The sequence below is a fragment of the Aeromonas sp. CA23 genome (genome assembly GCF_002587065.1).
Taxonomy (GTDB): Bacteria; Pseudomonadota; Gammaproteobacteria; order Enterobacterales; family Aeromonadaceae; genus Aeromonas; species Aeromonas bestiarum.
Genome location: NZ_CP023818.1, coordinates 2,956,343 through 3,879,088, shown reverse-complemented (window position 1 = coordinate 3,879,088; position 922,746 = coordinate 2,956,343). Strand labels below are relative to the sequence as shown.

778 protein-coding genes, 24 tRNA genes, 2 other RNA genes, 29 pseudogenes, 1 riboswitch and 1 other annotated feature (2 of these 835 only partly in view) are annotated in these 922,746 nt (G+C 60.0%); of the genes and pseudogenes, 394 read left to right on the top strand and 439 right to left on the bottom strand.

Going from position 1 to position 922,746, the window contains the following annotated elements; genetic code table 11:
- Positions 1 to 2,177, bottom strand: the 5' portion of a protein-coding gene (mfd, locus tag CK910_RS17965; RefSeq protein ID WP_098984207.1) for a transcription-repair coupling factor. The gene continues 1,288 nt to the left of window position 1, outside the view; 2,177 of the gene's 3,465 nt are visible here — the first part of the coding sequence; it begins with the start codon at positions 2,175 to 2,177; its stop codon lies off the left edge, out of view.
- A gap of 9 nt (positions 2,178 to 2,186) precedes the next feature.
- Positions 2,187 to 2,762 (bottom strand): PilZ domain-containing protein, encoded by a 576-nt coding sequence (locus tag CK910_RS17960; protein WP_042871557.1) that lies wholly within the window; start codon positions 2,760 to 2,762, stop codon positions 2,187 to 2,189.
- Positions 2,763 to 2,838: 76 nt separating this feature from the next.
- On the opposite strand from CK910_RS17960, the gene CK910_RS17955 reads away from it, so the two are divergent.
- The 3 genes from CK910_RS17955 to lolE are packed head-to-tail and all read left to right on the top strand — an operon-like array spanning position 2,839 to position 6,057.
- Positions 2,839 to 4,074 carry a lipoprotein-releasing ABC transporter permease subunit gene (locus CK910_RS17955; protein ID WP_098984206.1) on the top strand — a complete coding sequence of 412 codons (1,236 nt, stop codon included), beginning with the start codon at positions 2,839 to 2,841 and terminating at the stop codon, positions 4,072 to 4,074.
- Between the two features lie 43 nt (positions 4,075 to 4,117).
- Complete coding sequence (lolD, locus tag CK910_RS17950) at positions 4,118 to 4,816, top strand: lipoprotein-releasing ABC transporter ATP-binding protein LolD (protein ID WP_043555492.1); 699 nt, start codon at positions 4,118 to 4,120, stop codon at positions 4,814 to 4,816.
- Positions 4,816 to 6,057 (top strand): lipoprotein-releasing ABC transporter permease subunit LolE, encoded by a 1,242-nt coding sequence (gene lolE, locus CK910_RS17945; protein ID WP_098984204.1) that lies wholly within the window; start codon positions 4,816 to 4,818, stop codon positions 6,055 to 6,057. Before lolD ends, lolE begins: the two co-directional genes overlap by 1 nt.
- An 88-nt stretch (positions 6,058 to 6,145) precedes the next feature.
- Here lolE and yfbR read toward each other — a convergent pair whose 3' ends face one another.
- Together yfbR and CK910_RS17935 are read right to left on the bottom strand one after the other, a co-directional pair.
- The gene (gene yfbR / locus CK910_RS17940) at positions 6,146 to 6,736 is read right to left on the bottom strand and encodes a 5'-deoxynucleotidase (protein ID WP_098984203.1); all 591 of its coding nucleotides are present in this window, start codon (positions 6,734 to 6,736) and stop codon (positions 6,146 to 6,148) included.
- A gap of 94 nt (positions 6,737 to 6,830) precedes the next feature.
- A complete protein-coding gene (locus CK910_RS17935) occupies positions 6,831 to 7,265 on the bottom strand; it encodes a YccF domain-containing protein (RefSeq protein ID WP_011898663.1) in 435 nt (144 codons plus the stop codon).
- Between the two features lie 428 nt (positions 7,266 to 7,693).
- Between CK910_RS17935 and tig the strand changes: the two genes are divergently transcribed.
- The 6 genes from tig (at position 7,694) to ppiD (ending at position 16,134) form a co-directional block, all read left to right on the top strand.
- Positions 7,694 to 9,004: a trigger factor gene (gene tig / locus CK910_RS17925; RefSeq protein ID WP_043555496.1), complete on the top strand. Its 1,311-nt coding sequence runs from the start codon at positions 7,694 to 7,696 to the stop codon at positions 9,002 to 9,004.
- Between the two features lie 86 nt (positions 9,005 to 9,090).
- Positions 9,091 to 9,714 carry an ATP-dependent Clp endopeptidase proteolytic subunit ClpP gene (gene clpP, locus CK910_RS17920; RefSeq protein WP_172955358.1) on the top strand — a complete coding sequence of 208 codons (624 nt, stop codon included), beginning with the start codon at positions 9,091 to 9,093 and terminating at the stop codon, positions 9,712 to 9,714.
- A gap of 70 nt (positions 9,715 to 9,784) precedes the next feature.
- Complete coding sequence (gene clpX / locus CK910_RS17915; protein WP_098984202.1) at positions 9,785 to 11,059, top strand: ATP-dependent protease ATP-binding subunit ClpX; 1,275 nt, start codon at positions 9,785 to 9,787, stop codon at positions 11,057 to 11,059.
- 141 nt (positions 11,060 to 11,200) lie between these two features.
- Positions 11,201 to 13,555: an endopeptidase La gene (gene lon, locus CK910_RS17910; protein ID WP_043136319.1), complete on the top strand. Its 2,355-nt coding sequence runs from the start codon at positions 11,201 to 11,203 to the stop codon at positions 13,553 to 13,555.
- A gap of 240 nt (positions 13,556 to 13,795) precedes the next feature.
- Complete coding sequence (gene hupB / locus CK910_RS17905) at positions 13,796 to 14,068, top strand: nucleoid-associated protein HU-beta (protein WP_005315375.1); 273 nt, start codon at positions 13,796 to 13,798, stop codon at positions 14,066 to 14,068.
- A gap of 152 nt (positions 14,069 to 14,220) precedes the next feature.
- Positions 14,221 to 16,134, top strand: coding sequence for a peptidylprolyl isomerase (ppiD, locus tag CK910_RS17900; protein WP_043555497.1), 1,914 nt, complete (start codon positions 14,221 to 14,223; stop codon positions 16,132 to 16,134).
- Between the two features lie 199 nt (positions 16,135 to 16,333).
- Here the strand turns inward: ppiD and CK910_RS17895 are convergent, their stop codons facing one another.
- The 5 genes from CK910_RS17895 to CK910_RS17875 form a co-directional block, all read right to left on the bottom strand.
- The gene (locus CK910_RS17895) at positions 16,334 to 17,926 is read right to left on the bottom strand and encodes an ABC-F family ATPase (protein WP_043555498.1); all 1,593 of its coding nucleotides are present in this window, start codon (positions 17,924 to 17,926) and stop codon (positions 16,334 to 16,336) included.
- A 166-nt stretch (positions 17,927 to 18,092) separates the two neighbouring features.
- Positions 18,093 to 19,748, bottom strand: coding sequence for a cation acetate symporter (locus CK910_RS17890; RefSeq protein ID WP_098984201.1), 1,656 nt, complete (start codon positions 19,746 to 19,748; stop codon positions 18,093 to 18,095).
- Positions 19,745 to 20,056, bottom strand: a complete 312-nt coding sequence (locus tag CK910_RS17885) for a DUF485 domain-containing protein (protein ID WP_043136310.1) — start codon at positions 20,054 to 20,056, stop codon at positions 19,745 to 19,747. Before CK910_RS17885 ends, CK910_RS17890 begins: the two co-directional genes overlap by 4 nt.
- Positions 20,057 to 20,165: 109 nt before the next feature.
- Complete coding sequence (locus tag CK910_RS17880) at positions 20,166 to 20,792, bottom strand: 3'-5' exonuclease (RefSeq protein ID WP_098984200.1); 627 nt, start codon at positions 20,790 to 20,792, stop codon at positions 20,166 to 20,168.
- Positions 20,793 to 20,794: 2 nt separating this feature from the next.
- A complete protein-coding gene (locus tag CK910_RS17875; protein ID WP_098984199.1) occupies positions 20,795 to 22,582 on the bottom strand; it encodes a putative nucleotidyltransferase substrate binding domain-containing protein in 1,788 nt (595 codons plus the stop codon).
- A gap of 187 nt (positions 22,583 to 22,769) precedes the next feature.
- Here CK910_RS17875 and CK910_RS17870 point away from each other — a divergent pair, with 187 nt between their 5' ends.
- Positions 22,770 to 23,576, top strand: a complete 807-nt coding sequence (locus tag CK910_RS17870) for a crotonase/enoyl-CoA hydratase family protein (RefSeq protein ID WP_098984198.1) — start codon at positions 22,770 to 22,772, stop codon at positions 23,574 to 23,576.
- Between the two features lie 75 nt (positions 23,577 to 23,651).
- Here CK910_RS17870 and CK910_RS17865 read toward each other — a convergent pair whose 3' ends face one another.
- Entirely contained in the window at positions 23,652 to 25,145 is a 1,494-nt protein-coding gene (locus CK910_RS17865) for an alanine/glycine:cation symporter family protein (RefSeq protein ID WP_098984197.1), read from the bottom strand.
- 302 nt (positions 25,146 to 25,447) lie between these two features.
- Here CK910_RS17865 and CK910_RS17860 point away from each other — a divergent pair, with 302 nt between their 5' ends.
- Positions 25,448 to 25,885, top strand: coding sequence for a GNAT family N-acetyltransferase (locus tag CK910_RS17860; RefSeq protein WP_098984196.1), 438 nt, complete (start codon positions 25,448 to 25,450; stop codon positions 25,883 to 25,885).
- Between the two features lie 18 nt (positions 25,886 to 25,903).
- Positions 25,904 to 26,712 (top strand): annotated as a pseudogene (locus CK910_RS17855) (zinc-dependent peptidase).
- A gap of 85 nt (positions 26,713 to 26,797) precedes the next feature.
- Here the strand turns inward: CK910_RS17855 and CK910_RS17850 are convergent.
- The 9 genes from CK910_RS17850 to CK910_RS17810 form a co-directional block, all read right to left on the bottom strand.
- Positions 26,798 to 27,394: an acetate uptake transporter gene (locus CK910_RS17850; RefSeq protein ID WP_043136288.1), complete on the bottom strand. Its 597-nt coding sequence runs from the start codon at positions 27,392 to 27,394 to the stop codon at positions 26,798 to 26,800.
- A gap of 735 nt (positions 27,395 to 28,129) precedes the next feature.
- Positions 28,130 to 31,021 (bottom strand): DUF748 domain-containing protein, encoded by a 2,892-nt coding sequence (locus CK910_RS17845; protein ID WP_098985153.1) that lies wholly within the window; start codon positions 31,019 to 31,021, stop codon positions 28,130 to 28,132.
- Between the two features lie 48 nt (positions 31,022 to 31,069).
- Positions 31,070 to 31,831 carry a substrate-binding periplasmic protein gene (locus tag CK910_RS17840; protein ID WP_098984195.1) on the bottom strand — a complete coding sequence of 254 codons (762 nt, stop codon included), beginning with the start codon at positions 31,829 to 31,831 and terminating at the stop codon, positions 31,070 to 31,072.
- Between the two features lie 37 nt (positions 31,832 to 31,868).
- Complete coding sequence (locus CK910_RS17835; protein WP_043555852.1) at positions 31,869 to 32,279, bottom strand: MerR family transcriptional regulator; 411 nt, start codon at positions 32,277 to 32,279, stop codon at positions 31,869 to 31,871.
- 74 nt (positions 32,280 to 32,353) lie between these two features.
- Entirely contained in the window at positions 32,354 to 33,298 is a 945-nt protein-coding gene (locus tag CK910_RS17830; protein ID WP_098984194.1) for a hydroxymethylglutaryl-CoA lyase, read from the bottom strand.
- Positions 33,299 to 33,312: 14 nt separating this feature from the next.
- On the bottom strand, positions 33,313 to 35,277 hold the full coding sequence (locus CK910_RS17825; RefSeq protein WP_098984193.1) for an acetyl/propionyl/methylcrotonyl-CoA carboxylase subunit alpha: 1,965 nt from the start codon (positions 35,275 to 35,277) through the stop codon (positions 33,313 to 33,315).
- Positions 35,274 to 36,113, bottom strand: a complete 840-nt coding sequence (locus CK910_RS17820; RefSeq protein ID WP_098984192.1) for an enoyl-CoA hydratase-related protein — start codon at positions 36,111 to 36,113, stop codon at positions 35,274 to 35,276. Before CK910_RS17820 ends, CK910_RS17825 begins: the two co-directional genes overlap by 4 nt.
- 10 nt (positions 36,114 to 36,123) lie before the next feature.
- Positions 36,124 to 37,725 carry a carboxyl transferase domain-containing protein gene (locus CK910_RS17815; protein ID WP_098984191.1) on the bottom strand — a complete coding sequence of 534 codons (1,602 nt, stop codon included), beginning with the start codon at positions 37,723 to 37,725 and terminating at the stop codon, positions 36,124 to 36,126.
- Positions 37,726 to 37,780: 55 nt separating this feature from the next.
- Complete coding sequence (locus CK910_RS17810) at positions 37,781 to 38,938, bottom strand: isovaleryl-CoA dehydrogenase (RefSeq protein ID WP_098984190.1); 1,158 nt, start codon at positions 38,936 to 38,938, stop codon at positions 37,781 to 37,783.
- A gap of 252 nt (positions 38,939 to 39,190) precedes the next feature.
- Here CK910_RS17810 and CK910_RS17805 point away from each other — a divergent pair, with 252 nt between their 5' ends.
- From CK910_RS17805 to ffs, 9 genes are all read left to right on the top strand, one after another.
- The gene (locus tag CK910_RS17805) at positions 39,191 to 40,702 is read left to right on the top strand and encodes a CoA-acylating methylmalonate-semialdehyde dehydrogenase (protein WP_098984189.1); all 1,512 of its coding nucleotides are present in this window, start codon (positions 39,191 to 39,193) and stop codon (positions 40,700 to 40,702) included.
- A 98-nt stretch (positions 40,703 to 40,800) separates the two neighbouring features.
- Entirely contained in the window at positions 40,801 to 41,958 is a 1,158-nt protein-coding gene (locus tag CK910_RS17800; RefSeq protein WP_098984188.1) for an acyl-CoA dehydrogenase family protein, read from the top strand.
- 200 nt (positions 41,959 to 42,158) lie between these two features.
- Positions 42,159 to 42,959, top strand: a complete 801-nt coding sequence (locus CK910_RS17795; protein ID WP_098984187.1) for an enoyl-CoA hydratase — start codon at positions 42,159 to 42,161, stop codon at positions 42,957 to 42,959.
- Positions 42,956 to 44,068 (top strand): enoyl-CoA hydratase/isomerase family protein, encoded by a 1,113-nt coding sequence (locus CK910_RS17790; protein ID WP_098984186.1) that lies wholly within the window; start codon positions 42,956 to 42,958, stop codon positions 44,066 to 44,068. The genes CK910_RS17795 and CK910_RS17790 overlap by 4 nt, the downstream gene beginning before the upstream one ends.
- A 74-nt stretch (positions 44,069 to 44,142) precedes the next feature.
- Positions 44,143 to 45,075 carry a 3-hydroxyisobutyrate dehydrogenase gene (gene mmsB / locus CK910_RS17785; RefSeq protein WP_098984185.1) on the top strand — a complete coding sequence of 311 codons (933 nt, stop codon included), beginning with the start codon at positions 44,143 to 44,145 and terminating at the stop codon, positions 45,073 to 45,075.
- A gap of 65 nt (positions 45,076 to 45,140) precedes the next feature.
- Positions 45,141 to 45,902 (top strand): SDR family oxidoreductase, encoded by a 762-nt coding sequence (locus CK910_RS17780; protein ID WP_098984184.1) that lies wholly within the window; start codon positions 45,141 to 45,143, stop codon positions 45,900 to 45,902.
- A 388-nt stretch (positions 45,903 to 46,290) separates the two neighbouring features.
- Positions 46,291 to 47,727, top strand: a complete 1,437-nt coding sequence (gene arcD, locus CK910_RS17775) for an arginine-ornithine antiporter (RefSeq protein ID WP_042871706.1) — start codon at positions 46,291 to 46,293, stop codon at positions 47,725 to 47,727.
- A gap of 91 nt (positions 47,728 to 47,818) precedes the next feature.
- Positions 47,819 to 48,607, top strand: a complete 789-nt coding sequence (locus CK910_RS17770) for a sulfite exporter TauE/SafE family protein (RefSeq protein WP_043136249.1) — start codon at positions 47,819 to 47,821, stop codon at positions 48,605 to 48,607.
- Between the two features lie 101 nt (positions 48,608 to 48,708).
- An RNA gene (gene ffs / locus CK910_RS17765) (signal recognition particle sRNA small type) lies at positions 48,709 to 48,805 on the top strand.
- Between the two features lie 473 nt (positions 48,806 to 49,278).
- Here the strand turns inward: ffs and CK910_RS17760 are convergent.
- Positions 49,279 to 50,175, bottom strand: coding sequence for a LysR family transcriptional regulator (locus CK910_RS17760; RefSeq protein WP_033131994.1), 897 nt, complete (start codon positions 50,173 to 50,175; stop codon positions 49,279 to 49,281).
- 247 nt (positions 50,176 to 50,422) lie between these two features.
- Between CK910_RS17760 and CK910_RS17755 the strand changes: the two genes are divergently transcribed.
- Positions 50,423 to 51,076 (top strand): NAD(P)H-dependent oxidoreductase, encoded by a 654-nt coding sequence (locus tag CK910_RS17755; RefSeq protein WP_098984183.1) that lies wholly within the window; start codon positions 50,423 to 50,425, stop codon positions 51,074 to 51,076.
- Positions 51,077 to 51,478: 402 nt separating this feature from the next.
- Here the strand turns inward: CK910_RS17755 and CK910_RS17750 are convergent, their stop codons facing one another.
- Entirely contained in the window at positions 51,479 to 52,447 is a 969-nt protein-coding gene (locus CK910_RS17750; RefSeq protein WP_172955357.1) for a LysR family transcriptional regulator, read from the bottom strand.
- A 137-nt stretch (positions 52,448 to 52,584) separates the two neighbouring features.
- On the opposite strand from CK910_RS17750, the gene CK910_RS17745 reads away from it, so the two are divergent.
- The 5 genes from CK910_RS17745 (at position 52,585) to CK910_RS17725 (ending at position 57,734) form a co-directional block, all read left to right on the top strand.
- Complete coding sequence (locus CK910_RS17745; protein WP_098984182.1) at positions 52,585 to 53,733, top strand: iron-containing alcohol dehydrogenase; 1,149 nt, start codon at positions 52,585 to 52,587, stop codon at positions 53,731 to 53,733.
- A gap of 104 nt (positions 53,734 to 53,837) precedes the next feature.
- Complete coding sequence (locus CK910_RS17740; RefSeq protein ID WP_098985151.1) at positions 53,838 to 54,821, top strand: aldo/keto reductase; 984 nt, start codon at positions 53,838 to 53,840, stop codon at positions 54,819 to 54,821.
- A 103-nt stretch (positions 54,822 to 54,924) separates the two neighbouring features.
- Entirely contained in the window at positions 54,925 to 55,953 is a 1,029-nt protein-coding gene (locus CK910_RS17735; RefSeq protein ID WP_172955356.1) for an MBL fold metallo-hydrolase, read from the top strand.
- Between the two features lie 27 nt (positions 55,954 to 55,980).
- Positions 55,981 to 56,451: a (R)-mandelonitrile lyase gene (locus tag CK910_RS17730; RefSeq protein ID WP_098984181.1), complete on the top strand. Its 471-nt coding sequence runs from the start codon at positions 55,981 to 55,983 to the stop codon at positions 56,449 to 56,451.
- A 2-nt stretch (positions 56,452 to 56,453) separates the two neighbouring features.
- On the top strand, positions 56,454 to 57,734 hold the full coding sequence (locus CK910_RS17725) for a Bcr/CflA family multidrug efflux MFS transporter (RefSeq protein ID WP_098984180.1): 1,281 nt from the start codon (positions 56,454 to 56,456) through the stop codon (positions 57,732 to 57,734).
- A gap of 90 nt (positions 57,735 to 57,824) precedes the next feature.
- On the opposite strand, the gene CK910_RS17720 is transcribed toward CK910_RS17725, so the two are convergent.
- A complete protein-coding gene (locus CK910_RS17720; protein WP_172955355.1) occupies positions 57,825 to 58,877 on the bottom strand; it encodes an alpha/beta hydrolase in 1,053 nt (350 codons plus the stop codon).
- Positions 58,878 to 59,126: 249 nt separating this feature from the next.
- On the opposite strand from CK910_RS17720, the gene CK910_RS17715 reads away from it, so the two are divergent.
- The 8 genes from CK910_RS17715 to CK910_RS17680 all read left to right on the top strand — a co-directional run bounded on the left by CK910_RS17715 (position 59,127) and on the right by CK910_RS17680 (position 66,656).
- A complete protein-coding gene (locus tag CK910_RS17715) occupies positions 59,127 to 60,317 on the top strand; it encodes an aldo/keto reductase (protein WP_253852717.1) in 1,191 nt (396 codons plus the stop codon).
- A 100-nt stretch (positions 60,318 to 60,417) separates the two neighbouring features.
- On the top strand, positions 60,418 to 61,107 hold the full coding sequence (locus CK910_RS17710; protein WP_049637335.1) for a heavy metal response regulator transcription factor: 690 nt from the start codon (positions 60,418 to 60,420) through the stop codon (positions 61,105 to 61,107).
- Positions 61,108 to 61,121: 14 nt separating this feature from the next.
- Complete coding sequence (locus CK910_RS17705; protein WP_098984179.1) at positions 61,122 to 62,570, top strand: heavy metal sensor histidine kinase; 1,449 nt, start codon at positions 61,122 to 61,124, stop codon at positions 62,568 to 62,570.
- Positions 62,571 to 62,667: 97 nt separating this feature from the next.
- Positions 62,668 to 63,150, top strand: a complete 483-nt coding sequence (locus CK910_RS17700; RefSeq protein WP_098984178.1) for a (R)-mandelonitrile lyase — start codon at positions 62,668 to 62,670, stop codon at positions 63,148 to 63,150.
- Positions 63,128 to 63,892, top strand: a complete 765-nt coding sequence (locus CK910_RS17695) for a carboxymuconolactone decarboxylase family protein (RefSeq protein ID WP_098984177.1) — start codon at positions 63,128 to 63,130, stop codon at positions 63,890 to 63,892. Before CK910_RS17700 ends, CK910_RS17695 begins: the two co-directional genes overlap by 23 nt.
- A 30-nt stretch (positions 63,893 to 63,922) precedes the next feature.
- The gene (locus CK910_RS17690; protein WP_098984176.1) at positions 63,923 to 64,510 is read left to right on the top strand and encodes a flavodoxin; all 588 of its coding nucleotides are present in this window, start codon (positions 63,923 to 63,925) and stop codon (positions 64,508 to 64,510) included.
- 104 nt (positions 64,511 to 64,614) lie between these two features.
- A complete protein-coding gene (locus CK910_RS17685) occupies positions 64,615 to 65,676 on the top strand; it encodes an alpha/beta hydrolase (RefSeq protein ID WP_098984175.1) in 1,062 nt (353 codons plus the stop codon).
- A gap of 128 nt (positions 65,677 to 65,804) precedes the next feature.
- Positions 65,805 to 66,656 carry an aldo/keto reductase gene (locus tag CK910_RS17680; RefSeq protein WP_098984174.1) on the top strand — a complete coding sequence of 284 codons (852 nt, stop codon included), beginning with the start codon at positions 65,805 to 65,807 and terminating at the stop codon, positions 66,654 to 66,656.
- A gap of 113 nt (positions 66,657 to 66,769) precedes the next feature.
- On the opposite strand, the gene CK910_RS17675 is transcribed toward CK910_RS17680, so the two are convergent.
- The gene (locus tag CK910_RS17675) at positions 66,770 to 67,663 is read right to left on the bottom strand and encodes a LysR family transcriptional regulator (protein WP_098984173.1); all 894 of its coding nucleotides are present in this window, start codon (positions 67,661 to 67,663) and stop codon (positions 66,770 to 66,772) included.
- Positions 67,664 to 67,973: 310 nt separating this feature from the next.
- On the opposite strand from CK910_RS17675, the gene CK910_RS17670 reads away from it, so the two are divergent.
- The 3 genes from CK910_RS17670 to CK910_RS17660 all read left to right on the top strand — a co-directional run bounded on the left by CK910_RS17670 (position 67,974) and on the right by CK910_RS17660 (position 72,846).
- The gene (locus tag CK910_RS17670) at positions 67,974 to 68,294 is read left to right on the top strand and encodes a hypothetical protein (protein ID WP_238155555.1); all 321 of its coding nucleotides are present in this window, start codon (positions 67,974 to 67,976) and stop codon (positions 68,292 to 68,294) included.
- A gap of 167 nt (positions 68,295 to 68,461) precedes the next feature.
- Positions 68,462 to 69,652, top strand: a complete 1,191-nt coding sequence (locus CK910_RS17665) for an efflux RND transporter periplasmic adaptor subunit (protein WP_098985147.1) — start codon at positions 68,462 to 68,464, stop codon at positions 69,650 to 69,652.
- Between the two features lie 29 nt (positions 69,653 to 69,681).
- The gene (locus CK910_RS17660) at positions 69,682 to 72,846 is read left to right on the top strand and encodes an efflux RND transporter permease subunit (protein ID WP_098984171.1); all 3,165 of its coding nucleotides are present in this window, start codon (positions 69,682 to 69,684) and stop codon (positions 72,844 to 72,846) included.
- Between the two features lie 104 nt (positions 72,847 to 72,950).
- Here CK910_RS17660 and CK910_RS17655 read toward each other — a convergent pair whose 3' ends face one another.
- The 7 genes from CK910_RS17655 to CK910_RS17625 form a co-directional block, all read right to left on the bottom strand.
- Positions 72,951 to 73,394, bottom strand: a complete 444-nt coding sequence (locus CK910_RS17655; RefSeq protein ID WP_098984170.1) for a TIR domain-containing protein — start codon at positions 73,392 to 73,394, stop codon at positions 72,951 to 72,953.
- 11 nt (positions 73,395 to 73,405) lie between these two features.
- Complete coding sequence (locus CK910_RS17650) at positions 73,406 to 74,839, bottom strand: SIR2 family protein (RefSeq protein WP_098984169.1); 1,434 nt, start codon at positions 74,837 to 74,839, stop codon at positions 73,406 to 73,408.
- Positions 74,840 to 74,866: 27 nt separating this feature from the next.
- Entirely contained in the window at positions 74,867 to 75,364 is a 498-nt protein-coding gene (locus CK910_RS17645) for a toll/interleukin-1 receptor domain-containing protein (RefSeq protein ID WP_098984168.1), read from the bottom strand.
- Positions 75,365 to 75,566: 202 nt separating this feature from the next.
- Positions 75,567 to 75,890, bottom strand: a complete 324-nt coding sequence (locus tag CK910_RS24440) for a uracil-DNA glycosylase (protein WP_238155565.1) — start codon at positions 75,888 to 75,890, stop codon at positions 75,567 to 75,569.
- A gap of 335 nt (positions 75,891 to 76,225) precedes the next feature.
- Complete coding sequence (locus tag CK910_RS17635; protein ID WP_098984166.1) at positions 76,226 to 77,362, bottom strand: nucleoside triphosphate pyrophosphohydrolase family protein; 1,137 nt, start codon at positions 77,360 to 77,362, stop codon at positions 76,226 to 76,228.
- A 3-nt stretch (positions 77,363 to 77,365) separates the two neighbouring features.
- On the bottom strand, positions 77,366 to 77,992 hold the full coding sequence (locus tag CK910_RS17630; RefSeq protein ID WP_098984165.1) for a hypothetical protein: 627 nt from the start codon (positions 77,990 to 77,992) through the stop codon (positions 77,366 to 77,368).
- Positions 77,992 to 78,441, bottom strand: a complete 450-nt coding sequence (locus tag CK910_RS17625; protein ID WP_233265302.1) for a TIR domain-containing protein — start codon at positions 78,439 to 78,441, stop codon at positions 77,992 to 77,994. Before CK910_RS17625 ends, CK910_RS17630 begins: the two co-directional genes overlap by 1 nt.
- Positions 78,442 to 78,868: 427 nt before the next feature.
- Here CK910_RS17625 and CK910_RS17620 point away from each other — a divergent pair.
- A pseudogene (locus CK910_RS17620) lies at positions 78,869 to 79,194 on the top strand (transposase); the annotation flags it as partial.
- Between the two features lie 734 nt (positions 79,195 to 79,928).
- Here the strand turns inward: CK910_RS17620 and CK910_RS17610 are convergent.
- From CK910_RS17610 to CK910_RS17580, 7 genes are all read right to left on the bottom strand, one after another.
- Entirely contained in the window at positions 79,929 to 84,632 is a 4,704-nt protein-coding gene (locus tag CK910_RS17610) for a putative Ig domain-containing protein (RefSeq protein ID WP_216640161.1), read from the bottom strand.
- A gap of 115 nt (positions 84,633 to 84,747) precedes the next feature.
- A complete protein-coding gene (locus tag CK910_RS17605) occupies positions 84,748 to 85,245 on the bottom strand; it encodes a GNAT family N-acetyltransferase (RefSeq protein WP_216640160.1) in 498 nt (165 codons plus the stop codon).
- A 35-nt stretch (positions 85,246 to 85,280) separates the two neighbouring features.
- Positions 85,281 to 85,832 carry a phage tail protein gene (locus tag CK910_RS17600; RefSeq protein WP_098984163.1) on the bottom strand — a complete coding sequence of 184 codons (552 nt, stop codon included), beginning with the start codon at positions 85,830 to 85,832 and terminating at the stop codon, positions 85,281 to 85,283.
- Positions 85,833 to 85,862: 30 nt separating this feature from the next.
- Positions 85,863 to 86,438, bottom strand: coding sequence for a phage tail protein (locus CK910_RS17595; RefSeq protein ID WP_098984162.1), 576 nt, complete (start codon positions 86,436 to 86,438; stop codon positions 85,863 to 85,865).
- A 35-nt stretch (positions 86,439 to 86,473) separates the two neighbouring features.
- Complete coding sequence (locus CK910_RS17590; RefSeq protein WP_216640159.1) at positions 86,474 to 87,112, bottom strand: phage tail protein; 639 nt, start codon at positions 87,110 to 87,112, stop codon at positions 86,474 to 86,476.
- 950 nt (positions 87,113 to 88,062) lie between these two features.
- Positions 88,063 to 89,709 (bottom strand): sensor domain-containing diguanylate cyclase, encoded by a 1,647-nt coding sequence (locus CK910_RS17585; protein WP_241324860.1) that lies wholly within the window; start codon positions 89,707 to 89,709, stop codon positions 88,063 to 88,065.
- Between the two features lie 251 nt (positions 89,710 to 89,960).
- Positions 89,961 to 90,839 (bottom strand): LysR family transcriptional regulator, encoded by an 879-nt coding sequence (locus CK910_RS17580; RefSeq protein WP_098984160.1) that lies wholly within the window; start codon positions 90,837 to 90,839, stop codon positions 89,961 to 89,963.
- A gap of 165 nt (positions 90,840 to 91,004) precedes the next feature.
- On the opposite strand from CK910_RS17580, the gene CK910_RS17575 reads away from it, so the two are divergent.
- The gene (locus CK910_RS17575; RefSeq protein WP_098984159.1) at positions 91,005 to 92,438 is read left to right on the top strand and encodes a glycoside hydrolase family 1 protein; all 1,434 of its coding nucleotides are present in this window, start codon (positions 91,005 to 91,007) and stop codon (positions 92,436 to 92,438) included.
- Between the two features lie 116 nt (positions 92,439 to 92,554).
- Here CK910_RS17575 and CK910_RS17570 read toward each other — a convergent pair whose 3' ends face one another.
- Both CK910_RS17570 and CK910_RS17565 read right to left on the bottom strand, forming a co-directional pair.
- A complete protein-coding gene (locus tag CK910_RS17570; RefSeq protein WP_172955354.1) occupies positions 92,555 to 94,480 on the bottom strand; it encodes a putative bifunctional diguanylate cyclase/phosphodiesterase in 1,926 nt (641 codons plus the stop codon).
- Positions 94,480 to 94,974, bottom strand: a complete 495-nt coding sequence (locus tag CK910_RS17565) for a molybdopterin-dependent oxidoreductase (protein WP_098984158.1) — start codon at positions 94,972 to 94,974, stop codon at positions 94,480 to 94,482. The genes CK910_RS17570 and CK910_RS17565 overlap by 1 nt, the downstream gene beginning before the upstream one ends.
- 385 nt (positions 94,975 to 95,359) lie before the next feature.
- Between CK910_RS17565 and CK910_RS17560 the strand changes: the two genes are divergently transcribed.
- Positions 95,360 to 96,559, top strand: coding sequence for an HD-GYP domain-containing protein (locus tag CK910_RS17560; protein ID WP_172955353.1), 1,200 nt, complete (start codon positions 95,360 to 95,362; stop codon positions 96,557 to 96,559).
- Between the two features lie 43 nt (positions 96,560 to 96,602).
- Here CK910_RS17560 and CK910_RS17555 read toward each other — a convergent pair whose 3' ends face one another.
- Positions 96,603 to 97,361, bottom strand: coding sequence for an SDR family NAD(P)-dependent oxidoreductase (locus CK910_RS17555; RefSeq protein ID WP_098984156.1), 759 nt, complete (start codon positions 97,359 to 97,361; stop codon positions 96,603 to 96,605).
- Positions 97,362 to 97,491: 130 nt separating this feature from the next.
- On the opposite strand from CK910_RS17555, the gene CK910_RS17550 reads away from it, so the two are divergent.
- From CK910_RS17550 to CK910_RS17540, 3 genes are all read left to right on the top strand, one after another.
- The gene (locus tag CK910_RS17550; protein ID WP_098984155.1) at positions 97,492 to 98,412 is read left to right on the top strand and encodes a LysR family transcriptional regulator; all 921 of its coding nucleotides are present in this window, start codon (positions 97,492 to 97,494) and stop codon (positions 98,410 to 98,412) included.
- A gap of 142 nt (positions 98,413 to 98,554) precedes the next feature.
- Complete coding sequence (gene nfo, locus CK910_RS17545) at positions 98,555 to 99,400, top strand: deoxyribonuclease IV (protein ID WP_098984154.1); 846 nt, start codon at positions 98,555 to 98,557, stop codon at positions 99,398 to 99,400.
- Between the two features lie 21 nt (positions 99,401 to 99,421).
- Complete coding sequence (locus CK910_RS17540) at positions 99,422 to 100,411, top strand: Gfo/Idh/MocA family protein (protein WP_098984153.1); 990 nt, start codon at positions 99,422 to 99,424, stop codon at positions 100,409 to 100,411.
- A gap of 101 nt (positions 100,412 to 100,512) precedes the next feature.
- On the opposite strand, the gene CK910_RS17535 is transcribed toward CK910_RS17540, so the two are convergent.
- Entirely contained in the window at positions 100,513 to 101,442 is a 930-nt protein-coding gene (locus CK910_RS17535; RefSeq protein ID WP_043555550.1) for a LysR substrate-binding domain-containing protein, read from the bottom strand.
- Between the two features lie 99 nt (positions 101,443 to 101,541).
- Between CK910_RS17535 and CK910_RS17530 the strand changes: the two genes are divergently transcribed.
- From CK910_RS17530 to CK910_RS17515, 4 genes are all read left to right on the top strand, one after another.
- Positions 101,542 to 102,534 carry a TDT family transporter gene (locus CK910_RS17530; protein WP_098984152.1) on the top strand — a complete coding sequence of 331 codons (993 nt, stop codon included), beginning with the start codon at positions 101,542 to 101,544 and terminating at the stop codon, positions 102,532 to 102,534.
- Between the two features lie 276 nt (positions 102,535 to 102,810).
- The gene (gene lpxM / locus CK910_RS17525; RefSeq protein ID WP_098984151.1) at positions 102,811 to 103,800 is read left to right on the top strand and encodes a lauroyl-Kdo(2)-lipid IV(A) myristoyltransferase; all 990 of its coding nucleotides are present in this window, start codon (positions 102,811 to 102,813) and stop codon (positions 103,798 to 103,800) included.
- Positions 103,801 to 103,939: 139 nt separating this feature from the next.
- Positions 103,940 to 104,935, top strand: coding sequence for an LpxL/LpxP family acyltransferase (locus tag CK910_RS17520; protein WP_172955352.1), 996 nt, complete (start codon positions 103,940 to 103,942; stop codon positions 104,933 to 104,935).
- Positions 104,936 to 105,113: 178 nt separating this feature from the next.
- Positions 105,114 to 105,974, top strand: coding sequence for a PA4780 family RIO1-like protein kinase (locus CK910_RS17515; protein WP_042871742.1), 861 nt, complete (start codon positions 105,114 to 105,116; stop codon positions 105,972 to 105,974).
- A gap of 84 nt (positions 105,975 to 106,058) precedes the next feature.
- Here the strand turns inward: CK910_RS17515 and CK910_RS17510 are convergent, their stop codons facing one another.
- The 3 genes from CK910_RS17510 to CK910_RS17500 all read right to left on the bottom strand — a co-directional run bounded on the left by CK910_RS17510 (position 106,059) and on the right by CK910_RS17500 (position 108,523).
- A complete protein-coding gene (locus tag CK910_RS17510) occupies positions 106,059 to 106,580 on the bottom strand; it encodes a GNAT family N-acetyltransferase (protein ID WP_098984149.1) in 522 nt (173 codons plus the stop codon).
- A complete protein-coding gene (locus tag CK910_RS17505; RefSeq protein ID WP_098984148.1) occupies positions 106,577 to 107,815 on the bottom strand; it encodes a GGDEF domain-containing protein in 1,239 nt (412 codons plus the stop codon). The genes CK910_RS17510 and CK910_RS17505 overlap by 4 nt, the downstream gene beginning before the upstream one ends.
- A 216-nt stretch (positions 107,816 to 108,031) precedes the next feature.
- Entirely contained in the window at positions 108,032 to 108,523 is a 492-nt protein-coding gene (locus tag CK910_RS17500; RefSeq protein ID WP_098984147.1) for a prolyl-tRNA synthetase associated domain-containing protein, read from the bottom strand.
- 150 nt (positions 108,524 to 108,673) lie between these two features.
- Between CK910_RS17500 and CK910_RS17495 the strand changes: the two genes are divergently transcribed.
- The gene (locus tag CK910_RS17495) at positions 108,674 to 111,136 is read left to right on the top strand and encodes a DNA polymerase II (protein WP_098984146.1); all 2,463 of its coding nucleotides are present in this window, start codon (positions 108,674 to 108,676) and stop codon (positions 111,134 to 111,136) included.
- A gap of 132 nt (positions 111,137 to 111,268) precedes the next feature.
- Here the strand turns inward: CK910_RS17495 and CK910_RS17490 are convergent.
- From CK910_RS17490 to CK910_RS17460, 7 genes are all read right to left on the bottom strand, one after another.
- Positions 111,269 to 111,345 (bottom strand) — tRNA-Val (locus CK910_RS17490).
- 34 nt (positions 111,346 to 111,379) lie between these two features.
- Positions 111,380 to 111,456: transfer RNA gene (locus CK910_RS17485), tRNA-Val, on the bottom strand.
- A 35-nt stretch (positions 111,457 to 111,491) separates the two neighbouring features.
- Positions 111,492 to 111,568, bottom strand: a tRNA-Val gene (locus CK910_RS17480).
- Positions 111,569 to 111,583: 15 nt separating this feature from the next.
- Positions 111,584 to 111,660 (bottom strand) — tRNA-Val (locus tag CK910_RS17475).
- 11 nt (positions 111,661 to 111,671) lie between these two features.
- Positions 111,672 to 111,748, bottom strand: a tRNA-Val gene (locus CK910_RS17470).
- Positions 111,749 to 111,920: 172 nt separating this feature from the next.
- Positions 111,921 to 113,300 (bottom strand): MATE family efflux transporter, encoded by a 1,380-nt coding sequence (locus tag CK910_RS17465; protein ID WP_043555856.1) that lies wholly within the window; start codon positions 113,298 to 113,300, stop codon positions 111,921 to 111,923.
- Positions 113,301 to 113,450: 150 nt separating this feature from the next.
- Positions 113,451 to 113,657 (bottom strand): YaeP family protein, encoded by a 207-nt coding sequence (locus CK910_RS17460; protein ID WP_043138843.1) that lies wholly within the window; start codon positions 113,655 to 113,657, stop codon positions 113,451 to 113,453.
- 130 nt (positions 113,658 to 113,787) lie between these two features.
- On the opposite strand from CK910_RS17460, the gene ribE2 reads away from it, so the two are divergent.
- A complete protein-coding gene (ribE2, locus tag CK910_RS17455) occupies positions 113,788 to 114,405 on the top strand; it encodes a riboflavin synthase E2 (RefSeq protein WP_098984145.1) in 618 nt (205 codons plus the stop codon).
- A gap of 229 nt (positions 114,406 to 114,634) precedes the next feature.
- Here ribE2 and CK910_RS17450 read toward each other — a convergent pair whose 3' ends face one another.
- From CK910_RS17450 to CK910_RS17435, 4 genes are all read right to left on the bottom strand, one after another.
- On the bottom strand, positions 114,635 to 114,838 hold the full coding sequence (locus tag CK910_RS17450; protein ID WP_005301298.1) for a CPXCG motif-containing cysteine-rich protein: 204 nt from the start codon (positions 114,836 to 114,838) through the stop codon (positions 114,635 to 114,637).
- A 154-nt stretch (positions 114,839 to 114,992) separates the two neighbouring features.
- Positions 114,993 to 115,652: a hexitol phosphatase HxpB gene (gene hxpB / locus CK910_RS17445; RefSeq protein WP_098984144.1), complete on the bottom strand. Its 660-nt coding sequence runs from the start codon at positions 115,650 to 115,652 to the stop codon at positions 114,993 to 114,995.
- A gap of 127 nt (positions 115,653 to 115,779) precedes the next feature.
- A complete protein-coding gene (gene purT, locus CK910_RS17440) occupies positions 115,780 to 116,958 on the bottom strand; it encodes a formate-dependent phosphoribosylglycinamide formyltransferase (RefSeq protein WP_098984143.1) in 1,179 nt (392 codons plus the stop codon).
- An 85-nt stretch (positions 116,959 to 117,043) separates the two neighbouring features.
- A complete protein-coding gene (locus CK910_RS17435; RefSeq protein WP_172955442.1) occupies positions 117,044 to 117,934 on the bottom strand; it encodes a DMT family transporter in 891 nt (296 codons plus the stop codon).
- Positions 117,935 to 118,158: 224 nt separating this feature from the next.
- Here CK910_RS17435 and CK910_RS17430 point away from each other — a divergent pair, with 224 nt between their 5' ends.
- A complete protein-coding gene (locus CK910_RS17430; protein ID WP_098984141.1) occupies positions 118,159 to 118,746 on the top strand; it encodes an FMN-dependent NADH-azoreductase in 588 nt (195 codons plus the stop codon).
- A 132-nt stretch (positions 118,747 to 118,878) separates the two neighbouring features.
- On the opposite strand, the gene CK910_RS17425 is transcribed toward CK910_RS17430, so the two are convergent.
- The 4 genes from CK910_RS17425 to CK910_RS17410 all read right to left on the bottom strand — a co-directional run bounded on the left by CK910_RS17425 (position 118,879) and on the right by CK910_RS17410 (position 121,262).
- Positions 118,879 to 119,058: a hypothetical protein gene (locus tag CK910_RS17425; RefSeq protein WP_043138817.1), complete on the bottom strand. Its 180-nt coding sequence runs from the start codon at positions 119,056 to 119,058 to the stop codon at positions 118,879 to 118,881.
- Positions 119,059 to 119,221: 163 nt separating this feature from the next.
- Positions 119,222 to 119,410, bottom strand: a complete 189-nt coding sequence (locus CK910_RS17420) for a DUF4250 domain-containing protein (protein WP_043138815.1) — start codon at positions 119,408 to 119,410, stop codon at positions 119,222 to 119,224.
- Positions 119,407 to 119,877 carry a MarR family winged helix-turn-helix transcriptional regulator gene (locus tag CK910_RS17415; RefSeq protein WP_043138813.1) on the bottom strand — a complete coding sequence of 157 codons (471 nt, stop codon included), beginning with the start codon at positions 119,875 to 119,877 and terminating at the stop codon, positions 119,407 to 119,409. The genes CK910_RS17420 and CK910_RS17415 overlap by 4 nt, the downstream gene beginning before the upstream one ends.
- A gap of 170 nt (positions 119,878 to 120,047) precedes the next feature.
- Entirely contained in the window at positions 120,048 to 121,262 is a 1,215-nt protein-coding gene (locus tag CK910_RS17410; protein ID WP_098984139.1) for a UPF0149 family protein, read from the bottom strand.
- Positions 121,263 to 121,474: 212 nt separating this feature from the next.
- Here CK910_RS17410 and CK910_RS17405 point away from each other — a divergent pair, with 212 nt between their 5' ends.
- Positions 121,475 to 122,347, top strand: a complete 873-nt coding sequence (locus CK910_RS17405; protein WP_098984138.1) for a CvfB family protein — start codon at positions 121,475 to 121,477, stop codon at positions 122,345 to 122,347.
- The gene (locus CK910_RS17400) at positions 122,348 to 122,659 is read left to right on the top strand and encodes a DUF1289 domain-containing protein (RefSeq protein WP_098984137.1); all 312 of its coding nucleotides are present in this window, start codon (positions 122,348 to 122,350) and stop codon (positions 122,657 to 122,659) included.
- A gap of 39 nt (positions 122,660 to 122,698) precedes the next feature.
- Here the strand turns inward: CK910_RS17400 and CK910_RS17395 are convergent, their stop codons facing one another.
- On the bottom strand, positions 122,699 to 123,022 hold the full coding sequence (locus tag CK910_RS17395; protein ID WP_098984136.1) for an HI1450 family dsDNA-mimic protein: 324 nt from the start codon (positions 123,020 to 123,022) through the stop codon (positions 122,699 to 122,701).
- A gap of 110 nt (positions 123,023 to 123,132) precedes the next feature.
- Between CK910_RS17395 and CK910_RS23845 the strand changes: the two genes are divergently transcribed.
- Positions 123,133 to 123,333 carry a hypothetical protein gene (locus CK910_RS23845; protein ID WP_157774640.1) on the top strand — a complete coding sequence of 67 codons (201 nt, stop codon included), beginning with the start codon at positions 123,133 to 123,135 and terminating at the stop codon, positions 123,331 to 123,333.
- Positions 123,334 to 123,404: 71 nt separating this feature from the next.
- Here the strand turns inward: CK910_RS23845 and mtgA are convergent, their stop codons facing one another.
- The 5 genes from mtgA to minC form a co-directional block, all read right to left on the bottom strand.
- Complete coding sequence (gene mtgA / locus CK910_RS17390) at positions 123,405 to 124,112, bottom strand: monofunctional biosynthetic peptidoglycan transglycosylase (protein ID WP_098985143.1); 708 nt, start codon at positions 124,110 to 124,112, stop codon at positions 123,405 to 123,407.
- Between the two features lie 53 nt (positions 124,113 to 124,165).
- The gene (locus CK910_RS17385; RefSeq protein ID WP_041205707.1) at positions 124,166 to 124,492 is read right to left on the bottom strand and encodes an HI1450 family dsDNA-mimic protein; all 327 of its coding nucleotides are present in this window, start codon (positions 124,490 to 124,492) and stop codon (positions 124,166 to 124,168) included.
- A gap of 195 nt (positions 124,493 to 124,687) precedes the next feature.
- Complete coding sequence (gene minE, locus CK910_RS17380; protein ID WP_005311265.1) at positions 124,688 to 124,954, bottom strand: cell division topological specificity factor MinE; 267 nt, start codon at positions 124,952 to 124,954, stop codon at positions 124,688 to 124,690.
- A gap of 2 nt (positions 124,955 to 124,956) precedes the next feature.
- Positions 124,957 to 125,769 carry a septum site-determining protein MinD gene (minD, locus tag CK910_RS17375; RefSeq protein ID WP_098984135.1) on the bottom strand — a complete coding sequence of 271 codons (813 nt, stop codon included), beginning with the start codon at positions 125,767 to 125,769 and terminating at the stop codon, positions 124,957 to 124,959.
- An 18-nt stretch (positions 125,770 to 125,787) separates the two neighbouring features.
- Positions 125,788 to 126,504: a septum site-determining protein MinC gene (gene minC, locus CK910_RS17370; RefSeq protein ID WP_043138799.1), complete on the bottom strand. Its 717-nt coding sequence runs from the start codon at positions 126,502 to 126,504 to the stop codon at positions 125,788 to 125,790.
- Positions 126,505 to 126,611: 107 nt separating this feature from the next.
- Here minC and CK910_RS17365 point away from each other — a divergent pair, with 107 nt between their 5' ends.
- Together CK910_RS17365 and CK910_RS17360 are read left to right on the top strand one after the other, a co-directional pair.
- The gene (locus tag CK910_RS17365) at positions 126,612 to 126,890 is read left to right on the top strand and encodes a YcgL domain-containing protein (RefSeq protein WP_043138797.1); all 279 of its coding nucleotides are present in this window, start codon (positions 126,612 to 126,614) and stop codon (positions 126,888 to 126,890) included.
- The gene (locus tag CK910_RS17360; protein ID WP_098984134.1) at positions 126,890 to 127,849 is read left to right on the top strand and encodes a lytic murein transglycosylase; all 960 of its coding nucleotides are present in this window, start codon (positions 126,890 to 126,892) and stop codon (positions 127,847 to 127,849) included. The genes CK910_RS17365 and CK910_RS17360 overlap by 1 nt, the downstream gene beginning before the upstream one ends.
- Positions 127,850 to 128,024: 175 nt before the next feature.
- On the opposite strand, the gene CK910_RS17355 is transcribed toward CK910_RS17360, so the two are convergent.
- The 3 genes from CK910_RS17355 to ppnP form a co-directional block, all read right to left on the bottom strand.
- Positions 128,025 to 129,395: an L-serine ammonia-lyase gene (locus CK910_RS17355; RefSeq protein WP_043138795.1), complete on the bottom strand. Its 1,371-nt coding sequence runs from the start codon at positions 129,393 to 129,395 to the stop codon at positions 128,025 to 128,027.
- Between the two features lie 276 nt (positions 129,396 to 129,671).
- Positions 129,672 to 131,054, bottom strand: a complete 1,383-nt coding sequence (locus tag CK910_RS17345) for an L-serine ammonia-lyase (RefSeq protein ID WP_065402345.1) — start codon at positions 131,052 to 131,054, stop codon at positions 129,672 to 129,674.
- 210 nt (positions 131,055 to 131,264) lie between these two features.
- Positions 131,265 to 131,549, bottom strand: coding sequence for a pyrimidine/purine nucleoside phosphorylase (gene ppnP, locus CK910_RS17340; protein WP_172955351.1), 285 nt, complete (start codon positions 131,547 to 131,549; stop codon positions 131,265 to 131,267).
- 269 nt (positions 131,550 to 131,818) lie between these two features.
- Here ppnP and CK910_RS17335 point away from each other — a divergent pair, with 269 nt between their 5' ends.
- Positions 131,819 to 133,063, top strand: a complete 1,245-nt coding sequence (locus tag CK910_RS17335; protein ID WP_098984132.1) for a dicarboxylate/amino acid:cation symporter — start codon at positions 131,819 to 131,821, stop codon at positions 133,061 to 133,063.
- 196 nt (positions 133,064 to 133,259) lie between these two features.
- Here the strand turns inward: CK910_RS17335 and CK910_RS17330 are convergent, their stop codons facing one another.
- Positions 133,260 to 133,655: a MerR family transcriptional regulator gene (locus tag CK910_RS17330; RefSeq protein ID WP_043137723.1), complete on the bottom strand. Its 396-nt coding sequence runs from the start codon at positions 133,653 to 133,655 to the stop codon at positions 133,260 to 133,262.
- A gap of 133 nt (positions 133,656 to 133,788) precedes the next feature.
- On the opposite strand from CK910_RS17330, the gene CK910_RS17325 reads away from it, so the two are divergent.
- A complete protein-coding gene (locus CK910_RS17325) occupies positions 133,789 to 134,952 on the top strand; it encodes a thiolase family protein (RefSeq protein WP_098984131.1) in 1,164 nt (387 codons plus the stop codon).
- Here the strand turns inward: CK910_RS17325 and CK910_RS17320 are convergent.
- The 11 genes and pseudogenes from CK910_RS17320 to CK910_RS17270 form a co-directional block, all read right to left on the bottom strand.
- The gene (locus CK910_RS17320) at positions 134,949 to 136,172 is read right to left on the bottom strand and encodes an EAL and HDOD domain-containing protein (protein WP_098984130.1); all 1,224 of its coding nucleotides are present in this window, start codon (positions 136,170 to 136,172) and stop codon (positions 134,949 to 134,951) included. The genes CK910_RS17325 and CK910_RS17320 overlap by 4 nt on opposite strands.
- A gap of 129 nt (positions 136,173 to 136,301) precedes the next feature.
- On the bottom strand, positions 136,302 to 137,558 hold the full coding sequence (locus tag CK910_RS17315) for an outer membrane protein transport protein (protein ID WP_098984129.1): 1,257 nt from the start codon (positions 137,556 to 137,558) through the stop codon (positions 136,302 to 136,304).
- A gap of 253 nt (positions 137,559 to 137,811) precedes the next feature.
- Positions 137,812 to 139,110 carry an outer membrane protein transport protein gene (locus CK910_RS17310; RefSeq protein ID WP_098984128.1) on the bottom strand — a complete coding sequence of 433 codons (1,299 nt, stop codon included), beginning with the start codon at positions 139,108 to 139,110 and terminating at the stop codon, positions 137,812 to 137,814.
- 409 nt (positions 139,111 to 139,519) lie between these two features.
- A complete protein-coding gene (locus tag CK910_RS17305) occupies positions 139,520 to 140,263 on the bottom strand; it encodes a DUF3379 domain-containing protein (protein ID WP_043555599.1) in 744 nt (247 codons plus the stop codon).
- Positions 140,256 to 140,846: a sigma-70 family RNA polymerase sigma factor gene (locus CK910_RS17300; RefSeq protein ID WP_084214051.1), complete on the bottom strand. Its 591-nt coding sequence runs from the start codon at positions 140,844 to 140,846 to the stop codon at positions 140,256 to 140,258. The genes CK910_RS17305 and CK910_RS17300 overlap by 8 nt, the downstream gene beginning before the upstream one ends.
- A 36-nt stretch (positions 140,847 to 140,882) precedes the next feature.
- Positions 140,883 to 142,455: pseudogene (locus tag CK910_RS17295) on the bottom strand (BatD family protein).
- Positions 142,449 to 143,966: a VWA domain-containing protein gene (locus CK910_RS17290; protein ID WP_098985140.1), complete on the bottom strand. Its 1,518-nt coding sequence runs from the start codon at positions 143,964 to 143,966 to the stop codon at positions 142,449 to 142,451. The pseudogene CK910_RS17295 and the gene CK910_RS17290 overlap by 7 nt, the downstream one beginning before the upstream one ends.
- A 24-nt stretch (positions 143,967 to 143,990) precedes the next feature.
- The gene (locus CK910_RS17285; protein ID WP_098984127.1) at positions 143,991 to 144,998 is read right to left on the bottom strand and encodes a VWA domain-containing protein; all 1,008 of its coding nucleotides are present in this window, start codon (positions 144,996 to 144,998) and stop codon (positions 143,991 to 143,993) included.
- Positions 144,995 to 145,546, bottom strand: coding sequence for a DUF4381 domain-containing protein (locus CK910_RS17280; protein ID WP_098984126.1), 552 nt, complete (start codon positions 145,544 to 145,546; stop codon positions 144,995 to 144,997). The genes CK910_RS17285 and CK910_RS17280 overlap by 4 nt, the downstream gene beginning before the upstream one ends.
- Positions 145,531 to 146,421, bottom strand: a complete 891-nt coding sequence (locus CK910_RS17275; RefSeq protein WP_172955441.1) for a DUF58 domain-containing protein — start codon at positions 146,419 to 146,421, stop codon at positions 145,531 to 145,533. Before CK910_RS17275 ends, CK910_RS17280 begins: the two co-directional genes overlap by 16 nt.
- A complete protein-coding gene (locus CK910_RS17270; RefSeq protein WP_043555607.1) occupies positions 146,418 to 147,368 on the bottom strand; it encodes an AAA family ATPase in 951 nt (316 codons plus the stop codon). The genes CK910_RS17275 and CK910_RS17270 overlap by 4 nt, the downstream gene beginning before the upstream one ends.
- A gap of 182 nt (positions 147,369 to 147,550) precedes the next feature.
- Between CK910_RS17270 and fadI the strand changes: the two genes are divergently transcribed.
- The 12 genes from fadI (at position 147,551) to CK910_RS17210 (ending at position 163,177) form a co-directional block, all read left to right on the top strand.
- Positions 147,551 to 148,861, top strand: coding sequence for an acetyl-CoA C-acyltransferase FadI (gene fadI / locus CK910_RS17265; protein ID WP_098984124.1), 1,311 nt, complete (start codon positions 147,551 to 147,553; stop codon positions 148,859 to 148,861).
- Complete coding sequence (fadJ, locus tag CK910_RS17260) at positions 148,861 to 150,984, top strand: fatty acid oxidation complex subunit alpha FadJ (protein WP_098984123.1); 2,124 nt, start codon at positions 148,861 to 148,863, stop codon at positions 150,982 to 150,984. The genes fadI and fadJ overlap by 1 nt, the downstream gene beginning before the upstream one ends.
- A gap of 301 nt (positions 150,985 to 151,285) precedes the next feature.
- Positions 151,286 to 151,426 carry a TIGR02808 family protein gene (locus CK910_RS17255; protein WP_005301193.1) on the top strand — a complete coding sequence of 47 codons (141 nt, stop codon included), beginning with the start codon at positions 151,286 to 151,288 and terminating at the stop codon, positions 151,424 to 151,426.
- Positions 151,427 to 151,619: 193 nt separating this feature from the next.
- Positions 151,620 to 152,177, top strand: a complete 558-nt coding sequence (locus CK910_RS17250) for a YaeQ family protein (protein WP_043137693.1) — start codon at positions 151,620 to 151,622, stop codon at positions 152,175 to 152,177.
- A gap of 12 nt (positions 152,178 to 152,189) precedes the next feature.
- Positions 152,190 to 153,074 carry an AEC family transporter gene (locus CK910_RS17245; protein ID WP_098984122.1) on the top strand — a complete coding sequence of 295 codons (885 nt, stop codon included), beginning with the start codon at positions 152,190 to 152,192 and terminating at the stop codon, positions 153,072 to 153,074.
- A gap of 215 nt (positions 153,075 to 153,289) precedes the next feature.
- The gene (locus tag CK910_RS17240; protein WP_098984121.1) at positions 153,290 to 155,254 is read left to right on the top strand and encodes a sigma 54-interacting transcriptional regulator; all 1,965 of its coding nucleotides are present in this window, start codon (positions 153,290 to 153,292) and stop codon (positions 155,252 to 155,254) included.
- A gap of 416 nt (positions 155,255 to 155,670) precedes the next feature.
- A complete protein-coding gene (gene ygeW, locus CK910_RS17235) occupies positions 155,671 to 156,858 on the top strand; it encodes a knotted carbamoyltransferase YgeW (protein ID WP_098984120.1) in 1,188 nt (395 codons plus the stop codon).
- Positions 156,859 to 156,982: 124 nt separating this feature from the next.
- Positions 156,983 to 158,182: a diaminopropionate ammonia-lyase gene (gene dpaL, locus CK910_RS17230; protein WP_098984119.1), complete on the top strand. Its 1,200-nt coding sequence runs from the start codon at positions 156,983 to 156,985 to the stop codon at positions 158,180 to 158,182.
- A 124-nt stretch (positions 158,183 to 158,306) separates the two neighbouring features.
- The gene (locus CK910_RS17225; RefSeq protein ID WP_098984118.1) at positions 158,307 to 159,524 is read left to right on the top strand and encodes a YgeY family selenium metabolism-linked hydrolase; all 1,218 of its coding nucleotides are present in this window, start codon (positions 158,307 to 158,309) and stop codon (positions 159,522 to 159,524) included.
- A gap of 110 nt (positions 159,525 to 159,634) precedes the next feature.
- A complete protein-coding gene (gene hydA, locus CK910_RS17220) occupies positions 159,635 to 161,071 on the top strand; it encodes a dihydropyrimidinase (RefSeq protein ID WP_098985139.1) in 1,437 nt (478 codons plus the stop codon).
- A gap of 95 nt (positions 161,072 to 161,166) precedes the next feature.
- The gene (gene arcC / locus CK910_RS17215) at positions 161,167 to 162,099 is read left to right on the top strand and encodes a carbamate kinase (protein ID WP_098985138.1); all 933 of its coding nucleotides are present in this window, start codon (positions 161,167 to 161,169) and stop codon (positions 162,097 to 162,099) included.
- 154 nt (positions 162,100 to 162,253) lie between these two features.
- Positions 162,254 to 163,177 (top strand): DMT family transporter, encoded by a 924-nt coding sequence (locus CK910_RS17210; protein WP_098984117.1) that lies wholly within the window; start codon positions 162,254 to 162,256, stop codon positions 163,175 to 163,177.
- A gap of 162 nt (positions 163,178 to 163,339) precedes the next feature.
- On the opposite strand, the gene yqeB is transcribed toward CK910_RS17210, so the two are convergent.
- Both yqeB and yqeC read right to left on the bottom strand, forming a co-directional pair.
- On the bottom strand, positions 163,340 to 164,932 hold the full coding sequence (gene yqeB, locus CK910_RS17205) for a selenium-dependent molybdenum cofactor biosynthesis protein YqeB (RefSeq protein WP_098984116.1): 1,593 nt from the start codon (positions 164,930 to 164,932) through the stop codon (positions 163,340 to 163,342).
- Positions 164,933 to 164,959: 27 nt separating this feature from the next.
- Positions 164,960 to 165,814, bottom strand: coding sequence for a selenium cofactor biosynthesis protein YqeC (gene yqeC / locus CK910_RS17200; RefSeq protein ID WP_098984115.1), 855 nt, complete (start codon positions 165,812 to 165,814; stop codon positions 164,960 to 164,962).
- Between yqeC and mocA the strand changes: the two genes are divergently transcribed.
- From mocA to CK910_RS17135, 12 genes are all read left to right on the top strand, one after another.
- Positions 165,807 to 166,445 carry a molybdenum cofactor cytidylyltransferase gene (gene mocA, locus CK910_RS17195; RefSeq protein WP_098984114.1) on the top strand — a complete coding sequence of 213 codons (639 nt, stop codon included), beginning with the start codon at positions 165,807 to 165,809 and terminating at the stop codon, positions 166,443 to 166,445. The two genes, yqeC and mocA, sit on opposite strands and share 8 nt — an antisense overlap.
- Before the next feature lie 403 nt (positions 166,446 to 166,848).
- Positions 166,849 to 169,956, top strand: a complete 3,108-nt coding sequence (gene ygfK, locus CK910_RS17190; RefSeq protein ID WP_098984113.1) for a putative selenate reductase subunit YgfK — start codon at positions 166,849 to 166,851, stop codon at positions 169,954 to 169,956.
- A 27-nt stretch (positions 169,957 to 169,983) separates the two neighbouring features.
- On the top strand, positions 169,984 to 171,312 hold the full coding sequence (ssnA, locus tag CK910_RS17185; protein ID WP_098984112.1) for a putative aminohydrolase SsnA: 1,329 nt from the start codon (positions 169,984 to 169,986) through the stop codon (positions 171,310 to 171,312).
- Between the two features lie 80 nt (positions 171,313 to 171,392).
- A complete protein-coding gene (gene ygfM / locus CK910_RS17180; protein WP_098984111.1) occupies positions 171,393 to 172,169 on the top strand; it encodes a molybdopterin-dependent oxidoreductase FAD-binding subunit in 777 nt (258 codons plus the stop codon).
- A complete protein-coding gene (locus tag CK910_RS17175; RefSeq protein WP_216640158.1) occupies positions 172,166 to 175,063 on the top strand; it encodes a molybdopterin-dependent oxidoreductase Mo/Fe-S-binding subunit in 2,898 nt (965 codons plus the stop codon). Before ygfM ends, CK910_RS17175 begins: the two co-directional genes overlap by 4 nt.
- A gap of 95 nt (positions 175,064 to 175,158) precedes the next feature.
- Positions 175,159 to 176,676 (top strand): nucleobase:cation symporter-2 family protein, encoded by a 1,518-nt coding sequence (locus CK910_RS17170; RefSeq protein WP_098985136.1) that lies wholly within the window; start codon positions 175,159 to 175,161, stop codon positions 176,674 to 176,676.
- Between the two features lie 52 nt (positions 176,677 to 176,728).
- Positions 176,729 to 178,045 (top strand): guanine deaminase, encoded by a 1,317-nt coding sequence (gene guaD, locus CK910_RS17165; protein ID WP_098984110.1) that lies wholly within the window; start codon positions 176,729 to 176,731, stop codon positions 178,043 to 178,045.
- A 371-nt stretch (positions 178,046 to 178,416) separates the two neighbouring features.
- A complete protein-coding gene (locus CK910_RS17160) occupies positions 178,417 to 179,718 on the top strand; it encodes an NCS2 family permease (protein WP_172955440.1) in 1,302 nt (433 codons plus the stop codon).
- A gap of 306 nt (positions 179,719 to 180,024) precedes the next feature.
- Positions 180,025 to 182,343, top strand: a complete 2,319-nt coding sequence (gene xdhA, locus CK910_RS17150) for a xanthine dehydrogenase molybdenum-binding subunit XdhA (protein ID WP_098984108.1) — start codon at positions 180,025 to 180,027, stop codon at positions 182,341 to 182,343.
- On the top strand, positions 182,336 to 183,214 hold the full coding sequence (xdhB, locus tag CK910_RS17145; protein ID WP_098984107.1) for a xanthine dehydrogenase FAD-binding subunit XdhB: 879 nt from the start codon (positions 182,336 to 182,338) through the stop codon (positions 183,212 to 183,214). Before xdhA ends, xdhB begins: the two co-directional genes overlap by 8 nt.
- The gene (gene xdhC / locus CK910_RS17140) at positions 183,211 to 183,696 is read left to right on the top strand and encodes a xanthine dehydrogenase iron sulfur-binding subunit XdhC (RefSeq protein ID WP_043134901.1); all 486 of its coding nucleotides are present in this window, start codon (positions 183,211 to 183,213) and stop codon (positions 183,694 to 183,696) included. Before xdhB ends, xdhC begins: the two co-directional genes overlap by 4 nt.
- Positions 183,697 to 184,336: 640 nt before the next feature.
- On the top strand, positions 184,337 to 187,555 hold the full coding sequence (locus CK910_RS17135) for an ExeM/NucH family extracellular endonuclease (RefSeq protein ID WP_098984106.1): 3,219 nt from the start codon (positions 184,337 to 184,339) through the stop codon (positions 187,553 to 187,555).
- 163 nt (positions 187,556 to 187,718) lie between these two features.
- On the opposite strand, the gene CK910_RS17130 is transcribed toward CK910_RS17135, so the two are convergent.
- Positions 187,719 to 188,264 carry a glycine zipper 2TM domain-containing protein gene (locus CK910_RS17130; RefSeq protein ID WP_043134898.1) on the bottom strand — a complete coding sequence of 182 codons (546 nt, stop codon included), beginning with the start codon at positions 188,262 to 188,264 and terminating at the stop codon, positions 187,719 to 187,721.
- Positions 188,265 to 188,886: 622 nt separating this feature from the next.
- Here CK910_RS17130 and CK910_RS17125 point away from each other — a divergent pair.
- A complete protein-coding gene (locus tag CK910_RS17125; RefSeq protein WP_043134896.1) occupies positions 188,887 to 189,075 on the top strand; it encodes a hypothetical protein in 189 nt (62 codons plus the stop codon).
- Between the two features lie 93 nt (positions 189,076 to 189,168).
- Here the strand turns inward: CK910_RS17125 and CK910_RS17120 are convergent, their stop codons facing one another.
- Positions 189,169 to 190,695 (bottom strand): YfcC family protein, encoded by a 1,527-nt coding sequence (locus tag CK910_RS17120; protein ID WP_098984105.1) that lies wholly within the window; start codon positions 190,693 to 190,695, stop codon positions 189,169 to 189,171.
- A gap of 627 nt (positions 190,696 to 191,322) precedes the next feature.
- Between CK910_RS17120 and CK910_RS17115 the strand changes: the two genes are divergently transcribed.
- The gene (locus CK910_RS17115; RefSeq protein WP_098984104.1) at positions 191,323 to 192,945 is read left to right on the top strand and encodes an acyl-CoA synthetase; all 1,623 of its coding nucleotides are present in this window, start codon (positions 191,323 to 191,325) and stop codon (positions 192,943 to 192,945) included.
- 139 nt (positions 192,946 to 193,084) lie between these two features.
- Positions 193,085 to 194,578, top strand: coding sequence for a KAP family P-loop NTPase fold protein (locus CK910_RS17110; RefSeq protein ID WP_098984103.1), 1,494 nt, complete (start codon positions 193,085 to 193,087; stop codon positions 194,576 to 194,578).
- 34 nt (positions 194,579 to 194,612) lie between these two features.
- Here the strand turns inward: CK910_RS17110 and hisIE are convergent, their stop codons facing one another.
- The 11 genes from hisIE to hisG form a co-directional block, all read right to left on the bottom strand.
- On the bottom strand, positions 194,613 to 195,248 hold the full coding sequence (hisIE, locus tag CK910_RS17105; RefSeq protein ID WP_098984102.1) for a bifunctional phosphoribosyl-AMP cyclohydrolase/phosphoribosyl-ATP diphosphatase HisIE: 636 nt from the start codon (positions 195,246 to 195,248) through the stop codon (positions 194,613 to 194,615).
- Complete coding sequence (gene hisF, locus CK910_RS17100) at positions 195,241 to 196,014, bottom strand: imidazole glycerol phosphate synthase subunit HisF (protein WP_098984101.1); 774 nt, start codon at positions 196,012 to 196,014, stop codon at positions 195,241 to 195,243. Before hisF ends, hisIE begins: the two co-directional genes overlap by 8 nt.
- A gap of 180 nt (positions 196,015 to 196,194) precedes the next feature.
- Positions 196,195 to 200,166, bottom strand: a complete 3,972-nt coding sequence (locus CK910_RS17095) for a PAS domain S-box protein (RefSeq protein WP_098984100.1) — start codon at positions 200,164 to 200,166, stop codon at positions 196,195 to 196,197.
- On the bottom strand, positions 200,163 to 202,322 hold the full coding sequence (locus CK910_RS17090) for a PAS domain-containing protein (protein ID WP_098984099.1): 2,160 nt from the start codon (positions 202,320 to 202,322) through the stop codon (positions 200,163 to 200,165). Before CK910_RS17090 ends, CK910_RS17095 begins: the two co-directional genes overlap by 4 nt.
- Positions 202,315 to 203,424 carry a response regulator gene (locus CK910_RS17085; protein WP_098984098.1) on the bottom strand — a complete coding sequence of 370 codons (1,110 nt, stop codon included), beginning with the start codon at positions 203,422 to 203,424 and terminating at the stop codon, positions 202,315 to 202,317. The genes CK910_RS17090 and CK910_RS17085 overlap by 8 nt, the downstream gene beginning before the upstream one ends.
- A 153-nt stretch (positions 203,425 to 203,577) precedes the next feature.
- The gene (gene hisA, locus CK910_RS17080; protein ID WP_098984097.1) at positions 203,578 to 204,324 is read right to left on the bottom strand and encodes a 1-(5-phosphoribosyl)-5-[(5-phosphoribosylamino)methylideneamino]imidazole-4-carboxamide isomerase; all 747 of its coding nucleotides are present in this window, start codon (positions 204,322 to 204,324) and stop codon (positions 203,578 to 203,580) included.
- Positions 204,325 to 204,329: 5 nt separating this feature from the next.
- Complete coding sequence (gene hisH, locus CK910_RS17075; RefSeq protein WP_098984096.1) at positions 204,330 to 204,953, bottom strand: imidazole glycerol phosphate synthase subunit HisH; 624 nt, start codon at positions 204,951 to 204,953, stop codon at positions 204,330 to 204,332.
- Positions 204,954 to 205,038: 85 nt separating this feature from the next.
- Complete coding sequence (gene hisB / locus CK910_RS17070) at positions 205,039 to 206,148, bottom strand: bifunctional histidinol-phosphatase/imidazoleglycerol-phosphate dehydratase HisB (RefSeq protein WP_098984095.1); 1,110 nt, start codon at positions 206,146 to 206,148, stop codon at positions 205,039 to 205,041.
- Between the two features lie 11 nt (positions 206,149 to 206,159).
- Positions 206,160 to 207,260: a histidinol-phosphate transaminase gene (gene hisC / locus CK910_RS17065; RefSeq protein ID WP_098984094.1), complete on the bottom strand. Its 1,101-nt coding sequence runs from the start codon at positions 207,258 to 207,260 to the stop codon at positions 206,160 to 206,162.
- The gene (hisD, locus tag CK910_RS17060; protein WP_098984093.1) at positions 207,257 to 208,567 is read right to left on the bottom strand and encodes a histidinol dehydrogenase; all 1,311 of its coding nucleotides are present in this window, start codon (positions 208,565 to 208,567) and stop codon (positions 207,257 to 207,259) included. Before hisD ends, hisC begins: the two co-directional genes overlap by 4 nt.
- 12 nt (positions 208,568 to 208,579) lie before the next feature.
- Positions 208,580 to 209,476, bottom strand: coding sequence for an ATP phosphoribosyltransferase (hisG, locus tag CK910_RS17055; protein ID WP_043134870.1), 897 nt, complete (start codon positions 209,474 to 209,476; stop codon positions 208,580 to 208,582).
- 25 nt (positions 209,477 to 209,501) lie between these two features.
- Positions 209,502 to 209,630 (bottom strand) — a sequence feature (His leader region).
- 186 nt (positions 209,631 to 209,816) lie between these two features.
- Between hisG and CK910_RS17050 the strand changes: the two genes are divergently transcribed.
- Together CK910_RS17050 and CK910_RS17045 are read left to right on the top strand one after the other, a co-directional pair.
- Positions 209,817 to 210,059 carry a hypothetical protein gene (locus tag CK910_RS17050; protein ID WP_043134867.1) on the top strand — a complete coding sequence of 81 codons (243 nt, stop codon included), beginning with the start codon at positions 209,817 to 209,819 and terminating at the stop codon, positions 210,057 to 210,059.
- 67 nt (positions 210,060 to 210,126) lie between these two features.
- Positions 210,127 to 212,037 carry an ATP-dependent DNA helicase gene (locus CK910_RS17045; protein ID WP_098984092.1) on the top strand — a complete coding sequence of 637 codons (1,911 nt, stop codon included), beginning with the start codon at positions 210,127 to 210,129 and terminating at the stop codon, positions 212,035 to 212,037.
- Between the two features lie 9 nt (positions 212,038 to 212,046).
- On the opposite strand, the gene CK910_RS23835 is transcribed toward CK910_RS17045, so the two are convergent.
- Positions 212,047 to 212,205 (bottom strand): hypothetical protein, encoded by a 159-nt coding sequence (locus CK910_RS23835; protein WP_157774638.1) that lies wholly within the window; start codon positions 212,203 to 212,205, stop codon positions 212,047 to 212,049.
- A gap of 96 nt (positions 212,206 to 212,301) precedes the next feature.
- Between CK910_RS23835 and tsaB the strand changes: the two genes are divergently transcribed.
- The 5 genes and pseudogenes from tsaB (at position 212,302) to rnd (ending at position 217,550) form a co-directional block, all read left to right on the top strand.
- Positions 212,302 to 213,000 (top strand): tRNA (adenosine(37)-N6)-threonylcarbamoyltransferase complex dimerization subunit type 1 TsaB, encoded by a 699-nt coding sequence (gene tsaB / locus CK910_RS17040; protein ID WP_043134863.1) that lies wholly within the window; start codon positions 212,302 to 212,304, stop codon positions 212,998 to 213,000.
- A gap of 106 nt (positions 213,001 to 213,106) precedes the next feature.
- Entirely contained in the window at positions 213,107 to 213,622 is a 516-nt protein-coding gene (locus CK910_RS17035; RefSeq protein WP_098984091.1) for a Slp family lipoprotein, read from the top strand.
- 8 nt (positions 213,623 to 213,630) lie between these two features.
- Positions 213,631 to 214,482 (top strand): alpha/beta fold hydrolase, encoded by an 852-nt coding sequence (locus tag CK910_RS17030; protein WP_172955349.1) that lies wholly within the window; start codon positions 213,631 to 213,633, stop codon positions 214,480 to 214,482.
- A 198-nt stretch (positions 214,483 to 214,680) separates the two neighbouring features.
- Positions 214,681 to 216,356, top strand: a pseudogene (fadD, locus tag CK910_RS24605) (long-chain-fatty-acid--CoA ligase FadD).
- Between the two features lie 81 nt (positions 216,357 to 216,437).
- Positions 216,438 to 217,550, top strand: coding sequence for a ribonuclease D (gene rnd / locus CK910_RS17020; RefSeq protein WP_172955348.1), 1,113 nt, complete (start codon positions 216,438 to 216,440; stop codon positions 217,548 to 217,550).
- A 56-nt stretch (positions 217,551 to 217,606) separates the two neighbouring features.
- Here rnd and CK910_RS17015 read toward each other — a convergent pair whose 3' ends face one another.
- The 3 genes from CK910_RS17015 to dusC form a co-directional block, all read right to left on the bottom strand.
- Entirely contained in the window at positions 217,607 to 218,365 is a 759-nt protein-coding gene (locus CK910_RS17015) for a substrate-binding periplasmic protein (RefSeq protein WP_098984089.1), read from the bottom strand.
- 94 nt (positions 218,366 to 218,459) lie between these two features.
- Entirely contained in the window at positions 218,460 to 218,828 is a 369-nt protein-coding gene (locus CK910_RS17010; RefSeq protein WP_043134855.1) for a TraR/DksA family transcriptional regulator, read from the bottom strand.
- 97 nt (positions 218,829 to 218,925) lie between these two features.
- Complete coding sequence (gene dusC, locus CK910_RS17005; RefSeq protein ID WP_098984088.1) at positions 218,926 to 219,870, bottom strand: tRNA dihydrouridine(16) synthase DusC; 945 nt, start codon at positions 219,868 to 219,870, stop codon at positions 218,926 to 218,928.
- Positions 219,871 to 220,046: 176 nt separating this feature from the next.
- On the opposite strand from dusC, the gene CK910_RS17000 reads away from it, so the two are divergent.
- The 4 genes from CK910_RS17000 (at position 220,047) to CK910_RS16985 (ending at position 224,301) form a co-directional block, all read left to right on the top strand.
- Entirely contained in the window at positions 220,047 to 220,424 is a 378-nt protein-coding gene (locus CK910_RS17000) for a YbaN family protein (protein ID WP_098984087.1), read from the top strand.
- Between the two features lie 132 nt (positions 220,425 to 220,556).
- Positions 220,557 to 221,102 carry an adenine phosphoribosyltransferase gene (gene apt, locus CK910_RS16995; protein ID WP_043134853.1) on the top strand — a complete coding sequence of 182 codons (546 nt, stop codon included), beginning with the start codon at positions 220,557 to 220,559 and terminating at the stop codon, positions 221,100 to 221,102.
- A 179-nt stretch (positions 221,103 to 221,281) separates the two neighbouring features.
- A complete protein-coding gene (dnaX, locus tag CK910_RS16990; RefSeq protein WP_098984086.1) occupies positions 221,282 to 223,846 on the top strand; it encodes a DNA polymerase III subunit gamma/tau in 2,565 nt (854 codons plus the stop codon).
- A 125-nt stretch (positions 223,847 to 223,971) separates the two neighbouring features.
- The gene (locus CK910_RS16985; protein WP_042037688.1) at positions 223,972 to 224,301 is read left to right on the top strand and encodes a YbaB/EbfC family nucleoid-associated protein; all 330 of its coding nucleotides are present in this window, start codon (positions 223,972 to 223,974) and stop codon (positions 224,299 to 224,301) included.
- Positions 224,302 to 224,607: 306 nt separating this feature from the next.
- Here the strand turns inward: CK910_RS16985 and CK910_RS16980 are convergent, their stop codons facing one another.
- Positions 224,608 to 225,930: a YjiH family protein gene (locus CK910_RS16980; RefSeq protein ID WP_098984085.1), complete on the bottom strand. Its 1,323-nt coding sequence runs from the start codon at positions 225,928 to 225,930 to the stop codon at positions 224,608 to 224,610.
- Positions 225,931 to 226,551: 621 nt separating this feature from the next.
- Between CK910_RS16980 and CK910_RS16975 the strand changes: the two genes are divergently transcribed.
- The 7 genes from CK910_RS16975 (at position 226,552) to CK910_RS16945 (ending at position 238,000) form a co-directional block, all read left to right on the top strand.
- Positions 226,552 to 227,622, top strand: coding sequence for a helix-turn-helix transcriptional regulator (locus CK910_RS16975; protein WP_098984084.1), 1,071 nt, complete (start codon positions 226,552 to 226,554; stop codon positions 227,620 to 227,622).
- 85 nt (positions 227,623 to 227,707) lie between these two features.
- Positions 227,708 to 228,130 (top strand): CBS domain-containing protein, encoded by a 423-nt coding sequence (locus CK910_RS16970; RefSeq protein WP_098984083.1) that lies wholly within the window; start codon positions 227,708 to 227,710, stop codon positions 228,128 to 228,130.
- 218 nt (positions 228,131 to 228,348) lie between these two features.
- Complete coding sequence (gene hrpA, locus CK910_RS16965; protein ID WP_098984082.1) at positions 228,349 to 232,278, top strand: ATP-dependent RNA helicase HrpA; 3,930 nt, start codon at positions 228,349 to 228,351, stop codon at positions 232,276 to 232,278.
- A gap of 96 nt (positions 232,279 to 232,374) precedes the next feature.
- Positions 232,375 to 233,232, top strand: a complete 858-nt coding sequence (locus CK910_RS16960) for a hypothetical protein (protein ID WP_098984081.1) — start codon at positions 232,375 to 232,377, stop codon at positions 233,230 to 233,232.
- 106 nt (positions 233,233 to 233,338) lie between these two features.
- A complete protein-coding gene (gene rplY, locus CK910_RS16955; protein ID WP_042037696.1) occupies positions 233,339 to 233,626 on the top strand; it encodes a 50S ribosomal protein L25 in 288 nt (95 codons plus the stop codon).
- A 205-nt stretch (positions 233,627 to 233,831) separates the two neighbouring features.
- Entirely contained in the window at positions 233,832 to 237,002 is a 3,171-nt protein-coding gene (locus tag CK910_RS16950; protein ID WP_172955347.1) for a hybrid sensor histidine kinase/response regulator, read from the top strand.
- Positions 236,999 to 238,000 (top strand): response regulator, encoded by a 1,002-nt coding sequence (locus CK910_RS16945; protein WP_043555675.1) that lies wholly within the window; start codon positions 236,999 to 237,001, stop codon positions 237,998 to 238,000. Before CK910_RS16950 ends, CK910_RS16945 begins: the two co-directional genes overlap by 4 nt.
- On the opposite strand, the gene CK910_RS16940 is transcribed toward CK910_RS16945, so the two are convergent.
- The 4 genes from CK910_RS16940 to CK910_RS16925 form a co-directional block, all read right to left on the bottom strand.
- The gene (locus CK910_RS16940) at positions 237,990 to 238,634 is read right to left on the bottom strand and encodes an MBL fold metallo-hydrolase (RefSeq protein ID WP_098984079.1); all 645 of its coding nucleotides are present in this window, start codon (positions 238,632 to 238,634) and stop codon (positions 237,990 to 237,992) included. The genes CK910_RS16945 and CK910_RS16940 overlap by 11 nt on opposite strands.
- Before the next feature lie 31 nt (positions 238,635 to 238,665).
- Positions 238,666 to 239,781, bottom strand: a complete 1,116-nt coding sequence (gene mnmH / locus CK910_RS16935; protein ID WP_098984078.1) for a tRNA 2-selenouridine(34) synthase MnmH — start codon at positions 239,779 to 239,781, stop codon at positions 238,666 to 238,668.
- Between the two features lie 28 nt (positions 239,782 to 239,809).
- Positions 239,810 to 240,847 carry a selenide, water dikinase SelD gene (gene selD, locus CK910_RS16930; protein ID WP_098984077.1) on the bottom strand — a complete coding sequence of 346 codons (1,038 nt, stop codon included), beginning with the start codon at positions 240,845 to 240,847 and terminating at the stop codon, positions 239,810 to 239,812.
- A gap of 400 nt (positions 240,848 to 241,247) precedes the next feature.
- Positions 241,248 to 242,432, bottom strand: coding sequence for an acyltransferase family protein (locus CK910_RS16925; RefSeq protein ID WP_098984076.1), 1,185 nt, complete (start codon positions 242,430 to 242,432; stop codon positions 241,248 to 241,250).
- Between the two features lie 265 nt (positions 242,433 to 242,697).
- Here CK910_RS16925 and CK910_RS16920 point away from each other — a divergent pair, with 265 nt between their 5' ends.
- Complete coding sequence (locus CK910_RS16920; protein ID WP_098984075.1) at positions 242,698 to 243,342, top strand: glutathione S-transferase family protein; 645 nt, start codon at positions 242,698 to 242,700, stop codon at positions 243,340 to 243,342.
- 482 nt (positions 243,343 to 243,824) lie between these two features.
- On the opposite strand, the gene CK910_RS16915 is transcribed toward CK910_RS16920, so the two are convergent.
- On the bottom strand, positions 243,825 to 245,015 hold the full coding sequence (locus tag CK910_RS16915; protein WP_043134834.1) for a class I SAM-dependent methyltransferase: 1,191 nt from the start codon (positions 245,013 to 245,015) through the stop codon (positions 243,825 to 243,827).
- Positions 245,016 to 245,363: 348 nt separating this feature from the next.
- Here CK910_RS16915 and CK910_RS16910 point away from each other — a divergent pair, with 348 nt between their 5' ends.
- On the top strand, positions 245,364 to 246,878 hold the full coding sequence (locus tag CK910_RS16910; RefSeq protein ID WP_098984073.1) for a flagellin N-terminal helical domain-containing protein: 1,515 nt from the start codon (positions 245,364 to 245,366) through the stop codon (positions 246,876 to 246,878).
- A gap of 150 nt (positions 246,879 to 247,028) precedes the next feature.
- Here the strand turns inward: CK910_RS16910 and CK910_RS16905 are convergent, their stop codons facing one another.
- Positions 247,029 to 248,459 carry a methyl-accepting chemotaxis protein gene (locus tag CK910_RS16905; RefSeq protein WP_098984072.1) on the bottom strand — a complete coding sequence of 477 codons (1,431 nt, stop codon included), beginning with the start codon at positions 248,457 to 248,459 and terminating at the stop codon, positions 247,029 to 247,031.
- A gap of 85 nt (positions 248,460 to 248,544) precedes the next feature.
- Between CK910_RS16905 and CK910_RS16900 the strand changes: the two genes are divergently transcribed.
- The gene (locus tag CK910_RS16900; RefSeq protein WP_043134832.1) at positions 248,545 to 248,817 is read left to right on the top strand and encodes an acylphosphatase; all 273 of its coding nucleotides are present in this window, start codon (positions 248,545 to 248,547) and stop codon (positions 248,815 to 248,817) included.
- Between the two features lie 69 nt (positions 248,818 to 248,886).
- On the opposite strand, the gene CK910_RS16895 is transcribed toward CK910_RS16900, so the two are convergent.
- Positions 248,887 to 249,522, bottom strand: coding sequence for a glutathione S-transferase family protein (locus CK910_RS16895; protein ID WP_098984071.1), 636 nt, complete (start codon positions 249,520 to 249,522; stop codon positions 248,887 to 248,889).
- A gap of 199 nt (positions 249,523 to 249,721) precedes the next feature.
- On the bottom strand, positions 249,722 to 251,755 hold the full coding sequence (gene metG, locus CK910_RS16890; protein ID WP_098984070.1) for a methionine--tRNA ligase: 2,034 nt from the start codon (positions 251,753 to 251,755) through the stop codon (positions 249,722 to 249,724).
- A gap of 219 nt (positions 251,756 to 251,974) precedes the next feature.
- Between metG and apbC the strand changes: the two genes are divergently transcribed.
- The 4 genes from apbC to CK910_RS16870 all read left to right on the top strand — a co-directional run bounded on the left by apbC (position 251,975) and on the right by CK910_RS16870 (position 256,362).
- The gene (gene apbC, locus CK910_RS16885) at positions 251,975 to 253,057 is read left to right on the top strand and encodes an iron-sulfur cluster carrier protein ApbC (RefSeq protein WP_098984069.1); all 1,083 of its coding nucleotides are present in this window, start codon (positions 251,975 to 251,977) and stop codon (positions 253,055 to 253,057) included.
- Positions 253,058 to 253,166: 109 nt separating this feature from the next.
- Positions 253,167 to 253,811, top strand: a complete 645-nt coding sequence (gene udk / locus CK910_RS16880; protein ID WP_042866357.1) for a uridine kinase — start codon at positions 253,167 to 253,169, stop codon at positions 253,809 to 253,811.
- Positions 253,812 to 253,874: 63 nt separating this feature from the next.
- The gene (gene dcd / locus CK910_RS16875; RefSeq protein ID WP_043134827.1) at positions 253,875 to 254,456 is read left to right on the top strand and encodes a dCTP deaminase; all 582 of its coding nucleotides are present in this window, start codon (positions 253,875 to 253,877) and stop codon (positions 254,454 to 254,456) included.
- Between the two features lie 433 nt (positions 254,457 to 254,889).
- A complete protein-coding gene (locus tag CK910_RS16870) occupies positions 254,890 to 256,362 on the top strand; it encodes an inorganic phosphate transporter (RefSeq protein ID WP_042866360.1) in 1,473 nt (490 codons plus the stop codon).
- A gap of 739 nt (positions 256,363 to 257,101) precedes the next feature.
- On the opposite strand, the gene rne is transcribed toward CK910_RS16870, so the two are convergent.
- The gene (gene rne, locus CK910_RS16865; RefSeq protein WP_098984068.1) at positions 257,102 to 260,272 is read right to left on the bottom strand and encodes a ribonuclease E; all 3,171 of its coding nucleotides are present in this window, start codon (positions 260,270 to 260,272) and stop codon (positions 257,102 to 257,104) included.
- A gap of 413 nt (positions 260,273 to 260,685) precedes the next feature.
- Between rne and rluC the strand changes: the two genes are divergently transcribed.
- Together rluC and CK910_RS16855 are read left to right on the top strand one after the other, a co-directional pair.
- Positions 260,686 to 261,630: a 23S rRNA pseudouridine(955/2504/2580) synthase RluC gene (gene rluC / locus CK910_RS16860; protein ID WP_216640157.1), complete on the top strand. Its 945-nt coding sequence runs from the start codon at positions 260,686 to 260,688 to the stop codon at positions 261,628 to 261,630.
- A complete protein-coding gene (locus tag CK910_RS16855; RefSeq protein ID WP_098984066.1) occupies positions 261,630 to 262,277 on the top strand; it encodes an HAD family hydrolase in 648 nt (215 codons plus the stop codon). Before rluC ends, CK910_RS16855 begins: the two co-directional genes overlap by 1 nt.
- 77 nt (positions 262,278 to 262,354) lie before the next feature.
- On the opposite strand, the gene CK910_RS16850 is transcribed toward CK910_RS16855, so the two are convergent.
- Complete coding sequence (locus CK910_RS16850; RefSeq protein ID WP_098984065.1) at positions 262,355 to 262,936, bottom strand: Maf family protein; 582 nt, start codon at positions 262,934 to 262,936, stop codon at positions 262,355 to 262,357.
- Positions 262,937 to 263,209: 273 nt separating this feature from the next.
- On the opposite strand from CK910_RS16850, the gene CK910_RS16845 reads away from it, so the two are divergent.
- The 3 genes from CK910_RS16845 to CK910_RS16835 all read left to right on the top strand — a co-directional run bounded on the left by CK910_RS16845 (position 263,210) and on the right by CK910_RS16835 (position 266,175).
- Positions 263,210 to 264,439 carry an MdtL family multidrug efflux MFS transporter gene (locus CK910_RS16845; RefSeq protein WP_098984064.1) on the top strand — a complete coding sequence of 410 codons (1,230 nt, stop codon included), beginning with the start codon at positions 263,210 to 263,212 and terminating at the stop codon, positions 264,437 to 264,439.
- A gap of 2 nt (positions 264,440 to 264,441) precedes the next feature.
- Positions 264,442 to 265,410, top strand: coding sequence for an HTH-type transcriptional regulator YidZ (gene yidZ / locus CK910_RS16840; protein ID WP_043134819.1), 969 nt, complete (start codon positions 264,442 to 264,444; stop codon positions 265,408 to 265,410).
- A 99-nt stretch (positions 265,411 to 265,509) separates the two neighbouring features.
- Positions 265,510 to 266,175, top strand: coding sequence for an START domain-containing protein (locus CK910_RS16835; RefSeq protein ID WP_098984063.1), 666 nt, complete (start codon positions 265,510 to 265,512; stop codon positions 266,173 to 266,175).
- An 83-nt stretch (positions 266,176 to 266,258) separates the two neighbouring features.
- On the opposite strand, the gene CK910_RS16830 is transcribed toward CK910_RS16835, so the two are convergent.
- Positions 266,259 to 266,564: a hypothetical protein gene (locus CK910_RS16830; RefSeq protein ID WP_157774637.1), complete on the bottom strand. Its 306-nt coding sequence runs from the start codon at positions 266,562 to 266,564 to the stop codon at positions 266,259 to 266,261.
- A gap of 61 nt (positions 266,565 to 266,625) precedes the next feature.
- Here CK910_RS16830 and CK910_RS16825 point away from each other — a divergent pair, with 61 nt between their 5' ends.
- The 16 genes from CK910_RS16825 (at position 266,626) to CK910_RS16750 (ending at position 279,947) form a co-directional block, all read left to right on the top strand.
- Positions 266,626 to 267,024 carry a hypothetical protein gene (locus tag CK910_RS16825; RefSeq protein ID WP_098984061.1) on the top strand — a complete coding sequence of 133 codons (399 nt, stop codon included), beginning with the start codon at positions 266,626 to 266,628 and terminating at the stop codon, positions 267,022 to 267,024.
- A gap of 742 nt (positions 267,025 to 267,766) precedes the next feature.
- Positions 267,767 to 268,288, top strand: a complete 522-nt coding sequence (yceD, locus tag CK910_RS16820; protein WP_042866373.1) for a 23S rRNA accumulation protein YceD — start codon at positions 267,767 to 267,769, stop codon at positions 268,286 to 268,288.
- A 19-nt stretch (positions 268,289 to 268,307) separates the two neighbouring features.
- Complete coding sequence (rpmF, locus tag CK910_RS16815; RefSeq protein ID WP_005311492.1) at positions 268,308 to 268,475, top strand: 50S ribosomal protein L32; 168 nt, start codon at positions 268,308 to 268,310, stop codon at positions 268,473 to 268,475.
- Positions 268,476 to 268,484: 9 nt separating this feature from the next.
- Positions 268,485 to 269,504 (top strand): phosphate acyltransferase PlsX, encoded by a 1,020-nt coding sequence (plsX, locus tag CK910_RS16810; RefSeq protein WP_098984060.1) that lies wholly within the window; start codon positions 268,485 to 268,487, stop codon positions 269,502 to 269,504.
- A gap of 7 nt (positions 269,505 to 269,511) precedes the next feature.
- Positions 269,512 to 270,471, top strand: coding sequence for a beta-ketoacyl-ACP synthase III (locus tag CK910_RS16805; RefSeq protein ID WP_042866376.1), 960 nt, complete (start codon positions 269,512 to 269,514; stop codon positions 270,469 to 270,471).
- Between the two features lie 72 nt (positions 270,472 to 270,543).
- The gene (fabD, locus tag CK910_RS16800) at positions 270,544 to 271,479 is read left to right on the top strand and encodes an ACP S-malonyltransferase (protein WP_042866378.1); all 936 of its coding nucleotides are present in this window, start codon (positions 270,544 to 270,546) and stop codon (positions 271,477 to 271,479) included.
- Between the two features lie 13 nt (positions 271,480 to 271,492).
- A complete protein-coding gene (gene fabG, locus CK910_RS16795; RefSeq protein WP_043555697.1) occupies positions 271,493 to 272,227 on the top strand; it encodes a 3-oxoacyl-ACP reductase FabG in 735 nt (244 codons plus the stop codon).
- Between the two features lie 157 nt (positions 272,228 to 272,384).
- Complete coding sequence (acpP, locus tag CK910_RS16790) at positions 272,385 to 272,621, top strand: acyl carrier protein (RefSeq protein WP_005300909.1); 237 nt, start codon at positions 272,385 to 272,387, stop codon at positions 272,619 to 272,621.
- 81 nt (positions 272,622 to 272,702) lie between these two features.
- A complete protein-coding gene (gene fabF, locus CK910_RS16785) occupies positions 272,703 to 273,944 on the top strand; it encodes a beta-ketoacyl-ACP synthase II (protein WP_098984059.1) in 1,242 nt (413 codons plus the stop codon).
- Between the two features lie 20 nt (positions 273,945 to 273,964).
- On the top strand, positions 273,965 to 274,819 hold the full coding sequence (pabC, locus tag CK910_RS16780; RefSeq protein ID WP_098984058.1) for an aminodeoxychorismate lyase: 855 nt from the start codon (positions 273,965 to 273,967) through the stop codon (positions 274,817 to 274,819).
- A complete protein-coding gene (gene mltG, locus CK910_RS16775; protein ID WP_043555702.1) occupies positions 274,809 to 275,810 on the top strand; it encodes an endolytic transglycosylase MltG in 1,002 nt (333 codons plus the stop codon). Before pabC ends, mltG begins: the two co-directional genes overlap by 11 nt.
- On the top strand, positions 275,810 to 276,451 hold the full coding sequence (tmk, locus tag CK910_RS16770) for a dTMP kinase (RefSeq protein WP_098984057.1): 642 nt from the start codon (positions 275,810 to 275,812) through the stop codon (positions 276,449 to 276,451). The genes mltG and tmk overlap by 1 nt, the downstream gene beginning before the upstream one ends.
- Positions 276,436 to 277,383 carry a DNA polymerase III subunit delta' gene (gene holB / locus CK910_RS16765; RefSeq protein WP_098984056.1) on the top strand — a complete coding sequence of 316 codons (948 nt, stop codon included), beginning with the start codon at positions 276,436 to 276,438 and terminating at the stop codon, positions 277,381 to 277,383. The genes tmk and holB overlap by 16 nt, the downstream gene beginning before the upstream one ends.
- A gap of 25 nt (positions 277,384 to 277,408) precedes the next feature.
- The gene (locus CK910_RS16760; protein ID WP_098984055.1) at positions 277,409 to 278,188 is read left to right on the top strand and encodes a TatD family hydrolase; all 780 of its coding nucleotides are present in this window, start codon (positions 277,409 to 277,411) and stop codon (positions 278,186 to 278,188) included.
- 375 nt (positions 278,189 to 278,563) lie between these two features.
- Positions 278,564 to 279,505 carry a site-specific integrase gene (locus CK910_RS16755; protein WP_253852903.1) on the top strand — a complete coding sequence of 314 codons (942 nt, stop codon included), beginning with the start codon at positions 278,564 to 278,566 and terminating at the stop codon, positions 279,503 to 279,505.
- A 169-nt stretch (positions 279,506 to 279,674) separates the two neighbouring features.
- Positions 279,675 to 279,947 (top strand): RepB family protein, encoded by a 273-nt coding sequence (locus CK910_RS16750; protein ID WP_098984053.1) that lies wholly within the window; start codon positions 279,675 to 279,677, stop codon positions 279,945 to 279,947.
- 212 nt (positions 279,948 to 280,159) lie between these two features.
- Here the strand turns inward: CK910_RS16750 and rsmF are convergent, their stop codons facing one another.
- The 4 genes from rsmF to CK910_RS16730 all read right to left on the bottom strand — a co-directional run bounded on the left by rsmF (position 280,160) and on the right by CK910_RS16730 (position 285,626).
- Entirely contained in the window at positions 280,160 to 281,590 is a 1,431-nt protein-coding gene (gene rsmF, locus CK910_RS16745; protein ID WP_098985132.1) for a 16S rRNA (cytosine(1407)-C(5))-methyltransferase RsmF, read from the bottom strand.
- 131 nt (positions 281,591 to 281,721) lie between these two features.
- Positions 281,722 to 284,274, bottom strand: a complete 2,553-nt coding sequence (locus tag CK910_RS16740; RefSeq protein WP_098984052.1) for an MlaD family protein — start codon at positions 284,272 to 284,274, stop codon at positions 281,722 to 281,724.
- A gap of 133 nt (positions 284,275 to 284,407) precedes the next feature.
- On the bottom strand, positions 284,408 to 285,016 hold the full coding sequence (locus tag CK910_RS16735) for a paraquat-inducible protein A (RefSeq protein ID WP_043134796.1): 609 nt from the start codon (positions 285,014 to 285,016) through the stop codon (positions 284,408 to 284,410).
- Positions 284,994 to 285,626 carry a paraquat-inducible protein A gene (locus CK910_RS16730; RefSeq protein ID WP_098984051.1) on the bottom strand — a complete coding sequence of 211 codons (633 nt, stop codon included), beginning with the start codon at positions 285,624 to 285,626 and terminating at the stop codon, positions 284,994 to 284,996. The genes CK910_RS16735 and CK910_RS16730 overlap by 23 nt, the downstream gene beginning before the upstream one ends.
- A gap of 148 nt (positions 285,627 to 285,774) precedes the next feature.
- Between CK910_RS16730 and prpB the strand changes: the two genes are divergently transcribed.
- From prpB to CK910_RS16715, 3 genes are all read left to right on the top strand, one after another.
- Positions 285,775 to 286,662, top strand: a complete 888-nt coding sequence (gene prpB / locus CK910_RS16725) for a methylisocitrate lyase (RefSeq protein ID WP_043134793.1) — start codon at positions 285,775 to 285,777, stop codon at positions 286,660 to 286,662.
- Positions 286,663 to 286,673: 11 nt separating this feature from the next.
- A complete protein-coding gene (gene prpC / locus CK910_RS16720) occupies positions 286,674 to 287,801 on the top strand; it encodes a bifunctional 2-methylcitrate synthase/citrate synthase (RefSeq protein WP_098984050.1) in 1,128 nt (375 codons plus the stop codon).
- Positions 287,802 to 287,938: 137 nt separating this feature from the next.
- Positions 287,939 to 289,384: a bifunctional 2-methylcitrate dehydratase/aconitate hydratase gene (locus tag CK910_RS16715; RefSeq protein ID WP_098984049.1), complete on the top strand. Its 1,446-nt coding sequence runs from the start codon at positions 287,939 to 287,941 to the stop codon at positions 289,382 to 289,384.
- 84 nt (positions 289,385 to 289,468) lie between these two features.
- Here the strand turns inward: CK910_RS16715 and CK910_RS16710 are convergent, their stop codons facing one another.
- Entirely contained in the window at positions 289,469 to 290,212 is a 744-nt protein-coding gene (locus CK910_RS16710; protein ID WP_098984048.1) for an FFLEELY motif protein, read from the bottom strand.
- A 259-nt stretch (positions 290,213 to 290,471) separates the two neighbouring features.
- Between CK910_RS16710 and CK910_RS16705 the strand changes: the two genes are divergently transcribed.
- The gene (locus CK910_RS16705; protein ID WP_043555719.1) at positions 290,472 to 290,804 is read left to right on the top strand and encodes a polyhydroxyalkanoic acid system family protein; all 333 of its coding nucleotides are present in this window, start codon (positions 290,472 to 290,474) and stop codon (positions 290,802 to 290,804) included.
- Between the two features lie 301 nt (positions 290,805 to 291,105).
- The gene (locus CK910_RS16700; protein WP_098984046.1) at positions 291,106 to 292,533 is read left to right on the top strand and encodes a wax ester/triacylglycerol synthase family O-acyltransferase; all 1,428 of its coding nucleotides are present in this window, start codon (positions 291,106 to 291,108) and stop codon (positions 292,531 to 292,533) included.
- Positions 292,534 to 292,613: 80 nt separating this feature from the next.
- Here CK910_RS16700 and CK910_RS16695 read toward each other — a convergent pair whose 3' ends face one another.
- The 4 genes from CK910_RS16695 to CK910_RS16680 all read right to left on the bottom strand — a co-directional run bounded on the left by CK910_RS16695 (position 292,614) and on the right by CK910_RS16680 (position 295,968).
- Entirely contained in the window at positions 292,614 to 293,414 is an 801-nt protein-coding gene (locus CK910_RS16695) for a hypothetical protein (protein WP_098984045.1), read from the bottom strand.
- 42 nt (positions 293,415 to 293,456) lie between these two features.
- On the bottom strand, positions 293,457 to 294,107 hold the full coding sequence (locus CK910_RS16690) for a TetR/AcrR family transcriptional regulator (RefSeq protein ID WP_098984044.1): 651 nt from the start codon (positions 294,105 to 294,107) through the stop codon (positions 293,457 to 293,459).
- 1 nt (position 294,108) lies between these two features.
- Positions 294,109 to 295,293 carry a patatin-like phospholipase family protein gene (locus tag CK910_RS16685; protein ID WP_098984043.1) on the bottom strand — a complete coding sequence of 395 codons (1,185 nt, stop codon included), beginning with the start codon at positions 295,291 to 295,293 and terminating at the stop codon, positions 294,109 to 294,111.
- 93 nt (positions 295,294 to 295,386) lie between these two features.
- Complete coding sequence (locus CK910_RS16680; RefSeq protein WP_098984042.1) at positions 295,387 to 295,968, bottom strand: phasin family protein; 582 nt, start codon at positions 295,966 to 295,968, stop codon at positions 295,387 to 295,389.
- Positions 295,969 to 296,215: 247 nt separating this feature from the next.
- Between CK910_RS16680 and CK910_RS16675 the strand changes: the two genes are divergently transcribed.
- A complete protein-coding gene (locus tag CK910_RS16675; RefSeq protein WP_098984041.1) occupies positions 296,216 to 298,186 on the top strand; it encodes an SDR family oxidoreductase in 1,971 nt (656 codons plus the stop codon).
- A 36-nt stretch (positions 298,187 to 298,222) separates the two neighbouring features.
- On the opposite strand, the gene CK910_RS16670 is transcribed toward CK910_RS16675, so the two are convergent.
- Positions 298,223 to 299,119 carry an esterase/lipase family protein gene (locus CK910_RS16670; protein WP_098984040.1) on the bottom strand — a complete coding sequence of 299 codons (897 nt, stop codon included), beginning with the start codon at positions 299,117 to 299,119 and terminating at the stop codon, positions 298,223 to 298,225.
- A gap of 172 nt (positions 299,120 to 299,291) precedes the next feature.
- On the opposite strand from CK910_RS16670, the gene CK910_RS16665 reads away from it, so the two are divergent.
- From CK910_RS16665 to fabA, 4 genes are all read left to right on the top strand, one after another.
- Entirely contained in the window at positions 299,292 to 299,612 is a 321-nt protein-coding gene (locus tag CK910_RS16665) for a YebG family protein (RefSeq protein WP_043135339.1), read from the top strand.
- 299 nt (positions 299,613 to 299,911) lie between these two features.
- Entirely contained in the window at positions 299,912 to 301,189 is a 1,278-nt protein-coding gene (locus tag CK910_RS16660; protein ID WP_098984039.1) for a tyrosine-type recombinase/integrase, read from the top strand.
- A gap of 226 nt (positions 301,190 to 301,415) precedes the next feature.
- Complete coding sequence (locus CK910_RS16655; RefSeq protein ID WP_098984038.1) at positions 301,416 to 303,392, top strand: Lon protease family protein; 1,977 nt, start codon at positions 301,416 to 301,418, stop codon at positions 303,390 to 303,392.
- An 81-nt stretch (positions 303,393 to 303,473) separates the two neighbouring features.
- The gene (fabA, locus tag CK910_RS16650) at positions 303,474 to 304,034 is read left to right on the top strand and encodes a 3-hydroxyacyl-[acyl-carrier-protein] dehydratase FabA (RefSeq protein ID WP_042037785.1); all 561 of its coding nucleotides are present in this window, start codon (positions 303,474 to 303,476) and stop codon (positions 304,032 to 304,034) included.
- A gap of 84 nt (positions 304,035 to 304,118) precedes the next feature.
- Here fabA and rmf read toward each other — a convergent pair whose 3' ends face one another.
- The 15 genes and pseudogenes from rmf to CK910_RS16575 all read right to left on the bottom strand — a co-directional run bounded on the left by rmf (position 304,119) and on the right by CK910_RS16575 (position 325,726).
- A complete protein-coding gene (rmf, locus tag CK910_RS16645; protein WP_005315693.1) occupies positions 304,119 to 304,298 on the bottom strand; it encodes a ribosome modulation factor in 180 nt (59 codons plus the stop codon).
- A gap of 159 nt (positions 304,299 to 304,457) precedes the next feature.
- A complete protein-coding gene (locus tag CK910_RS16640) occupies positions 304,458 to 306,095 on the bottom strand; it encodes a DUF3466 family protein (protein ID WP_098984037.1) in 1,638 nt (545 codons plus the stop codon).
- Between the two features lie 8 nt (positions 306,096 to 306,103).
- Positions 306,104 to 308,015 (bottom strand): annotated as a pseudogene (uup, locus tag CK910_RS16635) (ATP-binding cassette ATPase Uup).
- Positions 308,016 to 308,081: 66 nt separating this feature from the next.
- On the bottom strand, positions 308,082 to 308,318 hold the full coding sequence (locus tag CK910_RS16630; protein ID WP_098984036.1) for a glutaredoxin family protein: 237 nt from the start codon (positions 308,316 to 308,318) through the stop codon (positions 308,082 to 308,084).
- A complete protein-coding gene (gene rlmKL / locus CK910_RS16625; RefSeq protein ID WP_172955346.1) occupies positions 308,318 to 310,513 on the bottom strand; it encodes a bifunctional 23S rRNA (guanine(2069)-N(7))-methyltransferase RlmK/23S rRNA (guanine(2445)-N(2))-methyltransferase RlmL in 2,196 nt (731 codons plus the stop codon). The genes CK910_RS16630 and rlmKL overlap by 1 nt, the downstream gene beginning before the upstream one ends.
- Positions 310,514 to 311,269: 756 nt before the next feature.
- A complete protein-coding gene (locus CK910_RS16620; RefSeq protein WP_043555772.1) occupies positions 311,270 to 311,773 on the bottom strand; it encodes a hypothetical protein in 504 nt (167 codons plus the stop codon).
- Between the two features lie 262 nt (positions 311,774 to 312,035).
- A complete protein-coding gene (locus CK910_RS16615; RefSeq protein ID WP_098984035.1) occupies positions 312,036 to 312,572 on the bottom strand; it encodes a cell division protein ZapC in 537 nt (178 codons plus the stop codon).
- 87 nt (positions 312,573 to 312,659) lie between these two features.
- A complete protein-coding gene (pyrD, locus tag CK910_RS16610; RefSeq protein ID WP_098984034.1) occupies positions 312,660 to 313,670 on the bottom strand; it encodes a quinone-dependent dihydroorotate dehydrogenase in 1,011 nt (336 codons plus the stop codon).
- Between the two features lie 46 nt (positions 313,671 to 313,716).
- Positions 313,717 to 318,558, bottom strand: a complete 4,842-nt coding sequence (locus CK910_RS16605; protein ID WP_098984033.1) for an NAD-glutamate dehydrogenase — start codon at positions 318,556 to 318,558, stop codon at positions 313,717 to 313,719.
- A 278-nt stretch (positions 318,559 to 318,836) separates the two neighbouring features.
- Positions 318,837 to 319,058, bottom strand: a complete 222-nt coding sequence (locus CK910_RS16600; RefSeq protein WP_043555777.1) for a DUF2835 family protein — start codon at positions 319,056 to 319,058, stop codon at positions 318,837 to 318,839.
- Between the two features lie 121 nt (positions 319,059 to 319,179).
- A complete protein-coding gene (gene pepN, locus CK910_RS16595; protein ID WP_098984032.1) occupies positions 319,180 to 321,804 on the bottom strand; it encodes an aminopeptidase N in 2,625 nt (874 codons plus the stop codon).
- 136 nt (positions 321,805 to 321,940) lie between these two features.
- Complete coding sequence (gene prc / locus CK910_RS16590) at positions 321,941 to 323,956, bottom strand: carboxy terminal-processing peptidase (protein WP_098984031.1); 2,016 nt, start codon at positions 323,954 to 323,956, stop codon at positions 321,941 to 321,943.
- An 8-nt stretch (positions 323,957 to 323,964) separates the two neighbouring features.
- Positions 323,965 to 324,597: an RNA chaperone ProQ gene (proQ, locus tag CK910_RS16585; RefSeq protein WP_043135353.1), complete on the bottom strand. Its 633-nt coding sequence runs from the start codon at positions 324,595 to 324,597 to the stop codon at positions 323,965 to 323,967.
- 101 nt (positions 324,598 to 324,698) lie between these two features.
- Positions 324,699 to 325,157: a GAF domain-containing protein gene (locus CK910_RS16580; RefSeq protein WP_098984030.1), complete on the bottom strand. Its 459-nt coding sequence runs from the start codon at positions 325,155 to 325,157 to the stop codon at positions 324,699 to 324,701.
- A gap of 110 nt (positions 325,158 to 325,267) precedes the next feature.
- A complete protein-coding gene (locus tag CK910_RS16575; RefSeq protein ID WP_098984029.1) occupies positions 325,268 to 325,726 on the bottom strand; it encodes a hypothetical protein in 459 nt (152 codons plus the stop codon).
- A gap of 283 nt (positions 325,727 to 326,009) precedes the next feature.
- Between CK910_RS16575 and ccoN the strand changes: the two genes are divergently transcribed.
- From ccoN to ttcA, 11 genes are all read left to right on the top strand, one after another.
- Complete coding sequence (gene ccoN / locus CK910_RS16570) at positions 326,010 to 327,434, top strand: cytochrome-c oxidase, cbb3-type subunit I (protein ID WP_043135357.1); 1,425 nt, start codon at positions 326,010 to 326,012, stop codon at positions 327,432 to 327,434.
- A 16-nt stretch (positions 327,435 to 327,450) separates the two neighbouring features.
- Positions 327,451 to 328,065: a cytochrome-c oxidase, cbb3-type subunit II gene (gene ccoO / locus CK910_RS16565; protein ID WP_042866433.1), complete on the top strand. Its 615-nt coding sequence runs from the start codon at positions 327,451 to 327,453 to the stop codon at positions 328,063 to 328,065.
- Between the two features lie 12 nt (positions 328,066 to 328,077).
- On the top strand, positions 328,078 to 328,257 hold the full coding sequence (locus CK910_RS16560) for a CcoQ/FixQ family Cbb3-type cytochrome c oxidase assembly chaperone (protein ID WP_005315611.1): 180 nt from the start codon (positions 328,078 to 328,080) through the stop codon (positions 328,255 to 328,257).
- Complete coding sequence (ccoP, locus tag CK910_RS16555) at positions 328,257 to 329,234, top strand: cytochrome-c oxidase, cbb3-type subunit III (protein ID WP_043135358.1); 978 nt, start codon at positions 328,257 to 328,259, stop codon at positions 329,232 to 329,234. Before CK910_RS16560 ends, ccoP begins: the two co-directional genes overlap by 1 nt.
- Positions 329,235 to 329,363: 129 nt before the next feature.
- A complete protein-coding gene (locus CK910_RS16550) occupies positions 329,364 to 329,852 on the top strand; it encodes a FixH family protein (RefSeq protein ID WP_098984028.1) in 489 nt (162 codons plus the stop codon).
- 92 nt (positions 329,853 to 329,944) lie between these two features.
- Positions 329,945 to 332,341: a heavy metal translocating P-type ATPase gene (locus CK910_RS16545; protein ID WP_098984027.1), complete on the top strand. Its 2,397-nt coding sequence runs from the start codon at positions 329,945 to 329,947 to the stop codon at positions 332,339 to 332,341.
- Between the two features lie 127 nt (positions 332,342 to 332,468).
- A complete protein-coding gene (gene ccoS, locus CK910_RS16540) occupies positions 332,469 to 332,657 on the top strand; it encodes a cbb3-type cytochrome oxidase assembly protein CcoS (protein ID WP_043135361.1) in 189 nt (62 codons plus the stop codon).
- Positions 332,641 to 333,327 (top strand): sulfite exporter TauE/SafE family protein, encoded by a 687-nt coding sequence (locus CK910_RS16535; protein ID WP_043555785.1) that lies wholly within the window; start codon positions 332,641 to 332,643, stop codon positions 333,325 to 333,327. Before ccoS ends, CK910_RS16535 begins: the two co-directional genes overlap by 17 nt.
- A 68-nt stretch (positions 333,328 to 333,395) precedes the next feature.
- Positions 333,396 to 334,151 (top strand): FNR family transcription factor, encoded by a 756-nt coding sequence (locus tag CK910_RS16530; RefSeq protein ID WP_042866440.1) that lies wholly within the window; start codon positions 333,396 to 333,398, stop codon positions 334,149 to 334,151.
- A 130-nt stretch (positions 334,152 to 334,281) separates the two neighbouring features.
- Entirely contained in the window at positions 334,282 to 335,229 is a 948-nt protein-coding gene (gene uspE, locus CK910_RS16525; protein ID WP_043135363.1) for a universal stress protein UspE, read from the top strand.
- Between the two features lie 82 nt (positions 335,230 to 335,311).
- Positions 335,312 to 336,220: a tRNA 2-thiocytidine(32) synthetase TtcA gene (ttcA, locus tag CK910_RS16520; protein ID WP_098984026.1), complete on the top strand. Its 909-nt coding sequence runs from the start codon at positions 335,312 to 335,314 to the stop codon at positions 336,218 to 336,220.
- A 78-nt stretch (positions 336,221 to 336,298) separates the two neighbouring features.
- Here the strand turns inward: ttcA and CK910_RS16515 are convergent, their stop codons facing one another.
- Positions 336,299 to 336,979: a DUF2987 domain-containing protein gene (locus CK910_RS16515; RefSeq protein ID WP_098984025.1), complete on the bottom strand. Its 681-nt coding sequence runs from the start codon at positions 336,977 to 336,979 to the stop codon at positions 336,299 to 336,301.
- Between the two features lie 163 nt (positions 336,980 to 337,142).
- Complete coding sequence (locus tag CK910_RS16510; RefSeq protein ID WP_052159041.1) at positions 337,143 to 337,880, bottom strand: hypothetical protein; 738 nt, start codon at positions 337,878 to 337,880, stop codon at positions 337,143 to 337,145.
- 343 nt (positions 337,881 to 338,223) lie between these two features.
- Between CK910_RS16510 and CK910_RS16505 the strand changes: the two genes are divergently transcribed.
- From CK910_RS16505 to CK910_RS16475, 7 genes are all read left to right on the top strand, one after another.
- Positions 338,224 to 338,841: a glutathione S-transferase family protein gene (locus CK910_RS16505; protein WP_098984024.1), complete on the top strand. Its 618-nt coding sequence runs from the start codon at positions 338,224 to 338,226 to the stop codon at positions 338,839 to 338,841.
- A gap of 207 nt (positions 338,842 to 339,048) precedes the next feature.
- Entirely contained in the window at positions 339,049 to 339,468 is a 420-nt protein-coding gene (gene rbsD / locus CK910_RS16500; protein ID WP_098984023.1) for a D-ribose pyranase, read from the top strand.
- 21 nt (positions 339,469 to 339,489) lie between these two features.
- The gene (rbsA, locus tag CK910_RS16495) at positions 339,490 to 341,025 is read left to right on the top strand and encodes a ribose ABC transporter ATP-binding protein RbsA (protein ID WP_098984022.1); all 1,536 of its coding nucleotides are present in this window, start codon (positions 339,490 to 339,492) and stop codon (positions 341,023 to 341,025) included.
- A complete protein-coding gene (gene rbsC / locus CK910_RS16490) occupies positions 341,022 to 341,987 on the top strand; it encodes a ribose ABC transporter permease (protein WP_043555793.1) in 966 nt (321 codons plus the stop codon). The genes rbsA and rbsC overlap by 4 nt, the downstream gene beginning before the upstream one ends.
- 21 nt (positions 341,988 to 342,008) lie before the next feature.
- On the top strand, positions 342,009 to 342,884 hold the full coding sequence (gene rbsB / locus CK910_RS16485; RefSeq protein WP_043555794.1) for a ribose ABC transporter substrate-binding protein RbsB: 876 nt from the start codon (positions 342,009 to 342,011) through the stop codon (positions 342,882 to 342,884).
- A gap of 110 nt (positions 342,885 to 342,994) precedes the next feature.
- Positions 342,995 to 343,927 (top strand): ribokinase, encoded by a 933-nt coding sequence (gene rbsK, locus CK910_RS16480; RefSeq protein WP_098984021.1) that lies wholly within the window; start codon positions 342,995 to 342,997, stop codon positions 343,925 to 343,927.
- The gene (locus tag CK910_RS16475) at positions 343,927 to 344,937 is read left to right on the top strand and encodes a substrate-binding domain-containing protein (protein ID WP_098984020.1); all 1,011 of its coding nucleotides are present in this window, start codon (positions 343,927 to 343,929) and stop codon (positions 344,935 to 344,937) included. Before rbsK ends, CK910_RS16475 begins: the two co-directional genes overlap by 1 nt.
- Positions 344,938 to 344,997: 60 nt before the next feature.
- On the opposite strand, the gene CK910_RS16470 is transcribed toward CK910_RS16475, so the two are convergent.
- From CK910_RS16470 to CK910_RS16405, 14 genes are all read right to left on the bottom strand, one after another.
- Positions 344,998 to 346,650: a GGDEF domain-containing protein gene (locus CK910_RS16470; RefSeq protein ID WP_098984019.1), complete on the bottom strand. Its 1,653-nt coding sequence runs from the start codon at positions 346,648 to 346,650 to the stop codon at positions 344,998 to 345,000.
- Positions 346,650 to 347,126 carry a hypothetical protein gene (locus CK910_RS16465; RefSeq protein WP_098985130.1) on the bottom strand — a complete coding sequence of 159 codons (477 nt, stop codon included), beginning with the start codon at positions 347,124 to 347,126 and terminating at the stop codon, positions 346,650 to 346,652. The genes CK910_RS16470 and CK910_RS16465 overlap by 1 nt, the downstream gene beginning before the upstream one ends.
- A gap of 87 nt (positions 347,127 to 347,213) precedes the next feature.
- Entirely contained in the window at positions 347,214 to 347,987 is a 774-nt protein-coding gene (gene cobB, locus CK910_RS16460; protein WP_043135373.1) for a Sir2 family NAD+-dependent deacetylase, read from the bottom strand.
- Between the two features lie 90 nt (positions 347,988 to 348,077).
- Positions 348,078 to 348,677 (bottom strand): GNAT family N-acetyltransferase, encoded by a 600-nt coding sequence (locus CK910_RS16455; protein ID WP_098984018.1) that lies wholly within the window; start codon positions 348,675 to 348,677, stop codon positions 348,078 to 348,080.
- 3 nt (positions 348,678 to 348,680) lie between these two features.
- The gene (locus tag CK910_RS16450) at positions 348,681 to 349,928 is read right to left on the bottom strand and encodes a response regulator (RefSeq protein WP_098984017.1); all 1,248 of its coding nucleotides are present in this window, start codon (positions 349,926 to 349,928) and stop codon (positions 348,681 to 348,683) included.
- Position 349,929: 1 nt separating this feature from the next.
- Positions 349,930 to 353,898, bottom strand: coding sequence for an ATP-binding protein (locus CK910_RS16445; RefSeq protein WP_172955345.1), 3,969 nt, complete (start codon positions 353,896 to 353,898; stop codon positions 349,930 to 349,932).
- 36 nt (positions 353,899 to 353,934) lie between these two features.
- Positions 353,935 to 354,231 (bottom strand): integration host factor subunit alpha, encoded by a 297-nt coding sequence (ihfA, locus tag CK910_RS16440; protein ID WP_005300715.1) that lies wholly within the window; start codon positions 354,229 to 354,231, stop codon positions 353,935 to 353,937.
- 3 nt (positions 354,232 to 354,234) lie between these two features.
- Positions 354,235 to 356,622 carry a phenylalanine--tRNA ligase subunit beta gene (gene pheT / locus CK910_RS16435; protein ID WP_098984016.1) on the bottom strand — a complete coding sequence of 796 codons (2,388 nt, stop codon included), beginning with the start codon at positions 356,620 to 356,622 and terminating at the stop codon, positions 354,235 to 354,237.
- Positions 356,623 to 356,634: 12 nt separating this feature from the next.
- Positions 356,635 to 357,618 carry a phenylalanine--tRNA ligase subunit alpha gene (gene pheS, locus CK910_RS16430; protein ID WP_042866463.1) on the bottom strand — a complete coding sequence of 328 codons (984 nt, stop codon included), beginning with the start codon at positions 357,616 to 357,618 and terminating at the stop codon, positions 356,635 to 356,637.
- A 320-nt stretch (positions 357,619 to 357,938) separates the two neighbouring features.
- Positions 357,939 to 358,295, bottom strand: a complete 357-nt coding sequence (rplT, locus tag CK910_RS16425; RefSeq protein ID WP_005300683.1) for a 50S ribosomal protein L20 — start codon at positions 358,293 to 358,295, stop codon at positions 357,939 to 357,941.
- A gap of 14 nt (positions 358,296 to 358,309) precedes the next feature.
- Positions 358,310 to 358,507: a 50S ribosomal protein L35 gene (rpmI, locus tag CK910_RS16420; protein ID WP_005315535.1), complete on the bottom strand. Its 198-nt coding sequence runs from the start codon at positions 358,505 to 358,507 to the stop codon at positions 358,310 to 358,312.
- A gap of 85 nt (positions 358,508 to 358,592) precedes the next feature.
- Entirely contained in the window at positions 358,593 to 359,123 is a 531-nt protein-coding gene (infC, locus tag CK910_RS16415) for a translation initiation factor IF-3 (RefSeq protein ID WP_274454371.1), read from the bottom strand.
- A gap of 21 nt (positions 359,124 to 359,144) precedes the next feature.
- The gene (thrS, locus tag CK910_RS16410) at positions 359,145 to 361,073 is read right to left on the bottom strand and encodes a threonine--tRNA ligase (RefSeq protein ID WP_043135382.1); all 1,929 of its coding nucleotides are present in this window, start codon (positions 361,071 to 361,073) and stop codon (positions 359,145 to 359,147) included.
- A gap of 237 nt (positions 361,074 to 361,310) precedes the next feature.
- Positions 361,311 to 361,898 carry a tetratricopeptide repeat protein gene (locus CK910_RS16405; RefSeq protein ID WP_098984014.1) on the bottom strand — a complete coding sequence of 196 codons (588 nt, stop codon included), beginning with the start codon at positions 361,896 to 361,898 and terminating at the stop codon, positions 361,311 to 361,313.
- Positions 361,899 to 362,072: 174 nt separating this feature from the next.
- On the opposite strand from CK910_RS16405, the gene CK910_RS16400 reads away from it, so the two are divergent.
- Positions 362,073 to 363,128, top strand: a complete 1,056-nt coding sequence (locus tag CK910_RS16400; protein WP_098984013.1) for a PA0069 family radical SAM protein — start codon at positions 362,073 to 362,075, stop codon at positions 363,126 to 363,128.
- Between the two features lie 78 nt (positions 363,129 to 363,206).
- On the opposite strand, the gene CK910_RS24125 is transcribed toward CK910_RS16400, so the two are convergent.
- Together CK910_RS24125 and gyrA are read right to left on the bottom strand one after the other, a co-directional pair.
- A complete protein-coding gene (locus CK910_RS24125) occupies positions 363,207 to 363,377 on the bottom strand; it encodes a hypothetical protein (RefSeq protein WP_172955344.1) in 171 nt (56 codons plus the stop codon).
- A gap of 269 nt (positions 363,378 to 363,646) precedes the next feature.
- A complete protein-coding gene (gene gyrA, locus CK910_RS16395; RefSeq protein WP_098984012.1) occupies positions 363,647 to 366,442 on the bottom strand; it encodes a DNA topoisomerase (ATP-hydrolyzing) subunit A in 2,796 nt (931 codons plus the stop codon).
- A gap of 201 nt (positions 366,443 to 366,643) precedes the next feature.
- Between gyrA and ubiG the strand changes: the two genes are divergently transcribed.
- The 5 genes from ubiG (at position 366,644) to yfaE (ending at position 372,423) form a co-directional block, all read left to right on the top strand.
- Positions 366,644 to 367,360: a bifunctional 2-polyprenyl-6-hydroxyphenol methylase/3-demethylubiquinol 3-O-methyltransferase UbiG gene (gene ubiG / locus CK910_RS16390; RefSeq protein ID WP_098984011.1), complete on the top strand. Its 717-nt coding sequence runs from the start codon at positions 366,644 to 366,646 to the stop codon at positions 367,358 to 367,360.
- Entirely contained in the window at positions 367,360 to 368,046 is a 687-nt protein-coding gene (locus CK910_RS16385; RefSeq protein ID WP_098984010.1) for an HAD family hydrolase, read from the top strand. Before ubiG ends, CK910_RS16385 begins: the two co-directional genes overlap by 1 nt.
- A 556-nt stretch (positions 368,047 to 368,602) precedes the next feature.
- A complete protein-coding gene (gene nrdA, locus CK910_RS16380) occupies positions 368,603 to 370,870 on the top strand; it encodes a class 1a ribonucleoside-diphosphate reductase subunit alpha (protein ID WP_172955343.1) in 2,268 nt (755 codons plus the stop codon).
- A 65-nt stretch (positions 370,871 to 370,935) separates the two neighbouring features.
- The gene (nrdB, locus tag CK910_RS16375) at positions 370,936 to 372,069 is read left to right on the top strand and encodes a class Ia ribonucleoside-diphosphate reductase subunit beta (protein WP_043135401.1); all 1,134 of its coding nucleotides are present in this window, start codon (positions 370,936 to 370,938) and stop codon (positions 372,067 to 372,069) included.
- Positions 372,070 to 372,102: 33 nt separating this feature from the next.
- Positions 372,103 to 372,423, top strand: a complete 321-nt coding sequence (yfaE, locus tag CK910_RS16370; protein ID WP_172955342.1) for a class I ribonucleotide reductase maintenance protein YfaE — start codon at positions 372,103 to 372,105, stop codon at positions 372,421 to 372,423.
- A 129-nt stretch (positions 372,424 to 372,552) separates the two neighbouring features.
- On the opposite strand, the gene mltA is transcribed toward yfaE, so the two are convergent.
- The gene (gene mltA, locus CK910_RS16365) at positions 372,553 to 373,704 is read right to left on the bottom strand and encodes a murein transglycosylase A (RefSeq protein WP_098984008.1); all 1,152 of its coding nucleotides are present in this window, start codon (positions 373,702 to 373,704) and stop codon (positions 372,553 to 372,555) included.
- 150 nt (positions 373,705 to 373,854) lie between these two features.
- Between mltA and CK910_RS16360 the strand changes: the two genes are divergently transcribed.
- Positions 373,855 to 374,106 carry a DUF1289 domain-containing protein gene (locus CK910_RS16360; protein ID WP_098984007.1) on the top strand — a complete coding sequence of 84 codons (252 nt, stop codon included), beginning with the start codon at positions 373,855 to 373,857 and terminating at the stop codon, positions 374,104 to 374,106.
- Positions 374,107 to 374,198: 92 nt separating this feature from the next.
- Here the strand turns inward: CK910_RS16360 and fruA are convergent, their stop codons facing one another.
- Genes fruA through fruB form a run of 3 tightly spaced genes read right to left on the bottom strand, consistent with a single transcriptional unit; the run spans position 374,199 to position 378,009 of the window.
- On the bottom strand, positions 374,199 to 375,923 hold the full coding sequence (gene fruA, locus CK910_RS16355; protein ID WP_098984006.1) for a PTS fructose transporter subunit IIBC: 1,725 nt from the start codon (positions 375,921 to 375,923) through the stop codon (positions 374,199 to 374,201).
- Positions 375,920 to 376,909 (bottom strand): 1-phosphofructokinase, encoded by a 990-nt coding sequence (pfkB, locus tag CK910_RS16350; protein WP_098984005.1) that lies wholly within the window; start codon positions 376,907 to 376,909, stop codon positions 375,920 to 375,922. Before pfkB ends, fruA begins: the two co-directional genes overlap by 4 nt.
- A complete protein-coding gene (gene fruB, locus CK910_RS16345) occupies positions 376,909 to 378,009 on the bottom strand; it encodes a fused PTS fructose transporter subunit IIA/HPr protein (RefSeq protein WP_098984004.1) in 1,101 nt (366 codons plus the stop codon). The genes pfkB and fruB overlap by 1 nt, the downstream gene beginning before the upstream one ends.
- Positions 378,010 to 378,317: 308 nt before the next feature.
- Between fruB and cra the strand changes: the two genes are divergently transcribed.
- The gene (cra, locus tag CK910_RS16340) at positions 378,318 to 379,304 is read left to right on the top strand and encodes a catabolite repressor/activator (RefSeq protein ID WP_172955341.1); all 987 of its coding nucleotides are present in this window, start codon (positions 378,318 to 378,320) and stop codon (positions 379,302 to 379,304) included.
- A 302-nt stretch (positions 379,305 to 379,606) separates the two neighbouring features.
- Positions 379,607 to 380,800, top strand: coding sequence for an aromatic amino acid transport family protein (locus tag CK910_RS16335; protein WP_098984003.1), 1,194 nt, complete (start codon positions 379,607 to 379,609; stop codon positions 380,798 to 380,800).
- Positions 380,801 to 380,918: 118 nt separating this feature from the next.
- Here the strand turns inward: CK910_RS16335 and CK910_RS16330 are convergent, their stop codons facing one another.
- Complete coding sequence (locus CK910_RS16330; RefSeq protein ID WP_098985126.1) at positions 380,919 to 384,020, bottom strand: MGH1-like glycoside hydrolase domain-containing protein; 3,102 nt, start codon at positions 384,018 to 384,020, stop codon at positions 380,919 to 380,921.
- Between the two features lie 523 nt (positions 384,021 to 384,543).
- Here CK910_RS16330 and CK910_RS16325 point away from each other — a divergent pair.
- A complete protein-coding gene (locus tag CK910_RS16325) occupies positions 384,544 to 385,476 on the top strand; it encodes a LysR family transcriptional regulator (RefSeq protein ID WP_098984002.1) in 933 nt (310 codons plus the stop codon).
- Between the two features lie 141 nt (positions 385,477 to 385,617).
- On the opposite strand, the gene CK910_RS16320 is transcribed toward CK910_RS16325, so the two are convergent.
- Complete coding sequence (locus CK910_RS16320; protein ID WP_098984001.1) at positions 385,618 to 387,003, bottom strand: DEAD/DEAH box helicase; 1,386 nt, start codon at positions 387,001 to 387,003, stop codon at positions 385,618 to 385,620.
- A gap of 322 nt (positions 387,004 to 387,325) precedes the next feature.
- On the opposite strand from CK910_RS16320, the gene CK910_RS16315 reads away from it, so the two are divergent.
- Positions 387,326 to 388,171, top strand: coding sequence for a substrate-binding periplasmic protein (locus CK910_RS16315; protein ID WP_098984000.1), 846 nt, complete (start codon positions 387,326 to 387,328; stop codon positions 388,169 to 388,171).
- Positions 388,172 to 388,289: 118 nt separating this feature from the next.
- Here CK910_RS16315 and aroC read toward each other — a convergent pair whose 3' ends face one another.
- Both aroC and prmB read right to left on the bottom strand, forming a co-directional pair.
- Positions 388,290 to 389,378, bottom strand: coding sequence for a chorismate synthase (aroC, locus tag CK910_RS16310; protein WP_043555824.1), 1,089 nt, complete (start codon positions 389,376 to 389,378; stop codon positions 388,290 to 388,292).
- 16 nt (positions 389,379 to 389,394) lie between these two features.
- A complete protein-coding gene (gene prmB / locus CK910_RS16305; protein WP_043142017.1) occupies positions 389,395 to 390,330 on the bottom strand; it encodes a 50S ribosomal protein L3 N(5)-glutamine methyltransferase in 936 nt (311 codons plus the stop codon).
- A gap of 65 nt (positions 390,331 to 390,395) precedes the next feature.
- Between prmB and smrB the strand changes: the two genes are divergently transcribed.
- The gene (gene smrB / locus CK910_RS16300) at positions 390,396 to 390,920 is read left to right on the top strand and encodes an endonuclease SmrB (RefSeq protein ID WP_005315464.1); all 525 of its coding nucleotides are present in this window, start codon (positions 390,396 to 390,398) and stop codon (positions 390,918 to 390,920) included.
- Positions 390,921 to 391,080: 160 nt separating this feature from the next.
- Here the strand turns inward: smrB and CK910_RS16295 are convergent, their stop codons facing one another.
- The 6 genes from CK910_RS16295 to CK910_RS16270 form a co-directional block, all read right to left on the bottom strand.
- A complete protein-coding gene (locus CK910_RS16295) occupies positions 391,081 to 391,491 on the bottom strand; it encodes an SRPBCC domain-containing protein (RefSeq protein ID WP_098983999.1) in 411 nt (136 codons plus the stop codon).
- A 328-nt stretch (positions 391,492 to 391,819) separates the two neighbouring features.
- Positions 391,820 to 392,422 carry a histidine phosphatase family protein gene (locus CK910_RS16290; RefSeq protein ID WP_098983998.1) on the bottom strand — a complete coding sequence of 201 codons (603 nt, stop codon included), beginning with the start codon at positions 392,420 to 392,422 and terminating at the stop codon, positions 391,820 to 391,822.
- 40 nt (positions 392,423 to 392,462) lie between these two features.
- Positions 392,463 to 392,849: a GFA family protein gene (locus CK910_RS16285; RefSeq protein WP_098985125.1), complete on the bottom strand. Its 387-nt coding sequence runs from the start codon at positions 392,847 to 392,849 to the stop codon at positions 392,463 to 392,465.
- Positions 392,850 to 392,902: 53 nt separating this feature from the next.
- Positions 392,903 to 393,301: a GFA family protein gene (locus tag CK910_RS16280; RefSeq protein ID WP_098983997.1), complete on the bottom strand. Its 399-nt coding sequence runs from the start codon at positions 393,299 to 393,301 to the stop codon at positions 392,903 to 392,905.
- A 193-nt stretch (positions 393,302 to 393,494) separates the two neighbouring features.
- Positions 393,495 to 393,944 carry a GNAT family N-acetyltransferase gene (locus tag CK910_RS16275; RefSeq protein ID WP_098983996.1) on the bottom strand — a complete coding sequence of 150 codons (450 nt, stop codon included), beginning with the start codon at positions 393,942 to 393,944 and terminating at the stop codon, positions 393,495 to 393,497.
- Between the two features lie 65 nt (positions 393,945 to 394,009).
- The gene (locus CK910_RS16270) at positions 394,010 to 394,381 is read right to left on the bottom strand and encodes a VOC family protein (RefSeq protein ID WP_098983995.1); all 372 of its coding nucleotides are present in this window, start codon (positions 394,379 to 394,381) and stop codon (positions 394,010 to 394,012) included.
- A 261-nt stretch (positions 394,382 to 394,642) separates the two neighbouring features.
- Here CK910_RS16270 and CK910_RS23830 point away from each other — a divergent pair, with 261 nt between their 5' ends.
- Positions 394,643 to 394,798: a hypothetical protein gene (locus CK910_RS23830; RefSeq protein WP_157774636.1), complete on the top strand. Its 156-nt coding sequence runs from the start codon at positions 394,643 to 394,645 to the stop codon at positions 394,796 to 394,798.
- Positions 394,799 to 395,005: 207 nt separating this feature from the next.
- On the opposite strand, the pseudogene CK910_RS24540 reads toward CK910_RS23830, so the two are convergent.
- Positions 395,006 to 396,458 (bottom strand): annotated as a pseudogene (locus CK910_RS24540) (chitinase).
- A 325-nt stretch (positions 396,459 to 396,783) separates the two neighbouring features.
- Positions 396,784 to 398,013 (bottom strand): methyltransferase, encoded by a 1,230-nt coding sequence (locus CK910_RS16260; RefSeq protein ID WP_098985124.1) that lies wholly within the window; start codon positions 398,011 to 398,013, stop codon positions 396,784 to 396,786.
- Between the two features lie 254 nt (positions 398,014 to 398,267).
- Here CK910_RS16260 and CK910_RS16255 point away from each other — a divergent pair, with 254 nt between their 5' ends.
- The gene (locus CK910_RS16255) at positions 398,268 to 398,846 is read left to right on the top strand and encodes a PhnA domain-containing protein (RefSeq protein ID WP_017412092.1); all 579 of its coding nucleotides are present in this window, start codon (positions 398,268 to 398,270) and stop codon (positions 398,844 to 398,846) included.
- A 709-nt stretch (positions 398,847 to 399,555) separates the two neighbouring features.
- Positions 399,556 to 400,842 (top strand): lipase family alpha/beta hydrolase, encoded by a 1,287-nt coding sequence (locus CK910_RS16245; RefSeq protein ID WP_098983994.1) that lies wholly within the window; start codon positions 399,556 to 399,558, stop codon positions 400,840 to 400,842.
- 88 nt (positions 400,843 to 400,930) lie between these two features.
- Here CK910_RS16245 and CK910_RS16240 read toward each other — a convergent pair whose 3' ends face one another.
- Positions 400,931 to 401,848: a PhzF family phenazine biosynthesis protein gene (locus tag CK910_RS16240; protein WP_098983993.1), complete on the bottom strand. Its 918-nt coding sequence runs from the start codon at positions 401,846 to 401,848 to the stop codon at positions 400,931 to 400,933.
- Between the two features lie 224 nt (positions 401,849 to 402,072).
- Here CK910_RS16240 and CK910_RS16235 point away from each other — a divergent pair, with 224 nt between their 5' ends.
- Entirely contained in the window at positions 402,073 to 402,276 is a 204-nt protein-coding gene (locus CK910_RS16235; protein WP_042867481.1) for a hypothetical protein, read from the top strand.
- Positions 402,277 to 402,356: 80 nt separating this feature from the next.
- On the opposite strand, the gene CK910_RS16230 is transcribed toward CK910_RS16235, so the two are convergent.
- From CK910_RS16230 to cmoM, 12 genes are all read right to left on the bottom strand, one after another.
- The gene (locus CK910_RS16230; protein ID WP_098983992.1) at positions 402,357 to 403,184 is read right to left on the bottom strand and encodes a hypothetical protein; all 828 of its coding nucleotides are present in this window, start codon (positions 403,182 to 403,184) and stop codon (positions 402,357 to 402,359) included.
- Positions 403,181 to 403,690 carry a GNAT family N-acetyltransferase gene (locus CK910_RS16225; RefSeq protein WP_098983991.1) on the bottom strand — a complete coding sequence of 170 codons (510 nt, stop codon included), beginning with the start codon at positions 403,688 to 403,690 and terminating at the stop codon, positions 403,181 to 403,183. The genes CK910_RS16230 and CK910_RS16225 overlap by 4 nt, the downstream gene beginning before the upstream one ends.
- Before the next feature lie 52 nt (positions 403,691 to 403,742).
- Complete coding sequence (locus tag CK910_RS16220) at positions 403,743 to 404,228, bottom strand: GNAT family N-acetyltransferase (protein WP_098983990.1); 486 nt, start codon at positions 404,226 to 404,228, stop codon at positions 403,743 to 403,745.
- Between the two features lie 67 nt (positions 404,229 to 404,295).
- Complete coding sequence (locus CK910_RS16215) at positions 404,296 to 404,907, bottom strand: DJ-1/PfpI family protein (protein ID WP_098983989.1); 612 nt, start codon at positions 404,905 to 404,907, stop codon at positions 404,296 to 404,298.
- Between the two features lie 64 nt (positions 404,908 to 404,971).
- Positions 404,972 to 405,472, bottom strand: coding sequence for a peptide deformylase (gene def, locus CK910_RS16210; RefSeq protein ID WP_098983988.1), 501 nt, complete (start codon positions 405,470 to 405,472; stop codon positions 404,972 to 404,974).
- 26 nt (positions 405,473 to 405,498) lie between these two features.
- Positions 405,499 to 405,954 carry a GNAT family N-acetyltransferase gene (locus CK910_RS16205; protein ID WP_098983987.1) on the bottom strand — a complete coding sequence of 152 codons (456 nt, stop codon included), beginning with the start codon at positions 405,952 to 405,954 and terminating at the stop codon, positions 405,499 to 405,501.
- A 318-nt stretch (positions 405,955 to 406,272) separates the two neighbouring features.
- The gene (locus CK910_RS16200; protein ID WP_416015284.1) at positions 406,273 to 406,578 is read right to left on the bottom strand and encodes a putative quinol monooxygenase; all 306 of its coding nucleotides are present in this window, start codon (positions 406,576 to 406,578) and stop codon (positions 406,273 to 406,275) included.
- A 147-nt stretch (positions 406,579 to 406,725) separates the two neighbouring features.
- The gene (locus CK910_RS16195) at positions 406,726 to 407,112 is read right to left on the bottom strand and encodes a septal ring lytic transglycosylase RlpA family protein (protein WP_098985123.1); all 387 of its coding nucleotides are present in this window, start codon (positions 407,110 to 407,112) and stop codon (positions 406,726 to 406,728) included.
- 220 nt (positions 407,113 to 407,332) lie between these two features.
- Entirely contained in the window at positions 407,333 to 411,760 is a 4,428-nt protein-coding gene (gene mukB, locus CK910_RS16190; protein WP_098983985.1) for a chromosome partition protein MukB, read from the bottom strand.
- A 45-nt stretch (positions 411,761 to 411,805) separates the two neighbouring features.
- Complete coding sequence (mukE, locus tag CK910_RS16185; protein ID WP_021140832.1) at positions 411,806 to 412,543, bottom strand: chromosome partition protein MukE; 738 nt, start codon at positions 412,541 to 412,543, stop codon at positions 411,806 to 411,808.
- A complete protein-coding gene (gene mukF / locus CK910_RS16180; protein WP_098983984.1) occupies positions 412,524 to 413,843 on the bottom strand; it encodes a chromosome partition protein MukF in 1,320 nt (439 codons plus the stop codon). Before mukF ends, mukE begins: the two co-directional genes overlap by 20 nt.
- Positions 413,844 to 413,937: 94 nt before the next feature.
- On the bottom strand, positions 413,938 to 414,714 hold the full coding sequence (gene cmoM, locus CK910_RS16175; protein ID WP_098983983.1) for a tRNA uridine 5-oxyacetic acid(34) methyltransferase CmoM: 777 nt from the start codon (positions 414,712 to 414,714) through the stop codon (positions 413,938 to 413,940).
- 128 nt (positions 414,715 to 414,842) lie between these two features.
- Between cmoM and elyC the strand changes: the two genes are divergently transcribed.
- The 4 genes from elyC to CK910_RS16155 all read left to right on the top strand — a co-directional run bounded on the left by elyC (position 414,843) and on the right by CK910_RS16155 (position 420,260).
- Positions 414,843 to 415,613, top strand: a complete 771-nt coding sequence (gene elyC / locus CK910_RS16170) for an envelope biogenesis factor ElyC (RefSeq protein WP_098985122.1) — start codon at positions 414,843 to 414,845, stop codon at positions 415,611 to 415,613.
- A 148-nt stretch (positions 415,614 to 415,761) separates the two neighbouring features.
- Positions 415,762 to 416,517, top strand: a complete 756-nt coding sequence (tpiA, locus tag CK910_RS16165) for a triose-phosphate isomerase (RefSeq protein ID WP_098983982.1) — start codon at positions 415,762 to 415,764, stop codon at positions 416,515 to 416,517.
- 148 nt (positions 416,518 to 416,665) lie between these two features.
- Positions 416,666 to 417,637 carry a 6-phosphofructokinase gene (pfkA, locus tag CK910_RS16160; protein ID WP_042652255.1) on the top strand — a complete coding sequence of 324 codons (972 nt, stop codon included), beginning with the start codon at positions 416,666 to 416,668 and terminating at the stop codon, positions 417,635 to 417,637.
- A 1,366-nt stretch (positions 417,638 to 419,003) separates the two neighbouring features.
- Complete coding sequence (locus tag CK910_RS16155) at positions 419,004 to 420,260, top strand: amidohydrolase (RefSeq protein ID WP_098983981.1); 1,257 nt, start codon at positions 419,004 to 419,006, stop codon at positions 420,258 to 420,260.
- A gap of 72 nt (positions 420,261 to 420,332) precedes the next feature.
- On the opposite strand, the gene yjjG is transcribed toward CK910_RS16155, so the two are convergent.
- The 11 genes from yjjG to CK910_RS16100 all read right to left on the bottom strand — a co-directional run bounded on the left by yjjG (position 420,333) and on the right by CK910_RS16100 (position 424,208).
- Positions 420,333 to 421,013, bottom strand: coding sequence for a pyrimidine 5'-nucleotidase (gene yjjG / locus CK910_RS16150; RefSeq protein ID WP_098983980.1), 681 nt, complete (start codon positions 421,011 to 421,013; stop codon positions 420,333 to 420,335).
- Between the two features lie 8 nt (positions 421,014 to 421,021).
- A complete protein-coding gene (locus CK910_RS16145) occupies positions 421,022 to 422,518 on the bottom strand; it encodes a M17 family metallopeptidase (protein ID WP_043141984.1) in 1,497 nt (498 codons plus the stop codon).
- A 189-nt stretch (positions 422,519 to 422,707) separates the two neighbouring features.
- A tRNA-Met gene (locus tag CK910_RS16140) sits at positions 422,708 to 422,784 on the bottom strand.
- A gap of 102 nt (positions 422,785 to 422,886) precedes the next feature.
- Positions 422,887 to 422,963: transfer RNA gene (locus CK910_RS16135), tRNA-Met, on the bottom strand.
- Between the two features lie 102 nt (positions 422,964 to 423,065).
- A tRNA-Met gene (locus CK910_RS16130) sits at positions 423,066 to 423,142 on the bottom strand.
- 103 nt (positions 423,143 to 423,245) lie between these two features.
- Positions 423,246 to 423,322 (bottom strand) — tRNA-Met (locus tag CK910_RS16125).
- Positions 423,323 to 423,424: 102 nt separating this feature from the next.
- A tRNA-Met gene (locus CK910_RS16120) sits at positions 423,425 to 423,501 on the bottom strand.
- 102 nt (positions 423,502 to 423,603) lie between these two features.
- Positions 423,604 to 423,680: transfer RNA gene (locus tag CK910_RS16115), tRNA-Met, on the bottom strand.
- Positions 423,681 to 423,782: 102 nt separating this feature from the next.
- Positions 423,783 to 423,859, bottom strand: a tRNA-Met gene (locus CK910_RS16110).
- Between the two features lie 102 nt (positions 423,860 to 423,961).
- Positions 423,962 to 424,038 (bottom strand) — tRNA-Met (locus CK910_RS16105).
- A gap of 93 nt (positions 424,039 to 424,131) precedes the next feature.
- Positions 424,132 to 424,208, bottom strand: a tRNA-Met gene (locus tag CK910_RS16100).
- Between the two features lie 196 nt (positions 424,209 to 424,404).
- On the opposite strand from CK910_RS16100, the gene glgX reads away from it, so the two are divergent.
- Positions 424,405 to 426,468 (top strand): glycogen debranching protein GlgX, encoded by a 2,064-nt coding sequence (gene glgX, locus CK910_RS16095; RefSeq protein WP_098983979.1) that lies wholly within the window; start codon positions 424,405 to 424,407, stop codon positions 426,466 to 426,468.
- A 69-nt stretch (positions 426,469 to 426,537) separates the two neighbouring features.
- On the opposite strand, the gene CK910_RS16090 is transcribed toward glgX, so the two are convergent.
- From CK910_RS16090 to CK910_RS16080, 3 genes are all read right to left on the bottom strand, one after another.
- Positions 426,538 to 427,257 carry a hypothetical protein gene (locus tag CK910_RS16090; RefSeq protein ID WP_098983978.1) on the bottom strand — a complete coding sequence of 240 codons (720 nt, stop codon included), beginning with the start codon at positions 427,255 to 427,257 and terminating at the stop codon, positions 426,538 to 426,540.
- A 195-nt stretch (positions 427,258 to 427,452) separates the two neighbouring features.
- The gene (locus tag CK910_RS16085) at positions 427,453 to 429,090 is read right to left on the bottom strand and encodes an ATP-dependent endonuclease (RefSeq protein WP_043141992.1); all 1,638 of its coding nucleotides are present in this window, start codon (positions 429,088 to 429,090) and stop codon (positions 427,453 to 427,455) included.
- 262 nt (positions 429,091 to 429,352) lie between these two features.
- Entirely contained in the window at positions 429,353 to 430,231 is an 879-nt protein-coding gene (locus CK910_RS16080) for a helix-turn-helix domain-containing protein (RefSeq protein WP_378040519.1), read from the bottom strand.
- A gap of 165 nt (positions 430,232 to 430,396) precedes the next feature.
- Between CK910_RS16080 and CK910_RS16075 the strand changes: the two genes are divergently transcribed.
- The gene (locus CK910_RS16075; RefSeq protein ID WP_098983977.1) at positions 430,397 to 431,314 is read left to right on the top strand and encodes a DMT family transporter; all 918 of its coding nucleotides are present in this window, start codon (positions 430,397 to 430,399) and stop codon (positions 431,312 to 431,314) included.
- A gap of 59 nt (positions 431,315 to 431,373) precedes the next feature.
- Positions 431,374 to 432,246 carry a LysR family transcriptional regulator gene (locus CK910_RS16070; RefSeq protein WP_098983976.1) on the top strand — a complete coding sequence of 291 codons (873 nt, stop codon included), beginning with the start codon at positions 431,374 to 431,376 and terminating at the stop codon, positions 432,244 to 432,246.
- A 227-nt stretch (positions 432,247 to 432,473) separates the two neighbouring features.
- Here CK910_RS16070 and CK910_RS16065 read toward each other — a convergent pair whose 3' ends face one another.
- Together CK910_RS16065 and CK910_RS16060 are read right to left on the bottom strand one after the other, a co-directional pair.
- A complete protein-coding gene (locus CK910_RS16065; RefSeq protein WP_098983975.1) occupies positions 432,474 to 433,253 on the bottom strand; it encodes a TSUP family transporter in 780 nt (259 codons plus the stop codon).
- A gap of 176 nt (positions 433,254 to 433,429) precedes the next feature.
- Positions 433,430 to 434,197: a tRNA-uridine aminocarboxypropyltransferase gene (locus tag CK910_RS16060; RefSeq protein WP_098983974.1), complete on the bottom strand. Its 768-nt coding sequence runs from the start codon at positions 434,195 to 434,197 to the stop codon at positions 433,430 to 433,432.
- A 165-nt stretch (positions 434,198 to 434,362) separates the two neighbouring features.
- Between CK910_RS16060 and CK910_RS16055 the strand changes: the two genes are divergently transcribed.
- Entirely contained in the window at positions 434,363 to 434,776 is a 414-nt protein-coding gene (locus tag CK910_RS16055; RefSeq protein ID WP_098983973.1) for a VOC family protein, read from the top strand.
- Between the two features lie 62 nt (positions 434,777 to 434,838).
- On the opposite strand, the gene CK910_RS16050 is transcribed toward CK910_RS16055, so the two are convergent.
- Together CK910_RS16050 and CK910_RS16045 are read right to left on the bottom strand one after the other, a co-directional pair.
- Positions 434,839 to 435,828, bottom strand: coding sequence for a D-alanine--D-alanine ligase (locus CK910_RS16050; protein ID WP_098983972.1), 990 nt, complete (start codon positions 435,826 to 435,828; stop codon positions 434,839 to 434,841).
- 191 nt (positions 435,829 to 436,019) lie between these two features.
- Positions 436,020 to 436,628, bottom strand: coding sequence for a 2OG-Fe(II) oxygenase (locus tag CK910_RS16045; RefSeq protein WP_172955340.1), 609 nt, complete (start codon positions 436,626 to 436,628; stop codon positions 436,020 to 436,022).
- A gap of 290 nt (positions 436,629 to 436,918) precedes the next feature.
- Between CK910_RS16045 and CK910_RS16040 the strand changes: the two genes are divergently transcribed.
- Both CK910_RS16040 and CK910_RS16035 read left to right on the top strand, forming a co-directional pair.
- Positions 436,919 to 437,395 (top strand): glutathione peroxidase, encoded by a 477-nt coding sequence (locus CK910_RS16040; protein WP_098983970.1) that lies wholly within the window; start codon positions 436,919 to 436,921, stop codon positions 437,393 to 437,395.
- Between the two features lie 228 nt (positions 437,396 to 437,623).
- The gene (locus CK910_RS16035; protein ID WP_043557769.1) at positions 437,624 to 439,027 is read left to right on the top strand and encodes a DEAD/DEAH box helicase; all 1,404 of its coding nucleotides are present in this window, start codon (positions 437,624 to 437,626) and stop codon (positions 439,025 to 439,027) included.
- Between the two features lie 72 nt (positions 439,028 to 439,099).
- Here the strand turns inward: CK910_RS16035 and CK910_RS16030 are convergent, their stop codons facing one another.
- The 4 genes from CK910_RS16030 to CK910_RS16015 form a co-directional block, all read right to left on the bottom strand.
- Complete coding sequence (locus tag CK910_RS16030; protein WP_098983969.1) at positions 439,100 to 439,549, bottom strand: acetyltransferase; 450 nt, start codon at positions 439,547 to 439,549, stop codon at positions 439,100 to 439,102.
- Between the two features lie 35 nt (positions 439,550 to 439,584).
- The gene (locus CK910_RS16025) at positions 439,585 to 440,049 is read right to left on the bottom strand and encodes a GNAT family N-acetyltransferase (protein WP_172955339.1); all 465 of its coding nucleotides are present in this window, start codon (positions 440,047 to 440,049) and stop codon (positions 439,585 to 439,587) included.
- Between the two features lie 46 nt (positions 440,050 to 440,095).
- On the bottom strand, positions 440,096 to 440,428 hold the full coding sequence (locus tag CK910_RS16020) for a YnfA family protein (protein WP_098983968.1): 333 nt from the start codon (positions 440,426 to 440,428) through the stop codon (positions 440,096 to 440,098).
- A 136-nt stretch (positions 440,429 to 440,564) separates the two neighbouring features.
- Entirely contained in the window at positions 440,565 to 441,410 is an 846-nt protein-coding gene (locus CK910_RS16015) for a DUF5718 family protein (RefSeq protein ID WP_098983967.1), read from the bottom strand.
- 396 nt (positions 441,411 to 441,806) lie between these two features.
- Between CK910_RS16015 and cyaB the strand changes: the two genes are divergently transcribed.
- The 6 genes from cyaB to CK910_RS15985 all read left to right on the top strand — a co-directional run bounded on the left by cyaB (position 441,807) and on the right by CK910_RS15985 (position 445,851).
- Positions 441,807 to 442,349 (top strand): class IV adenylate cyclase, encoded by a 543-nt coding sequence (gene cyaB / locus CK910_RS16010; RefSeq protein ID WP_098983966.1) that lies wholly within the window; start codon positions 441,807 to 441,809, stop codon positions 442,347 to 442,349.
- Positions 442,350 to 442,429: 80 nt separating this feature from the next.
- A complete protein-coding gene (locus tag CK910_RS16005) occupies positions 442,430 to 442,942 on the top strand; it encodes a DUF4823 domain-containing protein (RefSeq protein WP_098983965.1) in 513 nt (170 codons plus the stop codon).
- Between the two features lie 25 nt (positions 442,943 to 442,967).
- Positions 442,968 to 443,360, top strand: a complete 393-nt coding sequence (locus CK910_RS16000; RefSeq protein ID WP_098983964.1) for an NUDIX hydrolase — start codon at positions 442,968 to 442,970, stop codon at positions 443,358 to 443,360.
- 176 nt (positions 443,361 to 443,536) lie between these two features.
- Positions 443,537 to 444,043 (top strand): GNAT family N-acetyltransferase, encoded by a 507-nt coding sequence (locus CK910_RS15995; protein ID WP_098983963.1) that lies wholly within the window; start codon positions 443,537 to 443,539, stop codon positions 444,041 to 444,043.
- 239 nt (positions 444,044 to 444,282) lie between these two features.
- On the top strand, positions 444,283 to 445,401 hold the full coding sequence (locus CK910_RS15990) for a glycerol dehydrogenase (protein ID WP_098983962.1): 1,119 nt from the start codon (positions 444,283 to 444,285) through the stop codon (positions 445,399 to 445,401).
- Positions 445,402 to 445,518: 117 nt separating this feature from the next.
- Entirely contained in the window at positions 445,519 to 445,851 is a 333-nt protein-coding gene (locus CK910_RS15985; protein ID WP_098983961.1) for an antibiotic biosynthesis monooxygenase family protein, read from the top strand.
- A gap of 135 nt (positions 445,852 to 445,986) precedes the next feature.
- Here the strand turns inward: CK910_RS15985 and pdxY are convergent, their stop codons facing one another.
- The 3 genes from pdxY to CK910_RS15970 all read right to left on the bottom strand — a co-directional run bounded on the left by pdxY (position 445,987) and on the right by CK910_RS15970 (position 448,652).
- A complete protein-coding gene (gene pdxY / locus CK910_RS15980) occupies positions 445,987 to 446,850 on the bottom strand; it encodes a pyridoxal kinase PdxY (RefSeq protein WP_098983960.1) in 864 nt (287 codons plus the stop codon).
- 404 nt (positions 446,851 to 447,254) lie between these two features.
- The gene (locus CK910_RS15975) at positions 447,255 to 448,010 is read right to left on the bottom strand and encodes a DUF429 domain-containing protein (protein ID WP_098983959.1); all 756 of its coding nucleotides are present in this window, start codon (positions 448,008 to 448,010) and stop codon (positions 447,255 to 447,257) included.
- Positions 448,011 to 448,088: 78 nt separating this feature from the next.
- A complete protein-coding gene (locus CK910_RS15970; RefSeq protein WP_043557757.1) occupies positions 448,089 to 448,652 on the bottom strand; it encodes a VC2662 family protein in 564 nt (187 codons plus the stop codon).
- 317 nt (positions 448,653 to 448,969) lie between these two features.
- Here CK910_RS15970 and CK910_RS15965 point away from each other — a divergent pair, with 317 nt between their 5' ends.
- From CK910_RS15965 to ybcJ, 4 genes are all read left to right on the top strand, one after another.
- A complete protein-coding gene (locus CK910_RS15965; protein WP_043139134.1) occupies positions 448,970 to 449,320 on the top strand; it encodes a phasin family protein in 351 nt (116 codons plus the stop codon).
- 93 nt (positions 449,321 to 449,413) lie between these two features.
- Complete coding sequence (locus CK910_RS15960) at positions 449,414 to 451,198, top strand: class I poly(R)-hydroxyalkanoic acid synthase (protein ID WP_098983958.1); 1,785 nt, start codon at positions 449,414 to 449,416, stop codon at positions 451,196 to 451,198.
- Positions 451,195 to 451,599 (top strand): MaoC family dehydratase, encoded by a 405-nt coding sequence (locus CK910_RS15955; RefSeq protein ID WP_098983957.1) that lies wholly within the window; start codon positions 451,195 to 451,197, stop codon positions 451,597 to 451,599. The genes CK910_RS15960 and CK910_RS15955 overlap by 4 nt, the downstream gene beginning before the upstream one ends.
- A 241-nt stretch (positions 451,600 to 451,840) precedes the next feature.
- The gene (gene ybcJ, locus CK910_RS15950; RefSeq protein ID WP_042873443.1) at positions 451,841 to 452,074 is read left to right on the top strand and encodes a ribosome-associated protein YbcJ; all 234 of its coding nucleotides are present in this window, start codon (positions 451,841 to 451,843) and stop codon (positions 452,072 to 452,074) included.
- A gap of 39 nt (positions 452,075 to 452,113) precedes the next feature.
- Here ybcJ and CK910_RS15945 read toward each other — a convergent pair whose 3' ends face one another.
- The 4 genes from CK910_RS15945 to CK910_RS15930 form a co-directional block, all read right to left on the bottom strand.
- Positions 452,114 to 452,587 (bottom strand): DUF4442 domain-containing protein, encoded by a 474-nt coding sequence (locus CK910_RS15945; RefSeq protein WP_172955338.1) that lies wholly within the window; start codon positions 452,585 to 452,587, stop codon positions 452,114 to 452,116.
- Between the two features lie 157 nt (positions 452,588 to 452,744).
- Positions 452,745 to 454,496 carry an ABC transporter transmembrane domain-containing protein gene (locus tag CK910_RS15940; RefSeq protein ID WP_098983956.1) on the bottom strand — a complete coding sequence of 584 codons (1,752 nt, stop codon included), beginning with the start codon at positions 454,494 to 454,496 and terminating at the stop codon, positions 452,745 to 452,747.
- A 93-nt stretch (positions 454,497 to 454,589) separates the two neighbouring features.
- Positions 454,590 to 456,326: an ABC transporter transmembrane domain-containing protein gene (locus CK910_RS15935; protein WP_098985119.1), complete on the bottom strand. Its 1,737-nt coding sequence runs from the start codon at positions 456,324 to 456,326 to the stop codon at positions 454,590 to 454,592.
- Between the two features lie 141 nt (positions 456,327 to 456,467).
- Entirely contained in the window at positions 456,468 to 459,269 is a 2,802-nt protein-coding gene (locus CK910_RS15930; RefSeq protein ID WP_098983955.1) for a response regulator, read from the bottom strand.
- Positions 459,270 to 459,424: 155 nt separating this feature from the next.
- Here CK910_RS15930 and trxC point away from each other — a divergent pair, with 155 nt between their 5' ends.
- Both trxC and CK910_RS15920 read left to right on the top strand, forming a co-directional pair.
- Positions 459,425 to 459,865, top strand: a complete 441-nt coding sequence (trxC, locus tag CK910_RS15925; protein ID WP_098983954.1) for a thioredoxin TrxC — start codon at positions 459,425 to 459,427, stop codon at positions 459,863 to 459,865.
- Between the two features lie 154 nt (positions 459,866 to 460,019).
- Complete coding sequence (locus tag CK910_RS15920; RefSeq protein ID WP_098983953.1) at positions 460,020 to 461,405, top strand: SLC13 family permease; 1,386 nt, start codon at positions 460,020 to 460,022, stop codon at positions 461,403 to 461,405.
- Positions 461,406 to 461,470: 65 nt separating this feature from the next.
- Here CK910_RS15920 and CK910_RS15915 read toward each other — a convergent pair whose 3' ends face one another.
- Positions 461,471 to 463,948: a glycogen/starch/alpha-glucan phosphorylase gene (locus tag CK910_RS15915; protein WP_043139112.1), complete on the bottom strand. Its 2,478-nt coding sequence runs from the start codon at positions 463,946 to 463,948 to the stop codon at positions 461,471 to 461,473.
- 386 nt (positions 463,949 to 464,334) lie between these two features.
- Positions 464,335 to 464,532 carry a DUF4250 domain-containing protein gene (locus CK910_RS15905; protein WP_005300391.1) on the bottom strand — a complete coding sequence of 66 codons (198 nt, stop codon included), beginning with the start codon at positions 464,530 to 464,532 and terminating at the stop codon, positions 464,335 to 464,337.
- A 233-nt stretch (positions 464,533 to 464,765) separates the two neighbouring features.
- Here CK910_RS15905 and CK910_RS15895 point away from each other — a divergent pair, with 233 nt between their 5' ends.
- The gene (locus CK910_RS15895; protein ID WP_098983951.1) at positions 464,766 to 465,257 is read left to right on the top strand and encodes a cell division inhibitor SulA; all 492 of its coding nucleotides are present in this window, start codon (positions 464,766 to 464,768) and stop codon (positions 465,255 to 465,257) included.
- Between the two features lie 278 nt (positions 465,258 to 465,535).
- Here CK910_RS15895 and CK910_RS15890 read toward each other — a convergent pair whose 3' ends face one another.
- Positions 465,536 to 467,059, bottom strand: a complete 1,524-nt coding sequence (locus tag CK910_RS15890; RefSeq protein WP_098983950.1) for a fumarate hydratase — start codon at positions 467,057 to 467,059, stop codon at positions 465,536 to 465,538.
- Positions 467,060 to 467,354: 295 nt separating this feature from the next.
- On the opposite strand from CK910_RS15890, the gene pabB reads away from it, so the two are divergent.
- The 3 genes from pabB to CK910_RS15875 all read left to right on the top strand — a co-directional run bounded on the left by pabB (position 467,355) and on the right by CK910_RS15875 (position 470,804).
- Positions 467,355 to 468,641, top strand: coding sequence for an aminodeoxychorismate synthase component I (gene pabB, locus CK910_RS15885; RefSeq protein ID WP_253852899.1), 1,287 nt, complete (start codon positions 467,355 to 467,357; stop codon positions 468,639 to 468,641).
- Positions 468,642 to 468,723: 82 nt separating this feature from the next.
- A complete protein-coding gene (locus CK910_RS15880) occupies positions 468,724 to 469,290 on the top strand; it encodes a CoA pyrophosphatase (protein ID WP_098985118.1) in 567 nt (188 codons plus the stop codon).
- Positions 469,291 to 469,505: 215 nt separating this feature from the next.
- Positions 469,506 to 470,804 carry a serine/threonine transporter gene (locus tag CK910_RS15875; RefSeq protein WP_043557747.1) on the top strand — a complete coding sequence of 433 codons (1,299 nt, stop codon included), beginning with the start codon at positions 469,506 to 469,508 and terminating at the stop codon, positions 470,802 to 470,804.
- Between the two features lie 458 nt (positions 470,805 to 471,262).
- Here CK910_RS15875 and sstT read toward each other — a convergent pair whose 3' ends face one another.
- Positions 471,263 to 472,513 (bottom strand): serine/threonine transporter SstT, encoded by a 1,251-nt coding sequence (sstT, locus tag CK910_RS15870; protein ID WP_098983948.1) that lies wholly within the window; start codon positions 472,511 to 472,513, stop codon positions 471,263 to 471,265.
- Positions 472,514 to 472,850: 337 nt separating this feature from the next.
- Between sstT and CK910_RS15865 the strand changes: the two genes are divergently transcribed.
- The 4 genes from CK910_RS15865 to CK910_RS15850 all read left to right on the top strand — a co-directional run bounded on the left by CK910_RS15865 (position 472,851) and on the right by CK910_RS15850 (position 480,095).
- Positions 472,851 to 474,776, top strand: a complete 1,926-nt coding sequence (locus tag CK910_RS15865) for a RecQ family ATP-dependent DNA helicase (protein ID WP_098983947.1) — start codon at positions 472,851 to 472,853, stop codon at positions 474,774 to 474,776.
- Between the two features lie 571 nt (positions 474,777 to 475,347).
- Positions 475,348 to 477,270 (top strand): PrkA family serine protein kinase, encoded by a 1,923-nt coding sequence (locus tag CK910_RS15860; RefSeq protein ID WP_042868375.1) that lies wholly within the window; start codon positions 475,348 to 475,350, stop codon positions 477,268 to 477,270.
- Positions 477,271 to 477,295: 25 nt separating this feature from the next.
- On the top strand, positions 477,296 to 478,567 hold the full coding sequence (locus CK910_RS15855; RefSeq protein ID WP_098983946.1) for a YeaH/YhbH family protein: 1,272 nt from the start codon (positions 477,296 to 477,298) through the stop codon (positions 478,565 to 478,567).
- 10 nt (positions 478,568 to 478,577) lie between these two features.
- Positions 478,578 to 480,095, top strand: coding sequence for a SpoVR family protein (locus CK910_RS15850; protein WP_098983945.1), 1,518 nt, complete (start codon positions 478,578 to 478,580; stop codon positions 480,093 to 480,095).
- 224 nt (positions 480,096 to 480,319) lie between these two features.
- Here CK910_RS15850 and CK910_RS24420 read toward each other — a convergent pair.
- A pseudogene (locus CK910_RS24420) lies at positions 480,320 to 480,741 on the bottom strand (tyrosine-type recombinase/integrase); the annotation flags it as partial.
- 21 nt (positions 480,742 to 480,762) lie between these two features.
- Here CK910_RS24420 and CK910_RS24415 point away from each other — a divergent pair.
- The 6 genes and pseudogenes from CK910_RS24415 to CK910_RS15815 all read left to right on the top strand — a co-directional run.
- A pseudogene (locus CK910_RS24415) lies at positions 480,763 to 481,470 on the top strand (hypothetical protein); the annotation flags it as partial.
- A gap of 132 nt (positions 481,471 to 481,602) precedes the next feature.
- Complete coding sequence (locus CK910_RS15835; RefSeq protein ID WP_253852708.1) at positions 481,603 to 482,178, top strand: hypothetical protein; 576 nt, start codon at positions 481,603 to 481,605, stop codon at positions 482,176 to 482,178.
- A gap of 1,182 nt (positions 482,179 to 483,360) precedes the next feature.
- The gene (locus tag CK910_RS15830; protein ID WP_098983942.1) at positions 483,361 to 484,578 is read left to right on the top strand and encodes a hypothetical protein; all 1,218 of its coding nucleotides are present in this window, start codon (positions 483,361 to 483,363) and stop codon (positions 484,576 to 484,578) included.
- Positions 484,575 to 485,768: an MFS transporter gene (locus CK910_RS15825; protein ID WP_098983941.1), complete on the top strand. Its 1,194-nt coding sequence runs from the start codon at positions 484,575 to 484,577 to the stop codon at positions 485,766 to 485,768. Before CK910_RS15830 ends, CK910_RS15825 begins: the two co-directional genes overlap by 4 nt.
- Positions 485,769 to 486,662 (top strand): AAA family ATPase, encoded by an 894-nt coding sequence (locus CK910_RS15820; protein WP_098983940.1) that lies wholly within the window; start codon positions 485,769 to 485,771, stop codon positions 486,660 to 486,662.
- Positions 486,655 to 487,728, top strand: coding sequence for a DUF455 family protein (locus CK910_RS15815; protein WP_098983939.1), 1,074 nt, complete (start codon positions 486,655 to 486,657; stop codon positions 487,726 to 487,728). The genes CK910_RS15820 and CK910_RS15815 overlap by 8 nt, the downstream gene beginning before the upstream one ends.
- 1,228 nt (positions 487,729 to 488,956) lie before the next feature.
- Here the strand turns inward: CK910_RS15815 and fadR are convergent.
- Positions 488,957 to 489,670 carry a fatty acid metabolism transcriptional regulator FadR gene (gene fadR / locus CK910_RS15810; RefSeq protein WP_042869993.1) on the bottom strand — a complete coding sequence of 238 codons (714 nt, stop codon included), beginning with the start codon at positions 489,668 to 489,670 and terminating at the stop codon, positions 488,957 to 488,959.
- Between the two features lie 333 nt (positions 489,671 to 490,003).
- Between fadR and nhaB the strand changes: the two genes are divergently transcribed.
- Together nhaB and dsbB are read left to right on the top strand one after the other, a co-directional pair.
- Positions 490,004 to 491,584: a sodium/proton antiporter NhaB gene (gene nhaB, locus CK910_RS15805; protein ID WP_043139002.1), complete on the top strand. Its 1,581-nt coding sequence runs from the start codon at positions 490,004 to 490,006 to the stop codon at positions 491,582 to 491,584.
- A gap of 85 nt (positions 491,585 to 491,669) precedes the next feature.
- Positions 491,670 to 492,191, top strand: a complete 522-nt coding sequence (gene dsbB / locus CK910_RS15800) for a disulfide bond formation protein DsbB (protein WP_042869989.1) — start codon at positions 491,670 to 491,672, stop codon at positions 492,189 to 492,191.
- A gap of 79 nt (positions 492,192 to 492,270) precedes the next feature.
- On the opposite strand, the gene CK910_RS15795 is transcribed toward dsbB, so the two are convergent.
- The 3 genes from CK910_RS15795 to uvrB all read right to left on the bottom strand — a co-directional run bounded on the left by CK910_RS15795 (position 492,271) and on the right by uvrB (position 495,366).
- Positions 492,271 to 492,924, bottom strand: coding sequence for a DedA family protein (locus CK910_RS15795; protein ID WP_098983938.1), 654 nt, complete (start codon positions 492,922 to 492,924; stop codon positions 492,271 to 492,273).
- Positions 492,925 to 493,099: 175 nt separating this feature from the next.
- A complete protein-coding gene (locus CK910_RS15790; RefSeq protein WP_172955337.1) occupies positions 493,100 to 493,357 on the bottom strand; it encodes a YkvA family protein in 258 nt (85 codons plus the stop codon).
- Complete coding sequence (uvrB, locus tag CK910_RS15785; RefSeq protein WP_098983936.1) at positions 493,354 to 495,366, bottom strand: excinuclease ABC subunit UvrB; 2,013 nt, start codon at positions 495,364 to 495,366, stop codon at positions 493,354 to 493,356. The genes CK910_RS15790 and uvrB overlap by 4 nt, the downstream gene beginning before the upstream one ends.
- 133 nt (positions 495,367 to 495,499) lie before the next feature.
- On the opposite strand from uvrB, the gene CK910_RS15780 reads away from it, so the two are divergent.
- From CK910_RS15780 to CK910_RS15750, 6 genes are all read left to right on the top strand, one after another.
- Positions 495,500 to 495,575 (top strand) — tRNA-Asn (locus tag CK910_RS15780).
- 774 nt (positions 495,576 to 496,349) lie between these two features.
- The gene (locus CK910_RS15770; RefSeq protein ID WP_098983934.1) at positions 496,350 to 498,035 is read left to right on the top strand and encodes an aspartate:alanine antiporter; all 1,686 of its coding nucleotides are present in this window, start codon (positions 496,350 to 496,352) and stop codon (positions 498,033 to 498,035) included.
- 216 nt (positions 498,036 to 498,251) lie between these two features.
- The gene (locus tag CK910_RS15765; protein ID WP_098983933.1) at positions 498,252 to 499,772 is read left to right on the top strand and encodes a lytic transglycosylase F; all 1,521 of its coding nucleotides are present in this window, start codon (positions 498,252 to 498,254) and stop codon (positions 499,770 to 499,772) included.
- 223 nt (positions 499,773 to 499,995) lie between these two features.
- A complete protein-coding gene (locus tag CK910_RS15760; protein WP_043557741.1) occupies positions 499,996 to 500,961 on the top strand; it encodes a tripartite tricarboxylate transporter substrate binding protein in 966 nt (321 codons plus the stop codon).
- 46 nt (positions 500,962 to 501,007) lie between these two features.
- Positions 501,008 to 501,469, top strand: a complete 462-nt coding sequence (locus tag CK910_RS15755; protein ID WP_098983932.1) for a tripartite tricarboxylate transporter TctB family protein — start codon at positions 501,008 to 501,010, stop codon at positions 501,467 to 501,469.
- 9 nt (positions 501,470 to 501,478) lie between these two features.
- Positions 501,479 to 503,011: a tripartite tricarboxylate transporter permease gene (locus tag CK910_RS15750; RefSeq protein ID WP_098983931.1), complete on the top strand. Its 1,533-nt coding sequence runs from the start codon at positions 501,479 to 501,481 to the stop codon at positions 503,009 to 503,011.
- A 77-nt stretch (positions 503,012 to 503,088) separates the two neighbouring features.
- Here the strand turns inward: CK910_RS15750 and CK910_RS15745 are convergent, their stop codons facing one another.
- The 4 genes from CK910_RS15745 to CK910_RS15730 form a co-directional block, all read right to left on the bottom strand.
- Positions 503,089 to 503,754, bottom strand: coding sequence for a response regulator (locus CK910_RS15745; RefSeq protein WP_098983930.1), 666 nt, complete (start codon positions 503,752 to 503,754; stop codon positions 503,089 to 503,091).
- Complete coding sequence (locus CK910_RS15740) at positions 503,755 to 505,338, bottom strand: ATP-binding protein (RefSeq protein ID WP_098983929.1); 1,584 nt, start codon at positions 505,336 to 505,338, stop codon at positions 503,755 to 503,757.
- Positions 505,335 to 506,546 (bottom strand): ROK family transcriptional regulator, encoded by a 1,212-nt coding sequence (locus tag CK910_RS15735; protein WP_043138976.1) that lies wholly within the window; start codon positions 506,544 to 506,546, stop codon positions 505,335 to 505,337. The genes CK910_RS15740 and CK910_RS15735 overlap by 4 nt, the downstream gene beginning before the upstream one ends.
- 105 nt (positions 506,547 to 506,651) lie before the next feature.
- Entirely contained in the window at positions 506,652 to 508,319 is a 1,668-nt protein-coding gene (locus tag CK910_RS15730; RefSeq protein ID WP_098983928.1) for a methyl-accepting chemotaxis protein, read from the bottom strand.
- 130 nt (positions 508,320 to 508,449) lie between these two features.
- Between CK910_RS15730 and CK910_RS15725 the strand changes: the two genes are divergently transcribed.
- The 13 genes from CK910_RS15725 to pbpG all read left to right on the top strand — a co-directional run bounded on the left by CK910_RS15725 (position 508,450) and on the right by pbpG (position 523,721).
- Positions 508,450 to 508,905 (top strand): YchJ family protein, encoded by a 456-nt coding sequence (locus CK910_RS15725; RefSeq protein ID WP_098983927.1) that lies wholly within the window; start codon positions 508,450 to 508,452, stop codon positions 508,903 to 508,905.
- Positions 508,906 to 509,095: 190 nt separating this feature from the next.
- Positions 509,096 to 510,790, top strand: a complete 1,695-nt coding sequence (gene glpA, locus CK910_RS15720; RefSeq protein ID WP_098983926.1) for an anaerobic glycerol-3-phosphate dehydrogenase subunit A — start codon at positions 509,096 to 509,098, stop codon at positions 510,788 to 510,790.
- On the top strand, positions 510,787 to 512,064 hold the full coding sequence (gene glpB / locus CK910_RS15715) for a glycerol-3-phosphate dehydrogenase subunit GlpB (protein ID WP_098983925.1): 1,278 nt from the start codon (positions 510,787 to 510,789) through the stop codon (positions 512,062 to 512,064). Before glpA ends, glpB begins: the two co-directional genes overlap by 4 nt.
- A 103-nt stretch (positions 512,065 to 512,167) precedes the next feature.
- Positions 512,168 to 513,370 (top strand): anaerobic glycerol-3-phosphate dehydrogenase subunit GlpC, encoded by a 1,203-nt coding sequence (glpC, locus tag CK910_RS15710; RefSeq protein ID WP_098983924.1) that lies wholly within the window; start codon positions 512,168 to 512,170, stop codon positions 513,368 to 513,370.
- Positions 513,371 to 514,148: 778 nt separating this feature from the next.
- The gene (nrfA, locus tag CK910_RS15705; RefSeq protein ID WP_098983923.1) at positions 514,149 to 515,594 is read left to right on the top strand and encodes an ammonia-forming nitrite reductase cytochrome c552 subunit; all 1,446 of its coding nucleotides are present in this window, start codon (positions 514,149 to 514,151) and stop codon (positions 515,592 to 515,594) included.
- 51 nt (positions 515,595 to 515,645) lie between these two features.
- Positions 515,646 to 516,245 carry a cytochrome c nitrite reductase pentaheme subunit gene (nrfB, locus tag CK910_RS15700; protein WP_098983922.1) on the top strand — a complete coding sequence of 200 codons (600 nt, stop codon included), beginning with the start codon at positions 515,646 to 515,648 and terminating at the stop codon, positions 516,243 to 516,245.
- Positions 516,242 to 516,922: a 4Fe-4S dicluster domain-containing protein gene (locus tag CK910_RS15695; RefSeq protein ID WP_098983921.1), complete on the top strand. Its 681-nt coding sequence runs from the start codon at positions 516,242 to 516,244 to the stop codon at positions 516,920 to 516,922. The genes nrfB and CK910_RS15695 overlap by 4 nt, the downstream gene beginning before the upstream one ends.
- Before the next feature lie 90 nt (positions 516,923 to 517,012).
- Entirely contained in the window at positions 517,013 to 517,966 is a 954-nt protein-coding gene (nrfD, locus tag CK910_RS15690; RefSeq protein WP_172955336.1) for a cytochrome c nitrite reductase subunit NrfD, read from the top strand.
- A gap of 138 nt (positions 517,967 to 518,104) precedes the next feature.
- Positions 518,105 to 520,081 carry a heme lyase NrfEFG subunit NrfE gene (gene nrfE, locus CK910_RS15685; RefSeq protein WP_098983919.1) on the top strand — a complete coding sequence of 659 codons (1,977 nt, stop codon included), beginning with the start codon at positions 518,105 to 518,107 and terminating at the stop codon, positions 520,079 to 520,081.
- Positions 520,078 to 520,641: a DsbE family thiol:disulfide interchange protein gene (locus CK910_RS15680; protein ID WP_098983918.1), complete on the top strand. Its 564-nt coding sequence runs from the start codon at positions 520,078 to 520,080 to the stop codon at positions 520,639 to 520,641. The genes nrfE and CK910_RS15680 overlap by 4 nt, the downstream gene beginning before the upstream one ends.
- Before the next feature lie 56 nt (positions 520,642 to 520,697).
- A complete protein-coding gene (nrfF, locus tag CK910_RS15675; protein WP_441296870.1) occupies positions 520,698 to 521,825 on the top strand; it encodes a heme lyase NrfEFG subunit NrfF in 1,128 nt (375 codons plus the stop codon).
- Positions 521,826 to 522,001: 176 nt separating this feature from the next.
- Positions 522,002 to 522,457 (top strand): NUDIX hydrolase, encoded by a 456-nt coding sequence (locus CK910_RS15670; protein WP_098983916.1) that lies wholly within the window; start codon positions 522,002 to 522,004, stop codon positions 522,455 to 522,457.
- Between the two features lie 343 nt (positions 522,458 to 522,800).
- Positions 522,801 to 523,721, top strand: a complete 921-nt coding sequence (gene pbpG / locus CK910_RS15665; protein WP_043138942.1) for a D-alanyl-D-alanine endopeptidase — start codon at positions 522,801 to 522,803, stop codon at positions 523,719 to 523,721.
- 110 nt (positions 523,722 to 523,831) lie between these two features.
- On the opposite strand, the gene CK910_RS15660 is transcribed toward pbpG, so the two are convergent.
- The gene (locus CK910_RS15660; protein WP_098983915.1) at positions 523,832 to 525,217 is read right to left on the bottom strand and encodes a tryptophanase; all 1,386 of its coding nucleotides are present in this window, start codon (positions 525,215 to 525,217) and stop codon (positions 523,832 to 523,834) included.
- A gap of 664 nt (positions 525,218 to 525,881) precedes the next feature.
- Between CK910_RS15660 and CK910_RS15655 the strand changes: the two genes are divergently transcribed.
- The gene (locus CK910_RS15655) at positions 525,882 to 527,135 is read left to right on the top strand and encodes a D-amino acid dehydrogenase (RefSeq protein ID WP_098983914.1); all 1,254 of its coding nucleotides are present in this window, start codon (positions 525,882 to 525,884) and stop codon (positions 527,133 to 527,135) included.
- A gap of 79 nt (positions 527,136 to 527,214) precedes the next feature.
- Here CK910_RS15655 and CK910_RS15650 read toward each other — a convergent pair whose 3' ends face one another.
- The gene (locus CK910_RS15650; RefSeq protein ID WP_172955335.1) at positions 527,215 to 527,895 is read right to left on the bottom strand and encodes a TetR/AcrR family transcriptional regulator; all 681 of its coding nucleotides are present in this window, start codon (positions 527,893 to 527,895) and stop codon (positions 527,215 to 527,217) included.
- A 177-nt stretch (positions 527,896 to 528,072) separates the two neighbouring features.
- Here CK910_RS15650 and CK910_RS15645 point away from each other — a divergent pair, with 177 nt between their 5' ends.
- Positions 528,073 to 530,013, top strand: coding sequence for an amidohydrolase (locus CK910_RS15645; RefSeq protein ID WP_098983913.1), 1,941 nt, complete (start codon positions 528,073 to 528,075; stop codon positions 530,011 to 530,013).
- Between the two features lie 48 nt (positions 530,014 to 530,061).
- Here CK910_RS15645 and CK910_RS15640 read toward each other — a convergent pair whose 3' ends face one another.
- A complete protein-coding gene (locus CK910_RS15640) occupies positions 530,062 to 531,189 on the bottom strand; it encodes an HPP family protein (protein WP_098983912.1) in 1,128 nt (375 codons plus the stop codon).
- 300 nt (positions 531,190 to 531,489) lie between these two features.
- On the opposite strand from CK910_RS15640, the gene CK910_RS15635 reads away from it, so the two are divergent.
- Complete coding sequence (locus CK910_RS15635; RefSeq protein WP_098983911.1) at positions 531,490 to 532,611, top strand: glycosyltransferase family 9 protein; 1,122 nt, start codon at positions 531,490 to 531,492, stop codon at positions 532,609 to 532,611.
- A gap of 77 nt (positions 532,612 to 532,688) precedes the next feature.
- Here the strand turns inward: CK910_RS15635 and CK910_RS15630 are convergent, their stop codons facing one another.
- Positions 532,689 to 533,438, bottom strand: a complete 750-nt coding sequence (locus CK910_RS15630) for a substrate-binding periplasmic protein (RefSeq protein WP_098983910.1) — start codon at positions 533,436 to 533,438, stop codon at positions 532,689 to 532,691.
- A gap of 165 nt (positions 533,439 to 533,603) precedes the next feature.
- A complete protein-coding gene (gene metE, locus CK910_RS15625; protein WP_172955334.1) occupies positions 533,604 to 535,868 on the bottom strand; it encodes a 5-methyltetrahydropteroyltriglutamate--homocysteine S-methyltransferase in 2,265 nt (754 codons plus the stop codon).
- 161 nt (positions 535,869 to 536,029) lie between these two features.
- Here metE and CK910_RS15620 point away from each other — a divergent pair, with 161 nt between their 5' ends.
- Positions 536,030 to 536,950, top strand: a complete 921-nt coding sequence (locus tag CK910_RS15620) for a LysR substrate-binding domain-containing protein (protein WP_098983908.1) — start codon at positions 536,030 to 536,032, stop codon at positions 536,948 to 536,950.
- A 57-nt stretch (positions 536,951 to 537,007) separates the two neighbouring features.
- Here the strand turns inward: CK910_RS15620 and CK910_RS15615 are convergent, their stop codons facing one another.
- The 3 genes from CK910_RS15615 to CK910_RS15605 form a co-directional block, all read right to left on the bottom strand.
- On the bottom strand, positions 537,008 to 537,772 hold the full coding sequence (locus CK910_RS15615; protein ID WP_098985116.1) for a siderophore ferric iron reductase: 765 nt from the start codon (positions 537,770 to 537,772) through the stop codon (positions 537,008 to 537,010).
- Between the two features lie 95 nt (positions 537,773 to 537,867).
- Positions 537,868 to 540,012, bottom strand: coding sequence for a TonB-dependent siderophore receptor (locus CK910_RS15610; RefSeq protein ID WP_098983907.1), 2,145 nt, complete (start codon positions 540,010 to 540,012; stop codon positions 537,868 to 537,870).
- A gap of 289 nt (positions 540,013 to 540,301) precedes the next feature.
- Positions 540,302 to 541,213, bottom strand: a complete 912-nt coding sequence (locus CK910_RS15605; protein ID WP_098983906.1) for an AraC family transcriptional regulator — start codon at positions 541,211 to 541,213, stop codon at positions 540,302 to 540,304.
- 287 nt (positions 541,214 to 541,500) lie between these two features.
- Here CK910_RS15605 and CK910_RS15600 point away from each other — a divergent pair, with 287 nt between their 5' ends.
- Complete coding sequence (locus tag CK910_RS15600) at positions 541,501 to 542,241, top strand: SDR family oxidoreductase (RefSeq protein WP_043557713.1); 741 nt, start codon at positions 541,501 to 541,503, stop codon at positions 542,239 to 542,241.
- A 98-nt stretch (positions 542,242 to 542,339) separates the two neighbouring features.
- Here CK910_RS15600 and CK910_RS15595 read toward each other — a convergent pair whose 3' ends face one another.
- The gene (locus CK910_RS15595) at positions 542,340 to 543,245 is read right to left on the bottom strand and encodes a LysR family transcriptional regulator (RefSeq protein ID WP_098983905.1); all 906 of its coding nucleotides are present in this window, start codon (positions 543,243 to 543,245) and stop codon (positions 542,340 to 542,342) included.
- A 101-nt stretch (positions 543,246 to 543,346) separates the two neighbouring features.
- On the opposite strand from CK910_RS15595, the gene CK910_RS15590 reads away from it, so the two are divergent.
- The 3 genes from CK910_RS15590 (at position 543,347) to CK910_RS15580 (ending at position 546,761) form a co-directional block, all read left to right on the top strand.
- Positions 543,347 to 543,985, top strand: coding sequence for an NAD(P)-dependent oxidoreductase (locus CK910_RS15590; protein ID WP_043138908.1), 639 nt, complete (start codon positions 543,347 to 543,349; stop codon positions 543,983 to 543,985).
- 445 nt (positions 543,986 to 544,430) lie between these two features.
- Positions 544,431 to 545,501, top strand: coding sequence for an isopenicillin N synthase family dioxygenase (locus CK910_RS15585; RefSeq protein ID WP_098983904.1), 1,071 nt, complete (start codon positions 544,431 to 544,433; stop codon positions 545,499 to 545,501).
- A gap of 96 nt (positions 545,502 to 545,597) precedes the next feature.
- The gene (locus CK910_RS15580; protein ID WP_098983903.1) at positions 545,598 to 546,761 is read left to right on the top strand and encodes a trans-sulfuration enzyme family protein; all 1,164 of its coding nucleotides are present in this window, start codon (positions 545,598 to 545,600) and stop codon (positions 546,759 to 546,761) included.
- Between the two features lie 86 nt (positions 546,762 to 546,847).
- Here CK910_RS15580 and CK910_RS15575 read toward each other — a convergent pair whose 3' ends face one another.
- Both CK910_RS15575 and asd read right to left on the bottom strand, forming a co-directional pair.
- The gene (locus CK910_RS15575; protein ID WP_098983902.1) at positions 546,848 to 549,628 is read right to left on the bottom strand and encodes a M16 family metallopeptidase; all 2,781 of its coding nucleotides are present in this window, start codon (positions 549,626 to 549,628) and stop codon (positions 546,848 to 546,850) included.
- 611 nt (positions 549,629 to 550,239) lie between these two features.
- Positions 550,240 to 551,355 (bottom strand): aspartate-semialdehyde dehydrogenase, encoded by a 1,116-nt coding sequence (asd, locus tag CK910_RS15570; RefSeq protein ID WP_098983901.1) that lies wholly within the window; start codon positions 551,353 to 551,355, stop codon positions 550,240 to 550,242.
- 337 nt (positions 551,356 to 551,692) lie between these two features.
- Between asd and sugE the strand changes: the two genes are divergently transcribed.
- The 4 genes from sugE to pflB all read left to right on the top strand — a co-directional run bounded on the left by sugE (position 551,693) and on the right by pflB (position 557,453).
- A complete protein-coding gene (gene sugE, locus CK910_RS15565; RefSeq protein WP_017765470.1) occupies positions 551,693 to 552,007 on the top strand; it encodes a quaternary ammonium compound efflux SMR transporter SugE in 315 nt (104 codons plus the stop codon).
- 128 nt (positions 552,008 to 552,135) lie between these two features.
- The gene (gene ycaO, locus CK910_RS15560) at positions 552,136 to 553,896 is read left to right on the top strand and encodes a 30S ribosomal protein S12 methylthiotransferase accessory factor YcaO (protein WP_098983900.1); all 1,761 of its coding nucleotides are present in this window, start codon (positions 552,136 to 552,138) and stop codon (positions 553,894 to 553,896) included.
- Positions 553,897 to 554,276: 380 nt separating this feature from the next.
- Positions 554,277 to 555,125, top strand: coding sequence for a formate transporter FocA (gene focA, locus CK910_RS15555; protein WP_098983899.1), 849 nt, complete (start codon positions 554,277 to 554,279; stop codon positions 555,123 to 555,125).
- A gap of 45 nt (positions 555,126 to 555,170) precedes the next feature.
- The gene (gene pflB / locus CK910_RS15550; protein ID WP_043136205.1) at positions 555,171 to 557,453 is read left to right on the top strand and encodes a formate C-acetyltransferase; all 2,283 of its coding nucleotides are present in this window, start codon (positions 555,171 to 555,173) and stop codon (positions 557,451 to 557,453) included.
- Between the two features lie 399 nt (positions 557,454 to 557,852).
- Here pflB and CK910_RS15545 read toward each other — a convergent pair whose 3' ends face one another.
- The 11 genes from CK910_RS15545 to sdhC all read right to left on the bottom strand — a co-directional run bounded on the left by CK910_RS15545 (position 557,853) and on the right by sdhC (position 569,729).
- Positions 557,853 to 558,290 carry a YcgN family cysteine cluster protein gene (locus CK910_RS15545; protein ID WP_043556903.1) on the bottom strand — a complete coding sequence of 146 codons (438 nt, stop codon included), beginning with the start codon at positions 558,288 to 558,290 and terminating at the stop codon, positions 557,853 to 557,855.
- A gap of 185 nt (positions 558,291 to 558,475) precedes the next feature.
- Positions 558,476 to 558,775, bottom strand: coding sequence for a hypothetical protein (locus CK910_RS23825; protein WP_156995031.1), 300 nt, complete (start codon positions 558,773 to 558,775; stop codon positions 558,476 to 558,478).
- A 647-nt stretch (positions 558,776 to 559,422) separates the two neighbouring features.
- The gene (locus CK910_RS24220) at positions 559,423 to 559,869 is read right to left on the bottom strand and encodes a hypothetical protein (RefSeq protein ID WP_216640156.1); all 447 of its coding nucleotides are present in this window, start codon (positions 559,867 to 559,869) and stop codon (positions 559,423 to 559,425) included.
- Between the two features lie 202 nt (positions 559,870 to 560,071).
- Entirely contained in the window at positions 560,072 to 560,944 is an 873-nt protein-coding gene (gene sucD, locus CK910_RS15535) for a succinate--CoA ligase subunit alpha (RefSeq protein ID WP_042649072.1), read from the bottom strand.
- Positions 560,944 to 562,110 (bottom strand): ADP-forming succinate--CoA ligase subunit beta, encoded by a 1,167-nt coding sequence (sucC, locus tag CK910_RS15530; RefSeq protein WP_042872307.1) that lies wholly within the window; start codon positions 562,108 to 562,110, stop codon positions 560,944 to 560,946. Before sucC ends, sucD begins: the two co-directional genes overlap by 1 nt.
- A 121-nt stretch (positions 562,111 to 562,231) precedes the next feature.
- Positions 562,232 to 563,416 carry a 2-oxoglutarate dehydrogenase complex dihydrolipoyllysine-residue succinyltransferase gene (gene odhB, locus CK910_RS15525; RefSeq protein WP_043136195.1) on the bottom strand — a complete coding sequence of 395 codons (1,185 nt, stop codon included), beginning with the start codon at positions 563,414 to 563,416 and terminating at the stop codon, positions 562,232 to 562,234.
- A gap of 33 nt (positions 563,417 to 563,449) precedes the next feature.
- The gene (gene sucA / locus CK910_RS15520; RefSeq protein WP_172955333.1) at positions 563,450 to 566,260 is read right to left on the bottom strand and encodes a 2-oxoglutarate dehydrogenase E1 component; all 2,811 of its coding nucleotides are present in this window, start codon (positions 566,258 to 566,260) and stop codon (positions 563,450 to 563,452) included.
- A gap of 122 nt (positions 566,261 to 566,382) precedes the next feature.
- Positions 566,383 to 567,099, bottom strand: coding sequence for a succinate dehydrogenase iron-sulfur subunit (locus CK910_RS15515; protein ID WP_043136189.1), 717 nt, complete (start codon positions 567,097 to 567,099; stop codon positions 566,383 to 566,385).
- Positions 567,100 to 567,233: 134 nt separating this feature from the next.
- Positions 567,234 to 569,000, bottom strand: a complete 1,767-nt coding sequence (gene sdhA, locus CK910_RS15510; protein WP_043136186.1) for a succinate dehydrogenase flavoprotein subunit — start codon at positions 568,998 to 569,000, stop codon at positions 567,234 to 567,236.
- Position 569,001: 1 nt separating this feature from the next.
- Complete coding sequence (sdhD, locus tag CK910_RS15505; protein WP_098983897.1) at positions 569,002 to 569,346, bottom strand: succinate dehydrogenase, hydrophobic membrane anchor protein; 345 nt, start codon at positions 569,344 to 569,346, stop codon at positions 569,002 to 569,004.
- On the bottom strand, positions 569,340 to 569,729 hold the full coding sequence (gene sdhC, locus CK910_RS15500) for a succinate dehydrogenase cytochrome b556 subunit (RefSeq protein WP_011705795.1): 390 nt from the start codon (positions 569,727 to 569,729) through the stop codon (positions 569,340 to 569,342). The genes sdhD and sdhC overlap by 7 nt, the downstream gene beginning before the upstream one ends.
- A 424-nt stretch (positions 569,730 to 570,153) precedes the next feature.
- On the opposite strand from sdhC, the gene CK910_RS15495 reads away from it, so the two are divergent.
- The 3 genes from CK910_RS15495 (at position 570,154) to CK910_RS15485 (ending at position 572,471) form a co-directional block, all read left to right on the top strand.
- Positions 570,154 to 571,440, top strand: a complete 1,287-nt coding sequence (locus CK910_RS15495; protein ID WP_042872295.1) for a citrate synthase — start codon at positions 570,154 to 570,156, stop codon at positions 571,438 to 571,440.
- A gap of 95 nt (positions 571,441 to 571,535) precedes the next feature.
- On the top strand, positions 571,536 to 571,856 hold the full coding sequence (locus CK910_RS15490) for a DUF4377 domain-containing protein (protein ID WP_098983896.1): 321 nt from the start codon (positions 571,536 to 571,538) through the stop codon (positions 571,854 to 571,856).
- A 120-nt stretch (positions 571,857 to 571,976) separates the two neighbouring features.
- The gene (locus CK910_RS15485) at positions 571,977 to 572,471 is read left to right on the top strand and encodes a GNAT family N-acetyltransferase (protein WP_098983895.1); all 495 of its coding nucleotides are present in this window, start codon (positions 571,977 to 571,979) and stop codon (positions 572,469 to 572,471) included.
- A gap of 62 nt (positions 572,472 to 572,533) precedes the next feature.
- On the opposite strand, the gene fabB is transcribed toward CK910_RS15485, so the two are convergent.
- On the bottom strand, positions 572,534 to 573,745 hold the full coding sequence (gene fabB / locus CK910_RS15480) for a beta-ketoacyl-ACP synthase I (protein ID WP_043136178.1): 1,212 nt from the start codon (positions 573,743 to 573,745) through the stop codon (positions 572,534 to 572,536).
- Positions 573,746 to 573,835: 90 nt separating this feature from the next.
- Here fabB and mnmC point away from each other — a divergent pair, with 90 nt between their 5' ends.
- Positions 573,836 to 575,854, top strand: coding sequence for a bifunctional tRNA (5-methylaminomethyl-2-thiouridine)(34)-methyltransferase MnmD/FAD-dependent 5-carboxymethylaminomethyl-2-thiouridine(34) oxidoreductase MnmC (mnmC, locus tag CK910_RS15475; protein ID WP_172955332.1), 2,019 nt, complete (start codon positions 573,836 to 573,838; stop codon positions 575,852 to 575,854).
- An 89-nt stretch (positions 575,855 to 575,943) separates the two neighbouring features.
- On the opposite strand, the gene CK910_RS15470 is transcribed toward mnmC, so the two are convergent.
- The gene (locus CK910_RS15470) at positions 575,944 to 576,543 is read right to left on the bottom strand and encodes a DUF922 domain-containing Zn-dependent protease (RefSeq protein ID WP_172955331.1); all 600 of its coding nucleotides are present in this window, start codon (positions 576,541 to 576,543) and stop codon (positions 575,944 to 575,946) included.
- A gap of 336 nt (positions 576,544 to 576,879) precedes the next feature.
- On the opposite strand from CK910_RS15470, the gene dcuC reads away from it, so the two are divergent.
- From dcuC to CK910_RS15445, 5 genes and pseudogenes are all read left to right on the top strand, one after another.
- Positions 576,880 to 578,232 carry an anaerobic C4-dicarboxylate transporter DcuC gene (gene dcuC / locus CK910_RS15465; protein WP_065401788.1) on the top strand — a complete coding sequence of 451 codons (1,353 nt, stop codon included), beginning with the start codon at positions 576,880 to 576,882 and terminating at the stop codon, positions 578,230 to 578,232.
- A 144-nt stretch (positions 578,233 to 578,376) separates the two neighbouring features.
- Positions 578,377 to 580,038, top strand: a complete 1,662-nt coding sequence (locus CK910_RS15460; RefSeq protein ID WP_098983893.1) for a bifunctional metallophosphatase/5'-nucleotidase — start codon at positions 578,377 to 578,379, stop codon at positions 580,036 to 580,038.
- A gap of 181 nt (positions 580,039 to 580,219) precedes the next feature.
- Positions 580,220 to 581,861, top strand: a pseudogene (locus CK910_RS15455) (hypothetical protein).
- 150 nt (positions 581,862 to 582,011) lie between these two features.
- Positions 582,012 to 582,515 (top strand): M48 family metallopeptidase, encoded by a 504-nt coding sequence (locus tag CK910_RS15450; protein ID WP_098983892.1) that lies wholly within the window; start codon positions 582,012 to 582,014, stop codon positions 582,513 to 582,515.
- Positions 582,516 to 582,540: 25 nt separating this feature from the next.
- Positions 582,541 to 583,365 carry a DUF2927 domain-containing protein gene (locus CK910_RS15445; RefSeq protein WP_098983891.1) on the top strand — a complete coding sequence of 275 codons (825 nt, stop codon included), beginning with the start codon at positions 582,541 to 582,543 and terminating at the stop codon, positions 583,363 to 583,365.
- Between the two features lie 150 nt (positions 583,366 to 583,515).
- Here the strand turns inward: CK910_RS15445 and CK910_RS15440 are convergent, their stop codons facing one another.
- Positions 583,516 to 583,764 (bottom strand): DinI family protein, encoded by a 249-nt coding sequence (locus CK910_RS15440; protein ID WP_021140432.1) that lies wholly within the window; start codon positions 583,762 to 583,764, stop codon positions 583,516 to 583,518.
- Positions 583,765 to 584,041: 277 nt separating this feature from the next.
- Here CK910_RS15440 and CK910_RS15435 point away from each other — a divergent pair, with 277 nt between their 5' ends.
- Positions 584,042 to 584,311: a type B 50S ribosomal protein L31 gene (locus tag CK910_RS15435; protein ID WP_043556884.1), complete on the top strand. Its 270-nt coding sequence runs from the start codon at positions 584,042 to 584,044 to the stop codon at positions 584,309 to 584,311.
- The gene (gene ykgO, locus CK910_RS15430; RefSeq protein ID WP_005300174.1) at positions 584,308 to 584,433 is read left to right on the top strand and encodes a type B 50S ribosomal protein L36; all 126 of its coding nucleotides are present in this window, start codon (positions 584,308 to 584,310) and stop codon (positions 584,431 to 584,433) included. Before CK910_RS15435 ends, ykgO begins: the two co-directional genes overlap by 4 nt.
- A gap of 49 nt (positions 584,434 to 584,482) precedes the next feature.
- On the opposite strand, the gene CK910_RS15425 is transcribed toward ykgO, so the two are convergent.
- The gene (locus tag CK910_RS15425) at positions 584,483 to 585,349 is read right to left on the bottom strand and encodes a pirin family protein (RefSeq protein ID WP_098983890.1); all 867 of its coding nucleotides are present in this window, start codon (positions 585,347 to 585,349) and stop codon (positions 584,483 to 584,485) included.
- Between the two features lie 123 nt (positions 585,350 to 585,472).
- On the opposite strand from CK910_RS15425, the gene CK910_RS15420 reads away from it, so the two are divergent.
- Positions 585,473 to 586,378: a LysR family transcriptional regulator gene (locus tag CK910_RS15420; RefSeq protein ID WP_098983889.1), complete on the top strand. Its 906-nt coding sequence runs from the start codon at positions 585,473 to 585,475 to the stop codon at positions 586,376 to 586,378.
- 82 nt (positions 586,379 to 586,460) lie between these two features.
- Here CK910_RS15420 and araC read toward each other — a convergent pair whose 3' ends face one another.
- The 4 genes from araC to CK910_RS15400 all read right to left on the bottom strand — a co-directional run bounded on the left by araC (position 586,461) and on the right by CK910_RS15400 (position 591,143).
- On the bottom strand, positions 586,461 to 587,372 hold the full coding sequence (gene araC / locus CK910_RS15415; protein ID WP_098983888.1) for an arabinose operon transcriptional regulator AraC: 912 nt from the start codon (positions 587,370 to 587,372) through the stop codon (positions 586,461 to 586,463).
- 164 nt (positions 587,373 to 587,536) lie between these two features.
- Positions 587,537 to 588,538 carry an L-arabinose ABC transporter permease AraH gene (gene araH, locus CK910_RS15410; protein ID WP_043136153.1) on the bottom strand — a complete coding sequence of 334 codons (1,002 nt, stop codon included), beginning with the start codon at positions 588,536 to 588,538 and terminating at the stop codon, positions 587,537 to 587,539.
- 50 nt (positions 588,539 to 588,588) lie between these two features.
- A complete protein-coding gene (araG, locus tag CK910_RS15405; protein ID WP_098983887.1) occupies positions 588,589 to 590,085 on the bottom strand; it encodes an L-arabinose ABC transporter ATP-binding protein AraG in 1,497 nt (498 codons plus the stop codon).
- 74 nt (positions 590,086 to 590,159) lie between these two features.
- Positions 590,160 to 591,143, bottom strand: coding sequence for an arabinose ABC transporter substrate-binding protein (locus CK910_RS15400; protein ID WP_098983886.1), 984 nt, complete (start codon positions 591,141 to 591,143; stop codon positions 590,160 to 590,162).
- Between the two features lie 361 nt (positions 591,144 to 591,504).
- On the opposite strand from CK910_RS15400, the gene CK910_RS15395 reads away from it, so the two are divergent.
- The 3 genes from CK910_RS15395 to araA are packed head-to-tail and all read left to right on the top strand — an operon-like array spanning position 591,505 to position 595,406.
- A complete protein-coding gene (locus tag CK910_RS15395) occupies positions 591,505 to 593,196 on the top strand; it encodes a ribulokinase (protein ID WP_098983885.1) in 1,692 nt (563 codons plus the stop codon).
- A complete protein-coding gene (locus CK910_RS15390; protein ID WP_098983884.1) occupies positions 593,193 to 593,891 on the top strand; it encodes an L-ribulose-5-phosphate 4-epimerase in 699 nt (232 codons plus the stop codon). The genes CK910_RS15395 and CK910_RS15390 overlap by 4 nt, the downstream gene beginning before the upstream one ends.
- A 15-nt stretch (positions 593,892 to 593,906) precedes the next feature.
- A complete protein-coding gene (gene araA, locus CK910_RS15385; protein ID WP_098983883.1) occupies positions 593,907 to 595,406 on the top strand; it encodes an L-arabinose isomerase in 1,500 nt (499 codons plus the stop codon).
- A 7-nt stretch (positions 595,407 to 595,413) separates the two neighbouring features.
- On the opposite strand, the gene CK910_RS24410 is transcribed toward araA, so the two are convergent.
- Positions 595,414 to 595,632, bottom strand: coding sequence for a hypothetical protein (locus tag CK910_RS24410; protein ID WP_253852707.1), 219 nt, complete (start codon positions 595,630 to 595,632; stop codon positions 595,414 to 595,416).
- Between the two features lie 9 nt (positions 595,633 to 595,641).
- Here CK910_RS24410 and CK910_RS15375 point away from each other — a divergent pair, with 9 nt between their 5' ends.
- The 5 genes from CK910_RS15375 (at position 595,642) to CK910_RS15355 (ending at position 600,499) form a co-directional block, all read left to right on the top strand.
- On the top strand, positions 595,642 to 596,202 hold the full coding sequence (locus CK910_RS15375) for a transporter substrate-binding domain-containing protein (protein WP_253852706.1): 561 nt from the start codon (positions 595,642 to 595,644) through the stop codon (positions 596,200 to 596,202).
- A 266-nt stretch (positions 596,203 to 596,468) separates the two neighbouring features.
- Positions 596,469 to 597,179: a metallophosphoesterase gene (locus CK910_RS15370; protein ID WP_098983882.1), complete on the top strand. Its 711-nt coding sequence runs from the start codon at positions 596,469 to 596,471 to the stop codon at positions 597,177 to 597,179.
- A 180-nt stretch (positions 597,180 to 597,359) separates the two neighbouring features.
- On the top strand, positions 597,360 to 598,262 hold the full coding sequence (locus CK910_RS15365) for a nuclease-related domain-containing protein (RefSeq protein ID WP_098983881.1): 903 nt from the start codon (positions 597,360 to 597,362) through the stop codon (positions 598,260 to 598,262).
- Between the two features lie 150 nt (positions 598,263 to 598,412).
- A complete protein-coding gene (gene sbcB / locus CK910_RS15360; RefSeq protein WP_098983880.1) occupies positions 598,413 to 599,840 on the top strand; it encodes an exodeoxyribonuclease I in 1,428 nt (475 codons plus the stop codon).
- Between the two features lie 152 nt (positions 599,841 to 599,992).
- On the top strand, positions 599,993 to 600,499 hold the full coding sequence (locus CK910_RS15355) for a hypothetical protein (RefSeq protein WP_042872239.1): 507 nt from the start codon (positions 599,993 to 599,995) through the stop codon (positions 600,497 to 600,499).
- A gap of 74 nt (positions 600,500 to 600,573) precedes the next feature.
- Here the strand turns inward: CK910_RS15355 and CK910_RS15350 are convergent, their stop codons facing one another.
- Positions 600,574 to 602,283 carry a glycoside hydrolase family 36 protein gene (locus CK910_RS15350; protein ID WP_098983879.1) on the bottom strand — a complete coding sequence of 570 codons (1,710 nt, stop codon included), beginning with the start codon at positions 602,281 to 602,283 and terminating at the stop codon, positions 600,574 to 600,576.
- Between the two features lie 191 nt (positions 602,284 to 602,474).
- Between CK910_RS15350 and CK910_RS15345 the strand changes: the two genes are divergently transcribed.
- From CK910_RS15345 to cdd, 3 genes are all read left to right on the top strand, one after another.
- Complete coding sequence (locus tag CK910_RS15345) at positions 602,475 to 602,831, top strand: CidA/LrgA family protein (protein WP_042035460.1); 357 nt, start codon at positions 602,475 to 602,477, stop codon at positions 602,829 to 602,831.
- Positions 602,828 to 603,514, top strand: coding sequence for an LrgB family protein (locus CK910_RS15340; protein ID WP_098983878.1), 687 nt, complete (start codon positions 602,828 to 602,830; stop codon positions 603,512 to 603,514). Before CK910_RS15345 ends, CK910_RS15340 begins: the two co-directional genes overlap by 4 nt.
- Positions 603,515 to 603,701: 187 nt before the next feature.
- Positions 603,702 to 604,595, top strand: coding sequence for a cytidine deaminase (cdd, locus tag CK910_RS15335; protein ID WP_098983877.1), 894 nt, complete (start codon positions 603,702 to 603,704; stop codon positions 604,593 to 604,595).
- Positions 604,596 to 604,662: 67 nt separating this feature from the next.
- Here cdd and CK910_RS15330 read toward each other — a convergent pair whose 3' ends face one another.
- The 3 genes from CK910_RS15330 to CK910_RS15320 form a co-directional block, all read right to left on the bottom strand.
- Positions 604,663 to 606,327 (bottom strand): AMP-binding protein, encoded by a 1,665-nt coding sequence (locus CK910_RS15330; RefSeq protein ID WP_098983876.1) that lies wholly within the window; start codon positions 606,325 to 606,327, stop codon positions 604,663 to 604,665.
- Between the two features lie 97 nt (positions 606,328 to 606,424).
- On the bottom strand, positions 606,425 to 606,703 hold the full coding sequence (locus CK910_RS15325; protein ID WP_042872229.1) for a YfcL family protein: 279 nt from the start codon (positions 606,701 to 606,703) through the stop codon (positions 606,425 to 606,427).
- A gap of 123 nt (positions 606,704 to 606,826) precedes the next feature.
- Positions 606,827 to 607,942 carry an ATP-NAD kinase family protein gene (locus tag CK910_RS15320; RefSeq protein ID WP_098983875.1) on the bottom strand — a complete coding sequence of 372 codons (1,116 nt, stop codon included), beginning with the start codon at positions 607,940 to 607,942 and terminating at the stop codon, positions 606,827 to 606,829.
- A gap of 108 nt (positions 607,943 to 608,050) precedes the next feature.
- Here CK910_RS15320 and CK910_RS15315 point away from each other — a divergent pair, with 108 nt between their 5' ends.
- A complete protein-coding gene (locus tag CK910_RS15315) occupies positions 608,051 to 608,782 on the top strand; it encodes a TerC family protein (RefSeq protein ID WP_043136098.1) in 732 nt (243 codons plus the stop codon).
- Between the two features lie 59 nt (positions 608,783 to 608,841).
- On the opposite strand, the gene CK910_RS15310 is transcribed toward CK910_RS15315, so the two are convergent.
- The 12 genes from CK910_RS15310 to pspA form a co-directional block, all read right to left on the bottom strand.
- Positions 608,842 to 609,330 (bottom strand): OmpA family protein, encoded by a 489-nt coding sequence (locus tag CK910_RS15310; protein ID WP_098983874.1) that lies wholly within the window; start codon positions 609,328 to 609,330, stop codon positions 608,842 to 608,844.
- A 2-nt stretch (positions 609,331 to 609,332) separates the two neighbouring features.
- Positions 609,333 to 610,601: a diguanylate cyclase domain-containing protein gene (locus tag CK910_RS15305; protein WP_043556862.1), complete on the bottom strand. Its 1,269-nt coding sequence runs from the start codon at positions 610,599 to 610,601 to the stop codon at positions 609,333 to 609,335.
- Positions 610,598 to 611,146 carry a YfiR family protein gene (locus CK910_RS15300; protein ID WP_172955330.1) on the bottom strand — a complete coding sequence of 183 codons (549 nt, stop codon included), beginning with the start codon at positions 611,144 to 611,146 and terminating at the stop codon, positions 610,598 to 610,600. Before CK910_RS15300 ends, CK910_RS15305 begins: the two co-directional genes overlap by 4 nt.
- A gap of 200 nt (positions 611,147 to 611,346) precedes the next feature.
- On the bottom strand, positions 611,347 to 612,894 hold the full coding sequence (gene tyrR / locus CK910_RS15295; protein WP_043136086.1) for a transcriptional regulator TyrR: 1,548 nt from the start codon (positions 612,892 to 612,894) through the stop codon (positions 611,347 to 611,349).
- A gap of 134 nt (positions 612,895 to 613,028) precedes the next feature.
- Positions 613,029 to 613,121, bottom strand: coding sequence for a 4a-hydroxytetrahydrobiopterin dehydratase (locus CK910_RS15290; RefSeq protein WP_441296853.1), 93 nt, complete (start codon positions 613,119 to 613,121; stop codon positions 613,029 to 613,031).
- A gap of 28 nt (positions 613,122 to 613,149) precedes the next feature.
- Entirely contained in the window at positions 613,150 to 613,485 is a 336-nt protein-coding gene (locus tag CK910_RS15285) for a 4a-hydroxytetrahydrobiopterin dehydratase (protein WP_098983872.1), read from the bottom strand.
- A gap of 53 nt (positions 613,486 to 613,538) precedes the next feature.
- On the bottom strand, positions 613,539 to 614,333 hold the full coding sequence (phhA, locus tag CK910_RS15280; protein WP_098983871.1) for a phenylalanine 4-monooxygenase: 795 nt from the start codon (positions 614,331 to 614,333) through the stop codon (positions 613,539 to 613,541).
- Positions 614,334 to 614,497: 164 nt separating this feature from the next.
- Complete coding sequence (locus CK910_RS15275; RefSeq protein ID WP_098983870.1) at positions 614,498 to 615,541, bottom strand: YcjF family protein; 1,044 nt, start codon at positions 615,539 to 615,541, stop codon at positions 614,498 to 614,500.
- A gap of 65 nt (positions 615,542 to 615,606) precedes the next feature.
- Positions 615,607 to 617,013, bottom strand: a complete 1,407-nt coding sequence (locus CK910_RS15270; RefSeq protein ID WP_098983869.1) for a YcjX family protein — start codon at positions 617,011 to 617,013, stop codon at positions 615,607 to 615,609.
- Between the two features lie 114 nt (positions 617,014 to 617,127).
- Positions 617,128 to 617,532, bottom strand: coding sequence for an envelope stress response membrane protein PspC (gene pspC / locus CK910_RS15265; protein ID WP_043136068.1), 405 nt, complete (start codon positions 617,530 to 617,532; stop codon positions 617,128 to 617,130).
- Positions 617,529 to 617,765 (bottom strand): envelope stress response membrane protein PspB, encoded by a 237-nt coding sequence (gene pspB / locus CK910_RS15260; protein ID WP_042872204.1) that lies wholly within the window; start codon positions 617,763 to 617,765, stop codon positions 617,529 to 617,531. The genes pspC and pspB overlap by 4 nt, the downstream gene beginning before the upstream one ends.
- Before the next feature lie 3 nt (positions 617,766 to 617,768).
- Positions 617,769 to 618,443, bottom strand: a complete 675-nt coding sequence (gene pspA, locus CK910_RS15255; protein ID WP_042872202.1) for a phage shock protein PspA — start codon at positions 618,441 to 618,443, stop codon at positions 617,769 to 617,771.
- Between the two features lie 195 nt (positions 618,444 to 618,638).
- Between pspA and pspF the strand changes: the two genes are divergently transcribed.
- From pspF to CK910_RS15225, 7 genes are all read left to right on the top strand, one after another.
- Positions 618,639 to 619,670: a phage shock protein operon transcriptional activator gene (pspF, locus tag CK910_RS15250; protein ID WP_098983868.1), complete on the top strand. Its 1,032-nt coding sequence runs from the start codon at positions 618,639 to 618,641 to the stop codon at positions 619,668 to 619,670.
- 209 nt (positions 619,671 to 619,879) lie between these two features.
- Positions 619,880 to 621,475: an ABC transporter substrate-binding protein SapA gene (gene sapA, locus CK910_RS15245; protein WP_172955437.1), complete on the top strand. Its 1,596-nt coding sequence runs from the start codon at positions 619,880 to 619,882 to the stop codon at positions 621,473 to 621,475.
- 2 nt (positions 621,476 to 621,477) lie between these two features.
- Entirely contained in the window at positions 621,478 to 622,437 is a 960-nt protein-coding gene (locus tag CK910_RS15240) for an ABC transporter permease (RefSeq protein WP_043136056.1), read from the top strand.
- Positions 622,438 to 622,472: 35 nt separating this feature from the next.
- Positions 622,473 to 623,366, top strand: a complete 894-nt coding sequence (locus CK910_RS15235; protein WP_043556853.1) for an ABC transporter permease subunit — start codon at positions 622,473 to 622,475, stop codon at positions 623,364 to 623,366.
- Positions 623,366 to 623,494 (top strand): hypothetical protein, encoded by a 129-nt coding sequence (locus CK910_RS24535; protein ID WP_301336230.1) that lies wholly within the window; start codon positions 623,366 to 623,368, stop codon positions 623,492 to 623,494. The genes CK910_RS15235 and CK910_RS24535 overlap by 1 nt, the downstream gene beginning before the upstream one ends.
- A gap of 82 nt (positions 623,495 to 623,576) precedes the next feature.
- Positions 623,577 to 624,575, top strand: coding sequence for a peptide ABC transporter ATP-binding protein (locus CK910_RS15230; protein ID WP_043136052.1), 999 nt, complete (start codon positions 623,577 to 623,579; stop codon positions 624,573 to 624,575).
- Between the two features lie 55 nt (positions 624,576 to 624,630).
- A complete protein-coding gene (locus tag CK910_RS15225) occupies positions 624,631 to 625,416 on the top strand; it encodes a peptide ABC transporter ATP-binding protein (protein ID WP_043556852.1) in 786 nt (261 codons plus the stop codon).
- Positions 625,417 to 625,575: 159 nt separating this feature from the next.
- Here CK910_RS15225 and miaE read toward each other — a convergent pair whose 3' ends face one another.
- The 8 genes from miaE to lrp all read right to left on the bottom strand — a co-directional run bounded on the left by miaE (position 625,576) and on the right by lrp (position 635,746).
- Positions 625,576 to 626,334, bottom strand: coding sequence for a tRNA isopentenyl-2-thiomethyl-A-37 hydroxylase MiaE (gene miaE / locus CK910_RS15220; RefSeq protein ID WP_098983867.1), 759 nt, complete (start codon positions 626,332 to 626,334; stop codon positions 625,576 to 625,578).
- A gap of 200 nt (positions 626,335 to 626,534) precedes the next feature.
- Entirely contained in the window at positions 626,535 to 628,055 is a 1,521-nt protein-coding gene (purF, locus tag CK910_RS15215; protein WP_042869861.1) for an amidophosphoribosyltransferase, read from the bottom strand.
- A 21-nt stretch (positions 628,056 to 628,076) separates the two neighbouring features.
- Complete coding sequence (locus CK910_RS15210) at positions 628,077 to 628,565, bottom strand: CvpA family protein (RefSeq protein WP_042869859.1); 489 nt, start codon at positions 628,563 to 628,565, stop codon at positions 628,077 to 628,079.
- Between the two features lie 187 nt (positions 628,566 to 628,752).
- A complete protein-coding gene (serS, locus tag CK910_RS15205; RefSeq protein WP_098983866.1) occupies positions 628,753 to 630,048 on the bottom strand; it encodes a serine--tRNA ligase in 1,296 nt (431 codons plus the stop codon).
- Between the two features lie 387 nt (positions 630,049 to 630,435).
- Positions 630,436 to 631,779 carry a replication-associated recombination protein A gene (locus CK910_RS15200; RefSeq protein WP_098983865.1) on the bottom strand — a complete coding sequence of 448 codons (1,344 nt, stop codon included), beginning with the start codon at positions 631,777 to 631,779 and terminating at the stop codon, positions 630,436 to 630,438.
- A gap of 70 nt (positions 631,780 to 631,849) precedes the next feature.
- On the bottom strand, positions 631,850 to 632,458 hold the full coding sequence (lolA, locus tag CK910_RS15195) for an outer membrane lipoprotein chaperone LolA (protein WP_043556901.1): 609 nt from the start codon (positions 632,456 to 632,458) through the stop codon (positions 631,850 to 631,852).
- 72 nt (positions 632,459 to 632,530) lie between these two features.
- Positions 632,531 to 635,053 carry a DNA translocase FtsK gene (locus CK910_RS15190; protein ID WP_098983864.1) on the bottom strand — a complete coding sequence of 841 codons (2,523 nt, stop codon included), beginning with the start codon at positions 635,051 to 635,053 and terminating at the stop codon, positions 632,531 to 632,533.
- A 201-nt stretch (positions 635,054 to 635,254) separates the two neighbouring features.
- Positions 635,255 to 635,746 carry a leucine-responsive transcriptional regulator Lrp gene (gene lrp / locus CK910_RS15185; protein WP_005300047.1) on the bottom strand — a complete coding sequence of 164 codons (492 nt, stop codon included), beginning with the start codon at positions 635,744 to 635,746 and terminating at the stop codon, positions 635,255 to 635,257.
- Between the two features lie 150 nt (positions 635,747 to 635,896).
- Between lrp and ald the strand changes: the two genes are divergently transcribed.
- The 3 genes from ald (at position 635,897) to CK910_RS15170 (ending at position 639,449) form a co-directional block, all read left to right on the top strand.
- Positions 635,897 to 637,012, top strand: a complete 1,116-nt coding sequence (gene ald, locus CK910_RS15180) for an alanine dehydrogenase (RefSeq protein WP_098983863.1) — start codon at positions 635,897 to 635,899, stop codon at positions 637,010 to 637,012.
- Positions 637,013 to 637,193: 181 nt separating this feature from the next.
- Positions 637,194 to 638,144, top strand: coding sequence for a thioredoxin-disulfide reductase (gene trxB / locus CK910_RS15175; RefSeq protein ID WP_043135959.1), 951 nt, complete (start codon positions 637,194 to 637,196; stop codon positions 638,142 to 638,144).
- Between the two features lie 57 nt (positions 638,145 to 638,201).
- Entirely contained in the window at positions 638,202 to 639,449 is a 1,248-nt protein-coding gene (locus CK910_RS15170; RefSeq protein ID WP_043135955.1) for a diguanylate cyclase, read from the top strand.
- 104 nt (positions 639,450 to 639,553) lie between these two features.
- Here CK910_RS15170 and CK910_RS15165 read toward each other — a convergent pair whose 3' ends face one another.
- Positions 639,554 to 640,024, bottom strand: a complete 471-nt coding sequence (locus tag CK910_RS15165; RefSeq protein WP_043135952.1) for a glycine zipper 2TM domain-containing protein — start codon at positions 640,022 to 640,024, stop codon at positions 639,554 to 639,556.
- Between the two features lie 19 nt (positions 640,025 to 640,043).
- On the opposite strand from CK910_RS15165, the gene aat reads away from it, so the two are divergent.
- The 3 genes from aat to infA all read left to right on the top strand — a co-directional run bounded on the left by aat (position 640,044) and on the right by infA (position 641,751).
- Positions 640,044 to 640,751 carry a leucyl/phenylalanyl-tRNA--protein transferase gene (aat, locus tag CK910_RS15160; RefSeq protein WP_098983862.1) on the top strand — a complete coding sequence of 236 codons (708 nt, stop codon included), beginning with the start codon at positions 640,044 to 640,046 and terminating at the stop codon, positions 640,749 to 640,751.
- Entirely contained in the window at positions 640,748 to 641,464 is a 717-nt protein-coding gene (locus tag CK910_RS15155; protein ID WP_043135946.1) for an arginyltransferase, read from the top strand. The genes aat and CK910_RS15155 overlap by 4 nt, the downstream gene beginning before the upstream one ends.
- Before the next feature lie 68 nt (positions 641,465 to 641,532).
- Entirely contained in the window at positions 641,533 to 641,751 is a 219-nt protein-coding gene (infA, locus tag CK910_RS15150; RefSeq protein ID WP_005300033.1) for a translation initiation factor IF-1, read from the top strand.
- Between the two features lie 67 nt (positions 641,752 to 641,818).
- On the opposite strand, the gene clpA is transcribed toward infA, so the two are convergent.
- Together clpA and clpS are read right to left on the bottom strand one after the other, a co-directional pair.
- A complete protein-coding gene (gene clpA / locus CK910_RS15145; protein WP_043556842.1) occupies positions 641,819 to 644,071 on the bottom strand; it encodes an ATP-dependent Clp protease ATP-binding subunit ClpA in 2,253 nt (750 codons plus the stop codon).
- Positions 644,072 to 644,131: 60 nt separating this feature from the next.
- Positions 644,132 to 644,449: an ATP-dependent Clp protease adapter ClpS gene (gene clpS, locus CK910_RS15140; protein WP_005310725.1), complete on the bottom strand. Its 318-nt coding sequence runs from the start codon at positions 644,447 to 644,449 to the stop codon at positions 644,132 to 644,134.
- Positions 644,450 to 644,678: 229 nt separating this feature from the next.
- Here clpS and cspD point away from each other — a divergent pair, with 229 nt between their 5' ends.
- Positions 644,679 to 644,897, top strand: coding sequence for a cold shock-like protein CspD (gene cspD / locus CK910_RS15135; protein WP_005300025.1), 219 nt, complete (start codon positions 644,679 to 644,681; stop codon positions 644,895 to 644,897).
- Positions 644,898 to 645,007: 110 nt separating this feature from the next.
- Here the strand turns inward: cspD and folD are convergent, their stop codons facing one another.
- Positions 645,008 to 645,871 (bottom strand): bifunctional methylenetetrahydrofolate dehydrogenase/methenyltetrahydrofolate cyclohydrolase FolD, encoded by an 864-nt coding sequence (gene folD / locus CK910_RS15130; protein WP_098983861.1) that lies wholly within the window; start codon positions 645,869 to 645,871, stop codon positions 645,008 to 645,010.
- Positions 645,872 to 646,074: 203 nt separating this feature from the next.
- Between folD and CK910_RS15125 the strand changes: the two genes are divergently transcribed.
- The 4 genes and pseudogenes from CK910_RS15125 to CK910_RS15110 form a co-directional block, all read left to right on the top strand.
- Positions 646,075 to 646,151 (top strand) — tRNA-Pro (locus tag CK910_RS15125).
- Positions 646,152 to 646,188: 37 nt separating this feature from the next.
- A tRNA-Arg gene (locus CK910_RS15120) sits at positions 646,189 to 646,265 on the top strand.
- Between the two features lie 52 nt (positions 646,266 to 646,317).
- Positions 646,318 to 646,393, top strand: a tRNA-His gene (locus CK910_RS15115).
- An 83-nt stretch (positions 646,394 to 646,476) separates the two neighbouring features.
- A pseudogene (locus CK910_RS15110) lies at positions 646,477 to 647,169 on the top strand (integrase core domain-containing protein); the annotation flags it as partial.
- Positions 647,170 to 647,333: 164 nt separating this feature from the next.
- Here the strand turns inward: CK910_RS15110 and CK910_RS23820 are convergent.
- Positions 647,334 to 647,849 (bottom strand): hypothetical protein, encoded by a 516-nt coding sequence (locus tag CK910_RS23820; RefSeq protein WP_157774635.1) that lies wholly within the window; start codon positions 647,847 to 647,849, stop codon positions 647,334 to 647,336.
- A gap of 27 nt (positions 647,850 to 647,876) precedes the next feature.
- On the opposite strand from CK910_RS23820, the pseudogene CK910_RS15105 reads away from it, so the two are divergent.
- A pseudogene (locus tag CK910_RS15105) lies at positions 647,877 to 648,014 on the top strand (IS5/IS1182 family transposase); the annotation flags it as partial.
- A 122-nt stretch (positions 648,015 to 648,136) separates the two neighbouring features.
- On the opposite strand, the gene CK910_RS23815 reads toward CK910_RS15105, so the two are convergent.
- From CK910_RS23815 to dauA, 27 genes are all read right to left on the bottom strand, one after another.
- Positions 648,137 to 648,535 (bottom strand): hypothetical protein, encoded by a 399-nt coding sequence (locus CK910_RS23815; RefSeq protein ID WP_156995020.1) that lies wholly within the window; start codon positions 648,533 to 648,535, stop codon positions 648,137 to 648,139.
- Between the two features lie 5 nt (positions 648,536 to 648,540).
- Positions 648,541 to 651,228: a glycoside hydrolase family 19 protein gene (locus CK910_RS23810; RefSeq protein WP_157774634.1), complete on the bottom strand. Its 2,688-nt coding sequence runs from the start codon at positions 651,226 to 651,228 to the stop codon at positions 648,541 to 648,543.
- 39 nt (positions 651,229 to 651,267) lie between these two features.
- Positions 651,268 to 653,316 carry a type VI secretion system Vgr family protein gene (tssI, locus tag CK910_RS15095; protein ID WP_098983860.1) on the bottom strand — a complete coding sequence of 683 codons (2,049 nt, stop codon included), beginning with the start codon at positions 653,314 to 653,316 and terminating at the stop codon, positions 651,268 to 651,270.
- 11 nt (positions 653,317 to 653,327) lie between these two features.
- Positions 653,328 to 653,615 (bottom strand): type VI secretion system PAAR protein, encoded by a 288-nt coding sequence (locus CK910_RS15090; RefSeq protein WP_042869831.1) that lies wholly within the window; start codon positions 653,613 to 653,615, stop codon positions 653,328 to 653,330.
- A 291-nt stretch (positions 653,616 to 653,906) separates the two neighbouring features.
- Positions 653,907 to 655,337, bottom strand: a complete 1,431-nt coding sequence (locus CK910_RS15085) for a VasL domain-containing protein (RefSeq protein ID WP_098983859.1) — start codon at positions 655,335 to 655,337, stop codon at positions 653,907 to 653,909.
- Positions 655,338 to 655,381: 44 nt separating this feature from the next.
- Complete coding sequence (tssM, locus tag CK910_RS15080) at positions 655,382 to 658,879, bottom strand: type VI secretion system membrane subunit TssM (RefSeq protein WP_098983858.1); 3,498 nt, start codon at positions 658,877 to 658,879, stop codon at positions 655,382 to 655,384.
- Positions 658,880 to 658,920: 41 nt separating this feature from the next.
- A complete protein-coding gene (gene tssA / locus CK910_RS15075; RefSeq protein ID WP_098985112.1) occupies positions 658,921 to 660,351 on the bottom strand; it encodes a type VI secretion system protein TssA in 1,431 nt (476 codons plus the stop codon).
- Positions 660,352 to 660,359: 8 nt separating this feature from the next.
- Positions 660,360 to 660,989: a type VI secretion system-associated protein VasI gene (gene vasI, locus CK910_RS15070; RefSeq protein ID WP_098983857.1), complete on the bottom strand. Its 630-nt coding sequence runs from the start codon at positions 660,987 to 660,989 to the stop codon at positions 660,360 to 660,362.
- Entirely contained in the window at positions 660,989 to 662,527 is a 1,539-nt protein-coding gene (locus CK910_RS15065) for a sigma-54 interaction domain-containing protein (RefSeq protein WP_098983856.1), read from the bottom strand. Before CK910_RS15065 ends, vasI begins: the two co-directional genes overlap by 1 nt.
- A gap of 2 nt (positions 662,528 to 662,529) precedes the next feature.
- Positions 662,530 to 665,172, bottom strand: a complete 2,643-nt coding sequence (gene tssH, locus CK910_RS15060) for a type VI secretion system ATPase TssH (RefSeq protein ID WP_098983855.1) — start codon at positions 665,170 to 665,172, stop codon at positions 662,530 to 662,532.
- Positions 665,173 to 665,193: 21 nt separating this feature from the next.
- The gene (gene icmH / locus CK910_RS15055; protein WP_043135905.1) at positions 665,194 to 665,973 is read right to left on the bottom strand and encodes a type IVB secretion system protein IcmH/DotU; all 780 of its coding nucleotides are present in this window, start codon (positions 665,971 to 665,973) and stop codon (positions 665,194 to 665,196) included.
- A 22-nt stretch (positions 665,974 to 665,995) separates the two neighbouring features.
- The gene (gene tssK / locus CK910_RS15050) at positions 665,996 to 667,330 is read right to left on the bottom strand and encodes a type VI secretion system baseplate subunit TssK (protein ID WP_098983854.1); all 1,335 of its coding nucleotides are present in this window, start codon (positions 667,328 to 667,330) and stop codon (positions 665,996 to 665,998) included.
- Between the two features lie 2 nt (positions 667,331 to 667,332).
- Positions 667,333 to 667,848, bottom strand: coding sequence for a type VI secretion system lipoprotein TssJ (gene tssJ / locus CK910_RS15045; protein WP_042869816.1), 516 nt, complete (start codon positions 667,846 to 667,848; stop codon positions 667,333 to 667,335).
- A complete protein-coding gene (gene tagH / locus CK910_RS15040; RefSeq protein WP_098983853.1) occupies positions 667,848 to 669,086 on the bottom strand; it encodes a type VI secretion system-associated FHA domain protein TagH in 1,239 nt (412 codons plus the stop codon). Before tagH ends, tssJ begins: the two co-directional genes overlap by 1 nt.
- 40 nt (positions 669,087 to 669,126) lie before the next feature.
- Positions 669,127 to 670,125, bottom strand: coding sequence for a type VI secretion system baseplate subunit TssG (tssG, locus tag CK910_RS15035; protein ID WP_098985110.1), 999 nt, complete (start codon positions 670,123 to 670,125; stop codon positions 669,127 to 669,129).
- Entirely contained in the window at positions 670,089 to 671,858 is a 1,770-nt protein-coding gene (gene tssF / locus CK910_RS15030; RefSeq protein WP_098983852.1) for a type VI secretion system baseplate subunit TssF, read from the bottom strand. The genes tssG and tssF overlap by 37 nt, the downstream gene beginning before the upstream one ends.
- 3 nt (positions 671,859 to 671,861) lie before the next feature.
- On the bottom strand, positions 671,862 to 672,293 hold the full coding sequence (gene tssE / locus CK910_RS15025; RefSeq protein ID WP_098983851.1) for a type VI secretion system baseplate subunit TssE: 432 nt from the start codon (positions 672,291 to 672,293) through the stop codon (positions 671,862 to 671,864).
- 6 nt (positions 672,294 to 672,299) lie between these two features.
- On the bottom strand, positions 672,300 to 673,778 hold the full coding sequence (tssC, locus tag CK910_RS15020) for a type VI secretion system contractile sheath large subunit (protein WP_043141082.1): 1,479 nt from the start codon (positions 673,776 to 673,778) through the stop codon (positions 672,300 to 672,302).
- A 38-nt stretch (positions 673,779 to 673,816) separates the two neighbouring features.
- Complete coding sequence (gene tssB / locus CK910_RS15015; RefSeq protein ID WP_098983850.1) at positions 673,817 to 674,320, bottom strand: type VI secretion system contractile sheath small subunit; 504 nt, start codon at positions 674,318 to 674,320, stop codon at positions 673,817 to 673,819.
- A gap of 676 nt (positions 674,321 to 674,996) precedes the next feature.
- Complete coding sequence (locus CK910_RS15010) at positions 674,997 to 676,364, bottom strand: SEL1-like repeat protein (RefSeq protein ID WP_098983849.1); 1,368 nt, start codon at positions 676,362 to 676,364, stop codon at positions 674,997 to 674,999.
- A 138-nt stretch (positions 676,365 to 676,502) separates the two neighbouring features.
- Positions 676,503 to 677,048, bottom strand: a complete 546-nt coding sequence (locus CK910_RS15005) for a DUF6630 family protein (RefSeq protein WP_098983848.1) — start codon at positions 677,046 to 677,048, stop codon at positions 676,503 to 676,505.
- A gap of 122 nt (positions 677,049 to 677,170) precedes the next feature.
- Entirely contained in the window at positions 677,171 to 678,160 is a 990-nt protein-coding gene (locus CK910_RS15000; RefSeq protein ID WP_098983847.1) for a PoNi-like cognate immunity protein, read from the bottom strand.
- Positions 678,161 to 678,169: 9 nt separating this feature from the next.
- Positions 678,170 to 679,489 carry a hypothetical protein gene (locus CK910_RS14995; RefSeq protein ID WP_098983846.1) on the bottom strand — a complete coding sequence of 440 codons (1,320 nt, stop codon included), beginning with the start codon at positions 679,487 to 679,489 and terminating at the stop codon, positions 678,170 to 678,172.
- A gap of 1 nt (position 679,490) precedes the next feature.
- Complete coding sequence (tssI, locus tag CK910_RS14990) at positions 679,491 to 681,722, bottom strand: type VI secretion system Vgr family protein (protein ID WP_098983845.1); 2,232 nt, start codon at positions 681,720 to 681,722, stop codon at positions 679,491 to 679,493.
- A gap of 287 nt (positions 681,723 to 682,009) precedes the next feature.
- On the bottom strand, positions 682,010 to 682,528 hold the full coding sequence (gene hcp1 / locus CK910_RS14985; protein WP_043141097.1) for a type VI secretion system effector Hcp1: 519 nt from the start codon (positions 682,526 to 682,528) through the stop codon (positions 682,010 to 682,012).
- A 724-nt stretch (positions 682,529 to 683,252) separates the two neighbouring features.
- A tRNA-Ser gene (locus CK910_RS14980) sits at positions 683,253 to 683,340 on the bottom strand.
- Between the two features lie 182 nt (positions 683,341 to 683,522).
- Positions 683,523 to 685,259, bottom strand: coding sequence for a C4-dicarboxylic acid transporter DauA (gene dauA / locus CK910_RS14975; RefSeq protein WP_098983844.1), 1,737 nt, complete (start codon positions 685,257 to 685,259; stop codon positions 683,523 to 683,525).
- Between the two features lie 580 nt (positions 685,260 to 685,839).
- Here dauA and CK910_RS14965 point away from each other — a divergent pair.
- From CK910_RS14965 to CK910_RS14915, 11 genes are all read left to right on the top strand, one after another.
- Positions 685,840 to 685,915 (top strand) — tRNA-Asn (locus CK910_RS14965).
- 2 nt (positions 685,916 to 685,917) lie between these two features.
- Positions 685,918 to 685,993 (top strand) — tRNA-Asn (locus tag CK910_RS14960).
- Positions 685,994 to 686,142: 149 nt separating this feature from the next.
- Positions 686,143 to 686,628 carry a YqhA family protein gene (locus CK910_RS14955; RefSeq protein ID WP_043141101.1) on the top strand — a complete coding sequence of 162 codons (486 nt, stop codon included), beginning with the start codon at positions 686,143 to 686,145 and terminating at the stop codon, positions 686,626 to 686,628.
- Between the two features lie 121 nt (positions 686,629 to 686,749).
- Positions 686,750 to 687,199 (top strand): hypothetical protein, encoded by a 450-nt coding sequence (locus tag CK910_RS14950; protein ID WP_098983842.1) that lies wholly within the window; start codon positions 686,750 to 686,752, stop codon positions 687,197 to 687,199.
- Positions 687,200 to 687,203: 4 nt separating this feature from the next.
- Complete coding sequence (locus tag CK910_RS14945) at positions 687,204 to 690,182, top strand: hypothetical protein (protein WP_172955329.1); 2,979 nt, start codon at positions 687,204 to 687,206, stop codon at positions 690,180 to 690,182.
- Complete coding sequence (locus CK910_RS14940) at positions 690,182 to 691,006, top strand: FTR1 family iron permease (RefSeq protein ID WP_098983841.1); 825 nt, start codon at positions 690,182 to 690,184, stop codon at positions 691,004 to 691,006. The genes CK910_RS14945 and CK910_RS14940 overlap by 1 nt, the downstream gene beginning before the upstream one ends.
- A 108-nt stretch (positions 691,007 to 691,114) precedes the next feature.
- Positions 691,115 to 692,533 (top strand): NAD(P)/FAD-dependent oxidoreductase, encoded by a 1,419-nt coding sequence (locus CK910_RS14935; RefSeq protein ID WP_098983840.1) that lies wholly within the window; start codon positions 691,115 to 691,117, stop codon positions 692,531 to 692,533.
- Between the two features lie 223 nt (positions 692,534 to 692,756).
- The gene (locus CK910_RS14930) at positions 692,757 to 693,329 is read left to right on the top strand and encodes a hypothetical protein (RefSeq protein ID WP_098983839.1); all 573 of its coding nucleotides are present in this window, start codon (positions 692,757 to 692,759) and stop codon (positions 693,327 to 693,329) included.
- Between the two features lie 200 nt (positions 693,330 to 693,529).
- On the top strand, positions 693,530 to 694,801 hold the full coding sequence (locus tag CK910_RS14925) for a hypothetical protein (RefSeq protein ID WP_098985108.1): 1,272 nt from the start codon (positions 693,530 to 693,532) through the stop codon (positions 694,799 to 694,801).
- 121 nt (positions 694,802 to 694,922) lie between these two features.
- Positions 694,923 to 696,569 carry a 6-pyruvoyl-tetrahydropterin synthase-related protein gene (locus tag CK910_RS14920; RefSeq protein WP_098983838.1) on the top strand — a complete coding sequence of 549 codons (1,647 nt, stop codon included), beginning with the start codon at positions 694,923 to 694,925 and terminating at the stop codon, positions 696,567 to 696,569.
- 147 nt (positions 696,570 to 696,716) lie between these two features.
- Entirely contained in the window at positions 696,717 to 697,907 is a 1,191-nt protein-coding gene (locus CK910_RS14915) for a Bcr/CflA family multidrug efflux MFS transporter (protein WP_043556132.1), read from the top strand.
- A gap of 110 nt (positions 697,908 to 698,017) precedes the next feature.
- Here the strand turns inward: CK910_RS14915 and CK910_RS14910 are convergent, their stop codons facing one another.
- Positions 698,018 to 698,485 (bottom strand): DUF4357 domain-containing protein, encoded by a 468-nt coding sequence (locus CK910_RS14910; protein ID WP_043141117.1) that lies wholly within the window; start codon positions 698,483 to 698,485, stop codon positions 698,018 to 698,020.
- 197 nt (positions 698,486 to 698,682) lie between these two features.
- Here CK910_RS14910 and CK910_RS14905 point away from each other — a divergent pair, with 197 nt between their 5' ends.
- The 4 genes from CK910_RS14905 (at position 698,683) to CK910_RS14890 (ending at position 703,570) form a co-directional block, all read left to right on the top strand.
- A complete protein-coding gene (locus tag CK910_RS14905; protein WP_098983837.1) occupies positions 698,683 to 699,363 on the top strand; it encodes an ABC transporter ATP-binding protein in 681 nt (226 codons plus the stop codon).
- A gap of 27 nt (positions 699,364 to 699,390) precedes the next feature.
- Entirely contained in the window at positions 699,391 to 701,826 is a 2,436-nt protein-coding gene (locus CK910_RS14900; RefSeq protein ID WP_098983836.1) for an ABC transporter permease, read from the top strand.
- The gene (locus CK910_RS14895; protein WP_098983835.1) at positions 701,823 to 702,890 is read left to right on the top strand and encodes a lipocalin-like domain-containing protein; all 1,068 of its coding nucleotides are present in this window, start codon (positions 701,823 to 701,825) and stop codon (positions 702,888 to 702,890) included. The genes CK910_RS14900 and CK910_RS14895 overlap by 4 nt, the downstream gene beginning before the upstream one ends.
- Before the next feature lie 314 nt (positions 702,891 to 703,204).
- Positions 703,205 to 703,570: a hypothetical protein gene (locus tag CK910_RS14890; RefSeq protein ID WP_098983834.1), complete on the top strand. Its 366-nt coding sequence runs from the start codon at positions 703,205 to 703,207 to the stop codon at positions 703,568 to 703,570.
- Between the two features lie 73 nt (positions 703,571 to 703,643).
- Here CK910_RS14890 and CK910_RS14885 read toward each other — a convergent pair whose 3' ends face one another.
- Complete coding sequence (locus tag CK910_RS14885; protein ID WP_098983833.1) at positions 703,644 to 704,585, bottom strand: hypothetical protein; 942 nt, start codon at positions 704,583 to 704,585, stop codon at positions 703,644 to 703,646.
- A gap of 832 nt (positions 704,586 to 705,417) precedes the next feature.
- On the opposite strand from CK910_RS14885, the gene CK910_RS23805 reads away from it, so the two are divergent.
- The gene (locus tag CK910_RS23805) at positions 705,418 to 705,903 is read left to right on the top strand and encodes a hypothetical protein (RefSeq protein ID WP_157774633.1); all 486 of its coding nucleotides are present in this window, start codon (positions 705,418 to 705,420) and stop codon (positions 705,901 to 705,903) included.
- 441 nt (positions 705,904 to 706,344) lie between these two features.
- Here the strand turns inward: CK910_RS23805 and CK910_RS14880 are convergent, their stop codons facing one another.
- The gene (locus CK910_RS14880; RefSeq protein ID WP_005310476.1) at positions 706,345 to 707,136 is read right to left on the bottom strand and encodes an alpha/beta fold hydrolase; all 792 of its coding nucleotides are present in this window, start codon (positions 707,134 to 707,136) and stop codon (positions 706,345 to 706,347) included.
- Between the two features lie 106 nt (positions 707,137 to 707,242).
- Between CK910_RS14880 and CK910_RS14875 the strand changes: the two genes are divergently transcribed.
- Genes CK910_RS14875 through CK910_RS14865 form a run of 3 tightly spaced genes read left to right on the top strand, consistent with a single transcriptional unit; the run spans position 707,243 to position 708,475 of the window.
- Complete coding sequence (locus CK910_RS14875) at positions 707,243 to 707,599, top strand: MmcQ/YjbR family DNA-binding protein (RefSeq protein ID WP_098983832.1); 357 nt, start codon at positions 707,243 to 707,245, stop codon at positions 707,597 to 707,599.
- Between the two features lie 8 nt (positions 707,600 to 707,607).
- Positions 707,608 to 708,084 carry a GNAT family N-acetyltransferase gene (locus tag CK910_RS14870; RefSeq protein WP_098983831.1) on the top strand — a complete coding sequence of 159 codons (477 nt, stop codon included), beginning with the start codon at positions 707,608 to 707,610 and terminating at the stop codon, positions 708,082 to 708,084.
- 55 nt (positions 708,085 to 708,139) lie between these two features.
- Positions 708,140 to 708,475: a DUF3802 family protein gene (locus CK910_RS14865; RefSeq protein WP_042869761.1), complete on the top strand. Its 336-nt coding sequence runs from the start codon at positions 708,140 to 708,142 to the stop codon at positions 708,473 to 708,475.
- A 368-nt stretch (positions 708,476 to 708,843) separates the two neighbouring features.
- Here the strand turns inward: CK910_RS14865 and msrA are convergent, their stop codons facing one another.
- On the bottom strand, positions 708,844 to 709,476 hold the full coding sequence (gene msrA / locus CK910_RS14860) for a peptide-methionine (S)-S-oxide reductase MsrA (protein WP_043556141.1): 633 nt from the start codon (positions 709,474 to 709,476) through the stop codon (positions 708,844 to 708,846).
- A gap of 268 nt (positions 709,477 to 709,744) precedes the next feature.
- Between msrA and argA the strand changes: the two genes are divergently transcribed.
- Complete coding sequence (gene argA, locus CK910_RS14855; RefSeq protein ID WP_098985107.1) at positions 709,745 to 711,073, top strand: amino-acid N-acetyltransferase; 1,329 nt, start codon at positions 709,745 to 709,747, stop codon at positions 711,071 to 711,073.
- A gap of 108 nt (positions 711,074 to 711,181) precedes the next feature.
- Positions 711,182 to 711,406: riboswitch (Lysine riboswitch) on the top strand.
- An 89-nt stretch (positions 711,407 to 711,495) separates the two neighbouring features.
- A complete protein-coding gene (gene lysC, locus CK910_RS14850; protein WP_098983829.1) occupies positions 711,496 to 712,848 on the top strand; it encodes a lysine-sensitive aspartokinase 3 in 1,353 nt (450 codons plus the stop codon).
- 95 nt (positions 712,849 to 712,943) lie between these two features.
- Here the strand turns inward: lysC and CK910_RS14845 are convergent, their stop codons facing one another.
- The gene (locus CK910_RS14845) at positions 712,944 to 714,032 is read right to left on the bottom strand and encodes a hypothetical protein (protein WP_098983828.1); all 1,089 of its coding nucleotides are present in this window, start codon (positions 714,030 to 714,032) and stop codon (positions 712,944 to 712,946) included.
- Positions 714,033 to 714,286: 254 nt separating this feature from the next.
- On the opposite strand from CK910_RS14845, the gene CK910_RS14840 reads away from it, so the two are divergent.
- A complete protein-coding gene (locus CK910_RS14840; RefSeq protein ID WP_098983827.1) occupies positions 714,287 to 716,548 on the top strand; it encodes an LTA synthase family protein in 2,262 nt (753 codons plus the stop codon).
- Positions 716,549 to 716,649: 101 nt separating this feature from the next.
- Here the strand turns inward: CK910_RS14840 and CK910_RS14835 are convergent, their stop codons facing one another.
- The 3 genes from CK910_RS14835 to CK910_RS14825 form a co-directional block, all read right to left on the bottom strand.
- Complete coding sequence (locus CK910_RS14835) at positions 716,650 to 717,660, bottom strand: S66 family peptidase (RefSeq protein WP_098983826.1); 1,011 nt, start codon at positions 717,658 to 717,660, stop codon at positions 716,650 to 716,652.
- Between the two features lie 180 nt (positions 717,661 to 717,840).
- On the bottom strand, positions 717,841 to 718,599 hold the full coding sequence (locus CK910_RS14830) for a substrate-binding periplasmic protein (RefSeq protein WP_098983825.1): 759 nt from the start codon (positions 718,597 to 718,599) through the stop codon (positions 717,841 to 717,843).
- A gap of 173 nt (positions 718,600 to 718,772) precedes the next feature.
- The gene (locus CK910_RS14825; RefSeq protein ID WP_043556151.1) at positions 718,773 to 719,090 is read right to left on the bottom strand and encodes a heavy metal-binding domain-containing protein; all 318 of its coding nucleotides are present in this window, start codon (positions 719,088 to 719,090) and stop codon (positions 718,773 to 718,775) included.
- Positions 719,091 to 719,524: 434 nt separating this feature from the next.
- Between CK910_RS14825 and CK910_RS14820 the strand changes: the two genes are divergently transcribed.
- From CK910_RS14820 to CK910_RS14810, 3 genes are read left to right on the top strand one after another with little or no spacing between them, the layout of a single operon-like run.
- Complete coding sequence (locus tag CK910_RS14820) at positions 719,525 to 720,634, top strand: hypothetical protein (protein ID WP_098983824.1); 1,110 nt, start codon at positions 719,525 to 719,527, stop codon at positions 720,632 to 720,634.
- A 24-nt stretch (positions 720,635 to 720,658) separates the two neighbouring features.
- Positions 720,659 to 721,735, top strand: a complete 1,077-nt coding sequence (locus CK910_RS14815; protein WP_043141162.1) for an HBL/NHE enterotoxin family protein — start codon at positions 720,659 to 720,661, stop codon at positions 721,733 to 721,735.
- A gap of 46 nt (positions 721,736 to 721,781) precedes the next feature.
- Positions 721,782 to 722,582, top strand: a complete 801-nt coding sequence (locus tag CK910_RS14810) for a hypothetical protein (RefSeq protein WP_098983823.1) — start codon at positions 721,782 to 721,784, stop codon at positions 722,580 to 722,582.
- A gap of 91 nt (positions 722,583 to 722,673) precedes the next feature.
- On the opposite strand, the gene CK910_RS14805 is transcribed toward CK910_RS14810, so the two are convergent.
- A complete protein-coding gene (locus tag CK910_RS14805; protein WP_098983822.1) occupies positions 722,674 to 723,966 on the bottom strand; it encodes an NAD(P)/FAD-dependent oxidoreductase in 1,293 nt (430 codons plus the stop codon).
- A gap of 78 nt (positions 723,967 to 724,044) precedes the next feature.
- A complete protein-coding gene (gene ycfP, locus CK910_RS14800) occupies positions 724,045 to 724,584 on the bottom strand; it encodes an alpha/beta hydrolase YcfP (protein ID WP_043556158.1) in 540 nt (179 codons plus the stop codon).
- A gap of 484 nt (positions 724,585 to 725,068) precedes the next feature.
- Here ycfP and CK910_RS14795 point away from each other — a divergent pair, with 484 nt between their 5' ends.
- The gene (locus tag CK910_RS14795) at positions 725,069 to 726,466 is read left to right on the top strand and encodes a nucleobase:cation symporter-2 family protein (RefSeq protein WP_098983821.1); all 1,398 of its coding nucleotides are present in this window, start codon (positions 725,069 to 725,071) and stop codon (positions 726,464 to 726,466) included.
- Positions 726,467 to 726,521: 55 nt separating this feature from the next.
- Here CK910_RS14795 and CK910_RS14790 read toward each other — a convergent pair whose 3' ends face one another.
- The 3 genes from CK910_RS14790 to CK910_RS14780 form a co-directional block, all read right to left on the bottom strand.
- The gene (locus CK910_RS14790; protein ID WP_098985105.1) at positions 726,522 to 728,330 is read right to left on the bottom strand and encodes a M3 family oligoendopeptidase; all 1,809 of its coding nucleotides are present in this window, start codon (positions 728,328 to 728,330) and stop codon (positions 726,522 to 726,524) included.
- A gap of 155 nt (positions 728,331 to 728,485) precedes the next feature.
- Positions 728,486 to 730,264, bottom strand: a complete 1,779-nt coding sequence (locus tag CK910_RS14785) for a M3 family oligoendopeptidase (RefSeq protein ID WP_098983820.1) — start codon at positions 730,262 to 730,264, stop codon at positions 728,486 to 728,488.
- 180 nt (positions 730,265 to 730,444) lie between these two features.
- Entirely contained in the window at positions 730,445 to 731,362 is a 918-nt protein-coding gene (locus CK910_RS14780; RefSeq protein WP_098983819.1) for a DUF808 domain-containing protein, read from the bottom strand.
- A gap of 210 nt (positions 731,363 to 731,572) precedes the next feature.
- On the opposite strand from CK910_RS14780, the gene CK910_RS14775 reads away from it, so the two are divergent.
- Positions 731,573 to 732,175: a DUF924 family protein gene (locus CK910_RS14775; RefSeq protein WP_098983818.1), complete on the top strand. Its 603-nt coding sequence runs from the start codon at positions 731,573 to 731,575 to the stop codon at positions 732,173 to 732,175.
- Positions 732,176 to 732,243: 68 nt separating this feature from the next.
- Here CK910_RS14775 and secF read toward each other — a convergent pair whose 3' ends face one another.
- The 9 genes and pseudogenes from secF to hinT all read right to left on the bottom strand — a co-directional run bounded on the left by secF (position 732,244) and on the right by hinT (position 740,444).
- Positions 732,244 to 733,158 (bottom strand): protein translocase subunit SecF, encoded by a 915-nt coding sequence (gene secF, locus CK910_RS14770; protein ID WP_172955328.1) that lies wholly within the window; start codon positions 733,156 to 733,158, stop codon positions 732,244 to 732,246.
- 115 nt (positions 733,159 to 733,273) lie between these two features.
- The gene (gene secD, locus CK910_RS14765; protein ID WP_043141189.1) at positions 733,274 to 735,076 is read right to left on the bottom strand and encodes a protein translocase subunit SecD; all 1,803 of its coding nucleotides are present in this window, start codon (positions 735,074 to 735,076) and stop codon (positions 733,274 to 733,276) included.
- A 157-nt stretch (positions 735,077 to 735,233) separates the two neighbouring features.
- Positions 735,234 to 735,707, bottom strand: a complete 474-nt coding sequence (locus tag CK910_RS14760; RefSeq protein ID WP_052449190.1) for a hypothetical protein — start codon at positions 735,705 to 735,707, stop codon at positions 735,234 to 735,236.
- Positions 735,708 to 735,814: 107 nt separating this feature from the next.
- Positions 735,815 to 736,672: a DUF6279 family lipoprotein gene (locus CK910_RS14755; RefSeq protein WP_043141194.1), complete on the bottom strand. Its 858-nt coding sequence runs from the start codon at positions 736,670 to 736,672 to the stop codon at positions 735,815 to 735,817.
- Between the two features lie 112 nt (positions 736,673 to 736,784).
- The gene (locus CK910_RS14750) at positions 736,785 to 737,618 is read right to left on the bottom strand and encodes a phosphotransferase (protein ID WP_098983817.1); all 834 of its coding nucleotides are present in this window, start codon (positions 737,616 to 737,618) and stop codon (positions 736,785 to 736,787) included.
- Positions 737,608 to 738,204: a penicillin-binding protein activator LpoB gene (gene lpoB, locus CK910_RS14745; protein ID WP_005302153.1), complete on the bottom strand. Its 597-nt coding sequence runs from the start codon at positions 738,202 to 738,204 to the stop codon at positions 737,608 to 737,610. The genes CK910_RS14750 and lpoB overlap by 11 nt, the downstream gene beginning before the upstream one ends.
- On the bottom strand, positions 738,204 to 738,596 hold the full coding sequence (locus CK910_RS14740) for a YcfL family protein (protein WP_098983816.1): 393 nt from the start codon (positions 738,594 to 738,596) through the stop codon (positions 738,204 to 738,206). Before CK910_RS14740 ends, lpoB begins: the two co-directional genes overlap by 1 nt.
- A 69-nt stretch (positions 738,597 to 738,665) precedes the next feature.
- The gene (locus CK910_RS14735; protein ID WP_172955327.1) at positions 738,666 to 740,090 is read right to left on the bottom strand and encodes a COG3014 family protein; all 1,425 of its coding nucleotides are present in this window, start codon (positions 740,088 to 740,090) and stop codon (positions 738,666 to 738,668) included.
- A pseudogene (hinT, locus tag CK910_RS14730) lies at positions 740,090 to 740,444 on the bottom strand (purine nucleoside phosphoramidase). The gene CK910_RS14735 and the pseudogene hinT overlap by 1 nt, the downstream one beginning before the upstream one ends.
- A gap of 250 nt (positions 740,445 to 740,694) precedes the next feature.
- Here hinT and CK910_RS14725 point away from each other — a divergent pair.
- On the top strand, positions 740,695 to 742,707 hold the full coding sequence (locus tag CK910_RS14725; RefSeq protein WP_172955326.1) for a methyl-accepting chemotaxis protein: 2,013 nt from the start codon (positions 740,695 to 740,697) through the stop codon (positions 742,705 to 742,707).
- An 84-nt stretch (positions 742,708 to 742,791) separates the two neighbouring features.
- On the opposite strand, the gene CK910_RS14720 is transcribed toward CK910_RS14725, so the two are convergent.
- On the bottom strand, positions 742,792 to 743,676 hold the full coding sequence (locus CK910_RS14720) for a 6-pyruvoyl trahydropterin synthase family protein (protein WP_172955325.1): 885 nt from the start codon (positions 743,674 to 743,676) through the stop codon (positions 742,792 to 742,794).
- 79 nt (positions 743,677 to 743,755) lie between these two features.
- On the opposite strand from CK910_RS14720, the gene CK910_RS14715 reads away from it, so the two are divergent.
- From CK910_RS14715 to CK910_RS14700, 4 genes are all read left to right on the top strand, one after another.
- Entirely contained in the window at positions 743,756 to 745,099 is a 1,344-nt protein-coding gene (locus CK910_RS14715) for a dihydroorotase (RefSeq protein ID WP_098983814.1), read from the top strand.
- 238 nt (positions 745,100 to 745,337) lie between these two features.
- Positions 745,338 to 745,414 (top strand) — tRNA-Pro (locus tag CK910_RS14710).
- A gap of 142 nt (positions 745,415 to 745,556) precedes the next feature.
- Entirely contained in the window at positions 745,557 to 746,033 is a 477-nt protein-coding gene (locus tag CK910_RS14705) for a CC0125/CC1285 family lipoprotein (protein WP_172955324.1), read from the top strand.
- Between the two features lie 204 nt (positions 746,034 to 746,237).
- Positions 746,238 to 747,497: a dicarboxylate/amino acid:cation symporter gene (locus CK910_RS14700; protein WP_043141217.1), complete on the top strand. Its 1,260-nt coding sequence runs from the start codon at positions 746,238 to 746,240 to the stop codon at positions 747,495 to 747,497.
- A 78-nt stretch (positions 747,498 to 747,575) separates the two neighbouring features.
- Here CK910_RS14700 and CK910_RS14695 read toward each other — a convergent pair whose 3' ends face one another.
- Positions 747,576 to 748,016 carry a methyltransferase family protein gene (locus CK910_RS14695; RefSeq protein ID WP_098983812.1) on the bottom strand — a complete coding sequence of 147 codons (441 nt, stop codon included), beginning with the start codon at positions 748,014 to 748,016 and terminating at the stop codon, positions 747,576 to 747,578.
- A 192-nt stretch (positions 748,017 to 748,208) separates the two neighbouring features.
- On the opposite strand from CK910_RS14695, the gene alr reads away from it, so the two are divergent.
- Complete coding sequence (gene alr, locus CK910_RS14690; RefSeq protein WP_043141219.1) at positions 748,209 to 749,435, top strand: alanine racemase; 1,227 nt, start codon at positions 748,209 to 748,211, stop codon at positions 749,433 to 749,435.
- A 69-nt stretch (positions 749,436 to 749,504) separates the two neighbouring features.
- On the opposite strand, the gene CK910_RS14685 is transcribed toward alr, so the two are convergent.
- From CK910_RS14685 to CK910_RS14650, 8 genes and pseudogenes are all read right to left on the bottom strand, one after another.
- The gene (locus tag CK910_RS14685; RefSeq protein WP_098983811.1) at positions 749,505 to 750,449 is read right to left on the bottom strand and encodes a TerC family protein; all 945 of its coding nucleotides are present in this window, start codon (positions 750,447 to 750,449) and stop codon (positions 749,505 to 749,507) included.
- 303 nt (positions 750,450 to 750,752) lie between these two features.
- Positions 750,753 to 751,748 (bottom strand): murein tripeptide/oligopeptide ABC transporter ATP binding protein OppF, encoded by a 996-nt coding sequence (gene oppF / locus CK910_RS14680; RefSeq protein WP_043141223.1) that lies wholly within the window; start codon positions 751,746 to 751,748, stop codon positions 750,753 to 750,755.
- Positions 751,749 to 751,853 (bottom strand): annotated as a pseudogene (locus CK910_RS14675) (oligopeptide transporter ATP-binding component); the annotation flags it as partial.
- A gap of 5 nt (positions 751,854 to 751,858) precedes the next feature.
- Complete coding sequence (locus CK910_RS14670) at positions 751,859 to 752,845, bottom strand: ABC transporter ATP-binding protein (protein ID WP_098983809.1); 987 nt, start codon at positions 752,843 to 752,845, stop codon at positions 751,859 to 751,861.
- Between the two features lie 32 nt (positions 752,846 to 752,877).
- Positions 752,878 to 753,789: an oligopeptide ABC transporter permease OppC gene (gene oppC, locus CK910_RS14665; protein WP_043141227.1), complete on the bottom strand. Its 912-nt coding sequence runs from the start codon at positions 753,787 to 753,789 to the stop codon at positions 752,878 to 752,880.
- Positions 753,790 to 753,803: 14 nt separating this feature from the next.
- On the bottom strand, positions 753,804 to 754,724 hold the full coding sequence (oppB, locus tag CK910_RS14660; RefSeq protein WP_043141229.1) for an oligopeptide ABC transporter permease OppB: 921 nt from the start codon (positions 754,722 to 754,724) through the stop codon (positions 753,804 to 753,806).
- Positions 754,725 to 754,820: 96 nt separating this feature from the next.
- Positions 754,821 to 756,440 (bottom strand): ABC transporter substrate-binding protein, encoded by a 1,620-nt coding sequence (locus tag CK910_RS14655; protein WP_098983808.1) that lies wholly within the window; start codon positions 756,438 to 756,440, stop codon positions 754,821 to 754,823.
- A 280-nt stretch (positions 756,441 to 756,720) separates the two neighbouring features.
- Entirely contained in the window at positions 756,721 to 757,356 is a 636-nt protein-coding gene (locus CK910_RS14650) for a YchE family NAAT transporter (RefSeq protein WP_005314822.1), read from the bottom strand.
- Positions 757,357 to 757,624: 268 nt separating this feature from the next.
- On the opposite strand from CK910_RS14650, the gene CK910_RS14645 reads away from it, so the two are divergent.
- The 11 genes from CK910_RS14645 (at position 757,625) to CK910_RS14595 (ending at position 772,413) form a co-directional block, all read left to right on the top strand.
- Positions 757,625 to 758,257, top strand: a complete 633-nt coding sequence (locus CK910_RS14645) for a 2OG-Fe dioxygenase family protein (protein ID WP_172955323.1) — start codon at positions 757,625 to 757,627, stop codon at positions 758,255 to 758,257.
- Positions 758,258 to 758,552: 295 nt separating this feature from the next.
- A complete protein-coding gene (adhE, locus tag CK910_RS14640; RefSeq protein ID WP_043141234.1) occupies positions 758,553 to 761,228 on the top strand; it encodes a bifunctional acetaldehyde-CoA/alcohol dehydrogenase in 2,676 nt (891 codons plus the stop codon).
- A gap of 110 nt (positions 761,229 to 761,338) precedes the next feature.
- Entirely contained in the window at positions 761,339 to 762,574 is a 1,236-nt protein-coding gene (locus CK910_RS14635) for an HD-GYP domain-containing protein (RefSeq protein WP_098983806.1), read from the top strand.
- Positions 762,575 to 762,927: 353 nt separating this feature from the next.
- Positions 762,928 to 764,598, top strand: coding sequence for a sensor histidine kinase (locus CK910_RS14630; protein ID WP_098983805.1), 1,671 nt, complete (start codon positions 762,928 to 762,930; stop codon positions 764,596 to 764,598).
- A gap of 97 nt (positions 764,599 to 764,695) precedes the next feature.
- Positions 764,696 to 765,400, top strand: coding sequence for a two-component system response regulator BtsR (gene btsR / locus CK910_RS14625; protein ID WP_098983804.1), 705 nt, complete (start codon positions 764,696 to 764,698; stop codon positions 765,398 to 765,400).
- A 142-nt stretch (positions 765,401 to 765,542) separates the two neighbouring features.
- Entirely contained in the window at positions 765,543 to 766,964 is a 1,422-nt protein-coding gene (locus CK910_RS14620; protein ID WP_098983803.1) for a carbon starvation CstA family protein, read from the top strand.
- A 286-nt stretch (positions 766,965 to 767,250) separates the two neighbouring features.
- Positions 767,251 to 767,589 (top strand): DUF3302 domain-containing protein, encoded by a 339-nt coding sequence (locus tag CK910_RS14615; RefSeq protein ID WP_042869880.1) that lies wholly within the window; start codon positions 767,251 to 767,253, stop codon positions 767,587 to 767,589.
- A 3-nt stretch (positions 767,590 to 767,592) separates the two neighbouring features.
- On the top strand, positions 767,593 to 768,630 hold the full coding sequence (locus CK910_RS14610) for an HlyD family secretion protein (protein ID WP_098983802.1): 1,038 nt from the start codon (positions 767,593 to 767,595) through the stop codon (positions 768,628 to 768,630).
- Between the two features lie 100 nt (positions 768,631 to 768,730).
- Positions 768,731 to 770,491, top strand: coding sequence for a DEAD/DEAH box helicase (locus CK910_RS14605; RefSeq protein WP_098983801.1), 1,761 nt, complete (start codon positions 768,731 to 768,733; stop codon positions 770,489 to 770,491).
- A 95-nt stretch (positions 770,492 to 770,586) separates the two neighbouring features.
- On the top strand, positions 770,587 to 772,020 hold the full coding sequence (dacB, locus tag CK910_RS14600) for a D-alanyl-D-alanine carboxypeptidase/D-alanyl-D-alanine endopeptidase (protein WP_098983800.1): 1,434 nt from the start codon (positions 770,587 to 770,589) through the stop codon (positions 772,018 to 772,020).
- 129 nt (positions 772,021 to 772,149) lie between these two features.
- Positions 772,150 to 772,413, top strand: coding sequence for a GrxA family glutaredoxin (locus tag CK910_RS14595; protein WP_010633640.1), 264 nt, complete (start codon positions 772,150 to 772,152; stop codon positions 772,411 to 772,413).
- A gap of 60 nt (positions 772,414 to 772,473) precedes the next feature.
- Here the strand turns inward: CK910_RS14595 and CK910_RS14590 are convergent, their stop codons facing one another.
- On the bottom strand, positions 772,474 to 772,686 hold the full coding sequence (locus CK910_RS14590; protein WP_098983799.1) for a DUF1653 domain-containing protein: 213 nt from the start codon (positions 772,684 to 772,686) through the stop codon (positions 772,474 to 772,476).
- Between the two features lie 361 nt (positions 772,687 to 773,047).
- Between CK910_RS14590 and CK910_RS14585 the strand changes: the two genes are divergently transcribed.
- Positions 773,048 to 774,262, top strand: a complete 1,215-nt coding sequence (locus CK910_RS14585; protein WP_005314784.1) for a pyridoxal phosphate-dependent aminotransferase — start codon at positions 773,048 to 773,050, stop codon at positions 774,260 to 774,262.
- 65 nt (positions 774,263 to 774,327) lie between these two features.
- Here CK910_RS14585 and CK910_RS14580 read toward each other — a convergent pair whose 3' ends face one another.
- Positions 774,328 to 775,803, bottom strand: a complete 1,476-nt coding sequence (locus tag CK910_RS14580; RefSeq protein ID WP_098983798.1) for a YfcC family protein — start codon at positions 775,801 to 775,803, stop codon at positions 774,328 to 774,330.
- A 162-nt stretch (positions 775,804 to 775,965) separates the two neighbouring features.
- Positions 775,966 to 777,159, bottom strand: a complete 1,194-nt coding sequence (gene fabV / locus CK910_RS14575) for an enoyl-ACP reductase FabV (protein ID WP_005314774.1) — start codon at positions 777,157 to 777,159, stop codon at positions 775,966 to 775,968.
- Positions 777,160 to 777,528: 369 nt separating this feature from the next.
- On the opposite strand from fabV, the gene CK910_RS24120 reads away from it, so the two are divergent.
- Positions 777,529 to 777,669, top strand: a complete 141-nt coding sequence (locus CK910_RS24120) for a hypothetical protein (RefSeq protein WP_172955322.1) — start codon at positions 777,529 to 777,531, stop codon at positions 777,667 to 777,669.
- A gap of 82 nt (positions 777,670 to 777,751) precedes the next feature.
- Here CK910_RS24120 and CK910_RS14570 read toward each other — a convergent pair whose 3' ends face one another.
- From CK910_RS14570 to CK910_RS14535, 8 genes are read right to left on the bottom strand one after another with little or no spacing between them, the layout of a single operon-like run.
- Entirely contained in the window at positions 777,752 to 777,976 is a 225-nt protein-coding gene (locus CK910_RS14570) for a hypothetical protein (protein WP_098983797.1), read from the bottom strand.
- Entirely contained in the window at positions 777,973 to 779,922 is a 1,950-nt protein-coding gene (locus tag CK910_RS14565; RefSeq protein ID WP_098983796.1) for a hypothetical protein, read from the bottom strand. The genes CK910_RS14570 and CK910_RS14565 overlap by 4 nt, the downstream gene beginning before the upstream one ends.
- Before the next feature lie 12 nt (positions 779,923 to 779,934).
- Positions 779,935 to 780,339, bottom strand: a complete 405-nt coding sequence (locus CK910_RS14560) for a hypothetical protein (RefSeq protein WP_098983795.1) — start codon at positions 780,337 to 780,339, stop codon at positions 779,935 to 779,937.
- 18 nt (positions 780,340 to 780,357) lie between these two features.
- Positions 780,358 to 781,506 (bottom strand): LamG domain-containing protein, encoded by a 1,149-nt coding sequence (locus tag CK910_RS23800; protein ID WP_216640155.1) that lies wholly within the window; start codon positions 781,504 to 781,506, stop codon positions 780,358 to 780,360.
- 2 nt (positions 781,507 to 781,508) lie between these two features.
- The gene (locus CK910_RS14550; RefSeq protein ID WP_253852704.1) at positions 781,509 to 782,735 is read right to left on the bottom strand and encodes a hypothetical protein; all 1,227 of its coding nucleotides are present in this window, start codon (positions 782,733 to 782,735) and stop codon (positions 781,509 to 781,511) included.
- 56 nt (positions 782,736 to 782,791) lie between these two features.
- Entirely contained in the window at positions 782,792 to 786,406 is a 3,615-nt protein-coding gene (locus tag CK910_RS14545) for a curculin (mannose-binding) lectin protein (RefSeq protein WP_098983794.1), read from the bottom strand.
- Positions 786,403 to 786,771 (bottom strand): hypothetical protein, encoded by a 369-nt coding sequence (locus CK910_RS14540; protein WP_098983793.1) that lies wholly within the window; start codon positions 786,769 to 786,771, stop codon positions 786,403 to 786,405. The genes CK910_RS14545 and CK910_RS14540 overlap by 4 nt, the downstream gene beginning before the upstream one ends.
- Complete coding sequence (locus CK910_RS14535; RefSeq protein ID WP_098983792.1) at positions 786,768 to 789,602, bottom strand: tape measure protein; 2,835 nt, start codon at positions 789,600 to 789,602, stop codon at positions 786,768 to 786,770. Before CK910_RS14535 ends, CK910_RS14540 begins: the two co-directional genes overlap by 4 nt.
- Positions 789,603 to 789,862: 260 nt before the next feature.
- Here CK910_RS14535 and CK910_RS23795 point away from each other — a divergent pair, with 260 nt between their 5' ends.
- Positions 789,863 to 791,080 carry a hypothetical protein gene (locus CK910_RS23795; RefSeq protein WP_157774632.1) on the top strand — a complete coding sequence of 406 codons (1,218 nt, stop codon included), beginning with the start codon at positions 789,863 to 789,865 and terminating at the stop codon, positions 791,078 to 791,080.
- Complete coding sequence (locus CK910_RS23790) at positions 791,073 to 792,098, top strand: hypothetical protein (protein ID WP_157774631.1); 1,026 nt, start codon at positions 791,073 to 791,075, stop codon at positions 792,096 to 792,098. The genes CK910_RS23795 and CK910_RS23790 overlap by 8 nt, the downstream gene beginning before the upstream one ends.
- Positions 792,099 to 792,152: 54 nt before the next feature.
- Here the strand turns inward: CK910_RS23790 and CK910_RS14525 are convergent, their stop codons facing one another.
- The 6 genes from CK910_RS14525 to CK910_RS14500 all read right to left on the bottom strand — a co-directional run bounded on the left by CK910_RS14525 (position 792,153) and on the right by CK910_RS14500 (position 796,404).
- Positions 792,153 to 792,902: a hypothetical protein gene (locus CK910_RS14525; protein WP_098983790.1), complete on the bottom strand. Its 750-nt coding sequence runs from the start codon at positions 792,900 to 792,902 to the stop codon at positions 792,153 to 792,155.
- Positions 792,902 to 793,348, bottom strand: coding sequence for a phage tail terminator protein (locus CK910_RS14520; RefSeq protein ID WP_098983789.1), 447 nt, complete (start codon positions 793,346 to 793,348; stop codon positions 792,902 to 792,904). Before CK910_RS14520 ends, CK910_RS14525 begins: the two co-directional genes overlap by 1 nt.
- Positions 793,345 to 793,761, bottom strand: coding sequence for a gp436 family protein (locus tag CK910_RS14515; protein WP_098983788.1), 417 nt, complete (start codon positions 793,759 to 793,761; stop codon positions 793,345 to 793,347). Before CK910_RS14515 ends, CK910_RS14520 begins: the two co-directional genes overlap by 4 nt.
- A complete protein-coding gene (locus tag CK910_RS14510) occupies positions 793,758 to 794,066 on the bottom strand; it encodes a hypothetical protein (RefSeq protein ID WP_253852703.1) in 309 nt (102 codons plus the stop codon). Before CK910_RS14510 ends, CK910_RS14515 begins: the two co-directional genes overlap by 4 nt.
- Before the next feature lie 108 nt (positions 794,067 to 794,174).
- Positions 794,175 to 795,083: a Mu-like prophage major head subunit gpT family protein gene (locus tag CK910_RS14505; protein ID WP_098983787.1), complete on the bottom strand. Its 909-nt coding sequence runs from the start codon at positions 795,081 to 795,083 to the stop codon at positions 794,175 to 794,177.
- A 142-nt stretch (positions 795,084 to 795,225) separates the two neighbouring features.
- Positions 795,226 to 796,404, bottom strand: a complete 1,179-nt coding sequence (locus CK910_RS14500) for a phage protease (protein WP_098983786.1) — start codon at positions 796,402 to 796,404, stop codon at positions 795,226 to 795,228.
- Positions 796,405 to 796,834: 430 nt separating this feature from the next.
- On the opposite strand from CK910_RS14500, the gene CK910_RS14495 reads away from it, so the two are divergent.
- A complete protein-coding gene (locus CK910_RS14495; RefSeq protein WP_157774630.1) occupies positions 796,835 to 797,278 on the top strand; it encodes a hypothetical protein in 444 nt (147 codons plus the stop codon).
- Positions 797,279 to 797,757: 479 nt separating this feature from the next.
- Here the strand turns inward: CK910_RS14495 and CK910_RS14490 are convergent, their stop codons facing one another.
- The 27 genes and pseudogenes from CK910_RS14490 to CK910_RS14365 all read right to left on the bottom strand — a co-directional run bounded on the left by CK910_RS14490 (position 797,758) and on the right by CK910_RS14365 (position 814,691).
- The gene (locus tag CK910_RS14490; protein WP_098983784.1) at positions 797,758 to 798,204 is read right to left on the bottom strand and encodes a phage virion morphogenesis protein; all 447 of its coding nucleotides are present in this window, start codon (positions 798,202 to 798,204) and stop codon (positions 797,758 to 797,760) included.
- Complete coding sequence (locus CK910_RS14485; protein WP_098983783.1) at positions 798,204 to 798,404, bottom strand: hypothetical protein; 201 nt, start codon at positions 798,402 to 798,404, stop codon at positions 798,204 to 798,206. The genes CK910_RS14490 and CK910_RS14485 overlap by 1 nt, the downstream gene beginning before the upstream one ends.
- Positions 798,401 to 799,891 carry a phage head morphogenesis protein gene (locus tag CK910_RS14480; RefSeq protein WP_098983782.1) on the bottom strand — a complete coding sequence of 497 codons (1,491 nt, stop codon included), beginning with the start codon at positions 799,889 to 799,891 and terminating at the stop codon, positions 798,401 to 798,403. Before CK910_RS14480 ends, CK910_RS14485 begins: the two co-directional genes overlap by 4 nt.
- A pseudogene (locus tag CK910_RS24680) lies at positions 799,891 to 801,292 on the bottom strand (DUF935 domain-containing protein). The gene CK910_RS14480 and the pseudogene CK910_RS24680 overlap by 1 nt, the downstream one beginning before the upstream one ends.
- A gap of 200 nt (positions 801,293 to 801,492) precedes the next feature.
- Positions 801,493 to 803,064 carry a hypothetical protein gene (locus tag CK910_RS14470; protein ID WP_253852699.1) on the bottom strand — a complete coding sequence of 524 codons (1,572 nt, stop codon included), beginning with the start codon at positions 803,062 to 803,064 and terminating at the stop codon, positions 801,493 to 801,495.
- Positions 803,064 to 803,639, bottom strand: a complete 576-nt coding sequence (locus tag CK910_RS14465; protein WP_098983781.1) for a DUF3486 family protein — start codon at positions 803,637 to 803,639, stop codon at positions 803,064 to 803,066. Before CK910_RS14465 ends, CK910_RS14470 begins: the two co-directional genes overlap by 1 nt.
- A 110-nt stretch (positions 803,640 to 803,749) precedes the next feature.
- Positions 803,750 to 804,046, bottom strand: coding sequence for a VpaChn25_0724 family phage protein (locus CK910_RS14460; protein WP_098983780.1), 297 nt, complete (start codon positions 804,044 to 804,046; stop codon positions 803,750 to 803,752).
- A complete protein-coding gene (locus tag CK910_RS14455) occupies positions 804,043 to 804,357 on the bottom strand; it encodes a DUF2730 family protein (protein ID WP_083195382.1) in 315 nt (104 codons plus the stop codon). The genes CK910_RS14460 and CK910_RS14455 overlap by 4 nt, the downstream gene beginning before the upstream one ends.
- Positions 804,338 to 804,565 (bottom strand): TraR/DksA C4-type zinc finger protein, encoded by a 228-nt coding sequence (locus CK910_RS14450; protein ID WP_083195381.1) that lies wholly within the window; start codon positions 804,563 to 804,565, stop codon positions 804,338 to 804,340. The genes CK910_RS14455 and CK910_RS14450 overlap by 20 nt, the downstream gene beginning before the upstream one ends.
- 32 nt (positions 804,566 to 804,597) lie before the next feature.
- Entirely contained in the window at positions 804,598 to 804,819 is a 222-nt protein-coding gene (locus CK910_RS14445) for a hypothetical protein (RefSeq protein WP_098983779.1), read from the bottom strand.
- Positions 804,812 to 805,156, bottom strand: coding sequence for a hypothetical protein (locus CK910_RS14440; RefSeq protein WP_098983778.1), 345 nt, complete (start codon positions 805,154 to 805,156; stop codon positions 804,812 to 804,814). Before CK910_RS14440 ends, CK910_RS14445 begins: the two co-directional genes overlap by 8 nt.
- Positions 805,153 to 805,737, bottom strand: coding sequence for a glycoside hydrolase family 108 protein (locus CK910_RS14435; RefSeq protein ID WP_098983777.1), 585 nt, complete (start codon positions 805,735 to 805,737; stop codon positions 805,153 to 805,155). The genes CK910_RS14440 and CK910_RS14435 overlap by 4 nt, the downstream gene beginning before the upstream one ends.
- A 79-nt stretch (positions 805,738 to 805,816) precedes the next feature.
- Positions 805,817 to 806,929 (bottom strand): XRE family transcriptional regulator, encoded by a 1,113-nt coding sequence (locus CK910_RS14430; protein ID WP_216640154.1) that lies wholly within the window; start codon positions 806,927 to 806,929, stop codon positions 805,817 to 805,819.
- Positions 806,916 to 807,539: a hypothetical protein gene (locus CK910_RS23785; RefSeq protein ID WP_157774629.1), complete on the bottom strand. Its 624-nt coding sequence runs from the start codon at positions 807,537 to 807,539 to the stop codon at positions 806,916 to 806,918. Before CK910_RS23785 ends, CK910_RS14430 begins: the two co-directional genes overlap by 14 nt.
- Positions 807,540 to 807,611: 72 nt before the next feature.
- Entirely contained in the window at positions 807,612 to 808,046 is a 435-nt protein-coding gene (locus CK910_RS14420; protein ID WP_098985099.1) for a Mor transcription activator family protein, read from the bottom strand.
- Positions 808,036 to 808,662: a gp16 family protein gene (locus CK910_RS14415; RefSeq protein WP_098983775.1), complete on the bottom strand. Its 627-nt coding sequence runs from the start codon at positions 808,660 to 808,662 to the stop codon at positions 808,036 to 808,038. Before CK910_RS14415 ends, CK910_RS14420 begins: the two co-directional genes overlap by 11 nt.
- Complete coding sequence (locus CK910_RS23780; protein ID WP_157774628.1) at positions 808,640 to 808,828, bottom strand: hypothetical protein; 189 nt, start codon at positions 808,826 to 808,828, stop codon at positions 808,640 to 808,642. The genes CK910_RS14415 and CK910_RS23780 overlap by 23 nt, the downstream gene beginning before the upstream one ends.
- A complete protein-coding gene (locus CK910_RS14410) occupies positions 808,815 to 809,051 on the bottom strand; it encodes a hypothetical protein (RefSeq protein ID WP_098983774.1) in 237 nt (78 codons plus the stop codon). Before CK910_RS14410 ends, CK910_RS23780 begins: the two co-directional genes overlap by 14 nt.
- Positions 809,052 to 809,095: 44 nt before the next feature.
- Positions 809,096 to 809,160: hammerhead ribozyme type II (locus CK910_RS14405), an RNA gene on the bottom strand.
- Positions 809,159 to 809,374, bottom strand: coding sequence for a hypothetical protein (locus CK910_RS14400; protein WP_005906326.1), 216 nt, complete (start codon positions 809,372 to 809,374; stop codon positions 809,159 to 809,161). Before CK910_RS14400 ends, CK910_RS14405 begins: the two co-directional genes overlap by 2 nt.
- A gap of 12 nt (positions 809,375 to 809,386) precedes the next feature.
- Positions 809,387 to 810,007, bottom strand: a complete 621-nt coding sequence (locus CK910_RS14395) for a DUF3164 family protein (protein ID WP_098983773.1) — start codon at positions 810,005 to 810,007, stop codon at positions 809,387 to 809,389.
- A 10-nt stretch (positions 810,008 to 810,017) separates the two neighbouring features.
- Positions 810,018 to 810,197 carry a hypothetical protein gene (locus CK910_RS14390; protein ID WP_005906330.1) on the bottom strand — a complete coding sequence of 60 codons (180 nt, stop codon included), beginning with the start codon at positions 810,195 to 810,197 and terminating at the stop codon, positions 810,018 to 810,020.
- A gap of 10 nt (positions 810,198 to 810,207) precedes the next feature.
- Positions 810,208 to 810,450, bottom strand: a complete 243-nt coding sequence (locus CK910_RS14385; protein ID WP_098983772.1) for a hypothetical protein — start codon at positions 810,448 to 810,450, stop codon at positions 810,208 to 810,210.
- A 57-nt stretch (positions 810,451 to 810,507) separates the two neighbouring features.
- On the bottom strand, positions 810,508 to 811,068 hold the full coding sequence (locus tag CK910_RS14380) for a transcriptional regulator (protein WP_098983771.1): 561 nt from the start codon (positions 811,066 to 811,068) through the stop codon (positions 810,508 to 810,510).
- Positions 811,052 to 811,669, bottom strand: coding sequence for a hypothetical protein (locus tag CK910_RS23775; RefSeq protein ID WP_157774627.1), 618 nt, complete (start codon positions 811,667 to 811,669; stop codon positions 811,052 to 811,054). Before CK910_RS23775 ends, CK910_RS14380 begins: the two co-directional genes overlap by 17 nt.
- A gap of 44 nt (positions 811,670 to 811,713) precedes the next feature.
- Positions 811,714 to 812,436 (bottom strand): AAA family ATPase, encoded by a 723-nt coding sequence (locus tag CK910_RS14370; RefSeq protein WP_065402762.1) that lies wholly within the window; start codon positions 812,434 to 812,436, stop codon positions 811,714 to 811,716.
- A 41-nt stretch (positions 812,437 to 812,477) separates the two neighbouring features.
- Positions 812,478 to 814,691 (bottom strand): DNA-binding protein, encoded by a 2,214-nt coding sequence (locus CK910_RS14365; RefSeq protein WP_098983769.1) that lies wholly within the window; start codon positions 814,689 to 814,691, stop codon positions 812,478 to 812,480.
- A 408-nt stretch (positions 814,692 to 815,099) separates the two neighbouring features.
- On the opposite strand from CK910_RS14365, the gene CK910_RS14355 reads away from it, so the two are divergent.
- From CK910_RS14355 to CK910_RS24670, 3 genes and pseudogenes are all read left to right on the top strand, one after another.
- A complete protein-coding gene (locus CK910_RS14355; protein WP_098983768.1) occupies positions 815,100 to 815,846 on the top strand; it encodes a LexA family transcriptional regulator in 747 nt (248 codons plus the stop codon).
- A 125-nt stretch (positions 815,847 to 815,971) separates the two neighbouring features.
- Positions 815,972 to 816,748: pseudogene (locus tag CK910_RS24675) on the top strand (PAS domain-containing protein); the annotation flags it as partial.
- A 69-nt stretch (positions 816,749 to 816,817) separates the two neighbouring features.
- Complete coding sequence (locus CK910_RS24670) at positions 816,818 to 817,288, top strand: methyl-accepting chemotaxis protein (RefSeq protein ID WP_441296869.1); 471 nt, start codon at positions 816,818 to 816,820, stop codon at positions 817,286 to 817,288.
- 208 nt (positions 817,289 to 817,496) lie between these two features.
- Here CK910_RS24670 and CK910_RS14345 read toward each other — a convergent pair whose 3' ends face one another.
- Both CK910_RS14345 and CK910_RS14340 read right to left on the bottom strand, forming a co-directional pair.
- Entirely contained in the window at positions 817,497 to 817,691 is a 195-nt protein-coding gene (locus CK910_RS14345) for a hypothetical protein (RefSeq protein ID WP_043141260.1), read from the bottom strand.
- A gap of 103 nt (positions 817,692 to 817,794) precedes the next feature.
- Positions 817,795 to 818,691 (bottom strand): DMT family transporter, encoded by an 897-nt coding sequence (locus CK910_RS14340; protein ID WP_098983766.1) that lies wholly within the window; start codon positions 818,689 to 818,691, stop codon positions 817,795 to 817,797.
- A gap of 112 nt (positions 818,692 to 818,803) precedes the next feature.
- Here CK910_RS14340 and rsxA point away from each other — a divergent pair, with 112 nt between their 5' ends.
- The 8 genes from rsxA (at position 818,804) to gloA (ending at position 825,999) form a co-directional block, all read left to right on the top strand.
- The gene (gene rsxA, locus CK910_RS14335; RefSeq protein WP_098983765.1) at positions 818,804 to 819,385 is read left to right on the top strand and encodes an electron transport complex subunit RsxA; all 582 of its coding nucleotides are present in this window, start codon (positions 818,804 to 818,806) and stop codon (positions 819,383 to 819,385) included.
- A 4-nt stretch (positions 819,386 to 819,389) separates the two neighbouring features.
- Positions 819,390 to 819,953 carry an electron transport complex subunit RsxB gene (gene rsxB, locus CK910_RS14330; RefSeq protein WP_098983764.1) on the top strand — a complete coding sequence of 188 codons (564 nt, stop codon included), beginning with the start codon at positions 819,390 to 819,392 and terminating at the stop codon, positions 819,951 to 819,953.
- 14 nt (positions 819,954 to 819,967) lie between these two features.
- A complete protein-coding gene (gene rsxC, locus CK910_RS14325; protein ID WP_098983763.1) occupies positions 819,968 to 822,370 on the top strand; it encodes an electron transport complex subunit RsxC in 2,403 nt (800 codons plus the stop codon).
- A gap of 3 nt (positions 822,371 to 822,373) precedes the next feature.
- Positions 822,374 to 823,426 carry an electron transport complex subunit RsxD gene (rsxD, locus tag CK910_RS14320; protein WP_043556435.1) on the top strand — a complete coding sequence of 351 codons (1,053 nt, stop codon included), beginning with the start codon at positions 822,374 to 822,376 and terminating at the stop codon, positions 823,424 to 823,426.
- 34 nt (positions 823,427 to 823,460) lie between these two features.
- Positions 823,461 to 824,093 (top strand): electron transport complex subunit RsxG, encoded by a 633-nt coding sequence (rsxG, locus tag CK910_RS14315; protein WP_043556436.1) that lies wholly within the window; start codon positions 823,461 to 823,463, stop codon positions 824,091 to 824,093.
- 16 nt (positions 824,094 to 824,109) lie between these two features.
- Positions 824,110 to 824,868, top strand: coding sequence for an electron transport complex subunit E (locus tag CK910_RS14310; protein ID WP_172955321.1), 759 nt, complete (start codon positions 824,110 to 824,112; stop codon positions 824,866 to 824,868).
- 14 nt (positions 824,869 to 824,882) lie between these two features.
- Positions 824,883 to 825,524 carry an endonuclease III gene (gene nth / locus CK910_RS14305; protein WP_098983762.1) on the top strand — a complete coding sequence of 214 codons (642 nt, stop codon included), beginning with the start codon at positions 824,883 to 824,885 and terminating at the stop codon, positions 825,522 to 825,524.
- 61 nt (positions 825,525 to 825,585) lie between these two features.
- A complete protein-coding gene (gloA, locus tag CK910_RS14300) occupies positions 825,586 to 825,999 on the top strand; it encodes a lactoylglutathione lyase (protein WP_042869625.1) in 414 nt (137 codons plus the stop codon).
- Positions 826,000 to 826,072: 73 nt separating this feature from the next.
- Here gloA and CK910_RS14295 read toward each other — a convergent pair whose 3' ends face one another.
- Positions 826,073 to 826,948, bottom strand: a complete 876-nt coding sequence (locus CK910_RS14295) for a flagellar protein MotY (protein WP_172955320.1) — start codon at positions 826,946 to 826,948, stop codon at positions 826,073 to 826,075.
- A gap of 68 nt (positions 826,949 to 827,016) precedes the next feature.
- Complete coding sequence (locus CK910_RS14290; RefSeq protein ID WP_098983760.1) at positions 827,017 to 828,990, bottom strand: methyl-accepting chemotaxis protein; 1,974 nt, start codon at positions 828,988 to 828,990, stop codon at positions 827,017 to 827,019.
- Positions 828,991 to 829,138: 148 nt separating this feature from the next.
- Between CK910_RS14290 and rnt the strand changes: the two genes are divergently transcribed.
- Both rnt and CK910_RS14280 read left to right on the top strand, forming a co-directional pair.
- Positions 829,139 to 829,801, top strand: a complete 663-nt coding sequence (rnt, locus tag CK910_RS14285) for a ribonuclease T (protein WP_172955319.1) — start codon at positions 829,139 to 829,141, stop codon at positions 829,799 to 829,801.
- A gap of 262 nt (positions 829,802 to 830,063) precedes the next feature.
- A complete protein-coding gene (locus CK910_RS14280; protein WP_043141290.1) occupies positions 830,064 to 831,386 on the top strand; it encodes a Na+/H+ antiporter family protein in 1,323 nt (440 codons plus the stop codon).
- A gap of 400 nt (positions 831,387 to 831,786) precedes the next feature.
- Here the strand turns inward: CK910_RS14280 and CK910_RS14275 are convergent, their stop codons facing one another.
- The 4 genes from CK910_RS14275 to ydiJ form a co-directional block, all read right to left on the bottom strand.
- Positions 831,787 to 833,667 carry a DEAD/DEAH box helicase gene (locus tag CK910_RS14275; protein WP_098983758.1) on the bottom strand — a complete coding sequence of 627 codons (1,881 nt, stop codon included), beginning with the start codon at positions 833,665 to 833,667 and terminating at the stop codon, positions 831,787 to 831,789.
- Between the two features lie 181 nt (positions 833,668 to 833,848).
- Entirely contained in the window at positions 833,849 to 834,310 is a 462-nt protein-coding gene (locus CK910_RS14270; protein WP_098983757.1) for a hotdog fold thioesterase, read from the bottom strand.
- A gap of 122 nt (positions 834,311 to 834,432) precedes the next feature.
- Positions 834,433 to 834,921, bottom strand: coding sequence for a hypothetical protein (locus CK910_RS14265; RefSeq protein ID WP_098983756.1), 489 nt, complete (start codon positions 834,919 to 834,921; stop codon positions 834,433 to 834,435).
- The gene (gene ydiJ, locus CK910_RS14260) at positions 834,921 to 837,977 is read right to left on the bottom strand and encodes a D-2-hydroxyglutarate dehydrogenase YdiJ (RefSeq protein ID WP_172955318.1); all 3,057 of its coding nucleotides are present in this window, start codon (positions 837,975 to 837,977) and stop codon (positions 834,921 to 834,923) included. The genes CK910_RS14265 and ydiJ overlap by 1 nt, the downstream gene beginning before the upstream one ends.
- A gap of 169 nt (positions 837,978 to 838,146) precedes the next feature.
- On the opposite strand from ydiJ, the gene CK910_RS14255 reads away from it, so the two are divergent.
- The 3 genes from CK910_RS14255 to CK910_RS14245 all read left to right on the top strand — a co-directional run bounded on the left by CK910_RS14255 (position 838,147) and on the right by CK910_RS14245 (position 842,302).
- The gene (locus CK910_RS14255) at positions 838,147 to 839,073 is read left to right on the top strand and encodes a cation diffusion facilitator family transporter (RefSeq protein ID WP_098983754.1); all 927 of its coding nucleotides are present in this window, start codon (positions 838,147 to 838,149) and stop codon (positions 839,071 to 839,073) included.
- 312 nt (positions 839,074 to 839,385) lie between these two features.
- Positions 839,386 to 840,921: a TerC family protein gene (locus tag CK910_RS14250; protein WP_098983753.1), complete on the top strand. Its 1,536-nt coding sequence runs from the start codon at positions 839,386 to 839,388 to the stop codon at positions 840,919 to 840,921.
- Positions 840,922 to 841,180: 259 nt separating this feature from the next.
- Positions 841,181 to 842,302: an alkene reductase gene (locus tag CK910_RS14245; protein ID WP_098983752.1), complete on the top strand. Its 1,122-nt coding sequence runs from the start codon at positions 841,181 to 841,183 to the stop codon at positions 842,300 to 842,302.
- Between the two features lie 108 nt (positions 842,303 to 842,410).
- On the opposite strand, the gene CK910_RS14240 is transcribed toward CK910_RS14245, so the two are convergent.
- The gene (locus CK910_RS14240) at positions 842,411 to 843,430 is read right to left on the bottom strand and encodes an adenosine deaminase (protein ID WP_098983751.1); all 1,020 of its coding nucleotides are present in this window, start codon (positions 843,428 to 843,430) and stop codon (positions 842,411 to 842,413) included.
- A gap of 214 nt (positions 843,431 to 843,644) precedes the next feature.
- Between CK910_RS14240 and CK910_RS14235 the strand changes: the two genes are divergently transcribed.
- The 4 genes from CK910_RS14235 (at position 843,645) to asnB (ending at position 848,401) form a co-directional block, all read left to right on the top strand.
- Complete coding sequence (locus CK910_RS14235; RefSeq protein ID WP_043139434.1) at positions 843,645 to 844,394, top strand: HAD-IIA family hydrolase; 750 nt, start codon at positions 843,645 to 843,647, stop codon at positions 844,392 to 844,394.
- 91 nt (positions 844,395 to 844,485) lie between these two features.
- A complete protein-coding gene (locus CK910_RS14230; RefSeq protein WP_098983750.1) occupies positions 844,486 to 846,060 on the top strand; it encodes a cation:proton antiporter family protein in 1,575 nt (524 codons plus the stop codon).
- Between the two features lie 114 nt (positions 846,061 to 846,174).
- Positions 846,175 to 846,543 carry a cupin domain-containing protein gene (locus tag CK910_RS14225; protein WP_098983749.1) on the top strand — a complete coding sequence of 123 codons (369 nt, stop codon included), beginning with the start codon at positions 846,175 to 846,177 and terminating at the stop codon, positions 846,541 to 846,543.
- A 193-nt stretch (positions 846,544 to 846,736) separates the two neighbouring features.
- A complete protein-coding gene (gene asnB / locus CK910_RS14220) occupies positions 846,737 to 848,401 on the top strand; it encodes an asparagine synthase B (protein WP_098983748.1) in 1,665 nt (554 codons plus the stop codon).
- 122 nt (positions 848,402 to 848,523) lie between these two features.
- Here the strand turns inward: asnB and CK910_RS14215 are convergent, their stop codons facing one another.
- Positions 848,524 to 850,020: a C69 family dipeptidase gene (locus CK910_RS14215; RefSeq protein WP_098983747.1), complete on the bottom strand. Its 1,497-nt coding sequence runs from the start codon at positions 850,018 to 850,020 to the stop codon at positions 848,524 to 848,526.
- Positions 850,021 to 850,770: 750 nt separating this feature from the next.
- Between CK910_RS14215 and CK910_RS14210 the strand changes: the two genes are divergently transcribed.
- Positions 850,771 to 851,271 carry a thioredoxin family protein gene (locus CK910_RS14210; protein WP_098983746.1) on the top strand — a complete coding sequence of 167 codons (501 nt, stop codon included), beginning with the start codon at positions 850,771 to 850,773 and terminating at the stop codon, positions 851,269 to 851,271.
- 61 nt (positions 851,272 to 851,332) lie between these two features.
- A complete protein-coding gene (locus tag CK910_RS14205) occupies positions 851,333 to 851,956 on the top strand; it encodes a glutathione S-transferase family protein (protein ID WP_098983745.1) in 624 nt (207 codons plus the stop codon).
- An 83-nt stretch (positions 851,957 to 852,039) separates the two neighbouring features.
- Here CK910_RS14205 and maiA read toward each other — a convergent pair whose 3' ends face one another.
- The 6 genes from maiA to CK910_RS14175 all read right to left on the bottom strand — a co-directional run bounded on the left by maiA (position 852,040) and on the right by CK910_RS14175 (position 857,662).
- Positions 852,040 to 852,678, bottom strand: a complete 639-nt coding sequence (maiA, locus tag CK910_RS14200; protein WP_052159089.1) for a maleylacetoacetate isomerase — start codon at positions 852,676 to 852,678, stop codon at positions 852,040 to 852,042.
- A 73-nt stretch (positions 852,679 to 852,751) separates the two neighbouring features.
- Positions 852,752 to 853,750: a fumarylacetoacetate hydrolase family protein gene (locus CK910_RS14195; RefSeq protein ID WP_098983743.1), complete on the bottom strand. Its 999-nt coding sequence runs from the start codon at positions 853,748 to 853,750 to the stop codon at positions 852,752 to 852,754.
- An 8-nt stretch (positions 853,751 to 853,758) separates the two neighbouring features.
- Positions 853,759 to 854,916, bottom strand: a complete 1,158-nt coding sequence (locus CK910_RS14190; protein WP_098983742.1) for a homogentisate 1,2-dioxygenase — start codon at positions 854,914 to 854,916, stop codon at positions 853,759 to 853,761.
- A 50-nt stretch (positions 854,917 to 854,966) separates the two neighbouring features.
- Positions 854,967 to 856,076 carry a 4-hydroxyphenylpyruvate dioxygenase gene (gene hppD / locus CK910_RS14185; RefSeq protein ID WP_098983741.1) on the bottom strand — a complete coding sequence of 370 codons (1,110 nt, stop codon included), beginning with the start codon at positions 856,074 to 856,076 and terminating at the stop codon, positions 854,967 to 854,969.
- A gap of 261 nt (positions 856,077 to 856,337) precedes the next feature.
- Positions 856,338 to 857,006: an HAD family hydrolase gene (locus CK910_RS14180; protein ID WP_098983740.1), complete on the bottom strand. Its 669-nt coding sequence runs from the start codon at positions 857,004 to 857,006 to the stop codon at positions 856,338 to 856,340.
- Positions 857,003 to 857,662 (bottom strand): TIGR01621 family pseudouridine synthase, encoded by a 660-nt coding sequence (locus tag CK910_RS14175; RefSeq protein WP_098983739.1) that lies wholly within the window; start codon positions 857,660 to 857,662, stop codon positions 857,003 to 857,005. The genes CK910_RS14180 and CK910_RS14175 overlap by 4 nt, the downstream gene beginning before the upstream one ends.
- A gap of 89 nt (positions 857,663 to 857,751) precedes the next feature.
- Here CK910_RS14175 and CK910_RS14170 point away from each other — a divergent pair, with 89 nt between their 5' ends.
- Positions 857,752 to 859,356: a GGDEF domain-containing protein gene (locus tag CK910_RS14170; RefSeq protein WP_098983738.1), complete on the top strand. Its 1,605-nt coding sequence runs from the start codon at positions 857,752 to 857,754 to the stop codon at positions 859,354 to 859,356.
- Positions 859,357 to 859,439: 83 nt separating this feature from the next.
- Here the strand turns inward: CK910_RS14170 and CK910_RS14165 are convergent, their stop codons facing one another.
- From CK910_RS14165 to CK910_RS14145, 5 genes are all read right to left on the bottom strand, one after another.
- Positions 859,440 to 860,993 (bottom strand): methyl-accepting chemotaxis protein, encoded by a 1,554-nt coding sequence (locus tag CK910_RS14165; RefSeq protein ID WP_098983737.1) that lies wholly within the window; start codon positions 860,991 to 860,993, stop codon positions 859,440 to 859,442.
- A 156-nt stretch (positions 860,994 to 861,149) separates the two neighbouring features.
- Positions 861,150 to 861,836 carry an AcvB/VirJ family lysyl-phosphatidylglycerol hydrolase gene (locus CK910_RS14160; RefSeq protein WP_098983736.1) on the bottom strand — a complete coding sequence of 229 codons (687 nt, stop codon included), beginning with the start codon at positions 861,834 to 861,836 and terminating at the stop codon, positions 861,150 to 861,152.
- Positions 861,837 to 861,845: 9 nt separating this feature from the next.
- Entirely contained in the window at positions 861,846 to 864,395 is a 2,550-nt protein-coding gene (gene mprF, locus CK910_RS14155) for a bifunctional lysylphosphatidylglycerol flippase/synthetase MprF (RefSeq protein WP_098983735.1), read from the bottom strand.
- A gap of 251 nt (positions 864,396 to 864,646) precedes the next feature.
- The gene (locus tag CK910_RS14150) at positions 864,647 to 864,784 is read right to left on the bottom strand and encodes a hypothetical protein (RefSeq protein WP_157774625.1); all 138 of its coding nucleotides are present in this window, start codon (positions 864,782 to 864,784) and stop codon (positions 864,647 to 864,649) included.
- Positions 864,785 to 864,842: 58 nt separating this feature from the next.
- Entirely contained in the window at positions 864,843 to 866,468 is a 1,626-nt protein-coding gene (locus tag CK910_RS14145) for an MCR-3-related phosphoethanolamine--lipid A transferase (RefSeq protein WP_098983733.1), read from the bottom strand.
- Between the two features lie 403 nt (positions 866,469 to 866,871).
- Between CK910_RS14145 and CK910_RS14140 the strand changes: the two genes are divergently transcribed.
- The 7 genes and pseudogenes from CK910_RS14140 to CK910_RS24665 form a co-directional block, all read left to right on the top strand.
- Positions 866,872 to 867,651 carry a COG4705 family protein gene (locus CK910_RS14140; protein ID WP_098983732.1) on the top strand — a complete coding sequence of 260 codons (780 nt, stop codon included), beginning with the start codon at positions 866,872 to 866,874 and terminating at the stop codon, positions 867,649 to 867,651.
- Positions 867,652 to 867,792: 141 nt separating this feature from the next.
- A complete protein-coding gene (locus CK910_RS14135) occupies positions 867,793 to 868,998 on the top strand; it encodes an MFS transporter (protein ID WP_098983731.1) in 1,206 nt (401 codons plus the stop codon).
- A 240-nt stretch (positions 868,999 to 869,238) separates the two neighbouring features.
- On the top strand, positions 869,239 to 870,447 hold the full coding sequence (locus CK910_RS14130) for a tyrosine-type recombinase/integrase (protein WP_098983730.1): 1,209 nt from the start codon (positions 869,239 to 869,241) through the stop codon (positions 870,445 to 870,447).
- Positions 870,448 to 870,841: 394 nt separating this feature from the next.
- Positions 870,842 to 871,922 (top strand): annotated as a pseudogene (locus CK910_RS14125) (IS3 family transposase).
- A 64-nt stretch (positions 871,923 to 871,986) separates the two neighbouring features.
- Positions 871,987 to 872,724 (top strand): annotated as a pseudogene (locus CK910_RS14120) (IS3 family transposase); the annotation flags it as partial.
- Positions 872,725 to 872,903: 179 nt separating this feature from the next.
- Positions 872,904 to 873,059: pseudogene (locus CK910_RS14115) on the top strand (IS3 family transposase); the annotation flags it as partial.
- Between the two features lie 1,057 nt (positions 873,060 to 874,116).
- Positions 874,117 to 874,278 (top strand): annotated as a pseudogene (locus tag CK910_RS24665) (IS5/IS1182 family transposase); the annotation flags it as partial.
- Positions 874,279 to 874,342: 64 nt separating this feature from the next.
- Here the strand turns inward: CK910_RS24665 and CK910_RS14105 are convergent.
- The 4 genes and pseudogenes from CK910_RS14105 to CK910_RS14090 form a co-directional block, all read right to left on the bottom strand.
- Positions 874,343 to 875,493, bottom strand: a protein-coding gene (locus CK910_RS14105; RefSeq protein ID WP_098983728.1) for an IS3 family transposase whose coding sequence is annotated in 2 segments (ribosomal slippage) — positions 874,343 to 875,241 and positions 875,241 to 875,493 — 1,152 coding nt in all. Because the reading frame shifts where the segments join, the coding sequence is not laid out codon by codon here.
- 350 nt (positions 875,494 to 875,843) lie between these two features.
- A complete protein-coding gene (locus CK910_RS14100; protein WP_172955317.1) occupies positions 875,844 to 879,479 on the bottom strand; it encodes an ATP-binding protein in 3,636 nt (1,211 codons plus the stop codon).
- 1 nt (position 879,480) lies between these two features.
- Complete coding sequence (locus CK910_RS14095) at positions 879,481 to 880,119, bottom strand: response regulator transcription factor (protein ID WP_098983726.1); 639 nt, start codon at positions 880,117 to 880,119, stop codon at positions 879,481 to 879,483.
- 1,319 nt (positions 880,120 to 881,438) lie between these two features.
- Positions 881,439 to 881,750 (bottom strand): annotated as a pseudogene (locus tag CK910_RS14090) (transposase); the annotation flags it as partial.
- A gap of 79 nt (positions 881,751 to 881,829) precedes the next feature.
- Here CK910_RS14090 and CK910_RS14085 point away from each other — a divergent pair.
- Positions 881,830 to 882,021, top strand: a pseudogene (locus CK910_RS14085) (IS110 family transposase); the annotation flags it as partial.
- 610 nt (positions 882,022 to 882,631) lie between these two features.
- Positions 882,632 to 882,892: pseudogene (locus tag CK910_RS14075) on the top strand (transposase); the annotation flags it as partial.
- 243 nt (positions 882,893 to 883,135) lie between these two features.
- Here CK910_RS14075 and CK910_RS24660 read toward each other — a convergent pair.
- The 8 genes and pseudogenes from CK910_RS24660 to CK910_RS23765 all read right to left on the bottom strand — a co-directional run.
- A pseudogene (locus CK910_RS24660) lies at positions 883,136 to 883,282 on the bottom strand (IS110 family transposase); the annotation flags it as partial.
- A 10-nt stretch (positions 883,283 to 883,292) separates the two neighbouring features.
- Positions 883,293 to 884,146, bottom strand: a protein-coding gene (locus tag CK910_RS14065) for an IS5 family transposase (protein WP_098983725.1) whose coding sequence is annotated in 2 segments (ribosomal slippage) — positions 883,293 to 883,804 and positions 883,804 to 884,146 — 855 coding nt in all. Because the reading frame shifts where the segments join, the coding sequence is not laid out codon by codon here.
- Between the two features lie 88 nt (positions 884,147 to 884,234).
- On the bottom strand, positions 884,235 to 885,503 hold the full coding sequence (locus CK910_RS14060) for an IS4 family transposase (RefSeq protein ID WP_098983724.1): 1,269 nt from the start codon (positions 885,501 to 885,503) through the stop codon (positions 884,235 to 884,237).
- A gap of 101 nt (positions 885,504 to 885,604) precedes the next feature.
- A pseudogene (locus CK910_RS14055) lies at positions 885,605 to 886,501 on the bottom strand (IS110 family transposase); the annotation flags it as partial.
- A gap of 35 nt (positions 886,502 to 886,536) precedes the next feature.
- Positions 886,537 to 887,184 (bottom strand): annotated as a pseudogene (locus tag CK910_RS14050) (efflux RND transporter periplasmic adaptor subunit); the annotation flags it as partial.
- A 450-nt stretch (positions 887,185 to 887,634) separates the two neighbouring features.
- Positions 887,635 to 888,009, bottom strand: a complete 375-nt coding sequence (locus CK910_RS24215; protein ID WP_301336241.1) for a glutathione S-transferase family protein — start codon at positions 888,007 to 888,009, stop codon at positions 887,635 to 887,637.
- 549 nt (positions 888,010 to 888,558) lie between these two features.
- Positions 888,559 to 889,131 (bottom strand): opacity family porin, encoded by a 573-nt coding sequence (locus tag CK910_RS14040; RefSeq protein ID WP_098983723.1) that lies wholly within the window; start codon positions 889,129 to 889,131, stop codon positions 888,559 to 888,561.
- Between the two features lie 146 nt (positions 889,132 to 889,277).
- Positions 889,278 to 889,418, bottom strand: a pseudogene (locus tag CK910_RS23765) (IS5-like element ISAs34 family transposase); the annotation flags it as partial.
- 227 nt (positions 889,419 to 889,645) lie between these two features.
- Between CK910_RS23765 and CK910_RS14035 the strand changes: the two are divergent.
- Positions 889,646 to 890,570: pseudogene (locus CK910_RS14035) on the top strand (IS5 family transposase).
- A gap of 560 nt (positions 890,571 to 891,130) precedes the next feature.
- On the opposite strand, the gene CK910_RS14030 reads toward CK910_RS14035, so the two are convergent.
- From CK910_RS14030 to CK910_RS13985, 11 genes and pseudogenes are all read right to left on the bottom strand, one after another.
- Entirely contained in the window at positions 891,131 to 891,973 is an 843-nt protein-coding gene (locus CK910_RS14030; protein ID WP_098983722.1) for an ETX/MTX2 family pore-forming toxin, read from the bottom strand.
- 571 nt (positions 891,974 to 892,544) lie between these two features.
- A pseudogene (locus CK910_RS14025) lies at positions 892,545 to 893,469 on the bottom strand (IS5 family transposase).
- A gap of 58 nt (positions 893,470 to 893,527) precedes the next feature.
- Positions 893,528 to 894,587 (bottom strand): annotated as a pseudogene (locus tag CK910_RS14020) (integrase core domain-containing protein).
- 120 nt (positions 894,588 to 894,707) lie between these two features.
- Positions 894,708 to 895,103: a hypothetical protein gene (locus CK910_RS23760; RefSeq protein ID WP_157774623.1), complete on the bottom strand. Its 396-nt coding sequence runs from the start codon at positions 895,101 to 895,103 to the stop codon at positions 894,708 to 894,710.
- Between the two features lie 717 nt (positions 895,104 to 895,820).
- Positions 895,821 to 895,985 carry a family 1 glycosylhydrolase gene (locus CK910_RS24600; protein ID WP_367581998.1) on the bottom strand — a complete coding sequence of 55 codons (165 nt, stop codon included), beginning with the start codon at positions 895,983 to 895,985 and terminating at the stop codon, positions 895,821 to 895,823.
- 125 nt (positions 895,986 to 896,110) lie between these two features.
- Positions 896,111 to 896,476, bottom strand: a complete 366-nt coding sequence (locus CK910_RS14010) for a hypothetical protein (protein WP_098983721.1) — start codon at positions 896,474 to 896,476, stop codon at positions 896,111 to 896,113.
- A gap of 418 nt (positions 896,477 to 896,894) precedes the next feature.
- Positions 896,895 to 896,967 (bottom strand) — tRNA-Thr (locus CK910_RS14005).
- 157 nt (positions 896,968 to 897,124) lie between these two features.
- Positions 897,125 to 897,526, bottom strand: a complete 402-nt coding sequence (locus CK910_RS14000; protein ID WP_098985097.1) for an H-NS family histone-like protein — start codon at positions 897,524 to 897,526, stop codon at positions 897,125 to 897,127.
- A gap of 486 nt (positions 897,527 to 898,012) precedes the next feature.
- Positions 898,013 to 898,747 (bottom strand): inovirus Gp2 family protein, encoded by a 735-nt coding sequence (locus tag CK910_RS13995; RefSeq protein WP_216640150.1) that lies wholly within the window; start codon positions 898,745 to 898,747, stop codon positions 898,013 to 898,015.
- Positions 898,748 to 899,491: 744 nt separating this feature from the next.
- On the bottom strand, positions 899,492 to 901,042 hold the full coding sequence (locus CK910_RS13990; protein WP_157774621.1) for a YfjI family protein: 1,551 nt from the start codon (positions 901,040 to 901,042) through the stop codon (positions 899,492 to 899,494).
- Positions 901,035 to 901,334: a helix-turn-helix transcriptional regulator gene (locus tag CK910_RS13985; protein WP_253852697.1), complete on the bottom strand. Its 300-nt coding sequence runs from the start codon at positions 901,332 to 901,334 to the stop codon at positions 901,035 to 901,037. The genes CK910_RS13990 and CK910_RS13985 overlap by 8 nt, the downstream gene beginning before the upstream one ends.
- 268 nt (positions 901,335 to 901,602) lie before the next feature.
- On the opposite strand from CK910_RS13985, the gene CK910_RS13980 reads away from it, so the two are divergent.
- The 3 genes from CK910_RS13980 to CK910_RS24650 all read left to right on the top strand — a co-directional run bounded on the left by CK910_RS13980 (position 901,603) and on the right by CK910_RS24650 (position 903,934).
- A complete protein-coding gene (locus tag CK910_RS13980; RefSeq protein ID WP_098983718.1) occupies positions 901,603 to 902,649 on the top strand; it encodes a hypothetical protein in 1,047 nt (348 codons plus the stop codon).
- Positions 902,650 to 903,143: 494 nt separating this feature from the next.
- Positions 903,144 to 903,617, top strand: a complete 474-nt coding sequence (locus CK910_RS24655; RefSeq protein ID WP_441296852.1) for a DUF932 domain-containing protein — start codon at positions 903,144 to 903,146, stop codon at positions 903,615 to 903,617.
- Complete coding sequence (locus tag CK910_RS24650; RefSeq protein WP_441296851.1) at positions 903,560 to 903,934, top strand: DUF932 domain-containing protein; 375 nt, start codon at positions 903,560 to 903,562, stop codon at positions 903,932 to 903,934. The genes CK910_RS24655 and CK910_RS24650 overlap by 58 nt, the downstream gene beginning before the upstream one ends.
- Before the next feature lie 99 nt (positions 903,935 to 904,033).
- Here CK910_RS24650 and CK910_RS13970 read toward each other — a convergent pair whose 3' ends face one another.
- Complete coding sequence (locus tag CK910_RS13970; RefSeq protein ID WP_098983717.1) at positions 904,034 to 904,384, bottom strand: helix-turn-helix domain-containing protein; 351 nt, start codon at positions 904,382 to 904,384, stop codon at positions 904,034 to 904,036.
- Between the two features lie 232 nt (positions 904,385 to 904,616).
- Between CK910_RS13970 and CK910_RS13965 the strand changes: the two genes are divergently transcribed.
- The 19 genes from CK910_RS13965 to CK910_RS13875 all read left to right on the top strand — a co-directional run bounded on the left by CK910_RS13965 (position 904,617) and on the right by CK910_RS13875 (position 913,159).
- On the top strand, positions 904,617 to 904,940 hold the full coding sequence (locus CK910_RS13965; RefSeq protein ID WP_098983716.1) for a hypothetical protein: 324 nt from the start codon (positions 904,617 to 904,619) through the stop codon (positions 904,938 to 904,940).
- Between the two features lie 15 nt (positions 904,941 to 904,955).
- Positions 904,956 to 905,786, top strand: coding sequence for a hypothetical protein (locus CK910_RS13960; protein ID WP_098983715.1), 831 nt, complete (start codon positions 904,956 to 904,958; stop codon positions 905,784 to 905,786).
- Positions 905,787 to 905,868: 82 nt separating this feature from the next.
- A complete protein-coding gene (locus CK910_RS13955) occupies positions 905,869 to 906,216 on the top strand; it encodes a YkvA family protein (RefSeq protein WP_098983714.1) in 348 nt (115 codons plus the stop codon).
- A 19-nt stretch (positions 906,217 to 906,235) separates the two neighbouring features.
- Complete coding sequence (locus CK910_RS13950) at positions 906,236 to 906,661, top strand: DUF2787 domain-containing protein (protein ID WP_098983713.1); 426 nt, start codon at positions 906,236 to 906,238, stop codon at positions 906,659 to 906,661.
- Positions 906,662 to 906,671: 10 nt separating this feature from the next.
- On the top strand, positions 906,672 to 907,100 hold the full coding sequence (locus CK910_RS13945) for a hypothetical protein (protein ID WP_098983712.1): 429 nt from the start codon (positions 906,672 to 906,674) through the stop codon (positions 907,098 to 907,100).
- Positions 907,075 to 907,389, top strand: coding sequence for a hypothetical protein (locus tag CK910_RS13940; RefSeq protein WP_098983711.1), 315 nt, complete (start codon positions 907,075 to 907,077; stop codon positions 907,387 to 907,389). The genes CK910_RS13945 and CK910_RS13940 overlap by 26 nt, the downstream gene beginning before the upstream one ends.
- An 89-nt stretch (positions 907,390 to 907,478) precedes the next feature.
- Complete coding sequence (radC, locus tag CK910_RS13935; protein WP_098983710.1) at positions 907,479 to 907,976, top strand: RadC family protein; 498 nt, start codon at positions 907,479 to 907,481, stop codon at positions 907,974 to 907,976.
- A complete protein-coding gene (locus CK910_RS13930) occupies positions 907,973 to 908,164 on the top strand; it encodes a hypothetical protein (protein ID WP_098983709.1) in 192 nt (63 codons plus the stop codon). Before radC ends, CK910_RS13930 begins: the two co-directional genes overlap by 4 nt.
- A 24-nt stretch (positions 908,165 to 908,188) precedes the next feature.
- Positions 908,189 to 908,527: a hypothetical protein gene (locus CK910_RS13925; RefSeq protein WP_172955316.1), complete on the top strand. Its 339-nt coding sequence runs from the start codon at positions 908,189 to 908,191 to the stop codon at positions 908,525 to 908,527.
- Between the two features lie 157 nt (positions 908,528 to 908,684).
- Positions 908,685 to 909,152 carry a hypothetical protein gene (locus tag CK910_RS13920; protein ID WP_253852696.1) on the top strand — a complete coding sequence of 156 codons (468 nt, stop codon included), beginning with the start codon at positions 908,685 to 908,687 and terminating at the stop codon, positions 909,150 to 909,152.
- Positions 909,152 to 909,367 (top strand): hypothetical protein, encoded by a 216-nt coding sequence (locus CK910_RS13915; RefSeq protein ID WP_098983708.1) that lies wholly within the window; start codon positions 909,152 to 909,154, stop codon positions 909,365 to 909,367. The genes CK910_RS13920 and CK910_RS13915 overlap by 1 nt, the downstream gene beginning before the upstream one ends.
- Complete coding sequence (locus CK910_RS13910; protein WP_098983707.1) at positions 909,364 to 909,726, top strand: hypothetical protein; 363 nt, start codon at positions 909,364 to 909,366, stop codon at positions 909,724 to 909,726. The genes CK910_RS13915 and CK910_RS13910 overlap by 4 nt, the downstream gene beginning before the upstream one ends.
- Entirely contained in the window at positions 909,723 to 910,049 is a 327-nt protein-coding gene (locus CK910_RS13905; RefSeq protein WP_098983706.1) for a type IV toxin-antitoxin system YeeU family antitoxin, read from the top strand. The genes CK910_RS13910 and CK910_RS13905 overlap by 4 nt, the downstream gene beginning before the upstream one ends.
- A 28-nt stretch (positions 910,050 to 910,077) precedes the next feature.
- Complete coding sequence (locus CK910_RS13900; protein ID WP_098983705.1) at positions 910,078 to 910,620, top strand: hypothetical protein; 543 nt, start codon at positions 910,078 to 910,080, stop codon at positions 910,618 to 910,620.
- Between the two features lies 1 nt (position 910,621).
- Complete coding sequence (locus CK910_RS13895) at positions 910,622 to 910,963, top strand: hypothetical protein (protein WP_098983704.1); 342 nt, start codon at positions 910,622 to 910,624, stop codon at positions 910,961 to 910,963.
- Positions 910,964 to 910,993: 30 nt separating this feature from the next.
- On the top strand, positions 910,994 to 911,290 hold the full coding sequence (locus CK910_RS13890) for a hypothetical protein (protein ID WP_098983703.1): 297 nt from the start codon (positions 910,994 to 910,996) through the stop codon (positions 911,288 to 911,290).
- Between the two features lie 122 nt (positions 911,291 to 911,412).
- On the top strand, positions 911,413 to 911,727 hold the full coding sequence (locus tag CK910_RS13885) for a hypothetical protein (protein WP_098983702.1): 315 nt from the start codon (positions 911,413 to 911,415) through the stop codon (positions 911,725 to 911,727).
- Positions 911,728 to 911,729: 2 nt separating this feature from the next.
- Positions 911,730 to 912,134, top strand: a complete 405-nt coding sequence (locus CK910_RS13880; RefSeq protein ID WP_098983701.1) for a type IV toxin-antitoxin system YeeU family antitoxin — start codon at positions 911,730 to 911,732, stop codon at positions 912,132 to 912,134.
- A gap of 116 nt (positions 912,135 to 912,250) precedes the next feature.
- Positions 912,251 to 913,159 carry a hypothetical protein gene (locus CK910_RS13875; protein WP_098983700.1) on the top strand — a complete coding sequence of 303 codons (909 nt, stop codon included), beginning with the start codon at positions 912,251 to 912,253 and terminating at the stop codon, positions 913,157 to 913,159.
- A 220-nt stretch (positions 913,160 to 913,379) separates the two neighbouring features.
- Here CK910_RS13875 and CK910_RS13870 read toward each other — a convergent pair.
- Positions 913,380 to 913,467, bottom strand: a tRNA-Ser gene (locus CK910_RS13870).
- Positions 913,468 to 913,651: 184 nt separating this feature from the next.
- Here CK910_RS13870 and CK910_RS13865 point away from each other — a divergent pair.
- From CK910_RS13865 to CK910_RS13855, 3 genes are all read left to right on the top strand, one after another.
- Positions 913,652 to 914,308 (top strand): Bax inhibitor-1/YccA family protein, encoded by a 657-nt coding sequence (locus CK910_RS13865; protein WP_098983699.1) that lies wholly within the window; start codon positions 913,652 to 913,654, stop codon positions 914,306 to 914,308.
- Between the two features lie 334 nt (positions 914,309 to 914,642).
- Positions 914,643 to 916,796 (top strand): YccS family putative transporter, encoded by a 2,154-nt coding sequence (gene yccS, locus CK910_RS13860; protein ID WP_098983698.1) that lies wholly within the window; start codon positions 914,643 to 914,645, stop codon positions 916,794 to 916,796.
- A gap of 24 nt (positions 916,797 to 916,820) precedes the next feature.
- Complete coding sequence (locus CK910_RS13855) at positions 916,821 to 917,165, top strand: TusE/DsrC/DsvC family sulfur relay protein (protein ID WP_043139376.1); 345 nt, start codon at positions 916,821 to 916,823, stop codon at positions 917,163 to 917,165.
- A 98-nt stretch (positions 917,166 to 917,263) separates the two neighbouring features.
- Here the strand turns inward: CK910_RS13855 and dedD are convergent, their stop codons facing one another.
- From dedD to CK910_RS13830, 5 genes are all read right to left on the bottom strand, one after another.
- Positions 917,264 to 918,043: a cell division protein DedD gene (dedD, locus tag CK910_RS13850; RefSeq protein WP_098983697.1), complete on the bottom strand. Its 780-nt coding sequence runs from the start codon at positions 918,041 to 918,043 to the stop codon at positions 917,264 to 917,266.
- Positions 918,044 to 918,142: 99 nt separating this feature from the next.
- Positions 918,143 to 919,402, bottom strand: coding sequence for a bifunctional tetrahydrofolate synthase/dihydrofolate synthase (folC, locus tag CK910_RS13845; protein WP_172955315.1), 1,260 nt, complete (start codon positions 919,400 to 919,402; stop codon positions 918,143 to 918,145).
- Between the two features lie 2 nt (positions 919,403 to 919,404).
- Positions 919,405 to 920,268, bottom strand: a complete 864-nt coding sequence (gene accD, locus CK910_RS13840) for an acetyl-CoA carboxylase, carboxyltransferase subunit beta (protein WP_042866098.1) — start codon at positions 920,266 to 920,268, stop codon at positions 919,405 to 919,407.
- Positions 920,269 to 920,387: 119 nt separating this feature from the next.
- Positions 920,388 to 921,197 (bottom strand): tRNA pseudouridine(38-40) synthase TruA, encoded by an 810-nt coding sequence (gene truA / locus CK910_RS13835; RefSeq protein WP_098983695.1) that lies wholly within the window; start codon positions 921,195 to 921,197, stop codon positions 920,388 to 920,390.
- A 168-nt stretch (positions 921,198 to 921,365) separates the two neighbouring features.
- Positions 921,366 to 922,746 carry the 3' portion of a FimV/HubP family polar landmark protein gene (locus CK910_RS13830; protein WP_098983694.1) on the bottom strand. The gene runs 788 nt beyond the window's last position, so the window shows 1,381 of its 2,169 coding nt (coding positions 789–2,169); the start codon falls outside the window, past its right edge; it ends in the stop codon at positions 921,366 to 921,368.

Below are 922,746 nucleotides of genomic sequence, written 5' to 3'. Positions count from 1 at the left end.
AAGGTGAGCTCTGAACCCAAGAGTTTGTGGGTGCCTATGATGATGTCGACCTTGCCCTCGCGCAGCTCTTTCATGACGGCATTCTGCTCCTTGGCGGAGCGGAAGCGGCTCAACACCTCGACCCGCACCGGCCAGTTGGCGAAGCGATCGCGGAAGTTGTCGTAGTGCTGCTGGGCCAGCAGGGTGGTCGGCACCAGCACGGCCACCTGCTTGCCGCCATGGACCGCCACGAAGGCCGCTCGCATCGCCACTTCCGTCTTGCCAAAGCCCACGTCGCCGCATACCAGCCGGTCCATGCTCTTGGCCTGACACATGTCCCCCAGCACAGCGTTGATGGCGTTGAGCTGATCTTCTGTCTCCTCGAACGGGAAACCGGCGGCAAACTGGCGGTAGGCCTCCCTGTCGTGCTGGAAGGCAAAACCGTGACGGGCCGCCCGCAGGGCGTACACATCCAGCAGCTCGGCCGCCACGTCGCGCACTTTCTCCGCCGCCTTGCGCCGCGCCTTGACCCAGGCCTCGCCGCCGAGCTTGTGGCTGGGCGGGTTGTCAGAACCCGTATAGCGGCTGATAAGATGCAGACTGGTCACCGGCACGAACAGCTTGTCGCCACCGGCGTATTCCAGGGTCAGGAACTCGGTGGGCAGACCGCCGGCATCTATGGTCTCGAGTCCGAGATAGCGGCCGACCCCGTGATCCAGGTGCACCACAGGCTGGCCCTGGGTCAGCTCGCCGAGGTTGCGGATCACGGCGTCCGAGCTCAGGTTCTTGCTCTTCTCCCGCGCGCGTTTGCTGCGGACCTTGCCCCCCAGCAGCTCGGTCTCTGTGATGAGGGCGAGCGCGTCCTTGCCGCTCTCCTGCAGCAGGAAGCCTCGCTCCAGTGGCGCCACCAGCAGGCCGTGGCGCGCCTTGCTCGCCATGAAGGACTCGAGGGAGGCGAACTCCTTGGGTTGCAAGGATATTCGTGCCAGCAGATCGCCGAGCACTTCCCGGCGTCCTTCGGATTCCACCGCAAACAGTGTGCGGCCCGTGAAGCTGTCCAGGAACTGGCCCAGCGCCAGCATGGGCTGCTCCTTGCTGTGATCGAGCTGCAGGTCGGGCAGGGGGGCTATGGGGAGATCCCGTTGGCCGGCCCCGCCGTCGGTGGCTACCTCCTGCAACCGCACGGCGCCATAGTGGCCCAGCGCCGCAAACAGCTGCTCCACCGGCAGGTAGATTTGTTGAGGGGGCAGCAGCGGGCGGGTGTTGTCCCAGCGTCTGTCCTCATAGCGCTGGCCTATGTCGTTCCAGAACCGCTGGGCCGCGGGATAGATATCCCCTACTGTGAGCAGCAGGGTGTTGTCCGGCAGATAATCGAACAGGCTGGCGGTCTGACTGAAGAAGAGCGGTAGATAGTATTCGATGCCGGCGGGCCAGCGCCCCTTGCTCACCTCCTGATAGACGGAGCCCTCGGCGCGCGACAGCTCGAACTGTTCGCGAAATTGGCCGCGAAACAGCTCAATGGCGGCCTCGTCGGTGGGAAACTCCCGGGCCGGCAGCAGGCTGACCGTCTTGACCGGTTCGCTGGAGCGCTGGGTCTCGGGATCGAACGGGCGTATGGAGTCCACCTCGTCATCGAAAAAGTCGATGCGATAGGGGCTGTTGCTGCCCATGGGGAAGAGATCGAGCAGTGAGCCACGGGCGGCAAATTCCCCGTGCTCCAGCACCTGTTCCACCGCCACGTAGCCGGCTTCGGCCAGGCGCCCCCGCAACTGTTGCAGGTTGAGACGCTGGCCGGCCTTCACCATCAGGCTGTACTTGTCGAGATAGACCCGGGGGGCGCAGCGCAGCATCAGGGTGGAGATGGGCACGATCAGCACGCCGGCGCTCATCTGCGGCAGCTTGTAGAGGGTCTCGAGGCGCTGGGAGATGATGTCCTGATGGGGAGAGAAGGTGTCGTAGGGCAGGGTCTCCCAGTCCGGGAACATCAGCACAGGCAAGCCCTGATCTGCCAGCAGGAACTGCAGCTCCTGCTCGAGGCGCAGGGCACTCGGGGTATCGGCGGTCACCAGCAGGACGGGGCGGTCGGCCTCCTGGGTGAGGCGGGCGGCAACCAGCGAGAGGCTGCTGCCTGTCAACTGGCCGAGCGTTAACTTTTGGCCCGCCTTGGCGGGCAAGGCGGGAAGCTTCATTGGCATCATTCGATTCTTTTAACGTTGGCGGTCTTGCGCACGAAGTTTGAGTTGCTTGGATTGCACATGCAGGCTGGCACGCACCAGCAGTTCGCGGTCATCCTCGCGGATCCGCACATAGTCGAGCACCACGTGCATGCCGTGCTCGCTCGGTTCCAGCTGCTTGACCTGGCCGTAGCAGTAGATGGCGGAAGCCTCTTCCCGCAGGAAGATCTTGAGCCGCACTATCTGGTGCAGGTGCGGCGGTTCACCATGGCCCTGGCGCGGATGCAGGTAAGTGAGCTGGCCGGCGCCAAAGCGCAGGGTGTGGAAGCGATGTTCGGGGTGATCCTGCACCGACAGCACATAGCCCATGATCATGTCGATCTTGCGGGACTGCTGATTGACTATCTCCACCAGGTCGTGCATCGACTCGTTCTGGTTGCGCATCAGGCGACTGGTCACCATGTCGATGGAGGTGATGGAGGAGGCGATGCGAAAGGGTTCGGGCAGTTCGGCTTCCAGTGCCTCCAGCGTCGGCAGATGAAAGTCACCGGGCATGGGGATCACATTGACCGGGGTGGCATGGGTGACGCTGAAGAACTGTTCCTGCATGGAGGCTATCCCTTGTTGTCATGGACGGTTTCCCTTTATTATCCGGTATCTTATTTTGTTGGCAACGTAGATATCCTTGAAGACTGGACTTTTTCAGCCGCTGTCGCTGGCCATAGGCCTTCGCTACGCAGGCTCACGACGCAGTAACCGCTTCGTTTCATTCATCTCCCTGTTCTCCACCTTTGGTATCGCCATCGGGGTCGCGGCCCTGATGGTGGTCATCTCCGTGATGAACGGCTTCGAGGGGCAGCTCAAGGGCCGCATCCTGGGGGTGATCCCCCATGTGGTGGTGACCAATCAGGCTGGCCGCATCGACGCCCAGCCCGCAGGCTTGCCCGATCTGGCCAAATTGCCCCATGTGATCGCCAGCGCCCCCATGCTCGACAGCGAAGGCATGCTGCAGAGCCCGGGTCAGCTCACCGGCGTCAGCGTGCAGGGCATAGATCCGGCCCGCTGGCCAAAGGATGACATACTGCACGCCCAGATGCAGATGGGGCGCCTCGACAGCCTGCAGCGCGGTGAATACCACATAGTGCTGGGGCAGGGGGTGGCCAATCGCCTCAAGGTCTCCATGGGCGATCAGGTTCGTCTGATCCTGACCGAAGGCACCCGTTTCACCCCCTTTGGCCGGGTGCCGGCCCAGCGGCTGTTTACCGTCTCCGGGATCTTCGGGGTCGGTGCCGACGTGGACAGCCAGGTCGCGCTGATCGCGCTGGGGGATGCCCAGCGTCTGCTGCGCCTGCCGACAGAAACCGTCGGCGGCATTCGGCTCTGGCTGGACGATCCCTTCGCCGCCGACCAGGTGATCAAGACGGCGCTGCCGGACGGACTGGAGTGGCAGGACTGGCGCCGCGAGCGCGGCGAGCTGTTCCAGGCCGTCGCCATGGAGAAGCGCATGATGGGGCTGATGCTGGTGCTGATCATCGCGGTCGCCACCTTCAACATCCTCTCCGCCCTGGTGATGGTGGTCACCGACAAGGAAGGGGAGGTGGCCATTTTGCGCACCATGGGCATGAGCGAGGCAGGGATAGTCAAGATCTTCATGGTGCTCGGCGCCTCCAGCGGTGTGATCGGCGCCCTGCTCGGCGGTCTGGCCGGGCTCGGCCTTTCGCTCGGCCTCAACCCCCTGCTCGATGCGGTGGGGCTCAACCTCTACATGACGGCCGGTGGCAGCGGTCTGCCGGTGATAGTGGAGCCGGCTCAGGTCATCACCATCTTGCTGGGGGCCGTGCTGCTCAGCTTCAGTGCCACCCTTTACCCGGCGGCCCGTGCGGCGCGGGTGAAACCGGCCGAGGCACTGCGTTATGAATAAGTCATCTTCTCTTGTTACATCCGGCGTTAGTGGAGCCCAGTTTATGAATGAACCCTTCTCCTGTGAACCTCTGCTGCGTTGCCAGGCACTGAACCATGTCTATAAAGAGGGCGAGCTGGAGACCCAGGTGCTCAAGGGGATCGACTTGTCCGTCGCCCCCGGCGAAATGCTGGCGGTGGTGGGCAGCTCGGGCTCGGGCAAGACCACCCTGCTGCACCTGATGGGGGCGCTGGACAACCCGTCGAGCGGCGCCGTGCTGTTCAAGGGGCAGGACATCCACCACTGGGACAGTCGCACCCAGGCCAGATTCCGCAATCAGGAGCTGGGTTTTGTTTACCAGTTCCACCACCTGCTCGCCGAGTTCACCGCACTGGAGAACACCGCCATGCCGCTGCTGATCGCCGGCGAGTCTGTGGCCAGCGCCACCGACAAGGCGACGCGCATGCTGGGGCGGGTGGGGCTCTCCCATCGCCTGAATCACAGGCCCTCCGAGCTCTCGGGTGGCGAACGCCAGCGGGTGGCCATCGCCCGCGCCCTGGTCAATGAGCCGAGTCTGGTGCTGGCGGACGAGCCCACCGGCAACCTGGATCATGCCAGTGCCACCGCCGTCTACGAGCTCTTGTGCGAGCTCAATCGCGAGCTGGGCACGGCATTCGTGGTGGTCACCCATGATCTCAGCCTGGCTGCCAAGCTCCATCGGCGGGTGACCCTGGTGAGCGGCATCATGGCGGAGGTCGCCTGATGTTCAAACCGCTGCCCCTGTTTCTGGGCCTGCGTTACAGCCGCTCCCGTCGTCGCAACGGCTTCATCGCCTTTATTTCCGCCTCCTCCCTCATCGGTATCGCCCTCGGGGTGATGGCGCTCATTCTGGGCTTGTCTGCCATGAACGGGTTTGAGCGGGAGCTCAAAGACAGGGTGCTCTCTGTGGTGCCTCATGGCGAGCTGATGGGGATGGAGGCACCGTTGCCCGACTGGCCAAAACTGCGGGATTACCTGCTGGCCCAGCCCGGTGTGGAAGCCGCCGCGCCCGTCATCCGGCTCGATGGGCTGCTGGAGCACGGCAATGCCCTCAAGGGATTGCAGGTGCGCGCCGTGCTGCCCGAGCTGGAAGCCAATCTGTCCGATGCAGGCAAGTACATGACGGGGCGCGGTCTGCGCGAGCTGCAGGCCGGCGAACACGGACTAATTCTCGGCAAGACCATAGCCGACAAGCTGGGGGTCACGATCGGGGATACGGTCGCCCTCTTGCTGCCCCAGGCGGGCGATGCGTCTGCCATCAAGAACCCGAAACGGGAATCCCTCAAGGTGGTGGGACTGCTGGAGATCGGCGGCCAATTAGATGGCGTGTTGGGCTTCATGCACCTGGCCGATGCCCAGGCCATCACCGGCATGGGTAGTGCGGTGGAGGGCTTCAGCCTCAAGGTGAACGACGTGCTCAAGGCGCAGTCCATCACTGTGGCCGCCGCCCAGAAATTCCCGCACTACGTCTACATCAGCAGCTGGATGAGCCGCCAAGGCTATCTCTATCAGGACATCCAGATGGTGCGTACCGTCATGTACGTGGTGATGCTGATGGTGGTGGCGGTGGCCTGCTTCAACATAGTCTCCACCCTGGTGATGGCGGTGAACGAGAAGCGCAGCGAGATCGCCATCTTGAAGACCATGGGAGCGAGCCCGGGCCAGATCCGGCTCACCTTCGTCATTCAGGGCATGGTGAACGGGGTGCTCGGCGCCTTGCTCGGGGCCCTGCTCGGCGGCCTGCTCTCCAGCAAGCTGACCCAGATCCTGAGCTTCATCGAGGGGCTGATAGGCCACAGGTTCCTCAACCCCGACATCTACTTCATCGACTTCCTGCCGACCGAACTGCACATGCAGGATCTGCTGATCGTGACCGGCGCGGCCATGCTGATGAGCCTGCTGGCTACGCTTTACCCTGCCTGGCGGGCGAGCGGTCTGGTGCCGTCCCGGGAGCTGGGACATTGATGCACGGCAGCTGATCTGCTGATAAAGAACGAAGGGCCCGCCGGTGCAAACCGGCGGGCCCTGCTGTTTTCTGGTCGTTTGGACTGACTTAGTGGGCGTTGAGCTCATCCAGCGGCAGCGAGAAGCTGGCCACGAAGACGTCGATGAAGTAGCGCATCTGCGGGCTCATCCTTGCTTCCAGCATGGCTTCGAGGCGTTTCCTGGCTGGCTCGAACTCCCGGTTGCCGGCGTTGATCTCCTCCAGACACTTGGTGTAAGCGCAGAGGGTATCGGCATCCTTCACCAGCCGGGCCAGCTCGGCATCCTGCGCGCCCGAGTCCAGCAGGGGGCGAAAATCCTCCACCAGTTCCGGCGGCAGCATGGCCAGCAGGCGCTGCTCGGCGGCCAGCTCTATCTTCTTGTACTCCCTGGCAATTTCGGGATTGAAGTACTTGACCGGGGTCGGCAGATCGCCGGTCAGCACCTCGCTGCTGTCGTGATAGAGCGCCATCACGGCGGCGCGATCCGCATCGACCTTGCCCCCAAACAGCCGATTGTGGATGAGCCCGAGGGCGTGGGCCACCATGGCTACCTGCAGGCTGTGCTCGGCAATGTTTTCGGGTTGTATGTTGCGCATCAGCGGCCAGCGATAGATGAGTTTCATGCGGGCGAGATTGGCGAAAAAGTGGCTGGGAAGCATGGCTGGCCTCGGACGGTGGCAATGAAAAAGGGCAGACCCTAGTCTGCCCTTTTTTTGCGGCGCAGGCAGCTTGCCTGTGCGATTTTCTTGGCGCTCAGCGAATGTAGCGACCGGATTCGGCTTCGTGGTTGGTCACCACCATCTGACCTATGGGGGCCAGGGCAATCAGCGCCAGCTTGAGGTGCTGGATGCCGAACGGGATGCCTATGATGGTCACGAAGCAGGCCAGTGCCGAGGCGATGTGGCCGATGGCCAGCCAGATCCCGATCACCAGGAACCAGAGGATGTTGCCAATCAGCCCCAGGGTGCCTGTGCCTATGTCACTCTGCCCCGTCATGCTCTTGCGGCTCACCGCCTGCTTGCCAAACGGGAAGAAGGTGAAGGTGCCGATGACGAAGCAGGCGCGACCCCAGGGGATCCCGATCAGCGAGACAAAGCAGAGCAGCCCGGCCAGCCACCAGGCCAGCCCCATGAAGACGCCCCCCAGTACAAACCAGAGCAGGTTAAACAAGAAGCGGAAAAAGGCCATGTTGGTCACTCCAGACTCATAAATTTGGCTGTCACCATAGCGAGCAGCAGCCATGGACGCAATGGTTGATGTGATGGGGTGGACAATTTGGGTCGCAGCCTGCGAACCGGGTGGCTTTTTAGCGGGAAATGAGGTGAAAAAGTAGGCCTTTGCGCGAAAAAAGGTGAGCAAGTGCAAATTCTTGTGCATTGCGCGCTTGAAGTCGGGCCTGGGCTTCCCCATATAAGAGTCAGATTTGCGCGAATTGTGCCATCGGCACCCCCGTTGGGGGATGTGTGGCTCGACTCGACCAAAGTGCGCCGCTATAATGTCGCGTCATATTTTCTCATCACAAAGACAGTCGTTGTCTTTATAAACAGGAAGACTCCGGGCTTTGCCCAGGGGCAATAAGGGTCAGCACACAGTGCTGAGTTGAACGAGGTAAAAGAATGCAAGTTTCTGTAGAGACAACCCAGGGTCTGGAACGCCGTCTTACCATCACTGTACCGGCTGCTACCGTTGACGCTGCCGTGCGTAAAGAATTGAATGGCCTGGCCAAAACCCGTCGCATCGACGGTTTCCGTCCTGGCAAGGCTCCGGTAACCATCATCAAGAAGATGTTCGGTGCCATGGCTCACGCTCGCGTTGCTGATGAAATGATGCAGAGCAACTTCATCAAGGCCATCATCGAAAACAAACTGAGCCCGGCCGGTGCCCCGACCATGGATCCGAAAGAGATCCAGGAAGGTCAGGACTTCGTATTCAGTGCCACTTTCGAAGTGTACCCCGAGTTTGAAGTGGCTGGCCTCGAGACCATCAAGGTCGAGAAGCCGGTTGCGACCGTCAAGGATGAAGATCTGGCCAACATGATCGACACCCTGCGCAAGCAGCACGCCACCTGGGCTGATGTTGATGCCGCCGCTGCCGATGGCATGCGTGTGACCATGGACTTCATCGGTTCCATCGACGGTGAAGAGTTCGACGGCGGCAAAGCCGAAGGCTTCAACCTGGTACTGGGTGCCGGCCGCATGATCCCGGGCTTCGAAGACGCCATCATGGGCAAGAAAGCAGGCGACGAGTTCACCATCGACGTGACCTTCCCGGCTGACTACCACGCCGAAAACCTGAAAGGCAAGGCGGCCAAGTTCGCTTCCAAGCTGAACAAGGTTGAAGAGCAGATCCTGCCTGAGCTGACCGAAGAGTTCGTCAAGCGTTTCGGCATCGAGAGCGGCAACGTTGAAGAGCTGAAAGCCGAAGTGCGCAAGAACATGGAGCGCGAACTGGCTCAAGCCCTGAAAAACAGCGTGAAAGAGCAAGTGCTGAACGGCCTGGTTGAAGCCAACCAGATCGATCTGCCGAAGGCTGCCGTTGCTCAGGAAATCGATACCCTGCGTCAACAGGCCCTGCAGCGTTTCGGTGGTTTCCAGGGCGGCAACGCACCTGAGCTGCCGGCCGAGCTGTTCCAGGCCCAGGCCGAGCGTCGTGTTCGCGTAGGTCTGCTGCTGGGTGATGTCATCCGCACCAACGAGATCAAGGCTGACGATGCCCGCGTGACCAGCATCATCGAGTCCATGGCCACTGCCTACGAAGATCCGAAGGAAGTGATCGAGTACTACCAGAAGAATGAGCAAATGCTGAATGGCGTGCGCAATCTGGCGGTTGAAGATCAAGCCATCGACCTGATCCTGTCCAAGGCGCAAGTGAGCGAGAAAGAAGTTGCCTTTGACGAAGTGATCAACAAGTCCGGTGCCGCTGCCTAAGAACATTTGACTTAAGGTCAAGACTGTTAAGTATAATGGCTCGTGTGATCTCCACTCGGGCCATTTTATTTTAGGGACAATGCCTTATGTACAAGAACTATAACGATGTGACTGAATCCCCACGCAATGCGCTCATCCCCATGGTGGTAGAGCAGACTGCAAAAGGGGAGCGTTCCTACGACATCTATTCTCGTCTGCTGAAGGAGCGGGTGATCTTCCTGACCGGTCAGGTCGAGGATCACATGGCGAATCTGGTGGTAGCCCAGCTGCTGTTCCTGGAGTCAGAGAACCCTGATCAGGACATCAGCATCTACATCAACTCTCCGGGTGGTGCCGTCACGGCCGGCATGTCCATTTATGACACCATGCAGTTCATCAAGCCGGATGTCAGCACAGTTTGCATGGGGCAGGCCTGCTCCATGGGCGCCTTCCTGCTGGCTGGTGGTGCCAATGGCAAGCGTTTCTGCCTGCCCAATGCCCGCGTGATGATCCATCAGCCGTTGGGCGGTTTCCAGGGCCAGGCATCTGACATCCAGATCCATGCCCAGGAGATCCTGAAGATCAAGAATACCCTGAACGATCGTCTGGCCTTCCACACCGGACAGGACATGGCCACCATAGAGCGTGATACCGACCGTGACAATTTCATGTCGGCCGATCAAGCCGTGGCCTATGGCCTGGTAGACGGTATCCTGAGCCAGCGCGGCTGAGCAGGGTGTCCCGGACTGTTGTAAACTCAACAGGACGATCCATCCTCTATTGATAAAACGAGGTTGCTGAATGACAGAAAAACGCAAGGGTGAGGGCGACAAGCTGCTTTATTGCTCTTTTTGCGGCAAAAGCCAGCATGAAGTGCGCAAGCTGATCGCTGGCCCTTCCGTCTACGTATGTGATGAGTGTGTCGAGCTGTGCAACGACATCATCCGCGAAGAGATCCGCGAGATCTCTCCCAAGCGCGATGGTAGCGAGCTGCCGACCCCTCATGAAATTCGTGCGCACCTGGATGATTATGTGATTGGCCAGGAGTATGCCAAGAAGGTGTTGGCCGTCGCCGTCTACAACCACTACAAGCGTCTGCGCAACAGCAGCGAAGCCGGTGGTGTGGAGCTGGGTAAGTCCAACATTCTGCTGATTGGCCCGACCGGTAGCGGCAAGACGCTGCTGGCCGAGACACTCGCTCGTCTGCTGGATGTGCCCTTCACCATGGCCGACGCCACCACCCTGACCGAAGCCGGTTATGTGGGCGAAGACGTGGAGAACATCATCCAGAAGCTGCTGCAAAAGTGTGACTACGACGTAGAGAAGGCCCAGCGTGGCATCGTCTACATCGACGAGATCGACAAGATCTCCCGCAAGTCAGACAACCCCTCCATTACCCGCGACGTGTCCGGGGAAGGGGTGCAGCAGGCCCTGCTCAAGCTGATCGAAGGCACTATTGCTTCCGTCCCGCCGCAAGGTGGACGCAAGCATCCGCAGCAGGAGTTCTTGCAGGTCGATACCTCCAAGATCCTCTTCATCTGTGGTGGCGCCTTTGCCGGTCTGGACAAGGTGATCGAGCAGCGCTCCGTCAAGGGCACCGGCATAGGGTTTGGCGCTGACGTCAAGTCCAAGAATGCCAGAGCGACCCTGAGCGAGAACTTCGCCAAGGTGGAGCCGGAAGATCTGATCAAATACGGTCTGATCCCCGAGTTCATCGGTCGTCTGCCCGTGGTTGCGACCCTGACCGAGCTGGACGAGGCTGCCCTCATCCAGATCCTGAAAGAGCCGAAAAACGCGCTGACCAAGCAATATGCCGCGTTGTTCGATCTGGAAGGGGTGGAGCTGGAGTTCCGTGACGACGCCCTGAACGCCATTGCGCGCAAGGCGATGGAGCGGAAAACCGGTGCCCGTGGTCTGAGATCCATAGTGGAAGCCGTGCTGCTTGATACCATGTATGACCTGCCGTCCCTGGATGGCGTCAGCAAGGTGGTGATCGACGAGACTGTGATCAAAGGGGACTCCGCGCCCTTGATGATCTACGAAAATCCCGAGACCCAGGCCGCCGCATCAGAGTAACAGTCTGATTTTTAATCAAATGAAAGGGGCTTTTTGCCCCTTTCATGCTTTTTACGGTTTCGGCGATTGAATCTCATCTCTGCGCCCCCATATACTCAGCCAAGCGCTTTGCCAACGGTATAACAAGCCGAGAGGACATATATGAACCTAGAGCGTTCAGAACGCATCGAGATTCCCGTCCTGCCTCTTCGTGACGTGGTGGTTTACCCCCACATGGTCATTCCACTCTTTGTGGGGCGGGAAAAATCCATTCGCTGTCTGGAAGCGGCCATGGAGCAGGACAAGAAAGTTCTGCTGGTGGCCCAGAAGGATGCGTCAACCGATGAGCCGACGGTCGAGGAGATCTTCTCCGTCGGGACAGTGGCCAATATTCTGCAGATGCTCAAGCTGCCGGATGGCACCGTCAAGGTGCTGGTGGAGGGTGGCCAGCGTGCCCGTCTTGAGCGGATGATCGATGACAAGGACTTCTTCGTCGGTGAGGCGCAGTACATCGCCTCCACTGCCATCGACGAGAAGGACCAGGATGTGCTGGTGCGCTCCGCCATCGGTCAGTTTGAAGGCTATATCAAGCTCAACAAGAAGATCCCGCCCGAGGTACTGACCTCGATTTCGGCGATCGACGACGCTGCGCGTCTGGCCGATACCATGGCCGCGCACATGCCGCTCAAGCTCGAAGACAAGCAGAAGGTGCTGGAAATCGCCTCTGTGTCCGAGCGCATCGAGTTTCTGATGGCGATGATGGAGTCGGAGATTGACCTGCTGCAGGTCGAGAAACGCATCCGCACTCGCGTCAAGAAGCAGATGGAGAAGAGCCAGCGTGAGTACTACCTCAACGAGCAGATGAAGGCCATCCAGAAAGAGCTGGGTGAGCTGGAAGACAGCCCGGATGAATTCGAAGCCCTCAATCGCAAGATTGAAGAGGCGGGGATGCCGGAGGAGGCCCGTGACAAGGCCCAGGCCGAGCTCTCCAAGCTGAAGATGATGTCTCCCATGTCTGCCGAAGCCACAGTCGTGCGCAGCTATGTCGACTGGATGGTGCAGGTGCCCTGGAAGGCGCGCTCCAAGGTCAAGAAAGACCTTGGCAAGGCGCAAGAGGTGCTGGATGCGGATCACTTTGGCCTGGAGAAGGTCAAGGATCGCATCCTCGAGTACCTGGCGGTGCAGGCGCGGGTGAACAAGCTCAAGGGCCCCATCCTCTGTTTGGTCGGGCCTCCCGGTGTGGGCAAGACCTCGCTGGGCCAGTCCATCGCCAAGGCGACCGGTCGCAAGTACGTGCGCATGGCGCTCGGCGGCGTGCGTGACGAGGCGGAGATCCGCGGTCACCGTCGTACCTATATCGGCTCCATGCCCGGCAAGCTCATCCAGAAGATGGCGAAGGTTGGCGTGAAGAACCCGCTGTTCCTGCTCGATGAAATCGACAAGATGAGCTCGGACATGCGCGGCGATCCCGCATCCGCCTTGCTGGAAGTGCTGGATCCGGAACAGAACAACAGCTTCAACGATCACTACCTGGAAGTGGATTATGACCTGTCGGACGTGATGTTCGTGGCCACCTCCAACTCCATGAACATCCCGGGTCCGCTGCTGGACCGGATGGAAGTGATCCGTCTCTCCGGTTACACCGAAGACGAGAAGCTCAACATTGCCAAGCAGCATCTTGTTGCCAAGCAGATCCAGCGCAACGGCCTGAAAGAGTCCGAGATCACCATCGAAGATTCTGCCCTGGTCGGGGTGATCCGCTATTACACCCGCGAGGCGGGGGTGCGGAATCTGGAGCGCGAGATCTCCAAGATTTGTCGCAAGGCGGTCAAGCGCATCCTGCTGGACAAGAGCATCAAGCATGTTCAGGTCAATCAGGCCAACCTCAAGGAGTTCCTCGGGGTACAGCGTTTCGATTACGGCAAGGCCACCGACCAGAACCAGGTGGGTCAGGTATGTGGTCTGGCGTGGACCGAAGTGGGCGGCGATCTGCTCACCATCGAGACCACCAACATGCCGGGCAAGGGCAAGCTCACCTACACCGGTTCGCTCGGTGACGTGATGCAGGAGTCCATCCAGGCCGCCATGACGGTGGTGCGGGCCCGTGCCGAGAAGCTGCGCATCAATGCGGACTTCTACGAGAAGCGCGATATCCACGTGCACGTGCCGGAAGGGGCGACCCCGAAAGACGGTCCGAGTGCCGGTATCGCCATGTGTACCGCCCTGGTCTCCAGCTTGACCGGCAATCCGGTCCGTGCTGATGTGGCCATGACGGGGGAAATCACCTTGCGCGGCGAAGTCTTGCCCATCGGCGGTCTCAAAGAGAAGCTGCTGGCGGCGCATCGCGGTGGCATCAAGCGTGTGCTGATCCCGAAAGAGAACGAGAGGGACCTCGAGGAGATCCCGGACAACGTCAAACAAGACCTTGAAATCTATCCGGTTCGCTGGATTGACGAGGTGCTGGAACTGGCGTTGCAGGACAATCCGCAGGGGTTTGAGCGCGTTTCTGTCGTGTAAATGTTGATGCGCCGCAAATTTGGCGCATTCGGGGGGTGGTTAAGGCTTGCATGCGCCGGGTAACGGAAGTAGCCTTGACCACCGATCGGGTACTCATGATGAGTCGCAATGCGTGATGTGGCGCGGGTTTGCGCTAGATTGTCACTTGCAACTGATCAGGAGGCTTGCTATAAAACCTCCACTTGTTGTGGCCAGGGAAATCGGCGCCGCAGCGATGTTCGATAAAAGGGGAATATAAGAGTGAATAAATCTCAACTGATTGACAAGATTGCAGACGGTGCTGATATCTCCAAAGCCGCTGCTGGCCGTGCGCTGGATGCTTTCATTGACGCCGTTGGTGAAGCCCTGAAAGAGGGTGACCAGGTTGCTCTGGTGGGTTTCGGTACTTTCGCCGTGCGCGAGCGTGCTGCCCGTTCTGGCCGTAACCCGCAAACTGGCGCGACCATCGAAATCGCCGCTGGTAAAGTTCCTGCCTTCAAAGCCGGTAAGGCCCTGAAAGACGCTGTCAACTAAGTCCGGGCGCTGATATCACATCGGCCACCGTCCTTGGTCGCAGACCAGACAAGTGAGAGGGCTCTCCCTCATACTGATTGACCAAGGCGCATCGCAATCGGTGCGCCTTTTCATTATTTACGCCCATCGAGTTCGGGAGCATAAGTACAAACATGATGTTGGATAAACTACGCGAAGGGGCGCAGGGCAAGGTAGCCAAGGTTATCTTGGGCCTGATCATCCTCTCCTTTGCCTTGGCCGGTGTAGGTAGCTACCTCAATGGCCCGGCACGTACCGCCCCCGCCACCGTCAACGGCAATGAGATCAGCTCGGCTGCGCTGGAAAATGCCTATCGCAACGAGCGGGCCCGCATGGAATCCCAAATGGGGGAGTCTTTCAGCCAGTTGGCCGCCAATCCCGATTACATGAAGCAGTTCCGCCGCGGTGTGCTGGACCGGCTGATCGATCAGGCCCTGTTTGACAGCAAGGCCCGCGAGCTGGGTCTGCGCGTCAGCGACGAGCAGATCAAGCAGGCCATCGTCGCCATGCCGGAGTTTGCCGAAGATGGCAAATTCAACAATGACCGCTACCTGCAGCTCATTCGTCGTGCCGGCATGACCCCCGAGATGTTCCGTGACTCCCTGCGCCAGGACATGGTGCGTCAGCAGCTGATGGGCGCCTTGCTGGGCTCCGAATTTGCACTCAAGGGTGAAGCCGAGCAGCTCGACCGGATCTACAACCAGACCCGGGATCTGCGCCTGGTGCGTCTGGCTGCCGCCGCCTACATGGGGGATGTTCAAGTCTCCGATGAGGAAGTGGATCAATACTACAAGACCAACAGCGCCCGTTTCATGAACGACGAGAAGGTCAAGGTCGACTATCTGCTGCTGGATGCCGCCACCCTCGGCAAGGATATCAAGGTCACCGAGCAGGATGCCCAGGATTACTACGATCAGCACCAGGACCTGTTCCAGCGTGCCGAGCGTCGTCACGTGGCGCATATCCTGATCCCGTTTGGCAAGGACGAGAAGGCGGCCGAGCAGAAGGCTGACGCCCTGCTGGCACAGGCCAAGGGGGGCGATGATTTTGCCGCGCTGGCCAAGGCCAACTCTTCCGACACCTTCTCCGCCAAGAAGGGCGGCGAGCTCGACTGGTTCGAGAAAGGGGTGATGGATCCGGCATTCGAAAAGGCGGCCTTCGCGCTGGCCAAGGCGGGCGATCTCTCCACCGTGGTGAAGAGCCCGTTCGGCTTCCACGTCATCAAGCTGCTGGGGGTTGAACCGGCCCAGACCAAGCCGTTTGCCGATGTGAAAGCGGAGACCATCAGCCGTCTGCAAGCTGACAAGGCCAAGGAGCTGTTCTTTGCCGAGCAGCAGAAGATGGCCGACAGCAGCTTCGAGAACCCGGATTCGCTGGACTTGACCGCCGATGCCATGGGTCTGAAGGTCATCTCCTCTGACTACTTCAGTCAGGCCGATGCGCCGGCACCGCTCAATGATCCCAAGGCGCTGTCCACTGCCTTCTCCGAGCAGCTGCGCGATGACAACACCAACTCCGACGTGATCGAGTTGGCGGATGGCAAGGCCCTGGTCATGCACATCACAGGCCATCAACCGAAAGCGGCCAAACCGCTGGCGGAGATCAAGGAGCAGGTGATTGCTGCCATCAAGCACGACAAGGCCAGTGAAGTGGCCCGTGGCAAGGCGCAGGGTCTGCTGGACAAGCTGAAGGCCGGTGAGAACATCCAGGCCGATCTGACTGCACTGGGTCTGAAGGTGGAGACGCACAAGGGCGTCGCCCGCTTCACTCAGGAGATGGATCAGAACCTGCTGGCCCAGGCGTTCCGCATGCCTCATCCGCAGGATGGCAAGCCGAGCGTCGAGCTGGTGACCGAAGCCAATGGCGATCGCGTCGTGGTGGCCCTGGACAAGGTCAACGTGACCAAGGAGCCATCCCAGATGGTCAGCTTGCTGCAAGGCCAGCTTGGCCAAGGCAAGGCTCAGGTGAGCTACAAGTCGCTGATCGACGAGCTGCGCAAAGCCGCCAAGATCGAGTACTTCACCGATGTGGAAGCCACAGTCGAATAAACCCGACCGGTTGCAACCCATTGAAAACGGCCCCGTGATGGGGCCGTTTTTTTATCTGCAGGATTGGTGCTGGGGCCGTTATGCTGGCTGCGTTGCAGTGCAGAGCAAGCTTGATCGTCAGCAGGGGACTATCCCGGCCATAAAAAAACCGGCAATCGCTTGCCGGTTTTTTCTATTCAAGTGCCTTGGCTGGCGAGGCTTATACCACGCCCTGAGTACGCAGGTAATCCTCGTAGGTACCGCCGAAGTCGCGGATGCCGTTCTCGGTCAGCTCCATGATGCGGGTCGCCAGGGACGACACGAACTCACGGTCGTGGGAGACGAAGATCAGGGTCCCCTGATACATCTCCAGCGCCAGGTTCAAGGATTCGATGGATTCCATGTCCAGGTGGTTGGTCGGCTCATCCATGATCAGGATGTTGGGACGCTGCATCATCAGCTTGCCGAACAGCATGCGACCCTGCTCGCCACCGGAGAGTACCTTGACCGGCTTCTTGATGTCGTCCTGGGTGAACAGCAGACGACCGAGCACAGAGCGCACCGCCTGCTCGTCTTCGTTGGCCTGTTTCCACTGGGCCATCCAGTCGAACACGTTGAGATCTGTGTCGAAGTCCTCGGCGTGATCCTGGGCGTAGTAGCCGATTTGGGCGTTTTCGGACCACTTGATGGTGCCGCTGTCCGGTGCCAGCTCGCCCATGAGGGTCTTGATCAGGGTGGATTTACCTATGCCGTTGGTACCCAGAATGGCGACCTTCTCGCCCACTTCCAGCATCATGCTCAGGCCCTTGAACAGGGGCGCCTCACCATAGCCCTTGGCAACACCTTCCACTTCCAGGATGTTGCGGTAGAGCTTCTTCTCCTGCTCGAAGCGGATGAAGGGGTTCTGACGGCTGGAGACCTTCACTTCCTCGATCTTGATCTTGTCGATCTGCTTGAGGCGGGAGGTAGCCTGGCTCGACTTGGAGGCGTTGGCGCTGAAACGGGAGACGAAGGATTGCAGATCGGCGATCTGGGCCTTCTTCTTGGCGTTGTCGGAGATCAGACGCTCGCGGGCCTGGGTGGCCGCCGTCATGTAGTCGTCGTAGTTGCCCGGGTAGACGCGCAGCTCGCCGTAGTCCAGATCCGCCATGTGGGTGCAGACGGAGTTCAGGAAGTGACGGTCGTGAGAGATGATGATCATGGTACTTTCACGATCGTTGAGCACCTGCTCCAGCCAGCGGATGGTGTTGATGTCCAGGTTGTTGGTCGGTTCGTCCAGCAGCAGGATGTCGGGGTTGGAGAACAGCGCCTGTGCCAGCAGCACCCGCAGCTTCCAGCCCGGCGCCACTTCGCTCATGGGGCCGTTGTGCAGCTCGATGGGAATGCCGGCACCCAGCAGCAGCTCGCCTGCGCGGGCCTCGGCGGTGTAACCGTCATACTCGGCGACCAGGCCTTCCAGCTCGGCGGCTTTCATGTAGTCGTCGTCGGTGGCTTCCAGGTTGGCGTAGATGGCATCGCGCTCGGCGATGGCAGCCCACAGCTCGTTGTGGCCCATCATAACCACGTCCAGCACGCGCATCTCTTCGTAGGCGAACTGATCCTGGCGCAGCTTACCGATGCGCTCATTGACGTCCAGGCTCACATTACCGCCAGTGGGCTCAAGGTCGCCACCGAGGATCTTCATGAAGGTGGACTTGCCACAGCCGTTGGCGCCAATCAGGCCATAGCGGTTGCCGCCGCCAAACTTGACGTTGATGTTCTCGAACAGCGGCTTGGCGCCGAATTGCATGGTGATATTGTTGCTGCTTAACAAAGGATGTGTCCCGGGTTGTCTGCCAAATGGCGCGCATTATGGCACAGATCCCCCGAAAGTTTTAGCAAGAACTGTGATCCGCCCCCATTGCGCATGGCTTGTCGCTCATGATGGGCGACCATGAAAAAAGCCGGCACAGGGCCGGCTTGCAAAAGAGGATCCGCGCTTAGTGGGCGGTGGCGCTGGAGGCGCCCAGCCCGGTTTGTGAGCGGACGAACTGGGGCAGGAACTTGGCGTGCTCGTCGGCCGCATTCTGCGACTTGTCGGTGACCGAGAACAGCCAGATCCCGATGAAGGCCACTGCCATGGAGAAGAGGGCAGGGTACTCGTAGGGGAAGATGGCCTGGGCATGGCCCAGCACCTTCACCCACACGGTCGGGCCCAGGATCATCAGGCTGACCGCACTGACCAGCCCGAGCCAGCCACCGTAGACGGCGCCGCGGGTGGTCAGACGGGACCAGAACATGGAGAGGAAGAGCACCGGGAAGTTGCAGCTGGCCGCGATGGAGAAGGCCAGGCCCACCATGAAGGCGATGTTCTGCTTCTCGAACAGGATCCCCAGACCAATGGCGACCACTCCCAGCACCACTGTGGTGTACTTGGAGACGCGCAGCTCGTCGGTTTCGTTGGCCTTGCCCTTCTTGATGACGCTGGCGTAGAGGTCGTGGGAAACCGCCGAGGCGCCCGCCAGCGTCAGGCCGGAGACCACCGCCAGTATGGTGGCGAAGGCGACGGCCGAGATGAAGCCGAGGAACAGGCTGCCGCCGACCGCATCGGCCAGGTGAATGGCCGCCATGTTGGTGCCACCCAGCAGGGCGCCGGTGGCATCCTTGAAGGCCGGGTTGGTGCTGACCAGCAGGATGGCGCCAAAGCCGATGATGAAGGTCAGTATGTAGAAGTAACCGATGAAGCCGGTGGCGTAGAACACGCTCTTGCGCGCTTCCTTGGCATCGCTCACGGTGAAGAAGCGCATCAGTATGTGGGGCAGGCCGGCGGTGCCGAACATCAGGGCCAGACCGAGCGAGATGGCGGAGATGGGATCGGCCACCAGACCGCCCGGGCTCATGATGGCGATGCCTTTCTCATGCACCTTGACCGCCTCGCTGAACAGGGCGCCTATGTCGAAGTTGACGGACTTCATCACCATGATGGCCATGAAGCTGGCACCGGAGAGCAGCATCACCGCCTTGATGATCTGCACCCAGGTGGTGGCCAGCATGCCGCCAAACAGCACGTAGAGCACCATCAGTATGCCGACCAGCACCACGGCGACGTGGTATTGCAGGCCGAACAGCAGCTCGATGAGCTTGCCTGCCCCCACCATCTGGGCGATCAGGTAGAGCGCTACCACCACCAGGGAGCCGCTGGCGGAGAGGGTGCGCACCTCGGTCTGCTTGAGACGGTAGGAGGCCACGTCGGCAAAGGTATATTTGCCGAGGTTGCGCAGCCGCTCCGCGATCAGGAACAGTATGATGGGCCAACCCACCAGGAAGCCGATGGAGTAGATGAGGCCATCGTAGCCCGAGGTGTAGACCAGGGCCGAGATGCCGAGGAAGGAGGCGGCGGACATGTAGTCGCCGGCGATGGCCAGCCCGTTCTGGAAGCCGGTGATGCGACCGCCAGCGGCATAGTAGTCGGAGGCCGAGCGGTTGCGCTTGGAGGCCCAGTAGGTGATGAACAGGGTGCCCGCCACGAAGATCACGAACATGACGATGGCCGAGATGTTGAGGGGTTGGCGATGGACTTCACCGGTCAGCGCGTCGGCCGCCAGCAGGGGGGAAGAGGCCAGCGTAGCCAGCAACAGCAGAGACTTGCCTTTCATGATTGCACTCCCTTGAGGATCTTCTGGTTCAACTCGTCAAACTCGCCGTTGGCCCGAAACACGTAGATGCCGGTCAGCACGAAGGAGGCGAGGATCAGCCCCACCCCGACCGGGATGCCACGGGTGATGGTGGAGCCCTGGCTCAAGGGGGTGCCGAGCCAGCCGGGGGCAAAGGCGATGAGCATGATGAAGGCCAGGTAGAGCCCCAACATCAGGATGGAGAGGGTCCAGGCGAAGCGCTGACGCTTGGCGATCAGCTCCTGGAAGTTGGGATCTTGCTGGATCCGAAGATAAGGTTGCTGTTCCATTGCAGTTCTCCATGACATTGAGTGTCAGCGGTGGATGAAGGGAGGTCCCTACCGAGCAGCAGACCTGCTCATGTAAGTGAAATGTGAATTAAATGTTATTGGTGGGCAATTAGACTTTGGGATAAGCCAGTGGCCCGCCTTGGGTCAGGCGCAGGTAGATGAGGGCGGCCGTGATGGCGTCACTCAGGGCGTCGTGGACGGGCAGGGGAGGCAATGCCAGGTGCTGGCAGATGGCGGCCAGATGCAAGTCGATGGCGGCGTCGGGATAGCGCCGATAGAGGTTGTCGTGATAGAGGCGGCTCACCTCTATGCCCCGCTGGGGCAGGGTCAGCCCCCATAGTCTCTGGCAGGCCAGGTTGAGAATGCGCAGGTCGTAGGCGATGTGATAGCCCACCAGTTCGCGCGGGCCGATAAAGTCGAGCAGCAGGCGCAGCGCGGCTTCCAGCGTCAATCCCTGTTGCAGATCCTGATGGCGCAGGCCGTGGATCACCACGGATTGCGCGCTCAGACTGGCGGGTGGCTGCACCTTGAGGGTGAGCGCCTCTCCGGTCAGCAGCCGGTTGCCCTGGATGCGCACGGCGCCGATGGAGACTATCTCCGCCCGCTCGGGATCCAGGCTGGTGGTCTCGAAATCGAGGGCGATCCGCTCATCGCCCGGCGGTGCGGTGAAGAGCGGGGCGAACTCTCCCTCACGGAAGGCGCGACCAAGCCAACGGCGTCGCCAGTGGTTCCACATGCCTATTGTCTCAGACGAAAGTGCAAGGTGAGCCACTGCTGGAATTTCTTCACCTGATGCAGCGCTTGGCGCAGCAGATCCCGCTCGCCGTGGCTGAGCTCGCTTACCTGCACCCGGCTGTCGCCTCCCTTGAGCTGGCTGCGCAAGCGCAAGCGGATAAAGAGCCGGAACGCCTCCGCCAGGTTGGCGCCATAGCTGGCGCTGAGCCGATCGCACGCCACCAGCGCCTCGATGCGCCCCAGGGTCGAGGTCTCCAGAATGGTCGCCTCCAGCGCCAGCATGCGGATGCCGTGCACCAGCGGGAAGAGGCCGCCCCGCTTGAGATCAAGCCCGTCCGGCGCCCGCTCCAGCCGGCCAAACAGGGTCAGCGGCGCATGAAAGGCCACCGCCGGCCGCACCATCTCCGCCAGCAGATCCTGCCGATCGGCCAGTTGCTCCCGCAGCTTGCGGGCGACGGGAGGCAGCAGACCGCGATCCCCGGCGATGGGGTGGGCATCGGCCAGGGTGGCGAGCCAGAGCAGGTCGGCCTCGCCCGCGTTGACGCAGGCCCGCTCAATCTCCTGTTGCCACTCGTTGACCTCTTTCACCCAGCTCGGGTTGTTGACCATCACCTGGCCGGGGCAGGGCGGATAACCGAGCCGCGCCAGCAGGGCGCTGAAGGCGGCCAAGTCCGCCTGCTGATTCGGCCAGTGCAGGCCGGCGGGCAGGATCAGGGCATTGTCCTGATCGGTTTTCTGGATCTGCTCGCCGCGCCCCTCCGAGCCCAGCATCAGCAGACACACCTTGTCCTGCACCTCGGGCGGGATCACCAGGGCAAAGGCCTTGGCGATCAACTGTTCGTTGATTGTGGCGATGAGCCGCATCAGGAAGGCGGTGTGGATCCCCTGGCCAAACAGGGATCGAGTCAGCTGTTGCTGCTCGCGGGCCACCGCCTCCAGCGCGGGCTGGGAGTCTGCTCGGGCGATGCGCAGGGTCAGCACGTGGGAGTGGGTGGAAAAGAGCCCCAGCACCTGGGTCAGTTGCAATATGCCCGCCACCTCGCCTTGTTGCCAGATGACCAGCCGCTTGATGCGATGACGGGTCATCAATAACAGGGCATCGAACAGGTAACTGCCCAGCGGCAGGCCAATCAGCTGTGTCGGGGTCAGCACGGCGAGTGGCGCAGTCAGCGGCAGTCCCTTCAGGGTGAGGGCGTGCAGCAGTGTCTTGCGGGTCGCCAGGGTCAGGCTGCCATCCGGCGCCGGGTAGAGCAGGCAGTCGGTGCCCTTGGCCACCATGGCCTCGGTGGCCGCCAGCAGGCTGAGGCGGTTTTCGACGACGAGCGGCGCCTGCAGATGGCCGGGTTCGATGCGGGTCAGGATAAATTCCGCCAGATTCTTCTGGCCCAGCTGTTCCCGTTGCTCCTGCTGCTGTTGCCGCTCGACCAGATTGGCGGTGAAGTAGCTGGCCAGCGTCGGCGCCTGCTCGCAGAGGGCCAGAAAGGTGTGGCGGGGGATCAGCTGGCAGAGGGTATCTTCCAGTGCCGTGAAGCTGTGGCGACAGCGGCCGTCAAACTGGGCGCGTACGTCGAACAGATCATCGACCCCGTAGTCACCGAAGTGGTGGTGAGGTGCCGACTCCTCCACCGCCCCCTTGATGACGAGGTAGAGGCCGGGCGGGACATCACCGGCGTTGAGCACCACCTGGCCCGCGCGGAAATAGCAGATGGAGAGGCTCTGTGCGAGTCGCTGGCGTTCCTCGGCGCTCAGGCTGTCAAACGGCGGGCGGGCAAAGTTGAACAGGGTGGTCATGGCAATCCTTGGCCGGTGGCGTCTGGTGAGTCTGACAAAGCGGTAGCGTCTGAGCCAGCCGACTTTAGTCGCACGCGGCATCTGCAACGGGAAACATATGCGCTCGCTGTACCTGGCGATAACACTCTGATAACGTGGTGGTATGACCAGTGAGTCAATAACAGGGATCAAGGAGAGGACAAGGGAGATGGAAAAACCAAGGGTCAAGTGCGAGATCCGGGACGGCATCGCCGAAGTGATGCTGGCGCGGGGGGACAAGCTCAATGCGCTGGATAGAAGCATGTTCGGCGCCATCGACGAGACGCTGACGCAGCTCGCGCAGCACAAGGGGTTGCGGGCCGTGATCCTGCACGGTGAGGGGCGCGCCTTCTGCGCCGGACTGGATGTGAAATCCATGCTCAAGCAGCCGGTGGCGGCGCTCGACATCCTCAAGCGCGAGGCGGATGAGGCGACCAACCTGGCCCAGCGGGTGGCTTACGGCTGGCATCAGCTGCCGGTGCCCGTGATTGCGGTGACCCAGGGGGTCTGTTTCGGTGGCGGCCTGCAAATTGCGCTGGGGGCCGATTTTAGGTTCAGCACCCCGGATTGCCGCTTCTCGGTGATGGAGATCAAGTGGGGCATCATCCCCGACATGAGCGGCAGCGTCACCCTGCGCAACCTGATGGGGGTGGACACGGCCATGGAGCTGGCCATGAGCGGGCGTGAATGCGATGCGCTGGAGGCGAGATCCCTCGGGCTGGTGAGCCGGGTCTGCGAGGATCCGCTGGCCCAGGCGCGGGAGTTTGCGAAGACCCTCATCACCAAGTCGCCGGACGCGCTGGCGGGGATCAAGCAGCTCTACCATCAGGCCTGGGCTCGCAGCGATGAGGTGATGCTCAAGGAAGAGACCCGTTTGCAGAGACAGATCCTGGGGCGGCCCAATCAGTGGCGCGCCACCCTCAACAGCCTGTTTCGCTGGCGCTTGCCATTCGGACCCAGGCGCAACGCGCTCTGAGCGGCCCGTACCCCAGACTGATGCAGAACAAATGAAAATGGCAGCCGAGGCTGCCATTTTTACTGGGCATTGCGTTCAGGAGATCTTGCGATCCGGCTCGAACGGGTGGCCGGCCTTCTCCTGTTCCAGGTTGTCTTCGGAGCGGTGGCCCATCCAGTAATCGGCGTTCTTGATGCCGAGTTTTTCCGGGTGGAACACGGGATCCAACCCCTTGGCCTGCTGGGCTTCATAATCCCGCAGGCAGGCGAAGGCAGTCTTTTGCAGCAGCAGGATGGCGATGATGTTGAGCCAGGCCATCAGGCCGACCCCGATATCACCCAGACCCCAGGCCAGATCGGCGGTCTTGACGGTGCCGTAGACGGTGGAGGCCATCAGCGTCAACTTGAGCATGAAGGTCAGCCAGGGACGGTTCACCTTGCGATTGATGTAGGCGATGTTGGTCTCGGCTATGTAGTAGTAAGCGACGATTGTGGTGAACGCGAAGAAGAACAGCGCTATGGCCACGAACATGCTGCCAAAGCCGGGCATCATGCTCTCCATGGCGGTCTGCACATAACCAGGCCCTGCGGCTATGCCGGCGATCCCCGTGTAGAGGGCGGCACCATCCGGTCCCTGCACGTTATAAAGCCCGGTAATGAGCAGCATGAAGCCGGTGGCAGAGCAGACGAACAGGGTATCGATATAGACGGAGAACGCCTGTACCAGACCCTGCTTGGCCGGGTGGCTCACCGCAGCGGCGGAGGAGGCGTGCGGCCCGGTACCTTGACCTGCTTCGTTAGAGTAGACCCCACGCTTGACCCCCCACATGATGGCCAGACCCAAAATGGCGCCAAAACCGGCATCAAAGCCGAAGGCACTCTTCCAGATCAGCAGGATCACGCCCGGCAGGGCCGTGATGTTGAGGGCTATGATGACGCAGGCGACGATGATGTAGCCCAGCGCCATGAAGGGCACCACTGTGCTGGCGAAGCTGGCGATCCGCTTCACTCCGCCGAAGATGATGAAGCCGAGCAGCAGCGCCAGACCGGCGGCGGTGACGTTCGGATCGATATCAAAGGCGGTCTGCAGGCTGGAGCCGATGGAGTTGGCCTGCACCCCCGGCATCAGCACGCCGCAGGCGAAGATGGTGGAGATGGCGAAGGTCCAGGCATACCACTTCATGCCGAGCCCTTTCTCTATGTAGAAGGCCGGGCCACCGCGGTATTCGCCGTTGATCTTCTCCTTGTAGACCTGACCCAGGGTGGACTCCACGAAGGCGGAGCTGGCGCCGAGGAAGGCGACCATCCACATCCAGAACAGGGCACCCGGGCCACCGAAGGTGATGGCGGTGGCGACCCCGGCGATGTTGCCGGTACCGACCCGGCCGGCCAGCGTCATGGCCAGCGCCTGGAAGGAGGAGACGCCGGCATCCGTGCTCTTGCCATCAAACATCAGCCGGATCATCTCCTTGATGTGACGCAGTTGCAGGAAGCGGCTGCGCAGGGAGAAGTAGAGGCCTACCCCCAGACACAGAAAGATGAGCGCTGGGCTCCAAATCACCCCATTGATGGCATTGACGATCTCATTCATGTACAACAACTCCTTTGTCGTGCTGTCTTGGCGGGGTCTGCGCCCCGCTCCCTTAAAATAGTGAGTGACCAAGGGGGCCACTCAATGGTGTGCGGAATGTTCAACTGCCAAGTCCGCGGGTTTTAACATATCCATTTGTTCATGGGCTTCCCAGTGAAATATGTTGTCGGCTTGTTAATTTGTGAATTGACATTAACAAATGGTCAATTTGACTGGACACGATACGGCGCAACCCCTTTATCATCGCCATTTGCTCCTGGATGGATTGGGGTGGCTGAGACAGAGCAAAATGGAGGCCAAAGATGAAGATGGAAAGAGACGGGTGGCAGATCCGGCCCGCCGGGCAGGCGGATGCCGAGGCCATGGCGCAGCTGTTCGGGCAGCTCGGCTATCCGGCCAGCCCGGCCGAGGTGGGAGAGCGCTGGGGCAGGCAGGATCCGGCTAGCGAGGTGCTGCTTGCCTGTGATGGGGATGAGGTGGCGGGCGTGCTGGTGTGGCACCGCCTGCGGCCCTTGCATGTTGCCCCAGACTGGGGCCTGATCTCGGCGCTGGTCGTCGATGAAGGTGCAAGGGGGGCGGGTGTGGGGGCCGCCTTGCTGGCGGCGGCAGAAGCCAGCGCTTTGGCGCAGGGTTGCAGCCAGCTGGAGCTCTCCAGCAGTCTCAAGCGTGAGGGGGCCCATCGCTTCTATCTGGCACAGGGCTATCTTGAACGCCCGAAACGGTTCGTGAAATCATTCTGATCAGCAAGAGGAGTCCATGTGTTCTGGTCCAGGTTATGGAGTCTGTTTGGTGGTGCATCCCGGCAGGAAGAGAATGCCCCGGGTGCGTTGGAGTGGCAGCAGGCGCTGGCCGCCGTGCCCATTTTGCAAGGATTTACCCACAGCGATCAGCTGCGGCTGGTTGCGCTGGCGCAGCAGTTTCTGGCTCGCAAGACGCTCACCCAGATTGGCGTCGAGCTCACCCCTCGTCAGCAGGCGGTGCTGGCCCTGCAGGCCGTGCTGCCCATTTTGCATCTGGGGCTCGACTGGTATCGCGGTTTTCACGAAATCATCCTGATCCCCGAGCCGGTGACCCGTCGTCAGGAGGTGCAGGATGAGTTCGGTCTGGTGAGCGAGTGGGAAGAGGAGAACGCCGGGGAGTCCTGGCCGCAGGGGCCGCTGGTGCTGGCCTGGAGCGAGCTGCAGCAGGATGGGGATTGGGACGGCTTCAACCTGGTGATCCACGAACTGGCCCACAAGCTCGACATGCTGGGGGGGAGGCCGACGGTGCGCCGCCACTGCCGGCAGGCATGGATCCGCGCCAGTGGACCCAGGCGTTGCAGGGGGCATTCGATGCCATGAATGCCCAGCTGGCCCGCCATGAGGTGACCGCCATCGACCCTTATGCGGCCGAGCACCCGGCCGAGTTCTTTGCGGTGTGCAGCGAGAGTTTCTTTACCGATCCGCTGCGCCTGCGTGACACCTATCCCGCCGTGTATGAGCAGTTCGTGCTTTTCTTCGGCCAGCAGCCGGCGACGCGTTTTCCGGCCACCCGCTTGCTGGCAGGGGAGCCTGAACTGCAGGGTTGACGCACCCTGGCTTGCCAACGGCAGATAAACAAAAGGCACCCCTGAGGGTGCCTTTTTGCATGGGCGCGAGGGCCTGGGGCTGCGCTTACGCGGCGGCCTTGAGCTGCACGGCGGCGGCTTTCTTGTGATCGCCAATTGGCAGCACGGTGCGGCCAAATTGCTCGTTGATCACTGTGGCCATGGCCAGGTAGATGGCGCTGGCGCCGCAGATGATGCCTTCGAAACCGGCGATGGTGCCGATCAGGGTGCTGCCGGTGAAGTCACGGGCGGCCAGCAGGAAGAACAGCACTGTCAGGGAGGCGAACACGAACTGCTTCACGCGCGGGTAGTTGACGGTGCCAACCAGCATGAACAGGGTGAACATGCCCCACATCAGCAGGTACCAGCCCATGTAGGCGTGGGGAGTGGCTTCGGCCAGACCCATGGTCGGCATCACCAGCAGGAACACCAGGCTCCACCAGAAGGTGCCGTAGGAGATGAAGGCGGTGACACCGAAGGTGTTGCCACGCTTGAACTCCATGATACCGGCGATGATCTGGGCCAGACCGCCATAGCACAGGCCCATGGCCAGGATCATGGCGCTGATGGGGAAGAAACCTGCGTTATGTATGTTCAGCAGAATGGTGGTCATACCGAAACCCATCAGACCCAGAGGGGCAGGGTTGGCCAATTTTTCGCTCACGTGGCGTTCTCCAAAAATAGAGGTGGGGGTTGATAAAAGACGCGCGATTTTAGGCAGGCTCTTGGCCCCGAGCAAGAGGGGGAACCGCAGAAATGGTAAAAAAACTACACGAAATTTTACCCCATGGACCGAAATGGTAAAAAAACTACACGAAATTTTACCCCATGGACCATTCGTGCCATTCAGGTAGATGGCAAGTGAATGAATCGCGCCGACAAGGTTGATTTTTTGTATTAAAAGCGCGCTTTGTGAAAGTAAGCAACATAGGGCGTGGGCATGTTTGACTGCCGCGCCTTGTCCCTCTTTTTATTGCCTGAGCAGTGCTCTGCAGTTCGATAAATAGCCTCATATGCCATCAGACAAGAGTGTGCCACTACCATATGAGGCTGGGACAGATCTCGGCTTATGTTGGAGCAAGCTGGTTTGGCAGGGTCGCGGAGAAGGGAGAGCATGATGGCTAACGGGCTAACGGGCTAACGGGCTAACGGGCTAACGGGCTAACGGGCTAACGGGCTAACGGGCTAACGGGCTAACGGGAGAGGAGCATCCGGGGAAGAGGGCACGGATCGTCGCACCGGCGCCAGCAGCCTGGCCCCCATCACGCCGCCCCCAAGCACCGCCATATGGTGGCGCTTGGGGGGAATGGTCGCCGTGGGCAAGGCGGGGCGATGCAAAAATACAACGGGAACAGGCATGGTGAGCAAGGGGGGACCCCTCTCGGCCCCCCGCTGTTGGTCAATCATCCAGGGTCAGGACGACCTTGGCATCCTTGTCTGTCTCCTTGACCTGGCTGTCGAGCACGAACAGCCGCTCCGGCGCTATCCCCTGGGTATCTACCAGATACTCTTTGGTGTTTTGGGCGCGGCGCATGGCGAGGTTGCGCAGGGACTTGGCGGTGATCAGCTGCTGATCCCGCAGCAGGATCTCCGCCTGGGTGCGCAGGGCCGGGCTCGACTCATCCAGTTTCAGCCGATCGGCCAGATCCCCAAGATCCTCGTTGAAGCGCGCCTCATAGGCCTCGGCCAGCGCCGCTTGCAGGGCGGGATCCTGCTCCAGCAGGGCGAGATCGACCGGTGCACCCGTGATCTTGGCCAGTGCCCGCTCCAGCTTCTGGCGCTGCAAGATGGGGCGCTCCTCGTTGAAGTTGACCTTGCCACGAATGTTCATGCTGAGCTTGGGCCTCTCCTTGAGGGCCTGTGCCAGCTTGGCCAGCTTCTCCTGCTGGGTGGGGGTGAGATCCGGCTCACCGGGCAGAAAGGGCAGTTCGTCCAGATCTTCGGTGCCGCCCGCCAGGGAGGCCAGCAGGGAGAAGGGGGAGGTGATGGCCTTGCTCAGGGTGTTGCTCAGCACATCCCAGAAGATGTTGCCCAGGCTGAAGTCCGGCTGATCCAGATTGCCCTTCACCTTGAGGTTCATCTGGATGACGCCGTTGGCGTCGCTGAGCAGGGCGATGGCCAGCCCCAGCGGCAGATCCTTGGCCTGCTCGCTCTTGATCTTCTCCCCCAGTTGCAGCTTCTTGATGGTGATGTCGTTGTCCCCCTCAAGCCGGTTGCCCTGCAGCTTGTAGTTCAGCTTCATGGATAGCTGGCCCTTGTCGATGGCGTAGCCCGCATAGGTGCTGGAGTAGGGGGTGAAGGTGGTGAGCTCCAGGTTGCTGAAGGTGACGGCCACGTCCAGCACCGGCTGCTCGATCAGCAGGTTGGTGCCGCCGCGAATGGTCACGGGGGCATAGCGGTCAACCTTGCCGTTGAAGGCGAGATCCGAACGCTGGCCGGGAATGTTGCTGATATGGCGGCTCTGGCCGCTGAGGGAGGCGATGTCCACCACGAACTCCGGGCTCAGGCTGCGATCGGCAAAGCGCAGGTTGCCCTGCTCGGTGCGGATCTGATCTATGGTGATGCGGGGGGCGGGCCCGCTGGCCGGCTTGGTACTGGCGGCTTGCGGCAGCAGCAGTTGCTGGACGTTGGTCACCCTGTCCTCGTCGATCTCGATGCGGGCAAAGGGCTTGCGCAGCAAGATGTCGCGAATCTTCACCTGTTGGCTGATGCCGTCATAGTGCAGTCCGCTCAATTGCAGGTGATCTATCTGCAGCAGACGCTGGTTGTCGGCCCGATCCAGCACATTGAGACGCTCGATGTCGAGCCCGCCCGTGACGTCGAGCCGGCTCAGTGCCCCCTTGGCATCGGTGGCGATGGCCAGCTTGGTGCGACTGGCGAGCAGGCCATCGCGCACGCTGATGCGCAACAGATCCTGGAGGTAAGGCTGGGCCCACTTGAGGGGCAGCCCTGCCTGCTTGATATCCCCGTCGAGGGCGAAGGGGGTGAGGGTGAGGGCGCCGTCAAACCCCAGCGTACTCTGGGTGTTGAGGGTGGCATTGAGGGTGAGCGGGCTGCGCTGGCCTGCCTGGCTGCTCAGGGTGCCCAGGGTGAGGTTCAGCCCGGAGAGTTCCCGCAGTTGCGGCTTGCCGCTGCTCGACTCGGTCAGCTTGAGTTCGCCCTGTTCGATGCGGGTCTGCTTGAGGTTCCAGCGCCAGGGTTTGCCGTTATCCGCTTGCTTGCCCGCCGGCTTGGCGGCGGCCTGCGGGATCAGCAGGGTCGCCAGATCCAGCTGCTGGTTGGCATCGAGTACCGCGCTGACGGCCGGTGCCTTGAGCGCTATCTTGTCGATCTGGATCGACTGCTTGCCGCCATCCATGGCAATGCCTGCCAGCGCCAGCTGCTTGAAGCGGGCAAACTCGCCCCCCTTGCTCTGCTTGAGCTGCCAGTCATTCAGGGTCAGCTTGCCCTTGGCGAGCTGCCAATCCAGCCCCTGCTTGCCCGGCGTGAGCCGGTAATCCAGCTCGGCACTGGCCTCGCCCTTCACCAGATTGACCCTGAGATAGGAGGCCCAGAGCGGTGCGAAGGGCGAGAGCGCCAGTTTGCCCAGGCTGATCCGGCCCTTGCCTGCCCCCGTCATGATATCGAGCTGGCCATTGGCCTTGAGCGGGCTGCGCTGGTTGAGGCTGGCGCTCAACTGAAACTGGTTGGCGTGGGCCGGCGCCGTGGTGAAATCCGGCAACTGTAATTCGAGCCCGCTCAGGGTGAGTGGCGGTACCCAGCCCGGGCTGCTGCTCTTGCGACTGTCCTGATAGCGGAGATGGCCCCCGGTGGCGGCCAGCCTGGTTATCTGTGCCAGGGGCGGTTCGCCGCCGGCCGGTTCGGGCGTCTGTGTGGGGACCAGCAAACGGGCCAGGGCCTCGGTCAGGTTGAAGCGGATGGCCCCCTTGTCGTCCGGGAGCCGAACAAGCTGCACCGCCGGCCGGGTGAGGCTGGCGTCGCTCAGTATGATGGCCTTCTGGCGCCAGCTTTCGCCAAGTGCGGGGATAACCTGCAACTGCTCGAAGGCGATGATGGGTTGCTGTTTTTCATCGAGCAGTGCCGAGGGACCTATGGTGAGGGAGGGGTGACGCAGGCCGACGCTTATCTCCCCCAGAGTCAGGTTCAGACCATAATGCTTGGCCAGCCAGCCCGGCAGGTGGCGCTGGGTGAGGGTGGGGGCTTGCCATAACAGGATGAACAGGGAGATGAGCAATACGGCGCAAGAGTAAAGGACGTAGCGCAGCAGGCGGGCACGCAGGGGCTTGGGCATGAAGGTCTCCAATTGATGCGCATAGGGTACCAAAATCTCAGGCGATGATCATGGTGCCGCTTGATGCTGTACGCCGTACTTTGTCCAAAGGCGTGTCAGTCTTCCACTGCTCTGCAACGCGGCCAGCCAGGCTTCCAGCTGGCTGGCCGAGACGCTGGCCGTCGGACTGAGCAGCGCCCTGAGTTCGTATTGCTGATCCCATTTGTCCGATCGCAGCAGGCGGGCGGCCTGCTGCGGATACTGTTTGCTGAACTGGTTCAGGTAGGAGAGGTTGAGCATGGCCACCTCGCCGCGCCCCTTGAACACTCCCTGCAGGGCACTGATGTTGTCCTTGACCAGGGTGATGTCAAAACGCTGCTTCAGCTCCGCCGGGGTGGCATTGAAATCGGCGACCCCGTAGTGATAGCCGGTGACGCCGATCAGCCGACGCTGCTCCAGGTGCTCGAAGAAGGATTGATCCCGGCCCGGTGCCTTGAGCGCAACATAGATCTCGCCGCCCAGCAGCAGGGGCCGGGTCATGCGTACCTGATCCGCGTTCCAGTCCCAGCGGATGTCCTCGAACAGCATGAGGGAGAAGCGACCGAGCGCCAGCGCCTGGTAGCGATGGGAGGCCGAGGTGGGCACGAACACGAAGCGCACGTCCCGTTGGATCTCGTTGAGTTCGGCGATGAGATCCAGGGTCAGCCCGCGATAGCTGTTGTCACCCTCCTTGACCACGAAGGGGGCATAAGGGTAGCCCCCGACCTTGATCAGTGGGTGGCTCCATGCCGTGGAGCAGAGCAATAACAACCAGCAGCACCAGCGTTTCATGGGGGGCACCAGGGCGGTGAGATGATCCCAGATTCGGTTAATCTGCGCTGGTTTTCAAGCTGTTGAGGGAATTTGCACAGCGCTGCTCGGCGGCTTCCAGCTCCGCCATCACCATCTGGATGTCTTCCAGCTGCTGGCGCAGGGATTGGCGCTTGGCGTCGATGAGCTGGATCATGGAGTGCAGCTGGGTCTTGCTCGATCTGTCCGTGTCATACATGTCGAACAGCTCGCGGATCTCCGCCAGGCTGAAGCCGAGCCGCTTGCCGCGCAGGGTCAACTTGAGCCGGATCTTGTCCTTGTGGCTGTAGATGCGGGTCTGGCCCTCTCGGGTCGGGGTGATCAAGCCTTCATCCTCGTAGTAGCGGATGGTGCGCGGCGTGATATCAAACTCGTGGGCCAGCTCGGAGATGCTGTAGGTGATCTCCTTGCCGGGCAGGGGATCAGGCATCATGGTGCGCTCCTGTGGCAAATCGGGTCTGCAGTCGCTTGGGCTCTGGGAGGCCGGGCCCGCCTGGCGGGGGATCAGAGATCATGATGTGCTTCCATTGACAGCGCGGCGCGAAGCCGCAGGGCGTTGGCGTGCAGGGCCTGGCCGACTCGCGAGCCGTTGGGGCGACCGAGCTGCTCGCTCACCCACTGGCCGGTGGCGGCCAATTTATCGAGACTCACCCCTGTGCTCATGCCAAGGCCGTGCAGCAGATAGACCACCTCTTCCGAGGCGACGTTGCCGGAGGCCCCCGGCGCATAGGGGCAACCGCCCAGCCCGGCCACAGAGCAGTCTATGGTGCGGATGCCGCGCTCCAGCGCCGGCAGCAGGTTGGCCAGCCCCTGGCCATAGGTGTCGTGAAAGTGTACCGCGAGCCGGCCCGCCGGGATCTCGTGCAGCACAGCATCCAGCATGGGCGCCACAGTGCCAGGGGTGCCGACCCCTATGGTGTCGCCCAGGGAGATCTCGTGACAGCCGAGATCCAGCAGCCGCTCGGCCATGGCCGCGACCCGTTTCGGGCGGGTAGGGCCGTCGAACGGGCAGGCAATGACGGTGGAGAGATAACCGCGGACCTTGATGCCGAGGCGGCGTGCCTCCAGCACCAGGGGGGCGAAGCGTATCAGAGACTCCTCCACGCCGATGCCGATGTTGGCGCGGGTAAAGCCATCGGAGCAGGCGGTGAAGAGGCCAATTTCGTCGGCGCGGGCGGCAATGGCCGCCTGCAAGCCCTGCAGGTTGGGCACCAGGGCGCCATAGCGGGTCGGTCCCTTGCGCGGCAGGACCTTGAAAAGTTCGGCGGAGTCCGCCATCTGCGGCACTTTTTTGGGGGAGACGAAGGCCCCCACCTCGATGCGCTGCAGGCCGCTCTCGGCGAGGCGTTGAACAAGCTCCAGCCGCTGGACGAGCGGCAGGGTACTGGCCTCGTTTTGCAGGCCGTCGCGCGGGCCCATCTCCACCAGGCTCACCTTGTCATCCTGCATTCCTGATTCTCTCTTCATGACCCGCTCTCTTGTTGATCCACGGCATCGGCAAAGCGCACCAGTATTACCCCCTGACTCACCTGTTCCCCCTGTTTGCATTGCAGGGTCTCGATCACCCCATCCCGGTCGGCTTTCAAGACGTGCTCCATCTTCATCGCCTCCAGCACCAGCAGGGGTTGGCCCTTGCTGACGCGCTGGCCGGTCTCGACCAGCAGCGCCACGACTATGCCGTGCATGGGGGCCGTTGCGCCCTGTGCGGTGCCTGTGTCCTGATCATGATGCAGCTGATGGTGCTGATCATCGGCGCAGAAGCGGATGCGCTGACCATCGAGCAGCAACACGCACTCGGTGGCGGTCAGCGTCTTGACGGGGTAGCGCTGCCAGCGCCCTGCCTGCTGCAGGCGGATATGATCGGCGCCCAGCTCGCAGGGGAGCGATCCCCCCTGCCACGTCAGCGTGCCGGCGCGCTCGGACAGGGTCAGCACCCGGGCCTCCTCGCCGATGCGCACCGCCGCCGTCCAGTGCCTGCCGGCCCCCAAGCGAAAGCCGCGCGCCTGTTGCCAGGGGGAGGCGTCGGCACTGCGGCTGGCGAGCCAGAGGGTGGCCAGCGGCCAGGCCAGCTCAGGGATGGCTTGCGGCTCGGTGGGGATGGGCCACTGGGTGTGATGGCGCATGGCCAGCACGTCCGGCTCCTGACACAGGCGCAGCAGCAGCGCCCCGTTGTGTACCAGGGGGCCCAGCTCCAGCGCCGCCAGCTCATCGGCCAGGCTGGCAAAGGCCTCGGCGCGGCTCTGGCCGTGGGCGATCAGCTTGGCGATCATGGGATCGTAATAGGGGCTCACCTCATCACCGGCGGCGACGCCGGTATCGATGCGCACCCCCTTGGGCCAGCTGAGCCACTGGATGGGACCGCTGGCGGGCAGGAAACCGGCCCCCACATCCTCGGCGTAGAGGCGCGCCTCCACCGCGTGGCCACGCAGCACCACCTCCTCCTGGATGAGCGGCAGCGGCTTGCCTTCGGCCACCGCCAACTGCCAGGCCACCAGATCCTGACCGGTGACGGCCTCGGTGACCGGGTGCTCCACCTGCAGGCGGGTGTTCATCTCCATGAAGAAGAACTCATTCCCGCACAGCAGAAACTCTATGGTGCCGGCCCCCCGATAGTCGATGGCCCTGGCCGCCGCGACGGCCGCCTCGCCCATGGCGCGGCGCAGGCCAGGCGCTATGTTCGGCGCGGGGGCCTCTTCGATCACCTTCTGGTGGCGGCGCTGCAAGGAGCAGTCTCGGTCCCCCAGGTAGATGGCGTTGCCCAGACTATCGGCAAACACCTGCACCTCCACGTGGCGGGCGCGGGCCAGATAGCGCTCAAGCAGCACATGATCATCCCCGAAGGCGGCCTGCGCCTCGCGTTTTACCGCCGCCAGCGCAGCGTCGAATTCCTCGATCCGATCGACCCGGCGCATCCCCTTGCCACCGCCGCCGCTGGCGGCCTTGATAAGGAGCGGGAAGCCGGTCAGCAAGGCCTGCTCGCGCAGCCATTCGGGGCGTTGATCCGCGTCGTGATAGCCGGGCAGCACGGGCACGCCGGCCGCCAGCATCAACGCCTTGGCCCCCGACTTGTCGCCCATGGCGAGAATGGCGGCGCCGCTCGGACCTATGAAGCGCAGGCTACGCTGTTCGCAGGCGGTGGCAAAGTCGCTGTTCTCCGACAAGAAGCCGTAACCGGGGTGGATGGCGTCGGCCTTGGCCTGCTGGGCGATGCGCAATACCTTGGCGGCGTCGAGGTAGCTCTCCCGTGCGGGAGCCGGCCCCAGATGCCAGGCTTCGTCGGCCTCCCGCACATGCATGGCGCAGGCATCGGCGTCCGAGTAGAGGGCTATGGTGTGGATGCCGAGGCGCCGGGCCGTCTTGATGATGCGCACGGCGATTTCGCCTCTATTGGCAATCAGCAGGCGCTTGATGGGGTGATCTTGGGTCATGCTTCATCCTTGAAACGGGGGCGCCAGGCGGGGGGACGTTTATCGAAGAAGGCCTGCATGCCCTCCTGGGCCTCGAGTCCGACCCGCACCCTGGCTATGGTCTCGACGGTTTTCTCTTCGTGCAGGCTGGCGGTGTGGCTCTCGATGGCGGCCAGCAGCCGCTTGGTCTCCTTCATCGCCTCCGGGCCGTTGCGACACAGGCGCAGGGCCAGCGCGCGCCCTTCGGCCAGCAACTGCTCCGGCTTGGCCAGCTGGTGCGCCACATTGAGCCGACAGGCGGTGATGGCATCGAAGGGTTCGGCGCTCAGCATGTAGCGGCGCGCCTGGCGCATGCCCATGGCGCGCACCACATAGGGGCTGATCACCGCAGGCACCAGCCCCAGACTCACCTCGGAGAGACAGAAGCGGGCATCCTCGCTCGCCAGCACCAGATCGCAGGCGCAGACAAGGCCGAGCGCCCCGCCATAGGCCGCGCCCTGCACCAGCGCCACCGTGGGGAAGGGCAGCTCGTCCAGGGTCTGCATCAGCCGCGCCAGCACCCGGGCATCTTCCCGGTTGTGCTCGAAATCGGCGTGGGCCAGATTGCGCATCCAGTTGAGATCGGCGCCGGCGCAAAAGTGCCTGCCCTCAGCCCGCAGCAAGAGGGCATGAGGCCGCTCGGCGAGGGAGTGACCGTGGAGATGGGCCAGATCGTCGAGGCAATCGAGCAGCCCCAGCATGAGGTCGGCATCGAAGGCGTTGTGGCAGGCGGGGCGCGAGAGCACCAGCTCGGCCAGCGGACCGTGACGCTCCAGGCGAAATCCTTGCTGGGCGCCGCTGAAAAGTGGATCGGACATGTCGAACTCCTTACATCCGGAAGATGCCGTACTGTTCCGGGCCTGTCTCGGCCCCCTGACAAGCGGCCAGAGCCAGCGCCAGTACGGTGCGGCTCTGGGCTGGATCTATGACGCCATCATCCCACAGCCTGGCGCTGGCGTAGTAGGGATGACCCTGCCGTTCGTACTGGGCGATCACGGGCGCGCGGATGGCGTCGGCTTCCTGCTCGCTCAATGGCTTGCCCTCGGCGGCCAGCTTGTCGCGGCGCACCTGCACCAGCACACCGGCGGCCTGCTCGCCCCCCATCACAGAGATGCGGCTGTTGGGCCAGCTGAACAGAAAGTCGGGCTCATAGGCGCGGCCGCACATGCCGTAGTTGCCGGCACCGAAGCTGCCGCCGACGATGAGGGTGATTTTGGGCACCCGGCTGCAGGCCACGGCGGTGACCAGCTTGGCGCCATGCTTGGCAATGCCTTCCCGCTCGGCTGCACTGCCTACCATAAAGCCGGTGATGTTTTGCAGGAACAGCAGGGGAATGGAGCGCCTGTTGCAGAGCTGGATAAAGTGGGCGCCTTTCTGGGCGCTGTCGCTGTGCAGCACGCCATTGTTGGCGAGGATCCCCACCTGCATGCCCTCGATCCGGGCGAAGCCGGTGACCAGCGTGGTGCCAAACAGTGCCTTGAATTCGTCAAACGCGGAGCCGTCCACCAGGCGGGCGATGAGCTCGCGGGCGTCATAGGCGCGCTTGAGGCTGGTACCCACCAGACCGTAGAGATCTTCTATCGGATAACAGGGGGCGTCGTAGGCTGAAGTGGATGGAGTGGTGTGGTCTCCCAGATTGCCAACTAACGTGCGGGCTATGGCCAGCGCATGGGCATCGTCCCTGGCCAGGTGATCCGCCACGCCTGAGTGGGAGCAGTGCACCTCGCCGCCGCCGAGGGCCTCGGCGCTGATCTCCTCGCCCGTGGCCGCCTTGACCAGCGGCGGCCCCGCCAGAAAGATGGTGGCCTGGTTCTTGACCATGATGGATTCGTCCGCCATGGCGGGCACATAGGCGCCGCCTGCGGTGCACAGCCCCATCACCACCGCCAGCTGGGGGATGTTCCGGGCCGACATGCGGGCCTGGTTGTAGAAGATGCGACCGAAGTGCTCCCGGTCGGGAAACACCTCATCCTGCATGGGCAGGAAGGCGCCGCCGGAATCCACCAGATAGAGGCAGGGCAGGCGCAGCCGCTCGGCGATGGCCTGGGCGCGCAGGTGCTTTTTCACCGTGAGCGGGTAGTAGGTGCCCCCCTTGACGGTGGCATCGTTCACCACCAGCAGGCAGAGCCTGCCCGCAATCTGGCCGAGCCCAGTGATGATGCCGGCGGCGGGCACAGGCTCGTCATAGACCTGCCAGGCGGCCAGTGCAGAGAGTTCGAGAAAGGGGGAGCCCGGGTCCAGCAGCTGATTGATGCGCTCGCGGGGCAGCAGCTTGCCACGGGCCTGATGGCGGGCGTTGTTGGCCTCGCCGCCGCCCTGGGCTATCTCGTCGAGACGGGCATTGAGATCCTCGACCAGTGCCAGCATGGCCGAGCGGCTCTCGGCAAATTCGGGGCTCGCCGTGTCGAGGCGGGAGTGGATCCGGCTCATGCGTCTTCCCCCGTCAGTGCGCTGCTACCGATATCAGGGAGTAACAGGAGAGGCTTCATGCATTCTCTCCCATCAGCTCTCGGCCGATGAGCCAGCGACGGATTTCCGAGGTGCCGGCGCCTATCTCGTAGAGCTTGGCGTCCCGCAGCAGGCGGCCTGTGGGGTATTCGTTGATGTAGCCGTTGCCCCCCAACAGCTGAATGGCATCCAGCGCCATCTGGGTGGCATTCTCGGCGGCAAACAGGATGGCGGCGGCGCAATCCTTGCGAATTAGGTGACTGTCATGACCCTGATCGCAGGCCGCGGCCACCGAGTAGACCAGGGCGCGGCTGCTGGCCAGACGGGTGTACATGTCCGCCAGCTTGCCCTGCACCAGCTGGAACTCGCCGATGGCCTGACCGAACTGTTTGCGCTCGCGCACATAGGGCAGCACCACATCCATGCAGGCCTGCATGATGCCGAGGGGGCCCGCCGCCAGCACCACCCGCTCGTAATCGAGGCCGCTCATCAGCACCTTGACCCCGCCGTGCAGGGTGCCGAGCAGGTTCTGTTGCGGGACGCGGCAGTTGTCGAACACCAGCTCGCAGGTGCTGGAGCCGCGCATGCCGAGCTTGTCGAGCTTCTGGGCCGTGGTGAAACCGGGGGTGCCCGCCTCGACGATAAAGGCCGATATCCCCTTAGGCCCGGCCTTGGCATCCGTCTTGGCATAGATGACGAAGGTGTCGGCGTCCGGGCCATTGGTGATCCACATCTTGGTGCCGTTCAGCACGAAGTGATCGCCCTCTTTATCTGCGGTCAGCCGCATGCTGACCACATCTGACCCGGCCCCCGGCTCGCTCATGGCCAGGGCGCCCACGTGCTTGCCGCTGACGAGGGCGGGCAGATAGCGCGCCTTCTGATCAGGGGTGCCGTGGCGGTGGATCTGGTTGATGCAGAGGTTGGAGTGGGCACCGTAGGAGAGGCCGACCGAGGCGCTGGCGCGGCTCACCTGCTCCATCACCAGCACATGGGCCAGATAGCCGAGGCTCACGCCGTCATACTCCTCCGCCACCGTAATGCCGTGCAGCCCGAGTTCGCCCATTTGCGGCCAGAGATCGCGCGGGAAGGCGTTGCTCTGATCGATCTCGGCAGCGCGCGGCGCTATCACTTTCTGGCAGAAGGCCTCGACCTGCTCGGTCAGGGCGCGGAGGGTCTTATCCATCACTGCATGCATCCTTGCTCTCCTTTGAATGACGGGTGCTCACCTGTCTGGTTGCCCCGACGAGCCGAAATAGGGGGTCAAACTGGTCAGTCCATTTGTGCGTTAAGTTTACGTTAGCGTAAACGTAAATTGATTGTTAGTCTAAGGTAAATTTGTCGGGTGGCGGCTGCAAGGTGGCTCGTCTCCCCCCACCAACCGAACTCAAGGAGTGAGCGGCATGACCAGCCAGTACCCATTGCAGTCTGCCAGCAAGGAGAGCAGGGCATGAGCAACCATCAGACCCAGTACGGCGATGTGCCGCTTTATATCGGTGGCGAGGCCTGCGCTTCCACGAGCGAGGCATGGATCGAGGTGACCAATCCGGCGGATCAGAGCCTGCTGGCACGCGTGCCCAAAGCCACCCCGGCCGAGGTGGCGCGCGCGGTGCGCAGTGCCCACGACGCCTATCTGTTGTGGCGGGATGTGCCGGCCCCCGAGCGGGCACGGGTCATGTTCAACTACCAGCATCTGCTCAAAGCCCATCACGATGAGCTTGCCTCCCTGCTGGCCCGGGAGACCGGCAAGAATCTGGCGGATGCCAGGGGGGATGTGTGGCGCGGCATCGAGGTGGTGGAGCAGGCCTGCGGCATCGCCAGCCAGACCATGGGGGAGACCATGGGCAACGTGGCGCGCCGGGTCGATGGCCACTCCTGGGTGCAGCCGCTGGGGGTCTGTGTCGGCATCACGCCGTTCAACTTCCCCGCCATGATACCCCTGTGGATGTTTCCGCTGGCGGTTGCCTGCGGCAACGGCTTCGTGCTCAAGCCTTCCGAGCAGGATCCGCTTACCCCCATGCGGCTGGCCGAGCTGTTCACCGAGGCGGGGGCCCCCAAGGGCATACTCTCCGTTGTACACGGCGGCGCCGAACAGGTGGATGCGCTGCTGTGTCATCCGGATGTGAAGGCGGTCAGCTTCATCGGCTCTGCCCGGGTCGGTGCGCATGTCTATCGCACCGCCACCGAACACCTCAAGCGGGCCCAGTGTTTCGTCGGTGCCAAGAATCACATGGTGATCATGCCGGACGCCAACAAGGGGCAGGTGCTGAGCAACCTGGTGGGGGCCGGCGTCGGCGCGGCCGGGCAACGCTGCATGGCCATCAGCGTGGCGGTGTTCGTGGGCTCCGCCCGTGACTGGATCCCCGAGCTTGCCGCCGAGTTTGCCAAGGTGAAACCCGGGGTCTGGCACGATCCCGAGGCAGCTTATGGTCCCCTCATCAGCCCGGAGGCGAAAGTCAGGGTAGAGGGTCTCATCGAGGCGGGGATCAAGGAGGGGGCCGAGTGCCTGCTCGATGGTCGCTTCTGCGATGTCGCGGGCTATCCGGTGGGCAACTGGGTGGGGCCGACCCTGTTTCGCTGCGTGACCCCAGAGATGCGGATTTATAAAGAGGAGATCTTCGGCCCAGTGCTCGCCTGTCTGGAAGTGGAGAGCCTGGACGAGGCGCTGACCCTCATCAACAACAACCCCTATGGCAATGGCACCTCCATCTTCACCGGCTGCGGCGCCGCTGCCCGCAAGTTTCGCCACGAGGTGGCCGTGGGTCAGGTGGGGATCAACGTGCCCATTCCGGTGCCGCTGCCATTTTTCTCCTTCACCGGCTGGCGCGGTTCCTTCTACGGGGATCTGCACGCCTACGGCAAGCAGGCGGTGCGCTTCTACACCGAGACCAAGACGGTGACCGAACGCTGGTTCGACGAGGATATCCCGACCGGCCCCAACATGACCATCAGCCTGCGTTGAAGAGACAGGATCGGGCTATGTCGACCGGTGCGAACGTCAGCCTGCGTTGAGCGTGGGCCAAAGAGACAACAGACAAAGGACACAAGGAAGCGGACAAGATGGATTTTACCCTGACCGAGGATCAACAGGCTTATGTCGAGGCGGCCACCGCCTTTGCCAATGAGGCGCTCAAACCCCATGCCGCCCGCTGGGACAGAGATCACGAGTTTCCCATCCCCACCATCAAGCAGGCGGCGGCGCTCGGCTTTTGCGGCCTCTATACCCCGGAGCAGTATGGCGGGCTCGGCCTGCCCCGGCTCGATGCCAGCCTCATCTTCGAGCGCCTCTCCATGGGCTGCACCTCCACCACGGCGTATCTGACCATCCACAACATGGTGAGCTGGATGCTGGGCAGCTGGCTGCCGAGCAATGTCGCCGAGCAGTGGGTGCCCAGGCTCGCCAGCGGCGAACTGCTGGGCTCTTATTGCCTCACCGAGCCGGGGGCGGGTTCCGATGCGGCGGCTCTCAAGACCCGTGCTGTGCGTGATGGCGAGGACTACCTCATCGACGGCAGCAAGGTGTTCATCTCGGGGGCGGGCAGCACCCAGGTGCTGGTGGTGATGGCCCGCACCGGGGGCGACGGGGCCAAGGGGATCTCCGCCTTCATGGTGCCGGCCGACAGTGAAGGAATTGTCTACGGCAAGGCGGAAGAGAAGATGGGCTGGAACAGCCAGCCGACCCGGGAGGTGGCCTTCAACGGGGTGCGCATTCCCGCCAGCTATCGACTGGGGCAGGAGGGGGAAGGGTTCAAGTTCGCCATGCAGGCGCTGGATGGCGGGCGCATCAACATCGCCACCTGCTCTGTGGGCACAGCCCAGCAGGCGCTGGATGATGCGCTGGCCCATGTGCAGCAGCGCCAGCAGTTTGGTCACCCCATCAGCGAATTTCAGAGCGTGCAGTTTCGCCTCGCCGACATGGCCACCGAGCTGGCGGCGGCTCGGCTGATGGTACGCCAGGCTGCCGACAAGCTGGACAGGGGCCGCCCGGACAAGAGCGCCTGGTGCGCCATGGCCAAGCGGTTTGCCACCGACGTGGGTTATCGCGTCTGTGACGAGGCTCTGCAACTCTTTGGCGGCTATGGTTATATTCGCGAGTATCCGCTGGAGCGCTACCTGCGCGATACCCGGGTCCACCGCATCCTGGAAGGCACCAACGAAGTGATGCGGCTGATCATAGCCCGCCGCCTGCTGGCGGATCCCGGTCTGTCGCTGGAGTAAGGGGATGGGCACCATTGCCTGGACGACGCCAGGGCGGGTAATGGGATTGCGCATCGTCTGCCGCTTGCTGGCGCAGCCCGGCCTGTGGCTGGCATAACAGATTATCTGCCCTGAGCCGTCGCGGGCTTTGTGAGCCGGCCGAAGGTTGACTCCATTCAACCCTGTCATCATGGGGCAGTCTCATTCACAAGGACAATGCAATGACAAGGATCAGGCTCGAATATCACGGTCACGTGGCCTACATCACCCTCGACCATCCGCCCGCCAACACCTGGACCCTGGCCAGCCTGCAAGCCTTCTTGCAGATGATGGTGGAGCTAGACAGCCGCCCCGATGTGGTGGCCCTGGTGATCCGCGGGGCGGGGGACAAGTTTTTCTGCGCCGGCGCCGATCTCAAGATGTTTGCCGACGGCGATTTGGACCATGCTCGCGAGGTGGCCGAGGCCTTCGGTCGCGCCTTCGAGGCGCTGGCCGGTTTCCACGGCGTCAGCATAGCCGCCATCAATGGTTACGCCATGGGTGGCGGGCTGGAGGTGGCGCTGGCCTGCGACATCCGCATCGCCGAGCAGCAGGCCAAGCTGGGGCTGCCGGAGGCCTCCGTGGGCTTGCTGCCCTGCGCCGGTGGCACCCAGCGCCTCACCGAGCTGGTGGGACCGGGCTGGGCCAAGCGGATGATCCTCTGTGGCGAGAAGGTGAGCGCCACCCTGGCCTACGAGATGGGGCTGGTGGAGGAGGTGGTGAAGGAGGGCCACGCCTGGGACGCGGCGCACCAGATGGCCCAGCTGGTGGAGCGTCAGAGCCCGAGCGCCCTGCGAGCCTGCAAGCAGCTTATCAATCAGGGGCGCAGCGGCCATCGTGATGCCGCCTTGCCGCTGGAGCGCAGCCTGTTCCTTGAGCTGTTTGCAGATGTCAACCAGCGTGAAGGGGTGGCGGCCTTCCTGGAGAAGCGGCCCGCGCGCTGGCAATACGAGACATCTGCCAGGCAGGGGGACGAGGCATGAGTGAACCGGTACGTGTAACAACCCATCCCACGGCAGACGGCCATCGTATCGGTGTGCTGACTCTGGACAGCCCCGCCTCCCTCAATGCATTGAGCCTTGAGATGATTCAGTTGTTGCAGGCGGCGTTGACCCGCTGGGAGCAGGACCCGGTCATCGTCTGCGTCTTGTTGCAAGGGGCCGGTGAGAAGGCATTTTGCGCTGGCGGCGACATCCGCTCCTTCTATTACCGCCAGCAGGAGGAGAGCGAGCAGGCGCTGTTTGGTTATGCGCGGGATTTTTTTGAGCAGGAGTATCGGCTCGACCACCATATCCACAGCTACGGCAAGCCCCTCATCTGCGTGGCGGATGGCATCTGCATGGGGGGCGGCATAGGCCTGTTCGCCGGCGCCGACTTTCGGGTGGTGACCGAGAAGAGCCTGTTCGCCATGCCGGAGGTGACCATAGGCCTCTACCCGGACGTGGGGGCCAGCTGGTTTTTAAGCCGCATGCCGGGGCGACTCGGGCTCTGGCTCGGGCTGACCGGCGCCCGTTTCAACGGCGCGGATGCCATCGGCCTGGGGCTGGCGGATCACGCCATCGCCAGCAGTGAGCGTGCTGCCTTGTTGCCGCGACTGGCCGCGCTGGAGTGGGGGGCAAAGGCCGCGCCCCGCGAGCAGATAGAACGGTTGCTGGGCGGCTTGCAGGCAGAGGCGGACCAGCCGCTGCCAGCGCCTGTGATCTTGCCCCATCAGGCCAAGATCGATGTCCTGCTGGCCGGGCGCACCCTGCAAGGGGTACTGGATCGGTTGTACGATGCGGCCTTCGATCCCGAGCTTGGCGAAGGGAGCCTGGCGCAGGCCCGCGACACATGCCGCAGTGGCAGCCCCATCAGTCGCGCCATTCTGTGGCGCCAGTACTGGCAGGCGCGCCGCCAGTCGCTGGCCGAGGTGTTTGCCGATGAGCTGGCACTCTCGGTCAACTGCGTGCTGAGGGGGGATTTTGTGGAAGGGGTGCGGGCACTGCTCATCGACAAGGACAAGTCCCCGCGCTGGCAGGCGCCTCAGGCCGGCACTGACTGGCTGGATGCCTTCTATCGCTGGCCCGAGGGGAAAAATCCCCTGGCGCCTTGAGCCTTCGAGAGGGCGTCAGGGCGGATCAACAGACACAGGTTGCTGGATAGCCAGCACGGCAAGGAGCAGACGAGATGACAAGGATTGGGTTTATCGGGCTGGGCAACATGGGGGGGCCCATGGCCGCCAACCTGGCCAGGGCGGGGCACGGGGTTCGGGTGTTTGACTTGATGCCGGAGAGTGTCGCCAAGGCGATCGCCGCCGGTTGTATCGCCGCCGGGGATGCCCGCGAAACGGTGGCCGATTGCGATGTGGTCATCAGTATGCTGCCCGCCGGCGAGCACGTGCGCGGGCTCTGGCTCGGCGAGAGTGCCGGAGAGCGGGGAGGACAGGATCTGCTGGCAGCCTTGCCCGCGGGGGCCCTGGTGATCGACTGCTCCACCATAGACGTGGCCTCGGCCCGCCAGGTAGGGGAGGCGGCACGAGCCCGGGGGATCCGCTTTATCGATGCCCCCGTCTCGGGTGGCGTCGCCGGGGCGGCGGCGGGCACCCTCACCTTTATCGTCGGCGGCGAACTGGCGGATTTCGAGGCGGCCAAACCCGTGCTCGCCTGCATGGGGCAGAACCTGTTTCATGCCGGGGCGCTCGGGGCGGGCCAGATCGCCAAGATGTGCAACAACATGCTGCTCGCCATCCACATGGCGGGCACAGCCGAGGCGTTGGCGCTCGGGGTGAAGGAGGGGCTGGATCCGAGTGTGCTCTCCACCATCATGGGCAAGAGCTCAGGTAACAACTGGAGCCTGGAGCGTTACAACCCCTGGCCTGGCGTGATGGAGAACGTACCGGCCTCCCGCCACTATCAGGGGGGCTTCATGACCCGATTGATGGTCAAAGACTTGGGGTTGGCGATGGCCCTGGCCGAACATGCCCACAGCGCCGTGCCCATGGGGGCCCTTGCCCGCAACCTGTTCAACCTGCACGCAAGCCAGGGCCAGGAGAGCAAGGATTTTTCCAGTATCGTCGAGCTCTATCTGGATAAAACGCGGGACCCGTCACAGGCCGGTTAGTCTGCGGCAGTTTGCTCATCACCTCATCAAGCGGGCGGCAACTCAGTTAACAATAAGGAGTACCCATGGATATCAAGCAGAAAGTCATCGCCATCACGGGGGCGGGCAGGGGGCTCGGCCGCGCCATCGCCCTGAGCCTGGCCAGTCGGGGCGCCGTGCTGGCGTTGATCGATGTGAATCGTACCGATCTGGAGGTGACCGAAGCCGAGCTGCGCAGTCGCGATGGCCAGTGCGTCCTGTTCGTCTGCAACGTGGCGAGTGAAGCCGAGGTGGAGGCGACCTTTGCCGCGATTAAAGAGCAATGTGGCGCCCTGCATGGCCTCGTCAACTGCGCGGGGATCCTGCGGGACGGCATGCTGATCAAGGTGAAAGAGGGCGAACTGGTGGAGAAGATGAGTCTGGCCCAGTGGCAGGCCGTCATCGACGTCAACCTCACCGGCACCTTCCTCTGTGGTCGGGAAGGGGCGGCCCTGATGGCCAAAGGCGGGCAGGGGGGCGTCATCGTCAACATCTCCTCCATCGCCCGTGCGGGCAATATCGGCCAGAGCAACTATGCCGCCAGCAAGGCGGGGGTGGCTTCCCTGGTGGTGACCTGGGCGCGGGAGCTGGCCCGCCACGGCATTCGGGTCATGGGCATAGCCCCCGGTGTGTTTGCCACCGACATGACGGCGGCGATGAAACCGGAGGCGATGGCGCGCATGCAGCAGGCCATTCCGGTCGGCAGCCTGGGGCAGGCGCACCAGCTGGCCGAAACCGTGCATTTTATTCTCGCCAATGACTATCTGTCCGGGCGCATGATCGAGCTCGACGGCGGCTTGCGACTCTAAATTCCGGCTGCCTTTTGCAGATGCCCCTGGCCCCTGGTACAGGGGCATTTTTATTGAAACGTTTGTCAGCAGTCGATGCTGCCGACCCAGGCTGCAAGCTGCATGCTCATGCAGGTCTGCTCCGAAAAACGGGGGCGAAGTCATGGAAAAATGTGAAATATCAACGGGTCTTTCTTAATTTGAGCCAGCTCACAGGCGCTTGAGGTCAGTGCTGTAGAATTGCGCGCGGTCAAGACGGTGCATGATTGACGGTACGAGGGATTGCGGTCGGAATAGTCATGCAATATAGTTGCCGCCTTTTTCACGGGGTACGGATTTTTCGCCCCTCCCATATTGCGCGCAGTATGAATACGGATGCTCTACCGCCGCCTAATCAAACAGGATTGAGATGGACAAGAAACTAGGGCTTGGCGCCCTCATCTCGCTGGTGATCGGCTCCATGGTCGGCGCCGGGGTCTTCAGTCTGCCACAAAATATTGCCGCTCATGCCAGCGCCGGGGCCGTCGCCCTGGGGTGGGCCATCACAGGCCTTGGCATGATCTGTCTCGCGCTGGTCTACCAGAATCTCTCCATGCGCCGCCCGGATCTCGATGGCGGCATCTTCAGTTATGCCAAGGCCGGTTTCGGCGATTTCATCGGCTTCAACGCCGCCTGGGGTTACTGGCTCTGTCAGCTGCTGGCCAACGTCTCCTACGCCATAGTGGTGTTCAGCGCCCTGAGCTACTTCTTCGACACGCCGGACAATGTCATCTTCGGCGACGGCAACACGCCCGTGGCCATCACGCTCGCCTCCCTCCTCATCTGGTCGGTGCATGCCCTGGTGCTGCGCGGGATCCAGGTCGCGGCCCTGGTGAACATAGTCACCACCATCGCCAAGATGGTGCCGCTCATCGTGTTCTGCGTAGCTATACTGCTTGCCTTCAACATGCAGACCTTCACTCTGGATATCTGGGGTCACGACAACGTGGAGCTGGGTTCCGTGATGGATCAGGTCAAGTCCACCATGAAGGTGACGCTCTGGGTCTTCATCGGCATCGAAGGGGCCGTGGTGGTCTCCGCCCGTGCCCGTCATCGCAAGGACGTGGGCCGTGCCACCGTGCTGGCGCTGCTCGGCGCGCTGGCGCTCTACGTCATGGTGACCCTGTTCTCGCTGGGCGTCATGAGTCAGCCGCAGCTGGCCGCCCTCAAGAACCCGTCCACCGCCATGATCCTGGAAGCCGTCGTGGGCCCCTGGGGCGCCTGGCTCATCAACATAGGTCTGGTGATCTCCGTGATGGGGGCCCTGCTGAGCTGGACGGTACTGGCGGCGGAAGTGCCCTATATCGCGGGCAAGACAGGGGTCTTCCCTGGCTGGTTTGCCAAGGAGAACAAGAACGGCTCGCCCAAGGTGTCGCTCTGGTGCTCCACCTGCCTGGTGCAGATCTTCCTCATCATCATCTACTTCCAGAGCAGCACCTATCTGGCGCTGGTCAACATCGCCACCTCGGCGGCGCTGGTGCCCTATGTTTTCTCCGGTGCCTATGGCCTCAAGCTGGCGCTGAAAGGGGAGACCTACGAGGGTCAGCCCCATCAGCGCAAGCGCGACCTGCTGCTGGCACTGGTGGCCACCCTCTATGGCTGCTGGCTGGTCTATGCCGCCGGGGTGGAATACCTGCTGCTGGTGGCGCTGCTCTACAGCCCCGGTATCTTCATCTACTGGAAGGCGCGCCAGCACCACGGGCTGCGCGGCCTCAACCGGCTGGAGCAGGGGATGACGGCGGCCCTGCTCGGTTGCGCCGTGCTGGCCTTTTACAAGGTGATGGACGGTACCATTCCCTTGAGTTAACCGGCACAATGAAGAGATGGCCCAAGGGCCATCTCTTTTTTTATGCGCGTGTTGGCCTGAATGGTCAGGCGCCGCCTCGGAAGGAATTTTTATGCTGTTTATGGGTTATCTGCTGCTGGGTGCTTTCGCGGGCATGCTGGCGGGGCTGTTCGGGATCGGTGGCGGTCTCATCATAGTACCCGTGCTGGTTCTCAGCTTCCACGCTCAGGGGGTGGCCCCCGATATCATTACCCATCTGGCACTGGGTACCTCGTTGCCCACCATGATCTTCACCGGTTTCAGCTCATTGCGGGCACATCAGGAGGCCGGTGCGGTCGACTGGGTGGTGATCCGCCGATTGGGGGCTGGCATGCTGATCGGCGCCTGGCTTGGCGGCATGACAGCCAACCTGCTCAGCGCCAGCACCCTCAACATCATCATCGGCTGCTTCGCTTGGACCATGGCGCTGCAGATGGGGCTCAACCTCAAGCCCAAGGCGGAGCGGCACCTGCCGGGACCTGTCGGGACCGGTATCGCGGGCACCGTCATCGGCTGGATGTCGGCGCTGTTTGGCATAGGCGGCGGCTCGCTCACCGTGCCTTATCTCAGCTGGAACAGCGTGCCGATGCGCAACGCCGTGGCGGCCTCCGCCGCCTGCAGCATGCCCATCGCGCTGGCGGGCAGCCTGAGCTACCTCTACGCCGGTTGGGGCAATGCCTCCCTGCCAGAATGGAGCCTGGGCTTCATCTACCTGCCTGCCCTGCTCGGCATAGTGCTCACCAGCACCCAGTTCGCCCGGGTGGGGGCAAAGCTGGCCCATAAACTTTCCCCGCAACGGCTCAAGCAGGCGTTCGCCCTGCTGATGCTGCTGGTGGGGGCCAAGTTCATGCTGTTTAGCTGATTCATTCGGCAGATTGTTGAAAAATAAGGCGAACGGTTCGTCCCTCGGCAGAAAGCCATTGCAATGAAACGGGACTTTGCTATTCTCCTCGCCGGTGGTCCCATTGGTCCTCTCGCATTGATAACTCGTCAACCTGGTCAGGACCGGAAGGTAGCAGCCAAGGCGGGGGACTCGAGTGCCGGGATGTGGCTGGTGGGGCCACCACCTGTTTCTGAAATTAAATAAGTTACCTTCCAATTCCCCTTCAGACCTCTTGGTAATCCACTTTGTGTGGATGACTGATCGCATCTGCAATGCGTTTCTGGCTCAGTTCTCGATACATAAGTCCCTAAGACATTTGCGACTCTCGGAAGGTCGGCACCCCTGCTGTCGTTGCCGACGGACATCCATAAACCGCTCGGCACACGGGATAGGCTGGCAGCTCATAACAAACTCACCCAGTTATTTGTCTGTGCGCGTGCTCGCGTAAAACCCAGCCGTCATCTCTGCCATGGTTCCAGCTTCCGTCCCCTATGATAGGAGCGTTTGGATTGTTGCGAGCAAGCGGCCGATCCTCTCTGGTATCTGCCGGTTCGGTGACATGTGTATCTCGGCCCAAGCGACTATGCAGGAGCAACAAGGGCGAACGAGCGCTGTTGAGCACCTTCAGCAACAGCTGAAAGCAGACTTGCTCAGATGACAGCCCGCCGCGCGTACTCGATGAATGCCTTCAACTTGGACGGTTGATCATGCCGGCTGGGGTAGTACAGAGAGAAGCCTGGAAAGGTCGGCGAGAACGGTGCAAGGACTCGCGTCAGGCGCTTTGCCTTGATGTGTGGCAGGGCCAGCTGCTCAAAGGTGTAGGCGATCCCGACGCCTTCCAGTGCCGCCTCCGTACTGAACAGGGTGTCCGTAATGGTCAGGTTGCCCTTGACCTCGTACTCGACGATTTCCTCATTCACCTTGAACTCCCATTTGTGGATCGCGCCTGTTCCGGCGAAGCGGAAGCGGATGCAGTTGTGCTGCACGAGGTCGTCCGGATGGCTGGGTGCGGGGAAGCGCGCGAGATAATCAGGAGAGGCGACGATGGCGACTGTGATGGGGCCACCAAGGGGAAGGGCGACCATGTCCTTGTGCAGATCTTCTCCCATGCGAATGCCCGCATCGAAACCCCGCTCGACGATGTCGACGAAGCCTTCGTCATTCGTCAGTTCAAGTTTCACGTTCGGATGCTCACGAAGGAAACCTGCCAACAGCGGTTGCAACACCATTGAGGTCGAAATGCGTGCGGCATTGATGCGTAATGTGCCGGTGGGCCCACCTTGCAGGACGTTCAGCTCTTCACCCGCCACAATGACCTGACCGAGTGCCGGGCCGATGCGGGCAAGGTAGTCCTCCCCAGCCTCCGTCAGGCTCACGCTGCGTGTAGTGCGATTGAGCAGGCGTACGCCGAGACGCGCTTCCAGCTGCCTGATCGCCTGGCTCAGCGCAGAAGGCGATACCTCCAGTTCGGCAGACGCGGCAGTGAAGCCGCGATGCTCCGCGACTTTCCAAAAGGCCATCAGGCCGTCGAGTTGATTGAGTTTCATATCTTGAAGCATAACTTCATATGGTGTGCAGGATTAAGCTATTTTTCTGCGCTAATGCGGCGCCTATAGTTGCCTTCACCGTGAAGGAGGAACCCATGAAAACCAATCCGCAAGATTGCCATGCCCTCGGGCCTCTTTCCCTCAGGTGTCGTGACGTCCTGGTCAGCGTGATGGACCCCACGACGCCGAAACCAACAGGCAAGTGAGAAGGCTCATCAGACCATTGATTATTGAGGAAAAGAAGACGATGAAAAACGTATTGATCATCAACGCCCATCAGTTTTTTGAAGGCATCTCCGGCGGCAAACTGAACAGCACCCTGGCAGGCGTCATCAAGCAAGAGATGGCAGCGCACGGCTATGCGGTGAAGGAGACATACATAGAGCAGGGCTACGATGTTCAGGGCGAGGTCGACAAGCATCTGTGGGCAGACATCATCATCCTGCAATCGCCGGTCTTCTGGTTCGGCATGCCGTGGATCTACAAGAAGTATGTCGATGAGGTATTTACCGCGGGCATGTTCCAGCAGCGCTTTCTGTCGGGTGATGGCAGGACGCGCGAGGATCCGCGCAAGCAATATGGCTCTGGCGGCAAGATGCATGGCAAGCAGTACATGCTGTCGCTGACCTGGAATGCACCGAGGGCGGCATTTGGCGATGCTGGGCAGATGTTGTTCGAGGGCAAAACGGTGGATGACGTCTTCGTCAGCAATACGGCCAACTACAGGTTCTGTGGCGTAGAGGTGTTGCCCTCCTTCTCGTGCTTCGATGTGATGAAGCAGCCGGATGTTGCAGGCGCTATTGAAGAATTGCGTGGCCATCTGGATGCCATCTTTGATCCCGTGGCGAGCCCCCTGTCTCAGGTGGAGAGCAAGATGGACGAGGCACTCACATCCCCTTGACGACGTCGGATGCTGGTCGACAACGAGGTGACGGTTACCGCTCAGTTGCTGGGCGTTCACCGTCTGCCTTGGCCTGTGATGTGCGATGAGCTGTCGCCACCAGTGACCACAATACTGGCCAACCCGCCAACCCGCCAACCCGCCAACCCGCCTGCCACCCGGTGCATGCGCCAAGGATCTCGAAGGCTCAAAAGGCGTCTCTTGGCTGACTACGAGGTTGTCATTGGCGTCGAAGTAAAGCCCGGGTTAGTCAACCAGACTCCTTTGGCTGATGCTGGAAACATCCTGGGGCACCCTTGCGTCACCGTGAGCCCGCCTATCTCTCGTGGAGGGCTCTTCGTCAGTCAGCCGTCGCCTGGTACTCCTGTCTATGTGACAGCTCGATCACCTGCTTATCGCTCCTTATCCGGGCATTGCATCCCCGACTCCCTGAGCATGAGCAAGGCGCAGCTCTTCGGCGCTGAGCACGAACTCTGGGCTGTCGGTGAGACGCTCGACTGCCAGATCGATGAAACGACGTACCCGGGCGGGCTGGGCAGCGCGGCTGCCGTAGTAGAGAAACAGGCTGTACATGTCTGTCATGTGGTCGAGCAGCAGGGGAACCAGGCGACCGGCCCGGATGTGCGCCGCCGCCGTCGGCCCGGCGATTTGGCCTATCACTTCTCCCGCCAGCACAGCGCCCAGCTCCACCGTCTCATCATTGGTCGATATAGCCGGACGAACGAGATGATCCTGCACGCTCTCACCAAGCTTTACATGCCAGGGAATAAGGTGGCCGGTGCCGGCATGACGAAACACGCTGCAGCGGTGCACGCCCAGATCGTGCAGCGTCTGCGGCACCCCATGTTTGCGCAGATAGGTGGGGGAGGCGCAGATGATGAGCTGCAAGGGAAACAGGCGGCGTGCGATCAGCCCATCCTGTGGCGAGAGCCCGATCCTAAGGCCCACATCGACTCGCTCCTCTACCCAGTTGCCGATGCGGTCATCGAGCTGCACATCGGGCTGGACCTCGGGGTAGAGCCGGCAGTACTCGTCCAGCACTGGGCCGATGATCATCTGCGCGACCGAGCGTGGCCCCACGATCCGCAGTGGGCCAGCGAATGCTTCCCGGGTCTGCCTCGCGGCCGACAGCGCCTGTTGTAGGCCGAGCAGGGCGGGTTGGGCGGCTTCCAGAAAACGCTGGCCCTCTTCGGTCAACGACATGCTGCGGGTGGTGCGATGAAACAGCCGCACCCCGAGATAGGTCTCCAGTTGCCTCAGTGCCTTGCTGGCGGCCTGAGGGGAGATCTGCTGGGCCTCGGCGGCCTTGCTGAGGCTGCCCAGTTCCACCGTGCGCACGAAGGTGGTGATGGATCTCAATTCGCTGATCATGGTCTTTCTCGTCGATTTACATCATTTAGTTGTAACTGATTCATCCATTTGCCGTCTAGTTCGATGTTTGTTGCCCATTTATAGTTCAGCTCATCGACAAGCCTCCCGGCATGAACCCAGACAGAGAGACGAGCAAGATGGACAATTTCAGCTTTTACAATCCGACCCGGATCGAGTTCGGCACCGGCAAGGAGCGCCTCATCGGCGAGATCCTGGCCCAGCACGGCATCAAGAAGGTGCTGCTGGCCTATGGCAGCGAGCGGATCAAGGGTGATGGCCTCTTCGCCACCGTGAGCGCCAGTCTGAACGAGCAGGGGATCCCGTTCGTGGCGTGCGGCGGCATCGTCAGCAACCCGCTCATCTCCAAGGTACGTGATGCCATCGCAGTGGCGCGGGAGCAGGGGGTCGACGCCATCCTGAGCGTCGGCGGCGGCTCCGTGCTCGACAGCGCCAAGGCCATTGCCGCAGGGGCCTTATATCAAGGGGATGTCTGGGATCTGTTCGTCGGCAAGGGGCAGATAGAGGCGGCGCTGCCGGTGTTTGCCATCCTGACTCTGGCTGCCACCGGCAGTGAGATGAACAGCGGCGCCGTGGTGACCAACGATGACACCAAAGAGAAGTTTGCCATCAACTCGGTGCACACCTTCCCGAAAGTCTCCATCGTCAATCCGGCGCTGATGCAGACGGTCTCTCGCGACTATCTGGTCTACTCGGCGGCAGACATCATAGCCCACTCCATCGAGGGCTACTTCACCGCCAAGGTGCAGCCGAAAATTCAGTCCCGCCTGGTGGAGTCCGTCATCGCCACCGTGCTGGAGACCACTGAGCAGTTGCTGGCGGATCCCGCCGACTACAACGCCCGCGCCGAGTTCGCCTGGGCTGCGACCCTGGCATTGAATGGTCTGACCTATGCAGGGACTTCGGGTTTTGGTTACCCCAACCACATGATCGAACACGCGCTCTCCGCCCTGTTCAATGTGCCCCATGGCGCCGGCCTGTCTGTGGTGATGCCCGCTTGGATGAAGTGGTTCCATGGTCAGAATCCGGCTCAGTTCGAACGCTTTGCTCAGCAGCTGTTTGGCTTGAACACCGCCGAAGAAGGCATTGCCGCCCTTGAAAAATGGTTCGACAAGATAGGCACGCCGACCCGCCTCTCCCAGCTCGGCATCACGGAGGCGGACCTGCCTGCCATCCTGGAGAACCTCAAGGGCAACGCCCGCTGGTTTGGCCTGGCCGAAACCTACACCCAGGACGTGCTGGCCACCATCCTTCGCAATGCCATGTGAGTGGCGGTGCCTCCCGGTCCTGTGTCAGGACTGAACCGCGCGTCGCCAGCCATCACACCATGGCGCGCTCCAAGGAGAGCGCCTTCCAAGAAAAGGGATCCATCATGCAAACACGTACTTTGGGTAACAGCGGGCTGGCAGTGTCGGCCATCGGTCTGGGCTGCATGGGGCTGAGCTTTGGCTATGGCCCGGCCACGGACAAGGGGCAGGCCATCACCCTGATCCGCCGCGCCCATGAACTGGGGGTGACCTTCTTCGATACCGCCGAGGCTTATGGCCCAGGCGATAACGAGTTGCTGCTGGGGGAGGCACTGACCCCGTTCAGGGACAAGGTGGTGATCGCCACCAAGTTCGGTTTCAAGCACGGCAAGACATCGGAGGGGCTGGACAGCCGCCCGGCCACCATCCGCGCCGTGGCGGAGGCGTCGCTGCGCCGCCTCAACACCGATGTGATCGATCTCTTCTACCAGCACCGCGTCGATCCCGATGTCCCCATGGAAGAGGTGGCTGGCACAGTGCGAGACCTTATCCAGGAGGGCAAGGTACGCCACTTCGGTCTGTCCGAGGCCGGTGTCGACTCCATTCGTCGCGCCCACGCCGTGCAGCCGGTGGCGGCGCTGCAGAGCGAATACTCCCTCTGGTGGCGCGAACCGGAGCAGGCCATCCTGCCGTTGCTGGAGGAATTGGGTATCGGATTCGTCCCTTTCAGCCCCCTCGGCAAGGGCTTCCTGACCGGAGCCATCAAGCCCGATACCCGTTTCGATGACGCGGATTTTCGCAACATAGTTCCACGTTTTGCCGAGGCGGCGCGTCAGGCCAACCAGCATCTGGTCGAGGTACTGAGCGACCTTGCGGCCAGCAAGGGGGTGACGTCTGCCCAGATTGCGCTCGCGTGGCTACTGGCACAAAAGCCCTGGATTGCCCCCATTCCCGGCACCACCAAGCTGCATCGGCTCGAGGAGAACCTGGGCGCAGCTCGGGTGGTACTGAGCACCACCGATCTGGGTGACATCCAGCGTGCCCTGGCCGGGATCAAGGTAGAGGGGGATCGCTATCCGTCACACCTGCAGAAAAACGTGGGTCGCTAAGGCTGGATCCTCAACAGGAGTCTCATGAATGCAGAACCCCTCTGTGCTCTCTCGCGCCGTCCCAAGGGGCCGGCGCTCTGTCTGGTTGCTAACAGGAGCCGTGATGGCAGGCATTTTTTCCTATGTATTGAAACCGGGCCTGCCCGCGCACCCTGACTCTTCCCAGTATCAGGCGGGTCAGTTCAGCAATGTCGTGGCTCTGCCGCAGCGCAGCACCTGGGAAGGGGTACGGCTCTGGTGGGACTTCTTGTTCGCCAAGCCTGATGGCACTGTGCCGGATCGCGCCATCCCGGTGCAGGCCATGACCCGTGAGGGGCTGATGGCCGCCCCGGACAACAGCGTGTGGCGCCTCGGCCACTCCAGTCTGCTGTTCAAATTGCAGGGCAAGTTCTGGCTGACGGATCCCGTGTTCAGCGAGCGCGCCTCGCCGGTGCAATGGTTTGGCCCCAAGCGCTGGCACGCACCGCCTATCACCCTGGATGCGCTGCCTCCCATAGAGGCGGTGATCCTCTCCCATGATCACTACGACCACCTCGACCATGACGCCATCCTGGCGCTGGAAGAGAAGGTCAGCCACTTCATCACGCCGCTCGGGGTGGGGGCGCGCCTGGTTGCCTGGGGTGTCCCCCGGCACAAGGTCAGGGAGCTGGATTGGTGGCAGAAGGCCCGGGTCGGCGGCATCGAGTTTATCGCCACCCCGGCCCAACACTTCTCCGGCCGTGGCCTTGGCGATGGCAACCAGACCCTGTGGGCCTCCTGGGTCATTCGTGGGGAGGGAGCCAATCTCTTCTTCAGCGGTGACAGCGGTTACTTCGATGGCTTCAAGGAGATCGGCAAGCGTTTCGGCCCGTTCGACGTGACCTTCCTCGAGACCGGGGCCTACGACAAGCGCTGGGAGTACGTGCACATGTTGCCGGCGCAGACGGCGCAGGCGTTTCACGATCTGCGCGGGCAGTGGCTCTATCCGATCCACAACGGCACCTTCGATCTGGCCATGCATGGGTGGGATGACCCGCTCGAGCAGATTGTCCGTCTGGCCGCCGAGCGGCAGATCCCATTGACCACTCCGGTGATAGGGGAGCCCCTGAACGTGTTGATCCCTCATGAGGGCAGCGCCTGGTGGCGCGATTGACACATTTTTAACGCACAGGAGTCGACAATGAACCCAATATCCGAAACCACGCTTGCCCAGGCTGAGGCAAAAGATCAGACGATACAGGTATTTTCCCCGGGGCTGGTGCCTGCAACCCAGGGTGCCAGCGAATTCTTCGTCGGGGATGTCTATGTGGATCAGCTGTATCAGGGCACGGCGCCTGCCGCCATCTCTGGCGGCCTGGTCAGCTTCACGCCGGGGGCGCGCACCGCCTGGCATACCCATCCTTTGGGCCAGACCCTCTACGTGGTCAGTGGGCTAGGGCGGGTGCAGATGGCAGAAGGCCCTGTCCAGGGGATCCGGCCAGGGGATCTGGTCTGGATCCCGGCTGGCGTGAAGCACTGGCATGGTGCGGCACCAGATACTCCCATGACCCACCTGGCGCTGGCTGAACGGCAGGATGGCCAGGTGGTGACCTGGCTTGCGCAGGTGAGCGAGGGTGATTATCGCACCTCCGTCTCCGGGGGCCGGAATTGAGCATGCGGGGGAATAACAGTCAGCCCGCAGCCGGAGCCGCACACCTTGGTAGCCAGCCCGAACGCGCTCATGCCCAGGAACTCAGGATCCTGATTATCCTGAGCGCCTTGATGTCGTTTGCCTCTATCTCCACCGACATGTACCTGCCGGCGTTGCCGCAGCTGGTCCATGACTTGAACACAGACATGACCCAGATCGAGCTGACCATCTCGACCTTTCTGATCGGTTTCAGCCTGGGCCAGCTGTTCTGGGGACCGGCGAGCGATCGCTATGGCCGGCGCTTGCCCATCATGCTCGGTATCGGACTCTTCATCCTGGGCTCGGTGGGTTGTGCTCTGGCCGAGACCGCCCCTCAGATGCTGGTGTGGCGCGTCATTCAGGCTCTGGGGGCTTGCGCCGGTCCCGTGCTGGCCAGGGCTATGGTCCGTGATCTCTATGCCAGGGAGCGGGCGGCCCAGATGCTGTCTACCCTGATCCTGATGATGGCGGTCGCGCCCCTGCTCGGGCCGTTGCTCGGGGGACAACTGCTGCTGTACTGGTCCTGGCGGGGGATCTTCTGGGTGCTGGCCATCATGGGCGTCGTGGCCCTGATCGCCATGCGCTACCTGCCCGAAACCCTGGCACCGGCGCGCCGAAGCCAGGCGTCTCTGGCCGTGACAATGAAAGATTATGCCGCCCTGGCGATGGACAGACGGTTGCTGCGCTTTGCCCTGGCCGGCGGCTTTTACTACGGCGGTTGCTATGCCTTTATCGCCGGGACGCCGTTTGCCTACGTCGATTACTACCAGGTGTCGGCGCAGGCCTATGGCTTGCTCTTTGGCGCCAATATCCTGGGGCTGATGGTGCTGAATTTCGTCAACACGCGCCTGGTGGCCAAGTGGGGGCCCGAGCGGCTGTTTCGTTATGGCGCCTGGGCTGCTGCCGCCTCCGCTCTCTGGCTGGCCCTCGATGCCTGGTGGGGACTGGGTGGGGTCGCCGGGTTAGCCGTGCCCATCTTCTGCTACATGTCGGTCAGTGGCTTCATCGTCGCCAACTCGGTGGCCAGCGCCCTGGCGCTCTTCCCGAAGCAGGCGGGCGCGGCCTCTTCCCTGGTCGGCGCCATGCACTACGGCAGCGGGGTGTTCAGTGCGGCCCTGCTCGGCTGGTGCACCGATGGCACCCCCTGGACCATGGGCTGGATAGTGGCGGTCGGGGGAGTGGGTTGCCTCGTCTTTGCACTGTGGCGAAGCACCGAGCCCGAGGTGTCTTGCGAGCCGATGTCGCAACCCGAGCCGGTGCGATAAGGGCGCTTGGCGATGACACCATGAGGAGCAACAGAGTGAAAAGCCCCGGTCAGTGCCGTGAAGGCACTGGCCGGGGCTATGGGGGTATCGTCAGATGTTCTTGTCGAAGAAGGCATCGATCCGGCTCATCGCCTGATCCACGTAGCGAGGCACCCAGTAGGTTTCAATGTGCGTCGCACCCTCGATGAGGAACAGCTCTTTATTGGCGGTGCCGGTGGCTTTCTTGAAGGCGCTTTCCGTCATGTAGCGTGAGTCCGCCTTGGTTCCCGCCATCATCAGCAGCGGTTGATTGATGAGCTCCATGTTGCTCTGGGCATCAAAGTTCATCAGGTCGAGCAGGCTACTGGTGGTGTAGCGGAACGTCGAATTGGGATGGGCATGGGTCTTCCAGTAGTACTCGTAGCCTTGGCGGTACAGCTCGAACGGCAGCTTGGCTATCTGTTCGTCGGTCAGGTTGGCATCGCCGGAGTAGCTCACCTCACCCGTGGTGACTTCTCTGGTGCGGGCATCGGTGGCCTGCTTCAGGCGCTCCTGCACGGTGGCGAGTTGAGAGTCCTGATATCCGTTGCGACGGACCAGCCCGGAGTCAAACATGCTGAGGGTCGCCAGGGCCTTGAAGCGCTTGTCGGTCTGGGCCGCTTTCAACGAATAACCGCCGCCACCGCAAATGCCAAGCAGGCCGATGCGTTCCTTGTTAACGCCGGGGTATTGGCCGAGGTAATCCGCCATGCCGTGAATGTCCTCGATGCGGTTTGCCGGTTTATCGACGCTGCGGGGCATGCCTCCGCTGGCCCCCTGGTAGGCGGCGTCCGCCGTGATGGTGATGTAGCCTTGATCTGCCAGGCGCTGGGCATAGAGGCCCGCGACCTGCTCCTTGACACCCCCGTTGGGGTGGGCAACGACCACGGCCGGGTAGGTTTTGGCGGGATCATAGTCGGCAGGGGTATAGACATTCGCGGCTATCTGGATGCCATGCAGGTCATATTTCACCGGGTGGAGGTTGACCCTGCCCTTGATGTTTTCGGTGATGGCCCCTTCATAGGCCAGGGTAAACGGATTTTGTCTGTGATCGGCGGCCTGGGCGGTGGCGGCAAAGCCTGCCAGCGCCGTCAGCACCATGGCATTGAGAAAGGTTTTTTTCATTTGGACTCCCGAGGGTAAGAGCGGCCTGGCTCCAGAGGCACGCGGTGGATATTGCCGGACAAGGGTAAGGGGAGGGGGCTGTCAGCCCCATGACGGGGAAATGACAATGCTGTCAGCCAGGTGGGTACTTGGCCTGGATTTCTGACACGGCTGTCAGCTTTCTGTCAGGGGAATGTTGGTAACGAATCAATAGGATGTGGCAATACGAAGTGGTATTCGTCACCCGTCTGGTCATAAAAGGAGTCTCTTATGGAGAGCAAACCAGCAGTGTTTACGCCCGATTCGCCCGCGATGCCGGCGCGACGCAAGTTGCTGATCGCGGGGGCCGGCATGGCCGCGGCCTCGCTGATCCCCCAGGTCAACGGGGCGCAGTCATCCCCACAGTCCCATGGAGGCGTCGCAGGTCCGCAGGGCCAGCCCGTTGCCGGGCCAGGAAGGCGCAAGCTGGGCGGGCTTGACGTCTCGGCCATCGGGTTGGGGGTGCAGAACATGAGCCGCAAATATGACACCTCAGTTCCCTGGCGCCCCGAAATGGTCAACATAGTGCGCAGGGCCTTTGATCAGGGGGTGACGTTCTTTGATGCCGCCGAGGCCTATGGTCCCTTCGAGGTGGAACGGATCCTGGGTGAGGCCGTGGCGCCCTTCAGAGACAAGATCGTCATCGCCACCAAGTTTGGCTGGAACATCGATCAACAGACAGGTGAGCGGCGTCCTGGGCTCAACAGTCGGCCCGAGCACATCAAGCAAGTCGTCGAGGGAATGCTCAAGCGCCTGCGCACGGATCGTATCGATCTGCTCTATCAGCACAGGGTCGATCCCCTCGTGCCTATCGAGGATGTTGCCGGTGCGGTGAAAGATCTGATGGATCAAGGGAAGGTGTTGCACTGGGGCCTGTCTGAAATGGGGATCAACACCTTGAAACGCGCCCACGCAGCGCTCCCCGTCACGGCGGTTCAGAGTGAGTATTCGATGTTATGGCGGGGGCCGGAACAGTCTGTGCTGCCGACCTGCGAAGCGTTGGGGATAGGGTTTGTGCCGTGGAGCCCGTTGGGGGTGCAGTTCCTGACCGGCTGGATCGACAAGAATACCCGCTTTGCCCCCGGCGATTTCCGGGGGACGGAATCGCGCTTCGCACCCGAAAATTTGGAGCATAACCTTGGGCTCGTGGCCGTACTGAAAACCTGGGCTGAACGCAAGAGTGCGACGCCCGGACAGATAGCGCTGGCCTGGTTGCTGGCCAGGAAACCTTGGATTGTGCCTATCCCGGGCACCACTAACATGGACCATATGCTGCAAAACACGTCGGCAGCGGCGATCCAGCTGAGCGCTGCCGAGATGACGGAGCTCACCCTATCCCTGGATGCCATCGTCATCAAGGGACAGCGTCTGCCGGACGCGGTGCAGGCCTATTCCGATGTGGAAGCCCCGCTGAAGCGCTGACTTGCTGGCCGATGGCGGGGATGAATGGAGGTAGGGCCCCGTCGGCACCCTGTTCATCCCTGCCATGAGCGTGAGCCCTGGATATAAGGAAGTGGATGCCATGCGTCTGTTGTTGGTAGAGGACGAAGAGAAGACCTCGTCATATCTTTGTCGCGCACTGGGAGAGTCGGGCTTCATGGTCGATGTCTCCGCTGAGGGGCCCGAAGGGCTCCATTTTGCGCTGGAGTACGAGTATGACGCCATTATTCTGGATGTGATGTTGCCTGGCATGGATGGCTATCGGGTGCTGGAGGGGCTTCGCGCGAGCAAGCAGACACCGGTGCTGATGCTCTCAGCGCGCGGATCAGTGGACGAGCGGGTCAAGGGGCTGCGTCTGGGGGCCGATGACTATCTGCCCAAACCTTTCTCGCTCATTGAGCTGGTTGCCCGTATTCAGGCCCTGGTGCGCCGTCGCGGGGTCGATGGGGCAGACATCACCCAACTGCAGATCCACGATATGCACCTGGATCTGCTGGCGCGTAGGGTGTCGCGCGCCGGTAATCGGCTGGAACTCACCGCCAAGGAGTTTTCCCTGCTCAGTCTGCTGGCTCGCCATCAGGGGGAGATCCTATCGAAGATGATGATTGCTGAGCAGGTCTGGGATATGAATTTTGACAGTGATGCCAACGTCGTGGAAGTCGCGATAAAACGGCTGCGTGCCAAGATAGATGCGCCTTTCGAGGTCAAGCTGCTGCACACGGTGCGCGGCATGGGCTATGTGCTCGAAGTCAGGCCAGACCTGCACCCTTGAGGGGAGGAAACAAGATGTTCACACGCTCCATCTCCGGACACCTGGCGCTGATGTTTGCCCTGAGTGCCGTCCTGATCGTCTCGGCATCCGGTCTGCTGCTGAGGAGTTCGCTCCATGACTCCTTGCAAAAGCAGATGCACAACGAGCTGTCGTTTCGTGAATCCTTGATGAGCCCCTGGATCAGTGCCCGCACCTCCAGCGAAGGGTGGTCAGTGCTCGCCAGCAAGTTCACTAATCTAGCCAGCTCCGAGGGGAACCGTGTTCACTATTGGATTGTCAGCGATGATCCCCGCTTCAGTGTGGGAGGCATACCGCCATCAGGGGTAGCCTGGGACGCTCTCAAGGAAGGGTTCAACAAATTGCCCGGCGCCTCCGAGGAGGCCTGCTCGCTCTTCCTGTTGGTGAAGACCATACCCGCCAATGGGGAAAGACCCGAGCTGCGCTATGTGGTGTCCATCGACTCGACTCCCTATATGAGCACACTGGACGCATTTACCCGCACGCTGCTGATCATCACTGTCCTTGGCGTGCTGATGGTTGCCTTGCTGGGGTATGGCGTTGCCCGGATTGGTCTGCGCCCTGTGGGGGCCTTGAGTCAGCAGGCCCATCGACTGGCGCCGGGAGACCATGGTCAGCGGCTGGACACAGACGCCTTGCCCGAGGAGCTGCAGCAGTTGGCCTCCTCGTTCAACGGGGTCTTGGCACGTCAGGAGGTGGCATGGCGGCAACTCGAGAGCTTCAATGCCGATGTGGCCCATGAGCTGCGGACCCCTCTCACTAATCTGATTGGCCAGACCCAGCTGGGGTTATCCCGCAGGCGTTCGCCGGAGGAGCTGGTCGACTTGCTCGGCTCCAATCTGGAGGAACTGGAGCGGATGGCTTCCATTGTCAATGACATGCTGTTTTTGTCCCATGCCCATGCGGGGGAGCATGCCTCCCAATTGGAGCGGGTTTCGCTGCGGGAAGAGACCCTCAAGACGGTGGAGTATGTCGAGCCCTCCCTCGCTGAAAAGCGGCTCTCATTGCAGTTGGAAGGGGATGTGATCGTTCATATCGACCGGCGTCTGTTCCATCGTTCACTCGCCAATTTACTGGAGAATGCGGCAAGGCACTCACCGCCCCAAGGAACCATCACCGTCAGACTGAGCCAGCGCGAGGAGCAGGCCTGTGTCGCTGTCTCAAACCCCGGTGATCCCATTGCGCCTGCCCATCTGTCTCGCCTGTTTGAGCGTTTTTACCGGGTTGACTCAGCCAGGGCCCGCAGCGACACCCATCATGGCCTGGGACTGTCTATTGTCCGGGCGGTGGCGATCATGCACCGGGGAGAGGTGTTCTCCCAGAGCGAGGACGGGGTCAATACCTTTGGGCTCACTTTTGCACTGTCCGCACAGAGGGGGCGGGCTCATGAATCAGATCCCGCGCTGGAGAAACGATTGGCACCCTCCATGCCCGGTCTATCCTGACAGGAACGTCAGCTTGAGGTCAGCCTGACGACATCTCGTGCTTGCTAGCATGGCAGTGGTTTAACCCCAAGCTCACTCACTAAAGGGACCTCGTTTCATGTCAGGAAAAATGCGTTATTTCGGTCTGCTGCTGCCTCTTATGAGTTGCGTCGCCATCGCGGCGGAGCAACAAGGTGCAGCCACCGGCATCGTCGTCGCGGGCAGCCAGGCGGCGGTGTACGGTTCGGCGGACAACTTTACCGGCCGGGTCCGGGTCGATCCGCTTTTCACGGCCGACCAGGCTATCCCGGTATCGGGTGCTTACGTCACCTTCGAGCCCGGGGCGCGCTCGGCCTGGCACAGGCACCCGGCAGGGCAGCGGCTCATTGTGACCTCGGGGGTCGGGTTGACCCAGCGGGAGGGTCAACCTGTGCAGATCATCCGTCCCGGAGACGTCGTCTCCTGCCCACCCGGGGTCAAGCACTGGCATGGTGCCACCCCCGGCAGTGCGATGACGCATCTGGCGGTGACCGGCAATGTGGACGGCAAGAGTGTTGAATGGATGGAGAAGGTGACAGATGAACAATACCAGGCACATTAAGGCCATCACGGCAGCGGCGCTGCTGCTCCTTGGCACTGGCCTGCCCTACGGGGTGGCCGCCAATGAGGGCGCCCCCCAGGTGAGCCAGCAAGGGTCAGTGACCGATACCCTGACCACGCGCCAACAGGCCATTCCCTTGATCGCCTCGGCGATGGCGACCAGCAACATGGAGAAGCTACGAGATGCCCTCAATCGGGGTCTGGATGCGGGGTTGACGGTGAATGAAGCCAAGGAGGTGCTCGTTCAGCTCTATGCTTATGCCGGTTTTCCTCGCAGTCTGAATGCCTTGAATGAGTTGATGAAGGTTGTCGAGGCCCGCAAGGCTCGGGGCATCAGCGATCCTCTGGGGAAAGAGCCCGTCACCCCCATCCCGGTCGGTGATGAACTGCGCCGAGTGGGGACCGCCAACCAGACCAAGATCTCGGGGGCACCGGTACAGGGTCCGCTCTTTGAGTTTGCCCCAGTGATCAACCAGTACCTGCAGACGCACCTGTTTGGCGATATTTTCGCTCGCGACAACCTGGACTGGCAGAGCCGTGAACTGGCGACGGTGGGGGCATTGGCTTCCATGCCAGGGGTGGAGGCCCAGTTGCTGTCCCATATGCGTGCCAGCCAACGGGTCGGCCTGAGTTCAGGTCAACTGCATCAGGTGGTGCAACTGCTGCGCGAACAAGGCGAGGTCGATGCCGCCACCCGGGCAGAGAAGGCACTTCAGCAGGCGCTGACCACCGCGACCAAATAGGGCAGTGGACATCACCAAGGAGCAGGCAGCATGTCAGATCACCATGATCCCACTCGAAGGAAGCTGCTGGCGGCGCTGCCAGGCTTGACGCTGGTGAACCTTCCCCTGGGGCAGGCCATCGCCAGTGTGGAGGCGCGACAACCCAACGGCAGTATCCTGGTCGCCTATTTCTCCCGAAGCGGCAATACACGCGTGATCGCGGGGGTGATCCAGCGCACGCTGCAAGCTGAACTGTTCGAGATAGTGCCAGCGAGCCCGTATCCGGCGGATTACTTTCAGACCGTCGCGCAGGCGCAGCGTGAGCGGGTTCTTGGGCTGACTCCCGCACTGAAACAGTCCGCCACCATGGCGGGCTATCACACTCTTTATGTCGGCTTTCCCGTCTGGGGGATGACGGTTCCCCCCGTGGTCAAGACCTTCCTGAGCGGCCATGATCTGGCGGGTAAGCGGCTGGTTCCTTTCATCACCCACGGTGGCTATGGCATTGGGGATAGCGAGGCGGTACTTGCCAGACTGGCGTCAGGTGCCCGGCGAGATGCACCACTGATCATGGAGTGCGATCAGGAGAGGCGAACGACCGAGACAGTAGCCCGGTGGCTGGAGGCCAGAGGGACTTGATCTCATCATTGGGCGAGGTAGACAGGTCATCGTCGTGATGGCGACAGGTGACGTTCATTACGTAAACAGGATTGATGCTTGATGCCAAACAAGGGAACACAACCATGAAGAGACTCAGTAAATCGTTGCTTTTTTGCATGCTGGCAGGGGTGCTTGTGGCCCCCGCTCATGCCGATCCCCTGGTTATTCAGGAGCAAGGCAGCTTTGCTGCGGGGGGATCCGTCGTCACCGCACCCGGCACCTTCGACCCCAAGAAACCACTGGAGCCTGCCGGTCAGAGCTACCATGGGGATCACGCCAGCGTCCTCTATCAGATCCCGTCCAACCCGCACAAATATCCGATCGTCATGCTTCACGGCGCGGGTCAGTCTTCCCGTACCTGGCAGACCACGCCGGATGGCCGGGAAGGTTTCCAGACCCTGTTCCTGCGCCGGGGGTTTGCGACCTATCTGGTCGATCAACCCCGTAGAGGCAGCGCGGGTCGCAGCATGGTGGAGGGAACAGTGGCCCCCAAGCCGGATGAGCAGTTGTGGTTCAATCAGTTCCGCCTCGGCGTCTGGCCGGATTATTTCAAAGACGTCCAGTTCTCGCAGGATCAAGCGGTGCTGAACCAGTATTTCCGCCAGATGACACCCAACACCGGGCCCTTTGATGTCAACGTCATCGCCGATGCCATGGCGGCTGTGGTGGACAAGAGTGGTCCGGCCATACTGTTCACCCACTCTCAGGGGGGCGGACCGGGCTGGCATACCGCCATAAAAAGCAACAAGGTGAAGGCCATAGTCGCGTTCGAACCAGGCAGTGGCTTCCTCTTCCCTGAGCAGGCGTTGCCAGCCCCCATGCCGAGTGCGTTCGATACCCTGAAGGGTGAGCCGGTGACAATGGCGCAGTTCATGAGCCTGACCAAGATCCCAGTGCTGATCCTGTATGGCGACAACATCCCAGACAAACCGACTGCCATGCCCGCCCAGGACAGCTGGCGAGTACGCCTGGCGATGGCCCGCCAGTGGCGGGATCTGGTCAACCAGCATGGAGGGGATGTCACTGTGGTTCACCTGCCCGAAATCGGCATCAAGGGCAACACCCACTTCCCCTTCTCCGATCTGAACAATGTTCAGATCGCCGATCTGGTGAGCCAGTTCCTGAAAGAGAAAGGTCTGCAATAACGACGGGAGACAGCAAGGGTGATGACGCGATTCATGAATATTGCTAATAAACCCTAGCAAGATCCCGGGTCTAATCTCGTCAATCCCCTTGCGTTATGCTGGGCACACATTGTTGGAAGGATATAGTCATGCACACAGTCAGACTCAATAACGATATAGAGATGCCCCTGCTGGGCTTTGGTGTCTTTCAGATGACAGACGCGGCAGAGTGCGAGCGTGCCGTCATCGAGGCCATCGACACCGGCTATCGGCTGATCGATACCGCCGCCTCCTATCAGAATGAGACCCAGGTCGGGAACGGGATCAGGCAGAGCGGCATCGGTCGCCGCGAGCTCTTTGTCACTACCAAGCTCTGGTTGCAAGACGCCAGCTACGAGGGAGCCAAGGCGCAGTTCGAGCGCTCCTTGAATCGCCTGCAGCTCGATTATGTGGATCTCTATCTCATCCATCAGCCCTACGGGGATGTCCACGGCGCCTGGCGGGCGATGGAGGAGTTGCAGCAAGCCGGCAAGATCCGGGCAATCGGCGTCAGCAACTTCCAGCCGGATCGGCTGGCGGATCTCATGGCGTTCAACAAGGTAGTGCCTGCCGTCAACCAGATAGAGGTGAACCCCTTCAATCAGCAACTGCATGCCGCACCCTGGATGCAGAGTCGACAGATACAGCCACAGGCGTGGGCCCCCTTCGCAGAGGGCAGAAATGGTCTGTTCCAGCACCCGGTGCTGACCGCCATCGGCGCAAAACGGGGGAAGAGCGTGGGGCAAGTCGTGCTGCGCTGGATCTTCCAGCGTGGCATAGCGTCGCTGGCCAAGTCGGTGCACAAGGAGAGGATGAAGGAAAACCTCGACATCCTCGACTTCGAGCTCAGTCAGGATGAGATGGTGCAGATAGCCGCGCTGGATACGGCGACCAGCGCCTTCTTCTCTCACCGCGACCCCGCCATGGTGGAATGGTTGACTCAGCGCAAGCTCGACGTCTGACAAGGGCAATCAGCAATGGCGTCGGGAGATGACAGACGCTTGGTGGCGCGGTTCGCCGCCAAGCGTTTTTCCTGCTGAGGGAACACAGTGCCCACGGTGGGAGAGGGGAGGCATCATGCCCGCAAGCGCACTGCGTCCAGGAACAGCCGAAAGGCGGGAGAGTTCTGGCGTCGGCTGGGGTAGTAGAGGTGATACCCGGGGAAACGTGGGCAATAGGGGGCCAGTACCGAGATCAGCGCCCCAGTGGCCAGATGGGGTTCAGCCATGTCTGAAGGCAGATAAGCCAGACCATGGCCTGCCAGCGCGGCGCGCAGTACGGGCGTGCCTGTGTTGAAGATGCACTGACCCTGTACATGGGCCTTGATGGGTTGACCATCTTGCTCAAACTCCCACAGCATAAGATTGTCATAGGTGGGCAGCCGCAGGCCGATGCATTGATGATCCGCCAGATCCTGAATGGTGTGCGGGGCCGGGTTGCGGGAGAGATAGTCGGGGGAGGCCACCACGACTATCTGCATATCCTGGCTGATACGCACCGCAATCATGTCTTTCTCCACCTGTTCCCCCAACCGGATCCCCGCATCAAATTTCTGCTCGACTATGTTGGTCAGGCCGTAATTGATATCGATTTCTACCTGAATGTCCGGGTACTCCTTGAGCAGTGGCGATATGCGCGGCCACAGGAAAGTATCTGCCGCATGCTCGGCAGTAGTGATACGGATCAAGCCTGCGGGTTTGTCCTTGAGCTCATTGAGCGCCGAGAGCTCATCCTCGATCCCCTCAAAATGCGGCTGCAGGCGTTCAAGCAGCCGCTCGCCTGCCAGGGTAGGGGAGACGCTGCGCGTGGTCCGGGTTAACAGCCGAATGCCCAGTCGCTCCTCCAGCCCCCTCATGGCGTGGCTCAACGCGGACTGGGATACCCCCAGGTGAGCCGCCGCGCGAGTAAAGCTGCCTTCTCTTGCCACCGCCATGAAGGAGATCAAGTCGTTGTAGTTGGTTTTTGCCATGAATTGCCCTGCCGAAGGTGGTGATAGGGGGGAGGTGTGTGCCGGCAGGGTAACCGCCGAGTCTGCATTATTACTAGCGTAAATTAATGAAATTTTCTCATAAACCCAATCTGATTATCCCGTCTAATCATGTTATCCAACAACCAGTACACTGCCGCCACTGAACACCACTAGGCGCTCACTGCATTACCGCCATGGGGCGGTGCACAGCGAAACCATGCCTGGCACGACACAGTGTCTCTGGCATGGCCGACAAGGAGATGTCGATCTGGCCTGTGGGCCTTCCACTATTGACGATATGAGAATGATGATGAAACACGCAATCACACTGCTGGCCTTCTTCGGCCTGATGAGTTCACCTCTGGCCATGGCCGCCATCCCTGCCAAGATCAACGCCATCCCCGGCGCTCTGATCGTGAACTGGCAGCCCCAAGACGCCAGACAGCGCATGGGAGATGCCCTCGAGGTATACAACGATACCGGCGATCTGCTGGCACGGGTTCCGGCCAAAATGTCGGGCCAGCAGCGAGTCGCGCTGCCCGCAAAGACACAGGGTGATTTGCGTCTGAGTCTGGGCGGCGAACAGGTGCAGTATCGCGTGCCGTTCGGTTTTGGTGGCGGTCAGGAATAAGCCGCTCATTCTCTTTGTGCTTCGTTTTGCGGGCAGGCTTCGTCTGCTGGGCCTGCCCGCATTTTTGCTGCCATAAGCAGAACTGACCAGAATATGTCCCCCTTATTTTCAGATCGGATGAATCCATCCGCTCTCGTCGAACTTCCCCATCAATGGACTATGTGAATATGACTGCCAGAACAGGTTTTACTGCGCGGCGTGCGGCGCCCTATCTGGTGGCCTTCTCGGTGGCATCTGCCCTGGGGGCTGCCCTCTATACCCACCAGAGTCAGGCCGAGGCGCCCGTTGTGGTCGAGGCTGCTGTACCTGTCTCCGTGAGCAGGATAATGTCCAATCGCGTCAAGCTGTGGGAGGAGTTCTCCGGCCGGTTGGAATCGGTGGAACGGGTGGAGCTCAGGCCCCGAGTGGCCGGCACCATACAGGGGATCCACTTTCAGGAAGGGGCATTGGTTACGCGCGGCGATCTGCTGATCACCATAGACCCAGCCCCCTACGCCGCCCAGGTGGCCCAGGCCGAGGCGGTGGTCGAGGCTGCGCGTGCTCGGTTGGCTCAGGCGGGATCCGATCTGACGCGTGCGCAGCGGCTGATTGCCTCCAGCGCCATCGCTCAGCGGGATCTCGATCAGCTGCACAACGCCAAGCTGGAAGCCGTCGCCAACTTGCGCGGCGCCGAGGCGAGCCTGCAAGCGGCCCGGCTCAACCTTGATTACACCCGGGTTACGGCGCCCATCTCGGGGCGGATTGGCCGCCTCGACATCACAGTGGGCAACCAGGTGGCGGCGGGACCGACGGCCCCTGTCATGAGCACTCTGGTCTCGGTGTCCCCCATCTATGCCAGCTTCGATGTGAGCGAGGCGACCCTGGGGCGGTTACAGGTGTCGCGCGAACAGATCAGTGACACCCCGGTACAGCTTGGCACCAGTGGGATGACGGGCACACCACTGGAGGGGCGTCTGCAATTTATTGACAACCAGGTGGACGCTGGCAGCGGCACCCTCAGGGTTCGTGCCACTCTGGATAACCGGGACGGCAGCCTGACCCCTGGTCAGTTTGCCAGGATCAGGCTGGGATCTTCCCGTCAGGTCGACGCCTTGCTGGTGAGCGAGCGGGCTATCGGCTCGGATCAGAGCAAGCAATTCGTCATGGTGGTGGGCGAGGGGAACCGCGCCGAGTACCGCGAAGTGAGCCTTGGCATGAGTGTCGAGGGTGAGCGTATTGTCACCCGTGGCCTGCAGCCCGGGGAGCGAGTCATCGTCAATGGTCTGCAGCGGGTACGCCCCGGCACACTGCTGGCGCCCAGCCCGATTGAGCCCACAGCACTCACGACCACCCAAGCCCGGACGACCAGTCGCGGCTGATGGCCGCGTCATTGCATCAGAGTCACACCATGAATATTTCAAAGTTCTTCATCGACCGGCCCATCTTCGCCGGCGTTATCTCCATCCTGTTCGTGCTGGCGGGACTGGTAGCAGTCAATGCTCTGCCCATCTCCGAGTATCCCGAGGTGGTGCCGCCCCAGGTGGTCGTGCGGGCGACCTACCCGGGAGCCAGTCCTACGGTGATTGCCGAATCGGTGGCCATGCCGCTCGAGGAGTCCATCAACGGGGTTGAGGGGATGATCTACATGGGCAGCCAGTCCACCACGGATGGCACCATGACCCTGACCGTCACCTTCCGTCTTGGAACGGATCCGGACAAGGCTCAGCAACTGGTGCAAAACCGGGTGGCTCAGGCCGAGGCGCGCCTGCCCGAGGAGGTGCGTACCCTGGGGGTGACCACGGTCAAGGCGAGCCCGGATCTCACCATGGTGGTGCACCTGGTGTCACCGGAGGATCGCTATGACATCGACTACCAGCGCAATTATGCGCTGCTCAATGTGCGTGACCGATTGGCCCGGATCCAGGGGGTGGGGGACGTGGCCATCTTTGGTGGTGGGGAATATGCCATGCGGATCTGGCTCGATCCCGACAAGGTGGCCGCCCGTGGCCTCGCGGCCAGCGATGTGGTAGCGGCGCTGCGTGAGCAGAACATTCAGGCGGCGGCCGGAGTGGTCGGCGGTTCGCCGGCGCTGCCGGGTACCGAGCTGCAGCTCTCCGTCAATGCCCGGGGCCGGCTGCAGAGCGTGGAGGAGTTTGGCGATATCATCGTCAAGTCGGGCAGCGGCGGCGCGGTGACGCACCTGCGTGACATCGCCCGTATCGAGCTCGGAGCGGCCGACTACTCGGTGCGTTCGAAACTCAACAACCAGCCGGCGGTCGGCATCGGCATCCACCAGGCACCGGGCGCCAACGCATTGCAGATCTCCGACGAGGTGCGCAGCACCATGAGCCAGATAGCCAAGGCCATGCCCCAAGGGCTCGAGTATCGTATCGCCTACGATCCGACCCAGTTCGTGCGCGCCTCCATCGACTCTGTGGTACACACCCTGCTCGAGGCGATCGCCCTGGTGGTACTGGTGGTTATCCTGTTCCTGCAGACCTGGCGCGCTTCCATCATCCCGCTGCTGGCGGTGCCTGTCTCCATCATAGGGACCTTCGCCGTCATGCTGCTGTTTGGCTTCTCCCTCAATGCGTTGACCCTGTTTGGGCTGGTGTTGGCGATAGGCATAGTGGTGGATGACGCCATCGTGGTGGTAGAGAACGTCGAGCGCAATATCGAGGCGGGGTTGTCGCCGCGCCTGGCGACCTACCGCGCCATGCGGGAAGTCTCCGGTCCCATCATCGCCATTGCCCTGGTGCTGTCTGCGGTATTCGTGCCGTTGGCCTTCATCACCGGGCTGACCGGCCAGTTTTATCGCCAGTTTGCCCTGACTATCGCCATCTCTACCGTCATCTCGGCCATCAACTCACTCACCCTCTCGCCGGCGTTGGCGGCCCTGCTGCTCAAGGGGCATGGCGAGCCCAAGGATGCGCTGACCCGAGGCATGGAGCGGCTGTTCGGCCCACTGTTTGCTCGCTTCAACCGCGGCTTCGAGCGCGGCGCCCGCGTCTATGGTGCCGGCGTGCAGGGGATCTTGCGACGCAAGGCCCCGACGCTGCTGTTGTTTGCTGGCCTGCTGGTGCTGACCTATGGCTTGTTCCAGAGCGTGCCCGGGGGCTTTGTGCCCTCCCAGGACAAGCAGTACCTGATTGGCTTTGCCCAGTTGCCGGATGGTGCCACCCTGGATCGTACCGACAGTGTGATCGAGCGGATGGGGGCTATCATGGCCAACAATGAGAACGTGGAGGGGACCCTTGCGTTCACCGGACTCTCAATCAACGGCTTCACCAACAGCCCCAATGCCGGGGTGGTGTTCGCCATGCTCAAGCCGTTCGAGCAGCGGACAGGCGCCGATCAGAGCGGCATGGCGGTGGCGGCTCAACTGAACCAGGCTTTCGCCGGCATCGAGGAGGCGGTGGTGGTGATGTTCCCGCCGCCCCCCGTGCAGGGGCTTGGCACCACGGGGGGCTTCAAGCTGCAGCTTGAGGATCGCGGCGGGCTCGGGTATGGGGAGATGGATGAGGCGGTGCAAGGTTTCCTGGCCAAGGCGGCCCAGGCCCCCGAGTTGACCGGGCTCTTCAGCAGTTGGCAGATCAATGTGCCGCAGCTCTTTGCCGACATCGACCGCACCCGTGCCCATCAGCTCGGGGTGGAGGTGACCGATATCTTCAACACGCTGCAGGTCTACCTTGGCTCGCTCTATGTCAACGATTTCAACCAATTCGGGCGTACCTACTCGGTGCGGGTGCAGGCAGATGCCACCTATCGCAGCCATGCCGATGATATCGGCAAGCTGAAAGTGCGTTCGGTCTCGGGTGAAATGATCCCCCTGTCGGCCCTGATGAAGGTGGATCACACTGTCGGTCCTGAACGGGCGATGCGCTACAACGGTTTCCTTTCTGCCGATATCAGTGGCGGGTCGGCGCCTGGTTTCAGTTCGGGGCAGGCCAAGGCCGCCATCGAGCGGATCGCCGCCGAGACCTTGCCTCAGGGCATAGGTTTCGAGTGGACCGAACTCACCTATCAGGAGATCCTGGCTGGAAACTCGGCGCTGTGGGTTTTCCCGCTTGCCATCCTGCTGGTATTCCTGGTGCTGGCCGCCCAGTACGAGAGCCTGACGCTGCCGTTGGCCATTTTGCTCATAGTGCCGATGGGGCTGCTCTCGGCCATGGCTGGGGTCTGGCTCTCTGGCGGGGACAACAACGTCTTCACCCAGATAGGGCTCATCGTACTGGTGGGGCTCTCGGCCAAGAACGCCATTCTCATCGTGGAGTTTGCCCGTGAACTGGAGTTGGCTGGACGGGCGCCGTTGGCTGCCGCCATCGACGCCGCCAGGCTGCGGCTGCGGCCCATCCTGATGACCTCGCTGGCTTTCATCATGGGGGTGCTTCCCCTGGTGCTGGCAAATGGCGCCGGCGCCGAGATGCGATCGGCCATGGGAATGGCGGTCTTCTCCGGCATGATAGGGGTGACCCTGTTCGGTCTGTTCCTGACTCCGCTTTTCTATGTGCTACTGCGGCGCCTCGCAGGCAATCGCCCGCTGGTGAGCCATGGGGAGCAGAACATGGAGTAGTCAGCCTGGCTGATGAGCAATGAACCTATACAAAGAGGCCCAATGGGCCTCTTTTGACTGGGAATACCACCGCCATATAGATGAACTAATCTGACTTAGAAGACTTATGACCGGCCTGCAGCCTTCGCCGCAGCCTCAACCCACTTACCCAAGTTTTCACGGCCGTTTTGATTGTTCCACAAATAGTGGGTGGTGTTAGGGACACGAAGAGAGCAGCAGTTCGTGGTTTTTCCGTTGAGGTCTGCGATTTTGCTAATATCGATGGTCAGGATGCCATTGCCGAGCTCAATGCTTTGCTCGATCTCGTACTTCACCCATTTGCTCTTGTCAGTTGTTGCTCCAACCAGAACTACCGTGACACTCGTGCCGTGCAGCTGATCGTCGATCCATTTCTTGATGGCTGCATTGCCCTTGCGCTCGACTTCTTCGAAATCTGCCTTATCGATAAACCCCACCTTGGTGTCAGCAGCGATGACGTTGCTATTCCGTACGTTCATTGCACGGTGCACGTCTTCGTACTGGAAGCTGAAAAATACCTTTCTTGCCATGTTGTTCGTCCTTAAATGAGGGGCAGTAGGGAGAGGATGATGTCGTGAGCGCGCGCTAGATCAGTGTGTGGGGCACCCAGTTCGTGCAGCAGTGGGGTGATCTTCTTGCCATGTTCGTGCTTCGATTCATCGTATGCCTGGATCACCTCATTCCAAAGATCAGCTGAGATCGAGCCGGTAATACCAACCGGAATGACGAACAGGCCATTGGCAACTGCAATCTCAAACTCTTCGAGCATACCGTTGGACGGCACCACAGCTCCTGTCTTGTCCAGCTTGTTGCCGAAAAGAAAGAGCGCAACACCGGCATGAGCGAGCATGTTGCGGCGGTACTCCGTCCAGAGCTCAGGCAATGGACGCTCGCCAGACTGGCTCTGGGGGAAGGGACGTAGGACTAGTTGATCGCTGTCGAGGCGACCACCGTTCATGATGGTTTGTTCAAGCACGCCGGTAATAACGGCACTACCAACCCCCAAGCCGAACCCGGAAATAACCCGGTACTGCTCCTTGCTGATAGCCTTACTCAGCTTGTAAACGAACTGCTCTGCCTCGGATTCGGTCCAGGGGCTGTAGTCATGAGCCGCGCCAGAGATAAAGATGGTTTTGCGTTTATGACGGTGCTCAATCTCTCGCAGAATGTCGGTGATCTCTGAGAACTCATCGACGTAGACGGCCTTGATCCCAACCCGTAGCAGCTCGTGTTTGAAGAGGTCTTCTTTGCGCTGGCGATACTCGAAGTCGGCTTGCTCTTCTCCTTCCATTCTGCTTGCCTTGCGAAGGATGCAGTAGTGCTGGCGTTGATCTTGTGCGAACTGAATGCGGACTCGACTCAGGATGTAGTCAAGGTTAGGGTCGGTGAAGCTGAAACCCAGAAACAGGAAGGTCTTGGCGATCAGGTCACCGCTCAGTGCAGTTATGAACGGTTGCATCTTAACGTGGTAGCGTTCGTAGTCATCACGGATCAGTACGGCCTCAGACGCGTGATCGACGTCTCCATGCATTTTGTAAACCACTGCATCTCGTTTGGGACGGGTAGTTGCGAGCTGCTTGTTGGTGTACTTGACGTCCGGAACCTTCCCATTGCGCTCAAGCGAACTCTCGATAAGCTTGTCGTAATTGGTAGTCCAATATGTCTGGATCGGTAGCCTGGCTACGATTTCGTGATTTACAGTCGGCGCTACGCCGGATGAGAATTCGGTGACCAGCATCTGATTCAGCTTCGAGCGGTTGGTCGCATTAGCATTTGCATGATATTGCGCCAATGTCACCAGATCCCATTCTTTCTCGACATCGAGATCCAGATCGTCGGCGATCGGCTTCAGCAGCGACTTCCAATCCACATAGCCTGCAGCTCGGGAAAACCCCGCACCTGCAAAAATTGCCAGATTTCCTTCGGCCAGCTCTTTGGACAGATTGTCTATGAGCCGTAGATGTTCCTTTTTCATAATTTAGTCACTACTGGTAAGTTGGATTTAAAGAGTTCGCACCCACTTGCCATTGCCTTTAGTGTCAAAGAAAGCAAGACCAGCACCGCTAGCAGGCACATCGATTTTGTTATAGAGGTTCAGGTATTCGTTACCATAAAAATGGCCCTGGCTGTCCTGTGTGGGGACAATCGCGATGTGTTCATGGGACTTTTTTCCGTCCGCAAAACCGATTTCCCAAGGACACCAGCGCGATGCCATCGAATTCTGCGTCGCAAGAAAGAGGAACCAGTCGGCCCGTACAATGGCGGTTTTGATATTGAAGGCAGTCTTAGCGTCAGGCTTGTCGGGCATAGTCTGATCCTGCCAGTCGATGTAGACATCCCACCCTTGATTCTTCAGCAACTCCTGTAAGCCCAGAGCGAGCAGTGAGTCCTTATGGCTGTGGCTTAGAAAGGCTGTAGGTTGCCCAAATCGCTTGGCAAATTGCCCCTGCATGGAGCGGCGTTGACCTGCGTTAAGGAGGTCTGATTGGCGAACTGGCATAAGCAAGCCTCCCTAGCTTTTTGTAGGCAAGTAAATTGCCATCATTTAGCGTGTAACTCAGGTGCCTTTATCGAAAGACATTATTTCAACGGATTGGAGATATCACCGAACGATCCAGCGGGGGCAGCCGTGCGGTCTTTAAACACATTAATGACAACCCGTTGGACTGGATTGAAGTGGCGTTTGCTGGCTAAGCCTCTCCTCAAAACAACGACCCAGTTCTAAAAGAATGTCCGTAGAGTTCAGAGATTTGCTTCTGGAACTGAGTTTGCCCTCCATAGCTAGGGTGTCTCACGCAAATCACGGGTACAGAATCTGTGATGCGATGAGCCGCAGCGGCGGCATCGTTGCCGATGGCTACGATGCGAGATGGACGCAGCAAAACAATGAGCTGTTGGAGCAATTCTTCGCCAGCTTGCCTCTCGCGAGCATTGTGCTGCCGATTGGTGAAAGGATCTCCCGATTCATGCGGATGAAGAGGAAAGACGTTCCAGAGGAAGATCCGAGCATCAATGTGCTCCAGCATGCCCCATATGACCGCGGCGGTTCGTTCGGTTACAGCACTGCCTATCGTTGGCCGTTCGACAACCTGGTCGAGATTCCAACGTCTAGTATGCTGGCTTATGTGAATATCATCGGTCAGGGCTAATCCAGTGCGGCGGCCTCCGCGGTATCCGAGGTCTCGTCCGATCCATATCGCATCTACAGGGGTCTCGATTGCACGACGTAGCATAGCGGACAGGGCGACAGCACGGCGACGCGGTGCGTCGTGTCGATCATGAACTTCACAAAGATCCGAATATGGATTGAAACAGTCTTTAAACTGCAGCGAAGCGACTGCATCAACGAATGGGTGAATTTTCATTTATCAGACTCAAGTGGCATGTATTTGATAGTGCGTTCTATTCGATTACCAATGATCCAGCCACCTTGATTTTCCTTGAGTTGGCGGAAGACAGCGTAGCCGTCGAGGATTGCCTTTTCCCAGAGTTTCAGTGGACATTTCTCCACTTCGTAACCACTCACGAACTCGCTAATGGTCTTGAGAATTCCGAGTGAAACTTTTTCCTGGTTCTCGAAGAAATTCAATTCTTTGGCTCTGGAAAAAATCCAAGCGGTAAGTCCTTCTTCAACCACAATAGCCCGGCCACTGTCCTGCTCCTCATCGCATTTTGGATTGCTTTTTCTCTTGTGTTTGATCAATGCCCGTATCACCGGTGACCAATGCAAAATTGCAACATAGGCTAAATGGAAGACATCATGGAACCGGTAGTCATCGCGGTCGGCGATGTTATCGGCCAATGGGTCTCCAATGAACACGCCGTTCCACTGGAGATAACTCTTGCCACTACCTCGTTGATTGACCCGGATTTTGAAGTCCCGAGGTAGCTGTTCTTCAATGCCAAACTCACTGTCGAAATCAAGGCCAGCTAGATCTTCTACCTGTGGCTCCAAAAACGCACCGCGAACTTTTCGAAGATTGTCGCGAGCTACATCCGAAAACGCAAGTTCGGCCGCATGGATTGCATCCAGATAGGTTCGTGCGAAATCAATCAAAGCAGCTCGCGCGGGCGTGGTTCCCAGCAGGGCTGCTGCTGACTGCCCCAAGCGCACCAAGGTGGCATCCAACGAAGTAGATGTGCTGACGGGAACGGCGATAAAGGTGACAGTATCTTCGGTGATGTCGCTTGCAGCGCCTACATTCTTGAAATCCCCGTGGCTTGCAGCTTCCGCGAAGATCTCTTCAAGAGGAATCTGCAGACGCCTACAGATCGCGGCTAAATACCAGAGGGTGTCGCCAAACTCTTCTTCTGCCGCCTTCTTAAAACCAGGGTAAGCAGTTCCCTCTCTAACACTCTTTTTGGCCGTAGCCATTATTCCGCCAACTTCTCCGTATAGACCTTGGAGAACAGGACTGAAGTCATTCGGGTTGAGCACGTCTGTGGCTGCAATCTCCGCAGCGTAATTCGAGAGCAAGAGGAAGCCTTCACTTTTCATTTGTTACCTGCGAAGAGTTAGCCATTCGAGTGGGGCGCCTTGATACCCCCTCACGTTAAAGCTGAGAATCCATTGTTCAAGGTTCGCGATCAGTTTCGCGTCGTCAAAAGTGGTTAGGCCTATTCCTGTTTTGCATAGAGGACGATTTTGCTGGTCTTTCAGTGCCTCAGGAAACTTCGGACCCTTGCCTCCGAAATACACAAAGTCATTGCTGATCAGTACCCTGTTTACACCCGTATCACGGGTGACATGGTCAGGGTTTAAAGTGCCATCATGAAGGGAATGGAATGAGTCTCTCTGTTGCCAGGCATCGTCAGGTGCAGCCCTGAAATAGATGTTGTCCCCACAACTCTGTTTCCGACTTCCATTGCGGTATGGCTTCTTGAATTCAAACCGTGGATCTTCTCCATATTCGTCAAATGTCATCACTTCGGTGACACGCATCGCATACACGAGATGCCCGCCACGTCGGGCGGTTTTATTATTGCTGCCACTGCCGACCACCCAATCACCGATGTCAGCGGATCGGCGGATATTGGGTTTGCAAGTCGCAAGCGTGCAATAACTATAGAAAGGATTGGGTGCAAAACCACTGTCGTATCGCACCACATAGGAATGAATGCGAGCCATCAGCAAGGATGCCGTTTGAGGGGAACCGGGTCACAGTCGCCACCGTCAGGTTTTTCCCATGAGTCCTTCCCGTTGATCGCGTCAATGATTGAATCGCCGTTCCACCCAACCAGAGCGTCTGCATATTCTTTCAGGGCTTCTGGGAGGTCGCATTCCTTCTCACCGTGTTCCCAAATACCAATAATGCGCTTTCCCTGTTTGGCCGCATACTCGATTTCCCAGTTCACCCAATCGCTATTCTTGGTCTGAGGAGAAACGTAGCATACGAACACACCAGCCCAGTTGATAGCGGGAGCAAGTATCTGGGTCTTTATGTAGTGCTCATCGGTCGCATTATTGAACTTTCCTGTATGGATGGAGGAATCCCTGATTTCCATCCCTTTCGGAGCCAACAGATCCTTTAGCTTCTGGAGCCCGAGATCGTCCTTATGGACATGGCTAATAAACATGTTCCTTTTCTCTGTCACCTATCACCTCCATTGTCTCCATGTGGATCGAAGATCGTAACCGTGATTGTGTACGCTGTGGTAAGAATCCGAGTGATGTTCACCTTTTCGCTTTTCTGGAACCCATGAATGAATACATAACAGGGCCCAACACGGGCTGATTGAAAATTTGAAATACAAAAACAGTTAAATTCGACTTCTAATTTAATATTTACAATTTTTTTTGAAGTTGAATGCAACATTGAATCTCTATTGGTGTTTTTCCATAATTGAAAGCCCACACTAATAAAAGTCAATGTTAAATGTCTAGGCTAATATAACCTACCAAAAAACCACCATCTACCATTTTTAGTAGCATCACTTTGTCTGAATCGCCCCTACTTTCCTAGACACCCCAAGAGCCTCAAACTGAGGCCATTCAGGAGGTGTTATGAGCAAGCAGCAACGTTACACGGAAGAATTCAAACTGGCCGCCGTCAAGCAAGTGACTGAGCGCAATTACCCAGTGGCAGAGGTCGCTGAGCGACTTGGTGTTTCCAGCCACAGTCTTTACGCCTGGATCAAACGCTACAGCCAGCCCGAAGTGCGGCAACAGCATGACTCCAGCCAGCAAGCCGAAATTCGGCGCCTCAAGGCTGAACTGCGCCGCGTCACCGATGAGCGAGATATCTTAAAAAAGGTTCATCGCGGCTTTCCGGGGAAGGCCGCCGCGTACTTTGCCAAACTGTCAGGTTAAGGTACGCCTTCATCGAAGTGCTCATCCCTGCAGGGATGAGCACTTCGATGAAGCGCAGATGGCTGCCCCCAAACGCAGGACCATACATAAAGCCGAGGGGCTTAATGTTGGGTGTGAAGGCTGAACAGATTGCTGAAGTAGTAAAATAACAACAAGGCAGGGGAGGGCCCAGAGGTTGATGTCACTCTATGTCAGCTTATGGGTTATTTTTATGTCAACTTATGGGTTATAAAACTCTCGTAAGTCACTGATTTATTGTTGTGTGTTATGTCAACTTATGGTTTAGACGACAAGATCAATAAGTTAGCCTCCAAAACCCCCTCTAGACCTCTTGGTCATCCACTTTGTATGGATGGACTCGGAGTCTTCATAGTGAATCTCTGGCTCTCTGCGCAAGGTATCTGGTACTACCGCAAGATGACCTTGCTCCCCTGTGGGCATTTTCGCATAAAGCCAGTAGTTGCCCAGCCAGAACCTCAGCCAAACTCCCTATCGGAATCTCAGCAGCCACAACAACAGAGACAATCTGCGGCCAATCCTGCCCTTCAGTCAGCCCTGATGGCTCCTTCTGCTATTTCATCCCCTGTACTCTCAGAACTCAGTGAGCGCGACCTGAAAGAGAAGGCACTTTTCTGGGCGCCAAAAGCACTCAGCAACCAGAAGAACTAGAGCGGTTACTTCATCACGGCGAATGTTCAACACTCCGCCGGAGTATGGCGGAGTGTTGTTTTGTTGCTATCTCCCAGACCTGGGTTCAGAACCTGCCATTTAAGCCCACTCGGAAAGTGTCGTTGCGTTCATTTGAGCCAAGATTGGTTTTGTATGAAACCCCTAGCTGCCAGGCGTGTCCCAGGTTGAAGTCGATACCCATATCCAGGCCGGCTAAATCGCTGTCCTGAGCATCGGGCTTGAGACTGTAAAGCATGCCTTCGTCGCCCTGATCGGTATAGCGCATCTTGTAGTCGCTGCTACGACTGAAGTTGTGGCCCCAAGCCAGGCCAAGCTTGGGTGTCACCACACCAAGCGGAGCCATCAGGTCATAGCTAGTACGCACACCGAGGTAGGATGTGAAATTCTCTTGGCGTTGCTCTTCATAGGACAGACCGTAAATGCCGCCACCACTTTCACGGTAAGCCTCCATGAGGGTTGTGCTGGCGTTCAAGCGGCCGTAAGGCGCCAGCGACAGCGGCCCCTTGCGGTATTCATAGCTGGCAGTCAGGGATGCGAACAATTGATCTGCATCCCGGGAGCCACTGGCATAGTCATCTGCGCTGTCGGTGATGTAACGGCGTGAATCAAAACTGATACGGTTGTAGCCCAGCAGGCCGTCGACATATACCTGCGGCGCCTGGTTCAGGCTTAGATAAGTGGCGATACCTATGGCCTTCCCATCACTGCGAGAGTTGTTCTTGCCGATATCACTGCGGTCGTTGCCATAGCCGATACCGACACCGACGATGGCAGTTGGTGATAGGCGATAGTCTGCACCGGCGCTCAGGCCCAGCGTAGTGAAGCTGTTGTCTTGCGCGCCCTGCGCATGGGTAGAGCCGACGTTGACGAAGCCGTCGCTCCAGAATGCCAAGGCCTCCTGTTTGCAGCCGTTCTGCACAGAGGTTGCGGCCTTGCCTTCTTCCAGTTGTGTCTGGTTGGCGGAATCTCCTTGCTGACTCTGGATAGCTTTGGCGATCTCGCCCAGGGGCATGGCACTGTCATCCTTGCGTAAACTGGCATTGAACGAATTACGGTCGCAATTTGTTTGATGCAACTGCTCAAGACGTCGGTTGAAGTTGTCCATCTGAGTGCCGGCGAAGCGCTCTGCTGTCCGGCTCTGAGCGTTAAGCAGGCCGATAACTTCGGCATCCTTGGTCGGGTCTGGACGTTCCTTAATGATGAAGCTGACGGTGCTGGCTGAGCTGGCACCGCTACCGTTCCGCAGGCTGAAGCTGACGATTGCCGTCCCAGCGAAAGCGACCGACGGTGCGAAACGCATCGAGAATGGGCCCGTCATCGTTACTCGCCCGGCGGAGGCAGGGGTGACCGAACCCAGAGTTGCCTGGGTGAACGGGCCACCGGTGGCACCTTGGGTCAGGTCAACTGTGGCAGACTGTCCCACGGCCAGGATCTGGCTGGATGCTGGCACGGAGATCTCCATGGCAGAGATGGTGACCGAGAAGTTTTGCAAGCTGGTGGCGCCGTTGGCATCAGTGACTGTGATGGTCAGGTCGGTAGTACCGGCGGTGCTTGGCGTACCACTGATGAGGCCGCTGGCGGCATTCAGGCTCAGGCCCTCAGGCAGGGCGCCGGCGGTGATCGCATAGGTGTAGGGCGCGGTGCCGCCGGAGGCGGTGAGCGTCGCACTGTAGCTGATGCCGATAGTGCCGTTGCTCAATGTTGTGGTGATCAGACTGATGCTCGGCGGGTTGACGGTGATGGTCACCGTAGCCGGGCCGGAGGTGCCGCTGGCATTGGTGGCGGTGTAGGTGAAGCTGTCGGCACCGGAGAACCCGGCGGTCGGGGTGTAGGTGATGCTGGTGCCGCTGGCGGTGGCAGTGCCATTGCTGGCGGCGCTGGCCACGGCGACGCTGGTGGCCGTGCCGCCACTGAGGGCCAGGGTGATCGGGTTGGCACTGCTGTTGGCAGCGACAGTGGCGCTGACGGCACCGGCAACTGGTGCCTGGGCATCGATGGTGAGGGTATAGGCCTGGGAGCCGGTCGCGCTGTTGGCATCGGTGGCGGTCACGGTCAGGTTGCTTGCGCCGCTGGCGCTCGGCGTGCCACTGATGGCACCTGTGCCGGTATTCAGGCTGAGGCCAGCTGGCAGACTACCGGCGGTGATCGCATAGGTATAGGGCGCGGTGCCGCCGGAGGCGGTGAGCGTCGCGCTATAGCTGGTGCCGATAGTGCCGTTGCTCAACGTGGTGGGGCTCAGGCTGATGCTCGGCGGGCTGACGGTGATGGTCACCGTAGCCGGGCCGGAAGTGCCGCTGGCGTTGGTGGCTGTGTAGGTGAAGCTGTCGGCACCGGAGAATCCGGCGGTCGGGGTGTAGGTGATGCTGGTGCCGCTGGCGGTGGCAGTGCCATGGCTGGCGGCGCTGGCCACGGCGACGCTGGTGGCAGGGCCGCCACTGAGGGCCAGGGTGATCGGGTTGGCACTGCTGTTGGCGGCGACAGTGGCGCTGACGGCACCGGCGACTGGGGCCTGGGCATCGATGGTGAGGGTGTAGGCTTGGGAGCCGGTCGCGCTGTTGGCATCGGTGGCGGTCACGGTCAGGTTGCTTGCGCCGCTGGCGCTTGGCGTGCCACTGATGGCACCTGTGCCGGTATTCAGGCTCAGGCCGGCCGGCAGACTACCGGCGGTGATCGCATAGGTGTAGGGCGCGGTGCCGCCGGAGGCGGTGAGCGTCGCGCTATAGCTGGTGCCGACAGTGCCGTTGCTCAACGTGGTGGGGCTCAGGCTGATGCTCGGCGGGCTGACGGTGATGGTCACCGTAGCCGGGCCGGAGGTGCCGCCGGCGTTGGTGGCGGTGTAGGTGAAACTGTCTGAACCGGAGAACCCGGCGGTCGGGGTGTAGGTGATGCTGGTGCCGCTGGCGGTGGCAGTGCCATGGCTGGCGGCGCTGGCCACGGCGACACTGGTGGCAGCGCCGCCACTGAGGGCCAGGGTGATCGGGTTGGCACTGCTGTTGGCGGCGACAGTGGCGCTGACGGCACCGGCGACTGGGGCCTGGGCATCGATGGTGAGGGTGTAGGCCTGAGAGCCGGTCGCGCTGTTGGCATCGGTGGCGGTCACGGTCAGGTTGCTTGCGCCGCTGGCGCTCGGCGTGCCACTGATGGCACCTGTGCCGGTATTCAGGCTGAGGCCGGCCGGCAGACTACCGGCGGTGATTGCATAGGTGTAGGGCGCGGTGCCGCCGGAGGCGGTGAGCGTCGCACTGTAGCTGGTGCCGACAGTGCCGTTGCTCAACGTGGTGGGGCTCAGGCTGATGCTCGGCGGGCTGACGGTGATGGTCACCGTAGCCGGGCTGGAGGTGCCGCTGGCGTTGGTGGCTGTGTAGGTGAAGCTGTCTGAACCGGAGAACCCGGCGGTCGGGGTGTAGGTGATGCTGGTGCCGCTGGCGGTGGCAGTGCCATGGCTGGCGGCGCTGGCCACGGCGACGCTGGTGGCAGCGCCGCCACTGAGGGCCAGGGTGATCGGGTTGGCACTGCTGTTGGCGGCGACAGTGGCGCTGACGGCACCGGCGACTGGGGCTTGGGCATCGATGGTGAGGGTATAGGCCTGGGAGCCGGTCGCGCTGTTGGCATCGGTGGCGGTGACGGTCAGGTTGCTTGCGCCGCTGGCGCTTGGCGTGCCACTGATGGCACCTGTGCCGGTATTCAGGCTGAGGCCGGCCGGCAGACTACCGGCGGTGATCGCATAGGTGTAGGGCGCGGTGCCGCCGGAGGCGGTGAGCGTCGCGCTATAGCTGGTGCCGACAGTGCCGTTGCTCAACGTGGTGGGGCTCAGGCTGATGCTCGGCGGGCTGACGGTGATGGTCACCGTAGCCGGGCTGGAGGTGCCGCTGGCGTTGGTGGCTGTGTAGGTGAAGCTGTCTGAACCGGAGAACCCGGCGGTCGGGGTGTAGGTGATGCTGGTGCCGCTGGCGGTGGCAGTGCCATGGCTGGCGGCGCTGGCCACGGCGACACTGGTGGCAGCGCCGCCACTGAGGGCCAGGGTGATCGGGTTGGCACTGCTGTTGGCGGCAACCGTAGCGCTGACCGGGCCTGCGATCGGTGCGGGTACTGTGTATGTATAACCGTTGGTCAGGGTTGCGCTGCCACCAGGTGTGGTGACTACCACGTTCACCGCGCCGGCGGCGTGGGCCGGAGTGGTCGCGGTGATGGTGGTGGCATTGTTGACTGTGTAGCCGGTGGCCGCTGTTCCGCCAAAGCTTACGGCGGTAGCGCCAGTCAGATTGGTGCCGGTCAGGGTGACTGAGGTGGCGCCAGCGGTGGAACCACTGTTCGGTGCAGCGGAAGTCAGGGTCGGTACTGCGGAGCTGGTGACCACCAGGGTATAGGTTGCGACACCGCCCTGATTCAGGCCGTCATTCAGGGTGATGCTGAATGTGTAGGTGCCGGCCGTAGTTGGCGCGCCGTGGAGCGTGGTGGTCGGGCTGCCCGGCGACGGGTCTAGGATCAGGCCGGGGGGCAGGCAGGGCGTCACGCCATCGTAGTCCGGGTCGTTGGCATCGCACTCTACCCATTGGTCCAGCGGCAAGGCGCCGCCGGTCGAGCTGATGGGGATACTCATGGACTGACCTACCGCCACGCTGGGTAAGGTACTGCCCGAAGCAGGGCTGGTGATCACGGGAGCCGCGGCCATTGCCTGGGTGGGCAGTGCCAACATGACCAGCAACATAAACAGTGAAATCAGCGGGCGTTTTACTCTGGTACCTGGTGCGGTAAGTAGTGTTCTCATGAGGGCTTCCTGCCTTGCGACCGGTTCGTGGGTCGTATCCAACGTGAATGTTGATAAAGGTCCTACGGTTACGGCATGGTTACAGCTAGTCCAATCCACTGGTATTGCATGGCGTTCAAGGGTTGTTTAGGTTCTGTTTGACAGCAGGCCTAGCAGGTCGCTGCATCTGGGTATAAAGGCCGCTATCGGCACCGGGCTGGAAGCCAAGTCGTTCATAGAGTCTGCGGGCCGGGCTGCCTTGTTCGACGCTCAGGCTGCAGGACTGACGATCGGCATCCGCCTCGGCGAGCAGGGTGCGCAGCAACTGAGTACCTATGCCCCGGCCGTGCCAGGCGGGGAGCAGGGCAATATCGACTATGCGCACATCGTCGGCCGCGTACTGCACGCACAGGCGCCCGATCGGGCTGCCGGCCTGCTCAACGATCAAAAAGTCCGCGGCGGGAAAGTGATTTTCATAATGCTGGCGTTGCAGTTCGGCCTGTGAATACAGGAACGCCCGGCGCTGGGCATCATTCCAGCCAGGTACCGCGCTGACTTCGGCCCAGCGGCGTGAGGCGTACAGCTTCTGAAGAAATCCCAGGTCGTGGCCGTTCTGCTTGCGCAGTACGGCCACGTTGCCTGCTGGCAAAGGGAGAGGGGTGCTGTGAGTCATGAGGATTTGATCGGGTACTCGCCATCCAAGCATATACAGTAGGACAGCGTTTGGAAGGGTTGCAGGGTGTTACGCAAGGCCGTCGACGTTGCGCCACTACCGGCGTTGCTCACCGTGGTGGCAGCCAGTGTCTGGTTTGCCGCCGTCGGTGCGGTGTTGTTGTACAGGCGTATGTTGCGGGGTTGCGCCAGGTAGGCGGTATTGTTGGGAATATCCAGAGCAGCCGCCGATTCGCTGCCGTCCTTGGCCAACACCTGATGGGTATGCGGGGCGAAGTTGCTGGCCACCATGGTTATCCGGTCGGCTCCCATGGCCGTGCCAACGGGCCTGTCGGTCAGCCCGGGGCCGGCCCCGGCCCCCATGGCCACGCGCCCGTTGAGATTGGGCAGTTTGAAGTTCTGCCCTAGCGTGCCGCCATAAAGCGTGCCAATCACCGAATAGAGCGCAGGATTCTGCTGGACGGTGATGAGCGAGCCATCGCAGTACGCCCAGTTTTGCGGGACGAAGTTGTAGGGGAACAGTCTGATTTCACCGATAAAAGCATCCATGATCGTTCATTCCAGATTGAGTAGAGAGGGTCACTGGTGTCGGGTCGGATAGAGGCCGACCAAGCAAATGATGTAGTTGACGGCCAATGACCCCATCAGGTTGCTATGGGGGGTTGCAGCACCACCGGCCGGGATCAGTGCCGAGTCGAGAAACTGCGGATTCATCCTGACGGTGGCGGAGGTTCCGGTTCCTGCGCTGTACAGCCCGGTGATGATCCCCGCACCCGTGAATTTACCGAAGGTCATGCCGTTCGGTGTTGTGCTGGGGGACGGACTGGCCGATTCGGCATCGTTGGTGCTCACCCAAAAGGCATGGCTATGGGGCGCTGTGTTTTCCGGCTGCATGGTCACGGTTTCCGTACCAAAGGTCTGGGTCAGCGTCCTCGGGGACAGGCCCGTTCCGCTGCCCTGGCCCACCAGCAGGCGACCCCGGTAGTCAGGCAGGCCGAATGTGGTGCTGCCGTTGCCGCCATACAGGGTGCCCAGTAATGAATACAGGGCCTGGTAATTGCTGATCGACAGGGTTCTACCGTCACACAACGCCCAACCTTCAGGCGCATAGTTACCGGCAAACATGCGAATTTCTCCGACGAAGGCTTCAGACATGTCAGTTTCCTTGCTTGAGGGTCTGTAGACAGCCATTACTGGCGCGGCGGGTAGATGCCCGTCGTAGCGATGCAGAAACAGCCGACAATGGAGGGCTGCATGTTCGGCATGGGTGTGCCAGGCGTTGGGGTAACGGTCGCATTGTTGAGGGCAGTCAGGGTGCCCGTGGCCGGTGTGTAGGTTGGTTTTGCCACGACGCCTTTGGAGTTCGAGCTGACGGCGGGAATGTTGCCGCCCGGGTCATCGTTACCTGGGTCGGTGGAGACATGTGTGGCGTGGTTATGCAGGGCCACCGAGCTTTGCGGCAGCGCTACAGTCTCGCTACCGCCAACGCTACCCAGTGCGTGCACATCCATGATCGGAGGGAGAGTCGAAGCCTGAAAGTTCTGCCCCAGGGCAACCCGGCCGCGCAGATCCGGCAGGCCGAAGGTGGTGGTGCCGTTGCCGCCAAAGTTTTTGCCCAGCAGGGAGGCCAGCGCGACATTGCTGTTGAATGGCAGAATCTGCCCCTCGCACGGGAGCCAGCCTTCAGGTGCCCAGCCCCAGGGGAACAGGCGAATTTCACCAAGAAAGGGATCCATGTTCTTTTCTCCTTGAACAAGATAATGGCGCCAAATCCATTTACCGCAGGAGAGTAGCAAGCGCTTGTAGACAATAGACAGGTTTGGATTCATTTGGCAAGTGCATTTTTTAATGTTTAATTGCGCTTGCTACGAACCTCGAATAGTTGATGTATTTACTCAACATCTATTTCCATAAAAAGCACTGAAGTGACTTAGCGTAAAATCGTAGAAAAATACCATGCTGTAACCAGCATCTATCCTTCAACCTGTATCCCATCCGCACGCTATACCGTTGAATGTAGGCGTTGAAATGCTGCGTGCACGCTGCACTATCAAAGTGAACTGGCCAAATGGATACTTGCGTCACTTTGCTTCTATATCTACTGCAATGATTGGCATCAATGCTATCTGACTCGATATCGAACAATGGATAGTTATGCCGGCATCACAGGCCAGGAGCGTATTAAACTGATTTATCATGCCTAATCAAAATATGTGGCTGATCGTAGTAAAATACCTAGCAGGCTAGCTAAGGCATAAACTCGAATATGAGATGCATGAGATGTCGTTGTCGAATCCTCCGGGTCATCTTTTTTAGGTGATACCATGTCCAGAGGTGCTCAATAATAAGATTGCGTTGTTTATTGGCTGCTGAGTTAAAACTGGAAGACATGCTCGCTAAATAGCGAATCACTAATAGAGTGCGACACCTTGACTGTTCCATCACCATTCTTGGGAAAAGGATATACTGTTATAACCCACTATGTGGCAGCCTGGTAAAGGCGACCAATCCAATTAATCAGTCTCTAATACTCTTTCCGTCGTCTTGGTCATCCATTTTATGTGGATGACCAAGACCTCTTTCAAGTAAATCAATAACCCTCTTCGTACGTTTTCCGATCCTGCTGCAAGGTGGCCCACCGTTTTCTCTATTCTGGTATGACATCCTTGATGCCCCGGCGGTGGGCAAGGTGCGGCTGCCGTAATAGATAGCAGGCTGTGCATGCCCTCATGTGTTTGGGTAGCAGGGGAACCAGACGACTGGCCCGGATGACACCGGCCTAGCCGGGATGTCCGCGCTTTGGGGGATCCTCTGGCGGTGACAGGGGTTGCGATCCATCGTCATGGACGGGTTGCTGATCGCGACTGGCCAGCACGGTGCGATTGCGGCCCCGTCGCTTGGCTTCATAAAGTGCCTTGTCGGCCTGTTTCAACACGGCGTTGAGATCGCCATCGCTGCCGGGCCAATGGGCGACCCCGAGCGAGATGGTGATATGGCCGGCGCCGGGCATCGGATGTGCGGCGACCCGCTGGCGCAACCGCTCGGCGATTTCGAAGGCGAGGGGGAGCGGCAGGCCGGGCAGCAAGACCAGAAACTCTTCACCGCCGCTGCGACACACGGCATCCGCCTGTCTGGCGCCTTGCTGCATCAAGGCCGCGAGGGCGGCCAGCACCTGGTCCCCGACATCATGGCCGAAGCCGTCATTGATCTGCTTGAAGTGATCTATATCCAGCGCTATCACGGCGAGTGGCTGGCCCAGCGCCTGATAGCTGTCGAGCACCTGCTGCATGCCCCGGCGGTTGAACAGGCCCGTCATGGCATCGGTATGGCTGTCATTGTGCAGCTGGGTGATCCTGGTATTGAGCAGCCCCAGCCCCTTGAGCATGGCCTGCTTGAGCTGGGCGGCCTCGAAGTACCAGACCCGGATCCTGGCGATGTTCTTCAGCGACTCTTGCTGATCCATCAGCTTGGCCTTGTGGGCCAGCTGCCACAGCGGCCTGGAGATGAAGATGGCGGAAATCCAGATGAACAGCAGGATCAGCAGGTTGATGGGAATGATCTTGAGCAGCACGTGCATCATCTGCTGATCCAGCCCGGCCAGGGTGGCGGCGCGGGGACGCTGCGCCACCACTCCCCAGTGGGTCTGCGGGATGGGGGCAAAGCCGGCCAGCATCTCTGTGCCCGTCTCGTCAGTCAGTGCGAGTGCCCCCTCTTCGCCGCTTAGCACCTTGTCGACCACCCCGTTGTCACGGATTTTTTCACCGACCCTGGCACTGTCCGGGTGATAGATGCGGGTTCTGTTGCGATCCACCACATAGAGGGAGGAGCCATCCTGATAGTAGTGCTGGCCCAGTATGCCGGAGAGCATGTTGTGTGACTGGAGGTAGATGGTGCCCGCCACATAGCCGAGATAGCGCTTCTCCTTGTCGAAGATGGGGTAGGAGATGCTGATGAGATAGTTGCCCGAGAGCGAAACGAACGGATCCGTGATCACCGGCTGGCGGGTCGTGATGGATAGCTTGGCGCTCTGGGAGGTGAGTCTGGCCCCCTTTACCTGCAGCGTATCGGGATAGACGGCCACGACCACGGCATCGGCATTCACGACGGCCACCGAGTTGAAGGTCGCCGTCTGCTGTTGCAGTCGCTGCATTTCACTCAAGAGGGTGCTGTCATCCTTCATGGCGGGGGCGAGCAGGGTGGCGCTATAGGCCAGCTGGCTCTGACTGGACTGGAGCATGGTGTTGGTCATCTCGGCCAGCTTGGCCGCGTAGACGCGATTGGCATCCAGGGTGTTGCTGATCAGCAGTGCTCGCTGCGCCTCGTAGGTGGCATAAAAACTGTTGCTCAGGGTCGCCATGACGCTGATGACGGCCAGTGCGAGTATGAGGCTGCGCAGGTCAATTTTCAGGAACCGAGGAAGTAGCATGAGCAGGAAGGCGTCCGGTATCAAGGTGCGGTAGTGGAAATGAGCCGGCTGATTCTAATGGAGCCAACTGCCGAAAAGCTACTACTATCCGGCCTGGCCCACCCATCTCAATGCCTTGATCGAAAAGATGATCTTCTCTATTCCCCATCCTTGGCAGGCAGGGATCACGCAATAAAGGCAGTCGTGGGGCCGTCATCCCTGACAGGAACCTCTTCCTGGGCGGGTGAGGTGGCGAGTGCGCGCGGCAAAGGTCAATCCGGCTCGCCCGCTGGCTGCGTCATGGCAGCGACAATCTGCCAGAAGGCATCGATGAGCGGGCCCTTGCTGTGGGGCGGGCGAAGGAGGCCTATGGTCCAGCTTGCCTCGGCTTCACGCAGGGGCAGGGTAAGCACATCCGGGTGCTCTATGGTGGTGGAGGAGGGCACCAGGGTCCAGGCGATATCCGCCGCCGCGGTGGCAACGCCGGCGGCGAAGTCGTTGACGTACTGGATATCGCGAAAGCGCACGCCGCTCTGGGCCAGGTAGTGCATCAGGTTGTCGTAAAACGAGGGTGCCTTGTCCCGGCGCAGTATGGCCAGCGGCTTGTCCACCAGATCCGCGAGTTCATTTATGCCGCTGTAGCTGGCTGGCAGTACGGCGACAAAGTGCGCCTGCACCACAGGCAGGCAGTGCCACCCCTTGGGGGCGGGCAGGCGGCAAAAGCCGAGATCCAACCTGCCTTCGCTCAGGGCCAGCAATTGGTGATGGGTGGAGAGGTCGTTGAGCTCTATGGTCACCTGCGGCCGCTCGGCGCGAAAGCGGGCGATGGCGGCGGGCACCAGTATCTTGGTGGCTACGCCGAAGCCGATGCGCAGAGTGCCGCTGTTGCCTGCCAGCACATCGCGGGCGGTGCGCCCTAGCTGTTCGCTCTGGGCCACCAGGGCGCTGGCATCCGCATAGAGCGCCCGTCCCAGCACGGTCAGGCGGGTGCTGCTGGCGTTGCGCTCGAACAGCTCACCGCCGAACTCTTCCTCCAGCCGCCTTATCTGCTTGCTCAGGGCCGACTGGGTGACATGCTGACGCACCGCCGCCTGACCGAAGTGCAGCACCTCCCCCAGGGTCACGAAGGCTTTCAGATCCCGTAGCTCCACCACAGCTCCTTTCATTCCTGTTGGGAATGTTGAATGGCCACATTTGTCATTGGACGGAATTTTAGAACTGTTCGATGCTTATGCCAATTTATTTGGGGCGCCTTGAATGGGGCGCCGACTCATCAGAGATGGCTGACACCATACGCGCAGAAGGAGCAACACCAGATGCATCACCATATGTTCAACGACTTCCCGAAAGATTTTCTGTGGGGCGCCGCCTCCGCCGCCTATCAGGTGGAAGGGGCCTGGAATGCCGACGGCAAGGGCCCCTCTGTGTGGGATCTGTTCACCAAGCTGCCGGGCAAGACCTTTGAGGGCAGCAACGGCGATGTGGCGGTCGATCACTATCACCGCATGGAGGAGGACGTGGCGCTGATGGCCGAGATGGGGCTCAAGGCCTATCGCTTCTCGGTGAGCTGGCCGCGTATCTATCCGACCGGCCGGGGCGAGGTGAACGAGGCGGGTCTCGCCTTCTACGAAAAACTCATCGACACCCTGCTGGCCCATCAGATCGAACCCGTGCTGACCCTCTATCACTGGGACTTGCCCCAGACGCTGCAAGAGGAGTACGGCGGCTGGGAAGACAGACGCATCATCGACGACTTCGAGCGCTACTGCGTGACCCTGTATCAGCGCTTCGCCGGCAAGGTGAAGTACTGGGTATCGCTCAACGAGCAGAACTACAACCTGACCAACGCTTATCAGCTCGGCACCCATCCCCCCGCGGTGCAGGACCGCAAGCGCTTCTTCGCCGCCAACCACATCGCCTTCCTGGCCAACGCCCGGGTGATCAAGGCGTTCCGCCAGCATGTACCGAACGGTCTGATAGGCCCTAGCTTCGCCTATTCGCCCGCCTATCCGGCCTCCTGTGACCCCAAAGACATGCTGGCGTTCGAAAATGCCGAGGAGTTCACCAACTACTGGTGGCTGGATGCTTACTGCTTCGGTCGTTACCCCCAGGCGGCGCTCGCCTACCTGAAAGAGAATGGCGAGGCACCGGAAATACTGCCGGGAGACCTTGAGCTGCTGCGCGAAGGTACGCCGGATTACATAGGCGTCAACTACTACTACACCCTGACCTTCACCGACAACCCCCTCGGCGGCCAGACCCTGCAGCGCATCAACACCACGGGGCAGAAGGGCACCACCCCCTCGAGCGGCATTCCCGGCCTCTACAAGACGGCGCCCAACCCGCACCTTGAGACCAGCAACTGGGACTGGGCCATAGACCCGACCGGGATGCGCATCGCCCTGCGCCGCCTCTCCTCCCGCTACGGCTTGCCGCTGATGATCACCGAGAACGGCCTCGGCGAGTTTGACCAGCTGGGGGCGGATGACAAGGTGCACGATGATTACCGCATCGCCTACCTCAAGAGTCATCTCGTTGCCTGTCAGCAGGCGCTGCAGGACGGGGTCGAGCTGATTGGTTACTGCGCCTGGTCCTTCACCGATATCCTGAGCTGGCTCAACGGCTACCAGAAGCGTTACGGCTTCGTCTATGTGGATCGCGATGAGCAGGGCGGCACCTTGCGTCGTATCAAGAAAGAGAGCTTCCACTGGTATCAATCGGTGATCGCAAGCGGCGGCAAGACGCTGTAAATCACTCGGTTCGGATTGCGTTGGTACAACAGGCTCTGCCACATCAGGCAGAGCCTGTTTATTTATGGTGTGCATGGCGCGGATGACGGCTTGGAGGAGGCAAGGATGGGTCGTCATCAGTGATAACTGACGTCCAGGCTCTCTTCGGTACTGTGGGCCAGGTGGGTCATGGCATAGATGAAGAACTCGGCCGGGGGAAGCGGCTTGGAATAATAGTATCCCTGGATCTCATCCACCCCGATGGCGCTTAATTGCTGCAGCTCATGGTGGTTTTCCACCCCTTCAGCCACCACCACCAGACCCAGTCGGTGAGAGAGGTTGGTGATGGACTCGACAAACATGAATTGTCTCGGGTCTTTCTGAATATTGCTGACAAAGGATTTATCAATTTTTAGCTTGTCAAAATTCAGTGCCATCAGGTAGGAAAAAGAGGACCAACCGGTACCAAAATCATCCAGCGCTATGCGCACATGGATATGTTTAAGCTCTTTGAAGATGCGTTGGCTGAGCGGCAAGTCATCCAGCGCTATGGTCTCGGTCAGTTCCAGAATAAGTTGTTCCGCTTTTAACGGGCCCTGTTGCAGCATATCGCTGACCTGATGAAACAGATCGGGTGTAAACATGGAATTGGAGAGATTGATGGCCAGCTCCAGTTTGTCGACAAAGCTTGCCGGCAGTTGTGACATGTCATGGTTGACCCGGTTGAATATCCATTTGCCCAGCAATTCACCCAGGCCGTTCTCTTCGGCCATGGCAATAATATCCAGCGGGTTGATAAATCCATATTCACAATGGTGCCAGCGGATCAGCACCTCTGCCCCCATGGTATAGGCATTGCCTGGTTTGATGACCGGCTGATAATGCAGATAGAGGGTACTGTTTGCGATGACATCCAACTCTTCGCGCAGCTCGGCGGCCAGTTTCCTGTTGCGGCTGTAATGTTCAAACATCCTGTGGTTGAACATCTGCAGATGATTCTCCTTGAGCTTTTTGGCATTGGCGAGGGCAATGTCTGCAAACAGGATCAGCTCCTCTATTTTATGGGCCGTGATGGGATGCTGGCTGATCCCCATGCTGACCCGCACACGGTGCGCCGGATCGGCGTGAAAGACAGTGGGTTTGAGTTCATCCAACAGTCGAACAAGATAGGGAACTCTGGTTTCTATGGGCATGTCGCCATAGATGAAGAGGGCAAATTCATCCCCGCCCATGCGAGCGATAAAGGCCTTGTCATCGACATACGCACTGATCTGGTTGGCGACCATGGTGAGTAGCTCATCCCCGGCGGCGTAGCCCAAGCTGTCGTTGACCTCCTTGAAATTGTTAAGTTCAATCAAGCAGATAGTCAGCGTGTTGTCGCTGGGTTGCGTTACTTTTGACAGTCGCCCCAGCCGGTTAATGAAGGCGGAACGATTCGGTAGCAGTGTCAGGGGGTCGTTCCAGGCCAGGAAGTATTGCAGTTTCATCTCCCGTGATACCACGAACAGGACGAGCAGACCTATGGCCAGCAGGGCGAACAGTACCAGTACGTGCCCCTCCTTGGACTGCTGCAGCTCCTGGCGCTGCTTGATGGCGGAGGGGCCGGTGAAGTTCATTACCATCAGATCCCGTATGGCGGGCAGCAGCTTGTTCAGCCTGGCTTCCATCTCGGCCAGCCGAGGGGCATCGGGCGCGGGGTTGACCACATCCTGCTCATACTCCTTGAGCACCTCAAAGAAGGCGCCGACTCTCTCGCTGGCCTGGTAGCGCGCGCGAATAAGGGCGGTCTCCTGCCCGGTCAGGAAGATGTCCAGCCTGTTCCAGGCGATGTCATAGGCCTTGTTCAACTGCCCGGCATCGGCCTGGCCGCTGCGATACAGCGACAACTGCTCGTCAAAACCGTGCAGTTCCAGCTCCAACTGGGCCAGAGACCAGGCGGAGAGCTGGTTATATTTGACCATGTCATTGAAGGTGCGATCGTAATTAAAGAGCGACCAGATGGTCACGCCCAGAAAGGAGACCATGATGAAGGCAAGGGAGATGAACTTGCCCTTGATCATCATTACATCCCTTCAAGCTTGAGGACTTGCCACACCATCAGGCTGTGATATTGCTCGATATTGAGCTCAGGGTGGTCCGATAAGGGGTAGATGATCCAGACTGGCCCCTTGTTGCGCAGGGTCAATGCCTTGCCATCTTCCTCGATGGCGAGCAGCACGGGATATTTCTCGACATCTTCTCGCGGGATCGCGGCGAAGTAGTCGTTCTGGGCCGTGACTTTTATGCTTTTTGCGCTGATGCCCAGGGTATCCAGCAAGGATCTCAACAATACGCCGCGATAGACGTGGGTGCCCTTGGTCCAGGGGGTGGTGGTGGTGACACTGGTCTGTGGCAGTGCCAGCAGTTGCTGCCGGGTGTATTCCATCTTACCGTTGTGATTGCAGCAATCCTTACCGCTGACCTTGAGCACAATGTCAGCGGCATCATCGGCACTGTAAACATGGCCGGAGAGCAGCAGTGGCATCATGCAGAACAGGGTGGCTAATGGCGTTTTCATGGTCCGTTCCTCATCGACAAGGTATTGATCGCTGGTCTGTTGCGGCTGTCTCGCTCTAACCATAGACGACTTCCTGATGGCGATAGCCCCCCCCCCCCCCCCCCCCCCCTAGGGGGCTAGGCAGCCCAGACTTTTGCATCCGGGGTGTTTGTACGTGAAATCCAGGCAATGCGATCATAGTGATGGTTGCTTGCCGGGCCCCCTTGCGGGAGTGTCGCCCCTGGCACATTTGCTGCCAGATTGATCCAACTCATGCTTTTGTCAATTAGCGTGGATGCCACAGGATGAGAGCCCGACAGGGGGGATCCCATTGACTAGATTCAGTGTGGTCAGTGGGCCCCAAACTATGGGTCTTTTTTGCGTTGGTACGTGTGGGAAGCACACCATGAACAACCACGATATACCTCATCTTAGGACGACGGCCGGGGGATCCCTGCCTCAGCGGGTCAATCTGCGGCAGGTCGTGTATGCCTTGTCAGCATCACTTGATCTGGTCGGAATAGGCGATGTGGCTCATGGCAAACGGGTCGGGATCATGGCGGCCGAATGCGGGCGGGCACTGGGTGCCAGCGACAGTGAGTGTGGCTGCCTGTTCGAGCTGGGGGTGCTGCACGACATCGGCGTCTCATCGACCTTCATCCATTGTCATCTGGTCAGTGAGTTCGATTGGGAGTCATCCCAGTTGCATTGCGAAGTCGGGTATGCACTGCTCAAGGATTTCCCTCCCCTGGCCCCTCTGGCCGACCCCATCCGATATCACCATACCCATTGGCATCAGCTTCAGCACATGAGCGCTCTGCCCGCTGCCGTCATCCGGCATGCCAACCTCATCTTTCTGGTCGATAGGGTAGATGCGCTGGCGGCGCCCCACTATGGCGATGGCTCCCTGTTGATGCATATCCACGACATTCGCCAGCGGATCGAGGCGTGCGCCGGTGAGTTTTTTGACCCCGAGCTGGTGGCGGCATTTCTGGCGGCCTCCCGTTCGGAGGCGTTCTGGCTGCGGCTGGAGGGGCGGGCCATCACGGATTACATGTACGAGATGTTGAGCGAGCAGGAGCCCTGTCTCACCAGCAACGGCGAGCTCAAACAGCTGGCGCGCATTTTCTCGGCCATTGTCGATGCCAAGAGCCCTTTCACGGTGGCGCACTCGCTCGGTGTGGCGAAACTTGCACGTCTGCTGGCTAAATTGATGGGAGTCGAAGAGGGGCACTGCGAGCAACTGGAGATTGCCGGCCTGCTGCACGATCTTGGCAAGCTGCGGGTGCCGGACGAGATCCTGGACAAGGCGGGTTCACTGGATGAGCGGGAGCGCGCCATCATCAACACCCACAGCTTCGAGACTTACCAGATCCTGCGTCACATCGACGGTTTCGAGGCGATCGCCCTCTGGGCCTCCTACCACCACGAAGAACCCAATGGCTGTGGTTATCCCTTTCACCTGACCGCCGGGCAGGCGCTCAGCTTTCTGCAGCAGTTGGCCCGCCAGAACCGGGTCGACGCCGAGGTAGTGGCGACCCTGGCGGCGCATTTGCCGCAGGCGCTCTGCGCCGCCAGCGGGCAGGACGTGACGATACGGCACTGACGGGGCATGCAGGTCCCGGTGCAGTGGCATGCTGCGATGGGCGCTAGATAAACATGCCGCCCGAGGCCTCGATGCGCTGGGCATTGACCCAGCGATTGTCATCCGAGAGCAGGGCCGCTATCACGCCGCCTATGTCGTCCGGCTGGCCGACTCGCCCGAGCGCGGTCTGGCTGGCGATGAAGTCGTTGACGGCCTGGTTGTCCCGCACCACCCCCCCGCCAAAATCAGTCTCGATGGCACCGGGTGCCACCACGTTGACGGCGATCCCGCGCGGGCCCAGCTCCTTGGCCAGATAGCGGGTCAGCACCTCTATTCCCCCCTTCATGGCGGCGTAGGCAGCGTAGCCTGGCAGCGCGAAACGGGTGAGGCCGGTCGAGAGGTTGATGATGCGCCCGCCATCGCGGATCAGGGGCAGCAACTGCTGGGTCAGGAAGAAGGTCCCCTTGAGGTGAATGTTCATGAGGGTATCGAACTGCTGCTCAGTGGTCTGCTCGAAGCTGGCGTGGATGCCGATGCCGGCATTGTTGACCAGAAAGTCGAACCGCTCGCGTTGCCACTCCCGCTGCAGCAACTGGCGCACCTCAGCCGCGAAGGTGGCGAAGGAGGCGCTGTCGGCCACATCGAGTGGCAAGGCGTGGGCCTTGATGCCGAGCGCATTGGCCTGCGCCACCACGGTGGCCGCCTCTTCGGCCTGGCTGCGATAGGTGATGATGAGATCGACGCCTTTGGTGGCGAGGGCCAGGGCCGAGTGTTTGCCGAGGCCGCGGCTGGCGCCTGTGATGAGGGCGATGGAACGGGTCATGGTACGACTCCTGTCAATGGGGTGGAGGCGGGCTCGGGACGAGCCGCTAGTGCCACTCTATTGGTGCGTGCACCATGGATAAAGATGGTAATAATAGATGCACTGTTCCGTTCAAAGTAACAATGATGCCATGGATCAACTGGATGCGATGAGAATGTTCATGCGGGTGGCCGAACTTGAGAGCTTCACCCGCAGCGCCGAGCAGCTGGGCATGCCCAAGGCAACGCTCTCCGCGGCCATACGCCGGCTGGAAGAACAGCTGGGCACCCGCTTGCTCCACCGCACCACCAGACGGGTGCAGCTGACCACGGATGGTCAGCTCTGCTATGCCCGCAGCCAGGAGCTGCTGGCCGACATGGAGGAGTTCAACGGGCTGTTCCGGCAGGGGGGGCAACTCAGCGGCCAGTTGCGGGTGGACATGCCAAGCCGGATGGCGCGCCATCTGGTCATCCCGGCGCTGCCCGCCTTTCTGGCGGCCCATCCTGATCTGCAGCTGATGCTGAGCAGCACGGATCGGCGGGTCGATCTGGTGCGTGAGGGTTTCGACTGCGTGGTGCGGGTGGGGGCGCTGGAGTCCTCCAGCCTGGTGGCGCGCCCCCTGGGTCACTACCGCCAGATCAACTGCGCCAGCGCCACCTATCTGGCTCGCCACGGCACACCGCAGACGCTGGCGGATCTGGCGCAGCACAGGCTGGTGCACTATGGGGCCGGGCCCGGGAGTAGGGAGGCCGGTTTCGAGTATGTGCAGGCCGATGGCTCCCGCACAGTGCTGGCGATGGCGGGGACCCTCACGGTGAGCGACAGCGAAGCCTATCTGGCGGCGGCGCAGGCGGGGCTGGGGATCATCCAGCTGCCAGGAGTCGGGGTCGAGCCGCTGCTCGCCAGTGGCGAGCTGGTGGCCATACTGCCCCAGTGGCAGGCGCCGCCCTTGCCGATCCATGCCCTCTATGCCCATCGTCGCCAGCTCTCGCCCCGGGTGCGGGCCTTCATCCACTGGCTGAGCGAGGTGCTGGATGAGGCGCTGGCTGGTGACTCGGCGGTCGTCACCTGATGCGGGGCCGGTAACGGATGACCTACATCCGTCATGCGGGGCGCCTGTGATCAGAGTCTCTATGACGGCCATCGAGGATCCCGGTTTGGCGTGGGCGGGGGAGATCGGCATAATGGCGCTCTCACAGAGCAGAGGAGATCTCATGAAATATATCGGAGCCCACGTCAGTGCCGCCGGCGGGGTGGAGAACACCATAGCCCGCGCAGAAGCCATCGGCGCCAACGCCTTCGCCCTGTTTACCAAGAATCAGCGCCAGTGGCAGGCGGCGCCGCTCTCCGAGGCCAGCATCCGCGCCTTCAAGCAGGCCTGCGAGAAAGCCGGTTTTCGCCCCGAGCAGATCCTGCCTCACGACAGCTACCTCATCAATCTGGGGCATCCGGATCCCGACGGCCTCGCCAAATCCCGCGATGCCTTCCTCGATGAGCTCAAGCGCTGCGAGCAGCTGGGGCTTTGCTACCTCAACTTCCACCCCGGCAGCCACCTGAAACAGATCCCGGAAGCGGCCAGCCTGAAACTGGTGAGCGAATCCATCAACTGGGCGCTGGAGCGCAGCCAGGGGGTGACGGCGGTGATCGAGAACACAGCCGGGCAGGGCAGCAACCTCGGCTGGTCGTTCGAACATCTGGCCACCCTCATCGACGGCGTGGAAGACAAGAGCCGGGTCGGCGTCTGTTTCGATACCTGCCACGCCTTCGCCGCCGGTTACGATCTGCGCACGCCCGAGTCCTGTGCCCAGGTGTTCACCGACTTCGACCGCATCGTCGGTTTCCAGTATCTCAAGGGGATGCACATCAACGGCGCCAAGTGCACCTTCGGCAGCCGGGTCGATCGCCACCACAGCCTGCAGCAGGGCAATCTGGGGGAGGCGGTATTCCACCACATCATGAATGACGAGCGTTTCGACGGCATTCCGCTGATCCTGGAGACCATAGACGAGTCTATCTGGGGCGACGAGATCCGCTGGCTGCGCAGTCTGGCCAAGGCATAACCCGTGCAGGAGAAAGAACGGATGCAAACAGAGGAACTGAGCGCGGCGCCACTGCGCTGGGGCATTGCCGGGGCGGGGGCCATCGCCCGTCGTTTCTGCCGGGACGTGAATGATCACGCCCGCCTGGGCCGGGTGGTGGCGATCGCCGCCCGTGATCAGACGCGGGCCCGGGCCTTTGCCGATGAACAGGGGCTGCCCCTTGCCTATGACAGCTATCAGGCGCTGGCGGCCAGCGCCGAGGTGGAGGCCGTCTACGTGGCGGTGATCCACCCGGAGCACGCCGGCCTGATCAGGCAGATGTTGCTGGCGGGCAAGCACGTGCTGGTGGAAAAGCCGGCGGTGACTCAGGTCGCAGACTGGGATGCGCTGGTGCAGCTCGCCCGGACGCGCGGCCTGCTGCTGATGGAGGCGATGAAGGTGATGTGCTTCCCCGCCATGCGCGAATTGATGCGGCGGCTCGGCGCCCTGCCTGCTCCCAACCGGTTACGGGCGGCCTTCGGCTCGGTGCAGGAGCGAGGCGGCAAGCTGTTTGATCCCGCATTGGCCGGCGGCGCCGCCTGGGATGTGGGTGTCTATCCACTCTGGCTCTACGCCGCCATCTGCCACCAGCTGGGGCTGGCTGCGGGTGAGCCGCAGGTCGCTCTTTCCCGCCAGGCTGGCGAGGTGGATGAGGCCGCCAGCTTCCGCTTTGCCGGCGCCCTCGTGGCCGAGCTGGATGCCTCCATCGTCCAGGATCTCGACAAGGCGGCGTATCTGGGCGGCGAGGGCTGGGCCCTGCAACTGGTCGGCAAGTGGTGGAACCCCCAGCAGGTATGCTGGCTCACGGGCGATCCCTTGCCTGCCTGGCCGGGAGACATAGCGGAGCCGGTGGCGGGCGGTGGCATGCAGCACGAGGCGGATCATTTCGCCGCCTGTGTCAGGCAGGGGTTGAGCGATTCCCCCTGGGTGCCGCAGGCCCTGACCAGACAAGTGCTGGGGTGGGTCGAGCGCGGCTTGCAAGCCGGCTCGTGATCATGATGTGCAGAGAGGGCGCCGAGGCGCCCTCCCTTTTTGTCTGATCTCTTGCCGGCTTGAGCGGCAAGCGGCGAGCCGTCATGCCTCAGACGCTCACCCTATCTGCTCGTTGGCGACCCGGCTGTGGTCACCTGAGGCTGAGGCAGGGCTCCCTCCTGCGCGCGGCAAAACTGCAGGAAGCGGCGCAGGGTGGCCGAGTGGTATTTCTGCCGATGCCAGATGAGGGAGAGCTGGCGGGGGAAGCGCCGGGCAAGGGAGAAGGCCACCAGCCGACCGGCCTGCAACCGATCCGACACCGCCAGGCGGGAGATGAAGGAGATCCCCAGCCCTTTTTCAACCGCCAGCATCACGGCCTCCAGGGTGTTGAGCTCGAGCCCCGCCTGCCAGCGGGGCAACTCGGGCTGGATCTGCAGCTCGAACTGCTCGCGACTGCCCGACTGGGGTTCGCGCAGCACCCAGGTCTCATCGCTCAGCTGGCTGAGCGACAGGCGATTGCGCCGGGCGAGGGGGTGGTCGGGGTGGGCCACGATCAGCATCTCGTCATTGAGCCAGGGCTCGCTGACGAGATCCGGGTGGTGGTTCTGCCCCTCTATCAATGCCAGATCCAGCTCGAAGTTGGCCAGCAGGTGGCAGAGCTTGTGGGTGTTGGTGATGGTGACCCTGGGGGGCAGGCCCAGCTCCTGCTTGCTGCTGGCCAGCAGGGTAGGGAGCAGATAGTTGCCTATGGTCTGGCTGGCACCGAGGCGCAGCTGGCCGCTCGGCTCCGCATCCGGGCTGAACAGGGTCTCGATATCCTGCATCCGGGTCAGCAGCTCCTCGGCGGCCGGTTGCAGCAGGCGCCCCTCGTTGTTGAGCTGCAATCTGGGGTGGATGCGATCGAACAAGGGGGTGGCGAGCTGGCGCTCCAGCTCCTGCAACGACTGGGAGACGGCGCCCTTGCTGAGGCAGAGCTCGTTGGCGGCCAGTCCCAGATTGCCGTAGCGGGCTATGGTGGCGAACACCTTGAGTTGTTGCAGGGTCAGTTTCATGTTTGGTTAACCTGAACGATTGATTCAATTCATTTAGATATCGTAAACGATAGCCGCTCTTTATCCTATGCACATCGTCTCTCACAAGAGGTTTCAGACATGATCGCAAGAACCCGTCAATCCTTGGGCAAAGCCCCGACCCCCATGGCGGGCCTGGCCCTCGGGATCGCCAGTCTTGGTTGGTGCTGGGAAAATGCCGGTCAGTTCGATGGCCGCCTGCAGCTGCTGGGTGCCGCCGTCGCCGCCGTGCTGCTGGTGATCCTCACCTTCAAGTTTCTGCTCCATCCGCGCCTGCTGTGGCAGGATCTGGCTCACCCCGTGGTGGGCAGCGTGGTCCCCACCTATGCCATGGGCACCATGGTGGTCTCCAAGGCGATCGGCATGCTGAGCCCGGGCCTTGGCGAGGGGCTCTGGTTGTTTGCCGTGGTGCTGCACCTTCTCTTCCTGGCGACCTTCCTCTGGCACAGGGTCAGGCAGTTCGAGATCCATCACATGGTGCCGAGCTGGTTCGTGCCGCCAGTGGGCATTATCGTGGCTGACGTCGCCTTTCCCGGCGGCCAGTTTGCCGCGCTGGCCGACGGTCTGCTCTGGTTCGGCATGCTCTGCTACGCTCTGATGCTGCCGCTGATGCTCTACCGTCTCATCTTCAGCCATGAGGTGCCGGATGCTGCCAAGCCGACCATCGCCATTCTGGCGGCCCCTGCCAGCCTGTCACTGGCCGGCTACCTGACGGTGACCGAGGATCCTTCCCTGCTGCTGGTGGCCGTGCTGCTGGGGATCGCCATCCTGATGACCGGCATCATCTACCTGGCCTTCATCAAGCTGCTGCGTCTGCCGTTCTCACCGGGCTATGCCGCTTTTACCTTCCCGTTGGTGATAGGCGCCACCGCCCTGTTCAAGGTGGGGCACCTGCTGGAGCAGTGGCCGCAAGCGACTCACTATGTGGAACAGATCAATCTGCTTGCCCACTTCGAGCTGGGCGCCGCCACCCTGATTGTCGGCTACGTGGCCCTGCGTTATCTGATGTTCTTCCTGCCGCTGGGTGACAGCGGCATGGCGTCCGGCATGGCCCGGCACGGTGCCCGCCGCTAGGCAAAGACTCTGCTGGAGAGCAAGGGGATAAGGGGTCAGTCAACGAGAAGGGCATGCGTGATGACATGCTCCGCTGACCAGACAACAGCGGCAGCGCTCCACCATGGGTGGAGCGCTTTTTTGTCTCTTCTCGCGGGTCGAACGCGGGGTTGTCAGCCCCTGGCGGATCCATTTTTTGAACCAGCGCTCACCGTGGGGGGCTCACGATGAATTTCACTGGTATTACCTGTCAGGACGAATACAATGCAACCCCATTTTCTTCGTTTGACCTCATTCATGTCTGCCCAAGATCCTGTGTTTGACTCCTCTTTTCAGACCCGTTTGCTGCGCCCGCGTTACTGGCCGAGCTGGCTGGCGCTCGGTGCGCTTTGTCTGCTCGCCTTCGTGCCGCCCCGCTGGCGTGACAAGTTGGCAGAATGGCTGGCGCCGCTGATCGTCAAGGTGTCCAAGAAGCAGATTTATATCGCCAGGACCAACCTGGATATCTGCTTTGCCGACAAGAGCGACGCCGAGCGCGATGCCATTCTGATGACCTCCATTCGCATCGGTCTCAAGACCCTGCTCGGCTTCGGTGAGTTCACGGTGCGCAGCCCCGCCTACCTGATGAGCCGCATCCAGGTGAGCGGCTGGGAACATATCGAGGCCGAACAGGCCGCCGGCCGCCCCGTGATCCTGGTGGTGCCCCACAGCTGGCCGGTCGATGCCGCCGGCTACTACTTCACCCAGCGTGGTGTGCCCATGTGCACCATGATGAAGAGCTCCCGCAATCCGGTCTTTGACTGGCACCTCAACCGGGCCCGGGCCAAGAACGGTTGCCGCGTCTACGAGCGCAGCGCCGGCATCAAGGCGGTGATCCGGACCATCAAGGGGGGACACAGCTTCTTCTATCTGCCGGATCAGGATCATGGCCGCGAGAAGAGCATCTTTGCCCCCTTCTTCGGCTACCCCAAGGCGACCCTGCCGGCCCTGCCACGTCTGGTGCAGGTCAGCGGTGCCCGGGCCGTGCCCCTGCTGGCCTGCTATGACGAGGCGCACTACTGCTACCGTCTGGAGATAGAGGCGCCGTTTACGGATTATCCCAGCGCCGATCTGATGGCGGACACCTGCCGCATGAATGACATGGTGCAGCAGCAGCTGACCCGTCATCCCGGCCAATATATGTGGTTCCTCAAGATCTTCGATACCCGCGAGGATCAGGAGGGGCCGGATGGCCTCTACGAAGAGGGCATTAAACGGATCCGGGGAGATCTTCCCCCTCGCCCCTGAGGGGGTGCCAGCGCTGTTTGTCATGGCCCTTCGGGGCCATTTTTGTGGGCGCCGCATCCGGGATGGCGCACTCCCTTGCACCCCAAAGTGGAAAAAAATATCAGGATAATTAAAATAACCGTTTCTTTTCTATGACTTGATGGCGGCCATGTCCTCACACGATCCGGTTTTTGACACCTCATTTCATGCCCACCTGCTTCACCCGCGCTGGTGGGGCAGCTGGCTGGCGCTCGGTCTGTTGTGCCTGCTGGCGCTGGTTCCCCACGGGCTGCGCGATCGTTTTGCCAATGTCATGGCACCTGCCTTGCTGCGCTTTTCCAGGAAACAGGCCTATATCGCCGAGACCAACCTCAAGATCTGCTTTCCCGAGCTGGATGCGGCCGGGCGCCGCACCCTGCTGCTCAAGGCGATCCGCACCGGCCTCAAGACCTTCATGGGCTTTGGCGAGCTGACCCTGCGCAGCGCCGCCCACCTCAAGCGCCGCATCAAGGTGCGGGGCTGGGAACATATAGCGGCGGAGCAGGCTGCCGGGCGTCCCATGATATTGGTGGTGCCCCACACCTGGGCGGTGGACATGATAGGCCGCTACCTGACCGACGAGGGGCTTGTGCTGTGCACCATGATGAAGAGCCCGAAAGATCAGGTATTTGACTGGTACATCAACCGCGAGCGGGCCAAGGGGGGCAAGGTGTACGAGCGCAGCGTCGGCATCAAGCCGGCCATCAAGGCCATTCGCAGCGGCGCCAGCTTCTTCTACCTGCCGGATCAGGATCATGGCCGCGAGGCCAGCCTGTTCATCCCCTTCTTCGGCCACCCCAAGGCGACCCTGCCGGCGCTGCCCAAGCTGGTGAAGCTGACCGGTGCCAGGGCCGTGCCCATCCTCGCCTGCTACGACGAGGAGGAGGGCTGCTACCGGCTGGAGATTGAACCGCCGTTCGATCCTTATCCCAGCGGGGACCTGAATGCCGATGTCAACGCCATGAACCGCATGGTGGAGCGGCAGCTGCGCCGTCATCCCGAGCAGTACATGTGGTTTCTCAAGATCTTCGAAACCCAGGAGCATCAGACGGGGCCGGATGGTCTCTACGAAGAGGGCATTAAGCGGATCCGCAGCGGTCTGCCCCCCGAACCCTGAAGGGAAATACACCGGCTGGCGTGTTGAGCAGAGGCGGGTGACAACTGCTTGTCCTTCAGGCAGTTTGGTGGGCAAAAAGTCGGCAATCAGGGCGCCGCGGGGCGCCAGATAACAGGGATATGCAAGCTGGCCCCGCAGGGGCTATCTTCTGATGCGCAAATAGGGTAAAAGGGCGGCCATGAAAATTCCAAATCGAATCCAACCTCTGGTTGATGACGGCCTGGTCGATGACGTCATCAGCCGGCTGATGAGCGGCAAAGAGGCCGACGTCTATGTGGTGCGCTGCGGTGACGAGATCCGCTGCGCCAAGGTCTATAAAGAGGCGTCCAAGCGCAGCTTCAAGCAGGCCGTGGTCTATCAGGAAGGGCGCAAGGTACGCAACAGCCGCAGCGCCCGTGCCATGGAGAAGGGCTCCAAGTACGGTCGCAAGCAGCACGAAGAGGTGTGGCAGAACACAGAAGTCGACGCCCTGTTCAAGCTGGCGGCGGCCGGGGTGCGGGTGCCGCAGCCCTATGTCTGCCTCGACGGCGTCCTGCTGATGGAGCTCATCACCGACGAGGAGGGCAACGTGGCCCCCCGTCTCAACGACGTGGCGCTCTCGCCCGAGCAGGCCATCGCCGATCACGCCAAGGTGATCCGCTACGTGGTGCGCATGCTCTGTGCCGGCCTCATCCACGGCGACCTTTCCGAATTCAACGTGCTGGTGGATGCCCAGGGGCCCGTCATCATAGACCTGCCCCAGGTGGTGGATGCCGCCGCCAACAACCAGGCCAAGGCCATGCTGGAGCGGGACGTCAACAACATGCGCAACTACTACGGCATGTATGCCCCCGAGCTGCTCAAGACCCGCTACGCCAAGGAGATGTGGGCGCTGTTCGAAGATGGCAAGCTCACCCCCGAGAGCGAGCTGACCGGCCTGTTCGAGGAGAGCACCGAGGCCATCGACATCGATGCCGTGCTGCACGAGATCGAGAGCGCCGAAGAGGAGGCGCTGGCTCGTCAGGCGCGGATGAAGGCCGAGCAGGAAGACAGCTACTGATCCCCGCCATCATCACCTCATCAGTCACACCATGAGCGCCCTAGCGGCGCTCTTTTTATGGCCGCGACCTGCACCCGTGCCGAGTCAGGCAGGTGGCCATAGTGCGGGAGAGAGCCGGTAAAACCGCACCCAGCAGTCATCCCCTGCATGGTAGCGGCGATCCAGACATTGTCCGTTGGCGGCCGCTATGACCCTGAGGGAGGCGCCGTTGGCTTCGTCGCAGCTGATGAGCAGGGGCTCGGTCAGCACAGCTTGCTGCAACCAGCGCAGCAGGGTGCGGGCCACCCCTTCACCCCGGCGGGAGGGGCGGGTCTCGTAGCCTATGTGGCCAAGCCAGGCCAGGGTGGCCGGATTGTCGCCGTGGCGCAGGCGCAGGGCTCCGAGGATCTCCCCCCTCTCAAGGGCAAAGTAGGTGGTGGTGGGCGGGTAGTCCGGCGGCAGATGCCGTCCATCGGCATGGGCGAGCAGATCCTGCAGCCACTGATCCGGGTCAAATTGCGCCACCTGATAGAGTGGCAACCCGGCGGCGCCACATTCGGCCACATAACGGCGATAGGCGGGCGCATCACAAAGCTGTGCGGCCCGGCACTCTATGGCGGCCGTCATGAGCGCTGCTCTGCCGTCTGCAGTGGCTGGGGCGCGCTGTGGTGGGGCTCCTGCACGCAGGCCCGCTGCCGTCCCGTCTGCTTGGCGGCGTAGAGCGCCTGATCCGCCCGCAGATAGGCCTGCTCGAAGCTCTCTCCCGGCTGCAGAGAGGTGAGGCCCATGCTGAGGCTGATGGGGCCGCCCGCCAGCCAGCGGGTCGCCTCAGTGACCTCTTGTTGCAGGGCGTGGCAGTAGCCGGGCAGTGTCTGTGGCGTCTCCATCACCAGCAAGGCCAGTTCGTCGCCACCGAGGCGCCCGGCCAGCCCCGCCGGGGGCAGGTTCTCCCGGATCACCCGGCCCACCACCCGCAGCATGGCATCACCGGCGGGATGACCGTGCCGGTCGTTGATCAGCTTGAAGTTGTCCAGATCGATCAGCAGCAGCTGGCATGGACGGGCGTGTCGGCATGCACGCGCCGCCAGCTGCAGCTCGAAATGGTGGCGGCTGTCCAGTCCGGTCAGGGCGTCCAGATTGGCGCGCCGTTCCAGCTCGCGCTGGGTCGCCAGCAGCGCCTGCTGCTGGCGGGTGTGCACCAGGCTGAGCAACAGATAGCTGCGGGCTATGGTGAAGAGCAGGCTGAGCAGGATCACGGGCCCGAGCAGGGGATCGGTAAAAGTCGTGGCCGCGAACTCGGGCAGCCAGAGGTGCTTGGCGATCCGCAGCAGTTGCAACAGCAACTGCAGGCCGAGCAGCAGAATGGCAAAGCGCAGCACCCGATAGCCGGGGGCCAGCCGTTGATAACGCCAGAGCTGCCAGATCAGCACAGCCATCTGCAGCGAGAGCACGGCGGAGAGCACTATGATCCGGCTGTGCACATCGGACAGCGGCCGCAGGCTGGCGGTCAGGGCAAACAGCGCGAAGCCGGTGAGGGCGATGGCGGGGCAGAGCCAGCCCAGCCGGTCCGCCTCGCGCCGAAAGAAATGACGCAGGCCCCGCTCATAGAGCAAGGGGGTGGCGATCAGCAGCAGGTTGGTCAGCAGAATATTGGCGAGGGAGGTCTCCCCCGCGAGCGGGCGGATCAGCAGGCAGCCGAAGGCGGCGGCGATGGCCAGCTCGCTGGCCGACCAGTAGAGCAGGGCCCGGATGCGGCGCTGGGTATGCCACACATAGGCGAAAATGGCCGCGACCCCGACGTGCGACAGCGTGACGAACAGCACCAGGCTCAACAATTGCGCTGAGGAAAACAGATTTTGCATCTAGGGGTCTCTCTGGGCTCGTCCTGCCGGTCACTGTGTCTCGACCCGGAGGGTCGCCATGACAGTGCCGGATCACAACATGAATCCGACCCATTATCAATGGCTTGAGCGGCTGGATCCCGATCCTGGCCACAACCGGATCGATGGCGGCAGCTGACGGGATTCATCAAGGGTTCGAAACGGGGTTTGTCGATCGCGCCGCCCGTCTGGGGAGTGTCAGGTTGGCTGCACCGGCAGCGCCATGACGGTGGCCTCCCGGCCGAGATGGGCCAGCAGGCGGCGCACATCGTCCAGCGTGATGATGAGGGTGGCTGTGTTGACCAGCGGGTGGCACTGCACCCGTTCGGCCTGCCAGATGGTGTGGTCCACCACCAGGGTCACCGCCCGCTCTGTGTCGCGCACCATGGCGAGCAGGGTCACGGCGCCCGGGGTGAGGCCGAGCACGGCAGCCAGCCGTTCGGGGGAGCCAAAGCTCAGCCGCTTGACCCCGAGCGCCCTGGCCAGCGCCTTGAGATCGACCCGGCTTTCTTCAGGTGTCACCACCAGAAACAGCCGCTCGCTTTTGGGGTCGCGCAAAAACAGGTTCTTGGTCCTGGCGGCGGGCAGGTCGGGCAGCAGCTTGCTCGCCTCCTCACAAGTGAAGACGGGGGCATGGTCGATGCGCTGATAGGAAATGGCCAGCCGGTCCAGCAGGGAATAGAGTGTCACCAGGGCTCCTCGTGTCGGGTGAACAGGCGCATGGGCAGAGGGTCGAGCTTAGCAGCTTGGCCCCGGCCGCGCAGCCTGGCGTGGCAATTGCGGCCAGGCACTGTATGAACGTACAATAGTCTCATCCCAAGGCCGACCCCTTTATCCTGAATGACTGCGACCCAGCCCACAGTGACGACCACTTCTCCTGCCACGCCGCCTCGCGACGGTTTCATCCTGACCCGTCATGGCCGGGATGTGCGCGGCCGGGCCGGGCAAGAGGGATGCACCGAGATAGTGATGTGGCTCTGGAGCGAGCAGGGGCCGGTGCGGCTGGTGGTGCCGGGGCAGGAGCCCGTGTTCTTCCTGCCGCAAAGCCACATGCAGGAGGCGGCCGAGCTGTTCAAGGGGGCCGGCGTGAGCGGGCGATTTCGCCGTCTGCCCATGCACACCTTCGACGGGCGTGCCGTGGTGGGCTGCTATTTCTCCACCCTGAGCGCCTTTCACCGCGCCATAGAGTTGCTGCTGATCCGCGGGCTGGAGCACTTCGAGGCGGATATCCGGCTGCCGGAGCGTTTCCTGATGGAGCGCTTCATCACGGCCGGGGTCCGTTTCGGCGGCCATGCACGGCAGAAGGGGGGCAAGCGTGGCTACTGGGAGGTGAACGAGGCGCGCTGCGCCCCGCAGGCGGTGACGCCGAGCCTCTCCTGGGTGTCGCTGGACGTGGAGTGTGCCATGGACGGGGCCCTCTTCTCCGTGGGGCTCTATAGCCGTGAGGATGCGCGCGTCATCATGATAGGCGCCCCCGAAGCCGGTGCCGAGGCGTGGGAGACCCGCATCGAGTGGGTGGCGGATGAAAATGCCCTGCTGAGCGCACTGGAAACCTGGTTCAGCCAGCACGATCCCGATCTGGTGATCGGCTGGAACGTGGTCAATTTCGACTTTCGCCTGCTGCTGCGCCGCGCCGAACTCAACAAGCGGCGGCTGCGCCTAGGGGGGGGGGGGGGAGGGCGGGGGCGCGAACTCTGCTTCTGGCGCTCGTCACGCAACGATCCCCAGACCGGCAACGTCATCATCCCGGGTCGCATGGTGCTCGACGGCATCGACACCCTGAAAAGCGCCACCTGGCAGTTTGCCAGCTACAGCCTGGATGCGGTGGCAAGCGAGCTGCTCGGTCGCGGCAAGGATATCGAGGATGTGGCGAACCGGGGGGAGAAGATCACCGAACTGTTCCACTCCGACAAGGAGGCGCTCGCCCGCTACAACCTGGAAGATTGCAGGCTGGTGTGGGAGATCTTCGACTACTGCCACCTCATTCCCTTTGCCATCGAGCGCGCCTCCCTCACCGGCCTCGAACTCGATCGGGTGGGGGGCTCGGTGGCGGCCTTCACCAACCTCTACCTGCCGCGGCTCCATCGCGGCGGCTATGTGGCGCCCAATCTGCCTGCCGATGGTGGGCTGGCGAGCCCGGGCGGCTATGTGATGGACTCCAAACCCGGCCTCTATCGCCACGTGCTGGTGCTCGATTTCAAGAGCCTCTATCCCAGCATCATCCGCACCTTCTGCATCGATCCCATGGGGTTGGTGGAGGGGTTGCAGTACCCAGAACAGGCCATTCCCGGCTTTCGCGGCGCCCTGTTCTCCCGTACTCGCCACTTTTTGCCGGATCTCATCGCCACCCTGTGGGCGGCGCGAGACAGGGCCAAGGCGGCCAGCAACAAGGCGCTCTCCCAGGCCATCAAGATCATCATGAACTCCTTCTACGGCGTGCTGGGCTCGGGGGGCTGTCGCTTCTACGATCCCAGGCTCGCCTCTTCCATCACCTTGCGTGGCCACAGCATCATGCAGCAGACCCGGGAGTGGATCGAGGCGCAGGGGTTCGAGGTGATCTACGGCGACACCGACTCCACCTTCGTCCACCTTAATCGGGACACCAGCCCCGAGGCGGCGGACGAGATTGGCCATGAGCTGGCCCGGATGATCAACGACAACTGGAGTGCGCTGATCAGGCGCGAGTTCGACCTGCCGAGCCATCTGGAGATCCAGTACGAGACCCATTACCGCCGTTTCCTGATGCCCACCATCCGCGGGCTGGAGAAGGGCAGCAAGAAGCGTTACGCCGGCCTGGTTGGAAAACAGGAAGAGGGGCGAGGGGAGGAAGAGCATCTGGTGTTCAAGGGGCTGGAATCGGTGCGCACCGACTGGACCATGCTGGCCAAGCAGTTTCAGACCCGGCTCTACGAGCTGGTGTTTCACGACCAGGACCCCAGCGGCTACGTGCGCACCATAGTGGATGAGACCCGGGCCGGCCTGCACGATGACTTGCTCATCTACCGCAAGCGGCTGCGCCAGAAGCTGGAGGAGTACCAGAAGAACGTGCCACCCCACGTGCGGGCGGCGCGTCTGGCCGACGAGGAGAATCTGCGCCGCGGTCAGCCCCAGCGCTATCAGCACAGGGGCACCATCGCCTATCTAATGACGCTGGGCGGCCCGGAACCGCTGGAATACAGGCGCAGCGCCATCGATTACGAGCACTACATCGACAAGCAGCTGAGGCCCATCGCCGACGCCATACTGCCCTTCATCGGCGAGTCATTCGACCGGATCTGCGGCCAGCAGCTGGATCTCTTCTAGCCCGAAGGCGTGCAAGGCGTGGAGGGAAGGGACGCGGGGAGGTGAGCTCAGGCGGGTGCAAGCTGACCTCTGTTCCCGATTGGCAAGAAGCCGAAATGCAAAAAGCCCGCTGTTAAGCGGGCTTCTTTAATCTGGTGCGTCCTAGTGGATTCGAACCACCGACCCCCACCATGTCAAGGTGATGCTCTAACCAGCTGAGCTAAGGACGCAGGGTGCGCATGGCGACTTTGTGTTGCAGGGGAGTGGTGGGTTTAATTGGATTCGAACCAACGACCCCTACCATGTCAAGGTAGTGCTCTAACCAACTGAGCTATAAACCCACATCTGCAATATATTCAATTTATTCAAACTGTTATGGTGCGTCCTAGTGGATTCGAACCACCGACCCCCACCATGTCAAGGTGATGCTCTAACCAGCTGAGCTAAGGACGCATAACAGTGTCGTGATGGTGCGTCCTAGTGGATTCGAACCACCGACCCCCACCATGTCAAGGTGGTGCTCTAACCAGCTGAGCTAAGGACGCATCACGAAAAGTGGTGGGTTTAATTGGATTCGAACCAACGACCCCTACCATGTCAAGGTAGTGCTCTAACCAACTGAGCTATAAACCCGCTTTTCAGTACGCAAGCGAACACGACGTCGCTGGCGTGGTCGGCATACTACCCATGCCCCCCAAGGCTGTCAACAGGCCGCACACACAAAGGAGACTGTTTGCCCAGTTCTTGCGCAGCCTGTTGATTTTGCAGGCGAGCCACTCTCGTGAGCGGCTCGCCGAGCACACATTTACTGGGCCCGGGAGAGGGCGGTACAGGCCTCTGGACTGGCGAAGCGGCCATAGATGAGGCGCAGGCGGGCGCCCAGCATCAGGGCGGCGCCGGTCAGGCCGACGATGAAGCCGACCCAGAAGCCTTGCGGCCCCATGCGTGGCACCAGCCAGTCGGTCAGCCCCAGGATCATGCCGGTGGGCAGCCCGAGACCCCAGTAGGCGACTATGGTGACGTAGAAGATAGCCTTGGTGTCCTTGTAACCGCGCAGGGCCGCGGCCGCGACCACCTGCACCGAATCGGAGATCTGGTAGATGGCGGCAAAGAACAACAAGGTGGCGGCCAGCGTGATCACCTGCATGTCGTCGGTGTAGATCCCCGCGATATGCTCGCGCAGCAGCACAGTCAGGGCGGCGGTGCCGGCGGCGACCGCCATGCCCAGCATCAGGCCGGTACGGGCGGCGACCCTGGCGTGAGCAGGCTGGCCTTCGCCTATGCTGTGGCCGACCCGGATGGTCACGCCTACCCCAATCGACAAGGGCAGCATAAACACCAGGCTGGAGAAATTCAGGGCTATCTGGTGGCTCGCCACCGTTTCGGCGCCGAAGGGGGCCAGCATCAGGGCCACCACGGTAAACAGGGTCACCTCGCAGAAGATGGCCATGGCGATGGGGAAGCCCAGCCGGAACAGGCGCCAGATCCGGCTGCCATTGGGACGGGCGAGTTGAGCGAACAGGTCAATCTTCTTGAAGTGGGAGGATAACTTCACGTAGAGGATCATCGCCAGCAGCATGGCCCAGAGCACTATGGCGGTGGCGACGCCGCAGCCGACACCGCCGAGCTTGGGCATGCCGAAGTGACCGTGGATGAAGACGTAGTTCGCGGGAATATTGACCGCCAGCCCCACGAAACCTATCACCATGGTCGGCATGGTGTGGGAGAGCCCCTCACTGAAGTTGCGCAGCACCTGGAACAGCACGAAGGCGGGCAGACCCCACATGATGGCGTGCAGGAAGCCGGTGGTCTTGTCCGCCATGACAGGATCCACGTCCATCAGATGCAGTGCCAGCGGGCTGAAATAGAGCGCCAGCATGGCGAAGGGGATCACCATCAGCGCCAGCCAGAAGCCCTGGTGCACGGCCGGGCGCACCTCGTCCCGTTTGCGAGCGCCATTGAGCTGGGAGACGATGGGGGTGAGCGCCATTATGATGCCCTGGGTCAGCAAGATGATCGGCAGCCAGAAGCTGGAGGCGACCGACACTGCCGCGAGATCCACGGCGCTGACCTGGCCCGCCATCACGGTATCGACGAAGCTCATGGCGACCTGGGCGACCTGGGCCACCAGAATGGGGCTGGCTAAACGAACGAGCTGCCTCGCCTCGGACCAATAACGTTGCACTGACACCTCCGAGTGGATCAGATAAATGAGAAAGAACGGATAACGGATGGGCTTTTGTCTCCCCACTGTGGGGAGACAACATGCGGGGGTGTCATTCTAGCCTGAAAATCAACCATCGTGAAACGGTTGAGGCGTGGCTTTGTGGCGGGATCAGGCGTCTTCGTGATCGCTGATCAGCAGATTGGCGGCGGCATAGGCGGCCTGCTCGCGCAGATCGGCCGGCACCCGCTCGTCAGAGGCCACGGCGTTGAGCGCCCGTATAGCCGCGGCGATGGCTTGCGGCACATAGCCCTGATCACCTGAGCCTATCTGGTTATAGGCGATGCGAATGGCCTCACAACATTGATATACCTGCATTTCTTTTTCCTCGTTAACCCGAATGTGAACGCCGTCACTATAGCGATCGAGGGCTGGCTTGTCAGCTGGCGCGCTTGTCAGTGCCGCGGCGCGGGGTTAACCTGCCTTTTTTCGTAGCAGGAGACGAGACATGTTCACCGGCATAGTGCAGGGGACCGCCGAACTGGTGGCCATCGAAGAGCTGCCCAACTTTCGCACCCACCTGATCCGCATGCCCAGCCTGGCCTGGGGTCAGGGTCTGGCGCTCGGCGCCTCCGTGGCTCACAACGGCTGCTGCCTGACCGTCACCCGGGTGGAAGGGGATCTGGTCAGCTTCGATCTGATGCAGGAGACACTGCGTCTGACCAACCTCGGCCAGCTGCAAACTGGGGACAAGGTCAACGTGGAGCGGGCGGCCCGCTTTGGCGACGAGATCGGCGGTCATGCCATGTCCGGCCACATCATGGGCACGGCTGAGGTGATCTCCGTCATCGACACCCCCAACAATCGCCAGGTGTGGTATCGCCTCGCCCCCGAGCTGATGAAATATGTGCTGACCAAGGGTTACATCGGCATCGACGGCATCAGCCTGACCGTGGGGGAAGTGCGTGAGAACACCTTTTGCGTCAACCTGATCCCGGAGACCCTGGCCCGCACCAACCTCGGCTGGGTCAAAGCCGGCTGGCACACCAACATCGAGATAGATCCCCAGACCCAGGCCATCGTCGATACGGTGGAGCGGGTGTTGGCGGCGCGCCAGCCGGGGTGATCTGGCTGGTTCAACTCCCCCTGGCGATTTGCCATAGAAAAGGGCCTGCATCCTGCAGGCCCTTTGTGATCTCTTGATCGCTTTCGCTCGCCGTCACAACAGCCGCTCGGCTTTTTGTGACTCGCAATCAGAACAGCGGCTCGGCTTTTTGTGATTCGCAGTCAGAACATCTGCTCGGCTTTCTGTGACTCGCAGTCAAAACATCTGCTCGGCTTTTTGTGACTCGCAGTCAAAACATCTGCTCGTCGTCTGCATCCACAAACAGCTGCAAACAGTCGCGGGCTTCGTCCCGGTGCAGCCGCAGGTGGATGGGGTTGCAGCAGGCCATGCAATCCTCGTAGAACTCCTGATCCCCCTGGCTGGCATCCAGCTCGACCCGGGTGTGATGGCCACAGTGGGGGCAGACGATACGCTTGCTGGTGTACTCGATCATGGTGACCTCCTCGGGCCCGTGGGCCGCCTATCTTCCCTGATTCTAGTCGGCCGGGAGGGGGTTGACCGCGAGCAAGCGCACGTTTATGACAGAGATCAAGGGCGCCGCCGTGTCAGGTTTTCTGGCCCTATGCGCCCCTGGTTCCTGCGCGCGTTCACGCCACCCAGCTGGCCAGCATGTCGGCATCCAGTTCGGCGAGCGAACGCAGCTGGTGATCGGCGATGGCCAGACGCGGATCGCCCACCAGGGCGGGATCCGGTACTATGAGCGCCTTCATGGAGGCCGCCTTGGCCGCCAGCAGGCCGGTGAAACTGTCCTCTATGGCCAGACAATGTACCGGCAGGATGCCGAGCTTCTCGGCGGCGTGGATATAGACATCCGGGTGTGGCTTGCCGAAGCGCTCCACCTCGGCGGAGTGCACCGCCAGGAAGCGATCGCGGATACCGAGCTTGCCGAGCACAGCCTCCACCATGGAGAAGGGAGAGGAAGTCGCCAGACCCACTTTAAGCCCCTGTGCTTCCATCAGGGTCAGCGCGTCCAGCACGCCGGCCTTGGCCTCACCTTCGCTCAGGATGAGGGCGTTGACCCGATCCAGAATACGCTGCACCACCTCTTCCTGACTGGGGCCCACCCAGGGGCGCAGCCGATACCAGTGCGCCACCAGCTGATCGATGCGCACGCCTATGGTGGAGTTGCAATCTTCCTCGCTGTGGGGGTGACCCAGCTCGGAGAAGACAGCCATCTGGGCCCGTTGCCAAAAGGGTTCCGAGTCGATCAGAACACCATCCATATCGAAGATCACGGCAGCTAACATCTTGTACTCCTGACAAATTTGAAGGGGGATTATAAGCCCGACGGGCAAATGCAAAAGGGGCATTGCCATGCCCCTTGCGCCCGATCACATCGGCAAACGTTTGTTTTGCTGTGGCAAAAAATAAGGGTTAGAAAATCACTTCTACCTTGGCGGCGACCGCCTTGGCCTTTTCCACCGCATCCGGGCAATCCTGGGCGCGGGCCAGCGCCACGCCGAGACGGCGGCGACCGGCTATCTCCGGCTTGCCAAACAGCCGCAGCTGGGCACCCGGCACCAGGGCCAGCGCCTCGCCAATTCCTTGATAACGGATGTCCTGACTGTGCCCCTCGCGCAGCACCACGGCGGAGGCGCTCGGCCCGTACTGGGTGATGGTGCCGACCGGCAGCCCCAGAATGGCGCGCACGTGCAGGGCGAACTCGGAGAGATCCTGGGAGATCAGGGTCACCATGCCGGTGTCGTGCGGGCGGGGCGAGACCTCGCTGAACCACACCTCGTCGCCCTTGATGAAGAGCTCGACCCCGAACAGGCCGTAACCGCCCAGCGCCTCGACCACCTTGGCCGCTACGGCTTTGGAGCGGGCCAGTGCCAGCTCGCTCATGGCTTGCGGCTGCCAGGATTCGCGGTAGTCGCCATCTTCCTGACGATGGCCTATGGGCTCGCAGAAGTGGATGCCATCCACCGCCCGCACCGTGAGCAGGGTGATCTCGTACTCAAAAGGCACGAAGCCCTCGACGATCACCTTGCCGCGACCGGCGCGTCCCCCCTCCTGGGCATAGGTCCAGCTGTCGTCCAGTTTGGCGAGATCCCGCAGCACGCTCTGCCCCTTGCCGGACGAGCTCATCACGGGTTTCACCACGCAGGGCAGGCCGATCGCCTCGACGGCGGCGATGAACTCCTCCTTGCTCTGGGCGAAGCGATAGGGGGAGGTGGGCAAGCCCAACTCTTCGGCGGCGAGCCGGCGGATCCCCTCCCGGTTCATGGTGAGCTGGGTGGCGCGGGCGTTCGGCACCACCTTGACCCCCTCCTGCTCAAGCAAGGCCAGGGTATCGGTGGCGATGGCCTCGATCTCGGGGATGATAAGGTCCGGCTTGACCTTGGCCACCAGGGCACGCAGGGCGTTACCGTCGAGCATGTCCAGCACGTGGGCTTTGTGCGCCACCTGCATGGCGGGGGCATTGGGGTAGCGGTCGGCGGCGATCACCTCGATCCCGAGCCGTTGCAACTCGATGGCGACTTCCTTGCCGAGTTCCCCCGAGCCAAGCAGCAGGGCGCGGGTGGCGCCGGGGCGGGTGGCGGTTCCAAACATGTGATCTCTCCTGATGTCGTTGGTCACAGTTGATGGCCGCTATTGCGGGAATAGCGGGCAAAAAAAGAGGCACGCATGGCGTACCTCAGGAAACGGATTTGTGGGCGCGCTGCTCCAGATGGGTGAGCAGCGTGATGGCGCCAATGATGATGGCAGCGCCGAGCCACAATCGGCCGGGCGGTGCCCAGCCAAACACCAGCCAGCCTGCCAGCACGTTCATGGGCAGCTTGGCAAAATCAAAGGGTTGCACGAACGAAGCCTCGGCCACGCTGTAGGCGCGGGCGATGGACATCTGGGCCAGCGCAGACAGCACCCCTGACACGGCCACCAGCAGCCACTGGGTTTCGCTCGGCCACTGCCACTCAGGCAGGGCCAGCATGGCGTTGAACGGGGTGCTGAAGATGAGCAGGTAGACCACTATGGTGTGGGACGACTCGCTCGCCGCCTGATAGCGCACCAGCAGGGAGTAACCGGCCCAGAACAGGGCGGCCGCCACTGGCAGCAGGGAGGCCCAGCCGAAATCATCGGTCCAGGGGGCCAGGATCACCATGGCGCCGACAAAGCCCGCCAGGGTCGCCAGAATGCGCGCCCGGCTCACCTGCTCCTTGAGCAGCAGGGCCGATCCCAGAGTGGCAAACAGCGGGGAGGTCATCAAGAGCGCTATCCCCTGCCAGATGGGCACAGGCACCGCCAGCGCCCACAGCCAGAACTGGATGCCGATCACGGCCAGCAGCACCCGCAGCAGGTGCAGCCTCAGTTGGTTGGTCATCAGGGACTGGCGCAAGCCGTGGCGAACCAGCCAGGGCAGCAGACAGATCAGGGCAATCAGGTATTGATGAAAGGCGACCTGGGTCGAGGGGAGGCCAAGTTTGAAGCTGACGTACTGGCTCAGGCTGTTGACGGCGGCGAAGCAGAGGCCTGCCACCATCATCCAGACTGCACCGGCAAAAGGAGAGTGCCTGCGCGAGTGTGCCATGGGATCCGGGTCACTGAAAAAAGTGCGGCGGATCATAACGGCAATCGTTTGTTCTGCCAAGCCTTGGGCGGCTGGCTGCGGTCCGTTGGCGATAGAATGAACTAAGGTCAAAATTTTTGAACAAGTTGAGCATCTATTTTCGCTATCCGCATATAAGCTCAGCGTTTAGAGTGACCTCCATCGACAGCCAAGCTGTTCAACCGACCACCTAATGGAGTTTCACCATGGCTAACATCCTCGTTCTCAAGTCCAGCATCCTGGGCCAGTATTCCCAATCCAACGCCCTGATCGACGGTTTCCTGGCCGACCATCAGTCCGATACCGTCACAGTGCGTGATCTGGCGGCCCTCAACCTGCCGGTACTGGATGGCGAGCTGGCTTCGGGTTTGCGCGGTGGTGACAACCTCAATGAACGCCAGCTGGCCGTCATGGCCCAGTCCGACGAGCTGGTCGCCGAATTGAAGGCGAGCGACCTGGTGGTGATTGCCGCCCCCATGTACAACTTCAACATCCCGACCCAGCTGAAAAACTGGATCGATCTGGTGGCCCGTGCCGGCGTGACCTTCCGTTACACCGAAACCGGTCCGGTCGGTCTGGTGGAGAACACCCGCGCCCTGGTGATCAGCCCCCGTGGCGGCATGCACGTCGGCAGCGCCACCGATCTGGTGACTCCCTACATGCGTACCGTGCTGGGCTTCATCGGCATCAAGGACGTGGACTTCATCTACGCCGAGGGCATGGGCATGGGCCCGGACGCCCAGGCCAAGGGCATAGAGCAGGCCAAAGGCCAGCTGGAAACCCTGGCTCTCTGATCAAGAGACAGGCCATGGCGGGCGCGGCATAACGCAGAGCCGTGTCGTACCAAACGAAACAACGCAGCCCAAGGGCTGCGTTGTTGTTTCTGTGCGGGCGAAGACGGGGTCAACAGGGGCAAAGGGCGCGAGTCAATCCCGAATGAAGCGGCGACAGCCGCTGCCCACCATCAGGCACACGGCGACCAGAGAGCCCAGCAACAGGGTGCTGAGCCACTGTTCGGCACTGTCGGGCAGGCGGGGGGAAAACAGGCTGATCATGAGAAGGGCACAGAGGGTGATCAGACTGGTCTGTCGGGTCAGGAACATCATGGGTCATCCTTGGCTGCGGCTGGTGAGTGGAAGGCTAACCGCGGTCTGTGACAGCAAGATGTATCCATACTTCTTGCCGAAGGTCAGTCGACCGGGGTAGCCATCACCATAGCAGCTTTTGCGGCCGGAGCCAGCGACATGGGTCGGGTTGTGATCCGGATCCCTATCTGAACTGTTTCTGATCCGGTCGGTAGTGGAAGTCGCCGCTGGCAAGCCTGGCGATCAGGGCCGCCTGGTCGAGATCCTGCGCCTTGCAGAGATCATCCAGATCATCGTAACGATCACGCAGCTGCATGTTGATCAGGCTCAGCAGCATGTTGACGTCCATGGTGGCGAAGTTGTTCAGGTTCATGAGGTGTGCTCGTTATCCAGCAGATGCAGCTGTTCGATGGCGTCGCTGACACTTTGCAGGTGCAGGCGAATGGTCTGGCGCGCCTCGCTGGGCAGATAGTCGGTGAGGGTATGCTGCCAGCTGCCCGCTTCGCTCTTGAGTTGCTGGAACAGGGTGAGCCCGGCCTGGGTGAGTGACACCAGACTGACCCGCTTGTCCTGTTCGCTGCTCTCGGTAAACAGGATCCCCTTCTCCACCAGGCGGTGGATTTCGCGGGAGATCCGCACCTTGTCCATCCCGCTCGCCTCTACCAGCTCTTTCTGGCTGATGGGGTAGTTGGGGCCAAGCACCATCATCAGGCGCCACTGGGGCACCGTCAGCTGATAGCGCTGCTGGTAAAACTGCTCAAAAGTGTCGCGCACCATCTCGGCGGCGTGAACCAGCTGATAGGGGGGATAGTGCGCAAGCAGCTCTATGATCTTTGACATATGACATCCTGCTGTGACGGCTGCATCGGGTGCAGTTTCTCTTGATACTTTGACCTTGATGATACGTAACACAAGGACATTTGTCTGAACATGCACCAGAGAAATGTGCGGTTGCGCACGTCATCCGCCGCAACCGGGTCTGTTCGAAGCTGATTTTTGCCTCGGGTTGCTCAGCCTTTACGCAGCCAGATCAAGGCGTTGTGCTTGAGCCAGGCTTCGCGGCTCTGCAATGTGTAGAGCGCCGCTTCATCGCGACTGCCCACCTGCCAGCTCTGTGGCTCCTGTTTGGGCAGCTTGCGCTGACCCAGCAGACAGGCCGGCACATGGGCATTGGCCTTGATGGCCGCATCCAGCCGTGGCTGCGCCACTTCGGGGCCGTCACAGACAAACGCCATCAGCGCCCTGTTGTAGAGCAGCCAGCTGGAGGCCTCGTCGAAGCGGACCAGCAAGGCGCGCAGGGCGGCCCAATCCCCTTGCAGGGCATAGAGGCTGGAGAGGGGATAACGGCAACCCAGCTCATCGGCGATGCACAGGTCGAGCAGCGCCAGATATTCGCTGCGCGCCTGTTCGAGCTGGCCGAGGCGCAGCAGGCAATCGGCCCGGCCGGCTCTGGCGGCGAGCAGGGGGCGGGCCTCGTGGGCACTCCAGCCGTGGCCGGCCATCTGCTGCCAGAAGGCGGCATCGAACAGGGGCTCGGCATCGTCAATCACCTTGTCAAACCAGCCGAGGCGAGCCTGGGGATCGCGGCAGGCATCGGCCAGTTCGAACCACTGCTGCCACTGCTCGGCCTGCTCGCTATCGAGGGCTGCCTGAGCGCCGGGCACTGCCTGATACTCATCCAGCTGCAGCAGCTGGTTGAGCGCCGTCTTCATGTTCTGACGCTGGCGTTTGCAAAATTCCATGAAGGGCAGCTCGCTGCCGGCGGCCGCGTGCAGCATCTGGGCCATGGGCTTGTCGCGAAACAGGCTGAGCTCGGCGGCCAGACTGAAGCGGTACTGGGTGGTGGGATCGTTCAGATCCTTCGGCTTGGGCCAGCTGGCAAACCCCTGGCTGAAGCCGTAACACCACTGGCCGAGGGGGTGGCTCTGCGCGAACACCTGCTCCGGGGTCTCGGTGGAGAGACGGCACTGACTCGGCAAGGCGAGCTGGGCCTCGTCCGCCTGGGCTTCCAGTTCAGCGATCAGATGGTGCAGCGCGTCGCTGCTCTTCTCATCCAGCTCGGCGTCATGTGGCAACAGACCGGCCAGCGGGGCCTGCCAGTCAGGGGCATCCGGTCCCACCAGACGGGCGCACAGAAAACCGTGCAGCGCCGGGTAGGTCATGTCCTGCCCACTGTGGGTCTGGATCCATTGATTGAGATGACGGGTACGAGTGGATGGATTCATCGACAGTTCCTCTGGATTTGAACAGCGGCGCAGTCTACCCAAAAGTGGGGTTATTTGCAGCAAAGCCCTGGCTGACTGACGATTATATCGCCACCAACCGGGCTGGCCGCCCCGAAAATCGTGTGAGAGAAGGGCAAGGGACTAGGCCCGGTTACCGCTCTTGAGGTAACATGCGCGCCCATACGGGCAATGAAAAATTGGCCATCCGGATAATGAAAGAAGAGATCACCATGTTACAGATTGGCAAGATGAACACCCTCACCGTAATCGAGCTCGAAGAGAGGGGCGCCTGGCTTGCGGCCGACGAATATGGCGAGCTGTTGCTGCCCAAGCGTCAGCTGCCGGAAGGCGTGGCCGAGGATGACGGTGTGGAAGTCTTTCTCTATCTGGATGCCGACTGCGAGCCGGTGATCACCACCGACAAGCCGTTCGCCATGGTGGGTGACATAGTCGGCCTCAAGGTGGTCAATGCCAACAAGATCGGGGCCTTCCTCGACTGGGGCATGAAAAAGGATCTGTTCGTGCCGACCCGCGAGCAGAACAAACCCATGCAGGTGGGCCACGTCTATCTGGTGCACCTGATGCTCGACAACGAGGGGCGCATGGTGGGCACCAGCCGGCTGGAACGTTTCCTGCGCACCGACAAGCCTCCCTTCAAGGCCGGTGACGAGGTGACGGCGCTGCCGGGCGAACACACGCCGCTTGGCATCAAGGCGATTGTCAACGGTGAATACTCTGGCATGCTGTTCAAGAACGAGGTATTTGGCCGGGTGATGACGGGTCGACCGCTGACCGCCTGGGTCAAGCAGGTGCGCGACGACGGCAAGCTGGACTTGACCCTGCAAAAGCCGGGCATGGATCGGATGGACGACGCCGGTGGCCGGATCCTGATCCGGCTGATGAAGCAGGGTGGCAGTCTGGCGGTGGGCGACAAGAGCGAACCCGAGCTCATCTACAAGATGTTCAACATGAGCAAGGGTACCTTCAAGAAGGCCATCGGCGGCCTCTACAAGCAGGGCAAGATTGTCATCGAAGACAACTGCATCACGCTCGTTGCTGCCGATAGCACGCCGGACGGCGAATAAGTGCCGAGTCCCTGTGTCGGCCTGTGTCAGGCCCGGGATGGGCTCTGCCTCGGCTGTGGCCGTACCCTGACCGAGATCGGGCACTGGTCGGCCATGGAGAGCGATGCCCAGCTGGCTGTGATGGCCGAGCTGGATGGGTCAACAAGCACCCATGCGTGCCCTGGCTGTGGCGAGCCGGCGTTTTGCGCCGTCTCCGCCGGTCAGACCATAGATCAGTGCTGGTGCAGCCAGCTGCCCGTCTTGCCCATGAGCGAGGCGAGCGCCTGCTGGTGTCGTCGCTGTCTGGCCAAGGCCATAGCGGCGCAGGCTTAGCAGAGAACAAAAACAAGAAAGGCGCCAATGGCGCCTTTTTTATGCCTGTTGCTGGCGGTGCCAGCGCACATGGACATTGTGCTCGTTCAGATAACGGGGCAGCAGGAAGGTGGCATAGATCACCTCAAACTCATCCTGATGGTCCAGCAAGCCGACCCACACTTCGACCCAGCGCTCCATGTCGACCGGCACACCGAGTTCGGTTGACCAGTCTCCGTTGGGCAGGGTCGCCTCGACGGCGCCACGCTGTTCAAATTCCAGGGTGATGTCGACGATTTGTTCGGGGGCCAGCATGTCTGCGGCCTGCTCAAGAAACTGATCATAGGCCCATTCGACCAGCTGATCCGGGGTACGCTGTTCCATGAAATCACTCCAGATACATCGAGGTTCGCTACTGTAGCAAGTATTGACGGTGGCGGCCAGACCAGTGCGGATGGCCATTTGCTGCCTGTCCAACGAAGCGGGCAGGAGGTATGGTTGAAGAGGCGGTTAACCCGGGCTGGCTGAGCCCGGGCCCTGTTCACAGGAGTGAGGCCATGAAGCGGCGGGTGCGGCGACAGCAGATCAAGCGACGGCGGGAGACCTGGTGGTGGCACTATCTGCCGCTGCACCAGGGCACGGTAGGCGGTCATCTGGGCCCGCCGGCCGAGACCTATCCATCGGGCTCTGATTGATCTGCTGTGATCTGGGAGAGGGAGGGCCTCGAGCCCACAGGCTTGAGCATCGCCCACCGAGCCCGAATGCCTTAGTCGGCCTGATGCACCCTGTTGAGGGTGACCTGACCCAGCTGCCCCATCTGGCGGCGGATCCAGGCCGAGCGCTGCTGCACATAAGGGGAGGGCGGCTTGACCCGATAGCGCCAGGGATTGGGCAGGGCGGCGGCGAGCAGAGAAGCCTCATAGCGGGTCAGGCGGGCGGCCGGTTTGCCAAAATAGTGCCTGGCGGCGGCTTCGGCGCCATAGATGCCGGGACCGAACTCCACGATATTGAGATAGACCTCGAGGATGCGGGACTTGTCCCAGCCCAGCTCCATCAGCAGGGTGAACCAGGCCTCGATCCCCTTGCGCAAGAAGCTGCGATCGCTCCACATGAAGAGGTTCTTGGCCGTCTGCTGGCTGAGGGTGCTGGCACCCCGCACCCGCTCGCTGCGCTGGTTGTGCTTGAGCGCCGAGCTGATGGCATTCATGTCGAAGCCGTTATGATCGGGGAAGCGCTGATCCTCGGCGGCGATCACCGCCAGCTGCAGCTCCCGCGAAATGCGCTCGAGCGGCACCCAGTCATGCTTGACCTCGGTCACCTTGGCGGGCGGAAACAGGGCCCGCTCGATGCGCCAGGTCCACATGGGGGGATCGATAAAGCGCAGCAGCGCCACCGAGACGATGGAGCTGACCAGCGCTGCCAGCAGCAGCTTGCCGAGCCAGCCCAGCAGGCGGCGTTTCAGCGCCGGTCGCACGGGGTCGGGCTCGGGTTCCCAGACATACTGGCCAGGATCATCGGGATCCGGAATTATTGGGGCAGCCATTCGATGTGGCAGAACTTCTCGTCAACACGGCGGGAGAGCAGCATGCGGGCAAACAGGTGCTCATACTCTTGCTCGGCATTGCCAAGCCCGACCCAGATCTCGGCGTACTCGGCATCGCTCACGGCAAAACCCACGTCCGCTTCCCAGTCATCGGCCGGATCGGTTTCCGCCAGCAGACCCCGATCGTTGAACGCCTGGTTGAACAGGGCTATCTCCTGCTCCGGCAGGTTGTCGGAGGCCAGCTCCATGAAGAGTTCGAGGGCGGTGTCGAGCAGTTCCTCGACGCTGTGCATTTCGTCGTTCAAAGACATTGGTCTGTTCCAGATAATAAAAAAGAGAAGCCCCGCCAGCGATGCCGGACGGTGGCGCGCGGTATTCTAGCTGGCCCCCGCTCCCTTGGCGAGATCCGGCTCCGCGAGTCGGCCCCGTTTGTGACAATAAAAAACCGGATCCTGCTACAGGATCCGGTCTTCATTGAGGGAAAGGGTCACGCATGGGGCGTCAGCTCATCCCTTCTTGTCGTCGGCGAAGGTGATATTGAGCTCCAGCACCGACAGCTCATCACTCTTCTTGTCCAGCTGGACCGTGATCTTGTCAGGGTCTATCTGCACATATTTGCGGATCACGTCGAGCAGGTCCTGTTTGAGCTGGGGCAGGTAATCCGGCCCCCCTCTGGACGAACGCTCGTGTGCGACTATGATCTGCAACCGCTCTTTGGCCAGTTGTGCGGTGTTTTGTTTCTTGTTGGAACGAAAATAATCCAATAATGACATGTTTAACTCCCGAACAGTCGGCTAAAGAAGCCCTTCTTTTCTTCTTCCAGAAAACGAAAATCCTTGGTGTCGCCCAGCAGACGGGCAACGGCATCCTCATAGGCCTGACCGGCATCGGACTCCTTGTCCAGAATGACCGGCTCCCCCGAGTTGGAGGCGCGCAGCACAGCCTGGGACTCCGGGATCACCCCGAGCAGCTTGATGGCCAGGATCTCCTGCACATCCTGCACGCTCAGCATGTCGCCACGGCTGACGCGGGTCGGGCAGTAGCGAGTGAGCAGCAGGTGCTCCTTGATCGGGTCTTCGCCGCGCTCGGCACGACGGGACTTGGAGGCCAGGATGCCGAGGATGCGATCCGAGTCACGCACGGAAGAGACTTCCGGGTTGGTGGTGACGATGGCCTCGTCGGCAAAGTAGAGCGCCATCAGGGCACCCGCTTCGATCCCGGCTGGCGAGTCGCAGACGATGTAATCGAACTTCATCTCCGCCAGCTGATCCAGGATCTTCTCGACCCCTTCACGGGTCAGGGCGTCCTTGTCCCGGGTCTGGGAGGCCGGCAGGATGAACAGATTCTCGCTGCGCTTGTCCTTGATGAGGGCCTGATTGAGGTTGGCCTCACCGTTGATCACATTGACGAAGTCATACACCACGCGCCGCTCGCAGCCCATGATGAGATCCAGATTCCTCAGGCCAATGTCAAAATCGATGACCACAGTCTTGTGGCCACGCTGAGCCAAACCTGTGCTCAGGGCCGCGCTGGTTGTGGTCTTGCCAACGCCACCTTTACCCGATGTAACGACTATGATTCGCGCCATTCTCGCTTCCTTGTAACTCTATTTGATATGGTCTATTCGGAGTTGTTCGTTATCCAGCCGGACATGTACCGGCTGTTGTATCAGGCCGGCCGGCAGCGCATCGCTCAGTTGGAACGTGCCTGCGATGGATAGCAGCTCGGCCTGTAATTGCTGGCAATAGATCCGTGCCTGGGTGTTGCCTTTGGCACCGGCTATGGCCCTGCCGCGCAGGGTGCCATAGATATGAATGCTGTCGTCGGCGATGACTTCGGCGCCCGGGCTCACCGAGCCCAGTATCACCAGCGAGGTGCCGGCGGCATAGAGCTGCTGACCGGAACGCACCGGGCCCACGTGTACCTTGCTCGGCACCAGAGGCGCCGGGGCGGCTTTGACCTCGACCACGGGCGCCGGGATTGGCGCTTTTTCCGGCGGAAGCTCGGCCTTGCGGCTCTTGCCGGACGCCATCACCGCCAGACCCGCCGCCTTGGCGGCCGTCTTCATCGCCTCGTTTTGTGTCCCCGTGATCCCGACCAGCACGAAATCCTCCGACTCCACCAGCTCCTTGAGCTGTTCGAAGTCAGGAATATCCGTCAGTCGTTCCACATTGATGACGAGGGGGGCACAATTAAAAAACTGGGGTGCCTGGGCGACCTTTGCCGCCAGCAGCTGGCGGATCCGCTCAGGCTTGCCATCGCTGATATGCAACACAGAAATAGTGAAGGTGGTCCCTTTCAATTCGTTATCGCGCTCAACCATGAATCTTCCCCGAGACAGAGACGGTAATCCGTTATTGTTATTCAATTCCTGATGTTATAGTTTGCCACCATCAGAGGCAATAAACCCGTCGGATTATATCAATTTCCATGTTATGTGCAGTCTATAAAAGTCGCAAAAAAGCCGAGACCTATCTTTTTGTTGAAAGAAGAGAGGATTTTTCCCGTGTACCCGAGGTGCTGATGAGTACATTTGGTCGCCCCGAGCTGGTATTGATGACCAAGCTGGACCCAGCCAGGCCCTTGGGGATCGCCTCGACCAGCCGGGTGATGGAGGCGCTGAAAAGCCAGGGCTTCTATCTGCAGGTGCCACCGCCGCCGGAAAATTTGCTGGAGCAGCACAAGGCACAATTAAAGGCCTCGGGCTGATGAAGGGTCGGCTGGCACTGTTATTATTGAGCGGGCTGTTAAGTGCCCCCTTGCAGGCCAGCCCCGATTTTGACACCTATGTCACTGGACTCAAACAGCAGGCTCTGGCCGCCGGGATCAAGCCCGAAACCGTGGCGGCCGCCTTTGCCGATATTAGGGTCATAGAGCCCGCCATCAAGCACGATAAAAACCAGCCAGAATTTAAACTGACGCTGGACAGCTATATTCCCCGCGCGGTTCCGCAATGGAAAGTCAATCAGGCCAAGGCCTTATATCGTCAGCATTTGCCGCTGCTCACAAAAATAGGGGCGGAATATGACGTGCAACCCCGATTTATTGTCGCCTTGTGGGGCATAGAAACCAATTTCGGTAAATTGACCGGCACATATCCGCTGATCTCCTCGCTGGCGACCCTGGCCTGGGATGGTCGGCGGGAGGACTTTTTCAAGGGTCAGCTGCTGGATGCGCTGCGCATCATAGAGCAGGGGCATGTGACCCCCGCCGCCTTCAAGGGCTCCTGGGCCGGCGCCATGGGGCAGGTGCAGTTCATGCCCTCTTCCTTCCTCAAATACGCGGTCGATCAGGATGGGGACGGCAAGAAGGACTTGTGGGGCAATCTGGCGGATGTGTTTGGTTCGGCAGCCAATTATCTGCAGCAGAATGGCTGGCACGGGGATGAAACCTGGGGACGCCAGGTCAAGGTGCCCGAGGGGCTGGATCCCGCCCTGCTCGGACTGGAGCAGACCCGACTGCTGTCGGCGTGGCAGGCTCTCGGCGTACGTCAGCGCGACGGCTCACCCTTGCCCAGGGTCGAGATGCAGGCCTCCCTGGTACGCCCCGATGATGCCAAGGGCCGCGCCTATCTAGCTTATCCCAACTATCTGGTATTGCGCCACTGGAATCGCTCCCACTATTTTGTGGTGGCGGTGGGCACCCTGGCCGATCGCATCGTGGAATAACCGGCGCAGCGCCGGGCGACTCGGGTGACGTGTTGAACGCTGTGTTTATCTGGAGAGGTGCATGGGGCACGGGAATATGGGATGAGCAGGGGTGATGAGTCAGGCGGGACAATCGAAATAACGGGCAAAAAAAAGGCGGGAATTCCCGCCTTTTTGTATTTCTTGCAAATGCTGCTTATTCGCAGGCAACCTGCATCACCTTGATGGCCAGGCCACCACGGGAGGTTTCACGGTACTTGGAGTCCATGTCCTTGCCGGTGATGTACATGGTTTCGATGACCTTGTCCAGGGAGACGCGCGGCTTGGAGGTGCGACGCAGGGCCATGCGGGAGGCGTTGACCGCCTTCATGGCCGCGATGGCGTTGCGCTCGATGCAGGGCACCTGCACCTGGCCGGCAACCGGATCACAGGTCAGACCCAGGTTGTGCTCCATGCCGATTTCGGCGGCTTCACACACGTGCTCCGGGCTGCCGCCCATCAGTTCGGTCAGACCCGCGGCGGCCATGGAGCAGGAGACACCCACTTCACCCTGGCAACCCACTTCGGCACCCGAGATGGAGGCATTCATCTTGTAGAGCATGCCCACGGCACCGGCGGCCAGATAGAAACGGGTGTACTCGTCGCGACCCACTGGCTGGATGAACTTGTCGTAGTAGGCCAGCACGGCCGGGATGATGCCGGCGGCGCCGTTGGTCGGGGCGGTTACCACGCGGCCACCGGCGGCGTTCTCTTCACTCACCGCCAGGGCAAACATGTTCACCCAGTCGATGATGTTCATCGGATCGTTGGAGAGATTCTCGTTGGTGGTCAGCTGACGGTAGAGGGGCGCCGCACGACGGGGCACACGCAGCGGGCCGGCCAGCACACCTTCGGTGCGGCAACCACGCTCGATCCCTTCGCGCATTGTGTTCCAGATCTTGCCGAGCTTCTTGTAGATCTCTTCCGGGGTGTTGAAGCACTTCTCGTTCTCCAGCATCAGGGTGGAGATGGAGAGGCCGGTCTGGCTGCAGTGGGCGATCAGCTCAGCCGCGCTCTTGAACGGGTAGCTGACGGACATGTCGCCGCTGTCGGCCTTGCCGAAGTTCTCTTCGTCGACGATGAAACCACCACCGATGGAGTAGTAGGTCTTGCTGTAGACGGCCTGATCTTCGACCAGCGCGGTCAGCTTCATGCCGTTCTCGTGCAGCGGCAGGGCTTCGTCATGGAATACCATGGCATCGCGCGGGAAGCTGACGGTGTGGCAGTGCAGGCCGATCGGCAGGCGGCCGGTCTGCTCTACGCGGGAGATGAATTCAGGGATGGCGTCGATATCGACGTTTTCCGGCAGGTTACCCGCCAGACCCATGATGATAGCGGTATCGGTGTGATGACCTTTACCGGTCCAGGAGAGTGAGCCGTAGACATCGACCTGGATCCGGGTGATGTCACGGATCTTGCCGCCTGCACGCAGTTCATCCACGAACTGTTTGGCAGCCTTCATCGGGCCGACAGTGTGGGAAGAGGAGGGGCCAACACCGATTTTGAAGATATCAAAAACGCTGATCATGTAACAATTACCTCAGGATAGAAGGGGGCGCCATGCCCACTCGCAGAAACGGGGTGATCCATGGGACGAGGGCGTCGTCGCCGAGGTCAATGAACCAGATAACCGCAGTGTAACGGTTCAAAGCCTAAAAAAAGTTGAAATAGATCTATTTTTGTTGAATCAGAGACGCGAGTATAAAATTTATTTTGATGCTTATCCATTTTGTTAAGCGTTTGCCCATAAAAATACCCGGCCAGGCCGGGTATAGGGGGACAAAGTGGAGTCAATTGGCTGTTTTTAACATTCTGTAATGTTAACCGCCAGGCCGCCGCGGGCGGTTTCCTTGTACTTGGTCTTCATGTCGTTGCCGGTTTCCCACATGGTCTTGATCACCTTGTCCAGGGATACCTTGTGCTCGCCCGTGCCGCGCAAGGCCAGGCGGGCGGCATTGATGGCCTTGACCGCGCCCATGGCGTTGCGCTCTATGCAGGGCACCTGCACCAGCCCGCCCACAGGGTCGCAGGTGAGGCCCAGGTTGTGCTCCATGCCTATCTCGGCGGCATTCTCGACGATGGCGGGGCTGCCCCCCAGGATCTCGGTCAGGGCGCCGGCGGCCATGGAGCAGGCGACACCCACTTCCCCCTGGCAGCCCACTTCGGCCCCCGACAGCGAGGCGTTCTTCTTATATAGGATGCCGATGGCGGCGGCGGTGAGGAAGTAGCTCAGCAGCAGCTCATCATCCACCTTGCGCACGAAGCGATCATAGTAGTGCAGCACGGCGGGAATGATGCCGGCGGCGCCGTTGGTGGGGGCTGTCACCACCCGGCCTCCGGCGGCGTTCTCTTCGTTGACGGCCAGCGCAAACAGGTCCACCCACTCGATCACCATCAGGGGATCCTTGTTGAAGTTGGTCTCGCAACTGAGCTGACGGTGGAGGGCCGGAGCCCGGCGTTTCACTTTGAGGCCGCCGGGCAGCACACCCTCACTGCGACAGCCGCGCTCGACACAGGCCTGCATCGCCTGCCAGATCTTGCGCAGTCCCGCTTTTATCTCCTGTTCGCTGCGAAACACCTTCTCGTTGGCCAGCATGAGCCCCGAGATGGAGAGACCGCTCTCCTGACAGTGGGCCAGCAGCTGGGCGCCGCTCTCGAACGGGTAGGGAATGGGGTGGGCGGCATCGAAGCGGGCCGCCTCTTCCTTGGCGTTGGCGAAGTGGCTCTCTTCTATGATGAAGCCGCCACCGACCGAGTAGTAGGTCTGCTCGAACAGCAGGGCGCCGCTGGCGAAGGCCCGCAGCGTCATGCCGTTGGAGTGGGCGGGCAGTGTCTTGCGGCGATTGAAGATGATGGCGCCGCTGCGGGCGAACTGGCATGGCTGCTCGCCGGCCAGCAGCAGCGACTGGTTGCGATCCACCTCGCCGAGGAAGGCGGGAATGGCCTCTATGTCCACCGATTCCGGTTCAAAGCCGGCCAGCCCCAGAATGATGGCCTTGCCGGTGCCGTGACCCTTGCCGGTCTGACCGAGGGAGCCGTAGCACTCCACTTCTACCCGTTCGATCCTGGGTAGCAGATCCTGCCGCTTGAGCTCTTTGACAAAGGCGCAGGAGGCCCGCATCGGCCCCACTGTGTGGGAAGAAGAAGGGCCGATCCCGATGGAAAACAGGTCGAAGACACTGATCATGACACCACTCCGATTATGGGTTTTGTCTAAACATTGTAATTTTTTTGTAGTCGATGGAAAGCGGGGAAGCTGAGGCGTGTGATGGCGGCATACAAATGAGTGGCTGGCAGCGGGCAATAAAGGTTGGAATGAGCGTGGACATCAAAGAGAAGGAGCGAGACTTGGGCTCGCTCCCCGGCACTGTTCAGCCACTCATCTGTGTTCGGTCGCTCAGTCGAGGAACTCGCACAGATAGGCGGTGGGGGTCTTCACCTCCAGCTTGAAGGAGGAGTGGCCCGCCACGTCGAAGGATTGGCCCTGGCTGTAGGTATGCCATTCATCTTCATCGGCCAGCTGTATGGTGAGGGCTCCCTTGACCACAGTCATCCGCTCGGGGGCGGCGGTATTGAACTGGTAGTCGCCCGCATCCATCACACCGACTGTGGCTTTGTCGCCTTTTTGCTCGAAAGCGATGGATTTTACATTTCCGTCAAAATATTCGTTAATTTTCAGCATGTTTTCATCCCTGTATGCATGTTTGCACAGCAAAAGTAGCACAATGTTTTGCCAGTTGTCATGAACAAAGCGGCAAAAATCGCCATGACCCTTTTGAATCAACACTTTGTTGCAAACTTATCAATAACTCCCGTTAACGATCCGGCGATTTAAAACAGCAGATAAATATGAGATAAAGCGCGCGCTCAGGGGAATGAACAGAGGTTCTTCCCCTGTCTGGTTAATTGCACTGGGAAAGTGTGAATATCTGCTAATTAAAGGAACATTCTGTGTTAACAAAAGGACTCATCAAGAACGTTGGCTTCCAGGTGGTGGTAGCCATGGTGCTGGGAGCACTGGTGGGGGCGTTCATGGGTGAACAAGCCACCGTTTTTGCGCCGCTCGGCACCCTCTTTATCCAGCTGATCAAGATGCTGGTGATCCCGCTGGTGGCCGTCGCCATACTGTCGGGTGCGGCCAACCTGGGCGCCAGCCCGGCGGCGGGCAAGATAGGGGTCACCACCCTGATCTTCTTCCTCGGTACCTCTGCGCTGGCCGTGCTGCTGGCGCTGGTCATGGGGCAAATCTTCAAACCGGGCGTCGGGGTCGAGTTTGGCTCCATGGCCTCCATGTTCTCCGGTGACTACGCCGACAAGGGCGCCTTGCCGGATGCGGTGTCGACCCTGCTCGGCATGATCCCGACCAACGTGTTCCAGGCACTGAACGAGGCCAATATTTTGCAGATCCTGGTGTTCTGCATGTTCCTCGGCATCGCGCTGGCCAAGCAGCCTCGCGAGCGCGCCAAGCCGCTGGTGGACGGGCTCAACACCCTGGTGGATGCCTTCGTCTGGATGATCAACAAGGTGATGTTGATAGCACCGCTCGGGGTGTTCGGTCTGATGGCCGAGGCCATAGGTACCTACGGCTTCGACGTGCTGACCCTGGTGCTCAAGCTGTTCCTGGTCTATCTGGCCGCCATCCTGATCTTCGCCTTCGTGGTCTATCCGCTGCTGATCGCGATCTTCTCCAACACCCCGGTGCGCAAGTACCTGTCGGCGATGAAGAAACCGCAGATCGTCGCCTTCTCTACCGCTTCTTCCATGGCGACCCTGCCGGTCAACATGGAAACCTGCGAGCAGGATTTGAAGGTGACCAACGCCACGGCGTCCTTCGTGCTGCCGCTTGGCGCCACCATCAACATGAGCGGCAACGCCATCTATTACGGTCTGGTCGCCATCTTCTTCGCCCAGGTCTACAACATAGATCTCTCCATGGGTGCCTGGGCCGCCATCATAGTGACCGCGACCCTGGGGGCCATTGGTCAGGCCGGTGTGCCGGGCCCGAGCTTCCTGGTGGTGGCCGTGCTGCTGGCTGCCGGGATCCCAATCGAGGGCTTGCCGCTGCTGTTTGCACTGGATCGCCTGTTCGACATGATCCGTACCGCCCTGAACATCACGGGAGATGCGGCCTGCGCCATTATCGTCGACCGCTACAGCCCGGATTACGATCCGGATCGCTGGAGCAAGGAAGCCTGAGAGCAGGCTCACTGCCATGAATGACAAGAGGGAGGCGCAAGCCTCCCTCTTTTTATTTTCATCGGGCCGGGATTGTCGCCCCTCCCTTGCCGACTCAGGGGGTCAGCTGGCCCAGCGCCTGCTGGCAACGCTGCTCGGCGGCATCGAGTTCCAGCGGGGCCTGCGGGCCCCTCTCTTTATGACGGCTGACAGGGACTCATCGCAGTTGGGTCAGTGCCTGCTGGCAACGCTGCTCGGCGGCGTCGAGTTCCAGCAGCACCATCTTGATGTCTTCCAGCTGCTGCTCCAGCATCTCCCGCTTGTCGGCCACCAGTCCCAGCATGGTCTGCAGCTGGGTTCGGCTGCTCTTGTCCGCATCGTAGAGATCGAACAGATCACGGATATCCGCCAGGCTGAAGCCGAGGCGCTTGCCGCGCAGGGTCAGCTTGAGCCGCACTCTGTCCTGACGACTGTAGATCCGGGTCTGTCCCTGACGGGCCGGATTCAAAAGTCCCTGATCTTCATAAAAACGAATACTTCGGGTCGTAACATCAAATTCACGGGCCAGTTCGCTGATGCTGTAGGTCCGCGTGTCATCCTTGGATTTGGTCATACGGCTGTCTTGGCTGCCATCTTGGTTGTCAATGCAGGCTGGCACCTTACCCAAACGTCAACTGCCCCGCAAGTCTTGTTCCTGCTGCGGTGGCAGCATATGTTATGTCTATGTAACAAGGAGAGTGCAATTGATGGATATAGTGATTGTTGCGGCCAAACGTACCCCCATGGGGGCCTTTCAGGGGGCCCTGGCCAACCAGACTGCCCCCGAGCTGGGTGCTTGTGCCATCGCCGCCGCCATGGCGCAGGCCGGGCTCAGAGGCGATCAAGTCGATGAAGCCTATCTGGGCAATGTGCTCAGCGCCGGGGTGGGGCAGGCGCCCGCCCGTCAAGCCGTGCTGAAGGCCGGCTTGCCGGACAGCGTGCCCTGCACCACGGTCAACAAGGTGTGTGGCTCCGGCATGAAGGCGGTGATGCTGGCGGCAGACGGCTTGCGCCTCGGTGACACTAACATAGTGATCGCCGGAGGGATGGAGAGCATGAGTCGCGCGCCCTATCTGCTCGACAAGGCGCGCAGCGGTTTTCGGATGGGGCATCAGAGCGTGCTCGATCACATGTTCCTCGATGGCTTGCAGGATGCCTATGAAGGCCAGCTGATGGGCCACTATGCCCAGCTGAGCGCCGATCGCGCCGGACTGACCCGCGCCGACATGGACGCTTTTGCCATCGCCTCGCTCGAGCGGGCCCTGGCGGCGCAGCAGAGTGGCGCCTTCAAGGCCGAGCTGGCGCCCGTGATGGCCGGGGATACCCTGCTGCTCGCCGAGGATGAACAGCCTGCCAAGGCCAGGCCCGAGAAGATCCCCCATCTGAAACCGGCATTCAGCAAGACCGGCACCATCACGGCGGCCAACGCCAGCTCCATCTCGGATGGGGCGGCGGCGTTGATCCTGATGCGGGCCGAGACGGCGGCGCAACTGGGCCTGCCGGTGCTGGCCCATCTGGTGGGTTATCAGAGCCATGCCGCAGCGCCTGCCGAGTTTACCAGTGCACCGGTCGGTGCCATCCACTGCCTGCTGGACAAGGTGGGCTGGCGAGTGGAAGAGGTGGACCTGTTCGAGATCAATGAGGCGTTTGCCATGGTCAGCCTGCTGGCGATGGCGGGCTGCAAGCTGCCCCATGACAAGGTGAACGTGAACGGCGGGGCCTGCGCGCTGGGTCATCCCCTGGGGGCGAGCGGTGCCCGGATCCTGGTCACCCTCATTCATGCGTTGCGCGCGCGCGGCCTGAAACGGGGAGTGGCTAGCCTGTGTATCGGTGGGGGAGAGGCGACGGCGGTTGCCCTCGAGCTGGGTTAATCCGTGTCCGCCATGGCCTGGAGTTGCTGGTTGACCCAGGCCGTGGCGGCCAGATAGAGCTGACTGACCTTCTCTTCATTGAGCCCGAGCCGGGCCGTTCTGGCGGTGATGCGCTGCCAGTTCGCACTCTCATAATCCTCACAGAACGAGAGATAAAACCCCAGGTTGCCCTTGCGTTCCAGCAGGGCGACCCGGATCTCCTCGATCAGGGGAATGGTGCCGAGCAGCTTGTCCATCGGCTGTTCCATCAGCACATCCAGCAGCGAGAACAAGCCTGTGATGAAGGCTTGCTGTGCCTGCTGGGTAGGGGCATGGGCGTGGGCCAGCAGCTCGCAGAAACGGGCCCGGATCATGGACATCTGATAGAGCTCGGCGCTCTTGCCATGGCCCGCACTGGTGGCGGCAACCAGGGTCACGAAGCGTTTGAGCTGGGCGTGGCCAAGATAGACGGCGGCCTGGCGAAAGGAGGAGATGGGGTTGGCGTGGCTCTTCAGGTGGTTGACGTAACGCAGCAGCTTGAGCGACAGGGAGATGTCCTGACTCAGCAGTTGCTCGATGCGATTGAGGTCGGGTTCCTCCTGATTGACCACGTTGAGCAGTTGCATCACCACCACCTGGGCGGGCTCCATGGTGGCCTGTTTCACCATCTCGGGCCGGCTGAAGAAGAAGCCCTGGAACAGATCGATACCGAGCCGTTTTGCCCGCTCGAACTCCGCCTTGTCTTCCACCTTCTCCGCCAGATAGGTGAGCTTCAGATGTTTATGCTGCTGGATGAACATCTTGATCCGCAACAGTGAGGTGGCGCGCAGATCGAACTTGATGATGTGGATATAGGGCAGGAAGCGCTCCCACTCGTCCGACATGGTGAAGTCGTCCAGCGCCAGCTGATAACCCAGCTCATGCAACTGCTGCACCTTGGCCAGCAGGGCATCATCGGGATCGGCATCCTCTAGGATCTCGATCACCACCTTTTCTTGTGGCAGGCACTCGGCCAGCCCCTCCAGCAACAGGGAGTGGGGGAAGTTGATGAAGCAGGGACGGCCACCGAGCAGCTGATCTATGTTCTGTTGCAGGAACTGCTCGACCACCAGTCTGGCTGTGGCTTGTTGAGAGGAGATCACCGGAAAGACATTATTCAGACTGTCGCGAAACAGCAGCTCATAGGCGTGGGTATTCAACTCCCGATCCAGGATGGGCTGCCTTGCTACGTATGAATACATGCATCTCTCCAGTGTGGGTACTGGATTGATTTTATTGTGAAGATGCGCACTATGCCAGTGCTGCCGGGCCGGAAACGGTCAATAACTGGCATAGTGCTTGTATGGGAGGAGGATCTGCCCCGGCTTGGACTAGAAGAGGTAATTCAACTGCAGGCCAGCCAGCCAGGCATCCCCTTCCGAGGTACCCTGGAAGGTGGAAGTAGTCTGCGGGATCCCGGGTTTCAGCTGCATGGTTTCGGTCACATCCACCTTCTTGCCATCGATCAGGGTCAGGCCCAGATCCAGCGAGAGGTTGCGGTCGATCTGGTAACCCACCCCGGCGCTGTACCAGACCCGATCAGAGTCAGGGATGGAGATGGTGCGGCGATCCGCCGGCACCGGACTGCGGTCATAGGCCAGGCCGGAGCGCAGTTGCCATTGCGGCGCCAGCTGATAGGTCAGGCCCAGGGCGTAGCGCCAGCTGTCTTCCCAGTGCTCGTCCTTGATATGCATGACACCGTGGTGGTCGAGCTCGGATTCGAGCTGCACGAACTTGCTCCAGTTGGTCCAGTTGATGCTTGAATGCAGCGCCAGGCTGGGTGTCAGCTGGTGAAACAGCGCCAGTTCGGCGGTGGCGGGCAGGGGCAGTTCCAGGCTGCCGGTATCGGTAAAGGGCTGACCATTTTGATCGATGCCGATGGCATCGCCAGAAAGCTTCAGGGTCACGTCGTGGCGGTAGGAGAGGCCGATACGCGTCGCATCAGACAGCTCCAGCAGGGTGCCCAGGTTCCAGCCCATGGCCCAGCCATCTCCCTTCAGGTGCTTGGCGATCTTGTTGTTGGAGGGGAAGGTACCGCCCACTTCTCCTTCCCCCTGAATGGCGGAGAGGCCGGCACCGACGGACCAGGCACGGTTGATGCGATAGGCCAGCGAGGCCCCCAGATCCAGGGTCTTGATGTCGGAGACATTGCCGAAGTGACCGGCATTGTAATTGTCCGGCATCTCGACGCCGAGGCCGTAGTAGGAGGTTGCCGCCAGCCCCAGTCGCCACTGGTCGTTGAGCGGCACTATCAGATAGGCATTCGGTACCCAGGCATCATCGGCAATGTCGTGGGCACTCGCATCCAGCGTGACGGGTCCCATGGCGGTGGGCACCCGGGTGATCCCTTCGATGTTGACATCGGGGCGCACATAGATGAAGCCGCCGGAGAAGGCCATGCGATCGAAACGGGTCATGGCGGCGGCGTTGCGGGAGAGCACGCTGGCATTGTCGGCGATGGCGGCCTCGCCTGCGAAGGCGCGGCCCATGCCGGTGGCGGATTGTTCAGCCAGCTGGAAACCTGCCGCCTGGGCCTGGCTTGACAGCACCAGCAGGGCGATGAGAGACGGCTTCATGATGGAGTGCATTGAATGGTCCTTGAAAGTGAACTCGGCGTTCAATCTGTCTTATGGTTGGGTGCAGGATTTTATATGGTATGACCAGTAAGGCAACGGCAGGGGAGCCGTGGGGAGAAAAACAAGATTAAATGCTGAGAGATAGGGCGCTAATAGCTTGATAAAAAAGGAAAAGCGTACAACTGTTTGCTACATCTGTACGCTGAAAATGGAATTTTGCATAAAAAAAGAGCGCCCGCAGGCGCTCTTGTCGATAGGCAGATGATCAGAATTTCATGTTGAACTGAGCGGAGGCGAGGAAGGCGTTGCCGTGGGAGGTACCCTTCCAGCGCAGCGCTTCATTGCTTTCGACCAGCTTCTCGTTGACGTCAACTTTCTTGCCGTCCAGATAGGCCATGCCGAAATCGACGCTCATGTCCTTGTCGATGTGGTAGGTGGCACCGGCGCTGTACCATACGCGGTCGGAATCCGGGATGCTCAGGCTGCGATATTCCGGCTCGATCGGGGTCTTGTCGTAGGCGAAGCCGATACGCGCTTCCCATGATGGGTTGACGTACCAGGTACCGCCCAGAGAGTAACGGGTGGAGTCCTTGAACTTCTCCGGCTTGTACAGGCAGACGCCAGCACCGTCGGTGCTCTTGCACTGGTCACTGGTGGCCTTGAGCTCCTGGAAGGCGCTCCAGTCGGTCCAGTTGACGGAGTAGTGAACGGCAAATTGCTGGTTCAGACGGTGGTAACCGGCGAACTCGGCCTGGGCTGGCAGATCCAGCGGCAGTTCGCCACTGACGGTCTTGAAGCCGGAGGAGGTGCCCTGATAGTCACCCTTGAACTTCAGATCTACCTGGGAGCGATAGGTCAGGGCGAAACGGTTGTTCTCGTTCACCTCATACATGGTGCCCACGTTCCAGCCGTAACCCCAGTCATCTCCTTTCAGGTGGCTGACGATGGTGTCCTTGCCGATACCCGGCACGCCACTCAGCGGCGGTACGGCGGCCAGTACACCGGCGCGGCGGTTCAATTCAGCCTTGGCATACACCAGGTTCAGACCGGCACCGACGCTGAAGTGCTGGTTGACGCGGTAGGCGATGTTCGGGTTGATGTTGAAGGTCAGCAGTTCTGTGTTGCCGGCAACTGAGCCCCCGTTGAAGTTGTCGGAGTACTCGGTGGCCAGACCGTAGTTGGAGAACATGCCGATGCCCCAGGCCCACTGGTCGTTCAGCGGCTGGATGAAGTAGGTAGCAGGCACGAAGGCGCTCGGTGCGATACCGCTTTCGCTGGCGCTTGCCAACTTGGTGGAGCCGGCATAGATATCACCATTTACATCCACGTCCGGCTTGATATAGGTGCCGGAGACGGAGAGTGCCATCTTGTCAAAGCGGGTCATGGCTGCCGGGTTGCGGGACAACACGGAGGCGTTGTCCGCCACGGCGGCTTCCCCTGCATACGCGCGACCCAGACCGGAGGCTGAGTGTTCGTTCAACTGGAACGCGGCGGCGAAGGTTTGGGTACTGGCCAGGGTGACGGCGGCAGCGATCAGGCTCTTTTTGAAAAAGGCAGTTGTCATAGTGTTCTCTCTTGTAGGCAGATTTTCTGTCAGCATCAGGGCTTTTTTGCCACCGTATACGACAAGATCTGTTGTTATTTCAGCTTCTTCCCATTCAATTCTGGCGTGATTCTATGGATCTGGTAGGAGGTAAGAAATCAGACCAGTGACAGCAGAATACATAAAAGTGTCTATTGTGTTAATCATTTGTTTTAACTTGGCGTTTAAATAGTCTCTTTTGCCACTTATTGAGTGAAATCTGAGCGTTAAGGATGATCTGCGTCACAAAAATAATTTTGACCATTTGCGGTGATTGGGCGGCAAATGAGTGAGGATTGTGGTGGGAATGGAGAGGAACGGGCAGACAACCGGATTGTCTGCCCGTGTAGTTGACTCTATGCGGTGCGAGTCAGGATTGGGTTAACCCCTGTTAAATCGACCAGTGCAGACGGGATTCCAGCGCCTGCGCCACCGGATCCAGCGGCTCCTGCATGTCGCCGATCAACACCATGTTGGCCCCCTTGAGTTGCACTATCTCCCCTTTGAGCTGGCCATCTTCGAAAGTGGGCTGCAGGGTGAGCGGCACATGCTTGGGCACCAGGAACAGGGTCACGGGCCCCATCTTGCCCTGGAACACCATGTGCAGCGCCGGTCCCTGGTAGAAGGCACAGTGATTGACGTAGGTGACCTTAAGGCCCTGCATGCCCATCAGGGTGGCGCCGTATTTCTCCATCTTGGCGTTGATGGTGCGCAGGCTCACCTTCTCATCTACATCCTTGATGAAGGGTTCCTCACCGTAGACGTGGGCCATGGCGACCTGGGCGAGGGAGAGTTCAGCGGGCGGTGTCAGCGGCCAGCTGAGCCAGCGGGTGCTCATGCCGAGCAGGAAGGCGACCGAAGCGGCCATGGCCAGCGGACGCCATTGGCTGCGCGGGCGCACCGGCAGGGGAACCCGGCTTTCCTGTTCGGCCTCCAGCGCCTGTCTGAGCAGGATGCGCTCGGCCAGCCCGGCCGGTACCTCGACCTCCAGCGCCTGATGCAGGCGACGATCCAGTTGCTTCATCTCGTCCAGATGCTTGCGATTGGCGGGGGAGGCCTGCGCCGCGTCGACAAAAGCGGGATCATGCTCCAGCGGATGGGCGATGGCCCGACGGCGAAATTCCAGCTCATCCATTGGTGTGTCCTCTCTGTTGTGTCGCTGACTCCATGGCCTCTTTGATCTGGTTGCGGGCCCGAAACAGGCGAGTCATGACGGTGTTCTTGTTCAATCCCAGTTGCGCCGCTATCTCGTCGCCGCTGAAGCCCCCCAGCACCTGTAGCAGCAGGGGCTCCTGATACTCGGCGGGCAGGCGGGCTATGTGGCGTCTGAGCCACTCGTTCTCCATCTCCTGCTCGTTGTGCAAGGCATCCGGATCGCTTTGGGGATGCTCGTCGAGATCGATGAGATCGAACTGCTTGCGCTCGAACCTGCGGGCATTTTCCCGTCTCAATATGGTGATGAGCCAGGCCTTGGCGGCCTTGTCATCGAGCAGCGAGTCTATGCCCTTCCAGGCGCGCAGAAAGGTCTCCTGCACCAGATCCTCCGCCACCTGCGGATCCCGGCACAGCCAGTAGGCGTAGCGATAAATGTCCCCGTGCAGGGCATGCACCAGGGCTTCGTATTTGGTCTGTTTGTCTGCCATGTCTCCATAGACCGGGGAAGCCGTGGGATCCTTTCCGACCGTGGCACCTTTTTTTCTGAAAAAACCTAACGCCATCGCTGGGCTTCCTTTTTATATGAGGGTCCTCAAGGGTCAGTGACCCAGGCGGGCCAGTTGCCTGAGGCCATAGGCTATCGCAAAAGTTTCATACGCGCATAGCGGGCCGGCGAGCCCTTGCCATGGGCGCTGACGGTCGGCGGGGGTGGCCTGGGTGGCAAAACAGGCGCGATCCAGCGCGGCGAGTCCGGCGGCAAGCGCGGGGGCATGGCGACAGGGCAAGCCGCTGAGGTGCGCATGGCGCCGTGGCCAGCGCAGACTGGCCCATGCCAGCAGGGCCGCTCTGGCGTGGTTTGCATCCTCGCGCCGCAATGCCCGCTGCAAGCGATAGAAGGTGTGCCAGCGTGGCCACCCTTGCCAGAGGGCCCGCAGCAGCAGGGCCCAGATCACCCAGTGAAGGCTCTCATGGCTTGGGTCGGTGAAGGCTTCCTGTGCCTGTGCGCCCGCCTCTATGCGCAGCGGGGTGGCGGGCAGGCGGGCATATTCGATGCGCCCGCTCCGGGTGTTGAACCAGGGCAGGGTGATGGCCGGCAGCAGGTAGTCGCCTGGCGCCGTGGCCGTCAGAGCCTGGCGCCACTGGCGCTCGAAGCGCAGCGCCCCCTTGGCGAGAAAGCGCTCCTGCTGCTGTTCCCCATCCGGTCTTGCCTGCATGCCGGCGGGCAGGGCTGCGGGCCCGGTGAGCCCGGGCAGGGTGAGCCGGTTGCCATCACCGCCCTCCATCACCAGCGTCAGGGTGCGGATCACAGGCTCGCCCTCCCTGGCGCCCGAGGCCGGGCTCAATTGCTGACTCAGAGTCAGCTCGCTGGCCACGGGTTGCTGCGGCGGCTGATCGATTTTCACAAACAGGGTGGCCGCTCTGGCCGAGAGGGGGTCACTGGTGCCGTTATCCTGGGGCAGGCGGCCCTGAAAGCGCGGCGACACCAGCGGATGCAGCCCGGGCTCCCTGGCCTGCAGCAGCCAGTTGCGGGTCAGCCGACCCGGCAATCCCGCCCCCGCCGGAGCCTGCCACTGATCGTTGCCTCCCCCCCCCCCCCCCCCCCCCCCCCCCCCCCCCCCCCCCTAGGCGGCGGATGGTGAAAGCGTCGCTGGCCGGCTCTGTGAGGTTGGGGGCCTCCATGTTGGCGGGCAACCAGAGGCTGAGCTGATAGATGAAGGGCTGGCCCGGATAGAGCGGCCCCTGATGCAGCACCCTGGCCTGCAGCTCTATGGGGGAGATGGGCTGGCTGGGTTGGGCCGCCAGCGTGCCCGCCTGGCTGCGCTTTGGCAGGGGCAAGGCCGGGGTCTGCTCCGGCCCAAGTGACAGGGAGGGTACGACCCCGGGGCCCGTATCCAGAGTGTGCAGCGGGATCTGCCAGCGGGTCAGGCTGTGCACGGGAGTGGTGACCCGGCTCATGGTCACCTTGCCCACCGCGAACTGGCGCAGCAGGGGGGCAATGGCGAGTTCGTTGCCCTGGCGTTCCCCGTCCGCCTCTATGATCAGCAGCCAGTCACGGCTGTCGGCCCCCGGCAACAGCTCGGCCCTGGGCGGCGCGGCCAGGGCCGGGGTTGACAGCAGGCAGAGCAGCAGCCAGCAAGACAGCCCATGCAGCAGAGGATTGATCTTCACCAGGTGTCATCCCCTTTCAGCGCTGAAGGCCAGGCGCCTTTTACCTCTTCCTTGAGCTGCTGGCGACGCTGGGCCTCCTTGCGCAGCCGCTGCTCCAGCAGCACCACAGGGGGGGCTGGCGGCAGCGGCGCGTCCGGGGTGGCGGCCTGCTCGGGGGCGTCGATGGGCTTGGGATCCTGCGCTGCCGAGCTGGCCTGGGGCGGCTCGGCCCGCAGCAGGGCGAGGTTGTAGAGCGCATCCTGGTGGCCCGGCTCCAACGCCAGCGCCGCCAGATAGGCTTGCTCGGCGGCAACCAGATCCCCGAGCTGCACCAGCGCATTGCCCCGGTTGTAGTGGGCGGTGGCACTGCTCGCACTGGCGTAGGCGGCGATGGCCCGGGCGTAGTCACCGGCTCTGTACCAGGCATTCCCCTGCCAGACGGGGTCCTGGAAGCGGCGAGCCGCCGCCAGATAGTGCCCCTGCTGGAATGCTTGCCAGGCCTGGCTCTCCTGTGCGGATAACACGGCGGCTGGGCTGGCCTGCGAGGGAGGTGGGGTGAAAAGACCCGCGCCTGCGACCAGCAGAAGCAGCCAGAGCGTGCCGACGCGGGCCAGCAGGGCCAGCGGCAGCAGGGGCAGCAGCAACCAGGGGCCGAGATCTCGCGACTGATGGGCGGTCAGCGTCTGGCTCATGGGCAGGGGCGCAAAGCGTGGCAGCCCGGCCTGCAGCCATTGCAACTGACCGCCAAGCTCGCTGGCAAGTTGCTGCATGGTCGCCACATCGGGGGCGGGCAGCTCGCGGCCGAAGGGGGCGCCAACGCCTTGCACCTCGCTGGCGGCGGGCGGCAGCCTGCTGCTCTTGCCGCCGTTGGCGAGCAATATGTCGAGGCGGGGTGCCGCCTGTTCATGACAAAACAGGCTGCCCTGGCAGGGCCAGAGCGCTCGGATCCGGTCCGCCTGCCTCGCCGAGATACCGTCGGTAACCAGCAGCAGGCGTGCCTGCTGGCCCGGGGGGATCTGGCCGAGCGCCAGCGCCACGGCGCGCTCGGGCGCGCTCCCTTGTCTGGGCATGATGGTCGGGCGCAGGTCGGGCAACAGCAGCGCCATGGCCTGGTGATCCCGGGTGGCGGGCATGGCGAGGTAGGCATCGCCGGCAAACAGTATGAGGGCGATGGGGCGCCCCTCCTGGCTCGGACGGGCCTCGGCCAGCATATCCTGCAGCAGCACCCTCACCCGGGTGGCCCTGTCCGGCAGCAGATCGGTGGCTAGCATGGAGCGGGAGAGATCCAGCAACCAGATGTCGAGGGCCGGCGTCGGTATGGCCTGGCTCTGCTGGCGCAGGGCGGGGCCGCTGAGGGCCAGTATGACGGGCAGGCCCGCCAGCCAGAGCCAGGGTAGGGTACGGCGCCGGCCCGGCAGCAGGTAGGCCTGCATGGCGGGGGCGAGCAGCTGTGGCTGGCGGCGGCGACGCCAGCCCTGCCACAGCCAGGGCAGCAGGGCCAGCAGCCAGAGCGGGCGCAACAGGATCAGCTCCATGACGGCCATGCCTGGCAGAGGGGCTTAATCATGAGCCCGGCCTCGTGGCGGTCGCGAGCGCAGACGCAAGGAGTGGGGCCAGCGCAGCCGGGCGGGCCAGCTCAGCAGCAGCCAGGCCAGTGCCAGCGGCCAGGGGTAGAGCTCCACGTTTGGCCGATAGCGGGTGTGGGGCGTGGCGATGGGCTCCAGGGTATCCAGGGTCTGGTTGATGGCAGCGAGATCGCTTTGGGTGCGGGCGCGGAAATAGCGGCCATGGCCCACCTTGGCCAGCTGTTGCAGCAGGGCCTCGTCCAGCTCGGCGCTGGGATCGCTCTGCGCCGGAGCTAGTGCCGGGGACAGTGCCTCGGCAAAGGTATCGGGATCGGCCCCCACCCCCAGGGTATAGAGGGTCATGCCGCTGGCGGCGGCCCGTTTGGCCTCGCTCAGGGGATCGGCGCTGCCTGCGGTGTTGCGACCATCTGTGACCAGCAGCAGGGCGGTAGGACGCTTGGGGTCGGCGTGCTGGCGGGCCAGCAGTATGGCTTCTCCCAGCGCCGTGGTGCGGCCCACCAGATCGAAGTCCAGCTCGCGGGCCAGGGTGAGCAGGGCCTGGGTCTCCTGGGTCAGGGGCGAGAGCAGGTAGGCGTGATCGGCGAAGACGATGAGGGCGATGCGATCGCCGGGGCGCGCCTGGATCAGCTGACTTATCTGCTGGCGCACCGCACTGAGCCTGTCCCGCTGCTCCCCCTCATCCAGCATGTCCTGGGTGCGCATGCTGTCGGAGAGATCCACCGCCAGGATCAGATCCCGGCTGCTCTGGTAGCTGACGATGGGCGGCTCCTGCCATTGGGGACGGCACAGCGCCAGCACCAGGGCGCACCAGCACAGCGCCATGCGCCACAGTGGCTGGCCGGCATGGGCACGCAACAGAGGAAAGCCGTCGTGTGCCAGCGCAGCGCCGCTGTGCGGGCCGGTTGAACGTGGTGGCAGGCCGAAGCGCACCAGGAGTGGCAGCGCCAGGGCCAGCGCAAACCAGGGCCAGGCGAGGATCATGACGAGCTCCTGATGCGCAGGCGCGTCAGGCCCTGTTGCCAGCGGCGTCTGAATGCGATCACCCCAGGTGGCAGGCAGCAGCAGGCTCGCCCCCAGCTGAGGTAGGCGCGGCGCAGCGCCTCGCACTGGCGGGCATCCGGTATCCCCTGGCCGTAGAGCCAGTGTGGCCAGAGGGTCGCAAATTCACGAAACTGGCTGCCGCCCTGCCTGTCCAGAAACGCGAGCCAGGCTTCTCCTTGCAAGGTGCGCGCCTCGGGCCAGCGGCCAAGGGCGGCCTCGCGCAGCACTGCCTGCAATCTGGGCACCAGCTCGGGCGCCTCCCAGTCGATTTGTCGCTGCCAGCGGCGATAGCGCAGCAGGCTGAGCAGGGCTGCACCGATCAGCGCCCCCATCAGCAGCATGATCAGCAGCGCCCACCAGCCCTGAAGGCGGGGATCCGCTGCCTGGGTCAACATGGGACCAGGATGGATATCGTGCAGCTGCGCAGCCAGCGCAGACATGGGGGGCGCGCTTGAGACGGCGGCGAGCAGGCTCAGAACTGGCGACATGCACCCTCCTGCCACTGACGTTGCAGCGGCTGGCCGTTGTCGAGCCGGTAGAGACGCTGCACCAGCGGCAGCAGTTGCTGATGGCACTGCCTGGCCAGCCGCTCGGCCGCCCGCTGGTAGCGGTGGGCAAAGCCGGGCTGAGTGGCATCGAGCCAGCCGTGCTGTCTGCCCGCCTGCACCGCCAGCCGTCCCTGCGCAGGCAGGCCTGCCTCCAGTGGATCCCGGATCTGCCAGCAGTGGATGTCGTGGCGGCGACCGAGCAGTTGCAACTGCTGGCGGAGGGCCTCATCGCAGGGCTGGTGATCCGTGATGATCGTCAATCTGGCGCCGTGGGGCAGGGTGAGCCGAGCCAGAGTCCGGGCCAGCGAGTGCGGCAGGGGCGCGCGATCCAGCCCCTTGTCGTAGTGGTGGCAGAGGGTCTCCAGCAAGGGTACCAGGGAGCCGCGCTGGGGCTGGACATGGCACTCAACGCCGTGGCAGATCAGGGTGTTGGCCTGTTTCTCCCCCTGCCACAAGAGGGCCGCTGCCAGCTCGCAGCCCAGGCGGGCCTTGAGTTGCAGCTGTGAGCCGAAGTACATGGCGGGGGAGAGATCGAGCAGCAGCCAGTGGGCCTGATCCTGCTCCTCGCTGTAGAGCCTTGTGTAGGGGCGACCGAGCCGGGCTGTGACCCGCCAGTCGATGTGGCGCACCTCATCTCCCGCCTGATAGGCGCGCAGCTCGCGAAAGGTGAGCCCCGGCATGCGGCCAAGCCTGCCCTGCTGGGCCGGTTGGACCCGCGCCCTCGGCCCCTGTCTCGCCCACAGTCGGATGGCCAGCAACTGGGCCAGGGTGAGGGCAATAGCGGGATGCGCGCGGGGATCCGGCTGAGGAGTCAAGGGCACGGTATCGCGTCCAGCAGCTGGGCGATCAGGGTGTCGTTGTCCAGGTTGTCTGCCAGCGCCTGATAACTGGGAATGAGGCGGTGGCGCAGTATGGCCGGCGCCAGCTGTTGTATGTCCTCCGGCAGCACGAAGTCCCGTCCGGCGAGCCAGGCCTGGGCGCGGGCGGCGCGGGCCAGGCCTATGCTGGCCCTGGGGCTGGCACCCACGGCGATGAGGGGTTCAAGCTCGGGGCACAGGCCGCTGCCCGGGCGGGTGGCGCACACCAGCTGCACCAGATAGTGTTCGAGCCGCCCCTGCATCTGCACTGCCTGTACCGCCGAGCGGGCCGCCAGCAGGTCGGCCTGGCTCAGGGTGACCGGCGGTGGCGTCAACTGCTCGCCCCGGGCGTTGAGCTGCAAGATGGCCAGCTCCATGGCGGGGCTGGGGTAATCCACCAGCAGCTTGAGCAGGAAGCGGTCGAGTTGGGCCTCCGGCAGCGGGTAGGTCCCCTCCTGTTCTATCGGATTTTGCGTGGCCGCCACCATAAACAGCGGTGGCAGGCGCCAGCTCTTCTTGCCCACCGTGATCTGGTGCTCGGCCATGGCCTCCAGCAGCGCGGATTGCACCTTGGCGGGGGCCCGGTTGATCTCGTCCGCCAGCACCAGGTGGTTGAACAATGGGCCGGGCTGGAACACGAAGCTCGCATCCTGGGGATGGAACACCTCGCTGCCGGTGAGATCGGCAGGCAAGAGGTCGGGGGTAAACTGGATGCGGGCGAAGCGCCCCTCCACGGCACCGGCCAGCGCCTTGACGGCGCGGGTCTTGGCAAGACCGGGGGCCCCTTCGATTAACACATGTCCTTCACATAGCAGGGCGATCAGCAGCCCCTCTATCAGTGCTCCCTGTCCCAGAATCTGACTGCCAAGATAGTCCCCAAGCGCTCTGAACTCGGCCGCTGCCATGTGATGAACCCGTTGTTTTTATGGAGGTTGATCTTTTTATACTCCAGTTGGCCCCCGAGGGCGAGGGAGGGGGCAAAGATGGGGGCAATTTAGTTTCAATCAGCCGTATGAAATTTGTGAGTGGATTGTTAAGATGTGGCCCAATGAGGTCAGACCTCTGCCTTTTAACCCAAGGAGCCAGGATGAAACAGCCATTGAAACTGACGACTCGCCAGGGCGAACGGATTGCCGTCGTGGCGGGTCTGCGTACCCCCTTTGCCAAGCAGGCCACCGCCTTTCACGGCGTGCCCGCGGTGGATCTCGGCAAGCTGGTGGTGAGTGAACTGCTCGCCCGTACCGATCTCGATCCCGCACTCATCGACCAGCTGGTGTTCGGCCAGGTGGTACAGATGCCGGAAGCGCCCAACATAGCCCGCGAAATCGTGCTCGGCACCGGCATGAGCGTCACCACGGATGCCTATAGCGTGTCGCGCGCCTGCGCCACCAGTTTCCAGGCGGTGGCCAACGTCACCGAATCCATCATGGCCGGCACGGTCGACATCGCCATCGCCGGCGGGGCCGATTCCTCCTCAGTGCTACCCATCGGCGTCAGCAAGACGCTGGCCCGCGCCCTGGTGGATCTCAACAAGGCTCGCAACCTGCAGCAGCGTTTCAATATTCTGCGGGCATTGAGGATCAAGGATCTGATGCCGGTGCCGCCCGCCGTGGCCGAGTATTCCACCGGTCTCTCCATGGGGCAGACCGCCGAGCAGATGGCCAAGAGCCACCAGATTAGCCGCGAGGCACAAGATGCGCTGGCTCACCGCTCCCACAGCCTGGCGGCGCAAGCCTGGGCCGATGGCAAGCTGAGCGGCGAGGTGTTCACCGCCCACGTGCCCCCCTACAAGTCGCCGCTGGAGCGGGACAACAACATCCGCGAAAGCTCCGATCTGGCGAGCTACGCCAAGCTCAAACCCGTGTTTGACCGGGTGCATGGCACTGTCACCGCCGCCAACGCCACCCCGCTCACCGACGGTGCCGCCGCCGTGCTGCTGATGCGCGAAGGGCGAGCCAAAGAGCTGGGGCTCGAGCCGCTTGGCTATATCCGCAGCTTCGCCTTCTCTGCCATCGATGTGTGGCAGGACATGCTGATGGGCCCCTCCTATGCCACGCCGCTGGCGCTGGACCGCGCCGGCATCACGCTGGCCGACCTGACTCTTATCGACATGCACGAGGCCTTTGCCGCCCAGACCCTGGCCAACCTCAAGATGTTTTCAAGCCTGGAGTTTGCCCGCAGCAAATTGGGTCGGGATCAGGCCATCGGCGAGGTGGACATGGACAAGTTCAACGTGCTCGGTGGCTCCCTGGCCTATGGCCATCCCTTTGCCGCGACCGGTGCGCGCATGATCACCCAGACGCTGCACGAACTGCGTCGTCGGGGTGGGGGATTGGGGCTTAACACCGCCTGTGCGGCGGGTGGGCTCGGTGTGGCCATGGTGTTGGAGGTAGAGTGATGAGCGAGAAGACTTTTTCCCTGGCGGTGCGCCAGGATGGCATCGGTATCCTCACCATGGATGTGCCGGGCGAGAGCATGAATACCCTGAAGGCCGCCTTCGTGGACGAGATCCGCACAGTGCTGGCCGAGGTGAAGGCCAACAAGGAGCTGATCGGTCTGGTGGTGGCCTCCGGCAAGAAGGACTCCTTCATCGCAGGTGCCGACATCAGCATGCTGGCGGCCTGCACCAGTGCCCAGGATGCCCAGACGCTGTCGCGGGAAGGGCAGGTGATTTTTGCCGAGATCGAGTCGCTGGCCATCCCGGTGATCGCCGCCATTCACGGCCCCTGCCTCGGCGGCGGGCTGGAGCTGGCGCTGGCCTGTCATGGCCGGGTGGTGACAGATCACGGCAAAACCGTGCTGGGGCTGCCGGAAGTACAACTGGGTTTGCTGCCGGGCTCCGGCGGGACCCAGCGGCTGCCGCGTCTCATCGGGGTGGCCAAGGCGCTGGATCTGATGCTGACTGGCAAGCAGGTGCGGGCCAAACAGGCCAAAAAACTGGGGCTGGTGGACGATGTGGTGCCGCCCTCCATTCTGCTGGAAGCAGCCATCAAGCTGGCCAAGAAGGGCAAACCCCGCCACGAGCTGAAGCGGGATCTGCAGGGCAAGCTGCTGGAGACCAATGCGCTGGGCCGCAAGGTGCTGTTCGACCAGGCCCGCAAGGGGGTCAAAGCCAAGACCCGCGGCAACTACCCGGCGCCGGAGCGGATCCTCGAGGTGGTACGCATCGGGGTGGAAGAGGGGATGCAGGCCGGCCTCGCCGCCGAGTCCCGCCACTTTGGCGAGCTGGTGATGACGGCGGAATCCGCCGCCCTGCGCTCCATTTTCTTCGCCACCACAGAGATGAAGAAGGAGGTCACCTATCAGGGGGCCGAACCGCGCAAGGTCACCCATGCCGCCGTGCTGGGCGGGGGCCTGATGGGGGGCGGTATCGCCTTCGTCACCGCCACCAAGGCGGGGGTGCCGGTGCGGATCAAGGACGTGGCGAGTGCCGGCATCGGCAATGCCATGCGCTACAGCTACGAGATCCTGGCCAAGAAGCTCAAGCGTCGCCACATTCTGCGCAGCGAGCTGGAGAAGCAGATGAGCCTGCTGTCAGGCACGCTGGACTATTCGGGTTTCCACCGGGTGGACATGGTGGTGGAGGCGGTGTTTGAAGATCTCGCCCTCAAGCATCAGATGGTGAAGGAGGTGGAGCGCGAGTGCGGTGAGCACACAGTGTTTGCCTCCAACACCTCCTCCCTGCCCATCCACCAGATAGCGGCCGAGGCGGCGCACCCGGAGCGGATCGTGGGTCTGCACTACTTCAGCCCGGTGGACAAGATGCCGCTGGCCGAAATCATTCCCCACGCCGGCACCAGTGCCGAGACGGTGGCCACCACGCTGGCGTTTGCCCGTGCCCAGGGCAAGACCCCGATCGTGGTGAAAGACGAGGCGGGTTTCTACGTCAATCGCATCCTGGCGCCCTACATGAACGAGGCGGCCCGCCTGGTACTGGAAGGGGAGCCGGTGGAGGTGCTGGACGGCGCCCTGCTCGATTTCGGCTTCCCGGTCGGTCCCATCACCCTGCTCGACGAGGTGGGGATAGACGTGGGCGCCAAGATCTCGCCCATCCTGGAAAAAGAGCTGGGTGGCGAGCGCTTCCAGGCGCCGGCGGCGTTTGACAAGCTGCTGCAAAACGATCGCAAGGGGCGCAAGAACGGCAAGGGCTTCTACCTCTATGGCAAGGCGGCCAAAGGCAAGAAGAAGGTGGACGAGAGCGTCTACGCCGTGCTGGGCGTCAAGCCTGTGCCCAAGCAATCCCGGATGGAGATTGCCGAACGCTGCGTGCTGATGATGCTCAACGAAGCGGCCATGGCGCTGGACAGCGGCGTGGTGGCCTCGGCCCGTGACGGCGACATAGGCGCCATCTTCGGCATCGGCTTCCCGCCCTTCCTCGGCGGCCCCTTCCGCTACATGGACAGCCTCGGCATTGAGCACCTGGTGGGGCGCCTCGAGCACTACCAGAAACGCTACGGTGACCGCTTTGCACCCTGTGAGCGCCTCAAGGCGATGGCGGCGGAGCAGCTGAGCTTCTACTAAGCATCGCACCTTGCCGGTGACGGCAGGGCTGATGTCAAGGAGGCGACCTCGGGGTCGCCTCCTTCGTTTCGCGCGATCCATGCCGTGGGCGGCAGGCACCATCGGCTGACAACTGGCTGAATTGCGTCCATATTTGTCCTGGCCAAGGGCCAAATTGTTGATCCAGCGCAAAGTAGCCCCCTATTTATTACTTTGGTGGCATAGGACTCAGGCGCTGGTTGGGGTCAAATAGCATCATCAGGAACGGGGGGATAACCCCGTCACGAAAGGGACACCCATTTCACTGGATGAAGGACACATAATGAGTCTGCTTGAACAAACCATCTGGACTGTATTGGGATACGGGGCCATGCCCTTTATCTTCCTGAGCGGGTTTGTGGCGGTGGCAGTGACCTGCTGCTTGCTGCTCAATGCCTTCGGGGTCAAGTCCGCCGAGAAGTGATCCGCTTCTTTCGTTCATACCGCCAAATGCCAGTCTTCGGACTGGCATTTGTTTTTTGAGCCTTTTTCGGCACTTATCCGCGCCGCTCAGGGCAAATGTTTGGCCAAGGTGGTCGAACCGACCGCCGATTTTGATTACACTGGCGCGCAGTTTTTCCACCCCGGATTGACCACTCAAGGTATTCAAGGTTTCTATGGCTCTCAAGGCAACCGTATTCAAGGCTCAACTCAGCCTGTCCGACATGGACCGCCACCAATATCAGGACGTCTCACTGACCCTGGCTCGTCACCCTTCCGAGACCGATGAGCGCATGATGATCCGGCTGGCAGCCTTCGCCTGGCACGCCGCCGAGCGGCTGGAGTTCACCAAGGGGCTCTCCGCCGACGACGAGCCCGAGCTGTGGCGCAAGAACTATTCCGATGAAATCGAGCTCTGGATCGAGCTGGGCCAGCCCGACGAGCGCCGTCTGAAGAAGGCGTGCAACCGTTCCCGTCATGTGGTGCTCTACCTCTACGGTGGCCGTGGTACCAACGTCTGGTGGAAGCAGAATCAGGGCAAGCTCAGCCAGCACGACAACCTCACCGTGATCGAGCTCTCCGACAGCCAGACCCTGCCGCTGACCGCCATGGTGGCGCGCACCATGCACCTCACCTGCACCATCTCCGACGGTCAGCTCTGGGTCAGCAACGGTACGCTGGAAGTGACGCTGGATCCCGTCTTGCTGATGGGGCCACCCGCCCGCGAACTGTAAAGAGACTCGCCCATGTTCAGCGCACTGCTCAATATCGTCATCCCGGTGTTTGCCGTGGTGGGCCTGGGTGCCCTCTATGGTCGGCTGCGGCCGGGTGGGGCGCTGGGCTATGTCAACCGGGCCAATATCGAGCTGTTTACCCCGGCGCTGGTGTTCTCGGCGCTGGTCAAATATCCGCTGGCGCTGATGGCTCACCTGCCGCTCATCGCGGCGGGGGCCCTGGTAATCCTGTTGCCGGGACTGCTGCTCTCCCTGCTCAGGCTGAAAAGCATCAGCAGACCGGCCTTGATCCTGCCCGCCATGTTTCGCAACACCGGCAACCTCGGCATTCCGCTGATGGTGCTGGCCTTTGGCGAGCAGCAGCTGGGCGCCATCGTCATACTGTTCGTGCTCTCCAACCTGCTCCACTTCTCGGTGGGCATGTTCATCCTCTCGGCCAACACCTCCCGCTGGCTCTGGCTGCGCAGCCCTGTGCTGTGGGCCGCCTTTGCCGGCTTGCTGGTGGCCAACCTGCACATTGCGCTGCCGGAATACCTGGTGACCAGCGCCTCCCTGCTCGGCCAGATCTCGGTGCCCTTGATGCTGTTTGCCCTCGGCATCCGGCTGATGGAAGGGGAGTTGGATCATCTGGGGCTCGCCCTCAAGTGCAACCTGCTCTATCTGCTGACGGGCGGCATTTCCCTTGGTCTGGCGGTCTGGCTGCTGCCGCTGCAGCCGGCCTGGATCCCGCTCTTGATGCTGTCGGTGGCACTGCCCCCGGCTGTGCTCAACTACATGCTGTGCGAGCAGTACCAGTGCCAGCCCGAGAAAGTGGCCAGTATCGTGCTCGGCGGCAATGCGCTCTCGGTCGTCGTCATTCCGCTGGCGGTCTGGCTGGCCCTGCACATCAACGGTTGAGCCGGTTTTTTCCGCAGTTTTCGTGGACGCCTGCTGGCGTCCACGGCTTGCTCCTTCGCGCTTATCTTCCCCAGGCTGCGCCAGCTCTCACTCTGGGGAGCGGGGTGAGCGCAAGTTCCCTTTTCGTGATCCTCGGCGAAGTCGCTGCCGTCGAATTGGCATAGTATCTGGCCAGCATGAATCCCACCCAGGGTGGGAGCCAAGGGATTAACAACATGATGTCCGTCAGTAACCAATGTTTGTTGATGCAGATCCAGCCCACCATCTTGCGCTTTGCCAAGATGCTGGCCAGTGTGCTGCAACTGGAAGTGGAAATCGTCGACGCCAACATGGTGCGGGTGGCGGGAACCGGCCCTTACGGCAAGTTTTTCGGCCGCCAGCTGGAGGGTGACTCCCGCCTGTTGCGCTACGTGATCGAACACCAGAGCGAGAAGATAGTCACCCACACCAGCGAGGATCCCGTCTGTGAGGGGTGCAGCTGCAAGGAGAGCTGTCGGGAGCGCGCCTTCCTCGGGGTGCCCATCATGGTGGAGGAGACCTGCATCGGGGTCATCAGCCTGGTGGCCTTCAACGCCGAGCAGCAGGCGCGCCTCAACAACAATCTGCAGGAGGTGTGCGACTATGTGCAGCACATCTCCAGCATCTTCGTGGCCAAGCTGCTCGATTCCCGCGGCTTGTCGGACGGGGTCAACAAGGTGTTCCTCAACCTGATGAGCCACATGGATCAGGGCTGCCTGCTGCTCGACGAGAAGAGCCAGGTGCGCTATGCCAACGAGGTGGCGCTCAAGCAGCTCAACTGCCAGCAGGAGCAGTTGCTGGGGCGCGAGATTGGCGTGCGTCCGCTCACCTTCGCCCAGCAGGGGCTGACCGGGCACATGCAGCACATCATCACACTGGCGGATCGCCAGGAGCTCATCATAGGCCAGCTGCACCATGTGCAGGGCCAGCAGCTGTTTCTGATGGCGTTTCACCAGTCCCACTCGGCCCTGAGCCAGCCGCTGGAGCCGGACGAGGGCATGGCGCTGCTGATCGGCGAAAGCAAGCCGATGCGGGCGCTGAAAAAACTGCTCCATCGCATCGCTCTGAGCCCTTCCAGCGTGCTGGTGTGCGGCGAGAGCGGCACCGGCAAGGAGGTGGTGGCCCGCGCCATTCACCGGCTCAGCCCGCGTCATGACAAGCCCTTCATCGCCATCAACTGCGCCGCCATTCCGGAGCAGTTGCTGGAGAGCGAGCTGTTTGGCTACGTGAAGGGGGCCTTCACCGGCGCCTCCAGCGGCGGCAAGCAGGGGCTGATCCAGGCCGCCCATCAGGGCACCCTGTTTCTCGACGAGATAGGGGACATGCCGCTCACCATGCAGGCCAAGTTGCTGCGGGTGCTGGAGCTGCGGGAGGTGACGCCCATAGGTGCCAGCCGGCCCGTGCCGGTGGACATTCGCATCATAGCCGCGACCCACCAGCATCTGGAGCAGTACATTGCCGAGGGCAAGTTTCGCGAAGACCTCTTCTATCGCCTCAACGTCATCCCCATCCACCTGCCGCCCCTGCGCGAGCGGGAAGGGGACGTGGCGCTGCTGACCCACTACTTCCTCAACCTGCACACCAGCCGCATCGGCCTCATCTATCCGGGACTGAGCCCTGAGGTGATGGGCCTGCTCGAGGGGTATCGCTGGCCCGGCAACGTGCGCGAACTCAGCAACCTCATCGAATACCTGGTCAACGTGGTGCAGGCGGGGGAGGTGATCGAGAGCATTTTGTTGCCCCCCAATATCCTGCGCAACCAGCGAAGCGCGGCGGATGAGCAGCCTAGCGGCGCAGCGCACATAGCGCGGGCGCCGCTCGCGCCCGAGCCCTACGTCCATGCGGCGGCTTCCGATTCCTCCTTTGGCCATAATGCAGCTGTCAGCCCTGCACCTGGTACGCAGGGTGCGGCTGGGGTTCCCTGGCCTCTGCCGGGAGAGGGGAGCCTGCAAGGCCACGCAGCGGTGCGGGGAGCCGGCCAGGCCGAGCGAAGCCTGGAGCTGCCCCTCGGGGAAAACGGGCTGGAGAGCATGGAAAAGCAGGTGATAGAGGAGACCTTGCAGCGCCTTGGCAACAAGAAACTGGCCGCCCAAGCGTTGGGGATTGGGATTGCGACCCTCTATCGCAAGATAAAGAAGTACGAGATCGCCGTGCAGGCCTGATCCTCACACCGCCGCTGGCCACAAGCGGCGGTCTGTTCGCAGATAATGGCTGCGCCTTGAGCAAGGCCATTATCATTATGATAATTCCCCTGCATCGCCTATCAATTAACGGCCCGTATCTGATAGCCAGGGTGATAATTATCAGTGCGCATCTTGGCACTATTTTAAATACGGCTTTGGCGTGCCGGCATTTATCGTGAAAGCGTCACGCCATATGCCTGAATGGCGTTGTCATGTGCGCTGGCTCACATCTATTTTCCTGTTTCTCGTTATTCCCCCTTAAATACCGCATTGGCACACTTATTGATTGCTCTTGTTTGACGCTGACCGATGAACTCACCCAATGGCCCTATTTTCGGTGACCTTGTGAGTGGAAGGGGAGCAATCCATATCTCATCAACAGATTGGGGCTAACGATGAAAGCAGTGAACCAGTTAATCAAAGAGATCAATGAGCTCAAATCCAACCTGCATGAAAAGGACTTCCTGCTGACCTGGGAGCAGACCCCCCAGGAGCTGGCGCTGGTCCTCAAGCTGGCCGAGGCCCTCAAGGGGCTACGGGCCGAGAACATAGCCACCAGGCTGTTCAATACCGGCCTTGGCATCTCGGTGTTTCGTGACAACTCCACCCGCACCCGTTTCTCCTATGCCTCCGCCCTGAACCTGCTCGGCCTCACCCAACAGGATCTGGACGAGGGCAAATCCCAGATAGCCCACGGCGAGACGGTGCGCGAAACCGCCAACATGATCTCCTTTTGCGCCGATGCCATCGGTATTCGCGACGACATGTATCTGGGGGCGGGCAACGCCTACATGCGTGAAGTGGGCGCTGCACTGGACGAAGGGTTCGAGAAGGGGGTGCTGCCCCAGCGCCCGGCACTGGTCAACCTGCAGTGCGACATTGATCACCCGACCCAGTCCATGGCTGATCTCGCCTGGCTGCAGGAGCACTTCGGCAGCCTGGAGAGCCTCAAGGGCAAGAAGATTGCCATGACCTGGGCTTACTCCCCGAGCTACGGCAAGCCGCTCTCCGTGCCCCAGGGCATCATAGGGCTGATGACCCGCTTCGGCATGGAAGTGACCCTGGCCCACCCCGAAGGGTATGACCTGATCCCGGACGTGATCGCGGTGGCCCATGAGAATGCCAAGGCCTCCGGCGGCAGCTTCCGTCAGGTCACCTCCATGGAGGAGGCGTTCAAGGATGCCGACATCGTCTATCCCAAGTCCTGGGCGCCCTACCAGGTGATGGAGCAGCGCACCGAGCTGCTGCGGGCCAACGATCACGCCGGCCTCAAGGAGCTGGAGAAGCAGTGCCTGGCGCAGAACGCCAAGCACCAGGATTGGCACTGCACCGAAGAGATGATGGCCCTCACCAAGGGGGGCGAGGCGCTCTATATGCACTGCCTGCCCGCCGATATTACCGGCGTCTCCTGTCAGGCGGGCGAGGTGAGCGAAGGGGTGTTCGAGAAATACCGCATCGCCACTTATAAAGAGGCGAGCTGGAAGCCCTATATTATCGCCGCCATGATAGTTGCCCGTAAATTCTCGGCGCCGGGCGCCGCGCTCGAGGGGTTAATCAAAGAGGCGCAAAAACGCGTCAAATAATGGTTGGGCCGGGCCGGGAATATTTCCCGCCCGGCCATCATGGCGCAATTATTATCACGGGTTCTCTCCCCAGGGCGCTTTTTAATCAATGGTCCCCGGCGAGATGACTCTCTGTGAGGTATTCATGTCCCAATTCTCCCTGAAGATGGATATTGCCGATAACCGTTTCTTTACCGGTGAATCCCTGTCTCTGTTTTCCCGGGCAGAGGCGCAAAAGGCCCGCGCCTTTCACAAGAAACTGGCCGGTTATGAACCCACCCCCCTGTGCGATCTGAAAGCGCTCGCCGCCTATGTCGGGGTGAAAAAAATATTGGTCAAGGACGAGTCCAAGCGCTTTGGCCTCAACGCCTTCAAGATGCTGGGGGGCGTCTACGCCATCGCCAATTTGCTCTGCGAAAAATACGGGGTGGCGGTGGAGGATTTCACCTTCGATCTCATCAAGCGCACCATCAAGGAGCCGATGACCTTCGCCACCACCACGGATGGCAACCACGGTCGCGGCGTCGCCTGGGCCGCCAAACAGGTGGGTCAGCATGCGGTGGTCTACATGCCCAAGGGCTCGGCCCAGGAGCGGGTGGAGCACATTCTGGCGCTGGGGGCCGAGTGCATAGTCACCGACATGAACTACGACGATACAGTGCGTTTGACTATGAAGATGGCCAAGGAGCGCGGCTGGCACATAGTGCAGGACACTGCCTGGGAGGGCTACACCCAGATCCCGACCTGGATCATGCAGGGCTACGCCACCCTGGCCGATGAAGCGGTCGAGCAGATGCAGGCCATGGGCATCAAACAGCCCACCCACGTGCTGCTGCAGGCCGGGGTCGGGGCGCTGGCGGGCGGCGTGCTCGGCTATCTGGTGGACTGCTTCGGGGCGAAAAACCTGCACAGTATCGTGGTCGAGCCGGATCAGGCCGACTGCATCTACCGCTCCGGTGTGGCGGGGGAGATGGTCAACGTGGGGGGCGACATGCGCACCATCATGGCCGGTCTCGCCTGCGGCGAACCCAACCCCCTCGGCTGGCCCGTGCTGCGCGGCTGCACCACCCAGTTCATCTCCTGTCACGACAAGGTGTCTGCGCTCGGCATGCGGGTGCTCGGCAACCCCCTTGGCGACGATCCCCGCATCATCTCCGGCGAATCCGGTTCGGTCGGCACCGGCGTGCTGGCGGCGGTGCGCCACCACCCGGATCGCGCGGCGCTGATGACCCGTCTCGGGCTGGACAGCGACTCTGTGGTGCTGCTGATCAACACCGAAGGGGACACCGACGTGGCCCACTACCGGGAAGTGGTGTGGGAAGGCAAGCATCCCTCCTGCGAGTAAGAAACACGAATTGAAGAACTGCGAATTAAAGAACAGATCGCGCCTCGCCAACGGGGCGCGGTGAAGGGGTCAGGGCGCTGCCGACGAACAGGCAGCGCATTCTCGAATGTTTGGAGAAATCACAATGAGCAAGCAGATTCCGTTTGAAATGGTGTTGGAGAAAGCCCATCAGTACAAGGCCGAGATGAGTCAGTTCCTGCGCGACATGATAGCCATCCCGAGCGAAAGCTGTGATGAGAAGCGGGTGGTGCTGCGTATCAAGCAGGAGATGGAGAAGGTCGGTTTCGACAAGGTGGAGATAGATCCCATGGGCAACGTGCTGGGCTATATCGGCCAGGGCCCGCACCTGATCGCCATGGATGCCCACATAGACACGGTCGGGGTCGGCAACCGCGCCAACTGGACCTTCGATCCCTATGAGGGGATGGAGGATCACGAGATCATAGGTGGCCGCGGCGCCTCCGATCAGGAAGGGGGCATGGCCTCCATGGTCTATGCCGGCAAGATCATCAAGGATATGGGGCTGGAAGATCAATATACCCTGCTGGTGACAGGCACAGTGCAGGAGGAGGACTGCGACGGCCTCTGCTGGCAGTACATCATAGAGCAGAGCAAGATCCGCCCCGAGTTCGTGGTCAGTACCGAGCCGACCGACTGCCAGATCTACCGTGGCCACCGCGGCCGCATGGAGATCCGCGTCGAGGTGCAGGGGGTGAGCTGCCACGGCTCCGCGCCGGAGCGCGGTGACAACGCCATCTTCAAGATGGGCCCCATCCTGGGTGAGCTGCAGGAGTTGAGCCACAACCTCGGCCATGACGACTTCCTCGGCAAGGGCACATTGACCGTCTCCGAGATCTTCTTCACTTCGCCAAGCCGCTGCGCCGTGGCGGATAGCTGCGCCGTCTCCATCGACCGCCGCCTCACCTGGGGCGAGAGCTGGCAAGGTGCGCTGGACGAGATCCGCGCCCTGCCTGCGGTGCAAGCCGCCGGGGCCGAGGTCTCCATGTACCAGTACGACCGCCCGGCCTACACGGGGCTGGTCTACCCGACCGAGTGCTACTTCCCGACCTGGAAGGTGGAAGAGGATCACATCACGGTCCGGACCCTCTCCAAGGCTTACACCCAGCTGTTCAACAAGGCGCCTGTGGTCGACAAGTGGACCTTCTCCACCAACGGCGTCTCCATCATGGGTCGCCACGGTATTCCTGTCATCGGTTTTGGCCCGGGCAAGGAGCCGGAAGCCCATGCGCCGAACGAGAAGACCTGGAAGGAGCATCTGGTCAAGTGCGCTGCCATGTATGCCGTGATCCCCATGCTCTATCTGGCCGAGCTGGACGAATGAGGGGTCTGCCGGGCGGCGAGCGCTATCGCCGCCCCTCTGTTGCCAGTGCCCCGTCTCCATTGAGGCGGGGCCTTGCTGTTTGAAGCGATCTGATGTTCGAGGTGGTGGGGATGAAACGGCTGATCAAGAACGGCGTGCTGGTCGATGCACAGGGTGAATATCGTCAGGATCTGCTGATCGAGAACGGGGTGATCCGTGAGCGCGCAGCCGATATCCAGCCCGATGGCGAGACCGACATCATCGATGCCAACGGCTGCTACCTGATGCCGGGCGGCATCGACGTCCACACCCACTTCAATATCGATGTGGGGATTGCCCGCAGTTGCGATGACTTTTTCAGCGGTACCCGTGCCGCTGCCTGTGGTGGCACCACCACAGTTGTCGATCACATGGGATTTGGCCCGGCGGGGTGCAAGCTGCATCACCAGCTGGCTCGCTATCACGACTACGCCGCCACACAGGCGGTGATCGACTACAGCTTTCACGGCGTGATCCAGCATGTGGATGACGCCATCCTCCACGAGATGGCCGCCATGGTGCAGGAGGAGGGGATCAGCAGCTTCAAGCTCTATCTCACTTACCAGTACAAGCTGGGGGACCACGACGTGCTGCGCGCCCTGGCCCGCCTCAAAGAGGTGGGGGCGCTCGCCACCGTCCATCCCGAGAACGATGCCGCCATAGCGGCGCGGCGCGCGGCCCTGCTGGCTGCGGGCCACCATGAACCCTGGTATCACCCCCAGAGCCGCCCGCTCGAGTGCGAGGCGGAGGCGATCGCCCGGATGATCAATCTGGCGGCGCTGGCGGGCAATGCGCCGCTCTATATCGTCCACCTCTCCAACGGCTTGGGGCTCGAGTATCTGAAACTGGCGCGCCGCCAGGGGCAGCCGGTCTGGGTGGAAACCTGCCCGCAATATCTGCTGCTCGATGACAGCTGCTACTACAAGGAAAACGGGGTCGACTTCTTGTTGAGCCCGCCACTGCGCGGGCGCAGCGAGCAGGACAAGTTGTGGGTCGGCATCAGCGCGGGCGATATCGATACGGTGGCGACCGATCACTGCAACTTCTCCCACGCCCAGCGCATGACCCTCTCGGGCGGCGATTTCAGCCGCTGCCCCAACGGGCTGCCAGGGGTGGAGAACCGGATGTTGCTGCTGTTTGCCCACGGGGTGCTCGGTGGGCGCATCTCGCCGTCGCGCTTCGTGGCGCTTACCAGCGCCAACCCGGCGCGCCTCTTTGGCCTCTGGCCGCGCAAGGGCAACTTGCAACTTGGGTCTGACGCCGATCTGGTGATCATGGACCCCAGCGGCGAGACGCTTATCCGCCACGCCGCGCTGCACGACAACGGCGACTACAGCCCCTACGAGGGGATGCGCTGCCCGGGCCGGATCAGGCTGACCCTGAGCCGCGGCGAGACAGTGGCCCGCGACGGCGAGTTCACCGGGCAACGGGGCCATGGCCGGTTTTTGGCCAGAGCGCCGTTTGATCCGCTGCTCGGCGCGGCTGTCAGTGCGCCACCCCCTTCAACCACTCATTTGGCAACCCGCTAGGGCGAGCGCCAGCGGACGGCGCGGTTTGCGCCCTTCCCGAACAAGGACAAGGGGTCGGTATGACATCGGCCCATCCCCTCATTGGAGAGAACAAGATGAAACAGCGAATCGTACTGGCTCTGGGTGGCAATGCCCTTGGCAACAACCTGCCCGAGCAGATGAAGGCGGTGCAGAGCACGGCGCACACCATAGCCGACCTGATTGCTCAGGGGCATGAAGTGGTGGTGACCCACGGCAACGGCCCCCAGGTGGGGATGATCCAGCAGGCATTCGAGGTGGCGGCCCGCCACGACGCAAAAGCGCCCCATCTGCCCATGTCGGTCTGCGTGGCCCTGAGCCAGGGCTACATCGGTTATGACCTGCAAAACGCCCTGCGCGAGGCCCTGCTTGAGCGCGGCATTCACAAGCCGGTCGCCACTCTGGTGACGCAAGTTGAGGTGGATAAAAACGATCCCGCCTTTCTCGACCCGAGCAAGCCTATCGGCGGCTTCTTCAGCAAGGAGGAGGCCGAGGTGTTGATGGCCAGGGGCGAGTGTCTCAAAGAGGATGCCGGCCGTGGCTATCGCCGGGTGGTGGCATCCCCCAAACCCGTCGACATCATAGAGAAGGAGACAGTCTCCGCCATGCTGGCGGCGGGACAGGTGGTGATCACCGTCGGTGGTGGCGGGATCCCTGTGCTGCGCGAGGGGAACCACCTGCGCGGCGCCAGCGCCGTGATCGACAAGGATTGGGCCAGCGCCAAACTGGCGGAGCTGATCGATGCCGACATGCTGATCATCCTCACCGCGGTGGAGAAGGTCGCCATCAACTTCGGCAAGCCCGATGTGCAGTGGCTCGATACCCTGAGCGTGGCCGATGCCAACGGCTTTATCGCCCAGGGGCAGTTTGCCAGGGGCTCCATGCTGCCCAAGGTGGAGGCGGCGCTCTCGTTCGCCACATCCTTGCCGGGGCGCAAATCCCTGATCACATTGCTGGAGAAGGCCGCAGAGGGGATCGCCGGCAAAACCGGCACCCTGATCAGCCTGTAGCCTCGCCTTTGATGGGTGCAAACAGGGGGCCCAAGGCCCCCTTTGTGTTGGCAGACAGACCCGTTACCCGACGATGGGCAGGGCGAAAGGAGAGGCGTAAGATGGCCCCCCTTGGCATAAGATGGGCCAGCAGCAGAGGCGACAAGGCAGAGCAATGAGCACAAAGATCAATATGGCGGCGCTGGGGGGATTGGTCCTGCTCACCGCTATCTGGAGTTACAGCTGGATCGTGATGAAGCAGGTGATGCTCTACGCGGGGGCCTTCGAGTTCACCGCCCTGCGCTGCCTGTGCGGATCCCTGGTGTTGCTGCTGGTGCAGTGCCTGCGCGGCCGCCGTTATCTCAAACCCACCCCGTTTCGCTATACCCTCGCCATCGCCCTGTTCCAGACCTGCGGCATGGTGGGGCTGGCCCAGTGGGCGCTCATCAGCGGCGGGGCGGGCAAGGTGGCCATTCTGAGTTACACCATGCCGTTCTGGGTGGTGATCTTCGCGGCGCTCTTCCTGGGGGAGCGGATGCGCAAGCTGCACTATGTGGCGGTCGGGGTGGCGGCTTGCGGACTGCTGTTGGTGATCGAGCCCTGGCAACTGCACCTGGATTCCATGAAGAGCGCACTGCTGGGCATTGCCTCCGGCATCTGCTGGGGGATCAGCGCCATCATCGCCAAGCGGATGTATGCCCGCCACCCCAGGGTGGATCTCATGTCCCTCACCACCTGGCAGATGATCTACGCCACCATTGTGATGGCGCTGGTGGCGGCCCTGGTGCCGGAGCGGCCCATCGACTGGCAGCCCTACGTGTTTGGCGCACTCGCCTACAGCGCCATCTTCGCCACTGCGCTGGCCTGGAGCCTCTGGCTGTTTGTACTGAAAAAATTGCCGGCGGGGATTGCCGGGCTCAGCACACTGGCGGTGCCGGTAACAGGAGTGCTGCTCTCCTGGTGGCTGCTCGGCGAGGATCCGGGGCCGGTGGAGGGGAGCGGCATCCTGCTTATCGTGCTGGCGCTTGTCGTCATCAGCCGCAAGGGCAAACGATCCGTGGTGACTGTGGCGGGGGAGACCCGGATCAAGCACGGCTGAGTCGATTGGAGGAACGAGAATGGAAAAGGGCCCGCCATGATGGCGGGCCCTTTTTTGCTTCTGTGCTGGCTTATCTGCGCTGAGCCAGATGCATCATGGCCTCCAGCACGGCGCCACCAATCGATAACGCGGGCCTTGCCGATAGGGCAATGGCGTTTGCCCTTATCTGCGCTGCGCAAGATGCATCATGGCTTCCAATACCGCGCCACCGATCGCCCGGGCCTTGTCCGATACCGTAGTGGGGTCGGCGCGCTCGCCGCGCGGGTCTATGTCACCGATCTTGAAGCCGACAGTCACCTCTATGCCATCGCTGAGCAGTCCCCGCACCATGCCAGAGAGCGGCGCGATAATGGGTGCGTCCCCCACGTGGGCGATGACATCACCCTCCTGCACCAGATCGCCGAGCTTGATCAGGCTCTTCATCATCCCGGGGGCGGGGGCGCGCACCACCCGGCGGGCCGAGTGCCCCTCGATCACCCCGGGAATGCCGGTGTTGGGCTGGGCGGGGCCCTGATAGATGACCCGACCCAGATGGTGGCCGCGGTTGGTCTCGATCACCGCATCGCAGTCGCGTCCCGCCTCGAAACCCGGGCCAAGGGCCACAGTAATGGGGGCCATCTCCCTGTGGGTGCCGAGGTTCTGCTTGGCCAAAATGGCATCCACCAGATAGCGGGGCTTGAGTTCGGCAAGGGTGACACAGTCGGGGTCAACCAGCAGCGGGATTATGCCCAGATCCAGCTGCTCGAACGCCTGCTCAACGCTGTCGACCCGCTTGGCACGCACCCCTTCTACGCTGGTTTCGCCGTCAAACATCCCCTGGGCGAAGGCGACGGTGCGGCGGATCACAGTGGGCTTGTCGAGATCCAGCATCACCACCTTGAAGCCGGCATTGTAGAGCCGCAGCGCGACGCCGGTGGCGATATCGCCGGAGCCGCGCATCACTACCAGCCTATCCCGCTTGAGGCGCACGTCATCCTGCATCAGGCCGCCCGCTTTGCCGTTTTTCACCTGCAGCAGCTCGGCGAGTATGCTGATGGCGATCTCCTCCGGAGTCTCGGCGCCTATGTTGTAGCCGATGGGGGCATGCAAGCGCTGCAGCTGTTCCTGACTCACCCCTTGCTGGCGCAGGGCCTGGGTGAAGGTCTGCACCTTGCGCTTGCTGGCGAGCAGCCCCAGATAGGCGAGGGGACGGGAGATGAGGCGCTCCAGCGCCTCCTTGTCCTGGTGGTTGGTGGCTATGATGACGAAGTTGGCGGGCTCTATGGCCAGCGCCTCGATCACGGCGCCCATGCTCTCGGCCTGCTTGAGATGGGTACCGGCCGGGAAGAGCTCGGGGTTGAGGCTCCCTTCAAAACAGTCGCCGACATGGATATCAAAGCCCAAGGGAGCCGCAGCCTGGGCCAGCGCCCGGTTGACGTGGCCGGCGCCGATCAATACCAGACGGGGGCGCAGGCCGTAGACATCGATATAGACCGACATGGCGCCGCCGCAATCCGAGCCCACCGCATGCTCGCCGTTGCGGGCCATGCGGCCATGGAAGATGCGCGGCTTGCGCTCGGCAATGGCTGCCACCGCCTCCTCTATCACCAGCCGCTCTATCATGCCGCCGCCTATGGTGCCGAGGATCTGGCCATCGGCCATCACCAGCATCTGGGCCTGATGGCGCGGGGTAGAGCCGCGGCTCTCGATGATCTGGGCCATCGCGAACGGGGTGTTGGCTTGTTCCAGTCGGGCTGCGTGTGAAAAAAGATTCATAAGGTACCTCATTTCATCCTTAACGGGTCATGCGCGCGGTGAAGCCACCGGTTCGCCATCCAGAGGGGTCTGGCTCACCACATGACGAATGGCGATGGGCTCGCGTACCGCTCCCTGCCAGATGGCGTGGAGCTCGGGGTGACGGGCCAGCAGCGTTATCAACTGCGGCTGCCATGACGCCTCATTTTGATAATCGCCATTGATAAACCAGATCCGGCGGGCCCTGGCCGGGGTGCCCTTGAACATCCCCTGGGGGTGGGCGAGCAGCCGGTCAAACAGCGCCCAATCCAGCGGCTCACCGGCCTCTATCCCGCACAGGGACTGGAGCTCGGCCCAGCGGTGGATCTGTTGCGGGTCGGCCTTAGCCCCCACCATGGCGCCGCCCACCAGGGCGATTACCCAATCACTGCTGCTGGGAATGCAAGGTTCATGCAAAGCGGGCACTTTCAATAACTTGTGATGGGCGCCGTCCGCCTCCACCAGGATGATGTCGAAGCGCTGCTGCCCCTTGAGCAGATCGATCTGCTGGGCGCTGGGGCCCACCGCCTTGCCGCTGGTTCGATCGAGATGGCTGAACAGGGCGACCAGGGTGGGGCCATCGGGCAGGTGCTGGCAGCGGGTGAGCTGGCGGACGGGATCGGCTTCCAGGATCAACTCCCGATAGTGTGACTGGGCTGGCAGAAACATCCGGGTGCTGGTGGTAATCAGCACCCTTTTGCCCTGCCGATAAAAATATTCCGCCAGCCAGAACAGGGTGCTGGTTTTGCCGCCGGCGCCGCAGAGGCTAATTAAGGTGGTACGGCTATCTATATTTTCGGTGAGCGGGTTTAATAGTGTCTCAATATCGGGAAAGGCACGCTGGACAGGTGAGGGGATGGGCATGGCAACGACCGATTCAAATAAGGGCGCAGGCAGTGAACAGCACTGTCATTCCAGAACGAGATGCGACTGCATAATAACGGCGGCCGGCCTCTCGTCGCGAATGGGCGCGTGGAAACTGATGCTACCGTATCTCCAGAGCACGATTCTTGATGAGAGTCTCAAAAATGCCCTCGCTTTCTGTGACCGGATTATTCTGGTGGTGGGGCATCGAGGTGACGAGCTGATGGCGCGCTATGCAGAGAGACCCGAGATCCTGCTGGTGGAAAACCATGATTATGCACAGGGGCTCGGCAGCTCCATCCGGCTGGCACTGGCGGCCAGCAGCAGCGACTACCTCTTCATCTCCCACGGCGATCTGCCCTGCATTCCTCTCGATGTCTACCAGACGCTCTGGCAGGCACGGGGCCCCCACACACTTTTTCCCCGTTATCTGGGTGAGTCAGGGCACCCTGTGTTGCTGCCATCATCCCTTGGCAAGGCGCTGGCCGAGGCGCCGGTACAAGGCTCGATCCGCCGCTGGCTGATGGCACATCCCCATCGCTTCGTCGAGGTGCACAGTGACGCCATCCTGCTGGATGTGGACACACCTGAGCGTTATCAGGCGCTGCTGCGGGCAGACGACGCTGGCTGAGCCAGGTTGTTGTCGAGTGCATAATTATGAAAATCGGAACCAGGACAAACACGGCATTGTGGCCGCTGTGGTGGCCGACATTATCACCCTGCGTGGCCTGATAAAGGCAGGCGAAACGAGATTATCAAACTGATATTCAACCCCGCCAACGTGAGACTTTCTCAGCATCTATCGCTATTTCAACGTGATTAATGTGCGTTATTGATAGCCGCTCTCATCCCCGAAACAGGTATTGCCAGTCGACATTTCATTAATTCGAGGTGCCTCACGCTTTTACGCGCACATAATTAAATTTTCCAGCACTGGCCTGATTGTTGCTCTTGTCTGTTTCAAGGGGCTGTCTCGTGAATGCGCCCCATTTATTCACCCAGTCAATGAGCAGAACCGCTGCAAGGAGATCATCATGGGCGATATTATGCGACCCCTTCCATTCAAGAACCTGCTGACCCGCATTTTTGCGGAATATAAAGAGAGTCAGAGCATTTTCGGTATTCCCGCCGCGCAATTCTATCGCAAGCAGGACGAGCGCAAGATCAAGGTGTTCGGTGAAACCTGCGAAACCCCCATAGGTCCGGCGGCCGGTCCCCATACCCAGCTGGCCCAGAATATCGTCACCTCCTGGCTGACCGGCGGGCGCTTTATCGAGCTCAAGACGGTGCAGATCCTGGACCGTCTCGAACTGGCCAAGCCCTGCATCGATGCCGAGGATGAGTGCTTCAACACCGAGTGGTCCACCGAGTTCACCCTGCCCAAGGCGTTCGACGAGTACCTCAAAGCCTGGTTCGCCCTCTATCTGCTGGAAGAGGTGTTCGACCCCCGTCTCGACGGGGAGGCCAAGTCCTTCATCTTCAACATGAGCGTGGGTTACAACCTCGATGGCATCAAACAGCCGCCGATGCAGCAGTTTATCCACAGTTTGAAGGATGCCAGCACCAGTGCGAAGTTTGCCGAGTACCAGCAAGTGCTGCGCGAGCTGGTGGCCGACGAGCAGTTTATCGCCGAGCTGGGACTGGGTTCCCGCCGCGATCGCCTGCAACAGCTGGCGGACTGCATCCCGGCCAATCTGGTGCACGGCGTCACCCTCTCCACCATGCACGGTTGCCCGCCCAACGAGATTGAGGCCATCTGCCGTTACATGCTGGAGGAGAAGGGGCTCAACACCTTCGTCAAACTGAACCCGACCCTGCTTGGCTACCCGCGGGTGCGCGAGATCCTCGACACTTGCGGCTTTGATTACATAGGTCTGAGCGAAGCGTCGTTCGATCACGACCTCAAGCTGGATCAGGCCAAGGCCATGCTGACCCGTTTGATGGCGCTGGGAGCCGAGAAGGGGCTCACCTTCGGGGTCAAGCTCACCAATACGCTCGGCACCATCAACCGCAAGGGGGCGCTGCCGGGTGATGAGATGTACATGTCCGGCCGGGCGCTGTTCCCGCTCTCCATCAACGTGGCCGCCGTGCTGTCCCGTGCCTTCGATGGCAAGCTGCCCATCTCCTACTCGGGTGGCGCCAGCAAGTTCAACATCGCGGATATCTTCGAGACCGGCATTCGCCCCATCACAATGGCGACCGACCTGCTCAAACCCGGTGGCTACCTGCGCCAGCTCGAGTGCCTCAAAGAGATAGACGCTTCAGAGTGCTGGGGCATGAGTCAGGTGGATGTAGAGAAGCTGGAAGCCCTTGCCGCCAAGGCGCTCACCATGGATTACACCCAGAAGGAGTGGAAGTCCGGGGATCGCATCGAAGTGGGTGGCGGCCTGCCGCTGACCGACTGCTATGTGGCGCCCTGCGTCACCGCCTGCGCCGTGCATCAGGACATCCCCGAGTACATTCGCCTGATGGGCGAAGGGGAGTATGTGGCCGCCCTTGAGCTGATTTATCAGCGCAACGCCTTGCCCGCCATCACAGGCCATATCTGCGATCACCAGTGTCAGTACAACTGCACTCGTCTGGATTACGACAGCCCGCTCAATATCCGCGAACTCAAGAAGGTCGCGCTGGAGCGTGGCTGGGAAGGGTACAAGGCGCGCTGGCACAAGCCGGCAGGTAGCGGTGACAAGCACCCGGTGGCCGTGATTGGCGCAGGCCCGGCCGGCCTCTCCGCCGGTTACTTCCTGGCCCGTGCCGGCCATCCGGTCACCATCTTCGAGCGCGAAGCCGATGCCGGTGGCGTGGTCAAACACATCATCCCCGAGTTCCGCATCCCGGCCGAGCTTATCGCGCACGACATCGACTTTGTCGCCGCCCACGGGGTCAAGTTTGAGTTTGGCTGCGATACGGCCCTGACTGTCGACAAGCTGCACGCCCAGGGCTTTGCCTATGTCTTCGTCGGCATAGGTGCCGACAAGAATGGCGGCATGCGCCTCGAAGGGGGCCATGAACGGGTCTACAAATCCTTCCATTTCCTGCGCAGCTTCAATCAGGGCAAACCCCTGCCGCTCGGCCGCCATGTGGCTGTGGTCGGCGCCGGCAACACCGCCATGGATTGCGCCCGCGCGGCCCTCAAGGTGCCCGGTGTCAGCGATGTGACCGTGATCTACCGTCGCAGCGAAAAAGAGATGCCAGCTTACCGTGAGGAGGTTCTGGAAGCGGTGGAGGATGGGGTGCGTTTTTGCTTTCTCACCAATCCGGAGCGCTTTGACAAAGATGGCAAGCTTGTCGTGCGGATGATGGCGCTGGGGGAACCTGACGAGCAGGGCCGCCGCCGTCCTGTGCCCACAGATCAGACAGAAGTGATGCAGATGGATGCGCTGATCACCGCCATCGGCGAGCAACCCGATTGTGACGTGCTCGAGGCGATGGGAATTCCCCTTGGCAGCGATGGCTGGCCCGAGGTGGATAGCCAGGGCGAGACCAGCCGTCGCAACGTTTTCCTCATCGGTGACGTGCAAAGCGGCCCGTCTTCCATAGTCGGTGCCATCGGCGGAGCCCGCCGCGCCGCGGATCTGGTGCTGGCCCGCGAGCATATCGCCAGCCAGCAGAGTGACGTGACCACCCAGCCATCGGGCAAGGATGAGATCTACCGCCGCAAGGGGAGTATCGCCGTCACCCTGGTCGACAAGGGCGAGCGGGAGGCCTTCGTGGCGCAAGAGGCGCACCGTTGCCTCGAGTGCAACTACCTCTGCAGCAAGTGCGTGGATGTCTGCCCCAACCGGGCCAACGTCGCCATCGCCGTGCCGGACTTCAAGGATCAGTTCCAGACATTGCACCTGGATGCCTACTGCAACGAGTGCGGCAACTGCGCCCAGTTCTGCCCCTGGCAGGGCAAGCCCTATCAGGACAAGGTCACCATCTTCAGCCTGCCCGAGGACTTCGACAACAGCCGCAACCCCGGTTTCTACTTGGCCGATGGCGGTGAACTGAGGATCCGTCAGGGTGGCGAGACCTATCGCCTGACCATAGACGAGCAGAGCCGGATCCAGGATGCCCCCGAGGCCCTGGCCGACATGTGCCGCATCATCAGCCATGTCCACGCCCATCACCACTACCTGCTGGGGGCCGTCGCGGCCTGAGCGAACGAATAAGCGAAGGAGCACACCATGTTTATTCTGAAAAACGTCACCGCCGTCCAGCTGGAGCCGACCCGGGTGCTGGAAGGGGTGGATATTGCCATCGAGGGCACGCTTATCAAGGCGGTGGGGCCCAATCTGCGGGCCCTCTACCCGGAGGCCAACTATCGGGAGATGGGCGGCAAGCTGGTGATGCCGGGCATCGTCTGCGCCCACAACCACTTCTACTCCGGCCTGTCGCGGGGGATCATGGCCAACATAGCCCCCTGCCCGGACTTTATCTCCACCCTGAAAAACCTCTGGTGGCGGCTCGATCGGGCGCTCGATGAGGAGTCCCTCTACTACAGCGGCCTCATCTGCTCGCTGGAGGCTCTCAAGAGCGGTTGCAGCGCGGTGATCGACCACCACGCCTCGCCCAACTTCATCAAGGGTTCCCTCAACGTGCTGCGCAAAGGGTTTATGGAGGCGGGTCTGCGCGGCATGACCTGCTTCGAGACCACGGATCGCAATGGCGGCCTCGCCGAGCTGCAGGCCGGGGTGGAGGAGAACATCCTGTTCGCGCAAGCCATTGATGCCGCCAAGGCCAAGGGGAGCGAACCCTATCTGGTGGAGGCCCATATCGGCGCTCACGCCCCCTTCACCGTACCCGACGAGGGGCTGGCCATGCTGCGCGAAGCTGTGCAGGTCACCGGTCGCGGTCTGCATATCCATGTGGCGGAAGATAGATACGACATGGCCCACGGCCACCACCACCATGGCAAGGAGCCCATCGCCCGGCTGGACGAGTTTGGCCTTATCGACAGCAAGACCCTGATCGCCCACGGCATCTACTTAAGCCCCTCGGACATCGAGCTGCTCAACAGCCGCGATGCCTTCCTGGTGCACAACGCCCGCTCCAACATGAACAACCACGTGGGCTACAACCTGCACCTGCCACAGTTTCGCAATCTGGCGCTCGGCACCGACGGCATCGGCTCCGACATGCTCGAAGAGCTCAAGTTCGCCTACTTCAAGCACAAGGATGCCGGCGGGGCGCTTTGGCCCGACAGCTTTGCCCGCTTCCTGTGGAACGGCAACACATTACTGGAGCGCAACTTCGGCGCCAAATTTGGCCGCCTGGAGCCGGGCTACAAGGCCGACCTCACCATCTGCGACTACGACTCACCGACCCCGTTGGCCCCGCGCAACCTCGGCGGCCATCTCGCCTTCGGCATGGGATCAAACAGCGTCAACAGCGTGATGGTGGAGGGGCGCATGGTCTATCAGGACCGCGAGTTCCCGCTCGATGTCTCGCCCCTTTATGAGCAGGCCAGCAAGGTGGCGAGCCGCCTGTGGCAACGGATGGATCAGCTGGCCTAAGGCCAGCTTCCACAGTTTTGGACCGGATTGTCCGCCCAGTGGATAGCCCCGGCGGCGGGCAGCAAGAGTGAGGACGACACATGATTGAGCAATTCTTCCGACCCGAGCAACTGGGTCAGGCGTTGGAACTCAAGGCCCGCTTTGGTAGCGACGCCGTCTACATGGGGGGCGGCAGCAAGCTCAACGCCGCACCGACCCGCACCGACAAGAAGGTCGCTATTGCCCTGAACAAGTTGGGACTTGGCCAGATTGAACAGCAGCACGGCCAGCTCCATATCGGCGCCACCGTCACCCTGCAGACCTTGAAAGATGACCCCCGGACCCCGGCCGCCCTGTGCGAGGCGCTGGGCTTTGTCTACTCCCGCCATCTGCGCAATCAGGCCACCGTCGGCGGCGAGATCGCCTGCCAGCAGCAGGACTCCCCGCTGTTGCCGGTGCTGCTGGTGCTCGAAGCCGTGGTGGTGCTGGAGAACAACCAGCTGCAACCCATAGACGCCTATCTGGCGGGGCAGCGCAATGCGCTCATTCTGGGGATTGTGCTGCCGGAGCCTGAACTGCGCTGCGCCACCCGCCGCATCAGCCGCAACGCCGATGGGCTGGCGGTGATGACGGCCGCCGTGGCCCTCGACAGCATTGGCGAGATGCGGGTGGCCCTGGCCGGCGTCACCCCGCAGCCGATGCGATTGCGAGACGTGGAGCGCCACGATCTCCATGACGGGGCGCTGGAAGCGGCCGTCAGCAAGATATTGATCCCGCGCGCCGATCTGACGGGCAGCGTGGCCTACAAACGCTATATCAGCGGCGTGGTAGTGGCGGATCTGCTGGTGGACTGCCAGCAGCAGGAGATGCAAGCATGATGGAACTCAACTTTACCCTGAACGGTGCCCTGCGCACCGTCATCGCCCCGGCTGGCGAGAATGCCCAGCGGGTGCTGTTCAACCAGTGCCGGATGCACTCGGTGCGCAACAGCGACGACGGTTTCGGTTTCGCCGGCTCCGACGCCATCCTGTTCAACGGCAAGGTGATCAACGCCTCCCTGCTGATCGCCGCCCAGCTGGAGGGGGCAGAGGTGCGCACCGCCGAGTCCCTCGGCAGCTGGAACCAGCTCAGTCTGGTGCAACAGGCGATGGTGGACGTGGGGGTGGTGCAGTCCGGCTACAACGATCCGGCCGCGGCGCTGATTGTCACCGACCTGCTTGATCGCCATCCCGAGCCCAGCCGTGATCAAATCGACGATGCGCTTTCGGGCCTGTTTCACCGCGATGGCGGTTACCAGCAGTTCTATCAGGCTATCGAGCTTGCCAGTTCACGGATGAAGGATCCCGATTATCTGTGCCAGATTGCCCCCGAGTTTCGTGACGACCTGCGCCACATCGGCAAGAGCTGCCCCAAGGTTGACGCTGCCAAGATGGTACAGGCCAAGCCCTGCTATGTGGAGGATCGGGTCACCGAGGATGCGCTGGTCATCAAGATGCTGCGAAGCCCCCATCCCCATGCGGTGATCACCCGACTCGATGTGAGCCGCGCGCAAGCGCTGCCGGGTGTAGTGCACGTCATCACCCACCTCAACTGCCCGGATGTGTTTTACACCCCGGGTGGCCAGAGTGCCCCCGAGCCGTCACCGCTGGATCGCCGCATGTTCAGCCGCAAGGTGCGCCATGTCGGTGATCGTGTTGCCGCCGTGGTGGCCGAGAGTGAAGCCATCGCGCTGGCGGCCCTGAAACTCATCGACGTCGAGTATCAGGTGCTGCCCGCAGTCATGAATATCGATGAGGCGATGGCCCCCAATGCACCCCTGGTGCACGACGAACCCATTATCTATATGGCCGGTGCCCCGGCGGATCTGGAGCAGCAGAACGCCTGCTCGGTGCGTCGCGGCGACGAGCACATGATCATCAACTTCCCCATAGGTTCCCGCCCGCACGAGAACCTGGCCGCCAGCGTCCATGGCCAGATCGGCGACGTGGCCAAGGGTTTTGCCGAGGCGGACGAGATCGTCGAGCGCACCTACGAATCGACCCAGGCCCAGCAGTGCCCGACCGAGCCGCACATCTGCTTCACCTACATGGATGGGGATCGTCTGGTGATCCACGCCTCCACCCAGGTGCCCTGGCACGTGCGCCGTCAGGTGGCGCGCATCGTCGGCATGAAGCAGCACCAGGTGCATGTGATCAAGGAGCGGGTAGGGGGCGGCTTTGGCTCCAAGCAGGATATCCTGCTGGAAGAGGTGTGCGCCTGGGCGACCAGGGTCACCGGTCGTCCGGTCACTTTCCGCTACACCCGTGAAGAGGAGTTCATCAGCAACACCTCCCGCCACGTGGCCAAGGTGAAGGTGAAAGTGGGGGCCAAAAAAGATGGCACCATCACCGCCATCGACATGGATTTTCGTGCCAACACAGGCCCTTACGGCAACCACTCGTTGACGGTGCCGAGCAACGGTCCAGCGCTCTCCTTGCCGCTCTATCCGTGCGACAACGTGCGCTTCACCGTCAACACCTACTACAGCAACATCTGCCCGACCGGCGCCTATCAGGGTTACGGTGCGCCCAAGGGCAACTTCGCCCTGACCATGGCCATCGCCGAACTGGCTGAGAAACTGGGGATTGACCAGCTCGACATGGTGGAGCACAACCGGGTCCATGAGGGGGACATCCTCAAGGTGCTGGGGGCCATCGGCGAGGGCAAGATGCCCACCTCTGTGCCCCACGCGGCCAGCTGCGCCCTCGAACCCATCCTCAGGCAGGGTCGTGAACTGATTGCCTGGGACAGCCCCAAACCCGCCGACGGGGATTGGCGCATCGGTCGTGGCGTCGCCATCATCATGCAAAAATCGGGGATCCCGGACATCGATCAGGCCAACTGCATGGTCAAGCTGGAATCGGACGGCACCTTTATCGTCCACTCAGGTGGCGCCGATATCGGCACCGGGCTCGATACCGTGGTGGCCAAGCTGACCGCCGAGGTGCTGGGTTGCCCGCTCAGCGACGTGCATGTGATCTCCGGCGACACGGATCACGCCCTGTTCGACAAGGGGGCCTACGCCTCGTCCGGTACCTGCTTCTCCGGCAACGCGGCCAAGATGGCGGCCGAGAACCTCAAGGCGAAGATCCTGTTCCACGGCGCCGCCATGCTGGGGGAACCGGTGGAGGAGGTGGCGCTGGAGTTCCCCGGCCTGGTGCGTGGCAAGCTGGGGGAGGTCTCCTTTGCCAAGATCGCCCACAAGTCCGAGACAGGCACCGGTTTCGGCATTCTAGTGGGCACCGCCAGCTACATCACCTCCGAGCTCGCCTTCCCGTACGGGGCCAACTTCGCCGAGGTGGCGGTCAACCTCAGAACCGGCGAGATCCGGCTCGACAAGTTCTACGCCCTGCTCGACTGCGGCACCCCCATCAACCCGGAGCTGGCGCTCGGCCAGATCTATGGCGCCACCATGCGGGCCATAGGCCACACCATGACGGAGGAGATCTGCTACGACGGCAGGGGCATTCCGCTGACCCGGGATCTCAAGAGCTATGGCGCCCCCAAGATTGGCGACATTCCGCGCGATTTTCGGGCCTTCTTGGTGCCGAGCGATGACAAGGTCGGCCCCTACGGCGCCAAGTCCATCTCGGAGATAGGGGTGAACGGGGCCGCGCCCGCCATCGCCACCGCCATCCATGACGCCTGTGGTGTCTGGCTGCGCAAGTGGCACTTCACGCCGGAGCAGATCCTGCGCGAACTGGGCAAGCTGGAGCAGAAAGAGTCGGCATAACAAAAGAAAAGGTGAGGGGCGGGCACAGGCTCGCCCCCAGCACCTGACGGCGGAATGAGTACTCCGCCCACATTCTGTGTGATGGGACAAACATGATGTCTAAAACAACACGCAAGCACTCGGATCTGATTTACGCGCTGGAAGACAAGCCCCCCTTCTATCAAACCCTGATGGGCGCCGTGACCCACCTGCTGGCCATTTTTGTGCCCATGGTGACCCCGGCGCTGATCGTCGGCGGGGCCCTCGGCCTCTCCACCGAAACCACCGCCTATCTGGTCTCCATGGCGATGATCGCCTCCGGCATCGGCACCTGGCTGCAGGTGAACCGCTACGGCCCCATAGGATCGGGCCTGCTCTCCATACAATCGGTCAACTTCTCCTTCGTCACCGTGATGATCGCGCTCGGCAGCGCCATGAAAAAGGATGGCCTGCACGAGGAGCTGATCGTCTCGACCCTGCTGGGGGTCTCCTTCGTCGGGGCCTTCCTGGTGGTGGGATCCTCCTTCGTGCTGCCCTACCTCAAGCGGGTGATCACCCCGACCGTGAGCGGGGTCGTGGTACTGATGATTGGCCTCAGCCTCATCAAGGTCGGCATCATAGATTTTGGCGGCGGCTTCTCCGCCATGAGCAGCGGCACCTTCGGCAAATACGAGAACATAGGGTTGGGGCTCTTGGTGCTCTGCGTCATCGTCGCCTTCAACTGCAGCAGGAGCCCGCTGCTTCGCATGAGCGGCATCGCCATCGGTCTGCTGGTGGGCTATGTGGTGGCCCTGCTGCTCGGCATGGTGGACTTCTCGGCGCTGGAGAACCTGCCGCTCATCACGGTTCCCATTCCGTTCAAATATGGCTTTGCCTTCGATTTTCACGCCTTCGTGCTGGCCGGCACCATCTATCTGTTGAGCGTGCTGGAGGCGGTGGGGGACATCACGGCCACCGCCATGGTTTCCCACCGGGATATCCAGGGCCCCGAGTTTCAAAAACGCCTCAGTGGCGGCGTGCTGGCGGACGGCCTGGTGTCGGTGATCGCCTCGGCGCTCGGCTCCCTGCCGCTCACCACCTTCGCCCAGAACAATGGCGTCATCCAGATGACCGGGGTGGCCTCGCGCCACGTGGGCAAGTTCATCGCCGTCATCCTGGTGCTGCTGGGTCTCTTCCCCGTGGTGGGACGCTTCTTCACCACCATTCCTTCGCCGGTGATGGGGGGCGCCATGACCATCATGTTCTCCATGATCGCCATCGCCGGTGGCCGCATCATCATCAGCCACGGCTTCGATCGGCGGGAGACCCTGATAGTCGCCACCTCGCTCGGCTTGGGGCTCGGCGTTTCTTACGACCCGAACGTCTTCAAGGTGCTGCCGGCCGGGCTCTACATGCTGGTGGAGAACCCCATCTGCGCCGGTGGCATCACCGCCATCATCATGAACCTGGTGTTGCCCCAAAGTCGCAAACGCAAGGCGGCTGCCAGGGATGCCGAGGCGGTGGAGCTGATCCAGCTCAGCGACAAGCCGGATGTGATCTTCACCGCCCGCAACGCGGGTCAGCCGGGGGGCAGGAAGGATGGGCCGCAGGCTGAGTCCGGGCTGGCGGTGGCGCAACAAGTGGAACGGATCTGACGGTTAAACCGACAAAAAACGTCAACAGAACAAGAGAAACAGGGACACGGTTATGAAAAACGACAACTCCGTCAAAGCGGTGCGCGGCAGTTTCTTCGACATCAGCCGGGTGGTGGATCAGCCCGAGGAGATAGAGCCCAATGCCCGCCTCATCGAAGACGGCCTGCTGATCATTCGCAACGGCTGCATCGACTGGTTCGGTCAGTGGGAAGAGGGCAAGGATCGCATTCCGGCCGAGGTGCGGGTGCGCGATTATCGCGGCAAGATGATAGTGCCGGGCTTCATCGATACCCACATCCACTACCCGCAAAGCGAGATGGTGGGGGCCTATGGCGAGCAGTTGCTGGAGTGGCTCAACCGCCACACCTTTCCGGCCGAGCGGCGCTACAACGACCTCGAGTACGCCCGCGAGATGTCCACCTTCTTCATCAAGCAGCTGCTGCGAAACGGCACCACAACGGCGCTGGTGTTCGGCACAGTGCACCCCGAGTCGGTGGATGCCCTGTTCGAGGCGGCGAGCCGCATCAACATGCGGATGATCGCCGGCAAGGTGATGATGGATCGCAACGCCCCCGACTATCTGCTCGATACCGCCGAGAGTAGCTATCTGCAGAGCAAGGCGCTTATCGAGCGCTGGCATGGCAATGGCCGTTTGCTTTACGCCATCACGCCGCGCTTTGCCCCCACCTCGACCCCGGCGCAGCTGGCCATGGCCAGACGGCTGCGCGAAGAGTACCCGACCACCTATCTGCACACCCATCTGTGCGAGAACAAGGACGAGATAGCCTGGGTCAAATCTCTGTTCCCAGAGCATCAGGGCTATCTCGATGTCTATCACCAGCACGGCCTCACCGGTCACAACTGCGTGTTTGCCCACTGCGTCCATCTGGAAGAGCAGGAGTGGGATTGCCTGAAAGAGACCGGCTCCACCATCGCCTTCTGCCCCACCTCCAACCTCTATCTGGGCAGCGGGCTCTTCAAGCTGCACAAGGCGTGGCGCAAGCAGGTGAAGGTGGGCATGGGCACCGATATCGGCGCCGGCACCACCTTCAACATGCTGCAGACCCTCAACGAGGCTTACAAGGTGATGCAACTGCAGGGGGAGCGCCTCTCGGCCTATCAGGCCTTCTATCTCGCCACCCTGGGCGGCGCCCATGCGCTGGGGCTGGACGAGAAGATCGGCAGCTTTGCCATCGGCAAGGAGGCGGACTTCGTGGTGCTGGACCCCGTCGCCACCCCGTTGCAGCAGCTGCGTTATGACAACTCCACCACTTTGCGCGACAAGCTGTTTGTGCTCTTGACCCTGGGGGATGACAGATCCATCTACCGCACCTATGTGGATGGTCAGCTGGTACACGAACGGGGCTAAGGATGGAGGGGGCTGCCTGGGCGCAGCCCCATAGAATACGGTGACTGGCGGGCCCACAGGGAGGCCGGCACTTAAGCAAGCGAGCAAGCAAGCGCGGGGAAGGTTTCCCCGCAACAGAAGGTGAAATGGCCCGGTTTTTTTGATCAGCAAAGCAAACGTTTGTCGATCTTCCAAACACCATATCGCCTGCGATCGTGGCATGACAGAGCCACGGCACGGGCCGCCATTTCGTCACACATATTCAGGGATGCTGGAAGGAGTGGGTTATGACCCAGGCAAGCAGGACAAACAGTGTGAAAGAGGCGGCCAGTGGCCAGGGTGAGGCATCGGGGCGACAGCCGTCCTCAATCGGTGCGCTGGATCGCTACTTCATGATCAGCGAGCGGGGCAGCAATGTGCGCCAGGAGGTGCTGGCGGGGCTCACCACCTTCCTCGCCATGGTCTATTCGGTGATAGTGGTGCCCGGCATGCTCGGCAAGGCGGGCTTTCCCCCCGGCGCCGTGTTCGTGGCCACCTGTCTGGTGGCGGGCTTTGGTTCGCTCTTGATGGGGCTCTGGGCCAAGCTGCCCATGGCCATCGGCTGCGCCATTTCGCTCACCGCCTTTACCGCCTTCAGCCTGGTACTGGGGCAGCACATCTCCATTCCGGTGGCGCTCGGCGCCGTCTTCCTGATGGGGGTGCTGTTTACCGCCATCTCGGTGACCGGGGTGCGCAGCTGGATCCTCGACAACCTGCCGATGGGGATAGCCCACGGTACCGGCATCGGCATAGGGCTCTTCCTGCTGCTGATTGCCGCCAACGGGGTGGGGCTGGTGATCAAGAATCCGCTGGAGGGGCTGCCGGTGGCGCTGGGGGCCTTTACCTCCATGCCGGTCATCATGTCTCTCATCGGCCTGGCGGTGATCGTCGGGCTGGAGAAGCTCAAGGTGCCGGGCGGGATCCTCTTGGTGATCATCGCCATCTCCCTCTTCGGCCTCATCTTCGATCCGGCGGTGACCTACCAGGGGCTGTTTGCCATGCCGAGTCTGGCCGATGAGCAGGGCAAGTCCCTCATCTTCAGTCTGGACATCATGGGGGCCCTCTCGCCGCTGGTGCTGCCAAGCGTGCTGGCGCTGGTGATGACGGCCGTGTTCGATGCCACCGGCACCATCAGGGCGGTGGCGGGGCAGGCCAACCTGCTGGACAAGGATGGCCACATCATCAACAGCGGCAAGGCGCTCAGCGCCGACTCCATCAGCAGCATCTTCTCCGGTCTGGTGGGGGCCGCGCCGGCCGCCGTCTATATCGAATCGGCGGCAGGCACGGCCGCGGGCGGCAAGACGGGACTGACGGCGACCGTGGTGGGAGCCTTGTTCCTCTTGATGCTGTTCCTCTCGCCGCTCTCCTACCTGGTGCCGGCCTATGCCACGGCACCGGCCCTGATGTACGTGGGACTCCTGATGCTGAGCAACGTCGCCCGGCTCGACTTCGATGACTTCGTCGGCGCCATGTCCGGCCTGCTGTGCGCCGTCTTCATCGTGCTCACCTGCAACATAGTCACCGGCATCATGCTGGGCTTCAGCGCCCTGGTGATAGGCCGCATCTGCTCCAACGAGTGGCGCAAGCTCAACGTCGGTACCGTCATCATCGCCCTGGCTCTGGTGCTCTTCTACGCCGGTGGCTGGGCCATCTAGTCCAGGGGCTTGTGTCATTGTGAGCGTCTCATCGGGGGCCACCGGCAGGTGGCCCCCGATGCTTTTCAGCAGCGGCAGGTACCATTTTGATAATGGGGATTACCAGATTGATAACGGGGCGCATGCCAGCGGCTTGATGCGCATGAAAAATCGGCAATCCGGCTGCGCCCCGAGCCCGGCTGGGGTGCCGGATGGGATCTTCTTCACACTTATCCCCATCGCTGGCCAGCCTGCGGGAAACAGGCGCATATCTTGCTGTTTTTTATCCTGGTTCTGGATTTTCTTACCTGAAGCAAGGACTTGCATATGTCCATAGGATTACCGCTCAAGCGGGTGGATGCCGAGGCCAAGGTGACCGGCAGCGCCCGCTATACCGATGACAACATCATGCTCGGGATGCGCCACGCCAAGTACGTACGCAGCAACATCGCCCACGGCAAGGTACTCGCCATCGACGCCAGCGAGGCGCTGGCCCTGCACGGCGTCGAAGCCGTGTTCACCCATGAGGATGTGCCCACCACCTGTTTTCGTACCGCCGGTCACGCCTGGTCTCTCGATGAGACCAAACGGGATGTGAAAGACCGCCGCCTGCTCACCGACCATGTGCGCCACTTCGGCGATGGTGTGGCCATAGTCGTGGCCCGCGATCCCCTGGTCGCCGAGAAGGCGGCAGCCCTTGTCAAGGTCACCTACGAGCCGCTGCCGGTGATGACGGATGCCCGGAGCGCCCTGGCCGAGGGCGCCTACCCCATACACCCGACCGGCAATCTGCTGCGCCAAAGCCAGCTCAGCGCCAATGAACCGGAGCAGGCCATCGCCGCTGCCGATCTGCAGTTTCAGGCGCACTACCAGACACCTGTGGTGCAGCACTGCCATCTGGAGACTGTGACCTGCTACGCCTACATGGATCAGCCGGACCACATCATAGTGGTCTCCAGCACCCAGATCCCCCAGATAGTGCGCAGCCGGGTCGCCAAATCCCTCGGCCTGCCCTGGTCCAGCGTGCGGGTGATCAAGCCCTACATGGGCGGCGGTTTTGGCAACAAGCAGGATGTGCTGGAAGAGCCGATGGCGGCTTTTTTGAGCCACCAGCTCGGCGGCGTGCCGGTCAAGGTGACGCTCAGCCGTGAGGAGTGTTTCTTTGCCTCCCGCACCCGCCACGGCTTTGCCATCGACGGCAAGATTGGCCTCAACCGCGATGGCACTCTCAAGGGCTATCAGCTGGACGTGCTCTCCAACACAGGCGGTTATGCCTCCCACGGCCACTCCATCGCCAGCGCCGGTGGCAACAAGATAAGTTACCTCTATCCGCGCAGTGCCTTCGGTTACAACGCCAAGACGTTTTACAGCAACCTGCCCACCGCCGGTGCCATGCGCGGTTACGGCGCACCCCAGGTGATTTTTGCCCTCGAGTGCATTCTGGATGACGCCTGTGCCGAGCTGGGTCTGGATCCGCTCGCCGTGCGCATCGCCAACGTGGCGCGCGAAGGCGACGTCAATCAGGTCAACCAGAAGACCATCTACAGTGCGGGATTGCCCGAGTGCCTGCGCCGGGGCGGCGAGCAGTTCGAGTGGGAACGGCTGCGGGCCGAGTGTCTGGGGCAGGATCCGGCGAGTCGGGTACGGCGCGGCATCGGGGTGGCGTGCTTTAGCTACGGCTCCAATACCTATCCGGTGGGGGTCGAAATTGCCGGTGCCCGCATGCTGCTCAATCAGGATGGCACCGTCAATCTGCAGATAGGCGCCACCGAGATAGGGCAGGGGTCGGATACCGTCTTTGCCCAGATGGCGGCCCAGACCTTAGGCATTCCGTTTGAGCAGATCCGGGTCATCTCGACTCAGGATACCGACATCACCGCCTACGATCCGGGCTCGTTCGCCTCGCGCCAGAGCTATGTGGCTGCCCCCGCCATCCATCAGGCGGCGCTGCAACTGAGAGCCCGCATTTTGTCGTTGGCGGCCCAGCTCTGTCATCAGGATGTGGGCTCGCTGGCCCTGATCGACGGTTACGTGGTGCTGGCCGGTGCGCCGGACAAGGTGCTGATCAGCGTCGCCGAGGTGTCGGTCAATGCCTATTACCATCTCACCATAGGCGGCCAGATCACTGCCGAGGTCTCCCACAAGACCACCACCAACCCGCCGAGCTTTGGCTGCACCTTTGTCGATCTCTGCGTCGACATAGATCTCTGCAAGGTGACCATCAACCGCATCATCAACCTGCACGATGCCGGCAAGATCCTCAATCCGCAGCTAGCGGAAGGGCAGGTGCACGGCGGCATGGGGATGGGGATCGGCTGGTCCCTGTTCGAGGAGATGATCATAGACGCCAAGACCGGCGTGGTGCGCAACCCCAACCTGCTCGACTACAAGTTCCCCACCATGCTGGATTTGCCGGAGCTCGAATGCGACTTCGTACAGACCTACGAGCCCCAGTCTGTCTATGGCCACAAATCACTGGGGGAGCCGCCCATCATCTCCCCCGGCCCGGCGATTCGTAACGCCATTCGCATGGCGACCGGGGTCGCCATCAACGAGCTGCCCATCACCCCCAAGACCCTGTTTCGGGAGTTTGTGCAGGCGGGTCTGATCATCGAGGGGTCAAGCGAGGAGCAACGCCATGTTTGATATTGCCCGTTATCATAAGGCCCGCAGTGTGGCCGAGGCGGTGGCCCTGCGTCAGGCCGACCCGCAAGCGCGGCTGCTGGCCGGTGGCACGGATGTGATGATCCAGCTGCACCACCTCAACGCCGCCTATCGCCATATCGTCGATATTCACGACTTGCCCGAGCTCAAGGGGGTGAGCGAGTTGGCCGACGGCTCGATCCGCATCGGTTCTGGCACCACCTTTACCGAGCTTATCGAAAACGAACTGGTACTGCGCCGCCTGCCCATGCTGGCTGAGGCGGCCGCCACCATAGCCGGTCCGCAGATCCGCAACGTCGCCACCTATGGCGGCAACATCTGCAACGGCGCCACCAGTGCCGACTCGGCGGCGCCCACGGTGGCGCTGGAGGCAGAGCTGGAAATCGCGGGCCCGGGCGGCACGCGCCGCATCCCCATCGCCGGTTTTCACACCGGCCCCGGCAAGGTGGCGCTGCAACCGGCGGAAATCCTGGTGGCCTTTCACTTTGCCCCCAATCCCCACCCTCATGTGGGCTCCCACTACTTCAAATACGCCATGCGCGGGGCCATGGACATAGCCACCATAGGCTGCGCCGCCTACTGCCAGATTGAGGATGGTCACTTCAAGTGCCTGCGGCTGGCCTATGGCGTGGCGGCACCGACGCCGGTGCGCACCCCTCATGCGGAAGCGGCGGCCGAGGGACAACCCCTGACTCGCGCCACACTGGCCGCAATTGCCGAGGCTGTGGTGGCCGACGTGGCGCCGCGCTCCTCCTGGCGGGCGGAGAAAGCCTTTCGCCTGCACCTGATCAAGACCCTGGCGCAGCGGGTGATCACCTGCGCCGTCGAACGTGCCGGAGGCAAAATTCTATGATGCAACCGCAAACCTGTCCTGCCGTGGAGATCCAGTGCGAGATCAACGGCAAGCCTTACTGCTACGCTGTGTCCCCCAATATGTCGCTGCTCCACTTCCTGCGCGGCCAGGGGCTGATCAGCGTGAAAGAGGGGTGCAGTGTCGGCGAATGTGGCGCCTGTACCGTGCGGGTGGATGGCACAGCCATCGACAGCTGCCTCTATCTGGCGGTGTGGGCCGATGGCAAATCCATTCGCACCGTGGAGGGGGAGCGGCAGGGCAACCAGCTCTCCGACGTGCAGCAGGCTTTCATCGACGAGGGGGCTGTGCAGTGCGGTTTTTGTACCCCCGGCCTTGTAATGGCGAGCGCCGCCCTGCTCGACAAGACAGATCGCCGCCCGCTGACAAACGAGGAGATCCGCCGTGGCCTCTCCGGCAATCTGTGCCGCTGCACCGGATACCAGAACGTGGTGCGGGCGGTGAAAAAATGCTGCAAGGGCTAGGGTGAGGCTACCGCCCCGAACGCCATGTGCGGGGCGGCTATGTTGGGGGCATGCCTGCTTCCAATATCACCGCCGGCAAGGCGGCATCTGACGGCCATGCAAACAACAGGCGGGGCCTGCAAAACCTTATTCTGGCTGTCTCATATTAATGGCGTGATATTTATCCATGGGAGGGGGCGATATTTTCGCCCGGCGACACAGTGACGCCATATGGTCGGGTATCCTCTGCCGTCGTCGCTATTTCCAGCTAATTGTCCCGTGAATGGCCACTCGCGATTCACCCTGGGTATCGCTGGCGGGATCCTTTCTCAAGCTGCTGTTTTTTCTCCCTATGTCAGTGTGTGTCGCCATCTTGTGCGCCGTTGCCGGATATTGGCGGCAGCAAATGCCAATTGTGGTGCGCCGCTCATCCTGTGGCAGAGATGTCAGCTGAAAAACATTATTTTTCGTCACCTGCTCGCAACAATTTTCTGTAATTGTTAGCCAGCTCGCGGCGGCCCTTGGGTCAAACGGGCAGAGTAGGCGCGATATTTGGCCATGGGCCCGTATCGACTATTTTGATAGCTGTAACAAGGTGCTGCGGCCCGCCTAACGCGGGGCGCCAATAACATATCTGCTAATAAGAAAAGGAACATTGGCTATGTCAGGAAGACACTCTCTGGTGGCGCTCGCGGTCGGGTTGGCGCTGTCAGGACAGGCACAGGCACAACTGCTGATCAGCGAATATCTGGAAGGATCCAGCAACAACAAGACGGTGGAGCTGAGCAATCTGGGCGCGACGCCCGTCGATCTCTCCCAATACCGGCTGGCGCTCTATGCCAACGGCAAACCTCTTACCGATACCCCCACCAACAGCCTGGCGCTGCAAGGCACCCTGGCCCCGGGCGCCAGCCTAGTGCTGGCCAATCCCTCCGCGAACGCCGAGATCCTGGCCAAGGCCAATCAGACCAGTGGCAACCTGGTGTTCAACGGTGACGACGCCCTGGTGCTCTATCGCGGCAGCGAGATAATCGACAGCTTCGGCCAGGTGGGGGTGGATCCGGGCACGGCCTGGGTGTCCGGCAGCGTCTCGACCCTGGACATGACACTGCGCCGCAAGGCCACAGTCACCACGGGCAGGACTGATGCGACCGGCCCCTTCGATCCGGCGCTTGAATACGTGGCCGCCGCCAAGGATGACGCCAGCGGCCTGGGTTGCAGTGGCGATGGTCCCTGCGATGGCACTCTGCCACCGGCCTTCGTCTGCCCGGTCGATCAGCTGGTGCCCGTGCCCGCCATTCAGGGCCCCGGCAGCAGCAGCCCGCTGGTGCCGGCCGGCAAGTTTGAATCCGAGCAGGCCTATGCCACCCGTGGCATCGTCACCCAGGTGGTGAACGGTCTCTACAAGGGCTTCTTCATCCAGGATCCGCAAGGGGACGGGGATCCGGCCAGTTCGGACGGTTTGTTCGTCTACAGCACCCAGGCCAACGGCGCCATAGTGCCGGGAGCCGAGGTGTGCGTCTCGGGCAAGGTGAAGGAGTACTTCAATCAGACCCAGCTCAATGCCGACCAGCTGGTGGTGACCCAGCCCATGGTGGCCCTGTTGCCGGCGGTGGATCTGGTGCCGGTGGCGGGCGAGACCCTGAACCAGTTGCTGGAGCGCCACGAGGGGATGCGGGTGCGGCTGGTGCCCGAGTCCAGCCTGGTGGTGACCCGCAACTTCAGCTTCGATTACGACGGCAAGCGCAACAACCTGGTGCTGGCTTATGGCGCGCCTCTCATCAAGTCGACCCAGAAGTTTGCCGCCCAAAGCGAGGAGGCGAGCCAGTGGGCCCTGCGCAACCAGCAAAATCAGCTGGTGGTGGAGACGGACGCCAAGACGCCGGATGGGGTGCTGCCCTGGTATCCCGCCTTCAATGCCGAAGATGGCTACCTGCGCATCGGCGACAAGCTCAATGGCCTGGAGGGAGCGCTCGGCTACTCCTACAACCTGTTCCGGCTGGTGGCCAGCAACCGCATCGACAGCGGCGACATAGATCACAGCGGCTGGGACAGGGTAGAGACCCCAGAACTCGCCGAGGCGGGGGATCTGCGGGTCGCCAGCTTCAACGTGCTCAACTTCTTCACCACTGTGGTGGGCGGGGATGCCAACCCCACCGGCAGCAACCGTGGCGCCCTGACAGTGGCGGAGTTCGAGAAGCAGCGTACCAAGATCGTCAGCGCCATCACCCGCCTCAACGCCGACGTGGTGGGGCTGATGGAGATAGAGAACAACGGCTACGGCGACAACTCCGCCATCGCCAACCTGGTGGCGGCCCTCAACGCCGCCCAGCCGGATGAGGCGGATCACTACCGCTGGATTGCCTCACCGGATGGCCAGCCCATAGGCACAGATGCCATTACCGTGGGCCTCATCTACCGACCTGCCAGCGTGACGCCGCAAGGGGCAGCCAGCCTCATAGTGCTGCCGGTGCAGCAGGCCGAGGCTCTGGATGCCAGCGGCAAGCCGGTGGCCATCAAGCAGGGCATGCGCGAATCGCTGTTGCAGCAGTTCAGCTCGCCCAAGGGGGATGCGCCTCTGACTCTGGTGGTCAACCACCTCAAGTCCAAGGGTTCCGCCTGCTTCGAGGATTACCCCGACTATGCAACCGCCGATCCGCTGGATGGCCAGGGTCACTGCAACGCGCTGCGGGTCTCCGCCGCCAAGGTGCTGGGGGAGAGCCTCAAGGCGCTGAGCGGGGATCTGCTGCTCATCGGCGACCTGAATGCCTATGGCATGGAGGATCCCATCCGGGTGCTGACCAGCTATGATCCGGCGGCCCAGCCGCGCCAGATCATGAGCGCCTCCTTCACCACGCTGGCGGGCCAGCCCTATGAGGAGAGCGGCAGCGCCCTTGGCAAGGGGTATGGTTTTGTGAACCTCAACACTCGCTTCCACGGCACCGACACCTACTCCTACAGCTATGAAGGTGAGCTCGGCAACCTGGATCACGCCCTGGCGAGCCCGAGCCTGGCGGCCAAGGTGATCGGCATAGAGGATTGGCATATCAACTCCGCCGAGAGCAACTTCTTCGAGTACGGCAGCAAGTACACAGGCCAGCTGGCCAAATCGGACGGCCCCTTCAGCGCCTCGGATCACGATCCCGTGCTGGTGGCCATCCAGTATCCGTTGCCGCCTGCCGGGGTCATCAGTCTGGAGAGCGCAGTCGCCAGCGTGGAGGAGGGCAGCACCCTGAGCCTCACCGTCAGTCGCCGCGATGGCAGCCACGGCGAGGCCAGCGTCAGCTATCGCATCGCCTACGGCAGCGCGGATGCCAATGACGTGGCGCCGCTCACCGGCATCCTAAACTGGGCGGCCGGCCAGAGTGACAGCCAGACCATCAGCATCCCGGTAAAGAGCGACACCCTGCACGAGGGGGATGAGACCTTCACTCTGGAGCTGTTCGATGCCAGCGGCGCCACTCTGGGTGAGCAGCGTCAGACCCTGGTGACCATCAAGGACAAGCTGGCGCCGTCCACCATTGCGCTGGCCCGCGCCAGCATGACGGTGAACGAGGGGCAGTGGTTTGCCGAGATCCCCGTGGTGCGCAGCGGCGATCTGAGCAAGCCGGCCCGTGCCCAGCTGGGCCTTGAGGGGGTTACGGCGCGTTGGGGGCTGGATTTCCTGCCCTGGTTCAGCCAGTCGGTGAGCTGGGCCGCCGGTGAGGGGGGCAGCAAGTCGGTCAAGGTGCTGATCCTGGATGACTGGTTTGTGGAGCCTACCGAGCAGTTCAGGGTGAGCCTGCGCCAGTTGCAGGGGGGCCAACCCGGCAACCTGCAGGAGACCCGGGTCGACATAGTGGACAACGACAAGCCCTGGTGGCCGTTTGGCCGCCGCTGATAGGCGTCATGAACATGCGTGATACAAGGGGCCTGCGGGCCCCTTTTTGCTGGGCATGATGAGGTTGGACAGGGTGGGCAGCCATGCCAGATGAGGCGGCTGGCGCGCAACAAAAAGGCCCATCGGTGTGATGGGCCTTGGGGTATTCATAGGGCAGGGTCTGTCAGGATTGACTCTGGGCGCTGTCGATCACCAGCTTGCCATCCTTGACCGGTATGGTGGCGCCGGGGGCCTTCTCCATGCGGATGACCCCTTCCTGACCGGCGAGGCGGTAGGTGACGTCATAGCCCAGGGTGCGGGTGCTGCTCTCCTGCACCGTCTTGCAGCGCTGCTGGGTGCTGGTGTAGGTGTCGCCCGCCTGCATGTTGCCCTGCACCTGGTTGCCGGCATAGCCACCGGCCACGGCGCCTGCGGCCGTGGCCACCTTCTTGCCGTTGCCGCCGCCAAACTGGTTGCCGAGCACACCGCCCAGCGCGGCGCCAACCACTGTACCCAGGATCTTGTTCTCATCCTGCACGGGTTTGCGGTGGGTCACTGTGACGTTGTGGCACTCCTGACGGGGCGTCTTGATGGTCTCGGTCACCGGCTTGCTGGCCAGCACCTCGGCAAACTGAGGCTGGGCTGAAAACAGGGATCCGCTGGCGGCGGCCGACAATGCCAGCGCAGAGGCCACACCGATCCCGACACCTGCCAACATGGATTTGTTCATTTTGCGTTCTCCTGAAATGCATCACCTGATGCGGCTGTTGCTTGCCGCGATCTTGGCACAACCCGGAGGATGAACAAGGCGGCCAGCGTGCGGGCACGACAAGCCCTGACTTCACCAAAAAGCCCCTCGTCAAAAAGGTGTCGGGCTTTGGCGACAAAGGCCGTGGAGCTGGGGCAGGAAAATGGGCATGTCACTCTGGAGCGGGTGGATGCGTCGCAATTTGCGATTCATATGGGGTCTTTTTATCCATTTTGCGTCAAACCACTGCCGCGCCACCGCCATAGAGCGGCACTCTGCCGCGCTTGCCCCCCCGATGCGGGCTTTAAGGGCTTGCCCGCAGGCACCGACTCGTGCGCAAGTGCTTGATAAATCGCTGGACTGGCGGAGACCTGCTGCCGATAACAGATCACGGCAAGCATTATGCTTGGTCATTTGGCAGAGAGAGTGACGGGCCCATGAGCGACAGTGGCTCACACCCGACAGGCGCGATGCAGTGCCGGTGAGCCAGGTAACACCGTCATCATCTCGGGGCCAGTGAAAGTGAAACGGCAATACCTGGGCAATCCCGACGCGGCACGCGTTGGGACTGTGGTGGTCAAGCAAGAATCGGCAAGGGGGACTTATGTCGATGCTGCCAAGATGGATACAGCCGGCCGTACAGGCCGAGATCATTACCCAGCAGCAGGCACAGCGACTGCTGGCATCCCTTTATCAACCCCTCTCCGAGGTGGCGCAGGAGCTGCCCGCCGACATAGTCGACATCAGCCTCAAGCTCTACTGCTTTCGCCAGCAAGGCCGGGTGCGTCATTGATGCACGAGTGAGAGGGCGTTTCCCTGGAGCCGTGGACCGCACAGAGAGCGCCCGGCATCGTGGGCCGGGCGCGCTCTGGCAGTGAGGTCCGCCTCAGATCATCATCACCTGCACCACCAGCATCAGGGCGCCAAAGCCCAGCACGAAGCCCACCATGGGCAGCACGAACCTGACCCACTGGTTGAACTGGATACCGAGCATCTGCAGGGTGACCAGCACCAGCCCGGTGGGGGCCAGGAACAGCATGGCGTATTGCCCCCAGTTGTAGGCCGACACCACTATGTAGCGCGGGATCATCACTGTATCGGCGAGCGGCGCCATGATGGGCATGGAGAGCACCGCCAGTCCGGAGGAGGAGGGCACCACCAGCCCCAGCAGGGTGAACACCAGCATCTGTGCCACCGCAAACACGGCACCGTGCATGCCGGCAACCAGACTGGAGGCGTAAGCCAGTATGGTGTCCGAGATCATCCCCTGATCCAGCACCAGATTGACCCCGCGCGCCAGCCCTATGATCAGCGACACCGCCACCAGTTCGGAGGCGCCCTGGGTGAAGGCCTCGACCGCCTCCTTCTCCTTCAGTCCCGAGATGAACATGATGATGATGGCGACGGCGAGGAAGGAGGCCGCCATCTGCGGGAACCACCAGCCGGCCATGGAGACGCCCCACACCATGAGCGGAAAGGCGAGGATGAACAGGGTCAGGATGATCTTGCGGCGCAGGGTGAAGGGGACTCCTTCATCGAGGGATCCCTCTTTGAGGAAGCGGGCCCGGAAGCTCTCTCTGTCCTCATAGGTGTAGGAGAAGGACGGGTTGGCCTTGATCTTCTTGCAGTACCAGTGGAGATAGCCAATGACCACCAGAGTGCCCACCAGACAGCCGACGGCGCGAAAGATCAGCCCCTCGGTGAAGGGAATGCCGGCGGCGTTGGAGGCGATCACTACCGAGAAGGGGTTGATGGTGGAGAAGGTGGTGCCCATGGAGGCGGCGAGGAAGATGGCTCCCACACAGACGATGGCGTCATAGCCGAGCGCCAGAAAGATGGGTACCAGTATGGGGTAGAAGGCGACCGCCTCTTCCTCCAGCCCGCAGGTGGTGCCCCCCAGCGCCATGACGAAGCAGACCAGCGCCACGAACATGAATTCGTTGCCCCGGGTCCTGCGCGACAGCGCCACCAGGCCGGCGCTGAAGGCCCCCGTCTTGTTGATGACGCCGATGAGCCCGCCCAGCACCAGGATGAAGACTATGATGTCAGCCCCCTCTATGGTGCCCTTGACCATGCTGACCGCCACGTCGGCGAGCCCCTTGGGGGCCTGCGCCAGCCGCTCATAGGTGCCGGGAATGGCGATGGGCTTGCGGATGGTGCCGCTGGTGAACTGTTCCACCCCGATATTGATATTGAGTTTTTCAAGCTCGCTCTGGGTGGCGGGCACCCGGCTTATTTCTCCCTGCGGGCTATTGACCATCAGGGTGTGGTTGGCCGAGTTGTAGGAGAGCTTGGAATAGGCCCCCGCCGGAATGATCCAGGTCAGGGCAATGGCCAGCAACATAATAAGAAACAAAATGGTAAAGGCAGTGGGAAATTGTCTGCGTGGCTTGGTATTCGGCTCGGCACACATAAAATGCTCCTCGATAAAGCAGGTTCGGGCTCGGCGGAATATCGGGTCGACAGGGTTCCTTCGTCATGGGGCAGAAATGCGCAGATCTACTGGTAATAGCGCACTCGTTGGCGAGAAGTCTGGCCTGATATTGGGCATGCGGTAGATTGTTTCACCATGTAACCATAACCTGCTGGTGTCGGGATGAATACGAAGCGGGGCCCGCTTTATGGGCTGGCTCACAGAATATATTTGCTGATGGAATTGTCGTTAATTTCAATGCCATGCCCATACGGAGTCATTACATTCAATAATTATCTCTATTCATTTGGTGGATATAATTGGCAGCAATGCCATAGGCTGCAAATAAATATATAAATAATGCATGGCAGCCCATGCCGGTTTGATAATGGATACATATTATTCAAGGCTGGCAATGCCCGGCATCATGCCCGGCATCATGACCGGCCTGACAGGATGAAAACTCAGGCAGCGCCATCGCCTAAGACGTTTTGCTAATACCTGCCGCCATGGCCCTGCTGCTAGGCTGTCAGCCCCATAAGAGATCTGCGCAAGGGCATGATGCCGGCGAGACCTCCCACCCAATTCGATCCAGCCGCTTTGTGCCACCTGCGAGGAAGGAACCCGATGACAGAGCAGAACATCTACGAGGCCGGCCTTGATAAAAGCCCCGCCAATTTCGAGGCGCTGACCCCCATCAGCTTCCTGGCCCGGGCGGCGCGGGTTTATCCCGACTACCCGGCGCTGATCCATGGGGCCTTGCGTCAAAACTGGGCCCAGACCGAGCGGCGCTGCCGCCAGCTCGCCTCGGCCCTGCGTCGGCATGGCATAGGCGAGGGGGATACAGTCTCCATCGTCGCCCCCAATACCCCGGCCATGTTCGAAGCCCACTTCGGGGTGCCCATGAGCGGCGCCGTGCTCAACACCCTCAACACCCGGCTCGATGCCGAGTCCATGGCCTTCATCTTCCAGCATGCCCAGAGCAAGGTGGTGCTGGTGGACAGGGAGTTCGGCGCCGTGGTGCGCAAGGCGCTGGCATTGATTGAACACTCGCCGTTGGTCATCGCCATCGACGATCCCCTCTATCGGGAGGGGGAGCTGATAAGCGAGCTCGACTATGAACAGTTTCTTGCCCAGGGGAACGGGGATGAGCCCGGTTGGCTGCCGAGCGATGAATGGCAGGCGATCTCCCTCAACTACACCTCGGGCACCACCGGCAACCCCAAGGGGGTGGTCTATCACCATCGCGGCGCCCACCTCAATGCGGTCAACAACGTGCTCTCCTGGGAGCTGCCCAAACACAGCGTCTATCTCTGGACCCTGCCGATGTTTCACTGCAACGGCTGGTGCTTCCCCTGGACCCTGGCGGCCACCGCCGGGGTGAGCGTCTGCCTGCGCCATGTGCAGGCGGCGGCCATCTTTGATGCCCTGCGCGAGCACAAGGCGAGCCACTTCTGCGCCGCGCCCATTGTCCTCAATATGCTCAACAACGCCAGTCCTGCGCTTAAATACGGGCTCAATCACCCCATCAAGGTGATGACGGCGGGGGCGGCGCCGCCCGCCACCGTGATCGCCGGCATGGAGGCCATGGGGATCGCCGTGACCCACGTCTACGGACTCACCGAAACCTATGGTCCCTGCGTGCTGTGCGAGCCGCAGCAAAGCTGGCAGGGGCAGGATGCCACCACGCTGTCGCGTCTCAAGGCGCGCCAGGGGGTAGCATCCCCGCTGCAGGGGGAGATGCGGGTCATCAACCCGGTCAGCGGCGAGCCGGTTCCCCAGGATGGCAAGACCCTGGGGGAGATAGTGCTGCGCGGCAATGTGGTGATGAAAGGGTATCTCAAGAACCCTTCTGCCAGCGCCGAGGCGATGGCGGAGGGCTGGTTTCGCAGCGGCGATCTGGCGGTGTGGCACCCGGACGGTTATGTGGAGATCAAGGACAGATCCAAGGACATCATCATCTCCGGCGGGGAGAACATCTCCAGCCTGGAGGTGGAGGACGTGCTCTATCGCCATCCCGATGTGGACGAGGTGGCGGTGATCGCCATGCCGGACGAGAAGTGGGGGGAGGTGCCCTGCGCATTCGTGAAACTCAAGGAGGGGCGCGAGCTCACCCAGGCCGAGCTGATTGCGTTTTGCCGCGAGCAGATGGCCCACTTCAAGGCCCCCAAGCGGATCATCTTCACCCCGCTGCCAAAGACTTCCACCGGCAAGGTGCAGAAATTTATGCTGCGCCAGCAGCTGGGGTAGGAGCTAGCCACTCTTATCCCAAGTTTTGAGTTGGTGCCATTTTGCCTGGAGCAATATGGCGCCAAACTTCTATGTCCATCAAACTCTTTCGGATCTCACTCTGGTAATATCCTGCTCAATATAGAAGCAGGGAAATATTATGACGCGTGCAGAATTTGATTGGGAGAAATCCATTGTATGGAATGGTCCGGGAACCATTGAAGGAGTGCAAGATACTCTCGCAGGAGATCGGCTGGATCGCGCTCGCTATGCCGAGTTTCTGACCGATTATCTGGCTACAGAGGGCAAACAGCGCAACTATGTATTGAACCTCAATGCCGAGTGGGGGGCGGGCAAGACCTGGTTTATCAAGCGCTGGTATATGGAGCTAAAACAGCATTATCCCACCGTCTATATCGATGCCTGGCAGCAGGACTTTTCCGATGACCCCTTGTTGACGGTGATCTCGTCGATTATCGAGCAACTGAGAGATGCTGCTGGAAATAAGCTTGCCGTACCCGATGGCATCAAATTCAAGCTACTTGGTCTGCTCAAGGTCGGCGGAAAATTGGTGCTCAAGTCAGCCATTAAAAAAGCTGGGCTGGAAGATGGTGACTTTTCTATGGAAGGAGAAGACGCAGACAAGCTGGTTGATACGCTTTGCAGCAATCATAAAGAGCGCTATGAATCTATTCAGTATCTTAAACAAGAGATTAGGCAATGGGTTGAAGCGGCTGTTTCTGCAAACTTAGATCAATTGGATGGCCAAGGTCGCTTGAATTATCCGGCCTTTATTTTGATTGATGAGTTGGATCGCTGCCGCCCCTCCTATGCGGTAGAAATGCTGGAGACCATCAAGCATATCTTTGATATTAAGGACGTTGTGTTTGTACTGGCAACGGATACTGAGCAGTTACAACACGCTATCAAGGTAATTTATGGGGAAGGGTTTGATGCCCAGACTTATCTAGGCAGGTTTTTCAAAAGACGTTTTTATTTGAATAAATGCCCTAGCCATTTTCTCATCGAAGAGTTTGTTGCAGACCGATTCGAACTTTTATGTAGTAAAACATTTCATTGTTTTTCAGATGCTAATGACTTTTCTAAAACACTTGCAAGAATTGTGGATGCATACCATCTCTCTGCAAGAGAGATAGAGTCATTTCTAGACAATTTATTTGCTATATTGCATTCAGTATCGGAGCGCTCCATAGATATTATCTATTTGTCTGCTTTACTGATTATGCATACAAAAATCCCTGCGGCATATATAGCTCTTCGTAGCGGTGGGAAGCTCTTAGATGCTGAAATTGATAAGATTAATGTAAATAAAGACAATGTTTTCTCATTTAAAAGCAAGGCAGAATTATCAATAGTAATTAATTATTGGTCTGATGTTAAGTCAGGTCGTAATGAAAAGGTAATTTTGAAAAATGATAATTTTTATGCCTATATCATGCAGGTTCATAGGATTCTTAGTGGTTATTATTTAAGTGGTGATAATAATCCAAATAACATAAACGGACTCACGATTATTCGTTCAGACGGAAGATATGATGATAATGGTAGATATTATATTGCTTGTTTGCAAAACAAATTGTTGACAAATGATGACTATATAGAGTTAGTCGAATTATCTACCTTGCTATTATGATAGATGGGCTTTACGCCCATCTATCAATATGCAGTTATTTATTGTGCCGCTCATAAAGCCGCTGCACCACATCCTTCAACTCCAGCCCCTCGTTTTGCAGCAGTACGGTCAGGTGGTAGAGCAGATCGGCGGATTCGTTGATGAGCTCCTCCCGATCCTTGGCCATGGCGGCCAGCGCCACTTCCACACCCTCTTCACCCACCTTCTGGGCGATGCGCTTGGTGCCCTTGGCATACAGGCTGGCGGTGTAGCTGGTGGCTGGGTCGGCACCTTTGCGTGATGCCAGGATCTGCTCGAGCTCGGCCAGGAAGCCGAGCGGTGGCACAGGGTGGCCGTCGAAGCAGGAGGGGGTGCCCAGATGGCAGGTGGGGCCGACGGGGTTGGCGGCGATCAGCAGAGAGTCCTGATCGCAGTCGGTGCTGATGGCGACCAGCTTGAGCACATGGCCCGAGCTTTCACCCTTGGTCCAGAGGCGCTGCTTGCTGCGGCTGAAGAAGGTGACCTGGCCGCTGGCCTGGGTCTTTTCCAGCGCCTCGCGGGTCATGAAGCCCTGCATCAGCACCTCGCCGCTGGCGGCATGCTGGACGATGGCGGGGATCATGCCATCACACTTTGCCCAGTCCAGGCGCTCGGCGAGCGGTAGCTCGTTGTTTACAGCTTGATTATTCACGGATGGCGACTCCTTCATTTTTCAGCCAGCGTTTCAATTCGGGAATGGGGATAAGGCCCTTGTGGAACACGGAGGCGGCCAGGGCCCCGTCCACGTCGGCGATAGTAAAAGCATCGAGGAAGTGTGCCATGGTGCCGGCACCACCGGAGGCGATCAGCGGCACCTTGCAGACGGCGCGCACCAGCTTGAGCTGCTCGAGGTCGTAGCCCTGGCGCATGCCATCCTGGTTCATCACGTTCAGCACGATTTCACCGGCGCCGCGCTTTTGCGCCTCCTGTACCCAATCCAGGGTATGCCAGGCGGTGGTGCGGGTGCGGCTCTCGTCACCGGTAAACTGTTTGACCTGATAGTGGCCGGTTTGCACATCAAAATAGGAGTCGATCCCCACCACCACGCACTGCACGCCGAAGCGCTCGGCCAGTCGGGTGATGAGGGTTGGATCGGCCAGGGCCGGTGAGTTGATGGAGACCTTGTCGGCGCCAAATTCGAGGATCTGGCGGGCATCCTCCACGCTCTTGATGCCACCGGCGACGCAGAAGGGGATGTCGATGACCTCGGCCACCCGGCTCACCCAGCTCTTGTCCACCACCCGCTCATCGCTCGAGGCTGTGATGTCGTAGAACACCAGTTCGTCGGCCCCTTCCTCTGCGTAGCGGCGGGCGAGCTCGACGATGCCGCCCATCACTTCATGATTTCGAAATTGCACTCCCTTGACCACAACGCCATCTTTGACGTCCAGACAGGGGATAATACGCTTTGACAACATGCTCGTTGCTCCATGTAACGCACGGTTAAAAACATCGTTATTGCCGGGTGACGCGGGCGTCAGACGGCCAATGAGTGAAGATCGTCGGCATGCTTCAACAGGTGGTGCCCAGCCGGGCGACAACGTGGCCGCAAGGGGACGTGTTCGACAGGGGAACCAACACTATATGCATGACTTTATTCAGTGATTCAACCCTTTATCTCTCTTTGTCGCCGCGGGATGCCGGGTCGGTGCATCCGGGCCCGCCGGTTCAAATCCTGTGGTATGTTCCTGCGTCGCCTGCAGGCTGCGCAGGGTAAGCAGGGCGCCGTCGAAATCGAACACTTTCAACTGGCGTGCCAGCGTATCCCCTTTGGGTCCGAGGCCTAGGAGCAGGGGACCAGCGTACTGCTCGAACAGCGGAATGACGGCTGTGTCGCTCTGCAGCAGCAGGCCTTCAATCTGGCGCAGCAACTGCTGCTGCCAGTGGCCATTGAGGGGGGCCGACACGGCGGCGGGTTCAGGCTCTTCCTGACCCAGCAGCTCAAGAAGGGCGCCGAGTGCGTTTGCTATCTCCGTCATCTGATCGGTCAGCTCGCTGCCATCGCGGGACAGGTCGTGTTCCAGCCGCTGGCTCTGGTCGGCCAGGGATACCCAGCCCAGAGTCGCGGCGACGCCGCGCAAGGTGTGGGCGAGGCGCGTGGCGGCCGGCTGATCGCCCGCCTGCAGATGGCTGCTGAGCAGTTGCATGTCCTGGCTGTGTTCACTGGCGAAATGGCGCAGCAAGGCGGCGTATTTCACCTGGTTGCCCTGCAGCGCCGCCAGCCCCTGTTGCAGATCCAGACCGGGGAAGGATTGCAGCCGGGCGAGCGGAGCTATCAGGGTATCGCTGGCCCGGCGCTGGTATTGAGGCTGCACCGGCGTGCTGGCGGGCAACCACAGTTGCAGCGCCTCAAACAGCTTGGCGGGGGTCACGGGCTTGGCGATGAAATCGTTCATGCCCGCCGCCTCACAGGCTTTTCTGTCCTCTTCAAAGGCACTGGCGGTCAGCGCCAGAATGGGGATCTGCTCCCAGCCCGGCAAGACACGGATGGCGCGAGTGGCACTGTAGCCATCCATCAGGGGCATCTGTATGTCCATCAGGATCAGATCGAAGGCGTGCTGGCTGACGCGCTCCAGCGCCTCCTGGCCGTTGACGGCGGTCTCGATGACGAGGCCGCTGTTGTTGAGAAGCTCAAGCACCACCTCGCGGTTGATGGCGTTGTCCTCCACCAGCAGCACGCGGGCGTGGTTGGAGAAAAAGAGCGTCTGTTGCACCGTCTGCTCGAGTCGCGCGGCTTGCTGCGGCTCGCTCTGCCCCAGAGAGAGCAGGGCGGTGAACCAGAAGCAGCTGCCCTTGCCCGGCACGCTGCTCAGACCGACCTCGCCCCCCATCAGGGTGGCGAGCCGGTTGGTGATCGCCAGGCCAAGGCCGGTGCCGCCGTACTTGCGGGTGGTGGAGACGTCGGCCTGCTCGAATGCCTGGAACAGCTTCTCGCTCTGTTCCGGACTGATGCCGATGCCGGTGTCTTCCACCTCGAAGCGCAGCAGATACCCCGTGGGCAGCGGGCGCTCTATCCGTACCCGCAGGGTGACCGAGCCCTGTTCGGTGAACTTGATGGCATTGGCCGCGTAGTTGAGCAGCGCCTGGCGCAGGCGGGTGATGTCGCCATGGACCCAGGCGGGTGTATCCCCTATGTCGACTATGATGGTGAGCCCCTTGGCGCGGGCTTGCTCGCTCATCAGGGCGCTGACGTTGTCCAGCATGGCGGTGAGGGAGAAGTCACTCTGCTCCAGCACCATCTTGCCCGCATCGATTTTGGAGAGATCCAAAATGTCGTTGATGATGGTGAGCAGGTGCTGGGCGGCGTTGTCTATCTTCTCCAGCCGATCGTGCTGGGTGTGATCCGGGGTGTCGCGCTTGAGCAGATAGGTGAGCCCCAAAATGGCGTTCATGGGGGTGCGGATCTCGTGGCTCATATTGGCCAGGAAGGCGCTCTTGGCGCGGTTGGCGCTCTCCGCCCTTTGATGGGCCTGGGCCAGTTGCAGGGTGCGCTCGTTGACCATCTCTTCCAGGTGGTAGCGGTATTGATCCAGCTCCTCGCCGAGCTGTTTCTTCTCCGTGATGTCCGCCTGCACTGTCACATAGTGGGTGATGACGCCGTTCTCCTGCCGAATGGGGGAGACGGTGGCCAGCACCTGGTAGTGGGAGCCATCCTTGCGGCGGTTGATGAACTCGCCATGCCAGCGCTGACCCTGATGGATGGCATCCCACAGGGCAACATAGGTCGCCTTGGGGGTGAGACCTGAGCGCAGCAGGGAAGGGGTCTGGCCCAGCACCTCGCTCTGCTGGTATCCGCTGGCGGCCAGGAAGGCGACGTTGACGTATTCGATGCGCGCCTGGGTATCCGTGATGAAGACACCATCCGGGCTCTGCTCCAGGGCCAGCGACAGTTGTCGCAACTGTTGTTCGGCCTGCTTGCGCTCAGTGATGTCCAGATTGATGCCGAGCAGGCGCAACGGGCGCTGTTGGGTATCCCGATAGACGCTGCCCTTGCTCACCAGCCAGCGGATGTCACCGCTGGGCAGCAGGATGCGAAACTCTATCTCGAGCGGTTTGCCTGCTCCTGGCAAGTCGGACAGCAGCTTGTCGATGCGGACCTTGTCGTCCGGATGCACGCAACTCTGCCAGGTGCTGAAGGTGTTGAGCTGCTCCACACTGCGGCCATAGAGGCGGGCACATTCGGGGGAGAAGAACAGCTGGCCACTCGGGATGTCCCATTCCCAGATGCCGACATGCGCCCCTTCCTGGGCCATCAGCAGGCGCTGTTCGCTATTGCGCAGGGCTGTGCTGGTGGTCTCTGCGCGGATGCGGGCGCTGATGGCATCGTCCATCAGATTCAGTGCCGCCAGGCGGGCGCGGCGCTGGGTATCGAGTGCCACCTGCTGGTTTTGCAACAGCTGCTGCTCGGCCAGCTTGCGCTCCGTGATGTCCTGTACCGTGCCGTACAGCTCGACTATGGTGCCACTGCCATCGCGCAAGGCGGCGCCCCGGGCAATGATCCAGATGGGCTCCCCCTGTTCGTGGATCACCTCGGCATCGCACTCGTAGGGATAACCGGTCTGCAGGCAGTGCTCGACGGACTGGGCGATGGCGCGCCACCCCTCCTGGGTGAAATATTTTCTCACCTCGGGATAGACTGCGGGAGGCAGGGACTGGTCGCGGCCATAGATACGGTAGATCTCGGGTGACCAGTAGTGGCTGTTGTCGGCAATGTGCCAGCGCCAGTTGCCTATCTTGGCCAGATGCTGGGATTCGCGCAGGATCACCTCGTTGCGGCGCAGGGCCTCTTCGGTCTCCTTGCGTTGCTGGTTGTCCTCGATGATCGAGATGAAGTAGTCGGGCTCCCCCTTGAGATCCCGGACCAGCGCCACTGTGAGGGTGATCCAGAGAATGTCGCCCCCCTTGCGCAGGTAACGTTTCTCCAGGGTGTAGTGAGGCCGCTCGCCCGCCAGCATCTGGGTCACATAGGTCTGGTCGATGAAGAGGTCATCCGGGTGGGTGATCTGCTGGAAGGTCATGCCCATCAACTCATCGGCCTGGTAGCCCACCATGTCGCACAGCCGCTGGTTGACCCGCAGCCACTTGCCATCCGGGGCGACCAGGGCAATGCCCACCGCCGCCTGCTCGAAGGTGGCCTGAAAGCGGGTTTCGCTCTGCTGCAGACGGGACTGGATGTTCATCAGCTCCTGCCAGCGCTGGGTCTCCCTGGCGCGGGATCTGTGCATGGCGGCGCTGAGCAGGCTGATGAGGACGCCGTTGGCGAGCAGTATTCCCCATTGCACCAGATCCTGGCCGGCGGCAATGGTCAGCGAATGGAGCGGGGGCAGCAGGAAGTAGGTGGTGACCAGGGCGCTCACCAGGGTGCTGAGCAGACCCGGCAGCAGGCCACCGAGCAGGGAGCAGAGGATGATGGGCAGCATGAAGAGCACCAGCAGCGGCCGTTCGCCAAAGGCGATGGGCAGCTGTATCCGGATCTGCAACATGAGAATCGGCAGCAGAATGGCCAGCAGGCAGACCCCCCACCGTTGCCGGGGCTGGCGGATATGCCACAGCTGGGACCAGCTCATCATAGGGACTCCTCCGGCGGCGTGGGGGCTTGAGGATAGGGTGGCTGCTGCCCGAGCTGAAGTGACAGTGCATTGATCTGGTGCTTGAGGGTGAGCATGGCCAGCTCCCTGTCCACCATCACCTTGTTGAAACGCTCCAGCTCGCTGTTTTGCTGGCGCAGTTCCGCGGCCTGACGGGTCAGGGCCTGCTCGACCTGCTCCCGCTCGGTGACGTCCAGCAAGAGGCCGAGAACGGCGGGCTGGCCACGATAGTCGACGCGCCGTCCATACAGCTCCACCTCTATGTTCTGATGGTCGTGGTGCAAGGCGGTGAACCGGGTGTGGATCTCGGTATCTTCCTGCTCACAGCGCAGCAGTTGCTCCGCCACCCTGTCGCTGTCTTTCGGGCTGGCCAGAGCGTGCAGCGTGCCGACTTTCAGCAGGGAGTTGGTCGAGCCGTAGCCGAACAGACGGGCGAAGCCCGGGTTGATGTAACAGAGCTGGCCCTGCTGGAGTATGTAGATGCCGGCCAGGGACTGTTCCACCAGGGCGCGAAACAGCCCTTCCCGTTCCTTGAGGCCCGCCTCGGCCCGCTTGAAATCCGTGATGTCGCGGGAGATGCCGAAGATGCCGATCACCTGGCCCTCGTTGTCTTGCAGCGGCCCCTTGGTGGCGAGGAACACCCGATCGCCGCTGGGCAGGGTGAGGTACTCCTCCTGTGTCTGTACCTTGTTGCGGGTTATGACCTGCTTGCCAAGATCCATCAACATTCGTGCCTGGTCGGGCGGGAAGATGGCCATGTCATCCTGGCCCAGCATCTCGGCGGCCGGCTTGCCGACGAACTGGCTGGCGGCACGGTTGAACAAGATGTATTTGCCTTCCATGTCCTTGGCGAAGATGGCGTCTTCCGAGCTGTCGGCAATGGCGGAGAGCAGCTGCAGCGCCTGCAGGCGTCCCGCCTGGGATTGACGGATCTGTTCGGCCATGAAGAGCTGGGTATGCTGGCGCAGCAATATGATGCCGGCGTTGGCGATGAAGAGCACCAGCAGGCCTATGAGCCCAATCCAGATGCTCTCCCTGAAGGCGGCGTGGTTGAGCTCCGCCTTGTCTATCTTGGCGATTAGATACCAGTCGGTGCCGATGACGGAGTGGATGGTGCCAAAGACCTCGACCCCCCGGTAATCCTGGCCAAAGAACGTCTGTCTGAGCCCCTCTTTGGCACCGCCGTTGAGAAACTGGGCTGCCAGCAGCGCCTTGTTGTCGATGGGGATCTGCAGGGTGAGGGCAGAGTGGGGACGATAGCGCACGTCATTGAGAAACTGCACCTGATTGCCGAGTTTTCGAAACAGCAGGGCTTCCCCGCTGCTGGCCGGAATGGGCCACTGCTTGAGAATGTGGTTGAGCCAGTCGCTGGAGCTGATCTGCAGCACGACAAGAGGGGAACCGCTGCCAGGCATGGACAGCGGGGCTATGAAGTCGAGCCTGGGCTGGCCCTGCTCATCGAGATAGGGCCCCACCCGCATGACATTGCCCGTTTCCACTTGAGCCAAGGCCTTACGCAGCGGCGCGCCAAGGCCGCTGGCCCCGGGCGTCTGCCACAGGGCTGTGCCGGTCGGGCTGAATACGGTTGCCGCGCTGAATCCCCTGATGGAGATGAACTCGGCCAGCCGGGTCATCAGGGGGGTATGTCCATCCGCCGGATGTGCAACTTGTCCCTGGCGATAGAGATTGGCATAGAGCGGGCTTTCGATCAGCAGGCGGGCATCGCGCTCACGTGCATTGAGCCACTCGGTGATCTGTTTGCTCTTGAGATCGGCGATGGCCTCGATCCTGGCTATCTCCTTGTCCTGGGTGTGACCCAGGCTCTGGGCGATGGCCATGCCGGTGAGCCCCAGGATCAGGCCGTTGATCAGGATAAGGGGCAAGAGCTGACGGCGAGAGAATTGACGGTTGACCACTGGCATGTCGATGCGACGGCGCAGCATGGCATAGAGCATGAGCGCCGTGATGAGGATGAACAGCCAACCCTTGATGGTGCTGGCCAAGGCAAACTGGGCCTGAGTGCTGAACAGCCACTCCACTGCCTTGTCGGAGAGCAGGATCCACAGGCTGGCCACGGCGGCATAGGTCAGCACTATGTTGAGAATGTAGGCCCGGGTGAGCGGGGGCTGGTCAGCCATGCTGTGCCTCGTTGTCATCCTTGTAGCGCTCGGCGATGGCGACGAACTGTTCGAAATGGCTGTCGAATGCCGCCACCACGTCCGGATCAAAATGCTGGCCGCTGCCGGTGAGGATCAGGGTTCTCGCCTCGTCATAGGGCATGGCGGCCTTGTAGACCCTTACGCTGATGAGGGCGTCAAACACGTCGGCCAGCGCCATCAGCCGGGCCGAGAGGGGAATATCATCGCCGTGCAGGCCGTCAGGGTAGCCGCTGCCGTCCCACTTCTCGTGGTGCCAGTGGGCAATCTCCTTGGCCAGGGTAAGGAATGCCAAGGGTTGTTCTATGTCTTGCTCCGCTTGCTCGATGGCATCGCTGCCGAGCTTGGCATGGGTGCGCATGGTGCCCCACTCTTCCACCGTCAACTTGGCCGGTTTGAGCAGTATGTGATCGGGAATGCCCACCTTGCCGATGTCGTGCAAGGGGGCCGAGCGGCTCAGCAGGTCTATGTAGCGAGGGGTCAGGGTCTCGGCAAAGCGGGGATGCGTGGCGAGGGCGCTGGCCAGTTGCCGCACGTAGCCCTGAGTGCGCAAGATGTGGTTGCCGGTTTCGGGGTCACGGATCTCCGCCAGGTGGGCGAGGGCACGGATGGAGACCTGCTGGATCAGGTCGTTCTCCATCATGCGGCGTGCCACCTCGGCCTCCAGCGCCGTGTTCTGGCTCTGCAAGCCGTCACGGGCCTGTTTGGCCTCCAGCTGGGTACGCACCCGGGCCTGGACGATGGCCGGTTTGATGGGCTTGGTGATGTAATCGGCCGCTCCCAGCGACAATCCGTACTCTTCACTCTGGGGATCGGCGAGGGCGGTGAGCAGCACCACGGGAATACGGCTGGTCTCGGGGGTGATGCGCAACTGTTTGAGCACCTCATAGCCATCCATGCCCGGCATCATCACATCCAGCAGGATGAGATCCGGCGCCGTCTTGCCAGTGGCGATCCGCAGGCACTTCTCTCCGCTCTGGGCGGCCAGCACCCGATAGGTGGGAGAGAGCAGATCGGTCAGCACCATCAGATTCTCGGGCGAGTCATCGACGATCAGTATGGTGGCGGCGTGAGATGTGAACATAAGTCCTCCGTGACGTTGTCTCAATGAGTTCGAGTATAGAGTCAATTGTTACCAAGTAATAAGGACTTACCCCGACTTATCTCTGGATGGAGAGATACCTGCCCGACCCCTGTGGCCAGGCAGGCTCTCATGTCACGGTGGCTGATCAAACCGTCAATCTGGCGTGCCGTTGGCCCAGCAGGTGATGGCGTCACCCACGGAGAATTTGCCCTCCAGCAGGGCACGGCCGAGGATGATCCCCTTGACCCCGGAGCCCTTGAGCGCCTCTATGTCCTGGATCCCGCCAATGCCGCCCGAGGCCTGAAAGGCCACGCTCGGGTAGCGGGCACAGAGATCCCGATAGAGCTCGACGTTGGTGCCCGCCAGGGTGCCATCGCGGCTGATGTCGGTGCAGAGCACATGCTTGAGACCGACCGGCAGGAAGCGCTCGATCAGCGCCTCTATGGTCACGCCGCTGTTCTCCTGCCAGCCCGCCACGGCGATATGGCGATTGCCCTGGGCGTCAATATTGACGTCCAGCGCCAGCACTATCTGCTCGGGGCCATATTTCTCCATCCAGCTTGCCACCAGATCCGGGGATTTGACGGCGGTGGAGCCGATCACCACCCGGCTGGCACCGGCAGCCAGCAGATCCGCCACATCCTGCTCGGTGCGCACTCCGCCGCCCACCTGCACAGGCGCCTCGGTGGCCGACAGCAGCTGGGTCAGCAGGGGGAGTTGGCGGGCTTGTGTCTCTTTGGCACCGTCCAGATCCACCAGGTGCAGTTGCACCGCCCCCTGGGAGACATATTCGTCAAAGCGGGCCTGCGGGCTGTCGCTGTATTCGGTTTTTTGGTCGTAGTCACCCTGATAGAGGCGAACCACCTGACCCTTGATAAGGTCAATTGCAGGAATGATCATCCTTGTCATAGCTCCAGAAAGTTTTGCAGTAAACGGGCACCCGCCGCGCCTGAGCGCTCCGGGTGGAACTGGGCGCCGAAGAAGTTGTCACGGGCCACGATGGCGGTAAAGGGCGTGCCGTAGTCACAGGTGGCGAGCGTCGCGTCTGTCACCTCCAGGGCGTAGGAGTGGACGAAGTAGAAGTAGCTGCCGCTTGGGATCCCCTTGAGCAGGGGATGGCGCTCGTCGTGTTCAATCTGGTTCCAGCCCATGTGGGGCAGGCGCAGCTTGCCCACCTCCATCAGCCGGATCTTGCCCGGCACTATGCCGAGGCAGTCGATCAGATCGCCGCTGCTGCCATCTGCACTCATGCTCTCTTCGGACGCCTCCGCCAGCATCTGCATGCCGAGGCAAAAGCCCAGCAGCGGCTGTTTGGCGGCGCGAATGAGGGGCACCAGATTGCGCTCGTTGAGATTCTTCATGGCCGCCACGGCTGTGCCCACCCCGGGCAGGATCAGCTTGTCGGCACTCTCGATATCGGCCGCCTTGCTGGAAACCAGCGGCTGTACGCCGAGGCGTTCGAACGCCATTCTGACCGAGGCCAGGTTCGCGCAGCCGGTGTCGATGATGACCAGTTTCTGAGTGCTCATGGTGTGCCCCTACCCATGTCGATTGGCGAGATCCGCACCATCGATGCAGTATCGATAATCACCAGCTTTTGAGAGTTCGTTGCCATTACAAGACTCCCTTGCTGGAGGGGAGCTCGCTCCCTTCCACCCGGATGGCCTGGCGCAGGGCGCGGCCAAAGCCCTTGAACAGCGCCTCCACCTGGTGGTGGGTGTTGCCGCTGCCGACCTTCATCTGCAATGTGATGGCCATGGCATCCGACAAGGAGCGGAAGAAGTGGGGCACCATCTCGGTGGCCATCTCGCCCACGCTGTCGCGGCCAAAGCCGCTCGGGCAGTCAAACACGAAGTAGGGGCGGCCGCTCAAGTCCAGGGCGGTACTCACTTCCTGCTCGGTGAGCGGGCGGGCATCGATCACCGCCTGCACCTCGTCCATCGCCAGCACGAAGCCGAAACGGCCTATGCCGCGCTTGTTGCCGAGCGCCTGGCGCATGGCCTGACCCAGCGCCAGCCCTACATCTTCTACCGTGTGGTGATCGTCGATGTGCAGATCGCCGCTCACCTTCAGCTTGAGTCTGAAACCGGCGTGGGTCGCTATCTGATCCAGCATGTGATCGAAGAAGCCGATGCCGGTGGCGATCTGGTTGCCGCCGCTCTTGTCGAGATCCACCGCCACCTGGATGCGGGTCTCCTTGGTATAGCGCTCCACTTCGGCCACGCGTCCCTTGGACAGCAGCTGATCACGGATGGCGAGCCAGTCGTGATCCTGCGGCTGATAGCGAATGCCACGGATGCCCATGTTCTCGGCGAGCTGCAGGTCTGTCTGTCTGTCACCAATCACGAAAGAGTTGGCGAAATCGATGCGACCGGAGGCCAGATATTCCTTCACCAGCCCGAGGTTCGGCTTGCGGCAGCTGCAGCCATCGGTCGGGAAGTGGGGGCAGATCAGCACCTGTTCCCAGTGGACCCCTTGCGATTCAAACAGGTGCATCATCAGGTCGTGGGGCGGCTGGAAGTTCTCCAGCGGCAGGCTGGCCGTACCCAGCCCATCCTGGTTGGTCACCATCACCAGCACGTAACCGGCGGCCTGCAGCTCGCGCAGCACAGGGATCACCATGGGCTCGAAGCGCAGCTTGGCGAGGCTGTCCACCTGTTTGTCGGTTACCGGCTCTTCAATCAGGGTGCCGTCGCGGTCGATAAACAAAAACGGGGTCTTCATCAATGACATCCTTATACGCTGGCGGCAGACGGGTTGTTGAGTGGCATCTGGTTGACCGAGACGTCTCGCAATACTGCGATCACGGCGTCCATTTCGCCCTGATAGCCGATGGTGATGCGAATGCTGTTGTCCAGGCCCGGCTTGGTGGAGAAATCCCGCAATATGATGCCGGCGGCCTTCATGGCGGCAAAGACGGTGGCGCCGTCAACGAAGCGCACCAGTATGAAGTTGCCCTTGTCCTCGAAAAGCTCCCGCACGCAGGCCAGGCTGGCCAGCTCGGCCTTGATCAACGCCTTCTGCTTGTTGAGCTCGGTGACCCGCTCCTGCATCAGCTCCAGTCCCATGGGGGAGAGCGCCTGCGTCGCTATCTGGGCGATGGGATCCGGGATGGGGTAGGGAGCTATCACCTTGGCCAGCATGGCGATCACCTCGGGGCTAGCCAGCGTAAAGCCGCAGCGGATCCCGGCCAGGGCAAAGGCCTTGGAGAGGGTGCGGGTCACCACCAGATTGGGGAAACGGGCCAGCAAGTCCACCACGGACGCCTCTGGACAGAACTCGATATAGGCCTCGTCGACCACGATAATGGCGCGCTTTCTGGCCTTCTCCAGCAGGGCGATGAGGCCGTCGCGACCCATCAGATCCCCGGTGGGGTTGTTGGGGGAGCAGAGGAACACCAGCTTGACGTCGGAGAGGCGGTCGGCGATGGCGGCCCAGTCCGGCTGACGGTTGGCAGTCAAAGGCTGTTCGACGATACCCACGCCGCAGGTCTCGGCACTGATGGCGTACATGCCGTAGGTGGGGGGGCAGATCAGGATCTGATCCTGCCCCGCCTCGCAGAAGGTGCGAACTAACAGCTCTATGGCCTCGTCGGCGCCCCGGCTCACCAGCACCTGACTTGGGCTAACCCCCGCATAGGCGGCGTAGCCGTTGACCACCTCGGCCGGTTGGGGCTCGGGGTAGCGGTTGAGGCGATTTCCCTCGATGGTGAAGGGGTAGGCCTGCGGCGCCTCGTTGGCATTGAGCCAGATGTGGCCCTTGCCGCCGATGCGGCGAGCGGATTGGTAAGGGGTGAGGGCCCGCACCACGCGGCGGGCCAGATTGGCGATGCTCATGACAAATCCTTTTGCGGCTGGTTTGAAAGTGCGCTCAATCTGAGGGTGACGGCGTTTTTGTGGCCATCGAGCCCTTCTGCCTGGGCGATGCGCTGGACTATGGGGCCGAGCCCCTGGATGCCCTCGACGCTCAGCTCCTGCACAGTGTAGCGGCGCTGGTAATCGGCCAGCCCCAGGCTCGAGCAGGTGCGGGCGTAGCCGTAAGTGGGCAAGGTGTGGTTGGTGCCGCTGGCGTAATCGCCGACCGACTCCGGTGTCCATGCCCCAAGGAAGATGGAGCCGGCGTTCTCGAGCTTGCCGAGCAGTTCCCGCGGCGCCCGGGTCTGCACTATCAGGTGCTCGGGGGCATAGGCGTTGGAGATGGCGCAGGCCTCGTCCAGGCTGTCGCAGAGGATCACCAGGCTGGCGCCCAGCGCCTTGGCGGCGATCTCGCGGCGGCTGAGCCGGGCCAGCTGGCCCTTGATCTCGCCGGCAATGGCATCGGCCAGCAGGGGTGAGGTGGTGACCAGCACCACCTGACTGTCGGGGCCGTGCTCGGCTTGGGAAAGCAAATCTGCCGCCACGAAGGCGGGGTTGGCGCTCTCGTCGGCAATCACCAGCACCTCGGAGGGGCCGGCGGGCATGTCGATGGCGGCGCCGCGCCAGTCACGGGAGACCTGGCCCTTGGCCTCTGTCACGTAGGCGTTGCCCGGGCCGAAGATCTTGTCCACCTTGGGGATGCTCTCGCTGCCATAGGCCATGGCGGCGATGGCCTGGGCGCCGCCGATGGCGAATACCTTCTCGACGCCGCAGGCGCGGGCGGCAAACAGTATCTCGTCGCTGGCTGGCGACGGGGTGCAGAGCACCACCTCACGGCAACCAGCTAGGCGTGCCGGAATGGCCAGCATCATGACGGTGGAGGGGAGTGGTGCACTGCCCCCCGGCACATAGAGACCGACCCGGCTGATGGGCTGGGTGCGCAGCTCGCAAACCACGCCGGGCTGGGTCTCGACCCGCACCACCGGCTGCACCTGGGCGGCGTGGAAGGTGCGAATATTGGCAATCGCGGCTTCGATGGCACTCTTGATGTCATCATCCAGCCGCGCACAGGCGGCCTCGATTTCGGCCTCGCTGACCCGCAGTTGTTCACGGGGCGCGCGTTCGAAACGCAGGCCGAGCTCGCGCAGGGCCTCGTCGCCACGGCTGCGCACGGCTGCGATGATCTCCTTGACCACGGCGCCTATGTCCGCCTCGTCATTGAGGGCGGGCCGGGTCAGCACGTCGGTTTGCTGGGCGGGGGAGAGGGTCTTCCAGATCAGGGTCTGCATGGTGTCCCCTCCTTATTCCATCATTTTTTCGATGGGCAGCACCAGGATGGAGCTGGCACCGAGGGCTTTGAGCTGCTCCATGGTTTCCCAGAACAGGGTCTCGCTGGATACCACGTGCAGCGCCACCTGATTGGTGTCACCGGCCAGCTGCATGATGGTGGGGCGCTCGGCGCCGGGCAGCAGATCCGTGATGGCATCGAGTTTGTCTTTGGGGGCGTGCAGCATGATGTACTTGCTCTCGCGCGCCTGCTGCATCCCCTGGATGCGGGGCAGCAGCTTGTCGATCAGCTTCTGCTTGGCCTCATTCAAGGGGTTGGGAGCTTGCACCAGCACCGCCTTGGAGCGGTAGATCACCTCCACCTCTTTGAGGCCGTTGGCCTCCAGGGTCGCGCCTGTGGAGACCAGATCGCAGATGGCATCGGCCAGACCCGCGCGAGGGGCCACTTCCACCGAGCCGCCCAGCATGACGCTCTTGAAATTGAGCCCCTTCTCATCGAAGAAGCGCTTGAGCAGGCCCGGGTAGGAGGTGGCGATGCGCTTGCCCGCCAGGCTTTGCGGCCCCGTGTAGGCCACATCGTCCGGCACCGCCAGCGACAGGCGGCAGCCCCCGAAATCCAGCTGCTTGAGGGTTTTCACTTCCGCGGGCAACCCCTGGGAGGCGCGAATGAGCTGCGCCTCTTCCAGCACGTTCTCACCTATGATGCCAAGGTCGACCACCCCTTCCATCACCAGACCGGGGATGTCGTCATCACGCACCCGCAGTATGTCGATGGGCATGTTTTCCACATGGGCGATAAGGCGCTGTTCGCGCAGGTTGATCTTGAGGCCGCAGCTCTTGAACAGGGCTTGGGAATCCTGGCTCAGACGACCGGACTTTTGCATGGCGATACGCAGGCGTTGTGTTTCCATTTGCTCGATTTCCTTCTTGTCAAAAACGAAAAAACCCTCGGAAGTATGTGCTTCCGAGGGTTTATGAATCTTGCGGTCCTTTTGGAAGTCACCAGTTAAGTGTCTTCCAGCAGTCAACCTCCTGAAAGACTAGTCGGGATGATGATGGTGGTGATGAGTCTTCAGCAGGGTGAACTTCATGTAACTAATCCTTTACAAATAAGATGTCGTAGTTGACGCCCGATTTAAACTACCTTCCTTGACGGAAAAAGCAACTCGAAAATGTGATTCCATCGATTAAAGTTGAGAAAACGGTTTCTTGGTCGATAACTAGACAAGATGCCCCAGAGGAGGCGAGATCATGCCCAGCCAGGACCTGTTGTTCCCCATTTTGCCGCGGGCGCCAGCGACCCCGAGTCCTGACGACATCAAGCGGGAAGTGACCCAGATCAGCCAGAAGCACCAGTTGCGCAAGACCAGCACCGACAACGGTGAGTCCCAGCAGCGCCAGCAGGCCTACCCCTCTGCCAAGCGTGATCAGCCAAAGCCCGAAGAGGACGATCACAAGCCGGATCCCGAGCACCAGATCGATCTCTTCGTCTGAACGCATTATCAGTCCCGCTTTCACCGCATTTTTGGCATAATGCCCGCTTTTGCTGCGGGACGCCCTTTTGACCATCCAGACCCTGTTCAAGCCAGATGGCCCTCTGGCCAGCCACATCGACGGCTTCGTTGCCCGCGCCCCGCAACTGGCCATGGCCGAAGCCGTCTCAAGCGCCATCAAGAGCGGTGGCCGTCTGCTGGTGGAGGCGGGCACGGGCACCGGCAAGACCTATGCCTATCTGGTGCCGGCGCTGGAGTCCGGCAAGCGGGTGGTGATCAGCACAGGCTCCAAGAACCTGCAGGAGCAGCTCTTCTACCGAGACCTCCCCACCATCACGGGGGCGCTCTCCTACACCCCGCCGGTGGCCCTGCTCAAGGGGCGCAGCAACTACCTGTGCATAGAGCGCATGAATCGCCTGCTCAGCGAATCCCATCTGCAAAAGCCGGAAATCCTCAACGATCTGGTCAAGGTCAAATCCTGGTCCACCGCCACCGACAACGGCGATGTGGGTGATATCCCGGGTCTGCAGGAGAACGCCGAGATCCTGGCCCACGTCACCAGTACCAACGACAACTGCCTCGGCCGCGACTGCCCCTATTACGACGACTGCCATCTGGTGGTGGCCCGCCGCCGCGCCATGGATGCCCAGGTGGTGGTGATCAATCATCACCTCTTCTTCGCCGATATGGCGGTGAAAGACACGGGATTTGGTGAGCTGGTGCCAGAAGCCCAGGTCTATGTGTTCGACGAGGCGCACCAGTTGGCGGAGATCGCCACCAACTACTTCGGCAAATCGGTGGGCAGCCGCACCATCCAGGATCTGGCGCAGGATATCCAGCTTGCCTATCGCGCCGAGGCCCACGACATGGGGCAGCTTGGCAAGGCGGCGGACCGGCTCTCCATCGCCAGCCAGGATCTGCGCCTCGCCTTCGGGGTGGACGGCGGCCGTGGCAATACCCGCGACATGTTGCGCCAGCCGCTCTGGGCCCAGGCGCTGGCCCGCCTCAACGATGCCCTCGGGCTCTGTTACGAGGTGCTCAAACTCGCACTGGGGCGCGGTGAGCAGCTGGATCACGCCTTCGAGCGGATCTGCGAGCTGCGCGCCCGCCTTGGGGAGGTGCTGACCATCAACCAGACCGGTTTCTCCTACTGGTATGACTGCTCGCGGCTGCACTTCTCCCTCAACATCACCCCGCTGTCGGTGGCCGAGCGCTTTGGCGCCGAGGTGCTGCGTCCCGAGGTGGCCTGGATCTTCACCTCCGCCACCCTGACGGTGGACATGCGCTTCGATCACTTTGTGGCCGAACTGGGGCTCGCGGGCAGCGCCGAGCTCATCCTCGACAGCCCGTTTGATTACGCCGAACAGGCGCGGCTGTGCGTGCCCCGTTTTCTGCCCGAGCCCAACGCCTTCGGGCGGGGCGAGCAGCTGGCCCAGCTGATGATCCCCCTCATCAACAAGACGCCGGGGGGCTGTTTCTTCCTCTGCACCAGCCATCAGGTGATGCGCCAGGTGGCCGAGGTGCTGCGCCGCGAGATAGGCCGTACCGTGCTGCTGCAGGGGGAGGACAACAAGCAGCGGCTGCTCAAGGAGTTCGTGGAGAATGGCCGCGCCGTGCTGGTGGCTACCAGCAGCTTCTGGGAGGGGATAGACGTGCGGGGGGCCGCGTTGTCGTGTGTTATCATCGACAAGCTGCCGTTTGCCAGCCCCGACGACCCGTTGCTCAAGGCGCGAGTCGATGATTGCAAGCTCAAGGGGGGCGATCCCTTCGCCGAGCTGCAGCTTCCCAAGGCGGTGATAGCGCTCAAGCAGGGGGTGGGGCGGCTCATTCGTGATCGCAGTGATCACGGCGTACTGGTCATCTGTGATCCACGCATGGTCAACAAACCCTACGGCGCCACCTTTATCAAGAGTCTGCCCGCCATTCCCCGTACCCGGGAGCTAGGGACGCTGGGGAGTTTCTTCGATCGTGGTAAATAAGACGGCCGGTTATATGCCCTGCACCCGGGAACTGGCAACGTAGGGAAGCTTCTTCGATCGTGGCGAATAGGTGCCCCGCTGATGGGTATCCAGTGGCCTGTTGATGGCAGTTAAGGCTATTTTTTCAAGAGATGCGGCGGCCACGCAGCCCGTATCGAGGTTTTTCATCGAGCCACTTGCAGATAGATGACAGAATTGAACAACGGGCGAGCACAGCTTGCTTGCCTGTTATGTAATTGACTGATTTTATAGAGATTGGAAAGCATGAACGAGTTGAAGATCCTGGCCGTTGATACCGCCACCGAAGCCTGCTCCGCCGCCCTGCTGGTGGGTGACAAGCTGTTCTCCCGCTGGGAAGAGGCGCCGCGGGATCACACCCGCAAAATCTTGCCCATGGTTCAGGCTGTGTTGGACGATGCCGGGATAGCCTTGAGCGAGCTCGATGCCATCGCGTTCGGGCGTGGCCCGGGTTCTTTCACCGGCGTGCGGATCGGGATCAGCGTGGCCCAGGGGCTGGCCTTCGGGGTTGGCGTGCCGCTCATCGGCATCTCCACTCTGGCCGCCATGGCGCAGGGGGCTTATCGGCTGGAAGGCGCCGAGCGGGTGTTGACCGCCATCGATGCGCGCATGGGGGAGGTCTACTTCGGTCAGTACGCGCTGAAGGAGGGCCGCATGCAGCTGGTGGGTGAGGAGGTCGTGAGCGATCCGGCTGCGCTGTTGGCGTCTGGCCCGCTGGCGGGTCGCTGGACCCGTGTCGGCACCGGCTTTGAGACCTATGGCGAGATCCTGGGTGGTCTGGCCGAGGAGGTTGTCATGAGCCAGGTGCGCTTCCCGGCGGCCGTCGACATGCTGCCGCTGGCGCGTGCCGCCTTGCTGGCGGGGGAGGCTGTACCTGTGGAGCAGGCCACCCCGGTATACTTGCGAGACAAGGTAACCTGGAAAAAATTGCCGGGTCGCGAATAAGGGCAGGAAGCGGCGTGGCATGCCTGTCGCTCCTGCCATAAACCAAGATCCCCATGCCGGACAGGGTCTGGTAACAGGTTCGGTATTCGGCAAACAGGAGAGTGACATGATGAAACGTGCGATTGTGATAGGGGTAGCGGGCTTGTTGCTCGGCGCGTGCAGCTCCGTGCCCAAGGAACTGGCCTATGAGCCGGAAAGCCAGCTGGTGGCGTATCAGCCAGCCCTGGCTGGTCAGGAAGGCAAGCCGGCGCGCTGGAGCGGAGTCATCTCGGCGGTGCACAATTTGACGGAAAAGAGTGTCATCGAAATGGTTTATCTGCCGCTCAAACCCAACGGCGTGCCGGAGCAGACCGAGCAGAGCCCGGGTCGGTTCTTCGCTGTCATGAAGGGCTTCGTCGATCCGACCCTGTACGCCAAGGGGCGCAGCCTGACGGTGCTCGGCACTATCGGCAAGCCGGTGGATGGCCAGATTGGCCAGCACAAGTATCGCTTCTCCGTGCTCGATGTCAGCTCCAGCAAGCTGTGGCCGCCGGTGAAGGAGGTGGAGATCCGCTACATGGACCCTTACTTCTACGACCCCTTCTATGATCCCTTCTGGCCGAGACGGCCGCTGCGTCGCTAAGGTTGCTCATGACACTCATCATGCAGGAGAAAATGGTCACCCTGACCGATGGTCGTCGGGTGGCCTTGCTTGACAACGAGCAGCAGGGCAAGCCGCTGCTGATCGCCTTGCACGGCTGGCTCGACAACGGCGCCAGCTTTCTGCCTCTGTCCCCCTATCTGGCTGATTTTCATCTGATCTGCGTCGATCTGCCGGGCCATGGCCACTCGGATCACAAAACCACCCCCTATGTCTTTGTCGACTGGCTGGACGATCTCTACCAGATCGTTCAGGCGGCAGGCTGGCCGCGTTTCAGCCTGCTCGGTCACTCCCTCGGGGCACTGATCGCCTCCGCCTATGCCGGTGTCTTTCCCGAGCAGGTGGAGCGGCTCATCATGCTGGAGGGGCTGGGCCCCTTGAGCCAGCCCGATGAGGAGGTGCCGGCCCAGCTGCGGCGGGCGATGTTAAATCGCAGCCGCACCCGTGAGCGGGTCTCCAATGGTTTTGCCTCCATCGAGGAAGCGGCAATGGCCCGTTGCAAGGTGGCGGACATTGCCCCGAACGCGGCGCGGCTTATCTGTGAGCGACAACTGGTGGAGCGGGCAGGGCGCTGGCATTGGCGCAGCGATCCCAGATTGCGGGATCTGTCGCCACTGCGCATGAGCGAAGGCCAGGCCCAGGCGTTGATCCGGGCCATCCGCTGCCCTGTGCTGTTTATCCGGGGCGAGCAGGGCTTTGCCAGCCTGCTGGCGCAGTGGAAGTTGCGTCATGGCGAATTCGAGCGAATAGAAATGGTCGTTTTAGCGGGAAACCATCATTTTCATATGGAAAATTCGGTCGATACCGCCGTTTGTATCGAAAAATTTTGTCAAATTCGGTAGAATCACCGGCTTTCAATAATTCCAGGTTTGTCTTCTCCCTCACACTTTTCCGTTGTTAATTTGCTGTTAATTGATGTTGCCCTATGTAAATATGTGCGGCATTAGAGCATGAGCTTAAAACAACCGATTTAAATGGATGTGAACAGGGACGGAGGCAACACAGTGAGCGCACAGGTGCTAGTTATGCAGGAGAAGTTCGTGGAAAAAGTCTGGCTGAAGCGTTATCCGGAAGGGGTCCCCGCCGAGATCAACCCAGACCAATACAGCTCCCTGGTCGACATGTTTGAGGCATCGGTGACCGAGTTCGCCGATCAACCTGCCTTCGTCAACATGGGGCAGACCATCACCTACCGCCGACTGGAAGAGCAGTCCCGCGCCTTTGCCGCCTACCTGCAAAACGAGCTCAAGCTCAGCCAGGGGGATAGGGTGGCCGTGATGATGCCGAACCTGTTGCAATACCCCATCGCCGTGTTCGGCATACTGCGCGCCGGCATGATAGTGGTGAACGTCAACCCGCTCTATACCCCGCGCGAGCTGGAGCATCAGCTCAAGGACTCGGGCGCCAAGGCCATCGTCATCGTCTCCAACTTTGCCCATACCCTGGAGAAAGTGGTTTACGACACCCCGATCAAGCATGTCATCCTGACCCGCATGGGCGACAACCTGGGGCTGGCCAAGGGCACGCTGGTCAACTTCGTGGTGAAATACGTCAAGAAGCTGGTGCCAAAATACAACCTGCCCCACGCCAGCACCATGCGTCAGGCCCTCTCCAAGGGGCGCTACCTGCAGTACATCAAGCCTGAGATCACCAACGACGATCTCGCCTTCCTGCAGTACACAGGCGGCACCACAGGCCTCTCCAAGGGGGCCATGCTGACCCATCGCAACATGATCGCCAACGTCGAGCAGTGCCTCGGCGTCTACGGCCCCATGCTGGAGCGGGGCAAGGAGTTCGTGGTCACGGCACTGCCGCTCTACCACGTCTTCGCCCTGACCGTGAACTGCCTGTTGTTCATGCGTATGGGGGGATACAACCTGCTCATCAGCAACCCGCGCGACATCCCGGGCTTCGTCAAAGAGATCAGAAAATACCCCTTCACCTGCATCACAGGGGTCAACACCCTGTTCAATGCCCTGGTCAACAACGGCGAATTCCAGTCGATGGATTTCAGCAAGCTGAAGCTGACCATAGGGGGGGCATGGCGGTGCAACGGGCGGTCGCCGAACAGTGGAAGGGACTGACCGATACCCCGCTGCTGGAAGGTTATGGTCTGACTGAGTGTTCACCGCTGGTGAGCGTCTGCCCCTACGATCTGCTCGACTACAACGGCTCCATCGGTCTGCCGGTCTGCTCCACCGACATCCGGCTGGTGGATGATGCCGGTCAGGTGATCACCGAGTTTGGCAAGCCCGGCGAGATGCAGGTGCGCGGCCCCCAGGTGATGGTGGGTTACTGGCAGCGTCCAGAGGCTACTGCCGAGGTGATGCAGGATGGTTGGCTCTGTACCGGCGACATCGCCGTGTGCGACGAGCAGGGCTTCTTCAAGATCGTCGATCGCAAGAAGGACATGATCCTGGTCTCGGGTTTCAACGTCTATCCGAACGAGATCGAGGACGTGGTGGCGCTTCACCCCAAGGTGCTGGAAGTGGCGGCGGTCGGTGTGCCGCACAAGGTTTCCGGCGAGCTGGTGAAGATCTTCGTGGTCAAGAAAGATGCAAAACTGCAGGAGGACGAGATTATTGCCCACTGCCGCACACATCTGACTGCCTATAAGGTGCCGAAACTGGTAGAATTTCGCGACGAACTTCCCAAGACCAATGTGGGCAAGATCCTGCGCCGCGTGCTGCGCGACGAGGAAATTGCCAAGCAATAGCGGGCGATGCGCCGCTGTCATGCAAAACCGTGGGTCATGCCACGGTTTTTTCTTTTGGCCCTGATCAACGCGCAGGCAAAGATGCACTATCAACTCATTTCACAGCAAGCCGAACTGGAACAGTATCTCGCTTCCCTGGCCGACGTTCCCCTGGCCATAGATACTGAATTCGTCCGCACCCGCACCTATTACCCCCAACTGGGCCTGTTCCAGATCTATGATGGCGAGCATCTGGCCCTGCTGGATCCTCTGGCCCTGGATCTCACCCCTCTCTGGCAACGGCTTGGCCGGGCAGGGCAGATCGCCATATTGCACGCCTCCGGCGAAGATCTGGAGCTGATCCAGCACGAGGCTGGCCATCTGCCCAATCAGATGCACGATACCCAGCTGGCGACTGCCTTTCTGGGGCACGGCGTCTCGGTGGGCTTCGGCGCTCTGGTCAAGGAGTTCCTCGGGGTGGAGTTGGAGAAGGATCAGGCCCGTACCGACTGGCTGGCCCGTCCGCTCACCGACCGTCAGCTCGAATACGCGGCGGCCGATGTGTTCTACCTGATGCCGCTCTACGAGAAGGTGATGGCCCGGCTGCATGAGAGCGGCAAGTTTGCCTGGTTCGAGCAGGAGTGTCAGAACCACTCGGCCCGCAAAACCCAGAGCAGCGATCCCCGTCAGGCCTATCTTGAGATAATCAATGCCTGGCAACTGGGGCGCCGTGAACTGGCCATACTGCGCGAGCTGGCCGCCTGGCGCCAGCAAGAGGCGGTACGGCGGGATCTGGCCCTCAACTTCGTGGTCAAGGAGCTGCACCTGTTCAAGGTGGCGGAGCGCAAACCCACGTCGCTGCGCGATCTCAACGAGCTGGGGCTGGCTCCCATCGAGATCAAGATCCACGGCAAGCGGATGCTGGACATAGTCGCGACGGCCCAGCAGAGCGACCCTGCGAGCTGGCCCGAGCCCATTCGCCGGCTGGTGGACTATCCCCAGTACAAGGCCGAGCTCAAGCGCATCAAGGGGATGGTGGAAGAGAAGGCCAAGGCCAGCAACATTCCGCCGGAACTGGTGGCGAGCAAGAAGATCATTCACCAGTACTTCACCTGGAGCTGGCGCATGAGCGATGAAGAGCGCGCTCGTGCCGACAAGCCCATGCTGCTGCAAGGGTGGCGTCATGAGCTGGTGGGTCACCTGCTGGCACAATAAGCTATACAGTCAACAATGGGCCCGATGGGCCCATTTTTTATCTGTTTCACTATGCCTCACTGCAGCGGGTAGCGGTAGCGTGCGAGGATCTGCCCATATTCCGGGCTCTGCAGCAGCGCCCGGATGGCCTCGTCGAGCCGTTGCAACTGCTGGGGCGTGGTGGTGCGGCGGCTCAACATCAGATGGACCGGGGTCTGCTGGATAGTGAGCAGTGTGGCCAGCTCATCGAGTGGCATGCCAACGAGGCTCAGCTCCTGCAGCCCCATGGGATCCATGACCACACCCTGGATGCGGCCTGCCAGCAGCAATTTCACCAGCTGATCCAGCCGCAGCCTGACGAGCAGGCGATCCTTCAGCTGGGGAGATTGCATGAAGGCACGAAAATCCACGCCATAGTCAAAGTCGCGCAGCATGCCTATGGTGAATTCGGTGCGAGGCAGCAGATCGGAGAGCTGGGCTATCCCCTGCCAGCGTGGCGCATCCTGGCGCCGGATGAGCAGCACAGTCTCTTCATTGCGATAGGGAATGGAAAAGCGGGCGAACTGTTCACGCTGGGCGGTTTGACTGGCGGACATGGCCAACTGTATGGAGCCGAACTCCAGCTCGCGCAGCACGCGGGCCCAGGGCATCTCGCTGTAACTGGCGTCAAAACCGGCCCGGCTGAAGATGGCCTCCAGCAAGTCGATGTCCAGCCCCTGCAACTGCTGCTGTTCATCGCGAAAGCTGAACGGATGCCAGCTTGACCAGCCCACGACCAGTGACTCCTGTGCCCAGGCGGTGCAGCACAGACACCATAACAACAAGACTCTGTACACGGATCTGTCCCTGTTCAGCGTGGTTGTTGTTGATTATTGGATAGAAACGGCAGGCTGACCAGCCCGGAAGCGAGGATGCACGAATGTGCATCCCTCAGAGTTCGTGGGCGTGGAATCCCTTGCGATAGCGGGCTTCGCAGCGCGGGCAGCGTTGCAGGGTCGGATCCTGTTCGAGCTGCTCGATGGCAAGCGGCTCTTCGCAATCGGAACAGAGGCCATAGAGACCCAGATCCATTTGACAGAGGGCGGCATCGATCCGCTTGAGGCTGGCCACGCTCTGCTCCACCTTGGGCAAGTCGAGGCGACTGGTCAGATCCACCAGCTGATCCCGTTCGCAGTGATCCACTTTTTCCGCCCACTCGTCACGCCGACAGGCTTTGAGCTGACCGATCAACTCTTCTCTTACTTGCGCCCAGTCAGTCAGCAGGCGATCACGCCACACGGCCAACCGAGCTTGCGTCATTTCACACACACTAGCCCCCAACAGACGAATTACAAATCCAGGGCAGTATAGGGAGACGACAGGATTATCAAGATGATATGCGTCAAGTAAAGGACGGTTAGATCACAGTTTTCGAGGCTTGCAGCAAGGCCTCTCGGATGGGATCCGTCTCTTTGTGCAGCCGGATGTCGCGAAACAGCAGGTCGGCTTGCGGGTATTCCCGCTTCAGGTAGCTGAACCACTGCTTGATGCGGCTGGGGTAGTAGTCCGCCTTCTCGCTGGCCAGATCCTGCTCCGTGTAGTTCACCATCAGCTGCAACACCTGGGCCCAGCGCATGTGGGCGCAGCCCGTCTTCATCACGTTGGCCAGGTTGGGCAGGGAGATGGCGCCGCGCCCGACCATGAGGGCATCACAGCCGGAGACGCTGGCACAGGTCAGCGCATCCTGATGATCCCAGATCTCGCCGTTGGCGGTGACCGGGATGGGCAGGGCGCGGCGGATGGCGTCCACATACTCCCAGTGGGCCGGGGCCTTGTAGCCTTCGCGCTTGGTGCGGGCATGCACCGCCAGCTCGTTGGCCCCCGCCTGATAGACGGCCTGGGCGTTCTCCAGGTAGAGATCCTTGTCATCGTATCCGAGGCGGATCTTGGCGCTGACCGGCAGGTGGGCAGGCACCGCCTCCCGTACCGCCTTGACGATGCGGTAGATGGTGTCGGGCTCTTTGAGCAAGACGGCGCCGCCCTTGCTCTTGTTCACCGTGGGGGCAGGGCAGCCGAAGTTGAGATCGACTCCGGGGGAGCCTAGTTCAATGGCGCGCACCGCGTTCTCGGCCAGCCATTCGGGGTGTTGCCCCAGCAGTTGCACCCGTACCGGGGTGCCGGCGCGGGTCTTGCCGCCCTGCTTGAGTTCGGGGCAGAGGCGATAAAACACCTTGGCAGGCAGCAGCTGATCGACCACGCGGATAAATTCGCTGACGCAGAGGTCGTAGTCGTTGACGGAGGTAAGTACCTCCCGCATCAGGTGATCCAGCACCCCCTGCATGGGGGCCAAAATAACGCGCATAGCTGCTTCCGAAGACAAGGGGAGAAAAAAGAGCGCAGATTGTAGTGGCAATGGCCGGTCTTGTCAGCCGTCAGCCCACTCGTTGAGCCTAATCAGCCGCCGCTCGCGGGACTGGGCTGTCAGCTTTCGGGTCAACTCTGTTAGGCTAAGCAGAGCTGGATGGAAGAGGAGTGGCCATGAAACGTTGGTGTCTGATGGGATTGGGCTGGTTGGCATTCGTCACCGGCATCATAGGAATCGTGTTGCCGCTGTTGCCGACCACCCCCTTCATGTTGTTGGCGGCGGCGCTGTTTGCCCGCTCGTCCCCCCGTTTTCACCGCTGGCTGCTGGCTCACCCCTGGTTTGGTCCCCCCATCGCCGATTGGCAGCAGTATCGCGGCATTCGCCGCCACGCCCGGCGCCGGGCCATCATCTTCATCCTGATCTCCTTCTCGGTGTCGCTGGCGGTGGTGCCCCTGCTGTGGATCAGGCTGCTGCTCATTGCCATAATGGTGATCCTGCTCACCTGGTTAATGCGTCTGCCGGTACTGGAGCCAGTTGCAATGGCGAAGTGAAGTCCCTAAGCTATTGCGGCAATAATGCTATGGAGTCGGCCTGTCATTTTGCGTGACGGGCCTTTTTATTTCCCGCTGGCGGGAATCGAGAAATACGGCCACGCCTGGGCTCAAAAAATAAGCGGTCAAACAATGAATCCGGATACCCTGAAATTTATCGAAGCGAGCATCAAGACCATCCCCGACTATCCGAAGCCGGGCATTCTGTTTCGTGACATCACCAGCCTGATAGAGAACGCGGAGGCCTTCAAGGCCACCATCGATCTGCTGGCTGAGCATTATCGTGATCAAGGGATCACCAAGATCGTCGGCACCGAGGCCCGAGGCTTCATCTTTGGTGCGCCGGTCGCCTTCGCCATGGGCCTGGGGTTTGTGCCTGTGCGCAAGCCGGGCAAGTTGCCCCGCGACGTGATCGAGGAGTCCTATGCCCTCGAATACGGTACCGACACCCTGCAACTGCACACAGATGCCATAGTGCCGGGTGACAAGGTGCTGGTCGTCGATGATCTGCTGGCCACCGGCGGCACCGTCGATGCGACCGTCAAGCTCATCCGCCGTGCCGGTGGTGATGTGGCCGATGCGGCCTTCATCATCTCCCTGCCATCTCTGGGCGGCGATGCCCGCCTGACGGCGGCCGGCATCAAGGTCGTCTCACTGGTCGAACTGGCCGGCGAGTAATCCCCCAGGATGCAACGCAGGCCTCGTCAGCCTGTTGCGTGTCCCGAAACCGGTGCCCATCCGGGCATCGGTTTGAAATTCAAGCGATCCCTCCCGACCTCGCCGATAGCCGATACAGCCCGCCTGGCATTTGTGTTAGCATTCTGCCTCAATGCCTTGTCATCCCTGCATCGAGACTTATGAGCTATCAGGTTCTGGCGCGTAAATGGCGCCCCCATACGTTTGAACAAGTGGTAGGCCAGCACCATGTGCTGACCGCCTTGACCAACGCCCTGGATCAGGGACGGCTGCATCACGCCTATCTGCTGAGCGGTACCCGTGGGGTTGGCAAGACCACCATAGCCCGCATTCTGGCCAAGAGTCTCAATTGTGAGCAGGGGATCAGCAGCCATCCGTGCGGTGTGTGCGATACCTGTCGCGAGATCGATCAGGGTAACTTTGTCGATCTGCTGGAGATCGATGCGGCGTCCCGCACCAAGGTGGAAGACACCCGCGAGCTGCTCGACAACGTGCAGTACCGGCCGGCCCGTGGCCGCTTCAAGGTCTACCTCATCGATGAGGTACACATGTTGTCGCGCCACAGCTTCAACGCCCTGCTCAAAACCCTGGAAGAGCCGCCCCCCTATGTGAAGTTCCTGCTGGCCACCACGGATCCGCAGAAGCTGCCCATTACCATCCTTTCCCGCTGCCTGCAGTTCCATCTGAAGAGTCTGGATCAGACCCAGATCGCCAAGCAGCTGGAGTGGGTGCTGGATCAGGAGGGGCAACCGTTCGAACCGCGCGCCCTGCAGGCCCTGGCCAAATCGGCCGACGGCAGCATGCGCGATGCCCTGAGCCTGACCGATCAGGCGCTGGCTCACGGTAATGGCAGCGTACGCCTCGAGAGCGTGCTGGCCATGCTGGGGACGCTGGATCATCGCCACCTTCACCAGTTGCTGGAGGCCATCCTGCGCCAGGATGCCCCGGCGACCATGGCCAAGATCACCGAGATTGCGACCTTGGGTCCCGATTTTGATCAGCTGCACGCCGAGCTGGAAGGGCTGCTCCATCGCATCGCCATGGCCCAGCTGCTGCCCGCCACCGTACAGGAGCAGGGGGCCGATGCCGATGCCCTGTTGCAGCTGGCCCAGGCCATGAGCCCGGAAGAGGTGCAGCTCTGCTACCAGATAGTGCTGGGAGGGCGCAAGGATCTGCCCTGGGCGCCCGATGGCCGCACCGCGCTCGAGATGACTTGCCTGCGCATGCTGGCCTTCTCCCCGCGCCGTGAGGCCGTACATCCGGCCAACCTTGCCGCTTTGCCGCCCGGGCTTACCGTGGCAGGAAGGACCGCACCGGCCCCGCTGGGAAAGCCACAGGGGGTTGAGCCAGCCCCCGCTTCGGCCACAGCGACTGTGGCCCAACCGGCTGTATCTGGTGATGCTCCGCCCCCCACGTCGGGGGAGCACACCCTTGTGCAGGCCGAGCCTGTCATCCCCTCTGCTGCGGATGAGCAAGAGAGCGCCAGCGACGCGCTGAGTGCGCCGCTGTTTGCCGAGCAGGACGAGTTGCTGCGTGAGGCGCAGCAGATGGGCTATGAGGGATCCGCTGGCGCGAGTGAGCCAATGGCCTCCGTCAGCGAGAATGACCCTGCGATGCAGGATGTCTCATTGGCAGCACCGCCATCCTCCGAGCCTCATATGGAGGCGGCTCCCGTTGCCGAGCCGGAAGCTGCGCCCTCAGCCGCGTCCAGCATGCAGAGCCTGCTGGGCAAGCGCAATTTGCTGCGCAGCCGCCTGCGTGGTGAGCCAGGAGCCACTGCCGTTGCATCTGCACCTCCTCGCGATGCGCCCACCCGGTCGGTGGCGGCCCCCGAGGCCGGCCCGATCGCGCCGCCCGCATCCACCGCTTGGCAAGCCGCCGCCGTGGCGCCGGCCCAGCATTCAGCGGTAGCGGGTTATGAGGATCTGCCGCCGCTCGATGCCTATGACGACAGTGGCAGCGACTACGAAGAGTATCTGAGCCAGGGCTTTAGCGATGCCGCTGCCAGTGCGCCCATGCCGAACCGGGTGCCGGCGGCCAGCGCCGGGCCTGCCTATGGTCAGGCTGCCCCGGCTCAGGCTCCCGCCAGAGTGAGTCCCAACCCGGACGATCTGCCGCCCTGGGATCTGGACGGTACGCCGGCCGCGAGGGCGCAGGTAGCGCCTGCCGTGCCCAGCACCAGCGCCGCTCCCGCGACGCCCCGGGTTGCTGCCGCCAGCGAACCACAGCCGGCGGCGGCCTCCGTGATGGAGACCATCGACTGGGATGAACTGGAGAGCGACAGCCAACCCGAGGAGGGGGAAGAGGTCGCCAGACTGATCCCGTCCTCCTTGCTGGTCAACTGCGGCGATCCCTGGGCCGAGTTGATTGCCCGCACCGGGGTCGGTGGCCGGCTGCGTCAGCTGGCGATCAACTCCGTCATGCGCCAGCAGGGAGACACTGTGCTGCTGACCCTCAAGCCCGAGCAGCGCCACCTCATCAGCGATCGGGCCCGCGCCGATCTGGCCGAGATCATAGGCCCCGAGCTGGGTCAGGCCGTGCAGGTGGAGGTGACCCTGGGCCTGGTGTCCGAGCAGGAGACGCCGCTGGAGATAGAGCATCGCCTCTATCTGGGCGTGCGCGAGCAGGTAAGCCGGGATCTGGAGCAGGATCCCAACGTGCAGTTTTTAGTTCAGCGATTCGGCGCCGTGCTCCACCACGAGAGCATAGAACCGCTCAGCAATTGAATTCGATGCTTAATACCCATGCCGGGCCTTGTGCCCGGTTGAAAAGCGGTTTGCTTGTCCCCATCTAGGACAGACAAGCCCACAGCCCGGCGCTGGATGCCGGATTTCAAGACGAGAGACGACATATGTTTGGTAAAGGTGGAATGGGGAACCTGATGAAGCAGGCCCAACAGATGCAAGAGCGCATGCAGAAGATGCAAGAGCAGCTTGCCCAGATGGAAGTGGTCGGCGAAGCCGGTGCTGGCATGGTCAAGGTCACCATGGCCGGCAGCCACAGCGTGCGTCGCATCGAGATCGACCCGAGCCTGATGGAAGATGACAAAGAGATGATCGAAGATCTGGTCGCTGCCGCCGTCAACGATGCCGTTCGTCGTGTGGAAGAGCAGAACAAGACCAAGATGGGCGAACTGACCGGTGGCATGCAACTGCCCCCGGGCATGAAGCTGCCCTTCTAAGGATGTCAATCCAATGCTTCGACAGGGGCGCGGGCTAAGGGCCAGAGCGGTCTGATGTTCCCGCGATGTGGCGCAGGGTGGGTGTTTCATACCTTCCCCATCTGGCATGGCAAGCCCCATCAAGCATGACCAGAACGCAGTTGATGCAGGCACTCTGTATCAGCTGCGTTTTTTTATGCGTGCGTGCCAATCCAGCCCCTGTTGTGGCGGGTCCATGGCTGCTGTGCACAAGTCAGGAAGGCGCCCTCGGGCGCCTTCCTGACTTGTGCACGCGCTTGCGCTTCATCACCAGCGTTGCCACCTCGCTTAACTCAGCCAGCCTGCCGCCATGGCCAGCTTGCCGCAGAGTGCGGCCAGCACTATGCCGAGCAGGGTGCGCAGGAACCAGATCACCACCAGCTGGCTCACGCTCACCGGGATCCTGGTGGCCAGGATGCAGGGAATGGAGGCGGAGAAGAAGAGGACAGAGCTGACCGACACCACGGCGGTGACATAGCGCACCAGCAGATCCGCGTCCTTGAGCAGGATGGCGGGCAGGAACATCTCCGCCAAGCCGGCCGAGAGCGATCTGGCGGTCTCCAGTGGCTCGCCCAGATCAAGCAACCAGGTCAGGGGCCAGAGCAGCCAGCCCAGCAGATCGAACAAGGGGGTGTGCTGTGCCAGCAGCAGGCCGAGCAGGCCGACCGACAATATGGTGGGCACCACGGCGGCCGCCATGCTGAGGCCATCTTTGAGGTTGTCCTGCAACTGGCGCAGCACTGGGTCCGCCTGACGGGATTGAGCCAGCCCGGATGCCAGTGCGGCTTGCCAGCGGCGCATGCCGGCTGGCAGTGGCTCATCGGTCTCTCCGTGATGGGCCATGTTGGAGATGGGGGGCACGCGCGCCAGAATGGCGGTGATGACAAAGGTGATCACCAGGGTGGACCAGAAATAGAAGTTCCAGTGTTCCATCAGGTTGAGGGTCTTGGCCACAATGATCATGAAGGCGGCCGACACGGTGGAAAACCCGGTGGCTATGATGACGGCTTCCCGCACCGTGTATTTGCCCGCGAGGAAGACCCGGTTGGTGATGAGCAGACCAACCGAATAGCTGCCGACGAACGAGGCCACCGCATCGATGGCGGAGTGTCCCGGTGTGCGCCATAGCGGGCGCATCACGGGCTGCATCAGTACCCCGATCAGTTCCAGCAGGCCGAAGCCGAGCAGGAAGGTGAGGGCCATGGCACCTATGGGTACTATGAGGCCGACCGACATGGCCAGCTTGTCGAACAGAAAGGGCAGGCGATCCGGGGTCATCAGCCAGGCCGGTCCCAGCTCGGCGACATGCATCACTGCCAGCCCAAGACCGAGCAGCTTGAACAGGCTCAGGAGCCGGTCGATGGGACGCGCGCGCCAGCGGCCATCCAGCAGCGGAGTCACGGCCCCATAAGCGATCAGCAGCAGGATCAATCCCACCGCCAATGGCCGCTGTGCCATCAGCAAGCCAGCCAGATGATCCACCAGTATGGTGCTGCGTCCCGCCAGCTCGAACGGGATGAAAAAGATGGCGATGCCAAGCAGGCTGGTCAGCAACAGCTTGATGCCGGCACCTGATTTTGTGGGGGCTATGAGTACATTGTCCTGTTCCATACTTCCATTTCTCCTTGGGGTGTGACACCTGCCCGACATCTGACTGAGCTAATTGTATATACAATATCGTTGCTGGCTCATAAATTAAACACAAAATTAACCAACGTGAAACATTGGCACTTTGAGTCCGGCGTGAGAGGGCGAGCGGATGGCCACGTCGATGGCGAGCTGGGTGCAGGGGAGGCAAAGGGTGGCGGGTGGGATAGCCAGCCTGGCTGGGCAGATGGGCAGCAAAGGGGAGGCTCGCGCTCAGACAAGATGTGGCGCTGTCGTGCGGGCATCGCCAGACCAAGAATAACTAGGCCAGGGGAGGCAGGGGGCGGGAGCTTTATTGGAACCGGGCCGGTCGTCGGGGCCAAAGGGGAAAAATGCGAGGTTTGTCGTGGGATACTGATCTCGCCGTGACGGGAACCCTGATGATGATAAAAAGATCTATAGCGACAAAAATCATATAAAACATTAACTTGGATTTAAGATTTTCGCTTTCGAAGACGCTTATGTCGTTTCATCATTACTATTTATGGATCAGTTATAAAACCTTTGTTCATTTGACTACTTTTCGGGTTTCTCATTGCAGAGTAAGATGCCACTTCAATAAAAATAAGAATTAGGAGTTCGGGTGTGAAGGCATTAGTAAAGGAAAGGGTATCGCCCTATATAAGCCAGTTATATGAGTGCGGTATTAATGATTCTGACATTAAGTTGGTAGTGGATCAGTTCCGCTCCGACGTGTCGGGCAGCTCGTCGCTGTTCCTGTTGCGCGATGATGACAAGAGCGACGGCATCAAGCTCTTCGCGAGCGGCTTGACCGAGGCCCAGCAGCAGTTCTACGTCCAGCACCATCGCCAGGATGTGTGGTTCAATCACTATCTGGACAAGGGCTGCCAGGGGATCGTCAGCGCCAACACGCTGTCCAACTCGGCGGGTCTGCTGGCCAGCTTCGGCGCCCAGTTCGCGGCCGGTGGTGTCTGCCGGGTGAAGGGGCGGGGGCTTAGCAGCCTGTGCACCTATCGCGGTGCCAGCCAGGATGACTTCAGCGCTCAGGATATCTCCTCGCTGACGGAGGTTTATTCTGGTCTTGCGGCCTGGAGCCAACATTATTGGAACCTGCTGGCCCTGGAAACCCAGAACTATCAGCTGCAACAGCTGGTAAAAAACCACAATAAACCCAGCGCCATCGTGGATGACAAAGGGCATATTCATTATTCCAACGTGGCCTTCAATCGTATTGCCGACGAGAACGTGGAGTTGCGGTCAGGCAATGGTATTTTCTCGCTGCAAAATAAGGAGCAGCAACGCCAGTTCAAAGAGATATTGAATGGCTTTGCCTATCTGCTGCCCGGTGCCAGCGCTTATATGTCCATTCCCCGTCAGCCCAATCTGCGGCCGTTGCTGATCCAGTGCACCCTGATGAGTGGTCTCAACCGCTTCGAACGCTATGTGGAAGTGGTGTTGCGAGATCCCGAACACTCCTTCAACCCGGACATCGAAGCGCTGGCCAGTCTCTATCCGCTCACCATAGGCGAGAAGGAGCTGCTGGTGCTGATGAGCAAGGGTTACAGCAGCAACGACATCGCCGAGTTGCGCGGTGTCAAGGTGGAAACCGTCCGCTCGACCCTCAAGGGGGTGTTCAAGAAGACCGACTGCCACAGCCAGAACGAGCTGCTGCTGTTGCTGCAATCCATCTCCTGATCCGGTGCGAGCTATGCTTGGAGTGAGCCGGACATAGTGCCCGGCTCGCGCCTCCCGGCCGGGAGGCAGGTTGGGGGAATGCACGATGGAATCACTCAAGGCAAAGGATTACATGCAGACTCGGCCCATCACCTTCAGCGCGGAGATGATGGTGCAGGCGGCGGTGGAAAAATTTCTCAACAGTCGCCAGCTTGGCGGCCCCGTAGTGGATGGGCGGGGTCACTTGGTTGGCTGGGTCTCCGAGCAGGACTGCATCGCCGTCATGTTGAAAGAGGCCTATCACTGTGAACAGGTGGCCCAGGTACGAGACGTGATGCGCAAGGAGGTGCTGGCCGTCGGCCCTGATACCAGTATCCTGGAGTTGGCCGAGATGATGATGGGGCAAAAACCCAAGATTTATCCGGTGGTGGAAGAGGGACATCTGCTCGGGGTCATCAGTCGCCACGACGTGATGCAGGCTATCCACGCCCAGCTGGGAACCTGCTTCGTGCGCAAGGCGCGGGCCTGAGCCCGCTTGATGGGGCACTGTTGTCATCCCAAGAGCAGGCATCTGGCCTGCTCTTTCTTATGCTTATGGTGATGGTGAGTGCCGCCTACCCGGGTAACGCCTCTTTCATCGCCCTTGCGGCTGCTTTAAGGCTTGCACCCTCCTGCCTCGCTCTTTAGGATCTCTCCAAGCTATCGATATGGCCCTATTGCCGGGCACTCTTTTAAGGAATTCGTACCTTGTCTCTCTCTATCGAGGCGCTGCGCCGCCGTCTCCCTGCCTGCATGAATCTCGACGCCCGCCGTCTCTCCAGCCGTCTGCACGGAGCCAAGAAGCTGCCCGAGGGCAAACAGGCTGCCGTACTCGAGACCATCGCCGCCGATCTGGATGCGGCACAGGCGCGCTACCAATCCCGTTTGGCGGGCGTACCCAAGGTGACCTATCCGGACAACCTGCCGGTCAGCCAGAAGCAGGCGGAGATCGCCAAAGCCATTGAAGAGCACCAAGTGGTGATCATCGCCGGTGAAACCGGCTCGGGCAAAACCACCCAGATCCCCAAGATTTGTCTGGCGCTCGGGCGCGGGGTGAAGGGCTTCATCGGCCACACCCAGCCGCGTCGTCTGGCGGCCCGCACCGTGGCGGCTCGCATTTCCGAAGAGATGGAGTCCGAGCTCGGTCACTACGTGGGCTACAAGGTGCGCTTTACCGATCAGGTGAGCGAACAGACCCACATCAAGCTGATGACCGACGGTATCCTGCTGGCGGAGATCCAGAACGACCGGATGCTTACCCAGTACGACACCATCATCATCGATGAGGCCCACGAGCGCAGCCTCAACATCGACTTCATTCTGGGCTATCTCAAGCAGCTGTTGCCAAGGCGCCCCGATCTCAAGGTGATCATCACCTCGGCCACCATAGACCCGCAACGCTTCTCCCGCCATTTCAACAAGGCGCCGGTGATCGAGGTCTCTGGCCGCACCTACCCGGTGGAGGTGCGCTACCGTCCGCTCACCAGTGATAAAAGTGAAGGGCTGGAAGAGCGCGACGAGCTGCAGGGGATCTTCGATGCGGTGGAAGAGCTGGCCCGCGAAGGGCTGGGGGATATCCTCATCTTCATGAATGGCGAGCGGGAGATCCGCGATACCGCCGATGCCCTGCGCAAGCTCAACCTGCGCGACACCGAGGTGCTGCCGCTCTACGCCCGCCTCTCCAACGCCGAGCAGAACAAAGTGTTCCAGCAACACGCCGGACGACGCATAGTGCTGGCTACCAACGTGGCGGAGACCTCGCTGACGGTGCCGGGCATTCGCTACGTGATCGATCCGGGTACCGCCCGCATCAGTCGCTACTCCTGGCGCACCAAGGTGCAGCGCCTGCCTATCGAGCCAGTCTCCCAGGCCAGTGCCAACCAGCGCAAGGGGCGTTGCGGCCGGGTGGCGGACGGTATCTGTATCCGCCTCTACTCGGAAGAGGATTTCAACGGCCGTCCGGCCTTTACCGATCCGGAGATCCTGCGCACCAACCTGGCCTCTGTCATCTTGCAGATGCTGGCGCTCGGCCTTGGCAACATGGAGGCCTTCCCCTTCGTCGAGCCGCCGGAATCGCGCCACATCAAGGATGGCCTGAGCCTGCTCAAGGAGCTGGAGGCGGTGCGCGAACTGCCTGCTCGTCACGTCGCTGCCCAGCAAGCCGGCCAGGAGCAGGATCTCGAACCCAAGTTGCAGCTGACCGACACAGGTCGCCAGCTGTCGCGCATTCCCCTTGATCCACGTTTGGCTAAGATGGTGATCACGGCGGCGCAAACCGGCTGCCTGAGCGAGGTCATGGTGATCACCGCCGGCCTCAGCATCCAGGATCCCCGCGAGCGGCCCATGGAGAAGAAGCAGGCCGCCGACGAGCAGCACAGACGGTTTGAAGACAAGGATTCGGACTTCCTCGCCTTCGTCAATCTGTGGAACTACCTGAAGGAGCAGCAGGATGCGCTCGGCAGCAACCCGTTCCGCCGCATGTGCCAGAAGGAGTTTCTCTCCTACCTGCGGGTGCGCGAGTGGCAGGATATCCACTTCCAGCTGCGCCAGACGGTGAAGGAGCTGGGCTTCAAGGCCAACCATGAACCGGCGGATTTCAAGACGGTGCACTGCGCCCTGCTGACCGGCCTCCTGAGCCATATTGGCAACAAGGATCTGGAGAAACCCGAGTTTCTCGGCGCCCGCAACGGCCGCTTCCACCTGTTCCCGGCTTCGGGCCTGTTCAAGAAGCCGCCCAAGTGGGTGATGGCCGCCGAACTGGTGGAGACCTCGCGCCTCTACGCCCGGGTCAACGCCAAGATTGAGCCGGAATGGGTGGAGCCGCTGGCGGCGCACCTCATCAAGCTGCACCACAGCGACCCACACTGGTCGAAGAAAAGTGGCGCCGTCATGGCCAAGGAGAAGGTGACCCTCTATGGCCTGACCCTGGTCAACGAGCGCACCATCAACTTCAGCCGCCTCGATCCGGCCCTGTGTCGCGAGCTGTTTATTCGCCGCGCCCTGGTGGAGGGGGATTTCGAGACCCGTCACCGCTTCTTTGGCGAGAACCGCAAACTGCTCGCCGAGGTGGAGGCGCTGGAGCACAAGTCGCGGCGCCGCGACATCCTGGTGGACGACGAGGACTTGTTCCGCTTCTACGATGCCCGCTTGCCGGAAGACGTCATCTCCGCCCGCCACTTCGACAAGTGGTGGAAGGAGGCGCAAAAGCAGGACCCCGAGCAGCTCAACTTCGAAAAAGAGATGCTGATGAAGGGGGATGCTGCCCACATCAGCGATTTCGACTACCCCAACTTCTGGCAGCAGGGGCGACTCAAGCTCAAGTTGAGCTACCAGTTCGAACCGGGGGAGGCGGCGGACGGCGTCACCCTGCACATTCCGTTGCCGCTGCTCAATCAGGTGGAGGTGAAAGGGTTCGAGTGGCTGATCCCCGGGCTGCGCCATGAGCTGCTGGTGGCCCTCATCAAGTCGATGCCAAAGCCGATGCGCAAGAATTTCGTGCCGGCTCCCAACTACGCCGATGCGCTGCTCGCCAGCCTCAACCCAGAGCAGGGGCCGCTGCTGGACGAGATGGAGCGCCAGCTGCGCCGCATGACAGGCGTCTCCGTGCCCCGCGAATCCTGGGATTGGGCATCTGTGCCCGATCACCTGAAACTCACCTTCCGGGTGGTGGACGACAAGCAGAAGAAAGTGGCGGAAGGGAAAGACCTGGAAGCGCTGAAGGAATCCCTGCGCGGCAAGGTGCAGGAGACGCTCTCCCAGGTGGCGGACGATGACATAGAGCAGTCCGGCCTTACCCTGTGGAGTTTCGGCGAGCTGCCCCAGGAGTACAGCCAGAAGCGCGGCGGCTTCGAGGTGAAGGCCTATCCGGCGCTGGTGGATGAGAAGGACTCTGTCTCCATCCAGCTGGTGGAGAGCCCGGTGGCCCAGCAGCAGCTGATGTGGGCGGGCCAGCGCCGGCTGGTGCTGCTCAACGTGCCATCCCCCATCAAGTACCTGCAGGAGAAGCTGCCCAACAAGGCCAAGCTGGGTCTTTACTTCAACCCCTTTGGCAAGGTGGCTGAGCTGATCGATGACTGCATCGCCTGCGGCTGCGACAAGCTCATCGAGCGCCACGGCGGCCTGGCCTGGGACGAGGCGGGGTTCGAGGCACTCAAGGAGTTCGTGCGCGCCGAGCTCAACGATGCCGTGGTGGAAGTGGCCAGCCAGGTGGAAGCCGTGCTGACCCTGTCTCACGAGATCAAGAAGCGGCTCAAGGGCAAGATGCAGCTCGATACCGCCTTTGCCATGTCCGATATCCAGTTGCAGCTGGGCAACCTCATTCACAAGGGCTTCGTCACCGAGACCGGCTGGCAGCGGCTGCCGGACTTGCTGCGCTACCTGCGCGCCATCGAGCGCAGGATGGAGAAGCTGGCCATCGATCCCAACCGGGATCGGGTCTATATGCTCAAGGTGCAGAGCGTGGAGGCCGATTACAAGGCACTGCTCGCCAAGATCCCCAAATCCCAGCTGATCCCGGCCGAGGTGGCCAATATCCGCTGGATGATAGAGGAGCTGAGGGTCTCCTTCTTCGCCCAGAATCTGGGGACCCCCTATCCGGTGTCAGATAAACGGGTGCTTAACGCCATCGCCCAGTGCTAAGCTGCTATCTGTCTGTTTTAACTGCGTGATATAGCTTTATGAGGAGGCGCTGCCAGTCAGGTGGCCCCCTTCAAACCACAAGTCAGGGAGGCAAGGATGCTGGGGATCTGGTTGAGTGTGGCGCAGGTGGTGATCAGCGGTTACCAGCCTATTGCAGAGCAAACCTGGGTGCAGTTGAACCCGGAATATTACCCGCTGCACCGCTCACCGCCGGCCATGTTCGTGGCCTGGCGGGGCAATCAGTTTCCCCCTCTCGAGCTCAAGCAGAAGAAGGGGCGCTGGCAGGTGCTGTTTCCGGCCCGGCTGGTGCCGCCCTTCGATCTGTTTGAAGGGGAGGCGCAGCTCTCCAAGGCGTATCTGGCCAGGCTCAGGCGCATCGATGAGGCCGCCTATGGCCTGGCACCCGTCGCACCCGTCACGTCGCCGTATTACAGCGAGCAGGAGGTGGCCGGTCTGGGAGTTCCCTTCATGGCCGAATTCACGCCGCCAGTGATGCCGGGTCAGCCGCGCGCCACCAGCCAGGGCACAGAACGGCTGGCGGTGAGCCTGGTTCTGAACGCGGCCCGGCGAGCGCCGGATACCCTGCTGGCCCGTGTTGCTAAGGGTGAGACAACACCGGCGGTGAACGCATCCTCCGGTGGTGAGACGCTGACGCTCTCGGCGCCGGCGGCCGGCAATGGCAAGCGGGTCTGTCATCAGGTGGCATCCGGGGAGACACTGTGGCGCATTGCCGCCACCCTGGCCCAGAATGGCACCGTCACTGGGGCGGCGGGAGACACTTACAGCTATCTGCTGGCCATAGTCGATGACAATCGCCCGCTGATGGGCAACAGCATCCGGGTCAAGGCGGGGGATACACTCTACTGCCCGGCGCCCCAGACCCTGGCCCGCTTCGATGCCCTGAGTGCGGCAGAGCGGCAGCAGCGGTTTGCCCGGCTGGAGCAGGGGCGTTAAGGTTTCTTGTCACTGTACTGGGCCCGTGCTAGTATGCGCCCTCGTTTTGCGAGGTGCTGACCGGTCGCAGTCAGCACCATAAATTCATCTATATGAGATAACCACTATGTCTTTCGTATTCCAAGCTGAAGTCCGTTCTGACCTGGGGAAAGGTGCGAGCCGCCGCCTGCGTCACGCTGACCAAGTTCCTGCCATCATCTACGGTGCAGGCAAAGAAGCCCAGTCCATCACTGTTGACCACAAAAAATTCATCATTGCCCAAGAGAAGCCGGAATTCTACGAATCCGTGCTGACCCTGGTCATCAACGGTGAAGAAGTCAGCGTTAAAGTGAAGGCTATCCAGCGTCACCCGGTTAAGCCGAAGCTGGTTCACCTGGACTTCGTTCGCGTTTAATCGGCAACGAAGGTTCCTGTAAAGAGGCCACCCAATCGGGTGGCCTCTTTGTTTTTACGGCGTTTTTTCCCGATAAAAATAAAATACTCAAATAGTACTGTTAGTCTTTACTTGTAGGCATGATTGACAGCAGGACACCAGTTGTGGTGCTCTGGCATATATAAAGTATTCGAACAAGTCCACATACGGGGTAATGTTGACCGTGATGAAGGGAATCATACGGGGATATTTCCTGCTGTTCTCACCCATTCTGGTGCTGGTTTTGGTGGGTGGGTATCTGCTGGGTGACGCACTGATCGAGCGCGAGCTCTACCGTGTACGTAGCGATGAGAGCACCTTCCTGACGCTCGCCAGCGGTCGTCTCGACGACGAGCTGGCGGTGCCGCTGCGCCATGTGCGTAGCATGTCTGAAGAGCCCATCCTGCTCGAGGCGGCGGGTCGCGACGAGCGTGACAACATTGCCGCCCAGTTCACCGTTCTGATGAACCGCAATCCCGACTATGCCCAGGTGCGTTGGTTGGCGCCGGATGGCATGGAGCTGGTGCGCTTCAATCGTCAGGGCCAGCATCTGCAGCGTGTGGCTGACGACCAGCTGCAAAACAAAAAGGATCGTTACTATTTCCGCGATGCCATGGCGCTGCCCTGGGAGCGGATCTACGTCTCGCCGCTCGATCTCAACGTCGAGCAGGGGGTGATTGATCGCCCCTTCAATCCCATGATCCGTATCGCCAAGCGCCTGCGCCTGGGGGATCGCGATCTGGGCTTGCTGCTTATCAACGTACAGGCCGGCCGTATGCTCAAGGTATTCGCCAACAGCAGTGGCAAAGCCGCCGATCACACCATGCTGCTCAATCAGGATGGCTATTGGCTGCGTAGCCCGGATCCGGCACAAGAGTGGGGCTTCATGCTCGAGCGTCCGGACCTCACCTTGAAGCAGTTTTCTCCCCAGGCCTGGCAGGCATTCTTGGGTGCTTCGAGCGGCCAGGTTGAGCTAGCCGACGGCCTGTGGAGCTGGACCACTCTGTACCCGGCACTGAATCACGATCAGCTGGTCTGGAAGACTGCCTCCATGGTGCCACGCAGCGAGCTGCTGGCCATTCGTACTCACATCTGGGGGATCATCTCGGCCACCTGCGCCATCTTGCTGTTGCTGTTCGGTGCCGGAGTGGCCTCGCTGGTGCTCAGCCGGCATCGGGAGCAGCTGGCGCAGCAGGAGGCGGCCAGGCTCGCGCGGGTCAAAGGGGATTTCATCGCCAACATGAGCCACGAGATCCGTACTCCCATGAACGCCATCATGGGGTTGGCCTACCTGCTCGAACAAGGGGGGCTCGACGATGGCCAGCGCGCCCTGGTGCGCAAGATCCATCAGGCTGGGCAGGCTCTGCTCGGGATCATCAACGACATCCTCGATTTCTCCAAGATTGAATCGGGCCGGCTCGAGCTTGAGCAGGTGCCATTCAGCCTGGAAGAGGTGCTCGATCATGTGGCGGCCATCATGTCCACCTGCGTTGGCAACAAGCACCTCGAGCTGGTAGTGAGCAGTGCCCCCGAGCAGGCCGCCCATCTGGTCGGAGACGCCCTGCGCCTCGAGCAGGTATTGCTCAACTTGACCGGCAACGCCATCAAGTTCACCGAGCGCGGGGAGGTGGAGGTCAAGGTCGAGCTGGAAGCCGAGCAAGATGGCATGGCCACCTTGCTGTTTCGGGTGCGCGACACCGGGATCGGCATTCCGCCCGAGCAGCAGGCAAACATATTCAATGCCTTCTCCCAGGCCGACTCCTCCACCAGCCGCCGTTTTGGGGGAACCGGGCTTGGCCTGACCATCAGTCGCCGTCTGGTGAGCCTGATGGGGGGCGACATCGGCGTCACCAGCGAACTGGGCAAGGGGAGCGAGTTCTGGTTCCGCATCCGGCTGGAACAGGTCGAGCAGCCCGAGGCCTTCCACGAGCGGCTGCAGCACGTCTCGCTGCTTATCGCCGACGACAATCAGGTGACCCGCGATACCCTGTCGATGACGGTGGGCTCCCTCGGCTGGCAGTCACGGGTGGTGGAGTCAGGCGAGCAGGCCTTGCACCATCTGCTGCGTCAGGGGGAGCGTTTCGACGTGATCCTGCTCGACTGGATCATGCCGGGCATGGACGGGCTCGAGACCTGCGTGGCCATTCGCCGTGCCTTCGAGCTGCAGGAGCGCTCGCCCATCATCATCATGGCGACGGCCTATTCCCAGGAAGAGTTGATGCGCAGCCCCGGCTCGGAGCAGGTCGATCTGGTGCTGCACAAGCCGGTCACAGGTTCCAGCCTCTACAACGCGGTGGCGCGCCTCATCCACGAGAAGCGCGAGCATGTGGATCTGCTAAAGAGCGGTCAGCGCCGTCTGCGCCTGCCTGGCGTTCATATACTGCTGGTCGATGACAGCGACATCAACCTGGAGGTGGCAACCCGCTTGCTGCAGCGGGAGGGGGCCGAGGTGATCACCGCCATCGACGGGGAGCGGGCTCTGGCCTGTCTTGCCGACCCGGCGCAGCGTATCGATCTGGTGCTCATGGACGTACAGATGCCGGTGATGGATGGTTACGAGGCGACCCGTCGCCTGCGCCAGCTGCAGGGACGCAAGGAGACGCCCGTGCTGGCACTCACCGCCGGGGTGTTCAAGGATCAACGCGAGGCGGCGCTGGCCTGCGGCATGAACGATTTCATCGCCAAGCCGCTCGACGTGGAACAGCTCATCGCGACCCTGCTGCGTTACCTGCCCGACAGTGTGGTGCCGCTAACGATCAGCGACGTGCCGTCTGCCTTGGAGCCGGTGGCCGGCATTGATATCGATACCGGACTTCGCAACTGGGGCGAGGCCTCCGTCTATCTCAAATACCTGCGCCGATTCCGCGATGACTACATGACGGTCGGTACCGTGCTGCCGGACTACATAGCCCAGCACGAGACTGATGCCGCCGCGAGCCTGACGCACAAGCTCAAGGGGGTGGCGGGCAGCCTGTCGCTCACCGATGTGGCGCGCATCAGTGCAGAACTGAATGAGGCCATCGAGCAGGGGGGGGACACCAGCCAGCTCATGGCTCCCTTCCTTGAGGCGCTGGAACGGGCGCAACAGGCCATCGACATCTATGCCAGGCGCGAGCCGGGGGCTGTCAACTCCCCGTTGGCTCAGGGTGAGGCGCAGGAGGTGTGTCTGCACGCTCTGCGTGAGGCCCTTGTGAGCGAGGATCTGGAACTGATTGAACCGGCGCTGGGCCAGGCCAAGAGTTACTTGCCTTCTGAGCTGGTGAGCGAGATCAGTGCGGCCCTGGAGCTGTTCGACATCCAGCTCGCGACCTGCAAGCTGGAGGGGTATCTGGAAAATCGGGAGGCACCTGGATCATGAATCGACCGCGCGTGTTGATCATCGACGACGAGCCGAGCAACCTCGGGCTGCTACGGCAAATCCTCAAGGAGGAGTACAGCCTCTTTTTCGCCAAGGGAGGCGAGGAGGGGCTGGCCGCCGTGGAGCGCCACGAGCCGGCCCTGATCCTGCTTGACGTGCGCATGCCTGACATGGATGGCTACGAGGTGTGTCGCCGGCTCAAGGCCGATCCGGCCCACGCCGGGATCCCGGTGCTGTTCATCACGGCGAGCGACAACGCAGACAGCGAGAGCCAAGGGTTCGAGGCGGGTGGGGTGGATTACATTTACAAGCCGGTTTGCCCAAGCACGGTGCGCGCCCGGGTGCGCAACCACCTCTCTCTGGTACGCCTCGATCAGCTCGAGCGCAGCTACCGCACCGCCATCGTGATGCTGAGCGAGGCGGGTCACTACAACGACACCGATACCGGGGTACATATCTGGCGCATGGCCGCCTATGCCCGAGCCCTGGCCGACGCGGCGGGCTGGAGTTCGGAGCAGTCGGAGCTGCTGGAGCTGGCGGCCCCCATGCACGACATGGGCAAGATAGGGATCCCCGACTACATCCTCAAGAAGCCCGGCCCCCTCACCGAAGAGGAGTGGGCCATCATGCGCACCCATCCGCGCATCGGTTACGAAATCTTGAAGCGCTCCGACGGGCTCATCTTCCGCATGGCGGCGGAGATTGCCCTGCATCACCACGAGAAGTGGGACGGCTCGGGTTACCCCGCAGGAGAAACCGGCGAAGGGATCCCCGAGGCGTCGCGGATCGTAGCCATCGCCGATGTGTTTGACGCCCTGAGCGTGCGTCGCCCTTACAAGGATCCCTGGCCTCTGGAGCAGGTGCTGGCCACTATGCGTGACGGTGCTGGCCAGCACTTTGATCCCCGGCTGTTCGCATGTTTTCTCGAGATCATGCCGGAGATCTTGCGCCTCAAGGCCCAGTGGGACACCCGCGAGGAGCGGGGGATTACCAGATAGGTTGCGTCAGGTAGGGATTGCTTGCCTTCTCGCGGCCGAAGGTGGAGCTGGGGCCGTGGCCCGGAATGAAAACGATCTCATCCCCCAGCGGCAGCAGGGTCTCGGTGATCGACCTAATCAAGGTGGCGTGATCGCCGCGCGGGAAGTCAGTGCGGCCTATGCTGCCGGCAAACAGCACATCACCCACCCAGGCGAGCCGCTCGCTTTGGCTGAGCAGGATGACGTGGCCAGGAGTGTGGCCCGGGCAGAAGTACACATCCAGCTCGCATTGACCCACCTGCACTTTGTCACCCTGGGCGAGCCACTGGTCGGGGGCGAAGGCGGGGGTATGGGCAAAGCCGAACATCTGGCTCTGCTGGGGCAGCATGTCGAGCCAGAAGGCGTCCTCCTTGTGGGGCCCCGTGATGGTCACGCCGGTCTTTTCCCGCAGCTCGGCCGCAGCCCCCACGTGATCCAGATGACCGTGGGTCAGCAGGATATGGGTCAGGGTCAGTCCGCGCTTGGCGATGGCGGCCAGCAGTTTGTCCGCTTCGCCACCCGGATCGATCAGCGCCGCCTGGTTGGTCTCGTCACACCAGATGAGGGAGCAGTTCTGGGCGAACTGGGTGACCGGGATCACCTCGAATTTCAACATATGGGGTCCTCTTGTTGGAAAGGCGACGGGGTCAGCCCTGTTGCGCTCTGGCGTGCTGCTCGGCGAAATAGTCGAGACAGGCCTGCTTGTCACCCCGGAACACGATGCGCTCACGCTTGTTGCCAAGCTGATAGAGATACATGGGGTCGTAGTAGCGGGTCAGCAGCAGGGAGATCCAGGCCAGATGCAGCTCGGTCGCGCCACTGCTGGCCTGCTCGGTGAGGGCCGTCTGCATCAGCGCATCCAGCTCGCGGTGGGCCTGATCCCCGAGGCGGCGCTTGAGGCGGGCCAGCGCATCGGTCAGGTAGGCGGCAAACAGCGGCCAGCCCGCTTCTGCGCCGAACATGGCCTGATAACGCAGCCAGAGATCGTGCACATAGTCCTGGCGGATCTGTTCGGCCCGCTCGCTCTGCGGCACATCCACCACCACCAGCGGGGCCTCGCACATGGCATCGAACAGGGTGTTCGGCAGGCAGCAGCGACCGATGAGCCGGCTCTCGTCCTCTACCACGAAGGCCTGTTCGCCCTTGTGGCGGCGCTTGAGCAGCTCGATGGCCATGTTGTTTTCAAAGTTGATGTTGCCGGGCTGGCCGCCGGGCAGCTGGCCAAAGGAGGAGCCCCTGTGGCGGGCATGGCCTTCCAGGTCGAGCGCCTGGGTCACATGGCCCAGCATATGGGTCTTGCCGGAGCCTGTCATGCCGGTCAGCACGGTCCAGTTGCACTCGGCAGAGGCCTTGTCCTGGGTGTCGATGAGGAAGCGGCGCAGCTCCTTGTAGCCACCGGCGACGCGGGGACGAGTGACCCCGGCCTCATGCAGCCACAGTTGTACGGTTTGCGAGCGCAGGCCGCCGCGAAAGCAGTAGAGCAGGGTGTCGGGCTGCTGGCGCAACTGCGCCAGCCAGCCTTCGAGGCGTTCGGCCCGCACGGCGCCCCCCACCAGCTTGTGACCCAGTTCGATGGCGGCCGCCTGACCCTGCTTCTTGAAGCAGGTACCGACCTGGGCGCGCTCATCGTCTGTCATCAAGGGCAGATTGGTCGAGCAGGGGAAGGCCCCCTCCTTGAACTCGATGGGCGCACGCAAGTCGATGAGCGGGACATCGTCCAGAAAAATCCGGGCCAGATCCGTGGCCAGTGGCAGTTGGCTCATAGCATGGCCTCCGCAAGCAGCCGCTGACTCATTGGACAACCTCGATAAACTGATCACCGGTACGCGCCTTCAGCTGGCCGACGGGGGAGAGGGTCAGCCCCGCTTGCGTCGCGATGGCAAGGAGCTCGGCTTCACTTTCTTTACCGACGGCTACCAGCAGGCCGCCGCTGGTCTGCGGGTCGCACATGATGTTGCGGGTACGATCGTCCATGGCATCGAGCTTGTGGCCATAGGAGTCGAAATTGCGCAGGGTACCGCCCGGTACGCAGCCCTCGCTCAGGTAGTAATCCACCTCGTCGAGCAGCGGCAGCGCCTTGAAATCGAGGGTGGCGCACACCCCTGATCCTTCGCACATCTCCAGCAGGTGACCCGCCAGACCAAATCCGGTCACATCCGTCATGGCGTGTACGCCCGGCAGTTCGGCAAAGCGCTGGCCAATCTTGTTGAGGGTGCACATGGCGTTGGGGGCCAGCTGTTCGTGCTCTGGCTTGAGCTTGCCCTTCTTCTGGGCCGTGGTGAGTATGCCGATGCCAAGGGGCTTGGTCAGATAGAGGATGTCGCCCACCTGGGCGGTGTCGTTCTGCTTGATGGCATCGAGCGGCACTATGCCGGTCACCGCGAGGCCGAAGATGGGCTCGGGGGCGTCTATGCTGTGGCCGCCGGCGAGCGAGATGCCCGCTTCATGGCACACCTGACGGCCGCCGTCGATCACCTGCTGCGCAATCTCGGGAGCGAGCGTATTGATGGGCCAGCCGAGGATGGCGATGGCGACGATGGGCTTGCCGCCCATGGCGTAGATGTCGCTGATGGCGTTGGTGGCGGCGATGCGACCGAAGGTGAAGGGGTCATCGACGATGGGCATGAAGAAGTCGGTGGTGGAGACGATACCCTGACCGTTGCCGATATCGACCACGGCCGCGTCATCCTTGCTGCTGTTGCCGACCACCAGGGTCGGGTCGTCAAAGCCCGGGATCTGGCTCTTGAGAATGGTGTCGAGCACCTTGGGAGAAATTTTGCAGCCGCAGCCAGCGCCGTGGCTGTATTGGGTCAGACGAATGGAAGACATACTTACCCCTTATGCAGAGGCTCTGTGGAGCCGTCTTGGTCAATGGGCGGTCATCCGTCGCCTTGTAGACAGGCAGACAAGATACCGCAAAAAATGGGTGGCCTCGGTGCCAACAGGGGCAACGATTTCAGGCAGCCATGGGAAGGCCGCCAAGCCGGACGGGGGAGGAGGGGCGACATGGTGCGCCAGAGCAGCCCCGCCAAGGGCCACAGGACGGGCCATTATGCCACAAATGCCCTCTCTGGTTCGAACTGGAATTCACACAAAGCGCAGGGGATTGGCGGGAAAAATGAGAGAGGGGACAGCCTTCGCCATACGCTGGCGGTGAGGCATATCCCCCGGTGTTGCCCCGATGAGGCCGAGCCTGTCTCACTTCGGGGCCATGTTTGGGTGGCGGACCTTACCCGGCTTGCTCCATCACCGGCTGGCGAGCCTTGCCCCAGCGACGCAGGCGCCGTTGCAGCGGTCGCTCCAGCAGGTTGTAGCTAAGGGCCGAGAGGCCGATCAGCACCGCCAGCATCAGCAGGGTCGCCACTACCCCCAGCAGCGGGTGGGTCTGGGCATACCACCAGTCGGTGAGCCCCGGCGCCAGATAGTGGAGAAGCTCACAACCTGTGAGCAGCACCAGCGCGTGCAGCAGGTAGACGGAGTAGGAGAGATCCCCCAGCCAGTTGGTAAGGCGGTTGTCCAGCAGGCGCAGCAGCGGGCTCCGGCGATCCCCCTGGCAGGCCGCAATCCAGATCAGCAGCACGTAGGAACTGATCAGCAGCAGGGTCAGTTGCGGCGTCATGGTGAACTGCATCAGCGCGAAGGGCAGCACAAAGGCGACCAAGAGAGGCAGATCCCGTTGCATCATGGGCAAGTGTCGCGCGGCCTTGACCCTGGGCAGCAGCCAGAGGCCGAGCACGAATTCACTCACCCCGCGTCCCACCGCCAGCGCGCCGCTGGTGACATCCAGGGTGCCCCGGCTGTGCACGATAAAGGCCAGCACCGTCAGCGCCAGCAGGGGCGCGAGATGGCTCCAGCGACTGCGGGTCACGGCGAGCGGAATAAGCAGCGGGAACAGCAGGTAGCTTATCCACTCCACGCTCAGGGACCAGGCGGCGAAGTTCCAGGTCAATCCGTGATCGGTCACCACCTGCAGCAGCAGGAAGGCGCTTGGCAGGGCCTCGGCCGGGGTGAAGGGGGAGCCGAAGGGAGGCATTCCCTCCCACTCCCACATCTTGAACAGGGGGCCGGCATAGAAGCCCACCCCATGGCGGGCCTTGTAGAGTTCCCAGCCCACCAGCAGCACCAGGGTCACAAAGTAGAGAGGGTAGACGCGGGTCAGCCGCAGCCAGAGGAAGCGGCCATAGCCCAGGGTGCGGGGCGTGTGGCTGAAGGCCTCACCGTAGACGTGGGCCAGCACCAGGCCGCTCAAAATAAAGAAGAGATCGACCCAGAGGTAGCCGTTCTCGATGAGTTGGGTGTGGCCGGCGATCGACTCCATCCACTGGGGAAAGAGCAGCAATCGGGCATGGAACAGCACCACCATCAGGGCAGCTATGCCCCGCAGCGGCGTCAACAGCGGCAATGATTGATTCATATCGGGATCCCTTGCGATGTTCAGCTTGGCCTGACATCGATTTTGTTGTTGTGCTGGGGCATCGAGCCTGATGCCCCAGCAGCCTGGACTCATGCTGGTCACAGGCGGGATCACCCTATCTAAAAGAGAGTCATACGGGTGTGATTTTCGTCATAAATATGCGTTTTTTACGCAAAAACAGCCAGCTGTATGGGGGCAAGATCAGGGGCTGGCGTGGGGATCTAGACTAGGGATGTCGTCCATCTGATCGCAAGGTGCACGCCCGATGAAACTCTATGCCCATCCCTTCTCATCCTACAGCCAGAAGGTGCTGATCGCCCTCTACGAGAATGCCACTCCGTTTGACTATCAGGATCTCGAAGATCCGGCGGCCAACGCCGAGCTTGCCGCGCTCTGGCCGCTCAAGCGCTTCCCCGTGCTGCTGGATGACGGGCGCTGCATCCTCGAGAGCAGCACCATAGTCGCGCATCTGCAGGCGCACCATCCGGGCCCCATCAGCCTGATCCCGGCTGGTGATGCGGGTCTGGAGGTTCACATGCTGGATCGCGTCTTCGACAACTACGTCATGACGCCGATGCAAAAAGTGGTGCTGGATGCGCTGCGCCCGCAGGCCGAGCGCGACGGCTATGGCGTGATGGAGGCCCGTGAGCTGCTCGACCAGATCTACTCCTGGCTCGATCAGCGACTCGAAGGGCGTCACTGGATCACCGGCGATGGCTTCAGCCTGGCCGATTGCGCCGCCGCCCCCTCGCTCTTCTATGCCGACTGGGCCCATGAGATACCGCACTCCCACGTCAGACTGCGGGCCTACCGTGCCCGCCTGCTGAGTCGGCCCTCTGTGGTGCGCGTGGTGGATGAGGCGCGGCCATTTCGGCATTATTTCCCGCTGGGGGCGCCGGCCCGTGACTGAGCCGGGTGCTTGAGCCCAACGACAGGCCTGCTGCCGACCCAGAGATGATGTGCAGCCGAAATGGGGGAATGGCCGGGAGCAGGAGAGGGGGAAAACTGATTTATGCAGCAGAGTGATTTTCGATGCGATTTATACCGATATTTCCCCGAGGATTTTCCAATCTTGATGATTTTATTTTCATATTTTCGCATAAATAAAAGATCGGTCAGGTTCCCCTAGGGGGGGGGGGGCCGGCCCCTAGGTGGACTGAGTGCCATTCCCTGGGTGGATGCTGTGAGCACAGGGCTTGGTTAAAGGGCTGGAAACGCACGCTAGAGGGATGGCAGCGGCAAGCCGAGGAGAGGGAGTGAGCGACGTTATCTCTTGGGAGTACAGCGCAAAAAGGCCCGCTAGCGATAGCGGGCCTTTTGATGACTGGCTTGCCGGACCAAGCCCGGGTCTGGAACCGGGGTCAAGGGGCGGCCAACTCTGGTCGGCGGCTCTTAGCGGGCGCGCACTACCAGACCCTTGAGGTAGAAACCTTCCGGATAGGCTGTGCCGATCGGGTGATCGGAAGCCTGGGACAGGAGCTCCAGGATCTGGGCATCGCGACCGGCGTCCAGCGCCGCATCGGCCACTATCTTCTGGAACAGGCTCTGCTCCATCAGGCCGGAGCAGGAGTAGGTCAAGAGCACGCCACCCGGCGCCAGCAGCTGGAACGCCAGCATGTTGATGTCCTTGTAGCCGCGGCAGGCGCCCAGCAGCTGGGCCTTGCTCTCGGCAAACTTGGGCGGATCCAGCACTATGACGTCGAACTTCTCACCCTTCTCGCGGTATTCGCGCAGCAGCTTGAACACGTCGTGACGGATGAACTGGGTGTTGGAGATATCCAGCCCGTTCAGCTCGGCGTTCTGGCGGGCGATGTCCAGCGCAGTCTGGGAGAGATCCACGTTGACCACTTCCTTGGCGCCACCCTTGAGGGCATAGATGCCAAAGCCACCTGTGTAGCTGAAGCAGTTGAGCACCCGTTTAGCCGAGGTGTACTTGGAGACAGCCTGACGGTTGTCACGCTGATCCAGATAGAAGCCGGTTTTGTGGCCGTTGCGGATGTCCACCAGGATCTTGACGCCGTTTTCTTCGATCACCACAGGCTCGGTCGGGGTCTCGCCATGGATGACGCCGGTACGCTCTTTCAGCCCTTCCTTCTTGCGTACCGCCACGTCGGAGCGCTCATAGATGCTGCATTCGGGGTAGAGGGTACGCAGCGCCTGGGTGATCAGCTCGCGCTGGAACTCGGCACCGGCGGAGAGGATCTGGCACACCAGGAAATCGGCATAACGGTCTATGGTCAGACCCGGCAGGCCGTCGGATTCGGCGGCGCACAGGCGATAGCCGGTGAGGCCCTGACGCTTGATCAGCGGATCCCGGGACTCCTGGGCATATTTGAGGCGACGCAGGAAGAAGTCGAGATCGACTGTCTCCTCTTTATCGAAGGTCCAGACCCGGGCACGGATCTGGGAGCTGCCTGACCAGGCACCACGGGCGAGCCATTTGCCATCGTTGGCGTAAATCTCGACGGTATCGCCGTCAACGGGGTTGCCTTCAACCCGCTCAATCCCCTTGGAGAAGATCCAGGGGTGACGGCGCAGCAGGGATTTTTCGCGGCCTTTGACGAGATAGATGAAAACGCTCATGGGTGTTTGCCGATGGTAAAAAGAAAAGGGGCCACATTCTATGTGCAATAAGGCGGCTAAGCCAGTCTTTGCTGGTATATGACGGACGTACTCAAGTTGCTCTTGAATAACGGCCGGGCATCGGTTCTGCAAGGTTTGAAGAATCTCAATGTTGGCGTTTCACACGACTTATTTTGTTGGCTTTGGTTGGTTGTGCTTGTTTTATGTTCAATGTATGTTTTTAAATGCACAAAATATAACCAAGTTAGTGTTTTTATCTTTTCTTTGTGTGATTTTCTTTAAAGAGTCATTTGGTAATGTCGATAGAGGGGGAGACCATTTTGAATCTTTCCACTTATCGAGCTGTCCATGTCCCTCTCCATTGCCACCAATGTTTCCGCCCTCAGCGCTTCTCGCCATCTTGGTCAATCATCGAGCACACTGGACTTGGTATATCGGCGGCTCTCATCCGGATTGCGCATCAACAGCGCGGCCGATGATGCGGCCGGCTTGCAGATCAGCAATCGCCTCACCAGTGAAGTAAACGGGACCAATACGGCTATTCGCAATGCCAATGATGGGATCTCGGTGATCAACGTGGCCGATGGTGCGCTCGATGAGTCGGTGAACCTGATGCAGCGGATGCGCACCCTGGCACTGCAGTCAGGAAGTGGTGCCAACACGGCAGAGGATCGCGTGGCCTTGAATGCTGAATTCAAGCAACTGCAGTTGGAAATGGATCGGATTGCCACAGGCACCCGGTTTGCCGGACAGGATCTGCTGGCCGGGAGCTATAAAGGCATCTTCTCGGTCGGTGCTTATGCAGGACAGAATACCGTCATTACCGATATCAATGCCCAGACCAAAAACCTGGGCGAAATGGAGTGGCAGGCGCGCAGTCCGGCAGGTAGCAAGCCGGGGGCGTATGACATTGCTGATCTCAAGCTTTCATCTCAGCCTGTCACTCTCAACGGCGTGACCTTTGACAAGGATTATTCCACCCAGGAAGCATTCGTGGCAGATATCAATGGCACCACTTTCCCCAATAATCAGGGGCCGGTAAAAGCGCAACAACTGCCATTTTCAGTCGCCTCCGCCGTCGATTTATCCGCCCTGCCATCCTATATCGATGTAGCGGGTCACTCTGTGGATCTGACTACCGGCATTGATATGACGGGTTGGGATCCGGTCAATCCTACTCCCGAAAACAGCGATTTGATGAGGGAGGTGGTTCGGCGTATCAACAATACTGCGCAATCGGCAGGTCTAGGCTTTTATGTGAGTGCCTCCAACAACAGCAATCCCGCCAGTAATGCATTGACCATGCATAGCTCTCAGGGCAGCAGCCTTGCGCTTGCAAATGGCACAACGCCACCTCCGCAGCCAGTACCACCGGCGCCTCCAATTATCAGCAATCCTTCTCTGAGCACTCTGCTACCCGATGTCACCCCCACGACCTATATTGGCCAGATGGAACTGCACTCATCAGGTGACAAGTATTCCAATATCGATATGCAAGGATCTAGCTTGAATGCACTGGGTTTTTATCAAGCAGACAAGAAGAAATATACCGTTGATAATATTGATGTTTTGAATGATGAGAACGCCAGCAGAGCCATCAAGACGCTGGATGCGGGCATGAAACAGCTGGGTGTTCAGTGTTCGCGACTCGGCGCCCAGGCCAATGCGCTGGATTCACGGGTGCGCAATCTGGCCAATGCCAATGAGAACCTCGGTGCCGCCCGCTCAAGGATCCGGGATGCCGATATGGCAAGTGAGTCGGCTCGTCTGGTACGTACCCAGATTTTGCAGCAGGCCAGTTCGACCATATTGAGCCAAGCCAACAGTCGGCCCAATATGGCACTCAGCCTGCTGCAGTCATGACCATCAAGTCGACATGGATGGACTCTGCCGCTCTGCAATCAGTTCAGCCGAGTGCCGTGTGTCCATAGCAGGGCATTGTGAAGTATTGACTTGATGCTGAAACAACAGAGGCCATCCATGGGATGGCCTCTGTTGTTATTCCACAGTATGTCAGATCTTGAGCCCCTTCAAGGCCTGGGCCAGCTCGGTGGCGGTGGCCTTGAGGCCGGCGGTGCCGGCCACAGAGGCGCTGGCGGATCCCTCTACCTGGCCCGCTTCGTGGCGCACCTGATCCAGGTTGCGGGTGATCTCCTCGGCGACCGAGCTCTGCTCCTCGCTGGAGGTGGCTATCTGGGTGCTCATCTCCAGCACGGCATCGCTGTGGTTGCTGAGCTTGTCGATATCGAGCCCCACTTCGCTGATCAGCGCCTGGCTGCTGGCTGCGCGGCCAACTGTCTTCTCCATGATGTCATTGAGGGCACCCGTGCCGGCCTGCAGCTCTTCGATCATCTGCTGGATCTCCACCGTGGCTTGCTGGGTGCGGCTGGCGAGGGTGCGCACCTCATCGGCCACCACCGCAAAGCCGCGACCCTGCTCGCCGGCGCGGGCCGCCTCGATGGCGGCATTGAGTGCCAGCAGGTTGGTCTGCTGGGAGATGGCGTTGATGACGTTGACCACCTCGTTGATGCGGTTGGCGTTGTGGGTCAGCCGTTCCACAGCGCCTGAGGCGTTGCCTATCTCGTCGGCCAGGGTGCGGATGGCGGCTATGGTGCGTGATACCCGGGCGGCGCCGTTGGCCGCCTCTTCGCTGGACTGGCGAGTCTGCTGCAGGGTGTCGTTGGCGTTGCGGGCCACCTCGCGAATGGCGGCGGACATCTGCTCCATGGCGGCGGCCAGGGAGTCCATGTGCTGGCGCTGGGAGCGGGCCATGGTTTCCCCTTCGCTGGCGTGATCGCGAAATTCGTCGGCGGCCATGGTGAGCGCCTCGGCGGATTCTTCCACTAGCTGTACTATCTTGTGCTGGCGGTCGGTGAATCTGTCTATGCTGCCCGCCAGGATGGAGAACTCGTCCCGCACCGGGAAGAAATTGAGGCGGAAGGTGAGATCCCCGTCGGCCACCGTCTGCAGTGCCTTGTTGGTGGAGTAGAGGGCGCCGGAGACAAAGGTCATCAGGTAGTGGGTGATGAGGGCCAGCAAGGCTGCCAGCACGGCGATGATGGTGAGGGTGGTGCCCTGGCCGTCCCACATGGAGTAACGACCGGCATCCAGGCTGCCGGTCACGAAACCGGCCTGGCCTGCGCTGGCGCTGAAACGGTAGTGGTCGCCCTGCTGGCTCAGGCCGGCACTGCCGGTCGGGCTGAGGATGAGATCGGCGGGCAGGGTGAGGCTGGCGTGCTGGCTAATCAGCTGGGCGCTGGTCTCGACCCTTTGCTTGAGTTGATCCAGCCGAACCTGCATCTGCTGATCATGACCGTCGGCCAGCAGGTACCCGGTGAGCAAGGCGATGAACAACAGAGGGCACCAGAAGGTGATGAGAAATTTTTCGCTGATCGTGAGGTGAATGAGATAACGGTCAACCCACCGAAACTTTACTTCTTTCATAATGGTATTGCGTCCTGCAAGGGGAAGAGAGTGTCGCGCTCATTATCGCCTTGGGGGGAAATTTCTTAAGGGGAAGGTGTGAGAAATGGGAGAGCAATCGTTTGTCGTGCGCGTCTGGGGTCAGGTGCAAGGGGTGGGATTTCGCTACTTCACCCGGGAGCGGGCGCTGCAACTGGGACTGCGCGGCCACGCCTACAATCTGGAGGACGGATCGGTGGAGATCCTGATCTGCGGGCCCGAGCACGGGGTGCAGATGATGCTGGGCTGGCTGGAACACGGGCCGCGCACCGCTGAGGTGACCCGGATGGAGTATGAAGAGGCGCTGCCGCCCAAAGGGAGTGGCTTTCATACCAATTGAGCGGAGTGAAACCGCCATGCCACGCATAAAAACGGGAGCCATCGGGGCTCCCGTTTGTGCATGTTGGCGTCAGCCGGCCTGGGCTGCGTCGGCGATGGCCTGGGTCTTGGCCAGCACGGCCTGCAGGGCGGGGCGTTTGGCCAGATGATCCCGATAGGCGGCCAGCTTGGGGGGAATGGTCTGCTCGAAGCGGGTGGCCCACATCAGGGTATGGGCCAGCAGCAGGTCCGCTATGGTGATCTGCGCCCCCAGCAGGTAGCCCTGCTCGGGCACCCAGGACTCGGCGATGGCCGCCGCCTTGTTGAACTCCCACTTGGCGGTGGGGAAGATGGCTGGCAGGCGCTGGGGCTCCGGCAGGGCAAACTTGTGCTTGCCTATGGTCCACAGGGGTTGCTCCAGCTCGCAGGTGATGAAGCTGACCCACCGGGCGTGCAGCGCAGAGGCCTGGGTCCCTCTGGCTGGCAGCCAATCCGGGCCATAGACTTCGGCCAGGTACTGCATGATGGCGGCGGATTCGGTCAGCACGAAATCCCCGTCTTTGAGCACCGGCATCTTGCCGCTCGGGTTCAGCGCCAGAAACCAGTCGCTGCGATTCTCGCCCTTGGCGAAGTCGAGAAACTGAAACTGCCACGCCACGCCCAACTCTTCCAGTAACCAGGATATGCGCAGGGCTCGACTGACTGGGGTTCCGTATAAGGTGATCATGCTTGCTCCTTGCCTGATGGTGGGTGGGCCCATGTGCGACCCCGACAGGTGAACAGGCAGTCTAGGCAAATTGCACGGTGGCAACAAGCCCATATGGGAGTGCTGACGATGGGGTGCAGCTGCCATGCCGTGGGAAAAGGGGGATAAAAAAAGAGAGGCCGGATGGCCTCTCTTTTCATGGGGGTTGCAGCCAGCGCGCTTACTTGACGCGCATACCTGGCTGGGCGCCTTCCTGCGGCTCCAGGATCCAGAGATCCTTGCCGCCCGGGCCTGCGGCCAGCACCATGCCTTCGGACATGCCAAAGCGCATCTTGCGCGGCGCCAGGTTGGCCACCATCACGGTCAGCTTGCCTTCCAGATCTTCCGGGTTGTAGGCGGACTTGATGCCGGCGAATACCTGACGGGTTTCACCGCCCAGATCCAGTTGCAGCTTGAGCAGCTTGTCCGCTTCCGGCACGGCTTCGGCCTTCTTGATCAGCGCCACCCGCAGGTCCAGCTTGGCGAAATCCTCATAGGAGATGGTTTCACTGATGGGGTCGTCTGCCAGCGGGCCTGTCACTTTCGGTGCCTGCTCCTTGGCCAGATCTTCCTTGGAGGCCTCTATCATGGCTTCAATCTTGGCGGGCTCGATGCGAGAGAACAGTGCCTTGAACGGGGCCAGCTGATGGTGGGTCAATGGCAGGGCGACGCCATCCCAGGTGAGGGTCTCACCCAGGAAGAGTTCGGCGCGCTCGGCCAGCAGCGGCATGACCGGCTTGAGGTAGGCCATCAGTACGCGGAACAGGTTGATGCCGACAGAGCAGACTGCCTGCAGCTCGGCGTCTGCGCCTTCCTGCTTGGCCAGCACCCAGGGCGCCTTCTCGTCCACGTAGCGGTTGGCCTTGTCGGCCAGCGCCATGATCTCGCGGATGGCGCGGCTGAACTCGCGTGCTTCATAGGCATCGCTGATGGAGGCGCTGGCGTTGGCGAATTCGGCATAGAGCTCGGGCTCGGCGCAGGTCGCTGCCAGCTTGCCGTCGAACCGCTTGGCGATAAAGCCGGCGTTGCGGGAGGCGAGGTTGACCAGCTTGTTGACCACGTCGGCGTTGACGCGAGCCACGAAGTCATCCAGGTTCAGGTCCAGATCGTCGATGCGGCTGTTGAGCTTGGCGGCGTAGTAGTAGCGCAGGCACTCAGGATCCAGGTGGTTCAGGTAGGTGGAGGCCTTGATGAAGGTGCCCTTGGACTTGGACATCTTGGCGCCGTTGACGGTCACATAGCCGTGCACGTTGACCTTGGTCGGCTTGCGGAAACCCGCGCCTTCCAGCATGGATGGCCAGAACAGGCAGTGGAAGTAGGCGATGTCCTTGCCGATGAAGTGATAGAGCTCGGCGGTGGAGTCTTTCTTCCAGTAGCTGTCGAAATCGATGTCGCCGCGCTTGTTGCACAGGTTCTTGAACGACGCCATGTAGCCGATGGGGGCATCCAGCCAGACGTAGAAGTACTTGCCCGGTGCGCCCGGGATCTCGAAACCGAAGTAGGGGGCGTCGCGGGTGATGTCCCACTGCTGCAGGCCGCTCTCGAACCACTCCTGCATCTTGTTGGCCATCTCTTCCTGAATGGCGCCGGAACCACGCACCCAGCCGGCCAGCCAGGTTTCAAACTGCGGCAGGTCGAAGAAGAAGTGCTCTGAATCCTTCATCACAGGCGTGGCGCCCGAGACGGCGGATTTCGGATCGATAAGCTCGGTCGGGCTGTAGGTGGCGCCGCAGCTGTCGCAGTTGTCGCCGTATTGCTCCGGAGACTTGCACTTGGGGCAGGTGCCCTTGACGAAGCGGTCCGGCAGGAACATGGATTTTTCCGGATCGAACAGCTGAGTGATGGTGCGACCCTTGATGAAGTCACCGGCTTTCAGACGACCGTAGATCAGCTCCGCCAGCTCGCGGTTCTCGTCGCTGTGGGTGGAGTGATAGTTGTCAAAGCTGATGTTGAAGCCGGCGAAGTCGGTCTGGTGCTCTTTGGAGACGGCCGCGATCATCGCTTCCGGGGTGATCCCCAGCTGCTGTGCTTTGAGCATGATGGGGGTGCCGTGGGCGTCGTCGGCACAGATGAAGTGCACCTGATGGCCGCGCATTCGCTGATAACGAACCCAGATATCGGCCTGGATATGTTCCAGCATGTGGCCAAGATGGATGGAGCCATTGGCATAGGGGAGGGCGCAGGTTACCAGCATTGTACGAGGATCAGTTGCCATATAGTCGTTCTTGATGTGCTTGTTGGGATGATACAGTGCCGTGCATGTTACCCGAATTGGGGGTAGCCTGCCTAGGGGGGGGGGGGGGGGGGGGGGGGGGGGGGGGGGGGTTGTGGCGCTGTCCGCCCTGGTGCTCGCGCTGGTTGGCAAGCAGGCAAGCCACTGATTTGTGTGCGGTAACCGTTCACCTCAAGATAATGACAAGATAATGAGGAGTTAATGGTGATTGATTCAGTAAAACAGATCCTGGCCGAATTTAAGCCGACAGGGTGGGGCAAGGATCTGGTTGCGGCCGGGTTTGTGCGCAGTGCAGCGCTGCAGGGGCAAAGCCTGACCATCAGGCTGGTGTTGCCCTTTGCCGGGCGTTCCCTGTTTGAGCAGATCAAGCAGGACTTTGATGCCCGGTTGCGCAGCGCCACCGGCGCTACCCGCATCGACTGGGTATGTGACATAGAGGTGGCCAGCCTGCCGCGAGCGCAAGGGCTGGCGGCGGTGCAGGGCATTCGCAACATCCTGGTGGTCGCCTCAGGCAAGGGCGGGGTGGGCAAGTCCACCACGGCCGTCAACCTGGCGCTGGCGCTGCAAAAGGAGGGCGCGCGAGTCGCCATTCTGGATGCGGACATCTATGGCCCCTCCATTCCGACCATGATGGGCACGGTCAAGGAGCGCCCCGTCAGCCATGACGGCAAGCTGATGGAGCCTGTGATGGCCTGCGGCCTCAAGAGCAACAGCATCGGTTATCTGGTGGACGAGCAGGATGCCACCATCTGGCGCGGCCCCATGGCGAGCAAGGCGCTGGCCCAGATCCTGCACGAGACCCGTTGGGGCGAAGTGGATTATCTGGTGGTGGACATGCCACCAGGCACGGGTGACATCCAGCTCACCCTGGCCCAACAGGTGCCGACCTCGGCGGCGGTGATCGTGACCACGCCGCAGGACGTGGCGCTGACGGATGCTCGCAAGGGGGTCGCCATGTTCAACAAGGTCAATGTGCCCGTGCTCGGCATAATAGAAAACATGAGTTATCACGTCTGCAGCGCTTGCGGCCATCACGAGCCCCTGTTCGGTACCGGCGGCGGTCAGAAGATGGCGGAGCAGTATCATGTGGCACTGCTTGGTCAGCTGCCGCTGCACATCGATATCCGCCAGCACATGGATGATGGCTGCCCGACCGTGTTCGGCGCACCGGAAGGAAGCCTGGCTCAGGCCTATATGAAACTGGCTCGTCGAGTGGGTGCCGAGCTCTATTTCAGCGGTAAACCGATTGCGACCCCCCTTTATACGATGGCGGTGGATGAATAATCGGCTGTCGTGTGGTTGAGGTGGATTTGAGGGTGGGCATGGCTCACCCTTTTTTATATAATGGATCGGTTTAAACAATCCCCACTGCTCTTCTCTTTAGGTATTTTCAATGTCTGATACTCAACATTCGTGTGTGATCATCGGTATTGCTGGCGCATCCGCGTCCGGCAAGAGCCTCATAGCCCAAACCATTTATGAAGAGCTGGTGGCCGAACTGGGCGCGGGTCAGATTGGTGTGATCACCGAAGATTGCTACTACCGTGATCAGACCCACCTGACCATGGAAGAGCGGGTCAAAACCAACTATGACCACCCCAATGCCCTGGATCACGATCTGCTGGTACAGCACCTGAGCCAGCTGGTGAAAGGCGACGCGGTCAACATTCCCCAGTACTCCTACACAGAGCACACCCGCATGAGCGAGGTGACCCCCTTCGCCCCGCGCCGGGTGATCATTCTGGAAGGGATCCTGCTGCTGACCGACAGCCGCTTGCGGGATCTGATGGATGCCTCCATCTTCATGGATACCCCGCTGGATATCTGTCTGCTGCGCCGTCTGGTGCGTGACGTGCAAGAGCGCGGTCGTACCATGGATTCCGTGCTCAAGCAGTATCAGAAGACGGTACGTCCCATGTTCCTGCAGTTTATCGAGCCCTCCAAGCAGTACGCGGACGTAATAGTGCCCCGCGGTGGCAAGAACCGCATCGCCATCGACATGCTCAAGGCGCGTATCCGCCACATGTTGATTGGTTAAGATGAAACAAGCCGGGTGATGCCCGGCTTTTTTAAATGAACATTTTGTCAGGAGAGTCGCCCAATGCGCCTTTGTGATACCGATATTGAACGTCATCTGGATGAAGGCAAGATCGTCATTGAGCCAAGACCCGGTGTTGAGCGGATCAGCGGCGTCAGCGTCGATGTGCTGCTGGGCAACGAGTTTAGAGTGTTTCGCGATCACACGGCCCCCTATATCGACTTGAGCGGCCCGAGCAGCGAGATGGCCGACGCCATCGATCGGGTGATGAGCGACGAGATCCACATCGCAGATGGGGAAGCCTTCTATCTGCACCCGGGCCAACTGGCACTGGCGGTGACTTATGAATCCGTTACTCTGCCGGCCGACATCGTCGGCTGGCTGGATGGTCGCTCCTCTCTGGCCCGTCTCGGCTTGATGGTGCACGTGACCGCGCACCGCATCGATCCGGGCTGGTCCGGCCGCATCGTGCTGGAGTTCTACAACGGCGGCAAGTTGCCGTTGGCGCTGCGTCCCAAGATGAAGATAGGCGCACTGAACTTCGAGATGCTCTCCGGGGCAGCTGCACGTCCCTACAACAAGCGGGAAAATGCCAAGTACAAGAGCCAGCAGGGCGCCGTTGCCAGCCGTATGAATCAGGATTGAGATCGGCGGTGCGTGATCCGGTCGACAGCGGATCCGGTTGCAATCTGTTAAACAAGAGGGCGCCACTGGCGCCCTTCGCCGTCGGATTTGGGCGGCAAGGCAAGATGGGACGGGTGTGATGGGGCAGGGGAGTGGCTTGCTTTTGCTTGCCCTTTGTACAGATGTCGCGATTCTGTCGGTCGAAAGCTGACGGTGACGCCGAGCAAGATCCGGTGCCGCCGGGCGATATCGTGATGAATTGTTCCCGTTTGGAGACTGTTTTTGTCAGCTTGGATCTGTTTAATTAATCATGGACAAGCCGCATGATTGCTGGCTCTAAGCTATTTTTTGAGAGAAAGCTCTTTTTTTTTCTTACTGAAATATTTCAACAACGGGTATGGCGCAACCAGCCTTCTGGCATAATCCGCCGCAACTCATAAACAGGTTCGTTTTTATGTTTGAAATGTTTAGTGGTTTGGGTTTGTTATGGTCAATCGGTTTGGTATTGGCCGTTTTTTTTGTGTTGGCTTATGAATTCATCAATGGCTTTCACGATACCGCCAACGCGGTAGCAACGGTTATCTATACCAAGGCGATGCCAGCTCACCTGGCGGTTGTCGCATCCGGGATCTTCAACTTTTTTGGCGTCATGTTCGGCGGTCTGGGCGTTGCCTATGCCATTGTCCACTTGCTGCCGATTGATTTGCTGTTGGGCATGGATTCCACCCAGGGGTTGATCATGGTGTTCTCCCTGCTGTTTTCCGCCATTGTCTGGAATTTGGGGACCTGGTTCCTGGGCATTCCGGCCTCCAGTTCTCACACGCTGATCGGTTCCATCCTGGGGGTGGGCGGTGCCTATGCCTGGCTCAACCATCAGCCGCTGACTCAGGGTATCAACGTCGCCAAAGCGATCGACATCATGCTTTCCCTGATCATCTCCCCGACCGTCGGCTTTGTCGTGGCAGCCCTGTTGCTGTTTGCCATGAAGCGAGTCTGGCTGGGCAGCAAGATCCACAAGACCCCGGAAGAGCGCCTGCTGGTGGACGGCAAGAAGCATCCGCCGTTCTGGGCTCGCCTCACTCTGGTTGCTTCCGCCATGGGCGTGAGCTTCGTGCACGGCTCCAACGATGGCCAGAAGGGCATCGGTCTGGTGATGCTGGTGCTGATCTGCATGGCACCCGCCTATTTCGCTCTGGACATGAACAGCCGCTCCTACGATCTGGATCGCACCCAGGATGCCAACCAGCGCATCATGGAGATCTATCAGCGCAACCATGAGCAGGTTGCTCATGTGGTGGACTTCAAAGTGCCTGCTCAGGCCCAGGAAGAGCTGATGACCCATTGTGCGGCGAATGGCGCACTGCAAGCCATGGCAACCCTGGACAATCGTCTCGGCCAGGTACGGACCTATGAAGAGCTGGATCTGACCGACCGCCGTGAAGTACGCCGTCTGCTGCTGTGTATCGACGATACCGCGCGCAAGGTCTCCAAGCTGCCGTTGCCGGCCAAGGAGCTGACCGATCTGGCTAAATGGCGCAAGGATCTGACGGCGACCGCCGAATATGCTCCGACCTGGGTTATCGTCTCCATCGCACTGGCGCTGGGTTGCGGTACCATGGTGGGCTGGCGTCGCATCGTCTACACGGTCGGTGAGAAGATTGGTTCCACCGGCATGACGTACAGTCAGGGCATCGCCGCCCAGATCACGGCGGCTGCCTCCATCGGTGTTGCCAGTTTGACTGGTATGCCCGTCTCCACCACCCATATCCTCTCCTCTGCGGTAGCGGGGACCATGGTGGCGAACAAGTCAGGCCTGCAGAGCCAGACCATCAAGACCATACTGATGGCCTGGGTGCTGACCCTGCCGCTCACCATGCTGCTCTCTGGTGGCCTGTTCCTCATCAGCCACCACCTGTTTGGCGGCTGATAGCAGCGCAACCTCAGACATTGACGAAGGGCCTACGGGCCCTTTTTTCATGTCCGCAGATCCCGCGCAGCCCCGTTCTTTGGCTGGGAGAGTACAGATCATCTGGCCCGGGCAGACGGGCAGGAAGAGAGTCGATGACTTGTTTCTTATGCTGTTGACTCTTTATATGCCATCAAACTTGCAATGTATGCTGCGCTGTGTGCCATCCGTTGCAAGACACAAGGTCTTGCTCAGTGTTTGATAGGGATTGAAGCGGGGAGCCCCAAGAGGGCGAAAAGGCGCAACCTCTCATTCTGTTGTCTGTGCTTGGCGCTGCGCGCGGGAGCGTTGTCACCTGGGGCAAGCCGAGCTGATGGGTGGCCAGGATATCTCTCCAGGCCAGGGTGCGATTCATTGACGGATACCGTCACAGGGCATGGACAACAAGTCTGACGGGCATACAGGGTGACTCATTAGCGGCAGGGGGATCTTGGCTTGGGTCGTCAGTGGCTTGGATGTGACAGAGAGAGGTAACCAGGCGTTACAGCTCATTGGGGCATACAGAGGGCGAGTCTCTTCTTGCATTGGTGGACGTGCGAGGAGAAGGAGTGGCTCTGGTGTGACCGAGTGCTTGGTGCGACAAGAGAAAAGCGATGGGGGAAGGCTGGGAGTCAGTGACTCGGTTCACACCCGAGCCCAAACGGAAGATAAAAAAAGAGCCACACAGTGTGTGGCTCTTTTCCATCAGGCTAGCTGGCAATCAAGGACGACCAGCCGGGCTGGTTGCCACGTTGACAGCAGCCGTGCTGCCACCATGACGGCCAGAGCTTGTCACGTCATTGCGCACCAGCGGTGCCTGCTCGACAGGTGCCTGCGCAGGTAGGGCTGGTGCCGCAGCCGGCGTTGCCATCGGGGCAGAAGCCTTGCGGGCACCGGCCAGCAGACCGGCGCCTTTCTTGGCCTGGTTGACCACGGGCGCAGCGACGGCAGCGGGTGCTACCGGCTCTGCCTGGGCAACAACCACGGCTGCGACTGGCTCGGCGACCACGGCAGCAACAGGTTCAGCAACCTGGGGCGCTGGTTCAGCTGCAGGTGCGGCTTCCACGACAACGGGGGCAACAACCTCGGCAGCCGCCTCGATGACAGGGGGCACAGTCGCAACGACGTCGTCAGCAGGTGCGACAACGACGCTCGCTTCGGCAACCACAGCTGTGGCCACCACGTCTGCGACAACCGGCTCGGCAGCCACAACAGGGGCAGCTTCAACCTGGGCTTCGGTCACGACGGGGGCGGCAATCGCCACGGCTTCGGCTTGCTCACGGGCTTCCTCGGCAACGGCTTCCACCACCACATGCTCGGTCAGTGCAGCAGAGGCTTGTACGGCGGCGGCAATGGCTTCGGCGCTCGGGATCGTGATGACGGGCACTGCCGGCTCTTCCACTTTCACCTGAGCCGCATCAGCCTGGGCTGCCGTGGTCAGGATAGGGGTGTCTGCTTGCTGCTCTTCATCATCGCGCTGACTGCGGGCATCTTCGTTGATGCGCTTGCGACGTTGACCTTCGATACGCTGGCTGCGCGGCGTACGACGGGAACGACGCTGGCCGTCGGCCTGTTCGTCACTCTGTTCCACTGTGTCAGCGGCATCGGCCACGGCAGCAACCGGCTCATCAGTCGGCTGGGCAGCAGGGTTGCTGGCCGGAACATCGGCACGGATCTGCTTGCGCAGTTGACGACGTTCGCGGCGCTCGGCGACTTTCTGCTCTTTTTCCTGCTGGGGCTCGGCACTGACGACGGCAGTTTCAACGGTTTCTACCGCTTCAACGACCAGCTCGGCACGGGGCTCACGCGGTGCACGGGGCTCACGAGCCGGACGCGGGGCGCGCGGTTCGCGTTCCTGACGAGGTTCGCGGGGCTCACGTTCCATGCGCTGTTCAGTGCGCACTTCACCGCGGGCTTCACGTTCCTGACGGGGCTCACGCTCTTGACGCGGTTCGCGTTCTTTACGCGGACGACGATTGCGGTTCTCACCACCCTCGCGATTGGCCGCGCCTTCGCGCTTCTCGCCGGCTTCCGCCGTGTTGCGGTTGCTGCGGTTGTCGTCGCGACGGGGACGCTGGCCACGGCCACGGTTTTCATCACGCTGGTGACGATGACCTTCATCCTTGCGCGCTTCCCGCGGCGCAGCCGGTTTCTCGGCAGGAGCCTTCACGTCGGCAGGGGCGGTGTCGGAACCGAACAAGCCGGAGATGGCCTTGAACAGCTTGCCAAACAGACCCGCTTCGGCGGCAACCTGTGGCTGTGCCGCGACGGGCGCAGGAGCAGCAGGGGCGGCCGGTTGAGGAGCCTGGACGAAGCCTTGCAGCAGCGGTTGCTCGCGTTCGATCACCTGAGCCTGCTTCGGCTGGTAGACCGGCTTGGCAATCTCGGTTTTCAGCTCGTAGCTGGCCGCTTCCGGGATCTCGTTCTGACGAATGCGGGTCACTTCGTAGTGCGGGGTCTCCAGATGCTGGTTCGGAATGATGTACAGACGTACTTCATTACGCTGTTCCAAACTGGCGATGGAGGCGCGCTTCTCGTTGAGCAGATAGGCGGCAACATCGACCGGCACCTGAGCATGAACCTGCTCGGTGTTGTCCTTCATGGCCTCTTCTTCGATGAGGCGCAGGATGGACAAGGCCAGTGATTCGTTGTCACGGATGACCCCTTGACCCTGGCAACGGGGGCAGATGTGGCTGCTTGACTCGTTGAGGGAGGGACGCAGACGCTGGCGGGACATCTCCAGCAGACCGAAACGGGAGATCCGGCCCAGCTGGATGCGGGCGCGGTCCTGATGCACGGCTTCACGCAGACGGTTTTCCACTTCGCGTTGATGGCGAACCGGGGTCATGTCGATGAAGTCGATGACGATCAGCCCCCCCAGGTCGCGCAGACGCAATTGACGGGCAATCTCGTCGGCAGCTTCCAGGTTGGTTTGCAGCGCCGTCTCTTCGATATCGCCGCCCTTGGTGGCGCGGGAGGAGTTGATATCGATGGAGGTCAGTGCTTCGGTCGGGTCTATGACTATGCTGCCGCCGGAGGGCAGGCGCACTTCGCGCTGGAAGGCCGACTCGATTTGGCTCTCAATCTGGAAGTGGTTGAACAGGGCAACTTCGCCCTTGTACAGCTTCACGCGGTTGAGGAAATCGGGACGAACCAGCTCGATGTGAGCACGGGCACGTTCAAAGATGACAGGGTCGTCGATCAGGATCTCACCGACATCGCGACGCAGGTAGTCACGAATGGCGCGCACGATCACGTTGCTTTCCTGGTGGATAAGCACGGGAGCGGTACGGTCCTGTGACGCCTTGTGGATGGAGTCCCAGTGGTTGAGCAGAACGTTGAGATCCCATTCCAGCTCTTCCGGGGATTTGCCCACACCGGCTGTACGCACGATGAGACCCATGCCGTCCGGCACTGTCAGGCCGCTCAGGGCTTCTTTCAGTTCTGTCCGTTCATCACCCTCGATGCGGCGGGAGATACCACCGGCACGGGGGTTGTTCGGCATCAGCACCAGGTAGCTGCCGGCCAGGCTGATAAAGGTGGTGAGGGCTGCACCCTTGGTGCCACGCTCTTCCTTATCGATCTGGACGATGACTTCCTGGCCTTCGCGGACCACTTCTTTGATGTTGGGACGACCCTGATAGGAGTAACCGGAGGGGAAGTAATTGCGGGCGATCTCCTTCAATGGCAGGAAACCGTGACGCTCGGCGCCATAGTCGACAAAAGCAGCTTCGAGACTGGGTTCTACGCGGGTGATTTTACCCTTGTAGATGTTCGCTTTTTTCTGCTCGTGTCCCGGACTTTCAATATCCAAATCGTAGAGCTGTTGTCCGTCAACCAGCGCTACGCGCAACTCCTCTTCCTGAGTCGCGTTGATTAGCATTCTTTTCATTGAGTTCTCGTTATTTTGTCATTTTGATTTCCTCCACAGGATCCTGCCGGCGCCGGCCTCGGGTCTTCAGCATACTTGGGCAACCTCCCGGTTGGGGTATGCATGAGGCGCAAACTAAGGGCGCTCTGGTTCGGCCTTCTCGAGAAGGCATGAATTAAGGATGCCGGTGTGGAGACAAATAATCGGTTCTGTTTGTGTTCTCCATGCGCTGTACCTCGCACCCGGGAACCGTCATGTTCTTATATACACGGTGTTTCGGGATTGGGTGGCATAAATTTTGGCCACTTAGTACAAGGCTTGAACACAATGACAAAACCTTGTTTATTATCCCATTTAAACCACTTTTATAGCAAGGCGCCATTTTTCAACAAAGCATGCAGCCAATGACCGCCGGCAGTGTTAAAATCCGCGCCATGACACAGATACAACAACAAGTGCAGCTGCTCACCATCGAAGCTGAGCATGAAGGGCAGCGCATCGACAATTTTCTCAAGACTCAGCTAAAGGGCGTCCCCAAGAGCCTGATTTATCGCATCCTTCGAAAAGGGGAAGTGCGCGTCAACAAAAAGCGCATCAAACCGGAATACAAACTTTGCCCAGGCGACGAGGTGCGGGTTCCTCCCGTGCGGGTTGCCGAGAAAAACGAACTGCCCTCGGCCAACCTCGGCAGCATCCAGCGTCTGGAGAGCCAGATCCTGTTTGAAGACGACGCCATGATAGTGCTCAACAAACCGTCCGGCATGGCCGTGCATGGCGGCAGTGGCTTGAGTTTCGGTGTCATCGAGGGGCTGCGTGCCCTGCGCCCAGATGCCCGCTTCCTGGAGCTGGTACACAGGCTGGATCGCGATACCTCAGGCGTACTGCTGGTTGCCAAGAAGCGCAGCGCCCTGCGCAGCCTGCACGAGCAACTGCGAGTCAAGACCATGCGCAAACAGTATCTGGCGCTGGTGCGCGGCCAATGGCAGCCCCACGTCAAGGTGGTCAATGCGCCGCTGCGCAAGAACGATCTGCAATCCGGTGAACGTGTGGTGCGGGTCAGCAGTGACGGCAAGCCATCGGAAACCCGTTTCCGCATCGCCCGTCAATTTGCCGAGGCCACCCTGGTCGAGTGCAGCCCGATCACCGGCCGTACCCACCAGATCCGGGTGCATACCCAGCATGCCGGTCATCCCATCGCCTGTGATGACAAGTATGGGGAAGCGGCCTTTGACGAGAAAATGCGCAGCCAAGGGCTGAAACGGCTGTTTTTGCATGCCTGGAAGCTGAGCTTTACCCATCCGGTCGACGGTCGCGAGATGCAGGTGGAAGCCCCGCTCGCGCCCGAACTCGACAACTTCCTGAACAAGCTGGCTCGCTGATGAAGGCGGTCCGACTCGCCATTTTCGACTGGGACGGTACCCTGATGGACTCGGTGGGCCGGATTGTCGCCTGCGTCGCGGGGGCGGCTCGCGATTGTGGCGAGCCAGTGCCCGCTGCGATAGAGACGCATCAGATCATAGGGCTCAGCCTGGAGGTCGGCATTCCACAGCTGTTTTCGCTGGCGCCGGGTGGTGAGCAGGCCAACGCCCTGATCGCCCGCTATCGTCACCATTATGTGCATGACGGCACGCCCAGCCCGCTGTTTGTCGGGGCGAGCGAGCTGCTGCACCACTGGCACGGGCAGGGGATAGCGCTGGCGGTGGCCACCGGCAAGTCGCGCCGCGGCCTGGATCGGGTGCTGGATGATACCGGACTGCGGCCGCTGTTTGCCGCCACCCGTGGTGCGGACGAGGCCAACTCCAAACCCGATCCCCTGATGCTGACGCAAATTCTGGATGAGCTGGGCTTTGCTGCGCACCAGGCGGTGATGATTGGCGACTCCATCCACGACATGGCGATGGCAGAGGCGCTGGCCATGCCGCGGATCGGGGTGAGCTGGGGCGTGCACGACAAGCACAGGTTGCAGGCACATGATCCGCTTGCCGTTGTCGATACCATGGATGAGCTCAAGCGGTTACTGGGTTAGCCTTGCTACATGTCTGATAAGAGATGACAAAACGGGAGCCTTGGCTCCCGTTTTTCATTGCTGGCATGTCGCTCCCGTCAGGGCAGAGCGAGGCCATGGCGCGCCAGCAGCTCGATCAGGCCGATTAGCGGCAGGCCGATCAGGGCGTTGGGATCGCGCCCCTCCAGCCCCTTGAACAGCACTATCCCCATACCTTCACATTTGAAACTACCCGCACAGTCGAGGGGCAGCTCAGCCTCGACATAGCGGCGAAGGGCGGCCTCATCCAGGGTGCGGAAGTGCACGGTGAAAGGCTCCACCAGCTGCTCGGCCCGGCCGCTGGCGGCATCCAGCACGCACAGGCCGGTATAGAAGGTGACGCTGCGGCCTTGCGCGGCCATCAGTTGTGCCACTGCTTTTTCCACAGTGCCCGGCTTGCCCAGGATCTGGCCGTCGCAGACACACACCTGATCGGACCCTATGATCAGCCCCTGATCAAACCGGTCGGCAATGGCGCTTGCCTTGGCAAGGGCCAGCCGTGCCACCAGCACCTCGGCCGATTCGCCGGGCAGGGGAGATTCATCCACCTCGGGGGCCGCGCATTCAAAAGGAAGCGCGAGTTTTTCCAGCAGGGCTTTGCGATAACGGGAAGTGGAGGCGAGGATCAGCTGTGTTGGCATTGTGATGTCCTGGTTCGATGCGGTCAGGCGCCGATGGTATCGCCGCGCCGTGAGCCGGGCAAATACCGGATGGGATTTTCGTATTTGGCATGATCTGCTGGTATCACAGGGTTCATTCTGTATGGCCGCAGTGCGAAGGGCGTGCGATTGTCACCGGTTTCCAGATTGGAAAGTGTCGCTATCGACTCATTCATCGGCCTCTTCCCTATAGTGGCAGGCTTATCCGACTGTCATGCCCTGGGTGGGCGACAGTCCCCTGCTGCTGGAGTTGTCATGCGTCCCTACCTTGTCTGCTGTTTCTTGATGATCACCCTCTACCCGGTGGGCATAGATCTCTATCTGGTCGCGCTCCCCCAGATCGGGGTCGCGCTGGAGGCCAGTGCGGCGCAGTTGCATACCGCGTTTTCAGCCTATCTGTTTGGCATGGCCGCTACCGTGCTGGCAGGCGGGCTGCTGGCCGACCGATATGGCCGCAAGCCGGTGATCCTGGGGGGCGCCCTCATCTTTGTGCTGGCCTCGCTGGCTGCCGGCGGCGCCGACTCGATCACGGCATTCCTGCTGGGTCGCATCGGTCAGGGGATAGGGGCCGGCACCCTCTATATCATGACCTTTACCGTGCTGCGGGATGTGCTGGCGCCGGCCAGGCTGGCGGCTGTCCTGTCGATGATCAACGGCGTCATCTGCGTGATCCCCGTGCTGGCGCCGCTGCTCGGTTATCTGATCCTGGCCCGCTTCGACTGGCCTGCGATCTTCCAGGCCATGGCCCTGCTTGGCGCCGTGGTGGCGCTGGTGACCCTGCTCTGGCTGCGGGAAACCCGCCCAGGGGAGGGGAGACAGACCGTTTCCCATACTGCCGAACGCCTTGGATTTTTGCGCACGAGACAGTATCTGTGGATGTGCGGCCTGACCAGTACCGGCATGACCTGCATCCTGACCTATGTCAGTACCTCACCCATGATATTGATGACGGGGATGGGGCTGGATACCGCAGGTTACGCCGAGATCATGATGGCGATGGCCGCGATCAGCATGATCGCCTCTTTTCTCAATCCCGTGCTGATCCGCCGGTGGGGCAAGGAGAGGGTGCTGGCCTGGGCCCACGGCGCCCTGGGGGTGGCACTCTTGTTGCTGCTGGCCTCCCGGCAGGAGGCACTGTTGATGGCGCTGGCCCATGATGGTTCCTCGCCGTTGTGGGCGCTCTGGCTGATCCGTCTTGGCTTTGCCTTCGTTTGCATCGGTTTTTCCGCCAGCTTCGGCATCGCGATGGGCGAGGCCCTCGCCAGTTGCGAGCACCAGATCGCCCTGGCCAGTGCGACTCTGTGCATCATTCAGATAGCCAGCTCGGCGCTCTATATCTGGCTGATGGGCTGGCTTGGTCTGGCGCCCCTCCTGTTGCTGGCTTATTCGCTCCTCCTCGCCGTGCTACTCTATCTCGCCTTTCGCATCATGGGGCCTGTGGCCGACCAGGTGCCCTGCGATCCCCAGTCCGTGGAGAAAATCTGATCATGCGCCCCCTGGTCGAACTCGATCTCAATCTGTTGGTGGTCTTCAGGCTGCTGTTGCAAGAGCGCAGCGCGACCAAGGCGGCCAAGCGGCTCAATGTCACTGCGCCGACGGTCAGCAAGGCGCTGGCTCGCCTGCGCGACTGGTTTGACGATCCGCTCTTTATCCGTACGCAGCGGGGACTGGAGCCCACCAATCTGTCGCTGAGTCTGGAAGAGGAGCTCAAGGAGTGGTTTCAGCTGTCGGGCAACATAGCCTCCCTCTGCGGCAACGCGATTCCGGAAGGGGCCGCTTTCAGACTGGTGCTGGAGTCCCCTTTTTACATCAGCTTTCTCAACAGCCTGCCCATGGTCATCTACGAGAAATACCGCAAGTCGACCATCAAGGTGATGAATTGGGATCACCACTCCCTCAGCGACATCATCAATGGCGATGCCGATCTCGGTTTCTGTGCTCGCGAGACGCACCCCAGCTCCTTGGCCCGGGTCAACCGCCTGCCTTATTACATCGATCACGAGGTGTTGTTCGAAGACAGACCCGTGGTGTTTCTGCGCAAGGATCACCCCCTGCTGGCCCGCAAGTGGAGCCTGGACAATTTTCTCGCCTACCCCCATGTGAGCGTGGTGTGGGAGGCCAGCGATGCCTGGGCGCTCGACAGCCTGCTCGATGATGAGGGACTCAGCCGGCGGGTGCCGATCCGGGTCTCCAGCTTCGAGCAGGCGCTGCACATTGCCGCCCAATCCGCCCACGAGCTGATAGCGGTCGTGCCGTCCTATTGCGCCAGCTATGCCAGCTTGCATCACGACAATCTGATCTCCTTGCCACTGCCGCTGGAAGAAACGCTGTATCGCCAGCTCGACATCGCCTTTATCCTGCTCTGGCACAAGCGCAACAACTACAACACCAAGGTGCTCTGGCTGCGAGACGAGATAAAGCGGCTCTATCACGAACACATGGGGGAGCCCGGCTAGCCACCATCTGCTCGGGACATGTCGGCCCGCCAGCAGACAGACCGCCCTGCCAGCCGAAAAGCGGCTATAAGCATAAGCAGGATCAGGCGAGGGCATCAGATGACGAGACATGGAATATGGCTGCTGTGGCTGCTCTGTTTGCCGGCATGGGGACAAGGGTGGCAACTGCAGACGGGGGAGGCCGGCATCTTGTTATGGACCCGCGCCCACCCACCGGGGACATTTCTGGCCCTGCGCCTGGAAATGAACGTAGCTGCGCCCCCATCCGCCTTGCTGGCCGTGCTGCGCGATACCGCCCGTCATCAGGAGTGGCTGCCCCAGAGCCTGGAGGTGCGCGTGCTGGCAAAGCCGGCGCCCGATGAAGATCTGGTATATACCCGCTTGTCGGCACCCTGGCCGGTGCAGGAGCGAGAGCTGATCACTCATTCCCGCCTGCGGCGCAATGCCGATTGCAGCCTGCAACTGACGGTATGGGCGGCGCCCGATGCACTGCCACCCCATCCGGGGCGAGTGCGGATCCGGGCCAGTGAAGGGCGCTGGGAGGCATTGCCACAACTGAACGGCACCACCCTGGTGCGTCTTGAAACCTACACCAACCCGGGCGACAGCCTGCCGAGCTGGCTCGTCAATCCGATTGCCGCCCAAGCGGCGCTGGACAGCTTTCGAGCCATTCGCCGGCTGATGGAAGCCGTGCCACCCCAACCTTGCGCTTGTGCGCGGCAACACTCTGCTGACAAGTGGCATTCATGCCAGGTTCTTCCTTGAGGTTTGCCCTTGATGGGTATTCTCCCGGCTTAAGCCGGGGCGTTTTTAAATATTATCCTTATCAATAATCTTGCATGTGTCTTTCACTGCCAGACCATCAGGGTAAATAGTGTGTCGCTCATATCTAGGTCATGAAAAACGGTATATAGCGCCAACCTCATGATATTTATCATACTTCTTTCATTCCCCATCTTTATCTGCATTGTGTCAGACAAGTCTTTGTCAGTTGTTTTGACCGGGGCGGGAATATCACGCATTAATAAATCATTCTCGTTAATTTCCAGTTCAGGTTTTAACACCTTTTTTACCTTATCGTCATTTCTGGCACCAATATCTCCATCCGTTACAAACGAATGAAGAGCCAATGGCAAGGAGGCTAATATAGCCACCCTCAAGAAACAGGATCTTTCTTGCCGTGCTAGTCACCATCTGACCATATAAGGATATATCATGAAAAAATTACCTATATTTGCGGCCCTGCTGTGCTTGTCACTGGGCACTATGGGCGGCGTGGCGGCTGATGAGGCGCAGCCTGCGGCCGCTCCGGCGGCGATGGATGCGCTCAGTGCCGCGGCTGCGCAGACGCCAAGAGACTTTGTGAGTCTGACGCTGATGAATCAGAGTTCCCGTGCCAGTGCCTATATTGAAATCATAGGAGAGGGCATTTATGACACCAGAGATGTTCCTGCGGGAAGCTCCACCTTTATATCTTATCCTCGGGGGACCTATATCAGTACCCTGCGCGCCACCGATGGGGCAATAGGTTATGCCCATTGTGCCCCGGTTCTGCTGGATGCGAGTAAAACGTCATTCATGAACCTTGAAACCCACTCTTGTTATACACAGTGATGGGTATCGATGACATGTCATGCGCCAGCACTGCTGGCGTATTTAATCTAGGGTGGAGGTTCCCGATAATGTCCTGGCGTCAGCCATGACATGTAATCAGAACAGTTGATATAAAATATTCCCCATCGCAGTCATATGAGGGAGTTACTTCTATTCCATCTTCACCAAATATTGACTCTGCCCTTGCTGACCGTGATAACGCCCTTATTTTCAGAAGGCTCAATATCGTTAATCGGTGGCTGGATATAAGAGCCTGCTGGTAACTACAGGGGACGTGAATGAAAAACGGTCATGACTTGGCATGAAAAGCATCTGTGAACCGACATCCTCTCGCAGTCACATCGGTGCCTCGGTCGATCGCAGGGGGTTGGAGTGAGATAGCTGAGTTGGCTTTCACGCTGAACGCTGCCGCCAGACAAACATGGCCAGTGGTCAGCAGACATTGCCTGCGGATTGCCGCGGCGAATGAAAGGGAGTGGGAGCATGTGGCGGTCATATGACGACAAGACTTCGGATTACGCACTCTTGAGGGGGCAGCAGAGACAAGGTCAGCGAGACCGCGGCACACTCGATATGTGCCGAATGCAGGCAGGATCCTGTGTAGGATCCTCAGGTTTATGGCATAATCAGCCACCGATGAGAACAAGTCCCGGCATCTCAGGGACTTGTATGGTTAAAATCATCGGCGGTAAGGACTTTTTCCTTTGACTATCAGTTGTTGGACCTATAATATTCGCGCCCTATGCAAAAGGTGAAGTTGCCCGTTAAGGTTGATCCAGTCCGTAATGCCTTGAAGCTGCTCGACTATGTCGGGATAGTGGAAAAGTCGCAGATGCCCAGGCTGGAGGCATCAACCGCAGGCTTGCAGAGTGATGTCGATGTATCACTGCACTTTGGCAAAGATGTCCAGAAGTTGACCGTTATGAAAGGCACTGCCCATGCCAAGGTTGACCTGGTTTGCCAGCGTTGTGGAGATACATTCGAACACCTTTGTGAAGCTGATTTTATCTACACTCCGCTGTTTGAAAAAACAAACGAGGAAGAACTGCCGGAAGCTTATGAGCCCATTGAGTTGGACGAAAACGGCGAGATAGATCTTCATCAAATCCTGGAGGATGAACTCATCCTCTCGTTGCCTCAGGTGGCGATGCATCCGATGGATGCTTGCCCGCGTGGTAACATGGAGATGACTTGGGGTGATATCGAACCTGCTGATGAGCGGCCGAATCCCTTTGCAGTTCTTGAAGAGCTTAAACGTAAGTGAATCTAGGAGTTAGCCTACAATGGCCGTACAACAGAACCGTAAAACCCGTGCCAAGCGTGGCATGCGTCGTTCACACGATGCGCTGACCAGTGCAGCTCTGACTGTTGATCAGACCAGTGGTGAAATTCATCGTCGTCACCACGTGACTGCCGATGGTTTCTACCGCGGTAAAAAGGTAATCGCTTAAGGATTGCCTTTGTCTACGCAAACTGTCGCGCTAGACATAATGGGGGGAGATATTGGCCCCTCGGAAACAGTGCCTGCCGCCGTGCAGGCACTGTCTCTTTTGCCCCAGTTAAAACTGATCCTGGTCGGTGATCAGCACCAGACTACCTCCTTGTTGCAGCAACATGGCTTGCTGACTCATCCTCGCGTTCGTTTCGTGCATGCATCCCAGGTGGTTGGCATGGGCGACAAGCCGATCGTGGCGCTGCGTACCCTGAAAGACTCCTCCATGCGGGTTGTGCTCAATCTGGTGAAAGCCGGTGAGGCCGATGCCTGCGTCAGTGCCGGCAATACCGGTGCCCTGATGGCCATGGCCAAGTGCGTGCTCAAATCCCTGCCCGGCGTCGACAGACCCGCGCTCATCAAGGCGCTGCCGACCTTGGGCGGCAAGCGTACCGTGATGCTGGATCTGGGGGCGAACGTGAGCTGCGATGCCGATACCCTGCTGCAATTTGCGGTGATGGGCTCAGTGGTGGCCGAGAAGGTGGAAGGCATCGCCTTTCCCCGGGTCGCCTTGCTCAACGTGGGGGAGGAGGAGATCAAGGGCAACGATCTGGTGCGTCACAGCGCAGAGCTGCTGCGTCAGTGCAGCGCGCTCAATTTCGTCGGCTTCGTCGAGGGGGATCGCATCTTCAGCGGCGAGTGCGACGTGATTGTCTGCGACGGTTTTGTCGGCAACGTTGCCCTCAAGACGGCGGAAGGTGTGGTACGGATGATGGCCCAGCTGGCCGGATATCCCCGCAAGAAACGCAGTTTTCTTGGCCGTATCGCCGGATTTATGTTCAAACGACGTTTTTCTTACCTGAACCCCGACCAGTATAACGGCGCAAGTCTGTTAGGATTGCGCGGCATTGTGGTAAAAAGCCATGGGCGGGCCGAACGGCGCGCTCTGTGTAATGCGATCCTGCTGGCCGCACAAGAGGCCAAGCATCAACTTCCATTGCAAATAGCAGATCGCCTTGAATCTGTCTTTTCCGACAGGGATCTATAAGAACTCTATGCATAGCAAAATTCTGGGTACTGGCAGTTATCTGCCGAGTTCAGTGCGTACCAACGCCGATCTCGAGCAAATGGTTGAAACCAGTGATGAGTGGATCGTGGAACGTACCGGGATCCGTGAACGCCGTATTGCCGGTGCCGACGAAACCGTCGCCACCTTGTCTCACCAGGCCGCCCTGCGCGCCCTGGATGCTGCGGGTCTGACCGCGGCCGATCTCGACATGATAGTGCTGGCCACCACCAGCGCCGAGAACGCCTTCCCGGCCGCCGCTTGCGAGTTGCAGGGGCTGCTCGGCGTGCCCGGCATCCCCGCCTTTGATGTGGCGGCCGCCTGCGCCGGTTTCACCTACGCACTCTCCATCGCCGATCAGTTCGTCAAGTCCGGCGCCGCCCGCCATGTGCTGGTCGTTGGTGCCGATGTGCTCTCCCGCATGTGCGATCCGCAAGATCGCGGCACCATCATCATTTTCGGGGATGGTGCCGGCGCCGTGGTGATTGGTGCCAGCGAGACGCCAGGGATACTGTCGACCCACCTCCATGCCGATGGCCGTTATGGCGATCTGCTCAAGCTGCCGCAACCCCGTCGTGGCATGCCGGGAGCCGAGCTCGAAGCCTACATGTATATGAAGGGCAACGATGTGTTCAAGGTGGCGGTAACCCGTCTGAGCGAGCTGGTGACCGAAACCCTGGCCGCTGCCGGTGTCGAGCCGAGCGAGCTCGACTGGCTGGTGCCGCACCAGGCCAACTTCCGCATCATCAGCGCGACCGCCAAGAAGCTCGGCATGAGCCTCGACAAGGTGGTGCTGACCCTCGACAAGCACGGCAACACCTCTGCCGCCTCCGTGCCCATCGCCTTCGATGAAGGGGTGCGCGACGGCCGGATCAAACCGGGTCAGCTGGTGCTGCTGGAGGCCTTCGGCGGTGGTTTTGCCTGGGGCTCGGCGCTGGTTCGCCTCTGATCTTCAGCGGGATGGGGTCCTGCACCATCCCGCGACCGATTTCGTTTTCGTCTTACCTTAAAGGAATCAATGATGACCCAATTTGCCATTGCCTTCCCGGGACAAGGCTCCCAAACCGTCGGCATGCTGGCCGAGCTGGCCGAGCAGCACGCCGTGATCAAGGAAACCTTCGCCGAGGCGAGCCAGGTGCTGGGTTATGACCTGTTTGCCCTGGTCATGGATGGTCCGGTTGAAGATCTGAACAAGACCTGGCGTACCCAGCCGGCGCTGCTGACAGCCTCCGTCGCTCTGTGGCGTTTGTGGCAACAGCAGGGTGGGGCAACCCCCGCCGTCATGGCCGGTCACAGCCTGGGGGAATATTCCGCCCTGGTGTGCAGCGGTGCCCTGGCCTTTGGCGACGCGGTCAAACTGGTTGAACTGCGTGGTCTGGCCATGCAGGAAGCGGTACCGGAAGGCACAGGTGCCATGGCCGCCATCATAGGTCTGGACAACGAGGCCATCGCCGCCAACTGCGAAAAAGCGGCGCAAGGTCAGGTCGTGTCCCCGGTCAACTTCAACTCCCCTGGCCAGGTGGTGATCGCCGGTCACAAGGAAGCGGTTGAGCGCGCCAACGTCTTGATGAAAGAGTCTGGTGCCAAGCGTGCGCTGCCGTTGCCGGTCTCCGTACCTTCCCACTGCGCCCTGATGAAACCGGCGGCAGAAAAACTGGCGGCTGCGCTGGACGGGATCGAGATCAAGGTTCCAACCATCGCAGTCATCAATAATGTCGACGTGTCCTGTGAACAGGATCCGGCCGCCATCAAGCAGGCCCTGGTGCGTCAGCTGTTCAGTCCGGTCCGTTGGTCCGAGACGGTGGAGCGGATGGCCAATGAGGGTGTCACCCTCGAGATCGAGATGGGGCCGGGCAAGGTATTGACCGGGCTGGCCAAGCGCATCGACAAGCGCGTGGAAGGCATTCACGCCAACGATGCCGCCTCATTCGAGCTGGCGCTGGCCCAGTCCAAGTAAACAGGAGCAGATCATGAGTTTTACCGATAAGGTTGTATTGGTGACAGGTGCCAGTCGTGGCATCGGCCGTGCGATTGCCGAAACATTTGCGGCCCGTGGCGCAAAAGTCGTCGGCACTGCGACCAGCGAGAGCGGCGCAGAGGCGATCAGCGCCTATCTGGGTGAGCAGGGTTGCGGCATGGCACTGAACGTGACCAGTCCGGAATCCATCGAAACTGTCTTTGCAGCCATCAAGGCACGCTTTGGCGAGATCGACATCCTCATCAACAATGCCGGCATTACCCGCGACAACCTGTTGATGCGAATGAAAGATGATGAGTGGAATGAAATCATCGACACCAATCTCACCTCACTGTACCGTCTGAGCAAGCCGGTATTGCGTGCCATGATGAAGAAGCGTCATGGCCGGATCATCAGCATAGGCTCAGTGGTCGGTACCATGGGCAATGCGGGCCAGGTCAACTATGCCGCCGCCAAGGCGGGTCTGGTTGGCTTTACCAAATCGTTGGCACGGGAAGTGGCATCCCGTGGTATCACAGTGAATGCGGTTGCGCCCGGTTTCATCGAGACCGACATGACCCGTGCCCTGAATGACGATCAACGTGCCGGCATCATGAATCAGGTGCCTGCCGCCCGTTTGGGCGATCCAAAAGAAATTGCCGCAGCTGTGGTATTCTTGGCGTCTGATGACGCCGCCTATATCACTGGCGAAACCCTGCATGTTAATGGCGGGATGTACATGGTGTAATCAATTTGTCGTGAGATCTGTTCAAATTTGCGATAGTACGCCGAAGTTTGGCGAATTTCGTGGTTTGACCAGCGGCAAGCTACTTGCAAACTCACGTCAATTGAATAAACTACCCCAACCAGACGCAATAGCGTATTTTTAAAGGAAAATTCAGGTCATGAGCAACATCGAAGAACGCGTAAAGAAAATCATCATCGAACAACTGGGTGTTAAAGAGGAAGACGTTAAAAACGCTGCCTCCTTCGTCGACGACCTGGGCGCTGACTCTTTGGATACCGTTGAACTGGTAATGGCGCTGGAAGAAGAATTCGATACCGAAATTCCTGATGAAGAAGCCGAGAAGATCACCACTGTTCAAGCGGCTATCGATTACATCACCGCTAATCAGGAATAAGTTCCTGTTCTGAAAGAAGCGGCCCAAGGGCCGCTTCTTTTATGTTTACCCCTTTCAAAATAGCTCTCGGAGACTAGCTCAGTGTCAAAACGCAGAGTCGTGGTGACCGGCCTGGGGATGCTTTCCCCGGTGGGCAACACTGCCGAATCCAGCTGGCAAGCCCTGCTCAACGGGCAGAGCGGCATTTCTCCCATCGAACACTTTGATGCCAGCGAGTTTGCGACCCGTTTCGCAGGCCAGGTCAAAGAGTTTGATCCCGAACAGTACGGCATCAACCGCAAAGAAGCCCGCAAGATGGATCCCTTCATCCAGTACGGCGTGGCGGCGGGGATCCAGGCACTGGATGACTCGGGTCTGGTGATCAACGAAGAGAACGCAGAACGGGTTGGCGTGGCCATAGGTTCCGGCATCGGCGGTCTGGGTCTGATCGAACAGAACCACAGCAGCCTGATCAACGGTGGCCCGCGCAAGCTGAGCCCCTTCTTCGTACCGTCCACCATCATCAATATGGTGTCCGGTCATCTCTCCATCATGAAGGGACTGCAAGGCCCCAACATAGCCGTGACCACAGCCTGTACCACGGGTACCCATGCCATCGGCATGGCCGGCCGCATGATCGCCTACGGTGATGCGGACGTGATGGTGGCCGGTGGTACCGAGAAAGCCTCCACCCCGATGGGGATGGGCGGTTTCGCGGCGGCCAAGGCGCTCTCTACCCGCAACGATGAGCCGCAAAAGGCAAGCCGTCCGTGGGACAAGGATCGCGACGGTTTCGTGCTGGGTGATGGCGCCGGTGTGCTGGTACTGGAAGAGTACGAACACGCCAGGGCCCGCGGCGCCAAGATCTATGCCGAGCTGGTTGGCTTTGGCATGAGTGGCGATGCCTATCACATGACGGCACCGCCCGCTGACGGCAACGGTGGCGCGCGCGCCATGAAGAACGCCATCAAGGATGCCGGCATTGCCCCCGAGCAGATTGGTTACATCAATGCTCACGGCACCTCCACCCCGCTAGGGGATGTGGCCGAGCTGCGCGGCATGAAGCAGGTGTTTGGCGAGCATGCCAGCGCCCTGATGATCAGCTCTACCAAGTCCATGACCGGCCATCTGCTGGGTGCGGCTGGTGCGATCGAAGCCATCATCACAGTGCTGGCGCTGCGTGATCAGATGGCACCGCCCACCATCAATCTGGACAACCCGGATGAAGAGTGTGGTCTGGATCTGGTGCCTCACGTGGCCAAGGCCGGTCACTTTGAGTATGCCCTCTCCAATTCCTTCGGTTTTGGTGGCACCAATGGCTCACTGATCTTCAAACGCGTATAATTCGCCCCAGGGCGGACAGTATGGGCCCGATACGTCAGTATCGGGCCTTTTTTATCGGAGGGATCCTTTTGCTTATCAATGGAATGCAGACAGATGCTGTGTCCGCCAGGGATCGTGGGCTGGCCTATGGAGATGGTCATTTCACCACCATGCTGATCAAGCATGGTCAGGTTGTCTGGTGGCTGGCCCATCTGGCGCGCCTGCAGCAGGCCAGTGCCAGACTCGGGTTTGCCGAGATGGACTGGTCAACCCTGACCCGCGAGGTGGCGCAGCTTGCCGCCGGCCAGACGCGGGCTGTCGCCAAGGTGATGCTGACCCGTGGCACAGGTGGCCGAGGCTATGACGGCAGCGACTGCCAGACGCCGACCCGGATCGTCTCCCTGGCCGATTACCCGAGCCACTATCAGGGCTGGCAGCAAAACGGCATTCCACTGCTGGTTTGTCAGCAACGGCTCGGTGACGCTCCCATGCTGGCCGGACTCAAGACCCTGAACCGGCTGGAGCAGGTGTTGCTGAAAAGCGAACTTGCGGCGCGTTCGGGAGTCGAAGGTATAGTCTTGAACAGTCGCGGATTTCTGGTAGAAGGTGTCAGTGCCAATCTGTTTTGGCGCCGTGGCAAGACGGTGTTTACACCGGATCTTTCTCACTGCGGTATTGATGGCATCATGCGGCGACACGTGATGGGGATGCTAAAACAGATGAGTATTGAACTGCGTGTCGTGGAGGCTCCGTTGGAGTCACTGTGGCAGGCCGAAGAGGTATGGCTGACCAATACCCTGATGGGCATAGTGCCGGTGAGCGGCATCGGGGATACCCAGTATCCCAGCCCGGTATTGATCCGCCGTTTACAGGAGCGTTTGGTCATTGAAGTTTAATCGGCTTTACACCCTGCTCGCGGGCGCGGCACTGACAGTTGCCGTGGCCGGGGGCTATGTACATTACAAATGGCAGCAGGTGGAGACGCTCACCAACAAGGGGCCGACGCGCCTCTTTACCGTCGAGAAGGGAGCCCACGCGGCGCGCCTGATCGCCGAGCTGGGGGAGGGGGAGTCCAGCCCCTGGGCGGTGCGACTCTGGCTGCGAGGCCATCCCGAGCTAGTTGCCATCAAGTCTGGCACCTATGAAATCAAGGAAGGGGCGCCACTCAAGGAGACCCTCTCCCTGTTTGCCTCCGGCAAGGAGTTTCACTTCAGCCTCACCTTCGTCGAGGGTTCCCGTTTCGAGGATTGGCTGAAGCAGCTCTCCGGCGCGCCCTATCTGGAACGGCTGACAGTGGAGCAATCTGAAGCCGACCTGGCCCAGGAGCTTGGCATCGACAATGGCAAGCTGGAGGGCTGGTTCCTGCCGGAAACTTACGCCTATACCACCCATGCCAGTGACATCTCGATCCTGCGTCGTGCCTATCAGGACATGAGGGCTTTCCTGCAACAGAGCTGGGACAATCGCCAGGCCAATCTGCCCTACAAGACCCCTTATGAGGCGCTGATCATGGCCTCCATCATCGAGAAAGAGACGGGTCAGCCAGACGAGCGGGCGCAGATCGCCTCCGTGTTCGTCAACCGCCTGCGCCTTGGCATGAAGCTGCAGACAGATCCCACCGTCATCTACGGGGTCAAGGATCGTTACGATGGCAATATCCGCCGCAGCGATCTGACGGACGTGAATCCGTACAACACCTATGTGATCGACGGCCTGCCGCCCACGCCCATCGCCATGCCGGGCAAGGCCTCCATCGAAGCGGCGCTCAACCCCAAGTCGACCGACTATCTCTATTTTGTCGCCAAGGGGGGCGGTGCCCACTATTTCTCCAAGACCCTCGATGAACACAATCGGGCGGTTCGCGAATACATATTGAAGAAGCCCTAATGTCTAAATTTATTGTGATTGAAGGACTGGAAGGGGCAGGGAAGAGCTCCGCGGTGCGTTATGTCACCGATTATCTGCAACGCCACGGCATAGACCAGATCGAATGCACCCGTGAGCCCGGGGGAACCCCGCTGGCCGAGCGGATGCGCGCCATCGTCAAAGAGGTGCACGACGAGCGCCTCACCATAGAAGCCGAGTTGCTGCTGATGTATGCCTCCCGGGTGCAGCTGGTCGAAACCCGGATCAAACCGGCACTGGCTGAGGGTCGCTGGGTGGTGGGGGATCGTCACGATCTCTCCTCCCAAGCCTATCAGGGCGGCGGGCGTGGCATAGATGCTGGGCTCATCGGCGCCATCAAGCGGGCGGTGCTCGGTGACTTCAAGCCGGATCTCACCCTCTATCTCGATATCGATCCTGCCCTTGGTTTGCAGCGTGCCCGTCATCGCGGCGAGCTGGACAGGATCGAGCTGGAGCAGCTCAGCTTCTTCGAACGTACCCGCCAGCGCTATCTGGAATTGGCCGCCGCCGATGAGTCAATCAAGGTGATCGATGCCGGCCAAACCCCGGATCAGGTCAAAGCGGCCATCGAGAAAGTATTGGCCCACTACCTGAAAGATGATCCCTCATGTATCCCTGGTTGATCCCGGACTGGCATGCCTTGAGCCAGACGGCCCAGGCCGGTCGGCTTGGCCATGCCTGGCTGCTGCTCGGCGATCCCGGTCTTGGCAAGGAGCAGCTTGCAGAACGATTGGCGCGCTTGCACCTCTGCCAGCAACCGGATCGCGGAGAGCCCTGTGGCCAGTGCCACTCCTGCCAACTGTTTGACAAGGGTCATCACCCGGATCTCGGCACCCTGCCTGCTGACAGCAAGACCATAGGGGTCGAGGCCATTCGCGAGATCTGTGCTCGCTTGCAGAACTCGGCCCAGCTCGGCCGTGGCAAGGTGGTGATCATCCCGGATGCGGAGCGCATGACGGAGTCCGCCGCCAACGCCTTGCTGAAAACCCTGGAGGAGCCGGCCGGCGACAGTCTCTTGTTGCTGATCGCCTCCCAGGTTTCCCGTCTGTTGCCCACCATTTTGAGTCGCTGCCACAAGCACGTCTGCCAGTTGCCGACGGAAGGGGAGACGGTTCGCTGGTTGGCCGAGCAGGGTCATCAGGCCACATTGGCCCAGGTGCGGATCTGTCAGGGGGCCCCGCTGCGGGTGCTGCGCTACATCGACGAGCAGCAGGACGGCAAACGTCGGGAATTGCTGGAGAGTTTCGTCTCCCTGTCACAGACCCCGACCCGGGCCACCCATGTCTGCAACCAGCTGGCGGATGAAACCCAGGTCAGACTGCATTGGTTGCAGCTGTTCTTGTGCGATGCACTCAAGACTCAGGCCGGCTGTGGTCATCATCAGCTGGCGATGCCGGATCTGGCGGCCCTCAGCCAGCAGTTGGCCGAAGGCAACTCCAGCGAAAAATTGCTGGAGGCGGAGCAGCAGCTCGTGGCGCTCAAGGCTGCCTGCCAACCTGGCCAGCTCTCCAATCCCACCATTCATCTGATGAACTGGCTCAGCCGCTGGTTATAACACTGACAAGACGCAAAGGTTCTTTATGTTACTCGTTGATTCCCATTGCCACCTCGATCGCCTCAGCTATGGTAGCAAGCAGACCGACATGGCCGATGTGCTGGCCAAGGCCGCGCAGCAGGACGTGGGATACTTTCTGTGTGTGAGCGTCACCCAGACACAGTTCCCGACCATGTTGGCTGCGATCGCTCCTTATCCCCAGGTGTTTGCTTCCTGTGGTGTGCATCCACTCAATCAGGAACCCGGTGTCGATGCCGAGCTGTTGCTGACGCAGGCTCGTGATGAAAGAGTGGTGGCCATAGGGGAAACCGGGCTCGACTACTTCTACTCGCCGGAAAACAAGGAGGTGCAGCAAGCCTCCTTCCGCGAACACATCCGGGTCGCCCGCGCCTTGAACAAGCCGCTGATCATACACACCCGTGATGCCCAGCAAGATACCCTGCAGATCATGCGTGAAGAGGGCGCCGACCAGGTGGGTGGTGTGTTGCACTGTTTCACCGAATCCCTGGAGATGGCCCAAGCCGCCATGGAGATGGGCTTTTATATTTCCATTTCCGGCATAGCGACCTTCAAGAATGCGTCCGCGCTGCAAGCCGTGGTCAAGGCGCTGCCGCTGGCGCGCTTGCTGGTCGAAACGGACTCTCCCTATCTTGCCCCCGTTCCTCATCGGGGGAGGGAGAACGAACCCGCCTTCGTACGCGATGTTGCCCAATTTGTTGCCGACCTTCGCCAGATCCCGCTGGCCGAGCTGGCGGAAGCGACAAGCCGCAACTTCTTCGAACTGTTCAAGTTGGCAAAAAAATAGAAGAAGAGGCCCCGGATAACGGGGCCTCTTTATTTCAAATCACCCGCATACTTACCCTCGTCAGCATTGCCTATGCCACCTGTTATCTCTCACTGTTATAGAATGTCAGGATAATGACATCGCGGATAAACCGGCCTACTAAAGATGCTGTTGCTGCAGGTGAGCATCGAGGTTCAAAGGGGTTAGTCAAGGTCTCTATAAGTATCGATAATATTCATTATCGATACTTGATGTATATGAAGGATCCTGTAAGATCCTCCCAAACTTCATATTGAATCATAGACTTACGTGGCTTATCCGACCCTTGCCCCCTCCGCTCATCAGTCATTGCAGACTGTGTTCGATCCTCAGCTCAATAGCCGGGCGAGACGCTTCTTGCGCAGTGCCAAGGCGGATTCAACCCTCAATGCCTATCAGGCTGACACCCGTATCTTCGTGTTCTGGTGCCAGCTGCATGGGCTGGATCCACTGCAAACCACCCATCACGACATCATGAACTTTCTGGCAGATCAGGCCGATGGCATATTGGCGGACTGGGTATGGCTGGACAAGGAAGAGGGCAAGGGGGAACTGCGCAACGGCGAGCCGCGCAAACCCGCGACTCTGGTGAGGCGATTGGCCGGGATCCGCTACGCCTTCAAGCAGAAGGGCATCCATCCCATGCCGACCGAACATGCCGAAATCAAGGAGATGATGCGCGGCATAGTGCGCCTTGGCGATAACCGCAAGCGCAAGACTGGGGCGCTGACCCTGCAACCCTTGGCCAGGGTACTCGATGAAATCGATACTTCCAGTCTGGCCGGTTTGCGGGATCACACCCTGCTGCTGTTGATGTTCAGTGGGGCTCTGCGCCGCTCGGAGGCGGCCAGAATCGAGGTCAGCGACCTCGATTTTGTGGGGCAGGGGATCCGGCTTCGACTCAAGCCGAGCAAGCATCAGCTCCATGAAACCGAGATAGCCCTCATACCCGGCAAGCAATATTGTCCCGTCTCGGCGCTGCACACCTGGCTTAAAAAAAGCCGGATCGGCGAGGGGGCGCTGTTTCGTCGCATGAACCGCTGGGGTCAGCTTATGTCGGAGCCCCTCGGTCCCCAGGGGATAAACCTGATGATCAAACGGCGTACCGGCCAGGCCATCAACGATCTCTATGTCAGTGGCCACAGCCTGCGACGGGGATTTATCACCTCGGCCGTCACCGCCGGCAAACCCATGAACAAGATCATCGAGGTGACTCGTCACAAGGACATGCGTACCCTGCAGGAGTATTTCGACGACGCCCACAAGTTCTCCGATCACGCACTGGATGGCTTGTTATGACACTCCGCGTCACTGCATTTTTTATGTTAAATTGCATCTTGTTGATCTGATGATATATTTGTCGCGCTTTGCCAAGGTGCTCGATGGGAGGGGAGAATCCTCTTATTCAGGCAACAAGGCGCCATAGGTTAGAGATAACAAACGTTAAAGAAGAACATTGCAAGGTCATATGAGCCAGGAAATAAACGTGAATGAGGCCCAAGAGGCGGCCCCGTACAACAATGCCGAGCGGCAACGCCAACATGTGAAGCGCAAACAGGAAACCCACAGCCGGTTGCAGTGCTGGATCAGCAATCGTCACGCAGAGCGGCTGCAGGCGTTGGGGTTGCACCTCGAAGACAGTCAGGCTTCGCTCATCGAGCAGGCGATCGATCTGCTCTATCAACATGAGCTGTCATCCCAACCCCAGGTTGAGCAAGAGATGGCTGAGGCACTCGAGTGAGAGGCGGGAAACTGAACGTGCGGACATAAAAAAAGCCAGGTACGAATTCCTTGTACCTGGCATAGGGGAATTGGCTCCTTGCAGAGCCGTGCGCTAACTGGTGTTCGGATAGCCTTAAGCTTAGACAAGGCTCAAGGCTTTTCAAGATCCGAGCAAAAGTTCAACCCGAGTGTGGGTTTTCAAGACTCGATCAGACGCGAGTCATCACGCACTCAGGCGCCGAACAGATTGTTGTCGCGCACCAGCTCGCGGGGCAGGGCATTCTTGACCCGGCTGCCAACCCATTTCCCCATGCCCAGGGTATGACCCTGATAACGAACGATCACCTCGCCCGAGCCAGCTTCCTGCGCTGGCCAGACATCCCGCCCCATCATGAACTCCCGTGCATTGGCGCTGTCGAGTTCGATAACCCCGAGCGTGGCCTTGTCGCCATAGGCCAGCGCCCACTCATGGGTGAGGCGATAACCCTTCTTGAAAGTCTCCGCCAGCTTGATGCCGATGCGATCGAACCGCAGCTTGCCCTGCACCTGCCCAAACAGGTGAGGGAACAGCCAGATCTCGTCATTGCGACCAAACAGCTGACCCAGGGGGGCCACGCCAAAGTTGGCTTCAATCTCGCGCAACATGGGCTCGGCCTCTTTGACAGGTAGTGGCGAGAAGGGGAACTTGCCGAGTTTACCCGGCTTGAACATGGTGTTGGGCACAGAGTGATGTTTGCGCAATCTGGCGACGAAAAAGCCCTCACTGTCGAAGATCTGGGGCCAAACATGCAGATATCCTTCGGGCGTACAGGCCTGCTCCGCGTGGGGGAACAGGTCGGCCAGCGAGTCAACGCTCAGGGCATCGCCGAACTTGTCCAGCAGGGACTGACAGACCGCCTGGTTCTCCTGCTCGCTCAGGGTGCAAGTGGAGTAGACCAGCACGCCACCGGGCTTCAGGGCATGAAAGGCGCTCTCCAACAGTCCTTGCTGCACAGCCGCAATCTCATCGATGCTCTCGATGCTCCAGTTGCGCAGGGCGTCTTCATCCTTGCGTACCGTCCCCTCGCCGGAGCAGGGGGCGTCGAGCAGTATGGCGTCGAAGGTCTCCGGCAACCACTGGCCAAATACCTTGGCATCGAAGTGGGTCATGCCCACATTGGTCACGCCGCAGCGCTGAATGTTGGCGCTGAGCACCTTGAGCCGGCTGCTGGAATATTCGTTGGCAACCAGCATGCCCTGGTTGTTCATCAAGGCCGCGATCTGGGTAGTCTTGGAGCCGGGGGCGGCGGCGGCGTCCAGCAGCATGCCATCCCGCTTGACCTGAGCGCTGGCAAATAGCGCCGTCACCGGCAGCATGGAACTCGCTTCCTGGATATAGAAGAGGCCACTCAGGTGTTCCGCGGTATTGCCAAGGGGCACGCTCTCGTCGCTGCGACTCAGCCAGAAGCCGGTCTCGCACCAGGGTACGGGCTCAAGCTGCCAGCCCTGCGGTTGCATCTGTTCGACAAATGCGGGCACCGAAATCTTCAGGGTATTGACCCGTATGCTGCGGCGCAGTGGGCGCCGGCAGCTGGCCACGAACGCATCCATGGTGAGATGCGCCGGCATGATGGCCGCAATATGGTGCAAGAAGTGATCGGGAAGGTAGGTATTGTCGTGCACTGTGCCGTCTCGCTGACCCAAAAAGAGGGGCGACATCTTATCACACGGCCAGGAATATTCTTAACGGGCAATGAGCAAGGGGGAAAATGAACAAGCCCGGCACAGGGCCGGGCTTGAAACAAGTGAGAAGATCAGGGCTGGATGCGAGGACTCCACTCCTGCCACTCCTTCTCCGCCTTGCCATACAGCGGGTAGCTGTGGCCGGCCTTGACGGTCGAGCCCATCTCCCGCTCCGGGGTATTGAAGGCGATGCCGCCCGCCAGCAGGCTCTGCACTGTTTCCACCTCTATGGTGCCGCCGGTCAGGCCTATGTCGGCCTTGACCCCGGAGACATTCCAGAAGCGGGTGTTGGCCCGCACCAGATGGGCATATTCCTTGTCGACATTCACCTCGATCAGCACCTCGCTGCCATCGCGCGCCAGCGCCACCTTGGTCACGCTGCCCACCACCATCTTGCGAAATAGCAAGGGGCTGCCGACACTCAGGCCATTGACCGAGGGGCTCTTGAGGGTCAAGGCCAGGCCAACCGGGCCACTCTGACTCAAAGGGAAGCGATCCTTGCCGGCTCCCTGACCTGGCTGAGCCTCCACGAAGGCCCCCTTGATCAGGGTGTCGAGGTGGGCGACGCCGCCCAGCCCCAGCTTGGCCTGCACCAGGGTGAAGCGGGCGCCGGATTGCAGGAATCGCTCGGCATACTGCCCATCCAGCTCAGCCTTGAAGATCACCTGACCCAGCGACGGTTCCAGCTCGATCTGCTCAATCTTGCCGATGTCGACCCCGCGATAGCGGATCGGGCTGCCGAGGCCCAGACCCGGGTTGCTGTCGGCTACCAGGGAGAGGCTGCGCACTTTCGCCTTGGCCTGCTCCTTGCTGTCAAACAGCTGGTGACTGCTGCGGCCGGTGCCGAGCCGATCAAACTCGATGGCGCCGCGCAGCAGGGTGGCCAGATTGCCCACCTTCACCTGCACACCATCGACCCGCACTCGGGTATCCAGCGCCGGTTTTTTCCAGAACTGCGGCAGCTGTGAAAGTAGAGGGGCATAGACGCCGTCAATTTCGAGCTCGATCTCGACCCCTTCCTTGGCGGCGCGCAGCTGCTTGACCTTGCCAGCCTCAAGCCCCAGATAGAGCACGGGGGAGCCGATGCCGATGCCATCGGCCTGTTCGGCTTTCAACAACCAGCGCTGGGGCTTGGCGTCCCGGGTGCCGAGCAGAGCCAGCTCCTGACTCGGGTAGAGACGGTTGATCCGCTCACCACTCGCCGCCTGCACCAGCTTGATACCGCCGCCGATCCAGGCGCTGGCCGGGCTTGTCTCCACCTTGATGCCGCTGAGATCGGCATCGATCTGCAGCGGCGCCGCCCGATAGAAACGGGCCCGTGCCAGCAGATGCTGATACTGGCTGTTGACCACCAGGGCGACGCTGGCATTGCCCCTGGCATCCAGGGTCAGCTGGCTGATCTGGCCGACCTGCAGCCCCTTGTACCAGAGCGGCGCCCCTTCATTGAGCCCCGCCAGATCGTCGGCCTGCAGAGTGACCCAGGTGCCACTGACCTGATCCTTGCTGCTCAGTGTCATGGCCTTGACCCTGTCGCCTTCCACGTAGTCGAGGCGAATGGCCGGGCCGGCCAGCAGGCGATCCGCATGCTTGAGACCGGCCGCACCGAGGGAGACAGTCTCCCAGACGAGGCGGCTGTTGCCGGTGATCCTAAATGCCTGTTCAGGGTTGATCAGCGCCGTCACCACCCGACCCTTGTCGGTCAGACGAATGGGGTCAACCCGGCCGATTTCGATCCCTTCATAGAGGATGGGCATCCCCTCCTTGATGGGCAGATCACCAGCCACTATGTCGATCCGCTCGCCACGGGCCGCTTCGGCCAGCCCCTTGTAGAGGACAAAGGTCTGGCCTTTCTCCGGCTCGGGGGAGGCTTGGGGAGAGTCAAACGCTATGCCGCCGCTCAGTATGGAGGTGAGGCTGCCGGCTTCCACATTGACCCCGGCCAGGCTGAAGGAGCCCTTGATGCCGCTGATGTTCCAGAAGCGGGTGTCGGCCTTGATGAGGTGTTCAAAACGCGGCTCGATCACCAGATCCAGGATAACGTTCTGGTTGTCCTGGCCGAGGCGGGTGTTGATGACGCTGCCCACCTCGATGCCGCGAAAATAGAGCTTGGCGCCGATGCCGACCGATCCCAGCGAATCGGCGGTCAGGTGCAGCATGCGCCCCTGTGCCTGATAGCCGGGGGGAGGGCCGTCCAGTGCGTCGAACTCCTCTTCCAGCGGGTTGTTGTCCCGACCGGGTTGCAGGTTGATGTAGTTGCCGGAGACCAGGGTATCCAGGCCTGAGATCTCGGTGAGCGAGGCCTTGGGGCTCACCAGCCAGAAGTCGGAGCCCTTGCGGATCAGCGGCCGGGCCCGGCTGTCAATCTTGGCCAGCACGGCTATCTTGCGACCGTCCGCGGCCAGCTCCAGCTCCTGCACCACACCGATGGCCACACCCTGATAGCGCAGCTGGGTTTTGCCCGGCAAGATGCCGTTGCCCTGGGCAAAGTTGATGCGAATAAGTTGGCCACTGCTCGCAAACTGCTGGTAGATGAAGCCACTCGCCAGCAAGAGGGCGATAACGGGCAACAACCAGACTGGCGACAACCAGCGACGCTTCTCAATGACGGGTTCAGCCCCGATCATACCGACTCCTTAATTGGCTGAGATAAACAGCAGTTCAGATACATAATCCTCCGCGCTTTGCCTTGTGACAGCGCAGGCGGTTATTCACCATTCGGGCATCCACGGACAGGCGGGATGCGTGTTCAACAGGTCATCAACGGGCCGCCTTGTCCCATAGCAAGCGGGTATCCAGCATGCGGGCCGACATCATGGTCAGTACCACCACACCGGCAAATGCCGTGGCGCCGGGCCCAGCCCGCACATTGAGCAGCACGCCGCGATCCACCAGGGCCACCATCAGCGAGATGACGAACAAGTCCAGCATGGACCAGCGGCCGATGAAGTCGATGATGCGATACATGATGAGCTGGCGCTTGCGGCGCACCGGCTTGCTCCGCTGCAGCTGCCAGCAGATCCAGCCCAGCCCCAAAATCTTGCCCACCGGCACTATGATGCTGGCGGTCAGCACTATGGTGGCGATCCCCGACATCTTGCTGCGATAGAGCATCATGATACCGCTGAAGATGGTGTCGGACTGCAATAATCCCTTGTTGTAGAAGTGGGTGATGGGCAGCAGATTGGCAGGCAGCAACATGAAGGTGGCCAGCGCCAGCAAACCCCAGGACCAGGCCAGGGAGTGGGGGATGCGCACCTGCAACCGGCTGTGGCAACGGGGGCAGACGCTGCCCGCCCGATAGCGCACCAGCAGGCCGCAGGTGTGGCAGCGGCACAGCCCCAGCTCACGGGCGCTGGTCTGGGACATGATCCGGTTCCTCCAGGGGTACTCGCTCCCAGTAGGGGGCGGGATCGAACAGGATCAGCAGCGTCATGTTGAGCAGCATCAGGATCCCCAGGCTCAGCAAGCCGCCGCCGAGGCGCACATCGGCGATGTCGATCAGCTTGAACAGGGCGACCAGCAAGCTGACGATGTAGACCTCCAGCATGGCCCAGTGACGAAACACCTCCACGGCCTTCAAGGTCGGCGCCAGTATGTGCCAGCGTTTGGCAAGGCCGGAGGCCAGCGCAAAGATCCCCAGCAGCAAACCCACAGGCGCCAGCACGGCGCACCAGAACACCAGTCCCGCCACCCAGAATTCGTGCTCGACCATCAGCACCAGAATGCCCTTGAGCAGGTTCGCATCCGAGTTCACCCCGGCTAGGCGCAGGTAGATGAGCGGTTCGAAGAAGGCAGAGGGCAGCAGCAGGAACCCCGTGATGGTCAGCGCCATCAACTGGGAGGGGCGAAAGGCGTAGCGTCCATACAGATGCTGGTGACAGCGGGGACAGTGAGCGTGGCGGCGCATGGGCAATAACTTGCGTTCGATCAGCAAGTCGCAAGCCGGGCAGACGATCACGGGATTGGGATCCGACATTACGATTCAACCTGTTGAAGGAATTGGTGAAATTTACCCTAAAACCCGCGTCCTGTCTTGCCTGGCGCCGTTCTGCCACGAAAGTATGATTGACGTTAACGTAAACGTGATATTAGATAGTCGAACCAGACAAATGAAAGGAGTCATGATGTCCAGCCTTACCCCCTCGGCAGGTCTGCGGTTTCGCACCGCCCTTGCCAACGAACGGCCACTGCAGATCGTCGGCACCATCAATGCCTACATGGCCCTGATGGCCGAGCGTAGCGGCTTTCAGGCTATTTACCTCTCCGGTGCCGGGGTGGCCAATGCCTCCCATGGCCTGCCGGATCTCGGCATGACCTCCCTCAACGACGTGCTGATCGACGCAGAAAGGATCACTGCGGCGACCAAGGTGCCGCTGCTGGTCGACATCGACACCGGCTGGGGCGGCGCCTTCAATATCGCCCGCACCATTCGCGCCTTCGAACGCGCCGGTGTCGCCGCCGTGCACATGGAAGATCAGGTGGCCCAGAAGCGCTGTGGTCACAGACCCAACAAGGCGGTGGTCTCGCTGGAGGAGATGTGCGATCGCATCAAGGCGGCGGTGGATGCCCGTGAGAACGGGGAGTTCGTCATCATGGCGCGCACCGATGCGCTGGCGGTGGAGGGGATAGGCCCGGCGCTGGAACGCGCCGCCGCCTACGTGGCCGCCGGGGCCGACATGATCTTCGCCGAGGCGGTGACCGAGCTCGGTCAGTATGACAGCTTCAAGCAGGCCACCGGGGTGCCCATCCTCGCCAACATGACAGAGTTCGGCAAGACAGATCTGTTCGACAAGGAGGCGCTCGCCGCCCACGGCGTCGACATGGTGCTCTACCCGTTAAGCGCCAGCCGGGCGGCCAATCAGGCCGCGCTCAACGTCTACCAGCACATTCGCCAGGATGGCCACCAGAGGGCCGTTGTGGACACCATGCAGACCCGGGAAGCCTTGTATGACTTCCTGGGCTATCACCATTACGAGCAGACACTGGATCGTCTGTTCACATCCAGGGATTAGGAGGCAAGGTTATGGGACAACAGAAGCCATTGGGCGGCGCCGGCCTGCGGGGTCAGAGCGCGGGGGAGACCAGCATCTGTACCGTGGGCAAGAGCGGTACCGGGCTCACCTATCGCGGCTATGACATTCAGGAACTGGCAGACGGCGCCCAGTTCGAGGAGGTCGCCTATCTGCTGCTCAAGGGCGAGTTGCCCAGTGAACAGCAACTGCTGGACTACAAGCGCGAGCTGCGTCGCCTGCGCAGCTTGCCCAAGGCCCTGCTGGAGGTGCTTGAGCTCATCCCCGCCAATGCCCATCCCATGGATGTGCTGCGCACCGGCTGCTCCATGCTCGGCGATCTGGAGCCGGAAGAGGGCTTCGAGCACGAACATGAAGTGGCCGATCGCCTGCTGGCCGCCTTCCCTGGCATATTGATTTATTGGTACAAGTTCAGTCATGAAGGGGTGCGCATCGCACTCGATACCAACGAGGAGTGCATCGGTGGGCACTTCCTGGCCCTCTTGCACCAGAAGGCCCCGAGCGAGCTGGAACGCCGGGTCATGCACGTCTCCCTCATTCTCTATGCCGAGCACGAGTTCAACGCCTCCACCTTCGCGGCCCGGGTCTGTGCCTCGACCCTGTCCGATCTCTTCTCCTGCGTGACCGCCGCCATCGGTACCCTGCGCGGCCCGCTGCACGGCGGCGCCAACGAGGCCGCCATGGCGATGATCGAACCCTGGCAGGATGAGGCTCAGGCCAGGAGCGAGCTGCTGGCAAAACTCGCAGCCAAGGAGAAGATCATGGGCTTTGGCCACGCAGTCTATCGCACCTCGGATCCGCGCAACGTCATCATCAAGGCGTGGTCGGCTAAGCTGGCCGAGGCGGTGGGGGACACCCGTCTCTACCGCGTCTCCTGCGAGGCGGAGAAGGTGATGTGGGAGGAAAAAGCGCTTTTCCCCAACGCCGACTTCTTCCATGCCAGCGCCTATCACTACATGGGGATCCCGACCAAGCTGTTCACCCCCATTTTCGTCTGCTCGCGGGTCACCGGCTGGTGCGCCCACGTGATGGAGCAGCGCGAGCACAACAGGATCATTCGCCCGAGCGCCGATTATGTCGGCCCGGCCCCCCGTCATTTCGTCTCTTTGCAACAACGATAAGATGCAGCGCCCTGCCATCGTTGACATCCACCACGGCCCGGCGCCTGCGCAAGCAGGCCTGTGTGGTCATGTGTCGGCGATGGCGGCCCAGCCGCTCGTCACCTCCTTCTATTCACAACAACGATAAGGAAATCACGATGTCCGCCAACGTCGACGTCAACCACAGACCCGAACCCGATCAGGTGCTGGTCGATATTGCCGATTATGTCTGCAGCCACCCCATCACCAGCCAGGTCGCTCTCGATACCGCCCGCTACTGCCTGATGGATACCCTGGGCTGTGGCCTGCTGGCCCTGCGCTTTCCCGAGTGCACTAAGCACCTGGGCCCCATAGTCGCGGGCACCACTGTTCCCCATGGCGCCCGGGTGCCCGGCACCCAGCTCTGCCTCGATCCGGTCAAGGCGGCCTGGGACATAGGCGCCATCATCCGCTGGCTCGATTACAACGACACCTGGCTTGCCGCCGAATGGGGCCATCCTTCCGACAACCTGGGGGGCATTCTGGCCACAGCCGACTGGCTGTCGCGCACTCGCGTGGCCGAGGGCAAGGCGCCGCTCACCATGGCCGATGTGCTGACAGCCATGGTCAAGGCTCATGAAATTCAGGGAGTGCTCGCGCTCGAAAACTCCTTCAACCGGGTCGGTCTCGATCACGTGGTGCTGGTGAAGGTCGCCAGCACCGCAGTGGTGACCCATATGCTGGGCGGAAGTCGGGATCAGGTGATCGATGCGGTCTCCCAGGCCTGGGTCGATGGCCAGAGCCTGCGTACCTATCGCCATGCGCCGAACGCCGGGTCGCGCAAGAGCTGGGCGGCCGGGGATGCCACTTCCCGCGCCGTGCGCTTGGCGCTCATCACCATGAGCGGCGAGATGGGCTATCCCGGCGTATTGAGCGCACCCAAGTGGGGCTTCTACGACGTGCTGTTCAAGGGCAACCAGTTCGCCCTGCATCAGGGCTACGGCAGTTATGTGATGGAGAACGTGCTGTTCAAGATCTCTTACCCCGCCGAGTTCCACGCCCAGACCGCCGTCGAGTGCGCCATGAAGCTGCATGGGGAGGTGAAAGGGCGGCTCGACGAGATCGACCGCATCGAGCTCACTACCCACGAATCGGCCATTCGCATCATCAGCAAGGTAGGCGCCCTCAACAACCCGGCGGACCGGGATCACTGCCTGCAGTACATGGTGGCCGTGCCGCTCATCTTCGGGCGCCTGATTGCCGAGGATTACGAGGATGGCATAGCGGCCGATCCCCGCATCGATGCGCTGCGCGCCAAGATGGTGGTGCAGGAAGAGAAGCGCTACAGCCGCGAATACCTGGAAGCAGACAAGCGGTCGATTGCCAATGCCATCCAGGTCTTCTTCAAGGATGGCAGCCACAGCGCCAAGGTGGAGGTGGAATACCCGGTCGGTCACCGCCGTCGCAGGGAGGAGGGGATACCGCTGCTGGTGGAAAAATTCCAGCACAACCTGGCCACCCGTTTCCCGGCCAAGCGGGTACACGAGATCCTCGCCCTCTGCCAGGATGGCAAGCAATTGGCCGCCACGCCGGTCCACGCCTTTATGGACTTGCTGGTGATTTGACCGCTCTCCTATCGGCGCACAGCGAGAAACGAGAAGCGGGCCATTCGGCCCGCTTTTTCATGTCTGCCTGCTTGGCTCCCAAGGTCAATCCAGCATTGTGCTGTCACCTGCCAGCAGCGCTTCCATGATGGCCGTCTCGCGGCTGGCGATGGTTTCCAGAAACTCGTTGGCCCGCCCCATCTGATGACAGACCCGATAGCCGCGCTCGACAAACGAGAAGAGCTCGCCGAGCCCCGCCAGATGGGCCGGTCCCGAGATAAGCTTGAGAGTGGTGCCGAGGAAAGGCTTGCGGGCCAGTCTGTCCAGGGTGAGCCCCAGCTCGGTGACCAGGGTTATCTGGTGAGCCCGCCGTTCGGGTTCGCCCACCTCCCGATAGGCGAGGGCATACGCCTCTGCCGTCAGCCGATGGATGGCCCCACTGCGGCGCAGCGCCACCACCATCAGGTAGTCGAGCTCCTCGGAGAGGGCATCGAGCTCGATCGCCTGGGCCAGCACCTTGAGGCCGGACTCCGGCAGCAATCGCTCGGCGGTGGGCATGACCCGCATCACGTCCGCATCGCGGCGGGCGCAATCGCCCGGGCCGTAGAGGTCGGTCAGGAAGAACTGTGCGGCCGGCCCGTAGCGTTTGCTCTGCAGCAGATCGCCGTGGGTACGGCCCAACCGATCCGCCTGCCACTGGCGCAAGCTGTCCCTGTCTTGTTGATCCTCCGGGTGGGTACGCATCTGTTCGCGCAGGGAGGCAACCCGGTTGAGCTGGCGATAGAGCCGCCCCAGGGTACTCTCGTCGTCAGCTTCTGGGTCATCGGCTATGTGTGTTTCTTGGGTCATATGCTGCTCTCTGGTGACCTGCACCGAATGGCCTGACGGCTAGATAAAACGAGGACATGAACCCTGAAAGGGAAGCGGAACTGCCACTCGGGTACGCCTTTGCCTGTCAGTGTAACGCGAGCGGGAACGAGGAGAAATGCATGGAGCATTTACTCAACCGGCTTTGTTAAGTGAGTCCCAATTATGTTGCAAATGGCTTTCACTTGTTTGATTCATATGTTTAATATCAATAAATATTGTCACCGTTCAGAGAGTTAGCATGTTTCTATACGATCCCCTTGTCGGCAGCAGCCTGTCGACCATCAAGGTCAACCGCCAGCATCCCCTGGGATTGGCGGGGGCACGGCTCGCCGCCGAAGCCATTGCGCAGGACATGAGCGAAGAGTACGAACTCGACTGTGAGTGGGAAGATGAGGAAGAGACCCGGCTGATGTTTCGTGGCGCCGGGGTTAATGGCTTTCTCTGCCTGACCGACAACAGCCTGCAGCTGGAGGTGCGTCTCGGCCTGATGCTGCTGCCGGTACGCAGCGTGCTGGAGCAGGAGATCCTCGAATATGTCGATCATCGTCTGCCTTGTCCCAGTCAGGGATAACCCGAGCGGGCATTCAACATTCACCCAATACAGTCGCCGAAATAGCAGGGAATTCGTATTCCTGTATATTAACTGAACGAAACGTATCCTCCGGATAACCATATTTCGGAAGGATGCGAGCGGGCGGATTATGTGTTCTGCGATGAAATGTTCACGGCGCTACGTGTTGTTCTGCTCCGGCAGAAAGAATTAATCGAAGCGTATTGGCACTAACATATACGACACCTGTTTGTTCGCCATCGAGTATTTGGTTTTCATGAGAAGGGCGCGGACAAATAAGCGAAACGGTAGGGAAAATACCATGTCACCCTGTGAACTTATCTCCTGTGTCGATACCGCCTGGCTGCGGATGGACAGGCCCAACAATCTGATGCAGATCGTCGGCGTACTGATGTTTGACGGTCAGCTGGATGAAACCCAACTGCGAGAGAGCCTGCTGCACACAGTACGGGTACAACCGCGCTTTGGGCAGAAAGCCTGTCTGGAGGGGGGCGAATATTACTGGCGCACCGATCCTGACTTTGATCTCGACCTGCACCTCAAGCGGGTGATCCTGCCGGGCAAGGCCGGCAAGGAGGAGCTGGAGCGGCTGGTGGCCGATTTTGCCTCCACCCCGCTCAACCACCAGCGCCCCCTGTGGGAGATGCACCTGGTGGATACCTCTCTCGGCGGGCAGGCGCTGGTGATGCGTTTCCATCACGCAATGGGAGACGGATTTTCACTGGTGCGGGCCATGCTGACCATGATGGACGAGAGCCCGATCTCGGCCCCCAGACCGCAACCCGAGCCAGTGGCCAACGACGACAGCGACGAGGAGCACGATCATCAGGGCAGCCGCCTGTTGCGGGCCGGGCTCAAGCTGACCGGCACCCTCTGGTCCAAGTATGTCGAGGTGCTGACCCATCCCACCAAGGCGATGGATTACCTCAAAACCAGCCGGGACGTGACCGCCGAGCTCTACACCATAGCCACCCTCTCCGACGATGCCAAAACCCGGCTGAAAGGGGAGACAGGCAGCACCAAGCGGGTAGCCTGGTCTGAGCAGATCCCGCTACCGGACGTGAAGGCGGTGGGACGGGTGCTCGGCTGTTCGGTCAACGATCTGCTGATCGCCGCCACCGCAGGGGCGTTTCGCCACTATCTGCTGGCGCAGGGGGACGAGGTCGATGGCGTCGAGATCCGCGCGCTGGTACCGGTCAACATGCGCGCGCCCGACGACAAGGGGGCGCTAGGCAACCGTTTCGGGCTGGTGGCCCTGGATCTGCCCATCGACATAGCACACCCGCTGCAGCGGCTCCATGCGGTGCGGGATCGGATGCAGGCGCTCAAATCCTCCCTGCAACCGGCCGTGGTGCTGAATTTGCTGGAAGTGATGGGCATGGCCCCCAGGGCGGTGCAGCAACAGGCCATCGACATACTGTCGGCCAAGGCCAGCGCCGTCATCACCAATGTGCCCGGCCCCCAGCAGACCCTCTATCTGGCCGGTGCCCGCCTGCGCCAGCCGCTATTCTGGGTGCCTCAGGCCGGTGACATCGGGGTCGGCGTCTCCATCCTCTCCTATGACAACAAGGTGCAGCTCGGCCTCATCACCGACAAGAAGCGGGTGCCGGACCCTGATCTCATTGCCCTGCGCTTCGCCGTGGAGTTCGAACAGCTGCTGTTGCTGGTGCTGATGGAGCCGGACTTGCTCTACGATCCCGAGATGCTGGATCAGCTGCTGCACGGCTGAACCTCTCAGGCATGCCACCTGACATGAAACAAAGAGGCCAACCTGGGGGTTGGCCTCTCTCATTGCGCAGCGCCGCCGGACTATTCGTCCTCCAGCTCCTCACGGGCGGCTTCCACGTCGAGCCGCTCCATGGCATCCAGCGGCTCGCATTCGGCCGCCTCGCCGTAGAGCGCCTCGGCGGCCGCCATCTTGCTCTTGCCATGCATCATCACCATGGCATTGGCGTACTCCATGCGAGCGATGGCGGAGTGGGGAATGATGGCCAGCGCCGCCTTGAAGTGGCGATCAGACTCTTCTTTTTTGGCGCCATAGGTGATGCCACCTATCATGGCCCCCAGCTTGTCGATGATCTCGGCGTGCCAGGCACCGAAGGCAATGTGGGCTTCCGCATGGTCGGGGGCAAGTGCCAGCGCCTTTTCCAGACTGGTCTTGATCTTGTCACCTATGCCGATGGATAACGCCTTGGAGACAGAAATCACCTGGCTGTAACGGCCCAGCGCAAGGGCGTGAAAATACCAGGCGTTGACGTTGTCGGGCTGACGCTTTTGCAGTTTTTCGGCGTTGCTTGCGGCCAGCTCGAATGCTTCCCGCTTGGCATACTTGTCATCCAGCAGGTAGCTGGCGTGGATCACCAGCGCCTTGTTCGCCACGTTGAGGCCATCCTCGCCGGCGCCCAGACCCAGGGCGACGGCCCGGGCGAAATCACCGGCGTGATAGGCCCGCCAGGCTTCCTGTACCTGCTCATCTTCCGGCCAGGGTTCGGCATCCCCCTGGTGCAGGCGATCCCAGTTCTGCTCAAGGCGCTCCCCGGCATAGTCATAGGCCGCCTCTGGCCAGGGGAAGGGGGTGAAGTCGGACAAGTTGGGTTGTGAAGTGGTCATATGATTCTCCCTGTTAAAAACACAATCAAAAACACAGTTCTGTTAACCCGCCGTCGTGGCAGGCTGGTAATGGGTGGCGATGGCATCCAGATGGGCGCGGGCATTGGGCCGCAGACAAGGTGCCACCAGCTGCATCACCTGAAACACCCCCAGGGCTATGTCGGCATCCGCACGCGGGTGCAACGCCCGCTGATAGGAGATCCAGAAAGTGCCCACCAACGCTATGTTGGCCGCCAGAGCGCCGATCTGGGCGTCGCTGCCCAGCAGCAAGCCACTGCCGGACAGGCTGTGGCAAATGGCGGCGGCGGTCTGCTCCTTGCGCCTCAGCAGGGCCGAGAAGCGCAGCTCCACCTTGTGGTTGCCACTCATCAGGGTGCTGATGTCGTAGTAAAAGAAGCGATACTTCCAGATGAGCTCGAACATCAGGTGCAAGAAGAACCAGATGTCTTCCGTCTCGTCCAGCGGGGGGGTGACAGTGTCGAGCAGATGGGCCATCTCCTGTTCGAACTCGCCGAACAGGGCGTTGACTATCTCCTCCTTGTTATGGAAGTGGTAATAGAGGTTGCCCGGACTCATCTCCAGCTCGGCCGCGATGGCGGAGGTGGTGACGGTCGGCTCTCCCAGCAGGTTGAACTGGGCGAGGGCGGTTGCCAGGATGCGATCCCGCGTCCGCCGCTTGGGTTTGCGGTCCATGCTACTCCTTCGGTTGGCGACGACCCTTGCCGCCATAACGGTGGGTCAGCCAGTGCTGCAACTGGGTCAGTGAGGCATCCAGCGCCGCTACCGAGCCGGTGCCCGGGGTCAGCAGGGAGCGCTGTTCATCGGCCAGTGCACCCAGATCAAGCTCCAGACCATGCCTGGCGAGAATGGGGCCAAGCTCGGCCCGTCGCTGCCACAGATCCCGGCGGGTATGCTGGAAGGCGTGCTCGCACAGACGGCGGCGATCCCGGTAACTGAACACATTGGTGAAGAACATCTTGCCATCGGCCGGGGAGGGCTCGAACAGCAGGGCGTCGGCCTGTGGATACTGGTGCTTGTAGCGATCCATGCCCACGTGCATGCGCGAGTGGATGATGGCGCGAAAGGTCTGGGCCAGTACCACCGGCAGGCCGCTATCCACCAGACTGGCGGGGTGTTCACTGGCCAGCCCTGCATCAAACGGCACCAGCGGATTGATGCAGAACACCAGATCGGCCCCCTCCTGCAGCGCCACCGAGGCGTGCAGCGTCTTGATCAGGGCCCCGTCCACGTAGTAGCGACCATTGATCAGCGACGGGGGAAACAGACCGGGCAGGGCGGCAGAGGCCTGCACCGCCGCCGAGATGGGCACCTGATCCAGCCCCGGGCTGCCAAAGGCGACCGCGCGGCCGGTATCGAGCTCGGTGGCGATGACGAACAGACGGTTCTTGAGTTCACGAAAATCGTTGCTGCGGCCCCGGCGAGAGAAGAACTGGGTCAGGATCCTGTCCACCCCGCGACTGTCGAACAAGCCGGTCGGGATCGCCTTGGACAAGCCTTGCAAGGAGCCGAGCAGGCTCTTGTGCAAGGGGGCGGAGAGGTAATCGGCCAGGCACTCCCAGGCCAGTGGCGGCAAGGAGGAGAGCCGCTTCGCGTATTCACCGAAGGCGGGTCGCAGCAGGGTGGAGGGATCGAAAAATTCGCCGCTGTCGTCGCTTAACAGGATCCGCACCAGCTTGTCGGGGGAGATGCCATTGGCCAGCGCCGAGGCGATCACGGCCCCCGAGCTGACCCCCACGTAGATGTCGGCCTGCTCGAAACGCAGCCCCTTGATGCTGTCAGCCAGGGCGGCGCAGGCTCCGATCTCGTAAATCCCTCCCAGAGGTCCACCTCCGGCGAGGGCAATCGCAATCGTGCTCATGACATGGCCTCCCTTCTCAAGCAAAACCGGCCCAGCAAGAGGGCATGGGCCGGTGGGTTATGACGCAAGGCCAATCAGGCGTTGCTTGTCAGATCAGGAGAGTGCTGTCTCGCCTTTCTCCTTGACCTCTTTCACTACGCTCTCGACCTCGGTCGCCAGCGCCTTGACCTCTTCCTTCACCTTGGCGATGGGGGCGGTAGTGGCTTTCTTCACCGGTGCCTTCTTGACAACGGGTTTCTTGGCGGCAGTCGCGGCGGCGGGTTTGTGCTCCGCGGCCGGCGCGTCCTCTTCATCCTGCGCATCGATGAGTTGTTGCACCACCTCGGTCAGCTCGGCCATGCGCTTGGAGAGCTTGTCGATGTCCTTGCGGGTCGGGATGCCGAGGCTGGCGACGGCACGGGCCACGCGATCCTCGAACACTTGCTCCAGACGGCCCCAGGTACCCGTGGTCTTGTCGGTCATGGCAGCGATCTTCTCGTCTGCGCTCTGACGGGTACGGGTCTGCAATGCCTCGCCTTCCTGTACCAGGGCTTCGAAGATCTTGCCCCCTTCCTCTTGCGCCTTGGCGTAGGCGCCCAAGCCCGCCAGCCAGATCTGCTGGGTGGATTCCTTGATGGTCGAGGTGAGCTGGTTGTCGGTCACCGAGCTTGCCAGCGCTTTCAATTTCTTGGCCATGATTGTTTCCTTACTGGTGAGTGGGATATAGGTAATGACAACAACCTTGGTACATTCGTTGTGGCATTACTGAGCTTTCATCCTCAGTCTATGGAGAAAAAATAGAGGGTTCTACCTAATAACGGAACAGGCAGTCGTGGTAATTTTGGTCTGGGTCACGAAGATGACGTTCAAATGAATATTTCCATTTGAAGCGTGATATATCTAACAGCAACTAACAGCCCAATCAGTAAGGGAAATAAATACCATGGACTATTTCATCACGGGGGGCAGCGGTTTTATCGGCCGCCGGCTGATTAAAAAACTGCTGCAGCGCCCAAATAGCCGGGTGCATTTCTTGATGCGCGCAGCCCATCTTGAGCGGGTACCCGATCTGCTGGCCTACTGGGGGGTCGACGCGCAGCGCGCCATTCCGGTTGTCGGGGACATGACCCATCCGCAACTCGGCGTGAGTGTGGCCGAGCAGGAGCCACTCATCGGCCGGATCGATCACTTCCTCCATCTCGCCGCCATCTATGATCTCAACGCCAAGGCGGGCATTCAGCAGCAGGTCAACGCCGAGGGTACCCGCCAGGCACTGCAACTGGCCGAACGACTCGGCGCCCGCTGCTTCCATCACTGCAGCTCCATAGCGGTGGCCGGCCTGTTCGACGGTCTGTTCAGGGAAGACATGTTCGATGAGGCCGAACACCTCGACATGCCCTATTTCCAGACCAAGCACGAGGCCGAGGGCATAGTGCGCCAGGAGAGCACCATCCCCTGGCGCATCTACCGACCCGGGATAGTGGTGGGGGATGCCAATACCGGCGAGATGGACAAGGTGGACGGCCCCTATTACTTCTTCAAGACCATCCAGAAGCTGCGCCGCATGCTGCCGCCCTGGATGCCCGCCATCGGGGTCGAAGGGGGGCGCATCAACCTGGTGCCGGTCAACTTCGTGGTGGATGCCATCGATCACATCGCTCACCTGGAGGGGGAGGACAACAAGGCGTTCCACCTGACCGACTCCCATCCGATGCGGGTTGGCGACATGCTGAGCACCTTCTCCCGCGCAGCCCATGCGCCCGAGCCCGCCATTCGCATCAATGCGGCCCTGTTCAGCTTCATCCCCCGCCATCTGATGACCATGCTGATGGCGCTGACGCCGGTGCGGCGCATTCGCGATGCGGCAATCGCCGATCTCGGCCTGCCCAAGGACATCTTCCGGCTCATCAACTATCCCACCCGCTTCGACAACCGCGAAGCCCAGCGGGTGTTGAAAGGGACCGGCATCGAAGTGCCCCCGCTGCACAGCTATGCCTGGCGGCTGTGGGATTACTGGGAGCGTCACCTCGACCCCGAGCTGTTCATCGATCGCACCCTGCGCGGCCGGGTCGAGGGCAAGGTGGTGCTGATCACAGGCGCCACCTCCGGCATCGGCAAGGCTACCGCAAGAAAGCTGGCCGAGGCGGGCGCAACAGTGCTGACCATTGCCCGGGACGAACACAAGATTGCCGAAACCCAGGCCGAGTTTGCCGAGCAGGGCTTGACCCTGCAGGTCTATCAGGGGGATCTGGCGGATCTGGCGCAGGGGGAGGCGATCACCCGGCAGATAGTGGCCGAGCATGGCGGGGTGGACATCCTCATCAACAATGCCGGCCGTTCCATCCGCCGCGCTATCGAGGACTCTTTCGAGCGCTTTCACGATCTGGAACGCACCATGCAGCTCAACTACTTCGGCACCCTCAAGGTGATCATGGGGGTGCTGCCCACCATGATCGAGAAGAAGAAGGGCCACATCATCAACATCTCCTCCATCGGGGTGCTGACCAATGCGCCGCGCTTCTCCGCCTACGTCGCCTCCAAGTCGGCGCTCGACGCCTGGGTGCGTACCGCGGCGTCCGAGTTTGCCGACAAGGGGGTCAACTTCTCCATCATCAACATGCCACTGGTGAAAACCCCCATGGTGGCGCCGACCAAGGTGTATGAGCAGGTGCCCATGATGACGCCGGAAGAGGCCGCCGACCTGGTGTGCGACACCATCATCAACAAGCATGTGCGACTGGCCACCCGGCTCGGGGTGTTCGGTCAGGTGATCCATGCCCTGGCGCCGCGGGTGGCCCAGGTGATCATGAACACCAGCTTCCGCACCTTCTCGGATCCCAAAGAGGGCGGCGAGTCCAAGGCCTCTGCGGATCAGATGGCGGTATCTACCCTGATCAAGGGCATTCACTTCTGATTTGAGGAAGTATTCGATAAACCGGGGCCTGAGCAATCAGGCCCTTTTCGTTTGTGGCTGGGAGCGGGCAAGCAGGGTCAGCAGCAGGGCCGTGGTACGGCGCGAGTAGATGAGGGAGAGGTGGCCAAGGGCGGCGAGCTCTATGTCTTCCATACCCTCCATCCGCTGACGGGACTGGGGCAACACGAAGTTGTCATGGCTGGTGCGCACCGAAATCCCGGGTACGCACAGCGGCACGGCGGCGAAGCGTTGCAGCCAGCCGGAGCCCGGCTCCATCTCCCGTGCGTTGTCTCCCAGGCCAAGGGCAGCCAGCTGGCTGCCCTGATGAGGGGTCGCCAGGGTGATGAGTTGCGCCACCTTGCCACCACCGGCCAGGGCCAGGTAGTCACGGCACACCAGCCCGCCCATGCTGTGGCCGATCAGCACCAGCTGAGCGGCGCCGGTGGCGGCCAGCACCTCGTCGATGCGCCTGGCCAGCAGGGGGACCATGTCATCGAGATGACCGAAGGGAGGAGTCAGAGTCACGGTGGCAACCACGTGGCCGGCGGCTTCCAGGCGGGCGCGCTGCAGCCGCCAGATCCCGCGACTGCAGCCATAACCGTGTACCAGCAGCAGGGGCAGGGGAGAAGGGGTGAGCCTGTCCGGCGCCATCAGCAGCCGCTCAAACGGCAGCAGCCAGGTGAAGGTGAGCAGGTAGGCGAACATCTCCCGGATCACCATGTGCAGCCAGGCACGCAGACCGATGGCGGGGACAGGGTAGAAACGGGAGAACCCCCAGGTCAGCAATACCACCAGGCAGCGCAGCCCCAGCAGGGCCAGCACCACAAACAGCAGGGAGAGCAGGGGAGAGAGACCAATGACCAGATGAGCGATGCCCCCGAGGAGCGTCACTTCAACCAGCAGCAGTATGAGCAGTTGTCTTGTGATCGTCATGAGCCCATCATCCGACTTGCGTAAAGCGGATGTCAAATGACCCTTTCATCAATGTGATAACGGCCGCGTAATCGGCCCGATCACTATGATAAAAATCCGTTGGGCAGGGTTATTTGCAATACTGTATATCCGTACATATACTTGTGGTCACTATCATGAGGAGGACGCCACTATGGCCGTTGAGATCAAATATGTTGTCGTGCGTGGGGGAGTGGAGAAGATGACCTTTGCCAGCAAGAAAGAGGCGGATGCCTATGACAAGCTGCTGGATACCGCCGATGAGTTGATGACCCTGCTGGCGGGGGCACCTGTCGCCCTCGAGCCCGAACAGCAGGAGAGCCTGGCCTTCTATCTGGCCGAACAGCGTGATGTACTGCAAAACGTGCTGCGCGGTGGCAAGGGGCAGGGGAGCCCCAAAGAGGAGCCCCAAAAGACGGCAGAGAAGAGCGATGCCGACAAGCCCAAGGGGAAATCCCTCAAGAGCGTGGCCTGAGGGACGGGGGAGAGGCGCCGGTTGACATTATCCTCATGGCGCCTCCACCAACCATTCACATATTAAGCATTAAAAATCATTTTTACGGCTATTTGTCCCGAGAATTTTCCAACCAGCGTGCATATCCATTGAATAATACCAGCATGTTGTGCACACAGGTTGCAACGGATGATTCAATCTCACACACGCCCGGATTGTCAGTCACACAGTGATGCCGATAACCCCATTTATCGGCATCAGCTTTTGAGCGGGGTAGCAGGCCTCCATTCCATGAACCAAGCAAGCAAGCAAGCACCATCATGACTTCTATGTTACTTCCGCCCGCCATGCCGCTGTTTGATGGCCTGGCTCACCTGGAGGCGGGCAATCCCCAGGTCAATCAGTATCTGGCCAACCTCAGCCTGAACGACGTGCCCGATGCGGGTCTAGTCTACGAACTGGCGGTCGACTGGCTGCTGGAACAGCGCCACAGCGAGAACAACTACAAGACCTACCGCAGCGAGTTGACGACGTTTCTGCACTGGTGTTTCAGCGAGCTGGCCATCAGCCCGAAAGATCTGACCCGGCGCATCATGATGCGCTACCTCGACTACTGCCAGGCGCCGCCAGAGCCGCTGATTGCCTACCGCAACGTGGCACAGTTCATCCTCGACAAGGAGTGGGGAGAGCGGCTGCCCAATCCCTTGTGGCGACCCTTTCTCGGCAAACGGGAACTGGGCCGCGAGCTGCCATACCGTCTGAGCGAGCAGGCAATGAAGACCAAGCTCGCCATCCTGTCGGCCTTCTTCCAGTTTCTGATCCAGGAAGAGTACATGGACAGAAATCCCGCTCTGCTGCTGCAGCGAGTCAAGCGACCAGTCCAGCAGGAGCCTGATGATCAGGGCCAGGCCTTCAGCGAGTTGCAATGGTCCTACGTGATGCAGGCCGCCGACCGGCTGGCAACCGAATCACAAGATCAGCACGAGCGCAGCCGCTTCCTGATAAGCCTGATGTACGCCTGTTATCTGCGCATCTCCGAGGTGGCAGCCAGACCCGGTTTCACACCCGTCATGGGCCAGTTTCGCCGCGATGGAAAAACCGGCGTCTGGGGGTATTACATTCCACGCAGCAAGGGTGGCAAGCGGCGCACAGTGGCGGTATCCCATGCCTTGCTGGAGGCCCTCGAACGCTATCGCATCTTTCTGGGATTGTCGCCATTGCCGGCACCCAATGAACAGACGCCGCTCTTTGTACGCCACAAGGCTGCCGCACACGGCCGGGAACAAGGCGAACTCAATGCCAATCTCGGGATCCGCCAACTGCGCGAGCTGGTCATGACGGTCATCCAGACCGCAGCGAACCTGGCTGAACAAGACGGTTTTGCCCAGGACGCCGCCGAGATGCGCAACCTGACCCCGCATTCCATTCGCCACACCGGCATTACTCACGACATCAATCTCAACGGGCGGCCGCTATCCCATGTGCAGGCCGATGCGGGCCATGACAGCATAGACACCACCTCAAAGTATCTGCACACCGGCAACAGCGAACGCCATGAAAGTGCCAACCACAAACCGCTGGACCGGTTACACGAATGAACAGGCAATGAGTGAGAGATAACAATCAAGATGACATGCTCAATGGCCAACCCAATAGCGAGAATCTCCGGCCTGATAAACCCGGACCTGGCACCTCGCTCAGCCCAACAAACCACAACCGCGCATAATGTATATTATGTTAAACATGGCATCTTGTTTCCTGTTCCCACTAATTGAACTGTGTATAATGGAAACAATTGATCCTATCTCCGACCGGATGTCTTAAGTGGCTGAATTAACATCAGAACAACTAAAACCCGCTTTTGCGATTGAACAGTTCCCTGCCCTCAGCGAGATCGAACCCATACCCTTCGCCGCCTTGCAACCCAGAGCCATTTCCGGCATCAAGCGTCTCGCCAGTTTTGATGGCGACTGCCCGGTCATGCTGCTCAACGGCTTCCCCGGTGCAGATTATGAAGGTGTGTGTCAGACGCTGATCGCCGCCTCCAATGGCAAGGATGGTGACCTGTTCGATCTCTGTTACACAGAAAACCTGAACAACCCGTTCAAACCTATCTGGTTGCGTCTGCAGCCCGGTAGCGGCGTCGAATTTTGTGAAATGGTTGGCGAGCTGCTCAAGCTGATGAGCCACCACCTGGATGCCGAGCGCCTGGTCACCCGTATCATGCGCAAGCAGAACAACGATCCCAAGATAGATGACTTCCTCTCCGATCTGGCGGCCCATGTAGCCCAGGGACTCGAGTTCCAGCATCCCGTGCTCATCAACCTGCTGATCCATCATGAAGAGCAGGAAGCGCCCGTGATTTATGGCCGGGATCTGAACTGGGATACCCTGTTCGGCTCCATCAATTATCAGACCGAGCAAGGCTCTGTGTATGCCAACCAGCATCTGCTGGAGCCGGGCCTGTTGCGCCAGGCCAACGGTGGCTACCTTATTCTACAACTCGACGAGCTGCTGGATCAGCCCCACCTCTGGTTCAAGCTCAAGAACGCCATCCAGAAAGGCGAGCTGGACTGGAACGCCTATCAGGAAGGCAAGACCCTGACCCCTTTCTTCACCCCCGAAGCGACCCCTATCCGGTTGAAGCTGATCCTGGTTGGCGATCGCCTCGAAGTAGCCGAGTTCCAGATGCTGGACAGGGACATGTCCGAGCGTATCTTCCTGCGAGCGGATCTGGTGTCAGAGGTCAATATTGAGGAAGACTTGCCAGAGTTCCTGCAATACCTCGCCTGGATCCGTGAACGCTGGGCTCTGCTGGACTTCACCCCTGCCGCCATTGCGGCCATCTGCCGTCACGCCAGCCGCCTGTGTGATCATCAGGAGTGGCTCTCTTTGTCCGAGATCCAGCTTGGTGCCATCATGCGCATGGCCGACAGCCTGGCCCGCGAGATGGAAGCCGAAACCGTGACCGATGAGCATATCCGGCTCGCCCTGGAAGAGCAGGACTACCGCCTCAACTACCTGGTGGAACAGTCCGATCAGGGCGTCATCGATGGTCAGATCCTGCTGCAGACCGATGGTGAAGAGATTGGCCAGATCAACGGCCTCTCCGTCATCCAGGTCTCGGGCCACCCCTATGATTTCGGTGAACCGGTGCGCCTCACCGCAACCGTGCATCTGGGCGATGGCGACGTGGCGGATATCGAGCGCAAGGCCGAGCTGGCTGGTCATATCCACGCCAAGGCGATGATGATCATCCACGGTTATCTCTCCAACAAATTTGGTGCAGAGAACCCCTCGCCGCTTTCTGCCAATCTGGTGTTCGAGCAGTCCTACCACGAGATCGATGGTGACAGCGCCTCCCTCACCGGCCTGTGTGCCCTGCTCTCCGCCCTCGCCCGCCAGCCCATCTATCAGCACTTTGCCGTCACCGGCGCCGTCGATCAGTTCGGCAATGTGCAGGCAGTGGGTGGTGTGAACGAGAAGATTGAAGGCTTCTTCCGGGTGTGCAAGATCCACGGCCTCAATGGCAAGCAAGGCATACTGCTGCCTGGCACCAATGCCCAGCAGCTCAACCTCTCCGATGAGGTGATTGCCGCCGTCGCGGCGGGTCAGTTCCACATTCATCCGGTGGATCATGTGGAAGAGGCTATCGAGTTGCTGACCGGCTGCGTGGCGGGTGAACCGGATATGCCGGATACCCTGTTCGGCCGAATTCAGCAGCGCCTGGATGAACTGAATGGCACAGCGTTCAAGGGTGGCTTGCTCCGTCGCCTGCTGGGCCGGTTGTTCAGCGTGTAATAAAAGAAGAGATCGGAGTTGTTTAGCGCACAAGTGTACGCTAAATTGGCCCGGCTTTGACCCATATGAAGGATAAACAGCGTGACCCTAGACAATACCGCCATTGATGCCCGCCTTTCCCTGTGTGAACAAGGCAAAGACTCGTTTACCCGTGAAGAGCTGCTTGCCTGCAGCCGTGGCGAATTATTTGGTGAGGGTAACAGTCAGCTGCCCGCTCCCAACATGTTGATGATGGATCGCATCGTCAAGATCAACGATAACGGTGGCGAGCATGGCAAGGGCGAGATCCTGGCAGAGCTCGACATTACGCCGGACCTCTGGTTCTTCGATTGCCACTTCCCGGGTGATCCCGTGATGCCTGGCTGCCTGGGGCTGGATGCCATGTGGCAACTGGTCGGCTTCTTCCTCGGCTGGAAGGGTGGCCCGGGCAAAGGCCGTGCACTGGGTGTAGGCGAAGTGAAATTCACCGGCCAGATCCTGCCGACCGCCAAGAAAGTGACCTACAAGATCACCTTCAAGCGCGTGATCAACCGCAAGCTGGTGATGGGGATCGCCGATGGCGTGGTGGAAGTGGATGGCCGTCCCATCTATAGCGCCACCGACCTGAAAGTGGGCCTGTTCAAAGATACCACCGCATTCTGATCGACTGATCCCGTGGTAAGACAGAGATAACGTAAAGGGGCCGCGATGGCCCCTTTCCTTTTGTAATGAGTGATGAAGTACCTATTACTTCATGAAGAGGCCTGAGCCCCGCCCTTCCATGGCGTCACGCCAACCACCAAGCCAATGCCCTCGGGCATCCAGGCATTGATACGGACACGCTTCTTTCTGTTTGCCGACCACGCCAGCCTGATAACCACGAGCACGAGCTCTTTCCAGACGGTCCCGTTTCTGTCTCTTCATCATCTACGACCCTCTTCGTGGAACAAAAAAAGCGACCAATTTTTCATCGGTCGCTTTCATCTTTACCCCACAGGGTGGGCAGGGTCAAACAAAAAATTCCATGCTATCCGGTCATTGTGACACAAGACACTGAACCGCATTAATTTTTAGTGACATGCCTTTTTATCGTTGGTAGCGGCGCAGCCAGGTAAACGGCAGGGCCAGCAGAGTCAACCAGAACAGGCTGCCACCACCGCTGCCACCATCCTGACCGGTCTGGTTGTTGACCGGCGCATTGGCGACCACGTAGTTGGCAGGCTCATTGTTTTTGTAATCCTTCACAACCGGCGCCAGCTTCACGCTGACCACAGTGGCATTGCTGCGATTGTTGAGATCGCTCTCGCTGTTGTAGCGGAAAGCCGTCGCCGCCACGGTACCATCCGTGCTGATGCCACTGGCATAAGCGATGTGGTAGTAGTAGCCGTTCTGGGCACACTGCTTGGCACCCGCATCATCCAGCCCGCAGATCAGGTCGTTCAGATACCAGTTGTTGCCGGTCGCCGCGTTGAGCAGGAAACCTTCCTGCATGCGATTGGTACCGTTGACCACAGGCTGAGTCTGATGACGGGAATCGCGCCAGCCAACCACCATGTTGTGGTTGTTGATGGCGGCCGCCTCGGAACCAGAACCGCTCAGCGGCTTGTCCTGCAGGGAAACAACGGCATTGGTGGTCGGGGTGTTGAGATTGAACACGAACATCTCGACCGGGCGGTTCTGGCCCTTGTTGATGCGATAAAGCTGGTTGCCAATCACATAACCGTTGTCATTGACCCCCACAGCCCAGCTGTGTTGCAGCTTGGCGTCATCCTTGCCCGGCTCGCCTTCGGCCAGCGGTATGATTTGGGTGGTGCCCACCTTGCTGTTATCCAGGTCCAGCGTCCAGTATGCCGCCAGGTTGCGACCATCCAGGTAGTTGGTCCCTATCTCGCCGGTGGAGGAGTAACCCACCCCGTAGAGGCTGCCGTTGAATTTGCCAACGCCGAGCGCGGAGGCGGTCTGCACCACCTCGTTGCGGGCGCGGGCATATTCATTGGCCTGGACCAGCTTGTTGAAGGTGCCAGTGCTGTTGAGCAGCCAGAAACTGGCCTGGGTGTTGAGGCCAGGGCAGTAGCGATAGTCACCATACTGGCCATCGTTGCCGGCGAAGCACCAGTTGTAGGTCTCGGAATTGACGGCGATGTTCTTGCCGGTGGCGGCGGTGCCGGTCACCAGATACTGGCCGTTGTCCAGCTTCTTGATGCTGGTTGGCACGCTCAGGCTGTGGGTGCTGGCGCCATCCTTGAGGTTGACGCTGTTGCCTTCCTCGACGACGGCAAATGCGGTGCGCAGCTTGCCATCCATCTTGTAACCGACGCGGGTGCCCGATACGTCGCCCAAAGCGGTGACCAGACCATCGGTTTCGTTGCTGACCACAGACCCTACGTTGCTGCGCTGATCTGTTTTGGCCAGAAAGTCGACACGCCACTGATAAGCAAAGTTGCTCTTGTCGTTCCAGAAGGAGTTGCAGACCGAGTTGGAGAGCATGCAGCCCTGCTCAAAACGGAAACGATCGACCAGGAAGTCGGCAAACTGCACGGTCGAGAAGTGTTCGGCCATGTTGTTTTTGGTGTTGATCCCGATGAGCCCGTTGCCATCGGCACTGATCCCGCTGGCATATCCCTTGTCAGACCCGTCGACAATGGTGAAAAAGGGGCTTTGTGCCGCCTGGGCATGCAGGCTGGCGCTGACCAGAATGGCCAGCATGGATAATTGCTTTTTCATCTACTTCCTTAGTCCTGATGTTTCAACGCTTCCAACTCCTCCCAACGGGAGAAGGCTTGTTCCAATGCAACTTCTGCTGCATTCAGGGCATCCAGTTTGAGCTGGGTTTGATCGCTCGGCAGGGCGAAGAAACCGGGATGGTTTACCTCAGCCTGCAGGGCATCAAGCTCAGTCTCCAGCTGTTCCAGTCGGGCTGGCAGATTATCCAGCTCCAGCTGCAACTTGTAAGAGAGTTTTTTGGTTTTTGTGACCGCCTGGCTCGCCACAGCGACAGGCTCTGGCGTTTTGGCCTGCGCCACTTTCGCCGCCTGTTGCGTGCTTTGCAAGGCACGGGTCGCCATCATGTCGGCATAGCCGCCCACATAATCGCTGATGCGGCCATCCCCTTCAAACAGCCAGCAACCGGTGACCGTATTGTCAATGAAACGACGGTCATGGCTCACCAGCAACAGGGTGCCAGGATAGTCTGCCAGCAGCTCTTCCAGCAGTTCCAGCGTTTCGACATCCAGGTCGTTGGTTGGTTCATCGAGGATCAGTAAATTACTGGGCTTCAAGAACAATTTGGCCAACAGTAAACGGTTTTTTTTCGCCTCCTGACAAGGCTTTCACCGGGGTTCGTGCCCGCTTGGGTTCAAACAGGAAGTCCTGCAGGTAACCCAGAATGTGACGGGAGCGACCGCGCACCATCACTTCCTGCTTGCCCTCCCCCACGTTGTCCATCACAGTCTGCTCGGGATCGAGCTGATCACGATACTGGTCAAAATAGGCCACTTCCAGCTTGGTGCCGCCCTTGACCAGACCACGGCTGGGCTCGAGCTGACCGAGCAACAGCTTGATAAGGGTGGATTTACCGCAACCGTTGGGCCCCACCAGGGCAATCTTGTCGCCGCGCAGCACCTGCAGATCCAGCCCCTGGAACAGGGTCCGATCACCAAAGTCCAGCCCCAGCCCTTCGGTCTCGAATACCAGCTTGCCGGAACGATTCACATCGTCCATCTGCAGCTTGGCCTTGCCCTGCAGCTCGCGACGCTGGGAACGCTCCATCCGCATCGCCTCGAGGGCACGAACGCGCCCTTCGTTGCGGGTGCGGCGCGCCTTGATCCCTTGGCGGACCCACACCTCCTCCTGCGCCAGCTTGCGATCGAATTCGGCGTTTTTCAGCTCCTCGACCCGCAGCCACTCCTCTTTGCCCAGCAGGTATTGATCGTAGTTGCCAGGCCAGGAGGTGATCTCGCCGCGATCCAGATCGATGATCCGGGTCGCCAGCTTGTGGATGAACTCCCGATCGTGAGAGATGAAGACGATGGCGCCACGGAAATCTTTCAGGAACTCTTCCAGCCAGTTGATGGCTTCGATGTCCAGGTGGTTGGTCGGCTCATCCAGCAGCAACAGATCCGGGTCGCAGGCCAGCGCCCGGGCCAGGGCGACTTTGCGCAGCCAGCCACCGGAGAGGCTATCCAGGGTCGCGTCGGGATCGAGGTTCAGCAGGGTCAGTACCTGGCTGATACGGGTCTCGAACTGCCAGCCATTCTGATAATCGAGCTGTTCTTGCAGCTCGCTCATGATGCGAATGTTGGCATCGCTCGGATCGTGGGCCAGCTCCATGGAGATATGGTGATACTGCTTGAGCAGCTCGCCGACGCCGGCCAGCCCCTCGGCCGTGTAGTCAAACACGGTCAGATCGCTGGAGGCGGGCGGATCCTGCTCGAGGCGAGTCACCTTCAGATCCTGCTGTTGCACCATGCGACCGTCATCGAGCGGCAGTTCGCCGGCGATGACCTTCATCAGGGTGGACTTGCCCGCCCCGTTGCGCCCGACCAGACAGAGACGCTCACCGCGCTCTATGCTGAGCTCGGCATTGTCGAGCAGCGGGAAATCACTGAACGACAAGCAAGCGCCGTGCAATGTTAAAAGAGCCATTTTCGTTCCTTATTTCATATGAAAAAACGGGCGACAGACTGGGTCTGCTCCCGTTTCATCGTCAAATCAGCATTCATCCTGACGTGCCACCCAGGCCTTCAACTCAACCAGCGTGAAGGGCCAGCCCAGCTCGCGGTCCGCCTCATCCCGCAGCACAGGAATGCGTACCCGGTAGGCGGCAAGCCACCCGGCATCGTCCATGATGTCGCATTGGCGAGTCTGGCCAGCCAGCCCGGCCTCCTCCACCAGCCCCCATGCCTGTTCGCACAGATGGCAGCCGTCGGTGTGAAACAGGGTCAGCATCACGCCTCCGTTGGCGCCTCGGCGTGGGTGATGATCCAGCAGTTGTGGATATGCTGGTTACGTTCGAAGTCCTTCGGTCGGGTCTGCTGGGTGATGTTGCGAGCCTTGAGACCCGCGGCCTCGAGCCCGGCCAGATCCATCTTGAAGTGACGCTTGTTGTTGGAGAACACCAGGGTGCCGTCGGCCGCCAGCAGTCGCTTCAGGTGCTGCATCAGCAACAGGTGATCGCGCTGCACGTCGAAACTCTCGTCCATCCGCTTGGAGTTGGAGAAGGTGGGCGGATCGATGAAGATGAGGTCGTACTGATCGTCCGCTTCCGACAGCCACTTCAGGCAGTCGGCCTGCACAAACTTGTGCTGACGACCCACCAGCGAGTTGAGTCGCATGTTGTCCTGCGCCCAGTTCAGGTAGGTATGGGACATGTCGACCGTGGTGGTCTCGCTGGCGCCGCCAAGACCCGCGTGCACGGTGGCACTGCCGGTATAGGCGAACAGGTTCAGGAAGCGCTTGCCCCTGGCCATCTGACCCAGCATGCGACGAGTCTGACGGTGGTCGAGGAACAGGCCGGTATCCAGGTAGTCGTAGAGGTTGACCCACAGACGGGCGCCGTACTCCTGCACCTCCATCCGGTGCTGCTCTTCGGAAAGCTTCTGATACTGCTGTTTGCCCTCCTGGCGCTCGCGCACCTTCAGGATCACCTTCTCGCCGTCCATGCCGGTCACCTTGATGGCGGCCTGAACCATGTCGAGCAGACGCTGACGGGTCTTCTGGGCGGGGATGTCCTTGGGCGCGGCATACTCTTGCACCACCAAATAATCCTGATAGCGGTCGATGGCGGCGTTGTATTCCGGCAAGTCGGCATCGTAGAGGCGGTAGCAGTCGATACCCTCTTTGTTGGCCCACTTCTCCAGCGTCTTCAGATTCTTGCGCAGACGGTTGGCAAAGTCCTGTGCCACCTCTTTTTGGGAGGCCACCGAGTCGAGCGCTATCTGGTAGTTGCGCAGCTGGCACTCAAGCGCGCCGTTGAACAGGCGATATTGCTTGTCGGCGCGCAGGCGCAGACAGCTGAGCAGTTCAGGCGAGGCAGAGAGAATGGAGACTCTCCAGCCCTGGAAGCTGCGACGCAGGGCATCACCGAGGGCCTGGTGCACTTCCAAGAGCGCAGGGAACTCGCCAAGACGCTCGCCATAGGGCGGGTTGGAGATAAGCATGCCGACTTGGCGGGTCTCCCCTTGACCTTCTTCCCCTTCAACAGGGGCCGGCATCGGCAACGGGTTTTCCAGCGCGGTGACATCGGCCTGCTTGAAGGTGATGAGGTGGGCCACACCGGCCGCCTTGGCGTTGTCGCGGGCCTTCAGCAGCACACGGGGGTCGGCATCGCAGCCAAACAGCTTCACCTCGCAGCGCTGCATGCCGCGCTTGGCGCGCACCTGGGCTTCCATCATCAGGCTCTGCCACAGCTCGCTATCGTGCTGCAGCCAGCGATCGAAGCCGAAACGTTCGCGGCGCAGGGCCGGCGCCATGTCGGCGGCGATGAAGGCCGCTTCAATCAGCAAGGTACCGGAGCCACACATGGGGTCCATCATGGGCTCACAGGCCCAGCCGCTACGGGCAATCATGGCGCAGGCCAGGTTCTCCTTGAGCGGCGCCTCGCCTGTGCCCTGACGATAGAAACGCTGGTGCAGCGCCGGGCCTGACAAGTCCAGCGTGATATTGGCCTTGCCTTTGCCCAGGTGCGCCATGATGCGAATATCCGGCGATTTCTTGTCCACATCCGGGCGCACGTGACCGCGCTTGGTGAAGCGATCGACGATGGCATCCTTGATCTTCAGCGCGCCGTACTGGGTATTGCGAATGGCGGGGTTGGTACCGGTAAAGTCCACCGCTATGGTGGAAGTACCGGAGAAATGCTCTTCCCAGGGGATGGTGTGGGCGCCGAGATAGAGATCCAGATCGTCGTTCATCTGGAATTCGGACAGCACCAGCACGATGCGGGAGGCAAAACGGCTCCACAGGCAGGCCTTGTAGCCAATGGCCAGTTCGCCTTTGAAATGGACACCAGCGACCGTCTCACGGACCTGCTCTGCGCCCAGGGTGGTCAGCTCGTCGGCCAACAGGTTTTCCAGCCCCTTGGGGCAGGTTGCAAAAAATTCTTTCATCACGCTCACGGGGATGCCATAAAAATAGTGCCGCATTATACCTTAAGAGCCGATCCTGAGCAGCAAAAGCTTGGTGATGACGCCAGAAACAGGGCGTTTCTCTACATGTTGGCCGGCTCACCTCCCCGCCCATTCTGCCATTCCCCTTGATACCAGGATGGGCGAGCCAGGCATTCGATGATGCCTTGCGCCAACTCACCTGATGGGGTGACAGGGTATCACCGCAAACTAGCGACAATCTGAACTGGGTTATATCTCCCTTGTCAGCAGGCTGAACATATTCCACATCCATAGCGAAGAGAATATCGACACATCATGATTGCCATATCTGACAGGCGTCAAACAAGACTCATTGAGTTATTATCCTTCCGACAGAGCATGTCCTTTCGTTACCCCGTGTTTTTGCCCTCCCGTTATCGTCCGAAAACAGGAGGGCTATTTTTTTACTTGCCGCGCCCCGCTATTACATCAACTGTCAGACTGTCATATCTATCAGGTTTCAGGCGCAACCATACGTCTTAAAATAGCCGGGTGGCTGGAACAACAGCTTATTCCTCCTGTAGTGTGTGTTTGCCGCCCTCTCATCCTCTTGATGCGAGGGCATTTTTGTTGGTGGCATATGAGTATTCCCATAATGCCTCTGGCAATCGTCGATATCTGAATCAAAAAACTCGCTCGTCTTTGGGGATGTCACCAGATATTGATCGTTCCTGCTCTGTTCAGGCTCACTTGGTCATAAGCAAAATATAAAAAACCGCATCTCGCGGGTCTGTTACATCCAGAACAAGGGCATCAAATAGCCCAACGCAGGCCGAATGATGTCACGGCTACGTGTTTTCTGCCGGGTACATTATCCATCTTGGGGGCATACCCGATTTCCAAAGCCAGATTTTTATAGCCCAGGCTGACAACGGGCAGTACCGCAAAGCCATTGATACCTGAACCATCAAGATAGCCGGCCTGCAGTCCCAGACCGGCAAAGAAGTTCTCGGTGAGATACCACTCCTTGCGATACATGAAGCCTGCATAGGCCGCAAATTTTTCGTAAGAGTCCTCATAGCCACCGCCACGCAATGAGAGCTTGCCGGTATCGTTATTTCCCAGAAAAACCCAATCCACCCCGAGCCCCGGATTGATATTGTTGAAGTCACAGGTTTTTCCGTGCGGTCCCTTGGCCGCTTGGCAACCACTGTGGATTGATGCTCCGTAGATGAGGACCGACAAATCTTCTGTCGCAGAAACGGTCAAAGGCAGAAATAATAGACTACTGGTCAGTAGATACTTGTTTATTGTCATGAGTCGTTTCCCTGATCATGTTGCTTACACGTATCAACCAGATACACACGTATTACACATCACAATTTCGAGACTACGGCGTTTGCAAACAAGCCTCAAGCGACACATGTCACAATTATCAGGTTAATGGAGGTAAACGAGCAAAAATAGAAACGTGACCAGACAGGAAGTTTCATGTTGAATTCATAATGAAGAAAAATACCCTGAACCAGAATGACATCAGGTTATTTTGCACCCACCGACAGAAGACAGGCGTCAACCATCACCCCACCTGACGGTATTGTGTCTGGGTCGACACCCTGGCGCTCATGCGATTGTTCATTACCTTGATCACCCCGAAACGGGGCAGGATCTTGCTGGCGGTCAAAATAAGATCATCCGTCAGATTCAGACAGACGCTGGCCTGTTCACCCGCCTCGATCACCATGAACTCCCCCTTGCCATGAGGGGTATTCATGCACACCAGGGCGCCGGTCTCAGGAATAACGAAGGGATGAACTTCACCAAAGAACCAGCTTTGCGGCATCAGGGGTTTATAAAAGCGACTGACGGCGATGGCATTGAGTACCAACTGGACCTGATGGGGAGTGCTCCAGTCGAGTTCGGCAGCCTTGTCCATCAATTGATAATAGAGGGCGGCATCGTCCACGCAAAAAGGCTGGGTGGTGAAGGAACAGGGGACAAGCTGTCGCCCTTTATATTCGGTCGCGAATATCATGCGATCGGATAAATCCAGCATCAGACGATCATCATGAGCATCATAATGCCACTGCCAATTGTCATTGGGTTGGATACACATGGGGGTGCCCTTACTGGAAGTCGTTACTCGACTTTATTCCATGTCGAGAATTTCAGCAACTTTAAATAAAGGGCACCCATTTATTTCTTAAATATGGGTCACAATCTCTTTGACCAGACTCGGGCCTTTATAAATAAAGCCGCTGTAAATCTGGACCAGACTGGCTCCCGCTGCCAGCTTCTCCCGCGCCGCCATGGCGCTGTCTATGCCCCCTACCCCTATGATGGGCAGGGCGCCGTCCAGTGCCTTGGCCAGCTGGCGGATCACCTCTGTGCTCTTGTGCTGCAAGGGACGCCCACTGAGGCCACCCGCTTCACCTGCGTGGGGCATGTCATAGATCATGTCACGCGCCAGGGTGGTATTGGTGGCAATCACGCCATCGATCCCGTTTTTGATCAAGGACGCGGCCACCTGATTAATTTCATCCAGACTCAAATCCGGTGCAATTTTAACGGCGAGCGGCACGTACTTCTTATATTGGGCAGCCAGCTCCTGCTGACGAACCTTGAGCGCGGCCAGCAACTCATCGAGTGCGTCACCGTATTGCAGCTGCCGCAGACCCGGGGTATTGGGGGAAGAAATATTGACGGCAATATAACCGGCATGATCATAAACCTTGTCCATGCAGATCAGATAATCATCCTTGCCCTGTTCTATCGGGGTGTCCTTGTTCTTGCCGATATTGATGCCGATGACGCCCTGGTATTTGGCTTTCTTGACCTGGGCAACCAGATGGTCGACGCCCTTGTTGTTGAACCCCATCCGGTTGATGATCCCCTCTGCCGGAATAACCCGGAACAGACGAGGCTTGTCATTGCCGCTCTGGGGCTTGGGGGTCACTGTACCTACTTCAATAAAGCCAAACCCCATGGCACCAAATGCATCGATGCACTCCCCGTCCTTATCCAGACCCGCAGCCAGTCCGACCGGATTGGCAAAATAAAGCCCCATGACAGTGACGGGGCGTTTGGGCAGTGAGTGGCGGAAGAAACAATCAAGTGGCGTACCGAGAAGGCGGGGCAAATATTTGATGGAGAGATCGTGTGCCTGTTCAGGATTGAGCTTGAACAAGAAATGCCTGGCGAGGGGGTACAACATTTTTGCTCCTTAAAAAAGCCCCGGCAACTGGCCGGGGCTTCAGGGGTTATGCCGAGGTTCGGCAATTCAACTGGAGCAGGTTCAACTCTCGCAAGGCCACCGAGAACTTGGCGAACTCGTGGGTGCTCGTGGTCTTGAAGTCGGCCAACATATGGGTCCAACGGGACAAGAGTTGCTCATGCTCCGAAATCCAGTCGGCCAGTATGGTAGCGCATTCTCCCTGCTCTTTGCACCCTTCCAGTACCACAGATGTGAGGCTGCGCTGCTGCCAGTCCAGATCTTCACGGAAGGAGGCCCGTGCCATCGCCTGCCAGTGGTTGCCCACCGGTTGATGGTTGATCTGATCGAGGAACCAGTGCAGATCCAGCTTGGCGCCGAGGCGATAGTAGACATTGGCGGCGCGCACTATGTCGGTCTTGTGCTCCGCGGCAATCTGCGCCAGATCCAGGCTGGAGAAGAGGCTGCTCATATGGGCCACCTGACGGGCGATGGCATCCGGCACCTGCTTGGCCACCAGCGCAGCCACTGCCTGCTGGTGCTCGGCCACCTCGCTCTCGTCCATCACCTCGTAGAGGTGGGTCCCCAGGGTCTCGAACGCCGGGCGGAAGAAGGCGATGTTCTCCGCTATGCTCCAGCTGCGATTGCGGGCACGCAGGAACCAGCGGGTGGCACGGCGCACTATGCGGCGGCTGTAGAACATCAGCTCGAGCTGGGTCTCTGCACCCACCAGGTTGTCGCACCCTTCGATGTCGCGCCACAGGGCCCCTAAGCCAAACACCTCGCGGGCCATGGCGAAGCAGCAGGCCACTTCGGCCACGGAGGCACCTGTCTCGTCCTTCATCCGGCTGGCGAAATTGAGCCCCATGTCGTTGACCAGCATGTTGGCCACCCGGGTCGCAATGATCTCGCCACGCAGCGGATGCTGGGCAAGCTGGGCACCGAACTGCTGCTGTAGCTTGGCCGGGAAGCTGGTGACCAGCATGTTGGCCAGGAAGGGCTCCTCGGTGATCTCCGGGCAGTTGAGTTGCTCCTTGAGCACCATCTTGCCGTAAGCCACCAGCACCGCCAGCTCGGGACGGGTCAAGCCCTGCCCTGCCGCCATCCGCTCGGACAGCTCCTCATCGGAGGGCAGGAACTCCAGCCCCCGATCCAGCTTGCCTTCGCGCTCCAGCCCCTGAATGAAGCGTTGCTGCTCCTTGAGCTGCTCGGTACCCCGGAAACTGGTGACCGAGATGGACTGGGACTGACGGTAGGCGTTGGTGATGACGATCTGCGCCACGTCGTCCGTCATCTCGTACAGCATCTGGTTGCGCTGCTTGAGGGTCAGATCGCCGGCAGCCACCAGCTGATTCAACAGGATCTTGATGTTGACCTCGTTGTCGGAGCAATCCACCCCGCCCACATTGTCGGTGAAGTCGGTGTTGATGCGACCGCCTTGACTGGCGTACTCCACCCGGCCGAGCTGGGTAAAGCCCAGGTTGCCACCCTCACCGACGATATGGGCACGCAGATCACGACCATTGACCCGCAGCACGTCGTTGCTGCGATCCCCCACTTCGGCATCGCTCTCGCGGGAGCTCTTCACATAGGTGCCGATACCGCCGTTCCACAGCAGGTCCACATTCAGGCAGAGCAGCGCCTTGATCAGTTCGTTCGGCGCCATGCTGGCCTTGTCGGTACCGAGCAGGGTCTGGATCTGCGGGCTCAGCTTGATGGACTTGGCCGAGCGCAGGAAGATGCCGCCCCCTGCCGAGATGAGATCACGGTTGTAGTCATCCCAGCTGGAACCCGGCAACTCGAACAGCCGCTTGCGCTCGACGAAACTCTTGGCCGCATGGGGCGTCGGGTCGATGAAGATGTGCATGTGGTTGAAGGCGCCCACCAGCTGGGTGTGCTCGGAGAGCAGCATACCGTTGCCGAACACGTCGCCCGCCATGTCACCTATGCCCACGCAGGTGAAATCTGTGGTCTGGCAATTGATGCCGATCTCGCGAAAATGCCGTTTGACCGACTCCCAGGCGCCGCGCGCCGTGATGCCCATCTTCTTGTGGTCATAACCGACCGAACCACCGGAGGCGAACGCATCGCCGAGCCAATGGCCATATTCCTGGCTTATCTCGTTGGCGATGTCGGAGAAGGTCGCGGTGCCCTTGTCGGCCGCCACCACCAGGTAGTAGTCATCCTCGTCGTGGCGTACCACGGATTTGGGCGGGATCACCTCTCCCTGGATGATGTTGTCGGTCACATCGAGCAGACCGCGGATGAACAGGCGATAGCAGGCCTTGCCCTCCTCCTGGATGACGGCGCGGGCAGCCCCCACCGGCATCTGCTTGCAGTAGAAGCCGCCCTTGGCCCCCACCGGCACTATCACTGTGTTCTTCACCTGCTGCGCCTTGACCAGACCCAGCACCTCGGTGCGGAAATCTTCCTTGCGATCGGACCAGCGCAGACCGCCACGGGCCACCTTGCCCCAGCGCAGATGCACCCCTTCCACCCGCGGCGAGTAGACGAAGATCTCGAATTTCGGCAGCGGCAGCGGCATGTCGGTGATGCTGGAGGGCGCCAGCTTGAAGGAGACGTAAGGCTTGACCTGACCCTCCTTGTCCAGCTGGTAGTAGTTGGTGCGCAGGGTGGCGTCGATCATCTCCACATAGCGGCGGATGATGCGATCGTCATCCAGGTTCGCTACCTGATCCAGCTTGGCGGCCAGTTGCTCGTGCAGCTTGGCTTGTACCTTGGCATCCTGTTTGCCAGCCGGGTCGAGGCGCTGCTCGAACAGGGTGAACAGCAGCTGGGCGATATCGGGATAACGGGTGAGCGTCTCTTCGATGTAAGACTGGCTGAAGGAGACGCCGGTCTGGCGCATGTACTTGGCGTAGGCACGCAGCACAGAGACCTGACGGCCGGTGAGGCTGGCACCCAGTACCAGACGGTTGAAGCCGTCATCCTCCAACTCCCGGTTCCAGACGGCCGCAAACGCCTGCTGGAAGCGCTGCTGGCTCTGTTCCAGATCAAACGGCTGATCGCCACGCAGCAGCATGGAGAAGTCGAGGATCCAGAACACATCCCCCGAGGGGGTACGGACCTGATACGGGGTCTCGCCTATCACCCGCAGCCCCATGTTTTCCAGCATGGGCAATACGTCTGAGAGGTGAATGGGTTCGGTACGGTGGAACAGCTTGAGGCGGACCCGGCGATCGTTCTCCTCCTCCTGGGCACGGTAGAACAACATGCCAAGGGGATGGGTTTCGCTCAGATTGTCCAGCTCCATGATGTCGGCCACGGCGGAGCCCGGCAGCACATCTTCCTTGTAGGCGCGGGGGAAGGCGGTGCTGAAACGACGGCGCAGGGCATTGCCACGGGCTTCGCCATAATGCGTCAGCAGCACTGAGTCGAGCCGGTCGTCCCAGCTGCGGGCCGCTTCAATCAGGTTGTTCTGTACTTCGTTCACGTCCACATCCACGTTGTTATTGTTGACCCGCACTATGTAATGGGTCCGCGCCAGCACGCCTTCGGAGAAGTAGACGTTGAACTCCACCTCTTCGCTGCTGCCGAAATATTTCTGCAGTATCTGCTGGGTCTTGACCCGCAGCGCCGTGTTGTAGCGTTCCTTGGTGACATAGACCATGCAGGAGAAGAAACGACCGTAGACGTCGCGGCGCACGAACAGCCGCAGCATGTCGCGCTCCTGCATCTCCAGCACGCCGAGACCCGTGGCCAGCAATTCCTCTTCGCGAGCCTGGATCAGCTCGTCGCGGGGATAGGTTTCCAGCACGTTGAGCAGGGCCTTGTAGGCGTGGGAGCCCTTCTCATGACCGGACGAGGCCATGATGCGCTCGAGGCGGTGGCTGATGAGCGGGATCTGGGTCGCACTGGTGTTGTAGATGGAAGAGGCGTAGAGACCGATGAAGCGATCCTCCCCCACGACCTTGCCATGTTCGTCGAAACGCTTGATGCCGATGTAATCCACATAGGCCGGGCGGTGGACCCGGGACTTGCTGTTGGACTTGGTGAGGATCAGCAAGTCGGAGCTCAGGGCCGCATGACGGGCACTGGCCGGCATGTTGCCAAGGCGCTGCCCCTCATCCTTGATGGAGTTCTTCATCAACCCCAGGCTGGAGTCCGGCAGCGGCAGGATCTCGTGATCCCCCTCCACCGCCTTGACGTCGTAGCGGCGATAGCCCATCAGGGTGAAGTTGTGAGCGGCTACCCACTTGAGGAAGGCGACACAGGAGGCGACCTCCTCCTTGCTGACCGGGTTCTTGCGCTTGGGCAGCTCGTCGATGATCTCGTTAAGACGACCCAGCATGGGCTGCCAGTCACCCACCGCCAGAGCCACTTCACCGGCGACCGAGTTGAGCTCGGCGGCCAACGCCTCCATCTGATCGTCACCGGTCAGGTGATCGATCTCGATGAGGAAGGCGGTTTCAACCGAGGTCTGCCCAGCCGTGTTGTCGAGATCCAGAATGGCGCTGATCTTGCCTTCGTTGCCGCGAATGAGGTGCAGCGGCTGATGCAGCATCATGTGGGCCGTGATGTTGAGACGCTTGAGCGTCATGCGGATGGAGTCCACCAGGAAGGGAGAATCCTGCAGTATGATCTCGACTATGGTGTGGGGAGACTGCCAGCCGTGGCGGGTCAGCTCGGGATTGTAGACCCGGATGTAGGGCTCCGTGCTGGTACGCTGGTTGAGCGCATTCCACAGGCTGAGCGCGGCGCCGTAGAGATCGCTGTCATTGCGATCATGCAGATCTGTGCTGGCCATGTTGCCGTAGAACTTGGCAACGAAGCACTCGACCAGGGAGGCACTCTTCTTGGGCAACTTCTGATGGATCAGGCTGAGAACGTTTTCGAGCAGAACTGAGGTAGGGGCGTCTTTCAATGCCATTGCTATATTCCTTATCGGACGACATTAACCACCGACGGAAAGACATCCACCCTGGATGCCCACCGGTACAGAGTTGCTGCGAAGTGTAATGTCTTGGATCAAGGAAGGCGAGCAAAGGTGCTAACGAGATGTTAAAAACAAGGGGCGGATCACGGCTTGAGCTGTGAAAAATTTTGCCAATTTGGCAAAAAACAGAAAATCCCACTGGATGATTGCGGATTTACCGGATAGATAGTGACTGAAAGCAGATAATTACTCGGGATCCTGTTCAGATTTTGTTAATTTATGCGTTCCAGGCTGATAAAGCGATAATCGTCCTGGGTTTTCAGCCGGAAATAGCCGTATACACCATTGATAGCGACAAATGGCCGGATTTTTTCCAAGGCCAGCTCTATGGTCAGGCCCTGCTCGGTACGCACCACCAGCCGTCTGGCATGGCCCTGATACATCAGCATGATCTCGTCGCTGTTGAGCGACAGCCGGAAAGTAAACTGCTTCACTGTGACTCCTGATAAAAGGCAGCTTGTGGACGTCCCCCATAAAGGTAACGCCGGTGCCTTGACCTCGTGCTCGATAAAACAGGGCAGGAGAGCCGGCTCCCCTGCCCTGCACCACTCTTAATTACTGCTGCAACGCCTTGCTTATCTTCTCGAACAGATCCCGCGCCAGCCCCTCCAGGTTGAACAGCCGGAGCAGCTCTGCGCGGATCAGCGCCTTGCGCGCCTCATCCAGTCGCTTGAACTGGATCAGCGGCGTGATAAGGCGAGAAGCCACCTGAGGATTGACCTCGTTGAGCTCGATCAGCAGATCGGTCAGGAAGCGGTAACCACTGCCGTCGACGGCGTGGAACTGCACCTGGTTGTTCATGGCAAAACTGGCCACCAGGGCGCGCAGCCGGTTCGGGTTGCGAATGCTGAAGGTGGGGTGGGCCATCGCCTGGCGCACCTCGACCAGCACATCGCTTGCCGGCTTGGCGCCCACCAGCCGCAGCCAGTTGTCCAGCACCAGTCCATCCTTGGCCCATTTGCCTTCGAAGTCCGCCAGCAGGGCGGCCCGGCATGGCAACAGATAGCCGTTGGCCACCTGCAGCGCCGCCAGGGTGTCGGTCATATTGTCGGCTCCCTGATACTGTTCCCGCACCAGGGCATCGGCATGCTCGGCATTCAGTGCCGCCAGATAACCCAGCACCACCCCTTTGAGGGCCCGCTTGGCCATGTCGGCATGGACCACCTGATAACCTTGCAAGCGCAGGCTCTCGTAAGTGGCCGTCAGCCGGGCACCAAACGCCTGCGCCAGCGAGGCATGAATGATATCCCGCACCTGATGGATGGCATCAATATCGGCCACCTCGAACAGCTCGGCCAGGGTAGCCTCCCCCGGCAGCGCCAGGATCTCCGCCTTGAGGGCAGGATCGAGTGCTGCATCGTCCAGAATGGCGACAAAGGCCGCCAGCAGGGTCTGGGAGAGCTCAACCCCCTGCCCGTGCTGGACCCGGGCCACCCCGTCGATCACCGCCTTGTTGATCAGCATCTGGGCGGCATCCCAACGGGCGAACTCGTTGCGCGCAAAGCGCATCAGGAAGGCCAGCGCCTCCTCGCTGTAGTCATAGTGCAGCTTGACCGGCGCGGAGAAGTCCCGCAGCAGGGAAGGAACCGGCTTGACCGGCACCCGATCGAACACGAAGGTCTGCTGCGCTTCGAGCACGTCGAGCACGTTGTCGATCGGCTTGCCCTGATATTGAAGCGCGACGGCGGCGCCGTTCTCGTCATACAACTCGATGTCGAGGGGAATATGCAGCGACAGCTTCTGGGGCTGATCCTGGGTCGGCGGCGTGTGCTGGCTCACGTGCAGGCGATAGACGCCGCTTTCGGCATCGTACTCATCGGTCACAGTGAGCTCGGGGGTGCCGGACTGGCTGTACCAGCGGCGGAAACGACCGAGATCCACCCCGGAGGCATCTTCCATCGCCTGCACGAAGTCGTCACAGGTGACGGCCTGACCGTCAAAGCGCTCGAAATAGAGGTGCATGCCGGCCTGGAAGGCGGTCTCACCCAACAGGGTATGCAGCATGCGGATCACTTCCGAGCCCTTCTCGTAGACGGTCAGGGTGTAGAAGTTGTTCATCTCTATCACCACATCCGGGCGGATGGGGTGTGCCATGGGGCCTGCGTCTTCGGCAAACTGCGGGCCACGCACGGTGCGCACGTTGTTGATGCGATTGACCCCGCGTGAGCCCAGATCGGAAGAGAACTCCTGATCCCGGAACACGGTCAGCCCCTCTTTGAGGCTGAGCTGGAACCAGTCGCGGCAGGTGACGCGGTTGCCGGTCCAGTTGTGGAAGTATTCGTGGCCGATCACTCGCTCGATGCCGTGGTAGTCGCCATCGGTGGCGGTGGCCGGATTGGCCAGCACGAACTTGGAGTTGAAGATGTTGAGCCCCTTGTTCTCCATGGCGCCCATGTTGAAGAAGTCCACCGCGACGATCATATATATGTCGAGGTCGTACTCGAGGCCGAAGCGCTGCTCGTCCCAGCGCATGGAGTTGACGAGGCTCTCCATGGCAAAGCCGGCGCGGTCCAGATTGCCCTTGTCGACGAAGATCTCGAGCGCTACCTTGCGGCCGCTCCTGGTGGTGTAGTGGCTGCGCTCCACGTCGAAGTCCCCGGCCACCAGCGCAAACAGGTAGCTGGGCTTGGGGAAGGGGTCCTGCCACTGCACGAAGTGGCGGCCGCCATCCAGCTCGCCGCTGTCGACCTTGTTGCCGTTGGAAAGCAGGAAAGGGAACTGGGATTTATCGGCTGTGATGCGGGTGCTGTAACGGGCCAGGATGTCGGGCCTGTCCAGGTAATAGGTGATGCGTCGGAACCCTTCCGCCTCGCACTGGGTGCAATAGGCATCGCCGGACTTGTAGAGCCCCTCCAGCGCCGTGTTGGCGGCAGGATCCAGCAGGGTGACAACGGTCAGCACGCACTCGGCCGGCAGGTTGAACAGGGTCAGGCTGTTCTCCCCCTGCTCGTACTGGGCAAAAGGCACCCCATCCACGCTGATGCTGTGCAGGGAGAGCCCTTCTCCATCCAGCACCAAGGGTTCATTGTGCTCGCCATTGCGCCGCAGACGGGAGATGGCGGTGACCTGGGTCAGCGGTTCCTGTAGTTGAAAGTCGAGATCGATGCTGTCGATCCAGTAGAGCGGAGCCTGATAATCCTGGCGATATTTGGCCGTCATGGCCTGGGAGTGATCGGTCATTATTGTTTGCTTCCACGCTTGTAATTGACGTGTCAGAGGCTGTCACAACCGGTTGGCAGGGTCAAATAGTTTGCATTCAGCCAAAAGAAAGGGCGACCTGAGTCGCCCTTGTATGCATGTTGTTCATCAACCAGGGTCAGCCCTGTTTGCTGAGTCTGGCCAGATCCGCCGTGATGTTGGCAGCCTCGACCAGATACTCATCGGGGGCTTCAAAATCAGCGGGCAGTTCATCCAGACTCTTCACCGCCGGCTTGCCAAGGCGAGCCAGACGCTCGTTGGTGCGCGCCAGCGCCTTCTCGTCCTGTTTGGCCTGATCAGCCAGACGCTCCGCCTCGTTGAGGGAGACCGACTTCTTGTCCTTCTCCTCCTTGTAGTCGGCGATGTCCTGCATCACATAGGCAAACTCCGGATCATTGTTGATCCGTGCCTCGTGGGCCGACTGCAGCTTGGGCAACAGGCTGGCAAAGTTGCCGAGCTTGTCGTACTTGGCCGAGGCTATCTTGTCCCAGGGTAGCGCATTGAACTCACGGCTTTCGCCCGTCTCTTCCGGGGCGACCGCAGTGGGGAAGCCGATATCGGGTGCAACCCCCTTGTTCTGGGTGCTGCCACCGTTGATCCGGTAGAACTTGGCGATGGTGTACTGCACGTGACCCAGCGGCTGCTCATAGAAGTCATAGACCTTGGCGAGGCTGCGATGCTGTTGCACAGTGCCCTTGCCGAACGAGTTCTCACCCAGGATCAGGGCGCGACCATAGTCCTGCATGGCGGCGGCGAAGATCTCGGAGGCCGAGGCGCTGTAGCGGTCGATCATCACCGACATGGGGCCGCCGTAGTAGACGTTGCCATCGTCATCGCCATTGACCGTGATACGGCCCATGTGATCACGAATTTGCACCACGGGACCGCTGGCGAAGAAGAGGCCGCTCAGGGCAGAGGCTTCGGTCAGCGCACCGCCGCCGTTGCCGCGCAGATCGACGATCAGGCCTTCGATCTTCTGCTTGTTGAGGCTGGAGAGCTCCTTGATCACGTCGTCGTGCAGATTGACGTAGAAACTCGGGATCTCGAGCACCCCTATCTTCTTGCCTTCGGCGTTGATCACCTTGGACTTGGCGGCTCTGTCTTCCAGGCGCACCTTGTCGCGGGTCAGCTCGATCTGCTCGGTCTTGGCGGTGGCGCCCTTGCCGCGCTGGATCTCCAGCTTCACCTTGCTGCCTTTTGGCCCCTTGATGAGTTCGACCACGTCATCGAGACGCCAACCGATCACATCGACAATCTTGCCGTCGTCCTGCCCTACCCCGGTGATCTTGTCATCGGGCTTGAGGTGATTGGACTTGGCGGCCGGGCCACCCGGCACCAGGGAACGAATAACGGTGAAGTCATCTTCCGCCTGCAGCACGGCACCTATGCCTTCCAGCGAGAGGTTCATCTCGGTGTTGAAGCGATCGGCGCTGCGCGGGGAGAGATAACTGGTGTGCGGTTCGATGGCACGGGCGAAGGAGTTCATGAAGAGCTGGAACACGTCCTCGCTCTCGGTCTGGGACATCCGCTTGATGGCGTTGTTGTAACGCTTGCCAAGCAGCGCCTTGATCTCGGGCCACTCCTTGCCGCTGAGCTTGAGGCTCAGGGCATCGAACTTGACCCGCTGACGCCACAACTCGTTGAGTTCTGCTTCGTCTTTGGGCCAAGCCGCCCCTTCCCGATCAAAGATGTAGTTGTCGGGCTGGGTAAAATCGAAAGGAGTATCGAGCAGTTTGAGGGCGTATTCGAACCGCTCATAACGCCGCTGCTGACTCAGATTGAACATCTCGTAGGCAGGTGCCAGCCGTCCTCTCTCGAGGTCGGTGTCAAAGCCGTTACGGTACTTTTCAAAGCGGCTGATATCAGAGGCCAAAAACAGGTTTCTGCTGTAGTCCAGATTCTCCAGATACTTGTCGTAAATCACGGAGGAAAAGGCATCGTCCAGCTTGAACTGCTTGTAATGCGAGCGGGTAAACAGATTGGCAATTCGCTTGCTAGCCGTAGCATGTTGGCTCTCTTGAGCCAACACAGGCAAATCACTTTCCTTGAGCACCGGCTCGATGGCCTGTGCAAGCCCGGCAAGCGCCAGGCTACAGGCAACGAGGGAAAAACGAATTACGCCATGCTTCAACATTTGTCTCCTTAGAGAACCAGATGCTCAAATTTGACCCGCAGCATCATGCCGGTCTGCAATTGGACCTGAACGTCATCCTTGGTCACTTCCTTGATGGTCGCCGGTACAGGAGACTTGCCCAGCACGACCCGAACGCCTTGATCCACTTTCAGATTGGCAGCATCGACCTTCACCAAGGGCGCATCGGCAACGGGTGCCTTGGGTGCGGCTTTGGGCTTGTCAGATTTGGCGGCAGCGTCAGCCTTGCGCGGGGCAGGACGACGGGGCTGCTTGGCCTTCTCTTCTTTAGTATTGGTACGACGGCTGGCAAAGACTCGCTCTTTGCTCTCTTTCAGGGCTTGCTTGGCGTGCTCGATGTGCTCTTCGGTGAGCAGCTCGCCCGGGTTACCGTCCAGATCGACACGGGCCTGGCCGGCTTTGAGGCCATGCAGGTAACGCCAGCTGGAGGTGTATTGACGCAGTGCAGAGCGCAGCATGGTCTTGGAGACTCTGGCGTCGTCAGCAAGACGCTCGGCCAAATCCTGGAAGATGCCAATCTTGAGCGGCTTGGCCTCTCCTTCAGCGATGAAGCAGGCCGGGAATTTCTCGACCAGGTAGGCAACGATCTCTTTACTGTTCTTCAGCTTCTCAGTGTTTTCCATGTATAACCTTGGCTTTCATATAAACGCGCGGGCACGCCCGAGCACAACAAAGGCCCCATTATAGAGAGCTTGGGGCCTTTTGCGAACCATCAAGCAATGACTTAGAGCATGCTTTCCAAAATTTGCACCGTTTCTTCCAGCCCAATCCGGTCTTCTGCGTCAAAACGGTTAAAGATTGGACTATCGATATCCAGTACGCCAATGATCTCGCCACCACGGCGCACCGGGATCACGATTTCCGAATTGCTGGCGCCATCGCAGGCGATGTGACCTTCGAATTGGTGGACATCGTCAATGAGCTGGGTCTTGCCTTGTGCCACTGCCGTGCCACAGACCCCGCGGCCGACCGGAATGCGCACGCAGGCCGGCTTGCCCTGGAACGGACCGAGCACCAGGGTATCCCCCTGCAACAGGTAGAAACCCACCCAGTTGATGTCGGCAAGCTCCAGCGCCAACAAGGCGGAGAGGTTGGCCAGGTTGGCGATGAGATCCGGTTCCCCTTCCAGCAAGGCCTGTGCCTGCTGGTTGAGACCGCGATAAAATGCTTGTTTTTCAATCATGATTAAATGAACTTCACTCCCTGATAATCTGTGCAAGGTAACGCCCTGCCTGAAAATTTCAAATCTATTTTCACCTTACCCCCCATCCTTTTGTTCATAAAGGCAGGGATTCAACGGCTGACGGAGAGCGCCAACTGCTGGCGCTGGCCATTGTTCCACTCGATATTGAGCAGCCAGACCATCACAGCCGAGGTGCAGGAACCCACCAGAGTCGAACCCTGCCAGCCGCGCTCTGCCGGCTCGAAACTGACCGGTATGGTGCCCATGAACATGTCCCGTCCCTCCAGCCAGGCTTTCACCGGTTTGAACGCGGGATCCCCCCCCTGAAGCAGTATCACGAAGTCATGTTCGGCCCGCACCGGCAAGGAGGCGACGCTGACGGTCATCGACTTGTCCCCCAGCAGCAGGCTGCAGGAGGTGCGGGACAGATCACAAATCTGATCTTTTTCTGCGCCCGCCACCGCCGCCTGGCCCCCGTCAAACCAGGTTCGATAGGCAACCAATCCGAGCAAAATGGCCAGGACGATCGCCAAGTGGACAATTTTGCGTGAAGTGAGTCTCTCTTTCATGAAAAAACAACCTTGTAAGATGCCTTGAAAATGACATTTTCGTGATCTCGCGCAAGGTAAATAATTGAGCAGGCGAGACCCAACGGAGCCAAATATATCACTGTTTATACTGTTATTTTACCTGTCAGTTCAGTATCATTCCCATTGAATTTTCATTTAGCTACTTTTTGCTTTTCCTTTTATTAACAGTTGTTAACAAGGGGTAAGGCAGTAGCCAATGATGTCGGTCCATGTCACTGGACAAAAAATCAAACAACAGCAGCATCGGAAGCGGAATACAACGATGAGCCATACAACTAACCATCCTGAGTACAACTACACCGTTGTTCGCCAGTTCACAGTCATGACGATTGTCTGGGGAATTGTCGGCATGTCGGTTGGCGTACTGATCGCAGCCCAGTTGATCTGGCCTGCCCTCAACTTTGATACTCCCTGGCTGACTTACAGTCGCCTTCGCCCTCTGCACACCAATGCGGTCATCTTCGCGTTTGGCTGTAGCGCCCTGATGGCGACCTCCTTCTATGTGGTGCAACGCACCTGTCAAACCCGACTGTTCGGTGGCAAGCTTGCCTCCTTCGTGTTCTGGGGCTGGCAGGCGATCATCCTGTCTGCCGCCATTTCGCTGCCGCTGGGATACACCACCTCCAAGGAGTACGCAGAGCTGGAATGGCCGATCGATATCGCCATCACCATCGTCTGGGTCGCCTACGCCGTCGTCTTCTTCGGCACCCTGGTCAAACGCACCACCTCCCACATCTATGTGGCGAACTGGTTCTTCGGTGCCTTCATCATCACGGTGGCCGTGCTGCACATCGTCAACAACATGGAAGTGCCGCTCTCCGGCATGAAGTCCTACTCCATGTATTCCGGTGCCATGGATGCCATGGTGCAGTGGTGGTATGGCCACAACGCGGTAGGCTTCCTGCTGACCGCCGGCTTCCTCGGCATGATGTATTACTTCGTGCCCAAGCAGGCGGGTCGTCCGGTTTACTCCTACCGCCTCTCCATCGTGCACTTCTGGGCGCTGATCTCCCTCTATATCTGGGCCGGTCCGCACCACCTGCACTATACCGCGCTGCCTGACTGGGCCCAGTCGCTGGGCATGGTGATGTCCCTGATCCTGTTCGTCCCCTCCTGGGGTGGCATGATCAACGGCATCATGACCCTCTCCGGCGCCTGGCACAAACTGCGTTATGACCCCATCTTGCGCTTCCTGATCGTGTCCCTGTCGTTCTACGGCATGTCCACCTTCGAAGGCCCCATGATGGCGATCAAGACGGTCAACGCCCTCTCCCACTACACCGACTGGACCATAGGTCATGTCCACTCAGGCGCACTGGGCTGGGTTGCCATGGTATCCATCGGCGCCGTGTATCACCTGATCCCGAACCTGTTCGACCAGGGCCGCATGTACAGCATCCGCCTGATCAACGTGCACTTCTGGCTGGCTACCGTGGGCACTGTGCTCTACATAGTCGCCATGTGGATTTCCGGCGTGATGCAGGGTCTGATGTGGCGTGCGGTCAACGATGACGGCACCCTGACCTACAGCTTCGTGGAAGCGCTGCAGGCCTCTTATCCCTTCTACTTCGTGCGCTTCCTGGGTGGCTGCTTCTTCGTCACCGGCATGTTGCTGATGGCCTACAACGCCTATCGCACCATCACTGCGCCCAAGGGTTCCCTGGAACCTGTCGCACAGCCAGCATGATTGAAGAGGTCAAAGCATGAGCAACAATAACCGTCACGAGATCTTTGAAAAGAGCGTACCCATGCTGGTGGTCGGCATCATATTTGCCATCAGCCTGGGGGGCCTGGTCGAAATCACCCCGCTGTTCTTCCAAAAGCAAACTACTGAGCCGGTCGAGGGCCTCAAGCCCTATACCGCCCTGCAGATGGAAGGCCGCGACATCTTCATCCGCGAAGGCTGCACCGTTTGTCACAGCCAGATGATCCGTCCGTTCCGCGCCGAAACCGAGCGCTATGGCCACTACTCGGTCGCCGGTGAGAGCGTGTGGGAGCACCCCTTCCTGTGGGGCTCCAAGCGTACCGGTCCGGATCTGGCCCGTGTGGGCGGTCGCTATTCAGACGACTGGCACCGTGCTCACCTGATCAATCCGCGCGATGTGGTGCCAGAGTCCAACATGCCGGCCTTCCCCTGGCTCGACACCAATGTCCTGACCGGTGAACTGACCGGCAAGAAACTGGCGCTGTTCCGGGATCACTTCGGCGTGCCTTACAGCGACGCTGACATCCAGGGTGCAGGTGAAGCCGTCAAGGGCAAAACCGAACTGGATGCGCTGGTAGCCTATCTGCAATCACTGGGTCATGCCCTGAAATAAAGGAGTCAGGATATGGATTACGGCACATTTCGCGGCCTTTATACCCTGCTGTTGATGGCCATCATGATCGGCATCATCGTCTGGGCATACAGCAAGCGCCGCAAGGCCTCTTTCGACGAGGCTGCCAACCTGGTTTTTGCCGACGACGAGCAACCCGGTGCTGATAACAAGAACGCAGGAGCGAAACAATAATGAGCACTTTGTTTAGCATTTTTGTGACCGTCATCAGCCTGGGAACCATACTCGGCTGCTTCTTGCTGCTGGTGTGGTGCCTGCGCGACAAGATGGGCGTGGAAGAGGGCAAGTCCATGGGGCACGCCTTCGACGGTATCGAAGAGATCAACAACCCGCTGCCGAAGTGGTGGACCTACATGTTCCTCTTCTTCATCGTCACCGGTCTGGTCTACCTGCTGGCCTTCCCGGGCTTGGGCAACTGGAAGGGTCTGCTGGGCTGGCAGAGCTCCAACCAGGACGTCCGCTCGCTGGCCGAGTCCAAGGCGGCGGTGGCCTCCGCCAAGGCCGAAGGCCGGGCGGTGGAGTACGACCGCGAACTGGTCAAGGCTGACGAGATCTACGGCGCCAAGTTCCGCGAGCTGGCCTATCAGGCCGATGGCAAGACCTATCGCGCCATCGAAGAGATCGCCGCCGATCCGGAAGCACGCAAGGTGGGTCAGCGTCTGTTCCTGCAGAACTGTTCCCAATGTCACGGTTCCGATGCCCGCGGCGGTCGCGGTTTCCCGAACCTGACCGACAGCGAATGGCAATGGGGCGGTCAGCCTGATCAGATCAAGACCACCATCATGGGCGGTCGTCAGGGCGTGATGGCGGCCTGGGGCGAGATCCTGGGTCAGGATGGGGTGAAAGAAGTCGCCTCCTACGTGCTGAGCCTGTCCGGTCGCAAGGTCGATCTGGTCGAGGCCAAGAAGGGCGAAGCGCGCTTCACCATCTGCGCCGCCTGTCATGGCCCGGATGCCAAGGGCGGTATCGCCTTCGGAGCACCTGACCTGACCAACAACACCTGGCTGTATGGCGGTTCCCGTCAGGTGGTCGAGCAGACCATCACCCACGGTCGTCACGGCGTCATGCCGGCCTGGAAGGATATTCTGGGTGAAGACAAGGTTCATCTGCTCGCCTCCTACGTTTATAGTTTGTCCCACAACAACAAGTAAAATAAGCAGTAACATGTGATAAGCACGTGATTACTCAGCAAAAAGCCTCGACTCTTCGAGGCTTTTTGTTATCTTGTGTTGGCTGAAAAGCCTCCATTCTGTTAATCATACGTTTCGGTAGCACTCATTATGTCCCAACCCTGGTATCGCCAATTTTGGCCCTGGTTCATCATCGCCCTCCCGGCCGCCGCCGTGATCGCCAGCATCGGCACGGCCATCATCGCCAGCAAGGATGGCGTCAATCTGGTCGCCGAGGACTATTACAAACAAGGCAAAGAGATCAATCAGGACTTGAGCAAGTTCGATCGATCCGAAGCCCTCAACATTCGCATAGCGCTGGAAGTGAATGGCCAGGAGCTGACCCTCAAGCCTCTGTCGGGAGATATCCCCCCCGGTCAGGCCCTCTACCTCTCCCTGTTCCACCCGACCCTGGCCGGCATGGACAGCGAACACATGGTGACGGCCGACGCCAGCGGCGTCTATCGTCTGCTGCTCGACAAACCATTGAACGGGAAATGGCATATCCGGGTCGATGCCTTCAATCACGAATGGCGTCTGCAAGAGACAGTCCAGCTCCCGACCAAGGCGCCCGTCGAACTCGATCCCAAAGGACGTTAAGCCATGACAGGCGGTTTTCACCCTGGCGAGCCGGTTCCCGCCAGCACGCCCCATGCCCCGCTCGTTTACTTTACCTCCCGGGGCAAGACGCCATGAAGGCTTGTTTCCATTGTGGTGAGCAGGTTCCCGCCGGCAGTCGTTATGCGCTCGAGATCAAGGGCATAGTGCAACCCATGTGCTGCCCCGGCTGTCAGGCCGTGGCAGAAACCATCATGGAGTGCGGCCTCTCCAGTTATTACGAGCACCGCACAGCGCCCGGCATCAAGGGGGAACTGGTCCCGGAAGAGCTGGCCGCCCTCACCCACTACGATCTGGCCGAGGTGCAGCAGGATTTTGTCACCGACAGCGGCACGGGCAGCCACAGGCAGCGCGAGATCCTGCTCAGCGTGGAAGGGCTGACCTGCGCCGCCTGCGCCTGGCTCATCGAGCGTCATCTGACCGGCCTTGCCGGCCTGCACTACATCAACGTCAATACCACCACTCACCGCGCCCGCATCAAGTGGGATCCGGACCGGCTTGCCTTGAGCGACATCCTCAAGGGGTTCGCCAAGATAGGCTATCGTGCCTACCCGTTCCAGACCCACAACCAGGAAGCTATCTACGCCAAAGAAGTGCGCAGCTACATGTTCCGGCTGGCACTGGCGGGCCTGGGGTCAATGCAGGTGATGATGTGCGCCGTGGCGCTCTACATGGATCTCTTCATCAGCGTCGAGGATGAGTTCATGGTCTACTTCAAGTGGATCAGCCTCTTGCTCTCGACCCCCATCATGATCTACTCGGCCCAGCCGTTTTACGTGGGCGCCTGGCGCAGCCTGAAACAGGGCCACCTCTCCATGGACGTGTCGGTATCGCTGGCACTGATCGGCGCCTTCGTCGCCTCCATGTGGGCCACCGTCTTCAATACCGGTGAGGTCTATTACGACTCCATCACCATGTTCGTCTTCTTCCTGCTGCTGGGGCGTTTTCTGGAGTTGCGGGCCAGACGCAAGGCGTCAGAGTCCAGCTCCAACCTGGCACGGCTGGTGCCCATCATGGCCACGCGCATCGATGAAGATGGCGAACACGAGGTAGCAGCCAAGATGCTGCAGGTGGGAGACAGAATACGGGTACTGGCCGGCGCCACCTTGCCGGCCGATGGCCTCATCGTCGAGGGGCAGGCCAGCCTCAACGAATCCATGCTGACCGGCGAGCAGTTGCCGCTGCTCAAGCAGCTGGGCGACAGCGTCTATGCCGGCACCATCAACACGGACGCACCGCTCCAGATCCGGGTCAGCCACCGCATCGAGGAGTCGCGCATCGCCCAGATCATGCGGCTGCAGGATCACGCGCTGGACGACAAGCCGGCCATCGCCCAGATGGCGGACGTGCTATCCCGCCACTTCATCCTGGTACTGCTGATCATTGCCGCGGCTGTGTGGACCTTCTGGCACTTCCATCAGCCGGAGCAGGCCTTCTGGGTCACCCTGGCCGTACTGGTCGCCACCTGCCCCTGCGCCCTGTCGCTGGCCACGCCGACCGCGCTCACCTCGGCCACCGCCCGCCTGACCCGATCCGGCATTCTGCTGCGCCGTGGCCATGTGCTGGACGTGCTGACCAAGGCCAACCGGATCGTGATGGACAAGACAGGCACCCTGACCACGGGCAACATCAGCCTGATCAGCACCACGGCGCTGGCCGAGCTGAGCGAGGCCCAGTGCCTCGCCATCGCCCGCGCACTGGAAGCCTACTCGGAACATCCCATCGCCCGTGCCTTTCGCAGCAAGGCGGCAGACGATGCCCTGTTGCTGTCGGCAAGCGAGGTGACCCCCGTCATAGGTCACGGCATTCAGGGCACGATCGCAGGCCGGCATTACCGCATCGGCAGCGCCCGCTGGCTGGCACTGCCCGTCGGACAGACTGCCAGCCAGGGCCTTGCCGTCTATCTGGCCGATGAGTCCAGGCTGCTGGCCCGCTTCATCCTGGCAGATACCTTGCGCCCGGATGCCAAGGCGCTGATCCAGGCCTTCAAGGCCGCCGGTCTCAAGACCACCATACTCACGGGTGACAGCTCGGCCCAGGCCGACGAGGTGGCTCGCGAACTCGGAGTGGACGAACTGGTGAAAGGGGTCACGCCGGATGGCAAGCTGGCCTATCTCAAGGAGCATGAGGCCCGCGGCGATATCAGCATCATGGTGGGGGATGGCATCAACGATGCCCCCGTGCTGGCCGGTGCCCACGCCTCCTTCGCCATGGCGGGCGGCACGGATCTGGCCAAAAACAGCGCCGATGCCATATTGCTGGCCGACGATCTCTCCCGTCTGCTGGAGGCGCGCACCCTGGCCATTCGTACCCGCAAGATCATCCAGGAGAACTTCGCCTGGTCCATCGGCTACAACCTGCTGGTGCTGCCGCTGGCGGCCAGTGGCTGGTTGCCACCCTATGTGGCGGCGGCGGGCATGTCTCTGAGTTCCCTCATAGTCGTCACCAACTCCATGCGACTGAATCGCTGAGCCATGGCCGCATATACGCGCACGATAAAGGGAGCACACGTTTGCCGGGCTCCCCGCCCCACAGAATCGCCGGGCTCCTGACCACCAACGGGTGTACCATGACCACTCTCATTGCAAGGCTTGCACCATGAACATCATCTTCGTCCTGATCCCCATCGCCATCCTGTTTGTCATCATCGCCGGCGCCGTCTTCTTCTGGGCCATTCGCTCCGAGCAGTTTGAAGATCTCGACCGCCAGGGCTCCAATATCCTGTTCGATGAAGACAAACCCGCCCAGAAACCCAGCGAGCATACCTCCGATGACCGCCAGCCTTGATCTGGTCGGTGCCCTGCTGGTGGGGCTCGCGGGCTCAGGCCACTGCATCGGCATGTGTGGCGGCGTCTCGGCCGCCCTCTCCATGGCCATTCCCCCCGAGAAGCAGCACTTCTGGGGCCGGCTCGGTTATCTGCTCAACTACAACCTGGGCCGGATCCTCAGCTACGTGGTAGCCGGTGCTCTGGTGGGGGGCCTGCTGGCCACCACCAGCGAGCTGGGCGCAGGCAAGCACGCCATCGCCGGCTTGCGGTTGGTGGCGGCGCTCTTGATGATAGCGCTCGGTCTCTACCTCGCCGGCTGGTGGCAGGGCATATTGCTGCTCGAGCGCATCGGCGCCCGACTCTGGCCCCGCATCAAGCCGCTGGCGGGCAAGTTTCTCCCCTTCACCTCGGCCTGGCAGGCCCTCCCCTTTGGCATGGTGTGGGGCTGGCTGCCCTGCGGTCTGGTTTACTCCATGCTGACCTGGAGTGCGGCGGCAGGTTCCGCCGGTGGCGGTGCGCTCATCATGCTCAGTTTCGGCATAGGGACCCTGCCGACACTGTTTGCACTGGGAGGACTGGCAGACCGCCTGCGTTACTGGCTGACCCTGCGCAGTTTGCGCCAGGGCGGGGCTGTTTTGCTCATCGCGTATGGGCTTCATACTCTCTGGATCGGGATAGCGTCCTTTTGAAACCCTATCCAAAACGGATGAGTTGATGGTAAACTTGTTTGATATAAATCAATTATTCGTATGAGCCTATGATCCCGGAAAAGAAACCTGGCAGACGTATTCAGAGCGGTGGCTGTGCAATTCATTGCCAGGATTGCAGCATCAGCCAGCTCTGCATTCCCTTCACCCTGAACGACAGCGAACTCGATCAGCTCGACAGCATCATCGAGCGAAAGAAGCCGATCCAGAAGGGTGAGGAGCTGTTCAAAGCCGGCGATGAGCTGAAATCGCTCTACGCGATCCGTTCCGGGACCATCAAGTCATACACCATCACGGAACAAGGGGATGAGCAGATCACTGCCTTCCACCTCGCCGGTGATCTGGTTGGTTTCGATGCCATTCACAAACAAGCACACCCCTCCTTCGCCCAGGCGTTGGAAACGGCCATGGTGTGCGAGATCCCGTTCGACGTGCTCGACGATCTCTCCGGCAAGATGCCCAAGCTGCGCCAGCAGATCATGCGACTGATGAGCAACGAAATCATGGGCGATCAGGAAATGATACTGCTGCTCTCCAAGAAGAATGCCGAAGAGCGCCTCGCCGCCTTCCTGCACAATCTGTCGGTGCGTTTCTCCGAGCGCGGCTTCTCCGCCAAGGAGTTCCGCCTCTCCATGACCCGCGGTGACATCGGCAACTACCTCGGCCTCACCGTCGAGACCATCAGCCGCCTGCTTGGCCGCTTCCAGAAGTCCGAGCTCATCAGCGTCAAGGGCAAGTACATCACAGTGCTGGATCATGTGGCCCTCGGCGTCATGGCTGGCGCGACCCGTCCTCCCTGCGGTTAATCCTCCTCTGTTGCCGGATCGGTTTACACTGAAATTTGATCCGGCACACGTCTCCCCACCTCCTCCTGAGCTAAGCTGTAATGGCTAAAGGTCTGCCATCATTGGTATTTTTGCCAAGGAGGAGGAGAACATGGTCAAGTACCGAAAGATCCTGGTCGTTATCAACCCGGAAGAAGAGCGGCAAATTGCCCTCGAACGTGCGGTCAAGGTGGCTGAGCTGGATGAAGGCGCTCAACTGACCCTGTTGCTCACCATTTACGACTTCTCGTACGAGATGACCGCCATGCTGTCGGTGGACGAACGGGAAGAGATGCGCCATGGCGTTATCGCCCAGCGCCGTGAATGGCTCGACGATATTCTGAAACCCTACCGAGCCAAGGGGCTGGACTGCGAGATCAAGGTGGTCTGGCACAATAGGCCCTTCGAATGCGTCATTCAGGAAGTGCTGGAAAACCGCCACGATCTGGTGGTCAAGGCGACTCACCATCACTCGTTTCTGCAAACCTTCATCTTTACCCCGACCGACTGGCACCTGCTGCGCAAGTGTCCCTGCCCCGTCCTGCTGGTCAAGGAGGGTCATTGGCAACGGGGCGGCAACATCATAGCCGCCATCAATTGTTCCAGCGACGATCAGGATCAGAAGCTGCTGAACGAGCGGATCACGGAGGAAGGGATTGCCATCGCCGAGCTGCTCGGTTCCAACCTCTACCTGGTCAACACCTATCCCGGCACCCCGGTCAACGTGGCCATCGAGCTGCCGGAGTTTGATCCCAACGCCTACAACGATGCCATTCGCAAACACCATGAGGGCCTGCTGCTGAGCCATGCCGACAAATTTGGCATCAGTCATCTGTGGACCCGGGTGGCGGAAGGCCTGCCGGAAGAGGTGTTGCCCGATCTGGCCGAAGATCTGCAAGCCACCCTGATGATCATGGGCTGCGTCGGTCGCACCGGCCTCTCCGCCGCCCTGCTCGGCAATACCGCCGAACACGTGGTGGACAGACTCGCCTGCGACATGCTGATCCTCAAACCCGCCGATTACAGCTGCCCGGTAGACAGCCGGCGCAGTCAATCATAAGACGCCTTTCACCCTGGCATCTTGCCCTCCCCCGGGACATGGCTATAATAACGCGCTTATTTGTGTCCCGGGTTTTACGAGCATGCTAGAAGAGCTGAACGCCAAAGATAAATACAGTTTCAACAAACTGCAGAAGCGCCTGCGGCGCAACGTAGGTCAGGCCATCGCCGACTTCAACATGATTGAAGAGGGCGACAAGATCATGGTGTGCCTGTCCGGTGGCAAGGACAGCTTCGCCATGCTCGACATCCTGATGAGCCTCAAGGCAAGCGCCCCCATCCATTTCGATCTGGTGGCCGTCAACCTGGATCAGAAGCAACCCGGTTTCCCCGAGCACGTGCTGCCGGAATACCTGGCCACCCTGGGCGTCGACTTCAAGATCGTCGAGGAAGACACCTACTCCATCGTCAAGGACAAGGTGCCGGAAGGCAAGACCACCTGCGCCCTCTGCTCCCGTCTGCGCCGTGGCATTCTCTATCGCACCGCCCAGGAGCTGGGCTGCACCAAGATTGCCCTCGGCCATCACAGGGACGACATTCTCGAGACCCTGTTCCTCAACATGTTCTACGGTGGCAAGCTCAAATCCATGCCGCCCAAGCTGGTGAGCGACGATGGCAAGAACGTGGTGATCCGCCCGCTGGCCTACTGCAAGGAGAAAGACCTGGTGCGCTATGCCGAGGTCAAGGCCTTCCCCATCATCCCGTGCAACCTGTGCGGTTCGCAGGAGAACCTGCAGCGTCAGGCCATCAAGCAGATGATGCAGGATTGGGATCGCCGCTTCCCGGGTCGTATCGAGACCATGTTCAGCGCCATTCAGGACGTGATCCCGAGCCACCTGCTCGATCACAAGCTGTTTGACTTCAAGAGCATCAACCGCGACTCCGGCATCATAGATGGCGGTGACAAGGCATTTGATCCGCCTGAACTGCCCAAGGCGCCGCTGCTGGACATCGACGAGATGGACATGCTGGATGTGATTGAAGTGCGCTAAGCACGATAGACACAAGTCCACAGCAATAAAAAAGGAGCGCTAGGCGCTCCTTTTTTATCTCACTGGCAAGCAGCTGGCTCACTCCTTGTGCAGCCAGGGGGTCAGTCGCAGTATCTCCCCCTGCAGTTGCAGTTTGCCCGCGGCGAAATCCGCCAGCTGGGCGTTGCTCAGCAGCAGTTGCCCTCCCTGCCAGGAGAGCGGTTGCTGGCGGGCACCATCGACCAGATAGGCGGTGCCCGTCGGTTGTACCAGGGTCACCCGCACGCCCGCCATCTCGGGCAGGAAATACTTGCCGACCATGCCGGCCAGCTTGCTCAGCAGGGCCTGCATATCCTGCTGACGCCCGGCCACCTCGGCCACCCTGAGATCCCACTGGCTGCCTGACACAGGCTGCACATCGGCCATCACCTGCACCGACAAATCGCAGGCCGTGTGCGCTTCGGTCAAGCCCACCACCACGGTCGCCTTGTCCAGATTGAGATCATCGTCATAGGGCAGCCGCAGCTCGCTGTCCACCGTCACCTCGGCGGTCACGTCCCGATCCAGGGTCGAGACCCGGGCCGAGGTGAGCAGGCAGCGCTGGCCATTTTGCTGATCAGTCAGGTAAAACCCCAGCCTGGCGTGACCGAACTCCCCCTTGGCGAAGGTCTTCATCTGGCTGTAGAAGGTACTGTACTGCAGATCCAGTGAAGGCTGTGCCAAGCCCAGGGTAGGCAACAGCAGCAAGCCTGCCGCCACGCCATGTCGAGTCCTCTTCATATGCCGTCCTTTTGCATCGCGCACTCGTCATGCGCTGAAATATGCCTGCGCCATCGTCTGGCCTCAGACTCGCTATGCGGTGAAATGTGCCTGTGCCATCACCTGACATCACGCTAGCTATGCGCTGAAATGCGCCTGCGCCAGGCGTCTGGCTGCAGGCTTGTTATGCGTTGAAATGATTTGGGCCTTCGCTCACTTCCGTCACTTCGACCGCGACCCCGCACAGATCCCGATAGAGGATCCCCTTGCAGTTGAAGTAGAGGGGGGCCACCCAGACAAGGCCCAATCCCATGGGGATCAGCGCCAGGAAAAACAGCGCTAGCATGACGCCATGCAGCAGCACTATGCTGGGCCAGCCGCGGGCAAACAGCTTGAGCGATACCAGAATGGCTTGCACCGGCGACAATCCGCGCTCCAGTACCAGCGGCACCGAGAACACCAGTCCCATGCCGATCAATGCAGACGGGATGAAGGCCAGCACCACCGGCAGTCCCACCAGTTCAAACAGGGGGCCGAACAGACTGGTGAGCATGCTGCCCAGCAGACTCAGGCTGCCCAGACGCAGGAAGTGGCGAAAGAAATCGAATACCTGGCTCGGGCGGGCACGCACACCGACCGACTGCTGCAATCCCAGCATGTCGAGGGACGAGGTCATGGGTGACATCATGATGGTGATAAGCAGGCTCAGTACCAGGGCTATGTCCATTCCCCCCTCCTGATTGAGGTAGGGGGCCAGCAGGGTATTGCTCAGCAATATCCAGATGGCCGTGACACCGACGATGGCCAGCAACAGGCCGAAACCGGTGCGCCGCGTCTGTTGCCAACTCTCCTGCAATACCCCCTTGAGGTCGAGACGATATCCCTGACTCAGGGATTGTTCGAGGGAACCACCGATCCGCATTTTATTACTCAATTGACTATCCAACATCAGAAAAACCACTATTCAGGGAGCACATTATAGCGATTTGACCCGGCATGCGTAGCCGTTTTTCCCCTTATCTGCTGACCAAAAAGTCTTTGATTTCATAAGGGCCCGCCATCGCAGTCAGCGCCGCTTCCGACCGGAACAGATTATCCACGCCAGGACCTTGCCCCCCATCCGCATCCGCCATCGGGCGTCCCTGTGGGGCTGATCGCCCTGCCTTGGCCCGCCGCGGCGATGGGCGTAGGATGCCAGAAGCCGTCACCGCTTCTACTCGCCCATCCGGACTGCCCGGTGGCGACCGCTTCACAAGGAGAATTGCATGTCTGATTTGACCCTGTATCTCGCCCCTGGCACCTGTGCCATGGCTGTGCACATAGCCCTGACCGAGGCCAAGGCCCACCATAACATCAAGGTGCTCGACCTGGCGGCCGGGGAGCAGCGCTCCGCCGCCTACCTCGCCATCAATCCCAAAGGCCGGGTGCCGGCTCTCGTCACCGAGCGCGGCGTGCTGACCGAAACCCCGGCCTTGCTGCTCTATGTGGCGCAGCGCTTCCCTAACGCCCGGCTTGCACCGCTGGACGATCCCTTCCTGCTGGCCCGCATGCAAGAAGTGAACAGCTTCCTCGCCTCCACGGTACACGTCTCCCACGCCCACGGTCGCCGTGGCAGCCGCTGGGCCGATGACGAACAGGCCATCGCCGCCATGCAAGCCAAGGTGCCGCAAAACATGCACGATGGCTTTGCCGAGATTGAACGCCACTATCTGGTCGGCCCCTGGGTGCTGGGAGAGAGTTTCAGCCTGGCCGACATCTATCTGTTCGTAGTGGCGAGCTGGCTCGAGAGCGATGGCGTGGCCATCGGCGAGTTCCCCAGGGTAGCGGCCCACTATCAACAGATGCTGGCACGCTCCGGTGTGCAGCAAGCCCTCGCCCTCTAACCCGGTATCTGCGGGTGCCAGTGCTCTGTCTGGCACCCTTTTCCCCTCTCTCCATCCCCCGCATTGAGATCGTTTTCACATTTCTGCCATCTCACTGTGGATCGCGCGGGCCTTAGGGCCTATCTTTCTCGCATGACGCAACCGGTTGCGTAACCGGTTGCCTAGATGAACATCAGATATGCGGACGCGAGTCTGCCGAGGTGCTGTATGAAACGAGGCAAGCTGCTCAATGCTCCCCTGAGTGCCCTGGTGGCACGGATGGGTCACACCGACGAGATCACCGTCTGCGATGCGGGCCTGCCCATTGCTGCGGGGCCGGAGCGCATCGATCTGGCACTGATGGCGGGCACTCCCAGCCTTACAACCGTGCTGACCGCCCTGCTCACCGATCTGGTGGTGGAGAAGGTGATCATGGCGAGCGAGATAAAACTGATCAGCCCAGCCGCCCATCAGGCGCTGGTCGATCAGCTGGAGGCGCACGCCGCTGCCCAAGGCAAGCCCATCACCATCGAATACTGCCTGCACGAGGCGTTCAAGACCCGCTCCCGCCAGAGCAAGGCGATCGTGCGCAGCGGCGAGGTCACCCCCTACGCCAACATTATTCTCTGCGCCGGTGTGGCGTTTTAAGCCTCTTCAAGGAAGCTGCAAATGAGCACAACCTCCTCCTCGCCCATTTCGCCCATTCTGGAGCTCACCGGGATCGTCAAGACCTTCCCCGGTGTACGCGCCCTCGATGAGGCTGGCCTCAAGGTCTACCCGGGCCAGGTGATGGCCCTGCTCGGCGAAAATGGCGCCGGCAAGTCCACCCTGATGAAGGTGCTGACCGGCATCTATCAGGCCGATGTGGGCAGCGTCAGCTATCGCGGCCAGCCGGTCCATTTCAAGGGCCCGCGCGATTCCCAGGATCAGGGGATCAGCATCATCCACCAGGAGCTGAACCTGCTGCCTGAGTTGTCGATTGCCGCCAATATCTTCCTCGGCCGCGAACCGCGTACCCGTTTTGGCAGCATAGACCACCGCCAGCTGCGCGAGCGCGCCAGCGGCCTCTTGGCCCGCCTCGGCGTCAAGCACGGGCCGGATACAAGGCTTGGGGATCTCTCCATTGGCGAACAGCAGATGGTGGAGATCGCCAAGGCGCTGTCGTTCGATGCCAGCGTCATCATCATGGATGAACCGACCGATGCGCTGACCGATACCGAGACCGAGCAGCTGTTTGTGGTGATCCGCGAGCTGCGCCAGCAGGGCTGCGGCATCGTCTACATCTCCCACCGTCTCAAGGAGATCTTCCAGATCTGCGACCGGGTTACCGTGCTGCGCGATGGCAAGTGGATCGGCGAGAAGGCGGTGAGCGAGCTAGATGAAGACAGGATCATCGAGATGATGGTGGGTCGGCGGCTGGAAGAGCAGTATCCCCGTCTGCAACGAGAGCTCGGCCCCGTCAGCCTGCAAGTAAAAGATCTGGCCGGCCCCGGCGTGCGCGGGGTGAGCTTCTCCCTGCGTCAGGGGGAAATTCTGGGCTTCAGCGGCCTGATGGGTTCCGGCCGTACCGAGCTGATGAAGCTTATCTACGGCGCCAGCCCCATCAGCGCAGGTGCGGTCGAAGTCGATGGCAAGGTCATGGTGCCGCGCAGCCCCGCCGATGGGCTGGCAGCCGGCATCGCCTACATCTCAGAGGATCGCAAGGGCGATGGCCTGGTGCTGGAGCTGTCGGTGCGCGAAAACATGAGTCTGTGCGCCCTCGGCGAGTTCATCCGCCACGGCAAGATTGACGGCAAGGCCGAACGTCAGGCGGTGAGCGACTATGTGCGGCTGTTCAACATCAAGACCCCGAGTCAGGATCAGCTGATAAAACTGCTCTCCGGCGGCAACCAGCAGAAGGTCGCCATCGCCAAGGGACTGTTGACCCGGCCCAAGGTGTTGATCCTGGATGAGCCGACCCGCGGCGTCGACGTGGGGGCCAAGAAGGAGATCTACCAGCTCATCAACCAGTTCAAGAAGGAGGGGATGAGCATCATCCTGGTCTCCTCCGAGATGCCGGAAGTGCTCGGCATGAGCGATCGCATCATGGTGATGCACGAAGGGCGCATCAGCGCAGAATTCATGTCCGCAGACGCCAATCAGGAGAAACTGATGGCGGCGGCAGTCGGTAAACAGTGGCAATCAGAGCAAGAGGCCTCCCAATGACAACCCAAACCCTTCCCCGCCGCGGCATCATGAGCAAGGCCTGGTGGATCGAGAACAAATCCCTGGTCGCCCTCCTGGTGCTGATCGGCGTGGTCTCGGCCTTAAGCCCCAACTTCTTCACCGCCGACAACCTGCTCAACATACTGCGCCAGACCTCGGTCAACGCCATCATGGCGGTCGGCATGACGCTGGTCATTCTCACCGCCGGCATCGATCTCTCGGTCGGCTCCGTGCTGGCCCTGTGCGGCGCCCTGGCGGCAACCATGGTGGCCATGGAGCTGCCCATCTGGCTAGTGGTGCCCCTCACCTTGGGAGCCGGTGCCCTGCTCGGCGGCGTCAGCGGTCTCATCATCGCCAAGGGCAAGGTACAGGCCTTCATCGCCACCCTGGTCACCATGACGGCCCTGCGCGGCGTGACCATGGTCTATACCGAGGGACGTCCCATCTCCACCGGTTTCAGTGACGGCGCCGATCACTTCGCCTGGCTGGGGACCGGCTACCTGCTCGGCCTGCCTGTGCCCATCTGGCTGATGGCCATCGTCTTCCTGCTGGCCTGGTTCATGCTCAACCACACTCGCCTCGGCCGTTACATCTACGCCCTCGGCGGCAACGAGTCGGCTACCCGCCTCTCCGGCATCAATGTGGCCAGGGTGAAGCTGGCGGTGTATGGTCTGTGCGGCATGCTGTCGGCACTGGCCGGGCTCATCGTCACCTCCCGCCTCTCCTCTGCCCAGCCGACCGCCGGCATGGGGTACGAGCTGGATGCCATCGCCGCCGTGGTGCTGGGGGGTACCAGTCTGATGGGGGGCAAGGGCCGCATCATGGGAACCCTGATCGGGGCGCTCATCATCGGCTTCCTCAACAATGCCCTCAACCTGCTCGACGTCTCGTCCTATTACCAGATGATCGCCAAGGCCAGCGTGATCTTGCTCGCCGTGATGATCGATAACAAAAGCAAGTAAGCACACACAAGGAATGAAATGATGAAAAAGCTCAATACCCTGCTCGCTGCCGCCATCATGTCCGTGCTGGGCACCGCCCAGGCCGCCGATCACACTCTGGCCATGGTGGTCTCCACCCTCAACAACCCCTTCTTCGTCACCATGAAAGAGGGGGCCGAAGCCAAGGCCAAGGAGCTTGGCTACGAGCTGGTGGTGCTGGACTCCCAGAATGACCCGGCCAAGGAGCTCTCCAACATGGAAGATCTCACCGTGCGCAAGGTCAATGCCATCCTGATCAACCCGACCGATTCCGAGGCCGTGGGCAACGCCATCCGCCTGGCCAACAAGGCCAACATCCCTGTGCTGACGCTGGACCGCGGCGCGGCCCAGGGTGACGTCAAGGCCCACATCGCCTCCGACAACGTGGCCGGCGGCAAGCTGGCCGGTGACTTCATCACCCAGAAACTGGGGGCCGGTGCCAAGGTCATTCAGCTGGAAGGGATCGCCGGTACCTCGGCCGCCCGCGACCGTGGCGAAGGTTTCGCCCTGGCCGTGGCCGCCAACAAGCTGGAAGTGCTGGCCTCCCAGCCCGCCGACTTTGACCGCACCAAGGGTCTGAACGTCATGGAGAACCTGCTGGCCGCCCACCCGACCGTGCAGGCCGTGTTCGCCCAGAACGACGAGATGGCGCTGGGTGCCATCCGCGCCGTGCAAGCCGCCGGCAAAGAGGTGATGATCGTCGGTTTCGACGGCACTGACGATGGCAAGGCCGCCGTGGCCAAGGGTAAACTGGCCGCCACCGTGGCCCAGCAGCCGGCGCTGATCGGTGCCATCGGCGTGGAAACCGCCGACAAGGTGCTCAAGGGCCAGCCGGTGGAAAAATCCATTCCGGTCCCGCTGCAAGTGGTCAGCAAGTAAGCCGATGGGGGGAGGCGTGCCTCCCCCTTTGCCTCCCCTGTTTTCGATTAACCGTGCAGCTTGGCTTGGGCCCACTCAAGCCAAGATGTTCCAAATCAAGGGTGATAAGAATGAATCGTCTCGTTGTTCTGGGCAGTGTCAATGCAGACCATGTACTGCGCGTTCCCCACTTTCCTCGCCCCGGTGAAACCCTGACCGGTCACAGCTATCAAGTCGTCCCCGGTGGCAAAGGTGCCAATCAGGCGGTCGCCGCCGCGCGCCTCGGCGCTCCCGTCGCCTTTATCGCCCGCATCGGCGATGACGCCATCGGCCAGCAGATGCGTCAGGGCTTTGCCCAGGACGGCATAGACGTGAGCGCGGTGGAGCTCGACGACACTCTGCCTACCGGCATCGCCATCATCTATGTGAGCGACGAGGGGGAGAACAGCATAGGCATCTCCGCCGAAGCCAATGGCGCCCTCTCCCCTGCCATGGTCAAGCGCCATGAAACCCTGATTGCCGACGCCCACACCCTGCTGTTGCAGCTGGAAGTGCCGCTGGGGAGCGTGTTTGAATCCGCCAGACTGGCTCGTGCCCACGGTACCCGGGTGGTGCTCAATCCGGCGCCCGCCCAACCGCTCTCTAGCGAGCTGCTGGCGCTGGTGGATCTCATCACCCCCAACCAGACCGAAGCCGAGCTGCTGACCGGCGTCAAGGTGACCGACGAGGCCAGCGCGGCTCAGGCGGCGGCCCGCTTCCACCAGATGGGGATCAGCGATGTGATGATCACCCTGGGCTCCCAAGGGGTCTATTGCAGCAACGCCCGGCAGCAACAACTGATCCCCGGTTTTCGGGTCGAGGCGGTGGACACCACGGCCGCAGGCGACACCTTCAACGGCGCCCTGCTGGCCGCCGAGCTGGCCGGCGCCGATTTCAAGGCCGCGGTGCGCTTTGCCCACGGTGCGGCTGCGCTCTCTGTCACCAAGTTCGGCGCCCAGAGCTCGATCCCGAGCAAGCAGGAGGTCGAGGCCTTCCTGCTCGCCCAGACTGCGCAGGGGCACTGATGGCCAATATCAAGGAGGTGGCGGCGCGGGCCCAGGTCTCTACCACCACAGTTTCCCACGTCATCAACGAGACCCGCTTCGTGGCCGAGGAGACCCGGGAGCGGGTCTTCGCCGCCATGCGCGATCTCAACTATGCCCCCAGCCTGGTGGCCCGCAGCCTCAAGGTGAAGGAGACCAACAGCATCGGCATGCTGGTCACCACCTCCAGCAACCCCTTCTTCGCCGAGGTGGTGCGCGGGGTGGAGCGCTACTGCTTCGAGCAGGGCTACAACCTGATGCTGGGCAACACCGAGGGGCAGGCCGAAACCGCCCTCTCCTACCTCAAGATGATGCTGCGCAAGCGGGTCGACGGCCTGCTTATCATGTGCAGCGAGGGGCAGCAGGAGGTGTTCAACCAGCTCGACTGGCTCAAGAGCCTGCCAGTGGTGGTGATGGACTGGGGCATGGAGAGCAAGGACGTGGATCTCATCGCCGACAACTCCCATCGCGGCGGTTACCTGGCCACCCGCCACCTGCTGACGCTGGGTCATACCGACATAGGCTGCATCACGGGCCCCCACAGCCGTGCCCCCGCCAATCAGCGCCAGTCCGGCTTCGAGCAGGCGATGCAGGAAGCGGGGCTGACCATCAATCCGGCCTGGATCCAGGAGGGCGACTTTGACTGCGCCAGTGGTTTCAGTGCCATGCAGCGGCTGCTGGTCCAACCCAAACGACCGAGCGCCCTCTTCATCTTCAACGACATGATGGCCATGGGGGCCATCAGCGCCGCCCATCAGGCGGGCTTGAACATACCGCAGGATCTCTCCATCGTCGGCTATGACAATGTGGCGCTGGCGCAATACCTGTCACCGCCGCTCACCACCATCAATCAGCCCAAGGAGGAGCTGGGTCGCCTCGCCGTCACCCGGCTGCTGGCGCGGATCAACGGGGTGGCGGTGGATAATCACCTGATCACGGTCGATCCTGACTTGGTGATCAGACAATCCTGCGCCCCCTTCCCTACCCCCTGATTTTCTAAACGCATCATGCAAAAAGGGCGACCCCTGGGTCGCCCTTTTTATCGCAGCCAGTCAGGCCTGCTGTCGCTCAGCCTGCGCAACCTGGGCCAGGCGTATCACGCCCAGTCGCTGTGCCAGCGGCGCCAGCAGACCGGCGTGAGCCGACGCCACCGGCAGCCAATAACGCAGTGGCCAGCCCGCCGCCAGCAAGTCCGGCGTACTGCTGCCAATCTCGCGGAGCGCCAGGGTACAGGCGCACTGGTTCAGCTTGGCCAGCAGGGCGGCATCCTGCTGCAGGCTTGGCAGCAGCAGTATGGGTTCGACATGGGCCAGCGCGGGCAGATAGGCCAGCACATGGGCCAGCTGAGCCTGATGCGTGAGCGCGATCAGTAGCGGCTGCGGATCACCGCCGGCAGGCTGATCATGCTCTTGCAGCAGCCGTGCGATCACGGGCCCCAGTATGCCGCCCTCCTGCAACCAGCCCATCTCGCAGGGCGTCAGCGTCTCCTGCCAGCGCAGTGACAAACCTGTCACCGCGGCGCCGCTCTCGCTGCCGAACCGCTGGGTATCGATCACCAGAGGGGAAGGCGCCACGTTTGCCAGCCAGTCCCGCAACTGGTGCAGCTGGCGCTGGGTCAGTTGCAACTGCAGCTGCATCCCGGGCTCGAACCAGGCGAGATCCCCATCGGCATCGCGCTTGGCCTGATTGAGAGCCAGAATGGCCTGATCCAGCAGCCGCTTGGGATCTGGTTCCTCCTGCACCTGGGCAACCCCCAGCCGACACGCCAGCTCGAAACTGCTCTCCCGGGTCACGAACTCGAAATGGAGCAGGCTCATCAACGCCTGGATCTGCGCCGCCATGCTCTGCCGCCCGGCGGTCAGGATCACCGCAAACTCATCCCCACCCAACCGGTAGGCATGACCGCCATGGGCGTGCTGCAGTTTGTCGGCTACCGTTTGCAGCAATCTGTCTCCCACCTGATAGCCGAGCAGATCGTTGACCTGTTTGAAGCGCTTCAAATCGAGCACCACCAGCGCCAGGGCATGGGAAGAGTCCAGCGAGCGTGCCAACTGTTCCTGCAAGGCGCGGCGATTGCCGAGCCGGGTCAGGGGATCGAGCAGGGAGAGGCGCCGGTTCTGCAAGTTGGCACGAATGAGGGCAAACACCAGCACACCACCGGTCACCAGCAGGATCAGTTGCCAGATCTGCAGCCAGAACAGGCTGCTGCGGATCTGGTTGACCGAGGCTTCCCGCTCCTGGCTGGAGAGGATCTGATCGCCAATCTGCTCAATCTGGCGGGTCTGCTCGGCAATCTGGCTCTGCAGTTGTTCGAGCTCGGCCCCTTCTCGCAGTTGCCCGGCCTGTATCTGGGGTTCGAGCCGCTTTATCTGTTCGAACAGCCCGGCCAACGCCTTGCCCAGCCCGTGACGCTCGCGCGCCTCGGCGGTTTCACTGCTGATGAGGAAGATATCCAGCCGGTTCCACAACAGATCGTAATTGAGGCTCAGGGTCTCCATCTCCAGTTGCCCGGCCCGATAGAGACGCAACTCATAGAGGAAACGCTGGGACTCCAGCATCACCTGGCTGATGTTCCAGTGAATGTTGCGATAGAAGGTATCGACCAGCTGCTCCTGGCGGTGTTGCAGATAGAGCCCGCAACCCGAGGAGAACAGAAACAGCAAGGTGATCGAGACCAGCAGCAGGTTATGGCGCTGACGACCCATCAGTCGATGATCTCGATGCGGGTCACCTGCCAGACCATGCAGTTATGAATGGGGGGAATGTCCAGCTTGGGGTGGCTGGAAAACGGGATCAGCAGCCAGAGCGGCCCCTTGTTGCGCCGGGTCAGCGGCTTGTCATCCTCGTGGCGCACCAGAGTCAGGGGCACACCGTCAAACAGGGCCAGGTCCACCACCTGCTGATAGCCGTTGAGGGCCGAGACGGCAATCTTGCTGGCACTCAGAATTCCCTGCGCCGCGAGTACGGCCGCCAGGGTCGGACCACGATAATGGTGCGAGCCCTGAGTCCAGGGCGTGGTGGTGGTGAACTCGGTTTGTGGCAGGGCGGCCAGCGCCGCGTCATCGAGCATGAGCTGCTTGCCGTTGGGCAGCACCAGCGTCATCAGAGGGGGAGATGCCAATGCGCTGGCGCTGGCCAGCATCAGGAGGAAAAAAGCGATCCATTGCTTCACTGTGGTCATGATGATTTGCGCCAACTGCGTCCCATATTTGGGTTGCCAGTGTGGCGATTTCACCAGGTCATTGCAACTGTGACATGGCACAGTTGCTCAGGATCCGCGCATCTCCATCCAGTTGTGACCGTCTATCTGTTTGGGTTGATGCACACCGCAACGTTGCAGCAACTCGTCAACGAAGGCGGGCACCAGCAGGGAGGCAGGTCCATAGCGTTTCTCGTCAAACTGGCTGCCCACCTCGCTCGGTTCCAGATTGAGCTCTATGGTATGGGCACCGTTCAACCCGGCCTCATGCACGAAACCGGCGGCGGGATAGACGGCACCCGAGGTACCGATGGAGATGAAGAGGTCGCACTGGGCCAGTGCGCCGTAGATGCGATCCAGCCCCAGCGGCATCTCGCCAAACCAGACTACATGCGGGCGCAATGGCTGGGGAAACTGGCAGCAGGAGCAGAGCTCATCCTGATGCAGATCGCCGCGCCACTCGATCACCTGGCCCGACTCGGGGCAGCGGGCCTTGAGCAGTTCCCCGTGCATGTGGATGAGGTTCTTGCTGCCCGCACACTCGTGCAGGTTGTCGATATTCTGGGTCACCAGGGTGACTGTGCCCGGCAGCAGGCGTTCGAGGCGAGCCAGCGCATAGTGGGCCGGGTTGGGGTGGATCTGCGGTTGTTGCAGCTGATGGCGGCGCGAGTTGTAGAAGCCTTGCACCAGGGCGGGATCCCGCGCGTACCCTTCCGGGGTCGCCACATCCTCCACCCTGTGCTCTTCCCACAGACCGTCGCAGGCCCGGAAGGTCTTGATGCCGGATTCGGCAGAGATCCCGGCGCCGGTAAGGATGACGATGTGTTTAGCTGACTGCACCATGATGGATTCCCTCTGACCGCATACAAGGCTGACCTTAGCACAGGGTGAAAAACAGGCCTATTCGCCCTTGGTCTTATGAGGATACCCCCGTCACAGGGTATCGAGCACGCTCAGATCGAGCCGGACAAACACCAGCTCCCGCCCCGTCACCAGGGTGAGCGGCAGCCCCAGCCCGCGCAGGAGTGCCAGCATGGGGCGATTCTGGGCCAGCACCTCGGCCGTCCACTCGCGAATGCCTTCGGCGCGCGCCAGCAGCGCCAGTGCCAGCAGGATACGCCTGCCCGCCCCCCTGTGCTGGAAGTGATCCGCCACCAGGCAGGAGAACTCGGCCCGATCCGGGTGCAGCCGCCGCCGGATGGACTGGGCCTGGGCCAGCGGCCGCCCCAGACCATCTGTGAGCAGCAAGCCTATCTGGGACGCTCTGGGGTAATCGAGAAAGAAGGCGAGCTGATCGGCGGTGGGGGGCTGCTTGGCCCGCATGAAGCGCAAGTAAATGCTCTGCTCGCTCAACGCCTCATAAGCCGCCTTGATACTCTCGGGGTCAGCCCCCGCCAGCTCTTGCAGCCGGCAGGGGACGCCCCCCACTTCCATCATCAGCGGCAAGGATGCCCGCGAGGTGGGATGCAGCCAGCCGGCCAAGCTGCGGCGCAAGCGCGCCTCATCGGGAGGCCAGCAGAGATAGCGAGGCACGGGTTACCAGCGCCCCGTCATGCCGCGATCGCGCCACAACTCGTTATCGAGCAGGTTGAAGGGGTCATCCAGATAGAGGGCGATGCCGAGCTCCCTGGCCCGGTTGATGAAGCGCCCCAGCAGGGAGTCCGGCGTCATGGCCTCCAGCCCGGGCAGCAGGCTCTGCCCCAGCAGCAGGTGCTGCAGGGGCATCCGCTCCAGCAGATCGAACGGCATGTGCTGATCGCTGTCGAGCAGCAAGGCGAGCCTGGCGCCGGCCAGACTGGCCTGCAACACCAGGGCAAACCGCTCCGCCTGACTGAGCAGATGGTCGCGACGGTGAATGACCAGGGTCAGCTCACTGGCGTCTCGCCCCTGCTTGCCCAGCCACTCCCGTACCAGCTCCCAGCGTGGTGGCAAACCGGTCACCGCCAGCCAGACGGGCAGCCTGGAGGGGGGATCCGAGATAAGCCCCAGTAGCCCCTTCTCCTCCCCCTGCCAGGTACGAATGGTACGGCGCTGGCCACTGAGCCGCTGTTGCCGCTGGGGCCCCAGATAAAGCACCTTGAGCAAGCGCAGCAGATCGTCGGTCAACAGGGGCTTGGCCAGGGCCGCCACCACGTTGAAACCGGCGTCATGCAGCAGGCGCCGGGCACCGTCTATCAGGGTCTGATCGTGCGCCGACAGCAATATGATGGGCAGGCCGCTTTGCTGGTACTGGGGCTGGCTCATCAACAGGCTGATGGCATCCTGCTCCACCAGACTGAGATCGCTGATGAGCAGTGTGACCTTCCCCTCCGCCAGCGCCTGGATACAGGCATTGCCATCCTGCACCCATTGACAGGAGAGCCCCAATCCCTGGATCTCCTGCTGAATGTGGGCCCCCTGAAACGGATGGTCCTCCAGCAACAAGATCCGCATCCCGGCCAGCCAGTGTTGCCACTGCTGGTAACGGCCATGCACGCCAGCCAGCCAGTCATCCGAGAGCCGATAGATGCCCTCCCCCTGCGCCATCAGTTGCGGCAGATAGTCGGCGCCAGCGTGCGAGGCCGGATCAAACAGGGCAATGGCACCGGCGGCAAACAACCCCTCCCAGTGCCAGCAGGCATCGGGTTTGGTGCGGCGCAGGGTCGCAAATTCGGGCAGGCTGACCGCCTGGGCCGCCCGATAGGCGACCCCATCCAGCGCATAGATGGTCACGGGATGGAAGAAACGCTCTTGCGTCTCTTCCGGATCCAGCAACGCCAATAACTCTTCATCTGTGATGATCATGTCAGACTCTCTCACCCAATCGCCGGCACACTTCATCCAGAGCGTGCCGCAGCGGGGATATCAGGGGTTGCCGTGGATCCCGTTGCCACTGCTCGATCACCTGGATAAGCGGGGTGGCCCCCACCATTTTGGCGGCCCCCTTCACCTTGTGTAAAGCCGCATCGAGCGCCATCTCATCCCCTTGTGTGATGCAGTGCTCAATGTCGGCCAGATCCTGGCGAGTGGCCTCCAGATAGAGGGTGACAAGCTCAGCACTCAGCAGCGGCAGCCCCTGTTCCAGCCATTCCGGCGCCAGGCTCTCCTCTGGTGCCCTGGGCTGCGGGGTGGCTGTGTCAGCTGAGGTCGGCAGGCTGCGCAGCAAGTTGGCCAGATCCTTAAGCAGCAGGGGCTTGTCCAGATGCCCCCGGCAACCGCAGCTGGCCAGTCGCTGCGCCGCCTGCTCGCTGAGATCGGCGGTGATCACGTAGGCCGGCAGATGCTGCCAGCGCGCCGAATCACGCAACTGCTGACACAGCTGGGCCCCATCCATCACCGGCATCTGCAGATCGGTCAATACCAGATCCACTGTCTCGTGCTGCAAGATGTCGAGCGCCAGCTGGCCATTGGCCGCACTCAGTACCTGGGCACCCAGCTGGGTCAGTTGCATGCTGATCAACACCCGATTCACCTCGTGATCTTCGACCAGCAGCACCCGCATCCCCTGTCCCGGCAGGCTCATCTCCTCCTCGGCAGAGGACACCAGCCTGGGCTGCAGCAGGCTGACCACAGCGCCTGGCACCCAGGGTTCGCCCTGCCAGTCCCAGTAACGCAGGCCCTGTTCATCTTCGGCGGCGCGCAGCAGGGGACCAGCGGGATCCTCCCTCAGGCCGAGCTCGCCAAGCCAGGGCATGAGATAGGCACGCTCCGTATCGTTCAACTGGATGTTGACGCTGGTCACTCTCGGTTGCCAGCGCGGCGCCTCGTGCACCAATACCAACGGCAAGGTGCAGGTGAAGCGGCTGCCCCCGAGGGGACGCGGCTCGACCCGGATCTCGCCGCCCATCTGCTCCATCAGCTGACGGCTGATGGCCAGCCCCAGTCCTGTGCCCTGAGCCCTGGGCTGGCCTTCCTCTTCTCCCTGCTCGAAGGGCAGGAACAGGCGAGGCAGCAGATCGCTACTGATGCCGGGCCCTTCATCATCCACACCACACAGCAGGCGGTTGCCTTCACGACGGGCCCACAGCACCACCTCACCGGCGGGGCTGAACTTGATGGCGTTGGCCAGCAGGTTATGCAGCACCTGCTGCACCCTGTGGGGATCCAGCTCCACCTGTGCTGGCAGGCGATGATCGATATCCAGCCGCAGTTGCAACCGCTTGGAGCGGGCCTTGGACCAGTGCACCGCCGCCACGTGCTCGCACAAGTCCACCAGATCGGTAGGCTGGGGAGAGAGCGCCAACTGCCGGTTCTCGTTGCGACTGAAATCGAGCACATCGTTGAGCAGGCCGAGCAGCTCGTCCCCCGCCTGTCTGACATGGGAGAGCGCAGAGCGCTGCTCCGCCGACAGTGGGGTGTGATCGAGCCACTCCAGCAGCCCCAGGATGGCATTCATGGGGGTACGGATCTCGTGGCTCACCGCCGCGAGAAAGCGCCCCTTGGCCAGCACGGCCTGCTCGGCCCGCTCATGGGAAGCCTGCAAGGCATGCTCCTGCTCGACTCGGGCGGTCACATCCTGCACCACACCATAAACGCGCCACCCCCCTTCCGGCTGGCTGCGACCCCGACCATAGAACTGCAGCCACCGCGTCCCCTTGTCCGGATGGGCATAGCGCAGCGCGTAAGAGAAGGGCTGCCCTGCCTGCAACATGGCCAGCATGGGCAGCCGCATCTCGCGTCTGTCCTGATGCAGCAGCCGGCTGAGCGCGCTGTCGGGATCGCGGCGGATCTGCTGGCTGGCCAGCCCCAGCAACTCGTAACTGCCGCGGCTGATGAACTCGACCTGCGCTGTACCGCCCTGCTGCAGGATGAACTGAATGACGACCCCGGGCACCGTATTGGTGAGGGCACGCAGGCGACGCTCGGCCTGGCGCAGCAGGCGGGTGCGCTCGCGCAGGGCGCTGATATCGGACAGCGCGATCAGATCCCCTGCCTGTGTCTGCTTGCCCAGTTGCAGCGGGATCTGGGCGTAGGAGAACACCTGATCTCCGAGGGACAAGGTTCCTTCCGCCCCCTGCACCTGGGACGATGGCAGGCTGAGCTCGGCCAGATAACGGGCCTCCAGCCGTTTGGCCTGCTTGTTGCGCTTGATGATCTCCCCCTGATTGTCCCGCAGGAAGACAGGCACCGGCAGCGCCTGGAACAAAGACTCCCTGAACTGGCTCTCCAGCGCCAATGTCTGCTCCATCTCCTGACGCTGACTCACCTCCCGCGCCAGCTGCTGGCGGGAGCGCCAGATCAACCAGATGACGCCGGCGCTGATCAGCAGCGCCAGCAATACGGATCCCAGCCAGATGCCGTAACTGACGCCTGCCTGCTGGGTCAGCACCAGCTGTCGCCAGCGCTGGTTGAGTTCATCGTTCTGCCTGCCGGTGAGGGTCATCAGACTCTGTTCCATCACCCCCGCCAGTCTGGGGCTACGGGAACCTATGGCAAAGCCGAGGCCGAAGCGAATCGGCAACTCCTTGATGTCCAGGCCATCGAGCCGGTTGTTGCGCAGCGGATACTGCAGCTGATACAACTCGGCCAGCATGGCATCGGCCTTGCCTGCCTGCACCTGTGCAATGCCCGACTCAAGCGTCTCGCTCTTGCGCCACGCATGCTGGCCGAAACGTGCCAGCATGTCGGGGTCATAGAGGCTGGCGGGCACCACCACCTCCCCCTTGAGCGCCTCCAGCCGATCGAACGAGTGGGACTTGCGGCTGACCAGAGCGTAACGACTCACGACCATGATGCGGGTGAAGTCGAACTCGCGGGTCAGGGCCGGGGTCTCCAGCAGGCCTGCCATCATGTCCGCCTCGCCACTGCGCAGCTTGGCCAGTGCCTCCTCCCTGTCCCGGGCGGGCACCACATGGAAGTTCAGTCCGGTCTGCAGGCTCACCCGGCGCAGCACATCGGCGCTCCAGCCCTTGAGCTGACCCTGCCCGTCGATGCCGCTATAGGGCATAAGCGCAGGATCCACCACCAGCTTGATGGTGCGGGAGGTACCGACCAGCCAGGCCTGCTCCTCATCGGTGAAGTGCAGCGGGTTGATGTCCTGCTCTCCCTGTTCCAGATAGCGATCCAGATCCTTGTAGAGGCTACCGGGGGGCATGTAGCGGATTGTCGTGTCGATCAGCTCCCTGAGCTCGGGCTTGTCCCGCATCATAATGCGATAGCTGATCACCAGTTCATCGCTGCGCAGCCGGCGCAGCCGCAACCCCTCATCCGGGTATTCGCGCATCAGGTAGCGCAGTTGCAGGTAATCACCGAGATAGGCAGTCCCCTTGCCGGCCACCAAAGCCGCATACCAGTTGTCGGCATCGGTCAGGGCCTGCTGGGTCGCATGGGGGTAGAGCGACTTGAGCGCCTCGCTTGCCTGCCAGACGGGCGACACCAGAAAGGTGGCGCGTTCCAGCTCGCCGCGATAGAGGATGGCGGATTCGGCCTCCAGCAGGGCGCGGCTCAGGGCCATGCCCGGCAATGCCTGCAGTGAAGGGCCGACATAGGGGATGAGATCGCAGCGCCCTGCCAGCAGCCCCTGCTGCACTGCGGACCAGTTTGGCAATTTTTCGTGCAGCAGTGGCACCGGCAGTTGCTCGGCCAGCCGCTCCAGCTGATCGATCAGCAAACCCCCCGACTCTTCGAGATAGGGCGGCCGGATCAGGGCCGGATAGCAGATGGTCAGCGGTTTGAGCGCGTCGGCATAGGCCTGGGTGGCCGGTGACAGAGGCAGTGTCATGGCCTGCACCGGCATGGCCAGCAACAGTGTGAGTAAAAGGCGGGTTTTTATCATGCAAAAGTAAAAGCCAGGCGGTTGCCTGGCTTTTTGTCACTCGTTGGGTTCAACATTTTCTACCCTGGCCTTGAGTTTCTGGCCAGGCCGGAAGGTCACCACCCGACGGGCGCTGATAGGAATATCTTCGCCCGTCTTGGGATTACGTCCAGGACGCTGATTCTTCTCACGAAGGTCAAAGTTACCGAAGCCTGAAATCTTGACTTGTTCACCACGCTCAAGCGCCTGTCTGATTTCCTCAAAGAAGGCTTCCACCATATCTTTGGCTTCACGCTTGCTCATTCCCAGCTGGGTGAACAGGTGCTCTGCAATGTCGGCTTTGGTAAGCGCCATAGATCAATCCCTCAAGGATGCATTCAACTCTTCACCAAGGGCCCGCACGACATTGTCTACGGTCTCGGCAATCTCTTTCTCCTCCAGAGTGCGCTGGGTGTCTTGCAATACAAGACTGATGGCCAGGCTCTTCTTGTCCTCTGCCATACCAGCACCCTGGTATACGTCAAACAAGTTTATTCCAACTACCTGATTTCCGCCAACTTTTTTAATTACTGCGAGGACATCACCGGCCAGAACCGCAACATCGACCACCACGGCAATGTCGCGACGGTTGGCAGGGAAGCGAGAAACCTCGGCTGCAACCGGCACCTTGGCAGGGGTCAGCTTGTCCAGCTCCAGTTCAAACATGACGGCGCGGCTCTTGAGACCCAGCTTCTTCTCGAGGCTCGGGTGGATCACGCCGATGTGGCCGATGACCACACCGTTGCGCAAGATGGCTGCGCTCTGGCCCGGGTGCAGGGCACTGTGCTCGGTACGCTCGAAGCTGAAGGTGGCTCCTTCGGCGGTCAGATCCAGTACCGCTTCCAGATCCCCTTTCAAATCAAAGAAGTCGCTACCGCGGTTCTTGATGTCCCAGTGCTCATCGCTCTGGTTGCCGGTGATGATGCCGGCCAGCATGGGCTCCTGACGGATGCCGTTTTCGGCACTCTCGTCCTTGATGAAACGCAGGCCCTGCTCGAACAGACGCACCCGCGCCTGCTGACGGTTCTGGTTGTAGACCACCGCCTGCACCAGACCCGGGAACAGCGACACCCGCATGGCGGACATCTCGACCGAGATGGGATTCGGCAGCACGATGGCGTCGCTCTGCGGATAGAGCAGTTGCTGCGCTTTGGGATCGACGAAGCTGTAGGTGATCGCTTCCTGGAAGCCGCGGTCAACCAGCAGGTCGCGTACCCGCTTGAGGGTCACCTGCCCTTCTGCCTGCTCAACCATGGCCAGAGAGGCGGCCGGTTTCAGGTTCGGGATGTTGTTGTAGCCGTAGATGCGGGCCACTTCCTCGATGAGGTCTTCCTCGATGGCAATATCGAAACGCCAGGAGGGCGCCAGCGCGGTCCAGCCGTCAGCATCCACAGTGACCTGCATGCCGAGGCGGGTCAGGATCTCGACCACCTGGGCATCGCCTACGCTGATGCCGATCACCTTGTCGAGCTTGGTACGGCGCAGTTTGATGGGGGCAGCCTTGGGCAGATGGGCATCGGATTTGACCTCGATGACCGGACCCGCTTCGCCGCCGCAGATATCCAGCAGCAGACGGGTGGCTCTGTCCATCACCTTGGCTTGCAGCTCGGGATCCACCCCGCGCTCGAAGCGGTGGGAAGAGTCGGTGTGCAGACCGTAGGCACGGGCACGACCCGTGATGGAGAGCGGCGCAAAGAAGGCGCACTCCAGCAGGATATCGGTGGTGGACTCGGACACGCCGGTGCGATCGCCACCGAAGATACCGGCCATGCAGGCAGGACCTTTGGCATCGGCGATGACGAGCGTGGTCTCTTTGAGCTTCACTTCGTTGCCGTCGAGCAGGGTCATGGGCTCATCGGCCTTGGCACGGCGCACCACCAGTTCCCCTTCCAGCTTGGCCAGGTCGAAGGCGTGCATCGGCTGACCGTATTCCAGCAGCAGGAAGTTGGTGATGTCGACGATGGCGTCGATGGAGCGAATACCGCCACGGCGCAGCTTCTCCTGCATCCAGAGCGGGCTCTGCGCTTGCAAGTTCAGCCCCTTGATGACGCGGCCCAGATAACGCGGGCAGTCGGCGCTTGCCTCGACCCGGATCGGGAAGGTCACGTCTATGGTGGCAGCAGCAGGCGTCCAGCTCGGTTCGACTACATCGACGCTGTTGAGCACGCCGATCTCGCGGGCAAGCCCTGCGATCCCGAGGCAATCGGCCCGGTTCGGGGTCAGATCCACGTCGATCGCCACGTCATTGAGATTGAGGTAGTCGCGAATGTCAGTGCCGATGGGGGCATCGGCCGGCAGCTCTATGATGCCGTCCGCTTCCACGTCGATACCCAGCTCGCTGAAGGAGCAGAGCATGCCGTGAGACGGTTGGCCACGCAGCTTGGCCTTCTTGATGGTGAAATCACCCGGCAGGGTCGCGCCCACTTTGGCCACACAGACTTTGAGACCGGTGCGGCAGTTCGGCGCGCCGCAGACGATGTCCAGCAGCTCGGGCTCGCCCACGTTGACCTTGGTCACCCGCAGCTTGTCGGCGTCCGGATGCTGGGCGCACTCGACCACTTCACCCACCACCACATTGTTGAACTGGCCAGCCACCGCTTCCACGGCGTCCACTTCCAGGCCGGCCATGGTGATCTGCTCGGCCAGTGCGTTGTCACTCAACTCGGTGCGGACCCACTCCATCACCCAGGATTTACTGAATTTCATGTTCTCTCGCCCTTACTTGAACTGCTTGAGGAAGCGCAGATCGTTTTCGAAGAAGGCACGCAGGTCATTGACCCCGTAACGCAGCATGGTCAGGCGCTCAACGCCCATGCCGAAGGCAAAACCGGAGTATTTTTCCGGATCGATGCCGACCGAACGCAGCACGTTCGGGTGCACCATGCCGCAGCCCAGCACTTCCAGCCACTTGCCGTTCTTGCCCATGACATCCACTTCGGCGCTCGGCTCGGTGAACGGGAAGTAGGAAGGACGGAAACGTATGGTGAGATCTTCCTCGAAGTAGTTGCGCAGGAAGTCGTGCAGTATCCCTTTCAGCTCGGTAAAGCTGGCATGCTCGTCAACCAGCAGGCCTTCAACCTGATGGAACATAGGCGTGTGGGTCATGTCGTAGTCGTTACGATAGACACGGCCCGGCGCTATGATGCGAATTGGCGGCTGTTGCTGCTGCATGGTGCGGATCTGCACACCCGAGGTGTGAGTACGCAGCATAAGATCGGGATTGAAGTAGAAGGTATCGTGATCGGTACGCGCCGGGTGATGAGCCGGAATATTCAGCGCATCGAAGTTGTGGAAGCCATCTTCAATCTCGGGACCGCGTTCCACTTTGAAACCCATCTCGCCAAACAGCCGCTCGATGCGCTCGACGGTGCGAGTCACGGGGTGCAGACCACCGTTTTCGATACGACGGCCCGGCAGGCTGATGTCGATGGTCTCGGCAGCCAGCTTCTGGTTCAGCTCCTGCTCCACCAGTGCATCACGGCGTGCGTTCAGGGCATCCTGAACCTGCTGCTTGGCCTGGTTGATCACGGCGCCCGCAGCGGGGCGCTCTTCGGCGGACAAGGCGCCCAATGTCTTCATCTGCTCGGTAAAAAAGCCTTTTTTACCCAGATATTTGACCCGGATCTCGTCGAGGGTCGCAACGTCATTGACGCCCTCAATCTCGGCCTTGGCCTGGCCGACTACTTCTTCAAGCTGTTGCATGTCTTCCTCGTCACCACTCCCGAAACAGGAGCCTGTTAGGCTAAATAAGGTCAAGAGGGGAATAATACAAAAAAAGCCCCTTGGCTGACCATAGTTATGGCGGGCTTTTCTCCCTAGAAATCATTTTGTTATCAGGCAAGCAGCCTGCCCTGCCCTCTGCTTGCATCAAATATGGGTAAAGAATGCTAGTTTGTTGGCATATGAAGGCGGCATGTTGCAGGGATGAAGAGCAGTGGGTGAGCGCAATAACAGGATGGGAGAATGACGGGCAACAAAAAAGGAGGCCTGAGCCTCCTTTTATCTTTCATAACAGAACCGGATTAAACCAGCGCTGCTTTAGCCTTTTCAACCAGGGCGGTGAAAGCCAACTTGTCGTGAACGGCGATATCGGACAGGATCTTGCGATCGATCTCGATAGAAGCCTTCTTCAGACCGTTGATCAGACGGCTGTAGGACAGACCGTTCTGACGGGCTGCAGCGTTGATACGCGCAATCCACAGCTGACGGAACTGACGCTTTTTCTGGCGACGGTCACGGTAGGCATACTGACCAGCTTTAGTTACCGCTTGTACCGCTACGCGGTAAACTCGGGAACGGGCGCCGTAGTAACCTTTGGCGGCTTTCATTACTTTCTTGTGACGAGCGCGAGCAGTCACACCACGTTTAACTCTTGGCATTTTTCACATCCCCCTTATGCGTACGGCAGACAAGCGACAACACGTTTGTGGTCGGCAGCAGAAACCATGAACTTCGGCCCCAGCTTGCGCTTACGCTTGCTGCTCTTCTTGGTCAGGATGTGACGCAGGTGGTTGTGCTTGCACTTGAAGCGACCCGAGCCAGTTTTCTTGAAGCGCTTTGCAGCACCCCGGTTGGTTTTCATCTTCGGCATTTCATACTCCGCATTGTGAGTGACAACAAAATCGCAAGGCGAACCGACTCATGGGGCGAACCCATGAGTCAATTTCTTGTGGGCCTTAAGATTTCTTCTTAGGTGCGAGGACCATCACTGCTTGACGGCCTTCGACTTTCGGGAACGACTCTACTACGGCCAACTCTTCCAGATCGTTCTTGACGCGCTCCAGAACCTTGATACCAAGATCCTGGTGGGCCATTTCACGACCACGGAAGCGCAGGGTGACCTTAGCCTTGTCCCCGTCTTCCAGAAAGCGAACCAGGTTGCGTAGTTTTACCTGATAGTCGCCTTCGTCAGTGCCAGGACGGAATTTGATTTCCTTGACCTGGACGACTTTCTGCTTTTTCTTCTGTTCTTTGGTTGTTTTGCTCTTTTCGTAGAGGAATTTGCCGTAATCCATGATCCGGCAAACGGGCGGTTCAGCGTTAGGGCTGATCTCGACCAGATCCACTCCAGCTTCAACGGCTAAGTTCAATGCATCTTGGATAGCAACGACGCCCAAAGGCTCTCCGTCAATACCAGTCAGACGAACTTCTTTCAGACGAATCTCGGTATTGATCCGGTGAGCGCGGGCTTGCGGTTGCTTGCCCAGTTTTTTTCCGCCTTTTATAGCTTATTCCTCCACTTTCTTTTGTCCGCGGGTCTGAACTTCCTGGGTCAACAGAGCAACTAGCTCTTCAACAGGATAAGTGCCCAGGTCAGCCCCTTTACGAGTCCGTACTGCAATCTTACCGGCTTCAACTTCTTTATCGCCGCAGACCAGCATGAAAGGTACTCGCTTCAAAGTATGCTCGCGGATTTTAAAGCCAATCTTCTCATTTCTCAAGTCCGCTTTTGCGCGAAGACCCGCATCATTCAATGCTTTGGCTACTTTTACCGCATAATCGGCCTGATTATCTGTGATATTCATGACCACAGCCTGAGTCGGAGCCAACCAAGTCGGGAACAATCCGGCATACTCTTCGGTCAGAATACCGATGAAACGCTCGAGTGAACCCAGAATGGCCCGGTGGATCATCACCGGTACGTGGCGTTCGTTGTCTTCACCCACATAAGTGGCACCCAGACGTCCAGGCAGGGCGAAGTCGAGCTGCACGGTACCACACTGCCAAGCACGATCAAGGCAATCATGCAGGGTAAATTCGATCTTGGGACCGTAGAAGGCGCCCTCACCCGGCTGCAAATCGTACTTCAGACCGTTCAGCACCAGGGCTTCGGCCAGAGCCGCCTCGGCGCGATCCCAGGCCTCGTCGGAGCCGATGCGCTGCTCGGGACGAGTCGAGAGCTTGACCACGATATTTTCGAAGCCAAAGGTACCGTAGACGTCATAGACCATACGGATACAGGCGGACACCTCTTCCATGATCTGCTCTTCGGTACAGAAGATGTGAGCGTCATCCTGGGTAAAACCACGCACCCGCATCAGACCGTGCAGGGAACCGGACGGCTCATTGCGGTGGCAGGAGCCGAACTCGGCCATGCGCAGCGGCAGATCGCGGTAGGACTTCAGCCCTTGGTTGAAGATCTGCACGTGACCCGGGCAGTTCATCGGCTTGATGGCGTACTCGCGGTTTTCGGACTGGGTGGTGAACATGGCCTGGGCATACTTCTCCCAGTGACCTGAACGCTCCCACAGCACGCGATCCATCATGAAGGGCCCCTTCACTTCCTGGTAGTCGTACTCTTTGAGCTTGCCGCGGATGAAGGTTTCCAGCTCACGGAAGATGGTCCAGCCATCGTTGTGCCAGAACACCATGCCGGGGGCTTCTTCCTGCATGTGATACAGGTCGAGCTGCTTGCCTATCTTGCGGTGGTCGCGCTTGGACGCCTCTTCCAGACGCTGCAGGTAGCCTTTGAGCTGCTTCTTGTCAGCCCAGGCAGTGCCGTAGATGCGCTGCAGCATCTTGTTGTTGGAATCGCCACGCCAGTAGGCGCCGGACATCTTCTGCAACTTGAAGTGGTGGCAGTGACGCATGTTGGGCACGTGCGGGCCGCGACACATGTCGACGTACTCTTCGTGATGATACAGACCTGGCTGGTCATCACGGGCAATATTCTGATCCAGGATCTCGACCTTGTAAGTCTCGCCACGGGCTTCGAACACGTCGCGTGCTTCCTGCCAGGAAACTCTCTTCTTGATGACGTCGTAATCCTTGGCGGCCAGCGCCAGCATGCGCTCTTCCAGGGCAGCCAGATCCTCGTCGGTCAGGGTACGATCGAGATCGATATCGTAGTAGAAACCGTTGTCGATGACGGGACCTATGGCCATCTTGGTCTGGGGCCAGAGTTGCTTGATGGCATGACCCAGCAGGTGAGCACAGGAGTGGCGCAGTATGTCCAGACCTTCTTCGTCTTTGGCGGTGATGATGGCCAGGGAGGCATCGGCTTCGATCAGCTCGCAGGCATCCACCAGTTCACCGTTTACCCGACCGGCAATGCACGCCTTGGCGAGACCCGGACCTATGTCCGCGGCCACGTCCATGACGGAAACGGAGTGGGCAAATTGACGTTGGCTGCCGTCAGGCAGAGTAATGATTGGCATTGTGTGTTTCCTTGTACAGTGGTGCCCCCTACCAAAGGGCACATGCGGGATGGAAAAAAATCATTCAAAAAAGGGTGATGTTCTGGCTCTCCACAGCACTTTGCGAAGACACCCAGTGCCGCAAACAGCTTGCGTGACGGCACAAGGCAAACCAAAAACCGGACCATGCTACCAGAAGTAGGCGGGGCTGTATCGGGTTTGATGAGATTTTCTACAACCAAATGAGGTGCTTGCCGGTTAGTCACCCAACAGGGGCTGCCAGTTGAAATCGAAGGTACTGCTCCCCTCCTCGGCCAGTGCGAGCTCCTCCAACACCTTCAATGCAAGCTTGTTGCCCTTTTGCGAGGCCTGATAGAGCCACTGCTTGGCCTGAGCCAGATCGACCCGGCCACTCACCCCCATCAGGTGCAGCACGCCGACTTTCAGCATGGCGGGCACGTCACCGTTGCGGGCCGCCAGCTCCATCCAGTGAAATGCCTGCCGCAGATCCCGTTTCACCCCGGCGCCGCGCAGATAGACCTCCGCCAGCCGGTACTGGCCGAAGGCATCGCCCGCCTGCGCCGACTGGCGATAGAGGCTGATGGCCTGATCCATGTCCTGCTCTGTGCCCTGCCCCACTTCATGGCTCCAGCCCATCAGCGCCTGCGCGCGCGGGATCCCCTGCTCGGCCAGCGGTTGCCAGATCCTGGTCGCCGTCTCGAACTGGCCGCTGCGCCAGGCCCGGTTGGCCGATGCCAGCTCCTGCTCGGTCGAGAGCGGGATCAGCCGCCAGATGACCAGACCAAGCACTCCGATAAACAGCCAGCGGCAGATGATGGGTTTCATGATGATTTCCGTGATCCAGTTCGCATTTTATCTATGTAAACGAAATGTAGCGCCGCGATCAAGCAAGAGATCCCTTTGACATGCTTTTTATGATGGGATGGGTCGGCAGCGCTTGCATTCGGCAATGAGGGTCAGCATGATAACTGTATATATAAACAGTGCTGGTGCAATGCGATGGCAGGTCGAGGCAGTTCCCACAATGTTGATCACCGCTTCAGCGACCAGCGGGTCGATGCGGTCGACGACGGCTGGGCCCAAACCGAGTGGGAGGCAGCATTTGCCGCCACTGCTCCCCGCACCGAGGTGAAGGAGATAACGGCACGCAGCATCATCAGTTACAACCGCTCACCGGATGTGCCCTTTGGTCGCTCCATCAACCCCTATCAGGGCTGCGAACATGGCTGCATCTACTGCTATGCCAGACCCAGTCACGCCTACCTGGAGCTCTCTCCCGGCCTCGACTTCGAGACCAGGCTGTTTGCCAAGCTCAATGCCGCCGAGCTGCTGCGCCGGGAGTTTGCCAAGCCAACCTATCAGCCAGAGACCATAGTGCTCGGCGCCAATACCGACCCCTATCAGCCCATCGAGCATCACTATCGCCTCACCCGCGCCTTGCTGGAGGTGATGCTGGCCCATCGTCACCCGGTGGGCATCATCACCAAGAGCGCCATGATATTGCGCGATCTCGATCTGCTCGCCGAGCTGGCCCGGGAGGGTCTCTGCCAGGTGATGGTGTCGGTGACGACCTTGAATGAAACCCTGCGGCGACAGCTGGAGCCCAGAGCCAGCACAGGCGCAGGTCGGCTCAAGGTGGTCGAGAAGCTGGCACAGGCCGGGGTGCCGGTCGGGGTGCTGGCCGCCCCCATGATCCCGCGCCTCAACGAGCCCGAGCTTGAGCAGATCATCAAGGCGGCAGCCGAAGCCGGCGCCCTGAGCGCCGACTACATACTGCTGCGATTGCCCCACGAGCTGACTACCCTGTTCAGCGACTGGCTGGAGGAACACTATCCCGGCCAGAAGGAGGCGATCCTGAACCAGCTGCGGGCCAGTCGGGATGGTGGGCTCAACAGCCCCGCCTTTGGCACCCGCATGCGAGGTGAAGGCCAGTTTGCCGACTTGCTCGCCCAGCGCTTTCGGCTCATCAGCAAGCGCCTGGGCTTGGACAAGCGCCATCTTCAACTGCGGCGGGACGGCTTCATTCGCCCGGGCGAACAACTGCGGCTGTTCTAGACGCCCTGACAGCGTCAACCGCGCTCACAACGCCTCCCCTTCGCCGGTACACCACAAACCATGCCGACGAGCAGGGCCTCACCCCCTTGGCCGAGGCGAGTACATGCCCTTGCCCTGGGCGATCAATTCGGCGGGCAGTCGTGCCGGCTCATGGGCCACTTCGTCCTCATGCTCCCCTGCCAGCGACGCTGGTTGATGTTCGCCCCATACCCGGCTCCACCAGATCTCCCACATTACCCAGCTAGTCATAAGGTGCTCCTGTTTGATGGCTGCGCGTCGCAGTCTGTTGAGTGCGACAGGGGCAAGCTTGGCCGCATCCCATGACAGGGGGATGACGCAGGCATGATGAATTGAGGACAAGGAGGAGTACGGCAATGCTCGCGGTGCGAGTGATCAGCAACGCGTGCGGCAACAGATCAGGCTGACCCATCAGGCTGGGGGCGCGCTACCTGGGGCAAACGGCAGCAACAAAAAGAGCGACCCTGGGGTCGCTCTTTTTCATGGAGGCAGACGCGCGATTATTCGTCGCTCGCTGCACCCTCTTCAGTGGACCCTTCAGTGGATCCTGCATCGGCAGAGCCGGCATCTGGCGCGGTATCTGTGCCTTCGGACACCTCACCGTCAACGGCCACGATGTCGTTCTCTTCCTCGTCACTCTCGGCGATACGCTGCAGGCCGACGACTGTCTCGTCTTCACCGGTACGGATCAGACGCACACCGCCGGTGTTACGGCCTATGACGCTCACCTCGGCGACGCGAGTACGGACCAGGGTGCCGCCATTGGTGATCAGCATGATCTGGTCGGTATCTTCGACCTGGATCGCATCGATCACCTTGCCGTTACGCTCGTCCACCTTGATGGAGCGAACGCCCTGGGTACCACGGCTCTTGGTCGGGTACTCGGTCAGCGCGGTACGCTTGCCGTAACCGTTCTCGGTGGCGGTCAGGATGGCACCGATCCCACGGGGGACGATCAGGGACACCACCTTGTCACCGTTGAGCAGGCGGATACCACGAACCCCACCGGCGGTACGACCCATGGGACGTACGCCCTTGAAGGTGCCCTTGCTTTCGATGCCTTCGCCGTTGTCGCTGCCATCGTCGTCGTTGCCGGCGTCAATGACACTCTCGTCATCCCCGTCGACATCATCGCTGACATCGGCATCGGCTGCATCGGCGCGGCCGCTGCCTTCATTGAAGCGAACCACCTTGCCCGCATCGGAGAACAGCATGATCTCGTTGCTGCCATCTGTGATGTCCACCCCGATCAGCTCATCACCCTCTTTGAGGTTGATGGCACGAATGCCGGAGGAGAGCGGACGGCTGAACGCAGACAGGCTGGTTTTCTTCACGGTACCGTCGGCGGTAGCGAAGAAGACGTACTTGTCGTCGGCATACTCTTTGACCGGCAGGATGGCGGTGATGCGCTCACCCTCTTCCAGCGGCAGCAAGTTGATGATTGGACGACCACGGGCGCCACGGGACGCCTCCGGCAGCTGATACACCTTGAGCCAGTAGACCTTGCCACGGGTGGAGAAGCACAGAATGGTGTCGTGGGTGTTGGCCACCAGCAGACGTTCCACAAAGTCCTCTTCCTTGATCCGGGTGGCCGACTTGCCACGACCACCGCGGCGCTGGGCCTCGTAGTCGGTCAGCGGCTGGTACTTCACATAACCCTGGTGAGACAGGGTCACGACCACGTCTTCCGGGGTGATCAGATCTTCGATGTTGATCTCGGCGCTGGAGGCGCTGATCTCGGTGCGACGCGCGTCGCCATACTGCTCGCGCACGGCCAGCAGCTCATCGCGGATCACTTCCATCAGCCGTTCCGGGCTTGCCAGGATGAACAGCAGCTCGGCGATCAGATCCAGCAGAGATTGGTACTCTTCCAGGATCTTCTCGTGCTCGAGGCCGGTCAGCTTGTGCAGGCGCAGATCCAGGATGGCCTGGGCCTGCTGTTCGGTCAGGAAGTATTGACCTTCACGGATGCCGAACTCCGGCTCCAGCCACTCGGGGCGGGCCGCGTCGTCGCCTGCCTTTTCCAGCATGCCGGCCACGTTGCCGAGTTCCCAACCGCGGGCAACCAGCTTGGCCTTGGCGTCAGCCGGGGTATCGGAGTGACGGATCAGCTCTATGATGGGGTCTATGTTGGCCAGCGCCACCGCCAGACCTTCCAGGATGTGAGCCCGATCCCGCGCCTTGCGCAGTTCGAACACGGTCCGGCGGGTCACGACCTCGCGGCGGTGCAGCAGGAACGCATCCAGAATGTCTTTAAGGTTCATCACCTTGGGCTGGTTGTTATCGAGCGCCACCATGTTGATGCCGAACGTGGTCTGCAGCTGGGTGTGCTTGTAGAGATTGTTCAGCACAATCTCGCCAGACTCGCCACGTTTGATCTCGATAACGATGCGCATGCCGTCCTTGTCGGACTCATCGCGCAGGGCACTGATGCCCTCGACTTTCTTCTCTTTGACCAGCTCGGCGATCTTCTCGATCAGCCGCGCCTTGTTCACCTGATAAGGCAGCTCGTGAACCAGAATGGTCTCGCGACCCGTCTTGTCGTCCACTTCCACTTCGGCCTTGGCGCGCACGTAGACGGAGCCGCGACCGGTGCGGTAAGCCTGCACTATGCCGGCGCGACCGTTGATGATGGCGCCAGTGGGGAAATCAGGCCCTGTGATATAGGTCATCAACTCATCGATGGTGAGATCGCTATTTTCGATCAGCGCCAGACAGCCGTTGACTATCTCGGTGAGGTTGTGAGGAGGAATATTGGTCGCCATGCCCACCGCGATACCGGATGAGCCGTTGACCAGCAGGTTGGGCACCTTGGTGGGCATGACAGCCGGGATCATCTCGGTACCGTCGTAGTTCGGTACCCAGTCCACTGTCTCTTTGTCCAGATCGGCCAGCAGCTCGTGGGAGATGCGGGCCATCCGCACTTCGGTGTAACGCATGGCGGCGGCGCTGTCGCCGTCGACCGAACCGAAGTTGCCCTGACCATCGACCAGCATGTAGCGCATGGAGAAATCCTGCGCCAAGCGGACAATGGTGTCATACACGGCACTGTCGCCGTGCGGGTGGTATTTACCAATTACGTCACCGACCACACGGGCCGATTTTTTATAGGGCTTGTTCCAGTCGTTCCCCAACTCGTTCATAGCAAACAGAACGCGGCGGTGAACCGGTTTCAAGCCATCACGCACATCCGGCAGAGCTCGTCCTACGATCACGCTCATGGCGTAATCAAGATAGGAACTCTTGAGCTCTTCTTCGATGTTGATCGGCGTGATCTCTCTGGCCAGATCGCTCATAGAAAGCCTTAATCCCTAATTAGTTGTTCTTTGGCTTAAACAGCGCGCCATGGTAACACACTGAGCCAAATACCTTAAGCCACAAATCCGGGTAACAAGTCGGGCTGGTGTGACAAAGTGTGTCCGTTATAATGCCCGCCAGGACAATAGATTGCGCCCAAGTCTTGCTACCTGCGCGCCCTGCCACAGGATCATCAAAACATGAATAGTGATGCCAATGTCGATCTGACAGAAATCGCCAAATTTGAAGCCATCGCCTCCCGCTGGTGGGACATGGAGGGCGAATTCAAGCCACTGCATCAAATCAATCCGGTGCGCCTTGACTGGATCACCGACAAGAGCGGCGGCCTGTTTGGCAAGCACATCCTCGACATCGGCTGCGGGGGCGGCATTCTCTCCGAGAGCATGGCCCGGCGCGGTGCCCGCGTCACCGGCATCGACATGGGCAAGGAGCCCCTCGGCGTCGCCCGCCTGCACGCCCTCGAGCAGGGGGTGGAGCTCCAGTACCAGCAGATGACGGCGGAGGAGCACGCCGGCCAGGCCCCTGGCCAGTATGACGTGGTCACCTGCATGGAGATGCTGGAGCATGTGCCGGATCCGGCTTCTGTGCTGCGCGCCATCGCCACCCTGGTGCGCCCGGGCGGACGAGCGTTCGTCTCCACCATCAACCGCAACCCGAAAGCCTACCTGATGATGATCCTGGGGGCCGAATACCTGATGAAGATGGTCCCCAAGGGTACCCATGATCACAAGAAGTTCATCACCCCAGCCGAACTGTGTCGCATGGGTGAAGCGGCGGGCCTGCTGGTGCGGGACATGAGCGGCGTGCACTATTCGCCGCTGACCGGCCAGTTCAAGCTCGGCAAGAACGTCGACGTCAACTACATGGTGGAGTTCATCCGCCCGGAGCAAGGCTGATGAGCGACTCTCACCCTGTGCCGCTGCGCTGCGTGCTGTTCGATCTCGACGGCACATTGCTCGACACGGCTCCCGATCTGGGTGCCGCCGTCAACCATGTGCTGGTGAGCGAAGGCTTTGCCCCGCTCTCCGAGGCCATCATCCGCCAGACCACCTCCCACGGCGCGCTCGGGCTGCTCAGGGCCGGGCTTGGCGACGAGCTGCTCGAGGAGCTGGGCGCCACGCGCCTGCGCACCGCCCTGCTCGACTACTACGCCGCTCACCTGTGCGTCGGCACCCGCCCCTATGAGGGCATGCTGGATCTCATCGAGTGGCTGGACGAACGGGCCCTGCCCTGGGGCATAGTCACCAACAAGCCGGGCTTTCTGACCGAGCCGCTGCTGGCGGCCCTGCCCGAGCTTGCCAACTGCGGCGTGACTGTGAGTGCCGATACCCTGCCGGTGCGCAAGCCAGACCCAGCCCCCATGTACTTTGCCTGCGAGCAACTGGGCGTCGACGCCGCCCATTGCCTCTACGTGGGGGATCACGTGCGTGACATAGAGGCCGGCCGCAATGCGGGCATGCGCACTGCCGTCGCGGGTTGGGGTTATCTGAGCGATGACGAGGATCCCGCCGACTGGGGCGCGGATCTGCACTTCGATACCGTGCAGGCCCTGCACCACTGGCTGCGTTACGAGGTAGCCTGACCCATGATCCGCCGGGTCACAGGCATTGATGGATCATAAAGGCAGCTTTATTGCCAAACGGTGCCCATATGAACACCAACATATGGATGTTCGTGGGTACGCCAGGATGCGATGGGAGATCAGGAGTGATCTCCCGTTTTTGCCATTTGGCAACCGCTAACACACTGGGACAGGACACCTTTTGACCCTTGCTGCACAAGGGATAACCAGACTGAATTTGCTAGTAAAAACACCCCGTTTTCGCAAGCAAAAAAAGTTATTTAAATTTTCCATGTTCGATCATCAGACTTGCATTTACCGGATCGGACGCATGAAAACCCACTCACTGTGAGCATCCACTAACCTGGGTCGCGACACCCACAATTTATCCACAGCTAATGCCTTATCCACAGATTGCAAAGCCGGGTAGACCTCACTATCTTGTAGCTCGAACTTAAAATAACACTATATCTTGTGATTCATCGCACAATACGCCCCCACCTCCCGCAGCCGATCACGGCCAGGAGGTCAAGGCCGTGCGATGGTTTTTCGGGAATCAACTAAAGGTCATCAGCCAATGAACTTGTTTGTGACGAAGCGTAACGGCCACAAAGAACCCATCGATCTGGATAAAATTCACCGCGTGCTGGATTGGGCCGCCGAGGGACTCGACAACGTGTCTGTCTCCCAGGTGGAACTCAAGTCCCACATCCAGTTCTATGACGGCATCCGTACCGCCGATATCCACGAAACCGTCATCAAGGCCGCTGCTGACCTGATCTCCGAGCAAAGCCCGGATTACCAGTACATGGCCGCCCGTCTGGCCATCTTCCACCTGCGCAAGAAGGCCTACGGCCAGTTCGAGCCGCCCCACCTCTATCAGCACGTCGCCCGTCTGGTAGACATGGGCAAGTACGACAAGCACCTGCTGACCGACTACACCCAGGCCGAATTCGAGGAACTCAACGAGCACCTGGATCACTGGCGTGACATGGACTTCTCCTACGCCGCCGTCAAGCAGCTGGAAGGCAAGTACCTGGTGCAGAACCGCGTCACCGGCGAGATCTACGAGAGCCCGCAGTTCCTCTATATCCTGGTGGCGGCCTGCCTCTTCTCCAAGTATCCGAAAGATACCCGTCTGGACTACATCAAGCGTTTCTACGATGCGGTCTCGACCTTCAAGATCTCCCTGCCGACGCCTATCATGAGCGGCGTGCGCACCCCGACTCGCCAGTTCAGCTCCTGCGTGCTGATCGAGTGCGATGACAGCCTGGACTCCATCAATGCCACCGCCAGCGCCATCGTGCGCTACGTCTCCCAGCGCGCCGGCATCGGCATCAACGCCGGGCGCATCCGTGGTCTGGGCAGCCCCATTCGTGGCGGTGAAGCCTTCCACACCGGCTGCATCCCCTTCTACAAGTACTTCCAGACCGCGGTCAAGTGCTGCTCCCAGGGCGGCGTGCGCGGCGGTGCGGCCACCCTGTTCTACCCGCTGTGGCACACAGAAGTGGAGAGCCTGCTGGTCCTGAAAAACAACCGCGGCGTGGAAGAGAACCGGGTCCGTCACATGGACTACGGCGTGCAGATCAACAAGCTGATGTACCAGCGCCTGATCAAGGGCGGCGACATCACCCTGTTCTCCCCGTCCGATGCCCCCGGCCTGTACGACGCCTTCTTCGCGGATCAGGACAAGTTCGAGCAGCTCTACGTCAAGTACGAGCAGGATCCGGCCATTCGCAAGAAGACCCTCAAGGCAGTCGATCTCTTCTCCCTGATGATGCAGGAGCGCGCCGGCACCGGTCGCATCTACATCCAGAACGTGGATCACTGCAACACCCACAGCCCGTTCGATCCGAGCGTGGCGCCGGTACGCCAGTCCAACCTCTGCCTCGAAATCGCGCTGCCCACCAAGCCGCTCAACAACGTGGATGACGAAGAGGGCGAGATTGCCCTGTGCACCCTGTCTGCCTTCAACCTGGGTGCCATCGAGAAGCTGGAAGATCTGGAAGAGATGGCGGATCTCGCCGTGCGCGCTCTGGATGCCCTGCTCGACTATCAGGACTACCCGCTCAAGGCCGCCCAGAAAGGCAGCATGAACCGTCGCACCCTGGGGATAGGCGTCATCAACTACGCCTACTACCTGGCCAAGAACGGCGCCCGTTACTCCGACGGTTCCGGTCTGGCGCTGACCCACCGCACCTTCGAGGCGATCCAGTTCTACCTGCTGAAGGCCTCCGTGCAGCTGGCCCGCGAGTTCGGCCCCTGCCCGGCCTTCAACGAGACCACCTATGCCCAGGGCATTCTGCCCATCGATACCTATAAAAAGGATCTCGACAACCTGTGCAACGAGCCGCTGCACCTGGACTGGGAAACCTTGCGTGAAGAGATAAAGACTGTGGGTCTGCGCAACTCCACCCTGACCGCCCTGATGCCGAGCGAGACCTCCAGCCAGATCTCCAACGCCACCAACGGCATAGAGCCGCCGCGCGGCCTGGTGTCGGTCAAGGCCTCCAAGGACGGCATTCTCAAACAGGTGGTGCCCGAGTATCATCGCCTGAAAGATCAATACGAACTGCTCTGGAAGCAACCGAGCGTCGATGGCTATCTGCAGCTGGTCGGTATCATGCAGAAGTTTGTGGATCAGGCGATCTCCGCCAACACCAACTACGACCCCGCCCGTTTCGAAGGCAACAAGGTACCGATGAAGCAGCTGCTCAAGGATCTGCTGACCGCTTACAAATACGGCCTCAAGACCCTCTACTATCACAACACCCGTGATGGTGCGGATGACGCACAAGCCGATATGCTGGATGACGGTTGTGCCGGTGGCGCCTGCAAGATCTGATTAACCGGGCGGGAGCGACAAGCTCCCGCTCTCCTGTTTTATCCATTCAATACATTCTGGTAACCATGGCCTATTCAACTTTCTGCCAAACCCAAAACGACCAGCTCAAAGAGCCGATGTTTTTTGGCCAATCGGTCAATGTGGCCCGTTATGATCAACAAAAACACGAAGTCTTTGAACGGCTGATCGAGAAACAGCTCTCCTTCTTCTGGCGCCCGGAAGAGGTGGATGTCTCCCACGACCGCATCGACTATCAGGCGCTGCCGCCCCACGAGCAGCACATCTTCATCTCCAACCTGAAGTACCAGACCCTGCTGGATTCCATCCAGGGCCGCAGCCCGAACGTGGCGCTGCTGCCGCTGGTCTCCATTCCGGAGCTGGAAACCTGGATCGAGACCTGGGCCTTCTCGGAGACCATCCACTCTCGCTCCTACACCCACATCATTCGCAATATCGTCAACACCCCGGCCCAGGTGTTCGACGATATCGTGACCAACGAGCAGATCTTGAAGCGCGCCGGCTCCATCAGCTGCTTCTACGATGACCTGATTGAAGCGACCGCGCTCTACAACCTGCACGGTGAAGGGACCCACAGCGTCGCCGGACAGATGCGCACCATCACACTGCGCGAGCTGAAGAAGAAGCTCTACCTGTGCCTGATGAGCGTCAACGCGCTGGAGGCGATCCGCTTCTACGTCAGCTTCGCCTGCTCCTTTGCCTTCGCCGAGCGCGAGCTGATGGAAGGCAACGCCAAGATCATCAAGATGATCGCCCGCGACGAAGCGCTGCACCTGACCGGCACCCAGCATATGCTGAACCTGATGCGCACCGGCCAGGACGACCCCGAGATGGCCGAGATTGCCGCCGAGTGCGAGCAGGCCTGCTTCGAGATCTTCAAGGAAGCCGCCATTCAGGAGAAGGAGTGGGCCGAGTACCTGTTCCAGGACGGCTCCATGATAGGCCTGAACAAGGACATCCTCTGCCAGTACGTGGAGTACATCACCAACCTGCGCATGAATGCGGTCGGTCTGCAGCCAGCCTTTGCCGGCGCCAAGCAAAACCCGATCCCCTGGATCAACACCTGGCTGTCGTCCGACAACGTGCAGGTCGCCCCCCAGGAAGTGGAAGTCAGCTCCTACCTGGTCGGCCAGATCGACAGTGAAGTGCATGCCGATGATCTCGGTGATTTCGAGCTGTGATGAGGCGATGTGCCCGTGCGGCGGTATTACACCGTGAGTGATGGGACCAAGACGCTGGCCCCTGCCCCGCAGCCTGCAACACGGCAGGAGGCCCCACAGGCGCCGCTGGTGCATACCCGCGACGGCGCCCTGCTCGCCCATCCCGGCGAGAGCCTGTTGGAGACCCTGGAGCGCCACGGCCATCATCTGGAGTTCCAGTGCCGCAGCGGTTATTGCGGCGCCTGCCGCACGCCCTTGCTGGCAGGCTCTGTGCACTACCCCAATGTGCCGCTGGCATTCGTCTCCCCAGGCGAATGCCTGCCCTGCTGCTGCAAACCGGTCGGTGCCATCCGGCTGGACATCAAGAAAGGCTGACGCAGCAAGCACCACACACTTCGCCAAACAAAAAGCCGCCGGATTGCTCCGGCGGCTTTTTTATCGCTCGTCTTTTTATCGCTCGTCTCTGGCTTGGGGCCCTGACCCGTCAGAGCCCCTTGATTGACTTCAAAGCCAGGGCGCTGCGGTCGGTCCCTGGTGCAGGCCCAGCTTCCAGACCCGACCAAAGTGCTTGTAGTGACCGGCGGCCACGCCAGCCTTCTCACCCATGCCATGGTAGAGATCCAGGTGTCCCTTCTTCACGGCGCCCCCCACATCCAGCGCTATCAAGAGCCGCAGCTGGTGTTTGCCGGTCCAGTTGCCCGCCTTGTCGAGCAGGGGCACTTCCGCCAGGATGGGGGTGCCCATCGGCAGCAGTGTCTTGTCTGCCGCCACGGCCGCCAGCGGCAGCAACGGAATGCCGGCGGCGCCGATCACGTCATTGGTGGGGCGACGCTCGAAGAAGACATAGGAGGGATTCTGCTCCACCAGCTCCTTGACGCTCTCCTCCGGTTTGCTGTTGGCCCAATCCTTGATGGCCTTCATGGACATCTGCTCCTTGGGCACTTCGCCGCGATCGATCAGCACACGGCCGATACTCACGTAGCCGTGACCGTTCTTGCCGCTGTAACCCAGGTATTGCAGCCGATCGTCATCCCCGTAGTGGACAAAGCCCGAGCCCTGTACGTCCATCAGGAAGTTGTCGATGAGGGATTTGCTGTAACCCAGCTCCAGCCCCCGGTTGGCCAGCGCCCCCTGGTGGATCTCGGCCCGGCTCGGGCAACGGCCACCGCACTTGGGCATGGCATAGATGGGGTACTTGTACTTGGCATCCGGGCGATGGCGCACCTCCAGTACCGGCGAGTAATAACCGGTAAACAGCACGTTGCCCATGCGATCGGCACCGCCCAGCTGGGCCAGGCTGATGCCGTACCGGGTGATCTGGGCCGGGTTGCCGCCATTGGCGACCCAGCGGGAGAGCTGGCGATAGAGCTCGCCATAGCGGCGGGTCATCTTGCCGGAGCGCTCCAGCACCAGCCGGCTCTGGGGACCGAACTTGCTGTAGTCGGCGCGCTGGCGGCTGTTGACGCGTTCTACCCGCACCAGATCATCCGGCAGGGGGCCGTCCAGATACTGCTTGCCCAGATTTTCCGGCACCTCGCAGTTGAGAAAACATCTGGCCTCGGGTTTCTTCTTGGGCACCTGTGCTTGATCAGAGTTGCCCGCACAACCGGCCAGCCCCAGCACTGCGGCAGTCAGCCAGTACGCGTGTTTATTCATATGTCCTCATATAACACCAAGCCTCATGCTTGGCGGGGAAGATGCCAAATTTGCAGGGGGAAAGCAAACGCCATCAGCCCCTTGGCAGTGGATTTCTCCAAAGGGGATCTTCTGGGTTATAACAAGGTAACAAGGTGTGAGAGGCCATGGATGGAACAGCTCGAGATCTTCCCGCTGCAGAGCCCCTGCATAGGGGTATGCGAAGTGAACAACAAGGGCTACTGCAAGGGCTGCCTGCGCAATCGGGAGGAGCGCTTCAACTGGCTCACCATGACCCCCGCCGAGCAGCAGGAGGTGATGCGCCTGTGCCGCAACCGCAAGGCCCGGGTCGACGCCGCCCGTCGCAAGGCGCAAGAAGCCATCCAGGCCAGTGAGCAAGCGCAGGCCGGCTGGGATTTTTGAATCCCCCTCTCACCTCCCTCTTTTATCCCTTTCTCATCAGCCATAAAAAAAGCGGCCCGCAGGCCGCCTTGTCACTCATGGTTGTGAGCTTGTCACGCCGTCGCCAGCTTGGCCTGCGCTTCGCCGCGCTTGAGCATGGCGTAGCCAACTCCGGTCACCAGGGAGCCTGCCGCTATGGCCAGTATGTACATGAACACATGGCTGATGGCGTTCGGGATGAAGAGCACGAACAGACCACCGTGAGGGGCAACCAGCTCGCAGCCGAACAGCATGGAGAGCGCACCGGTCAGGGCGCCCCCCGCCATGCAGGCCGGGATGACGCGCATCGGATCCTTGGCGGCAAACGGAATGGCCCCCTCGGAGATGAAGCACAGACCCAGTACGAAGGAGGCCTTGCCCGCTTCCTGCTCCGCCTTGATGAACTTGGCGCGGGCCAGGAAGGTGGCGATCCCCATTCCCAGTGCCGGCACCATGCCGGCGGCCATCACGGCAGCCATGGGAGCATAGGTCTTGGAGGCCAGCAGGCCTACCCCGAAGGCGTAAGCGGCCTTGTTGACCGGGCCACCCATGTCGAAGCACATCATGGCACCGATAATGACACCCAGCAGCACGGCGTTGGCAGAGCCCATGTTGTTGAGGAAGGTGGTCATGGCACTCATGATGCCCGCAACCGGACCGCCCACCACGTAGATCATCACCAGACCGGTAAACAGGCTGGCAACCAGCGGAATGATGAGGATGGGCTTGAGCGCTTCCAGGGTCACCGGCAGGCGCACCTTGTCACTCAGGTACTTGGCACAGTAACCGGCCAGGAAACCGGCGACGATACCGCCGAGGAAGCCGGCGCCGAGAGAACTTGCCAGCATACCGCCTATCATGCCGGGCGCCAGACCCGGACGGTCGGCGATGGAGTAGGCAATGTAACCGGCCAGTACCGGGATCATCAGGGCGAAGGCCGAGCCACCGCCGATCTTCATCAGGGCGGCAGCCAGGGTTCCCTCAACCTTGAACGCCTCGATCCCGAAGATGAAGGAGATGGCGATGATGAGGCCACCGGCCACCACCATGGGCAGCATGAAGGAGACACCGGTCAGCAGGTGCTTGTAAGGGCCGGCCTTCTCCTCTTTCTTGGGCTGGCTGGCACCGCTGTGGCGATAGAGTGTTGCTTCGGTCCATGCCTTATCCAGCTCGGCACGGGTCTTCTTGAGCGCAGCGCCCGTGCTGGTGCGATAGACGGGCTTGCCATCGAAGCGGGCCATGTCCACTTCGATGTCGGTGGCGAGGAACACCAGATCGGCGGCGGCAATCTCATCCGCGGTCAGGGCATTCTGGGCACCGACCGAGCCTTGGGTCTCGACGCGGATCTGGTGGCCCATCTGCTTGGCCATGGTTTCGAGCGCTTCCGCCGACATGAAGGTGTGTGCCACCCCGGTCGGACAGGCGGTGACGGCAACGATGCGCTTGGCACCCGCCGGTTTGGCGGCGACGACCGGCACCGCCTGATGACGATAGACGCTGGCACCGCTGGTGGCGGCGTCAAGCACCGCGGCCGGATCCTGCAACGCCAGATCCATGCTCCCCTGATAGACCCGCTTGCCGTCATAGGCGGCGAGATCCACCTGGGCGCTTGCTACCACCAGCACCAGGTCGGCGGCGGCAATCTGCTCCTTGCTCGGCACCTGACGAGGTTGCACGCTGGAGCCGACATCGAGGGTGAGCTCCCAGCCCGCCAGTTTGGCCTGCTGTTCTATCCGTTTTGCAGCGAGAAAGCTGGTGGCAATGCCCGCCGGGCAAGCCGTAACCAGAATTGCTTTCATTGGGCATCTCCTGAGTTTTCCATTGAGGGGGTATTGAGTCGGGTCGGGGCAAGGTCATCCAGACGTTGCACACGCACCTGCTCGAGTAAGGGTGTCAGCACATCGATATCACTAAAACCGACCGCGATCTGACTGACCGCCAGCGCCGAGACGGCGGTGGCCAGACGCAGGGTCTGCTCCGGCGCCCAGCCGAGGCTAAGGCCATGGGCCAGCCCCGCCACCAGGGAGTCGCCGGCACCGACTGTGCTGACGACCTGCATGCGCGGCGGTATGGCCTGCCAGACGGCATCCGGACCAAACCAGACCAGGCCGTCGGCGCCGTTGGAGATCACCACATGGGCTATCCCCTGGGCCTGCAACGCGCGGGCACATTCGGCCTGCTCGCTCAGAGTCTTGATGGGGCGACCGGCCCATTGCTCAAGCTCTTCCAGATTGGGTTTGATCAGGGTCGGCGCGGCCTTGATGCCTTCGCTCAGGGCCAGGCCGCTGCAATCGAAGATCACCTGCTTGCCCTTGGCCTTGAGCAGGCGAATGAGGCGGGCACAGTAATCGGGGGCAACCCCCTTGGGCAGACTGCCGGCCAGCACAAACCAGTCGGCCTGCGGCGCCAGCTCGTCGATGGCCGCCTCAAGGGCCGCCACTTCACCCTCATGGATGGTGAGCCCAGGCAGATTGAGATCCGTGACCCGGCCCGATTGCTCGGAGATCTTGACGTTGATGCGGGTGCTGCCCGCCACGCGCACGAAGTGATCGGCCAGGGCCCGCTCGGCAAACAGGGCGACGAAGCTCTGCTGGTTGTCCGCGCCGAGCCAGCCGGTCAGTCCCACGTCACGGCCCAAGTCTTTGAGCACCATGGCGACGTTGATCCCCTTGCCCGCGGCGCGCAAATTGGCGTCGCTCACCAGATTCACCTCGCCCAGAGTCATGGCCTCGAGGCGGGCGGTGAGATCCAGCGCTGGGTTGAGGGTGATGGTCACTATGTCCATCAGTGCGCCCCCTCGCCCAGCCCGGCAGCGATGGCCGCGCCTATGCCCTTGAGGGCCGCTTCGGCATCCGCCCCTTCGGCGCGAAACGCCAGCCGGTGGCCGCACTTGACGCCCAGGCCAATCACCTTCATCAGGCTCTTGGCGGAGACGGCTTCACCGCTGCCATCCAGATTCGCCACCCGGATGTCGGACTCGAACTCCTTGGCCACCTTGACCAGCATGGCGCCCGGACGGGCATGCAGGCCATGGGGGTTGATGATGGTGAAGGTCTCGGAAAGACCGCTCGCCGGCCCCGCCTGCAGCATGGCCAGCCCTTCGCTGCCAGTCAGGGTGGCAAGCTGGCCTGCGGCGGCCAGTTTGGCCAGATTCTCCAGCTGCGGCAGATGACTCGCATCGGCGGCGCACAGCAGCAGCAAGGCGCTGACCGGCAGCTCCCCTGCCTGCAACTGCGCGCTCGGGGTCGCCACGACCCAGCCGGTCTGGGCCGCGGGTGTACGGGCCAGCCAGACGCCATCGCCCAGATAGGCGGGCTCGCTTGCCAGCAGGGAAGTGACCATGGCGGCCTCCCCCCAACCGGCGGATTTGGCGCGGGCGGCGGCGCCCAGCAGCAGCTGGTCGCGATCATCGGCCGGGAAGTCGGCCAGGGTCAGGAACTGCACCTCTTTCGGAGCCGTTGCCCCGGTCAGGATATTGATGATGGTGTCGGCATCGGTGGCATTTTTAAGGGCCTCGGCCGCCTGCTCGTCGCCCAGCACGTGGGTGAGCTGGCGCAAGATGCCCAGATGCTCGTCGGATTTGGCGGCGATGCCGATGGCCACATAGGCAATCTGCCCCTGGTCCCACTCGATGCCCTGAGGGAATTGGGCCACCATGACGCCGGTGCTTTTCACCAGATGACGGGTGTCCGTGGTGCCGTGGGGAATGGCGATGCCGCTGCCGAGGTAGGTGGCGTGCTGCGCTTCCCGCGCCAGCATGCCGTCCACATAACCTGCTTCCACCAGACCGGCTTCGGTCAGTTTGTCTGCCAGCAGGGCGATGGCATCCGCCTTGGTCGCCACCGATTGCCCCAGCAAGATCTGCTGCTGCGCCAACTTCAACATAGAGATTCTCCATCAGGTTCCGGGCTGGCCGTACGGCTCGCCGGATCAACACCATTAAAAAATGTGGATCATTCGCCTGCTGACAATAGACCGGATTGCATCCCTTCGGGAGCCGCCGGGGTTTTCATCCCCGGTCATCGATTGTCTGCTGACAAGCTGAATCGTTTCACTTACACTCAGACTGAATCGTTTCAGCCAATTGATCAAGTACCCACAAAGAGTGCTTTTCAATGATATGATCCCGCGCACACTTTTCGGTGCCCTCACCTGGCAGTGACCGTGGGCCTTGCAACTCAAACAGAGCCAATATGATGAAACTGGATGAAATCGCCGCCCTCGCCGGTGTCTCGCGCACCACGGCCAGCTATGTGATCAATGGCAAGGCCGATCAGTACCGCATCAGTCAGGCAACCCGTGACAAGGTGATGGCCGTGGTCACGGCCCACAACTACCAGCCGGACAGCCGCGCCGCCTCCCTGCGCGGCGGCCAGACCAGGACCCTCGGCTTCATCCTGCCCGACCTTGAGAACGCCAGTTACGCCAAGCTCGCCAAGCGCCTCGAACAAGGCGCCCGGGCCCAGGGCTATCAGCTGCTGATCGTCTGCTCGGAAGATGAACCGGCCACCGAGAAGGAGCTGGCTGAGATGCTGGCCAGCCGTCATGTGGATGCCCTGCTGGTGGCCAGCTGCCTGCCACCGGACGATCCCTTCTATCCGCGCCAGCAGGCTCGCGGCATCCATGTGCTGGCCATCGACCGGGCCATGGCCGCCGACAAGTTCGTGACCGTCGCCAGTGAAAACCAGAAGGCGAGCTTTGATCTCACCGCCTCCCTGCTCACCCCGGCGCTAAAGCATATCGCCTTGATCACGGCGCTGCCGGCGCTCACGATCAGCCAGGAGCGAAAAGCGGGCTTCGAGCAGGCCGTCGCCAGCCACAGCGCCACGCGCCACCTGTGCGAGGGGGCCCACTTCTCCCGCGCCGAAGGCTATCGCCTGATCAAGGAGTTGCACCAGCGACTCGGCCAGCTGCCCGAGGCACTGGTCGCCACCTCCTACATATTGATGGAAGGGGTGCTGGACTACCTGCTGGAGCAGGAGACCGACATGAGCCGGCTCGCCATGGCCACCTTCGGGGACGATCGCCTGCTCGACTTCCTCCCCTTTGGTATCAACTCCCTGCCCCAGCAGCACGATGCCCTGGCCAGCCAGGCACTGGAGCTCGCCCTCAAGGCGATCAACGGCGAATATCTGTGCGGGCTGCACTACGTGAGCCGGACCCTCAAGCGTCGCCGCTGACATCTCCCTTCACGCGCCGGCGCTCTCCACGCCGGCGCGTTTTTCCACCAACCAAGCCCCCGTTCTGTCATCTTTTATTTCCACCTATTGCCACCTTCCAGTACAAAATCCGCCTTTACAGGCTTGTTTCCACTATTTTGATCCGTTAACGTGGCAACCATCTTTTACAACCCACGGGTTTTTCGTAACGATGCGTCCACTCCGATATCGCTAGCCTCCGGTCCCGACCCCGGAGGCGTCTTGCCAGCACAGCCACTGGCACTCTTTTTTGAATACGCAGTTTCTCGATCTGGATGGACACCATGAACACCAAGACCCTGGGTTGTACCCTGTTGATTGCCGGCACCACCATAGGCGCCGGCATGCTGGCCCTGCCGCTGGCCTCCTCCTCCCTCGGCGGACCCGCCACCCTGCTGCTGATGGTCGGGCTCTGGGCCCTGATGGCCTTCACCGCCATGTTGCAGGTAGAGGCCAGCCTCAACACCGGCAAGTGGTACCTGCACCAGCTGGCGGATCACCTGCTCGGCCCCTGGGGCAAGCGCATCGCCTCCTTCTGCATCCTGATGCTGTTCTATTCGCTGGCCTCCGCCTACATCAGCGGCGGCAGCAGCCTGCTGGCCCAGGCACTGGCCGATGCGGGCATGACCCTCAGCCAGGAGCAGGCGGCCTGGGCCTTTACCCTGCTGTTTGGCGGCATGGTCTGCGTCGGCACCAAGCAGGTGGATTACCTCAACCGGCTGATGTTCACCGTGAAACTGGTGATCATGGTGGGGGTGCTGGCGCTGCTGCTGCCGCGCGCCGAGGGGCAACACCTGCTCTCCATGCCGCTCGGCCAGGGTTTGCTGCTGGCGGGCCTGCCGGTGATCTTCACCTCGTTTGGCTTCCACGGCTCCATCCCGAGCGTCATGCTCTACCTGGGCGATTGCCCCAAGCGGCTGCGCCGGGTGTTCGTGTGGGGCTCGGCCCTGCCGCTGATCCTCTACGTGCTGTGGCAGGTGGCCATCCTGGGGCTGCTCGGTCAACAGACCCTGATCCAGACCGGCGGCGCGCTCGACAGCCTCTTGGCCAGCGTCGGCAATCTGGTCAGCTGGCCCGCCTTCAATCAGGCGATGCATCTGTTCGCCGATCTGGCGCTCGCCACCTCCTTCCTCGGGGTGACGCTGGGGCTGTTTGACTTCATGGCCAAGGTGACCCGTCGCAAGGACAACTGGCAGGGCCGCAGCCAGACCGGCCTCATCACCTTCGTGCCGCCCCTGCTGTTCGCCCTCTACTTCCCGCAAGGCTTCATCATGGCGCTGGGTTACGCCGCCATCGCGCTGGCGGTGCTGGCGGTGCTGCTGCCGGTAACCCTGGTGTGGCAGAGTCGCAAACGGGCCGAGGCGCACCACTACCGCGCCCCGGGCGGCGTGCTGGCGCTGGGCCTGGCCGGTGCCATGGGGGTGCTGATCGTGGGCGTGCAGGTCAGTGTCAGCCTGGGATACTTGCCCGCGCTGTAAGCGTCCCGCTCCTCTCATACCAATGAAAATCCCCGCCAATCTGGCGGGGATTTTCATTGGGCAGCATCCATGGAGACAGCCCTAAGCCACAGGCCCAGGGCTGCTCTGCGACTGCGGCTTAACGAGCCGAGACTGTGATGCCGGCCAGGTCGATCAGGTTGGCCGCTCCGCCCTGCCCGCCCGCATCGTTGTAGGTAGTGTTCGCTTTCAGATAGCTCATGTTATAGAAGTCACTCACCTGGATGTCGTACTGCCCCGCCGGCACCGAGACGATGACGGGGGTAGAGTCGCGCAGCGGCTTGAGGTCGCCATCCTGCATCACGTGGGGCATCTGCACCATGCCGCTCGCGACCACCTTGCCATTGCTGAGCACGGATACCCGTTTCACCCCGTTGGTCACCCCCAGGTTGATGGCGTGCTGGGCATTGCTGTATTGCAGGCGAATGGCACGCTTGCCATCCAGGGTGACGCCCCGCACCAGCAGGGTATCTTCCGGGCGGCCCCAATCCTTCAGATAGGGCACAGGAATGGCCGCATCGGCCGCCGTGAGGGTGCCACTATGCGAGACCGTGTCGGCATCGACCGCGATGCGCTGGCGTTCAGGCTGGTAGCACACCGGCTTGGCGTGATGGGAGCGGTTGCCAGACTCGGGGTAGATGGCCTCCGCGCTGTAGCAATAGGCCATGCCAGGTTGCGGTGCCAGATTGTCGACCCAATCCCTCGCCGCATCCAGCCCGGCGGCCACCAGCTTGCCATCCCGATAGATGTTGTAGCTGAGCGCCCCCTGGCTGACGCTGTCTTGTAACCCGACGACCAGCTTTCCCCCTTGCTCGGTGACCCCCGACAGGGTGGGCTCGGTCGGTGCGAACACCTTGCGGTTCTCCACATCCAGCGGCGCCACGTCCTCGATCAGGCGGATCCCCTGTTCATCGGCCACCCCGGCGCCCAGCTGGACCTCGATCAGGTTGCTGGCAGTCAACATATCCTCGGTGATCAGCTCACCCACGGGGGCGCCATTGAGCGTGATGCCCCGCACCGGGTAGTAACTGCCCCCCTCCCCGGCCTCGGGGAGCAGCAACTTGATCTCGATCTGCTTGCCGCGGTAGTTCAGCCCCTTGAGCGCCGCTTCCGGCTTGGCCCCCATCAGCTTGTGCAGGTGTGCGGTGACGAAGGGCGAGACCCGGATCCCCTGCTCCTCAATGTGGTAACCGAATAGTGTGCTGGTCACCATGCCGAGATAGCCGCCCACGGACCAGAGCTGGCGCTGAGAGTTGATCACCGGGCCCGTCAAGTCGGGATGGGTCAGATCCATCAGAGAGGGCTGACCGGAGAGCCACTCCAGGTTCTCCATATTGGAGAGGTTGAGCGCGGCCCCGCGCATCAGGGAATCGACATGGCGGTCGGCCACGGCCACGTTCTGTACCCTGGCGGCGGCTTTCAGCCCATAGGCGGAGACGAAGGGCCAGATGGCGCGGTTATGGTAGACCGGCATGTCGGGCTGCTGCGGGAAATAGACAGGGGCGCCATAAGGCCCCATGGGATAGCGGCTGACGATCTCTCTGGCCTGCTCCTCATCGGCAATGCCCGCCAGTATGGCAAGGGACTCCCCGAGCAGGTCGAACTTGTAGGCAGGGCTCGGATCCGTATTGGTGTTGATCAGGCTGGCATACATCTTCTCATCCGCCAGCCAGAAGCCGTGATTGATGGCCTGCTTGAGCTCGGCCGCCCATTGGCTGTAGCGGGTCACCAGTTCATCCTGGCCCAGCTCGGTGGCCAGACGCGCCGCCAGCCTCAACCCCTGATAATGGAGCACGTTGGTGGAGAGGGACTTGCTCATGCCGATGTGGGCTATGTCTGCGGTGATCCACTTGGCATAGGTTTGATCACGCCAGTCGAGGAAGGATTGCTCCCCGCCATAGAGGCCATCCCCCTCATCGAAGGCCGCCAGGCGATCGCTCTCTATGGTATTGCGCAACCCCTCGAAGGCCTCGGGCAGGAAGGCACTGCGCTCCCCGGCAGGCAAGGCCGCCAGCACCTGCTCGGCCGCCAGCGCCCAGCCCATGCGGTCTGTGCTGATGGGCCAGCTGCCCCCCGTCCCCGTATCCTGGATGATCTGGCGTCCCTGCGGGATCAGGCCGTCGAGGCCCTGCTTCAGCTCGGCTCTGAAATCGGAGAGCTTGAACTGCAAGGAGTTTCGCGCCCGTTGCGGATCCAGGACCCCCAGCCCCAGATCGGTGGCGTAGGAGAGATCCCGCGTCCAGACATAATGCCACTTGGCACCGGTTTCGAAGCAGTCACAGGGGATCGCCTGACCGCCGCCGTAACTGCCATCCTTGACCTGGGCCACGCTGTTTTGCCGCATCTCGTGCGTCGCCAGCGCAAACAGGGCGTCAAACACCATGTCGCCCGAGCGCAGTCGGGGCAGATCAGCCTGCTCCTGATACGTGGTGAAGCTATCCCCCGGATCCCGCAGCTCCTGGGTTGTCGACTGGGCATAGCCGCGATAGTCGACCCCGGCCTGCTTGACCGAGAAGGTGGCGATTTCCTTGACCCCGGCTTTGTGGGTCTGGTACTCCAGCTTCTCGATAAGCTCATGCCCTTCATGGGGGTTGATCATGCCAAGATCCTCGTCGGTCGCCGCACTGACCAACAGCCAGGGAGCCTGCTCATCCTGACTCGCATCGAGGACAAACTTGTAATATCCCGCCTGCGACACCGACAGGGACGCCAGCTGGCAGCCGCTGTCACAGCGCTGCATCCTGACGTTCTCATTCAATGAGATGGCGCCGCCAGGAGCAAAGCCGATCCCATCCTGCGCGGACGCCATCTTTATCTTGTGCTCCCCCGGGGTCAGCTTGGCGACCACTACATAGCGCTTGTCACCCTGATAAACCATCTGCAAGAGAGGTTCGAGGTTGCCATCTACACCCTTCAGGTAGAGGCTCTCGCCGTAATTGGGGTCATCGCGCACCATGGCAAATTCGATGACGGGCGCCGCCAGATCGGCATTGATCACCTTGACCTGAATATCGAGCAGCCCTTTTTCGGTCACGACCAGACGGTTGTTCTGGCCGTTATTCTGGTAATACATGGGGTAACGCTGTTCGGGGAAAATACTGGTCTCTTTGCGGCTGTCGGCAGAAAAATCGGGATATTTTGTCCACTCAGGGCCCCCTACCTTGAAGGGCGACATCCCTGAATTCATCTTCAGATTATCCAACCGATAGACCCCATCCTTGAAGACCAGCTTGAATTTGTCTGCACGATCCCAGCCGCTGAATTCCCCGACCAGATAGAGATCGAAATCCCAGGGAGCCTTCGCCTCTGGTTTGACCGTATTGTCATTATTGGAAGATGAGCCGTTATCGTTACAGCCGGACAAGATGACGCCGCCGCATAATAATGCCACGGATAAAGCCAATGGATTTATTTTCATATATTCCCTTCGTTACTTTATTTTTTGTTATTTGAATGACAACAATAAAAATTGTTTTCACAGCTTACACCCGCATGCCTGGAAGGAAACATAGATGAGCTGACTGGCGAGATAGATGTGCTCTATAACGGCATGAGATTGCGTGATCGTACGCACTAAAATGGCGCTATTGCCGGCCAAAACGAATGGAAAACAACGTGAAGAGACACACATAAAAACCATTTCTGGCGATATGGTGCCGATTGACAGTCTCGCATGCTTGCACTAGCGTTGCGCTCCGCCTGACCCTGAACGGACGCCGTTTTCCGTGGACAAACATCTAAGACAATTCATTGAGGTCGCGACCCACAAGAGTGTGAGTCTGGCAGCCAGACATATGGGGCTGAGCCAACCGACGCTGACCCACAACATGAAGAAACTCGAAGAGAGCCTGGACACAACCCTGTTGATCAGGCACGCCGGCGGCGTGACGCTGACCGCCGCCGGGGAGCTGCTGCTGACACAAGCCCGCGTGATGCAGCGGATCTATGATGATACCCTCAGGCGGCTCGCCATTCTTCGCGAGCGAGCGGCCCTGCCACTGAGAGTGGGTACCGGCCATGCCTGGTGGCAGCATGTGCTGCAACCTGTCACCCTGCACTATCGAGCAGCCAATCCATCCTGTGCCATCAATATCGAGGTCGGCAATCACCTGCGGCTATTGGATCTGCTCCTTGGCAATCATATCGACCTGTTTCTGGGACATGAGATCCATGGTCTGGATAAACATTACAGCCTGATATTCATCCCGTTATTTACCTCCAGCGATGCCATATTTGTCAGGGCCGGGCATCCCCTCCTGGGGAAAGTATGCAGCAAGCAGGATCTGGTAAATTACCCCAGCCTGTTGATCACCACGGATGAGCCACAATATCTTCATCTGGTCGAGGACCTGGCAAGAAAAAAGCAAGATCAGGCAGCTATGCAGCTCAATGATAAAATAATTTACACCTGCAATTCGCTGATGGCCGGCATTGACATGGTAAATACCAGCAATGCCGTCATGCCTTATCCAGGCAGCATGGCGAGTTATTTCGCCCAATTCGGCATAGTCCCGCTCGACATGGATGAGGAATACAACAAAGGGGTTATCGGCATCTATATTTCTCGTGAGAAAATGGATGAGCCCCATATTCACACCCTGTGCCAACAGATCCAGACGCAAGTCAGCAAGCATGACAACTTGATTGCCAGCTGCTGAAGCCTGGATAGGCTCCCTCTACCCTGGGCGGCAACCCCAGCCACCGGGGATGGCGGTGAACGACAGACATAAAAAAGCCCTGCCGGATTGGCAGGGCTTTTTATATCAACCTGTGACGCTGGGAGGTGTTACCTCATTCGCTTACTGGTTGTGGGTAGCGCGACGGGGGCGACGGGCCTGGGCCGGTTTGCCGGCGCCATCGGCCGGACGCTGACCGCCCTGCGGCTTGGGCTTGCCACCGTTACCGGTGCGGGCACCGCCAGCATTGCCGGAACGACCGGCACCCTGACGCTGACCTTGCGGACGCGGCGCACGGCGCTCTTCGCTCGGATCGCGCGGCTCTTTGCGCAGCGGCGCGCCTATACCACGGGCAATGTTGTCCAGCGTCTCGCGGGAGGCCTCGAAACCGGCCACCTGCTCGCACGGGATGTTCTGCTTGGTCAGACGCTCGATGGCCTTGATAAGCTTGCCTTCATCGGCGGCGACCAGGGAGATGGCGTGACCGGCGGCACCGGCACGACCGGTACGACCGATACGGTGTACATAGTCTTCCGCCACGTTGGGCAGCTCGAAGTTGACCACTTGCGGCAACTTGTCGATGTCCAGACCGCGGGCGGCGATGTCGGTCGCCACCAGCACCTTGACGCTACCTTCCTTGAAACCGGCCAGGGCACGGGTACGGGCACCCTGGCTCTTGTTGCCGTGGATGGCGGCGGCGCTGACGCCGTTCTTGTCGAGGGTCTCGGCAACACGGTTGGCCATGTGCTTGGTACGGGTGAACACCAGTACCTGCTGCCAGTCGTTGCTGGTGACCAGATGGCTCAGCAGACCGATCTTGTTGGCCTTGTCGCACGGGTGAACCAGCTGCTCGATGCGCTCGGCCGTGCTGTTGCGCGGCGCCACTTCGATCACGGCCGGGTTGTTGAGCAGGCCGGTGGCCAGCTCGCGAATTTCGTCGGCGAAGGTTGCGGAGAAGAGCAGGTTCTGACGCTGCTTGGGCATCAGGGCCAGGATCTTGCGGATGTCGCGGATGAAGCCCATGTCAAGCATGCGATCCGCTTCGTCCAGCACCAGGATCTCGACTTCGTCGAACTTGACGGCGTTCTGGTTGTAGAGGTCCATCAGGCGGCCCGGGCAGGCAACCAGCACGTCCAGACCACGGCGAGTCGCCATCATCTGCGGGTTGATGCTGACACCGCCGAAGACCACGTGGCTGCGCATCGGCAGATGTTTGCCGTAGTTGCGCACGCTCTCGCCCACCTGGGCGGCCAGCTCACGAGTCGGGGTCAGTACCAGGGCGCGGATCCGGTTGGGAGAAACTTTACGCTTGCTCTCCATCAGACGCTGCAGCATCGGCAGGGTAAAGCCTGCGGTCTTGCCGGTCCCTGTTTGGGCCGCCGCCATCAGGTCGCGGCCAGCCAGAACGGCGGGGATCGCTTGCAGCTGAATGGGAGACGGGGTGTCGTAGCCTTGCTCGGCAACGGCACGCAACAAGGGTTCGGCCAGACCGAGGGAAGAAAAACTCATAATTACCTGCTAGGGATAGTGGCGCCGGGGATTTGTGGTGGGGCTCCTCTGCTGAGCCGATGCCATCTCACAAGTTCTGGGCCTATTGAGAAAACAACGATTTCCCCGGGGAGCAGAGCAAAGGGGAAAGAATAGAGGCGCAGTCTAACGGAGTTGCCGTGGATAAACGAGAGAAATGTGATGTTCATCCCAGCGCGAACCGAAAAAGTGGATCACCTTCCCGCTCGCAGATCCTGCCTCAGAACTCATTCGAATCAGGCTATGCTTGATGCCAGCAACAGACGACCATCATTTCAGTCCCCGAACAAGGAGGTTCAGGCTCATGGCTGCACATATCACAAGCAAGTGTCGTCGCTGGCGTCAGGCAGGCCTGCTGCTGCTGGCACTGGGGCTGAGCCTGCCGCTCGGGGCCAAGACCAGACTGTCGGTGGCCTGGGGCCACTGGCCGCCCTTTAGCTACATCAATCCTCAAGGCTCGCTGGATGGGCTGGATGTGACCCTGACCCGCCAGATCCTGAGCCAGGCCGGGCTGGAGGCGCGCTTTCGCAACCTGCCCTGGGCCCGCGCCCTGCACCTGATCAAGCAGCAACAGCTGGATCTGGCCATGGGAGCGCTCGATACCCCGGATCGGCGCGAGTTCGCCCGCTTCTCGACCCCCTACCGGCGCAGTACCTTCGTGCTGCTGAGCCACAACCCCATTCCGGGCCATGCCGATCCCTGGCAAGGCATACAGAGCCTACCCGCCCTATGCCAGCAGACACAACTGCATCTGGGCAAGCTGCGTGGCACCCGCCCCACCCTGCGGATGGCGCACTGCCCGGCCCTCAAAGGCGCCAACGACTACAACACCGATGACAGGTTGATCGAGCTGCTGCTGGCTCGTCGCCTCGATGGGGTCATCATGGAGTGGCAATACGCGCGCTATCGGCTGCAACAGCTGGGGGCGGACGGTTTCATCCGCTGCCAGTTGTTGCTGCACCATCAGCCGGTCAGCCTGATGTTTGCCAAAGAGGCGGTGAGCGAGGCAGAGCTAGCCCGGGTCAATGACGCCATCGCCGCCCTTCCCTCGCCCGGCAGCGGCTTTGCCTCGCCTCCATGCCGGTTTGACAATCCAGAGAGTGAGGAAGCCGCGCCCCGACCAGACACGGCCCAGACCCGTCAGCCCTAGGCGGCGAGATCCATAAAAAAGGCGACCCTGGGGTCGCCTTTTTGCGCTGCCTGAGACTGCGCCATTGCGTATTTTTATGCGCCACCGCTCGATCAGTTGGCGGGGGTAGGCAGGCCGATCAGCGCAACTGGGGCGTATGGGTCAGCACGCCCTGATTCTGGGCGCGATGGCGCAGCAGGTGATCCATCAACACCAGGGCCAGCATGGCTTCGGCGATGGGCACGGCGCGAATGCCGACACAAGGATCGTGACGACCCTTGGTGATCATCTCGATGGCCTCGCCCTCGGTATTGATGGTCTTGCCCGGCACTGTGATGCTGGAAGTGGGTTTGAGCGCCATGCTCACCACAATATCCTGACCGGATGAAATCCCGCCCAGAATGCCGCCCGCATGGTTGCTGGCAAAGCCGGCCGGGGTCATCTCGTCGCGATGTTCGGAGCCCTTTTGCTCCACCACGGCAAAGCCGTCGCCTATCTCCACCCCTTTCACGGCATTGATGCCCATCATGGCGTGGGCTATGTCGGCATCGAGCCGGTCGAACACCGGCTCACCCAGGCCCACCGGCACCTTGCTGGCAATGACCTGCACCTTGGCACCGACACTGTTGCCCTCTTTTTTCAGGTCGCGCATGTACTGATCGAGCGCCTCCAGCTTGCCCGCATCGGGGAAGAAGAAGGGGTTCTGCTCAATCTGCGCCGCGTCGAACGCCTCGGCCTTGATGGGGCCGAGCTGGGAGAGGAAGCCGGTGATCTCAATGCCGTGCATCTGCTTGAGGTACTTCTTGGCGATGGCGCCCGCCGCCACCCGCATGGCGGTCTCACGGGCGGAGGAGCGACCGCCGCCCCGATAATCCCGCTGACCATATTTCTGGTGATAGGTGTAATCGGCATGGCCCGGGCGGAACACATCCTTGATGTCGGAGTAGTCCTTGGAGCGCTGATCGGTATTCTCGATGAGCAGCCCGATGGAGGTGCCCGTGGTCTTGCCCTCGAACACCCCGGAGAGGATCTTCACCTCATCCGGTTCACGGCGTGGCGTGGTGTAACGGGAGGTGCCGGGCTTGCGCCGATCCAGATCTCCCTGCAGATCCGCTTCGCTTATCTCGAGCCCAGGCGGGCAACCGTCGACCACGGCGCCCAGCGCCAGGCCGTGGCTCTCGCCAAAGGTGGTGACCCGAAAGAGTTGGCCAAAACTGTTCCCTGCCATGGGTGCTCCTTGCTGCTTAGCTCTTGTAAATCGCGAAATGGTCCCGGTATTGCTCCAGCTCGGCCCTGGTCATCACGAACACGCCGTGACCACCGTTCTCGAACTCGACCCAGGTAAAGGGCACTTCGGGGAACTGGGCTTCCAGGTGGATCATGCTGTTGCCCACCTCGACCACCAGCACGCCATCATCCTTGAGGAAGTCGGCGGCATTGGCCAGCAGGCGCTTGGTGAGCTTGAGGCCATCGGAGCCGGAGGCCAGCGCCAGTTCGGGCTCGTGACGAAACTCCTCCGGCAGATCCGACATGTCTTCGGAATCCACATAGGGCGGGTTGGATACGATGAGATCGTACTTGTCACCGGCGGGCAGATCGCGCATCAGATCGGAGCGGATCGGAATGACCTGCTGCTCCAGACCGTGATCGGTGATGTTGCGCTCGGCCACGTTCAGCGCATCCACGCTGATGTCGATGGCGTCCACTTCCGCATCCGGGAATTCGTGGGCCATGATGATGGCGATGCAACCGGAACCAGTACAGAGATCCATGATCCGGGTCGGCTCATGCTTGAGGAAGGGGGCGAAGCGGTTGGCCACCATCTCGGCGATGGGAGAGCGCGGGATCAGCACCCGCTCGTCCACGTAGAACTCCCAACCGGCATACCAGGCCTTGTTGGTCAGGTAGGCGGCCGGCACGCGCTCCTGCACGCGGCGAATGATGAGCTCGGCGATGCGATGACGCTCGCTGGTGGTCAGACGGGAGTGGCGCATGCCCGGATCCGCGTCCGGCGGCAGATGTAGCGCGGGCAGTACCAGCTGCACGGCCTCATCCCAGGCGTTGTCGGTACCATGTCCGTAGAAGATCCCGGCGTCGTTGAAACGACTCATGGCCCAGCGCAACATGTCCTGGATGGTGTGCATCTCGGCAACCACCTCATCGATAAATATCTTGTCCAAATCCACCTCCAAGTCGAGTAATATCCGGCCCGAGAAACCTATATAGCGAGCAAGACGAGTACCTGATGAAAAAAACGCCCTCACCGACGATCGAGGAAAGCCTGCTGTTTCGCGATGCTGTCAAAGGTACCCGGAAAATTAAGCAAGATACCATAAGGGCCGACCTGCGCCCGGTCAAGCAGAAACGCGAACTGCGTGAAAGCCGCGAAAAGCTTGGGGTTGGCCACTTTTTCAGCGACGAGTACCAGCCCCATCTGGACGAGGATGGCCCGACCCGTTACGTGCGTGACGATGTGTCAAAATTCGAGCTGAAGAAGCTCAAACGTGGCATCTATCCACCGGAGATTTATCTGGATCTGCACGGCATGAACCAGAATCAGGCAAAACAGGAGCTGGCCGCCCTGCTCACCCTCTGCCAGAAAGAGAACATCCACGTCGCCTCCGTGATGCACGGCATCGGCAAACACATCCTCAAGCAGCGGATCCCGAGCTGGCTGGCCCAGCACCCCAATGTGCGCGCCTTTCATCAGGCCCCTCGTGAATGGGGCGGCGACAGCGCCATCCTGGTGCTGCTGGATATAGAAGAGTAAACGGCCACAGACAAAGGGTGACAACACCCCTGCCGATGACACCACCTTGATGCCCCTTGCCACCAGTGTCTGCCGCCTGCATCACATACTTGAGCTCATGTCCCAATAAAAAACCACCGCTGCCCGCCGGTGGTTTTTTATTGGCCTGGCCGGATCTGCGTCAGCCCGCCGCCTCCACGTAGCGTTTGAAGTTGTTCAAAATGCCCTGCCAGCCCGCTTGCTGCTGTTCACGGCTATGCGCAGACTCGGCATCAAAGTCCAGGCTCACCAGGGTGGCACCTTGCTCCTCGACGAAGCGCACATCCACAGCCCGTCCGTCATCCATCAGATAGGCAAGCCGGGTCGGTGCCTCGACCAGGGTGAAGGTGCCCTCGAAATCGAAGGCGGCACTGCCATCCCTGGCCGCCATGTGATGACAGAAACGACCACCCACCACCAGATCGACCCGGCTGCGCGTGGTGTGCCACTCATCGGAGGCGGCATTCCATTTGACGACACAGTCCGGGTCATTCCAGGCCCACCAGACGGCGTCTATCTCCTGCTCGATACGCGTCTCAATGCTGATCTTCATCCCTCTCTCCTTGCCTCGATTGACATCCCTTGCCAGCGGCGGACCTCGACACCGAGGCCGCCTCTGCGAACACACGGCGACGCGTGCGACACCCAAGTCAACAGAGTAAAGCCCAGCAACGCCCCCTGAGCCAGTCACCCCCGCCACGGCTTGACTCACGCCATGGCGGATCCTGACGCATGGCATGATTGGTGTAAAAACGCCCACACCGTACTGAATATCAACGTGTTATTCGCAGTGGAGGTTGCATGTTCACACAGGGCTCCCATGCCGACATCAAGTCGTCTCTCGATGCCATCGGCGCCGCTTCGATGAGCTGGTGAAGCGCTCAATCTTGCAGGCTCGGACGACTGAAACGTATCAGTGGCCCGCTCGATGCGTGCACCACGACCAGACTGCCACCGTTAGGCAATTGCCAGTCGAAAAAATCGGAGAATCCCGTGGTCGTGAGAGCGCGGATCACTTTTGCCACCACCCCGTGCGCCACCAGCAAGACCCGCTCGCCCTGCGCCTCCTCGGCAAGCCTGGTCAACCCCAGTGACACCCGCGCAATCACGGCATCCAGCGACTCCCCTTCCGGGGGCGCTGCTGTCCAGCGCCGGGTAATATTGCGCGCCCACAGCGCGGGATAACGCTCCCTCGCCTCTGCCTGGGTCAGCCCTTCAAATACCCCCACATGACGTTCACGAAAGGCGGGCACTATCCGGGCAGGCAGCGCCAGCGTGCGCGAGACAAGTTCGGCACTCTGCCTTGCCCGCAGCAGAGGCGAAGTCAGCAATCGCTGAAACGGCGCCTCCGTCGCCACAAGCAGCTGCGCCAATCTGGCGACTTGCGCAACTCCCGTGTCGTTCAGCCCGACATCCAGCGCCCCCAGATAACGCCCCTCGGCATTGGCCTGGGTCTCACCATGGCGGATCACCACCAGTTCCATCATTTGTCCTTGTCTGTTAACACTCGTCCATCAGCCAGATTCACTTTCCTTCGGGATAACGCGGACACTCATCATCAATGGGTAACCAAACCAACTGTCGTTCGGTATAGATGTGGTAAGTGGGTCTTACCGAGTCAGGATTATCCAAAGACGTAATACTAAGCGTCAGATATTCAGGGTGCTCAATACTGCGATAGCTCAACGTGGAGCCACAGATTGAGCAAAAGCCACGTCGGATCCGAGTTGAAGAGGCATACTCCGTCGGAGCACCACACACCCACCTCACCTGTTCAACACGAAAATCCATCCAGGCGCCCACCGGAGATCCGGTTGTTTGCTGGCAATCACGGCAATGGCAAAAATCAGCAGCAAAAGGTTTGGCCGACAATGCATATCTGACATGCCCGCAATGGCAACCACCTTCCATCTCAGTGCCCTCTCTCATGGTTTCTGGTCTCAATGAGATATCTACCCCTCCCATCAAGGCTTGGGCGCAAACTGCTCGAAAACCTGCTGGCCGGTCAGGGTGGGCGTCTCGTTCTTCAACTCGTAGAAGTCAGGCTTCTCATCGATGAAGATCTGGCTTGCCAGCTGAAAATCGTCCCGCAGGAAGAGGCCGGCCGGCACGATGTATTCATCCGTCGGCAGCAGGTGATAGAAGAGGTGGGTGCCGCAGGTGGGGCAAAAGCCGCGCTCCGCCCACTCGGAGGAGCGATAGGTGGCAGGCGCCATCCCGCTGAAACGCACATCCTTGCCGCAGTGCACCGCAAACAGGGGACCGCCGGACCAGCGCCGGCAGGTGGTGCAGTGGCAGAGGTTGACCTCCTGGTGATCCCCGCTCGACACCAGGATCCCGCCGCACAAACAATGTCCTTGCATAACGCCTCCCTGACAAAATGGATCCAAGCCGTTCTTCGACCATGTTTCGCATCAGATGAGTACCACGCCTGTCGCGCCCTCGCCATTAACTGCCCCACAAAACACGGCACGGATCCAGCCTGTGCACCGCATCTGGGGGGACGCGGCCTCTCCCTGTCGGCCAAGGAGGGACGCGATCACCACGGCCTGCTCGTTACCCATCATCTCGCAAGCATTTTGTGAAACGCATCTCTCCCTCCTCCTGAATGCCATCCTCCATCCAGCCAAGGTGGCGATAAAAACCGTTGGCCCTGACCCGGAGATCCGCATCGGTCAGCAGCCACACCTCGGTGCACCCTTCGGCACTGAGCCAGCATTCGGCAGCCTGCATCAAGCAGCGACCCAGCCCCCTGCCCTCATGACTCTGGCGCACAAACAAGGCAAATATGGTGGCGTCACCGGCCTCTGCCATCGCAAACGCCACCACCTGGTCCCCATCACAGGCCACCCAGCCTCGCCCGCTTCCGGTGAGCATACCGGGCAAGGTGGCGGGGGTGATCCCCACTGCGGCCAGCTCCAGGAGGGACATCTGGTTCTCTCGCACACTGGTACGCACCTCGAACATCGCCGGGACATCCGCCGGGGTAGCAATACGTATCGTCATAACACCTGCTTGTCTGTGCCGAGCCGGGCCCCGTTTGGCCTGCCCAGCATGAATGAATGTTTGCGTCAGCGTCTGGCCGTTTCCTGCAGGGCGATCCGGTTGCCCTCGGGATCCTGAAATTCAGCCACCCTGATGATGTCGCCAACCCGGGTAACGGGATACAGACTTTTGGCACCGGCCAACAAGGCGCTGGCCATCACCTGCTCGATATCGGTCACCGCCAGATAAATCCGCGTGCCATCCAGACTCGGAACATATGTCTCTCCCCTGGCCAGGGCACCGGAACACCCCTCGCCCCCCTCCGAGAGCGGGAACAACGCCATCTCGTTGCCATCTATCTCCGCTCGCTCGAACGTGATGCCAAATACGCGGGAGTAAAACCCGATGGCTCGCGTCATATCCGTCACCGGAATTTCAAAATGCATGGCGATATTCATTGTGTGGCCCCTCCTTGTTTATCCCGATTCTGCCATCATCAAGGCCCATGTCCGATATAGCCACCTGTCTCTCAATCCACAGAGTGAGAGGCTGGCACACGACAAGATCACGCCATTATGCCGCGCCATATAGAAAAATGGATATTGTTCCAGGCACATTCTGCCAAACGCAACAGCCATGAAAATAGGCTTGACGACGGTGGAGATGAATTTCCCTGCCCCAGGTTATCGAGTGTTGGCACGCGATAACAAGAGGCCGGCATGATGGTTGCCAGTCATCGTATCACGCTGGATGAGCAGCCGTTCGCCAATATTCATGGCATCCAAACCGTATCGCCAGACCAGCAAACGGCTTTTCGCCGCACATATATCGCCAACAGGGAACACCATAAGATACCGGATATGAACAGAGGATAAATAAACCGTCTTCTTCAGGGAGAGGTCATCTCTTGATAAGCGGGAAGTGCAAGCATGGCAATTCATCTTCTGCCTAGATGAATAAATGGCCTCTATATGATGAAAGGGGGAGGCTATAAGCCTCCCCCTTTCCTTTTCGTTCAGCCAGATATATGAAGGTGCCGTTGTACAAATCTCGTTAGCCCAGGTGACGGAGCCAAGCCCTCCTTACCTGGTCGGCACCAGCGCCCAGGGATCGCCCTTGCCGGGTTCATTGCCCTGAGTCCACCACTTTGCCTGATAAACGGCGCCCTTGTAGCTGACCTTGGCCCCCGCCGTATAGACGGCGGTCGCGCTCCAGGCCGGCGCGTCCCCTATCGGCGGATCGACCGGATCCACGGGGGCCGGATCCAGCTTGGCCACCACCCGTACCTTGGGCCAGTTGGCATGGGAGCCGTAGAAGTTGGTCACACACTTCTCGTAATCCCCCGGCACCAGGGCCGAATAGGCGGTCTGAAAACCCACCAGCTCACATTCGAAGGAGTAACCGCCGGGTCTGTCCGGGTAGTACTTCCAGTTGCCATCCCAGTTGGTATAAAGCACATCGGTGGCGCCGTTCAGATTCAGGCTGCCATAAGGGGTCTGCTGCCAGCAGGTGTTCTTCTCGTCGGCCTTGACGGGGATCTGGTAATGCTCGGCCAGCCCCTCCCAATAACGGATCCGGTTGACCGGCTGGCCCTTGTCCTTGTTCTGTTCACCGCACTCTATGCCACCGTTGATGACGTTGATGGTGGTGCCAAAGCCGTAGCCGATGCCCGCCGCTATCTCGCGCTGGGAAGGCACCCAGGTGCGGTCTATCACGTGCAGCATGGCAGGCTTGGGGGCCTGGGGGGTGAGGAAGAACCAGATGGCGGAGGCCAGGTTCAGCCAGGAGTCGGCGACCCGCCCCGGATCGCTCAGCAGCACCGAGGCATCACCCGCAAACATGGCCTCGGAGAAGGCGCCGTAGTTGAAGTGATAAGAGAGCTGCTTTGCAGCCGCGCCCGAAATAGCCCTGCCCCGTGCTGCAGGGCCACTTCTTGTTCTGCCAGTCATTCTGGCCGCAACCCGTGGTGTAACCCGCCTGCCCCTCTGACCACCCCATCTCGCGCACATGCACCAGCGCCTGTTGCCACTCCTCCAGCGCCAGCGGATTGTCGGATATATTGTTCTTGCTGATATGCCCGCCCGTCTCCTGGGCAAAATGGGCGAAGGCCGTCACTATGGATTTTTTGCAGATGGCATCCGAATCCCGGCCATCGGTATATTCACCACAAAAAGCCGGGAATTTACCTATGGCCCGCAAGAAGCGTTCATAGGTATATTCAGGCGCCGCCATCTGGGTCAAATATTCCCAGTCCGATTCCGTGAATACCCGCTCGACCCGTTTGACGTTATCCGGGTTGCTGGCCGCTCTTGGTATGATGGCATCGACAATATTATTGGGCCGTGTCGCCAATGCTTTTGACCAGACCCCGTACATGGGATTGGCTGTCTTTGCTTTTTCAACTGCCGCCAGATCCGGTGCGGCAATTACATATCCACCGGCATTTTGTGGATCGGGCTGAATATTCATGGCGGCATAGCTTGGAAATGCGCAGGCAGCAGCAACCAGCCAGGCACATTGCGTGGGTTTGAACATGGGGCACAGTCCTTGTCTCGGAAAAGTTCATCCCGAGAATAGGCCTTTTCATAACTAAATTCTCATCAAAAATTAAGAAATAAAACGGATCTGTGAGCCATTTCACTCTCTGGGCGAAACACCATAAAATGCATAAAAAACAGATGTTCCGACTGATGCAAAGGGCACTGTGATATGCCTTGTAAAGGCCGATGAAAAATAATAGCAACCCGCATCTTGCCGTGGCCCATCCCATGATGGGCCACATCACACACCTATGGGGTCAATCACCCGGCAGTATGGGACGCTGCCCGGCTGGCAGCCGGGCATTCCAGAGGGATGTCACTCATGCCTGCGCAGAGCGCACGGCACGGATCAAGATATTGCGGGGGGTCATGGGTTTGTCGCAAAACTCGCCCACCTCCACCCGGTAGCCCTGCTCTTGCAGGAAGAGCGCCCGATCGAGCGCCAACCAGATCTCGAGCGGCCGGCGAAACAGATGACGCACCAGCTCCATGCGGGCAACATCGCCATAACGGGCCTCCCCCATGGCCAGAAAAGCGGCAAGATCCATTCCCGCCGGCAGGGCTATCCCCTTGCGCTCGGCCGCCCATTCACAAAATGCCTCGAAGCTGCCAGTGAGCAAGCTTTTTTGCATATTGGGCACCGGCAGATATTCGTTCACCCCGCGCACCTGGCGCTGCAGGCAGTCAAACCCGAGCCGCCACACCACCTCCAGCTCGCGCAGGCGCGAGATGCGAGCCCCGGCGGTCACCGTCTCCTGCAGCGGCAGCCGCAGATCCGCCTTGGCCAGCTGCAGATCGCTGGCCCGGGCGGCGGTGGACAAGGGGGAATAGTGAGTGCCGCGGATCAGGTGATAGCAACAAGGGGATATGGTCACCCCCTGGGCGCCGCGCTCGGCCACCAGCGCCAGCAGATGGGTGTGCAGCTCGCCGCAGGCGTGCAGCGCCATGGCGTGGTGTTCGGTAGCGAGCAGCTGGCCGGCATCGGCCGCAAAGGCATCCGCCTGCACAAACTGCATGCGGGCCCCGTCACGGGCCGCCAGCCGACGCCCCTCTTCACAGAGCGGGCCTTGCAGCTCCAGGCTCAGGATCTCTGCCCGGCGATGCAGGGAAACCAGCCGCCCCAGATGCCCCTTGCCCGCGCACCACTCCAGATAGGGGCCTTGATGGGGTGGCAGGCAGCCGGTAAAGGCCTCTATCTGCGCCTGCTTGCGACCCGGCATGTGCATCGCCATCTCCTTGGCGCACTGGATGGGCTCGGGGGTAAATAGCGCGAGCTCACTCAGGGCATGCAGCGTCTTCCCCGCCGGGATCCAGGGGGCGAGCAGGTCGCACAGCGCCCCCATGTCACCATCGAGCCGATTGATCTGTTCAAGGGGCATGGCGTTGAGCAGCGCGGCCAGTGCGGGGGCCTCATCGGCGAAGGCCAGGTTCAGGTGATGATAGGGTTGGTATTGCCACCAGCGCCGAGTCTCGGTCAGCAATCTATCCAGTTGTTGAAAACGTTGAGCCAGCACGCTTGCCCCTGCCTTGCAGTCAAAAAAGAGGCTTATTCTAGCGATCCCTCCCCAAAAAGCACTCGCCAATGCGAACCGACCGCCATGAGACCGGACTCCGGCCTGACTGGCGGTCATGCACCCAGGCTTGGCCCCGGCAAGCCGCCGTGAGCGCAAGTGTCAACCTGGCAAACGACCCGGAGCCCGGGTGTTGGCCTGACAAAGAGAGGGGTTTTATGCTATATTCCGCCCCCTCTTTACCCTGGTTCGCTCAAGGCGGGCCATTTTACCAACATGAATGGAACCAAAACATGACCATCAATGCCATCCTGCAAGCGCGCGCGGGCGCCAAGTGTGAACTGTGCGGCGCCGAACAGGCACTGACTGCCTTCGCTGTGCCCCACTCACCGGCCAGCGATGATGATCACAGCCTTGCCCTGTGTGACACCTGCCGTGGCCAGCTGGAGCAGCCGGACACCACAGTGGTCAATCACTGGCGTTGCCTGGGCGACAGCATGTGGAGCCAGGTTCCCGCCGTGCAGGTCATGGCGTGGCGTCAGCTGAAAGCCCTGTCCGGCCAGGGCGAAGTGTGGGCTCAGGACATGCTGGACATGATGTACATGGAAGACGAGACCAAGGCCTGGGCCGAAGCCGGCCAGGCTGGTGACGATGACGACAGCGTACCTACTCTGGATTCCAACGGCGCCGTGCTGGTCGAAGGTGACTCGGTCACCTTGATCAAGGATCTGGACGTCAAGGGCGGCGGCTTCACCGCCAAGCGCGGCACCCTGGTCAAGGGCATCCGCCTGACCAACAACCCGCTGCACATCGAAGGCAAGGTCAACGGCGTGCAGATAGTGCTGGTCGCCGCCTACCTGAAAAAAGCCTGATAGAGTCAGGTTTGCCAGTGATACCAAGAGCGCCCCAAGGGGCGCTTTTTGGTGGCCGCGATATGCAACACAAGCCTTCTGGTAGTTGCCCAACCTTGTCTGATGCCTTCTGCAACCGAGGTCACTCGTAGCTAGCCCCCCTGTTTTTCCTCGACCCCCCGGTTGAAATATGCTGTTTTCTTCGACAGAGGCTTGGCTCAGACGGCAACCCTGTGGCACTCTGGGACGTCGATGGACAGACTCACGGACACTCGAGGTGTCCCCACTGCAAAAGGAGCAACACAGATGGCCAAAGCCAGCAAGAAAGATATCAAGAAGAAGATCGCCGCACGCCTTGAGAAAATTGCCAAGCACGAAGGCAAGATCAAGAAGCTGAAAAAAGCCCTGAAATAAGGGCCGGCATGATAAAAAAACCGCCATCAGGCGGTTTTTTTATGACTCCATTAGTCGCAAGCCGCACCCAATGGCCATGACTGCCAACGTCTGGCCAGCACCAGCACCTCTTGCTCCAGCCACAGGTTCAGCGCGCCAGGGGAAACGCACTCTCGCGGCACCCCGTGCAGCAAGGGGCCCTGCCCCGCAGGATCTGCCAGCGGCTTCACTGGTAAACCCGAGGCAAACACGGCAAGCTGGATGGGTCTGTGCCAGTCAGCACGCACCCAGTGAGTGCAAGTCTGCTTGCTGACACCATCTCCCTGAGGGCGACCCCATGACCCAGTCGACAGAGCAGCAGCCTGTTTCCTCCTGGCATCTTTCCGATATCCGCGAGCTGGCCCGCTTGCTCACCCAGGCCCTGCCTGCTGCCGTGCAGATCACCGAGGCCGTCCATCAGGCGGTATTGAGTGGCATGGGGATCAGGGGCAAGGCCCAGGGTCAGACCCGGGGGATCACGGGTCTGGTCTACCAGGGGGTGCACGGCGCCGCCCATACCCTGAGCGGTGGCATCCATGCCCTGCTCACCCGCTTGCCGCCAACGCCTCCCTTGCACCAGATCCCCGAGACGCCCAGGCGCGCCGCCCTGCTCGCCACCCTCAATGGTGTGATGGGGGACAAGCTGGTCGAGAGCCACAATGCCCTCGCCACGCCCATGACACTGCGCCATGGCGGCCAGCCTCTGGACTGGCACGCCATGCCGTCGAGTCTGCCCGCCGGGGGGCGGGTGCTGCTGATGGTGCATGGTCTGTGCATGAACGATCTGCAGTGGCAGACCCAAACCAGGGGGAAGGACAAAGAAAAAACGCTCAACCATGGAGAGATGCTGGCCGGCGAGCTGGGCTATGTGCCCGTCTATGTGCGCTACAACTCGGGCCTGCCCGTTGCGCAAAACGGACGGGAGCTGGCCCGTCAGCTGGAACGACTGGCAACCCACTGGCCAGGCGGCATCGACGAGGTCAGCGTGCTGGCCTACAGCATGGGGGGACTGGTGATCCGCAGCGCCTGTCATCATGCCAGCCAGAGTGAGATGGGCTGGCCCGGCGTCCTGAAAAACATGGTGTTTCTCGGCACGCCCCATCATGGCGCGCCCCTTGAACACGCAGGTCACTGGCTGGAGCAGCTGCTGCCTGCCACCGCCTATACCCAACCCTTCGTCAGGCTGGCACAACTGCGCAGCGCCGGCATCAAGGATCTGCGCCACGGCAAGGTGATTGACTCGCCGCCCCCGCAGGGCGAACCGCACGCCTTGCCCGATCCTCGCCCCCCCTTGCCCCTGCCCGCCGAAGTGGCCTGCTTCACCATAGCGGCCACCACGGCGGCCAAGCGCGGTCTGCTGGCTGATAGGCTGATCGGCGATGGACTTGTGCCCCTGCGCAGCGCCCTCGGCCAGCATGACGAGGCGCGCCACCAGCTGGCATTCCCCCCTTCCCACTGCTGGATTGCCTATCGCACCAGCCATATGGCCCTGCTCGGCAGCCCGCAGGTAAGTCGTCAGCTGCTGCACTGGCTCACCGTTCACGAAGAGTGCAGCCCATCTGGGGAGCATGACCAGAGCGCATAGTGGGCGCAATATGCCGAGAAACACGCTTGAGTTCGCTCCTGCACAAAGGAAAAAACCGCCAGTTGGCGGTTTTTTCATTGCGTGTCGCTCACATCAGGCGGGCCCGGCCGAACACCCTGATTGAGCTGCCGGGTGCGGCCGGGATCTCGGCGTGCAGATGTGACGCCATCCCCATGTCCTCCCCCTGAAAGAGATCTATGATGCCGCCGTGGGGCCAATGGATATCGCGCAGGTAACCGGCAAAGGCGGCGGTGGCTGCGCCTGTGGCGGGATCCTCATAGACGCCGCCATAGGCGAAGGGGTTGCGGGTATGAAACAACTGATCCCGGGCGGCATGAGCCAGCAGTATGGTGACCAGCCCTTCCCTTTGCATCAGGGTTCGCCCCTGCGCCAGTTCGTAGTGCATGGCCGAGAGCGCAGCCCGACTGTTCAGGGCCAGCACCAGATGATCGGCGCCGCCATGGATAAGTGCCGGCGGAATGCGGGGATCCAGATCTGCTGACGTGTAACCAAACAGCGTCAGCGCGGCACTCACCAACTCGGCCGGGGCCGGCTTGCTGCGGGTCGGCGGCGATTGCAGCGCCGCCTGCCACTGCCCCTCCTCATCCTGCCAGCCCGATACCTTGATCTCGGTCTGATTGAGGTGCAATGCATACTCCCCTTCTCCAAAGCGCCGCGCCAGCGCCACACCCAGGGCTATGGTGGCATGGCCGCAGAAGGGCACCTCGGCCTCGGGGGAGAAGTAACGCACCCGCCACTCCCCAGACTCGGCGGTTTGCCGGGCGGTCGCAGCCCCCCGGGGTGAGCCTGGTGGCCCGAGTGGCGACAAGGGCGCGGCGAAGGCCGTTTCCGAAAATCCCACCTGAGCGGCGATGCGTTGCATCTCCTCTGCCGCGGGCAAGCGAGACCCTAGCCAGACACCGGCAGGATTCCCTCCTTGCTGCCCGTCAGAAAACGCGGCAATCCGCACCAACTCAGGCTCCAACGGGGAGGCTAGCTCCTTCATGACCACTCCTTGCTTGCGTGCTGAAAACCACTCTGGCGCCTGTTATGGGGGCCCCAAGCGAGGGACACTGGCAAATGCAGGCCATGCCCCCATATAAGATAAGCAGACCCAGCTTACCCGTTAAATTAAATGCCGCACAGGTGCCGCTTGGGCGCCGCGGATACGGACGATGGCAACTAGCCTTGTGATGCGTGTCTGTATACGGTCCTGCAGTGGAGAACCCTATGTATTCGTACACCCTCACCTTCAAGGAGGAGGTCGACAAGCTGACCGCCCCCGAACAGGAGATCAGCCTGCAGAGCCCCGCCCAGGCAGGCGACTTTATTATCCTCTCCGACGGCAGCCGCCATCAGGTGATGTTTGTCACCCACCGCGCCCACTACAGCAGCCTCTATCTCGACAAGGGGGTCAGGGTACCGCAGGGCTAGCGAAAGCCATCAGCCCCTTGCAGATAACAAAAGCGCGGCCCTTGGCCGCGCTTTGAACGTTTCGGGCAGATTAAGGGATATCAGAGCACTTTGATCACCGGCTGGTGCATGATGGCAACCTCGTTTTGATAGACGACCAGCTCACCGGTTGGTGCGCCCCGCTCACCCAGCACTGTCACGACACACTCGTAGCGGTAGGGGCCGCTCTTGAATTGATAGGTATGGTTGCCCCCCGTCCCCTCCACCCTGACGGTGCCATTGCTGAGCACCAAATCCGGCTTGTCGCTGAGCGTCTTTCCCTTCGCCCAGGAGGCATAGCGATAGTGGCCATCATCCATGTTGTCGATGCGAATGGTAAATTTCTCGGTCTGCCACATCAGTTCGGGGCGCTGGTACTCCCGCAGACCGGGATGCAGGCCGCTTTTCTGCCTGGCGATAAGCCTGGCTTTAAGCTCCGCGGCCTGCGCCGTCTGATGATTGATAGCTATCACCTTGCCATCAAAATCCAGCCACACCTCGCCACTGCCGAGCATGATGCCGCGCCAGCCCATGGTCTGCCAATCCTGCCCGATCCGGGAAGTGGCGATACTCTTGAGAATGGCGTCATCAAACACCTCATCGAAACGGGCCACCATCTCGGGCGAGTTCTTGATGATCGGGATGGGATACTCCTGCTTGAAGGGGTACTTCATCTGGTTAGCAAGCGCCTGATGATCCCGCGCCTTGGCGGCATCGATCACCTTCTGTACCAGAGGGCGATACTCGGCGCCGAGCTGCGGCTCCTCGGCATGGGCCGGCGCCATGGCCAACAGCCAGCCCAGCGACATCAGCACAAGCACCGCCCATCTGCGCGCACTCTTTGGCGACCGAGCGACGTTCAAGGGAACCCACCACTGCATCTTGCTCATGCCACCTCCTCAATCAGCTTGGCCATCATATATTCATCGACATATGCCCCATCGACTCTCATCGTATTGCGTTTGACGCCTTCTACCTCGAACCCGCAGGCCCGATATAGCGCGCAAGCCCGGGCATTGTGGCACATGACGCCCAACTCCATACGGGTAAAGCCGTGCGCCCTGGCCCAGGCCTCCAGCGCAGACATCATTTTTTTGCCAAAGCCCTGTCCAGCTACTGAGTGTTGAATACCGATAACGCAATACAGTACATGTTTGTTGCGATTTGCCGGTTGACCGATGCCGACAATAAAACCTGCAATCTCGTCCTGCTCCGACAGTACCAGCATGACTTTATTATTTGCATCGACAAACGAGGCCAATATTTGAGCTTGCTCGACCTCTGTCGTGGTGCGCTCACCCGGCTCATAGAGCATAAAAGTTGTTTCATTGTCGAGTCTGTTCATCAGGGCCAGTACGCTATCTGCATCCGATACCCGGACTTGTCTCACTTCCATATATTTTCCCCCTCCATGGGACTTTTTTTCCCCGTTCAAATACGGCTACTGATTACGTCGGATCCGACAACCAATATTCATAAAAATCTGTTTCGGCATGCTTGGGGTTTGGCCCCAGGTATTGCCACCCGCAGCGCTGATAGAAACGCAGCGCGCGCTGGTTGAGACGGCTGACCGACAGCACAACCCGCCGGCAACCGGCCTGCCGCAGTGTGCGACCAATATACCGGAGCAGTAATTCGGCCAACCCTTGCCCCCGAGCCTGTGGCGTCAAATAGATCAGGTATATGTAGCCGGTATCCGGTTCGGATGAGAAAGTGCAAAACTCCAGCTGCCCCACTATCTCGCCCCCCTGCCAGACATGCAGATAATGCCACTCCTTGCTGGCCAGCCTCGTCGCCATCCGCTCCCGATAGCCCGCCAGAAACTCGTCAAATCCGTCGTCGCGATGGAAGCTGCAAACATAGGCATCCCGGCGGGCGGTCACACAAAACTCATAGTCACGCGCCAGATTTATTTTTTTGAATTCGAGGTGCATGTGCCATCCTGTTTCATTGGGCAGACAGGCTATGGGTCCAGACAGATATAAACAGTGAGCAATGGCATCAGTCGAATGACTCTTCAGCCTCTCTGATAGTGGAGGAGATCAGCTGTTCGAAGATATCCATTTGTCCGGCAGGAATAAGCTGAGATTGCATCAATCTACGTTTTTCCGGACCAAAACACCGTTCGGCCACCCAGCCAATCAAATAAACCAGTGAGAGGCAGCCGCCTGCCGTTGCAATATTTCCTTGCACGACCAGAGGAAAGTCCTGAACATCACCCCCCATCTCCAGCAACTGGGCTTTGGCTGCAGGGTTGGTTGTTAATTTCTTCCCCTTCAGCAAGCCCAGTTCATGCAATATGAATGAACCAGCACAAATTGATCCAATCAGCTGCCGCTGTGGGTCCAGCCGCAATGTGGACATGAACTCATGGTCTTGCAGCGCGGCAGGGATACCACGCTGCCCACTGGTGATCAGCACCACATCCTGATCACGTGCTTCCGCCACATCTCCATCCGTCTTTACGTTGATACCAAGTGCAGAAACATGCTCAGGCTTGGTTCCCAGTATTTTCACCGACCAGCTCTCTTTGCTTCTCCCAAGCAGGTCATACATCAAGAAAAAATCCACATCGGTGAAATCATCAAATAAAACAATACCAACCTTGTACATGGCTACCCCGTTCTCCTGTGCAGATAATCAAATGGATATGTAATGCGCCGCATGAAATATCACGTCATGTCGCCTTGAGGTGCTTTTTCACCTTCTTCAACGCCATCTTGCGCTTTAGCGGCGAGAGATAATCGATAAACACCCTGCCCTGCAGGTGATCGATCTCATGCTGCATCACGATGGCCAGGAAATCGCAGCTCTTTACCGTGATAGGCACGCCATGGCGATCCAGTGCCGACACCACTACCGAGCCATAACGCTCAACATCGGCATAATAATCCGGCACGGACAGACACCCCTCTTGCCCAAGCGCCGGTTCAGTACCGCTTGTCACTTGCGGATTGATCAACACTAGCGGCTGATCCCGTTTTTCCGACAGGTCGATGATGACGATGGCCTCCTTGCGCCCCACTTGCGTGGCGGCCAGACCAATACCATTGTCGGTGGCATAGAGGGTCTCCAGCATGTCATCGATCAGGCCTTGCACGGCCGCAATATCCTCAACCTGCTCGGCATTGATGCTCAATCGGGGGTCGGGGACCGTTAAAATCTCTAGCATTGCCATTAGGGCTCTCCGCCAACCATTAGTACTTACGACTCTTCTCTCGTCACCGGCCGGGACAAGAAGACGAATGCTGGCTCTTCCGCCACCGCCTGGTAACCGAGGCGCCGATAAAATTCTATTGCCCTCTGATTGGCGGTAAAGCTCGACAGGGTCACCCGACTTTTCCCCTCACGCTCCGCCTCGCGATACAGCCGGTCCATGACGGCCGAGCCCAACTGCCGACCCTGATACTGCGGGAAGATGATCAGCAGATGAATGTGCAGCGCATCGTCGTATGGCTTGCAGCAGAGCAGACCGACTCGCTCGCCCCCCAGCAGGATCCACGAAAACCACTGCGGTTGGTATTCACTGCTCAACCGCTCGCGCTGAAAGTCGTCATCCCAGCCAAAGACCGCCTCAACATAGGGAAAAATCCCCTGTTTGACGGCAGCAAAGCGCTGTTCGAACTCACTGTCCGGCACATCCGCCAACGCGATCTCCATCTCGTCCCCCCGTTAAAGCCATATCGGCCCTCCTGGATAGCCAGTCGTGTCGTTAAGCAGACATGGCCTGCCACGGTTTTTATCTAGAGCACTAGGCTTAGCGCAAATTTGATTTTCATTTGGATATCTTACCGACCAGCGGGGAGATGAAAAGGCTATTGGGCAGAAATAGGGGGAACCAGTGTAATGCAACATCCCTAACGGGTGTCGTGAAGATGCAAGCTGGCGGATCATCGACACCAAGGAATAGCGGGAAAGCGTCTGGGCTGGGCACTTGGCATATGGGGGAAAATTGGGCCAGCAGCAGGCCCAATTCGCTTATGGATGGCTCACCTCCGCCATAAAAATCAGCCGCAGCGGCTCTGCCAACAATGTATCGGTCTGATTGGCAAAGGCCTGAAAATAGTCGGTCGCACAATGGGCATCCAGCGCAGCCTGACTGACAAAGGCTTCGCGCATATAGAAGGTGCCCGGTTCGTCGCGCAATTCAAACAGTACATAATCCAGATTGCCCGGCTCTCGCCGCGTCGGCGCAATGAGTTTGAGCAACTCACGGCGCAGCGGATCTCTCATGCCGGCGCGGGCTTTCAGTACGGCGATGGACACCCGTTTCTCTTCACTCATCTTTATCTGCTCCATTTTCAGGGGTATGCAAAGGGGCTCCGGTCTGGGAGCCACCTTTGAGCGAAGGAGCAGTGTAAAAGGGAGTACCCGGCGGGATATAGCCGGGCAGATTGGACACTCTGTTCGTGCCATTGAACGAGTCGGCGACTAGAGCACCTCTATCTTCACCTTGATAAGGCCGGATCTTGTGCTGCCGATGCTGCTAAAAGCCGATTTGGAGAGATCGATTATACGCCCGTTTTTAAAGGCGCCGCGGTCATTGACCCTGACCACCACGCTCTTGCCATTGGCGAGGTTGGTGACCCGCACCATGGCGCCAAAGGGCAATTCCATATGGGCGGCGCTATTGAGGTTGTTGCGATAGCGCTCGCCGCTGGCGGTCTTTTTGCCGTGATAGCGGTCGGCATAATAGGAGGCGAGCCCGGTGTCGGTATAACCGCGCCAACTGCCGCCGTGGCTGTCGTCATATCGGCTGCTGCAAGCTGCCAGCAGCAGACAAAGCGATAACAGCAGCCCTTTTTGTACGTCTTGCATCTTTCCCTTCATGTCAGCCATGGGCTTTGTCCTTGCTCCCCTTGCCGGGATAAGCGGTTCTGTCGTGCCGTAAAAATGACCACCCAGGGATGACCAATCGCGCGTTCCATGCCGCATCACGTCTTTCAAGCAACGAGACCGGAGTGCCCATTTTCCCATATTTTCCATATAAAACGGGAGGCCTCAGCCTCCCGTTTGTGTGTTCACCCGTCAACCTGTGTCAGGCGATCAGCTTGTCATCGGCAAAACCAAAGCCCCGCAGACCCACCACGTGCACGTGCTCGTGCTTGCCCTGCACCTTGCGGATGAGCTTGTAGGTGGTGCCCTTCTCCGGACTGATGTTCTCGGGTGCGGCGATCAAGAGCTGCATGTCCTGGCGCTCGCACAGCTCGAACAGGGTGGCGATGGATTTGCCATCCAGACGGGCCGCCTCGTCCAGGAACAGCAGGCGGCAGGGGGCTATGTCCTTGCCACGCAGGCGACGGGACTCCTCCTCCCAGCTGATCAGCACCATCAGCAGGATGGCCTGACCGGTACCGATCGCCTCGCCGGTGGAAAGCGCGCCGCTCTCGGCCCGCAGCCAGCCATCGGCGCCACGCTGCACCTCGATCTCCAGCTCCAGGTAGTTGCGATAGTCGAGCAAGACATCGCCCATCACCTGATAGCTGCGATCCCCCTGCTCGGTCTGCGGGTTGAGACGCTGGAACAGCTTGGCCATGGCCTCGGAGAAGCTGAGCTCCTTGTCGGCGAACAGATCGTTGTGCATGGCACTCTGATCCGCCAGCGCGGTCAACAAGCGAGTGTGAGCCTCGCGGATATTGACGTTGAGGCGCACCCCGCGCACCAGACCGAAGGCGATGTTCTGCAAGCCCTGGTTGAGCACCCGGATGCGGTTCTGCTCGCGACGTATGATGTTGGTGATCTTGGCCGCCACCTCGTGAGAGGAGAGCGACAGGTGGTTTTCCCGCTGCTTGAGCTCGTCGGCCAAGCGCGCCAGCTCGATCTCCATCTCCTCGATCGCCTCCACAGGATCATCGGATCGGATGATGTCGTTGCGGATACGGTCTTTGAGGTAACGGTAGACCTGCACGTAGAAGGCGACCTTCTGCTCGGTGCTGCGGTTGCCTTCCGACAGACGCAGCGCATCGCGCAGCGCTTCGTCGTGGGCCACGGCAACCCGCAGGGCGCCGAGCGCCTTGTCCGACATGGATCTCAGCTCGTCGCTGTCGAGGTACGCCAGCTCGCGCTTGTTCAGACGCTTCTCGACGTCTGTGTCCCGTGCCAGACGCACCACCCGCGACCAGCTCGCCTTGTGGCCCACCAGGGATTTACGGGCGCTGTAGTAATCCTTGCCTTCCAGCTTGAGGCGCCCGCCAAGGGATTCAATCTCGCGCTTGGTCACCTGCAACTGGGCCTCGGCGCTGGTGCGACGGGAACGGGTGCGGATGAGCAGCTCTTCGATCTCTTTCTTGTGGGCGCGAGATTTCTCTTCCATGTCGTCCGACAGGGTCAGCCCCATGGCGGCCAGCTCCTGCTCGAACTCGGTCAGGGTCTGGCGCTTGGCCGAGGCGCTGGAATCGAGCGCGGTGCGCAGTTGCAACGCCTCTGTGTGGCGCTGGGCAATCTGCTTGTGCTGCTCCCCTGCGGTGCGGGCGGCCAGCTCGGCCGCTTTGAGCTTCTCTTTGAGTCGCTCGCTCATCTCGGACGCCTTGCCAAGCAGGTCTTGTGCATCCTGATAGGCGAAGTGCGGCAGACGGGCCACCAGCTGATCGAGGGCATAACAGCGGCGCTTCTGCTCGGCCAGCAATTCGCTCGTCTCGTCGAACGCCGCCTGCAGGGCGGCGAGATCCTGGGGATCCTGGCGCAGCACCTGCACCAGGGTCTCGAGTTTCTCGAGCGCCTTGCCGTGCTGGGCGATAAAGGCTTCGGCTGTTTTAAGTGCCTCGACGTCGGCGTGGGCCGCCTCGAGACGGGCGGCCAAGTCAGCCTCCGCAAACAGATGGGCAAAGGGCAGCATCCCCTGCACCAGCTGGATATATCGGGTCAGCTGGGCAGCAATGGCCTTGGATTCCCCAAGCTGCTTGTCGCACTCGGCTATGGCCCCCTGCAAGGTGCGCAGTTCGGCCTGCTTAGCCTGCACCTCGGCTTCGGGGTCGGGGCGGAAGGCGATATCCAGATGTTGGCCGATAAAGTCGCGAAAATGTCCGTAGAGACGGTGGAACTTCTGCTGCTCGAAGGCGGCCTTGGCGTAGCCCTCGATCAGATTTTCCCGCTCGAGATCGAGCTGCTCGATCCGTTTTTCCCGGGCGGCGCGACCAAACAGCGGCAGCTCGGGGTAGCGGGAGAAGCGCACCTGACGCTTGCTGGTGCGCACCAGCACGGCGTCCCCCAGCTCGTCCGCTTCCACCAGATCCTCGTCAAAGGAGTCGGGGTTGCCCTGAATGAGGTAGATATCTTCCGGGCAATCTTCCAGTTTTTTCAGCCGCTCTATGGCGCCCTCAAGGTCGAGCACCACAAGGGCACTGCGAGCCGGACCGTACAGCGCGGAGTAGTAAGGGGCATCGTCGATGGAGATGTCGTCATAGACATCGGAGAGCAGCACGCCCCCCACCTGCTCGGCGATGCGGGCCAGACGCGGATCCGCCTCGCCAGCACCCAGCTGCAGGTTGCGAATTTGCAGCTCCAGCGCCTGCTTCTGCGCCGCGATGCGATTGCTCTCCTGCTCAAACTCGCGCTCCTTGTCGAGCACGGTCTGCATGCCGGCCGAAAGCGCCTCGGCGGTGGCGAGCGGCAGCCCGCTCTGCTCGCGCAGCTGCTCGAGCTTTTCAAAGGATTTGAGCCAGCGCGGGGCCAGCTTGATGAGTTCGCCGATATCGCGACCCAGCTGGGCACCCTGATGCTCCAGGCTGGCACGGCGCTGGTTCAGATCGCTCTGCTGATCGGCCAGCTCTTCCTGACGGGTACGCTGGGCTTCGAGGAAGAGCTCGAGCTCGTCCTGGCTCGCGATCTGCTGGCCACTGGCTTGATGCAGCTCGTCACGTAACTTGAACAAGGCCTTCTGGCTCTCGCTCTCTTTTTCCAGGCGAGTCAGGGCTGAGCGCAGCCCCTGCCCCTGCGCAATGCGGGCCTTGTCTTCGATATGGCGTTTGAGCAGTGCCTGCGCCGTGGGCCAGGCGGCCTCGCGGGCAGTTTCGGGTGCGATAGTCAACAGCAGCGTCAGCGCGGCCTGATGTTCGGCTACCGCCGCCTTGGCCAGTGCCAGCTGCTGCTCGGCCCCCAGCATCCGGCTGGTGAGGCTCTGTTCGGCGGCGCGGAACTGATGCAGGGTGTCACTCGCCTGTTCGGCGCTCAATCCCGGCAGTTCGCACTGCGCACGGGCATTTTCCAGCGCCTGCACCGCCTGACGGTACTGGATGGCGCGGGTCTGCTGAATGTCCAGCGCCTGCTGATAGTCGGCCAGCTGGGTCTTGAGGCTGTCTACCTCTGCCTGGGCCAGCTCCTTGCGCTCTTCCACTTCCAGCAGCTGACTGTGGATCTCCTCCACGATCGCCTGCTGTTGCTCCAGCTTGTCGACCAGCTCCGCCAGATCGGCGCGATACATCTCTATCTTCTTTTGCAGAGCAACGGCGGCCATCACCTTGGCCAGGTGCTCTGCAGCGGACTCCAGCTCATCGGTCAGCAATTTTTCGCGGTTGGTGAGCTGCTCCACCTCGTCGGCCAGATAGATGGCGCGCTGGCGCTCTTCGGCCAGAATGCGGCGCTTGTCCGCCAGCTCCTGACGGGCTTTCAGGGCCAGCTCGGAGAGACGGTTCTTCTCGGCGGCGTTGCGCACATAGTCGGCCGCCACATAGTGGGTGGTCTCGGTGATCAGGTTCTTGAACAGATCCCGCTGACCTTGCGTCTCCTTGATCGCTTCCAGGGTGCGACGGTTCTCGTAGATGGCCGCCTCCATGTCCTGGAATGCCTTGCGCACGCCCGAGTTCTCCGGCAGCAGGTATTCACGGAGCGACCGGCTGATCGAAGAAGAGATGCCGCCGTAGAGGGAGGCTTCGATCAGGCGATAGAACTTGCCGCGATCTTTTTGATCACGCAGCTTTTTCGGGGTGATGCCGAACTCGAACATGAAGTTGTGATAGTCGGTCACCGTATTGAACTTGGCGACCTTCAGCGCCCCCAGCTCGGCGGCGGCCCCTTTCAGGTCGGCAAAGGCACGAATGCGGCCCTTGCCGCCCTCGAGTTTCTCCAGCAGCAGATCCGTGGGTGACAGGTTTTCTGGCACATCCACCAGCGCAAACGGGGTGATGTTGACCTTGTTGTCACGGTTCTGGATCTGCTCCAGGTGCACGCCGACCCAGATCCGCTGCTCGCGGCTGTTCATCACCTCCAGCACTGAGTAACAGGAACCCCGTTGCAGCTTGCCGTAGAGCCCCTTGTCGCGGGACGCACTGGAGGAACCCGCTTCCGTGGTGTTGCGAAAATGGAGCAGAGACTGGTCAGGAATAAGCGCCGCGATAAAGGCCGCCATTGTGGTGGACTTGCCCGCCCCGTTGCCGCCGGAGAGCGTCGTCACCAGCTGGTCGAGATCGAAGGTGCGGGCGAAGAAGCCGTTCCAGTTGACCATGGTCAGGGATTTGAATTTGCCTCTCACGCCGCACTCTCCATCAAAGTAAAGGGCTCCATCAGGGCCTTGGATTTAACGCTGCAGGTCATCTTCAACCTCCAGTTCAAGCTGTTCTTCATCGAGATCCGCTTCAATGTCTTCAAACAGCGAGTCGCTGCTCGGCATCTCGTCGTCGTGGAAGATGGCCTCCCCCTCCTGGATCATCCGCAGCTGCACGGCGCGCGGATCTTCATCGGAGCGCACATCGGCGGCAAAGCGGAACACGGATTCGTTGACCCGGAATTTGTCGCTGTTGCCAAGGGCCGTGATCATGCCAAGGCGGCGCAGGCGGCGCATGGAGGTACGGATCTTCTCCAGCAGTTTCTTCTTGTCCAGATCGGTGCCGCCGGAGCGGCTGTTGACCATGCGCAGCAGCTGCTTCTCGTCGGCCAGGCTCAACACCTCCTCCTGCAGCTCACCCATGGCGAACACCCCTTCCGAGGCGAGCCTGTCCGGGCTCAAGTACAGGTAACAGAGCACCTTGCCCACCAGCATGTCGAGCTCGGAGAGCACGGTCGTGCCGATGTCGGCGCTGGGGCGCGGACGCAGGTAGAAGAAGCCCTCCGGCGCCTTGATGAGTTCCACCTGATAGCGGCCGTAGAAGATCTCCAGCTCGTTGTGGTACTCCACCAGCGCCGAATGCTGTTCGAAATCGTCGGCACTGATGTGACGGCCCGAGCGCAAGGCGGTGTCGATGCGCGGAAACAAGGGGTTGGCAATGGCCTCTGCGAGCCGCAGCGGCAAGGGAAACTCAGTATTGATCAATGACATAGGCCTGAACCTTGGATCCAGCTTGGTTAATGGGTTTCCATGCGGGTTGGTGGTGCAGCTCGCGCTCACCGCTGGCATGGCCCAGGCGCACGGCCTGGTCGATCAGGAGACGCGCCACATCGAAATGGGCGTGAGCCGGGTAATCCAGCAGGTATTCCCGCAGCACATCGGCCACATCCAGCTGATGGCCCTGCTCGGGGTAGCGGGCCAGGTAGCGCTCGATGCGCTCAGCCAGCTCCTGGTTGATGTCCACCATCTCCATGTACTCCATCTCGAGGGGCACCTCGCCGGTGACCTCTTCGTCGTGGATGGCGATGGTTTCATCCCGCAGTTCCAGCAAACGGGGCTCCTCGGCCACTCTCAGCAAGAAGTTGTGCTGCTCGAAATTGCGGATGGAGTCGCGCAGCCGCTGGCTGAAGGCGCGGTTCTTGTCCATGTCGATGGCGTTGCGGATAAATTTGTGGACGTGCCGATCGTAGCGAGACCAGAGCTCGATGCACTGCTGGCCCCAGGAGGTGATCACATCGAGCCGTCCTTGCAAAGCGTGAGTCAGCTCCTCGACGTGGAACAGATCGTCGCGCCCCTGGGCCACTTCCTGAATGTTGAGCAGCCCTGCCTGCAGGCGGTGGCCGGCGGCGTCCAGGGTATCTTGCAGCTCGCGCAGGGTCTGGCCTGTCTCGTGCAGCAGTTTTTCGCAGCTGTGGATGGCATCGACCCAGTTCTGGGTCAGCAGGGCCGCTATCTCGCTCTTGACCTGATTCTGCTGCTCGTCCATGGCGCGCTGGGTCAGATCGATGCGCCCCAGCGTCTCTTCCAGCGAGAAGGTGAGCCGTGGCAGCACCTCTGCATCCCACTGCTCGCGAGTGTTGGTCTCAAGCGCCGCCTTGCGGGCGGTGTCGAGCTCGGCCGCCAGGTGTTCAAGCAGGATGGAGAGCTTGATGGAGTCGACCTGGCGCTGATCCATGAAGAAGTCGACGATCCCCATCCCCAGCCGCGACAGGCGATAGAGGCTCTCCCCCGCCACCATGTCGGTGGTGAAGCGCGACAGCAGCTGCTGGCGAATGAGATCGTTGATGGCGTTGTTGGCGCGACCTGTGAGGGTCTCGTCCATCTGGCCAAAGGCGTTGCTGACATAGCCGAAGGCATCGTGCAGCGCCGCTTCCGACAGGTCCGATTCATCTTCGGACAGTGTCTTGATTGCAATCAGAAAGGCCAGCCGGTCGGTCGGCAGGCTCAGCGCCAACCCCTCCTGCCTGACCCATCCCACCATCTCGGGCAGGGTACGGGATGTACTCATCATGACGTCATCATCTCGTTGTTATCCATTTGGATGGCCTCATCATGAAAATCTGACCATCTCGTTGTTATTACAAGGCTGCTAGACAGACTGCTGGTCAGCTTGACGGTTTCTGCGCCATCACATGGATATAGCGACCCAGGGAGATAAAGGGTTCCTGGCGGCAATATTGCTGCTCCATGGCCAGCAGATCATCGAACTTCTCGACCTGATCCTGCTTGTGGCGCATGTAGTCGTGGATGACGCGCACCCCCGTCTTGCCGATGATCTTGAGCCCCCCTCGCCCAATCCAGTCGTACACCTGCTCCGGCAACTGCGGATTGGTGGGGGTCAGGGCGGTCTGGCGCTTCTTGCGCAGGCCGAGGCGCACATAGTCAAAATTGCCCACCACCAGGCTCTGAAACAGCAGGCCATGACGGTTGTAAAAAAGCAGCGACAGTATGCCCCCTGCCTTGACGAAAGGGAACAGACCGAGCAAGGTCTGGCGCGGCTCGGCGAGCCATTCCAGCACGGCGTGGCAGAGCACCAGATCAAAGGTGCCGGTCACCTGGCTCTTGAGATCCTGAATGGGGCACTGGATGAGACGAATTCTGTCTTCCAGCCCCTTTTCGGCGATCTGGACCCGTGCAAGTTCAAGCATTTCGGCGGAGAGATCGCACAGCTCCACCTGGTGACCCATGGCCGCCAGCTTCTGGGCAAAGTAGCCAAATCCGCCCCCCGCATCCAGGATCCGCAGGGGCCGGTTGCCAAGGCGCGCCAGGCAGGCTTCTATGTCGCTCCACACCACTGTGGTGCGAATGCGCCCCTTGGTGGAGTCATAAATGTTGCGGGCGAACTTGTCGGCGCGCCCGTCAAAACTCTGATCTTGCTTCAAGACACACTCAACTTTTGGCCGCAGGGTTGGGCCTGACGAAAAAAGAGGGGTATTCTGTCACATCCCGAATTTGCTGAAAACTCAAGGACGACATCCCAGTGTTTGAGCTCAACCTGTTTGCCGCCAACTTGTTTGTTATCAAGAAATGGCTAGGCCAATTGCTGATGCCGCTGCCCTTCTCCCTCTCCCTGCTGCTGCTGGCGCTCTTGCTGCTCTGGTTCACCCGCTTTCAAAAAACCGGCAAGCTGCTGGCGACCCTCTCCTTGCTGATCGTCGCCCTGATGGGCATGCGACCGATAAGCTACGAGCTGGCCCGCCCGCTGGAGCAAACCTTTCCTCCCTTCGAGATAAACCAGCACCCGGATATGGCGGCCATAGTAGTGCTGGGCAACGGTCATGTGAGCGACCCGGCCGTGCCCGAGCGAGCCTGGCAGAACAACGTCTCGCTGGCCCGCACCCTGGAGGGGGTGCGCCTCGCCCAGGCTTACCCGCAAGCAGAAATCATCTTCTCCGGTTATGTGTCCGGGGATCCCCTCTCCAACGCCGAGGTCAATGCCCGCATGGCGACGAGCCTGGGCGTACCCCGCTCGCGGATGACGTTGTTTGAAAACAACAAAGACACCCACGACGAGGCCGTCAGCATCAGCCGTTATCTCAAGGGCAAGCGAGTGGCGCTGGTCAGTTCGGCCACCCACCTGCCGCGGGCCATGGCGCTCTATCAGGGACAGGGACTCGATGCGGTGCCGGCCCCCACCGACTACACAGCCAAGCAGAGCCAGGTGGCGCAACCCCTCTACAGCTACCTGCCGAAGGGGCGTTATCTGATGTATTCCGAGGCTGCCATTCACGAATGGATTGGGGTATGGTGGGCCCGTTTGCGAGGGCAGGTTAACGATTGAGCAATCGAGCCTTGCATTCCTGATTTGGATCAGGAAAGCGAAAAAAAATTACGTCATTTGCCGCCGGGTCAGCTATCTTGGGCTCGGTTCAATTCATATAATGTCGCGCAATCAAATGCCTCAGCCCCCCCCCTAGGAGAGTTACAAGATGAGACAGCACCTGGTAATGGGTAACTGGAAACTGAACGGCACCAAAGCTTCTGTCGAAGCTCTGATCAAAGGACTGACCCCGGCTGCTGCCGCTCATCCTTCTGTGCAAGTCGCCGTCTGCCCGCCGGTTATCTTTTTGGGTCTGGTTGAGCAGCTGACCGCTGGCAGCAAGATCGCCTACGGCGCCCAGAATGCCGACCTTCACGAATCCGGCGCCTTCACCGGTGAAAACGCCCCCTCCATGCTCAAAGCCTTCGGTTGCACCTACTCCCTGGTCGGTCACAGCGAGCGTCGTACCCTGCACGCAGAGAGCGACGACGTGGTTGCCGCCAAGTACGAAGTCATCCAGAAAGCTGGCCTGGTGCCGGTACTGTGCATCGGTGAGACGCTGGAACAGTTCGAAGCCGGCGTGACCAAGAACGTGGTTGAGACCCAGCTGAAAGCCGTCATCGACCGTTGTGGCATCGCCTCCTTCAGCAACGCCGTGGTTGCCTACGAGCCGGTATGGGCCATCGGCACCGGCAAGACTGCTACCCCGGAAATCGCCCAGTCCGTCCACGCTCACATCCGTCAGTACCTGGCCGGGTTTGACGGCGCCGTGGCTGCCAAGGTACAGATCCTGTACGGCGGCTCCGTCACTGGCGCGACCGCAGCCGATCTGTTCGGTCAGCCGGACATCGACGGTGGCCTGGTGGGTGGCGCGTCCCTGAAAGTGGACGACTTCTCCCAGATCATCGCTGGCGCAACCAAGTAAGCTGTTGCCCAGGAGGGGGCGCTTGCCCCCTCCTGCATATCGCTTTTCCTATGGCGGCCCCCGCATCCCATACGAAAGCCGATATAGTCAATGTGGCTTATCTCATTTTCAAAACTTCGTATTAGACAACTCAGATCCAGAGGCACTCATGACCAAACAAATCAAACGTATTGGTGTTTTGACCAGTGGTGGTGACGCACCGGGTATGAACGCAGCCATCCGCGCCGTGGTGCGCGCCGGTCTGCATCATGGCCTGGAAGTTTACGGCATCTATGATGGCTACCTCGGTCTGCATCAGGACAGGATCGTCAAGCTGGAGCGTCACAGCGTCTCCGACGTGGTCAACCGCGGCGGCACCTTCCTGGGTTCCGCCCGTTTCCCCGCTTTCAAAGACCCGAAAGTGCGCGCCGAAGCGATCGAAAATCTGAAAAAACACGGTATCGACGCCCTGGTGGTGATCGGTGGTGATGGCTCCTACATGGGTGCCAAGAAGCTGACCGAGGAGGGTTTCCCCTGCATCGGCCTGCCGGGCACCATAGACAACGACATCGCCGGTACCGACTTCACCATCGGCTTTGATACCGCCCTGAACGTGGTGGTTGACGCCATCGACCGTCTGCGCGACACCTGCAGCTCCCACCACCGCATCTCAGTGGTCGAGATCATGGGTCGCCACTGCGGCGATCTGGCCATGTCTGCCGCCGTTGCCGGTGGCGCCGAGTACGTTATCGTACCGGAAGTGACCTTCGACAAGGACAAGCTGCTGCAACAGATCAAGGAAGGCGAAGCCAAAGGCAAAAAGCACGCCATCATCACCATCTGTGAGCACGTCACCGACGTGAATGCCCTGGCCAAGGACATCGAAGCCATGACAGGCCGCGAGACACGCGCCACCATTCTGGGCCACATCCAGCGTGGCGGCTCGCCCACCGCGCGCGATCGCATCATGTCCAGCCGCATGGGTGCCTTCGCCGTTGAACAGCTGCTGGCCGGTCAGGGTGGCCGCTGCGTCGGGATCCAGGGCAACGAGATGGTGCACCACGACATCATCGACTGCATCGAGAACCTCAAGCGCCCGTTCGATCAGGAGCTGTACGATCTCTCCACCACCCTGTTCTAAGCGCCTGTCGCTTGCTCAGCCTGTTGTGACAAAAAACCCTCCGCTGGAGGGTTTTTTTTATGCACGTCGTGTGCCCGGCAACGGGCGGAACCGGCAGCAGTGCAGGCGCCCTCTCTCTTGCCACGCCCTCTGCTGCGCTGTTTTCCAAATCTTGCCCCCCATACCCGCCATACCGGCGAGCGGAGCGCCTCCCTGGCCCCTGGATAGTCAACGACAGCCCTCTCGCCATCGGCGAATGGACGCGGCTTCCTTGCCAGGGTTTGGCGGCTCACGACATCCCGGGTCTGCCGGCTGGCGGGATTGCCTTTTCTGCATCGGTTGCAGGATCAGCCCCCAGATCTCCTCCCATCACCACAGGCGCCGGTGGCGTCAGCCACACTCATCGCTAGCACAGAGCCGTATCGTCATCCCGGGGGTGCTGAGAGCCTCTCGGTCACTCAATGCCGTTGCACCGGGGCACACAGACTCATGGCATAAGAAGAAGGTGAGCCCAGCGCAGGAGCCGTCATTCGTGCCCCCTCAATGGCAAGCCCCCCATCATGTTCGCCATTTTTTGCGTACTGACTGAGAAACGGGTACCGCGCCCGCTCTCTGAAAGAGGCGCCCTGTCAGGCTTCAAGGTACAAGATGCGACAAAAAATGGATGCACTCTTCAAATTCAGCCAAGGGACAAGGCAACTGGCTTTCGACGACATTTTCAGACGCCACAGAGGGGCTTGAAAGCGGATTAAATTTCAAAAAACTCAGAAAAGCTCCATACAAAGCCCACTGAAAAATTGACACGAACAAAACATAACATAATGAATTTTATAAATTTATACCACATACACAGAGCACGCATCGGCATCACACAGAAGGCCAGATGATAAAACAGACGCTAAAATGCAAAAATGAAGCTTTAGATGCTTCAACCTCATAAATTGCCACATAAATACATTTTACTATTGTTTTACCGCACAATTGTGGTATCTTGGTCCCATCAACAGTCAGCCAAGGGAGACAAAATATGAAAGAGTTTGTTGTTACTGCCGTTTTTACCGTGTTTTTCACTCTGGTTGCCGTCTCTCTGCCGTCGCTGTCACAGCTTTGAGCCGGTTAGTCATCCAGAATTGTGTATTGCTGAATGACAGCCATAGCCCAGGCGCTGACTAATTCACCACTCTCTGTCTTTTTTGGCTGTTTCACCCAGCGTGATATCGAAAGCCTTATTTAGAACTGGTTGATGCACACTATATAAGCTGCATGTCACTGCCACCGTCCACAAGGGGAGCCTCACAGCTCCCCTTGTTGCATTTGCCGCTCCGGGATTTACTCTTGCTCCCCTGCCCGTCACAATATCCGCTGGACTCGCCATGCAGGAATTACCATGACCCAAGATGCTCTACGCCAGTGGCGTCGTGATCTTCATCGTCTGCCCGAAGCAGCCTGGTGTGAATTTCGCACCAGCTCCCTCATCGCTCACCACCTCTCAAAACTCGGATTTGAAGTCATGCTGGGGGACAAGCTGCTGGCCAGCAACCTCATCATGGGACGGGAGGTAGACGTACAAGCCCAGAAGGAGCGCGCCCTGCGTCAGGGGGCACATCCCGACTGGCTGGCCCGCATCGAAGAGATAACGGGTGTGATGGGCGTGTGGGACAGCGGTCGTCCCGGCCCGACCCTGGCCTTTCGCTTCGATATCGATGCGGTGGAAGTCGATGAGAGCCAGGATGAGCTGCATCCCCCCAGTCAGGAAGGGTGGCAGTCTCGCAATGCCGGCTGGATGCACGCCTGTGCCCACGACGGACATACCGCCATCGGGCTGGTACTGGCCGAGCGGATCGCAGCCCTCGCCGAGCGGTTGAACGGCCGTATCAAGTTGTTCTTCCAACCCGCCGAAGAGGGCTGCCGTGGCGGCAAGGCGCTGGCGGCGGGCGGTCAGCTCGACGATGTGGATGCCCTGCTGGCGCTGCACATCGGCATTCATGCCAACAGTGGCGAGCTGGTGGTCAATCCTACCGAGTTTCTCTGCTCCACCAAGTTCGATGTAGAGTTTCTGGGGCGCGCCGCCCACGCGGGGCTTGAGCCCAACGCGGGCAGCAATGCGCTGGCGGCAGCCTGCACGGCGACCACCGCCATGCTCGGCATTGCCCGCCACCGCGATGGCATGACCCGCATCAACGTGGGCCAGCTCAGCGGTGGCAGCGGTCGCAACGTGATCCCGGGCCATGCCCGCCTGCAGGGGGAAACCCGTGGCGCCACCCCGGCGCTTAACGACTATATGTTCGGCCAGGTGCAGCAGATAGTGGAAGGGGCCGCCATGATGCAGGGCGCCACCTACCTCATTCGCAAGCAGGGGGAAGCCATCGGCATCGAGAACAGCCCGGCCCTGCTCGAGGAGATAGTGCCGCTTGCAAAGGCGCTCAAGCTTGAGACCATCCACACTCGCCGCTTTGGTGCCAGCGAGGATGCGGGCTTTCTCATCGAGCGGGTGCAGCGCAACGGCGGTCAGGCCGCCTATCTGATCCTGGGGGCCAATCTGGCGGCGCCCCATCACCATCCGGAGTTCGACTTCGACGAAACCGTACTGGAACACGGGGTCGCCCTGCTCGAATCCTGGCTGCTCAGTCGCCTGGGTACCTGATAGATGACAAGATGACAAAAGGCAGCCCAAGGGCTGCCTTTTTTGTTGCTGGTGAGCGGCTCGCCGCTTGGCTTACTGCCCCAGCACTATGGTGGAGAGGTGGGCAAAGTGGTGGATCTCGTGGGTCGCCTCGCACTCGGTGTCGTGGCGGTCCGGGTTGTACCAGCAGGTAGCCAGCCCCTGCGCCGCGGCACCGGCGATGTCGGTCTTGGGGTTGTCCCCCACCATCAACACTCGCGCCGGGCTCGGCTGCCCCATCAAGGCCAGGGTATGCTGGAAAATGGCGGCGGCCGGCTTGGTCACCTGTACCTCGTCCGAGATGACCAGCGGCTCGAACCAGTCGCTCCAGCCCAGCTTGCTGAGGCGACCCCGTTGCGGCAGGCTGAAGCCATTGGTGATGATCCCCATCCGCACCCGGCCTTTGAGGGCCTGCAGTGTCTCCAGCACCCCCTCCAGCGGCACGCTCAGGGCGATGATCTGCTGCAAGAAGGTGTCGTTCATCGCCATGGGTGCCACATCCACCTGCTCGGCAAACAGGGAAAAACGGGTCTGCTGCAGGTGGGTCGCATCTATCTCGCCCGAGTTGTACTGCTGCCACAGACTGTGGTTCAGAGCATGATATTCCGCCATCTTGGGGGGCGTCGGCGTCACGCCGTAGAGCTGCAGAGTCTGCTCCAGGGCCTGGGCGACCGGGAAATCGAGCAGAGTTTCGTCCAGATCGAACAACACCCAGTCATAACTTGGTACTTTCACGGGATCCCTTACTGTTCTTGTTCATCGAGTTCATGGCGGCGGCCCAGCGGGCTGGCGAGCAAGTCCAGCGTCAGCCTGACCCCGAATCCGGTCACTTCACTGCTGACCACGCCATTGCCCCCCTTGCTGCGAAAACCGCTCAAATCGAGGTGCAGCCAGGGGGTCTGAGCAGGCACGAAGCGGTTGAGAAAACGGGCGGCATCTATGTGATCCGGCGATGCGCCCGGCGCACACTGTAACAGATCGGCCCACTCGCTATCGAGGTTGTCGTCATAGTCCTCATCCAACGGGAAGGGCCAGACTCGCTCACCGCTGCGCTGGCCCAGGCTGATCAGCTCGCCGAACCACTGGGGCCGGTTGGTAAAGGCGCCGCTGTAACGGCTGCCCAGTGCCCGCTTGCAGGCCCCCGTCAGAGTGGCGTAATCGATCAGCAGATCCGGATTATCCTGCACCGCCATGCAGAGGGTATCCGCCAGCACCATGCGCCCCTCGGCATCGGTATCCACCACCTCTATGGTGGTGCCGTTGAGCGCCGTCACCACCTCCCCCGGCCTGTAAGCGAGCGGGCCTATGTGGTTCTCGGCGATGGCGAGCCAGCAGTGCACCTCATAGGGCAGGCGGGCCCGGCTGATCGCATAGAGGGCGCCCAGTGCCACTGCGCTGCCACCCATGTCCAGGTGCATGCCATACATGCTGCCGGCGACCTTGAGGTTGTAACCGCCCGAGTCGTGACAGATCCCCTTGCCCACCAGGGCGACCCGGCGCACCGGATTGGGCGGGCAGTAACTGAGCTTGACCATGGCGGCCTGGTTGTCTTCCGAGCCTCTCGCCACCGCGATGAAGGCGCCAGCTCCCCGTTCGGCCAGTTGGGCCTGATCGTACTCGTGCCACTGCCAGCCTTCGACCTGGGCCAGCTGACGTGCCCACTCCCGATAGCTGCGAGCGGTGAGATCGGAGGCCGGCGATACCGCCAGATGCCGCGCCATGCCATTGCCTTCGGCCTCGGCGTAGATCCGCGCCAGATCCAGCACGCAGCGCGGCGACACCGCAATCTGCTGATAGCGCCACTCATCCTCGGCGCTATGCTTGTGGCTCGGCAGCGGCACATTGGCCGCCAACAGGCAAGCCAGCGTCAGCTCGGCCAGCTGCGCCCTGTCCCCCTCGTCAAACCCTTCCAGATGCAGCCCCATCCGCTCGATCTTGAGTCCGGCCAGCGGGGCTATCCAGGATCTGGCCTGCTTGTAGAGGGCGTGATCCCGGGTGGGACGGGCTCCGATGAAGATCACCAGTTGCAGGCTGTTATGCTGCACCAGGCTGTATGGCGCCTTCTGCCCCAGCGCTATCTGGGTTGCCACGGCGGCAAACTCAGGTCTGGCCAGAACAGAGTCGCGCAGATCTTCGGCGACAAGCAGCAGGTTGGCCGAGAGCCCGTTGCCCATGGCCTGGCTCAGGGTGGCATCATGAATGTCGATCTGGGGGGGGAGATAAGTGAACTGTTGCATCATTGGGCAGAGGCCTCGTCCATGAAGAGATATCACTGATGATACCCAACAAAGCGCGGTGGCGGCCAGATTTGCACTTGAAAATCAATATCAAGCGTGATTATGCGTACATATGATGAGCAACCGGAAACGGTGCGAAACATAACGAGTGGAAAACAAGAGGAAAAACGAAATGGAGAAATAGAAGAAAGTTGGTTGCGGGGGCCGGATTTGAACCGACGACCTTCGGGTTATGAGCCCGACGAGCTACCGAGCTGCTCCACCCCGCGTCCGAATTGTACTGCCTTCATCACCACACACTACCGAGCAGAAGTAGTGTGCTGTCTTTACGTTCATCGCTTGGCATCAGCCTTGCCATGAGCACAAATAGTTGGTTGCGGGGGCCAGATTTGAACTGACGACCTTCGGGTTATGAGCCCGACGAGCTACCGAGCTGCTCCACCCCGCGTCCGAATTGTACTGCCTTCATCACCACACACTACCGAGCAGAAGTAGTGTGCTGTCTTTACGTTCATCGCTTGGCATCAGCCTTGCCATGAGCACAAATAGTTGGTTGCGGGGGCCAGATTTGAACTGACGACCTTCGGGTTATGAGCCCGACGAGCTACCGAGCTGCTCCACCCCGCGTCCGAATTGTACTGCCTTCATCACCGCACACTACCGAGCAGAAGTAGTGTGCTGTCTTTACACCCACAGCTCTGCATCAAGCATTGCTATAAGCACAAATAGTTGGTTGCGGGGGCCAGATTTGAACTGACGACCTTCGGGTTATGAGCCCGACGAGCTACCGAGCTGCTCCACCCCGCGTCCGAATTGTACTGCTTTCATCACCACACACTACCGAGCAGAAGTAGCGTGCTGTCTTTACGTTCACCGCTTGGCATCAGCCTCGCCATGAGCACAAATAGTTGGTTGCGGGGGCCAGATTTGAACTGACGACCTTCGGGTTATGAGCCCGACGAGCTACCGAGCTGCTCCACCCCGCGTCCGAATTGTACTGCCTTTATCACCACGCACTACCGAGCAGAAGTAGCGTGCTGTCTTTACGTTCACCGCTTGGCATCAGCCTCGCCATGAGCACAAATAGTTGGTTGCGGGGGCCAGATTTGAACTGACGACCTTCGGGTTATGAGCCCGACGAGCTACCGAGCTGCTCCACCCCGCGTCCGAATTGTACTGCCTTTATCACCACACACTACCGAGCAGAAGTAGCGTGCTGTCTTTACGTTCACCGCTTGGCATCAGCCTCGCCATGAGCACAAATAGTTGGTTGCGGGGGCCAGATTTGAACTGACGACCTTCGGGTTATGAGCCCGACGAGCTACCGAGCTGCTCCACCCCGCGTCCGAATTGTACTGCCTTCATCACCACACACTACCGAGCAGAAGTAGCGTGCTGTCTTTACGTTCACCGCTTGGCATCAGCCTAGCCATGATCACAAATAGTTGGTTGCGGGGGCCAGATTTGAACTGACGACCTTCGGGTTATGAGCCCGACGAGCTACCGAGCTGCTCCACCCCGCGTCCGTATTTTTTCCGAAGTGGCCGAGCAGTAGCCAGTTCGAATTCTCTTTATCTTCAATGCCTTAATTGGCGTTGTCGACTCGGAAACTCAGATGGTTGCGGGGGCCGGATTTGAACCGACGACCTTCGGGTTATGAGCCCGACGAGCTACCGAGCTGCTCCACCCCGCGTCTGAGGTCGCCAATAATAGGCGCCAGCGCTCAGATTGCAAGTAAATATCCTAAAAAAACTTCATTCGTAGGTTAAAGCGGCACAAAGTGAAGGAATTTGCAACAGGGCGCTGTTTTTTCAGACAAGCAGGTTTGGGGCCAGCTTGGCGCACTACACTGAATTGGATTGTCACTCCTCGTTTTGGGTAGGTTTATCATGCGCATATCCGCCGGTCATTGCCGTCAATTGGGGGCCACACCCGAGCACGACGGCGTCAACTTTGCCATCTGGGCCCGCCTGGCCAGTCGGGTCGAACTGCTGCTGTTCGCCAGTGCCGACGATACCGCCCCTGAAGTGATCCCTTTGTCACCCCGTCTCAACCGCACCGCTTACTACTGGCACATCCATATAGAAGGCCTGCCACTGGGTCAGCGCTACGCCTATCGCATTCAGGGCCCCTGGCGTCCCTACTACGGCACCCGCTTCGATGCGGACAAGGTGCTGCTGGATCCCTATGGTCGCAGCATTGAGCTGGGGCCGACTTACGATCGCTGGGCCGCGGCCCGTCCCGGCAGCAATCTGGCTGTGTGTGCCAAGAACCGGGTGGTGGATACCCGCGACTACGACTGGGAAGGGGACAAGCTGCCCGCCCACTCCCTCTCCCGCTCGGTGATCTACGAGCTGCATCTGGGGGGATTTACCAAGTCGCCGAGCTCAGGGGTGGATCCCGCCCTGCGCGGCACCTATCTTGGCCTCATCGACAAGATCCCCTATCTGCAATCCCTCGGCGTCACCGCCGTCGAGCTGCTGCCGGTGTTCCAGTTCGATCCCCAGGATGCCCCCAAGGGGCTCTCCAACTACTGGGGTTACAGCCCCATGTCGTTTTTTGCCCCCCACGCCCAATATGCCAGCGGCCCCGATCCGCTCACCGAGTTTCGCGACATGGTCAAGGCGCTGCACAGGGCCAATATCGAGGTGATCCTGGACGTGGTTTACAACCACACGGCCGAGGGGGGCGATGATGGCCCCACCTTCTCGTTTCGCGGCATAGACAACGAGGCCTACTACATACTCGACAGCAACCAGAAGGACACCAACTACTCGGGCTGCGGCAACACCTTCAACGGCGCCCATCCGGTGGTGCTGCGCATGATCATGGACAGCCTCCACTTCTGGCGCCAGGAGATGCACGTGGACGGCTTTCGATTCGATCTGGCCGCCATACTGTCGCGGGACGAGTCCGGTATGCCCCAGGCCAATGCACCTACCCTGCGCACCATAGACACGGATCCTCGCATCGCCGACATCAAGCTCATCGCCGAGGCCTGGGATGCCGGGGGCCTCTATCAGGTGGGCAGCCTGGCCGGCGCGCGCTGGCGTGAATGGAACGGCCAGTTCAGGGACGATGTGCGCCACTTCCTGCGCGGGGATGACAACGCCGTCGCCACCTTCGTGGAGCGACTGTGCGGCAGCCCGGACATCTACCACTATCACCACGCCGATCCGGAGAAGAGCATCAACTTCGTCACCTGCCACGACGGCTTCACCCTGTGGGACTGGGCCAGCCATGATCACAAGCACAACGAGGCCAACGGTGAAGAGAACCGGGACGGCTGCGATCACAACTTCAGCTGGAACCATGGCCAGGAGGGGCCGACCGAGGATCCCCAGATCAATGCCCTGCGGGTGCGTCAGGCCAAGAACATGATGGTGGCGACCCTGCTGTCGGTAGGCTCTCCCATGCTGCTGATGGGGGACGAGGTGCTGCGCACCCAGCACGGCAACAACAACGGCTACTGCCAGGACAACGAGACCTGCTGGATGAACTGGCAGCCCAGCGTCATGGGGCAGGAGATGTTCCGCTTCATGAAGGAGCTGATCCAGTATCGCAAGCACCTGTTCCAGCGACCCGAGCAGGAGAGCATGCCGCTGTCGCTGACCGAGATCCTGCGTCACAGCGAGATCTGCTGGCACGGGGTCAATGCCGCCCAGCCGGACTTCAGCCCCCACTCCCACGCTATCGCCATGTCGGCGCTCTCCAGCGAAACCAAACTGGCGCTCTATGTGCTGTTCAACGCCTACTGGGAGCCGCTCACCTTCAACCTGCCGAGCCCGCCCAAGGGGGTCGGTGGCTACTGGCGCCGGATCCTGGATACCGCCCTGCCCTCACCCCATGACATCTGCACCTTCGGCATGCCGCTGGAGGGGCTGACCCGGGAATACCTGGCCCAGCCACGCAGCAGTTGCCTCTTTATCTGCGGGGCCGACGACTTCTACTAGGCCCGGGTTGCGGCCAGCAAAAAGCCCACCCCGGGCAACCGGGGTGGGCTTTTTCATGACGCCAGTCGATCAGGCCAGCTGGTGCAGCACGCTGGTCGCCGCTATCTGGGCAATGATGAGGCCGCACAGGGCGGTGGAGACCACCACGGGCGCCGTCTCCCGCTGTTGATAGATGGGGCTGAACCAGAGCAGCAGGGCCGCAATCAGCAAGCTGGCCTGGGTCAGCACGCCGGGGATCAGGGCATCCAGCGCAGCGCCACTGCCCTGCCAACCCACCAGCACCGCCAGCCAGAGCAGGCTCAGGATGGCGGCCACCAGCCCGGCCACCGGCAGCAACAGGTTGAAGGCCTGCAGGCGGTGACGCGCCCGCAGCAGCATCAGGTGCGCGAAGGCCGCCCCCAGCAAGGTCATCTGCAGCAGGCCGCTCAGCCAGCCCTGGATTTGCAGCAAGCCGACGCCATAGACCAGCAGCGGCATGGCAGGCAGCCAGAGCAGGGTGGACGGGATGGCCCGCTTGCCCTCCAGCCGGGACTGGGCCAGCGACAGCACAATCCCCAGGATCAGGGCGGCACCCCCGCTCCAGATCAACCAGCTCGCCACCCTGGCCTCCACCGCCAGCATCAGGGAGAGGCCGGTGATCACCCAGATGGAGAAGAGCTGGGCCGTGATCCGCGAGCGCTGGCCCGGGCAGATGTCACCGCGCCACAGCACTATGCCGAGGGCGATGAGCGCCCCCAGCGCCATCAATCCGGTCAGGGGAAAGAGCCAAAAAGGGAGTTGGACGAACATGACGCCTCCAGCAGCAAGGATTCGGGATGCGCCTGTGGGGCGCCAAGAAGGGGCCGAGTATACCCAAACCGACTCCCAACCCCAATCCCTGCCTCCGGCGAGGGAGTGGGTGGCCGGCGCCCCGTCAGCCTGCCGGGACAACAGGGGCGATTCCCCTGGCCTGCATTCTCCTGCTCCAGGGGGCAGACGGGCGGATCAGCCCTGACCGCGCGCCAGCGCCACCACCTTGGCAAACATCTGGCGGATCACTGGCGGAATATGCTCGCCGCCGAGGCGCTCCGCCTCCTCCACCACCGCCAGTGCCATGCCCGGCTTGCTGCGGTGATGAATCGCCTTGTTGATGATGCGCCCGGCATTGAGGGTCGAGCGGCCACCGACGCCGGCCTCGCGCCTGAACACCGCCTCGAAGCCGTTGTGATAGAGGTAGTGCTCTATGTCCGCCGCCGGCAGCTGGGTCAGCCGATCCCGCTCCCGCTCCCCCTTGAGCAGCGCCCGGGCCGAGGTGGCGTATTTGATCCCCGCCTCGTCGCCATCGGTGAGCAGATGCCACTCGATGCCAAAGTCGCGCGCCACCTTGATGAGGGGTGACTGGCCGCACTGGGCGAACTCTATGATACGCACCCCTTCCGCTCGCAGGCTGTAACCGCAGATCTGGGCCAGCTCGGAGAGCAGCCAGATCTCCGTCTCCCCCTCCACCAGCAACCAGCAGCGGGCAAACATCGACATGGGGCGGTTGATGCGCACGTGGAAGGCAATCTTGCGCAGATCATCGCTGCTGTAACGCTCGCCACCGAGCTGATGGCAGACGATGTCCTGCTGGCGGCGCACCAGACGGCGCACCTGATTCAGGGGCAGGGAGGAGAGCAAGTCTCCCGAGTTGGTGGTGAGCAATTTCTGGCCAGGCAATTGTTCGAGCAGGCCCCAGGCCAGGGCCAGCATGGTGGGGTGCAGACGACTCTCGGGATCTTCCAGGATCATGATGGGGCGCGCGCCCTGCTCCAGCTCGCGGTTGCCACGGGCATTGAGCAGGGTGGCCGCCATGCCCGCCATCGCCAGCTGCAGCGCCCGGTTGTCGGCATTGCGCAGCAGCGCCTGCAGATTGCCGGGGTTGCGCAGCGTCATGGGGCGATTGACTATGTCCCGCTGGCTGCGGGGCTTGTTCTTGATGGGGGCCAGGGCATTGAAGTAGTGATCCATCAGCTGGCGCACCGCCTGCAATGCCTCTTTGAGCTCGGGCTCGCCGATGCGCTGGGGCTCGTCGATCAGCTTGTTGGCCAGCTGACTCAGCCGGTTCTGCGACAGATCGCTCCACTTAAGCACCTCCACTCCGCTGCGGGCGGTGCGGGCATCCCGCAGCCGGAATACCGGGTTCATGGTGATCAGCAGGCAGACCAGTTCATGGGCATTGTCGATGGGCAGGCTCTTGCCGATACCGTCGAGAAAGTCATGGGTGGTGGTCACGGAGCCGTCGGCCTCCAGCTCAGCGCTGGCGCGATAGTGGATGCGATGGAATTTGTCTTTGTGCTTGACCCAGGAGGCGCCCAGCCGGGCCAGACGATGGGAGTGCAGGCACATCTGGGGTCTGTGCTCACTGAAGGTGAGCACCAGTTGCAGATTGCGGGCGGGGGCGAGTTCGGGGTCTTCCGGCTGGTGAAAATCGTCGGCCTCGAACTGATAGGGTTCGGCATCCTGCCCCAACAGGCACCAGAGGGCGCGCAGCAGACTGGACTTGCCCCAGGCATTCTCACCGATGAGAACCGTGGTGTTATCCAGCCCGAGCGAGAGGCGATTTATCCCGCGAAAACCTTTGACTTCAATGCGTTCCAGAAACATGCGGCCATATCCAGTCCATCCTGATGGCGCAATAGTGGCAAAGTTGCCGGAAAAATCCTATCGGGTCGTGTCGATTTTCAGCGGGAACTGTGAGGCACTACGGGTTCGGGAGGGGTGGGAATACAGGTGCGATCTTGGGGGGCATTCCAGTGGCTGAACCACAGGTGGCGGGTACGGGTCTGACGTTTGCGATAATTCAATGGGCATTCCTTTCAATGGGTAAGTGGTAGATGGTACACCTGTTTTACCCAGAGTCTCAGCGTTATCTGTGACGATAGGATGACAATTGCGCGCGCCACTGGCCCGGCGTGAGGCCAAATGCCTCGCGAAAACGGTTGCCAAAGTGGGCCTGGGAAGAGAATCCGCACAAGATGGCGATGCTGGCCAGGGGCTCGGGGCCCGCCAGCAGCTGCTTGGCCCGTTTGAGGCGCAGCCCCTGCAGGTAGCGATGGGGCGGACACCCCAGACTCTGGCCGAACATGCGGGCGAAGTGGTATTCGCTGAGGCCCGCCTCCTGCGCCAGCTGGGCCAGGGTGACGGGCTCGGCCAGATGGGCCAGCAGGTACTCCTGCACCCGCCGGATCACCCCGGGTGCCAGGCCGCCACGCACCTCGGGCAGACTCGGCGCCTCCCGGGTGTGGTGGCGGTAGGCGTGCAGCATCAGCATCCAGGCGCCGTGGGAGAGCGCCATGCGATCGACACCGTGCTGCCACTCCAGCTTCATTAGCTGGGCCTGCACCAGTGCCGCCGCCTGCGGGTCGTCGATGAAGGTCTTGTCTTCCAGCAGCAGATGGCGCCCCTCCTTGTCGCAGGCCTGCTCGGCGATGCGGGTGAGGTGGGCCGGGGTGAAGTAGAGGTGGAAGAAGCGAAACTCTTCGCGCACCAGCCACTCGGATCTGTGGTGATCCGGCATGATGCACACCTTGCCGGTGCCGCCATGACCGCCGGGGCCATCGAGGCGCTCGGTCTGCTCGCCCCCCTGCAGATAGACGCTCAGAGTATGGTGGCCCGGCTTGTGGTAGCGGGTCTGATCGTAGCGGTTGCGCCAGCTGGCCACCCCAAGGCCGGGCTCCAGCCAGCAGGAATCTTCCAGCCGCGCCCCCGTGCTGACCAGTGCATCGAATACCCCTGCCCCTCTCATCTGCTGCACCCTTTATGCCCCGCTCTTCATGCCTGATGGCCATCTTACCGCGCCGCCGGACCAAACGCTGCGGCCCTGCGGAAAAAACCGCAAGATGGTGCAAGCCAGTCGCTCCGGCCCGCGCCATGCTGATCCTCATGCCCTCTTCACACCACAGGATCCCTCATGAACCTACTGCTCTACCTTGCCACCGTCCTTATCTGGGGCAGCACCTGGATCGCCATCGCTTGGCAGCTCGGCCCCATTCCCATCGAGGTCTCAGTGCTCTATCGCTTCCTGCTGGCGGCGCTGGCGCTGTTTGCCCTGCTCACCGTCAGCGGCCGTTTCCCGCGTCTGCCCTGGGCGGGCCAGCGCTACGCGGCCCTGCTCGGCGCCCTGCTCTTTTCCACCAACTTCCTCTGCTTCTACCACGCCACCCTCTATATCCCGAGTGGCCTGTCGGCGGTGATCTTCGCCAGTGCCAGCATCTTCAACGGTCTCAATCTCTGGCTGTTCGAGGGCAAACGCCCCAACCTGCGCTGGCTGCAAGGATCCTTGCTGGGGCTGCTTGGCACCCTGCTGCTGTTCTGGCCCGTGCTGGCAGATGCGCAACTGGGTGCAAACGGCTGGAAGGGGCTGCTGCTGGCCTGTGGCGGCACCCTTTGCTTCTCGCTGGGCAACCTGGTCTCGGCCCGCGGCCAGCGTCACGGCTACCACGTGCTGCAACTGGTGCCCTGGGGCATGGTGTACGGGGTCGTGCTGTTGCTGGGCTGGGTCACCCTGCTCGGCCAGTCCCTGACCATACCGACCGACGGTCACTATCTGGCGGCCATGGTCTATCTCGCCCTGTTCGGCTCTGTCATCGCCTTCACCGCCTACCTCACCCTGGTGGGCCGGATTGGTGCCAGCAAGGCCTCCTACGCCACTGTGCTGTTTCCCTTGGTGGCCCTCAGCCTCTCCACCCTGTATGAGGGATTTGTCTGGCAGACTGTCTCTGTGGTGGGGGTGGTGATCAGCCTGCTCGGCAATCTGGTGATCTTCGCCCCGCCCGTACGGGAGTGGCGCTGGCGGCCAGCCAAGGCAGCGAACGACACTTGCTCCTGAGGCCGTCAGCCCCTAAGGTAGCGCCATTCGATCTGCGTGATGGCAACATAGGGGGCAGGATGTTACTGGAAGGACTGGAGACACTCAGTCTGCTGGCAAGCGAGGGCACCATGGCCAAGGTGGCCAGTCGCCTCTACATCAGCCAGTCGGCAGTGAGCAAGCGCATCGCCCAGCTGGAGCAGCGCCTCGGCAAGAAGTTGATAGAGCCGGATGGTCGCCAGATCCGGCTCACCCCGCAGGCGCAGGAGCTGCTCGACCGGGTGGCCCCGAGCCTCGCCGAGATGAAGGGGGTGCTGGCCGACAGCCAGACCCTCACCGATCTGACTCCCCTGCCCGTCGCCTGCTCCGAAACCCTGCTGGCGGGCTATCTCGCCCGCTTCATGCACGACTACCTCGGCCGCGATCCTCATATTGCCCTCTCCACCCACCACACCCCGGTGATCCTGGCGCGGGTGCGCAGTGGCGACGCCCTGCTCGGCATCTGTGCCGGACGCCTGCCTCCCGGCCATGGCCTGGGAGCCGAGCTGTTGCTGGAGGAGCCCTTCTATCTGGTGGGAAACGATCAGGATGAGGGGGTGCCGGCAGATCAGCGGCCGTTCGAGCAGGGGCACAGGCGCAAGATCCTGACCATGGATCTGGATAATCCCTCCAACCGCTACCTGCGTGAACCCCTGGCGCAATTGGGCATGGTGCCCGCCATGGAGCTGGACTCCTATCTGGCATTGATCGAACTGGCCAAGGCGGGCATAGGGCCCGTACTGCTGCCAGCCGGTCTGCTGGCACTGGTGGGGGAACAGGGAGAGAAGGCGCGTCCCTTGCCCGGGCTCGCCCGCCCGCTGCACCTGGTCTACCGACCAAACAGCCTCAAGCGCGCACGGATTGCCCATCTGGTGCAGGCCCTGCAGGCCCATTTCCGCCCGCTGACCGTGTGAGCGCCACCAAGCAACAGGGCCCGATCCAGCGGATCGGGCCCTGTTGGCTGGCTCATGCCACGAAGCGGCCGTTACACCAGCCAGGCAAACAGCTCGGGATACTGGCTCCACACCAGAATGCTGCAACAGACATCAGCAGGTGACATCACCTAGCCGACCCAGGCAAACAGCTCAGGATACTGGCTCCAGGCCAGAATGCTGCAACAGACATCAGCAGGTGACATCACCTAGCCGACCCAGGCAAACAGCTCAGGATACTGGCTCCACACCAGCTTGGCGGACATCAACAGGGAGACGGTCACCAGCAGCGGTTTGATGAGCTTGACCCCTTTCTTCAGCACCAGCTTGGAGCCGGCACGGGCGCCGATAAACTGGCCCAGCGCCATGCAGAATCCCACGCTCCACACCACCTTGCCGCCGAGGGCGAAAAACAGCAGGGAGGCGATGTTGGAGGTGAAGTTCAGCAACTTGGTGTGGGCCGTGGCCCGCGCCATGCCAAAGCCCGCCAGCGCCACGAAGCCGATGGCAAAGAACGACCCCGTGCCCGGCCCGAAGAAACCGTCATAAAAACCCACCCCGCCGCCCACCAGCAGCGCGAACAGCATGGGGGTGAGACGGCGCTGGCTCTCGGCATCGCTCACCCGGGGGGAGAAGAAGAAGTAGCAGGCAAAGGCCATCAGCAGGAAGGGCAGCAGCCGCTCCAGGATGGCGGCGTCTATGGTCTGCACCGCCAGGGTGCCGATGGCCGCCCCGATGAAGGTGCAGATCACCGCTGGCCAGATCATGGCCCACTCCAGCAGCCCCTTGCGGGCATAGAACCAGGTGGCGGAGAAGGAGCCAAAACTGCTCTGCAGCTTGTTGGTGCCGAGCACCAGGGCCGGCGGCATGCCGGTGGCCAGCAGGGCCGGCACCGTCAGGAGACCGCCGCCGCCGGCGATGGCGTCGATAAAGCCGGCGATGAGCGCCACCCCGAACAGGGCGACAAGCGTGTACAGTTCCAATTCCATCCATAGACCTCGTGTGATTGTGGCGCCCGCCGCACCCGCGCCGGGAACCTGAATGAGTCAAGCTGGTCGCTATCCTAGCGGGCTCTCGCTCATGAGGCTAACGAAACGATGGCAGCCAATTGATTCCTGATTTTCATCAGTCTTGTTGGTCTCTCCTCGTCAGTCCCTTTCCCCCATTAGGCGGCGCTATCGGCCAACGCCTCAGCGAGTATGTCTTCCTTTATCGCCGCCAGCGCCTGTTGCAGTTGCACTTCATTCTCACCGGGCGCCCGGCTTACCCGACCGGCCATGTAGCGGCGGCTGAACAGATTGAACCAGAGCTGCAACGCCTGGCCCGCCTGCAATTCCCCCGCCACCTCCAGCACGCAGGCCGCCACCTCGGCGGTGCAGAGGTGCTCGTCGCAGTTGGCGACCCGCATGCCGTAGGTGGAGAGCGCATCCGGCTTGACCGCCAGCACGGGGAAGCCATCCAGATAGGGGCTCATGTTGAACATCTTGCGCGCCTCGGGCCAGGTGCCGTCCAGCAGAATGAAGAGCGGCTTCTTGCCGGGGGCGAGCGTGACCCGTTCGGTCACCCGCGCCGGGTTTTTCTCGCAGGCGGGAAACACCACATAGGGCTGCCAGGCGGGATCGGCCAGCAGTGCCAACAACTCGGGATGGGGCTGGGTGCGCTTCCAGAGGAAGGCCCAGGTGGTATCAGGCAGGACGTCAGCGATCAGGCGACCCGTGTTGGAAGGCTTCATCGGCTCGCTGTCATACATCAGCAGGCAGAAGCCGGCCTCGGCCTTGAGCTCGGGGCGCCATTCGCAGGCACACCAGTCGCGGCGCAGCTGGCACGCCTCGCAGCGTGGCACTGTGCCACCACGGGCGAGAAAAGGACGGGTGGAGATGCTCTTGCGCCATACGCGCAGGCGATTGACGGCGTGATCTGGGATTGGCTTCATGGGGCGCGGCTCTGGCGGTGCACGTTGCGGGAAAAAAGGGGGCAGATTGTAACGAGCCGTCCGCCGCGCAGCAAGGCCCCCCATCCGGGGCAAGCCGGGGCACCACGCCTCTCTATACTTGGTCGTCAACCCATGCACCCACGCATGGGACACAGGAGGACGACGATGGCAGAACAAGACATTGCCCGCGAGCACGCCCTGGCCGAAGGCACGACCTTCACCTGGCACGAGCTCTATCTCCCCGACGCCGAGGCCGGGATCCGTTTCTACACTGAGGTGCTCGGCTGGGAGAGCCAGACCATGGCGATGGAAGGCGGCAACTACCCCATGCTGGTTGCCAATGGCAGGCCAATCGCCGGCGTGCAGACCACCCGGGGCAATCCCGAGATGGCCGGCGTACCACCCCACTGGGCGACCTATATCGCAGTGGATGACGTGGATGCCAGGGTGCTCAGGGTCAATCAGCACGGCGGCACCCTGGTGGTGCCAGCCATGAATATCCCGGGGGTCGGGCGCATGGCCCTGATTGCAGATCCACAAGGGGCGCACATCTGGCTGTTCACCCCTGAATCCAGGTGACATCGCCAACCGCAACAACGACAGAGGGGCCCGCGGGCCCCTCTGTCGTTTTCGGCAAACCGTCAGGCGGGCTTGCGCAGGATCTGCTCGAGGTAGCGGGCGAAGCTGTGACCGTGATGCTCCAGCAGTTTCGGGAACATGGAGATGGAGGTCATGCCGGGGAAGGTATTGATCTCGTTCAGCAGGATCTCGCCCTCTTCGGTCAGGAAGAAGTCAATGCGCGACAGGTGGGTCAGTTTGAGCTGACGGAACGCCTTGAGGGCATACTCGTGGATCGCATCGGCCTGCGCCTGGGTCAGGCCTTCGGCCTTGAGGCTGGTCGCCGTGTGGCTGGCGCTGCTGTACTTCTCTTCATAGGTGTAGAACTTGTCCTGCGGCACGCAGATCTCGCCAGGATAGGTGGCAATCAGCTCGTCACCGTACTGGTAGACAGCCACTTCCAGCTCGCGGGGCTTGACCGCTTTTTCGATCAACACCTGCTCGGAGTAACCGAAGGCATCCTTGATGCCCTGCACCAGGTCGGCTTCGTTGCTGGCGGAGTAGCAGCCCACGGAGGAGCCCTGGGAGGCGGCCTTGATGAAGACCTTGCCCCACTTGGCCAGGGCGGCTTTTGCCTCGGCCAGCGCCGCGTCGTTCTGCTCGGTCAGGAACAGATAAGGGGTGTTGGGAATGCCGATGGCGGAGAGCCACAGCTTGGTGCTGATCTTGTTGAAACAGATCTTGCTTGCCTCGGCATCGCAACCGAGATAAGGCAGGCCCGCCAGTTCGAGGAAGGATTGCAGATCGCCGGTCTCACCCGGGTAGCCGTGGATGCAGGGCACCACGTAGTCCACCGGACGGGCCACGCTGTCAAACGAGAGCAGCTTGTCCAGCCCCAGCTTGCACTCGCGGCCGTCGGCAGAGAGCCAGCGATCGGCGAACATCTCGACCCGGGTCACTTCGACGCCGGGCAGGAAACCGAGTTGTTGCTCGAGGAAATTGGCGCTGCGCAGAGAGACTTCGTGTTCTGAGCCACCGCCGCCGCACAGCAGCAAGACATGCATGTTCTTCATTAGATGTGATCCCTTGGGAAAAGCGGCCTCGTCATGACCATCTGATAATCCAACCGTACTGAAAAACCGGACGAAGCCAAGTGCGGGCCAGTGTAGCAAGGGAAATAAAGCCTTGTCAGCCGATGGGAGCCCCATCCGCCGACAACAGCCTGAAAAATTCCTGCCTGTGTCAAAAATTGGACGAAAAGGCGTCAGCGGGGTGGATCCAGCCGTCCCATGCCGTTGCCATTGACCCGAAACCAGCCGGCTATGCTGTAACGCTCCCGATTGGCGGGCAGCACCTCGTGGGGAAATTCCTCCGACAGGAACAATACCAGCCGCCCCCCTTTGGGAGAGACATCCATCAGCAACTGCTCGTCGTTGTCGTAGACCCTGAGCACACCGCCCGCCTCCGGTTGCCAGTCGTTGTTGAGATAGAAGACAGAGGTGAGACGGCGGTTGGAGCGACCGGCGAAGGCATCGCGGTGGGTGGCATAGAAGTCCCCGCTGCGATAGCGGGCAAAATGCGCCTCGTAATCGAACAGCCCCAGCATCAGCTGGCGGTTGGCGGCGAGGCGCAGGGATTCCATGCGGGCCAGATAGGCGGCCACAGGCGCGCCAAGATCGGGCTCCAGCCAATGGATCTGATCACGGCGAATGTCGGGGTTGCCCTGATGCAGCGCGGCGCGTCCGATCCCGGCCGGTTGCCACTCCCCTGGCAGGCAGGCTTTCAGCTCATCCACCTCGGCGGCGGTTAAAAAATCATCCACTATCACCCATCCCCGGGTGTAAATGGCATCCATGACGGCTTGATAGTCCAAGAGTGACTCACAATAAGTGGAGAGAGGGCGCTTTTTAGCGACTTCCCGGCCTGGGCACAAACCAGATTGCTTCTCCTGAGAAGTCCCACCATCAATACGCTATTCCGCCACAGAAGGCGCCCTTTATCGTACCGGCCTGGTCACCCTGTGATCCGGCTCCCCAAAAGGTGGGGCATGTCGCACGAGAGCCATGGCACAAACGGGGCACATGCCCCTTGCCCCCGATGCCCTGGCCCGTTAACGTGCATGATAACCGCCCTGAATGGGCCCCATCCTCCCAGGAGTGCACCATGCCTTTGCCCGACCTCACCCTGCAACACCTCGATGGTTCCGAACTCTCGCTCACCGCCCTGCAAGGCCAGGTCATCCTGGTGGTCAACGTGGCCAGCCGCTGCGGTTTTACCCCCCAATACACAGGGCTGGAGGCGCTCTACCAGCAACTGGGGCCCAAAGGGCTGGTGATCCTCGGCTTTCCCTGCGATCAATTCGGCCATCAGGAGCCGGGGGATGCGGACGAGATAGCCCGCTTCTGCTCGCTGGATTACCCGGTGAGCTTCCCCATCATGGCCAAGTGCGAGGTCAACGGCGAGCACGCCCACCCCTTCTATCGCTGGCTGAAAAAGCAAAAACCCGGGCTGCTGGGGCTGGAAAACGTCAAATGGAACTTCACCAAGTTCCTCATCAACCGTGAGGGCGAGGTGGTAGATCGTTTCGCCCCCCAGACCAAGCCAGAGAGCCTGCTGGACGAGATAAGCGCCCTGCTCTGAGCCTCGCCAGCAGGCTGATACGGGACCAGACTCGCACCCCGGCCTGAGCAAGTGACACGGCTGCTGCGTGCAGGTCGCACATCTGCTATATTACGCCCCCATTATCTTTTCTATGTTGTGGCTGACTGCCAAGGTGGTCCGCCGCACCTTATGTTGTGGCAGAGCAGGCGTCAGCGCATGTCTGTCACGCGTTGAGCCCAAGGCTCACCTCAGGAGTCTCTCTCGAACATGTCATTTAACGAACTGGGTCTGTCACCGCATATTCTGCGGGCCGTCAAGGAATTGGGTTACGAACAGCCAACCCCCATCCAGCAGCAAGCCATTCCGGCCGTGCTGGCAGGTCAGGATGTGCTGGGCGGCGCCCAGACAGGCACAGGCAAAACGGCCGGTTTCACCCTGCCCATGTTGCACCGTCTGCTGGCCAACCATGGCCGTGGCGGCCGTCGTCAGGTACGCGCCCTGGTGCTGACCCCGACCCGTGAACTGGCCGCCCAGGTGGGCGAAAGCATCATCAAATACGCCCATCACCTGCCGTTTCGCACCCTGATCGCCTACGGCGGCGTCAGCATCAAACCCAACCTGGACGCCATCAAGCTCGGCGTCGACATCCTGGTCGCCACCCCGGGCCGCCTGCTGGATCTGCTGACCCAGCGCGCCCTCACCCTGACCGAGCTGGAAGTGCTGGTGCTGGATGAGGCGGATCGCATGCTGGACATGGGCTTCATCACCGACATTCGCCGCATCATGAAGGCGCTGCCGGAAGAGCGGCAGACCCTGCTGTTCTCTGCCACCTTCTCCAACGAGATCAAGGAGCTGGCCGACGATCTGCTGAAGAGCCCGACCCTGATCGAGGTGAGCCCGAGCAACAGCACGGCCGAGCAGGTCAATCAGCGCATCATCAAGGTCGACCGCGAGCGCAAGCGCGAGCTGCTCTCCCACATGATCGGCCGCAATAACTGGCAACGGGTGCTGGTGTTCGTGCGCACCAAGCAGATCGCCGACCGCCTCGCCCACCAGATGGAAAAAGACGGCCTCAATACCGTCGCCATCCACGGTGACAAGAGCCAAGGTGCCCGCAACCGGGCGCTGGCGGATTTTCGGGAAGGCAAGGTACGGGTGCTGGTCGCCACCGACATCGCCGCCCGTGGTCTCGATATCGATCAACTGCCCCATGTGATCAACTTCGAGCTGCCCCAGGTGGCCGAGGATTATATCCACCGCATCGGCCGTACCGGCCGTGCCGGTCGTGGAGGCGAAGCCATCTCCCTGGTCAGCCAGGATGAACAGGATCAGCTCAAGGCCATCGAGTCCCTGATCGGCCTCAGCATACCGAGCGAGATCCTGGCCGGTTATGAGCCGAGCGGCAAACCGACTCGCCAGACCCTGCCGGGCAGCAAGCCGGTACAAAACCCGCCGCGGGATCGTGGCCATGCCAACGCCAAGCATAATGCCAAGGCGCCCGCCAAGGGCAAAGGCAAGCCGGGAGCCGGCAAGCCCAAAGCCGATGGCAGCAAGCAACCGGCGCCGGCGCGCCAGAAGGATCGCGGTGGCGTGGACGCAGGGCTCACCCCTATGCGCCGCCTGCCCCGGGCCCAGCGCGACAGCTATCAGGACAACTCCAACGAGGAGTAAGGCCAGCCGTGAGCTGCCCGCACTGAAAAACAAAAAACCGCCTTTCGGCGGTTTTTTTATTGGCGGGATAGATCACACCGTTTCGACACCCGCCAGCACCATATGCAGCAGTGGATAGGGTTTGCCCTGGCCATCCAGCGGCGAGCGCCCCGTCACGACGAAGCCCATGCGCTGGTAGAAGCCAAGCGCCTGCCCATTCTGCTCGTTGACGTCCACCCGGGTCGCTCCTTGGCGGCTGATGGCATGGGCCACCAGCTGGCGGCCAACACCGCAGCCCCTCGCCTCGGGGGCGATAAACAGCATCTCGATATTGCCATCGTGTACCCCGCAAAAGCCGACGATGCCAGCGGCCTCATCCCTGCCACAGACCAGATCGACGGCGGCGAAATAGTGCTCCAGGATCAGCGGCTTGAGGACATCTATCTCAGCTTCTGGCAGAAAGTGGTGAGTGGCGCGCACCGAGGCTTCCCAGAGGGCGATCAGGGTCGGATAATCCTGCGTCTTTGCTTGTTCAATCTTCATGCTCTGACTCTTGTTGGCTGGAGTGGATAGTCTCATCAAAGAGGCTCGGCTGTGCCTTTGGCATCCGCTTGCTTGATGACGAATCCCTTCTCGATGCCGGCCTTGAAACCCAGTTTTTCATACAGGCGGTGGGCCGCCTCGCGCCCTTCCCCCGACAACAGCATCACCTTGTAGCAATCCTGCTGCCAGGCGAGAGCCAGCGCCTGCTCGAGCACTTGCTGGCTCAGCCCCTGGCGCCGAAAGCGGGCCGCCGTGATCACGTGCTCTATGATGCCAAAGGGCCGGCCACCATTGGTGAGCGTGGGGATCACCCCCAGCTGGCAGGTGGCGGCAAGCTGCCCCTCCACCTCGGCGACGATAAGCCGCACATGGGATTGGGCCAGCAAGGCGGCAAGAGCCGCCTCGGCTTCAACCAGCGGCGGATCATGGGGCCTCAGCTCCCGATAAAGGGTCAGCAAACCGGCTATATCTTGTTCATTGCACGCTCTGATCACCACCATGGCACTCCTCCTGATCTGATTGCCGACACGGCTTCCCCCACGAGCCCTAAGCGGGCCTTGGCGCAAACATGATGATGGCCATGCCGAGCAGGGCCACCAGCGAACCCACCAGATCCCACAGCGTGGGCCTGATGCCATCCACCAACCAGAGCCAGAGGATGGCCACGAAGATATAGACGCCACCATAGGCGGCATAGACGCGACCGGCGGTGGTAGGATGCAGTGACAACAGCCAGGCAAACAGCACCAGACTCAAGCCCGCGGGCAGCAGCAGCCAGATGCTCCGGCCCTGTGTCAGCCAGAGATAGGGCAGATAACAGCCGACGATTTCGGCCACCGCCGTGATCAGAAACAGTCCGATCGTTTTGAGTTCCACCATGATGCGCCTCTATCACCCCCCGTTAAACAGGCTGAATGTTAAAGCAAATCATCGCGTTATGTAAGCGCAGCAGGAGGGAGCCGAGTGGCGGGAGGACCCGGCTTCCCCCGCGGGTGCAGGGGAAGCCGGGGTGGCATCAGCGGGTCTTGACCGCCTGCAGCAGGACAGACAGATCCGGCCCGAACTGGCGGGTGCGAATGGCTTCGCGGATGTCACTGTCGCTATAGCGGCTGGCCGGATAGACCAGCACGCAGGACGTATCACCGGGCTTGAGGAAGTGGGTCTCGCCAAAATGGGTATAACGGGTGGCCCCTATGCTGATGAGCGCATGGGACGGGTAGCCAGCCTGGGCCAGCAGCCCCTGGATATGCTCCGCCGGGCCCTCGTCCTGCTGATGGTTGAACTTGTCGATGGCCCAGTCCAGCAGTTGTCGATGAAAATAGCTGTAATCGACGGCGGCGCTGTCTACCCCGTAAGCATGCAGCTCGCCGTCACGCTCCAGGTAACAGGCGATGCGATAGTCATCGAGCTCACAGCCGGCTGCAAAATGAGACAGTGGCAGCAGAGTGGCCGCCAGCCCCTTGCTCTCTTCCCCCCAGTTCTTCTTCTCGCTGATCTTCTTGGCATTGGGACGACGGATGGAACAGTCGTTGTAGGCCCCAAAGGCGCGGGGATGGATGGCCACCACCTGGGTGCCTGCGTATTCCAGCTCGCACCAGAGTGCCACTTCCGGCTCGATCTGCACCTTCTCGTCACCGCTGACCGCCGCCTCTGGCAGGAAGATCGCCTTCTCGCTCAGGGGGAAGACACCGAGCTGGCCCGGATGACTCGGCACATAGAAGGGGAACAGCGCCTTGGGGGCGTTGGTGTCACGCACCACCACAGCCACGAAATCCGAGGCCTCTCCCGCCTGCTCCAGATGACCGGCGAAGTTGCCCGCCACCCCGAGTCCGATAAATTTGCTCTCTGCTGTCACTTGCATCTGATCACCTGCATCTTGCCAAAGCGGGGGCAGCCGATCCACCAGACGGGATCCGCTACCGCGAAAGTGGCAAGGATTAAACCACAGGGACCCGCCCCCGCCCAGCCCGGGCGCCCCATCCTGTGCGCCAGCCCGAACTTTTCGGCATCCGCCGGCGCGTCTGTGGGCAGAGGCTCACGGCCAGTTGACGGCCCCCTTGCCTCACGCAAACAAGGTCATAGATCAAGAATAAATGCACCCAGCTGATCAACCTGAGCACAGGGAGAGGATGCACTGAGAGCGAATGCAGCGAGAAACAGATCGTTTCCACAGAGTGCACGGCTGCCCCTTGGGCCTGCCGGTCAACTTTGCTAGGCTGCCTGCCATGCAAAACAGCACACTCAAGGATGCCTGCCGATGTCATCACAACACTTTCAGGGCCGCTTCGAGGTCGAGTTCAAGTACCGGCTGAGCGATGTCGATGCCTTCACCACCGCCCTCGCCGCCCTCAACCCCGAGGTGATGCTGGAAGACAACCAGGAACAGGATAGCTACTTCGACACGCCAGAACATAGCCTGGCCGCAGAGGGCAAGAGCCTGGTGCTCCGCACCATGCAGCCTTCCGGCATCCAGCTCTGGATAGTGAAGGGACCCGAAGCCGATCGCTGCGAGGCCGTCAATATCACGGACGCCGACAAGGCGGCCAGCATGTTACGCACCCTGGGCTACCGGCAGGTACTGGCCATCAGCAAGCGGCGCAGCATCTACTTTGTCGGCCCCTTCCATGTCACCCGGGATCATCTCGAGGGGATCGGTGATTTTGCCGAGCTGGCCATCATGACCGACGATGAAGATCGGTTGGAGGAATACAGAACCGAGTTGGAGCATCTGGCGATAAAGCTGGGCTTGAAGCAGCGAGAATATCGATCATATAAAAAATTATGTGAGCTTAATCAATAAGTTACATCTTTACCTCTGGTATAAAAATCACGCTTTTATCTAAAAATCAAAAAACAACTCATTAAACAAAGGAATGTATTTTGAAGCCCTATCTCAGTGCCCTTTTCTCCTTGCTTGCTGTCGGCTGTAGCTCGACCTATCAACAAGCCGATGTACAAACGATGACCAATAAACTCGATGCCAGTCAGGGGGTACTCATTTCTCAACCCCAAGATGGGTCATATGAAACTACGCAGTATCAGAATTCGGGGCAAATGACGGCCCAGGCAATCTATGCGGCATTTTCCAAGAAGGCTCACAGAGTCGAGATCACGACCCGTTGTCATGGAGACCCTTGCCTGAACACCATTGAACCGACTCAGTTCAGATATTATGTGAAACCCGTCATTCTACATTGGGAGGAACGGGCAACAGAATGGTCTGGAAAACCAGATGTGATTGAAATTCAGGTAGTTATATACGACACCCTGAGCAAGAAGAGCATAGCCAATAGCTCATTCAAGGGAGCAAGCAAATGGGCTACGTTTGGTGGCGATCATCCGCAAGATCTACTGCCGGAACCGACTGAAAAATACGTAAAGGCTCTCTACTGACCATTTTCACCACCGGGACACAACCATGATCGACAAACTCGCCTGGCTGACCTTCCAGGATCAGCAACTGCTCTGCGCCCGCTCCCACGGCAAGGCCATCTACTACATTCCCGGCGGCAAACGCGAGACGGGAGAGAGCGATGAAGCGGCACTGGTGCGGGAAATCGAAGAGGAGCTGAGCGTCACCCTGCAAGCCGACACCTTGCGCCTTGCCTGTGAATTCAGCGCCCAGGCCGATGGCAAGCCTGAAGGCGTGCAGGTCCGCTTGCGCTGTTACACCGGCGAGGCCAGCGGTACGCCTGTTGCCTCGGCCGAGATCGCCGAGCTGCGCTGGCTGGATAGCCGCCATCTGGCCGAGATCTCCCCCGTCTCCCGCCTGCTGTTTGCCTGGCTGGCAGAGCAGAATCTCATCCGCTGAGGCGCAGCGCAGACCGTCAAGCGTGATCCGGCGCAACCAACGGGGGCTTTCGGCTTGAAATCGGCGTCAGAAACGGCGAGGCTAACCAGTCATGCGGCAAAACACGGATACCTTATCTCTGTTTGTCGCACAGCAGCGCATGCCGCTGTCGTGACCACGTTTGACAAGGACTCTCGATGGACATAGTTGAGGTTGATACCACCCTGGGCATCAAGCCTGCGCTCATCACCCTGCTGCAAGACAGCGTGGCCAGCGGCGCCTCCGTGGGATTTTTGCCGCCACTGACGGAAGAGCAGGGGCTGGGATACTGGCAAGGGATAGAGACGGAGCTGGCGGCAGGCAACCGTCGGCTCTGGGTCGCCTTCGAGCAGCATCAGCTGGTCGGCGCCCTGCAACTGGCGCTCTGTACCAAGGCCAACGGCTGCCACCGGGCCGAGGTGGAGAAGCTGATGGTGCACAGTCACGCCCGTGGCAAGGGGGTCGGCCGCGCCCTGATGGCGGCCATGGAGCAGGGGGCCAGTGACGCCGGGCGTACCCTGCTGGTGCTCGATACCCGGGTCGGCGACGTGGCATCCAGCCTCTATCGCCAGCTGGGCTATCAGGAGGCAGGCCAGATCCCGGACTTTGCCCGCAGTGCCGACGGCACCCTGGCGGCCACCCTCTTCTTCTACAAGCAACTCTGAGTTTCCCCTGCAAAGATGGCCTTGCGCCCTGCTTCCAGAGAGGGCGCATGCTGGCCATCGGCACCTCGCAGCCTGCATCTCTTCACCCCAGATAAACCATCCAACAGGCACTTTGATTAATTTAATCGAGGGATGAACCCCACTCTCCCTTCACCTGATGGCAGACGAGGCGTATGGTGTGGCAAGAAGACCCGTTTGCATACCAACCGGGTGCCACTCACTGTCTTGAGGAATCCTGCATGCCTATCCTGCCTCGTACCGTCACCTCTCCCAAAAAGTTCATCATCGGCCACGACCTTCTGCCCCAACTCCATGATCATGTGAAAGATTTTGGCGACAACGCCCTGCTCGTCAGCGACGAGTTCATTCTGGAGCGGGTGCGTGAAGAGGCGCTGGCCGGCCTGCTGCAAGCGGGCCTGAAGGGCGCGGTCGAGAAATTCAACTACGAATGTACCGACATCGAGATCCACCGCCTCGTGGATCTCGCCGAACAGCAGGGCGCCAACGTGATCGTCGGGATCGGCGGTGGCAAGACCCTGGACGTGGCGAAGGCGGTCGCCTTCTACCTGCGCCGCCCCGTGGTGCTGTTCCCCACCATAGCCTCTACCGATGCCCCCTGTACCGCGCTGGCGGTCATTTACAATCAGGCGGGTGAGTTCGAGCGCTATCTGTTCCTGCCCCAGAACCCGGACGTGGTGATCGCCGACACCGCCATCATAGCCGCAGCCCCTGTCCGCTTCTTCGCCGCCGGCGTGGGGGATGCGCTGGCCACCTATTTCGAAGCCCGCGCCTGCTATCGGGCCGATGGCATCAACCTGGTGGGAAAACGCCCCTCCCGCACCGGGCTTGGCCTGGCCCGGCTCTGCTATGAGCTGCTGGGGGAGAACATCGACATGGCGATGGACGCGGTGCGCCATCACGTCACCACACCGGCGCTGGAGCAGATCATCGAGGCCACTATCTACCTGAGCGGGGTCGGCGCCGAGGCCGGTGGTCTGGCGGCAGCCCATGCGGTCAACAACGGCATGTCGGTGGTGCCCGACCTGCACCGTGCCCAGCACGGAGAGAAGGTGGTCTTCGGGCTGCTGACCCAGCTGGTGCTGGAGCGCGCCCCCAAGGCCGAGCTCGACGAGGTGATGCGCATCATCCATGTCGCCGGTCTGCCCATGACACTGCAGGAGATGGGGCTGACCCGCTTTGTCGAGAGCGAGTGGCGCAAGGTGGCGGCGCTTGCCTGCGATCCCCTGGACACCATGGGCAACATGCCCATGGCCGTGAACGAGCAGGATGTCTACGGCGCCATGATCGCGGCCAACGCCATGGCAGAGCGCTATCGGGCCCGCCATCCCAGCCATTGATCAATGGATAAAACGCACCCCTGATCAACAATGACAAGGCCAGCCATGCGGCTGGCCTTGTCTATTGCGCCCCGAACTGCTGGAATGCCCCTTGCCCTCTCAGGACAAGGAGTCACCATGATATTGGAAGTCGCTCATCTGCAGGTCATTCCGGGCCAGGCTGCCGCCTTCGAGCAGGCCTTTGGCCAAGCCCAGGCCATCATCAGTACCATGCCGGGTTACGCCGGGCACCAGTTGCAGCACTCGCTGACCGATCCCCACCGCTATCTGCTGTTGGTCAGCTGGCAGCGGCTCGAAGATCACACTCAGGGCTTTCGCGGCTCACCCCAGTACCAGCAGTGGAAGGCATTGTTGCATCACTTCTACGACCCCTTTCCCACGGTGGAGCACTATCAGGTGGTGGCACAGTGCCAGGGGACCGGACCAGGCCAGTGCGCCGGGATCTCATAGCAAATAGTCAGGGCCCGCTGGTCACGCATCCATCCCCTGCTGGGCCTGTCACTGACATGACCAGCTGGCTCTGGCGTGATCACCAGCTGGAACATTATGATGATCACTACACCCTGTTCACACAGGGCAGCCGCATCAGGCCAGCTGCTCGGCACGCACCCTGATCACCGGCTCGGCAAATGCCGCCTGCGCCGTGATCAGCTGCAACTCATAAGCCTGCGCCTGCCAGGTGTGCAGCAGCACAGTGTCCACAGCCGCATTGGTGCGCTCAAACGCCGTCACGGCATCAAAGCCCGCCTGCAGATTGGCCAGCATCAGGGCACTGATGAGATCCCCCACCCCCACAGGCTGACGGGCAAATTCGTAGAGCGGACGGGCGATCAGGTAATCCCCATCCGGGGTAGCCAAGAGCATCTCAAAACGACCCGGCTCGCGAGCGGCGCGACCCAGATGCTTGACCAGCACCATCTTCACTCCCCGGGCCAGCAACTGATGCGCCGCGGCGCGGGTCTGGGCCAGATCCGCCAGGTGGGTATCACACAGTGTTTCCAGCTCCAGCAGGTTGGGGGCCATGATGTCGGCCACCGGCAACGCCTGCTCGGTGAGAAACCGGGTCACCCCGGGGGCAACTATGCACCCCTTCTCCGGGTGGCCCATGACGGGATCACAGAAATAGATGGCGTCAGGATTGGCCGCCTTGACCGCAGCCACCACGGTCAGGATCTCGTCCCCCTGCTCGGCCGAGCCCAGATAGCCGCTCAGCACGGCGTCGCACCGGCCCAGTACTTCTATATCCCCCAGCCCCTTGCACAGGGCACTGATGTGACCGGCGGGCATCGCCATCCCCTGCCAGCCTGCCGCGTACTGGGTGTGGTTGGAGAACTGCACCGTGTTGACGGGCCACACCTCCATGCCGAGACGGCGCATGGGAAACACGGCGGCGCTGTTACCGGCACAGCCAAACACCACGTGGGACTGGATAGAGAGAATGCGTTTCATCGACATCACCGCAGAGAAGAGTCAGGGGAAAGGCGCAATATATCGGATGAAGATATTGAACTTCCACTTTTGTGCAGCACAAACCCGTATTTGGTCTTAAAAACTGCCGATCTAAGCTCCATTTGCCAGACCTGCCTCCTTGGCCACAGTTGCCGCCGTTTTCCTGCCTTGCCAGGTGTTGATCGGATGAGGGGTCGCGGCTCCTGCTTCATGAAGTGGTTTCAGCTTCTTGTTTGATGGCATATGAGAACAATAAATCAGCACATGCCGAGGCAGGTGCTGAAGGGGAAGAAAATGGGAGCCCGGTGGGCAATCGGTCGATATCAGCGCCCGCCAGCAAGGCATGGCGGGCGCAAAATGGGAAGAGGGCGAGATCCGCTGGAACCATCAGATCCGCCTTCTGCTCAAGGGCGCGCGAAGTGGTAGACCCAACCCTCGTCCAAAGCCATCTCGGCGGGTGGCGGCACCAGTGCCGGCAGCAGGGAGACACCCCCTTTGGCGGCGTATTGCAATGCCATCAGGGCACAGATGGCGGCATCGTAGCGATCTGTGCCCGCCGTCACATCGGCCGGCAGATGGGGTTGCAGCTCGGCCCTGACCGCAGACGCCTTGCCACCCACCTTGGCCAGAGCGGGATAGACCTCCAGCACGGCGCGTTCGGCCTCTGGCTGCAACCTGGGTACCAGTTGCAAGTCCGCCAGCCGGGGCAGCATGGCGAGCGCCAGGGTGGCGTTGTTGCCGAGCCGGTCGAAGGTGGCCGAGAGCGGCTTCTTGCCATATTGCCGGTGCAGCCAGCGCTCGCAGTCGCGATAGGCATAAGGGTTGTCTATCTCCCGCTGGGGCACGACGCACTCGGTTGCCCTCCCCGCCAGCAGATCGCCCAGGGCGCGTGGAAACGCCAGCGGCGCATCGATGCCCAACGCCAGTTGCGGGCAAGCCAGCACCTGCATCAGGTTCATCTCGTCCTGCAACGCCGGGCGCAGCAGGGCATCCAGATCCGGCGCCACCCGCGAACTCAGCCGGAACAGGGGTGACACCCCAAACCAGTGCAGGCGCTGCTCGCGCGCCTGCCAGCCCACCACGGCCACCGCCTGGGCATTGCCCTGCCAGCCTCTCACATCCCAGCCGATACCGATGGCGTCCATGTGTTCCATTGTCATGCCCGTGTCACCTCTGCGCGCTATCAATGGAGCACAGGGTAATGGCTGCGTCCCCTAAAGCAAGGCCGGGAGCGCGCCTTAGAAGGATTTCTTGAAATTGATCAGCGGCAGTATGGGGAAAATGCCGTTCTCGGCGTAGTTGGCAAGGCCTATCTGCAATCCGTCCAGATGCTTGGTGGCGTTGATGAAACCCAGCTGGAAGGTGGTGCGCTCGGCATAGTTGACGAAGCCGACGTTGGCCAGGGCATTGCCCTTGGCGATGTTGACGGCGCCCCAGTTCAGCCCCTGCACATTGTTGGTCAGGTTGACGAAGCCAAGGTTGATCCCCTTGTCCTGTCCCTCGTGCCAGTTGACGGCGTTGATGGCCACCCCGTTGAACTGGTGACGCACCCGTCCGGCGCCGAGGAAGACGCCAAGCTGCAGGCCGCTGAACTGATCCACGTCGGAGAGAGCCAGGATGGGCAGATCTATTCCCTTCACCTGACCGGTGCGGCCATAGAGAAAGGAGGCTCTGGCGCCTTCGACCTGATGGGAGGCGGGCAGATTGACGCCGGGCAGCGAGACCTGGATGGGTGTACTGGCATGGGCGACACCACCCAGGGCAAGGGAGCCGCAGGCAAGCAGCAGGTGGGCAGGTTTCATCGGGGCTTTCCTTAACAATCAGGGAGGGAGCCAGCCTATCAGCACTCGCGTGCGGGAACGAGGCCGGGCAGGTGCTGCTGCGTCATCCCCCGTCTGAATTCATTCGCACAAACTGGACAGACCAGAATCAAACTTTAAGCAAAAAATAACATTTATATTATTTACATCAAGCCTCATTTGGTAACACAATGCCTAAACGTGCGTTTGAACAGAGCAAACGACACGTGACGACTTAAGGATGTAGTCGAACGGATGTAACCGAAGAATGGGCCCATCGGCCTTTTGCAATACCCTTCTGCCAACCACGGAGACACGCGATGAATATGGACGTAATCAAGACCTTTACCGAGCAGATGCAAGGCTTTGCTGCCCCCCTCACCCGTTATAACCAGCTGCTGGCCAGCAACATCGAACAGCTGACCCGGTTGCAGCTGGCCTCCGCCAATGCCTATGCCGAACTGGGATTGAGCCAGTTGCAGGCCGCCGGCAAGGTGCAGGATGCCCAGAGCCTGGCGGCCCTTGGCACAGTGCAGCTGGAGACCGCCAGCCAGCTCTCCCGCCAGATGCTGGATGACATCCAGAAGCTCAATGCGCTGGGTCTGCAGTTCAAGGAAGAGCTGGATACCCTGGCGGCCGACGGCATCAAAAAGAGCACGGGCAAGGCCTGATATCCCCCTGGCTGCCCGCTGCGGGCAGCCACATCTCCCCATGACCCGACACGACAGGCTCGCCCTGTCACGGGTGTGGGTGAAGGAGAGAACATGAGCCAATCATCTTACGGCCCGCTGTTCGAGGCCCTGGCCCACTATAACGACAAGTTGCTGGACATGGCCAAAGCACAGACGGAGCGCACGGCGCAGGCGCTGCTGCAGACCAATCTGGACGATCTGGGCCAGGTACTGGAACAGGGCAGCCAGCAACCCTGGCAACTGATCAACGCCCAGATGAACTGGTGGCAGGATCAGCTCAAGCTGATGCAGCACACCCTGCTCAAAAGCGCAGGCCAGGAGAGCGAGCCGGTGATCACGCCGGAGCGCAGCGATCGCCGCTTCAAGGACGACGCCTGGCGCGATCAACCCCTTTATGACTACCTCAAGCAATCCTATCTGCTGACCGCCAGGCACCTGCTGGCCTCGGTGGATGCGCTGGAAGGGGTGCCTCAGAAGAGCCGGGAACGGCTGCGATTTTTCACCCGCCAATACCTCAACGCCATGGCGCCCAGCAATTTTCTGGCCACCAACCCCGAACTGCTCAGGCTCACCCTGGAATCCGATGGCCAGAATCTGGTGCGCGGACTGGCCCTGCTGGCCGAGGATCTGGAGCGCAGCGCCGATCAGCTCAACATACGCCTGACCGACGAGTCCGCCTTCGAACTGGGGCGGGATCTGGCGCTGACGCCGGGCCGGGTGGTGCAGCGCACCGAACTCTACGAGCTTATCCAGTACAGTCCGACCACGGAAACCGTGGCCAGGACGCCGGTGCTGATAGTGCCGCCCTTCATCAACAAGTACTACATCATGGACATGCGGCCCCAGAACTCCCTGGTCGCCTGGCTGGTCGCCCAGGGCCAGACGGTATTCATGATCTCCTGGCGCAACCCGGGTGTGGAGCAGGCCGATATCGATCTCGACGACTACGTGGTCGATGGGGTGATCGCCGCGCTGGACGGCGTGGAAGCGGCCACCGGTGAACGCGAGGTGCACGGCATAGGTTACTGCATCGGCGGTACAGCCCTCTCCTTGGCCATGGGCTGGCTGGCGGCGCGGCGCCAGAAGCAGCGGGTACGCTCCGCCACCCTGTTCACCACACTGCTCGATTTCTCCCAGCCGGGGGAGCTCGGCATCTTCATCCACGAGCCCATCATAGCGGCGCTGGAGGCCCAGAATGAAGCCAAGGGCATCATGGATGGACGCCAGCTGGCGGTCTCCTTCAGCCTGCTGCGGGAAAACAGCCTCTACTGGAATTACTACATCGACAGCTACCTCAAGGGCCAGAGCCCGGTGGCGTTCGATCTGCTGCACTGGAACAGCGACAGCACCAACGTGGCAGGCAAGACCCACAACAGCCTGCTGCGTCGCCTCTATCTGGAGAACCAGCTGGTGAAGGGGGAACTCAAGATCCGCCACACCCGCATCGATCTCGCCAAGGTGAAGACCCCTGTGCTGCTGGTCTCGGCCATGGACGATCACATCGCCCTCTGGCAGGGCACCTGGCAGGGCATGAAGCTGTTTGGCGGCGAGCAGCGCTTCATTCTGGCGGAATCGGGTCACATCGCCGGCATCATCAACCCGCCTGCGGCCAACAAGTACGGCTTCTGGCACAGCGATGCGAGCAGTGACACGCCAGCGGCCTGGCTTGAGCAGGCCACCCATCAGAGCGGCTCCTGGTGGCCCGAGATGGCAGCCTTCATCCAGGCGCGAGAGGAAGAAGCCACGCCCGTGCCCGCCCGCATCCCGAGCGAGGGACTGGAGGCGGCGCCTGGCGGCTACGTCAAGGTGCGGCTCAACCCTGTCTTCGCCAAGACCCCGGAGGAGGAGCCCGCATGAGCACACTCCCCTTTGAGATTGGGCAAAAGGCCAGCCTGACCAAACGGTTCGGTGCGGCCGAGGTCGAGGCCTTCGCCGGCTTGTCGGAGGATTTCAATCCCCTGCACCTGGACCCAACCTTTGCCGCCACCACGCCGTTCGAGCGCCCCATAGTGCACGGCATGCTGCTGGCCAGCCTCTTCTCGGGGTTGCTGGGGCAGCAGTTGCCCGGCAAGGGCGCCGTCTACCTGGGGCAGAGCCTCGCCTTCAAGCAACCGGTGTTTGTGGGGGATGAGGTGACAGCCGAGGTGGAGATCATAGCCCTGCGCAGCGACAAGCCCATCATCACCCTGGCCACCCGCATAGTGACGGCGGCCGGAGCCCTCGCCGTGACTGGCGAGGCTGTGGTGAAGGTTGGCTAAGCGCTGATCACCGCCCCTCCTTCAGCCCGGCCCCGCCGGGCTGACTTTTATGGTGCAACCTCATGTTCCACCGAGATGACGGCTGCGGTTGCTGGCCTTGAGCCCTGCCTGCACGTCCTAAACGCTCAGTTGCGACCACAATTGCCCTCAGACAGGCTCCCTTGCCCTTTCATTGACGGCCCGAACTGCCTAAAATAACCGCCCTGCTGTTTCAGCCATTCATCCATCTAGAGGATTTCCCATGGAGACGTTTCTGCTCGAAGGCCACCCCTTCGTTGCCTTGTGTGACCTTATCAAGCATCAGGGTTGGGCCGATTGTGGCGGCGCGGCCAAGGCCCTCGTCGCCGACGGTCTGGTGGAAGTGGACGGTCAGGTCGAGACCCGCAAGCGCTGCAAGATAGTGGCCGAGCAGGTGGTCAACTTCAATGGCATGAAAGTCGTGGTGAAAGCGGGCGTGAGCCCGGAGATCCTCTGATCCCTGCTTGAATAAGGGCGCCGACGCGCCCTCTCGCATTCAGCTGGCCTTGATCGACAGGGTCAGCACGAAGCGCGCCATCGCCTCATCCCCGTTCAATGACGGGCAGGTGGCCACCACCTGGATGGGGCGATTGATGCGCTGACCGCTCGCCAGCGACTCGTCTATCATGGCGTCGATCTCCTCCCCGGCGGCGCAGTCAAATTGCACGTCCCCCTCGGGCCGCTTCAGAAATTCCCCCTGCACATCCTTGAAGGCGAAGTGCACCTTCTTGCCCCTCGTCCGCCCCTTCTCCATCACCAGCAGGCCGCCCACCAGATCGGCGCCGGTCGCCAATGCGCCAAAATACATGCTGCCCAGGTGGTTGCGGGTGCGCCAGCCAAGGGGAATGCGAATGCGCAGCGCCTTGGCGTTCATCTCTTCAATGACAGGGGCACAAAAGCCGATGACGGGAATATAACGCCAGGCAAACAGCCGCAGCGCCAGATTGGCTTTGAAACGTTGCAAGTCCATATGCGAACTGATCCGATGAGTTGATGTAAACAGCATGTTGCCACGCAACCACCCTGCTCTACAAGGTTGCCGATCACGCTTCTGCTGCTTGCCGGCCAACACAAAAAAAGAGGGAACCCCAAGGCTCCCTCTTTCTTTTGTACAACGGCCCTCGCGATCAGGCCCGCTTCTCTTCCAGCCAGGCCCCCTGGCTCTGCATCTCGAACAGCTGGGCGTAGTGCCCTCCCTGCGCCATCAGCTCGCCGTGGGTGCCCCGCTCATTCACCTGGCCACGGGAGAGCAGCAGGATCTCATCGGCATCGACTATGGTGGAGAGCCGGTGGGCAATGGCGATGGTGGTACGGCCACGGCGGGCCGCCGAGAGCGCCTGGGAGAGCGCCAGCTCGGTCTGGGAGTCCACGCTGGCGGTGGCCTCATCCAGAATGAGGATGCGCGGATCCCCTACCAGAGCGCGGGCAAAGGAGAGCAGCTGGCGCTGACCGGCGGAAAGGTTCTTGCCCCCCTCCTCCATCAGGGTGCTCAGGCCCTCCGGTAAGCTCAGCACGAAATCGGCCAGCTGTACTTCGGTCAGCGCCTGCCAGAGGCGCGCCTCGTCAATGCCGTCACGGCCGAGCCGCAGGTTCTCCGCCAAAGTCCCAACGAAGATAAAGGGATCCTGCTGCACCAGGCCTATGCTGCGCCGCACCGCCGAGAGCGACAGGCCCTCCATGGGGTGATCATCGAAACGAATGGTGCCCTGATCCAGCGGATAGAAGCCCATCAGCAGGCTGATGATGGTGGACTTGCCACTGCCGGTGTGGCCCACCAGCGCCAGCATCTGGCCGGGGTGCACGGCAAAGCTCACCTCGCGCAGCACCTGTTGCTGGCCATCGTAGGAGAAGCTCACCTTGTCAAAGCTGACCCGCCCCTGCAAAGACTGGCTCTCGCCCTCCGTGCTCTCGCGGGGCTCGTCGAGCAGGGCAAATACCCGCTCCCCGGCCACCATGGCCTGTTGCAACTGGTTGAGCTGGTTGGTCATCTCGATCAGCGGCTCTATCATGCGCCCCAGATAGCTGATGAAGGCGTAGAGCACCCCCACCTGGATGGCGCCACTCGCACTCAAGCCCTCGCGGGCAAACAGGGCGAGCAGGCCTATCAGCACCATCATGTAGAACAAGTCGATGAGGGGGCGCAGCAGAATGCCGTTGATCTTGAGGCTCTTGAGCCGCGCCGACCAGTGCTGCTGGTTCACCTCGGCAAAGGCGTTGGCGAAGTGGCGCTCCTGCACCATGGCCTGGATCACCGGCATCCCCTGCAGCGACTCGTTGAGACGGCTGTTGATCTCGGACAGCAGACTGCGGGTCGCCCGCACCACGGGCACGCTCAGTTTCTGGTAGAGCCACATCACAGCCGCCACTGCCGGCAACAGGCAGGCGCACACCAGCATCAGCCGCAGATCCAGCAGCGCCATGGAGATGAGGATGCCGCACAGCAGCACCACCTTTTGCACCAGCAGGCCTATCACCTGCACGTAGAGGTTCATGATCGCCTCGGTGTCGTTGGTGATGCGGGAGATGAGCGAGCCCGAGCGATGCTGGTCAAAGTAACGGGCCGGCAACCGGATGGCGGTGGCAAACACCTGCTCGCGCAAGGTCTGCACCACGGCCTGGGCAATGCGGTTGAAGCGCAGGGATTGCAGGTAGAAACCCGCCGCAGAGAGCACCTGCAAGCCGAGATACCCGGCCGCGATGGCGGCGATGGCGGGCCACACCAGCTGGCGCGGCGCCAGATAGTCATCGATGAACAGCTTGATGAGCAGGGGGCCCGCCACTTCGGCACCGGTCGCCAGCAGCAGGCAGATCCCGGCCTGGATCAGCCAGCGCGGGTAACGGGCGCAATAAGCGAGCAGGCGTTTAATCGTTGGATTCACAGACTTGCCTCCAGTGCAGCGCTTTTGCTCCCTTCTCCCCTTGCGGGAGAAGGGTTGGGGATGAGGGGAACCACTCTCGTCTAATCATCACGCTCACAGGCTCTCCTCCACGTCTTGTTCCAGCCGCTGATAGCGAACCATGTCTGCGTACCAGCCGTTGTGAGCCATCAGGGCGCCGTGACGGCCCCGTTCGCTGACGCGCCCCTGCTCCAGCACGAGGATCTCGTCGGCCTGCTCCACCGCCGTCATGCGGTGGCTGACCAGGATAAGCGTCCGTCTATGGGTCTTGAGGGCCTGCAGTATCTGCTGCTCTGTATGGGCATCCACCGCCGACAGGGCATCGTCCAGCACCAGGATAGGCCCCTCCAGCAGCAGGGCGCGGGCAATGGCGAGCCGCTGCTTCTGGCCGCCGGAGAGGGTCACCCCCTTCTCCCCCACTTCGGTCTCATAGCCCTTGGGGAAGCGGCTGATATCGTCATGCACACAGGCAATGCGCGCCACCTGCTCTATCTCCTCCGAACTGGCGTCTGGCCGGCCTATGGCTATGTTGGCGGCTATGGTGGTGGAGAACAAAAACGGCTCCTGCGGCACATAGGCAAACTGACCACGCAGCTCGCCAAGGGCCAGCTGCGCTATGGGCACGGCGCCCATGCTGAGCTCGCCGGCCGTGGGATTGGCGAGGCGCATCAGCAACTTGAGCAAGGAACTTTTGCCCGCCCCCGTGCGACCCACCACCCCCAGCATGCCGCCGCTGTGCAGGGTGAAATCGATATTGCGCAGCAAGGTACGCTGCTCCAGCTGGTAGCTCACACCCTTGGCCTGGAGCGGGAAGGCGGAGACAAACACCGCCGGCTCAGCCGGTTCTTCGATGTCGCTGCGCTCGGCCAGCAGGCTCTCGATGCGCGAGTAGGCGGCGCTGCCCCGCTCTATGATGTTGAACAGCCAAGCGATGGCAAACATGGGCCAGATGAGCTGGCCCAGATACATGGTGAAACTGGTGAGCTCCCCCAGGGTCAGCTCGCCACGCACCACCAGCACGCTGCCACCGGCAACGGCGAGAAAGTAGGAGCAGCCGATACAGAGATAGATGACGGGGTCGAACTTGGCATCGATGCGCGCCACCGCCATGTTGCACGCCCCCGCCTGCCGGGTCAGCTCGGCAAAGCCCTTGTCCTCCAGGGATTCAACCGCATAGGACTTGAGCACCCGCACGCCGGAGAGCGCCTCCTGGGTCTTGTTGTTGAGACGGGAGAAAGCCCCCTGCGCCGCCTTGAACTCCTTGTAGATCTGGGTGCCAAAGCGGTTCATGAAGAACGCCATCACCGGCAGGGGCAGCAGGGAGAGCAGGGTCAGCTGCCAGGAGTACTGGCTGCACATGATGGAGAGCACCAGCACCCCGACTATGATGGAGTCCACCAGGGTCAACACCCCTTCCCCGGCCGTCATCTCCACCGCCTGGATATCGTTGGTGGCGTGGGCCATCAGATCGCCGGTGCGGTGGCGCTGGTAAAAATCGGGGCTCATGCGGGTAAAGTGGCTGAACAGGCGATTGCGCAGCACATAGGCCAGCCGGTAAGAGGCGCCAAACAGCATGACCCGCCACACGTAGCGCAGCAGATAGATGAGCAGACCCAGCACAAACAACCCCGCCAGATAGCCCATCAGGGTGTCGTTGTCGAGAGAGCCTTTGGCAATGCCATCCACCACCCAGCCCACCACCTTGGGCGGGATCACGGTCAACAGGGCTACCATCATCAGCAGCGAGATGGCGACCAGATAACGCCGCCATTGCTCCTTGAAAAACCAGCCCAGCCTTGAGAATACGCTCACGTAGATATCCTTTGTCGCGATCAGCCAGAGGCTGCCGCCCGTCACGGGGAAACGCAATGCAATCGCCCCCAGAAGGGGGCGATACGAGAGGGCCATGATAGCCTGAAGTGGCTGGCTTGAGAATAATTGCTATTTATCCCGTCACAATAAGCGATCATCTCGCTGTGCAAAGGGGCTGTATGGCGTTTCCTGCTGCTCGCCGGTCAGCAAGAAGTGGGACACCTCATCCCGGGTCAGGCTGAATACACGCTGCAATTGTTCCAGATCCGGCTCGGTCAGCTCTTCATTCTGGCGCAGGCGCCACTCCAGATCACCCGCCATGATCTGCAGGCGGGAGGCCGAAATATTGGCCGACACCCCTTTCAGGGTATGCAGCAACCGGCAGGCGATGTCGGGCTGCTGGCGGCGCAGGGCGGAGCGGATCTCCCACAAGTCATCCTTGTGCTCGGACATGAACAGCTTGAACAGGATCTGCAGCGCCTCCTTGTCCTGCTCCAGTCGTTTGAGGGCATCCTCCAGATCCAGCACCCCCATCAGATCCGGCGGTTTCACCTCCAGCGGTACCCGGCATTCGCCGCTGGCACTCTTCACCCACTGCAGCAGGTTGTTGTAGAGATCCAGCTTGCTGACCGGCTTGGTGACATAGCCATTCATGCCGACCCCGAGACAACGCTCACGATCACCGGGCATGGCGCTGGCGGTGAGCGCTATGATGGGGACGTCGTGCTTGTCCACCATCTTGCGGATCTGGCGGGTCGCATCCAGGCCGTCGAGCACCGGCATCTGCAAGTCCATCAGGATCACGTCGAACGGCTGCTCGGAGACCCGCTCGACCGCCTCGCGGCCGTTGCCGACCACGGTCACCACGGCATCCACCCGGCGCAGGTATTCGATGATGAGCTGCTGATTGACCCGGTTGTCCTCCGCCAGCAAGACCCGGACGCCTTGCAACAGCTCACGGAAGTGTTGCTGATCCCCCTGGGCTTCGGCCTGGCGGATCTGCTGATCGTGGGAGCTGCCATTGAGCAGCTCGTCCACCTTGGCCAGCAGGGCATTCTCCGTCATGGGTTTGGCCAGGAAGTGGGTCAGCCCCATGCTCTCCATGCGCCCGTGCAGCCCCTCCTTGGCCCAGGCGCTGGTCATCAGTATGGGCAGGCGCCGCCACTGGCTGTGCTGGTACATCTCGAGGGCCAGATCCAGGCCATCCTCCTGCCCCATACGCCAGTCCAGAATGGCCAGCCGTATGCTCTGGCCCTCCTCGCGCAGCACCTGACGAGCCCGGGAGAGGCTGTTGACCGCCACCACCCGGACACCGGCACGGCCGAGAATGTCCTTGGCCAGATCCAGCACAAGTTCATTGTCATCCATCACCAGAATGAGTGGTTGATGCTCGAAGAAGACCCGACGACCGGACACCCCATAGACGGCCTTGGTCATGGGGATCTCGAACTGGAACACTGAGCCGGAGCCCGGCTTGCTCTGCACCGTGATCCGCCCCCCCATCAGCTCGACCAGACGCTGAGAGATGTTGAGACCAAGGCCGGATCCCCCGTATTTTCGGGTGTTGCCCGCCTCCAGCTGGGTGAAGGGCTGGAACAGCTGGGCCTGCTTCTCCTCGGCGATGCCGATCCCGGTATCCCGCACGCTGAAACGCACCCGCATGGGGTGCTGGTTGACCAGGGTGATGGCCACCTCCACCTCGCCCCGCTCGGTAAACTTGATGGCGTTGTTGACCAGATTGACCAGCACCTGACCGAGTCGCAGCGGATCGCCGCGCAGGAAATCGGGCACGGCCGGTGACTTGTTGATGATGACCTCGACCTGCTTGCGCTCGGCCAGATCGGCAAACATGCCGGCGAGCGAATCTATCTGCTCGCTCAGATCAAAGTCGATCTCTTCCAGGGTCAGCTTGCCGGACTCGACCTTGGTCAGATCCAGAATATCGTTGATAAGCAGCAGCAAGGTGTCTGACGAAGACTTGATCTTGCTGAGGTAATCCCGCTGCTGCTGATCCAGATCGGTCTGCAGCGCCAGCGAACTGAAGCCTATGATGGCGTTCATGGGGGTGCGGATCTCGTGGCTCATGTTGGCCAGAAAATCGCTTTTCGCCTGGGCCAGCAAGCCGGTCTGACGCGACAGCTCGCTCAGCTTCTGGTTGCGACGCCACAGGGTGACGGCCACCAGTGCGAAACAGAGCATGGCGCCCCCCAGCACGATCAGATAGAAACGGCTCTTGAGGGAGGAGGCCTGGTCCATCTTGCTCTGCTTCCAGACCGACAAGCCATCGAGCTCATGCATGTCGATGACCTGGTTGCGCAGCACGTGGTAGTCCACCACCTGGTGGCTGACGTCTTCGCTCAACTGGGCGAGACCGGCCACCTCGGGGTGTGACGGATAGGCCGTCTTGAGCCGTTGTTGCAGTTTTTGCAACTGCTTCTGCTCGCCCTTGTCCCAACTGCGCTTGAGGTAGTGGCTGAGTTGCGCCAGCTCGGTCAGATCGATGGCCAGGGGGGCATCGGCCGGCAGGGTCGCCAGCAAGGCATTGAGCTGTTTTTGAAACGGCTGCTCTATGTACTCGATGGCCATCTCCATGGAGTAGAGTTTGGCCAAGTCCAGCAGGTAGCTGTCGATGTCGTGCAGCAGGGATTGGGAGTGGGGATTCTCAGCGGCGTCGGGGTCATTGCGCACCTGGCGCACGAAGCTGTCGAGGTTGCTCGACAGCTGGTTGAGACGCTGCTGAACATTGCCATCATTGGCCTTCTCCCGCCCCAGCAGATAGACGGTATCCGTGTTGACCCGGTTGAGGATCAACTCCGCCGCCACGCTGAGTTCGGAGGCCTTCTGCTGCTGACTGAGCAGTTGCCAGCAATAACCGGAGAATGCCAGCAGCGATACGATGATCAGGCTCAGGACAACACGATTGACCCGTGTCACATTATTCATCCCGTCTCGATTCTCATGTCATGGCCGTGTATCCGCCGACAGAATGCCGAAACCGGATCACTGGCTGTGAAAGATAACTGACTGCTATGTTACCGTTACTCGGCCCTGTCAGTGCAATAAAGATGTTGCAGGGCTTATGCATACAGGAATCAATTATGTCATTTATCACTACCTATTGTAGTCATTGCTTCACCAGGAACCGCCTGCCTGACGAAAAATTGGATTCAAACGCGAAGTGTGGCCGCTGCAAGGCACCGCTGTTTGGCATCACGCCCGTCACGGGTCGCGAGCAACAGTTCGATACCCTGATCCAATCCGACCTTCCGGTCGTGGTCGACTTCTGGGCCAGCTGGTGCGGACCATGCATACAATTTTCACCCATTTTTCAACAAGTTGCCAGTGAGCTTGAACCAAATATTCGCTTTGTCAAAGTCGATACCGAGCAGCAGCAAGCCATCGCGGCCCGCTACGCCATCCGCAGCATCCCCACCCTGATGGTGTTCAAGCAGGGCAAGATGGTGGCGCAGCGCAGCGGCTCCCTGCCCAAGAGCCTGTTCAAGGAGTGGCTGGCCTCCTTCATTCCCCCCGCCAAATGATGCCCAGATGTTTAATTTGTGTTTATTTAATGTTTTCATTTGCCTTGACTCTGTGAGTCCCGGCATGCTTTGACGACTTCCCCCTGTTTCAAACAGGGGGATAAATGTAATCTCGGCAACACAACAACAACCATAAATTAACCGAGAGAACATTATGCACACATCTGCTGTACCCTCCGCTCCCTCATCTCGCTGGCTCGACATCAAATCCGGGATCGTCATCCTGGATGTGCTGCTGCTCTGCGCCATGCTGGCCTGGCTGCCGTTTGATCCCATGGTCAACAAGGGGCTGGGCATTCTGGTCTTCATCGCCATTCTCTGGCTGACCGAAGCCCTGCACGTGACCATCACGGCCCTGTTGGTGCCCCTGCTGGCAACCGTGCTCGGGGTGTTTGACATGAGCAAGTCCCTCACCGACTTTGCCAACCCCATCCTGTTCCTGTTCTTCGGGGGCTTCGCCCTCGCGGCGGCCCTCTCCAAACAGGGGCTGGACACCCTGATGGCGGGCAAGGTGATGCACCTGGCCAACGGCCATCTGGGCTGGGGCGTCATACTGCTGTTCACCATCACGGCCGCCATGTCCATGTGGATCAGCAACACCGCCACCACCGCCATGATGCTGCCACTGGCCATCGGCATGTTGACGCGGCTCGACAGCCAGAAAGATCGCGCCACTTTCGTGTTCGTGCTGCTGGGGATTGCCTACAGCGCCAGCATTGGCGGTATAGGCACCCTGGTCGGCAGCCCGCCCAACGCCATCGCTGCCGCCCAGATGGGCATTGGCTTCACCGACTGGATGAAATTCGGCATCCCTGTGGTGCTGATCCTGATGCCCTGCGGCATTGCCCTCCTCTATCTGGTCACCCGCCCGCAGCTCAACCACAGGGTCGAGATCCAGGATGTCACCATCAACTGGACTCGTGAACGCAAGGTCACGCTGGCCATCTTCCTGACCACAGTGATGCTCTGGATCGGCTCGCAGCCCATCTCCAACACCTTTGGCGGCATACCTCAACTCGATACACTGATCGCCATGGGTGCCATCATCGCCATCGTGGTCAGCCGCGTCGCCAGCTGGGATGACGTCAACCAAAACACCGACTGGGGCGTGCTGATGCTGTTTGGCGGCGGCCTGACCCTGAGCGCCATCCTCAAGGCCACCGGTACCAGCGCCTTCCTGGCAAGCCACCTGTCGGCCGTGCTCTCCCATGCCGACATTTTCATCGTTTTGCTGATGCTGGCGGCCTTCGTGGTATTCCTGACCGAGCTGGTCTCCAATACCGCCACCGCCGCCCTGCTGATCCCGCTGTTTGCCGGGGTGGCCGAGGCGCTGGGCGTCTCCCCCATCGTCATGGCGGTGCTGATCGCCATCGGTGCCTCCTGCGCCTTCATGCTGCCGGTGGCTACCCCGCCCAACGCCATCGTCTTCGCCAGCGGCCATATCCGCCAGCGTGAGATGATGCGAGCCGGGATGGCACTGAACGTCGTGTTCACCGTGCTGCTGGCCGGGCTTGCCTACTTTGTCGGCGACATTCTCTGATCCGCTGACTCGCCCCCAGCAAAAAGCCCTCGCAATGCGAGGGCTTTTTCATATCCAGAGGGGGATCAACCCGCGATGTTGCAGCTCTTGAGGTTCCAGATCCGATCTACATAGTCCTGGATGGAGCGATCCGAGTTGAACTTGCCCATGGTGGCCGAGTTGATGATGGCCTTCTTGGCCCAGAGCGCCGGATCCCGATACCAGGTATCGATCAGCTTGTGCGCTTCGGAGTAGGAGGCAAAATCGGCCAGGGTCAGGTAGGGATCGCCCCCTTCCAGCAAGGAACGCTTGATGGAGGAGAGTTCGCCCGGACGACCCGGCGTGAAGTAATCGGTATCGAACCAGTCCAGCACGGCCTTGAGCTCGGAGTTGGCATAGTAGAAGTCATACGGGTTGTAGCCGCGTCCCTTCAATGCCTTAACCTCGTCCACGTTCAGACCGAAGATGGCGCAGTTTTCGGCACCCGCCTCTTCCGCTATCTCTATGTTGGCCCCATCCAGCGTGCCTATGGTGATGGCGCCGTTCAGTGCCATCTTCATGTTGCCGGTACCGGAGGCTTCATAGCCGGCGGTGGAGATCTGCTCGGAGACATCGGCGGCCGGGATCAACTTCTCGGCCAGGCTGACGCGGTAGTTCGGCATGAACACCACCTTCAGCTTGCCCTGAATGCGGGCATCGTTGTTGACTCGCTCCGCCAGCTTGTTGATGGCGTAGATGATGTCTTTGGCCAGCTTGTAACCGGGCGCCGCCTTGGAGCCGAAGATGAACACGCGCGGGTGCATGTCATAGTCAGGGTTCGCCAGCAGGCGACGGTAGAGCGCCATGATGTGGATGAGGTTCAGCTGTTGGCGCTTGTACTCGTGCAGACGCTTGATCTGGACGTCAAAGATCGCCTCGGCGCTCACATCGATGCCGGTTTCGGCCTTGATGACCTTGACCAGTTTCTCCTTGTTATGACGCTTGATAGTCATGAACTGCTGCTGGAACGCCTTGTCATCGGCAAACTTGGTGACGGCGCGCAGCTTGTCTAGCTGCAGCGGCCACTCCTTGCCCACCACTTCGTTGTACAGCTCGGCCAGCTCGGGGTTGCAGGCCAGCAGCCAGCGACGGGGGGTCACGCCGTTGGTGACGTTGCACATCTTCTCTGGCCACAGCTCGGCATACTCGGGGAAGAGATCCTCTTTCACCAGCTTGGAGTGGATCTCGGCCACGCCGTTCACCTTGGAAGAGCCGACCACGCACAGGTTGCCCATGCGCACCTTGCGCACGTCCCCTTCTTCTATGATGGAGAGCTTGGCCTTGATGGCATCGTTGCCTGGCCACTTGGGTTCGACCAGCTCGCTCAGGAAGCGGGCGTTGATCTCGTAGATCACCTCGAGGTGACGAGGCAGCACCTTCTCGAACAGGCTGACGGACCACTTCTCCAGCGCTTCCGGCAGCAGGGTGTGGTTGGTGTAGGAGAAGACCCGATAGCAGATGGCCCAGGCGGCATCCCAGTTCAAGTCTTCTTCATCTACCAGCACCCGCATCAGCTCGGGGATGGCCACGGTCGGGTGGGTATCGTTGAGCTGAATGGCGATCTGGGCGGCAAAGTTGCTGAAATCCGAGCCATGCACCCGCTTGTAGCGACGCATGATGTCCTTGATGGAGCAGGCACAGAAGAAGTACTGCTGGATCAGGCGCAGCTCTTTACCTGCATCTGTCTCATCGTTCGGATAGAGCACCTTGGAGATGGTCTCGGCCTGGGCTTTCTCGGCCTGGGAGTCGATGTAACCACCGGCGTTGAACACGTCCCAGTCAAAAAACTCGGAGGCGCGGGATTCCCACAGGCGCAGTATGTTGACGGTATGGCCGCCAAAGCCGACAACCGGGATATCCCAAGGCACCCCTTTGATCTTGCGACCGGCGTGCCATACCTTCTTCAGGCCGCCATTGTCACCAAACACGGTTTCCACATAACCGTAGAGCGGTATCTCCTGCACGGATTCCGGACGGCAGATTTCCCAGGGGTTGCCATATTCGCGCCAGGAGTCCGGACGCTCTATCTGACGACCATCCTGGATCTCCTGACGGAACAGGCCGTGCTCGTAATGGATGCCGTAACCGACGGCCGGGTAGTTCAGGGTCGCCAGCGAATCGATGAAGCAGGCAGCCAGGCGGCCAAGGCCACCGTTGCCGAGCGCCATGTCCGGCTCTTGTTCACACAGGTCGGTCAGTTCCAGACCGAGTTCACCCAACGCCTCTTCACACACTTTGTACAAGGAGAGGTTGTGCAGGTTGTTGGAGGTCAAACGCCCCATCAGGAATTCAGCAGAGAGATAGTGAATCGCACGAGTATCTTTCTTGAAATGAGTCTGCTGAGTGCGGGTCAGGCGCTCGTACACCTGTTCGTTGACGGCGGCTGCGGTCGCTTTCCACCACGCTTCTGGCGAGGCTTTCTGTTCGCTTGTACCCAAGGTAGAACGCAGGTGACGCACGATACTCGCCTTGAGCTGATCTTTATCCAGTTGGAGATCCTGGTCTGTCTTCTTCTTGGTAGCCATAAACCATTTCCTTCGTTACAGAATAATAAAATTGTTATCCCATCAGGGACCGGTGCTGTTGTTATCTCAGAATATGTTCCGGCGTGGGCATACTAGCTAAAGCCGATGGTTGAAAAGTTAACGCAAGTCACACTTTAACGCATAAAAATGACAGTTCAAGCTTGAAAACCCTTTCCTGAAACTTATTAAGCAAGAACGCTCATTCCATTTAAAATCAGCAACTTAACAAACTCATGCAAATATAAATCCGTGAATAGGTTTTCAATCATTGCCAAGTACTGAAAATCCATGAAAATAACTGAAAATACAGCGCACATTGAAATCGTTTTCAATGTGCGCTGTTCATGGGACCAGACTGACGATGCCCTGTGATGGCTATATCCCCTTTAACCATGCGCCTTGAACTGATTGCTCATGGGGTCGTAGTGATAGCCTATCTGCAATAAACGGGTCGCGAGCTGATCCTCCGTCATGTCGTAATAGGCCAATAACTCCTCCAGACCATCGCACTCCAGCCGCAGCTTCTCATTGATGATCCCGAGCAGGATATTGGCATCCAGTCGTTGCAAGGTGCTGACGTCCATCCTCATCTCTCCTCTTCACAAACCGACTGTATAACCATGAGCGCCTGCTCCCGCTTTGTCCATAGCCTAAAAAACACGCACACCCAGATGCAAGTAAATATTAATTAAAATCAATAACATGAACATAAACCCTGCCGATTAGATCACATTTTTGACCATAAATGGCTTGTCACTGGTGTGAGTTACAACTACTGTATACGCATACAGCATGGTTATTCATACAGGACAAACATATGAGCCAGCCCATGAGTCATCCCCCTTTCGCCGCCTCTGTCAGCATGAGCAATCCCTGGCCCACCCGGCATCAGGGCAAGGTGGAAGATGAACGCCTCATCGCATCTGCCAGCCAGGAACCGCCGCTGCTCGACGAGTTGGTGAGACTGAGCCACGGCGACACGGGCTGGATCCTGCTGATTGCCCCGCCGGGCCTGCCGGTAGCCAAACAGCTGCAGGCACAGGGGATCAATCCCGATCGAGTGCTGGTGGTACACAGCCCCAAGATCAAGAACTGGCAACGCATGCTGGAGCAGAGTCTGGGCAATGGCCACTGTGCGGCCGTCCTGACCTGGCTGCCTGAGCAGATCTCGCTGGATCGCGCCAAGCTGAGCAAGCTGGGGCAACGCTTCGGGGTGCTGACTCGCTTCTTCGAACCGGCAGGGACTGCCCTCCCCGTTCACAACTGCGCACTGGCCTATGGCGGACAGGATATCTACCTCAACCATTGATGCCGGCGAGAGGATGAAACCGTGCAGAGGCTGGGTCGTATGAAGAGTCGTAGGCACAGACCAAGACACCAACAGAGGTGGCAGGACGGAAAATGTTCAAGTAAACAAGGTTCAGCAGGACAACCCAGCCAGTGAACCGGTCGCCAATCCGGCCTGCCACTCATAGAAAAAGGCGACCCTGAGGTCGCCTTTTTGCGCAGTGCCTATTGTTGAACTCGATCTGCGAGTTGGCCGCTTCACCTTATGGCAGTAAAGCGGCTACCGGCAAGTTGGGCCACTCAGGAGAGCTTGCCATCGAGCTCGGCAATCTTGGCCGACCAGTAGGCCGGGCCTGTCTCGTGTATGTTGTTACCCTGAGAGTCCACCGCCACTGTCACCGGCATGTCTTCCACCTCGAACTCATAGATGGCTTCCATGCCCAGATCGGCAAAGGCCACCACACGCGCCTTCTTGATCGCCTTGGCCACCAGATAGGCGGCGCCACCGACGGCCATCAGATAGACGGCCTGGTGCTGCTTGATGCTCTCGACCGTCTTGGGGCCACGCTCGGATTTGCCTATCATGCCGATGAGGCCGGTTTCACCCAGCATCATATCGGTGAACTTGTCCATCCGGGTGGAGGTGGTGGGACCGGCCGGGCCGACCACTTCGTCACGCACCGCATCGACCGGGCCGACGTAATAGATGAAGCGGTTGGTGAAATCGACCCCTTCCGGCAGTCCTTCTCCCTTCTTGAGCATGTCGGCGATGCGCTTGTGGGCGGCGTCGCGACCGGTGAGGATCTTGCCGGAGAGCAGTACAGTATCGCCGCTCTTCCAGCTGGCGAGCTCGGCCTTGGTGATGCCGTCGACATTGACGCGACGCACGTTGGCCCCCGCTTCGCGGGTGATCTCCGGCCAATCAGCCAGTGTTGGCGGGGTCAATTCGGCCGGGCCCGAGCCATCCAGTTCGAAGTGGACATGGCGGGTGGCGGCGCAGTTGGGGATCATCACCACCGGCTTGGAGGCGGCATGGGTCGGGGCGCTCTTGACCTTCACGTCCAGCACGGTAGTGAGGCCGCCCAGGCCCTGAGCGCCAATCCCGAGCTTGTTGACCTTGTCATAGAGCTCGACCCGCAGCTTCTCTTCGGTGGTCTCGGGACCACGAGCGATCAGCTCCTGAATGTCGATATGCTCCATCAAGGCTTCCTTGGCCAGCACGGCCGCCTTCTCGGCGGTGCCGCCGATACCGATGCCCAGCATGCCGGGCGGGCACCAGCCGGCGCCCATGGTCGGCACGGTTTTCAGCACCCACTCGACCACATCATCGGAGGGGTTGAGCATCACCATCTTGGATTTGTTCTCGGAGCCGCCGCCCTTGGCCGCTATGCTCACTTCCACCTTGTTGCCGGGGATCATGTCGATGTGCACGACAGCAGGGGCGTTATCCTTGGTGTTCTTGCGGCTGCCGGCCGGGTCGGCCAGTACCGAGGCGCGCAGCGGGTTGTCCGGATTGGTGTAAGCGCGGCGAGTGCCCTCGTCCACCATCTCCTGCACCGTCATGTCGCTGTCCCACTGCACCTGCATGCCGATCTTGACGAAACAGGTGACGATACCCGTATCCTGACACAGGGGGCGATGGCCTTCGGCGGACATACGGGAGTTGATCAGGATCTGGGCCAGGGCATCCTTGGCGGCCGGGTTGATCTCGCGGTCATAGGCAGCCTTGGCGGCATGGACGAAATCGAGGGGGTGATAGTAGGAGATGTACTGCAGGGCGTCGGCGACGGAATCGATAAAATCCTGTTTTTTAATGATGCTCATATCATCCTCACTGGTCCTTGTCTTCGCCGTGACGGCAGAGCAAGGGCTTCCATATGAGCCGTGCTTCGGTGTGGTGGTGCCAGGCGAGGTGCCTGCCGATCCGATAGACAACGGCGTGTTTTTTCTAAAAATTCCGGCGCCTATGATACGCTTGCCCCCCCGTACCGGCTAGGGAGCAGGGTGCAAACTGTTGCCTGTGTAACAAAAAATGAAACCAACTCTTCATATCCACCATTTTGATCACCAGACGGCGCTGCATGCGCTGTTTGGCCGCCTGCATCATCAGCCCTGGGCCATGTTGCTGGAGTCGGCCGGCCCTCAAGGGGCGGACAACCGGTTTGACATCATCACAGCCGACCCGCTGGCGACCCTGCAGACCGAGGGGCCCTTGACCTGGATAGCCCAGGGTGAACAGCGCCAGTCATTTGATGCCGATCCCCTGACCCTGCTGGCACAACGGCAGCGCGAACTGCTGGGTGAGCTGGCGCCACACAGCGACGCGCTGCCTTTTATTGGCGGCGCCCTCGGGCTGTTTGGCTATGATCTGGGCCGCCGCTTCGAACGACTGCCGGTGCAGGCTGAGCGGGATGTGTCCGTGCCAGACATGGCGGTGGGCATTTACGACTGGGCGCTGCTGCGAGAGGTGGCGAGCGGCGCCTGGCAGCTGGTGCACTGGGGTGACGAGGCCGGCCTCCATCGCCGGCTGCAGTGGCTGGCCGCGCAACACGAGCTGTCAGCGCCGCCATTTGCCCTGCAAGGGGAGTGGCGCAGCAACATGAGCCGCGCCGAATATGGCGAGAAATTTGCGCGGGTACAGGCTTACCTGAGTGCCGGGGACTGTTACCAGATCAACCTGACCCAGCGCTTCAGCGCAGCTTATCGCGGTGATGAATGGCAGGCTTATCAGGCGTTGTCCCGCGCCAACCGGGCCCCCTTCTCGGCCTTTATCCGGCTGCCCCGGAGCGCCATCCTGAGCCTCTCCCCCGAGCGGTTCCTGCTGCTCGATGATCGCCATATCGAAACCAAGCCCATCAAGGGCACCCGCCCACGGCTTGCCGATCCGGGGCAAGATCAGGCCAGCGCCCTCGAACTGGCTGGCGCCGACAAGGACAGATCGGAAAATCTGATGATCGTGGATCTGCTGCGCAACGATATCGGCAGGGTGAGCCGGCCAGGTTCAGTCCATGTGCCCAGCCTGTTCGCGGTGGAGTCATTCCCGGCGGTGCACCATCTGGTCTCCACCATCCACGGCGAACTGGACAGCCGCTGGCAGGCGGTGGATCTGCTGCGCGCCTGTTTCCCGGGCGGTTCCATCACCGGAGCCCCCAAGATCAGGGCGATGGAGATCATAGAGGAGCTGGAGCCCCAGCGACGCAACGCCTACTGCGGCAGCATCGGCTACCTGAGCCAGCATGGCCGGATGGACACCAGCATCTGCATCCGCACCCTGATAGCGGCGGATGGCCAGCTGCACTGCTGGGCCGGTGGCGGCGTCATCGCCGACTCCGAGGTAGACAGCGAGTATCAGGAGACCTATGACAAGGTGGCCCGCATACTGCCGCTGCTGGATGCGCTGCGCTGAGCGCCTGACGAATGGACAGATGGATCGCCACGCGAGAGACTCAAGGGCAGATCCAAGAGAAGAGTTGAGAGACATAGCCCAGATGGACCGCACCGAACTGCTGACCCGCTTCTTGCTGCAACGCCCCGCCCCTGCCCATCGGCTGACGGTGGCAGGACTCAAGCCCGCCGCCGTCTTGCTGCCGCTGGTCGAGCGGGCCGACGGCCTGCAACTGCTGCTGACCCGTCGCAGCCCGCACCTGCGCCATCATGCGGGCCAGATAAGCTTCCCCGGGGGCAGGCAGGATCCCGACGACCGGGATTTGATCCACACCGCGCTGCGGGAAACCCAGGAAGAGCTCGGCATAGCGCCTGCCCAGATCGAGATCATAGGCACCCTCAGCACCCTCAATACCGTCTCCCAATACGAGGTACTGCCGGTGCTGGGACTGGTGGCCGCCGATTATCAGCTCACCCTGAGCCGGGATGAGGTGGCGCAGGCCTTCGAAGTACCGCTCAATCACCTGCTGGATCCGCACCACCATATCGCCCTGACCATTCCCAGAGCCGATCACCGCCACACCATCTACTGGATACCCTGGCAGGACCACTTTATCTGGGGGGCGACCGCCAGCATGATCCGCCAACTGTCTCGCCAGATTTCGATATAACATTTCGTCAACAGATTGCTGTGCAACATTTGCTCGTTAACACTAAAATAACGAAGCGCTTTATAAAAAATAATTGATTAATTCTTCCTTCGATCACATTTCCGCAAAAGAGTGCGGGTCTGGCCCTCATTAAGATGAATTTCATCAACATTTTTGATTAAAAAAACCGTATCCTTGCGCCGACTAATTAAAACCACACATTCGGGGTGAGATACATGACTAATACTGTCACCGGCGCACAGGACGTTGCGACCTCACAGGAGCAAGGAACCCGCTCCATCCAATCTCGTGGTTGGACCAAACAAGACACCAGTTGGGTGATCAGCCTGTTCGGCACCGCCGTCGGCGCTGGCATACTGTTCCTGCCCATCAACGCCGGCATGGGTGGCTTCTGGCCACTGGTGGTGATGGCGCTGCTGGTCGGCCCCATGACCTACCTGGCTCACCGCGGCCTGGCCCGGTTCGTCCTCTCCTCCAGCAAGCCCAATGCCGACATCACGGAAGTGGTGGAGGAACACTTCGGGGTGGGTGCCGGTAAATTAATCACCCTGCTCTACTTCTTTGCCATCTATCCCATAGTGCTGATCTACGGTGTCGGCATCACCAACACAGTCGAAAGCTTCATGGTCAATCAGTTGCAGATGACGGCGCCACCGCGCTGGATCCTCTCCATAGTGCTGATCATGGGCATGATGTCGGTGATGCTGGCCGGCGAGAAGCTGATGCTGAAGGTCACCGAGTTCCTGGTCTACCCGCTCATCGCCATCCTGGTGGGCATCTCCTTCTACCTGATCCCGGACTGGACCGGCGCCGCCCTCTCCCAGGTACCCTCTGCCAAGGATTTCGCCACCACCCTGTGGCTGACCATCCCGGTACTGGTGTTCTCCTTCAACCACAGCCCGGCCATCTCCAGCTTCTCCCTGGCCCAGCGCCGTGATCATGGCGAGCATGCGGTCGAAAAATCCGACGCCATTCTCAAGCGCACCGCCACCATACTGCTGGGCTTCGTGATGTTCTTCGTCTTCTCCTGCGTCATGAGCCTGACCCCGGCCCAACTGGCAGAAGCCAAGTCCCAGAACATAGCCGTGCTCTCCTACCTGGCGAACCAGCATGCCAGCCCCATCATCTCCTACTTCGGCCCGCTGGTTGCGTTCGTGGCCATCGTCTCCTCCTTCTTCGGTCACTACCTGGGTGCCCGTGAAGGCCTGAAAGGGATGATAGTGCAGAACCTGCGCAAATCCGGCAAGGAGCCGAACCACAAGAAGGTCGAAATCTTCATCATCGCCTTCTTCATCCTGACCCTGTGGGGCACCGCCGTGGCCAACCCCTCCATCCTCGGCATGATCGAATCTCTGGGCGGCCCCATCATAGCCACCATCCTCTTCATCATGCCGATGTACGCCATCAAGCGCGTGCCGGCCATGGCGAAATATCAGGGCCACATCAGCAACGCCTTCGTCGCCCTGATGGGCACGATCGCCATCTCAGCCATCCTCTACCAGATGGTCGGCTAATCGCCAGAAGCTGACGACAAGGCCGATGCCTGCCGCAATGCCCGCCCATGATGGCGGGCATTTTTTATGGCGTCCCCCAGCCCAAGCCGGTGACATGGCCATGGCAGCCAGTTTGAGCCCCCTATCCCCGGCTGGCGTGTTATTCGCAACCTCAGGGCCCGAACTCGGCAAGGCAGGCGGATGGCATGACCTTCATCACTCCCATGATTTTCCCCAGATAAACCTCGCGCCGCCCGGATGGCTCACGTCCATGAGTCTCTTGCCATGTCGCGGCCGCACGCTTGCAAACCGTTGATGTGGCTGACCACACTGGCCTGACGTTGCGGCCTTGCAGATAGACAAGCCGCCGCCATGGCTGGGCTTGCTTGCACGCGGATCTCCTGTATTCGGCCGTGGCAAACCGGCATAAAAAACGCCCTCCGAAGAGGGCGTTGTCCATGGAGCCATGAAGCTGGCTATCAGGCTTCGGTATTGGGCACCGGCGAGGCATCCAGCAGGGTTTCATCCTCGGCCATGCAGGCCGCGGCGGTAAACAGCACGTCGGTGGAGCTGTTGAGGGCCGTTTCGGCGGAGTCCTGCAACACCCCTATGATGAAGCCCACAGCCACCACCTGCATGGCGATGTCGTTGCCGATGCCAAACAGGCTGCATGCCAGCGGGATCAGCAGCAATGAGCCGCCGGCCACGCCGGAGGCGCCGCAGGCGCTGATGGTGGCAACCACGGAGAGCAGCACGGCAGTGGCCAGATCCACTTCCATCCCCAAGGTGTGTACCGCCGCCATGGAGAGCACGGTAATGGTGATGGCGGCGCCCGCCATGTTGATGGTGGCACCCAGCGGGATCGAGACCGCATAGGTGTCTTCCGGCAGACGCAGTTTTTCACACAGCGTCATGTTGACCGGAATGTTGGCGGCGGAGCTGCGGGTGAAGAAGGCGGTCACGCCGCTCTCTTTCAGGCAGGTCAGCACCAGCGGATAAGGGTTGCGTCGGATCTTCCAGAACACGATGAGCGGATTGACCACGAAGGCGATGAACAGCATGCAGCCGATCAGCACCACCAGCAGCTGGGCATAGCCAAACAGCGCATCGAAGCCGGTCTCGGCCAGGGTGGAGGCGACCAGCCCAAGGATACCGAGCGGCGCACAGCGGATCACCGCCTTGACTATGGTGGAGACACCGTGGGAGAGATCGGTGATCATCGCCTTGGTGCTGTCATTGGCGTGGCGCATGGCGATGCCAAGACCGATGGCCCAGGCCAGGATACCGATGTAGTTCGCATCCATCAGCGCCTTGACCGGGTTGGTCACCACGTTGAACAGCAGGGTCTGCAGCACCTCAGTGATGCCGCCCGGCGGGGTGATCTCGGCGCTGCTTGCCACCAGATGCAGGTTGGAGGGGAACAGGAAGCTGGCCACGACGGCGACCGCAGCAGCCAGGAAAGTGCCCAGCAGGTAGAGCAGCAGGATCGGCTTCATGTTGCTCTTCTGGCCCTGCTTGTGGCCGATGATCGCCGCCATGACCAGTACAAAGACCAGCAGTGGAGCAACCGCCTTCAAGGCACCGACGAACAGGCTGCCAAGCAGACCCGCCGTTTTGGCCCATTCCGGCATGAACATGGCAAGCAGGATACCGAGTACCAGACCGACCAGGATCTGGCTAACCAGACTGGTGCTGTTGACCAGTCGCATGAGGGGGTGTTGTTGTGTCATCAAATAGTCCCTGAGCACCTAAGTGCGTGAATCATTAGTCCTGTTGGCAACCGCTACGCCAGGCGACACCCATGTCACAGGCTGGCGTCATCTGCCCCGGCAAGCCTTCTGTTGAGCCTGTCCGGAAACACACGGGATTGCGGACAAGGAATATCCCATCTGCAATCGCTTTTTTCCACATAATCACTGAAAAATATCCGGTTGACCTCACAAAAAATCTACAACAATGCGATAACACAATATCAACAGCGCCCAATTGGATGCTGTTTCCCCCCGGATAGCCGTCCAGACACTCACTGGTGGTGGTATCATGCCGGTTTTGCACTGGAGTCCTGCCATGATCTCGTCCCTGTTGACCCGCCACTTCGGCTTCGACCAGTTAAGGCCCGGTCAGGAGGCGGTGATCAGCCGGTTGCTGGCAGGCCAGAGCGCCGCCGCCATCTTCCCCACCGGCTCCGGCAAGTCTCTCTGTTACCAGCTGCCCGCCCTTGCCCTGCCCCACCTGACCCTGGTGATCTCCCCGCTGATCGCGTTGATGCACGACCAGCTCGCCTTCTTGCGCAGCAAGGGGATAGCCGCCGCGACCCTGGATTCGAGCCAGACGCCGGAGGAGAGCCGCCGGGTGATGCAGCAGGTCAGTGACGGTCAGCTCAAGATCCTGATGATCTCGGTGGAGCGGCTCAAGAACGAGCGCTTTCGCCGCTTCATCCAGCAGGTGCCGCTGTCGATGCTGGTGGTGGACGAGGCGCACTGCATCTCGGAGTGGGGTCACAACTTTCGACCCGACTACCTCAAACTGCCGGCTTACCGTCGCGAGCTGAAGATCCCCCAGGTGTTGCTGCTGACCGCGACCGCAACGCCGGCGGTCATGGCCGACATGCAGGCCAAGTTCGATATTGAAGATGAGGGGCTGATCGTCACCGGCTTCTATCGCGCCAATCTGGATCTGGCCGTCGTGCCGCTGCCCGCCGAGGCACGCGATAACTGGCTGCAAGCGGAAGTGCGACGGGAGCCCGGCGCCCCCACCATCGTCTATGTCACCTTGCAACACACGGCGCAGCAGTGCGCCGAGCTGCTGCAACGGACGGGGATCAGGGCGCGTGCCTATCATGCCGGGCTCGACTCCGCCCTGCGCAGCCAGATCCAGCATGACTTCATGGCAGGCAAGGTGGATTGCATCGTGGCCACCATCGCCTTTGGCATGGGGATCGACAAGGCCGATATTCGCCGGGTCATTCACTACGATCTGCCCAAATCCATCGAGAACTACAGCCAGGAGATTGGCCGTGCCGGGCGGGATGGGCTCCCTTCCCGCTGCATAGTGCTGGCCAATCGCGCCCAACTCCCCGTGCTGGAGAATTTCGTGTACGGGGATACACCCGATCGCACCGCCATAGTGGCGCTGCTCGAGATCCTGCAGCAAAGCGGCAACGAGTGGGAGTTTGGTCTGCTGCGCCTCTCCAACGACACCAACATCCGTCAGTTGCCGCTCAAGACGCTGCTGGTCTATCTGGAGATGGCGGGCATCATAGCGCCTGCCTACAGCTATTTCGCCGAGTATCGCTTCAAGTTCGTGCTGGACAAGGCCGAGATCCTGGCCCGTTTCAATCCGGATCGCCGCCAGTTTCTGGAGCAGCTGTTCGCCAGTGCTCCCCAAGCGCGCAGCTGGTGCACCATGGACTTCGAAGCACTCTGGCAGGGTTATCAGGGGGAGCGACAGCGAGCGGCGGCGGCACTGGATTATCTGCAGCAGCAAGGCTGGATCGAGCTGGAGAGCAAGCAGATGACGGATGTCTATCGGATCCTGCGCCAGGGGGTAGACATAGATGTTCTGGCCGATGAGCTCTATGCCCTGTTCGAGAAGAAGGAGTGGAGTGAACTGGCCCGGTTGCAGGCCTTGCTGGCTTTCTTTACATCGACTCGCTGCCTGAGCCATGAACTGGCCCGCTACTTTGCCGATGAGCAGGCGCCAAGCCAGTGCGGGCACTGCTCAGTCTGCCGTGGCGAGGTCGCAGTCCTGCCACCACTACCTAGCCTCACCCTGCCCAACGAAAGCGGGTTGCGCGCCTGGTGCGATCCCCTGATCGCCTTGTGCCACAGCCGCCATCCTCGCATTCTGACCCGTTTTCTGTGCGGCATCGCCACGCCACTGACCACCCGGGTCAAGGCAAAAAGCCTGGCCGGCTTTGGCCAGCTGGCCATGCATCCGTTTGCCGACGTGCTGGCTGCCGTGTCACAGATTTACCCTGCCCATAACGACTGATCATCTCTGTGCACGTTCACACTGCGCTGAAAAAAATAAGACCCTCGCTTTTGCGAGGGTCAAGCCAACGGAAACGTGCTTAAACAGAGCTTTGTATCCAGCAGCCAACCACTCTCTTGCTAAAGCGCTGACTGCCTGACACAGGGCCAATCTAGAGCAGTCGCAATGTAGCGTCAATGTAAAAATTAGAGTCAAAGCACCAAACAGACGGCATTACGCTGACGTAAACGTAATGCATTTCCATCTTGCCACTCCCCCTCCCCTTGCCCTGTCTAGGCTGCAGCCAGATGACCCGATAAATTCGATCTTCTTTCCATTTTCTGGCAAACATTTATTTTTTATGTCTTTGACATTTACCTCACTATCGTGGCAAAAATAATTTAACAGTCAGTAACATAGGTGTGTCACTGATTGCGCCTTCCCGCATCAGGATCGGGAAGTACCCTTGCAAATTTAAACCAATAGATGGTGATGGATTACTGGGGGCTGTTGACTAGGCTTAATGAGGTAAACAGAACAAAAGTAGTGATCCACTCTTTTCAGGGTAAGCGACTATAACGAGGGCAAAGTTATGGGCATCTTCGAGCATTATCAACAGCGATACGAGAAAGCCAGGGAAGAGGAGTACAGCATCCAGGAGTTTCTGGATATGTGTAAGCAGGACAAAGCCTGCTATGCCTCCGCTGCCGAGCGCTTGCTGGTCGCCATCGGCGAGCCGGAAATGATCGACACCTCGGTCAATCCCAGACTCAGTCGCCTTTTTTCCAACCGCGTCGTCGCACGCTATCCCGCCTTCAAAGATTTCTACGGCATGGAAGAGGCCATCGAACAGATCGTCTCCTACCTCAAGCACTCGGCTCAAGGGCTGGAAGAGAAGAAGCAGATCCTCTATCTGCTGGGGCCGGTTGGCGGCGGCAAATCCTCTCTGGCTGAAAAACTCAAGTCTCTGATGCAGAAAGTGCCTGTCTATCGCATCAAGGGCTCACCGGTCAACGATCACCCCTTCTGTCTGTTTGACATCGAAGAAGATGGTGAGCTGCTGGAAAAAGAGTACGGAATCCCGCGCCGCTACCTGCGCCCCATCATGTCGCCCTGGGTGGCCAAGCGACTGCACGAGTTCGGTGGCGACATCTCCAAGTTCAAGGTAGAGAAGGTCAATCCCTCAATCCTCGATCAGATTGCCATCGCCAAAACAGAACCGGGCGATGACAACAACCAGGATATCTCCTCTCTGGTCGGCAAGGTCGACATCCGCATGCTGGAGCATTTTGCCCAAGATGATGCCGATGCCTACTCCTACTCGGGGGCGCTGTGCAAGGCGAACCAGGGGATCATGGAGTTCGTGGAGATGTTCAAGGCACCCATCAAGGTGCTGCACCCGCTGCTAACCGCGACCCAGGAGGGGAACTACAACGGTACCGAGGGGCTTTCCGCCCTTCCCTTCGACGGCATTCTGCTGGCTCACTCCAACGAATCCGAATGGCAGCAGTTCCGCAACAACAAGAATAACGAGGCCTTCCTCGACCGCGTCTACATCGTCAAGGTGCCCTACTGCCTGCGTGTCTCGGAAGAGGTGAAGATCTACGAAAAACTGCTTATCAACAGTGAGTTGACCGACGCCAAGTGCGCGCCCGGCACTCTGGAGCTGCTGGGTCAGTTCTCCGTCCTCTCCCGACTGAAAGAGCCGGAAAACTCCAGTCTCTACTCCAAGATGCGGGTCTACGATGGCGAGAGCCTGAAAGACACGGATCCCAAGGCGAAGAGCTATCAGGAGTATCGCGACTATGCCGGTGTGGACGAGGGCATGAATGGCCTGTCCACCCGCTTCGCGTTCAAGATCCTCTCTCGCGTCTTCAACTTTGACCACGCGGAAGTAGCGGCCAACCCGGTGCATCTCTTCTACGTGCTGGAGCAGCAGATTGAACGTGAGCAGTTCCCACAGGAGCTGCATGATCGCTATCTCGAGTTCATCAAGGGCTATCTGACCCCGCGCTATGTGGAGTTCATCGGCAAGGAGATCCAAACCGCTTACCTCGAATCCTATTCGGAGTACGGCCAGAACATCTTCGATCGCTACGTCACCTACGCCGACTTCTGGATCCAGGATCAGGAGTACCGTGACCCGGAAACCGGTCAGCTGTTTGACAGGGCATCGCTCAACAGCGAGCTGGAGAAGATTGAGAAACCCGCCGGGATCAGCAATCCGAAGGATTTTCGCAACGAAATCGTCAACTTCGTACTGCGGGCCCGAGCCAACAATGCAGGCCGTAACCCCAACTGGACCAGTTACGAGAAGCTGCGCACCGTGATCGAGAAGAAGATGTTCTCCAACACGGAAGAGCTGCTGCCGGTTATCTCCTTCAACAGCAAAACCTCGGCCGAGGAGCAGAAGAAGCACGATAACTTTGTCGAACGGATGATGGAGAAAGGCTACACCCGCAAACAGGTGCGACTGCTCTCCGAATGGTATCTCAGGGTACGCAAGTCATCCTGACCCTGCCGTGGTTCAAGGGGGAGTTATGGCGCATTTTATCGACCGCAGGCTCAACGGCAAAAACAAAAGCGCTGTCAATCGGCAGCGCTTCATCCGCCGCTACAAGAAGCAGATAAAACAAGCGGTCTCGGATGCTGTCTCCAAGCGCAGCATTCAGGACGTAGACAAGGGCGAGAGCATCAGCATCCCGACCAAGGATATCGGCGAACCCCATTTCCATCAGGGGCAAGGCGGTAAACGGGAGATGGTGCATCCCGGCAACGATCAATTCGTCTCTGGTGACAAGATTGACCGCCCCAAGGGAGGGGGCGCAGGCCAGGGCTCGGGCGAAGGCCAGGCATCCAATCAGGGGGAAGGTGCTGACGATTTCGTATTCCAGATCTCCAAGGATGAGTATCTGGACCTGCTGTTTGAAGATCTGGAGCTGCCACGCCTGCAGAAAACCCAGCTCAACCAGCTGATGGAAGTGAAAACATACCGGGCGGGCTACACCTCCAACGGGGTGCCCGCCAATATCAACGTGGTGCGTTCGCTGCAAAACTCATTGGCACGGCGCATGGCGCTGCAATCGGGCAAGAAACGCCAGCTTCATGAGCTGGAAGAACGGCTGACCCTGCTGGCAGCCGATCCCAACGAGCATTTCGCCGAAATGGCCCTGCTTGAGAAGGAGATCAGAGAGCTGAAACGGCGGATCGCAGCCGTGCCCTTCATCGACACCTTCGATCTCAAATTCAACAACTTCGTCAAGCGGCCCGTCCCCTCCAGCCAGGCGGTGATGTTCTGCCTGATGGACGTGTCGGGCTCCATGGATCAGGCCACCAAGGAGATGGCCAAGCGCTTCTATATCCTGCTCTATCTGTTCCTGAGCCGGACCTACAAGAACGTGGAAGTGGTCTACATTCGCCACCACACCCAGGCCAAGGAAGTGGACGAGCACGAGTTTTTCTACTCCCAGGAAACGGGCGGCACCATAGTCTCCAGCGCGCTCAAAATGATGAACGACATCATCAACGAGCGTTACCCAGCTCATCAATGGAACATCTACGCAGCACAAGCCTCGGATGGTGACAACTGGGCCGATGATTCACCGCAATGCAGGGAGATCCTGACGCGGGACATCATGCCGCGGGTGCGGTACTACTCCTACATAGAGATCACCACCCGCGCCCACCAGACCCTGTGGCACGAGTATGAGTCGGTGGCCAGCCAGTTCCCCCACTTCGCGATGGAACACATTCGCAAGGTTGAGGATATTTATCCGGTATTCCGGGAGCTGTTCAAGAAGCAAGCGGCGTGAGGGAGGTCATATGGTAGAAACCGCAAGAAAAGTACCGCCACTAGACGATGGCCCGGACTGGAACTTCGATCTGTTGGAGACTTATCATCAGGAGATCGCCCGGGTCGCCAGGTTCTATCGACTGGATACCTACCCCAACCAGATCGAAGTGATCACCGCCGAGCAGATGATGGATGCCTACTCCAGCGTCGGCATGCCCATCGGCTACCAGCACTGGTCATTTGGCAAACGCTTCATCCACACCGAGCGCAACTACAAGCGCGGCCAGATGGGACTGGCCTATGAGATCGTCATCAACTCGGATCCCTGCATCGCCTATCTGATGGAGGAGAACACAATGCCGATGCAGGCGCTGGTGATGGCGCACGCCTGCTATGGCCACAACTCCTTCTTCAAGAACAACTATCTGTTCAAGACCTGGACCGACGCCTCCTCCATCATCGACTACCTGCTGTTCGCCAAGAACTACATCACCGAATGCGAAGAGAAACACGGCATAGATGCGGTGGAGAAGCTGCTCGACTCCTGCCATGCGCTGATGAACTTCGGTGTAGACCGTTACAAGCGGCCGCAGAAGATCTCGCTGGCGGAGGAGAAGCGTCGCCAGAAGGCGCGGGAAGATTACCTGCAGACCCAGGTCAACGAACTGTGGCGCACCTTGCCCAAGCAGCACAAGGCCTTGGGAATTGAAGACAGACGCTACCCGGTCGAGCCGCAGGAGAACATCCTCTACTTTATCGAGAAGAATGCCCCTCTGCTTGAACCCTGGCAGCGCGAGATAGTGCGCATAGTGCGCAAGATCAGCCAGTACTTCTACCCGCAAAAGCAGACTCAGGTGATGAACGAAGGCTGGGCCACCTTCTGGCACTACACCATCCTCAACCACCTGTATGACGAGGGCAAGATCAGCGATCGCTTCATGATAGAGGTGCTGCACAGCCACACCAACGTGGTGTACCAGCCCCCTTACAACAGCCGCTACTACTCGGGGATCAACCCCTACGCACTCGGTTTCGCCATGTTCACCGATCTGCGCCGCATCTGCGAGAACCCGACCGAGGAGGACAGATACTGGTTCCCCGATTACGCCGGCACCAACTGGGTGGATACCCTGCATTTCGCCATGCAGAACTTCAAGGACGAGAGCTTCATCAGTCAGTTCCTGAGTCCCAAGGTGATGCGGGAGATGAAGCTGTTCGCCATCGACGATGACGATCTGAAGAACTACCTCAAGGTCTCCGCCATCCACAACGAGGAGGGTTATCGACTGGTACGCAATACCCTGTCGGCCCAGTACAACTTGAGCAATCTGGAGCCCAACATTCAGGTCTACAACGTGGCGGTGAAGGGCGATCGTTCGCTGACCCTGCGCTATGTGCCGCACAACCGGATCCCGCTGGGGGATTCCCGCCACGAGGTGCTCAGGCATCTGCATCAGCTATGGGGATTCGATGTGGTGCTGGAGCAGGATAACGGCGACCTGCCTGCCGACATCATAGGCCGCTGTCCGGAAAAGAAACCGGCCTGAGGCTACTTTCAGCCATAAAAAAACGCGCCTTCTGGCGCGTTTTTTTATGTCGGCATGGTTCGTACACACCATTCCCAACCCCTGGATAATCAAGGGCTGCAGCGCAAAGCCTTGTTATAACTGGCTTTCAACAACAGCCCTTGATCCGGGGCTGATAGCTCTCACGAGCTTTCATTCACCCTCTCGCATGGTCAGGTGTGGTCATTGATGTGGACACTCCGCCGTTAACCCCCGCCCCCCTTCAATGGATTAAATCGGACTGCATCCTGTAGAAAGTCAGGGGCAAAGTGGGCATAAGTCATTGTCTGCTGGATAGTGGCGTGCCCTAAAATCCGCTGAAGCACCAGGATGTTGCCACCGTTTGCCATAAAGTGAGTGGCGAACGTGTGCCGTAGCACATGCACGGCTTGCCCTTTGGGCATGTCCGGCTTCACTGCCTTGAGCGTACCCGCACCTGCAAATAGTTTGCCGATGGGAACAGCAGCCCGTGCCGATTCACGACCCATTCTTGCTCCACCTCCGCGCTGATCGGCACACTATGACTCTTGCCGTTCTTGGTGGCCACAAAGGTGACAAGACGATTCACGACATGCTCGGCCCGCAGCTCGACTACCTCACGCCAGCGAGCCCCGGTGCTTAGGCACAATATCGCCCCCCCGCGATCATCCCCTTCCAGCCGCGCCAACAGCCGGACAAGGCGGCGCCACTTTACCGGGCGGTACCGCTGCCGGTGCTGTTCGGCGGGCAAGAGCAAGGCCAGCTGCAGTTCCCCCTTGAGGGGACGCTGGTTGAACTGGGGTTCGCCTTCGGGCGGGCCGACCGGCCCTTTATCCGCACAGTGCTCGGTAGTGGCTGGTCCCTGCCGGACATAGCCCCAGGCGAGCAGCTGCAGCAGCAACGGGGCGAGGTGTTCAGCCGCACCGACCGGCGCCTGTATGACCGCGCCCTGCAGATGCACCACCAGAGTGACGACTACCTGGGGGAGCATGGCCAGCATCGAGGAGGTAAGCGGGCTCAAGCTCATTGAGGCGCAGGGGCCATCGAGCTGCTGGCCGGGGATGATCTCACCCTGGGGAGTTTGGGCAATATGAACCAGACCACGGTCGGGGATCTGGTCGAGGTGGTGGGGCAGTTGCGCCGGGCAGTCGCCGGCGAGCTGCAACACCTAGAGGCGCCCCGTTCGTGGATGGGGACCAACAGCGTGAACATCTTCCGGCTACTGCTGCAGCTGATGAACGTGGTGGAGCAGCTGGCCGCTGCCACTGCCAGCCATACCCATGGCAGCGGGCCAGCCCCCGGTAACAGCGAGGCCATGACCGGACATGGCCAACAGGCCAAGCAGTTGGCCAGTCAGCTCTCCCCCATCATCGAATAGAGGTGTGCAGATGATCTCACTCACTATCAATCAGGGCACCATGCTCAGCCTGCTGGAGCGCCTGGACGCAGCCTCTCTGCCGCCACCAAGCGCCGGCGCATCACCCAGCAGATAGGCCGGGAGGTGGTCAAGGTGAACCGCCAGCGCATACGGGCAGGTAAAGCCCCCGATGGTCCAAAGTGGGCACCGACAAAGAGCAGGCGCAAGCACAAGCGGCTCACCGGCCTCTCCAAGCGCCTGCGCGCTCTCGGTACCGAGGACGCGGCCATCATCGATTTTGACTCCCGCTTTGCGGGGATGATCGCCAACCAGAACCACCAGGGCATGTCACAGCCGTTCACCGCCACGCCACCCAAATCCGCCAAGCCGAGGACATCAGAGAAGGGCAAGAAGAAGGAGCCATTTAAGCCAACGGATAGCCCATGTACCCGCAGCCAGGCGACACGCCTGCGTGCGCTGGGGTACAAAGTCTTGTCCGAACGCGGCAAGCGCCGCAGCTACCGCAAGCCCTCGATCAAGTGGATACAGGCGCATCTCAGCGTACGACGAGCCGCCATCATCATCCGGACAAACACCGGAGAGACTAGGAAACACCGCTGGACAGTAGAGACCCCAGCTCGCCCTATGCTCCCCCAGGCAAGCAGCGACGAACTGCTGGCCATCACCGCCAAGGCATTCAAGAAGATGGGATGGGAAACCGGCCAGTAACCCGCCGACCATCACACCGCATACAACGGCGACGCACATGCGTCGCTTTTTTGTGGCCAGCCCCCTGCCCTGCAGCCCAGGCGCGACGGAGGAAACGCCCCGCTCACGGAATCCGCACTCCTCCCCCCCCACCTTCGCGCTAAAAATGTGGCATTTTTTGCACAAATAAAATGGTGCAAATCTATCGCCTAACCGGCGCCGTGGCTGGGTTCTTCAGGGGAATTCAGAATTTCACAAAAATGCATTTTGTGATCGTTTTTCGAGAAAACGATCACCCAAGATCTAGGCAAAGAAAAAGGTAAGTCATTGAGGATAAAAGGATAGCGGTTACTTTCCGTGATGATCTCGGGTGGGGTGGTGGATCTGGTTTGACCACAAGGGAGAAACTGGAAAGCCTTATGGCAAAAAGCTTGGCGGGCAGCAAGGAAAAGATCCGAAGATTCACAAGTGATCCATATATAGATCTCGAAAGGGTCCTGAAAGGAACGAATGCAGCGAAACAACGCTACCGCTCACAGTCAAATGTCACATCGGCGTTGTTTAACAACCACATATCTGCGCAGTTTCTACCTTTGGAATCAGCATAACTATCTATACACCACCATAACTGTGATACAGGAGTCCAGCTTCCAAATGGGATTTTTAGGACCGTGTTGCTTTTAGCCAGTGGAAAAATCTTTTATTCAACAACGCCTGTCACATCAGCAATGATGAAACTTTCCTTTTGGGATAGGTTTTTAATCAAAAACTTAATTAAAAAAAACCAGAAAAAGGACAAAAATTAAACAACCACATTAAAAAAATCGTGATGTGCGTCACACAAAGTTCTTTTTTGCATTTACAGCTCCAATTGGATCAGATAAAAGGATTTTACCTCGAAATGTTTCGATGGTGTTAATAGGGAAATTTAAATATGCAAAATGCAAAACAATCCACTAACAAATCAGTCAAGGTATTCTCAGCGCAAGTAAACACTAAAGGTAAAGCGAACCTGTCGTCACTTACCGCTATAGCAAAAGCACACATTGGTAAAAATGGTGAAGGTGATATCTGTGGAAGCTCAACTCGCGTGGTTAGTGGTTAATAATTAACGATATAGACGTTTCTATATTGTAATTTCTAAAAATCAAGAGGGGGAGTTGAGTCCCCTCTTTTTATTACTCAGATGATAGGTAAAACACAATGAATGGATTCAAACTAATAACACCGCATGGCGATTATTTACTTGAGTGTAATACTGACTCAATGTTGGTTAAGGATGTTCTCTTAACTAATCATATTCCATACAACTCCGTTTCGGCATACAAGCTAGATGATACTGGTAAGCCAGAGTGCATCCCATTCCAAACGTCTACTGTAAAGGAGCTAGAAGAACAGCATAAAGGCTTTGATATCGTTTTTCGAGCTGATCGTAACATCGACTATCAAGCAATTATTGGTAAAGATTTGGATGTATACCGTGATGCGAATTCAGTGCCAACGGCTGAATACACCTTTGATAACCATGATGGCTCAAGCAAAAAGCATGTTCTTATGAGTCAGGAAGAGTGTCATGAGTTTGTGAATAGAGAGGTGCTTAAGTTCACTGGAAATTTTGTTGAAGACTATACCAATAAAAATATTGTTGTCGGCATTAGTGGTGGTGGCGATTCAAATACACTTCTAACTAGCCTTATTTATTCTGGCATCCCCAAAGAGAATATCATTCCAGTAATGATGATGGGCATTGCTGATTGGGATAAGGGTTTACATCGTGCGAATAAAATTTGTGAAGATGTTGGTCTAAAACTTAAGGTGGTTGAGTCGAATGAGGTTGATGTCATTATTCGTGGTGAGACGAATGGCGGAAGCTGGGCTGAAGACTTCGAGAGATGCTACCCAGAGTCAGACCTAGAAGTTATTGGAACTTTGGGGATCCGTCTTGTTTTGAGTCATGTTGCAAGAGAGAACGACACAAATATAATTGTAACCGGCCTGAACCTTGAGGATATTCTTGCTGAATCGATGTACTCAATTATTCGTGGTGAAAACCTATCCCCATTCCCCGTAAGAACTATTGACAATATTGATATCTGGTATCCGCTATACCGATGCCCTAAACGAATCCTTGATGGATGCCACCCAAAGCTATCATTAGAAAATTACATGGATAGATACCCAAGTAACCAGTACTGGCGTGCTTGCGGATATTACCTTGCTCAATCTATGTCGACGGTATCCGCAGGCATTGAGTTTCTACTTGTAGATGGCCTTCAAAAACAAAGCCAACAAAACCCACTTGAGCTGAGCTATTACAAAGAACTAGGTTTTAGCGCTTTGCCGAATATTCCGTCAGAATCACTGGAGAAATGGAGGCAGTACATCAATAAAGAAGTTGGGCAACAAGGGGGTTTAAATTGAATATCTTTGCAATCATTCTCGTTGGCTGTTTAACTCAGTTTTCTGGCATCGGCGTTATTGCTACAGCTATCTCTAAGCTTGAGTTGGTTGATAGTTCTGGTGCATTTTCATCTTCAGTATCAATAGCCAACACCTTGGGCATTAGCTTTACAGGGGTTCTACTCGGTGGTTTGTTGGCTCGATATCAAGGGTTTCGGATTGGCTTTTTTGCACCACTATTTTCATCGTTAATGATACCACCACTTATCTTTATAAATAACATCTATGTGATTTTGGCTATAGTTTTTTGTCTCTCTATCATCATTGGTCTAGACAACCCGAACAATAACTCATCACTAAATAAGATGATAAAAGACAAGAAAGACAAAGCCCACACATTCACAAAATATACCACAGCCATGCAATCGTCTGTAATTGTCTCTCCGTTGTTGTCTGCGGGTATTGTGGTGTATTTCGGGCATGAAATTTCATTTATGTTCTTCATGTTATTTTATCTTTTAACTTGCCTGCCTTGGGTTCTGAGTAAGGAGTTGAGACAACTAACATCAAACAAGGAGCTGCAAAGTCAAAATTTATGGTGTGGTTATAAAATAATTATGGACAGTCCGGCTCTGCGAGGACTTACCATATCAAGGATTCTGAACAACCTACTATTTACTGGTCTAATAGTGCTGATACCAATGATGGTGGCAAAATCATCGTCAACAAATGAGCAGTTCACATTTATTCAAAATGTAGTTTTGTCACTTATTAGTGCGGGTTTTGTTGTTAATGGCTTGGTGTCAAACAATATACTAAAAATTCATCCAACTTTAGCTGCGACATTCGCCAAAATGTCTACGCTGTTTGCAGCGCTCGCTATCGCAGTATCAGCAAGTTTTGGTTTTGCTGAATATTCCCTGTATGTGATGGCTTTGATGATTGGGTGGGGGCAGTTCTATTTCCGGATATCTGGAATGACTCTTGGTCAAGCAGTAACACCTCAAGAGCATCTTGGGGAAGTAATCCTAGCTAGCGATACTTTAGTTAGGGGTATTACTGCTGGGTATTCAGTTTGTTTGCTCTTTTTGGTGAATGCGTATGACTCCTTTGTGCCTCTTTTCATTTTTTGTATCATTGGATCTGCTGCGCCTGCTTTCTTGAACCGCTGCTCAAAAATTTACAGAGATGGACTTTCAAGTGAGGTGTGAATGAAAATTTTAACTAAATTAAACCAGAGCCTTATTGAGAACGGGAGCGAGATTAGTAAGGTAAACCGAATTTTGTCGATATTGCTGAGTGACGGGATTCGCGCATTCGAGACAAAAGCAAAATGTGTCGTGATATCAGGTGAGTCTGGCTCAGGAAAGACCAGATTGGCTAACATTATGTCAAATGTTAGCTATAGGACAATGGTTACAATTGATGCCAAGGATTTGTCCGAAGTTGGGTACACAGGTAAAGATCCAACAACGATATTTGAGAAGTTGTATTTATCAACAGAAAACGACAAAAATAAGGCTGAACTAGGCATCGTTCATATTGATGAGTTCGATAAGCTATGCGCGTCCCCATCTGTTGGTAAGGATGTCAATGGGGTTGGGATTCAACAGTCACTACTGAAGCCACTAGATGGGATCGAGGTTGGCATAAACAACCCTAGCGTATCGAGAGTAAATTCACAACCAACCGTAAATTTGAATACTAAGAACATGATTTTTGTATTAACTGGAAGTTTTAACGGAAAACCCATTAGAAACCCAAATGATTTAATTAAATGCGGTTTTATACCTGAACTTGCGAACAGAGTAGATTTTTTCCTTCATCTTGACCGTCCATCAGAGGAAACCCTCTGTCGGTTGGCCGCCAGCGATGAATATTATGGTGCTGCTATTGAGTATGCAAGTAGTAATAAATTAGAGATCTCATTTAAGGAAGATTTTAAAACCAAGTTAGCAAAACTCGCTTACAAGCTCGGAGGAAACTACAGATCTGTTAGTTATCTTTTTAACAATGTGGTTTACGGGAAGATTGCCGAGCTGGTGATAAGCGGAAGTACAGAGTATGTCTTCGGTGGTGAGGATTTGGAGCTAGATTATGATTAATATTTATGATTTAAGAGAATTTTACTCATTAACTATTGATGTGATTCTTAATCGAATATACACAAACTCTAGTCAGATCATTCTCTCGGGGATTATTGATGAAAAGATTCAATTTGGCCTTAACCTTTCGTCTTTATGGGTAACGTCTCATCACCTTGAGAGGCGCTTGAAAGCAATGGCATCACCGCCTATTATTGACAATCTTATTTCAGACAACTCATATAAGGTACATGACTTAGAGTCTGTCTTGCAGTGTTGCAACAAAATATTGAGCTACAAGGAAGATGTATTGCTTGCTCATGAGATTGAGACTGTCCAATTGATAAAAAGCCAACTGTCAAAATCAATGACCTTTGTAGGAGATGAAAAAACTGCTGAGTTTCCTCCTACGAGATCAGATGATATGACCTTTAGTGAGAAGAAAACCTTTAGTGCCAATAGCAACGAAGAACTGGTTTCAAACAATGATAGCTACATTGCTTTTCTGTACTATGTTCTTGTTGATGTAGAAATTTCTGCAATGGAGATTTGCTCACATCAAATTTTAAAAAATAAGAACATGCCAAGAGAGTTTACACTAGATTTTGCAAAGCAAATCTGGGATGAGGCTCGACACGCTCAATATATTTATCAACTATTTATAGAAAAAGGTGGCGACCTTAAAAGTCAGTCATATACAAACAACGTTATCGCGCGTTACATGCAGTCTAATTCGCTATTGGAGTCCCTAGTTATCCAGCAAATACTTCAAGAGGGAAATGCTGTTGAGATAAACCTATCTCTTATCAAGGAACTTACCATATTGAACCGATTGCCTGAAGCAAATGCATTTTACAATATTAATAACGATGAGGCTTACCATGTCAACATTGGTAATAAGTGGATTGGTTATTTGATGGAAGCTAATGAGATTCAAGAGGAAGAATTACTTGAGCTAATGTTAAACGCTGCAGATAAAATTGATATACCTCTGTTTGGTAAGGGGGGGTGGGATTCAGATATAAGGGCGCTAGTGGGTTTTCCTTCTTGGTTTATTGAGGTTAGAGAACAGATATACAATCACTGACATATACTGTCGAACATATAATGTGTAGTGATGTGATGGACGTCCTTCCCCAGGGCTGTCACGTTGTACAGATCTAGAGAAGACCATGAGTTCAAAGGACGAAAGATACCCCATACCGGAACACGACAAGCGGAGTCTTGGTGTGGTCAGGATGACGATATAGAGGTGGCATATGCGTATGTCGAATCAGTTTCTGATACCCATGACATACCATCACCAGCGGGTTAGCGTGGTTGGGCACTAAGGGAGGAATTTCTGGCGGGCATCAGCTATGCAGATACCGGGAAGCAGGCCGCCGAAGTTGGGCTATGCAGCCTTAACTGCTAGAAGACCAACAGCGACGCAGGCGGGTTTTTGAGGTTGTATTTTCTTCCCCTGATATGCCCGTTCCTTCATCAACCGATTTCCCCTGGATGAGCAATGGCGTTTTGAGATCCAAGCCGTGGAACCGGATAGCGAAGTTTAAGTAAAAAGCAACTATCCGCTGGAGTATTGACGATAGTAGTGGATAGCAAGAGCAGTTATCACTGTGATGCATATGGTTGGCTAGCTGGCAGATCCAAAGGCCCCTGCCTTAGCAGGGACCTTTAGTTTGATTTCCTCAATGTGGTCACAGCGTGGACACTGATTGAAATAAATCCTTTTATTTCAATTATCTAAGTTATTAAAATAAGGCGCCCAAAGCGCTTTTTTGTATTGATTCACCAAACACCATTCTCTGATGAGGTGGATAGCCACTATCCCCCCAGAAAAAGAACGAATTCGCGATCCCAATTACAGATTGGATTTGCAGCTTAGTGAATTGAAACGATCTCTATGAATCGTACATGCTACCTAACGTATAAGTTGTTAATTCGTTCAAGCAGACTGTATGGAGATGGTATTACCTGACAGTCTGTGATAGAGCGATTTGATGAGGGTATGGGACGTGTAGACCCAGAAGTAGGTGAGCACATCGAGCGCAGTAAGCCGTATCGGAATCCGCATCTGGTGAAGGACTGTGGATGGTACATGCATCTTCGTCATCATTTTTTCATAGCGGTGTTGATCATTTACGTCACTCGCACGTCTGCCTAACAAAAAAGCCCCAGCGATGACTGGGGCTTTTTCATTCTACTTTCTCGATGTGGTCAACGTGTGGACGCTGTCAAAAACAAATCCTTTTGTTTCAATAGATTACGTTTCATTTCAGGCGCACCAGAAGGCGCGTTTTTCTTTGCATCAGCAATCAGTTATCGCACAGATTGCTCGGCATGTCCTGGCGCAGGCGGGTCCACAGCTTGCCGGACTCGATGCCGTACTGGCGTACCGTCATGAACACGGCCTCGTGATTCTTGGTCTCGGCCAGACCCAGCAAGGTCTTGTAATAGGCATCCGCCGTTTCACGAGCCTGCTTGTCAGAGAAGTAGTAACGCCCAACCCGACTATAGAGCCCCTTGAAGCCATTGAGGATCAGGGCGTAGATGGGGTTGCCAGAAGCAAAGGAGAGCTGGTGATGCAGACGGTAATCGAACTCCGCATACGCTTCCGGAGTGCTGTCCACCGCATTGGCGCCACGCAGTATCTCGGCGGCTTGCTCAGGATTGTTGCGGATCGCGCCACGGATGAAGATGGTGCAGATATTGGTGCGAGCCGACAGCAGCTGGGCCACCAGATCCGGTACCTTGTCCTGATCCAGACGGGCCAAAGTTTCCAGGATGTTGAGACCCGAGGTCTCCCAGAAATTGTTCACCTTGGTCGGTTTGCCATGCTGGATGGTGAGCCAGCCATCACGGGCCAGACGCTGCAGCACTTCGCGCAAGGTAGTACGAGTCACCCCGATCAGCTCGGACAGCTCGCGCTCGGCCGGCAATATGGATCCTGGAGGAAAGCGATTGTTCCAGATGGACTCGATGATGTATTCCTCGGCAAACCCTGCAGGGCTCTGCGCTTTTATGACCATGTAGTGACTCTGTTGTAGTACGCAAAAAGGCCCACGAATAATAGCAAAGCAGAGAGGGCTGGCAAGCAGAAGGTCAGTCCTCTGCTCACATAAGCAGGCTATTTTGTTAAATAAATGTATGTATTTCCACCATGGGTGCCAGCCAACCCCGCCGTCTGGCGATAAAACGGACATTCTCTTGGGCAAGGGTCACTATGTTATTTATAGTTAAAGCCATTTTTGATTAAAATCATGAGGAATCAATCTGATAAGGGACAACATCCGGATGTTCTGGTCGAGCCTGTCTTGACTGCATAGACGCAGATACCCACAACAAAATAGAGATCCATTATTATGCCAATCAGCTTAGGCCAAGCCTTTGCCAGGAACTTCCTGGGCAATGCGCCCCAGTGGTACAAGGCCGCCATTCTGCTATTTCTGCTGATCAACCCGATCGCCTTCCATCTCGACCCTTTCGCCGCCGGCTGGCTGCTGGTGGTTGAATTCATCTTCACCCTGGCCATGGCGCTCAAGTGCTATCCACTGCAACCCGGTGGCTTGCTGGCCATTGAGGCCGTGCTGATCGGCATGACCTCGGCAGAGCAGGTCAAGCATGAGCTGGTGGCCAACATAGAGGTGCTGCTCCTGCTGGTATTCATGGTGGCCGGCATCTACTTCATGAAGCAGTTGCTGCTCTACGTGTTTACCAAGCTGCTGATCCGGATCCACTCCAAGACCCTGCTCTCCCTGGCGTTTTGCCTGGTATCGGCCTTCCTGTCGGCCTTCCTCGACGCCCTGACCGTGATTGCCGTGGTGATCAGCGTCGCAACGGGCTTCTACGCCATCTACCACAAGGTCTCCTCCGGCAAGGATTTCGGCAATCCACACGACCACACCAATGACAATTCCGTCAACGAACTCAATCGCCAGCATCTGGACGACTTCCGTGCCTTCCTGCGCAGCCTGATGATGCACGCAGCCATAGGGACGGCCCTCGGCGGTGTCTGCACCTTGGTGGGAGAGCCGCAGAACCTCATCATAGGTGAGCAGGCTGGCTGGCATTTTGGCGAGTTTGCCATCCGCATGGCACCGGTCACAGTCCCCGTATTTTTCTGTGGCCTGCTCACCTGCATCCTGGTCGAGAAGTGCCGCTGGTTTGGCTATGGCGCCCAGTTGCCGGATGCGGTGCGACGCATCATGGAAGATTACAACCGCTACGAAGAGGCCGAGCGCTCCCCACAAGACAAGGCCAAGCTGATCGTACAGGCGCTGATCGCCCTCTGGCTGATCACGGGGCTGGCCATGCACCTGGCGGCCGTCGGGCTGATCGGGTTGTCTGTCATAGTACTGGCGACCTCACTGACCGGCATCACGGAGGAGCATTCGCTCGGCAAAGCGTTCCAGGAGGCCCTGCCCTTCACCGCCCTGCTCGCCGTCTTCTTCAGCGTGGTGGCCGTCATCATAGATCAGCAGCTGTTCAAACCCGTGATCCAGTGGGTGCTGGCAGCCGAGCCGGACGATCAACTCGCCCTCTTCTATCTGGCCAACGGCCTGCTCTCCATGGTCAGCGACAACGTCTTCGTCGGCACCGTCTACATCAATGAGGTGAAGACGGCCCTGCTCAACAACGCCATCAGCCGTGAACAGTTCGATCTGCTGGCCGTCGCCATCAATACCGGCACCAACCTGCCGTCAGTCGCCACCCCCAACGGCCAGGCCGCCTTCCTGTTCATGCTGACCTCGGCACTGGCTCCCTTGTTGCGCCTCTCCTATGGCCGCATGGTATGGATGGCGCTGCCCTATACCCTGGTGCTGGGGCTGGTGGGTTTCGTCTCGGTGGAGATGCTGCTCGGCCCGGTGACCGAGTGGTTCTATCAGGCCGGTTGGCTGGTGCTCGACAAGGTCACGCCTGCGGTGCTGCCGGCGCTGCACTGATCCCATAAGGGCCCGCCTGGGCCCTTTCTTTTTAGCCCCTGCTCTGCTCTAATTCAGCCACTGTTTTTTCTGTGAGATCAACCAGATGATTGAGTTTCTGCGACGTATCGCCGCCCATCGGCTGGCATGGGGCCTGCTTGCCGCCTCAGCCCTGTTCCTCGAGTTGAGCGCCCTCTTCTTCCAGCACGTGCTGGGCCTGCATCCCTGTGTCATGTGCGTCTATGAGCGGATCGCCACGCTGGGGGTCATATCGGCAGGCCTGCTCGGCATGGTGGCACCGCAGAAGTGGTATGTGCGCTGGAGCGCCCTGCTGCTGTGGGGCTACAGTGCCTTCCGCGGCCTCCAGCTGGCGCTCAAGCATGTGGATTATCAGATGAACCCCTCCCCGTTCAACGTCTGCAGCCCCTTTGCCGACTTCCCGAGCTGGGCGCCGCTGGATCAGTGGGTCCCCTGGCTGTTCTTCCCGGACGGAGATTGCAGCGAGATCAGCTGGCAGTTCCTGAGCTTCTCCATGCCCCAGTGGCTGGTGGCCATCTTCGCCGCCTACCTGCTGGTCTTCGTGGTGGTAGCCATCGGCAACCTGGTCAAGGGCCGCTGCTGCAGCTAAACCAGACTGTGCCACATAAAAAGGGGAGCCACTGGCTCCCCTTTTCTCATGCTGATCTCTCACCCATACAAGATGTGGATCAGGATGCCGCCTTGCTGGCGTTCATCCTGGCCTTCACCATGCCGATCACCATGGGCAGCAGCGAGATGCCGATAATACCGAAGATGAGCAGCGTAAAGTTCTGACGCACTACAGGCAGATTGCCAAAGAAGTGGCCGGCGTAGACGAACGAGAGCACCCACAACAGGCCGCCCACCAAGTTGAACACCAGGAAGCGCGGGTAGGTCATGGCGCCCATGCCCGCCACGAAGGGGGCAAAGGTACGCACGATCGGCAGGAAGCGGGTGATGATGATGGTCTTGCCACCATGCTTGGCATAGAAGGCGTGAGTCTTGTCCAGATAGTCGCGACGGAAAATTTTGGAGTCCGGATTGCGGAACAGCTGCTCGCCGAAGAAGTGGCCAATGGTGTAGTTGACCACGTTGCCGAGCACGGCGGCGATGATCAGCAGCCCAGCCAGAGTATGCACGTCCAGCACGCTGCCCACGGTGAGGGCTCCGGCCGCAAACAGCAGAGAGTCACCCGGCAGGAAGGGTGTCACTACCAGCCCGGTTTCACAGAAGATGATCAGAAACAGGATGGCGTAAACCCAGACACCATAGTTTTCGAACAGCTCTTTCAAATGCACGTCAACGTGCAGGATAAAGTCGATTGCAAACAGGATCAGATCCATTTTTTCATACTCATAAAGTGAACGGCGTGGAGTCTACGCCAATGCATTCAGGGTCACAATCTCCCTATTATGCTCTTTTTAATCAGTGGAAAACGAAATCCAATCGATTCCCTTTTTTACCTGAAAAAGATAAAAAACCGGCTCCTGTTCACCCCTGATTAAGAGGGGAACTGATTCAGTTTTGTTTATCCAGCGTCAGCCTGACGTGTTCAGGCAGGCATTTCTCCCAGCCCCACAGCAACACCAGCAGCAGAGTCACATCATCGAGCCAGCCGAGCAGGGGCACCACATCGGGGATGAGATCCACCGGGCTGATGCCATAGAGCAAAATGAGGATCACCAACCCCTTGGCCCACCAGGGGGTAGCAGGGTGGCGAAAGCCCAGATAGAGGCGACGCACGCGCCGCCAGATGAGCCAGCGTTTGCCCATCAACTTTCGATCAACTCGTGGCGCAGCCGCTGGATCTGGTCTCGCAACGCGGCCGCCTGTTCGAACTCCAGATCCCGCGCATGCTGGAACATCTGCTCTTCCATCCGCTTGATCTCTTTGGCGATCTCGCTGGCGGAGCGGGCATGGTATTCCCCTTGCGGCTCGGCGGCCTTGCGACCGCCCCTGCCCGCCTTGCCCGCGCTGCGGCTGCCCCCCATGTCCATCACGTCCCCCACCGACTTGTTGAGCCCCTTGGGGGTAATGCCGTGTTCGAGGTTGTGGGCATGCTGCAGGGCGCGGCGGCGCTCTGTCTCCTCGATGGCCACCCTCATGGAGTTGGTGATGGTATCCCCATAGAGAATGACCTTGCCGTTGAGGTTGCGGGCGGCACGGCCAATGGTCTGGATCAGCGACCGGGTGGAGCGCAGGAAGCCCTCCTTGTCCGCATCCAGAATAGCCACCAGGGAGACCTCCGGCATGTCGAGCCCTTCGCGCAGCAAGTTGATGCCCACCAGCACGTCGAACTTGCCGAGGCGCAGATCGCGGATGATCTCCACCCGCTCGACGGTATCGATGTCGGAGTGCAAATAACGCACCCGCACGTCGTGATCGGCCAGATACTCGGTCAAGTCCTCCGACATCCGTTTGGTGAGCGTGGTCACCAGCACCCGCTCCTCCACCGCGACCCGCAGCCGGATCTCGGAGAGCAGATCGTCCACCTGGGTGGTGACAGGCCGCACCTCTATCTCGGGATCGAGCAGGCCGGTGGGACGCACCACCTGCTGCACCACGTCGCCACCAGACTTGTCCAGCTCGTAGGGGCCAGGGGTCGCCGAGACAAACACCGTCTGCGGCATCAGGGCCTCGAATTCATCAAACTTCAGCGGCCGGTTGTCGAGCGCCGAAGGCAGCCGGAAACCGTACTCCACCAGGGTCTCCTTGCGGGACCTGTCCCCTTTGAACATGGCGCCTATCTGGGGCACGGTAACGTGGGATTCGTCGATGATGAGCAGGCCATCCCCCGGCAGGTAGTCAAACAGGGTGGGCGGCGGCTCCCCCGGCGCCCGGCCCGAGAGATAGCGACTGTAGTTCTCGATGCCGGAGCAGTAGCCCAGCTCCTGCATCATCTCCATGTCGAACTGGGTGCGCTGGCTGATGCGCTGCTCTTCCACCAGCTTGTTGAGCGACAACAGCTGCTCCCGGCGGCTCCGCAGCTCCTCCTTGATGTGTTCGATGGCGCCCAGTATGGTCTCGCGCGGGGTGGCGTAGTGGGTCTTGGGATAGATGGTGTAGCGCACCACCGTCTGCTCGATGGCACCGGTCAGGGGATCGAACTGGGAGAGCCGCTCCACCTCCTCGTCAAACAGCTCCACCCGCAACGCCAGCTTGTCCGATTCGGCGGGATAGATGTCGATCACCTCCCCCCGCACCCGGAAGGTGCCGCGCTGAAACGCCATGTCGTTGCGGGTGTATTGCAGCTCGGCGAGGCGGCGCAGTATGTCCCGCTGATTGATCAGGTCCCCGACTTTGAGGTGCAGCATCATGCTGAGATAGGCTTGGGGATCCCCCAGACCATAGATGGCCGACACAGAGGCGACTATGATCACGTCCCGCCGCTCCAGCAGGGCCTTGGTGGCCGACAGCCGCATCTGCTCTATGTGATCGTTGATGGAGGCATCCTTCTCGATGAAGGTGTCCGTGGTCGGCACATAGGCCTCGGGCTGGTAGTAGTCGTAGTAGGAGACGAAATACTCCACCGAGTTGTCGGGGAAGAACTCCTTCATCTCGCCATAGAGCTGGGCCGCCAGCGTCTTGTTGGGGGCCAGTATCATGGTGGGACGGTTCAGGGTCGCGATCACGTTGGCCATGGTGAAGGTCTTGCCCGAGCCAGTCACCCCGAGCAGGGTCTGGTGGGCGAGGCCGGACTCTATGCCATCGAGCAGGCGGGCGATCGCCTCTGGCTGATCGCCCGCGGGTTCAAACTGGCTGGCCAACTGGAATAACTTGCTCATGACGACTCCCGGCAAAAAACGGCAAGGCAGAAGTGTACTCCGAGTTGGGGTGGCCTGGGTATCCACTCTCCTGCCCAAGCGGCTATTGACCTCGAAAAGCGAGCTCTGTATAGTGCCCCTCCTTGCCTGATGTTCCCCCGTAGTTCAGTCGGTAGAACGGCGGACTGTTAATCCGTATGTCACTGGTTCAAGTCCAGTCGGGGGAGCCAATTCCTCACCATCTCGGTGCAAGTTATCCACTTTAGTGCTTTCCTCTGCCAATTTTAATGCACAAGCCGCGCCCTGCGGTGACAACCTCTCATTGCTCCCTCTCCCGCCCCGACAGCGTTTTGTTCTGTCACACCTAACTATTTGATTTTTATAGAAACATTTTTTTACCGGTATTTTTTGAACAGCCCTTGCGCCCCAGTATTGGCGCGGCCTGCAGGCTGATCACCAAGTTTCACGCACAGGGTTATCCACAGATTCTGTGGGTAAGTCAGCCAAAGCCAGTCGCGGCCTAGCCTCGCAGGCCATCGCCGCCAGCGAGAGCCCATTTTCCTTGCCGCCCCCATTTTCTGCTGTTTTTGAGCGCCCCCCCGAATGGGTCAAAAGGCCAGCGATCAGATACTTTTTCCAGATATCTTTTCGCCATCCCGTACGCCATGGGTCACCCCCCATCCGGCCCCCCAATACTCGTTTCCATTGCGGTCCATCGTCCCCAGTCAGATATGCTGAAAATACGCCAAACCTGGCCGCCAAACAGCAGGGAATAAATTTTCAAGCTGGGTGTACGGGCCGGGATCACAGATAGCAGGAATCACTCATTGACAGCGGGGCAGACAGAGGGAAATAGAGGTTATTTTCCTGCCAGCCCCGAGGTTTCCCTCGACCATGGCGGCAGCGAGACGCTTTACTGCCGATTAATCCTCCTTTGACGCTTCTTTATTGGTGAGGGATCCGGCACAATATCGGCCCCACTTTTTTCCTCGGTTTTTCCGGGCATGACCATAGATTTCGTGACACTGCTACATCAAAGCGACTCCCTGCTGCTGTTCGTGGTACTGGCCTTCGGCCTGCTGCTGGGCAAAGTCAAACTCGGCAATTTCCAGATTGGCAACACCATAGGCGTGCTGTTTACCGCCCTGCTGTTCGGCCAGATGGGCTTCGAGTTCACCGCCACCACGGAGAACGTCGGCTTCATGCTGTTCATCTTCTGCGTGGGCATAGAGGCGGGACCGCACTTCTTCAGCGTCTTCCTGCGCGACGGCATCCACTACATCACCCTCACCCTGGTGATCCTGCTGACGGCGCTGCTGTTGACGGTGGGGCTGGCCAAGTTCTTCAACCTGGGACCAGGCATGGCCGCCGGCATATTGGCCGGTTCGCTGACCTCGACCCCGGCCTTGGTGGGGGCACAGGATGCCCTGCGCAGCGGCTTGCTCAACCTGCCCCATGGCACCGACATGCAACCCGTGCTCGACAACATGGGGATCGGCTATGCCCTGACCTACCTGGTGGGTCTGGTGGGGCTGATGCTGGTGGTGCGCTACCTCCCCTCTCTGGCACGGCTGGACCTCAACACCGAGGCTCAGAAGATAGCCCGCGAGCGGGGGCTGTCCGACAGCGAGAGCCGCAAGACCTATCTGCCCATCATCCGCGCCTACCGGGTCGGCCCGGAGCTCGCCGCCTGGATCGGGGGACGCACCCTGCGCGAGACCGGCATCTATCCCCACACCGGCTGCTATGTGGAGCGGATCCGCCGCAACGGCATACTGGCGAGCCCGGATGGCGACGCCGTCATCCAGGAGGGGGACGAGATCGCCCTGGTGGGCTATCCCGAGAGCCACGAGAAGCTCGACGTCAACTATCGCAACGGCAAGGAGGTGTTCGACCGCAACCTGCTTGACCTGCAGATAGTCACCGAAGAGATAGTGGTGAAGAACGATGCCGTGGTGGGTCGCCATCTGGTGGAGCTCAACCTCACCGAGAAGGGCTGCTTCCTCAACCGGGTGGTACGCTCCCAGATAGAGATGCCGTTCGATCGCAACATCATGCTGCAAAAGGGCGATGTGCTGCAGATCAGCGGCGAGAAGCAGCGGGTCAAGCTGCTGGCCAACAAGATAGGTTTCATCAGCATCCACAGCCAGACCACGGATCTGGTGGCCTTCACCACCTTCTTCGTGCTGGGCCTGCTGATAGGCTCAGTCTCCCTGGTATTCGGCCAGCTCGAATTTGGTCTGGGCAACGCCGTCGGCCTGCTGCTGGCGGGGATCCTGATGGGCTACCTGAGAGCCAACCACCCCACGGTCGGCTATGTGCCGCCGGGCGCCCTGCGTCTGGCCAAGGATCTGGGTCTCGCCGTCTTCATGGTAAGCACCGGCCTCAAGGCGGGCGGCGGCATTCTGGATCACCTGAGCCAGGTCGGTGCCGTGGTACTCTTCTCCGGCATGCTGGTGACCACCTTGCCGGTGCTGGTGGGCTATCTGTTCGGGATCTGGGTGCTGAAGATGAACCCGGCCCTGCTGCTGGGGGCCATCACGGGCGCCCGCACCTGTGCCCCGGCCATGGACGTGGTGAACGAGGCGGCCAACAGCTCCATCCCGGCGCTCGGCTATGCGGGCACCTATGCGGTGGCCAACGTCATGCTGACCCTGGCTGGCTCCTTCATCATCGGCTTCTGGTTCTAGCGCCGTATCGCACCGCAACAAGAAGGGAGCCATAATGGCTCCCTTCTTCATTTCACCCCCATCACCCGCACGCAACCTAGACCACTGCCTCCCCCTTCCTGACCCGGCCAATCCAATAGGGCCTATTGTGCTATCCGGCTCGTTTTAGCAAACCCAATGAGCTAAGTAGCACTTAGCCTGCCGCTTACACTCAATGAAACGAGTGAGGTACTCATCATGAAACGGTTATGGATCATCCTGAGCTGCTTGCTGTGCACCCTGGCCCCGGCCACGGCGGCGGAGCAGAAAGTGGCAGCCGACGAGGAGCCAGCCTCGCTGGCATTCAGCGCCGAAGAGCTGGCCACCCCCATGCTCGGCGACCTCGATGACATGCTGGCGCGGCGCACCCTGCGGGTGCTGACCACCTACAACAAGACCGGCTACTTCATCAACAAGGGGGTGCAAAGAGGCGTTACCTACGACGCCTTCATGCAATTGGAGAAACGGCTCAACGAACAGCTGCGCAAGGGAAAAAACCTCAAGCGCCACCTCAAGCTGCACATCGTCTTCATCCCGGTAGCCAGGGAGTCCCTGCTCAAGTCCCTCGTCGAGGGCAAGGGTGACATAGCCGCCGCCAACCTCACCATCACGGATCAGCGCAAGAAGCAGGGGGTTGAATTTACCGCGCCCCTGCTGGAAAACGTGCGGGAGCTGCTGATCTCGGGGCCGGCCTCCCCCAAGGTGGAGAGTGCCGCCGACCTGGGAGGCCAGACCCTCTATGTGCGCCCCTCTTCGAGCTACTTCGAGAGCCTGATCGCCTACAACCAGGCGCGCAAGGCGGCGGGTGAACCCCTCATCGACATCCAGCCGGCCCCGGAGGCGCTGGAAGATGAAGATCTGGTGGAGATGGTCAACGCCGGCCTGCTGCCCTTCATCGTCATGGACGAGCACAAGGCCCGCTTCTGGCAGAAGATCTTCCCCGCCATCCGCATCCATGAAGACCCCGTGTTCCGGGAGGGAGGCATCATCGCCTGGGCGGTGCGCAAGGAGAGCCCCCAGCTGCTCGCCATGCTCAACGAGCAGATAGCCGCCCTGCGCGGCAAGGCGACGGGAGAGGCCATCCTGGCCCGTTATCTCAAGCAGAACAAGTTCGTCAAGAGCGCCGCCGCCGAGGCCGAGCGCAAGAAATTCCTGCAGGTGGTGGAGCTGTTTCGCCAGTATGGCGATCGCTATGACGTGGACTGGCTGCTGATGGCAGCCCAGGGCTATCAGGAGTCGGCGCTCAACCAGAAGGCGCGCAGCCACGTCGGCGCCATCGGCATCATGCAGATCATGCCCGCCACCGGCAAGGGGTTGAAGGTGGGCGATATCCGCCAGATCGAGCCCAACATCCACGGCGGCGCCAAATACATGCGCTGGATGATAGATCACTACTATGCGGACGAACCCATGACAGCCCTCGACAAGGCGCTGTTCTCGTTCGCCTCCTACAACGCCGGCCCCGCCCGGGTGGCGCGGCTGCGCACCGAGGCGAAGAAGCGGGGGCTGGATCCCAACGTCTGGTTCCACAACGTCGAGTACGTGGCGGCGGAGAAGATAGGCCCCGAAACCGTGACCTACGTGGGCAACATCTACAAGTACTACATTGCCTACAAGCTGGTGATGGAACAATTGCAGCTCAAGCAGCAGGCAACCGAGGCCATCAAGCAGCAGGGAAGCCGCGACGACAAGGTGTCCGCCCCGCCATCAAAGGGATGAGCCACACCCGGCATCCGCGAGGCTCCCTCTTGCAGATGGGGAGCCTCGCGCGTTTTCACCCTGCGGCAGGGTTCACACATGCCCGCCATGGCCAAGCCCCTCACACCGCCATGACCAGAATGAACACAATGACCACAACAGCCTTAATAGCCATTACGGCCAGATTGTTTTCCAGCCAGACATGATTAATTAACCTTCTCGCAACAATCACAAGGAGTACACCATGTTGCAAGGAACCCTCAAACGCACGTTGCTCTGCTGCCTGCTGGGCGCCAGCCTCGGCGCCCAGGCCAAGATAGACGAAATCCACTTCCTCATTCCGGGCGGTGCCGGCGGCGGCTGGGACAACACGGCCCGCGGCACCGGCGAGGCGCTGACCAAGTCCGGCCTCATCACCACCGCCTCCTACCAGAACATCTCGGCCGGCGGCGGCGCCAAGGCCATCGCCCACCTGATCGAGACCTCGGCCCAGTCCGACAAGACGCTGATGGTCAACTCTACCCCCATCATCGTCAAATCCCTCTCCAAGGAGCTGCCCCAATCGTTCCGGGATCTCACCCCGGTCGCCGCCATCATCGCCGATTATCAGGCGCTGGCCGTGCCGCTGGACTCCCCCTACCAGAACTGGCCCCAGCTGCTGGCCGCCTATGAGGCCAACCCCGCCAAGGTGAAGATAGCCGGCGGCTCAGCCCGTGGCAGCCTGGATCACTTGGTGGCGGCCATGACCTTCAAGAATGCCGGGGCGGATGCCGGCAAGCTGCGTTACGTGGCCTATGACGCCGGCGGCAGCGCCATGGCGGCTGTGCTGTCAGGGGAAACCCAGGTGCTCTCCACCGGCTTTGGCGAGGCGATGGAGGCGGTCAAGTCCGGCCAGATGCGGATCCTCGGCATGACGGCCCCGACACGCATGCCGGATGCCAGCGAGATCCCCACCTTCAGCGAGCAGGGCAACCCGACTGTCTTTGCCAACTGGCGCGGCTATTTTGCCTCCCCCGCCGTCAGCGCCGAAAAATCCGCCGAATTCGCCGCCCTGCTCAAGCAGATGTATGACAAGCCGGAGTGGGAAACGGTCCGGGCCCGCAACAGCTGGACCAATCTCTACCAGGCCGGCCCCGAGTTCACCGCCTTCCTCAACCAGCAGGAGCAGCAGATTGGCGGCCTGATGCGCGAGCTCGGCTTCATCAAGTGATCCCTCAACCTGTGGCGGGCCAGCCCCGCCCAACGGAGTCATCGTCATGCACCTAACCAAGGAGCGACTCGGGGGGCTGCTGTTTTTGCTGCTCTCCCTCGCCTACGGCTATCACGCCACCCAGATCCCCGGCTATCCCGGGGACGAATATGAACCCTTTACCGCCAGCACCCTGCCCTATGCCCTGGCTGGCGTCGGCGCCCTGCTCTCCCTGCTGCTGATCTGCTTTCCGGGCGGGGAGCGGCTGCAGCGTGAAACGGGCAACTGGCGACTGGTCTTTGCCCTGCTGCTGTTGATGCTGGTTTATGGAGTGGCCCTCGGCTGGCTCGGCTTTGTCATCGCCACCACCTTGTTCCTCATCGGCGGGATCCGCTTGATGGGCGAGCAGAGTCTCGCCTTCGCCTGCAAGGTGAGCCTGCCCTTCACCCTCATCTTCTGGGCCCTGCTCACCAAGGGGCTCAACGTCTACCTCGAGCCAAGCCGGCTATTCACGCAACTGCTGGGATAAGGAGAATTCATGTTAGACGGCATTTTGCAAGGACTGGGCACCGCCATGCTGCCCATCAACATCTTCATGGTGATCGTCGGCTGCTTCGTCGGCACCTTCATCGGCATGCTGCCGGGCCTGGGGCCCGTCACCGCCATCGCCCTAATGATCCCCATCACCTACGGGCTGGACCCGGCCTCCGGCATCATCCTGATGGCCGGGGTCTATTACGGATCCATGTTTGGGGGCTCCACCTCCTCCATCCTGATCAACACGCCGGGTTGCTCGGCCAGCATGATCACCGCCATCGACGGCTATCCGCTGGCCTGCAAGGGGCAGGCGGGCAAGGCGCTGGCCATCGCCGCCTACGCCTCCTTCACCGGCGGCACCCTGTCTGCCATCTTCCTGATGGTGGCGGCGCCCCTGCTCGCCAAGGTCTCCCTCTCGTTCCAGTCGGCGGACTACTTCGCCCTCATGGTGCTGGGGCTCTCCGCGGTGGCGGCATTTGCCGGCAAGGGCCAGGTGCTCAAGGCGCTGATCATGGCGCTGTTCGGCATCATGCTTTCCACCGTCGGCATCGACCGCAGCGTCGGGGTGGACAGGTTCACCTTCGATCTCCCGGACTTGCGCGATGGCTTCTCCTTCCTGCTGTTGGCCATGGCCACCTTCGCCCTGGCGGAGATCCTGATGACGGTGCTGCGCCCGGGCAAGGACACCAGCAAGGAGGAGGCGAGCAAGATCCAGCAGCTCGGCTCCCTCAAACTGAGCAAGGCCGAGGTAAAAGAGATAGCGCCGCCCATAGTGCGCTCCTCTGTGCTGGGCTTTCTCATCGGGGTACTGCCGGGAGCCGGCGCCACCATCGCCTCCTTCATGGCCTATGGCGCCGAGCGCAATTTCGCCAGCAAGCGCAGGCAGGAGGCCTTCGGCAAGGGCAGCCTGACCGGCATAGCCGCACCGGAGGCGGCCAACAACGCAGCCTCCAGCGGTGCCTTCGTGCCCCTGCTGACCCTGGGGATCCCGGGCTCGGGCACCACGGCGCTGATGCTGGGGGCCCTCATCGCCTACGGCATCCAGCCGGGCCCGCGCCTGTTCATGGAGCACCCGGATGTGTTCTGGTCGGTGATCATCTCCATGTATCTGGGCAACGTGGTGCTGCTGATCCTCAACCTGCCGCTCATTCCCTATCTGGCCAAGATACTGCAGGTGCCGCGCCCCGTGCTCATCCCCATGGTATTGCTGTTCTCGCTGATCGGGGTCTACCTAGTCTCCTTCAATACCATGGACATCTATGTGATGGCGCTGGTGGCGCTGATCGCCATCGGGCTGCGCCTGCTGGACTTCCCCATGGCTCCCATGCTGCTCGGTTTCATTCTGGGGGGCATGCTGGAGGACAACCTGCGCCGGGCCCTGGTGATCAACGACGGCTCCCTGAGCTTCCTGTGGGAGCGGCCCATCACCCTCGGCTTCACCCTGGTGACTCTGGTGATGCTGCTGTTGCCGGTCTGGCAGTGGTGGCAGGCCCGCCGCGCACCGGCCGCCACGCTGCAATCCGATCCGAGCTGAGTTCGCGGATCTCATAAAGCAAAAGAGCGCCAACAGGCGCTCTTTTGCTTTGCAAACAAGATAGGTGGCTATCCCATTCAGGGCTGGCGATAACGCCGCTCCGGCCGCCCGACAGTGCCATATTCCAGCTCCGGGCTCGCCAGCTGCTGACCCACCAGAAACTCCAGATAGCGGCGCGCCGTGGTGCGGCTCACCCCCACCCGGTTGCCTATCTCCTCGGCGCAGGCCCCGATGCCGGTCAATGCCGCCAGCACCCGTTGCAGGGTGAGCGCGTCTATCCCCTTGGGCAGACCAGCGGCCGCCACCTGCTGCAACGGTGTACCGAGCAGGGTATCCACCGCCTGCTGATCGATATCGGCAAGGGCCGCCAGGGCGGCGCGGCTCTCGGCATAGTTGCCCAGGGTATCGCGCAGTCGCTCGAACACCACGGGTTTGAGGATGAAATCCACCACCCCGAGCCGCATCGCCTCCTGCAGGGCACTCGCCTCCCGTGCGGCAGTGAGCAGGATCACATCCAGGCCGGCCCCGGCCTGGCGCAATTCACGCAAGAGGGAAAACCCTTCGCCATCCGGCAGCCACACATCCAGCAGCACCAGATCGGGTCTGAGGATGTCTATCTGCTCTCTGGCATCGAACAGGGTGAGCGCCACTCCCAGCACCTCGAACCCCGCCAGCCGCTGCACGAAGCGACGGTGGATCTCGGCGATGGCCGGATCATCTTCGACGATCAGGATCTTGATCACTCACACCTCCTTGGGAATGTAACAGACGACGCAACTGCCCTGCGCCGTGGCTTCGATGGTGATGGTCCCCTGCAGGGCATCCAGGGTCTTGCGCACCAGGGAGAGGCCGATGCCGTGATCCGGCTCCGTCTTGCTGCTGACCCCGCGCTCGAACAACCTGTCCGCCAGGGCGGGATCTATGCCGCCCGCCCCGTCTTCCACCTCCAGGATGAGATCCTGGCCGAGATCGCTCAGGGCCACCCGCACCGGCTGGTAGGGCGCGCCGTGACGACGGGTGGCCTCGAAGGCATTGTCGATGAGATTGCCCAGCACTGTCACCAGCTGGGAACCGCTGACGCGAAGGGGGATGTCGTGCAGATGAGAGTCTGGGTCCACCACCAGTACCAGCCCCAGCTCGTGGGCCCTGTGATACTTGCCAAGCAGCAGGCCCGCCACCTTGGGCTTGGCGATGGCCCCCATCAGGAAGCTGAGCAGGGTCTGCTCGGTGGCGGCCTCCCGTCCGATGAAGGCGAGCGCCTCCCGGGTGGCGCCGAGTTCGATCAGGCCGGCTATGGTGCCGAGCTGGTTGTTGTGTTCATGGGTCTGTACCCGCAGCAGGTCGCTGTAAGCCTGCACCTGGGAGAGCTGGGCGCTGAGCTCGGCCAGCTCGTCCTTGCGGCGAAAGCTCGACACGGCGCCGATCAGCTTGCCGTCTCGCACCAGCGGCAGCCGGTTGACGATGAGCTGCTGGCCGTTGAGCACTATCTCTTCATCAAACTGGGGACGGGGATCCTGAATGAGGGAGAGCATGCGGCTCTCTGGCAGCAAGCGGGTGACGGGCTGACCTATGGCCGCCCTCGCCGCCTGCTCGTCAAGACGCAGCAGGCGGATGCCGTTGGGGTTGAGAGAGGTAAGCCGCCCCTGTTCATCTATGGTGAGGATCCCCTCACGCACCGTGCGCAGGGTGCAGTCGAGCTCGGCATAGAGGCGTCCGATCTGCTCGGGCTCGAACCCCAGCAGGGCGCGCTTGTAGCGCCGCGCCAGCCAAGCCGCCGCACCGCTGTTGAGCAAGACGATGAGCAGGGTCATCGCAAGGCCAAAACGCAGGAAACCCTGCAGATCCGCATCTATGTCGCGTACCAGATAACCGACCGACACCACGCCAATCACCTGTCCCATCTCGTTGCGGATCGGCCCCTTGCCGCGCACCGAGACCCCGAGCGATCCCTGGGCACGGGAAATATAGGCTTCTCCTTGCAGGGCACGCCTGGGATCGTCCCCCACCATGGGCTGGCCGATGCGATCCGCATTGGGGTGCACCAGCCGCCGCGCCTCGCTGTCACCGATGACGATGTAACTGGCGCCGACCTCGGCGCGGATCCGCTCCACCAGCAGGTTGAGCCTGGCGGTATCGCCGCGCTTCACCCCGGCGATGACACCGGGTTCACGGGCCACCAGCCGCGCCACATCGAGGGCCTGATCCCCCACCTCGCGGTAGCGTTGCTCGGAGACGTAGTAGTAGCTGGCCCCGCTCAGCAACACCAGTTGCAGCAGACTGACCAGACAGAGCATGAGCAGGAAGCGTCCTTGCAACCCGAGTCTCATGCCTCCTTGTCACCTCGCAACAGGTCGAGCAGCAGGCTGCCGTCGCGCAGGGCCTTGTGCACCTGCACCGAGGTGGGCTTGGTGGGATCTTCGTAGAAGTGGGTGGATTCGATTTGCAGCCGTACCAGGTATTCGGCCGGCAACTGGCTGGCCAGGGACTGGTGCAGCATGGGGAACAGCAACCGATCGGCGCGGGTTATTTCCCCCCCCAGCAGCAGCTTGCCCGGATTGAGCAGGCAGATGAGGTTGGAGAGCACCCGGGAGAGCCGCCCCGCCGCCTGATGGAGAATGTCCTGGCACAGGCTGTTGCCCGCCAGCGCCAGCTCGCACAACTCGCGGATGGTGACGCTCTCGGGCAGATCATGCTCCTGCATCCGCTCGCGCAGATCCCGGTACTGCGCCTCCAGCGCCTGGTTGGTCACTAGCGTGCAGGCGCAGCCAAAGCCGCCGCAGTAGCAGCGCTGGCCGTAGGGCTCGAGCTGCAGGTGGCTGAGATCGCCGAGCAGGGCGGACTCGCTCTCGATGAGCTGGCCATTGACCACCATGCCGACCCCTATGTCGTTGTGCACGAACACCAGCACAGCATCGGCGCAGTTTTTGGCCGCGCCCCATTCCCGCTCGGCCTGGATCCAGGTGCGCACGTCGCCACTGACCAGCACGGGCACCGCGAACGCCTCCTGCAGGGTAGGGCCAAGGGGCCAGTTGCGCAGATCATAGAAGGGGAAGTGCTTGACCATGCCGGAGTGGCGCTCCACCTGCCCCGGCAGACAGAGGGCGATGCAGGCAAGGCGCAGCGCCTTCTTGGGCAAAAAGCCCTCGATGGCGCGCACCAGGCTGGCCAGCAGGTCGGCACGCTCGGCCTCGCTGAAGGTGTGGCGATGACGGGCGAGGGAGCGACCGGCCAGATCGAACAGGGCCATGTCCACATAGCCACGGCCAAGACGCATGGAGAGAAACTGGAAGCGGCGCTCGTTGATGCGCAGCAGGGTCTGACGGCGACCACGGCCCACCGAGCTCTCGCCACAGGTCACCACCAGACCGCCATCGAGCAGTTCACGGGTGATCTTGGTGATGCTGGCCGGAGAGAGGCCGGTCAAACGGGACAGATCGGTACGGGACAGCTCCTTGTGCTCCTCCAGGCTGGCGTAGACCAGGCCATAGTTGAGCTGACGGATCAAATCGATACTGCCTTTCACGATCTCATTCATAGGATATGGGTTAACGAAAAGAGCGGATGGTGACAATTTTCCCACATTCTCCGCCAATCCCCAAATTTGCCGTCTGGAAATCACGTCCAGACGGCAAAAATGCGATCAGTAGCGGAATTGGGAGACGAGTTTGCGCAATTTGTCACCCGTGCTGGCCAGATCGCGGGTGGTGCTGTTGGACTCCACAGCCGCGTCGGTCAGCTCGCTGACGATCTGCTGTATGGCCACCAGGTTCTTGTTGATCTCCTCGGAGACCGCATGCTGCTCCTCGGCCGCCGTCGCTATCTGGATGTTCATGTCGTTGATGGTGCTGACCGCCATCACCATGCTGTCGAGGGAGGTAGCGATGTGACTCGCCTCCTGTACCGTCTCCTGGCTGCGCTCCTCGCTGGCCTGCATCACGTCCACCGCCTGTTTGACGCCGCTTTGCAGCCGCTGCAGCATCTCGTTGATCTCCTTGGTGCTCTGCTGGGTACGGCCCGCCAGGGAGCGCACCTCGTCAGCCACCACCGCAAAGCCGCGCCCCTGCTCGCCGGCCCGGGCCGCCTCGATGGCGGCGTTGAGCGCCAGCAGGTTGGTCTGCTCGGCGATGCCGCGAATGACCTCGACCACGGATCCTATCTTGCCGGTCTCCTGCGCCAGCTGCTCTATGACGCCGGAGGCGGTATGCACCTCGCCCACCAACCGGTTGATGCTGTTGATGGCGCTGCCCACCACGCCACGGGCGGCATCGGACTCGCGCGCCGCGTCGCTGGTGGCGGTGGCCGCATTGGAGGCACTGGCCGCCACTTCCTGGGCGGTGGAGCTCATCTCGGTCACGGCGGTGACCACCTGATCCGTCTCCCGGCTGTGGCCGTGCATCTGATGGTCATAGTGCTCGCTCAGGTGGTGCAGCTTCTCCACCGCACTGAAGAGGTGATTGCTGGTCTCTCCCACCTGACTCACCACCGACTGGATCCGCTCGACGAAGCGGTTGAAGGCGGTGGCCAGCTGGCCAATCTCGTCATGACTCTGCACCTTGAGGCGCTGGGTCAGATCCCCCTCCCCGTCGGCTATGTCGTTGAGGGCCGACACCGCATCCGCCAGCGGCCGGGTGACCCGATTGCCGATCACCACAGTCACCGCCAGGGTGATCCCCAAGATCACCAGAATGAGCAGCACGCTGCTCTGCAGGGAGTCGTGCATGTTGCTCTCACGCTCGGTGCGCAGCGCCGCCAGTTCGTTGTCGATGTCATCGATGTAAAAGCCCGTGCCTATGACCCACTGATACTTGTCGAGCACCAGGTTGAAGGAGAGCTTGGGCGCATCCCGCCCGATGGAGGGCTTGGCGGTCCAGTACTCGGAGAAGCCATCCCCCTGGCGCGCCGCCTTGACGATCTCCTGGATCAGCAGCTTGCCCTTGGCATCCTTGTCCTGCCAGCGGTTCTTGCCCTCCATCTCGGGGCGGGTCGGCAGCAATACCGTATTGCCCTGGAAGTCATAGACGAAGAAGTAGCCGTCGCTGCTGTAGCGCAATGGTCGCAGGATCTCGGTGACCTGCTTGCGCGCTTCCGGGCTGTCTGGCTGGTTGTAGGCCGTGTCGACGGCCGTCTTGGCAAGCATCAGGTAGCTGCTGAGCAACGCCTTGCGCTCCTTGATCGCATTCTCCCGCGCCGCCACCAGATCGGCTTCCAAATCGCTCTTGGAAATCATGTAGTTGCTGAGGTTGACCACCAGGGCCATCAGGAGCACGGGGATGGCTCCCAGCAACAGAATTTTCTGCTTTAGCGTCATCATTCACATCCTTGCAGCTGTTTTTATTGGTGTTCCGTTCCTACCCAACCAGTATAGGGCGCTGGTCGGCGGGGACCCGCTTTCGCTACAATCCCCGCACCTTTATCTATCGACCCTGATGGGCTGACACATGAACAAATGTCCTTGCGGTTCAACTCTTTCTCTCGAACTGTGCTGTGGATCACTGCACCAGGGGGCCGAGGCGCAAACCCCGGAGCAGCTGATGCGCTCCCGTTACAGTGCCTTCGTGCTGGGGCTGGGCGACTATCTGGTGCACAGCTGGCACCCTGATCACCTGGGGGGATTGACCGCGGATCAGCTCTCCCAGACCGACACCCGCTGGGACGGGCTGGAGATCCTCGCCACCCAAGGCGGCCCCTCGGACGAGACCGGCGTGGTGGAGTTCAAGGCCTGGTTCAAGGAGGGGGATGAGCGCCACTGCCTGCATGAACGTTCCCGCTTCGTGCGTTATCAGGGACGCTGGGTCTACACAGATGGCGAACAGGATCCGGCACCGCTGCAGGCGGGGCGCAACGACCCCTGCCCCTGTGGCAGCGGCAAGAAGTTCAAGAAATGCTGTGGCTGAACCAGTCTCATGCAAAGAGAGGGGGCCCTGGTGGCCCCTTCTCTGTTATGGGAGTGTGACCAGAGTCACGATTTGCTCATTAGCTCGCGCACGAATGAGCGTTTACGAGCATTAATTTGGCCCATATCAAACATTTTCGGCCAGAGAGGCGCCACACTGGCGTCATCTGGAAGAGATGAGACGGGCAAGAATGAAAAGAATAACCACACAAGTCGTCATCATAGGGGGTGGCGCCACCGGGGCCGGCATCATGCGCGATTGCGCACTGCGCGGCATCGACTGCATTCTGCTGGAGCGGGATGACATCGCCGCCGGGACCACGGGCCGCAACCACGGCCTGCTCCACTCGGGCGCCCGCTATGCGGTGACGGATCCGGAGTCCGCCCGCGAGTGCATTCAGGAGAACCACATCCTCAAGCGGATCGCCAGCCACTGCGTCGAGGACACGGGCGGCCTCTTCGTCACCCTGCCGGAAGATGACATCAATTTTCAAAACACCTTCATGGACGCCTGCGCCCTGGCGGGTATCGACGCCCGCCAGCTGGATCCGGCCGATGCGCTGCGCCTCGAGCCCAACGTCAACCCGGCGCTGATCGGCGCCATTCAAGTGCCGGACGGCACTGTCGATCCCTTCCGCCTCGCCGCCGCCAACGTGCTGGATGCGAAAGAACATGGCGCGCGCATCTTCACCCACAGCAAGGTGCTGGGGCTGCTGCGCACCCAGGACAGGGTCCATGGCGTCAAGGCCATCAACACCCGCACCGGCGAGGCGTTCGAGGTGGAGTGTCAGGAGGTGATCAATGCCGCCGGGATCTGGGGCCAGCAGATCTGCGAGTACGCCGATCTCGGCATCCGCATGTTCCCGGCCAAGGGCTCGTTGCTCATCATGGATTACCGCATCAACCAGATGGTGCTCAACCGCGCTCGCAAACCGGCGGATGCGGACATTCTGGTGCCGGGCGATACCATTTCCCTCATAGGCACCACCTCGAGCCGCATCGACTACCACAAAATTGACCAGCTCACCGTGGATCCGGACGAGGTGGAAGTGCTGCTGCGCGAGGGGATCAAGCTCGCCCCCATCATGGCGCGCACCCGTCTGCTGCGCGCCTACGCCGGGGTTCGCCCGCTGGTGGCGGTGGATGGCGACGAGACCGGCCGCAACATCAGCCGCGGCATAGTCCTGCTCGATCACAGCGATCGTGACGGCCTGCAGGGCTTCAACACCATCACAGGCGGCAAGCTGATGACCTATCGGCTGATGGCCGAGTGGGCCACCGACCTCATCGCCAGGAAGATAGGCAACACCAAACCGTGCCGCACCGCCGAGCTGAGCCTACCCGGCTCGCGGGATCCGGAGAAGGTCTCCGCCCCCGGTCTGTCGGCCCCGGCAGAAGGCTCGGCCCAGTATCGCCACGGCGAACGGGTCATCGCCTTCTTTCGCGACAACCCCAAGGCCAACGCCCTCATCTGCGAATGCGAGATGGTGACGGCCGGTGAAATCGAGTACGCCCTGCGCGAACTGGACGTGGACAACCTGGTGGATCTGCGCCGCCGCACCCGTCTGGGCATGGGCCCCTGTCAGGGTGAGCTGTGCGCCTACCGGGCAGCCGGCCTGATGCAGGAGTACGGCAAGGCCGATGGCCGCCAGGCCTGCGTCATGCTGCGCCAGTTCCTGGAGGAGCGTTACAAGGGCACCCGTCCCGTGCTGTGGGGCGATGCCCTGCGCGAGGCGGAGTTTACCTACTGGATCTACGAAGGGCTGTTTGGTCTGGGAGAGTGGACGGCGCCCCACCTGGTGGCCGAGCCCCCCTTCCCCCTCGACCCCGTCACCAGGACAGAAGACCACAGCCAGGCCCCATTGACTCAAGGAGTGCAGTCATGAAATTTGACAGTATCGTGATAGGTGGCGGCATGGCGGGCCTCTCGGCGGCGCTGCGCCTCGCCGAAGCGGGTCAGAAGACGCTGCTGATGGCCTCTGGCCAGAGCGCCTTGCACTTCTCCTCCGGCTCGGTTGATCTACTGGAGAGCGACGGCGATCCCCGCGCTGCCCTGCCCGCCTTCATGGCCGAGCACCCGGATCACCCTTACAGCAAGGTGGGCCTGACCAACATAGAGGCGAGCCTCGCCGATCTGCAGCGCCACTGCCACGAGCAGGGGCTGCCCCTGTTTCGCCAGGAGACCAACCACCAGCGGCTGACCCCCATAGGCACCCTGAAATCCACCTGGCTATCGCCCCATACCTGCGCCTGCCAGACAGATGCGCCCGCCCCCGATGCCATCCTGCTGGCTACCCTGGAAGGGTTTCGCGACTTTCACCCGGCGCTCGCGGCCGCCAACCTGGCGACCCATCCGCGCTTCGCCCACTGCCGCATCATGACGGGTGAAATTCGCCTGCCCCAGCTCGCCGAATTCAGCCGCAACCCCCACGAGTTTCGCTCCGCCGACATAGCCCGCCTGTTTGACAAGCAAAAGGGCGACCAGCCCGATCTGCTGGCCGATCTGGCCCGCGAGATCTGCCGCATGGTGCACGAGAGCAGCGATCCCGGTTGCCGCCATGTGGTGTTGCCCGCCTGCCTGTCGCTGGGGCTGGTCGGCCCCCGTCTGGCGGAGCTGGAAAAACGCACCGGCTGCACCATCAAGGAGGTGGCCACCATGCCGCCCTCACTCATCGGCATGCGGATGCAGGAGGCGCTCAAGCGCCGCTTCCTGGCCCTTGGCGGCACCTTCCTCACCAGCGAACGGGTGCTGGGCGCCCGCTATGAGGGGGACAGAGTGATAGGCGTGCACAGCCAGAACGGCGACGATCAGCTGTTCGAGGCGGACCACTTCGTGCTCGCCTCCGGCAGCTTCTTCAGCCGCGGCCTCGAATCCCGGCTGCGCGGCATTCGCGAACCCATCTTCAACGCCGACGTGCTGAGCCTGGAGGAGCGCGATGCCTGGGCCGGTCGCCGCCTGTTCGACCACCACCCCTTCATGGGCTTCGGGGTCAAGACGGACGACAAGCTGCGGGTAATGCGCGGTGGCAAGCCGCTCGCCAACCTCTATGGGGCGGGCAGCGTGCTGGCCCATTACGACCCGATCAAAGAGGGCTCAGGCTCCGGTGTCGCGGTTGCCACCGGCTGGCAAGCCGCCGGCCATATTCTGGCAGGGGTGTGAGATGCCCACCCTGCATTTCCTGACTGCGGGCAGCCCGCTGCCCGCTCGACAATCCCATTGCCGCGTCCCTTGTGCTTTCAATCCGGCCCGGGAGGAGTAAATCATGCTACTGGATCACGCCAACCAAACCTTCGATCAGTGCATCAAATGCACCGTCTGCACCGCCTACTGCCCGGTGGCCAAGGCCAATCCCGCCTACCCGGGCCCGAAGCAGGCCGGTCCCGATGGGGAGCGGCTGCGCATCAAGAGCCCCGAGCTGTTCGACAGCGCCCTCAAGTACTGCACCAACTGCAAGCGCTGTGAAGTGGCCTGCCCGAGCGGGGTCCGCATCGGCGACATCATCGCCAAGGCCAAGCACAAATACAGCGACTTCAAGCCCGGGATCCGCGAATTCGTGCTCTCCCATACCGACCTCATGGGCGGCATGTCCACCCTGATGGCGCCCGTGGTCAACTTCACCACAGGGCTCAAGCCGATGAAGCTGGTGCTGGACAAGGCGCTGGGGGTCTCCTCCCACCGCGACCTGCCCAAGTATTCGCAAGGCACCTTCCGCGGCTGGTACAAGAAGCAGAAAACCAGCCAGGCCCGCTTTGAACGTCAGATAGCCTATTTCCACGGCTGTTACGTCAACTACAACCACCCGCAGCTCGGCAAGGAGCTGATGCAGGTGCTCAACGCCATGAACATAGGCATGCAACTGCTGGAGCGGGAGAAGTGCTGCGGCGTGCCGCTGATTGCCAACGGCTTCATGGACAAGGCCAAACAGCAGGCGGCCTTCAACATCAAGCAGCTGGAGAACACCCTGCTTGGCAACGAGATGCCACTCCTGGCCACCTCCTCCACCTGCGGCTTCACCCTGCGGGATGAATACCCCCACCTGCTGGAGCAGGACAACCACAAGGTGCGGGATCGCATCTCGCTGGTGACCCGCTTCCTGTGGAACGAGTTCTACCGGGGCAACAAGCCGGCCATGAAGCCGCTCAATCTGCACATCGCCTACCACACCCCCTGCCACATGGAGAAGATGGGCGGCGTCATCTACACCCTCGAATTGCTGCGCGCTATTCCCGGAGTCAAGGTGACGGTACTGGAGTCCCAGTGCTGCGGCATCGCCGGCACCTACGGCTTCAAGTCGGAGAACTACGAGACCAGCCAGGCCATAGGAGAAGGGTTGTTTGATCAGATAAACCGCCTCAAGCCTGATCTGGTCATCACCGACTGCGAGACCTGCAAGTGGCAGATAGAGATGAGCACGCCGTTTCGCTGTGAACACCCGATCCACCTGCTGGCCCAGGCGCTGGCATAAGAGATCACAGCGGCAGATGGATATAGAGATGAGCACTCCAATTCCCCGCTGTGAGCATCCCATCCACCTGCTGGCCCAGGCGCTGGCATAAGAGATCACAGTGGCAGATGGATATAGAGATGAGCACTCCAATTCCCCGCTGTGAGCATCCGATCCACCTGCTGGCAAAAACGCTGGTCTGATAACGCCATCACCCACAAATGGATAAACGCAGAGCCGGCAATCGCTGGCTCTCTTTATTCCCCGTATCCATCGAGGGGCTGGGTGATCAGGCGCGGATCACCCTGCATGGAAACGGGTGATGACAAGGGCGCTCAACATGATTGAATCCGCTGATTCAGCCCTTGTTTTGCCTCTCTTTGGCGCCATCAAGATTGAGTATTTATGCAAATTTACTTTTATATCCCGAAATAGATAGACCACCCCCTACCCCGCAGCACATTCCTTGCAGGACAAGGCTTGCCGACCCCACTCACCGGCAAATGACAATAGTGTCGGTTAACTGTGGTCCAATAAGTTGAGTTTCCTCATAATTTAACCGGGATCTCATTTCCGGCACTTGCCTTCCCCGGCAATTGATCTAGCGCAAGCCCCGCCTCGATAAATCATCATTCATTTTACCCATTTGGTAATATCCAGCCCGAGCAATCGCATAATTACATGGGTTTTATTCACTAATAACAATTAATCGGCCTGCCTGCTCCTGCCTAGTGCGGGGGCTGATGCCCACATCCAGGATGGAACGGTCAGGTCTGGCAATGAGATCGATTTGGGAGTGATGATCGTGAGTTCACACAACAGACAGACCAGACTGGGCCTAGCCGCCCTGCTGCTTACCACCTGCCTTGGCGCCAGCGGCTGGGCACAGGCGGCCGACGAGGCACAGCCCAAGGGCAAGATAGAGGCGCGCAGCGAGCTGTTCGCCAAGGATCACGCCGATCAGTTCCGCAGCTGGAAAGGCACCAGCGAGAGCAAGGAGCGCACCGACGCCCTGGCGGATGATCCGCAGATGGTGGTGCTCTGGGCCGGCTACCCCTTCTCCAAGGATTACAACAAGCCGCGCGGCCACTTCTACGCCCTGACCGACGTGCGGGAAACCCTGCGCACCGGCGCCCCCAAGACCGCCGAGGATGGCCCCCTGCCCATGGCCTGCTGGAGCTGCAAGGGCCCGGACGTGGCCCGCGTCATCAATGAAAAAGGCGAAGATGGCTACTTCAAGGGGATGTGGGCAAAAGGCGGACCCGAGATAGTCAACACCATAGGTTGCGCCGACTGCCACGACACAGCCTCGAAAGAGTTCAAGGAAGGGAAACCTGCCCTGCACCTCTCCCGTCCCTATGCCGACCGCGCCATGACCGCCATCGGCAAGCCGTTCAAGGAGCAGGGGCGTTTCGATCAGCAGTCCCAGGTGTGCGGCCAGTGCCACGTGGAGTACTACTTCAGCGGCCCCACCAAGGCGGTGAAATTCCCCTGGGACAAGGGCACGACTGTTGAGCAGATGGAAGAGTACTACGACGAGATCGGTTTCGCCGACTGGACCCATGCCCTCTCCAAGACCCCCATGCTCAAAGCCCAGCATCCGGAATATGAGACCTGGCGCGCCGGCATCCACGGCCAGAACAACGTCGCCTGCGTCGACTGTCACATGCCCAAGGTGCAGAACGATCAGGGCAAGGTCTACACGGATCACAAGGTAGGCAACCCCTTCGATCGCTTCGATCAGACCTGCCGCAACTGCCACACCCAGAGCAAGGAGATGCTGCAAGGCATAGTCCAGCAGCGCAAGGATGCCGTCACCGAGATCAAGCTCAAAGTCGAGAAGCAGCTGGTGCACGCCCACTTCGAGGCCAAGGCGGCCTGGGATGCCGGCGCCACCGAGGCCGAGATGAAAGACATTCAGCAGGACATCCGCCACGCCCAATGGCGCTGGGACTTCTCCATCGCCTCCCACGGGGTGCAGATGCACGCACCGGAAGTGGCGCTGCGCATGCTGGGTACCGCCCTGGACAAGGCCGCCGACGCCCGCACCAAGCTGGCTCGCCTGCTGGCGGCCAAAGGGATCAGCCACGAGATCGCCATTCCTGACATCTCCAGCAAGGAGAAGGCCCAGGCCGCCCTTGGCATGGACATGAAGCAGATGAACAGCGACAAGGCCCAGTTCCTCAAGACCACAGTCCCCGCCTGGGATGCCGAGGCCAAAGCGGCCGGACGGCTCGCACAGTAACGAGATTTGCGGGCCCGCCGAGTCGGGCCCGCAATCGGATGGAGGCTTCCTATGGGTGATTTAACGATGGATTTCTTACGACTGATGCTGATGGCAGCCATGCTGCTGACCAGCCTGCAGGGCCAGGCCGCCGATGCGACGAGCGCGCCTGCGGCCCTCCCCGCCACCCACGAGGTGGAGTTTTTGCGCAATCCCGATGCGGCCTGTAGCGACTGCCACAAGGAGCAGGCGTACGGCATGCACGGCAAGCATGGCCAGGCAACCAACCCCAACAACCTGGCGCCGGTCACCTGCACCAACTGCCACGGCCAGCCCTCACCCCAACACAGGGAAGGGGTCAAGGACGTGATGCGCTTCAGTGACAGCTTCACCAACAAGCAGAGCACAGAGAGCTACCCCATCGCCGAGCAGAACGGGGTCTGCATGAGCTGTCACGAGCCCAAACCCCTGCGCGAGGCGCTCTGGGCCCACGACGTGCACGCCACCAAGCTCACCTGCACCAGCTGCCACCAGCTGCACCCGGCCAAGGAGCCCATGGTGGAGATCCCGGAGAAGTCCCGCATCAAGCTCTGCGTCGACTGCCACAGCAAGCAGCATGAAGCCGTCAAGGCGGCCAAGGCGAACGCCACCCCGGACAAGGAGGCACAATGAGCTGCTCTCGCCGTCACTTCATGGCGGGGATAAGCGCGGGGGCCCTCATCATGATGACGGGGCCGACCCGCTCCCTTGCCACTACCCTCGCTCACAGCCAGACCATAGACGGGGTACGCTATGGCATGATCCACGACGAGGCGGCCTGCATCGGCTGTACCGCCTGCATGGATGCCTGCCGGGAGGTGAATCAGGTGCCGGAAGGGGTCTCGCGGCTCGAGATCATCCGCTCCGGCCCCATAGGTACCTTCCCCGATGCCGAGTACCACTTCTTTCGCAAGTCCTGCCAGCACTGCGACAACGCACCCTGCGTGCACGTCTGCCCGACCGGCGCCTCCCATATCCGCAAGGAGGATGGCATAGTCGACGTGGACCCGGACTTGTGCGTCGGCTGCATGTATTGCCTCGCCGCCTGCCCTTATCAGGTGCGCTTTATCAACCCTGTGACCAAGGTTGCCGATAAGTGCGACTTTTGCCGCAAGACCAACCTGGCGGCGGGCAAGGAGCCGGCCTGCGTGGTCTCCTGCCCCACCAAGGCGCTGGTATTCGGCAATCTGGATGATCCCGATAGCCCCATCGCCAAACGGCTGGTGAAGGAGACCACCTATCGCTACAAGCAGGCGCTCGGCACCTCGCCCAAGATGTACCGCGTGCCCAAAGGGGAGATAAAGTCATGACGATGCAAGAGGCGTTTCACTTCCCCTCGCTGGTGTGGGGATTTGCCCCATCGCCATCTACCACGGCAATAACCAATGGAGGGAATGACCATGTGGCATGACGCATTTCACTTCACTTCCCTTGTCTGGGACTGGCCCATCGCCATCTATCTGTTCCTGCTCGGCATCTCCGCCGGGGCCACCAGCCTCTCGGTGCTGTTGCGCCGCAAAGGGGCTGGCAGCGAGAGCGGCATCATCAAGGCGACCGCCATTCTGGCGCCGGTGAGCGTGGTTCTGGGGTTACTGATCCTTATCTTCCACCTGGCCCGCCCCTGGACCTTCTGGAAGCTGATGTTCCACTACCAGTTCGACTCAGTGATGTCCATGGGGGTCATGCTGTTTCAGGTCTATATGGCTGTGCTGTTTGCCTGGCTGGCGGTGGTATTTCGCACCGAGATCGAGACCCTTCGCAGCCGGTTGCTGAAAGAAAAGTTCGCCTTTGTGGATGGGCTGATCGCCCTGTTGGCACGCTTCGAGCGGCTGCTGGCGCCGCTGCTGTTGCTGCTCGCCTTGCTGCTGGGGGCCTACACCGGCTTTCTGCTGTCGGCGCTCAAGACCTATCCGCTGCTGAACAACCCTGTGCTGCCAGTGCTGTTTCTGGTCTCCGGCATCAGCTCCGGCATCGCCTCCACCATCTTGCTGGCGGTGACCCTGTTCAAGGAGAACCACCACAGCCTGGGGGTGAGCTTCGTGCATCGCTTCGAGCGGCCGGTGCTGGCGGTGGAGGTGCTGCTGCTGGTCTGCTTCTTTACCGGTCTCTACTTCGGTGGCGGCCAGAAGGAGGTGGCCATGTGGGCGGCCATCGGCGGCGGCTTCTGGGCCCAGGTGTTCTGGCTCGGGGTAGTGGGCATCGGCATGCTGCTGCCCCAGCTGGTCGGCCTGTTGGCCCCGGCGCCCCTGCGGGAAAAAAGCGGCTATCTGGTGCTGGTCTGCAGCCTGACCCTGGTGGGGATACTGCTGCTGCGCTACTTCGTGCTCTACGCCGGTCAGATGACGGTGGTATAAGAAACAGGTCACAAGCGCCAGCCGCCCTCGGGCGACTGGCGCTTGTTTGTTGTCGAGTCAGTGGATGTTATGCCCCAGCGCCGGCCCGATGCGGACGCTGCGGCATAACATGAACAAATAAGTAGAACCGGAGGTTGTGTGCTGGCTGAGCTCGGCTATCTCTCACTGTTGCTGGCAACGGCGCTCTCCCTGCTGCAAGGCACCCTGCCCTGGCTGGGTCTGCGGCTCGCCTCCCCGGCTCTGTTGGGCTGCGCCAAGCCGCTGGCACAGCTCAATGCCGCCCTGCTCGGGGCGGCGCTGTTGCTGCTCGCCAGTTGCTTCGGGCTCGATGACTTCACTCTGGTCTATGTGGCCCAGCACGCCAACAGCGCCTTGCCCATGGGTTTCAAGCTGGCGGCCGTGTGGGGCGGCCACGAGGGCTCCATGCTGTTCTTCGTGTTTGCGCTGGGGCTGTGGGGCGCCCTGGTGGCGCTCTGTTCGACACGGGTCGATCCATTGATCCGCACCCGAGTGCTGGCCATCATGGGACTGATCGTCGGGCTGTTCGGCCTCTATACCCTGATCTTCTCCAGCCCGTTTGACCGCCAGTTCCCGGGACCGCTGGAGGGGCGAGATCTCAATCCCATGCTGCAGGATATCGGCCTCATCATTCACCCGCCCCTACTCTATCTCGGCTACGTCGGCTTTGCGGTCAACTTCGCCTTCGCCATGGCGGCGCTGCACTCGGGCCGACTGGACGGCGCCGTGGCCCACTGGAGCCGCCCCTGGGCGCTGGGCTCCTGGGTGTTTCTCACCGCCGGCATAGTGCTCGGCTCCTGGTGGGCCTATTACGAGCTCGGCTGGGGTGGCTGGTGGTTCTGGGATCCGGTGGAAAATGCCTCCCTGCTGCCCTGGCTGCTCGGCACAGCCCTGCTCCATGCCCTGATGGTCTGCGAGAAGCGTGGGGCCTACGGCCACGGCGTCTTGCTGCTCTCCATCTTCACCTTCTCGCTCAGCCTGCTCGGCACCTTTGTGGTGCGCTCCGGGGTGCTCACCTCGGTGCACGCCTTCGCGGTGGATCCCAATCGCGGTCTCACTCTGTTGCTGCTGCTCGGTCTGCTATTGACCACGGCACTCACCCTGTTTGCGCTGCGGGCCGATACCCGCGCCCCCTACGCCCGCTTCGGCTTACTGTCAAAAGAGGGGCTGCTGGGCGCCACCATACTGCTGCTGTCGGTGGCCTGCGCCTGCGTGCTGCTCGGCACCTTCTACCCCATGGTGTTCCAGTCCCTGCACCTTGGCTCCCTCTCGGTGGGCGCCCCCTATTTCAACGCTGTTTTCGTGCCGCTGGCGCTGGTGCTGATGGCGCTCATGACCCAAATCCCGCGCCTGCGCTGGCAGGGGCTGATGGCATCTTCCCGCCTGCGGATGCTGCTGCCTCCACTGCTCGGCCTGCTGGGGGGGGGCCTGTTCAGCCTCAGTTATAGCGAGCAGGGAACCCTCCCCCCCCCCCCCCCCCTAGGCTGGAGCAACCTGATCGCCAACATGGTGAGCCTCTGGCTAATCGCGAGCCTGCTGCTCAATGTCTCATTCAAGACTCGCGACCTGAGTGCCAGCCGGCTCGGCAGCCTGCTGGCCCACCTCGGGGTGGCGGTATGCGCCCTCGGCATAGCGCAGGTGAGCCACCATAGCCAGGAGGCGGGCACTGTGCTCAGTCCGGATACGCCCTACCGGCTCGGCGCCCATGAATTTCGTTACGAGGGGATCGAGCCGCTGCTCGGCCCCAACTACACGGCCGAGCGCATCACTGTCAGCGTGCACAAGGATGGCCGGGAGGTGGCCAGGCTCGCCCCGGAGCGGCGCCACTACAGCGTGCGCACCATGAACATGAACGAACCCGGCATCAAGGGGGGACTGTTTGGCGATCTCTACGTGGTGCTCGGCGAGAAGATGGGGCCGAACGCCTATGCCATGCGCCTGCACTACAAGCCGCTGGTACGCTGGATCTGGCTCGGCGGCCTGTTGATGATGGCGGGCGGCGCCCTGCGTTTGCTGGGACGCAAGCCGTTGCTGGCAGCCCAACCACAGACCGCTACACATCAAGTCGCGAGCTTGCTCCCCAAGGAGGCACCATGAGAGCCCGCCTGCGCCTCTTCATGCCGCTGCTGCTGACCCTGTGCCTCGGCGTCCTGCTCTGGCTCGGCCTTGGCAACAACCCCTACAGTCAGGATGAGGCGACCCTGGGCCGCAGTTTGCCGGCTTGGCAAAGCGAGAGTTTGTTTGGCGGCGACCCCATCCATACCGAGGCGCTCAAGGGGGAGCCCTTCGTGCTCAACGTCTGGGCCAGCTGGTGCCCCAACTGCCGCGCCGAGCACCCGCTGCTCGCCGAGCTGGCCAAGACAGTGCCCCTTTATGGCCTCAACTACAGAGACAAGGGCGATGCTGCCCGCGCCTGGCTTGAGGAGGCAAGCAACCCCTATCGCGCCGTGCTGGCGGATCTGGACGGCAAGTTGGCGCTGGAGCTCGGCGTCTACGGCACGCCCGAGACCTATCTGTTTGCCGCCGATGGCACCCTGCTCACCCGCCACACGGGTCTCTTGAGCACGGATATCTGGCAGCGCCAGTTTGCCCCCCTGCTTGCCGAGACCCGCATCAGCACAGCAGGTCAGGCCCAAGTGCAGGAGGGTAAACAATGAAGGGTTTTACGCTGATCTCTTCCCTGCTGTTTGGGTTGGTGCTCTTCATCAGCCCCATGGCCCTGGCAAGCGGCGTCGACACCTATCAGTTCCAGCACCCCGAGTTGCAGAGCCGCGCCCAGGATCTCGCCCGCGCCCTGCGCTGCCCCCAGTGCCAGAACCAGAACCTGGTGGAGTCCAACTCCCCCATAGCCCGGGATCTGCGGCTCGAGGTCTACCGCTGGGTGGATGAGGGGCAGAGCGACGAACAGGTGATCGCCCGCATGACCAGCCGTTTTGGCGACTTCGTGCGCTACGATCCCCCCTTCAAGGCCAGCACGGCGCTGCTATGGGGGGGGCCAGCCCTGCTCTTGTTGCTGGCGCTTGCTCGCCTGCGCGCCAGCCTGCAGCGCAAACAGCCGGTGCGCATGCCGCTGACTGGCGATAAGGCGCAAGGGAACCTGGCCCAGGATCCCAGAGCCGAGCTGAACCGGCGCATCATGGCCGAGCAGCAGGCCGGGCTTGCCCCCCACAGCCGCCTCTACCGGGAGCTGGCACTGGCCCGGCTCGCCAATGCCACCCCGGCCACCGAGCAGGCCTTGCACGCCCGGGTGGCCAGCTCGCATACCGCAAGCCGCCCCCTGCCCTGGCTGCTGCTCGGCGCCCTGCTGCTGGCGCTGATCGTCGGCGTCTATGCCGGCACAGGCCGCTATCAGGCATGGCAGGCGTATCAGGATAGGCCCGATCCCCTGGCGGGATTGAGCCCCCGGGATCTGCAGGACAAGGAGCTGGGCGCCCTGCATCAGCGGCTGCAAAGCAACGCTCAGGATCTCGATGGCTGGGCCGAACTCGGCCAGTTGTATCTGTATCGGGACGAATACGAGGATGCCTGGCTCGCCTATCAGCGCCTGGCCCTGCTGGAAGGGGGCGCCAGCGCCGCCACCCTGGCCGCCCAGGCTACGGTGCGCTACTACCAGGCGGGCCAGCAACTCACCCCGGAGGCGCGCCGCCTGCTCGACGCCTCCCTGGCACTGGACAAGGGGGAAGTGAGCGCCCTGATGCTGCTCGCCGCCGATCACTTCCTGCACGGCCGCTACACCCATGCCATCGCCCTCTGGCAACGGCTGCTGGACGAGGAGCGCCCCCGCATCAACCGCGCCGCCCTGATCCAGGCCATTCAGACCGCCCGCATCATGGGGGGATGACGAGCCATGGCAGATGGCCCGGCTGCCCCTCGCCGGACGGATCGCCATCTTCTATCCAGAGGCCGCCCATACCGGCGGCCGATCCACGCCACCCGATGACAGGCGATAACGGATATTCATGGTCTATTCTCTGCGCCATAATGCAGACCCTTAGCCAGCAACGACAAGGTGCACACATGATCCCCATTCGCTGTCACGCCGTCTCCGGTGTGGCGTTATCGGAAATCGACGGCCAGATAAAAATACTGCTGATGAAGCGGGTCAAAGGCGGCTTCTGGTGCCATGTGGCGGGCACGGTCGAGGCGGGTGAAACCGGCTGGCAGACCATTATTCGCGAGTTTGGCGAGGAGACAGGCATCGCCGTCACCGAGCTCTATAACGGCCAATATCTGGAACAGTTTTACGAGGCGGCCACCAATACCGTGATGATGGTGCCTGTCTTTGTGGTCTATTGCCCACCCAACCAGCCGGTGCGGCTCAATGACGAGCACACCGAATATCGCTGGTGCACCCTGGCCGAGGCCAAGGGAGTGGTGAGTTTTCCCGGCCAGCAGGCGCTCTATGACCATGTCTGGCACTATTTTGTCGAGCGCACTCCCTCGGCGCTGATGCGAGTGGCGACAGGGGCCTGAAAATGCAGGATCTCTCAACGCAGGGGGCGCCGCCTGCGCTGCGGCAAGGGGGATTAACGGGCCGTTAGGCCCCCGGAGGCGCAATAAGACGTAAAAAGAGTGGTAACCCATGGCCATAACAGGCATATAGTGCGCCACCATGACAGGTAAAGCTGACGACCATCAGACTCGCTCATGGCTGGGTATTTCCCGGATCGGGTCGCCATTTGGCCGTCAACATGGGCATTTCAAGGTGCAAGATCCCATAAAATTGAAATATCAGGCCATTAGACGTTGTGAAGCGTCAATTACCGTCATATAACTTACCCAAATGTCCCTGTCAGTCGTACGGTAGCGTCAAATCATGATTATTCGCCCTTTTCTTACCCTGTTGCTCGGTGCCTTCCTCGTTCCCGTCAGCATGGAGAGCGCCCAGGCCAATCCGTTTTCAGCCCAGTCCCACTCCCCCAACAGCTTTCTGGAACAACGCAACGATCTGGCCCTGAGTTCGGCCGCCTTCGTGGTAGCCAATCCGCGCACCGGTGAGGTGTTGTCCGAGCGCAACGCCAATCGGGTCATGCCCATCGCCTCCATCACCAAGCTGATGACGGCGCTGGTGGTGCTCGATGCCAATCAGCGCCTCTCCGAGACGCTGACCGTCACCATGGCCGACGTGGATCGCCTCAAGGGCACGGGCTCGCGGCTGGCGGTCGGATCGCGTCTGAGCCGGGCCGACATGCTGCACATAGCCCTGATGTCGTCGGAAAACCGCGCAGCCTCCGCCCTGGCCAGAAATTACCCGGGTGGCCAGCGCGCCTTTGTCGAGGCGATGAATGCCAAGGCCCGCATGCTCGGCATGTGGAGCACCCAGTTCGCGGACAGCACCGGCCTCACCCCTCGCAACGTCTCCAGCGCCCATGATCTGGCCAAGCTGGTGGCGGCGGCTTCTGCCTACCCACTCATTCGCCAGTACTCGTCCACCGAGGAGCGCATGGTGCGCAACGGCAAGCGCCAGTTGCACTACCTCAACTCCAACCGTCTGGTGCGTGAAGGCAGCTGGCCTGTCACCCTCTCCAAGACGGGCTACATTCGCGAGGCGGGTCGCTGCCTGGTGATGGCAACCCAGATCAACCGCGAGCCTGTGATCCTGGTGCTGCTCAATGCCGATACACCCAATTCACGGGTGGCGGATGCCAAGCGGATCAAGTCCTGGCTGGAGACCTCGGGCCGCATGAGCCTGACCGCCCAGTCCAGTCCCCAGACCAAGCTGTTCAGCAGCCAGTAATCCGCTTCAGACGCTCACGTTAAAAAGCCCCCGCACCAAGGTGCGGGGGCTTTGTCATTGGATCTTGTTGTGACCAGGCCACTTGGCTGCAGCGGCAGTCCGGTAGCCGGTCAGACCGGCTTGAGCCGCGCGGTGAAGTGGCGCAGCAGCGGCGGCTCGTAGTCGAAGGTGAGACCACGGATCTCGCCGGCCCGCGCCTTGACGGCAATGAGGCAGTCGGCCACATAGTCCATGTGATCCCGGGTGTAGACCCGGCGCGGAATGGTGAGGCGCAACAGCTCAAAGTCCGCCGCCTCCTGCCTGCCGGTGGCGGGATCGCGCCCCAGCAGCAAGGAGCCTATCTCCACCCCGCGCACGCCCCCTTCCAGATAGAGCGCGCAGGCTAGGGCATGGGCCGGGAACTGCTCCCCCGGAATGTGGGGCAGCAGCTTCTTGGCATCTACAAAGACCGCATGACCACCGGTCGGCGTCTGGATGGGGATGCCCGCCTCGGCCAGCCGCTCGCCCAGATAGGCCACCTGACCGATGCGATAGGTCAGATACTCCTCGTCCATCCCCTCGCGCAGGCCTATGGCCAGCGCCGCCATGTCGCGACCGGCGAGGCCGCCATAGGTGACGAACCCCTCCATCGCCACGCAGCGCACCTGCACCGCGCGGAACAGGTCGAGATCCTCCTTGAAGCAGCACAGCCCCCCGATATTGACCAGCCCGTCCTTCTTGGCCGACATGGTGAACATGTCCCCCAGCGCAAACATCTGGCGCACTATCTCCTGGATGCTGCTGTTGGCATAAGCTGGATCCCGCTCCTTGATAAACCAGGCGTTCTCGGCAAAACGGGCGGCATCTATCACCACAGGAATATGGTGGCGGCGGGCCAGTGCCGAGACCGCCTGCATGTTGGCCATGGAGACCGGCTGGCCACCTGCGCTGTTGCAGGTGACAGTGATGATGACTGCGGCCACGTTGTCGGCCCCCACTGTCTCTATGGTGTCAGCCAAACGGCCCAGATCGAAATCCCCCTTCCAGGCATAAGGGGCCGTGGTATCGAGGGCCTTGGGGGTGAGCAGGTTGATGGCCCGCGCCCCGGCCAACTCCACATGGGCCTTGGTGGTGTCGAAGTGGTAGTTGGAGATGAACACAGGCGCCTTGCCCTGGCAGCGTTTGACCAGCTCGGGGAAGAGGATCTGCTCGGCCCCGCGCCCCTGGTGGGTCGGCATCACATGCTGGTAGCCAAACAACTCGCGCACTGTGCGCTCCAGTTCGACGAAGTTGCGGCTGCCCGCATAGGCTTCGTCCCCCATCATGATGCCGGCCCACTGGCGATCCGACATGGCACCCGTGCCGCTGTCGGTCAAAAGATCAATGTAGACATCCTCGGCCAACAGCAGGAAGGGGTTCCAGCCTGCGGCCTCGAGGGCGGTGCGGCGCTCGGCGCCTGTGGTCTGCTTGATGGGCTCGACCATCTTGATACGAAACGGTTCGGGTATACGACGCATGATCTTCTCCTTGCACCAGCCGCGCGAACGCCTGGCGACAGTCACCAATATGAAATGAAAACAAGTGGAGTTAACGCAGGGAGATCAGCGGCGAGGGAAGTCGCACACCAGCACTATATCTTGCAAATACCAGGGCAGTGTGTGGGGACTGGCGGTGGGCCAGCCGGATGGGGCGTCAGCAGTTCGGGTCATCACATCCTTTCCTGTGGTGGTCTAACACGAGCGAGCCTGTGAAACGCGCATGCACCATGCAATGCGCTACCCACTCTAGGCGGGGGCGGCTGGGGGCGACAAGCGGCATGCATCGCCGTTGCGATCGGGCGCACAAATTTAACAATCCCCTTACCTTGGCCGTGCAGACGATCATGGGGTGAATGCGGCGCCAGCCAGCCCCAGGCGCCCATCAACGCATCTCGCTGCAGTCATAAACATCACATTATTGTGATTAATCGTCATTATCATCTGGCCATAAATGTTAATGTAGTGATAAATCACATTTTCAAACGGGTGGATTTGCCGATCACGCTGCCGGTGATAACGTGTGGCCTGTGCGCTGGGCCCCCTCCTTGTCCGCGAGCAACAATTGCAGCGACGGGAGCTGGCAGGCCCTCATAACAACAGCAGGATCTGCCGGTGGCGCCTGCATGACGACAAGGATGGAGTGATGAAGATAGTGGTGTTGGGTGGTGGCGTGATTGGCGTAGCCAGCGCCTGGTATCTGGCCAAGGCGGGTCATCAGGTGACCCTGCTGGAGCGACGGGATGGGGTGGCGCTGGAGACCAGCCATGCCAACGCCGGTCAGATCTCCCCCGGTTATGCCTCCCCCTGGGCGGCGCCCGGCATTCCCCTCAAGGCCGCCAAGTGGCTGCTGCAAAAACATGCCCCCTTCACGGTGCGCCCGACCTCGGATCCGTTCCAGCTGCGCTGGATGCTGAAGATGTTCGCCAACTGCACCCCGGCTGCCTATGCCATCAACAAGGGGCGCATGGTGCGCCTTGCCGAATACAGCCGCGACTGCATGAAGGGGCTGCGCGATGAGCTGGCGCTGGATTACGAGGGACGCCAGCTCGGCACCCTGCAACTGTTTCGCAGCCAGGCCCAGCTCGATGCCAGCAAACGGGATATCGAGGTGCTGGAAGAGTACGGCGTGCCCTATCAGTCGCTGGATGCCAACGGTTGCGAGGGGGTGGAGCCGGCGCTGGCACGGGTACGTGGCAAGATAGTCGGTGGCCTGCGCCTGCCGGGTGATGAAACCGGCGACTGCTTCCGCTTCACCAAGGCACTGGCCGCCGAGGCACAAAAACTCGGGGTGGAATTTGTCTTCAACTGCGCCATCGACGAGATTGAACTGGCTCAGGGGCGCGCCGTCGCGGTGCGGGCCGGTGAGCAGCGTTTCAAGGCCGATGCCATCGTCTGTGCGCTGGGCAGCTATGCCACCGGCTTGCTGCGCCCGCTTGGGCTCGATCTGCCTGTCTACCCGGTCAAGGGCTACTCCCTCACCCTGCCGATGACCAACCGTGATGCAGCGCCCCGCAGTACTGTACTGGATGAAACCTACAAGGTGGCCATCACCCGCTTCGATGAGCGGATCCGGGTCGGCGGCATGGCGGAGCTGTCGGGTTTCAACCTGGCGCTCAACCCGAAACGCTACGACACCCTGGCCATGGTGGTGGGGGATCTCTTCCCCGAGGGGGGCGACATACAGCAGGCCGAGTTCTGGACCGGGCTGCGGCCCATGACGCCGGACGGCACCCCGCTGGTGGGCCCAAGCCCTGTGCCTGGGCTCTGGCTCAACACAGGCCACGGCACCCTGGGCTGGACCATGGCCGCAGGCTCGGGCCAGCTGCTGGCGGATCTCATCAGCGGCAACACGCCCACCATCAGCGATGAGGGGCTGACCCTGGCCCGCTACGGCTGAGTCTGGGGCTGCCACAAGGTCGAAAATGCAAGAGGGAGTGCCTGGCACTCCCTCTTCATATCCGTCTCTCGACTCCCTCTCAGTCCGCGCTATCCGTCAGCAGCCTGGGCACCGCCTGCCACACCCGCTCGGGGTCGGGCTCGGCAATGGCCGCCGCCAGCAGTTGCCCCAGCCACTGCTGATGCAACTGCCACATCCGCTGGCCTTCTGACCCCTGCTCCTTGGCACTCTGCTTGACCACATCCGCCGTCCGGTAGAAATAACGCACCAGCGCCGTCAACGCGGGCTCGGGCCAACGGCAACCGAAATGGCGCAGTCGCTCCGACCAGAAGGCAATCTGGCCTCGCTCGTGCACCCGCTCTACTTCGTGCAGTGCCGGAATGAGATCCATCGCCTGCCACAGCGCCCCATAGCCGACGAAACGGGCATCCAGCGCGTCCAGCGCCTGATCCAGCAGCAACAGCGTCTCCTGCAAGCCGCACTCCTGGGTGCGGATCGCCTCCTGAGCCGCGCACACCGCCGCCAGCCAGTCCATGGCCAGCCGGCAGATGATGGCTTCCTTGTTGGGAAACAGGTGATAGAGCGACTTGATGCCGACCCCGGCCCGGGTGGCGATGGCGTTGGTGTTGAGCGCCGGAAAGCCCTGCTCCTGCAACAGGGCCAGGGTGGCCTGCTCGATCCGGGTGACCGTCTCCTGGCTGCGCTGCTGTCTGGGTTGGCGCCGCATGCAGAGATCGGCGGGCAACGGCTGTTCTGACATGGGTTCTCCCTCACCTTGGTCGCGGCATGGTTTTATAACTACATGATGAAACAAGGAAAATATAAGTCAAAAAGAATATTTTCAGTAATTACTGGCTTTTATCCCAACAGCTGCAATAAACAAGAGTGCTCATATTTGCAGTAAAGACTGCATTATAACCAGGGAGAGCAATGGCATATGGATGGCAAGCAATCAGGTTTTAGGTTGACAACAAGCGCCGCACTGCTGCTGGTGGCCGGCGTGCTGACCGGCTGCAATCAGGAGAGCACGGGGCCTGAGGCGCAGCGGACCCTCTACCTCAACGGCACAATTCACACTCAGGACGGGCAACGCAGGGTTGCCGACGCCATGGTGGTCGCCGATGGCAAGTTCCTCTACGTGGGCTCACGCCAGGGGGCCGAGACCTATCAGGGCAAGGATGGCAAGGTCGTGGATCTGAAGGGGCGCATGGTGCTGCCCGGCCTGCACGACAACCACATTCACCTGCTCGGCACTGTGGCGCTGGATATGTGCGATCTGGACGGTCAGAGCGTCACGCTGGATCAGCTGGCCGACAAGATCCGCACCTGTCTGCCTCGCTACGCCCCCACCAAGGGGGAGTGGCTGGCGGTCAATCAGTGGTCTCCCTACGATGGCAATACCCCGACGGCGAACTACGCTACCCTGCTGGCCACCCTGGACGCAGTGGCGCCGGACAACCCTGTGGTGCTGCTCGGGGCCGATGGGCACGCCAGCGCCTACAACTCGCAGGCGCTGGCCAGCGCGCAGGATCAGGATGGCAATACCGTGGGTTTCAACAGTGTGACCCTGGCACCGGGCGGGGTGTTCGAGGCCTTTATTCCCTACGTGGATCTGACCAGCGGGGTGATCCGGGAGGGTGCCCGCAGCGCCATACCTGTACCCGACACCGGGGTGCTCAGCGCCAGCGACGAGCAGGCCGCCAGCCAGTACGACAAGATCCTGCCCGCCATCTCTACCCTGATGGCCTCCCGTGGCATCACGGGGATCCAGGATGCCTGCGCCACCGACTTCATCCGTCAGCGGCTGCTCAAGATGCAGTCGCTTGGGCTGCTGCACATGCGCATCACGGCTGCCACCTGTTTTCACCAGGATGACTACAGCGGCAAACTGGACATAGCCGGTCACCTGGCCAAGGCCAGCCAGGCCAGAAGCGCCTTTGCCGACAATCCCCTGATCAAGGCCGATGCGGTCAAGATCTTCCTCGATGGCGTACTGGAAGGGGATCCCTTTACCGCCCCGCCCTTCCTGCCCAATGCGGGCATGCTGGAAAACTACCAGAACCCGCACCTGGCCATGGATCTCGCCACCGAGCAGGTGAGCATCACGGCCGATAGCGAGGATGCGGGCAGCAACGGCATCGTCAACTACCGGGACGCCGACCTGAAAAACTATGTCACTGCCCTCGATAGGGCCGGTTTCAGCATTCACATGCACAGCATCGGCGATCGCAGCACCCGGATGGCGCTGGATGCGCTGCAAGCCGCCCGCGCCAGCAACGGTGACAAGGGGATCCCCCATACCCTGGCTCACCTGCAGGTGGTGCACCCCGACGATCAGAAAAGGCTGGGAGAACTCGGTCTCTACCTCACCTTCACCTACGCCTGGACCACGCCTCAGCTTGCCTACGACATGCTGGTGACGCCCTTCATCCAGCCCACCCGCGCGGGACAATCCTTGCGCGAGGCGCTGTATGACCCCCTGGGCTATCTGCACGATGCGCTCTATCCGGTGGAAAGTGCGCGCAAGGCGGGCGCCATCCTGGTGGCGGGCAGCGATGCCCCCGTGGACAGCCGGGATCCCCGCCCCTTCGTCAACATGGCGGCCGGCATCGCCAAAGCGGCAGGAAGCGGTGAGGATTTTCGCGCCAACCAGCGTACCTCGCTCGCCGAAATAGTGGCCGCCTACACCATCAATGGTGCCAGGGCGGTACGTCAGGGGGAGATCACCGGCTCCATCGAGGCGGGCAAGTCGGCCGACTTCATCGTGCTGGACAGGGATCTGTTCGCCCTGGTCGAGGCTGGCACCCCGGAGCAGATCGCCGATACCCGAATCGAGCAGACGGTGTTTCAGGGCGAGACCGTCTATCTGGCGCCCTGAGCCCACGCATCTGCCCCCATCAAAAGGCCCCGCGAGGGGCCTTCTTCGTTAGCCGCCGACTCCCTGGTCAGCCTCGGCCAGTGCGGGCTGCAGGGCCAGGGTGAACAGGGCCGCCACCATGTCCGACTGGGTCAGCATGCCGACCAGCTGCTCCCCGTCCACCACCGGCATGTGGTGCAGGCCGCCATCGGAGAAGGCGGCCACCAGGTCGTAGAGGGGCTGGTAGCGGCGGGCCGTCGACACGTCGCGGGTCATCAGATCCGCGACCCGCAGTGCTGCCAGAGCTGCGGCGCCCCGCGGTTGTTGCAACACCCGATCGATCATCAAGTCGTGCAGCGTGATGATGCCGGCGAGGCACCCCGCCTCATCCACCACCGGCAGCGCCTTGATCTGATGGTGGGAGAGCAGCCGCCACGCCGCCATGGCCGGCTGATCCGGCCCGATCAGGATCAGATCCCGCGACATCACATCCTGTACTCGCACCGTACCCACCCTGGCACGCAGGGCGTGCAGCTGGGCCTCCTGCAGCAAGGCCTGCAGATCCTGGCGACTGATGTCGAGCAGCTCACCGTGCTGCTCCAGCGCAAGATCGATCGCCGTGGCCTGGGTCGCGATGCGCTCGCTCGGCTGGGGATCGGCGGTCTGGTGACGATTGGGCTGAGCCTTGCCGCTATTGGGGTAACGGCGCCCCAGCAGCCGGTTGTAGAGCAGGGCCAGCATCAGCAACAACAACGAATTGAGCAGCACCGGCAGCAAGACGTAGCCCACCCCCAGCTGGCGGATCCCCTCGCCGCCGATGACGGCGGTCAAGGCCACGGCGCCCCCGGGCGGATGCAGGCTGCGGGTGAGGAACATGGCCGCGATGGCCAGCATCACGGCTGCGGCAGAGGCCAACGCCATCTCCGGGATCAGCTGGGCACTGAGCACCCCCATCAACGCCGATACCCCGTTGCCCACCAGGATGGACCAGGGCTGGACAAGCGGGCTGGCGGGCGCGGCAAACAGCAGCACGGCGGACGCCCCCATGGGCGCGATCAGCCAGTGAACATTGAGCCCCAGCCCCCACTGGCACACGAAGGCGGTGCCGAACAGCCCGACGAAGGCACCGAGGGCGCCATAACAACTCTCTTTGACACTGGTATTGGTCGATACCGGAAAGAAATCCCTGAACTGCATGCGGTTTCCAACGGATAAGGTTTATTTCAAATGCGCAATTCTAGCGAGTCACCCTCACTCAATGCCAGCGCGCAGGCAAGCGGATCACGCAGAAATCCCATCCGGCCCGTCGACCGCCGTCATGCAGGCGTTTTTCATCAAAAATGGCCTCCCGGATCCGCCCAGCCGCCTCCAAACTGTGATGCCGCAAAAAATTCTTACAAAAAAAGGGGTGACGACCGCTTTTTTCTCTCCTCTTAACGCTTTCTTAAGACTTGCCGTGTCACCTTGATGTCATTGTCATCAACAGAGCCACTCATCATGAGCACCATCAGAGATGCCCTGCGTCGCTTCGACGGCCAGCGCCGTTGCTGGACGGCCGGGCTGGAGCGGGCGGCCCTCGCCTGGCTTGCCAGACGAAGCAGGCTGCCGGCCTCAAGCCAGCCAGCCCGACGGATCCTCATCATCCGCAGCACCAACCGCATCGGCAACAATCTGTTCCTGCTGCCCTTTTTGCAAAAGGTACGCAGCGCCCACCCCAACGCCGAGATAGAGCTGGTGTGCAGCGGCGGCCAGCTGCTCCCCTTTCTGGCCGATCTGCAGCTGCACCAGCTTCATCAGGTCAGATTGCAGGGCAAGCGCCTGCTCGCGGCCCTGCCCGTGCTGTGGCGCCTGCGTCGCCGGCAGTATGACAAGGTCTATGTGCCGTTCGCCTCCAGTACGGATCACCTGATCGCCGCCTGGGTGAAGGCCTGCGAGAAGCTGGGCTTTGCAGAGGCAAAAGGCGATGCGCTGTTCGATCGGCCGCTCGCCGCCAACGACCACTGCCACTATGCCCACCAGCCGCTGCAACTGCTCGGCATGCACGCCAGCCTGGCCGATCAGATTGAACTGGGCAGCGTGCTGCGCACCGCCTGCCCACACCTGACGGCGTTGGCACAGACCCATCCCGGCCGGCCCCTCATCGGCTTTTTCACCGGTGCCCGCAAGGGCAAGGGGCTCTCCCTTCCCCAATGGCAGCGGCTGCTCGGGGATCTGCGCCGCCAGCGCCCGGATGCCCTGCTGATCCAGTTCAATGATCCGGCCGATCCCCTGCCCCTGCTGGGCGACATGCAGGTCTCCCTGGGCAACTTGAGCGAATTGGCCCGCTTCGCCAGCGGCCTCGCCCTCTTCGTCAGCTGCGACACGGGCCCGCTTCATCTGGCCGCCGCCAGCGGCGTGCCTTGCCTGGGTCTCTTTACCCAGACAGATCCCGCGCGCTACGGCTGCCTCGGGGCCCAGCACCTCAACCAGGTGGTCGACGATCGCAACGCCATTCCCCTCGATGCCCACTGGCTGGCCGAGACGCTGGCGCGGGAGCAAGCACCTCGGGAGCTGCAACCCGCCCTCTCCCATGTGCACTACCTGAACCCGTCCCCGGCGCCCTTGCTGATGGCACGCTGACGCAGATACAAGGAGGGCGGCCCTGGCCGCCCTCCTTGTTTTAACAAGCCGTTATCCGGTGCCATGGCGCAACCGCCCTAACGATAACGCGCCTCGATGCGGGCCAGCTCGCCGCTCTGGCGCAGCCTGATCAGGACGCGGGAGAACTCGGCCGCCCGGCGGTGAAAGGGAGAGGTATGGGCGAGGCAGAGGGTGAGCGGGGTCAATCCCAGCTGAAGCGGCACCTCTATGATGTGCCCCGTCAGTCCCAGCTGGCGGAGCTTGAAGTTGGCCACGATGGGATCCGTGATCATCAAGTCCCCCCGGCCGGCCGAGAGCATCTTGAAGACGTTGTCCACATTCATGGTCAGATGGACCTTGAATCCCACCAGATTCTCCTTGCCCCAACCATTGCCTATGTAGTCGAGGATGGTGAACGCCTTGAGATCCGCCAGGGCGCGTGCCTGATTGAGTCGCGCCAGCTGGGGGTGGCCCGCCTGGGTGAACAGGGTCAGGGTAGATACGGCGACCGGCTCCTCCACCACCTGGGTATAGCCCCGCCGCTCCTGGGTCGGCACTGTGACAAAGCCATCGGCCTGGCCGGAGCGCACCAGTTTCTGGGCCCGCAGCCAGGGATACCCCTGATGAGTGACGCGGATACCGAGCTCGGCCGCGACCCTGTCCATCACATCCACCATGATGCCCCGCATCTTGCCCTGCTCGTCACGCCAGGAGTAGGGAGCAAAATCATTGAAATAGACCATGTTGAGCGAGGGGGCAGGAGCCGCCAGAGGGCAAGTGGCCAATAACAGTGCCCATAGACTCCCGATCCAGACACCTGCTTTCATTTTTCCTGCCCCGCCCACATAACCCTGTCCTGAGCCTAGCGCACACAGGGTTGGCGCGGACCTGCCCGCACAAAAACAGAGGGAAGGCGTGCGCCTTCCCTCTTTCGTTATGCCCGAACTCTGTTGTTATTTGTTGATTCTTGGCCGGCCGGCCTGGCTGCCTAACTAGGCCAGCTCTGCCCGCAGTGCCCGAGTCGCCTCCACCATCACGGTGAGGGCAGCAGTGGTCTCTTCCCAGCCGCGGGTCTTGAGGCCGCAATCCGGGTTGACCCAGAGCCGCTCGGCCGGGATCTGTTTGGCCGCCTTGCGCAGCAAGCCCTCAATCCAGCTCTGGCTCGGCACGTTCGGTGAGTGGATGTCATAGACGCCCGGGCCGATTTCGTTGGGGTAGTTGAAGCGCTCGAACGCTTCGAGCAGCTGCATCTGGCTGCGGCTGGTCTCTATGGTGATCACGTCCGCGTCCAGCGCCGCCACCGCCTCTATGATGAGGTTGAAGTCGCTGTAACACATGTGGGTGTGGATCTGGGTGCTGTCCACCACAGGGCTGGCGCTCAGGCGGAAGGCGCGCACCGCCCAGTCCAGATACGTCTGATGATCCTGTTTGCGCAGGGGCAAGCCCTCGCGGATCGCCGGTTCATCGATCTGGATGATCTTGATGCCGGCGGCTTCGAGATCTGCCACCTCGTCGCGAATGGCCAGGCCAATCTGCAGGGCGGACTGCTCGCGGCTCACGTCTTCCCGGGGGAAGGACCAGCAGAGTATGGTCACGGGCCCGGTCAGCATGCCCTTGACCGGCTTGTCGGTCAGGCTCTGGGCAAACTTGGTCCATTCGAGCGTCATCGGGGTCGGGCGGTCGATATCCCGGGTGATCACCGGCGGCTTGACGCAGCGGGAGCCATAGCTCTGCACCCAGCCGAAGCGGGTGATGGCAAAACCGTCCAGCAGCTCACCGAAATACTCCACCATGTCGTTGCGCTCGGCCTCGCCGTGCACCAGCACGTCCAGCCCTATGGCTTCCTGGCGCTCAATCGCATCCTTGATCTGGGCCTGAATGCCCGCCTCGTAAGCACTGTCGTCGATGCGACCAGCCCGCCAATCCTGGCGCAGTACCCGAATTTCCGAGGTCTGCGGGAAGGAGCCTATGGTGGTGGTGGGCAGCAGCGGCAGCTTGAGATCATTGCGCTGCGCCTGCGCCCGCACCGGATAGGCGCTCTGGCGGTCGAAATCGCTGTTGGTCAGGCTGGCGAGCCGTGACTGCACCACTTTCTTGTGGACCCGGCTGTCGGACTCCCGATCCACGATGGGCTGGCTGTAGGCGGTGATCTTGTCGATGTCACCACAGTCCAGGTAGTCGGCCAGCAACCCCAGCTCGTAGCACTTTTGCAGGGCGAAGGCGAACCAGCTGCGGGTCTGGCCGTCCAGCTCGTGCTCCAGGGTGAGATCCACCGGGCTGTGCAGCAGGGAACAGGAAGAAGCCACCCATAGCCGCTCGCCGAGCTTGGCTTTCAATGCGTTGAGCGTCGGTGCCAGCTTGGCCAGATTGGCACGCCAGACGTTGCGACCATTGATCACCCCGGCGGAGATGACCCACTGGGCCGGCAGATGAGGAACCAGCGTCTCCAGCTGCTCGGGCGCCGCCACCAGATCCAGGTGCAGGCCATCCACCTTCAGGCTGGTGATGATGTCGCGCTGATGGGCCACGGAACCGAAATAGGTGGTGAGCAGCAGCTTGCAGGGGCCGCTCAGGCGCTCATAGGCATTCAGATAGGCCAGACGCCACTCATCCGGCAGGTCCAGCGCCAGCGCCGGCTCGTCGATCTGTACCCACTCCACTCCCTGGGCCGAGAGCCTCCCCAGGATCTCCTGATAGACGATGAGCAGGCGCTCGAGCAATTCCAGACGAGAGAATCCGCTCTCTTTCTCCTTGCCGAGCCACAGGTAGGAGATGGGCCCCAGCAACACCGCCTTGACCGGCAGCCCCAGCGCCTTGGCCTCTTCCACCTCGTCAAACAGCTGACTCCAACCCAGCTTGAAGCGCTGGTCACGGCTGAACTCGGGCACCAGGTAGTGGTAGTTGGTGTTGAACCACTTGGTCATCTCGGCGGCGGCCGCCGCCGGGCCGGTCGGCGCACGGCCACGGGCCACCCGGAACAGGGTATCGAGATCGGTGTCGCCATGGCGGTGACGCTCGGGGATGGCATCCACCAGCAGGCTGGTGCCGAGCACTTGGTCGTACCAGGCGAAGTCGCCAACCGGCAGCAGGTTGACCCCGGCGGTACGCTGGGCCTGCCAGTGACGTTCACGCAGGCTCTTGCCGGTGGCGATGAGTTCCGCCTGAGTTGTCTCGCCACGCCAGTAAGATTCGAGGGCAAATTTCAGCTCGCGCTTGGCGCCGATACGGGGAAAGCCCAGGGTGTGTGCTCGTGTCATAGGTCCAATTCCTTATGCTCGTTCATCTGATGGGAAACTGGATGATTTAGCCATCCAGATGTTTACACATCCAAAATGACAAGATAAGGTGGCGTTGGCTATTGAATCCTTTTCAACAGCCTCTCAAGAAATCCGCGATTGATGCAACAAGGAACCATGTTATGGCAGTGCCAAGCAATTCAGGCCTGGAAATCAAGCACTTGAGAACCCTGACCGCGCTGGCCGAGCAGGGTTCGCTGGCCGGCGCGGCGCTGACTCTCAACCTCACCCAGTCGGCCCTCTCCCATCAGCTCAAAGAGCTGGAGACCCGCCTCAACCTGGAGCTCTACCTGCGCAAGAGCCGCCCCCTGGTGCTGACGGCGGCGGGCCAGCAGTTGCTGAGTCTGGCCCGCCAGGTGCTGCCGGCCCTGGCCCAGACCGAGAAACAGCTGCAGGCCCTGCACAGCGGCGACGCGGGCCGGCTGCACCTGGCGCTGGATTGCCACAGCTGCATCCAGTGGCTGCTGCCGCTCCTGCCCGATTTTCGCCGCCAGTGGCCCGGGGTGGATCTGGAGGTGGAGTCTGTGCCCGGCTTCGATGCCATCAGCGCCCTGCTCGGCGGCCAGCTCGACCTGCTGCTCACCTCGGATGTACAGGCGCGCGGCGATCTGCACTTCGAGCCGCTGTTCGCCTTCGATCTCACCCTGGTGATGGCGCCCGATCACTCCCTCTGCCAGCAGTCACTCATCAGCCCCACCGATCTGCAACGGGAAGTGCTGCTGGTCTACCCGGTGGAGCGCGCCCGCATGGACGTGTTCAGCCGCTTTTTGCAACCCGCCGGGGTCGAGCCCGCCCGCTGCAAGCTGGTGGACAACACCTCCGTCATGCTGCAGATGGCCGCCGCCGGGCTCGGGGTCGCCGCCCTGCCGCGCTGGGCCAGCGAGGAGTTTGTGCGTCAGGGCTTGCTCGAAGCCAGGCCGCTGGGACAGGGCATCCGCCGCCATATGTATGGGGCCGTGCGTGCCGCCGACAAGGATCAGCCCTGCCTGCAGAGCCTGTTCGAGCGCATTCGCAGCAAGATGGGTGAGCAGAAAGAGGCGTAAAAAAGCCGCCCCAGGGAGCGGCGCTCACGCCTCTCGACACGCCGGCGCTCAGGCGCCTCAGGATCCCTCGCCGCAACTTGCAGCCCCCTGCCGCCTCGGGCAGTTGGCGCAAAGCTCCCCATCACGGCGCTTGTAGTGCAGGCAGCAACGCTGGCGCACATAGCCAGGAAAAGCGCCCTCTTGCGGCCATGACGCCGGACGCCATCCCGCCAGATGCTCGGCCGGCAGACCGCAGGCGGCGAGCCAGTGCGGCGCGTGCTCGCTCACCTGTTCAGGGCTCACATGGGTGAAAAAGTCGGGTACCCGCACCAGGGCCGCCAGCAGATCGTCCGCCAAGAGCGGGCGCACGAAACCGGGTCTGAGCCGCTGCACCCCGCCCAGCAGCGTGAACAGCGCCTGCCAGTGGGCCTGCAGCCGCTCGCCCGCGGCCTTGATCAAGGCATCCAGCTCCCCCTTGATCATGGGCTCGGCCGGCAGGATGAAGCCCGATACCAGCCCATCCTGATAACCCTGCCCCAGCTTGTCCAGCGCTGGCACGGCCCCCAGTCGATAGACGGCCACCATGGCGAGATAGAGGGACTGCCAGCAGAGCATGCCCCAGCTGCGGGTCAGCCAGTAGGCGGGCCCCGCCTCCGGGTGCGCCAGCCGCCAGTGATCATGCAGCGCCGCCGCCACCTCGGCCGGGGTTGAATGAGGGGAAGCTGCCAGCAAAGGGGGCGAGTCCCCCGCCTCCGCCAACCGCCCCTTGAGCGAAGGAATAAGCCCGCTGGCTGCCGCAAACAGGGCGCCATGATCCGCCAGCGCACGGATCTCCGTGTGCACGGCCAGCGCACCGAGCCCGCGGGGCAAGGCGCGCGGACGGTCATCTGCGGCGGCTAGAAGATGAGCATGCCCCGGACGCGGCCCGGGGCGCAGGGTCAGAATACGTATTTGAGTCGCGCCTCCACGTTGCGCTCTGCCCCGAACCAGCAGTTGTTCTGGTCGTAGCAGGAGTAGTAGGTCTTGTTGAACAGGTTGCTGGCGCTCAGCGAGGCCTCCACCCCTTGCAGGCGCTGGCTGAGTTGGGCCAGATCGTAGGAGGCGGACACGTCCATCAGCAGATAATCCGGTACCGTATCCGTGTTGGCGGCATCAAGCTGCGCCTCCCCCACGTAACGCAGGCCGGCGCCAACCCGCATCCCCTCCAGCTGGCCACCCGGCAGGTAGTTGCTCCAGAGCGAAGCCATCTGCTTGGGTACCCAGACCGGGGTCTTGCCCTGCAGGCTGGTGGTATCTCGGGTGATCTCCATGTCCTGGCGGGTATAGCTCAGCGCCAGATCCCAGCGGCTGGTGAGATCGAGTCGCCCCTCCAGCTCAACCCCCTTGGAGACCATCTCGCCGGTCTGCAGCTTGGGCCCGTAGACGTTGTCCGGATCCGTCACCAGGGCATTTTGCTTGGTGATGTGGAAGACCGAAGCGGTAAAGGTCTTGCTCATGTCCTCGGCGAGAAACTTGAGTCCCCCCTCCCACTGATGGCCTGTGGCCGGTTTGAACGCCTGGCCATTCTTGTCCGCCCCCGCCACCGGCTCGAAGCTCTCGGCATAGCTCACGTAGGGCGAGAGGCCGTGATCCAGCTCGTACAAAGCGCCGAGGCGCAACGAGAGGTTGTCCTGATCTATCTGGGCCAGGGTGTTGCTCGCCGCCCCCTGATAGAGGGTCTGGCTGTCGGTGTCCATCCGGTAGCTGTCATAGCGGGCACCGCCTATGGCCACCAGCCGGTCCAGACGCACCTGATCCTGCAGATAGACGCCGGTCTGGGACTGGCGGATGGTCTTGCTGTCCTGATAGTTGAAGGTGAGGGCCGCCGGCACTATCTGGCTGTGGTTCGGGTTGAAGATGTCGATGCCGGGCGCCGAATAGTCGAGGGTGTCCCGGTAGAGAATACGGGCATCCAGATACTGGTAATCGACCCCGAGCAGCAGGTTGTGCTGGGCGCTGCCGGTCATCACCTTGCCCGCCAGCTGGTTGTCGATGACAAAGCCGCGAGAGTCTTCATCGGTCAGATAGGCATTGCGGGCCAGGGTGCGGTTGTCCGCCGCCAGGGCCGCATTGTAGGTGTTCTGCTGGTTGGCCGAGGCGTCCATGTAGCGGGCGTTTTGCAGCAGCTGCCAGTTGGCGTTGAAGTCGTGGCTCAGCTTGTAGCCGAGCAGGGTCACCTCCCGGCTGTAGTGGTTCCAGTTTTCATCGCCAAGGAAGGTATCGCTGCCAAGCTGGCCCAGAGGATTGGATTTGACCGAGCCGCTGGCCGGTACTGTGGTGTAGATACCGGCTTGCGGGTCTTTCTGGTAATAGAGGTTGAGGTTCAGCAGGGTGCGATCACTCAACTGCCAGTCCAGCGACGGCGCCAGCACGTAGCGCTCCTCCTCTGAGGTCACCGCCTGCCCCTCCTTCTGACGGGCCAGTCCCACCAGCCGATAGGCAAGCTGATCATTGATGGCACCCGTGCTGTCGAGGGTCAGCTCCTTGAGGGTGCCTGTGCCCGTCGCCACGCCGACGCTGTGCCTGGCTTCCCGCTGCGGCCGCTTGGCGATCAGGTTGACCATGCCCCCCGGCGGCATGCTGCCGTAGAGCACGGAGGTGGGCCCCTTGAACACCTCCAGCTGCTCTATGGCCACCGGATCTATCTGGGGTTGCAGGTTCCAGTCGTTGTATTGCAGCAGCAGGCCGTCGTAGAAGTTCTGGTAGTTGTCAAAGCCGCGGATGTTGAACAGATCCAGCCGGTTGACCGCCCCGCCGCGCAGCTCGGTATTGACGCCGGGCACGTAGCGCAGCGCCTCGCTCACCGAGCTCACCCCGCGCAGCGAAAGGGTCTCGCCGTCCACCACAGAGATGGCCTGGGGCGTCTCCATGGGGTCAAGCCGGGTCTTGGTCGCCGTGTTGCGATAGGTCTGACCCAGTACCGTCAGGGTTTCATCGACCACCGCACCTTGCGCATTGGACGTGGGTGCGGCCAGCACTGGGCCTGCCAACAGGGCGGAGAGGGTCGCGGAGACCAGGGTCAAAGGGGGGTGAGTGGCGTACATCTGATCCTCGAATGCAATAATTGAATAGTAACAAATCTCATTTGCATTTTATTGGGTCAATTTGCCCTTGAATTAACAATTTGGGGCATGTTGGCAGGAAAAACGGCAAAAAAGGGGCAAGACAAGCCCCATCCGACTACCTGCCATGTCGATGGAAAAAAGGCATCGAATTCAAATGGCTATCTTTTCTGAGGGAGGGCTTCTATGAGATGGCGGTCAATGGCGGGACGTCACCCTGCGTGATGCAGGCCAAGGGGTGGGCGCCCTGCCGCCAAACCGCTCACAAGGTTCAGCCCTGGCGGGGCGCTATGGGCAACCAGTACTCCATGCGGGCATAAGGCTGTTGGCCATCGAAGTCGGGGGTGTAACGCTCCAGCTCGAAACCATCCAGCCCCCGATAACCCGAGGCGGGCAACCAGTGCAGGATAAACCAGTTGAGGGTCTGCCCCAGCTGGCTGATGGGGCCCACGTGGCTGAGCACGGCGTACTCCTGGGGCGGGATGGCCAGACGAGCCAGCCCGCTCGGCGGCTCGCTCCCCTCCTCTGCCGCCACGCCCGCCCAGTAGACCAGCGGCTCTCCCGCGCCTGACACATCCACCACGCCGATCAGATCGCGGGCCCTGTCCAGACCGCCGGCACTGCGCAAGGCATGCCAGATGGCGGGCACCGTCTGCTGGAAATCGGGCTCGCTGGCGAAGAGCCCGCGGATCAGCCCCTTGACCCCCTGCAATATGAAGCCCGGCTGACTCTCGACCCGTACCTGCACCAGTCTGGGGGCGCTGGCGAGCGGCGTATGGGCTCGCACCAGCGGGGTGCGCAACCCCAGCCGCATCCCCCGCTTGCGATAGGCCAGCGGCGAGCAACCGAACTGCTGCTTGAAGGCGCGGCTGAAACTCACCTCGGAGCCAAAGCCGTAGCAGAGCGCCAGATCCAGCACCCGCTGGCGGCTCGTGAGCAGCGCCTCCGCCGCCAGGCTCAGCTTGAGCTCGCGCACATAGTGGGCCACCGTCTGCCCTGTCTCGTGCAGGAAGACCCGCTGCAACTGCCAGCGCGACCAGCAGCTCTGCTCGGCCAGCTGCTCCAGCGACAACGGCTGATCCAGATGTCCGTGGATGTAGTCGAGCACCCGCTCGATGCGGGTGAAATGGGCGCTAGCCTGTGGCGCGGGGCCAGGGGATGCGAGGGGGAAGGTAGGTGTCATTGGGTGGTCGGGATCGCTGCCGGCAGAGGGGCACGCTGCCCAAATAGCCACATTAAACATGGCCGTCGCCCCGGCGGCAAGTGGCCTGCGGCCACCGGCAGGCAGCGCACGCGTTTGTCACTCGACGCCATGCCGTCACCTGTGCCTTCAACAAGGCCGTCACGCCAGCTTGGCAGGCTGTCACAAAAATGACGCATTTCCCTGTCAGATTGTTTGAAAACAAATATATCAATTAGCCTGAAAAGCCAATAAAGTCCTCGTTCGAATCTTTTGCAGGGAGAGCCAAGATGAAAAAAATTGCCTTGATCACCGGAGCCCGTGGCGGCATAGGATCCGCCATCACCACCGCCTTGCTGGCCCAGGAGTATCGCATCATAGCCACTCACTCCAGCGGCAACAGTGCGGCGGCCCATGACTGGTACGGAGAGCAGGGTTATCGGCCGGAGCAGGTGCGGCTGCTGCCGCTGGACGTGGCCGACACCGCCATGTGCCGCGAGACCCTGGGTCGCCTGTTGCAGGACGAGGGCCGGGTGGACGTGCTGGTCAACAACGCCGGCATCACCCGGGATGGCGCCTTCAAGCGCATGGCGCCGGAGCAGTGGTTCGAGGTGATCCACACCAATCTGTGCAGCCTCTACAACGTGACCCAGCCGCTGTTTGACGCCATGTGCGAGCAGCGCGATGCCCGCATCATCAACATCTCCTCAGTCAACGGCCAGAAGGGGCAGTTCGGTCAGGTCAACTACTCGGCGGCCAAGGCGGGCATGCTGGGCTTCACCAAGGCGCTGGCGGCGGAAGGGGCCCGCTTCGGGGTCACGGTCAACGCCATCGCCCCCGGTTACACAGCCACCCCCATGGTGGAGGCGATCCGCAGCGATATCCTCGACAGCATCAAGGCCGACATTCCCATGCGCCGCCTCGCCAAGCCGGAGGAGATAGCCGCCGCCGTGGCCTTTCTCGCCAGTGAGGCGGGCGCCTATATCACGGGGGAAACCCTGGCCATCAACGGCGGCCTCTACATGAAGTAATGCCGGGAGTTATCTCATCGACAGAGGGCAGCCAATCGGCTGCCCTCTGCTTTTGGCAAGTTGAGACAAAATGGCGCAGCCCCTGCCTGCCACCCGGCTCAGGGGCGCGCCGCCGCGGCCCCCACCGGCTCGGCGAAGTGACTGCGCAGGGCCGTGATCACCCGCCGCACCTTCTCCGGGATCTCCCGCTGGGGAGTGATGGCGTGGATCTCCATGGGCGGTACCCGAAATCCCGGCAGCAGCTCCAACAGCCGACCCTGGGCGAGATCCTCTGCGATCTCCCCCTCGGGTTGCAGCGAGACCCCCTGCCCCGCCAGGGTGAACTGGCGCAGCGGCAGCACGTTGTTGCACACCACCCTGGGCTTGGGTTTGACCTTGTGGCCCTGCCCCTTGTCGTCGAAGAAGGTCAGGCCCCCGCTCAGCATGTCCGCTGCCAGCCAGTCGTGTTCCAGCAGATCTGCCGGGCTGCGTGGAGTGCCCTTGCGCGCCAGATAGGCGGGCGAGGCACACAGCAGCATCCGGGTCTGACCCAGCTTGCGCGCCACCAGGCTGGAGTCGGACAGGGTGCCGACTCGCAGCGCCACGTCGATGCGCTCGGCGATGAGATCCCGCTTCTCGTCGTCCGCGATGATCTGGATGCACAGGCCGGGATGGGCCTGCAACAGCGGCGACAAGGCCCGCGCCAGCGGCTGGCCCGCCATCCCCACGGGCGCCGTGATCCGCACTTCACCGAGCAGGCTGTCGCGCACCTCCGAGAGGCGCAGTTCGGTCTGATTGAGGGTCTGTTGCAACGACTGGCACCCCTGCCACACCACCTCCCCCGCCTCGGTCAGGTTGAGGCGGCGGGTGGAGCGATGCAACAGGGTGAGGCCGAGCAGACTCTCCAGCTGGCTGATATGCTGACTGACGGCGGAGGGGGTCATGCCAAGGGCCTTGGCGGCGCCCGTCATGCTGCCCGCCTCCACCACGGCGGCGAAGATGGCGTAACGTCTGAGCTGTTCCATTATTAAATCCAGCTTACAAGTGAATCAATTTTATAGCCGATTATTAAATCACATTCGGCGGCGTAGGATAGCCTCATTCCAACAGTGAAGGAGAATTCCCCATGAAAATTGCCCTGATCGGTGCCAGCGGTTTTGTCGGTACAGCCATCCTCAATGAAGCCGTCAGTCGCGGCCATCACGTCACCGCCATCGTCCGTGACACAAGCAAGGTGGCCGCCCACCCGCAGGTCACCGCCGTCGCCGTGGATGCCCAGCACCCACAGGCGCTGGCCGAGGTACTCAAGGGGCACGACCGGGTGATCAGCGCCTACAACCCGGGCTGGACCGCACCGGACATCTACGACCAGTACCTCAAAGGGGCCAAAGCCATAGTCGCGGCGGCCGTGACCGCCCACAGCTGGTTGCTGGTGGTCGGTGGTGCCGGCAGTCTGGAAATCGCCCCCGGCGTACAGCTGGTGGATACCCCGGACTTCCCGGCCGAGTGGAAGCAGGGCGCCCTGGCAGCCCGCGACGGTCTCACCGCCCTGCGCCGTGAAACCACCCTCGACTGGCGTTTCGTCTCCCCGCCCGTGTTCCTCGAACCCGGCGACAAGCGCGGTGGCTATCACCTCGGTGGCGATCAGGTGCTGTTCAGCGGTGACAAGCCTGCCGGGATCACGGTCGGCGATCTGGCCGATGGCGTGCTGAACGAGGTGGAAAAACCGGCTCACCTGCGCCAGCGCTTTACCCTGGGCTACTGAGTGGGCAACTGAGCAGGCTCACCGATCAGGTCTCAGCCTGATCCCCGCTCAACGCGCGAAACAGGAAGGGAGGCCTCAGCCTCCCTTCCTGTTTCGCGTCTCCGATAGCCGGGCCCGCTCCCGCCCGTGAACGCTCGTGCCAGCCAGCCACTTGTTTTCGCACTAACTGGGTGCCCGCAGCCCCATGGGACAGCCGGTACACGACCCCGTGAGCCGCTCAATAAACACCCAGCCGAATGGGTGTCGAATTCTATTTCGATTTTTGTATATAACTAAGAATAATTTGTTGTTTCCGTCTTATAACGCCGAACAGTAGCATCACCCTCAATCCAAATGGCGCCATCTTTACCGATCGGCCAGGTGGCTCACCACCGATCGGCGCGCTGTCGTTTTTGCACTGAGTGGCCGGGAAACGTCCCGGCGCTCAGAAAATGAGGAGGTGCACATGGAACATTCACCACTGCCGATCATCGATCTCGCCGCGCTCGAAGGCGCCCCTGACACTCGTCGCCAGATGCTTGCCAAGCTTGGCCGGGCGGCCCGCGACATCGGCTTTTTCTATCTGACAGGCCATGGCCTGAGCGAGGTGCAGCAGCAGGAGACCCTGGCGCTGGCGGCCCGCTTCTTCGCCCTGCCGGAGCAAGAAAAACGCGCGGTGCAGATGGTGCACTCCCCCCATTTTCGCGGTTACAACCAGGTGGGTGCCGAGCTCACCCGCCAGCAGCCGGACCGGCGCGAGCAGTTCGACATCATGAATGAGGCGCCTGCGCTGGCAGAGGACGAGATCCATACCCCCTGGCAGCGGCTGATAGGCCCCAACCAGTGGCCCGCCACCCTGCCCGAGATGAAAACGCAGCTGCTGGCCTGGCAGGAACGGCTGAGCGACATCACCCTCACCCTGCTCGCCGCCTTCGCCGAGGTGCTGGCGCAGCCGCAGGGGGTGTTCGATGCCAGCATCCAGGGCGCCCCCTATCAGCACATGAAGCTCATCCACTATCCGGGCCGGGAAGCGGGCAGCAGCAGCCAGGGAGTGGGCGCCCACAAGGATCCCGGCTACCTGACCCTGGTGATGCAGGACGATCACTCCGGACTAGAGGTGGAGACGGCGGCAGGCTGGATCCCGGCGCCGCCCCTGCCGGGCGCCCTGGTGGTCAATATCGGCGAACTGCTGGAGCTGGCTTCCAACGGCTACCTCAAGGCCACCCTGCACCGGGTGGTGAGCCCGCCGCCGGGGGTATCGCGCCTCTCCTGCGCCTTCTTTATGGCGGCGAGACTCGATGCTAACGTGCCTTTGTTGCAGCTCTCCCCCGAGCTGGCGGCGCAGGCACAAGGGCCCGAGAGCGACCCGACCAACCCGCTCTTCTATCAGGTGGGTGAAAACGTGCTGAAAGGGAGGCTGCGCTCCCACCCGGACGTGGCGGCGCGCCACTATACCGCCGCCCCGGCGTCGGCCAATCAGCAGACAACAAGTGGGCAGACGACAAACAGCGAGCGGCGCGAACCGCAGCCAGCCTGACTCTGCCATACCTATTAGACGGGGGACGCCGCGGCGTCCCGCCACCCGGATGACACAAGCAGTTAAGCCACAGCCTGGCAATGACGGAGTAATAGAATGAAATTCAAAACCATGAGCGTGCACAGCGGCCAACGGATCGATCCCCAGACCGGCGCCCTCACCACCCCCCTCTACCAGAGCAGCACCTTCAGCTACTTCAACGCCCAGGCGGGCAAGGAGCGTTTCGCGGGTCAGGCCCCCGGCTTCATCTACAGCCGCTTTGGCAACCCCACCACAGCCGAACTGGAACAAAAACTGGCAGCCCTTGAGGGTGCCGACGAGGCACTGGTGGTAGCGAGCGGCATGGCGGCGGTGAGCGCCATCATGTATGCCCTGGCCGACAGCGGCGACGAGGTGGCCTACATAGGCCCGCTCTACGGCGGCACAGATGCGTTTCTCAAGCAGACCTTCAGCCGCGCCGGCATCAAGGTGACCGCCTACGAGAGCGATCAGGATCTGCTGGCCAACATCCGTCCCGCCACCAAAGTGGTACTGTTCGAAACCCTGACCAACCCCACCCTCAAGGTGGTGGATCCGCGGGTGGTAGTGGAAGCGGCCCGCAAGGTGGGCGCCATCAGCGTGTGTGACAACACCTTCCTCACCCCCTATCTGCTGCGCCCGCTGGAACTTGGCATCGACATCGTCATGCACAGCGGCACCAAGTACCTGGGCGGCCACGGCGACATCATCGCCGGTGTGGTGGCGGGCTCTCACGCGCTGATGAAATCAGTGCGCACCGTGGCCCTCAAGCACATAGGCTCCCCCATAGGCCCGCAGGAGGCCTACCTGCTGCAGCGTGGGGTCAAGACCCTGCCACTGCGCATGGATGCCCACCTGCACAACGCCCAGAAGGTGGCCGAGTTCCTGGCCGCTCACCCGGCGGTGAAGAAGGTGATCTACCCGGGACTGGCCAGCCATCCGGGCCACGACGCCCTCGGCGCCTTCGCCGGCGGCTTTGGCGGCATGGTGAGCATAGAGCTGGAAGGCGGCTTTGCGCGCTGCGCCACCCTGCTCGACAACCTGCAGCTGTTCGTGCAGGCGGTGAGTCTCGGCGATCTCGAGAGCCTGGCCTGCCATCCGGCCAGCACCACCCACGCCGCCATGGACGAGGCGAGCCGTCTCGCCGCCGGGGTGAATGACGATCTCATCCGCTTCAGCATAGGGGTGGAAGATGCCGACGATCTGATAGCCGATCTGGCGGCGGCACTGGCCGTCGCCTGATGCCCTAGCCCCTTTCACGGCTCAAAAACAGCCCGCCCCATGTGAATGGGGCGGGCTGTTTGCATCAAGGAGTGGAGAGCCGCTTGTCAGGGGGCGAAAGAGATCCGCTGCACCGGCCAGCCCAGCGCAGCGAGCTCGGGAGCCAGCACCTTGGCATCCCCCACCACCAGGATCACCATGTCATCGGGGTCAAGCCAGCGGCGGGCCAAGTCTCGCAAGGTGAACGTCGACAGCTGGCTGACCGTCCGTACCCGCTGCTCCACATAATCCTGCGGCCACTGCGCCAGCAAGATGGGCAGCATGTACTCCACCTCCTGCGGCAGCGTCTCGTAATCCAGCGCCTGGCGGTTGAGCACACCTTCACGCAGGGTACGCACCTCCAGTCGGGTCGGGCCCTGCCGCTGGTATTTGTCGAGCTCCTGCAGGATCTGCTGCAGGGCGGCCCGGGTCACCTCGGTGCGCACGCTGCTCTGCAGCAGAAAATAGCCCGCCTGACTGTTGCCGTTGAAGGCGGTATCGATGAAGTAGGTGTATCCCAGCTCCTCACGCAGGCGGATATGCAGCCGATCCGCCAGGGAGGCATTCATCAACCCGGCCAAGAACTGCTCACCAGACCCGTCGCTCGCCATGGCGCGGCGCCCCATGCGAACAAGGCTCTGGCTGGCGCCGGGATTATCCAGCAGATAGATGGCCCGTTTGGCCTGCTGGCCGGCAAAGCCGAGGGGCCGCAGGCTGGGCGATTGCCCCTCTGGCTCAACCAGAAAAGATAGTGCACTCACCACCTTCTCCTGCGCCAGATCCCCGCTCACCACCACCCGCGCCTCCCCGCTGCGATAGACAGCCCGATAGAAGGCGCGCACATCGTCCAGGGTCAGGGATTGCCACTGTGTCTGCGGATCCGGCACCCTGGCCAGGCCGTCGATCAACGCATGAAACTGCTGATCGGCCTGCCACTGGGGCTCTCGCACTTGCTGCTTCAACCATTGCTGGGTCTGGAGCTTGAGGCGCTGGAAATCCGCCGGTCGCAAGACCGGCTGCAGCAACAGCTCCCGTACCAGCGCCAGCGTCTCATCGAAGTGAGAGGTCACCCCCTGCACCGTGATCTGGCTGTAGCCTTCCTCATAGCCAAAACTCAGGCTGGCCCCCAGCTGACGCGCCCGCTCCTCAATGGCGGCAGCCTGCCACCGCTCACTGCCCTGGGACAGCATGCTGGCGGTCAGTTCAGCCAGTCCGGCCTTGCCCTCTGGCTCGGCCCGGTACCCGCCGGGCCAGTTGATGCGCATGACAAAGGCTGGCACCTCATCGCTGTAGTGACCGAGCAGGGAGACCCTATCCCCCAGGCGAGCCTGCCACAGGGTGGGCAGTGGCACGGGCAGCGCCCCGCCACTGGCGGGTTCCTGGCGCCTGTCCAGGGTCTCCTTGACCGGACGTGAGCGCAAGAGAGGCTCAGCCAGGGTGCGCGGCAAGGGGGGCGGCTCGACAAAATTGGCCTGGCCGGCCTGCCACCCTTGATGCGCCTCGGGCACCACGCTCAGCACCACCCTGGGTTTGTGCAGTACATAGTGGTCCAGTACCCGCTTTACCTCGGCGGGCGTCACCCGCGCCATCCGTTCGAGATAACGATGCAGGTAGTTGGGCTCCTGAAACAGGCTGTGGCCCGTGCCCAATAATTCCGCCTTGCCGGCCACGCTGTCCAGCGACCAGACTAGGTTGGCACGCAAGGCATTGGCAGAGTGCTCGAGCCGGGCCCCGGGGATGCCCTCCCGGGCCAGTCTGGCGATGACACCGTCTATCTCGCGCTTGATGGGTTCGAGCTCGGCGCCCTGCTCCAGATTCGGAATGGCCTGGATCACCAGCATGCAGGCGAGCACGCCACACTCATGGCGGGCAGAGACGAACACCAGCTTGCCGCTCTGTTGCAACTGTTGTTGCAGCAGGCCACTGGCGGAGCCCCCCAGTTGATCGGCCAGCAGATCGAGGGCTTCGAAACCCGGGTCCCGGGCCGAAACGGTCGGATAGGCCAGCACCAGCATGGGGTCCTGTACCGGGGCCGTCAGGGTACGATATCGACTCTTTTTCAGCGCCACAGGCCGGGGCACTGAGCGAGCCTGGCCGGGGGCTGGCGACAAGGCGCCGAAGTAGCGTTCGACCCAGGCCAGGGTTTGCGCCGGCTGGATATCACCGCCGATCACCAGGGTGGCATTGTTGGGGCCATACCAGCGCAGGAAAAACTGGCGCACATCCTCCAGGGTGAGGCGCTCCAGATCCGCCATCCTGCCAAACGGCGTGTTGAAATAGGGGTGATTGGGTGGATAGAGGGTACGGTTCAACACCTCCAGCACCCGGCCATAGGCAGGCGTGTCGACCAGGTCGGCTCGCTCGTTCCTGACCACGTCACGCTTGGCATCAAACTTTTGCTGATACAGGGTATCGAGCAGGAAGCCCATCCGATCCGCCTCCAGCCAGAGCACTTTCTCCAGCTGATTGGCCGGCACAGTCTGGTAATAGCGGGTCTGATCCCGTGTCGTCAGCCCGTTGATGTCACGCCCCCCCACCTGCTGCAGCAGGCGGATATGCCCCTCCTCCCCCACATGGGCCGAGCCCTGAAACATCATGTGTTCGAACAAATGCGCCATGCCGGACTGGCCCGGCGCCTCTTCGGCCAGCCCGACCCGATAATTCACTTCCACATGCACCAGAGGATCCGAGTGATCCGGGGTCAGGATCACCGTCAGGCCGTTATCCAGCCGATATTGCTGGTAAGGGACGATAAGCGGATTGGTGCCTTTCTTTTGCTCCTTGACCAGTACCGGGCCAGCCAGGGCCAAGGCACTGAATAAATACAATAAACTCCACGCGACTCTCATTTTGTTTCCCAATTCTCAAGTCTGAACATTATTATTGTTATCGGTTGTTGCACTCACGCTATATTCACGCCAATTCGCCAGCGGCCCCATTATTCATCTCTATTTGTGTGGTGATATGAATCATGCTGGCAGGTCAGCGTGCTGGCGACATATCGTCAGATGACTGACCCTTGTATCAATATTTGCACGCCATGGGTGCCATGCCTGCGCACGGGTAGCACCCGGGGCCAAGGCCACCAGTGTAATCAATCGGGGCCTTCAGGGATATCTCGCGGGCACCGTCATTTGTAACAAGCCATGAGATGACCAGAGATAAGCGTTAATCATGGCCATCACAACCCTTATTTCCGAGCCGGATTCATCGCCATTTTTCAATGTGTCAAAAGGCGCACACGGATGCATTTCTCACCGGGATGACTATTTACCATTGAGTCAGGAGAAAATACGCGATCGGAGATGAATAATATCAATTCAATTAATAACGAGACTCGGCCTCTCCATGCGCACAGTCCAAGTGAATATGCTATTGCGCCGGAACGCCCGCGCTCTGCACGCCCAAACGGGCAAAAAAACAGGGGGCCCCCCCCTGCTTCACACTCACCCAAGTTGGATCAACCACGAGCCAGCAGTATGTTGAGCATGCGGCGCAGCGGCTCGGCGGCGCCCCACAGCAGCTGATCCCCCACGGTGAAGGCGGCCAGGTATTCCGGACCCATGTTGAGCTTGCGCAGACGACCCACCGGGATGCTGAGGGTGCCGGTGACGGCGGCCGGGGTCAGCTCGCGTGCCGTGATGTCGCGATCGTTGGGGATCACTTTCACCCAGTCGTTGTGAGCCGCGATCAGCGCCTCGATCTCGGCCAGCGGCACGTCCTTCTTCAGCTTGATGGTAAACGCCTGACTGTGGCAGCGCAGGGCACCGATCCGCACGCACAGACCATCCACCGGGATGGCGGCATCTTCAATCCCTAAGATCTTGTTGGTCTCGGCCTGGCCCTTCCACTCTTCGCGGCTCTGGCCATTGTCGAGCTTGGTGTCGATCCAGGGGATGAGGCCACCGGCCAGCGGTACGCCGAAGTTGTCCACCGGCAGGGTGCCGGAGCGGGTCTTCTCGGTGATCTTGCGCTCTATGTCGAGGATGGCAGAGGCGGGATCCGCCAGCTCCACCGCCACTTCGTCGTGCAGCAGGCCCATCTGGGTGACCAGCTCGCGCATGTGGCGCGCGCCGCCGCCCGATGCGGCCTGATAGGTGGCCACGCTTACCCACTCCACCAGATCGGCCTTGAACAGACCGCCGAGGGCCAGCAGCATCAGGCTGACGGTGCAGTTGCCGCCGACGAAGGTCTTGAGCCCCTTGTCCAGCGCCTGTGCTATGACGTCGCCGTTGACCGGATCCAGAATGATGACGGCGTCTTTCTCCATCCGCAGGGAGGAGGCGGCGTCAATCCAGTAACCCTGCCAGCCGGCGGCTTTCAGGCGTGGATAGACATCCTTGGTGTAGTCGCCGCCCTGCGCCGTGATGATGATATCCTGCTTGGCCAGCGCCTCGATATCGAAGGCGTCCTGCAGGGTACCGGCATCGACGCCGAAGTTGGGGGCGGCCTCACCGGCCTGGGAGGTGGTGAAGAAGGTGGGTTGAATGCGGGCAAAATCCTTCTCTTCCTGCATCCGGCTCATCAGTACCGAACCCACCATGCCACGCCAACCGACCAAACCTACTTTTTTCATAATGTCCTACCCTGGATAGCTGCTATAGAAAATTGTGTATTGAAACCCGTAACCCCTTGTCCGGCGCGGGCCGTTCACAAACAGATTACAAAATACGTGTTGCGAAAAATGCGTCTATCCACATTACGGATTGTGACGACGGGCGCAAGTCGAATTGCGCAATATTCTGTGCCGTTCGCTGCAATATCCGCCAGCCAGCTCCCGGCTGATGCGATCTCTTGGCACCCAGCGTCAGCTTGGGGCATGATTGAAACCGACTGGCAGCCACTGCCCCCTGGGGACGACCCCGGGGCCTCATGATGCGCAGGGACGACCCTGCTTCCTGCGGAATATCCTTATGTCCTGGTTACTCCTGTTGCTGGCCGGCCTGTTCGAGGTCGCCTGGGCCATTGGCCTGAAATACACCGACGGTTTCAGCCGTCCCCTCCCTACCCTGCTGACCCTGAGTGCCATGGGCGTGAGCGTGCTCTTGCTCGCCATGGCGGTCAAACAGTTGCCGCTCGGCACCGCCTACGCGGTCTGGACCGGCATAGGCGCAGTCGGCACAGTGCTGATGGGGATCTGGCTGTTCAACGAGCCCGCCACCCTGGCCCGAGTACTGTGCCTGCTGCTGATCATCGGCGGGATCCTGGGTCTGAAGTTTATCGGCTGAACCGACGGCAGATCCCGGATCTGTGGATAGCTAAACGGGGCTCTTGCCCCGTTTTTTGCCTGCCAAACGCGCCGACCCCTGCTATTATCTGCGGCCAAACATGAGCCAATAAAAATCAGGACATTGTGATGACCGACCACACTTTTATTCCCGGCAAGGACGCGGCACTGGAAGACTCCATCGACCGCTTCCAGACCAAGCTGCAAGCCCTGGGGTTTGATATCGAAGAGGCCTCCTGGCTCAATCCCGTGCCCAACGTCTGGTCCGTGCATATCCGGGACAAGGAGTGCGCCCTCTGTTTCACCAATGGCAAGGGTGCCAGCAAGAAGGCGGCGCTGGCCTCGGCCCTTGGCGAATATTTCGAGCGTCTCTCCACCAACTATTTCTTCGCCGACTTCTATCTTGGCGAGCAGGTCGCCAACGGCGACTTCGTGCACTACCCCAACGAGAAGTGGTTCCCCATCGAGGGTGATCAGTTCCCGGCCGGTCTGCTCGACAGCTTCACCCGCAAGTTCTACAACCCGGACGGCGAAGTGACCGCCGATATGCTGGTGGATCTGCAATCGAACAACGAGGAGCGCGGCATAGTCGCGCTGCCGTTCGAGCGCCAGTCCGATCACCAGACCGTCTACATCCCGATGAACATCATCGGCAACCTCTATGTCTCCAACGGCATGAGCGCCGGCAACACCCGCACCGAGGCCCGCACCCAGGCCCTGTCCGAGGTGTTCGAGCGCCACGTGAAGAACAAGATCATCGCCGAAGCCCTGAGCCTGCCGCTGATCCCGAATGAGGTGATTGCCCGTTATCCCGGCATCAAGGCCTCCATCGATGCGCTGGAAGCCGAAGGCTTCCCCATCTACAGCTTCGATGCCTCCCTGGGCGGCCGCTATCCGGTCATCTGCGTGGTGCTGCTCAACCCGGACAACGGCACCTGCTTTGCCTCCTTCGGTGCCCACCCGCGCTTCGAAGTGGCCTTCGAGCGCACCGTCACCGAGCTGCTGCAGGGCCGTGGTCTCAAGGATCTGGACGTGTTCGTGCCGCCGTCATTCGACAACGAGCAGGTGGCGGATCACCACAATCTGGAGACCCACTTCATCGACTCCTCCGGCCTCATCAGCTGGGATCTGTTCAAGCAGGATGCGGACTTCGCGTTTGCCGACTGGGATTTTCGCGGCACCTCGCAGGAGGAGTTCGACCATCTGATCGGCATCTTCCACGAGCTGGAGCAGCCGGTCTACATCGCCGACTACGAGCATCTGGGTGTCTACGCCTGCCGCATCCTGGTGCCGGGCATGTCCGACATCTATCCGGCCGAAGACCTGCTGCTGGCCAACAACAACATGGGCGCCAACCTGCGGGAAGTGATCCTGGCGCTGCCGTCGCTGGCGTGGGATGCCGAGCAATACATGGCGCTGTTCGACCAGCTGGACGAAGAGGGGCACGACGAGCGCACCCGCGTCCGTGAGCTGCTCGGTATCGCCGCCGCCAAGGGCACAGCCCTGCACACCCTGCGCGTCGGCGAGCTGAAAGCCATGCTGGCGCTGGCCGCCGGTGAGCTGGAGACGGCGCTCGATCTCATCGACTGGACCATGGAGTTCAACCAGTCGGTGTTCCCGGCGGATCGCGCCAACTACTACCGTGCCCTGCGCGCCTGCGTCGAGCTGTTCATCGACCAGGAGCGGGATCCGGAGCAGTACCGCGCCGTGTTTACCCGCATGTATGGCGAGCAGACCCTGGCCGATGCCTGGGCCAACGCCCGCGGCGAAGCACGTTTCCACGGGTTGACGGCGGCCGATCTGTCCCTCGTCCAGTTCCCGCAGCACCAGAAGCTGCTGGCAGCCTATGAAAAGCTGCAAAAGGCCAAGCGAGCCCATCATTGGGCCTGATGTGGTAGTATTTGGGGGGGCCTTGATGGCCCCTTCTGTTTTATGGCACCCCGGCTGGACATTTGTTATTCAAGGATGAAATAAAAAACAAAAAATACCCCTTAGGGGGTTGCCAACGCCGAGTCCATGATGCGGGGGGGATGCAAAGATGCCTTGCCAGTACCTTTTTTCAGGCTTGACAAATAAATTCTTTAAAATCATTACATTAAAAAATCAGCATTTCTGTTTCAGCTGAAACCTGGTGTAAAGAGAGGCTTCCAGGGGACTCAAATTTTTGTAGTAAAATTACATTCACAATCTGCAATTCTTGATCGGAGTCAATTTTGACGATCTGGCCCTTTGTTATGATTTCCACAGGCAAAACAGCAGGTACATGAGAATTGAAAGCAGAATCTCCCTTTGATTGTCTCAAGCCAGAAGCCATCGCTGCACTGGCAGAAGATATAACCTATGCCAAGGCCACCAAGCCGGCATACAAGGTCATCCCCCTGGCCATCACAGCAGGCGCTTTCATCGCCATCGCTTTTGTCTTTTTCATCACAGTCACCACGGGTGCCGGCAACGTAGCCTGGGGCCTCAGCAAGCTGGTCGGCGGTCTCTGTTTCTCCCTCGGTCTCATTCTGTGCGTGCTGCTCGGTGCCGAGCTGTTCACCTCCACCACCCTGACGCTGGTTGCCAAGGCAGCCAATCGCATCACCTGGGGTCAACTGCTCAAGAACTGGGGTCTGGTCTACTTCGGCAACCTCATCGGCGGTCTCCTCATAGTCGCGCTCATCATCATGTCGGCCGAGTACATGGCGGCAGATGGTCAGTGGGGCCTGAACGCCCTGAAAGTGGCCCAGCACAAGATCCATCACACCTTCTTCGAGGCCCTCGCCCTCGGTATCCTCTGCAACCTCATGGTGTGTCTCGCCGTGTGGATGGCGTTCGGCGCCCGCAGTGCGACCGACAAGGTGATGGTCATGCTGCTCCCCGTCGCCATGTTCGTGGCTTCCGGTTTCGAGCACAGCATCGCAAACATGTTTATGATCCCGGTCGGTATCGCTATCCATGCGGTAGCAGGCCCGGAATTTTGGCAGGCCATCGGCCAGGATCCGGCGACCTTCGCCGACTTGACCGTATCCAACTTCGTCCTACACAACCTCATTCCCGTCACCATTGGTAATATCATTGGTGGTGGCGTCATGGTTGGTCTGACTTACTGGTTTATCTTCCGTCGTCATCATTAAGGATGATTGCGGGATACTACATCAATACCGTGTGAGGTAATGAAAATGGCAGAACTTAACGAACAGTTCCAAAAAGCATGGGAAGGCTTCGCGGCCGGTGAATGGCAGTCCTCTGTCAACACCCGTGACTTCATCCAGAAGAACTACACCCCGTATGAAGGTGACGAGTCCTTCCTGGCTGGCGCGACCGAAGCTACCACCAAGCTGTGGGACAAGGTCATGGAAGGCATCAAAATCGAGAACCGCACTCATGCGCCGGTCGATTTTGATACCGACCTGCCCTCCACCATTACCGCTCACGATGCCGGCTATATCGATCAAGGCCTGGAGCAAATTGTAGGTCTGCAGACCGACAAGCCGCTCAAGCGCGCCATCATCGCCAACGGCGGTATCAAGATGGTTGAGACTTCTTGCAAGGTGTACGGCCGCGAGCTGGACCCCATGGTCAAGAAAATCTTCAGCGAGTACCGCAAGACTCACAACCAGGGCGTGTTTGACGTTTACACCAAAGACATCCTGAACTGCCGCAAGTCTGGCGTCATCACTGGTCTGCCAGATGCCTACGGCCGTGGCCGCATCATAGGTGACTACCGTCGTGTCGCCCTGTACGGCATCGACTTCCTGATGGCTGACAAGCTGTCCCAGTTCAAGTCTCTGCAAGCTGACCTGGAAAACGGCGTCAACCTGGAAGCCACCATCCGTCTGCGCGAAGAAATCTCCGAGCAGTACCGTGCCCTGGCCCAGATCAAAGAGATGGCCGCCAAATATGGCTGCGATATCTCTGTACCTGCCAAGAACGCTAAAGAAGCCGTGCAGTGGACCTACTTCGCCTACCTGGCGGCAGTCAAGTCCCAGAACGGTGCCGCCATGTCCTTCGGTCGTACCTCCAGCTTCCTGGACGTGTACATCGAGCGTGATCTGAAGAAAGGCGTGATCACCGAGCAAGAAGCCCAGGAGCTGATGGACCACATGGTCATGAAGCTGCGCATGGTTCGCTTCCTGCGTACTCCTGAATACGATTCACTGTTCTCCGGCGACCCCATGTGGGCTACCGAGACCCTGGCCGGTATGGGCGTTGATGGCCGTACCCTGGTCACCAAGAACAGCTTCCGTATGCTGAACACCCTGTACACCATGGGCCCGTCTCCTGAGCCGAACCTGACCATTCTGTGGTCCGAGAAGCTGCCGGTCGGTTTCAAGAAGTACTGCGCCAAGGTATCTATCGAGACCTCTTCCGTTCAGTACGAGAACGACGACCTGATGCGTCCGGACTTCAACAACGATGACTACGCCATCGCTTGCTGTGTGTCCCCGATGATCGTCGGCAAACAGATGCAGTTCTTCGGTGCCCGTGCCAACCTGGCCAAGACCATGCTGTATGCAATCAACGGCGGTATGGACGAGAAGCTCAAGATCCAGGTCGGTCCCAAGACCGAGATGGTGACCTCCGAGTACCTCGACTACAACGACGTGATGGACCGTCTGGATCACTTCATGGACTGGCTGGCCAAGCAGTACGTGGCTGCCCTGAACATCATCCACTACATGCACGACAAGTACAGCTACGAAGCCTCTCTGATGGCGCTGCACGACCGTGACGTGTATCGCACCATGGCTTGCGGCATCGCCGGTCTGTCCGTTGCGGCTGACTCCCTGTCTGCCATCAAGTACGCCAAGGTCAAGCCGGTTCGTGACGAAGATGGCGTTGCCATCGACTTCGAAATCGACGGTGAGTACCCGCAGTTCGGTAACAACGACGCTCGCGTCGATGACATCGCCTGTGACCTGGTAGAACGCTTCATGAAGAAAATTCAGAAGCTGAACACCTACCGTGGCGCCGTGGCTACCCAGTCCGTACTGACCATCACCTCCAACGTGGTGTATGGCAAGAAAACTGGTAACACCCCGGATGGCCGTCGTTCCGGTGCACCGTTCGGCCCGGGTGCCAACCCGATGCACGGTCGTGACCAGAAGGGTGCCGTTGCGTCCCTGACTTCCGTTGCCAAGCTGCCGTTCGCTTACGCCAAAGATGGTATCTCCTATACCTTCTCCATCGTGCCGAACGCCCTGGGCAAAGACATGGAAGCGCAGAAATCCAACCTGGCGGGTCTGATGGACGGTTACTTCCATCACGAGACCAACCTGGAAGGCGGTCAGCACCTGAACGTGAACGTGATGAACCGTGAAATGCTGCTGGACGCCATGGAAAACCCGGAGAAATATCCGCAGTTGACCATCCGCGTATCCGGTTATGCCGTTCGCTTCAACTCTTTGACCAAAGAGCAACAGCAAGACGTCATCACCCGTACCTTCACCGCTTCTCTGTAATCGCTTATTAGTAAGCAAGAGTCGCAGTGACTAAAAACCGGCGCCCAGGCGCCGGTTTTTTTATGTCTGATTGCCAGCCAGTATCGACTCGAAAGAGTGATGACGACCCTCCTTCCCTTTCACCCAAAAGGGACTGGGGTGGATTCTTCCCTCACCCTTTTGCTCCCCGTCTCTTCCCTCTTTTCAATAAAACGGAAAACCGCAACGGGATCCCTCGACAGGCCCCATAGTCCCGGCACTGTGCGCTTGGTGCCACTCCCGCAGGCAAGGGGACACAGAAGCCCGTCTATCGCTCGCAGCAGGCCGCCAGATAGCAACAGGGGCAGAAGAGTATGACTCCCCTGCCCCTGCGGCATATCAACGGCACTGTGGGCCGGATAACGGTTTGGCTAGTCTGATTTAACTCGCCCAGGTGATGATGTGATCGATCCACTCACCGGCATGAGCTTCGTGTATCACCTTGCCGCGTACCGACTGACCCGCCTGATGCATGGCGGAGCGACTGCCGGTGATCAGCGGATGCCATTCGGGCAGGGTCTGCCCCTCGGCCAGCAACCGGTAGGCACAGGTCGAGGGCAGCCAGTCATACTCGGCAATCTTGTCATGGGTGATCTGCAGGCAGTCCGGCTCTTTTTTAAAGCGGTTGCCGTAATCGGAGCACTGGCAGGTCTTGGTGTTGAGCAGATCGCAGGCGACGTTGGTGAACACCAGTTCGTCGGTGTCCTCGTCAATCAGCTTGTTCAGGCAGCACTTGCCGCAGCCGTCGCACAGGGATTCCCACTCCGCATCCGTCATCTGCTGCAGGGGCTTTTCCTGCCAAAAAGGAGTTGGCTGCATTTTCTCGACTTGCTGCATGGAAGGGGCTCGCTAAATAGACCAGTAAAGCGCGTGGTTATACGCCTTATGGCCCAATTTTTCAAGGTTGATGGTAAGTATCAGGCATCATTCATTCCACCGACTCTACTCCATCAAAAGGATCTGACTGATACTTGTCAGCTCTTTATACTGGAATGAAAATTAATTTAAATAGGCAGATCTACCTCAGCTATGCCTTGTTCACTCAATTTATGTCGTTGGGACGCTATCTCTAAAAATAAATCTCGGTCATGCTCCCCTACAAGACATATTACAAACTCCCAACGAGGAGGAAAGCTACTCAAAATCACATTTATTCCAGCTTCTTCTAACAGCGTTGACAACATGTTTGATGCTGGCCTAGTTTCTGATAACCAATATCTGCCATGCTTGTCAATGGATTGAACAGCTGGCATATAATAATTTTTAAAAACAATACTTCTGAGATTGTTATAGTCAACATTCATGTCTAGCCCCTCAACACATAGCCGAACTATACCTTGAAAGAATTAATGAGTTTACTTATTTGCTCGATCCCATCAAACGTAGATGGCAGATTACCATCTTCCGTTACTATCCCTGAGAATATCACTCGTTCAAATCGCTCTAGAGCATCAGCATCTTTACTCTTTATCTCACTAGCATACCCAGAATAACTTTGGATAAATCTGCACAATGTCTTTCTAAGGTCGATCTGTAGTAATTGAGACTTAACCGACTTGTAATTAAATAGAAGAACCCTAAAATAATATATCGATATTGCGACTAAAGATATGGTTGGAAAAATAGATACCAATAGCCCATCTCTGATGACATTTAAGTTATCTATATTAGCATAAATGAATGCAAGCTCAGCTACTATTGGCAAGACTATAACCAAAGACAACAGTCTAAGCCAAAACAAGATCCCATCACGCTCACGTATCTTTTCTTTTGATAAGTCATCAAAACCTTGATACAAGCCAACGAAGTTAAATGCATTCTCATATCTAGATAGAGACGCCTCGATTGTTTTTACTCTACTCTCTTTCTCACTTAAGTCTCTATCCCATTCTTCTTTAAGGTTTTTAGCTTTCGCTGAAACAGCATCAAAATTCTTTAAACTTTCAATTCCCTAACTGTTTGCGATCTCCTTGAAAATACTAATAGGCATGTCACGGATCGCAAACTCAATTTGTTCCTTTGCTGTAACTTCAAATAAGCTTACATTATCAAAAACGAAGCGTCTTGCAGCTTCGAACTCCATCGCCAAGTCATTTTTGGTTGAGAGATACAACTCGAAAAGAAACCTAAAACACATCGAGCAAATTTCATCCAATCGTTCTTTCGTTAGCTCTTTTTCATCAGCAAGCCTATTAATGAATTGATCGCCTATCCACTTTATATTTATCTGGCAGAACGTATTCCATTCATCAGGTCTTTTTTCCATAGCATTAATAATTAGGCGGATAAGACTATTCCGTTGTTTATCGAAGTCATTCGAAGGAACTAAGCCATCAATTTTTTGCCTAAACTTAGAAAGTACAGTTTTACTCTGGTTTGTATCAAATAATTCCATCATAAATATTGCCACTCACAAAATATGAAAAAATTTGTCATTTAGTTAGCCGCTATCCTACGCAGGGATCTATTCAAGATCTAGCTGTAGATAGAATAACTATTCTAAATGTGCCCACCATCATATTCTATCCATAAAAAATGCCGCCCTAGGGGGGGGGGCCTAGGGCGGCATTTTTCTATCAGAGATAACGGGCTGAAAGGAATTACCAGCCGGTCACTTCACGCAAGGCCTTGCCTATATCGGCGAGGGAGCGCACGGTTTTCACGCCGGCATCTTCCAGGGCGGCAAATTTCTCTGCTGCCGTGCCCTTGCCACCGGCGATGATGGCGCCCGCATGACCCATGCGCTTGCCAGCCGGGGCGGTAACGCCCGCGATATAGGAGACCACCGGCTTGGTGACGTGGGCCTTGATGTAGGCCGCCGCTTCTTCCTCGGCGCTGCCGCCGATCTCGCCGATCATCACGATGGCTTCGGTCTTGGGATCGTTCTGGAACATCTCCAGGATGTCGATGAAGTTGGAGCCCGGGATGGGGTCACCACCGATACCGACACAGGTGGACTGGCCGAAGCCCTCGTCCGTGGTCTGCTTGACCGCTTCGTAGGTCAGGGTGCCGGAACGGGAGACTATGCCCACCTTGCCCGGCTTGTGAATGTGGCCCGGCATGATGCCGATCTTGCACTCACCCGGGGTGATGACGCCCGGGCAGTTCGGCCCTATCATGCGCACGCCGGTTTCCTGCAGCTTCACCTTGACCTGCAGCATGTCCAGGGTCGGGATGCCTTCGGTGATGGTAACGATGAGCTTGATGCCGGCATCGATGGCTTCCAGGATGGCGTCCTTGCAGAAGGGCGCAGGCACATAGATGACGGAGGCGGTGGCGCCGGTGGCCTCGACCGCGTCACGGACGGTGTTGAACACCGGCAGGCCCAGGTGGGTGGTGCCACCCTTGCCCGGCGACACGCCGCCGACCATCTGGGTACCGTAGGCAATCGCCTGTTCGGAGTGGAAGGTACCCTGACCGCCGGTAAAGCCCTGGCAGATCACCTTGGTGTCTTTGTTGATCAGAACGCTCATTATTTGGCCTCCGCTGCTTTAACCACTTGCTGAGCTGCGTCAGTCAGACTCGTTGCGGCGATGATATTGAGGCCGCTGTCGGCCAGTTTACGGGCACCCAGTTCGGCATTGTTGCCTTCCAGACGCACTACCACGGGCACCTTGACCCCCACTTCCTTGACCGCGCCGATTATGCCTTCCGCGATCATGTCGCAGCGCACTATGCCGCCGAAGATGTTGACCAGTACGGCCTGCACCTTGGTGTCGGAGAGGATGATCTTGAAGGCCTCGGTCACGCGCTCCTTGGTGGCGCCGCCGCCGACGTCCAGGAAGTTGGCCGGTGAGCCGCCGTGCAGGTTGACGATATCCATGGTGCCCATTGCCAGACCGGCGCCGTTGACCATGCAGCCGATGTTGCCATCGAGCGCCACATAGTTCAGCTCCCACTGGGCGGCGTGCGCTTCGCGGGGGTCATCCTGGGACGGATCATGCATCTCGCGCAGCTTGGGCTGACGATAGAGGGCGTTGGCGTCGATGTTGATCTTGCCATCGAGGCAATGCAGGTTGCCCTGGGCGGTGATCACCAGCGGGTTGATTTCCAGCAGCGCGAAGTCGCAGTCCAGGAACATCTGGCCCAGACCCATGAAGATCTTGGTGAACTGCTTGATCTGATCGCCGACCAGACCCAGCTTGAAGGCCAGCTCGCGCGCCTGATAGGCCTGCGGGCCCACCAGCGGATCGATGGCGGCCTTGTGAATCAGTTCCGGGGTTTCGTGGGCGACTTTCTCAATCTCCACGCCACCTTCGGTAGAGGCCATGAAGACCACGCGACGGCTGCCACGATCGACCACGGCGCCCAGATAGAGCTCCTTGGCGATGTCGGTGCAGGATTCCACCAGGATCTTGGTAACCGGCTGACCGTTGGCGTCAGTCTGATAGGTCACCAGGTTCTTGCCGAGCCAGTTCTGGGCAAAGGCGCGGATCTCGTCCTTGCTCTTGGCCAGCTTGACGCCGCCCGCTTTACCGCGGCCACCGGCGTGGACCTGGCACTTGACGACCCAGGTATTGCCGCCAATCTTGTCGGCCGCTTCAGCCGCTTCCTGCGGGGTAGCACAGGCATAACCTTCGGAGACCGGCAGGCCATACTCGGCAAACAGCTTTTTTGCCTGATATTCATGCAGATTCATAGATGCTCTATCCGTGTTGTAGGTATTTCCGTCCGGGGCTCGTGTTTCTCAATCCCCTGTGAATGGGGGCCTGGGCGGCCCCTCGTTATCTTTCTAATTCGCTCAGAATGTCGCTGATTGCCTAGACATCCAGCAACAGACGGGTCGGATCTTCCAGCAGCTCCTTGATGGAGACCAGGAAGCCCACCGACTCGCGACCGTCGACGATGCGGTGATCATAAGAGAGGGCCAGGTACATCATCGGCAGGATCTCGACCTTGCCATCGACCGCCATGGGTCTGTCCTGGATCTTGTGCATCCCCAGGATGGCGCTCTGCGGCGGGTTGATGATGGGGGTGGACATCAGGGAGCCGAACACGCCACCGTTGGTGATGGTGAAGTTGCCGCCGGTCAGTTCGTCCACGGTCAGCTTGCCGTCGCGGCCCTTGCCCGCCAGATCCTTGATGGCCTTCTCGATGTCCGCCAGGCTCATGTTGTCGCAATCGCGCAGCACAGGTGTCACCAGCCCGCGCGGGGTGGAGACGGCGATGCTGACGTCGAAGTAGTTGTGGTAGACGATGTCGTCACCGTCCAGCGCCGCGTTCACTTCCGGGTAGCGCTTGAGGGATTCAACGACCGCCTTCACGTAGAAGGACATGAAGCCGAGCTTGATGCCGTGCTTCTTCTCGAAGATCTCGCCGTACTGCTTGCGCAGCTTCATGATGGGCGCCATGTTGATCTCGTTGAACGTGGTCAGCATGGCGGTGGTGTTTTTGGCTTCCAGCAGACGCTCGGCGATGCGCTTGCGCAGACGGGTCATGGGCACACGCTTCTCGGTGCGACCGACCAGCGGCGCTACCGCAGCTACAGGGGCAGCCGCGACCGGCGCGGCGGCAGGCTTGTTGCCACCCTTGATGAAGGCTTCCACATCTTCCTTGCTGATGCGACCGCCCTTGCCGGTGCCGGTCAGCTTGGTCACGTCGATGGCATGCTCGGCCACCAGGCGGCGCACCGAGGGGCTCAGGCCATCGGCGCCGTCATCGGCCACGGCTTCCACCGGCTTCTCCCTGGTCTCTTCACCGGCCACGGGAGCCGGCTTGAGCATGGCGATCAGCTGGCGAGACAACACGGTCGCCCCTTCCGCTTGCAGGATGTCGCCGAGGACGCCGGCTTCCGGCGCGGGCACTTCCAGCACGACCTTGTCGGTCTCGATGTCGACCAGTACTTCGTCACGGGCAACCAGATCACCCGGTTTCTTGTGCCAGGTGGCGATGGTGGCGTCCGCCACTGATTCCGGCAGGTCCGGTACCTTGATCTCGATAGTCATGTAATCAGTTCCTTGTTACTTCTTGTTCAGGGCTTAGGCCAGAGTAAGGGCGTCTTCCACCAGGGCTTTTTGCTGCTTGGCGTGGACCGACATGTAACCGACGGCCGGCGAGGCCGAGGCCGGGCGACCGGCATAACGCAGACGGGCATGGCTTGGCAGCACGCTGTCGTAGTGATGACGGGTGCTGTACCAGGCGCCCTGGTTCTGCGGCTCTTCCTGACACCAGACGAAGTCGGTGACGTGGGCATAGTCGGCCAGAATGGTGCGCACTTCCTCCTCCGGGAAGGGGTAGAGCTGCTCGATCCGCACCAGGGCCACATCGTGCTGCTCGGCCTTGCGACGGGCATCGAGCAGGTCGTAGTAGACCTTGCCGGAGCAGAACACCACCCGCTTGACCCCTTTGGGATCCAGGGCGTCGATTTCGCCAATGGCGTTCTGGAAGGTGCCGGTCGCCAGCTCGTCGAGCTTGCTCACCGCCAGCGGGTGGCGCAGCAGGGATTTGGGCGTCATGACGATGAGCGGACGGCGCATCGGGCGCACCACCTGACGGCGCAGCATGTGGAACACTTGCGCCGGGGTGGACGGCACGCACACCTGCATGTTGTGCTGGGCACACATCTGCAGATAGCGCTCGAGACGGGCGGAGGAGTGCTCCGGGCCCTGCCCCTCATAACCGTGGGGCAGCAGCATGGTCAGACCGCACATCCGGCCCCACTTCTGCTCACCGGAGGAGAGGAACTGATCCACCACGACCTGGGCGCAGTTGGCGAAGTCGCCGAACTGGGCTTCCCAGATGGTGAGACCAGCCGGCTCCGCACTGGCGTAGCCATATTCGAACGCCAGTACCGCGTTTTCGGTCAGCACTGAATCGTAAATTTCAAAGGGACCTTGCTCGTCGTGCAAGTTGCACAGCGGAGTGTAGGTACTGGCATCGCTCTGGTTGTGCAGCACGGCGTGGCGGTGGAAGAAGGTGCCACGGCCGGAGTCTTCCCCGGTGAAGCGGATGCGGGAGCCCTTGTCCACCAGGGTGGCGTAGGCCAGGGTCTCGGCAAAGCCCCAGTCCAGCAGCTTGTCGCCGGCGGCCATCAGCCGACGGTCTTCGTAGATCTTCTCGACCTGGCGCTGCAGCACATGGGTGGCCGGGTACTGGCTGATGCGCTCGCCCAGGGATTTCAGGTGATCCATGGGCACAGTGCTGTCATAGCTCATGGCCCAGTCGTGACCGAGATAAGGGGTCCAGTCGACGGAGTGCAGCTCCATCGGACGCCACTCCTTGCTCACCCGCTCGCCCCGATCCAGGGTATCGCGATAGTCATTGACCAGGGTAGTGGCCAGCTCCTGACTGATGCTGCCTTCCGCCACCAGCTGGTCGGCGTAGATCTTGCGCGGGGTCGGGTGCTGTTTGATCTTCTGGTACATCAAGGGCTGGGTCGCACTGGGCTCGTCCGCCTCGTTGTGACCGTGACGACGGTAGCAGACCAGCTCGATCACCACGTCGCGCTTGAAGGTGTTGCGATAATCCAGCGCAATCTGGGTCACCAGCACCACGGCTTCCGGGTCATCCCCGTTGACGTGCAGCACGGGGGCCTGCACCGCCTTGGCGATGTCGGTACAGTATTCGGTGGAGCGCAGGTCACGTTGATAGGAGGTGGTGAAACCTACCTGGTTGTTGATGACGATGCGCACAGTGCCACCGACGCCGTAGGCACGGGTCAGGGACATGTTGAAGGTTTCTGCTACGACACCCTGTCCCGCGATGGCGGAGTCACCGTGGATGGTGATGGGCAGAACGCTGGAGCCATCCTTGTCACCGCGTCTGTCCATGCGGGCACGCACCGAGCCGATGACCACAGGGTTGACGATCTCGAGGTGAGACGGGTTGAACGCCAGCGCCAGGTGAACGTTGCCGCCCGGGGTGGCGAAGTCGGAAGAGAAGCCCATGTGGTACTTCACATCCCCTGTGCCCCAGGATTCACCGTGCTTGCCGGCGAACTCGTCGAACAATTCTTGCGCCCGTTTGCCGAGCACGTTGATCAGCACGTTCAGGCGACCACGGTGGGCCATGCCGATGACGGCCTCTTTGCAGCCCTGCTCACCGGCGCGGCGAATAAGCTCCTTGAGCATGGGCACCATGGCATCGCCCCCTTCCAGGGAGAAACGCTTGGCCCCCGGGAACTTGGCGCCCAGGTATTTTTCCAGCCCTTCGGCCGCGGTCAGGCTCTCGAGGAAGCGGGTCTTCTCCTCTGTGCTGTAGTTGCCCGTGGCTTCAATGGATTCAAGACGGTCTTGCAGCCAGCGCTTCTCCTCGGTGGAGGTGATGTGCATGTAGTCTGCACCTATGCTGCCGCAATAGGTTTTCTTCAGCGAGGCATAGAGATCGGAGAGCACCATGGTCTCGCGACCTATGGCGTAGGAGCCCACGTTGAAGGTGGCCTCCATGTCGGCGCCCTGCAGGTTGTGGAAGGCAGGATCCAGTTCGGCAACGGTTTCACGGGTCCAGAGTCCAAGGGGATCCAGATTGGCATTCTGGTGACCACGGAAGCGGAAAGCGTTGATCAGTTGCAGCACGCGCACCTGTTTCGCATCCACTTGCGGATCGGACACGGGGGCACTGTAACGGGAGGGATCCTTGGCCAGACGACGGAAATAATCGCGGACTTGGGAGTGAGGTTGTTCAACCGCATGGCCATTAACCTGGGGCAGCGAGCTAAACAGGCTGCGCCACTCGTCGGCTACGGATTCGGGGTCTTCCAGGAAGGATTCGTACAAATCCTCAATATAGCTTGCATTCGCACCAGCCAGGTGAGATGACTCCAACCAGGCCTTCATCACGCCGTTATGCATTTCTATCCCTTGTACATCTTGTTCACTGCAGCGCAGCTTGTAGGGTTTAAATAGCCATCCAGCCATGGGGTTGGATGGCTATCCAGAGGTCGGGCCTGGCGCGTGACGCCCTGGCCCTGATACTAAACAGCCCGATTGAGCAGCATCGACTTGATCTGACCGATGGCCTTGGTCGGGTTCAAGCCCTTGGGACAGACGTTCACGCAGTTCATGATGCCGTGGCAACGGAACACGCTGAAGGCGTCATCCAGGTTACCCAGTCGTTCGCTGGCGGCGGTGTCGCGGCTGTCGGCCAACCAGCGATAGGCGGCGAGCAGCCCGGCCGGGCCGATGAACTTGTCCGGGTTCCACCAGAAGGAGGGGCAAGAGGTGGAGCAGCAGGCACAGAGAATACACTCGTACAGGCCATCCAGCTTGGCGCGCTCTTCGGGGGATTGCAGGTGCTCACGCACGGGCGGCAATTTCTCATCGTTGATGAGGAAGGGTTTGACCTTCTCCCACTGGGTGTAGAACTGGGTCATGTCGATCACCAGATCGCGGATCACCGGCAGGCCGGGCAAGGGGCGGATAACGACGTTATTGCCCTTCTTCAGCAGATCGGAGAGCGGGGTGATGCAGGCAAGACCGTTCTTGCCATTCATGTTGAGACCGTCTGATCCACAGACCCCTTCGCGGCAGGAGCGGCGGAAGGCGAGCGTGGGATCCAGCTCTTTCAGCTGGATCAGTGCATCGAGCACCATCATGTCGGAACCTTCAGGAATATCAAGACGATATTCCTTCATATAGGGGACGTTATCAACATCCGGATTGTATCTGTAGACAGAGAATGTGACGTTCATGTTGTTTGGCTCCGCAATCGTTAAGTCCGCACCTTGGGGAAGAGAGATGGGAATGCCTCCCACCTCTTCACAGACCGGCACATGCTGCGATAAGCCGACTGTCTGCTCTTCATGGTGCTTGTCTCCGCCATCGGTCAGTAAGTCCGGACCTTGGGTGGGAATGCCTCACGGGTTTTCGGAGACATGTTGACAGCGCGACGGGTCATGGACTCTGTGTCCGGATGATAGAGGCTATGGCACAGCCAGCCCTCATCGTCGCGATCCGGGAAATCGAAGCGGCTGTGGGCACCCCGACTCTCGGTACGGAAGTTGGCCGCCACCGCGGTGGCAAACGCCGTCTCCATCAGGTTGTCCAGCTCCAGGCACTCGATGCGCTGGGTGTTGAACTCCTTGGAAGTGTCGTCCAGACGGGCATTCTTCAGCCGCTCGCGGATGCGTTTCAGCTCGGCCAGCCCTTCGGCCATGGCGTCACCTTCACGGAACACGGAGAAGTTGTTCTGCATGCAGGTCTGCAGATCCTTGCGGATCTGGACCGGGTCTTCCCCGTCGCGGTTGTTTTCCCAGCGATTGAAACGGGCCAGCGCGGCGGCCAGATCAGACTCGGAAGCCTCACGACCATGTTCCATCTCACCCAGGGTATTGACCAGGTGCATGCCCGCAGCGCGGCCAAACACGATCAGATCCAGCAATGAGTTGCCGCCCAGACGGTTGGCTCCGTGCACGGAGACACAGGCTATCTCGCCCACCGCGAACAGACCGACCACGGGGACGTCATTGCCGTCCTTGTCCTGGGTCAGGCACTGGCCATTCACGTTGGTCGGCACGCCGCCCATCATGTAGTGGCAGGTAGGTATGATGGGGATGGGTTCCTTGACCGGATCCACGTGGGCGAAGGTGCGAGAGAGCTCGCAGATGCCAGGCAGACGGGACTCCAGCACCTCTTTGCCGAGGTGATCCAGCTTGAGCTTGATGTGCGGGCCCCAGGGACCGTCACAACCGCGGCCTTCGCGGATCTCGATCATGATGGAACGGGCCACCACGTCGCGACCGGCCAGATCCTTGGCGTTCGGCGCGTAACGCTCCATGAAGCGTTCGCCGTCTTTGTTGAGCAGATAGCCGCCTTCACCACGGCAGCCTTCGGTCACCAGCACCCCTGCCCCGGCGATGCCGGTCGGGTGGAACTGCCAGAACTCCATGTCCTGCACGCCGACCCCGGCGCGCAGCGCCATGCCGACGCCGTCACCCGTGTTGATATGGGCGTTGGTGGTGGACTGATAGATGCGACCGGCGCCGCCGGTGGCCAGCACGGTTGCCTTGGCCTTGAAGTAGACGACTTCGCCGCTCTCCATGTCGATGGCGGTGCAGCCAACGATGTGGCCGTCCTGGTTTTTCACCAGATCCAGCGCATACCACTCGGAGAAGACGGTGGTCTTGTTCTTGACGTTCTGCTGATAGAGGGTGTGCAGCAAAGCATGACCGGTACGGTCCGCTGCGGCTGCGGTACGAGCCGCCTGCTCGCCACCAAAATTCTTGGACTGGCCGCCAAACGGACGCTGGTAAACGGAGCCGTTGTCGAAGCGGGAGAAGGGCAAGCCCATGTTCTCCAGCTCATAGACGGCCTCGGGGCCCGTCTTGCACATGTATTCGATCGCTTCCTGGTCACCGATATAATCGGAGCCCTTGACGGTGTCATACATGTGCCATTGCCAGTTGTCGTCGTGGGCATTGCCCAGCGCAACCGTGATCCCGCCCTGGGCAGAAACCGTGTGAGAACGGGTCGGGAAGACCTTGGATAACAGAGCGCAGCTCTTGCCGGACTGGGCAATCTGCAGCGCGGCGCGCATGCCGGCGCCACCGGCACCGATCACGACCGCATCAAATTCACGAGTTGGAATAGTCACCTTACACCCCCCACAGCACAACGAAGCCGGTCATCAGGTAGACAAACAGCACCACTACCAAGGCAAATTGCAGCGCACCGCGCAGCCCCACCGGCTTGATATAGTCGGTCAGCACCTGCCACAGACCGATCCAGGCGTGGATCAGGACGCACAGCAGGGTCAACAGGGTGAATACCTTGGTGAAGGTTTTGGCGAAGAAGCCGGTCCACACCTCGTAGCTGATGTCATTGAACGCGACAAAGCCAACCAGATAGAGGACGTAAGCCGTCATGATGAGGGCGGTGGCGCGGATCAGGATGTAATCATGAACACCGCTGCGCCCGAATGTTGCAGAATTGATTACCATACCAGTACTCCCGCCAATACCGCCAAAACCGCGGTGATCACGAAGGCCACACGGGCACTCTGATTACCGGATTCCAGCTCTTCCCAATAGCCCATATCCATGACCAGATGACGCAGACCGCCCACAATGTGGTAAGCCAGCGCAGTCAGGATCCCCCACAACACGAATTTGACCAGGAAGTTGTCCATGATGGACACCACGGTTTCAAATCCTTCGGGAGAGGCGAGTGAAGTACCAAGCATCCACAGCAAGATAGAGAGCGCCACAAAGGTGATCACCCCTGAGACACGATGCAAGATGGAAGCGATGGCGGTGACAGGAAAGCTGATCGTCTGTAGGTCGAGGTTTACAGGTCTCTGTTTATTTTTCACGGCTTTGCCCACTCAGCTCCATTGAGCACGTTAGTTATTGTTTTTACACGCTTATGAGGGCACGGAGTGGCATTTGTTAGGTTTTTGTTACCAAAACAACTCAAAAAAGCCAAAAACAACATTTTCAATATCGCATCCGACTTTGCGCAAGCGTTTCAAACACCGACAGCCATCACCCACGAGGCGCAGTATATCGGCGGGCTTAACCAATGACAATCAATTAGCTACAAAGAAAACCCAAAACCGTAAACCAGATCTCACAACTCATTTAACAACTCATTAATGATCATCCAGAAAAATTGACAGCGCCCCTGAACTCTGTTTCAAATAAGGCGCTCCAGCCGCCCTGGTACGGGTCAGAACCTTTGCCAGCGTCATCAAACTCGTAATAAAGTAGAGCTGGAATCAAATTATAAAAGAGCAAAGGAGACGTGCTATGGCTGATAAGATAGCCACCCTACATCTGCCCGGTAAAGACCCGGTAGAACTACCGATCCTGTCAGGGACTGTCGGACCCGACGTGATCGACGTCAGAAAATTGGGCGCGCAAGGGTACTTCACCTTTGACCCCGGTTTTATGGCCACCGGTGCTTGTAAATCATCCATTACCTATATCGATGGCGATCAGGGTGTCTTGCTGCACCGTGGTTACCCCATCGCCCAGTTGGCCACCCAGGCCAGCTACCTCGAAGTCTGCTATATCCTGCTGTACGGCGAGGCGCCCACCAAGGCGCAGTACACAGAGTTCGAACGTCTGGTCACCCGCCATACCATGGTGCACGAGCAGATCGCCTTCTTCTTCCGCGGCTTCCGTCGTGACTCCCACCCCATGGCAATCATGTGTGGCGTGGTCAGTGCGCTGTCCGCCTTCTATCACGATGCGCTCGACATCAACAACGAAGAGCACCGTGAGATCTGTGCCTTCCGTCTGCTCTCCAAGATGCCGACCCTGGCCGCCATGTGCTACAAGTACTCCATCGGCCAGCCGTTCATGCAGCCGCGCAACGCCCTCTCCTATGCCGGCAACTTCCTGCACATGATGTTTGGCGTGCCGACCGAAGAGTACAAGGTCAACCCCATAGTCGAACGCGCCATGGACCGCATCTTCACCCTGCATGCGGATCACGAGCAGAACGCCTCCACCTCCACAGTGCGTCTGGCCGGCTCCTCCGGTGCCAACCCGTTTGCCTGCATCGCCGCCGGGATCGCCTCCCTGTGGGGACCGGCTCATGGCGGTGCCAACGAAGCCTGCCTCAAGATGCTCGAAGAGATAGGCTCTGTGGAGCGTATCCCCGAGTTCATCGGCCGCGCCAAGGACAAGAACGATCCCTTCCGTCTGATGGGCTTCGGTCATCGGGTCTACAAAAACCACGATCCCCGTGCCACCGTGATGCGCGAAACCTGCCACGAGGTACTGACCGAGCTGCAGATCAAGGATCCGCTGCTGGATGTAGCCATGGAGCTCGAGCGCATCGCGCTGTCGGACCCCTACTTCATCGAGAAGAAGCTCTACCCGAACGTGGACTTCTACTCCGGCATCATCATGAAGGCCATCGGCATCCCCATGTCCATGTTCACCGTGATCTTCGCCATCTCCCGCACCATCGGCTGGATTGCCCACTGGAACGAGATGCACTCGGACCCGGATCAGAAGATCGGCCGTCCCCGTCAGCTCTATACCGGCCTGGCCCAACGGGAATTCACCCCGCTCGATCAGCGTTGATGCGCTGAGTCGACATGGTTTGTTACCAAGGCGGTCATTGACCGCCTTTTTATTTGCCGCTCTAATGCCCCCTTTCGATTTAGAAGGAGTCCATCATGAGACCATTGTTCATCAGCGCCGCCCTGCTGCTCAGCGCCTGTCAGAGCGCACCGACCCCGTCACAGGGGGAAACCCTCTACATCAACAGCCAGCTGGTCGACTGCGTCGGTGTCGGCCCCATGCAGTGCATGCAGGTTCGCGGTGACGAGCAGCAGGCCTGGGCTCTCTTTTATCAGCAGATAGAAGGCTTTCAGTTTGAACCCGGCTACCAGTACCAGCTGACCGTCAGCAAGGAGCAACTCACCGACGTGCCGGCGGATGCCCCTTCCCTGCGTTATCGCCTGATCAAGCTGGTCAGCAAGCAGGCCGCTCGTTAAGACGCCGGCCATGAAAGGCATCGTTTGGAAATGATTGTTCAGTTCATGGCCGCATTCTGGTACGCTGGCTGACGCATACATTATTTAATCAGCGTACCCAGGCAGCGATGCCCCATGACTATGATCCAGATCCGCACTACCCGGGCCAATGACTGGCCCACCATCATGGCCATTCAGGATGAGTGTTATCACCAGCTGGATCCTGAACCCCTCGAGGTCATGAGCAACAAGGCCGAACTGGCTCCCGACTGCTGTTGGGTGGCCGAATATCAGGGCAAGGTACTGGGTTACCTGCTCTGCCATCCCTGGCGCGCCCATCAGCCCCCTTCCCTCTCGGTCCCCATGCAGACGCTGGCGGGGAACGACGAGTTCTATCTGCACGATCTGGCCGTGTCAGCGCAGGCGCGCGGCAAGGGCATAGGCCAGCGCTTGCTGGAGACAGCCCTCGCCTTCGCCAGCGATGAGGGTTACGAGCATGCCGGACTGGTGGCGGTGCAGGATGCCCCGGCCTTCTGGCGCAAGCAGGGCTTTGTACCCGCCAGGACCCCCAAATCGTTGGACGAGTACGGTGAGGGCGCCGTCTATATGCGGCTGCCCTTGACCGACCCCGCCTGAGGGTCGCCCGATTGCCAATAAAAAAGGCGCCTTGCGGCGCCTTTTTTCACATCATCGACTCATCAAGCCTTGAACTTGCTGAATACCAGGGAGGCGTTGGTACCGCCAAAGCCGAAGCTGTTGGACATGATGGTATTGAGATCGGCCGCTTCGTACTCGCGTACTATGGGCAGACCTTCAGCCTTCTCGTCCAGGGTCTCGATGTTGATGCTGGGGGCGATAAAACCATGCTCCATCATCAGCAAGGAGTAGACAGCTTCATGCACGCCGGCAGCGCCCAGCGCATGGCCAGTCATCGCCTTGGTGGCGGAGATCTTGGGACCCTTGGTGCCAAACAGAGTCTGGATGGCTTCCAGCTCCTTGGTGTCACCGACCGGGGTAGAGGTGCCGTGGGTGTTGATGTAATCCACCTTGCCAACACCCTGCATCGCCATCTTCATGCAACGCACGGCGCCTTCACCGCTCGGGGCAACCATGTCGTAGCCATCGGAGGTGGCACCGTAACCGGTCAGCTCGGCATAGATGTGAGCACCACGGGCCAGAGCATGTTCCAGCTCCTCGACCACCAGGATGCCGCCGCCACCTGAGATGACGAAACCATCGCGGTCGGCGTCATAGGTACGGGACGCTTTTTCCGGGGTGTCGTTGTACTTGGTGGACAGGGCGCCCATGGCGTCGAACTGTATGGTGGAGGACCAGTCCAGCTCTTCACCGCCGCCAGCGAAAACCACGTCCTGCTTGCCCAGCTGGATCAGTTCCATGGCGTGACCGATGCAGTGAGCAGAGGTGGCGCAGGCGGAACTGATGGAGTAGTTCACACCCTTGATCTTGAACGGCGTGGCCAGGCAAGCGGAGGTGGTGGAAGACATGGTGCGCGGCACCATGTAAGGGCCCACCCGCTTGACGCCTTTCTCGCGGGCAATGTCGCAAGACTCTGAGGTGTTCTTGCCGGAGGCACCACCGGAACCGACTACCAGGCCGGTACGCTCGTTGGAGACCTGATCTTCCGGCAGACCGGCATCTTCGATGGCCTGTTGCATGGAGAGATAGGCATAGGCCGCAGCGTCACCCATGAAACGCATGACTTTACGGTCGATCAGTTCAGACGGCTCGAGTTTGATGTTACCCCAGACACGGCTGCGCAGGTTGTGCTGCTCGAACTGCTCGGAATAGGTGATGCCGGATTTACCTGCTTTCAGGGAGGCCAGCACTTCTTCCTTGTTGTTGCCGATACTGGAGATGACGCCGATACCGGTGATCACTGCTCTTCTCATTAATTCATCTCGTCTGGAAAAACTGGCGCCAAGTCTACCCGCTTTCGGCTGCCAAACTGGTCTGCTTTCACGTAGAATGCCCGCGTTCTTATGACGCGAGCAGAGGAAAACGTGAGTCAAACATCCTTACATCATGCCCGATTGGACTGGAATGAAGCGGGAACTCCAGTCTCCAGTGACTTCGGGGATGTGTACTTTTCCAATGATAACGGTCTAAGTGAAACCCGCTACGTCTTTTTGCAGCAAAATCGGTTGCCAGCGCGATTTTCGCACCACGATAGTGACAGTTTCGTGATAGGTGAAACAGGTTTCGGCACAGGCCTTAACTTTCTGGCGACAATGGCCGCCTTCCTGGAACAGGCGCCCCAATCCGGCAACGGCTCGCGCCTGCACTTCATCAGTTTCGAGAAATACCCCCTCACCCAGCGCGATTTGAGCAAGGCGCTGGCGGCCTGGCCCGAGCTTGCTCCCTTGAGCCAGGATCTCATCGCCCAGTGGCCGCTGCCGATCCAGGGCTGCCATCGCCTGCAGTTTGCCAAGGGCCGCATCCGGCTCGATCTCTGGTTTGGCGACATCAAGGAGATGTTGCCGCAAGTCCCCCATCAGGAGGGCGGGCTGGTGGATGCCTGGTATCTGGATGGCTTCTCCCCCGCCAAGAACCCCGAGATGTGGACGCAAGCGCTGTTCGATGGCCTGGCCCGTCTCGCTCGCCCCGACGCCTCCATTGCCACCTTTACCTGCGCCGGCTTCGTGCGCCGCGGCCTGATTGCCGCCGGCTTTGCCATGAAGAAGGTCAAGGGCCACGGCAGCAAGCGGGAGATGCTGATAGGGGATCGCACCGACAAGCAACCGGTGCAGACCATAGCCCCCTGGTATGCCCGCCCCGCAGGCCCGGACGGCGAGGTGCTGATCATAGGTGGCGGCATCGCCTCGGCCATGACGGCGCTCTCGCTGGTGGAGCGGGGCCGCAGGGTGACGCTCCTGTGCGAAGGCCGCGAGCCTGCCACCGGTGCCTCCGGCAACCGACAGGGCGCCCTCTATCCCTTGCTCAATGGCGAGCACGATGCGCTGTCGCGCTTCTATTCGCTGGCCTTTGGCTATGCGCGCCAGCGGCTGCTGGCCCTGGCCGAGCGCCACCCCATCGCCTTCGATCTGTGCGGCGTGGTACAGCTCGGCTATGACGACAAATCCAGCGCCAAGCTGGCCAAGATGGGTCAGGGCCCCTTCCCCCCCGAGCTGATGCACTCCCTTTCGGCCACAGAGGCCGAACGGATCGCGGGCCTGCCCAGCGGCCATAGCGGCGTCAGCTATCCGCTGGGGGGCTGGCTCTGTCCGGCCGATCTCACCCGCGCGGCCATCAGGGAGGCGCAGGCCAGCGGCCTGCTGCAGGTGGAATATAACACCCCCATCACGACGATCGATGAGCTGGCGGATGGCTGGCGGGTGGAGAGCGACACCGGCCGCCAATGGCAGGCTCCCATTCTGGTGGTCGCCGCCGGCCACCAGTTGCCCGCCCTGCTGCCCTTTGCCGAACTGCCGCTCTATCCGGTGCGCGGCCAGGTGAGCCATGTGCCGACCACGGCCAGTTTGAGCCGGCTCAAGACGGTGCTCTGTTACGACGGCTACCTCACCCCCGCGCACAACCACCAGCACTGCATCGGCGCCAGCTACGGCCGCAACCAGAACAGCCTCGAGTTTCGCGCAGAAGAACAGCAGCAGAACCAGGCCAGGCTGCAAGCCTGCCTGCCGGATCAGAGCTGGCCAGCCGAAGTGGATATCAGTGGCAATGAGGCGCGGGTGGGTGTGCGCTGCGCCAGTCGGGATCACCTGCCGGTGGTGGGGCCAATCGCCAGATTGACAAACCTGGCGGATCACTACGCCCAGCTTCAGCGTGATCAGCAAAACGCAGCACCACTGCCGCTGCACCCCGGCCTCTATGTGCTGGGGGCGCTCGGCTCACGGGGCCTCTGCTCGGCACCGCTATGTGGTGAGCTGCTCGCCAGCGAGATCTGTGGCGATCCACTACCGCTATCTGCCGATCTGCTGGAGGCGCTCCATCCGGCGCGCTACTGGGTGCGCAAGCTGCTCAAGGGCAAACCCCTCAACTGACCGCCAGCCCCGGTTGGCGGTTCCAGTCCAATAAAAACGGGCTCCCTGATGGGAGCCCGTTTTTATCTCAGTCAACAGCGACCGATGCGCTAGATGCCCTTGGGCCAGATCAGCCCCAATTTGCGGCCGTGATCCGTCTGCTGCTGCAACCGGGTGAAACGCTCGCGCGAGCTGGCCAGCACCCCCTGCCCCTGTTGCCAGGCCTGATATTGCAGGGCGGCGCAATCGCGCTCCACCGGCAGTTGTGCCAGCTGGATGCCAAGCTGGCTGACGCTTTCCAGCAAGATGTCCTTGTGACGGCTCTCATAGTCGAACATGGCGGCCACCAGCTTGTCCCACTTCTGGCGCTCGGCGGCGGAAGCCCTGGCCTTGTCCATCCAGTTCGGCACCATCACCTTGATCCGGGTGGTGACCCTGACCTGCTCCAGCGCGCAGCGATCGACCTCGGGGCGGGTCTGCAACTGCCAGGAAAGTTGGTAGCTGGCCATGCCGATATGGCCTCTGGCCTGGGTTTGTCCCTGCTTTGCTATCTGGCGGGCCACGCTGACCACATCCGGTCCAAAAACCCGGTAAAACTGGAAATCAACCTTGATGTCAGGCGCGACCTTGATGCCGGCATAACGGGAACTTTCGGCCCCTGCCGCGGCGGCATACAACAAGGCTGCCACCATGAAAACTTTGCTGACCATTCCCATTTCTGCTGCCTTGACCTCGTTGATGACCGGGGTGTTATTTTAATTAATAATCAACGTATTAATACTCGAAGCAGGAGATTAACCGCGATCCCCGCGACTGTCACCTACTCCCGTCACAAAGCCTAAGTGTCAGGTTGACAAGTCGCAACCCCGCGCCTTCATTGATTTGCAAGCAAGATCACAAGTGATGATGGACATCATGGTGGCTTACCCCTTATTGGATAATAATCACCGAGTTTTATGTCGATACAGTTCGGGATTGGCCAGATTAACCTCCAAGTTGACGCCAAAAATGTATCCACCTTCATTTCGTACTCAGGAACTCACTCTATGATGGAACTCCTTATTGGCACCCTGGTCACCCTGGCCGTGGGTCGCTACATCTTCAAGGGCTACTCGGCCACCGGGGTGCTGCTCAGCGGCGGTCTGCTGCTGCTGACCATTACCGCCCTGATGGGCAAGGCGGTACTGCCTGCCAGCGTCACCTCCACCGGTCACGTGGCCACCGATGTCTTTGAATATGTGCGCTTCCTGCTGGTGGATCGTGGCGGTGGCCTTGGCATGCTGATCATGGTGTTGTGCGGCTTCGCCGGCTACATGAGCCACATAGGCGCCAACACCATCTTGGTGAAGCTGGCCAGCAAACCGCTCGGCATCATCAAGTCCCCCTACATATTGCTGGTCGCCGCCTATCTGGTGGCCTGTGCCATGTCGCTGGCGGTGAGTTCGGCGACCGGCCTCGGCGTGCTGCTGATGGCCACCCTGTTCCCGCTGATGGTCAACATGGGGATCTCCCGTGGCGCGGCGGCGGCGGTGTGCGCCTCCCCGGCCGCCATCATACTGGCGCCCACCTCGGGGGATGTGGTGATGGCCGCCCAGGCCGCCAACATGGAGCTGCTCGACTTTGCCTTCAAGCTGACCCTGCCCATCTCGCTGGTGGCCATCGCCGCCATGGCGGTGACCCACTTCTTCTGGCAGCGCTATCTGGACCAGAAATCGGGCGAGCACAACGAGCCTGTCGCCCCGAGCGATCTCATCACCGATGCCCCCGGCTTCTACGCCATACTGCCGTTCACCCCCATCATAGGCGTGCTGCTGTTTGACGGAAAACTGGGTCCCAAGCTCGACATAGTGACCATCATCGTCATCTGTCTGGTGCTGGCCGCCCTGCTGGAACTGGTGCGCAAACGCAATGGCAAAGAGCTGCTCGACGGTCTGCAGGTGTGCTGGCGCAGCATGGCTGACGCCTTCGCTGGCGTAGTCATGCTGCTGGTGGGTGCCGGTGTGTTTGCCCAGGGTCTGATGGGGCTCGGCTTCATCGCAAATCTGCTGGATCTGGCCCAGAGCTTTGGCACAGGCGGCATCGTCATCATGCTGGTTCTGGTGGTCATCACCACATTGGCGGCCTTTACCACGGGTTCCGGCAACGCCCCCTTCTACGCCTTCGTGGAGCTGATCCCCCATCTTGCCACCAGTCTGGGCGTCAATCCCGCCTACCTGGTCATCCCCATGCTGCAGGCCTCCAACCTGGGCCGCACCATATCCCCGGTCTCCGGCGTGGTGGTCGCCTGTGCGGGCATGGGCAACCTCTCTCCGTTCGAGGTGGTCAAGCGCACCTCGGTGCCGGTCGCCGTCGGCCTGGTGGTGGTGATCCTCGCTACCCAGATCATGGTCCCCGCCTGACATTCGACCTGAATCAGCGGGGGCCTGACCCAGGGCCCCGCCTGATCTGGCGATTGTCTCACCAGCCCGGCGTCCTGCCGGGCTGGTATCTTCCCCCGAGCTTGGAGTAGACTCTGTGCTCTTTTTTCTCTAAGGAGGACCGAGATGAGTATTACGGTTCAACTTGCCCATTTCAGTGACTGCCACTCCCATTTCGATGGCGCCCCCATGCGCTTCTCCCCCGTTGGCGAGTCCGAGTGGCGCACTCAGTGTGGCGGCTATGCCCGCATCCTTTCCCGACTCACCGCCCTGCGCCAGCAGGCAGACGCGGCGGGTCAGACCTGCCTGTTCCTGCACGGCGGTGACACCTTCCAGGGTTCGCTCTATTTCAACCGTTTCAAGGGGCGCGCCAACGCAGATCTGCTGGGCCTGCTGCGACCGGATGCCATGGTGATCGGTAATCATGAGTTCGATCTGGGCAACGGTCCTCTGGTGGAGTTTTTGCGCCAGCTCGACTTCCCTGTGCTGGCCGCCAACCTGGACAGCAGTCAGGAACCGGCCGATGCCCCGTTGCGGCTGAGGGGTCTGCCCATGCTGCATGATGCCAGCCGCCCCTGGCACAAGCGCATCATAGACGGCGTGCCCTTCGCCCTGCTCGGTATCACGCTGCCGCAGATGGCCGCCATCGCCAACCCGGATGCCTATACCCATTTTCACGGTATAGAGGAGACCCTGGTCGCTGCGCTGGCGGAGATCAAGGCCGAAGGCATACACCACATCATCTTGCTGAGCCACCTGGGGCTGGAGCAGGATAAGCGTCTGGCGGCCCGCTTTCCCGAACTCAGCCTCATCATAGGCGGCCACACCCACAGTCAGCTGGGGGATCTGGCTCCACTCGGGCTCGAGAGCGACGGCAGCTATCCGCTGATGGTGAACGAGGTGGCGATATTGCACGCGGCCCACAGCGCGCTCTGTCTCGGGGTGTGCGAGCTGGAATTTGACGCCCGTGGCCGGGTGCAACGCAGTCAGGGCCAGCTGGAGTGGTTGCCATGGCAACCCTGGCCGTTTGCCTCTGTGCCGCCGGCCGGACTGCACTTCTGCGAACCGGCTCCCGCACTGGAGCTGCATCTGGCCAAGCGCTATCGGCCCGAGCTCGAGACCATGACCCAGCGCATCGTGACCCGGCTCGCCGGGCCGCTGCACCATCAGCGCCTGCCCGATGCCAATTTGCCCGCCGGCAGCCAGGTTGCCCCCCTGGTGGCCCACGCCATGCTGACCGGCGCTCGCGAGCAGGTCGGTCAGGTGGATTTCGCCCTGCACAACGCCGGGGGCGTGCGCTGCTCCCTCGAACCCGGCCCCTTGAGCGAGGCGGACATCGCCGGTCGCCTGCTGCCCTTTGCCATTCCGCTCACCCTCTATCGGGTGCACGGCCATGAACTGGCCGAGGCGCTGGAGGGGGCCATCGACAACGCCACCAACAACGGCGTGACGGGCAACGGCAGCGGCAGCTTTCCTTATACTGCCGGGGTCCGTTTCAGCTACCAGGCAGACAAGCCCAAGGGGGCCAGGATCACCCGGCTGGAGTGGGAGGCGAGCCCAGGTCAGTGGCAGCCGGTCGAGGCAGATGCCATCTATCGTGGCGTCTCAAGCGCCTATACCGCCTCCGGCAAGGAGGGCTACACGGCGCTGGCCCGCACCCTGACCCAGCACAATCAGGAGCTCGGCATCACGCTGGCGGATGCCTTCATCCGCTGGGCCCGCTATCTGCCCGAGCTGAGTGTCATGCCGCCGCTGCTGGCGTATCAGGGCCCTGGCATCGTGTCTTGACCCCTGGGGGACTCAGGCCACAGCTTCTGCCGCGTTTGTCATGAAAAAGTGCCGCTTTCTTGCCAGAAGGCGGCACTTTTGCAAATTATTTCAAGCACATCTCCCTCGCCCATTGCATAGCGCAGTCAGGCTCGGCAAGATAGGCCCGCTTTCGAGACTTCCCAGCAGGAACAGGTCACCCATGAATCATGCCATCCGTTTTACCCCTCCTCGTGTCAATCCGGGCCTGCGGCCCTTGGTGATCCTGCTCACCGGCCTGCTGGCCTTGCTGTTCTGCCTGCGCAACCCGCTGTTTCATGGCATGGCTCCCGGCTTCGATGCGTCCTTGTTTGCTGTGATGGGCAAGATGTGGAGTGAGGGGGGCGTGCTCTATCGGGACATGATCGACATCAAGGGCCCCATGATCTTCGCCCTCGATGCACTCGGCTACAACCTGGCTGGCTTCTTCGGGATCTGGCTGCTGGAGTGGGCGCTCTGCTGGCTCGGTCTGCTGGCCAGCTGGCAGGCATTCGGCCAGCTCGGCCTCCCTGCGCGCCCGCCTAGGCACCATGCTGGCGGTGCTGGCGCTCTACAGCACCCGTTATTACTACGGCAACATGACCGAGGACTGGACCTTCCATCTGGCCCTCCTCGCCCAGTGGGCCTTCATCACCATGCTGCTGGACAAGCGCTTCAGCTGGGGACCGGCTCTGGTGGCGGCGCTGACCTTCGCCATCGTGGCCTGGATGCGCACCAACAACGGCGCTTTCTGGGGCGCCTGGTATCTGGTGCTGTTCTGCCACTGGTGCCTGCGCGAGCAGTGGCGCTGCGCCTTCGCCCTGCTCTTCTCCAGCCTGCTGGGTCTGGCCCTGATAGGCGGCCCCCTGTTCGCCTACTTCCAGCACCACAGCCTGCTGGCCGAATTCAAATATTACGCCTTCGACATCTTCTTCGAGGGCAGCTACGGCAACGGCTTCTCGCCGGATGTGGGCAGCGTCGGCCTGCTGCGTACCGGCCTCATCATGCTGCTGCCCGCCTTCATCGTACTCATGATGGGCCGGCGGCAGGAGTGGTATCTGCCCGCTCTGTGCGCCACCCTGTTCGGCGTGGTGTTTACCCTGGTCGCCAACTCCGTCTCCGGCCATGTGTTCGATCACTACGACGTGCTCTATCTGCCGCTGGCCCTGCTGCCGCTCGCCTGCCTGCTGGATCGCAGCGAACAGCAGGCCGATGGCCTCGGCCTGCTCTGCATCTCGCTGGTGGTACTGACCGCCAGCTGGCTGCTGGCCCAGCAGCTCGGATACGGCTGGAGCACCAAGGAGTGGTCGCTGGAGCGGGTGCGGGAAGTGCTCGGCAACAGCCTGTTGTGGGCCCTGCCCGTGCTGATCCTGGTGCCCCTGTGGCGCGCCTGGGATGTGCGCAGTGCCACCCCCTGGCTCGCCTCGCTGGCCATGCTGGCCCTGCTGCTCAACAACGCCTGGGAAGGCAGCCTGAAGGGCAGGCCGTTCAACCCGCCGGCCCAGGTACGGGTCGATCGGATCAAGGCCGAAACCGGCCCGACCGACAAGATCTGGGTCGATGGCATACAGCCGCAATATTATCTGTGGACCGATCGCCAGCCGGCCTCCGCCTATCTCTTCTTTGCCAACGTCAATCCGCCCTACGACGTGCGTGAACGTGTGCTGGCCGACATCAAGCGCCAGAGTCCCAAGTTCATCATCGCCAAGCCGGAACGGATTGCCGACGAGCTGAAAAAACCGAGTTCCCCTTCCAGCCTCGCCTTCTATCAATATCTGGTGAGCCAGTATGAAGAGGTGGACCCGGGCCTCTATCGCAGGCGCTGATCCCGCACCATCGCCAGTAAGGGCCGTCATTGATCACAGTGACGGCCCTTTTGTTTGGACGAACACACACCGGGAAGGGAGCAAGCCCTACCCAAGCCGAGACAGGATGACTACAATGGCGCTCTTTTTTGATATGACGAGTGACAAACCATGGTGGAACTGACCTATCTCGGGGGCTACCCGGACCAGCTCAAGGCCCAGGTACAACAGCTGATCGCGGCCGGCAAGCTGGGCGACATGCTGGAGAAACGCTACCCGGACAGCCACCTGATCCAGAGTGACAAGGCGCTGCTGGGTTACGCCATGGAGTTGAAGAACCGCTATCTGAAAAGCTCGGCGCCGCTGTCCAAGGTGATCTTCGATGGCAAGATCAACGTGATCAAGGATGCCCTCGGCCTGCACACCTATGTCAGCCGGGTGCAGGGCAACAAGCTCAAGGCCAAGAACGAGATCCGCATCGCCGCCCTGTTCAAGGAGGCTCACCCCGCCTTCCTGAAGATGATAGTGGTGCACGAGCTGGCCCACCTGAAGGAGAAGGATCACAACAAGGCCTTCTACCAGCTCTGTCAACACATGGAGCCGGACTATCATCAACTGGAGTTTGATCTCAGGCTCTGGCTCACCTGGCGCGATCTCGAGCGTGCCGCACGCTGACTGACTGCCGTTTCAAGGAGGAAACATGATCCCGTTGCGCCATCCGCTGCTGCCCCGTGCCCGCACACTCAAGGGCTGCTTGATGGGTGTGTGGAGCCTGGTGATGCTGCTCCCGTCACTTCCCCTGCACGCCGCCGAACGCTGGCAGAGCGATGCCTATCTGACTCAAAGCTTCTTCGAAGTCGCCATGAAACGGGAATATGGCCACGAGCAGGGGGTACGCTTCTCCCGCTGGCAGCAGCCCATCCGTCTCAGGCTCATCAACGAATTTGGCGACAAGCCGCTGCAGGCCGAGGTGGTCAAGATCCAGAGCCAGCATCTGGCCAGCATCATAGGTCGCCCCATCACGCTGGTGAACGACAAAGCCAACATCACCCTGATCATGACCCAGCGCTCGCAGATGGCGAGCTGGGCCAGCCGCACCATGGGCCAGGATGCCTCCATCAAGACGGCGCTCAAGGAGGGGCTGTGCATGGCCAATTTCGCCACCAATGCCCGCCATGAGATAGCCCGCGCCACCATCATCATTCCGGTGGATTACAGCCGGGCCAAGGGGCGTTTTCTCGATTGCGTGGTGGAGGAACTCACCCAGGTGATGGGGCTGCCCAACGACTCGGACAAGGTGTTTCCCTCCATCTTCAACGACAACAGCATCGACAGCTTCCCGACCGGACTCGACTATGTGCTGCTCAAGCTCGCCTATCACCCCGCCCTGCAGGCCGGCATGACGGCCGCCGAGATACGCGCCGCCCTGCCCGACGCCATCAAGGCGCTACGCACCCATGGCGAGATAGCCCAGGCCGACCAGCGGGTGCAGGTCAATAGCCTCAAGCACTGGGCCGGGTTGTAAGGCGCGGGCTCCCCCTTCCTGCATGGGGTGAACAGGCCAATCCCCGAGTGATCAGAAACGAAAAACGCAGCCCGGGGCTGCGTTTTCTCTGATCCGGATTGAGTCAGGCTGGCGCCTGCCATACACGACTCTCGCGGCTGCCAGCGAGCCTCAGGAGGCGGCGTTTTCCGGCATCCAGCTGTCGGCGTTCTCCCACACCTCCTGCACCATGGCCTCTGCCAGCTCCTTGTCTTCCTTGCTGGCACGGCTGACCGTCATCGCCATGGCGCCGCCCGGCGCGACCCGTACATGCAGGTCGGGGAATTTCTCGCCCAACTGCTTGAGCAACTCCTGACGCAGCGCCTCCATGGTGGTGGTAGGGATCTGATGTTTCTTGTCGATGATGATTTCCAGACGCATAGGATAAGTCTCCATGATTTATACCTGTATTTTTATACAGTAAAAATCAAAAGTAAAGGGGGCATTATCTGCTTCCCCAGACAGGCCTTCAACCAAAGTCGCAGCGACGCGGCAGATAACCGGACTTCCCCGCTCCCAGGCGGTGCACGCCAGCCGGTTTTTCCTCTATGCCGGTCCGGCCCCCAGGTGTCATTCCAAAAATTTGTTGATATTCATTCTCAACAGGAGCATGATTTAATTGTTATAAGATAACATATCAATTCATTGAGCGAGTATCATGCGTCCCGACATACACCCCGAATACCGCCAGGTCCTGTTCCACGACCTGACAGGCAACACCTATTTTCTGGTGGGTTCCACCCTCAAGACAGATCGCACCAAATTGTGGGAAGACGGCAAGACCTATCCCTATGTGACCCTGGATGTCTCCAGCGCGTCACACCCCTTCTACACCGGCAAACAGAAGCAGGTCAGCAAGGAAGGTCAGGTTGCCCGTTTCGGCCAGCGCTTTGGTCAGTTCTTCAACAAAGGAAAAGACAAGTCATGAAAGTGCTCTCCTCCCTCAAATCAGCCAAGTCGCGCCATCCGGATTGCCAGATTGTCCGCCGTCGCGGCAAGCTGTTCGTGATCTGTAAGAGCAACCCCAGGTTCAAGGCTCGCCAGCGCTGACCGCAGCACAATAAAAACAAGGCCCTCATGCGAGGGCCTTGTCAATTTATCACTCCGGCATCACGCCGAATCTGCCGCTGTTGAAGTCATCGATGGCCTGCACTATCTCCTCCTGGCTGTTCATCACGAAGGGGCCGTGACCCACTATGGGCTCCTCGATGGGCTCACCGCTGAGCAGCAGCACCACAGCCTCGCTGTTTGCCTCGATCATGACCTGCCGCCCCGCCCTGTCCAGCACCACCATCTGCGCCTCCCGGGCAATGGCGCTGCCGTTGACCTGCACGGTCCCCTTCAACACGACGAGCGCGCCGGTCCAGCTTTCGGGCAACTCGAATGTGCTGACGCTGCTCTGCACCAGCCGCAGATCCCAGACATGCAGCGGGCTGAAGGTTCGGGCCGGGCCGCTGTGCCCCTCGAATTCCCCGGCGATGACCCGCACTGTGCCTGCGCCCTGGGCCAGCGCCACCGTTGGAATATCCCGATCGAAGATGGCCTGATAGCCGGGCGGCGTCATCTTGTGCCGGCTCGGCAGGTTCACCCACAGCTGCACCATCTCGAGCTCGCCGCCCGACTCGCTGAAGGCCGGGGCGTGAAATTCTTCGTGCAGGATACCGGCACCGGCGGTCATCCACTGCACGTCACCCGGGCCTATCACGCCGCCCTGACCGGTCGAATCCCGGTGCGCCACTTCGCCCTTGTAGACGATGGTCACCGTCTCGAAGCCGCGATGGGGATGCTGACCCACGCCGCGCGGCTGGCTGGTCGGCGTAAAATTGGCCGGGCCGGCATAGTCGAGCAGCAGGAAGGGGCTCAGTTGCTTGCCGTGGCGGCTGTATGAGAAGAGGGAGCGAACGGGGAAGCCGTCGCCAACCCAGTGAGGGCGGGGTGCGCTGTAGACGCCGAGGATCTTTTTCATCTGTAGCTCCTGAATTATCCGGTGGATTTCATCGTTGGAGATAGCTTAGTTTCGAGACTAATCCATGAGTAGACTGCTAAATTGAGCATCAGCGTCCTATTTTTGGAACGATGAGAGCACCCTATGCAGGATCTGAACGACCTCTACTACTTCGTCCAGGCGGTGGATCACGGCGGCTTTGCCCCCGCCGGACGGGCCATCGGCATGCCGAAATCCCGGCTCAGTCGCCGCATCGCACTGCTCGAAGAGCGGCTCGGCGTGCGCCTGATCCAGCGCTCGACCCGCCAGTTCACTGTGACCGAGCTGGGCCGCACCTATTACGAGCACTGCAAGGCGATGCTGGTGGAAGCCGAGGCGGCGCAGGCCGCCATCGAGGTGACCCGCGCCGAGCCCTGCGGCCTGATCCGCCTGAGCTGCCCCATCGCCCTGCTGCACACCCATGTCGGCCCCATGCTGGCGGATTTCATGGCGCACCATCCGCAGGTCAGCGTGCAGCTGGAGGGAACAAACCGGCGGGTGGATCTCATCGCAGAAGGAGTGGATGTGGCGATCCGGGTCAGGCCGCCGCCGCTGCAAGACAGCGAACTGGTGATCCGGGTGCTGGCGGATCGCAGGCAGTGCCTGGTGGCGAGCCCGGCACTCATGGCACAACATGGGTTTCCCGCCGCCCCTTCCGAGCTGAACGGCTGGCCCAGCATGGGGTTGGGCACCTTGCAGCAGAGCCATCACTGGTCGCTGTTCGGGCCGGATGATGCCCATGCCAGCGTCGTCCACCAGCCCCGTTTCGTGACCACAGACATGGTGGCACTGCGTAGCGCCGCCCTGGCCGGGGTCGGCGTGGCCCAGTTGCCGCTATTGATGGTGCGGGAGCAGCTGGCCGCCGGTGATCTGGTGCAAGTGGTGCCCGAATGGGAGCCAAGGCCCGAGATCATCCACGCCGTCTTCCCCTCCCGCCGCGGCCTGCTCCCCTCGGTGCGGGCGCTGATCGACTATCTGGTGGAGCGCTTTGCCGCCATCGATGAGGAATAATGACGCAGCCTGCTCCAAGCGGCCACACCGGCATGCGGTGACAACTCATGGGGCAAAACGAGCCGCATCGTCAAACTAGAGGTCACAGTGGGGTGGCGCATTTGCGGTATTCGGTCGGGCTGACCCCCACCCGCTTTCGAAACACCCGCGAGAAGTAGAGCTGATCGTCATAGCCCACCTGCTGGCCTATGGTGGCCACCGACATGGGGGTGGTCTGCAGCAGCAGCTTGGCCCGCATGATCCGCTGATCCTCGCGCCAGCGCACTATGCTCACCCCCACCTGCTCGCGAAACAGGTGAGCCAGCCGTGAAGGAGACAAAAACACCTGCTCCGCCAGCGCCTCCACCGAGATCTCGGCACAGAGCGACTCGCTCAGGATCTGGCACGCCTGGTGAACTCTGTGATCTATGGTGGGGTAGGCATTGAGGGAGGAGGCCTCGTAGCAACGGATGAGCAGCCGCTCCAGCAGGTTCATGGCCAGCTGCTCCGACATGGGTCTGAGCTGCTGGTGGGTCTCTTCGATGTCGAGGAACAGGGCATCGAACTCGGCGAGCAACTGGCTGTCCGCCAGTTGCAGGCGACCCACCCGCTCCGTCACCTGCGGCCACTTGAGCCAGTCGGCCCAATAGGCCCTCGGCCTGAAATAGACCCAGCGGTGATACCACTCCCGCGCATCCGGCGCCCGGCCGTAATGGTGTACCGCCGCCGGCGGGAACAGCAACAGATCGCCGGGCTCCACCGTGAAGGCCTGCTCCCCCTGAAATATCTGCCCCTTGCCCCTGATGGTCAGGTTGACGATGAAGCCCTTCATGCCCTGGGGGCGGTCGATGATGAAGTCGAGCGCACTCCCCTGCTCTATGGGGGTCATGCCCGAGACCAGGAAGACGTCGAAGGCGTACCCCGGCAACAGGGGGTTGAGTTGTTTCGGTTTCTCTTTTTGCATCGAGGACATGGCGGAAAACAGCGCTTGGGTAAAAAAATCGGCTTGGGCCATTGTAAAGACTCACCTTGGGAACGCGCCATCCGACGCTCGGCGTCATGTGAAATTGTTGAACTGGCTCACAATGGCATGGGCCGTGCGCCATGGTGTCACCGGCCATCATGGGACAATCGGCAATCAGGCCCGCAGAATGCGGGCCCGGGCCGGTTGAAGGGAGATCAGACACGCGCCTTGCGCACCTGCTTGTAGCGGTCGAACAGCACGGCGGCGAGCAGGATAAGGCCCCGCACCACGTACTGGGCGAACGGGGATATGTTGAGCAGGTTCATGGCGTTCTCCATCAGTCCCAGGATCAGCACGCCGGCGATGATGTAGGAGATCTTGCCAATCCCCCCCTTCATGGAGACCCCGCCCAGCACGCAGGCCGAGATGACCACCAGCTCGAAGCCGATGGAGGTCATGGGCTGGCCCGAGGTCATGCGCGACGCGAGTATGATGCCCGCGATGGAGGCAATCAGCCCCGTCATGGTGAAGATGATGATCTTGGTGCGCACCACGTTGACCCCGGCGAGGCGCGCCGCCTCCTCGTTGCCCCCCATGGCCAGGGTGTTGCGACCGAAGGTGGTCTTGTTGAGCAGCAGACCAAACAGCACGAAGCAGAGCGCCGTCAGCCAGACCGGCGTCGGGATCCCGAGCAGGGCTGAGTTGCCGAGTTCGAAGAAGCCCTCTTCCACTATGCCGACCGCCTTGCCGTCCGAGATGATGTAGCCCACCCCGCGCGCCATCTGCATGGTGGCCAGGGTGGTGATGAGGGCGTTGATCTTGAATTTGGCCACCACTATGCCGTTGATGAGGCCAAACAGCACCCCCACTGACATGCCGGCCAGTATGCCGACCGTGATGCTCTCGGTAGCGTTGATGCCCACGGCGCAGGCGACGCCCGAGCAGGCCACCACAGAGCCGACCGACATGTCGAACTCGCCGGAGGCGAGGCAGAACAGCATGCCGCAGGCCACCATGCCCGACATGGAGACGGCGAGCCCCAGGCCGCGCATGTTGATCAGGCTGGCGAAGTTGGGTACCAGCACGCAGGCCAGCAAGAACAGGATGGCGAAGATCACCAGCATGCCGTATTGATCCCAGATCCGGGCCAGTTGCAGGCGGGAGCCGCTCGTCGCAGAGACGGTCGCGGCCTGACCGACTGAGGTAGTTGTTGTCATGTTATTTCTCCTGAAGTTTCCGGGTGCTATCGCGTTGCAGTCACAGGGGATTAACGGGCCGGCATGGCCAGATTGAGCGCCTTGATCTCGTCGGCCTCATCGTGGGAGAGCTCGCCGGCGATCTCCCCCTCCCGCATGACCATGATCCGATCCGCGATGCCCAGCACTTCCGGCAGCTCGCTTGAGACCACCACCACGGCGATGCCCACCTTGGCCAGATCGTAAATCACGTTGTAAATCTCGTTTTTGGCCCCGACGTCTATGCCGCGGGTTGGCTCGTCGAGCAAGATGACCTTCATGTCTTCGGAGAGCCAGCGCCCCAGAATGGCCTTCTGCTGGTTGCCGCCGGAGAGGTTCATGATGGCCTGATGGGGGGACGGGGTCTTGACCCGCATGTCGCGGATCCTGAGCCTGGCGTTTTCATCCTCCCATTTCTGGTTGATCCAGAAGCCCCCCCACGCCTTGTGGCGGCGGGCGCTGATGTTGATGTTCTCCTGCACCGAGTGGATGGGGATGATGCCGAGCGCCTTGCGGTCTTCGGTACAGAGCATGATGCCGCTGTGAATGGCATCGATGGGGTTGCGAATGGGCACCGGCTTGCCGAACACGGCAATCTCGCCCCCACGCGCCTTCTCGGCGCCGAAGATAAGCTTCATCAGCTCGCTGCGACCGGCTCCCACCAGCCCGAAGATGCCGAGGATCTCCCCCCGTTTCACCTCAAACGAGATGGGTGCCTTCAGGCCGGGTCCCATCAGGTTCTCCACCTTGAGGCCCGCCTCGCCAAGCGGCCTTGGGCTGTAGCCATAGACATCGGTCAGCTCCCGTCCCACCATGGTCTTGACCAGCAGATCCCGGCTGACTTCGGCCATTGAGGCGAAGGTGCGCACGAACTGGCCGTCCTTGAAGACGGTGATGGCGTCGCACAGGGCGAAGATCTCGTCCATGCGATGGGAGACGTAGAGAATGACCTTGCCCTCGTCGCGCAACTGACGGATGACCCGAAACAGCTGATCTATCTCGCGGGACGAGAGACTGCTGGTCGGCTCGTCGAAGGCGATGACGCTGGCATCCCGGGTCAGCGCCTTGGCGATCTCCACCATCTGCCATTGCCCGAGGGACAGGTACTTGAGCGGCGTCTCCGGCGACACATCCATGCCGAGGCGCGCCAGCTGCCTGGCCGCATCCTGATAGAGCTTCTCCCGATCGATGACCCCGCGCCGGGTGGGCAGCTGGCCGAGATAGATGTTCTCGGCGATGGTCATCTCGGGCACCAGGTGCAACTCCTGATAGATGATGGCGATCCCGCTCTCCAGGGCGTCGACCGTGCTCTGAAAGACCCGCTCCTGGCCGGCCAGCTTCACCACCCCTGTGGTGGGGGCCTGAAAGCCGCTCAGGATCTTGAGCAGGGTGGATTTGCCCGCGCCGTTCTCCCCCATCAGCGCGTGCACCGAGCCCTGCTGGCAGGAGAAGGAGACGTTCTGCAGCGCCTTGACGCCGGGAAACTCCTTGCTGATGCCGCAAAACTCCAGATAAGGAACCTGATTCATGTGTTCACTCCAGCCAACCGGCATGACGCCACAGCGTCATGCCGGTCTCGGTGTCAGGGTTTAAATGGCGTCAATCACAGACCTTTCTTCTGCAGCTCGACCTTGAAGTTGTCGCGGGTGATGAGCACAACATCGGTCACCTCGGTGAACTTGGCCGGCTCTGCTCCGTTGACCACCCAGTCATGGAGCATCTGGATGCTCTTGTAGCCGTGCACGTCCGGGCTTGGCAGCAAGGAGCCGAGGAAGCCGGTGGCGCTGGACTTGGAGAGCTCGTTCACCGCATCCACCCCGTTGATGCCGATGCCGATGACGTTCTCGGCCTTGAAGCCCTGCCCTTCGGTGGCGCGCACGCCGCCGAGCACCGTATTGTCATTCATGCCGACGATGAGCCAGTTCTTCACCTCGGGGTGTTGCACCAGCATGGAGTTGGCGGCATCCAGCGCCCCCGGAATGTCGTTGGCCTTGGTGGGTGAGCGGTAGATCTGGGCCTCTGGGAAGCCGGCGGTCTTGAGCGCGCTCAGGGAGCCTTCAACCCGGCGACGGGCGGTGTCCAGCTCGTCGGCGGTGATGGCGAGCACCCCGGTCGCCTTCACATCCCACTGGCGTTTTTGCATCTCCTTGTAGAGCTCCTGACCCTGGCGTTCGCCAATCTTGGTGGCGGCCATCATCACCAGCGGCACCTGCTCCATGGGCTGGCCCTTGGCGTTGACGAACTGGTCATCCACAGTAATGACCTTCAGATCCATGCTGTTGGCCTTGGCCATGATGGCGGCCCCGAGCTTGGGATCCGGGGTACAGATGACGAAGCCCTTGGCGCCGTTGGCCGCCAGGCTGTCGATGGCATTGAGGGTCTTCTCGCCATCGGGGACGGCTATCTTGATCACCTCGAAACCGAGATCCTTGCCCGCCTTGTCGGCGAAGTTCCATTCGGTCTGGAACCAGGGCTCCTCCGGTTGCTTGACCAGGTAGCCCAGCTTCAGCGCCTCGGCCGAGAAAGCAGAATTTGCCATACCAAGGGCAAACCCCATTGCGATCATGCTGTTAACGATTTTGTTCATGCGAGTGTCTCCAGGTGTTCTATCAATCCATGTATCCACGCAGTGCTGCTCCTTGAGTCAATCAAGTCGCAGCCATATAAAAACATGTTTAAACAGGACGTTATTGTTGTTGCTAGTTGAGCGAACCAAGTTGTAATCGTTTTCACATGGAAAAATGGAGAGCAGGATCACGCCATGAAATTGCAGCCGTTTTGTCTATGTTTTCAGCAAAATAATCACATAGCCGATCTTCGATGGCCGTCACCCTCTTGCCGGCATAGCGTTTAAATCCATATTTCCAGCAGCCAATGGCTAACCGCCCATGCGGTCCATCTCCTATGGTTCCTCACCAGTCACCCCTCATTGATGGTCAGGAGCACTTATGTCTGAGCACCCCAGGTCCGAGCAGATCACCATCGGACTCGATTTCGGCAGCGATTCGGTCAGGGCACTCGCCGTGCGCTGCCACGACGGCGCCGAGCTGGCAACCCAGGTCGTCTATTACCCGCGCTGGCAGGCCGGTCGTTACTGCCAACCGGTCACCAACCAGTTCCGCCACCACCCCCTCGACTATCTGGAATCCATGGAGCAGGCGGTGGTGGCAGTGGTGAGCCAGCTCACCCCGGCCCAGCGCGCCGCCGTGCGTGGCATAGGGGTGGACAGCACAGGCTCCACGCCAGCCCCCATCGACAAGGAGGGGCGTGTGCTGGCCCTGCGTCCGGAGTTTGCCGACAACCCCAACGCCATGTTCGTGCTGTGGAAGGATCACACCGCCATCGAGGAGGCCGAGGCCATCACCGCCCTTTGCCACGGCGGCCAGTTCCCCGACTACAGCCGCTACATAGGCGGGGTCTACTCCTCCGAGTGGTTCTGGGCCAAGATACTGCACGTTTCCCGCAGTGATGCGGCGGTGCGCGCCGCCGCCTGCAACTGGGTCGAGCTGTGCGACTGGGTGCCCGCCATCCTGAGCGGCACCCAGGCCCCGGCCGACGTCCGACGCGGGCGCTGCGCCGCCGGCCACAAGTCTCTCTGGCACCCGAGCTGGGGCGGCCTGCCCCCCGCCGAGTTTCTCAACGCACTGGATCCGCTGTTGACCGAGGATCTCGACTACCCGCTCTTTACCGACAGCTGGACCGCCGATCTGCCGGTCGGCACCCTGACCCCCGAGTGGGCGGAGCGGCTGCATCTCTCCTGCGAGGTGGTGATCGCCGGCGGCGCCTTTGACTGCCACATGGGGGCGGTGGGGGCCGGGGCCGGCAACAATGCGCTGGTCAAGGTGATAGGCACCTCCACCTGCGACATCCTGATCGCCGACGAAGCCACCATAGGTGATCGGGCCATTGCCGGGATCTGCGGCCAGGTGGACGGCAGCGTGGTGCCGGGCATGGTGGGGCTGGAGGCAGGGCAATCGGCATTCGGCGACATCTATGCCTGGTATCAGCGCCAGCTCGGCTGGCCGCTGGAGAGCCTCGCCGCCCAGTATCCGGAGCTGCGCACCGCCATCGAGGCCCACAAGCGGGAGCTGCTGCCAAGCCTCGCCGCCGCCTGGGAGCAGCAGCGCGATCTGGCCCACCTGCCGGTGGTGCTCGACTGGTTCAACGGCCGGCGCACCCCTTACGCCAACCAGCGCCTGCAGGGCACAGTCACCGGGCTCAACCTCGGCACGGATGCGCCCGACTTGTTCGGTGCCTTGGTGGCCTCCACCGCCTTCGGGGCCCGCAGCATCATGGAGTGCATGACCAGTCAGCAGGTACCGGTGGAGCAGGTGATCGCCCTTGGCGGCATAGCCCGCAAATCTGCCACAGTGATGCAGACCTGCGCCGACGTGATGAACAGGCCCATCCAGGTGGTGGCCTCGGATCAGTGCTGCGCCCTGGGGGCGGCCATCTTTGCCGCCGTGGCGGCCGGGATCCATAGCGATGTGGCCGAGGCTCAGCGCCACATGGCGAGCGCCGTGGAGCGCACCCACCAGCCTGACCCTGAGCGGGTCGCCGAATACGAGCGTCTCTACCAGCGCTACCTCGCCTGGGGCGCCGCCGCCGAGCCGCTCTACAACCGGGGAGTACCGGCATGAACCTCAAGATGCTCAAGGAGCAGGTGCTCGTCGCCAACCTGGATCTGCCGCGCCACGCGCTGGTGACCTTCACCTGGGGCAATGTGAGCGGCATCGACCGAGAGCGCAATCTGGTGGTGATAAAGCCGAGCGGCGTCAGTTATGAGCGGATGCTGCTCGAAGACATGGTGGTGTTGGATCTGGCGGGCAAGCAGGTGGAGGGCGCCTTGCGCCCCTCCTCCGACACCGCCACCCACCTGGTGCTCTATCGCGCCTATCCAGAGCTTGGCGGCGTGGTGCACACCCACTCCACCCACGCCACCGCCTGGGCCCAGGCGGGGCGCGCCATCCCCATTTTCGGCACCACCCAGGCCGACTATTTTCACGGCGAGATCCCCTGCTCGCGCCTGCTCACCCCGGGTGAAGTGGAGGAGGATTACGAGGGGCTGACCGGTCACCTCATCGTCGAGACCCTCAAGCAGACTCCCATCCTCGCCATGCCGGGGGTGCTGGTGGCCAACCACGGCCCCTTCAGCTGGGGCAAGAGCGCCGATGATGCTGTACACAACGCCGTGGTGCTGGAAGAGGTGGCGCGCATGGCCTGGCTCACCGGCCAGATCAACCCCGCAGCCCGCCCCCTGCCCGATTACCTGCTGGAGAAGCACTACCAGCGCAAACATGGCAAACACGCCTATTACGGCCAGACAAAAGCATAAACAGAGGACACCAAGATGGAATTGATGAAACAGCTGGAAGTGTGGTTCCTGGTCGGCAGCCAGCACCTGTATGGCGCCGCCACCCTGAAGCAGGTGGCCGATCACGCCCACACCATCACCAGCCAGCTCAACGAGCGCGCCGGCCTGCCAGTCAAGATAGTGCTCAAGCCCACCGGCACCACCCTCGACGAGATAAGCGCGGTGGCTCGGGATGCCAACCACGACGAGCGCTGCATAGGTCTCATGGTGTGGATGCACACCTTCTCCCCCGCCAAGATGTGGATCCCGGCGCTGAGTCAGTTGCAAAAACCCCTGCTGCAATTCCACACCCAGTTCAACCGGGATCTGCCGTGGAGCGAGATCGACATGGACTTCATGAACCTGAACCAGACCGCCCACGGTGGCCGTGAGTTCGGTTTCATGGGGGCTCGCCTGCGGCTGCCGCGCACCGTGGTGGTCGGTCACTGGCAGGATGAAGAGGCCCACCGCAAGCTGGGCAACTGGATGCGGGTCGCCGCCGCCATTCACGACAGCCGCCACCTGAAGATCGCCCGATTTGGCGACAACATGCGCAACGTGGCGGTCACCGAGGGCGACAAGATTGAGGCCCAGATCCAGTTCGGTTATCAGGTGAACTACCACCCGGTCGGGGATCTGGTGAAGGTCATCGACGCCGTGCCCGCAAGCGACATCGAGGCGCTGCTGGCCGAATACGAAGAAACCTACACCCTGACCGAGGCGGTGCAGGCGGGCGGGGAGCTTCGCGCTTCTCTGTATGAGGCGGCGCGCCAGGAGCTGGGGATGAAGAAATTCCTCACCGACGGCGGCTTTGGCGCCTTCACCACCACCTTTGAAGACCTTCACGGCCTGCACCAGCTGCCGGGGCTCGCCTGTCAGCGCCTGATGCAGCAAGGCTTCGGCTTTGGCGCGGAGGGGGACTGGAAGACCGCGGCCCTGCTGCGCACCATCAAGGTGATGGGAACCGGCCTTGCGGGCGGCACCTCCTTCATGGAGGACTACACCTACCACCTGGAGGCGGGCAACAACCTGGTGCTGGGCGCCCACATGCTGGAGGTCTGCCCCTCCATCGCGGCCGATAAACCCGTGCTGGATGCCCAGCATTTAGGGATAGGCAAGAAGGCCGACCCGGCCCGCCTGCTGTTCGCGGCCCCCGCCGGCAAGGCGGTCAACGCCAGCCTCATCGATCTGGGCAACCGCTTCCGGCTGGTGGTCAATCAGCTGGAGGTGGTGGACCTGCCAGAGGCCATGCCCAAGCTGCCGGTGGCCAGCGCCCTGTGGCAACCCATGCCGGACCTGCAAACCAGCGCCGAGGCCTGGATCCTGGCGGGGGCCGCCCACCACTCTGTGTTCACCCAATCGGTCGACATAGAGCAGTTGCGTACCTTCGCCGACATCATGGGCATAGAGTTAGTGGTGATCGATGAGCACACCCGGATCCCCGAGCTCAAACAGACACTGCAGTGGAACGAGGTCTACTACAAGATTTGCCGCTAACGCCTTCTTAGGCCAGCGGCCACCAGCATGACAACAGCCCCGCCAGCGGGGCTGTTTCTTTGAGGGGGCATAGCAATGCGCTGGCAAGGATTCTCACCCCGCCAAGGAAGGCGCTGACGGCGATCAGGGCGCTGACCCCCTCCCCCATGCGAGCCAGTCCCTCTTCGATGAAGGGCAGCAGCCGCTCGGCGGCCGGGGTCAGGCTCAGGCAGTCGGGGCCGCGCACGAACAGCAGATGACCGAGGCGGGCCTCCAGCTGGGCAAGTACGACGCCATCATGTCCTCCATGAACATCACCGACGAGCGGCGCCAGAAGGTGGACTTCAGCCAAGTCTATTACATGATGCAGAACCGCTTCGTGGGCCGCAACGACAAGACCGCCACCTTCGCCGACGACCAGGCCCACTTCAAGGGCAAGGTGATAGCGGTGCAGGAGGGGACCCCCCAGGACAACTTCATCACCGCCCGTTACGGGGAGGTGGCCAAGATCAAGCGCTACGTCAACGCCCAGCCTCCCATGCTGGATCTGCAGTCCGGCCGCGCCGATTACACCTTCGGCAACATGGTGCAGTTGAAGGTCGGCTTCCTCGACAAGAAGATGGGCAGGCAGTTCGCCTTCGTCGGCCCCCAGTTCAACGGCACTCAGGACAAGACCCAGGGTGAAGGGGTGGCGGTGGCGCTGCGCAAGAACGACGCCAAGCTCAAGGGCCAGTTCGATGCCGCCATCGACAGCGTCAAGGCCGATGGCACCTTCGATCAACTGCTCAGGAAGTATCAGCTCGAAGACCTGCTCTAAGACCGGTTGGCCCGTCGCAGGAAGCGATCCCTGAGCCCACAATGCCAGTCAGCTCCGACTGGCATTCTTTTACCCGGGATCTGCCGGCAACGCGGCAAACAGCCCTCCTTTATGCAGGCCGCCTGTCACCTCGACACGGGAGAGCCTCCCATCTGCCTCTACTATGGCGAGGCAGAGCATGCCATGCTGCACTTGTCCACGGGCCCCCGATCACCCATCGGCCATCCGGCGGCGCGAGCCGGTCACACCAGACAAGGAGGCAAGCCATGAACCCGTCACCGCTGATCAGACGCTTCGCCCGCAATCTGCTGGGGCGGGATCTCGCCGTCGGCGATATCCACGGCTATTTTTCGCGGCTGGAACAGACCCTGAACCAGGCGGGATTCGACCCCGCTCGGGATCGCCTCTTCTCCGTGGGCGATCTGACGGATCGCGGCCCCGACTGCCCTCAGGTGCTCGAGTGGCTGGCCAGGCCCTGGTTCCACCCTGTCTGCGGCAATCACGACGACTACGTCTGCCGTTACGAGAGCTGCGATCGGGAGAACTGGATCCAGAACGGCGGCGGCTGGTTTCAGCTGCTGACCCCGGACGAGCAGGAGGTGTTCGCCGCCCACTACCGTACCCTGCCCATTGCCATCGAGGTGGCCACCCCGGCCGGCCCGGTCGGGCTGCTCCACGCCGATTGCCCCTTCTCCTCCTGGCAGGGGCTGCTGGACAAACTGGATGCGGGGGTGAGCGGCGGCCAGCTTAAGGCCATCAAGAACGTCTGCCTCTGGTCAAGACGCCGCATCGAACGCCTGGACGAGAGCGGGGTCGAGGATCTCGTCGCCCTGGTGGTGGGGCACACCCCGGTGGGCCGCCCGGCCCGCCTTGGCAATGTGTACTACATAGACACAGGCGGCTGGTATCCCGACGAAGGCGGCTTCTTCACCCTGCTGGACCTGCATACCCTGATGCCACTCTTTCCCGTTTCCTGATCTGAGCAGAACGTCATGCATCAGAAGTGAAGCCCGGCCTGATACCCATGGCGACAGGCTCTATCTGCCTTCAGACCTCTCTCCTTCCCTTGCAACCCTCTGTTCGAGCGGAAAAAGAGACTTCCACACAGGGATTGTTCGGTAATAATTTCGTTGTCTGTCGTATTTCAAGGAGATGGAATGGAACTCCCCTCTATGGTCACCTCGATTCTGGCTATTGCCCTGCTCTTTTTGGGCCCCATATTTTTACTGATTGGCGCCATAACGCTCATCATGAAGAGGTACAAACGGCATCACACCAGCCCCTTGACCCGGGATCTGCTCAGGCCGGCTGGCCATACCCTGCAAGAGCAAATCGATGATCAGAGGATCGATCTCTTCGGCCTCATGTTGATGACCCCCTTGATACTGCTCATGTTTGCCCTCATGTCGCTAATGCAAAACACCCTCGACGGCACTCGGGTATCACTCAACCAGTTAGTCATTTTCGGGGTAATGGCAGCAGGCGCCTTCAGCTACTTCTCCTATCGCACCTATCAGGTCATCAGACGCCTTCAACATCTGAAACTCGGTTATGCCTGTGAGCTGGCCGTCGGTCAGGAGCTCGAATACCTGGTCAGGCCCAAGGATCATCCCTATCGGGTCTATCACGATGTCCCGTTCGATGGGTTCAACATCGACCACCTGATCATCTCCCCCAATGGCGTCTTCGTTGTCGAGACCAAGGGACGATCCAAACCCATCAATGACGGTACCAAGCAGTTCAAGGTGAGGGTGGAAAACAATGCGCTGCACTTCCCAAATCATGTAGAAACTGAACCGCTGGAGCAGGTCAGGCGCAGCGTCACCTCGGTGCGTAACTGGCTCAACAGCGCCACGGGGACAGATGTGCCGGTGGGCGGGATCCTGGTGCTACCCGGCTGGTATATCGAACTGTTCCAGAAGGCAACCGCCCCCTATGTCGTCAGTGCGGCCGCACTGCCCAAAGTCTTGCCCCAGCTGAGAGTGGGCACACTGGAGCTGGCGCATATTCAAGCCATTGCCCATCAGGTGGAGCAAAAAGTAAGAGACATCGCCAAATAACACCACTGTGGTTTGCCCAATAAACCGGCAGCCGGGCTGCCTGCCCTTCGTTCTGTCTGCGCTATGGTTTACCATGCAGGCAATTGTGGTGCATGGCACCGCCCACTCAGGTGCGTGGCACCACCGCATCGGACACCCATCTCGGAACTTATGAGCAAAACAGCACAATCCGGCACAGCGCCCACCTTCTATTTCCACGATTACGAGACCTTCGGGATCAGTCCGGCGAAGGACAGGCCGGCGCAGTTCGCCGGCATTCGTACCGATGCGGATTTCAACCTCATCGGCGAGCCGCTGGTCATCTATTGCAAGCCACCGGCGGACTATTTGCCGGAGCCGGAGGCCTGCCTCATCACCGGTATCACGCCGCAAAAGGCGATGAAGGACGGGCTGTGCGAGGCGGATTTCATTGCCCAGATCCACGAGCAGTTTGCCACCCCGAATACCTGCGTGCTGGGCTACAACAGCATTCGCTTCGATGACGAGGTGACCCGCTACACCCTCTATCGCAACTTCTACGACCCCTACGCCTACAGCTGGCAGAACGGCAACTCCCGCTGGGACATACTCGACATGCTGCGGGCCTGCTATGCCCTGCGCCCGGAGGGGATCGAATGGGCCTTTGATGAGGAGGGCAAGCCAAGTTTCAGGCTGGAGAAGCTGACTGTGGCCAACGGCGTGGCCCACGCCAATGCCCACGATGCGCTCTCCGATGTGCTGGCCACCATAGAGATGGCCAAGCTGGTGAAAAAGGCCCAGCCCAAGCTATTTGGTTATCTGTTTGACCTTCGCAACAAGAACAAGGTCAAGGCACTGATCGACGTGGTGACCATGAAGCCGCTGACCCATGTCTCCGGCATGTTCTCCCCCTGGCAGGGGTGCGTGAGCTGGGTATCGCCACTCGCCTGGCACCCGACCAACCAGAATGCGGTGATCATGGTGGATTTGACCCGTGATCCGACCCCGCTCATCGAGCTCTCCAGCGACGAGATCCGCGAGCGACTCTATACCCGCAAGGACGAGTTGGGGGATCTGGCGGCCATTCCGGTCAAGCTGCTACACATCAACAAGTGCCCCGTGCTCGCGCCAGCCGCTACCCTGACACCGGAACGTGCCGATGAGCTTGGCATCGATCGGGAGCAGTGCCGCAAGAGCCTGAACCTGCTGCGGGCTCACCCCGAGGTGCGGGAAAAACTGGTGGAGGTGTTCAATCAGGAGTTCGCGGGCAACAACGACTCGGATCCGGATACCCAGCTCTACGCCGGCTTCTTCGGCCACGGCGACAAGGCCACCATGGATCTGGTGCGTACCACCCCGGCCGAACTGCTGGGGGAGAGGGAATTTGCCTTCACAGACGCGCGTTTGCCCCAGATGCTGTTCCGCTACCGCGCCCGCAACTGGCCCCACACCCTGAGCGAGGCGGAGCAAAAACGCTGGCGCCTGCACTGCAGCGACTACTTCAGCCGCCGCCTGCCGGACTACGCCCCTCGCCTCGAGGCGCTGGCCGAGCAGAATCAGGGTAACGAACGGAACTTTGCGATTCTCAAGAGCCTCTATCACTACCTCGAAGATCTGTAAGATGTGATCGGTTTCACAGTTAAATGTCGGTATGCTCCCCTCGCCCAAGACATAATGGGAAGGGGAGCAAAGACTCCTGAAGTTTCAATTATTTGTGCGCTAACATTGCATTAACGGCCTTTGGCTATCGACCCTTGGGGATGCCTCATCTGATGCGTTCAGGATTATCCGGTTTCGGTTTGCTCGTCTGCTCCCTGCTGCCTTCGGCCGGCATGGCGGGCGTGCGTTTTGATGTCCCCGACTATTTGCTGCAATTGCCGCAGCAGACTTATCAGCTGATCGAGAGCAACTTCAGCCGCCTCTATCAGCAGACCGACTTCACTCCCCAGATCACCAACAGCTATTTCAACCGTTCCGATCTCTACAACTTCGTCGGCGTGCCGCTGGCCATCACTCCCCAGGCGGGTTTTCAGCTGGAAGTGTTCGGTCAGCTCTACAATCGCGCCTCCCAAAGCTATGTGCACATGAGCCAGGACATGTCGCTCTATCGCATGATCCGGGCCGACATGATTGGCAACACCAATGACGAAGTCGCCATCGGCATGGGGCTCGGCATTCCCCTCAGCCCGCAGCTCACCTTCAAGGCGCTGCTCTCTAGCAACGAGATCCCGGGCTATGGCGCAGCCAACTACGCAATCGGCTTCGAGTGGCGTTACTGATCCCCCGCCATATTTGCCCCCCCTACAAATAATTCAGGCTCCCATGGGAGCCTGAATTATTATCGCCAGTGTGTTCAGCGGTAGCGGATCACCCGCCCTTCACCCCCTTGCAGAGTGATCGCAGTACCGACGGCACCTTCATCCCAGAAATCCCATCCCCCTGCCGGCAGTAAAAACTCCTGAGGTTGCCCCTCCCAGTTGAAGAGGCAGAGCAGAGTGCCTCCTTGTGGCAAGCTCACTTCCCCAGAGGCAAACTCCATCGACTCAAAGCGGGCTGAAGGGGCCCGGGCCGCGCACAGGGCCAGCAATTTGTGCAGCTGCGCCGCCTGTGCTGCATCGAGATCCTGCAGCCTGTCACCCGCCAGTATCATGCCGCCGCTCGCCACCAGCGCCGCCAGATGAAAGCGGTACTCTGCACGGCTGGCCTGCTGACTCGGCAGATCCCGCAGGCAGATGCAGTCGGGATCTAGCGCCCACAGCCGATCGTTTTGCCAGGCGCGACAGAAAGCCTCGCGGGCAATCTGGCGAAAACGGTGGCCATTGCGCTCCACGTCATCGCTTACCCGCATGCCGTGCACCAGCCCCAGGCTCGGCCAGATGGGGGCGTTGCAACCGAGCAGGAAGGCGCCCTCGCCCGCCCCGCGCAAGATGGCCGCCATGCCGCTCCGATAGGCCTCGACCCGGGTGGCGGAAGGATCATGGAAGCGGCCGCCGTGAATGGCGCCCCAGAAGTTGGCATCCAGCTTGAAGTAGTGAATGCCCCACTGCTCGCGCAGGGTGCGAAATACCTGCTCAAGGTGAGCTTGCACCTCGGGGTGGGTACCATCCAGCACATACCAGGGGGTACAGCGCCAGCCACCGTAGGTGACCCGCTCGGAGGGGAGTGGCAGGCCGTCATCCCCCTTCACGAACCAGTTAGGGTGATCCTGAAACACCTGTGAGGTCGGCTCGGCAATAAAGGGGGCGACCCAGAGCGCGGGCTCGCAACCGGCACTGCGGATCTCCGCCGCAAGGGCTGCCACTCCCTGTTCGAACTTGGGCGAAGGGGTGAGCCAATCCCCCATCTTCGCCTGATAGCCATCGTCGATCTGCACGTAGCGCAGGGCCGGGAAACGCTCGGCCCGCAGCGCCAGATTCTCGCGAATGTCGGCGGCGCTCACCTGTGCATAGTAGTGATACCAGGAGCACCAGCCGCTGGGGCGGGTCGCCACCTCGGCGATCAGGCTGCCGTGTTCGGCCTCGATCATGCTCGCCAGCTCGGCCAGCAGCGCCTCGCGATCCGCTCCCTCCAGACAGATCAGCGCCTCGCTCTGCCAGTGCTGGCCGGCAGGCAACAGGCGATCTTCGCAGTTCATCAGGATCTGCAGACGGCCATCCGGATAGAGGCGGAACTCGCCGCCAAAGCGGTGGCAGCTGGCAAAGGCGAGCAGCAGCCAGCCCTTGCCGTGTTCCACCAGCAACAGGTTGTGGACTGTGTGATAGCCATCGTCGTCGCTGATGCGATAGACGCCGGCATCGGGGCAGCGGCCCACCGGCTGTGGGGTCTGCCAACTGCCCATGGTCTGGGCCAGCATCTGGAATCCTTCGCCATAGATAGCACTCTCCGCTGGCAGGCCCAATTTGCCGTCAAACAGCACCCAGCGGCCGACCGGCGTGGCATCAGGGCCCGTGTTGTCGAGCCTGACCCGGCATACTGGCCCCTCCCACTGGCTGGTTTGCAATAGATCCGGGGGCAGGCTGCTATCGGCCGCCAGTTGACGCACGCGGGACAAGAGGGATGTCATGGCTACTCCTTGTAATTCATAAACAAAACAAACAGTTCAGAACCTGGTCGTTCGAAAAGTGCATCGAGTCAGAAAATCTTCAATCAAATCAGCTGCAAACGAACTGATTTCAGCTGTTATTGTTTTAATGCCGCGCCCCTGCCTCTCTGGTAAACTGCCCATTCATTCACAGTTACCAAGTTGGGGCTCACGTGATCGCGCAACGTGCCTTGCTGTACCTTCGTGACTTCATGGTCATAGTCGCCTGCCTGCTGGCGGGCAAAACCCTGGCAGCCATACTGCCGTTCGCCTTCCCCGGCAGTATCATCGGCATGCTGCTGCTGTTCGTGCTGCTCTCCTTGCAACTGGTGAAATTGCACTGGGTCGAACTCGGCGCCGGCCTGCTGCTGCGCCACATGGGCGTGCTGTTCGTGCCGGTGGCGGTCGGGCTGGTGGCCTGGCTGGAGCCGCTGCGCCAGTCGTTCGGCCTCATCATGCTCTGCATAGTGCTGGGGATAGTCTTGATCCTCGGCACGGTCGGTCGGCTCTACCAGAGGATGAACCGATGATCTTCTGGCTTGCCATCCCCCTGACCCTGACGCTCTACTTCGCCACCCGGGCCCTCTATCGCCGCCTGCCCTGGCCCATCATCAATCCCGTGCTGGTGCCCACCGCCGTCATCATAGGCCTGCTGCTCTGGCTGGATCTGCCGCTGGATCAGTACGAAAGCGGCACCCGCCCCATCACGGCGCTGCTGGAACCCGCCGTGGTAGCGCTGGCCCTGCCGCTCTACCAGCAGGCTCGCCAGATCCAGGCCAGGCTCAAGCCCATCCTAATCTGTACTCTGGCCTCCGTCTTGATCTCGGTCTGCACAACCTTGCTGATCGGTCATTTTATGGGCGCCGATCCGGCATTGCTGGCCTCGCTCGCCACCAAGTCCATCACAACCCCGCTCGCCATGAGCGTCAGCCAGTCCCTCGGCGGCATTCCGGCCATCGCGGCGGCCGTGGTGGTGGTGGTCGGAATTGTAGGCGCTCTCATCGGCTACCCCCTGCTCAAACTGATGCGGGTGACCGACCCCGAGGCCCAGGGGCTGGCCATGGGAGCCTGCGCCCATGCCATCGGCACCGCCACCTCCGCCGAGAAGGGCATTACCCAGGGGGCCTTCTCGTCGCTGGCCATGGTGGTGTGCGGCATCCTCACCGCCGCCGTGGCTCCCCTGCTGTTTGCCATTTACCACTGGTTGAGCTGAGTCGTACCGATTTTCGGTTGTGCGGGCCTGACGGCCCGCCACAGTGCGAGCTGACGCACAGTTTGCGCAAGACAAACGTTTCCTTTACCATCCCCCTCCTTTTGCCCGTCAGGGCGTGAGCCGGCTCACACATTTTGCCGAGCTTGCTCCCTACAATGGCCCCCCAATTGGCCTTTGAGGACACACTATGCATCCCCGTTTTGCCAAGCCACTCGATACCCTGCCCGCCCCGCTCAAAGCGGCGCTGCTGCCCATGCTGGATCCCGAACAGGGCGGCGAATTCAATGCACGTTTTACCCCTGCGCAAGTGGCGACCCTGAAAGCCGCCACCGGCCTGGAAGATCGCGCCCTGCGCCTGGCCCTGCTGCCACTGGCCGCGGCCTGCTCTGTGGCCCCCATCTCCAAGTTCTTCGTCGGTGCCATCGCCTGCGGCCTGAGCGGCACCTGGTACTTCGGCGCCAACATGGAGTTCGCGGGGCAAGGGTTATTCCACTCGGTCCATGCCGAGCAGTCCGCCATCTCCAACGCCTGGCTGGGCGGTGAGACGGGGATCAGCGAGATCACCGTCAACTACACCCCCTGTGGCCACTGCCGCCAGTTCATGAACGAGCTGAGCACCGCCAAGATCCTGAAAGTTTCTCTGCCGGACGACCTGAGCGCCCTGCAATCCTTCCTGCCCCACTCGTTCGGCCCGGCGGATCTCGACATCACGGATGCGCTGATGAGCCCGCAAGCTCACGACGAGCTGACGCTCGAGAGCGAGGATCCGCTCTGGCAAGCCGCGCTGGCCGCCGCCCGCCAAAGCTATGCCCCCTACAGTCAGGGCTATGCCGCGGTGGCGCTGCAGTTTGCCGATGGTCGCCTCTTCTGTGGCCGCTACGCCGAGAACGCCGCCTTCAACCCCAGCCTGCCGCCGATGCAGATGGCCTGTGCCCATGCGGTGCTGAACGGTGAAGATCTCGCCACCATCCGCCGCGCCGTGCTGCTGGAGAGCAAAAACGGCCAGATCAGCCAGCGGGACTCCGCCCAGTCCACCCTCAAGGCGCTGGGGTCGGTCGAGCTGGAATACCAGGCCGTCTGAGGTCAAAAACGCCCAACAACAAGGGGAGCCACCGGCTCCCCTTGTTGTTTCTGCTGCTAGCTGAGACTCAGGATTCCCAGATGATGCTCTGGGAGGAAGACCAGGCCTCGCCGAGGTCCGCGTATTTCTGCTCCAGCAGGTGGCGGCGGATCTTCATGGTGGGGGTGAGCACGCCGTTCTCTATGTTCCAGGGGCTCTTCACCACCAGGATACCGCGAATTCTGGCGTGGGATTCCAGCTGTTCGTTGACCCGGTTGCGCGCCGCCTCCAGCTGGGCGTTGATGGCGTCCCGGTTGCCCTTCATGGCACTCTCGGCCAGTTGCACCAGCGCCACCGGCTGGGGCATGCCGTAACCTATCACGCACAGCTGCTCTATGATGGGCTCCTGCCCCAGCAGTCCCTCGATGGGCACAGGCGCCACGTACTTGCCCTTGGCGGTCTTGAACACGTCCTTCATCCGGCCAGTGATGGTGAGGTAGCCCTCCCTGTCCAGCTTGCCCATGTCGCCGGTGTGGAGCCAGCCATCACCGTCGATGGCCTCGGCGCTGTGCTCGGGATCCTTGTAGTAACCCAGCATCATGCCGTTGCAACGGCAGAGGATCTCCCCCTCATCCGAGATGCGGATCTCGACCCCGGGCCCCGCCTTGCCGACCGTGCCTATCTTGTCGGCGCGGAAGGGACAGTTGAGGGTGGAGAAGGCATGGTTCTCGGTCATGCCCCAGGCTTCGGTGATATTGACGCCTATGCTGTAGTACCACTGCAGCAGGGCCGGTGACACTGGCGCCGAGCCGCAGCCCAGCACCCGCGCCTGATCCAGCCCCAGCCCCTTTTGCAACTTGCGTTTGATGAGACCCGAGACAAACGGGATCTTGAGCAGCAGCTCGAGCTTTTTCTGGGGCAACTTCTCGTGGATCTTGATGCGGAACATGGCCCACAGCCGGGGCACAGAGATAAAGACGGTGGGACGGCAACGCTTAACGTCATCGATAAAGGTGTCGAGGGATTCGGGGAAGGCGATGGTGGCGCCGCTGAACAGGCTGCCACCATAGATGTAGACCCGCTCAGTGATGTGGGCGAGCGGCAGATAGGAGAAGCCGCGATCGGCGGCGGTCAGCCCCACCGCCTCCACCAGCTTCTCGCACGACCAGGCGTAGCGCTCGACGCTCAGCATGGCGCCCTTGGGCTTGCCTGTGCTGCCGGAGGTGTAGACCAGGCTCAGCAGGGCGTCCGGCACCTGAGCCGGGCTGTCAGCAATGGGTTCGTGCGCCTCCAGCAGATCGTCCCACTGATGGCTGGCGGGCATGGTCTCATAAGGCAAGGCGATGCGCAGCAGATCGGCGGGCACACCGGCCTCCTGGCTCTTCCAGTCATCCAGCTTGCCGACGAAGATCGCCTTGGCCTCGCTGTGGCGCAGCACATATTCGATGGTGTCGACGTTGGCGGTCGGGTAGATGGGCACGCTCACATACTGCCCCATCTGCATGGCCAGATCGGCGATGAACCACTGGGCGCAGTTCTTGGAGAGCAGGGCCACCTTGTCACCGGGCACCAGCCCCAGATGACGCAGTGCCGTCACCATGCGGCGCGCCTCGTCGGCGACTTCACCCCAGGTGAAGTCGACGTATTCGCGGTTGATGGTTTGACGAAGGTAGACTCGGTCAGGACACTGCCGCTCCCAGTGATAGAGCATCTCGAGCGGCAGTTTGTTGGCAATACGTGATGAGGAGGCCATAGTTTAATCCCTGAAACAAAAGGCGAAACTTATTATTAACCTTTCACTAACTTCAGGGAAGAATAAACTCAAACTTCTGTTTGAAATGTGTATCCGATCAAGCTTCTGCTTGTTGCTGCAAACGAATCCACATTGCCTGTACCAGCTTCTCATCTTCTTCGGAGAGCTCACCCTCCAGAATGGCCTCGTTCAGGCTGCGCAGCACATAGCTCTTCACATCCCGCACCAGGTTCTTGCCCTCCAGCTCGGCGCGCGCCACCGCCAGCGAGATGTGGCCGCGCAGATAGCCCCCCGCAAACAGCTCATCTTCGGTCGCCGTGGCCACCATGCTGTCTATCAGTCCCAACAACTTGTGCTCAAAATCATGAATCGTCATGTAACGCAGCCTCATTTTCAGAGTGGCTGGCAAAAAATTGCCGGCAAAATAATTCGGGGGAGTGGAACCGCGATCCGGTTGATCACGGCTCTCTGGCGCCAGGCCAGCCGCATCCTTGATGCCCTATTCCGGGTTGGCCACCGGGTAGATGACCTGATCCTTGTATCCCGTGGTTATACGCAGATAACCACTTAACGACCGGTTCAGTGCCGGGTCATCGGTGTCCACCAGCAGTGGCCTGCCCGCGAGGGCTGCCAACTTGGCCTTGGTGGCCAGGACCTGGATCTGGTCCCGCCCGACAGCCCGGATCACCTCTGGACTCAATTGCTGATTTCCGCGCCCGAACAGATGTCCCTGTCCGCCGATCAGGGTAATGATCAGCCGGCAGTGACGACCGCGGATCCGGGTCAGGATCTCGGCGGCGGACAGATCCTGCCCGATAAGCCGGCCGTTTTCCACCAGATCCACACCAAGCAAGGTATTTTCGAGGCCTAGCTCTGCCATGCAGGCGGCGACCGTGCTGCCCGACCCCATCAGGTAGAGGGTGTCGGGCTCCATCTGCTCGACCACACCGGCGGCGAGATCCGCCAGCACCAGCTCCTCGGACTCCCGCCCTCCCTGCTTGACCGCCTGCACATAGCGCAGATCGCCGGGCACCAGCAGCTGACCGTAATGGCGAGCCCGCACCTTGCCAGCCCGAAACGCCTCCTCGTCTATGTCCATCACCTCGGCATCCACCAGGCTCAGCAATTCGCCGGCGATCATCCGCGCCACCACCCGACCGCTGGCGGCCGGGGTGACGCCATACACGCCGGAGTGAATTTTGCAGCCCGCCGGGATGCCGAGTACATGGCACGACTCCCCCACTGCCGCGCAGATGTCGCGCGCCGTGCCATCGCCACCGGCGAACAGCAACAGGTCGACACCCGCCTCGCGCATCCGCTCGGCGGCGGCGCGGGTATCGGCCGCCGTGGTGGTGCTGGCGGCAGGCTGATAGATGATACGGCAAGGCAGCTGGAGCGATTCCGCAAGATCGGCACCCATCTCGCCTGCGACCGTCAGCAACTCGAATGAGTCGGCGAGATCGCACAGGGGCAGCAGGGCTTGCCGTGCCCGCTCCTGCGCCCTGGGCACGGCGCCCAGCGCCAGCGCCTCGGCGACCACGCCATCGCTGCCCTTGAGACCGACCGCGCCGCCAATGCCGGCAACCGGGTTAATGATGAGTCCTAAACGAAACATAGATTTCTCCCTCAAATCGCCCGCCATTTTATCTTTTCAAGGCTCTGGGACAAGCCATGTTGCGCCTGCTAGAATGCGCTGCTTCAATTTTTTAACCAAGGTTCAATCATGCTGGAATGGGTTCTTGATCCCTCTGCCTGGGTTGCGCTCGCGACCCTGACCCTGCTCGAAATCGTGCTGGGCATAGACAACATTATCTTTATCTCCATCCTGGTCGCCCGCCTGCCGGAGGCGCAACGCCAGAAGGCGCGGATCCTGGGTCTGGGCCTCGCCATGGGCACCCGCATCCTGCTGCTGCTGTCGCTCGCCTGGGTGATGCGCCTGACCGAGCCGCTGTTCACCGTGCTGGGTGAGGCCATCTCGGGTCGCGATCTCATCCTGTTGCTGGGGGGCCTGTTCCTCATCGGCAAGAGTGCCCACGAGATCCACGCCACCCTGGAAGGGGCGGCGGAGCCAGAAGGCTCAATCGCGGTTGCGTCCGGCTTCGTCAGCACCCTGATCCAGATCGCCATCCTCGACATCGTCTTCAGCCTGGATTCTGTCATCACAGCCGTGGGCATGGCGGATCACGTGCCCGTCATGGTGCTGGCCATCATGATCGCCGTCTTCATAATGATGTTCGCCGCCAAGGCCATAGGCGACTTCGTCGATCATCACCCCACCATCAAGATGCTGGCCCTCTCCTTCCTCACCCTGGTCGGCTTCGCGCTGATGGCCGAGGGCATGGATCTGCACATTCCGAAGGGTTACATCTACTTCGCCATGGCCTTCTCGCTGACGGTGGAGATGATCAACATCCGCCTGCGCAGTCACCACGACCGCGAGAAGCTCGAGCAGTAAATGCCAGAGCCACAAAAAAGAGCGCCATCAGGCGCTCTTTTTTTATCCACACTACCGGCTTATTCGTTGCTGATGACGATGGCAACGCGGCGGTTCTCGGCCCGCCCGGCAGCGGTCTTGTTGTCTGCCACCGGATCCCGCTCACCGCGACCACGGATGTCCAGGTTGGCCGGCTGCATGCCGACCGACACCAGCACCTCGGCCACCGATTTCGCCCGTTTCAGGGAGAGCTGATCGTTGTAGAGCTCAGGCCCGTTGGAGTCGGTGTGACCGTCGATGCGCGCCTTGTTCAGGCCGACACCCAGCAAGGTCTTGCCCAGCTTTTCCACCAGGACACGGGTCTTGGGGTTGAGGGCCTCCACGTTGTTGGCAAACAGCACCCGGTTGGAGAAGTCCAGAGTCCAACCCTCATCGGTCAGGCGAAAGCCCTGCTCCTTGAGTACGGCGATCTGCTCTGCCGTCAGGCCGTGGGGGGCGCTTTGACAGCCCACCAGCACGCTCAACAGCAGGCCGATCAGGCCGGTTTTCATCAGGACATGGATCTTCATTGTTATTTTTCCTCTGCAGAAACATCAAATTCCAGCTGGTCATGGAGTGCAAGCTCCCGACGCAGCCGCTTGGATTGGTACATGGCGTTGTCGGCCTGCTGCAACAGCTCGCCAGCGGTCAGCCCCTGCTCCGGATAGAGGGCCGTGCCTATGCTGATGGCCGCCACCAGCTGGCGACCATCCCCTAGCACCACGGGGTCGGCCATGGCCTGCTGGATGCGGGATACCACATCCTGCGCCTCGCTCTCTTGCAACACAGGAGTCAACAGGATGGCGAACTCGTCTCCCCCCAGCCGACATACCAGATCCATCGGCCTGAGCTGATGTTGTACCCGTCTGGCCAAGGCGATCAGCACGTCATCCCCGGCGGCATGGCCCAGGGTATCGTTGATCTGCTTGAAGCGATCACAATCGAGGTAGAGCAGTGCGAAACGCTCTTCATGCAAGCGACCCGTGGTCACAGCTTGATCCAGACGAGCCTCAAAAAGAGCACGATTGGGCAGGCCGGTCAAGGCATCGTGGGTGGCCCGGTGCAGCAGGCTGGCGTTCTCCCGCCGCTGATGAGCCTGCCAGGCTTCCAGCTCGTCGAGCAGGGAGTTGAAGTCCTGACCAAGCTCGTGCAGCTCGGCGATATGCGCCTCGGGGACCCGCATGGCCAGGATGCGCCGACGGCTGACACTGTGGGCCACCTGCGCCAGCTCCTTGAGTGGCACAGTCAGGGAGTTTTGCATCCAGCGCGCCACGTAGAGCGCCCCCAGCGCACTGAGGATGAGACAGACCAGCATGGCCAGCAGGGTTTGCAGCAGGAACAGCAGCAGATACTGGCCGTGGCCGACCAGATGGATGCGGGCTATCTCCACCCCGCCCCGCATCATGGGCTGATCGACCGGGCCCGGCAGTATGAGCCTGGCCAGATACTGCTCCAGCCCAGACCAGGGGGTGCTCATAGCCCGGCGCCAGCTGGCCAGCGGCTGACCCGTGGGCAGATAGATGCTGGCCTGCGCCACATCCTCATGGGTGACTATGGCTTGCAGCGCCTCCTTGGCGGCCTCTTCGTCATGGAACACCACGGCCGCTTCACTGGTGTAGCTGATGGCGCGGGCCACCAGCTCCAGGTTGTGATCCGCGTAGAGGCGCAAGGCCAGCAGAGCGATACCGGTCAGCAGCACACCGGCCATACAGACAGCGGTCAGGGACGTCACCAGGTGGGTGCGTCCCAGACTCTGTCGCAAGGTGAGCCGCTGGGTCCGTGGACGAAAGAGCCCTATCATGGTGTCTCCTCATCCGCCTTGGCCAGCTTGAGCACGGCAGGGTGCACCCGCACCCCGCTCCTGGCCAAGGCATCCAGATTGACCCGGAACCGCACGCGATCCAGCCCGACCCGCAGGCAGAACACGGCGTCGGCGACACACTCGGCGCTCTGCTCGCTGATGCTGAGAATGGGGTGTTCCCGCAGCCGCTGGAACAGGGACAGCCGCCGCTCCGGCGCCAATATCCCCAGGTAGAGCACGTCACAGCGCCGCCCCAGCGCCTCATCATCCACGTCGTAGCGATGGACGCTGACCGGCCGGCCATTGGCTTGCTGCTTGATGGAAAAGAGGGCGGTGGCATATTCGGTCGGCGCCGTGATGCACAGGCGCAGCTCAGCGGGCTCGGTCGGCCAGCGGGTATAGCTCAGTATGTCGAGGACCGTCTGGCGTACCTGCTCGGCACGCAGCTCGGCAGAGGTGGGGAGAACAGGCTCGGTGGCGAGGGCCAGCGAACAGAGCAGCGGCGTCAACCACGCCAGGATTCGAACCAGTGAAAGAGAGTGCATCGTGCCTGCGCTTATGCCCACGCCAGCGCCCGCGAAGGCCTGACGCCCAGGAAGGGTGAGCCGGATAGGAGTAGTATTGAGCTTATCAGCAGCATGACAAGGCACCGCCAACAGAACAAGCACATACGTCACTAAATGTCGCAACAATGGCAGGGGCCCACCCTGGTGTGAGCCCCAAGATTCTACCTGCATTCATCTACTTACTTCTTGCTGATCCCGTATTCGCGCAACTTGTTGGCGATGGCGGTGTGCGACACCCCCAGCCGTTTGGCCAGCTGACGGGTGGAGGGGAAGGCCGGATAGAGCCGCTCCAGCAGCCGGCTCTCGAAGCGCTTCACCGCCTCGTCCAGGCCCCCTTCGAACCACTCATCGATCAGCGGCATGGCATCGGCCGCCACCGGCAAGTCGACGTGCTCCGGCCCTATCTCGTCCCCTTCCAGCAAGGTCATGGCCCGGTAGAGGCAGTTGCGCAGCTGGCGCACGTTGCCGGGCCAGCGGTAGGCGGTCAGGTACTCGGCCATGTTGCGGGTAAAGCGCGGGCGCGGCCGCTGCAATTCGCTGGCGAAGCGGGAGACGAACTGCTGGGCCAGCGCCATGATGTCCGCCTTGCGCTCGCGCAGGGGCGGCAGCGCCAGGCTCAGCACGTTGAGGCGGTAGTAGAGATCTTCCCGGAACTTGCCGTCGTGCACCAGATCCAGCAACTGCTTCTGGGTGGTGCAGATGAAGCGCACATTGACCTTCACCTCCTGCTCGTCACCCACCCGGCGGAACACGCCATCCTGCAGCACTCGCAGAAACTTGGTCTGCAGATGGGGGGACATGTCGCCGATCTCGTCCAGCATCAGGGTGCCGCCGCTGGCCAGCTCAAGCACGCCGCGCTTGCCTTCGGTGTTGTTGCCAAAGGCGCCGGGGGCGTAGCCAAACAGCTCGCTCTCGGCCACGTTGTCCGGCATGGCGGCGCAGTTGAGGGCCATGAAGGGGTGGCTCGAGCGCAGGCTGGCGCCGTGGCAGGCGCGGGCCAGCAGCTCCTTGCCTGTGCCCGTCTCGCCGACGATGAGCAGCGGTGCGTCCTGCATCGCCAGCTTGCTCGCCTCCGTCAGTACCTGCTTCATCTTCTGGCTCTCGGCCTGCAGGTGCTCGAAGCCCCCCACTTCCACCGCGTGCAGCGCGCTGAAGTGCATGCCGACCCGACGGGCGGATTTGAGAACCACCACGGCGCCGGCCAGGGCCTGACGGCCCTTCTCTTCGGCCACGAACAGCGGCATCAGGTCCGCCAGATACTCTTCGCCATTGAAGCTGAGCTTGCAGGTCTGCGGCTTGATCTCGCTCGCCTCCAGCCAGCGGCTGAAGGAGAAACCCTTGACCAGGGAGCCCAGGGCCACGCCGCGTATCTCCTCCACCGGCAGGGCCAGGGTGGTGAGGGCGGACTGGTTGGCCTGGGTCACCTTGCCCTTGGCATCGAGGGAGAAGACCAGATCCGGCAGTGCCTTGAGCAGGGCCTCAATCTCGTGGTGCTCGCGCTCGGAGGGCATGTAGGGGATGGTCTTGACGTCATAGACGCCGGGAATGCGGCGGATCTCCGGCATCAGGTGCTGGAAATCACGAAACTCCAGCTCGGGAAAGTTGAGATAGATGATGCCTGAGGTATCGATTTCGATGCCGCGCAGATCGATGTTGTGCTCCACCAGACGGTCGAGCAGTTCCCGGGTCAGGCCCAGGCGGTCTTCACAGCTGACTTCAAGACGCATTCGGGACACACTTCCTAGCTAACTCTATGAATGACCGGATAATACAGACTCGATCCCGCCAGTGCGAGCGCCAGCCCATAAAAATGCGGGCCCGCCCCGCTTTCGCCGGACAGGCCCGAGTCATCTTCTGGCGTTTATTTGATCAACTGATCGGTGCGCGCCGCCATGATGAAGTCGTTGCGATGCAAGCCGCCTATCTTGTGGGTCCACCAGCAGACAGTCACCATATCGCCCACTCGGTGAGTGATGGCGTCTTCACTTCAGCAACTCATCCGTGCGCGCCGCCATGATAAAGTCGTTGCGGTGTAATCCACCAATTTTGTGGGTCCACCAGCTGACGGTCACCTTGCCCCATTCGGTCAGGATTGCCGGATGATGGAACTCCGCCTCCGCCAGCTCGCCCAGGCGGTTGGTGAAGGCCAACGCCTCCTTGAAGTTGCGAAACGCAAACTCCCGGCGCAGTTGCAGCTCCCCTTTCACCAGCGGCTGCCAGTCGGGGATAAGCTGCATCAGCTCGGCGAGTTCCTGTTCGCTCACCTTGGGGGCATCGGCGCGGCACGCTTCACACTGCTGGCTGGCCAGTTCTGACATGGGTTTCTCCTTGTTTATCAATGGGGTCGGATAACGAAATGGGTCTGATCAATTCAGCTCGCCTGTTTGCCGCCGGCGGGGGCAAAGCGGGGCGGACGCAACCCCAGCCGGCGGGCATCGGACACCATGGCCATGATGTCCTGCTCCGCCAGACGGTAGAGATCGGCCAGCTCGGGCAACACGAAATAGGTGGGCTGCATGATGTCGATGCGATACGGGGTGCGCAGCACTTCTATGGGGTCGAAGGGTTGCAGCACCGGCTGACCGCCGAGGGCATAGGCGGTCTCGCCGATGGAGGAGAGAATGCCGCCGCCGTAGATACGCAGCCCGGCAGGAGTATTGAGCAGGCCAAACTCCACGGTGAACCAGTAGAGCCGCGCCAGAAAGACGCGATCCTCCTTGCCCGCCTGCAGGCCGAGCTGGCCATAGACATGGGTGAAGTGAGCGAAAGCCGGGTTGGTCAGCATGGCGCAGTGGCCGAAGATCTCGTGGAAGATGTCGGGCTCTTGCAGATAGTCGAGCTCGTCCCGGCGGCGAATGAAGGTAGCCACCGGAAACTGGCGGTTGGCCAGCAGGGCAAAGAAGCGATCGAACGAGATAAGCGCAGGCACGGCGGCCACCGACCAGCCGGTGGCGGGTTGCAACACGGCGTTGATTTGGTCCAGCTGGGGGATGCGATCCAGGGGCAGATTGAGGCGGGTCAAGCCAGCCAGATAGTCGTCACACGCCTTGCCTTCGAGCGCCGCGAGCTGACGCTCGATCAGGATCTGCCAGGTGCCGTGCTCCTCATCCGTGTAATGGATGAGGCCCTGAGGGTCCGGCTGGTGTGCTGTGTAGAGACTTGCCATTAAGGGTTCCATCCTGTCTGCCCGCCCGGTAACCCAAGCAGCGGCGACTCACGTTTGACTGATGGGATCACTGTAACGGTTTGTCCCCTAAAAAAGCAGCCGACCCCGGGGTCGGCTGCCGTTGACAATTGTAAATAATTTGTGACAACCACAATCGAGGCCCGTCACCCCTTGTTGAGATAGCCAGCCAGCTGGCCGATGAGCCGCTTGCGCAGCTCGCCGAGCCTGGGCTTCTCGTCCGCACACCAGGGCAGCGGGCGGCACGCCTCCATGGTGCGCAACCCGAGTCTGGCGGTGAGCAGCCCAGCCCCCACCCCTTGCGCGGCGCGGGCGGAGAGCTTGGCGGCGAACTCTGCCCCCAGCAGATCCATCCCCACCTCGGTCACCAGCTCGGTGGCCCCGGCATAGAGCATGTTGCGAAACACCTGCCGAATGAGGCGGATGCGGCTCCAGTAGCCGAGCTCGATGGCGTAGACATCGGCAATGTCCTCGATCATGCGCAGGTTGCGCCACAGCATCAGCATCATGTCGACGGTGGCGAGCGGGCTCAGGGCCACCAGCACGGCGGCCTCCCCCGACCATTTGGCCACCCGCGCCTGGGCCAGCTTGTCCCGCTCGGTCAGCACCAGCTGACTGTAGAGGGTCAGCACTTCCCGATCGCTGTGACTCTCGTCGAGCTGGGACAGCCAATTGCGATACCCCTCCCGCCCCTTGTCGCCACTCTTCTCGGCGAGCGCCTCGCAAAAAGCCTGTCCCTGCCCGACGCCCTGACGGGCCAGCAGATCGTCGGCCCGGGAGCGCACATCCTGGCGCCGCTTGAGGATGCGCAGCCGCAGCCACTCGCGCCCCACCACACCTGCCGTGCCCACGGCCACCAGACCGGAGGCCAGCAACCAGGCGCTGCCCCAGAGCGGGGTGGTGAGCAACTGGTCGTAGAGAAAGGCGCCATACTGGCCCAGCGACAACAGGCCAACCGCCCCCAGTCCCCAGCCAAGCAGCCGGTGCCGCCGGCGCGGCTTGATGGTGAGTGCGGGCTCCACCTCGGTGAATGCCTCCAGCTCGTCGAGGCGCTCGAAACTCGCCTCTTCCAGCCGCTGGGCAGGTGCAGGCGGTCGCTCGTCGCTGGCCACAGTCAAGGCGGGCTCCAGGATCACCTTGCCCTGCAGCGGGGCCGGTTCGGCCACCGTCGGTTTTCTCTGATCGTTCATCTTTTTGCTTGCTCCTCCACGCGGCCGTGCAGCCATGCCTTGCCTGCATTGCCGCACAGCCTGGGTTATTCAAGGTGATCCCCGAGCAGAAACTCCAGCGCCGCATCGAGCCGGATATGGGGCAGCGCCTGATGGGCGCTCATGGGCAGGGGGCGAAACGCCTGAAAATCGAAACCCTGATTGTTCCACCATTGCGCAGGCGGAATATGGGGCGGCACCTCTCCCGGAAACAGCAGCAACGGCTCGCCGGCGAGGCTGGTGCCACGGATGGCGGGAAACTCACGGCCATTGGCCACCCCCTTGCCCACCTCGGTCGCCTTGATGGCGGCGAGCGCCAGACACTCAGTGGTGATCCCCTCAAAGCGCGCCTGACCCCGACCGCTGCGCACCAGATGCTGGAGCAAAGAGACCAGGGGGCCGTGCTGCTCCGGGGTGACGTGATCGGCCTTGCTCGCCACAAACAGCAGCTTGTCGATGCGCGGCGAGAAGAGCCGGCGCCACCAGTTGCTCTTGCCATAGGCGAAGCTCTCCATGATGCGGGCGATGGCCTGCTGCATGTCACCAAAGCTGGCCGCGCCGGCGTTGAGGGGCTGCAGGCAGTCCACCAGCACTATCTGGCGATCGAACCCGGCAAAATGCTGCTCATAAAAACCCTGCACCAGGTGTTGCTTGTACTGCTCGAAGCGCTGCTTGAGGGTGGCGTAGAGGGCGCCATCGGCGGGCTCGCCAACTGGCGGCTCCCACACCCAGGGCACGAACTGCAGCAGGGGGGCGCCGGCATACTCCCCCGGCAGCACGAAGCGACCGGGCTGGATGAGGTGCAGCCCCAGCTCTCGCTTGCAGGCGTGCAGGTAGTCGGTGTAGCGCTCGGCAAGCTGTGCGACCGGTCGCTCTTCAAAAGGCTGCATAGCCTGCCACTCCGGTGCCAGCCAGCCAGCGGCAAGCGCCTGCAGCTCGGGGCGGCGCAACTGGTCGCGCACCTGCTCGCTCCACTGCTCGTAACTGAGTTCCAAGAGCGGCAAGTCCAGCAGCCACTCCCCCGGGTAATCCACCAGATCCACATAGAGGGTGGAGATCTCCCCCAGATGCTTGCGCAGCGGATGGCGGGTGCGATAGCGAATTTCGAGGCGCACCTCGGCCACCCCGCGGGTGGGCTCGGGCCAGGCGGGCGGATCGCCGAACAGGGCGTCGAGGCCGCGCTCGTAGGCAAAGGTGGGAATATGGGCGTTTTGCTGGGGCACCCGACGGGCGCCGAGTATGCGCCCCTGACGCAGGGCATCCCACAACGGCAAACGGCCATCGATGGCCGCGTGTTCCAGCTGGTTGACCAGCGCCGTGATAAAGGCGGTCTTGCCACTGCGGGAGAGGCCGGTCACCGCCAGCCGCAGGTGGCGATCCCGTACCCGGTTCACCACGTCTGTGGCCCTGTGCTGCAAGAGCGACCACTTTTGTTCCAGTGTGTTGCGTATCAAGGCTTGTTCAATCCCTCAATTCGATCGTCGGTTTCAGGTGTGCCCGCCATGTCGGGTCTTGGGATCCCGTTCAAGAGAGGGGCCTCGCTCAATCGGCGAGACCCGGGCCAGAGGTCACAGCTTGCTGAACTCCCGCTGCAGGGTGAACTCCTTGGAGGTCACCAGCTTCTCGATGCGCTGCAATCTCGGCTCCAGGGTATCTAGCTCCTGTGCGATACGGCCCAGCGCCTGATGAGGGGTGACACCAGCCTGCCAGCTGCGCGCCTTCATCCGCACCTCGGCAAACTCTCCCTCTTCGTTTTCATAGAGAGTGACCGGCCGCTTGTCGAGCAGAAACCAGGCGGCAATATAAGCGGTGAAGGTAATGAAACCGGCGAAGATAAGGCCGCTGATGGCCAGCAACCGCACTATCCAGGTCTCCACCCCGAAGTAGTCGGCAAGGCCGGCGCAGACGCCCGCTATCTTGCCACGCTGAGGGTCGCGATAGAGATTGCGCCCCTCCCGATTCGATGGACTCATACCTTGTTCCTCCAGCCCGGCACTTCCGCGTCCAGAATGGACTCCAGCGCCCCAACCCGCTCCTGCATCTTCTCGGCCCGCACCAGCAGCCCTTGCAACTGTTCCCGCTCGCTATCGGCCAGGCCGACGCCTATCCGCCCCTTGGCTCTGTAGTGCAGCACCAGCCAGATGGGGGCCACCACCACCATGAACACCACCATGGGGACCATCAATACGCCCAGCAGATCTTCCATCTATTACTCTCCCTGTTTGCCTTCGCCCTGGCCCAGCTTCTGACGCATGGCCTCGAGCTCTTTGCTTATCTGATCGTCGACTTCCAGCTCGGCAAACTGCTGGGCCAGTGCCTTGTCGGACTGCCCCAGATCGGCGCGGGCCTCCATCTCGTCGATGCGACGCTCCATGCGTTCGAACTTGCTGACCACCGCCTGACTGTCGCCACGGGCGACCTGACTCTGCACGTTGAGGCGGCTGCTGGCCGCTTCGGTGCGAATGGCCATCGCCTTTTGACGGCTACGGGCATCTTCCAGCTTGGCTTCCAGCTGACGTATTTCGTCCCCCAGCTTGTCGATGCCGCTGTCCACCGCCTGCTGCTCGCGATAGAGCGTCTCGGCCAGCTCGGTCTGCTTCTTCTTCTCGATAAGCGCCGCGCGGGCCAGATCTTCACGGCCCTTGGCCAGCGCCAGTTCGGCCTTGCCCTGCCACTCGTCAACCCGCTCCTGATGACGGTTGACCTGACGGCCAATCTCTTTCTGGCTGGCGAGGAAGCGAGCCAGATTGGAGCGCTCCTTCACCAGTTCGTCTTCCATCTCCTGGATGATCAGGCGCACCATCTTCTGGGGATCTTCTGCCTTGTCGAGCAGGGCCGTCAGGTTGGAATTGATGATGTCGGCCAGACGGGAAAAAATACTCATGATAGAACTCCTGTGGTTGGCATGCGTTGTTTCTCCATTGACAATGGCAACTTGTGTGCCAATCTGGAACAGAATTTAACTTGTTGATTTATATGGGGCTCATGCGTCGAGCTTCAAGACGGCCCGCACAAATGATGATAAGAATCACCAACTTTTGGTAAGATTGACCAGCTTTTACAACGGACAGGGATCACTATGACCACGGCCACGGAAAGCCTGTTGGGGGAATCCAACGCATTTCTCGAGATCATTGAGCAGGCCTCACGGCTCGCCCCGCTGCGCAAACCCGTGCTGATCATCGGCGAGCGCGGGACCGGCAAGGAGCTGATCGCCCATCGCCTACATTATCTCTCGGCGCGCTGGGATCAAAGCTTTGTCACCATCAACTGCGCCACCCTGAGCGAGAGCCTGCTGGAGACAGAGCTGTTTGGTCACGAGGCGGGATCCTTCACCGGCGCCGCCAAGCGCCATCAGGGCCGCTTCGAGCGCGCCGATGGCGGCACCCTCTTCCTCGACGAGCTGGCCACCACCAGCGCCCGGGTGCAGGAGAAGCTGCTGCGGGTCATCGAATACGGCGAGTTTGAACGGGTGGGCGGGGCCAAGGCCCTCAAGGTGGATGTGCGGCTGGTGTGCGCCACCAACGAGGATTTGCCGGCACTGGCCGACAGAGGGGACTTTCGCCACGACCTGCTGGACAGGCTGGCCTTCGATGTCATTACCCTGCCCCCCTTGCGGGAGCGGCGGGAGGATATATTGATGCTGGCGGAGCATTTTGCCCACAGCATGACCCGGGAGCTGGGTTATCCGCTGTTTGCCGGTTTCTCCCGCAAGGCGACCCAGTTGCTGCAAGATTACCCCTGGCCCGGCAACGTGCGGGAGCTGAAAAACGTGGTGGAGCGCAGCATCTATCGCCAGGGCAACCCCCAGTTGCCGCTGTCCGAGCTGGTGCTCAATCCGTTCGACTCCCCCTGGCGCCCCCGTCCCCGGGCAAGTCTGGCCGCGACCCTCGATGAGCCCACCCAGCTGACCACCCAGGCCCCTCCCGCCCTGCCGCTGGATCTCAAACACGCGGTGGCGGAGTACGAGATAAATTTACTCAAGCAAGCCATGCAGCAATCCCAGTATAATCAGCGCAAAGCCGCTCAATTGCTGGCCCTGAGCTATCACCAGTTTCGCGGCATGCTGCGCAAATACCAGTTGCTGGACAGTGACAACGATGCAGATTAATGCCCGGAGCAGCCAAGTTCAGACCGATGCCGGCACAGGTGCCGGCCCTGCGCTATCGCCCGTTTCGTGGCAGGCTGCGCCAATACCGGTTGCTGGACAGTGACAACGATGCAGATTAATACCCGGGGCAGCCAGGTTCAGACCGACTCCCGCAACTCGCCAGCCTTGGCGCTGGCACATTCGTATAAAAACATGGTTCTACAATGAGAATGTTCAAACCCTTGCTGCTTGGATTGCTGGTGCTGGTTACCGGTTGTCAGAAACAGGACGACGCTTCCAGGACGGGTCTCATCTATTGTGCGGAAGGCTCGCCCCAGACCTTCAATCCCCAGGTGTCCAACTCAGGGGTGACCCTGGATGCCAGCTCGCGCCCGCTCTACGATCGCCTGCTGGAGGTAAACCCCAACACCCTGGCGCTGGAGGGGGGACTCGCCACTCGCTGGACCCTGAGCGAGGATGGCCTCTTCTACACCCTGACCCTGCGCAAGGGAGTGACCTTTCATCACACCTCCTGGTTCAATCCCTCGCGCACCTTCAACGCCGATGACGTGCTGTTCACCTGGCAACGCCTGCTGGACAAGCAGCACCCCTATCACGACGTCTCCGGCGGCGAGTATCCCTATTTCTACAGCCTGGGGCTGGATCAGCTGATCAAGCGGGTCTACAAGAAGGGGCCAGAGCAGGTGGTGTTCGAGCTGAACCGGCCGGATGCCTCCTTCCTCGCCACCCTGGCCAGCGACTACGCCATAGTGCTCTCCGCCGAATACGCCGGCCAGCTGCAAAAAGCCGGCACCCCGGCCCTGCTCGACAGCCGTCCCATCGGCACGGGACCGTTCAGCTTCAAGGAGTATCGCCACAACGAGTACGTGCGCTACTTGCGCCATCCCGGTTACTGGGGCGGCGAGGCCAAGATAGAGCAGCTCATCTACGACATCACCCCCAAGTCCTCCAAGCGGCTCGCCAAGCTGCTGACTGGCGAGTGCGACGTGATGAGCACCCCGTCCGCCAGCCAGCTGTCGGTGATCGACACGGATCCGGATCTCAGCCTGTCGGTGCAGTCCGGCATGAACGTCGCCTTCCTGGCCCTCAACACTCGCAAGCCGCCGTTCAACAAGGTACAGGTGCGTCAGGCCATCGCCAGCGCCATCAACATAGACAACCTGCTGCAGGCGGTCTATTTCGAGACGGGCCAGGCCGCCAACAGCCTGCTGCCGCCCCTCTCCTGGGGCTACAATCCCTCCCTGCCGATGCGCCAGCCGGATCTCAAGCGGGCGCGCCAGCTGCTCAAGGAGGCGGGGTTCGAGCAAGGGTTCGAGATGCAGGTGCTGGTACAACCTGGCTCACGCCCTTACAACCCGGATGCCCTCAAGACAGCCCAGCTGATGCGAAACGATCTGGCCAGGATAGGCATCAAGCTGAACATAGTGCAGCAGGAGTGGCCCGTCATCGAGGCCCGCCTCGCTCAGGGCCAATATGACAGCCTGCTCTCTGGCTGGATTGCCGACAACGCAGATCCGGACAACTTCTTTCGCCAGCTGCTGAGCTGCGCCGCCGTCGAGCGGGGCAACAACTACAGTCGCTGGTGCAGCCCGGCCTTCGATCAGCTGCTGGACGATGCGGTCACCACGCCCCAGCTGGCGTTCCGGCTGCGCAACTACTATTACGCCCAGAGCCTGCTCAACGAGCAGGTGCCGCTCATCCCGCTGGCCCATGCCCTGCGTACCCAGGTCAGTCGCAGCGACATTCAGGGGCTCTCCCTGATGCCCTTTGGCGGCACCGTCTTCAACCAAGCCCACAGGGAGTAAGCATGTTTCTCTACATACTGCGTCGCATCAACCTGCTACTCATTACCCTGCTGGCGCTGACCTTCGTCGCCTACCTGCTGGACTTTCGCCTCATCGGTCAGCAGGCCAGCTTCTGGAGCGGCTATCCCGACTTCCTGCGCCGCATACTGGATGGGGATCTCGGGCTCTCCAGCGTCTCGGGCCTGCCGGTGCTGGAGGAGATCCGCCACTACTTCCCGGCCACCCTGATCCTCTGCCTGGCCGCCTTTGCCATCTCGCTGCTGGTGGGCATTCCGCTCGGTACTCTGGCGGCGCTCTATCAGGGCAAGCCGCTGGATCTCTCCATCATGACCGCCGGCCTCATCGGTTATGCGGTACCCGTCTTCTGGCTGGCGCTGCTGGTGGTGATGTTCTTCTCGCTGGATCTGGGCTGGCTGCCCGCCTCTGGTCAGATCAGCCTGCTCTATGACGTGCCCTCCATCACCGGTATAGCCGTGTTCGACGTGCTGATGAGCCACGAGCCATGGCGCCAGGCGGCGCTGCACGATGCCCTGCGCCACCTGATCCTGCCCTCGCTGGTGCTGGCTGTGGTGCCCACCACAGAGGTGATCCGTCACGTACGCAGTTCGCTGATCGACGTGATGAAGCAGAACTACATCAAGGCGGCGGCGAGCCGTGGCCTCTCCCGCCGCCAGATCGTCTGGCGCCATGGTCTCAAAAACGCCCTGCCGCCGGTACTGCCGCTGCTCGGCCTGCAGCTGGGCAGCGTGCTCACCTCCGCCATGATCACCGAGGTAGTGTTCGAGTGGCACGGGATCGGCCGCTGGCTCATCAACAGCATTGCCCTGCAGGACTACGCCGCCATCCGGGGCGCCACCCTGGTGGTCGCCGGCTTCGTCATCTTCATCAGCGTCAGCACCGAGCTGCTCACCACCCTCATCTATCCGGCGCGGCGCAAAGAACTCTATGCAAAACAAGACTGAACGTGCTCATGGCATGACCTGGAGCCAGGAATCCTATGCAAGACAAGAATAACCTCTACCCCGAGCTCAAGATCCTCTCCCCGCTGGAGCAGACCTGGGCCTCCTATCGCCGCAATCCGCTGGCCATGGGCGGACTCTGGTGCTTCGTGATCCTGCTGCTCATCACCCTGTTCGGCCCCCTGGTGGTGCCCTACGGCATCGACGAGCAACACAGCGGCCGTCTGCTGCTGGCCCCCTCCTGGGCCAACAGCGGCAACATAGACTACTTCCTCGGCACCGACGATCTGGGGCGCGACATCCTCTCCCGTCTGGTGGCGGGGGCTCGGCTCACCTTCGGCAACGCCCTGCTGGTGGTGATGATCGCCATGGTGGCCGGCACCGCCATCGGCATCCTGGGCGGCATGAGCAAGGGGCTGAAATCGAGCGTACTGCACCACCTGCTCGATACCCTGCTCTCCATCCCCTCCCTGTTGCTGGCCATCATCATGGTCGCCATCCTGGGACCTGGCCTGTTCAATACCCTGATCGCCATCACGCTGGCGCTGATCCCTCCCTTCATCCGGGCGACCTACAACGCGGTCCATACCGAGATGCAGAAGGAGTACATCATCGCCAGCCGCCTCGACGGCTCGCCGCCGCTGCGGATCATGCGTCTGGCCATTTTGCCGAACATAGTGGAGACCCTGGTCGCCCAGACCACCCGCACCCTCTCCGCCGCCATTCTCGATATCTCGGCGGTGGGTTTTCTCGGCCTCGGCGCCCAGTCTCCCCAGCCGGAATGGGGCGCCATGCTGGCCGATTCGAGCGATCTCATCTACCTCGCCCCCTGGACAGTGACCCTGCCAGGCATGGCCATATTGTTCAGCGTGCTGGTCACCAATTTAGTGGGTGAAGGCATTCGCGAAGCACTCAAAGAGGGGAACGACTGATGCAGCGCTCTCTGCCCAAGATTGACATATTCACCCTTGGCCCCTGTCCATTCCTGTACGGCGTGCTGGTCAACCCATCGCTGGTGGGTGAAGGCATTCGTGAAGTACTCAAAGAGGGGAACGATTGATGATCTTGTTGCTCTATACCATCAAGGACGGCATATCCCCGATGCAGCACGCCGTGCCACACCCTCATGAGGAGCGCAACTGATGCCCTTGCTCGATATTCGCAACCTCACCATCGAGATCGACACGCCCCAGGGCAAGGTCAAGGCGGTGGACAGGGTGAGCCTGACCCTGACCGAGGGGGAGATCCGCGGCCTGGTGGGTGAGTCGGGCTCCGGCAAGAGCCTGGTGGCCAAGGTGATCGTCGGCATCCAGAAGGACAACTGGACTGTGCGTGCCGACCGGATGCGCTTCAACGACATGGATCTGCTGACCATGGCCCCCAAGGAGCGACGCCGGATCATGGGTCGCGAGATCGCCATGATCTTCCAGGACCCCATCAGCTGTCTGGACCCTTCCGAAGAGATAGGTACCCAGTTGGAAGAGGCGATCCCGACCGATTCGTTTGAGGGCCAGTTCTGGCAGCGCTTCCAGTGGCGCAAGAAGAAGGCCATCGCCCTGCTGCACAGGGTCGGCGTCAAGGATCACCGCAAGGTGATGCGCGCCTATCCCCACGAGCTGTCGGACGGCATGTGCCAGAAGGTGATGATCGCCATGGCCATTGCCAACAAGCCGCGTCTGCTGGTCGCCGATGAACCCACCAGCGCCATGGAGTCCACCACCCACTCCCAGATCCTGCGGCTGCTGGACAAGATGAACAAGCTGGGCAACACCACCATCCTCATCATCAGCAACGACATAGCGGCCATCGCCAACCTGACCGACACCATCAACGTGATGTACTGCGGCCAGATGGTGGAGGTGGGCACCCGGGAGCAGATCCTGACCTCGCCCCATCACCCCTATACCGATGCCCTGCTCAAGTCCATTCCCGATTTTGACAAGCTGGTGCGCCACAAGTCGCGGCTCGAAACCCTGCCCGGGGTGATACCGCCGCTGCAGCACCTGCCCATAGGTTGCCGGCTCGGCCCCCGCTGTCCCTATGCCCAGAAGCAGTGCGTACAAACGCCGCTGATGAGCAAGGTCAAGGGTCACCAGTTCAGCTGCCACTTCCCGCTGAACATGGAAGAGCCGAAGAAATGAATCCAAGACGTTATCAGCCCGTGGCCGCATGCTCTGCCACCAAGGAGCCAGGACAGTGATCGAACCCTCCCTGCTGCAGGTCAGGGGCCTGTGCAAGACCTACCAGAACCGCACCGGCCTGTTTCGGCGTCAGGCGGTTGAAGCCATCAAGCCGCTCTCGTTTGACCTCGAGGTCGGCCAGACCCTGGCCATCGTCGGCGAGGCCGGCTCAGGCAAGAGCACGCTGGCGCGGATCCTGGCGGGCATGATAGAGCCGAGCGGTGGCGATATCGCCATCGAGGGCCAGACCCTGATCCACGGCGACTATCAGACCCGCTGCAAGTTGCTGCGGATGATCTTCCAGGACCCCAACTCCTCGCTCAATCGCAAGATCCGGGTCGGCCAGATCCTGGAGACGCCGCTGCGGCTCAACACCGAGATGAGCGACGAGGAGCGTCACGACAAGGTGGTACAGACCCTGCGCATGGTGGGCATGCTGCCGGATCACGCCCTCTTCTATCCGCAGATGCTCTCCGCCGGTCAGCAGCAGCGGGTGGCGCTGGCCCGGGCGCTCATTCTCAACCCCAAAATAGTGGTAGCCGACGAGGCACTCTCCACCCTGGACATCTCGGTGCGCTCCCAGATCATCAACCTGCTGCTGGAGATGCAAGAGACCATGGGGCTGAGCTATGTGCTGGTGGCCAACGATCTGGGGGTGGTGAGCCACATCAGCGACGAGGTGCTGGTGATGCACGAAGGACGGGTGGTGGAACGTGGCAAGACCCTCAAGGTGTTTGCCGACCCTCAGCACGAGGTGACTCGCCGTCTGATCCAGAACTACAACAACGAATATCGCCGCTGATCCCCGGGCCGGTGCCGACCCCGGCACCGGCCAACCCTCTTCGTCATCTGCTGGAAAAAGCGTAAAAAAAATCCCGGCTCAGGGGCCGGGAATTGCGCTCAAAAAGTGAATGCGTCGCTCGTAGTAGGAACATGGCCATGGTAGGCAGAGCCTCTTGCGTCAACAACTGTCAGATCTGACAGGCAGCCCGCTATGGAACCTGAACTGCGGATCCGGCGAGCGGATAAGCTCGGCTTCGAGTTTGCCAAAATAAGCCACCCGCTCGCTGATATCCTCCCCCGCGTATTGCTCGGCCAGCGCCAGATAGTCCTGGTAGTGGCGCACCTCCGAGCGCAGCAGGGAGACATAGAAGCGACCCAGCTCCTCATCCAGATGAGGCGCCAGCTTGGCAAAGCGCTCGCAGGAGCGCGCCTCTATGTAGGCACCGATGATCAGCTTGTCGACCAGGGTAGCTGGCTCGTGGGTGCGTACATGCTGCATCAGGTTGCGCGCATAGCGGGAGGCGGTCACGGGGCCATAGGGAATGCCGCGCGCGGCCATCAGTTCCAGTACCTGCTCGAAGTGGTGCAGCTCCTCCTGGATGAGCCGCACCATGGGAAACAGCAGCGGATTGCGGGCCAGCTCCTCGAACACGGTGCGATCGGACTCCCCCATGCTGCGCTTGCCCAGGATCTCCGCCTTCTCCGGGATGGCATCCAGCTCCCGATAAAACTCCAGCTTGGGCAACAGATGGCGCTTGCCCTTGGGCAGGCAGTAGCGCCGCACCAGGCTGTGGGCGGTGAGGGCGGCCTTGTTCTCGCAGTTGGCGTGATCGATGAGCAGGGTCGGCAACCAGGCGGGATCCCGCGCCATCTCCACCCAGGCATCCGGGGTCTCACACTGCAAAAACTGGCGCACGGGGGCTAGCAGGTCATCCATCTGAATTCTCGTCTGTTCTGGTTGATACGGCGGCGCGATGGGCGCGCGGCTGCCCATGCTAGCGGATCCCGCCGCCGCTGCCCACACCCGGCGGTATAAGTGATTATTTTTAAAGCAGATAACAGCCCTACCCCGCCGCCCGGACACGACAATGGGGGCCGGGGCCCCCATCTCATATCTGTCATATCAAGCGAAAACGTTTAACTGCCTTCGTTAAAAATTTCCAGATTGCTGGTGCCTTCCTGCCACTCACGCACCGCCTTGTTGTCGTCGCTGCGCAGGGCGTTGAGGTGATCCAGATAGGATTGATCCACGTCCGAGGTGACGTAGTGACCGTTGAACACCGAAGTCTCGAAGTGACGCAGCTCGGGGTTGATCTCCCGCACCGCCTCTTCCAGATCTTCCAGATCCTGGAAAATCAGGCCATCGGCACCGATCAGCTTGCACACCTCTTCCACTTCCCGACCGTGGGCGATCAGCTCGTTGGCGGTGGGCATGTCGATGCCGTAGACGTTGGGGAAACGAATTTCCGGTGCCGCCGAGGCGAAGTAGACCTTGGCCGCCCCTGCCTCACGGGCCATCTGGATGATCTGCTCCGAGGTGGTACCGCGCACTATGGAGTCGTCTACCAGCAACACCTTCTTGCCCTTGAATTCGGAGCTGATGGCATTGAGCTTGCGACGCACCGACTTCTTGCGCTGGGTCTGGCCCGGCATGATGAAGGTACGGCCTATGTAGCGGTTCTTCACGAAGCCCTGACGGTATGGCAGGTCCAGGGTATGGGCTATCTCCAGCGCCACGTCACAGGAGGTCTCCGGGATGGGGATGACCACATCCACGTCGAGATCTTCCCACTCACGCGCAATCTTCCGGCCCAGCTTGCGACCCATGTTGAGGCGGGCGGCGTAGACGGAGACCTTGTCGATGCACGAATCGGGACGGGCGAAGTAGACGTATTCGAAGATGCAGGAGCTCATCTGCGGGTTTTCCGCACACTGCTCGGAGAAGAGCTGGCCCTGCTCTGTGATGTAGATGGCTTCACCGGGGGCGACGTCACGCACCGTCTCGAAACCTATGGCGTCCAGCGCCACGCTCTCGGAGGCGAGCATGTACTCCACCTGGCCCTGCTCATCGGCCCGACGACCCAGGATCAGCGGGCGAATGCCGTTGGGATCGCGAAAGCCGATGAGGCCGTGACCTATCACCAGCGAGACCACGGCATAGGCACCGCGGATCTGCTGGTGCACCTTGCGCACCGCCGAGAAGATGTCTTCCGGCCGCAGCGCCATCTTATCGCACAGATCCAGTTCGTGGGCCAGCACGTTCAGCAGCACTTCGGAATCCGAGGTGGTGTTGATGTGGCGACGGGCCACCTTGAACTGCTGCTCCTTGAGCTCCTTGGCGTTGGTGAGGTTGCCGTTGTGGGCCAGCACCATGCCGTAGGGGGAGTTCACGTAAAAAGGTTGGGCTTCAGCGGCACTTGAGCTGCCTGCGGTGGGATATCTGACATGACCTATGCCGATGTTCCCTTGCAGACGCTGCATGTGGCGCACTTCAAACACGTCCTTCACCAGGCCGTTGGCCTTGCGTTGCCGGAAGTTTCCACTCTCTATGGTCACGATCCCGGCGGCATCCTGTCCCCTGTGCTGCAACACCGTCAAGGCGTCGTAGAGGGCCTGATTGACGGGGGTGGTGCCAACTATACCGACAATACCACACATGTCTTTGCTACCTCGAAGTCACTATACCTGTTTAAGAAAACTGGACGAGTTCAACATGAACCCGAAAAACCACTGGATCACCGGCTTGAACTCGGGAACCAGTTTGGACGCCACCCACCAGTCGCTCTGGGAGAGGCTGGTGAAGGTATCCATAAAAAACAGCAGGGCACTGACGATCAGTACCCCGCGAATGGCGCCGAAGCAGATGCCGAGCACCCGATCCGTTCCTGACAGGCCGGTCTTTTCCACCAGCAGACCCACCACGTAGTTCACCACGCCGCCCAGGATCAGGGTCGCCACGAACAGGGCTGCGATGGCCAGGCCGTTGCGTACCAGAGGGTCGCTGAACGAGGTGAAGTAGATGGCGAGATCGGGATAGAAATGGCTGGCGATGAAGAAGGCGATAAACCAGGTGACGAGCGACATGGCTTCCTTGACGAAGCCGCGCACCAGGCTGATGAGGGCGGAGAAACCGACGATGCCGATGATGGCGTAATCAATCCAGACCATAGGAAAAAGTGTCCTGCGAAATTGCGGCGCAGTCTAACAAAAACGATTGCGCAATGCTTGATAAAAATGTGTTAAATGTTCAGCCGGGGGCCGGATGAAGCACTTTTTTCGGCGCCGATACCAGGATTCGGCGCCCAAACGCACAACGCCATGGCATGGCCATGGCGTTGTGTTGATGCGAGTGTGCTTAACCTATGTGGGTCAGGCCACCCATGTAGGATTGCAGCGCAGCCGGGATGGCGATGCGGCCATCTTCCTGCTGGTAGTTCTCCATCACGGCTACCAGGGTACGACCCACTGCCAGGCCGGAGCCGTTCAGGGTGTGCAGCAGCTGGGGCTTGCCGTCGATACGCACGCGAGCCTGCATGCGGCGCGCCTGGAAATCGGTGCAGTTGGAGACGGAGGAGATCTCACGGTAGGTGTTCTGGGCCGGCAGCCAGACTTCCAGATCGTAGGTCTTGGCGGCGCAGAAGCCCATGTCACCGGTGGCCAGCGCCATCACGCGATACGGCAGCTCCAGCAGTTGCAGCACCTTCTCGGCGTGACCGGCCATCTCTTCCAGCGCTTCCCAGGATTTTTCCGGGTGAACCAGCTGCACCATCTCGACCTTGTCGAACTGGTGCATGCGGATGAGACCGCGGGTGTCACGACCATAGGAACCAGCTTCGGAACGGAAGCAGGGGCTGTGGGCCGTCATCTTGATGGGCAGCTCCTGCTCGTCGAAGATCTCGTCGCGGGCCATGTTGGTGAGCGGCACTTCGGAGGTCGGGATCAGGGAGAACTTGCGCAGCTTGCCCTCTTCTTCCCCTTCACCCTCGATCCCCGTGTTGAACAGGTCTTCGGAGAATTTCGGCAGCTGACCTGTGCCGTACAGGCTGTCCGGGTTCACCAGATAAGGCACGTAGCATTCGGTGTAGCCGTGCTGCAGAGTGTGCAGGTCCAGCATGAACTGCGCCAGGGCGCGGTGCAGACGGGCAATCTGGCCCTTCATCACCACGAAGCGGGCACCGGACAGCTTGACGCCGTTCTTGAAATCCACGCCCTTGGCCGCTTCACCCAGATCGATGTGATCGCGCACCGGGAAGTCGAACTCGCGCGGGGTACCCCAGCGACGCACTTCCACGTTGTCGTTCTCGTCGCGGCCCACCGGCGTGGTCTCGCTCGGCAGGTTGGGGATGGCGTCGGAGATGGATTTGAGATCGCGCAGCAGCGCCTCGAGCTCAACCTTGCTGGTTTCAAGCTCGTCGTTGATCTTGGTCACCTCGGCCTTGAGCGGAGCCACATCTTCACCACGACGGGCAGCCTCACCGATGGACTTGGAGCGGGCGTTGCGCTCGGCCTGCAGCTCCTGGGTACGGGACTGCAGATCCTTGCGTTTCTCTTCCAGAGCATTGACAGCCGCTACGTCCAGAACGTAGCCACGTGTCGCCAGACGAGCGGCAGCTTCGTCAATCTCGCTACGCAGATATTTGGGATCCAGCATGGTTTACCTACTTTTTTAAAATGGGATCTGGGCCTGGGTCATCATGACCGGGCGAGAGAACAGATCCGGAAGTTAACATCGGTTGGCGCACCCCTATCGTCTTCAGGATCGAGCCTTCAAAAACAGGCCTTCGAAATCAAGAAGATGGCGCAAGGCCGAGACAAGCGGGGTCAGAGGGCCAGTGTATCAGACCGCCCCCCCGCCCGAACAGGGACTATTTGTGTCGTTTTCACGGACCTTGCCGGTCGGCAAGGCTCGGGATACTCCCTCACTCCCCATTCCTGACCACAGCGGCAAACCGGTACCTGAACTGCCTCATTTGAACAAGTGCATTCAGGGGCCACAGGTCTGCCGACAGGGCTGGTCGAGGGCGCAGGCGACGGCCTGCTACTTGCCCCTTTGTTGCGGGCTCTGCCGGTCCAGCTCATGGAGGTAGTCAAGCTTCTGGGCTATCTGCTTCTCAAGACCGCGATCCGTGGGCTGGTAGTACTGCTTGCCCGCCAACTCCGGCGGCAAATACGCCTCGCCGGCGGCATAGGCCCCCGGTTCGTCGTGGGCATAGCGATACTCGGCGCCATAGCCCAGCTCGCTCATCAGCTTGGTGGGGGCGTTGCGAAGGTGCGGCGGCACCTCGAAGTCGGGCAGGTTTTTGGCATCGTTGAGCGCCGCCTTCCAGGCGGTGTAGACCGCATTGCTCTTGGGGGCGCAGGCAAGGTAGACGATGGCCTGGGCGATGGCACGCTCCCCTTCGGCCGGGCCGATGCGGTGGAAGCAATCCCAGGCCGACAGCGCCACCTGCATGGCCCGCGGATCGGCGTTGCCCACGTCTTCCGAGGCGATGGCCAGCAAGCGGCGGGCGATATACAAGGGATCGCAACCGGCGCTCACCATGCGGGCGTACCAGTAGAGGGCCGCATCGGGGGCGGAGCCGCGAATCGATTTGTGCACCGCCGAGATGAGGTCGTAGAAGTGATCGCCACCCTTGTCGAAGCGCGCCACGTGCTCCCCCACCACGGCGGCGAGCAGGGCGCTGTCGATCACTCTCTTCCCTTCGCCATTGGTCTCGGCCATGTCGGCCAACAGCTCCAGATAGTTGAGGGACTTGCGCCCGTCGCCATCCACGGCTTTGGCCAGCGCCGCCTTCACCCCGGAGGCGAAGGCCAGGGTCGGATCATTGAGACCGCGCGGATCCTGCATCGCCTGATCGATCATGGCGAGTATGTCCTCCTCTTCCAGCCGCTTGAGCAGATAGACCCGGGCCCGGGAGAGCAGTGCGTTGTTGAGTTCGAACGAGGGGTTTTCGGTGGTGGCGCCGATGAAGGTGATGGTGCCGTCTTCGATGTGGGGCAGAAACACATCCTGCTGGCTCTTGTTGAAGCGGTGTACCTCATCCACGAAGAGGATGGTGCGCACCCCGCGCCAGCTGTTCTCCTTCGCCTTGTCGATGGCGGCGCGGATCTCCTTGATACCGGAGGTGACCGCAGAGAGGCGCTCCACCTCGGCCTGGCAGTAGTGCGCCATCAGCTCGGCCAGCGTGGTTTTGCCGGTACCGGGCGGGCCCCACAAAATCATCGAGTGGCAGTGGCCGGCCAGTATGGCTTTGCGCAGGGGCTTGTCAGGCCCCAGGATATGCTGCTGACCTATGTACTGGTCGAGGTTTTGCGGCCGCATCCGGGCCGCCAGCGGGCGAAAATCCGACGAGAAATCCAGCGACAAGTTGCTCATCTGCATTGACCATCCTGCGTCATAGGGGTCGCCAGCAGGAGACGGCCCGACGAGACATCCAAAGAGAGATTGCTCATCAGCGCTGGTCGTCCAGCTCGACCCCCTTCGGGATCTTGAACACAAACTCATTGCCCTTGAGCACCGGCTTGCGGTTGAAGCTGCTCAGGGTGAATTCGCTCCACTGCCCCTGGGCCTCTTTCACATCGAAGCGGCTGATGTTGTTGTCGCGATCGAAGGTGACGCGGAAGGAGGCGATCAGCTCATCCTTGTTGCGGCTGGTGACGGTATAGACGTCACCTTGCTGGGTCACGTCATAGTTTTTCCAGAACTTGTCGTCGTTGCCGGCGATCAGGATGAAGGGGGTGTTGAGCACCGCATCCTTGAGTTTGAGGGCGGTCACCTGCTCGACGAAGGGATCGTAGACCCAGACGTCCTTGCCATCGGCCACGATCAGGCTCTCGTCCGGCGAGGTGGTGTGCCAGTTGAAGCGATTGGGGCGCTGCACCAGCAGGTCACCGCCGGCCTTTTGCAGCTCCTTGCCCTTGCTGTCATAGACAGTCTGGGCAAACTTGGCGGAGAAGAGGCTGACACCCGCCAGCTTCTGCTTGAGGTCGCTGGCCGCATCGGCCCACACCTGGCTGCTGGCGACCAGCAGCACGGTTCCCATCAACAGTTGTTTTTTCATCATGCTTTTCATAACGACGATCTCGATAAAAGGCCACGCCGCGAGGGCATGGCCAGGATAGTGGGATGAGGCTTAGTCTCGTACCGGGGGCGGTGCCAGCACGTCGCGCTGACCATTGCCACCTGGCGAACTGACGATGCCCTGGTTTTCCATCTGCTCGATGAGACGAGCGGCCCGGTTGTAACCAATCTTGAACTTGCGCTGCACGCTGGAGGTGGAACCACGGCGGGACTCCACCACGAAGGCCACCGCCTCGTCGAACAGGGGATCCAGCTCTTCATCGCCGCCCCCGCCAAATTCGCCGCTGCCACCCTCGCCGCCCGACTCGCCGGAGAGGATCTCCTCTATGTAGTTCGGCTCGCCGCGCAGTTTCCAGTCCGCCACCACCTTGTGCACCTCGTGGTCATCGACGAAGGCGCCGTGCACCCGGGTCGGGTTGGAAGTACCGGCCGGCATGTAGAGCATGTCGCCCATGCCGAGCAGGGATTCGGCGCCGCCCTGATCCAGAATGGTGCGCGAGTCGATCTTGCTCGACACCTGGAACGAGATGCGGGTCGGAATGTTGGCCTTGATGAGGCCGGTGATCACATCCACCGAGGGACGCTGGGTCGCCAGAATGAGGTGAATACCGGCGGCCCGCGCCTTCTGGGCGATCCGGGCAATCAGCTCCTCCACCTTCTTGCCGACGATCATCATCATGTCGGCGAATTCGTCCACCACCACCACTATGTGGGGCAGCTTCTCCAGCTCTGGTGGCATCTGATCCATGGAGTCGCCCGGACGCCATAGCGGATCCCGCAGGGGCTCGCCCTCGGCAGCCGCGGCCAGCACCTTGTCGTTGTAACCCTTGAGGTTGCGCACCCCGACCGCCGACATCAGCTTGTAGCGACGCTCCATCTCGCCCACGCACCAGCGCAGCGCGTTGGCGGCATCCTTCATGTCGGTGACCACCTCGGTCAGCAGATGGGGGATCCCTTCGTAGACCGAGAGTTCCAGCATCTTGGGGTCGATCATGATGAAGCGCAGATCGTCCGGCGATGACTTGTAGAGCATGGAGATGATCATGGTGTTCACCCCCACCGACTTGCCCGAACCTGTGGTACCGGCCACCAGCAGGTGCGGCATCTTGGCCAGATTCACCACCACCGGTTCGCCGGCAATGTCCTGACCCAGGCCCATGGTGAGCGGGTTGCGACTGTCACGGAAGGCCTCGCAGTCGAGGGTCTCGCGCAGGTAGACGGTCTGGCGCACCCGGTTGGGCAGCTCGATGCCGACGAAGGTCTTGCCCGGGATCACTTCCACCACTCGCACGCTGCTGGCGGAGAGGGAGCGAGCCAGATCGCGCGACAGGTTGGTGATCTTGCTCGCCTTCATGCCCGGCGCCAGATCCAGTTCGAAACGGGTGATGACGGGGCCCGGATAGACACCGACCACTTTGGCCTGCACGTTGTAGTCGGCGAGTTTTGCCTCCACCAGACGGCCCATGCGGTCCAGCTCGTCCTTGCTCATCATCTGGGTCTTGGCAGGCGGCCTGTCCAGCAGCTCCAGGCTCGGCAAGGGCGCCATGCCTGGCTGTGGACGACGCTTGGGCTTGCTCGGCGCAACAGCGAACGGTGCGGCCACATCATCGTCACCCTCGGCCCAGGGCAGATCGAACTCTTCATCCTCGTCATCGGCCGTGGTCAGGGCTGGCTGGCGACGGGCAGTGGCAGCAGCGGCGCGCTTGGGCTTGGCCACGGGCGCCGGCTCGTCGTCTTCATCATCAAATTGCGGATCGAACTGGAAGGTGTCGTCATCGAGCTCGGGCAGCCACTCATCGGACTTGGCCTTCTGGCCCTTGCCCGCCTTGCCCTTGGGATTGCGGGTCCAGCTGGTGTGAGGATCGTCCTCTTCATCCTCTTCCAGCTCGATGGCACCCAGCCCCCCTTCCAGCAGGGGATCCGGTCCCTCAAAACGGGGCTGACGCCAGCCGCCGGTCAACCAGCGACCCAGGGTGGTGGGGAAGTGGTAAACCGCGCTGACCGAGCCAGTGCAGGTGGCACCGATCCGCTCGACTATGGTGAGCCAGGACCAGCCGGTGAACAGTGTGATGCCGGTGGCCACGAAGCAGAGCAGCATCAGGTTGGCCCCGACGCCACCAAACAGCGGCACCACGGCGGAGGAGATCACATCCCCGACCAGGCCGCCGGCGGAAAAATTCTGCATGTCGTTGAAGTTCATGCTGGCGATGGCGGACATGCCGAGCACGGTCAGCACGAAACCCACTATCCGTACCGACAGGGTAAGGTAGTCCACGTCCAGCAGCCGGCTCGGGCGCCAGAACAGGCTCCAGCCCAGCAGGACGACCAGGGGGGGAACCAGATAGGAGAAGGCCCCAAAGGTGAACATGGTGATGTCGGCGAGCCAGGCCCCCGCGCTACCGGCGAGGTTCTTCACCTCCCCTTGCCAGGAGGTCTGGGACCAACCGGGATCGGCCGGGTGATAGGACAACAGGGCAAGCAAGAGATAGGCAGCCATCAGGGTGATGGCGATCAAGACGGCTTCGAAGATCCGTTGTGTACCTGATAAAGGAGTAAACAGCTTTTTATCGGCCAAACTCCGGCTCCTTTCTGAAAACATGTAATGCAGGGGATAAGGGGGCCTAGTATCCCTGAAAAGCCCACCGATTGTCAGCCAGTGCCTGATGGGCTGGGCCATATTCACAACCAACGCGATAAGAAGAAACGAGCGGACCGGCCGCTCGTTTCTGACTGTCGTGACTTGTCATAAGCCTGGCAAGCCACAGCATAACCCAACTCAACGGGTGCTGATCACCAGACGACTGCTCTGTTTGACCTCTTCCATCACCACGTAGGTGCGGGTGTCATTGACACCGGGCAGTCGCAGCAGGGTTTCCCCCAGCAGGCGACGATAGGCCGACATGTCGCTGACGCGGGTCTTGAGCAGATAGTCGAAATCGCCGGAGACCAGATGGCACTCCTGGATCTCTTCGAGCACCTGAACAGCCTTGTTGAACTGTTCAAACACATCCGGTGCACCGCGATTGAGGGTAATTTCCACGAACACCAGCAGAGACGCGTCCAGATAATGAGGGTTCAGAATAGCGGCATATCCCTCGATATAACCTTGTCGCTCGAGGCGACGAACCCGTTCCAGACACGGTGTAGGACTCAGGCCAACTCGTTTGGACAACTCAACGTTCGAAATCCTGCCATCCTTTTGCAGCTCATTCAGAATGTTGCGGTCAATCCTGTCCAAATCCTTTAGCCGACTCTTAGCTTCCATCATTTTATTCCATCCTTTGGCTATTTTTTGGTAAGAATCACCAGTCATTTTATAATTATGGTCACAAATCCTGTCAATACCTGAATATACTAGGCGCAAATGTTGCTTAACATTTTTGCAACATAAAACACCAATCGATAGACGAGGGATAGCATGATTATCGGTGTACCTAAAGAAATAAAAAACCATGAATATCGCGTAGGCATGGTTCCGGCCAGTGTACGTGAACTAACAGCACGAAACCATACTGTTTTCGTCCAAAGCGGCGCCGGAAACGGCATTGGCTTCGGTGATGCAGATTATCGCGCTGCCGGTGCCGAAATTTTGGCCTCCGCCGCAGAGGTTTTCGCCAAAGCCGAGATGATCGTCAAGGTGAAGGAGCCCCAGGCCGTCGAACGCGCCATGCTGCGCCCGGGCCAGACCCTCTTTACTTACCTGCATCTGGCGCCCGATCTGCCCCAGACCCTGGAGCTGATCAAGAGCGGAGCCATCTGCATCGCCTACGAAACCGTCACCGACGGCCGTGGCGGCCTGCCCCTGCTGGCCCCCATGTCGGAAGTGGCGGGACGCATGTCTATTCAGGCGGGTGCCCAGGCGCTGGAAAAATCCCGTGGCGGGAGCGGCATGCTGCTCGGCGGCGTACCCGGGGTCGAGCCAGCCAAGGTGGTGATCATAGGGGGTGGCGTGGTGGGTTCGAACGCAGCCCGCATGGCCATTGGCCTACGTGCCGATGTGACCATACTCGACAACAATGTCGACACCCTGCGCCGCCTCGACAGCGAGTTCCAGGGAGCCGCCAAGGTGGTCTACTCCAACCGCGAGACCCTGGAGCTCCATCTGCTGGCGGCGGATCTGGTCATCGGTGGCGTGCTGGTGCCCGGCGCCACTGCGCCAAAACTTGTCAGCCGTGACCACATTGCCCGCATGAAACCGGGTTCTGCCATCGTCGATGTGGCCATCGATCAGGGCGGCTGCGTGGAGACCTCCCACCCGACCACCCATGAAGATCCCACCTACCTGGTCAACGAAGTGGTGCACTACTGTGTCGCCAACATGCCGGGGGCGGTAGCCCGCACCTCAACCGTGGCCCTCAACAACGCCACCCTCCCCTTCATCATCAAGCTGGCGGAGCAAGGCTATCGGGAGGCACTGCTCAAGGATGCCCACCTGCGCCACGGACTCAACATCATGGCCGGTCACGTCACCTGCAAAGAGGTGGCCGAGGCCCATGGCCTGGCCTGCACAGATCCGCTGACCTTGTTGAACTGATCGCCGCCCCGCCCGGGGAGTCGATGAGTCAGAATCCGCCCGCGATGGGCGGTTTTTTTATGCCCGAATGCACGCCAGCCCGCACCGACAGTCGATTGCCACAATCGACTCACTGGCCTTTGACCCCGGATCTCGAATTACCTACAATCGCGCAAACTCATCACGTCTCGGAAATCACATCATGAGCCAAGTCACTCACAGCAAACTGCTGATCCTGGGATCAGGCCCGGCCGGTTACACCGCCGCCGTCTATGCGGCCCGCGCCAACCTCAATCCCCTGCTCATCACCGGCATGCAGCAAGGCGGTCAGCTGACCACCACCACCGAAGTGGAAAACTGGCCCGGTGACCCCGAGGGGCTGACAGGTCCGGCCCTGATGGATCGCATGAAAGAGCATGCGGAGAAGTTCGACACCCGCATCCTGTTTGATCACATCAATGAAGTGGAACTGACCCAGCGTCCGTTCCGCCTCAAGGGCGACAGCGCCGAGTACACCTGTGATGCGCTGATCATCGCCACCGGTGCCTCCGCCAAGTATCTGGGGCTGCCTTCCGAAGAGGCGTTCAAGGGCCGCGGCGTCTCCGCCTGCGCCACCTGTGACGGCTTCTTCTATCGCAACCAGGAAGTGGCCGTGATCGGCGGCGGCAACACAGCCGTGGAAGAGGCGCTCTATCTGGCCAACATCGCCAAGAAGGTGCACCTCATTCACCGCCGCGACGAGTTCCGCGCCGAGAAGATCCTGATCAAGCGTCTGCACGACAAGGTGGCGAGCGGCAACATAGTGCTGCACACCCACCAGACCCTGGACGAAGTGCTGGGCGATCAGATGGGCGTCACCGGCGTGCGTCTGCGCAGCACCCGGGATGAGACCACCTCAGAGCTGCCGCTGATGGGGGTCTTCATCGCCATCGGTCACCAGCCCAACACCCAGATCTTCGACGGTCAGCTGGCGATGCAGAATGGCTACCTGAAGGTACGCGGCGGGCTGGACGGCTTTGCCACCCAGACCAGCATCGAAGGGGTCTTTGCCGCCGGGGACGTGGCCGACCACACCTACCGTCAGGCCATCACCTCTGCCGGCACCGGCTGCATGGCGGCCCTCGACGCCGAGCGATATCTGGACGCGCAATAAGCGCAAGGGATATAAAAGGCATGCCGTGAGGCATGCCTTTTTATTTTAAGGAGCCGGATGAAACAGAAAATATTGATTGTCGAAGACAGTCTGACGATCCGCCGCATGTTGATCCAGGCCATAGCACAACAAACAGGTCTGGAAATCGATGCGTTCGATACCCTGGAGGGCGCCCGTCATTGCCAGGGGGAAGAGTATGTGGTGGCCCTGGTCGATCTCACCCTGCCGGATGCCCCCAGCGGGGAAGCCGTCAAGGTGCTGCTGGAACTGGGCCTGCCGGTGGTGATCCTCACCGCCGACATCAGTGAAGACAAGCGGGAAGCCTGGCTGGAGGCCGGGGTGCTGGATTACGTGATGAAGGATTCGCGCCACTCACTGCAATACGCAGTCAGTCTGGTGCATCGCCTCTATCTCAATCAGAAAATTGAGGTCTTGGTGGTCGATGATTCACGCACCTCCCGTCATCGCACCATGGCCCAGCTGCGCAAGCAGTTGCTGCAGGTACATGAGGCGAGCCATGCCCGCGATGCCCTGGCCCAGCTTGAACAGAACCCGGCCATCCGGCTGGTGCTGGTCGACTACTACATGCCGGAGATCGACGGCATCAGCCTGGTGCGCATGCTGCGGGAGCGCTACAGCAAGCAGCAGCTCGCCATCATAGGGATCTCGGTGTCGGACAAGCGCGGCCTCTCCGCCCGCTACCTCAAACAGGGCGCCAACGACTTTCTCAACCAGCCGTTTGAACCGGAAGAGTTGCAGTGCCGGGTCAGCCACAATCTGGAGGCTCTTGAGCAGTTCAACAGCATTCAGGAGTCGGCCAACCGCGACTACCTGACCGGGCTCTATAACCGGCGCTACTGGTTCAATGAGGGACAGAAGTGGTTTGAGGATCATCAGCGCCAGGAGACGCCGCTCGCCCTCTGCGTGCTCGACGTGGATCACTTCAAGCAGGTCAACGATCACTGGGGTCATGCCATCGGCGATCAGCTGCTTTGTCACCTGACCCGGTTGCTCACCCAGTTCTTCCCCGATGCCATGATCGCCCGTTTTGGCGGCGAGGAGTTTGCCCTGATGGTGCCCCATTGCACCGTGCCTGTGCTGCTCAAGCGGCTGGAGGGGCTGCGCCAGCAACTGCGTCAACAGCCGTTGTCACGGGAGATCCCGCTGTTTGCTCGCGCCAGTTTCGGGGTGATCAAGGTCGGGCGCGTCTCCATGGACGAGGCACTGAGCGAGGCGGATCGCCTGCTCTATCAGGCGAAGAACACTGGTCGCGACAAGATAGTGTCTCAGGACTCATCGGCCTGAGCAGACCTCGGCAGATGAGCACCGTGTAGTACCGCCCGACGGATCCTCACTGTGGATGTCGTCGGGTTGCTCCCCCTCTCCCCCTACTTCCTTCCTGGTTCCACTCAATAGGTCTTGTCGACCCGCACCCCATCGTTGAAATAGAGGATGCGCACCTTGTCGCCGTTCATGAATACCATGGCCGGATCATAATCCTGAATGACATTGATGAGCCCGTTCTGCTCGTTGCGAATGAGCAGCTCCACCAGCTTGTTCTCCACCACGGTGCCGCCAGACTGATACTGCTGCGCCGCAGCCGCCCCGGCCAGCGCGCCGACGGCGGTGGCTATTTCACGGCCGTGGCCGCCGCCAAACTGGTTGCCAAGCAAGCCGCCCAATACGGCGCCCCCCAGGGTTTTCCAGCCGGAGTGCTCGGACTCCAGGATCTGACGCTGGGTGATGTTGCGCACCGTCTCGACCTGGCCAAACACCACCTGATCCACGGGCCGCGCCGTGTTACGCTCGTAGACCTGGGCCCAGGCGGGCGCAGTGACAAAGCAGAACAAGCTGGATACTATCAGGATAATGGCCTTCATCTGTGAACCTCTTCGCCTTATGTCTCGCTATCTTACCCAATTGGATGATGAGCAGTGCTGGTTTCCCGACCCCGAGCACGCCCTGGAAGAACCCAACGGCCTGCTGGCGATCGGGGGGGATCTCTCCCCTGACCGATTGCTGGCAGCTTACCACAAGGGGATCTTCCCGTGGAATGAACCCCACCAGCCGCTGCTGTGGTGGTCACCGGATCCCAGAGGGGTCATCATTCCGGAACAGTTGCACGTCAATCGCAGCCTGCGCAAATTTATCCGCCGTACCTCATTCGATATTTCCATCAATCGCGCCTTTAATGAGGTAATAGCGGCCTGCGCCGCCCCCCGTCGCAGTGCCAGTGGAACCTGGATAAGCACGCCCATGATCGACGCCTATCGACAACTTCACCGCCTTGGCCATGCCCACTCAGTCGAGATCTGGCAGGATGGCCAACTGCAAGCCGGTCTCTATGGTCTCTCCCTCGGCCGCCTCTTCTGTGGCGAGTCCATGTTCAGTCGCATCGACAACGGCGCCAAGCTGGCCATGATGGCACTCTGCCAGCACTTCGCCCGCCACGGTGGCGCGCTGATAGACTGCCAGATGCAAAATGACTTCCTGGCCACCATGGGGATCCAGGAATGGCCGAGGGCCACCTTCTTGATGGCCCTGGCCCAACTGAGCCGACAGCCATTGGCGGAAAACTGCTGGCAACCGGGGAGCATCAGCCTATGACAGAAGAAGTGATCCTCAAGGTAGGGCTGACCCCCAAGCATCAATGCAGCTATCTGGGCCATGAGCAGGAGCAACTGCTGGTATTGATGGACCACAACCTGCTCAATGCCAGCGGCTATGAGCGGCTGCTGACGGCGGGATTTCGGCGCAGCGGCAACGACATCTATCGACCTCACTGCCCCGCCTGCAGTGCCTGCCAGTCCCTGCGCATCCACAGCGAGCGTTTCGTGCCGAGCCGCAGCCAGAAGCGGATCCGCCAGTTGAATCAGGACCTGGAACTGGTGCTCAGCTACGACGACAAACCCGAATATTATCAGCTCTACGAGCGCTACATTCGCCAGCGCCACCATGATGGCAGCATGTATCCCCCCAGCCGAACCCAGTACAAGGGCTTTTTGCACTGTGACTGGATGCCGCCCCTCTATCTGGAGATGCGCAAGGACAACCGCTTGATCGGGGTCGCCACCACGGATCTGCTGCCCCACAGCATGAGTGCCATGTATACCTTCTTCGATCCGGCCCATGCCGATCGCTCCCTCGGCACCTTCGCCATCCTGAGTCAGTTGGAACTGGCCAGACGTACGGGTCGTACCTGGTTGTATCTCGGCTATCTGGTGGAGGAGTGTCGCAAGATGAATTACAAGCGCCAATACCTGCCCCACGAGCGCCTGATCCAGGGGGAATGGAAAAATATCGACACCAAGCCCGAGTAAACTTTACACATAGCCTTAAATCCGGCATGATCCAGCGGATTTTTGTTGTGGCTTATCAAGAGGATTCAATGGCTAAAGAAGACAGTATTGAGATGCAGGGCACCATTCTCGAAACCCTGCCCAATACCATGTTCCGTGTGGAACTGGAAAATGGTCACGTGGTTATCGCTCATATTTCCGGCAAGATGCGCAAAAACTACATCCGTATCCTGACTGGGGACAAAGTAACGGTAGCTCTGACTCCGTACGATCTCTCCAAGGGACGTATTGTTTTCCGCTCTCGCTAAGCCAGGAATTCAGCAAAAAACCCCAACCTCTCGGTTGGGGTTTTTTGTCGCTTTCTAACTATGGTGCCTAGTGGGAGACAGCTTCAATATTGACCTGAAAATCAAAGCTGAGGCTGTCATTTACCAACTCAACCTTCACTACCCCCCCATCAACCAGTGATCCGAACAGGATCTCATTGGCCAAGGGTTTCTTGAGGTGTTCCTGGATGACCCGTCCCATGGGTCTGGCTCCCATGGCCCTGTCATATCCCTTCTCGGCCAACCAGTGGCGGACACCCTCGGACACTTCAAGAGACACTCCCTTGGCATCCAGTTGTACCTGCAACTCGACAATGAACTTGTCGACCACCTGATGGATCACCGTCATGTCCAGATGGTTGAACCAGATGGTGTGATCGAGCCGGTTGCGGAATTCCGGGCTGAACGTCTTGTTGATCACCGCCATGGCATCGTGGCTCATGTCCTGTTGCTGGAAGCCGATGGACTTGCGCTGGGTCTCCTGCACGCCGGCGTTGGTGGTCATCACCAAGATCACATTGCGAAAATCTGCCTTGCGCCCGTTGTTATCCGTCAGGGTCCCGTTGTCCATCACCTGCAGCAGCAGGTTGAACACATCCGGGTGCGCCTTCTCGATCTCGTCCAGCAGCACCACTGAGTGCGGATGCTTGAGCACCGAGTCGGTCAACAAACCACCCTGTTCAAAACCGACATAACCGGGAGGCGCGCCAATCAGACGTGAGACTGTGTGTCGCTCCATGTACTCGGACATGTCGAAACGCAGTACTTCCACCCCGAGCGCCTTGCCAAGCTGCTGGGTGACCTCTGTCTTGCCCACCCCGGTCGGACCGGCAAACAGGAAGCAACCCACAGGACGCCGCTCATTGCCAAGACCCGAGCGTGACAGGCGGATGGAGTCGGTCAGCACAGAGATTGCCTTGTCCTGGCCAAACACCACCATCTTGAGGTTGCGCTCCAGGTTCTTCAGCACTTCCTTGTCGGAGGAAGAGACTGACTTCTCCGGGATGCGGGCTATCTTGGCGACTATGGCTTCGATTTCCGGCACATTGATCACTTTCTTGCGCTTGCTCACCGGCAGCAGACGCTGCCCTGCCCCCGCCTCGTCGATCACGTCGATGGCCTTGTCAGGCAGATGACGGTCATTGATGTACTTGGCCGACAGCTCGACCGCAGCCCGGATCGCCTTGACGGTGTAACGCACGCCATGGTGCGATTCGTAACGACTCTTGAGCCCCATCAGGATGCGAGTGGTGTCATCCACACTCGGCTCTACGATATCGATCTTCTGGAAGCGACGGGCCAGCGCGCGGTCTTTCTCGAAGATCTGGGAATATTCCTGGTAAGTCGTCGACCCGACACAGCGCAGCAAGCCATTGGAGAGCAACGGCTTGATGAGGTTGGCCGCATCAAGCTGGCCACCTGAGGCGGCCCCGGCCCCTATGATGGTGTGGATCTCGTCGATGAACAGAATGGCACCTTCCTGGCGCTCAATCTGTTTGAGCAACACCTTGAGGCGCTTCTCAAAGTCACCACGGTATTTGGTGCCCGCCAGCAGGGAGCCCATGTCGAGTGAATAGATGGTGCTGCCGGCAATCACCTCGGGCACATCCCCCTTGACGATGCGATAGGCCAGCCCCTCAGCGATGGCGGTCTTGCCTACGCCAGCCTCACCCACCAACAGCGGGTTGTTCTTGCGGCGACGGCACAGTACCTGGATGGTGCGGCTCAGCTCCTGATCGCGGCCGATGAGCGGGTCGATACGCCCCTCCAGCACCAGCTGGTTCAGGTTGGTCGCAAAGCTCTCAATCTGGGCGGCAGAGACATCGTCATCAGACTCGGCGTTGTTACCGCTGTTATCCGGCTTGCTGTCTTTACGCACCCCGTGGGAGAGGAAATTGACCACATCCAGCCGGCTGATCTCGGCTTTCTTCAGGAAATAAGCAGCCTGGGACTCCTGCTCGCTGAAGATGGCGACCAACACGTTGGCGCCGCTGACTTCGGTATTGCCAGAAGACTGGACATGGAACACGGCACGCTGCAGCACCCGTTGGAAACCAAGCGTGGGTTGGGTTTCTCTGTCTTCATCATCGCGGGGAATCAGCGGGGTTGTTTGACTGATGAATGCGCTAATCTCTTTGCGCATCAGTTCCACATCAGCACCACATGAACTCAGCGCCTCATGGGCTGAGCTGTTATCCAACAGGGCTAACAACAGGTGCTCGACGGTCATGAATTCGTGGCGCTCGTCACGGGCCAGTTTGAAAGCCTCGTTCAGCGTCTTTTCTAGATCTTTATTCAACATAGGCACCTCCCCTCAGTACAGCAACAATGTGGTGTCGTCATCGCCATCAAGTCATCAGATTCAAGCCTTTTCCATGGTACACAGCAGTGGATGTTCGTTGTTACGTGAATAGGTGTTGACCTGGACCACTTTGGTTTCGGCAATCTCGGCGGTGAACGTGCCACAGACTCCCTTACCACTATAATGCACACTCAGCATCACCTGGGTGGCCTTGTCCAAATCCATGCCAAAGAACTTTTGCAGCACCTCCACCACAAACTCCATCGGTGTGTAGTCGTCGTTGTTCAGGACGACCTTGTACATGGGTGGCGGTTGCAGCTTCGTTTTCTCTGCTTGTGCAATCTCTTCATTAGCAAAGAGTTCTTTCTGCTTGCTCATAATCGCGCTTCGGTACCTCTAGATTACTACCGTCTAACACAAGATTGTCAATAGACTTGTTAACCAGATCACATCAGTTGTTAACAACTCCTTGACTCGCTCAAAAGTTAGACTAGATTGGTTACTTGCTAATCGGCGCCCGTCTGCTATGGGCTTATGCTACTAGTTATAAAGGGCTGGCGCAGGTTACTCAACGACTTCAGGGTAATCAATAAAAGGATGTAGATGTATGGCAACCGGAACAGTCAAGTGGTTTAACAACGCAAAAGGATTTGGGTTTATCTGTCCGGAAGGGGGTGGTGAAGATATCTTCGCCCACTACTCCACGATACAAATGGAAGGTTACAAGACCTTGAAAGCAGGTCAGGCAGTCAACTTCGAACTGCAGCAGGGGCCGAAAGGAAATCACGCCTCTGTCATCGTGCCAAACGAAGCACAGAACATGTAAGAGTCGAACTGGATAAATAAAAAACCCGGCTAACCGCAAGGTCGCCGGGTTTTTTATTGCGCTGCGCGATTGCGAGCGTGAAGCCCGTCAGACGTGGGCTTCATCGACCATCACAGGGCTTGGTCGTGGTAGTCCTGGCAGGCACTCAGAGTGTTTTCCATCAGGCTAGCCACCGTCATGGGACCAACCCCCCCCGGAACCGGTGTGATGAAGGAGGCGTGATTACGCGCCGTCTCGAACTCCACATCCCCCACCAGAGAACCGTCGGCCAGACGATTGATGCCCACGTCGATCACCAGGGCCCCCGGCTTGATCCACTCCCCCGGAATGAAGTTCGGCTTGCCCACGGCCACGACCAGCAAGTCGGCGCGACGCACCTGATCTTCCAGATCCTGAGTGAAGCGGTGACAAGTGGTCGTGGTACAACCGGCCAGCAGCAGCTCCAGCGTCATCGGGCGCCCCACAATATTGGATGCCCCGACCACTACCGCATGCAGGCCGTGTGTCTTGACACCCGTAGCCTCAATCAGCGTCATGATGCCCTTGGGCGTACAGGGGCGCAGCGCCGGAATACGTTGCGCCAGACGGCCCACGTTGTACGGGTGGAAGCCATCCACATCCTTGTCGGGACGGATACGCTCCAACACCTGAGTCGTATCACAATGGGCCGGCAGCGGCAGTTGCACCAGAATGCCGTCTACGTCCGCATCATCATTGAGCCGATCGATCAGAGCCAGCAGCTCTTGCTGGCTCGCCGTCGCGCTCAGATCGTAAGAGCGGGAGATAAACCCCACCTCTTCACAGGCGCGGCGCTTGCTGCCGACATAGACCTGAGATGCCGGATCCACTCCGACCAGGATCACCGCCAGACCTGGCGCCCGTTTCCCTTGTGCCAACCGCTGTTGGACTTGCGCTGCGACCTGATTGCGAATCGTTTGCGCAACCTGTTTTCCATCAATGATTTTGGCAGACATCGTTCTTCACTCACCATGTGTTCAACTGCCGCGCATTGTCGCATTTTTTTGGCGCGGGTGTTAGCAGCGCTCGCTGGGCGGGCAATAAGTAGGCACTTGAATTTACTAGCGGAAAAATACGTTGACGCTGCCTTTCCCGCTTGGGTATGATGCCCGCCCGTTGCCCAGTACCGCCGCTATCGGTATGCTGGACACGAAATTTTCGGTGATTAGCGCAGCCCGGTAGCGCATCTGGTTTGGGACCAGAGGGTCAAAGGTTCGAATCCTTTATCACCGACCAAGTTCATCGATGAGCCACCTTGGCTGATCGATACAGAGCGCCCTTAGCTCAGTCGGATAGAGCAACGGCCTTCTAAGCCGTGGGTCGCAGGTTCGAATCCTGCAGGGCGCACCATTAATGAATCCTCCCTCCCCGGGATGGATGGTATTAATGGAAATTTTCAGTGGTGGCTGTAGCTCAGTTGGTAGAGTCCCGGATTGTGATTCCGGTTGTCGTGGGTTCGAGCCCCATCAGCCACCCCATTTCCCCCTTTCAAAAACACCCTATTTAAATCCAGTAGAAATAAACCCCCTCCTTGTGTGCTGACGGTTGCCTGCAAAAATGCCCGCTGCGGGGCTCACAGGTACTCACCCTAAAAGGCATCAGCGTTGGTGCTGGCGATTTCTGTGGCGTGCATTTGCTCTCTAAACTCAACCGCTTGTTACACCTCGCATAAACCATCGAGAATAGGCGATTGGGCTTAACGATGAGCAAATTCACCTGCTTGAGCACTTCAGTCCGTAGTTTCGAGAACGCCAGCTAGAAATCCACTACATCGAGGAACTGGTGACGGTCGACACCTTCTTCATCAGCAAGCTCAAGGGGTTGGCAAGGTGTATCTGCACACCGTGCTGGACTGCTACAGCCGCCACGCCTGAGGACAGCTCTACACCAGCAAGCTGCCAGTCACCTCAGTCCATGTGCTCAATGCAACGATACTGTCGTTCTTCGAAACTCATCAAGCACAGGTTTATACCGTCCTGTCGAACAGCGGTCGTGAGTTCTACTGGCGCGCAGACCGCAGAGCAACGGGTTTATCGAGCGGCTGCATCGAACCTTGCTCGATGAACACTTCCGTATCAAGGGGAGGACGACCTGGTATGAGTCAGTGGGGCAGATGCAGACAGGCCTGGACAGCTACCTTTACAACACCCAGCAGCCACATCAGGGCAGAATGATGGAGGGGCAGACCCCCTATACCATGTTCAAGAAGGGTCTGAAATTGATACCGAAGGAAGTGCGCACTAAAGTAGCGTAAACAAGACACCGGTTTGAGACCGGTGTCAGGTGGTAACTATATTTGTTCATGCTACTACCAGCTTATCAGCTGCCATCAATGATCTTTAACATGCAGCTAAACAGCTATGAACAAGGTGTGCACCCCATATTTTTACTGGATGTCTATTGCACCTTACCAAACTCTTAACCATATTTTTCTTTCATATACTTCTTTACCGATATTGCATTGTTAAACTTATATGTTCCATCACCGGCACCATCCTCTGTGCCACTTAAAACTGGATCCAAAGTCTTTGCTTTATCAAAAGTATATTCTCCACCAGCGTTCTTTTTATAAATATTAACTTCAAAATTTGTCTCATCAATCCCTTCTGCCTGATGCTTACTATGCCATGAAACTATAGTTCCTATATGATTCACACCTTTCAGAGTAAAGAAAAAAACGCTCCTAAGATTTGGGTAATCGCCGTTCTCACATATTTTATCCAGCTCATAATGTGATGATTTATCATAAATGACCATAGATAATGGACAATTTATGTCATCTTTTTTCTCAATTTGAACGCTCGCTGTATCATTACTTATCCTATAGGGCCCTTGAATAATATCAGCCGCGCTCACAAACAAAGTGGGGGAAATTAAATTTAAAATGAAAATTAAAAAACCATACTTCCTCATTATAACCTCACGAATTTGCACTCACTATTATCAATACCTACTGGGTGATATCGGTTCAAGCAGTTGCTGGCGGGGAAAATCTGTCTGCGTAACTACAACGGCCAAGTGGGAGAAGTCATGGCGTATGTAGGTGCCATAAACAAACTGAATACCCTGGGTCTACCTGTCAGAAAGCCCCGAGTGTAGCGGTCACCCGGGGCTGGGGAAGTGATGACTTGATGGTTGATTTGGGCAACAACGCCGTCAGGTGATAACTAGATCTGTACACCCGATGAATGAGGTGCCTCAGTATTTCACAACCACCGTAATCAAAAACAATCCTCATAATTTTCTAATGCCTGAGAGAAATCAAATTTCTTTCCTTTAACATTTATATAAAACACATTGTCAAAGTTAGCACCTTGGTAACCAAAGTGATACCGTCCATTTACCTTGCCATCAACTATTTCAACCCAGTCACTATTAACAGCATATGGTCGACCTTCGTCATTCGTCTCTTCTTCATAATTCACTTGGACTATAGTTATTTTATCTTTATTTTTCCCATATTGAACATATCCTCCAACCCAACCTACAGTGGAGGCCCACATCATTCTCATTTTAATTTTACCATTGGGACTAACAAAGCATCGATAGTCTACGCCGACATCTTCAGCACGGCAGACAGAAGACAACAGAATAAAAACCAAGACCAAATATTTATTCATTTAAGTTACTCTAGAGTTATAATACGCTGCTCAACAAAACCTCGCCAATCTCGACAAAGCCGTCCATACCACTTTTTACCCATCTCCTGCTGAGTAAATGGTTGAGTATCTAGCAGGGTCAAAAAGCGTCTATATCCTGCCAGAGCTTTTTGAGAACTATTATTCGCACCACCCTTACCAGATCCTTCATCATTCCACAGCCCCCACGCCAACGCTCCCTTTCTAATATTATAAATTTCACTACTTTCAAATTCATACTCTCCATTTATATTTTTGACAAATTCGTTTGGATTCGCAAAACTTCCAATGGCCAAGTTGATTTTAAGCTGTCTATCTATATAGTGAGTCAAACCACCATTCACCAAGAAACTACTATGCAACAGGTCATCTTTTTCAAACGCCTTTTGACATGCAGGGCGACCAACATATATATACCAATATGCTGATTTTACCGCATGAGGAGCAACACTAAGTTTTTCTCTGCACTCATCTGAGCTGATAAAGTCCTCACCTACATAATCACCATATGCTTGATAATTATCTCTAAATGTGACTTGTATAAGACCTCGACCATACCAAGGACTATAGGATTTTGTATTCCCCCCGATCTCTTTGGTATAATAAAGGTTGCCACTTTCATGAAAAACTTGTGCTAAAAAGTGTGCTTTCCCCACGCAAGTAGTTACTGAATAGTCGCAAAATGATTTATTAAATGTATCAAGATAAGACTGTAATCGTTCATCTGAAATACCTCTTGCTGGTTTAAGCGACTTAAGTTCATCTAATGTTAAATCGCGATTACATGCACAACCAGTATGTTTATCTTCAATAAGCCCCATCATCCCAGTCGGATGAATAAACCAAGGTTTTGTATCACCTACCACAGCAGCAGTTTCTTCTATCCAGGCCATTTCATTGGTCACTTCCAGTACGTATTTGTACAGGTTGGGCATGTTTTTCAGCTCTTGCTCGAGCCTTGGCCACGTATCGCGCTTTACCCATTCACTTTCGTGCTTGATAAACAGCTTTCGCACTTTGTCTGCGACCATTTTTTCAGCCATCGCCGTCTTAATTTCATCGGCACTGATACTGCCATCGCCATCCCGATCTGTCACCAGCTCTTCGTAAAGGGAGCTGAAAAACTCTCCCCCCTCCTTGCCGTCAGTATCAGCCTTGTCCAGGAATCCGTCGGGATCCGAGCCGCCATCAACCAATGTCACACCCAGTCTGGCCCACTCATGCTGGCTCACCAATCGGGTATCACCACTGATAAGCACATGCTGATCTTCGGCCACCTTCACAAATTTGTCGGCACCATGGGTCACAATATCCTGAGTATTTATCGGTTTGGGAGCATCCAACGGACCAAAGTCTCCCACCTTGCTGTAACCGATTTTATTACTCTCATTGGTCAACGTATAAGTATCTGCTTGCTCCCCCTCTTTGAGCAGCAAATACTCTTGTCCCTTGGCCAATTTTCCTTCATTGCTAATGCATTTACCAAGAGCCTCCTTGTCACTCTCTGCAACAAATATCTCCATATGTACTGCTTTACGATCTTCATTGAGAACAAAACCATTGGCTGTCGGTTTCGGTGTCTCATGCTCCCCCCAATGGCCGACAACCTCGCCTGCCGTGACCGGAATGGGATTGGTATGTCGCAACTCCACTTTGTCGTAAATAATGGGAGTATGCCGAATGGCATCGCTGGGTTGACCCAGCATCTCTTTGGCAACCCAATAACGATCACCTTTCGAAGCATTGGGCACAACCTTCCCTTTACCATCGGTCAGCTTGCCTTGGGCAACCTCCCAGACCTCAATCTCGAGATACTCCTTCATATTGGAAAATACGACTGGCTGAGCTGTGGTTCGTGCTACTTTGCTCGTTTTTGGCAATCCTGCAGTCACAGCTTCACCCTGATCTTTACTTTTACGCAGATAGCTGTTGCGACTGACAGGATAGAGACAAGGAATATCTTGCTTGGCCATCATCCAGCCGGGCTCAATCTTGCGTTCTTCCTTGATAAATTGTGAAGCTACATAAAACTCTGACGGATCATCGTTCTTTGGGGTCGCATAGCTGACTAGCTGATAAGAATAAGGCTCATTATTCAGATTCATCCGCTCTGATGGTGCCCCAATCAAGGTAACTTCGGCCCCCTTGCGGGCCGTACCCAACCGGTCCTCTTTTTGAAATTGCAGATTCGCTGTGGCCTTGTATATAGCGACACCGCTCCCAGTCAGAACATGACGTTCAGGATCACCCTGATAAGCGTTCTTGCAGGCTATATGCATATAGAGGCAATAAAAGGTTAGAGCATTTCGTTTTGGCTGCTGTCCGGAAACTTCTTCTGTGGCCTTATAACGATGCCGGACCAAGCAGAATGAAGGAGAGGTACGCAAGGTGATTGCCTCACCCGGCTTCCCCTCTTCCGGCTCCAGCTTCACGGCAACGGGATCGGACGCGATGCGGTAGGCCACTATCTCTCCATTAGCAATAGCTCGCACTGTACCTTGCGGATGCCAGCCTCCCTTGTCGCTTAAATGAATTCCGCCATGCCAGATACGATTGCCGCCGAGCAGGAAGGTGCCACCCGGCTCACCATTGAGCTTGCCGATAAATTCTTCAAGTGAAGCAACTTCTTTGGGAGCGTCACCGCCTCCCACTTGCATTGGATATAGGATTTTCATCTTCTTCTTTTCACTCGTGATCGCACAACACTGTTGCCCTTAGCGGGATGGCACAAAGAAGACCTGTCCAGGATCTTGCTCTTTCAAGAGTGCCTCCATCGCCTTCTCGGTGGGAATGGCCTTGATGAGTTCGACCAGTTCGGGAGCCTTGACCACTTCTACCCCCTTGGGCACAACGGGGGCCTGACCCGCCCAGCCGGAGCCTGAACCTGCGCTACCGCCGGCGTTGAGCTTGATGGCGGGACCCACCAGCTTGATGCCACTCGGGTCAACTTTCACAAAGCTGCCCCCCCCCTTGAGGGTGATTTCTGAACCCGCCTCCAGTACCAGCTTGTCGCCCACCTTGATATGCACCTCCTGACCGGCTTCCACCAGCAGGGACTGCCCCAGCTTCTGGTGTATGGATGCATCGACGGTAAGGGAATAATCGGCCCTGATCTGGTCGCGCTTCTCCCCTTCCACCGTCAGGTGGTCGTTGGCCTTGATGCGGGTCACCCGCTCGTTGTCGATGTCGCTGTGCTGGTCGTGTTTGATATGCCAGGCCGCATCATTTTCGATGAGTACGTTCAGGTCTTTCTGGCCGTGGATATAAATCTCTTCCTGCCCGGCCTGGTCTTCAAAGCGCAGCTCGTTGAAGCCCTCACCCTGATGGGTTTCGGTGCGCAGCACGGTACGGGTCTTATTGGCCGGCAGCTCGTACGGTGGCCGGTTGGTGGCATGGAAGGTGCGGCCAGTGACGATGGGCTGGTCCGGGTCCCCTTCCAGAAAGGAGACGATAACTTCATGGCCGATGCGCGGGATGGCCATCATGCCGTATTGGCCGCCGGCCCAGCCCTGGCTTACCCGTACCCAGCAGGAGCTCTGGTCGTTACTCGAGCCGTATCTGTCCCACGGGAACTGCAGTTTGACCCGGCCGTGTTCGTCGCAGTAAATCTCCTCCCCCTCGGGGCCGACCACCACGGCGATTTGCGGGCCATCCACCATGGGCTTGTGGGGGGCCTGTGGGCTGCCTATGCGCGCCCGCCAGCTGGTACTGGCTTTGACCACATCAAATTCGTTGTGGTAGACGGTCGGGCCGCTGCCGCCTTCTTCCTCCAGCGCCTGGGGCTGCAAGCCGGTGTGGCTGATGCGTACGATTTGCCAGTCGGTATTGAGTGTCCCGTTCGGGTGCTCGGTCAGCGAAAAATACTGACCCGGCAGCAGGGCAGCGCTGTTGGACTTGCCACTGCCGGCCACGGCATCATTGCGAAGGGCATCGAGCCTGTGCTGGGCAAACGCCTTGCCGCTGCCGTCCTGCTTGTAGCGGCCTGGGAAATCGAAGTGCTGGTAGGTGCCCCGCTGGTGTTCCAGCTCAGCTCCCACCTTCTTGTGCGAGAGGCCATAGGCCGGGGTCTTGAAACTGTAGTCTTTGAGCTCCACATCGCTGGGGCGCACCGCCTCGCGGTAGTGGAACTGGCGCACATAGGCTCCCTGCTCCAGCGAACGGTTACCGAGGTTGAAGAAGAGCGCGGGGCCGGCGGTCAAGGCCGCCGCATCGTCGGCAAACACGATGCGGTGTTTGCCCGCGTCGAATTCATGGAAATAGAACAGCCCCTCTTCGGCGGCGAGCCGGTTGACGAAATCGAGGTCGGTCTCCCGGTACTGCACGCAGTATTCCCGCTGGGCATGCTCGTTTTTCAAGGCGAAGGCGTAGTCTGTGATGCCGTGCTCTTGCAGCAGGATGGAGAGGATTTCATCGGGCTTTTGTGCCTGGAAGATGCGCGAATTCTGGCGAAGCGAGAGCCGCCACAGCGCCGGCTGCACCCGCAGCTGGTAGCGGGTGCGGCGAAAGCCGCTGTCCCCTTGCGCAAAATCACTCACGACCCCGCACACCCGCCGCTGCAGCTCGCCGTTGTACCACACCAGCAGCTCGCACGGCTGGTCCAGCACGGCACCGAAGTCGACGTCGGGCTCTGGGCTCGCCAATTCCAAGCGCAGCTGGAAAGGCCCGTTCAGCGCCTCTTCCAACGCAAACTCGGCCACCACGAAGGTGCTCTCGGGCAGTGCCCCCACCTTGACGGTAAATTGTAATCCTGTGCTGTCTGCCATAACGCTGTTCCTTATCCTGCCTGTCCGCTGCCCGAGCCAATAACAACGCCACCGCAACCTATGGCGGTGCCGGTCACTGCGATAGGCTTGCCGTTGACCAGGACGGAGCCAACGCCCCCCGAGATGCTGCGCGGATGGGGAGGATTGTTGGGTTTGACGTGAGGGGCCAGCGGATCGCCCTGCCGGGCCACCGGCTTGCCATCGAGGAACACATCGGGGCTCGCGGCAATCACGGGGGATGGGTGGAACCCATCGTGGTCGGTGCCTATGTCACCGAGCAATGCAATAGAAGGGCACATATGAATTCTCCGTGTGGGCAAGGGAGCCACCGTTGGGGCTCCCGCCATGGCGCAGGCTCACCATCATGAGCCGGGACGCAGATACAGCAGGGGTAGCAACCCAGCAGCCTCCATGCCATGACTAAGCGACCATTAATCACGTTTAAAATCAGTGAATTGCGATGATGACTCACACAGTTGGGCTGCGTTTCTGCAACGAATTGCGCAAGACAGGGCAAGCGACACGGCAAACCTTGCTCTGCCAGTCAAATTTGCTGCCGCTTGCGCAACTCATTGCTCGATGCAGCATGATCAACTGCCGGCAGCGCCCTGTTGCAACTGGTAGAGCCGGATATTGAGCGCTTTCAGGTCATTTTCCAGACTCTTCAATTCGGCAGCCGTGATGGGCTCCTGGGAGGCTTTTCTCGCCTCCAACTCGCCGAGGCGCAGGCTGAACGGGATGTTCTGCATCAGGTTCTTCTGCACCTCGTAGAGCTGGGATTTGAGGTAGGAGATGGTCACCGTCTTGCGTTGGCGCTCCAGCTCCAGCAGCTGATCGAGCAGGGCATCCACCCCGGCGCGGGCATCCAGGTAAGTGGGCACGCTGATGGCGTCCCCCTGCTGGCCGACCAGCGCGCTCTGCCACTGCTTGTCGAGCGACTTGACCGCCAGCGAGTCGGGATAGAGCATCTGCAACGAGTTGCGCAGTCCCTCGCCGTAGCGATACCAGTAGAGCGGTGACGTCTGCTCCAGCCGGGCAAGCTGGCTCTGATAACGGGCCACCAGATCGCTCTCCATGCTCTGCAGGGTCTGCTCCCCCAGCACTATGCGTGCCTGGCGAATATCGTCATAACTGAGTGCTCGCGGCAGCTCGGTGGCTGGCTGTACCAGACGCTGGGCCGCCACGGTTTTCTCCTGCTGCTGATGTTGCCAGCCAAGCCAGCCCATCACCGGCAGGGCGCAGCTGAGCAGACCGCAGCCAAACCAGAACCAGGCGGGCCGCTGCTTGCGGTGCTGTTCAATCTTGAGCACGGTCGGCTTCATCTGCCCCTTCTCGCGCCCCACCAGAATGCTGCCCTGAGGCAGGTGCGGGGTCACCGCCCCGGCAGAGGCGCCGTGATCGCTCTCCATGTCGGATTTGAAGAACACCATGGGCGGGATCTGCAGATCGTCCTTGAGGCCGGGCTCATCGGAGACGATGACGATCTCGGTCTCATCGAACAGATGGGTGTAGCCCTCGATGAAGTGCACCAGATTCTCGACCCGGGGAATGCGGCTTAAGCCCGCGTTGTGCAGCTTCTCGCTGATGAGTTGCAGCGCCCGCTCGCAGCGATAGATCAGCCGCTTGTCTTCGTGGCTGATCTGGTACTGGCGAATGACATCGCTGATGCGGGCGATGAACCAGTCCAGCATCTCGATGCGGGCCCGCTCCTGATGCACCGGCGGCCAGAAACTCTCCCACTGGGTCACGATCAGGTTGGCGAGAAACTCGCAGCCTTCGGTGAAGCCGCTCAGTCCCTGCAAGCGAGAGCGCGCCAGGGTGAAGTAGATGGCGGTCTGCAGATCCACCCCGTGCTTTTCGAAGATAAGGCTGGCAAGCTGATGGATCTTGCGCCAGTCCACCTCGGGGCGGGAGGCGTGGCTGAGCTTGTTGATTTCGGCCCGCAGAGCCTCGTATTCCGGCAGCATCCTGGGGTCGCGCCCCACTTTCAGCGCCTGCTGACCTTGTTGATTCTGTGACATATCGGCTTCCAAAATGCGGGGGGCACAGGGTCCCCCCGACATGATCAATAGAGGGATTCAGGCAATCTGAACTGGCTGAACAGGCCGCCGGTGAAGGGGTTCTGCGCGCTGTCGGTATAGACGCGATAGGTCATGGACCCCTGATCCACCGGGAAGCGCACATCGAAGGTGGCCTCATTGACCTGGGTCAGCTCCCCCTTGTCCATCAGGCGGAACATGGCCCAGGGGCCGACGAAGCCTTCGCTGCGCGGCGAGCGCTCGCGGGCGGCCGGCACCAGGGTGATCTTGCTCTCGGCCCCGTCACGCATGGTGTTGGGCCACACCAGCGGGATCTTGGTACGGCGGCCATGGGCGTACTCCAGCAACTGGCCATCCAGGTTCAGCACGCTGCGCCGCTTGTTGGCGGTGAGCTCGATGGGCTCGAGGGCGAACTGCACCTCCAGGTTGCCCTGCTGGCTGAAGAAGATCTGGCGGATGCGGGCGGCTCTGTCCAGCTGCTTGACCAGCTCGGCCTGCATGGGCGAGCTGAACTCTCCCTCCATCAGGCCGCTCTCCACCATGGGTTTGAGGTTGACCTGATAGAAGCTGTCCAGGGTGCCGCCCGGTGCAAAGAAGCGCTCCATCTCGGAGAGCGGCACGTCCTTGGCTGAGCCCGGGTCAAACGGATAGCGACCGGCCAGCTGGCTGTTGAAGGGCGCCAGCACCTTGTCCTGCCACTCCTGATTGAGGGAGGACATGGCCAAGTCGATCACCAGCCGCGAGCTCTGCTCGGAGAGCTGACCTACCCAGCGATCCAGCGGAGCGGGCAGGCTGCGGGCATATTGCTGCAGGGCAAACACGGGATCTGCGTACTTGTTGGTCAGACGCAGCTGTACCGCCTTGAGGGCCGACTGGCCAGGCTCGGTGGCGTTGACAATGAGCTCCAGATAGTGCTGCAACTCCACCAGTTTCTGGTTGACCTCCTGAATGAGCGGCCCCTGCTCACCACGGCCAGCCAATGCTCCATTAGTGGCCATAAAGGGACGCCCGATGCGGGCCGTGATGGCCTGGGCCGGGTCCCCTTCCACATCGGAGATCTTGCGAATGCGGGTGTTGTCATCCAAAGAGGCCAGCACCCGCTGGAACGGCTGATCGTTGCCCGTGATGGCAGAGAGCACGTCGAGCGCCTGCTCCGGGCTCTCCAGGGTCTGCACGTCCAGGTTGGTCAGCAGTTTTTGCCACTGGTTGACGTAGTCGGTGACATAGCGATCGTTGACCTGACGGGCGATCTCCTTGCGATCGGCCTCGCTCAGCTGGCTCAGCTTGCGCTGGCCCAGCACCCAGGCATCCATGGCGGTGAGATCGATCAGCGCCTTGTCCTGCTTGAGGAAGAAGTCGTTGAAACCGGGCCAGGTCAGCAACCGCGGCACCTGACCTGCGTTGTCGCTGCGCAGGGCAAACACTGTGTCGAAGGTGGGACCCACCTCGTCGCGCACGTTGAGATCCGGCGGCAGCACGTCGTTCGCCTTCACTACCAGGTTTTGATACACCCGCTGATACATGGGCAGCTTGCCAAGCTCGCGCTGGGCGCCGTAGACAGGCTCCTTGAACGGTATGAAGGCGGTGATGGCGGCCGGATCCCGGGCGGCCCGGGCACCATGCCAGTCGGTGTGGTCGAGGGCGTAATCCAGGTGCCCCATCAGTTGCTCCTGCACAGCGCCCTGCCCCGGGAAGGCCTGCTGCCAGCGGCTAGCCATGTACTGCGCCACCAGCTCCTTGTTGCGACCCGACGCATCGTCCAGCATCCGCATCACCCGCAGTATGGAGAGCTTCTCCTCACTGCCGGCCGGTGCCCGCTCGAGATCTGCCAGCAGCCCCTGCATCTGGGCCGGCAGGAAGCGCAGGCTCAGCAGTTGCAGATAGGAGCCTTCCACATAAGGGCCAATCTCGTCCCCCTGATAGAGGCCCAGATCGGCCACCAGCGGGGTGCGTTCACGGTAGTTGCCAAAGGAGAGGGTCGCCTCGCGGATGAGGTTCAGGCGCGGCAGCTGGCTCACCCCGAAGGCGTGGGCATCGGCCACCTCGTTGGTCTCCATGAAGGCCTGGGCCTTGGTCAATACGTTGCGACCCGCCTCCTCGTTGACCCGGTAGAAGTAGTGCCAGCCGCCGATGAGGGCCGCCGAGAAGAGCGACAGGCAGCTCAGACCGATGGCCATGCGGCGACGGCGATAGAGGGTATGCAACCGGTTCTCCCCGGCCAGATGGGCCTCGGGGAAGATGATGGTGGAGAAAAGCTTGCGCACGAAATAGGTGTTGGACTCCCCGCGCAGGGCCGAGTAAATGGGCTCTGGCAGGTTGTAGCGACGAGACGCCGCCTGGGCAAACGCATCGAACGGCACCCCCTGCTGATAGACGGAGCTGATGTAAACGCCACGTACCAACAGCGGCTTGCTCTCCTCAATGGCCAGGGTCTCGTCGAGCAGGCTGGTCACGTAATCCTTCAACCCCGCCAGTTGACGCACGAACGAGAACAGCGCATTGCGCTGGGCGGCATCGAGCCGGGCCAGCATCAGCTCGGGCAGGTTCTGGTTGAGGTTGTCCACCCACTGATCCCAGAACAGGGCCAGCTCCTGCTGCCAGGATTTGCCCTGGCTGTCGCCCGGGTTGAAGGTCACCCCCAGCACGGCCTCGCGAGCCTCCTTGTCGAGCTGCTCATACACCACGTCAAAGCCGCGCAGCAAGTCGAGCTTGGTGAAGGTGACATAGAGCGGCAGCCGGGTGTTCATGGTGGCCGACACCTCCTGCAGGCGGGAGCGCATCAGCTGGGCATAGGCCTTGCGCTCGGCCACGCTGGCATGGGAGAGCCAGGCCAGATCCACGGTCAGCACCAGGCCGTTGAGAGGCTGGCGGCGACGGTGTTCGTTGAGCCAGTTCAGCAGGTGCAGCCAGAGCCGCTCATGCTTGCGCGCCTGCGGATCCAGCTCGGGTTCGGATTGGGACAAGAGCTCGCCGGCAGGATCCAGCATCACCGCCTGCTCCCCCAGCCAGCAGTCGACAAGCTGATCCTGCGCCACGTCCCGCAGTTCGGTGTCGAGCCTGGGGTTGAGCTTGTTGGCCGGGTTGGCGCGGTGAATAAGGCTGCTCTTGCCGCTGCCGGGCAGCCCCAGCACCAGATACCAGGGCATGGCGTAGAGTGCCCCCTTGCCCAGATGAGTGTTCAACGCTTGCAGCCAGCGATCCAGGAACAGCGCCTGCTTGTCGATGAGCCCCTTGACCGGATCCTGCTCCAGCACCACCTCGTGCTGACGCTCGGCCTTGAGTTGCTGCATCTTGCGCCAGACGCGCCAGGAGAGGACTCCCAGCATCAGCCAGAGCCAGAGCAGGGTGAATACCACCCGCCCCCACAGCGGCTCGAACGGCTTGGCGCCACGGATCTCGATACTGGGCCCCAGCCACCACACCAGGATGAGGGCGACGACCCAGAGCACCACACAGAGCAGGGGCCAGGAGGGTTTCAGTTTCGGCAGCTGTTGCCGCAGAAAGGTAAAGATGGTTTTGAACATAAAATGTGATCCAACTCCGACTCAATGACTCATTTCGGCACTTATTTCGACAACGGAGCCGCCTGGCTTTCCAGGCGACTGACCAGCCCGGGCTCCCAGAGCGACAACCCCAGGCGACTCGCCTCTTGCCACAAGTGTTGATAGTGCTGGCGCGCAAGCGCCTCCATGCCTTCCTGCGCCAACAGCTCCGCCTGCACCAACTGGGCATGGAAGCGGGCTCTTGGCTCTTTCAACTGCGTCATCCTTTCATCCAGCAGGGTGAGGGCCGCGGCCACCCCCTGCTCCCCATGACGCAAGGCCACCTCTTCGGCCAGGCTGGACTCCCCGTCGCCCCCACTCCCCAGCTTGGCTGGCTGCAACCAGCGGCTGCACTCGGGAGGCAGAAACGGGCTGCCATCGCTGAAGGTGAGATCCCGCAAGGCCGGCAGCCGCTGCAAGAAGCCGTCGAGTTCCTGCGCTATGGCCTGGGCCACGGCGCCAAATCCCAGCTTCTGTGCCACCTCGGCCGAGAGCCTATGCCCCTCGAACCAGTAGGGTGCCAGGGTCAGGCTCTGTTCGATGCGCTGCCAGAGCGCCAGATCCGGCGCGGCCCGCTCCAGCGTGGTCAGGGCGGTACGGTACTCATCCACCATGTCTGTCGACATGGGGGCCAACTGGGTTTTATGGCCCTGGGCACTCATGGGCGGAGTGGTGATGCCGGCCCAGATGGCGTGACGGCGCAGGCGATAGCCCACCGCCGCCTCCGGCTGGCGCTCGATCAAGAGCTCCGCCACCTTGAGCTGGGTCTGTCGCCAGGCCCTGTCATTGGAGCTGTCGATCTCGATGCCAGATCCCTTGGCGCTGCCACTGAGCAGCATGGATCCCGCCATGCTGGCCGCCGTGGCCACGGGCGCGCCGCTCTCTGGTTTGGCATCGGCCTGGGCTTGCGCCACCTGCTGGCGCTGGGCCCGCTTCAGCCCCATCAACAAGGGCTCAAGCAGCTCGCCCTTGTCCGGGCACTGGGCCCGCCAGCAAGCCTCAAGCTGCTCGGCCTGGGCCAGCAGTTGGACCAGCTCGGCCGCCGAGGCACTTTCACTCACCCGCGGCAGGGCCCCCTCGAAGCGCTTGACGATCTGCACCATCAAGCGCTGCTTCTGGCTGGTATTGCCGGGCCAGGCCAGCAGCCAATAAGCCTGGATCCAGGCTTCCAGCAAACTGAGCGCGGCCCCCAGAGGGGTTGCCTTGGCCGGATGTTGCAGACAGCGCAGCAGCTGGGCCAGCACCCGCATGTCCTTGGTGCGGCTCTCCAGCAGGCCGAGGCACGCCTCGGCCACCGCGTTGAGATCGACCTGGCTGTGGGCGAGGGATCCCAGCTTGACCAGCTCGGTCTCCACATAATCCCAGCGCGGCTCGTCGGCCAGCACGGCGCCTCTCGTCTGTTCATCCGGCAAGCTGGTGAGCAGCCGGGCGCACCAGGGGTGTTGATAGCTCATGGCGCCCCCTACCAGCGACACTGCTGGCGCAGCGGCGCCAGCGCCTCTTTCAGCCCGCTCAAGTCGACCCGCAGCATGACGCCGTTCGCGGCCCGAGCCTGAGTACCGTTGTCGGCCCGAACCTGCAGCTCGCGATGGCCAATCCAGCGCTTGAGCTCCTCGATGGCGGGCAGGCCGCGGCCATATTCGAGCAACAGACCCTGATCCCGGATAAACCAGCTCTGGGAGCCGGCACTCGGCTGACCATCCAGCTCGACCAGCACCTTCTCCCCTGCCCAGGGGCTGTCCAGCCGCAGCCGGATATGGGTGATGCTATCGACGCAGCCTATGGCCAGGGTCGCCCCGCGCAAGGCGGGACGGGTGAGCGTCTCGCTGTCACGGCCTTCATCGCGCTGCAACAGGAAAGGAGGGCTGTCCGGCGTGCGGGCCTGCTCCTGTGCCCAGATGGCCTGCCAGGCGGCAGACTTGGTAGCCCCCCCCTCACTCGTCTGGGTCAGACCATTGCCTATGGCGTCGTAACAGGCGAGCCGGATCAGCGGCGATGGCTCGCGGCGGCACGCCTGCCAAGACGCCATGTCCAGCGGGGCCACTGCGCCGCTGGTGGCCAGCAACAGCGGCAACAAGCCGAGGATGCTCATCAATTCACCTCCAGTTTCTGGCACTTGTGATCCAGAGTGCGCTTGGGAATATTCAGGCTCTCGGCCACCAGCATGCGATTGCCCTGGAAGTAGCGCAGGCGCGCCTCGATGACCGAGGCCTCGTACTGCTGCATGGCCCGGCGCAGATCCCGGATGTGGTTGTAGTCGTCCATGGAGCCGGGTAACTCGACACAGACCCGCTCGCGCAGCTCCGGCGGCAGCGCCTCCAGCCCCACCTCTTCCCCGTGACGGGTATGGGCGCAGGCGACCTCCAGCAGATTGCGCAGCTCGCGCACGTTGCCGGGGAAGTCATAACTTTGCAGTTGCTTCAAGAACCTGCGCTGCAACCCTGCCAGGGTCTTGCCATCCTGGGCGGCAAACTGGGCCATGAAGTGCTGACACAGCAGGGGGATATCATCCATGTGCTCCCGCAGGGGGGCGATGAGCAGCAGACACTGGCAGAGGCGGTGATAGAGATCGGCCCGGAACTGCCCCTCCTCCACATGGCGGGTGAGTGGCTGATGGGTCGCGGCGATGAGGCGAAAATCGGAGTGGCACTCCTGCTCGGCTCCGAGCGGTCGGTAACTGCGGGTTTCGAGCACCCTGAGCAGCTTGGCCTGCATGGCGGCGGGCATGTCGCCCACCTCGTCCAGAAACAGTGTGCCCCCATTGGCCTGGGCCACCAGCCCGGTCTTGTTGGCAAGGGCGCCGGAGAAGGCCCCCTTCTGATAACCGAACAGCTCGCTCTCGATGAGGTTTTCCGGAATGGCGGCGCAGTTGATGGCCACAAACGGCTTGGCCGCGCGATCCGAGCACTGGTGCACCAGCCGGGCGACCACCTCCTTGCCGCTGCCGGTTTCCCCCTGAATGAGCACGGTCAGCTTGTGCTGACCCGCCAGGCTTATCTGCTCGCGCAGCCCGCGGATCACCGCCGACTGGCCGATCAGCTGATCGCCGAGCAGCTTCTCATGCTGGCGCAGCCGCTCCCCCTCTCCCTTCATCTGGCGCAGAGAGTCGCGCAGCATCCCCTGATCCCGCCGACTGCGCCCCAGATCGCGGATCAGGGTGAGCTGGTTGCAGAATACCTGTGACAACAGGGCCAGTTCGGGTCGCTGTGTCCACTCCTGCAGCACATCGCCGCTGTCCATCATGGCCAGCACGGCAAACGGCTTGCCGTTGCCATCATTGAGGGGAAAGGCGTGCAGGCCGCACTGCTGACCCAGGTTGGCCAGCAGGGTGCGAAACGCGGCGTGCTCGATGCGGGCACCGCCGTGCAGGGAGTCCCAGGTGCGGGACTGGGCCTTGTGCAGCACATAGGCGAGCGGGTGGGAGAAATCATCCACCGCCAGCGCCAACGCCACCTTCTGCCCCTTGACCCAGCCGGTGCATTCGAGCTGGCGCCCGCTCACGTCCAGCATGCCGAGCAGTATCCCCTTGGGCTGAAAGCTCGCGTTGAGGGTCGAGGTCCACCAGTGACACAGGTGCTGCTCATCGCGCTGCTGCGTCAAGGCGAGGGCAAATGCGAGGGCTTGTTCCATGTTCAGCCCTCCACCTCGGCCACGAACTGGCGCTCGCTCACAGAGAAACGTACCCGCTTGATGGGCTCACCGGCCGAGAGGCGCTGCAGCAGTTGCAGGGAAACCGGCGGCAGCAGGGCACCGTCGATGACGGATTCCAGCATGCGGGCGCCGTTCTCGCTGCGATTGGCGCGGCGCAGTATCTCCTCGGCCACCTCGTCTTCCAGCACCACCTCGGCGCCGAAGCGATCCTTGAGCAGCTTGACCAGCCGGTTGAGCTTGCCGCCGACGATCTGTACTAGCGTGTCGTGGCCCAGCGGCAGGTAGGGGATCACCTCCATCCGTGCCAGCAGCGCCGGCTTGAAGAAGGCGGCGAGCTCGGGATAGAGCGCATCCAGCAGATCATCGGGCTGCTCGGCATGATCGACTATGGTCTGGAAGCCGAGGTTGGAGGTGAGGAAGAAGACCACGTTCTTGCAGTCGATGATGCGCCCTTCCCCGTCGGCCAGCTCGCCCTTGTCGAACGCCTGATAGAAGAGGTTGAGCACGTCCGGATGGGCTTTTTCCACCTCATCCAGCAGCACCACCGAATAGGGCTTCTGACGAATGGCCTCGGTCAGCACGCCCCCCTCGCCAAAGCCGACATAGCCGGGAGGCGACCCGATCAGGCGGGAGACTGTATGTTTTTCCTGATACTCGGACATGTTGATGGTGGTCAGGTACTGGCGGCCACCGAACATCAGCTCGGCAATCTGCAGCACGGTTTCTGTCTTGCCGACCCCGCTCGGCCCCACCAGCAGGAAGGCACCCAGCGGACGGCCCGGGCGGCGCAAGTCGGCGCGAGCGGTCAGCAGGTGTTTGTGCAAATGGGCCACCGCCACATCCTGCCCCTTGATAAGCTCGCCAAGGTACTCCGGCAACCGGGTCACCACGTCCAGCTCCCCCTGAGAGATGCGATTGAGCGGCACCCCGGTCCACTCGGCGATCACGGCCGCCACCTGGGTCTTGTCGACGTGGGCGGAAACCAATACCTCGCCCTGTTGCAGGGCGGCCAGCTCGCGCTCCAGCTCGGCCAGCTTCTCGGCGGCGGCTTGTGAATCCAGCGGCGCATCGGCCAGATCCAGCGCCTCTCTGGTCAGCAGCTCATCCTGCTCGTCGGCGAGCAGGGCGGCGCGCAGTTCGACAATCTGGTGCACCAGCCCCTGCTGCTGCTGCCACTGGGCCTCCTGCTCGGCCAGCGACTCGCGGCAGCTCTGCTGGGCGGCCTGTAGTTCGGCGAGGCGCTCGTCATTGTCACCGAGACCTATCAGGCTCTGGCGCTCCAGCTGACGGATCTCCAGCTCGCGCTGGCGCAACGCGTTTTGCAAATGGCTGACGGCGCGCGGCGGCGTGGTCAGGTTGATGGCGACCCGGGCACAGGCGGTATCGAGCACGTCGATCGCCTTGTCCGGCAGCTGACGACCGGAGATGTAACGGGCGGAGAGCTGGGCGGCGGCTTGCAGCGCCTCCTCGTCGATCAGCACACCATGGGCCTTCTCGTAGATGCTGCGCAGGCCGCGCAGTATCACTGTGGCCTCGTCGGCATTGGGCTCACCCACCTTCACCAGCTGGAAGCGGCGCGACAGGGCTGCGTCTTTCTCCACGTATTTCTTGTACTCGCCCCAGGTGGTGGCGGCTATGGTACGCAGCTCGCCCCGGGCCAGCGCAGGCTTGATAAGGTTGGAAACATCCAGCCCGCCGGCCTGATTGCCGGCACCTATCAGGGTGTGTGCCTCATCGATGAAGAGGATGACAGGACGCACCGAATCCTTGACCTCCTGCATCACCCCCTTGAAACGCTTCTCGAACTCCCCCTTGACCGAGGCGCCCGCCTGCATGGCGCCAAGGTCCAGCGTCATCAGCTCCACCTCGCGCAATTTCTCGGGCACCTGGCCCGCTACGATGCGCAGGGCCAGCCCCTCGATGAGGGCACTTTTACCGACGCCCGCCTCCCCCACCACTATGGGGTTGTTCTTGCGACGACGAGAGAGGATGTCGATCATCAGATCGATCTCGTGATCCCGGCAGAGCACGGGATCCAGGCTGCCCTGACGGGCCTGTTCGGTGACGTTGACGGTGAAGCGGGCCAGCAGGCTGGCATCGGCCGGCAAGGCGGCCTGGGTCGAGGTGCCGTTTGCAGAAACAGTCACTTGGGTCTCGGCAGATTCTTTGACCCACTCATCGAACTGCTGGCGCAGCAGCTCGCGATTGACGTTGGCCAAGAGCCGGGTCACGGACCCCGGCAGGTAGCGCTGCGGAGTCATCAAGAGCACCAGCAGCATGACACCGCTGCGAAGCTGGGCGTGTTGCAGCTCGGCCGAGGCCAGCAGCCAGCTGTCTTGCAGCCACTCCACCAGCAGTGGCGAGAAGGAGGGATAAGCCTGGCCATAGCCAGTATCCGCCGCCGAGGGTTGCAGCAGGGTTCTGAGTGCGTCGACCTCCACCTCGGCCACTTTCAGGATCTGGCGCACATCACTGAGTGGGGTTTCCAGCATCTTGAGCAGCAGGTGCTCGATGCGGATCTCGGCTCCCTGATGGTTGACGCAGAGGGCCGCAGCCTCCTCCAGCATGTGACGGCAGATGGGGTTGAGTCTTTCCACCAGTACGGGTAGCTCTATACGAATCAAGGCGTGCTCTCCTCAGAATAATTATTTTAATAATTCGCCCAGTTGACGCAGTACGTCCTGGGTCTGGTTATTGAGTTGGTGGTGATAGAGGCCAAAGATGATGGCCAGGATCAGGGCCCCGCCCATGAACAGGCTGCGCAGGGAAATCTGCTTGCGCAGCTGGTAACGGGAAGCCTGACGGCCGAGGTCGAGGTGAAACACGCTGGGTGCCTCACCGCTCGCCTCGGGGGCAAGCTGCTTGTGCAGCTGTTTGACGATGCGCTCGAACTCCCCTTGTCCCTTGCTCATCACCTTGTAGCGCCCCTCGAAACCGAGGCACAGGCACAGGTAGATGAACTCCAGGATGTCGCGGTAGCGCACCGGATCTTCCTGCAGACGGGTGAGCAGTACGAACACCTTCTCGCCGCCCCAGGTTTCGTTGTGAAAGCGGGTCAGCAAGGAGTGTTCAGACCATTCGCTCTGGCTGCCCCAGTCGCGGCCCATCACGGCCTCATCGATGAAGGTGCAGAGGATGTAGCGAAACGAGAGGACGACGCCGTTCTCGTAACCCTGGGCCATCAGCTCCTGTTCGATGGCCTGGATCTCGGTCACCACCCGCTGATAGAGCTCGGGCACCCTGTCGTAGCGCGACAGCAGGCGCACCCGCTGCACCAGCCCCAGCAAGGGGGTCACCGCATCTATCATGGGGTTGATGCTCTGGCCGCGCAGGCGGAACCAGTAGTCCGAATCCATGTCCAGCTGCTCGGCATGATCGAACAGCAGGTCGCTGAGTTGCTCGTTCTTGATAATGTCCGTGGTCATCTCTGCTTATTCCTTGATGCGATCACTGGCTGCGAATGGCCCAGAGCTGCATGTCGAGCTCCGGGAAATCGCCGGCGATATGGAAGGCGAGCGTGTTGCTGACCGCCAGCATCTGCCAGGCGGGGCTCTGACGGTCGAGCTGGAAGTAGCTGTAACCGGCGTGATAGGGCAACTGACGCGGCGCCACCGGCAGCGGCAACAGTGGAATGCCGGGCAGTTGCAGGCTGATGAGCTCGCGGATCTTGTCGCTGGAAGCCACCTTGGTCTGCTGCAGCAACTGCTTGCGCAGCTGCTCCTGCGGCATGCGGGCACGCACCGCCAGCACGAAGTCGGCGCTTTGCATCAGCTCGCTCTCGTTGACCATGGCCACCATGACGCCGTACTGGTGCTTGCGCAGCTGGATGGAGACGGCGCGCGGCGACAGCACTGTACTTAGTGCCTGACGCAGGGCCAGCATCACGGGCTCGAAGCTCACCTGCTGATCGTCGTGACGATAGGCGGCAAACTCGGGCGGCAGACGGGACTCGTCGGTGAAGGTCATCAACTCGCCACACAGCTGCACCAGCGCCTCGTGCAACCGCTCCGGGTGCAGGGTGCCAAGACGCGAGAGGTGCGACAGCTGGGGCTGGGCCCGGTTGAGCAGTTGCAGCATCATGAACTCGGCCACATCGGCGACGCCCTGCTGACCCGGCGCCGCGATGCGCTGGGAGAGGCTGCGGGCCCGCTCGGCCACCAGCCCCGCCGATTCGCCGAGGAAGCGCTTGAGGGTCGGGATGGCGGAGACGCTGATGCTGCAGGACATGAAGTTGGGATCCAGCACCAGACCGCCGTCCGGGCGCTTGTCCAGAATGCGGGCGATGGCGAGCGAGGCATAGGCGCTGCGATCTTCGCGCTCCAGCATCAGGCGCAGGCTGACCCGCCCCACTTCCAGGGAGACCACATCGCCCCCCTCGCTGTGCAGATCCCGCACATCGTGGCGATGGGCCTGCAACCGGGTAGCGACCTGGCCTCCCTGATTGACCTCGTTGACCCCGCTCACCGACAGCGGCAGCGCCAGATAGACCTTCTGGTTGGCGACCGAGGCATCGGTGATCTCCAGGGGCGCCGGCAGCATGTCGTCATTGGGAATGTTGAAGACGGTGCCATCGGGCAAAATGCCGGTGGCCCCCACCAGGGCGATGCGGCCAAACCCCAGGTAATCCTCATTGATGGCCAGCGACTGCAAGCCATAGAAATAGTCGGACAGCGCGCTCAGGCGAGCGTGCAGCGCATATTCTGAATGTCTTTGTTGTTGCTGGAAGTGCTGGGGCTTGATGAAGAGCCCCTCACGCCAGATAACCCGATTTCGACTCGACATGGTTATTCTTCTTCTTTTTGCAGTTCCACTTCATCCAGACGCAGATGAACCAGAATTTGATAGGCACGGCCCATGCTCTTGACCTTGATGACCTTGCGCCACTCGGCGCTGTCCGGATCGGCGTAACGTGCGATCACCCCGATGTAACGGGTCTTCTCATCGAGTTTGATGGGCGGCAGATACTTGAACTGGCCGGGCAGCAATGTGTAGTCCTGATGATCCAGGTAGTTCTTGCCAAGGGCCTTCTCCACATCCGCCGTCACCTGGTCATAGTCGGTGGCGAGCAGCTTGGAATCTTCGGCCAGCACCACCACCTGAAACTCGATGGGCGCCGCCTCCCCGCTCTCGTTGGGATTGACATCAGGCTCCGCCAGCAGGCTCAGCCCCAGGGTGGAGGGCTGGTCGCCATTGCTGCCCACCTGGATATCCGGATCCATGGCCACGTCGGCCATCTTGCCCATGGTGGTACACCCGGCCAGGGCCAGCAGACAGGCCCCCAGCATCAGCGCACGTATCATCAAATCAGTCCCTGTTGCTGACGCACGGCCTGGTCATACGCCTGGGCATAGACCTGATGGAACAGCTTGTCGAACCCCTGCTGACGGGCAGAGGTCAACTCGCGGTAGTAGTGCTGGTACATGTTCCAGGCCCAGCCTTCGTCGGCCACACCCGGTGCACCGGTACGACGGTAGTGTTCGAACCGCCCGAGCAGCGCCTCTGGCGAAAACGCCTGCAATATGCTGTCCAGCGCCGCGCCTATGGCCTGCTGGTTTGCGACGTGATGAATGCGCACATTGCGCAGACTCTCGGCCACCGCCGCTGGCGCCGTCAGATGCACAGGGCTCTTCTGCTCGGCGAACATCACCGCCAGGGTCTCGTCATAGTCGAGCCCGAGCCGCAGCGGGTTGTCCTCAATGGGGCGCAGGTGCCGATCCGCCAGCGCTGCCTGATCGGTCTGCAACTGCAGCAGCCCTTCCACCATGGCACGCACCGTCTTGCCCATCTCTTCGAGCATGTCGTGGGCCTGCTGGGTATCCTGCAGCTGCAGGGACTGACCCAGGCCGCGCATCAAGGGGGTCAGCGCCACGTGATCCACCCCATCCAGCGGAGGGTGGTAGTCGGGGTGATTCTCTATGGTGGGCATATCCAGAAATTCTTGGTTCATGGTGTTCTCGACGGCAGAAAAAGGGGCTAGGGATACGGCATCCATATCCGGTTGTGAACGCAGGGGTGCCTGCAGCCGGGAGTCCGCCAGCGGGGACGGCGCCGAGCGCTCCTGCTGCAACGCCAACAAGGGGTCGACTGCCAGGGTGTGCGGATCGGCCATGGTCTGAGCACCGAGCTCGTCGCTGGCCAGCCACTCATCGAGCTGCTCGGAGGGGCGGTTGCCCAGCACCTGTTGCAGGCTCTGCTCGGGGGAGATGGCCCCCAGGTAGGCCCGCATCCGGAACGGGCCGACGATCAGTTCGTCACCCTGCTCGAGATGCACCTTGCGGGCCCGCCCTATGGGCGAGGTCGCACCGTTGATGTAGGTCTGGCCACTCAGATCGCACAGGCAAAAGCGACCGTCGTTGAGCTCGACGCGGGCGTGGGCCGGCATGACGGCCCCCAACCTGTCCCTCAGTTGCCAGTCGTCCTGCTCGGAGGCGCCCAGAGTGCCCCCCATCTCGTCGAAGCGGTACTGCACCTGCTGGCTGCCATCGAGCTGCTCGCTGTTGAGCACCACCAGGGAAAGTTGCTGGTTAAAGTCGTCCACATTCACTCCTGCACTGATTCCGACACTGAATTTCCTGCGCTTATTCCTGTACACAGATAGTCACAAACGGGTCACTCGGCGGTTGGCCGAGAAAGGTACTCCAGCCCAGGCGCGCACTCTGCTCCTCCCCCAATCGCAACCCCCGGGCCTGCTCCTGGCCAAAGCCGAGTCGCAGATCCCAGGCCAACTGGTCGCGCAGGATGAAGGAGACAAAGGTCACCAGGGCGTGAAAGTGCTCCCCGTTCGGGAGAAACCCGAGAAACTGGCCAAAACTCAGGTTGTTGATCTTCAATAAAAACTTGCCGGCGCAGTCGTTCACCTTGTCACCTATGACAAAGTCGCTGCCCAGGGTGGCGCAAGCGCCGCCCAGCCGGTTTTGCTGATCCTGCTGGATGGGCACCTTGCGCCACTGCCAGGCACTCACCTCCACATCCGCCAGATCGAAACAGTGCGCCACCAGACCCGCTACCACCTCGGGGGAGCGACTGGGGCTGGCCAGCATGCCCGCATAAGAGAGCATCTTGGCGCGGTTGACCGGCAGGCTCTGGCAGACTGCCTCGTTACCCAGCCCCACCAGGGCGAACATCAGGCGGGAAAATCCATCCTCGCCGTTGTCCTGAAAACGGACGTGATAGCGATACTTGCGCCAGATCCTGTGCAGCAGCGTCAGCAGGCGGTGATGGAAGAAGTCCAGAAACAGACCCAGCTTCGGCTCCCCCTGCGCGTACTCCCACGCCAGCGAGTCCAGGTAATAACCGGGCATGGGAGACTGGCTGCCATGCAGGCCGAGGAAGGCCACCTCCAGCTCGTGGCGCCCCTTGCCATCTCTACCGATCTGCAACACGTCGCTGGTGGGAAAGCCCAGAGAGGCGGTCGCCTTGAAGCGGATGTTCTCGTCACTCGGCAGATGGTCGAGGCCGCGCTCCTGATCGGCACCGTCCAGCCGGTTGAGCAGCTCAACCAGCTGGAAGAAGTTGAAGCGAGGTGCGTCCCTGGCGGACGTCACATCAGGGAGTGCTGACCGATCTGGACTGGCCATTGATAGCGCTCCTTGTTGTCGAGATTGACCACCTCAAGCAGGTGGAAGGCGTTGACGCTGGCGTACAGCGAGAAGAAGTGCGCCAGCACTGTGCTGAACAGGTAGAGCTCCCCTTCGCTGCCAAAAGCGGACTGGCGAATGGAGAGCACCGACTTGAGTCCGCGCACCGGCATGCCCCGCACCAGACGGTCGACCGGGGTGGTTTCGATCTCCTCGATCCCCGCCAGCCGCTTGCGTGACGCCTGCTCCGCCTGCTTGTCATGCAGCGCGGGGAAATCGTAGGTGCGCAGCACCTGCACCAGGGCATCCCGCCGCAGCAGGGAGACATAGTTGAGCGACAGGTTGGAAATCAGCGTCCAGTGCAGACTGCCATCCAGTGCCGGGCGCAGTGGCCGGGTCGGCCTGATCAGGTTGCGAAAGGTGGCAAACGAGGGCGAGCTGCCGGTCGGCACGCAGATGCTGCCGACCTTGAGACGAGCAGCGCGGGAGCGATTGGTGCAGGTGAGCGTGACCGAGATCGACTCATCCAGATCGACCGTGGTGGTTTCATCACCCCGCACGAACGAAAGGCTGTGCTCGAAACCATCGCCGCTGACCGACTCTCTGACCCGCACCCGGTAATAGAGCGCCAGCCTGTGCTTGGCACGCTCAATCTGGTGCTGGAAACTCTCGAACGGCTGATAGATGCGCGGCGTGCCGCGGGAGCGGCCCAGATTGCCCTCGACCCAGCCCTCAACCTGATCCACCGAGAAGATCTCGAAACTGTCGGCATGGCGATAACTCGCCTTGAGGGGATACTCCGCCTGACGGCCATTGAGATTGACCGGCTCGCTGTCGTGCTGGAACAAATTGATGGCCGGCACGCAGTTGAGCATGAAGGAGTCGGGACGGATCTTGAGCTCCGCCGGCAGGGGCCGATCGAAGCAGAAATGGATCTTGAATTCACTCACCGGCAACGGCTGTTTGGGCCACTCGCCACCCGAGAGTTCAAAGAAGAGGAAGCTTTCCGGAAAGCAGAAGTACTCCTGCAGGATCCGGTAGCCGGAATAGACGTTGTTCGGGTAAGGCAGGAGCGCATCATCACGCTCGAAGCCGACCGATTTCAGCGCCTTGGCCTCCTGGCGAAAGCGCTTGCCATCGATCTCCAGCTCTATGTGGGAGAGCTGGTTGGAGAGCCAGAAGTAGAGTTCATAGGCGGTATAGCTGTCGCCGCCTACTAGGAAGAAACGCAGCTTGTCCAGCTGCAGTTCGCTCAATGGCAGGGGGGCATGTAGTGCTATATCCAGCGAGATGGTGGAGAGATCGTTACCACTTTGCGCCGAAATATGATGGATATCTGCCGGATAGACCCAGGTATCGTGACAGGTCTGAAAATGACAGGTCAGCTCGTCGATGGGCAGGCTGTCGAGCTGGCAACCCTGCCTGACCAGCGCCGGTTGGGCGATGGCCCCCGGAATGACCGAAAACTGCATTATGGTCATGCTGGGTACGGGACGCAGATAGTTGGGCCAGAGCATATTGAGCAGACCATGGGTCAGCTCGGGGAACTCATCCTCGATCTTGGCGCGCAGATTGCCCGTGAGAAACGCAAAGCCTTCCAGCAGACGTTCCACATCCGGGTCGGTATTCTGCTCCGACAGGAAACGGGTGAGTTCGGGATAGGCATCGGCAAATTCGCGCCCTTGCAGGCGCAAAAATGCCAACTCATCCCTGAAGTAATGTTCCAGCGACATTGATCAGACCATGCGGTAGTGACGGTGACTGTCCATATGGACATTGAACGAGGTAACCTGCTCGATATGCTCCAGCCTCACGTGGGCCGTCACCTGAAACGACATCTCAAGCGGACTCGCCTGATGGTCGGGTGAACGCACATCCACATGAATTATCCGCGGTTCATAACGACGGATGCATTGCCGGATCGCCTCACGGATCCGCCCCTTGATGTCCGCACTGCCCTGCGTGGCGTCATTGAGATCGATGACACCCAGCTCGGGAGCACTGCGGCAATTGCCGGGACGGGTATTGAGAACCTGCTCGAGCTGCCGTTTGACAGATGCGATCAATTCCTCAGATTCCGTGCGGGGTGAGGAGCCAAACCCCTCACCCCGGATACGATCAAACAGACTGGCCGCATTTCCTCTATCCCAGGAAGAGAGATACGGCATCGGGCATTATTCCTTGTCCAGTCGACCTACCAGAGACAGCTCGAAGCTGGCCCCCATGTACTTGAAGTGCGGACGCACGGCCATGGCAACCTGGTACCAACCCGGCTCACCTTCCACGTCCAGCACCTTGATCTGGGCGGCACGCAGCGGGCGACGGCTGCGTACCTCTGCCGGCGGGTTCTCCTGATCGGCAACGAACTGCTTGATCCAGCTGTTCAGTTCACGCTCCAGATCCTGACGCTCCTTCCAGGAGCCGATCTGTTCGCGCTGCAGCACCTTGATGTAGTGTGCCAGGCGATTGATGATGAACATGTAGGGCAGCTGGGTGCCCAGCTTGTAGTTGGTTTCCGCTTCCCGGCCTTCCTTGGTGTTCGGGAACACCTTGGGTTTTTGCACCGAGTTGGCAGAGAAGAAGGCGGCGTTGTCGCTGTCTTTGCGCATGGTCAGGGTGATGAAACCCTCTTCTGACAGCTCATATTCACGACGGTCGGTGATGAGCACTTCGGTCGGGATCTTGGCTTGCAGCTGACCCATGGCCTCGTAGACATGCACCGGCAGATCGTGGATGGCACCACCGCTCTGCGGACCTATGATGTTCGGGCACCAGCGATACTTGGCGAAGCTGTCGGTCAGGGAGGTGCCCATCAGATAGGCGGTGTTGCCCCACAGGTAGTGGTCGTGATCCGAGCTGATGTCTTCCTGATAGTTGAAACCCTTGATGGGATTTTCGGTCGGGTCGTACGGCAGACGGGCCAGGAAACGCGGCGCGGTCAGCCCCAGGTAGCGGGCATCCTCCGACTCGCGCAGTGCGCGCCACTTGGTATAGGACGGACCTTCGAAAACCGATTTGAGATCCTTGATGGAGGAGAGATCGGTGAAATTGTCGACGCCGAAGAAGGCGGGGGCAACCGAGGAGATGAAGGGGGCATGGGCCATGGCGCCAACGGCACTGACATACTGCATCAGCTTGATGTCGGGTGAGCTGTGGGTGAAGGCGTAATCACCTATCACGGCACCGACGGGCTGACCGCCAAACTGGCCATAACCGCTGGAATAAACATGCTTGTAGAGACCAGACTGGGTGATTTCAGGAGAAAACTCGAAATCCTCCAGCAACTCTTCCTTGGTCGCATGCAACACCTGGATCTTGATGTTTTCACGAAAATCGGTGCGATCCACCAGCAACTTGAGTGAACGCCAGGAAGACTCCATCTCCTGCAGGGCATTGGCATGCAGGATCACGTCCATCTGCTTGCTCAGCTTCTTGTCGAGCTCGACAATCATGCTGTCTACCAGCGCCTTGTTGACCGGATCGCTTGTGGTACCGTTATCAAGGATATTGGCGATCAAGGCGGCAACGCCTTGCTTGGCGACACTGTAGCCTTCATCGACCGGGGTGATGCGAGCCTGCGCCATGATTTCGTCCAGCAAGGACGAGGGAGCGGTACTCGCCCCCGCTTGAACCTGTTCTTCGACCAAAGACATGTTTTATTCCTTTCTCGTCAATCAATCCAACCAGCCGATCACTCGGCAGGTTTAATCAAATCCAGCTCCTTGAGCAGTTGCTCACGAGCCTCATCACTGGACAGCAGATCCTGCAAACGATTGCGGAAGGAGGGAATATTTCCCAGTGGTCCCTTCAGGGCAACCAGCGCCTCGCGCAGTTCCAGCAGCTTGCGCAGCTCGGGTACCTGCTGGGCCACTCGATCAGGAGTGAAGTCTTCCAGAGACTGGATCTTGATCGAAACCGGCATCTCCTCCTGGTTGTTCTCTTCCAGGCGATTGGGAACGGAAAAATTCAGTTCCAGTGCGGATTCTTTCATGACGGAAGAAAAATTATTCTTGTCGATGGAGACGGTCTGACGCTCCTCGATAGGCGTTTCTTCGGCACGTCCCTTCATATTGCCTACCACCATCATGGTCAGCGGAAGTTCAACTTCTCCCTGCTGCCCACCGGTTGCCGGCACATATTTGATATTGATACGTTCTTTGGGCGCAACAGTGGCGCCATCGATACTTTTTCCCATGCTCTAAATACCAAGTTATGGATCAGCTCAGACCCAAAAGCTTATAGCCGATGGCTTAACCAACAACTGTCAAAAATGACAGTTGACGATATCGCTGGATAGCGAAAGGAAAAACCATTGGCCGATTGATATGTTTTTGATACATAAAGAGCAGATACTCTAATAATCAGAAACACAATATGCATCTTGTTATTCCACTCATGCCTCTGCTCTTTGTCAGCGGTCATATTGGCTTAAGAGCCACTTGCGACAAATGGTATATTTATATATTTACCCACGTCAACAGAACATTAAATAAATTAGATGCCATAATAATAAAAAACCAACAAAAACAATTAGTTACAAAAACACCAAAGAATAAAACAAAAACAACCAATATATATGCATCATATGTGGAAGGAAAAATGACATACGATTCAATGAGTGAGCTAAAAACTAAATCAGTTTACTCGCACCTACCTACGACAAGTGTTGGCGCAACAAGACAGATGCGCTGCCGGCGTCAATAACTGGCGCACAGAGTAAAACTCTCTGACATTGATAATAAATAATCATGATGGGTATGCTTCATATCCACGAAAAAAACAAAAAAGTTAATAATCAAAAAACTCTTTTGATAAATTCAAGTTCATGAATCATGGGGCAATCATTTAATGATATAAATCAACATGATGGTCTACCCTATTGGCGCCAGCTTCCGCTGCTGAGAAAACCAGTGCTGCGCCAGCTTCTGACCGGCACTCTTTTCCTTCTCCGTCATGCCTTTTTCCAGCTCATCACGTGCCTTGGTTGCATCATGATTGCCATCCGTAGCCGCGAGCAGATACCACGCATAAGCATGCAGTCGATTGCGAGGTGCCCCCAATCCCTGCTCACGCATGATCCCCATGCGATACTGGGCAGATCTATGATGCGCGTTGGCAGCCAATCGATACTGTTTGAGGGCTTGCGCATAATCCTCTTTGCCGCCCAGCCCCAACCGCAGCATCTCACCATAGGCATAGTAGGCATCGACATTGCCCTGCGCTGCCGCCTGCGAAAAACGCTGGCGAGCGGCGGCGAGATCCCCGCGCTCTTGCAGCCATTGCGCCAATGCAAGCTGAGCCTGGCTAAAACCGCCCTCTGCGGCACGCGTCAACCAATGCTCTCGCGCCGCAGCATCGCTCTGTTGCAGGCTCAACTGATATTCGGCTTCATGAGAACCATTGCCAGCAGCCAGCTCCAGCCAATAACGACCCAAGGCAAGATCCTGAACGACCTTTTCTCCTGCCAGATAAGCCTGCCCCAGCCACAGTTGAGCTGGCGCAGACCCTGCATTGGCAGCCCGCTGATAGAAACTGAACGCCTCCTCAGGTGCGGCCTTGCGTGCCAGGATCAGCAAGGCATCCGGTTGCTGCTGGGCAGCTGCCTTCTCAAACCAGCGCAGCGCCACATCGCTCCGTTTACTTACCCCTTGCCCCTGCTCGTAGCGCAATCCCAACTGATATTGCGCGTCGCGATTGCCTTGCTCGGCGGCTTTCTCCAACCATTTGACGGCATCCACATCGGCTCCAGGCTGCTTGGCATACCATTGCCCCAGGATCAGTTGCGCTTCGGCATGATCCCGTTTGGCTGCCTGCTCGAACCAGTCGAGGCACTCGCTTACCAGCTTGCCTTTGTGCTGCTGCTGACAATTCCTCCCCAGCTGATAACTGGCTTCACGGTTGCCCAGCTTGGCCGAGCGCTGCCACCAGTTCTCGGCCAATTGAGGATTCTTTGGCTCGCCAAGACCCACCTGATACCAGCTTCCTACCTGCAGAGCCGCTTTTCCCCGAATGTCGGCATCCGCAGCCAAAGGCCCTGTTTGATCCGCGGCCTGCTTCATCCAGTGCATCGCCTCGGGATAATCGGGCTTGGCGGCCAGGCGATTGGCCAGTTCATATTGCGCCTTACCCTGCCCCTGGTGGGCGGCTTGAGTCAGTTCGGATTCGGTCTGTAACGTCGTTGTAGTACAAGCGGCGAGCCAATGGGTCGCCAGTACCAACCATAATGTGCGGTATGTCATTGTTTGTATCTGCGAATAATTAAGATGGTAGGGTGGCTGTGTACATAATTATTTCTTACAACCAGATAGACTTTCTATTGCTCATCAACTTTCTTTAAATAGACCTTATTATGGTAATTTCCGTGCTGCCTAAGAATATTATTGCTCGTTCACATGATCCAGCTTGACCAGGTCCAGACCCAGCTTGCTTCCCTCATTTAACAGTTTGTCGAGAATATCGGTTCGACAAATAAATCCTGTATATTGATCTGCATCTATATCCCAAAGCACAACTTCATATCCTCGCGCTTGCAGCCACAAGTCATAAAGCACCAACATGCTCCAAACCGATGCCTCCTCACCCGGCTCTGAACAAGTGAAGTGATCCTTCAAGCCGTGAATATCCGCCAATGCATTGCCCTGTAACTCAACCTCCTCAACGTCTCGCCAGTCAATATTGAGACACACCCAATGTTCATTAGAGTTGAATTCAACAAGTGCTGACACAATGCCGCCCTGTAGCTCATCGGCATGGGTATTCATCAGCGCGTTCAATCTGCTGGCTCTGATCTCTTCAGGCAGAGGGGATAGTAAAATTGATAGAAGCCATTTCTTTCTTCGTCTTTCGACATAGACCATGAGAATCAACAGGGGCGACAAGATAATGACGGAGAGGAGCAGGAATAGTTTTTTTATCGCCTTCACCTTTCTTTCTCGATTTTTTCATACAGAGCCAAGGGTGCCAAGCAACACCGCCGCAGCACCAAAACGATGCTCGGTTCGCGATGTATCGATCACGCAGGCAACGCATGATCGATAAAAGCAAACTACTCCTGTACCCAGAACAACATGTCGTCCTTGTTGACATGGGTTTGGGAAGGTAAACGCTGCCCTTTGCGAAGCTGCCACTGCTCATCGGTCAGGTTGCAGCGCCAGTTGCCATCCTGCTCCACCATTGAACCCGGCATGGCAATAGGATGTTGGGCTACTCGCAATGCCTGCCATTTCTCTGCAATACCATTGGCTCTGGCATAATCCACCAGATCCTTGGGGTAATAGCGCATGTCTCGATAGCTGCTGTCATCCAGCTCATAAAGCAGGGTGACCAGCGCCGCTTCAAAAGCCCAATAGCCAAAGTAGATGGCATGCTTTGCCTTGTGCCTGTCGTGCCAATAGCACTCTTTACACCCCTTGTACCATCCTTTGAGGTATTGTTTGATGCTCGCCTGACGCTCAACCTTGGTGGGATTTACACCATCTCCCTTGATGGCATCAAATAGCGGGCGATACACCTCGGGAATATAGGATTCTGGGCCTCGAGGGAAGCCAGGATAACCCAAGCGGGCCAACAACATGCTCCACAGTGGGTCGTCGTCCCCTTCCGGATTCTTACTGATATAACGCACCAACTCGGGCAACATCTCATCCTGGCCATAGAGGATGCTTAATGAAAACATCCAGAGCAGATATTGATAGGCATCTTGCTCCCAGTAATAAAACTGTTCATCTGGAAACTCTTTTTTATGGCGTAAAAACTCTTTAGTGACGACGCCTAGCTGAGCAATAACCTCTTCATGAGAGACCCCGCCAGAATAAAGCAAGATCAGATGTTCAAGATTATCCATAAACATGCCAGCACTGGCACCAGAGCGAGTAGGCAATCCTGCTGGGTCACTCCAGCGTTCATGGTGAGGATCATTTATCCAGCTCCACCACTCCTGGTCAAAATAGAGCGATTCTTTGTAGTCTTCTAGCTGAACCAAGAAGAAATCCTCAGATAATAGTGGATCTCGACGCTGCTCAATAAACGAACTCATTTTCTACTCCTACTTGACCGGGATAGTACCGATAGCATCGGCATTCTTATTCAACTTGGTGATCTGAATCACCTCACCAGACTCATCGACGATCATCAACCAAGATTCATATTTTTGTTTTCTGATATCCGCCAATAGCTTTTTATCTGCTATTTCATCCGGTAATCGCCTTTCTATCCACAAATTGCTCATCTGCTTGCCCGACCCCTTGGTCATCGACAACAACTGGGTGCTCTTGGTGCCATCCTCGTCGATATACTCCCCCCCTGCCGTCCGAAACTTGGTCTCGGTCACCACGTAGGGAGGCGGAGGATTGGTGTTCTTGTAGATACCATCGATGCCCCGCCCTCTGGGCTTGTCATTCAGGCTACGTACCCGGCGATGTTCTGGCAACAGGTTCTCGAACTTGTGATTTGCCATCCAGTTGTCGCTGATGATCTCGCCATAAATCCCTTTCTTGGAGCGGCTCAGGATCTTGAGATCCACTTTGACGACATCATCCGGCAGCGGGTGGATAACGGTGCCACCGGGCACGGCCTTGTAACCAGGGGAATGCTTGACCGCCTCTTTCTCCAATCCCGCGGCAATCTCATCGAGGGATTTGAGCACGGGCCCCATGGCAGCAGGCAACATCTGACCTGCCTGTGACTGCATTTGCAGCACCAGGCGCTGGGATTGTTCCAGCCAGATCCTGACCGATGCTGGTGCCAATCCTTTTACCTTGCCGATCAAACTGGTCAGCGATCTGACGGCATCGTCCAGATAGCCCAGCAGCACGCTGACAGCGATCTGCCCTCTCAACCCCCTGATCTGACCGGCAAATCCTTTCAGAACCTTGTCGAGGCGCGAGATACCCAGCACTTTCTTGACCTTGGGGTCACTGAGAAACGTCAACACGGGTACCATGGCGGGTCTGATCGCCTTGGTGGCATCACCGCCCGCCTTACGGACAAACAGGAAGATGATTTTCAACACCCCCTTGAGCGCAGAACCCAGTGACGGGATCAGACCTATCAGGGTAAAGCTGAGGAAAACCCATTTCTCCGGCTGCTTGGGATCACGGGAAATATCCCGGGCATTGGCAATAAGGTCGCGACAATCCAACACCTGATCGACCACGGGAATAAGACCCAACACCGCATTGGCGGCGATTTGTCCCGCACTTTGGTTGGGATTGAAATCCCCCTGGAGGGCCTCCCAAATCCACTGCAGGCTGGAAGCAACCCCCTTCTTTACCGCCTCTGCACTTTGTTTGACATAGGCAGCGCCGCCGGACACAGCTTTATCCAGGTGGTCATAGAGCTGCTCAAACAGATCGTTACCGAACATATCAGCCCTCGTCACTCAGACTGTCGAGATGGCCGGTGAGGGCCGAGATGGGCTCACGGGGCAAATCGACAAAGTTGTCCTGCACGTCATAGCTCACAGAAGCAGTACCAGCGGGCACCTCCTCAAGCAGCGCCATACCTTCACCGTCCAGAGTGCCCTCCCTCACAGAGCCATCGCTCAACACAGCTTTATAGGGGGTCCCTGCCAAGGGCATCAGTTCGGAGTCGAGGTGATAGAACTTCATCCAGTGTTTATTTGGGGCATCCAACATTTCCTCTAAACTCTTGGGGATCTGGCCCGCCCAACCGGAGCCGGAGCCTGGACTGCCGCCCGAGTTCATCTTGATGGTGGGGCCGACCAGAGTGACGCCACCGCCATCGACCTTGATGAAACAGCCACCGACCTTGACGGTAATTTCAGAGCCCGCCTCCAGCACCACCTTGGCACCCGCCTTGACATGCACCTCCTGCCCCGCCTGGGTAAGCCAGCTCTGACCGAGTTTTTGATGCATGGACGCATCCACAGTCAGCGAGTAGTCAGCCTTGATATGATCCCGCTTCTCCCCTTCAACGGTCAGATGGTCGTTGCCTAGACTGGGCGGTGCCCCCTCCTCACCCGGCACCTTTCTGACGCGAGTGACCCGCTCATTGTCGATATCGGTGTGCTGGTCGTGCTTGATGTGCCAGGCCGCATCGTTCTCGATGAGTACGTTTAGATCTTTCTGACCGTGGATGTAAATCTCTTCCTTGCCCGCCTGGTCTTCGAAGCGCAGCTCGTTGAACCCTTCACCCTGATGGGTCTCGGTGCGCAGCACGGTACGGGTCTTGTTGACCGGCAACTCGTAGGGTGGCCGGTTGGTGGCGTGGAAGGTGCGACCGGTGACGATGGGCTGGTCCGGGTCCCCTTCCAGAAATGAGACGATAACTTCATGGCCGATGCGCGGAATCGCCATCATGCCGTATTGGCCGCCGGCCCAGCCTTGGGATACACGCACCCAGCAGGAGCTCTGGTCGTTGGAGCTGCCGTATCTGTCCCACGGGAACTGTAGTTTGACCCGGCCATGTTCATCGCAGTAAATCTCCTCCCCTTCGGGGCCGACCACCACGGCGATTTGCGGGCCGTCCACCATCGGCTTGTAAGGCGCCTGTGGGCTGCCGATGCGCGCCCGCCAGCTGGTGCTGGCTTTGACCACCGCAAATTCGTTGTGGTAGACGGTCGGGCCGCTGCCCCCCTCCTCTTCCAGCGCCTGCGGCTGCAAGCCGGTGTGCTGGATACGCACGATTTGCCAGTCGGTGTTGAGGCTGCCGTTGGGATGTTCGGTCAGCGAGAAGCTCTGCCCTGGCAGCAGGGCTGCGCTGTTGGACTTGCCACTGCCCGCCACGGCATCATTGCGAAGGGCATCGAGTCGGTGCTGGGCAAACGCCTTGCCACTACCGTCCTGCTTGTAACGGCCCGGGAAGTCGAAGTGCTGATAGGTGCCCCGCTGGTGTTCCAGCTCTGCCCCCACCTTCTTGTGGGAGAGGCCATAGGCCGGGGTCTTGAAGCTGTAGTCTTTGAGCTCCACGTCGCTGGGTCGCACCGCCTCGCGGTAGTGAAACTGGCGCACATAGGGGCCCTGCTCCAGCGAGCGGTTGCCGAGGTTGAAGAAGAGCGCGGGGCCGGCGGTCAGGGCCGCCGCATCGTCGGCAAAGACGATGCGGTGTTTGCCGGCGTCGAATTCATGGAAGTAGAAGAGCCCCTCTTCGGCGGCGAGCCGGTTGACGAAATCGAGGTCGGTCTCGCGGTACTGCACGCAGTATTCCCGCTGGGCGTGCTCGTTTTTCAGCGCAAAGGCGTAGTCTGTGATGCCGTGCTCTTGCAACAGGACGGAGAGGATTTCGTCAGGCTTTTGCGCCTGGAAGATGCGCGAATTGTGGCGAAGCGAGAGCCGCCACAGCGCCGGCTGTACCATGAGCTGATAGCGGGTACGGCGAAAACCGCTGTCCCCTTGTGCAAAATCACTCACTACCCCGCACACCCGGCGCTGCAGCTCGCCGTTGTACCACACTATCAGCTCGCACGGCTGGTCCAGCACGGCACCGAAGTCGACATCGGGCTCGGGGCTCGCCAATTCCAAACGCAGCTGGAAAGGCCCGTTCAGCGCCTCTTCCAGCACAAACTCGGCCACAACGAAGGTGCTCTCGAGCAGTGCCCCCACCTTGACGGTAAATTGTAATCCTGTGCTGTCTGCCATCGGTGAGCGCCCCTGAGATGTCATGCGGCCCCTCATATTCGGGAGCCATTCAAACCGAGTGAGAGATCCGCCATCGCCCCGGCGTTGCTGACACCATGGCTACCGCACGCCCTTGACGGCGTGCGGCAAGACGTGAACTCGTCTTTTTTCTTGTGCCCGCTTTTGCAGAGCAAACGGAAACAAGAAAAAATCGCTGGGATGGAAACGTGGATAGAAGGCCGCGGGAGATGCCCGTCAAACACGCAGATGGCAAAAGGGCACCGCAAGCAGTGCCCTTGTGTATACGGTTACGCTTCGATCGGAGCGCGCCAGTCGTCCGCACCCGAGGTGCCGGCCACTGTATGTTCCCAGTCAATCTTGCGATAGGCCAGGGAGACCTGGATCAGCTGGGTGAAGTCGGACTTCGCCGGATCCTGGCAGTGCGGCATCTGGCAGTCGATGTCGACTATGGTGGCATCGGTCAGCACAGTGCTGAAGAAGTGCTCCTGTTTGCCTTCAACCGAGGTGCGGTACCACTTCAGGGTTACTTTCGGCAGCATCTCGCCGGAGGCCAGGGAGTTGTACATCAGCGGCACGGACTTGTTCAGGGCGACGGTGAACTTGAACGGCTTGTGGACGCGCTGGCCGGCAGGCTGACCGGATTGCGGATCGGTCGGCACTGTGACGACGTGTTGGAACTCTTGCACCAGCATCTCGTCTTCGTGGCCTTGCACGAAGATGTTGCCGACGGAGTCGGAGGTGAAGGCACCGGCGGTGATGTTGCCCTGAGTCTTACCTTCGATGCTGATATAACATGGAGTTGGCATGGGTATGCTCCTGATAGATTGGTGAAATGAGATAGCACTCGACCAAACCCTTAGCAGTGACCATGCCAAACATTTTTTAACTTATAAAACATATAGTTAAAGACAAGCTACACGCCATTCTCACCGACGAAGCGCAATTAGTTGCGCGATTGGAATATATCCCTGCCAAATATTGCACCCTTGGCACTTATAGCTAAATAGGGCGCAACTTGTTGCTCATGACAGAACTTACACCTGCCATAGAGCACACTCATCCATCACAGTGTCGCAAATGAATTGAAGGATGAAGCAAGATGGGCGCCCCCGAAGACCGCCGTCCGGGTTCAGGCGGGAGGAGAGATGAGTGGGAAGAAAAGCAATGGATGCCATGTCAAAGCAAACACCCCGAGCACTCGGATTGCTCGGGGTGTTGCCATGCATGAGATGACAAGGCGCTTTGCCACTGGGTGGTGCCCTGCCAGATGAAGGACATTGCGCCTGACGAAAGATTCTGGGTGAATGCGGCCCGCGAGGAAACGCTGGCCTGATAACAAAAAAACCGACCATAGGGTCGGTTTTGGTGGCATTCGGCCAGGATGCGCTCACCATCAGCGGGATCTCGCCCAACTGACAGCTTCGGCGGCATGGCTGGGCCTATCTGCTTGTCGAGCCCGGAGACGTGTTGCACCAGCAAGCACTGGAAAAACAAAAGGGCCTGTCTTTCGACAGGCCCTTTTGCTTTATTTGGCGGTGAGGGAGGGATTCGAACCCTCGATACGTTGCCGTATACACACTTTCCAGGCGTGCTCCTTCAGCCACTCGGACACCTCACCAAATTTTCTCTCACATTTTCAGGTGCCTGAGTTGCACCATCGCTTGCGGACCATGCCGCGGCGACGGGGCGTAATGTAAGGGATGCGGTGTCCTGGGGTCAACGCAATTTTGCGGCTTTCAGTCTGTTTGCTCAAGAACCGAGCCAACTGCGCAAAATCTTGTCACCCCAGCCCTTCTTTGATCAGGTTGCCGGCTGTTCGTGGCTGTGTTCGCCTTTCAATGCCTCTTCCAGCGAGCCATAAAACTCCAGCTGACCGGGTACGGGACGCACCTTGGCCCGCGCCAGGGTCTTCAGCGGCTGAAACTGCAATTCGGCGACCCGCAATTGCACCCCGGCCTTGGCCATCTGCTTCTCAAACTGCAGGAAGGCGGAGAGGCCCCCCGCATCCAGAATGGAAACGGCCTCCATCTGCAATACCAGCAGCTTGTGTCCCTTGACCTGGGCGACCAGCTCGCCAAAGACCCGCTCGGCGGCGGCGAAGAACAGGGGACCGTTGATCTTGTAGAGCAAGGCGTCTGCCGGCACTTCGTGGGCATAGCGCTTGTGATCCGCCAGATCGTGCAGCCTGGTCATCTTGGCGATTTCACGCATGAACAGGAGTGACGCCAGGATCACCCCGAAGGTGATGGCAATCACCATGTCGAAGATGACTGTGAGCGAGAGGCAGACCACCAACACCAGCACATCGGACTTGGGCGCGCGACGCACCAGCTCCACCACCTTGTGCGCCTCGCTCATGTTCCAGGCGACGATCAGCAGCAGCGCGGCCATGGCCGAGAGCGGCAACCAGGAGAGCCAGGGCGCCAGCACCAGAATGGCCGCCAGCACCACCAGGGCATGGATGATGCCGGAGACAGGCGACGTCGCCCCGGCCCGCACGTTGGCGGCGGAACGGGCAATCGCGGCAGTTGCCGTGATGCCGCCGAAGAAGGGCGCCAGTATGTTGCCCAGCCCCTGCCCCACCAGCTCGGCGTTGGAGCTGTGCTTGCGCCCCGTCATGCCATCGAGCACCACGGCGCAGAGCAAGGATTCGATGGCTCCCAGCATGGCCATGGAGAAGGCTGCCGGCAGCAGCCGCTGAATGGCAGCCAGGTTCCACTCAACCGGAGCCCCATCCGGCCCGGGCAGGGCCCATGGCATCACCAGAGTCGGGGCTATGGGCGGGATCCCCATGCCCTGAGTACCATCGGCAAGGGTATAACTGAACTTGCTGCCGATGGTGGCCACATCGACCCCGAAATAGTGCAGACCGAACCCCAGCCCCACCCCCACCAGCACGGCGGGCAGGTGACCTGGAACCGGCAACCGCAGCCGTGGCCAGAGCAGCAGCACGGCCAGGGTCGCAACCCCGACCAGCGTATCCCCCCATTGCCAGCTTGGCAGGGCTGACGCCAGCGCCTCGACCTTGCCTATGTAGGTTTCCGGCATCTCGGGCACATGCAGGCCAAAGAAGTCCTTGATCTGCAAAGTGGCGATCACGATGGCGATACCACCGGTAAAGCCCAGAGTCACAGAGGGCGGAATGTACTCGATAAGGCGTCCAAGCCGGGCCATGCCCATGGCCACCAGAAAGAAACCCGAGATCAGGGTCGCCATCAAGAGGCCACCCACGCCAAATTGCTGGGCCACCGGATAGAGGATCACCACGAAGGCGGCGGTCGGCCCCGAGATGGAGAAGCGGGAGCCACCGGTCACGGCGATGACGATGCCGGCTATGATGGCGGTGTAGAGACCGTGTTGTGGCGGCACGCCACTGGCAATGGCCAGCGCCATGGCCAGCGGAATGGCGATGATGCCGACCGTGATGCCGGCGATCAGATCGCGGCCAAAGCGGGGAAGGCTGTAGGGTTCATCAATACAGGATTGGCGTAAAGCAATGGCCAGCTTCACGCTTTGCAAAGGAGCTTGGTTGTGCATGTATATCGTAATACCAGAAGAGGGAGACAAAGGCCGGATTGAACCGGCGCCCGATCATCATCAAGGGCCGGCAGAGCTGTCGACACGGCGATGGTATCCTGAGCAACCATACCCCAGCCGATGAAATATTTCGATGGGCGGGATCAATGAATGGCCGTTACCACGCAAAATTGCCGTTTATTGTCCACATATCGCCGCCTTTTCTCACCATTACGCCGAACTTTCACTTCGCCTGCTAACTAAATCCTGACGCATCCACATCGCTCACCTTATCCGTCACGCCTCTCCCTGAGTCAGGGCTCCAGTTCTCCGGCGTGCGGCGCCACTGTCACCCGCCGTTCAGCAAGCCTGCCGTGTGACTCGCCATCGAGGGCGGCCTGCTCCCGGCCAGCCGCTAATGTGCCAAAACGAAAAAGTGACAGGCAAAACGCCGTCTCAAGCTGCTGATTGTGCTGAAAATAGTCCACAACGACCAAGTTTTGGGCAAACGGGCCGAAATTCCATTTTTTGCATCGGGTCGCGGGTTGACACCCGGCCGACAGGCTATTAATATCCGCACCGTCTCAACGAGACAGGCAATTCCTCCTTAGTTCAGTCGGTAGAACGGCGGACTGTTAATCCGTATGTCACTGGTTCAAGTCCAGTAGGAGGAGCCAATTCCCTCGTAGTTCAGTCGGTAGAACGGCGGACTGTTAATCCGTATGTCACAGGTTCAAGTCCTGTCGAGGGAGCCATCTTCTAAAGCCCAGCCTTTTGGCTGGGCTTTTTGCATTCTGCCGTCCGGCTCGCGCTGCCCGCCATCACGGGTTGTGAGCGACGGGGATCCCCCTGACCACCATTTCGCGCCATAATCAGCGCAACCTCACCTTCTTCAGGAGTTTTCATGCGCCGTTTCAACTTCATGCTCAATGGCAGCCGCTTGATGATGTTTCCCTTTTATGTGTCCATTCTGGTCTGCGTGGCCCTGTTGATGGTGAAGTTCGCCATGCAGCTTTATGCCCTGTGCATCGACATCGTGGACATTCACTACATGGACCTCATCACTGGGGTGCTGACCCTGGTGGACTTCATACTGGTAGCCCAGATGCTGATCCTGGTGGCCATCTGCGGCTATGTGCAGTTCATTCAAACCCAGGAGCAGCGCGAGGCACTCGGCAACAACTGGCTCAGCAAGATCAACTTCGCCTCCTTGAAACTCATCGTCATCAACTCTCTGGTCACCATCGCCGGGATCGAGGTACTCAAGGCCTTCCTGGATGACGGGGTCGGCAACGAGGTGGAGATGAAGTGGTCTGTGATAGTGTTTCTCGCCTTCTCCACCGCGGCGCTCATCTACGCCATCACGGAACGGCTGGCGGATCACAAATGACCCAACCCTGTTTTCATTCAGGATTTATTCATCAAGAGCGGAATTGATAACTCTTTTCATTACCTTTACTGCATTGTAAACTTGCTCCCCCGGGCTGGACTGCCCGGGCGCTGGAGCACCTATGACAAGCCTTTCCCTCTCACCACGACACTGCTGGCAGTGGCTGGCCTATCACCATCAGGCCGCCGAGGGCTCCCTCTATCTGATGTTCTTCTCCGGCTTGCTGCTGTGGGAACCGTTGACCCCGCTCTGGTCGCTGGCACGCTGGAATCTGTTTCTGCATGTGATGCTCTCGCTCACCCTGTTCCCCCTGCTGTTTGGCGCCTTCTGGCTCTCCCATCGCAGCCTGCTGAACAAGAGCCGCAAACCTTTCTTGCGCACCACGGGGCGCATCATCGAAGGTCTGCTGCTGGTTTGTCTTGGCAGCGGTTTGCTGCTGATCCTGCATGGCACCCCGGGCGACACCCTGGGCTCGCTGAGCAGCTGGGCCCACTGGCTGAGCGCTCTAGCGTTGACTCCTCTGGTGCTGCGCCACGCCTGGCGCTGGACCATTCTGAAATGGCGTTCCTGATCCCATGCTGAAGTTGCTGTTTTCCTGCCTGCTCACCACAGCACTGCTGCTGGGTACCCATACTGCCGCGGCCCAGCAGATGGGCGCGGCCATGATCGCCTATGACGAGGGCGAGACCCATCGCCTCGTCACCGCCAACCTGAGCGCAGGATCTGTCACTCTGCTGGCACGAGACAACGGCAAGCGGCTCAAAGAGGCCCGCTTTGGCGGTGATCTGCGCCAGTTGGCCCGCGCAGGCGACGGCACCCTGCTGGTCACCGATTACAGCGGCGATCGGTTGCTGCTGCTGGATGAGGATCTCGACCTTGCGAAGGTGATCCCCACCGGCCATAGACCCTATGGGGTCATCTTCGATCCCAAGCGGCAGTGGTTCTGGGTCACGCTGTTTGAGGCAGGCCGCCTGCAGGCCTACGACACCTCAGGCAGACTGCAGCTGGATGCGGCCAGTGCCGAAACCCCGCGCGGGCTGGCGCTGACCAACGACGACCGCCTGCTGCTCACCCACGCCATGACGGGCCAGCTCGCCATCTATGATCTCGGCAAGCTCGAGAGCGGAGCCAACGGCACCACCCTGCCCAAGCCGCACCTGATCACGTTGGCCGAGACCCACAGCGATACGCCGAGCGACTCCCAGGGCTTGCCGCGCCTGCTCGATGGCATCACTATCTCCCCCGATGGCAGCGAAGCCTGGCTGCCACATGTGCTGTGGAGTTTCGACCACCCCTTCCAGTTTCAGAGCACCGTCTTTCCGGCCGTCTCCATCATAAATCTCGATGAGGAGAAAGAGCGGGTAGATGAAAGAAAGCAGCTCTTTTTGCAGATCAACCTGCCGAGCGTCGGCAACCGCAGCCAGATCGTCTCCAACCCGTTCGCGGCGCGCTTCGCCGCCGACGGCAAGCGGATCTACCTGACCCTGGCGGGCTCGGAGGATCTGCTGGTGTTCGACCTGTCGCGCAGCGGCAAGCAGAACAGCAACCGCCACCGCCGCAAGAAGTTTCAGGGGGGCGCCAAGGCGACCCAGCTCCTTCGCCATCTGCCGGGCCAGAATCCGCGGGATCTGCTGATCGATGGCGACCACCTACTGGTGCACAACGCCATGGGGCAGGATCTCACCCGTCTCAACACCGGCGGCAGCGGCCCCTTCGCCCGGGTCACCGTCGATCAGCCGCACTTCGCCAAACTGGTGGAGACGGATCCCCGCCCCGAGGCGCTCAAGCGCGGCGAGCGGCTGTTCAACTTGGGCAACACAGCTTCCAACTCACGCTTCCCCATGGCGGGGGACAACTGGATGAGCTGCAACTCCTGCCATCTGGACGGGTTCAACTTCACCAACCGCTATCTGATGGCCGCCCATCGCCAGCAGAGCAGCGATAACGCCATCAATGGTCACGCCAACCTCGCCAACATGGTGGCGGGGGACTTTATCGGCGAATACCTGCGCATGACCCAGCAGACCCAGGGCGGCATGGGCCATGACACCCGCGATGGCGCCGAGGCAGTTGACCCCGCCAGGCCCCAGCCCGAGGTGAAGGCCATGATGGAAGACTTGCACGCCTTCGTGACCGCCGATGGCAACCTCCCCTATCTCGCCAACTGGCTGCGGCTCGATGCCCCGCGCACGGATCCGGCCAAGGCGCCGACCACCCATCCCAAGGAGTGGCTCAACTCCGCCTCCTGCCAGAACTGCCACCAGCAAGCGTTCCAGGATTGGAGCGAGAGCAACCACAGGCTGATGGGCAACTCCCACCCCTACTACAAGGTGGTGCAGGCGTTGGCCCGCCAGACCGAGGGCGAAGCGTTCGGCCAGTGGTGCCAGGGCTGCCACATGCCCCAGCAGGTGATGAACGGCCAGCAGGATCTGCCCAAGGGCTCCCATATGTTCGAGCAGGGCGGCGCCTCGCTGATCGCGGCCCACCAGAAAGGCGAGCCCGTGGTGGAAGAAGGCACAAGCTGCGTGCTCTGCCATCGCATCACCCGGCTCGAGGATGCCGGTGGCAACAGCGCCTTTACCGTGAATTTGAAAGACCGCGAGAGCTATGTGTTCGAGGATGCCGCCGGCGGCAGCCTCAAGCACTGGCTGGCCGAGCGGCAGATCAACGCGCGCCCCGCCATGCACAAGGCTTCCTACCAGAAGGATTTCTACCGCGATGCGGCCCTGTGCAAATCCTGCCACAACGAGTTTGCCCCGGGCACAGGCGCCAATATCGTCAACACCTGGGATGAGTGGGAGAATTCCAGCTTCGCCAAGGCGGACGATCCCGCCAAGCTGCGCAGCTGCATCGACTGTCACATGAACCCGGAGCCGGGGAATGGCGGCGCACCGGTGGCCGGCCAGTCCACCGAAAACGGCACAGTGAAAGAGCGGCTCTATCGCCACAACTTCACCGGCGCCCAGCATCAGCTGGTGGGACTGCGCAACCCTGAACTCGAGCAAGAGAGCCTGGCGCTGTTGCGATCCAGCGCGACGCTCTCCGCCCGCATCGAAGGGGCTGCCGATCGCCGCCAACTGGTGGTGCGGGTTGCCAATACCGGCGCGGGCCACGCCCTGCCCACCGGGGTCGCCGATTTTCGCGAGCTCTGGCTGGAGCTGACCGTCACCGACGCCAGCGGCAAGCGGGTGCTCAAAAGCGGCCAGCCGGTGGCTGGCGCCGTGCCCGAGGACGCGCGGCTGTTCAGAAAGGTGTTCGGCGATGCCGACGGCAAGCCGGTGGGGCTCAAGTTCTGGCGTTACGCCAAGCTGCTGGCGGATACCCGCATCCCGGCCGATGGCTGGCGCGATGAAGCCTGGCCTCTGCCGGCGGATGCCCGTGGGCCCTTCCAGGCCGACATCAAACTCAATTTCCGCACCTACCCCAAGTGGGTCAATGATGCGGTGCGCGCCGCCGAGCCGAGCCTCCCGGAGCCACCCATAGTGCTGCTCAACCGGTTGCAACTCACCTTGCAACCCACCTCCCCTACGCCTGACACGGAGCCTGAATCCTGATGTTTGCAAGTTTTCTCATTACCCTGCGCGAGGGGCTGGAAGCCTTTCTGCTGGTGGGCATCTGCCTCTCCTATCTCGCCAAGCTGGGGGCGAGCCGTTACAACAAGTTCATCTATCTGGGGGTGGGGTTGGGCCTCGTCGCCTCTCTGGTGGTGGCCTTCCTGTTCCAGGTGGTGGTGAGCCAGTTCGAGAGCGAGCGCTACAACCACCTGCTGATGGCGGGGATCCTGATCTTCGCCACTCTGGTGCTCACCTACATGGCGGTCTGGATGCAGAAGCAGGCCAAGTCCCAGGTCGGGGCCATGACGGCGCGCATCGATGCGGCCATCGATGGCGGCAACCTCTTTGGCCTGGTGCTGCTCGCCTTCCTCGCCGTGATGCGCGAGGGCTTTGAAACCGTGCTCTTCTTCTCGGCCCTGGTCTACTCAGGGCAAGGGGTGGATCTGCACGAGGGACTGATGGGGGCGCTGGGCGGACTGCTGATCTCTGTGGTGCTGGTTTGGGGCCTGCTGCGCTCCACCCGCAAGGTGGCGCTGGCCCCTTTCTTCCGCTGGACCGGCCTGCTCATCATCATCATAGCCGCAGGCCTGCTGTCGTCCGCCGTCAACATGTTGCAGGCGGCGGGGGTCATCACCCTCTGGACGACGCCGGTATTCAACATCAGTCACATTCTCGACGATCAGGGGGTATTCGGTACCTTCCTGCGCGCCCTGTTTGGCTACAATGCCTCACCGGCCGGCTTGCAGTTGCTGACCTGGGCCAGCTACCTGGTGATCTTCGTCACCATCTGGCATCGCAACTATCGCCACAAAGTCCAGGGGTAAGCCCGCCTCTTTGCGAGATATGAATACGGCAAGGCGGCTCACGGGATGGGCCGCTTTTTTCACCCTCTTCCCCTTTTCTCTTCAGCCAGATTTTTCGGATACACAGTCATGAGCGACAGCAAGAAGATTGCAGTACTGGGCGCAGGCCCTGCCGGTTTGATGGCCGCCTGGCGTCTTTGCCAAGCCGGTTTTGCGGTCACCCTGTTCGAGCAGGAGCCCGTGGTGGGCGGCATGTGCGCCACCCAGACCTTTGCCGGCAAGGATGGCGACTATCGCTTCGATTACGGCGGTCACCGCTTCATCACCAAGAACCCCGAGCTGCTCGCCTTTATCGACGAGCTGATGGGGGACGATCTGCTCCACGCCGATCGCAAGAGCGTGATCCGCTTTGGCGGGCGCACCTATGACTACCCCTTGAACCTCACCAATCTGATCAAGACAGCCCCCCTGCCGCTGATGGCTGGCGCGGTGAAAGACTTGCTGCTGTTGCCCTTTGCCAAAAAGCCGGACGACTTTGACAAGGCGAGCTTTGCCGAGTGGATCCAGAGCCACTTCGGCCGCACCCTCTATCGCCAGTTCTTCGAGGGCTACACCGGCAAGCTGTGGGGCATCAACCCGGACCGGCTCTCCGCCGACTGGGCCGGTCAGCGTATCAGCCTCATCGATCTCAAAGACGTGGCGCGCCGCCTGCTGCCAAGGCGCAAGGGCAACCTATCGGTGCGTACCTATGCCCGCAAGTATCGCTATCCAAAATATGGTTTCGGCCAGATCTTCGCCACCCTGGGTGAGCGGCTGGTGACTGAGGGCGTCGAGCTCAAAACCGGCGCCACCATCACTCGCCTTGAGCAGGCTGATGGCCGCATTGAACGGGTTTATTGGTCACAAGATAACGTGGAGCAGAGCGAGCAATTTGATCAGGTGATCTCCACCCTGCCGCTGCCGCTCACCTGTCAGCATCTGGGCTTGGCGTGCGATCTGCACTACCGATCCTTGCGCTTCGTCAACATGCCGCTCAATCAGGAGAACCTGTCGGACAACACCTGGCAGTACCTCTCGGACCCCCATATCCTGGCCACCCGCTTGCAGGAGCCGCGCCGGCGCAGCCCCTTTATGGCGCCGGTGGGGAAAACATCCGTGATGCTGGAGATCCCCTGCAATCCGGGGGACGAGACCTGGCAGGCGCCGCTGGCCGAGCTGCGCGGCCGGGTCACCGCCGATCTCGCCAGCCTCGGTGTCGATACACAGAAGCTGGGGGACGAAACCTTCGAGGCGCGCAGCGAGTACGCCTATCCGCTGATGGATCTCGGCTATCAGGCCCGCCGCAATGCCGCCATCCAGGCGCTGATGCCGATTAGCAATCTCATCATGACCGGCCGCCAGGGGACATTCCGCTACATCTTCACCGACACCGCTATGGAGATGGGCATGATGGCCGCCGACATGGTGATCGACGGGGTGGACAGACGCCACGCCATCTTCAATCATCGCAACGAAAATACCGTGATTGAAACCCAGAGCGTGGCGTGAGCACGATGACAGGTGTTCAACAGGCAGACAGACGCCGCAACACCTTCAATCATCGCAACGAAAACACAGTGATCGAGACCCAGAGCGTGGCGTGAGGATGGTGACAGGTGTTCAACAGGTAAACCGACGCCGCAACACCTTCAACCATCGCAACGACAATACCGGAATCGAGACCCAGCGCGTGGCCTGAGGGCCGTGCCGTAAGCACAACAAGGAGAACAGGATGACCATACGCCCGGGTTTACTCGCCCTCGCCCTGCTGACGGGCCCGCTGCTGACCGGCATGGGACAGGCCCAGGCTTACTCCTACGCCGCCGCCGGCAAGGAGCCGCTGATCGATGCACGCGAGGCACTGCTGGGCGCCGCCACTGACGGCAAGGATGCCAGCGCCACCTTGAGCGACATCGCCGAGGAGCTGAGCTATCTGGAAGAGCACCACAAGGTCGAGCTGCAAGCGCCGCTGGCTGCCGCCATCAAGGCCAAAGATGCCGCAGCTACCGCCGCCCTGCTCAACCGCGCCTACAAGGCCGAGATCGAGCGTCGCCTCGAGGGGGCCAGCCAGAACCTCGGCGACTACCAGACCGCCAAGGTGCTGGTGGTCAAGAGCAAGCGCTTCCTGGATTTGATCCTCCCCTCTCTCAGTGAAGGGGATCGCAAGGCCGCCGAGCAGGCGCTGGCCAGGGTGCTCGATGCCATCGGCAACCCTGGCGTCTTCGGGGTGGGTGCCAAGCCTGCCGATGCCACCGCCTTCGCCGACGCCGAAAAAGCCCTGATGGCCGTGCTGGCTCCGCTCTGATGACCCTCTGCCCATCATTGCGCCATCTCGCTGTGACAAACCGTGGGTTTCGCTTCGCTCTACCCACCCTACGCACAGCCTGCCGATAAATGCACCCGGACGCCGATTTGCCCCCTTCTCCCCCGGCGGGAGAAGGGTTGGGGATGAGGGGGAAGGCAAGGTCTCGGCGTTGGACTTCCACTGGCTCCCCCCCCCTCTGGCTGCTTGCGCTGCTGCAATTGGCCTGGCTTGGCTGGTTGTTTGCCTTTCCGGTGGCGCTCGATTCCGACGATGCCCTGAACTTTGCCCACGGGGTAACGCGCTTCAGCGTGCTGGAGTTCTCCCCCCACTTTCCTGGCTACCCCGCCTTTATCTGGCTGGCGCGGCTTATCAATCTTTTGGTAGACGAACCGGCCCGCGCGGTGCAGTGGGCAAGCTTGATGGGCACAGGGCTGCTGGCACCACTGGCTGCGCAGCTTGCGGTCAGGTTGTGGCAGCGGCCGAGCCTGCTGACGCCAGTCTGGCTGCTGATATTGGCCCTGCCGCTGACGCCGACCCTGGCGCTCTCCGGCCTCTCGGACGGACCTGCGCTGGCGGCATGGCTCGGGGCTCTCTTGGCTTTGCAGCATCGCAAGATAACGCTGGCCGGCCTGCTGGTAGGGCTGCTGCTGGCCCTGCGCCCCTCCTATTTCGTGCTGGCATTGCTGCCGCTTTGGCTCGGGATGCAACACAAGGGGGAACGACTCAGATTTATACTCCCCATTGCGCTGGTAGGATTTTCCAGCCTGCTGTTTGTCTGGCAGGCCGATGGCCTGGCCTATTTCAGCGAAGGGCGGCGCTTTACCGACGGCCACTTTACCCTCTGGGGCAACACGGCGGCGGCCCATGGCGACCGGCTTTTGAGCTGGGCCCGCACCTTCAATGATCAACTGACCCCGCTTTGGCCCTTGGCAATCGGACTGTTGCTGATACCGCTCTGGCCTGCGGTTCGGTGCAAGGCCGTACCTGCCAAGCAGGTCTGGTATCTCGGCTGGCTGGTCCTGCTGCTCTGGACCCTGTTTGGCCAGAACCCGGACAATCCTCGCCATCTGGCGCCCCTCATCCTGCTAGGCCTTGTGCTGCTGGCGGGCATGCTGCCGCACCGGGGCGAGCTGCCGGCCGTGCTGGGGGCCCTGGCGCTGCTGATGACCACACTCACCCCGCCCCAGCCGCCCGCCATGGTCAAGGCGGCCAGACTGGCCGAGCGGGTGTGCCCGGCGCTGGTGACCCAGTGGGGGGTGAGGCTGCTGCGAGAGACCACGGCCCTGCCCGTCACCGACGGCTGGTACCAGGGGGATGCCCGCCTCGCACTGGCGCAAGGGGCTTGCCGCCTCAGCCGACGGCCCATCCTGGCTGGCGATCTGCCCGCACCAAACCGGCAGATCTGGTTTGCCCCCCGCTTTCACGCCGAACCGGGCCTCTGGCTCGGGATACAAGAGCCTGTCTCCCCCTAGCCGGCCGCTGGCTCGAGCTACAGGTACCCGTCGCCCCCTAGTCAGCCACTCGATCCACTTGCCTGCCAGGCGGCCAGCGTCGACTACACTCACTTCGCATCCGTGACAAGTGAGTCTGTTTATGAAGAAGCCTGGCGAATGGTATCTCATCCCTCTGACGCTGGTGCTGGCCTGCGGGGTCTTGCTGCTGCCGCTCTGGCTGCGGGGGGGCAGCCAGGGGCATGATCTGTTTCATCATCTGCTTTCCGGCCACTATTTTGCGCTGCAACTGTGGCAGGGGGAACTCTACCCGCGCTGGCTGATGGCCATGAACGGCGGCTTTGGCAGCCCCACCTTCTTCTTTTATCCCCCCTTGCCCTACTACGTCAGCGCTCTGTTCGCCGGCCCCCAGCCGCTCGCCCATCAGGCCATCTACCCCCTGCTATGGAGCGCCAGCCTGGCGCTGCTGCTCTCCGGTCTCTTCGCCTACCTCTGGCTGCGCCGCTTTAGCGCCCCCGGTCGCGCCCTGGCCGCCAGCCTGCTCTACCTCGCCCTGCCTTATCATCTGGCCCTGGATCTCTATGCCCGCTTCGCCCTGGCGGAATTCTGGGCCTTCGTCTGGGCCCCGCTGGTGCTGCTGGGGCAGGATCTCGCCGGCCAGCGCCGGCGAGGCGGCTTCCCCCTGCTGGCACTGGCGCTGGCCTTGCTGGCATTCACCCACCTGCCCAGCCTGCTGTTGATGCTGGCGCTGATCACGCTGCGGGCACTGCTGCAAACCTGGCGCTCACGCACATCGTTTCCGCTTCGGATCACCCTGGCCGCGCAAGTGCTGGGGCTGGCCATGGCCGCAGCCCTGCTGCTACCCGCCCTGCTGGATCAGGGGGCCATCTCCATGGAGCTGATGCGTGGCGGCATGTTCGACTTCAGGCGCAACTTTCTCGACCGCTTGCCCTCGGGCTGGGGCGACTGGCGTTTTCGCGGCCATCTGGCCTGGCAAAGCCTGCTGACCATGGGGTTGCTGCTGCTCGCCTGGGCAGCGGCCCGTGAGCCACGCCACCCCGAGTTCCTGTGCTGGGGGGTGTTGGGAGTCGGTGCCTTCCTGATGATGTTGCCCCTCAGCCAACCAATCTGGCACCTGCTGCCACCGCTGCAGCGGCTGCAATTTCCCTGGCGGTGCAATCTGATCCTCACCCTGGCCACGGTGGCAGTGGTCGCGCTGGGAACCCCGGTCAAGCGGCCATGGCAAGGGATCTGGTGGTGCCTGCTGCTGATCACCCTGATCTCCAGCCTCGCCTATGTCTATTACGCCCCCCTCACCCAGGCACCGCTCAAGACGGTGATCGATGCCGAGTTCGACAGCAAGCGCAGTGCTCGGGAATACCGCCCCATTCAGGTGCCCAGTGGCCGGTTCACCCCGACTCTGCTCGCCTGGAAGGAGGAGTTTCAACCCCCGGTCACCACTGAGCAGCAAGGCGCCGAGTGGACGCTGGTACGCTGGCAACCCAGATGGCTGGAACTGACGGTGAGGACACAGAGGCCCACCAGGCTCACCTTGCACCAATATGACTACCCGGGCTGGCAGGCCAGACTGGATGACTCGCTGACGCTGGCGGTCAGCGCAAACCGGCAGGGGCTGCTGCAAGTCTGGGTGCCTGCCGGTCAGCACAGGCTCAGCCTGAGGCTGACGGCTCGCTGGCCAGAACGATGGGGAGGCGGAATTTCCCTGCTGGGCTGGCTCTGCTGGCTACTGCTCGCCTATCGAGGCTGTCAGGCGCCGAAACGGCAGTGATCCGGCTGTCCGGACCGCAATTCGCCGCCTGGCATCACAGCCAGAGCGTGACAGGGGACGGCATAGCCCTGCCCAAACCAGCCAAAACTGATAGACTGACTACTTGTTACTTTTTTTCACGCGAACTTGCTCACGATCGGACATCCTATGCCCCAACCCGCAGCCCTCTCTCCCCGTTTTCTGTTTATCCTGCTCGGCGCCCTGGCGGGCCTGACCCCGCTGGCGGTGGACATGTACCTGCCCGCCATTCCGGCCATCGCCCGGGATCTCGCCACCAGCATAGACGGTGCCCAGCTCACCATCAGCGCCTTCCTCGGCGGCTTCGCCATCGGCCAGCTGTTCTACGGGCCGCTCGCCGACAGCTATGGCCGCAAGCCGGTGATCCTGGCGGGGCTGGTGATGTTTGCCATTGCCTCGGTGGGCTGCGCCATGGCGGACTCCCTGCCCGAACTGCTGGCCTGGCGCATGCTGCAGGCGGCGGGCGGTGCGGCCGGCTCCGTGGTGGTCAATGCCCTGCTGCGCGACCTGTTCGAGAAGGATGCGTTTTCGCGGGCCATGTCGTTCGTCATCCTGGTGATGACGCTGGCACCCCTGGTGGCCCCCGTAATAGGCGGTTACATCAGCGCCCACAGCGACTGGCGGGTGATCTTCTGGCTGCTGGTGGGCATCAGCCTGCTCATCTGCGTGGTGATGCAGTGGAAAATTCAGGAGACCCTGAAGCCTGAACACAGGCAGCCGCTCAGGCTGGGGCAGGTGCTGCGCAACTACTGGGGCGTGCTCTCCCATCGTGGCGCCATGGGTTATGTGCTGTGTGGCGCCCTGTCGAGCTCGGGCATGTTCGCCTTTATCAGCGCCTCGCCCTACGTCTACATCGAGTATTTCAAGGTGCCGACCGAGCACTACGGCTGGCTGTTCGGCCTCAACATACTGCTGATGATGGTGGTCACCTTCGTCAACAGCCGGCTGGTGAAAGGAGTGGGCGCCGAGCGCATGTTGCAATACGGTCTGCTGATGCTGCCCTGTGCCGGCGCCTTGCTCATCTACAACGCCTGGAGCCAGACCGGGGGCCTGTGGGGCATCGTCATCCCTGTGGTGCTGTTCGTCGGCCACATCAGCCTGGTGGGGGCCAACGCCATGACGGGCCTGATGGGTCACTTCCCCCAGTCGGCAGGCACGGCCTCGGCCCTGGCCGGTACCTTGCGCTTTGGCATAGGCGCCCTGGTGGGCATTCTGGTCAACCTCAATCCGCCCGAATCGCCGCTGCCCATGGCCATCGCCATCGCTGGCTGCGGCTTTGGTTCGGCCATCAGCTACTGGCTGCTGACCGGCAAGAAATAAACGCCTGACAAAAAACGCCGCCCTCCTTGATCACCAAAGAGGGCGGCGTTTTCATGTCCGTTGTGCAGTCCCCGCAAGCGGCAGGGAGGCGCAGCTGGCGTGCCGGGGAATTACTTCTTGCCGAAACCCGACTGCTTGAGGGTGTAGCCGGCGCTGTTTTGCCAGGCATCCAGGCCGCTGCGGTTGTTGCCCGCCACCAGGCTGGCGGCCAGGCTCGGGCTGTTGAACAGCTGATCGGCGGTGAACACAAACCCTCCTTCACTGCGAGGGGCCAGGATCCCCTTGCCCAGCAGCTCCTGGCGCAGCTCGATCACGGCTTCACGCAGGGAGGCGGCATCCTCGCCATTGGCGGTGGAGCCCGCCAGCACCATGAAGCCGGGATTTTGCCGCTTGCCCACCGGATAACCGTGGGCCTCGGCGCCCTTGCCGTTGAAGTGGTACAGCTCGCGCTCCCCCGGCTTGTTGTCGGAGAGCGCCTTTTGCAGGGTCATCAGCTCGTTATAAATCTCGATGGGGACGACGGCAGCCTGCTTGTTGCCCTTGCTATCGATGATAAAACTGACTTGCTTGTGTAACATCCTTGCTCATCCTGTGACCCATGGAAGCCCCTATTCTAACCACCTCTGGCAAGCGGGATCCAGCGAGGATCCTCACCTCTTTTGCAGGCTTGATCACTAACTTGCCCTCTTGATCCGTCGCGAGGCGTGTTGATCATTCCCGCCCGTGGTAGCCTAGATGGCATGATGAAAGCTATTGACCATCAAGCGGTTATCCCATGCTGACCCTGCGCAACCTCTGCAAGAGCTTCGATAACGGCAGCGAATGTCTGCCGCTGTTCCATCACCTGGATCTCACCCTGGCCGCTGGCGAGATCACCCTGCTGCTGGGGCAGAGCGGCTGTGGCAAGTCGACCCTGCTCAACCTGATCGCCGGCCTCATCCCCCCGGATGAGGGGGAGATCTGGCTGGGACAGACCCGGCTCGACAACCAGTCCCCGGACGATCGGGCCCGCCTGCGCGGTCGGCATTTTGGCATCGTCTATCAGGATTTCAATCTGCTGCCGACCCTGAACGTGGAGGAGAACCTCTGCCTGCCGCTCGCCATCAACGGCCTGCCCCGCCATGAGACAACCCTTGACGCCCTGCTCACCCGGCTCGATCTCGTCCACAAACGCCACGCCTGGCCGGAGCAGCTCTCCGGCGGCCAGCGCCAGCGGGTGGCCCTGGCACGCGCCCTCATTCACCAGCCCAGGTGGCTGCTGGCCGATGAGCCCACCGGCAGTCTCGATGAGCACAACGCCGAGCAGGTGATGGCGCTGATGATGGAGGCGGTGCGCGAAACCGGCGCCGGGCTCTTGCTGGTGAGCCACAACCCCGCCTATGGCGCCCTGGCCGATAGAGTGCTGCGCCTCGAAGGGGGCCAGCTTGTCGAGCTCAAGGGCGCACGCCATGAGTGACGCCAGCCGAGATCGCGAGGCCGCCTCATGCTGCCGTTGAAGGCGCTGCTGCGCCTCTATCGCACCCATCCCTGGCTGCTGCTGATGAGCCTGACCGGGCTCATGCTGGGGGTCTCGCTGGTGGTGGCCATAGAGCTGCTCAACCACAGCGCCAGCACCAACTTCGTCGCCGCCCGCAGCCAGCTGGCGGGGGATGCCAACTACCGGCTGGCCCCGAGCGGCGGTCTGGATGAGCAGCTTTACGTCAAACTGGTGCGCAGCCAGCCGAGCCTCAATGCCATGCCGCAGCTGCACGCCTGGCTCAAAGACGAGCAGGGGCGCAGTTTTCAGCTGCTGGGGATGGATCTGTTCAACCCCGGCCCCCTTCGCCGGCTGTTTGGTGAAGGCCCATCCAGCGAACCCGCCTTTTCGCTCAACCGCGCCGACAGCGTCTGGCTGGCGGCGCCGGAGGCCAAACGGCTCGACTGGCAGCCGGGCCAGTCCCGCACCTTTGTGCTGGGCGGCGAGGGTGATCACCCGCTGACTCTGACCCTGGCGGGCACCTTCGAGCCAGGCGCCGTGCCCATGGAGCGGCTGCTGGTGACCGACATAGGCCTAGCCCAGCCCCTGCTTGGCAAAGAGGGTCGACTCGATCGCATCGTCTTCCAGCTCAGTGACGCCGAGGCCCGCGCCCTGCAAGCTCTGCTGCAAACCTATCGCCCCCATCAGCCGCTCTGGCTAGAGCCCATCAGCCCGGCGCTCGATGCCAGCCAGCTCGGCGATGCCCTGGCGCTCAACCTCACCGCCCTCTCCCTGCTCGCCATGGCGGTGGGACTGTTTCTGGTGTTCAACGCCCAGCGCTTCGTGCAGAGCGTGCGTCGCCCCCAGCTGGCCCAGCTGATCATTCTGGGGCTGCCGCCGAGCCGGCTGCTGCGCTGGCTGGCGCTCGAACTGCTGATCCTCGCCACCCTGGGCACCTTGCTCGGGCTGCTACTCGGCAGCCTGCTGGCCCTGGCGCTCATGGGGCAGCTGACCCAGGCGCTGGCCGATCTGTATGGCCCCAATCCCATCGTTCTGCTGCGCCTCTCCCCTCTGAGCCTGCTCAAGGCGCTGGTGATCGGCCTTGCCGGGACGCTTGCCGCCAACCTGCCCGGCTGGTGGCAACTGCTGCGCCAATCCCCCCTTGAGCTTCGTGAGGGCAACAGCCACCCGCCGCGACATACCTGGCGCCGCCGGGGGCTGGCCAGCGCCATACTGCTGCTGTGCGCGCTTTGCCTCTGGTTGCCACAAACCGGTCTGGATGGCGCCCTGTTTGTGGCCGGTGGCTGGCTGCTGGCCATGGCGCTCTGGCTGCCGGACGCCCTGCGCTGGCTGCTGGGGCGGCTGCGCCGCGCCATGGGGACGCCGGATCGCCACCACCTCCTGACCGCCCGGCTCGGGGTCGCCGAGACCCAATACCATCTGGATCGCACCGCCATCGCCGTGATGGCGCTGCAGCTGGCCATAGCCGCAGCCATCGGCATAGGGGTCATGGTGTCGAGTTTTCGCTCAAGCGTGGAGATCTGGCTGGGCCAGCGTCTGGCCGCCGATCTCTATGTCACGGCCCCCAAGGGGGTGGCAGGCAACAAGGGCGCCCTGAGCGAGGCGACCCTGGCCGCCATTCTGGCCGAACCTGAGGTGGCGCAAGCATCGCGCCGCGTCGTGCACCCCGCCCGCTGGCAGGGCCAGCCCATCGAGTGGGCGCAGATGGACTTTATCCCCGAGCTTAAAGCCGCCTATCCCCTGCTGGCCGGGCGCTGGCCCGAGGGCCCCGACGAGGTACTGGCAAGCGAACCGCTGACGGTACGGCTCGGGGTCAAGGTGGGCCAGACGCTCAGCATCACAAGCGAACAGGGGCCAAGGCGGCTCACCGTCACCGGCGTCTATCAGGATTACGGCAGCGACAAGGGGCAACTCCTGCACGCCTTCGAAGAGGGGGCAGTGCAATCCCTCGCCCTGTTCAGTGCCCATCCTGAGCAGCTGGCCGACCGGCTGCGCGCCCGTTTTGGCGAGGGGGTCAACCTCTTGCCCGCCCCCGCCATCCATGCCGCCGCCCTCAAGGTGTTCGATCAGACCTTTGTGGTGACCGAGTTGCTTAAATTGCTGATTTTGGGCATCGCCTTCGTCGGCATAGGCTCGGCCTTCATGGTGCTGGGGCTGGCCCGGCGCAGTGAGTTGCAGACCTTGCAGAGTCTGGGATTGAGCCCGCGCCACTGCCGCCGCCTGCTGGTGTGGCAAGGTGCGGGCCTCGGGCTGCTCACCGCACTGCTGGCACTACCGGTGGGCTATGGGCTGGCCTGGGTGCTGATCGAGGTGGTCAACCCCCGCGCCTTTGGCTGGCGCCTCGCCTTCGAGGCCGCCCCCTTGCATGCCATAACGGCCCTGCTGCTGGCGCCTGTGTGTGGCGCATTGGCGTCCTGGTTTGCCGCGAGGAAACTGGTATGAAAAAACGCAATGTCTGGCTACTGCTGCTCACCTGCACCCTTTATGGCGGGGCGGCCTGGGCCAATGATCTGGGCGCCATCCTCGGCGGCGGCAGCGATCAGTTCAAAAAAGCCCTGCCGGGCCAACCCATCCGCTTGCCCGCCGATCACAGCGCCCACCCCGACTACAGATCCGAGTGGTGGTATCTCACCGGCAACCTCAAGGATGAACAGGGACGCGAATATGGCCTGCAGTGGACCCTGTTTCGGCAAGGCATAGAGCAAGCGATAACGTCGAACAACCCCTGGCTCACCCCTCAGCTCTGGCTGGCCCAGTTTGCCATCACTGACCTCGGCAAAGGCAGCCACCAACAGGATGAGCGCACCAGCCGCCAGGGACCGGGGCTCGCCGGAGCCAGCGGCGGCGAATATTGGCTGCGGGAATGGGGGCTGACCTCACAGGGGAAGGCACTCTTCCCCGCCACCCTCAAGGTGCATAGCAAGGCGGGGGACCTTGATCTCAAGGTGAGCGCCGCCAAACCTGTGGTGCTGCAGGGCAAGCAGGGTTACAGCGAGAAGAGCCCGGGCAACGCTTCGTTTTACTACTCCTACCCGCGCCTGACGCTCACCGGCACTTTGACCCTCGATGGCGAGGCCCGCACCGTCACGGGCCAAGGCTGGTTCGATCACGAGTGGAGCAGCTCGGTGTTGGCCGACTGGCAGTCAGGTTGGGACTGGTTCTCGCTGCAACTTGCCGATGGCCGCGAGCTGATGCTGTTTCGCCTGCGCACCAAATCGGGCCGCGCCGAGCCCGAAAACCGCTACGGCATCCTGATTGAACAGGACGGCAGCAGCCGGGTGCTCTCCCCTGACGCCATCACACTGACTCCAGGCAAGACCTGGCGCGGCCCCAAGGGGCAGCCCTACCCCGTCGAGTGGCAGCTAAGTGCCGGGGATCTCAACCTAACCATCCAGGCGCGCCAACCCAATCAGGCCATGACAGGCCGCTTTGACTACTGGGAGGGGGCAGTGACGGTATCAGGGGATGCCAAGGGGCTGGGCTATCTGGAGATGACGGGGTATTGAGTCGAGCAGATATTTAGCATTGCGATCGTGCATCAGGTTTTGGGATGACTTTAGCTTCACCATAGCCAATAGCCTGATAACAAAGCTATTTTCAGTCATGGGATAAAGTAGCAGAGATTTCCAATATGCAAAGTGTCAAACTTTGCAGTTGATACTTATATATAAAATGTGGAACATCTATCGGCCATTAGATAAATAGCTAGGTTTTTGCATTTTTAATTTCACCAGATTTTTTGATAGTGATTTAAGGTTTCCATCAGGTCACTGCGAAATAAAATACATAGCATCATAACTAAATTTGAGAGGGTAATAATATGGGAAGTTTAACCATAGTGAATGCCTTGGGTGTTGATGTAGAAATTATCGAAGCAAGTCCGTACCAATTCATGACCCTGACCATCAAGAACGGCCAATCTGCGGTTGCAAACGTAGCGACCAATTTTGAACGATTCATATTGAAAATTAGAGTGCTGGGGAATATATATTATTACGATCTTAATAAAGGACACTGGTATGGTGGCGATGGTGATAACCACTACCCTAACCCAGGCAGCAAGGTAAATATCATTTTGACTGGCGATCGTGGCAGTTATATTGAAACCAGCTACAACTATGCAGCTGATAACACAACAGTCATGTGCAAATACGCATCAGACACCAAGGCATTGGATAAAGTCTAAATCCTTCCCTCAAATCTTTTAAGATTGTGCCAAATAGACCCCCGGTAGGGTCTTGATTAAAAACGTAATGCTGTCAGAATTTTTCGCCCATCACCATCAGGTCGTTTTGCTCGGGGAAGCCCACCACCAGGGTCGCCTTGCGGGTACCCGGCATATCGAACGCGGCAGCGTAGGCCTGCGCCCCATCCCTGGCCTTGGCCAGACCCAGCACCCACTTGTTCTCGAGCGGGCTGAGATCGCTTGACGCCTTGAAGCTGCACTTGCCAAACCCGCTCAGGCTGAGCTTGCTCAGACCATTGTGCTGATCGGCCTTGCCTTTGCCGGTCAGGGTGCAGCCGGCCTTGGGGAATTCGATATCCAGGGTCAGGGTACCGCCATTGTTGGTGCTGCGGATCAGGCCCACCATGGCATCGGCAAGGCCGGCGTCATCTTCCACCAGCCAGCTGTCGCTGGTGATCGCCCGGGTGGTCAGCTTGCTCACGGCAAGCTGACCACTCCAGTCGCGATAGAGGGCTGTGCTCTGATCCGGATCCCGGAACTGGGTGCCGACGCGGGTGAAGTCAAAGGTCCAGCGCTTGACCTCCTTGCCAGCCAGATCGGTTACCGCTTTGTCTTGAAAGCTGATGAGGTTGTGGTCGTTGCTCTGGGCATCGAGCCGCTTGCCCCGCACCGAGGTGCGCTCCAGCAGCACCGGATAGATGCCATCCTTGTTCTCCTTCCGGGCCGCCTGACCGGTCCATTGGGAGCTGGTGACCGGCTTGCCGTCGTTCTCGACCCAGACGCCCCAGCGCTGCTCGCTGTCGCCCTTGGGGTAGACCAGCGCCAACCCGCTCGGCCCCTTGATCATCTTGAACGGCCCCTGATCGCCGTCGCGACTGAGCAGGTTCGCCTCATAGACGCCGGCATCGGGCAGTGGCAGCGGCGCGCGCTTGGCGATGCTGTTGGCCGCCTTCTCGCTGTCGCAGGCGGACAGGGCGGCGGTGCAGGCGATGGCCAGTATGGCTTTGTGGTGCATTCTCATTGACGCTTGTTCCTTGCTATTGCTTTGTTATGTGAGGTGCATTCAATCGCTGCTGAATTTACTGGAGGGAGGGTTCGCCGGTCGACTCAAGATCTGTAACCAGCTGTTACAAGGCATTGATTGATAAAGTGATGATTAGACCCGAATAGCGAGTCCCATTGGATCGCATGACTGTGGGTCATTACTGGCTTATCCAAACTCCCAGCCAGGTCATGATCGGCCGCTCTGACTAGCGGGAGGTGGCCGTTTCCGTCCCGGGAGACGGCAGCAGCGTTGGCTATCTGGAGATGACCAGCTACTAAGCCAGTAGGTTTTATGAACGACCCAATGTTGACAGATATGACATAGGGCTAGCCACTATTGGCATAGCGGCCTTTGCTTTTTATTGCACAGTAGTCACCTGACCTATCGCGCTTACCTTTCTTCCCAGCACTACGATCCTGATTCATGTCAAAAAACTCAATAAAAATATTAATTAGTTTTTGCTTACTAAATAGATCAGGATTTGATAAGATTCCCATATGAGGCTTATCAGTACAATCAGAAGAAGTCCATGTGAGCACATGATTGGATAATGAGGATCACTTCTTAATACCCATAGGCAGAATCACTAGCAGGCCTGCAAATGATTGAATCATGTAATGTTTAAAATATATTTACTATATCCTCAATAAATGTCGACAGCTTGTTCTCCTGTAGGTAAAAACAGTCATTGTAAAATTCCTGACCATTTAAATTAAAGCTAAGTACGATTATAAGGCACTACAAAGAAATTTTTCAATAAAACTCCACTCTATTTTTAATAATTAATTACAACGGGGGAAGTATGAAAAAATCAATATTCTTTATTATGATGGCATGTTCTCTGCCTACACAAGCTGACTGGCATAAAGCATATGAGACGGACAATTCAGGCAATATTATTTATGGTGAGCTATGTATATTAAAAACATATATAGAAAATGGTTATGATGTAAAGGTAATTATTTCTGGAAATGGACCATACAATAACTACTGGAGCTCTTCCATATATCCCTCCGGCATTGCTTTTAAAGATAACTATGTTTATGCCCGAGCTGCCCCTGGTCTTTCTGAAAAATTCAATGAACAAGGATTAATTGACTTTCAAAATACAAATAATGCAGCAGATATGTATAAAGCAGAAAGCATTATAGATAGCTCTGGTCGCATAGTAACACAACGTTATAGTCTTAATGGAGATAGATTAAAAGAAAAAACCACTTTTGTAGCTGCAACAAAATGGTTTGTTGATACATCGTCTCCTTTGCTTTCGAAGAGTGCATGTCAGTAAATTGATATGACAGGAGCGGTTAGGATGTAAAATCAAACTCCAAGCGCATCTATTTTATCAGTAAAGTACATTAATATTTTTACTTAGGTTGATATTTCTGAGGCCTATATTTTTTATTATCCGACACCGGCCTCGACCGGTGTCTTCTTTACGCAAATTTTGAGCCGGATGGAATGATCGACAGAGAAGATTCTACCGGGGTTTTATTTATCTCGCTGCCTGATCGACCAGATAGAGAATGCGGTGATAGAGAACGTAGGATTAGTCCCATTTCACAGGTGTGGCTATTGCCGATCCCCTAGCGGCAATCGGTTGGCGCCTGGATACGCAAGCATCGAGATCCACCGTCATCAGCCATTGTTGCCAATGACATCGAAGAACTGGATAAACGCTGGCCCGGATATATCCCCTGCATTGTTTGAATCGGGATTGGGCGAAGGATTATTTACGGCCGCGGGCCAAAGATTTGAGAAACGCCAGGGTGCGGCGGTTGAACTGCTCAGGCTGCTCCACATTGCAGACATGGCCGCACTGTTCGATCACCGCCAGCGAGGAGCTGGCATCGCGGGCCACCTGCTCGCGCACCGGTGCCAGGAACATATGATCCTCCTCCCCCATCACGTAGAGGGTCGGGATCGGCAGGGCGCGCTCCTTGAAGTAGCGCATCAGGGGGTTGACCTCGGTGGCGAGGCGGAACCAGCGTTTGAACTCCTTCTGGCACAATTTGCGCGCCTCGCGCACGAACAGGTTGCGCGACTCCTGATGGTGCTGGCGCGGCATTATGATGAAGGCGAACAGGCGGTAGAGCCACATGTAGGGCAGGATGTGCTGGCCGAGGCGCCCCAGCTGCACCAATACCCGGGAGCGGATGTCGAGGCGCAGTATGGCGCCGCCCAAGACCATGCTCTTGACCCGCTCCGGGCAGAGCTCCGCCAGATGGCGAATGAGGATGGTGCCGAGCGAGATACCGACGAAGTGGGCGGAGGAAATGCGCAGGTGATCGAGCAGGCGCACTATGTCTTCGGTCACGGCCCGGAAGCTGTAGTGACCCTTGACCACCTGCTGCAACTGGTGGGACTGACCGTGGCCACGCAGGTCCAGCAGCAGCACGTTGAAGTGCTCGCGATAGGCGCGCAGCTGCTTGAACCAGATGGAGGAGCTGCCACCGGCGCCGTGCACGAATACCACCCAATCCCTGTCGGGGCCAAGCTCGAACGTCTTGTGATACAGCATCTTGCGACTCCCTCATCGACGGCATTGGGGTATAGTAGGCGCGCATCTTAGCAGATATTTTCACCTAAAAAATACGTTTGCATGGCAACTGGCGAGGAGCATGACCATGGAGTTGACGAGTTTGAGAGCCTTTCTGCTGACCCTGCCGGGCGCTCAGGAGGACACCCCCTTCGGCCCGGAGATCCTGGTCTATCGCATCGCCGGCAAGATGTTCGCACTGGTGGATTGGCAGGCAGCGCCGCTCACCATCAACCTCAAATGCGAGCCCGATCTCGCCCTGCTGCTGCGGGAGATCCACCCCGAGGTCAAACCCGGCTGGCACATGAACAAGCAGCACTGGAACACGGTTACCCTGAGCGACACCCTGGCCAGCGATCTCTGGCAAGGCTGGGTGCACCACTCCTATGAGCGGGTGGTCGCCGGTCTGCCCAAGGCCAAACGGCCGCAAGCGCCGACACTGTGAGCCATCCCATGCCAGAGCAGCCCGATATAGTCCCGCTGAGCGAACAGCATATCCCCACCCTCATCGCCCTGTTCGAGCAGTCGGTGCGCCAACGCGGCCCCGAGCACTACAGCGAGGCGCAGGTAGAGCAGTGGGCCCTCGGCGCCCATCATCCCGGCTTTGTCAGCCAGTTGCGTGAGCACCACGGCTGGGTGCTGGAGCAAGCCGGCGCCGTGCTCGGCTTCGTCACCCTCAGCGACGATGGTCACCTGAGTCTGCTTTATGTGAGCCCTGACCATCAACGGCAAGGGCTTGGCGGCCTCTTGCTCGCCACCGCCCTCAGCCAGGCCGCTCGGCTCGGCATCGAGACCCTGACAACGGAGGCCAGTGCCTTCAGCTATGGGCTATTTTTACGGTATGGCTTTGAGCTGACCGGATTGGAAAGCGTGGAGCGCGGCGGGGTCGGTTTTATCCGCTATCGTCTGCACTGGCGCTTGCCAAGCTAGGTCCAGCCACTAAAATACGCACAGTTTTTCCGTATTGTTGAGGATTGAGGCCGCCATGGTTGTAGAAAGCGAAGGCTATATCGCCCTGATTGAGTATCTGGTGGAGAGTCTGGGACTGTTTGAAACCCAGCAACAGAGCAGTGGTGAACAGACCATCGAAGATCTGGTGAGCGGCCGGGTGGCCGGCAACCTGATGGCCATCTGCGAACAGAACCCGCAGCTCGATCCCAAGTTGCGCTTCATGATCATGCAAGAAGCCGATGCCGTGGTCGCCGATCTGGAAGAGGTGCTCTCCGCCGTCTGGCTGCGCGCCCCGACCCCGGCCCAGCAAGCCTTCCTCGAAGAGTTCATCGATCTCATCAAGAACCTGTTTGACGGCGCCATCAGCTAGCCCGTCGAGACAGTTTGTCGCCGTGGCGCAGACCCAAGCGCCCGAATATTCCCGCAAACAACACACATGAAAAGGGCCGCCTTCAACGGGCAGCCCTGCTTGCTATCATTTCAACTCATCAAGCTTTTCAATGACTTTTAATGAATATCGAGGCAAGAAATGTGTCTGGTCTTGGCTCCCATCCTTGGAAGCTACCAAGTTAGGCAAGGTCGATCCGGTTTAGTTCCCGGCCATGACACATTTTTTTACGATTTTTTTCATCACGCTGACACTCAGCTTGTTCAGCGGCATGCTGACCGTCAAAAAGAGCCGCAACTGCGGCTCTTTTTCATGTGCAAACAGGGAGTCGCCAAACGCGGCTCTGCCTCTTAGCGATTGAGGCTCGGCGGCAGGCAGACACCTATGCCACCCAGTCCGCAATACCCTTCCGGATTCTTCTCCAGATATTGCTGATGGTAATCCTCGGCGTAATAGAAGGGCGCCAGCGGCAAGATGCGGGTACTGATGGCGCGGCTGTCGCCACTGGCCATCATGGCCTGCTGATAGGCCGCCATGCTCTGCTGGGCGATGACCTGCTGGCTCTCGTCGGCATAGAAGATCACCGAGCGGTACTGGGTGCCGACATCACCGCCCTGGCGCATGCCCTGGGCCGGATCGTGCTGCTCCCAGAACAGCTTGAGCAGATCACCGTAGCCGATCACCTTGGGATCAAACACCACCTGCACCGTCTCGGCATGGCCGGTCAGCCCGCTGCACACCTCCTTGTAGGTCGGATTCTGGGTGACCCCGCCCTGATAGCCGGCGGCGGTGGAGTAAACCCCTGGCTGTTGCCAGAACAGGCGCTCCACGCCCCAGAAACAGCCCATACCAAACCAGGCTACCGCCATCTCTTCAGGCCAGGGACCCTGGGTCGGGTGGCCATTGACCGCATGCTGCTGGCCAATCACCATAGTCTCGCGGCGTCCCGGCAGCGCGTCTGCCGGTGAAATAATCTGTTCCATGAACCCTGTCCTTGTATAAAAACCTGTGCGATCGCACAGCTGACGAAAAGGAGTCTCGAAGATAACAGTTTATGGGCCGGGATCAACCAAGGCCGCAGCCACGCTGGGATGGTGGCATCCTTCCGCGCCCGGCCATCGTCCGACGGGGTCCCTCATCCCCAGTCAGCCCAAATGGTGGCATAAAACGGCAAAATCAATATTTAGTCTTGATTTGTGAATTTATTTTCATATATTGAGCCCATTGCTGTTTTTTTATGGAAAGAATCACGTGCGTGAACGCGAACCCAGCCTGGTCTATGCCTTTCGGCAGTCTACCCCCTATGTCAACGTGCACAGAGGCGCCACCTTCGTGCTGATGATGGGTGGGGAAGCCCTCTGCCACCCCAACTTTGCCAACATCGTCAGCGATATCGCCCTGCTGCAGACCTTGGGGATACGCCTGGTGCTGGTGTTCGGCTCACGTCCGCAAAACGACGAGGCGCTGGCCCGGGCCGGCATCGAGGCGCAATACCACAGACGGATCCGGGTCACCGATGACGCCAGCTTCGCCCTCATCAAACAGGTGTGTGGCGGCCTGCAGTACGACATCACGGCCCAGCTCTCCATGGGGCTGGCCAATACGCCCATGCAGGGGGCGCGCATCAGCGTGGTGAGCGGCAACTTCGTCACCGCCCAGCCGCTCGGGGTGGATGACGGCATCGACTTTTGCCACAGCGGTCGGGTGCGCCGCATCGACGTGGAGGGGATCACTCGCCAGCTGGATCAGAAGAGCCTGGTGCTCATTTCCCCCATCGGCTGCTCGGTCACCGGCGAGAGCTTCAACCTGAGCTCGGAAGAGGTGGCCCGCCGGGTGGCAGTGGATCTCAAGGCCGACAAGCTCATCTGTTTCAGCAGCACCCAGGGGGTGATGGACAGACACGGCGAGGCCATCTCCGAACTCTTCCCCGAGCAGGCCGAGGAGCTGCTGGTGGAGCTGGAGCAGGCGGGGGAAGAGATGTCCGGCACTGCCCGCTACCTGCGGGCGGCGATTGCCTCCTGCCGCGGCGGCGTACCCCGCTCCCACCTGGTGAGCTATCAGGATGACGGAGCCATGCTGCAGGAGCTGTTCAGCCGCGATGGTCTCGGCACCCAGATAGTGCGGGAAAGTGCCGAACAGGCCCGTGCCGCCACCATAGAAGATATCGGTGGCATTCTGGATCTCATCCGCCCGCTGGAGGAGGAAGGCATACTGGTGCGCCGCTCCCGCGAGCAGCTGGAGATGGAAATAGACAAGTTCACCATCATAGAGCGCGACGGCCTCATCATCGGCTGCGCGGCGCTCTACTGCTTCATGGAAGAGGCGATGGCGGAGATGGCCTGCGTCGCCATTCACCCCGAGTATCGCAACTCCAACCGGGGGGATCAGCTGGTGGCCAAGGTGGCCGAGCGGGCCAAGCGGCTCGGCATTCGCCGCCTGTTCGTGCTCACCACCCGCTCCATTCACTGGTTCCGGGAGCGGGGCTTCGAGCCGCTGGAGGTGGAAGACCTGCCGGTGGAACGGCAGCGCTTCTACAACTGGCAGCGCCGCTCCAAGGTTTTGTCAAAAACCATTTCGTAAGTTATTGATCTTGTGTCTGGTTGTCGCCGATTGTTAAGTTTTTCACGATCTCGATTGACAGTGCAATCCAGCGCAGGGTATTTCTAATTGCACTCCACCGCCTGCGGTGGAGCCAGAAGAGGAGCGCTGCCCAGGCAGCCCGAGGGAGGACGCCAGAGTCCGATGAACTTGGGTCAGGGGGAGCAGCGCCGAGACGAGTGAGGCAACTGGATACCTCAACGTCGGCTGCGGGGGCTGAATCCCCCGGGTTGTCATCGGTAGTGGTCATCCCCCACCGAGCCCCACAAGGGGCTGGTACGGGATGGGCTCTGCGGGTGGAGTGCTTCTGGCCGGGATAGCCTCTCTCATTCCTGCCATTTTCAGCCTCCTCCTCTCTTTTTGCCCGATGGATCCGGATTTTTAAATTAAGACAGGAGTAAGCAATGAGCCCGATCAATGTCGCCAAGTTTGGCGGAACCAGTGTCGCCACGGCTGCGGCCATGAACAACTGCGCCGATGTGGTGCTGGCCAACCCGGCGACCCGGGTGGTGGTGCTGAGCGCCAGTGCCGGCGTCACCAACCTGCTGGTGGCCTTGGCCCAAGGCGATCTGGACGAGACGGGCCAGGAGGCGCAGCTGGCCAAACTGGCCGAGATCCAGCAGGCCATACTGACGGCGCTGGGTGACCCAAGCGATCTGAGCACCCTGATCCATGCCACCCTCGGCGAGATCCGCACCATGGCGCGCCAGGCCAGTCAGCATACGGATGCCGAGCTGGCCGATCGCCTCATCGCCTGCGGCGAGCTGATGTCCACCCGCCTCTTTACCGAGCTGCTGCGCCAGCGCGGCGTCAAGGCCCACTGGCAGGATGTGCGTCAGCTGATGCGCACCGACAGCCGCTTTGGCAAGGCGACCGTGGATCTCGCCGCCACCCGCATCCTCTGCCAGCAGGCACTGGGCCCCCTGCTCGGCGACAGCCTCATCATCACCCAGGGCTTCATCGGCTCGGATGCCGATGGCCGCACCACCACGCTCGGTCGGGGCGGCTCCGATTACAGCGCCGCCCTGCTTGCCGAGGCGCTGGATGCGGGCAGCATAGAGATCTGGACCGACGTGCCCGGCATCTACACCACGGATCCGCGCCTAGTCACCCGCGCCCGCCCCATCCCCGAAATCAGCTTCGTCGAGGCGGCCGAGATGGCCACCTTCGGCGCCAAGGTGCTGCACCCGGCCACCCTGCAGCCGGCGGTACGCCAGGACATACCCGTGTTTGTCGGCTCCAGCAAGGATCCGGCGGCCGGCGGCACCTGGATCCGCGCCAGCACCCGCACCAGCCCGCTGTTTCGCGCCGTGGCGCTGCGCCGCCAGCAGGTGCTGGTCACCCTCCACAGCCTCAACATGTTCCACGCCTATGGCTTCCTGGCCGAGGTGTTCGGCATCCTGGCCCGTCACCGCATCTCGGTGGATCTCATCACCACCTCGGAGGTGAGCGTGTCGCTGACCCTGGATCACACCGGCAGCCAGAGCAACGGCGAGCCCATCTTGAGCGACAAGGTGCTGGCCGAGCTGGGTCAGCTGTGCAAGGTGAAGGTGGAGACAGGGCTGGCGCTGGTGGCGCTCATCGGCAACCGCATGAGCGAGGCGGCCGGGGTGGGCAGTCAGGTCTTTGACGCCATCCGCGAGCACAACATCCGCATGATCTGTTACGGCGCCAGCGCCCATAACCTCTGCTTCCTGGTCAAGGAAGAGGAGGCGGGCCACATAGTCAACCGCCTCCACCAGGAGCTGCTCGACTGAGCCAGTCGAGGTTTGACACTGCATGAAAGAGGGGCACCCAGGGTGCCCCTCTTTTCGTTGCAGCCAAGGTCATAGACGCAGATAGCCGCGCCAGCCTAGCCCGCCAAAGTGGGCACCGGCAGCAGACAGGCGCGGATCGCCTCGCGCAGGCCAGCGAGTCGGGCCAGCAGCGCCGCCTGGTCAAGCCCGGCTTCGTCCGGTCCCAGGTTGTCCGCCAGCTCGGCGAAGTGCTCGGTCACAGCCCGCTCCAGCCAGTCGAGCCGGCGCAGGGTGAGCGGACCGCAGCTCTTGCCGCTGAGATCATCCTGGATGTCGAGCCTGTGGCTGCGATACATGTCGCGCCACCAGTTGGCGGCCAGCGCCGCGTCGCTGGCCAGTGCCGAGCGCCACTCCCCCTGCAAGCCCTGCAAGCGGGCCAGCACGGGGGCGCTGGCACCCTCCCGGGCCAGGTATTGCAGCTCGCGCTGCACCCAGGCCAGGCACAGACCGCGCCAGTAGCGAAACTGCGGAAGGGGATCCGGCTCATCGAGCCAGAGGCCGGAGAGGGTGCGGGTCTCCAGCCGCTCGGGCACATGAAACTGGGGATCGGAGAGGCCGTTGGAGTTGAATTCATGACGGGGATCGAACGGCCACATGTAACCAAAGTCGAACACGGCGATCTGCTGGCCATCGTCGAGCAGGTTGCCCGGGCTCGGATCCCAGTCAAACCAGCCCCAGTGGGCAAGCTCGGCCTGCACCGCCAGCATCTGCGCCAGATTGCGCTCGTTGAGATCATGCACAGGCACGCCCCGCAGCCAGGGGGAGATGAGCACCCCGGCCCGGGCCGAGCCGAAGCAGGTACAGACCACATTGGAGAGAATGGTGGGGTGCAGCTCGCGCAGGGCCTCTATCTCGCGCCGCCGCTCCAGCTCGGTCAGGAAGGCAGTCTTGCCGTCGACGTTGGCCACCAGGGAGTCGTGCCGGCGCCGTTTCAGGCACCAGTGATGTCCCTCCACCTTGAGGTGAAACACCTCGGCGGTGAGGCCGTGACGATACACCTTGATCACGGCGGGATGATCCTCCTTGAGTCTCACCAGCTGCGCCAGTGGCAAGGGGCAATCCCGCTCGCGTCCGATCCGGATCTCCTCCTTGCTCTCCAGCATGCGGAGCAATCTTGCCTGACGTGCCGCTACTTTGGGATTCATACATGCACCTCCATCATTATTGAGAGACTAAGCAGCAAGGCAGGCGCAGACCAGAGGCAAAGCGTCATGATGACGCTTTCATCACAGAATGAGTGTGGCCGTCCGATCCGGATCACAGTTTGCATGGATCCATGGTCATGAAATATTCATTGTCTGGTCATTAAATTGACAACAAGGAACAAGCCCCTCACCATCGGGTCAAATTAAATGCAGCAACCAGTCGCCGTCATCACTCGCTCAAAGGATGAGCTCATATGAAAGTCCCCTCTTCAGCACGCTTGTCAGCCAGGGTACCCAGTCTGCCCTCCCTGCTGCTTGGCTTGCTGGCCGCGCTGCTGCTGCTGACCCTGATACTGCCGCAGATCAATCCTGGCAGCTGGCTCGGCCGGGCCCAGCCGCTGGTACTGGGGCCTGCCGATCAGCCGATCGCCACCCTCACCCGTCATGCCCTGCTCTACAAGAGCGACAGCCGTGGCCTCTACCTGGTGGTGCGCAGCCAGTGGCAACTGCTCAAGCCGTTGCAGGAGGGGGACAAGGTACGGGTGGAGTTGCTCAACGAACGGGGTGAGCGGATCGATCAACTGAATCAGCCGGTAGACAAGCGCCAGGTGTGCCGCAAAACCCGCTGTACCCTGGATCTCAACAGCACACTGCGGGCGCCCGACGATGCCCTCGCCAGCCGCTATCAGCTGCGGATCGGCCTGCTGCTCAAGGAGAGACCCGAGAGCGCCGAGTTCAGCCAGATCCTGCAGACCCTGCCGGAACAGGGTTTCAACCTCAGCTACCTCTTCACCAGCCTGGTGCTGGTGCTGGCCCTGAGCGCCGCCGTGCTCAGAACCGTGCTGCCCCGCCTCAGACGCAGCCTGCGCTGGCGAGTCATCGGCAGCCTGCTGCTCGGCAACCTCACCTTCGTGCTGCTGCACGGCTTCGTGGTGTTCAAACTGGGGGAGTTTCTGCTCTGGTCCGGTTTCAGGCCCGAGCACTACTACCTCGCCTGGGGCAGCATGGTGCTGGGCTGGAGCCTCTGCGCGCTGGCGGGTTTCAACCTCTACATGGGGCTGGTGTTCACCGCCCTCTCCGGCATAGGCCTGCTCGCCAACTTCATGAAGATCGCCATCTACGGGGTGCCGCTGGGGGGGGACGATCTCGGCAACCTGCTGGCGCTGCTGCGCATCCTGCTGGAACAACATCCAGTGTTGCCAGTGCTGGGCGCCGGCCTGCTGCTGTTTCTCTGCTGGCGCTTCGCCCTGTCGCGCTGGATCCTGCGCACCCTGGCCGCCACCGCCGCCTTCTTTGCCCTGTGCGTATTCGCCACCCAGACCGGCAACAAGCTACTGGGGGCCAACATTCGCTACGTGGACAGGGTGGTCAACTATCACAGGGACATCATACGGGCCGGCCCCGGCCTCTATCTGTTCAACCTGGTGGACGAGATGCTGCAAAACGGCAGCGTGTTTCGCTACCCCTTGCAGATCAACGAGCTCACTCCCCAGCTCAGCCATGCAAGCCAGGGGCAAGCCCCCCGCTTCGATCTGGTGATAGTGCTGCAGTACGAGTCGCTCTGGCTCGGCTGGCAAGGCAAGATCTGCGCCCCGCCCCCGACCCTTAGCCTGCCCGCCAGCGTGCAGCAGTGGCACAAGACCATCCACTCCCCCACCACGGGCGGCATGACGGTACTGGCCGAGTTCGAGATGAACACGGGCCTGCCGGTGGGCCTGCTCAAGCAGGGGGTCGTGCCCTACTACTACCTCTCGGAGCAGGTGCCCGGCCTTGCGCAAAGCGCCAGGCAAAGTGGCTACAAGACCCTGTTTGCCCACCCCTATGTGGAGAAGTTCTGGGGCCGCGCCAAGGCGATCCCGGCCCTTGGCTACGAGGAGCGCTGGTTCGATACCCGCTTCACCACGCTCGAACATAAAGGGCTCTATATCTCGGATGATGCACTGATCGATCACCTGCTCAGGCGCAGCGAACAGGATAGCCAGCCCCTGTTTGCCTATGCGGTCACCATGCAGGGCCACGGCCCCTTCGACGGGGATCGCTATCAGGCCCAGCAACTCGACAAGGCCTGTCCTGATCAGAGCGCGGCAGAGCGCCAGCTGCTCAACACCTACTACACCGGGGTGGTGGATGCCATGGCTTCGCTGGAGCGACTGCTCAAGACCCTGGACCAGTCCGGCAAGCGCTATCTGGTGGTGGCCTTTGGCGATCACCAGCCGTTTCTGATGTCGGCGGGCAAGGGGATTCACGGTGACAAGCCGCCTCGCGATGCCACCTACCAGATCCCCATGATGGCCTTTGCCCGCGATGATGGTGCCCTCAACCTCGCGACCCAGTTTGCCCCGGTGCGCCAGCTCTACCAGATGGGCCAGGCCACCCGCCAGCTGCTGGCGGGGGATCTGACCCCGATCCCGGATCTGGCCCTGCTCCACCCTGTACTGGGTGAAGAGAAGGGATTCGACGTCTCGCCCCTGGTGCCGCAGATCCGGGCCAGCTTCCGGCCGGATGCCCTGCCCTGATCCCGGATCTGAGAACGTAAAAGAGGCCGCTGTTGCGGCCTCTTTGCATTCTGGTCTGGATTGCGATCGGCTACTACGCCGAGCCTGAGCTGACACGGCCGCTAACGCAGCCAGGGCTCGCACAGGGTGAGAGTCTGGGCATCGAGATCTAGCTCAGCCTCTATGCCAAGAGGCAGGGTCAGCATGGGGTGGGTGTGGGCGCAGTCAAACTCCGCCAGTATGGGAAAGGCCGGCTCCCCCACTACTTCCAGCAGAATATCGAGCGGCCGCTTGCCACTGCCCTGTTGGTTGAAGAGCTCGTGCTTGCCGAGCACCAGAGCACCGATGCGCTCGAACACCCCGCACAGCTTGAGGTGGGCAAAGGATCGCTCAACGGTTTCGGCGGACAGCAGGCTGTCTTCCAGCAACAGAATATCCCCGCTTTCAATCGGCGGCATGTAAGGGGAGCCCCAGATCCCCGCCAGGGTATTGAGGTTGCCGCCGATCAGCCTGCCCCGCACCTTGCCCGATCCCACCGAGATCAGCCGGTTGGGCAGGCACTGCTTGGCCCGGGTCTGGTTTTCCCAATCCAGCCGCTCGTCGGTCCATTGCGCCGGGGTCGGCAAGGTATGAGGCACGACGGCGCCACCGGCCTGGCAGATCTGGCGAAAGCCCGACAGGGTCTCGTCCACCAGCGGCGGCAATTCACCGAACGAGGCCACCAGCGCCGGCCCGTAGAAGGTAACCAGGCCGGTTTTGGCATAAATCCCGAGCAACAGGGCCGTCACGTCCGAGTAGCCGATGATGATCTTGGGGTCCCGTTTCAGCGCCTCGTAATCGAGATACGGCAGCAGGGAGTTGGAATTGCTGCCGCCGATCACCGACATGATGCAACGCACCTCTGGATCGCGAATGAGTGCATTGAGCTCGGCTGCCCGCGCGGCTATGGAGCCGGATCGCCAGTGATCCTGCTGGCCGGTCAGGCTGCCCGCCTTGAGCCTGAAGCCCTGTGCCTCCAAAAATGCCCTGGCGCGAGCAAAGCGCTGTGGCGCCCAGGCCGTGGCCGCGCTGGAGGGGGAGAAAAAACCTATGGTGTCGCCAGGTTTGAGCCCTGGCGGCTTGAGTGATGTCATCGCAAGACGTCCTGTTCCGATTATGGCCATCCAGGGCATAGCCGCCCACAAGAAAGGACTCATAATAGCCATGTCATGGCCCTAAAGACACCAGGAAAAGATGGCAGTGCCAAGGTGCTGCCCGGCTCCAGCCGGTTGATGATCAGGGGATTGAGGCCGGGCACGGGCACGCGGAGTGATTCACTCGCTGGTCGGTTTAACCCAGAAACGGCGCACCCATTTCTGGGTGATCTTCTCGTAGGAGCCATCCTTGCGCATCTGATCGAATGCCTTCTGAAGCTGCTGTATGGTGGCGTCATCCGTGTTGCGGCTGAAGGCGAAGTAGAACAACATTGTCTCCTGGAACTGGAACATGGGGACAAAATCCGAGTAGTGATGCCCCAATGTCTCTATGTGATAGGCGGCCCCCATCTGCATGGCAGGGGCCACGTCTGCCCTCCCGCGCAACATCATGCGAAACTTGTCATCCTCGTCGTGTACCAATACCAGATTGAGCCCTTTTCCCGACAGCTCACGGGCCATCGCCGAGTCGCGCACCACGGCAATCCGCCAGGGAGCCAGCTCGGCTAGCTGGCTGGCCACCAGATCGTCACGGTTTGCCAGGCGATAAAACCAGATGACGCGAGGACCGATTGGGCCAATCCAATGGAAGAGCGCCTCCCGCTCCGGGAGCCGTATCATGCTGAAAATGACGGTATCGGGATCATACTGCGCCATCTGGTAGGCCCGCGCCCAGGGCAGCAGTTGTATCCCCTTGCTGTCGAGCGTGATGCCGCTGACCTCCAGCATTCGGTGCAGCATATCCACCGAGAGCCCTGTGACCTGACCATCCCTATCCCGGTAGTTGTAAGGGGGAAGCTCCTCTGTCACCGCCTGAATGCTTGCCCCCATGGCACTGCCCAGCCAGCACCACAACAATAACCAGCGAATATGGAACATGATTGACCTCCAGACCGTCCTCTCTTGTGTCAAGTATGGCGGGCATGAGCCGTACTGCGTATAGCGGCTGACCGTCAAGCACAGGCATCTGATCGGCTGCCATCCCGCCACGCCGGGACGCAGAAACTGAAAAACCGGCAGAAGGTTGCCGGTTTTTCAGAGTATTCAAGGGATCAGACCAGCACGGCGGTGCCGCTGATGCTGACCATCAGCATGCTGCCGTTTTGCCCCACCACCTCGTAGTCGATGTCGATGCCGACCACGGCATTGGCACCCAGGGCGGAGGCACGTTCTTTGAGCTCATCGAAGGCAATCTCGCGGGCACGGGCCAGCTCTTTTTCGTAGGCGCCGGAGCGGCCGCCTATGATGTCGCGGATCCCGGCAAACAGATCCTTGAAGATGTTGGCGCCGAGGATGGCTTCGCCCACGACTATGCCGCGATATTCACGAATGGTCTTGCCTTCCAGGGTGGGGGTGGTTGAGAGGATCATCTTGGTTTCCTTATCGATTCACTGGGTAGACAGCCTAAAGCAGCGATAGTTTCCAGGCAAGAAAACAGACTCGATACGTGTCTGTGGATCAGTGCTGTCTGTGTTTGGAGGGGCAGGTTCCGTAGAGAGTCGACCGGTTGGATCCTGCCGGCATCAAGCAACGGGAGACAAGGTTGAGCAAGCGCACGATCAGCATCCAGGCGCCCCTCAATAGCCGATCTGGCCCAAACATCAAGTGATAGAAGTGTCAGTTGTGGCCCATTTCGCCTTTCCATAGGGTGAGTCTGTCCCGGCCCGACGCCGGAGACTGACCCACTTCGTCACGAGGACAGCATCATGATGCAGCTCGACACCCGACCACCTCATCCCACCCCTTCAACGCGGGTACCTTTCCACGCAAGCCACCTCGCCGAAGCCCGTGCGGAGGCCACACCATGACCACAATCACTACGCTGGATCTCGGGGATCAAGGCCTGCTGGCAGCCTACCTGTCTGCGGCCTCGCCGGCCCTGCTCAACCAGAGCTATGCCAATCTGCTGCTGATGCAGCAGTCCCTGGCCAGGAGTGAGCTCGACTCATCCCTGGCAGTCAAGATTGAGGCCTACCAGGCCCAGATGCTCAACCAGGCGCGCTACTACCAGCAAGACAACCTGCCTGGCCTTATCCATCTGATGAGCTATGGCTCGAATTTCTACGCCCTGGTCGCGGCCTTCAACCGCTTGCTCGGCCAGGATGACGATGCAGCCGTGCTGGCCGGGCAAGTCAAGCTGGCAGAGCAGCTGACCTCGCTGGCCGATCAGGCCCGGAGTTACCGGCTCTTGGCCCAGACGCTCAACACCCGGGTTCAGGTCGCCTGGGGTTCACTGCGTCCCCTGATGGAGAACTTCCTGGGGGTGATCACTCAGCTCGAGCAGGATCTGATCGCCGATGCCCAGCGCCAGGCCAAGGCCATAGACGCACTTAACCAGGCCATAGCGGCAAACATTCAGGCCATTGTCGATGAGGGTGGCAAGGCCGGTGAGGGTGTCAGCCAACTGGGCCACGCTATCGTGACCTCGCTGGCGCTGGAGGAAAAACCCGCCGCCAAGCCTGCCGCTAGCCAAGGCACGGCCAAGGGGCCAGACCAGCAGACCCAATACATGATCGCCGGTATCCAGGCCCTGTCATCCGGCATAGCCGGTGCCAGCCTGGCGGCCAAGGAGCTCAAGGCCAATACCCAGAAACTGGCTCAGGCCTACCAGGCGCTGGCCGAGACCAACGCCATGCTGACGGTCGCAAAGTCGGTGCAGGCCCAGAACCAGCTGTTTGTCAGCACCTACGAGACGGTAGCCCGGGCGATCACCGGCCTGCCCTCGGGCTGGCAGAAGGTGGCCGACGCCTATCAGAGCGCCGTCCCCATAGTGGCCGACCTCAGCAACGACGGCGATGTGCGTCTGCTCAGGCGCACCCTGGCGCTGGATACCCAATCCTGGCAACTGCTCTCCGATCAGGTGAATGACATCAAGACCGCCTACGCCGGCAACGGCGTCCTGCCCGATGCTTAACCCCACCACAAAAGGACGATAGACATGATAAACGCAACCATCTCCATGGATCAGAGCATGGCCGGTCAGGCCGGTCAGGCGCTGCAGATCCAGACCTATTGCAACAGCGTCAAGCAACAGGTGTCCGTGGATTTCAGCCAGTTCCCGAACCTCAAGGACAACCAGACCCAGATCAACCAGGGACTGGACGTCGCCAAAGGGCATGCGGATCTGTACCTCAACCAGATCCAGCCGCAGATCATCACCAACATCAGCAACATCTCCAACTACTACGCCCTGCAAAATGCCATCCCGACCGTGCTTCCTCCCGGTTCCACCAAGGCCCAGTGGCTCAGGCAGTTGAACGTCATCAAGGAACAGGCCACCGAGTACCACAAGGTATCCTCCGACACCCGCCTTATTATCCTGGATCTCAACAACAATCTGATCACCGACTCCCGCAACTTCCAGGGCATAGTGGTGAACCTCAACAGCAAGGTGCAGGGTGACAACGGGGTGCTGGCTCAGCTCAACGGTGACATCGACAAGGTCAATGCGGCCATCGACGGCGCCATCGCCGGCATAGTGGTTGGGGGCTTGCTGGTGATTGGCGGCGCCTTCGTCACTGCCATAGGCGCAGTGGCCGACTTCGTCACCGCCGGCACCTCGACACCTGTGGTAATAGGTGGCGTCGCCATGATGGTGGCAGGCGCCGCCGGTATCACGGCAGGCTCCATAGTGCTGCACAACTCGCTGGGCGCCCGCCAGGATCTGTACCAGAAGCGCAGCAACCTCAACAGCGAGGTACTGATCGCCACCCAGATCGGCAATGGTTATAAAGGGCTCCAGGTACAGGCCCAAAACGCGGTCAATGCCGCGACCCAGATGAGCAATGCCTGGGACGCCCTGACCTCGGATCTCGGCAGCCTGATCACGGATCTGGACAAGGGCATCACCAGCGGCGACGACATCCGCCAGCTCTGGTTGACCGCCGCCGACACCACAGTGAAGACGGTGCTCGTCGACGTGAACACCATCAAGGCCCAGATGGCCGGCGTCAGCCCCATGCAAGTGCCCGCGACCGCCACCATAGCCGATTTCGTCGGCCGTCTGGCCGCCTAAACCACGGGAGGGCGGCCAGGCCGCCCTCTTCCATCAAGGAGACCCCATGAGCAACGGTATTCTTTCTCAATCCATTGCCAACATGCAGCAGGCCGAAGCCGTCATTCAGTCCTTCACCGGTCTGCCGCAAAACGCCGTCAACATCCAGCAGAACGTCGAGGAGGTGGTCGCGGCGCTGCTGCCCCAGGTGCAAACCATGCAGCAGCAGGTCCTGGCGTTTGGTGCGCGCCTGGAGGTGCAACTGACGCAGCAGCTGGCCAATACCGGCCCCTTCAACCCAGAGGCGCTCAAGGCATTCGTCGATCTGGTCCAGCAGGAGATCGCCCCCATCCAGACGCTGACCGCCCAGACCCTGACCGCCAGCCAGACGGCCAACGATCGCATAACGCAAGACAACATAGCGTTGCAACGGATCGGCGTGGAGCTGCAAGCCACCATAGCCGGGCTGCAATCCAACCTGGCCGGGGCCCGTCAGGAGCTGGACTCCCTCAACAAGAAAAAGCTCTACCTGCTGGGGCTGGGATTGCTGGGGTTGCCGGGCCTCATCGCCCTGGCCGTCACCCTGACGCAAACCCAGAACAAGGTGAACAGTCTGGAGGGACAGGTGAACCAGATTGAGGGGCAGATCCAGCGTCAGCAAGGCTTTCTCGGCCAGACGACGGCATTCTCCCAGCAATTCGGTTCCCTCATCGATCGGGTGAGCAAGGTCGGCAACACCATCACCCTGCTCGGCGGCGATATTGCCAACGTCGCCCGCGATGCCGGGCAAGGGGATCCTGAGCTGGCGCGGCTCTTCTTCACCGCCGCCCTCACCGAGGTTCGCACCCTGCAGGTGGACGCCTCCTGATATCCCTGAAACAAAAAAGGAGAGGCCTTGGCCTCTCCTTTTTCATGGTGCGCTGGGCCATTGCCGCCCCTGCACGTTTGCCCCAAGCGGCTTAGTGCAGCTTCAGGGTCGGGCGCAGCACCCGGTTGATGCGACCCACCAGCATGATGAGACCGGTCTTGACGTAGCCGTGCAGGGCGACTTGGTGCATCCGATAGAGCGAGATGTACACCATGCGGGCTATGTAGCCTTCCACCATCATGGAGCCACGCATCAGGTTGCCCATCAGGCTGCCCACGGTGGAGAAGCGGCTCAGCGACACCAGCGAGCCGTGATCGTGGTAGAGGTAGGGCTTCATCTCGCCCCCTTCCAGCTTGGCCAGGATGTTCTTGCACGCCTGGGTCGCCATCTGGTGGGCGGACTGGGCGCGCGGCGGCACAAACTTGCCATCCGGCTGCGGGCAGGCGGCACAGTCACCGATGACGAAGATGTTCTCGTCACGGCTGGTCTGCAGCGTCTCTTTCACCACCAGCTGGTTGATGCGGTTGGTCTCGAGCCCGGCGATATCCTTCATGAAGTCCGGCGCCTTGATGCCGGCGGCCCACACCATCAGATCCGCTTCGATGAGCTCGCCATCCTTGGTGTGCAGACCCTCGCTGGTCGCTTCGGTGATCATGGTGGCGGTACGCACGTCCACCCCCAGCTTCACCAGCTCCTGATGGGCGGCGCCACTGATGCGCTCCGGCAGTGCCGGCAGGATGCGGGGGCCCGCTTCCACCAGGCTCACCTTCAGGCTGTCGGTGGTGAGGTTCTTGAAGCCGTAGGCATAGAGCTGCTCCACCGCGTTGTAGAGCTCGGCAGAGAGCTCGACGCCGGTGGCACCGCCGCCGACGATGGCGATCTTCACCTTGTCACCGGGCTGGTATTCGGTGGCGAACTGCAGGAAGCGGTTCATCATGCTGTTGTGGAAGCGGTGTGCCTGGGAGGGGCTGTCCAGGAAGATGCAGTGATCCTTGATGCCCTTGGTGTTGAAGTCGTTGGACACGGAACCGATCGCCATCACCAGGATGTCGTAGGGCAGTTCCCGCTCGTTGACCACTATGTCACCGTTATCGTCGACGATCTTCGCCAGTACGATGCGCTTTTCGTCGCGCTTGATGTCGGTCAGGCTGCCCAGCTGGAAATCGAAACCATGGTTCTTGGCATGGGACTGGTAGCTCAGGGCATCGATGCCCGCATCCATGGAGCCGGTGGCCACTTCGTGCAGCAGGGGTTTCCACAGGTGGGTACGGTTGCGATCGACCAGGGTGATCTTCGCCTTGTTCTTCTTGCCCAGCTTGCGACCCAGGCTGGTGGCCAGCTCCAGACCGCCGGCCCCGCCGCCGACGACAACAATATTGGTCATGGTTAATTACCTCGGTTCCATTAAAGCGAAGGGAGCCATCGGCTCCCTTGATAGTTGAATCCATGACGTGACGATCAATCAGGCTTCCTTGAAAGCCTTCATCTGTTGCAGGTGATGAGAGATGTTCCTGAACTTGTGAGTCTCTCGCTCATCCCACACGATGTTGTAATAATTCTTCAATTCACGCTCAGTTTCGCCATTATCGCGGATTTCATCCTGAACGGAAAGGATGCAGAGGCAATTTCCTGAATTTTTACTACGAAATTCAGACACACATTTGGTGCCTATATCCTCGTACTCTTCCGGTCTGTCTATCTTGCCCTGCATGGTGATCTCGGGGTGCAGGTTGGGATTGAAGATCACCTGCTTGATGCCGCACAGGAAGCCGATCCGCTCGCTCCAGTAGCCTCCCAGCCCCACTCCGCAGATGAGGGGCTTGGGGTCCGTGCTCATGTCGAGCTGCTTCTTCACTTCCTTGAGCAGGTGGCTCATGTCATGACGGGGATGAACCGTGCTGTAGTGCACGAAACGCACATCATCATCGATAAACTGCAACTGCAGCACTTTTTCATGATTGCCGGGGCTGGTGGCATCAAAACCATGCAGATAGATGATCATGGACAAGACCTCAAAAACTGTGTCGGTTCTATCGAACCTACCCCAGCGGCGGGGCCCTGCGCCACCAAAACATCCCACTTTCTTGCTTTGGATCACGCCTCCGGTTGCGGATGAAACCAGATTGAGGGGGCCTTTCCCCCGCGCGAGTATCAAAGTGAGAGCCCGCAAGGCAGAAATGATACGCCGGCTACCAATGTGAGAGCCCGTCCCGCGGGCCAGCAAACGATTGCCCTTCATAGCTTGCCAACCCTGTGATCCCGTCCACAAAACCACCGGCAGGCGCATCACTACCAAGCCAATGCGCACGTTTTGTGCAGTATCCGTCTCCATGGGTGCGCAGCCGGGCTGGCCATCCACGCCGATCATGCCTGCGCGCACAGGATCGGCGCCCGTCCCCCTGTCCAACCCATCCCGGGTCCCTGAGCGGGGCAGCCAGCCCATCTTGCCCGGCCGTACCGGTCGGGCCGCAAGGAGTGAGGTATTCATGAACCAGACCAATCCCCCCGGGACGACCACCCACAGTCCCGTCGATGAAGTGGAACGCATGCTCCCCCCTGGCCAGCTCTTTACCCTGGGCTTGCAACATGTGCTGGTGATGTACGCCGGCGCCGTGGCGGTGCCGCTGGTGATAGGCGGCAGCCTGGGGCTGCCCAAGGATCAAATCTCTTATCTCATCAGCTCGGATCTGTTCTGCTGCGGTATCGTCACCCTGCTGCAGTGTCTGGGGATAGGCCGGTTTGCCGGGATCCGGCTGCCGGTCATCATGTCGGTCACCTTCGCCGCCGTCATGCCCATGCTGGCCATAGGCGCCAACCCGGATCTGGGGCTGACCGGCATCTTCGGTGCCACCATAGCCGCCGGGATCCTCTCCACCCTGCTGGTGCCCCTGGTCGGTCGCCTGATGCCGCTCTTCCCGACCGTGGTGACGGGTGTGGTGATCACCTCCATCGGGATCAGCATCATGCAGGTGGGGATCGACTGGATGGCCGGGGGCAAGGGCAATCCCGAGTACGGCAGCCTGCGCTACATAGGCACCAGCTTCCTGGTGCTGGCCTTCATCTTGCTGGTGACCCGCTTCACCAAGGGCTTTTTCAGCAACATCTCTGTGCTGCTCGGCATACTGTTCGGCTTCGTCATCGCCATCGGTATGGGCGAGGTGAACCTGACCGGCCTGGATGAGGCCGCCTGGTTTGCCCCCATAGTCCCCTTCGCCTTCGGCTGGCCCACCTTCGATCCCATCTCCATCGCCACCCTCACCGTCATCATGCTGATCACCTTCATCGAATCCATGGGAATGTTTCTGGCCCTCGGCGACATAGTCGGTCACCCGGCCAGCCGGGGCGACATAGTGCGGGGGCTGCGGGTGGATGGCATAGGAACCGTGATTGGCGGCATCTTCAACAGCTTCCCCCACACCTCGTTTTCCCAGAATATCGGGCTGGTGAGCGTGACCGGGGTGTCGAGCCGCTGGGTCTGCGTCATGTCGGGCGGGATACTGCTCGCCTTTGGCCTGATCCCCAAGATGTCGCTGATGGTCGCCTCCATTCCCCCCTTCGTGCTCGGCGGCGCCGGCATCGTCATGTTCGGCATGGTGCTGGCCACCGGCATTCGCATCCTGGCGCGGGCCGATTACAACAGCAACCGTCACAACCTCTACATAGTCGCCATCAGCTTGGGAATAGGCATGATCCCCACCGTCTCCGGCCACTTCTTTCAGCACTTTCCCGCCGCACTGCAGCCGCTGCTGCACAGCGGTATCCTGCTGGCGACCCTGAGCTCGGTGCTGCTGAATCTCTTCTTCAACGGCTACCAGCCGGATCTCAGCCACCAGCCTCGCCCCCTGCTGGTGGGCCCGGTCCGGCCGGTCGACCCCCGGCCATAAAAAAGCCGCCGGGCAGATACACTGCCCGGCGGCGCCTTCACGTGCCAGAGTCCCCTTAGCCGCAGGTCTGCTCGAAGCGATCCACCGCTGCCGCCACCAGCGCCATGCTGCCCTGCCAGAAGGCAGCCTCGCGGATATCCTGACCCAGGTGTTTTGCCACCAGATCTTCGGCGCTCATGCGGCCGGTATCGCGCAGCAGGGCGCGATACGCCCCGGCCACGTTCGTTTCCCCCGCCGCCTGACGGCTCATCAACTGCTGATAGACCCCCAGGCTGAACAGATAGCCAAACAGATAGGGGTAGTTGTAAAACCCGAGCCCGGCGATGGAGAAGTGCGCCTTGGCCGCCCAGAACATGGGGTGGTAACGGCAGAGGCTCCCCTCATACCAGCGGCCCCACGCCTCGTCGGTCAGGGTCTTGAGCCGCTCAGCCGACACATAGCCCTGTCCGCGGGCGGTCACCAGCGCCTGTTCGAAGTCGAAGCGGGCCGGAATATTGACCAGGAAGGTGGCGGCGCCGTCGGCCTCGGCCCAGGCGATGGCCTGCTGCTGCTCCTGTGTCTGCGCCTGTTCGAACAGGGCGCTGCGCACCAGGGTCTCGGCGAAGATGGAGGCAGTCTCCGCCAGCGTCATGGGGTAGCTGCGCTGGCTCATGGGCAGATCGCGAATGAGCCAGTTGTGCCAGGCGTGACCCAGCTCGTGGGCGAGCGTGATGACGTTGTCCATGGTGCCGGCGTAGGTGATGAAGACCCGCGGCTCCACCGGATCGGCAAATTTGGTGCAGTAGGCACCGGTACGCCGGTTCGGGGTGGGCTCCGCATCGATCCAGCCCTTCTCGGCCATCATGCGTGCAAACTCCCCCATCTCGGGATCGAAGCGGGCAAAGGCCTCGGCGATGATCTCGATCGCCTCCTCGAACGGGATCTCGCGGCTGCTGGCGGCCGGGGGCGGTGCAAACAAGTCCTCCGGCCCCAGATCGTCGATGCCGAGTCGCTTCGCCATCAGCCCCAGCGCCCGCTGGCCCAGACCCCGGGCGTGATAGGTCTCGGTCATGAGGGTATCCAGGGTGGTGCGTTCTATGTGGCTCTGATGGCAGGAGAGATCCAGCGCATCCAGCGTTCGCTGCTTGCCGCGCTGGCGCGAAAGCTCCAGCCGCCAGCCATTGAGGGCGTTGAGGATGGCCGCCACCGTCTCCTGCTCCCCTTCCCAGCCGGCACTGATGGCGTCGAAGGCTTCCCGGCGCAGGGCCCGCACCGGGCTGGATAGCAGGTTGCTGGCCTCGGCCAGCCCCATCTCGCGGCCGTCGATCACGAGGCGGATCTTGCCCACCAGATCGTTGTAGAGGTTGCCCCAGGCATGCAGCCCGTCGGTGCCAAGCCCAATCACCAGCTGCTCTGCCTCCACCGGCAGGCGTTGATCCTGCAGCCGGCGCTCATGGCGCAGCCGGTAATCCTCTTCTCCGAGCAAGGGATCCTGCATCAGCCGTTCAAACTCGGGCTCGGGCAGTCCCAGCATCAGATCTTCCACCGGCGCCAGTGTCTTGAACAGATCGGCGTTGAGGGCGCGGGCACGGGAAGCCAGCTGCTTGGCGAGCACATCGCGGGCATCCTGACTGCCCTTGCAGGCCGCCAGTATGGCGACGTTCCAGCCGATATTGCGGATCCGCTGGGCCCGCAGACGCACTTCGCGCAAAAAATCGGGCAAGGCGTCGGTGTTGCCCAACACCTGATCAAGACCGTCGATAAAACCGGCAAGCTCGGCGAGGTTGGCACGAGCCAGGCTCATGTCCGCTTCCAGCTCGGGGCAGTCGAGGGCGGGATAGATATGCTGGTTGTGCCACTGTTGTGGGTAGATTCGTTGCTGCATCAAACGCTCGTCATCAATATCAGGGGGCAGAGGCTGCCCTGGGTGAAATGCGCGTGGCCGGGCCGCTGCGGGCTCGCTACGAAAGAAACAGGGGCCGCCGGGGCGACCCCGAACGGCCTGTCTGATCAACCGATGCGATCAGATGGGCCAGCCCGTCACACCAGTCGCTCGAGGCGGTCGACCGCCTCCTCCACATAGCGCAGGCTCTCCTGCCAGAAGGCGGGTTCGCGAATGTCGACCCCCAGGTGTTTCTCCACCAGATCCTCGGCGCTCATGCGGCCCGTGTCGGTGAGCAGCGCGCGATAGGCCTGGGCAAACTCGCCCCCGGCCCGCTCCTTCTGGGCATAGAGCCCCAGGCTGAACAGATAGCCGAACAGGTAGGGGTAGTTGTAAAACCCGAGATCAGCGATGGAGAAGTGGCACTTGCTGGCCCAGAACAGCTCGTCGTACTGGCTGAGGGTGTCACCATACCACTGCTGCTGCGCGGATTTCATCATCTGCCGCAGCTGGCTTGCCCCCACATAGCCCTGCTCCCGCGCCGTCACCAGCGCCCGCTCGAAGGTGAAGCGGGCGGGGATGTCGAGCAGCAGGCTGGCGGCGCGCTCCCCATCCAGCCAGGCGATGGCCCGGCGCGGCTCCATCTTGTCAGTGGCGGCCAACAGGGCATCACGCACCAGGGCCTCGGCAAACAGGGAGGCGGTCTCGGCCAGCGTCTTGGGGTAGTCGCGCTGCTCCAGCGGCAAGTCCCGCAGCAACCAGCTGTGCCAGGCGTGCCCAAGCTCGTGAGCCAGGGTGATGAGGTTGTCCATGGTGCCCTCGAAGGTGAGAAACACCCGAGGCTCGGGGGGATCGGCATATTCGGTGCTGTAGGCACCGCTGCGCCGGTTTGCGCTGGGGGCCGCGTCAATCCAGCCCTTGTCGGCCATCATGCGGGTAAAGGCCCCCATCTCGGGGTCAAACCCGGCGAAGGCATCGGCCACCAGGGTCAGCGCCTGCTCGAAGCTGAGCGAGGCCGGAGTCCCGGCGGGCGCCGGGGCATAGAGATCCCAGGGGGCAAAATCGCTGATCTGCCGGGCGCTGGCCATGGCGCACAGGGCCCGCCGTCCCAGCGTCTTGTGGGCGTCAGCCTCGGCCATCAGGGTATCCAGGGTGGCGCGCTCGATATGGCTCTGATGACAGGAGACATCCAGCGCATCGAGCCGACGCGTCTTGCCACGCTGGGCGGCGAGCTCGTTGCGCCAGCCGTTGATGGCGTTGAGAATGGCGGCCACCGTCTCCTGCTCTGCCTGCCAGGCGGCCTGAATGCCGTGCCAGGCGCTGGCACGACGCGCCCGATCCGGGTGGGCCAGCAGATTTTCCGCCTGGGCCAGCCCCATGGGCTCTCCGTCCACGACCGGCCTGAGCCGGCCCACCAGGCCGTCGTAGAGATCCCCCCAGCCTTGCAGTCCATCCACCCCCAGCCCCGCGATCAGCTGTTCGCTCTCCAAGGAGAGCCGTTGATCCTGCTGACGCCTGTCGTGACGGATGGCATAGGCCAGCTCGAACAGCTCGGGATCCTGCAACAGGGCCCGCACCTGCCCCTCGGGGGCGCTTGCCCAGAACAGGGTCACGGGTTTGCTGAGCTGGGCCAGGGTCGCCTGCAACTGCTGACCACGGGAGAGCAGCGCACGCGCCGCCTCATCGCGACCATTGCGACTGAGCCGGTTATAGGCATAGGTCTGGCTGTTCCAGGCCAGCCGGCAAACGTCGGTCCAGCAGGATCTGATGGCCCGCAGCAGGTGGCGCAAGGCATTGATGTCGGTGGTCTTGGGCAGTTCATCCAGCAAGTGCTGCAGGCTGTTCAGGGTCTCGCGGGCACGCTGGAAATCGGCGTCGATCGCCGGGCAATCGGGGGCGGCATAGATGTGATCATCCAGCCAAACGGGTGGGTTCATGATAGTCCTTGTTTGTTTGCATCCATGTCATGTGGCCCCGCCTCTGTGGGCTGGTGCCAGTTCGGATAGTACGAAGGGGACCGGCACTTGCCCAGCCCCCATCCGAGTCAGCAAACAAGACGAACAATCACCTGTGCGACGGCCTCTGTCGGCCGAGCACAAACAGTGGACAGGCCGCCGTTATTTGGCGGGTTTGAGTTTGCTCACCAGGGTCATGGCCAGCACCAGCACCATGCCCGCCACCACACCGGCCACGGCGTTGAGCAGGGTCGGCGTCACCGCGGCCAGCACGGCGCCCACGGATGGCAAGGTGGCAAGGGCTGCGGCCGCAGCTTCAACCAGGTGGTAGGCGAAGGGCCAGCCATGCACCAGAATGCCGCCACCCACCATGAACATGGCGATGGTCCCCACCAGCGCCAGCAGGTGCATCAGACGGGGCGCAGTCACCAGCAGGCCCCGACCCACGGCCCGGCGCAAGGGGCTGCCATCGGGCTTTTGCAGCAGGTGCAGGCCGATATCGTCGAGCTTGACGATAAGGCCCACCAGGCCATAGACCCCTACCGTCATCAGCAGGGCTATGCCCGCCACCACAGAGATCTGCAGGCCCAGGCTGCTGCCCTGTACTGTGCCGAGCGCGATGACGATGATCTCGGCAGAGAGGATAAAGTCGGTGCGAATGGCCCCCTTTATCTTCTGCTGCTCGAAAGCCACCAGATCGTCCGGCACCGGGCCCCTGTGTTGCTCGCTCTCTGCCGCCTCGTGGGGCAGAAACTTGTGGGCCAGCTTCTCCGCCCCCTCGAAGCAGAGGTAGGCGCCCCCCAGCATCAGCAAGGGGGTGATGAGCCAGGGCACCAGGGCGCTGATGGCGATGGCGGCAGGCACCAGAATGAGCTTGTTGCGAAACGACCCCTTGGCCACGGCCCACACCACGGGCAGCTCCCGCTCGGCCCGCACGCCGGAGACCTGCTCGGCGTTGAGGGCGAGATCGTCCCCCAGCACACCGGCGGTCTTCTTGGCCGCCACCTTGGTCATCAGGGCCACGTCATCGAGCACGCTGGCTATATCATCGAGCAGGGCCAACAAACTGGTTCCGGCCATATCAGGCATTCCTCATCTCAGTGGAAACATCCCCCGGGCACGCAGGCCATCTCGCCGGACAGGCGCCACAAGCGAGTGCCGAGCAGAGGGGGGTCCTTATTTCAGGCAAAAGATGGCACAGTGTAACGAGAAGCCGCCCGTTAGGCAGCAACCACATCAGGGTCAATTGGCCTTGTTTCACCCCGAGTCCCCCCGGCTCAAGGAGTTCCCATGCAACCCTGGCAATCTCTGCTCGATTTCTGGTTTGGCGATGACGCCGATGACGCCACCCGCGCCAAACGGCAAGCCCCGCTCTGGTGGGGAAAAAGCAGCGAAACCGATGCGCTGATAGCCGACCGCTTTGGGGCGCTGGCCGAAGCCGCCGCCACCGGCTCTCTGGCCCACTGGGCCGAGGTGCCCGTCGGCCGGCTGACGCTGATCCTGCTGCTGGATCAACTGCCACGCAACATACATCGCGCCACGCCCGGCGCCTTTGCCCAGGACCCGCTGGCCCGGGATCTCTGTCTGAAGGGCTTGTCGCTGGGGGCAGACAAGGCGCTCTCGCCGCTGGCCCGGGTCTTCTTCTACCTGCCGCTGGAACACGCCGAATCGCGCGAGCAGCAAGTCCGCAGCGTGACCCTGTTCGAGGCGCTGGCGGCCGAGCAGGCCGGCAGTCCGGCGCAGGCCACCTTCGAGGGCTTCGCCGATTTTGCCCGCCGCCATCAGCTGATCATCGAACGCTTCGGCCGCTTTCCTCACCGCAACGCCATCCTGGGTCGCACCAGCACGCCGGAGGAGGCCGAATTTTTGCAGCAACCTGGCTCCGGCTTCTAGGCCAGCCGCAGAGACAAAAAAACGGGCCCGATGGGCCCGTTTTGCATGCAGGGAGTGGACAAGGGGCATCACGCCGCCTCTGCCAGCTCCTCCTCTTTCTTCTGATAGGCCTGGGGCGAGAGACCCAGCAGCTCCTGCACTGTGGAGGCGACCGTGATGGAGGAGATGGTCCCCACCAGGATGCCGGCGAACAGGGTGAAGGCGAAACCGTAGAGGGCATCGCCGCCGAACAGCAGCAGGGCGCCCACGGTAAAGAGGGTGGTGCCCGAGGTGATCATGGTGCGGCTGAAGGTGGCCTTGATCGCCACGTCCGAGCAGTCGTGGATGGAGAGCTTGGTGCGTGAGCTCAAGATGTCCCGCAACCGGTCCGAGATGACGATGCTGTCGTTGAGGGAATAGCCGATCACCGCCATCAGACCGGCGATCACGTTGAGGTCAAACTCGATGTTGAACAGCGCCAGCAGCCCCATGGCCACCAGGCCATCGTGCAGCACAGACACCAGGATGCCGATGGCCTGACGCCACTCGAAGCGCACCGCCAGGTAGGCGGAGATGGCCAAGGAGGCTACCAGCACCGCCAGCATCCCCTGCTGGAACAGTTCGGCACCCACCTGAGGGCCGACTATGGTGGTGCGCAGCAGCTCCACCGGCAAGTTGAGCTGTTGACCCAGCATGACCGCCAACTCCTCGGCCGGCCAGGGCAGCTCGTGGGGTGGCAGCTTGATGAGCCACTCCCCCGGGATGCCGGCGCCGCTCAGCTCGACCGCCCCTGCCAGCGGGGCGCTCAGCAGGGCGTTCAGTTCATGGGCCTCTTTCAGGGTCTGGATGCGAAACTCCAGCAGTATGCCGCCGGTGAAGTCGAGCCCGAGCGACAGCCCGTTGATGGCCAGCACGGCTATGCTCGCCACCGTCAGCAGCACGGAGATCCACAACCCGATGTAACGCCAGCGGGTCAGGCCCATGGCAACGATCATTCTCAACATAATTCTATCCTCGACAACAGCTGACTCGGGCTTCCCAACCGGAAGCGCGTGGCGCAGGCGCGGAGCAGGCTCGAACGCGCGGCGCTATGGCACAGAGTGAATGCAGGGGTCACGGTCACACCCTCAGCAGCTTGTCGCTGCTCTTGCCCCACAGGGGGTTGATGATGGCGCGGGTGCCCCAGATGCCGGTCACCATGCTGGATATGAGACCCAGGATCAGGGTGATGGAGAAGCCCTGCAGCGGGCCCGAGCCGATGGAGTAGAGCACCACGGCGCAGATCAGGGTGGTGATGTTGGCATCGAAGATGGTGCGAAACGCCGAGCGATAGCCAAAGTCGATGGCGTTGGCAAGACTCCCCCCCTCCCGCAGGCGGTCCTTGATCCGTTCAAAGATCAGCACATGGGTATCCACCGCCATGCCGACCGTGAGCACCAGACCGGCGATCCCCGGCAGGGTCAGTACGGCCCCCGGCAGCACCGCCAGCATGCCCACCTGCATCAGCAGGTTGGCGATGAGCGCCGTGATGGCGACCCAGCCGAACTTGCGATACCAGGCCATCATGAATAGCATCATGCCCGCCATGCCGAACGCCAGCGCGGTGAAGCCCGCCTCTATGTTCTGAAGGCCCAGGGTCGGGCCGATTGAGCGCTCCTCCAGGATCTTCAGCGGCGCCGTCAGGGCACCGGCCCGCAGCAGCATGGCCAGCTCCTGGGCCTCTGGCAGACTGCCAATACCCGTGATGCGGAACTGGTTGCCGAGCGCCGTCTGTATGGTGGCGACGTTGATCACCTCGCTCTGGGCGCGCAGCTTGCCCTGGGCGTTGGTCTTGTATTCGGTGAAGACGGTGGCCATCGGCTTGCCCACGTGCTGGCGGCTGAACTGGTTCATCTTGCTGCCACCCAGGCTGTCGAGCACGATATTGACCTGGGGTTGGCCCATCTCGCCCATATTGGCGCGCGCATCGACTATGTGCTCACCGCTCAGCACCGGCTTGCGGGCCAGACCGACGGCCTGACCGCTGCGATCCGCCATGAAGAAGCGGCTGTCGGCCTGGGCCTCGTAGAAGGCCAGCGATGCGGTCGCGCCTATCACTTCCTTGGCCTGCTTGGGATTGTGCACCCCGGGCAGCTCGATGCGGATACCGTCCTGGCCCTGACGCTGGACCGAGGCCTCGACTATGCCGAGCTCGTTGATCCGCTTTTTCAGGATTGACAGGTTCTGGGTCACGGCGTTGTTGGCCAGCAGGGTGCGCTCGGCCTCGCTCATCACCAGCCGCAGCTCGTTGCCGCTGCGATTGAGTTGCCACTGATCCTGGCGGGTGCCGGCGGAATCCTTGATGATGGTGAGCCAGGGCGCCTGATCGGCCACCTCTGGCAGGGTAACTCTCACCTCCCCTTCGCTCACCCGAGCCACGTTGGCACCCCGCAGGCGCGCCTCGCGGAACTGGGTGCGCAGCATGTCCACCAGGTTTCTGGTCTGGTTGTCCACCACGAAGCTGAGATCGACCCCGATCAGCAGCTGGGAGCCGCCGCGCAGATCCAGCCCGAGCTTGATGGGGGCGGCGCCGAGCTGGCTGATCCAGGTCGGGGCATTGGAGTAGAACTCCAGGGTCAGGGCCGCGCTGTCATAGCCCTGCTGCTCCAGCAGCTGCTTGGCCCTCTGCTGTTCGGACTGGCTGTTGAACACCAGTTCGACCCGCTCTTTCTGTTGCACCTGTTTGACCGGCGCTATCTGGTTGTCGGCCAGCAGGGTGCGCTGTGCCTCGGTCAGGCTGGTCTGGCCGTGCAGGCCGAGGGAAGGCTGCTCACCGAAGAAGGTGGGCAGGGAGTAAAACGCGAAGGTGAACAGCATGAGCAGCAGCAGGGCATACTGCCACATGCTCATGCGATTCAGGGTGGTACGACTCTTTTTTCTCATGGCAAAAGCCTCTGTCAGGAGAAGGCGGCGCACTCGCCACCCATGGCGGGGGCGGCACGCAAGAAAATACAAATGAGACTGGGCGCCCGTTCACGCGCGGTGAGCAGGCTTTACAGGAGACGATGAGGCAGTGCGGCGAGGCCGGACCCCATCGGGATCAGGCGAGATAACTCTGGGAGAAGCGGTATTGCAGGTGTTGGCGTTGCAACCTGTGCCGGTGAATGGTGGCAAAGCGGTCGCGGAAGCTGTTTTTGGGATAGAAGAGCGCCGCATAGAGCAGCAGGCCGCACAGCAGCAGCAGGATCGCCTGCTGTGACCAGCTCATGATCAGCTCGTAGACGACGCTGCCGGGCTGATGATCGCTGCGCAGGGAGTGTTCGAGCCGCAGCAGATGATTCTGATGGGAGCCGACAAACTTGACGACACCGTCGTCGCTGTCGCTGGCGCTGTGGATCACCAGCAGGGTATCGGACTGATCGCCCGTGCCGGCATCGCTCATCACCTGGCCAGGCTGGGAAGCGGCCTGAGGCGCGGATACCTTGAGCCCCTCCACCGAGACGGTAGAGAGCAACAGAGTGAGCGAGATGAGCAGTGTCATCAACGCCAGTTTCACTTTGTCCAGCAGGCTCAAAAAGTTAATTCCCAAATAATAGAAAGGGCAAACTACCACAGGCACCCAACAAGGACAAGGGCGGCAGGGCCGTCAAGCCTCGCACGGCGCCCTGCCGAAAACGAAACTCACCCCTGTGACATCTGCCTGAAATCGCGGGCATAGCCCTTGAGCAGAGTGTAGAGATGGGCGCGCTGGGAGATGTCCAGCGACTGGCTCAGGGCACTCAGCCAGTTGACGGTGCGCTGGCGGGATTGATCCGTGTAGCCGGTGAAACGGCCATCCATGAGTCCATCCCCCTGCTGCAACAGGGCGGTGAGCTGGGCACCGAAGTCCGGGCTCTGGCGCTGCTGCATCAGCCTGTCCAGCTCCCTGGTCCAGGCGGTCTGAAACTCCAGCCAGGGGGCCTGCAGCTCGTATTGCCACTCCACCCACTGGGCCACCAGCGGCGCCTGGGCCGGCTTCACCTCCCCAATCCAGAACACCAGCCGCTCGTTCATCTTGCCGGTGAACTCCTTGAGCAGCTCGGCCTTGGGCTGGCGGGCAAAATCCTGCTCCCGCTCGGTCTGCCGGCTGAGCCTGTCCTTCATGAACATGGCCACCTGCTCCTCGGTCAGGGTACGGGCCAGCCGCACGGCGCGGGGAACCGTGTTCTCCAGGGTGCGGGTCAGGCTCTGCTGGGCCGCATTCAGATGAAGCGAGACCTGGGCCGGGCTCATGGGGCTCGCCACCGCCCTGGCCAGCGCATCCAGATCATCGGCGTAACGGGGTACCTCGTACTGGCGGTGCCAGGCCATCAGCCCCTTCACTTCGTTGTCCAACAGCCGCTTCTGGCTGCGATCCAGCGAGAAATAGTCATCCAGCTGCCAGACGATGGCCACGTCCAGCCAGTAATAGACCACCCGGGTGGAGCAGCCCACCAGCAGCAGACAGATCAGCAGCAGGCTCCAGCTGCGGGGTTGACGCCAGGAAAAGGAGGTCACCATGCACTACTCCAAAGATTGACGAGTTGATGATTCATATCGATCTGATCCTGCCTATGCCAGCGTTGATACGCAGCGATTCGTGTCGAGCAACACCTGCCCCCCGCCACCGGCCCTACTCCAGCCGTTGACGATTCGTGTCGATCAGGGCCTGGTAATCGGGCCCGGGAGTGTGCTCGGCCATCAGCAGCGCCCACAACAAGCCTATGTAGTCGACCCAGGGCAGGAAGGCCTGGCTCTGAAAGCCCCGGCTTCCCAAACGCGCCCCTGCCCGCTCAAGATAGCCGCTCTCCAGCGCCTCTCGCTGGCCGTCGTCCCAGCCGTGGGTGCGCTGTATGCTGGCCACCTCGAAACCGGGATGCCCGGCGGCGCCATACTCCCAGTCGATGACCCAGGGCCGGGTTCCCAACAAGTTAGCCGGATTGAGATCATGATGGCAAGGGAGCCAACAATCGGTCGGCTCGCGACTGGCCAGCAGTCCCCGCTCCAGCGCAGGCAGCCAGTCAGGGATCCGGGCCAGGCGGCCGCGATAACCGGCGGCATGAGCCCGCACCGCCATCACCACGGCGGGCACCGGCAGCCGGTGCAGTCGCACCAGCACCTCGGCCAGCAGACCGGGCTGCTCGGCGGGGGGCGGGGGCGCCTCGGCCCAGTTGGGTTCATCGCACCAATCCAGCAGCATCAGGCCGCTGGCGGGATCGCTGTGATGACAGGGCAGCGCCAGCCCCTGCCCCATGGCCCCCCGATAGAGCTGCCACTCGGTCGCCCTGTCGATACCGAGCCGACAGGGATCCGGATGACCGAGCCGCAAAAAATGACTGCGCCCCGAGGGGAGGCGCAGTCGATAGTTGCAGTTGGTCAGGCCGCTGGCCAGCGCTTCCAGCCGCCCCGAACGCCAGGGGGCCGGCAGGCTGGCCAGCAACTCCAGCTCCGCCAGATCACCAGCCAAAGGTGGATTTCTTCGCCTGCTTGCGGATCTCTTTCTGATCGGCCCACAGCAGTTCGCCGTTTTGCAGATCCATCAGGTTCATGGTCATCTGGTAGTAGACATCCTTCACCTTGCCGTTGTCCTTGACGATGCTGGCGAGGTTGCCATAGACCATGTAGCGGGCACCGGTCTGCTTGCCCAGACGCACCATGGAGGCGGGATCCACCATGCCGCTGCTCTGCTGGTATTCGAGCTGCTGCTTGACCGCCGCCACCTTGCTCATGTCGACGAAGCGGAACTTGCCGGCTCGCAGCAGCTTGGTACGGATGGTGTCCGTGATGGCCTCGGTGTCGATGTGCTCAGAGGTCTTGTTGCGGATGGAGTCCATGAACATCACGGGACGACCGCCCGCGGTGATCTCGCTGGTGGCCGGCGAGGCGAGCATGGAGTCCGCCATCTTGTCGGCGATGGCCTGCAGATCCGATGAACCGTAGTCCACTGTCACCGTCTCGGTTTCGGTCGGATCGCCATAGCTGACTGTGGTGCTGGAACAGCCGCCAAGCAGCAGGGCGCCGGTCAATATCAGCAGGGCATGATTCATTTTCATCAGTAGGATTCCTCAATCACTTCACGTACGTAAATCCGGTATCCCCGGGCGGCCGGGCTCGGCGCCAGGGCAGAGAGGGTGCGGGTCTGATAGCCGTGCAGCTTGATGGGGGTCCAGCCGCGACCATCGCTGGCCACCTCCTGCCCCGCCTCATCATACCAATAGAACAGGTATTGCAGCTTGTTGTCACCGCGCTGGGTGCTGGCCGCCGCCACATTGACCTGCAGCAGGCCGTTTTGCTCGCGCCGGCTCAGCTCGGTCAGGGTCACATTGACGTTCTGATGCTGCTCCTGCACGGGTGCCGCCCCCGCCGCGCCATAGAGCGCCACGCCGGACGTATTGGTGGCGCAGCCGGTCAGCAGCATCACCAGGGCCAAACCGTATGCTTTCATCTTGATCTCCTTAGCCGGCAGGCCATCTGGGCCCGACCGTCAGTCATGGGTGTCATGGTCCGGGCGCGCTTAGAGCGGCATCACCCGGGTCGTCAGGCCGGCGCCGAGCCGCTGCACCCACACCAGGGTGGTACGCCCGCCGTGAACGGTGAGCGGCAGGGTACGCATGGCGCTGCCCGCCCCCAGGGTGAGCTGCACCTCGCCTGCCGGCAGCATGCTCTGCCAGCTGGATGCCTGGGCCGGCAACGTCAGCCAGCTGCGGGTATCGGCCCGCTCCGAGAGGGTATTGAAGATGCCGACCAGAATATTGCCCACATCACCCCCCTCCTTGGCGGCAGTGCGCCTCAACTGCTCCTTGGTCACCAGCCGCAGCGCCTGACGGGTCAGCATGCCCGGCAACCGCTCCTGCAGATCCTTGGCGGCCAGCGCCTCCAGCCGCACCAGCTCGCTGGTCTGCTCAACCCGCTTGCCCACCGATACCGTCAGCGGGCCCGTGTTGCTGGCCCGGTTGTCGTAATAGGGCACTGCCACGGTAAAGGTACGAAAATCGCCGCTGGAGGTGGAGATGGGCAGCGGCAGGAACAGCTCGCGCCGCGCCGGGATCAGCCCATCTTCAAACAGCACCACCAGCTGCCCCTGATTTTTGGTTAAAGGCGGCGCCTTGCGACCCAGCTTCTTCTCGGTTTCCTTGAGCTCGTCCGGGGAGCCGCGCAGCCGCGCCAGGCGCAGCAAGGCATCCTGCAGGCTCTGGTTGTCCGGCGCTATCTGGTAGCCGCGCTGATAGTCGACCCAGGCATCGTTGAGATCCCCGGCTGCCTCATAGAGCACGCCGGAGAAATAGAAGGTGTAGGCGTTCTGGAAACCGTTTTTCACCTGGCCTATCAGCCGGTCGAGATCCGGTGCCCCGCGCGACATCAGCTGGCGCATCTCCCGCTCTGTAGTGGCTTCGGCCCCTTTCTCTCTGGCCTTGCTTACCTCCCCCGCCCGCGCCTTGAGGGCACGCTCCTGCACCTGATTGGCCCGGCGCACCTCCACCAGGGCGCCGTCGGCGTCCCCCCGCTGCAGGTAGTTGAGGGCCAGATAGTGATGCAGCATGGTGCGCTCATAATCCGGCGTCAGGTAGGCCATGCTCTGATCGTTGGTGAGCAGGCTGCCCGCCTGACCCAGCCCCTGGCTCAGCCGGTATTGGGCCTGATTGTCTTCCCACTCGAGGCGGCTGTCGGCGGCGGCGAAGGCCTGCTTGCTGCCCGCATCCTGACCGGCCAGCCAGGCGATGCGGCCCTGCTCGAGCCGGTCCAGCACATAGGTGTCGTCCCCCAGGGTGGACTCGCGCACCTCGGGCAGCGCCTCGGCGGCGTGCCCCAGCAGCAGCTGGTTGCGCAGCGGCACCATCTGATCGGAATAGGAGACGAACATGTCCTGCCAGTGGGAGGCGCAGCCCCCCAGCAGGGCACTGGCCAGCAGGAGGCCAGCCAGACGGGGAAAGCGGTGCATCACAGGCAGAGCAGCGGCCCCAGGGATTGACCCCCTACCAGATGCATGTGGATGTGATAGACCTCCTGCCCGCCGTGGCGATTGCAGTTCATGATCAGGCGATAACCATCCTCGGCGATCCCGGCCTCGCTGGCCAGCTTGCGGGCCACGGTGAACATGCGACCTCCCTAGGGCCAGCTCATGTTCGGCTTCCACGTCGTTGACCGTGGGGATCAGCACGTTGGGAATGATCAGGATATGGGTCTTGGCCTTGGGCTGGATGTCCCGGAATGCGGTCACCAAATCGTCTTGATAAAGGATGTCGGCGGGGATCTCTTTACGGATGATTTTGCTGAAAATGGTTTCTTGCGCCATGGATAACTCCTTTATATGAAAAAGAAAATTCAACACCAACCTCAAGCGGCTCCCGAGGTGGCCATCAGGGCCCGCCAAGTGTGACACAAGCCGACATTTGACACAGCCGTTGTCCCATTCTCTTCAGTTATTGTTAAAAATACCGATAGCCGGAAGACGTCAGATGGCGTCGCTCGCCCAGGGTGGTAGCAGGGTATCAAATGGACGGGGTATTCAGGCAAGGGACTTTTGCATATACAGCGGGACAATAATGAAACAAACAATGTCAGACCTCTCCATCTTGCAGAGGGTCTATTTAGGCTTTGCCATTCTGGTGGCCGTGATGGCGGCCACCTCGGTACTCACCTTTCGCAGCCAGAGCGAGCTCAATCAGGCGCTGGATCAGGTCACCCGGCAATCCATGCCGCTGGTGATCGCCAGCAGTCAGACCCAGATCAGCCTGCTCAGCGCCAACAAGTGGCTCACCGACGTGCTGACCGAGCAGGATCCCAAGCAGATCCCGGCCGAGGTGGCCGAGCTGCAACAGGCCAAGGCCCAGGTCGACAAGACGCTCGCCACCCTCAGCCGGCAGGCGGCGGCACACCCTGAGCTGCAGGGTGAAATGGCGGCACTGAGCAAGCTGGTCGGCGACTATCTGCAGCTGACCGGCACCCTGCCCACCGAGCATCAGGCCCTGCTCACCCGCTTGCACAAGGTGAATCAGGCCAAGGGGCAGTTCCAGGTCAGCCTGCCCCAGTTCAAGAAAAACCTCGGCGACATGATGGTCACCATAGACGACAGCTTCATCAAGATGCTGTCCGAGACCCTGACCACCAAGCTCTCCGCCATCGAGCTCTCCACCATGGATGCGCTCAACCAGAGCATACCCGCTCCCATCGAGGGGGCGCTCAAGCGCAACAAGATGCAGATCGAGGGGTTCAACAGCACCATCAAGGATCTGCAGGGGGAGCTCAAGAACTTCGACAATGACATGGGCCACTACGTGCATGGCTTCGTGCGCGACACCACCGCCAGCGAGGGGGTGCTCTCCCAGTACCTGGCGCTGATGCAGCAGCAGGAGCAAATGCGCGAGCAGAGCAAGCAGGCCAGCAAGCTCATCGTCAGCATCCAGAGCAAGCTGGAGGGGATCACCGACCAGAGCCAGCAGCTGATGAACGCCAGCATACGCGCCTCCGGCAAGGTGCAGGCCCAGAGCACGCTCACCCAGGGGATCAGCATCGCCATCGCCATCCTGGTGGCCATTCTGGTGGCCTACACCCTGGGCAAGGCCATTCGCCGCCCGCTCAAGGAGCTGCTGCGGGTGCTGACCGAGGTGACCCAGGGCGACATGACCCAGCGCATAGGTTTTCGCAGCAAGAACGAGTTTGGCCAGCTCGGCAGCCAGATCAACCTGCTGATCCAGCAGATGGGGGACGTGCTGACCCAGCTATCCCAGGCCTCGACCCAGCTCAACAACGCCGCCCACGACAACCGTCACACCACGGAATCGGTGCGGGCGGATCTGGAGAAACAGCGTCAGGAAACCGCCTCGGTCGCCGCCGCCATGACCCAGATGGAAGCCTCGGTGCGTGAAGTGGCCCAGGCGGCCAACCAGACCCTGGAGCGGGTGCAGGACGTGGAGAAAGCCTCCGAGACCGGCCGCAAGGTGATGGCGGGCAACATCACCACCACCCATCAGCTGGCGGGCAAGTTGCAGCAGACCGGCAAGGTGATCGGCGATGTCAGTGCCATGAGCAACCAGATAGGCAACATACTCGACGTCATTCGCGGCATCGCCGAGCAGACCAACCTGCTGGCGCTCAACGCCGCCATCGAGGCGGCCCGGGCCGGCGAGCAGGGCCGCGGCTTTGCGGTGGTGGCCGACGAGGTGCGCAGCCTGGCGGGGCGCACCGCCCAGTCCACCAGCGAGATCCAGACCATGATCGAGAACCTGCAGCAGGGGGTCGCCAAGGCGGTGACAGTGATGCAGGAGTGCTCCCGCGAGATGGACAGCTGCGTGGATCAGAGCTCCCACGCCAACAACGCCATGGAGGAGGTACAGGGGATAGTGGTGCTGATCAGCGACATGTCGAGCCAGATAGCCTCCGCCGCCGAGCAGCAGCAGGCCACCAGCGCCGACATCGCCACCAACCTCAACCGCATCTCGGATATCTCGGATCTCAACTATCAGGGCATAGCCCGGGTGGCCGAGACCAGCCAGCAGCTCGACTCCCTGGCCGAGCAGCAGGAGAGCCTGGTCAAGCGCTTCCGGCTCAGCGCCTGATGAGGTCGTCTGTTTTTCCATTGCCCTGACACGACAAGGCCCCGCAGATGCGGGGCCTTGCTTATTCTGGCAAGAATCGCGGGATCAGGCGTAGGCGATGGCGCCCTTGCCCACCCCTTCATAGGCCACGATTTTCACGAACTTGTCGCCCACCTGCTTCTTCACCTCGCGGGCTATATAACAGGCCAGCAGCTCTATGGTGGTGTCGGTATCGATCATCTCCACCTCTCCCGCCGGCATGGCCAGCTGGAACAACCCCTGGGGCGCCACGTACTTGAAGCCGAGATACTGCTCGCCGGCATCCTTCAGGGTCGCCTCGGCCAGCTCGCTCAGGCTCAGCTCGCCGAGGGCCACCTTGTCCTCTTCGGTGCCGAGGTAGATGTCGGCCCAGCGCTCGGCCCAGTTCAGCTCCTGCTCAGCGTCGCGCTCACCGTCCAGGTGGATCTCGATGGGAGAGCGATGGCCGTGGGCGATGCGCTGGCAGTTGCCATCGTGCTTTTTCAGGCCGTGGCTGTAGTGGTAGAAGGCGCCATCGATCTGCTCCTGGCGCAGGGTCAGCGACAGATCCTTGATGTTGCCGGGCAGCCGCTGGGCCAGCACAGCCAGCAGATAGCGGGTGACGGACTCCTTGTCGATCTGGGGCGCCGGGATGAAGGCAAAGCCCTGAGTGGGGCAACGCAGGTGAATGGAGCGACCCGGGCGCAGCAGATCCACCGTGCTCTCCTCCCCCTCCAGATGGGCCACATGGACCAGTGCGCACTCGGCCGGCACCAGCAGCTTGTGATCCACCTCTTCATCGATGATCGACTTGATCAGTTTTTTCACCCGACCAAAGTCCAGCAGCATGCTCATCTCGTTGAGCTCGCCGCTCATCTCGACATCCACCAGCCAGCTCTCCCCCACCATGCCACGGCGTTCACACAGGTAGCTGGAATCGATCACGGTCAAATCTCTTACAAATAACTTCATCAGTCAGGCCTTGCTACAGAGAAAGTGCAGTTTGCGATATTATGACCCGCGATCACTGACAAAGGAACCGGACTCCCCCATGAACAAATTGCTAATCAAGAATGCCACCCTGGTCAATGAAGGCCGCATCTATGCCTCGGATGTATTGATTGAAGGGGAACGGATCGCCCGGATCGCCCCTCACATAGAGGCGCCCGATGCCGTGGTGATAGATGCAGCAGGTCGTCACCTCATCCCGGGGATGATCGACGATCAGGTCCATTTCCGGGAACCCGGCCTGACCCACAAGGGGACCATCGCCAGTGAATCCCGGGCCGCCGTGGCAGGAGGCACCACCAGCTTCATGGAAATGCCCAACGTCAATCCCCAGACCACCACCCTCGATGCTCTCGAAGCCAAATACCAGATAGCCGCCAACTCCTCCGCCGCCAACTACAGCTTCTATCTCGGCGCTACCAACGACAACCTCGACGAGATCAAGCGCCTCGATCCCAAGCAGTCCTGCGGGGTCAAGGTGTTCATGGGCTCCTCCACCGGCAACATGCTGGTGGACAACCAAGAGACACTGGCGGCGATTTTCCGCGAGAGCCCGGTGATGATAGTGACCCACTGCGAGGACACCCCCTCCATCAAGGTGCTGGAAGACGAGGCCCGCGCCAAGTGGGGCGAGGATGTGCCGATGCGCGAGCACGGCCGCATTCGCAATGACGAGGCCTGCTACAAGTCCTCCAGCATGGCGGTGGGTCTGGCGAAAAAATACGGTGCCAAGCTGCACGTGCTGCACCTCACCTCCGCCAAGGAGCTGTCGCTGTTTACCGCCAGCCATGATCTCAGCGAGCTGAAAGACAAGAACATCACCGCCGAGGTATGCGTCCACCACCTCTTCTTCAACGAGGCGGATTACGACACCCTGGGCAGCCAGATCAAGTGCAACCCGGCGGTGAAGAGCGCCGCCGACCAGCACGCCCTGCTGGATGCGGTACGCAACGACGTGCTGGATATCATAGCCACAGACCACGCCCCCCACACCTGGGAAGAGAAGCAGAACAGCTACTTCAAGGCGCCGTCCGGCATCCCCCTGGTGCAGCACTCCATGCTGGCCCTGCTGGAGCTCTACCACAACGGCGTGTTTTCGCTGGAAACCATCGTCAAGAAAACCTCCCACGCGGTGGCCGAGCGCTTCCAGGTGCAGGATCGCGGCTACATTCGCGAGGGTTACTTCGCGGATCTGGTGCTGCTGGATCTGGGCAAGCCCTATGTGGTCAACGACAGCAACCTGCTCTACCTGTGCGGTTGGTCACCCTTCAACGGCTACCGCTTCCACAGCACTGTGGAGATGACCTTGGTCAACGGCCAGATCGCCTGGCAAAACGGTCAGGTCACCGATCAGGTGCTGGGCAAGCGGCTGACCTTCAACCGCTGATCGCTTCATCGCCGATGCAAACGGCCGCCTCCGGGCGGCCGTTTGCATGGTGGGTTGAACAGCAGGTTGAAAAAGGCCCCTGACATGGGCCCTCGATGGCCTGATTTAGCGGCTTTGGCGGTACTTTGAGCGCCAATTGCTCGCAAAGCAGGCAAACAGTCTCAGAGTGGGATTTCCCCTGTTGACAGGGTCGGGTCATCTCCATAAACTCAGCCCCCGTCAGCCGAGCTGACTCCGTCGGTGTGTAGCGCAGCCAGGTAGCGCATCTGCATGGGGTGTAGAGGGTCGGAGGTTCGAATCCTCTCACACCGACCAAATTCCCCGAGAAAGGCCTTGTCAGATGACAAGGCCTTTTCTTTTTGGTGCGGCATAGCCCTAGCGGCACAACGCTGCCCGCATTGTGTCGCCGATCGGTTTGTGCTGTAGTGATGCCGTGTTTTGCCAACCGGTGTTCGAGATGCCCCCTCTCCGCGTCTTTTGCCATCGTCTGCTGTTGCTCGGCCTCGGCGCGGCCCTGCTGCTCGGCTGCGCCACCCCCTATCACAGCAAGCCATCGTTCTGGAACGGCCAGACCGGCTTCTCCCAGACCCGGCTTGCGCCCGACAAATGGCAGCTGGAATTTATTGGCAACGATCTGGTGAGCCGGGAAACCGCCCGCAAGTATGTGCTGAAACGGGCGGGCGAAGTGGCGCAAGCCGAAGGTTATCAGTGGCTTGAGGTCAATGAATTGACCCTGCAGCGGGATGCGGTCAGGGTGACACCAAGCCGCCCCCTGTTCGGGTTCGATGACGACGAGCCCGATCCCTTTCTGGATCAGCGCACCGTGGAGCACCGCATCTCGGCATTGCTCATATTTACCCTCACCCGCAGCGCAAAAAACGACCGAACCATGAAAGCTGATTATCTTGCAAACATTAAAATAAACGGCGATTAATATAGGTTAAATGCAAGATCCATATCACATACAACTAATGACAACATAAAATTCTGCTACAAGGCTCTGGATTTACCCCCCCGGATTAGGCATGCTGCCAGCACACCGGCTGTCAGGAATCTACGGCCCGGATCACAAAAACGGACTGAAGTGGCACCCCTGCCACCCTAAACGCTTTGCACTTATCAAAACTGGGACCCCCCCATGAAAATGAATAAATTGACGGCTGCCATCCTCATCGCGATGCTGGTTGGCATCCTGACTGGTCAGGGCTATCGCATGTTTGCCCCGGATCAGGCCGCTGGCTTTGCCAGTGACATCACCATACTGACCGACATCTTCCTGCGTCTGATCAAGATGATCATCGCTCCCCTTGTCTTCACCACCCTGGTGGTCGGCATCGCCAAGATGGGCGATACTCGCACCGTGGGCCGCATCGGTGCCAAGACCCTGGGCTGGTTCATGCTGGCCTCCCTGCTCTCCCTGACCCTGGGTCTGGTGATGGTCACCCTGATGCAACCGGGCGTGGGGCTCTCCCTCTCCCTGCCGGATGATGCCGCCAGTTCCGGCGTGGTCGCCGGTGCCATCTCCCTCAAGGACTTCGTCACCCACGCCATTCCGAAAAGCGTGGTTGAGGCCATGGCCACCAACGAGATCCTGCAGATAGTGGTGTTCTCCCTCTTCTTCGGGCTGGCCGCCGCCGCGCTGGGCGATGCCGCCAAACCCGTGGTCAAGCTGATGGCAAGCGCCGCCGAGATCATGCTGAAGGTGACCGGTTACGTGATGAACTTCGCGCCGTTCGCCGTGTTCGGTGCCATCGCCGCCATGGTAGCCAAGGAAGGGCTCGGCATACTCGCCACCTACGGCACCTTCATGGCCCAGTTCTATCTGGCCCTGGCCTGCCTCTGGCTGCTGCTCATCGCCATGGGCAGCCTGTTCATTCGCCGCCGCGTGTTGACCCTGCTGGCCATGATCCGCGAACCCATACTGCTGGCCTTCTCCACCGCCAGCTCCGAGGCCGCCTATCCCAAGACCCTGGATCGGCTGGAGAAGTTCGGCTGTGACAAGCGCATAGCCAGCTTCGTGCTGCCCATGGGCTACTCCTTCAACCTGGACGGCTCCATGATGTACTGCACCTTCGCGGTCATGTTCATCGCCCAGGCCTATGGCATAGAGCTCTCCCTGGCCCAGCAGATCACCATGCTGCTGTTGCTCATGGTCACCTCCAAGGGGATGGCCGGCGTGCCGCGCGCCTCTCTGGTGGTCATAGCCGCCACCCTGAACCAGTTCCATATTCCGGAAGCCGGCATCCTGCTGCTGCTCGGCATAGACCACTTCCTCGACATGGGTCGCTCCGCCACCAACGTGCTGGGCAACGCCATCGCCGCCAGCGTGGTGGCCAAGACCGAAGACAGCCTGGGTGAAACCGAGCCGCTGGGTGAGGCAGATACCGCCAAGGCGTGATTTATCCCGCCAGCAAGATACAAAACGGCCCGCAGATGCGGGCCATTTTTTTGGCTTGTGCCTGCCCCTCGGACGAGTTCAGCACCAGCGGCGTACCCGCCGGCAGTACTCTGCATACGCCTCGCCGAAACGGGCCCGCAGCGCCCGCTCTTCCGGCACGATTTGGAAGCGATCGAGCCAGCCCCACAGCAGCAGTGGCCCAAGCCAGACGCCCGATCCCCCCAGATAGCAAGCCAGTGCCATCATCCAGCAGACCAGCCCCAGGTACATGGGGTTGCGGCTGAGACGGTATAGCCCACCCGTCACCAGCGCACTGGCCTGCTCGGGCCGCATCGGACTGACGGTGGTGCCCTGGCGGCGAAAACGCAGCAGGGCGCCAAACCCGAACAATCCTCCCAGCAGCACCAGCAACAGCGCCGGGACGGGCCACCCCTCCCCGGTTCCGCCCCACGCCACCATGCCCAGCGCCACTATGCCGAACAACAGCACGGGCGGCACACGACACTCTAGATCTATCATCTATTGACTCCCATGACAGGTGCCACAATCGACACCTTGCGATACACTTCCCGACGGGAATAATGCCGCAGGAAATTGACAAAGTTCATAACAATAACAATGCCTTGGCTACACTCTATCCCATCTGCATGGCAAAGGCCGAGATCGGGTCGTCATGCACCTCAACCCCAACAATAAAAAAGGAACCACCCCATGCACAAGAAGACACTGCTGGCCACTCTGATCCTGGGCCTGCTGGCCGGTCAGGCCGTCGCGGCCCCTTACCTGCCGCTGGCCAGCGATCATCGCAACGGCGAAGTGCAAACCGCCAGCAATGCCTGGCTGGAAGTTGATCTCGGCGCCTTCGAGCACAACATCCAGACCCTCAAGGATCGCCTCGGTGACAAGGGCCCGCAGATCTGCGCCATCATGAAGGCGGACGCCTATGGTCATGGCATCGACCTGCTGGTGCCCTCAGTGGTCAAGGCCAACATCCCCTGCATCGGCATCGCCAGCAACGAAGAGGCCCGCGTGGCCCGCGAGAAGGGCTTCACCGGCCGCCTGATGCGGGTGCGCTCTGCCACCCCGGACGAAGTCGAACAGGCCCTGCCCTACAAGATGGAAGAGCTGATCGGCAGCCTAGTGAGCGCCCAGGGCATAGCCGACATCGCCCAGCGTCACCATACCAATATCCCGGTGCACATAGGTCTCAACTCCGCCGGCATGAGCCGCAACGGCATCGACCTGCGTCTGGCGGACTCCAAGGCCGATGCGCTGGCCATGCTCAAGCTCAAGGGGATCACCCCGGTCGGCATCATGACCCACTTCCCGGTGGAAGAGAAAGAGGACGTCAAGCTGGGGCTGGCACAGTTCAAGCTGGACTCCCAGTGGCTGATCGAGGCGGGCAAGCTGGATCGCAGCAAGCTCACCATCCACGCTGCCAACTCCTTCGCCACCCTGGAAGTGCCGGATGCCTACTTCGACATGGTGCGCCCGGGCGGCCTGCTCTACGGCGACTCCATCCCCTCCTACACCGAATACAAGCGGGTCATGGCGTTCAAGACCCAGGTTGCCTCCGTCAACCACTACCCGGCCGGCAATACCGTCGGTTATGACCGCACCTTCACCCTCAAGCGCGACTCCTGGCTCGCCAACCTGCCGCTGGGTTACTCCGACGGCTACCGCCGTGCACTCAGCAACAAGGCCTATGTGCTGATCCAGGGTCAGAAGGTGCCCGTGGTCGGCAAGACCTCCATGAACACCATCATGGTGGACGTGACCGATCTGAAAGGGGTGAAACCCGGCGACGAGGTGGTGCTGTTTGGCCGTCAGGGCGAGGCCGAGGTGAAGCAGGCGGATCTGGAGGAGTACAACGGCGCCCTGCTGGCGGACATGTACACCATCTGGGGCTACACCAACCCCAAGAAGATCAAGCGCTAAGCAAATCTCTGCTATGAAAAAGGGCTCCCGCGGGAGCCCTTTTTGTCAGTGCTTTATGGTCTGCCGCGTTCAAACGGCCTTTTTGCGGGTCACCCAGAGGCTCAGCCCCATGGAGGCCAGCAGGATCAGGGCCACGATGCCCAATGCAATGCCGGTCGGGATCTTGAACACATCCAGCAGCAGCATCTTGACCCCGATGAACATCAGGATCAGCGCCAGGCCGTATTTCAGCAGGGCAAAACGCTCGGCCACCCCCGCCAGCAGGAAGTACATGGCGCGCAGGCCCATGATGGCGAAGATGTTGGAGGTCAGTACGATGAAGGGATCCGTGGTCACCGCGAAGATGGCCGGGATACTGTCCACCGCGAAGATGAGATCGCTCACCTCCACCAGCACCAGAATGAGCAGCAGCGGGGTGGCATAGCGCACACCGTCACGCCAGACGAAGAACTTCTCCCCTTCCAGCGTCTCCGTCACCTTGAAGCGACGACGCATCCAGCCCAGCAGCGGGTTGTTGGCCAGATCCGGCTCCTTGTCGGCCACCCACAGCATCTTGACCCCGGTCAGCAGCAGGAAGGCGCCGAACAGGTAGAGGATCCAGTGGAACTGCTCGATGAGCCAGCTGCCCGCGAACACCATGCCGGCCCGCATCACGATGGCGCCCAGCACCCCGTACAGCAGCACCCGGCGCTGCAGCTCGGCCGGAATGGCAAAGTAGCCGAACAGCATCAGCCAGACGAAGACGTTGTCCACCGCCAGCGCCTTCTCGATGAGGTAGCCGGTGAGGAACTCCAGCCCCTTCTGGTTGGCAATCTCGCGCCCTGCGCTGTGATCCAGCCAGAACCAGATGGCCAGGTTGAACAGCAGGGCCACGCTGATCCAGATAAGGGACCAGATGCCCGCCTCTTTGAGGGACACCTTGTGCGCCTTGCCACCCCCGACAAAGCGTATGTCAATCCATAACAGGACCAGCACTATGCTGAAGAAACCGGTCCACATCCACCATTCACCCATTTTTCACTTCTCCCAAAAACGACAAAACCCACGACCGAGAGGCGTGGGTTTGCGTTTGGAGCAGATACACCTTGCCTCTCGGCAAGGTCTCACTTACAGCTGATTTGCATCAACTGCCCGGCTGCCGGGTGCACTGCAGGATATGGGTGCACCGTAATGACGACAAACCAGCGAGAAGTTACTCCCCTTGTTGGGCGGATAGTAACAGTGGCCAAAGATAACGCCAAGAGACATCTTCACCTCTGGCCCAAATTAATCGGGGCACCACCAGGGTGCCCCGCAAACGCATTCAACAAACCGGCATCAAAGCGGATCGGCCTTGAGGCAGGAGACCGCATGGTCGAAGTTGCCCTCAAGCATGGGGCGGGTCTTGGCGCACTCGGGGCCTGCCACCGGGCAGCGGGTGCGAAACACGCAGCCGGACGGCGGGTTCATCGGCGATGGCAAGTCCCCTTCCAGGATCTGGATGACCTTGCTGCGCTCCAGATCCGGATCCGGAATGGGCACGGCCGACATCAGCGCCTTGGTATAGGGGTGCAGAGGGTTTGCGAAGATCTCCTTGCGCGTGCCCAGCTCCACCGCGTTGCCCAGATACATCACCAGCACCCGATCCGAGATGTGCTTGACCACGGACAAGTCGTGGGCGATGAAGATGAGCGACAGCCCCATCTCCTTCTGGATAGCCTTGAGCAGGTTCACCACCTGAGCCTGGATGGAGACATCCAGCGCCGAGACAGGCTCGTCACAGATGATCATCTTGGGCTCCAGGATCAGCGCCCGGGCGATGCCGATACGCTGGCACTGGCCGCCGGAGAACTCGTGCGGGTAGCGGTTTACCAGGTTGGGCAAGAGGCCCACCTTGGTCATCATGGTGCGCACCTTCTCCTTCACCTGCTCTTTGGAGAGGTTCGGATAGAAGGTGATGAGCGGCTCGGCGATGATGTCGCCTATGGTCATGCGCGGATTCAGAGAGGCCAGCGGATCCTGGAAGATCATCTGGATCTCCTTGCGTTTCTCCCGCAGCGCCTTCTGGTCGAGCTTGGTCAGATCGTTGCCAAGCCACACCACCTTGCCGTCTGTGGCAGGCACCAGGCCTATCAGGGCACGGGCGAAGGTGGATTTGCCACAGCCGGACTCGCCCACCACCCCCAGGGTTTCCCCTTCATACAGGCGCAGGGTCACACCGTCTACCGCCTTCAACGCCGAGGGCTTGGCCCAGGGCCAGGCCCTGTCACTCTTGATGCTGAAGTGGACCTTGAGGTCGGACACTTCCAGCAGCAGTTTCTTGTCAGTACCCATTTAATTCGCCCCCTTGATCATGGCATCCGATACCCAATGGCAAGCCCGCTCACGGCCGTCATTGAACGGCGTCAGGAGCATGGAGGATTGCTGGCCGCATATAACAGCATTCATACGCTCACCTCCTTGGCATTGATGGCATCAGATACCCAATGACAGGCCCGCTCACGACCGTCGTTGAACGGCGTCAGAACAGGTGACTGCTGGCCACAAATCTCGTGTACCCGGTGGCAGCGCTCCTGGAAGGGGCAGCCGGTGGGCAGACGCAGCAGGTTGGGCGGATTGCCCGGAATGGTGGGCAGCTCTTCCCCTTCGGTGTCGAGGCGGGGAATGGCGCGCAGCAAGCCTTCGGTATAGGGATGGCTCGGGCGATAGAAGATGTCGTTCACCCGGCCGTACTCCATGGTCCGACCGGCGTACATCACCAGCACCTTGTCACAGATGCCAGCCACCACGCCCAAGTCGTGGGTGATCATGATGATGGAGGTGTTGAACTCGCGCTTGAGCTCGTTCATCAGCGTCATGATCTGGGCCTGCACCGTCACGTCCAGCGCCGTGGTCGGCTCATCGGCGATCAGCAGCTGTGGCCGGCACAAGAGGGCCATGGCGATCATCACCCGCTGACGCATGCCACCGGAGAACTCGTGGGGGTACATGTTCATCCGCTTGCGCGACTCTGGGATCTTGACCGCATCCAGCATGCGTACCGACTCTTCGAACGCCTCGGCCTTGCTCACTCCCTTGTGCAGCATCAGCACTTCCATCAGCTGATCCTTCACCTTCATGTAGGGGTTCAGCGACGTCATGGGGTCCTGGAAGATCATGGCGATCTTCTCGGAGCGGATCTTGTTGAGCTTGTGCTCCGGCAGGTTCAGGATCTCGTCGCCCTGAAACTTGGCCGAGCCCGTGATGATGCCGTTCTTGGCCAGCAGCCCCATGATGGCAAAGGCCGTCTGGGACTTGCCGGAGCCGGACTCGCCGACGATCCCCAGGGTCTCGCCAGCAGCGAGAGAGAAGTTGAGGTCGTTGACCGCCACCACATTGCCGTCCGGGGTCTTGAACTCGACCCGCAGATCTTTTACATCCAGTAATTTCATAAAAACTCCTTATCGATCCTTAGCCGCTCTTGTTATCGATCCTTCGGATCGAGTGCGTCACGCAGACCATCCCCGAGGAAGTTGAAGCAAAACAGGGTCACCACCATGAAACCGGCGGGGAACAAGAGTTGCCAGATGGCTACTTCCATCGACTTGGAGCCTTCATCCAGCAGGGCACCCCAGCTGGTCATGGGTTCCTGGACGCCGAGGCCCAGAAAACTCAGGAAGGATTCAAACATGATCATGCCCGGCACCAGCAAGGTGGCGTAGACGGCCACGATACCGAGCACGTTCGGTACTATGTGACGGGTGATGATCTTCCACTTGGAGACGCCACAGACATGGGCCGCCTCGATAAACTCCTTGCTCTTGAGGCTCAGGGTCTGGCCTCGCACGATCCGCGCCATGTCGAGCCAGCTCACCGCACCGATGGCGATGAAGATGAGCGCCAGATTGCGGCCGAAGAAGGTCACCAGCATGATCACGAAGAACATGAAGGGGAAGGCGTTGAGGATCTCCAGCACGCGCATCATCAGGCTGTCGATCCGCCCGCCGATGAAGCCGGAGGCTGCGCCGTAGAGGGTGCCGATGACCACGGCCACCATGGCGCCCATGATACCGACCATCAGCGAGATGCGGCCGCCCAGCAGGGTGCGCACGAACAGATCGCGCCCCAGACTGTCGGTGCCGAACCAGTGGCCGGTTTCCATGTCAGGCGCGGCCTGCATGGCGCCCCAGTCCGGATCGTCGAAGGTGTATTGGGACAGGTGCGGCCCCACTATCACCGCCAGACCGATAATGGTCAGTATGATAAGGCTGGTCAGCGCCGCCTTGTTGCGCAGGAAACGGCGACGGGCATCCTTCCACAGGGAGCGCCCTTCCACCACTTCCACTTGCTGTGCGAACGCCGCTATGGCTTCGCGTTTCTCAGTTGTGACAACCATGATGTACTCCCGACTTAGTAACGGATCTTGGGATCGATAAAGGCATAGAGAATATCGACCACGGCGTTAAAGGTGATGGTGAGGGCGCCGACCAGAATGGTCAGCCCGAGCACCATGGAGTAATCACGGTTGAGGGCGCCGTTGACGAACAGCTGGCCTATCCCCGGCAGGCCGAAGATGGTCTCGATCACCACTGAACCCGTGATGATGCCGACGAAGGCCGGGCCCAGATAGGAGACCACCGGCAGCATGGCCGGGCGCAGCGCGTGCTTGAGGATGATGTGACGCAGCGGCAGGCCCTTGGCGCGGGCGGTACGGATGAAGTTGGAGTTCATGGTCTCGATCATGCTGCCGCGCATGATGCGCGAGATGGCGGAGATGTAGTACATCATCATGCCAAATACCGGCAGTACCATGAATTGCACCCCGCCCCCCTGCCAGCCACCAGCCGGGAACCAGCCCAGATAGATGCTGAAGAAGAGCACCAGCAAGGGTGCCAGCACGAAGCCCGGGATCACCACCCCGGCCATGGCCGACGACATCAAGAGATAGTCGATGAGGGTGTTCTGTTTCAAGGCCGCTATGGTGCCAAAGGTCACCCCCAGCAAGACGGCAAAGACGAAAGCCGCGCTCCCGATCTTGGCGGAAACAGGCAGCGCCTGACTCACCAGATCGTTGACGCTGAAGTCCTTGTATTTGAAGGAAGGCCCCAGATCGCCCTGCACCAGGTTGCCAAGATAGGTGAGGTATTGCACGCCTATGGGCTTGTCCAGGCCGTACTTGGCCTCGATGTTGGCCAACACTTCCGGCGGCAGGGAACGTTCGCTGGTGAAGGGGTTACCCGGTGCGAAACGCATCATGAAGAAGGAGACGGTGATCAAGACCAGCAGAGTCGGGATCGCTTCCAGTAGACGTTTAAGAATGAATTTCAACATAGACAATTCCTGTCCTGTACTGCTTCCAAAGGGTCGCGGTTGTAATAAAGGCCCGCCGTCCGGCGGGCCTGCTTGTTATGCGACTTGTTATTTTACTCAGTGAGCAATGATATACATGTCTTTGCTGTAGAGGTTGTCCAGCGGGTTGGCCGGGTAGCCGCCCACGTAGGACTTGACCATGCGGGAGGTCACGTACTGATAGATGGGGGCAATTGGCATGTCCTTGGCCAGGATCTCTTCGGCCTGGACATAGAGCTTGTTGCGCGAGGCTTCATCCACCTGATCGCGAGACTCTGTCATCAGCTTGTCAAACACCGGGTTGGAGTACTTGCCGTCGTTGTTGCCGTGAGTGGTCTGCATCAGATCCAGCATGGAAGAAGCTTCGTTGTAGTCGGCGATCCAGCCGGCACGGCCCACGTCAAACTGACCCTGCTTCTTGGTTTCCAGGTAGGTTTTCCACTCCTGGTTTACCAGGCTCACCTGCACGCCCAGCTTCTTCCACATGGAAGCAACGGCGACCGCCACCTTCTTGTGGTTGTCGTCGGTGTTGTAGAGCAGCTCGAATTTCAGCGGCTTGCTGGCATCGAAACCGGCCTCTTCCAGCAGCGCCTTGGCCTTGGTGTCGCGCTCCGCCTGGGTCATCTTGGACCACTCGGGGGCCACCGGCTTGAAGCCGTCCACGAAGTCAGGCACGAGTGTGTAGCCAGGGGTCTCACCCTTGCCCATCACCTTCTCGGCGATCACGTTGCGGTCGATGGCGTAGGAGAGTGCGGTCCGCACGCGCACGTCATCAAACGGCTTCTTCTTGAAGTTGTACTGGTAGTAGTAGGTACCGACGTAACCACTCACCTTCAGCTCATCGGGCTTCTCTTTCTTCATCTGCTTGAAGCGTTCGATGGGCATGTTGTAGGTGAGATCCACTTCGCCCGCCAGATAGCGGTTCAGCTCGGCGTTGGTGGACTGGATCGGCAGGTAGGTGACGGTATTGATCACCGTCTTGGCGTTGTTCCAGTAGTTGGGGTTGCGCTCGACGTCGACGCGCTCGTTCACCACCCAGTCTTTCAGCTGATAGGCACCGTTGGATACCATGTTGCCGGGCTGGGTCCACTTGTCACCAAACTTCTCTACCACTTTCTTGGGCACAGGGTAGGTGGTGGTGTGGGAGAGCATGCTGACGAAGTAAGGGATCGCTTTTTCCAGCTGCACTTCGAAGGTGTAGTCGTCGACCGCCTTCACACCCAGGGTGTCAGACGGCTTCTTGCCGGCGATGATCTCGCTGGCATTGACTATGGTCGGGATCTCCAGATACCAGGAGTAGGGCGACGCAGTCTTGGGATCCACGGCCCGCTTGAAGGCGAACTCGAAATCGTGGGCTGTCACGGGATCCCCGTTGGACCACTTGGCATCTTTGCGCAGGTGGAACACGAAGTGTTTGTTGTCCTTGGTTTCCCAGGACTCGGCCACGGCAGGGAGCACTTCCCCCTTGGGGCCTGAACTCACGAGACCTTCGAACAGGTCACGCAGAATATTGGATTCAACCGTTCCTTCGGTTTTGTGGGGATCGAGCGTTGCCGGCTCGGAGCCATTGCCTTTCACCAACTGCTGAACATCAGCCAGCTTGGTGCCTGCGGGAACATCAGCGGCTTGCGCCACATTGACACCGCCAAACAGAGCTGCCACCAAGAGGGTATTAATCATTGTTTTTTTATGAGTCATTTCCATACTCCAACAAGAACATTCCATGCATTTGTCCATCAACGAGATAAGTACCTCGCTGCCAGCATAATTCCCTGACATTTCTGATAATGCAATAGATATTGTCAGGCAAGGCTGGGCTTCATGGTTAAAAAAACAACTTTTAGCCAATTATTCAGCATTTAAATATAGCGTTGCGGACGTTTTTTATACAAACCCGCTCGATTCTAGGAAATGACCAACAAAAAAGAAACAATAAAAAGCCGGTCACGAGGACCGGCTCCGACAAAACAGACCTGAATCACATCAATCCGGGGAAGACCCCCTTGATCCCCGCCACCATGATCTCGATGCCGAGCGACATCATGATGAGACCCATGATCCGGGTGACCACGTTGATGCCGGTGTTGCCCATCAGCTTGAACAGCAAGGGGGCGGCGCGGAAGATGAGCCAGGAGCAGAAGGCAAACACCATCACCACCAGCGACATGCCCAGCATCTGGGACCAGGTGCTCTGGCTGGCGTAGACAATAGAAGAAGAGATGGCTCCCGGGCCAGCCATCAGCGGCAGTGCCAGCGGCACCACAGCGACAGATTCCCGCGCGGCCAGTTCCCCTTTCTCCTGCTTGTTATGCTTCACCTCCCCCAGCTTGCCCTGCAGCATGGACCAGGCGATCAGGGTGATGAGAGAGCCGCCGGCGATGCGAAACGACGCCAGCGAGATGCCAAAACCGTCCAGGATCAGCTGCCCCATGTACATGGAGACCAGCAGGATGATCATCACCGCAATATTGGCTGTGGTGTTGGTCTTCATCCGCTCTTCCGGCGTTTGATGGCCGGTCAGACTGACAAAAACCGGCAGCAATCCCAACGGATTGATGATCGCGAACAAACCGATGAAAAACTTCAGATATAAAGAGACGTCAATTGCTGCCATAGGCGCCATCCAGAAGTAAGCAAGGCCACACGGGCCACCCCTATAAACCGAGCGTAAATTTACACCATGCCCTCAACCTTCACCAATCAAATAATCTCACCCTTTCCGTGGCTTTTCAGTTAGTTCCTCTAATGTATCGACAAAATTCAACACATTGATTTGTTAATAAACATTGTCGCCATTTAACACTCTGGTAAAATCGCTTCGAGTTTTATGCGGCCACGGAGTTTTGGCACAACATTTCCTCTCAGCAAACAAGGATTTTGTAATGATTGATACGGACATCAAGTTGCAATGGCACCTGGATTCGCTGCCGGCAGGCACGGTCGACCCCCTGCTCGGCTTTTTTGACCGACTGCCGCTCGATCCCTATATCCAGGGCACCTTTCGGGAGCGTCGCTATGGCCGCGTCGAGAAAGAGGGCTCACGCTTCTCCCCTCTCGACAATGGCGTCTTCTTTCAGGCCGCCGCCATCAACAAGTTCCTCGGGGATGTGCCCAGAACCTATGCCGAGCTGGACCCCGCCTTCGTCGCCCACCCCGCCTTCCAGCTGATGCTGACCCGCTTTGCCCGCCATATCCGGTTGGCGGATGGCAAGGCGATCGGCATTCACCAGATGCGGATCACCACGAGCCAGGGCGAGAGCGTGCCCCCCGCACCGGAAGGCGTCCATCAGGATGGTTTCGACTTCATCGGCGTGTTCTTTTGCGGCAGCGAGGGCGTCAGTGGCGGCGCACTTCAGCTCTATCATGGATTAAAAGAACAACCATTTTTTCAACAAGAATTAAACGCTGGTGGGTATCTGATCCTGGATGATCGTCGTTTCTATCACAATGCGGCCCCCATACTGCCCCTGGCCCCGACCCGGGGACACTGGGACGTGATAGTGCTAACTGCTTGAAAAATGGTGCGTGGCGCCCTGTTCACGCACTATTCAGCCCGCTTTTGCTCCACTCTACATTCGTGTAACATCCGGAAAACATGTATTGTGAAACAAAATTTCTTTTGTTCTTTTGTTACACATGATCCAGATCAAGTTTTTCTGAGTCAGCCCCGCTCTATAATCGACTCAGAAAGCAATTTAGTAAGGCATGTAAATACCCCCTTGTAGTGATTCTCGCCTTGACAGGGCGACTATAATTGCCGGGCATTGCCAAACTCTTACTAAACAGTTTTCAAATCATCAGGAGATAAACATGGCAGTAACCAATTTGGCTGAACTGGATGCACTGGTCGCCCGCGTCAAAGAAGCACAGCGTGAATTCGCCAGCTTCTCGCAAGAGCAGGTAGACAAGGTTTTCCGTGCCGCCGCCCTGGCCGCCAGCAATGCCCGTATCCCCCTGGCCCAGATGGCCGTGGAAGAGTCAGGCATGGGTATCATCGAAGACAAGGTTATCAAGAACCACTTCGCCTCCGAATACATCTACAACGCATACAAAGACGAGAAGACCTGCGGCGTCCTGAGCCAGGATGACGAGATGGGCACCATGATCATCGCCGAGCCGGTTGGTATCATTTGCGGTATCGTTCCGACCACCAACCCGACCGCTACCGCGATCTTCAAATCGTTGATCTCCCTGAAGACCCGCAACGCCATCATCTTCTCCCCGCACCCACGCGCCAAGAACTCCACCAATACCGCTGCCAAGCTGGTACTGGATGCCGCCGTTGCCGCCGGTGCACCGAAAGACATCATCGGCTGGATCGATCAACCGTCCGTTGAGCTGTCCAACGCGCTGATGAAACACAACGACATCAACCTGATCCTGGCCACCGGTGGCCCGGGCATGGTGAAAGCCGCTTACTCCTCCGGCAAGCCTGCCATCGGTGTAGGTGCTGGTAACGTGCCTATCGTCATCGACGAAACCGCCGATGTGAAACGTGCCGTTGCCTCCATTCTGATGTCCAAGACCTTCGACAACGGTGTGGTCTGTGCTTCCGAGCAAGCCGTCATCGTCGTTGACGCCATCTACAACCAGGTGAAAGAGCGTTTCTCCAACCACGATGGCTACATCCTGTCCAAAGATGAAGCGGACAAGGTACGTAAAGTGCTGCTGATCAACGGCGCGCTGAACGCAGATATCGTTGGCCAGCCGGCCACCAAGATCGCCGCCATGGCTGGCGTGACTGTGCCTGCCACCACCAAGATCCTGATCGGTGAAGGTCTGGAACTGTGCGCTGAAGATGAGTTCGCTCACGAGAAGCTCTCTCCGACTCTGGGTATGTTCCGTGCCAAGAACTTCGAAGAAGCCGTCGAGATGGCCTGCACCATGGTCAACATCGGTGGTATTGGTCACACCTCTGGTCTGTACACCGACCAGGATCGCAACCAGGACCGTATCAGATACTTCGGCGACAAGATGAAGACCGCCCGTATCCTGATCAACACCCCCTCCACCCAGGGTGGTATCGGTGACCTGTACAACTTCGCTCTTGCTCCTTCCCTGACCCTGGGTTGCGGCTCCTGGAGTGGTAACTCCATCTCCGAGAACGTCGGTCCCAAGCACCTGATCAACAAGAAGACAGTCGCAAAACGGGCAGAAAATATGCTGTGGCACAAACTTCCGAAATCCATCTATTTCCGTCGTGGCTCCCTGCCGATCGCCCTCGGTGATCTGGAAGGTAAAAAGCGTGCAATGGTCGTCACCGACCGCTTCCTGTTCAACAACGGCTATGCCGACGACGTGGTTCGTCTGCTCAAGAAGCTGAACATGGAAGTGGAAGTATTCTACGAAGTAGAAGCTGACCCGACTCTGTCCATCGTCCGCAAGGGCGCCGAGATGGCGAACTCCTTCAAGCCTGATGTCATCATCGCGCTGGGTGGTGGTTCACCCATGGATGCGGCCAAGATCATGTGGGTCATGTACGAGCACCCGGATACTGCGTTCGAAGACCTGGCCATGCGCTTCATGGACATCCGCAAGCGTATCTACAAGTTCCCGAAAATGGGTGTGAAGGCCGAACTGGTCTGTATCACCACCACGTCCGGTACCGGTTCTGAAGTCACCCCGTTTGCGGTCGTGACCGACGACGCCACCGGCATGAAGTACCCGCTGGCCGACTACGAGCTGACCCCGAACATGGCCATCGTCGATGCCAACCTGGTCATGAACATGCCCAAGTCCCTGTGCGCCTTCGGTGGTGTGGATGCGGTCACTCACGCCATGGAAGCCTACGTTTCCGTACTGGCCAACGAGTACTCCGACGGTCAGGCGCTGCAAGCCCTGAAACTGCTGAAAGAGTACCTGCCGTCCAGCTACCAGAACGGTGCCAACGACCCGGTTGCTCGTGAGAAAGTACACAACGCGGCCACCATCGCCGGTATCGCGTTCGCCAACGCCTTCCTGGGTGTGTGCCACTCCATGGCGCACAAACTGGGTGCTGAATTCCACATTCCGCACGGTCTGGCCAACGCCCTGCTGATCAGCAACGTGATCCGCTACAACGCCAACGACAACCCGACCAAGCAGACTGCGTTCTCCCAGTACGACCGTCCGCAAGCTCGCCGTCGTTATGCGGAAGTGGCTGACCACCTGGGCCTGAGCGCTGCCGGTGACCGTACCGCAGCCAAGATCGAGAAGCTGCTTACCTGGCTGGACGAGCTGAAAGCCACTCTGGGCATCCCGGCCTCCATCCGTGAAGCCGGCGTGAACGAAGCCGACTTCCTGGCCAAGGTTGACCAGCTGGCGCTGGAAGCCTTCGATGACCAGTGCACCGGCGCCAACCCGCGCTACCCGCTGATCACCGAGCTCAAAGCCATACTGATGGACACCTACTACGGCCGCCCCTTTACTGAGGAAGCCCGAGTAGCAACCAAGGTGGAAGCCAAGGTTGAGACCAAGGTGGACAACAAGAAAAAATCCAAGGCCTGATAATCGGACTTGAAGTAGAGAGCCCGCGCACATGCGCGGGCTTTTTTGTTTGTCTATCTCTCTAATTTTGCTAGCTTGTTGGTAGGCATTCATGAAATGCGAGTTAGCACATGGCGCTGATACAAGCCTCGATAGAGCAGTTACGGATCGGCCACTACATCCATCTCCCCACGGGATGGACCAGTCACCCTTTTATGTTCAATGCCTTCAAGATCAAGGATCAGCAGCAACTCGACATCATTCGCCATCTCGACCTCAATCTGTTGATGGTGGATCCGGACAAGAGCGACCTGCCCATAGAGCCCATCTTGCGCGGCGATATTCCCTCCGCCGGCCCCGATCTGTCGATCATCGACGAGGTCATAGACACGGGCCCGACCCCCTTCGACGAGAAAGCCTTCCGCCGCTCCCTGCGCGCCGCCGACAAGGCCTTTGGTCAATCCATGTCCGAGCTGCGCGATGCGCTGGGGGCCCTCAACCTCAAGCCTGACGAGGGGCTGGCCAACACGGCGCAGATAGTGCGCAACGCCGCCGCCCGCATCAGTGAGCATGAGGGGCCGCTCGGCCTGCATCTCATTCGCAGCCCGCACACCGACATCCTGCTGCAGCACAGCCTGAACGTGGCCTTCATCGCCATGCTGATGGCCCGGGAACTCGGCATGAACCCCATCGAGATCGAGGAGACGGGACTGGCAGGCCTGGTACACGATATCGGAGAGCTGAAGATCCCGAGCCAGATCACCCAGAAACGGGGGGATCTCAACAAGTCAGAGCAGAACTTTCTCAAAATGCATCCCCAGTACGGGCTGGAGATGCTGACCCAGTTGCAGGCATTTGAGCCCAAGATCCGCCAGGTGGCCCATCTGCACCACGAGCGGCTCGATGGCAGCGGCTTTCCCCTCGGCATCAAGGGCGGCGAGATCCCGCCACTGGCACGGATCATCGGACTGGTGGACTACTATGACGAGCTGCTGCACCCGCGCAGCAGCGCGACCCCGGCCGCACCGAGCCAGGCCATCAGCCAGCTCTACAAGCTGTCCCAGAAGAAGTTCGATCAGGATCTGGTCAAGCTGCTGATAAAGGTCCTGGGTGTCTATCCCCCCGGTTCCCTGGTGCAGCTCTCCGACGACTCCGTGGCGCTGGTGCTCTCCACCGAGCCCACCATGCCCCTCAAACCCAAGGTGCTGCCCTACATCAAGGCACAGCGACCGGAAGGGGTGGCCATGCTGGATCTGCGGGAGGATGAGCGCACCATCAAGTCATTTATCAAGCAAGAAGACCTGGATGAGGGACAGCGGCTGTTTTTCAACCTGACCCGGCGCTTCTGTTACTATTTTGCCTTCTGAGTTATCCCCAGAAGCTGGGGATAACTCATTGGACAAACCTGAATAATTGTCCAATTACCCTCAAAACGGTCCACTGCCGACCATGGATAAAAAACGCCCAGCCAGGGGGCTGGGCGGAGCATGCCACCTCCGTGTGGCGTATCCAGCGGATACATTCATGCTCCATCCAGCAATACCAACCCTTGGGCGATTACACAAATATCAATTTAACATGCTGATTTGATATGGTTTTATGGCGCGTTTCTGGCAAACTTCGCCCGCAATCGAGCGCACGTCGCTCACAGAACAAGATCCTGATCACACTTATTCATGGCTGCCGCTTTTTTCGGCTCGGACTCTGAGGAACGTTTTTTATGCAGTTGGTCCTCTCTCTGCTTCAACAGATGAGCGTCAGTCTGGTGATCGCCTATCTCTTCTCCAAGAGTCCGCTGCTGCGCCCCCTGGCCAACTACTCCGTCAGACTTCCTCACAAGATACTGATATACATCATTTTTTCTTGTTTTTGCATCCTGGGTACCTACGTGGGGCTGGATATCGACGATGCCATCGCCAATACCCGGGCCGTCGGGGCCGTGCTGGGGGGACTGCTGGGGGGGCCGCTGGTGGGATTTCTGGTGGGACTGACCGGTGGTGTGCACCGCTACAGCCTGGGGGGATTCACCGATCTGGCCTGCGCCATCTCGACCACCTGCGAGGGGCTGCTGGGTGGGCTGGTGCACTGGCGCCTGATGCGCTCTGGCAGAATGAACGCCCTGTTCGAACCCAGGATCGCCTTCTTCACCACCCTCTACGCCGAGATATTGCAGATGATCATCATACTGCTGGTGGCGACCCCGTTCGATCAGTCCCTGCTGCTGGTGCGCACCATAGCCACCCCCATGATCCTGGCCAACTCCTGCGGCGCGGCCCTGTTCATCAGCATGATCCGCGATCAGCAGCAGATGTATGAGAAGTTCTCCCGGGTCTTCTCCGCCAAGGCGCTCACCATCGCCAATCGTACCGTCGGCATCATGAGCCAGGGCTTCACCCCCGAGGCCAGCAACAAGATTGCCCACATCATTCAGGAAGAGACGGGGGTCGGCGCCGTCGCCATCACGGATACCGACAAGATCCTCGCCTTCATCGGCACCGGAGAAGATCACCACAAGCCGGGTACCCCCATCACCTCGGCCATCACCCTGCGGGCCATCGCCCGCAACAAGGTGCTGTTTGCCGATGGCAACAGCCAGCCCTACCGCTGCAGCATCTCGCCCCAGTGCCAGCTGGGCTCGGTGCTGGTGATCCCGCTGCACGGCGACGAGGGGGTGATCGGCACCATCAAGCTGTATGAACCCAAGAAGCGCTTGTTCCTCAAGATCAACCACACCCTGGGGGAAGGGATAGCCAACCTGCTGTCACAGCAGTTGCTGACCGGCCGGCTGGAACAGCAGCAGCGCCTGCTGGTGCAATCCGAGCTCAAACTCATCCAGGCCCAGATCAACCCCCATTTCCTGTTCAATACCCTCAACACCATCAGCGCCATCACCCGACGGGAGCCCGAGCGGGCACGTCAGCTGCTGCTGCACCTCTCCTTGTTCTTTCGCAAGAACCTCAAGCGCCAGAGCGGGTTGGCCAGCCTGCAGGAGGAGCAGGAGCACTGCCAATCCTATCTCGAGATAGAGCTGGCCCGCTTTGGCGATCGGCTGACCGTGATAAACGATATCCCGCCCCATCTGGCTGGCCTGACACTGCCGAGTTTTACCCTGCAACCCCTCATCGAGAATGCCATCAAGCACGGCATCTCCACCCTGCTGGAGCAGGGCCGTATCCGTCTTTATGCCGAAGAGAGCCAGGAGAGCGTGACCATCTGCGTGGAGGACAATGCCGGCACCTGGCAGGAGGGACCGGCGGGGGATGGGCTCGGCATGACCATAGTGGATCGGCGCCTCAAGAGCGCCTTCGGCAGCCGGTATGGCATCCGCGTCAGCTGCGAACCCGAATGCTGGACCCGGGTCGCGTTCACCCTGCCCAGGGAGGCGTTATGACAAGAAATCCCCCCTCGCCCCTGATGATCCGCCCGGCCGACCCCTTGCATTCCCATTCCGCGCCGTTCACGCACCATCACGATGTTCAGGAGAGCGCATGATCCGCACACTCATAGTCGATGACGAACCCTATGCCCGCGAGGAGCTGGCCCAGCACCTGGCGGGCGATCCCGACATCGAGATCCTGGGGCTGGCGGCCAACGCCATCGAGGCGCTTCCTCTGATCCAGCGGCTCAAACCGGACGTGGTGTTCCTCGATATCCAGATGCCCAAGCTGAGCGGCATGGCGCTGGTGGCCATGCTCGATCCCCTGCCCCGCATCGTGTTTGTCACCGCCTTCGACGACTACGCCATTCAGGCATTCGAGGAGAACGCCTTCGACTACCTGCTCAAACCGGTGGAGCCGGCCCGCCTCGCCAAGACGCTGGCTCGCCTCAAGCAGGATCTCACCCCGCAGCCCATCGCCTCGCTGGCGCCGGCCATCCGCCACATTCCCGGCTATCTGCACAACCGGGTGCGGCTGCTGCCCATCGAGCAGGTGGAGTACGCCTTCTCCGATCTCGGCGGGGTACACGTCGCCTGCCAGGGCGAGCTGTTTCACACCCAGCTCACCCTGAAATCATTGGAGGAGAAGACGCCCCTGCTGCGCTGCCACCGCCAATATCTGGTGGCGCCGGGGGCCATCTTCGAGATCCAGCTGCTGGAAAACCAGCTGGCGGAGATAGTGACGCCAAGCGATGCCCGGTTGCCGGTCAGCCGGCGTTACCTCAAGGAGCTCAAAGACGAACTGGGGCTCGAATAACGGCGCGGGATTGTGCGCGGGATCACAGCCGGCGACCGCTCGGGTCGCCATGGCGCCGCTCGCCACGTTTCACCTGCCCTTCGGGGGCCCCCCCTCTAGACTCGCTACGCACACCATAAAATAACAATGATGGAGCGTAACAATGATCTGGTTCTTCCTCTGTGTCGGCTTGCTGATCGCCGGCTACTTTATCTACGGCAAGTTCATCGAGCGGATATTCGGCCCGAAACCCGAGCGCGCCACCCCCGCCATCACCATGGCTGACGGGGTGGACTATGTGCCCATGTCGGACAAGAAAGTCTACCTGGTGCAACTGCTCAACATCGCCGGCGTCGGCCCCATCTTCGGCCCCATACTGGGTGCCCTCTACGGCCCGGTCGCCATGCTCTGGATCGTGTTCGGCTGCATCTTCGCCGGTGCGGTACACGACTACTTCTCCGGCATGCTGTCGGTGCGCGCCAAGGGCGCCTCGGTGCCGACCGTGGTCGGCGAGCACCTGGGCACAGCCGCCAGACACTTCATGAACCTGTTCGCCGTGGTGCTCTTGATGCTGGTGGGCGTGGTGTTCGTGCTGAGCCCGGCGGGCCTCTTGGCCAACCTCACCTCCATCGATCTGGTCTACTGGATAGTGGCCATCTTTGCCTACTACATACTCGCCACCATAGTGCCCATCGACAAGATCATCGGCCGTTTCTACCCCATCTTCGGCGCCCTGCTGGTATTCATGTCGGTCGGCCTCATCATAGGGCTCATCGTCTCCGGCAAGGGCTTCTACAACACGGGGATGGATTTCTCCAACCTGCACCCGACCGAGCTGCCGCTCTGGCCGCTCTTGTTCATCACCATCGCCTGTGGCGCCGTGTCGGGTTTTCACGCCACCCAGTCCCCGCTGATGGCCCGCTGCATGCAAAACGAGAAGTCCGGCCGCTTCATCTTCTACGGCGCCATGATAGGTGAAGGGGTCATCGCCCTCATCTGGTGCACCCTGGGGCTCTCCTTCTACGACAGCACGGAAGCGCTCAACGCCACCATGGCCAACGGCGGGCCGGCGGCCGTGGTGCACGAAGTCTCCACCAGCCTGCTCGGCACGGTCGGCGGCATACTGGCCATTCTCGGCGTGGTGATCCTGCCCATCACCTCCGGTGATACGGCGTTTCGCAGTGCCCGCCTGATCGTGGCCGACTTCCTGCACCTGACCCAGAAACCCATGGCCAAACGCCTGCTGATCGCCGTGCCCATGTTCATCCTCGGCTTCCTCATCTCCAAGGCGGAATTTGGCATCATCTGGCGCTATTTTGGCTGGGCCAACCAGACCACAGCCGTCATCATGCTATGGACTGCGGCGGCCTATCTGGCCAAAGAGGGCAAGCTGCACTGGGTCTGCACCATTCCCGCCATCTTCATGACAGCCGTGGTGTTCACCTATCTCGCCAACGCCCCCATAGGTTTCGGGCTGGAGATGGGCATCTCCACCATCATAGGCCTCACCTGCACCCTGGTGACGACGGTGGCCTTCCTGGTGAAATTCAGACCGGCACTGGTGAGCAGCACCAGCGAGAGTTGATCTGCTCAAGAAATTGAAAAAGGGAGCCTCATCGGCTCCCTTTTCTCTGCTCATTTCACGCCAGTGATGCCATACTTCCCCCGTAAGTCCTTGTCATCGATACGACTTTTCGGACTGGTGACGAATGGCATACCATCATTTTTGACGACTTCAGGCTGACTTAAGCTCCGGTACAAGAATATCGCTTAAGATGCCGTGCTAAAAAACGATAAATGTGTGATTCCCAATTGCTTTATAGAAAATTGAACTCAATGATTGGTTGTACATCAAACCGCTGGAGACCCCCATGTTCCTTGATTATTTTGCCCTTGGCCTGCTCTTCTTCGTCGGGCTGGTCATGTTCTACGGGATCATAGTGATCCACGATATTCCTTATGAAATAGCCAAGCACCGCCAGCACCCCCATCAGGACGCCATTCACGTGGCGGGATGGGTCAGTCTGTTTACCCTGCACGTACTCTGGCCCTTCCTCTGGATCTGGGCCACCCTCTATCGCCCCGAGCGGGGATGGGGCTTCAACCAGCGCCTGCAGCAGGATGAGGACGAGATACAACTGCTCAAGCAGGAACTCGCCGATCTCAAGACGCGCATCAATACCATCGAACAGACTGAACAACAGGGATAACTCATGGACCTGCTACTGATCCTGACCTACACGGCACTGTGCGTGGCCGTGTTCAAGATTTTCCGCATTCCTCTCAACAAATGGACAGTGCCCACGGCGGCGCTAGGCGGCGTGCTCATCATAGGTACCCTGATCATATTGATGAACTACAACCACCCCTACTCTGAGATGGCGCGCAACTACTATATCTCCACCCCGATAGTGCCGCTGGTGAAGGGTCGCGTGGTCGAGGTGCCGGTCAAGCCGAACCAGAAGGTGAAACAGGGGGATGTGCTGTTTCGTATCGAGGCAGACCCCTTCGAGCAACAGGTTGCCAGCCTGCAGGCGCGGCTCCAGTCCAATCAGGATCACGTCAAATCCATCCAGGCCAGGCTGAGATCCGCCAAGCTGGATCTCGGCCGCTCCCAGGAGCTGGTGCGCCGTGGCGTCGGCAAGCAACGGGATCTCGACGTGAGCCAGGCCAATGTCGACGATCTGGTCTCCCAGCTGGATCAGCAGCAAGCCCTGTTCAACGATGTGCAGGCCCAGCTTAAGAAGGCCCAGTATGACCTGGAGCAGACAGTGGTGCGCGCCCCCTCGGACGGCTTCGTGCTGCAACTGGCGCTGCGTCCCGGCATGATTGCCACCCCCTACCTCTACCGTCCCGTCATGACCTTCGTGCACCAGAGCGAGAACTACTATGTGGGCTGGTTCTGGCAAAACAGCATGCAGCGTCTGGCCATCGGCGATGAGGCCGAGGTGGTGATAGACGGCATCCCGGGCAAGATCTTCAAGGGAGAAGTGACCATAGTGGTGCCCGCCATCGCCGCCGGGAACGTGCAGGCCAATATGGGGCTGCTGGATCAGAGTACGGCCCAGCGCCCGGGCCGCCTGCCGGTCACCATCAAGATCACCGATCCCGAGTGGCCCAAATATCAGGTGATCGCCGGTGCCAGCGGCCAGGCTGCCATCTATACCCAGCATTTCCACCACGTCTCAGTGATGCGCAAAGTGCTGCTGCGCATGGCGAGCTGGATGAACTACGTCTTCCCCTTCCATTAATCAACGCAAGAGTCCCAGCGGGCCGGCATCATGCCGGCCCGCTGTTTTTGTGGCCCCAAGATCCCTATAATGGCGCCATCCTGCACCACAGCCGTTCCCCATGTTCGTTCTCAGACCCTATCAAACCGACGCCGTAAATGCCGTGATCAGCCACTTTCGCCAGCACCCGGATCCCGCCGTGGTGGTGCTGCCCACTGGCGCCGGCAAGAGCCTGGTGATCGCCGAGCTGGCCCGCAAGGCCCGTGGCCGCGTGCTGGTGCTGGCTCACGTCAAGGAGCTGGTGGAGCAGAACCACGCCAAGTACGAGGCCTGGGATCTCAAGGCGGACATCTTCGCCGCCGGGCTCGATCGCAAGGAGGCGAGCGCCCAGGTGGTGTTCGGCTCGGTGCAGTCGGTGGCCCGCAATCTGGCCGCCTTCGATGGTGCCTTCTCGCTGCTCATCATAGACGAGTGTCATCGAGTGTCGCTTGAGGATGACAGCCAGTACCATCAGGTGATCGACCATCTCAAGGCCGCCAACCCGGCCCTCAAGATCCTCGGCCTCACCGCCACCCCGTACCGGCTGGGCCTTGGCTGGATTTACCGGCGCCACTACCACGGCATGGTCAAGAGCCACGGGGAGCGGCTGTTTAGCGACTGCGTGTTCGAGCTGCCCCTGCGCTTCATGGTGAAAAACGGCTATTTGACGCCGCCCCGTCTCGTCGATGCCCCCATAGTCCACTACGACTTCAGCAAGCTGGTGCCGCGCGAAAACGGCCTGTTCAGCGAGGCGGATCTCAACGGCGAGCTCAAACGCCAGCAGAGGGTCACCCCCCACATCCTGAGCCAGGTGCTGGAGTACGCCGCCGATCGGCAAGGGGTGATGATATTCGCCGCTACCGTCGAGCATGCCCGCGAGATCCACGGCCTGCTCGGCGCCAAAGGAGAGAAGGCAGCCCTGATCACGGGCGAGACGCCGGGGCCGGAGCGCGATGCCCTTATCAGCGCCTTCAAGGCGCGCGAGCTCAAGTTTCTGGTCAACGTGGCCGTGCTCACCACCGGCTTTGACGCCCCCCACGTGGATCTCATCGTCATGCTGCGCCCCACCGAGTCGGTCTCCCTCTATCAGCAGATCGTCGGCCGCGGCCTGCGCCTCTCGCCGGGCAAGGCCGATTGTCTGGTGCTCGATTATGCGGGCAACAACTTCAATCTGTTTGCTCCCGAGGTGGGGGAGCCCAGACCCCACGCTGGCACAGAGCCGGTGCAGGTGCCCTGTCCCGCCTGCGGCTTTGCCAACACCTTCTGGGGCAAGACCGACGAGGATGGCAAGGTGATCGAGCACTACGGTCGCCGCTGTCAGGGCTTGTTTGAAGATGACGAGGGCAACCGCGAGGAGTGCGACTATCGCTTTCGGTCAAAAATCTGCCCCGCCTGCGGCGCCGAAAATGACATCGCCGCCCGCCGCTGCCAGAGCTGCGATCAGCTGCTGGTGGATCCGGACGACAAACTCAAGGAGGCGCTCAATCTCAAGGATTGCATGGTCATTCGCTGCGCCGGCCTCACCCTGGCTGCGGGTCGTGGCAAACAAGGGGAACGGCTGGAGGTGACCTATCACGACGAGGACGGACTCACCCTGGTGGAGTACTTCGGCTTTCACTCCCAGGGCGCACGGCGCTTGTTTCAACAGGTCTTTGTGCGTCATCATTGGCCCGCCCCGGGCCTGGAGCCCGAATTTGCCACTCTGGCGAGCGTACTGGCCGCATCAAGCCAGTTTCGTCACCCGGATTTTGTCATCGCCCGCAAGTCGGGTCGCTTTTGGCAGGTGAAAGAGAAAATTTTTGATTATGACGGCCGGTATCGCACCGCCAACGCCTCTGGCTAGAGGCAGGCACTGCGGTCGGCCGGTGAAAGAGAGAATTGTTTGTTATCAGGGTCGGTATCGCACTGCCGACACCCTTCGTCAAGTTAGAGGATTCTATGCAGCGGCTGTTGATTGGTTTTTGTGCTCTGTTTTCCATGGTGGCTCAGGCTGCCCCGCTGACCCCACCCAAGGGGGGCCAGTACGCCATCATAGTACAGGGCAATGGCGGGGTGGAGTTTGCCCGCCACGCCGATGACATGATAGCGCCCGCCTCCACCATGAAGGTGCTGACCGCGCTGGCCGCCCGCCTCGAGCTCGGCGCCGACTTCCGCTTCGCCACCGACATCCAGGCCCAGCCTGGCGCCAAGCAGGGTGACGCCATCAAGGGCGACATCTGGATCAACTTCGTCGGCGATCCCACCCTGTCACGGATGGATCTGCTGGCCCTGTTCAAGCAGCTCGGGGTCAACCGCATCCAGGGCAACGTCTACGTCAACACAGGCGCCTACAACGGCTATGAGCGCGGCAACGGCTGGTCGTGGGGGGATCAGACTCTCTGCTTCGCCGCCCCCGTCTCCTCCGTCATCATCGACAAGAACTGCGCCTATGGCACCATCACGGCCACCCAGATTGGCAAACCCGCCACCGGCAACGTGGCCACAGGCGTGCCCATCGGCATCGGCGCCGACAACGTGGAAGTGATGAGCTATGGCGACATGGCCCGCCAGTTCTGCGCCCTGGAAGTGGACATGGCCAAGGGCAACTTCTACGAGCTCAAGGGCTGCATCACCCCGAACAAGGAGCCGCAGGGTCTGCGTTTTGCCATTCACGACGTGGAAGCCTGGGGCTGGGACAACATTCGCTGGGCCATGGACAGAGCCGGCATCAAGCATGAGGGACTGCTGCGAGTGACCCACAAGGCACCGGAGGGGGCCGAGACCCTGGGCACCCACTATTCGGTCTCATTGCCCATCATGCTCTCCAAGATGCTCAAAAAATCCGACAACCTCTACGCCGACACCTTCCTGAAGACGGTGGGCCGCCACTACTACAACAAGCCGGGCAGCTATCGCAGCGGCACCATGGCGGTGCGCGCCATCCTGATCAAGAACGGTATCGATCTGGGCAACGCCACCCTGGCCGATGGCTCGGGTCTCTCGGCCCACAACCTCATCAGCGCCCGCCAGATGCTGTCTGTGCTCACCTTCATCCAGAAAAATGATGCCGAACTCGGCTTCATCAAGCTGCTGCCCAGCTCTCAGGTGGATGGCACCCTGGCCTGGCGGCGCAGCGTCACCGCCCCCATGATGAAAAACAAGGTGCATGCCAAGACAGGGACCATCACGGGCACCTCCAACCTGGCCGGCTTCATCGATACCGCCGGGGGGCAGCGCAAGGCCTTCGTGATGTTCCAGCGCGGCCTGTCGCAGGATCCCGCCACCCACGAGCGCTACCGTGCCAGCAAGGCTGTCTGGCCCTGGACAGTGTTCGAAAAGGGCGTGCTGGAGAGCATCTACCAGCAACAACCCATCCAGATCATCGAGCAGTAATGTGGGGAGCCACGTTGCCAGCAAGGTGGCTTATCGGATATGGCGAACGGCCGTATCGACAATTTCCACTTTGACTAGCCACGAGGCGGGGCTATGCTGTGCCCTGCTTCATATCAACGGAGAGAGAACATGTTTGCAGTGATTTTTGGTCGTCCCGGTTGCCCCTATTGTGTCCGTGCCAAGCAGATCGCCGAGCAGCTGGTTGAGCAGCGTGACGATTTCAAATTCCGCTACGTGGACATCCACGCCGAAGGCATCACCAAGGAAGATCTGGCCAAGAGCGCCGGCAAGCCGGTCAACACAGTGCCGCAAATCTTCCTGGACGAGCAGCACATCGGTGGCTGCACCGATTTCGAAGCCTATGCCAAAGAGAACCTGGGTCTCTACCAGTAAGCTCCCCCGCATGGAAAAAAGGCGCCTGATGGCGCCTTTTTTTATGGTGCAAACCGCCGCTCAGCCAGCTGTCGGGGTGAAGCGGCTCACCACCTGCCCCTGATGCTCGATCCACTCCATGAACATGGCCACAGGGCGGGCATAGACGGCTCCATCCTGCTCGGATTGATAGATCACCAGCTGCTCCTGGGTTTCGGTGTGCAGGGCCAGGGTGAGTACCTGATAATGGCCTCCCTTGAAGTGGCGATAACGGCCGGGCGCGGGTGCGTGCATGGAGATACCTCGACAGATGATGAAAATGGGCCCGGCGACGATGTGCCAAGGCCCCGCAAGGGGGACAGGCCACGATTTTTTACGCAAGCCAATCGTGCCATTGGATGCGAATATTTCAACACAGTCGGGTAGCTTTGTTAATCAGCCCCTCATCTTTCACTGGTGAACCTCGGTTCACACAAACGATCGTGCTGAATTTAACGTTTCAGCAACCCTGTTTTAGGGCTAAAAATCAGGGAATTCTACTAAAAAGAAGATTGTTCTAGCATTCAATTCTGTGAAGAATAGGGGAAAAGAAATTTGATACTAAAAATCGCCTTTTTCGCCAACGCGTCCCCACGGGGAAGGAAGCACACTCACCATGTTCACTATCGACAAGTCGCACAAGCTCGACGATGTCTGCTATGACATCCGCGGCCCGGTGCATAAAGAAGCTCGCCGTCTCGAAGACGAAGGCCACCGCATCATCAAGCTCAACATCGGCAACCCGGCCCCGTTCGGCTTCGATGCGCCGGAAGAGATCATCAAGGATGTGATCCTCAACATGCCGCTGAGCCAGGGCTACTGCGACTCCAAGGGGCTCTTCTCGGCCCGCAAGGCGGTGATGCAGTACTACCAGCAAAAAGGGATGCGCAAGGTCGACATCGACGACATCTACATCGGCAATGGCGCCAGCGAACTAATCGTCATGGCCATGCAGGCGCTGCTCAACAACGGCGACGAGATGCTGGTGCCCTCCCCCGACTATCCGCTCTGGACCGCCGCCGTCACCCTCTCCGGTGGCCATGCGGTGCACTACCGCTGCGACGAAGGGGCCGACTGGTATCCGGATCTCGACGACATCCGCGCCCGCATCACACCGCGCACCCGCGGCCTGGTGCTGATCAACCCCAACAACCCGACCGGCGCCGTCTACGGCAGCGAGTTCCTGCTGGAGGTGATCGAGATAGCCCGCCAGCACAACCTCATCATCTTCGCCGACGAGATCTACGACAAGATCCTCTACGACGACATCTCCCACACCAGCGTCTGCACCCTGTGCGACGATGTGATGGTGGTGACCTTCAACGGCCTCTCCAAGGCCTACCGCGCCTGCGGCTTCCGCCAGGGCTGGATGGTCATCACCGGGCCCAAGGGACGCGCCAAGGGGTACATCGAGGGGCTGGAGATGCTGGCCTCCATGCGACTGTGTGCCAACGTGCCGATGCAGCACGCCATCCAGACCGCGCTCGGTGGCTACCAGAGCATCAACGAGCTGATCCTGCCGGGCGGCCGCCTGCGCAAGCAGCGGGACAAGGCATGGGAGCTCTTGAACGAGATCCCCGGCGTCTCCTGCGTCAAGCCCAAGGGGGCGCTCTACATGTTCCCGCGCCTGGATCCCAAGGTGTACGACATTCGCGACGACCAGAAGATGGTGTTCGACCTGTTGCAGCAAGAGAAACTGCTGCTGGTGCAGGGCACAGGCTTCAACTGGCCGGCGCCGGATCACTTCCGGCTGGTGTTCCTGCCCCGTGAAGAGGAGCTGGAAGAGGCCATAGGCCGTCTCGCCCGCTTCCTCAAGGGCTACAAGCAGTAAGCACGGCTCATGAAAAAGGCTCCCTCGGGAGCCTTTTTGCTGTCTGTCGTTTGGTACTTAAGCCATCAGCCATGCAACAGGGTTCCCGCCACCAGCACCGCCATGGTGATGAGGGCCACCCCGACGATGAAGGGCAGCACCCAGCGCACGAAGCGATCGTAGGGGATCCTAGCCAGCGCCAGCCCCGCCACCAGATGGGCGGCGGTGGGAGCGAACAGGTTGATCCAGCCGGAGGCGGATTGATAGGCGGTGATCACCAGATCCCGGGAGATGCCGGAGAAGTCCGCCAGTGGCCCCATCAGCGGCATGGAGACGGTCGCCAGCCCCGAGGTGGAGGGAATAAAAAAGCTCAGAATGATGTGCACCAGATAGGCCATCAGGATGAAGACCGACGAGGATAGGCCGGTCACCAGCCCTTCGGCCCAGTGCAAGATGGTGTCTATGATGACCCCTTGCTCCATCACCACATAGATGCCGCGCGCCACCGCCACCACCAGCGCCACCCCGATGAGATCCCGAGCCCCGCTCAGGAAGGTCGCGACGTAGTTGGACTCAGGCATGCGGTTGATCAGCGCGATCAGGATGGAGGCGCTGAAGAACAGGGTGGAGAGCTCGTCAAACCACCAGCCAAGGGTTGGCAGAAAATCGATCCCCAGATCCGACCAGGGCACCACCGCATAGATCATCAGCAGGAAGGTGCCAAAGAATACCAGCATGGTGAGCTTCTGCTTGCCGGTGAAGGCCGAGTCGCTGCGCTTCATCTGGGAGAATTCGTCGTCATATTGGATGTCGGCCAGCACGGAGCGGGACTTGTCCTGCTGCACCTGCTTGGCATAACGCATCACGAACCAGGAGGCGAAGATCACCAGCAGCAGCCACTGGATGACCCGCAGGCCTATCCCCTCGCCGATGGGAATGCCGGCAAAGCCGGAGGCGATGCCGGTGGCAAAGGGGTTGACGGTGGAGGCAAGCACACCGACGCCGGAGCCAAGCAGTATGATCCCCGCCGCCACCATGCGATCGAAGCCCGCCGCCATCATGACAGGCACGATCAGCGCCCAGAAGGCCACCGTCTCCTCCGCCATGCCGAAGGTGGAGCCGCCGAGGGCGAACAGGGCGATCAGCACGGGGATCAGCAGCCGCTCGCGGCCGGCGAAGGCGCGCACTATTGCCCCCACCCCGGCATCCAGCGCCCCGCTCTGCATGGTCACCGCCAGAAAGCCGCCTATGATGAGCACGAACAGCGCCACGTCGGCCGCCTTGTGGAAGCCCTGGATGGGGGCCTTGAGCACCTCGAACACCCCCTGCGGGTGGGAGGGCAGCTCGGTGTAGCTGCCGGGCACAGGCAGCAATCGCTCATCGCCGCTGTAGTCGGCCACGGCCGCCGCCGCGACAGGCTGCTGGGTCTTGGCCGTCACATAGTTGTATTTGCCCGCCGGCAGCACCCAGGTGAGAGCAGCCATCAGGGCGATGATGATGAAAAGCAGGGTATAGACAGTGGGGAGTTGGCGCTTCTTGGGCGCCTCGTTTGGAGTGGTCATAGCTTCCGTTCCTCGGCAATGCCGTCTGTGATCCGATCAGCGCAAGACTAGCGGGTTTGATATGGGAAAAAGGTGATCGCGGATAATAAAATTCCGCAACTTAGCGGAGTTTTTGATAAAAAAACAGGGCCCCGCGGGGCCCTGTTTTCACTTGAGTCAGGATCAGAGCTCGACCACGTCGAATTTCACGTCCGGGTTCACATCCGCCTCGTAATCCACCTCAGCCAGACCGAAACCGAACAGGCGCAGGAACTCCTGCTTGTAGCCGGTGTAGTCGGTCAACTCGGAGAGGTTCTCGGTAGTGATGGAAGGCCAGAGATCGCGGCAGGTCTGCTGCACGTCTTCACGCAGTTCCCAGTCGTCCATGCGGATGCGGGCCTGCTCGTCCAGCGCCAGCTCCTCGCCATAGAGGCGGGTGCGCATCATGCGATAGACCTGCTCCATGCAACCTTCGTGAATCCCCTTCTCCTTCATGATCTTGAAGGCCATGGAGATGTAGAGCGGCATCACAGGAATGGCAGAAGAGGCCTGGGTCACCACGGATTTGAGCACGGCCACGTGAGCGGTGCCGCCCTTGGCAGCCAAATCGCCACGGATGGCGGTGGCGGCGCGGTCCAGATCTTCCTTGGCGCGGCCCAGGGTGCCATGCCAGTAGATGGGCCAGGTCAGGTCGGTGCCGATATAGGAGTAAGCCACGGACTTGGCGCCGTCAGCCAGCACGCCCGCATCACGCAGGGCAGCCATCCACAGTTCCCAATCCTGGCCGCCCATGACGGTGATGGTGTTCTGGATCTCTTCCTCGTTCGCCGGCTCGACGGTGGCTGTGATGATCTGATCCTTGTTGGTATCGATGGCGGTGGTGGTGTAGGTCTCGCCGATGGGTTTCAGGGCAGAGCGCACCACTTCACCTGTCTCCGGCATCTTACGTACCGGCGAGGCCAGGGAGTAGACCACCAGATCGATCTGGCCCAGATCGGCCTTGATGAGCTCGATGACCTTGGCGCGGCACTCGTTGGAGAAGGCATCGCCGTTGACGCTTTTCGCATACAGACCCGCCTCTTTGGCAGCCTTGTCGAAGGCGGCGGAGTTGTACCAGCCCGCAGTCGCCGTCTTGGTTTCGCTGCCGGCTTTCTCGAAGAAGACGCCTATGGTGGCAGCGCCGCTACCGAAGGCAGTGGCAATCCGGGAAGCCAGACCATAACCGGTGGAAGCGCCGATCACCAGCACCCGCTTGGGGCCATTGGCAATCATGCCCTGCTCCTGGGTGTAAGCGATCTGGCGACGAACATTGGCCTCACAGCCAACCGGGTGAGTGGTGGTGCAGATAAAGCCGCGAACCTTGGGTTTGATAATCATATGGGGGTCTCGGATCCGTTAAATGGATGAAATCGGGGCATAAGATACCTCATCTTGCCGCCCTAGCCCCCCCCCCCCCCCTAGGGTGCTCTGATGTGTTGAACTGCGGGGAAAACGAACAGATTCACGGTATCCGCACCGTCAAAACCGGGCCGGCGCCAGGGGAATGACGGTTGGAAAAGCCTGGGCATGAGGCCGGTGCTGGCCGCACACCCGAGTATGGCCCCCCGGGGGCAGCCAGAATAAATAAAATAAAAACAGATAATTACCCCCATATCTGCGCGATTGGCCAAATATTCTGTACTAGAATTCAGCCGGTCGACTATTGTCACGAGAAGTCTCACAAGGGTCTCAACGAGGAGTTCCACCATGTTTTGGAAACGTGCAAACGACAATGAGAAACGTGAGCAAGAGGCTGCACTGGCGGAACTGGGCGCCTTCGAGCATGCCATTCAGTCCCGGGTGCCCTATTGTAGCCCGCCGCGAAAAATGAAAAATCTTTCTGCCTAAAACGAAAAACCGTGCCCTTGGTACTTTTATCAAACTTGGTGGCACAGGAATCGCCGAGTTTGATAAGCCCGTTAAACCGGTATTAAACCTCTATCTCATAGGTCGGTAAGTCAGGCGCCTCTCCTGCCAGCCCCCCTCCCCTGTAAAACGCCTTCTTGCCGATGGCCACCCCAACGCCGCGCACTGTGATGGTGCCCCCCGCCAACGTATCCAAGGTGGTAGTGGTACTGGTCATGGCTGTCACGGTACCGACCAGCAACGGGTCGGCACCGGGTACCAGTTCCAGGAATCGCTTGAACAGGTTCATACAAATCGCTCCACGCTCAGTCGCTGGCGCACCGTCATGGCCTTGTTCTGCAGCTCAGCAGAGACCCTGACGCCCCGGTTGTAGCCCTTCCAGCCATCCATCGCGAGTAGTGCGCCCGGCATAATAAGACCCGTATCGTCCGAGAGCGGCAGCTCAATGGTCTGGGTGCGCTTGGGCATGGTCTTGGCCAGCCCCACCACACCCTGAGCGCGGGCCGCAGCCACATCGCACACCAGCGGATGGGTGATGCTCTGGGCCAGTTGCTCGCCCGCAGTACCTTGACGCACTACCCGCGCACTGATGCCCTGATGGCCACCGCTGACCCAGATACCATTGGCCGCCTGCCCCGGCTGGAAGTCACTGCCCAGGGTGGTGATGATGGCGCGGGGGATGGCCACATCGGCCAGCGCCGTCTCAAGCTGCCAGGGCACGGTGGGATAGCGCGGCTTGATGACCAGGTGCTGATTGCGCTGATGCGGCAGCACAAAGCCCCCAGCCGCCTCGGCCAGGTACTTGACCGCCTCGATCGGGGTCTGGTTATCCAGGCTGAAAAATCCGGCTGGTACCAGCCAATCCGCCGCCTGCCACTCCAGTGTCCAGCCAAACGGCAGCACAGCTGCTGCCAGCTGGGCCATGGTGGCCGCCGCATTCGCGCTCACCGCTTGCGCCAGCACATGGGTCGGCGACAGATAAGCGGCTCGAGAGCGGCCGGTCAGAGTGGCCGACTCGCGGGCAAAGCTCTGGCTCGACTGCCAGCCATCGCACACGCACTCCCACTGCTGTCCGTTGATGTGGATGCTCACCTCTTCCTCATCGGTCAGGGCCGCCGTCGCGATGCGCGGGATCTGGGCGCTGAACTGCCATGCCCAGGAATCGGTATCGAGCTCGATGCTTAACGAGGTGGCCGGGATATCGAGCCCATCGCGCACCCGCACAATGCTTGCTGTGTTACTCACCAGATAAACCCTCCGGGTTGGGATAACGATGCGGGCATCTTGCCCATACCAGACGAACTCCAGCGAGGCATCGCCACGCTTGCGGCCGAAGACTAGCCCTTTGGTGCGCTTGTCCGGGCGCTCGGGGATGATCGGCGGCTTTGGATCAGGACTGGTGCCACGGTCCGGCTGCTTGGCCTCCTCCCACCGGTCAAGCCAGCGCCAGTGCTGCGGGCGACCATGGCTCAACGGCTGGCCGCTGGCCTTGCCCAGCTTGCCCCCTTCCTGCCACTGGTCGGCCTGCCATACCTGGTCAAAGCGCGGCGGGTTGCGATACCCGCTCACCTGCCAGCTATCGACCGGCGCGGCCTCGACCCACAGCGCCCGGGTGACGGCGTGACCCGGCGGCAAGTTGTCGAACGGCTGGCCATGGGCCATACCCACCGCCACGGCCTCCTCAAACACCCCCTTATTCAGCTCATAGCGCTGGGGCATGACCTCCCCAAGCTCAACCACAGCGGATGCCTGCGGCGCGGCTTCCTGCCAGTCAGCGGCGCAGCTGGAACGCTCAATGGCCGGCTGCTGCCAGTCACTGGCCACCCCACTGCTCACCAGCGCAGCCCGGTCCCAATCGCCGGCACTGGCATGGCTCGGCCCCCTGAACACGTTCACGTCATAGCCGGCGTCGAAGTCGTGGATCGCGGCCTGGGTGGTCATCGCCATGACGCACTCGATAACTATGGTGCCCCGGATCTCGGCCACGGCGGCCGGTGACGGCGCCGCCAAGGTGGCGGGATAGATCAGACCAGCATCGGCGGACAGCGCCGGGGCGGTGGTCTGCCCCTGCACCACGGATGGCAACACCAGCCCGGGCGAACAGGCCAGCACGGGCGGCAGCGGGTGGCCATTGAGCACCGCCTCATAGCGCACCACCATGGCCTGGTTAAGCTCCAGGTTGCCATTGTTCTGGCGCGCCTTGCGCAGCTCAAGGGAGGCGTCCTTTCTGGCCATAGGTGGCTCCGGTTAAGGTTCGGTGATGGTGGCGGTGTTGATGCGCACCAGGGCGCCGGCAAACAGCTCGTCGGTGGGGATCTCCAGATCTGCTCCGCTGGCCGGCGGCCCCACATCGAGATCCGCCACAAAGTCGCCGTCCCGGTTGGTAAAACGCCCCCAGTTGGGAGCGCCGTTACCGGTGGCCATCTGCTCGGCCAGCGGTTTGAGGGTCAGCACCCCGCCCGTCACCGACTGGGCGCAAGGGTTGGGGAACTGGAGCGTGACCAGCAGCTGCTGGCTGGTGATGGCCGCACCGGGTGCCGGCCGTGGCCCGGTGTAGACCTTGAAGGTGGCAGGGCCTGCGCTGCCGGTGTCGATGGCCGTGGCCAGCACCTGGGCGCGGGCAGTGCGCACCGTATCGCTGAACTTGAGCATGCGGCGCTCCTTGGGTTATTAGCGAAATTGGACAGGAACAACACTGCCATCTGTTGGGTAGGGGAGCGGCGCCTGGTAGTCAGCCGCCACGGCGTTGTAATCGGCTGGGCCAAACGCTGGGTCATCCTGGGCGACCAGCATGTAACGCTTGTTCAGCCACAGCAGGTCAAACTGATAGACGCCATCTGAGGCGCGGCTATAGGTCTCGCCGATCAGTTCACCGTCCTGGTTGAAGCAGAGCACCCGCCGTCTGACCCCCTCCCCGTCGATGGTCACCTTGTTGCGGATGTAACCCTGCTCCACGTTGCGCACCCCATCCCGGATCCAGTAATAATCCCGCCCCTTGAGCAGGGGGAGCGAGGTGACGTTCTGGATATTGATGGGGCCAGGATATAACGGTGGGGTGCCACGCCATGCCACATCCTGCGGCTGGAACAGGCTGCGCGGCTCTGGATTGGCAGGGAGCGCGGTCATTTTTTGCAACTTCACGTCATAGGGCTGATTGAACAGGTCGGAGCGAGCCAGTCGCTCGGCGGCAGTCAGTTCACGATTGTAAAAAGCAACGTGGGCCATGGATGCAGAACTGCCAAAGCTGCCATTACGGGAAAAAAGGTGGACAGGCAGCGTCCCCTGATTGCCCTGTATTCCATTCCCCGTTGCCGCAGTAGCCTCCAGTAAGGCGATACCATTTTGGTAAATCTTGGTGAAGCCAAGGGCGCTGGTAAAAATCATATGGGCAAAGCGGCCTTGGCTAGCACGGCCATTTGCGGCGGCCGTGCTGGCCCCCAACGCGAATTGGTAGGAAGACAGCGGCATCCCCATTGCTGAGCCTGCGCTTTGCAGGCCCCAGTTCTGGTTATCTGCCCCCCGTTCGGCGATCACCAGGTTGGCATCTTCCTGATGGAAAATGATGCACTCCATGGTGAAGGTTCGGCCCTTGTACTCTGCCCTATCCGGGATCGCCACCAGAGCAGCGCTGACGCCCTGGGCCATGGCGATATCCATCCCTGCCAGTTGCGTGAGGCGCTGCCGGAATGACCCACTCTGACTGCCATGATTGGCATAGGGGGATATGTCTCGTCCCAGATTTGCCGGAGTATCCAGTGGGAAATACCCCACTGGATTGCTGGCCAAGATGAGATCCCGCAAGGCTTGGTCGCTTGCCATGGTTACCTCCAGGGGCCGTTTAGATCGAAGCCAATCAATGATCTGGAGTCAATGCTATGAATGTTTGGCTGATAAAGTCCGCGAATAAAGCGGATCTTCTTGCCTGGCAACGCCGGTAAATCAGCAAAGTTTTTTCGATGCCAGGCGGTGATATCCCCTAAAGGGCAGATCAGTCCAGGCATGTAACCTCGCAGATGGCTGCCGTTCTCCACCACCATGATGGGATCGGTGGATAGGTAAAAGCCATTATCTGTGCCATTTGGCACAGATAACCCCGCACCAAAGCGACTACCTATCCCTTTTGTCCACCAGGAGGTCGAACCGAATAACTGATGATAAGCGCGAGCCATAACCCGCTGCGAAGAGTTGTCAAAAGAGGTTAAGGGTGTACCGCAGTTATTTACTCCTCCTGGATTCTCTCTGACACCCCAAGCGACGCTATTATCACCCGCATTGGTCGTCGAGTAGTGGCACAGCACCGCATGATAGCGATCACCGGGTCTGATTGACCTGATATAACCCATACAAAACACAGCCTGATAGCTGACTGCGGTGAGCGATGGCAGCCAGTAGAGCAACTGATCATCGCCTATCAGATCCCAGATTTTATCGCTATAGCGCTGGGTTGCTGGCCAGCGGTGTTCAAAGATAGTGGTAAAAGTGTTGATATCTACCACATCCTCAACCAGCGACACCTTGGCAAGATAGGAACCGTACCCCCACGTATTAGAGCCTGTCCAGCCGCTAAAGGCAGTGTTATCAAAGCGCCAAGATACATTGCCCGACTCGCTGACGTTGGCCGGCCGGTAGATGGCCACCTTGCCGTCACCGCTCTCATGGGTCAGCGTCCAGCCCAGCGGCGCCACCTTCATGGTCATGGCCGCGCCAGAGCCCGCCGCCCCCGGGTTGCCGCCTGCCAGCTCGAACCAGACCTGAGTGGCCGTGACCTGCATCACTCGATGCTCACCGTTATAGGCGGCGGGGCTCACCCCATCTACCTGCACCACGGAATCTTGCAGATAGGCATGGCCACCGGTAAAGGTCGCCACCGCCCAGCCCTTAGCTGTATCCCAAGCCAGGGCATTGATGGCCAGCGTACCGAAACCGGTAACCAGAATTGATTTGAGCAGGGAAGTCAGCGCGCCATCGGTAGTATCGCCAAGGTTGCCTGCACCCTGCATGTTGCTCGAATACCACTTTACCGGATAAGTCATATTGTCCATCTCCATCAGTGGGGCACCATGCCCCACGGCAAAATAATGGGTGGGGCAGACTGCCCCACCGGTTAGCGGTTGACGTTGCCGCGCAGTTGCAGCTCAAACTTGTCGCTCTGGTTGGCCGCCACCGACTGCAACACGGTGCGGATCGCCCAGATCGGGAAATTGGCCGATTGGGTGTTGAACCGCAGCACGTTGCCGGCCGCCCAGCCGGTGCCCCAGCCCCGCTTGTCCAGCCGAAAATAGGGCTGGCCGTTGTTGGGGTTGGCAGGGGCAAAGTCGGTGTTCACATCCCCCAGCGCGATCTGGCCCACATGCTCCCCGACCAGCACAAAGGAGGTGCTGGACTGGAAGATGATCGCCCAACGCTCCTCTATGGTGGCCCGGTTCGTCACCACCAACGGAAAGTCGGTGTCGTTGTACTGGGCCGTTGACTGGTCGCCGTCTACGTAGTCCTGCCACTTGTTGGTCCACGTCCTCTGGTCGAACAGGCTGGTGTAGCGCACCCACAGATCCCCCATGATCAACGCGCTCGACACATAGGTGTCGGTGGCGGCGTAGGTATGGGACAGCGGACGGGCCAAGGTTAGCCTGCCGGATATCTCCACATCGGTGACCAGGCTCATGTCCTCAATGCGGTGCACCACGGCCAGCGGCTCAACGTAGCCGGTCAGGTTCAGCGGACTGGCCAAGGTAACCACCCCGCTGTCCAGGTTGACGCTGTAGAGCGCCGGTGCCAGTTGCTTGCCGTCCTTGTCCTCTACATGGGCGTAAGCCAATCGGGTGCGGTTGGTGTTGAGCTGCTGCCCTGCCGTCACCCCCAACGGGAAGGCGCTGCGCTGGGTGCTGTGCACCACCACGATATTGCCCTTGCGGATGAAGGGCACCCGGCCATCAGACGGCAGACGCACCGGATCCAGCCCTATGATGTCGGCATCCAGCGGCAGATAGCTGAACACCACGCAGTTGAACCGGATGGTGTCAGCCACCACGCTGAACGGCTTCCAGATCTTGCCATCCTCCCCCACGGCCTCGGCGTCATACCAGGGCTGGCTCTCGTTGCCGGCTGCCGTGACCTTGCGGCCAAAGCGCACCTGCACGATGCCGGTCTGGTAGCTCACCCGGCCGTCCATATCGGCGGTGGTGAAATAGCCGTCCCCGTCTGCCGTGGCCTCGATACGGCGTCCGCTGGCGGTGTTGGCGCTGATGTAGAGGCTACCCGGGGCCAGCGGGGCGCCCGGGGTACGGAAGGTCACCGCATCCACCGACTGGGCGCTGAACGAGGTGGCCAGCGATTGCAGCGCAGGCTGGGCCGCTTGCCCTGCCGCCCAGTCGGCCAGCACCGCCAACCCGTTGGAGTAGTCGATGGTGCCCGCCTGGATGCCGGCGCCCGTCTCGGGATCCGGGTTGCGGTAGAGCAGCCCCTGCCGGTCAACGTAGGTAGACCCGCCCAAGGTGAAGCGCATCGATCCCTCCAGGATCGCCTCGGCAAAGCCGGGGGTCACGTCGATACGCAGCGCCTGCGCCGTCAGGGTGGCATTCTGGGCCTGCGCGCTATTGTTATTGCGGTAGGTCACCTCCACCCAGCCCTGCTCGCCATCCGGGAAGGTATAGGCCGTGGTGTGGTACTGGATCCCGGTCATGGTCCAGCGCTGCACCGCGATCTGGTTGCTGCCCTCCCAGCGGGTGCCCACGGTCACCCAGGCATAGGTCGGCTTGGGCAAGGGCGCACTGCCGTCCGGCATGAAATGCAGGGTGCCGGCCGTGTAGTCGATGGCCCCCAGTACCACGCCGCTGGCATCGAGCAGCTTGCCGAGCCCGTCATCGCGCAGGGTGATGATGGGATCGCGGGTGGCGATCACCAGCTCCTGATCATCCACGTCAAACTTGTGATACAGGGCGTTGAACTTGACCCGTACCGATCCCGGGGTCAGGTTGTGCGCCCCACCGCCCGAACCATCCAGGGTGATAGAGAGGTGCCCCACCTGCCCCGGGGTGCTCAGGCGCCCCGGTTCAACGTGGCGCTCGGTCACCGGCTCACCATACTGGTACTGGGCCGCATACTCCTGGCCAAGCGCTGGCAGGGTGATGTGCTCCAGATCGATGATGCCCTCGGCATAGTTGATGGTGCCGGTGATATCGCCACGGATCTTGCCATCCCCCACCGAGTCGTTGGCGGTCTTGCCTGCGCCCCAGGTCAGCACCAGGCTCTTGGGGGTGACCCCGGTGTGGGGCAGCTGCCATGCGCTCTTGCTGATGCTGATCGCCTGCCCGCTGCGGTTGGTGTAGTTCACCGGGGTGGCCCAGCTGAACATGATGGAGGTGTCCACATCCGGCAGCGCCCCCAAGGTCAGCATGAGCGAGCCGGTGGCCAGGTTGAGGGTGCCGGATCCGTAAGAGAGATCCGCACCGCGCAGCTCACCCCGGCCGTTGTCCTTCAAGTCATACCATTTGCCTTGTGCCATAAAGCTGATGGTGGTGGTGCCCGGCGCCGGGGTCGGCTGCAGGGTGATGGTGTAGGCATAGCCCCGGTTGTTGGCCTTAACCTCGATCCGCGCAGTGTCGGCGATGCGAGCCGGGCGGGAGGCTGGCCAGAAGCTCACTGTTTTGCTGGCCGCGCCGTAGTTCGGGCACTGGGCATTGAACTCACAATGACCACGGCCATAGTCGATGGACCCCACTACGGATCCCGCCACAACCAGCTCACCGCCCTTGTCGGTGATGGTGGCCGCGCCAATGCTGATGCTAAGCGTGCCAGGCTTGGCGCCGCTGCCGAGGAACAGGCCCCGGCTCGGGGCTATGCTGGCGGCAGTGGTGAAGCTCACCAGCCCTTTACCAGAATCCACCAGGCTGGCCAGCTCGCCGGCTGCCGTCAGATCCACGGCGGGGGTCTCGCTGCGGGCGGCCGGCACCAGCTGGGTGAAAATGGTCTTGGCCTTCACCTGCATGGCACCGAACGCCGCATCTTCCGCCATCTTGGTGCTGGCGTAGTAGTTGGCCGCATCGGCTACTACCGTCTCACGCAGCGCCGTCTTGGCATTGGTCACCACGTCATAGGGGGTCGGCTGCTCACCCTCGAAGGTGTAGCGCAGCGGATCAGCCAGTACGCAGGTGACGATGTTGCGGGTGAACTCGGGTACACCAGGGATCTGGAACTTGGCCAGCGCCTGGTTGACCTCAAGCACGCGCACATACTGCTCGAACTCGCCCGCCTTGCCCTCATTGCCGACCAGCACCAGGGTCTCGCCAATCTCTGGCAGGCGTACCTCGACCCGCTGGAAGAAGCGGATCGCCCGCTGTCCTTCCAACTGGGTGTCGTAGAGAAAGCCCCGCCACTTGGGCCCACGCGCCAGATAGCGCTCCAGCACGTCGCGAGCGGTAGCCCGGGTGTCGTGGTGGTCTTTGGTGCTCATCAGGCATAGGCCCACGTTGGGATCGCTCGGTGGCAGCAGCACGGTGGCGTTGGCACCAAAGTAGGTATCCACGTTGTCGGTCTGGGTGGCCAGGAATACCTTGCGCAGGTTGACCACCCCATAGGTGCGGTCCAGATCTGACACGTCAGGGAAAATCGAATTGTGCTCGCCGCTGACTACCTCCTTGCCAGTGATACGGCCACCGCCATCCGGGGTGTCCGTCATCCGCTGGCTGGTCATCAGCTTGATATCGCCAGAAAGAATGGTCATGGGCTTACCTCGGTGAAATTCAGGGTCAGGGCATAGGGCTCACCCGCCTCGGGGTCAGCCATCTCGATCAAGGCCGTTACCACCACGCCGGGGCGGCGCCAGATGACGGTGCGGGCCACCCCGTCCAGCAGGGTCAGGGTCAGCAACTGACCTGGTATCGCTTCCAACGCCTTGAGGCGCTGCACGGTGGCGCGGGCGCAATGGCCCACCAGCGTGATGGGGCGGCCTTCCGGCCTTGGAGTCTCCTCCACCAGGAGCGCGCCGGAGAGGGTCGGCGTTACCACCTGTTCGACGGGCGACCAGTCGAACTCGTCGCGCCAGACCAGATCATCGGGCAGCAGCTCGCTGTTTAAGGTCACGTTCATGAGCGCAATCCCTGCTGTTTAAGGAGACTGATAAAAGCGTTGGCATTGGCCTCGTCGGCCTGCACCTCGGCTCTGGCGCCGCTTGGCCCACGCAGTTCGATGATGTGCCGCTGGGGTTGGCCCTGATTGAACGGGGCTTCGGAGGGGGTTGGCGAGCCGGGATCTGCCTGGCCTGCTGCCAATGTACTGGCGGTTTGAGCCTGCTCTGACTCCTTGGCCTGGGCCTTGCTGAGCTCGGCCTTGAGCTGGGCCCGCATGGCCTCCATCTCTTTTTGGAACTTCTCGCCGTAATACTTGCTCCACTCGCTATAGGCCGGAATATCTTTGACCTTCTGGCTGTAGCGGGCCAGCTCCTCTTCCACGCCTGCAAGCGTGTTAGCCAGGCCATCGGCATTGCCGCGCAGGCTGTTGATATCCACGCTCTTGTAATAGAAAGATCCGGCATTGACGGTGCGGGTGTTGCCGTTGCCACCTCCACCGCCAGAGAGGCTGGTGTTGGTCTGCTCGGCCTCGTCCTGCACGCCCTTGAGCCCTGCCCGCATGGCATCGGTCGCCCCCTTAGCCCGCACGGCAGCCTCGTCAAAGCCATCGCCGATGGCCGCCACCGCCTGCTTGGCCTCCCCGCTGCCCCCTTTCACCTTGCTCATGGCGTCGGCAGCGATGGCCATGGAGCGGGCCAGCGCCTCGCCGGTGATCTTGCCCTGGGCGGCCAGCTGCTGCTGGCGCTCGATCACCGCATCGAGCTCGGCGGTGGTCTTGGCGCTGTTGTAGGCGGCAGCCAACGCCTCCTCGATGGCGGCACTACTGGCACCCGTGTGCGCCACCAATACATCCAGGGCGCCGATGGTCTTCTGGAAGCCCGCACCGATACGGCCATTGGCCCGTTCAAAGTCCAGCCCCAACGCCTCAAACGCCTTGGCCAACTTGGCCGGGCCATCGGCGGCGGTTTGCTTGGCCACCGCATTGATCTCGGCCAGATAATCACGGGTACTCTTTGCCTCATCACCCAGCGCTTTAACGGCTGCGGCGCCTTGTCGCCAGCTTCCAGTGGCCTCGTCGTAATGCACCTTGCCCTCGGCCACCAGACGATCGAGGTCCGCCATGCTGGTGATGACAAAACCCAGCTCGCCTGACAGGGCGGCAAACTGACCATTGAGGCGGGCCTGAGTCTCGGAGCGCAGCGCTTGCGCCTCCCGGAGTGCCAGCTCAGCCTGCACCAGTTGGCGCAGGGCAGCGGCGAACTGGGTGATCTGGATGATGGACTCGACCGCCACGGCGGCCAGCAGCCCCTTGACGGCAGCGCCCAGCACCCTGACCCCTATCGCCGCACCAGCTGCAGCCGTGCCCGCAGTCGTCATGCCGCCTGCTGCTGTCGCGGTCGCCATGGGCATGGCAATAAACTGGGCATAGAGGCTGCGCAGATCACCAATCCAGCCCGCGATTTTCAGGCCGACCCACGCCTGGGCCAGCACGGTCAGCGCGGTGCGCCACTCATAGAGGGTCTGGATCAGTGCCTTGAGGGTTTCCCCCATGGTGATAAAGCCATCGGAGAGGCGCTTGGCCCACTCCTGCAGGTGGCCATCCCTGGCCATCGCCTCAAATTCGGCATTAAGGTTCGCCAGCTGGTTTTTGAGCCAGGCCAGCGCCCCGTTCTCGGCCACCATGCGGTAAAACTTGGCGAGGTTGTCCTGGGCATTGGAGATAAGCCCGGAGAGCAGACTCATGTTGTCGGCAGCGGCACCGCGCGATTGGCTGGCAATCTCGTTCATCAGGGCAGAGATGGTCTCACGGCCCAGCTTGCCCGCCTCTGAGAGCTTCTGCAGTTCGGCAGTATTCTTGCCCGTCACCTGCTCCAGCATCTGCCAGACCGGCACGCCCCGCTCAATCAGCTGCAGGATCTCCTCACCCTGCAGCTTCTGCTTGGCCCAGGCTTGGCCAAGGGCCAGAGAGATGCCCTGCACCTCTTCAAAACCGCCGCCCAACTTGAACGCCTGATCGACAATGCCCTGCATGGCCCCCGCCATGGGGTCGATGCCGAACGCCTTGAGCCGCACGAATACCTGGGTGACTTCACTGAGCTGCAGGGGGGTGTTCTTGGCAAAGTCCTGGATCCAGGCTGACGCCTCTTTGCCACCGGCAATCGATCCCATCACAGCCTTGAGCTGCACATCGAGGCGCTCGGCCTGGTCGCCAGTCTGGAACATGGCCATCAGTTGGGTGGTGAGGGTCTGGATACCGAACCAGGTACCTGCCAGCGCCACCAGGCGCCCAGTCAGGCTGCCAATGGCCCCCTGCAAGCCACCGGCCTGCTGACTGCCCTGGCTAAACTCGCGTCCCAGTCGCTCGGTCTGGGCGACACTCTTGGTCAGCTCACGCTGCAGGCGCTGCTGTTCCTGGGCAAGATTCTTGGTGTCGAGCCCGGACTGCTTGAGCCCTGCGTGCAGGCGGGTATGACTGGCGGATTGAGCGACCAGCTGGCGCTCCAACTGCTTGACCTCGGAGGCCAACAAGCGCTCTTGTTCGGCCAGCGCCTTGGCATCGCCACTGCCTGCTTGTTGCTCACGGCGCAACTGTTCCAGCTTGTCACGGCTGAGCACTGTCGCCAGTTCGAGCTGGGTCAGGGCTGCTTTGGAGTCATTGAACTGCTGGATTAGCGCCTGCTGGCGGCTTAACGATTCGAGGCTCTCGGCCAATTGCACCGTTTCGGCGGCCGTCTCGTCCGAGATCGGGCCCAGCTCCTGCACCTCACTCGCCAAGGCGGCCAGGTCTTCCCGACCGGTGACCTTGGCCGCCAACTCCAGGGCAAGTTTGAGGGTGGTAGAGGTGGACATGAGGCATTCCTGAACTAGTAGGATGGCTCATATGGTAAAAGGATGGTTTAATAGGGTGGATTTATTATAAATTACAGACTGCGTTTACATATAAGTAACACATGTTTACAACAAAACTTACTTTATGTTGAGCGCAGATAAAGATAACAGTCATAGCAAACATAAATGAAAGAGACCGTTATTACGTTTTATTTATTTTACAAATACTATCACGCACATTAATGGTGTATATTTTTAGATGTAGCATAATAGGTGAATAGTTGATATACGAACATTGGGAAGACCTACCAACACTTCCGGCATCCTCTCATGACGCTAAGTTTATTGACATCTTAAAACGCCATGGTTTTTCTCAGTTACGTCTAGTGGTACCACTGAAAGGTAGATATACCAAAGGACGGCGCTGGACAGAAGATGAACTCGATTCTGCAATAAATGCTTGGCATAAACAAAAAAGCATTACGTTCGTAGCGGCTTGCCTCAATAGAAACCCACAGGACATGATCTATAAGTTATTGGATCATTGCAAATCTAAAGGCATTATTTTTACACAGAAATATAGATCCGAAGGTTCTGCATTTTGGAATGATAATGTAAAGGATTGCGCCGAAGAACTCTTTGAGCAAGGCCTTCCTGCGTGGAAAATTGCAGCTCTTTTTAGAGTTGATTTTGAGCATGTTGAAAAAGAGCTTTTTGTAAAACGCTCTCAGTATGGCCATAACAAAAAGAATCCATTTGGTATAAACACTGATCACAAACAACTTGTAAATAGGAAGATACTACAATCATCAAACTTTTTGCCATTAAGGGCTTTTGAGCCATTTGCTGGTGAAGGTAGATTCACAAAAACCCTTATAAAATGCGAAAGCATAAAAGATATAATCTGTATTGAACAAGATCCAATTACTTTAGACGCACTTAGAAACACAACAAAAGATAGCAATAAAGTTAGCATTTATCATGATGACAATCTAAATATTATGGGAAGCAACTCCCTTGGTATCTTTGATCTCATAGACTTAGACCCTTTTGTAACCTGCCATGAACAGTTGCAACTTGTATGGCAGCATTTGAATGAAAATGCTCTACTCTTTATTACTTTTGGTGGCGAATATAGACGTAGTTTTATTAAAACAAATCGTCAATCGATAGCCAATAGATATGGTTTTTTGGATTTGGATAGTGATAACAAAGAATATTTGGAGATAGTTCCTTTCTTTTTCTTGGGTCACGTAGCAAAAGTCGCATCTGATAATGGTTTTATATTTGAAGTGATTCGCGCTGTTCGGTATGCAAATAACTGTAGGTTTTGGTTAACTTCTAGGAAAACATCAAAAGATAAAGCTTCTCAATGGTTTTCAAAAAACACAACATTTGACCGATCTGGCCATTTTTTTTCCAACCTAGAACTCCCGCGATTCAGAGAAGTTAGAGCTGAAATCGATAAAGAAAAAAAACTTGGAGAAATCAATGAGTAACGAAACCCTCTATCAGCATGCATCAGCTCAGATGAGACTCATTATTAATAAAATGATTACTCTATCTGAAGAGGCTCTGAACTTTAATTCACCGACTGAAGAACATTGGTCTGATATAGATAACTCCACAATTTTACTTTGTGGAAAAGGTTATACCATTAATGAAATCCCTGATAATTTACAATCCCGGAAAAATGCTTGGTTGGCAAGAAGCGCTCTTTCATTTGGAATAGAGAGAGCAGCAACTGGGCTTTTATATAAAAACATACAACCATTTATTGACTCTTTAGTTTCAAATGCGTTTTCACAAACAGATAACTTTACAAAAGTTTCAGAGGAATGGATTTATGAAAACCCTCACTTTCTTCCTGTTTTGATGCACGCTATTGGCGCATTTAGCAAAAGAGATTTACAAAAAGAAATTGGTACGGGCACGGCAAGCGACACTGGTATTTCCAAACCGGTTAGTAAAAAACTGGCACATCTAATCGCGCGAGTTGACAAACAATCCATACCTAATCAAATACAAATAAAAGAAAGAATCAAAGCAACAACAGAAGGTATTGTTCGTGATTTAGTCGGTAGGTTGTTGTTAGAGGAGTTTGTTGCTGAGGCTTTGAAAAAGGAGAATGTGCCTTTTTTGCGAGAAGATGAATACGATGGCATAAGTGGTGTGGTATATGATTTTAGAGCTGACTTTGTAGTACCTAACCCCGCATCACCAAAAGCCTTTATTGAAGTAAGAAAAAGCAGTGCAGGCCATGCAAGTTTATATGCAAAAGACAAAATGTTTTCAGCAATAAACTGGAAAGGAAAGCATAAAGAATGCCTCGGTATCATGATCGTAGAAGGCCCATGGACTCAGACGACACTGGAGGTGATGAGCAAGGTTTTTGATTATGTTATTCCTGTTGAAAGATCTTATGAAGCAGCACAAAAAATTAAAGCTTATATAGATGGTGATACAAGTGTTATGCGTTGGTTAATTCAATTCAAGATTGATAGAACCACTTCATAAGCATTTTTACAAATACAAAAACGGCGGGTCTCCCCGCCGTTCTGCAATCAAACGTCACACCGTCACCGGCCGATCCACATAGAAGGGGGCTGTCTCGCCATCCACGGCCAGCAACTCTCCCTCCAGCTCAATCTCGATGGGCTTGTCGCTCATAAAGTCCACCGCCTTCTTGGGGGATAAACTTGCACGGGGCACCGTCAGTTTGATGGCCTCGCCGCTAACGATACTGCGGCCATCGAGCAACAGCCGCGCCTTGATCTCCGGCTGGATGTTGCCCGCGATGCGGGTACCGGTCACCGCATTATAGGTACCGCTGACCGTCAGGCTGCCGCCATCGGCTACCGAGCTACCTTTCACCGCCCGCACCAGCCCGAGCGCATAGTTGACCTCGATATCGGTACCCATCACCAGCGCCGTGGCCCCTTCATTGATGGCCAGGCCAGTCGAAGCAATATTGCTCTTGCCCAGCTGGGCCCACTTCGGCCAAGCGGGCAGAACGACCTGCAGATCAGTCAGCGTTCCGGCCCCCTGATTAATGGGGCTCTCCAGACCCATAAAGGCGGCGGCCAGCAGCACGGGCGGGATCTCGCTGGTCTTGATAGTCACAGTGGCGGGCTTGGGTACGAAGTAGGTCTCCCGCGCCTGACCCAGCTTGCCCTTGCGCTTGCTCGGAATGCTGATCTTCTCGCTGTCCGGTTTGACCTCCAGGCTGTTGACGTCCACCGGGCCTATCACCCCGTTCGACACGTTGTTGGTGAAGGTCTCGATATAGAGATCCCCTTCCAGGTGCAATGTTTCGCTCATCAGCGTTCTCCCTTGAACTTCACTGTCGTCTTGAAAGCAAGGGGCAGATACGCCACCCCGCCCTTGTAACTCGGCCGAACCGGTGCGGTTTCACGCCGAAAGGTACTGTCTCCGCAGGCCCGCCCGGCAACGGCCTGCAACATGCGCCCGAGCCACACCCCGGCGCTGGCCTCCTTGGGAGTGGCACGGTGCACCAACACCAGCAGCCAAACCTGATCGAACGCGCTTTGCCGCCCGGACTGGGTGGTGTCGTTCTCCCGCTCGCCCTGGTAAATCACATGAATGGCCGGGGTGTGCTGACCCAGGTTGGCCACCGCATCCAGGTCGGTGGCCACAAACACCTCCTTGAGCCCTTTCGCCTTCAATGGCAACAGCAGTTCGCGCAGCCGCTCACCGGCCGCCAGGTAGTCGAGCTCGGGAGATGGAGTGCTGGCCTGAGTGCTCATAGAAAGCCCCCACTGCTTCGGCCAAAGACCCGGCCATCAGACTGCAACTGGGCCAGGTTCTGGCTCTCCACCTGCTCGCCATCGGCCGTCAGTCCAAGCGCCAGTTCCCCCTTGCCCACCAACTTGAGGAAGGCCAGGGCGGCCTCATTACGCTTGGCAATCTGCTCCGGCGCCTGCTCGCCATAGAGGCGGTGACGGGCAATATCGGCGCAAATGGGGACAAGGGCACTCGGAATATGGGCCAGCGGCAAGGGGTAGCGCCCCGCCAGGTAGCCATCGATCAAGGCACTGGCATCTTGCAGGGCGATGGTGATGGCGGGCTGATCCAGCTCGCCGGCCGGTGTCATGGCGAGGCGCAGCAGCTCCGCCTCGCCAAACCGGATCACCATGTCATTGACGCTGGCGTAGCTCATTTGCCCTTACCCTTGCTACTGGCGGGCTTGGCGGCAGTCACCTGGCTTTCGGGCTCTGTGCTCAGGCCACCCACTGCTGCGTCCAGATCCCCGCTCGTCTGCGGTGGGTCAGCTGGCGAAAGCTCGGCATCCTCAGCCAGCCGCACGACCACCAGACGCGGATCGGCCTCCAGGGTCTCGCACTGCAGAGGCGACACAGCCATCTCAGACTTGCCTGGATCAATCGGCAGGCCCGCTCGGAAATAGACCTGACGAAGCGTTGAGGTGATGCCAACTCGAATAGCCTGTTCCATCTCGTGTTCCATCTCATGTTTCCCTCTTTCATATCTGGTCGAGGCCTGTTTAAACGGGGGGTTAAACGCCAATCCTGTGGCCGTTTAACCCCGTTCTTAAACAGCGCGTAACGGTGGGATTTACAGGTAGTCCGCCACTACCAGCTTCAACTTGCCCTTGAGTTCGTTGCTGCTGCTATCAGACAGCTCCCGCTCCAGCATCTTGGTCGCCAACTTCTCCAGCGATGGCGGTACCACCAGCAGGGTCGGCTTCACACCGAGCTTGCGGCCGCCATCCGCCTGGAATTCCCGCATCCTGGAGAAGGCGTCCCACAGGTTGTCGGGGGTGAGTGCCCGTTTGTTGGCGAACGCCAGCTGCCAGAAACCAAAGCCGGCAGCATCGCGGCAGTCCACCCCGTAGCGAAACTCCTTGCGGGTGAACACCGCCTCATCGTCGATCTTGGTCATGGCGATGAGCTGCGGCGCCTTGCGCTCCTGGAAGATGATGGGCTTGAGGGCGCGGCTGGTATCTAGCAGGAACCAGGGCTCACCGGCATAGGCACCATCCACCACCAGGTTGGCACTCAGTACCGGAGTCCCTGTGCCATCGGCCTTGGGATAGACAGGGTGATCGGTGTCGAAGAAATACTGAGCGTCGTAGCAGGGCGTGGTGAAGCCAGCCCCGAGCAGGCCGAAGCAGAGCTCGTCGGGATGTACCCCGGCCGAGCGCCCCATCTCGGCAAACAGCGGGGCATAGATGCCCAGCTCGTCGTCCTCGATATCGTTGCGATCGACCCCCACTGTGGCCTCGAAGTCTTCGTTGACGATCTGGTAACCGTGCGCCTTCATCGACTCGATCACCCGATCCCCGACCCACTTGCGCAGGCTGGGAAACTTGCCGAGCCAGCCATAGGTATTGGATTTGGTGGTCGATTTGATCACAGTCGCGATCTCTGTGTACTGAGTCGGTGCCTCCCCCTTGGCGTCTTCAAAGTTCTTCTTGAAGCCGGTGAACAGGGCCTGTAGCAGCGCGGGTGTAATGATGGCCATAGCGGTGTTCCTTCTCTGGATAAACGGGGTGGCGAGTCGTGCGCTTAAGCCTGCTTGGCCTTGGCGAACGCCCCATGGGTGATACCGAGCTGGTGCTGGGGGGGCGTACCTGTCCCTATTCAACACCTGGCATCTAGCCTGGTCAGCCGAGTTTTGCCTTGGCGAACGCATCGTGATCGATACCAAGCTGATCGGCGGCGTACTTGTCCTCGGCCGAGAGCACGGCATCACCCTTCTTCTCGGGCAGGGTGACGGCGGTGGTCTGACTGGCGGCCAAGGCCGCGATGGCCGGACGCGGATCCAGCAGCGCCTTGAGGGCAGCCACCCCTTTCTGTGCGGCGTAGGCGGTCAGGTACTCCTCTTCGGCGGCCACCACCTTGCCCTGGCTGCGGGCCTCCTTGATCAGGGTCGCGGCATCAGTGGTATCCACCTGGGCAGTCAGGGCCGCCACCTGGGTAACCAGGGCGTTATAGGTCGCCACTGGCACGTATTGGGCCAGATCAATCTGGCCGCCCTGCTGCAGCGGCTGGGCCTTGAGAGCGGCCAGCGATGCCTTTTCTGCTGAGAGAGCCGCCTCCAGCTCCGGCGCCTTCTTGGCACTGGCCTGCAGGGTATCGAGGGCCGCCAGCGCGGCTGTGCCCTGCTCGGCGGTCAGCTGACCATCGGCCCCCGGCTGGATGCCGAGTTTGCCGAGCAGCGCGATCAAGTGCTCGTTCATGGATTTCTCCTTTTGTACAACATGGGATGGGGTGGCCAGCTGGCCGGGTTGGGTAGACATAAGGCTTGAAGCGGGTAGCGCACTCAGGGCCGCCAGTGCCTGCATCCCCACCACTCCCGGATCATTGGTGATGGCGGTCATGCGCAGCTCCAGCGGGCGACCCAAGGCGTCATAGGGGAAAACGGCAGACAGGAAACGGTACTCTTTGGCGGCCACCAAGGCGGCTGCGCGATCGGTCCAGCGCGGCTTGATAAAGAGCCCCGCCCCTTCGCGCCACTCAATTTCATCGGCGTTGTACCAGCCAGCCGCCGGGGCTGGCTGGCCGTTCTGGTCGGTCTTGAGGGTCTGGTGGTCGTAGTCGATGAGGATGTCTTGCCCTATCTCTCTCACACGATTGATGAGGGTGGTGGCAATGGATTTGTCGAGTTGCCAGTGGCCACCAGGTACATCAAAGGGGCGGCCATCGCGGGCCTTGAAAGGGCCCAGAGGCAGGAGCTGCTGCCAGCCATCACCACCACTGTTCAGCGCGGCATCAAGCACGGCCAACCCCAACGTGTTTGGTCTCGCATTCAAGATGGCCACGGCAATGGCAGATTTGCGCATCCTCTCACTCCAACGGTTCACAGCAGAAAATCACTGCGATCATTCTCAGGGAGCACAAGGAGGGAGGGAGTTTATGGTGGGTTACTGGGTTTATTGCCGGACCGGAAACGATGCCAGTCACACGACGAACTGTGCCCCTGAAGACACGTCAGGGCACGTCTGATGGTGAGAATAATCCACACACTCGGCGACAAGAAACGCGTTTCACAGCAACGAGTCATGATGGAACAGGTTTAACTGTAATTATCTCTACGGGACAAGATCTCATGCTAAAGCATTACCAATTTGGGGATATTTATCAAAAAAATAAGATATATCGATCAATCGGTTAGCAAAAAAAGATTTTCTTTATAACCAAAGAATAGAATTAACATTCAAAATGACACATCTATCATCAACCATGTACATGTTGCCATTTGAGGATAATGGTATGAGAGAGAAGCTACAGATAGATTGGTCCGTCGACGACGTTATTCCGCTTGGATATGACTCTAGACGCTATGCCCGCTTTGTTCTTTCCGGCGGGGGTTATGTCGTCCTCTGCAATTTGGATAACATCTGGTTTGACGCATTGAGGCCCGCATTAAAAATGAACCTTCGCGACGTCAACATTCGCGGGATAGGACTCATGGGGAAGACACAGCTCAAGAATGGGGATAGGCTGATTATTCCATCACCGAAGGGCTATCTGATGCATGCCAAGGTAGTGAGATGTGCACCAGACCCTCTGTTCCCAAACCTCTATCGGAGCGGGCTGGTCTGGAGTAAACGCCCTCCCGTCAGAGTCTTTTTACAGTGGGAGCCTTTTGTGTTACCCCCTCAGCTTCCCGATTTTCATGAGCAAGTATCTATATTGGAAAGCTTATCCAATTGAATTTATGGTCTTTTTTAGAGCACTTATCAAAGACGATATGCATCTCGCTCTAGTCATCACCACCTGTAATGACAACTTAATCAAAAAAAGAATGATCCTTACCTAATTCATTTGAACCTCATCACTGGTCTCATCTGCACGTGGAGCGGAAGGAGAGATGTAGCTACGCGGTATCCTTTACCTTTATCAAGGAAACAGCCAGCAGAACTCCCAGAGTGCAACCATCGCGCTGCAGTCGCTTTAATCGCTGCAGCCTCTTAACGAAAGAAGGCCCCACAATGTGGGGCCTTCTCTATATATGCCGAGTTATGCCTGAACATGACCATCTGATGGCTCAGTTTAAATCATGGATGCCAAACACACGGTCTCCATCAAGGTGGCAATAGCGTTTAAGGCTGTTTAAACGTCCCTTGGCTGTTCTGCCAAGACAGTGACCATGTCACCGCACCAACCTGTACGCAGCAGTCGCACTCCGACGCTTATGGCGGGGTACCCCTCAAATACCCTTCCAGTGTTTCCAGCACGCTTTGCTGGTCCGCTTCCGACAACCCCAGATAGGGGCGCTCGGGCAGCTTGATCTCGGGACGGCCAAACTGGTGAGCGGCACCGTATTCCAGCGGGGTGCCGAAGTAGAGGGTCTGGGGCTCAGCCTGATAGGTGAGAGTATCGCGCAGGTCGTCGTTGAGGCGCAGCACCTCATCAGCATGGCGTGGCTTGCGGGCGCGGTACTTGTCCGAGAGCGGGATCCAGGGCTCCCCTTCCGGGGTTTCCTGAGCATCCCAGCGATCCCGATGGGACAGCTGCAACCCTTCACCGATATCGGCAAGGGGTTCGCTGAGATCACCGGTGCGTTGGTAGAGACGGGCCAACAGCTCGTGAGCATCGGCCACACCATGGTGGCTGATGGCAATAAAGCTACCTGCCATCAGATCTCATCCTCGAAAGTGGTCATATAGTGCAAGGCTTCGTCATCCGCATTAGCCATGGCTGCCTCCCAGAGATCCCCCATCAGGTCGGCTTCCGCATCACGGGCTTGCTCACATAGCGCATCCAGCGCCTTGGCTTGTGCCAAGGTAAAGGGGCCATCCTTTGCCAGCATGGCGCTGGCTTGTTCCAACAAGGTCATCCTCTCTCTCCTTTGCCACTGGCAGCCGTGGCCTGGGCCAACATGGCCTCCACCCGTTTGGCCAGCTCGGGGAAATGCGCCACCATGGCGTCCCTGGCCAATACCCAGGCGGCAAACGCCTCGGCGGCGGCCTCCATCCTGGTCTTGCTGGCATACTCGGTCAGCAAGCCAACTCCAGTCAAATCCGGTTCACCGGCCCAAAAGTGGACCTGATGCCCCAGTTCGTGCAACCAAGTCGATACCCGTTGTGCCGACTCACCTTGCCTGACTCCCACATTGGCCGAGACGCTCCAATGACGGCGCAGGGTCTCACCGCTGGTCCCTCTTGGCTGCCATTGCCGGGGACCGCTGTTGCCCTTGGCATCCGCCACCACCTCGGTGGCCGCCGCTTGCACCACCTTGATATCGACCACCTTTAAAGTATCGCCCCCCTTTACCTTGATAACCAGATGATCCCAGCTCTTGGCAGTAAAGCCATTGGTCATGCTGGCGCGGCGAGAATGATAGAAGGCACGGACTTTGTAAGCATCTTTGCCCAGATACTCGGCAATAGCCGGGGCAACCTTGAGCCCGGCTGCCCCCTTGCCCATCTCGGCCTGCTTGATAAACAGAGTCTTGATCGGGTGCGCCTTGAGGAAGGCCGACAAGGGCTCGCGCTGAGGGGCTGGCAACTGGGCCAGCAGGTCACTCAAGCCCTGTGCACTCACCCCCTTGGCACTGGAATAGGCACTCTCCACCAGGCGTTCTGGCAGCCGCTCGGCCAGCGCTGGCTTGGCTGCCTCCCGCTTGGCCACCGCCTTGGTCAGGGCAGCCGGGGTCTGGGGGCGATAATCAAAGCCGGGGTCTATGCCTTTAGGGATCTTGTGTAGCTCCCCGGTCGCCTTATCCACCCATTCATAATCACCATCGTCCGGCGCTTTGCCGACTTCAAGGCCGCGCCGCTTGAGGTCGGCTGCCGAGAGCAGGAATTTCTTGCACTTGCAGCCATAACCGTTGCTCGGGGAGTGGGTATCCCACCAGGGGTGATCCACCGGCAGCACCAGGTTATTCCACTTGAGGTGCAACTCCCTCGGGTGCTCGGAGTCCCCATGGCGATAAAGGGCATAGGGGCGCTGGTGTTTGATGCGCGCTATCTGATCTTCGCGCCCGGCGTTATAACTCTGGCGCAGGTTGGTCTCGAAGATAATGCGGGAACGCCAGGAGGCGGGGCCGGTATGATCCCAGCCGTGACGGGCCACTATCTCCTTGAATGCCTTCTGAAACGCGCCGATGGATTGGCCTTCACTGATCGCCTTGTCCACCGCCCCACGCAGATCAGCCAGCAAATCTGTCTTGGTCGCTCCCGCCACCATAAAGGCGCGGTTATGGGCATCGCACCACACATCAGCCCAGCGCTCGCTCGGCATGTCGAGCTTCTGGCGAAAGAAAGCGATCGCCTCGGCAAAGGGGAGCGAGCCATATCTGACTGGCGAAGAGCGAACCGGCATCAGCGGCCCTCCTCCACTTCCAACATGCCGAGCAGTTCACTGGCGGCGATGGCCTGGGCCAGCAGGGCACCCAGTTCGTCATGACTGAGTGCCGGCTCCAGTGCCAACAGGCCATCCCGGATCTCCTCCAGGGTGGTGGCCTGCATCACCAACCCCTGGACGGCATCTGTCATGCCCACCAGCAAGGGCGCCACCTCGGCCTGCAGCCGGGCCAGTTGGGCGTCGTTGTTATCCCCTCGCGGCTGAGCCTTGCTGGCCACAAGCGCAGCCAGCCCAGGGGTGACAGCCTGAGAGGCGAGCTGCGCCTTGAGCGCGGCTTCCCCCGGCGCGGCTTGATTATCGACGATAACCAGCACCTCCTCTCCGTCTTTGGGTACTGGGATCTGCAGCTTGTCGCGCACCCACTGTGCCGGGATCTGCATCCCCATCCCCACCAGGGCGCGCAGCGGATAGGCCAGATCGCGCATATCCTCCGGCTCGGTGACGTCGAACTCCAAGCGGGGGCAGCGGCGGGGCCCCTGATAGCTCTTGCCGTTCAAGGCATAGAGGGGATAGACCAGATCCCGGGTCAGGCTCGCGGCCAACTGGCGCAAGTCGGCATCGCGCACCTCTTGCCGCACCTCGTTATGAACGTTGCCGAGCGCATTGGTCGAGCTCTTGCCATCAGCCTGGGACGTCAGGGTGCCCCCCAACACGGCCTTGCTGATGGAGCGCTCGCACCACTCCATCATCACCACGAAGGAATCGGCCTGACCGCTGGCGGCGTTCTGGAACTCGATCTCCATCCCCCTAGGGAGGGATAATGCCCCCGGCGTTGTGGCCGATGGAGAGCACCGCCTGCAACAGGGTCGCTTTCTCCTTCTCGGTGGCCCCTTCCGGGTATTTGCCCAGACGCACTGGCAGGCCATAGATCTCCAGAAACTCGGCCAAGTCGCGCACGCTGTAGTTCTTGAACAGGAAGGGCCAGACCAGCGTGCGGATCAGGCCGGTGCGGGCCAGATAGCCCGATTTGGATTTGGCCTTGTGAACCAGCCAACCGAACGGATTAAGACCCGCCCCCTCCTTGCTGCCATCGCGCAGCCGCAACTGATTCCAGTCGTCCGGGTGGGTCTGGAACCAGGCGGGATCACGCCAGACGATGCCCTTGGGGAGCTGCAGCCCCTCCACCAGTTCCCAGCCGCTGAACTCCTGGGCACTGAACCCCTTGAGCACGGCGTCGGTGGCATCAAAGATGGCATCGTCGAACCAGGTGAAGTCTTCAATCAGCTCGCGGATCATCTCGCTGTCGCGCTTCTCGGCCGGGGTAGCGTTGCGGGGGGGCTCTATAGTCCAGCTCACCCCCAGCAGGGAGCGGCGGCGCTTGCCAAGCTCACTCTGCAGATGGGCGTCTTTCTCCTCCATGTCTTCGGCCAGTTCGCATTGGGCGATAAGGCTCCCCTCCTCCGCCTCTTTCAAAGCCGCCGCAGCCTTGCCCGGCGTCAGCCCTACGGTCGGGTGCTCGCTGTAGTGGCGGCGCAGCTGAGCCAACTTGGCATCGTTCTCACTTTGCGGCTCTTTCTGCAGGCGCAGCGGATTGCCGTGAATGTCTATGATCCCGCTCATTACCAGGCACCTCGTTCATATCGGTGATAGTCGTCATTGCGCTCTGCGTCACGCTTGCCAGGCAAGGGGGTGAACTCGATGGCGCCCCCTTCCATCCAGCTGGCCCGCACCGCCATGACCAGGGCAACCGCAAAGTCGCCGTGCCGCTGCTGGCCGCCCTGGCCAGTGTTTTTGCCCTTGTCGATCTTGGGGATGCCGTTGATGACCTGGATCTTACCCAGATCGTCCTGCACGTCCGCATGGCGCGGGATCGTCAGGTTGCCATCCTCAAACTCGGCCTTGAGCTTGGGCATCCATTCCCGATACCAGGGGTCATTGAGCATCACGCATTCGATCATCCCGGCTCCCCAGCGCAGCCGAGCGGCCTCCGCCAGATAGCCGCCGTTGCCGGTGGCATCGAAGGCCGCAGCCGTGAAGCGGTACAACCCATGCAACAGGTAAAACAGGATCTGGCGTTGGGTCTCATAGGGGGCATTGACCAGCTCCACCACAAAGGGCACCCCTTTGCGCAAGTTGGTAGCGATGGAGAGCGGCACAAACACAGAGAGATCCCCCTTGCGGGCGAAGTCTTCGCCCAGCACATGGCGGCAACTGCGATCGAGCGCCTCCAGGCAGGGCTTGAGGTGTTCCTCGCACCAGAGCTCAGCCACTGCCTTGCGGGTCTCCTCGCTTTGCAGCTCGAAATCCTTGGGGGCAGTGAAGCGCAGAATAGGGATATCCGGCTGCATGGCCCGCTCGATCAGCACCCGCTTTATATAGGCACCGCTGCTCTGCTTGGGCACACAGAAATACTCCTCCAGGGCGTCTTCTTCGGTGGCGGTGTCCTTGAGCAGGCCCGCCTTCCAGGCTTCCTCTGCCTCCGGTGTCCAGGGCGTTCCCTTGACCTGGCAGATGCGGCGATAGAGCCCCTGCCGGCAGGCGTCGTCCAGGGTGATGGTGTGGATGGAGTAGCGCTTCTTGCCGGCGCGGCTGTCGTTGATGAGCTGGTTGAACAGGTTATCCACCCCGTTGTGGGTGCTGATGAGGCGCACCTTGGCCCCCCACATGGTCAGCGCCAGCGCGGCTTTCAGCACCTCGGCCAGGCGGTCGTGGAAGGCTGCCTCATCGATGGTCACATTGCCCTGCATCCCCCGCAGGTTGGAGGGGTTACTGGAAAGCGCCTGCACCTTGAAACCGGAGGCGAAATAGACGACGAAGGTGAGGATGGCTTTATCCTCATCGTCGGTGAATACCTCCTCCTGGATCTCACCGGCCGCCTTGTTGAACGCCTTGGCCCACATGGCCACGGCGTCGATAAACTCGCGGGCCATCTCCTTGTTGCTGCCCACGTAAAAGTGATGACCACCGCCAGCCGCCTTTGCGCGAGAGGCAGTGAGCGTGGCATCGGCGGCCTCGGCCCAGGTGATACCGGTACGGCGGCTCTTCTCGGCAATCTTGAGCGGGCTCTCGTCAGCGATCCAAATCTTCTGATAAGGCAGCAGCACCTCGTCGGGGCTGTACTCGGTGCCGAGCTCCATGGCCAACTGCTGGGAGCGGGCAACGGCGGTCTGCGCCATAGGGCTCTCGCTCATCAGGCAATCCCCAGAATTTCACGGCGAATGGCCGCGGCAGCCTCACAGCTCAATCCCGCCTGGGTGACGATGGCCTCTGTCTTGGCGGCCACCTCTTCGGCGAAGGCCTGGCGGATCTCCTTCTCCCGCTTGTGACTCTGCATGGCGGTGGATTCGAGCCGCTGGGCCGCCAACATGGCGTTTTTCAGCATGTCGATATCCACCGCCTCTTCCGGGTTCTGTACCTGGGCCAGCATCGCCTTGAACAGCTGGGAACGGCCGAGCTCCAGGATGAGCTTGGTGGTCTCCCCCATCGGCTTGTCACCGAGCTGGGAGGTCAGTGCCGCCGTGGTCTCTCGCAAGTCGCGCAGGTGCTGGCCCACCTGCTCCACCTGGCTGGCGTGGCGACTGAGCCCCGAACGGGAGAGCTTGAGATCGTCAGGCAACCCGGCCTCTTCGATGAGACCGTTGATCTCATCCAGAATGGCGGCCTGGCTGTTGCCCTTGTCACGCAGCATGGCGTTGAGGGCATCGCGGATAGGCTCGGGCAGCAGCCACACCTTGCTGGCGCGACCCCGGGTCGGTTTCTCGGCCATGGCTAATCCTCCGCCCTGGGCTTCTTGATGCCGAGCCATGCACTGTTGTGAGCCGCCGGCTTCAATTCGGGTACGGTGTGGGTCGGTTTCTCGGCCATGGCTAATCCTCCTCAGTCTTCAGCTCGGGGCTTCTTGATGCCCGGCACGGTTGCCCGCCCCTCTGCCACGTCCTGGCCCCGACCGGTGAGGTGAGCCACCTGCACCTGGGCGAGGCGTTCGATGCGCACCAGCCCCTGCTCTTCCAGCCAGGCCAGCAGAGTCTTCACCCGATCCCGGGTCACCCGGCCGGTACCCAGCTGATCGAGGCAGTCATTGAGGATCGACTCGTTGGCCGCGCCACCGATATCCAGCAGGGAGCGCAAGATCACCAGGCGCTGCTGGGAATCCAATATCGCTTGAATGCTCATGCTTTCTCCTTCTGTGCCGCTGCGAGTTCATTCTCCAGCAGCATGTCGGCGAGACGACGGGCTTGGCGCAGCTCCGGCTTGACCTCTCGCAGCTCACCGCGCAGCTCGCTTATCTCCAGCTGCAGCTTGTGCAGCTCCCGCTCGCTCGGCAGATCGATCAGCGCCTGCTCCACCCGTTGCACCCGCGCCACCAGGGCGGTGAGATCTTCCCGTTTGGCGTAGGTCTTGGAGAGCAGGATGATGACCACCAGCCCCACCAAACTGGCCAGGGCATACAAGGGACCCCAGTTCTTAACGATGAATTCCCACACGGACTGCCTCCTTGCGCTCATACAGGGTCTGGCACTCAATGCAGCGCTCGGCACCCGGTTCTGCAGCAAGGCGCGAGGGCGGGATGGCGTCATCGCAATCGCAACAGATGCCATCCCCCTGGGGCCTTGACCTTGTTTGATGGGATTGAATAAGGCGCCCGGTTCGCTCGGCATCGAGCTGCTGGGCGCGGTCTATGGGGTCACTCAAGGTCGTCTCCTTGCGGGCCAGTTACTTGACGCTCATTTAACAATCTGGGTCGCTTTGAGACGGCCCCAGATAGCAACCAGACCACCGACTGCACTGGCCAGATCCACTATGGTGGTGGCCAGACTGGCTTGGGTGCCGACATCGACCGGCACACCGAACAGGCCGGCAATACCGGCACCGACAGCAATCAGACCGCCAATCACAGTGCGGCTCTTGAACGCCGGCTTTGCTTGGGGTAACAGAGAATCAGCCATGTTGAGGCTCCTTGTGCGGGGGTTGGAACTGACAGGGGGAAAGACGGGCACGGGCCCGCAGGCGATCCAACTCGGTGACCGAACGCCAGCCCTGAGCGAACAGGGATTGACGGGTGGCGTGGTGGCTGTAAAGCGGGATCGTCTCCAGGTCTGCACTGGTAGTGTTCTGGTTGGCCAGGTACGCCTTGAGGTGGGCGCGGCGCCCATCCTTGAAGCAGGCGAGATAACGGGGGTTCTTGAGCTCGGGAATGCCAAAGCAGCCAGCGGCCTGGATCCCTTGCAACGCCTGGCGGCGCTTCTTGATGAGGTTGGAGCTAACCAAGCTGGGTTTGCTCATGCCACTTCCCCGAACCGGATCGAGAGCAGATAGCTTTGCAGGCGCAGCAAGCGGTTGACCCAACCCCAGGCGTTGGCCCATTGACTCGGGTCTTTGCGCACTATGCCCAGCATGTAGCTGGCGCGGATTTCCAGTAGGCCAAGCAACAGGGCGCGGCCACCATCCCGACCCGTCTTGGCGGCCAGTACCCGCAAGGTTTGCGGGCCCAGCACCCCATCGGCCAGGATGCCCAGTGCCTGCTGCAGCTGGCGCACCGAACGGCCAGGGCCGTGGTGGACTGCACCATCGAATAGCGCAATCGCAATCAGCGGGCAAACGCTATCGACCCGATCACAGCGGGCGGGTAACCAGTAGTTGGCTCGGTAAAACAATTCGGTGTGAGCAGGTGTCAGATCGCGAATGGCGATATCCGGTTGGCCGTCTCGATCGAGGTCGGCCATGCCGTCTTTCTTGCCATCGGCGGCATCGGCGATACCGTATTTGGTATGGCCGCCCCGGTCGGCCGGGTGATTGACCTCGCCTCCTTCCACATCGGGACGAAGCAACCAGGCAAGTGCGGAAGAAAAGGTATCAGGCAACATAAAGGCCCCTCGATTAACTGCGTTATCCGCAGCGTACCGAGGGGCCTCTATGGCAGGGGTTTATGGTGGGTTAGAAGTATTACATCACTAGCCGCAGTGGACTTTTTGTTGCGCCAAGATGCTTAATTCCAAAGAGTTCGTTGATGATCTCTTCTGTTACCCCTATAGATGCCAGGATTGCTAGCCATTCTCTATGAGGTAACACTTCGATTGCTCGGTTTAGAAGCGTCGGCTTCTCCGCCACAATAAGGTCATCACCTGGCTCTTCCTTTGTGTAACCTTTTGTGTTCAAAAAAAGAAAACCACTTCGAGCCTTTTCTGGCGTAATCAGTCCCAATGAGGAGGCGCGATAAATAATCGCTTTGAGGCTTACCTTCCAACGTGACTTAAACTCGACCAATTTACTCCAATCAAATTGCCTACCTCTAAGAGCAGGAAATTCTTTTGAGAATGATGCCCTCGGCATCAAGAAGGCGCTTGCAAACCGATTAGCTTGTCCTTCTGTGATAGTGTCACCAGTGGTAATCCCATCATGTAAAACTAGATGACCTAACTCATGGGCGATATCAAATCTGAAACGACAAACACTTTTTTTTGCGTCATTTCGAATGATGAATGGTCGCTGATGAGGGACTGAAAAAGCATCAACTTTTTCATCAACACCACGAATTGTAGTTACCACAATGCCCAGTTTTTCAACAAGATTGACCATAGATGATATGGGACCAAGACCTAACTCCCACTCTCTACGGCACAGTTCTGCTGTCCTCTCAATATCATTGACACTACTTATGTCAAACGCAGACACATCTGGCATGACTACATCAGGGAAGACAATCTCCCGCTCAACGCTTCTAACTACTTCCTCAAATATCTCTGCACGCGCCATAACACTCTTTGTCATGGTCTGTGTACGAGAGCGCAAACTCCTAAAATGACAGACCTCAGCCTCAATGGGATACGCCCTCTGCGAGAACAGAAAGTTACGCTCAATACTTAGAAGCGAGCAAATTGTATCTAAGGCTTCCTCGGTTGGCTGCATTCCCTTCTCATACAGACTGATTGATTGCCTTGTTTTACCAATAGCGGTAGCTATATCCTCTAAAGAAAATCCTTTTGCCATACGGGCGACTTTCAGTTTATCGCCCCTATATGACTCCTGACCAAGTGGTTTATTACTAAACAGATCCATTATCTTTTTGCTCGTCGGTGCGGCGTCTGAATACAGGCGCGACATCAATATCTTTTGCTTCTGGCAGTTCAACATGTGTAGATGTTGCAGGGATGATAGCTATAGAGCTATCAATACTTTGCATCGCAACAATTGCCTGGAATTGATTAAATCCAACCAATGCAATTGTCCACGACGGTGCTAACTCCTCGTCCTCAATATGAGGTTCAACCATAACCCGCCATTTAATTTCAAGCTCTGGCTCAGTGTTAGCAAAAAGCTTAAATTGCTCATATTCAGGAGCATTCATCAATAGCCGATGCTTTTTGGATGGATTCGAAATTGTATCTTTAGAAAACTGCATTGGCACATTATTAACAGAAAAAACAAAATCCATTCTTGGGGAGACGAACTTCAACCAATCATGCTTTTTCTTCTGATGCATGATCCGAATGTATTGCATGATCCGGCCATAAAGACCCGTGCCTTTTGTCCAGGCCCAGTCCAGCTCTGGATGGCAATAATCTTGATGCTCATTGAGAGCATATGCAATCTCACCCAGAAGCTGGTTTACCGTATCTTGGTCAAGAAGGGGTTGTACATGTTGGGGCACAGGGTACTGGCTTTCCATTCGTCACCTTTTCGGTATTTTTGGATTTTGTAAACCCATTATCTTCGGGAATGTCTCCTTTTGTCAATCCAGCTAATGATCAAAAAAATCCCCTTGTATCCTATGCCTTGTTAACCGCCGCTGCTCTGCTACCACTGCATAGACCTGCGGTACAGAGAGCCCGTGCCTGCGGGCCAGTTGATCGATATTACGGCCGTTGAACTCATCCCAGATGGCCCGGTCACGCAGGGCTGCCTTGAGGTGATCCCCGGTCGGGATGTAGTAGGCGCGGCCGCCCATATAATGGGCCTGCACCAGTGCCAACTTACGGGCCTGGGCACGGGCAAGATCAGGTGCCATACCACCGCGACCCAGTTCACAAGCCAGCACATCCACCAGCTCGGCCAGCGCTTTGGGCCACTTGGCCGTCAGCTCAGTGACCGGGATCTGGTCGAGCCGGTCCACCAGCTGACCCAGAGATTCATGGTCATCGGCAAACAGGTCCATATTTTTCGTGTTAGCGTCCATCATGCGTCTCCGCTTTTATCTGCTTGAAGGCCGCCAGCACAGTTTGATAACCGGCCACTCGTCCGGTCTTCTCATTGATGGGGACAGTTTTCTTGGCCGCCTGCAACACCTTGACCATCTCCCGCTTGTGCCAGTTTTTGAGGGATTCCAGCACCCGGTAGGCCAGTGCCTCACTGAGCCAGGCCACCTCAGCAACCCCGATCCCCTTGTTTATCCGCGCCGTCTGGCGCTCGACGTAATGATTTAGCGCAGTCTCGCTGCCATCGCGCAGCAGGCCATGGCGGTGCATGGTGATCCAGACTGCCCGGATAACGCCTATCTCACCCGCCCTGACCAGGGCACCGCTGACGGGACTTAAACGCTGGCTGGTAACCCCTTTAACAGGACGTTTAACGGTCGGTTTAAAGCCTGCGGCCTTCATGGCCACCAGCACCTTTTCCAGCTCCTGCAGGGTCAGCTCGGCGGCCGAGCGCTTGCCGCTCTGCTGTGTCAGCAGCTCACGATAGGTCTCTTCATCGAGCCCCAGGGCGCGCCTGCCAACCTGGACCAGCCGGATCAGGCGGGTGCGGTCACTGCTTGGCTTATTGCTCTGCTCATCGCTCTTGATTGCGCTCACCTTTCCCTCCTGCCTTTGCCGTCCAGATTTGCCCTGCCGCCATCACGTCCGGCCCGCTGCGCCACTGAGGACAACGGCTATCGAGCCACTGCTCTGCCTGCTGCTGACTCAAGGGGCCAAACTTCATCACATAGGCCAGCAGTTGCGGCCAGTTAGACATGGCCATGACTGACCTCCCCCGCGACAGTCCTATCCCGCAGCAGCTCGGCCACCAGTTGCCAGCGCATCTGGCAGGCTTCTCCAGCAAGGGCATGAAAGCCCAGCTGACGAGCCTCTTTATCAAATTGCTTGAGCTGTTTGCACACAGCTCGTTTATCAGGGGCTGCCTGTGCAATGGCTGCCGCGCTGAAAATCTTGGTAAGCCGAATATCCATCTCTGCTTTGGTCATCGCCGTGCTCCTTTATCGAGGCGGTGAAGACCTGGGCCCAGATCGTTCGGTTGCTCATCAGTACCCAGCCACCACGCTGGATAGACGGGAGCAAGCCCCCGTTTCGCTTAGTGGGATAGTTCTTTTCTCGCCTTGTTGACAATAGTGAGCAACATGGCTCGGCGGGACTTGTGCGCCGCTCCGGTGGCATCTTGCGAATCCATGAAGTCCAAAGCGAGCTGCGCATCGCTCAGGGCAAGATGCGGATTGCTGCGTAGCTGACATTCCAGAGAGCTCTTGGCATCGGCCACACTGGTGTTCAACAGAGCTTTTACGTTTTCCATCGCATTCCCTCCCTACAACTTGGCCAGATCCAGGCTCATCTGGATGTAACGGCCCTGGCCGTCCCGCTCGTAGAGCCGCAGATATTGACTGGTGCCGGTCACCTGAATGGCGTCGGCGATCGCTTGCATGGCCTGCTCCCAGTCGGCGTCTTCGATGTTGAGCTGACGCAAGGAGAGCACCTGATTAACGTCGATATGGCCCGCCTTGGAGACCCGAAAGGCATGGTCAACCAGCGCCCGCAGCTTGGCATCGGCACCATCGCTCCAGCGCGCGATGCACTGGTCGATCAGCGTCTTGGCCGCCTGGATCCGTTCATCAAATTTGCGGTGCTCCCCCACCGCCCGGATCAGCTTGTAGCGGCCATCAAAACTGAGCAGGGTCACGTTGCCCTTGGTACCGCCCCAGGCCACCCCGTACTGCTCGGCCGACAGATCAACAAAGTCGGCTATCTGCTGCATGGCGTTTATTTTGAACGCCGCCAGACGGGAGCGCTCTTCACGAGCGGCCGCGATGATGGCCATCACCACCTCGTCGCGCAGCTTGTCAGCCGGAGCGATCAGATTTTCCGGTACCCAGTGCCCCTGGGCGTTCTGACGCATCGGGGTTGTGCTGGCGGTCTGTGCTTCTAGCATGGGCTTCTCCTTAGTGGATCTTGTTACTGCCAGGCATCTGATGGCCCACATAGGCCGCCTGATCCGGGGCTGATGCGCTCGCCTGTTCTTCCTGGTGAGTCGCGCCGCAAAAGTCGAGGAACTTGGGTAACTGGCGCAGCACCACCTTGGCCAGGTCTTCGTCCTCTATGTCGATCTGGATCTTGACCATTTCCGTCTCCTTACTGGCGCCAATGCAGCACGCAGCCACCAAAGCGCACCAAGGCAACCTCCCGCACCACGCCCGCCAGACACTCGCGGCTCAACACGGCACGCGCTTTCATCTCACTGGGCAGTGGCCCCTTCACCGCCAGCAGCGGGGTATGGCAGATCTGGCTGGTGCGTACTTCATAGCCTTTCGCCGTCAGCCAATGGCTTAGTTGCTCAGCCGTCTTGTTCAAATTGTTGTGCAGATGCTTCTTCATCCCGCTCTCCTTGTGATCTCAATCACTGGGCCCACCGCACACCCCGAGCCCGCTGGTTTACTGGTTGTTCTTCTCGGTCCGATCGAGCAGCCGGTTGTACTTGATGCCCATGATCTTGAGCTCCTCCGCCAGCAGTTCGGTCAGGATGCGCAGGGACGAACTGGCATTCTCTCCATCGCTTTTGGCCTGTCGGCGCAGCCGGGAGAGGGTGGCCTCGGCGTCATATCTGGCGCTCTTGTCCATGCCTTTGTTGTTTGACCCAACCGAGATGCGCATTGGCCGTCGCAGTTGCTGTTCCTCACTGAGCTGGCTATGGGGGCAGCCGCTGCGGCACGCCTTCCAGAGCTTGATGTCCATCGGGCTGCTACCCACATCACGGGGACCACGGCGTTGATGGGCAAGACATTGATGCACCGGTATTTCGCCCAAAATGGGACACATCACCTTGCTGCCCATCAGGGCCCCTTCCACCAGGGTTTGCACCCTTGCCATATCGCCGGGATATTTCTGGTTACAGACCTGGCTGATAGTGGTTCTGGATAAACCAAGCTTGTCGGCCACCACGGCCAGCGAACTGGCTGCGACTTCGGCCTGTAACACCTCAAGCCACGTGTCCATGAGGCGCCTCCTTCACATCAAATTGATAAAAGCGCTGTTCATTCTGATCCCAGCATCCCCCCTGTGTTGCCCTGACCATGGGAGCAAAACGCCCGGAGTCCCGGATCAACTGGTAACGATTCTGGTTACCTTTCACCTTGAAACCTTCGATCTTGTCCACCAATCGCACATACCCAGCCCTGACCAAGAAGGTGGTGTAGGTACTTGCGCCGCTGTCATCAACGCCGGAGGTGATAGCAAGATCGCTCAAGGTGAAAAACCGGCTGATCTTCATGGTGTTCCACATCTTTTGTTGCACCGTTTTTCGATGGATGCGGCGTTTTTGGCGCTGCTTGGTTTTACGATTACCAGAGCCAAACTCAGGATCGCCTGCAGTCTCTACCACTTGGTAACGGCTGCCTCGAAATGAAACACTGCTTCCAAACGGTTTCTGATACACACACCGCAGGTGACCACTTGCTAACCAACTGCGCACCACCAGATAGATATTCCTCAGCTTTAGCGGACTTCCTTCGGCTACCTCCAATAGATCGAATGAGTCTTGTTGGCACATCCAGCGCCAAGCCGCTTCTGCATTGCTGTTTATGCTTTTACCGACCACTGGTATCCCTCCCGTGCTTTGTTGTTATTTGCTGGTCCTCGCGGCTACCGGTTGCGGCGCACGTCATGCAGCAGTTCGCTGGCGTCCACATCCTCCAACCGGATAATCCGGGCATCAGAGGCCATGGCCATCTTCTCGATCTTGTCCAGCGCCGAGACGATGGTGCGCACCACACCGTTGGAGCGCTTGCGGATGAGATCCAGCAGGGCATCGTCGATCTCCACGTCTACCTCCAGCATTTCGCTGGCTATCAGGGACACGTCCTCCAGGTCGGCGGGTTTGAATTCAATCCACTGGGAGATGCGGTTAAACAGCTGCTTGCGCTGGCTGATGCGGCGGGCAATTTCTTCCATGCCCACCAGGATCAGGGGCTGCTCGGTGGCATCGTAGATATCGCGCAGGGTTTCCATGATGCGGGCATTGCCGACCACGTAATCCGCCTCATCCACGAAGATGGCCAGCTCTTCGGCCCGCACGGATTCGATAATGCTATCGACCTGAGCGCGCAGGTTATGGCGCTGGGGAATACCGATCTCTTTGGCTATCTGCTCCAGCAAACTGGTGACGGTGTCGGCCTTGTAGCAGCGCACATAGATACCGTTCACTTCGTCCTGGTTGAACAGCCACTCGACGGCGGTGGTTTTGCCAAACCCGGAGGGGCCGTGGATCAGACCAATCCCCGGCACTATGCTGGAGCGGTTGAGCAAGTTGTCGAGCAACTGCTCGGTCTTGATCATGTTTTTGACTTCGACGATCTTGTGTTTCATAGTGGTTTTGTCCTTATGTTGTGGTTTTACAGGGCCGCTCGTTAACCTTTTGCCAGGGTGTTGCGAGTGGCCCTGATGCTTTCCAGATGGCGGTGAATCCGTTTCGCCATCAGCTTGTGGCTATAGAGATACCGGGTCAGCCACTCCTTCTCCCGCTCCGTCAGCGGGGCATCCAACTCCTTCTCTGCCAGGTAAATGGCCTGTTCGTACTCGGTCTTGAGTGCTCTGGACTCTTGCCCTGCCGTTGCTTGCTGGCGGGCGGCTTTCTCTTCTCGCCTGGCCTCAATGGCGGCAAGTTCTGCAGCGCTGAACTGAGCCGGTTCACCGGGAGCTGCGATGCCCGAGAGCGCGGCCAGGGCCGGGTTATCGAGGGTGAGATCGCTGCGTTGGAACTGGGCGATATCCCGCGCTTGGGAGACGAAGTGGCGCACCACATCCTGATGGAGCTGGTCGATGCCAAAGGTCTTGGCCACATTGCGCATCTCGCGGCGAAAACCGGCCAGCGCCTTGGCATCGGCACGTTTGGCGGCGCGGAAGGCATCCGGGCTGACACCATTGCCCAGCAGTTCGATGTTCACGGCCTCGATCCGCTCGTTCCAATCCCCGGCGCGATACAAGATGGCGCGGCCCACATCGCTGGGGTCGAGGAACACGCTGACCCGCTGGATCTTCCAGTTGTGCTCCAGCAGCTCAGGGGCCGTGTATTTGAGTCCACCCGCTTTGATGAAGCCCTTGGAGACGGTGGCCTCACCGACATGGTTGAGCAGCAGATCCAGCGCCGACTCATCGCCAATGGCTCGCCGCTGATAGCGGGCATGGCCATATTTCTCGTTGGGGGTCATCCCCAGGGAGCCGTGTTTGCGGTTGTGGTAGCGGGCGTCGAGCCAGTTATCGAGCAGGCTCTGCAGCTCACAGGCCGTCATGGCCAGCTCGAAGATCTCCTTTTCGGCATCCGGTTTGCGCTTTTCTTCCAGGCGCTGGGCAAAGCTCTTGCGCGCCTCGATCACCTGCCGATCGGCCACGCAGTGCCCGATATAGGAGGGCAGCAACTCGATAAGGCCGTGGCTCATGGTGCGAAAGAAGCGCTCTATGTGCGGTTTCTCCCACCCCGAATAGGCGTTGGAGCGGCTGACATTCATGCCGAGCAGGGTGCAGATGGACATGACCCGCTGGCTCACGTAGTCAGAGCCGTTATCGGTGCGCATCACGCCGTTATCGTTGAGAGTGCCCCAGGCCAGCAGGGTCTTGCGCAGCAGCAGGCAGATCCCCTCGCTCGATGAGGTCTTGGCCACCAGCAGGCGCACCCTACGGGTAAACACGTCGATCACCGCGATAATGCTGTGACGACCATCCACCAACATGGCATCGACCGGCGTGCTGTCGAACTCCCACACGTCATTGGGCTGAGCCATCCAGGGATACATCTCCTCGATCGCGCTGCGGTATTTGTTGTTGTAGGCATCCGGGTTGGTGGCATAGGTAAAGGCCACCTTGTTGTCACTCAGCCATTTGACCATCCAGCGGCGCAAGGAGGATTGGCTGGGGATATGCCATCCCAACTGGTTCATCTCGCTGTATTGGCTGGCGAGTTCGTGCAGGGCGCCCCACTTGTTGGCCAGATGGGGTTTGGCGGTGACCAGGGCCGTCAGGAACTGGGCCAGATCCGGGCTTTGCTCCACAGTCGATGGCCGCTCCCGCTGGTAGTTGCCGGCCAAGGCTGCGGGGCCTTCATCGGCCAGAGTCCCCTGCCAACGGCGCAAGGTGATCAGGCTGAACGGTTTTTGCCGGTCATAGACGCTCGCAGGGAGTGGCAGGCTGCGGGCACGGTAAGCCTCAATAAACGCCCGGCGCCCCACCTCCCCTTGCTGGCAAGCTTGATAGGACGCCAGAAAAATATCTGCGGCCTGCAGGATCAGCAGCCTGGCATCGACCTTCTGGCGAGCCCCCTCCCCCAGCGTCAGCAACTTGCGGCCCGCACCCGGTTTAACCGGCACCTCACGCGCCAGCAACTTGGCCATGGCCTTGCCGCCAGCAGCGTGATCGGTCACGGCTTGACCTTGTTCAGCCACGGCTCTCTCAGCCAAATAACGGCGGGTTTCTATCGGCAGCGAGCTGATGTGGTATTCGGCCCCTTTGCCTTTCTCGCGCCTGCGGCTTTGCCACTCTTCTCGCTCGGCCTTTTTGCGCACACCATCGGGGTAAGCAGGCATGCCGACCAACCCGGCCAGCGCCTGGGCGGTGTACCAGGTGCTCATTGGTCACCTCCCAGCAGATCGATCTCCAGCGACTCGGAAAGCAGCGTCATGATGGTGCGGCTTTCTCGCCGTTTGGGGCTGACCCCCATGGCTGGGGCATAGTGTTTGATGCAGCGCTGTACGGCTCTGGGGTGCAGCCCTTTGGCGCGGGCCCAAGCAGCTTGGGAATATCCGCGTTTTATGAGCTCAGCCCTGATCCACTCTGGTGTTTTCCCTGACATACTCACCCCGTTTCGGTATCATCAAGTGTCGCGGCGCGTATCTTTATCATTCATAAAAGAATGATTTTATGTCGCGATGCGTCACATATGAATGATTGATCACCCCAAAAAGATTGACAAGTCTTTTTGTGCGGAATTTTTTGTCTATCGACTCACCAGCATTAGCCACTAGCCGAGAATTCCTTGTATGTCAGAGCGTTATGAAGAAAAACCACAAACAGTACAAAAAGACGGTGAGGTATCTTTTCTGACGACGGGAATGGATACTCTGAGCGCTCGTCTGGATGAGCTGCGGGGAAATCTGAGTTACAAGGCATTTGCCGAACTGGTGGGGATGAGTGAGTCGGGGATGCGTAAATACTTCCCTCCGTTCAATTCACTGCCCACCATAGACAAGGCGCTGCGCATCGCGCGGGTGTTCAATGTGAATCTGGAGTGGCTGGCCACTGGCCAAGGCCCCAAGCATCCAGATGTAGATGCCGAGCTGATGGTGCGACGTGATGAGTTTGATGAGGAGTACGCGCTGATCGATGGCTACCATGTCACCGTCAGTACCGGCCATGGTGCGTTTAATGATGATCACGAGGTTAAACGCAAGCTGGCCTTTCGCCGCAAGTGGCTCACGTTTCGCAAGTTAAACCCGGATAATCTGGTGGTGGTCTTTGCCAAAGGCGACAGCATGGAGCCCACCATCCACTCTGGTGACTCTATCCTGGTCGATATCAGCAAAAATCAGATCGAAGATGGATCCATCTTCGTGTTGCGCCTTGGCGAAGAGCTTTATGCCAAGCGCCTGCAGAAAAACTTCGATGGCGGGATCACTATCATCAGCGATAACCGCGATGATTACCCGCTACAGGTAGTTCCTGCGAATCAACTGGAGAACCTGGCCGTGATCGGCAAGGTAGTCTGGGCAGGACACGACTTTTTTTAAACTGTCGCGCTTCAAAACGGGCTCTAAACAGTAGCTTTAACCCCGTTTTGAAGCGCCAGCTCCTGTTTTTCATTTCCAGCGCATTCACACCAAGAGTCAGGCACCGTCTTTCATTTTGGTACCACGTGCCCCTGGCACCTGCCGCCTCTCTTCCAAGCCTTATCAGCCTTGAGTTTGTCCCGCGATCTCCCACTTACTTTCGGTTGCTCCCGGCTTTTTCATTCTCAGTGGTCGGTTACACCTATATCCAGTTCACGCCGGAGGGCGTGGTCACCTTCGTCAACGATCTCTTTCTGGCGATCATGGGTTACCGCCGGGATGAGGTGCTGGGTCAGCACCACAGCGCGCTCTGCTTCCCCGAGGATGTCAAACGCCGCGAATACGAACAGCTGTGGCATGACTTGCGCAGCGGTGCATTTCGTAACGGGCGTTTCATTCGGCAGGCCAAGTCGGGCCAGGCTGTCTGGCTGGAGGCCACCTATTTCCCCATCCTTGTCGATGGCAAGGTCATCAGGGTGGCCAAGGTGGCTTCCAACGTGACTGAGCAGCAGTCGTCGCTGGAGCGGACCCAGGCCCTGCTGGCGGCGCTGGACAAGTCCCTTGCCGTCATCGACTTCCAGCCCGATGGCACCGTCATCACAGCCAACCAGAACTTCCTCAACTGCTTCGGCTACCGGCTGGACGAGGTGGTGGGCAAATCCCACCGCCTCTTCTGCGATGAAGCTTTCTACCAGAATAATCCCAACTTCTGGCGGGATCTGGGCTCGGGCAGCATCCAGTCCGGCCTCTTCATGCGCCTCGGCCGCCACGGTGAAAAGATCTGGCTGGAGGCCACCTACAACCCCATCTTCAACCACGAAGGCAAGGTGATCAAAATCATCAAGCTGGCGAGCGACATCACTGAACGGGTCGAGAAATCCATCTCGGTACGCGAGGCGGCACAAAAGGCCTGCGCCATCGCAGGTGAAACCGTGTCGAGCGCCGCCAAGGGACGCGAGGTGATCGACAAGGTGCTGGAGACCTCGTCCCACATCAACAGTTCGGTCAACGAGGTGACCCGGCAGATTGAAAATCTCAATCTGCAGTCGAAGAACATAGAGTCCATCATCTCCACCATCAGTGGCATAGCGGATCAGACCAATCTGCTGGCGCTCAATGCCGCCATAGAGGCGGCCCGGGCCGGCGAGCAGGGGCGCGGCTTTGCCGTGGTGGCGGACGAAGTGCGGCAACTGGCCGCCAGAACCTCCACCTCCACGGGGGAAATCGTCTCCGTCATCAAGCTCAACTCCGACATCACCTCCAGGATCACCCAGACCGTCTCCGTGGTCTCCGACAAGGCGATGGCGGGACAGGAGCAGGCCAGCATCATAGCCACCGTCATCAAGGAGATCATCGAAGATGCCAACTCGGTCTCCGACACCGTCAAGGGTCTCTCCATCTGACTCGGGGTGAAGGGGCGCACCAATGAAACAAGCGACGGCCCAGTCCGTCGCTTGTTTCATTCTGACCATGTGCAAGCGCGGCCAGCCTTGCAGCCTGCCGTGATGTGAAGGAAATAAATGCGAGGGGCAAAAAGGAGTGGCAGCGGAGATGGCGGGCAGGAAGCTGGGCGTCATCAAGATTGCACGAAGCACGGGCATAGCCCGGCCATCAGGCCTCGCCCATATAGCGGCGAGCCTCCTCATCGGCCAGAACCAGGGCCGTTTCCCACAGCTCGGCGATCAAGAGTCCTTCCTCTCCCACGGCCGCTTCCTCCAAAGCCTCCAGCGCCCTGGCATCGGCCAGGGTAAAGGGATTGTGCGCCAGCAGGGCCTGCGCCCTGGTCAATAACATCATGCCGTTCATCTGTGAGCTCCCGGATCCTGCCTGACCTGTCTGTGCAGACTGTAGCCGATAAGCCGCTCGGCGCCAGCCAGGCTGCCAGCGCTTCCCGGTCGCGCAGGACAAATCAGCTGTCGGCAATGACAGGCGCGCGAACCTTGCGCCGCGCGGGCAGTTGCCCCACCACTATGCCGAGCAGCACGGCGCCACAGGCGAGCCACTGCAGCGATGTCAAGGTTTCCCCCAACAGCAGATAAGCCAGCAACAGGGTAAAGACAGGAATGAGGTTCACATAGGCCGCCGCCAGCGTGACCTTGACCTGGGTCACAGACCAGTTGTAGAGCAGGTAAGCCCCGAGCGTCACGAAGGTACCGAGGAAGACGATGACCGCCATGTCCTGCCAGGCCCAGGCCGTTGGCCAGGGCTCGCTGACGGCGAAGGGGGCAAAGAAGAGGGTGCCAACAAAGGCCTGCAGGGCGGTCAGGGTGAGCACGCTGTAGCGACTGGAGAGCTTCTTGAATACCACCGAATAGGTGGCGGCACAGAACATGGCAGCCATCTCCAGGCTGTTGCCGAGCAGGGCGTTGGGGGCAAACTCGTCCACCCCGCCGCCCAGCCCCAACAGGGCGATGCCGAAGATGGCGATGGCAAACCCGAGCCACTGGCGGCGACTCACCCGTTCCCTGAGCAGCACGAAGGCCACCAGGGCCACGATGAGCGGCAGCAAGGCGCAGACCATGCCCGCCTGACCGGCGCTGGTGTAGCGCAGGGCATTCACCTCCAGCAGGAAGTAGAGGCAGGGCTCCAGTCCCCCCATCAGGGCCAGCCAGCGCCAGTCTCCCTTTTGATAGCAAAAATTGCCCAGGTAGCGGTAGCAGAGCAGCCAGCAGAGCGCGGCCACGCTCATGCGCATGAAGAGCACCTGGCCGAAGCCCCAGATCCCCAGCACATGCTTGAGCGCAATAAAGGAGCTGGACCAGAGCAGCATCGCCAGGGTGAGGGTAAAGATAGGTAAAGGTCGCACATTTCCTCCATGAAATTGGCCATTTGAATAATAACCATGCGGCCTTGCGGTTGTTTAAAGGCACCTAAAATCAGATAATACTGCCGCCCTCAAACCGGATAACCAACCTTCAATGACTGAGTACCTTCTTTTATTGGTCGGCACAGTGCTGATTAACAACTTCGTGCTGGTGAAGTTTCTCGGCCTGTGCCCCTTCATGGGCGTCTCTGGCAAGCTGGAGACCGCCATCGGCATGGGGCTGGCCACCACCTTCGTGATGACGCTGGCCAGCGCCTGTTCCTATCTGATGGAACACTATATCCTGATCCCGTTGAACATCGCCTACCTGCGCACGCTCGCCTTCATTCTTGTGATCGCCGTCGTGGTTCAGTTCACCGAGATGGTTATCCGCAAGAGCAGCCCGACCCTCTATCGCCTGCTGGGCATCTTCCTGCCGCTCATCACCACCAACTGTGCCGTGCTGGGGGTAGCGCTGCTGAGCATCAACGAGCATCACAACTTCATCCAGAGCATCATCTACGGTTTCGGGGCTGCCTGTGGCTTCTCGCTGGTGTTGATCCTGTTTGCCGCCATGCGTGAGCGCCTGGTGGCGGCCGACGTCCCCACTCCGTTTCGCGGCGTCTCCATCGCCATGATCACCGCCGGCCTGATGTCGCTGGCCTTTATGGGCTTTACCGGCCTCATCAAGATATAGCGCTATGACTCACATACTCTTTGCCGTTCTGGTGTTGGCTCTGCTGGCCCTGGCCTTCGGCATCATTCTGGGCTTTGCCGCCGTCAAGTTTCATGTGGAAGCCGATCCCATCGTCGATCAGCTCGATGCCCTGCTGCCGCAGACCCAGTGCGGCCAGTGCGGCTACCCGGGTTGCAAGCCTTATGCCGAGGCCCTGGCCAACGGCGATCAGATCAACAAGTGCGTGCCCGGTGGCGATGCCACCATGCGCAAGATTGCCGACCTCATGGGGGTAGAGCCCCAGCCGCTGGGCGGTGGTGAAGCCGCCGTCCCGGTAAAGAGAGTCGCCTTCATCCATGAAGATCAATGCATCGGCTGCACCAAGTGCATCCAGGCCTGTCCGGTCGATGCCATCGTCGGTGCCACCAAGGCGATGCACACCGTCATCGCCGACGAGTGCACCGGCTGCGATCTCTGTGTCGATCCCTGCCCAACCGACTGTATCGAAATGATCCCTGTGCCGACCACGGTCGACAACTGGAAGTGGGATCTGGCCAGCGTCGCCATTCCGGTCAAGATAGTGGAATAAACAGCGGAGTAACCATGCAGTCCTTACTCGAACGCATCAAAGCCGGCACCCTGTGGGATTTTCACGGCGGCATTCATCCTCCCGAGAACAAAGATCAATCCAGTCTGACCCCTGTGGTGGACGCGGGCCTGCCGCCCCAGCTCATAATCCCGGTGCGCCAGCATGCGGGCCCAGCCGGCGATCTGCTGGTGCAGGTCGGCGACAAGGTCAAGAAGGGTCAGCCGCTGACCCGCTACGACAAGGGTCGCATAGTGCCGGTACACGCCTCCACCTCGGGCATCATCACCGCCATCGGCCACCACACGGTAGCCCACCCCTCCGGCCTCGATGATCTCTGCATCACCCTCACCCCGGATGGGGAAGATGCCTGGGGTGAGCGCCTGGGCCGCAGCGACTACTGGAATCTGGAGCGGGGCGAGCTGCTGGAACGCATCCAGCAGGCTGGCATTGCGGGTCTGGGCGGCGCCGTGTTCCCGACCCACAGCAAGCTGGACGGTCGCGGTCAGCTGACCGAGATCCTGATCGTCAACGGGCTGGAGTGCGAGCCCTACATCAGCACCGACGATCGGCTGATGCAGGAGTATGCCGACGAGATCATGGACGGCATCCGGGTGCTCAAGCACCTGCTCAAGCCCAAGCTGACCCTGATCGGGGTGGAAGACAACAAGCCGGCCGCCATCGGCGAGCTGACCCGTCACGCCACCGACGAAGACGTGCTGGTCAAGACGGTGCCGACCAAGTACCCCTCGGGCGGCGCCAAGCAGACCATAGAGCTGCTCACCGGCCGTCAGGTGCCCAAGGGGGGCCGCGCCGTGGACATGGGCATCATGGTGCTCAACGTGGCCACAGTGTTTGCCATCAAGCGCGCCATCATAGACGGCGAACCGCTCATCTCCCGCATCGTCACCCTCACCGGCGACGCCTTCAAGAAGCCGGGCAACGCCTGGGTACTGCTGGGCACTCCAGTGCGCTGGCTGTTGCAGCGTTTCGAGCTGCAACCCGAGGTGGATCAGCGGGTGATCATGGGCGGCCCCATGATGGGCTTCACCCTGCCCCATGCCATGGTGCCCGTGGTCAAGGCCACCAACTGCCTGCTCTCCCCCACCCGGGCCGAGCTGCCACCGCCCGGCCCGGAACAGGCCTGCATTCGCTGCAGCGCCTGCGCCGACGCCTGCCCGGCCAACCTGCTGCCCCAGGAGCTTTACTGGTACAGCCGGGCCAAGGAGTACGACAAGGCCGAAGGGTTCAACCTGTTCGACTGCATCGAGTGCGGCGCCTGCGCCTGGGTCTGCCCGAGCGAGATCCCCCTGGTGCAGTACTACAAGATTGCCAAGGATGACATTCGCGAGGCCCGCGCCGAGGCCGAGAAGGCCGAGCGTGCCAAGCAGCGCTTCGAGGCCAAGCAGGCCCGCTTCGAGCGGGAAAAAGCGGCCCGCGAAGCTCGCCACGCCGAGGCAGCCGCCCAGCGCCGCCAGGCCATGACGGCCGCCGGTGGCGAAGATCCGGTCGCCGCCGCTCTGGCCCGCATCAAGGCCAAGCAGGACGCTGCGCCGGTCGGCGCCAGCGAGCTCGCACCGGACAACAGCGCCATGATTGCCGCCCGCGAGGCACGCAAGCAGGAGGCCATCGCCCGCCGCGCCGCCAAGACGGCCAGCGGTGATGAGCCCGCCGATGTTGCGCCCACATCCGCGGCACAGGATCCGAAAAAAGCGGCCATAGCTGCTGCCTTGGCCCGAGCCAAGGCTAAGAAGGCGGCGCAAACCGCCCCTGACGAAGCAGCGGCTGACACATCGGCCACTGCGGCGGCACCTGTGACGGAAGCGGCGCCCAGCGCCGAGGCCGATCCCAAAAAGGCGGCCATTGCCGCCGCCATCGCCCGTGCCAAGGCCAAGAAGGCGGCGCACGCGGCGGATGACAGGGTCGCCGAGCCCGAAACTACCGCAGTCGAAGCAGAGCCGGCCATAGGATCCGCCCCGGCTGCCGCCGAGGTCGACCCCAAAAAGGCAGCCATTGCCGCCGCCATCGCCCGTGCCAAGGCCAAAAAGGCGGCGCACGCGGCGGATGACAAGGTCGCCGAGCCCGAGACTACTTCTGTCGAAGCAGAGCCGGCCGTCGGATCCGCCTCGGCTGCCGCCGACGTCGATCCCAAAAAGGCAGCCATTGCCGCCGCCATCGCCCGTGCCAAAGCCAAAAAGGCAGCGCAAGCAACAGCGGGTGGAAACATCGCCGAACCTGACGCCAGTGTCATCGCTGACGCGGATGCCCGGCAGAGCGCAGAACCGGTACAAGTCGTTGCCGACGCCGACCCCAAGAAAGCAGCCATTGCCGCCGCCGTGGCCCGCGCCAAGGCCCGGAAACTGGCGGCCGAAGCGGCTGCCCAGGCTTCCCCTTCTCCATCGACTGACAAGAGCCACTGATCCATGTTCAATATCGCGAGTGCGCCGTTTGCCCATAACCGCAAACAGACCCAGACCCTGATGTTGCTGGTGATCCTGGCATGTCTGCCCGGTTTTCTGGCGCAGACCTGGTTCTTCGGCTGGGGCACCCTGATCCAGATCCTGCTGGCGCTGGTGACGGCGCTGGGTGCAGAGGCCTTGGTACTCAAGTTGCGCCACCGTCCCATCAAGCCCGCCCTGATGGATGGCAGCGCGGCGCTGACCGCCGTGCTGATCGGCCTCTCCCTGCCGCCCCTGCTGCCCTGGTGGATGCTGGTACTCGGCACCGCCTTTGCCATCATCATCGCCAAACACCTCTACGGCGGGCTGGGTCAGAACCTGTTCAACCCGGCCATGGTGGCCTATGTGCTGCTGCTGGTCTCCTTCCCGGTACAGATGACCAGCTGGTTGCCGCCGTCGAGCATAGCCGCCTATGACATCGGCTTCGGCGATGCGGCATCCGTCATCTTCACCGGCTTCAGCCTCGACGGCTACAGCATGGCGCAGCTCAAGCAGGGGGTGGATGGCCTCACCATGGCCACCCCGCTCGATACCCTGAAGACAGGGCTGACCCAGGGCCTCACCGCCGGCGAGGTGATGACCCACGCCGTGTTCGAGGGCTGGGGCGGCATCGGCTGGAGCTGGGTCAACCTCGGCTACCTGCTGGGCGGCCTGTTCCTGCTGCAACAGAAGGTGATCAACTGGCGCATTCCGGGAGCCATCCTGGGCGCCTTGCTGCTGGCGGCCACCCTGGGTTATCTGATGACGCCGGATGCCACCGCCACCCCCATGTTCCACCTGTTCAGCGGCGCCACCATGCTGGGGGCCTTCTTCATCGCCACCGATCCGGTGAGTGCCAGCACCACACCCCGTGGCCGTCTGGTCTATGGCGTGCTGATCGGCGTGCTGGTCTACCTCATCCGCCGCTTTGGCGGCTACCCGGACGCCTTCGCCTTCGCCGTGCTGCTGGCCAACTTGTGTGTACCGCTGATCGACAGCCTGACACGTCCCAAGGTCTATGGAGCACGCCGCAAATGACCCCGGCGCACACCTCACTCTCAGGAAAGATTCAATGTTAAAGAGCATGCGCAAGAACGGCGTCACCCTGGCGCTGTTTGCCCTGGCCTGCACCGCTGTGGTGGTGCTGACCAATGAGCTGACCCGCGACAGGATCGCCCATCAGCAGCAGCTGGAGAAGCTGCGCACCCTCTCGGCCCTGTTGCCGGAGGGGAGCTATGACAATGATCTGGTGGCCAGCTGCAAGCGGGTGCAGAGCAAGACCTATCTGGGCAGCGATCAGGCCATGCCGCTCTACACCGCGACCCTGCAGGGCGAGACCACAGGCTATGCGCTGGAAACCGTGGCCCCCGACGGCTACAGTGGGGCCATCCGCCTCATCGTCGGCACGGATGCCAAGGGTAACGTCAGTGCAGTGCGGGTGCTGGCCCACAATGAGACGCCGGGCCTGGGTGACAAGATAGAGTTGAAGAAATCGAGCTGGATCAACAGTTTTGTCGGCAAGTTCCTCAACCGCGACAACGAGGCCAACTGGGCGGTGAAGAAGGACGGTGGTGAATTCGATGCCTTCACCGGCGCCACCATCACACCCCGCGCCGTGGTCAAGGCGGTGAAGAACCTGCTGCTGTTGCAGCAGGAACACCCTGAATTGCTGCGGGATGCCCCCTCCTGTGACGCCACCCCATAACGCCGGAGCACAAGCCATGGAACAAGTTGATGTGATTGACGGCCAGAGCCTCGCCAACGAAGGCAATGGCCGCCGCGAAGAGCTCAAGGAGCTGATGCTGCAGGGGCTGTGGAAGAACAACCCCTCCCTGGTACAGGTGCTGGGGCTCTGCCCCACCCTGGCGGTCTCCTCCACCTTCACCAATGCGCTGGGGCTGGGATTGGCCACCATGGTGGTATTGGTCAGCTCCAACCTCGCCATCTCCCTGGTGCGCAACCTGGTGCCCAAGGATATCCGCATCCCGGTCTACGTGATGATCATCGCCGCCCTGGTGACCAGCGTGCAGCTGTTGATGAACGCCTACACCTATGGCCTCTATCAGGCGCTCGGCATCTTCATCGCCCTGATCGTCACCAACTGCGTCATCATAGGCCGGGCCGAGGCGTATGCCTCCAAGAACCCGCCTCTGCTGGCGGCCCTCGACGGCTTCATGATGGGGCTGGGCTTCACCCTGGTGCTGCTGGTGCTGGGGGGGCTGCGGGAGATCATCGGCATGGGCACCCTGTTCGACGGCGCCGACCTGCTGCTGGGGGACTGGGCCAAGTCCCTGCGTATCGAGCTGTTCCACGCCGACGCCAGCCTGCTGCTGGCGATCCTGCCTCCCGGCGGCTTCATCGGGCTGGGCCTGATGATCGCCGGCAAGAACGCCATCAACGACCGACTGGGCCGCAAGCAGGCCGCCGAGAAGGCCCACTGCGCCGTACCGGCGGCGGGCGCCCGCGCGACCCAGCTCTGAGCCAAGAGGGAGCCATGAACAATCAGAAACGCAGGCAGATCCTGGAGCGGCTGCGGGACGACAATCCCCACCCGACCACAGAGCTCAACTTCAAGACACCGTTCGAGCTGCTGATCGCCGTGCTGTTGTCGGCCCAGGCCACAGACGTGAGCGTCAACAAGGCCACCGACAAGCTCTATCCGGTGGCCAACACGCCCCAGGCCATGCTGGATCTGGGGGTGGACGGTGTGAAGCAATACATCAAGACCATAGGCCTGTTCAACACCAAGGCCGAGAACGTCATCAAGACCTGCGCCATCCTGCTGGAACGCCATGGCGGCGAGGTGCCGGAAAACCGCGAGGCGCTGGAAGCCCTGCCCGGCGTCGGTCGCAAAACCGCCAACGTGGTGCTCAATACCGCCTTCGGCTGGCCTACCATCGCCGTCGATACCCACATCTTTCGGGTGTCGAATCGCACCGGTTTCGCGGTGGGCAAGAACGTGGGTCAGGTGGAAGAGAAACTGCTGAAGGTGGTGCCCGCCGAGTTCAAGCTGGACGTGCACCACTGGTTGATCCTGCACGGCCGTTACACCTGTCTGGCTCGCAAACCCCGCTGTGGTTCCTGTATCATCGAGGACCTTTGCGAGTACAAAGAGAAGATCTACCCGGAGAGCTAGGCAACCATTGCCTCCTCCTGCCTGATTACAGAATCGTGAATACCAAGGGGAGAATTAAGCCATGAGAATTCTGCACACCATGCTGCGCGTCGGCGATCTGCAACGCTCCATCGACTTCTACACCCGGGTGCTGGGGATGAAGCTGTTGCGCAAGAGCGAGAACAGCGAATACAAGTACACCCTGGCCTTCGTCGGTTACGGCGACGAGAAGGATGAGGCCGTCATCGAGCTCACCTACAACTGGGGCGTGAGCGAGTATGAGCTGGGATCGGCCTACGGCCACATCGCGCTGGAAGCGGACGATATCTATGGCACCTGCGATGCGCTGCGTGCCGCCGGTGCCAAGATCACCCGCGAGCCGGGCCCGGTCAAGGGTGGCAAGACGGTCATCGCCTTCGTGGAAGATCCGGATGGTTACAAGATTGAACTGATCGCCAAGAAAGATGCAGGCACAGGCCTGGGTGACAGCTTCTAAGGCATGGTCAGGACAAGATCCCCATAAAAAAAGAGCGCCACGGCGCTCTTTTTCATTGAATGATAACCGACCATCAGATGGTGCCATTGCGGCCCATGTTGATCACCACACGCCGGTTCCTGGCGCGGCCATCTTCGGTTTCGTTGGAGGCCACATGCTGCTTCTCGCCATGCCCCTCGACCGAGACCTTGCCGGGTTCGATGCCCAGATCCACGAACACCTTCTTGATGGCATCGGCCCGTTTCTCGGAGAGTTTCTGGTTCGGCCAGCGACCGCCATAGCTGTCGCTGTAGGCGTCGATCACCACCACATCGATACTCTTGTCGACCTTCACATACTCGCCGATCATCGCCAGCCGCCGTTTGGAGGCCAGCGACAGCTGGTCGCTGTTCTTGTCATAGGTGAGCACGCTGAAGGCGATGTCGTTGAAGCTGTATGGCAGCAGGCCGTTCAGGCAATCCACGAAAGCCTGATACTTGACCCGGAAGTTGACCGAGGAGAGCGACACCCGCACCGGCCGGTTCTGGCGATACCAGTCGCGGTACTGGAAGGTCGGCATGCGCCCCCCCTCCAGCTCGTCCAGCATGGTCCAGGCGGTCTGTCCCTCCACCAGGCCATCGAACTGCTGATAGAAACGCAGCTGGCTCACTTCCCGTCCGGCGATGCCGGGGCGCCAGACTGGTGGCATGATCCCCAGACTGACCGTCTGGGTCTGGGCCTGCTGGCGCAGCCCCTTGAGTTCAAAATCCAGATTGATCTTGCGGCCGGCCCGGCTGACGAAGGCACCCGTACCCCAGTTGGGAATAGGGTGTTCGAGGCGGCACTCCACTTGCGTGTCCGAGGTCAGGCGCCAGACGGATTGATCCAGGCCGGCACCAAACTCGGTGACGCCCGCCTGTAACTGCATACTCACGGATATGCTGACCAACCCTAACATCCAAGCGTTCAACTGCCTGCCCTCCACACGATCTCACGTTAGGTATCGGCAAGGGTAGGACAAGCTTTAGGGCAAACCACTCAGTGGGGTGCAGGACGCTCCATCAGCTTGAAACTGGCGATGCGGCCCGCCAGCTCGCGAGCCAGCAGATCCAGCTCGGCGCTGTTCTGCTGCAAGGTTTCCGAATGCAGGCGATGGGCCTCGTACACCTCGCGTATGGTCATCACGTTGTGCTGTATGTCGTCGGTGACGTAGCGCTGCTCCTCGGTGGCCGTCGCCACCTGGGCCGTCATGTCGCTCACCTTGCGCACCTCGTTGACTATGTCGGTCAGCTCACTGCCCGCCCGCTTGGCCTCGGTCACGCTCAGGCCCGCCTGCTCTGTGCCCAGGTGCATGGCGGTGACCGCCTGATTGGCGCCCTGGCGCAAACGGACCAGCATACGCGCTATGTCATCCGCCGCCTGCTGGGTGCGGGAGGCGAGCGCCCTCACCTCTTCGGCCACCACCGCAAAACCGCGGCCTGACTCACCGGCACGGGCCGCTTCGATGGCGGCGTTGAGGGCCAGCAAATTGGTGCGATCCGAGATCTGCTTGATGAGGTTGAGCGCCTCGCCGACCGACTCTGTATCCTGATGCAGGCTGTCCACCAGTTGCTGGGTATCGATCAGGGTGCCCGCCACCTGCTGGATGGCGTCTATGGTCTGATCCACCTCTTTATCACCCTGACGGGCCCGGCCTATGGCCTGCTGGGTCGCCAGCGAGGTCTGGGTCGCGTTGCGCGCAATCTCGGCCACGGTGGAAGCCATCTCGGTGGCGGCGGTCGCCACCAGATCCACCTGACCAAAGCCCCGGACCACGCCGGCGTTGACCTCGGCTATCACGTCTGCCGACGCGGCGGCGCTGCGAGCCAGCACCTCGCAGGAGCGGCGTACCGCCAGCAACAGCCCCTCGAGATGTGTGAGGAAATGGTTCAGATCCCGTGCCAGCGCGCCCAGCTCGTCACCGGATTGCCAGTTGACCCGCACCGTCAGGTCATTCTCCTGCACCAGCCGTTTGAAGGTCTGGTGCAGGGCCATGAAGCCCAGATGCAGATCCCGCACCACCCGCCAGCAGACGAAGGTGGTCAGCGCCACGCACAGCAAGACACCTATGGCCGCCCACCAGAAGTCGCTGGCACTTTGGGCCCGCATCTGGCCGACCCGCTCGGACAGCTGCTGGTAGAGGCGATCCTCACTCTCCTTGAGCAGGCCAATTTTGTCGGTGCTCAAGGCAAACCAGGCCTCGGCATCGACCCCGAAGCCCCCGGTGGCCGCCTTGTCCAGCGCCAGTTTTTCCATGGCCGCCACCTTGGCCACCACGGGAGAGGCTAGGCTGTCGGCCAGCAGCTGACGCTGTGACGGGCTCGCCACCGCCTGGAAGCGCTCGAGATAGGTATTCTGGGCCGCCAGCAGGGAGATGAATTGCTGCAACAGCGCGGGGGTGAAGCCGTCACGACCGAACACATTGCTCAGGGTCGCCCGCTCCAGCCCCATGCGCTCCTTGCTCTGCAAGAAGGCGGCATAGGCATTGGTCTGCAGCGCTATGTCGGCATCCTGGCTGTTGAGGCTGACCTGGTCCACCACGGCCAGCAGCTGACTGATGAGACGGCTGTAGAAGCTGACCTGCTCCGCCACCTCGACCCCCAGCGCACTGACCCGTTCACGCATGGCGACAAGCCCGGTCAGCGCCTGTTGCACCTCTCCCAGCGCCAGCAGGGCGGGCTCCCCGTGAAAACGTGCCAGCAGGGTATCGACCAGCTTGCGCTGGGCGGGCAGAGCGTCGCGGAACTTGTTGCCGCCGGAGCCCAAAAAGCCCGCCGACATGCCGCGCTCCTTTTGCAATTCGTGGGCCAGTTGCGCCGCCTCCCGCACCACCTCGAGCGCGGCCTGCGCCTGCGCCATCTCCTGCTCGACCCGATAACGCTCATACACGTATCGGCCGGAGAAAAACAGCAAGGCCAGCAGCGGCAGGCAGACCACCAGCAACATCTTGTGCGCCAATCCCAGCTTATTCATCGTCGCTCCCCATTCCATTGTTGAAGTGGTCAATTATAAGCCCGAGTGTCGATAATAGAATCAGACACCTGTCTCATGGCTGCGGATGAGGGACAAGGGCCGGCTTTTTTGCCATAATGCCGCCTCATTTCACGCCGACCGAGATACCATGACCGACGCTGTTCACACCCTCAAGGGCCGTTTTCGTGGCTTTTACCCCGTCGTCATCGATGTTGAAACCGCCGGGTTCAATGCCAGAACCGACGCCTTGCTGGAAATCGCCGCCTATACCCTCAAGATGGATGAGGATGGCTGGCTTCTGCCCGACCAGATCTTTCATTTTCACGTCGAGCCATTCGAAGGCGCCAACCTGGAGAAGGCGGCGCTGGAGTTCACCGGCATAGATCCCTTCAATCCGCTGCGCGGTGCCGTCAGCGAGAGAGAAGCGCTGACCGAGATCTTCAAGGGCATTCGCAAGGGGATGAAGGAGCACGACTGCGGCCGCGCCATCATAGTGGCCCACAACGCCACCTTCGATCACGGCTTCGTGATGGCCGCCGCCGAACGCGCCGGCCTTAAGCGCAATCCGTTCCATCCGTTTGCCACCTTCGATACCGCCGCCCTCTCCGGCCTGGCACTGGGACAAACCGTGCTGGCCAAGGCGTGTCAGAGCGCCCGCATCCCGTTTGACAATAAAGAGGCGCACTCCGCCCTGTATGACACAGAACGCACTACCGAGCTGTTCTGTCATATCGTCAACCGCTGGAAGAGCCTGGGTGGCTGGCCACCGGCCCATCCGGACGAGGCCCCCGCCGACGATGCGAGCGAATAACCGGTTTGAGCAATGAGCAAGAAGGCTGCCCTGGCAGCCTTCTTCTATTGGGTTGGCGAGATCAAGCTGGTTTGACCAGAATGGCGAAAACAGGCCCATACAAGGCCGTTTTTCATCCCCACGCCCGTCTTGCTCCCCCAGCCCAGCCGGGAATGCTGCCAACAGGCGTTTTGCCTGATTTTTTACTCGACATTTGTCACGTTTTTCGCAAACTAACGGCCTTTCACACGACAGACAGCAACACAATCTATAAGGAAATCAAATGAATCCTGTTGTTATCGCAGTTGCGCTGATGCTGGTGCTCAGCCTGCTGCGGATCAATGTGGTGGTCTCCCTCTCCATCGGCGCCATCGTCGGCGGCCTGATCGGCGGACTCTCACTGCAGGAGACCCTCAGCACCTTTACCGGTGGTCTGGGTGGCGGCGCCGAAATCGCCCTCTCCTATGCCATGCTGGGGGCCTTTGCGGTCGCCATCTCCCGCTCCGGGATCACCGACCTGCTGGCCCGCAAGGTGATCAGCCAGCTCGGCAAGGATGCCAGCAGCTCTCGCATCCTCTGGGTCAAGAGCCTGCTGCTCACCTCGGTACTGGCGGTGTCCATCTCCTCCCAGAACCTGATCCCGGTGCACATCGCCTTCATTCCCATTCTGATCCCGCCGCTGCTGCACGTCATGGCCCAGATGCAGATCGACCGCCGTCAGGTGGCCTGCGTCATCACCTTCGGCCTGACCGCAACCTATATGCTGTTGCCGGTCGGTTTTGGCGGCATCTTCCTCAACAACATCCTGGCCAAGAACCTGATCGACAACGGCGTGCCGGTCGAGCACGGCCAGCTGCCGCTGGCGATGGCCATTCCTGTGCTGGGCATGTTCGTCGGTCTCTTGATCGCTGTCTTCATCAGCTACCGCAAGCCGCGCCAATATGATCTGGAAAAAATCCTGGCCGCCGAGCCGGAAGCGGTGGAGCTCAACCTCAACCACATCTGGGTGGCCCTGCTGGCCATAGGCGTGGCCCTGGGGCTGCAGCTGATGACCAACAGCATAGTGCTGGGGGCGCTGGCCGGTTTCGTCATCTTCACCTGCGGCGGCGTCATCAAGTTTCGCGAAAGCCAGGACGCCTTCACCCAGGGCGTGCGCATGATGTCCCTCATCGGTTTCATCATGATTTCCGCCGCCGGCTTCGCCGCCGTGATGAAGGCCACCCACGGGGTGGAGAGCCTGGTGCAGTCCGTCTCCGCGGTGATCGGGGACCAGAAAGGCCTCGCCGCCTTCCTGATGCTGCTGGTCGGCCTCTTGATCACCATGGGGATAGGCTCCTCCTTCTCCACAGTGCCCATCATAGCCACCATCTATGTACCGCTGTGCATCCACCTCGGCTTCTCGCCCATGGCCACCATAGCCCTGGTGGGCGCGGCTGGTGCGCTGGGTGATGCGGGCTCTCCCGCCTCCGACTCGACGCTCGGCCCCACCTCCGGCCTCAACGCCGACGGCCAGCACGACCACATCTGGGACAGCGTGGTGCCCACCTTCATCCACTACAACATACCGCTCATCATCTTCGGCTGGATTGCCGCCATGGTGCTCTGAGCCCCCGGACAAGATAGATGCAGACACGCAAAAGGCGACCTCAGGGTCGCCTTTTTGTTGTCCGTCATGTGCGCCAATCCTCCAGCCAGCCTCTGCCTCCTGCCTCTTTCCTCCAGTCTGTGACACCAGTGTTGGGGCAAGCCAGCGGTCGGTGGTGACAATCCCGAGCCAAACGTGCAGCGTCGTGATGCCTGCCAGCAGGACTCCCGTGCCAAGCCCTGAGGCAGAGGCAGAGGCAGAGGCAGAGGCAGAGGCAGAGGCAGAGGCAGAGGCAGTATGCTGGCGCTCCCTGACCAACACAATCCCGGCCTCTTGAGCTGAGCCAGTCCCCAGACCAGCCAAATGACAGGCAACAAAAAGGCCGCTCGATGAGCGGCCTTTTTATCAAGACTATCAGGACTTAGCTGTCGCGGCGCTTGTTGCCACCGAACTTGCGATCCTTGTTGAAGCCACCTTCACGGCGCTCCCCGCTCTTGTTGAACGGACGGTCACCGCTGGGGCGGCGATCCTTGTTGAAAGGACGATCGCTGCGCGGAGGACGGGGGGCAGTGTTGCTGCCGGCCGGCACTTCGGTGTAGCGGGTGATCATCAGCGGACGCTGACAAACACGGGCTTTCTTGATCACTTCCAGTACGTCGGCGGTCATGCCCTTGGGCAGATCGACGGTGGAGAAGTCATCGGCGATGTCGATGTTGCCGATGAAACGGCTCTCGATGTTCGCTTCGTTGGCGATGGCGCCCACGATCTGGCCCGGCTTGACGCCGTGATGGGCACCCACGTCTACGCGGTAACGCTCCATCTCTACATCAGGATTGTCTTTCAGCGGACGCGGCTCGAGGGACGGCATGCGACGGGCAGGACGATCACCACGGTCGGCGAAGTCACGACCACCGTCACGGCGTTCGAAGTCACGGCCACCACGATCGTTGCTCGGGCTGAACTGCGGCTCAGGGATGGACTCATCCAGCAGCAGCGGTTGGTCACCCTGCACCAGCTTGGCCAGTGCGGCAGCCAGCTCCAGCGGATCGGCAGAATCTTCTTCGATCAGCTCGTTCACCAGGTTGTGGTAGATCTCAAGCTCTTCGCCCATCATGGTTTCCCGGATGCGCTCTTTGAACTTGGTCATGCGGTGCTGGTTGATGTCCTCGGTGCTCGGCATCTTCATCGGCTCGATGGCCTGACGAGTGGCGTGCTCGATGGCGCGCAGCATGCGGCGCTCACGGGGAGCAACAAACAGGATGGCCTCACCCTTGCGACCAGCACGGCCGGTACGGCCGATACGGTGTACGTAGGATTCGGTATCGTACGGAATGTCGTAGTTCACCACGTGAGTGATGCGCTCAACGTCCAGACCACGGGCGACAACGTCGGTGGCGATCAGGATGTCCAGCTGGCCTTGACGCAGCTTGTCGACGGTGCGCTCACGCAGCTTCTGCGGGATGTCACCGTGCAGCGCTTCACAGGCGTGACCACGGGCGGCCAGTTTGCCAGCCAGCTCTTCGGCCGCGTTCTTGGTGCGCACGAAGACCAGTACGGCTTCGTACGGCTCGACTTCCAGCAGACGGGTCATGGCGTCCAGCTTGTGCAGACCGGTTACCTGCCAGTAACGCTGGCGGATAGTCGGTGCAGTGGACGTCTTGGTGATGATCTTGATCTCTTTCGGCTGCTTCAGGTGCTTCTGGGCAACACGACGGATCTGGTCCGGCATGGTGGCAGAGAAGAGCGCGACCTGACGAGTGCTCGGGCACTGTTCCATGATCCAGTCCACGTCGTCGATGAAGCCCATACGCAGCATTTCATCGGCTTCGTCCAGAACCAGGGCTTTCAGGCCGGAGAGGTCCAGGTTCTTGCGGCGGATCAGATCCATCACACGGCCAGGGGTACCCACGACAACCTGGGCACCACGGCGCAGGGCGCGGGTCTGGGTTTCGTAAGAGGAACCACCGTAGATGGGCAGGACATGGAAGTCCGGCATGTGCTTGGCGTAACGTTGGCACGCCTCGGCAACCTGCAGCGCCAGTTCACGGGTCGGTGCCAGCACCAAAACCTGGGTATTGCGGTTACCAGCTTCCAGACGAGACAACAGAGGCAAGGCAAAAGCAGCGGTCTTCCCTGTACCGGTTTGCGCCTGCCCCAGCAGATCGTGTCCCGCCATCAGGTGGGGAATTGCTGCGGCCTGGATCGGTGACGGGCGCTCATAGCCCACGTCCTGCAGCGCTTTCAATACAGGCGCGGCCAGTCCAAGCTCACTAAAAAGGGGCAGTTGTTCGGTATCAGACATAGATTCTTCCAGATTAAGGCAGGCGGCTAAGCACCGCGGAATAGCAAAAAGGCGGCGATTATAGCGCCACTTTGTTCTGCTGTCTTGAAAAATGTGATAAGCCTCTCAAGACGTTGGCAATTATAGAGGGATCTCGCGACTATGGCTTGCTTATTTTGCACTCATGGTGCGTTATTGCAGATCACTCCTCGCTGGAGTCCTTGCCCCGCTTGTGTTTGAGCACCGCCATGGTCAATCGACTGGTGCACAATAAACGCTCACGTTCGTCCCGAATTTCAATCTGCCACACCTGAGTCGTTGCCCCCAGATGCAGTGGCGAGCAACGCCCCGTCACCACCCCTTCCCGCTTGGCCCGCAGGTGGTTGGCATTCACTTCCAGTCCCACGCAGTAGCTGTCCGCGCCCACCGCCATGTTGGCGGCCAGGGATCCCAGCGTCTCCGCCAGCACCACGGACGCACCGCCGTGCAGCATGCCAAGGGGCTGATGAGTGCGGTGATCCACCGGCATGGTGGCCGCCAGCCAGTCAGGGCCAAAATCGGTGTAGACGATGTCGAGGTGGGCCATCAGGGTGTTGCGGGAACTGGCATTGAGCCCCTCCAGGCTCATGGGCTTGCGCCAGATGGCGCCGTTCTCTTGACTCATGGCGAGCAGACTCCTTGTGTGATCAACAGGTTATACATGAGCAGTGTCGGCGAAAAAGGGCTGGAAAAGAAGATGCCCCTATCAGGGGGCATCTTGCCAAGCCAGCTCCTGATGCCGGACTCTCACCAGGGATAGGTCACGCCGGGCCACTCGGCCCAGGGCTGCTCCCGCCCCGGCAGGCAGGGTTCGGGCCAGTGCCACACCTTGCCCAGCCAGAGCCGCAGCTCGGCTTCCAGCTCGGCTTCGGTGAGGGGGGCCTCGGCCAGCTTCCAGAAGAAGAGCTCCACCGCCACCTCCGGCAGGAGCGAGGGGTAGAGATAGACCCCGCCCCAAAATTGCGGCTCCCGATCCGGGCTCCAGAGGCCATAGGCGAACGAGCGCTTGGCCAGAAACTCGGAGCGCTGCCACTCCAGATCCCCCTCGTGCTGGCTCAGACTGAACTGGGCAGAGGGCCAGACGTCATCCGGGCGAAACAACTGATGCAGCTGCTCCCGCTCGCGCTGCATGGCCACAAACTCCACCACAGCCTGACTCTGGGCGACAGGCAACAGCAGGAAGTGCGGGTGCCGAAAGGCTTGCGGCACCCGAAATCGCTTGGGCAGCGTCAGCATCAGAGCAGTTCCAGCAGGGCCTGCAGCGGATGCTTGAGTTTCTCCCCCTCCATCCGCTTGACCTGGCTGCGGCACGAGTAACCTGTGGCCAGACAGCGATCTTTGGGCAGGCGGGAAAGCGGCTCTGCCCAGCTAAGCCCGTAGATCCCCTTGGAATTTTCCACCTGTTTGGCGTCGTGACCATAGGTGCCGGCCATGCCGCAGCAGCCCACAGACACAGGCTGCAAGCGGGCCCCAAAACGCTGGAACAAGGTGCCCCAGTCGCCGTGGGTCGAGGGCTTGGCGGTCTTCTCGGTGCAGTGGGCAAACAGATACCAGGGCTCGGCCTGCTCACCCTCGCTCACCCTGCTCTCAGGAGCGGGTAAAGAGAGCAGCCACTCCTGGGGCAGCAGCACCTGGAAGTCGCCACGGGCCGAACCCAGGGCCTTGGCATACTCGTCCCGATAGCAGAGCACCAGTGAAGGATCGACCCCCACCATGGGAATGCCCAGCGCCGCTATCTTGTTGAGGAACTGGGCACTGTTGGCCGCGGTGCGGGCAAAGGCACGCAGGAATCCCTTCACGTGCTGGGGCTTGCCGTTGGGCTTGAATGGCAGCAGATAGGGTTGCAGCCCAAGCTTGCTGGCAAGCTTCACCAAGTCCCGCACCACGGGGGCGTCGTAATAACTGGTGAAGGGATCCTGCACTATGAGCACCACGTTGGCACGCTGCTCCGGGCTCATGGCTTCGAGGCCCGGCAGGTCGAAATAGCGCGCCTTGTTGTCATGCAGGGATTCGGCCAGGGTCGGCACCGAGAGCAGGGGCACGTCCACCATGCCGATGCTCTTCTCGGTCGCCTTCTGGGCCCACTCTTTTTCCAGGAAGAAGTTGACCAGTTTCGGCGCCTTGGCCAGCAGGGGGGCATAGCTTTCGACGGTGCCGACGAAGTAATCCTTGGGGCCCCGCAGGTAGCGGCTGTGATAAAGCTGCATGAAACGGGCGCGGAAGGTGGGCACATCCACCTTGATGGGGCACTGGCTGGTGCAGGCCTTGCACGCCAGGCAGCCTTCCATCGCCTCCATCACCTCGTGGGAGAAGTCATACTGGCCGCGGGCGCGGGCCAGGGTGTTGCGAAACTTGTCGACAATGCTCTTGAAGCGCAGACCGCCACTTTGCAGCGCCACCTCCTCGGCCAGGGGATCGAAGCCCTGCTGTGCCAGCTGGCGCAGCCATTCGCGCATCAACCCGGCCCGGCCTTTCGGCGAGTGGCGACGGTCGCGGCTGATCTTGACCGAGGGGCACATGGGAGAATCTGTTTCGAAGGTGAAACAGAGACCGTTGCCGTTGCAATCCATGGCGCGGGTATAGCTTTCCCGCACCGCAATCGGGATCTGGCGGTCAAACTTGCCGCGCTTGGGCCCATCCACCGACACCAGTTCGGCCCCACTGCCATAAGGCATGCAGATCTTGCCCGGGTTGATGCGGTTAGCGGGGTCGAAAGCTCCCTTCACCCGCTGCAACTCCTCCCACAACTCGCCGAAGAAGGCGGGGCTGTATTCGGAGCGAAAACCCTTGCCGTGCTCGCCCCACATCAGGCCGCCATATTTGGCGGTGAGCGCCACCACCTGATCCGAGATGCGCCGCAGCAGCACCTCCTGCTCGGGATCGCACAAGTCCAGCGCCGGGCGCACGTGCAGCACGCCCGCATCGACGTGACCAAACATGCCGTAGTCGAGGCCGTGGCCATCGAGCAGGGCGCGAAATTCCATGATGAAGTCCGCCAGGGATTCCGGCGGCACGGCCGTGTCTTCGGTGAAGGCCACCGGCTTCTTGCGTCCCTCGGCGTTGCCAAGCAGCCCTACCGACTTCTTGCGCATGGCGTAGATGGTCTCGATGCTGGCCAGGTGGTTGCACACCTGATAGCCGATGATGCCCGCCTCGCCACGCGCCAACAGATCGTCGATACGGCGGCACAGCTCGGCCACCTTGGCTTGGTGCTCGCCCTCGTCGGTGTCGGCAAACTCGACGATGTTGAGCCCCTGCAGATCCTTGCCGGGCACGTCCTCAATGAAGGCCTTGACCGAATGCCAGATGATGTCGGCGCGAGCCAGCCCCAGCACCCGTGAGTCCACCGTCTCCACCGACAGGGCCTGCGCCTCCACCATAAAGGGGGCATTCCTGAGGGCTGACGGGAAGCTGTCGTACTTGACGTTGACCAGGGTGCGGTAGCGCGGAATGGCCGTGATGTTGAGTCTGGCTTCTGTGATGAAGCCCAGGGATCCTTCCGAGCCGCACAGCACCCGACTGACGTCCAGGGTGTCGGTCTCGGGGATATAAAGATGCTTGAGATCGTAACCGGTCAGAAAGCGGTTGAGCTTGGGGAAGGTCGCCTCTATGTCAGCGCGCCGTTCCTTGCCGATGCGATAGAGGGTGCGATAGATATCCCCCTCCCGGCTCTCAAGCGCCAGCTTGTCGGCGAGACGCGCGCCATTGACCGGCTCGGTCGCCATGATGTCGCCGTTCTCCAGCACTGCTTTCAGGCCAAGCACGTGATCCGAGGTCTTGCCGTAGACCAGCGACCCCTGCCCAGAGGCATCTGTGTTGACCATGCCCCCCAGGGTGGCGCGGTTGGAGGTGGAGAGATCCGGCGAGAAGAAGTAACCGTGGGGTTTGAGATAGGCGTTGAGCTGGTCTTTCACCACCCCGGCCTGGGCCCGCACCCAGCCCTCTTCCAGATTAATTTCCATGATCTGGTTCATATGGCGCGAGAGATCGACGATAATGCCGCCGCCCAAGGATTGACCATTGGTGCCGGTACCGCCGCCGCGAGGGAAGAAACTCAAGGTTGCGTACTCGGGCCCCTGGGCCAGCTTGAGCATCACCGCAATATCGTCCGCACTGCGCGGATAGAGAACCGCCTGAGGTACAACCTGATAGACGCTGTTATCCGTCGCCATCGCCAACCGGCTTGCATAAGACTTTTCGATATCACCACGAAATGCGCTGCGCTCTAGCAACTCAAGAAACTGCAGGGTTGCGGGTGACAAACTGTCCTGGTAATCGAGTCTCGGGATCATGAATCCTTGTTCCCATCCTTTGCTTGATGCCGGTACTCCGGCGACAACGACCGTTCGGGCCAGCCTCTTCGCGGGCCCCCGAACCAGTCCGCTCACATGTGAGCGGGCAGTATATCAGCTAGAAAACCGCTTGCGCGCGCAATCTTCACCATTTGAAAGGAGGACTTTTATGGCTCATTACAGCCATGTTATCAGTACGCTGATCCGCACCGAAAAACAGGCGCTGACCCTGTCGCTGTTCGGTTGCATCACCTTTGCCATCTTCGGCATCGGCTATGGCCTGTTCGTCGGCTCCAACGCCATCATGCTCGATGGCATCTTCACCCTGTTCAGCATGGGCATGACGGGGCTCGGGCTCATCACAGCCTATCTCGTTACCCGCCCCTCCGATGATCGCTTCCAGTACGGCTACGCCCACTTCGAGCCCATCACCAACGTCATCAACGGCGCCATCATTCTGCTGCTCTGCCTCGGCGCCTTCTACAGCGGCATCACCTCCCTGCTGGCGGGAGGCCGGGAGATCGATCTCGGCCACGCCCTCATCTACGCCGCCGTCTGCACCTTCTTCTGCGCCATCATCTATCGCATCGAAGCCCGGGTCGCCGAGCAGATTGACTCCGAGCTGGTGCGGGTCGACTCCAAGGAGTGGCTGGTGGATACCCTGCTCAGCGCCACCCTGCTGATCGGTTTCGTGGTGGCCATCGGGCTCGACGCCCTCGGCTACGGCCACTACAACCGCTACATAGATCCCGTGCTGGTCACCCTGCTGGCGCTGTGCGCCACCCTGATCCCCATCAAGGTACTGGGTCGCAACCTGCGGGAGGTGTTGAAGATAGCCCCCAAGGGCGATGTGCCCCGGCAAGTTGAGCAGGAGATCGAGGCCCTGCGCCTGCGCCATGGCATCGAGTGCTACAGCCATCTGGCGAAAAGCGGCCGCCGCTTCGATCTGGAATTGAACATTCTGGTGGCGCCGGGGCAGGAGTGGCCCATAGAGCGCCAGGATGCCCTGCGCCAGGAGCTCTGGTCCCGCCTCGGCGATACCCTGGGGGATGCCTGGCTCTCGGTCTGCTTCACCCGCGAGAAGCGCTGGTTGTAAAGACCGGTCGGGGGAGTGCGACCCGGTCGCCTCCCCCTGCGTCCTCACATCTTGATCGCTCTGTGCTTGTCAAATTAATCGCCCTGCGCTTGCCAACGCGCCGATTCCCGCTATCATCAGGGCTCATTTTTAACCCGAGGTTTTATTGCCCATCATGGACAATCCCCGAAGTTGCCCTTCGTTTCTCCCTGTCAAAATGTATCTGTTATTGCTCCACCAGCGCCTCTGAAAACACCCAAGTTTCGTGCTCCCACGGCCATTGTTCGCCGTCACTGACACCCGCTCTGTCTGTTTTTTTATTGAGGTCATTACATGGAATTGCTGCTGGATCCCCACATCTGGGTGGGTCTGTTTACCCTGATCATTCTGGAAATCGTGCTGGGGATCGACAACCTGGTCTTCATCGCCATCCTGGTGAAAAAACTGCCCCCCGCCCAGCGGGACAAGGCCCGCATCATAGGCCTGTCGCTGGCCCTGCTGATGCGTCTGGGCCTGCTGGCCGTGATGTCGTGGCTGGTGACCCTGACCGCCCCCATTCTTCAGCTCGGCGAGCTCGTCTTCTCCGGTCGGGATCTCATCCTGATGGGCGGCGGCTTGTTCCTGCTGTTCAAGGCCACCACAGAGCTGCACGAGCGGCTTGAGGCCAACCCCGAGTCCGGCGGCCACAGCGGCGTCTACGCCAGTTTCGGTGTTGTGGTGGCGCAGATCCTGGTGCTGGATGCCGTCTTCTCGCTGGATTCCATCATCACTGCGGTGGGCATGGTGGAACACCTGGGCGTCATGATGGCGGCCGTGACCATCGCCATGCTGGTGATGGTGCTCGCCTCCAAGCCCCTGACCCAGTTCGTCAACGCCCACCCGACCGTGGTGGTGCTCTGCCTGAGCTTCCTGTTGATGATCGGCTTCAGCCTGGTGGCGGAAGGGTTTGGCTTCCATATTCCCAAGGGCTACCTCTACGCGGCCATCGGCTTCTCGGTGCTGATCGAGTTCTTCAACCAGCTCTCCCAGCGCAGCGCCGAGCGCCACGAGGCCAAGCAGCCCCTGCGCGAGCGCACCACGGCCGCCATCTTCAAGCTGATGGGCAGCAAGGCATATCAGGACAGACCGGACGATGATCTGGATGCGCCGGCACCTGCACCGCTGAGCTTTGGCGAGGAGGAGCGTTACATGGTGACCGGGGTCTTGTCGCTGGCCGAGCGCTCCATCCGCACCATAATGACGCCGCGCTCCGACATGGCCTGGATCGACGTCAACGACTCGCCCGAGGAGATCCGCGCCCTGCTGCAACAAGAGCCTCACAGCCTGTTCCCGGTCTGTGACGGCGATCTGGACGAGATCATAGGCGTGGTCAAGGCGCGGGATCTGCTGTTTGCCCTCAACGAGGGGCAACCGTTGAGCGAGCTGGCCAAGCAGAACGACCCCATCATAGTGCCGCAGACCATCAACGTGATCCGGCTGCTGGCGGAGCTGCGCCAGGCCAAGGGCAGCCTGATCCTGGTCTCCGACGAGTTTGGCGTCATCCAGGGGCTGGTCACCACGCACGATCTGCTGGAGGCCATCGTCGGCGAACTGCCGGACGAGGACGAAACCCCGGACATGGTGCGCGACGGGGAAGGCTGGCTCATCAACGGCAGCACCAACATCCACCATGTGGAACAGGTGCTGGAACACGAGGGGCTGGTGAGCGAGAGCGACGAATACGTGACCCTGGCGGGCATGCTGCTCTCCCACTTCGGCTCCTTGCCCACCCCGGGCCAGCAGTTGCAACTGCAGCAGCTCTGCTTCGAGGTGGTCGAGGTGAGCGAGCGCCGTATCGAACGGGTACGGGTCATGCCGCTGGGGACCTGAGCCCCGGTCACATGAACAAGGAGGGCCGAGCAGGCCCTCTTTTTATGGCGCTGTTTGTTGCACTTTTTATTGCACGACACCGCAGCCAGATCTTCCCCTCCCAGTCCCTCAGCTGCCCGCTGGCGAGCCAGCGAACGCCATCCAGACCCTGTGCCGATGGATTGATGCCATTACTGCAATTCTTTTCTGCAATTACCCCCCTTTTTCACAGCAAGCCGCAGGGCTAGAGTGGCCTCACTCCCACCATGAGGAACTCAAGATGAGCCACGATCACCTGTTCTGCCCGCTGCGTCTGGGCCAGTTGCACCTTAACAACCGTATCGTCATGCCCCCCATGACCCGCTCCCGCGCCAGCCAACCCGGTGATGTGGCCAATGCCATGATGGCCACCTATTACGCCCAGCGCGCCGAGGCGGGCCTCATCATCAGCGAAGGCACCCAGGTAGACCCCATGGGCAAAGGCTATGCCTGGACGCCGGGGATCCACAGCGCCGAGCAAGTGGCCGGCTGGAAGGGGGTGACAGACGCGGTACACGCCAAGGGCGGCACCATCTTCGCCCAGCTCTGGCACGTGGGCCGGGTCACCCATACCGACAACCTGGGCGGCGCCCAGCCCATCTCGTCGTCGGCCATCAAGGCCGTGGGCGTCAGGGTGTTCGTCGATAACGGCAGCGATGCACCCGGCTTCGTGGAAACGGTCACCCCGCGCGCCATGACCCAGCAAGACATAGATGCAGTGGTGGGCCAGTTCCGCCAGGCAGCCCGCAACGCCATGCTGGCCGGCTTCGACGGCATAGAGCTGCACGCCGCCAACGGCTACCTCATCAACCAGTTCCTGGACTCCGAGTCCAACACCCGCACCGACAACTACGGCGGCTCGCTGGAAAATCGCCTGCGCTTCCTGAAAGAGGTGACAGAGGCGGTCAGTGCCGAAATCGGAGCAGACCGCGTCGGGGTGCGCCTCGCGCCGCTCACCACCCTCAACGGCACAGTGGATGCCAACCCGCAGCAGACCTATCTGGCCGCCGCCCGCTTGCTGGGGGAGCTTGATGTCGTCTACCTGCACATCGCCGAGGCGGACTGGGACGATGCCCCCCTGATGCCGGAAAACTTCAAGCAGGGGCTGCGGGACGCCTTCCCCAACACCCTCATCTATGCGGGCAAATACGATGGCGAGCGAGCACGGGCCGCCCTCCAGGCCGGTTGGGCCGACATGATTGGCTTTGGTCGCCCCTTCGTGGCCAACCCGGATCTGCCGAACCGGCTGCGCCACGGCTACCCGTTCGCCCCCCACGATCCGGCCACCCTGTTTGGTGGTGGCGAACAGGGGCTGACCGACTACCCGACCTATCAAGAGGCCACCGAGCCGCAATCGGCCTGATACCGGCCAGCGGCCCCTGTCGGCACATCAGCCTGTCGAAACGCAGCAGGCCCGCCATCACTGGCGGGCCTGCTGTTTTGTGTCGCCGACGCAACCGGCCGCACGAGACTAATAGAGGGCGACCCCGTAACAGGCGGCGTAACTCCTGATCTCCCGGGTGAGCCGTGCCTTGTCCGCCAGGCTGAGCCAGCTCGCCTCGACGGCATTGAGCGACAAGCGGCAGAGCTGATTCATGCTGGCGCCAAGATCATGGGCCAGGGCGTGGAAGTTCGCCGCCATGTAACCGCCGAAGTAGGCGGGATCGTCGGAGTTGATGGTGACGCAGAGCCCCTGCTCCAGCAGGGTGAGCACATTGTGATGGGCCATGCGGTCAAACACCTTGAGCCGGGTGTTGGAGAGGGGGCAGACGGTGAGCGGCAGCCGGGTATCGGCCAGATAGCGCAACAGTTCGGGATCCTCTGCCGAGCGCACCCCGTGATCGATGCGCCGCACCTGCAACTCATTGATGGCCTGCCAGATGTACTCGGCGGGCCCCTCTTCACCCGCGTGGGCCACCACCGGCAGCCCCAGCTCGCGGCAGCGGGCAAACACCCGGGCAAACTTGCTGGGCGGATTGCCCTTCTCCCCCGAGTCGAGGCCGATACCGTGAATGCGGCCGAGGAACGGCATCGCCTCAGCCAGGGTGGCGAAGGCGGCCTCTTCGCTCAGGTGGCGCAGAAAGCTCATGATAAGGCGCCAGCTGATGCCCAACTCCCGCTCCCCCGCCTGCAGCGCGCGTTCGATCCCGCCAAGCACGATGGCAAAGGGCACGCCGCGGGCGGTATGCGTCTGGGGGTCGAAGAAGATCTCCACATGCACCACCTTGTCGGCGGCGCAACGTTCCAGATAGGCCCAGGTGAGGTCGAAGAAATCCTGCTCGGTGACGAGCACGCTGGCGCCCAGGTAGTAGAGATCGAGGAAGGTTTGCAGGCAGTCAAAATCATAGGCGGCGCGCACGCTCTCCACATCGGGCCAGGGCAGGGCCACCCCGTTGCGTTTGGCCAGGGCAAACATCAGCTCGGGCTCGAGCGTTCCTTCAATATGCAGGTGCAACTCCAGCTTGGGCAAACCGGCAATAAAGTTATCCATGATGATGGCTCCATCAACACACAGACCGCGGGATCTGCCACTCGCAGAGCGGATCCCTCCCCTCTTCTGCTCATTGTGCACCTATCTCTGATTGTGGGGGAGACTTGTCATCAAACAGACTTATAATGGCGTCACAAAAACAACATAACTGATTGAAGATATTAAGAGTTGGCGCAACTTTCCGCCGCCTCTTGCGCCTACACAAGGAGTCCCCATGAAGAAAAGTGTCATCTGTGACATCGACGGCGTCATACTGCACAACAACGATCTGGTGCCCGGTGCCGACCGCTTCGTCCATCGCCTGCTGGAGCAGGGCAGCAAGCTGTTGTTCCTCACCAACTACCCGGCCCAGACCCAGAAAGATCTGCAAAACCGCTTCCGCTCCGCCGGGATCGAGGTGCCGGAAGAGTGCTTCTACACCTCCGCCATGGGCACCGCCGATTTTCTCAAACGCCAGGATGGCAAGAAGGCCTATGTGATTGGCGAGGGGGCCCTGACCCACGAGCTCTACAAGGCCGGCTTCACCATCACCGACATAGACCCCGACTTCGTGGTGGTGGGCGAGACCCGCAACTACAACTGGACCATGATGCAGCTGGGGGCCAAGTTCGTCGATCAGGGGGCCCGCTTCATCGCCACCAACCCGGATACCCACGGCCCCATGATGCACCCGGCCTGCGGCGCCCTCTGCGCCCCCATAGAACGGATGACCGGCAAGAAGCCCTTCTACGTGGGCAAACCGAGCGCCTGGATCATACGGGCGGCGCTCAACCGGATGGAGGCCCACTCCGATGACACCGTCATCATAGGCGACAACCTGCGCACCGATATTCTGGCTGGCTTCCAGGCCGGTCTCGAAACCGTGCTGGTGCTCTCCGGGGTGAGCAAGGTGGCGGATATCGATCGCATGCCGTTTCGCCCGAACCACATCTTCGACTCGGTCGTGGACATAGACATCGTCTGATCGCCGGCCCGGGCATGGCGCCGCCATGCCCGTCGTCAGGCCGTCACCAGCATCTAGCCGGGGCTGACCCGCAGCCCCCGAAGGACGCGAAATGGAACCAATGATGATCGCCGTGGCCTTCGGGTGCGGCATGCTGGTCAACCTCATAGGGTTGCCACCCCTGCTGGGCTTTCTGGCCGCCGGCTTCCTCCTCAACGGCATGGGCTATCACAACACCTTGGCACTGAACGAGGTCGCCGATCTCGGGGTCACCCTGCTGCTGTTCACCATAGGTCTCAAGCTCAACGTCAAGACCCTGATGCGGCGCGATGTGTGGGGCACCACCAGCGTCCATCTGCTCTGCTCCACCCTGCTGTTTGCCGTGGTTCTGCTGGTGTGCAAGGGGCTGGGGCTCGCGCTGGCCCTGTCGCTGGACTGGAAGCTGGCGCTGCTGCTCGGCTTTGCCCTCTCCTTCTCCAGCACCGTCTTTGCGGTCAAGGTGCTGGAGGATCGCAGCGACATGAATGCCCTCTACGCCCGGCTCGCCATCGGGGTGCTGGTTATGCAGGATGTGTTCGCGGTGGCCTTTCTGGCGTTTTCCAGCGGCCAGTGGCCCAGCATCTGGGCGCTCTGGGTGCTCGGTTTGCCGCTGCTGCGCCCCTTGCTGTTCAAACTCCTGGAGCGGGCCGGCCACGGCGAGCTGCAGGTGCTGTTCGGGATCTTCCTGGCGCTGGTGGTGGGCGCCGCCGGTTTTGAGGTGGTGGGGCTCAAGCCCGATCTGGGGGCGCTCATCATCGGCATGATGCTGGCCTCGCACCCGGCCGCCGCCGGGCTGGCCAAGGCGCTGTTCAACCTCAAAGACCTCTTCCTCGTCTGCTTCTTCCTGACCATAGGTCTCAACGGCCTGCCGACCCACGATACCATGCTGCTGGCGCTGGCACTGGTGCTGGCGCTGCCGCTCAAGAGCGCGCTCTACTACCTGGTCTACAGCGGTGCCCACCTGCGGGTGCGTACCGCCCTGCTCTCCACCCTGGCGCTCACCAACTTCTCGGAGTTTGGCCTGATCGTGGCCGCCATCGCCGCCAAGGCGGGGTGGATCTCCCACGAGTGGCTGGTCGCCCTTTCACTGGCGCTGGCGGCAAGCTTCATGATCTCGGCACCGCTCAACAGCCAGAGCGAGCGGATCTACCACAGACTCGGCAGCTGGCTGCGCGGGATCCAGGCCAACACCCTGCACCCGGAGGACAGGCCCATCGAACTCGGCGATGCCGAGGTGATCATCCTCGGCATGGGCCGCATCGGCCAGGGCGCCTACTTCGAGCTGGAGAACAAGTACGGCACAGTGATCCTCGGGGTGGAGAACGACAGCGAGAAGCTGCCCACCCTGCGCGCCCAGGGGATGAACGTCATCGAGGGAGACGCCACCGATACCGACTTCTGGGACAAGGTACTGCTCTCCAACCAGGTCAACCTGGTGCTGCTGGCCATGCCCCACCACTCGGGCAATCTCTACGCCATCGAGAAGCTGCGCAGCCACGGCTTTGGCGGCAAGATAGCGGCCATAGTACGCTTCGAGGATGACATAGCCTCCCTGCGCGAACAGGGGGTGGATGCTGTGTTCAACGTCTACGACGAGGCGGGCAGCGGCTTCGCCCGCCACGTCATCAAGCGGTTGCAGCCACGCTGACGACGCTTGGCAAGGTGAGACGTATCGTTTACGTTATGCACAACTGTGTTTAATAAAACGAACAAACGCGGGACCAGTATGGTCCCGCTTTTATATCCTTGCCAAGGAGGCACCATGAAGACCCTCAACGACTGGATCCTGCTCAGCAGCCACCAGGCCGCCCCCGCCCCGCTGATACCCGCCCCCGAGCGCATTAAAGCGGGCAACCCGGCGCAAACTGTCTGGAACCACTACTCGGATCCGAGCCAGCAGTTTCACGTGGGCTTCTGGGCCTGCGAACCCGGCCGCTGGGCCATCCACTACACGGAGCACGAGTATTGCCAGCTGCAGGAAGGGGATGTGGTGATCCACGACAGTCAGGGCGGCCAGCTTGCCCTCAAACCAGGGGATCAGTTCATTATTCCGGCAGGCTTTGTCGGGCAGTGGGAGACACTCACCCCCTGTCGCAAGCTCTATGTGATCTTCGAGCCCGCCACCGCTTGACGCGCGCGTCAAGTCGCCCCTCGGAACCCGCCGCTTGATGCCCCCGTCGACTTGACGTTTGCGGCATGATTTTGTGCGGTTTTCCCGCTTGCAAAAGGTTTTTGCGCTAGGCATTGTGATTGGCGAGGAATGTAAATGGAATTTCGAGCCCGTTCGTGGGGGGCTCCTATAAAAATCAAGAGGATTACCGCCAATGTGTTCTATTTTCGGCATTCTGGACATCAAATCCGATGCAGCAGCCTTGCGCAAATCGGCCCTGGAGATGTCCAAGCGATTGCGTCACCGCGGTCCTGACTGGTCCGGCGTCTACAGCACAGACAAAGCCATACTGGTGCACGAGCGCCTGGCCATCGTCGATCCGGGCAATGGCGCCCAGCCGCTCTACAACCCGGAGCGCACTCACGTATTGGCCGTCAACGGCGAGATCTACAACCACAAGGAACTCGAGAAGAACCTCAAGGTCGACTTCAAGTTCCAGACCCACTCTGATTGCGAGGTGCTGCTGGCCCTCTACAAGGAGAAGGGCCCCGCCTTTTTGGACGATCTCAACGGCATCTTCGCCTTCATCCTCTATGACGCAGAGCAGGATGCCTACCTGATTGGTCGTGACCACATGGGGATCATCCCCCTTTATACCGGTCGCGACGAGCACGGCAACTTCTATGTCGCCTCCGAGATGAAAGCCCTGGTGCCCGTGTGCAAGAGCGTCGAAACCTTCCCGCCGGGACATTACCTGTGGAGCAAGGATGGCGAGCTCAAACAGTGGTACAAGCGTGACTGGATGGAGTACGGCGCGGTCGAGCACAAGGTCAGCGACCGGGCTGAACTGAAAGCCGCGCTGGAAGCGGCGGTCAAGCGCCAGCTGATGTGTGACGTGCCCTATGGCGTGTTGCTCTCCGGCGGGCTGGATTCGTCCGTCATCTCCGCCATCACCAAGATCTATGCCGCCCGCCGGGTGGAAGACGATGGCAAGAGCGAAGCCTGGTGGCCCCAGCTGCACTCCTTCGCAGTCGGCCTGGAAGGCTCGCCGGATCTCGCCGCCGCCCGCAAGGTGGCCGATCACCTCGGCACCATCCACCACCAGATCCACTTCACCGTGCAAGAAGGGCTGGATGCCCTGCGCGACGTCATCTATCACCTCGAGACCTATGACGTCACCACCATCCGCGCCTCCACCCCCATGTACCTGATGGCCCGTTACATCAAGGCGATGGGGATCAAGATGGTGCTGTCGGGCGAGGGCTCGGACGAGCTGTTCGGCGGCTACCTCTACTTCCACAAGGCGCCGAACGCCAAAGAGTTCCACGAGGAGAACGTGCGCAAGCTCGCCTCCCTGCATCTCTATGACTGCCTGCGGGCCAACAAGTCCATGGCCGCCTGGGGCGTGGAGGGTCGCGTGCCCTTCCTCGACAAGGAGTTCATGGACGTGGCGATGCGCCTCAACCCTGCCGACAAGATGTGCGGCAACGGCAAGATCGAGAAGCACATACTGCGGGAAGCCTTCGAGGAGCTGTTGCCCCACGAGGTGGCCTGGCGCCAGAAGGAGCAGTTCTCCGACGGCGTGGGCTACTCCTGGATCGACAGCCTCAAGGCCATGGTCGAGACCGAAGTGACGGATCAGATGTTTGAGGCGGCGGCGTTCCGCTTCCCCGTCAACACACCGCTCACCAAGGAGGCCTACTACTACCGCGCCATCTTCGACGAGCACTTCCCGCTGGAGTCCGCCGCCCGTACCGTGCCCTACGGCAAGTCGGTCGCCTGCTCCACTCCGACTGCTCTTGAGTGGGATGCCAAGTTCAAGGAGATGGCAGACCCCTCCGGTCGCGCCGTGATGGACGTCCACCAGCAGAGTTACTGATCCGCTGACGGATATCCTGGCCAACCAGCCAACAACAAAGCCCCTCGCGAGGGGCTTTATTTTTTGGCCATGGCGATGGCGCTCGTCAGCTCAGCTGGCCGATGTTGCCGCGTTGAGCGACATCAATCCTTTTTCGCCTTGTTGGCAAAGAAGATATCGGCCTGAATATCCTGAGTGCGGACGGTGAAGACCTGGTTGGTCAGATCGTCGGTCAGTGCTTCCGCATCCTTCATCACCCGCAGATTGAAGTCGTTGAGCATACGGTTGGCGGCGGCCTTGTCTGCTTTGACCGTTTTCAGATAGCTGGCTTCCATCTCTTTCTGCTCGTTGGCGATCTTCGCCTCCCAGCTCTGGTAAGCCTGCTTCACCATGGGCGCCAGCTTGGGGTAATCCGTCATCACCAGGGTCTGCAGTTTGCGATATTTCCAGTAGATGGAGTCGCTGTCCGCCTTGTCGCTGCCCAGGGCATAGTGGGCTGGATAGGCCTCCAGACCGCTGTAATAGGGAACGAAGGCGGTCAAGTCCGCCATGCCGAGGCCCACATAGGTCACCTCCCCCACCTCGCGCGGCATCCAGGGGCGCACCTGCATCACATGGGCCTCGTAGGTGCGAAATACGCTGATGGGGCGCCACGGCTCCTGGCCATTCAACCCTTTGCCGTAAGGATCGTGCTCGGTGCCGTCATAGTGATTGCGCAGCACCGCCTTGACCTCATCCAGGGTCATTTTCTTCTCGGGGGTCAGGGTGATCGGAAACTGGCGACCGGCCTCCACCGCCTGCTTGAGCGAGGGGTTGAACATCTGCTGTATGGTCCAGACCCGGGGATCGTTATAGGTGCGATCCCGCTCGTCGTCACGGGTATAGGCTTTCGAGAAATTGAACTTCCCATCCCTTTGTGGCTGGTAGAGCCCCTTTTCGGTGGCAAACTCGACCAGATTTTTCGAGCCCATCATGTCGGCACTCTTGGGATCGTACTGCTGCAGGCGACCCTGATTGCCAGAAGCAAAATACTGGTCCTTGGGCAGGCGCTGCGCCATCCAGTGGTGACCGGTGGCTGTCTCCAGATACCAGAGCTCGTTGTCATCCACCACGGCGACGCCAAACCCCTCCCCCGCCCCCAGGGTCTCTATGATGTTGCCCAGCAGGGCGACCGCCTCGCGGGCCGAGGTGGCGCGCGAAAGCAGCACATCGGGAATATCATCCTCGGTGATGCCCTTGTCCTCGACATAGGGATCGAAGGCGAGCGCCTCGGGTGAAGCGAAAATGGATTCGGTGCCGCTCACCCCGACGCCTTTCTCGTTGAAGCCTGTTGCGCCGTGCAGCTGGGTCTTCCAGTTCGGCACAGTGGTGTAACGCAGGGAGTTTTTCGGCAGGGGATAGCTGAAATCATTGGCGCCGTTGTGGGCTTTGGAACTGTGCACACCGCTCTGCCCCTGTTTCGCCGGATGGATCACGAAATGCTGGGCTTTCAGCGCATCGCTGTCGGCGCTGCGGGCCACCATCATGGAGCCATCGGCGCTGGCCTCGCTGCCGACCAGCAAGGTGGTACAGGCGAACGCCGACGAGAAGAGAGCAAGGTTGATGGAGAGTGCGACGACGCACTTCTTGAAGGAATGCATGATATCTCCTTGTTGCAAAATAAACGTGAAATGCCCCTTCCCATCTAGTGATGGATATAGCTGACAGGGTGACACGCTCGATAAACCTGAATGCCATGCGCCATGTCGACGGGTTATCAATGCCGCTAACTGTTGATGCCCATGACAATTTTCAAAGGAAGGTTAATTCTCGATACGCAACCGGTTCGCATCTATTATGGGTGCGACGATGTTAGGTTTTATCGACTATCACAAACGTGATAACAGGCTCAAAACACCAAAAAAATATTAAATATCAATTTAAAGTATCGATATGCACAACCAACACAGCGCAAGCATGACACTTCCCGGCGCTCGCCAAGGAGTGAGCTGAACCACAGCTGTATCACCAACACAGATGGAACCTCAGCAAAACAATATTTTATATATGGGTTCGGTCAAATATACAGAGATATGAAATCCACCTTTATCGCCAGCGTGACGGGTATTATGTCCCATGGCACTGAATACCAGCGCGCACATGACGGCCGCGTATTATTCGCCATTTTCCCGCATCAATATCCCAAGGGACGGGAGCTGTATTCCACTCTCCTCATTTCATTCCCTGAAGCAGCCAGCGGCCAACACGGCCACACCGACAAAGGCACCTTTCTGACCCATCATTCCCATTTTTCGCATATGCCCTGCCACTCTTGCCGCTTGGCGAAGGGGTTCGCTCGTGTCACATTGTTGCGGCTTGGAAGCAACGAACAACAACACAAGGAGAAAAGGATGAAGCGACTGCTATTGCCGCTGCTGCTGGGCACGGCCCTGTTCCATGGCGAGGCGTACAGCGCCGGCCATCTCTGGGCCAGCACACTGCCCGATTACAGCCAGGGGTATGACGAGCGGCGGGATCCGGCGCAGGATCTGGCCGCCGCCACCGCCAAGGCGCAGAGCGAGGGCAAGAAGGTGTTGCTGCTGGTAGGCGGTGAGTGGTGCAGCTGGTGCCAGGAGATGAACCACTTCCTGGACCGGGAGCCAGCCCTTGCCAGCCAGTTCAACCAGACCTTCGTGGTGGTCAAGGTGAACGTCAGCAAGGCGAACAAGAACGAGCCCTTCCTAAAACGCTACCCCGAGTATCTTGGGGTGCCCCACTTCTACGTGCTGGATGCCAAAGGCAAGCTGCTGGAGTCTTTCAACACCGGGCTGCTGGAGAAGGGAAAGAGCTACGACGAGGCGAAATTCGGCAAGTTTATCGCCTTCTTCCAGCCCAAGACGGCCCGCAGCTGACCCGCCAATCGATGAAATCCTGTCATGGATAAGCCCAGACTCACCACACAAGGACGAAGAGATGATACGGATATTGGGCAAGGCCTCGTCAATCAATGTGCGCAAGGTGCTGTGGACCTGCGCCGAGACGGGTCTCCCTTTCGAGCTGGAGGAGTGGGGAACAGGCTTCAAGCCTACGGATACCCCCGAATTCCTGGCAATGAACCCGAACGCCATGGTGCCTGTCATTCAGGATGGCGACTTCACACTGTGGGAATCAAATACCATCATCCGCTACCTGGCGGCGCGCTATGGTGAAGCCGCTCTCTATCCAGTCGAGGCACGCGCGAGGGCCATGGTCGATCAATGGATCGATTGGCAAGCATCGGATTTGAACGCCGCCTGGCGCTACGCATTCCTGTCGCGGGTCAGGCATTCGCCCTTGCATCAGGACAGCCGGGCACTCAGCGCGGGATGTGCGGATTGGTCCAGATACATGCAGATCCTGGATCGGCATCTCCAGGCAACCGGTGCTTATGTGGCTGGGCGCCGCTTCTCGCTCGCGGATATTCCCATCGGCCTGTCGGTCAACCGCTGGCTGGAAACACCGTTTGACCGGCCACCACTGCAGGCAGTGAATGACTACTACCAGCGATTGAGTGAACGGCCCGGCTTTCGCCTGTATGGATGCAACGGGACGCCATGAGGTGAATCGAGCGGGAGGGGGACAACAGCGTTGAGCAGTGCGGGTTGGGCCTGTGTCATGCAGCCCAACCCGCATGCACAATATCAGACCTGCGCATCCGGCTGCTGCTCTGGGGCGGCCTTGATAAAGGCCTGCAGTTGCTCGCAGTTGGCGACGATGCGGGCGATGGTGGGGTACTCATCCAGAGTCATGTCGTAGCGACGGGCGTTGTAGACCTGGGGCACCAGCATGCAGTCGGCCAGGGTCACCTCGTTGCCGACGCAATAGACGCCTGCCGTGGTCATCAACAAGGGTTCGAGCACCCTGAAGGTCTCGTCAATCCAGTGGCGATACCAGGCATCACGCTGCGCCTTGCCCAGCCCCAGCTCCTGCTCCAGATAGTTGAGCACCCGCAGGTTGTCGAGCGGGTGCGTGTCGCAGGCGATCATGTTGACTATCTGACGCACCCTGGCTCGCGCCTGGGCGGCCGAGGGCATCAGCGGATAGGCGGGATAGGTCTCGTCGAGGTACTCCATGATGGCAACCGACTGCCCGAACTGCACATCCCCGTCGATGAGGAAGGGCACCAGCCCCTGGGGGTTGATGCGATGATAGGCCTTCTCGCGCTGCTCGCCCTGCCGCAGGTTGACTGGGTGATGCTCGTAATCGAGCCCCTTGAGCTGCATCACGATCCGCACCCGATAGCTTGCCGATGAACGCCAATATCCAAACAACTGCAACATAATCTGTCCCTGTGTTGGCAGGTGCAAGGGCACCTGCCGTTCACCAGTCGGCCCTGTGCCCGCACTGGCTCCTTCACGTCATCTGGCTGACATCCTGTTGCGTGACTTTTTGCAAAATGGTGCCAAACAGACTCATCCCGTTGCGATCCTGCATCGCGATGGACACTGTATCACCAAAGCGCAGAAAGGGTGTAGTGGCTTGACCTGACTCGATAATTTCCAACATGCGCAGCTCGGCGAGGCAGGAGGATCCGGCACTGCGGTCATAGTTGGAGACTGTCCCCGAGCCTATGATGCAGCCCGCCCCGAGCGGCCGGGTTTTGGCGGCGTGGGCGACCAGCTCGTGGAAGTTGAAGGTCATGTCCACCCCGGCATTGGGGGCACCAAACAGGGCGCCGTTGAGATAAGTTTCCAGCGGCAGATGCACCTTGCCCTCCTGCCAGTCGCTCCCCAGCTCGTCCGGGGTGATGGCCACCGGCGAGAAGGCGCTCGACGGTTTGGACTGGAAGAAGCCAAAGCCCTTGGCAAGCTCGCCCGGGATCAGGTTGCGCAGGCTCACGTCGTTCACCAGCATCAGCAGCTTGACGTGGGCGGCCGCCGCCTGCGGGCTCGTCCCCATGGGCACGTCGTCCGTGATGATGGCCACCTCCGACTCGAAATCGATACCCCACTCCTCGGAACCCATGACGATTGGGCCGCGAGGTGCCAGGAAGCAATCCGAGCCGCCCTGGTAGATCAGGGGATCGTGCCAGAAGCTTTCCGGCATCTCGGCGCCGCGGGCCTTGCGCACCAGCTCCACATGGTTGACGTAGGCGCTGCCGTCGGCCCACTGGTAGGCACGGGGCAAGGGCGAGAGGCATTCACTCTCATCAAACGGGAAGGCATCGGCACAGGAGCCATCGTTGAGGGTCTGATAGACAGCGGCCAGCTTGGGCTCGGTCTCGGCCCACTCATCGAGGGCCGCCTGCAGGGTGGGGGCGATGGACGCCACCCGCACCGCACGGCTCAAATCCCGACTGACCACTACCAGGGCGCCATCGCGCTTGCCGTTGTTCAAGGTTGCAAGTTTCATAAAAATCCTTATTTGCCGTTAGCAGTCATGAGGTCCGGGCGCTGCCAGCTGCTGACGTAGCGCGGGTTCTCCACCCCTTCGCACAGGCCGCCAACATTGAGCGCATCGCGGGTATCCAGCATCACGGCCACCTCATCGGTGAACTTCTTGGCATAGGCCTGCCCCGCCGCAAACGCCTTGGGATGGGGGCCATGGGTGAAACCGGCTGGGTGGAAGGTGACCATGCCCCGCTCGATATTGTCCCGGCTGAAGAAGTCCCCGGCGTGGTAGAAAAGCACCTCGTCGTAGTCGTCATTGCTGTGATAGAAGGGCACCTTGAGGGCGCCGGGGTCGCTCTCTATGGGGCGCGGCACGAAGGTGCAGACGACGAACCGGCTCGCCACGAAGGTGGAGTGGGCCGAGGGCGGCAAGTGGTAGCGGTGGCTCATCAGCGGGCGAATGTCGCGCCAGTTGAGTCGCACCACGCACAAGTCCCCGTGCCAGCCCAGCGCATCCAGCGGGTTGAAGGGCCAGGTGATGACGGAGACCTGGTTGTGGCGCTTGACCTGCAGCGACCAGGGATTTTCATCCTGCTGGGCCAAAAAGGCCGGGTCTATGGCGGGTACATCCAGCGCCGCCGGATCGAAGATGGCGTGATTGCCCACCAGCCCCTTGTCCGGCAGCTGATAGCTGTCGTTGGTCGCCTCTATCATCAGGATGAACAGGGGCGCCGTGGGTTCGATGCGCCACATGGTGCCACGGGGGATCACCACATAGTCGCCGTCCCGCAAGGTCAGGTGGCCGTAGTCGCAGTAGAACTCCCCGCTCCCCTCGTGGATGAACAGCAGCTCGTCGCCGTCGGCGTTGCGCACCAGAAACGGCATCGCCTCCTGCAGGCGCCACATCCGGTAGCGGCAGTGGGCATTGTGCAGAATATCCGGCATCACCCAGGGAGAGAGCGAGCTCACCTCCTCCTGCAGACCGTTCAAGTCAAACGCCCTCGGCCGCAGCGGCCCCTCCCAGTTGGTCCAGTCGGTGGGAGCGTGCTTGTGGTGCATGTGGGTGGCGGGGCCGAAGAAACCGGCCCGCCCCAGTTCACGCTCGTAGATGGCCTGCTCCGGCAGATCGGCATGAGCCTGGCGGGAGTGGGTCCCCTCCCGATGGGGAAAACTTATCCAGTTACGCATCGCCAAATACCTCGCATGAGTGGAGCACGGTTCGATGAAGTCGGATCCCGTTACGCATCGCTGGGCTCTCCGCTCAAGACGCCACGGCGGATCTGATCCAGTTCAATGGATTCGAACAGTGCCTGGAAATTGCCCTCGCCGAACCCCTCGTTGCCCTTGCGCTGGATGATCTCGAAGAACACCGGGCCTATGACGGTGTCGGTGAAGATCTGCAACAGGATGCCATCTTTCGTCGGCGAGCCGTCGATCAGGATCCGCAGCGCTTTGAGCGCCTCCAGATCCTCCTGATGGCCCTCGACCCGGCTATTGACCTTCTCGTAGTAGGTGTCCGGCGTCGGCATAAAACCGGTACCGCGGCCACGCAGGGTGCGTATGGTCTGGTAGATGTCGCTGGAGGCCAGGGCTATGTGCTGGATCCCCTCCCCCTTGTACTGACGCAGGTACTCCTCGATCTGGGACTTGTCGTCGGAGGATTCGTTGATGGGGATCCGAATTTTGCCGCAGGGGGCCGTCATGGCACGGGAATGGAGGCCGGTCAGCTTGCCTTCGATGTCGAAGTAGCGAATTTCGCGGAAGTTGCCGATCCGCTCATAGAAGTTCGACCAGACATCCATGTTGCCGCGCTGGACGTTGTGGGTCAGGTGATCTATCTCGTAAAGCCCGGCATCCACCTCGGCCATGCGTGCCTGCCAGTCCGGGTAGAAGACGAAATCCACGTCATAGATGGAGCCCTTGTCGCCGTAGCGGTCGACAAACGACAGCGTGCTCTCGCCTATGCCGTAGATGGCGGGGATGTTGAGCTCCATGGGCCCTATCTTGCCGACGAAGGGCTTGGCGCCCTTGGTGATGGCAAACTGCTGGGCCTTGCCCGCATCGCTCACCCGAAACGCCATGCCGCAGACGCTAGGCCCGTGCAGGCTGGCGAACTGCTCCGCCTGGGAGTGGGGCTCGGCGTTGACCACGAAGTTGATATCGCCCTGACGGTAGAGCCAGCACTGCTTGTGCTTGTGCTCTGCCACCTCGGCGAACCCCAGCGAGACAAACAACGTCTTGAGGGCGGCAATGCCTTTGGCATCCGGTGCCGTGTATTCGACGAATTCGAAACCATCGGTGCCGAGGGGATTGATGGTATGGGAACGGGAAGAAGAAGTGGTCGTCATGAGGCGCTCCTTGCTGTTGGCTGATGACTGAAAGTGGTTAAAACGGGTTAACGCAGCGACGCACGGCCAGGCCGGCCACTCCGTCAATCGATCCATTGTTAACAACTTGTTTCATTAGAAGCAGGTGCGTAGCAGAAGAGAAGAGGCGGGTTCCAGATAGTTTCCCCGACTCCATCGCCAAAAAATGTAAATAGATTGTGACATTGATGCCGCAGCCTTGCGGATCGCCCCACGGCGACCCGGCGGGCTGTCAGCTTTCCCTTACAGCCGCCACTGTTTGAGCACTATGTGGGGCAAGTGAGCCCGTGCTGTTTGCAGGCGCCCCGGGGTGGGATTGATGAGCCAGGCCTGTGCGCCCTGCGCCAGTAGCGGCAGATCGTGCAGGCTGTCGCTCAAGGCCAGCGTCACAGTGAGGGCGCGGATCTCGGGCAGTATCTTGTGCCGGCCGTGGCAGTAAAAACGCGGTATCAGACCGCCGTAGCGGTAGTGCATCCGGGAGCCCAGGGTACGATGGGGCAGCGTGCCGGGCAGTTGCTGATAGAGCTGGCCTCGTACCAGGGCACGAGGGCTGGCGGAGATCACCCAGCAGCGCTCGTGCACGTCCACCAGCAAGGTGCGCGCCTCGCGAAACAGGCCTGGCCGGATACGGCAATAGGCCCGCACCAGCTTACGCCAGCCAAGGGGCGAAAGCCCCAGGGTGATGGCCCACCAGATCAGCGAAATCCCCCGCCTGCGCTGGCTGGGTACAAGGTACACCAGGCCGCCCAGCGCGATCACCGGCAGCAACAACAACGACCAGAGGCGGCGACGCAATATGTAACGCAGCAGGCCGGCGTGGCTGTCGCCCGGGGCCAGGGTGTCGTCAAAATCCGCTAGGATCCAGCCGCTGGCGGGCACCCGGCTCTCCGGCACCGTCTGAGCACCGCTCATTCGCTCAAGCCCGCGATGGCGGCATTGAGCTCGGGCAGGAGAAACATCTCCCCCTCATCAGGGGGGCAAATAAAATCAAACGCCTCATCTGCCAGGGTGAAACTCAAGCGCCAGGCGTGCAGGTAGCCGCGTTCGGCCGCCGTGCCGCCGTAGCGCTCATCCCCCAGAATGGGCGCCCCTATGCTTTTGAGGGCAACCCGGATCTGATGGGTCTTGCCGGTCTGGGGCTTGATGCGGTAGAGCCGCAACCCCTCGCGCACCGGCACTGAGTCAAACCAGCTGATGGCGGGGTTGTCCAGGCTGCGCGCCAGCATCCAGCTGCCACCACGCCCTTTTTGCATATCCCCCTTGACCCAGCCCTGCTTCTTCTTGGGCTTGCGATCGGAGAGGGCCAGATACTGCTTGCTCACCTGCCGATCCGCAAACGCCATGCTGAGCGCCCGGTTCGCCGCCGTGGTGCGCGCCAGCAACACCAGCCCTGAGGTCATTTTGTCGAGCCGATGGACGGGATAGAGGACAGACCCGGTGTCGGCCTTGACCCGGCTGACCAGACCCGGATTGAGCAGGCCGGACTCATCGGTCTCGTCATGCATGCCAAGGCCGGGCCCCTTGTTGATCACCATGAAATCTTTGTGCTGCGCTAGTATCCGGTACATCAATAACCCTTTAGAATCTGTTTCATTACAAGAATATGACCCTCTCAAGGGGTCGCACCCCATGAACACTCAGAACAAGACTCGCACGGATGAAGAGATGCTTGCTTTGGTTGCTGCTGATTGGCGCCAGTCACGCCATGCCCCTACGGGCCAGCGAATCCCCGCTTGAAGCGCCGGAACATGTGGTGCTCCAGCTGCGCTGGCTGCACCAGCCCCAGTTCGTTGGCTATCACATGGCCAAGGCCAAGGGCTTCTATGCCATGGCCGGACTGGACGTGGAGATAAGGCCGGGTGGCAAGGGCATAAGCCCGGTGGAGGAGGTGCAAAGCGGTCGCGCCGACTTTGGCGTGGGCAACACAGAGGTGCTGACCGCCTATGCCAAGGGCACGCCCTTGCTGGCGCTCGCCTGCGTCTTTCAACACTCCCCGTCCATCTTCCTGGCCCGCCGTGACAGCGGCATTCTCACCGTTGATGGCATGCGTGGCAAACGGATCATGATGTTTTCCGCCCATCAGGACGCCGAGTTGCTGGCCACCCTTTACTATCAGGGCCTCAATGAACACCAGCTCACCCCGATCCAGACCTCGGTCAATATCGAGGATCTCATCGAGGGCCGGGTCGATATCTTCAACGCCTACCTCAGCAACGAGCCCTTCTATCTGGAAGAGCGCGGCATCCCCGTCTCCGTCATCAATCCCCGCAATTACGGCATCGACTTCTACAGCGACATACTGTTCACCACCCAGGCGCAGGAGCAGGCCCACCCGGGCCGGGTGGCGCGTTTTCGCGCCGCCAGCCTCGAGGGGTGGCGCTATGCCCTCGCCCACCCCCAGGAGGCCATAGCCCTGCTGCGCAAAGAGTATGGCGTCAACCGCAGTCAGGCCCACCTGGAGTACGAGCTGCAGGTGAGCAAGGAGATGATCCAGCCGCTCTATGTGGAGATCGGGTATATGAACCCGGATCGCGTCACCCACATAATGCAGCAGCTGGCCGAGATCGGCCTCATTCCCAAGCCGGTGCCGCTGACCGGCTTTCTCTATCAGGCCCCCTCCGAGCAATGGGTCTTCTGGCGCCCCTGGTTTTTGCTGAGTCTGACGGCTTGCGCGCTGATCCTGCTGCTGGCAGTCTACCTGCTGGTGTGCAACAAGCGCCTCAATCGCGAGATTGCCCTGCGCCAGCAGCGGGAAGAGGAGATATTGCAGCTGGCACGGCGAGATCCCCTCACCGGCCTGCCCAACCGGCTGAGCCTGATGGAGCGGCTGGAGGCGCAGATCATGAGCCCCAGCCCAGGTTGTCTGCTGTTTTGCGATCTCAACAACTTCAAACAGGTCAATGACGGCTTTGGCCACAGCCACGGGGATGCCATCCTCTGCCAGCTGGCGGAGCGGATCACCCGCAGCCTCAACCACCAGCGCTTCTTTGCCAGGCTGGCCGGTGACGAGTTCGTGCTCTTGCTGCCCGATCAGGATCTGGGCGAAGCCGAGACCATAGCCGAGGTGATCCGGATGGCCATGGCCCAGCCTTTTCAGGTCAACGAGCATCTGCTGGCGGTCGGCATCAGCGTCGGGATCAGCCAATACCAGCCGGGGTGGCGCGCCGAGCAGTGGCTGATCCACGCCGATCGCGCCATGTACAACGACAAGGGGATCGAGCTGGCCCCCGCTAATGCCGGCCAGGGGTCAAGCTCTGCCTGACTGATGGCGTCAGACCCGCTCCAACGCCACAAGGCCACCGCGGGGTGGCCTTGTGGCTATCAACACCAAGGGCGCAGGTAGGCTTAGCCGAAGGTCTGCCCCAGGGATTTGAGCTGTCTGGCCTTGGTCAGCAGGATCTCGCTCGACTCGTCCACATCCTGCATCTTGTTGCTGTTGGCGTGGGAGTGCTGGGAGATGAGGTTGACGTTCTGGCTGATGTCCTCGACCACCGCCTGTTGCTGCTCCGCCGCCGCCGAGATCTGGGCCGAGAAGTCCATCACCAGTTCGATTTCGGCCAGCACCTGATGCAGGCTGCCGGAGCCCTGCCGGGTCATCTCCACGCAGGCCTGGGTCTGTTGCAGGTTGTTCTGCATCATCCCCTTCCAGCCATTCAGGGTGCGCTGGATCTGGCTGATGCTGCTCTGGATCTGCTCGGTCGCCTTGTGGGTACGGGTCGACAGGGTGCGCACCTCGTCCGCCACCACAGCAAAGCCCCGCCCCTGCTCACCCGCCCTGGCCGCTTCGATGGCAGCGTTGAGCGCCAGCAGGTTGGTCTGATCGGCTATGCCCTGGATCTCCCCCATCAGTACCCCGATGCGATCCGATTCGCTGGCCAGCGCCACCGCCGAGGCAAAGGCGTGCTCCGCCTCCGTCGCCAGCTCGGTGATCTTGCGTTCCGTGTCGATGAGTTGGCGATCCGTGTGCTGGCAATGTGTCTTGGCCTGGGCTATCTGGCTGTTGGTGTCCTGGATGTTGCGGGCTATCTCCTGCGCCGTGCTCGCCATCTGCGTGATGGCGGCCGCCATCTGCTGGGTCTGGGCATCCTGCTCGGCAATGTCCGAGCTGGCCTCGCTGGAGGCACTCTTCAGGTGCACCGCCAGATCCTGCAGGGCGTGGGTGGCATCATCCACCCGCCCCAGCACGGTCCGGATGCGGGCCTGCAGCAGCTTGATGTGAAAATCGGCGATGGCGCTCGGCTCCTGCCCCGAATAGATGAGCCGGGTCAGGCTGTCATACTCCTCGGCCAGTTGCTGCAGGTAACGCGGGGTGGTGATGAGCTCGTGGCGATAGCTCAGGCCCAGCAGCACCAGCGGCAGCGCCATATAGAGCGGCGCCCAGGAGCCAAGCTGCACGGCCCCCAGCCAGGCCAGCGCCAGCAGCCCAGCCCCGGCGACCCCGTGGCGCAGCCGTGACAGGGAGAGACGGGGCTGGCGACCCCCTTGTTCGGCGGCGCGCAAGCGGGCATAGGTGCGGGCGGCAATGGCCTTCATCTGCGGATCCGCGCGGCAGCGCACCGACTGGTAACCGTTGACCTTGCCCTGCTCGAAGATAGGGGTGACATAGGCATCCACCCAATAGTAGCGGCCATCCTGGCAGCGGTTCTTCACCATGCCGCGCCACGGCTGGCCCTGCTTGAGCTTGCCCCACAGATCGGCAAACGCCGCCTTGGGCATGTCGGGGTGGCGCACCATGTTGTGGTGCTGGCCGACCAGTTCGGCGCGGCTGTAACCGGCCACCCGGCAGAAATGATCGTTGGCGTAGGTGATCACGCCCTGCAGATCCGTGGTGGAGACCAGCTGTTCATCGGCAGGGAAATCCACTTCCTGATCAACAAGATGGGTCTTTTGTTCACGCATGTCGCACTCCCTTCTGAGCCATTGCTCAACAAAGTGTTGGGAAGTGGTCAGACCCTGTAAAGGGCGGCATGAGCAGAGTGTGACAAGGGATACCTAAACAACATTTAGCAGGAAGAGTGGCCGAACATGAGCTAGCGCCCCCGTCAGGTCAGACCATTACTGCCAGGAGAGGTGACTGGTGATGGCCTTGAACAGCACCGGATAATCGTCCTCGAAATGGTGTGAACCGGGCAGGGTCACAGTGGTCACGTTGGGCTGCAGCAACCGGGGGCAGAGCCGCACGGAGGAGTCGTCATCCGCCCCCTGCACGCAGAGCATGGGCAGAGAGTGGATGGCATTGACCTCGGGCTGGGTGGGGTAACTGCCTGCCTTGTCGTGGGTCACCATGTCGCTGACATGGATCTCGAAATCGGAGGCGGTCGAGGGGGAGAGCATCACGGCCCCCACCAGGCTCTTGCGATAGGGCTCGGGCAGCCGGTTGATGACGAAGGGCACTATCTCGGCCCCGAAGGAGAAGCCCACCAGCAGCCAGCGCTGGCGCCCCCAGCGGGACTGGTAATCCGCCAGCACGCGCACCAGATCGGCGGTAACCTGCTGCGGATCCTTCTTCTTCCAGTAGTAGGTGAGCGAGCTCCAGCCCACCACCGGCATGCCGTGTTGCTGAAACTGGGCACTCAGCCCCTTGTCGAGCGCCGCCCAGCCACCATCCCCGCTGAGAAACACCACCATGGGCGCCGCCGAGGCTTGCGCCACCGGCAGCTCCACCAGACCCAGATCCTCTTTCACCGACGCGGCAAAGAGCGGAAATGCACAGCACACCAACAGCAATAACAGGGCTCTCATGGCCGACTCCTATTTCTTTATCAGCCCGAACGGGCCTCGGCTTATCAGGGAAATCAAGTTCGTCAGGGTTCTGGGCAGCACCAGCTTGCCGGTGCAGAGCAGATAACGGGGCTCCCAGCGCGGGGAGAACTTCTCCTTGTAGCGTCTGAGCCCCTGGAAATTGTAGAAACGGCTGCCACGGGTAAAGATGGTGTTGCCAAGCCGGGTCCAGTAACCGCTCAAGGGGTGGTCGTTGAAGCCGGACATGGGCGCCATGCCGAGGTTGAAGCTGGCATAGCCCTCGGCCTTGCCCCACAGCAGCAGCTCGACGAACAGAAAGTCCATGATGGGCGCCGTGCCCGTGTCCAGGCTGTAGCGCATCAGATCGATGGAGAGGCTCTCCTTGTTGTCGCTGACCCAGAGGTTGGCGAAACCGACTATCTGCCCGCTGTGCCGCACCAGAGCTGCCGGGCTCAGGCTGAGGTAGTCGGGTTCGAAACTGCCGACCGAGAAGCCTTTCTCCTTGCCCTGCTTGCTCTGCAGCCAGGTATCGGAGACCTCCTTCAACCTGGGCAGCAGCGCCGGTACCTGCTCTGCCGCCGCCACCTCGAACGACAGCCCCTCCCGCTTGCCCTTGGCATGGCTCTGGCGCAGGTTGCGCAGCCGGCTGCCGGCCAGATCGAAGCCCGGCAGATCGACGATGGCCTCCTCCCCCAGCTTGAACGGGATCAACCCCAGTTCGAGATAGAACGGCAGGTAGCGGGCCGACACCTGATAGAACACCGGGCTGGCATCGTGCTGATCGCACAACTCGCGAAACTGCCACAGCAGCTCCTCGATAAGCTCGGGCTGGCCGATGGGATCCCCCATCACGATCCAGCCATTCCCCTCGACGCCATACATGAGAAACGCCTCGCCGCCGGGGTGAAACAGCAGCGACTTGTCACCAAGCTGGGCCAGGTAGCCATGACAGCCCCCTTCGCGCACCACCAGCGCCTGGGCCCGGGCCAGCTCCTCCGGCTCCGGCTTGCGACCCGAGACCCGCAGCGGCGCCAGCAGTTGCGCCACCCCGACCACGGCCAGCACGGCCACCACGCTGCCCATGGCCCGCAGGCCACGGGAGGCGGCGCCATGGGGCGAGAAGTGGAACCAGAGGGCGTGGTCATACTCCACCTGGCGGTAGGAGAAGAGCAGCAGCCAGAGCGCCCCCAGCAGCACTGCGCCCACCGAGATGAGCCAGCCCGGGGTGAACTGGGCGTGGAGCAGGGAGCCCTTGCGATAGAACAGGGCGCGACAGGGGGTGATGATGAGCAAAAACAGCCCGAGCAGCAGGGCAGATTCCCAGTCAAACCCCTTGAGCAGGGAGAAGATCATCCCCAGCGCCAGCAGCAACTGGGTGATGCGAAACGCGGCATCGTGGCGCCGGTAGAGGCTGCGCGCCAGCAGGATCAACAGCGCGCCGCTGACGCTGCCGAGCACATGGGAGAGCTCCAGCAGGTGCAGCGGCAATACCTGCAAGAGGATCTCGATGCGCCCGCGCATGGTGGGGATCATGCCCGAACAGAGCAGCAGGCTGCCCGCTGCAAAGGCGCCCAGGCTGATCAGCGCCGGCAGAAACTCGCGCACCGCCGCCATTATGCCCTGCAGGCGGCTCCAGCGGGCCCGCTGTTGCAACAGCTCCTGGCTGGTAAACAGCAGCAGGGCACAGAGGAAGGGCAGCACGTAATAGATGCAGCGATAGAGCAGCAGGGAGGCCAGCAGCTTGTCCACCGGCAGATACTTGGCGAGCAGCAGGCTCATGCTCGCCTCGAACACCCCGATCCCGCCGGGCACATGGGCCAGTACCCCGAGGAAGCTGGCCAGCACGAAGGCGCTGAGCAGCACGGGATAGGGAACGCTGTCCGTCGGCAGCAACACATAGAGCACGGCGGCCGCCGCCATCCAGTCCAGCAGCGCCACTAGCAGTTGCAGCAGTCGCGTCCTGAACACAGGCAGCACCAGTTGGTGGCCGCGCCAGGTCAGCGCCGGTTTTGGCCAGAACAGGTAGGCCAGCACGACCAGCAGCGCCATTCCCCCCGCCAGATTGAGCAGCCGATCGGCCCACAGCGGCCAGCTCGGCAACAGGGTGGAGGCCTGCCCCACCAGCAGGGCGCTGCCACCCCAGGCCAGCAGGCCGAGGAAGAAGGTGACTGAGCAGAAGACGATGACCCGGGCCACCTCCCCGGTGCCGAGCCCGAGCGAGGAGTAGATGCGATAGCGCACCGACGAGCCGGTCAGCAGGGCAAACCCCAGGGTGTTGGAGAAGGTGTAGGCGATGAAGGAGGTGACCCCCACCTGCTGCCAGGGCAGGCGCTTGCCGAGGGCATGCACCGCCAGCATGTCATAGCAGCAGAGACAGGCATAGCTGAGCAGCGTCAGCAACAGGGCCCCACCCAGCAGCGGCATCGGCAAGGACCAGATGGCCAGCCGGATATCGTGCCAGTGCCAGAGGTGAGTCAGACGATAGAGGACGGCCAGTGCCGCCCCCAACAACAACAAGCTACATAACGGGCCTAACCAGGTGAACAGATGACGCCGCATTGCCAATTCCTACCGACGCGGATCATGGCTGCCCGCATCATGTTGCTGAAAACTGCCGCCAGCGACGGGGAATGCCCCGTGCCTTGACCTTTGATTGACCATGTTGCGAGCCCGCGACCGGCATATGGCACATGCAATATGTACCCTGCCCCGTCACCCGAACCCGGCTTGTCATGGCATCCCACTTTATATCGACTTTTTTGGAAAAGACGAGCCTTGGCAGAAGAATAAATTACTCAGTCGCAGGCAGATTAATTCGCCTGCAATAAGGTGGCTTGCTCCCCGTGAATCACACCGCCTTCACTGGCGAATAAATAGCCAGCAGGCTCATCATACACGCGGTCCAACAAACGACCAGCAGGAATACACATCAGCCAGACAACAGCCATGGCCCGGCAATCCCCAAATAAAACGGGGAGCCTGGCTCCCCTTTTTATCATTGGCTCATTATTGAACCGTTCGACACTGGCTGAACATATCCAACTGCTTGTCATATACCGCCGTATCGACATCCCATATGCCCAGCACGGACGAGAATAAATTGTCATGAGAGTAGCGAGTGCTGGCCGCATGTTGCTGCAGGCAATCGAGATTGACCCCCTTGTCCCGGGAGAAACCGGGCGACATCCACACCTGCATGGGCACCCGGGTCTGATCGTCCGGAGCAAATTTGTAGGGCGTGCCGTGTAGATAGAGACCCAGGGCCCCCAATGATTCCCCATGGTCCGAAATATAGACCAGCACAGTATTGTACTTGTCTTCGTATTTCTTCAGCTTGTCGATCATGCTGGCGACCACGTAATCGGTATAACGTATGGTGTTGTCGTAAGTATTTTCCAGCTCCTGATCGCTGCAATTCTCGATATCGCTGCGCTGGCAGTCCGGCAGGAAATGGCGATGGGAACCCGGATAGCGTTTGTAATAGGTAGGCCCATGGCTGCCAATCAGATGGAAACCCACCAGCTTGTCCCCTTTCATGGCGGCCAGTTCATCGTCCAGCCCCTCCAGCACCACTTCGTCATAGCAGGTGTTCTTGTCACAGAATTTGGGGTGATCCTGCGGCTTCACCACCATGTTGGGCACCCGATCACAGACCCCCTTGCAACCGCCGTCGTTTTCTTTCCAGAAGATGGAGATGCCGCTCTTTTGCAGCACATCCAGCAAGCCTTCGCTGTTGCGCGCCACATTGCCATCAAACTCGTTGCGCCCCATGTTGGAGAACATGCAGGGCACAGAGACCGCCGTCGCCGTGCCGCAGGAGCGCACATCCTTGAAGGAGATGATCCCCGTCTGCTTGCTGGTGAAGGGATTGGTCTCCTTGTGATAGCCGTTCATGGAGAAGTTCTTGCCGCGGGCCGTCTCCCCCACCACCAGGAACATCATGGTCGGCTTGTCAGCCTTGCTCACCCGTTTGGCATCATCCCCCATGCGCTTGAAGGGGATGGGTTCGGCCAGATAGCGCTTGTAGAGGTATTTGGTGGTGCTGTACATGTAGTTGGCCGGGACTATCTCCCGATTCAGGGTCTGGTTGTTGCGACCGACCGAGGCGTAATCCTGATAATAAGCTGCGGCTATCAGCCCCAATACCAGCAGGGATACCAGCATGGAGAGTCCCCGTTGCAGCAGACCCTGATACCACTTCGCCGGATACTCAATCTTGATGAAAAACAGCAGCACGGCGGGCAAGACCCCGGCCAGCAGCACCCAGCTGACGAGAGGCATGCTCAGGTAGGAGTGAGCCTCGCTCTGGTTGGTTTCAAAGATGTTCTGGATCATGTCACCATCAAACAGCACCCGATATTTCATCATGGTGTAGCTGGCGATGGCCCCCGTGATAAACAGGAAGGCAAAGAAAGGCTTGATGAAATAACGTACGGAAAAGGGCATGAATACAAAGTTCAGAGCCGCAACCAATACGATGGGAATGGAAATGGCAAACCCGAGCTTGACGTGTTCAAGTTGGGTCAATATTTCATAGAAATGCAGCAAAACTGACCAGTTGAGCAGAAAGGCAAAGAGGAATGCCAACAGAAAAACAAATGGAACAATTCTTATTTTAAGAAAAGAAGGCATGTATATCTCCCTATTACACTTCTTTATTACACCTTTAAAACACTTATTCATGTTGGTGTTTAAATATTTGGCGCCGGATGGTAACAGAGCCATGAAGACACTGGGCAGGATATTTTCAGACACCCCTGATAATGTGAGTCATGTCAATAAATGCCAAGAAAGATGCAGGCTAACCCACAATACTTAAGGAAAAATTAAGCAGCCCATGATAAATGACCGCTCAAAAAAAGAGCGGCCCACCGCCATGGATATACCAAAAGGCCCCCTGCCCTCAGTGAGGGCTGCACCGCGCGCCATAAAAATAGTGATGCGCTCCCTGCCTCTTAACACTTGCTTAAGACTTCTCGGCAACGCTGTGCCCTGACGAGTCCTCGTCGAACGGCATCAGCAAGAGAGGGTTAACATGCATAGCAACAGCAACGCAGCAATCAGCAAGGTGCCAGAGATCACCCTGGCATTCTGGGTCATCAAAATTCTGGCAACCACGCTGGGAGAAACCGGTGGCGACGCCGTCTCCATGTCGATGGATCTCGGTTATCTGGTAGGAACGGCTATCTTTGCCGTCATTTTCTTTGTATCGGTCAGCGCCCAAATCGCGGCGACCTCCTATAAACCCCTGCTTTACTGGACCACCATCATAGCCACCACCACGGTCGGCACCACGCTCGCAGACTTTGCCGATCGCTCGCTTGGGCTCGGTTATGCCGGCGGCTCCACCCTGCTGTTCCTGTTGCTGATGGGTTCCTTCTTCACCTGGTACAAGTTTCAGGGCAACATCTCCACCGGCAGCGTCACCACGCCCGGTACCGAGATGTTCTACTGGATCACCATCATGTTCTCCCAGACTCTGGGGACGGCACTGGGTGACTGGACCGCGGATGAAGCCGGCTTTGGCTATGCAGGCAGTGCCGTGCTGTTTGGCGGCATGCTGGTGGCCATAGTGGCAACCTACTACCTGACCCGGGTATCGCGTACCCTGCTGTTCTGGGCAGCCTTCATCCTGACCAGGCCGCTCGGCGCAGTAGTAGGCGACTTCCTGGACAAGCCGCTGAGCAAGGGAGGGCTGGAGCTGAGCCGTTATTCCGCCTCCTTTACCCTGCTGGCCGCCATCGCCGTACTGGTGCTCATCTCGACCATCCAGCACAGACGCCTGGCCAATGCCGAGCTCGATATAGAGCAATAACCCCTGCCACCGGGACAGGCTGCTGCGCCAGCCTGTCCCATTTGCCTGCGCTCCTGATCAGACGGTGCAGCCCTCAACCTTCGGCGGGCAGCGCGGCTGACTATGCTCTGAGAGAGCCGCTTCCGTGCAAGGCAAATCTCCATGATCCCGCACTCGTCCCGTCACACACCCCTGAGCCAGATCCCGCGCGGTGTCTGGGTATTGGGCTTCGTCAGCATGCTGATGGATATCTCGTCCGAGATGATCCACAGCCTGTTGCCACTCTTCATGGTGACTGTGCTCGGCAGCAGCGCCCTCACAGTCGGCCTCATCGAAGGGGCGGCGGAAGCCACGGCGCTGATGGTCAAGGTCTTCTCCGGCCCCCTGAGCGACTATCTGGGGCGACGCAAGGGGCTGGCCCTGCTGGGCTACGGGCTGGGCGCCTTCACCAAGCCGCTGTTTGCCATGGCATCCGGCAGCGGACTCGTGCTCGCGGCGCGACTGCTGGACCGAGTCGGCAAGGGCATCCGGGGCGCGCCCCGCGATGCGCTGGTGGCCGACCTCACCCCGGCGGCGCTGCGCGGCGCCGCCTTCGGCCTGCGCCAATCCCTCGACACGGTCGGCGCCTTGCTCGGCCCCCTGCTGGCGGTGGGATTGATGCTGCTCTGGCACGACGACTTTCGCGCCATCTTCTGGCTGGCCGTCATACCCGGGCTGGCTTCGGTCACCCTGCTCGCCATCGGCCTGCGTGAACCCGCACAGCCCGGGCCCGCCGTGCGCAGCAACCCCTTGCGGCGCGACAATGTGCGCCGGCTGGGAGTGGGGTACCTGTGGGTTGTCGTCATCGGCGCCCTGTTCACCCTGGCCCGCTTCAGCGAAGCTTTTTTGGTGCTGCGCGCCCAGCAGACCGGCGTACCGCTGGCCCTGGTGCCGCTGGTCATGGTGGCGATGAACCTGGTCTATGCCCTGTCGGCCTACCCGTTCGGTCGCCTCTCGGATCGCCTGCCTCACACCTGGCTGCTGATATGGGGAGTGCTGGTGTTGATCGCAGCCGACCTGACCCTGGCCGCGAGTACCCACTGGGCCGTCATGCTGGCGGGGGTGGCACTGTGGGGCGTGCACATGGGGATGACCCAGGGGCTGCTGGCCGCCATGGTGGCCGCCACGGCGCCCGCTGATCTGCGCGGCACCGCCTATGGTCTCTTCAATCTGGTCAGCGGCCTCGCCATGCTGCTGGCCAGCCTGGTGGCGGGCTGGATGTGGGATAGCCTGGGCGCGGCCTTTACCTTCTACACGGGCGCGGCCTTCTGCCTGCTCACCCTGCTGGTACTGCTCTGGCGAACAGGCTCAATCCCTGACAACGGATGAAAAGCCCAATCACAGGCAGCAAAAAGCCCCAGACAACGAGGTTGTCTGGGGCTTCTCTGAAGATGGCGGAGGAGGTGCCCGCCGCAATCAAGTCCAATCAACTCCACACCAATCCAGCAAGCCCTTTACTATCAGCGAATTAGAGATAAACACTGTCCAATACATCCCAATCACATATTACTACTGCGCATGCTCGGTGGCATACTGTGTGGCATATTCAATTCTCAAGGAGGTTACCTGATGGCAATCCTCACCGATACCAAAGCCCGCAACATCAAGCCTGAAGATAAGCCCCTTGCTCATGGTGGCGTCACCGGGTTGACGCTACACCCCTCTACCATCAAGGGCAGAGGAAAGTGGGTGTTCCGCTATGTCAGCCCACTGACGAAGAAACGACGTAACGCTGGCCTCGGGACTTATCCTGAGATCTCTATCGCTGACGCTGCTCGAGACGCCCAGGTAATGCGGGAACAGCTGGCAAATAATCTGGACCCACTAGAGATCCGGCTGCAGGAGCAGAACAAGCCGAAGATCCCGACCTTGGAAGCATCTGCCAGACTGGTTTACGAAAGCTTGTTACCAGGCTGGAAGAACCCTAAACACGGTAAACAATGGATCACCACCTTGGAGCAATATGCCTTTCCTGCAATTGGCGCTATCTCCATTGATACCATCACCCCAGCCCATATCGCTTCCGTTTTGCAACCGATATGGCTGACGATCCCGGAAACAGCAAGCCGTGTTAAGCAGCGCCTACACGCAGTGATGGCTTGGGCATGGGCTCACGGCTATACCTCTGCAAACCCTGTGGATGTGGTAAACCACTTACTACCGGCTCAGCCAAGCAAGTCAGTGCGAGTAGAGCATCAGCCTGCGATGCCTTGGCGTAATATCCCTGCATTTGTGCAAAAGCACCTGAGAACAGCGCAACAGTACGATGTAACCCGCTCTATGCTGGAGTTCTTGATCCTGACAGCTTGTCGTTCTGGTGAAGTCCGATCAATGAAATGGTCAGAGGTAGATCTGGAAGCAAAGATCTGGACCTTGCCTGCCGAGCGTATGAAAGCCAAGCAACAACATCGTGTTCCGTTATCTCTTCGTGCAGTCGAAATCTTGATGGGGTTAAGGGGATTACATGACGAATTGGTATTCCCATCCCCAAGAGACCAGGTACCGCTCTCAGACACAGTGCTGACGATGTTTCTGAGAAGAGCCAAAGCTGCGAGCTGTACTCCTGGCCGAATGGCAACTGCTCATGGCTTTCGTTCCAGCTTTCGAGACTGGTGCAGCGAGCAAGGTTATGGGCGGGATCTTGCAGAACGGGCGTTAGCCCACACAGTGCAGAACAAGGTAGAAGCAGCATACCATCGCACAGACTTGCTGGACCAGCGTCGACCTATGATGGATAGCTGGGCTGAGTTTGTTTCCGGCAATGAACCAACTGAATAGGAAGGAAGCAGCCAGAAGGCTGCTTCTCTTTTTTGTGCCGATGACTGTAGTGGTCAACTAAATCCGGACACGTGGTTAGGCCGAGTCTCGGCTTTTGCGGGCGGTATTCCATCATTGTATTGATGTGGGTGCCGTTATTTATAGTAATTCATCAGGTAATCGTTGAGAGCGCTTTTATTGCCATGTCTGCATCAGGCTTATCAGACCTCCTTTCACCTAGTAGCGCTCTTCAGCTCAGGATGGAAGCTTGTACGCAGTAGGCCGCAAACACGCGAGCGCTGGCTCCATTGCACATCGTTGACGTCGGTTTTGTTCCCAAGCACGGTAATCCCCCCGAAAAACCGGGGTGCTCATAAGTAGAATTTTCCCGTACCTTGAACGTAGGAGGTTCTACATGAAAACATCACGCTTTAGCGATACCCAGATCATCACCATCCTCAAACAAGTCGAGGCCGGCGCTCCCGTCCCGGAGCTTTGCCGCGAGCATGGCATCAGCACGACCACCTTCTACAAGTGGCGTTCCAAATTCGGGGGGGATGGACGCCTCGCTCATGGCGCGCCTCAAGGAGCTGGAGGACGAAAACCACCGTCTCAAGAAGATGTATGCCGAGGAGCGCCTCAAGGCCGAGATCATCACCGAGGCCATGGCAAAAAGTGGTGACGCCATCTGCCCACCGAGAGATGGCGACCAAGGCCGTTATACATTACGCCATATCCATCCGTCTGGCTTGCCAGGTGTTCAAGGTCAGCGAGGGTTGCTATCGCTATCAGCCCATACTGGCTGATGAAAATCAGGATATTGCCGACTGGTTGCTGAACCTCACCATCAGCCAGCACAACAGGGGCTTCGGGCTGTGCTTCCTGTACCTGCGCAATGTCAAAGGCTTTGGCTGGAACCACAAACGGGTGTACCGGATCTATCGGGAGTTGGAACTCAATCTACGGATAAAACCGAGGAAGCGACTGGTGCGTGCCAAGCCGGAGCTGTTGGCAGTGCCCGACCAGCCAAATCTGTGCTGGTCGATGGACTTTATGCATGACCAACTCAGCGATGGCCGCTCGGTGCGGCTGTTTAATGTGATCGATGGCTTCAACCGTAAAGCGCTATGTATCGAGGTGGATTTATTCTTACCCACCTCACGAGTCAAATGGGCGCTGGAGCAGGTGATCGCATGGCGGGGCAAACTCGCAGTTATCCGCTGTGACAATGGCCCGGAATATATCAGCGAAGAGCTGAAGAGATGGGCTGAGAAGCAGGAGATCCGACTTGGGCACATCCAACCCGGCAATCCGCAGCAGAATGCCTACATCGAGCGGTTTAACCGCACTACGACTGGCTGGACCATTATCTGTTTGAGTCACTGAATGAACTACAGAAGTTTGCCACGCACTGATTGTGGACGTATAGCCATGAGCGGCCCAACATGGCGCTGGGTGGGTACACCCCAAAACAGCGCCTGGCACAGGCTGCATGAGCTCTACTTTTGAATACCCCTAAAAATGGGGGGATTACCGCTCAAGCTGTACGGTTAACCCGCTGAAGAGTCAACCTTGCAAGCCGAGAGATGCAGCCTGAAATCCGAATTGCGCCAAAGTCACCGAGGAACACAACATTTTACAGCCGCGTACTTTGCCAGCGATTCAAGGAAAGGTACGCCTTCATAACCTTCCGACTCGATCGGTACAGTGTCATCACCCTGCCAGACCCTTGATGACTTCTACCTGTGGCTGAACCACGGCAGCAGGAGGGCGAACGACAGACCGGATTTGGTCAAGCAATCCTTGTTGGAAAGTGGCGCAGTCTACGGTTATCGCAAGATCCATCGCGATCTTCGTGACTTGGGGGAAGCCTGCGGCAAGCACCCTGTGGCCAAATTAATGAAGCGGGAAGGACTGCGTTCGCAAACTGGCTATCAGTGCAGTAAGGGGCATTATGGGGGTAAGAGCCGCAGGTTGCTCCAAACACGCTGGCTCGTCAGTTTAAGTTGCCATCTGGGTGACTAACATTACCTATATCCGAACTCAAGAAGCGTGGCTGTACCTGGACCTGTTCTCTCGCTAGATCGTCGGCTGGGCGATGAAGTCACGCATGACGGCAGACTTGGCAGTTGATGCACCACCTGAGCCCATTTGACACCCAAAATCCAAGCGGCCTGTGTTAGTGCATTCGGATCAGGGCAGCCAGTTTACCGGTGGTGAATGGCAGGACTTTTGAAGGTTCACAACCTGAGTTGCAGCATGAGCCGGCCTGGTAACAGTCACGACAACGCTGTCGCCGGTAGAGTTTGAAAGCAGTTGAATATTCAACAACAGAGTATCCAGAAAACCCCGGGCGATTCACCCGATGGGACAAGCTGTGAAACGAACACAGCGCGATGACTCGCAGACTTTTAAATTGGTCTTGGTCGAGCAGATTGAAAAAGGCGAGCTCAGCGGCCAGCAAGCTCAAGACCGACCAGAATGCGCTGGCAGAGCGAGTGAACGGGATTTTGAAAGGAGAGTTGTTGTTGCAAAGCCCGGCAGGACTTGGCGCAAACGGGAAAGATGGTGGTGAGACGGTGGATATTTACAACGTGGAACGACCGCATCATGCGGTGCATCGAGGGCTCTGAGTGGAGAAATGCTAGCCGAAAATGTGTAAACCTACTTCAGGACTAGATGTATGGAGATGGTATTCACCTGACAGTTGCCCACAAAAGGGAGTGGTCATACGGCTTCAAACCGGATAACAAAACGGTACCCCTACCGTGTTATCTGGAGTCACCGTATGACCACCAACGAGAAAGTAGCACGTCGCAAACTCAGCCTGCTAGAGCTCGCCAAAATCAGATAAACTAAAAAACATTTACTCTAATAACTATATCTCTCACTCTCCTAATGGCAAACTTGCCGTAAAAAGTGAAGGAGACGCCGATTTTCCATCTGTGAATACAGGAACTGAATTTTATGATTATGATAAATGAGACTGAGTCAATTAATGCTTTGATATAAACGTCATAACCTTAGCTATAATTAAATGGCTTTTCACTTGGATTTGAGAATATTTTGTGGAGGGGGGGTATATAACTGCCCCCCCGTAGGTAAAGTGTTCAGTTATTAAACTCCTCATCCACATTTTTAATGTAAAATAATTTCATTTAGAAATGAATTAAAAACTTAAGAAGAACATTATTATTCCACGGTATTGTTTCCTCATGTACAGGACCTTAAGCATTGATAATGGTCATAGGCTTCGCGCGTGTTGATTTTGTTTGGCGATAAAATCAGATCACAAACGAAGCCTTTTTTATATCTATTTTAATATGTTGCCGCTAAAGATCCTGTACATGATTGTTTCCTAATCTTGCGCATCACCAGTGCTGCTTCATTTCTTGGATGTCCTTTTTCCAGGCACCACAAGCGCTCGAATGAGCCCCCATCCCGACGTGAGATCATCGCCACATCATTTTGGTATCAGGAACGAAGCTCAACGTGACTCATCAATTGACATTTGCCGACAGCGAGTTCTACAGCAAACGTCGTCAAACTAGGAAAGAGATTTTCCTGTCTCGCATGGCGCAACTGCTCCCTTGGCAGATAATGCTCGACGTCATTGACCCCGTCTATCCCAAGGTCGGCAACTGTCGTCGACCTTACCCACTGGAGACCATGCTGTGTATCCACTGTATGCGGGTGGAGCATCCCTTCCGGATCATCAAATGCCAGTTTGGCTTTGTGAAAGCCCGATACAAGGGGTTGCTGAAAAATGACAACCAGTTGGCGATGTTATTCGCTTTGGCCAACCTGGTCCGAGTGGACCAGATGATAAAACAGTGGGAGAGATCTACCTGAAATGTGGGAATACGCCCGAAAATGGGGCCGAAATGGCGATAAAACCTGAATCGCCCCGGCTTCTCTAGACACTTTTGAGCCGTTCGAAATATTGCTTTTCACACTCTACTGGCGATAGCCCATTGTTGAAACTGTGCCGACGCTTGGGGTTGTAAAACATTTCAATGTAATCGAACACATCCTGCCGGGTCTCCTCGCGATCCGCATAGGTTTGACGTCGGATTCGCTCGCGTTTGAGGAGCTGGAAGAAACTCTCCGCCACCGCGTTATCATGGCAATTGCCGCGCCTGCTCATGCTGGCCTTGAGCTGGTTTTCCCGCAAAAAATCCTGCCAGTCATAGCTGCTAAACTGGCTCCCTTGGTCGGAATGAACCAGCACTTCTTGTTCGGGTCGCCGTCGCCACACCGCCATCAGTAACGCACTGATGGCCAGCTCTCGGTCGATCCGCGGCCCCATCGACCAACCAATGACGTGTCGTGAGAACAAATCCAATACCACAGCCAGATAGAGCCAGCCTTCATGCGTGCGAATGTAGGTGATGTCCGTTACCCAGACCTTATTGGGCTCGGTCACATCGAACTGGCGTTCCAAATGATTCGGTGCAACCACCGTTGGCCGGCCACCATAATGGCCTGGACGGTGGTGATAGCCGGTTTGTGAACGTAACCCTTCATGTCGCATTAATCGCGCCACCCGGTGCTTGCCACAGGTCTCGCCCATTTCTCGCAGGTCATCCCGGATCTTGCGATAACCATAGACGCCCCCGCTTTCTAGCCAACATTGCTTGATCTGGCCCAGGAGGCGTTGATCCTCCTGTGCTCGGGTAGATAAGGGCTGTCGCTGCCAAGCGTAATAACCGCTCGGGTGGACATTCATCATCCGGCACAGTCTGCGGACAGGATGCGTGGACTCGTGTTCCCGGATGAAGGCGTACCTTAACCTGACAGCTTGGCAAAGTACGCAGCTGCCTTTTTTAAGATATCTCGCTCATCGGTGATGCGGCGTAATTCGGCCTTGAGGCGGCGGATCTCGGCTTGCTGGCTGGACTCATACTGCTGCACGTCGGGCTGGCTATAGCGTTTGATCCAGGCGTAAAGACTATGGCTGGAAACACCAAGTCGCTCGGCGACCTCTGCCACTGGGTAATGGCGCTCAGTCACCTGCTTGACGGCGGCCAGTTTAAATTCTTCCGTGTAACGTTGCTGCTTGCTCATAACGCCTCCTGAATGACCTCAGTTTGAGGCTCTTGAGGTGTCTAGGAAAGTAGGGGCGATTCAACCTGGTTCTTGATGTGAAAACGGCCTTTGTAAGTTTTTACGCACTCAAAGTTGTCTTACTATGAGTGATGTGAGGGTATTTCCTCCACTTGTTCGCACCTTCCCTAGCAGGCTGAGTTTGCCGACGCGCTACTTGCTCGTTGGTGGTCATACGGTGACACCAGATAACATGGTAGGGATACCGTTTTGTTATCCAGTTTGAAGCCGTATGACCACTCCCTTTTGTGGGCAACTGTCAGGTGAATACCATCCCCATGCACAGGCTCCAAGGTCGGTATGGAGAAGATTTATAGTTTTGCACTTAACTCCTTCTTCATTTTATCCATTATGATTCTTAATCTATCGAGCATTATTTTAATATCCACCTCAAACTTGTTAAATTTAAGACCAGATTCGAGCATCTCACAAATATCAACAATGTCTCTATTAACAATTATTTGACCCATACCTTTAATGCGATGCGCTCTTGACAGGGCGACCTCAACATCACTCTTTGATATTGCATCACACAACTCAGAATAATCAGAATCATTAATTGAAATCAATTCAGCAATAAATTTATTAGCCTCTTCGCTGTCACCAAACACTGACAAGTTAAAATCATTAAGCTGTAGATGACGATCTTCAGGTAGAAGTGCTGAATACTTCTTAACAATTTCAGTCAGTCTAGCTAACCCGATTGGCTTAAATAAGCAGTCGTTCATGCCAGCGGCAAGACATGCATCATAGTCATCCATTAACCCACTTGCTGTGAAACCAATGATCACCACACTAGGTAGTCCGCGGTCTGCCTCGGCGGAGCGGATCATTTTCGAAAATTGATATCCATCAATTTCTGGCATCTGACAATCAGTAATAATAATATCTGGAGATTCATCCATCCATTTATTAAAACCATCACGTCCATTTTCAGCTAAAATCACTTTCTGGTGTAAATACTCCAATTGCTTCTTCAACAAAATACGATTGGAGGGGTGGTCATCAATTATTAAAAATGTTAATTTAACTTCAGGTTGAGCAATTTCGATATCGTGATGAACGGAATCATATACTTTAACCGCATCAAGATTATCAGCCTTTATAAAAGGTATGTTAATACACACCTCCGTCCCTTGCCCTTCAATACTTGACAGAGTAATACCCCCCCCCATTAACTCTGCCAATGTCTTTGAAATGACAAGCCCAAGTCCAGTCCCCTCATGCCCTGCATTAATATTATCATGTAACTGACTGAAGGGTTTAAATGCATCATTTATCTTGTCAGAAGGGATACCAATGCCAGTATCCCTGACTCGAATATAAATCATACTCTCAACAATGGTTAGCCTTACAGTTACAGAGCCCTTGAATGTAAATTTCAATGCATTATTGACAACATTCAAAATAATTTGTCTTAATCTTACAGGATCAACTTTACAAGCAACATCACCATTATCGAGATCGGATATAAATGACAATTTTAACTCTTTCTTTTTTGCAAGAGAAATTGTCATATCTACAACAGAAGACACAAAATCCTTTATAAATACATCCTCAGCTACAATTCTAATCGCTCCTGACTCAATACTGGATATGTCTAATATGTCACCAATTAAATCTAGTAAACCATGAGAGGCCCGCATAGCCATTTTAAGAGAATCGCGGTCAGTGACACTATTTATTCCGCTATTTAATACCAATTCAATGAAGCCAATGATGGAATTCATTGGAGTTCTTATTTCATGGCTCATAGATGCCAAGAATATACTCTTTGCCAAATTAGCTCTATCGGCCATATTTTTAGCATCAAGAAGTTCATCTTCCAAAGCCTTTCTAGATGTAAGATCAATCCACCCACTGATGATGCCTTTTACATTGCCATTTATATCTTTGTAAGGAATAGTCCATTCATATATATACTTCTTTTCACCATAAAAAGTAAGCACCAGTTCACGAATTATACTTTCCCTGCCTCTAATCACTCGCCTATATGTCTGTTCAAGTTCAACTGCTTCTGATAAAACCCACCGAATAGAGTCTGAAATAGACTCACCGATGACCCTATCTTTGTCGACATCAATAATGCTAATAAAGCTATCGTTGCAGTATATCAAAATACCGTTGGTATCTCTAACTTGTAATGGATAGGGTAAGCTATTAATTAACTCTCTAATAAAAACAAGCTGTTCGTTAAGTTCATTAACAGCTTGATTCCGCTCTCGCAGGAGTCTCTTCAAATACATAAATTTCGCTGCATAAAGCAGCGTAACAATGAGAAGTGATAGTAACACGTATAAAATAATATTATCATATCGCTGAATAATCGAAGATGATGGATATGATGGTGACATCTTCCACGAAGTGGAATATCTCAGTAACTGACTTGGTGGAATAGAGCTAAGTGCCTTTTTAAAGACAGAATAAACCATCGATTTATCAGACTTAAATGCAAAACCTACATCAATACCTTTTTCACCAATTCTTTTAAGAACTCTATATTTCCCTACGTGGCGACTTTCTGATAAAAAATATCGGGCTCGATGTAAAGAGACTGCTGCACCATCAACCTTCCCATCAACCATACTCTTAATGGATAAATCACCTGATTTGGTCAACCTAAGATTAAGACCACCTAAAGCTTCAGATATTTCACTAGGAAATGGATAATCTTGATCCAAAGCAATGCTCTCACCTGCAAAATTACCATCCGCATCTAACTTATCAAATGGTATAAGCAATACCATAGCATCGTCACTGTTATATGCGATACCTTTAGCCTTATATCGATCATTCAGTATCATAGGCAATGCAGCTACAACATCAATCGTGCCATTATGCAACGCTTTATTCATGGCACTATCATCGTCAAACTTAACTATATCAAATTTCATACCAGATATCTCTGATAATGCATTTAGAATATCAATAGAGATACCAGAAATATCACCACGATAATCAATGAAGGTATAGGGAGAATCATTTACATTAACCCCAACAATAACCTTCTTACTGTCCACCCAGCTCCGCTCCTTCGGTGACCAGTAAATTGGGAACATACTGTATGAATAAGGAATCCCACCAAACCACCTTGAAATCAAGAATGATTTACTATTTTTTTCAAATTCACCCATGAAATAGTTTAACCGCGATAACAACGGTTCATTCTTCTTACTCACAAAAAAGGAAAAATTTATTTTCCTGTCACCAAAGGTATCCATAGGCTGCATCGCCCCATATCGCGCTTCATTTAAAAACCTGAACGAATATATATCTGACAGCAATAAATCATTTGAACCAAATAATACACTGTCAAATGCGAATTGTATATCCATAAAGTCACTGGATAATGGGCGATAGCCAGTAGTACTTTTAATGTAGTTCGATGAAACCAACGCAGTATGTGCAATTTTGACATTTGATGAATACAACACTTGCTTATTATTTCTAGATGCACCATCTATGCCAGAGTAACTCTTCATACCTGATACAATTATAGGGGAATCAAGAAAAACATCACTAAAGCTACCGATTTTGTCACTCTTGCTTAAGCGATCATGTAACAGAGCTGTCGTTCCCATAGCTAATATGTCAAGCCTACCAAGAGCCATATCATCCAGTAAACACTCAGCTTGCTTGTATACCTTGATAGAAAGATCACCATTAGTCACCCTCCGCATGGCTCGCATGACATCAATGCTTATCCCGGAAATCCCCTCTGCTCCAAATACTTCAAATGGCGCATGACCGGGTGTGAGCACCCCCATTCTGACATCCATTTGCGATTTATCTGACTTCATAGCAACAGGCATGTCTTTATATTTAAAGAATAATGTAGCATCGCCATCCATAGCAATAAGATAGACCTCTGGAGTAGGACAGGCAGCTTCAGAGAATGGAGATAGCAAGAGCATAAAAACAGATGCTATTTTAATGCGAAAATTCATGCTACCCCCTCCCATGCTTAAACATGTCAATGATATCCTGCATATTGCTCATTCCCAATTTTTCAAAAATTCTGGTCTTATAGGTACTTATAGTTTTGTTACTCAACATGAGTTCATTTGCTATCTGCATATTTGTCTTGCCTTGGCTAAGACCCTTCAAAACAGAAAGCTCTCGTTCACTTAATCTTTCGAATATACTTTCCTCATTACAATTACTATTTTGCCTTCCCGCTCTTGCAATTTCATGTATATGAGATGAAAAGAAGTCGTAACCGCGACAAATGTGCTTCACAACACTTGGAAGCTCGTTAAAAACATCAGCCTTGCTTAGATAACCGTTAGCACCTGCATAGAAGCAGCGAGCTGTGAAGCTGTCGCTCGAGGAGGCGGTCATTACTAATATTTTTACGGGGTATCGCCCAATCTTTAGCCTTTTGATCACCTCAAATCCATCTAACAGAGGAATGTCGATATCCAGAATAACAATATTCGGAGTATACGACTCACATAACTTAATTGCATCTATACCATTATTGCATTCAGCAACAACGTCAATACCTGTATTCTCCAAAAGTTTACGAATAGCAAAAAGGATTGCGGGATGGTCATCGACAATAACACAGTTTAGTTTTTGTTCCATAATTCACCATGTTTAATATGGTCGTTCAGTGTATGTTAAAGAGTAGCAACCAGGGTTATGTGTTTTAATATCATGCAATAGATTAAAATGTAGCACATAAGGTCAATGCATATGCTGACCATCAGTAATTGAAATAACAGCATACTTAGCTAAGGTTAAATCATCGCTCCTGGCGTAGTTGTTTATAGTTACAATAGAACCCGCACGATTACTTGGTAACGTAGACAGCTCCAGATTGATAAAAACTTCAGCATCTATTCCAACATGCAAATACTGCTACATTTATTAAACATTTTTAATCACCACCCCGTAACTTTTAATTAAAAAGTGTGCGTTTAACATTTAGCTCTCCACCTAGCATGGCTGCGCCATCTATGGAAATGTTTTCATTACCAGTAGTCAATGCTGATAATCTCTGCTCAAGCATATATGGCGTAAAAATTATGTATGACTCCCGGCGGCCGAGGAAGTGTAATTCTCCCAACCGAATGTAGTATAGCTCCTACATTGCTTTTCACAACATCACTCAGCATCCAGCATTGACTCCTGCTCGCCCTCAATTCCCCAGGCCTAAATAACAGGCCACGGACGGGACCATGGCAGCTTTCATGTACAGGAGCTTGATAAAAAACCTTAGTTAAAATAGACGCTAAAGCACTGTTTTGTATCGATTTTCCCTGCTTGGTCCGACGGGCATTTTTAGCCAAATAAACTGAGGCCCACACCAATCCCTCCGCGATCATTTGCTGGCCCGACAGAAAGCCCTGAAGGTTGTTGTGCTTGAACAGCAGCCCTGCCAGCGACAGGTATACAGACGCATTACACGCTCTCCTGGCCATGTATCTCGCGGCAAGTTATTCACCCTGACGCGGAATCGCTTCTCCTCGGCGAGCCAGCGCCGGCTCAGTCGATACTCGTCCTTGCCCGACTTCACAGCCATATCCGTCACTTCTGCCAGGCGGTGCCGCCATTCAACCCCTTTGAGCGACATGCCTGTCAGCTTGGGGACCAAGCCCCCATCACCGAGCCAGGCAGGGAGGATCTCCGGGTTTAAATTCTTGCTGCCCCGCACCAGAGAAAAGCCGCCTGCCTTGGTCATCCTCGGCAACATAGGTCGCGGTCGATGCAATCCGCAGTCACCCATCGGCAGGGTGTCAGTCAGGCTTTTCGCATCGTAGCGGAACTGGCGCTCTGACTGCCGTATCGGCAGAGTGCTGCATGACGGCTTTTGCTACAGCAGGGACATGGTCTTGTGACATGCGAGGCGTTGTTGATCAAATCCGTCGTTGGATAGTCGTTCCCCAACCCTTCGAGACCACTCAATTTACTGGTTGGCGAACAGGCATACCAAGCCCTATCAGCGTGTTCATCACCTTCACGCCAGCCAGAATTTCGCCCACCTGGGCGTTGTAGCTGCGCAGGCTTAGCTTCGGCCCGATGAGTTGCTTGAACCGGTACATGGCGGTCTCGGCTATCGAGCGCTGGTGATAGCCACAGTTCTGCTTCCATTGCTTCAACTCACCAACCTTGAGCGCTGTCACCACCTCATTGCGGGGATGCCCCTCCTCCCACGGCGCCGCGTTCTTTCTTGGCGGTATGGTGGCTTTCGCCCCCTTCTTTTGCAGTTGTGCATGTGTAGTGATGGACGCCCCTCCCAGCGCGGTCAGTTTCATACTCAGGCTGACAGCGTTCAACTTGGGGGAGCACCACATGAACACGATAAAAATAGTTGGAATCGATATTGCTAAGTCTGTTTTTCAGGTGTGTGTATGGATGGCTGATGGTTCTGTTGCCTGGAATCGTAAAATATCTCGCCAGAAACTGCTCCACACGTTGCGCCAGTTTCCACCGCAAACACTGATTGCTATGGAAGCTTGCTCAACATCTCACTTCTGGGGACGGACACTGATTGTAAGCGTTAAGTAGTAATGTCATGTTTCAGGCAAATTGAAATGTCACTCCGGGTTGCTACGCTGGTTAGTTACCGACCATGCCAAGGGCCTCCCTGATGAGACGCAACGAGATCTGGTTTAGCATGAGAGAAATCGACCGGCTCAAGACTATCCAAGCCATCGTGGATGGCCATCTAACCGCAAGCATCGGGGCTCAGCGACTGGACCTGTCCGTTCGCCAAATTTACTGATTAGTCGATCGGTATAAGTTATCCGGGCCACCGGGGCTGCGTTCACAGCATATTGGCAAGCCCAGTAATCATCAGTTACCCGTTGGGGTGAAGGAGCGTGCTGGCCAGCTCATAGTTGAGCAGCGAACCGCTCTGGCTAACCAACTACGGGATTACTTGCCAAGTATGGATTCATTATTCCAGCCGGGTTACAACGTCTTCAACAACAACTGCCAGAAGTGCTTGAAGACGGAGACAATACGATAACCTTCGCTCTTCGCCGACTACTGAGCCTGTTACGAGAAGATATGCAGATGCTCACTGTAGTGGTCTAATCATCCCGGACACCGTTTTAGGTGTTACAGTCGCCCCCCAGACCTGAGGTGTTCAATGACAAGAATACGTCGCTCATTTACTGCCGAGTTCAAGCTGGAAGCCGCATCCCTGGAGCTCGACCAAGGCTATTCAGTCCCCGAAGCCAGCCGTTCACTGGATGTCGGCGAAACCGTGCTTCGCCGATGGGTTCAGCAACTTCCATCTGGTCGAACTGGCATAACCCCTATCAGCAAGGCTCTGACCCCAGAGCAACAGAAAATCCAGGAACTGGAAGCCCATATCAACCGGCTTGAACGCGAAAAGACCATTCTAAAAAATGTATGGTCTGCTCCTTATCTTCAAGCGTGGACTGATTTCCAGAAGTCGTTTGCGTCAATGTATCCGGCCTGTCTGTGAGCCGTTTTCCGGCTCTGGCCTTGATGGGATCCGCACGTCGTTGTTCTAATAAAGCTACCAGTCACGAGAGACTGCTTTTTTAGCCAGGCTGCAACGTCGTGGGGTAAACACTTCTGTCATCTGTTTTTGGCTCGCAAAACCGAGTATGAGTTCTATCAGTTTAACGGCTGAACCTGCGTTGGGATACGGTTGGTAATCCCTGCCGGATGTCAGCACTTTCCAACAAATTCGCATTATCTTGTTGGCCAGGGCGATAAGTACCACATTGTGGTGATGGCCGACCTCTAGCCTGGCGACCCATTCGCCAGGGGCTGTGTTCTCAAAATGCTGGTTTTCTGTCCACCAATAGTTCCCGTAAGTAACGAAGGCAGAAAGCCAGCTTGATAAAAGCAGCAAAACTTCCCGCCAGCATTTCATATCTCGTTGAGAATCGGCGAAACTTCTTCAGCCATCCGAAGCACCGCTCGACCACATTTCGCCGACGATAACGAGCTTTGTCTAATACCAGTGGACGTCCCTTATGGCGCCGCTGCTGGTCGCTGCGCTGCGGGATGACTGCTTTTATCCTTCTGCGACGAAGTTCGGCCCGCAAAGCCCTGCTGCTATAGGCCTTATCTGCGGCAAGATGCGCTGGACGCGTGCGATAACTGCCTGATGAGGTCGGTATCCTTGCCATGGCCAACGCACTTGTCGCATATCTGATTTCCGCTGATTGCCCCGCTGAAAGGCAGAACCCCAGCGGTAAACCATTACCATCCGTGACCAAGTGAATTTTGCTGCCAAAACCTCCACGCGAGCGACCAAGCGCTTGATTCACAGGAGTGTTTTTTTACGCGCTCCGGCAGCATCTTTGGATGCCCTGACATTGGAGCCGTCAATGCACCACAGGTCGAAGTCGATAAGCCCTTCTTCATTGAGATGCAGTTGCAGCGCTTCAAGGATGGCATCGATGTGACCTGTACTCTGCCAACGTCGAAAGGTGTTGTAGACCGAACTCCATGGGCCGAAACGTTCTGGCAGATCTCGCCAAGGCGCACCGGTGTGGAGTATCCAGAGAATGCCATCGAGCACTTGTCGTGGCTCGCGAGTAGGACGTCCGCTTATGCGGTGGTATGGAAAAAGGGGCTCGATAAGTCCCCATTGTGCATCGGTCAACTGGTAACGACGGGACACTGCATAGATCTTAAGCTGTTGAGAAGATGTGAGATTATATCTTCATCACTTTAAGAACACAGCCTAGCGATGATTCATGTACAGGACCTTAAGCATTGAGTTCCTTTAAAACGCCCTCCAAGGTCCTGTTCTGTATCGATTTTCTCTGCTTGGTTCGGCAAGCGTTCTTGGCCAAATAATCGGCAGCCCATTCCAGTCTTTCCCTTATTTCTGTCAGCGCCCTATGGGCCACTGCTTCCAATAGCGGTAGCCACCACGTCGCACTGTTCTTCGACGCTTTCAGCATCGATAGCGCCCCACTCATCACACTCGGCGCGACCCGTCTCTTCATCACCAGCGACAGCAGGCTCGTCCACACCAACCCCTCGGCAATCGCTTTCTCCCCCGTCACAAACCCCTTGAGCCGGTTGTGCGATTTCCACTCTTTAAATAACAACTCCACCTGCCAACGGCAGCGATACAGGCTCATCACCTGCTCTGCTGACCATGCTGCTCGCGGTAGGCTCGTCATCCACAGACAGAACCGCTTTTCCTCGGCAAACCAGCGCCGGATCAACCGGTACTCGACCTGGCCGGACTTCACCACCATATCCAGGACCTCGGCCCGACAGCGTCGCCGTCCGGCCTCTTTCAGAGACAGTCCCGCCAGCTTGGGTACTTTCCGTCCATCACCGCGCCAGGCTTGGATTATCTTGGGGTTCAGGCTTTTCGTTCCTCTCACCAGATAAAATCCGCCAGCGTCGTTCACTTGTTCAAACCAAGCCCTGTCAATGTAACCCGCATCAGCCAGCAGCAGGCAGTTGGCCAGCTTGTGGGCTTCAGGTAGAAATTGCCGCTCCCCTGCGGTATCGGCAGACACACTCATGCACAGCGGGCTCTGCTCCGACAAAGACATGGTCATATGGCACTCGATAGCCGCCGGACTGATGGTCTTGAACCGGCCAGGAAAGTCAGCCGCCAGACGCCGGTGCACCGCAAAGGAGGTGCCATCGTGCAGTAACACCTGCTTGAATACGCCGAGGGAAGCCGCTTTGAGTTGATGGTCGATACGCAAGGCGATGGCCCGTTCGACCAGGGCTTTCATAAATAGGGCAAAGCTCTCTTTGCGCAGCTGATTGTGAAATGGTTTGTAGGAAACCTGATGCGCATTCACCAGTTGCAAGGCATTGAAATGACGGTGTAAACCGGCAATGTCATTGACCTGGTCGCCCCCCATGGCCCGCAGCAGTGCAGGGACGAGCATGGCAGGGGTAATGGCGCGCTGACGCAGACAAAACTTGCAGAGCCGAGCAATGCGCTCGAGTGCGGCGGGAGCCAGGAGTTGCTCCAGATAGTGATTAGCATTGATAATGGTCATAGACTTCGCGCGTGTTGATTTTGTTTGGCGATAAAATCAGATCACAAACGAAGCCTTTTTTATATCTATTTTAATATGTTGCCGCTAAAGATCCTGTACATGAGCGATGATTTGTCACGCTTCATGTGAATTTTCAGCGCTTTGGCGCCCTGAATAAACATTTGCCTTAAATAGCTATTACCACGCTTACTGATCCCGCCGAGCGAAGATTTGCCGCCGGTTGAATATTGCCTGGGGACCAGCCCCAACCAGGCTGACAGGTCGCGGGCTTTCTTGAATTGTGAGCCATTGCCAATTGCGGCAATCAACGCGGTTGATAAAATGGGTCCAATGCCGGGGACGGTACTGATTTTTTGGCACAAACTCGATGTGCTCGAGGCTTGTCCGAGCATGAGGCTCATGTCATCAATCTGAATATCCAGCTGTTGCCACCGTTCTCTCAGGCGCAATACCAGGGCGCGGATAAAGTCAGGCAAGCCATTCTCGGCATCTTCAAGGATCGTCGGCAGAGTGCGCTCGAAGACTTTTCTGCCGACTGGCACGGTGAGCCCATATTCCAGCAGCAACGCTCGCATCTGATTGACAGTGGCGGTACGTTCGACGATGAAACGCTGACGGACGCGATGAGTCGCCTGCAATGCCAACTGTTCATGAGATTTCAACGGGACACAGCGCATAGTGCCTCTGCTACCAGCCTCGGCAATGGCGGTGGCCTCGTTGAAGTCATTCTTGTTCGATTTGAGGTAGGGCTTAACAAATTGAGCTGGAATAATCTTGGGCTCGAACCCCGCGTGTTGGAACAGGCGTCCCCAGTATTGCGAACCAGGACATGCCTCGAAGGCAACCCGACAGGGTGGAGTCGTACTAATGAACTATTTCAATTGTGAACGAGTGAGCTTTTGCTTGGTTAATACATGCCCCATGCGATCCATCGCCACCAGGTGAAACCAATTTTTGCCTAAATCGATCCCATAAATGTTAATCTGCGCTTGAGTCATGATGAGCCTCCTTGATGCTGGCTCCAGCATAGCGGGGTGGACTGACGCACATCCACATACATGGGGTCTAGCTGCTGGATGGAGGTGAGGCTGTCGGCCTGCTGGGCCGTCACCAGGGCACCCTCGGTCACCGCAGACTTGCCGATGCGACCGCTGATGGGGGCCGTGATGCGGGTATAGGCCAGATTGATGTTGGCGCTCTGCACTGCGGCCTTGGCGGCCCCTATCTCGGCCAGCTGTTGCTTCCAGGCGGCGTCGGCGTCGTCATACTCCTGGCTGCTGATGGCCTTAACCTTCACCAGCTCGGCATAACGCTTGGCCTTGAGGCGGGCGCTCTGCTCGTTGGCCTGCGCCTTGGCCAGATTGGCCTTGGCACTGGCTACACTGGCCTGATAGACGGCGGGGTCTATCTGGTACAGCAGTTGACCGGCCTTGACGTCGCTGCCTTCGGTAAAGAGGCGCTTGAGAATGATGCCGCTCACCTGGGGACGCACCTCGGCGACCCGCAGCGGGGCGCTGCGGCCAGTCAGCTCCGAGGTGAGCTGCAACGGCATGGTATGCAGGGTGACGACATCCACGGCGGCGGGTGGCATCTCACCCGGCCCTTGCTGGGCACTGCCCTGTTCGCCACAACCGGCAAGCAAGGCAAAACCTACTGAGCACATCAGAATGCGTTTACGCATATATTATCTATCCTAATAGAAAAAATAGTTAGGCATTCAGGAAAGGAGTTATTGGTAATAACTTAAGAGAGTTAAGAATTTTTATTGCTCGAATGCTACTTAAAAAACTGAAGGCAAACGTCCATTTTTTGCCTTCAAAAGAGCAGAGAACACAAGAGTCAATATATCTATAGGCATTGACCACTGTAGATACTTTATAAGTATAATCAAACCAATCACGCACCGAACATCAGTAAACTCCCAACATCCATAAGGCATCATCTGACAATCGAATTTTTAACTTATGCCGGCAAATCCCTCTCTAACGAAAATACTTTCGATACTGCGGGATCAAGTGACATTCTTTGCATAAACCTTGCTAAGTTAGGATAGTCCATCCATGACTTTGGCATATTAGTTGACCACCTCGCCATTACGAATGCGTACGCATCAATCACTGTTCGCTTATTTTTATAAAAAATCATCATTACCAATCAATATATCAAGATGTTCTAACACTCTATCTATACGTTCATATGCGGCTAATTTAATCTTATTGACGCTATTTTTAGCATTCAATATAGCGTAACGCTGGGGAACAAAAACGGGCCCAAAAGCAGGGTGAAAGTCCCCCGTTAGAAAACTCATAATTTCATTAAACTTCAACTGAGATAATGCTCCTGGCGCAGGGCCGAGCCTCTTACCTGAGTAGATTTCAGCAATATAAACAAGAATAGTACCTGCTTGAGTTATTGGCTTTTCCAGTCCAATATCCAGAGCAGGCACCATTCCAAGCGGATTAATAGCTTTGTATTCAACTGACTTAGGGTCAACCCTTTCAACGATATCACTTGCATCAACCCACTAGAGTACAATCCAACAGGCAAGAGTACAAGTTCCCGGAGCATAGTATAATTTCACAAATGACCTCAAGCATTAAGTAAAAATGTAACTAAAAACTATCTTTTCGCATAAAAACCTACATTACAGATGTAGTTCACATCCCCATTCAGTTTTAATCAATCGCCCCCAAACATGCCCATACTTAATGACTACATCAACTTCTGAAATAAGAGTGCAGAGAACCCCAGACTTTAGCAAAGATACCTTTAATGGTGCTCGATAAAAATTTTGAAGACTAGCAATTGAACCATTAAAAACATAAAGCTTGTAGATTCCAGAATGTTTAAAAAAACTAATTACATTAGGTCTTTCTGACAGAATCAACATGTCACCGGTTATTTTGAATGGAATTGACAGCTTCATTATTCACCATCGAGAGGCAGACATTATAAAATTAGTTAACAAATGTTTTAAACAAAAGAAGATCGAACTAAAAAGGGGCAATTTATATATGCCCCCTCAATAGTCACACTTGGTATTACAGTGACTAATTTAGAAATAGAAGCTAGTGCCGATTAAAAATTTGGTAAATGATCTTTTAGCATCACCACCGGTTACCTTAAAACGATCGGTCGCTATGTTGTAATTTACTTCGGCAGTTAATGCTACATTTTGGCTAATAAAGTACTTGCCGCCGAGATTGGTCTTAAAATTCATTGCCGTGGCATTGAAAGAGTCTGATTCGAACTTGTCATCTCTATTGTCACTGTAATTCCCTCTCATTAACTCAGTGCCAATACCTACATATGGAACAAAATTTGTCGAATTTACGAAGTTATACTCTGTAAAAATCCCTATACCACCTGACTTATAGTGGCGACTAAGATCAGTAACGATATTAGTCCCGACCTCCCACCCCTGAGCGACAAAGTAACCATACTTGGCATTCAAATCAATTTTATACTTATCCTCAGCATCAAAATCGACCAAGCCTTGCAAGTTCAGCTCATGAGTCCCCTTCTGCAGCAGGGTAGCCGGGGAAACCGTTGCTGCGTGAGCTACGCCACCGGCACCGAGCAACATCATAAACACGAAAAGGGCAGATTTGGTATGTTTAGCTTTCATAAAAGTAATTTCTCACGCTGTATACATTTAATGTCCTTGCATTATCCATATTCCCTCACCCCAATATGTAGGCAAAGCCCCAAAATTAAGAGGGCAACACCCTACACCGCAGTTATATTTTGACCGCACAAGACTAGGCTGCGTTCTCAAAATACTGGTTTTCTGTCCACCAATAGTTCCCCTAAGTAACGAAGGCAGAAAGCCAGCTTGATAAAAGCAACAAAACGTCCCACAAGAATTTCATACCTCGTTGAGGATCGGCGAAACTTCTTCAGCCATCCGAAGCACAGCACTGTTGCAAAAGCGCCATCATACCGCTGAAAAAGAACGCGGCGATGTGAGACGAGGGTTATTGTAGTGATCAATGGACGCTCCTCCCCATCGCTGTCAGGTTCATACTTCGACTGGCTACGTTTAGCTTGGGAGGGCGTTGTTGCCCAAATCGATGCAGCTTGAATGGAACTAACTGAGGACTTGGTGATCTGATCACCACCATCCTCTTCAAGTCTGCATCATGGGCACGTCGCTTCACCCCATCACCAACTGGCCTAAATACAACAAGTCTTTGATTAACCGTGGCTCACTCACCTTCTGGGTTGATGCCGAGGCCATGAGCAACTCGTTTCACCACGACCATCATGGGCGGCGGGACCGCAGCCAGCTTTACACTGACCAGACCATTTCTACCTTCCTGATGCTCAAGGGGATTTTCAACCTCACTCTGCGGGCCACTCAGGGACTACTCGACTCCCTGTTCGAGTTGATGAACGTACCGCTTTGTGCCCCGATTACAGTTGTGTCAGCAAGCAAGCACGCACGCACGCACGGTGACAGTGGCTTATCGACAGCCCCCAAAGGGACGCATTACCGACTTGGTTATCGACTCAACCGGGCTGAAGGTGTTTGGTGAAGGCGAGTGGAAGGTCAGAAAACACGGCGCCGAGCAGCGGCGAGTCTGGCGTAAGTTGCATCTGGCGGTGGACCCGGCGACCCACGACATCGTGGCAGCCGAGGCCTAGTTGGAAAATGTTCATGATGCCGAGGTGTTGCCGACCCTGTTCAATCCGCTACGCCGAGCACTTGGGACCGTGTATGCCGATGGCGCATATGACACCAAGGCCTGCCATGAACTGATAAAGCGCAAAGGAGCCAAGGCCTGTATTCCGCCGCGCAAGAATGCCGGTTTATGGGAAAAGGGGCATCCACGCAATGAAGCTGTTCTGGTGATGCGCAAGGAGGGGCTGACTCACTGGAAGCAGCAGTCCGGGGATCATCGGCGCTCATTGGCCGAGACGGCGATGTATAGGTTCAAACAATTGATGACGGGGAAAATCAGTCTACGTAACTACAACGGACAAGTGGGAGAAGTCATGGCGTATGTAAGCGCCATAAACAAGCTGAATACCCTGGGCCTACCTGTCAGAAAGCCCCGAGTGTAGCGGTCACCAGGGGCTGGGGAAGTTGTGGCCTAATGGCTGATTTGGGTAACAACGCCACTAACGTAGCGTAAAAAGACACCGATTTGAGGCCGGTGTCAGGTGATAACTAGATCTGTACAATTTACAGGTTATGGCATTTTTCTGTCACACCGCTTTGCCAGGACTTTCCGCCAGCATTTTTACAATTGTGAGCATGTTGGTGTATCCCTATGCGTTTGCCAGTACAGTTTCTAGATGAATAGCATGCTCCAGGTTTTCTAGGCTGTATATAGTCATCCACGGATGCCATTTTTAATGAAAAATAGTTGCTATTCACAGTGGATTTTTGTGTGAGTAAATTATACTCACCAACATCGGCCATGCTTTTAGGTGAGGCATTAGTAAAGAGTGATGTAAAAAGGCACAAGATGGAAATAAAAGTGATTGTGTTAAGTGGCTTCATATTTTATACCTTTGTTGTTTTTAACAAAATAAGTATTTTTTGGGGGGAGGGTAAAAATTAATTTTCGCCAACCTTAGAATGAATCATAATGATGAGAATTATGATATCATCTCTATGTCTATTCTTTAGTCAAAAGAACTGCAGGCCGGCGTTCAATTACTATATTATTTCTAGTCCCATCTGTAATGTCACTGATTATAACTTCAACCTTCATGCCTTGTACTGCGTTAAAATAGGCTTTGCCAGAATAGGAAATTCCTAATCCATAGTTTTCATGACTAACACTGGCAAATCCTTTTTTACAATCAAGCTCCTTTACTTCTAAAGCACTATTAAGTGACCGCGTATATTCTTGAGTTGGATTGTGGGGAGAGGGACGATTGGTCCTGCGGGTTTCATCTCCATATAACTCAGCATCTATCTTCGAATAACCAGAAACAGTAGTTTTGTAAAATCTATAATCAATACGATATATTCTATTCGCAGGGACAGTGACAATAGATGCAGGTGAATCCCAAGTTTTGGTAGTGCTTTCGGTTTTAGTGTCGCTAGTAGACATATCATATTGCAATCCAAGGGTATGGCTTATGCCTCCCGACATAAACTTTACATTGAAACTCGCGCTGGTGTTTAATCCATAATTAAAGCTCCAGCCAGTGCTGTTAGTGGTGGATTTTTCTTGTGAAGCAGAATATGTAAACCCTGGGAAAGACATGTCCTGATCATGAGGAAGATTGTTTGTTAATGTATAACCATCTAATGTTATTACATCATCTATAACACTCATGGTTTCTGTAAGGCCACTACCTTTGAGAAGGGTGTTATCAACCTTGTGACTTAGGTATGTATCGAAGGCAAACTCATGACACGTTAGCATCCCTTTCAGTATATCATCTAAGTTGTCATTAGCAATTGATGGTATAGGAGATACAATGAGAATTGCAGTTAGTATTTTATTCATGTGATATTTTCCTTTTGTGGTTTTTATTTTAATCAAAATGGAACTCCTTCATGTTGAACATTACTTCCTTTAAGCGGAGTATTTAAAGGGTTTTACTTGTCACACAATGGCACTTAGCTATTATATATTACACCTCACTTATATTTAGTGATACGAAAATGGATTCGGATTCAGGGTAGGTAAAATTGTTTTCTTGGGTTGATAACTTTAAATTCATCACATATACCGTGTTGGCACTAAATAAATTGGTTAATCTTCCGAAGAGATAGCTTTTAGTTGGTGAGTATGCTGCTGTAGCTTTATTAATTGTTCTGTTCTCTTGAGTTTCTTAAGTGAGGCCACTCTTTCACAATGTGGACCCTCTTGCATCCATGGCGTAATGATAATGTGAAACTAGCGACAAAGTGACAATTAAAGGAAAGGTGCTGCAAGAGTGCAGTCTTTATCCTATTGCTATTTTTTTATTCCAGTATCGCAGTGCTTACTTGTTCTTGCTGCAGGTTGTTGTGGTTAGTGGCGTTGTTTCCCAAATCAGCCAGCAAGTCATGACTTCCCCAGCCCCTGGTGACCGCTACACTCGGGGCTTTCTGACAGGTAGGCCCAGGGTATTCAGCTTGTTTATGGCGCTTACATACGCCATGACTTCTCCCACTTGTCCGTTGTAGTTACGTAGACTGATTTTCCCCGTCATCAATTGTTTGAACCTATACATCGCCGTCTCGGCCAATGAGCGCCGATGATCCCCGGACTGCTGCTTCCAGTGAGTCAGCCCCTCCTTGCGCATCACCAGAACAGCTTCATTGCGTGGATGCCCCTTTTCCCATAAACCGGCATTCTTGCGCGGCGGAATACAGGCCTTGGCTCCTTTGCGCTTTATCAGTTCATGGCAGGCCTTGGTGTCATATGCGCCATCGGCATACACGGTCCCAAGTGCTCGGCGTAGCGGATTGAACAGGGTCGGCAACACCTCGGCATCATGAACATTTTCCAACTAGGCCTCGGCTGCCACGATGTCGTGGGTCGCCGGGTCCACCGCCAGATGCAACTTACGCCAGACTCGCCGCTGCTCGGCGCCGTGTTTTCTGACCTTCCACTCGCCTTCACCAAACACCTTCAGCCCGGTTGAGTCGATAACCAAGTCGGTAATGCGTCCCTTTGGGGGCTGTCGATAAGCCACTGTCACCGTGCGTGCGTGCGTGCTTGCTTGCTGACACAACTGTAATCGGGGCACACAACGGCACATTCATCAGCTCGAACAGTGAGTCGAGCAGGCCCTGTGTCGCCCGCAGGGAGAGGTTGAAAATGCCTTTGAGCATGAGAAAGGTACAGATGGTCTGGTCGGTGTAGAGGGCGCTTCGTCCACGTCGGCCATGATGTTCTTGATGGGACCAGTTATGAACGACATTCTCATCAACCCAGAACGTTAGCGAGCCGCGTTTGACCAGGGAACGGTTGTACTGTGACCAGTTGGATATGGCGTGAAGCGACTTGCCCATGATGCTTATTTGAAGAGGGATTTGGTGATCAGATCAGCGTCTCCACCATAAGTTCAATTCAGGTCACTCTGATTTGGGAAACAACGCCTACGTTAGTGCGCACTTCCTTCGGTATCGGTATCAATTTCAGACCCTTCTGAACATGCTGTAGGGGGTCTGTCCCTCCATCATCCTGTCCGGATGTGGTTGCTGGTTGTTGTAGCGCTCAAGGTAGCTGTCCAGATCTGTCTGCATCTGTTCCACCGACTCATACCAGGTCGTCCTCTCCTTGATACGGAAGTGTTCATCCAGCAGGGTTCGGTGTAACCGCTCGATAAACCCGTTGCTCTACGGCCTGCTCACTTTGGTGGTTTGGTGCTCAATCCCCTCCAGTTGCAGGAATAACTCGTAGGGATGATGGTCTGGTCGTCCGCTGAACTCGCGCCCGTTATCCGACAGGATGGTATAGACCCGCGCCTCATGGGCTTCGAAGAATGGCAGCACCGTTCGTTGAACACATGGACCGAAGTCACCGGCAGCTTGCTGGTGTCAAGCCGCACCCAGGCGTGGCGGCTGTAGCAGTCCAGCACGGTTTGCAGATACACCTTGCCCACCCCCTTGAGTGCACCGACGAAGCAGGTGTCGACCGCCACCAGTTCCCCGGTGTAGTGAACCTCTATCTGACGTTCGCGGTACTCGGGGCTGAAACACTCGAACAGGTGAATTTGCTCATCATTGAGCTCAATCGTCTGTTCCCGGTGGTTTTTCTCCAGACGCAACAAGCGGCCGTGTTTGGAGAGCAACTCGTGACGTTGCCACACGCCGCCCGTACTGGCGTTGATGCCTTGTAGAGCGAGCGCCTGCGCGACCCGCAGCGGGCCATGGGTAGGCCTGGTGAAGGAGTAATCGAGGATGGCCGGCTCAATTTCGGGAGCGACCCGGTTGGGATGAGCCCCTTTACAGCCAGGCAATTTGTCGAGCAAGCCCTCGGCGCCATAGGTCTGGTAATTACGGCGAATTTCGTATAACTGCTGACGGCTTTAGCCGATGAGCTTGCAGGCTTTGCTGACGTTATTGAGCTCTTTGGCGAGCTCTAACAGGCTGAGTTTGCGACGTGCTATTTGCTCGTTGGTAGTCATACGGTGACACCAGATAACATGGTAGGGATACCGTTTTGTTATCCAGTTTGAAGCCGTATGACCACTTCCTTTTGTGGCCAACTGTCGGGTGAATACCATCTTCATACACACCAATAATATTCAGTATTGAACTTTCACTATGTCAATATGCTCCTCACTCACTTCCCCCTCATCATTAACAATTAACATTGTAGCATCAACATATTCTTGTGCATAATGACAGAGTAATTCAGAAAGTGGATTGCTAGAAAATGGTGCAATCAGATTGGGAGTATCTCCTTCTGCGAAGCTCCTTCCATTGATATTAAGAGCGGAAAGAGCAAGTTTATAAGGTGAGGCATTCTCGAATGTACACCCATAGGGGGTGTATTGCAGGGTAGTGTATTTATGCAACTCATAACGCTCTACTTCGACATCCACATCATCAACAACTCGTGCACTATTAAAAATGACGCCAGCTAACACATAGCTAGAGTGTACAAGCAAGAACATTAGCCTGCCTTGATTCCATTGCATCATAAATCACCATTGAAATAAATTAAAACAGCGTCCAGAACAATACAATAACTGGACACGACCCACCGAAGCCGAAATAGGTCTCATCGAAAGGTAGGTCTTGGTTGACCAATATGATTACCTGCATTATTAAAAATGAAGATAACAATATCATACCGTTCCCCTCACATAGGTGCTAACGAACTATATTATCTTAATTATCTTAGATGTTTTTACGAGATTTTTATTTGGTTGGCGATGCGGAAACTTGTAATCATCATGAATATACAAAAAGCCCCGACACGAAGCCGGGAAAATTCACACTACAGAATAAGGGTGCAAGCACCATTGATATTTTTATCACCTTAATAGATTTAAACAAAACGGGATGTAGGTGCAATCCTGTTTTCAGGTAGGAAATTGGCATTACAGCTTGGTTGGCAAATGAATCTTTAATTATAAGGCCTGCAATGGTTAAGTTATTCAAAGAACAACGCCTCAATGCGGGAGGCGTTGATTAACTTGCACAGCAGGTCATTGCAAGAGAGGTTGTGTCAGAGTATCCCCTGGCTAACAATGACGTCCCGATTTCAGAAAAAGCTCTGCTTACGGGTCCGAGCCAGAGTACCTTTCCTCTCATCACCGCGATCGACATGAATAAAGCCGTAACGCTTGCTCATCTGGGCGGTACCGGCGCTCACTAGAGCGATGGGCCCCAGCTGGTATAACCTTTCACCTCTACGCCATCCTCGATACTTGCAGTAAGTGTTCACGCAGGTACTGGATGCGGTACGGATCTCGGACAGTGCCATTAGCTTCAACCTTGTCCCTGGCACCCAGACCGTTCTCGACGATAAAGAGGGGCTTCTGGTAGCGATCCAATGAGCCGCAGCCCTGCGGCATCAATCTTCCAGCCCTACTCGGATGCGGGCAGGTGTGGATTGGGTATGAGGTTGATAGTGTTGCTGCTCGCCCGGATTGGCCGAGGCGATTCAATATTAAAATTTGAGGATAAGTGCTAGACAGAGTCATAGGCGCCCCAGTTGCATCTCTATAAGCTGACACCATGGGCGGCAGACAAGGTCATGCCATGTGAGTGTGGTGCCGAGTCCATCCCGCTTAACTTCTTTTCGGTGCGGACATTGGCGCGCATCCAGCATGTAGGGATAAATATTTAATACATGAAGCAGGTACTGCTGCACACCTTTGTCTCGGATTTTCTGTTCATGGACATCCATGATGTCAGCCCTTCTGCGTATCTTGGCAAAATCATCACTGATAACCTTGGGTGAGACACTAAATGCGTCAGCCACCTCTCGCGAGCTTATTGGACGCCGTTGCTCATATAGCCAATGAGCCACGCGTAAATAGCGTGGTAAGGGCTTGTATCTCATACCAAATGCTCCATCCGCAAGCTCAAGACTGTAAACATCAGATTAGTAAAGATTGCCATATACGTATGGTTACTCAAGGTTAAGGGTATGAGAGGGCATACCGTTTGCACTATCAACCCGAGGTCGAACCAATAGACTTTCGGCCTCGTACCGTAGTGCACGATATCGCTTTGTCAGTGGGCTACGCCCCTCAGCAGGCCAACTACCATATTTTGCTAACCAGCGCCGAGAACGGTCTGGGCACCACAGTGTAGATAGCTTCACGTAGTTTTTTGTCGCTCTCGAGGCGAACCAGTGCAGTGTCTTTATATTGTTGCATCGGAATATGACTAGAGGACTGTAGCTATCCGTGTGGTTATCGCTGCTTGAAATAGCGCCGCTGTTCATCCAAAAAGGATGCAGCAAGCAGTGACGCTGATACTGGCTACCGGAGTAGAACCGGTGACCGGCTGATTACAAGTCAGTTGCTCTACCTACTGAGCTAAGCCAACATCAAATGGATACTAAAGGATATTGTGAAACATGTGATTAGGAATGGTCTCAGTGATGCGAGAGAATATTCCGAGTATGTATAGCTGTCATTAATTAAACCACCGGGCCCATCAAAGAGAAAGGCCACACCGTGAGGGCATGGCCTTGTCTATTTAGTTAGATGAGGAATTCATCCAATTGGTGACCTTGCTCGAGTTGCTCAGCTAGGAACTTGGGTGTACGGCCCTGACCGGTCCAGGTTTTCTCTACACCATTTTCAACATAACGGTATTTCGGGGGACGCGGTGCTCGTTTGGTTTTAGTCGCAGTTGCAGCTGCTGGAGTACTGCATACCAACTCACTCGGGTCAATCCCGGCATCAGCCAACATCGCTTGAAACTCGGCCAGCTTTTGCTGACGCTCAGCATTGGCAGCTTGTTCTTTCTCTGCCTGCTCCAACCGTTCCAGATAAATCGCTTCAATCTTCTCGTGGGCTTCTTTGACTTGTTCCAGAGACAGCTCACGCAGTGCAGCCCGCAGGCTGCGGATATTCAACAAGACTTTCAAAAACTCACTCATCAATAGCCTCTCGTTCAATAGTTCGGATAATCGTGAAAATACTATTAGTTTCCATACTACAGTATATCAAGCTTACAGATATAAGAACCAGCAATACTGCAGATAACATTTTAATCACACGAATGAATTTTTATCCGCTGTGTAAACAATACACCTGTTAGATAAATAGTACAGAAGCAATGCCATCACGCTGTACCAAGGTCCCTACCGATACAGGCCTTGTATACACTCAAGCGCGAACAGACAATCCCCCTCGTTCTTCCCTATGATGCCGATGTCATCAATGCTCCTGCACACATTACAGCACGATTGGCAAAGATGACTTGATGTCACTCTTTGTGTGTTGCAATGCAGGCTGCAGCCTGGCAATAAATTACGCCATTTCAATGAAATCAAGCGAGATACCCAAAACATACTATTGACTATCAAACACCTTCCTACACTAATGCTGCGCTCGAGTGATATCGTAGTATGACCCACTACTGGTCATGCCTCCTGCATGAATAACCGCAACAACCTTGTGTGCAGAATTCTGGCCCGTTGCCCAAGAGGCTGAAGCTCTACTTTCTTGACATTACCTATCGCTTGACTACAACTGAAACCACGTGTACTCAGCAATTTAGAATGCAGCTTAAAGAAATATGCAATTCTGAGCAAAAATGCATAATAATTTTCATTGTCCAGCGTAGCATCAACACGAGTAAGCCAATACTGATTAGCGGGGAAATGTACCAGGGCTTGGTATGCAGAAGGTGAAAGCTGTAAGGCGCTGCACCAGGCTTTACGAATACGTCCTACCATGTTATTTGCATCCGAGGTAGCATAACTACCAAGAAAGGCATAGTCATCTTTATTAAAAAGTAGAATCAAGTGGTAATGAGGAAAGTCACTTGCATCCTGCTCTTTTACCCAGATATATCCAAAGGGCGCTGGAGTACCCTGCTTACCTTTACGGCGATGCTCTGCTAGCAACTGACTCTCAAGAGACGCAAAGAAGCGCGTAATCGCTTTGGCGTCAGCTCTGGGAAAGCAAGTTGGCATGTCTGGCGCATCTACTGAAACCATCTGAGGGAAATGCAAATCAACACGAATAGCAAAAACGCGTGGAAATACTCTCAAGAAGTCATCAATAACCTCTATCGCCCTTTTCAGCTGTACCGATGAAGTTTCACCATACTTGGCATTAGCCTCGGCGAGCAACTGCTCAAACTTATCAGACATAATAATACTCATATTGTAAACGCATAGTCATTCTTGGGAAGGCATGGTTATCCCATGCCAATTAAATGAAAGTGAGTGGTATTTAGCTCTCATGAATGAGATGTACACGTAAAATTTTACCGTAGATTATTACTCCCTGTTGTGCATATAGCTAATCGTTTGTACGTCAGATACAAGTCAGATGTGTATCTGATTGGTATACACTTCGTCTATATATCACATGTTCTCGTTGGTATTCTCTGTGATACACTCTGATGGTGTATCACTCTCTCCCTCGATATATCTTCTACACCCTCTACCTTGTTATAGACCTTGGTGTATATATTACTATTACCGAACTTAGCGACCACCTAAACCATCGGGAAATACGCGATTATTTTGAATAAAACCCCAGCAGCACCGGATGTCAAGGCAAGAAAGCTACTCTGAACTTAGCTTTTTTTTCCACCCCTGATCAATACCATAAAACCACTAAAAATTACTTCAATATGTCGTCTGCGAATGAGATTATAACTAATTACTTTACTCCAACCTTAAGCCGCCATCACGATACCATTCGTCGAGCAAATACATACGCACCAAATTCTTCCTTATTTGAATGTTGCCCGTCCTTCTTCTGCAGACCTCCCAAAACACTCTTCAACCAACCCCTTAAAAATTTTCCATATGGTCAGCCAGGATTTATTTGGCATGAATGGCAAGAGATTGATTGTAGCTCTATCTATCAAAATGCTGACCATAACTTTATGTTTTGCTGTTGCCATTAAAATAGCAGACTATTGTCATTGGCTTATGCCCCTGGTGGCGATATTCAGTGCGCAGAGTTACCTTGCCCTTTGCCATTAATGTACTAATGGCCTTGTCCAGTACAGCCACACTTCTTAATTCTACTAACGCTTTTTGAAGAATTTCATTTTTAGGAATTTCAAAATAAACCTGGCTCCCTGCACGTTTTTTCAACCAAGCGTCTAACTCTTCTGCATGAGTACACATACTCGGCATAACATCATTACCAATCAGGTGAATATGTTGTTTTAAGAAATAATCAACAATGGTAATCGCCGCTTGTACAGTCTCGGCAGAAACTACCACGTTTTCTGTACAGAAAGCTGCCAGAACCCCGGCTATGCGTACGACATGTTCAAAGTACTTGGCACCAAAAATGTTGTACTGACGAAGGTCACCCTGAGGACCAAGTCTCAACGTGACAGCATTGGCGGTTTCACGAAGCAAGGTTCTAGCCTCTGCACAAAGTTGCAGACTGATATACTCGTGGCCTGTCTCCCGACGCGCCATCGATTGCATCAAAAGCGCTGCTTGTCGTTGGTAAAACCACTCCAGCGCCGCGCGCTCAACCTCATCTTGCTGCTCTTGTGCATCGCCGATGAGCCGCTCCCCCATTGTCGATTTAGGCGCGCAGATGAGTAGACGCGCGCACAGACCTGATGTGATGGCAACGCCACGCTGTTGTTTGAGCATGCGGTTAAACGATGCAGGCTGCGTCATCAACAAACTGCTAAATCGTGCATTCTCAATCGAGAACGCAGCATGACTACCACCGCGGTCAACCCTGATACACTGCTCATCCCACAGCGTGTTGAGTAAATGCGGTTTGTGGAATAGCTCGTTATCCAGAATGCTGCCAGCCTCATCGGAGAATAAAAAGAGCGAGGGGCATCCCGTCCCCAGGAGCTTCAAAAGCCCAGCCGTCGTCAGATCGTTCACCAGCAAGCGTTTTTGGACAGGCGTGGTTGGTTTGCGCGCCATATGCTCATCCAGGCGACGCTTGCATTCCCCTTCCTCCTCACCCAGTGTAATGGCACGCTGATACCCTTTTTTCAGTACTTTATGTTTGATCTCCCAATGTTCCAGCTCGCCAGCAAACTGGGCCATCTCTGTTTGATACTGCATGGCGAGATCACTCTCGAGTGTACGAATGGGTTTCAGGAAACATTTAGCAACGGATGACTTGCCCTCGCCAGACCCGGCTACGACCATGATGCTGGCCGAAAGGGGGAAAGACATGTTGTCCAAGGGCGTGATGACAAACAGATCATGAACTGCAGGTACCATCATGCCAATCAACATGCACCCGATGAGTTCCTCTGAAGCTTGCGTTTGCTTCTTCACACCACGGATGACCGCCTGCAATTGCTCAGACAACGCAGATACAGGAAACCCTACAGGAGCAAGTACTGCGCGTTGGGCTTCCAATTCTTGTTGGGCGGTAGATTCCAAGATCTCTGCAAATGATCGCAGGTCGCGAAAGACAAGATCCCCTTGATCATTAATCATTTTTTGAGCCCTCGAGCGAAGAATGGCGCGCCTCAACATAAGGACGCGTCGCACACCAATGCATGACCTCACTCATGCGCCACCCTTTTATCCCGCGAGCGGCACCGAAGGGAGAGAGACTGACTGGGCGCGGAAAATCGGGGTCGTAGCCTTTGGACTTGGGGTTGAGGCGGTTATAAATGGTAGAACGGCCGTACCCTGTCAGGCGTTTCACCTCGGGCAGCCGGATAATTCTGTCTACATCCTGCATCAGTTGAGTCGCAGCACCTGTTTCACTCGTTTGCATCGCCATGTGTTGTCCTCCGTTTAATGTGTACGAGGCCATCATACGGAGCGCATTTTTTTACGCAGCATGAGGTTCTTTTAAAGAATTTAATGTTGACATATCTCTTTATCCATGAACAAAAGCCAGTCAAAGCAATATGACGCGTCATCTCCATACGGCTAACGAGGATCACTGTTGAATACGCTCCAAGAATTGTGATGCCTTTACCAAGCAGAACACGTGCGACATATGATAATATTTTCCACGCATTCATGATGATGAGAGGAAATGCATAATGAAACCACGGATACTGTTTAATCAATTAGATACGCTATTGGCTCATGTGGCTGAGCGATTTATTGAATTTCACATTATTTACAATCATGCTAAAAGACATCATCAACGCGAAATTGATGAGCTTGTAAAAATAAACAAAGAAATAATAAATACACTTTACGAAATTAACTTTAGCGATGAAAACATCAAAAAGTTAAAAGCAACATCTGAGTTCTGGGACTCTGTTCAATCTAATTTCTCTTACGATCGAATTTTAAATCCAAAACTGCTGTCTAAATATGAACAGGAAAGGCACAAGCGATTAATGCCATTTATTGTAAATTACAAATCAAATCCTGAATTCATAAACAAAATAAATGGAATTCTAGCTAATTTTCCACACCGCTTTTGGTTAAGAATTGCTGACATTGTTAATATCGTTACACCAGAGCATTTTTTAGAGAAGGTAAATGCTCTAAATGATTTTCAACGAATTCAACGTAGCATCAGAGCAGATTATGAGACCCAATCTATCAGTGTCGCTTTCGACAGAAGTCATACTGAGCTTGCGCCAGTCAGCGATGCCTTATCATTTTACCCAGAAAAAATAAGGCCTGGAATATTTTACATTTACCCAGAAAATGATGAACTCCGCCATTTATCGACACTGGCAATAACATGTCATTACGGAGCGAATAAGGATGACATACAAGAGGCGCTTGATGAATATGAATACCAATTTGAAAAATTTAGAAATTATTATCACATGAACAGCAATGACTTTATCGAGGCTACAGAGCTTGAAAAGCTAAGGCCATTACTAAAAAGAAACTTCAATAAAAATAAGTATGTGAAGCGAACAGTCAACATAGAACAACCTATTCTCGCACTCATTTGCTGGGAAAAAATAAATCTACATGGGATTGAGACCAATAAAGCCATATCATCAGCTCTCCCAGAGGGTTATACCAGCAATGACTTTACCTCGTTAAAAAACAAGCTCTTGCTTATCTCCACTGCTATTGATGAATGGGACCAGTATTACAACGAAATGAATTGCCTATAGTGAGTGATATTGATGAGACATACGGGTCAGAATGATAGGCTCATCATTCTGACCCGTAAATCCAGATCGAGAAGACACATAGCCGTTTGCACAAACCGCCCCTCTATCCCCTAACCCCCACCCTTACCGCGACAAAGTGCCCCCAATTGCGATGATATTTCTCATTATCTTGCTACTGTAGCAAAAATAGCAGATAGCAAAGTCATTAAACATCTTATTTAGGCTTGCATTATTCAAAAAAGCATGAAAGACCTGAGCGTTCATCCATCTCCAAATATATTCATCCCTATATAACCTTTGTGAGATTTATACATAGAGGAATTAAATATGGCTCACCTTATCGACACGATGGCTTACACAGGCCAAACCCCTTGGCATGGCTTGGGTAATCAATTACCAGAAAAACAATCTTTAGATATCTGACAGCAAGCAGCCGAGATGGACTGGCCCATCGAACAAAGTGATGTACTCTACAATGTCACCTAGGGGAGGACGTGCTGCATATCCGTCCCTGTGTGATGAGTAAAGTGCTTTACCGCTCCGATACGCTGGCATCACTCTCGGTAGTATCCAAACGTTATAATGTGGTACAGCCTCACGAGGTTTTGCATTTCTATCAGGATTTGGTGCAAGCAGGTAGGTTTGAATTAGAAACAGCAGGCGTATTAAAAGGAGGGAGAATGTTGTGGGCATTGGCCAAGACGGGCCAGGACATGAGACTAAACGGCGGCGACATCGTGAAATATTATTTATTGTTGGCGACCAGTTGTGATGGAACTCTCTGTACCACTGCTCAATTTACCTCTCTGCGGGTGGTTTGTAATAACACATTACAGATGGCACTCAATGATAAATCCGACGCTATTAAAGTGCTCCCTCAACCAAATTCAACCCGAAGCATGTCAAAGATGTGCTCGGGCTTGGTTTGGCAAACCGGGACCTGTTTCAACGGAATATACATGAGCTGAGTCATCGCTCAGTTTTTCCTGCTGAAGCTATTCTCTTCTTCAGTGATTTTATTAATGACCCGACAGATGATGACGGCAACATTGTTCTGAGTCGTCCTACCAAGAAATTACAAGAACGCTACCAATGTGCAGGAATGGGGTCAGAGCTTACCAGTGCCAAAAATACTGCTTGGGGCTTAGTTAATGCTGTCACGGAATATGTCGTTCATCATCGTAGTGCACGCAGTCAGGATAAGCGACTTGATTCAGCCTGGTTCGGCCAAGGAGCTCAGCTCAAATACCACGCCCTGGAACAGGCACTCACGTTACTACAATAATTTCGCTTCTCTTTATAAACCGGCATAACAATCCTTACCCGGATTGGCTGATGCCAGTCCGGGTACGGAGATTTATGCCATCGACGTTGTCTCATTCATTTACTTTGATTGGGTAAATCGCGTTACAAGACGATTAATGGTTTCCAACAGCAAGGTCCGGTCGGCATCATCAAGTTGTGCCAATTGCTGGCTCAACACAATGCCCTGCTCGGTGGGACGGTTGCTGGTCTCACGCAGAAAGTCCGCCAGCTCACAACCAAACAGTTGAGCGAGTTCAGCCAGCCGCACTACGGTCGGCACCACAATTCCACGCTCCATCCTAGAGACCGCTTCCATACCGATATTGAGGTGTTCAGCCACCTGCTCTTGGGTCAACCCAGCTTGGCTGCGCTGACGTCCAATCGCTTTACCCACATTTTTGGCCAGTTGTTTCAAGTCGATGTCCGTCATAGCCCCTCCAATCGACCCACATGGTCAATCATGAGCCCATTGACGATAAGGACCTAAAAAGGCGAATATCACCCCAAAAGGTCTTCAATCGGTGTAATGCGATGACCGCCAAGACAACCCGTGTGTGTCATCCAGGCAACACAGGTTGCCCATGGCCGGAGGTTCATGCCTCGTTTAATACCCCACTACTCATGCCCTTTTCACACTCACTACATTAACCAAGGAGAAAATCATGATCCGTTACCCCATCATTGCCACCCTCTTTTTACTGGCAGCCACGATTCATTCTCTCTGGACCGGAGGTTCCCCCCAACTCGGGGTATGGGGGCATCTCTGGTTCTTTGTGTTCGGCTCACTGTTCTCATCACTCGGAATGATGGCTGGCGAGCTCTTTCGCCGCTTCACTCAGCCCGATGTGCTGCTAGCTGACGGTGCACAGGAAATGTTCAAGAAGAAACTGTTTTGGAAAATGGGCCCCCAGCTCATTGGGGGCATCGTGGGCTACATCGCAGCTGGGGGATTTTTACAAAATGTGTTGGGTTACTACGTTGGATAATAAGGAAGATAGAAAATGAAAATATTAGGTCTTTTGTTATCGTTTATTCCATTACTGACATGGGCGTATGAGTCTGAAGAGCAACCACCAAAAGTGACATTACCGACATGGACGCTTGAGTCGGTTGGTTCTGAGCAACACTTCACGCAATCCGCTGACGGTCTTTCATTCACGATTATGTGCAGTGATCAACATGCTGCCAATGCGGAGTTAAACATTCGGGGTAATCGATATACCAACCTGGTTTTCAACATCAATGGAAAACCTTACTACAATCCGTTTAATTTTAATGACCCCTTGGTGGTCGAACAGTTTAAATGGTTTATGAAAGCACTAAGGAATGCGACTGCTGTTGAGATTGTGTATGGCATAGGGAAAAGCTACACCCTGTACATGTCTAACGCTAAGGCGGTCTTGCCCGACCCCGATGCCAGCAATTTCATTTGCAAGACGGATACCGCGTTGACATTCCCTGATGACGAAAGCAACGCCAGCCTACCGCAAGAGGATGCGAAGGAGGGGGGCGCATCTGGGCCGCTCAGCTTTAACGTGTCGGTTGGCAAATTTGATAAAGACTATCGTCCAGTATCCGTTCAATCCATTGAGCTCGTCAGTTTAAATAACCATGTAAACGTTATCTCGGTAACGGGTAACCGTGGTCAATGTAGGCTGGCTAAATACAGTGAAATCGAAGGTGTACCATCACCCAGACTGCCTTTAGCCATGCAGTATGGTCAAAAGGCGCAGTTTCCCATCGTAAGAGGGAGCGGTCACTGTGACAAGGTCTATGAGGTATCGATTAATACCAATCTGGGCAGTGTTACCTACGACATCGAATATGAATGATTGGACCCGACGATACCAAGAGGAGGCAATGAGCCTCCTCTTTTTATTTCTGCAACCCGCTCACCTATGAAGGAATAACACTATGCCACCCTGCATTCCCCCCGAATGCGAGCCCTTCGATCACTCTGGCTTTTGGCACAAACTCTGGGCCTTTGCCAAACGTGCCGGTCGGCCCTTTATCGAGACCTGTCTGTTGCTCTACTACACCAGCCAGAAGGATGATCTGCCGCTTTGGGCCAAGCTCCTGATTTACAGTGCGCTGGCCTACTTTATCTCGCCCATCGATGCCATCCCGGATGTGTTGCCGATGGGGCTCACCGATGACATCGCGGTACTAAGTGCAGCACTCGCCAGCATTACAGCCTTTATTGACGCCCAGATCCGTGCCCGTGCAGCCAGAAAAATGCGCGAGCTGTTCGGCGACACTTAACCCCTTCAAGGAGAACTCCATGACTATTCCCTTTTTCCGGGACGGCTTTGCCCTGCCCGTTGCCCAAGCGCTGCTCACGTTACTCAGTCAGGAGGTCGCCCATCTCGGCCTCAACCTCGAGCGCCTGACCCAGCTCACCTTCAACTTTCGCAGTCCCACCTACAGCCCCGAGCAAGGAGGGGCTCACCCCGTTGAGATCCGTCTGATACGTGGTCTTGATGGCTGGCTGTTCGATTACGTCACCGACTTCAGCTATCAGGGACTGGGCCAGGATGCAGAGCTTTGCAAAGAACTCGATTTCAACTTCCTGGATGACGAACACTATTTGCAAGGATGGGGGCCTGTCCAGCGTTCAGAGGCCCATGAGTTATTCACCCTGTGGCAGACCAACTTTGTTGCCTACTGCCGGATGGCGTACTTCACCATTGAGGTCAGTGGGGAGTAGGAGGTGTGTGATGACTAACGAACTGCCGCTAACTCACTATTCACGCCAGTGGCTGGGACTGGTTGCGACCAAGGCCAAACTGCAGCCAATCTGCCAAGGTGAGCGCTGGTTGCTGCACCTGACCCCTAATAGCCCACATACCCGCACCGTTACCCTGCACCTGCGCTGGTCTGGGGGGCAGTGGCAACTGCTCTCCCTCACCAATGCCGAGGATTGGCGCACCATGAGCCAGCCAGTGGATGAAATCTGTGTGGACCCCACACGTCGTTGTTTTTGGCGCAGCCAAGCAGGACCGGTGTCTCTCACCGAGCAACCTCGTGTGTTGGCAAGTTTCCTGGCTGACTTGCAGCGTACCTGCACTCATCACGGTTATCGCGTGGAGAGTGACCCCTTACCACAAGAGGAGACACAAGATGCCCAAACAACCGATAGCCGTTGAGCTGGAAGCGATTAATCGGGATGGCGAGACTCAGGTGGTGCGTGACAGTGACCTGACCGTACAGGGCTACCGTGTCTACCTGCGAGCGGTAGAGGCCAGCGGATTGGCCCTGGCTACCTGGGTCGCAGACTATGGCACCATAGGGCCAGCCTACCAGCTGGCGGAACGGCTAAGCATTGCGCTGGCTATCCCGCTCACCGTGCTGGTCCCCGGATCGCTGATACCGGTGATGTGGGGACCCACAGCCGGAGCAAGAGCAAAAGCAAAAGCCACCACCAAGGCCAACTGAACTACCCTCAAAGTGAACCAACAACACCTCTGCATTTAGCCCCGGTATGCCTAGCGCTGCCGGGGTCTTTCTTTTTCAGGAGACCCACCATGCGTTACCACAAGCTCAAAGCCGGGGAATGCCCCGGCACCTATGTCGTCACTGAACCCGTGACTGAGCAAGACCTGCTGCACATCGCCAACCAGATTGCTCGCAAACGCCTGGCCAAAGGCACTGCCATTACCAGTACCACCGAGGCTGCCGAGCGGCTGCAAACCCTGCTGCAGGACCGGGAGCATGAAGTGTTTGGTGCGCTATTCCTCGACTCCCAACACCGTGTACTGGTTTTTGAGGAACTGTTTCGCGGCACCCTCGACAGTGCCAGCATCTACCCTCGGGAAGTGGTCAAGCGGGCCTTGCTACTCAACAGTGGGGCCATCATCGCGGTGCACAATCACCCCAGCGGTGACCCGGAGCCCAGCCAATCAGACCGGGTCTTTACCCAAGCCCTCAAAGAGGCCCTGGCCCTGGTCGATATCCGGCTACTCGACCATCTGGTGGTCGGTGCTGAGGGCGTGGCCTCGCTGGCTGAGCGAGGTCAGCTATGACTCTAACCCCAGGTAAGTCACACCTCACCACCCTCGATATCCTCCTCGAATTGCGCTGCTGGCTTGCTGACAACGTCGAGATGCAGGCCGAGCCCGCTATCGTGGCTCACATGCCTAACGGCTACCTGCTCACCCAGGCTGACTGCATCGAGGCCATTGATGCGCTGCTGCATCAGCTGCGTCATTAGCCGCGTCACGAGGGAACAAGCACCATGCGATTACCCAATCCCTATTCCCTGGAGGAAACCCTCGAGAAGCTGCGCCATCGGCTGGCTGCCACCTGCAACGAAGATGCACTGACGTTGCTGGGAAAGGCCGCAACCAAGGCGCGTGATGACGAGGGTTATGCCAAGCAGCTTGAAGAGACCTTGCAACGGGGATCCACCATCGAGATCCGCGAGTGCCTCAGCTGCTTTGACGACTACTTCGAGCGATCCCGAGACGCACCGCCCTATTACCCGCACCACGATGCCGTCAATAGCATTGATTGTGCGCTCTACGCCATCCTGTTCGCTCTAGCTCACCCAGAAGCCGAGCAGGCGCACGAATAACGCCAGCATCCCCAAACCCGGATCATCAGCGCCAACACCATGATCCGGATATTCCGACATCACTCAGCAAGGCCACCTCACTGCAGGTGGCCTTTTGCATTTCAAGGAGTCATCCCCATGTCTGCCTTCATGATCGATCGCAAGGACTACCTGGCCTTTGCCGTACAGTTACACCGCATTTTGCAATGCCCCCATGCCACCGCACTACACCCTTGAGCTGCTGCGCACCCTCTGGTGGAACTCACCAATGGATGTCACCAGTACCTGGACGTGGCGAGTAGACAGACTGGTACGGCTGATGATGCTCGCTAATCGGCGTGCAGTCTGGCATCGCTATCAGCTAGGGCGTCAGCAGGACCGTAAGGAACCACGCCAGCACCGCTCGACCAAACTGAGTCGGTTTAAACCTGCCCATCGTTACCACCAGGGACCTCTCACCGATAGCGAACTGGTGGCGCTCTACAAATTCACCTGCTGCACCCTGTACCAATCGAGTGAATGGAGTGGGAGTCCTGAGCAGGCTCCCCGGCTGGTGAAGGTGATACAGCAGTTTCAGCAAGCACTGGCGCAAGACGTGCTGACCCGGCTGTCACTGTGGGAGCAAGCACCTTGGGGAGAGATGTGATGCCTCTCTCCATCACCCTGACGGTGACAAGCTCACCGCCGAGCTCAACTGCCCAGATAGCCCAGCGTATCGCCGATGACATGGCACACCTGCATCATCGTCTGGGTGATGGGGTCAGTGATGAACTGGGGATCAGCATCAGTTACCTGGTCGAACAGTTTGCGCTGCTGGCTGCGGCTTACCGTTCACCTGCAGAAAGAGAGAAACACCCATGATCGAATTCAACGATAGCTTCACCCAGGTCGCAGTCGCTCAGGCAATGAGCACACATAGCGATTTGCATCGGCTCATTACCTATCAGCTCACCTTCCCGAAGTGGGCACACGACTATGACGAGACCGGCAAGCGCACTGGCCCCGACAAGATCAAGCCCGTGCCAACGATGCACAAGACCTCGCTGTTCGTGAGTCCACTGGACATGGTGGACAACCTGCCCCGCGAGATTAATTTTGCGTGGTGGGAGCGTGAGTGCAACGACCTCGGCTATCCCGTTGGGGAGTGGCGACGCACCATTGTGGGTGCCTACTTCAACCACGGCACCAACGACACCCCAAACTGGAGCAGCCACACATGAGCATCTTCGAGCACATGACATGGGGACTGGGCACCCCGAACCTGCCCAAGCTGGGGGCTCGAGCCATTCTGCAACGTGGTTATGTTGATTTCCTGGGCGACCGTGCCGGTATGTACGGCGAGCCAGACGAGGCGTGGCGGGCCGAGTGCGACACGGTGCTGCCGCACTTCCTGCGTGAGTTAACCAAGATGGCCAAGGCATACCAGATATGCACCGACATGGACGCGGTGTTTCGCCTTGAACACAAGGGCTGGGTGTGTGAAGCCAGTCCGAGGCGCAGCTACGGCTACCTCTACCTCGACATCTACCACCCCGCTAACTAGCGGGGTGTTTGTTTCAAGGATAAATATCATGAACAAGTTCTATCACGTAGGCACACTGGCCCGCCGTGAAGTCACCGCCCTGCTGCACACGCTGACGCACAATACAGCCGGCAATGCCGAGGGGATCCTCAACTACGTGGGCAGCAAGCTGAACCCCTACGACCCGCGCAAAGAGAAGACCAAGGCACGGCACACATTGCGCCGGGTCAAGAAGGCTATGAAGGCAGGGCGTATCCCGCTTGAGCTCACCGTGACGGGTTGCCGCATCGACCGGGGGTGCCATCAGGCAGACCGTTACTACTACGACCGGACGCTACTGGCCCAGGGCTGGCAACAATACGATACCGAGGAAGACGCCTGGTACTTTGGCATCTGGATCCACACAGAGAAGCTGGAGACCTTTACCTACGCCGAGGGTGATATCAGTCATGTGATGGCGCCGAACGTCGAGGCGTTTCGCTCTGAATTGGCGCGGCTCTACCAGTACCACCCGCAGGCCCCAGCATTTATCAGCATCGACCCGGAGGCGGGCATTGTGACCCATCATTTTGAAAGCAAGCCGGAGGTATGAAATGGCTAAGAACATCGCCATCAAGGTGCCCGGCAAACATCCACAAACCGGTGAGCTCACCACCTTCGAGCTCAAGGGCCAGCGCATGGATATCGACATCGGCGGGCAGGCTGTGCCCTTCCTCATTCATGGGAGCGGCATCGGTACGTCGCTCACCCATATTCCGAGTGGCTACCGCATCGCGCTGCTCGGCGGCTGGCTTACCGCTCGTTACGCAATTCCTGAGAATAAGCCCAGCAGAGCGGCCTGCGCCCAGATGGCCATAGACCTGCTGGTAGCCCAGTACGGCTCGCGGCACCTGCTGGACCGGCTCAATTGCAAGCCGGTTATCAATCAGCTGTAACGCACAGCCCAGACAACAAGGAGCGATGCAATGACCAACACCATCCCTGCAACACCTGACCCACTGGCAGGCCATTCGGTTATGCAGATGCTGGATGTCGCCATGAGTTCCATCATCGGTGATTACGATGACGCAGACCTGGCGCCTGAGTGGCAATGGGTCAAGCAAATGGCCTCCCATGAACATGTCGGTGTGAAGGATGATTCCGCCTATGAGTTCACCCTGAACCTGGCTATGGAGCTCGATGCTATCCCGCCAGCACTGCAACCCTTAATTACTGCCGCCCAACAGGCTGGTGTGAACTACATCCTGTTTTACAACGGCTAGCCACTGCGCCTGTCACTGCGGCCCGGCAAACAGACAAGACCACCCAAGCCCAGCTCATTTACACACTGCATAAAGGGCCAGCCCTCACAGGCTGGCCCTTTGCATCATTGGAGTCACCGAACATGACCCGTCTTATCACCGGACTCGAGGTGCATCGCTATGCCCCCGAGCTCAACAAGCTGCACCTGCGCAACCGGCAGACGTTACCCGCTCCCGGCATCACCACCATCAAAGAGGCCAAAGCCCACCTTTTTGGCCGCTGGCAGCCAGGGCATCAGGTAACCATCACCGTGAGTCACCCTGACTACATCAATCTCTCCCGGCTCTACCGGGGGCGACTGGCCAGCCTGACTGAACTCTCGGAGCATCTGACCAGATTGCGCCAGCGCCACAACGTGCCCGGCACCATCATCGACATTCAACTGAGGTATCGCTAATCATGACCGCGACAGCTACCAACACCAATGACCAACAACCCGCAGCCCCAGACCAGCCCACGCGGATTTTTGCGCAGTGGGGTTTACCCCATACCGTCACCCCGCGCTTTGGCGCTCGTCTTATCCAAGAGCACCACCGACTGCACTTTCTGTCAGATCGGGCCTCACTGGTTGGCGAATGGGCAGAGGTGGCAATAGACCAGCTGGAAGCCGCTTTCCCAACCATCATCAAGGAACTGGAAGCCAAGCTGCTGACCGGTGAGCTGGATGCCCGATGCCAGCAACGTATCACTGTCCAACACGACGGTTTCACCTGTGAAGCTGACACCTTGGGAAACCATGGTTATGTCTACCTGGCGATTTACCATACCCAAGGCACAGCAGATCGGCATGAGTTCATTCTCTAACTTGGCATTCCTGCTCCCATAGAAAGCTCCTATCGAGTCGTATTGGTGGACAATCTCATCCGTCCCATGTCGTAATGGGAGCAATTAATTTCGTGGTAAGCCTAAGGATAAGAACGATGGAATCTGCTCGTGATAAACGCACCGGTGAGATCATAGAGGCTGAGACCCTTTGGATGTTGGTGCATGTCGATAAGGATGGTTACGAGTGCTGGGGATGCGGCATCGATATGTACCCCTCATCCTGGAAAAAAGAGAACAAAAAGAGGCCCTCATTCAACAAAATGCCGGGAAAGGAACATCTCATCCATTGTGATGCAGATGCTGAACGGGAAGTGATCAGCCAAGGACAGACACAAAGCGTGCGTCAACAATTGGACTCATCGCCAGGGTTGTCGCCTTCAGGGCTAGTGCTAATAGATAAACGGCCAGGGACAGCTACTAATCAAGGAAACGGAATAAACGGTTCAACCTCGGTACATTCACCAACCGTAGCTGCTGGTCATGGTAATGGCCCCCAACGCACTTCCAGACGCAAAGCTCAAAGCATTCGCCCTATCTGTCGTGCGTTCATCAACTTCCCCCACGACCGTAACATCTCTTTGGAGATCCCTGGGATTGAAGCCGACAATTACCTGACGGCGTTCAAGAGGTTAGGTAGCCCAATTCAGAAGTACCCCGATAAGAAGATCTTTTATTCCGAGTTGTTGTGGCTACCGATCACCCAGAGCGAGGAGCGGTTAATTATCCCCCTAGCAGGAGAATGGGAAGACCGGAAACCCTCGAAAAACTATCAGCTCCATGTCGAGTGGAAATCTTGGTCACAAGCCAAAAAAACCATGTTACTTAACGAGTTAGATGCAGCAAAGGAAGAGGCCAAACAGGCTAGAAGGGGTGGTAGGAAAGATAAAGCATGGGTGTTTTTTATTGGAGAACAGAACGCAGACCACCTAGAAACGTTTTATGTCAGTGACTCTCGCTTGATCTGCTCGATTATTGGCCACATTGTCTATCCGAAATATGAATAGGCAATGCAATGAAGCATACGACGCAACGCTGGCATTCGTAACGCGCTACGTTTTACGGGTAGTAGCACAAGGGGCAGCCACCGGAAAGTGGGGCCGATACTTGTCCAAAGGAATGCGATAGAGGAGAAAGGCAGCCAACATCTAATGGCATACTCACTGGCATACCAAAAATCACAGACACAAAAAAGCCCAACCGAATCAATCGGTTGGGCTATATAGATGGCGGAGGAGGTGGGATTTGAACCCACGGATGGTCGCCCATCGCCGGTTTTCAAGACCGGTGCATTCAGCCGCTCTGCCACCCCTCCGAACGGCGTGCATACTACGTCAAGCCCTTGTTCATATGCAATACATATTTGTTCTGGGATAGTAGGGGGCAACAGGCTGGGGTAGCGCTTGAAATCAGCGCTCGTCATCCCCACATTCAGTGCATACAATGCGATAACGAAGCGGAATCTGCCGCCTCAACCGGAAATCAAGAGGACACCCAAGATGGATACCCGTTCTATCTACACCGGCACCCAGAGTGCCGCGCGCGATACCAACAAGGTGCTGCGCAACACCTATATGCTGCTCTCCCTCACTCTTGGCTTCTCTGCCGTTGTGGCCGGGGTCGCCACCGTGATGAACATGCCGCCCCTGCACTGGGCCGTGTTCCTTATCGGTGTGTATGGTCTGATGTTCCTGACTCAGAAGAACCGCGAAAACGGCATGGGGCTGGTGTTCACCTTCGCCCTGACCGGCCTGCTCGGCTACAGCCTGGGCCCCATCATCAACATGTACATGAACAATGGTGGTGGCGAGATAGTGATGACTGCCCTGGGCGGCACAGCGCTGACCTTCTTCGGTCTGTCGGCCTATGCCCTGACCACCAAGCGTGACCTCTCCTTCATCGGCGGCATGCTATTCGTCGGTTTCTGGGTGCTGCTGGTAGCCATGATCGCCAACATCTTCCTGCAGATGAGCGCCCTGAGCCTGGCCCTGTCCGCCATGTTCATGCTGTTCTCCTCCGGTGCCATACTGCTGACCACCCAGCAGATCATCCGGGGCGGCGAGACCAACTACATCTCCGCCACCGTGACCCTGTATGTCTCCATCTACAACATCTTCCTGAGCCTGCTGAGCCTGCTTGGCGGCAACCGCAACTGATGAACAACCCCGCTTCGGCGGGGTTTTTATTGATGCCTGTTTCTGTCAGGATAAGTTGTAAATCAAGGATATGAAGCCAAGTGGCCCTGATCCAAATCAGGGCCGCTTCGCGCTTGGCGGGTTAGTATCCCGTTCTCGTTTCGTTCAAGGGTTGCTCTTGTCTCATGCCGATGGATTTCTCTGGCCTGCTGCGCCGACTGCTGACTGACTGTCACATCGATTTTGCTTCGCTCAAGGGTGGTGCCTAGCATGCCCATGGACTTCTCTGGTTTGTTACGCCGACTGCTGACTGACAGTCATATCAATTTTGCTTCGCTCAAGGGTGGTGCCTAGCATGCCCATGGACTTCTCTGGTTTGTTACGCCGACTGCTGACTGACAGTCATATCTATTTCGCCCTCAAGGTGTTGCTGGCCATGGTGGGGCTGCTGGCCTTCACTCTGGCGACGGGCGACATCCAGCTCACTGTGCTGCTCTCCCTCGGGGTGGTGGCCGGCGCCATCGCCGAAACCGACGACAGCCTGTGGGGCCGGGTCAAGAACCTCGGTATGACGCTGCTCTGCTTCCTGTTTGCCTCGCTCTGTGTGCAGTACCTCTTCCCGACGCCCTGGCTGTTTGCCCTCGGACTGGCGGGATCGACCTTCATCTTCGTGATGGTGGGGGCGCTGGGCCAGCGCTACGCCACCATCAGCTTCGGCTCCCTGCTCATCGCCATCTACACCATGCTGGGGGCCGCCAAGGCGCCGGATCTCTTCTACCAGCCGCTGGCGCTCGGCGCGGGCGCACTCTGGTACGGCCTGGTCTCCCTCATCTGGCTCTGGCTGCTGCCCTACAAGACCCTGCACGAGCAGCTGGCCCAGAGCTACTTTGCCCTCGGCCGTTATCTGCTTGAGAAATCCCGCTTCTTTCCGGCGGACGAACACGGCGCCCAGGCCATTCGCCACAATCTGGCCCAGCTCAACATCAATCTGGTCAATGCGCTGACCCTCACCAAATCGGCACTCAACGCCCGCCTCAGCACCCGCCATCAGGCGGCGCCCGAGCTTGCCAGCCTGCTGCGCCTCTACCTGCTGGCGCTGGAGATCCACGAGCGGGCCACCTCCAGCCACTACCCCTACAGCAAACTGGAAGAAGAACTCAAGCAGGGCATAGTCCTCGACGGCTTCCAGGAGGTGTTCCTGCAGCTGTCGGAGGCGTGCCAGCGGCTCGGTTACGCCATCCTGGTGCACAAGCCCTATGCCCACAACAAGCGCATCCACTGGACCCTGGAGGCCCTCGACGATCAGCTGGAGTTCACCCACCTCAAGCAGCACTATCCCAAGACGCTGCTGACGCCGATGAAGTTCCTGCGCCGCAACCTGGCCAGCATCAACCAGCTGCTGGGCAGTGCCGAAGAGCTGCAAAACCCGACCCAGGCACAGGCAAGTCTGCCGGCCCTGGCACGCCCGCCCCGCCTGCCGCTGCTGACCCAGCTCAAGCAGCACCTGACCCCGAACTCCATGGTGTTCCGCCACGCCCTGCGCCTGTCGCTCGGGTTGGTGGTGGGTTACGGCATACTGCAGGCCTTCAATCTGGACAAGGGTTACTGGATCCTGCTGACGGTACTGTTCGTCTGCCAGCCGAGCTACAGCGCCACCCGTCGCCGGCTGGTGCAGCGCATGCTCGGCACCTTCGCCGGTCTGCTGGTGGGGATCCCCGTGCTCTGGCTCTTCCCCGAGCTGCATGTCCAGCTGGTGGTGATGGGGCTGGCGGCCTTCCTGTTCTTCACCCAGGTGCGCAGCAACTACAGCGCCGCCGTCTGCTTCATCACCCTCTATGTGCTGATGGCGTTCAACCTGCTGGACGGCATAGGGTTTGCCATCCTGGGGCCGCGCATGCTAGATACCTTCCTCGGCTGCCTGCTCTCCTATGCCCTGGTGGCCTGGCTCTGGCCAGACTGGCAGTACAAGCGGCTGCCGACCCTGATCGCCAACTCACTGTCAGCCAACGCCCGCTATCTGGCGGCCGTGCTCGCCAGCCTGCAGCAGCAAAGAGATGAATCCATCGACTACCGGGTGGCCCGCAAGAGCGCCCATCTGGCGGACAGCGAGCTGGCCATGGCCTGGCAGAGCATGCTGGTGGAGCCGCAGAAGCGTCGCCGCTTCCTCGATCTCTGCTTCACCCTCACCTGGCGCAATCACGCCCTGCTCTCCTACATCTCGGCGCTGGGCGCCCATCGCGACAAGCTGGAAGCCATAGGCGAGCTCGACGAGATCAGCCGCCACCTGAGCCATACCCTGGAGCGGGCCGCCGGTCACCTGGCGGGGGAGATGCCGGCGCAGATCGAGGGCCAGTGCCCTGTGATAACCCCGGACAGCAGCGAGGAGCAGCTGATGCTGACCCAGCAGCTCACCCTCATCAGCCAGCTGGCGGACGAATTGCTTACCCTGGCCAACGAGAGCCGGTTGCTCACCGGGGATCAAGGCGCTACCATGCCCGCCCAATCCTGATAGCCCCTTTGCGAGGAGCCCCTTATGTCTGAAAAACATCAGCTGGCATTCAACGGCCAGACCATCGACACCGATGCCAAGGGCTATCTGCTCAACAGCAGCGACTGGAGCGAGGAGCTGGCGCAGGTGCTGGCCGAGCAGGAAGGGATAGTGCTGGAGGAGCCCCACTGGGAAGTGGTGCGTTTCGTGCGCGCCTTCTATCTGGAGTTCAACACCTCCCCCGCCATTCGCGCCCTGGTCAAGGCGATGGAGAAGCAGTATGGCCCCGAGAAGGGCAACAGCCGCTATCTCTACAAGCTGTTCCCGGAAGGGCCCGCCAAGCAGGCCACCAAGATAGGCGGCCTGCCCAAACCGGTGAAATGCATCTAAAAACCGGCCCGACCTCTCGCTGAGAGACCATGAACAGGTTCTAAAAAAATACCGCGCCGAGGCGCGGTATTTTTTATTCGGCGTTCGTCAAACCCGCATCAGGGGTTGTAAGCCACCACTGAACCGCTGAGCCCCGTCATCTGGCCGATGCGACCCTGCATGCCCTGCAGCTTGGCCTTGGAGACATCCGGCCCGATGAAGACGCGGTTGAGCTGACCCTGCACCGGCGTTCTCGGCGAGGTGTGGGCCGAGTAGCCCGCCGCCCGCAACTTGCCCACCAGGGCATTGACGCTGTCGACGTTCTTGAAGGCGCCGAGCTGCAGGATCCAGCTGCCCTGAGCAGCCGCGGCCGCGGCGGGTGCCGGGGTGGCTGCCTGCGGTGTCATCTTGCTCGCAATGAGATCATCCATCGACTTGATCTGACCCGCCTGCGGCTTGGTCTCCACCGGTTTTTTCACTTCCACCGGCTTGGGCGGTACCGGCTTTGGCTTGGGCGGCTCGACCGGCTTCTTGGCGATCACCTCGGGCTTGGGCTTGACGACCGGCTGAGTCACCGGCTTGGTGGCAGGCGGCTGGGTCTGCGTCGCCGGGGTCTTGTTGGCCGCGAGCGTGACCGGATCCGCAACCTCCTCGACCTGCCACTGCTCGGCAGCAGAGGCCTGCTGCTGGCTGGCCAGATGTTCCGCCGGCAAGGCGCTGGCGGCTGAGACCTGCAGCGCCGGTTTGGCGGGTTCCAGCTCGGGGCGCAGCGGGATCTTGGCAAACGCCTCTTCCTTTTGCTCCAGCTTGTGGCCGTCCATCAGATCCGGCAGAAAAATGACAACCAGGGCCACCAGGATGACGGTCCCCACTAATCTGTTCTGAAACTTCGAAGCCAAGTTAATTCCTACCCATGTTGCTTAGCCTATGACACGCAGACGAGGGACTGGCCCGGGAAAACAGACCCGAAGCCGTGCCATTCAACCTGTCAGTGCCGATCAGGACGCAGTGCCCGCCAGAATGTCGGCGACAGTGTAAAACGAACCAAACACAATGACCATATCATCAGGACTCGATGCGGCCAATGCGGTCTGATAGGCGGCCGTGACGCTATCAAAACGCTGAGCAAGGCCTTTGCCCTCCCCCAGCGCGGCAGCGAGCTGCTCGGCACTGGCGGCGCGCGGGCCGGTCAGGCTGGCCAGATACCACTCGCCAATCAGGCCGTCGAGCTCGGCAAGCGACCCCGCCATGTCCTTGTCTTTGAGCATGCCGACCACCGCGCGGCGCACACCTGCGCAGGGAATGTGGCGCAGCTGGCTGGCCAGATAGGCCGCCGAATGGGGATTGTGGGCCACATCGACGATGACCAGGGGCTCGCTTTGCAGCCGTTGCATTCGCCCCGCCAGCCTGGCATTCGCCAGACCTTGCCGGATGGCAGACTCCGGCAGCGGCAAGCCGAGTGATTCCAGCGCCGCCAGCACGGTGACAGCGTTCATCAGCGGCAGGGCTGGTTTGGGCAGATCCCGCCACTGGTTGAGGCCGTGGTAATCCCAGCCGGTGTCATGCTCATCGCCATGGAAGTCGCGGCCAACCTGACGCAGGCAGGCGCCGAGGCGCTGCGCCTCTGAGGCTATGGTCGCCGGCGGGTTGGGCTCGCCGCTGATGGCGGGTTTGCCGGCGCGGTACACCCCGGCCTTCTCCACTGCCACCGCTTCGCGGGTATCTCCCAGCCAGTCGCAGTGATCGAGCGCGATGGAGGTGATCATGGCCACATCGGACTCCACCACATTGGTGGCATCGAGCCGACCGCCCAGCCCCACTTCCAGCAGCAGCACATCCGGCGCGGCGCGGCAGAAGAGCCACAAGCCCGCCAGGGTGGCGAACTCGAAGAAGGTGAGCGCTATCTCGCCGCGGGCCGCTTCCACCTCGGCAAAGGCGGCGCAGTGATCGCCGTCAGCCAGCTCGGCGCCGTCGATGCGCACCCGCTCGGTAAAGCGCAGCAGATGGGGGGAGGAGTAGACGCCGACCTTGTAGCCGGCGGCCATCAATATGCTGGCCGCCATGGCACAGCTGGAGCCCTTGCCGTTGGTGCCCGCCACAGTAATCACCTTGAACGGCAGTTGGGTAAGACCCATGCGCCGGGCGACGGCACCGACCCGATCCAGCCCCATGTCGATGTTGACCGGGTGGATCTGCTCCAAATAAGAAAGCCAGTCGACCAGCGACCGGCTTTGGGATTGTTGCATGTTTGAACTCATCTTCACTCTTCGATGACGTGAGTATTCAGCATTTTGGCGAGCAGGCTGGCCAGACGGTTGCGCATCTCGCGGCGATCTATGATGAGATCGATGGCGCCCTTCTCCAGCAGGAACTCGGAGCGCTGGAAGCCTTCCGGCAGTTTCTCGCGCACCGTCTGCTCGATGACGCGCGGGCCGGCAAAGCCGATCAGCGCCTTGGGCTCGCCCACGTTGATGTCACCCAGCATGGCCAGACTGGCGGAGACGCCCCCCATGGTGGGGTCGGTCAGCACAGAGATATAGGGCAGACCCGCCTTGGTAAGCCGGTCCAACGCAGCACTGGTCTTGGCCATCTGCATCAGGGAGAAGAGCGCTTCCTGCATGCGGGCACCGCCGGAGGCGGAGAAGCAGACCAGACCGCGGCCTTCTTTGATGCTCTCCTCGACGGCACGCACGAAACGGGCACCGACCACGGAGGACATGGAGCCACCGATGAAGGAGAACTCGAATGAACAGGCGACGACCGGCACCCCCTTGAGGGTCCCCTTCATCACCACCAGCGCATCTTTTTCTCCCGTCTCTTTCTGAGCGGCAGACAAACGATCCTTGTAGCGCTTGGAATCCTTGAATTTCAAGACATCCTGCGGCTCCAGCTCGGCACCGATCTCGGTGCGGCCCTGCTCATCGAGAAAACTCTCGAGACGGGCACGAGCGCTGATGCGCATATGATGATCACACTTGGGGCACACTTCGAGATTGCGCTCCAACTCTGCCCGGTAGAGCACCTGTTCACAAGCACTGCACTTGGTCCACACCCCTTCCGGAATGTTGTGACGACGAGGTGTAGTGATCTTGCTCTTGGGAAGGATCTTCTCAAGCCAGCTCATGGAATTCCTTAATGCTTTTGTGCCTGACAAAACGCATCGAGCCTAGATTGTTCAATGACTTAATAGCTCGATGGCAATAAATGACGGATCATTAAACCACAAATTTTCGGGGCCAGTTACTAAAAACTGGTCGTACCCGGTGCCGAGTCCGGCAGCCAGAGCGGGCCGAGCGGCAACTGCGGCAGGGCGAATTCAGCCGGGTAATCCACGTCCACCAGATAGAGGCCACCGGCCTTGGCGGTGGGCCCGGCCAGGTTGCGATCCTTGGCGGCCAGCACCTCGGCAATCCACTCCACAGGTTTGAGTCCCTGCCCCACCAGCAGCAGGGAGCCGGTGATGTTGCGCACCATGTGGTGCAAGAAGGCGTTGGCCTTGATGTCGAGCACGATGTAGGGGCCGGAGCGGCTGACGCACAGATGCGTCACATTGCGCCACGGGGTGTTGGACTGGCAGGCAACGGCGCGGAAGGTGCTGAAGTCGTGCTCCCCCAGCAGGCTCTGGCCCGCCTGGTGCATCAGCTCGGCATCTATGGCCTCGTGGTAGTGGCTGACGCCGCTGCCGAGGATCGCCGGACGGTAGTTGTGGTTGTAGATGACATAACGGTAGCGACGGGCGGTGGCGCTGAAGCGGGCGTGGAAGCTCTCGTCCACCTGCTTGACCCAGCGCACGGCGATGTCCGGCGGCAGGTTGGAGTTGAGCCCCAGGGTCCAGGCCCCTTCGGCACGGTTCGCCTCGGTATCGAAGTGGATCACCTGACCTGTGGCATGAACGCCGGCATCGGTGCGACCGGCGCACTGGATGGAGACAGGGTGGTTGGCAATCCGGCTGAGGGCCTTCTCCAGCTCGGCCTGCACGCTGATCACTTCTCGCTGACGCTGCCAGCCGAAATACCGGCTGCCGTCATATTCAATACCTATGGCAATTCGCATGGATAACACTTGTCTTATGGTGAAAGAAGGGCGGTAAAAGAAACGGGGCGGATTATACGCGCTCAGGCTGAAAAGTCCCAAAAACCACATCCCGCTCGATACAGGACCCCAATAGAGAAGGGCAGCCTGCCGGCTGCCCTTCGTTACCTGATCACATCATGCGAGGGGTTACCCCAGCCGCTTGAGCAACTTCTCGGCCTCGGCGCGCTGGTGATCCGTGCCCTGCTCCGCCGCCTCTTGCAGCAGCTCGCGAGCGCTATCCTTGTCATCGATCTCGAGGTAAGCGCGGGCCAGATCCAGCTTGGCCCCCACGCCGCCGTCGTCGGCATCCACATCAAACCCGGTGGATTCCGGCAACACCTCGGGGAAACCATCCAGCCCCACATCCAGCGAGAAGCCCTGATAAGGCTCCTGCTCAATGGTGCTGGCATCGGCCTCGGCCAGCAGCTTGTCGATCTCGACGTAGCCGCTCTCCTGCGCCTGTTCCCGTGGCTTCACGTCGCCCTGATGGGATTCCACCTCGGCGAAGGCATCCTCAAAATCGGAGAGCGCCAGTTCGTTGGGATCCCACTCCAGATCCGGCTCGGCCGCCTTGCCCTTGGCCGGTGCCAACCCCAGTTCCGCCAGCATCTCGTCGGCGCTGGTATCGGCGGCGCTCTGCTGCGCACTCTCCTTGCCAGCGGCAGGCTCGGCAAAGGCGCTTTCGAAGTCGCTCAGGTCAAAGGAGGCCAGCTCCTCGTCGCTGACCACGGGCTCGGCATCCGGCTGGCCGTCATCGTCGGCATCCAGATCCAGATCGGCGGTGAGATCGGCGTCCAGCTCGGCAAACAGCGCGGCCTGCAGCTCCTCTTCACTCATGACCTCATGACCGCCCTTGGGCGGGTTGAACTCGCTGGCGAGATCGAGATCCGGCCCGGCATCGAGCTCGATGGACTCGTCATGGGCGAGATCCAGCTCGGGCACCAGATCCGGGTCACGGATGGCAGCCTTGGCGGCCGGGGCAGGTTCCGGCTCGAAACTGGCCAGATCCATCTCGCCATCGTCGCTGAACACCAGATCGGCCGGCGCCTCTGGCTCGGCCACCGCCATATAACCATCAGGCGTGTTGAGATCCGGTCTCGGCCGCATCGGCTCCTCGTCCGCGATGCCGACCGTCATCAGTTCGTCAAATTCGCCGCTCTCCTGATCCATGACCATGGCGGTGGATTCGGACAGGCTCTTCTCCTGCTCCTCCAGCTCGCGACGTGCACGGGCCCGCAGCCAGAGCGTGACCAGCGCCAGCACCAGCAACACGGGCAGCAGTATGATCATCGCCAGGTTGAGCGGCGAGGCGAGCAGGTCCATCAGCCAGTTCTGCTTGGGCTCGGGAGCCGCCGCCACCGGCGGTACCGGCTTGGCTTTCAACTCGGCAATCTCTTTTTGCAGCGCAGTCTGATCCAGCAGCTGGGCCTTGAGGGTCTCCACCTCTTCGGTCAGGGATTGCAGGCGCAGCTTGAGCCTGTGGTTCATCTCAGTGACCTGACCGAGCTGGGCATTGGCATCTTCCAGC

What these genes read in the sequence shown, in the direction of transcription:
- CK910_RS17960 (WP_042871557.1), bottom strand. Translation starts at nt 2,762, where the DNA reads ATGCAGGAACAGTTCTTCAGCGTCACCCATGCCACCCCGGTCAATGTG.
- lolD (WP_043555492.1), top strand. Translation starts at nt 4,118, where the DNA reads ATGAATGAACCCTTCTCCTGTGAACCTCTGCTGCGTTGCCAGGCACTG.
- lolE (WP_098984204.1), top strand. Translation starts at nt 4,816, where the DNA reads ATGTTCAAACCGCTGCCCCTGTTTCTGGGCCTGCGTTACAGCCGCTCC.
- yfbR (WP_098984203.1), bottom strand. Translation starts at nt 6,736, where the DNA reads ATGCTTCCCAGCCACTTTTTCGCCAATCTCGCCCGCATGAAACTCATC.
- CK910_RS17935 (WP_011898663.1), bottom strand. Translation starts at nt 7,265, where the DNA reads ATGGCCTTTTTCCGCTTCTTGTTTAACCTGCTCTGGTTTGTACTGGGG.
- tig (WP_043555496.1), top strand. Translation starts at nt 7,694, where the DNA reads ATGCAAGTTTCTGTAGAGACAACCCAGGGTCTGGAACGCCGTCTTACC.
- clpP (WP_172955358.1), top strand. Translation starts at nt 9,091, where the DNA reads ATGTACAAGAACTATAACGATGTGACTGAATCCCCACGCAATGCGCTC.
- clpX (WP_098984202.1), top strand. Translation starts at nt 9,785, where the DNA reads ATGACAGAAAAACGCAAGGGTGAGGGCGACAAGCTGCTTTATTGCTCT.
- lon (WP_043136319.1), top strand. Translation starts at nt 11,201, where the DNA reads ATGAACCTAGAGCGTTCAGAACGCATCGAGATTCCCGTCCTGCCTCTT.
- ppiD (WP_043555497.1), top strand. Translation starts at nt 14,221, where the DNA reads ATGATGTTGGATAAACTACGCGAAGGGGCGCAGGGCAAGGTAGCCAAG.
- CK910_RS17890 (WP_098984201.1), bottom strand. Translation starts at nt 19,748, where the DNA reads ATGAAAGGCAAGTCTCTGCTGTTGCTGGCTACGCTGGCCTCTTCCCCC.
- CK910_RS17885 (WP_043136310.1), bottom strand. Translation starts at nt 20,056, where the DNA reads ATGGAACAGCAACCTTATCTTCGGATCCAGCAAGATCCCAACTTCCAG.
- CK910_RS17880 (WP_098984200.1), bottom strand. Translation starts at nt 20,792, where the DNA reads ATGTGGAACCACTGGCGACGCCGTTGGCTTGGTCGCGCCTTCCGTGAG.
- CK910_RS17875 (WP_098984199.1), bottom strand. Translation starts at nt 22,582, where the DNA reads ATGACCACCCTGTTCAACTTTGCCCGCCCGCCGTTTGACAGCCTGAGC.
- CK910_RS17870 (WP_098984198.1), top strand. Translation starts at nt 22,770, where the DNA reads ATGGAAAAACCAAGGGTCAAGTGCGAGATCCGGGACGGCATCGCCGAA.
- CK910_RS17865 (WP_098984197.1), bottom strand. Translation starts at nt 25,145, where the DNA reads ATGAATGAGATCGTCAATGCCATCAATGGGGTGATTTGGAGCCCAGCG.
- CK910_RS17860 (WP_098984196.1), top strand. Translation starts at nt 25,448, where the DNA reads ATGAAGATGGAAAGAGACGGGTGGCAGATCCGGCCCGCCGGGCAGGCG.
- CK910_RS17845 (WP_098985153.1), bottom strand. Translation starts at nt 31,021, where the DNA reads ATGCCCAAGCCCCTGCGTGCCCGCCTGCTGCGCTACGTCCTTTACTCT.
- CK910_RS17840 (WP_098984195.1), bottom strand. Translation starts at nt 31,831, where the DNA reads ATGAAACGCTGGTGCTGCTGGTTGTTATTGCTCTGCTCCACGGCATGG.
- CK910_RS17835 (WP_043555852.1), bottom strand. Translation starts at nt 32,279, where the DNA reads ATGCCTGATCCCCTGCCCGGCAAGGAGATCACCTACAGCATCTCCGAG.
- CK910_RS17830 (WP_098984194.1), bottom strand. Translation starts at nt 33,298, where the DNA reads ATGCAGGATGACAAGGTGAGCCTGGTGGAGATGGGCCCGCGCGACGGC.
- CK910_RS17825 (WP_098984193.1), bottom strand. Translation starts at nt 35,277, where the DNA reads ATGACCCAAGATCACCCCATCAAGCGCCTGCTGATTGCCAATAGAGGC.
- CK910_RS17820 (WP_098984192.1), bottom strand. Translation starts at nt 36,113, where the DNA reads ATGTCCGATCCACTTTTCAGCGGCGCCCAGCAAGGATTTCGCCTGGAG.
- CK910_RS17815 (WP_098984191.1), bottom strand. Translation starts at nt 37,725, where the DNA reads ATGAGCCGGATCCACTCCCGCCTCGACACGGCGAGCCCCGAATTTGCC.
- CK910_RS17810 (WP_098984190.1), bottom strand. Translation starts at nt 38,938, where the DNA reads ATGCATGCAGTGATGGATAAGACCCTCCGCGCCCTGACCGAGCAGGTC.
- CK910_RS17805 (WP_098984189.1), top strand. Translation starts at nt 39,191, where the DNA reads ATGAGCAACCATCAGACCCAGTACGGCGATGTGCCGCTTTATATCGGT.
- CK910_RS17800 (WP_098984188.1), top strand. Translation starts at nt 40,801, where the DNA reads ATGGATTTTACCCTGACCGAGGATCAACAGGCTTATGTCGAGGCGGCC.
- CK910_RS17795 (WP_098984187.1), top strand. Translation starts at nt 42,159, where the DNA reads ATGACAAGGATCAGGCTCGAATATCACGGTCACGTGGCCTACATCACC.
- CK910_RS17790 (WP_098984186.1), top strand. Translation starts at nt 42,956, where the DNA reads ATGAGTGAACCGGTACGTGTAACAACCCATCCCACGGCAGACGGCCAT.
- mmsB (WP_098984185.1), top strand. Translation starts at nt 44,143, where the DNA reads ATGACAAGGATTGGGTTTATCGGGCTGGGCAACATGGGGGGGCCCATG.
- CK910_RS17780 (WP_098984184.1), top strand. Translation starts at nt 45,141, where the DNA reads ATGGATATCAAGCAGAAAGTCATCGCCATCACGGGGGCGGGCAGGGGG.
- arcD (WP_042871706.1), top strand. Translation starts at nt 46,291, where the DNA reads ATGGACAAGAAACTAGGGCTTGGCGCCCTCATCTCGCTGGTGATCGGC.
- CK910_RS17770 (WP_043136249.1), top strand. Translation starts at nt 47,819, where the DNA reads ATGCTGTTTATGGGTTATCTGCTGCTGGGTGCTTTCGCGGGCATGCTG.
- CK910_RS17760 (WP_033131994.1), bottom strand. Translation starts at nt 50,175, where the DNA reads ATGAAACTCAATCAACTCGACGGCCTGATGGCCTTTTGGAAAGTCGCG.
- CK910_RS17755 (WP_098984183.1), top strand. Translation starts at nt 50,423, where the DNA reads ATGAAAAACGTATTGATCATCAACGCCCATCAGTTTTTTGAAGGCATC.
- CK910_RS17750 (WP_172955357.1), bottom strand. Translation starts at nt 52,447, where the DNA reads ATGATCAGCGAATTGAGATCCATCACCACCTTCGTGCGCACGGTGGAA.
- CK910_RS17745 (WP_098984182.1), top strand. Translation starts at nt 52,585, where the DNA reads ATGGACAATTTCAGCTTTTACAATCCGACCCGGATCGAGTTCGGCACC.
- CK910_RS17740 (WP_098985151.1), top strand. Translation starts at nt 53,838, where the DNA reads ATGCAAACACGTACTTTGGGTAACAGCGGGCTGGCAGTGTCGGCCATC.
- CK910_RS17735 (WP_172955356.1), top strand. Translation starts at nt 54,925, where the DNA reads ATGGCAGGCATTTTTTCCTATGTATTGAAACCGGGCCTGCCCGCGCAC.
- CK910_RS17730 (WP_098984181.1), top strand. Translation starts at nt 55,981, where the DNA reads ATGAACCCAATATCCGAAACCACGCTTGCCCAGGCTGAGGCAAAAGAT.
- CK910_RS17725 (WP_098984180.1), top strand. Translation starts at nt 56,454, where the DNA reads ATGCGGGGGAATAACAGTCAGCCCGCAGCCGGAGCCGCACACCTTGGT.
- CK910_RS17720 (WP_172955355.1), bottom strand. Translation starts at nt 58,877, where the DNA reads ATGAAAAAAACCTTTCTCAATGCCATGGTGCTGACGGCGCTGGCAGGC.
- CK910_RS17715 (WP_253852717.1), top strand. Translation starts at nt 59,127, where the DNA reads ATGGAGAGCAAACCAGCAGTGTTTACGCCCGATTCGCCCGCGATGCCG.
- CK910_RS17710 (WP_049637335.1), top strand. Translation starts at nt 60,418, where the DNA reads ATGCGTCTGTTGTTGGTAGAGGACGAAGAGAAGACCTCGTCATATCTT.
- CK910_RS17705 (WP_098984179.1), top strand. Translation starts at nt 61,122, where the DNA reads ATGTTCACACGCTCCATCTCCGGACACCTGGCGCTGATGTTTGCCCTG.
- CK910_RS17700 (WP_098984178.1), top strand. Translation starts at nt 62,668, where the DNA reads ATGTCAGGAAAAATGCGTTATTTCGGTCTGCTGCTGCCTCTTATGAGT.
- CK910_RS17695 (WP_098984177.1), top strand. Translation starts at nt 63,128, where the DNA reads ATGAACAATACCAGGCACATTAAGGCCATCACGGCAGCGGCGCTGCTG.
- CK910_RS17690 (WP_098984176.1), top strand. Translation starts at nt 63,923, where the DNA reads ATGTCAGATCACCATGATCCCACTCGAAGGAAGCTGCTGGCGGCGCTG.
- CK910_RS17685 (WP_098984175.1), top strand. Translation starts at nt 64,615, where the DNA reads ATGAAGAGACTCAGTAAATCGTTGCTTTTTTGCATGCTGGCAGGGGTG.
- CK910_RS17680 (WP_098984174.1), top strand. Translation starts at nt 65,805, where the DNA reads ATGCACACAGTCAGACTCAATAACGATATAGAGATGCCCCTGCTGGGC.
- CK910_RS17675 (WP_098984173.1), bottom strand. Translation starts at nt 67,663, where the DNA reads ATGGCAAAAACCAACTACAACGACTTGATCTCCTTCATGGCGGTGGCA.
- CK910_RS17670 (WP_238155555.1), top strand. Translation starts at nt 67,974, where the DNA reads ATGAAACACGCAATCACACTGCTGGCCTTCTTCGGCCTGATGAGTTCA.
- CK910_RS17665 (WP_098985147.1), top strand. Translation starts at nt 68,462, where the DNA reads ATGACTGCCAGAACAGGTTTTACTGCGCGGCGTGCGGCGCCCTATCTG.
- CK910_RS17660 (WP_098984171.1), top strand. Translation starts at nt 69,682, where the DNA reads ATGAATATTTCAAAGTTCTTCATCGACCGGCCCATCTTCGCCGGCGTT.
- CK910_RS17655 (WP_098984170.1), bottom strand. Translation starts at nt 73,394, where the DNA reads ATGGCAAGAAAGGTATTTTTCAGCTTCCAGTACGAAGACGTGCACCGT.
- CK910_RS17650 (WP_098984169.1), bottom strand. Translation starts at nt 74,839, where the DNA reads ATGAAAAAGGAACATCTACGGCTCATAGACAATCTGTCCAAAGAGCTG.
- CK910_RS17645 (WP_098984168.1), bottom strand. Translation starts at nt 75,364, where the DNA reads ATGCCAGTTCGCCAATCAGACCTCCTTAACGCAGGTCAACGCCGCTCC.
- CK910_RS24440 (WP_238155565.1), bottom strand. Translation starts at nt 75,890, where the DNA reads ATGCTGGAGCACATTGATGCTCGGATCTTCCTCTGGAACGTCTTTCCT.
- CK910_RS17635 (WP_098984166.1), bottom strand. Translation starts at nt 77,362, where the DNA reads ATGAAAAGTGAAGGCTTCCTCTTGCTCTCGAATTACGCTGCGGAGATT.
- CK910_RS17630 (WP_098984165.1), bottom strand. Translation starts at nt 77,992, where the DNA reads ATGGCTCGCATTCATTCCTATGTGGTGCGATACGACAGTGGTTTTGCA.
- CK910_RS17625 (WP_233265302.1), bottom strand. Translation starts at nt 78,441, where the DNA reads ATGTTTATTAGCCATGTCCATAAGGACGATCTCGGGCTCCAGAAGCTA.
- CK910_RS17610 (WP_216640161.1), bottom strand. Translation starts at nt 84,632, where the DNA reads ATGAGAACACTACTTACCGCACCAGGTACCAGAGTAAAACGCCCGCTG.
- CK910_RS17600 (WP_098984163.1), bottom strand. Translation starts at nt 85,832, where the DNA reads ATGGATGCTTTTATCGGTGAAATCAGACTGTTCCCCTACAACTTCGTC.
- CK910_RS17595 (WP_098984162.1), bottom strand. Translation starts at nt 86,438, where the DNA reads ATGTCTGAAGCCTTCGTCGGAGAAATTCGCATGTTTGCCGGTAACTAT.
- CK910_RS17590 (WP_216640159.1), bottom strand. Translation starts at nt 87,112, where the DNA reads ATGAATCCAAACCTGTCTATTGTCTACAAGCGCTTGCTACTCTCCTGC.
- CK910_RS17585 (WP_241324860.1), bottom strand. Translation starts at nt 89,709, where the DNA reads ATGCTACTTCCTCGGTTCCTGAAAATTGACCTGCGCAGCCTCATACTC.
- CK910_RS17575 (WP_098984159.1), top strand. Translation starts at nt 91,005, where the DNA reads ATGCATCACCATATGTTCAACGACTTCCCGAAAGATTTTCTGTGGGGC.
- CK910_RS17570 (WP_172955354.1), bottom strand. Translation starts at nt 94,480, where the DNA reads ATGATGATCAAGGGCAAGTTCATCTCCCTTGCCTTCATCATGGTCTCC.
- CK910_RS17565 (WP_098984158.1), bottom strand. Translation starts at nt 94,974, where the DNA reads ATGAAAACGCCATTAGCCACCCTGTTCTGCATGATGCCACTGCTGCTC.
- CK910_RS17560 (WP_172955353.1), top strand. Translation starts at nt 95,360, where the DNA reads ATGAACAACCACGATATACCTCATCTTAGGACGACGGCCGGGGGATCC.
- CK910_RS17555 (WP_098984156.1), bottom strand. Translation starts at nt 97,361, where the DNA reads ATGACCCGTTCCATCGCCCTCATCACAGGCGCCAGCCGCGGCCTCGGC.
- CK910_RS17550 (WP_098984155.1), top strand. Translation starts at nt 97,492, where the DNA reads ATGGATCAACTGGATGCGATGAGAATGTTCATGCGGGTGGCCGAACTT.
- nfo (WP_098984154.1), top strand. Translation starts at nt 98,555, where the DNA reads ATGAAATATATCGGAGCCCACGTCAGTGCCGCCGGCGGGGTGGAGAAC.
- CK910_RS17540 (WP_098984153.1), top strand. Translation starts at nt 99,422, where the DNA reads ATGCAAACAGAGGAACTGAGCGCGGCGCCACTGCGCTGGGGCATTGCC.
- CK910_RS17535 (WP_043555550.1), bottom strand. Translation starts at nt 101,442, where the DNA reads ATGAAACTGACCCTGCAACAACTCAAGGTGTTCGCCACCATAGCCCGC.
- CK910_RS17530 (WP_098984152.1), top strand. Translation starts at nt 101,542, where the DNA reads ATGATCGCAAGAACCCGTCAATCCTTGGGCAAAGCCCCGACCCCCATG.
- lpxM (WP_098984151.1), top strand. Translation starts at nt 102,811, where the DNA reads ATGTCTGCCCAAGATCCTGTGTTTGACTCCTCTTTTCAGACCCGTTTG.
- CK910_RS17520 (WP_172955352.1), top strand. Translation starts at nt 103,940, where the DNA reads ATGGCGGCCATGTCCTCACACGATCCGGTTTTTGACACCTCATTTCAT.
- CK910_RS17515 (WP_042871742.1), top strand. Translation starts at nt 105,114, where the DNA reads ATGAAAATTCCAAATCGAATCCAACCTCTGGTTGATGACGGCCTGGTC.
- CK910_RS17510 (WP_098984149.1), bottom strand. Translation starts at nt 106,580, where the DNA reads ATGACGGCCGCCATAGAGTGCCGGGCCGCACAGCTTTGTGATGCGCCC.
- CK910_RS17505 (WP_098984148.1), bottom strand. Translation starts at nt 107,815, where the DNA reads ATGCAAAATCTGTTTTCCTCAGCGCAATTGTTGAGCCTGGTGCTGTTC.
- CK910_RS17495 (WP_098984146.1), top strand. Translation starts at nt 108,674, where the DNA reads ATGACTGCGACCCAGCCCACAGTGACGACCACTTCTCCTGCCACGCCG.
- CK910_RS17460 (WP_043138843.1), bottom strand. Translation starts at nt 113,657, where the DNA reads ATGCAGGTATATCAATGTTGTGAGGCCATTCGCATCGCCTATAACCAG.
- ribE2 (WP_098984145.1), top strand. Translation starts at nt 113,788, where the DNA reads ATGTTCACCGGCATAGTGCAGGGGACCGCCGAACTGGTGGCCATCGAA.
- CK910_RS17450 (WP_005301298.1), bottom strand. Translation starts at nt 114,838, where the DNA reads ATGATCGAGTACACCAGCAAGCGTATCGTCTGCCCCCACTGTGGCCAT.
- hxpB (WP_098984144.1), bottom strand. Translation starts at nt 115,652, where the DNA reads ATGTTAGCTGCCGTGATCTTCGATATGGATGGTGTTCTGATCGACTCG.
- purT (WP_098984143.1), bottom strand. Translation starts at nt 116,958, where the DNA reads ATGTTTGGAACCGCCACCCGCCCCGGCGCCACCCGCGCCCTGCTGCTT.
- CK910_RS17435 (WP_172955442.1), bottom strand. Translation starts at nt 117,934, where the DNA reads ATGGCACACTCGCGCAGGCACTCTCCTTTTGCCGGTGCAGTCTGGATG.
- CK910_RS17430 (WP_098984141.1), top strand. Translation starts at nt 118,159, where the DNA reads ATGGCTAACATCCTCGTTCTCAAGTCCAGCATCCTGGGCCAGTATTCC.
- CK910_RS17425 (WP_043138817.1), bottom strand. Translation starts at nt 119,058, where the DNA reads ATGATGTTCCTGACCCGACAGACCAGTCTGATCACCCTCTGTGCCCTT.
- CK910_RS17420 (WP_043138815.1), bottom strand. Translation starts at nt 119,410, where the DNA reads ATGAACCTGAACAACTTCGCCACCATGGACGTCAACATGCTGCTGAGC.
- CK910_RS17415 (WP_043138813.1), bottom strand. Translation starts at nt 119,877, where the DNA reads ATGTCAAAGATCATAGAGCTGCTTGCGCACTATCCCCCCTATCAGCTG.
- CK910_RS17410 (WP_098984139.1), bottom strand. Translation starts at nt 121,262, where the DNA reads ATGAATCCATCCACTCGTACCCGTCATCTCAATCAATGGATCCAGACC.
- CK910_RS17405 (WP_098984138.1), top strand. Translation starts at nt 121,475, where the DNA reads ATGAAAGAAGAGATCACCATGTTACAGATTGGCAAGATGAACACCCTC.
- CK910_RS17395 (WP_098984136.1), bottom strand. Translation starts at nt 123,022, where the DNA reads ATGGAACAGCGTACCCCGGATCAGCTGGTCGAATGGGCCTATGATCAG.
- CK910_RS23845 (WP_157774640.1), top strand. Translation starts at nt 123,133, where the DNA reads ATGGTTGAAGAGGCGGTTAACCCGGGCTGGCTGAGCCCGGGCCCTGTT.
- CK910_RS17385 (WP_041205707.1), bottom strand. Translation starts at nt 124,492, where the DNA reads ATGTCTTTGAACGACGAAATGCACAGCGTCGAGGAACTGCTCGACACC.
- minE (WP_005311265.1), bottom strand. Translation starts at nt 124,954, where the DNA reads ATGTCATTATTGGATTATTTTCGTTCCAACAAGAAACAAAACACCGCA.
- minD (WP_098984135.1), bottom strand. Translation starts at nt 125,769, where the DNA reads ATGGCGCGAATCATAGTCGTTACATCGGGTAAAGGTGGCGTTGGCAAG.
- minC (WP_043138799.1), bottom strand. Translation starts at nt 126,504, where the DNA reads ATGGTTGAGCGCGATAACGAATTGAAAGGGACCACCTTCACTATTTCT.
- CK910_RS17365 (WP_043138797.1), top strand. Translation starts at nt 126,612, where the DNA reads ATGTTATGTGCAGTCTATAAAAGTCGCAAAAAAGCCGAGACCTATCTT.
- CK910_RS17360 (WP_098984134.1), top strand. Translation starts at nt 126,890, where the DNA reads ATGAAGGGTCGGCTGGCACTGTTATTATTGAGCGGGCTGTTAAGTGCC.
- CK910_RS17355 (WP_043138795.1), bottom strand. Translation starts at nt 129,395, where the DNA reads ATGATCAGCGTTTTTGATATCTTCAAAATCGGTGTTGGCCCCTCCTCT.
- CK910_RS17345 (WP_065402345.1), bottom strand. Translation starts at nt 131,054, where the DNA reads ATGATCAGTGTCTTCGACCTGTTTTCCATCGGGATCGGCCCTTCTTCT.
- ppnP (WP_172955351.1), bottom strand. Translation starts at nt 131,549, where the DNA reads ATGCTGAAAATTAACGAATATTTTGACGGAAATGTAAAATCCATCGCT.
- CK910_RS17330 (WP_043137723.1), bottom strand. Translation starts at nt 133,655, where the DNA reads ATGACCAAATCCAAGGATGACACGCGGACCTACAGCATCAGCGAACTG.
- CK910_RS17325 (WP_098984131.1), top strand. Translation starts at nt 133,789, where the DNA reads ATGGATATAGTGATTGTTGCGGCCAAACGTACCCCCATGGGGGCCTTT.
- CK910_RS17320 (WP_098984130.1), bottom strand. Translation starts at nt 136,172, where the DNA reads ATGTATTCATACGTAGCAAGGCAGCCCATCCTGGATCGGGAGTTGAAT.
- CK910_RS17315 (WP_098984129.1), bottom strand. Translation starts at nt 137,558, where the DNA reads ATGCACTCCATCATGAAGCCGTCTCTCATCGCCCTGCTGGTGCTGTCA.
- CK910_RS17310 (WP_098984128.1), bottom strand. Translation starts at nt 139,110, where the DNA reads ATGACAACTGCCTTTTTCAAAAAGAGCCTGATCGCTGCCGCCGTCACC.
- CK910_RS17305 (WP_043555599.1), bottom strand. Translation starts at nt 140,263, where the DNA reads ATGGATGAGCTGGAATTTCGCCGTCGGGCCATCGCCCATCCGCTGGAG.
- CK910_RS17300 (WP_084214051.1), bottom strand. Translation starts at nt 140,846, where the DNA reads ATGGCGTTAGGTTTTTTCAGAAAAAAAGGTGCCACGGTCGGAAAGGAT.
- CK910_RS17290 (WP_098985140.1), bottom strand. Translation starts at nt 143,966, where the DNA reads ATGGAGCTGATCCTGTTGCGCCCGCTCTGGCTGCTGGCCCTGCTGCCC.
- CK910_RS17285 (WP_098984127.1), bottom strand. Translation starts at nt 144,998, where the DNA reads ATGATCCTCGCCTGGCCCTGGTTTGCGCTGGCCCTGGCGCTGCCACTC.
- CK910_RS17280 (WP_098984126.1), bottom strand. Translation starts at nt 145,546, where the DNA reads ATGTCGCCAGTTCTGAGCCTGCTCGCCGCCGTCTCAAGCGCGCCCCCC.
- CK910_RS17270 (WP_043555607.1), bottom strand. Translation starts at nt 147,368, where the DNA reads ATGGCAGCGGCCGAGTTCAGAGCGCTTGGGGACTATCTTGGCAGTCAG.
- fadI (WP_098984124.1), top strand. Translation starts at nt 147,551, where the DNA reads ATGAAACAGCCATTGAAACTGACGACTCGCCAGGGCGAACGGATTGCC.
- fadJ (WP_098984123.1), top strand. Translation starts at nt 148,861, where the DNA reads ATGAGCGAGAAGACTTTTTCCCTGGCGGTGCGCCAGGATGGCATCGGT.
- CK910_RS17255 (WP_005301193.1), top strand. Translation starts at nt 151,286, where the DNA reads ATGAGTCTGCTTGAACAAACCATCTGGACTGTATTGGGATACGGGGCC.
- CK910_RS17250 (WP_043137693.1), top strand. Translation starts at nt 151,620, where the DNA reads ATGGCTCTCAAGGCAACCGTATTCAAGGCTCAACTCAGCCTGTCCGAC.
- CK910_RS17245 (WP_098984122.1), top strand. Translation starts at nt 152,190, where the DNA reads ATGTTCAGCGCACTGCTCAATATCGTCATCCCGGTGTTTGCCGTGGTG.
- CK910_RS17240 (WP_098984121.1), top strand. Translation starts at nt 153,290, where the DNA reads ATGATGTCCGTCAGTAACCAATGTTTGTTGATGCAGATCCAGCCCACC.
- ygeW (WP_098984120.1), top strand. Translation starts at nt 155,671, where the DNA reads ATGAAAGCAGTGAACCAGTTAATCAAAGAGATCAATGAGCTCAAATCC.
- dpaL (WP_098984119.1), top strand. Translation starts at nt 156,983, where the DNA reads ATGTCCCAATTCTCCCTGAAGATGGATATTGCCGATAACCGTTTCTTT.
- CK910_RS17225 (WP_098984118.1), top strand. Translation starts at nt 158,307, where the DNA reads ATGAGCAAGCAGATTCCGTTTGAAATGGTGTTGGAGAAAGCCCATCAG.
- hydA (WP_098985139.1), top strand. Translation starts at nt 159,635, where the DNA reads ATGAAACGGCTGATCAAGAACGGCGTGCTGGTCGATGCACAGGGTGAA.
- arcC (WP_098985138.1), top strand. Translation starts at nt 161,167, where the DNA reads ATGAAACAGCGAATCGTACTGGCTCTGGGTGGCAATGCCCTTGGCAAC.
- CK910_RS17210 (WP_098984117.1), top strand. Translation starts at nt 162,254, where the DNA reads ATGAGCACAAAGATCAATATGGCGGCGCTGGGGGGATTGGTCCTGCTC.
- yqeB (WP_098984116.1), bottom strand. Translation starts at nt 164,932, where the DNA reads ATGAATCTTTTTTCACACGCAGCCCGACTGGAACAAGCCAACACCCCG.
- mocA (WP_098984114.1), top strand. Translation starts at nt 165,807, where the DNA reads ATGGGCATGGCAACGACCGATTCAAATAAGGGCGCAGGCAGTGAACAG.
- yqeC (WP_098984115.1), bottom strand. Translation starts at nt 165,814, where the DNA reads ATGCCCATCCCCTCACCTGTCCAGCGTGCCTTTCCCGATATTGAGACA.
- ygfK (WP_098984113.1), top strand. Translation starts at nt 166,849, where the DNA reads ATGGGCGATATTATGCGACCCCTTCCATTCAAGAACCTGCTGACCCGC.
- ssnA (WP_098984112.1), top strand. Translation starts at nt 169,984, where the DNA reads ATGTTTATTCTGAAAAACGTCACCGCCGTCCAGCTGGAGCCGACCCGG.
- ygfM (WP_098984111.1), top strand. Translation starts at nt 171,393, where the DNA reads ATGATTGAGCAATTCTTCCGACCCGAGCAACTGGGTCAGGCGTTGGAA.
- CK910_RS17175 (WP_216640158.1), top strand. Translation starts at nt 172,166, where the DNA reads ATGATGGAACTCAACTTTACCCTGAACGGTGCCCTGCGCACCGTCATC.
- CK910_RS17170 (WP_098985136.1), top strand. Translation starts at nt 175,159, where the DNA reads ATGTCTAAAACAACACGCAAGCACTCGGATCTGATTTACGCGCTGGAA.
- guaD (WP_098984110.1), top strand. Translation starts at nt 176,729, where the DNA reads ATGAAAAACGACAACTCCGTCAAAGCGGTGCGCGGCAGTTTCTTCGAC.
- CK910_RS17160 (WP_172955440.1), top strand. Translation starts at nt 178,417, where the DNA reads ATGATCAGCGAGCGGGGCAGCAATGTGCGCCAGGAGGTGCTGGCGGGG.
- xdhA (WP_098984108.1), top strand. Translation starts at nt 180,025, where the DNA reads ATGTCCATAGGATTACCGCTCAAGCGGGTGGATGCCGAGGCCAAGGTG.
- xdhB (WP_098984107.1), top strand. Translation starts at nt 182,336, where the DNA reads ATGTTTGATATTGCCCGTTATCATAAGGCCCGCAGTGTGGCCGAGGCG.
- xdhC (WP_043134901.1), top strand. Translation starts at nt 183,211, where the DNA reads ATGATGCAACCGCAAACCTGTCCTGCCGTGGAGATCCAGTGCGAGATC.
- CK910_RS17135 (WP_098984106.1), top strand. Translation starts at nt 184,337, where the DNA reads ATGTCAGGAAGACACTCTCTGGTGGCGCTCGCGGTCGGGTTGGCGCTG.
- CK910_RS17130 (WP_043134898.1), bottom strand. Translation starts at nt 188,264, where the DNA reads ATGAACAAATCCATGTTGGCAGGTGTCGGGATCGGTGTGGCCTCTGCG.
- CK910_RS17125 (WP_043134896.1), top strand. Translation starts at nt 188,887, where the DNA reads ATGTCGATGCTGCCAAGATGGATACAGCCGGCCGTACAGGCCGAGATC.
- CK910_RS17120 (WP_098984105.1), bottom strand. Translation starts at nt 190,695, where the DNA reads ATGTGTGCCGAGCCGAATACCAAGCCACGCAGACAATTTCCCACTGCC.
- CK910_RS17115 (WP_098984104.1), top strand. Translation starts at nt 191,323, where the DNA reads ATGACAGAGCAGAACATCTACGAGGCCGGCCTTGATAAAAGCCCCGCC.
- CK910_RS17110 (WP_098984103.1), top strand. Translation starts at nt 193,085, where the DNA reads ATGACGCGTGCAGAATTTGATTGGGAGAAATCCATTGTATGGAATGGT.
- hisF (WP_098984101.1), bottom strand. Translation starts at nt 196,014, where the DNA reads ATGTTGTCAAAGCGTATTATCCCCTGTCTGGACGTCAAAGATGGCGTT.
- CK910_RS17095 (WP_098984100.1), bottom strand. Translation starts at nt 200,166, where the DNA reads ATGATGAGCTGGTCCCAGCTGTGGCATATCCGCCAGCCCCGGCAACGG.
- CK910_RS17090 (WP_098984099.1), bottom strand. Translation starts at nt 202,322, where the DNA reads ATGGCTGACCAGCCCCCGCTCACCCGGGCCTACATTCTCAACATAGTG.
- CK910_RS17085 (WP_098984098.1), bottom strand. Translation starts at nt 203,424, where the DNA reads ATGTTCACATCTCACGCCGCCACCATACTGATCGTCGATGACTCGCCC.
- hisA (WP_098984097.1), bottom strand. Translation starts at nt 204,324, where the DNA reads ATGATCATTCCTGCAATTGACCTTATCAAGGGTCAGGTGGTTCGCCTC.
- hisH (WP_098984096.1), bottom strand. Translation starts at nt 204,953, where the DNA reads ATGAGCACTCAGAAACTGGTCATCATCGACACCGGCTGCGCGAACCTG.
- hisB (WP_098984095.1), bottom strand. Translation starts at nt 206,148, where the DNA reads ATGAAGACCCCGTTTTTGTTTATCGACCGCGACGGCACCCTGATTGAA.
- hisC (WP_098984094.1), bottom strand. Translation starts at nt 207,260, where the DNA reads ATGAGCATCGCCAATCTGGCCCGCCGCGTGGTGCGGGCCCTCACCCCT.
- hisD (WP_098984093.1), bottom strand. Translation starts at nt 208,567, where the DNA reads ATGCAGACCCTGATCTGGAAGACCCTCTCCCCCGCCCAGCAAACCGAC.
- hisG (WP_043134870.1), bottom strand. Translation starts at nt 209,476, where the DNA reads ATGGAAACACAACGCCTGCGTATCGCCATGCAAAAGTCCGGTCGTCTG.
- CK910_RS17050 (WP_043134867.1), top strand. Translation starts at nt 209,817, where the DNA reads ATGCCCAGCCAGGACCTGTTGTTCCCCATTTTGCCGCGGGCGCCAGCG.
- CK910_RS23835 (WP_157774638.1), bottom strand. Translation starts at nt 212,205, where the DNA reads ATGAAAAACCTCGATACGGGCTGCGTGGCCGCCGCATCTCTTGAAAAA.
- tsaB (WP_043134863.1), top strand. Translation starts at nt 212,302, where the DNA reads ATGAACGAGTTGAAGATCCTGGCCGTTGATACCGCCACCGAAGCCTGC.
- CK910_RS17035 (WP_098984091.1), top strand. Translation starts at nt 213,107, where the DNA reads ATGATGAAACGTGCGATTGTGATAGGGGTAGCGGGCTTGTTGCTCGGC.
- CK910_RS17030 (WP_172955349.1), top strand. Translation starts at nt 213,631, where the DNA reads ATGACACTCATCATGCAGGAGAAAATGGTCACCCTGACCGATGGTCGT.
- rnd (WP_172955348.1), top strand. Translation starts at nt 216,438, where the DNA reads ATGCACTATCAACTCATTTCACAGCAAGCCGAACTGGAACAGTATCTC.
- CK910_RS17010 (WP_043134855.1), bottom strand. Translation starts at nt 218,828, where the DNA reads ATGACGCAAGCTCGGTTGGCCGTGTGGCGTGATCGCCTGCTGACTGAC.
- dusC (WP_098984088.1), bottom strand. Translation starts at nt 219,870, where the DNA reads ATGCGCGTTATTTTGGCCCCCATGCAGGGGGTGCTGGATCACCTGATG.
- CK910_RS17000 (WP_098984087.1), top strand. Translation starts at nt 220,047, where the DNA reads ATGAAACGTTGGTGTCTGATGGGATTGGGCTGGTTGGCATTCGTCACC.
- apt (WP_043134853.1), top strand. Translation starts at nt 220,557, where the DNA reads ATGAATCCGGATACCCTGAAATTTATCGAAGCGAGCATCAAGACCATC.
- dnaX (WP_098984086.1), top strand. Translation starts at nt 221,282, where the DNA reads ATGAGCTATCAGGTTCTGGCGCGTAAATGGCGCCCCCATACGTTTGAA.
- CK910_RS16985 (WP_042037688.1), top strand. Translation starts at nt 223,972, where the DNA reads ATGTTTGGTAAAGGTGGAATGGGGAACCTGATGAAGCAGGCCCAACAG.
- CK910_RS16980 (WP_098984085.1), bottom strand. Translation starts at nt 225,930, where the DNA reads ATGGAACAGGACAATGTACTCATAGCCCCCACAAAATCAGGTGCCGGC.
- CK910_RS16970 (WP_098984083.1), top strand. Translation starts at nt 227,708, where the DNA reads ATGGAATCACTCAAGGCAAAGGATTACATGCAGACTCGGCCCATCACC.
- CK910_RS16960 (WP_098984081.1), top strand. Translation starts at nt 232,375, where the DNA reads ATGCTGGGGATCTGGTTGAGTGTGGCGCAGGTGGTGATCAGCGGTTAC.
- rplY (WP_042037696.1), top strand. Translation starts at nt 233,339, where the DNA reads ATGTCTTTCGTATTCCAAGCTGAAGTCCGTTCTGACCTGGGGAAAGGT.
- CK910_RS16950 (WP_172955347.1), top strand. Translation starts at nt 233,832, where the DNA reads ATGAAGGGAATCATACGGGGATATTTCCTGCTGTTCTCACCCATTCTG.
- CK910_RS16945 (WP_043555675.1), top strand. Translation starts at nt 236,999, where the DNA reads ATGAATCGACCGCGCGTGTTGATCATCGACGACGAGCCGAGCAACCTC.
- CK910_RS16940 (WP_098984079.1), bottom strand. Translation starts at nt 238,634, where the DNA reads ATGTTGAAATTCGAGGTGATCCCGGTCACCCAGTTCGCCCAGAACTGC.
- mnmH (WP_098984078.1), bottom strand. Translation starts at nt 239,781, where the DNA reads ATGAGCCAACTGCCACTGGCCACGGATCTGGCCCGGATTTTTCTGGAC.
- selD (WP_098984077.1), bottom strand. Translation starts at nt 240,847, where the DNA reads ATGTCTTCCATTCGTCTGACCCAATACAGCCACGGCGCTGGCTGCGGC.
- CK910_RS16925 (WP_098984076.1), bottom strand. Translation starts at nt 242,432, where the DNA reads ATGAATCAATCATTGCCGCTGTTGACGCCGCTGCGGGGCATAGCTGCC.
- CK910_RS16920 (WP_098984075.1), top strand. Translation starts at nt 242,698, where the DNA reads ATGAAACTCTATGCCCATCCCTTCTCATCCTACAGCCAGAAGGTGCTG.
- CK910_RS16915 (WP_043134834.1), bottom strand. Translation starts at nt 245,015, where the DNA reads ATGAGCGTTTTCATCTATCTCGTCAAAGGCCGCGAAAAATCCCTGCTG.
- CK910_RS16910 (WP_098984073.1), top strand. Translation starts at nt 245,364, where the DNA reads ATGTCCCTCTCCATTGCCACCAATGTTTCCGCCCTCAGCGCTTCTCGC.
- CK910_RS16905 (WP_098984072.1), bottom strand. Translation starts at nt 248,459, where the DNA reads ATGAAAGAAGTAAAGTTTCGGTGGGTTGACCGTTATCTCATTCACCTC.
- CK910_RS16900 (WP_043134832.1), top strand. Translation starts at nt 248,545, where the DNA reads ATGGGAGAGCAATCGTTTGTCGTGCGCGTCTGGGGTCAGGTGCAAGGG.
- CK910_RS16895 (WP_098984071.1), bottom strand. Translation starts at nt 249,522, where the DNA reads ATGATCACCTTATACGGAACCCCAGTCAGTCGAGCCCTGCGCATATCC.
- metG (WP_098984070.1), bottom strand. Translation starts at nt 251,755, where the DNA reads ATGGCAACTGATCCTCGTACAATGCTGGTAACCTGCGCCCTCCCCTAT.
- apbC (WP_098984069.1), top strand. Translation starts at nt 251,975, where the DNA reads ATGGTGATTGATTCAGTAAAACAGATCCTGGCCGAATTTAAGCCGACA.
- udk (WP_042866357.1), top strand. Translation starts at nt 253,167, where the DNA reads ATGTCTGATACTCAACATTCGTGTGTGATCATCGGTATTGCTGGCGCA.
- dcd (WP_043134827.1), top strand. Translation starts at nt 253,875, where the DNA reads ATGCGCCTTTGTGATACCGATATTGAACGTCATCTGGATGAAGGCAAG.
- CK910_RS16870 (WP_042866360.1), top strand. Translation starts at nt 254,890, where the DNA reads ATGTTTGAAATGTTTAGTGGTTTGGGTTTGTTATGGTCAATCGGTTTG.
- rne (WP_098984068.1), bottom strand. Translation starts at nt 260,272, where the DNA reads ATGAAAAGAATGCTAATCAACGCGACTCAGGAAGAGGAGTTGCGCGTA.
- rluC (WP_216640157.1), top strand. Translation starts at nt 260,686, where the DNA reads ATGACACAGATACAACAACAAGTGCAGCTGCTCACCATCGAAGCTGAG.
- CK910_RS16855 (WP_098984066.1), top strand. Translation starts at nt 261,630, where the DNA reads ATGAAGGCGGTCCGACTCGCCATTTTCGACTGGGACGGTACCCTGATG.
- CK910_RS16850 (WP_098984065.1), bottom strand. Translation starts at nt 262,936, where the DNA reads ATGCCAACACAGCTGATCCTCGCCTCCACTTCCCGTTATCGCAAAGCC.
- CK910_RS16845 (WP_098984064.1), top strand. Translation starts at nt 263,210, where the DNA reads ATGCGTCCCTACCTTGTCTGCTGTTTCTTGATGATCACCCTCTACCCG.
- yidZ (WP_043134819.1), top strand. Translation starts at nt 264,442, where the DNA reads ATGCGCCCCCTGGTCGAACTCGATCTCAATCTGTTGGTGGTCTTCAGG.
- CK910_RS16835 (WP_098984063.1), top strand. Translation starts at nt 265,510, where the DNA reads ATGACGAGACATGGAATATGGCTGCTGTGGCTGCTCTGTTTGCCGGCA.
- CK910_RS16825 (WP_098984061.1), top strand. Translation starts at nt 266,626, where the DNA reads ATGAAAAAATTACCTATATTTGCGGCCCTGCTGTGCTTGTCACTGGGC.
- yceD (WP_042866373.1), top strand. Translation starts at nt 267,767, where the DNA reads ATGCAAAAGGTGAAGTTGCCCGTTAAGGTTGATCCAGTCCGTAATGCC.
- rpmF (WP_005311492.1), top strand. Translation starts at nt 268,308, where the DNA reads ATGGCCGTACAACAGAACCGTAAAACCCGTGCCAAGCGTGGCATGCGT.
- CK910_RS16805 (WP_042866376.1), top strand. Translation starts at nt 269,512, where the DNA reads ATGCATAGCAAAATTCTGGGTACTGGCAGTTATCTGCCGAGTTCAGTG.
- fabD (WP_042866378.1), top strand. Translation starts at nt 270,544, where the DNA reads ATGACCCAATTTGCCATTGCCTTCCCGGGACAAGGCTCCCAAACCGTC.
- fabG (WP_043555697.1), top strand. Translation starts at nt 271,493, where the DNA reads ATGAGTTTTACCGATAAGGTTGTATTGGTGACAGGTGCCAGTCGTGGC.
- acpP (WP_005300909.1), top strand. Translation starts at nt 272,385, where the DNA reads ATGAGCAACATCGAAGAACGCGTAAAGAAAATCATCATCGAACAACTG.
- pabC (WP_098984058.1), top strand. Translation starts at nt 273,965, where the DNA reads ATGGGCCCGATACGTCAGTATCGGGCCTTTTTTATCGGAGGGATCCTT.
- tmk (WP_098984057.1), top strand. Translation starts at nt 275,810, where the DNA reads ATGTCTAAATTTATTGTGATTGAAGGACTGGAAGGGGCAGGGAAGAGC.
- holB (WP_098984056.1), top strand. Translation starts at nt 276,436, where the DNA reads ATGTATCCCTGGTTGATCCCGGACTGGCATGCCTTGAGCCAGACGGCC.
- CK910_RS16760 (WP_098984055.1), top strand. Translation starts at nt 277,409, where the DNA reads ATGTTACTCGTTGATTCCCATTGCCACCTCGATCGCCTCAGCTATGGT.
- CK910_RS16750 (WP_098984053.1), top strand. Translation starts at nt 279,675, where the DNA reads ATGAGCCAGGAAATAAACGTGAATGAGGCCCAAGAGGCGGCCCCGTAC.
- CK910_RS16740 (WP_098984052.1), bottom strand. Translation starts at nt 284,274, where the DNA reads ATGATCGGGGCTGAACCCGTCATTGAGAAGCGTCGCTGGTTGTCGCCA.
- CK910_RS16735 (WP_043134796.1), bottom strand. Translation starts at nt 285,016, where the DNA reads ATGTCCCAGACCAGCGCCCGTGAGCTGGGGCTGTGCCGCTGCCACACC.
- CK910_RS16730 (WP_098984051.1), bottom strand. Translation starts at nt 285,626, where the DNA reads ATGTCGGATCCCAATCCCGTGATCGTCTGCCCGGCTTGCGACTTGCTG.
- prpB (WP_043134793.1), top strand. Translation starts at nt 285,775, where the DNA reads ATGTCCAGCCTTACCCCCTCGGCAGGTCTGCGGTTTCGCACCGCCCTT.
- prpC (WP_098984050.1), top strand. Translation starts at nt 286,674, where the DNA reads ATGGGACAACAGAAGCCATTGGGCGGCGCCGGCCTGCGGGGTCAGAGC.
- CK910_RS16715 (WP_098984049.1), top strand. Translation starts at nt 287,939, where the DNA reads ATGTCCGCCAACGTCGACGTCAACCACAGACCCGAACCCGATCAGGTG.
- CK910_RS16710 (WP_098984048.1), bottom strand. Translation starts at nt 290,212, where the DNA reads ATGACCCAAGAAACACACATAGCCGATGACCCAGAAGCTGACGACGAG.
- CK910_RS16705 (WP_043555719.1), top strand. Translation starts at nt 290,472, where the DNA reads ATGTTTCTATACGATCCCCTTGTCGGCAGCAGCCTGTCGACCATCAAG.
- CK910_RS16700 (WP_098984046.1), top strand. Translation starts at nt 291,106, where the DNA reads ATGTCACCCTGTGAACTTATCTCCTGTGTCGATACCGCCTGGCTGCGG.
- CK910_RS16695 (WP_098984045.1), bottom strand. Translation starts at nt 293,414, where the DNA reads ATGACCACTTCACAACCCAACTTGTCCGACTTCACCCCCTTCCCCTGG.
- CK910_RS16690 (WP_098984044.1), bottom strand. Translation starts at nt 294,107, where the DNA reads ATGGACCGCAAACCCAAGCGGCGGACGCGGGATCGCATCCTGGCAACC.
- CK910_RS16685 (WP_098984043.1), bottom strand. Translation starts at nt 295,293, where the DNA reads ATGAGCACGATTGCGATTGCCCTCGCCGGAGGTGGACCTCTGGGAGGG.
- CK910_RS16680 (WP_098984042.1), bottom strand. Translation starts at nt 295,968, where the DNA reads ATGGCCAAGAAATTGAAAGCGCTGGCAAGCTCGGTGACCGACAACCAG.
- CK910_RS16675 (WP_098984041.1), top strand. Translation starts at nt 296,216, where the DNA reads ATGGACTATTTCATCACGGGGGGCAGCGGTTTTATCGGCCGCCGGCTG.
- CK910_RS16670 (WP_098984040.1), bottom strand. Translation starts at nt 299,119, where the DNA reads ATGACGATCACAAGACAACTGCTCATACTGCTGCTGGTTGAAGTGACG.
- CK910_RS16665 (WP_043135339.1), top strand. Translation starts at nt 299,292, where the DNA reads ATGGCCGTTGAGATCAAATATGTTGTCGTGCGTGGGGGAGTGGAGAAG.
- CK910_RS16660 (WP_098984039.1), top strand. Translation starts at nt 299,912, where the DNA reads ATGACTTCTATGTTACTTCCGCCCGCCATGCCGCTGTTTGATGGCCTG.
- rmf (WP_005315693.1), bottom strand. Translation starts at nt 304,298, where the DNA reads ATGATGAAGAGACAGAAACGGGACCGTCTGGAAAGAGCTCGTGCTCGT.
- CK910_RS16640 (WP_098984037.1), bottom strand. Translation starts at nt 306,095, where the DNA reads ATGAAAAAGCAATTATCCATGCTGGCCATTCTGGTCAGCGCCAGCCTG.
- CK910_RS16630 (WP_098984036.1), bottom strand. Translation starts at nt 308,318, where the DNA reads ATGCTGACCCTGTTTCACACCGACGGCTGCCATCTGTGCGAACAGGCA.
- rlmKL (WP_172955346.1), bottom strand. Translation starts at nt 310,513, where the DNA reads ATGCGGCACTATTTTTATGGCATCCCCGTGAGCGTGATGAAAGAATTT.
- CK910_RS16620 (WP_043555772.1), bottom strand. Translation starts at nt 311,773, where the DNA reads ATGACAATAAACAAGTATCTACTGACCAGTAGTCTATTATTTCTGCCT.
- CK910_RS16615 (WP_098984035.1), bottom strand. Translation starts at nt 312,572, where the DNA reads ATGTGTATCCAACCCAATGACAATTGGCAGTGGCATTATGATGCTCAT.
- pyrD (WP_098984034.1), bottom strand. Translation starts at nt 313,670, where the DNA reads ATGTTGTACCCCCTCGCCAGGCATTTCTTGTTCAAGCTCAATCCTGAA.
- CK910_RS16605 (WP_098984033.1), bottom strand. Translation starts at nt 318,558, where the DNA reads ATGGCATTGAAAGACGCCCCTACCTCAGTTCTGCTCGAAAACGTTCTC.
- pepN (WP_098984032.1), bottom strand. Translation starts at nt 321,804, where the DNA reads ATGACCGATCACTCCCAGGCCATGACGGCCAAATATCGCCAGGATTAT.
- prc (WP_098984031.1), bottom strand. Translation starts at nt 323,956, where the DNA reads ATGTTGAAGCATGGCGTAATTCGTTTTTCCCTCGTTGCCTGTAGCCTG.
- proQ (WP_043135353.1), bottom strand. Translation starts at nt 324,597, where the DNA reads ATGGAAAACACTGAGAAGCTGAAGAACAGTAAAGAGATCGTTGCCTAC.
- CK910_RS16580 (WP_098984030.1), bottom strand. Translation starts at nt 325,157, where the DNA reads ATGATTGAAAAACAAGCATTTTATCGCGGTCTCAACCAGCAGGCACAG.
- CK910_RS16575 (WP_098984029.1), bottom strand. Translation starts at nt 325,726, where the DNA reads ATGAAAGAGAGACTCACTTCACGCAAAATTGTCCACTTGGCGATCGTC.
- ccoN (WP_043135357.1), top strand. Translation starts at nt 326,010, where the DNA reads ATGAGCCATACAACTAACCATCCTGAGTACAACTACACCGTTGTTCGC.
- ccoO (WP_042866433.1), top strand. Translation starts at nt 327,451, where the DNA reads ATGAGCAACAATAACCGTCACGAGATCTTTGAAAAGAGCGTACCCATG.
- CK910_RS16560 (WP_005315611.1), top strand. Translation starts at nt 328,078, where the DNA reads ATGGATTACGGCACATTTCGCGGCCTTTATACCCTGCTGTTGATGGCC.
- ccoP (WP_043135358.1), top strand. Translation starts at nt 328,257, where the DNA reads ATGAGCACTTTGTTTAGCATTTTTGTGACCGTCATCAGCCTGGGAACC.
- CK910_RS16550 (WP_098984028.1), top strand. Translation starts at nt 329,364, where the DNA reads ATGTCCCAACCCTGGTATCGCCAATTTTGGCCCTGGTTCATCATCGCC.
- CK910_RS16545 (WP_098984027.1), top strand. Translation starts at nt 329,945, where the DNA reads ATGAAGGCTTGTTTCCATTGTGGTGAGCAGGTTCCCGCCGGCAGTCGT.
- ccoS (WP_043135361.1), top strand. Translation starts at nt 332,469, where the DNA reads ATGAACATCATCTTCGTCCTGATCCCCATCGCCATCCTGTTTGTCATC.
- CK910_RS16535 (WP_043555785.1), top strand. Translation starts at nt 332,641, where the DNA reads ATGACCGCCAGCCTTGATCTGGTCGGTGCCCTGCTGGTGGGGCTCGCG.
- CK910_RS16530 (WP_042866440.1), top strand. Translation starts at nt 333,396, where the DNA reads ATGATCCCGGAAAAGAAACCTGGCAGACGTATTCAGAGCGGTGGCTGT.
- uspE (WP_043135363.1), top strand. Translation starts at nt 334,282, where the DNA reads ATGGTCAAGTACCGAAAGATCCTGGTCGTTATCAACCCGGAAGAAGAG.
- ttcA (WP_098984026.1), top strand. Translation starts at nt 335,312, where the DNA reads ATGCTAGAAGAGCTGAACGCCAAAGATAAATACAGTTTCAACAAACTG.
- CK910_RS16515 (WP_098984025.1), bottom strand. Translation starts at nt 336,979, where the DNA reads ATGAAGAGGACTCGACATGGCGTGGCGGCAGGCTTGCTGCTGTTGCCT.
- CK910_RS16510 (WP_052159041.1), bottom strand. Translation starts at nt 337,880, where the DNA reads ATGCGGATCGGTGGTTCCCTCGAACAATCCCTGAGTCAGGGATATCGT.
- CK910_RS16505 (WP_098984024.1), top strand. Translation starts at nt 338,224, where the DNA reads ATGTCTGATTTGACCCTGTATCTCGCCCCTGGCACCTGTGCCATGGCT.
- rbsD (WP_098984023.1), top strand. Translation starts at nt 339,049, where the DNA reads ATGAAACGAGGCAAGCTGCTCAATGCTCCCCTGAGTGCCCTGGTGGCA.
- rbsA (WP_098984022.1), top strand. Translation starts at nt 339,490, where the DNA reads ATGAGCACAACCTCCTCCTCGCCCATTTCGCCCATTCTGGAGCTCACC.
- rbsC (WP_043555793.1), top strand. Translation starts at nt 341,022, where the DNA reads ATGACAACCCAAACCCTTCCCCGCCGCGGCATCATGAGCAAGGCCTGG.
- rbsB (WP_043555794.1), top strand. Translation starts at nt 342,009, where the DNA reads ATGAAAAAGCTCAATACCCTGCTCGCTGCCGCCATCATGTCCGTGCTG.
- rbsK (WP_098984021.1), top strand. Translation starts at nt 342,995, where the DNA reads ATGAATCGTCTCGTTGTTCTGGGCAGTGTCAATGCAGACCATGTACTG.
- CK910_RS16475 (WP_098984020.1), top strand. Translation starts at nt 343,927, where the DNA reads ATGGCCAATATCAAGGAGGTGGCGGCGCGGGCCCAGGTCTCTACCACC.
- CK910_RS16470 (WP_098984019.1), bottom strand. Translation starts at nt 346,650, where the DNA reads ATGGGTCGTCAGCGCCATAACCTGCTGCTGGTCTCGATCACCTTGCTG.
- CK910_RS16465 (WP_098985130.1), bottom strand. Translation starts at nt 347,126, where the DNA reads ATGACCACAGTGAAGCAATGGATCGCTTTTTTCCTCCTGATGCTGGCC.
- cobB (WP_043135373.1), bottom strand. Translation starts at nt 347,987, where the DNA reads ATGGTGCAGTCAGCTAAACACATCGTCATCCTTACCGGCGCCGGGATC.
- CK910_RS16450 (WP_098984017.1), bottom strand. Translation starts at nt 349,928, where the DNA reads ATGATCATCACAGATGAAGAGTTATTGGCGTTGCTGGATCCGGAAGAG.
- CK910_RS16445 (WP_172955345.1), bottom strand. Translation starts at nt 353,898, where the DNA reads ATGATAAAAACCCGCCTTTTACTCACACTGTTGCTGGCCATGCCGGTG.
- ihfA (WP_005300715.1), bottom strand. Translation starts at nt 354,231, where the DNA reads ATGGCGCTTACCAAAGCCGACATTGCAGAGCACCTGTTCACCCAGCTG.
- pheT (WP_098984016.1), bottom strand. Translation starts at nt 356,622, where the DNA reads ATGAAATTCAGTAAATCCTGGGTGATGGAGTGGGTCCGCACCGAGTTG.
- pheS (WP_042866463.1), bottom strand. Translation starts at nt 357,618, where the DNA reads ATGCAACAGCTTGAAGAAGTAGTCGGCCAGGCCAAGGCCGAGATTGAG.
- rplT (WP_005300683.1), bottom strand. Translation starts at nt 358,295, where the DNA reads ATGCCAAGAGTTAAACGTGGTGTGACTGCTCGCGCTCGTCACAAGAAA.
- rpmI (WP_005315535.1), bottom strand. Translation starts at nt 358,507, where the DNA reads ATGCCGAAGATGAAAACCAACCGGGGTGCTGCAAAGCGCTTCAAGAAA.
- thrS (WP_043135382.1), bottom strand. Translation starts at nt 361,073, where the DNA reads ATGCCAATCATTACTCTGCCTGACGGCAGCCAACGTCAATTTGCCCAC.
- CK910_RS16405 (WP_098984014.1), bottom strand. Translation starts at nt 361,898, where the DNA reads ATGAAACCCATCATCTGCCGCTGGCTGTTTATCGGAGTGCTTGGTCTG.
- CK910_RS16400 (WP_098984013.1), top strand. Translation starts at nt 362,073, where the DNA reads ATGGCAGGTCGAGGCAGTTCCCACAATGTTGATCACCGCTTCAGCGAC.
- CK910_RS24125 (WP_172955344.1), bottom strand. Translation starts at nt 363,377, where the DNA reads ATGACTAGCTGGGTAATGTGGGAGATCTGGTGGAGCCGGGTATGGGGC.
- gyrA (WP_098984012.1), bottom strand. Translation starts at nt 366,442, where the DNA reads ATGAGCGATCTGGCCAGAGAGATCACGCCGATCAACATCGAAGAAGAG.
- ubiG (WP_098984011.1), top strand. Translation starts at nt 366,644, where the DNA reads ATGAATAGTGATGCCAATGTCGATCTGACAGAAATCGCCAAATTTGAA.
- CK910_RS16385 (WP_098984010.1), top strand. Translation starts at nt 367,360, where the DNA reads ATGAGCGACTCTCACCCTGTGCCGCTGCGCTGCGTGCTGTTCGATCTC.
- nrdA (WP_172955343.1), top strand. Translation starts at nt 368,603, where the DNA reads ATGAACTTGTTTGTGACGAAGCGTAACGGCCACAAAGAACCCATCGAT.
- nrdB (WP_043135401.1), top strand. Translation starts at nt 370,936, where the DNA reads ATGGCCTATTCAACTTTCTGCCAAACCCAAAACGACCAGCTCAAAGAG.
- mltA (WP_098984008.1), bottom strand. Translation starts at nt 373,704, where the DNA reads ATGAATAAACACGCGTACTGGCTGACTGCCGCAGTGCTGGGGCTGGCC.
- CK910_RS16360 (WP_098984007.1), top strand. Translation starts at nt 373,855, where the DNA reads ATGGAACAGCTCGAGATCTTCCCGCTGCAGAGCCCCTGCATAGGGGTA.
- fruA (WP_098984006.1), bottom strand. Translation starts at nt 375,923, where the DNA reads ATGAAAGCAATTCTGGTTACGGCTTGCCCGGCGGGCATTGCCACCAGC.
- pfkB (WP_098984005.1), bottom strand. Translation starts at nt 376,909, where the DNA reads ATGGACATAGTGACCATCACCCTCAACCCAGCGCTGGATCTCACCGCC.
- fruB (WP_098984004.1), bottom strand. Translation starts at nt 378,009, where the DNA reads ATGTTGAAGTTGGCGCAGCAGCAGATCTTGCTGGGGCAATCGGTGGCG.
- cra (WP_172955341.1), top strand. Translation starts at nt 378,318, where the DNA reads ATGATGAAACTGGATGAAATCGCCGCCCTCGCCGGTGTCTCGCGCACC.
- CK910_RS16335 (WP_098984003.1), top strand. Translation starts at nt 379,607, where the DNA reads ATGAACACCAAGACCCTGGGTTGTACCCTGTTGATTGCCGGCACCACC.
- CK910_RS16320 (WP_098984001.1), bottom strand. Translation starts at nt 387,003, where the DNA reads ATGAGTTTTTCTTCCCTCGGTCTGGCCGAACCCTTGTTGCGTGCCGTT.
- CK910_RS16315 (WP_098984000.1), top strand. Translation starts at nt 387,326, where the DNA reads ATGGCTGCACATATCACAAGCAAGTGTCGTCGCTGGCGTCAGGCAGGC.
- aroC (WP_043555824.1), bottom strand. Translation starts at nt 389,378, where the DNA reads ATGGCAGGGAACAGTTTTGGCCAACTCTTTCGGGTCACCACCTTTGGC.
- smrB (WP_005315464.1), top strand. Translation starts at nt 390,396, where the DNA reads ATGAAAAAAACGCCCTCACCGACGATCGAGGAAAGCCTGCTGTTTCGC.
- CK910_RS16295 (WP_098983999.1), bottom strand. Translation starts at nt 391,491, where the DNA reads ATGAAGATCAGCATTGAGACGCGTATCGAGCAGGAGATAGACGCCGTC.
- CK910_RS16290 (WP_098983998.1), bottom strand. Translation starts at nt 392,422, where the DNA reads ATGGAACTGGTGGTGATCCGCCATGGTGAGACCCAGGCCAATGCCGAG.
- CK910_RS16285 (WP_098985125.1), bottom strand. Translation starts at nt 392,849, where the DNA reads ATGGAAGGTGGTTGCCATTGCGGGCATGTCAGATATGCATTGTCGGCC.
- CK910_RS16280 (WP_098983997.1), bottom strand. Translation starts at nt 393,301, where the DNA reads ATGCAAGGACATTGTTTGTGCGGCGGGATCCTGGTGTCGAGCGGGGAT.
- CK910_RS16275 (WP_098983996.1), bottom strand. Translation starts at nt 393,944, where the DNA reads ATGACGATACGTATTGCTACCCCGGCGGATGTCCCGGCGATGTTCGAG.
- CK910_RS16270 (WP_098983995.1), bottom strand. Translation starts at nt 394,381, where the DNA reads ATGAATATCGCCATGCATTTTGAAATTCCGGTGACGGATATGACGCGA.
- CK910_RS23830 (WP_157774636.1), top strand. Translation starts at nt 394,643, where the DNA reads ATGATGGTTGCCAGTCATCGTATCACGCTGGATGAGCAGCCGTTCGCC.
- CK910_RS16255 (WP_017412092.1), top strand. Translation starts at nt 398,268, where the DNA reads ATGACCATCAATGCCATCCTGCAAGCGCGCGCGGGCGCCAAGTGTGAA.
- CK910_RS16245 (WP_098983994.1), top strand. Translation starts at nt 399,556, where the DNA reads ATGACCCAGTCGACAGAGCAGCAGCCTGTTTCCTCCTGGCATCTTTCC.
- CK910_RS16240 (WP_098983993.1), bottom strand. Translation starts at nt 401,848, where the DNA reads ATGAAGGAGCTAGCCTCCCCGTTGGAGCCTGAGTTGGTGCGGATTGCC.
- CK910_RS16235 (WP_042867481.1), top strand. Translation starts at nt 402,073, where the DNA reads ATGTATTCGTACACCCTCACCTTCAAGGAGGAGGTCGACAAGCTGACC.
- CK910_RS16230 (WP_098983992.1), bottom strand. Translation starts at nt 403,184, where the DNA reads ATGAGCAAGATGCAGTGGTGGGTTCCCTTGAACGTCGCTCGGTCGCCA.
- CK910_RS16225 (WP_098983991.1), bottom strand. Translation starts at nt 403,690, where the DNA reads ATGGAAGTGAGACAAGTCCGGGTATCGGATGCAGATAGCGTACTGGCC.
- CK910_RS16220 (WP_098983990.1), bottom strand. Translation starts at nt 404,228, where the DNA reads ATGCACCTCGAATTCAAAAAAATAAATCTGGCGCGTGACTATGAGTTT.
- CK910_RS16215 (WP_098983989.1), bottom strand. Translation starts at nt 404,907, where the DNA reads ATGTACAAGGTTGGTATTGTTTTATTTGATGATTTCACCGATGTGGAT.
- def (WP_098983988.1), bottom strand. Translation starts at nt 405,472, where the DNA reads ATGGCAATGCTAGAGATTTTAACGGTCCCCGACCCCCGATTGAGCATC.
- CK910_RS16205 (WP_098983987.1), bottom strand. Translation starts at nt 405,954, where the DNA reads ATGGAGATCGCGTTGGCGGATGTGCCGGACAGTGAGTTCGAACAGCGC.
- CK910_RS16200 (WP_416015284.1), bottom strand. Translation starts at nt 406,578, where the DNA reads ATGAGTGAAGAGAAACGGGTGTCCATCGCCGTACTGAAAGCCCGCGCC.
- CK910_RS16195 (WP_098985123.1), bottom strand. Translation starts at nt 407,112, where the DNA reads ATGCAAGACGTACAAAAAGGGCTGCTGTTATCGCTTTGTCTGCTGCTG.
- mukE (WP_021140832.1), bottom strand. Translation starts at nt 412,543, where the DNA reads ATGTCATTGATCAATACTGAGTTTCCCTTGCCGCTGCGGCTCGCAGAG.
- mukF (WP_098983984.1), bottom strand. Translation starts at nt 413,843, where the DNA reads ATGATGAGTACATCCCGTACCCTGCCCGAGATGGTGGGATGGGTCAGG.
- tpiA (WP_098983982.1), top strand. Translation starts at nt 415,762, where the DNA reads ATGAGACAGCACCTGGTAATGGGTAACTGGAAACTGAACGGCACCAAA.
- pfkA (WP_042652255.1), top strand. Translation starts at nt 416,666, where the DNA reads ATGACCAAACAAATCAAACGTATTGGTGTTTTGACCAGTGGTGGTGAC.
- CK910_RS16155 (WP_098983981.1), top strand. Translation starts at nt 419,004, where the DNA reads ATGACCCAAGATGCTCTACGCCAGTGGCGTCGTGATCTTCATCGTCTG.
- CK910_RS16145 (WP_043141984.1), bottom strand. Translation starts at nt 422,518, where the DNA reads ATGATGCAACAGTTCACTTATCTCCCCCCCCAGATCGACATTCATGAT.
- glgX (WP_098983979.1), top strand. Translation starts at nt 424,405, where the DNA reads ATGCGCATATCCGCCGGTCATTGCCGTCAATTGGGGGCCACACCCGAG.
- CK910_RS16090 (WP_098983978.1), bottom strand. Translation starts at nt 427,257, where the DNA reads ATGTTCGTCCAACTCCCTTTTTGGCTCTTTCCCCTGACCGGATTGATG.
- CK910_RS16085 (WP_043141992.1), bottom strand. Translation starts at nt 429,090, where the DNA reads ATGTTTCTGGAACGCATTGAAGTCAAAGGTTTTCGCGGGATAAATCGC.
- CK910_RS16080 (WP_378040519.1), bottom strand. Translation starts at nt 430,231, where the DNA reads ATGAGAGGGGCAGGGGTATTCGATGCACTGGTCAGCACGGGGGCGCGG.
- CK910_RS16075 (WP_098983977.1), top strand. Translation starts at nt 430,397, where the DNA reads ATGAACCTACTGCTCTACCTTGCCACCGTCCTTATCTGGGGCAGCACC.
- CK910_RS16070 (WP_098983976.1), top strand. Translation starts at nt 431,374, where the DNA reads ATGTTACTGGAAGGACTGGAGACACTCAGTCTGCTGGCAAGCGAGGGC.
- CK910_RS16065 (WP_098983975.1), bottom strand. Translation starts at nt 433,253, where the DNA reads ATGGAATTGGAACTGTACACGCTTGTCGCCCTGTTCGGGGTGGCGCTC.
- CK910_RS16060 (WP_098983974.1), bottom strand. Translation starts at nt 434,197, where the DNA reads ATGAAGCCAATCCCAGATCACGCCGTCAATCGCCTGCGCGTATGGCGC.
- CK910_RS16055 (WP_098983973.1), top strand. Translation starts at nt 434,363, where the DNA reads ATGGCAGAACAAGACATTGCCCGCGAGCACGCCCTGGCCGAAGGCACG.
- CK910_RS16050 (WP_098983972.1), bottom strand. Translation starts at nt 435,828, where the DNA reads ATGAAGAACATGCATGTCTTGCTGCTGTGCGGCGGCGGTGGCTCAGAA.
- CK910_RS16040 (WP_098983970.1), top strand. Translation starts at nt 436,919, where the DNA reads ATGCCTTTGCCCGACCTCACCCTGCAACACCTCGATGGTTCCGAACTC.
- CK910_RS16035 (WP_043557769.1), top strand. Translation starts at nt 437,624, where the DNA reads ATGTCATTTAACGAACTGGGTCTGTCACCGCATATTCTGCGGGCCGTC.
- CK910_RS16030 (WP_098983969.1), bottom strand. Translation starts at nt 439,549, where the DNA reads ATGAAGATTGAACAAGCAAAGACGCAGGATTATCCGACCCTGATCGCC.
- CK910_RS16025 (WP_172955339.1), bottom strand. Translation starts at nt 440,049, where the DNA reads ATGGTGGTGATCAGAGCGTGCAATGAACAAGATATAGCCGGTTTGCTG.
- CK910_RS16020 (WP_098983968.1), bottom strand. Translation starts at nt 440,428, where the DNA reads ATGGTGGAACTCAAAACGATCGGACTGTTTCTGATCACGGCGGTGGCC.
- CK910_RS16015 (WP_098983967.1), bottom strand. Translation starts at nt 441,410, where the DNA reads ATGCAAGTGACAGCAGAGAGCAAATTTATCGGACTCGGGGTGGCGGGC.
- cyaB (WP_098983966.1), top strand. Translation starts at nt 441,807, where the DNA reads ATGTCATCACAACACTTTCAGGGCCGCTTCGAGGTCGAGTTCAAGTAC.
- CK910_RS16000 (WP_098983964.1), top strand. Translation starts at nt 442,968, where the DNA reads ATGATCGACAAACTCGCCTGGCTGACCTTCCAGGATCAGCAACTGCTC.
- CK910_RS15995 (WP_098983963.1), top strand. Translation starts at nt 443,537, where the DNA reads ATGGACATAGTTGAGGTTGATACCACCCTGGGCATCAAGCCTGCGCTC.
- CK910_RS15990 (WP_098983962.1), top strand. Translation starts at nt 444,283, where the DNA reads ATGCCTATCCTGCCTCGTACCGTCACCTCTCCCAAAAAGTTCATCATC.
- CK910_RS15985 (WP_098983961.1), top strand. Translation starts at nt 445,519, where the DNA reads ATGATATTGGAAGTCGCTCATCTGCAGGTCATTCCGGGCCAGGCTGCC.
- pdxY (WP_098983960.1), bottom strand. Translation starts at nt 446,850, where the DNA reads ATGAAACGCATTCTCTCTATCCAGTCCCACGTGGTGTTTGGCTGTGCC.
- CK910_RS15975 (WP_098983959.1), bottom strand. Translation starts at nt 448,010, where the DNA reads ATGACAATGGAACACATGGACGCCATCGGTATCGGCTGGGATGTGAGA.
- CK910_RS15970 (WP_043557757.1), bottom strand. Translation starts at nt 448,652, where the DNA reads ATGAAACCTGCCCACCTGCTGCTTGCCTGCGGCTCCCTTGCCCTGGGT.
- CK910_RS15965 (WP_043139134.1), top strand. Translation starts at nt 448,970, where the DNA reads ATGAATATGGACGTAATCAAGACCTTTACCGAGCAGATGCAAGGCTTT.
- CK910_RS15960 (WP_098983958.1), top strand. Translation starts at nt 449,414, where the DNA reads ATGAGCCAATCATCTTACGGCCCGCTGTTCGAGGCCCTGGCCCACTAT.
- CK910_RS15955 (WP_098983957.1), top strand. Translation starts at nt 451,195, where the DNA reads ATGAGCACACTCCCCTTTGAGATTGGGCAAAAGGCCAGCCTGACCAAA.
- ybcJ (WP_042873443.1), top strand. Translation starts at nt 451,841, where the DNA reads ATGGAGACGTTTCTGCTCGAAGGCCACCCCTTCGTTGCCTTGTGTGAC.
- CK910_RS15945 (WP_172955338.1), bottom strand. Translation starts at nt 452,587, where the DNA reads ATGGACTTGCAACGTTTCAAAGCCAATCTGGCGCTGCGGCTGTTTGCC.
- CK910_RS15930 (WP_098983955.1), bottom strand. Translation starts at nt 459,269, where the DNA reads ATGAATAATGTGACACGGGTCAATCGTGTTGTCCTGAGCCTGATCATC.
- trxC (WP_098983954.1), top strand. Translation starts at nt 459,425, where the DNA reads ATGTCATTTATCACTACCTATTGTAGTCATTGCTTCACCAGGAACCGC.
- CK910_RS15920 (WP_098983953.1), top strand. Translation starts at nt 460,020, where the DNA reads ATGCACACATCTGCTGTACCCTCCGCTCCCTCATCTCGCTGGCTCGAC.
- CK910_RS15915 (WP_043139112.1), bottom strand. Translation starts at nt 463,948, where the DNA reads ATGGCTACCAAGAAGAAGACAGACCAGGATCTCCAACTGGATAAAGAT.
- CK910_RS15905 (WP_005300391.1), bottom strand. Translation starts at nt 464,532, where the DNA reads ATGGACGTCAGCACCTTGCAACGACTGGATGCCAATATCCTGCTCGGG.
- CK910_RS15895 (WP_098983951.1), top strand. Translation starts at nt 464,766, where the DNA reads ATGAGCCAGCCCATGAGTCATCCCCCTTTCGCCGCCTCTGTCAGCATG.
- CK910_RS15890 (WP_098983950.1), bottom strand. Translation starts at nt 467,059, where the DNA reads ATGAGCATCATTAAAAAACAGGATTTTATCGATTCCGTCGCCGACGCC.
- pabB (WP_253852899.1), top strand. Translation starts at nt 467,355, where the DNA reads ATGTTGCTGGAGTCGGCCGGCCCTCAAGGGGCGGACAACCGGTTTGAC.
- CK910_RS15880 (WP_098985118.1), top strand. Translation starts at nt 468,724, where the DNA reads ATGGACCGCACCGAACTGCTGACCCGCTTCTTGCTGCAACGCCCCGCC.
- CK910_RS15875 (WP_043557747.1), top strand. Translation starts at nt 469,506, where the DNA reads ATGACTAATACTGTCACCGGCGCACAGGACGTTGCGACCTCACAGGAG.
- sstT (WP_098983948.1), bottom strand. Translation starts at nt 472,513, where the DNA reads ATGACACAACAACACCCCCTCATGCGACTGGTCAACAGCACCAGTCTG.
- CK910_RS15865 (WP_098983947.1), top strand. Translation starts at nt 472,851, where the DNA reads ATGATCTCGTCCCTGTTGACCCGCCACTTCGGCTTCGACCAGTTAAGG.
- CK910_RS15860 (WP_042868375.1), top strand. Translation starts at nt 475,348, where the DNA reads ATGGGCATCTTCGAGCATTATCAACAGCGATACGAGAAAGCCAGGGAA.
- CK910_RS15855 (WP_098983946.1), top strand. Translation starts at nt 477,296, where the DNA reads ATGGCGCATTTTATCGACCGCAGGCTCAACGGCAAAAACAAAAGCGCT.
- CK910_RS15850 (WP_098983945.1), top strand. Translation starts at nt 478,578, where the DNA reads ATGGTAGAAACCGCAAGAAAAGTACCGCCACTAGACGATGGCCCGGAC.
- CK910_RS15830 (WP_098983942.1), top strand. Translation starts at nt 483,361, where the DNA reads ATGAATGGATTCAAACTAATAACACCGCATGGCGATTATTTACTTGAG.
- CK910_RS15820 (WP_098983940.1), top strand. Translation starts at nt 485,769, where the DNA reads ATGAAAATTTTAACTAAATTAAACCAGAGCCTTATTGAGAACGGGAGC.
- CK910_RS15815 (WP_098983939.1), top strand. Translation starts at nt 486,655, where the DNA reads ATGATTAATATTTATGATTTAAGAGAATTTTACTCATTAACTATTGAT.
- fadR (WP_042869993.1), bottom strand. Translation starts at nt 489,670, where the DNA reads ATGGTCATAAAAGCGCAGAGCCCTGCAGGGTTTGCCGAGGAATACATC.
- nhaB (WP_043139002.1), top strand. Translation starts at nt 490,004, where the DNA reads ATGCCAATCAGCTTAGGCCAAGCCTTTGCCAGGAACTTCCTGGGCAAT.
- dsbB (WP_042869989.1), top strand. Translation starts at nt 491,670, where the DNA reads ATGATTGAGTTTCTGCGACGTATCGCCGCCCATCGGCTGGCATGGGGC.
- CK910_RS15795 (WP_098983938.1), bottom strand. Translation starts at nt 492,924, where the DNA reads ATGGATCTGATCCTGTTTGCAATCGACTTTATCCTGCACGTTGACGTG.
- uvrB (WP_098983936.1), bottom strand. Translation starts at nt 495,366, where the DNA reads ATGAGCAAGTTATTCCAGTTGGCCAGCCAGTTTGAACCCGCGGGCGAT.
- CK910_RS15770 (WP_098983934.1), top strand. Translation starts at nt 496,350, where the DNA reads ATGACCATAGATTTCGTGACACTGCTACATCAAAGCGACTCCCTGCTG.
- CK910_RS15765 (WP_098983933.1), top strand. Translation starts at nt 498,252, where the DNA reads ATGAAACGGTTATGGATCATCCTGAGCTGCTTGCTGTGCACCCTGGCC.
- CK910_RS15760 (WP_043557741.1), top strand. Translation starts at nt 499,996, where the DNA reads ATGTTGCAAGGAACCCTCAAACGCACGTTGCTCTGCTGCCTGCTGGGC.
- CK910_RS15755 (WP_098983932.1), top strand. Translation starts at nt 501,008, where the DNA reads ATGCACCTAACCAAGGAGCGACTCGGGGGGCTGCTGTTTTTGCTGCTC.
- CK910_RS15750 (WP_098983931.1), top strand. Translation starts at nt 501,479, where the DNA reads ATGTTAGACGGCATTTTGCAAGGACTGGGCACCGCCATGCTGCCCATC.
- CK910_RS15740 (WP_098983929.1), bottom strand. Translation starts at nt 505,338, where the DNA reads ATGAGACTCGGGTTGCAAGGACGCTTCCTGCTCATGCTCTGTCTGGTC.
- CK910_RS15735 (WP_043138976.1), bottom strand. Translation starts at nt 506,546, where the DNA reads ATGAATGAGATCGTGAAAGGCAGTATCGATTTGATCCGTCAGCTCAAC.
- CK910_RS15730 (WP_098983928.1), bottom strand. Translation starts at nt 508,319, where the DNA reads ATGACGCTAAAGCAGAAAATTCTGTTGCTGGGAGCCATCCCCGTGCTC.
- CK910_RS15725 (WP_098983927.1), top strand. Translation starts at nt 508,450, where the DNA reads ATGAACAAATGTCCTTGCGGTTCAACTCTTTCTCTCGAACTGTGCTGT.
- glpA (WP_098983926.1), top strand. Translation starts at nt 509,096, where the DNA reads ATGAAAAGAATAACCACACAAGTCGTCATCATAGGGGGTGGCGCCACC.
- glpB (WP_098983925.1), top strand. Translation starts at nt 510,787, where the DNA reads ATGAAATTTGACAGTATCGTGATAGGTGGCGGCATGGCGGGCCTCTCG.
- glpC (WP_098983924.1), top strand. Translation starts at nt 512,168, where the DNA reads ATGCTACTGGATCACGCCAACCAAACCTTCGATCAGTGCATCAAATGC.
- nrfA (WP_098983923.1), top strand. Translation starts at nt 514,149, where the DNA reads ATGATCGTGAGTTCACACAACAGACAGACCAGACTGGGCCTAGCCGCC.
- nrfB (WP_098983922.1), top strand. Translation starts at nt 515,646, where the DNA reads ATGGGTGATTTAACGATGGATTTCTTACGACTGATGCTGATGGCAGCC.
- CK910_RS15695 (WP_098983921.1), top strand. Translation starts at nt 516,242, where the DNA reads ATGAGCTGCTCTCGCCGTCACTTCATGGCGGGGATAAGCGCGGGGGCC.
- nrfD (WP_172955336.1), top strand. Translation starts at nt 517,013, where the DNA reads ATGTGGCATGACGCATTTCACTTCACTTCCCTTGTCTGGGACTGGCCC.
- CK910_RS15680 (WP_098983918.1), top strand. Translation starts at nt 520,078, where the DNA reads ATGAGAGCCCGCCTGCGCCTCTTCATGCCGCTGCTGCTGACCCTGTGC.
- nrfF (WP_441296870.1), top strand. Translation starts at nt 520,698, where the DNA reads ATGGCCCTGGCAAGCGGCGTCGACACCTATCAGTTCCAGCACCCCGAG.
- CK910_RS15670 (WP_098983916.1), top strand. Translation starts at nt 522,002, where the DNA reads ATGATCCCCATTCGCTGTCACGCCGTCTCCGGTGTGGCGTTATCGGAA.
- pbpG (WP_043138942.1), top strand. Translation starts at nt 522,801, where the DNA reads ATGATTATTCGCCCTTTTCTTACCCTGTTGCTCGGTGCCTTCCTCGTT.
- CK910_RS15660 (WP_098983915.1), bottom strand. Translation starts at nt 525,217, where the DNA reads ATGCGTCGTATACCCGAACCGTTTCGTATCAAGATGGTCGAGCCCATC.
- CK910_RS15655 (WP_098983914.1), top strand. Translation starts at nt 525,882, where the DNA reads ATGAAGATAGTGGTGTTGGGTGGTGGCGTGATTGGCGTAGCCAGCGCC.
- CK910_RS15650 (WP_172955335.1), bottom strand. Translation starts at nt 527,895, where the DNA reads ATGTCAGAACAGCCGTTGCCCGCCGATCTCTGCATGCGGCGCCAACCC.
- CK910_RS15645 (WP_098983913.1), top strand. Translation starts at nt 528,073, where the DNA reads ATGGATGGCAAGCAATCAGGTTTTAGGTTGACAACAAGCGCCGCACTG.
- CK910_RS15640 (WP_098983912.1), bottom strand. Translation starts at nt 531,189, where the DNA reads ATGCAGTTCAGGGATTTCTTTCCGGTATCGACCAATACCAGTGTCAAA.
- CK910_RS15635 (WP_098983911.1), top strand. Translation starts at nt 531,490, where the DNA reads ATGAGCACCATCAGAGATGCCCTGCGTCGCTTCGACGGCCAGCGCCGT.
- CK910_RS15630 (WP_098983910.1), bottom strand. Translation starts at nt 533,438, where the DNA reads ATGAAAGCAGGTGTCTGGATCGGGAGTCTATGGGCACTGTTATTGGCC.
- metE (WP_172955334.1), bottom strand. Translation starts at nt 535,868, where the DNA reads ATGACACGAGCACACACCCTGGGCTTTCCCCGTATCGGCGCCAAGCGC.
- CK910_RS15620 (WP_098983908.1), top strand. Translation starts at nt 536,030, where the DNA reads ATGGCAGTGCCAAGCAATTCAGGCCTGGAAATCAAGCACTTGAGAACC.
- CK910_RS15610 (WP_098983907.1), bottom strand. Translation starts at nt 540,012, where the DNA reads ATGTACGCCACTCACCCCCCTTTGACCCTGGTCTCCGCGACCCTCTCC.
- CK910_RS15605 (WP_098983906.1), bottom strand. Translation starts at nt 541,213, where the DNA reads ATGACACCTACCTTCCCCCTCGCATCCCCTGGCCCCGCGCCACAGGCT.
- CK910_RS15600 (WP_043557713.1), top strand. Translation starts at nt 541,501, where the DNA reads ATGAAAAAAATTGCCTTGATCACCGGAGCCCGTGGCGGCATAGGATCC.
- CK910_RS15595 (WP_098983905.1), bottom strand. Translation starts at nt 543,245, where the DNA reads ATGGAACAGCTCAGACGTTACGCCATCTTCGCCGCCGTGGTGGAGGCG.
- CK910_RS15590 (WP_043138908.1), top strand. Translation starts at nt 543,347, where the DNA reads ATGAAAATTGCCCTGATCGGTGCCAGCGGTTTTGTCGGTACAGCCATC.
- CK910_RS15585 (WP_098983904.1), top strand. Translation starts at nt 544,431, where the DNA reads ATGGAACATTCACCACTGCCGATCATCGATCTCGCCGCGCTCGAAGGC.
- CK910_RS15580 (WP_098983903.1), top strand. Translation starts at nt 545,598, where the DNA reads ATGAAATTCAAAACCATGAGCGTGCACAGCGGCCAACGGATCGATCCC.
- CK910_RS15575 (WP_098983902.1), bottom strand. Translation starts at nt 549,628, where the DNA reads ATGAGAGTCGCGTGGAGTTTATTGTATTTATTCAGTGCCTTGGCCCTG.
- asd (WP_098983901.1), bottom strand. Translation starts at nt 551,355, where the DNA reads ATGAAAAAAGTAGGTTTGGTCGGTTGGCGTGGCATGGTGGGTTCGGTA.
- sugE (WP_017765470.1), top strand. Translation starts at nt 551,693, where the DNA reads ATGTCCTGGTTACTCCTGTTGCTGGCCGGCCTGTTCGAGGTCGCCTGG.
- ycaO (WP_098983900.1), top strand. Translation starts at nt 552,136, where the DNA reads ATGACCGACCACACTTTTATTCCCGGCAAGGACGCGGCACTGGAAGAC.
- pflB (WP_043136205.1), top strand. Translation starts at nt 555,171, where the DNA reads ATGGCAGAACTTAACGAACAGTTCCAAAAAGCATGGGAAGGCTTCGCG.
- CK910_RS15545 (WP_043556903.1), bottom strand. Translation starts at nt 558,290, where the DNA reads ATGCAGCCAACTCCTTTTTGGCAGGAAAAGCCCCTGCAGCAGATGACG.
- CK910_RS23825 (WP_156995031.1), bottom strand. Translation starts at nt 558,775, where the DNA reads ATGAATGTTGACTATAACAATCTCAGAAGTATTGTTTTTAAAAATTAT.
- CK910_RS24220 (WP_216640156.1), bottom strand. Translation starts at nt 559,869, where the DNA reads ATGATGGAATTATTTGATACAAACCAGAGTAAAACTGTACTTTCTAAG.
- sucD (WP_042649072.1), bottom strand. Translation starts at nt 560,944, where the DNA reads ATGAGCGTTCTGATCAACAAAGACACCAAGGTGATCTGCCAGGGCTTT.
- sucC (WP_042872307.1), bottom strand. Translation starts at nt 562,110, where the DNA reads ATGAATCTGCATGAATATCAGGCAAAAAAGCTGTTTGCCGAGTATGGC.
- odhB (WP_043136195.1), bottom strand. Translation starts at nt 563,416, where the DNA reads ATGACTATCGAGATCAAGGTACCGGACCTGCCGGAATCAGTGGCGGAC.
- sucA (WP_172955333.1), bottom strand. Translation starts at nt 566,260, where the DNA reads ATGCATAACGGCGTGATGAAGGCCTGGTTGGAGTCATCTCACCTGGCT.
- CK910_RS15515 (WP_043136189.1), bottom strand. Translation starts at nt 567,099, where the DNA reads ATGAACGTCACATTCTCTGTCTACAGATACAATCCGGATGTTGATAAC.
- sdhD (WP_098983897.1), bottom strand. Translation starts at nt 569,346, where the DNA reads ATGGTAATCAATTCTGCAACATTCGGGCGCAGCGGTGTTCATGATTAC.
- CK910_RS15495 (WP_042872295.1), top strand. Translation starts at nt 570,154, where the DNA reads ATGGCTGATAAGATAGCCACCCTACATCTGCCCGGTAAAGACCCGGTA.
- CK910_RS15490 (WP_098983896.1), top strand. Translation starts at nt 571,536, where the DNA reads ATGAGACCATTGTTCATCAGCGCCGCCCTGCTGCTCAGCGCCTGTCAG.
- CK910_RS15485 (WP_098983895.1), top strand. Translation starts at nt 571,977, where the DNA reads ATGATCCAGATCCGCACTACCCGGGCCAATGACTGGCCCACCATCATG.
- fabB (WP_043136178.1), bottom strand. Translation starts at nt 573,745, where the DNA reads ATGAGAAGAGCAGTGATCACCGGTATCGGCGTCATCTCCAGTATCGGC.
- mnmC (WP_172955332.1), top strand. Translation starts at nt 573,836, where the DNA reads ATGACGCGAGCAGAGGAAAACGTGAGTCAAACATCCTTACATCATGCC.
- CK910_RS15470 (WP_172955331.1), bottom strand. Translation starts at nt 576,543, where the DNA reads ATGGTCAGCAAAGTTTTCATGGTGGCAGCCTTGTTGTATGCCGCCGCG.
- dcuC (WP_065401788.1), top strand. Translation starts at nt 576,880, where the DNA reads ATGATGGAACTCCTTATTGGCACCCTGGTCACCCTGGCCGTGGGTCGC.
- CK910_RS15460 (WP_098983893.1), top strand. Translation starts at nt 578,377, where the DNA reads ATGAGTATTACGGTTCAACTTGCCCATTTCAGTGACTGCCACTCCCAT.
- CK910_RS15450 (WP_098983892.1), top strand. Translation starts at nt 582,012, where the DNA reads ATGGTGGAACTGACCTATCTCGGGGGCTACCCGGACCAGCTCAAGGCC.
- CK910_RS15445 (WP_098983891.1), top strand. Translation starts at nt 582,541, where the DNA reads ATGATCCCGTTGCGCCATCCGCTGCTGCCCCGTGCCCGCACACTCAAG.
- CK910_RS15440 (WP_021140432.1), bottom strand. Translation starts at nt 583,764, where the DNA reads ATGCGTCTGGAAATCATCATCGACAAGAAACATCAGATCCCTACCACC.
- CK910_RS15435 (WP_043556884.1), top strand. Translation starts at nt 584,042, where the DNA reads ATGCGTCCCGACATACACCCCGAATACCGCCAGGTCCTGTTCCACGAC.
- ykgO (WP_005300174.1), top strand. Translation starts at nt 584,308, where the DNA reads ATGAAAGTGCTCTCCTCCCTCAAATCAGCCAAGTCGCGCCATCCGGAT.
- CK910_RS15425 (WP_098983890.1), bottom strand. Translation starts at nt 585,349, where the DNA reads ATGAAAAAGATCCTCGGCGTCTACAGCGCACCCCGCCCTCACTGGGTT.
- CK910_RS15420 (WP_098983889.1), top strand. Translation starts at nt 585,473, where the DNA reads ATGCAGGATCTGAACGACCTCTACTACTTCGTCCAGGCGGTGGATCAC.
- araC (WP_098983888.1), bottom strand. Translation starts at nt 587,372, where the DNA reads ATGGCCCAAGCCGATTTTTTTACCCAAGCGCTGTTTTCCGCCATGTCC.
- araH (WP_043136153.1), bottom strand. Translation starts at nt 588,538, where the DNA reads ATGACAACAACTACCTCAGTCGGTCAGGCCGCGACCGTCTCTGCGACG.
- araG (WP_098983887.1), bottom strand. Translation starts at nt 590,085, where the DNA reads ATGAATCAGGTTCCTTATCTGGAGTTTTGCGGCATCAGCAAGGAGTTT.
- CK910_RS15400 (WP_098983886.1), bottom strand. Translation starts at nt 591,143, where the DNA reads ATGAACAAAATCGTTAACAGCATGATCGCAATGGGGTTTGCCCTTGGT.
- CK910_RS15395 (WP_098983885.1), top strand. Translation starts at nt 591,505, where the DNA reads ATGTCTGAGCACCCCAGGTCCGAGCAGATCACCATCGGACTCGATTTC.
- CK910_RS15390 (WP_098983884.1), top strand. Translation starts at nt 593,193, where the DNA reads ATGAACCTCAAGATGCTCAAGGAGCAGGTGCTCGTCGCCAACCTGGAT.
- araA (WP_098983883.1), top strand. Translation starts at nt 593,907, where the DNA reads ATGGAATTGATGAAACAGCTGGAAGTGTGGTTCCTGGTCGGCAGCCAG.
- CK910_RS15375 (WP_253852706.1), top strand. Translation starts at nt 595,642, where the DNA reads ATGACCGAGGCGGGCCTCCAGCTGGGCAAGTACGACGCCATCATGTCC.
- CK910_RS15370 (WP_098983882.1), top strand. Translation starts at nt 596,469, where the DNA reads ATGAACCCGTCACCGCTGATCAGACGCTTCGCCCGCAATCTGCTGGGG.
- CK910_RS15365 (WP_098983881.1), top strand. Translation starts at nt 597,360, where the DNA reads ATGGAACTCCCCTCTATGGTCACCTCGATTCTGGCTATTGCCCTGCTC.
- sbcB (WP_098983880.1), top strand. Translation starts at nt 598,413, where the DNA reads ATGAGCAAAACAGCACAATCCGGCACAGCGCCCACCTTCTATTTCCAC.
- CK910_RS15355 (WP_042872239.1), top strand. Translation starts at nt 599,993, where the DNA reads ATGCGTTCAGGATTATCCGGTTTCGGTTTGCTCGTCTGCTCCCTGCTG.
- CK910_RS15350 (WP_098983879.1), bottom strand. Translation starts at nt 602,283, where the DNA reads ATGACATCCCTCTTGTCCCGCGTGCGTCAACTGGCGGCCGATAGCAGC.
- CK910_RS15340 (WP_098983878.1), top strand. Translation starts at nt 602,828, where the DNA reads ATGATCTTCTGGCTTGCCATCCCCCTGACCCTGACGCTCTACTTCGCC.
- cdd (WP_098983877.1), top strand. Translation starts at nt 603,702, where the DNA reads ATGCATCCCCGTTTTGCCAAGCCACTCGATACCCTGCCCGCCCCGCTC.
- CK910_RS15330 (WP_098983876.1), bottom strand. Translation starts at nt 606,327, where the DNA reads ATGGCCTCCTCATCACGTATTGCCAACAAACTGCCGCTCGAGATGCTC.
- CK910_RS15325 (WP_042872229.1), bottom strand. Translation starts at nt 606,703, where the DNA reads ATGACGATTCATGATTTTGAGCACAAGTTGTTGGGACTGATAGACAGC.
- CK910_RS15320 (WP_098983875.1), bottom strand. Translation starts at nt 607,942, where the DNA reads ATGTTTCGTTTAGGACTCATCATTAACCCGGTTGCCGGCATTGGCGGC.
- CK910_RS15315 (WP_043136098.1), top strand. Translation starts at nt 608,051, where the DNA reads ATGCTGGAATGGGTTCTTGATCCCTCTGCCTGGGTTGCGCTCGCGACC.
- CK910_RS15310 (WP_098983874.1), bottom strand. Translation starts at nt 609,330, where the DNA reads ATGAAGATCCATGTCCTGATGAAAACCGGCCTGATCGGCCTGCTGTTG.
- CK910_RS15305 (WP_043556862.1), bottom strand. Translation starts at nt 610,601, where the DNA reads ATGATAGGGCTCTTTCGTCCACGGACCCAGCGGCTCACCTTGCGACAG.
- CK910_RS15300 (WP_172955330.1), bottom strand. Translation starts at nt 611,146, where the DNA reads ATGCACTCTCTTTCACTGGTTCGAATCCTGGCGTGGTTGACGCCGCTG.
- tyrR (WP_043136086.1), bottom strand. Translation starts at nt 612,894, where the DNA reads ATGCGTCTTGAAGTCAGCTGTGAAGACCGCCTGGGCCTGACCCGGGAA.
- CK910_RS15290 (WP_441296853.1), bottom strand. Translation starts at nt 613,121, where the DNA reads ATGGTGACTGTCTGCTGGTGGACCCACAAGATAGGCGGCTTGCATCGC.
- CK910_RS15285 (WP_098983872.1), bottom strand. Translation starts at nt 613,485, where the DNA reads ATGTCAGAACTGGCCAGCCAGCAGTGTGAAGCGTGCCGCGCCGATGCC.
- phhA (WP_098983871.1), bottom strand. Translation starts at nt 614,333, where the DNA reads ATGGCAAGTCTCTACACAGCACACCAGCCGGACCCTCAGGGCCTCATC.
- CK910_RS15275 (WP_098983870.1), bottom strand. Translation starts at nt 615,541, where the DNA reads ATGAACGATCAGAGAAAACCGACGGTGGCCGAACCGGCCCCGCTGCAG.
- pspC (WP_043136068.1), bottom strand. Translation starts at nt 617,532, where the DNA reads ATGAGTCCATCGAATCGGGAGGGGCGCAATCTCTATCGCGACCCTCAG.
- pspB (WP_042872204.1), bottom strand. Translation starts at nt 617,765, where the DNA reads ATGGAAGATCTGCTGGGCGTATTGATGGTCCCCATGGTGGTGTTCATG.
- pspA (WP_042872202.1), bottom strand. Translation starts at nt 618,443, where the DNA reads ATGAGTATTTTTTCCCGTCTGGCCGACATCATCAATTCCAACCTGACG.
- pspF (WP_098983868.1), top strand. Translation starts at nt 618,639, where the DNA reads ATGACCACGGCCACGGAAAGCCTGTTGGGGGAATCCAACGCATTTCTC.
- sapA (WP_172955437.1), top strand. Translation starts at nt 619,880, where the DNA reads ATGTTCAAACCCTTGCTGCTTGGATTGCTGGTGCTGGTTACCGGTTGT.
- CK910_RS15240 (WP_043136056.1), top strand. Translation starts at nt 621,478, where the DNA reads ATGTTTCTCTACATACTGCGTCGCATCAACCTGCTACTCATTACCCTG.
- CK910_RS15235 (WP_043556853.1), top strand. Translation starts at nt 622,473, where the DNA reads ATGCAAGACAAGAATAACCTCTACCCCGAGCTCAAGATCCTCTCCCCG.
- CK910_RS24535 (WP_301336230.1), top strand. Translation starts at nt 623,366, where the DNA reads ATGCAGCGCTCTCTGCCCAAGATTGACATATTCACCCTTGGCCCCTGT.
- CK910_RS15230 (WP_043136052.1), top strand. Translation starts at nt 623,577, where the DNA reads ATGCCCTTGCTCGATATTCGCAACCTCACCATCGAGATCGACACGCCC.
- miaE (WP_098983867.1), bottom strand. Translation starts at nt 626,334, where the DNA reads ATGGATGACCTGCTAGCCCCCGTGCGCCAGTTTTTGCAGTGTGAGACC.
- purF (WP_042869861.1), bottom strand. Translation starts at nt 628,055, where the DNA reads ATGTGTGGTATTGTCGGTATAGTTGGCACCACCCCCGTCAATCAGGCC.
- CK910_RS15210 (WP_042869859.1), bottom strand. Translation starts at nt 628,565, where the DNA reads ATGGTCTGGATTGATTACGCCATCATCGGCATCGTCGGTTTCTCCGCC.
- serS (WP_098983866.1), bottom strand. Translation starts at nt 630,048, where the DNA reads ATGCTGGATCCCAAATATCTGCGTAGCGAGATTGACGAAGCTGCCGCT.
- CK910_RS15200 (WP_098983865.1), bottom strand. Translation starts at nt 631,779, where the DNA reads ATGCAGATGAGCAACTTGTCGCTGGATTTCTCGTCGGATTTTCGCCCG.
- lolA (WP_043556901.1), bottom strand. Translation starts at nt 632,458, where the DNA reads ATGAAAAAACAACTGTTGATGGGAACCGTGCTGCTGGTCGCCAGCAGC.
- lrp (WP_005300047.1), bottom strand. Translation starts at nt 635,746, where the DNA reads ATGATGGAAGCTAAGAGTCGGCTAAAGGATTTGGACAGGATTGACCGC.
- ald (WP_098983863.1), top strand. Translation starts at nt 635,897, where the DNA reads ATGATTATCGGTGTACCTAAAGAAATAAAAAACCATGAATATCGCGTA.
- trxB (WP_043135959.1), top strand. Translation starts at nt 637,194, where the DNA reads ATGAGCCAAGTCACTCACAGCAAACTGCTGATCCTGGGATCAGGCCCG.
- CK910_RS15170 (WP_043135955.1), top strand. Translation starts at nt 638,202, where the DNA reads ATGAAACAGAAAATATTGATTGTCGAAGACAGTCTGACGATCCGCCGC.
- CK910_RS15165 (WP_043135952.1), bottom strand. Translation starts at nt 640,024, where the DNA reads ATGAAGGCCATTATCCTGATAGTATCCAGCTTGTTCTGCTTTGTCACT.
- aat (WP_098983862.1), top strand. Translation starts at nt 640,044, where the DNA reads ATGTCTCGCTATCTTACCCAATTGGATGATGAGCAGTGCTGGTTTCCC.
- CK910_RS15155 (WP_043135946.1), top strand. Translation starts at nt 640,748, where the DNA reads ATGACAGAAGAAGTGATCCTCAAGGTAGGGCTGACCCCCAAGCATCAA.
- infA (WP_005300033.1), top strand. Translation starts at nt 641,533, where the DNA reads ATGGCTAAAGAAGACAGTATTGAGATGCAGGGCACCATTCTCGAAACC.
- clpA (WP_043556842.1), bottom strand. Translation starts at nt 644,071, where the DNA reads ATGTTGAATAAAGATCTAGAAAAGACGCTGAACGAGGCTTTCAAACTG.
- clpS (WP_005310725.1), bottom strand. Translation starts at nt 644,449, where the DNA reads ATGAGCAAGCAGAAAGAACTCTTTGCTAATGAAGAGATTGCACAAGCA.
- cspD (WP_005300025.1), top strand. Translation starts at nt 644,679, where the DNA reads ATGGCAACCGGAACAGTCAAGTGGTTTAACAACGCAAAAGGATTTGGG.
- folD (WP_098983861.1), bottom strand. Translation starts at nt 645,871, where the DNA reads ATGTCTGCCAAAATCATTGATGGAAAACAGGTTGCGCAAACGATTCGC.
- CK910_RS23815 (WP_156995020.1), bottom strand. Translation starts at nt 648,535, where the DNA reads ATGAATAAATATTTGGTCTTGGTTTTTATTCTGTTGTCTTCTGTCTGC.
- CK910_RS23810 (WP_157774634.1), bottom strand. Translation starts at nt 651,228, where the DNA reads ATGAAAATCCTATATCCAATGCAAGTGGGAGGCGGTGACGCTCCCAAA.
- tssI (WP_098983860.1), bottom strand. Translation starts at nt 653,316, where the DNA reads ATGGCAGACAGCACAGGATTACAATTTACCGTCAAGGTGGGGGCACTG.
- CK910_RS15090 (WP_042869831.1), bottom strand. Translation starts at nt 653,615, where the DNA reads ATGTGCCCTTCTATTGCATTGCTCGGTGACATAGGCACCGACCACGAT.
- CK910_RS15085 (WP_098983859.1), bottom strand. Translation starts at nt 655,337, where the DNA reads ATGTCACAGAATCAACAAGGTCAGCAGGCGCTGAAAGTGGGGCGCGAC.
- tssM (WP_098983858.1), bottom strand. Translation starts at nt 658,879, where the DNA reads ATGTTCAAAACCATCTTTACCTTTCTGCGGCAACAGCTGCCGAAACTG.
- tssA (WP_098985112.1), bottom strand. Translation starts at nt 660,351, where the DNA reads ATGAGCTATCAACACCCCTGGTGCGCCCGGCTGCTCACCAGCTTGCCG.
- vasI (WP_098983857.1), bottom strand. Translation starts at nt 660,989, where the DNA reads ATGAGCATCCTCGGCTTGTTGCCGCTGTTGCTGGCCACCAGCGGCGCA.
- CK910_RS15065 (WP_098983856.1), bottom strand. Translation starts at nt 662,527, where the DNA reads ATGGAACAAGCCCTCGCATTTGCCCTCGCCTTGACGCAGCAGCGCGAT.
- icmH (WP_043135905.1), bottom strand. Translation starts at nt 665,973, where the DNA reads ATGACCACGGACATTATCAAGAACGAGCAACTCAGCGACCTGCTGTTC.
- tssK (WP_098983854.1), bottom strand. Translation starts at nt 667,330, where the DNA reads ATGTCGAGTCGAAATCGGGTTATCTGGCGTGAGGGGCTCTTCATCAAG.
- tssJ (WP_042869816.1), bottom strand. Translation starts at nt 667,848, where the DNA reads ATGATACGTGCGCTGATGCTGGGGGCCTGTCTGCTGGCCCTGGCCGGG.
- tssG (WP_098985110.1), bottom strand. Translation starts at nt 670,125, where the DNA reads ATGGCCAGTCCAGATCGGTCAGCACTCCCTGATGTGACGTCCGCCAGG.
- tssF (WP_098983852.1), bottom strand. Translation starts at nt 671,858, where the DNA reads ATGTCGCTGGAACATTACTTCAGGGATGAGTTGGCATTTTTGCGCCTG.
- tssE (WP_098983851.1), bottom strand. Translation starts at nt 672,293, where the DNA reads ATGCCGTATCTCTCTTCCTGGGATAGAGGAAATGCGGCCAGTCTGTTT.
- tssC (WP_043141082.1), bottom strand. Translation starts at nt 673,778, where the DNA reads ATGTCTTTGGTCGAAGAACAGGTTCAAGCGGGGGCGAGTACCGCTCCC.
- tssB (WP_098983850.1), bottom strand. Translation starts at nt 674,320, where the DNA reads ATGGGAAAAAGTATCGATGGCGCCACTGTTGCGCCCAAAGAACGTATC.
- CK910_RS15010 (WP_098983849.1), bottom strand. Translation starts at nt 676,364, where the DNA reads ATGACATACCGCACATTATGGTTGGTACTGGCGACCCATTGGCTCGCC.
- CK910_RS15000 (WP_098983847.1), bottom strand. Translation starts at nt 678,160, where the DNA reads ATGAGTTCGTTTATTGAGCAGCGTCGAGATCCACTATTATCTGAGGAT.
- CK910_RS14995 (WP_098983846.1), bottom strand. Translation starts at nt 679,489, where the DNA reads ATGTTCGGTAACGATCTGTTTGAGCAGCTCTATGACCACCTGGATAAA.
- tssI (WP_098983845.1), bottom strand. Translation starts at nt 681,722, where the DNA reads ATGGCAGACAGCACAGGATTACAATTTACCGTCAAGGTGGGGGCACTG.
- hcp1 (WP_043141097.1), bottom strand. Translation starts at nt 682,528, where the DNA reads ATGCCAACTCCATGTTATATCAGCATCGAAGGTAAGACTCAGGGCAAC.
- dauA (WP_098983844.1), bottom strand. Translation starts at nt 685,259, where the DNA reads ATGCACAACCAAGCTCCTTTGCAAAGCGTGAAGCTGGCCATTGCTTTA.
- CK910_RS14955 (WP_043141101.1), top strand. Translation starts at nt 686,143, where the DNA reads ATGCGCCGTTTCAACTTCATGCTCAATGGCAGCCGCTTGATGATGTTT.
- CK910_RS14950 (WP_098983842.1), top strand. Translation starts at nt 686,750, where the DNA reads ATGACAAGCCTTTCCCTCTCACCACGACACTGCTGGCAGTGGCTGGCC.
- CK910_RS14945 (WP_172955329.1), top strand. Translation starts at nt 687,204, where the DNA reads ATGCTGAAGTTGCTGTTTTCCTGCCTGCTCACCACAGCACTGCTGCTG.
- CK910_RS14940 (WP_098983841.1), top strand. Translation starts at nt 690,182, where the DNA reads ATGTTTGCAAGTTTTCTCATTACCCTGCGCGAGGGGCTGGAAGCCTTT.
- CK910_RS14935 (WP_098983840.1), top strand. Translation starts at nt 691,115, where the DNA reads ATGAGCGACAGCAAGAAGATTGCAGTACTGGGCGCAGGCCCTGCCGGT.
- CK910_RS14930 (WP_098983839.1), top strand. Translation starts at nt 692,757, where the DNA reads ATGACCATACGCCCGGGTTTACTCGCCCTCGCCCTGCTGACGGGCCCG.
- CK910_RS14920 (WP_098983838.1), top strand. Translation starts at nt 694,923, where the DNA reads ATGAAGAAGCCTGGCGAATGGTATCTCATCCCTCTGACGCTGGTGCTG.
- CK910_RS14915 (WP_043556132.1), top strand. Translation starts at nt 696,717, where the DNA reads ATGCCCCAACCCGCAGCCCTCTCTCCCCGTTTTCTGTTTATCCTGCTC.
- CK910_RS14910 (WP_043141117.1), bottom strand. Translation starts at nt 698,485, where the DNA reads ATGTTACACAAGCAAGTCAGTTTTATCATCGATAGCAAGGGCAACAAG.
- CK910_RS14905 (WP_098983837.1), top strand. Translation starts at nt 698,683, where the DNA reads ATGCTGACCCTGCGCAACCTCTGCAAGAGCTTCGATAACGGCAGCGAA.
- CK910_RS14900 (WP_098983836.1), top strand. Translation starts at nt 699,391, where the DNA reads ATGCTGCCGTTGAAGGCGCTGCTGCGCCTCTATCGCACCCATCCCTGG.
- CK910_RS14895 (WP_098983835.1), top strand. Translation starts at nt 701,823, where the DNA reads ATGAAAAAACGCAATGTCTGGCTACTGCTGCTCACCTGCACCCTTTAT.
- CK910_RS14890 (WP_098983834.1), top strand. Translation starts at nt 703,205, where the DNA reads ATGGGAAGTTTAACCATAGTGAATGCCTTGGGTGTTGATGTAGAAATT.
- CK910_RS14885 (WP_098983833.1), bottom strand. Translation starts at nt 704,585, where the DNA reads ATGCACCACAAAGCCATACTGGCCATCGCCTGCACCGCCGCCCTGTCC.
- CK910_RS23805 (WP_157774633.1), top strand. Translation starts at nt 705,418, where the DNA reads ATGAAAAAATCAATATTCTTTATTATGATGGCATGTTCTCTGCCTACA.
- CK910_RS14880 (WP_005310476.1), bottom strand. Translation starts at nt 707,136, where the DNA reads ATGCTGTATCACAAGACGTTCGAGCTTGGCCCCGACAGGGATTGGGTG.
- CK910_RS14875 (WP_098983832.1), top strand. Translation starts at nt 707,243, where the DNA reads ATGGAGTTGACGAGTTTGAGAGCCTTTCTGCTGACCCTGCCGGGCGCT.
- CK910_RS14870 (WP_098983831.1), top strand. Translation starts at nt 707,608, where the DNA reads ATGCCAGAGCAGCCCGATATAGTCCCGCTGAGCGAACAGCATATCCCC.
- CK910_RS14865 (WP_042869761.1), top strand. Translation starts at nt 708,140, where the DNA reads ATGGTTGTAGAAAGCGAAGGCTATATCGCCCTGATTGAGTATCTGGTG.
- msrA (WP_043556141.1), bottom strand. Translation starts at nt 709,476, where the DNA reads ATGGAACAGATTATTTCACCGGCAGACGCGCTGCCGGGACGCCGCGAG.
- lysC (WP_098983829.1), top strand. Translation starts at nt 711,496, where the DNA reads ATGAGCCCGATCAATGTCGCCAAGTTTGGCGGAACCAGTGTCGCCACG.
- CK910_RS14845 (WP_098983828.1), bottom strand. Translation starts at nt 714,032, where the DNA reads ATGAATCCCAAAGTAGCGGCACGTCAGGCAAGATTGCTCCGCATGCTG.
- CK910_RS14840 (WP_098983827.1), top strand. Translation starts at nt 714,287, where the DNA reads ATGAAAGTCCCCTCTTCAGCACGCTTGTCAGCCAGGGTACCCAGTCTG.
- CK910_RS14835 (WP_098983826.1), bottom strand. Translation starts at nt 717,660, where the DNA reads ATGACATCACTCAAGCCGCCAGGGCTCAAACCTGGCGACACCATAGGT.
- CK910_RS14830 (WP_098983825.1), bottom strand. Translation starts at nt 718,599, where the DNA reads ATGTTCCATATTCGCTGGTTATTGTTGTGGTGCTGGCTGGGCAGTGCC.
- CK910_RS14825 (WP_043556151.1), bottom strand. Translation starts at nt 719,090, where the DNA reads ATGATCCTCTCAACCACCCCCACCCTGGAAGGCAAGACCATTCGTGAA.
- CK910_RS14820 (WP_098983824.1), top strand. Translation starts at nt 719,525, where the DNA reads ATGACCACAATCACTACGCTGGATCTCGGGGATCAAGGCCTGCTGGCA.
- CK910_RS14815 (WP_043141162.1), top strand. Translation starts at nt 720,659, where the DNA reads ATGATAAACGCAACCATCTCCATGGATCAGAGCATGGCCGGTCAGGCC.
- CK910_RS14810 (WP_098983823.1), top strand. Translation starts at nt 721,782, where the DNA reads ATGAGCAACGGTATTCTTTCTCAATCCATTGCCAACATGCAGCAGGCC.
- CK910_RS14805 (WP_098983822.1), bottom strand. Translation starts at nt 723,966, where the DNA reads ATGACCAATATTGTTGTCGTCGGCGGCGGGGCCGGCGGTCTGGAGCTG.
- ycfP (WP_043556158.1), bottom strand. Translation starts at nt 724,584, where the DNA reads ATGATCATCTATCTGCATGGTTTTGATGCCACCAGCCCCGGCAATCAT.
- CK910_RS14795 (WP_098983821.1), top strand. Translation starts at nt 725,069, where the DNA reads ATGAACCAGACCAATCCCCCCGGGACGACCACCCACAGTCCCGTCGAT.
- CK910_RS14790 (WP_098985105.1), bottom strand. Translation starts at nt 728,330, where the DNA reads ATGCAGCAACGAATCTACCCACAACAGTGGCACAACCAGCATATCTAT.
- CK910_RS14785 (WP_098983820.1), bottom strand. Translation starts at nt 730,264, where the DNA reads ATGAACCCACCCGTTTGGCTGGATGATCACATCTATGCCGCCCCCGAT.
- CK910_RS14780 (WP_098983819.1), bottom strand. Translation starts at nt 731,362, where the DNA reads ATGGCCGGAACCAGTTTGTTGGCCCTGCTCGATGATATAGCCAGCGTG.
- CK910_RS14775 (WP_098983818.1), top strand. Translation starts at nt 731,573, where the DNA reads ATGCAACCCTGGCAATCTCTGCTCGATTTCTGGTTTGGCGATGACGCC.
- secF (WP_172955328.1), bottom strand. Translation starts at nt 733,158, where the DNA reads ATGTTGAGAATGATCGTTGCCATGGGCCTGACCCGCTGGCGTTACATC.
- secD (WP_043141189.1), bottom strand. Translation starts at nt 735,076, where the DNA reads ATGAGAAAAAAGAGTCGTACCACCCTGAATCGCATGAGCATGTGGCAG.
- CK910_RS14755 (WP_043141194.1), bottom strand. Translation starts at nt 736,672, where the DNA reads ATGGTGACCTCCTTTTCCTGGCGTCAACCCCGCAGCTGGAGCCTGCTG.
- lpoB (WP_005302153.1), bottom strand. Translation starts at nt 738,204, where the DNA reads ATGAAAATGAATCATGCCCTGCTGATATTGACCGGCGCCCTGCTGCTT.
- CK910_RS14740 (WP_098983816.1), bottom strand. Translation starts at nt 738,596, where the DNA reads ATGAAAGCATACGGTTTGGCCCTGGTGATGCTGCTGACCGGCTGCGCC.
- CK910_RS14735 (WP_172955327.1), bottom strand. Translation starts at nt 740,090, where the DNA reads ATGCACCGCTTTCCCCGTCTGGCTGGCCTCCTGCTGGCCAGTGCCCTG.
- CK910_RS14725 (WP_172955326.1), top strand. Translation starts at nt 740,695, where the DNA reads ATGAAACAAACAATGTCAGACCTCTCCATCTTGCAGAGGGTCTATTTA.
- CK910_RS14720 (WP_172955325.1), bottom strand. Translation starts at nt 743,676, where the DNA reads ATGAAGTTATTTGTAAGAGATTTGACCGTGATCGATTCCAGCTACCTG.
- CK910_RS14715 (WP_098983814.1), top strand. Translation starts at nt 743,756, where the DNA reads ATGAACAAATTGCTAATCAAGAATGCCACCCTGGTCAATGAAGGCCGC.
- CK910_RS14705 (WP_172955324.1), top strand. Translation starts at nt 745,557, where the DNA reads ATGCCCCCTCTCCGCGTCTTTTGCCATCGTCTGCTGTTGCTCGGCCTC.
- CK910_RS14700 (WP_043141217.1), top strand. Translation starts at nt 746,238, where the DNA reads ATGAAAATGAATAAATTGACGGCTGCCATCCTCATCGCGATGCTGGTT.
- CK910_RS14695 (WP_098983812.1), bottom strand. Translation starts at nt 748,016, where the DNA reads ATGATAGATCTAGAGTGTCGTGTGCCGCCCGTGCTGTTGTTCGGCATA.
- alr (WP_043141219.1), top strand. Translation starts at nt 748,209, where the DNA reads ATGCACAAGAAGACACTGCTGGCCACTCTGATCCTGGGCCTGCTGGCC.
- CK910_RS14685 (WP_098983811.1), bottom strand. Translation starts at nt 750,449, where the DNA reads ATGGGTGAATGGTGGATGTGGACCGGTTTCTTCAGCATAGTGCTGGTC.
- oppF (WP_043141223.1), bottom strand. Translation starts at nt 751,748, where the DNA reads ATGGGTACTGACAAGAAACTGCTGCTGGAAGTGTCCGACCTCAAGGTC.
- CK910_RS14670 (WP_098983809.1), bottom strand. Translation starts at nt 752,845, where the DNA reads ATGAAATTACTGGATGTAAAAGATCTGCGGGTCGAGTTCAAGACCCCG.
- oppC (WP_043141227.1), bottom strand. Translation starts at nt 753,789, where the DNA reads ATGGTTGTCACAACTGAGAAACGCGAAGCCATAGCGGCGTTCGCACAG.
- oppB (WP_043141229.1), bottom strand. Translation starts at nt 754,724, where the DNA reads ATGTTGAAATTCATTCTTAAACGTCTACTGGAAGCGATCCCGACTCTG.
- CK910_RS14655 (WP_098983808.1), bottom strand. Translation starts at nt 756,440, where the DNA reads ATGACTCATAAAAAAACAATGATTAATACCCTCTTGGTGGCAGCTCTG.
- CK910_RS14650 (WP_005314822.1), bottom strand. Translation starts at nt 757,356, where the DNA reads ATGGCAGCAATTGACGTCTCTTTATATCTGAAGTTTTTCATCGGTTTG.
- CK910_RS14645 (WP_172955323.1), top strand. Translation starts at nt 757,625, where the DNA reads ATGATTGATACGGACATCAAGTTGCAATGGCACCTGGATTCGCTGCCG.
- adhE (WP_043141234.1), top strand. Translation starts at nt 758,553, where the DNA reads ATGGCAGTAACCAATTTGGCTGAACTGGATGCACTGGTCGCCCGCGTC.
- CK910_RS14635 (WP_098983806.1), top strand. Translation starts at nt 761,339, where the DNA reads ATGGCGCTGATACAAGCCTCGATAGAGCAGTTACGGATCGGCCACTAC.
- CK910_RS14630 (WP_098983805.1), top strand. Translation starts at nt 762,928, where the DNA reads ATGCAGTTGGTCCTCTCTCTGCTTCAACAGATGAGCGTCAGTCTGGTG.
- btsR (WP_098983804.1), top strand. Translation starts at nt 764,696, where the DNA reads ATGATCCGCACACTCATAGTCGATGACGAACCCTATGCCCGCGAGGAG.
- CK910_RS14620 (WP_098983803.1), top strand. Translation starts at nt 765,543, where the DNA reads ATGATCTGGTTCTTCCTCTGTGTCGGCTTGCTGATCGCCGGCTACTTT.
- CK910_RS14615 (WP_042869880.1), top strand. Translation starts at nt 767,251, where the DNA reads ATGTTCCTTGATTATTTTGCCCTTGGCCTGCTCTTCTTCGTCGGGCTG.
- CK910_RS14610 (WP_098983802.1), top strand. Translation starts at nt 767,593, where the DNA reads ATGGACCTGCTACTGATCCTGACCTACACGGCACTGTGCGTGGCCGTG.
- CK910_RS14605 (WP_098983801.1), top strand. Translation starts at nt 768,731, where the DNA reads ATGTTCGTTCTCAGACCCTATCAAACCGACGCCGTAAATGCCGTGATC.
- dacB (WP_098983800.1), top strand. Translation starts at nt 770,587, where the DNA reads ATGCAGCGGCTGTTGATTGGTTTTTGTGCTCTGTTTTCCATGGTGGCT.
- CK910_RS14595 (WP_010633640.1), top strand. Translation starts at nt 772,150, where the DNA reads ATGTTTGCAGTGATTTTTGGTCGTCCCGGTTGCCCCTATTGTGTCCGT.
- CK910_RS14590 (WP_098983799.1), bottom strand. Translation starts at nt 772,686, where the DNA reads ATGCACGCACCCGCGCCCGGCCGTTATCGCCACTTCAAGGGAGGCCAT.
- CK910_RS14585 (WP_005314784.1), top strand. Translation starts at nt 773,048, where the DNA reads ATGTTCACTATCGACAAGTCGCACAAGCTCGACGATGTCTGCTATGAC.
- CK910_RS14580 (WP_098983798.1), bottom strand. Translation starts at nt 775,803, where the DNA reads ATGACCACTCCAAACGAGGCGCCCAAGAAGCGCCAACTCCCCACTGTC.
- fabV (WP_005314774.1), bottom strand. Translation starts at nt 777,159, where the DNA reads ATGATTATCAAACCCAAGGTTCGCGGCTTTATCTGCACCACCACTCAC.
- CK910_RS24120 (WP_172955322.1), top strand. Translation starts at nt 777,529, where the DNA reads ATGTTTTGGAAACGTGCAAACGACAATGAGAAACGTGAGCAAGAGGCT.
- CK910_RS14570 (WP_098983797.1), bottom strand. Translation starts at nt 777,976, where the DNA reads ATGAACCTGTTCAAGCGATTCCTGGAACTGGTACCCGGTGCCGACCCG.
- CK910_RS14565 (WP_098983796.1), bottom strand. Translation starts at nt 779,922, where the DNA reads ATGGCCAGAAAGGACGCCTCCCTTGAGCTGCGCAAGGCGCGCCAGAAC.
- CK910_RS14560 (WP_098983795.1), bottom strand. Translation starts at nt 780,339, where the DNA reads ATGCTCAAGTTCAGCGATACGGTGCGCACTGCCCGCGCCCAGGTGCTG.
- CK910_RS23800 (WP_216640155.1), bottom strand. Translation starts at nt 781,506, where the DNA reads ATGGCAAGCGACCAAGCCTTGCGGGATCTCATCTTGGCCAGCAATCCA.
- CK910_RS14550 (WP_253852704.1), bottom strand. Translation starts at nt 782,735, where the DNA reads ATGGAGATGGACAATATGACTTATCCGGTAAAGTGGTATTCGAGCAAC.
- CK910_RS14545 (WP_098983794.1), bottom strand. Translation starts at nt 786,406, where the DNA reads ATGACCATTCTTTCTGGCGATATCAAGCTGATGACCAGCCAGCGGATG.
- CK910_RS14540 (WP_098983793.1), bottom strand. Translation starts at nt 786,771, where the DNA reads ATGAACGTGACCTTAAACAGCGAGCTGCTGCCCGATGATCTGGTCTGG.
- CK910_RS14535 (WP_098983792.1), bottom strand. Translation starts at nt 789,602, where the DNA reads ATGTCCACCTCTACCACCCTCAAACTTGCCCTGGAGTTGGCGGCCAAG.
- CK910_RS23790 (WP_157774631.1), top strand. Translation starts at nt 791,073, where the DNA reads ATGAGTAACGAAACCCTCTATCAGCATGCATCAGCTCAGATGAGACTC.
- CK910_RS14525 (WP_098983790.1), bottom strand. Translation starts at nt 792,902, where the DNA reads ATGAGCGAAACATTGCACCTGGAAGGGGATCTCTATATCGAGACCTTC.
- CK910_RS14520 (WP_098983789.1), bottom strand. Translation starts at nt 793,348, where the DNA reads ATGAGCACTCAGGCCAGCACTCCATCTCCCGAGCTCGACTACCTGGCG.
- CK910_RS14515 (WP_098983788.1), bottom strand. Translation starts at nt 793,761, where the DNA reads ATGAGCTACGCCAGCGTCAATGACATGGTGATCCGGTTTGGCGAGGCG.
- CK910_RS14510 (WP_253852703.1), bottom strand. Translation starts at nt 794,066, where the DNA reads ATGGAACACGAGATGGAACAGGCTATTCGAGTTGGCATCACCTCAACG.
- CK910_RS14505 (WP_098983787.1), bottom strand. Translation starts at nt 795,083, where the DNA reads ATGGCCATCATTACACCCGCGCTGCTACAGGCCCTGTTCACCGGCTTC.
- CK910_RS14500 (WP_098983786.1), bottom strand. Translation starts at nt 796,404, where the DNA reads ATGCGCAAATCTGCCATTGCCGTGGCCATCTTGAATGCGAGACCAAAC.
- CK910_RS14495 (WP_157774630.1), top strand. Translation starts at nt 796,835, where the DNA reads ATGAGAGAGAAGCTACAGATAGATTGGTCCGTCGACGACGTTATTCCG.
- CK910_RS14490 (WP_098983784.1), bottom strand. Translation starts at nt 798,204, where the DNA reads ATGGCAGGTAGCTTTATTGCCATCAGCCACCATGGTGTGGCCGATGCT.
- CK910_RS14485 (WP_098983783.1), bottom strand. Translation starts at nt 798,404, where the DNA reads ATGACCTTGTTGGAACAAGCCAGCGCCATGCTGGCAAAGGATGGCCCC.
- CK910_RS14480 (WP_098983782.1), bottom strand. Translation starts at nt 799,891, where the DNA reads ATGCCGGTTCGCTCTTCGCCAGTCAGATATGGCTCGCTCCCCTTTGCC.
- CK910_RS14470 (WP_253852699.1), bottom strand. Translation starts at nt 803,064, where the DNA reads ATGAGCGAGAGCCCTATGGCGCAGACCGCCGTTGCCCGCTCCCAGCAG.
- CK910_RS14465 (WP_098983781.1), bottom strand. Translation starts at nt 803,639, where the DNA reads ATGGCCGAGAAACCGACCCGGGGTCGCGCCAGCAAGGTGTGGCTGCTG.
- CK910_RS14460 (WP_098983780.1), bottom strand. Translation starts at nt 804,046, where the DNA reads ATGAGCATTCAAGCGATATTGGATTCCCAGCAGCGCCTGGTGATCTTG.
- CK910_RS14445 (WP_098983779.1), bottom strand. Translation starts at nt 804,819, where the DNA reads ATGGCTGATTCTCTGTTACCCCAAGCAAAGCCGGCGTTCAAGAGCCGC.
- CK910_RS14440 (WP_098983778.1), bottom strand. Translation starts at nt 805,156, where the DNA reads ATGAGCAAACCCAGCTTGGTTAGCTCCAACCTCATCAAGAAGCGCCGC.
- CK910_RS14435 (WP_098983777.1), bottom strand. Translation starts at nt 805,737, where the DNA reads ATGTTGCCTGATACCTTTTCTTCCGCACTTGCCTGGTTGCTTCGTCCC.
- CK910_RS14430 (WP_216640154.1), bottom strand. Translation starts at nt 806,929, where the DNA reads ATGGATCTGTTTAGTAATAAACCACTTGGTCAGGAGTCATATAGGGGC.
- CK910_RS23785 (WP_157774629.1), bottom strand. Translation starts at nt 807,539, where the DNA reads ATGGAAAGCCAGTACCCTGTGCCCCAACATGTACAACCCCTTCTTGAC.
- CK910_RS14420 (WP_098985099.1), bottom strand. Translation starts at nt 808,046, where the DNA reads ATGGACGCTAACACGAAAAATATGGACCTGTTTGCCGATGACCATGAA.
- CK910_RS23780 (WP_157774628.1), bottom strand. Translation starts at nt 808,828, where the DNA reads ATGGCCATGTCTAACTGGCCGCAACTGCTGGCCTATGTGATGAAGTTT.
- CK910_RS14410 (WP_098983774.1), bottom strand. Translation starts at nt 809,051, where the DNA reads ATGACCAAAGCAGAGATGGATATTCGGCTTACCAAGATTTTCAGCGCG.
- CK910_RS14400 (WP_005906326.1), bottom strand. Translation starts at nt 809,374, where the DNA reads ATGGAAAACGTAAAAGCTCTGTTGAACACCAGTGTGGCCGATGCCAAG.
- CK910_RS14395 (WP_098983773.1), bottom strand. Translation starts at nt 810,007, where the DNA reads ATGCTAGAAGCACAGACCGCCAGCACAACCCCGATGCGTCAGAACGCC.
- CK910_RS14390 (WP_005906330.1), bottom strand. Translation starts at nt 810,197, where the DNA reads ATGGTCAAGATCCAGATCGACATAGAGGACGAAGACCTGGCCAAGGTG.
- CK910_RS14385 (WP_098983772.1), bottom strand. Translation starts at nt 810,450, where the DNA reads ATGAAGAAGCATCTGCACAACAATTTGAACAAGACGGCTGAGCAACTA.
- CK910_RS14380 (WP_098983771.1), bottom strand. Translation starts at nt 811,068, where the DNA reads ATGGACACGTGGCTTGAGGTGTTACAGGCCGAAGTCGCAGCCAGTTCG.
- CK910_RS14370 (WP_065402762.1), bottom strand. Translation starts at nt 812,436, where the DNA reads ATGAAACACAAGATCGTCGAAGTCAAAAACATGATCAAGACCGAGCAG.
- CK910_RS14365 (WP_098983769.1), bottom strand. Translation starts at nt 814,691, where the DNA reads ATGAGCACCTGGTACACCGCCCAGGCGCTGGCCGGGTTGGTCGGCATG.
- CK910_RS14355 (WP_098983768.1), top strand. Translation starts at nt 815,100, where the DNA reads ATGTCAGAGCGTTATGAAGAAAAACCACAAACAGTACAAAAAGACGGT.
- CK910_RS14345 (WP_043141260.1), bottom strand. Translation starts at nt 817,691, where the DNA reads ATGAACGGCATGATGTTATTGACCAGGGCGCAGGCCCTGCTGGCGCAC.
- rsxA (WP_098983765.1), top strand. Translation starts at nt 818,804, where the DNA reads ATGACTGAGTACCTTCTTTTATTGGTCGGCACAGTGCTGATTAACAAC.
- rsxB (WP_098983764.1), top strand. Translation starts at nt 819,390, where the DNA reads ATGACTCACATACTCTTTGCCGTTCTGGTGTTGGCTCTGCTGGCCCTG.
- rsxC (WP_098983763.1), top strand. Translation starts at nt 819,968, where the DNA reads ATGCAGTCCTTACTCGAACGCATCAAAGCCGGCACCCTGTGGGATTTT.
- rsxD (WP_043556435.1), top strand. Translation starts at nt 822,374, where the DNA reads ATGTTCAATATCGCGAGTGCGCCGTTTGCCCATAACCGCAAACAGACC.
- rsxG (WP_043556436.1), top strand. Translation starts at nt 823,461, where the DNA reads ATGTTAAAGAGCATGCGCAAGAACGGCGTCACCCTGGCGCTGTTTGCC.
- CK910_RS14310 (WP_172955321.1), top strand. Translation starts at nt 824,110, where the DNA reads ATGGAACAAGTTGATGTGATTGACGGCCAGAGCCTCGCCAACGAAGGC.
- nth (WP_098983762.1), top strand. Translation starts at nt 824,883, where the DNA reads ATGAACAATCAGAAACGCAGGCAGATCCTGGAGCGGCTGCGGGACGAC.
- gloA (WP_042869625.1), top strand. Translation starts at nt 825,586, where the DNA reads ATGAGAATTCTGCACACCATGCTGCGCGTCGGCGATCTGCAACGCTCC.
- CK910_RS14290 (WP_098983760.1), bottom strand. Translation starts at nt 828,990, where the DNA reads ATGAATAAGCTGGGATTGGCGCACAAGATGTTGCTGGTGGTCTGCCTG.
- rnt (WP_172955319.1), top strand. Translation starts at nt 829,139, where the DNA reads ATGACCGACGCTGTTCACACCCTCAAGGGCCGTTTTCGTGGCTTTTAC.
- CK910_RS14280 (WP_043141290.1), top strand. Translation starts at nt 830,064, where the DNA reads ATGAATCCTGTTGTTATCGCAGTTGCGCTGATGCTGGTGCTCAGCCTG.
- CK910_RS14275 (WP_098983758.1), bottom strand. Translation starts at nt 833,667, where the DNA reads ATGTCTGATACCGAACAACTGCCCCTTTTTAGTGAGCTTGGACTGGCC.
- CK910_RS14270 (WP_098983757.1), bottom strand. Translation starts at nt 834,310, where the DNA reads ATGAGTCAAGAGAACGGCGCCATCTGGCGCAAGCCCATGAGCCTGGAG.
- CK910_RS14265 (WP_098983756.1), bottom strand. Translation starts at nt 834,921, where the DNA reads ATGCTGACGCTGCCCAAGCGATTTCGGGTGCCGCAAGCCTTTCGGCAC.
- ydiJ (WP_172955318.1), bottom strand. Translation starts at nt 837,977, where the DNA reads ATGATCCCGAGACTCGATTACCAGGACAGTTTGTCACCCGCAACCCTG.
- CK910_RS14255 (WP_098983754.1), top strand. Translation starts at nt 838,147, where the DNA reads ATGGCTCATTACAGCCATGTTATCAGTACGCTGATCCGCACCGAAAAA.
- CK910_RS14250 (WP_098983753.1), top strand. Translation starts at nt 839,386, where the DNA reads ATGGAATTGCTGCTGGATCCCCACATCTGGGTGGGTCTGTTTACCCTG.
- CK910_RS14245 (WP_098983752.1), top strand. Translation starts at nt 841,181, where the DNA reads ATGAGCCACGATCACCTGTTCTGCCCGCTGCGTCTGGGCCAGTTGCAC.
- CK910_RS14240 (WP_098983751.1), bottom strand. Translation starts at nt 843,430, where the DNA reads ATGGATAACTTTATTGCCGGTTTGCCCAAGCTGGAGTTGCACCTGCAT.
- CK910_RS14235 (WP_043139434.1), top strand. Translation starts at nt 843,645, where the DNA reads ATGAAGAAAAGTGTCATCTGTGACATCGACGGCGTCATACTGCACAAC.
- CK910_RS14230 (WP_098983750.1), top strand. Translation starts at nt 844,486, where the DNA reads ATGGAACCAATGATGATCGCCGTGGCCTTCGGGTGCGGCATGCTGGTC.
- CK910_RS14225 (WP_098983749.1), top strand. Translation starts at nt 846,175, where the DNA reads ATGAAGACCCTCAACGACTGGATCCTGCTCAGCAGCCACCAGGCCGCC.
- asnB (WP_098983748.1), top strand. Translation starts at nt 846,737, where the DNA reads ATGTGTTCTATTTTCGGCATTCTGGACATCAAATCCGATGCAGCAGCC.
- CK910_RS14215 (WP_098983747.1), bottom strand. Translation starts at nt 850,020, where the DNA reads ATGCATTCCTTCAAGAAGTGCGTCGTCGCACTCTCCATCAACCTTGCT.
- CK910_RS14210 (WP_098983746.1), top strand. Translation starts at nt 850,771, where the DNA reads ATGAAGCGACTGCTATTGCCGCTGCTGCTGGGCACGGCCCTGTTCCAT.
- CK910_RS14205 (WP_098983745.1), top strand. Translation starts at nt 851,333, where the DNA reads ATGATACGGATATTGGGCAAGGCCTCGTCAATCAATGTGCGCAAGGTG.
- maiA (WP_052159089.1), bottom strand. Translation starts at nt 852,678, where the DNA reads ATGTTGCAGTTGTTTGGATATTGGCGTTCATCGGCAAGCTATCGGGTG.
- CK910_RS14195 (WP_098983743.1), bottom strand. Translation starts at nt 853,750, where the DNA reads ATGAAACTTGCAACCTTGAACAACGGCAAGCGCGATGGCGCCCTGGTA.
- CK910_RS14190 (WP_098983742.1), bottom strand. Translation starts at nt 854,916, where the DNA reads ATGCGTAACTGGATAAGTTTTCCCCATCGGGAGGGGACCCACTCCCGC.
- hppD (WP_098983741.1), bottom strand. Translation starts at nt 856,076, where the DNA reads ATGACGACCACTTCTTCTTCCCGTTCCCATACCATCAATCCCCTCGGC.
- CK910_RS14180 (WP_098983740.1), bottom strand. Translation starts at nt 857,006, where the DNA reads ATGAGCGGTGCTCAGACGGTGCCGGAGAGCCGGGTGCCCGCCAGCGGC.
- CK910_RS14175 (WP_098983739.1), bottom strand. Translation starts at nt 857,662, where the DNA reads ATGTACCGGATACTAGCGCAGCACAAAGATTTCATGGTGATCAACAAG.
- CK910_RS14170 (WP_098983738.1), top strand. Translation starts at nt 857,752, where the DNA reads ATGAAGAGATGCTTGCTTTGGTTGCTGCTGATTGGCGCCAGTCACGCC.
- CK910_RS14165 (WP_098983737.1), bottom strand. Translation starts at nt 860,993, where the DNA reads ATGCGTGAACAAAAGACCCATCTTGTTGATCAGGAAGTGGATTTCCCT.
- CK910_RS14160 (WP_098983736.1), bottom strand. Translation starts at nt 861,836, where the DNA reads ATGAGAGCCCTGTTATTGCTGTTGGTGTGCTGTGCATTTCCGCTCTTT.
- mprF (WP_098983735.1), bottom strand. Translation starts at nt 864,395, where the DNA reads ATGCGGCGTCATCTGTTCACCTGGTTAGGCCCGTTATGTAGCTTGTTG.
- CK910_RS14150 (WP_157774625.1), bottom strand. Translation starts at nt 864,784, where the DNA reads ATGGCTGTTGTCTGGCTGATGTGTATTCCTGCTGGTCGTTTGTTGGAC.
- CK910_RS14145 (WP_098983733.1), bottom strand. Translation starts at nt 866,468, where the DNA reads ATGCCTTCTTTTCTTAAAATAAGAATTGTTCCATTTGTTTTTCTGTTG.
- CK910_RS14140 (WP_098983732.1), top strand. Translation starts at nt 866,872, where the DNA reads ATGCATAGCAACAGCAACGCAGCAATCAGCAAGGTGCCAGAGATCACC.
- CK910_RS14135 (WP_098983731.1), top strand. Translation starts at nt 867,793, where the DNA reads ATGATCCCGCACTCGTCCCGTCACACACCCCTGAGCCAGATCCCGCGC.
- CK910_RS14130 (WP_098983730.1), top strand. Translation starts at nt 869,239, where the DNA reads ATGGCAATCCTCACCGATACCAAAGCCCGCAACATCAAGCCTGAAGAT.
- CK910_RS14100 (WP_172955317.1), bottom strand. Translation starts at nt 879,479, where the DNA reads ATGAATTTTCGCATTAAAATAGCATCTGTTTTTATGCTCTTGCTATCT.
- CK910_RS14095 (WP_098983726.1), bottom strand. Translation starts at nt 880,119, where the DNA reads ATGGAACAAAAACTAAACTGTGTTATTGTCGATGACCATCCCGCAATC.
- CK910_RS14060 (WP_098983724.1), bottom strand. Translation starts at nt 885,503, where the DNA reads ATGACCATTATCAATGCTAATCACTATCTGGAGCAACTCCTGGCTCCC.
- CK910_RS14040 (WP_098983723.1), bottom strand. Translation starts at nt 889,131, where the DNA reads ATGAAAGCTAAACATACCAAATCTGCCCTTTTCGTGTTTATGATGTTG.
- CK910_RS14030 (WP_098983722.1), bottom strand. Translation starts at nt 891,973, where the DNA reads ATGAATAAAATACTAACTGCAATTCTCATTGTATCTCCTATACCATCA.
- CK910_RS23760 (WP_157774623.1), bottom strand. Translation starts at nt 895,103, where the DNA reads ATGCAATGGAATCAAGGCAGGCTAATGTTCTTGCTTGTACACTCTAGC.
- CK910_RS24600 (WP_367581998.1), bottom strand. Translation starts at nt 895,985, where the DNA reads ATGCCGCAGGGCTGCGGCTCATTGGATCGCTACCAGAAGCCCCTCTTT.
- CK910_RS14010 (WP_098983721.1), bottom strand. Translation starts at nt 896,476, where the DNA reads ATGAGATACAAGCCCTTACCACGCTATTTACGCGTGGCTCATTGGCTA.
- CK910_RS14000 (WP_098985097.1), bottom strand. Translation starts at nt 897,526, where the DNA reads ATGAGTGAGTTTTTGAAAGTCTTGTTGAATATCCGCAGCCTGCGGGCT.
- CK910_RS13995 (WP_216640150.1), bottom strand. Translation starts at nt 898,747, where the DNA reads ATGTCTGATAAGTTTGAGCAGTTGCTCGCCGAGGCTAATGCCAAGTAT.
- CK910_RS13990 (WP_157774621.1), bottom strand. Translation starts at nt 901,042, where the DNA reads ATGATTAATGATCAAGGGGATCTTGTCTTTCGCGACCTGCGATCATTT.
- CK910_RS13985 (WP_253852697.1), bottom strand. Translation starts at nt 901,334, where the DNA reads ATGGCGATGCAAACGAGTGAAACAGGTGCTGCGACTCAACTGATGCAG.
- CK910_RS13980 (WP_098983718.1), top strand. Translation starts at nt 901,603, where the DNA reads ATGAAACCACGGATACTGTTTAATCAATTAGATACGCTATTGGCTCAT.
- CK910_RS13970 (WP_098983717.1), bottom strand. Translation starts at nt 904,384, where the DNA reads ATGACGGACATCGACTTGAAACAACTGGCCAAAAATGTGGGTAAAGCG.
- CK910_RS13965 (WP_098983716.1), top strand. Translation starts at nt 904,617, where the DNA reads ATGATCCGTTACCCCATCATTGCCACCCTCTTTTTACTGGCAGCCACG.
- CK910_RS13960 (WP_098983715.1), top strand. Translation starts at nt 904,956, where the DNA reads ATGAAAATATTAGGTCTTTTGTTATCGTTTATTCCATTACTGACATGG.
- CK910_RS13955 (WP_098983714.1), top strand. Translation starts at nt 905,869, where the DNA reads ATGCCACCCTGCATTCCCCCCGAATGCGAGCCCTTCGATCACTCTGGC.
- CK910_RS13950 (WP_098983713.1), top strand. Translation starts at nt 906,236, where the DNA reads ATGACTATTCCCTTTTTCCGGGACGGCTTTGCCCTGCCCGTTGCCCAA.
- CK910_RS13945 (WP_098983712.1), top strand. Translation starts at nt 906,672, where the DNA reads ATGACTAACGAACTGCCGCTAACTCACTATTCACGCCAGTGGCTGGGA.
- CK910_RS13940 (WP_098983711.1), top strand. Translation starts at nt 907,075, where the DNA reads ATGCCCAAACAACCGATAGCCGTTGAGCTGGAAGCGATTAATCGGGAT.
- radC (WP_098983710.1), top strand. Translation starts at nt 907,479, where the DNA reads ATGCGTTACCACAAGCTCAAAGCCGGGGAATGCCCCGGCACCTATGTC.
- CK910_RS13930 (WP_098983709.1), top strand. Translation starts at nt 907,973, where the DNA reads ATGACTCTAACCCCAGGTAAGTCACACCTCACCACCCTCGATATCCTC.
- CK910_RS13925 (WP_172955316.1), top strand. Translation starts at nt 908,189, where the DNA reads ATGCGATTACCCAATCCCTATTCCCTGGAGGAAACCCTCGAGAAGCTG.
- CK910_RS13915 (WP_098983708.1), top strand. Translation starts at nt 909,152, where the DNA reads ATGCCTCTCTCCATCACCCTGACGGTGACAAGCTCACCGCCGAGCTCA.
- CK910_RS13910 (WP_098983707.1), top strand. Translation starts at nt 909,364, where the DNA reads ATGATCGAATTCAACGATAGCTTCACCCAGGTCGCAGTCGCTCAGGCA.
- CK910_RS13905 (WP_098983706.1), top strand. Translation starts at nt 909,723, where the DNA reads ATGAGCATCTTCGAGCACATGACATGGGGACTGGGCACCCCGAACCTG.
- CK910_RS13900 (WP_098983705.1), top strand. Translation starts at nt 910,078, where the DNA reads ATGAACAAGTTCTATCACGTAGGCACACTGGCCCGCCGTGAAGTCACC.
- CK910_RS13895 (WP_098983704.1), top strand. Translation starts at nt 910,622, where the DNA reads ATGGCTAAGAACATCGCCATCAAGGTGCCCGGCAAACATCCACAAACC.
- CK910_RS13890 (WP_098983703.1), top strand. Translation starts at nt 910,994, where the DNA reads ATGACCAACACCATCCCTGCAACACCTGACCCACTGGCAGGCCATTCG.
- CK910_RS13885 (WP_098983702.1), top strand. Translation starts at nt 911,413, where the DNA reads ATGACCCGTCTTATCACCGGACTCGAGGTGCATCGCTATGCCCCCGAG.
- CK910_RS13880 (WP_098983701.1), top strand. Translation starts at nt 911,730, where the DNA reads ATGACCGCGACAGCTACCAACACCAATGACCAACAACCCGCAGCCCCA.
- CK910_RS13875 (WP_098983700.1), top strand. Translation starts at nt 912,251, where the DNA reads ATGGAATCTGCTCGTGATAAACGCACCGGTGAGATCATAGAGGCTGAG.
- CK910_RS13865 (WP_098983699.1), top strand. Translation starts at nt 913,652, where the DNA reads ATGGATACCCGTTCTATCTACACCGGCACCCAGAGTGCCGCGCGCGAT.
- yccS (WP_098983698.1), top strand. Translation starts at nt 914,643, where the DNA reads ATGCCCATGGACTTCTCTGGTTTGTTACGCCGACTGCTGACTGACAGT.
- CK910_RS13855 (WP_043139376.1), top strand. Translation starts at nt 916,821, where the DNA reads ATGTCTGAAAAACATCAGCTGGCATTCAACGGCCAGACCATCGACACC.
- folC (WP_172955315.1), bottom strand. Translation starts at nt 919,402, where the DNA reads ATGAGTTCAAACATGCAACAATCCCAAAGCCGGTCGCTGGTCGACTGG.
- accD (WP_042866098.1), bottom strand. Translation starts at nt 920,268, where the DNA reads ATGAGCTGGCTTGAGAAGATCCTTCCCAAGAGCAAGATCACTACACCT.
- truA (WP_098983695.1), bottom strand. Translation starts at nt 921,197, where the DNA reads ATGCGAATTGCCATAGGTATTGAATATGACGGCAGCCGGTATTTCGGC.